This window comes from Streptomyces sp. NBC_00876 (genome assembly GCF_045207435.1).
GTDB lineage: Bacteria > Actinomycetota > Actinomycetes > Streptomycetales > Streptomycetaceae > Streptomyces.
Genome location: NZ_CP108800.1, coordinates 2,177,847 through 3,100,592, shown reverse-complemented (window position 1 = coordinate 3,100,592; position 922,746 = coordinate 2,177,847). Strand labels below are relative to the sequence as shown.

The window sequence follows — 922,746 nt, the reverse complement described above, 5'->3', positions numbered from 1 at the left end:
TGATCTCCACCGCGACCCTGGTCGGAGCCGTGGTGCGGGTGCCGTACACCTTCGCGGTGGCCCGGTTCGGCGGGCGCAACTGGACCGTGTTCAGCGCGCTCACCCTGCTGGTGCCGACGGCCGCCGCCTTCGTGGTGATGAAGCCGGGGACCCCGTACGCCACCTTCCTGGCCGTGGCCGCGCTGACCGGTGTCGGAGGCGGCAACTTCGCCTCGTCGATGACGAACATCAACGCCTTCTTCCCGCTGCGCAAGAAGGGCTGGGCGCTCGGGCTCAACGCGGGCGGCGGCAACATCGGCGTGCCCGTCGTGCAGCTCGCCGGGCTGCTGGTGATCGGGACCGCCGGCGCGATGCACCCGCGGATCGTGCTCGGCGCGTACATTCCGCTGATCATCGTCGCCGCGCTGTGCGCCGCGTACTTCATGGACAACCTGGCGCCGGTGCAGAACGACACCGGGGCGGCCCGGGAGGCGGTGCGCGACCCGCACACCTGGATCATGTCGGTGCTCTACATCGGCACCTTCGGCTCCTTCATCGGCTACAGCTTCGCCTTCGGGCTCGTCCTGCAGACCCAGTTCGGCCGGACCCCGCTGCAAGCGGCCTCGCTCACCTTCATCGGCCCGCTGCTCGGGTCGCTGATCCGGCCCGTCGGCGGCCTGCTGGCCGACCGGTACGGCGGCGCCCGCATCACTCTCGCCAACTTCGCCGCGATGGCCGTCGCCACCGCAGTCGTCGTGTACGCCTCCGGCACCGAGTCGCTCACCGTGTTCCTCATCGGCTTCACCGCCCTGTTCGTCCTGACCGGGCTCGGCAACGGATCGACGTACAAGATGATCCCGGGCATCTTCCACGCCAAGGCGATCGCGCAGGGGCTGCGCGGCGAGGAGGCCGCGGCGCAGGGGCGGCGGCTGTCCGGGGCGGCGATGGGACTCATCGGTGCGGTCGGGGCGCTCGGCGGGCTCGGGATCAACCTCGCCTTCCGCCAGTCCTTCCAGACCTCGGGCGCCGGAACGGCGGCCTTCTGGTCCTTCCTCGTCTTCTACGGGGTGTGTTCCGTACTCACCTGGGCGGTATACCTTCGCCGCACCGTGGCCGTCCCGGCGAAGCCCCGGCTCAGCCATGCCGAGGTGTGATGACGGACATGCGGTGGCGGGCGACGTAACGAGCGGGAAATACGGTGGAACCGGGCCTGTCACGCATCGTTGGCAGGCTCGGTCCTCCGCATCATTGAGCAGCAGCGGGACGAGAGCCGGGTAGACCATATGCACGACGACGAACAGCACGGGCCGCTGGCGGGTTTCACGGTCGGGGTCACCGCCGCGCGCCGGGCGGAGGAGCTCGGCACGCTGCTGCGCAGGCGGGGTGCCACCGTGGTGCACGCGCCGGCCCTGCGGATCGTGCCGCTCGCCGACGACAGCGAACTGCTCGCCGCCACCAAGGAACTCATCGACAGCGTCCCCGACGTGGTCGTCGCCACCACCGCGATCGGCTTCCGGGGCTGGATCGAGGCCGCCGACGGCTGGGGGATCGGCGGCCAGCTGCTGGAGCGGCTGCGCGGGGTCGAGCTGCTGGCCCGCGGCCCCAAGGTCAAGGGCGCGGTCCGTGCCGCCGGGCTGACCGAGGCCTGGTCGCCCGCGTCGGAGTCCATGGCGGAGGTGCTGGAGCGCCTTCTCGAGGAGGGTGTCGAGGGCCGGCGCATCGCCCTCCAGCTGCACGGCGAACCCCTCCCCGGCTTCGTGGAGTCCCTGCGGGCGGCCGGCGGCGAGGTCGTCGGCGTCCCCGTCTACCGCTGGATGCCGCCCGAGGACATCGCGCCGCTGGACCGCCTCCTCGATCTGACCGTCGCCCGCGGCCTGGACGCGCTCACGTTCACCAGCGCCCCGGCGGCGGCCTCGCTGCTGGGCCGGGCCGAGGTGCGCGGAATGCTGTCCGAGCTCATGAGCGCCCTGCAGGGCGACGTCGTCTCGGCCTGCGTCGGGCCGGTCACCGCACTGCCGTTGCAGGCCCGCGGGATCGACACCGTCCAGCCGGAGCGCTTCCGGCTCGGCCCGCTCGTCCAGCTGATCTGCCGCGAACTGCCCGCGCGGGCCCGGACGCTGCCCATCGCCGGGCACCGGGTCGAGATCCGCGGCCACGCCGTCCTGGTGGACGACGAACTGCGCGCGGTGCCGCCGGCCGGCATGGCCCTGATGCACACCCTGGCCCGCAGGCCCGGCTGGGTGGTGGCCCGCGCCGACCTGCTGCGCGCCCTGCCCGGCAGCGGTACGGACGAGCACGCGGTGGAGACGGCCATGGCCCGGCTGCGGACCGCCCTCGGGGCGCCCCGGCTGATCCAGACGGTCGTCAAGCGCGGCTACCGGCTGGCCCTGGACCCGGCGGCGGACGCCAAGTACGCCGACTCCTGAACCCCCGGCAGGGGCGTGCGCACGGCTCTGGCCTGCGGATACGGTGGGGAGATGATGCCTGACACCCACCACCTCGACACGGAGGTACGACTCCGTCCCGCGGCCGCCGGCGACGCCGCCGCCCTGGCCGCAGCGCTGGTCCGCAGCCGTACGTACATGCGGCCCTGGGAGCCCGAGCGGCCCGACACCTTCTACACCGAGCAGGGGCAGAGCGAGCGGCTGGCCGGCCTGCTGGCGGACCGCGACGCGGGACGTGCGATGCCCTGGGTGCTCTGCGACGCGCAGGACCGGGCGATCGGTGCCTTCACCCTCAACGCCGTCGCGCTCGGCCCGTTCCGCAGCGCCACCCTCGGCTACTGGGTGGACGTGGACCACGCGGGCCGCGGCCTCGCCACCGCGGCGGTGCGCAGGATCTGCGAACTGGCTCGGGACGAGCTGCTGTTGCACCGCGTCGAGGCGGGGACGGTGCTGGACAACGCGGCCTCGCAGCGGGTGCTCGCCAAGTGCGGCTTCGAGCAGTTCGGCACGGCCCCGCGTTATCTCCACATCAACGGTGAGTGGCGCGACCACGCCCTCTTCCAGCGCATCCTGCACAACGGCCCGGTGACCGGGCAGCCGGCCGGGTCCGGAGCCTGAAGGGGCTGCCGGGTCAGCCCGCCCGGCGCTCGTGGCGGTGGCCGTCCAGGGGCCACGGCGGGCGGGCCGGCAGCACTTCCGCGAAGCCGTAACCGGTCTTCTCCGCCACCCGGCACGAGGCCTCGTTGTCCCCCCGGTGCAGCAGGTCGAGCCGGACGAGCCCGTCCCCGGCGAACGCCGTGAACGCCCAGCCCGTGAGGGCTTCGAGAGCCTGCACGGCGATGCCGCGGCCACGGGCGGGCGCCGCCGTCCAGTAGCCCACCTCGGCCGAACCCGAGCCGGGTGCGGGGAACTTCAGGGTGACGTGGCCGACCGGCCCGTCCCCGCTCGCCGTGTCCACGACGGCGAAGCCGTACCGCAGGCCGGTCGTCCGGCCCTCCTCCTGCACCCGCAGCCACCGTTCCGCCGTGGCCTCGTCCGTCACCTGGGTGTGCAGCCCGGACCGCATCGCCGGGTCGCGGTAGGCGTCGAGCAACGCCGGGAGATCGTCATACAGCCACGGCCGGAGCAGGAGGGGGCCCGCCACGACGGTGGCGGTGCGCAGTGCGGCGTTCATCCGGACACCGTACGAGGGCGGCCGCCACGGCCCGCACGGCGGCAGGGGTTACGGGCGGCGGGCGCGGCGGGCACTCTGGTGGGGGACATCGGCCGGATCAAGGCGGTGGCATGCGCATGGCAACGCGCAAGGACTCGTGCGACTGGCGGTTCGACTCCGGGCGGCTCTGCCTGGACCTGGTGGCGACCGGGACCGGGAGCTCCGGCGCCCCCGATCCGCTGGAGAGGCCCGAGCGGCTCGCCGGCTGGCTGGTGGCCGCCGGAGCCGTACCGCGGGGCACCCGGCTCGACGCCGTGGACGACGGCTGGCTCGTGCTCTTCCGGCAGCTGAGGACCGCCGTCGACCGGCTGCTGACCGCACAGCTCGGCGGGCGCGCGGCGGGGGGCGCACTGGAACGCGTCAACGTACTCGCCGCCGCCGCGCCCCCCGGCCTGTGCGCCGTGCGCGCCGGGAACGGCTCACTGGTCCGCGCGCTGAGCACCGAACCCCACTGCGGGGCCCTGCTGGCCGCCGTGGCGCGCGACGCGGTGGAGCTCCTCACCGACCCGGTGGCCCTGGCCGGGCTGCGCCGCTGCGAGGGCGACAACTGCCGCCGCCTCTACCTGGACACCTCACGCGGCCGGCGCCGGCGCTGGTGCTCCAGCGAGGTCTGCGGCAACCGCGAACGGGTCGCCCGGCACCGCCGCCGCAACGCGGACCCGGCCGGCCGCGCCCCGGAACGGGGACGCCCGCAACCACCGGAGCCGTAAAGAATCCCGGCCGCCACTGAATGGATCGCCCCGCAGCCCCGTACCGATGGCCAAGGAGCTCAACAGGGTCTCGACCGGGAGGTGCGGGTGCGCAAGGATGCGGCCGTGGCCGATGACCGTCCGCGCAGGGCTCGACATCGCAGTGAGCCGCCCCCGTCCCTCTCCGACGTCCCCGACGAGGAGCTGATGCGGGCGCTCTACCGCGAACACGCCGGACCTCTGCTCGCGTACGTCCTGCGCCTCGTCGCCGGCGACCGACAGCGCGCCGAGGACGTGGTGCAGGAAACACTCATCCGTGCCTGGAAGAACGCCGGTTCGCTCAACAGGGCCACCGGTTCCGTCCGGCCCTGGCTGGTGACGGTCGCCCGGCGCATCGTCATCGATGGCCACCGCAGTCGGCAGGCCCGGCCGCACGAGGTCGACCCGTCGCCGCTGGAGGTCATTCCCGCGGAGGACGAGATCGACAAGGCGCTGTGGCTGATGACGCTCTCGGACGCGCTCGACGATTTGACCCCCGCCCACCGGGAAGCATTGGTCGAGACCTACTTCAAGGGCCGTACGGTCAACGAGGCGGCCGAGGTGCTCGGCATTCCCAGTGGCACGGTGCGCTCCCGGGTCTTCTACGCACTGCGCTCGATGAAGCTCGCACTCCAGGAGAGGGGGATCACGGCATGAGCGACCACGAGTGGGAGCCCTTCGGGCCCCGGCCGGCCGGTCCCTCCCGTCCCGGCGGGTCCGGCGGCCGCTTCATCCCCGCCGCCCCCACCGGCCCGGCCGGCGAGGACGGGCACGATGCCGCGGGCGCGTACGTCCTGGGCGTCCTGGACGACGCGGAGGCCGCCGCCTTCGAGGCGCATCTGGCGGGCTGCGCCCGCTGCGCCGCGCATCTCGACGAGTTCGCCGGGATGGAGCCGATGCTCGCGATGCTCGCCGAGTCCCCGGCCCCCGTTCCGGGTGCCCGGCCGCTCCCGCACGTCCCGGCGCCGCCCGCGCCCCGGGTGCTCGGCCGGCTGATCGACGAGGTCGCGGTCAAGCGCGCCCGGCGCACCCGGCGCACCCGGTACCTGGTGGCGGCGGCAGCGGCCCTGATCATCGGCGGACCGGTGGCCGCGGTGCTGGCCACCGGCAACCGCCCGGCCCCGGTGGAGGCGGCCGGTCCGCACCCCACCGGCCCCGCCGAGGACGCCTTCTTCCACCACATGAAGGAGAAGGTGCGGGCGACCGACCCGGCCACCGGGGTCGATGCCACGATCGGCATGGAGCCGAAGGCCTGGGGCACGCACACGGTCCTGGAGCTGAAGAACGTGAAGGGCCCGCAGAAGTGCCGCCTGATCGCGGTCTCGAAGACCGGCGAGGAGGAGATCGTCACCTCCTGGTCGGTACCGCGATGGGGATACGGCATCGGGAACTCCACCCACCCCGCGGCCAGGTACCCGCTCTACGTCCACGGCGGGGCCGCGATGGCCCGCGCCGACATCGACCACTTCGAGGTCCGTACGTTCGACGGCAAGCGGCTGGTGAGCGTCGGCGCATAGGGCCGTTCGCCGGACCGCCGTCCGCCCCGACACGCAATCGATATCCCGGCGCGCGAGATCGATACCTTCGGCAGGTGCGCGAAGGCCCCCCTTCGCATAGGGTTGACGGCTGCCCAGTGCACGTCAGAAGGGGGCCTCGGTGGCCGCGCAGGATGCCGCTGTCGATTCGTTGCGGGACCGGGAAATCGGTGTCGAGCAGGAACATCTCGACCGTGTTTACCACCGCCTCGAGGAGAAGATCCACGAGGCGGAATTTCTCATGAACGACGCCGTGAAACGCGGCCAGGTGGGTACACCGGGGGCGCTCGCCGAGCGGGACGCCCAGGTGTTCCGCGCCGGAATTCACCTCAACCGGCTGAACAGCGAGTTCGAGGACTTCCTCTTCGGGAGGATCGACCTGCTGCTCGGCAAGGACGGTGTGCGCGGCCCGGACGGCGCGTTCACCTCCGTCGAGCCGGCCGAGGACGTCGTGCGGGAGGACGGCGGCGCCGATATCGCCGAGACGCTGCACATCGGCCGCATAGGGGTCCTCGACTCCGACTACGCGCCGCTGGTCATCGACTGGCGGGCCCCGGCGGCCGCGCCGTTCTACCGGTCGACGCCGAAGGAACCGGGCAGGGTGGTGCGCCGCCGGGTCATCCGCTCCAAGGGCCGCAGGGTCCTGGGGGTCGAGGACGACCTGATGCGCCCCGAACTGACCGCGTACCTGGGCGGCGACAAGCTCCCCGTCATCGGCGACGGCGCGCTGATGGCGGCGCTCGGGCAGGCCCGCAGCCACACCATGCGGGACATCGTCTCCTCGATCCAGGCCGAGCAGGACCTGGTGATCAGGGCGCCCGCCGCCTCGGTCACCGAGGTCTCCGGCGGCCCCGGCACCGGCAAGACGGCGGTCGCCCTGCACCGCGCCGCGTATCTGCTCTACCAGGACCGGCGGCGGTACGCGGGCGGCATCCTCGTCGTCTCGCCGACGCCGCTGCTGGTCTCGTACACCGAAGGGGTGCTGCCCTCGCTCGGCGAGGAGGGCCAGGTCGCGATCCGTGCGGTCGGCTCGCTGTCCGACGAGGCGGCCGGCATCGAGGGCGCCACCACCTACGACGAACCGGCCGTCGCCCGGATCAAGGGCTCTTCCCGGATGCTCCACGTGCTGCGCAAGGCTGCCCGCGGAGCGCTGGAGACGCCCGGTCACCGGCCGGCGGCCCAGGAGGGGCAGCTGGCGTTCGGGGAGGCCGACGAGGCCCCCCGGGAGACCGGCACCCCCACCCGGCTCAGGGTGGTGGCCTTCGGCGCCCGCGTCGAACTGCACGAGGACGAGCTCCGCCGCATCCGCAACAACGTCCTGGGCGGCACCGCACCGGTCAACCTGCTCCGCCCGCGCGCCCGCAAGCTGCTGCTCGACGCGCTGTGGAACAGGTCGTCGGGCCGGGGCCGCTACACCGATCAGGAGCTCGCGGCCGAACTGCGCTCGTCGTTCGACGAGGACGTCTCCACGGAGACGCCGTTCATCGAGTTCCTGAACGCCTGGTGGCCCGAGCTCACCCCGCGCGGGGTGCTCGCGGCGATGGCCGACGAGAAGCGGCTCGGCCGGTGGGCGCGCCGGACCCTCAACCAGGGCGAGGTGCGCCGGCTGGCCCGCTCCCTGAAGCGGCTCGACGCCGAGGGCAAGGGGGCGCTGTCCGTCCACGACGTGGCGATCCTCGACGAGTTGCAGACGCTGCTCGGCGCCCCGCCCCGGCCCAGGCGCAAGCGCGAGTTCGATCCGCTGGACCAGCTCACCGGTCTGGAGGAGCTGATGCCGCAGCGCGAGGAGACCCAGTGGGAGCGGGCCGAGCGGCTCGCGGCGGAGCGCACGGAGTACGCGCACGTCATCGTCGACGAGGCGCAGGACCTCACGCCCATGCAGTGGCGGATGGTCGGCCGCCGCGGCCGGCACGCCACCTGGACGATCGTCGGTGACCCGGCGCAGTCCTCCTGGTCGGACCCTGACGAGGCGTCGGCGGCCCGCGACGAGGCGCTGGGCAACCGTCCGCGCCGTCACTTCACGCTGACCGTGAACTACCGCAACCCGGCGGAGATCGCCGAGCTGGCGGCCAAGGTCCTCGCCCTGGCGATGCCCGGCATGGAGTCACCGGCCGCGGTCCGCTCCACGGGCGTCGTGCCGCGCTTCGAGACCGTGCGCGACGGCGATCTGGCCGGGGCCGTGCGCGAGGAGGCGCGACGGCTGCTCGGCGAGGTGGACGGCACGGTCGGTGTAGTCGTCGCGATGAACCGGCGCACGCAGGCGCGCGCCTGGCTCGCGGAGCTGGGCGAGCGCGTGGTGGCGCTGGGCAGCCTGGAGGCGAAGGGCCTGGAGTACGACGCCACGGTGGTCGTCTCGCCCGCGGAGATCGCGGACGAGTCCCCGGCGGGCCTGAGGGTGCTGTACGTGGCGCTGACACGGGCGACGCAGCAGCTCACCGTCGTCTCCGGGGAGCGGGACCTGCCGGACGAGGACGGGGTGCCGGACCTGCTCAGGGACTGACGCACGGCGCGCGGCGCAGGGGGACCGGGAGTCTTTTCCGGTCATCCTGCGCCACGGGAATCACTTCTCCGGGGTGTTTGTTAGCCTGGAGTCGGCACCGGCTCGATCCAAGCCCCCGGGCCCAACCTTCGTCGCTACGAGCGACCACTTGCCGCGAGGCGAGCATGGCGGGTCGGTGCCGTTGAACTGAAGAAGACAGACCCGCGTCACCCTCCGGTGGCGCGGGTCTGTTTTCGTTTGCGGGCCCGCCGGGGGTTCCGCTGGAACCCTCAAATCTCGTATGGTGGAAAACAGTTTCCGGAGAGTGGCAGTCATTACCGGCTACTCACCGGTAGGTGCGAATATCGGAAGGCGTGTCCGGAGCGACAGTTCCGGCCGTATAGCAATGAAGCTAAGGAAAGCGAAGGACTCGGCCATGGCAACGGCGCCCAGCGTCTCGTACTCGATGACGGTCAGGCTGGAGGTGCCCGCGAGCGGCACAGCGGTCTCCCAGCTCACCACGGCCGTGGAGTCCTCCGGCGGTTCGGTCACCGGCCTCGATGTGACCGCTTCCGGCCACGAGAAGCTGCGGATCGACGTCACGATCGCCGCATCCTCCACCTCGCACGCCGATGAGATCGTCGAAGGTCTGCGTGACATCGAGGGCGTCGTCCTCGGCAAGGTCTCCGACCGTACGTTCCTCATGCACCTCGGCGGCAAGATCGAGATGCAGTCGAAGCATCCCATCCGCAACCGTGACGACCTCTCGATGATCTACACCCCGGGTGTGGCCCGGGTCTGCATGGCGATCGCCGAGAACCCCGAGGACGCCCGCCGCCTCACCATCAAGCGCAACTCCGTCGCAGTCGTGACGGACGGCTCGGCGGTGCTCGGCCTCGGCAACATCGGCCCGATGGCCGCCCTGCCGGTCATGGAGGGCAAGGCGGCCCTCTTCAAGCGCTTCGCCGGCATCGACGCCTGGCCCATCTGCCTGGACACCCAGGACACCGACGCCATCGTCGAGATCGTCAAGGCGATCGCCCCCGGGTTCGCGGGCATCAACCTGGAGGACATCTCCGCGCCGCGCTGCTTCGAGATCGAGGCCCGGCTGCGCGAGGCCCTGGACATCCCGGTCTTCCACGACGACCAGCACGGCACCGCCATCGTCGTCCTGGCCGCCCTGACCAACGCGCTGCGCGTGGTGGGCAAGGGCATCGGGGACGTGCGGGTCGTGATGTCCGGCGCCGGAGCGGCCGGTACGGCCATCCTGAAGCTGCTCATCGCCGCGGGCGTCAAGCACGCGGTCGTCGCCGACATCCACGGTGTGGTGCACGCCGGCCGCGAGGACCTGGTCTCCGCCGACGCCGACTCGCCGCTGCGCTGGATCGCCGACAACACCAACCCGGAGTCCGTCACGGGCACCCTCAAGCAGGCCGTCGTGGGCGCCGACGTCTTCATCGGCGTCTCGGCCCCGAACGTGCTGGACGGCGACGACGTCGCGGCCATGGCGGACGGTGCGATCGTGTTCGCGCTTGCGAACCCGGACCCCGAGGTCGACCCGGCGATCGCGCGTCTGACCGCGGCGGTCGTGGCCACCGGCCGCTCGGACTTCCCCAACCAGATCAACAACGTGCTGGTCTTCCCCGGGGTCTTCCGCGGCCTCCTGGACGCCCAGTCCCGGGCCGTCAACACGGACATGATGCTCGCCGCCGCGCGCGCCCTGGCCGGCGTCGTCGCCGAGGACGAGGTGAACGCGAACTACATCATCCCGTCGGTCTTCAACGACAAGGTCGCCGGTGCGGTCGCCGGAGCGGTCCGCGAGGCCGCCAGGGCCGCGGGCGCCGCTGTGACGGGTTCCACGTCCATCTGATGTCCGGCGCGTCGCGGGTCGCGGCGCCCCAAACGCCCCTTTAGGGTGGGCGGGCGACGCGTCCCGCGGAGCCCCGCATCCGTCGCGGACCGCTTTCGGGGAGTCGACGAGACGTCACCACGACGAGGCAGTGGTGCATTTCGTGTGACTCCGGAGGGTGCCGGATTGGCTTTCCCGCCGCAGGTGGGGGCAGGATGCTTTCCCAAGGACTTCGTCCGGGGGAGACCCCACGGGGCGCGAAGGTCTAAAAAACGGACCCGGGTCCGGGGACTGTCCGAGGGCCCTGGCAGCATCGGCTTCGATCTCACGCCTCACAGGCAAGAAGAACACGGGAGTAACGAAATGAACCGCAGTGAGCTGGTGGCCGCCCTGGCCGACCGCGCCGAGGTGACTCGCAAGGACGCCGACGCCGTGCTGGCCGCGCTCGCCGAGACCGTCGGTGAGATCGTCGCCAAGGGCGACGAGAAGGTCACCATCCCCGGTTTCCTGACCTTCGAGCGCACCCACCGTGCCGCTCGCACCGCTCGTAACCCGCAGACCGGCGACCCGATCAACATCCCGGCCGGCTACAGCGTGAAGGTCTCCGCGGGCTCGAAGCTCAAGGAAGCCGCCAAGGGCAAGTAACACCCCTGGGCACGACGAAGGGCGGTCACCCGACCAGGGTGGCCGCCCTTCGGCGTTCGGGCCGCACAGAGCCGTTCTGGGCCTCTGTGACGGGCACCGGGCCGGTTCCCGGAGGCGTGCCGCCCCCGGGAACCGGCTCTCAGACGAGTGAACCGCCCGGCAGCTCGACCTTGGCGCCGAGCTTCTCCAGCTTGTCCATGAAGTTCTCGTAGCCCCGGTTGATCAGGTCGATCCCGTGCACCCGGGACGTTCCCTGGGCCGCCAGCGCGGCGATCAGGTACGAGAAACCGCCGCGCAGGTCCGGGATGACCAGATCCGCGCCCTGGAGCTTCGTCGGCCCGGAGACGACCGCGGAGTGCAGGAAGTTGCGCTGGCCGAAGCGGCAGTCGCTGCCGCCCAGGCACTCGCGGTAGAGCTGGATGTGCGCGCCCATCTGGTTGAGCGCCGAGGTGAAGCCGAGCCGGGACTCGTACACCGTCTCGTGGACGATCGACAGGCCCGCGGCCTGCGTCAGCGCCACGACCAGCGGCTGCTGCCAGTCGGTCTGGAAGCCGGGGTGCACGTCCGTCTCCAGCGCGATGGCGTTCAGCGCGCCGCCCGGGTGCCAGAAGCGGATGCCCTCGTCGTCGATCTCGAAGGCGCCGCCGACCCGGCGGAAGGTGTTCAGGAACGTCATCATCGAACGCTGCTGGGCGCCGCGGACGTAGATGTTGCCCTCGGTCGCCAGCGCGGCGGACGCCCAGGAGGCGGCCTCCAGGCGGTCCGGGAGGGCCCGGTGCGTATAGCCGTCGAGCCGGTCGACACCGGTGATCCGGATGGTCCGGTCGGTGTCCATGGAGATGATCGCGCCCATCTTCTGCAGTACGCAGATGAGGTCCTCGATCTCCGGCTCCACGGCCGCGTTGGACAGCTCGGTGACACCCTCGGCGAGCACCGCGGTCAGCAGCACCTGCTCGGTGGAGCCCACCGACGGGTACGGCAGCCGGATCTTGGTGCCGCGCAGCCGCTGCGGGGCCTCCAGGTACTGGCCGTCCGCCCGCTTCTCGATCGTCGCGCCGAACTGGCGCAGCACGTCGAAGTGGAAGTCGATCGGCCGGCCGCCGATGTCGCAGCCGCCGAGGCCGGGGATGAACGCGTGCCCCAGCCGGTGCAGCAGCGGGCCGCAGAAGAGGATCGGGATGCGCGACGAGCCCGCGTGGGCGTCGATGTCGGCGACGTTCGCGCTCTCGACATGGGTGGGGTCCAGGACCAGCTCACCCGGTTCGTCACCCGGACGGACCGTCACGCCGTGCAGCTGGAGCAGCCCGCGCACCACCCGCACGTCACGGATGTCGGGCACGTTGCGCAGCCGGCTGGGCCCGCTGCCGAGCAGCGCGGCGACCATCGCCTTCGGCACCAGGTTCTTGGCGCCTCGGACGCGGATCTCGCCCTCCAGCGGGGTTCCGCCGTGGACAAGCAGGACATCGTCTGTGCCGGTCATGAATCTCGCGTTCCGGAGTGGTCGGGCAGGGGGCCAACCGAAAGGGTAATGGCCCGGCACCCCCCTTCCGTAAGAGAACGGGGGGAGTACGAACGTCATGAATCCGCCACAACACGCTCTGTGGCCACATCTTGCGGAGGGTTACCGTCCGGATGGACGGCCCGGCTGTGCGCTCCTTGTGCACCCGTGCGCCCTGAGCTGCGCTCGGGCACCCTGCGCGACGACCGGGTCACTTGGCCCCCGCGAAGGCCGAAGATGCGGGATCATTTCTGCCATGACCGAGGTGTCCTCGCTCACAGGGCGACTGCTCGTGGCCACACCCGCCCTCGCGGACCCGAATTTCGACCGCGCGGTGGTGCTGCTCCTCGACCACGACGAGGAGGGCTCACTCGGCGTTGTCCTGAACCGCCCGACGCCGGTCGGTGTCGGCGACATCCTCGCGTCCTGGGCGGAACTGACCGGTGAGCCGGACGTCGTCTTCCAGGGCGGACCCGTCTCGCTCGACTCGGCGCTCGGCGTGGCGGTGATCCCCGGCGACGAGGGTCCGCTGGGCTGGCGCCGGGTGTACGGGGCGATCGGCCTGGTCGACCTGGAGGCGCCCCCGGAGCTGCTGGCCGCGGCGCTCGGCTCGCTGCGGATCTTCGCCGGGTACGCCGGCTGGGGTCCGGGACAGCTGGAGACGGAGCTGTCGGAAGGCGCCTGGTACGTCGTCGAGTCGGAGCCCGGGGACGTGTCCTCGCCGCGGCCGGAGAGCCTCTGGCGGGCCGTCCTGCGCCGCCAGCGCAGCGAACTGGCCATGATCGCCACCTATCCGGACGACCCTTCGCTCAACTGATGGCCCGGCTTTCAGTACGCTTGGCGGTTATGAGCACTCTTGAGCCCGAGCGCGGGGCAGGTACCGGAACCCTCGTGGAGCCGACGCCGCAGGTGTCGAACGGCGACGGCGACCACGAGCGCTACGCCCATTACGTCCAGAAGGACAAGATCATGGCGAGCGCCCTGGAGGGCACTCCCGTGGTCGCGCTGTGCGGCAAGGTCTGGGTACCGGGGCGCGACCCCAAGAAGTACCCGGTGTGCCCCATGTGCAAGGAGATCTACGAGTCCATGGGCGCCGGCGGCGACAAGGACAAGGGCAAGGGCGGCAAGGACAAGAAGTAGCCCCACCCGCACAACGGAACGGCCCGGGAGAACCCCCGGGGCACGCGGCAGCGTGCCCCGGGGGTTCTTCGTCATGTGTGCGCGGCGGCGTTGCACTGGCTGCGTCCGCGCGTCACAGAGTGGTTGAGACCACTTGTCGGCGCCCTGGTCCGGACCTACTCTCCTGCAAGTTGTGCAGAACGAAACGAGCGTTGCACATGGTGCAACGCCTACCGGTAGGGGTTCCGGATGAAGCTTTCTGCCCGAATTGCCGTCCCGGCCGCGGCGCTCGTCCTGGCGGGTCTCACCGCCACCGCCTGTGCGCCGCAGACCTCCGACACCGGCGCCAAGGGGGACGAGAAGACCGGCACGTTACGCGTCTGGCTGTTCCAGGAGGTCGGCAACAAGCCCAAGGAGAAGGTCGTCGACGCCGCGGTCGCCGGCTTCCGCGAGGCCCACAAGGGCGCGAAGGTCGAGATCGAGTACATACCGGTCGAGACCCGCGCCCAGCGCGTCAAGGCCGCCTTCAACGACCCCGGGAGCGCCCCCGACCTCATCGAGTACGGCAACACGGACACCGCCGGCTACGTCAAGGACGGCGGACTGGCCGATGTGGGCGCGGAGTTCGACGCCTGGGACGACGCCGAGGACACCGACCCGACCGCCCGGCAGTCCGTGACCGTCGGCGGCAAGGTCTACGGCGCCCCGCTCTTCGTCGGCGTACGGGCGCTGTACTACCGCACCGACGTCTTCGAGGAGCTGGGGATCCCGGCGCCCAGGTCCCAGGCCGGACTGATCTCCACCGCACGGAAGATCCACAAGAAGAGGCCGGACCTGTACGGACTCGCGGTCGGCGGCGCGTACACCTACGGAGCGATGCCGTTCATCTGGGCCAACGGCGGGAAACTGGCCGAGGGGAGCGGTTCCGCGTACAAGTCGGCCATCAACAGCGAGAAGGCCCGCAAGGGCATCGCGGCCTACACCTCGCTCTTCGGCGACACCAACTGCCCGGCCGCCAAGTGCGCCGCCATGGGCGGCAACGCGACCGTCACCGCCTTCGCCTCCGGCAAGGCCGCCATGGCCATCGGCGGCGACTTCAGCCACGCCGCCGTCGAGGCGGGCACGGTGAAGGGGAAGTACGCGGTGGTGCCGCTGCCGGGCGTGGCCGAGGGCTCCGTCGCCCCGGCGTTCGCGGGCGGCAACAACATCGGCGTACTGAGGAGCAGCAGGCACCGCACCCTGGCCGTCGGCCTGATGAAGGCGCTGACCGGCAAGCGGACCCAGGCGAAGATGTTCGACGCGATGGGCTTCCTGCCGACGTACACGGACGTACGGGCCGAGGCCGCGAAGCGGGAGCCGTTCGTCGAACCGTTCGTCAGGACGCTCGGCGCGGGTGCCGAGTTCGTTCCGGCGTCACCGGCCTGGGGGCAGATCGACTCCTCGCTGATCCTGCCGACGATGTTCCAGGAGATCGTCAGCGGCCGTAAGGACGTGGCGAAGGCCTCGGACGACGCGGCGAAGAAGATGGACGCGGCGTTCGCCGACGCGGGCTGACGATGACGGCGAACAGTACGGCGTACAAGGCGCCCCGCACGCCCGGAGCGGACGGTCCCCCTCCCCGTCCGCTCCGCCGCCGGGCCTCGCCCGCCCGGCGGTCCGGCTGGACCCCCTGGCTCTATCTGCTGCCCGCGCTCGTGCTCCTGGGCGGGCTGCTGGTCTACCCGATCTACCAACTCGGCCTGATCTCCTTCCTGGAGTACACCCAGGCCCAGGTGAGCGGCGGCGAGCCGGCCACCTTCCAGGGACTGGGCAACTACGCGACGCTCTTCGGGGACAGCCAGTTCCGGCAGGTGCTGCTGTCCACCGTGGTCTTCGCCGCCGCCTGCGTCGTGGCCACCCTGCTGACCGGCTGCGCGCTGGCCGTGCTGCTGACCCGGGTGCGGGCCGTGCCCAGGTTCGTGCTCATGCTGGCCGCGCTCGGCGCCTGGGCGACGCCCGCGATCACCGGATCGACCGTCTGGGTCTTCCTCTTCGACGCCGACTTCGGTCCGGTCAACCGGGTGCTGGGGCTCGGCGACTTCTCCTGGACGTACGGGCGCTACAGCGCCTTCGCGCTGGTGCTCCTCGAAGTGCTGTGGTGCTCGTTCCCGTTCGTGATGGTGACGGTGTACGCGGGCATCCGGGCGATCCCCGCCGAGGTGCTGGAGGCGGCCGCGCTGGACGGCGCCTCGCAGTGGCGGATCTGGCGGTCGGTCATGGCGCCGATGCTGCGGCCGATCCTGGTCGTCGTCACGATCCAGTCGGTGATCTGGGACTTCAAGGTCTTCACCCAGATCTACGTCATGACCAACGGCGGCGGCATCGCCGGCCAGAACCTGGTGCTCAACGTGTACGCGTACCAGAAGGCGTTCGCGTCCTCGCAGTACGGCCTCGGCTCCGCCATCGGCGTCGTGATGCTGGTGATCCTGCTGGCCGTCACGCTGGTCCATCTGCGCCTGATGCGGCGCCAGGGGGAGGAACTGTGAGCCTGTCATCCCTGTGGCGTGTACGCCGGCCCGGCAGGCTCGCCGCCGAGGCGGCGGCCCTGCTGATCGCCGCCGCCGTAGCCTTCCCGCTGTACTGGATGGTGCTCTCCGCACTCAAACCGGCGGGCGAGGTCCAGTCCGCACACCCCAGGCCCTGGACGCTGTCGCCGTCCCTGGACTCCTTCCGCCGGGTGTTCCAGCAGGAGGACTTCGGGCGCTACTTCCTCAACAGCCTGACCGTCGCCGGCACGGTGGTCGTCGCGTCCGCGCTGATCGCGTTCCTGGCGGCGACGGCGGTGACCCGCTTCAGATTCCGCTTCCGGACCACGCTGCTGATCATGTTCCTGGTCGCGCAGATGGTTCCGGTCGAGGCGCTGACCATCCCGCTGTTCTTCCTGATGCGGGACTTCGGTCAGCTCAACACGCTCGGCTCGCTGATCCTGCCGCACCTCGCCCTCTCGCTGCCGTTCGCGATCTGGATGCTGCGCGGCTTCGTCGGGGCCGTCCCGGAGGCGCTGGAGGAGGCGGCGTACATCGACGGGGCGAGCCGCACCCGCTTCCTGTGGCAGATCCTCTTCCCGCTGGTCCTCCCGGGGCTGGTGGCGACCAGCGTCTTCTCGTTCATCACGACCTGGAACGACTTCCTCTTCGCGAAGTCGTTCATCATCAGCGACACCTCCCGGTCGACGCTCCCGATGGCGCTGCTGGTCTTCTTCAAACCCGATGAGAACGACTGGGGAGGGATCATGGCAGCCTCGACGGTGATGACCGTGCCCGTGCTGGTCTTCTTCGTACTCGTACAGCGACGCCTGGTCTCAGGACTGGGCGGAGCGATTAAGGACTGACGTCATGAACATGGATCTGATCCCGGCACCCGTGCGCGCCGGCGGCCAGGGCCGGTGCGGATTCGTACTGGATGCGTCCACCATCATCACGGCGGCCCCAGGCACCGAGACCACCGAGCGCTGGCTGCGCACCACGCTCGGCGCGGCCTTCGGCCTGCCGCTCGCGCCGGGCGCCGAGGGTGCCCCGCGCGCGATACGGCTGCTCACCGACGCGTCCCTGGCGCCCGAGGAGTACCGGCTGACCACGCTGCCCGACGAGGGTGTCGCCCTCACCGGCGGCGGGCCCGCCGGGGTCTTCTGGGGCGCCCAGACGCTGCGTCAGCTGCTGGGAGCGCAGGCCTTCCGCCAGGCGCCGGCCAACGGCGCAGTCCCGGCCGGCTTCGGGTTCACGGACATCGAGGACCGTCCCCGCTTCGGCTGGCGCGGCCTCATGCTCGACGTGTCCCGGCACTTCCTGCCCAAGGCCGACGTGCTGCGCTACCTCGACCTGCTGGCCGCCCACAAGCTGAACGTCTTCCACTTCCACCTCACCGACGACCAGGGCTGGCGCGTCGAGATCAAGCGCTACCCGCGCCTGACCGAGGTGGGCGCATGGCGCTCGCGCACCAAGTACGGCCACCGGGCCTCCGAGCTCTGGGACGAGACCCCGCACGGGGGCTACTACACGCAGGACGACATCCGCGAGATCGTGGCGTACGCCGCCGAGCGGCACATCCGGGTCGTCCCCGAGATCGACATCCCGGGCCACTCGCAGGCCACCATCACGGCCTACCCGGAGCTGGGCAACACCGACGTCGTCGACACCTCGGCCCTGACCGTCTGGGACAACTGGGGCGTCAGCCCGAACGTGCTGGCCCCCACCGAGCGCACCCTGCGCTTCTTCGAGGGCGTCTTCGAGGAGCTCCTGGAGCTCTTCCCGGCCACCACCTCGCCGTTCATCCACGTCGGCGGCGACGAGTGCCCCAAGGACCAGTGGAAGCAGTCGCCGGCCGCCCAGGCCCGTATCAAGGAACTGGGCCTCGCCGACGAGGACGAGCTGCAGTCCTGGTTCATCCGCCACTTCGACACCTGGCTCACCGCTCGCGGCCGCCGCCTCATCGGCTGGGACGAGATCCTGGAGGGCGGCCTCGCCGACGGCGCCGCGGTCTCCTCGTGGCGCGGGTACGCGGGCGGCATCGCGGCCGCCGAGGCCGGGCACGACGTGGTGATGTGCCCCGAGCAGCAGGTGTATCTGGACCACCGTCAGGACGGCGGCCCCGACGAGCCGATGCCCATCGGTTACGTCCGCACCCTGGAGGACGTCTACCGATTCGAGCCCGTGCCGCCGGGCCTCGGCGAGGAGGCGGCCCGTCACATCCTCGGCACCCAGGCCAATGTCTGGACCGAGGTCATGCAGAACCGGGCCCGCGTCGACTACCAGGTCTTCCCCCGTCTCGCGGCCTTCGCCGAGGTCGCCTGGTCGGCCCTGCCCGCCCCCGCCGAACGGGACTTCGCGGCCTTCGAGAGCCGCATGGCCACGCACTACGGCCGGCTCGACGCGCTCGGTGTCGCCTACCGGCCGCCGGGGGGCCCGCTGCCGTGGCAGCAGCGCCCCGGCATCCTGGGACGCCCGATCGAGGGAACACCCCCGAACGTGTGAGTCCGGACGCGGGACGACATGCCGCCACCACGGTCCCCGGGACCGTGGTGGCGGCGTCGTTGCGCAAGGATTCAGCCAGGCGTCCGGGGCCGGCGGCGGCTGTCCGCCGGAACAGGAAAAGGCGCATGAAGCCGCTGAAGACCGGCAATACGCACTCTGTGCAGAAGAAGTGGCGAACCGGGACCATCCACCTGACCGGGGACGGATGCTCCCTTCGTGGACCCTCGCGTCGGGCCGGTCCGAAGATGTGCCAGAGTTGCCACGTCCGGGCTTTGAACACGTACCGTACGGCGAAACAGGCGGGACAGCCGGGACACCGGGAAGGGGCAGCTGGGTTGACCACGCACGCACCGCAGGCGACGCAGTCCGTCACACTGCCGGCCTCGCTGGACGAGGCAGTGGCGGCACTCGGCGCCATGCCCGCCGCCGTCCCCGTGGCAGGCGGCACGGACCTCATGGCAGCCGTCAACAAGGGGCTCCTGCGCCCCTCCGGACTCGTCGGCCTGGGCCGGATCAGTGAGCTCCGCGGCTGGCACTACCAGGACGGCCACGCCCTGCTGGGCGCCGGCCTCACCCACGCACGCATGGGGCGGCCCGACTTCGCCGCCCTCATCCCCGCGCTCGCCGCGTCCGCGCGCGCCGCGGGACCGCCCCAGATCCGCAACGCCGGCACGCTCGGCGGCAACATCGCCACCGCCGCCCCGACCGGCGACGCCCTGCCGGTGCTCGCCGCACTGGAGGCCGAGCTGGTCATCGCGGGCCCCGGCGGCGCCCGCCGCGAGATCCCGGTCTCGCACCTGCTGGCCGGCCGCGAGATGCTGGAGCCCGCCGAACTGATCGGCTTCGTCCGGGTACCGCTGCTGCACGCCCCGCAGGTGTTCCTCAAGGCGACCGGGCGCACCGGCCCCGGCCGCGCCACCGCCTCCGTCGCGATCGTCCTCGACCCGGCCAGGCGCGGGGTGCGCTGCGCGGTCGGCGCCATCGCGCCGATGCCGCTGCGGCCGCTGGAGGCCGAACGCTGGATCGCCTCGCTGATCGACTGGGACGGCGAACGGGGCCTGGCGCCCGACGCGCTGGCCGCCTTCGGCGAGTACGTCGCCGCGGCCTGCATCCCGGACCAGGCACCGCCCGCCGACGGGGGAGAGGCGCCACCGCTGCCCCCCGCCGTACTGCACCTGCGGCGCACCGTCGCCGCGCTGGCCCGACGCGCGCTGGGGAGGGCACTGTCGTGAGCAACGAGGACCACGCCGATCAGCACGGGGGCTGGGAGCCGATCCCGCAGGGCGGCGAGTACGACGCCGAGGCGACCGCCTTCGTCCACCTGCCGCCGGAGGACCTGGCGAACGTCCCGCTGGCCGCACCCGGCCAGGGATACGTGCCGCCGATGATCCTTCCGCTGACCCCGGCCGCCGGGCTCGACCCCGCGGCCACCGGCAGCTGGGGCGTCCAGACACAGAACGAGCACGGCCGGCAGAACCAGCACGGCCTCCAGGAGCACGGCGGGCAGCCGGTGCCCGACGCGGTGCACTGGCCCGACCCGAACCAGCAGCAGCAGACGGCCTACGGACACCCGCAGTCCGGGCAGCAGGCGGAGCAGTACCAGGAGCCGTACCCGCAACAGCACCCGGACCAGTACGGCGGGACCGCGGCCGCCACCGGTCATTGGAACTTCACCGAGGCGGCCGCGCCCGCCGATCAGGCCGGCCACACCGGACAGTGGACGGTTCCCTTCGCCGACGGCGAGCTCTCGGAGGACTCCGGCGAGCTTCCCGCGCCGGCCGCGGACCGGTACGCGGACCGGACCCCGCCGGCCACCCTGCCGGGCGGTGCGCCCGCGCCGTGGGCGACGCAGGAACCGGAGCCCGCGCACGCGCAGACGCCGCCGGGCACGGACCTCGCCCCCGCACCGGACGAGGCGACGGCCGCTCTGCCCGGCGAGGACGCGGACGAGCCCACCGGCCCGGCCGCCGAGGACGCCCCCGCCGGACCGGCGGACGGTGCTCCCGAACCGCATGGCGCCCCGCAGGACATGACGCCCGACGCCGAGCCCGAGGCCCTGCCGGACGCCCCGCCGCAGGACCCGCAGCCGGCCGGTCCGGAGCAGCCCGACACGGCGGCCCTCGCCGACCCGGCCGAGGACGCCCCGCCCGCCGCCCCGCTCGACCTGCCCAGCGAGCACCCCGCCGCCTCCTACGTGCTGCATGTGAACGGCGCCGACCGGCCCGTCGCCGACGCCTGGATCGGCGAGTCGCTGCTCTACGTGCTGCGCGAGCGGCTCGGCCTGGCCGGCGCCAAGGACGGCTGCTCACAGGGCGAGTGCGGTGCCTGCAACGTCCAGGTGGACGGCCGGCTCGTCGCCTCCTGCCTGGTCCCCGCGGCCACGGCGGCGGGCAGCGAGGTCCGTACCGTCGAGGGCCTGGCCGTCGACGGCGAACCGTCCGACGTCCAGCGGGCCCTGGCCGAGTGCGGCGCCGTCCAGTGCGGCTTCTGCATCCCCGGCATGGCGATGACCGTCCACGACCTCCTGGAGGGCAACCACGCCCCCAGCGAGCTGGAGACCCGCCAGGCGCTCTGCGGCAACCTCTGCCGCTGCTCCGGCTACCGCGGCGTCCTGGACGCCGTGAACGAGGTCATCGCGGGCCGCGAGGCCGCCGCCGAGGCGGCCTCGGCACCCGCGCCGCAACCCGCGGAACCGGACGAGGCCCGCATCCCGCACCAGGCGGCCCCGGGCGCCGGTAGTGTGCAGGTCCATCTGCAGGACGGAGGCCCGGCGTGAGCAACGACGCAGCCACCGCGGCCGGCGCGACCCATACGGCGATCAGCATCCCCTCCCTGGACGGCCCCGGCGGCCCCGGCACCGAGCAGCCGCTGCTCGGCCTCGGCGCCTCGCTGCCGCCGGCCGACGCCCGCGCCAAGACCGAGGGCACCTTCCCGTACGCCGCCGACCTGTGGGCCGAGGGACTGCTCTGGGCCGCCGTGCTCCGCTCCCCGCACCCGCACGCCCGCATCCTGTCCATCGACACCTCGGCCGCCGCCGAGATGCCCGGGGTGCGCGCGGTCGTCACCCACGAGGACGTCCCCGGCGAAGGGTCCTACGGCCGCCGCGTCGTCGACCGCCCCGTCTTCGCCTCCGACCTGGTCCGCCACCACGGCGAGCCGATCGCCGCCGTCGCCGCCGACCACCCCGACACCGCCCGGCTGGCCGCCGCCGCGATCGCCGTCGAGTACGAGGTGCTGGAACCGGTCACCGACCCGGAGAAGGCGTTCGCCGCCGAACCGCTGCACCCCGACGGCAATCTGATCCGCCACATCCCGCTGCGCTACGGCGACCCGGACATCACCGGCGAGGTCGTCGTCGAGGGCCTGTACCGGATCGGCCGTCAGGACCCGGCGCCGATCGGGGCCGAGGCCGGACTCGCCGTGCCCCGTCCCGACGGCGGCGTGGAGATCTACACCGCCTCCACCGACCCGCACACCGACCGGGACCTCGCCGCCGCCTGCTTCGGCCTCGAACCGGACCGGGTGAAGATCGTCGTCACCGGGGTGCCCGGCGCCACCGGCGACCGCGAGGACCCCGGCTTCCAGCTCCCGCTCGGCCTGCTCGCCCTGCGCACCGGCTGCCCGGTCAAACTGGCCGCCACCCGCGAGGAGTCCTTCCTCGGCCACGCCCACCGCCACCCGGCGCTGCTCCGCTACCGCCACCACGCGGACGCCGAGGGCCGCCTGGTCAAGGTCGAGGCCCAGATCCTGCTCGACGCGGGCGCCTACGCGGACGCCTCGTCCGAGTCGCTGGCCGCCGCCGTCGCCTTCGCCTGCGGTCCCTACGTCGTCCCGCACGCCTTCATCGAGGGCTGGGCGGTCCGTACGAACAACCCGCCCTCCGGCCATGTCCGGGGCGAGGGCGCGATGCAGGTCTGCGCCGCGTACGAGGGCCAGATGGACAAGCTGGCCGGCAAGCTCGGCATCGACCCGGCCGAACTGCGGCTGCGCAACGCCCTGTCCACCGGCGACATCCTGCCCACCGGACAGACCGTGACCTGTCCCGCCCCGGTCGCCGAACTCCTGCACGCCGTACGGGACTTCCCGCTGCCCTCGCTGCCCAAGGACTCCCCGGAGGACGACTGGCTGCTGCCCGGCGGCCCGGAAGGCGCGGGTGAACCCGGCGCCGTGCGGCGCGGGGTCGGGTACGCGCTCGGCATGGTCCACATGCTCGGCGCCGAGGGCACCGACGAGGTCTCCACGGCCACCGTCCGGGTCCACGACGGAGTCGCCACCGTCATCTGCGCCGCGGTCGAGACCGGCCAGGGCTTCTCGACGCTGGCCCGCCAGGTCGTCCAGGAGACCCTGGGCATCGAAGAGGTCCACGTCGCGGCCGTCGACACCGACCAGCCCCCGGCCGGCGCGGCGACGCACGGCCGGCACACCTGGGTCTCCGCCGGAGCGGTCGAACGCGCAGCGAAGATGGTCCGCACCCAGCTGCTCCAGCCGCTGGCCCACAAGTTCGGCATGTCCACCGAACTGCTCCAGATCGCCGACGGCAAGATCACCAGTTACGACGGGGTGCTCTCCACGACCGTCACGGAGGCGATGGACGGCAAGGAGCTCTGGGCCACCGCCCAGTGCCGCCCCCATCCCACCGAGCCGCTCGACGAGTCGGGCCAGGGCGACGCCTTCGTCGGGCTCGCGTTCTGCGCGATCCGCGCGGTCGTGGACGTCGACATCGAGCTCGGCGCGGTCCGCGTCGTGGAGATGGCGATCGCCCAGGACGTCGGCCGGGTCCTCAACCCGTCCCAGCTGGCGACCCGGATCGAGGCGGGCATCACCCAGGGCATCGGTACGGCGCTGACGGAGAACCTCCGCACCGCCCGCGGTGTCATCCGCCACCCCGACCTGACGGGTTACGCCCTGCCGACGGCGCTCGACGCTCCGGACATCCGTATCGTCAAGCTCGTCGAGGAGCGTGACGTGGTGGCCCCGTTCGGCGCCAAGCCCGCCTCCGCGATCCCGGTCGTGACCTCCCCGGCCGCGGTGGCCGCGGCGGTCCGCTCGGCCACCGGCCGCCCGGTCAACCGCCTCCCGATCAGGCCCCAGGCGGCCGTCGCCACCCCCAAGTCCTGAGCGCCACAAGGCCGCTGTCCTCCGGGTCGCTCCCGCAGCCCGGGGAATGCCCGGTCCTCGCCGCTGGCTAAAGTGATCTCCGAGGCTTCGAGGGGGAGATTGCTGTGCTGCCGTGCGATCCGGGTGCAAGGGGACCGGCGAAACCCGCCCGCACCCGAACGGGCCCGATCCGGACCGTACTTGCGACGGCTCTGGCGCTGCTGGCGCTCGGGGCGGGCACGGCTCCGGCACACGCGGACACGGTGCTCTCCGACCAGTGGCACCTCACCCGGATGAAGGCCCAGGAGATGTGGCGGACCAGCACCGGGAAGGGCGTCACGGTCGCGCTCATCGACACCCGGGTGGAAGCGGTCCCCGAGCTATCCGGCCGGCTGCTGCCCGGCAAGGACTTCCGCAAGGGGGCCACGGGCAAGCGCAACGACTTCGGCACCACCGCCGCCGCCGTGATCGCCGGTAGCGGCAAGGGGGCCGGCGGCCGGGACAGCGCGTACGGGCTCGCCCCCGGGGCGAAGGTGATCCCGCTGGAGGTCTCCGACGGCCAGGACACGGACGAGGGCACCCTCGCCGCGCAGGACGACGAGATCAACGCCGGAATCGCCCCGGCCCTCCGATACGCGGCCGACTCCCAAGCGAAGATCATCAGCGTGTCGCTCTCCGCGTCCGACGACGACGAGGCGGTGCGGTCGGCCGTGGACTACGCCCGGAGCAAGGGCAAACTGATCTTCGCGGCCGTCGGGGACGACACGATCGACCATCCGCTGGTGGGCTACCCGGCCGCGACGCCCGGGGTCGTCGGGGTCAGCGCCGTCGACAAGAGCGCGACTAGTCTCAAGACGGCGGCCGCGGGCCTCAACGTGGACCTCAGCGCCCCCGGCGAGGACATCATCAGCGCCTGCTCGGGCGGCGGCTCGGGGCTGTGCAGGTCCAAGGGCACCGCGGTGGCCACCGCGATCGCCTCCGCCTCCGCCGCGCTGATCTGGGCCGAGCACCCCGCGTGGACGGCCAACCAGGTCCTGCGCGTCATGATCGACACGGCCGGCGCCCCGGACAACGGGGCGGTGCGCAGCGATTACCTCGGATACGGGACCGTGCGTCCCCGTATCGCGCTGAAGACCCCGGGCGACCCGGGGGCGGCCGACCGGGACCCGATTCCCGACTACCGCACCGCGTCGCCCACCCCCAGGCCTTCGGTCTCCGCGACGCCGGGCGCGCCGGTCTCGCAGGAGCCGGCGGGCCCGGCGGCGGGTGCCCCCGCCCCCGCCCCCGCCGCCACCGAGGCGCCGGACGACGCTCACAGCGGGGCCTTCTGGCTCGCGCTCGCCGTGTGCGCCGCCGGACTCCTCTGCGTCGGCGTCGCCCTTCCGCCACTGCTGGCCGACCGGAGCCGCGCCCGGCGGGCGACCGTGCTCAGTCGTCCTTGAGCCGCCACGCGGCCGTGCCGCCGCCCACGGCCAGCACGGCTCCGCCGGTGGCGAGCGCGGTCAGGAACCTGCGCCGGCCCTGATCCATCGGCGCGGCGCCGGAGCCGGCCGGGACGAGGCGGGCCGCCTCGGACTCGTACCGGCCGATCAGCGCCGCGAGGCCGCCCTGCCGCCAGACCTTCTCGGACCGCCGCGGGGGTGCGAACGCGCGGGCGATCTGCTCCGGGCCCGGCCGCGCGCCCGGCTCCTTGGCGAGGCAGGGTTCGATGAGCGCCCGCAACGGCTCGGGCACCTGCGACAACCGCGGCTGCCCGTGCACGACTTCGTACTGCACCGCGGCGACGTGACCGCCCGTGTAGGCGCGTTGCCCGCCCGCCGCGTACACCAGCACCGCACCCAGCGAGAAGATGTCGGCGGCCGGGCCCACCCGGTGGCCCAGCACCTGCTCGGGAGCGCCGTAGCCGGGTGTGACGGGGATCTGGCCCGTGGTCGTGAGAGTGAGCCCGTGCTCCGGCCGGGCGATGCCGAAGTCGATGATGCGGGGCCCGTCCGACGTCAGCACGATGTTCGCGGGCTTGAGGTCGCGGTGCACGAGACCGGCGCCGTGGATCTCCTGAAGGGCGCGGGCCAGGGCCGAGGCCAGCACGTGCACCGTCACGGCGTCGAGCGGGCCGTGCACGGCGACGGCCTGTTCCAGGTCGGGGCCGGCCAGGAACTCGGCCGCGATCCACGGCCGCCCGCCCTCGACCTGTGCGTCCAGTACCCGGGCCACGCCCGGACCGGTGACGGAGCGAGCCGTGTGCGCCTCGCGGACGAAGCGCTGCACCAGCTGCTCGTCGTGGGCGAGTTCGGGCCGCAGCGACTTCACCGCGGCCCGGCTGCCGTGGCTGTCCTGGCCGAAGTAGACCTTCCCCATCCCGCCCGCGCCGAGCACACCGAGCAGACGGTACGGGCCGAGCCGGAGCGGGTCTCCTGGGCCGAGCGGTTTCATGACGGTTCCCTCTCAGGGGGCGGGAAGCGGGTGCGTGAGCGTGCGGGGGTGCGGAAGTCAGCCGCCCAGACGCAGGGCGTCCACCTCGCGCCAGGTGCCGTTGCCGACGAGCACGTCCTTGCCGGGCATGAGTACGAAGTTGCGGATCGAGCTCTCCAGCGAGCGTACGTACGCGTGGCTGCTCAGCTCGATCGCCCCCAGCCCCGACTGGTCCGCGTAGTAGAGGTACTTGCCCGAGACGACGGGGGGCGCCGCCGCGGTGGTCGCGCTGCCGTCGGGGACGGCGGTGTCCCAGAGGAGTTCGCCGCGTTCGGTCTCCACGGCGACGATGCCCCGGCCGCCCTCGGCCGCGTACACCACACCGTCCTTCACGGCCGGCGGCCCGTAGCGGTCGTCGCCGTTCACCACGCCGCCGAAGTCGCGGTCGCGGCCGAACTCCCACACCACCGTGCCGTTGGACAGACCGACCGACATCAGCACGGTCGACCCGAGGTAGAGGTGTGTACCGTCGTGCGCGAGCTGCGCCCCGGTGCTCGCCGGGGTGGAGAAGTTGTCGGCCGCCGACGTCAGGGACGTGCGCCACTGCTCCTTGCCCGAGCCGGTGTCGAACGCGCTGAGGATGAGGTCGTTCGAGGTCTGCCCGACCACGATCCGGTCCCCGATGACCTTGCCGAACGCCCCGGTGTAGCCGTAGCCGTCCTTCCGGTCCCGCAGGGCGGTGCGCCAGCGGAGCTTTCCCGTCCGCGCGTTCACCGCGTACAGGTGCCGGTCGAAGGTCTCCGCGCTGTCGTCCCCGGCCGTCAGGTACACGGTGTCGGCGGTGGCGCAGAGGAGCTCGGCGCTCGCACCCTTCGGCGCCTTCAGGGCCGACAGCGCGGTCAGCGTACGGTCCTGCCGTCCGGTGTCCGTGTCGACCGTGGCGACCACGAAGTCGTCGGAGGTCGCGCCGCCGATCCAGTAGAGCGACGAGCCGTCGGTGACGGGCCGGCCCTCGAAGAACGTCGGGAAGAACATCCAGAGTTCGCTGCCGTCCGCCGGGTCGATGCCGCGCAGCTGGCCCCCCGTCTTCACCACGATGCCCTTGTCCACGAACAGGGGCGGCATCGCCTCGTCGGCCTTCCCCTTGCCGCTGGTCCACAGCAGGTCCCACGGCCCCGGCGGGGAGGTGACGGCGCCGGAACCGGACGGGCCCGGCTTCGGCGGGTTCTTCGCCGCGCTCTTCGGAGCGGACCGGCCCGACCACAGCCACAGCCCGCCGCCCGCGACTGCCCCGGCACCCGCCGCACCGGCCAGGACCAGGAACCCTCGGCGGGAGGGCCCCGCGCGCCGGGGCGCCGGTGCGGAGGTGACGGTGACGGCCGGCTCCTCGGGAGCCGGCAGCCGCGGCGGGCACACCTGCCAGACCTCCGCCGCGCGACGGGAGATCTCCGAGAGGAGCGGATGGGGAAGGTGGTCGGCGAACTCGCCGTGCCCGTCGTGGAGGGCGGCGGCCAGCTCCCCGGTGTCCGGGCGCAGCGCGGGATCCTTCGACAGCGCGCGGGCGAGCACCGGGGCCAGCGCCGCCGGTACCCCGGACAGGTCCGGGTCGGCGTACCGGACGCGGTAGAGCAGATCGGCGGGCTGCCCGCTGCCGAAGGGGCCGTGGCCGGTGGCGGCGAAGACGAGGACACCCGCGAGCGCGAAGACGTCACCGGCCGGGGTGTGTTCCTGCCCGCCCGCCTGTTCCGGGGACATGAACGCCGGTGTTCCGGCGGCCGCGCCCACCTGGGTGAGGCGGTCGTCGCCGAGGGCGCGGGCGATGCCGAAGTCGATGACCTTGGGTCCGTACCCGGTGATCATGACGTTGGACGGCTTCAGGTCGCGGTGCACCACGTCGGAGCGGTGCAGCTGTCCGAGCGCGCCGCACAGCGCCGCACCCACGGCCCGTACGGCGGCCTCGGGCAGGGGGCCGCTCACGGCGACCGCGTCGTCCAGGGGCGGGCCGAGGACGTACTCCGTCGCAAGCCAGGGCACCTGGGCGAGCGGATCGGCGTCGACGACCTGGGCGCCGTGCACGCCGCCGATCACCCGGGCCGCGTCGGCCTCCAGCCGGAACCGGGTGCGGAAGGAGGCGTCGGCCGCGATGTGCGCGTGCACCGTCTTGAGGGCGACGGTCGCGCCGCCGGGCGTACGGGCCAGATAGACCGTGCCCATGCCGCCGCTGCCGAGCCGGGCGGCCAGCCGGTAGCTGCCGATGTGTGAGGGGTCGTCGTGGAGCAGGGGTTTGATCATCGGTCAGGCTCCGGGGTGCGGGTGTACATCGGCGGCGAGGATCTCCGCGGACTGCCGGGCGATGGCCGCGACCACCCGGCCGGGCAGCCGCAGCGCGCCCGCCTCGGATCCGGGCTCCAGGACGGTGGCGACCGGGGCGGCGCCGGCCGGCGGCGCGAGGGCCTCCAGGACGTCGGTCGCCCGGGGGCGGGCGGCGGGGTCGCGCGCGAGGCAGGCGGACACGAGCGGGCGCAGCAGGAGGGGGAGCTCGTCCCGGTCGGGGACGGTGTGGCCGGTGGCCGCGTACGCGAGGACCGCGCCCAGGGCGTAGAGGTCGCCGGGAGGCCGCGGGCGTCCGCCGGCGGCCTGTTCGGGCGGGAGGCTGCCGGGGTCGAGGCCGGGGAGCCCCGACCTGGATGTGCCGTCCTCGGCTGCGGTGCGCGCCGCGCCGAAGCAGGTGAGCCGCGGTCCGTCCCCGGCCAGCAGTACGGCGGCGGGCGACACCCCGGCGTGGGTCACCCCGGCCGCGTGCGCGGTGGCCAGCGTCTCGGCGAGGCAGCGGCCCAGGACGCGCAGCGTCTCCTCGGGCAGCGGCCCGCCGTTGACGGCCAGGGCCGTCGGGAGGGGAAGTGCGGGGATGTACGGGCGCGCGCACCACACGGCCGCGCCGGGCTCGGCGTGCTCGGTGACGGGGGCGGCCCACGGGCCGAGCAGGAACCGGGCGGCCTGTGCCTCGGTGAGGAACCGGCCCGGATCGGTGGAGTCCAGGGGCGTGCTCACCAGCACGGTCCGCTCGCCGTCCGGGGCGCGGGCGATGAACCGCTGCTCGGGAACGGCGGCGGCGTCGTGGTCCGTCGGGTCCAGCCGTGCGACGACGAGGTAGGGGCCGATCTGCCGGGACGGAGCAAGGCGCGGCACAGGCATGAACGGATATCCCCCCGGACGTCATCGGAACAGGGGCAGCCTACTCAGCGATCAGGACCGGAATTCTCATGGGCGAGGCGCGGGGGCCGTTCGGGTGTCCACAATGTCGTATATTCATATACTGAGTGCCGTAACGCCCCCCCCGGATGAGGAGTCAGCCGTATGAGCAATCTGTTCGTCATCGCCTACGAGGATCTCGCCACCGCCGACCAGGTCCGCGACAAGCTGCTGTCGCTGAACCGCGAGCACCTCGTCGAGCTGGAGGACGTGGTCGTCGTGGAGCGGCGCGCGAGCGACGGGAAGATCAAGCTGCACCAGGCCAACAACCACACCGCCACCGGTGCGGTGGGCGGCGCGCTGTGGGGGAGCGTCATCGGGCTGCTCTTCCTCGTGCCGTTCCTGGGGGCGGCGGTCGGCGCGGCCGCGGGTGCCGCGGGCGGGGCGGTGACCGACACCGGCGTGGACGACGGCTTCATGAAGGAGGTCAGCACCAGCCTCAAGCCCGGTGCCGCGGCCGTCTTCGTGCTGGTGCGGACCGCGGCCCGCGACAAGGTCGTCCCCGAGATCGCCAAGTTCGGCGGACAGCTCGTGCAGACCTCGCTCAGCAACGCGGACGAGGAGCAGCTGCGGGAGATGGTGAAGGAAGCGCTGCACGAGGACGACGCGGCGCCGGTCGCCTCCTGACCGCCTCTGCCCGTACATGCCGCCGCCCGCCCCTCTGCGCTTCCGTGCGAGGGGCGGGCGGTGGTGCGTGGAGACCGTGACCGGATTCGAACCGGTGTAACTCGAGTTGCAGTCGAGCCCCTGAACCTCTCGGGCACACGGTCGTGCGTTGTTCTGTGACCCGACCGTAGGCCCGGCGCGGCCGGCGGTTCAAGGGTGCGGGCCGCCGTGCAACGCGACTGCCATACGGCGTTCACGTTTCCCCGGGCGGACCTACGATCAAGGGACGAGGACGGGGGCGACCCGCGACAGGGTTCACGACGGATTTCGCCCCTTACTCTTGGGCTCATGACCGTCCTGGAACCGCGTGACGCCGATGTCTCGCCCCGCCCCGAAGCCACCGACGACATACCGGGGGCAGCGGTCGACCCGGCACCCGAGGGCGTCCTCGGGCGGAGCTACCGGGCGCTCAGCATCGGCATCGTCTCCGTCGTGTTCCTGATCGCCTTCGAGGCGACCGCGGTGGGGACCGCGATGCCGGTCGCCGCCCGTGAGCTGCACGGCATCCCGCTGTACGCGTTCGCGTTCTCCGCGTACTTCACCACCAGCCTCTTCGCCATGGTGCTGTCCGGCCAGTGGGCCGACCGGCGCGGCCCGCTGGCCCCGCTCGCCGCCGGGATCAGCGCCTTCGGGGCGGGGCTGCTGCTGTCCGGGACCGCGGGCACCATGTGGATGTTCATCGCCGGCCGGGCGGTGCAGGGGCTCGGCGGCGGGCTGGTGATCGTCGCGCTGTACGTGGTGATCAGCCGGGCCTACCCGGAGCGGCTGCGGCCGTCGATCCTGGCCGCGTTCGCCGCGAGCTGGGTGATCCCCTCGGTCGTCGGGCCGCTGGCCTCCGGGAGCGTGACCGAGCACCTCGGCTGGCGCTGGGTCTTCGTCGGCATCCCGGTCCTGGTGGTCTTCCCGCTGGCGCTCGCGCTGCCCGCGATCCGGCGTACGGCGTCCGGTCCCGCCGACCCGTCGGCGCCCGCCGTGCCGTACGACCGCCGGCGCATCGCGCTGGCCCTGGGCATCTCGCTGGGCGCCGGACTGCTCCAGTACGCCGGCCAGGAGCGGAACTGGTTCTCCCTGCTGCCGGCCGCCGCCGGCTTCGCCCTGCTCGTCCCCGCGATCCGCGGCCTGCTGCCCCCGGGCACCGGCCGCGCGGCACGTGGGCTGCCCTCGGTGGTACTGCTGCGCGGAGTGGCGGCCGGGTCGTTCATCGCGGCCGAATCGTTCGTCCCGCTGATGCTGGTCACCCAGCGCGGACTGTCCCCGACGATGGCCGGCCTCTCGCTCGCCGCCGGCGGCGGGACCTGGGCGCTGGGCTCGTACGTACAGTCCCGGCCGCGCCTGGAGCCGCACCGCGAGCGGCTGATGGTGGGCGGCATGGTGCTGGTCGCCGCGGCGATCGCGGCCGCGCCCACCGTGCTGATCGACGGGGTGCCGGTCTGGACGGTCGCGGTGGCCTGGGCCGTGGGCTGCTTCGGCATGGGCGTGGTGATCGCCTCGACGAGCGTGCTGCTGCTGAAGCTCTCCGCGCCCGAGGAGGCCGGGGCGAACTCCGCGGCGCTCCAGATCTCCGACGGCCTCTCCAACGTCCTGCTCCTGGCAGCGGGCGGCGCGGCGTTCGCGGCACTCGGCGGGGGAGCGGTGGGCGCCGTCCACGACGCGGTGGAGGCGGGCGCCTCCGGCTCGCACCCGGGGGCCTTCGCGGTGGTCTTCCTGCCGATGGCGGGGGTGGCGCTGGTGGGGGCGTGGGTGGCTACGCGGGTGCGGACGGAGTCTTAACTGGTACCAGTCTGGCCCCACCTGGTGGTACCGTTTTGGTATGGCTATGAACCTGCGTCTTCGTGACGACCAGACCGAAGCCCTCAAGCAGCGAGCCGAGCAGGAGGGCACGAGCATGCACGCCATATTGCTCCAGGCCGTGGACGACTACCTGGCCCGGACCGCTCAGCAGGCCATCGTCCGCAAGACGGCGAAGGAGCAGGCGGCCAAGTGGAGTGAGCTCATGGAGCGGCTCAAGTGAGCTGCATCTACCTGGCTGCCGAAGACATTCTTGTCATCGCCGAGCACGCGTGCTCGGACATGCAGATCGTGGTTCGCGACATCGGACTCCTGGAGTCGGCCGCCCATCGGCCGTCCGCGGCCATGTTCGGCGAGGAGGCGTATCCGGACGTCGTCGACAAGGCAGCCGCTCTTCTGCAGTCCCTGGCGATCAACCGCCCGCTCTTCGACGGCAACAAACGTACCGCCTGGCTGTCGTGCGTGACCTTCCTGGCGATGAACGGGGTCGATCTCCGCCCCGACATCGACGCAGCGGAACGCCTGGTCATCGCGGTCGCCACGGGTGAAATGGATGAGGTCAAGGTCATCTCTCAGGGGCTGCGCGAACTGGTCGTCGACGAGGTGTGAGAGCCGTCGCAATTCCGTGCGGGGCGGCGCAGTCCGAGCCGGATCGCACCCCGCCCCCCGGTAAGGTGGCCCGGTTGTCGTATCGCGCACGGGCCCGTCCCGGTCCGTGCGGACAGCACCACACGTACCCGAGAGACCCGAACCGGAGACCGTGACTACTACCGCCTCCCACCACCTCTCACCCGCCTTTCCCGGCCGCGCCCCCTGGGGTACGGCCGGCAAGCTGCGAGCCTGGCAGCAGGGCGCCATGGAGAGGTACATCCAGGAGCAGCCGCGTGACTTCCTCGCGGTCGCGACCCCCGGCGCCGGGAAGACCACCTTCGCGCTGACCCTCGCGTCATGGCTGCTGCACCACCACGTCGTGCAGCAGATCACCGTCGTCGCGCCCACCGAGCACCTGAAGAAGCAGTGGGCGGAGGCAGCCGCCCGGATAGGGATCAAGCTCGACCCCGAGTACAGCGCGGGCCCCGTGAGCAAGGAGTACCACGGGGTCGCCGTCACGTACGCGGGCGTCGGAGTCCGCCCGATGCTGCACCGCAACCGGTGCGAGCAGCGCAAGACCCTGGTGATCCTCGACGAGATCCACCACGCCGGTGACTCCAAGTCCTGGGGCGAGGCCTGCCAGGAGGCGTTCGACCCGGCGACCCGCCGGCTCGCGCTCACCGGTACGCCGTTCCGCTCCGACACCAACCCGATCCCCTTCGTCGCGTACGAGGAGGGCAACGACGGCATCCGCCGTTCCTCGGCCGACTACACCTACGGCTACGGCAACGCGCTCGCCGACGGCGTCGTCCGCCCCGTGATCTTCCTCAGCTACAGCGGCAACATGCGCTGGCGCACCAAGGCCGGTGACGAGATCGCCGCCCGGCTCGGCGAGCCGATGACCAGGGACGCCATCGGGCAGGCCTGGCGCACCGCGCTGTCGCCCACCGGTGACTGGATCCCCAACGTGCTCAGCGCCGCCGACAAACGGCTCACCGAGGTCCGCAAGGGCATCCCGGACGCGGGCGGGCTGGTCATCGCCACCGACCAGGAATCCGCGCGCGAGTACGCCAAGATCCTCAAGAAGGTCACCGGCGAGAAGGTGACCGTGGTCCTCTCCGACGAGAAGGCCGCGTCGAAGAAGATCGATCAGTTCACCGAGGACGGATCGCGCTGGATGGTCGCGGTCCGCATGGTGTCGGAGGGCGTCGACGTGCCACGCCTGGCCGTCGGCGTGTACGCCACCACCATCTCGACGCCGCTCTTCTTCGCCCAGGCCGTAGGCCGCTTCGTGCGTTCCCGCAAGCGCGGCGAGACCGCCTCCGTCTTCGTACCCACCATCCCGATGCTCCTCGACTTCGCCAACGAGATGGAGGTCGAACGGGACCACGTCCTCGACAAGCCCAAGAAGGGCAGCGACGAGGAGAACCCGTTCTCCGAGGAGGACAAGCTCCTCGCCGACGCCGAGAAGCTGGAGGACGAGGAGACCGAGGAGCAGCTGCCCTTCGAGGCGCTGGAGTCCGACGCGGTCTTCGACCGGGTGCTGTACGACGGTGCCGAGTTCGGCATGCAGGCACACCCGGGCAGCGAGGAGGAGCAGGACTACCTCGGCATTCCCGGGCTGCTCGAACCCGACCAGGTGCAGCTGCTGCTCCAGAAGCGGCAGACCCGGCAGATCGCCCACAGCCGCCAGAAGCCGGCCTCGGAGGCCGATCTGCTGGAGAAGCCGGCCGAGGACCGGCCGGTGGTCACGCACAAGCAGCTGCTCGGGCTGCGCAAGCAGCTGAACACCATGGTGTCGGCCTACACGCACCAGAGCGGCAAGCCGCACGGGGTCATCCACACCGAGCTGCGGCGGGTGTGCGGCGGGCCGCCGAGCGCGGAGGCCACGGCCGGCCAGATCGAGCAGCGGATCAAGAAGGTCCAGGAGTGGGCCACCCGCATGACCTGAGCCGCCGCGCGGCGCACGGGCACCGGCCCGGGGCAGGGACCACCGTCCTCGCCCCGGGCCGGCGTCATGCGCGGACCGCTACCAGACGAACGGAGCGGACTGGGCGGACGTCGTCACACACGGCACGGTGGCGGACGTCGGGGACGAGGTCACGATCATCAGTGACCAGTTGGTGGTGGTCGCGGGAGGCGACAGCACCACGGAGTCGGTGCTGTCACCGGCCGCCAGGGTGCCGGAGCTGAGCTTCAGCGGTCCCAGGGTGATCGGGTTGGGATAGGTCATGCCCGGGTTGGCCTTGGCGGAGAACTGGACCTGACTGGTGACGCCGCCCGAGGTCTTGGAGACCTTGAGCGTCGTCGTGATGCTGTTCGGATCGGCACTCGTGCCGACCGGCATCGTGATCGCCGAGGAGTTGAGCTTGATGGACTTGGTGGTGCCGTTGTCGGCGGCGGTGAGGGTGGCGCTGCCACTGCCCCAGGAGCCGCAGTTGAACGTGGCGGTCGCGGTGGCCGGGGCCACCGCCGAGGCCATCGGCGACGACAGGGCGAGCAGGGCGCCGGTCGAACACGCCGCCGCCAGGATCAGCGGGAGACGTCTTCGGTCCGAGGCAGTGCGTGAAGAGATCGACATGACGGGTGGAACTCCTTCCGGTTGAATTCCGCGGATTCGCCGTACGCGCTGTACTCGATGACGGTGCTGTACGTGCGGATCTGCGTGCCGGGCCCGGCATGTCGGTCGCAGTGAAACGGTGATCTTCAAAGATGTCAACAGATGTGCTGGAAACGCCTGTGGAAATGCTTTTCGGGCATTTCTGAAAGGATCAATTCGGTCTCTCTTGACTTCTCTGCACCCGACCTCCTCAATGTGCGCAATCAATGCTCCATGAAAGGGTGTCAGGTGATCCGACGACGAAGACCCGGGGTGACCGGTCTGCTCGCGGCCTGCTTCGTACTGTCACTGGGCTGCGCCGGGGCCACCGCCGCACCGCGGCCGGCCCCCGCCCCGGCAGCCGCTGCCGGGACGATCACACCGACCGTCCACTGCACCCTGCCCGCGGGCCAGGGTGAGGCGACCGGGCCGCAGGCGATGACCGTCGAGCTGTCGCCCGCCGTCGTCGAACCGGGCGGCAAGGTGCACGCGAAGGTGACCCTCGGCCCGTCCCCGGCCACCAGCGCCCTCGCCCTGGACGACGTACCGACGATCCCCAGTCTCGACCTCGCGATGTCCGGCGGGGCCACCGGCACCGTCACCGTGCGGGGCGCGGAGTTCACCATGGACATCCCGGCCGGGACGCCCATCGAGATCCCCGTGTACGAGGGCGACTTCCTGGTGCCGGTGGACGCCTCCGGCGAGGTCTCGCTCGCTCCCATCCGCACGCTGACGCAGACCAAGGTGCTCGGATCGGTCTTCGAGACGCCCTGCGACGTCGTCGACGGCGGCGGCAGTGTCGGCACCGTCACCGTGGAGGGTTCGGCCACCGATCCCGCCACGCTGACCGCGCCCGGCGACCCCGTGCGGCCCCACACGGCCGTGGAACTGGGAGGTTCGGGCTGGACCCCCGGCGCCTCCCCCGTACCGTCGCTCTGCGCGGTGGGCGGTGGTGGCTGCGATCCGCTGAAGTTCACCTCCCACACCCTGCGGATCGACGCCTACGGCACGCTCACCGGCACCGCGACCCTCGGCGAGGCCGGGGCGGTACCGGACGGCAGCTACGAGGTGAAGGTCAACGACGGCACGAAGGAGGCCACCGCCCCCCTCACCGTCCAGGCCGTCGCGGCCGGCAACCGGGAGATAGCGCTGACGCCGGACAGCGGCCCGGTCGGCAGCGTGATCACCGTCAGCGGCCAGAACTACAACCCGGACCGCTGGATCAACGTCATCGGCCTCGATGCCTCGGGCACCGGGCTCGACGACAGCGCGGTCTACGTCAAGAGCGGCACGGACGGCACCTTCGCCGTCGACTTCACCGTCATCTCCGATGCCGTCGTGGCCGTCCAGGCCGACGAGGGCAACGACCCGGCGACGGTGCGCACCGCACCGTTCACCGTCACCACCGGTGGCGGCGGGGACGGCAGCACGGCCGAGCAGCGACTGAGTACCCAGGTCAGGGCGGGGACCCTGTCCATGACCCAGGACGGTGACAGCGTCGACTTCGGTACGACGGTGCTGGGCGCGGACAGCGGGGTACAGAGGGCCCACCTCAACCGGGTGGAGGTGCAGGACGCCCGCGGCGTCAACAGCGGCTGGTCACTGACCGCCACCCTCACCGGCTTCACGAGCACCGACGGGAACACCATCCCGGCCGGTGCGGTGCGGTGGGCGCCCGCCTGTACGGCACAGGACGGGAGCGTGGGATCACCCGTCGCCGGATCGCCCACGGTGCTCGGGAGCGAGGCGGCGAGCCTCTGCCGGATGAATCCGGACGGATCGCGTCCGTTCACCGGCGGGAAGTTCGACGCCGAAGCCGGCCTCGCGCTCACCGTTCCCGAATTCACCCGCCCCGGAGATTACAGCGCCACCCTGACACTCACCCTCTTGTAAGGGGACGCCAGGGGAAAGTCCCGCCGACGCCCGCCTGTTCCGTACAGCAATGGAGCAGGCGGGCGTCGTCCATTCCGCATTCGGACCAGTCACATTCCGTTTCCATTGGAGGAGCCGCATGTTCGCGCATCGCAGATCCGGCAGTACGAGAGGACCGGGCCGCTCGGCCTTACGGCGAGCCGTCGCCCTCGGCGCCGGAGCCGTACTCGTCTGGACCGGGGGAACCGTCGCCCTCGCCCCGCTCGCCCACGCCGGCACCATCACCCCGACCGTCCACTGCACCCTGCCCGCCGGTCAGGGCCAGGCGGACGGATCGCAGCAGTTCGGCGTCGAGCTGACGCCCGACGTCGTCGACCCGGGCGGCAAGGTCCACGCGAAGGTGACCCTCGGCCCGTCGCCCGCCACCAGCGGACTCAGCCTCAACGACGTGCCCACCACCCCGAGCCTCGACCTCGCCATGTCCGGCGGGGCCACCGGCACGGTCACCGTCACCGGACCCGAGGTCACGCTCGACATCCCGTCCGGGAAACCGATCGAGATCCCGCCGTACGAAGGGGACTTCCTCATCCCCGCCAACGCGAGCGGCCCGATCACCTTCACCCCGCTGCGCAACATCACCCGCACCAAGGTGCTCGGCTCCAACTACACGACGACCTGCGAGGTCACCGCGGGCGGCGGCTCCATCGGCACCGTGACGGCGGAGGGCAGCGCCGGGCAGCCGGCCACCCTCATCGCTCCCACCACGCCGGTCCGGCCGTCCACCTCCGTCACCCTGTCGGGCAGCCGCTGGACCGCGGGCGCCACCCCGGTACCGTCGCTCTGCGCGGCGGACGGCGGCGGCTGCGACGCCGCGAAGTTCGCCGAGAACTCCCTTGCGATCAACGGCTCCGGTCAGCTGACCGGCAGCGCCGTGCTCGCGGCGGCGGGTGCGGTGCCGGACGGCTCGTACCTCCTGAAGGTCGGCGACGGCACGAAGGAGGCGACCGCGCCCCTGACCGTCCAGGCCTTCGTCCCCGACGCGCCCCGCGCGATCGTGCTCTCCCGCAGCAGCGGGCCGGTCGGCAGCGTCATCTCCGTCACCGGCAGCGACTACTACCAGGACCGGTGGATCAACACCGTCGGTCTCGACGCCAACGGCGCGACGCTCGACGACACCGCCGTCTATGTGAAGAGCCGGCCCGACGGCACGTTCGCCGTGGACTTCACCGTCTCGGACCCGGCGATCGCCGCCGTCCAGGTCGACGAGGGCAATGATCCGGCCACCGTACTGACCGCGCCGTTCACCGTGACCGAGGCCACCGCGACGCTCTCCGCGGGCACGGCGAAGGTCAAACCCGGCGGGTCGATCGGTGTGTCCGGCGGGGGCTGGCCCTCCGGCGTCGCCCCCTCCGCCGCACTCTGCGCGACCGACGGCAGCGGCTGCAACGCGGCCGGGATCAGCGGCTCCACCCTGCGCATCGCCGCCGACGGCACCCTCTCGGGTACGGTCACCGCCGCCGGGTCCACCGCCCGCGGCGTCTACGCGCTCCGGGTCACCGCCGGCGGTTCGCAGGCCCTGACCCAGCTCACGGTCGCCCCGACCTTCGTCGTCCTCACCCCGTCGGCCGGGCCGAAGGGCACCTCCGTCACCGTTCTCGGGCAGGGCTTCGCGAAGGTGGCGACCGTGTCGATCGTCGGTCTGCGGGCCGACGGCTCGCAGACCTCCGACTCGGTGCGGACCAAGGTGGTCGGCCTCGACGGGGCGTTCTCGCAGACCTTCACCGTCAACGCGGCCGACACCGTCGCCCTCCGGGTCCGCGAGGTCCTCGTCAATCCGCGTACCGAGACGGCCGCCTTCACCGTGCAGGACGGCAGCGCCCCGTCCGGGGCCTCCTTCGCGCTCTCTCCGCCCGAAGGACCGCCCGGCACGGTCGTCCAGGTGACCGGCCGGGGCTTCGCACCCGTCGCCACGGTCTCCGTCACCGGACGCACCGCCGACGGGAAGCAGACCTCCGACTCCTACGTCACCCGGATCATCGGACTCGACGGCACGTTCGCCCTCAACTTCACCGTCCGGGACCCGGCGACGAAGTCCATCAGGGCCTGCGAGGTACTCGTGAACGGAAAAACTGTCCAGCAATTGTTCACAGTGAGTTAACGCCGGTTCACCTCCGGTGTACGGAGCGTCGCGAGGGAGTCGGCCGACCTGGACGCGCGTAGATGCGCGCCGATCGGCCGGCGCCCCGCTGACCGGCACTTATGTTCTTCCGGCACAAGCCGTTTTCCGCGAGCGCCCGGATTCTGGACGAGGTCTTCCGCTGAGCGGACTGGCTCGCTACTGTCCCAAAAATGTGAACGCCCCGTGGCAACGCCGCCGCGGAGCGCAGCCGGTGCCTTGGCCAGGCCGGCGGCCTCTCCGTGCGTCGCCGCTGGGACCGGTGGCGCACAATCCGTGGGAACCAGCCGCCGCCGCTCACCAAAGAGGAGAGGGCGTCGTGACCGCGGAGACCTCCCAGACGCTCGACCGAGGACTGCGTGTCCTCAAACTGCTCGCCGACACCGACCACGGCCTGACGGTCACCGAGTTGTCCAACAAACTCGGCGTGAACCGCACCGTGGTCTACCGTCTGCTCGCCACCCTGGAACAGCACACCCTGATCCGCCGCGACCTGGGCGGCCGGGCAAGAGTCGGCCTGGGCGTGCTGCGCCTGGGCCGCCAGGTGCACCCCCTCGTACGGGAGGCCGCGCTGCCCGCGCTGCGCTCCCTGGCCGAGGACATCGGGGCCACGGCCCACCTCACGCTGGTCGACGGCTCGGACGCGCTCGCGGTCGCGGTCGTCGAACCGACGTGGACGGATTACCACGTGGCCTACCGGGCCGGCTTCCGTCATCCGCTCGACCGGGGCGCCGCGGGCCGGGCGATCCTCGCCGCACGGCAGAAGCCGGTGGGTGAGACGGCCTTCACCCTCACCCACGGCGAGCTCGAAGCGGGGGCCAGCGGGGCTGCGGCCGCGCTGATGGGGGTGACGGGGGTCGAGGGCAGCGTCGGAGTGGTGATGCTCGCGGACGCGGTCCCGGAACGGGTCGGGCCCCGGGTGGTCGACGCGGCCCGCGAGGTCGCGGACGCGCTTCGCTGACGCGGGGCGGGGCGGGGCGGGGCGGGGCCCCGCACCATGGGGAAACCCGGCCCGTCCGGCGAACCGGTTCCGCCCTCAATCGCCGGGCAGGCTGGAAGATGCCCTCAATCGCCGGGCAGGCTTGATATGCCGCCCGGCCAAACCCAGCCCGTCCGGCGTTTGAGGACGGAACCGGTCAGGGCGGGGCCCCGCTCCCCGGAAGTGCCCGCCGTCCGGCGAACCGGTTCCGCCCTCAAACGCCGGGCAGGCCACAGGCGCCCTCCGCCCGGCGGCGGTCCGCGGGCGGTTAGATTGGGCGGGTGTTCACACGTCGCTCGCGCCCCCGCACCCTCGCCCTCTGCGCACTCCCGGTCCTCGCCCTCTTCGGCGTAGCCGCCTTCGCGCCGCTGCCGTTCACGCTGGCGCAGCCGGGCACGACCGCGAATGTGCTCGGGGACGACCACGGCACACCCGTGATCAGCATCAAGGGCACCCCCACCCGGCCCACCACGGGCCAGCTGCGGATGACGACGATCGTGGCGACCGGGCCCGAAACCGATGTCCGGATCGGCGACGTGATCGACGGCTGGTTCCGTACGGACCGGGCGGTCCTGCCCCATGACTCCGTCTTCCCGACCGGCGGCTCCGAGAAGGAGATCGAGAAGCACAACCTCGACGACATGGTGAAGTCGCAGGACTCCGCGGTGGAAGCCGCCCTGAACTACCTGGACAGGAAGCCCGGTTCGGTCGATGTGACCCTGCACCTCGCCGATGTGGGCGGCCCCAGCGCCGGCCTGTTCTTCGCGCTCGGCATCATCGACAAGCTCGACGGCGACGGCTCCGGCGGCGACCTCACCGGTGGCCGCTCCATCGCCGGCACGGGCACGATCCAGCCGGACGGCGAGGTCGGCGCGGTCGGCGGTGTCTCGCTCAAGACTCAGGCGGCCCGGCGCGACGGGGCGAGCGTCTTCCTCGTACCGAAGGCCGAGTGCAAGGAGGCGGAGTCCGAGCTGCCGAAGGGGCTCCGGCTGATCCCGGTCACGAATCTGAAGGACGCGGTGTCCTCGCTGCGGTCGCTGGATCACGGGGGGAAGACCCCGAGCTGCTGACCCCGTCCGCCGCACGGCCCCCGGGCTCCCCGGCACGCTCCCCGGACGGCACGCCGTCCATCGTCCGCCAGGCCGGGAAGACCAGCGGGCTCAGCGTCGCGGTCAGGTACACCGCGCCCATCGCCAGCAGCGCCCCCGTGGCGCCCACGCTCTCCACCAGCAGGCCGGCCGCGAGCCCGCCCACCGGCATGGCCAGTTCGCAGCCGGCGGTGATCGCCCCCGAGACCCGGCTGCGCAGCGCGTCGGGAACGCTGCCGTAGATCACCGTCGTCAGGATCGGGTTCAGGACCCCGCCCGCGATCCCGCTCAGCACCATCGTCACCGCGAGCGGCAGCGTCGTGCCGGTCAGCGCGGCGACCAGGAATCTCGGCGCACCGCAGAGCACCACGCACACACTGAACACGGTCCACCGCGAGTAGCGGTGCCCCACGGCTCCGTACAGCAGCGCCCCGGTCAGACCGCCCGCCCCGAACAAGGCGGTGAGCAGCCCGAGGTCGCGCGCCCCGCCCAGTTCGGCCGAGGCGTGCACCGGGAGCAGGACGGCGTTCCAGCCCTGGTCGGTGCCGTTCATGAACAGGACCATCACCACGACCCCCAGCAGCAGCCGGTTGCCGAACAAGTAGGCGTAACCCTCCCGCAGTTCGCGCCGGTAGGTGCGCAGCGAGACGGGCGCCGCGTCCTTGACCGGCTCCGCCGCGCGGACACCCCGTACGCCCGCCGCGATCAGCGCGGCCGAGGTCAGGAAGGTCGCCGCGTCCAGCAGCAGCACGGTCTCCGCGCCGACCAGTGCGATCAGCACCCCGGCGAGCGCCGCCCCGACCATCCGGGCGCCGCGCGAGACCGCGTCGAAGAGGCTGGCGGCGCGGGCGAGCGTGGTGCCCGCGTGCTCGGCCAGGTCGGGCACGAGGACGTAGCGCGCGGTGTTGCCGGGGGTGTGGACGAGCCCGTTGAGTGCCATCAGGGCGCAGAGCATCCAGAAGGCGAGCGCGTCGGCGTAGTACAGCAACGGCACTGCGGCGACGGCGAGTCCGCACACCGTGTCGGAGGCGACGGCGACCCGGCGCCGGCCGATCCGGTCGATGACGGGCCCGCCGATCAGTGCGGAGACGACGATCGGCAGGGTCGCGCAGAAGGCGACGACGCCGGCCCTTGCGGCGCTTCCGGTGGTTTCGAGGACGAACCACGGGACGCCGATCAGGGTGAGTGAAGTACCGGCGGTGGATATGGAGTTGGCGGTCAGTACGGCGGCGAGCGGTATCCGGTCGGGCTTGTTCGTCCCCCTGTCCACGGGCTACGCCGGCCGAGGCGCGCGGGATGCCGCGACCGGGCGGTTCGGCATCAGGCGCAGGCCCAGCTCGACCATGGTCCAGCCCAGTCGGGTCCGCAGGTCCTTGCGGGGGACGCGGTGCTGTACGAGGCGGAAGTCGGCTGCCTCGCGCCGCAGTTCGGCGGAGCGTATGCGGTGCAGCGAGAGGTGCGTGTCGGGATGCATGGCGTGGTGGTCCCTTCAGTCGGTGGGGCGCGGGAAGACGTGCAGGTGGGTGCGGACGACGGCGGATCCCTCGGTGTCCTCGGGGACGCGGCCGCGGTAGCTGTTGACCAGTTCGTGGATCTTGTCGGAGAGCTCCTGGGTGAGCTCAGGGGTGAGCCGCACCTTGAAGTCGCTGAGGTCCGAGCTCGCGTACCACTCCTGGGGCCACTCGTGCATCGTGCCGAGCCAGGTGTTCAGCTCCTGCGTGTGCGTCGACGCGACCTCGTGGAGGACGACGCCCATGGCGCCGCGCACCTCGGGGTCGGGGTCGTTCAGGAACTCGGGTCCGAAGGAGGCGCCGGCGTGCACGGCCCGCCACCAGCGTTCGCGCCCCTTGCCGCGCGTCGGATCGTCCTCGACGAAGCCGTACGTGGCGAGCTGGCGCAGGTGGTAGCTGGTGGCGCCGCTGGACTCACCGAGCCGGTCGGCGAGACCGGAGGCGGTGGCGGGACCGAACTCCCGCAGGGCGTTGAGCAGCTTGATGCGCAAGGGGTGGGCGAGTCCGCGCAGGGTGCGGGCGTCGATGCTGAGGACCTTCGGGTCCGCCGCGTTCGCGGCCCCGTCGTCGGGCTCTGTCGTTGGCATGCCTCAACCATAGAGTTGCAAAGACAGCTTTGCAACAGGTCTTTGCAACATCTTCTTTGTAACTCGTCGGGACCTCGCCGCGCCCCGTGGCCGCCCCCCCGTCACCCCTCCTTGATGAACCCCTCCGCGATCAGCCAGGCCTTCGCCACCTCGTGCGGGTCCTCCCCGTCGACGTCCACCCTGGCGTTCAGCACCTGCGCGACCTCCGTGGTCAGCCGCGCGCTGAGCGGGTTCAGCAGAGCGGCGATCACCGGGTACTTGTCGAACGTCGCGGTGTGGATGACGGGGGCCGCGTTGTAGTTGGGGAAGAAGTGCTTGTTGTCCGCCAGCACATCGAGGTCCATCGCCTTGATCCGGCCGTCCGTGGTGAACACCTCACCGAGCAGACAGGAATCGGACTTCGACACCTGGGTGTAGACGATGCCCGCGTCCATCTTCTTGATGTTGGCCTGCGGGATCGACATCCCGTACGCCTTCTCCATCCCGGGCAGCCCGTCGTCGCGCGAGGCGAACTCGTTCTCCACGCAGATCGTCACCGCCGACGGGTTCTTCTTCGACAGCGCGGCGACGTCGGAGAGCGTCCTCAGGTGGTACTTCGCGTTGTTCTTCTTGCTGATGGCGAGCGCGTAGGTGTTGTTGAGGGTGGACTGCGGAAGCCACGTCACCCCGTTCTTACGGTCCTCGGCGCGCACCGCCTCCCACTGCTTCAGCGGGTCGGTGACCGGCTTCGCGTGGCCGAGGTAGGTGATCCAGCCGGTGCCCGTGTACTCGTACATCGCGTCGGCGTCGCCCTGGACGATCGCCTCGCGCGCGCTGATCGAGCCGGGCAGGTTCGTCCGGTCCAGGACCTCGGCCCCGGCGGCCTTGAAGATCAGGCCGATCATCTGGCCCAGGATGATGTTCTCGCTGAAGTTCTTCGAGGTGACGGTCAGCGAGGCGCCGTCCAGCGGCTGCCCCTGCCCGACCGACCCCGGCACCACGTCGTCCACCATCGGGGAACCGCTCTTGAGCCCGCACCCCGCCAGCACCAGCGCCAGGGCGGCCGCGCCCGCCAGGGCCGTACGCACACGCCTGCGGCCTCTCGCCCTCATTGCCCCGCCTCCAGTCCGCGCGGTGTCAGCGCCACCTCGACCAGCGAGGCCAGCCAGTCCACCAGCAGCGCCAGGACCACCGTCAGTACGGAGCCGAGCACCAGCACCGGCATGCGCTGCGTCTGGATGCCGGACGTGATCAGGTCCCCGAGCCCGCCGCCGCCCCCGAAGGTCGCCAGGGTCGCCGTGCCCACGTTGAGGACGAGCGCGGTCCGGACACCGGCCAGGATCAGCGGGACGGCGAGCGGGAGTTCGACCTTCCGCAGCGTCCCCAGCGCCGACATGCCGATGCCGCGCGAGGCCTCCACCAGCGTCGGCTCGATCGCCTTCAGGCCGGCGACCGTGTTGGAGAGCACCGGCAGCACCGCGTAGATCACCATTCCGGTGATCGCCGTCGACGGGCCGATGCCCAGCCAGATCACCAGCAGGGCCAGCAGACCGATCGCCGGGGTCGCCTGCCCGATGTTGGCGATCGCCGTGACCAGCGGAGCGGCCTTGCTCAGGCCGCGGCGGGTCAGCGCGATGCCCAGCGGAATGGCGATGATCAGCACCCAGAACGTCGAGATCGCGGTCAGCCTGACGTGCTGCCACCACCGCAGCTGCACCGTGTCGCCGGCCAGCGAGTTCTCCGCGATCGAGTCGAGGTCGACGTTGGTGATCCACACGTACGTGATGACGAGCACCACCGCGAGCGCCGCGGGAACGAGCACCAGCTTGCGCCAGGTGAGGCGGCGGGGCGGTCCGGCCGGCGGCGGGGCCGGTTCCTCCTCCTCGTCGCGGAAGGCGTGGCCCTTGACGTCGTGCTCGCCCGGCGGCCGGTCCCGGTCGGACGCGGGGACCGGCCCGGGGGAGCCGGGACCGGTCGGGGACTGGGGAGTCATGTGCCCGCACCGCCCTCCAGCTCCTGGACGGTCTGATGGGTGCGCAGCTCCTCCAGGTCGTGCTGGTGCTCGATGGCGGTGAGCCGGTCGGCCTCCAGGAGCTCGTGCACGGAGTTCATCAGGGTGGCCATGTCGACGACCCCGATGAACTCCCCGCGCCGCCCGGTCACCGCGACCCGGCCGCCGCTGTCGGTCAGCACCGCCTCCAGCGCGTCGTGCAGCGTCGCGTCCCTGGTCACCGTGTCGTGCACCAGCTGCCCGGCCCGCGCCAGCGAACCGCGGGCCCGCATCAGGTCGCCGCGCCGCAGCCACTTGTACGGGCGGTTCCTGCGGTCCAGCATCAGCAGCTCGTTGTGCGGCCCGCTGCGCAGCTTGTTGAAGATCGACTGGAGCGGGTCGTCGACCGTCACCGTCGGGAACTCGGCGATCTCCACGTCCCGTACGCGGGTGAGGTTGAGCCGCTTCAGCGCCGCACCGGCCCCGACGAAGCCGGAGACGAAGTCGTCGGTGGGATTGGTGAGGATGGCCTCCGGGGTGTCGAACTGCGCGATGTGCGAGTGCTCGCGCAGCACGGCGATCCGGTCGCCCAGCTTGATCGCCTCGTCGAAGTCGTGGGTGACGAAGACGATCGTCTTGTGGAGCTCGTGCTGGAGCCGGATCAGCTCGTCCTGGAGGTGGTCACGGGTGATCGGGTCGACCGCGCCGAACGGCTCGTCCATCAGCAGCACCGGCGGATCGGCGGCCAGTGCCCGTGCCACCCCCACCCGTTGCTGCTGACCTCCGGAGAGGCCGCGCGGATAGCGGCCGTGGAACTCGCGGGGGTCCAGCCCGACCAGGTCGAGCATCTCCTCGACCCGGTCCTTCACCTTCGACTTCGACCAGCCCACCATCTTCGGTACGAGGGCGATGTTCTCGGCGACCGTCATGTGCGGGAAGAGCCCGGACGACTGGATCGCGTACCCGATCTTCCGGCGCAGCTTCACCGGGTCGATGTCGGTGACGTCCTCGTCGCCGATCCTGATCCGGCCGGAGGTCGGCTCGATCAGCCGGTTGATCATCTTCAGGGTGGTCGACTTCCCGCAGCCGGACGGGCCGACGAAGATCACGGTCTCGCCGGCCCTGATGTCCATCGAGACGTTGTCCACGGCCGGACTGGGATTGCCCGGATAGATCTTGCTCAGGTCCTCCAGCTGGATGGTCGCGCCGGAGGTGGCGTTGACGGCCGGCTCCGGCCCGGTCTCTGCGACGGTCTCAGACACGGATCCCCCTCGGGATGGTGAGCCGCCCCAGCAGCACGTACGCGGCGTCGAAGAGCAGGGCGAGGATGACGATGCCGATGGTGCCCGCGAGCACCGAGTTGATGGCATTGGCGCTGCCCAGCGAGGCGATGCCGCGGAAGATCTCGTTGCCCAGACCGGGCCCGGAGGCGTACGCGGCGATGGCGGCGATCCCCATCAGCATCTGGGTGGAGACCCTGATGCCGGTGAGGATGGGCGGCCATGCCAGGGGCAGCTCCACCTTGCAGAGCCGGGCGATCCGCGACATCCCGATCCCCTTCGCCGCGTCCACGAGCGCCGGGTCCACGCCGCGCAGTCCGACGATGGAGTTGCGGACGATGGGCAGCAGCCCGTACAGCGTCAGGGTGATCACCGTCGGCGCCACCCCGAGCCCGACCAGCGGGATCAGCAGACCGATCGCGGCGAGGGACGGGATGGTCAGGACGGTCGCCGTCGAGGTGATCGCCACCGAGGAACCCCAGCCGCTGCGATAGCTGACGACCCCGATCAGCACCCCGAGCAGGGTGGCGATGACCATGCACTGGAAGACGGCGCTGGCGTGCTGGAACGCGTCGGTGAGCAGCTGCTGGTGACGATTTCCCAGGTACTCCCAGAAGCTCACACGTCACTCCTCGGCTCAGTCGGTGTCCTGCGCCGCCTGCTCCACGAGCGGGATGATGCGCAGAGGTACGGGGTTCTCCATGACGATGGCCGTGGAGGCCCGGACAATGCCATCAAATCCGACAACCCGGTCGATCACCCGCTGGAGATCGGCGTTGGAACGGGCCACGAGCCGGCAGAACATGTCCCCCTGCCCGGTGGTGGTGTGCAGCTCCAGCACCTCCGGTACGCCACCCAAATGCGCCCGTACGTCGGCGCCTTGGCCCTGCTTGATCTCCAGCGTCGCGAACGCGGTGACGGGATAGCCGAGGGCCGCCGGGTCGACATCGGGGCCGAATCCGCGGATGACGCCATTCGACTGAAGACGGTCCAGCCGAGCCTGTACCGTCCCGCGCGCCACGCCGAGCCGGCGCGACGCCTCCAGGACCCCGATCCGGGGCTCGCGCGCCAGCAGGACGATGAGCCGCCCGTCCAGATGATCGATTGCCATGGCCGGCCTCCGGGGTGGAATGTGATGGTCATCATGTACAGATAGCCCGCACATCATGGCCATCGGCTATGCGGATTGCCCAGTGATTTCACGAACTGTTGCGCATCTTGCGAAGCGGCGGGACGCTTCGAACATGACTGAGACGATGCACAGCACCCCCGGGACAGCGCGGCAGGCCGACCCCTTCCCGGTGAAGGGAATGGACGCCGTCGTCTTCGCCGTCGGCAACGCCAAGCAGGCCGCGCACTACTACTCCACGGCCTTCGGCATGAAGCTGGTCGCCTACTCCGGACCGGAGAACGGCAGTCGCGAGACCGCCAGTTACGTCCTGACCAACGGCTCCGCGCGCTTCGTCTTCACGTCCGTCATCAAGGTGTCCACGGACCACGGCCGCTTCCTCGCCGACCACGTGGCCGAGCACGGCGACGGCGTCGTCGACCTGGCCATCGAGGTCCCGGACGCCCGCGCCGCCTACGCGTACGCCGTCGAGCACGGCGCCCTCGGCCTCGCCGAGCCGCACGAGGTGAAGGACGAGAACGGCACCGTCGTCCTGGCCGCCATCGCCACGTACGGCCAGACCCGCCACACCCTCGTCGAGCGCTCCGGCTACGACGGCCCCTACCTCCCGGGCTTCGCCGCCGCGGACCCGATCGTCGAGCCCCCGGCCAAGCGGTTCTTCCAGGCCATCGACCACTGCGTCGGCAACGTCGAGCTCGGCCGGATGAACGAGTGGGTCGGCTTCTACAACAAGGTCATGGGCTTCACCAACATGAAGGAGTTCGTGGGCGACGACATCGCCACCGAGTACTCCGCGCTCATGTCCAAGGTCGTCGCCGACGGCACGCTCAAGGTCAAGTTCCCGATCAACGAGCCCGCCGTCGCCAAGAAGAAGTCCCAGATCGACGAGTACCTGGAGTTCTACGGCAGCGCGGGCGTCCAGCACATCGCGCTCGCCACCAACGACATCGTCGCCTCCGTGAAGGCGATGCGCGCGGCCGGCGTCCAGTTCCTCGACACCCCGGACTCCTACTACGACACCCTGGGCGAGTGGGCGGGCGAGACCCGGGTGCCCGTGGAGACCCTCCGCGAGCAGAAGATCCTCGTCGACCGCGACGAGGACGGCTACCTGCTCCAGATCTTCACCAAGCCGGTCCAGGACCGGCCGACGGTCTTCTTCGAGATGATCGAGCGCCACGGCTCCATGGGCTTCGGCAAGGGCAACTTCAAGGCCCTGTTCGAGGCGATCGAGCGCGAGCAGGAGAAGCGCGGCAACCTCTGACCGGAAGCGGACGACCACGACGGGCGGGCCGGATCTTCTGGCCCGCCCGTCGCCGCGTGGACCGGTGCCCCGCGTCAGTGACCCGCCGGTGAGTGCGGGGCCGACGGCTTCGCCGGAGTGTGCGCGGCCCGGCCCGCGTCCTTCTCCGGCGTGCCCGCCGCCGCCTTCGGCGCCTTCGCGTCCGCCTTCTGTCCGCCCGGCTTCGCCTTCTGCGCCTGCGGTCCCGCCGCCGGGGCCGGGGCCTCGCCCGGCGCCTGTCCGGGCTCACCGGCCGGCTCCGGTGGCTCGACCGGGGCGGGTTCCGGAGCCTGAGACGGTTCGGGTTCCGGCTGCGGAGCCGGCTGCATGTCCCGCGGGCCGCCCGCCGGGGGCAGCCCCAGCGTGTCCAGGGCCTCCTGCGCCCTCGGCGCGTCCAGCGGCGAGAACCGCGGGTTGGTGCGCAGCGCCTCCTCCAGATGGCGGCGGGCCGGACCGAAGTCGTTCAACGCCCGCTGGACCATGCCCAGGTGGTACGCGTACGCCGCGTTCTGGCCGCCCGAGTCGACGGCCCGCTCCGCGTACTCCAGCGCCGAAGCCGAATCGCCCGAGCGGTGCAGCGCCCAGCCCAGCGCATCGGCCACCGCCGCGCTGTGGTGGCCGCGGTCCCACTCCGCCCGCAGCAGCTCCACCGCCGCGGCCGCGTCACCGTGGGCGGCCTCGAAGCTGCCCAGGAGCAGGGAATCGTCCACGCCCTGCTCCTTCGCACGGGCCAGTGCCCTGCGCAGCTGCGTGTACTGGTTGGCCGAGTCGCCGTCCAGGCCGAGCGACTCGTACAGCTCTCCCAGCTCCACCATGTAGGCCGGGCGCGGGGACTTCGCCAGCGCCGCCCGGTAGTCGCGCTGCGCCTCGTCGGTCCGCCCGAGCGCCGCCAGGGCCCGCGCCCGTCCGGCGAGGGACGGGTGATGGGCGGAATCGGTGCGCAGCGCGGCCCCGTACTGGGCCACCGCCTCCTGCGGCTCACCCCGCTCCCAGGCCAGCTCGCCCAGCCGGGACAGGCAGGCCGCCTTCTCCGCGGGCGTCCTCGCCCGGTTCGCGGCGTCCTGCGCGGTCGCCAGCGCGTCCTCGCGCCAGCCCCGGTCCCGGTACATGTCCGCCGTCCGCCCCAGCGACGGGACGCCCGCCCGAAGCGCCGCGAACTTCTCCACCGCCGTGATCGCCGACTTCTGGTCGCCCAGGCCGTTGTAGGCGTCGATCAGCTGCGGGTACACCGTCCACTGCCCGGGCTGCCGGGAGCGGACCGTCTCACCCCACTTCTTCGCCGTCACGAAGTCGTGCCGGGCGTTGGCGAGCGAGGCGAGCCCCAGCCAGGCCGCCTCGTTGCCGCGCTCGCCCGGCTGCACGTTCAGCGACCGCTTCAGCGCCTGTTCGGCGCGGGCGTAGTACGACGGGTCCGCGGCCCGGTCCGCCCACTCCACGTACGCCGACCCGAGCACCGCCCAGGACCGCGCGTCCGACGGATGCGTGCCCACCCACTGCTGGCGGTCGCCGATCAGAGCCGTCAGATCGGAGAGCGAGGCCGGGGAGCCCGCGGTCGTCGCGGTCATCGCCCGCGAGACGGGACCCGGCACGGGCGGCGCCGCTTCCTGGTCGTCGTCGGGCACCGCGACCACCGCACCCGTCACCAGTACCGCCCCCGCCACCACACCCAACGCGGCCCTGCGCAGAGTCGTGCGCAGCGAGGCGGGCGGCGGTTCGGCCAGGAAAACGGGGTCCGGCGCCACGGCGGGCGGGGACTCGCAGGGCGGGGCGTAGGCGGTCTCGGGGGAGTGGTCCGGCCCGGGGGCCGCCGATGGCTGCTGAGGCGTGACGTCCATGCCGATCACTCTGCGTCAGTACGAAGATCACACCACGCCTTGCGAACGCCAGCGCATACGGGTTCACACCAATGGGCCCGGGTGTCAGTCTTGGATCATGGACGATCTTCTCGAACTACTCCGCGCGGGGCTGCCGGCCGATGCCCTGATCACCGATCCGGACATCACCGCCTCCTACGCCAACGACATGGCGAGCTTCTGCGAAGCGGGCACCCCCGCCGTCGTCACGCTGCCGCGCACCGTCGAGCAGGTCCAGCACATCATGCGCACCGCCACGGCCCTGCGCGTCCCGGTCGTCCCCCAGGGTGCCCGCACGGGCCTGTCCGGCGCGGCCAACGCCTCCGACGGCTGCATCGTGCTCTCCCTGGTCAAGATGGACCGGATCCTGGAGATCAGCCCCGTCGACCGCATCGCCGTCGTGGAGCCGGGCGTCATCAACGCCGTGCTCTCCCGGGCGGTCAACGAACACGGGCTGTACTACCCGCCGGACCCCTCCAGCTGGGAGATGTGCACCATCGGCGGCAACATCGGCACCGCGTCCGGCGGTCTGTGCTGCGTGAAGTACGGGGTCACCGCCGAATACGTCCTCGGCCTCGACATCGTCCTCGCGGACGGGCGCCTGCTCACCACCGGCCGCCGCACCGCGAAGGGCGTCGCCGGCTACGACCTCACCCGGCTCTTCGTCGGCTCCGAGGGCAGCCTCGGAATCGTCGTCAAGGCCGTCCTCGCGCTCAAGCCGCAGCCGCCCCGGCAGCTGGTCCTGGCCGCCGAGTTCCCCAGCGCCGCGAGCGCCTGCGACGCCATCTGCCGGATCATGGAACGCGGTCACACTCCGTCACTCCTCGAACTGATGGACCGTACAACAGTCCGAGCCGTCAACAAGATGACGAACATGGGCCTCCCCGACTCCACCGAGGCACTCCTTCTCGCCGCCTTCGACACCCCGGACCCCTCCGCCGACCTCGCCGCCGTCGCCGAGCTGTGCACGGCCGCCGGCGCCACCGAGGTCGTCCCCGCAGAGGACGCCGCCGAGTCCGAAATGCTGCTCCAGGCACGGCGGATGTCGCTCACCGCGCTGGAGACCGTCAAGTCGGCGACGATGATCGACGACGTGTGCGTACCCCGCTCGAAGCTCGGCGCCATGCTCGAGGGCACGGCGGCCGTCGCCGAGAAGTACGACCTCACCATCGGCGTCTGCGCGCACGCGGGCGACGGCAACACCCACCCCGTCGTCTGCTTCGACCACACCGACGCCGACGAGTCGCGGCGCGCCCGGGAATCCTTCGACGAGATCATGGCGCTCGGTCTCGAACTCGGCGGCACGATCACCGGCGAACACGGCGTGGGCGTACTCAAGAAGGAGTGGCTCGCCCGCGAACTCGGCGAGGTGAGCGTGGAACTGCACCGGGGCATCAAGCAGGCCTTCGACCCGCTGGGGCTCCTCAACCCGGGCAAGGTCTTCTGACAGCCCCGGCCGTCTCCTCAACCCTCCCCGTCCTGCGACTCGTCCGACGGCCAGGGGTCGCTCATCCACAGGTCGTCCGCCGGCAGCGGCGCGAGCAGCTCGGCGAGACCCTCGTCGATACCGAGCCGCTCGCTCTCCGTGCCCGGCGGCACGATCCGCAGCGTCCGCTCCACCCAGGTGGCCACCGCCACCGACGGCACCTCCAGCAGGGCGTTGCCGTCCGGCGAGGTCAGCGCCACGCAGATGATGCTGCGCCGGTCGATCTTGGTGGGCCAGATCCGTACGTCCCCGTGCCCGCACGGCCGGAACACGCCCTCCACCAGCAGATCGCGGGCGAACGTCCAGTGCACGGGGGCGTCGGAGCCGATGTGGAAGGTGATGTGCACGGCGTACGGGTCCTCGGTGCGATACGTCAGCCGGGCGGGTACGGGGATGCTGCGCTCGGGCGACAGGACCAGCTTGAGTTCCAGCTCGCGTTCCACGACGGTGTCCATGAGGTGCGTCCTTCCGATGCCTGTGAGCCGGTCCCATGACCGGTCCGCACAGGGAGAGAGCGCCCTCCCCGCCATCCATTACGCGACTTCGGGAAAAAAGTTCGGCGTGACCGGAAAGTGGTTCAAACGCCGGGACGGGCCCGGGGATACGCGGGTGTCTGATAGATGTGGACCCTTGTATTGGGACCGGCCGGCAGTCGGGGCCCGCGACGCCGCCCCCGACTGCCGGCCGGTCCGAGGCCTCGAAGAGATACGGGACCACGGTGATGAGCGCCCCAACCCCGGCACCCGGTGACGACAGCCCCCGCGAGGGGTACTACCCCGACCCGTCCATTCCCGGATACGTCCGGTACTGGAACGGCGCTTCATGGGTGCCCGGCACGAGCCGGCCGGCCCCGCAGCAGGGCGAGGCGATGCCCACTGCACCCGCCGAGGAGACGGCCGGACCGCAGGGGCCCGGCCCCGCGGCGGTGGACGAGACGGGTCCGGTCTTCTTCGACGAGGAGTCGTACGCGGGGAGCCGGCCCGAACCCGCCACCGCCTGGCAGGCCGACGCCTCGCGGCAGACCGGCTTCGGCGGCGAGCGCGACCGGCGGGTCTCCTGGGGCGGCGCCGGACAGCACGGCGAACAACACGGCGAACAGCCGGAGCCGGGCCCCGACCCGCGTACCCCCACGGGCAGTTCCCCGGCCGACCGCACCCCGGCCGACCGCACCCCGGACGGCCACATCCCCGCCGACCGTGCACCTGCTGCCCGCGCCCCCGCCGACCGCACCCCCGCTGTCCGCGCCCCCGCCGACCGCACCCCGGACGGACACATCCCGGACGGACACATCCCGGCCGACCGCACCCCGGACGGCCACATCCCCGCCGACCGTGCACCTGCTGTCCGCGCCCCCGCTGTCCGCGCCCAGGCGGACGACGCCCCGGCCGACCGCGCCCCCGTCGATCCCCGGCAGCCGGCACAGCCCGCACAGCCCGACCCCACCGGCGGCGCGCTGCCGGGCATGCGGGACGGCGGCAGCCGGGTGCCCGAGAAGACCGTCGCCATCCGCGTCGGGCGGCCGGGCGGCTCCGGCCGCACGTCCGGCGACGCGGGGCGTCCGCCCGCCGAGGGCACGGTCGCGATCCGCCGCTCCGGCCCGCGCGACGCACAACAGCCGCCCGCCGACGGGACGCTGTCGATCCGTGCGATCGCCCCCGGACCGGGCGCGGGCACCGGCACCGCACCGGCCGCCCCGCAGGCCGCCACGCCCCCGTCCGCGCCTCCGCAGCAGGCCGCCGCGCCCGCCCCCGGCGAGCTCGGCAGCCCGCTCACGCCCGGCCCCGGCGGCGGCTCCGCCTCCTGGGCGCAGCCGGCCCATCAGCTGCCCCGCCCCGGACAGGCCGCCCGTCCGCAGGCGCCGGCCCAGCACCAGGGCCCCGCGTTCCCCCAGCAATCGCCCCCGGCCGAACGGCCCGACCAGCCCGTCGTGCCCTGGAAGCCCCCGGCCCAGGACCACTTCCAGCAGCTCGCGGCGGCCCGGACGGCCGCCCGACCGGCCGTGCTCGGCAAGCGGTTCGCCGCCCGCGTCATCGACACGGTCGTGCTCGGCGCACTCGTCGGCGCCGTCGCCGTACCCCTCGCCGCCCGCGCGGCGGACCACATCAACGACAAGATCGACGCGGCCAAGCTGTCCGGCGAGACGGTCACCGTATGGCTGGTCGACTCCACCACGGCAGCTCTGGCCGGCGCGGTCATCGCGGCCTTCCTGGTCCTCGGCGTCCTCCTGGAGGCGCTGCCGACCGCGAAGTGGGGACGTACGCTCGGCAAGAAGCTCTGCGGGCTCGAGGTACGGGACATCGAGTCCCACGATCCCCCCGGCTTCGGGGCCGCGCTGCGCCGCTGGCTCGTCTACGGGGTGCTGGGCGTGCTGGTGGTCGGTGTGGTCAACGTGCTGTGGTGCGTGTTCGACCGGCCGTGGCGCCAGTGCTGGCACGACAAGGCGGCCCACACCTTCGTGGCGGGCTCGACGGGCTGAGTGACCGGGCGGGCCGGGCGGGCCCGTGGTACGGCGGCTGTCCGATGTGCCCCGAGGCGACCCGCACGGCTGACGGCTCATCGGGTGAGGGGCCGTCGGGCGGTCTCCGTTCCCCCGAACGCACCTGAGCCGTTGCGGGCGGCGGCGCGGCGGGGTGCACTGCCCCCATGAGCAACGATCAGCCGACGTCCGGTCAGCCGCCCGAGGACGACCCGTTCCTCAAGAAGCCGCACGAGCCCCAGCCGCCGTCTTCCGGGTCGCCCTACGACAGCGTGCCGCCGTCTCCGCCGCCGCCCCCGCCGTACGATCCCGGCCCGTACGGCGGCGGCCAGTTCGGCGGTCCGGATCCGCTGGCCGGTATGCCGCCGCTCGCCGAGCCCGGCAAGCGGATCCTGGCCCGGCTGATCGACTTCCTGATCATCTCGATCCCGCTGTACCTGATCTCGCTGCCCTGGGGCGGCGCGGTCGAGATGTCGGACAACAACAACGGCAATGACGGCGTCGGCGACATCTTCGCCCAGACCTACAGCGGGCATCAGCTGCTCTGGTCGCTGATCGCCCTGGTGGTCTACGTCGCGTACGACACGTACTTCACGCACAAGGACGGCCGCACCCTGGGCAAGCGGCTGCTGAAGCTGCGGGTCGCGATGCTCAACGACGGCAGCGTGCCGGACACCGGCAGCGCCTTCATGCGGGCCGTGGTGCTGTGGCTGCCGGCGCTGCTGTGCTGCCCGTGCCTGTGGTGGCTGATCAACATCGTGCTGATGTTCACGGACAAGCCCTACCGGCAGGCCCTCCAGGACAAGGCGGCCAAGACGGTGGTGGTGGTCACCAACTGAGAACTGTCCGGTCGGGAGGGTGTGTCGGCACCTTCCCGGCCGGCCCGGTCGTCAGTGCCGCAGCGAGTGCTCGCCCACCCGCTCCGATGCGGTGCGTGCGGCCGGGATCCTGCTCTGCAGCGGGTCGGGGGTGCGGTCCTCGGCGTCGGCGGCGGGGACGGCGGCGGGGTGTGTGGGCACCTCGGTACCCGTACTCGCCGGTTTTGCCGTTCTCGCCGTGTTCCGGCGGGCCGGCAGGGGTACGGTGACGGACACCAGCAGGCCGAGTGCCAGCCCGGCCGTGCCGACCACGGCGATGCCGAGGACCGAACTGGTCCGGGACAGCAGCAACATGGCGAGCGTCGCGAAGACAACGGTGACCGAACCGTAGGAGAGCTGTGCGGCAGTGGGACGCGGCATGGCGGTTTCCGTCCTCGGGACGTCGGATGGGCAGTCTCTCAACACGGTCGCACTGTCAAGCGACTCTACGACGGTGGATGCCCTGGAGGAACGGGTAGTAAGCGTGACCTAACCCGCAGTACCGGTGCACGGGGGGCGCACTGAGTCATCTCGAGTGCCAATCAAGCGTTTTGGCGCGCCGGTTGGACGCAGGGATGCCGTCCGGATAGCGGAGATCTGCTCCTGCATAGTGCACTTGGCCTGTTCAAGTCAAGGTCTGTCTTTTCTTGCGTAACTCAGGTCGAATGTCGTCACTTGTGACGCGTTTCCGCGCGCGGCCCTTTCACACCTCCAGGCCGTAGTCGCGGGCGCCGGGGAGGACTGCATCACGTGATCATTAAGAGACGGGCGCTTCGCACCGGAGCGGTTGTCGTGGCCATGGCCGCGACCGCCGCCACCGCATCCGCCTTCGCCACAGCTCAGGCAGATGACCAGGCGTCAGGCACTGGTGCCTCCGTCGTCGACCGCCGTGACCCGGGGTCGGCCAAGGGCAATGCGCACGACCTGGACGGCCCGTTCAGCAAGCAGCAGGACGCTCAGCGTCAGGCCGCCCTGGAGCAGGTCATGTCCGGCGACAAGAAAGTGTCGACGCGCAACGGTTCCAAGGTCGTCAAGCTCGACGACAGCAAGTACGTCGAGCTCGGCCGCCAGTCGACCGACAAGATCTTCACCGTCCTCGTGGAGTTCGGTGACCAGGTCGACAACACCACCATGTTCGACCCGGACGGCGCCGGCCCCAAGCCCCCCGTCCCGAAGTACGGCGGCACGCCGGGCCCGGCGCACAACAAGATAGCCAAGCCGGACCCCAAGAAGGACAACAGCACCGCCTGGCAGGCCGATTACAACCAGGCCCACTTCCAGGACCTGTACTTCGGCGAGGGTGCCGGCAAGAACTCGCTCAAGACGTACTACGAGAAGACGTCCTCCGGGCGCTACTCGGTCGAGGGCGAGGTCTCCGACTGGGTCAAGGTCCCGTACAACGAGGCACGCTACGGGTCGAACTACTGCGGTTCGACCAACTGCGCCAACGCCTGGGACATGATCAAGGACGGCGTGAACGCCTGGACCGCCGATCAGAAGGCCAAGGGCCGTACGCTCGAGCAGATCAAGGCGGATCTCGCCCAGTACGACCAGTGGGACCGTTACGACTTCGACAATGACGGCGTCTTCAACGAGCCCGACGGCTACATCGATCACTTCCAGATCGTGCACGCCGGCGAGGACGAGTCCGCGGGTGGCGGCGCAGAGGGCAAGAACGCCATCTGGGCGCACCGCTGGTACGCGTACGGCACCAACGCCGGCGCGACCGGTCCGGGTGAGAACAAGGCCGGCGGCACGGAGATCGGTGACACCGGTATCTGGGTCGGCGACTACACCGCACAGCCCGAGAACGGCGGCCTGGGCGTCTTCGCCCACGAGTACGGCCACGACCTCGGTCTGCCGGACCTGTACGACACGACCAACACCGCCGAGAACTCGGTCGGTTTCTGGTCGCTGATGTCGGCCGGTTCCTGGCTCGGCACCGGTAAGAACAGCATCGGTGACCTGCCCGGCGACATGACCGCCTGGGACAAGTTCCAGCTGGGCTGGCTGGACTACGACGTGGCCAAGGCCGCGACGAAGTCCACCCACAAGCTGGGTGTGTCCGAGTACAACACCAAGAACAAGCAGGCACTTGTCGTCGACCTGCCCGACAAGGCAGTCACCACCGCTGTCACGACGCCCGCCGAGGGCGCCAAGCAGTGGTGGAGCGACATGGGCGACAACCTCAGCAACACGCTGTCGCGTCCGGTCGACCTGACTGGCAAGTCCAAGGCGTCCCTGGACCTCTCGGGCTGGTGGGACATCGAGAAGGACTACGACTACCTCTACACCGAGGTGTCGGAGAACGGCGGCGCGAGCTGGACCGCGATCGACGGGACGGCCGATGGCCAGCCCATCCCGCGCGACGCCAGTGACAAGCCGGCCCTGACCGACGTCTCCGGCAAGTACCAGAAGCTCTCGTACTCGCTGGACGCCTACGCGGGCAAGAAGATCGACATCCGCTTCCGCTACGCCACCGACGGCGGCGCGGGCGGCATCGGCTTCGCGGCCGACGTCATCTCGGTCAACGCCGACGGTGCCGCGCTCTTCACGGACAACGCCGAGGGCGACGACAACGGCTGGACCAGCAAGGGCTTCTCGCGGGTCGGCAAGTCGTTCTCCAAGATGTACCCGCAGCGCTACATCGCGGAGAACCGCCAGTACGTCTCGTACGACCAGACCCTCAAGGTCGGCCCGTACAACTTCGGTTTCGCCAACACCCGTCCCGACTGGGTCGAGCACTACCCGTACCAGAACGGCCTGCTGATCTGGCTGTGGGACAGCTCGCAGAAGGACAACAACGTCTCGGTCCACCCGGGCAAGGGCCTGATCCTGCCGATCGACGCGCACGCCAAGCCGCTGAAGTGGGCGGACGGCACGGTCATCCGCAACAAGATCCAGCCCTTCGACGCTCCGTTCAGCTGGTACCCCACCGACGGCTTCACGCTGCACAACGGTGACGTGGCCACGAAGATCAAGCCGCAGCTCGGCGTTCCGGTCTTCGACGACCACAAGGGCACCTACTGGTACAAGGAGAACGAGACCGGAAGCGTGCAGGTAACTGACACCAACACCCGGATCTCGATCATCAACGAGCCGCTCAGCGGCTCCACGGTGACCGTCCAGGTTGGCGCCTCGCACAAGTAATTCGGTAACACCGCAGGTCAGAGCATGATCGGCCGTCGCCCTCTAGCGGGCGGCGGCCGATCGTGTTTAGGTGCCTCTTGTTCGGTTTCTTATTGACACGACGTCTCACGGGGGAGCGCGGAGCATGGCAGGCGGAGGATTCAGCAAGTTGCCGAACGGGAGTGTGGTCGTCGCGATCACGCTGCCCAGCCCGGTACAGGGCGTGGGACCGGACACCCCGGTACGCGTCCTGGTGCACGCGGCCAACCGGGCCCGCGCACTGACCCGGCTGCGCAATCTGGGCCTGCGCGCCGTCTATCTCCGCGGCAACGCGGAGCCGCCCACACCGGACGAGATCACCGCCGTCCTGCACCATCCGGACGGCCTGCTCTGGCGAGCGAGACCCGAGCGGGCCCAGGAGCTCTGGCACCCGATCCAGGCCCTTCTGAGGCCCGCCCTGCCCGCCCGGCAGAGCTGACCGGACTCAGACCACCGGCTTGCCGGAGAGCACCACACCGGCATCCCGGAGCTCGGCCAGTGCGCGGTCCGTCGTCGCCTCGGCGACGCCCGCGGTCAGGTCGAGCAGCACATGCGTGGCGAAGCCCTCGCGGACGGCGTCCAGCGCGGTGGCCCGCACACAGTGATCGGTCGCGATACCGACCACGTCGACCTCGGTGACCTCACGGTCGCGCAGCCACTGCGCCAGCCCGACACCGTTCTCGTCCTGGCCCTCGAACCCGCTGTACGCGGCCGCGTACGCACCCTTGTCGAAGACCGTGTCGATCGCCCCGGAAGCCACCGCCGGGGCGAAATTGGGGTGGAAGCCCACCCCTTCCGTACCGGCGACGCAGTGCACGGGCCAGGAGTGCTCGAAGTCCGGCGTCGGCGAGAAGTGGCCGCCGGGATCGATGTGGTGGTCCCGGGTGGCCACCACGTGCCGGTAGCCGGGCCCGCCGGCACCGATCAGATCGGTGATGGCGGCGGCGACATCGGCACCCCCCGCCACCGCGAGGCTCCCGCCCTCGCAGAAGTCGTTCTGAACGTCCACGACGATCAAGGCGCGGTGCATGGCGGGTGTCCTTCGGTGGGGGAGCGAGCGGGGGAGTACGGGGTTACGGGGGTGGTCCGAGCCTAGATAATCCGGCCCGGCTTCGGGAGGGGGAGGCCGCGCAGATCAAGCAGAATCAAGCCCGCCCGGGCAAAATCGAGCCCGTCCGGCGATTGAGGACAAAGCGGCAAGCCGGGCGCACCCGGCACCCCGCACCCCGTCCCCTCACACGTACTCGGTAGGAATCACCGGCTCGCCCCGCGACAACTGCATCGCGGACATCGGCAGCCCCGCCCGCGCGGCGATGTGCCGCTCCCGCGCCGCGTCCAGCGGCTCACGTGCGATCACCTCGCCGCCCTTGACCAGCTCCACCAGCAGCTGCCGGCCGGCCAGCTCCGCCGGCACCGGGCCGGTACCGATCACCTCGGCCTCGGCCACCCCGTCCTCGTCCAGCCGGCGCGCCGCCCACTTGCGGCCGCCCATCGAGGACTTCGCGCCCAGCGACTTCTTCGCCACCGGCCGCAGCTCGTCCGCCGGATCGGCCGAGGAGGCGCGGGCGACCAGCTTGTAGACCATCGAGCAGGTGGGCTGCCCGCTGCCCGTCACCAGCTGCGTGCCCACCCCGTACGCGTCCACCGGAGCGGCGGCCAGCGAGGCGATCGCGTACTCGTCCAGGTCCGAGGTCACCACGATCTTCGTGCCCGTCGCGCCCAGCTCGTCCAGCTGCTGACGCACCCGGTGCGCCACCAGCAGCAGGTCGCCGGAGTCGATCCGGACCGCCCCCAGCTCGGTCCCGGCGACCTCGACCGCCGTACGGACCGCCGCCGTGACGTCGTACGTGTCGACCAGCAGCGTCGTGCCGCGCCCCAGCGAGTCGACCTGGGCCCGGAACGCGTCGCGCTCCGAATCGTGCAGCAGGGTGAACGCGTGCGCGCTCGTCCCGACCGTCGGGATGTTGTAGCGGAAGCCCGCGGCCAGGTCGGACGTGGTGTCGAAGCCGCCGATGTACGCGGCACGCGCCGAGGCCACCGCCGACAGCTCATGGGTGCGCCGCGCGCCCATCTCGATCAGCCCGCGCCCGCCCGCCGCCGCGGACATCCGCGAGGCCGCCGCGGCGATCGCCGAGTCGTGGTTGAGGATCGACAGGATCACGGTCTCCAGCAGCACGCATTCGGCGAAGGAGCCCTCGACCCGCAGGATCGGCGAGCCGGGGAAGTACACCTCGCCCTCCGGGTAGCCCCAGATGTCGCCGCTGAAGCGGTAATCGGCCAGGTAGTCGAGCGTGGGCCCGTCGACGATGTGCTGGTCGCGAAGGAAGGCGAGCATCTCGTCGTCGAAGTGGAAGTTCTCCACCGCGTCCAGGACCCGCCCGATGCCCGCGACGACGCCGTAGCGCCGCCCCTCGGGCAGCCGGCGGGTGAATGCCTCGAAGACCGAGCGCCGGCCGGCGGTGCCGGCCTTCAGCGCGGCCTGCACCATCGTGAGCTCGTACTGGTCGGTGAAGAGCGCTGTCGACGGCACACCGACCCGTCGCCCAAGGTCCGCAGAGTTCATGCCGGGGATGCTACCCCTATTTCGTCAAAGTGACGAGATGGGGGTGCTGGGCCCTGCGCGCCGCCGGGTCCGTTTGTGCGATACCCCCTCACGAGTGGCAGCATGGGGTAGGTGAGCGTCGCCCCCGTAGAGATCGAACGTCCCGAATCGGCCGAGGAGAACCTCGTTGTCCCCGAGCCCGACGTCCCCTGGGTGACGCTGGTCCACAACGACCCGGTCAACCTCATGAGCTATGTGACCTATGTCTTCCAGGCCTATTTCGGCTATTCCAAGGACAAGGCCCACAAACTCATGCTCGACGTCCACCAGAAGGGCCGCGCCGTCGTCTCCAGCGGCAGCCGCGAAGAGATGGAACGCGACGTCCAGGCCATGCACGGCTACGGACTGTGGGCCACCCTCACCCAGGACCGCAACTGACACCCCCGCCGCACCCCGGCACCACCCCACCCGCCCCGCCCGACCATCATCGGAGTCAACCCATGGCCGGCCACTTCGAGGCCACTCCCGGCGGCGGCGCGGCCGTCGCGCTCGACGAGGTGGAGATCTCGATCCTGCGCTCCCTCGCCGTTCAGCTGCTGGAACTCATCGGCCCCGGCGACCAGTCCGCCGAGGGCGAGGACCCGCTGGCCGCCCTCTTCGCCGAAGGCCCCAGCGAACCGCCCAGTGACCCGGCCCTGGCCCGCCTCTTCCCTGAGGCGTACGGCGACAAGGACAGCGAACTGCGGGCCGCGTCCGCCGAGTTCCGCCGCTTCACCGAGAACGACCTGCGCACCCGCAAGCGCGACGACGCCCTCGTCGTCGTCCGCACCCTCGACGCGCTCGCGCCGCAGTCGGAAGGGGCGTCGCGCAGCGACTCCGGCAAGGGCGCCGCCGTGCTCAGCCTCACTGCCGACGAATGCCGCAACTGGCTCGGCTCCCTCAATGACCTCCGGCTCACCATCGGCACCCGCCTGGAGGTCTCCGACGAGGACGGCACCGAGGACGGCTCCCTGTACCGGCTGTCCGACGACGATCCGCGCAAGCCCATGGTGATGGCCTACCTCTGGCTCGGCGCGCTCCAGGAAACCCTCGTCGAAACGCTGATGCCGTAACGCCGTACGTACGCCCCACCGCATCCCGTTCGCTCAACGGACGCTCAAATCCAAATAACGATCACGTCACCTGATCGGTCTTTTTTGCAGCGCCTGAACACCGTTGTCCGCTTTTTCCTGTGACCTGGGCCACATAATGTCCGGTGGATCGCCGATGCGGCCGTGATAAATCTTCACGACCACTCGGGGAACGCCACCCCTGTTTCCCGAGGGCGCTATCAGCCGGTAATCACCGGCAGCACTCCATCCATATCCGGGGGGATCAGGACCTGATCCGCAGCCGAAAGGCGCGGATCGGCGTGGAGAAAGGCGCACCACATGACATCGGCCCAGGTCGACAACGGACAGGACGGCCCGCACTCCGCGACCGCGGATGCCACCACTTCCGCCGAGGGCTACCAGCGCGCTCTCGGCGCCCGCCAGATCCAGATGATCGCGATCGGCGGGGCCATCGGAACCGGCCTCTTCCTCGGCGCCGGCAAAGCCATCGCCAAGGCCGGGCCCAGCCTCGTCCTGGCCTACGCCATCGCGGGCCTGGTGATCTTCTTCATCATGCGGGCCCTGGGCGAACTCCTCATGTACCGCCCCGTCTCGGGATCCTTCTCGGAGTACGCACGCGAATTCGTCGGCCCCTTCGCGGGATTTGTCACCGGCTGGACCTACTGGCTGTTCTGGGTCGTCACCGGAATCACCGAAGTCACCGCCGCGGCCCAGTACATGACGTTCTGGTTCGACATTCCCCAATGGGTTTCCGCACTCATCTTCACGATCATTCTCTACGGCGTGAACCTGATCTCCGTGAAACTTTTCGGGGAGCTCGAGTTCTGGTTCTCGATGGTCAAGGTCACCGCCATCGTCGGCATGATCCTCATCTGCGCCGGAATTCTCACCCTCGGCTTCTCCGACGCCGGAGACACCGCGTCCGTCACCCACCTGTGGTCCGACGGCGGCTTCTTCCCGCACGGCATCAAGGGCACCCTGATGACCCTGCAGATCGTGATGTTCGCCTTCCTCGCCGTCGAACTCGTCGGCGTCACCGCGGGCGAGTCCAAGGACCCCGGGACCGTCCTGCCCAAGGCCATCAACACCGTGCCGTGGCGCATCGCCGTCTTCTACGTCGGCGCCCTCGTCATGATCCTCTCGGTGGTCCCCTGGACCGAGTTCTCGCCCGGCGTCTCCCCGTTCGTCGAAGCCTTCGAGAAGATGGGCCTCGGACTCGGCGCCGGCATCGTCAACTTCGTCGTCCTGACCGCCGCGCTCTCCTCCTGCAACTCCGGCATGTACTCCACCGGCCGCATGCTGCGCGACCTCGCACTCAACGGCCAGGGCCCGAGGTTCTTCACCCGGCTCACGAGGAGCGGCACCCCGCTCGTCGGCACCACCGTCTCCGCCGCCCTCATGCTCGTCGGCGTCTGGATCAACTACCAGTGGCCCGGTGACGCCTTCACCTACGTCGTCTCCTTCGCCACCATCTCCGGCATGTGGGCCTGGATCATGATCCTGGTCAGCCAGCTCCGCTACCGCCGCCTGGCCGACCGCGGAGTCCTCCCGCAGTCCACCTTCCGGGCCCCCGGCGCCCCGTACACCAGCGTCTTCGCCCTCGCGTTCATCGGCGTGGTCATCGTGATGATGGGCATCGACAAGGACGCCAGGATCTCGCTCTACTGCGCCCCGCTCTGGGCGCTGATCCTCGGCGTCTCCTATCTGGTCCTCAAGGCCCGAAACCCCGAGAACAAGGCCTTCGCCGGCCGCTGAGGCACGGCCTGAGGCACGGCCTGAGGCACGGCCTGGGGTACGGCCTGAGGCGCGGCTGCGGCAAGGCCGATTCCACGATGCGGGCCCCCGCGTACCACTCCTCGGTACGCGGGGGCCCGTCGTCCTATCCTGGCGCCATGCTGACCATCACCCAGGCGCTCTACGACCAGATCGTCGCGCACTCCCGAGCCGACCACCCCGACGAGGCGTGCGGCGTGGTCGCCGGTCCGGCCGGAACCGGCCGCGCCGAACGCTTCATCCCCATGCTCAACGCGGCCCGCTCGCCCACGTTCTACGAGTTCGACTCGGCGGACCTCCTCAAGCTCTACCGCGACATGGACGACCGCGACGAGGAACCCGTCATCGTCTACCACTCGCACACCGCGACCGAGGCCTACCCCTCACGCACCGACGTCACCTACGCCAACGAACCCGGCGCCCACTACGTCCTCGTATCGACCGCCGACAGCGACGACGCGGGCCCCTTCCAGTTCCGCTCGTACCGCATCGTGGACGGTGAGATCACGGAGGAAGACGTCGAGATCATCGAGGAGGACGCCGAGGTCGTCGACGCGTAACCCGCGCCCCGACCACGGCCTCCCGCAACGGCCGGACAGGGCCGCCCGACCGGCCCTGTCCACCTGTCGAACGCCAGACATCCAACAGGTGAGATCACATTCCTGATCCCGGACCGGGAATCGATACGATGAGCGCATGGTTCCCCATGACGTGAGCGACAAGACGCCGGGCATGCTGCTCGTGGCGCGCCTGCACGTCGACCTGTGCCGACTCGCGAGCGCGATCTGTACGAACCACCGGACCGCCGGCCGCGAGGCCTGAGCCGGGCCGAGGTCGGCGCCGCCCAACGGGCGCCACCCCTTCACGCACCGACCCCCGCGCGGGGGCTGAGCCGCGCGCCCACCGTCACCACTCCGCTTCGACAGGAGCCCACGCCATGGCCATCGAGGTCCGCATCCCGACCATCCTCCGCACCTACACCGACGGCGCCAAGGCCGTCGAAGGCAACGGGGACACCCTCGCCGACCTCTTCACGGACCTGGAGAGCCGCCACACCGGCATCCGTGAGCGCATCGTCGACGGTGAGCAGCTGCGCCGCTTCGTGAACGTCTACCTCAACGACGAGGACGTCCGCTTCCTCGACGGCATCTCCACCAAGCTCAGCGACGGCGACAGCATCACCATCCTCCCGGCCGTCGCCGGCGGCATGAACTGATGCGCTATGACAGCCCGCTCGCCGCAGTGGGCAACACCCCGCTCGTCCGCCTGCCGCGGCTGTCACCGTCGGACGACGTCCGCATCTGGGCCAAGCTCGAGGACCGCAACCCCACCGGCTCGATCAAGGACCGCCCCGCGCTCCACATGGTCGAACAGGCCGAGAAGGACGGCCGGCTCACCCCCGGCTGCACCATCCTCGAACCCACCAGCGGCAACACCGGCATCTCACTCGCCATGGCGGCCAAGCTCAAGGGCTACCGCATCGTCTGCGTGATGCCGGAGAACACCTCCCAGGAGCGGCGCGACCTGCTCACCATGTGGGGCGCCGAGATCATTCCCTCCCCGGCGGCGGGCGGCTCCAACACCGCCGTGCGCGTCGCCAAGGAACTGGCGGCCGAGCACCCCGACTGGGTGATGCTCTACCAGTACGGCAACCCCGACAACGCGGGCGCCCACTACGCCACCACCGGCCCCGAGATCCTCGCAGACCTCCCCTCGATCACCCACTTCGTCGCGGGCCTCGGCACCACGGGCACCCTCATGGGCGTCGGCCGCTACCTGCGCGAACACGTAGAGAACATCAAGATCGTCGCTGCCGAGCCGCGCTACGACGACCTTGTCTACGGCCTGCGCAACCTCGACGAGGGCTTCGTCCCCGAGCTTTACGACGCCTCGGTCCTCACCACCCGCTTCTCCGTCGGCTCCGCCGACGCCGTCACCCGCACCCGCGAACTCCTCCAGCAGGAGGGCATCTTCGCGGGCGTCTCCACCGGCGCCGCACTCCACGCGGCGATCGGCGTCGGCAACAAGGCCGTCAAGGCCGGCGAGAGCGCCGACATCGTCTTCGTCGTCGCCGACGGCGGCTGGAAGTACCTGTCGACGGGCGTCTACACCGCCCCCACGACGGAGGCGGCGATCGAAACGCTGCAGGGCCAGCTCTGGGCGTAGAGCCTTTCGTTTTTGCCGCCCACCCCGGATGCCGGGGGCCAGGACCACAGCGGTCCGGGCCCCCGGCATCCGCCGTTTTGTGGGGGCGGAGCCCCGGTTACGGGAAGGGGCGGGGAGGGGAACAGGCCCCCGTAGGCGCACCCCTAGCCGCACCCGCACCCCAGCCGCACCGCCACCCGCCCCCCAGGGGCCCCGCTTCCATCGAACCGGTGACAGCACAGGTGAGTTCCCCCACAACGGCACACTCCAAAGGAGCGACCAGCTCTTTCGCGCCTTACGCTCAACAAACCGCTCAACGAACCGCACGAACCCTCCCCGTTCCCACGTCTCGGAGGTTCACGCTCCATGAAGCTCACCGTCGTCGGCTGCTCCGGCTCGTTCCCGTCCGCGGGTTCGGCATGCTCGAGCTACCTCGTAGAGGCCGACGGCTTCAGGCTGCTCCTCGACATGGGCAACGGCGCCCTCGGCGAGTTGCAGCGCCACGTCGGTCTCTACGACCTCGACGCCATCTTCCTCAGCCACCTCCATGCCGATCACTGCATCGACATGTGCGCGTACTTCGTCGTCCGGTACTACCCGCACGACGGCGGACGCCCGGCCCGTATCCCGGTCTACGGCCCCGACGGCACGGAGCAGCGGCTCACCACGGCCCACGCGGACACCCCGTCGGACCACTCGATGAGCGAGGTCTTCGACTTCCACACGCTGAAGCCGGGCTGGTTCGAGATCGGCCCCTTCTCGGTCCGTACGGAGAAGCTCTGCCACCCCGTCGACACGTTCGGCATCCGCATCGAGCACGGCGGCAGCTCGCTCACGTACTCCGGCGACACTGGGATGTGCGAGGCCCTGGAAGAGCTGGCCGAGGGCACCGACCTCTTCCTGTGCGAGGCGTCGTTCGTCCACGGCAAGGAAGACATCCCGGACCTCCACCTCAACGGCCGCGAGGCGGGCGAGATCGCTGCCCGCGCCGGGGCGGGCCGTCTGGTCCTCACCCACATCCCGCCGTGGACCGACGCCGCCCGCAACCTCTCCGACGCCCGCGAGGTCTTCGACGGCCCGACGGAGCCGGCGGTCCCGGGCGCGGTCTACGAGATCTAGCGCCCCGCGTACGACGAAGCCCTCACCTTCCGCCGGGAAGGTGAGGGCTTCGAGCTGTCGTGCTACGTGCTGCGTACTACTTGGCCTCGGCCTTGAGGAGCTCCGCGAGCTCCTCGTCGGACTCACGGCCCGGCGTCGGCAGGTTGAACTTGGTGATCGCGAAGCGGAAGACCACGTAGTAGATCGCCGCGAAGCAGAGACCGACCAGCGCGAGCAGCCAGGGCTTCTCCGCGATGCCGAGGTTCAGGAAGTAGTCGACCGCACCGGCGGAGAAGCCGAAGCCGTCCTTCATGCCGAGGCCCCAGGTGAGCGCCATCGAGACACCGGTCAGCACCGCGTGGATCGCGTACAGCACCGGGGCGATGAACATGAACGTGAACTCGATCGGCTCGGTCACACCCGTGACGAACGCGGTGGCGGCGAGCGAGAACATCATGCCGCCGACGACCTTGCGGCGCTCGGGGCGGGCGCAGTGGGTGATCGCGAGGCAGGCCGCCGGGAGGGCGAACATCATGATCGGGAAGAAGCCGGTCATGAACTGACCCGCGGTCGGGTCGCCGTGCAGGAAGCGGGCGATGTCGCCGTGGTAGTCCACGCCGCCGTCGTTGTACGTACCGGCCTGGAACCACGGGAAGGAGTTCAGGAGGTGGTGCATGCCGATCGGGATCAGCGCACGGTTGGCGACACCGAAGATGCCCGCGCCGACGGCGCCGGATCCGACGAGCCACTCACTGAGGTTGTGCAGACCGGCACCGAGGACCGGCCAGATCAGACCGAAGACGATGCCGACGACCAGGCCCGCGAAGGCCGAGAGGATCGGGACCAGGCGGCGGCCACCGAAGAAGCCCGCCCAGTCGGGCAGCTTGGTCCGGTAGAACTTCTGGTACAGCAGGGCCACGACTATGCCCATGACGACGCCGCCGAGCACACCGGCGTTGACCGGGGCCTCGTTCATGACGATCTTGCCGTCGGCCACGGCAGCGACCTTGGGCAGGTTGCTGTCGGTGAAGGTGGCGAGCACCTTCTGGAAGACCAGGTAGCCGGTGACGGCTGCGAGGGCGGTCGAACCGTCCGACTTCTTGGCGAAGCCGATCGCGATACCGACGCAGAACAGCAGCGCCATGTTGTCGAGCAGTGCGCCACCGCCCGCCGCCATGTAGCCGGCGATCTTGTTGATGAAGTCCGGGAAGGACTCCTTGCCGAGCATGTCGTCCTGCCCGAAACGGACCAGCAGGGCGGCTGCGGGCAGCACCGCGACCGGCAGCATGAGGCTGCGGCCGATGCGCTGCATGACAGCCATCACGCCGGAGCCCTTCGATTTGGTGACCGCGGGAGCGGTGCCAGCCGTGGACATCAACTTCCTCCATTGGGCAAGGCGCCGCCAGGGACAGGGTGTTCCGGGGGTGGGCGGCGACTCGAGAAACGTGCCGCGAAACGGCACGTGGTCTGGACCACTGAGTGGTGTAGACCAGTTGTAGCACGGTGAGGGTTAGATAAGGAACCTGCAATTTCCGACTACTTCGCAGTAGCCATCACCCACGCACAGTGACATGCCGAAGGCCCCCGGACCGGTGGGTCCGAGGGCCTTGGCGACAGGGGCCTATGCCCCTTGGAACAGCTACTTCGTGAGGTTCTTCTCGATCTCCTCCTCCAGTTCATCGGGCTCGCGGCCCGGCGTCTGGAGGTTGAATTTGGTGATCGCGAACCGGAAGATCGCGTAGTACAGGGCCGCGAACGCCAGGCCGACCGGAATGATCAGCCAGGGTTTCGTGGCCAGACTCCAGTTGATGACGTAGTCGATCAGACCCGCCGAGAAGCTGAAGCCGTCCTTCACCCCGAGCGCCCACGTCACCGCCATCGACACACCGGTCAGCACCGCGTGGATCGCGAACAGCAGGGGCGCCACGAAGAGGAACGAGTACTCGATCGGCTCCGTGATTCCCGTCACGAACGAGGTCAGGCCGACCGAGACCATCATGCCGCCGACCGCCTTGCGGCGATGCGGCTTCGCGCAGTGGTAGATCGCCAGCGCCGCCGCCGGGAGAGCGAACATCATGATCGGGAAGAAGCCGGTCGTGAACTGGCCGGCCGTCGGGTCGCCCGCCAGGAACCGGTTGATGTCACCGTGCACGACCGTCCCGTCCGGCTTCGTGAAGTCACCGAACTGGAACCAGACGAACGTGTTCAGGAACTGGTGCAGGCCGATGACCAGCAACGCGCGGTTGGCCAGACCGAAGATGCCCGAACCCACCCAGTCCAGGTCCACCAGCCACTTCGAGAAGCTGGTCAGCCCGTCACCGATCGGCTGCCACAGCCACGCGCACAGCGCCGCGAAGAGCAGACCCACGAAGGCCATGATGATCGGCACAAGACGGCGGCCGTTGAAGAATCCCAGCCAGTCCACCAGCTTCACCCGGTGGTAGCGCTGCCAGAACCAGGCGGACAGCAGGCCCACCACGATGCCGCCGAACACCCCCGGGTTCTGGTACTCGGCCGCCGTCACCTGCGCGTTGTCCGTGACACACGTACCGAACCACGTGCCGCCCGACACGAACGTCGAACCGGGGGCGCAGTCCACCGGGAACGCGTGCAGCACCGCGTAGAAGACGAGGAACCCGGTCACGGCGGCCAGCGCCGTCGAACCGTCCGACTTCTTCGCCATGCCGATCGCCACACCGACGCAGAACAGCAGCGGCAGACCCAGCCCCGAGTCGAGCAGCGCACCACCGGCGGCCGCGAACACCTTCGCGATGTTGTCCCAGCCCAGACCCTCGTCACCGAATACGTCCGGCTGGCCGAGCCGGTTGAGAATGCCCGCCGCCGGCAGCACGGCGATCGGGAGCTGAAGACTGCGCCCCATCTTCTGGAGGCCTTGGAAGAAGCCGTTCCACCACTTCTTCTGTGGGATCGCTGCGCTGCTCGAGCTCATCGGCGTCCTCCCGGAACCAGTCACGTCTACGGTCGGTGCACACTGGTGTAGACCAGTTGCGGTACGGTGCGGAGCCCGCCCGGAAGACAGGGCGCCGGTGATCGTCATCATTGGCGATCACCCGGCTACTCGCTCGCGAAGTTGGGCCAACCGTGCGTTACCGTGACGAAACGGACCCATGGTGGGCCGTCACATGTACGTGAAGAACCAGGGAGAAGGCCATGGCCAGCAAGGCTGAGAAGATCGTCGCCGGGCTCGGCGGAATCGAGAACATCGAAGAGGTCGAAGGCTGCATCACCCGCCTCCGCACCGAGGTCATCGACCCGAGCAAGGTCGACGAAGCCGCGCTCAAGGCCGCCGGCGCCCACGGCGTCGTCAAGATGGGCACCGCGATCCAGGTCGTCATCGGCACCGACGCCGACCCCATCGCCGCCGACATCGAAGACATGATGTGACCCACCGCTGAACCCGACCGGGCCAACCGCCCGGCACCGCCGCAGGCCCCGCCCACCCGGACGGGGCCTGCGGCGCACGCCGGAACCCCGCCCCCACCGCCCTCAGCGCACCCGGACCGCCAGGATCGCCACATCGTCCGAGGACTCGCCCTCATCCAGGCACGCCTCCACCAGGTACGCGCACAGATCACCCACATCCGAAGGCGCCGCCAGCGCCGCCGCACGCAGACGCTCAAGCCCCACCCCCAACTCCTCCCCGCGCCGCTCCACCAGACCATCCGTGTACAGCACCAGCAACGCCCCCGGCGGCAGATCGAACTCATCCGCCTCCGCATCCCACTCATCGACCACACCCAGCGGAACACCCTGACCCGCACGCAGGAACCGCGCCCCCGAATGGTCCACCAGCAACGGCGGACAATGACCGGCGGACGCCACCACCGCCCTCCGCTCCTTCGGATCGACCGTCATGTACAGCACCGTCGCCAGATCCGTCAGCGCCATGTCCTGACTCAGCGCATTCAGATGCGTCAGCACCGCCACCGGATCCTCCCCCTCCACCAGCGCATAACTGCGCAGCGCCGTCCGCAACTGCCCCATCGCCGTCGCCGCGCGCAGCCCCTTGCCCATCACGTCACCCAGCGCAAGACCCGCCTTCCCGTCGGGCAGCCCCATCACGTCGTACCAGTCACCCCCGGCCTGCATCCCCCGCGCCCCCGGCAGACTGCACGCGGCGACCTGCACCCCGGTGATCTCGGGCAACTCCTGCGCCAGCATCGACTGCTGAAGCGTCCCCGCGATCCGGCGCTCACGCTCGTACAACAGATTGTTCTCGACCATCTGCCCCGCGAACCGGCAGTACGTCCCCACCAACTGCCGCTGCCGCAGCGTCGGCCGCCCCGGCTTCCGCCACGCCCAGGCCACCACACCCAGCCGCCGGCCCGACGTGGTGGTCAGAGCCAGCGCGTACACCCGGCGGAACCCCGCCGCACGGCCCAGCTCACGCATGCTCGGCGTACAGGACGGATCGGTCTCCACATCCTCCACGATCAGCGCACCCCCCGCGGCCTCCGCCTCATCGACCAGAAACCGCCCGGGCGGCAACGCCTCGACGGCCTCACGGACCGACCGCGTATCCGCCGGCATCCCGTACAGCGCGCGCGTGCGCATCGAGGAACCGTCCTCGTCCCGCAGCCGCGCCACACCCATGTCCGCCCGGAGCAGCCGCGCACCCTCACCCAGGACCTGATGCAGCGTGCCGTCCACACTGTCGTGATCCGTCAGCCGCTCGGCCAGGCTGTGCACCCAGGTGGCGTCCTCCAGCTGTTCGGCCAGCCTGCGGTTCACCTCGTCCAGGTCGTCGGCCGACTGCCGCCGCTGGGAGACGTCATGGATGTACGCGACGGCCAGCGGCAGCTCGTCGGGCCCGGAATCCAGTGGCACGGCACTGATGTCCAGCCACAGCGCCCGCTCGCCCTCCGGCCGGTACCGCACCTCGGCCCTCGCCGGACGGCGCAGGGCCAGCGCGACACCGAGCGGCGACTCGACGAACCGCAACGGCTCGCCGTTGCGGTCGCAGAACGACGTCGCCGCCCGGGCCAGCCCGCCCGGCTCCGACGGCACCACCGCCCCGAACAGCTCCGCCAGCCGCCCGTTCGCATACACCGTCGTCGCCCCCTGCTCGGCGGAAGCGATGACGATTCCATGCGGCGCACCCTCCAGAACCTGCGCGGACGCGAGATGGTCCGCCAGGGGCAGACGAGGCGCCGCAAGCTGCGGCCGGATTGTCTGACTCGAAAGGAGGGGCATGACATCTTCCTGTGGCAGAGAATTAGATAGTAAAAGCTTAATCAGTCTCACAGTAAAGATGGAAAGGCTGAATGTCCCCCGGCAGCGGGCCGAAGGTCCCGCCACCCGCCGGATAGGCTTCCGCCCATGTCTCGTATCGACGGCCGCACCCCCGACCAGCTCCGCCCCGTCACCATCGAACGCGGATGGAGCAAGCACGCCGAAGGATCCGTACTCATCTCCTTCGGCGACACCAAAGTCTTCTGCACCGCCTCCGTCACCGAAGGCGTACCCCGCTGGCGCAAGGGCAGCGGCGAAGGCTGGGTCACCGCCGAATACTCCATGCTGCCCCGCTCCACCAACACCCGCGGCGACCGCGAATCCGTACGCGGCAAGATCGGCGGCCGCACCCACGAGATCAGCCGCCTCATCGGCCGCTCCCTGCGCGCCGTCATCGACTACAAGGCCCTCGGCGAGAACACCATCGTCCTGGACTGCGACGTCCTCCAGGCCGACGGCGGCACCCGCACCGCCGCCATCACCGGCGCGTACGTCGCCCTCGCCGACGCCATCACCTGGGCCCAGGGCAAGAAGATCATCAAGGCCGGCCGCAAGCCGCTGACCGGCACCGTCTCCGCCATCAGCGTCGGCATCGTCGACGGCACCCCCCTCCTCGACCTCTGCTACGAGGAGGACGTCCGCGCCGAGACCGACATGAACGTCGTCTGCACCGGCGACGGCCGCTTCGTCGAGGTCCAGGGCACCGCCGAGGCCGAACCCTTCGACCGCAAGGAACTGAACGCCCTCCTCGACCTCGCCACCGCCGGCTGCGTCGACCTCACCCGGTTCCAGAACGACGCCCTCGCCCGCACCCTCGGCGAGTAAAGAAGCAACCAAGTCCCCACGCACAGCGTCGATACGAATACGGGCGCACGGGTCGAACCGTGCGCCCGTCCACGTATCCGCACCCGGGGAGGACCACACCATGGCCACGCGCCACCGACGTCACCGCCGCACCGCACTGGCCATCACCGCCGCGCTGATCACCGTCACCGCAGCGGCCGGCTGCGGCGCCCTCGACAAGACGCTCGACTGCGTCCGCACCGCCGACGCCATCGCCACCAGCGTCGACAACCTCCAGCAGGCCGTCGCCAACGCCTCCAGCGACCCCACCCAGGCCTCCGAATCCCTCGACGAGATCGAGAAGGAGCTCGGCAACCTCGGCGACAAGACCGACAACGCCGACCTCAGCAAGGCCGTCCAGGACCTCCAGACCGGCGTCGGCAACGTCCGCGACTCCATCAACAAGGGCGACGCCACCCCCGACATCACCCCCGTCACCGACGCGGCAACGGAGATCGGCAAGGTCTGCACCCCGTAATCCGTCCCCCCGGACGCGGCGACAATGGACCCATGACCCGTCTCATCCTCGCCACCCGCAACGCCGGGAAGATCACCGAACTCCACGCGATCCTCGCCGACGCAGGCCTCACCCACGAACTCGTCGGCGCGGACGCGTACCCGGAGATCCCCGACGTCAAGGAAACCGGCGTCACCTTCGCCGAGAACGCCCTCCTCAAGGCCCACGCCCTCGCTCAGGCCACCGGCCACCCCGCCATCGCCGACGACTCCGGCCTCTGCGTCGACGTACTCGGCGGCGCCCCCGGCATCTTCTCGGCCCGCTGGTCCGGCACCCACGGCGACGACCGCGCCAACCTCGACCTGCTCCTGGCCCAGCTCTCGGACATCGACGACACCCACCGCGCGGCCCACTTCGCCTGCGCCGCCGCCCTCGCCCTCCCCGACGGCACGGAACGCGTGGTCGAGGGCCGCCTGCTCGGCACCCTGCGCCACACCCCGTCGGGCACGGGCGGCTTCGGCTACGACCCGATCCTCCAGCCGGAGGGCGAGACCCGAACCTGCGCGGAACTGACCCCGGCGGAGAAGAACGCGATCAGCCACCGGGGGAAGGCGTTCCGGGCGCTGGTGCCGGTGGTGCGGGAGTTGGTGGGGTGAGATACAGAGAGGCCGCTACCTTCGAATTGAAGGTAGCGGCCTCTCTGTGCCTGTGGGCCCGGTGGGATTCGAACCCACGACACACCGGACCTAAACCGGCGCCCTCTAGCCAGCTGGGGTACGGACCCGCGCGCCCCACTCTACTGTGCGAGGTTGCGCCGCTTCGAGAAGGTTTCGGTCTGGCTGTGGCATGACGGGCATAGGCGCCGCAGGTTGTCCTGGCGGTTGTTGAGCGGGTCGCCGTCAACGTGGTCGATCTCCAGGACGAGGCGATTCCCCCGCCACGTCTCACCGGTCCCGCGCTTTGTGCACTCATGGGGAACCCCGGCATCGTCGAGTGCTCGCCTTAGGAGAGTGGTACGCGTTCGGGACGCCGCGCCTTCCAGGCGGACGAGGACGTTTATCGGAGAGTCACGTCCGATATCCGACAAGATGCGGAATGGCCCGCCCCGCTTCGGCGGCAACCGAAGCGGGGCGGGCCATTCGCCGGACGACCGGGTCAGAACTTCGGGTCCGGCGTCTGGGACGCGCAGAGTTCTGCGGCCTCCTCCTCCGTCTCCACCGACGGCGGGGAGCCGTCCAGGGGCTTGTTCGCGGTCTCCTTCATGCAGGCCACCGCGATCACGCCGACCACCGCGGCGCCCATCGCGTAGTACGCCGGCATCAGGTTGGAGCCCGACCAGCTGATCAGGGCCGTGATGACCAGCGGGGTCGTACCGCCGAAGATCGACGCCGAGAGGTTGTAGCCCACCGACAGGGAGCCGTAGCGGACCTGCGTGGGGAACAGGGCCGGGAGTGCGGCGGACATCGTGCCGAGCATGCAGACCAGCGAGAGGCCCAGCATCAGCATGCCGATCGTGATCGCCGGGATGCCGCCCTGGCGGATCAGGAGGAAGGCCGGGAGCGAGAAGACCAGGAAGCCGAGCATGCCCGTCATGAGGAGGGGCTTGCGGCCGAAGCGGTCGGAGAGCTTGCCGACCCGGCTGATGATCAGCATCAGGAAGACCATGACGCCGAGCAGGATCAGCAGGCCGTGGGTCTCGCTGTAGCCGAGTTCGTCGGAGAGGTACGTCGGCATGTACGACAGCAGCATGTAGTCGGTGATGTTGTACGCGCCGACCAGGCAGATGCACAGGATCAGCGTCGGCCAGTAGTCGCGGAAGATCTTGGCGAGGTCGCCCTTGGTGCTCGTTTCGACTCCGTCCGCCGCCTCGGTGGCGTGGGCCGTGCCGCCTTCGAGCTTCTGGAAGGCCGGGGTCTCGTCGAGGCGCAGTCGCAGGTAGAGGCCGACGAGGCCGAGGGGTCCGGCGACGAGGAAGGGGATGCGCCAGCCCCAGGACTCCATCTGGGTGTCGTTGAGGAGGGCGTAGAGCGCGGTGACCAGGCCCGCTGCTCCGACGTATCCGGCGAGGGTGCCGAATTCGAGGAAGCTGCCGAAGTAGCCGCGTCGTTTGTCGGGGGCGTACTCGGCGATGAAGGTGGAGGCGCCTCCGTACTCGCCGCCGGTCGAGAAGCCCTGGAGCATCCGGAAGAGGATGAGGAGGATGGGGGCCCCGACACCGATGGTGCCGTGGGAGGGGATGACGCCGATCGCGAAGGTGCCGACCGCCATGAGGATCATGGTGAGGGCGAGGACCTTCTTGCGGCCGATCTTGTCGCCCATCGGGCCGAAGAACATGCCGCCGAGCGGTCGCACGAGGAAGGCGACGGCGAAGGTGGCGAAGGAGGAGAGGAGCTGGGTCGTGTCGTTCCCGGACGGGAAGAAGACATGGCCCAGGGTGGCGGCCAGGTAGGAGTAGATGCCGAAGTCGAACCACTCCATGGCGTTGCCGAGCGATGCGGCCTTCACTGCCCGCTTGACCGCCTGGTCGTCGGTGACCGTGATGTCCGTGCGGCGCAGCTTGGGGTTCTGGCGCTTTCGGATGGCGCGGAAGAGGGCGGGGTGGCGTTTGACCGCTTCGGGGTCGGCCGGCTGGTGGAGGTCGGGGGCCGCCATGGCCGGGTCCTTTCCTTGGTGGGTGTTCCAGGAAAGGCTTCTGCGCGGTCATGGCGGCTGCAAACCGATTGGGCGGGGGATTGGGATGTCCATCACATGTTTTCGGCCGTTCGGCCCAGTCCCCGGGTGGTGATTCCCGCTTTTTCCGGCCTGTGCGGCGGGTCAGATGCCGAGGTCCCTGATGATCTTGGCGACGTGGCCGGTGGCCTTGACGTTGTAGAAGGCGTGCTCGACCTTGCCGTTCTCGTCGACGACGATCGTGGAGCGGATGACGCCCGTCACCGTTTTGCCGTAGAGCTTCTTCTCGCCGAAGGCGCCGTAGGCCTCCAGGGTCTCCTTGGCGGGGTCGCCGACCAGCGTGACCTTGAGGTTCTCCTTCTCGCGGAACTTGGCGAGCTTCTCCGGCTTGTCGGGGGAGATGCCGATGACGTCGTATCCGGCGTCGGCCAGGAGGTCGAGGTTGTCGGTGAAGTCGCAGGCCTGCTTGGTGCAGCCGGGGGTGAGGGCGGCCGGGTAGAAGTAGACGATGACCTTGCGGCCCTTGTGGTCCGCGAGCGAGACGTCGTTCCCGTCGGCGTCGGGGAGGGTGAAGGCGGGGGCGGTGTCGCCGGTCTGGAGTCGCTCGCTCATGGTTCTCCTCTTTGGTGCGTGGGGTGTACGGGACCGAGGGTAATAGGGGTGCCGCCGGGTGCGGGGGCGGTCGAGCTGACAGACTGTCGATGAAGGTTTACCGGACGAGGACCACGGAGGCGGCGCAGTGTCGGATGCCAGGACCCCTGCGCAGATCGAGGCGGACATCATCAGCAGGCGTGAGCAGCTCGCGGTGGTGCTCGATGAGATCGGGGTGCGGGTGCACCCGAAGACGATCATGGGTGATGCGAAGGCCAAGGCGGCTGAGGCCGTGGACCGGACGGCCGGTCGGGCGTTCGTCGCGGTGAACCGGACGGTGTCGGATGTGAAGGCGCAGTTCGTGTCGGAGGAGGGTGCGCCGCGGCTGGAGCGGGTGATTCCGGCGGCGTTGCTGGCGGTGGGTGTGGTGGGTCTGCTCGCCGTGTCGGTGCGGCGCAGGAAGCGCTGATTCCTCGCGGTTGTCGTTGTGCGGGCCCGAGGGGGCGCGGGTGCGGCGGGGGCAGGTAGGTTGCGGGGCGTGAGCGAGAACACCGACGACAAGCTGCCCATCCGGATGCTGCACGACCGTGTGCTGGTCCGGTCCGATTCTCCTGAGGGTGAGCGGCGTTCCGGCGGCGGCATTCTGATTCCTGCGACGGCTGCGGTCGGCCGTCGGCTGGGGTGGGCCGTGGTGGTCGCGGTGGGGCAGAACGTGCGGACGGTGGAGCCGGGGGACCGGGTGCTGTACGACCCCGAGGACCGTGCCGAGGTGGAGGTGCGGGGCGTGGCGTATGTGCTGATGCGGGAGCGGGATCTGCATGCGGTGGCGGCGGACCGGTTCGAGGGTTCGGTGGATTCGACGGGGCTGTATCTGTAGGTACCTGTAGGTGTCTGTAGTCCCGATCTGTGGTCCCCGCGCGTGTTGCACGACTGTGGGGTGAGGCCTGGTGACCGTTGTCACCAGGCCTTTTGCCTGTTCTTTGCTACGGTGGGGTGACCCCGACGAGACGCGCCGTACCGGGTTTCGCAAAGACGACGCATCCCTGTTGTTCGTGTGTTCTGTGTCGTCGGAGGTGCCGTCATGGCGTGGGTTCTGTTGGTGGTCGCGGGTCTGCTGGAAGTGGGCTGGTCGATCGGGATGAAGTACACCGAGGGGTTCACCCGGCTGTGGCCGAGTGTGTTCACCGGCCTCGGGATCGTCGCGAGCATGGTGTTGCTGTCCCATGCGGCGAAGACGCTGCCGATCGGTACGGCGTACGGCGTGTGGGTCGGTATCGGTGCGGCGGGTGCGGCGGTGCTCGGCATGGTGGTGCTGGGTGAGCCCGCCACCGCGGCCCGTATTTTCTTCGTGTGTCTGCTGCTGGTGGCCGTGGTGGGTCTCAAGGCGACCTCGGGTCACTGACGGGCGCGGGGCCCGGCCTGGTCCCGGCGCGTGGCCCTAGAGGCGGCTGGGGGCGCCGGTGCCGCGGGCGCCTTCGAGGAAGCCTCCGCCGCCTCCGTTGTTCCCTCCGCCGTTGTTCCCGCCTCCGCCTCCGTTGTCCCCGCCGCCGGTGACCGTGCCGCCGTTCGTCAGGCCGCCGGTGTCCGTGCCGCCGGTGGGGGTGTCGGTGGTGCCGGGGGTGGTGGTGCCCGGGGTGGAGGGGGTGGTCGGGGGTGTGCTGGACGGGGTGCTCGGGGGTGCGCTGGAGGGGGTTTCGGAGGGCCGGCCGGTGTCGCTGGGTCCGGTGCTCTGCTCGGTGGGCAGCCCGGTCTCGTCGGTGCCGCTCTCGAGGTCGAGGTCGAAGCCCTCGACGGGGGCGTTGCGCAGGGCGGCTCCGGTGTACTGGGCCCAGGTCTCGGCGGGGGCGCCGCCGCCGTTGATGCGGGGGAGGCCGAGGGCTCCGTAGAGCGGTTTCTGTGCGCCGGTGTCGGGGTCCTGGCCCATGACGGCGATGACGGTGGCGAGGCCGGGGGTGTAGCCGGCGAACCAGGCCGCCTTGTCCTCCTCCGCGGTGCCGGTCTTGCCGGCGGCGGGGCGGCCGGCGGCCTGGGCGGCGGTGCCGGTGCCGCCGTCGACGACGCTCTGCAGGATGGAGGTGGTGGTGTCGGCTGCTTCGCGGGTGACGGCCTGGCCGGTGGTGCGGTCGGGGAGTTTGATGCTCTCGCCGTCCTTGGTGACCTTGGTGACGAGGACGTGGGCGCCGTGCTTGCCGTGGTTGGCGAGGGTGGCGTAGGCCTCGGTCATGTCGAGGACGCTGGCGGTGGCGGGGCCCAGCGCGATCGAGGGGGAGGCGGTGAGGTCGGGGGTGTTCTTGGGGATGCCGAGGTCGACGGCTGTTTCGCGCACCTTGGCGGGGCCGACGTCCTCGGCCATCTGGGCGTAGACGGCGTTGACGGATTTGTCGGTGGCGGTGCGGACGGTAATGGGGCCGTAGCTGATGTCGTCCTCGTTGGCGGGGGCGTATCCGGTGGGTCCGTCGGGGCCTTGGACCATGCGTTTGTTGGTGCCGTCGTAGATGGTGCTGGGGGTGATGCGGCGGCCGTCCTGGGTGGTGGAGCTGTTGGCGACGGCTGAGGTGAAGACGAAGGGCTTGAAGGTGGAGCCGACTTGGTAGTCGCGGCGGGTCGCGTTGTTGACGTACTGCTTGGTGTAGTCGATGCCGCCGTACATGGCGAGGACGCGGCCGGTCGCGGGGTCGATGGAGGCGCCGCCGACGCGGACGTTGCGGTCGGCCTTGCGCTTGGTGCTGGTCTTGGACATGACCTTGTCGTCGACGGCTTCGACGAGGGCGTCCTGTTTCTTCTTCTCGAGTGTGGTGGTGATGCGGTAGCCGCGGGTGGCGAGGGTCTTCTCGTCGATGATGTCGTTCTGGACGAGGTAGTCCTCGACGGCCTGGACGATGTAGCCGCGCTGTCCGGAGAGGCTGTTGGCGGGCTTGACCGGGCCGGGTACGGGGAAGGTCATGGCGGCGCGTTCGCCGGGGTCGAGCCACTCCTCCTTGACCATGCCGTTGAGTACGTAGTTCCAGCGGGCGACGGCTGCGGGCTTGTTCTCGGGGTGGGTGATGACGTCGTAGGCGCTGGGGGCGTTGAGCAGGGAGGCGAGGTAGGCGCCTTCGGCGGTGGTGACGTCGCCGATGTCCTTGCTGTAGTAGGCCTGGGAGGCGGCCTGGATGCCGTAGGCGTTGCGGCCGAAGTAGCTGGTGTTGAGGTAGCCCTCGAAGATCTGGTTCTTGGACTGTTCGCGGTTGAGCTTGATCGCGATGAAGAACTCTTTGATCTTGCGGACGACGGTCTGTTCCTGGCCCAGGTAGTAGTTCTTGACGTACTGCTGGGTGATGGTGGAGCCGCCCTGTTTGCCCTTGCCGGTGAGGGTGTTCCAGCCGGCGCGGACCATGGCCTTGATGTCGACGGCGCGTTCGGAGTAGAAGTCGCGGTCTTCCGCGGCGAGGACGGCGTGCTGGACGTTGAGGGGGACCTGGGCGAGTTTGATGTTCTCCCGGTTGACGTCGCCGTCGCGGGCGATGACGCTGCCGTCCTTGTAGAGGTAGACGTTGGACTGGGCGGTGGCGCTGGCGTTGGCGGGCGGGATGTCGACGAGTTCGTAGCCGGCGATGAAGCCGCCGATCAGGAGCAGGGCGATGAACAGGACGCCGCCGAGGACCATGCGCCAGGTGGGGACGGCGCGGCGCCAGCCGGTTCGCTTGGGGCGTTTGGGTTTCCTCTGCTTCGTCCCGCCGGTGCCGTCGGTGGCCGGGGCGCCTTGATCCGAGGGGCCGGGGGCGGGGGCGGCAGCGTCGGCAGGCAGGTCCTTGGGGGTCCAGCCCCGGGGGGCGGGGTCCCCGTTCTGCTGCTGTGGCTCGTCGCTCATGTCGGTGCAGACTCCTCGGCCGCGGTCAGTTCCCCCATAGTGCACTTTTCTGCGGAATAACTACCGGATCGACCTTCGAAAAGCGGTCGCGGCGGTTGCCCCGGCTGGACTAGGCTCCTGCGCTTTGGTGTCCACGCGCGGTGGGGCACCCGGTCTCTCGGGGGGGTGGTTGCTGTGCGGCTCTACGCGGTGGTGGCGGCGGGCGGGTTCCGGCGCTATGCCACGTACCGGATCGAGACGGCGGCGGGGGTGTTCACCAACACCGTCTTCGGTTTCATCCTGGCGTACACGTATGAGGCGCTGTGGGACGAGCGTCCGCAGCTGGGCGGTTACGACATGTCCGATGCCCTCACGTATGTGTGGCTGGGTCAGGCGCTGCTGATGACCTGCATGATGATGGGCGGCGGTTTCGAGAACGAGCTGATCGAGCGGATCCGTACGGGCGATATCGCGATCGATCTCTACCGGCCGGTCGATATGCAACTGTGGTGGCTGGCGGGCGACTTGGGCCGGGCGGCGTTTCATCTGCTGGGGCGCGGCATTGTGCCGATGGTGCTCGGCTCACTCGCCTTCGACCTGACGATGCCCGGGTCGCCGGGGACCTGGGTGGCGTTTCTGGTCGCGGTGACGCTGGGCGTCGTGGTGAGTTTCGCGATCCGCTATCTGGTGGCCCTGTCGGCGTTCTGGCTGATGGACGGGGCGGGTGCGGCGCAGATGTCGTTCCTGGCGGGGATGTTCTTCTCGGGGATGCTGCTGCCGCTGAATCTGTTCCCCGGGGCGCTGGGTGAGGTGGCGCGGGCGCTGCCGTGGTCGGCGCTGCTCCAGGTGCCGGCCGATGTGTTCCTCGGCAAGCACACGGGCTGGGGTCTGGTGCAGGCGTACGTGTTCCAGGCGGGCTGGGCGCTGGTGCTGCTGCTGGTGGGGCGGATGGTGCAGTCGGTGGCGACGCGGAGGGTGGTGGTCCAGGGTGGCTGACGCGGCGGACGTGGTGGACGTGGTCGGGGAGGGCGCGTCCGGGGCGGTGTTCGTTCCCCGGTGGCGGCTGGTGGAGGGGGTCCGGGCGTACGGGCTGATCGTGGCGATGTGGCTGCGGTCGACGATGGCGTACCGGGCGTCGTTCGTGATGATGGCGTTCGGGAACTTCGCGGCGACGGCGTTCGACTTCGTCGCGATCGTGCTGATGTTCTCGCACGTGGATGTGCTGGGCGGTTACACGTTGCCGGAGATCGCCCTGTTGTACGGGGCGGCGGGTTCGGCGTTCGGTCTGGCGGATCTGCTGCTGGGGTCGATGGACCGGCTGGGCCTCCGGGTGCGGGACGGCACGCTGGACACGTTGCTGGTGCGGCCGGCCCCGGTGATCGCGCAGGTGGCGGCGGACCGGTTCGCGTTGCGGCGGCTGGGGCGGATCGCGCAGGGGCTGCTGGTGCTGGGCTATGCGCTGGTGACCCTGGACATCGAGTGGACGGTGCTGAAGGTGGTGATGGTGCCGCTGATGGTGCTGAGCGGGGCGGCGATCTTCGGTGCGGTGTTCGTCGCCGGCGGGGCGTTCCAGTTCGTCGCGCAGGACGCTTCCCAGGTGCAGAACTCCTTCACGTACGGAGGGAACACGATGCTCCAGTACCCGCCGACGATCTTCGCGAAGGACCTGGTGCGCGGGGTGACGTTCGTGGTGCCGCTGGCCTTCGTGAACTGGCTGCCGGCGCTGTATGTGCTGGGCCGGGAGTATCCGCTGGGCCTGCCGCAGTGGGTGGCGTTCCTGCCGCCGTTGGTGGCGGGTGTGTGCTGGGTGGGTGCGGGGCTGGCGTGGCGTGCGGGGCTGCGGGCGTACCGGAGCACGGGAAGCTGACGGAGTACGGCCGAGAAGGGGCGAAAAGGGTATGGGTACGGACTTCATCGAGCTCGACGGTGTCGAGAAGGTCTTCGACGTCCGTCGCAGGACGGGTTTCCTGCGCAGTGAACGCCGTGAGGTGCGGGCCGTCGACGGGATCTCGTTCCGGGTGGCTCGCGGTGAGATGGTCGGCTACATCGGTCCGAACGGGGCGGGGAAGTCGACGACGATCAAGATGCTGACCGGCATCCTCACCCCGAGCGGCGGTTCGCTGCGGGTGGCGGGCATCGATCCCTCCCGTGAGCGTACGAGACTGGCGCAACGGATCGGGGTGGTCTTCGGGCAGCGCACCACGCTGTGGTGGGACCTGCCGCTGCGCGACTCGTACCGGCTGGTCCATCGGATGTACCGGATTCCCGATGACCGTTTCCGGGTCAACATGGACCGGTGCATCGAACTCCTGGATCTGGGCGATCTGTTGGACGTTCCGGTGCGGCAGTTGTCGCTGGGGCAGCGGATGCGCGGGGACATCGCGGCGGCGTTGCTGCACGACCCGGAGGTGCTGTACCTGGACGAGCCGACGATCGGTCTCGATGTGGTGTCCAAGGCCAAGGTCCGTGGTTTTCTGCGGGACTTGAACGAGGAGCGCGGTACGACGGTGCTGCTCACCACGCACGATCTGACCGACATCGAGCAGCTGTGCAAGCGGGTGATGGTGATTGATCACGGCCGTCTGATGTACGACGGCGCGCTGGCCGGGCTGCATGAGGTGGGGGAGAGTGAGCGGACGCTGGTGGTGGACCTGGAGCGTGAACTCCCGCCGATCGAGCTGGAGTCGGAGCCCTCGGTGCGTACGGTGAAGGTGGAGGGTCCGCGGCAGTGGCTGGCGTTCCCGGCGTCGGCGTCGGCGGCGCCGCTGGTGGCGCGGATCGCCGCGCAGTACCCGATGGTGGACCTTTCGGTGCGCGAGCCGGACATCGAGGCCGTGATCGCGAAGATGTACGCGTCGGGTGCGGGCCTGTAGCGCGGGCCTGTAGCGCGGGCCTGTGGCGCGGGCCTGTGGCGCGGGCCTGTGCGCGGTGACGTGAACGGACGCGTTCAATAGTCTGAGCGGTATGACTAGCGAACTTCCGGAGATGCGGGCCTCCGACGCCGAGCGTGAACGTATTGCCGAGATTCTGCGCGAGGCGGTGGCCGAGGGCCGGCTGGACATGCCGGAGTTCGAGCAGCGGCTGGATGCCGCGTACAAGGCGCGTACGCACGGTGAACTGGAGCCGCTGGTGCGCGACTTGCCCGCGCTGGGCTCGGCCGCCGTGCCGGTGGCGGCGGGGCGGCCCGGGTCCGGATCGGCCGCGCGTTGGTCCGAGCGGATCGGCAGGCCCGCGACCTCGACCGGCGCCTTCGCGTTCTGGGGCGGGTTCCTGCGCCGGGGCAACTGGACGGTCGGCCGGACGTTCACCGCGTTCGCGATGTGGGGCGGCGGTGAGATCGATCTGCGCGAGGCGAACTTCGAGGACCGCGAGGTGGTGGTCCGCTGCTTCGCGATCATGGGCGGCATGCAGGTGACGGTTCCGCCGGACCTGAACGTGGATGTCCGCGGCATCGGCGTCATGGGCGGTTTCGGGGAGCACGGGCGCGACGAAGGGGTTCCGCATCCGGACGCTCCCAGGGTGCGGGTCACGGGCCTGGCGCTGATGGGCGGTGTCGGCGTGGAGCGCAAGCGCAGCAAGGCGGAGAAGCAGCGGCTGCGGGACGCGGAGCGCGCGCGGGGGCGGCTGGAGAAGGGCGACGGGGACCGGTAGGGGCGTTCGTCCGGCCCCGCGCCGGGGCCGGACGGCGCAGCCGTCGCCGGCAGCCGTCGCCGGCAGCCGTCGCCGGCAGCCGGGGCCGGCCGGCGTGCCTCGGCCGTGCCGCCCGCAGCCGGGGCGTTGGCTCAGAGCGCGTCGGCGGCCGGACGGGCGCGCAGCAGGTCGTCGATGTCCACGAGCGAGCCCAGGCGCCGGTAGCCCGCGTCGTTCAGGTGCAGGTGGTCGCCGGAGTCGTAGGCGGCCGGGAGGCGGTCCGGGTGGCCCGGGTCCCGCATCGCACGGTCGAAGTCGAGGACCTGGTCGAAGACCCCGCCGGCCCGGATCGTCGCGTTGACCTGGGCGCGTACGGCGTTCTGGGCGGGAGTCCAGCTGCGGTAGCCCTCGTACGGCATCAGGGTCGCGCCGATGACCCGCAGCCCGCGGGCGTGCGCGCGCTGCGTCAGGGTGCGCAGGGCGTCCGTGATCCGTGCGGGGTCGGTCTCCTGGGGGAGGGCCTGCACGTCGTTGATGCCGAGGGCGATGACGACGGTCTTCACCCCGGTGACGCCCAGCACGTCGCGGTCGAAGCGGGCGAGTGCGTGCTGCCCGACGCCGTCGCGCAGGATGCGGTTTCCGCCGATGCCTTCGTTGACCACCGCGTACCGGCCGTGCAGCCGGTCGGCGAGGACGTCGGGCCAGCGGGTGTTCGCGTCGGTGGTGGAGCCGGTGCCCGCGGTGAGTGAGTCGCCGAGCGCGACGACGGTTCCGGCGGCGCTCTCGCCGCGTACGTCCACGGCGGTGAGGTAGCGCCAGTGGTTGTTGCGCCAGGTGCCGTGCGCGTCCTCGACGTAGGAGGTCTGGTGGCTGTTGGGGTGGAGGGTGACCGGGCCCCGGGCGGTGGGGGTGCGCAGGGTGACGACGAGGTCGGCGTCGGCGGCGACCGGGACGAGGACCGCGTCGCTGACCGTCTGCCCGCCCGCGGGGACGGTGACGGAGGGTGCGCCGCGGAACGTCACGGGGCGGGTGTTCACGGTGACGTGGTCGATGAGCAGCGGCTGCGTACCGAAGAGGTTGGACAGGGTGAGGCGGGCGGCGTCGCCGCCGATGCTGGTGTGGACGACGTTACGGATGGTGCGCCGGCTCTGGTCCTGGCCCTGGGCCGGATCCTTCGCCCCGGCGACGGGTGCGGCGGCCCAGGTGGCGTGCCAGAGGCCGGTGGAGTGCGCCGGGGCCGCGGGTGTCCGGGCCACGCCCTGGGGGCCGGTGGTGGCGGCCGCCTTCGCCCGGGGCCCGGAGAACAGCAGGGAGCCGGCGAACGCCACGGCGGCGGCGAGCGCGGCGGTGCCCGCCACAAGGGCTATGAGCAGGGCGTACCCCTGGCGCCTGGGCATGGGCGGTGTGTCTCCTCGTTGTTCGTGGGCCGCTCCCCATGATGGGGCAGGGCGCGGGGAACTCAACGTGCGGCCCGGGAGTAGGTCAGGCAGGGACAATGCGTACGGGGCGCCGGGCGGTGCGTACGCGGACGGGTGGAGTCGATGGAACGGATCGAAGGCACGGGACCGGGCGAGCCGGATGCCGGTGTGGACGCGGGCACCCGTGAGGGCGCGGACGCGGGCCCGGGTACTCGCGATGGTGCTGACACGGGCCCGGACGCGGGTACCCGCGACGGTGCCGGCGCGGGCTTCCGCAGCCCCGCGGCCTCGCTCGCCTCGTTCGCGTACACCGCAGCGGACGAGGAGAAGCGTCGTGGCGTACGCCGTATGAAGACCACGGCCACCGGCCTCCTTCTGCTGGTCGCGCTGGTGTATGTCCTCGCCACCTGGGCGAAGAACGAGGGAGTGGGCGGCTGGCCGGGCTTCGTCGCGGCGGCTGCCGAGGCGGGCATGGTGGGTGCGCTGGCCGACTGGTTCGCCGTCACGGCGCTCTTCAAGCGTCCGCTCGGCCTGCCGATTCCGCACACCGCCATCATTCCCACCAAGAAGGACCAGCTGGGGGCCTCGCTCGGTTCCTTCGTCGGCGAGAACTTTCTGTCGGGCGGCGTCGTACGCGACCGGATCCACTCCCTCGCCATCGGCGGCCGGCTGGGCGCCTGGCTCGCGGAGCCGGCCCATGCGGACCGGGTGACGGCCGAGCTGTCGACCGCGCTGCGCGGTGCGCTGACCGTGCTCCGTGATTCGGATGTGCAGGCCGTGGTCGCTGAGGCGATCACCCGGCGGGCGAACGCGGCGGAGGTCGGCCCCGGCCTCGGCAAGATGCTGGAGAAGGTCGTCGCGGACGGCGGCCACCGCAAGGTGGTGGACCTGGTCTGCGTGCGCGCCCACGACTGGCTGGTCCAGCACGGCGACTCGGTGATGGACGCCGTGCAGGGCGGTGCGCCGGGCTGGACCCCGCGCTTCGTCGACAAGCGGGTGGGCGAGCGGGTCTACAAGGAGCTGCTGCGCTTCATCACCGAGATGCGCGACATGCCGGGGCATCCGGCGCGCGGCTCGATCGACACGTTCCTGACGGACTTCGCGGCCGATCTCCAGACGGACTCGGAGACCCGCGCCCGGGTGGAGCGGCTGAAGTCGGAGATCCTGGGGCGCGGCGAGGTCCAGGACGTCATCGCGTCCGCCTGGTCGTCGGTCCGGCAGATGGTGATCGCGGCGGCGGAGGACGAGCGGAGCGAGCTGCGCCTGCGGGCCCGTGCCTCGCTGATGTCGCTGGGTGCCCGGCTGGCGACGGACGGCCGGCTCCAGGCGAAGCTGGAGGGCTGGGTGGAGGACGCGGCGGTGTACGTGGTGACGACGTACCGGGCGGAGATCACGTCGCTGATCAGCGACACGGTGGCCGGCTGGGACGCGGACCAGACGTCGAAGAAGATCGAGGCGCACATCGGCCGTGACCTGCAGTTCATCCGGATCAACGGCACGGTGGTGGGTGCGCTGGCGGGACTGGCGATCTACACGGTGTCGCGGGCGTTCGGGGGCTGACGGCCGGGCCGAAGGGGGCTGCTGCCGGGGACCGGGTGCGTATCCGGCCTGTCGATCGGTTCGGATACGCACCCGGGTTTCGCGGGGTACTGCCCTTGAGTACGCACCCCGAGCCGCCCGCGTTCACCCGTGACGGAAGAAGTCCGCGCGTGACGGAAGAAGCTCACCCGTGCCGGAAGAAGTCCGCGCTGCGGGACAGCCCTCAGGCGGCGCGGCGCGTGACGGCCCAGGAGGCGGCGGCCACGGTGCCCGCCACGGTGAAGACCGCCGGCCAGGCGCCGACCTTCTTCGCCAGCGGGTGCGATCCCGCGAAGGCGGCCACATAGGCGGTGGTCAGGGCGACGGCGGCGCGTGGCCCCGCCTGCCGGTTCCACTCGTACGCCGCGACGCCTCCCGCGGCGGCGAGAGCGACCCCGCCCAGCGGCCGCTTCCGGGTCCACCGTGCGACGGCGTAGCCGCCGACCAGTCCGCCCGCCGCCACCGCCGCTGCCGGAACCTTCGCCATCGCAGCCACCTCAGCCTTCCCGTAGACATCGCCCCACGCGCGGCTCCCCGCCCGTACCGGCTCTCGGCTCCGAGGCTAACGCGGTCTGCCGCCATCCCGTCGCCGAGGGGGTGCACAAGCGTTTACCCTGGGGGTGAACAGGCGTGCACCCCCACGTCGGCGTGCACCCCTTCGCCGCCGAGCACCGTACGGAGAACCATGCCCGCGGACATACCCGTGCCAGCCGCCCCCGCGACCCCCGACGTCCGGGCCCCGCACCCGCGGTTCGCCGTCGGCGTGCTGGCCTTCTGCGGAGTCGTCGTCGCGGTCATGCAGACGATCGTCGTCCCGCTGCTCCCGCACATCCCCGAACTGACCGGCGCCACCCCCGCCGCCGCGAGCTGGCTGGTCACCGTGACCCTGCTCACCGGTGCGGTCTTCACCCCGGTCCTCGGCCGGGTCGGCGACATGTACGGCAAGCGCCGGGTACTCGTGGCCTCACTCGGGGTGCTGGTCGTGGGCTCGGTGCTGTGCGCGATCAGCTCCCACATCGGGGTGCTGATCACCGGCCGCGCCCTCCAGGGCGCCGCGATCGCCGTCGTCCCCCTGGGCATCAGCATCCTGCGCGACGAACTGCCCCCCGAGCGGGTGCTGTCGGCCGTCGCGCTGATGAGCTCGACGCTCGGGATCGGCGCCGCGATCGGACTGCCGGTCGCGGCGCTCGTGGTGGAGAACTTCGACTGGCACACGATGTTCTGGGTCTCCGGCGTCATCGGCGTCATCGACATCGTGCTGGTGCTGTGCTGCGTACCGGAGTCCCCGCTGCGCAGCCGCGGCCGCTTCGACGCGATCGGGGCCCTGGGCCTGTCGGCCGCCCTCGTCTGCCTGCTGCTCGCGGTCACCCAGGGCGCCGACTGGGGCTGGGGATCGGTCCGCACGGTCGGCCTGCTCGCGGCGGCCGTGGTGGTGGCGCTGCTCTGGGGCGTGTACGAGCTCCGCGTGTCCTCGCCCATGGTCGACCTGCGGATCTCGGCGCGCCCGGCCGTGCTGCTCACCAATATCGCCGCGCTGCTGGTCGGCTTCGCGTTCTACGCGAACTCGCTGGTCACCGCCCAGATGGTGCAGGAGCCGAAGGCCACGGGATACGGGCTCGGCGCCTCGCTCGTCGTCAGCGGACTGTGCCTGCTGCCGGGCGGTGTGGCCATGGTGGCGCTCTCGCCCGTCTCGGCCCGCATCTCCGCCAAGCACGGCCCGAAGGTCAGCCTCGCGCTGGCGGCCGGGATCATGGCCCTCGGATACGCGGTGCGGTACTTCACCAGCCACAGCCTCTGGCTGATCATCGCGGGCGCCACCGTCGTCGCCGCGGGCACCGCCATCGCGTACTCGGCCCTGCCCGCCCTCGTGATGCGCGGGGTCCCGGTCAGTGAGACCGGGGCTGCCAACGGGCTGAACACCCTGATGAGGTCGATCGGACAGGCCTTCTGCAGTGCGACCGTCGCCGCGGTCCTGGCCAACATCACCTTCCAGGCGGGCGGCAGGACCGCGCCGACGCTCCACGCGTACCAGCTCGTCTTCGTGATCGCGGCGGGCGCGGCACTCGCGGCCCTGGCCGTCACGCTCTTCCTGCCGGGCCGGAGCCCGTCCGCGGCGGGTACGGTCGAAGGAAGCCGCAAGGCGCCGGGCACCCGCAAGGGCGGTGCGCGGACGGCAGGAATCCAGGAGGGCGCATGACCGGCGGCCAGGCCATCGCGACGGCCCCCGTACCCGCGGAGACGGGCACCGGGCGGGCCGCGATCCTGCGCGCGGCACGGCGGGCGTTCACCCAGCGCCCGTACGCCGAGGTGACGATCCGCAGCATCGCGGCCGACGCGGGAGTGAGCCCGTCCCTCGTGGTCAAGCACTTCGGCCGCAAGGAAGAACTCTTCAACACCGTGGCCGACTTCGGCCCGGCCGCGGCGGAACTCTTCGACGCCCCGCTCGACGTACTGGGCCGCCACATGGTCATCACGCTGGTGACCCGCCGCCGCGAACTCAAGTCCGACCCGCTCCTGCGCGTCGTCTTCTCCCTCGGCAACCAGGACGAACGCTCACTGCTGCGCGACCGCTTCCACGAGCAGGTCACCGACGCCCTGACCGCCCGGCTCCACGGCCACGACCGCGCGTTGCGCGCCGAACTCCTGGCCGGACACCTCCTGGGCCTCGGCGCGACCCTCAGCCTCCACCGCGAGGGCGCGGGCGCCCAGGCCTCCCCGGAACACATCGCCGACCTCTGCGCGCCCGCGCTTCAGGCGTTGATCACCGGAGAAGCGGCGCGGGGACCGCGGGTATAAGGTCTGGGCCATCCGACGAGGGGGGCCTCACATGTCTGTCCGCATCCGCATCCGCATACGCGCCCGCGAGCACGCCGGAGCACTGGCCGTGACGGCCGCCCTGGTGGGCGTCCTGGCCGGCTGCACCGAGGCGACCACGTCGCAGGGACCCGGGGGCGATGTCCCGTACGTGGCCCCGTCGGTGAACGCCGAGGCGGCGGAGAAGGGGGTCGCGCAGGCCGAGGCCGACGCCCGGGCCTCCGAGGCGGCGGATGCGAACGCCGAGGTGGAAGCGGCCGTGAACGGCCCCGTGGACGTGCGCGACGCCTTCGCCGGTCTTCAGGCCACCCGCGAGGAGAGCTGCACCCCCGGCGCCGGGAACTGCGCCTACCTCCTGGGCCGGGTGAACGAGGAACTGGCCCGCCTGGACAAGTCGATGAGGGCCGGCAACGACGGGCCGAGCCACTTCAAGCAGCCGTTGGCCTGGATGGGCGCACTGCGCACCACGCTGGCCGGCAACACCGACACGGCCAATCTGGAGAAGCACTACAAGGACCTGATCGGCACGCGGGAGCGCGTCAACACATGGATGCAGGGCCACCCGGAGGACTACCGCTGACGGGGTCGCCCCGTACCGGGGCGGTGCGCCTCGCACCGGGCCGACGTACCGGCCACGACACCCCGCCGACGGACGGCCGGGTGATAGGCGTCGACGAGTTCGGACCGCTGAATCTCATGCCCCGCCGATCCGGTCCTGGACCGAATACCCGGCCGGGCTGAATGCCGAGCCCTTGGTTCCTGCGCGGCCGCCGCCACTGTGCCGGGAGCGTCAACTTCGCGGCAGCTGATTCACCCTGAGCAAGGGTGGGCGTAAGAGGTGCAACAGGGGCTTTCGGTCAAGACAGTGGTGGCACGAGAGAGATGGGAGCCCTGTGTGGCGGGAGCGGTGTGCCGACGGCGGGGGCGTCCCGGGGCCGGCTTCGCAAACTTACCGCGCGGGGTTGGCCGACCCCGCTCATACGTCACTTTACGTGTTCACCCGAATGCGGTGCGCTACCAGGTGTTCGGCTCCGCCACGGTGCGCAGATGTGCGGCCAGTCGGCGGTGCACTCCAGCAGCATCGACTTGAGGGGAAGAACCATGACTACACCTCCTGCTGCTCCGCTCCGGGTTGCCCTGGCCAACGGCAGCTTCGAACAACCTGCCGTGACCGGTGTGGAGATCCTGCCGGACGCCTCACAGACGCAGGCGGCCAAGCGGGTTCCGGGCTGGCTCACCACCGCCTCCGATCACATGATCGAGCTGTGGCGTTCGGGCTTCAACAGTGTGCCGGCAGCCGAGGGCGCCCAGTTCGCCGAGCTCAACGCGTACCAGGTCTCCACGCTCTACCAGGACCTGCCGACCACGCCCGGTACGAAGCTGTACTGGCGGCTGTATCACCGTGGCCGCCAGGGGGATGACACCATGGCGCTGGACATCGGTGCGCCGGGCTCCACGGTGCAACAGAGGCGCTTCACCGACGGCAGAACCGCCTGGGGTTACTACACCGGCACCTACACCGTCCCGGCAGGCCAGACGCTGACGCGCTTCGCCTTCCGTTCCATCTCTGCCGCCGGCGGCAACCCCAGCGTCGGCAACTTCCTGGACGGCATCTTCTTCGGCACCGCCCCCTACGTGGAACTCGCCAAGACCGCTGTTCCCGCAGGCCCGCTGGAAGTGGGCGACGTCGTCACCTACCGCATCACCGCCAAGAACGAGGGCGGCGGCGGCGCCGAGAACCTCATCCTGGCCGACGTCATCCCGCAGGGAACGACGTACCTGCCCGGTTCCCTGCGTATCGTCGACGGCCCGAACGCCGGAGCGAAGAGCGACGCGCAAGGTGACGACCAGGCGTACTACGACGCCGCGTCGAACAAGGTCGTCTTCCATCTCGGCAACGGCGCTTCCGGCGCGGAGGGGGGCAGCCTGCCCAACACCGAGATGCTGCCGGCAGGGACCACCGTGGAGTACCGGGTCACCATCGACCGGGCCAGCGGCGGCAAGCAGATCAGCAACACCGCAACCGCCTCCTACGAGAACCGGCTCGGCGACAAGCCGGAGCCCTTGACGTCCACCTCCAACGAGCAGGTCACGCAGGTCAAACCGGCTGCCGACCTGACCGTCACGAAGGCAGCCGACGCGACCACCGTCACCGCCGGCCAGACGGTGACTTACCGCATCACCGTCCGCAACACCGGCCCGAACCAGGCCACCGGCGTCACCGTCACCGACCAGCTCCCCGACGGCCTCACCTTCCTGTCCGCCGACGGCGCACCCGGAAGCTACGACCCGGCCACCGGGCAGTGGACCGTAGGCGACCTGGCCGACGGCGCCACCGCCACGCTCGTGCTGCGGGCCAAGGCCACCAAGGCCGGCCCGACCAGCAACACCGCGACCGCCACCAGTAACGAAAAGGACCCCGACACCACCAACAACACCGACACCGTCACCATCTGCGTCGAACCCGCCCCCTCCTGCTGCGACCCCTGCTCCACCCAGAAGTAGCCCCCAGGCATGCGCCTCACAGGCTGCTGCCGACAACCGCCCCCGGCACGCCCCCGGTCGGGGACACGGCCGGGGGCGCGGTCGCGGCCTCGAATGGCGATGGCGAGCTGACGGCTGAAGGGCCGCACGCGGATCGCCGCACCCTCTGATCACGGCCCCCGTGGAACCCGCCCGCAACGTCAACGGCGAACCCGTCGCCGCGTTCTCGCTCGGTCGACGTCCCCACGGCCACCTCCGAGATCAGGTCCTGGAAACAGCCTGCCGGCCCACGAGCGGCAGGTCGAATACCCGGCCGACGTTGCGTGACGAGCCACTAGGGACTGCCCCAGCACCAGCTCCAAGCCCCCGGCTCCGGCTAGGACCGCCCCAGCACCAGCTCCAAGCCCCCGGCTCCGGCTAGGACCGCCCCGGCACCAGCTCCAAGCCCCCGGCTCCGGCTAGGACTGCCCCGGCTCCGGCCCCAGCTCCAGTTCTGCGACCACCTCGTCGCCGCTCAGCTCGCCGGTCGCCCGGAAGCCGAGCTTCCGGTAGAACTCCTCGGGTCCGTGCGCCCCGGGGACGTAGGTCACGGTCGTACGCGTCCCGCCGCGCCGCCTCAGCTCGTCGTTGACGGCCCCGACGGCGAACCGGCCGTATCCGCGGCCCTGTCGTTCGGCCGCTATGTTCAGCCGCCAGAGTCCGGAACGGAGCGGGTCACCGGGCTCCTCCGGGTGGAACCGCACGTCGAGGAAGGCCATGACGAAGCCCACGAGCTGCTCGCCGTCGGCGATCAGTCGCGGCCAGGCGGTCTCGGGGGTGGTGTAGGCCTGGGCCAGCGACCAGGCGACGGGCTTCACGAGCCCGTTCTGGTCGGGCCGGACGGACAGCTCGCAGGCAGCCTCGACGTTGTCGGAGGTGACCGGTACGAGCCGGAGCGATGAGGACATCCCCGCAACCTACATTCCGTGCCGCCGCCGCCCCGCGCGAGGTGGCGCGGGGCGGCGGCAGGAGAGCGCGGGGCCTGGATCAGCTGAAGACGACCGAGCGCAGCTTCAGCCGCTCGGAGGCGTGGCCGCCGAAGGGCCGCAGGGTGAAGTAGGCGCCGTCACAGTCGGGTCCGGTGAACACCGTCGCGGTGGCGTCGGTGTGGTTCCACGGGGTGTCGGCCGGGTACGACGAGCCGGGGTCGGCCACCTCGGGCAGGGTGATGCACTCCCGGCTCGGCGGGTCGAACAGGAAGCCCGTCTGCTTGCTTCCGTCGAAGGCGGTGTACTCGTAGGTGAAGTGGCCGTCGGCCGCGCTCGCCGAGCCCGGCAGGGACACGATGAGGGCGAGGGCGCCGAGGGCGGCAGCGGCGGTGGTACGAAAACGCATGGTGGGGGCACTCCTTGTGCGGCCGTCCGGAAGAACGGCAGGAATCGGAACAAGATCGTTCCGATTCGAGTCTTGCGTGCCACCGGCCCGCCCGGCCCGCGGATTCACTCGTACGCCGGGAGACCTCACCCGTACGAGGTCCCCCAACTACGCTGTCAGCTCGTCGCGTTGCGCCAGACGGTCACGTCGATCGTCATGTACGTGCTGGGCGAGTCCTCGGGGGAGTGGCCCTGGTACGTCAGGAGGACCAGGTGCCCGGTGCCCGTGGTGACGCAGACCTGCCGCCCCTTGGAGAGCTTGTCCACATAGATCTCGCTGGTGAACCGGGTCTCCGAGCGGCAGATGTCCAACGACCCCTCCTGCCCCGGGTCGAGCAGGGCGAGGCGTCCGCCTTCGCCCTCCGCGTCGAGGTATCCGCCGGTGTCGTAGGCCAGTTCGTACTCGCCGTCCTCACCGTCCTGCGGGCGGACGTCCGCGTCCCCGAACGTCAGGTGGTAGCCGGCGGTGAGGTTGATGCCCGTGTAGTCGGCGGGCGTCGGATCGGCCTTGGGGGTGGGGTTCGGGGTGGTCTCGGTGCCCCCGTCGCCCTCGTTCGCCTCCGGTGACGAACTGCCGGGCTGTGGCGTGTTGTTGTTCTTGGGCGACTCGTTGCTCCGCGTCTCCTTCCCGTTGTCCTTGAGCAGGAAGTACGCCGTCCCGCCGCCCGCGAGACCGAGGACGAGCGCGGCGGCGATGACGATGCCGGCGATCCTGCCGCCGCGGCCCTTCGCCGGCTGGGGCGCAGCACCCGGACCCTGGGGCGGGACGTGCCCGGGGTACGTCTGGGCCTGCGTCGGATACGTGGCGGGGAACTGGGCCTGGGCGTTGGCCTGCGCCTGAGGACCCGTCTGGTACTGCTGCGCGGGATGAGCGGGCTGCGTGGGCTGAGCGGCCTGCGCCTGCGCCTGCATCGGATACGGGGTCTGCGGGGCCTGCTGCGGCTGTCCGGGCGGCGGTGTGGCCGGCGGGTTGACCGGCGGACCGTATCCCGGCGGCGGGGTGCTCGGGCCCGCCGGAGTGGTGGGCGAATAGGCGACGGCCGGGGCGGCGGCCGGCGGCGGCGGGGTCTGGAGGGGAGCGGGGGCGGCCGCGCGCACGGTGATGTCGGCGGCGACCGGGCTCGGCAGCCAGTCCTCCGGGCGGCGCAGCACCGTCTCCGCGTTCGCGGTCTGGCAGAGCGCGATGACCTCGGCGACCGAAGGCCTGGCCTCCGGGTCCTTGGCCAGGCAGCGGCTGACGAGCTCCATCAGCCGTTCCGGAATGCCGCTGAGGTCCGGGTCCTCGTGGACGATCCGGTAGAGAACCCCGTGCGAGGTGCCCTCGCCGAAGGCCGGCGACCCGGTGGACGCGAACGCCGCGACCTGGCCCAGCGCGAAGATGTCGGTGGCCGGGGTGACCCGGCGCCCCGCGGCCTGCTCCGGGGCCATGAAGGACGGGGTGCCGATGGTGACGCCGCTGCCCGTGAGCGAGGTGGCGTCGGCCGCGTACGCGATGCCGAAGTCGATGACGCGCGGTCCGTCGGCGGCGAGCAGCACATTGGACGGCTTGAGGTCGCGGTGCACGATGCCCGCGCCGTGGATGACGTGCAGCGCCTCCGCCATACCGGCGATCAGCAGGAGTACGGCCTCGACCGGCAGCGCGCCGTGCGCGACGACCGCGTCGGCGAGCGAGGGCCCCGGGACGTACGCGGTGGCGAGCCACGGCTGCGCGCCGTTGGTGTCCGCGTCGATGACGGGCGCGGTGAACAGCCCCTGCACGCGCTGCGCGGACTGCACCTCCTGCGTGAACCGCCTCCGGAACTCCGGGTCTTCCCCGAACTCGGGCCGGATCACCTTGATGGCGACGGGCCGTCCGCCGGGCGTGTACGACAGGTACACCTTGCCCATCCCGCCCGCACCGAGCTTGGCGGCCAGCCGGTATCCGGCGATGGTGGACGGGTCGTCACCGGCGAGTGGCTGGAAGACCTGGGAGGCGTTGCCCCTGTTTGGCTGCTGACCGCTCATGAACTCGTAACTCCCCCGAAGAACGCTGCTGTCGACAGGGCACCTTACCCAAACCTGGGCGCCCTGCCGCCGCTTACGAGGGTTGCTTCCGGTTCCGTACGGCTGTGTCGTACGGAGCAATGCTCGGGCCGGATGAAGGGTGGTCGGCCCGGACCGGTGAGGAGAACGCGAACCGCACCCCCGTGGCCTCCTCCGACAGCTCCCACAGCCGCTGCCCGGTCTCCGCGTCGGCCGCCCCGGGGGACAGTTCCACCCGTGTCGGGGCGCCGCGCAGTTCCGCCCCTGCTCGACCGCGCCTTCGCGGTGATCGCCCCGGCGCTGGACGCCGCATCGGGCGGGCGGCGCGAACCCGCCTGATCGAGCTCTCCGCCCGCGGGGAAGAGGAGGGTCCACCACCCCGGGCGGAAGCGGTGATTCCCGTTGCACGGCGGGAACGGCTGTTCGATCATGACTGCCGACGGCCGTCGACGCGGCGGCGGACGGTCAACGGACGAAAGGCCCGACGTGCGCAAGCTCGTGTACTACATCGCCTCCAGCCTCGACGGTTTCATCGCCGGGCCGGACGGTGCCGACCCCACCGGACCGGACGGATTCTGGCCGGTCCCGGAGGACTACGTCGGGCACATGATCACCGAGTACCCGGAGACCCTGCCGGGACCGGCCAGGGCCGCGCTCTCGATCACGGCGGAGGGCACGCACTTCGACACCGTGCTCGAAGGCCGGCGGTCCTACGAGATCGGCCTCAAGGCGGGCCTCACCGACGCCTACCCGCACCTGCGGCACCTCGTGTTCTCCCGCACGCTGGGCGAGAGCCCCGACCCCGCCGTGGAGATCGTCGCGAGTGATCCGGTCGCGCGGGTGAAGGAGCTGAAGCAGGAGGAGGGCAAGGACCTCTGGTTGGTCGGCGGCGGCGAACTGGCCGGTTCCCTGTACTCCGAGATCGACACGCTGATCGTGAAGCTGAGCCCGATGACCATCGGTGCCGGTATTCCGCTCTTCTCGCAGAAGGCCACGTTCGACCCGACCGGCTGGACGCTGACGGACCACACGGTCCTCGGCAGCGGGGTGGCGTTCCTGACCTACGACCGTGCTGCCGCTCCCGCCGACACCGACGCGGGTTAGAGGGCGGGCCGGACCGCACGTACGACCGGAATGCCGTTGTTTCTCCACCGTGCGCCGGAGTGGGACGGCGATGAGTCTGCCCGTTCCAGGCAGTCTCGTCCCTGTGGCTCATCACTGTCGGCACCATGCCGGCAAGTAGAAGGAGGAAGCGCATGAAACAGCTGCTGAAGGTGCAGAACTTCACCGTCTCGAGCGATGGGTACGGTGCCGGTGAGGGGCAGAGCCTCGAGCGGCCGTTCGGGCACGCCGACCCCGGGACCATGTTCACCTGGGCCGGTGCCACGGCGAGCTGGCCCAACCGCACCGACCCCGGCGGGAGCCGAGGTCTCGACGACTACTTCACCCGGGACTTCAGCCACAACATCGGCGCCGAGATCATGGGCCGCAACAAGTTCGGGCCGCAGCGCGGGCCCTGGACGGACCACGACTGGCGCGGCTGGTGGGGCGACGAACCCCCGTTCCACACCCCGGTGTTCGTGATGACCCACCACACGCGTCCCTCGTTCACGCTCTCCGACACCACATTCCACTTCGTCGACGACGATCCCGCCACGGTCCTCGAAACGGCGAGGGAGGCGGCGCAGGGCAAGGACGTCCGACTCGGCGGCGGGACCACCACCATCCGGGAGTTCCTTGACGCGGACCTCGTCGACACTCTGCACGTGGTGGTCTCGCCGGTGAAGCTCGGCGCGGGGGTGCGGCTGTGGGAGTCCCCCGACGAGCTGCTCGACCGGTTCCACCACGAGGCCGTGCCCAGCCGGAGCGGCGTGACGCATCACGTGTTCTGGCGGAAGTGATCCCACGGCCCCCGGCCATTGATGCCCGGACCGTCGGACCGTCGGCCGGCCGGGGCGATGGCCCAGGCCGGCCGACGGTACGGCGTCATGGCGGGTTCGGCGGGTTCGGCGGGTTCGGTGGGTACGGCGGGTTCGGTGGGTTCGGTGGGTATGGCCTCGGGCCGCCGCGCCTCGGGCTGCCGTGCCTCAGGCCGCGGCGCAGGCGGCGCCGCTGAGGGTGAACGCGGTCGGAGCGGAGTTCGTACCGCTCTGGCTGCCGGTGAAGCCGACGGTGACCGAGCCGTTCGCGGCGATCGTCGAGGTGTACGAGGCGGGCGCCACGCTCACCGAGCCGCCGGTCTGCGAGGGGATACCGCCCCACATGTTGGTCACGCTCTGGCCGTTGGCGAAGGCGAAGCCCAGCGTCCAGCCGTCGATGACCGTGGTGCCGGTGTTGCGGATGGTGATCTCGCCCTGGAAGCCGCCCGACCACGTGCTGACGACGCGGTAGCCGACCGAGCAGCCGACGCCCGGCGTGGTGCCGCCCTCGTCCGTGGTGACACCCACCGTGGCCGAGCGCGCCGAACGGTTTCCTGCCGCGTCGCGCGCGTACACGGCGAAGGTGTACGCCGTGTCGGCGGTCAGGCCGGTGACGGTGACGCCGGTGGTGGCGGAGGAGGCGACGGCCGTCTCCGTGGCGCCGTTGACGCGGACGACGTCGTAACCGGCGACAGCGACGTTGTCGGAGGCCGCGGTCCAGCCGAGCGTGACGGAGGTGTCCGTGACCGCGGAGGCGGCCGGGGCGCCGGGTGCGGTCGGGGCCTCGGTGTCCTCGGCGGCACCGCCGTAGACGGTGGCCTCGCGGGAGGTCTGGGCGATGCCGTCGGCGCCGTGGAAGATGCGCTCACCCCACGAACTGAGCCGGGTGGGATCGAAGCCGATCGTCAGGTCGAGGATCGGGTCGGTGTTGCCGCTCCAGGACCAGGCGATGTATCCGAGCCCCAGCTCCTCGGCGGTGGACATCATGGTGTCCTCGTCCGGGTCGCCGTACTGGTCGGCCGGACCGCCGAACTCGCCGATGACCAGGGGCAGTCCGGCGTTCACGAAGGCGTGGAGGTAGTCGGTGACCTTCTGGGCGGTGTTGTAGACGCTGTACATGTGGATCGAGAAGACCAGGTTGCCGGTGGGGTCGGCGTCGTACACCGCCTGGGCGTTGTCCCGCATGACGCCCTGCCAGTCCTGGCCCCAGTTGGGCGCGTCCACCATGATCGTGTGCGCGAACCCGGCGCTGCGCAGCTTCTGGATCGCGGCGGTCGTGGGCGCGGTCCAGCCGGCGGGGTCGGTGTTGCCCCAGGGCTCGTTGCCGATGTTGATGATGACGTAGTCCTCCTGGCCGGCGAGGACGTCCTTCAGGCTGATCCAGTAGTCGGCGGCGTGGTCGAGCGTTCCGGCGGCGGAGTCCTCGCCGTACCCGGTGGTGTCGTGCACCTCCAGTACGCAGATGAGCCGGTTGGCCTTGCACTGGGCGATGACGGCGGCCACGTCGTCGGGGCTGTTCCTGCTCCAGCGGAAGCCGTCGGACAGGACGACGCGGACGGTGTTGGCGCCCGTGGCCTTGATGTCGGCCAGCGACTGGGTCTCGCCCGGGTACCAGGTGTGGGCGTGGTTGACCCCGCGCATGATGAAGTCGTTGCCGTTGCCCTCGAGCAGCCGGCCGTCGCTGATGTGGAGACCGGTACCGGTGGGCGCGGAGGAGGCGGCCTGCGCCGGGGCGAGGGCGCCGAGGGCGAGGAACCCGAGGAGGGTCGCCAGGACGGTCAGGACGACGGTGACGGGACTCGTGCGCTGACTTCTGCGCCCAGCGCCTGTCGCTGTGCTTCCTGCCATGTCTCTTGCTGCGCTTCGTGCTGTTCTCACTGCGGCTCCAGGGGGTGAGCGGTTCAGGGGCTGAGCATCGACAGACGTTCGACGGCAGACGTTCAACCGCCTTGTGGGAGCGCTCCCACAATTTGCGCGCTCCCATGAAGCCATTCAGTCAGGGGCACGTCAAGAGATCGGACAGGGTCGGGTACGGGGCGGGGCCCGGGGCGGCGAGGCCCGTCCGGCGCGGCGGCGGACCGGGACAGCGTCCGCGACCAGGTCCCAGGGCCGTTCGGCCCTAACATGCGCGGCATGAACATTCCCTGCCGCGAGCTGACGCCCCAGGACCGTGAACTCATCGACTACGCCAAGCGGATCGTCGACGCCCACACCGATGGCGAGGACGGCGCGCACACCATGGGCGCCGCCGTCAGGGGAGCCGACGGAAAGATCTACGGCGGGATCAACGTCTACCACTTCACGGGCGGCCCGTGCGCCGAACTCGTAGCCCTGGGCCATGCCCGCGCGTCCGGCGCCAGGGAGCTCACGACGATCGTGGCCGTCGGCAACTTCGACCGGGGCGTCTTCGACCCGTGCGGCCGGGACCGCCAGGTGCTCTTCGACTACCACCCGGGCATCAGGGTCATTCTCCCGACGCCGGAGGGCCTGAGGAGCGTACGGATCAAGGACCTCATGCCACTCGCGGGCGGCTGGACCATCGAGGGCGGTGCGCAGCCGTCGGCCTCGACGCAGCCGGAGGAATCCGGGGGCTGGCGACTGGACGGATAGCTCCTCAGGCCTCGTGGCCGTACCGTTCTGCGTACCGGTCTGCGTACCGGCCTGCGTACCGGTCTGCGTACCGGCCTGGCTACCCTGACCGGCATGTCCACGCTCTCCTTCCCCGTCCCCCTCTCCCTCTCTCCGCTCCGGTTCTCCGCGCAGGAGATCACCGATGTCGTGGAGCTCTACGCGACCAACCCGGAGTACGTCCGCGCCGCCGGCGAGTACGACCCCGAGGACATCGGGGCGGACCGGGTCGAGGCCGATCTGCGGGAGGAAGCGGGGACCGATGGCTGCGAGGTACTGCTCGCCCGCGATGACCAGGGACGCCTCGCCGGGATCCTCTGCCTGCTCGACCGCCACCCCACGGACGGCTTCCCGTGGATCGGGCTGCTGATGGTGCACGGCAGCTTCCGCCGCAAGGGCATCGGCCGACGGCTGGCCGGCCTGGTCGAGGAGCGGTACCGCGGCGAGGGCCGGGAGGGCATCCGGCTCGCGGTCCTGGAGAACAACCCCGCAGCCCTCACGTTCTGGAGTGCATTGGGCTGGCAGGAGATCGACCGCCGTGCCGACAGGCAGTTCGGCCGCCCCTGCATCGTCATGCACAAGCAACTGACCTGACGTGCCCGTTCGTGCGACGAGGGCCCCGAGTTGCTGGAATCCCGGTCCGGCTACGATGCGACGCCCCGAGCCATGCTGAACGTTGAGGAGAACCACCTTGTCCGGACAGGTCCACGAAGCTGTCGCCTCGGTGTGGGAACAGATAGAGAAGTGGTACGCAGAACAGGACGCCGCGCACTTCCTGCTGCCCCCCGCAACGGCTGAGGACATCGCCGCGGTCGAATCGGAACTCGGCGTCCCACTGCCTCAGGAGGTCAAGGCCTCCCTGCTGAGGCACAACGGCTCCAGGGACGGCGGCTGGCCGTCCGGCACTCTCCTGTCGTGCACGGCGATCGTCGAGGAGACCGGGGTGTGGCGGGATCTCCTGTCCGACGGATCGTTCGACGACGTGGCGGACTTCCACTCGGACGACGACGGCGTCCAGGCCCTCAAGCCGGGCTGGTGGAACCTCGGCTGGGTCTCCCTGGACGCGGACGGCGGAGGAAACGGAGCCGTACTGGACCTCTCCCCGGGCCCCGGCGGGAAGAGCGGCCAGATCATCGACATGGACCACGAAACCGGCCCGACCGGACCCACGGCACCGGACTTCACCGGCTACCTGAACGACCGGCTGGAGGCGTTGGAGGACTGCGCCGTCATCGACGGCGAGTACGTGGACGCCGAATAGAACCTGCCGTCACCGCCGACGGGCCGCACGGACACCCCGGACCACGGCTGACCGGCTGCCCCTTTGCCGGGCCTTGCCGCGTACGCTCGGATCATGGTGCAAAGCCGGGCAGAAGACGTGGATGGCTACCTCGCCGAGGTTCCCGAGGAACGCAAAGAGGCATTGACCCGGCTGCGCGATCTCTGCCGCGCGGAGCTGCCCGGATTCGCCGAGGTGATGGCGTACGGAATGCCCGCGTACGAGCGCGACGGCATCGGGGAGATCGCCTTCGCGAGCCAGAAGCAGTACATCTCCTTCTATCTGCTGCGCAGTGATGTCCGCGATGCCTTCGCCGACCGGCTGGCCGGCCATGACATGGGGAAGGGCTGCTTGCGTTTCCGTAAGCCGGAAAAGATCGACTTCGTGCTTCTGCGGGATCTGCTGCGGGCCACGGCGGCGGGGCCGGGCACGGTCTGCTGAGGAAGCCCCGGGGCCCGGGGCGTACGAGGTTCCCGGGGGTGCCAGGCCGGTCGGCGGCCGGTCCGGTGGTCAGGGGCCGGTCCGGCGGTCAGGGCCCGCCCGGTGGTCAGCCGACCCTCGCCGGTGCAGCCGGAGGCGCCGAAATGACCGGTCGAAGACACTGCAGGTCCCGTTCATAGACGTCCCCCAGAACGTCTATCACCCGGATCTTGATATCCAGCACGGCCAGATTCTCGAGCGCTTTGGCGCCGAACGCCAGCAACTCCACTCCTTCTCTGCTGTTGTTGCTCATCGGTATGGATCCGCCCGGACCGAGATGCAGCAGGAAGTAGTCGCGATCCCCGTCGAGGCCCAGCGACCCCAGCGAGTCGACGGCCGCGTGCCAGGACATCCAGCCCGCGGGGATGGCTGCCCGTTGCGGACACGCCGGGGATGCCTGTATCCGGTAGGCCACGGACTGGACCACCGATCTCCCGCCACCCGCGTTGATCAGGGAGACGGTGCGCAGCGAGTTGGCGAGTTCGCTGCTGCGGCCCTTGAACGCGGACCAGCTCAGGGCGGGCTGCATGGTCTGTGAGAGCTGAGTCCGGGTCAGAACGATGCCGGTCAGCAGAGCGACTATGGCCGCGCACGTCGAAGCGTCGAGCACCGTGAACCGCCAGGGCCAGTCGTCACGTACACCGGCGTTCAGATTGGACTTGACGATCTCCCAGGACAGATTGCCCAGGGCGAAGACGAGCAGCGCCCTGGGCCACCGTAAGGTCTTGCCGCTGGTAGAGATCCGCCGCTGCTCCCACCGTGACTCCTCCACACGCCCTCCCACGTCTTCGTTCCCCCGTGTTGCCCGCACGCGCCTGCTCTCACCATGCAGCGCACCCGGGCAGGGGGCAACAGTGCGTGGAGCGCCGGGCGGAGGGCGGCCGGAGCCGAAATCCCGCACAGGCCCATCCACACAACCGCGAGAAGTCAGGAGAGACCGATGACTGCCACCATCCGCCCCGCCGACCGGAGCGACATCCCGGCCCTGGCCGATCTGATCGAGGAGATCGAGCGCTTCTACGGTGCCACCGAGATCCAGCCGCCCGACGAACGCCGAACCCAGATCGAGGAAGCCCTCTTCGGCTCCCCGCCCCTGGCCGCCGCCCTTGTGGTCGAGGACGAGAACGGCACCCTGGCCGGCCTGGCCGCGTACTCATTCCTCTGGCCGGCGACGGGAACCACGCACTCCCTGTTCCTCAAGGAGCTCTATCTCAGGGAAACACTCCGCCAACAGGGCGTAGGCGCCCGCCTGATGGCAGAACTCCACGCCATCGCCGCGGCCCGCCCCCGATGCAGCCGGATGGAGTGGATGACGGACCGGAGCAACCCGGCGGCGCGGACCTTCTACGAGTCGCTGGGGTTCGCGGAGTTGGACGGGAAGATCGTGTACCGGGTTGGTGCTTCGGCGGGGTGAGGGGGAGACACCTCCTGTTGAGCGCCGCCGTGACCCCGTGACCCGTACTCATGTCATCCAGGGAGTTGCATGACACGCACGGCCCACCACGCCCCGCCCTCGCAGACAAAGAAGTCACGCAGCGATCGGGCGACAGCCCCGTGGCACTCGATTGTGCTCCGGGACCTCCGATACAGCGCCAGGTGTCTGTCCGACGCCCGCTGCCAGTCCCGGCGACCGTGGCCCGACGCGGTCGGACGCCGGGTCGACGTCTACTGCTTCCCTCGCCACAACCGGGACCATTCCGTCACGCAATGGTCGGCACAGGCGGAGCGGCGAGCCCGTCAGCGGTTCCGTGCCCAGGCAACAGCCATCCGCCGGCTGGCGAACGCGTCCATGACGACGCTCGCTCCCGAAGAGGCAGACACGATCGATGTACCTCCGGCGCGCCACCGTCACAGCGCGATCTGGCTGGCGTGACGGCGGGGCCGGGCCCGGTAGCGGGGTCTCCGCCGCTGGCTCGGGCCTATTCAGTCCGTACGACCAAGGCGAACGACGTGTGTACTCGCCGGAACGACTGATGGCCGCTCCGTCCGGTGTGGCTCATGCAGGCGACGTCGATTGTCGATGAGTCTGTTGACGGCGTCGCCTCCCAATCGCACCACAGGCACGAAGCTTCAAAGGTGACCTCGGTATCAGGTTGCTCTGTGATCCGGTGCATGACGTACCTGTACACGGAACGCACGATCCCGCTCATCCCGGCGTCTCAGCACGGTGACGACCGATCTCAACGTTGATGTCGACAACCTTCGACCAGTCCCCTACTCGTACAGCTTCTGTTCGTTCCTTCGCCAAAGCGCCGCACACATCGCAGTTCCCCTCGGGATCCGGCGACAGTGCAGAGGCCATGACATGAGCCGGTGGCGCCGTCACCTTCTTCTCATCGTTCATGAAACGAGACGCTAGAAAACGGAAGTCGGAGAGCACCACCCGATGTTCTCGAATGTTCTCCCGCATCGTTGGAATGTTCTCGTGTGGTCCCAAATATCGTCATGAAACCTGCCCCCGCGGGCGGTATCGCCAGGGATGATGATGCGACTGGCGGCAACACCCCTGAACTGAAGGGACGTGGGAACGTGGCTCGAAGCCTCCGCTTCAATGGGACCGGCTCTGGGGGCGGCGGGTGCCCCTCCGTGCATGAGGACTTGAACACTGGAGAGGTCATCGTGCACGGCCCACCGCTCACCGATCCCCAAGACGTTTCCCAACTACAGCACTTGAGCGCTGGCGAAGTGCCGATCGTGGTGCCTCGTGATCTGCTGGTCGACTTCGCACCCAAGACTCCACGCACCCCTCGCATCATTGACCTTGAGGCGTTCGGGCAGCTGTTCCAGACGTTTGAGCACACTGCCTGGCGACTTGAGACGCGACGCAGGTTCGCATCCGATGAGGCCAGTGACACGTATGCCCAATTCTTGTCCGGAGATCCCGTCGAGTGGGACTACGACGATGACTGGTGCCGTAACGTCCGTGCACAGACGGATCGGGGAGCGCGGTTCGAGCGGGTCCGCGTCGTCGACGATCCGCCAACTCCCGGTCAACTGTTTCTGCTGGACAACGCGAAGCGCAACTGCGCCATGGGTGAGGACATTCGCAATCTATGGCGCTCGGATGGAAGACAACTCCAGCTACCTGAAGAGGACTTCTGGATCTTTGACTCTCGCCTGGTAGCTCTTCTCAACTTCAGTGACGACGACGTCCTTGTTGACGTAGAACTGATCACAGAGCCGGCAGCGGTCAACCGGTACGCCCAGGCGCGGGACGCAGCTTGGCACTACGCGATCCGATACGACGTGTTCGCTGCAAACCTCTGACCCCATAGAGCAGTTAGCGTGTAGCAGGTGAGCACAGACTTCCAGAAAGCGCGGGACGCCCTCGGCGCACGGCTTCGAGAGCTTCGCATCTCGGGGCCTGCGGGGCGCCTCACCGGCCCGCAGTTGAGTGAACGGCTCGGCTGGCCGCACTCAAAGATCTACAAGCTGGAGAACGGGCGGCAGACCGCCACCGCCGAGGACCTCAGTGCATGGGCGGAGGCGACGGGGCAACCAGCAACGGCTGAGGAGCTGCACTCGCGCCTTAAGGGCCTTGAGTCCCATGTTCGTTCATGGCGACGCCAACTTGCCGCGGGTCACCGCCCGGTCCAGGACGCAATCACGACCGAGCACGCCCGGACCTCCACCCTGCGCATCTGGGAGAACAGTCTCGTTCCAGGCATGGTTCAAACTCCAGACTATGCCCGTGCCGTATTCACCAGACACGCTCAGTTGATGCGCTCACCCAAGGACACCGAAGAGGCGGTACGGGTTCGGGTGCGACGCCAGGAGGCCCTATACGACACGGCGAAGCGGCATCGCATCATCATGTGGGAGGGGGCCTTGCGCTCCCTTGTCTGCTCGCCTCAGGTGCTGGCTGCGCAACTCGACCGCCTCGTCAGCATGATCGGTCTGGACACTGTGGAACTGGGCATTGTTCCGTTCGTAGCACCACTCAAGATCTACCCAGCGAACGGATTCTGGCTCTACGACGAACGGCTGGCCGTCGTAGAGGACTGGCACGCGGAACTCTGGATAGACGACACCGACAGCATTGCCGTCTATCTACGCACGTGGAACTCGTTGCGCGACTCGGCCGTATTTGGTGTCGAGGCACAGCGTGTTATCACTGACGCTCAGCGCAGCCTCAGTGCCAGCTGATCAAGGTTCCCTCTGCGGGCGGAAGTTGGTTACAAACTCTCCCCACGCGTTGGCTTGCACGATAATGTGCGGCCCTCGCGGGCGCTTCGAGTCTCGTACGCCGACCGAGGCGCCCAGCCGCGCGATCTCAACACACTCAGTCCCGCTGCCCCCGCTGTACGACGACTTGAGCCACCGGATGCCATCGTGATCCATCAGAGCTCCTCGTGGACTCGGTTCAACAGCGCGGCAGACGACTGGAGGTCCAGCGCCTGCGCGCGCAGGTACTCGAACGCCAATTTATAGCGTTGGAGTTCCTGCGGCTTCTCCATGAACAAGCCTCCGCCGATGATGTCTACGTAGACCACGTCGAGTTCGGGTGTCGAGCCACCAAGGATGACGAAGCTGCCCACGGCGGCGGCGTGCGCGCCGGATGCGAACGGCAGGATCTGCACGGTGATGTGCGGCTGCGCTGAGGCTGTGACCAGGTGTTCCAGTTGGTCGCGCATGACGTTGCGCCCTCCAACCGTCCGCCGGATGACTGCCTCGTCGATCACCGCCCAGAGGTGGGGAGGCTCATCGCGTGCGAGGAGCTCCTGCCTCTTCATTCGGATGTCAACCATGTGATTGATCTCTTGATCGGTGCACCTTATCTCAGAGGCACGATGAACTGCCTCTGCGTAGGCGCGAGTTTGGAGCAATCCCGGAACGTACATGCAGGCGTAGTGTCCCTCGCTCACCACCTCGTCTTCGAGGGTCAGCATGAGGTTCATGGACTCGGGGATTGGGTCGGCGAGTGAGCGCCACCAGCCCTGGATTCGGGCGCCCTTGGCTAGCTCGACGAGTGACTGTCGCTCCTGGTCGGATGCGCCGTACTCGCGGCATAGAGCGTCTACGGCCGGCCACTTGACCGTGCCTTCCTTCGTTTCATACCGGCTCAGTGTGGCTTTGGAGATGCCGACCCGGGCGCCTGCTTCTTCAAGTGTGAGGCCCGTCGCGTCGCGGAGACGCCGCAGGTCGGCCCCGAGCTGACGTCTACGAGTGGTGGGTCCAGGTGGCATGTCTTCGGCCCTTCGAGTCGGTCTCCGAGAGAGTGCACGGTGTCGAGTTTCCCAGGCAAGGCGGCGCACGCCGGGGGCGCGCACCAGTCCTGCGTACTTCCGCTCAACACCCATGAGAGTTCCATTTTGAGAGTTTCACTGCCACGTTATGAGGTGAGGCGGGAGCGCTGGGTGACCGTCAGGCGTGGGAAGGGTGATGGGCGTGGGTGGGTGTCGCTTCGGCGTCGAGCGCAAGAAGTGGGAGCTTCCGTTCCTGGCAGAGGCGCAGGGGCTTGCCGGCCTGCGTCGATTGATGCGGCTCCACCTTGAGCTCTGGGGGCTCTCTGCGGTGGTTCACGCAGCTCAGGTCTGCGTAACTGAGCTCGCGGCCAACGTTATTGAGCACGTAGGGGTCGGGGCGCCGTCTTGCCTGGCGGTGAGTATGAACGGGAGTCATCTGCGAATCGAGGTAACTGACTCTGACGGTCAAGGGCTTCCTACGCTGGTCAAAGCATCTGGCCTGGCGGAGCGAGGGCGAGGGATGGCCCTGGTGGACGGAGTCGCCGCTCGGTGGGGAGTGATCCTTCGCGGCACCTCTAAGGTCACGTGGTGTGAACTCGCGACTGGGCTGCACTCTTCTGATGGTCATGTGGAGGGAGCGCAGGTGGCGAAGGCTGAAGCGCTTCTCGGGCTATGTGGGCTTGGTGTGCGCGCCGTGTCATCACGCCATGAACGGATGACCGTAACCGAGGCTGCGGAAGTGGCGACGGCTCTTATCGCCGACTTGCTGCTCTGGTTGAGGGCTCACGGCTTTGACGTCGATGAAGTGCTTGACCGTGCGCAGCTCCATTTTGAAGCTGAAGTTGAAGCAGAAGTTGGGGAAGTGCTGTAGCTCGCCGGATGGCGCTCGGCTAGTTTGGGGCACCTGTCGGCGAGAATGAGCCATGATCAGTCAGAAGCTTTGATCGACCACGAGGATTCGGCAGCATGTTCGCATGTCGCCTTCGAAGCCCATCTACTTTGGTCCGCCTCCCCTTGTGGCTGAAGGGCAGTGGTTCCGTACACACGATGCCCTCTACGCCGCTGACGTGCACAGGTTTCGAGGGCGGGGTATCTCTGGCACGTCACACGAGGGGGTCGACTCCATCGTTGCGAGTGGTGGTTATGCCGGTGATGAGGATCTAGGTGACGTCATTGTCTATACGGCAATGGGCGGGGACCCTGATGAGAACGGATTCATCACCGCCGATCAGTCGCTGACCGGTGTCAACGAGGGGATGTTGATTAACTATCGGGAGGGCTTGCCCATTCGATACGTGCGGGGTTTGGGGATAAGGAGAGGTAAGGCGACCGAAGGGTACAAATACCGCGGCCTCTACCTTGTTGAGGACTACTGGAGCGTGCTAACTGATCGTGGGCACCTCATGTGGCAGTTCCGGCTAGCGAAGGCCGTGGCCGGCGAGCGTTGGGATGCAGATGATGTGGGCGAGGCCGTTGTAGAGGACGTCGTGACGCCACTGGAGCGGGCGGCTGCGAGGTACGTGAGTACCCAGCGGCGTGTGCGCAACACTGTCGAGGCGCGAGCCATAAAGTCTCTCTACGACAACACATGTCAGATGTGCCGTATACCAGTGGTGGTGGACATCAACGGTGCGCGGTATAGCGAGGGAGCGCACATACATGCACTCGGTAGACCACACCGCGGCCGTGATGTACGAAGTAATATTCTATGCCTCTGTCCGAACTGTCACGTTCTGTTCGACAATGGGGCGCGCCTCATTACTGACGACTTCAAGGTCGTGGACGCTCTCAGTCGGGCAGTGATAGGCGATCTATATGTGGAACCTGGTCATCGGATAGATCCTGAATGTGTGCAGCAGCATCGCACCCGGTGGGCGGATCGATCTCAAGGTCTATAGAGTAAAGGTTATCCCACGGCAATGGAGGAGTATGTCCAGACGTCTGCCGTCATCTCGTGACGGAGTCGCCAGACGATCCCCATGGGTTTACTGCCCTTGTGCTGGACGTACTCAGCAGGACCCAAAAGGATCCAGGGCTGCGGGCCACCGATGTCGGTCTTCTTGTAGCGACGCACGAAGAGCAGCACGTGAGAGCCGTCCTCCTTATGGGTCCGGTAGCGGATGCCTGTTGGGGAAGATTCTGACGTCTGGTTCTGGGACTCCCAGTGGAACTCAAACTCGTTCAAGGCGTAGTCCTTGTAGCGAGTCTCTGGGGAGAAGTCCTTTTCGTCCTTCTCGAGAGTGATGAGAAGGGCATCAGTCTGGATGCTCTCGCACCACTTCACGCCTTCCCGGAAGTGCCCAGGCATGAAGCCATTCACGGTGGACTGGCCCAGCGCGGGGAGGATCTCTTCGCGGCTGTACGAGGCGTGTACTGCCAGTGGGAGATTGTCGTGCGCACCGAATAGCGGAAGAGGGAGGTGGTCGGCCAGGTTGAGGACGTGGGCCAGAACCTGGCGGACCTCGTCTCGAAAGGCGTGCTGTACGCGGAGGGTGTCGAAACCTTCCTGGTAGTTCGTGAAATCGCCACCCAAGGGCCAGAGCGAGAAGAAGAACATGCGGGCGTACGCCTGTTCCTGGTCATTCAGTTGGTCGTACGTGGGGGCGTCGTCGATGAGGAGCTTGGTGTACGCCGCGACGCGTGCTGGGTCGTCGACATGGAGGAACGCCGATACGCGCTTCAAGAGTGCTGCCTCGCCGTTGGGAGCGGTCGGATCGAGGAGCTTGGCACGGCGGAGAAGTCCCGTCCAAGAGTTTCCACTGCCTCGATAGAGCTCCTTGAGCTCACGGCCGCTCTCCTTGAGGTAGTCCGCGAGCCGCGGTTCCGCGTAGGCCGCGACCTCGCGGGCGAGCTGGATTACGTTGACGCCGATCTGGTTGCGGATGTTGTCGAGGATCAAAGCCTTGGCCTTCGTCTCAAGGATGATCTGGCAGCCAGACGGCAACTGGGGGAAGTCGTCCTCGATGTTGGCGAGGAGACGGTTTCGTGTCAGGTTGGTCAGGGCGCGGAACTGCTCCTCGAACCGGAACTCCTTGCGGTGCTGACCGATGAAGTCGAGGACGGTGAGGACTGACTTGTTCTCGGTGCGGCGCAGCCCACGTCCCAGTTGTTGAAGGAACACCGTGGCGCTTGAGGTCGGCCGCAGGAGAATGAGCGTGTCGACATCAGGGATGTCGAGTCCTTCATTGAACAGGTCGACAGAGAAGATGACTTGGAGCGTCCCCAAACGAAGCTCATCGAGCGCTTCCTTGCGCTCGTGCTTGGGTGTCTCGCCGGAGAGCGCCACGGCGTTGAGGCCGGCACGTCGGAAGAAGTCAGCCATGAACTGGGCGTGTGCCACTGAGACGCAGAAGCCTAGCGCCCGCATGACTCCAGGGTCGGTGACCTTGTCCTTCACTGCTTTGACTACGAGCCTGGCCCGGGCATCGTTACCGGTGAACAGGTTACTGAGAGCGCTCGTGTCGTATGCTCCCCGCTTCCAGGTCAGGGTGCTCAGGTCGGTGTTGTCGGTGACGCCGAAGTAGTGGAACGGGCTCAGCAGCTCGTTCTCTAGTGCCTCCCAGAGCCGCAGCTCGGCAGCGATCCGGCCGTCAAAGAACTCATCCTGGATGTTCAGCCCGTCCATCCGCTCGGGGGTGGCCGTGAGGCCGAGTAGCTCCTCCGGGGTGAAGTGGTCCACGATCCTTCGGTAGGTCTTTGACGTGCCGTGGTGGAACTCATCGATCACGATGACGTCGAAGTGATTTCGAGCCAGGCGCTCCAGGGCGCGCGCGTTGAGTGACTGAACGCTCGCGAAGACGTGGTTCCATTCCTCGGGCATCTCTCCGCCGTAGAAGAGCTCGCCGAAGTTCGCATCGACCAGAACGTTCTGGTACACCCGCAGGGACTGCTCCAGGATCTCTTTGCGATGGGCCACGAAGAGCAGACGGGGGTCCCGGCCAAGCTTCTGTCGCAAGTGCTTGTAGTCCAGGGCTGCCATCACCGTCTTGCCTGTGCCGGTGGCTGCGACGAGCAGGTTGCGGTTCCGCTCGTGAACGGTGCGCTCGACTTCAAGGCGTTCTAGCATGTCGCGCTGGTGTGGATATGGGCGGACTTCAAGTCCGGAGAGTGTGATGATGTTGCGGGCCTGCTGGCCGGAGGGACTACCAGCGTGAGAGAGCGCCTCATCCAATCGTTGCGCGTCGCTGTCGGGGTTGTACGACTCGAAGGAGCGCTCGCTCCAGTAGGCGTCGAAGGTTGCCTCGAACTTGCGCAGGACCGATGGGGTGGCGATCGACGAAAGCCGTACGTTCCATTCGAGACCATCGAGGAGCGCGGCTTTCGAGAGGTTGGAGCTGCCGACGTACGCAGTGTCGAAGCCACTGTTCCGACGGAAGAGCCACGCTTTGGCGTGCAGGCGAGTCGAGCGGAGCTCGTAGTTCACCTTCACTTCAGCGCCGAATTCACGAACGAGCCGGTCGAGTGCGCGACGCTCCGTGGCACCGATGTACGTGGTCGTGAGAACCCTGATGGGGACGCCGCGATCCCGGGCAGACGTCAGCGACTGCTCGAGTACCCGCAGGCCATGCCACTTCACGAAGGCGCAGAGCAGGTCCACACGGTCGGCCGTTGCCAGTTCCCTTCGAATCTCAAATCCCAAGCTCGGATCCTCAGGCGAGTTGGTGATGAGCGCAGTCTCTGAGAGAGGTGTGGCAGGCCGGATGGCGTAGACGCCGGGCGCTTCCTGCTCTGCAACGGCGAGGAGCTGTCGAGGCCCGTCGATGACCGCGTCGACCCATTCAGCGGCGCCGTCAATGGTGTTGAGGGATTCGAGGATGTGGTTGGCGGCTACGACCTGTTCCGCCGGTTTGAGGCTTTGAAGTACCTGACGCACGGTGCTGGCGATGTGGCGAGACAGAACGTGTGGCGTCGACTCGGTGCCCACGGCGCCGTCGATCGCGTGCCAACCCGCTGAGCTGAGCTGCTTCATTTGCTCTTCGAGGCGCCGGGTGATCAGCGTCTCGTACAGGCCGGCAACGGGCGCCGCTCCCTCTGAAGCATGGCTAGGCATGGCCAAGTCCCCCTCATCGCGACACTTATGTACGCAGTTGTATCAAGGGAAACTGACAAACCCTGATTGCATGGCAGGGGCATCCCCCGCCCCGCCGAACCCCGCCCGGTAGTCCGGGGATCGAGACCCGGCTTCAGTGCCGGCGGCCGTAGCCAGGCCCGAGCCCCGGACCGCGGGTCCCTCTTGGCTCGCGGGTCCCCGGCCCTCGGGTCCCCGGCTCGCGGGTCCCCGATCCGCCGGTCCCTGGCCCGCCGATCCCCGGCTCGCCGAACCATGCCCGGCATTCCGGCCGGTTCGGCCGGACGGCGAGCAGGATCGCCGGGGGGAGCCAGATCAGGCTCAGGATGAACGGCAGGAACATCAGCAGCACCACGGTGAAGGCCAGGACCACCCTGCCGTAGGCGATGGCTGAATTACGTACGGCGGGGAGGCGGGTCGGGAACTTGAGGGCGGTGATGATGCCCCAGGCCGCCCCCGCCATGATGAGGATGCCGACGAAGACGACCGTGCCCGAGTACGTCTCGCCCGGGGTCGGCGCGTCGGGGCCGTCCCAGGTGGACGTGGCGATGGCGGCGCTGTTGGTTACCAGGGCCAGGCCGAGGACCGCCTGGATACCGCCGACGATCATCATGAGCGTGCGCAGGCCGCTGACCGCAGCGGGCATCTGGCCGCCGGCAGGGGACGGGCCGTGACCGGGTCCGCCGAATCCGTCCGGTCCACCGGAGCCGGGCGGGCCCGAGGGGCGGGGCGGTATGCCGGGACCCGGGATTCCGTGAGCCCAAGAGCGTTGGGGTGGAGGGCGGTTGTCCGGGGTGGCTGGGTCGTTCGTGCTCATCCGGTGGCCTTCCCCGAAGCGGGTCCATTGTTCAGGAGGCCATGCTCGGGGGGCGGGGCTTGCTTGGCCAGAGGTAAGTCAGCCATGTCCGGCCGCATTACGTCGGTGTGGGTGTGGGTGTGGGTGCGGGTGCGGCTGTCGGCGTCTCGGCCGGGAGATGCCGTACGTATCCCACCCCCCGCTTCCCGCTCAGCACCAACTCCTCGCCCGTGAGGACGAATCCCATCCGTGTCAGCACCGCGCGTGAGGCGGTGTTCGTGAGGGCGGCCGCCGCGCGCACCGTCGTCAGGCCGTACGTCCTTTCGCACGCCTTGAGGATCTGGCGGACCGCCTCCGTCGCCAGACCCCGGCCCGTGGCCTTCTCGGCCAGGCGGAAGCCCAGATCGGCCGAGCCGTCCGCCACGTTCACCACGTTGAACCGGCCCAGGATCTCGCCGTCCTCCGCCACCAGCACGTGGAAGTGGCAGGCGCCCGTTTCCTGTTCGGCCAGGAGCGCCGCGTGGCGGGCGGCGAAGTCGGTGAAGTAGTCGTCGCCGCGGTCCGGCACCGAGGCGGCGAAGAACGCGCGGTTCTCCCGCTCGAACGCGAGGAGGGCCGGGGCGTGGTCGGGGCGCAGGCGCTGGAGTTGGATTTCGGGCATGGCGGCAGGGTACGCAGGGCCGGGCGGGCGGGGACACGGATTAATCGGGGCGGGCGCGCTCCCCGCCCCGCCGAAAGCCCCGAAGCCGTGCTACGCCGCAGCGCCCCCGTGGCAGTCCCGGTACGAGCGCTCCGTGCCGCACCAGCACGCCGCGCTTCTCGCCGGGGGCCACGGGACCGCGCGGCCCCGGGCTGCCAGGGTCGTGGCGTACTGGGGGAGCAGGTTCGCGTCGGCCGGGGAGGCGGCCTCGGAGGCGGCGAACGCCTCGTACGACGGGACCGTGCCCGTCACGATGCCGAGGTTCGGGGTGCCCGTCGTGTGCAGGTCGCGCAGGGCCGCCTCCAGACGGGCCAGGTGGTCCGGGTGCGAGGCGTACTCGCTGCCGAGGCCCGGGTAGGCGGTGAGCAGTTCGCGGAGTTCGGGCTCCGGCCAGTGCAGCACCGCCACCGGGAACGGGCGGGACAGGGCCGTGCGGTACGTGCCCAGTTCGGCGCGCAGCCGGGTGATCTCGGCCCGCAGCTCGCCCGGGTCCGAGGAGCCCAGCGCCCACAGCCGCTTCGGGTCGTGGAGCTCGTCCAGCGGGACGGCCGCCGTGTGCAGGGCGTCGGCCAGTTCGTCCCAGGCGTCGTGCGTGACACCCCTCAGGCGGCGCACCCGGTGGCGGCCGGTCAGCAGTGACTGGGTGGCGTACGGGACTTCCTCGCCCGGAGCGATGAGCAGGGTCAGGGCCGTGGAGAAGAAGTCGTGGGCCGCCTCGAGCTCGTCGTGGGCCTCCAGCGTCTCGGCCGCGATCTCCCAGGGGGCCGCCTCCAGCGGGCCCGCCGCGCGGATCCCGTCGATGATGGCGCGGGCCTCGGCCTCGTGGCCGTACTCCCACAGGTTGGCGGCGTTGAGCGCCTTGACCAGGTGGGGGTGTTCGGTGTCGGGGTCGCTGAGCAGTTCGTCGTAGAGCGTGGTGGCGCGGGCGCGGTCGCCGGCGAGTTCCAGATGGGCCGCCGCCTGGAGGAGCAGCGGCTCGTGGTCCTCGGGGTACTGCGCCGCGGTGCGCAGCAGGCGCTCGGCTTCGGTGGTGTGGTCGGCAGGCGTGTCGGGGCGCATGAACCACACCGTACTGCTGTACGGCCGCGGGACGGAGGCTTGTTCCCGCTCTGGAGAGTTACGGGGCTTGGCCCTATCGTGCGGGCCGTGGCCAAGCGGATACCGGTGGTGGTGCAGTACGACCCGCGCGGCAGGCGGCTGGCCGCGCGCGGGCTGTGGACGGGTGCGGAGCTGGTGATGACCCTCGGAGTCGTCCTGCTGCTGCTCGTCGCCCATCAGCTGTGGTGGACCAACCGCCAGGCCCGCGCCGAGGCCTCCCACACCGTGCAGTCCCTCCAGCGGGACTGGGACGAGCCCGAGGGGGCGGGGGCGGAGGCGGTGGACCCGCCCCCGGCGCAGGCGTCACCGGATCCGGCGGACGACAGCCCCGCCGTCGGGGCCCAGGACAAGGAAGACTCCGGCGGGGCGCCCCGCCGGTCCCAGGCGTACGCCGTCATCCGTATCCCGCGCATCGGGCTGACCGCGCCCGTCGCCCAGGGCATCAGCAGGAGCGGCGTCCTGGACAAGGGGTACGTCGGCCACTACCCCGGCACCGCGCAGCCCGGCGGCTCCGGGAACTTCGCGCTCGCCGGGCACCGCAACACGCACGGCGAGCCGTTCCGCTACATCAACCGGCTGCGGTCCGGCGACCGGATCACCGTCGAGACCCGGGACGCCGTCTACACGTACACCGTCGACAAGACCCTCGCCCGGACCGTGCCGGGCGACGGCGGCGTCGTGGCCGCCGTGCCGCGCAGCAACATCAAGCCGTACGTGGGCTACCGGGCGGCCGGGTCCTACGTGACGCTGACCACGTGCACGCCGGAGTTCACCTCCCGCTACCGGCTCGTGGTGTGGGGGAAGCTGACGGATGTGCGGGGGAGATAGCGGGGGAGACCGCGGTGGTCAGCGGTTGGGGGAGGGCAGCGTCTAAGGTTCTCTGACGTGCTCAGACGACGTCCGCAGTTGTTGTGGTTGCTGGTTCCCTACGTGCTGTACCTGGGAGCGCTGCCGTTCGTGAACCGGGTCCGTCCCTTGGTGTTCGGGCTGCCCTTCCTCTTCTTCTGGCTGCTCGGGGCGACGGTGCTGACCCCCGTCGCCGTATGGCTGACCCGGCGGGGTGACCGCCGGTGAACGCCGCCGTCGCGACCTCCGTCTTCGGGGTCTTCATGGTCGCCACCGTCGCCCTCGGACTGTTCGCCGTACGCGGCCGGCGCGGGGGAGAGGGCGGCGGGCTCGCCGAATGGTCGGTGGGCGGGCGCAGTCTCGGCACCGTCTTCATCTGGGTGCTGATGGCCGGCGAGGGCTACACCAGCTTCAGCTACCTCGGCGCCGCGGGCTGGGGCTACAACTACGGGGCGCCGGTCCTGTACGTCGTCGCCTACATGTCCTGCGGATACGCCGTCGGCTATGTCGTCGGGCCGATGCTCTGGGCGTACGCGCGCAGGCACGGACTCGTCGGGATCACCGACATGGTGGCCCACCGCTTCGGCCGGCCCTGGCTCGGGGCGCTCGTCGCCGTCCTGGCGACCGTGTTCCTGCTCCCCTACATCCAGCTCCAGATCACCGGCATGGGCGTCGTCGTCTCGACGATCTCCTACGGCGCGATCAGCCTGGACTGGGCCTACTTCATCGCCTTCGCCGTCACCACCGGCTTCGTCGTCGTGAGCGGGCTGCGCGGCTCCGCGTGGGTGTCCGTCCTGAAGGACGTGATGGTGATCGCCACGCTCGGCTTCCTCGCCGTCTACGTACCCATGCACTACTTCGACGGCTACGGGCCCTTCCTCGACCGGCTCGTCACCGAGAAGAGCGAGTGGCTGACCTTCCCCGGGCACGGGGACAGCGGGCTCGGACAGGCCTGGTTCATCACCACCTCCTTCCTCAACTCGCTCACCGTCGTGATCTTCCCGACGACCGTCGCCGGCTACCTCGGCGCCAAGAACGCCGACGTCCTGCGGCGCAACGCCATGTGGCTCCCCGCCTACAACGTGCTGCTCTTCGTCCCCATGCTGCTCGGCATGGCGGCGCTCTTCGTCGTGCCGGGGCTCGTCGGGGCCGAGTCCAACCTGGCGCTCTTCAAGCTGGTCGTGGACTCGCTGCCGGCCTGGTCGGTCGGGATCATCGGCGTCGCCGCCGCCCTGTCCTCCATCGTGCCGATGGCCGTCTTCATGCTGGTCATCGGCACCATGTGGGGCCGCAGCGTGCTCTCGCTCGTACCCCGCTGGGAACAGCGGCAGAAGGGCGCGGCACAGGTCGTCGTGGTGATCGCCGGGAGCCTGGCCCTGCTGCTCACGTACACCGCGCCGAACACCCTCGTACGGCTCTCGCTGATCTCGTACGAAGGGATGGCGCAGCTGCTCCCCATGGTCCTGCTGGGACTGATGTGGCGGCGGCTGACGCTGCTCGGGGCGCTGAGCGGGCTGGCCGTGGGGGTGGGGGTGGTGTGCGGGTTCGTGTTCACGGAGAACGATCCGGTGTGGGGCGTGAACGCGGGCATCGTCGCGCTCGGCGCCAATCTGGCCGTCGCGCTGGCGGTGACGTACGCAGGGCCGCGCGAGACCGACGAGCGGCCGGACGAGGAAGTGCTCGCCCGGGACGAGCTCGAGGACGAGGCGCCGGTTCCGGTGGGGTGAGCAGGCTCATCGTCCGGGCCGGCTGCCCCCGGAAGCCCATCGTGTATAACGGTTAACGGTTGAAGTGCCGCGCGGGACCACGCGGCCGCAGGAGATACGGAAGGGGGAGGAACCATGGACGCACGCCCCGTGAACCGCATGCGCGGTGCCCTCGCCCGGGTCCTGAGGCCCGCCGGACTGCTCCTCTTCTTCCTCACCGAGGTCCTCCTCGCCGAGGGCGGCAGCCTCTCCGCCGCCGTCGCGCTCGCCGCCACCGCGGCCGCCGGGACCGCACTCGTCGCCTGCTCGGTCATCAGCGCCCGCTGCGCCGCCCCGGTGCCCCGCACCCGGGTCCGCACCGCCATGCGCGACCGGGAGAAACGCACCGCGTTCCTGCCCCAGCGGGACCCGGACGCCAAGGGGCGCCGGCGCCCCCGAGCCCCCGGCCGTGCCCTCCTGACGGCCGCGTAGGGCTCCCCTCCTTCCTTTCCGTTTCTTGTACGTGTACGTACGCCGTGAGCGCGTGCGCGTACGAGGGCGCCCCGCGCGGACCGTCATGCCGAAGCCGATCCACTTCCCGGCACGACGAGACCCACGGAGGGCTCATCCATGTCCGCCTTCATGTCCGCATTCGCCAGCCTGGTCGGCGCCTTCGCCGATCTGCTCCACCCGCTGTTCCAGGGCGCGTCCACTGCCGCCGCGATCGTCCTGTTCACCGCGCTCGTACGGCTCGCCGTGCACCCCCTTTCGCGGGCTGCCGCGCGCGGGCAGAAGGCGCAGCGCCGGCTCCAGCCGCAGATCGCCGAACTGCGCAAGAAGCACAAGAAGAACCCCGAGCGGATGCAGAAGGCGCTCATGGAGCTGCACAAGGAGGAGAAGGTCTCGCCGCTCTCCGGCTGCCTGCCGAGCCTGCTGCAGATGCCGGCCTTCTTCCTGCTCTACCACCTCTTCTCCAGCCAGAAGATCGGCAACGAGGCCAACGAACTCCTCGGCCACCAGCTCTTCGGCGCCCCGCTCGGTGAGCGCTGGCGCGACGCGATCGCGGACGGCGGGATGTTCGGGGCGCAGGGGATCGTGTACCTGGGGCTGTTCGCGATCGTCGCCGCCGTCGCCACGTTCAACTACGGGCGGACCAAGCGCCAGATGGCCGCCAACCCCGTCACCCCGGCCACCGGTCCCGACGGACAGCCGGTTCCGGGCATGGGGGCGATGGCCAAGGTGATGCCGTTGATGTCGTTCTTCACGCTCTTCACCGTCGCCTTCGTGCCGCTGGCCGCCGCTCTGTACGTCGTCACGAGCACCACCTGGACCGCGATCGAGCGGGCCTACCTGTACCGCGACATGCCGGCCGCGGGCGCCGCCATGGCCACGGCGGCGTAATCGAGGACGCGAGTGCGCCGGTCCAGTGTGTGAACAGGGTCTTGCGGAGTGATCGGATGTCTTGGAGGATCGGACAAGCCTGCGATGGCCGCAACCCATCCGACGGGCCCGATCTCGACCAAGGGGAGTAAGACCGTTGAAGCTGCTTCGTGTGGGTACGGCAGGCGCGGAACGACCGGCGCTGCTGGACGAGGACGGAACCCTGCGTGACCTGTCGGGGATCGTCTCCGACATCGACAGCGCGCTGCTCGCCGACGAGGACGCGCTCGCCCGGGTGCGGGCCGCCGCGGCCGCGTCCGGGGAGCTGCCCGCGCTCGACGCCGAGGGGCTGCGGGTGGGTCCGCCGCTCGCCCGGATCGGCAAGATCGTGTGCATCGGGCTGAACTACCACGACCACGCCGCGGAGACCGGCGCCGAGATCCCGGGCGAGCCGATCCTCTTCTTCAAGGCGCCGGACACGGTCGTCGGGCCCGAGGACACGGTGCTCGTGCCGCGCGGCAGCGTGAAGACCGACTGGGAGGTCGAGCTCGCGGTCGTCATCGGGCGCACCGCCCGCTACCTGGACTCCGCGGAGGAGGGGCTCGCGCACGTCGCCGGATACGCGGTGGCGCACGACGTCTCCGAGCGCGAGTTCCAGATCGAGCGCGGCGGTACGTGGGACAAGGGCAAGAACTGCGAGACGTTCAACCCGCTCGGCCCCTGGCTGGTGACGGCCGAGGAGGTGGCCGACCCGCAGGCCCTGCCGATGAAGCTCTGGGTCAACGGTGAGCTGAAGCAGGACGGTACGACGGCCGACCAGATCTTCCCGGTCGGCGAGGTCGTGCGCTACCTGAGCCAGTTCATGACGCTCTACCCCGGTGACGTGATCAACACCGGGACGCCGGCGGGTGTGGCGATGGGGCAGCCCGAGCCGAAGCCGTATCTGCGGGCGGGGGATGTCGTGGAGCTCGAGATCTCGGGGCTGGGGCGGCAGCGGCAGGAGCTGAAGGGGGCGTAGGGGGTGCGGGTCCGGTCCCGGGTGCGCCCGGGGGGCCGCTTCGCCCTCAAGCGCCGGACGGGCTGAAAGGGCGTCCTCAATCGCCGGACGGGCTGGAAGCGTCCTCAATCGCCGGACGGGCTTAAAAGATGTCCTCAAGCGCCGGACGGGCTTGATTTTGCCGGGCTCGGCCGATCGTGATGGTGCTGGGGGCGGGCTTGATTTTGTCGGGCCCGTGATGGTGCTGGGGGCGGGCTTGATTTTGTCGGGCTGCGCCGATCGTGATGGTGCTGGGCTGGACGCGTACGGCGCAGGAGTTGGTCGCATAAAGATCGGAGGGGTGGGCGCCGTCAGTGGTGGGCGCCCGCCCCTTCGCTGGTTCAGTCGGCGATCTTTGCCGTGAACTGTTCCAGTGCCTCGACCACCAGTGCGTGGTCCTCCGCCTGGGGCAGCCCCGAGACGGTGACCGAGCCGATGACCCCCGCTCCCTCGACCGCGATCGGGAACGAGCCGCCGTGCGCGGCGTAGCGGTCCGGGTTCAGGCGCGAGGCCTCGTCGAACGTCGTCCCCTTGGCCCGGAACCGGGTCCCGACCAGGTACGAGCTCTCTCCGTACCGTTCGACGACCTTGCGCTTGCGGTCGATCCACGCGTCGTTGTCCGCGCTCGAACCCGGCAGCGCGGCGTGGAACAGCTGCTGGGCCCCGCGCCGGATGTCGATCGCGACCGGTGCGTGCCGTTCCCGGGCCAGGGAGACGAGCAGGCCGCCGAGCGCGTAGGCGTCGTCGTAACCGAAGTGCGGCAGCGTCAGCCGGCGCTCCTGGGCGATCAGCTCGGAGATGGTCGGAGCGGTGGGGTTCATGCGGACTGCTCCTCGGTGCCGTGGGCGGTGACGGGTTCGGGGGCCGTGGGCAGCGTGACGGTGACGCCGTCGCGGGCCGAGCGGCGGGCGGCCTCCAGGACGTCCAGCGCCGCGGCGGCCTGGAGGGCCGTCACCGGATTGTCGCCCTTTCCGCGCAGCGCGTCGGTGACCGCCGCGTAGTACGCGGGGTAGTCGCCCGGCAGCGTACGGACCGGGGTGCCGCCGCCCGTGAGCGGGGACTCGCCCGAGCCGAACCGGCCCCACAGCTCCTCGCCCTCCTCGCCCCACGGCCCGTCCGCCGACGGGCGCGCACCCTCGCGCAGGGCCGCCTCCTGGGGGTCGAGGCCGTACTTCACATAGCCGGCGGTGGAGCCGAGCACCCGGAAACGCGGGCCGAGCTGCGCCGTCGTCGCGCTGACGTACAGGTGCGAGCGGACCCCGCCCGCGTGGGTGATCGCCAGGAAGGTGTCGTCGTCGGCGGCCGCCCCGGGCCGGCGTACGTCCGACTCCGCGTACACCTGGACCGCCGGGCCGAACAGGACCAGCGCCTGGTCGACGACGTGGCTGCCCAGGTCGTACAGCAGTCCGCCGATCTCCTCGGGGTCGCCCGACTCGCGCCAGCCGCCCTTCGGCTGCGGGCGCCAGCGCTCGAAGCGCGACTCGAAGCGCTGCACCTCGCCCAGCTCACCGCCCGCGATCAGCGAGCGCAGGGTGAGGAAGTCGTTGTCCCAGCGGCGGTTCTGGAAGACCGAGAGCAGCAGTCCGCGCTCCTCGGCCAGGGCCGCCAGCTCACGCGCCTCGGCGGCCGTACCCGCGATCGGCTTGTCCACGACCACCGGCAGGCCGGCCTTCAGCGCGGCGGTCGCGATCGGTACATGGGTCTTGTTCGGTGACGCGATCACGATCAGGTCGAGCTCGTCCGCACGCTGCCACAGCTCGTCCGGCGAGGCGGCGAACCGCACCCCGGGGAACTCGGCGCGGGCCTGCGCGCGCCGCTCCTCGTTCGACGTCACGACCGTGTCCAGGACGAGGCCGTCGGTCGCGGCGATCAGCGGGGCGTGGAAGACGGAACCCGCCAGGCCGTAGCCGACGAGTCCGACGCGCAGGGGGGTCCCGGACGGTCCGGAGGTCTCGTGAGTCGCGTGGTCAGTCATGCGTTCCACTTTGGCAACGCTGTTGCCAAAGTGCAAGCGCGGGCGACAATGGGTCCGTGAACAGGACCAATAGCGGCGCCAACCTGCCGGCGCTGCGCAGCCACAACGCGGCGCTCGTGCTGGACCTGCTGAGGGTCGCGGGCGAGCGCGGCATCAGCCGGCTCGAACTCGCCGAGCGGACGGGACTCACCCCGCAGGCCGTCAGCAAGATCACCGCCCGGCTGCGGGCCGAGGGCCTGGCCGCCGGGGCCGGGCGCCGTGCCTCCACGGGCGGCAAGCCCCGGACCGTGCTGCGGCTGGTGCCCGAGGCCGGGCATGCGGTCGGGCTGCACCTGGACCGCGACGAGCTGACCGTGGTGCTCGTCGACCTCGCGGGGGCGGTGGCCGCGAGCCGCACGGCTCCGCTGGACTTCGGCGCGCCGGCGGACGCGGTGATCGGGGCGGCGGCCGCGGCGGTCGCCGCCGTGCGGGGGGACGGCGCGTCGCCGGTGCTCGGGGTGGGGGTCGCCGTGCCGGGGCCGCTCGACCACCGGGGCGGGGTGCTGCACCGCGTCACCGGGTTCCCTCAGTGGGACGGCTACCCGCTCCGGGACGCCTTGGCCGCGCGGACCGGGCTGCCCGTCGTCATCGACAAGGACACCAACGCCGCCGCGCTCCGGCTGGCCCTCCAGGCGTCGGGCCCCGCCGACTTCGCCTACCTCCACCTCGGCAGCGGCCTCGGTGCGGGGCTGGTGCTCGGCGGATCGCTGCACCGTGGCGCCCGCACCGGAGCCGGGGAGTTCGGCCACCAGACCGTCCAGCTGGACGGGATCGAGTGCGGCTGCGGCGGGCGGGGCTGCGTCGAGGCGCTCTGCCTGGCCGCCGTCGGCCGGGGCGACGTCGCCGAGGCCGCACGGGTGCTCGGCACCGGCGCCGCCAACCTGGTCGGGCTCCTCGACATCGACCGGGTGGTGCTGGGCGGACGTACCGTCGCCGCCGACCCCGACGCGTATGTACGAGGGGTACGCGCCGTGCTCGACGACCGGGCCCGGCGTGACGGCATGGGCCGGATGCCGGTCCCCGTCACCACCGACGGGGGAGGGGACCGGCCCGTCGCCGAAGGAGCGGCCCAGCTGGTCCTCGCCCCGCTGTTCGGCCGCGTCGGCGACGCGGATGCCGGGGCGGATGCCTGGATGGATGCCCGAGTGGACGCCCGAGTGGATGCCTGGCCCGACGCGGAGGCGGACGCGGACGCATAGGCGGACGCGTAGGTGGACCCGGACGCCGCCCCGGACGCCGCCCCGGACCCGCACCCGCCCCCGGACCCGCCCCCGGACGCCGGCCCGCGCCCTGCCCCCGCCCCCCGCCGTCAGCGGGGAACTGGGCTGATCGAGGGGTTCCGGGTGGCCTGCCGGGCGGCCGCCGGTATGTCGGCGGCGGTCGGTGAGGGTGCGTGTGGGAATGTCGCGGTCCATACCGGTGAACTCCGGGCCCGGGGCGAGCCGAACCGTTTCCGCAAGCAGGGAAGGCTGCCCCCCTCATGCCCCCCACACCGCCCCCCGCCGCTCCGCCGCCCGACCGTCCCCCGTCCTCGCCCCCGGCCGCCCGGCCCCGGCACGGCCTCGCGCTCGGGCTCGCCGCGGCGAGCGTGGTGCCCGCCGTCGTGCTCGGCGGTCCCGCGACCGCGTCCGCCGCCCCTCAGCGCAATCCGGCCGCCAGCCCCGCCATGGACCTGACCCCGGCCGCGTCCGTGGCGGGCGCCGTCACCGCCGACCAGCAGCCCGCCTGCGGCGACCCGGCGGCAGCCGACTTCCCGATCGACACCCGTATCCACGGCGGTCCCGACACCTACGCCTCCGGCGGCGGCTACGGCACCTGGTTCCTGGACCTGACGAACACCACCGCGCAGTCCTGCCGGGCCATCCACCCCGTCCTGGTCCTCACCGACGAGGACCGCATGCTGACCTCGGACCAGATCCAGCTGGAGTTCTCCGAGCGCACGCACCCCGGTGTCGAGCACCGCGTCACCTGGGAGACGACCGACCGGGACGAGCACATCGGTGTCTTCGGGGGCGACGGCGACGACTCCTTCGGCGGTTTCACCGTGCCCGCCGGGCACACCGTCACCGTCCAGGTCCGGCTGGCGTTCACCTCCGACACCAGCCCCGGCCGGATCACCGCGAACGCCGCGATCGTCCAGCGGCAGGGTGCGCAGAGCGGCAAGGGCGCCGCGACGGGAAACGGCGACGGGGAGTGGGTCGGCGAGTCCGAGGACTACCCGTTCACCGTGGTCGAGGACGACGGAAGCGGGGACGGGACGGACAGCGGCGGGACCGGCGAGACCGGCGAGGTGGGCGGGGACCGCGAGAGCGTGGGCGGGACCGGCAAGGAGAAGGAGGGCGACGGCCTTCCCGGCCGCATCCCCGGTAGCACCGAACCCGGCAGGACCGAACCCGGCAGGACCGAATCCGGCAGGACCGAACCCGGCAGGACCGAATCCGGCTCGGGCACCGGCACCACGCGCACCCCGCGCCCGGTCGCGCCCGGCCGTGACCCGGCCGGGATCCCGGAACTCGCCAGCACCGGGATCTCCGTACCGGTCCCGCTGCCCGCACTCACCGTTTCCGGCCTCCTGATCGGCGGCGGTGCCGTGGTGATCGCCGCCCGCCGGACGCGCCGCGCCCTTCGCTGAACCCGGCCACCCAGGGCCGCTCGCCGGCCCGGCCGCCCCGCCGACTTCCGGCCGTTGCACGCCCGACGTCCACAGCTGTTCATGTCCGTCTGCCACCATCGGGCCGTGGACTCCCCGTACGACCAGACTCCTGGCGCTCCGATCCGCTCCGGCATCCCGGAGCACGGCCGCATTCCCAAGTACTACGCGGTCAAGGCCCATGTCTCCGTGCTCATCGACGAGTTGGGCGAGGGCGGCATGCTGCCGCCGGAGCGGGACCTCGCCGTGCGCTACGAGGTGTCGCGCGAGACCGTGCGCCAGGCCCTGCGCGATCTCCTCCTGGAGGGGCGGCTGGCCCGGCAGGGCCGCGGCACGGTGGTCGCGGGCCCCAAGCTGGAGCAGCCGCTCTCCCTCGCGAGCTACACGGAGGGCGTACGCCGCCAGGGCCGCACCCCCGGCCGCCGGCTGATCGGCCTCGAGCAGTTCCCCTGCCCCGCGGCGCTCGCCGCCGACATCGGGGCGGAGCGCGGGGAGCCGGTCTGGCACCTGGAGCGGGTGCTGCTCGCCGACGACGACCGGGTCGGGCTGGAGAGCACGTACGTCAGTGTCGCCCGGGTCCCGGACCTGGAGGAGAAGTTCGACCCCGACTCGTCGTTCTACGCCTATCTCCACGACCGGCTCGGGATCTCCTTCGGCGATGCGGACGAGCGGATCGAGACCGTGCTCGCCACACCGCGTGAGGCGCTGCTCATCGGCACCTCGCCCGCGCTGCCCATGCTGCTGATCCACCGGATCTCGCGGGACGCGGGCGGTCAGCCCCTGGAGCGCGTACGGACCCTGTTCCGCGGCGACCGGTTCTCCTTCACCGCCCATCTGAGCGGACGCGGCTGAGCGGTCCTGCGGGGCCCTCGCGTCCGCAGCCGGCGGTCCGCGGGAGCCATACCGACCCACGACGATAACGAGAATGTAACGGGTCTAGTCCAAGCTTGGGGCCCAGTTCACCCTCCCGTTGCCGTACCGATCCGTACGGGCCATCCGCCCCCAGGAGCGTAGCCGTCGTGAGAGTCATCGTCGTAGGAGCCGGCGTGGTGGGAACCATGCACGCCTGGCACGCAGTGAACCGCGGCCACGAGGTCGTACAGATCGAGCGCGAGAGCGAGGCGCGCGGAGCATCCCTCCGCAATTTCGGACAGATATGGGTCAGCGGCCGGGCCGGCGGCGAGGAGCTGGAGACCGCGCTGCGCGCCCGTGAGCTGTGGGAGTCCATCGGCGAGCGGGTGCCGGACCTGGGCTTCCGGGCCTGCGGCTCGCTCACCCCGGTGCGCACCGCGCACGAGATCGCCGTCGCCGAGGCGGCCGTCGCCCGGCCCGACGCGGCGGCCCGCGGCTACAAGCTGCTCACCGCGGACGAGGCGCGCGCCGTCAACCCGGCGCTGCGCGGCGACTTCGCAGCCGCCCTGTGGTGCGAGCGGGACGCGGCCGTCGAACCGCGCACCGCCCAGCTCGCCCTGAAGCGGGAGCTGCTGGCCTCCGGCCGGTACACCTACCTCGGCGGCCGCGAGGTGCGGGAGGTCGTCGGTACCGCATCCGTCCGCGACGACCACGGCGACGTGCACACCGGCGACGCCGTCGTCCTCGCCACCGGCGCCTGGCTCGGCGGCCTGGTCCGCGAACTGGCGGGTCCGGATCTTCCCGTGCGGCGGGTCCGCCTCCAGATGATGCAGACCGACCCGCTCGGCGAGGTGCTCACCACATCCGTCGCCGACGCCGACAGCTTCCGCTACTACCCGGCCTACCGCGGCGAGGCGCTCGACGCGCTCAACGCCGGACAGGCCCAGGCCCCCACCGCCGCCGAACACCGGATGCAGCTCCTGATGGTGCAGCGCCGCGACGGCGGACTGACCATCGGCGACACCCACGAGTACGAGCATCCCTTCTCCTTCGACACCGTCGAGGAGCCGTACGAGCACCTCACCGGCGTCGTCGAGTCCTTCCTCGGCCGCCCGCTGCCGCGCATCCGCCACCGCTGGGCCGGGGTCTACGCCCAGTGCACCGACACCACCCGCGTCGTCCACCGCCAGCAGGTGCGTGACGGCGTCTGGCTGGTCACGGGACCCGGCGGACGCGGCATGACGTGCTCGCCCGCCATCGCCGAAACAACTGCCAACGAACTGGGCTGGTGAAGAAGTTGACCACGAACAACACCCACAACCTGATCGTCCTCGACATGGCCGGAACCACCGTCTCCGACGGCGGCCTCGTCGAGCAGGCCTTCTCCGCCGCCGCCGAGAGCCTCGGCGTGCGGCCCGGCTCCGCCGACCACGCCGAGAAGCTCGAGTACGTGCGCGCCACCATGGGCGAGTCCAAGATCACCGTCTTCCGCCACCTGTTCGGCGAGGAGACCCTGGCCCAGCAGGCCAACACCGCCTTCGAGGAGGCGTACGGGAAGCTGGTCGACGGCGGCCGCATCGCCCCGGTCCCCGGCGCCCGCGAAGCCATCGAGCAGCTCAGGGGCGAGGGCCGGACCGTGGTCCTGTCCACCGGCTTCGCCCGCACCACCCAGGACGCGATCCTCGCCGCACTCGGCTGGCAGGACCTGGTCGAGCTGACGCTGTGCCCCGCCGACGCGGGCGGCCGCGGCCGCCCCTACCCGGACATGGTCCTCGCCGCCCTGCTGCGCACCGGCGCCGTGGACGACGTGCGCCGGACCGTGGTCGCGGGGGACACCTCGTACGACATGCTCAGCGGCGTACGCTCCGGGGCCGGGATCGTCGCCGGTGTCCTGACCGGCGCCCACGACAAGGACAAGCTCACCCGGAGCGGAGCCACCCACGTCCTCGGCTCCGTCGCCGAACTCCCCGGCCTCATCGCACGGGCCGAGGCATGACGGGCGGCGCCGGAGCCGTCCGCAGCGGCATCAGGTTCGACGGGGTCAGCGTCGCGTACGGCGGCAACGTCGTCCTCGACCGGCTCGACCTCACCGTCGAACCCGGCGAGGTCATGGCCCTGCTCGGGCCGTCCGGATCCGGCAAGACGACCGCCCTGCGCGCCGTCGCCGGATTCGTCCGGCCCGCCTCCGGGCGGGTGTACATCGGCGACCGCGACGTCACCGCCCTGCCGCCGCACAAGCGCGGCATCGGCATGGTCGTCCAGCAGTACGCCCTCTTCCCGCACCTGCGGGTCCAGGACAACGTCGCCTTCGGCCTCAAGGCCCAGAAGGCCGACAGGTCCGAGATCCCGGCGCGGGTCGCCGAGGCGCTCGAACTCGTCGGCATGGCCGCGTACGCCCGGCGCCACCCCCGCGAACTCTCCGGCGGCCAGCAGCAGCGCGTCGCCATCGCCCGCGCGCTGGCCATCCGCCCCGGCGTGCTCCTGCTCGACGAACCGCTCTCCGCGCTCGACGCCCAGCTGCGCTCCGGAATGCTCACCGAACTGGCCCGGCTGCACCGCGAACTGCCGGACGTCTCGATCCTGTACGTCACCCACGACCAGGTCGAGGCACTGACCCTCGCCGACCGGATCGCCGTCATGGACAAGGCCCGGCTCCAGGACTGCGGCACCCCGCAGGAGCTGTACCGGCGCCCCCGTACGGAGTTCACCGCCTCGTTCGTCGGCAACGCGAACCTGCTCCCGGTCACCGTCGCCGAAGCCGCCGACACCGTCGACTTCGCCGGGCACGCGCTCGCCGTACCGACCGGCGAAGTGGCCGGCGGCGTCACCGCCACCCTCTGCGTCCGGCCGCACCTGGTCGGGCTCGGCGACGGGCCCAACGCCCTGACCGGCACCATCGCCGAGGTCCAGTGGCGCGGCTCCACCCACCGGCTCTACGTCGACGTCGACGGGCACCGCATCAAGGCGGACCTGCGCGAACTGCGCGAGACGCCCGCGCTGGGGGACAAGGCGACGCTGCACTTCGCGGCGGACGACGCGGTGCTGCTGCCCGCGGGGGCGGGGGTGTCCCGTGGCTAGCGTGCTCACCGGCGAAGTCCGCCCGGCCACCGTGTCCGCCGGCGGCTCCACCCGCGAACGCCGGACGGGGTGGAAGGGGCCCGCCTGGGCGCTGCCGCCCGTGGCCGTGCTCGCCGTCGTCTTCCTCTACCCGCTCCTCCTCGTCGTCCAGCAGTCCTTCAGCCCCGACGAGGGCGGCACCTCGCTCGCGCCGTACACCGAGGTCTTCGCCTCCGCGTCCTTCAGGTCGGCGCTCACCACCACCGTGTGGCTCGCGGCCGGTTCGACGGTGGGATGTCTCGTCCTCGGCTTCGCCCTCGCGATGGTCATCGCCTTCGTGCCGTTCCCCGGCGCCAGGGCCGTCGCCCGGTTCGTCGACGTCTTCCTCTCCTTCCCGTCCTTCCTGATCACGCTCGCCCTGCTGTTCATCTACGGCAACGCCGGGATGGCCAACGGCGCCTGGACCGGCGTCACCGGGGCGGCGGACGGGCCCTTCCACTTCCTCACCACACCGTGGGGCGTACTCCTCGCCGAGATCACGTACTTCACCCCGTTCGTGATGCGCCCCCTGCTCGCCGCCTTCTCCCAGCTGGACACCGCACAGCTGGAGGTGGCGTCCTCACTCGGCGCCGGACCGGCCCGGATCGTGCGGCAGGTGATCCTCCCCGAGGCGCTGCCCGCGCTCCTCGCGGGCGGCAGCCTCGTCCTCGTGATGTGCCTCAACGAGTTCGGCATCGTGCTCTTCACCGGCGCGAAAGGGGTCACCACCCTGCCGATGCTCGTCTACAGCAAGGCGATCCTGGAGTCCGACTACCCGGCCGCCTGTGTCGTGGCCGTCGTCAACATCGCGATCTCCGTCGGTCTCTACAGCCTGTACCGGGCGGTGAGCCGCCGTGCTGGTGCATAGCCGTACCGGGAAGTGGACCGTCTGGGCCCTCTTCCTCCTCCTCTTCGTCCCGCTGTTCGCGGTGCCGCTCCTGGTCGTCCTCGCCGCCTCGTTCTCCACCAACTGGTCCGGCGCCTTCCCCTCCGGACCCACCCTCGCGCACTACGACGCGGCCACCGGCGGCGACTCCCTCCAGGCCCTCACCACCAGCCTGGTCACCGCCGTCACCGCAAGCCTGGCCGCCCTGGTCATCGGCTCCTGGGCCGCGCTCGCAGCCGCCTCGCTCGGCCGGCGCGGCAAGCGGTTCCTGGACGCCCTGTTCATGCTGCCGGTCGCCGTGCCGTCCGTCGTCGTCGGCCTCGCCGTGCTCGTCGCGTTCAGCCAACCGCCGGTGCTGCTCAACGGGACGCGCTGGATCGTGATCCTCGCGCACACCGTTCTTGTCACGGCGTTCGCCTATACGTCGGTTTCGGCCGCTACCGTACGTCTCGACCCGATGTACGAGCAGGCCGCCGCCGGTCTCGGCGCCCGGCCCGCGTACGTGCTGTGGCGCGTCAAGCTGCCACTCCTGCTGCCGTCGCTCACCGCGGCAGCGGGGCTCTGCTTCGCCCTGTCCATGGGCGAGTTGAGCGCCACGATGATGCTCTACCCGCCGGACTGGACGCCCCTGCCGGTGCAGATCTTCGCGGCCACCGACCGCGGCTCGCTCTTCACCGGGGCCGCCGTCGCCGTGGTCCTGATGGCGGCGACGCTGCTCGTGCTGTTCGCGGTCTCCCGCATCCGCACCAGGGCCTCCTACCGCTGACATCCCGTAACGCCACGTCTTTCCAGGAGATACGACAGCCATGCGCAAGAACCACCTCAGGCCCATAGCCGCCGTCACCGGCGCGCTCGCCCTCGCCGCCACCCTCTCCGCCTGCGGCGGCTCCTCGGCCGCGTCCGACGAGAAGGTCGTCACCGTCTACAGCGCCGACGGCCTCAAGGGCGAGAACGGCGACGGCTGGTACGACAAGGTCTTCAAGGACTTCGAGAAGAAGACCGGCATCAAGGTCGAGTACGTGGAGGGCGGCTCCGGCGAGATGGTGCAGCGCGCCGTCCGCGAGAAGTCCAACACCCAGGCCGATGTGCTCGTCACCCTCCCGCCGTTCATCCAGCAGGCCGACTCCAAGGGCCTCCTCCAGGCGTACGAACCGGCCGGCTCCGACCAGGTGGACAGCGCCGACAAGGCGTCCGACGGGAAGTGGACCTCGGTCGTCAACAACTACTTCGGCTTCATCTACAACAAGAAGGAGCTGACGACTCCGCCCGCCACCTGGGAGGAGCTCCTCGGCGGGAAGTACGACGAGAAGGTCCAGTACTCCACCCCGGGCATCGCCGGTGACGGTACGGCCGTGCTCATCAAGGCCATGCACGACTTCGGCGGCAAGGAGCCGGCGATGGCCTACCTGAAGAAGCTCCAGTCCAACAACGTCGGCCCGTCCGCCTCCACCGGCAAGCTCGCCCCCAAGGTCGACAAGGGTGAACTCCTCGCCGCCAACGGCGATGTCCAGATGAACTACGCCCAGTCCAAGGACATGCCGAACCTCGGCATCTGGTTCCCCGCGAAGGCCGGCGGCAAGCCCACCACCTTCGCGCTGCCGTACGCCGCCGGGCTGGTCACCAAGGCCCCGCACAGCGCCAACGGCAAGAAGCTCCTCGACTTCATGCTCGCCGAGCAGGCCCAGAAGGACGTCAGCGCGGTCGGCGGCGGCTTCTCCGCCCGCAAGGACATCGAGGCTTCCGACGCCAACGCCACGGCCCTGACGAAGCTGATGGACGGGGTCGAGGTCTTCGAGCCGGACTGGTCGGACATCGGGACCAACCTCGACACGTACGTGGACGCCTGGAAGTCGGCGACCGGCAGCTGACCGTCGCCGGACGACTTGTTGCAGGGGGCTGGACCTCCGATGGATCATCGCGAAAAGATAACGGGTCTAGTCCCGCGCTCAACTCCCGCGCGATCAGAAGGGTTTTGAGCGCATTCCCCGTGTGTTCATGTGTCCCCACCACTCCGACGGAGAATCTCGTGACCTCAGGCATGTCCCGCCGCGCTCTCCTCATGGGCGCGGCCGCCCTCGCCGCCGCAGGACCGCTCGCCGCCGCCACGGCCGCCCGCGCCGCCGCCCGTACGCCCAAGGTCCTGGTCATCGGGCTGGACGGCACTCTGCTGAAAAGGATCAAGGACGCGGACGCACCTCACCTCGACGCACTGATGTCGGCCGGACTCACCTCGGTCAGCCCGCTCTACGCCGATCCGATGGCACCCACCCTGTCCGGTCCGGGCTGGTCCACGATCATCACCGGCGTCTGGCCCGACAAGCACCACGTCAAGGACAACGCCTTCACCGGCAACGCCTTCGCGCAGTACCCCGACTTCCTCACCCGGATCGAGACGGCGAAGCCCTCGCTCTCGACGTACGCCGTCGCCTCCTGGGGCCCGGTCACCGACACGATCTTCTCCGCGAAGGTCGACACCCGGGTCTCCACGCCGGAGGCCGAGTACGACACCGGCACCACCAGCAGGGCCGTCGCCGAGCTGGCCGGCGGCAACCGCGACGCGGTCTTCGTCCACCTCGACAACGTCGACCACGCGGGGCACAGCTACGGCGCCGCGAGCAGCCAGTACCTGGACGCCATCCACGGCGTCGACACCCAGGTCGGCCAGCTGGTGGCGGCGGTACGGGGCCGGTCCACGTACGGCTCCGAGGACTGGCTCATCATGGTCACCGCCGACCACGGGCACACCGACGCGGGCGGCCACGGCGGCTCGAGCGCGGCCGAGCGGCAGACCTTCCTCATCGCGAGCGGCGCCGGCATCACCGCGGGCTCGACCCGGTACGACATCAAGATGCCGGACGTCGCGGCCTCCGCCCTCGCCCACCTGGGCATAGCCGTGAACCCGGCCTGGGGTCTCGACGGCCGGCCGCTCCAGCAGCCCACCCCCGACGCCTTCGACGCCCTGCGGCCGCAGCTTCAGACCAGGGTCGACGAGACGGGCACCGACGGCGCGGTCCTCGGCTTCACCCACACCCCGCCCGCCGGATGGACCGTCGACAACAGCGCGATGGGCACCGCCGGCGTCACCGAATGGCGCGGCTGGACCTTCACCACGGATGAGTTCTGGACCTCGGCCGAGCGCGGCCAGTGGCGCGAGACCAATGTCCGGGCGCGGAACGTCTTCGCGGTCGCCGACGGCGACGAGTGGGTCGACAAGGACTACACGGGCACCTTCGACTCCACCCTGATCAGCCCCGCCTGGCCGGTCCGGGGCGGTCGCACCGCCACCCTCGCCTACACCAGCCACTACCGTCAGGAGGACCCGCAGAAGGGCGAGGTCCTGGTCTCCTACGACGGCGCCGCGCCCGTCACGGTCAAGACGTACACCGCGGACTCCGTCTCGAAGGCCGAATCGCTCAGCCTCAAGGTCCCGGCCGGAGTGACCACCGCCCAGGTCCGGTTCCGGTACACGGGGGGCAACAACTGGTTCTGGGCCGTCGACGGTGTGCGGCTCACGTCCGGCTGATCAGGAGCCGCGATCAGGAGCCGTGACCGGGCAGCGGTGATCTGCCAGTACCTCCTGGTCGAACGGACAGCCTAAAATCGGGGATGTCGGCGCTGCACAACGCGGTGCCGCCGGCGTCCCCGCACTTGGCGTACGGCAACTGGAGTTCCACATGGCAGAGCGCAAGCCGATCTCGTCCTGGCTCACCGACATGGACGGAGTCCTCATCCACGAGGGGACGCCGATCCCCGGCGCGGATGCCTTCATCAAGCGGCTGCGGGATTCCGGGCTGCCCTTCCTGGTCCTGACGAACAACTCGATCTACACCGCGCGTGACCTGCACGCCCGGCTGCAGCGCATGGGCCTCGACGTGCCCGTCGAGAACATCTGGACCTCCGCGCTGGCCACCGCCCAGTTCCTGGACGACCAGCGGCCCGGCGGCACGGCGTACGTCATCGGCGAGGCCGGACTCACCACCGCGCTGCACGACATCGGCTACGTCCTGACCGACCACGAGCCCGACTACGTCGTCCTCGGCGAGACGCGTACGTACTCGTTCGAGGCGCTCACCAAGGCGATCCGGCTGATCAACGGCGGGGCCCGCTTCATCTGCACCAACCCCGACGAGACCGGCCCGTCCGCCGAGGGCCCGCTGCCCGCCACCGGTTCCGTCGCCGCCCTGATCACCAAGGCGACCGGCAAGGCCCCGTACTTCGCGGGCAAGCCCAACCCGCTGATGATGCGCACCGGGCTCAACGCGATCGGCGCCCACTCCGAGTCCAGCGCCATGATCGGCGACCGGATGGACACCGATGTGCTGGCCGGCCTGGAGGCGGGCATGCAGACGTTCCTGGTGCTCACCGGGCTCACCACGGTGGCGGACATCGACAAGTACCCGTTCCGGCCGTCCACCGTCGTCGACTCCATCGCCGACCTGGTCGAGCTCATCGACGTGAGCTGACGCCGCACCCGGGGGCGGCGGCCCGTACGGCCGCTGCCCCCACACTCCACCGGCCCAGTGCCCGGCCCCTGCGGATGCGGAAAGCCGGTGGCCGCGTGAACCTGCCATAAGGAGGTTCACGATGCGTTCAATACCCCTCACGTTCTGTGCGGTCGCGGTGGCCGCGGCGACCCTGATGCCCGCTTCCGCAGCACTGGCCAATTCCGACTCGGACCACGAGGACTCGAGGTCCCGGGCGACCCTCTCGGTCTCCCCGTCCTCCATTGCCCCGGGCGGTGAGGTCGACCTGGAGGTCGACGGCTGCAAGGGCAAGGAGGCCAAGGGGAACTCCGATGCATTCGTCTCCGAGGCGCGCTTCTCGCCCGGTGACGACAGGACGCTCTTCGCCGAGGCCCGGATCCGCTCGGATGCCGAGCCCGGCGACTACGACGTCCAGGTGGTCTGCAAGGACGACAAGCACACCAAGGTGTCCGCCGTCCTCACCGTCATCCACCGCGACCGGCCCATGCCCGTCGCCCCGGTCCGGGCGGGCGGCGGAGGCACCGCCGTACTCGCGGGCCAGGCCGCCCAGCAGGACGGCCCCGGCACCGTCCACGCGGTGATCGGCCTCGCCCTGGCCGCCGTCGCGGCCGTCGCCGTGGCGTTCCGCAGCGCGCGCCGCCGCCGCCCGGCCGCCGACTGACATGTCCGCCTCGGACCAGCCGTCGGGGCACGGCAGGCTGCTCACCGGAGTGGCCTGGGCCGTCATCCTGCTGGGCCTGTGGCTCTGGGGCCGCGGGATCACCGACGGCGGCGGCATCGGCTCCGCCCCGACCACCGGCGACGTCGCCGCGGTCGGGCGCCCGCTCGGCGTACCACTGCCCCCGGCGCACGACCCGATCGAGGGTGTGCGGCCGCAGAGCGTCGACATCCCGTCGATCGGGATCCGGGCCCCCGTCGTCCCGCGGGGCCTGGACGGGGACGGGGCCATCGAGCCGCCGTCCTTCGACACGCCCCAGACGGTCGGCTGGTACGGCAGCGGCACCCGGCCGGGCGCCAAGGGTCCGGCCCTGTTCGTCGGACACGTCGACACCGAGACCAAGCCCGCCGTCTTCTACGGACTCTCGGCGGCCCGCCCCGGCGCCAAGGTCGATGTGACCCGCACCGACGGCACCGTCGCCGAATTCACCATCGACGACGTCCAGGTCTTCACCCGCGAACGGTTCGACGCCCAGAAGGCGTACGGCCCCCGCAAGGACGGCCGGGCGGAGCTCCGGCTGATCACCTGCGGCGGTACGTACGACAAGGCGTCGCACTCGTACACCGCGAACGTGGTCGTCTCCGCCTATCTGACCGGCGAGAAGGCCACGGCGGACAAGAGCGGGAAGGCGGGCGCGCAGGGAACCGGCTGAGCCCGGTGGTACCCGGCCCGGCCGGCCGCCCGGTTCACCGGGGGCCGGCCGGGCCGGTCCTCGACCGCGGGGCGCGGGCCGCGGGAGTGGCCCGGCCCGGGCACGGGAGGTCGGTGGCGTCCGGGTCCGCCGCACGCCCCACTCTAGGGCGGCGAACTCCCCACGCCCATGCACTTTCTGACGGTACGTCGATTACCGGTCACCCTCCGCAGGCGGCGAAGCCGGGCAGAGTGTGGTGAACCCGCCGTAACGGCTCACCGACGATGCCGTGAGGGGCCGGGCCGCTCACGGGCCCTGTGCCAGGATGGACGGCGATGCGACAGTGCACCGCCGTCGCACCCGAGGGGGAGTGGATGTACGGCAGCAACAACGGCCGGTTCGGCATGCGGGGAGCGCTCGCGGTCGGCGCCGCACTGCTGCTCGCGGGATGTTCCTCCTCCGGCGACGGAGGTGACGGCGACGGTGGTGAGGGCGGCGGCGGGAATCCCGCTGCCATCGGCCAGCGGCCCGGGGGCAGCGATCCGTACTGGGTCAACCCCGACGGGAACGCCGCCCGCCAGGTCGCCCGGTACGCCGAGGACGGCGACGGGAAGAACGCCGCGCTGATCCGCCGGATCGCGGAGCAGCCGGCCGGTCAGTGGATCGGCCCGGACAGCCCCGAGGCCGAGGCGAAGGGCTTCACCGAGGCGGCCGAGAAGGCCGGCCGGGAGGCGGTGCTGGTCCTCTACAACATCCCGCACCGCGACTGCGGACAGTTCTCCAAGGGCGGCGCCGCCGACGGCGACGCGTACCGCGCCTGGCTGGACGGTGTCGCCAAGGGCATCGGCGACCGCGGCGCCACGGTGATCCTGGAGCCGGACGCGGTGCTGCACCTGGTCGACGGATGCACCCCGCAGGAGTTCCACGAGGAGCGCTACGACCTGCTCAAGGGTGCGGTGGAGCGGCTCAAGCGGCAGCCGGACACCCATGTCTACCTGGACGCGGGCAACGCCGGCTGGCACACCCCGGACGCGCTCTTCCAGCCCCTGGAGCAGGCGGGCATCGGCGCCGCCGACGGGTTCGCGGTCAATGTCTCCAACTTCCAGACGACCGAGGTCAGCAAGGAATTCGGCAGGCAGTTGTCGGCGAAGGTCGGCGACAAGCCGTTCGTGATCGACACCAGCCGCAACGGCAACGGCCCGTACACCGCCGGCGCCCCCGAGGAGAACTGGTGCAACCCGCCGGGACGGGCCCTCGGCGCGACGCCGACGACGTCCACGGGCGACGAACTGGTCGACGCCTACCTCTGGATCAAGCGCCCGGGCGAATCCGACGGCGACTGCCGGGGCGGTCCGAAGGCGGGCGCGTGGTGGCCCGAGTACGCGCTGGGCCTGGCCCGCGGCACCGGATAGGAAAGGCCCTAGGTGCCGCGGAGGCCGCCTACGGCACCTCCACCCACATCCCCTCGGACGGGGTGCCCTTGTCGTCGGTGACGAACAGCATGTACCAGCCCGACGGCACCAGCGCCCGGTTCTTCGGCACGGTCACCGAGATCCCGCCGTCCGTCTGCTTCAGGTCCAGCGCCACCGAGCGCTGGTCGGTGTCCGTGACATGAGTGACCGCGCTGGGCCGCATCAGCTTCGCCGACTTGATGGACGAGGCCTGGTTGGTCGTGAACACCGCCGTGTCACCGCGCTCGATCTCCTTCGGCCCGGCGGTCAGCTCGGGCCGTGAGTCGCGGTACAGGTAGGGCGGGGTGTAGATCTCGATGCGCTGCTCGAAGACGCCCGGCCGGGTGTTGGCCTTGTCGGAGTAGAGCGAGTCGGAGCCGAAGATCATGACCCGGCCGTCCGGCAGGAGTACGGACCCCGAGTGGTAGTTGCGGCCCACCGCCGGGTCGGCGACCCGCTGGTAGGTGTCCGACTTGGCGTCGTACAGCCTGGCCTGGAGGACATCGGAGCCGCCGCGGCCCCGGTAGTCGTCGGAGCCGCCGGTGACCAGCAGGGAGTCGTCGGGGAGCAGGGAGGCGCTCGGGTAACGGGTGCCCTCGTCGAGGGAGGCGCCGTCCTTGAACTCCGGGTCGGCGGCCTTCAGGTCGACGAGCCGGGACTTCTCGCTGGACCTGTCGGACTCCCCGACGCCGCCCCCGCCGATCACCATGAACTTCTCGTCCTGGGCCGGAGGCAGCCGTACGGTCGCCGACGTCTCCATCAGGTCCGGGTCGCTCAGGCCGGGGATCCTGGTGAACCTGTTCGTCGCCAGGTCCCAGACGCCGGGTGCGCGGCCGACGGTGGCGGGGCCGTAGCCCGCGTTCGAGCCGGAGTAGAAGAGCTTGCCGTCGTTGAGGAGGAAGACCGCGGGATACGTGGGGAACTTCCGGACGATGCCGGTGTACTCCCACTTCTTCGTCTCCGGGTCGTAGATCTCGTCCTTGCCCGGGACGATCTGCCCGATCTCGTCCAGTCCGGACAGGGCGAGGACCTTGCCGTCCTCCAGGGTGGTCAGCGTCGGGTACCAGCGGGCCTCGTTCATCGGGTCGACGGTGATGTACTTCTCCGCGACCGGGTCGAACTCGTAGGCCTCCCGGATGCCCTGGAAGTCCTTCTTGTCCAGGGCCAGCTTCTGGGCGATCCCGTAGACGTTGCGGGTGTCGGAGCCGGACAGGCCGGCAATCCGGTAGTTGTCCTCGGCGCCCGTCTCGTACTTCGTACCGGACTTCTGCGCCTCGACGTAGATCCGGCCGAGTCCGGGGTCGTTGCGCAGGAAAGCGCCGGTGTTCTTGTCGAAGACCTTCCTGGCCTTCTCCACCAGCACGGGGTCCTTGGTGACGAAGGTCCTGCCGTTGGCCTTGCCGGTGAACCGGGTGCCGGCCGGCAGGGTGATCGGCTTGTCCGGGTCCTCGTTGTGCACGATCATCAGGCCGCCGGCCTTGGTGACGTCGCCCTCGAGCTTCTCGTACTGCTTGGTGCCGCCGGCTATGAGCAGCTTGCCGTCGGGCAGTTGGGTGTGGCCGGAGCAGAACATGTCCTTGGGCGTGGGTATGTTCTTGAACCCGTTGGTCTCCGGGTCCCACAGCACCGACCGGAAGCTCTTCGCGTCGAAGTTCTTCTGGTTGTTGCCCGAACCCGCGACGAGCAGCACCTTGCCGGTGTGCAGCAGCGCGGCGTGGATCGTGTTGATCCGGAACTCGGAGGGGACGTCCAGGAAGTCCCAGTGGCCGTTGGCCGCCTTGTACTCCGGCTGGTTGATCTTGTACGCGTGGTAGCGCTCGGTGCTGAAGCGGTACAGCCACGGCCCGTTCGCTCCCGCGAGCGCGAGAACCACCGCCGTACTGATCGCCATGCGGCGGGTACGGCGGCTCGGACGGTACTTCATGGTCTACGTCCCCCAAGGGCGATCTGCATGGTCTCTTCGTTGCCGGCCCAGTGGGCGCCGGCCTGCGGGCCGGCGGCGGGTGGGCCGCTCGCTGGCGGTGGGCCCGCCCGGCGCTTCCTCTTCTCCGCCCGCATCGTGTATCGCCAGCCGAAGACCGGCGCCGCGGTGATCAGCAGCGCCAGCGCTGCCCAGGTGAGCATCGCCGGGTGGCTGTGTCCGAGGACGAAGGACGCCGTGATGGAGCCGCCGAAGACCAGGATGAAGAAGAGGTGGATCCGGAAGGTCCCGAAAAGGGTGTCCGGGCTGGAGGAGTCGCCCTTGGGCGTCACCACGAACGAGCTCTTGCGGCGGAGCACGGCGTCCATCAGGGAGCGTGCGTAGACCGGTGCGGAGAGCGCGGACATCACCATGCCGGCCAGCCCGCCGGAGCCCTCGGGCTCGTGCGGCGAGACGTTGTGCCGGCGGTTCCAGACGTACAGGCCGATCTGGAGGGCGGAGGCGTTGCCGTACAGCATCATCCAGACGGTCGGGTCGATCTGGACGCCCGAGGCGCCCATGCCCAGGAACAGGGCGCAACTCAGTGCCGCCAGGATCCAGTTCATGGCGGACATCGGATAGAAGATGATCATCATGGTGTAGTTGAAGAGCTTGCCCGCGGGCAGCGAGAAGAAGCCCTTCCAGTACTGCTTGAGGATCGTCTCGTACGTCCCGCGCGACCAGCGCAGCTGCTGGGTGAAGAAGTCCGTCCACGCGGTCGGGCCCTCGCCCACGGCCAGCACGTCCGGGGTGTACACCGAGCGCCACTTGCGGCCGGTGCGCGGATTGCGGGCGCGGTGCATCTCGAAGCCGGTCGCCATGTCCTCGGTGATCGAGTCGTACAGACCGCCGATCTGCTTGAGGGCGCTGATGCGCACCGCGTTGCTGGTGCCGACGAACATTGGGGCGCCGTAGCGGTTGCCCGCGCGCTGGATCAGCGCGTGGAAGAGGAACTGCTGGGACTCCGCGGCCTTGGTGACGAAGGTGTCGTAGTTGCCGTAGACCTGGGGGCCGATGACGAAGCCGACGTCCGGGTCGCGGAAGTAGCCGAGCATCCGCTCCAGATAGTTGGGCATCGGGACGTGGTCGGTGTCGACCGAGGCGAAGAAGTCGTACGCGTCACCGTGGGCGTCGAGCCAGGCGTTGTAGTTGCCGTGCTTGGTCTTTGCCCGGTGCGGGCCCTTGGCCTGGTTCCAGTGCGCCACGCCCTTGCGGGAGAAGTGGTGCACTTGGAGGCGCCGGCAGACCTCCTTCACCGCCGGGTCGTCACCCTCGTCGAGCAGCCAGACGTGCATCAGCCCGCGGTGGCGGATGCGGACGGCGGCCTCCAGGGTCTTCGTCACCATCTCCAGGGGCTCCTTGCCCGGGACGAAGGAGGTGAGGAAGGCGACCCGGGTGCCGGACTCCGGCACGACGGGTATCGGGTCGCGCGCGACCAGTGTGGCGTGCGCGTTGGAGAGGACGTTCATGGTGCGGAAGAGCTCGATCAGACCGATCGAGACCAGCATCACGATGTCGAGGATCAGCAGCGTGTCGTTCTTGAGGTTCGGGTCGCGCTGGGTCCAGTGCCCGGGCTGCATCAGCCAGGCGAACAGGCCGAGCGAGACGAGCGGGGCGGCCCCCAGCAGGAGCGCGGCGCGGATGCGGTGCGGCTCCTGGGAGAGGAGCGAGCGGTACTTCACGGTGTACGGCTTGGCGGGGTCGGGCTGGGTCAGTGGCCCGGCGAGCCGGCTGTAGTGCTCGTAGTCGTACCGCGGCAGCGGCTTCGCCTGCCTCCGGCGGTGGCCCCCGGTCCGAAGCTGCGGGGGTATCCGAAGCTGTGCGGTCCGGGAGGAGTCGTTGTTCTGCCGGGCGCCTGGCGGCGTCGACGTCATGGGTCATCCCCCTGCACGCAGGCGGGGCTGCGTGGTCGCTCGGTCGTTTCGTCCGCCGCGTCTCCCCCTGGAACGCGACCGACGGCTCAGTGGCGGGTCGCCTTTCCTGAGACATGGAATGCCGACCTTCCGGTTGCATGATGCCTGTTCGGCATCTGCTCGCGAACGAGGCCCCCACCTCGCAGCGGAATCAACCGGAATATCCCCTCTGTACCCCCCAACTGCTCGGGCCGTCAGCGTGGTTGGTGCCGATGACCCCCAGACAGGTTGGCCGAACGCGGTCGTGACCGCAAGGGTGAAACAGGCTGGTAACCGCTCATACGCACGATTTGAGGGGCCCTTGCGAAGGGGTGATGTGGGGGCGTATGGCGAGGCCTTCGCGCCGTTCGGTGACCGGTTGGTGACTGTCCGGCAGGTATGGGCGGGCCGCGCGAGGGTCGGCTGTCCGCTGTGTGGCAGCTGTGCGGAGTGTGCGGGAACGAGCAAGGCCCCCTCACGCGTAGTGAGGGGGCCTTGACTCTGCGTGCGCCGCCAGGGACTCGAACCCCGGACCCGCTGATTAAGAGTCAGCTGCTCTAACCAACTGAGCTAGCGGCGCCTGCTGACCTGGAGAACTCTACCCGATCCGGGGCCGTGCTCCTGACCATTTCACCTCCCTCACGGCCTGTCGGATGGTCGTTTTTTCTCTTCTGTCCGTCAAAATGCGATATGTCAGGAGAGTTGAGACACTGACGCCCGTGCAGATGCGCCCAAAGATCTTGACGAGTGCGGAGGGGATTCGCATGACTGTGCCGGCCTTCGAGGAGTACGAACCCGCCATCGACTGCACCTGCGCGGGGTGCGCCGTACAACGGCGAACCGCTGCCGGGGGACTGCCCACGCGGTACGGAGGACATCCGGCCGCGCACGGCGCGCGGCGCGCGATGGTGCTGGTCACCGCCGCCGGAGTGGTGCTGGGCGGCGGTGTGGCGGAGGCGGCGGGCGTGACGGGCGACCCGGCCCCGGTGCCGGGCGCGGGACCGGGGGGAGACCCGGCCGCGGCCGCCGGCCCCGCCCAGGTGTCCACCGCGGCCGCGCCCGCGGAGCCGGTCACGCCGGCGGACCCGGCCGGAACGCCGGGGGAGACCGGTACGGCCGAACCGGGGCCCGACAGTCCGCAGGGCAGACCCGGACCGCTGCTGGGCTCGGGCGCCTCCGGGCCGCCGGCGTCCCAGGCGTCCACACCCACGCTGCGCAAGACCACCCGGGCCGACATCATCAACCGCGCGAAGAAGTGGGTCGGCGCGCAGGTCCCGTACAGCATGTCGAAGTACTGGTCGGACGGGTACCGCCAGGACTGCTCCGGCTATGTGTCGATGGCCTGGAACCTGCCCGGCAACGAATGGACCGGCAGCCTGGCCGCGTACGGGACGCGCATCTCCCGCGAGGAACTGCAGCCCGGCGACATGCTGCTCTTCCACAACCCGGCAGACCCCGGGAAGGGCTCGCACGTCACGATCTTCGGCGGCTGGACCGACTACACGCACACCCACTACACCGCGTACGAGCAGACCAAGCCGCACACCCGCAAGCAGACGACGCCCATGGCGTACTGGACCAACTCGGGCGACTACATCGCCTACCGGTACAAGGGGCTGGGCACCGGGACCGGTGGCAGCGGCCCGACCACGAAGCCGTTCCCGGGCGCCGCGAAGTTCGGCCCCGGCGCGAAGAACGCCTATGTCACCCAGCTCGGCAAGATGCTCGTCGAGCGCGGCGGCAAGCGCTTCTACAAGGTCGGCCCCGGCCCCGCCTGGGGCAGCGCCGACCGGAAGGCGACCCAGGCGTTCCAGAAGGCCCAGGGCTGGAAGGGCAAGGAGGCCGACGGCATCCCCGGCCCCGACACCTGGAGCCTGCTGGTCAACGGAACCGGCCATGACATCCCCGCGGCGGGCGGCAAGAACGGCCCTACGGCGTCCCAGGCCTTTCCCGGGCGGGGCTATTTCCGGCCGGGTCAGTCCAACAGCCATGTCGACGAGCTCGGCAAACAGTTGGTGAAGAAGGGATACGGCAAGTACTACCTGTCGGGCCCCGGGTCCCGGTGGACCGAGGCCGACCGGCGCAATGTCGAGGCCTTCCAGAAGGCACAGGGCTGGCGGGGTGCGGAGGCCGACGGCTATCCGGGCCCGGAGACCTGGCGGCGACTCTTCGCGTGACACGACGCACATGACGGAGGCGGTAATGCGATCCACGGTGTCGGACAGCTCCGGGAACCCGGAGAACCGGAAGGACCCCGAGTACGGGGAGGAGAGGTACGGGGCGGTTCCGGTGCGGGAGTGGGTGGGTCCCGGCGGGGCCGGGCTGGTCACCGACGCCTGGGCCGCGGCGGGCGAACGGGCCGCCGCGGACCGTGCGCCGGAGGGCCGGGACCCCGTCGCGGCCGGCGTGACGGATGCGGGGGAGCCGACGGCGTCCGGACCGGACTCCGTCGTCGACCTCGTGCTCGACCTGGTGCCCGGTGACGGCGACCGCGTGGGCTCGGCCTTCGGTGCGACCTCGGCATCGGTGTCGGTGCCGGCGGGTGCGTCGGAATCGGCCGGGGCCGGGGCCGAGATCGGTGCCGAGGTCGCGGCTTTGGTCGTGGACGCGGATGTTGCGGAGGTGAGCGCTCCGTTGCCGGTCGTCTCGGATCTGCTGCCCGCCCCCGCCCCGGAAGCGGGGACGATCGCCGCGCTGCCGGAAGCCGCCATGGCCGCCTCCGTAGCGGAAGCGGAAGCCGATGTGCGGGCGGAAGCGGAAGCCGGCCCGCTGTCCGTGGGCGATCCGGAGGCCGCGGTGCCGGTGCCGGTGACGGTTCCCGAGTCCGGCGTCCTCGTCCTGTCCGGCGCCCGGACCGGCGCGCGTGGACCGGTCGCGGACCCCGCTCCACCGGCCCCGGCTCCCGAGGCCCGTACGGCCGGGGCCGGCCGGGACGACGCCTCCGGCAGGGCGACCGTCCCCGGGCCCGCCCCCGCACTGTCCTTCTCGTACACCGGCGCGGACACCGGGGAGCTCCGCACCGACACCTGGGGGGACACCGGGCGCCACCAGGCGGTCATCGCCACCGAGCGCACCGCCTCCATCCCCGTACATCTGCTCTTCCGCGACGACCCCGAGGCGGGTACGGATGCCGCCGCGCTGCCCGCCGGTCTCGTACGGCGGACCGCCGGGGGCGAACAGCCGCCCGGGGTCCGGCGTCCCGCGGTGCCGAGGACACCGCAGGTGCGGCCCTCCACCCGGCCCTCACCGGACGCCGACCCGCGCCTCCACGAACGGCCGGGGCCGGCACTGCCCGGCTGGGTCGCACTGCTCACCGGTCTCGGCGGGATCGCCGCCGCCGGCGCGGTCCTGTGGTGGACCGGGGCGCTCCCGGCCGGGGTGCTGTCCCGGCTCGGGATCGGCCCGCGCCCCTACGACGGGCTCGGCACGGACGCCTGGGCGGCGCTCGCCGTGCTGGTGACCGTGGTGCTCTTCGCGCTCGGCGGGCTGAGCCGGGGCAGGGTCGGGTACGCGTGGGTGCTCACGCTCTTCGGCCAGTACCGGGGCAGCGTGCGGCGCACCGGACTGATGTGGGTCAGCCCGCTCCTGCTGCGCCGCCGGGTCGACGTACGGCTGCGGCACTGGCGCAGCGAGCCGCTGCCCGCGATGGACGCGAACGGTACGGCACTCCGGGTCGTCGTCCTCGTCGTGTGGCGGGTCAAGGACACCGTGCGGGCGACGCTGGGGATCGAGGACCACGAGGAGTATCTGCGCGAGCAGGTCGAGTCGGCCATGGCACGGGTCCTGTCCCAGCTGCCCGCCGACGCCTTCCACGAGGACGCGCACACCCTGCGCAACGCGGAGGCGGTCGGCGACGCGCTGACCCGGATGCTGAAGGCGGACTGCGAGCCGGTCGGCATCGAGGTGTACTCCGCGCAGCCGACCGGAATCGAGTACGCGCCGGAGGTGGCGGCGGCCATGCAGCGGCGCCGGATCGCGGCGATCGACGCCAAACACCGCGACAGCGTGCTGACTTCGGTGGTGGACGCCGTGGACGACACGGTCAACCGGCTGACCGCCCGAGGCCTCGTGGCGCTCGACGACTACGAACGCAAGTCCCTGGTCAAGGACTTGACGGTGGCCTTCTACACCGGCCGCAGCGGTGGGGAAGGCGCCTGAGGCAACCGGAGGCGGTTGTGCGGCGAACCGGAATCCCCACCCCCATTGGTCTGGACATGTTCACGACTCGTCAATAATCTAGGCCTTGGTCTAGACCGCACGACCGCGCGCAGCAGTGCTCATGGAACCTCCCCCACGTTCTTGAGGAGCGACAGCAATGCGTAAGAAGGCAAGTGTGGCCCTGGTGGGCCTTGCGGTAGCGGGCGCCTCGATGTTCGCGACCAGCAGTGCCAGCAGCCACGGCTACACGGACAACCCGATCAGCCGTCAGAAACTCTGTGCCAACGGCACGGTGACCAACTGCGGCAACATCCAGTGGGAGCCGCAGAGCGTCGAGGGCCCCAAGGGCTTCCCGGCGGCCGGTCCCGCCGACGGAGCGATCTGCTCCGCCGGACACGGCGAGTTCGCCCAGCTCGACGACCCGCGTGGCGGCAACTGGCCCGCCACCAAGGTCACCGCGGGCCAGGGCTTCAGCTTCCGCTGGCAGTTCACCGCCCGGCACGCCACGACGGACTTCCGGTACTACATCACCAAGAACGGCTGGGACCCCACCAAGCCGCTCAAGCGGTCCGACCTGGAGTCGCAGCCCTTCATGACGGTGCCGTACGGCGGCCAGCAGCCCCCGGCGACCCTGACCCAGCAGGGCACCATCCCCACCCAGAAGACCGGGAAGCACATCATCCTGAGCGTCTGGAACGTCGCGGACACGGGCAACGCGTTCTACTCGTGCTCGGATGTTCAGTTCTGACGCCTGGTCGGTTACCGTGCGGCGCCATGGGGAGCGCAGGCACCGTCGCGGAGCTCGTACAGCGCCAATGGGGCGACCACCGGCCCGGACTGAGACACGAGAACACCGTTCTCAGTCACCACCAGGTCGCCTCGGGCGCTGCCGCGCGGGCCGCACTCCTGGCGGATCTGCTGCCGGCGGGCAGCGAACCGCACCTCGGGGTGCTGCTGGACAACACCCCTGAATTCCCGTTGTGGTTGAGCGCGGCGGCCCTGGCCGGGGCCGCCGTAGCGGGTATCAACCCCACCCGGCGCGGCGCCGAACTGGCCCGCGACATCCTGCACACGGAGTGCCGGGTACTGATCACCGAGCGCGCCCATCTGCCGCTCCTGGACGGCCTGCCACTGCCGGGCGTACGGGTGCTGGTCACCGACACCGATGCGTACGCGGCGCTGCTCGCCCCCTACGCCGGGGCGGAGCCGGGCGATGCCGTTCTGAACCGGGCCGGTCCCGGCACCCGGCTGCTGCTCTACTTCACCTCGGGGTCCACCGGCGCGCCCAAGGCCGCGATCTGCACCCAGGGCCGGCTGGCGGCGGCCGGCCGGTCGCTCGTCGACCACTTCGGGATCCGGCGCGAGGACGTCCACTACATCTGCATGCCGATGTTCCACGGCAACGCGGTGATCGCCGACTGGGCCCCCGCCCTGTCCGCCGGCGCCGCCGTCGCCCTGCGCCGCCGGTTCTCGGCGTCCGGCTTCCTCGCCGACGTACGCGAGCACGGCGCCACGTACTTCACCTATGTCGGCCGTGCCGTGCAGTATCTGCTGGCCACCCCCGAGCGTCCGGACGACCGCGAGCATTCGCTGCGGCTCGGCTTCGGCACCGAGGCCGGAGCGGTGGACGCGGCCCGCTTCCGGGAGCGGTTCGGGGTGCGGCTGGTCGAGGGGTACGGCTCCTCGGAGGGCGGTGCGGCGATCCAGCGGACCCCGGACACCCCGCCGGGCGCGATCGGCCGGGCGTCGGACCGCGACGATCTCGCGGTCGTCGACCCGGAGACCGGGCGGGAGCGGGTGGCCGCGGTGTTCGGCGAGGGCGGCCGGCTCATCAACGGGGACCGTGCGATAGGGGAGTTGGTCAACCGCGGCCGGACCCCCTTCGAGGGCTACTGGCGCAACGAGGCGGCCGACGCCGCCCGGGTGCACGGCGGCTGGTACTGGACCGGGGACCTCTTCTTCCGCGACGCCGACGGCTTCCTGTACTTCGCGGGCCGTACCGAGGACCGGCTGCGGGTCGACAGCGAGAACCTGGCCGCCGCGATGATCGAGAACATCCTCGCCCGCTGGACGGACGCGGCGGCCGTGGCGGTCTACGCGGTGCCCGACCCGGTCGCGGGGGACCAGGTCATGGCGGCGCTGGCGCTGCGCGAGGGGACCGGGTTCGATCCGGACGCGTTCGCCGCGTTCCTCGGGGACCAGCCCGACCTGGGGACGAAGATGGCCCCCCGGTTCGTGCGCGTCGTCGGCTCCATGCCGGTGACGGCGACGAACAAGGTGCACCGGGTCGGGCTGCGGCGCGAGGGATTCTGGTCCGGGGGGCCGGTGTGGTGGAACGGGGGCGGCGACGGCTCCTACGTACCGTTCGGCGAGGGCCAACTGGCCGTTCTGGCCGGGGAGTACGAGGAGCACGGACGCCATGAGCTGCTGTCCTCACGCGGCGGAGGTGCGTGAGAGGGCCGCCCGCCGCAGTCGCGTCGCCGCGAGCACCGCCCCCGCCAGCAGGAGCAGCCCGCCGGCCACCGAGGCGTACTGCATGCTGTGCACGAAGGCATCCCGGCCGGCCGCGATCAGTGAACCGTCGCCGGTGGACACCGCCCCCGGCAGCGTCTTGCGCGCCACCTCCGGCGCCGAGTCCGGCATGTCCGCGGTGTAGACCGCGGTCGCCACCGCACCGAGCAGCGCCATTCCCATCGCCCCGCCGAACTCCTGCCCCGTCTCCAGCAGCGAGGCGGCCGAACCCGCCTTCTCCGGCGGGCTGGTGGACATGGCCAGATCCGAGACCAGTGCCATCACGGTGACGATCCCGCAGCTCATCACGGCCGAGCCGATGAGCAGGATCGCCAGGGAGTCCGTACCCGACAGGGCGAGGACACCGAAGCCGGCGGCCGCGATGACGAAGCCGGCGCAGATCACCAGGGCGCGGTCGGTCCGCTGGGCGATCGCCGTGGCCGCCGGGGCTGCCGCACCCACCGCGAGCGACGGCGCCAGGCTCCACAGCGAGGCCTCCATCGTGCTCATCCCGAGGACCGACTGAAGGTACTGCGTGGTGAAGAAGGACGAACCCATCATGGCGAACGCGGCCAGCGCGTTCAGACCGATGCCGGCGGCGAAGTTCCGGTCGCGGAAGAGGTCCTTGCTGATCATCGCGTCGGAGCGGCCGCGCTGGCGGCGGACGAAGACCCAGCCGATGGCGAGCCCGGCGGCGATGATCAGCGCGTTGCGCGGATCCATCCCCTCGGCGGCGGTCTCCTTGACCCCGTAGACGACCGGGAGCACGGCCCCCATCGACAGCGGCACGCTCAGGAAGTCGAAGCGGCCCGGGGCCGGGTCCTTGAACTCCGGTACCAGCACCGGCGCCAGGATCAGCAGCAGCACCATCGCCGGCACGTTGATCAGGAAGACCGAACCCCACCAGAAGTGCTCCAGCATGACGCCGCTGAGCACCGACCCGAGCGCGATCCCGCCCGCCATGGCACCGGACCAGATGCCGATGGCCCGGCCGCGCTGCCGCTCGTCGCGGAACATGTTCCGCACCAGGCCCATGGTCGAGGGCATCAGCGTCGCGCCGCCGATGCCGAGCAGCGCCCGCGCCGCGATGAGCATCTCCGGGCTGGAGGCGTAGGCGGCGCCGACCGATGCCGTGCTGAAGGCGACGGCTCCGAACATCAGGAGCCTGCGGCGCCCGATCCGGTCGCCGAGCGAGCCCATGGTGATCAGGAGACCGGCCAGGGCGAAGGCGTACACGTCGAAGATCCAGAGCTGCTGGGTGGCGCTGGGCGCGAGATCCCGGTCGATGGACGGGATCGCGAAGAAGAGGACGGACACGTCCATCGAGACGAGGAGGAGAGGGAGGAGCAGGACCGTGAAGGCGGTCCACTCCCGACGTCCGGCGAGATCGCCGGGCTGGGCGGTGGTGCTCGGAGGCATCGTCATGCCAAGGAATATACGAGCGTGTAAAACAGTTGTCTAGTACGAGCGTGTAAAACGTCTGTACATCAGCGCGGGCAGCGCAAAACGCACGAGGCGGTCTCCGTTGAACGGAGACCGCCTCGTGCGTTGTCTGTGCGCCGCCAGGGACTCGAACCCCGGACCCGCTGATTAAGAGTCAGCTGCTCTAACCAACTGAGCTAGCGGCGCTTGCTGACTCGAAAATAATACCTGGTCTCCAGGGGTGCTGATGACACGTGCTCACACCTCGCTGACCTGCGCCTTCGGGAATCCCGCTCGATGATGACGCCACGAATGTGGCAGATGGTGCCATCAATGGCTCGCCATGGCGCCACCGATGTGCCAATATGGCATCACTGGCAACGGGTCCTGCTCTCGCGGGGGCCGAGGGCTCGCGCTTCGCGCAGTGGGCGATCAAGGGGGATGGGTCATGGAGGCGGCACACGGGCTACGGCAGGCGGAGCAAGCGGGACCCGGCGCCTTCGCCGCCTTCGCACGCTTCGTGCTCTGCGGTGGTGGAGTGGGGGTGGCCGCCGCCTCAGCCGTGGCGGCCCTCGCCCACTGGATCCCCTGGGCCCTGGCCAACGCCCTGGTCACCGTGGTCTCCACGCTCCTGGCCACCGAGCTGCACGCCCGGTTCACCTTCGGGGCGGGCGGGCGCGCGACCTGGCGCCAGCACGGTCAGTCGGCCGGGTCCGCGGCGGCCGGGTATGCCGTGACCTGCGCGGCGATGTTCGCCCTCCGGCAGCTGGTGGCGGAGCCCGGTGCCGTGCTCGAACAGGTCGTCTACCTGTCGGCCTCCGCGCTCACCGGTGCCGCACGGTTCGCGGTGCTGCGCCTCGTCGTCTTCGCGCGCAGTCACTCGTCGTCGGCGACCGGGGCTCGCCCCGTGCCCGCGACCATGGCCCAGGCCCCGCAGCCGGCCGGCCCCGCGGCGCTCTGCCGCGCCGCATGACCCTTGCTGCAGGCCTCGCCCGGGGCCGGACGGGGCTCCGGAACGGCTACAGGGCCAGCGACAGGAGCACCGGCGCCGCGCGCCGGTTCAGGGTGTCCGCCGCCGCGCGCAGGCGATGCGCGTCCTCGACCGGCATCGACAGCGCCAGGCAGCCCGCGGACGCCCCCGCCGTCAGCGGGACCGCCGCGCACACCGTGCCGACGGCGTACTCCTGGAGGTCGAGCACCGGGACCGTCGCCGGCTGGCTGTCCAGCTTGGAGAAGAGGACCTTCTCGCTGGTGATGGTCCGTGACGTCAGCCGGGCGATCTTGTGGCGCGAGATGTGATCGCGCCGCCCGTTCTGGTCCAGCTGGGTCAGCAGGCACTTGCCGATCGCCGAGGCGTGCGCCGCGGACCGGAAGTCCACCCACTCGTTGACCGCGGGTGTGTGTGGCCCGTCGGCGTACTGGGTGACCCGGATCTCGCCGTCCACGTAACGGCTGATGTAGACCGCCGCACCCACGGAGTCCCGCAGTTGCGCGAGCGTCTGCTGGAGCTTGGTCTCCAGGGCCTGTCTGCGGGCCGCGCCGGAGCCGAGGAGCAGCAGCGAGGCGCCGATCACATAGGCGCCGTCGGTGATCTGCTCGACGTACCCCTCGCGGCGCAGCGTCAGCAGCAGGGAGGCCAGGTGCCCGACGGGCAGTCCCGTCTCCCGGGAGATCTGGGTGTCCGTCACACCGTTGCCGTGCTTGGAGACCGTTTCGAGAACACGAAGGGCGTACTGCACCGAGTGGAACGGTGCGGTCGGTTCGGGCTTCAACGCCACGGTTTCCCCCTAGCAGGTTGTGACCGCAAGCTCTGCCACCACGATAGCCGCCAATGGCCCGTTTATGGGTGGGTGTTGACGACTGATCGGGGCGCCCCGGACCTGTCAGCTGGGGCCCACCCGTCTGGCATATGCCAGAGTCCTGATTGATCGGCGGATGTCGAGGTCACAGCACCGCGTCAAGGAATTCGCGTGTACGTTCGTGTGCCGGATCGGAGAAGATTTTTTCGGGCGAACCCGACTCCACGACCCGCCCGGCGTCGAACATCAGCACCTTCTTCGAGACATCGCGGGCGAAGTTCATCTCGTGGGTCACGCAGACCATGGTGATGTCGGTGTTCCTCGCGATGTCCCCCAGCAGCTCCAGCACACCGGCCACCAGCTCCGGGTCGAGCGCGGACGTCACCTCGTCCAGGAGCAGGATCTCCGGCTCCATCGCCAGCGCCCGCGCGATCGCGACCCGCTGCTGCTGGCCGCCGGAGAGCTGGGAGGGGTGCGCGTCGGTCTTCCCGGAGAGGCCGACCAGGTCGAGCAGTTCCCGGGCCCGCGCCTCGGCCCGGTCGCGGTCCATGCCCAGGACGTTGACCGGCGCCTCGGTGATGTTCTGCAGCACCCTCATGTTCGGGAAGAGATTGAACTGCTGGAAGACCATCCCGATCTTCTTCCGCGCCTCGCGCAGATGCTTCTCGGACGCCGGCTTCAGCGAGCCGTCCGGCGCCTGTATGTGCGTCAGCGGATCGCCGTTGATCCGGATCACGCCGTCGCTGACCCGCTCCAGCGTCATCAGCAGCCGCAGGATCGTGGTCTTGCCCGACCCGCTGGGCCCGATCAGGGTGACGTGCTCGCCGCGCTCGACCGTGAAGTCCAGCTGGTCGAGGACGACATGGTCGCCGTAGCGCTTGACGACCTTGTCGAACCGGACGAGCGGATGCCCGGTGCCCCGGGGCGCGGGGACCGCGACGACGTCCTCGGGCGCCGCGGCCGCGGTCTTCTGCAGGGGGAGGGGTTCAGTGGCCAAGGCGCTTCTCCAGCTTTCTCATCAGCAGCGAGGTGGGGTAGCTCGCGACCAGGAAGACCAGTCCCGCGAGCGTGAAGACCTCGGTGTACGCGAAGTGCTCGGACCCGTACTTACGGGCTTCGAAGACCATTTCCTGCACCGTGATCACGGCGAGGAACGGTGTCTCCTTGAACATCGAGATCGCGTAGTTCCCGAGGGCGGGCAGTACGTTGCGCACCGCTTGCGGCAGGATCACGGCCTGCCAGGTCCGGCGGGGCGAGAGGGACAGTGCCCGGCAGGCCTCCCACTGGCCCTTCGGTACGCCGTCGATCCCGGCGCGGTACACCTCCGAGGTGTACGTGGCGTAGTGGACACCCAGCACCGTGATGCCGATCGTCAGCGGTTCCACCGAGCTGAACACCGCCGCCGCGCCGACCAGCTGGACCAGCAGCGGGGTGGACCGGATGAACTCCATCACGACCCGCACCGGCACGGTCACCAGCCGGGTCGGGGCCCGTCCGGCGACCGCGATCGCCAGCCCGAGCACCGCCGCGACGACCGTGCCGAGCACGGTGGCCAGGAGCGTGGTCCGGAACCCCTGGAGCAGCAGGGGCAGCGCGTCACCGACGGCGCCCCAGTCGAATCCGCCGTTCACCGGACACCTCCGGCCGCCGGGGCGGGTGCGGCGCTGCGGGCCTTCAGCAGGCTCCCCGCGGCGCTCTGCAGGCCGAGCCGCCGCTTGGCGGACCGCTCCAGCAGATTCATCAGCAGGGTCAGCGCGTAGGCCAGTACGAAGTAGCAGACCAGCAGGGTCGCGTACGCGGACAGGCTCTCGCCCGTACGGTCGCGCAGCTGCTGGATCACGGTCATCAGGTCCGCCGCCGAGAGCAGCCACAGCAGCGGCGTGCACTTCAGCAGCTGGATCAGCAGGTTGGTGAAGGAAGGGATCATCTGGACCCAGGCCTGGGGCAGGATCACCTTGCGCATCCGGTGCAGCGGCGACATGTTCAGCGCGACGGCCGCCTCGTACTGGGCCCGCGGCACGGCGCCGATCGCTCCGCGTACCACCTCGGAGCCGTACGCGCCGTAGTTGAGGCCGAAGGCGACGACCCCGCAGAGCAGCGGCGTCAGCTCGTACCCCGTCAGCGGCGGCATCGCGTAGTAGAGCCAGAACAGCTGGACGTAGAGCGAGGTGCCGCGGAAGAACTCCACGATCACCCGGGAGACGCCGCGCGCCGGCAGCGGGCCGACCGACATCAGACCGAGGACGAACGACAGGACCAGGGCCAGCAGCGCGCCCAGGACGGTGGCCTCCAGGGTCACCCACAGGCCCGAGCGCAGTTGCGGCAGATCATCGAAGAAGGCGGTGAAGAAGTCACTCATGCGGTGCGTTCCGTTCCTGTCAGCCCTTGCACAGATCGGCCGTCTTCAGCGTCGCCGGCGGGAGCTCGGTGGCTCCGAACCCGTAGTCGCGGAGCAGCTCCACATAGCGGGACCGGTCGGAGACGATCTTCTTGAGCTCGCGGTTGAAGGCGTCCCGCAGTTCCTCGTTGCCCTGGCGGAAGACGGCGCCGCCGGGGCTGTACTGCTTCTTGCCGTCGAGCTCCGGCAGGAACGCCTCGGTGACCTCGGTTCCTTCGTTGGTCTTGGCGAGCCAGCGCAGCGAGATCCCGGTCAGCAGGAACGCGTCGATCCGGCCGCCCTTGACGGCGTCCGCGCCGTCCTGTGGCTTCTGCAGGGTCTTGATCCTGTCCTTGGATATGCCGGCGCCCTCGGCGTACGAGCCCTCGACCGCGCCCGCCATCACGCCGACGGTGATCCCGGCCGCCTTCGCGGACGCCAGGTCCGTGACCTTCTCCGGGTTGCCCTTCTTCACCATCAGCGCGGTCGGCGAGATGAACTCGGGCTCGGAGAAGAGGGCGTTGGCGCAGCGTTCGGGGGTGATCGCCATTCCGGCGCTGACCACGTCGTACTTGCCGGCCTGGAGTCCGGGGATCAGCCCGTCCCACTCGGAGAGGGTGGGCTTCAGCTCGTCGACACCCAGCGCCTTGAAGATCTCCCGGTGCAGGGTGGGAGCCTCGCCCTTGAGCTCCTTGCCCTCCAGATAGCCGTACGGGGCCTCGTTGGCGTACGCGACCCGGACGAATCCCTGCTCACGGAGCTTGTCGAGTGCGCCCTTGCCGTCCGTGGAGCCGGATCCCGTCTTGCTGCACGCGGTGAGCGCGGCGGGGACGACGAGCAGACCGCCCACGGCTGCCGATCGGTTGAGAAAGCCCCGGCGGGACAGGTTCGGGAAGTCAGCCATGGTTCGCAATCTCCTGAAGGGGTCGGACAGTCCGGACAGGGTTGGCGCCTGCCCGATCCCCTACGTCTATGCGCGAAGAGGCCGCATGTAACCGAACGGTGGCCGGAGGGTGACCTTCCCGTGTCCGGATGCGGGCGGAGTGCGACGGAGTGCGTGCGGGGCGTATTGCCGTACGGGAGGCGTGAGGTGATGGTGTGTTATCCCGAGAAATCGGTCATCCGCGGGTGAAGTCGGGCTCGTGCGCGCCGGGTCGGGGCTACTGCTCCACGTCCGTGCCCGGGATGTAGCCGAGCGCCTTGTCCACCACGTTGGGCAACGGCCGCCCGGCCGCCCAGTGTTCGTACATCGCGACGAACTGCTCGCCCAGCCGGTCCCGCCATCCCGCCGTGTCCCCGCTCATGTGCGGCGACACGATCAGGCCGGGTGCGTCCCACAGCGGACTGTGCGGCTCCAGCGGTTCCTGCTCGAAGACATCGAGCGCCGCACCCGCGATCCACCGCTTGCGCAGCGCGGCGGCCAGATCGGCCTGTACGGCCATCGGGCCGCGTCCCACATTGATGAACCGGGCCGAGGGCTGCATCAGCCCGAAGAACCGGGTGTCGAACATCCCGCGCGTCCGCGGGGTCAGCGGCGCCGCGCAGATCACCCAGTCGGCCCGTGCGGCCAGCCGGTCCAGATCATCGGCGCCGTGAATCGTGCGCCGGGCCGAGCGGCCCACGAGCGCCACCTGCACGCCCAGCGCCATCAGCAGCCGGGTGATCTCGCGCCCGACCGGCCCGGCGCCGACGACCACCGCACGGGACCCCGCGACCGGGGCGCTCTCGCGGTGGCGCCACGTCCGGCGCCGCTGGAGCTCCAGCGTGCCGGGGAGATCCTTGGCGAACGCCAGCACCAGCCCCGCCACGTACTCGGCGACCGGCTGCTCGAACACACCCCGCGCATTGGTCACCACGGTGTCGCACTCCACCAGCTCCGGGCAGAGCAGCCGGTCCACGCCCGCACTCGCCGTATGCACCCAGGCGGGCCGCGGCCCGTCGCCCGGCCAGGCGGTCCGTACCGCGTCCGAGGCGAAGTCCCAGACCAGCAGCACATCGGCATGGGGGAGCGCCTCTGCCAGCCCGGCCCCATCGGTACGGCGGACGCGGGCCCGCCCGGTCAGCGCGCCGAGACGGGGAGACGGATCGGCGTCCAGGACGAGCAGGACTGGCTCCTCCATGGGGGCGGTTCCTCCGCGTCGGCCGAGGTGGACGGAGGCCCCACGCTCGCAGCCGCCCACCGGCCCGTCAACAGGCCGGGGCGGTGACCGGGGCGTATGGGGGAATACTGGAACAAAGGCGGTGAAATTTTCCGGTGTCGCCGTCCGCTCTCCACAGCCGCTTCACCACAGCAGGAGCAGGAATCGCACAGGAGTAGTACGGGAGTCGCACAGGATTCCCCGCACAGGACAGGAAGGGTGGACATGACGACCGTCGGATTCCTTTACCCGGGCCACTTCGCGGAGGACGACTACCCGCGCATGGAGATCCTGCTCGACAGCACCATCAGGCTCGTCGTCCGCCATACCGAGAGCCCCGACGACTCCTACCGCGAGGACGCCCTGCGGGAGCTGGGGGCCCCCGGCCGGCTCGCCGCCGGTATCGGGGAGCTCCAGCGCTCAGGGGTCCAGTGCGTCGTCTGGGCGTGCGACGGCGGCAGCTTCCTGTACGGCCCGCAGGGCGCCCACGACCAGGTCATGGCGCTGGCCCGGGAGGCGGGGGTGCCCGCCTCCAGTACCTCCATCGGCTTCGTCCACGCCGTACGGAAGCTGGGCGCCAACCGGGTCGCCGTCGCCGCGACCTACCCCGAGGACATCGCCGCGCGGTTCACCGCCTTCCTCCGGGCCGCGGGCATGGAGGTGGTCGCGACGCACGCGGCGGGCGTCGCCGATGCCACCGAGGCCGCGGCGTGGGGCCCGGACCGGGTGCGGGAGCTGGCCGCCGCGGCGGACCGCCCCGAGGCGGACGCCGTACTGCTGCCCGACACGGCCCTGCACACCATCGGCCACCTCACCGAGCTGGAGGAGGCCCTGGGCAAACCCGTCCTCACCGCGAACCAGGTGAGCGTCCGCGAGGCGCTGCGCCTGGCCGACCGCCCCGCCTGGGCACCCCGGCTCGGCGCCCTCTTCGCGGCCCTCGAATCGCCCCCGGCCCCGGTGACCTGGGGGAGCGGGCGGATGTACGCGCACGGCGGGCGGCGCTGAGGGAGCGGCGCCCGCACGATCGGAGTCCGGGGCGACGAGGCCGGAGAACGGCGGTCCGGAATAAACGGAGACCACCTCCTGTTTGTGTGTGCGGACACACGAGGGACATGACGAGCACCACCGGAGAGGCCAGGACGTGGACGAGATTCGAGGCGACGAGATCCGTGGCAAGGCGGAGGGGACGGCACCCGTTCCCCTCTCCGTGCTCGACCTGGTGACCGTGGGCCAGGGCCGCACCGCGACCCAGGCCCTGCGCACCGGCGTCGAGATCGCGCAGCTCGCCGAACGCCGGGGCTTCCACCGTTACTGGGTCGCCGAGCACCACTCCATGCCGGGCGTCGCCTCCTCCTCCCCGGCCGTGATCCTGGCCCACACCGCCGCCCACACCGAGCGCATCCGCCTCGGTTCCGGTGGCGTCATGCTGCCCAACCACGCCCCGCTCGTCATCGCCGAACAGTTCGGCACCCTGGAGGCCATGGCCCCCGGCCGCATCGACCTCGGTCTCGGTCGCGCCCCCGGCACGGACGGCGCCACCGCCGCCGCCCTGCGGCGTACGGAGCGGCTGAACGAGGGCGCCGACGACTTTCCGCAGCAGCTCATGGAGCTCACCCGCTTCCTGGACGACGACTTCCCCGACGGCCACCCCTACGCCCGGATCCACGCCGTCCCCGGCCCCGTCCAGGCGACGTCCGAGGGCGGCGTCCAGTCCCCGGGCCGCCCGCCCCTGTGGCTGCTCGGCTCCTCCGGCTTCAGCGCGCGGCTGGCCGGCATGCTCGGCCTGCCCTTCGCCTTCGCCCACCACTTCTCGGCCCAGAACACCGTGCCGGCCCTGGAGCTGTACCGGGACTCCTTCAAGCCGTCCGCGGTGCTGGACGCCCCGTACGCCCTGATCGGCGTCGCCGCCCTGGCCGCCGACGACGAGCGCGAGGCCCGCCGCCAGGTCCTGACCGGCGCCCTGTCGATGCTCCGGCTGCGCTCCGGCCGCCCCGGCCTGGTCCCGACGCCCGAGGAGGCGGAGGCGTACGCCTTCACCCCGATGGAGCGCGAATTCGTCGACAGCTGGCTCGTCAACATCGTCCACGGCACCGCGGACGAGGTCCGCACCGGCCTCGACGACCTGGCCAAGCGCACCGGCGCCGACGAGCTGATGATCACCGCCAACGCCCACGGCGGCGAGGCCCGTCTGCACAGCTACGGCCTCATCGCGGACGCCTACGGCCTGCCGGGCGCCTGATCCCGGCCGCCGTGAAGCGTTCGCGCCGTCGCGCCGCGACGGCGCGGCGTCGTGCGGCGGACCGCGCTCAGGCCTCCAGCGCGCGGGAGCCGATCAGCTCCGCGATGCGTTCCGGGGCGACCGCGCGGGAGTAGAGCCAGCCCTGCCCGGTGTCGCAGCCGATCCGGCGCAGCCGTTCCGCCTGGCCGGCCGTCTCCACGCACTCCGCGGTGACGGTCAGGCCCAGGCGGTGCGCCAGCTGGACCATGGCCTCCACGATCGTCTCGTCGGCGGGGCTGGGGTGGGTGCCGTCCTCGTAGCGGAAGCCGCGTACGAAGGCGCCGTCCAGCTTCAGTACGGAGACCGGCAGCCGGCTCAGATAGGCGAGGTTGGAGTAGCCGGTACCGAAGTCGTCGATGGCGATCCGGACACCCATGTCGCTGAGGGACTGGAGGGCCTGGAGCGGCCGGCCCGCCGAACCCATCACCGCCGACTCGGTCAGCTCCAGTTGCAGCAGCGCCGGGGCCAGGCCGGTCTCCGCGAGGATCTCCGCGACATCGGTGACCAGGTCGGAGTCCCAGACCTGGCGCACGGCGACATTGACGCTGATGAACAGCGGCGGCTCGGCCGGATGGTCGAGCTGCCAGCGCCTGGCCTGCCGGCAGGCGGCCCGCAGCACCCACCGGCCGAGCTGCACGATCGACCCGTCCTCCTCGGCGATCGCGACGAACCGATTCGGCGAGAGCATCCCGAACTGCGGGTGGTTCCAGCGCACCAGCGCCTCGACCCCCCGGACGATCCCGTCGGCCATGCCGACCAGCGGCTGGTACTCGATGGTGAACTCGCCCCGCTCGACGGCCGGCCGCAGATTGGACGACAGGGCCTGGCGGGTCATCCGATGGGCGTTGCGCTCGGGGTCGAAGAGGGTCCAGCGGCCCTTGCCGTCGGCCTTCGCCCAGTACAGCGTCGTATCGGCCGCCTGCATCAGCCCCGTCGCCGAGGTGCCCGCGACGGGCCGCTCCACCACGCCGATCGACGCCGAGACGGAGAGCCGCTGCCCGGCCAGATCGAAGGGCTGCTGGAGTGCGCACAGCACCGCGCGGGCGAGATCGGTCAGCTGCTGCGTACCGGAGGAGTCCTCCACCAGGATCGCGAACTCGTCGCCGCCCAGACGCGCGACGAGATGGGCGCCGGTGGGGTGCGGGCTCTCCTGCTCGGCGCAGTCGGTGAGACGCGCGGCGACGGCGGCCAGCAGCCGGTCGCCGATCCGGTGGCCCAGCGTGTCGTTGACGGCCTTGAAGCCGTCGAGATCGAGGTAGCAGAGCCCGATCCGGCCCCGGCCGGGAAGGCTGTCGTCCTGGTACGGCGGGGTCTCCAGAACCGTCGAGAGCCGCTCGAAGAACAGGGTCCGGTTGGGCAGCCGGGTCACCGGGTCGTGCATCTGGAGGTGGCGCAGCCGCTTCTGCAGCTCGCGCCGGTCGCTGACGTCCGCGACGGAGAGCAGTACCTGGCCGGGCGCGGCCCCGGCCGCCGGCTCCTGGGCCGAGGGCATCGGAACGACGGTGATCTCGGCCCACAGCGACCGCCCGTCGGGGTGCTTGAGCCGGCGGGTGCAGCGGAACCGGGAGCGCCGGCCGTGCAGCACCTCGCGGTACGCGCGCCAGGTGCGGCCGTCCGCGGCCAGGTCGACCAGATCGGATGCCGACTGCGCGGCCAGGGCTGCCGCACCGACGCCGGTGAGGGCGGCCAGCGCCTCGTTGGCGGTGACGATCAGGCCCTCGTGGTCGACGACGGCCATGGGGAGCGTGGCGGCCCGGAACGCGGCCCGGTAGTCGTGCAGTTCGCGGGAGGAGGTTTCCGCGGGCGTCCGCATCTCGTGACGTTCCGTGACCGTGGGTGGTGGGTCAGGGGTTGCTGTGCCTGCCGGGAGCCTGGGCCCTTCGGAGGTTCCGCTCACCGTTCGCTCCCGCCGTGCAGTTCTGTCCCGGACACCTCTGGTCGGACTGGCCCGCCGCGTGGAGCGCCGTTGTCAGGGGCGGAAACCGCGCAGGAAAGCGAGGTGAAGCATAGAGGCTGGCACCTCGGCCGTTCCAGCGCCCCGACCGTTCCGGGCGCCGCGTCCGCTCCGCATGGGCCATTCGCGCGCCGCCCCGGTTTGTCCGTGACTGATTGTTTCTGCGCACCTCTGTTCTCTCTCGGCGCTTCGGTGATCGATTGTGACTGTCCGTGAGGGAGGTGTAGGGCGCAATCGCTGACCCGAGTGGGGCAGCTCAACAGGACTTACCTCCCGAACCACCACAAAGTAGTGAGGAGCCCGCACCCCGCACCGGAGGTAGATGTGCCGCGTCAGCACGGACCCGGAGGAGTGGAGAGACCGAGTCCGCGCGCCGTGACGGCCGGACTGATCTCCCTCCTGGCGCTCGCCGCCACCTCCCTCGTCGCGGGACCGGCCGCGGCCGCCACCGGCGAGGCGGCCCCCTGCGCGCTGCCCCGGACCGACGCCCACCACTCGCTCGGCCTGGACCGCTGGAACGGTGCCTACCCGCGCCCCGACCACCCCCTCGACGCGGTCATGGTCTTCCTCTCCTTCCCCGACGCCCGGCCCGTCACCACCCCCGCGGAACTCACCGCCGACTACTTCCCCGCCACCACCCGGTTCTTCCAGCGGGCCTCGTACGGAAAGTTCACCCTGCGCCCGCACCCCCAGCGCCAGTGGGTCCAGATGCCCAAGCCGTCGGTCTGGTACGGCATACAGCGCGACTGGGACGACGACCGGCGCAGCGCCTATCTGCGCGACGCGATCGACGCGGCCGATCCCACGGTCGACTTCTCGCAGTACGACATCGTCTACCTCGTCGCGGACCCGGACGCGCCCGGTGTGGACTCCGACGCCACCAAGGTCGTCAACTTCGACCAGCCGCTGCACGCCGACGGCAGGGACATCAGGCGCGTCGTCACCGTCTTCGAACAGCACCCGCCGGACCACAACGTCCTGGCCCATGAGACCGGACACGTCTTCGACCTGCCCGACCTCTACCACCGCCCCTCCGACGGCAAGGGTGACTGGGACACCTACGTCGGCGACTGGGACGTCATGGGGAGCCAGTTCGGCCTCGCGCCCGACCTCTTCGGCTGGCACAAGTGGAAGCTGGGCTGGCTGGACGACCGGCAGGTGACCTGCATCCAGAGCGACCGGGTCGTCACCCTGGAGCCGATGGCGGCCGTTCCCGTGCCCGGCGCGTCCCTCGGGACCCGGCTCGCCGTGATCAGGACCGGCGAAGGCAGTGCCGTGGCCATCGAGGCCCGCAGCTCCACCGGAAACGACCGGTCGACCTGCACCGAAGGCGTGCTGCTCTACCGGGTCCGCAACGAGACCGCGTCCGGCGGCGGGCCCGTCGACGTCCTCGACACCCACCCCGACACCGACGCCTGCTGGGACCGGTCGGTCTACCCGCCGCTCGCGGACGCCCCGCTGCGGGTCGGTGAGACGTACTCCGTTCCCGGCGGGCACGCCACGATCGAGGTCGCAGACCGGACGCCCTCGGGTGCGTGGACGGTCCGGATCACCACCGGAACACAGTAGGAACCGGCGACAACGAAGAAGCCCCCTCGCTCTCGCGAGGGGGCTTCTTCCGTCTGTGCGCCGCCAGGGACTCGAACCCCGGACCCGCTGATTAAGAGTCAGCTGCTCTAACCAACTGAGCTAGCGGCGCCTGCTGACGTCGTAGACCTTAGCACCCGGATCGGCGGGAGGAAAAATCGAAATCCGGGGGGCCGAAGCGGGTGCCGACCGGGCCACCCGCACACAGGCCCAGAGCAGTACGTCGGGCCCCGGCAGCCAGGGGCTGCGAGTGTCGGGCGCGACCACCCAGCGGGGTCCGGAGAAGCTCGGATCGCAGGTCAGAGGGGGCACCGTCACCGCGTCCCCGGTGCCGTGACAGAGCAGCGGGGGCACCCTCGGGCCGCTGCTGTCCTGCCCCAGCGGCTCCCGCCCGGACCGCTTTCCGGGGCCGGTGCCCCACTCCTCCCAGTCCAGCAGCGAGGGCAGCCGCTGGGCGGTGCCGGGGGAGGCGAACAGCAGCATGCGGCCGCGGTGCGTGGCGACCGGGCCGGAGCCCGGACCGTCGGCCCACAGGTGCTCCAGCATCCGGCGTCCGAACAGCGTGGGCACGTTCACCACGTCGAACGCCGAACCGCACGGCAGCACCCCGGGCGCGGACGGGTGCGACTCCCACTGGGCCAGGGTGCTGCGCGGATAGGCCGCGGCGCCGGCCAGCCACGCGGCGCCGGCCGCGGTGACCTGTGCCGCCTGACTCCCGGCCTGTGCGCGCAGGACGGCGAAGATGTCGGCGTCGTGGCCGGCGCGGTGGTGGGGCCCGTCGCCGTGGTGCAGGGTCGTTTCGTCTGGCAGCCATGCGGTCATGTGCACAGGTCTACCCGGAGTGATCACTCGGATTCCGAGAGTTGCCGGAAACCGGGACAGGGTGGGGTGGTGAGGAGTATCTTGCGCCCAGGCATATGCCACTGGTTGTACCCGGAGTGAGCACGCGGGCCGGCTTGTACCCGGAGTGAGCACGCGGGCCGGCCGGGGAGCCGCGGCGGCGACGCCGCGTAGACGGCACGACGTCAGGTACGGCCTGTCAGGGACGCCGCGTCTGGGCACGTCGTCAGGGACGCCGCAGGACACGGCCTCAGGACACGGCCGCAGGACACGGCCTCAGGGGCGCGGTTCGTTCAGCAGGCTGCGGCCGAACTCGACCATCTTCGCGGCATAGTCCTCGGTCCACTCCGCCCGCTGCGCGATGTCCGCGGTCGTGAGCCGGTCGAACCGGCGCGGATCGGCCAGCTGAGCGGCGGCGACCGCCTGGAACTCGACCGCCCGGTCGGTCGCGGCCCGGAACGCCAGCGCCAGCTCGGTGGCCCGGCTCAGCAGCTCCTTCGGGTCATCCATCGACTCCAGGTCGAAGAAGTGCTCGGGGTCGGCGACCGACGCCGACGGCTCGAAGAGCAGGGGTGCGGGGCGCAGTCGCTGCCGCTCGTTCCGCTCGGGTTGTGCCATGTGCTTCGTCCTCCTCCGGTGGGCCCGACGGCCACCCTCCATTGTCCAGCCCGCCGCAAGGGCGCACAGCGGGTACGGCGACCCGTTCGCGATCCCCCGCGACTCCGTACGCCCCCGGCCTCAACAACCCCAGCGCACCCGGTGTTCCGCCAGGTGCGCCAGCACCGCGTGATTGGCCTCCCAGCCGTCCGGGAACTTCACCGTGACGCCCAGCTGGACCGGCTCCGTCGAGGGATGCTCGTCCAGCAGGTCCGCGACTCCCTCGCGGCAGACCACGATGCAGGCGTGACGGTGCCGGGAGGCCAGCACGCACAGCCGGCCCGTCTCCAGATGGAACGCGGTGGCGTCCGGGCGGCCGGACAACGGGTGCAGGACCACCGTCACATCGAACTCGCGGCCCTGGAGCCGGTTCGCGGTGTCCACCGCCACGCCCGTCACCCCCAGCTCCGCGAGCGCCGCGCGCACCGCCGCCGCCTGGTCGCGGTGGGCCGTGCCGACCGCGATCCGGTCCGCCGTCACCGGGGAGGGGCCGGGGGAGCGCTCGCTGGTGGCCACACCGCCCCGGTCGAGGAGCCGGCGCACCACCAGGGCCACCGCCCGGACCGCCTCCGGGTCGGTGCGCGGGGTGTGCCGGGCCGGGAGCTCCAGCAGGCCCCAGCCGGACTCCGCAGCCTCGTCCAGCACCCGGTCCGCGGCCGAACCGTCCGACGCGACGCCGAACGACAGCAGCCGGTCGCCGTGGTCCGTGCCGCTGCGGAAGCGGGTGTACGGGTAGAACGCGTCCGACACCAGCGGCGCCGCCGAGGCCGGCAGCCGCCATGACACCGGCAGCCGGTGCTGCGGCAGCTCCGGGTTGTGGGCGAGCAGCGTGGAGACCGCGCTGGCCGACGGGTCGTAGCTCAGCCCCGCCCACTGGTCCGCGCCGACGATCGAGAACGGGTCCAACTGGCCCGGATCGCCGACGAACAGCGCCCGTTCGAAGAGCCCGGCGACGGCCAGGAGCGCGTCCGAGCGCATCTGGTACGCCTCGTCGACGATCGCGTGGCCCCACGGCTCGACGTTCTTCACGTGGGCCCACTTGGCCGCCGTCGAGATGACGATGTCGAGTCCGGCCAGATCCGCGGCCTTCGCCGACTTCCGTACGTTGGCCAGGCCGTCCAGGACCTTGTCGTACGGGTCGGAGTCACTGCTGTGCAGCCGGCCCACCGGCAGCCCGGGTTCCTTCTCGGCGAGCCTGACCACCAGATCGTCCACCTGGGCGTTCGTCTGCGCGACCACCATCAGCGGGCGGCCCGCCGCGGCGAGTTCGAGCGCGGCGCGCACCACCAGGGTCGACTTGCCCGCACCCGGCGGCGAGTCCACCACGATGCCGCGGGCCGTGCCGTTCAGCGTGTCGTCCAGGATCCGGGAGGTGGCCAGGCCCGCTGCGGCGCCCGGGTCGAATACGGCCGTCACAGCAGGTCCTCCGGGGTCATGGGGTCGGGGCGCTCGGCAGCCGCGCCGGAGCCCGGCGGGCCCCCGTGCGTCCAGGGGGTCTCCTCCGCGTCCGGCAGCTGCGGTCCGCCGCGCTGGTCGTGCTCGAAGAGGGTCCAGGCGATGCGGTCGCCCGGCTCCGGCACGGAACCGGGCGCGGGCTCCTTGCCGCGGCCCATCCGGTCGGTGATCCGCAGTACCAGGAGGGGCGCTGCGCCCTCGGTGTCCTCCCCGTCCGCCGGCCCGTACCCCGCGAACTCGGCGGTCTGCGGCTTCCCGTCGAGCGAGCGGTAGACCTTGACGCGCTCGCCCAGGTGCGGCTGCTCGGCGGTGCGGACGGTGACCAGCGGGCGCGGCGAGGGGCGCTTCGACTCGCTGTACGCCATCTCCACAGCGGTCACCTCGCCGAGGAACGCCTCGCCCGCCAGCCGGCGGCCGGCCAGCACCAGCGGATCGTCCAGCGCCTCCTGGGCGTCCAGCTGGGCTTGCGCCGTCTCGCGCGCGGCCAGCTTGCGGGCCGCCGTCACCGCGTCGTCCCGGCGCGGCTGGGGCGGCTCCCCGGCCCGCACCCGGTCGCGGTGGCCGGTGAACGACCAGCGGTCGCGGGTCCACCGGTCCTCGGCCCTGGACCCCTCGGGCAGCTCCCGCAGCAGGTCCAGACCCCGCCACACCGCGTCCCAGGTCGGCCGCAGCACACCGGCCAGCAGCCCCCGGATCTCCCGCTCCGCCGCGGTCAGCTCCGCGAGCCGGGCATCGGCCGCCAGTCCGTCCTCGGCGGCGGCCAGCGCGGTGCGTGCGCGGTCGTACCTCTCGATCGCGGGGGCCAGCAGCCGGTTGTCGAAGTCCGGGTCGGTGGCCGGTCCGGCCGGTGGGCACAGCAGCTGCCCCGCACCGTCCCTGGCCAGCTCGGCGCGGAGCGCGGCCTCGGCCCCCGACTCACCCGCCGGCGGGTCGATCCAGGCGAGCAGGGCGCCCAGGTGCTGGTCCTCCAGGGAGGACTGGCCACTCGCCCAGTGCCGGTTCAGCAGATCGGTGCCGGCCAGCAGCAGCGAGGAACCCGGCACCCGGGCCCGCTCCCCGTAGTGCGTAAGCCAGCGGCCCAGCAGCGGGACGCGGGAGGGCGCCGGATACGGGGTGTCGGGGTCGTCCTCGGCGGTGCGCCGGAACCGCATGGAGCGGCCGAGCAGCCGGACGAACTCGATGCCCGCCCGGCTCGGCACGATCAGCTGCGCCGCGTCCGTGCACAGCTCGGTCTCGACCTTGACCTTCTTGCCGGTCGCGGGGTCGCTCTCGCTGCGTTCGGCGGGCTCGATCACATCGGCGTACGACTCGATGTGCGGCAGGACCGCCTCGGCCAGCTCGGCGAGGAAGGCGAACCGCAGGTCCCGGTCGCGCGGCTGGGCCACGGCCAGCAGCCGGGGCGCGTCCCGGTCGGTGCCGACGAGGGCGCCGAGCGGAGCGCCGGCCTCGCCCGCCGTGGTCAGTGGCACCAGGACGAGCGGCCGGTCGGTGAGACGGCGGTGGCGGACGGTGGCCGTCGGCTGCGCGCGGCCGCTCTCCACGGCCTCGAGCCGGGCCAGGGTGCTGATCAGTGACATGGGGTGCGGGCCTCCAGCGCTTCGGCGCGCAGGGCGGCCGCGCGGCGCAGGGCGGCGACCGTCGGATCCGCGGGATCGCCCTCCTTGCCCGCGGCCGCCGCGAGGACCCCGGCGACCGTGGTCAGCCCGCCGAGCTCGCCCCGCACGCTGCGCCCGAGCGCCTCGACGGCGCCGGCGGAGCGGGACTTGGCCCGGCAGTGGAAGGCCAGTTCGCAGGCGGCCAGGCACTCCGGCGCGTAGGCCGCGCCGACGGAGCCGACCGCGGTGTCCAGCTCCTCGGCGGAGCACTCCGGATCGAACGTGGTGCCCTCGGGCAGGGCCGCCGCGATGTCCTCGATCCGGGTGAGCCTGGTCAGCTGGCGGCGGGTGACCGCGCGCTGCTTGCGTACGTCGACGACGGACGCGGTCGGCAGATTGGAGAAGTCCTTCGGGCAGACCAGCAGCACCCGGTGCCCGACCTCCGCCCCGGCGGTGACGTCCGCGACCCGCTCCAGCGCCAGGACGTACACGGCGGACTGGCGGGCGGCCGCGCCCACCTTCGCCGCGTCGGCGGAATCGTCGATCATGGGGAAGGACTTGATCTCGACGACGGTCCAGGTGCCGTCGGGGTGCACCACCACCGCGTCCGGCTCCAGATAGGCGGGCGAGCCCGCCACCTCCAGGGCCAGCATCGGGTGGTCGAGCAGCGCCCAGCCGCCCGCCCCGGTCGCCTCCCGCAGCGCGAGCGCGGTACGCGCGGCGCGGCCCTCGGGCCCGGCGGCCGTCAGGTCGGGCACCCGGACGTCCTTCGGCGGCTCGCCCGGCCCGCCGAGCCGTTCGTGCAGCAGGCGCATCAGCTCCGTACCGCCGTCGGCCTTGACCTTGGCCTCGAAGGCGTTGCCCCGCATGAAGGCGAACTGGGACTGGCCGAAGGGGGCCGGTGAACCGAGGGCGGTGGCGAGCGCCGCCTTGTCCACCCCGGCCCCGTCGAGCAGGGCGCGGCGCTTGCAGCCCGGGTTGGCGGCGAGGGCGGCCAGCGCGCGGGCGTCCAGCGGACGCGGGGCGACGGCCGGGCCCCTCAGCTCAGCGAGCCGCCGTCGCAGTGTCACCGTCCGAGGCTCTTCCCGCGGAGGCGGTGACATCGGCCTGGGCAGGTGGGCCGTGCGGAGCTGCTGCATCGGCGGGATCTGCGGAGGAGGTCCGCTGGCCGGGGATTCGGTCACCCGCGGAAGTCTTGCATCCGGCACTGACATCGGGGGCCTTCGTGGCTCCGGAAACCCGTGCGAAGCGCGGTCCGGCCGCGTCCCTGACCCGGTCGGCGAGGCGCATCACGGGCCGGGCGAGCAGCGCCCCGAGGCCCATGACGGCGGCGCCCGCGACCGCGTCGAGGAAGTAGTGGTTCGCGGTGCCCATCACCACGAAGGTGGTGATCAGGGGGTAGGCGATGCCGGCGGCCCGGAGCAGCGGGTGCCTGGCGTGGCGCCACAGGAGGATGCCGCACCACAGGGCCCATCCGACGTGCAGGCTCGGCATCGCCGCGTACTGGTTGGTCATGCCGCCCATGCCCCGCGGGGCGCTGGCCTCGGTGCCCCACCAGCCGTACGAGCTGTACTGGGCCATCGTGTCGACGAAACCGTGGCCCGCGGCCAGCAGCCGAGGCGGGCAGGTCGGCATCAGCGTGAAGCCGATCAGACCGAGCATGGTCGAGGTCATCAGCCAGGTGCGGGCCCTGCGGTAGACGGCAGAGTGGCGCCGGAAGATCCAGATCAGGACGGCCGGGGTGACGACGTAGTGCAGTGAGGCGTACGCGAAGTCGGCGGGTATGCCTATCAAGGGGTGCGCGGTGAACAGCCGGTTGAGGGGGTGCTCCGCGTTGAGGAAGAGCATCTTCTCCAGATGCAGGATCTGCAGTCCGTGGTCGACGGCCGTCGACACGTCGCCGCGGGCCAGGAGTCTGCCGCCCGAGTACGCCGCGTACACCAGGGCCAGGAGCGGCAGCTCGGTCCACCAGCGGGGCCGGTGGTGCGGCGCGGGCGCGGTGGTGGCATGCGGCATCCGGAAGTTCTCCATCATGTGTTCATGCGGCCGACGGCGGGCGTTCAACCGTACGGTGCGCGTCGGCCGTGGTTCCCCCGGGGGTGCCTCTTCGGCGCCCTCAGCCGCTCGGATCTGTCTGTGACCTGTGGGACGCCGGTGCGGCCCCCCAGGTTGCGTCTCGCGCCGGTGCGCGATGATGGAAATCCGGACGATCCGTTCCCCCGCTCCGCCCGTTCCATCCCGGACGGATTCGTCCCGTCGATGTCCAAGATCTCAGATCCCGCATCTCAGGTCTCAGTATTTCAGGGAGAGCCGTCACATGGCACCGCGCATCCTGCTGGCCCGGCACGGCCGTACGGAATGGTCAGTCAACGGCAAGCACACCGGCAGGACGGACATTCCGCTGCTCGACTCCGGGCGCGAGGGGGCCGAGCTGCTCGGTGAGCGGCTGCGCCGCGGGCCGTGGGCGGACCTGCCGGGCCTGGAGGTGCGCACCAGTCCGCTGGTGCGGGCGTCCGAGACGTGCGAGATCGCCGGATTCGGTGACCGCGCCGAGCCGTGGGACGCGCTGATGGAGTGGGACTACGGGGCGTACGAGGGGATGACCCCGGCCGAGATCAAGGCGGTCCGTCCGGACTGGTTCATCTGGCGCGACGGGGTGCCGGAGGGCGAGACCCTGGCCCAGGTGTCGGACCGGGCCGACGAGGTCGTGGCGTGGGCGCGCTCGGCCGACCGCGACGTCCTGGTCTTCGGCCACGGCCACATCCTGCGGGTGCTGGGGGCGCGGTGGCTGGGCGAGGACGCGTCGTTCGCGGCGCGCATCCGGCTGGACCCGACGTCGCTGTCGGTCCTGGGGTGGGCGTACGGGGCGCCGGCGGTGGAGCGCTGGAACGACACGGGGCACCTGGAGCGGTAGCGCGCGGGGCGCGCTTGTGGGGGCGGCGGCTTTCAGCCCGTCCGGCGCCTGAGGACGGAACCGTTGCGCGGATCCCGGGCGCGGGTCCTTGTCCTCAAGCGCCGGACGGGCTGGGTCTGGCCGGGGCTCGTCCTCAAGCGCCGGACGGGCTGGGATTTGCGCCCTCGGGTCCGGGGTCGAGGGTTCCGTCCTCAAGCGCCGGACGGGCTGGTTGTGGCCGGGGCTCGTCCTCAGGTGCCGGATGGGCTGGTTTGGCCGGTGCCGTCCTCAGGTGCCGGACGGGGCGGACATCGCGTGGCGGTCCAGGAAGTCCCTGATGTCCACCGAACCCCGCCCCCGGGGGCGCAGGACCGCGACCGCCCCCGCCAGCATCGAACGGATGCGGGAGGACTGGACCTGGTCCAGCAGGTCCAGCACCCGGTGACCCGTGGCCGCCGCCTCCTCCGTGAGGCCCGCCCGTGCCAGGTCCGTGGTGAGCTCGGCCCGGTACAGCGCCAGGTTCCGGGTGAAGTGCGGGTCCTGGAGCCGCGTCGCCCGCCGGGCATGGCGGGCCGCCCGTGACCAGTCGCCCAGCGCCGACCAGCACTGCGCCTCCAGCATCTCCAGCTCGGCCTCCCGGAAAAAGGTCATCCACTCCGGGTCCGCCGCGGACGGCCCCTTCCCGAACGCGGTGTGCGCCCGGCCGAGCGCCCGCTCGCAGCCGGTACGGTCCCCGAGCCCGGCCCGGCCCCCGGCCTCCCGCAGCGCGAGCAGGGCGTGCAGTCGCGGTGAGCCCAGCGACCGCGCGGCCCGCTGGCCCGCCTCCGCCGCGCGCACGGACTCGCGCGGCCGGCCCGTGTCGCGCGCCAGGAACGACGCGTTGCAGAAGGCGTGCGCCTCCAGGGCCGGGTCCCCGGCCACCCGCGCGGTGGCCAGCGCCTCCGCGTAGTGCGAGCGGGCATCCTCGAACCGGCCCGAGTCATGGGCCAGCCAGCCCACCGAGATGGCCAGCTCACCGGCCCCGGTGTGCAGCCGGTCCGCCGTGGAGCGCCGGGCCGCGGCGCCGGAGTCGAGCAGCGCGTACGCCGCCCGCAACGGCTGCGAGGCGCGCCGGTACAGCCCGTCGCCGCCGTGCCGGTCGTCCAGCAGCCGGATCTGCCGCACGGCCTTCTCGACGGCGTTCACCTCCGCCTCGCCGACCCGGCGCTGCGCGGGCAGGGACACGGCGGACGAGCCGCCGAGGCCCAGCCCCAGGGAAGTGGCCGCCACCGCGGTGGTGCCGCTCGTCATGAATACGCGACGCAGCACGTCGCTCTCCTCGTCGGTGTCGCCGCCTGGTACGAACAGCGGGGAAGTCGGGGACGGTGGGACGTCCGCCGCGGACCTGGCACCCCGGCCGCGTACCGATTCGCGCGGTGAGAAGCCCAGCTCCGTCAGGGACGCCCCGGGGAACATGTGCAGGAAGACCCGCTCGTACGCGTAGTTGGGGCAGCGGATCTCGCCGGACTCCACGCGTCCGATGTACCGGGCGTCGCACGCGACCTGCTCGCCGATCTCGCGGGCGGACCTGCGTACCGCGGCAGCGAACTCCCCGGCGGAGCGCTGTCCGCGCAGCCGCCGGAAGGCGAGGTTGGGAACTGCCCGTGTCGACACCATGGCGGGGCCCTCTCTGGTGCGAGCCGGGGGCTTGATTCCGGTGTCCCGGCGGAGCAAGAACGTACCTGCTGTGATGGGACACACACGCTGCGTTTGCCAACAAATCGGACATCTCGCCCACGATCCGCCATGAACTGCCACCCTTTGCGGCGGTGCTGCACCGTAGCCCTTGACGCGGTCGGTGCGTTGGTCCATGTGGAGACGGGGTCCGGCTCCGCCCGGCGATGAGAGGAGAGGTCCCTTGTTGCATCTCGACATGGCGACCGGCTCGCGGACGACCGCGACGAAGACAGCCACCGGCACCACGACAGCCACCGGCGCCACGGCGCCCGCGGGGGAGACCGGTCCGCCGGGCACGCTCCCCGGCGCCGGACCCTGCGACCTGGTGACCGTCCCCGCCCGCCAGGGCCTGGAGGCCGTCGACATCCTGCGTCGCGGCGCGGACCAGGAGGCCGTCGGCCCGGTCCTGCACGACGGAGCCTGCGCCACCCTCGGCTTCCTGGTGCCACCGGGCACCGCACAGGCCTGGGACGTACCGGGCAGCGCCTGTACGCAGACCGACGGCCGCGGGCTGCGCATCCCCGCCGAGCCGCCGGCCCCGGGCAGCGGCTGGCTGCTGCCGCCCGCCGACGACACCTCCGTCACCGACCCGGCCGTGCTGCGGGCCGCGCTCGACCAGGCGGCCCGGCTGATCGAAGCGGCCGACAACTGCCGCTGAGCACATAATGGCCGGACGGCGGGTGCGTGGATCAGCCCGTCACGGCCGGTCCCCGACCGGTCCCGGACACGATGAGCAGCAGGCAGGGACGAGGAGCGGTGGCACGTCGAGGAGCGGCCGGTGGTGCGGGCGACCGTAAGCAGCGCACGGAGCGCAGGACCGACCGCAAAGCGGCACGCGGCTCCGAACGGCCCCCCGGCGAGGCCGGGGAGCGGGTCGACGGCGGCCTCGCCGAGCTCGTGCCCGACCGGGAACGCCGGCGTGCCTGGACGCTGACGATCGACGGCGCCCCGCAGTCCCACGTGGACCTCGACGACCCGACGTACCTCTCCTTCGAGTACCAGCGCCGGATCGGCCACATCGCCGACCTGGCCGCGCCCGCCGGACAGCCGCTGCACGTCGTGCACCTGGGCGGCGGGGCCTTCACCCTCGCCCGCTACATCGCCGCGACCCGGCCCCGGTCCACCCAGCAGATCGTCGAGGTGGACGCCGCACTCGTCCAACTGGTGCGCCGTGAACTGCCGCTGGACCCGCAGGCCAGGATCAGGGTCCGCGCCACCGACGCCCGCGCCGGGCTCGGAAAGATCCAGGACGGCTGGGCGGACCTCGTCATCGCCGACGTCTTCAGCGGGGCGCGTACCCCCGCCCACCTCACCAGCACCGAGTTCCTCGCCGAGGTGCGCCGCGTCCTGAAGCCCGGCGGGAGTTATGTGGCCAACCTCGCGGACGGGCCGCCGCTGGCCCATCTGCGCGGCCAGATCGCGACCGCCGCCACCGTCTTCCCCGAACTGGCGCTCGCCGCCGACCCGACCGTGTGGCGCGGCCGCCGCTTCGGCAACGCCGTGTTGCTCGCCTCGGACGTGCCGCCGAGGATCGCGGAGCTCACCCGCCGGGTGGCCACCGATCCGCACCCGGGGCGCGTCGAACACGGCCGGGCGCTCGCCGACTTCACCGGTGGCGCGTCCCCGGTGCACGACGCGGACGCCAAACCGTCACCGCCGCCGCCCGCCTCCGCGTTCGACTGACCGCGGGGTTACGGACCGACGATCTCCACCTGCGGCGGGTGGTCGTTCCAGGTGCAGAAGACCGAGACCGTAGCGCCGTCGTCCTGGGCGAAGTTCACCCGGATCCAGGTCGTGTTCGTCCACACCTGCACCGACCAGCCCTGCTCCGGAGTGGCCGAGACCAGCTTCGCCGAGTCCGTGCCGAGTTCGAAGACGATCCGGCCCCCGTCCGTCCCGTAACTGCGCACCGTGCCCGAGGCGGTGGCCGTCGCCGTCGGCCGCGGCGTCCCTGCGGGGGTGTGCGACGGTGTCCGGGACCGGGTCGGGGACGGTTTCGGGGCGGTACGGGGTGTGGCGCGGGGCGACTTCGACGGCGACGCCTTCGGGCGGTGCGTCGAGGACGCCAGCGTCCCGGCGGCGTCCCCGTCCCCCCGGGCGCCCGCGATCGGCACCGCGCGAGGCGGGTCGTACGCCGTACCCGCCATCACGGTGTGCACACCCCACCACGACAGCGTGACCGCGGCGCCGGTGGCGAGCGACCACGCGAGCGCGTGTACGAGTCCTCGTTGCATCGGGCACATCCTGCACCACCGTTCCCGCCGGTGTCCCCGGTGCCGCCACCGGCCGGACCGCGCGGGGTCCGATGGCGTACGGTGCCGCCCATGCCCAGTGTGCTCGTGGTCGAGGACGACCAGTTCGTACGTTCCGCCCTCATCCGCCACCTGACCGAGGCCTCCCACACCGTACGGAGTGTCGGCACCGCGCTCGAAGCGCTGCGCGAGGTCGCCCACTTCCGGTTCGACGTGGTCATCCTCGATCTCGGACTGCCCGATCTCGACGGGTCCGAGGCCCTGAAGATGCTGCGCGGCATCACGGACGTGCCCGTCATCATCGCGACCGCGCGCGACGACGAGAGCGAGATCGTCCGGCTGCTCAACGACGGCGCCGACGACTACCTGACCAAGCCGTTCTCGGTGGAACACCTCTCGGCCCGGATGGCCGCCGTGCTGCGCCGGGCGCGGGCCGCCGGCGGTGAGGCGCCGCCCCCGCGCGTCATCCGGGTCGGCGGCCTATCCATAGACCCGCTGCGGCGGCAGGCCGAACTCGACGGCACCGCACTCGACCTCACCCGGCGCGAGTTCGACCTGCTGACCTTCCTGGCCGGCCGCCCCGGAGTCGTCGTCCCGCGCAGGGAACTCCTCGCCGAGGTCTGGCAGCAGTCCTACGGCGACGACCAGACCATCGACGTCCACCTCTCCTGGCTGCGCCGCAAGCTGGGCGAAACGGCAGCCCGGCCCCGCTATCTGCACACCCTGCGCGGCGTCGGCGTGAAACTCCAGCCGCCCGCCGCACCCCCGGAGCAGCCCGCATGAGATGGGCCCTGGTCAAGGTCTGCCTGGCCGTCACCGCGATGGTCGTGATCGCCTTCGCCGTACCACTGGGCCTCGTCGTCAAGGAGATGGCGCGCGACCGCGCGTTCTCCGACGCCGAACGGCAGGCCGCGATGATCGGCCCCACCCTGTCCATCACCACCGACCGCGCCAAGCTCCAGAAGGCGGTGCTCACCACCGAGCCGGGGGCCGCGGGCCGGATGGCCGTCCACGTCCCGGCGTCCCACGAGGCCGGCGGCGTGGCGGTGGAGATCGGCAGCAGGCGCGCCACCCGCAAGGACCTGGAGACCGTGCAGGAGTCGGGCCGCGCCTCCATCAGCGAGGTGACCGGCGGCTCCGCGCTGCTCCAGCCGACCGCGCTGGGCTCCCGGGGCACCGTCGTCGTCGAGGTGTTCGTGCCGGAGGACGAGGTCTCCAACGGGGTCGCCACCGCCTGGCTGATGCTGGCCGGCGTCGGCATCGCGCTGATCGTGGGGTCGGTCGCGGTGGCCGACCGGCTCGGCGTACGCATGGTGGAGCCGGCCAGACGTCTCGCGGCGGCCGCGCACGACCTGGGGGAGGGGCGGCTGGGGACCCGCGTACCGGAGGACGGGCCGACCGAACTCCGGTCCGCGGCGACGGCGTTCAACTCCATGGCCGACCAGGTCGTCCAGCTCCTGGCCAACGAGCGTGAACTGGCCGCCGACCTCTCGCACCGGCTGCGCACCCCGCTCACCGTGCTCCGGCTCAACGCCGCCTCGCTCGGCGAGGGCCCGGCGGCCGAGCAGACCCGGGCGGCCGTCCAGCAACTGGAGCGCGAGGTCGACACGATCATCAGGACCGCCCGCGAGCAGCGTCCGCAGACCCAGGGGCAGAGCGGCGGTCCCGGGGCCGGCTGCGATGTCTCCGAAGTGATCCGCGAACGGATGGACTTCTGGTCCGCGCTGGCCGAGGACGAGGGCCGCGAGGTGCGCCTGGCGGGAGTGGACCGTACGGTACGCATCCCGGTGGCCCGCCCCGAACTGGCCGCCGCACTCGACGCGTTGCTCGGCAACGTCTTCCGGCACACCGCCGAGGGCACCGCCTTCGCCGTCGATGTGCACCACAGCGGCGACGCGGTGATCGTGCTGGTCTCGGACGCGGGCGGCGGCATCGCGGACCCGAAGGCGGCGCTGGCGCGCGGCAGCAGCGGCCGCGGCGGGGCGAAGGGCGCTGTGGGCTCGACCGGCCTCGGGCTCGACATCGTCCGCCGGGTCGCGGAGTCCACCGGCGGCGATGTGCGGATCGGCCGCTCGGTGCTCGGCGGCACGGAGGTGCGCATCTGGATCGGGCTCGACGGGCAGCGGCCGCAGCGGCGCGGACACCGGGTGGGGCGGCAGCGGCGCGGGGTGCTCCGCCGGAGCGCGGAGGCCCGGTTCCGCTCCGGAACGGGCCCGAACCTTTAGTGCGGCCGATGCGCTCCTTAAGCCAACCCTAAGAACGTCAACGCAAGCCCGGATTAGCCTCTTTGCCCCTTTCGCTGCCGCTAGCGTGCTCCCGCATCCCCCACTTCCGTATGACGAGGCAGGAACGCGATGGGCACCAGCACGCACCGGCGCACGGCGAGCACCAGGACCAAGGCGATCGGCGCGGTCGTCGCCGCGGCCGTGATCGGCGGAACGGTCTTCGCCCTGACCGGCACGGCCCAGGCGGCAGCGGTCGGTGCCGCCTACACCAGGACCAGCGGCTGGACCGGCGGCTACACCGGCCAGTACGTCGTCACCAACGACACCGACGCGGCCAGGTCCGGCTGGACGCTCGAGTTCGACCTGCCGGCGGGCACGAAGCTCAGCTCCCTGTGGAACGGCGAGCACACCGTCAGCGGCAGCCACGTCACGGTCACGCCGGCCGCCTGGGACAAGGAGCTGGCCCCCGGCAGGTCCGTCACCATCGGCTTCGTGACCAGCTCCGACGGCACGGCCGCCGACCCCACCGGCTGCCTCATCGACGACGCCAAGTGCTCCGTCGACACCGGCGCGACGCCGGAGCCCAGCGGCCGCCCCACCGAGACCGCCACCCCCACGCCGACCCCCACCGCGACCGCCACGGCCACCCCCACCCCCACCCAGAAGCCCACCGGGACCGCGACACCGACGCCCACCCCGACCCCCACGAAGACCGACGGCGGCGGCACGGCGAGCGGCGCGGGCTTCGCCCCGTACGTCGACACCTCGCTCTACCCGGCGTTCGACCTGGCCGACACCGCAGCCAAGACCGGTGTGAAGCAGTTCAACCTCGCCTTCATCACCTCCGGCGGCAGCTGCGCCCCCCTCTGGGGCGGTGTCACCGGCCTCGGTGACGACCACGTCGCCTCCCAGATCGGCGCCCTGCGCGCGGCCGGCGGCGACGTCCGGGTCTCCTTCGGCGGCGCCTCCGGCTCCGAACTGGCGCTGAACTGCACCTCGGCCGCCGATCTGGCCGCGGCCTACGGCAAGGTCGTCGACACCTACGAGCTCACCAAGGTCGACTTCGACATCGAGGGCGGGGCGCTGCCCGACACGGCGGCCAACTCCCGCCGCTCCCAGGCCATCGCCCAGCTCCAGAAGTCCCACCCCGGTCTCGACGTCTCCTTCACCCTGCCGGTGATGCCCGAGGGCCTGACCCAGCCCGGCGTGGACCTGATCGCCGACGCGAAGAAGAACGGCGTGGACGTCGGGGCGGTCAACGTCATGGCGATGGACTACGGCGCCTCCTACAGCGGCGACATGGGCACGTACGCGATCCAGGCCGCCACGGCCACCCAGGCCCAGATCAAGGGTGTGCTGGGGCTCTCCGACGCGGACGCGTGGAAGGCCGTCGCCGTCACCCCGATGATCGGGGTCAACGACGTCAGCACCGAGATCTTCAAGGTCGAGGACGCCACGCAGCTGGTGAAGTTCGCCCAGGAGAAGGGCCTCGCCTGGCTCGCGATGTGGTCGGGCACCCGCGACAAGGAGTGCGCGGGCGGGGCTCAGCCGTCCGCGGACGCCTCGTGCAGCTCGATCGCGCAGGAACCGCTCGCCTTCACGAAGGCGTTCGGCGCCTACAAGTAGCCCCGGTAGCCCCAGTAGCCACCACCCCGCCCGCGCGCCCCGGCCGGTCCCCACATCCCCCCCCACGACCGGCCGGGGTGCGCGCCCCTTTGTCCGCGCGGCCCGTCCGGGGGTCCTCAATCGCCGGACGGGCTCAAAGATGTCCTCAATCGCCGGACGGGCTTGGATTTCGGCCCGACGGGCTCAGTGTTCCGACCGGTTCACCGCCGAGAGCACCGCCGCCACCGACGCCGCCACGCTCGACGCGCCCCGGCCCGCGCCCCAGTGCTCCGTCCCGCCGGCCCGGCAGCGCGCGTACGCGGTCACCGTCGCCTCCGGTCCCGGTGAGCCGTGCTCCGCGAAGTCGAGCACCGTGACCTTCACCCCGGCCCCCTCCAGCGCATGTGTGAAGGCGCCCACCGGGCCGCTGCCGGTGCCCTCGTAGTCGCCCTCGCGCCCGTCCACCCGCAGGGTGCAGACGAACCGGTGCTCACCGGCCGGGTCGAGGTGCGTCGACCAGGACGTCAGGGCGAGGGAACCGTCCCGCCCGGGGACCAGGTACGTCGCGTCGAACAGCTCCCACAGGTCCTCCGGCGTGGCCTCCAGACCGCTGGCGTCGGTCGCCGTCTGCACCGTGCGGGAGAAGTCCGCCCGCATCCCGGCCGGCAGGTCCACCCCGTGGTTGCTCCGCAGCAGATGGGCGATGCCGCCCTTGCCCGACTGGCTGTTGACCCGGATGACCGCCTCGTACGTACGCCCCACGTCCGCCGGGTCGATCGGCAGGTACGGCACCGCCCACAGCTCGGAGCCACTGCTCGCGTGGTGGGCGAAACCCTTGCTGATCGCGTCCTGGTGGGTGCCCGAGAACGCGGTGTAGACCAGATCGCCGCCGTACGGATGGCGCGGCGGCACCGGCAGCCGGTTGCAGTGCTCGACCGTGCGGCGGATCTCGTCGATGTCCGAGAAGTCGATCATCGGGTCGACGCCCTGGGCGTGCAGATTGAGGGCCAGGTTGACCAGGTCCACATTGCCGGTGCGTTCCCCGTTGCCGAACAGGCAGCCCTCCACCCGCTGCGCCCCCGCCAGCACGGCCAGCTCCGCGCACGCCACTCCCGTTCCGCGGTCGTTGTGCGGGTGGACGGAGAGGATCACCGAGTCGCGCCGCTCCAGATGGCGGTGCATGTAATCGATCTGGTCCGCGTACACATTGGGCGTCGCGATCTCCACCGTGGCGGGCAGGTTGTGGATCACCGGCCGGTCCGGCGAGGCGTCCCACAGCCCGGTCAGGCTGTTGCAGATCTCCAGGACGTAGTCCGGTTCGGTCAGCACGAAGACCTCGGGGGAGAACTCGAACCGGATGTCCGCCCCGGGCCTGGCCCGCGCCAGCCGGTCCATCTGCCGCGCCGCGTCCAGCACCACGCCGTGCACCTCGGCCCGGCTGCGGCCGAGGACGACGTCGCGCCAGACGGGGGCGGTCGGGATGTAGAGGTGGACGACCACCCGGTCCATGCCCGCGACGGACTCGAAGGTCCGCTCGATCAGCTCCGGTCTGGCCGGGGTGAAGACGACCACCGTCACGTCGTCGGGCACGGCACCGCTCTGCGCCAGATGCCGGACGAAGTCGAAGTCGGTGCGGCTCGCGGACGGGTAGCCGATCTCGATCTCCTTGAACCCCATCGCGACCAGCAGATCGAACATCCGGCGCTTGCGCGGGGTGTCCATCGGTTCGGCCAGGGCCTGGTTGCCGTCGCGCAGGTCGACGGGGACCCAGAGCGGGGCGCGGTCGATACGGGCCTGCGGCCAGCTCCGGCCGGTCAGCGGAATCTCGACGCGGTCGAAGGCGGCGCGGTAGCGGTGCGACGGCATCGAACTGGAGCGTTGCGGATTCCACTGGGGCGCGGCCTCGGGGACGGGCCCGCGCGGGGTGCAGATCGTGGGGAAGCTGTGCATCGGTGACAGAACGCCGGGCGTGAACTCGGACATGTGAAGGGGTCTCTTCTCGCATCGCCGGATGCGACCGGCACAGCACGGCACCCCGCGGCGGGGTGCCGATCGCTTCAGGCCCCGCCGCGGCAGCCGAGAAGAAGGAGACCGCGGTACGTCATGATCGGTACAGTAGCCAGAAACCAAGTCCTCAGACAACCTGACAGGTGAACTCGTGTCCTCGCTCGGTCCGCTCCGCCCCAGCCCCCTGGTCGAACAGGCCACGAGCCATCTGCGCGCGCAGATCACCGAGGGGCACTGGCCGGTCGGCACGAAGATCCCCGGTGAGACCACCCTCGCCAAGACCCTGGGCGTGGGCCGCTCCACGGTCCGCGAGGCGGTGCGTACGCTCGCCACGCTCGGCCTGCTCCAGTCCCGGCAGGGCTCCGGCGTCTTCGTCATCTCCGACGAGGCGACGGAGGACTGGCCGGTCAGGCTGCGCCGGGCCGCGGTCACCGATGTCTACGAGGTGCGGATGCTGATCGAGGTCCAGGCCGCCCGGCTGGCCGCCCGGCGCCGCACCGACGAGGACCTGACCGCCCTGGACGCGGCGCTCCGGGCGCGGCGGGAGGCGGGCGCCGGGCCGGACGCCGGCTTCGTGGACGCGGACATCGCGCTGCACCGGACGGTCGTGGCGGCCGCCCACAACCCCGTGCTCACCGACCTCTTCGGCGAGTTCGCCCCCGCGCTGCGGCAGGGGCTGATCGACCTGGTGGAACTACTCGGGCTGCGCCGCGACGACCCGAACCACGGTGAGGCGCAGCACCACGCGCTGGTCAGGGCCGTCGTGGCGGGCGACGCGGAGGGGGCGGGCCGGGCCGCGCAGGCGGAGCTGGAACACACCCTGGCCCGCCTGCGCGCCTCCTGACCGGCCCGAGCCGGACACGACGCCCTACGCCGCGCCGGCCCCCGACCCCCGCCACTCCTGGGCGTACTCGTCGAAGATCGCCCGCAACTGGTGGCCGATCTTCAGGTAGTCCAGGTCGTCCAGGTTGGCCAGGGAGACCCGGACCGACCACTCTGGCCCGTCGAAACCGCCGCCGTTCAGCAGCACCACCGACGTCTGCTCGGCCAGCCGGAACAGCGGGTCGACCGGCTCGTAGTTCTGCTCCAGATAGTCGGCGAACTCCTTGCCCAGGGTGCGTTCCGCCTCGGCCAGCAGATCCAGCTCGATGTAGTACGAGGCCCGCTTCGGGTCCTCGGAGATCTTCATGTGCGCCCCCTCCAGCAGGAGTTCGAGGCGCTGCTGCACGATGGAGCGGATCCGGGCCTTGTACTCCTGGCCCTCGTCGAGCATGTCGAACAGCGAGAAGAGCGTCATCATCACCTGCTGCGGCAGCGACAGGCCCGCCGTGTGGTTGAGCGCCACCTGACGGGAGTCCGCGACCAGCCGGTCGATGAACCGCATCCTCTCCGGCTCCAGGGACAGCGATCCGTACCGCTTGCCCAGGCGCGCCTTCTCCTCGGCGCTCTGCGCGGTCAGCATGTCGTCGATGACGTTGTCGTCGTGCAGCCCGATGACGCCGAGCCGCCAGCCGGTGGCGCCGTAGTGCTTGGAGTAGGAGTACACGAGCAGCGCGTTGCGGGGCAGGTCGGCGGCGAGCGAGCGGAAGCCCTCGACGAAGGTCCCGTAGACGTCGTCCGTCACCACGATCAGGTTCGGGTTCTGCTCGGCGACGATTCCCACGATCTGCTCGGCGACCCTCGGGGCGAGCGCGAGCGAGGGCGGATTGCTCGGGTTGACGCAGCAGACCATCCGGACGGAGGGGTCGGCCAGCTTGGCGATCTCCTCCGGCGGGTAGCGCCACTGCCGCACCCCGGTCTCGGTGAACAGGTTCGCCTCGACGTGCACGACGTCGAAGCCGTACGTGTCCAGCTCGGGGATCTCCAGGTACGGAGTGAAGACCGGCACCATCAGGGCGATCCGGTCGCCCTTCTTCAGGATTCCGTTCTTCAGCAGCGAGTCGAAGATGTAGCACATCGCGGCGGTGCCGCCCTCGGTCGCGAACAGGCTCAGATTCTGCCCCTCCGGCGGCCGGTGGTCGAACATCTCGTCGGCCACGTACCCGCGCACGATCTGCTCCACGTGCGGCAGGATCCGCCCCGGTACCGGGTAGTTGTCCCCGATCGAGGAGTCCGTCAGCTCGTGGACGAACGCGTCGGGCACGAAACCGAAGCGCTTGACCGCCAGGTCGATGCTCGCCTGGAGCAGCTCGATGCCGGGCAGCTCCGGATGCGTACGCACGAAACGGGCGAAGCGGTCCGCACAGCCGGCCTCCTCCGGCATCCCGCCCAGGTTGTCCGCCGTCCAGACCCGGCGGGACTCGGCGATCGCGAAGTAGCCGAGCGCGTGGTACGCCTCCCGGGGGCCGGTGGCGACCCAGTTCGGATTGCCGCGGCCCGCGTTCAGCATGGCCCGGGTGGTCTTGCCCTTCTGGCCGGGTTTGCCGCTCTGCTCGGACTGGGCGATGGCGATGAATTTGTCCTTCAGCTCGAACGGGCTGAGCTGGGCGAACGACCGGATCTCGGCACGGCTGAGGCTGGCCTTGGGCATGTCTGCGCTCCCGCGGTTCAGTGGTTGAGGATGACGATGACGGCGCCCCACACGGTCAGCAGCACATTGCCGACGGCGTACGGGATCGTGTAACCGAGCGTGGGGATCTGGGACCTGGAGGTCTCATTGATGGCGCCGATCGCCGCCGTGGTGGTCTGGCCGCCGGCCAGCACCCCCATCAGGATCGGGAACCTGATCTTCTGGATGTGGTGCCCCACCAGGAATCCGACGATCAGCGGGACGACGGTGGCGACGGCCCCCAGGACCAGCAGCCCCCAGCCGGCCGAGGACAGTCCGCTGGTGAAGCCGGGACCGGCGTTGATGCCGACCACCGCGACGAACATGCACAGGCCCAGGGTGTCCATGAACCACTGGGCGCCCGGCGGCACGTTCCCGTACGTCGGGTACTTGCCCCGGATCCAGCCGAAGACCAGACCCATGATGAGCCCGCCGCCCGAGGTGGAGAGCGAGATCGGCACCCCGCCCGCCGTCAGCGCCGGAATGCCGATGCAGCCGCCGAGGAAGATGCCGAGGCCCACCCAGACCATGTCGGTCGCGAAGCTCGTCGGCACGGGCTTGCCGAGCTCCTTGCCCGCCGGGCCGACCAGCCGCTCCGGGCCGGTCAGCACCAGGGTGTCGCCGCGCTCCACCGGGGTGGAGAGCCGGAAGGGGAATTCGGCGCCGGCCCGGTAGAGCTTCTCGATGTAGACACCGGCCATGAAGGGCTCCCGGCGCAGTTCCTCCACCGTTCTGCCCAGTTGCGCCTTCTCGGACGCCACCACGTGCAGCGTCTCGGTCCGGTAGCCGAGCAGCGTCACGTCGTCCGCCTCCGGACCCACGTGCGTACGGGCGTCGAAGTCCACCAGGTCGTGCCGCAGCGCGCTGACCGCGATGGTGTCCCCCTCCCGCAGCACCAGGGACTGCGTCTGCGGCAGGATCGTCCCCTCGCGCCTGACCTGGGTGATGTAGACACGGCGGCCGAGCGCCTGTTGCTGGTTCTCGAAGTCACCGATGCTGCGTCCGACGAGGTCGTGGCGTTCGACCGTGTAGGCGCGCAGGACGGTCTCGTAGTACCCCTCGCCCTCGTCCGGGTTCTCGTCGGGGGCGTCCAGTTCGGCGGCCAGCTCCGCGCTCTCCTTCGCCAGGTCCCTGCGGTAGAGCCGGGGCAGCACATTGGCGAGGAGCATCGCGCACAGGATGGTGCCGAGCGGATAGGTGACCGCGTAGCCGACCGCGACCAGGTTCTGTTCGGACTTCACCTCGGCGGAGGAGAGGCCGGGCAGGGTGGCGATGGCGTCCTGGGCGACACCGATGGCCGCCGACTGCGTGAGCGCGCCGCTCATCAGTCCGGCGCCGAGCCCGGGTCCGTAACCGAGGATGACGGCGAAGAGCCAGGAGACCAGCAGCCCGGTCACACAGACCACGACCGCGTTGACGACCTGCGGCAGCCCGTCCTTCCTCAGTCCCCGGAAGAACTGAGGTCCGACGCGGTAGCCGAGTGCGAACAGGAACATGATGAAGAAGAGGTTCTTCACCGTGCCGTCGATCTCGACGCCGAACTGGGCGCCCAGCACCAGCCCGGCGACCAGACAGCCCGTCACCGCGCCGAGCGCGATCGCCTTGTAGTGGACCTTGCCGAGCAGGAATCCCAGCGCGACGACCAGGAAGACCAGCAGTTCGGGATGGGGTTCGAAGATGTTGCGGTTGAGGAAATCGATCATTCAGGCTCCCAGGACACCGACGAGAATGGGACCGGTCAGGGGCAGCAGGAAGTTCGAGAGCGCGTACGTGATCGTGTAACCGAGCAACGGCACCGAGCTCTGCGCCACCTGGGTGATGGAGGTGATCGCCGGGGTCGAGCACTGCTGGCCCGCGATGGCGCCGATCAGCAGCGGCTTCTCGATGTGCAGGAGCTTGACCCCGACGATCAGCGAGATGGTGGCGGGGATCAGCACCATGGCGATCCCCGCGAACGGCAGGAGCGCGCCGTACTCCTTCAGCAGCGGCCACGCCTGCGGCCCGGCGGTGAGCCCGGTGCAGGCGATGAAGACGGCGAGACCCAGGTCCTTCATCGTGTTCGCGGCCTGTGGCGGGAAGGCCCCGAAGGTCTGCCTGCGGGAGCGGAACCAGCCGAACAGCAGCCCGGAGACCAGACAGCCGCCACCGGTGCCGAGCGACAGCGGGATGTCACCGACCCTGACGACGATCTGGCCGAGCAGCGAACCCGCCACGATGCCGAGGCCCAGATAGACGAAGTCCGTCGCGTCGTTCTTCACGACGGCGCCGATCTTCGCGACGAGCTTGTTGAGGCCGGAGCGGGCACCGACCAGGGTCAGCACGTCACCCCGCTCCACCGTGGTCTCGGCCGAGGCGGGCAGATGCTGGTCGTTGCGCAGCACATCGGTGATGTACACGCCGTCCCGGCGGAACTCGGGGTGGTCCTGCTCCAGCCGGGCGATGGTCGACCCGGCGGTGGCCTTCTCGGTCACCGCGACCTGACGGGTGGCCAGTGGGGTGTCGAGGCCGGGCACCGCGGGGGTCTCCGGACCGATCTCCCGGCCCGCCTCGATGATCGCGCGCCGCCGGCCGACCACCTGGACCAGGTCGCTCAGCGTCAGTTCGAGGTCGGGGGAGGGGTCCATCACCACGCTGCCGCGCTTGACGCCCTCCACCGTGACGCCGCCGCCCAGGGAGGCCTCGAGCTCGCCGATCCGCCGGCCGTCGGCCAGGGTCACCAGGAACGTACGGCCGACCGTGCCGGGCAGCGCCTCGCGTTCGTCGGACTCCAGGCCGCGGATGCCTCCGCGCATCTTCTCCCAGAGTTCGCGCGAGGCGTCCGCCAGATTGATGCGCAGCAGCATCGGCATGATCTGGCTGGTGTACAGCACGATGGTGACCAGGCCGAAGAGGTAGCAGACGGTGTACGCCGTCGCGACGTGCCCCTGGTACTCGGTGATCTGGGCGGACGTCAGGCCTTCCAGCTTGCCGATCGCCTCGGTGGCCGTACCCACGACCGCGGACTCGGTCGCCGCGCCGGCCAGGATGCCCGACGCGGTCCCCACGTCGAGGTCGAAGGCCTTGGCGAGGCCGAAGGCGATGCCGAGCACACAGACCAGTTCGATCAGGCAGAGGGCGAAGAAGCGCAGGCTCTTGCGGTTGAGGTTGGCGAAGAACTGCGGCCCGGCCAGATAGCCGAGCGAGAAGATGAACAGGGCGAAGAAGACCGTCTTGACGTCCTCGTTGACGCTGACGTGCCGGGTGCCGATCAGCAGCGAGACGATCAGCGTGCCGCAGATTCCGCCGAGGGTGATCGGTCCGACGCGGATCTTTCCCACGAGGTAACCGAGGGACAGGCAGAGGAAGAGAGCGAGTTCGGGATGGTCGCGGACTACTCCCATCCGGCCTCACCCACCCGAAGGGACAGAAGTGATCATTAGGCGCATAGGGGTGAAAATATCAGCGGGTGGGGTGGATGGCATGTCCACTCCCTGTCCGTCGCGCAGGGGAAGTGGCCCCGGTGCGGGGCCTCGTTCCGGTCATCGGCCGGGCTGCCGTTTCGGCCAGTGACCGGCGCTCGGGTTCGGGGAAAGAACGCGGGGGCGTCCCGGAGGGGTCCCGTGATGCGGTGGCCCGTTCACCTTCCGGCGGGCCCCGCGCAAGGAATCGGGGGTGGCGGAGACTGTTTCCGGGGGATTCCGCAAAACCGGCGCGATCGTGGCGGCTTCCCGGCGCCGCCTCCATGATCCACTCCCGATACCCCTTCCACCTGCGGGAATTCGTGAACCGCTCGCTCCGGTTCCGCTGCCCGCATGCTTTGGCAAGCCTTCGGCCGGACACGGTCGCGTGACTTGCAGGACACGCTCGCGCAACGGAAGCGTCTTCAACTCTTGACACCCACCCCCCGCAGGCAGCAACCTTCCGACATCGACGCATGGGAGCGCTCCCACATCGCACGGGAAATTCCCGTGCGGACGGCACTGCCCGTGTCCTCCCCCCAGAACCATCTGGCACCCGCACTCACCAGCGCGTATGCCACGCAGTGAGCCAGTCCCACCCTGGAACAAGGAGTAGTGGAATGCGTATCACCCGCACCGTCGCCGGCCGGAGCCGCAAAGTCGCGGTTCTGGCCACCACGGGCCTGACCGCTTCGGCCCTGTTGCTGACCGGCTGCAGCAGCGACTCCGACTCATCGGACAACACGGCCTCCGCGAACGGGAAGATCACGCTGACCGTCGCGGACTTCGGACAGTTCGGCTACAAGGAAGCCGGTCTCTTCGCCAAGTACCACGAGCTGCACCCGAACATCACGGTCAAGGAAGACACCACCGCTGATGAGAAGGTCTACTACCCCAAGCTGCTCCAGCAGCTGAACTCGGGCAGCGGGCTGGCGGACGTCCAGGGCCTCGAGGTCGGCCGCATCAAGGAGCTCGTCGACACCAAGGCGGACCAGTTCGCCGACCTGAGCAAGGTCATCGACGTCAGCGAGTGGGTGTCCTGGAAGGAGAAGCAGGCCACCACGGCCGACGGAAAGGTGATCGGCGCGGGTACCGACATCGGCCCGATGTCGCTCTGCTACAACACCGAGCTCTTCAAGAAGGCCGGTCTGCCGACCGACCGCAAGGACGTCGCCGCGAAGATCGCCGGGGGCTGGGAGGACTACCTCAAGCTCGGCGAGGAGTACAAGAAGAACGCGCCCTCGGGCACGTACTTCATGGACTCCGCCAGCGCGATGTACAACGCCGTCGTCAGCTCGAACGCGAAGCAGTACTACGACGAGAGCGGCAAGGCGATCTACAAGGACAGCCCCAGCGTCAAGCAGGGCTGGGACCTGGCGGCCGAGGCCGCGGACAAGAAGCTGACCCAGGGCCTCGCGCAGTTCAGCGACCCGTGGAAGGCCGCCCTGCGCAAGAGCACCATGGCCACCATCGCCTGCCCCGCCTGGATGGCCGGTCAGATCTCGGTGAACGCCGGTGACGGCAACAAGGGCAAGTGGGACATCACCACCGCCCCCGGTTCGACCGCCGCCAACTGGGGCGGCTCCTTCCTCGGTGTTCCCAAGGCGGGCAAGAACGTCGACGAGGCCGCCAAGCTGGTCAAGTGGCTGACCGCCCCCGAGCAGCAGGCCGCCGTCTTCAAGGCGATCGGCAGCTTCCCGTCCAACAAGGGCGCGTACGACCTGCCGGACGTGAAGGGCGCCAAGCTCGCGTACTTCAACGACGCGCCGATCGGCCAGCTGTACGCCGATGAGGCCAAGTCCATTCCCGAGACGGTGCTCGGCCCGAAGGACGGCATCATCAAGGACACCATCTCCACCCAGATCAACAACATGGAGCAGCGCGGCACCAGCCCCGACGACGCGTGGAAGGCGGCGACCAACTCGATCGACAAGGCGATCGGCTGACGGTCGCAGCGGCGGGCGGCCCCCGGGCCGCCCGCACCTGCGTGTCCCCATCCCACGGGGCGCCGGGGCCCGCGCACGGCGCGCCTCCCGGCGGGCTTGCACGGGGCGACCGGGTATCTCCCCGGCCGCCCCGTGGAAGCCCACCGCACGCGCTTTCGGCCCACGCCCCGTACCCGGGTAACTCAAGCAATCCAGGGAAGGACTCCCGCTCGTGGCCACCTCGACTCCCACCCGGGACGCATACGCCCCGCCGCCGCGCGGCTCCCAGCAGACACCGGCCGGCTCCCGCCGGCAGACGTGGCGGAGCCGGCTCTGGCGCTTCGACGACAAGGCATCGCCGTACGCCTACATAGCCCCGTTCTTCCTCGTGTTCGGCGCCTTCGGGCTCTATCCGCTGATCTACACCGGCTGGATCGCCCTGCACCGGGTGGAGATGACCGGGCTGAACCAGATGGAGTGGGTCGGCTGGGGCAACTTCGACACGATCCTGCACGACTCCGAGTTCTGGACGGCCGTCAGCAACACCTTCCTCATCGGTGTCATGTCGACGGTTCCGCAGCTGCTCGTCGCGCTGGGCCTGGCCCACCTGCTGAACTACAAGCTCCGCGCCAGCACGTTCTGGCGGACGGTCATCCTCACCCCGTACGCCACCTCGGTGGCCTCCGCGGCCCTCGTCTTCGCCCTGGTCTTCCGGGCCGACGGCGGTCTGCTGAACTGGGCCCTGCACTTCGTCGGCCTCGGTGACACCAACTGGGTCAACGGGCACTGGACGTCCAAGATCGCCATCTCGGTCATCGTGATCTGGCGCTGGACCGGCTACAACACCCTGATCTACCTCGCCGCGATGCAGGCGGTGCCCTCGGACCTGTACGAGGCGGCCTCGCTCGACGGAGCCTCGCGCTGGCAGCAGTTCCGCAAGGTGACCATTCCCTCGCTGCGGCCCACGATCCTCTTCACGATCGTCATCTCCACCATCGGTTCCATGCAGCTGTTCGGCGAGCCGCTGCTGCTGGAGGGCGGCACCCTCGGCGCGACCGGCGGCAACGAGAATCAGTACGAGACCCTCAGCGTCTACCTCTACAACTACGGCTGGAACCTGGGGCATCTCGGTCCGGCCGCCGCAGTGGCATGGGCGATGCTCGCCCTCCTGCTGATCATCGCCGCGGTCAACTGGTTCATCGGCCGCTTCGTACGCACATCCGCGGTCTGACCGGGAGCGATATCCATGACCATCACCAGCCCCACCGAAATCCCGGGCTCCGTCCTCCCGGTGCGCACCGCTCACCGTGCGCCGAAGCGGGCGAGCCGTTTCAAGCCCGGCGCCGGCCAGCAGCTGAAGGGCGGCCCGTTCGCCTACATCGCGCTGGCCGTCGTCGGCATCGGCTCGCTGCTGCCGCTGTACTGGACCCTGGTGGCCGCGTCCCACACGCAGGACGAAGTGCTGGCCTCCACCCCGCCGTTCCTGCCGGGCGGCCGGCTGCTGCACAACCTCGACGCCGCCTGGACCCAGGCCAACCTGGGCAAGGCGATCGTCAACAGCATCCTCGTCTCCAGCTGCATCACGGCGGCCACGCTCTTCTTCTGCACCCTGGCCGGATACGCCTTCGCCAAGATGCGCTTCCGGGGCCGCGGCGCCCTGATGACCGGGGTCATCGCGACCCTGACCATTCCGCCGCAGCTCAGCGTCGTCCCCCTGTTCATGATGATGTCCGACCTCGGCTGGGGCGGAAATCTGGAGTCGGTGATCTTCCCGACCCTGGTGAGCGCGTTCGGCGTGTTCTTCATGCGGCAGTACCTGAGCGAGGCGCTTCCGTACGAACTGATCGAGGCCGCCAAGATCGACGGCGCGAACAACTTCCGCGTCGTGCTGAGCATCGTGCTCCCGGTGGCCCGCCCCGCGATGATGGTGCTCGGCATGCTCACCTTCGTCCAGGCGTGGAACGACTTCTTCTGGCCCTACCTCGCACTGAACCAGCAGAACCCCACGCTCCAGGTGGCCCTCGGCCAGCTGAGCGCCTCCTACACCCCCGACCAGAGCATCGTGATGGCCGGCGCGCTGATCAGCACGCTGCCGCTGCTCGTGGTGTTCGTGATCTTCGGTAAGCAGATCGTCGGCGGGATCATGTCCGGCGCCGTCAAGGGCTGACACCACCGGCCCAGCTTCCTCCCGGACGCCCGTACGGTCCGCGCCGCCCCGCGGACCGTACGGGATCCGCAGTCCCACCCCTGTCCATGCCTCTGTCCGCCCACCCCTGGGAGCGCTCCCGCATGACTGCTGTACGAACTGACACCGCCCCGAAGCAGGCGCCCGAGGCGACGAGATTTCCGACGGGCTTCGTCTGGGGGGCGGCGACCGCCGCCTACCAGGTGGAGGGCGCCGCCGCCGAGGACGGCCGCACGCCCTCCATCTGGGACACCTTCAGCCGGACACCGGGCAAGGTCCGCAACGGCGACACCGGAGACATCGCCGCCGACCACTACCACCGCTACCGTGACGACGTCGCGCTGATGAAGCAGCTGGGGCTGAAGGCGTACCGTTTCTCCATCTCCTGGTCCCGGGTGCAGCCCACCGGCCGGGGCCCCGCCGTCGAGCGCGGTCTGGACTTCTACCGCAAGCTCGTCGACGAGCTGCTCGAAGCCGGCATCACTCCCGTCGCCACCCTCTACCACTGGGACCTTCCCCAGGAGCTGGAGGACGCCGGCGGCTGGCCGCAGCGGGTGACCGCAGAGCGGTTCGCCGACTACAGCGCGATCATGGCCGGCGCCCTCGGCGACCGCGTCGGCATGTGGACCACCTTCAACGAGCCGTGGTGCTCGGCCTTCCTCGGCTACGGCTCCGGTGTGCACGCCCCCGGCCGCACCGAGCCCGCCGCCGCCCTGCGGGCGGCCCATCACCTCAACCTCGCCCACGGCCGGGCGATCGAGGTCCTGCGCGGTCAACTCCCCGCTGCCGCGCAGACCTCGGTCACCCTCAACCTCCACCAGGTGCGCCCGCTGACCGCGAGCGCGGCCGACGCGGACGCCGCCCGCCGGATCGACGCGGTCGGCAACCGGGTCTTCACCGGCCCGATGCTGCGCGGCGAGTACCCCGAGGACCTGATCGCGGACACCTCGAACCTGGTGGACTGGTCGAAGCTGGTCCAGGACGGCGACCTGGCCGCCATCTCCCGCCCGGTCGACGTCCTGGGCGTCAACTACTACACGCCGACGCTGGTCTCCACGCCCGAGAAGGGCGGGGGCGGCTCGGGCAGCGACGTGCACGGCGCCAGCGACTTCTCCCCGTGGCCCGGCTCCGAGCACGTCGCCTTCCACCTCGCCGAGGGGAAGGAGCGCACCGCGATGAACTGGTCGATCGACCCCAACGGGCTCTACGACCTCCTCATGGACGTCACCCGCGACCACCCCGGCCTGCCGCTGATGGTCACGGAGAACGGCGCCGCCTTCGACGACTACGTCTCGCCCGAGGGCCGGGTGGAGGACCCCGAGCGGATCTCGTACCTGCACGGCCATCTCGACGCGGTCCAGCGGGCGGTGGCCGACGGGGCGGACGTGCGCGGCTACTTCCTGTGGTCGCTGATGGACAACTTCGAGTGGGCGTACGGCTATTCCAAGCGTTTCGGCACCGTGTACGTCGACTACGCCTCCCAGCGCCGCATCCCGAAGTCGAGCGCGTACTGGTACGCCGATGTGATCCGCCGTCACGCCCTCCCGCCGGGCGGCCTGTCCTGACCCCTGGGCGCGTTCCGGAAGTCCGACTGCCACCCGGTCGGACAACGTTGTTCTCGGAACCCGCCCCCAGCGCCACCCCTGAGACCCGGCCCCGTGCCGGGTCTCAGTCGTTTCCGCGGCGCCGGCTCCGGGTTCCCTGCGTGCCGATGGGCCACGCGCGTAGAGTGGGAGCGCTCCCACCATTCTGCCGGGGAGCGGCGGACCGGTCCCGTCGAGTGTCAAGGGATCCAACGCCAGGACTTGGTTTGGTTATCCGACTGTGAGAAATTGACCGCGAACGGGAGGCAGCCATGACGGCAGCGCGAGTACGGAGCGGGGGGCGGCCCACGCTCGAAGAGGTCGCGGCACGGGCGGGGGTGGGGCGCGGTACGGCCTCGCGGGTCATCAACGGCTCACCGCGGGTCAGCGCGCACACGCGGGAGGCCGTGGAGGCGGCCGTCGCCGAGCTCGGATACGTACCGAACCGTGCGGCCCGCGCCCTGGCAGGGAACCGCACGGACGCCATCGCGCTCGTCGTGCCCGAGTCGGAGAGCCGCTTCTTCGCGGAGCCCTACTTCTCCGACATCGTCCGCGGGGTCGGCGCCGCGCTGGCCGACACCGAGATGCAGCTGCTCCTCACCCTCGTCGGCAGCGACCGCGAGCGCCGCAGGCTGGCCCAGTACCTGACCGCGCACCGGGTGGACGGCGTGCTGCTGGTCTCCGTGCACGCCGACGACCCGCTGCCCGACCTGCTCGAGCAGCTCGGCATGCCCGCCGTGATGAACGGCCGAAGGTCCGCCACCGAGTCGCTGGCCTCGGTCGACTCGGACAACTTCGAGGGCGCCCGCGGCGCCGTCGAGCACCTGGTCTCGCGCGGCCGCCGCTCCATCGCCACCATCACCGGACGCCTGGACGTCTACGCCTCCCAGCGACGACTCGACGGCTACCGCAGGGCCCTGTCCGATGCCGGTCTCGAAGCGGACGAGCGGCTGATCGCGCCCGCCGACTTCTCGGAGGAGGGCGGCGTCCGGGCCATGCGCGAACTGCTCGCCCGCCGCCCGGACGTGGACGCGGTCTTCGCCGCATCCGACCTCATGGCCGCGGGCGCCCGTCAGGTGCTGCGCGAGGCCGGCCGGCGCATCCCGGACGACGTGGCCCTCATCGGCTTCGACGATTCGGCCGTGGCCCGGCACATGGACCCCGCGCTGACCAGCGTGCGGCAGCCGATCGAGGAGATGGGCCGCGCGATGACCCGGGTGCTCCTCGACGAGATCGCGGGCGAGAACACCGAGCGCCCGCAGATCGTCCTCCCCACGGAACTGGTCGTCCGCGACTCCTCGTGAGGACGGTGTGCCGGTCCCCGCGACCGGCGCCCGCACACGCCTGCCTGCCAGGCCGGCACCGGCTTCGCGCGGCCGGGTCCATGACCGCGGCTGCGGAGGGCTGTCCGGGCCGGTGCGTCGTCAGGTGAAGGACGGCCAGCGATCGGCGGCCCACTCGGGCCAGCCCGGCCAGCCGGGGGGCGGACCGCCGATTTCGTCCCCGCCGAGCTCCGCGGCGTCGGGCTCCTGGAACAGCGTCCTCCAGTGCGAGAGGTCCGCCGCGCTGATCGGGAAGGTCTGATCCGGAGTGGTCGCCTGTCGACGGGCGATCCGGGCGCGCTGGGTCTCAAGGTCCACCGGCACGTACACGAGGCGGCAGGACGCACCCGCCGACTGTGCCAGCCAGCGGATCGCGGACCTCTCGTCACGGGACCAGCACCCGAAATCCAGGATCGCGTTCGTTCCGAGCCGCAGGGCCTCCATGGCGAGCGAGAGCAGCCGTCCCTCCAGGACATCGCGCTTCCCGTTCGCGTCCGACTCACCGAACAGCGGAATCATCCACTCATCAGGCGTCAGCCGGAGCGCGTGGTGCTCCTCGGCCAGCTGCCGGGCCCTTGTGGTCTTTCCGGCCCCCGGCAGGCCGACTGTCAGAAATAGCGTGGTCACACCCGGATCGTTCATGGAGACCAGGAGGGGGACAACTGCTTTCCCTGCCCGGATCGCCGGGGGCGGGTGACCCCGGTGGTGACACCCCACCCGGTCCTGGGCCCGTGGGCTCCGGACATGACGAAGGGCCGACCCGTTCTCACGGATCGGCCCTTCATCATTCAGGGTGAGTAACGGGACTCGAACCCGCGACATCCTGGACCACAACCAGGTGCTCTACCGTCTGAGCTATACCCACCATGTCCGGGCGTTTCCGACCGGCCGAGAAAAAGTGTACAGGGTCCGGGAGGGTGCTCGCGCCCTCATTGTTCAGCCGCCGGTCCCGGCCCCCGAAAGGGCCGTGACCAGCGGCTTTCTCGGATCCCTAAGCCGAGGGCCGCGACAGGCGCGCGGCGATCGACTTCGCGCGCTCGGAGTCCGGACCGGGCTGCGGGACGAAGACCGCCTCGCGGTAGTACCGCATCTCCGTGATGGAGTCGCGGATGTCGGCGAGCGCCCGGTGGTTGCCGTTCTTCTCCGGACTGTTGAAGTACGCCCTCGGGAACCAGCGGCGGGCCAGCTCCTTGACCGAGGAGACATCGACGATCCGGTAGTGGAGGTAGCCCTCCAGCGACGGCATGTCCCGCGACAGGAAGCCGCGGTCGGTACCGACCGTGTTCCCGCAGAGCGGGGCCTTGCCGGGCTCCTTCACATGCTCGCGGATGTAGGCCAGCACCTTCTCCTCGGCGTCGGCCAGGGTGGTACCCCCGGCCAGCTCGTCGAGCAGGCCCGAGGCGGTGTGCATCTGCCGCACCACCTCGGGCATGGTCTCCAGCGCCGCGTCCGGCGGGCGGATCACGATGTCCACCCCTTCGCCGAGCACGTTCAACTCCGAGTCGGTGACCAGTGCGGCCACCTCGATGAGTGCGTCTTCCGTCAACGAGAGCCCGGTCATCTCGCAGTCGATCCACACCATGCGGTCGTTCATGCGCCCCACCCTACGGGGCGCTCCGCTGCCCCGGCAGGGCCGGGCGTCCTGTGGCGTACGCATCGGAGCCCGGTTTCCCGTGCTCCCCGCGGCCCGTGTCCAGTGCTGCCGGGGCAGCGCCGGACGGACCCGGCGCGGCGGCCCGACGGCTCGCGGAGGTGCCCTGGGCGGGCACCGCCGACTCGGTCACCGCGGCCACCGGCTCCGGACCACCGCCCTGCGGACGACGGGCCCGGTAGGCGGCCCGGTACGCGGCGGGGGAAGAGCCCAGCTGGCGCCGGAAGTGCCCGCGCAGCGCGACCGGCGAGCGGAAGCCGCAGCGGCCCGCGACCTCGTCGACCGAGTAGTCGGACGTCTCCAGCAGCCGCTGCGCCTGCAGCACCCGCTGGGTGATCAGCCACTGGAGCGGTGCGCTGCCGGTGAGCGAACGGAACCTCCGGTCGAAGGTCCGCCGGCTCATGTAGGCGCGCGCGGCCAGCGTCTCCACGTCGAACTGCTCGTGCAGATGCTCCAGCGCCCAGGCCACGACCTCGGCGAGCGGGTCGGAGCCGATTTCCTCCGGTAAAGATCTGTCGAGGTAGCGCTCCTGGCCGCCACTGCGCCGCGGCGGCACGACGAGCCGGCGGGCGAGTGCCCCGGCGGCCTCCGTGCCGTGGTCCGAGCGGACGATGTGCAGGCAGAGGTCGATCCCGGCCGCCGTTCCGGCGGAGGTGAGCACATCGCCGTCGTCGACGAAGAGCTCACGCGGATCGACGTGGACCGACGGGTAGCGCTTGGCCAGCGTCGGCGCGTACATCCAGTGCGTCGTCGCCGGACGGCCGTCCAGCAGTCCGGCGGCGGCGAGCACGAAGGCCCCCGTGCACAGTCCGACGATGCGGGCGCCCTCCTCATGGGCGCGGCGCAGCGCGTCCAGGGCCTCCACGGGCGGTGGCGAGGTGATCGAGCGCCAGGCGGGCACCACGACGGTGCCGGCCCTGCTGATCGCCTCCAGCCCGTAGGGCGCGGTCAGTTCGAGTCCTCCGGTGGTGCGCAGCGGTCCCTCTTCGCCGCTGCACACGAGCAGCCGATAGCGCGGAACCCCCGCGTCCTGGCGGTCGATCCCGAATACGGACAGCGGGATGGAGCTCTCGAAGATGGGGCCACCGCTGAACAGCAGTACGGCGACGACCTCACGGCGTCGTCGTCCGCTCAGCTTCCGTACAGCCTCCGTTGCGGTGGCGGAGTCCTGGCTCATGACGCTAAGCCCCCCTCGGTGTTCGCGTCTTCCTGGTCCTTACGGGCCTGTCGCACCTGCACATGTCCCCTCGGTCGTGCACGAGTCCCCGGCCTTCGACGCCCAAGATCGAATCTACTGCGTCCCGTGGTGCCGTCGTGACAAGTTCACCAACCGGCTTTATGTCGACAAGGCAACCTGGCGGGAAGCGTTCGATCACGAAGCGTTTCACTCGTGAGTCGTGCAGGGAAGTGCGCCTGGCGTTCATGGCCCGTCCCCATTGGGCAGAAGCGTACCGCCCGGTCTCTTCCTGCCTGCTGGCAAGGGGGTTGATCGGCCAATTCGACAAGGAATCGACCGGGACCTGAAGTTGGCTGAAAATGTACGGTCGCGCGTACGGGAATCAGTCGTTCTACCGGCGCACAACCCGTGAGGCCCGGCCGCCCCTGTGCGCCCCCTCGGACGTCCGGGCGGCGGTGCGCGAGGACCGGCGCAGCAGTACGCGGCAGGCCACGGTGACGGCGGTGAGGCCGAGTGCGACCGTCGCGGCCCCGCCGGCGGAGTCGCCGTGGGCGAGGAGGACGACCGGCACCAGCAGGCAGCCGAATACCGCCCACCGGATCACATCGGTCGCCGGCTGCGCGGTCGGTTCCGGGCGGGTGGACGGATCGGGTGCGGGCACGGCGTGCTCCCTGGAGCGGCTCGGTGGCGCTGCGGTCGGTACTGCGCGGGCCGCGGACCCCGCGGACGGTGTGCGGGGGCGCGGTCACGTGGCTAACGGACCGGGCTCCCGCCGGTCACCGGATGCGGCCGTCCGGGGGCCCGTGACGTCGGTGTACCGCCCATCCGGCATTGCCATAAGGGGGCGGTCTCGGGCATGCTCCGTGAAACGTCGCACGCGCTTTGCGCGCTCTGGGCAGTGGAGGAGTGGCGCCGTACCCTTGGGGGTAAGGGGTTGGGAAGATGATTCCCGGACACCGCAATACCGCCCGCTGACGCAGTTTCCCCAAGTCGCTCTCCTTACGAGGACTCTCTCGCCGAGACACCGATGGCCGGTCACGAAATCCCCGAACCCGCGGACCGCAAGCAGGTAGCCGACCCCGTGTCGGACCCGCAGGCGGCCGAAGAAACGCAGCATTCCTGCGATCCCGCCTTCCGCCATGGGGTCGTCGTCGGCTTCGACGGCTCGACCTCCAGCGAGCGGGCCCTGGCCTATGCCATCGGCATGTCCCGGCGTACGGGCTCCGGGCTGATCATCGTCCATGTCGCCAACCGGCTGCCGACCACGGTCTGGGCGGGCTGCGAGCCGCCCGTCTTCGTGGATGTGCCCGACCACCGCACCGAGGTCCTCGGCCTGGAGCTCGCCTGCGCGGACTACCTCGCCGAGATTCCCTGGGTGCTGGTCGAGCGCGGCGGGGACATCTGCCACGAGCTCGAGGAGGTCGGCCGGGAGTACTCGGCCGACGCGATCGTCGTGGGCACCACCCACGGGATCGTCGGCCGGATCTTCGGCTCGGTCGCGGGCCGGCTGGCGCGACGCGCCCAGCGCCCCGTCGTCGTCATCCCGTAGCTCCCGCGGAGCCGTATTTCCCCAGGAGCTGTGGTTCCCGCGGAGCCGTGGCCGCCGCGGGGCCGTAACCCTTCCCGGATCCACGACCCCATCCGAATTCGCATCCGAATCTTCGGGACATTTCAGTCATTGGGTCGACGTGGCGTCAACTCGCCTGTGAAAACGGCCGAAAGCGCGATGCTACCGACCCGTAGAGGGTGGATTGTGCGCTTGTGAAGGGTACATAGGCGTCACTGGGAACAGCACGATTGCATGCGAAGGGAGCCCGCCGTGGACAACGACGTCTCTGCGGGAAACACCAGCACCTCCACCCTCGGCCATCTCGCCCTGGGACTCACGCTGTTGGCATTCGGGATCGGCCGCACCGGGGCCGTGGACGGGGTGACGGCGGCCGATGCCGTCTCGCTCGCGCTGTATGTCGGCGGTATCGCCCTGTTCGTCGCCGGACTCCTGGAGTTCCGCGCGGGCAACGGATTCACCGGGACGGCCTTCGCCGGACTCGGCGCCTTCTGGTTCACCTGGGGCACCGGCGCCGACGCCAAGGTCTCCGACCACGCGGCAGGGCTTTTCCTGCTGCTCTGGGCCCTGTTCGCGCTCACGCTGACCCTCGGCGCGGCCGGCCGCGGTCTGCTCGGACAGGGGATGTACGGGCTGCTGTTCGTGGCGCTGCTGCTCCTGGGCGTCGGGCAGTTCGCCGACAGCGGCGGCCTGGGCAAGGCGGGTGGTTGGTTCGCCGCCGCGGCGGGCCTCGCCGCCTGGTACACGGCGACGGCGGCGCTGGCCCACTGGCCGACCGCGGTGCCGAAGCGTGCTGCCGGCCGAGGAGTGACGGCCACCGGCTGAGGCAGCGGCCCGGGCCGGTCCGGGGCGGCACCGGCCCGCACGGGAGAGCGGCCCCGCACCCACCAAGTGGGGGTGCGGAGCCGCTCTCGCCGTATGCGGGGGTGCTGTGACTACTCGACGGTGACCGACTTCGCCAGGTTGCGCGGCTTGTCGATGTCCCGGCCCATGGCCAGTGCCGTGTGGTAGGCGAAGAGCTGGAGCGGGATGCCCATCAGGATCGGGTCCAGCTCGTTCTCGTTCTTCGGTACGAGGATGGTGTGGTCGGCCTTCTCCTGCTCGCGGTGCGCCACGGCGAGGATGCGGCCGCTGCGGGCCTTGATCTCCTCCAGTGCGGCGCGGTTCTTCTCCAGCAGGTCGTCGTCCGGGACGATCGCGACCGTGGGGAGCGCCGGCTCGATGAGCGCGAGCGGGCCGTGCTTCAGCTCGGAGGCGGGATAGGCCTCGGCGTGGATGTAGGAGATCTCCTTGAGCTTCAGGGAGGCCTCCAGCGCGACGGGGTAGCCCCGAACCCGGCCGATGAACATCATCGACTGCGCGCCCGCGTACTCCTGGGCCAGCTTCTTGATCTCGTCCTCCGACTCGAGGATCCGGCCGATCTGCTCGGGCAGCTTGCGCAGCCCCTCGATGATCCGCTTGCCGTCGGAGACCGACAGGTCACGGATGCGGCCCAGGTGCAGGGCGAGCAGTGCGAAGGCGACCACGGTGTTGGTGAAGCACTTGGTGGAGACGACACAGACCTCGGGGCCCGCGTGGACGTACATGCCGCCGTCGGCCTCGCGGGCGATCGCCGAGCCGACGACGTTCACGACGCCGAGGACGCGTGCGCCCTTGCGCTTGAGCTCCTGGACCGCGGCCAGCACGTCGTACGTCTCACCGGACTGGGAGACGGCGACGTACAGGGTGTCGGGGTCCACGACCGGGTTGCGGTAGCGGAACTCGGACGCGGGCTCCGCGTCCGCGGGGATGCGGGCCAGCTCCTCGATGAGGCCGGCTCCGATCATGCCCGCGTGGTACGAGGTGCCGCAGCCCAGGATCTTGATCCGGCGGACCCCGCGGGCCTCGCGGGCGTCCAGGTTCAGCCCGCCCAGGTGCACGGTGGAGAAGCGGTCGTCGATGCGGCCGCGCAGCACGCGGTCCACGGCGTCGGCCTGCTCGGAGATCTCCTTGTGCATGTACGTGTCGTGGCCGCCCATGTCGTACGACTCGGCCTCCCACTCCACCGTGGTGGGCGTGGCCGTCGTGGTCGAGCCCTCGGTGGTGTACGTGCGGAAGTCGTCGGCCTTGAGGGTGGCCATCTCGCCGTCGTCCAGGGTGACGATCTGGCGGGTGTGCGCGACCAGGGCCGCGACGTCGGAGGCGACGAACATCTCCTTCTCGCCGATGCCGAGGACGACCGGGGAGCCGTTGCGGGCGACGACGATGCGGTCGTTGAAGTCGGCGTGCATGACGGCGATGCCGTACGTGCCCTCGACGGACTTCAGCGCCTCGCGGACCTTCTCCTCCAGGGTGTCCGCATCCGACCGGGCGATCAGGTGGACGAGCACCTCGGTGTCGGTCTCGGAGAGGAAGACGACGCCCTCGGCGACGAGCCGGGTGCGCAGCTCGGAGGCGTTGTCGATGATCCCGTTGTGGACCACGGCGACCTTGTTGCCGGCGTCCAGGTGCGGGTGGGCGTTCTCGTCGCTCGGGGCGCCGTGGGTGGCCCAGCGGGTGTGGGCGATGCCGGTCGTGCCGGTGAACCGCTTGGGGACCCGGGCCTCCAGCTCGCGGACCCGGCCCTTGGCCTTGACCATCTTCAGCGCGGCGGGCTTGCCGGCCGCCGGCTTTCCGGTGATGACGATGCCCGCGGAGTCGTAACCCCGGTACTCCAGCCGCTGCAGGCCCTCCAGCAGCAGCGGGGCCACGTCACGCTTTCCGATATAACCGACGATTCCGCACATAGAGTCTCTGCCCCTCCATCGACGTACAGGTAAGTACAAGTAAGCGGGTGCCCGGCCGCGGGCCGGTCTCAGCCGTAGACGATGCGGCGCAGCTGGCGGAGCGAGAGCTCCGGCGGCGCGACCGCCCGGTGCGGCAGTTCGGCCGCGATCCGTTCGAAGATCTCCGTGTTCACCAGGCCGCCGGACTGCAGTTCGCGGTGGCGGCGGCGGACGAAGGCCTCGGCCGTCTCGTCGAAGTAGGCGAGCACGTCGAGGATCACCCGGGCTGCCTCGCCGCGCTGGAGCGCGGTGCTGCGCACCAGGTGGTCAATGAGGTCGTCGTACGACGAGCGGCGTTCGAGCACTCGTCGATATTGCGGGGGAAGGAGGCCGAGCGCAACAATTCTGCCCGATATCGGGCAAGGATGGAGTCAATCGGCTCCCATTTTCGGTCCGGATGGGTGTCGGGAGTGATTCCGGGGTGAGGCGCGTGGGGCGTGTGGGGCCGGGGAGGCCGGGGCAGCCGGGGGCCGACGGGATGAATTCGGCCGTACGACCCGCATCCACGGCCATGTTCCGGCGCGGTCAACACGGGTAAGTGGTCTACACCTTGACCATCCGTGAGGCGCACGGTACGCATGGCGACGGTTCGCATGGTCAGGAGAACCCAGAAGGTGTGACCCGTAGAAAGGGACCCGGCTTGTGAGACTGCACACGGCGCAGCGCAGTGCTCTTCCCCGTGCTCTACCCCGGATTCTCGGCTCGCTGCTTCTCGTCACAGCGGCCGGCGTCTCCACCGCATGCGCGGCCCCCGTGGCATCGGCGGCCGACAGCCGCTCGGTCACCGGGGCGCCCCGGCCGCTCGGCCAGATCGTGCCCGCCCCCGCCTCGGTCAGGCCGGGCGGATCCCCGTACTCCATCACCGGCGCCACCCGGATCCGGGTCGACGGCGCGTCCGGCGAGGTCCGCAGGATCGGCGAGTACCTGGCGGGCGTGCTGCGGCCCTCCACCGGGTACGCGCTGCCGGTCACCGACCGGGAGGGCGGCGACGGCATCCGGCTCCGGCTGAGCACCCGCGACCCCAAGCTGGGGGCGGAGGGCTACACCCTGACGTCCGGGCACGGCTCCGTCACCATCACCGCCCGCAAGCCGGCAGGGCTCTTCCACGGCGTCCAGACGCTGCGTCAGCTGCTGCCGGCCCAAGTGGAGGCGGGCAGCCTCCAGAAGGGGCCCTGGAGCGTCGTGGGCGGCAGCCTCACCGACGCGCCGCGCTACGCCTACCGGGGCGCGATGCTCGACGTCTCGCGGCACTTCTTCTCGGTCACCGAGGTCAAGCGCTACATCGACCAGGTCGCGCTGTACAAGATGAACAAGTTCCATCTCCACCTCTCCGACGACCAGGGCTGGCGGATCGCCGTCGACTCCTGGCCGCGGCTGGCCACGTACGGCGGCTCGACGGAGGTCGGCGGCGGCCCCGGCGGCTACTACACCAAGAGCGAGTACAAGGAGATCGTGCGGTACGCGGCCTCCCGCTACCTGGAGGTGGTGCCGGAGATCGACCTGCCCGGCCACACCAACGCCGCCCTCGCCTCCTACGCCGAGCTGAACTGCGACGGCGTCGCGCCCCCGCTCTACACGGGCACCAAGGTCGGTTTCAGCTCGCTGTGCGCGGCCAAGGACGTCACGTACGACTTCATCGACGACGTCATCCGTGAAGTGGCCGAACTGACCCCCGGCAAGTACATCCACATCGGCGGGGACGAGGCGCACTCCACCAGCCACGAGGACTACGCCCGGATCATGGAGCAGGCGCAGGCCGTCGTCGGCAAGTACGGCAAGACCGTGATGGGCTGGCACCAGCTCACCGGGGCCACGCCGGTCAAGGGTGCCGTCGCCCAGTACTGGGGCTACGACAAGACGAGCGCCGCGGACCGGCAGAAGGTGGCGGACGCCGCGAAGAACGGCACCAGGCTCGTGCTGTCGCCGGCGGACCGGGTGTACCTCGACATGAAGTACAACGAGCAGACCGAACTGGGCCTGAAGTGGGCCGGTCTGGTCGAGGTGCAGCGCAGTTACGACTGGGACCCGGCGACCTACCTCGCCGACACCCCGCCGGACGCGGTGCTGGGCGTCGAGGCGCCGATCTGGTCGGAGACGCTGACCGACAGCGACGACATCGACGTGATGGCGTTCCCGCGGCTGCCCGGGGCGGCGGAACTGGGCTGGTCCCCGGCCGCCACGCACGACTGGGACACGTACAAGCTGCGGCTGGCGGCGCTCGGGCCGCGGTTCACCGCGCAGGGGATCGACTACTACCGGTCGCCCCAGGTGCCGTGGCCGGCGGAGCCGGCTTCGGCGGGGTGACCTGAGCGGGGCCGTCCGGCGGTCGGGGGCGTAGCGCCCTCGACCGCCGGACGGGCTGCCGGACGTGTCCTCGACCGCCGGACGGGCTCGGCTTCGTCAGGCGACCTTCCTGGCGTCCTCGATGGCCTTCGCGAGGTCCTCGAGGACCGGCGCGCACTTGTCGTAGCTGTAGATCGGCTCGGTGGTGCGCGGGACGACCTGGCCGGCCCTGACGGCGGGCAGCTGCGTCCAGGTCGGCTTGGACGTCAGGGCGTCGGGCTGCAGGGCGGAGGACCGGTTGTCCATCATGATGATGTCGGCCTGGTACTTGTCGACGTTCTCCCAGCTCAGCTCCTCGAAGAAGCCCGCCGCGTTCACCTTCGGCCCGACGAACCTCACGCCCAGCTCCTGGAAGTACAGGGTGTCGGCGGACATCTTGGCGAGCGAGACGTAGAAGAGGTCCTGGCTGGCCGAGCCGATCATGACCTTGATGTCCGGCTTGGACTTCGCGGCGGCGCGCAGCCGGGCCGCGGCCTTCTCGAAGCGGGTCTTCGCGGCGGTGACCTTCGCGGCCCCGACGTCGGCGCCGAGCGAGGCGGCGAGGTCCTCGTGGCGCTGGATCGCCTTGGGGATCGTGGTCTCGGCGGCCCACAGGGCGACGCTCGGGGCCAGCTTCAGGATCTTGTCCCTCGACTCGTCCGGCACGTACCAGAGGGCGTCCTTCTCCCACATCGCGGTGACCAGCAGCTGCGGGCCCAGCGCCGCGTACTTCTCGACGTTGAACTCGCCCCAGACGTTGCCGAGGATCTCGACCTTGCTGATGTCCAGGTCGCCGGCCTGCACATCGGCCTTGCCGTCCTTGGTCTTCGTCGGGCCGAAGACGGCCTTCACCTCGATGCCGTAGTCGTGCAGGGCCGCGGCGACACCGGTGAAGGCGACGATGTTCTTCGGGACCGACTTGGCCTCCGCGGTCTTCCCCCGGTCGTCCTTGAAGCTCCACGGCCCCGCGTCCGCGCTCTTGGAGCCGCCGGAACCCGTGTCCTTCCCGTCGCTGTCACCGCAGGCGGCGAGCACGGCGCCGAGACCTACGGCGCCGCCCATGGCCAGCAGGCCACGGCGGGTGGGGCGGGACGGACGGGCAGTGCGCATGACAGGTTCCACTTTCGTACGGGCCGGGGACCGGCCTTGAGCCGGTCCGAAGGAAGGTTAGCCTAACCTTCTGTGCGGCTGACCGGCCGGACCGCCCGAGCCCGCCCGGTCAGCGCTCCGCCACCCGCCGGTCTCACCCGCCGAACTGCGCACGGCACCCGTCGAGCCCCTCCACCGTGACATCGACGGCCCGGTGCTCCTCCCACCGCTCGCGCTCCAGCCGCAGCCGTTGCAGCGTGACGGAGGCGCCGCGCAGGGCGGCGGTCTCCAGCCCGTCCGGGAGGTAGCCGAGCCGCCGCGAGACGCCGAGCGAGCGCGGGTTGTCCGTCATCGCGGACGAGACCGCCGTACGGGCCCCGAGTCCTGCGAAGGCGAGATGGAGCGCGGCGCCCCGCATCTCGGTGCCGATGCCCCGCCCCTGGTACGCGAGCCCCAGCCAGGACCCGGTGCTCACCTCACCGGTCACCGCGAAGTCCTTCGCCATCACGTCCTGCCGCCCGACCACCCGGCCCTCGTGCAGCACCGCGAGGCTCAACGACCATTCCCGCTCGGACCAGTTGGCGACGGAGGCCAGCACGTGCTGGAACACCGCCCGGCCGCGCCCGGCGGGCGAGGCGTCGGTCCAGGGCACGGTGAACGGCATGGCGTCCGGGGCGTGCACCCCGTCGGCGGCGACCGAGGCCAGCTCGTCCAGCAGCTCCAGGTCCGGGAGGCGCAGCTCCAGACGCGGGGTGCGGATGCGGAGCCCGTACAGGGGCCAGTGCTGGGGTTTCATGGACGAACACTGCCGGGGTGGGGTTGCCGGTGTCGAACGAATTGCGGACCCGGCCGTCACCCGGCTGCGATGGGCCAGTCGCCGGGCAGCTCGTACCGCCGCCCCGGCTGCCAGGCCGGTGGCGCCTGGAGCAGGTCCTCCAACGGCGTGCCCGTGAGGAGGTGTTCCAGCGCCCAGTGGTTGGCCGAGTGGGCGATCACCAGGATTCTGTTGCCGTCCCGGCCGGTGGCCAGCTCGCGAAGGAAGGCATGGGTGGCCGCGACGACTTGACGGTAGCTCTGGCCGCCGGGAAACGGGACGTCGATGTGCTGGATGCGGCGGGCGGCGATGTGCGGGCGAGGGGTTCCGTTGAGGTCGCCGTAGTCGCACTCACGCAGTCGGACGTCCTGGTGGATCGGGAGCCCGCCGCCGGGGTACGCGGTCCGGGCCGTCTGGACGGCGCGGCGCAGGTCGGAGGTGAACACGGCCGCGAAGCCGTCGCCCGGCCGGCGCTCGCCCAGTTCACGGGCTTGGCGGCGGCCCAGGTCCGAGAGTTCCCCCGGCAACCAGCCGGTGGCGATGCCGGCCTCGTTGTCCGTGGTGGTGGAGTGCGTCTCGTAGACGATCTCAACTGTCATCAGGGCTCCCGGATATCCGCTGTCCGCCGTTGCGTGTCGTCGTCCGCGGTAGCCGCCGGCCCGTCGTTCGATCCGGTACGCCGTTCGTGACGCGCCCGCGCGAGGTCGTACGCGCCGCGGAGCGACTCGTAGGTGGCCGCTTCCGCCGCCGGGTCTGGATTCACCACCGCGAGCCAGGCGGCGGAGCCGTAGACGGGGTGTGCCCTCACAGCATCGGGGGCTGCGGCGTGGTGGGTCACGGTCCGGGGGCCCGGCCGTCGACGGGGCGGAGCCGCACCATGGCGATGTCGGGGCACACCTTGGCGATCGAGCCGAAGTCGTCATCCACGTGCAGCACCGTGAGCCGGTGCTGTCGCGCTGTCAGGGCGATCAGGATGTCGATGGGCGAAGGGCCCCGGTGATGGCCGATCCGCACCAGCTCGCGCTGGACATCGATGATCCTCGGCCAGGGGTCTTCGAGGGCCGGTACCCAGCCGAAGGTCTGGCCGAGCATCGTGAAGAAGGGTTCGTGATCGCGGTCCGCCCGAAGAGCCCGCATGAGTTCGGCCTCGACGGGCGGACACAGGGACACGAGCCCCTGGGAGATGCGTTGCGGCCATGGATCCCCGACCTGCTTGCGGAGCAGGCGCCAGACCGCGGACGTGTCGGCGAGGTACCTCACAGGCCGGTCCGCTCCCGCTCCTCGAGGACGTCGAAGTCCAGGAACTGGTCCGCGTTGTCCTGCAGCCATCGCAGCGCACGCGCCCGGTCGTCCGCGCTGACCGCTGCGGCTATCGTCAGCGCGCGGTTGATCGTCTCCCGCTTGGTGGACGTGCCGAGCTGCTGCTGTGCGAAGGCGAGCATCTGATCGTCGACGTCCACGAGGGTCTTGGACACGGGGGCCTCCCGGATGCGCGGTTGATATACTCTCCGTCTCAGTATATATGCGCGGGCGCGGCGGTGCGGCAAGTACTCCTGCCCGGCGCCGCGCTTCGCCGGCCGCCGTGCGAGTGCGGGCACTCGCTGTGCCCCGACTATGTGGCTCCGGAGGGCGAAGAGTGAAGGTTCAGTCGGGGGCTTCCGGTCTACGGGCGGGGCGGGCCCGGCGCCCGGCGTCGCCCGGCCTCTCCCGTGTCGTCCCCCGTCTCAGGCCGGCAGCCCCAGCTCGCGGGCGATCAGCATCCGCTGGACCTCGCTGGTGCCCTCGCCGATCTCCAGGATCTTGGAGTCGCGCCACATCCGGGCCACCGGGTACTCGTTCATGAAGCCGTAGCCGCCGTGGATCTGGGTCGCCTCGCGGGCGTTGTCCACCGCGACGGTCGAGGAGTACAGCTTGGCGATCGCCGCCTCCTTCTTGAACGGCTCACCCGCCAGCAGCCGCGACGCCGCGTCCCGCCAGCCGATCCGGGCCATGTGGGCCCGCATCTCCATGTCGGCGATCTTGAACTGGATCGCCTGGTTGGTGCCGATCGGCCTCCCGAAGGCGTGCCGCTCGGCGGCGTACTTCACCGACTCGTCCACGCAGCCCTGCGCGAGGCCCGTCGACAGTGCCGAGATGGCGATCCGGCCCTCGTCCAGGATCCGCAGGAACTGCGCGTAGCCGCGGCCCTCCTCGCCCAGGAGGTTCGACGCCGGGACGCGGACGTCGGTGAAGGAGAGCTCGCGGGTGTCCGAGGCGTTCCAGCCGACCTTGGAGTACGGGGCGGCGACCGTGAAGCCGGGGGTGCCGGAGGGGACGATGATCGCGGAGATCCGGGGGCGGCCGTCCTCCTTGCGGCCCGTCACCGCCGTGACCGTCACCAACTCGGTGATGTCCGTGCCGGAGTTGGTGATGAAGCACTTGGAGCCGTTGATCACCCACTCGTCTCTGGCCTCGTCCAGCACCGCCGTCGTCCGGGTGCCGCCCGCGTCGGAGCCGCCGTCCGGCTCGGTCAGGCCGAACGCGCCGAGCGCCTCGCCCGCGCAGAGCCTCGGCAGCCACTGCCGCTTCTGCTCCTCCGTACCGAAGCGGAACACCGGCATCGCACCCAGCGAGACCCCGGCCTCCAGGGTGATCGCCACCGAGGAGTCGACCCGGGCCAGCTCCTCCAGCGCGATCCCGAGCGCGAGGTAGTCGCCGCCCATCCCGCCGTACTCCTCCGGGAACGGCAGCCCGAACAGGCCCATCCGCCCCATCTCGCGCACGATCTCGTACGGGAACTCGTGGCGCTCGTAGAAGTCACCGATCTTCGGTGCGACCACGTCGTGCGCGAACGCCTCGACGGTGCGGCGCAGTTCCTCATGTTCGGCGGTCAGCCGGTGGTCCAGGGACATCGGGAAATCACTGCTCCTTGTGGGAGAGGGCACGGACGGTGCGGGACGGGCTGGGTCGGCCCAGTTGTTCGGCGAGCCACACGCTGGTGGCGGTGAGCGCGTCGAGGTCGACCCCGGTTTCGATGCCGAGGCCGTCGAGCATCCACACGAGATCCTCGGTGGCGAGATTTCCGGTCGCGCTCTTCGCGTAGGGGCAGCCGCCGAGGCCGCCCGCTGACGCGTCCACGGTGGACACGCCGTGCTGGAGGGCTGCCAGGGTGTTGGACAGGGCCTGCCCGTAGGTGTCGTGGAAGTGCACCCCGATCGTGTCGGTGTGCACGCCTTCCTCGTTCAGCCGGGACAGCAGCGCCTGTACGTGGCCGGGCGTCGCGACCCCGATCGTGTCGCCGAGCGAGAGCTCGTCGCAGCCGAGGTCCATCAGCGCCTTCGCGACCCGGACGACCTGGTGGACGGGGACGGGCCCCTCCCACGGGTCGCCGAAGCACATCGACAGATAGCCGCGCACATGCACCTTGTCCGCCTTGGCGCGGGCCACGACGGGCTCGAACATGGCGAGCGACTCGTCGATCGTGCGGTTGAGGTTGCGAGCGGCGAACGTCTCCGTCGCGGAGCCGAAGACGGCGATCCGGCGGGCCCCGAGCGCCAGCGCCCGGTCCAGCCCCCGCTCGTTCGGCACGAGGACCGGGAGCGCCACGTCCCCCACGTCCCCTATGTCGCCGAGCATCGGGAACAGCTGCTCGGCGTCGGCGAGTTGGGGCACCCACTTGGGATGGACGAAGCTCGTCGCCTCGATCGTGGACAGACCCGCGACCGCGAGCCGGCGGATGAACTCCGCCTTCACCTCGGTAGGGACCACCGCCTTCTCGTTCTGCAGCCCGTCGCGGGCCCCGACCTCGTGGATACGGACCCGGGCGGGCAGGTCAGGGGCTGCCACGGTCATGGGCAGGGCGCGGTCGGTGGTCGTCATGCTTCCTCCCCGGCGGCCACGGGGGTGACCACGGCCAGTACCTGGTCCATGGCCACCGTCGTCCCGGCGGTGACGTCGAGTTCGGTCACGGTGCCTGCGTGCGGGGCGGAGATGACGTGCTCCATCTTCATCGCCTCCACGACGAGGAGGCTCTGCCCGGCCACGACCTCGTCCCCGACGGCCACCTTCACCACGGTGACGGTTCCGGGCATGGGCGCTGCGAGTGTGTCCGCCCCGGAGCGGGAGGCGCCGGTCAGCGCCGCCTCCACCGGGTCGTGGTCCCGGACGTGCCAGGTGTCGCCGTCCCGGCCGAGCCAGTGGCCCTCCGGGGACGCGGCGTACGCGAACGCGTGGGTGACGCCGGCCAGTTCGAGCACGATGCGGCCGTCTCCGGCGGACAGCGTCCTGGCCGTCTCCGCGCCGCCCGGCAGCGGACCCAGCGGACCGCAGGCGCCCGACGCGGGGGCCGGTGGCCGCGCACCCTCGCCGACATGGCCGAACGTCAGCTCCACGCCCGCGCCGCACGGCCGCAGACCCACCTGGACCGGGTCGTGACCGGGAATGCGGAAGTGGCGCACCGTCCGGGCCGGGGTGCCGCCGAGGCGCCAGCCGTCACCGGCCGAGAACGGGTCGGCCCAGGCCCCGGCGGGAGCGGCCTCGGGGGAGCGCTGCCGCAGCAGCGCCGCGGCCGCGTACACCTCCTCCGGCACGCCGTCCGGGACCAGTGCGTCCACCTCGCGCTCCACCAGGCCGGTGTCCAGCTCGCCCGCCACCACGGCCGGGTGGCCGAGCAGCCGGCGCAGGAAGCCCGCGTTGGTGGGGACGCCGAGGACCACCGTGTCAGCGAGAGCCGCCCGCAGCCGGCGCAGCGCCGTCGCCCGGTCGGGGCCGTACGCGATCACCTTGGACAGCATCGGGTCGTACAGGCTGCCGACCTCGCCGCCCTCGGCGAGCCCCGAGTCCGTCCGCACGCCGCCGCCCTGCGGCTCGTGCAGCGCCAGCACGGCGCCGCCCGAGGGCAGGAAGCCGCGTGCCGGGTCCTCGGCGCAGATCCGGGCCTCGACCGCGTGCCCGGTGAGGGTGATGTCGGCTTGCGCGTACGGGAGTTGCTCGCCCGCCGCGACCCGCAGCTGCCACTCCACCAGGTCGAGGCCGGTGATCAGCTCGGTCACCGGGTGCTCGACCTGGAGGCGGGTGTTCATCTCCATGAAGTAGTACGACGCCGGGTCGTTGCCCGGGACGATGAACTCCACCGTGCCCGCGCCGACATACCCGCAGGAGCGGGCGGCCTGGACGGCAGCCTCGCCCATCGCCGCGCGCGTCTTCTCGTCGAGCAGGACGGACGGCGCCTCCTCGATGATCTTCTGGTGGCGGCGCTGGAGCGAGCACTCGCGCTCGCCGAGGTGCACCACGTTGCCGTGGCCGTCCGCCAGTACCTGGATCTCGATGTGGCGCGGCCGGTCGATCCACCGCTCCACCAGCAGGGTGTCGTCGCCGAAGGAGGCGCGCGCCTCGCGCCGGGCCGCCGCGATCTCGTCCGCGAGCAGCACCGCGTCGCGCACCAGCCGCATGCCCTTGCCGCCGCCGCCCGCCGAGGGCTTCAGCAGCACCGGCATGCCGATCTCATGGGCGGCGTCCGCCAGTTGGCCGTCGGTCAGCTCGCTGCCGGTCGAGCCGGGCACTACGGGGACGCCGGCCGCGGCGACCGTCTCCTTGGCCCGGATCTTGTCGCCCATCAGCGAGATGGCGGCGGCGCTCGGCCCGATGAAGACCAGCCCCGCGTCCGCGCACGCCTGCGCGAAGCCCGCGTTCTCGGCGAGGAATCCGTAGCCGGGGTGGACGGCCTGCGCGCCCGTGCGGCGGGCCGCCTCCAGCAGCCGGTCCACGCGGAGGTAGCTCTCGGCTGCCGGGGCGGGGCCGATCCGTACCGCCGTATCCGCCTCCCGTACGTGCCGGGCGTCGGCGTCCGCGTCGCTGAAGACGGCGACCGAGCGCACCCCCAGCTCGCGCAGGGTCCGGATGACCCGGACCGCGATCTCGCCGCGGTTGGCGACGAGAACCGTGTCGAACATCGTCATCAGTTCCTCACATCCGGAAGACGCCGAAGCCGGCGTCGCCCAACGGGGCGTTGGCGCACGCGGTCAGGGCGAGCCCCAGCACCTGCCGGGTCTCCAGCGGGTCGATCACGCCGTCGTCCCAGAGCCGGGCGGTGGCGTAGTACGCGTTGCCCTGGGTCTCGTACTGCTCGCGGATCGGGGCCTTGAAGGACTCCTCGTCCTCGGCGCTCCAGTCGTCGCCCAGCTGGTCGCGCTTGACCGTGGCGAGGACGGACGCGGCCTGCTCGCCGCCCATGACGGAGATCTTCGCGTTGGGCCACATCCACAGGAAGCGGGGGCTGTAGGCCCGGCCGCACATGGAGTAGTTGCCCGCGCCGTAGGAACCGCCGACCACCACGGTCAGCTTCGGCACCCGGGTGCAGGCGACGGCGGTGACCATCTTGGCGCCGTGCTTGGCGATGCCGCCGGCCTCGTAGTCGCGGCCGACCATGAAGCCGGAGATGTTCTGGAGGAAGACGAGCGGGATGCCGCGCTGGTCGCACAGCTCGATGAAGTGCGCGCCCTTCTGGGCGGACTCGGAGAACAGGATGCCGTTGTTGGCGACGATGCCGACCGGGTGGCCGTGGATGTGCGCGAAGCCGGTGATCAGCGTCGTCCCGTACTCCGCCTTGAACTCCGCGAACCGCGAGCCGTCGACGACCCGGGCGATCACCTCCCGCACGTCGTACGGGGTGCGCGAGTCGACGGGCACGGCCCCGTACAGACCGGCGGGATCGACCTTCGGCTCGTCGGCCTGCTGTACGGACCAGGGCAGCGCGCCCCGGTCCGGCAGGGTGGCCACGATGTTGCGCACGATCCGCAGTGCGTGTGCGTCGTCCTCCGCGAGGTGGTCGGTGACCCCGGACGTACGGGAGTGGACCTCGCCGCCGCCCAGCTCCTCCGCCGTCACGACCTCGCCGGTCGCGGCCTTCACCAGCGGGGGCCCGCCCAGGAAGATCGTGCCCTGGTTCCGGACGATCACGGCCTCGTCGCTCATCGCGGGGACGTACGCCCCGCCCGCCGTGCAGGACCCCAGCACCGCCGCGATCTGCGGGATGCCGGCCCCGGACATCCGGGCCTGGTTGTAGAAGATCCGCCCGAAGTGCTCACGGTCCGGGAACACCTCGTCCTGCATCGGCAGGAAGGCGCCGCCCGAGTCCACCAGGTACAGACACGGCAGCCGGTTCTCCAGCGCCACCTCCTGGGCCCGCAGGTGCTTCTTCACGGTCATCGGGTAGTACGTGCCGCCCTTGACGGTCGCGTCATTGGCGACGATCACGCACTCACGGCCGCTGACCCGGCCGATCCCGGCGATCACCCCGGCGGCCGGTGCCGCGCCCCCGTACAGCCCCTCGGCCGCCAGCGGGGCCAGCTCCAGGAAGGGCGAGCCCGCGTCGAGCAGGGTGTCCACCCGCTCCCGGGGCAGCAGCTTGCCGCGTGCCACATGCCGGGCGCGGGCCTTCTCACCCCCGCCGAGCCTGGCCGTGGCGAGCCGCTTGCGCAGCTCGTCGGCGAGCGCGTGATGCGCCGCCTCGTTGGCCTGCCAGGCCTCCGAGGCGGGATCGGCCGCGCTCGCCAGCACCGGTGCCTGCTGCATCGTGTCGAGCCCCCTTGCCCGTACCGCAGTGTGACGACCTCCCCGCGATCGGTGACGGGTGAGGTGGTTAATGAGCGTTAACGTCCTTCATAGGTTAACGACCGCTAACGCGCCTGTCTAGAATGACTCACATGAGCACCCGAGCCGCCGCCCGCGTAGCGGCCCCCACCCGCCGCGAGCAGATCCTCAAGGAGGCCGCCCGCCTCTTTGCCGAGCGCGGCTTCCACGGCGTCGGCGTCGACGAGATAGGCGCCGCCGTCGGCATCAGCGGCCCCGGCCTCTACCGGCACTTCCCCGGCAAGGACGCGATGCTCGCCGAACTGCTCGTCGGCATCAGTGAACGGCTGCTGGCCGGCGGGCAGCTGCGGGTCTCCGAGGACGCCGCCTCCGCCGACGGATCGCCCGAGGCGCTCCTGGACGCGCTCATCGAGGGCCACATCGACTTCGCCCTCGACGACCGCCCTCTGATCACCCTGCACGACCGCGAGCTGGACCGCCTGCGGGACACCGACCGCAAGCGGGTGCGCCGGCTCCAGCGCGAGTACGTCGAGGTGTGGGTCGCCGTGGTCCGTGACCTCTACCCGCAGCTCCCCGAGCACGAGGCCCGCGCCACCGTCCACGCCGTCTTCGGCCTGCTGAACTCGACTCCCCATCTCGGCCGCCCCGGCGCACTGCCCGGCCGCGCGGACACCGCGGCGCTGCTGCACCGGCTGGCGCGGGGCGCCTTCGCCGCGGCGGGGACCGTCTGAGCCACCGCCGCGGCGGGCAGGGTCAGGAGCCGGCCGCCTCCCGGGAGGAGACGGTGACCCGCGCCACCCGCATCGGGTGCCCGGCCTCGGTGGCGGGGCCCGCGGTGGCACCGTCGGCCGACGGCAGCGCGCCGCCCATCGCCACGTTCAGGATCAGGAACTGGCCCCGCTTCAGCGCCCGCTCCCAGGTGGCCGCGTCCATGGCGGACGCCTTCACCCGGTGGTACACCCGGCCGTCCAGATACCAGCGCAGTTCCTCGGCGCCGGGCGCGGTGTCGAGCTCCACGGCGTACGAGTGGAACGCGACGCGGCAGCCGGAGCACTTCTGCCGGGGCGAGGTGAGCCCCATCGGCTCCTTGCAGGGGCCGCCGTCCGCCGTGCCGCAGTGCAGGGTGCCGAAGACGGCGTCCCGGCCGTTGACCGACTCCATGACGTCGATCTCACCGATGGCCGGCCAGCCCGTGTAGCCGTCGCGCAGCCCGGCCCCCAGGGTCCAGAAGGCCGGCCAGTAGCCGCCCGCCTTCGCACCCGTGACCTCCGGCAGGGCGATCGACGCCTCGATCCGCAGGATGCCGCCGGGCGGCGCTGCGAAGTCGGAGCGCCGGGACTCGATACGGCCCGAGTACCACTTCCCCCCGCGGCGGGTGGGCACGATCTCCAGGGCCCCCTTGCCGTCCAGCCGGACGTTGTCCGTCGAGTCCGTCATCGTCTCGATCTCCCCGGTGCCCCACTGCGGGGCCGGGCAGCCCGGGTAGCAGGTGCCGCGGTCGTACAGCCAGCGGGAGGCGGCGGGCCGGCTGCCCGCCGGGCCGTCGAAGTCCTCGCGCAGCAGCTCGGTCCAGCCGCGCGCCGCCGGTGCGCCGGTGCTCATGAGCAGCCGTTCGAGCCGGGGAGCCAGCACCACGGCCGCCACATCGGTCAGATGGGCGTCGTCGCGGTAGAGCAGGATCCGGTCCAGGACCGCGGGGCACGTCGGGCCGGTGGCCGGGCACAGTACCGAGTTCACCTGCACGTTCCGTACGCCCGGCAGCCCGCCGGCCGCGACCTTCTCGGCCAGCGGATCGGGCCACCGGGCGGCGGGCCGGTCGAAGGCGCAGGCCTCCGGGTCCGTGAGGTGACCGGAGACGCACGCGGGGATGTCGGTGCCCGGCACCGGGGTGTCCTCGATGTGGACGATCGGCACCCCGAGCGCCCGCAGCGGCTTCAGCGTCCGCTCCCACCCCTTGAGCAGCAGGCGCTGGTCGTCGGTGTAGCGGTTGAGCGAGGAGATCACGATCATGCGGGGCTTAGGGCCCTTCGCCAGCCGCGCCAGGCTGTCGGCCCGCCAGGTGTCGCACTCGTGGTACGTACGCCCCAACTGCGGGTTCACCACGGAGAGTTCCGGCAGTGGGCAGCCCTGCTTCACGAGCTCCTGAAGCGCCCAGCCGCGCTTCGCCGCCAGGCTCAGCACCGGGGAGAACCACTGGCCGGCGTGCGAGTCGCCGAGCAGGACGATCCGGTCGGGGCTGTCCACCGCCCCGAACAGGCAGGGCGGGCTGCTCGTCACCGGTGGCGCCACCTCGCACGCCCCGTCCGGCGGGAAGCTCTTGCGCGCCTGGACCGGACTCGGCACCACGGGGCCGTCCTTCAGCGGCGTGCCGGTCCGGGTCAGCAGCGAGGGACCCGTGGCCGCCCCCGGCGGGAGCCCCTTCACGTCCACCGGCGTGGACGGGCCCAGCAGTTGCAGCGTCGTCGTGCCCACCACGAGCGCCAGGACCACCGGAATGACCATGGCGGCCACGCCCAACGAAAGTCCGCGGCGCGGGAGTTCGGAGAGCGTACGGCTGTGCCGCAGCGGGCGCTCGACCCAGCGCATGGTGGCCAGGGCGGGCAGCGCCGAGGCCAGCGTCAGCGCCGTCCTGACGGGCCAGTCCAGGGCGCCGAACCGGGCCTCGGCGAGAACGAGCACCGGCCAGTGCCAGAGGTACAGCGTGTAGGAGAGCCGCCCGACCGCCCGGGGACCCCGCAGCCCCAGCAGCCGGCCCACCCCGTAGCGGGCCGGCCCGTCCGGGCGGCGGCCGGGGATGCCGGCCAGGATCACCGCGGCCGTCGCCAGGGTCGGGACGAGCGCCGCGTACCCGGGATACGGCGTGCCGGAGTCGTACCTCAGCACGCACCACACCAGGGCCGCCGCCCCCGCCCATCCGCACACCAGCCGCAGGGCGCGCGGCCCGCGCAGCAGATGCCACGGCAGCAGCGCCAGCAGGGCGCCGGCGCCGAACTGCCAGACGCGCGACGGCGTTCCGAGGTAGGCCAGCGAGACGGAGTCACCCGTCCAGTGCAGCGAGAGTGCGAAAGTGGCGAGCGTCAGCACGGCGGTGACGGCGGTCGCCACGGGCCGCAGGGCGCGGCCCCGGCGGGCGGCCCGTGCGGTGAGGAGCGCGAGCAGGGCCAGCAGCGGGGCCCAGCACAGATAGAACTGCTCCTCCACCGCCAGCGACCAGAAGTGCAGCAGCGGGCTCTCGCCCTGGCCCGCGGCCAGGTAGTCGGTCCGCTGCTGGACGAATCGCCAGTTGGCCACCGACAGCGCCGCCGCCACGACGTCGTTCTCCAGATCGGTACGGCGCAGCGGGACGGTCAGCCAGGCCCCGGCCACCGCGACCGCGACGAGCACCACGGCGGCCGAGGGCAGCAGCCGGCGGGCCCGGCGGGAGAAGAACTCACCGAGCCGGATCCGGCCGGTGGTGACGGCCTCCCGCACCAGCAGGCCGGTGATCAGGTAGCCGGAGATGACGAAGAAGACGTCCACGCCGGTGAACCCGCCGGCCAGCCCCGGCACGGACGCGTGGAAGGCCAGGACCGAGAGGACCGCGAACGCGCGCAGCCCCTCGATGTCGGGGCGGAAGGGGAGACGGCGGGAACCCGTGGCGGCGGGACCGCCTGATGACGGGCGGGGGACGGTGCTGCCTCCGGTCCGCGGACCGGAGGGGGCGAGGGTGGGCATCGCTACGAGGACCTTTCAGCTCAGCCAGGGCAGCATGGGATCGACCCAGCCGGACGCGAGCAGGGCGGTGAGCAGGAGCGTGGCCGTCACGGCCAGGGTTTCGGGCCAGCGCCTGGGCAGCACCGAGGGCCGCCGGAGCCGTGCGGGCCGTGCGGGAGCCGCGGGACGCAGCCCGGTCAACAGGTCCCTGATCAGGGGGACGTTGATCTGGAGCTGCACCAACAGGTAGAGGCCGAGCCCCCAGTTGGGCTCCCAGCCGTTGCGCGACACCGCCAGGGCGAGGCCGGCGGCGGCCGCCCCGGTGGAGCAGCAGAGCCAGCCGAGCGAGACGATCACCACCCGGTGCGCCATCGTGCCGGGCTTCCCGCCGCCGGCCCCCGTCGGCACCCAGGCCGCACTACGGCCGCGCAGGGTGTGCAGGAAGGCGGCCCCGGCGGCCACGCTCGTCAGGACGTTGGCCCTGATCACCTCGATCCGCCAGCGGGTCCGGCTGATCCGCGGCAGCAGCACATGCCAGAGCCACAGCGGCGCGAGCAGCGGCAGCACGTGCCAGGGCCGGATGTGGTCCGGGTACCAGAACATCATCACCAGCGGCGGCAGCGGGGCCGCGAAGGTGTTCACCACCGTCGTCAGATAGCCGACGATGCCCTCGTAGAAGCAGAGCCGCATCCGCCACGGGGCGCCCATCCGCTTGAGCACCGGGGTCCCCATCAGGTGCAGGTTGCCCATGGCCCAGCGGTACTGCTGGTTGAGATACGAGGAGAGGTTGTCCGGTGAGGTCCCCTTGGCGACCAGCACCGGCACGTACAGGGTCCTGAACCCCTGCTCGTACAGGGCGAGTCCGGTGTACAGGTCCTCGCTGTGGTCGAGCCGGGCGAAGCCGCCGGCCAGATCGATGGCGCTGCGCCGGTAGACCGCGTTGCTGCCGCAGCAGATGGCCGCGTCGCTGGCGTCCCGGGACGGCTGGATCCAGCGGAAGAACCACTCCTGGGCCGATCCGGCGGCGCGCTGGATCCAGTCCATCGCCTCGTCGGTGTCGAAGCACTGCGGGCTCTGCACGATGCCGACGCCGGGGTCGGCGAGATACGGCACGAGGTGGCGCAGGAAGTCGGGCCTGGGCGCGAAGTCGGCGTCCAGGATGGCGATGTGCTCCGCGCTGCTCAGGGTGAGCGCGTGATTGAGGTTGCCCGCCTTCTTGAGGTGCCCCCGGTCGGGCCGGACGACGTAGCGGTATCCGTACGAGGCCGCCAGCGCGGCCACTTCGGCGCTGTCGGCGTCGTCCAGCACCCAGACGGTCAGCGCGCCCGGCCAGTCCAGGGCGGCGACGGCCCGGTATGCGTTGTCCAGGACCGGAAGCGGTTCTCCGCAGGTGGGCAAGTACAGGTCGACGGACGGCAGTTCGGGTGGATTCCAGGCGTGTACGAGCACCTCGTGCGAGCGCCTGGTCAGCCGGCGCTGGCGCAGGCTGTTCACCGATGAGAGCGCGAGCGCGACGACGTTCAGGCAGAGCACTGCCAGGAAGGCCCACAGGGCCGGGGTGCGCAGGGCGAAGGTGAACATCGTCGCCGCCGTGAGCACGAAGGCGAGAGAGGAGCTGATCAGTACCCAGCGGCGCTGCGGCCCGAAGTACCAGTAGAGCTCCTGGTCGGACGGAGGTTGCGGCAAGTGATGCACGGTCATAAAGCCCCCCACGGCTGTGCATGTCCCGGTATCTGGGGACCCACCCTAGCGCCAAAGGTATAGACCAATTGCCATCGATCGCGGACCGGGATGCCGGGTTGGCGTGATTCAAGTGGTCTGGACCTATTCGACATTGGCTGCCGGGTGGAGCGGGAAGTTCCAGGTCACACGGGGGTGAACGGTCGCCCAACTTCCGAGAGGGCGTCGCGGCAGCTCAGGACCGGGACCCGGCCGGGCCGCCCGCCGCACTCATGGAACCACCGGTCCGGCGCCGGACAGCCGGGGCCGCCCGGCGTTTAATACAACCGGCACACTGCGCACACCCCACGGCACAATGGGTTCATGCCGATACCCAGCCGCGACGCCCTCATCGACCATCTCGTCCGCACCCACATCGCGGGAGACGTCGCGACCCCGCGCGACAACAACCTCGCGCACTACCGCAAGCTCGCCAACGGCGACCGCTACTTCTGGCTGGGACTCGAGCTCGGCGACCGGTGGCGCGACGAGCAGGACGTCCTGGCGGTCATGGCCGAGCGGTGCGGGGTGAGCGACGACCCGGAGCACCGGTTCGGGCAGGACACCATCGATCCCGAGCTCACCGTCGACGCCCTGGACCGGGCCGCGGCGCGGCTGCGCAAGGCGGCCGACGGAGCCGAGCGGGTGCTGTTCGCCACCGGCCACCCGGGCGGGCTGCTGGACGTGCACCGGCAGACGGCGGCCGCGCTGCGGGCGGCCGGCTGCGAGGTCATGCGGATTCCGTCGGGGCTGATGGCCGACGAGGGCATGGTCTTCCAGTTCGCGGACGTCGCCGTGCAGGAGCGCGGAGCGACCCTCTGGCACACGCACTCCCCGGCTCCGATGGCGGCGGTCCTGGACGGCCTGGAGCGGGAGGGCCGCCCCGTGCCCGACCTCGTCGTCGCCGACCACGGCTGGGCCGGGTGTGCGGCACAGCGCGGACTGGACGCCATCGGTTACGCGGACTGCAACGACCCGGCGCTGTTCCTGGGGGAGTCCGAGGGCACCCTCCAGGTGGCCGTACCGCTGGACGACCATGTGCTGGACCCTCGGTTCTACGACCCGATGACCGACTACCTGCTGGACGCGGCCGGGCTGCTCTGAGCGGGCGTGCTGCTCTGGGCGGGCGTGCTGCTCCGAGGGGGCGGGCCGCTCCGAGCGGGCGTGCGGCCTGCTCAGGACCCGGACGCCGGATTGCCCCCGGCCGCCCGTGCCCGGCGCCGCTGCTCCAGGCCGGGCGTCGGGTCCAGGTACACGCGCTGGATCGACGGATACCGTTCCCGCAGCTGCTGCTCCGCCTCCTCGCAGGCCCACTCGACCTGCTCGGCGCTGGCCACGTCCCGGAAGTCGACCTTCGCGGCGATCAGGATCTCGGCCGGCCCCTGGATGAGCGTCGTCAGCTCCAGTACGTCGATGATGTGCGGCACCGAGAGCAGTTCCTCGCGCACCCCCGCCCGCATCGCCGCCGACACCGGCCTGCCGATCAGCAGCTGGGCGTTGGACCGGCCGAGCACCCAGGCCACGTACACGAGCAGCGCACCGATCAGGACGGACGCGATCCCGTCCCAGACACCGGAGCCCGACAGCTGCCCGCCTAGCAGCCCGCCCGCGGCCAGCAGCAGGCCCACCAGCGCCGCCGAGTCCTCCATCACGACCGCCTTGACCGCGGTGTCGGGGGTGAGCCGGAAGTATCGCTTGGCGGGAGTGCCCAGCCGGCCGGCCTCGCTGCGAACCTGCCGAAGCCCGGTGCGCAGCGAGAAGCCCTCCAGCAGGAAGGCGACGCCGAGCACGATGTACGAGACGAGAGGGTCGCCGAGTTCCTCGCCCTCGACCAGGGTGTGGACGCCGTCGTAGATCGAGAAGACCGCGCCGCCGACGAACGTGGCGACGGAGGCGAGCATCGCCCAGATGTACCGCTCGGGGCCGTAGCCCAGCGGGTGTTCCTCGTCGGCGGGTTTCTCGCTGCGCTTGAGCGCGGTGAGCAGCAGCACCTCGGTGACGGTGTCGGCGACCGAGTGGGCCGCCTCGGAGAGCATCGCGCTCGATCCGCTGATCAGCCCGGCGACGGCCTTCGCCACGGCGATGCCGAGGTTGGCGACGGCCGCGACGATGACGGTGAAGGTGGACTCGCCACCGCTCGCTGCCCCGGACCCGGCTGCCCCGGTCCCGGCTGCCCCGGACCCGTCCGCTCCGGGCTCCCCGCCATCAGCTTTCGCACCATCAGCTTTCGTACCATCAGCTTGCGCACCGTCGGCATTCGCGTCGCTCATGGTGGGGAGTATGTCGGAATTGACGGAGTACGGCCTGCTCAGTCCCCTCGGGGGACGCGGACCACACCTTCCTGGATGACGGTGATCGCCAGCCGGCCGTCCTGGGTGTAGATCCGGGCCTGGCCGAGTCCGCGCCCGCCGGACGCGGACGGCGACTCCTGGTCGTACAGCAGCCATTCGTCGGCCCGGAAGGGCCGGTGGAACCACATCGCGTGGTCGAGGCTCGCCCCGACCACGTCGCCGACCGCCCAGCCGCCGCGCCCGTGGGCCAGGAGCACCGAGTCGAGCAGTGTCATGTCGGAGACGTACGTCGCCATGCAGACGTGCAGCAGCGGATCGTCCGCCAGCTTGCCGTTGGTGCGGAACCACACCTGTGAGCGGGGCTCGCGCGGTTCGCCGACGCTGCCGAAGGGCGGGGCGTCCACGTACCTCAGGTCGACCGCGCCCCGCGCCTCGATCAGCCGGTCCACGACACCGGGGTCGCTGAACCGGTCCGCGTACCGCGGCAGCATCTCGGCGGCCGTGGGGAGCGTGTCCGGGTCCGGCGCGTCCGGCATGTCCGCCTGGTGCTCCAGGCCCTCCTCGTACGTCTGGAAGGACGCCGAGAGGTGGAAGATCGGCTGCCCGTGCTGGACGGCGACGACCCGCCGGGTGGTGAAGGAGCGGCCGTCCCGGATGCGGTCGACGCTGTAGACGATCGGCGCTCCCGGATCTCCCATCCGCAGGAAGTAGGAGTGCAGGGAGTGGGCGGTGCGGTCCGCGGGGACGGTGCGGCCCGCGGCGACGAGCGCCTGGGCCGCGACCTGTCCGCCGAAGACGCGGGGCACGATCGCCGAACGGCTGGTGCCCCGGAAGATGTCCTGCTCGATCTGCTCCAGGTCGAGCAGATCGAGCAGGGAATCAAGTGCTGAGCTCATGGAGAGAACGTAGCCGCTCTACAGACCCATGGACTTGGCGATGATCGACTTCATGACCTCGCTGGTGCCGCCGTAGATGCGGTTGACCCGGTTGTCCGCGTACAGGCGGGCGATCGGGTACTCGTTCATGAAGCCGTAGCCGCCGTGCAGCTGGAGGCAGCGGTCGATCACGCGGTGCGCGACCTCGGTGCAGAACAGCTTCGCGGAGGCGGCCTCGGCGGCGGTGAGCTCACCGGCGTCCAGGGCCTCCAGCGCGCGGTCGGCGACGGCCTGGGCCGCGTCCACCTCGGCCTGGCAGGCGGCCAGCTCGAATTTGGTGTTCTGGAACGAGGCGACGGTCTTGCCGAAGACGGTGCGGTCCTGGACGTACTCCTTGGCGAACCGGACGGCGGCCGCGGCCTGCGCGTAGGCGCCGAAGGCGATGCCCCAGCGCTCGGAGGCCAGGTTGGTGCCGAGGTAGCCGAAGCCCTTGTTCTCCTCGCCGAGGAGGTCCTCGACCGGGACCTTCACGTCGACGAACGCCAGCTCGGCGGTGTCGGAGACCCGCAGACCCAGCTTGTCGAGCTTGCGGCCGACCGAGTAGCCCTCGGACTTGGTGTCGACGGCGAACAGGGAGATGCCGAAGCGGCGGTCGTCCTCGCGCGGGGCGGAGGTGCGGGCGCAGACGATCACACGGTCGGCGTGGACGCCGCCGGTGATGAACGTCTTGGCGCCGTTGAGGACGTAGTGCGTGCCGTCCTCGGAGAGCTTGGCGGTGGTCTTCATGCCCGCGACGTCGGAGCCGGTGCCCGGCTCGGTCATCGCGAGGGCCCACATCTCCTCGCCGGTGGTGAACTTCGGCAGCCAGCGCTTCTTCTGCTCGTCGGTGGCGAGCATCTTGATGTAGGGCAGGCCGAGCAGGGTGTGCACGCCGGAGCCGCCGAAGGACACGCCCGCGCGGGCGGTCTCCTCGTAGATGACGGCCTCGTACTTGTGCGAGTCGATGCCCGCGCCGTCGTACTCCTCGTCCACGTTGATCCCGAAGACGCCCAGCTCGCCGAGCTTCAGGTAGAAGTCGCGCGGCGCCTGGCCGGTCGCGAACCACTCCTCGTACACGGGCACGACCTCGGCCGCGATGAAGGCGCGGATGGTCTCCCGGAACGCCTCGTGGTCCTCGTTGAATACCGTACGGCGCACGGGGTGCCTCCCTGGTCGGCTTCGCTCGACTTGGCTAAGCGCTTGCTCAGCCTTGGTTAAAAGTTACCCGGCGGTCACCGGGGCTGTCCAGGGTGATGCTGAGCACGCCGACGGGGAGGAAGCCGGGCGCCGGGCCCCCTCAGATGCCGAACCGGGCGGCGATCCCGTCCAGTACGCAGTCCAGGCCCGTCTCGAACGCCCACGTCGCGTCGTCCTTGCGGGTCGCCCGCAGCCCGTAGCGCTTGTACGTGGGATAGCGGCCGGTGTCCATCAGGTACATCATCTGCGGTGCCAGGCCCAGTCGCGTCTCGTCGCCGGACGACCAGCCCGCGGACTTCGTCCACTCCCGCAATGCCACCTCCGACTGTCCCGCGCCATGGGCGAAGGCGCTGACAGTACGGAACGCCACCATCATCGAGTCCTCGTCGAGGCCGAGTCCATCGAGCGCCGCCAGCTGCCGTTCGGCGATGGCCAGCCGGCCGGGCGTGAGGACGAAGAGGTGGGTGGGCAACTGCCCCACCCACGGGTGCCGCAGCATCATGTCCCGGGTCAGCAGCCCGAAGGCGCGCAGCACTTCGCGCCATCCGGTCACCTCGTCGGGGATCCGCATCTCCGTGGCTACGCGCTCGGCCATCAGCGCCCACAGGTCGTCCTTGCCGGAGACGTGGCGGTAGGCGGCCATGGGGGCGACGCCCAGGTCCGTGGCGAGCCTGCGCATGGTGACGGCGGCGAAGCCCTCCGCGTCGGCGATCTCCACCGCGACGGCCCCGATCCGCTCCAGGGTCAGCGAGGCGCGCGGTGCGGCCGCCGGCTGTTCCAGGCGCTGCCAGAGGGTCGCGTCCGGCCCCGCGCTGCCGCCCCTGCCGTCACCCTTGCCGCTGTCCTTCTTCTGGCCGGCCACAGACGGGCTCCTCTCGGTAGGCGGAAAGCGTACAGCGTATCCGTCAGTAGACGGCGTACACACTGACGTGTACGTTGTACGCATCGAGATACGCAGTACACATCACGCATCCGCTCACCGCCTCCAGGGGGAAGCCATGTCCAGCACCCGTCCGCAGCTCCGCGTCGCCGTGGTCGTCGGCAGCACTCGTGAGGGCCGTTTCGCACCCGTCGTCACGCAGTGGCTGAAGGGGCACCTGTCCCAGCGCGACGACATGACCGTGGATGTCGTCGACTTCGCCGAGACCCCGCTGCCCACGGTCCTGCCCGCGTTCGGGCAGCCGCCGGCGCCGGGCACCGAGGAGGCCCTCGCCCTGGTGTCACCGCGCCTGGCGGCGGCCGACGCGTTCGTCTTCGTCACCCCGGAGTACAACCACAGCTTCCCCGCGTCCCTGAAGAACGCCATCGACTGGCACAACGAGCAGTGGCACGCCAAGCCGGTCGCCTTCGTCTCCTACGGCGGCCTCTCCGGCGGTCTGCGCGCCGTGGAACAGCTCCGCGTCGTGATGGCCGAGCTGAACGCCACGACCATCCGCAACACGGTCAGCTTCCACAACGCCTACGGACAGTTCGCCGCGGACGGCACCGTCGAAGACGCCCAGGTCGACGCGGCGGCCAAGGCGCTGCTGGACCAGCTCGCCTGGTGGGCGCACGCACTGCGGGACGCCAGGACCGCCGTCCCGTACGCGGCCTGACGACGCGATACACGGACGGGGGAAACGATGACTCAGAACACGAACGACACCCGTGACCGGAACGGGCCGAAGGCCGAACCGCCGCCTGCCGGTGAGGGCGGCGGCCCGTCGAAACTCGTCCTGTTCGGCCTCCTGCTGGGCCTGATGCTCGGTCTGCTCGACGGCACGATCGTCGGCACCGCACTGCCCACGATCGTCGGCGACCTGGGCGGCCTCGACCACCTGTCCTGGGTGGTGACGGCCTACCTGCTCACCGCCTCCGTCTCCACCCCCATCTGGGGCAAGCTCGGCGACCTGTACGGGCGCAAGGGCAGCTTCATCTGGTCGATCACGGTGTTCCTCGTGGGATCCGTACTCTCCGGGCTCGCCCAGGACATGGGCCAGCTCATCGCCTTCCGCGCCGTCCAGGGACTCGGCGCGGGCGGCCTCATGGTCGGCGCCATCTCCATCATCGGCGTCATGCTGCCGCCCTCGCAGGCGGGCCGCTCGCAGGCGATGATCGGGGCCATGATGCCCGTCGCCCTGGTCGGCGGGCCACTGCTCGGCGGCTTCCTCACCGACCAGCTGGACTGGCGCTGGGTCTTCTACGTCAACGTCCCCATCGGCGGGCTCGCCCTGCTCGTCATCGGCCTGCGCCTGCGCCTGCGCACCGAGCGGGTCGACGCGCGGATCGACTACGCGGGGGCGGGCCTGCTCAGCGCGGCCATCCTGGCCCTCACCCTGCTCGGCAGCTGGGGCGGTACGACGTACGCCTGGTCGTCACCGCAGATCATCGGCCTGGCACTGACCGGGGCCATCGCCCTGGCCTGGTTCGTCCGGGTGGAGCGGCGCGCCGCCGAACCGGTCATCCCGCCCCGGCTGTTCGCCGACCGCAACTTCACGCTCGCGCAGATACTCACGTTCCTGGTGGGCGCCGCCATGCTCGGAGCTTCCACCTACCTGCCGCAGTACATGCAGTTCGTACGCGGCGCGTCCTCGACGGCCAGCGGCATGCTGCTGCTCCCGCTGATGGCGGGGATGTTCGCCGCGCAACTCCTGCTCGGGCGGCTGCTCGCCAACGGCGGCCGCTACCGCCCCTACCCCATCGTCGGCGGCGCGCTGACGACCGTGGGCGCGCTCATGCTGCTGACGACGGACACCACCACCCCCACGGCGGTGACCTCCGCGCTGACCCTCGTACTGGGCGTGGGCATGGGCCTGCTGATGCAGAGCACGCTGCTCATCACCATGAACAGCGCGACAGCGCGCGACATGGGCGCCGCCACGGGAGCCGCCACCCTCGTCCGCACGATCGGGAGTTCACTCGGCATCGCGGTGCTCGGTGCCGTCTACACGAGCCGCCTCCACTCGAGCGGAATGCCCGACGGCGGTACGGCGTGGACTCCCGAGGCGGTGCGGGGGATGCCGGACGAGGTCCGCGACGCGGTACGGACAGCGGTCACGGACGGCCTGCACGGGGTGCTGGCCGGCGCCGCGCTGCTCGGGGCCGCGATCTTCCTGGTGGCCTGGCTGATGCGGGAGGTGCCGCTGCGGGAGGAGTGAGCCTCTGAGCGCGGCAGGTCCGCCCGAGCAGGTCCGCCCGAGCCGGGCGGGCCTGCTTGAACGCAAGACGCATGGCATTTTCAACTTACGTTGCACCTTTCAAAGTGAGTCGAGGTGTGCAATGCTTCCGGCATGGTGAACGTGGGGAAGTACCTCGAACTGGCCGAAGTGCTGACCGAGAAGATCAAGACGGAGCTGAGCCCCGGCGATCAACTGCCCACGGTCTCCGAGCTCGCGAAGCAGTTCGGAGTCGCACCGAACACCGCGTCGCGTGCGGTGCAGGTGCTCAAGGAGCGAGGCCTGCTGTCGGGAAGGATCGGGGGCAAGACCTGGGTGCGGGTCGCGCCGCAGCAGACGGTGCGCCGGAACACGCGCTATCAGGCCGAGAAGGACCTTGTCCTCAAGTCCGAGGACGAGCGCCGTCAGACCGGAGTCTCGGAGCTGGACACCGGCGCCTCCCTGGCGTCCCTGCACCGGGACACGCTGAAGGCCGACGTGGTCAAGTGCTCGGCCGATATTGCCGAGGCGCTGGGCATCGAGCCGGGGGCCAGCGTGCTGCGGCGCGTCGGCGTCCGCCATCCGCTCAAGGGGGCCGGGGCGGTCACCGGTGTCTCGTACATCCCGTACGACCTCGCGAAGCAGAACCCCGACCTGTTCGACGAGAGCAACGAGCCCTGGCCGGGCGGTTCACAGCACCAGCTCTACATGCTGGGCATCGAGGTCGGCCGGATCGAGGACCACGTGACGGCGTCCACGGCGACCGACGAGGAGGCGGAGTTGCAGGACGTCCCGCCCTCGGTGCCGATGATCAGGGTCCGCAAGATCACGTACTCGACGACCGGCCGAGCGGTGGAAGTGAACGACATCCCGCTCCCGGCCGACCGGACGAAGCTGATCTTCGACACGCCGCTGGCCGACTGGAAGTAACCGGTTCGCGCGCCTCCGCGGCGACCTGACCGCCGACTTCTTTCCCTCTCCCTGCCAATCACTCGCGCACCGGCGCGAGACATCAACCTGCCCTCAGGGCAAGCAATCACACCCCCGTGGGCTCCGCGCTGCCGCCGGAGCAGCCACAGGGGTGCCCAAGAGCTGAATCGGAGACAGCTACATGCTGAAGAGTTCGACCGGTGAGTACCACATATCCGGGTTATGCCCCTCACCGAGCACCAGACCTGCCTGTCACCCCACATCTGAACTGAGCGTCGAAATCGAGGAGCGGATATGAGCGCGGCATGGTGGTCCTGGGCAGCGGCAGCGGTATCGATCATCGGACTGTGGGTGGCGGGGATCAATCCCCGCGTCGGCTGGGCCTACGGAATCATTAGCCAGGGGGTCTGGGTCGCCTATGGAATGGTCACCGAACAGTGGGGCATGATCGCCCTTTCGTTCGCGTTCGTGGTGATCTACATAAGGAACCTCTACAGGTGGCGCCACACCCGCTTCGAGCGCTCGCCGGCTGCGGCGTAGGGCGTATCTCCGGGTGAAGTGCGGTACGGGGCCGGGGAGTTCTCAGACGGGGAACTCTACGACCCAGCTGCGCTGGAGGAGGTGCTTGGGGAGGTACTCGGATTCGACGTCGATGGGGAAGTCGCCGTCGTAGGCGAGGCAGGCGATGGCCAGCGGGCCGATGGCCCATAGTCCCTTGATGTCTTCCGCGCGGTCTTCGTCTCGAGTCCAGTATTTCTTATGGAGTTCGAGCGCCTCTGCCAGGGCGGCGTTGAAGCCGTCGTGGTCATGTTTGACGAACTGGTAGAAGAGGTTGATCGGCGGGTACGAGATGTTCTGCAGCCAGTCCCGCGGAGCGATTTCGGTCACGTCCGGGTGGGAGCTCTGGAAGGCTGCGGTGAGGGCCTCGACCATTCTGGGCTGCTGGCGCAGCCAGTACGCCTGCAGTGTGGCTACCCAGTGAGCGTTTTCAGCGTTGCCTCTCCAGGGTGAGGACGGCTTTGGCGATGACGCTCATGCGGTTGGGGCTGATACGGGATCTGCGGAAGATCTGCCATGACTTCAGTCGTGCCATGCCTCGTTCGACGGGTACACGGGCTGCGGACAGGGCCCGGTTCGCGGTCTGCTCGGTGGTGGTGAGTTCGCCGCCTGGCGGTCGGCGCTTGGCGGTGGTGACCCAGTCGCCGGCGCCGATGTAGGCCATGTCGGCGAGGATCGGGACGCCCTGCCGCGCACAGATCCGAAGGATCTTGTGGGTGCGGGCGGCTGTCAGATCGTGGGTCCGGCCCGGCAATGCCGGCGACAGCCAGAGGATCCCTCCGCCGGGGTCTGTGACGACCTGCACGTTCACCCCGTGCCGCTTGTGCTTCGAGGAGTAGTCGGCCCTGCCGTCACCGACGCGGTCGCACTCCGCGAGCGTGCCGTCCAGGAGAACGAAGTCCGGATCGTGAGCGCGTAGCGTCTTCAGCAGGCCCGGTGCCTGCTCGGCGAGCAGCCCGGTGACCGCGGTGACGTAGGCATGGGCGGTGCCGACCGATATCCCGAAGGCCGAGGCGATACGGGCGAGGGTGTCGTGGCGGCGCAGGTACACGAGTGCGATCAGCGCACACCGGTGCGGCGGGAGTTTGCACCGGCGGTCACCTTCACGGGTGACGATGAGCATCGTGACCCACTCGACCAAGGCGTGAGGCAGGTCGAGTGCGGCAGGATACGGAACCAACAGGGCTCCTGCGTAGTTGAGTTGAGACGTCGAACACCTCCCGCAACGGCACGGGAGCCCTGTCCGTTGCGCACTCCGATCGCAGACCGCCCCGTCACCCGACCAGTGGCAACGCCGAAAACGCTCACTGCCAAGAATAAGCCGGTTTCCGGATCTCTTGATATCCCACTACGCCCCACCACGTCCCTTATGCTGGACCATAGGGCATAATTCCCAGTAATCAGGACTTGAATTTCGAACCAATCCCTGGCGTCAAGCTTTATCGAGCCAGTTACCGGCTAAAAACACCTGCACATTGAATCCTGCAAATGCCTATGATCATCCGGCTGGGTCGATCCCAGTTTGCAGCCAGGGAGGGTCCTGTTTGCCGCCGATCGCGCACGGTATGCGCGAGATGGCGGTTTCCTGCCGTTCCCCTCCGTAAATATGAGGGGTTATTGTGCATTCTACGCTCGTCAAGACTCTGGCCGTTCCGGCTTTGGTACTGTCCGTCTGGAGTGCTTCCGGAGTCGCTCAGGCGGACACCGTTTCGGGTGCGAACGGAGAGGCCGCCGTCCTGACGGCTGGCTGCCCGAGTGACGGCTGGTACGGCGGCGTGAACTCGCGCTGCACCTCGCTTTCCAGCGGGGCTCTGTTTCACCAGGAGTGGCACCCGACCAGTGGGACTGGTGAGATCAAGACCTGGTATGTCAAGTCCAGCGGAAGTGCCATCACGATGAAGCTGGGCTACGTCCAGGGCGGCACGACGCACTACGGTTCGACGGTGTCGCAGGTGTCCGGAACGACCAAGACCAAGACCTGGAGCACGTCGTACGACAACGTGTGTTCCACAACTACCGGTGTCATGAGCGTCAGTGGGCAGGGCCTGTTCCAGACGCCTTCCGCTCACTGCTGACCGCACCCAAAGGATGACGAAGGGAGCCCGCCTTCTGCGGAGGAGGCGGGCCCCTCTAGCGAGAGTAACAGCGTGTTCCAAGCAATATTTCAGGGCAAGGGCGAGTTTGTCGCACTGCTTGCACTCGTTTCGGCGGCACTTGCGTTCATTGTTTTTGTGTGGCGAAAGAATCGGCAGGCTCCAGCGCTTATACCCGCTGCTTTCACTCTCTGTCTCGCGATTGTCCTGGGAGTGACTCTGTTTCTTTCCGGGAGCGGCGAGGCCAGCCGTGAGTGCACGCTCAACCACCAGATCTGGGAACCGTTCCGGACGACGCAGGGCCTGCTGAACGGTCTGATGACCGTCCCTCTCGGGTTCCTGGGACTGCTCGCGTCGCGACGCCGGCTCTTGACGATCACGGGGGTCGTCCTGGGGCCATGCGTGGTCGAGGTCGCCCAGGCTTCGGTGAACGCGTTCTCGCGGTTGTGTGACAGCTCTGATGCCGAGATGAACATCCTGGGCGGCCTGCTCGGCGTGGCCTTGGCGTGGCTTGTGGCCCGGGCCCGCTGTCTGGAGCTGAAGCCGGTTCTCAAGGAGCGCACCCCCACAGCGGTGGCGGCTCTGGCCGGTGTCGCGGTCATCGTTGTTGCGGCGTCAAACATCACTTTTACTGCGGTCGACGCCACCAGCGTGCAGTCCGGTTCGAACCAGCAGGCCGACGCCATGCGCGACGCCCTCGTCGAGGCGTTCGGCGACAAGTTCAAGAACATGGGGGACGGGCGGCTTCAGTACTCGCCGGATCCGGGACTAAGGCGCGGTGCTGTTCACTTCTCCAGTCCGAAGGTCGACGCGGACCTGTCCTGGCCGTCAAAGCTCAACCTCTCAGCGATGTTCGAGTGGAGCGACAAACCCACCAGTCGATCAATCTCCATCGACGGCCGCGAGCACCCCCGAATGGATCTCGCGGAAGCAAGGAAGTTGGCCACGCAGTACGCCAAAGACCACTATCCGTGGGTGAGTACTGCAAATCACGTTACGGCGGTGCCCGTCGCCGACGGCAAGCTCGGCTGGATGGTGTCCTGGCGTGTGCTGGATCACGGCGTCCTGATGCCGGCCATGCTCGACGTGCAGATCAACACAGCCGGCCGCATCAGCCAACTGCTCGTATCAAGAGGGCCGGCGCACCTTAGCGGCCTACCGTCCATCAAGGTCACCCGCACCCAGGCAATCAGCATCGCTAAAAACTCCATGGCCCATACTGAGGAATTGGATTTCCACGCCAACGTCCTCAAGGCATCCCTCCGCGACGGACATTGGAACCCCGAGTACATCGTGCAGGCGATAGTCCGAGGATCGAAAGACGAGTCCACGAGTGAAACTTATGTCGACGCCCATACTGGGCAATTGCATAAGGATGCCTCGGGGTGATTCCAAGAGTCTCGCGGGCCCGGCGGTATGGACGACATCGTCCCGGTAGTACGACGAAGCCCCCGGCGGGTGCCGGAGAGTGGTCTGTCAAACGAGCGGCTCTGTCCCGACGCCGGGTGTCCGTTAGGGCAGGAGGACGCGATGGCGGAGCAGGTCGAATGCACCGTGTCCCTGCATCTTTTGCGCTGACCAGCAACTTTTGCGGAGTTTCGGCGACCGGGCACCAAAGGGGCGTCCACAGGGGCATGCCGGGGGCTCGTACGTGCGGGGCGGCGGACGACGTACGGCGACACGGTCGCTGGCGGGTAGTACTCGTCATCGGAAGTGGCCGCTGATCGGGTGACGAGGACGGTGTGAGGTCGGGGCGCAACGGACAGAGCTCCCGTGTCGTTGAGGGAGGTGTTCGACGTCTCAACTTGGCAGCACAGGAGCCCTGTTGGTGCCCTACCCTGCCGCACTCGACCTGCCGCACGCCTTGGTCGAGTGGGTCACGATGCTCATCGTCACCCGGGAGGGTGGCCGACGGTGCAAGCTTCCGCCGCACTGTCGCGCGCTGGTCGCACTCGTGTACTTGCGCCGTCACGACACTCTCGCCGGCATCGTGGGAGCCTTCGGGATATCCGTCGGCACCGCCCACGCCTACGTCACCGCGGTCACCGGCCTGCTTGCCGCACAGGCCCCGGGCCTGCTGAAGACGCTGCGCACGCACGATCCGGACTTCGTTCTCCTGGACGGCACGCTCACCGAGTGCGACCGCGTCGCAGACGGCAGGGCCGACTACTCGACAAAACACAAGCGGCACGGCGTGAACGTGCAGGTCGTCACCGACCCGACCGGGAAGATCCTGTGGCTGCCGCCAGCACTGCCGGGCCGCACCCACGACCTGACCGCCGCCCGCACCCACAAGATCCTCCGGATCTGCGAACGCCAAGGCATCCCGATCCTCGCCGACATGGCCTACATCGGTGCCGGCGACTGGGTCACCACCGCAAAGCGCCGACCGCCATGCGGCGAACTCGCCCTCAGCGAACGCACCAAGAACCGGGCCCTGTCCGCAGCCCGCGCACCCGTCGAGCGCGGCATGGCACGGCTGAAGTCATGGCAGATCTTCCGCAGATCCCGCATCAGCCCCAACCGCATGAGCGTCATCACCAAAGCCGTCCTCACCCTGGAGAGGCAACGCTGAAAACGCTCAGTGATAGAGGTACTCGTCGTGCTGGGCACCGGAGGCGCGCAGCACATCCATCGGCACCTCGCACAGTTCCGTCATCCGCTCCTGATCGCGGCAGATGACGGCGAACCAGAAGGCATCGATCCACGCCGGTGCGTTGATGAAGGTCCGGGGACCGGTGGCGGGCAGTGTGCGCATCTCGTGATGGATGCGGCACTTCACCGTGCCCTCGGTGGCAGTCGCGGTCCGGAAGATCGCGGATCCGGCTTGCATGGCGTTGACCACGGCTTCCCAGGTTTCGATCCCTGAGCACGTGGGATCGATCGTCGAGCGGGCCTGGACGCACGTCCGCACGGAGTCCCACAGTGCGTCGATCATGCGCGGGGACTGCTCGATAGAGCAGATCTCATCAACGGTCTCTTGAGTCAGGGCTCGCGCGAAGTCCGCATCGTCCGGCCCAGGCAGGCCATGGCGAGGGATGGTCACAGACAAGAAGGCCTCCTGGGCGGTCCATCAGGGCAGGCCCCACTGGGTAGTTCGTCAGGTGGGGAACTCTCCAACCCGCGTTGCCTTCATCAGGTGCGCGGGCATGTGGTCCGACTCGACCTCGAGGGAAAAGTCGGCGTCGATTGCCAAGCAGGTTCAGTCGTCCGCCCGCTGAGCCGCCTGGCGCGTTGTCTGCGGTCCCGTCACGCGTCCTGTCGGCACCGCGCAAGTAGGAGCTCAAGAGGCAGGAACTCCGCGGCGTCCCGGTGTTCCTGTATGTCTCGGGATGAAGATCCTTGCGAGTCTTGATGACCTCTGGCGGTACTCAGGTGTCGATTTCACCAGACCAGCCGAACTGCAGCAGCTCTTTTGGCATGTAGTCGGATTCGACCTCGATCGCGAAGTCGTTGTCGAAGGCCATGGATGCGATGGCGAGTGGGGCGAGAGCAACCAAACCGTCACTGCTCAAGGATCGCGCCTCGTCCGCGGTCCAATACTGCTTGTGCCATTGGAGGAACTCGGTCAGTGATGAATTGAATTTGTCAGCCTCCCCGCGGTTGTAAAGCTGGAATAGTTCAAGCGGCGGGTAAAGGATTTTCAGGAGCGTCTCCTTGTCGGCGATCCGGGTGGTCTCAGGGGTGGCGTGACTGATTGCGGCGATCAGACTGCTCCACATGTCGCTTGAGCGGCGTGCCCAGTAGTTCTGCAGAGCTTCGACCCATTCATAGACGTACTCGTCGAACACTGCCCCGGATTCACGGAGAAACGACACCGGCACCTGCATGAGACGGTCGAGGCGCTCCTCCTCGCGGCAGATCGTGGCCAGGTAGACCGAAGTGAGCCACGATCCGGCGTGTGTGTAGGAGGTCGGTCCGGTTGCGGGGAGTTGCCTCATCTCGCCGGCGGGACCGATGCGACAGGGCAGCACCCCTTCTGTCGCAGTGGCCGAATCGAACAGGGCGGAGCCGACCTGCATGGCTGTGACCCACGCCTCCCAGGTCTCGATCTTCTCGCCCTGGGGATCGTCGGCACAGCGCGACATGGCCACGGTCAAGCAGCAGTCAAGGGCCCGGGAGCGGGACATCTCCGATACTTCAAGCCGATCGAGGACCCGATTGGTGCTCTCGGTGAGCGAAGCCATGTCCTCCTGGGCAACCTCTACAGGGAAGTCATGGCGGGGAACGCTCGTGACCACTGGTTTCTCTCCTCTAGTAGATATCGAAGTACTCAAGCACGGAGCCGTCGTAGGAGCCCGAGCTCTCCTTGCCCTTTACCAGAACATACTGCAGTTTTCTGTCCTCAAGGGCATCGAATAGCTTCTCTGCCAGCTCCCTGTCCTTGCCGCCTCGCTTCCACATCTCATGGAAAATTGTTTCCAGGTATGGTCTCGTCCCTTGCTTGACCATCATGTTTGCGGCTGGGCCGGCACCTAGGCGAGGAGGGTTCAGACCCGCCTTCGGCCCCTTTTGCTCAACGACGAGATAACTGCCGTCATCGCCGATCTCGTATAGATCGTCAAGCATGTTGGCGCCGTTTGGCGTTCTGGGGAGGTCAACGTATTTGGCTGTCGGGAAGATCTTGGGGATGGTGTGGAGCCGGGATGCCTTCTCGCCGAGCCTCTCCGAGTGCTTGCTGTTGTTGGGGATATCGGCCAATTGATCGCGGTAGGCATCGGTCGCCGCGTCAAGGTTGTCGCGGTTCTGGGGTGACGGGTCTTCTTTGAATTCCCTCTCCGCGTTGGTGAGATCCACGCTCACCCTGCTGTTCTTTGCTGCCTTGTCAAGCTGTGGGAGGTGCCTGGGATCAGCGGAGTCAGGCTTGAGTGGTGTTCGGCTGTGCTTGATCTCCGAAGGACCGTGCGGCAGGTCGTACTTGGCTACCAGATTGCCGTTGGCGTCCTTCTTGAGGATGGGTAGCTCAACGCCGTCGACCTTGACGTTCTTGTTCCAGCGATGGCCGTCGCTTCGGTAGTGAGCATCGCGCCACACGTCGTTGTTGTTGGCCAACCACACATGCCTGTCCTGCAACTTCTTCCGCTCGGCGGCGGTCAGTTCTCGCTCGGCGGCACTCCCACCGTTACCTGCGGCGGCGCCTCCGTCTGCCTGATGCATCGGCGGAGCCGTCGTACCGCCAGCAGGTTCAGCGCCGGCCGTGGCGTCGCCTGCGTTGCCGGGCGAGTCGTGGCCGCCGGAGGGCCCGAGGTCGGCATGGCCCCCGCCGGGCCCTCCACCGTCGAGGTTGTTCGTCGGGTGGTGGCCGCCCGGCCCGCCGCCGTCCAGGCTGTTGCTCGGCATGTGGTGTCCCGCCGAGCCCACTGGCAGGTTGTTCGCCGCCCCGCCCGGGGTCCTGTTCGCACCGGTGGCGTCGTCGCCGACCCGGCCCGCATCGTCCAGGTCGTCGCCAATCCGCCCCACACCCCCCAGGTCGTCGCCCATCCGGATCAGGCCGTCCGCATCGCTGCCGGTGCGGGCGCCGACCAGTACCGGTTCGGGGGACGGGGTCCGGGTGGACGGGGTGTCCGCTCCGGCAGCCGGGAGCTCCTGCCGTGCGGCGCTGTGGTGTTGGAGGAGGGTGCCGTCCTCCTTCAAGAGGTTGGACTGGGGGTCCAGGTAGACGGTGTTGCCGTGCTCGTCCGCGCCCTTGATCACGCCCTCGGGGAGGGCGGTCGTGCCGTCGGGCAGTTTGAGGGCGCCTTCGGGGATGGAGAGGGAGCCGGCCGGGGGTGCCATGCCTTCGGGGAGGCGGACCACGCCGTCGCCCAGGTCGGTCGCCCCTGCGGGGATCTCGGCACCGTCCGGGAGTTTGACCGCGCGGCTCGGGACCTCGAACGCGCCTTCCGGGACGGCCGCGCCCTCCGGCAGGTGCAGCGTGCCGTCGGGGAGTTTGAACGCGCCCTCCGGAAGGGTGATCGCGCCCTCCGGAAGGGCGGGGACCTCGATGTGACCCAGCCCCTTCAGCCCCGCCAGGACATCGCCGGCCTTCGTCAGGCCCATGCCCGCGCCCTTGAAGACGTACGTCATCGGGTCGACGAACCGGCCCACCTTGCCCGCGGTGGACAGGGCCTTCGCCGCGAGGGCGGCCTTTCCGGTGCCGGAGGCCGCGGTGCCCGCGCCGCCGGTGAAGACGGTCGTCACGACGTTGAACGTCACCGCGCCCGCGGCGCGCGACGGGTTCTCGCCCCACTGGTCCCAGGCCACCAGCGCCTTGCCGGTCTCCTTCACCGCCCGGCGCGAATCGCGCAGCCAGGAGGGGAGCTGGTCCTCCGGCGTCGCCCAGAACGCGACGCCTATCGGCATGGAGCTGATCGCGAGTCCCGTGGCGAGCTGGCCCAGCCCCGTCCAGGCCTGCTTGGCCGCGTCCCAGCCGTCGACGCCGACCAGCGTGCCCAGGCCCTTGATCGTGCCCCAGACACCGTCGACGACGAAGCCCTTGAAGAAGTCCCAGGCGTGCTCGTGGAGGTGCCACCAGGGCTTGGACTCCTCGACCGGGTCGCCCCAGGGCAGGCCCTTGGCCTGCTTGAGGGCCTCGGCGTCGTAGCCGTAGGTGCCCTTCTTGCCGGAGCCGTCGTCGACCTTCAGGGGAGGGCCGTCGACCAGCGCGACGATCTTGTCGTAGCAGGCCCGCTCCACGTCCTGGAACGCTGCCCAGGTCTCGGCGATCTCGTCGTGGCGGTGGTTGTTCTCGTCGACCAGGTCGCCGTCCTCGCGCCACTTGTCGTCGTCCTTGATCTGGACGACGAAGGCCTCGGCATCGCGCTTGAGCTGCTTCAGTTTCTCGACCAGCGGGTAGGCGTCGCCCGAGTAGGTGCTCAGCGCGCCGGTGATCGTGGTCAGGTCCGACTTCAGTGAGGTACCGCGGTCCGCGACCGGTTTCGTCGTGGCGAACAACTGGTCGGCCTCGGGTGCCTTGTAGAACGCCTGGAGGCCGCCGAAGCTGCTGTGGACGTCACCGGCGGCCGTGGAGATCGCCTCGGCGCTTTTGGTCAGGGTGGTCACACTGGCGTCCAGCGCGGCCAGGTTGCCGGTGAAGACCGGGATTCCTGACGGGGTGACCGCCTCGTCCTTGCTCACTTGCCGGCCCTCATGTCCTTGAGCAGGTCCAGGCGGACGGACCTGGCGGCGTCCTGGGCCTGCTTGGCCGCGTCCAGGTCGCCTTCCACGTACTCGTTCGTCGCTGTGGCCGCGCCGATGACGGCCGCCTGGATGCGCTCCGACATCGACTTCAGCTGCGGCTTCCGCGCCGTCATGTACGTGCCCAGCGCCGCCGCGACGGGCCCCAGCGTGGGATGCGACAACGGCTCCGCCCCGGGCGCCACCGGACCGGCCACCGGCAACGACGCCACCGTGCCCGGTATCGCCGTGCCCGCCGTCGTCGCGGCGTCCGACAGGGCGGTGACCATCGAGTTCAGTGCCTTCTCCAGGTCACCGGCGTGCGTGCCGACCACCTTGAGCCGGCCCTGTACGCCCTGCGGTTTGATGTCCCACGCCGTCACCGATGCCCCCGTGCCCATACCTGTGCCCGTGCCCATACCTGTGCCCGTGCCCGTGACCGTGCCTGTGTCCGTGTCCGTGCCGAGGTTCCGGCTTGCCGCCGCCCGCCGGGAGAAACGATTCATCCGGTGGGCGGCCCCGCGAACTTCCCGCTCAGCCGATGTTGTCGACCGCTGCCTTCGCGCGCGCCAGCGTCTGCTGCGCGGTGCCGTCGTTCTTCTCCAGCGTCGAACGCAGCAGCTGGATGATGTTCTTGACCTCCTGCGAGGTCGTGTTCCACCGCAGTTCCTTGCCGTGGTACTCGTCCGCCACGCCGTCGGCCGCGAAGTCGCTCATCGCCGCCTTCACCTGTGTGTCCCGGGCCGTGATCACCAGCTCCAGCTGGGCGATCACCACCTGGATGTTGCCCTGGACCTCGGTGGAGGCGCCCGTGTCGTACGCACGCCGGTCCATGCCGCCCGCGTTTCCTGCCATCACCCATCACTCCCCGTCGGAAAAACGAAAGTCCGCCGCCCGCGCGCCGGGCAGGCCGGTTCAGCGGCCCGCGAACCGTGCCGCGTCGAAGTTGGCCGACGCCATCTGCGTCTTCGCGTTCTCGCCCTGCTCCTGGTCACCCGAGCCGAACGCCGCGTCCATCCCGGACTGGCCGCCCAGGATCCCGGACAGCGAAGAGTTCAACGCCGCGGTGATCTCGTCCGAGCGGTTCTTGAAGTCGTCGAACGCGACCCTGCCCGCCCCGTGGAACTTGCCCTCCAGGGGCTCCGCCGCCGAGATCAGCTGCCGGATCAGCGAACCCAGATCCGTGCTGGAACTCTGCGACTTCGACATCAGCGTCGAAAGGACCGAGGCCCCCATGTCGAACTTCATCAGTTTCCCCCACCCACTCGAATGGATGTATCCATGTTCGGATCCATGTCTATCAACTCGCGCGTCGCTACTGCAATCTGCAATCGGACAAGTTGTCGTTGTGACCAACCCATGACATCGGGAGCGCTCATCCGGCGCCCTTGAGGTGGCGCATCAGGCACTCGAAGTCCACCCAGCCCGTCAGGTCCGACGGGTCGCCCGGCAGCGGGTAGTACAGCGCGGGGCGGGTTTTCGGGCCGAGCGGGATGGGCGCCGCCGGCAGCGGTGTGCGGCGGGCGCGGTCACCGGGCAGGGCGCGGACCTCCTCCGCTCCGAGTACGAAGGCCAGCGGAACGCCCGGCCCCTCGAAGCGCGCCGGCACCGCCATGTCCCGGCGCGCTTTGCGAAGTTGTACGAGCATCGACTGGAGGCGGTGGCGGGTGGCGAGGGCCTCGGCGAGGGCGGGCAGGGCGTCCACCGGACACTCCTCGCCGCTTCCGTAGCCGAACGCCATCGTGACGTGCTCCTCGACTCCCGCCTCTGTGCGGGTGATGCGTACGGAGGCGACGGCCGGCCGGTCCGGGCTGCCGACCACGACGAGCCACGTCGGTTCCGGCGCCCTGCGGTGGGCCAGGTCGGTCAACTGGCGCAGGGACCAAGGGAGGTTGGCGGGTTCCGAGGTGCCCCAGCCGGCCGGGGGAGCCCCGGTCAGCTCCCGCCACACCGTCTCCAGGGCACCGCCGAGCACCAGCCGCTCGTCCGCCGGGTGGACCGTGCGGAAGGTGAGGCCGAGCTGGCGTTCGCCCGTGTCCGTGACCTCCCGGAAGGATGCCGCCACCGGGGTATCGGGGTCGTCCTCCGTGGTGTCGGGGGATGCCGGCGGCGCGAACATGCCGTCCTGCCAGCGCAGTACGGCGCCCGTCAGACCGTCGAAGTACCCGTCCCGCTCGTCCTGGACGATCCAGCGCGACGGCCATCCGCCCAGGCTGTCGCGTACGGCGGGGGACAGCGTGGTGCCTGCCGGGCTGACGATCTGGAGGCCGAGACCCGCCTCGGCCGCCGCCCGGTGGGCGTCGGCGAGCCAGGCCGTCATCGCCACCACCGGGCGGTCCTGGATGACCACGGCCACCTTCTCGGTGAGCACGTCCACGGCGGGCTGCGCGGCGGCCGGCGCCGGGGCGACGCCCACCCCGTCGCCCGGCACCACGGCGAGCGAGCCGACGGCGTCCGGCGGCCATGCGGAGCCGCCCACCAGTGCGGTGAGCCGGGTCGCGAACGTACCCGCGAGCTGCTCCGCCTCCGCTACCCCCGTGGTGGCGCGGGCCTCCGTCCACCAGTACGGGACCGGCGGCGCCGCCGCCCCGAGCAGCCGCTCCGCCTCGCCCTCCACGGCGACCAGCAGCGGCGCCTCGACCGAGACGAGCGGGCGTCCCTGCGCGTCGCAGAGCTGCACCACGGCGCCCTCGCCGTGCGCGCCCATCAGCTTGTCCGGGCCGCCGGACAGCAGGCCCGCGAGCACGCTCCACGGATCGGGCATCCGGGGGGTGAGCGCGATGACGTCCTTCGTCATGGAGTCGTCCGGTCCTTCGTCGTTCGGCGGTAGCGGTAGCGGTAGTAGTGGCAGAGGTGTTGGAGGTGTTGGAGGTGTTGGCGGTGGTGCGGTCCTGGCGGTCCTACCCGGCCTCGTACACCGTCTGGATCAGCCGGTTCGGGCGGCCCCGCTGGATGAACACGCCCCGGCCCGGCGCCTGTTGGGACGCGTACACCCCCGGAAAGAGCTGCCCCTCGCTCCGGTCGCCGGACATCAGCAGCGCCGAGGCGCCCGACTCGCGCAGGCCCTGCACCAGCGGTTCGTACATGCCGCGCGACGCACCGGCCACGCGCCGTGTCAGCACGAAGTGGAGGCCGATGTCGACCGCCGACGGGATGTACGGGAGGAACGCGGCCAGCGGCGACTGGCCCGCGGTCGTCAGTACGTCGTAGTCGTCGACCAGGACCACGATGCGCGGGCCGTTGCCCCAGCTGCCCGGCTCCAGGTCCTCCAGACGGGCGTTCTCGTCGGGCAGCCGCTTCTCCAGCTCGGTGGCTATCCCGGCCGAAAGGCCGGCACACAGTTTGGAGTTGTACGCGTAGCCGCCGTTGAACTCCTCCGGGACCACGCCCCGCAGGGAACGCCTGGGATCCATCACCGCGAACACCAGATCGTCCTCGCCGTAGCGGTCGACGAGCCCGCGCGCGACCGTACGCAACAGGTTCGTCTTGCCGCACTCGCTGTCCCCCATCACCAGCAGGTGCTGGTCGTGCCGGAACAGGTCGAGCAGGACGGGGGCCAGGGCCGACTGGTCGAGTCCGACGGGGACCCGCCGCGGCTCCGCGACCGGACCGGGCAGCAGCTCCGGCTCCAGGATGTGCGGCAGCACCCGTACGGGCTGGGCGACTTCGCCGTGCCATGTGGCGCGGACCGTACGGGCCGCGCGCTCCAGCACCGCACCCAGGTCCGCCGTGTCGGTGGCCCCGTCCGTGCGAGGGAGGGCGACCTGGGCGAACAGCTTCCCGTCGGTGAGGATCCGGCCGGGCTCGTCGGGCGACAGGGTCGCCGCGAGCTTGCGGTCGATGCTCGACTCGCCGGGATCGTTCAGCCGCAGCTCGACGCGGGTGCCGAAGTTGGACTGGACGGCGATGCGTACGTCGTTCCAGCGCAGCATGCCCGCGACGACGTGGATGCCGTAACCGCCACCGCGCTTGAGGATGTCCGCGATCGCGTCGTCCAGATCGTCGAAGTCGTCGCGCAGCGCGCCGAATCCGTCGATGACGAGCAGGATCTCGGCCGACGCCAGCTGCGGCAGCCTCCCCGCCGCGTGCAGGGTGCGCAACTGCTCGACCGAGTCGATGCCGTGCTCGCGGAAGAGGTCCTCGCGCACGGCGAGCATCGCGCGGACCTCCTCGACGGTGCGCGCCGCCCGCTCCCGGTCGGCGCGGCCCGCGACCCCTCCCACATGGGGCAGCTCCGCCAGTGCCTGGAGGCCGCCGCCGACCAGGTCGAGTCCGTAGACGCCGACCTCCTGCGGGGTGTGGGTCAGTGCGAGGGAGAGCACGAGCGTGCGCAGGAGCGTCGTCTTGCCGGACTGCGGGCCGCCGATCACGGCCGCGTGGCCGCCGGCCACCGTGAGGTCCAGGAACCACTGCCCCTGCCACTGCTTGGCCGGGTCGTCCAGCAGGCCGAGCGGCACCAGGAGCGGGCCCTGCCGCCGCGCACCGGTACGCCCGCCGCCCGCGCGCGCCCCGGCCAGGCGCATGCCGCGCGGGCCGACGTCCAGCGGTCCCGCGACCGTGTCCAGGGCGACTGCGGAGGGCAGCGGGGGCAGCCAGATGCTGCGCACCCCGGGGGCCGCGCCGGTCAACTGGTCGACCATGATCCCGAGTTCGGTCGGCCCGGTCTCGCGGCGGCGCGACGCGGGCTCCTGCGCCTGCTGCGCGCCCTCCGGTCCGGCCAGGGTGTTGAACGCCTCGTACTCCAGTGCGAGCGGCCCGGTCTCCTCCTCCTCGGCGCGCCGGGCGGGTCCGCGGTAGCCGCCCGAGACGTATCCCGCCTTGAACCGGGCGTAGTGGCTGGTGTCGACCTTGAGGTAGCCGAAGCCGGGCAGCGGCGGCAGGTGGAACGCGTCGGTGGTGTCCAGAACCGTGCGCGACTCGTCGGCGGAGAAGGTGCGCAGTCCGAGCCGGTAGGAGAGGTAGGTCTCCAGGCCCTTCAGCTTGCCGCCCTCGATGCGCTGGCTGGAGAGCAGCAGATGGACGCCGATGGAGCGCCCGATCCGGCCTATGGAGAGGAACAGGTCGATGAAGTCCGGCTTGGCGGTGAGCAGTTCGCCGAACTCGTCGATCACGACGAACAGATGCGGCAGCGGGTCCAGATCCGGCCGCTTCTGTGCGCGCAGGGCCGCGTAGTCCCCGATGTCGGCGACGTTGCCCGCGTCCTTCAGGGCCTGCTGGCGGCGCTTGACCTCACCGGCGAGCGAGGAGTGGACCCGCTCGACCAGACCCGCCTGGTTCTCCAGGTTGGTGATGACGCCCGCGACGTGCGGCAGGTCCGCGAACGGCGCGAAGGTGGCGCCGCCCTTGTAGTCGACCAGGACGAGCGCGAGGTCCTCGGGCGGATGGGTGGCGGCCAGGCCCAGCACCAGGGTCCGCAGCAGCTCCGACTTCCCCGAACCGGTGGCGCCCACGCACAGCCCGTGCGGGCCCATGCCCAGCTCGGAGGACTCCTTGAGGTCCAGGAGCACCGGCTCGTGGGAGTCGCTGATGCCGATCGGGACGCGCAGGAAGGCCCGCTCCCCGCGCGGCGCCCACAACCGCTCCAGGTCGAGCCGGGCCACGTCGTCGATGCCGAGCATCGCGGCGAACTCGACCGGACCGGACAGCGGGGCGTCCACCAGGGACTCGGCGGACAGCCGCAGCGGCGCGAGCATCCGGGCCAGGCCCTCGGCGAACGGGGTGCCGACCTCGTCCACCGTGCCGTGGGCCTGGACGGGTTCCGCCTCCCGCAGGTCCTCGATGGTCACGTCGGTGCCCGCGACGGTGATGCGTACGTTGACGTGTCCCGGTTCCTGAACCCGCTGTTCGAGCAGGTGCACCACGGTGACGCCCATCTCGCGCAGCCCGACCGCGTCGTCGGGGCGCGGCAGGTCGACGGCGTCCTCGCCGTGCCCGTCGGTGACCACGAGCAGCCTGGAGTTCATGGACAGCGCGTCCCGGCCCGCCAGCCCGCGGCGGACCTCGGCGGCGTACGAGGCCCGGCGGCGCAGCTCGGCACCGAGCCGGCGGGCCAGCTGGGGCGCGGAGGGTGCGATGCGGCGGGCGGCGACCGGGCCGTCGAACTGCTCGGTGTCGAGCAGGTGCGGCAGCCACTTGGCCCATTCCCAGTCCGTGATGCGCTCGCCCGGTGCCGCGACGGCGATGGCCACGTCGTCGGGTGCGTGCAGGGCGGCGGCCTGGACGAGCAGGGCGCGGACGACCCGCAGGCAGTCCTCGCGGGGCCCGATCACACTGATGTTGCCGGCCCGGTCGAGCGGCACGGTCAGCGGCAGTTCGGTGCCGTTGCGGAACCGGTTCGCCAGGGCCGATGCCTCGTTCAGCATGAACAGGTCGGGCGGGGTGAGGACGGACGAACCCTGCTCGGCGATCCGGAGGTCGCGCACCGGCATCTCGCCGGTACCGACCCGTACCCGCAGGAAGTCGTCGTCGACCCTGCGCCGCTCCCACAGACGGGCCGGGTCGCGCACGATGTCGTACAGGGCGTACGGCGACGGGTTCAGCACATCGGCCCGCTCGCGCCTCTCGCGCTCCTCGGCCGACAACTCCTCCCGCAGGTCCTCCACATAGGCCAGATACGCCTCGCGCTGGGTGCGGCGCGTGCGCTGGGCCTTGCCGCGCTGCGAGAACAGCAGGGCCGCGGAGCCGATGACGGTGACCACGAGGATGATCGCGCCGAGCCCGGCGAACTGGCTGTTGCGTACGACCGTCATCATCACGACGGACGACATGACCCCGGCGACCGGCAGCAGCGACATCGCGATGTTGCCCGCCTTGCCCTCGGGCAGGTTGGGTGGCGCCTCGATGGTCCGGGACGCGGACGCGGCCGGCGGGCGGGTGGTCCGGGCGGGGCGGTGGATCAGTCGGGTACTCATCGGCCTCGTCCGGTGTTCACGGTCGGCTCGTGGTTCCTGCTGGTGCTCGGCATCGGGGTCACCGGCGCTTCTGGGAGAGCTGGAAGACCTCGGCCGCCAGCCGGGTGGCCGCCAGCCGCGTCGGCCGGGCGAGCAGCTCGGTGCGCAGGGCCCCGCCGGCCGCCAGATGCCGGTCGTGGGGCAGGACGTGGACGCTCGCACCGGTGGACCGGAGGCGTTCGGCGGCAGCGTCCACATCGATGCCGGGCCGCTCCACCGTGCCGGTCAGCACGACCACGGTCCCCTCGATGATGTGGCGGGGCAGCCCCTGCAGCCACTGCAGCACCGCGTACGTGCTCGTGACGCCGTCCAGCGTGGCGGGGGCGGTCAGCACCCGGGCCTGGGCGGCCGAGAGGGCGACCCGGGCGACCTCCGCGGGCAGCGTCTCGCAGTCGACGACCGTCACGCCGAAGTAGCGCCGCAGCGCCACCATGACCCGTTCATATGTCGAGGCGTCCAGCATCGCCCCGATCCGGCCCTGGCTGCCGGGCAGCAGCCAGGCGTTGTCGGGGAGCTGGACGAGGTAGCCGGTGACGTCGAGCAGCGACATCTGCGGCTGCACGATGTCCGCCAGGTCGGCCGTGGTCCAGCGCAGGGTCTCGGCGCCCAGCCGCAACGGCAGTGAACCGAGCGCCGGGTCGGCCTCGACGAGCAGGACCGGGTCCTGGCGGTAGTGCGCGTACGCCGTGCCGAGCAGCGCGGCGACCGTCGTCTTGCCCGCGCCGCCCCGGATGGACGTGACGGCGATCTGCCGCCCGGTCGTGATCGGCTGCTGAAGCACCTCGGCGGTACGGGTGACCTCGGCGACCTCGCGCGCCGCCGACGAGGAGACGATGCGGCGCAGTGCGCGCGAGGCCCGTACGGCGACCGGCTCGCCCCGCTGCGGCCGGCGGGCCGCGGCGGCCAGCTCCCCGTCCACGACGGGCCGTGAATCGGGCGCCTCGAAGGACCCGGCACTCGCCGGGTACGGGGGCCGCGCGGGCGCCTGGGGCGGTCGCTGCCCCGGATTGCGGGGCTGGGGGTGTGGGTGTGCCTGGGGGTGCGGTTGGGAGCGCGGTTGGGGCTGGGGGTGCCCCTGCGACGGGGGCTGCGCCGGGGCCTTCACCGGGGGCTGCGCCGGGGCCTGCGGCCTCCCCTGCGGATGCGGGTCCTGCGCTTGCGGGGCCTGAACCTGTGCCTGCGGTGACCCCTGCGCTTGCGGTGACCCCTGCGCTTGCGGTGACCCCTGTGCCTGCGGTGACCCCTGTGCCTGCGGGGCCTGGGCCGGGGCGGGCGCTGTGGCCGTCTGTCCTCCGGTGCCGGTGCCGGTGCCGGCTGCTGCGCCCTGCGGGGCGGCTGCGCCCCTCAGGTCACGCAGCACGTCGCCCTGCCAGTTGTCCGCGTTCGGCATGTCTGCCCTTCTTCTCTGCTTCGATGCCCCGCCGGAGCGCCCGCGCATGTGGTGTCGGTCGTCAGAACTTGTTGAGCAGCTGCCCGTACATGCCGAACACGCCGACGGTGAGCGGGAAGAGCCCCACCACGCCGATGGACTCGACCAGATCGGCCGAGCGCCGCAGCCGGACCCGCACGTGCTCGGGCGGCTCGACCGAGAGGGCGAGCAGCGGCAGCAGCGCTGCCGCGCCCAGCACCGCGAGGGGGCCGGCGCCCCCGGCCTGATCCATCCACAGCATCACCAGCCGCACGACGAGGACCGCGGCGGCGGCGAAGAGCGCGGCCACCTCGGCGACCAGCGGGAACGCCCGCGCCCGCGACAGGAGCACCACCGCGACGAGCGACGGCAGCAGCACGGTCCACACCGTCGGCCGGTCGGCCAACGTGAGGAGCCAGCCGGCGGCGGCCGCCGACACCGAGGTGGCGAGCGTCGCGAGGGCGAGCCCTCGGTGCGTGGCGGCCAGCGCGTTGCCCACGTCGTGACGGCTGACGGACACACCGCCCGAGCGCCGGTCGTCGAGTGCGGTGAGGCCCGACGTCATCAGGGCGATCCGGGGCAGCATGCCGAGCAGGACCACGGAGAACACGGCCATGACGGCACCGAGCCTGGCCGGATCCGACTCGACGGCGGCAACGCCCTCCCAGACCACGGTCACGGCGGCCGTGGCCAGGGCGCCGATGAGGCCGCCGCGGCCCAACGGCGAGAAGAGGCCGAGCAGCGCCAGCGACAGGGCGGCGGAACCCGCCACGGCCGCCAGCCGCAGCGCCCCTGACCAGTCGTGCGCGTCCGCGGCGGTCCAGGCCGTGAGGACGCCGAGCCCGGTGGCGACGAGCAGGAGCGCGGTCGCCAGACCGCGATTGCCCCGTCCGAGCCGCGCGACGAGCGCACCGGCCACCAGCAGGGCGACGGTGACCGCCGCCAGGACGCCGGCGAGTGCCGCGAGCGGAACCTCGCGGCGGGCGAGCAGCGCGGCGATCACCGCGAAGGTCACCGCGGTCGCCCCCGCACCGGCCCGTCGCGCGGCCGGACGCCAGCGCCAGGCCTGCAGATCGAGGCTGTCGGCCACCTGGTCCGTGACGTCGTGGACGACCGGCGCGGGCGGTGCGGCGTGGGTCCGTACGAGCCGGAGCACGGCGCCGTCGCCGATACCCGCCGAGGCGAGAGTGCTGTCGTGCGGCAGCGCCGAGCCGTCGGAGGTGATCAATTGCCGGGTCAGCGGGCGCGATGCGGCCCGGTCGTCCAGCAACTGCAGGATATCCGGCAGAAGTTGTCCGATAGCGGTATCGGAGGGCAGCACGATGTCGGCCCGTCGCCGCTCACCGACCAGGGTCACCCGGCTCATTTCCGCCCGGGAAGTCATTGCTGTACTCGCCACTTAAGAAAACCTATCATCGCGATTTTCTGGAATTTCGGGCCAATTGGGCAAATGTGAACGCTGTGTTCTTCCGGAATCCGGCCGGACTCGGCCGAATCCCGTCGGCGGCGAATCCTGCGGCTACGGATGCGGCTACTGGTACGAGTGCGGATGCGGATGCGGATGCGGCTACGGGAACGGATACGGATACGGGCCACCGAAACGGCTCACGGCCACCGATACCGCTCCAACTACCGATACCGCTCCGGCTACGGCCGCTTCGCCGTGCCGGGCGCGGGTGTCGGCGAGACCGTGGCGGCCGCCGAGGGCGAGGATGAGGGCGATTGCGTGGGCTGCCCGTACTGCTGCGCCTGCCGCTGCTGCTTCTCCTGCTCGGCCTTCTGCTTGTCCAGGGTGTGCTGGAGGAAGGACCATCCGATACAACCCGCGCACAGCACCGCCGTGATGGCGATCCCCGCGAACACCTTCCCGAGCCGTTCGTCCGCCGTTCGCCGCGTGCGCTGGGTGCCGAACAGGAGCGCGTCCCGCATCCTGCGCCGGCGTACTCCTACCGATTCCAGCAGTTGGCTGTCGTAATCCCGTGCCATGCGATCCCCCTTTGCCACTGCAACATAGGCCATGGGTGGATGGGCATGACACATCAGGGTCGCCGGAAGGGGCCGGGCGCGGGCCCCTGTCCGTTCATCCCTGCCGGAGGGCGAGCCACAACTCCGTGCGTACGTCCATGTCGTCCAGATCTACCCCCAGCAACACCCCGCACCGCCCGATGCGCTGGCGGACGGTATTGCGGTGGACGGAGAGGGCCGCCGCCGTGCGGTCCCAGCTGCCGTGCAGGGAGAGCCAGCAGCGCAGGGTCTCCGCCAGCGGCTCGGTGAGCGGGGCGAGGAGGGCGCGGGCGTGCTCGGCCGCCGGGCCGGGCGGGAGCAGGGCGGCGAGTCCGGTCACCGGTGTGTCCACCGACAGCGGGGCGCGGGTCGCCTCCGCGTGGCCCAGTGCGCGGGCCGCCCGGGTCTCGGCGTCGGCGAGGGCGGTGACGGGGCCGGGGGCCGACGCGCCGAGCGTCCACCCCGGCTGGGGGGCCGCTTCCCGGCCGCCGGGGAGCAGCACCCGTACCGCATCGGCGCCGCGCCCCGCGTCGACCAGGGCCGAACCCAGGGCCGCCCCGAGCGCGCCCGCGGTGAGCGGGTCCACCTGAGTACCGTCGCCGCGGCGGGCGTGCACCACGGTCCACGGGCCCTCGCCGAGCAGGGGGGCCACCTCGTCGGGGGCGGCGCCCAGCAGCATCCGGACGAGCGCCGCCGAACGGTCCGCCCCGGCCGCGCCCTGGTGGGGGGCGGCGAGGAGGGAGAGCAGGACCACGGCGATGCCGGCCACCGTGTGGTCGCCCGCCTCCCGCCGCCGGGTCGCCAGCGCCAGGACCAGCCCGTCGCTGCCGCCCAGCGGGTAGGCGGAGAGATGGGTGTCCCCGAGCGCGTCCGTCGCCGATGCGGGGGAGCCCGGCCGCCGGCGCGCGACCACCCGGGCGAGCCGCCCGAGCGCCCCCGCCGCCTCCGGGTCCGGATCGCGGCCCGCCGCGTGCAGCTCCTCGCCGCCGGCCGTGAGCAGGACCGCCCGGCCGGCCAGCTGCACGGCCAGCTGGTGCAGCACCGCCGGTACCGGGTCCGGCCGGGCCGCGGCCGTCGCCAGGGCCTGCTGGGCCCGGGTCACCCGGCGCAGCTCACGGTGGCGCGCCGCGGCCATCAGCCCCCACACCGCCCGTGCGATCGCGGTGAACGGTGTCCCGGGCGGCACCTCGATCAGTGGCATCCCGTACCGCTCGCACGCCGCGACCAGCTCCGGCGGCACGGTGTCGTGCACCGGGCGCACCCCGAAACCGAGCGCCGCGGCCCCCGCCTCCACCAGCCGCGCGACGTACCGGTCCGGGTCCGTGAGCAGCACCCCGGCGCTCAGCAGCAGCTCACCGCCGAGGAGGTACGGGTAGGGGTCGGCCATCTCCGAGGTGTGCACCCACAGCAGGTCGGCCGCGGCCGGCCCGGCGATCAGGCGCAGCCCCAGCTCCTCCCGTGCCAGCAGCTCGGTCATGGGGACGGGCGGGGTCGGCGGTCCCGCAAGGGTCTCAGGCATGGATGGTTCATCCGTTCGGCGCGGCAAGAATGGATGAAACGTACACTTCAGCGCCGCTCTCCGGCCACCTAGCCTCTTCAGCGCACCCGGACGCGGCCGCGTGGTGCGGTCGTACACGCTGATGCTCGCGGTCACCTCCACCACCGCGTACGCCACCAGCTGCGACGTCCTCCTCGGCAGGGACCGGGCCCTCGAGTCCGCATCCCGCACACTTGAGCAACGCACGGAACAGAGAAAGGCACCCCACACCATGAGCAGCAACGAAACGCCGCGCGGCCCCATCGACTCCTCCCGCGTTCCGCGGTACGCCGGGCCCGCGACGTTCGCCCGGCTGCCCCGCCTCGACGAGGTCGGCACGACGGACGTCGCCGTCGTCGGTGTGCCCTTCGACACGGGTGTCTCCTACCGGCCCGGCGCCCGCTTCGGCGGCAACGCGATCCGGGAGGCCTCACGGCTGCTGCGCCCGTACAACCCCGCGCAGGACGCCTCGCCGTTCGCCCTCGCGCAGGTCGCCGACGCCGGTGACATCGCGGCCAACCCCTTCAACATCAACGAGGCCGTCGAGACGATCGAGGCCGCGGCCGACGACCTCCTCGGAACCGGCGCCCGCCTGATGACCCTCGGCGGCGACCACACCATCGCGCTGCCGCTGCTGCGCTCCGTCGCCAAGAAGCACGGCCCCGTCGCGCTCCTCCACTTCGACGCCCACCTCGACACGTGGGACACCTACTTCGGCGCCGAGTACACCCACGGCACCCCGTTCCGCCGGGCCGTCGAGGAGGGCATCCTCGACACCTCCGCGCTCTCCCACGTCGGTACCCGCGGCCCGCTGTACGGCAAGCAGGACCTGACCGACGACGCCAAGATGGGCTTCGGCATCGTCACCTCCGCCGACGTCATGCGGCGCGGCGTCGACGAGATCGCCGACCAGCTGCGCCAGCGCATCGGTGACCGGCCGCTCTACATCTCCATCGACATCGACGTCCTGGACCCGGCGCACGCCCCCGGCACCGGCACCCCCGAGGCCGGCGGCCTCACCTCCCGCGAGCTGCTGGAGATCGTGCGCGGCCTGTCCTCCTGCAACCTGGTCTCCGCCGACCTGGTCGAGGTCGCCCCCGCGTACGACCACGCGGAGATCACCTCCGTCGCCGCCTCGCACACCGCGTACGAGCTGACGACGATCATGACCCGCCAGATCGCGGAGGCCCGGCAGAAGTGAGCCACGACCACCACGACGAGCGGCCCGGGCTCACCCCCGAGCAGATCGCCGCCGCACTGAACCCGCCGCCCGGGCGCAACGGCGGCGACCTCGTCGTCGAGACCCTCCAGGGCCTGGGCGCGACCACCGTATTCGGGCTGCCCGGACAGCACGCGCTGGGCATGTTCGACGCGCTGCGCCGCTCGCCCCTCAGCTACATCGGCCTGCGCGTCGAGAACAACGCGGGCTTCGCCGCCGACGCCTACGGGCGCATCACAGGCGAGGTCGCCCCGCTGCTCCTGTCCACCGGACCGGGGGCGCTCACCTCGCTCGCCGCGCTCCAGGAGGCGGCCTCGGCGTCCGCCCCCGTACTGGCGATCTCCAGCCAGATCCCGACCGCCGGCCTGGGCGGCGGCCGCCACGGCTACCTGCACGAACTGCGCGACCAGAAGGCGTCGTTCCGCGACGTCGTGAAGTCCGTCCACACGGTCCGTACGGCCTCACAGATCCCGTCGGCGATCGCCGCCGCCTGGGAGTCCGCGCTGACGGCCCCGCACGGCCCGGTCTGGATCGAGATCCCGCAGGACGTACTCACCGCCGAGACGACCCTGCCCGTCGTCACGGCGATGGACGCCACCCCGCGCGAACTGCACGCCCGCCCCGAGCTCGTCGCCGTGGCGGCCCACCTGCTGTCGGAAGCGGAGCGTCCGGCGATCATCGCGGGCGGCGGAGTCGTACGCTCCGACGCCTCCGGCAAGCTGCGCGCCCTCGCGGAGCGGATCGACGCCCCGGTCGTCACCACCTACGGCGGCAAGGGCGCCTTCCCGTGGGAGCACCCGCTCTCGCTCCAGTCCTGGCTGGAGGACCGCCACACGACCGACTTCCTGGAGGACGCGGACGTCCTGCTGGTCGTCGGCTCGGGTCTGGGTGAACTCTCCTCGAACTACTACACGTTCAGCCCGCGCGGCCGGGTCGTGCAGATCGAGGCCGACGCCGGGAAGCTGGAGTCCAACCACCCGGCGCTCGGCATCCACGCGGATGCCCGCGACGCGCTGGCCGACCTCCTGGAAGCGGTCACGCCCCGCGAGGACCCGACCGCCGCCGGGCGCGTGGCCACCGTGCTCGGCCGGGTACGGGAGCGGATCGCCGCCCAGGAACTCACCCTGGAACAGCACCTCGTCGCCCAGATCCGGGCAGCCCTGCCCGACACGTCCCCCAGCTTCTGGGACATGACGATCCTCGCCTACTGGGCCTGGTCCGCCTTCGACGCCCGCCACCCGAACACCATGCACTCGGCCCAGGGCGCGGGCGGCCTCGGCTACGGCTTCCCGGCGGCCATCGGCGCGGCGGCCGCCGACCGTACGAAGCCCGTCCTCGCGGTCTCCGGCGACGGCGGCGCGATGTACTCCATCGCCGAACTCGCCACGGCCCGCCAGTACGACCTCCCCGTCACCTGGCTGATCATCGACGACGGGGGCTACGGCATCCTGCGCGAGTACATGACCGATGCCTTCGGCGAGACCACCGGGACGGAACTCTCCCGGCCGGACTTCGTCGCCCTCGCCGAGTCCTTCGGCGTACCGGCCGTCCGTACGAGCCCCGGGACGCTCGCCGACGACCTGGCCAAGTCCCTTGCCGAGCCCGGCCCTTCGGTCCTCGTACTCCCGGCCCTGCTGAGGATGTTCGAGCCGACGCACCTGTAGGAATACGCCGCCGCCACGCACTCGGGCCGTCATGACCTCGAGTGCGCGGCGGTGCGGCCGTCCGCGGGGTCGCGACTGAACCCCGGACCTGGCTCCGGTCCCGGTACCGTCCCCGTTATGTTCCGGTTCGGTCGCGGCTCCTGGCGCGTACAACTTTCGGGCCGTCCGCGAGTCATCTCTGTGGGGCGTGCCGGGGGGCGCGCCCGCGGAAATCACTCAAGGGGACGGGGACGCATCATCATGAAGACATCCCACATATCCCGGCGGGCCCGCGGCGCGTTCTGCGCCGCACTGGCCGCCGGGATGATCGCGCCGGTGGCGCTCGGTGCGGCGCCCGCCTCGGCCGCGACGCCGACGGCGAGCTGCACCTCGGCCAAGGCCGGGCTGGCGGCCCAGCTGTCGAAGGACATCACCGCCGCGCTCAAGGGGCGCACGTCGACGACCGCGGTGGCGCTCTACGACCGGACCACCAAGACGACGTGCACGCTGCGGTCCACGTCGAAGTACGACTCCGCCAGCGTCGTGAAGGCGACCGTGCTGGCCACGCTGCTCTGGGACAACACCAAGCACAACCGCTACCTCACACAGCGCGAGATCGACCTCAGCACCGCGATGATCACCAAGTCCGACAACAACGCGACCACCAGCCTGTGGAAGCAGCTCGGCGTCACCAAGGTCAACGCGTTCCTCAAAGCGGCCGGAATGACACACACCGTGCCCGGCTCCGGCGGCTACTGGGGGCTGACCCAGATCACCGCGCAGGACGAGCAGCGCCTGCTGACACTGCTGACCGAGAAGAACTCCGTGCTCAGCGACAGCGCACGCGCCTATGAGCTCGGACTGATGCGCAAGGTCGTCTCCTCGCAGCGCTGGGGGACACCGGCCGGGGCCCCGGTCTCGGCCACCGTCCAGGTCAAGAACGGCTGGCTGCAGCGCGCCACCCACGGCTGGCGGGTGCACAGCATCGGCGCCTTCACGGGCAACGGACACGACTACGTCCTCACGGTGCTCACCCAGGACAACAAGACGATGAACGACGGCGTCAACACCATCCAGGCCGTCGCCCGGGCCGTGCACAAGGACCTGAACCCGCGCTACCTCAAGGCGAGGGTCTTCACCGTGCCCTCCGCCCCGCAGGAGGCGCTCCCGCCGGTGCCCGAGGCCCCGGCCGGCCGGATGCTCACCGCGAAGCCGCGGTAGCGCCGAAGGACGGGGACCCGGCCCACCGCCGGGCCCCGCTCCGCCGCTCAGCCACCGCTCGCCGCAGCGGACGTCCGGGCGCTGGGCCCGGCCTGGACGTCCGCCCCGGCCTCCCGATGGTCCTGGGGGACCGACGCCCCGGCCTCCGACAGGCCCAGGGCCTGCCCTTCGGGCGGGAGGACCTACGCCGAAGGTCCCGTATTTGTTGCGGCGGGATGAAATCCGCAGTCCACCGCGTTGGTGCCTTCCGGTAGAGCAGGTCGAACGGGAGGCACCGGGTGTCGGACGCAGGGGAGACGGGGAGCGGGCAGCAGCCGGCCGGCTGGGCGCGGAGACTGAGCGGATACGCCTGGCGCTACCGGCGCAATGTGCTGCTCGCGCTCGGTTCGTCGCTCGCCGGAATGGCGGTGATGGCCCTCGTCCCGCTGGTCACCAAGGTGATCATCGACGATGTGGTCGTCGGCCACACCAGGTCACTGGCCGTCTGGACCGGGCTGCTGATCGTGGCGGCCCTGCTCGTCTACGTCTCCACGTACATCCGCCGCTACTACGGCGGCCGGCTCGCCCTGGACGTCCAGCACGACCTGCGGACCGACATGTACGGGACGATCACCCGGCTCGACGGGAAGCGCCAGGACGAACTGTCCACCGGGCAGGTCGTCGGGCGTGCCACCAGCGACCTCCAGCTCATCCAGGGGCTGCTCTTCATGCTCCCGATGACCATCGGGAACGTGCTGCTCTTCCTGATCTCCCTGGTGATCATGGCGTGGCTGTCACCGCTGCTGACCCTCGTCGCCGTCGCCGTCGCCCCCGCGCTCTGGTACATCGCCCGCCGCTCCCGCACCCGGCTCTTCCCCGCCACCTGGTACGCCCAGTCGCAGGCCGCAGCCGTCGCCGGAGTCGTCGACGGGGCCGTCTCCGGTGTCCGCGTCGTCAAGGGGTTCGGGCAGGAGGAGCAGGAGACCGGCAAGCTGCGCGAGGTCGGGCGCAGGCTCTTCGCCGGCCGGCTGCGCACCGTCCGGCTGAACTCCCGGTACACCCCCGCCCTCCAGGCCGTCCCCGCACTCGGCCAGGTCGCGATGCTGGCCCTGGGCGGCTGGCTCGCCACCCGCGGCGAGATCACCCTCGGCACCTTCGTCGCGTTCTCCACCTACCTCGCCCAGCTCGTCGGCCCGGTCCGGATGCTCGCCATGGTCCTGACCGTGGGCCAGCAGGCCCGCGCCGGTGTGGAGCGCGTACTGGAGCTGATCGACACCGAGCCGACGATGCGGGACGGCACCAAGGAGCTCCCCGCCGACGCCCCGGCCGGAGTCGAGTTCGACGACGTGCGCTTCGGCTACGACGAGGACCGCCCCGTCCTCGACGGCTTCTCGCTGACCATCGAGCCCGGCGAGACCGTCGCCGTCGTCGGCGCGTCCGGCAGCGGCAAGTCCACCGTCTCGCTGCTGCTGCCCCGGTTCTACGACGTGGCACACGGCGCCGTCCTCGTGGGCGGGCACGACGTCCGCGAGCTCACCCTCGACTCGCTGCGGGCGGCCATCGGCCTCGTACCGGAGGACAGCTTCCTGTTCTCCGACACCATCCGCGCCAACATCGCCTACGGGCTCCCGGACGCCACCGACGAGCAGATAGAACAGGCGGCCCGCTCCGCCCGCGCCGACCGGTTCATCGCCGAGCTCCCCGACGGCTACGACACCAAGGTCGGCGAGCACGGGCTGACCCTCTCCGGCGGCCAGCGCCAGCGCGTCGCCCTCGCCCGCGCCATCCTCACCGACCCCCGGCTCCTCCTCCTCGACGACGCCACGTCCGCCGTGGACGTCCGCGTCGAGCACGAGATCCACGAGGCGCTCCGCCAGGTCATGGCCGGCCGGACGACGCTCCTGATCGCCCACCGCCGCTCCACCCTGGGCCTCGCCGACCGGATCGCCGTCCTGGACGACGGCCGCCTCGCCGACATCGGTACGCACGAGGAGCTGGAGCGCCGCTCCGCCCTCTACCGCCGCCTGCTCACCGACCCGGACGCGCTGGGCGGCACCTCGCCCGGCCACCTGCCGTCGGCCGCCGCCACGGACCGGGCGGACGAGCGCGCGTTCCAGGAGGAGATCGACGCCGAATTCGACGCCGAGCGCGGCATCACCCCGCAGCTGTGGGTCCGCAAGGAGGAGCCGGACGGCACCGGCGTGGCCGGCACACCCGCCACCCCCGAGCTCCTCGCACAGGTCGAGGCCCTGCCCCCGGCGACCGACACCCCGGACATCGACGAGGCCCGCGCCGTCCACGCCGAGGAGTCCTACGGGCTGCGCAGGCTGCTGCGCGGCTTCGGCCTTCCGCTGCTCGTGTGCCTGGGTCTGGTGGCCGTGGACGCCGGTGCGGGACTGCTGCTGCCGGTCCTGATCAGGACCGGCATCGACGACGGTGTCACCCAGCTGGCGCTCGGCGCGGTCTGGGCGGCCTCCGCCCTGGGCCTGGTCGTGGTTCTCGTGCAGTGGGCGGCGCAGGTCGGCGAGACCCGGATGACGGGCCGCACCGGCGAGCGGGTGCTCTACGCGCTGCGGCTGAAGATCTTCGCGCAGCTCCAGCGCCTCGGCCTGGACTACTACGAGCGCGAGCTGACCGGCCGGATCATGACCCGGATGACGACGGACGTGGACGCGCTGTCCACGTTCCTCCAGACCGGCCTGGTCACCGCCTTCGTCTCCGTCGTCACGTTCTTCGGCATCATGGTCGCGCTGCTGGTCCTCGATGTGGAGCTGGCCCTGGTCGTCTTCGCGACCCTGCCGGTGCTGGTCTTCGGTACGTACTTCTTCCGCCGCAAGAGCGTCCAGGCCTACGAGCTGGCCCGTGAGCGGATCAGCGTCGTCAACGCCGACCTCCAGGAGTCGGTCTCCGGCCTGCGGATCGTGCAGGCCTTCCGCCGTGAGCGCGACGGCGCCGACCGGTTCGCCGCCCGCAGCGACCACTACCGCGAGGCCCGTGTCCGCGGTCAGTGGCTGATCTCGGTCTACTTCCCGTTCGTCCAGCTGCTGTCGGCGGTGGCCGCCGCCGCCGTGCTGATCGTCGGCGCGGGCCGGGTCGACAACGGCACGCTCACCACGGGCGCGCTGGTCGCCTACCTGCTCTACATCGATCTGTTCTTCGCCCCCGTGCAGCAGCTCTCCCAGGTCTTCGACGGCTACCAGCAGGCCACGGTCTCCCTCGGCCGGATCCAGGAACTCCTCCAGGAGCCGGCGTCCACCGCCGACGGGGACGAACCGCTGGACGTGCTGTCGCTGCGCGGCGAGATCGCCTTCGAGGGCGTGTCCTTCGGTTACGGCGGCGAGGAGGCGGCGCTCACCGGCATCGACCTGCACATCCCGGCCGGCCAGACGGTCGCCTTCGTCGGTGAGACCGGCGCCGGCAAGTCCACCCTCGTCAAGCTCGTCGCCCGGTTCTACGACCCGACGGCCGGCCGGGTCACGGCGGACGGCACCGATCTGCGCAGCCTCGGCCTCACCGCGTACCGGCACCGGCTCGGAGTCGTACCGCAGGAGGCGTACCTCTTCGCCGGCACGGTGCGCGACGCCATCGCGTACGGGCGGCCGGAGGCCACCGACGCCGAGGTGGAGGCGGCGTCCCGGGCGGTCGGCGCGCACGACATGATCGCCACCCTGGACGGCGGCTACCTCCACGAGGTCGCCGAGCGGGGCCGCAACCTCTCGGCCGGACAGCGCCAGCTGATCGCGCTCGCCCGCGCCGAACTCGTCGACCCGGACATCCTGCTGCTCGACGAGGCCACCGCATCCCTCGACCTCGCCAGCGAGGCCCTGGTCAACCAGGCGACCGACCGGCTCGCGGGCCGGCGCACCACCCTGGTCGTCGCCCACCGTCTGACCACCGCGGCCCGCGCCGACCGGGTCGTGGTGATGGACCACGGCCGCGTCGTCGAGGACGGAACCCACGACGAACTCGTCGCCCGCGACGGCCACTACGCCGTCCTGTGGCGCACCTTCATAGGGGAGGACGAGCCCGCGGGCGTCTGAACCGGCAGCGCTCCGCGCGCCCGGCCGGTCCTCATTCGCGGATGCCGGAGATCTTCCCGGTCGCCAGATCCGACCGCACCTTCAGATACGTGTACGAGGGGTGGGCCGCCGACCCCCAGGTGAGCCGGACCGTCGACCAGGTGTGGCCGGCGCCGCTGTCACCGGCGGTGACGCGGAATCCGGCCGGGATGTTCTGGGCGCGCAGCACCCCGTCGGCGTGGTTGGCCGCCTCCCAGTCGCGCAGCTCCGCGCGCAGCGCGGGTGTCAGGTAGAAGCCCCGGAGCGCGGTGGAGAGGGCGCCGCCGCCCTCGGCGGCGACGGCGTCGAGGTACGCGCCGTAGAAGTGGGCGACCTGCTGGGCCTCGGATGCGGCGACCTCGTCGCGGACCGGCGCCGCTGCCGGAGCGCTCCGCGGCGCGGACGCGGCGGCCGGCACGGCGGCGACGGCGGTCAGGAGAGCGGAGACGAGCAGTGTGCGGCCGATGATGCGCCGGCCGCGGGGCTGCCGGGTGGTGCGAAGTCGGGTCATGGCGGTTCCTGCCTTTCCTGTGGCTCTGTCCTGTTGGACCCATCGTGTGCGGGTTCGGTTGCGCGGGATGCCGAGCGCGCCGGATGCAACCTCAAGATGGCCTACCGCGTCGTACGCATGTACGTGCATGGGGGCCCAGGTGTCGGGTAAGGGTGCGGGTGTTCGATGAAGCGATGGGGTCACGGGTGAGCAGAGGGACCGAAGGACATGCCGGGGGCATACGGCGAGAGGGTGCCTCCCGCCTGCTCGCCCTTGCTCTGACGACCGCCCTCGGGCTGGTCCTCGGCGGCGTGGGGGCGAGCAGTGCCGAGGCCGCCTCGGTCTGCGCCGGACGGCCCGCGAAGACGGTGAAGTTCGCGACGGGGGAGCTGCGCGTCTACAAGACCCGCGCCTACGCCTGCGCCACCGCGGTCGCCTACAAGCCCGGTAAGCGCCGCACGATGTCCGTACAGATCCAGCCGCGCGGGGGCAGGCCCGTCGCCGACCGGGGCAGCTTCACCCAGCAGGCGGGCCCGGTGACCGTCCATGCGCTGAACCGGTGCGTCCGGGCCTCGGGCGCGATCGCGGGAAAGACGGTCCGTACGGCCTGGATCCTGTGCTGACCGGGTGACTTCCCCGGCTCGTCCCGGCAACAGGGTCTGGTGGTGCAGGTGTTGCGCGGCTAGGTTCACGACGTCATTCGTGAATCAAGGGGAGGGTGTATGCGCAAGGCGCTCAGAGGGTTCCTGTCGCTGGCGGTGCTCATCGGCACCGTGAGTGCGACGGGTGCTTCGGCCGGGGCGGCCACCGCCGCGGAACCGGCCGCGGTCCGTACCGCGGTCAGCGACAGCGGTACGAGCACGGACATCAAGGACCGCATCCTGGCCATCCCGGGAATGAGTCTCATCGAGGAGAAGCCCTACGCGGGGTACCGCTACTTCGTCCTCAACTACACCCAGCCGGTCGACCACCGGAACCCGTCCAAGGGAACGTTCCAGCAGCGCATCACCCTGCTGCACAAGGACACCTCCCGCCCGACGGTCTTCTTCACCAGCGGCTACAACGTCTCCACCAGCCCCAGCCGCTCCGAGCCGACCCGGATCATCGACGGCAACCAGGTCTCCCTGGAGTACCGGTTCTTCACCCCGTCGCGTCCCTCGCCCGCCGACTGGTCCAAGCTCGACATCTGGCAGGCGGCCAGTGACCAGCACCGGGTCTTCACCGCGCTGAAGCGGATCTACTCCAAGAACTGGCTGACCACCGGCGGTTCCAAGGGCGGCATGACCGCCACGTACTTCGAGCGCTTCTACCCGAAGGACATGGACGGCGTCGTCGCGTACGTCGCGCCCAATGACGTGGTCAACAAGGAGGACTCGGCGTACGACCGGTTCTTCGCGAACGTGGGCACCAAGGAGTGCCGCGACAAGCTGGAGGGCGTGCAGCGCGAGGCGCTGGTCCGCCGGGAGCCGCTGGAGGCGAAGTACGCGCAGTACGCCGCCGACAAGGGCTACACCTTCACCACCGTCGGCACCCTCGACAAGGCCTACGAGGCCGTCGTCATGGACTACGTCTGGGCGTACTGGCAGTACAGCCTGCTCGCCGACTGCGACACCATCCCGGCCGACGCCGAGAACGCCACCGACCAGGAGATCTGGGACTCGATCGACTCGATCTCCGGCTTCTCCGCCTACGCGGACCAGGGCCTGGCGAACTACACGCCGTACTACTACCAGGCGGGCACCCAGCTCGGCTCGCCCGACATCGAGCAGCCCTGGCTCGGCGGTCTGAGCCGCTACGGCTACCAGCCGCCGCGCAACTTCGTACCGAGCTCCATCCCGATGACGTTCCAGCCCTCGGTGATGCGTGACGTCGACAGCTGGGTGAAGCACCACGCCAGCCGGATGCTGTACGTGTACGGGCAGAACGACCCGTGGGGCGCCGAGCGCTTCCGGCTCGGCAAGGGCGCCCGTGACAGCTACGTCTTCACCGTGCCCGGCGGCAACCACGGCTCGAACGTCGCGGGCCTGGCCCCGGCGGAGAACGCCACGGCCACCGCGGCCATCCTGCGGTGGGCGGGTGTCGCCCCGGCCGCCGTCCAGGCGGACCCGGCGAAGGCGAAGCCGCTCGCGAAGTTCGACGCGCGGCTCGACAAGAAGGACCTGACGACCGAGCACCGGCTCGGCGGCACCAGGCGCCCGTAACGGGAGCCCCGCGCCGGCGGCCGCCGTAAGGCGGTCCGCCGGCGCGGGACCGCTGCCCGCGCCCTTCCCGGCAAGCTGGGCCCCGCCGGGCACAGCTTGCCGGTCATGGCGCCAGGGCGATTCCCGAAGGCGGACACCGCCCGCCCGAAGGGCAGGCGGCGCCTTAAGGACCCGCCCTAGTACGTGAGGCCGTAGCCCACCGGGTGCAGCACCTGCGCGGGATCGTCCGCGCGCTGCACCGGCACCGGCAGGGTCCCCTCCGGTTCGGCCCGGCCCGCGATCACCCGGGCGGCCGCCCGCAGTTCGACATCGGTCCAGGAGTACGAGGCCAGGCTCGCCGCGTATCCGGTCCCGGCCAGCTGGGCGATGTCGTACGGATTGCGGATCGCGACCGTGATCACCGGGACGCCGGTCGCGGCCAGGGCGCTCACCAGGGTCCGCTGCGAACTGGTCGCCGAGACGTTGTACGTCCCCACGATCACCGCGTCCTTGCCCTGAGCCGCCGCGACCGCCGCGTCGATGGCCGCCTTGGTCGGGGCGGTACCGGTGGACAGGGCCGTCGCCGCGTACCCCAGGTCGTTGAACGCCCCGGCCAGGGTGGTGGTCGGCGGTCCCGTCGTGCCCGAGGGCGAGGCCGGGTCGGCCCCCACCACCAGCAGGTTCTTGTGCGAGCGGCGCGAGAGCGGCAGCAGCGAACCGGTGTTGGCGAGCAGCGTGGTGGTGTGCTCCGCGATCCGGTCGGCGGTGGCCAGGTGCTCCCGGGTGCCGACGGTGCGGTCCACGCCCCGGTGACTGACGAACGGGTCGTCGAACAGCCCCAGCTTCGTCTTCAGCCGCAGGATGCGCAGGATCGATTCGTCGAGCCGGGCCTCGCTGACCTCGCCGCTCTTGACGGCCGCCAGGAGGGCGTTCCAGGAGACCTCGATGCTGGGCGGGTTGAGCAACTGGTCGACGCCCGCCTGGAGGGCCAGTACCGGCACCCGCTCGTCGCCGTACTTCGTCCGTACACCCTCCATGCCGAGCGAGTCGGTGACCACGACGCCGTCGTAGCCGAGCTCCTCGCGCAGGATGCCGGTGAGGATGGGCTTGGACAGGGTCGCGGGGTCCTCGGCCGGGTCGAGCGCGGGCACCACGATGTGCGCCGTCATGATCGAGTCGATGCCCGCGGCGATCGCCGCCCGGAACGGCGGCTCGTCGAGCTCGGCCCACTGCTCGCGGGTGTGGGTGATGACCGGCAGGCCGGTGTGGCTGTCGGTGCTGGTGTCGCCGTGGCCCGGGAAGTGCTTGGCCGTGGAGGCGATCCCGGCGCTCTGGTACCCCTTCACCTGGGCGGCGACCATCCCGGCCACGGACTGCGGGTCCGAGCCGAACGACCGAACGCCGATCACCGGGTTGGCCGGGTTGACGTTGACGTCCGCGTCCGGGGCGTAGTTCTGGCAGATGCCGATCGCGGCCAGTTCGGCCCCGGCGATCTGCCCGGCCCGGCGGGCGTCGGAGCGCGAACCGCCCGCGCCCAGCGCCATCGCACCCGGCATCAGCGTGGCGGGCTCGCCGACGCGGCAGACGATGCCGTGCTCCTGGTCGGTGGAGATGAGGAGCGGCAGGGCGGTGGGACCCGCCAGACCGGCCCGCTGGATGCCGTTGGAGAGATCGGCGATCTGGTGCGGGTCGCGGGTGTTGTGCGCCCAGGCGAAGTAGATGATGCCGCCGACGTGGTACTTGGCGATCATCTCGGCCGCCGTGCGCACACCGATCTCGGCGAGGTTGGCGTCGATGTCGGCCTGGTCGGGGTCGGTGGCGGAGTGCCCGTAGACCCGCATGACGAACAGCTGGCCGACCTTCTCCTCCAGGCTCATCCGGGAGATGAGCCGCTTGAGCCGCTTGGTGGTGGCGGCGGAGGTGTGGCTGCTGCGGGCGGAGTTCTGGGCGGCGACGGCCCCCGGGGCGACTGCCATGCCCGCTGCCGCCGCGACCGCCGTGGCGGCGGTGGCGGTGAGGAGGGTGCGTCTGGAGGTGCGGTGGTGCACGTGAGCTCCTTCGGCCGTACTCGGTGAAGAGGGGGTGGTGAAAGAAACTTCCAAGGAGCACGGATATCCAGAAAATAACTTCCGGTCAAGGGTCCGGACCATTTTGCGCGCGCCTGACGCCCGCCCGGTCCGCCCTCGCCGGCCCCCTCGTCGCGCCTACAGCAGCCCCACGCCCGCCCCGTGCGCCTGGAGTGCGGAGACCGCGGCCGTGATCGCGGGACGGCGCGCCGCCTCCGTACGCCACAGCGCGTACAGCCGGCGCACCGGCACCGGATCGATGCGCACCGCCACCACGCCCTCCGGCAGCGGTCCGCGCCCCAGCCGGGGAATCATCGCGACCCCGAGACCTGCGGCGAGCAGGGCCAGCTGGGTGTGGTTCTCCTCGGCCTGGTGGCGGATGTCGGGTTCGTACCCCGCCGCACGCAACGTCCGTACGAGCCAGTCGTGGCAGACCGTCCCCGGCGGCTGGCAGATCCACCGCTCCCTGGCCAGCTCCTCGCGCCGCACCCCGTTCCGGCCCGCCAGCCGGTGGTCCGCGGGCACCAGCAGATCGCACAGGTCGCCCCCGATCACCGCCTGTGCGACGCCCTCGGGGGCGGGCAGCGGGGCGATGTCCCAGTCGTGCGCGACGGCCAGGTCGATCACTCCCTTGGCCACCAGGTCGACCGAGAGGTGCGGGTCGACCTCGGTCATCCGCACGTCCAGATCCGGGTGCTCGCGGTCCAGTTCCGCCAGCACCCCGGGCAGCAGCCCACGCGCCGCCGAGGCGAACGCGCCGATCGACAGCCGGCCCGTCGGCAGCCCCCTGCGCTCCTCCAGCACCGTCTCGGCGCGCTCCACGATCGCGAGCAACTGCTGGGCGGTGGCGGCCAGATGGACTGCCTCCTCGGTGAGTGCGACACCGCGGCCGCGGCGCTCCAGCAGGGTCGTGCGGGTCTCCCGCTCCAGCTTGGTGATCTGCTGGGAGACGGCCGACGGGGTGTAGCCGAGCGCGGCGGCCGCACCCGCGACGGAGCCGTGGACGGAGATGGCGTGCAGGGCGCGCAGCCGGGCGAGATCGAGCACCGGAGCCTCCGGGATTCCATCGGCCCATGAGCGGACCACTGGCGATTCATTAGCAACGCTCAATTTCACCATGAAGAAATCCGCGCTGGTGCTACATGGTCCGCACGCGCGACCCTCGGTGCATGCGTCCCCTCCACATCGCCCTGGCCGCTCTCGTGGCTGCCGTCTGGGGTGTCAATTTCGTCGTCATCGAGATCGGCCTCGGCCACTTCCCGCCGCTGCTCTTCTCGGCCCTGCGCTTCCTGGTCGCGGCGCTGCCCGCGGTCTTCTTCGTCGGCCGTCCCAAGGTGGCGTGGAAGTGGATCGTGGGGGTGGGGCTGGCGCTGGGTATGGCCAAGTTCGGGCTGCTGTTCATCGGCATGGACCGGGGGATGGGGGCCGGGCTCTCCTCCCTGGTCCTTCAGGTGCAGGCGGTCTTCACGGCACTCTTCGCGGCGCTCGTTCTGGGTGAACGCCCGGGAAGGGTAAGGATGTTGGGGATGGCCGTGGCCCTCTCCGGGATCGGGGTGGCCGCCGTCGACGAGGGCGCGAGCGGGCCCGTGCTCGCCTTCGTCCTGGTGATCGCGGCGGCGGCCTGCTGGGGCGTGTCGAACGTCCTGACCCGCAAGGCCGCCCCGCCCGACCCCCTCAACTTCATGGTCTGGGTCTCGACCGTGCCCGTCCTGCCGCTGCTGGGCCTTTCGCTGCTCTTCGAGGGCTGGGACCGCGACCGGGAGGCGCTCGCCGCACTCGACCGGAGCGGCGCCGCGATCATCGTCTACGTCGCCTGGATCGTCACGGTCTTCGGCTTCGGCGCCTGGGGTTTCCTGCTGAGCCGGTACCCGGCGTCGTCGGTGGCCCCGTTCACCCTGCTCGTGCCGGTCTTCGGGATGTCGTCGGCGGCCCTGTTCCTCGACGAGTCGGTGAGCCCGCTGCGGTGGTGCGCGGCGGCGCTGCTGGTCGGCGGGGTGGCGCTGACGTCGCTCGCGGGGGCGCGACGGACCCGGCCCGATGCCCCGGCGGCCCCCGAGCCGGCCCCGGTCTGAGGGGCCGGCGGTGCGGGGAAGGACCGGCGGCGCGGGAATCGGCCGGATGCGCAGGCAACGGCCGGTCCGGTGGGCCTACTGCTTGGGCGCACCCAGCCGCAGCAGGTGCTCGCGCCCCGCGCTCAGCAGCCCCGGCAGCTCCGCCGCACCCGGGTACCAGCGCTTCTCGTACTCCCAGCAGACCCAGCTGTCCGCGTCCAGCGTGTCCAGGCAGGCCTGCAACGGCAGGACCCCGGCGCCCAGGGCCACCGGAGTGCTGTCCTCGGCCGACGCGATGTCCTTCACCTGTACGTATCCCAGGTGCGGGGCCAGCACCGCATGGCTCGCGGCCGGTTCCTCGCCCGCCAGCCAGGTGTGCATGATGTCCCACAGCGCGCCGATGCTGCCGTGTCCCACGGCGCCGACCACCCGGGCCACGTCGGCCCCCGCACGGTGCGAGTCGTGGGTCTCCAGCAGGATGCGTACGCCCATGTCGGCGGCGTACGGGGCGGCGGCGGCCAGCCGGCGGGCGGCGGTCGCGTCGGCCACGGCGGGGTCCTGGTCACCGCCGCCGGGGAAGACCCGGACGTTCTTCGCGCCCACGTCCCGGGCCAGCTTCACCAGCCCGGCGAGCTCGTCCAGCGCCGGCTGGTCGTCCCCCTCGGCGGCGGCCCGGACGTAACCGGCCACCGTCAGGATCTCGACCCCGCCCCGCTTGAACTCCTCCACCACATCGGCCCGTTCGAGCATCGAGAGCCCCGGGTGCACCGGCTCCTCGGGGTGGCCGCGCAGCTCCACCCCCTGGTAGCCGTGCTCGACGGCCAGCCGGACGACCTCGGATATGGGCAGCCCCGGTACTCCGAGGGTGGAGAAGGCGAGCTTCACGTGCGTGTCCTTCCATTGGTACTTGTGTCTGTGCCTGCGACTGCCTCTGCCCCCGCACCGTACGGACCGGGCAGCGGTCGGCACGTCATCGGCTCATGGCTCGCATGACGGGTGCCCCGGTTCCGGGAGTCCACGTCACGCCCGGGGTGCGGCCGTCGATCCCCGCACCATGAGCTCCGCCGGGATCGTCGCGATGCCGCCGGGCGGTGGGGTCTCCTTGCCCATGGCCAGCCGGCCCGCCCGCGCCCCCGCCTCGAAGAGCGGCAGCCGTACGGTCGTCAGGGCCGGGACCACGTCCACCGAGAACGGCAGATCGTCGAAACCGGCCACCGAGATGTCCTCGGGGATGCGCAGACCACGGTCGCGGATCGCCGCGGCGGCACCCAGTGCCACCGTGTCGTTGGCGGCGACGACGGCGGTGATCCCCGGTTCGCGGCGCAGGAGTTCGACGGTCGCGTCGTAACCGGAAGCGCGGTCGTAGGAGCCGTGCACGGTGAGCCGGTCCTCGTCACCGGTGAGCCCCTCGGCCTTCATCGCGGCGCGGTGGCCCTCCAGCCGGTGACGGGTCGTGGTCCGCTCCAGCGGCCCCGCGACGTAGCCGATCCTGCGGTGGCCCAGCGAGAGCAGATGCGCGGTGAGGCGCCGGCCGCCGCCCTGGTTGTCGAAGGCGAGCGTGGCCACCGCGGCCGCGCCGTCCGGCAGCGGGGGCCGCCCGCACAGCACCACCCGGGTCCCCGCGTCCGCGAGTTTCGCCAGCTTCGCGGACACCGCGGCCTGGTGCGCCGGATCCTCCACCGCGCCGCCGGTGAGGACGACCGCGGCGGCGCGCTGGCGCTGGAGCAGCGTGAGGTAGGTGAGCTCGCGCGCCGGGGAGCCGCCGGTGTTGCAGACGACGGCGAGCTTCTCGCCGCCCGCCCGGCCCGAACCGTCGCCCGGACCGCCGATCTCGGTCTGCGCCGCCCCCGCCATGATCCCGAAGAACGGGTCGGCGATGTCGTTGACCAGGATGCCGATCAGATCCGATGTGGCCGCCGCCAGCGAGCTGGCCGGCCCGTTGAGTACGTAGTCGAGGTCGTCCACCGCGCGCAGCACCCGCTCCCGAGTGGACGCCGCCACCGGGTAGTTGCCGTTGAGCACACGGGAGACGGTGGCCGGGGACACCCGGGCGCGGGCCGCCACGTCCGCCAGGGTGACTGTCATCGCATTCCTCCGAGGAGTGGTGAGGGGGAGTGGGACCAATCAGCGTGCCCCCTCTTGTACAGGCCGCTGTCGGCAGGCTAGCGTCATCCCGTATAGAAAGCGCTTGCTACGTCTGTATGGAGGAAGTTTCGTGACACGCAGGACAGTGCGCATCGCCATGAACGGCGTCACGGGTCGCATGGGATACCGGCAGCACCTGGTGCGCTCGGTCCTCGCGATCCGCGAGCAGGGCGGCCTCGACCTGGGCAACGGCGACGTGCTGTGGCCCGAGCCGGTCCTCGTCGGCCGCCGCGCCCACGCGCTGGAGGCACTCGCCGAGCAGCACGGCCTGACCGAGTGGTCGACCGACCTCGACGCGGTCCTCGCCGACGACACCATCGACATCTACTTCGACGCCCAGGTCACCTCGGCCCGCGTCGAGGCGATCAAGAAGGCCATCGCGGCCGGCAAGCACATCTACACCGAGAAGCCCACCGCCACGGACGTCGAGGGCGCCCTGGAGCTGGCCCGCCTCGCCCAGGACGCCGGCATCAAGCACGGCGTCGTCCAGGACAAGATCTTCCTGCCGGGCCTGCTGAAGCTGAAGCGCCTCATCGACGGCGGCTTCTTCGGCGAGATCCTCTCCGTGCGCGGCGAGTTCGGCTACTGGGTCTTCGAGGGCGACTGGCAGGAGGCCCAGCGCCCCTCCTGGAACTACCGCTCGCAGGACGGCGGCGGCATCGTCGTCGACATGTTCCCGCACTGGGAGTACGTGCTCCACGAGCTGTTCGGCCGGGTCACCACCGTCCAGGCGCACGTCCAGACGCACATCCCCGAGCGCTGGGACGAGCACGGCAAGCCGTACGCCGCGACCGCGGACGACGCCGCGTACGGCATCTTCCAGCTGGAGAGCGGCGCCGTCGCCCAGATCAACTCCTCCTGGACGGTCCGGGTCAACCGCGACGAGCTCGTCGAGTTCCAGGTCGACGGCACCCACGGCTCCGCCGTCGCGGGCCTGCGCAACTGCCGCGTCCAGCACCGCTCGGCCACCCCCAAGCCGGTCTGGAACCCGGACCTCCCGGTCACCGAGTCCTTCCGCGACCAGTGGCAGGAAGTCCCCGACAACGCGGTCTTCGACAACGGCTTCAAGGCCCAGTGGGAGCTGTTCCTGCGCCACATCGTGCTCGACGAGCCCTACACCTGGGACCTGATGGCCGGCGCCCGCGGCGTGCAGCTCGCCGAGCTCGGCCTCAAGTCCTCCGCCGAGGGCCGCCGCTTCGACGTCCCGGAGCTGAGCCTGTGACGCGGCCGCCCGCCCCTGCCGCCGCTCCCGTCGCCCCGGAGCGGACACCATGACCATCCACCCCCCGCAGGGCGCAACGGAGTTGATCGCGTGACCATCCACCTCCCGCAGGGCCAGTACGAGCCCCGCGCCACCCCGCTCGACCTCGCGCCGGGCCGGGCGCCCCTCGCCTCCCGTACGGTCTTCTCGGCCGCGCACGTCGTCGCCGACCCGTACGCCGACATCAGCCCGGACTCACCGGCCGCCGTCGACTGGGACGCCACCCTCGCCTTCCGCCGCCACCTCTGGTCGCACGGCCTGGGTGTGGCCGAGGCCATGGACACCGCCCAGCGCGGTATGGGCCTGGACTGGGCGGGCGCCGCCGAACTGATCCGCCGCTCGGCCGCCGAGGCCAAGTCCGTCGGCGGCCGCATCGCCTGCGGCGTCGGCACCGACCAGCTCCCCGCCGGCCCGGCCACTCTCGCCGAGGTGCGCTCCGCCTACGAGGAGCAGCTCGCCCTCGTCGAGGAGAGCGGCGCCCAGGCCATCCTGATGGCATCGCGCGCACTCGCGGCCGCGGCGAAGGGCCCGCAGGACTACCTGGAGACGTACGCGCACCTGCTGCGCCAGGCCACCGAGCCGGTCGTCCTGCACTGGCTCGGCCCGATGTTCGACCCCGCGCTGGACGGCTACTGGGGCTCCGCCGACCTCGACAGGGCGACGGACACCTTCCTCGAGGTGATCGCCGAACACCCGGACAAGGTCGACGGCATCAAGATCTCCCTCCTCGACGCGGAACGCGAGATCGACGTCCGCCGCCGCCTCCCGAGCGGGGTGCGCTGCTACACCGGGGACGACTTCAACTACCCCGAGCTGATCGCGGGCGACGACCGCGGCTTCAGCCACGCACTGCTCGGCATCTTCGACCCGCTGGGCCCACTGGCCGCGCACGCGGTGCGGGTCCTGGACACCGGAGACACCAAGGGGTTCCGTGAACTCCTCGACCCGACCGTCGAGTTGTCCCGTCACCTCTTCCAGACGCCGACCCGCTACTACAAGACGGGCGTGGTGTTCCTCGCCTGGCTTGCCGGTCACCAGGACCACTTCACGATGGTGGGCGGCCTCCAGTCGGCCCGCTCGCTGCCGCATCTGGCGAAGGCGTACGAACTGGCCGACCGGCTCGGCCTGTTCCCCGACCCGGAGCTGGCCGAATCCCGGATGCGCGCGCTCCTTACGGTCAACGGAGGAACCCGATGAGTGACGGCCGGCTCTCCATCAACCAGGAGACCATCAAGCAGTGGTCGCTGCCCGAGCTCGCCGAAGGCTGCGTGAAGGCGGGGATCGACAAGGTCGGCCTGTGGCGGGCCCCCGTACAGGAGTACGGCGTCGAGGCGACGGCCCGTCTCCTCTCCGACGCGGGCCTGTCCGTCACCAGCCTCTGCCGGGGCGGCTTCTTCACCGCCCTCGACCCGGCCGAGCGGGCGCGCGCCCTGGACGACAACCGCGCGGCGCTCGACGAGGCGGCGGGCCTGTCCACGGACACCCTGGTCCTGGTCTCGGGCGGCCTCCCGGCCGGTGACCGCGACCTGTACGGCGCCCGCGAACGGGTCGCCGACGCCCTGGCCGAACTGGTTCCCTACGCTGCCGAACGCGGCGTGCGCCTGGCCATCGAACCGCTGCACCCGATGTTCGCCTCGGACCGCTGCGTGGTCTCCACCCTGTCCCAGGCCCTGGACATCGCGGAGCGCTTCCCGGCCGAGCAGGTCGGCGTGGTCGTCGACACCTACCACCTCTGGTGGGACGACCAGGCACCCGCCCAGATCGCCCGCGCGGGCGCGGGCGGCCGCATCCACTCCTTCCAGCTCGCCGACTGGATCACCCCGCTCCCGGCGGGTGTTCTGGTCGGCCGGGGCCAGCTCGGTGACGGAAGCGTGGACTTCCGCGCCTTCCGTACGGCGGTCGAGGCCACCGGCTTCGACGGTCCCATCGAGGTGGAGATCTTCAACGAGGACCTGTGGGCCCGCGACGGCGCCGAGGTCCTGGCGGAGGTCGCCGCCAGGTACGTGGAGCACGCCTGCTGACTCCGTGACCGAGCCGGGCCGGCCAGCTCCGGCCCGTCCCCGACCCCCGCCGCAGCCCCTCCCCAGGCCTCAGAGGCAAAGAGATTGCCAAGGAGCACAACCCTTGGGCACCCTGCCGGGTCATCTCTGTCGTCGGACGCTTCCGGGGAGGGATCCGGGGGGATCGGGAAGCTCCGGCCGAGGGGGATAGCGAGTGGGGTCCGGTCGAGAGACCGGGCCCCGTTTCGCTGTCCGGAAGGGCGCGGCGCACGCCACGCCACGGCCTGCCCGACGCCCCGGATCGGTCATCACGTCTCGGCCACTCCGCAGCGCCCCGGATCGGTCATCACACCTCGGCCTCTCCACGACGGCCCCGGATCAAGGGCTGACGGAGCACCAGATGCGCTGTGGAACCGTTCGTGCGGCTTCCTCGATGTCGATGTCTCCGACGGAGAGCCGGCGGCGCGCGATGCCCGTCACCGGGCCCAGGATCAGGGATTCCAGCACGGGCAGGGGAAGGGCGACGAGGCCGCCGGTTTCCTGGTGGTGGTGCAGCCAGGCCGCGATGGGGGCCAGCCGGGTCTCCTGGGCGCCGCGGATCTGACGAGCGTGTGCGGTGATCTCGCGGTCCACGGTGGCGGAGTGCATGAGCCGGGCCGCGTCGGGGTTGACCTGCACGAAGGGCAGATAGGCCCGCACGACCGCGTGGACGCCGGCCCGGGCGTCGTCCACCTCCCGCAGCGCTCCGCCCAGTTCGTCGAGGAGCCGGCTCAGCCAGGACTGCCCGAGCGCGACCACGACACCCTGGAGACTGCCGAAGTGATGGTGGATACTCCAGGCGCTGACTCCGCTGACTCCGCTGACTCCGCTGACTCCGCTGGCCGAGGTGGTCGCGCCCAGCGTGAGGCCGGCTTCGCCCTGTGACGCGTAGATCTCCAGCGCCCGGTCGAGCACCTGCGCGGCCGTGGCCTCACCGCGCCGCTGCTTCGGGCTCATCGCTGCCGTCCTCGCTACCGGACCCGGCGATCCCTCATGGGCGCCGCCGGGAACAGCGCAGAAAGAGACTTCCATAACTCTTTCCAGAAGTAGTTCCAATGGTTGTGCCTCGTGCTTCAGACTGAGCACCCGTTGAACCAAGTCGCCGCTGAACGAGTTGAGTTCGGGTGACGCATGCTCTCCGGAAGGCCGCGGGGGCGGGACACACGGGGGAGCGCTCGACCATGACCAGCGTGCACGACGGCGACCACGAGGACAGTGAGGACTACCTCGACGGCGGCATCAAGCCGCTGACCGCTACCGACCCGGCCCGCGTCGGCCCGTACCTGCTGCTCGGCAGGCTCGGGGCGGGCGGCATGGGCCGGGTCTACCTCGCCCGTTCCGAGGGCGGCCGCACCGTCGCGGTCAAGGTGGTGCACGCGGAGCACGTAGCGGATCCGCAGTTCAGAGCCCGCTTCCGGCGCGAGGTCGACGCGGCGAGGCGGGTGGGGGAGCGCTACACGGCGCCGGTACTGGACGCGGCCCCCGACGAGGAGTTCCCCTGGGTGGCCACGGGATACGTACCCGGCCTCTCCCTCGAACAGATCGTCCGGGGCCACGGTGCGCTCCCCGCCGAGTCCGTGCTCACACTCGCCGACGGGCTCCTGCGCGCGCTCAATGACATCCACGCGGCGGGCATCGTCCACCGCGACCTCAAGCCGTCGAACGTGATGCTCACGATCGAGGGCCCCAAGGTCATCGACTTCGGCATCGCCCGCGCCGCCGAGACCTCCGTCGAAGCGCTCACCAGTACCGGAATGGTGATCGGATCGCCGGGCTTCATGGCCCCGGAGCAGATACGCGGCGAGGCCGCGGTCCCGAAGAGCGACGTGTTCACCCTCGGCTGCGTCCTGACGTACGCGGCAACCGGCAGGCTCCCGTTCGGCAACGGGGTGAGCAACCAGCACGCGGTGATGTACCACATCGTCGAGGCCGAACCCGACCTGGAACGGGTCCGTGACGAGCGCCTGCGCGCCCTGATCGCCCGGCTCCTGGCGAAGGAGGTCGCCGAACGCCCCTCCGTGAGCGACCTGCTGGCCGGGCCGTCACTCGCCCCGGCGGGTGCGTCGTGGCTGCCGGCGGAGGTCGTGAGCCACCTGGCGCGGCAGTCGGCAAGGCTCCTGGACGCGGAGGCGGCGCCGGTACGGCAGGAGGGCGTCGACCGCGGCACGGTCCACCTCCGGCCGGCAGCGGCACAGACTCCCGCGAGTGTCCCCACCGGCGAAACGACGAAGCCGAAGCCGCAGCAGGACAAGCGCCGCCGCCGGTGGATCGTGTCCGTCCCGGTGGTCCTGGTCCTGGCCGGGGGCGGCGGCACGATGGTGGTACTTCAGCCGTTCAGCAGCGACAGCGACAGCGGCGCCCACGCCTCCCCGCCCTCGAACACCGCGACGACCGGGCCCGCCTCGACGCAGCCGTCCCAGCCGGCCGGCCCGACCCCCGACGGCGCCAAGAGCTCCCAGGCGTCCGGCGGCCAGGCCGGCAAAGAGGGCGACGACGGAAAGGACGGCAAGGACGGCAACGACGGCAACGACGCCGCGAACGCGGGCTCCACATCCGGCTCCACATCCGGGGGTACCTCCGGATCGGGCACGTCATCCGGTGGCGGCGGATCGTCATCCACCGGAGGCACCGACGCGACGGGCGGGAACGCGAGCACCGGGGGATCGACCAGCACGACGGGCTCCACGAGCGGTTCGGGAGGCGGAAGCGCCCCCGGCACCTCGGGTTCCACGAGCGGTGGCGGCGGGGGCACGGTGCCGACGTCTTTCGTGGGCACCTGGAAGTACGGCGACGCGTACAACGTCGGTCAGCCGGGCACCATCACCATCTCCTCGTCCGGCACGGTCCGCCTGTCCGACGGCCCGGTCGCGAACTGCCCGTACGTGGGCACGGTGGTCTCCAAGGCGAACGGCGGCAGCCGGATCAACGTCAGCGCCGCGAAGCTCACCGGCCCCAACTCGGGCTTCTGCCCCGCGACTTTGGATCCTTCCTACTTCACCCTCAACGGCAGCGGCATCCAGCACAACGTCGGACCGGCGTCCGGGGACGGGTACTACTACAAGCGGGGGTGAGGCGCTCAGCCCGTACCGTCCCACGAGCCCGGCCGCCGCGTCCGGCATTCAGACCGCGAAGTAGTCGCCCTTGACCGCGGCGACGAACGACGACCAGCCGTCTGCGGAGAAGACCACAGCGGGGCCGGAGGGGGCCTTGCTGTCACGGACGGGAACGGCGGTGTAGCCGGTGGCGACTTCAAGGCAATCGCCATTGGACCCTCCGCTGTAGCTGGACTTGACCCAACCGGTCAGTCCTCTTGCCTCAGCGACGGTGTAGTTGATGCTGTGCATGCTCGTGCTCCTCTGCGATGGCCCTGACGAGGTCCACCGAATTCCGTTGGGAGGCCGCCTCGCTCAGTGCGAGAGTGTAGGACGCCTGACAGGCGGCCACCAACGCCGGATCGTCCATCAGATTCCCTGTGCGAAGTCCCTCGACGTACGCAAGTGGAGCGGCATCCGCGAAGTCCAGCAGATAGAGCGCGCTCTCCAGAAGCGCGTGCGCTCCTGTGGCGAAGGGCAGCACGTGCAGACGCAGACGGCCGGATTCCGTCATATCTGCGATCTGACGCAGTTGCTCCGCCATGACCTGTGGGCCTCCGATGCGCCGTCGAAGCGATGCTTCGTCGAGAAGGACCCATGCGATCGGGGTCGTTGACTCTCTGAGTATCCGGCCGCGCTCCATGCGGTTGACGATGAATTCGTCAAGCTCATCCGCCCAGTAGTTGGGGCGATAAGCCTGGAACACTGCGCGAGCGTAGGCGCTGGTCTGGAGAAGGCCGGGGATGAGGGAAAGGCCGTACAGGCGCACCTCCGTGGCTTCGCACTCCAACTCGGCTACCGCAGTGAAGAACTGGGCGAACTTCGTATCCAGATCCTCCAGCCACCGGGCGAAGAAGCCGTCGGTGCCCAGTGCGACATCAATGCGTCGAGCATCATCCGGCTTCGGCAGCCGACGCCCCGCCTCCCAATGACTGATCAGCGTGGGGGAGCAAACCACCATCTCGCCCAGGGCCTCCTGCGTCAGCCCCGCCGCGATCCGCCGTAATTTCAGCTCCTCGCCGTACTTCTCCCGAGGCGTACGCGGCCTTCGCTTCGTTCCCACGTGGTCCAACTCCCCGTCTTGACGGACGTGCTGTCATCCCCAACCCCCTGGCAGCGTAGCGATCGGCGACCCCACTCTGTGATGAGTTCGCTACAGAAGGCAGCGGACGCACGCTGCAGAAACCCCCGCGACCGCCAAGAACGGCCCGGGGGCGTGGCCACCCTGAGAAAGCAGGCTGACGTGAAGCACGCTATCGCCCGACTCTTCGAGCCGCTGCTGCGGTTCCTGATCACCGGTTCCATGAAACGACATCCGCGGGAGTGGGACGCCGCCCCGTACACGTACCCGTACTCCTGCGACTACGTAGCCGGCCCGACCGCCTACCGCACCGGCGAGCGGCCCCCACGCGGCGAGGACAGCCCGCTTGTCCGGCCGTACCTGATCGCGCATGAGCGGGAGTTGGCGGAGGAGGCGGCCCGGTTGGCTGCTGAGGAGCAGTGCCGGTGCGCCCGCCGTCGCACGCTGCGGCTCGCCGTGCACGGAGTCGAGGTCGCCGCGTGAACGGCAAGGAACGAAAGGAACGCGGCCCCGACATGATCAGGCTCCTGCCGTGGACCGGGGCGGGGGGCAAGCCGTGCTACGTCCTCGGGGATGGCAACGGCTACGTGTCACGTATGGCGGACGACATCGAGAGCATCCAGCTCGGCATGGCGGGAGACCTGCTCGGCCACGCCGCCGGCCTTCTGGCGGACCGGAAGGTCACGGGAGCAGAAGTCCGCTTCCTCGCCAGCCGGTTGGCCGAGTCCCTGCGGGAGGTCAAGCGGGTCGCGGAGAGCCGAGGTGCGCGGCTGGGTGCGGCTGAGCTCGATCCGGACAGGAATCGGCCGTAGCGCCAAGAACGGGACATCGGCAACCGCTGAGTAGGCCGAGCGCTTGACGAGCCCCTTGACTGTCACGAAACCTGTTCACGCAGCTCAGCTCGGCTCAGCGAACATGTGACAGTTCGGGGCTCAACAGATGGCCATTCCCCGGCCGGGCACCAGTCAGTTCGAGGCGTTCACCACGAACCTCGCCTACGCCCGCAAGGTGGTGGACGCGGGGCGGTATCTGGCACCGTTCCAGCCGGGCAGGAACATCTGGCAGGGCGCGGCCGTGCAGATCAACACCTGGCAGGGCGGCCGGACCGCGTACACCGACAAGACGCTGAAGGCCCAGTTCATGAGCATCACCACCCGCCGCAACAAGATCGCGCACGACGCGGATCTGGTGGCCGGGGACCTCAAGCGGCGGCGCTCCATCACCGAGCCCGACGTGACGGACGCGATCAACTGGATCGACCGCATCGCCCTTGCCGTGGCGCACGTACTCGACGAGTAGACCAGGGGGCACGGTCAGGGTGTCCGCATCAGATTGCGGAGGCTGCCGACCAGTGCGCTGATGTCGCGTTCGACGGGTGCTTCGGTGATGGTCTCCGGGGCGTCGCCGGTGCCCCGGCCAGGTGTCCGGCAGGCGCGGCAGAGGCCGTCGGGAAGGGCTTCGGGCCGGCCGGGCGCACCGCATTCGGTGCACTCCATCATGACGCGGCGAACAGGACCGTCCGGTGCGGGACGTGGCGCCGTGACCGGCAGCCCGGGCGGGACCTTGTCGATGAGTCGGCGGCGTACGAAGCCGATGGGGGAGTCGACCTGCGCGGGGAGGCCGGCGGTGAGGGCCTGGGTGAGGTAGTCCGTGTTCACGCCCCGGTCCAGCCATGCGGAAGCCAGCTCTTCGAGCGCCGTGCAGTCGGCGGCCGACAGGGTCAGCCGGGGCTCCCTGCGGCCGAGTTGGGCCAGGGTGAGGTACGCGGGCGAGGGTGCGGCCGGGTTCCCCTCGGCCACGGACCGCTGCTGGGGCACGAGGGGTCCGGCAGGTGTGGGAGGCGCGGCAGGAGCGGCAGGCGCGGGAGCGGGCTGCGGGCGCTCGGGTGGCCGCACCGGCTCGGCTTGAGCCGTCCGAACCTCCTCGGCCGCAGGCTCATCCGATGGTGCAGAGGACCGGGGCGGCGGGGCGGCCCCGGCCTGGGCGAAGGCGTTCCACCACTCGCTGTCGCGTGCGGTACGGGACCAGAAGGTGCGGGTGACCCAGCGGCTCTGGCTTTCCGCGTCGACGACCTGGCACCGTACGCGCCGCAGGTGCCCCGCCGCGCTCAGGGCCCGGAGGGCGCTGCCGACGGCCATCTGTCCGTACAGGGGGAGTGCCTTGGCCAGTGACTTGACGTCCATGGCGCTTCCGTCGGGAAGCCGGTCGACGTACCCGGCGACGTAGCGCTCGCGTTCCGGCAGCAGTGCGAAGTCGGCGGCGCTGGGCGGACGTTGCTCGGAGACTGTGCGCTTGCCGTAGGTGGGGTTGGCTTTGGCGTACGGGCGCGAAGCTGCGGGTGTGCGCAGGGCAGGGCTAAGGTTCTCGATAGCCACGAGGTCGAGTTCCGATCGATCTTGGGGTGAGACCCCGGCCGGTGCGAACAACACCGCGTCGGGGTCGACTTGTTGAGCGCAACGTATGCAGTTGTGACAGCACGCCGCAACTTGATCACGAATAGTCACACTTGCCGACCGTTACGGGCCGGGAGGTGGGGAGGGTTTACCCAAACCCTTCTTTTCCTTCCGGATAACTGCACCGCTCGAATCTCGGAGCTCGCGTCTCGACCCTCGAATCTCGGGGCTCAAGCGTCGGGCCCGCACTCCTTCTCGTACCCACGAAGGAGTGAGCAGGTTCGCACGCCGTTCGAAGCTGGAGAGATCCGAGACCCGAGCTCCGAGACCCGAGCTCCGAGCTCCGAGACCCGAGCTCCGGGACCTGGGCTGTGGTGACCCGAGACCCGGGCTATGGCGACCCGGGCTATCGCGACCCGGGCTATGGCGACCTATGTGAAGAAGCCCCGTTCCTGTCGCGACAGGAACGGGGCTTCTTGTGGAGCGCTGGGCAGGCCTTGCACCTGCATCTCCCCGCAGGAAGCGGGGCGTCTTTCCTTGGACGACCAACGCACAGGCGATCGTGCCGCGGAGCGGCGCGTTCGAACAAGATCAACTATATCGCGGGCCCGCCGGGAGTTGAAGCCCAGGTCCCGGGCGGCGGGCGCCGTGCCCCGAAGATGAGGAGCAGGGTGAACCCCTCTCCCTCACGTCCGCCGCGTGCCTCGCTCACCGGGGCCCCGGAGGACCTCTATGGGGGTGTCACGGGCACCCCCGGGACGTGTATTCCCATGGGTGTCGAGCAGCGTCGTTGCGCTGCCGGTCGACGGCCCTCCGCTCAGCGCGTCGCGGCCCCCTTGGGCAGGGGCTCGGGGGCAAGGTCCCCCTCGTATGCCTCCCGCGCGTCCAGCAGATCCGGCAGATGCGCCGCCGACCACGCGCAGCAGGCGGCCATCGGCCCGAGCAACGTGCGTCCGAGGGTGCTCAGTTCGTAGTCCACCCGGGGTGGGATCCCGCCGTGGACGGTACGGATGACCAGGCCGTCCCGCTCCATCGACCGCAGGGTCTCGGTCAGCACCTTCGGTGTGATGCCGCGCAGCGGGACCTCCAGTTCGGAGAAGCGCCGGGGGCCGGACTCCAGACACCGGATGATCTTCGGGGTCCATTTGCCACCGAGCCGGAGCGGCGACGCGACGTGGGAGCAGTCGGTGAACATTTCGGGATCAAGTGGTTGGCTCACCCTGTCGAGCGTACGTAACTATCGTTGCGGAAACCATGGGGTGCGGGGCTAGCGTCCGATGCATCGGCCGGCGGTCCGCGGGCCTTGGTGAGGGGAACCCCATGAGCAGCAGAATCGTCGTCTTCGGAGCCGGCGGACGCGCCGGCCGGCGCGCGGTGGCCGAGGCGGTCGCCCGTGGGCACCGGGTCACCGCGGTCGTGCGGGACGTGGCCGCGTACACGGGTCCGGTCGGTGACCGGGTCAGTGTCGTCGCCGGCGATGTCACCCGGGCGGACAGCGTGGCGGAGGCCGCGGCGGGACACGACGCGGCGATCAGCGCCGCCGGCCGGATGGACATGCCGTCGCGGGACTTCTACGTGAGCGCGACGCAGGCCCTGCTGGACGGCCTGGCCCGTGCCGGTACCGGCCGGCTGGTCCTGATCGGGATCGGAAGCACGCTGGAGACCGCTCCGGGCGTGGCGGTCCACGACGCCCCCGGTTTCCCCGAGGAGGCACGGGCCTTCTCCCTCGGGCACTCCGCCGAACTCGACGTGCTCCGCGCCGCCGAGACGGACATCGACTGGCTCGTCATCGCCCCGCCGCCCGTGATGCTGGACGACCAGGCCCCGAGGACCGGCCACTACCGGACGGGCGGCGAGCAGGTGATGGCCGACGGCGCCCCGTCCTTCTCCTACGCGGACTTGGCGGTCGCACTGATCGACGAGATCGAGACGCCGAAGCACAGCCGCTCGCTGACCGCGGTGGCGGGCTGACCGCTCCCGGCACGGGCTGTCGTACCCGCCCGGTACCGTCACGGGCATGTCCACCAGGTCCTCCACGACGTCCTCGACGTCCTCGACGACATCGTCCACGCCCAACATGGCCGTCCTGGAAGGCGTACTTGAGCGCATCACGTACGCGAACGAGGAGAACGGGTACACGGTCGCGCGCGTCGACACCGGCCGGGGGAGCAACGACCTGCTCACCGTCGTCGGGTCGCTGCTCGGCGCGCAGCCCGGGGAGTCGCTGCGGATGGAGGGGCGCTGGGGCTCGCACTCCCAGTACGGCAAGCAGTTCACCGTCGAGAACTACACGACGATCCTGCCCGCCACCATCCAGGGCATCCGCCGCTACCTCGGCTCCGGTCTGATCAAGGGCATCGGTCCCGTCATGGCCGACCGGATCACCACCCACTTCGGCGTCGACACCCTCGACATCATCGAGCAGCAGCCGAAGCGGCTGATCGAGGTCCCCGGGCTCGGGCCGAAGCGGACGAAGATGATCGCCGCCGCCTGGGAGGAACAGAAGGCGATCAAGGAGGTCATGGTCTTCCTCCAGGGAGTCGGTGTCTCGACCTCGATCGCCGTCCGTATCTACAAGAAGTACGAGGACGCCTCGATCTCCGTCGTGAAGAACCAGCCCTACCGGCTGGCCGCAGACGTCTGGGGCATCGGCTTCCTGACCGCCGACAGGATCGCCCAGGCGGTCGGCATTCCGCACGACAGTCCTGAGCGGGTGAAGGCGGGGCTCCAGTACGCGCTGTCGCAGTCCACCGACCAGGGGCACTGCTTCCTGCCCGAGGAGCGGCTGATCGCGGACGCGGTGAAGCTCCTCCAGGTCGACACCGGACTGGTCATCGAGTGCCTGGCCGAGCTCGCCGGGGAGCCGGAGGGTGTCGTACGGGAGAAGGTGCCCTCGCCCGAGGGCGGCGAGCCGGTCACCGCCGTCTATCTGGTGCCGTTCCACCGGGCCGAGATCTCCCTCGCCTCACAGGTGCGGCGGCTGCTGCGGACGCCCCAGGAGCGGATGCCGGCCTTCGGTGACGTGGACTGGGACGCCGCGCTGAAGTGGCTCGCCGGGCGTACGGGGACGACGCTGGCGCCCGAGCAGGAGGCGGCCGTGCGGCTCGCGCTCAGCCGGAAGGTGGCGGTCCTGACCGGAGGGCCCGGCTGCGGGAAGTCGTTCACCGTCCGGTCGATCGTGGAGCTGGCCCGCGCCAAGAAGGCGAAAGTGGTGCTGGCCGCGCCCACCGGCCGGGCGGCGAAGCGGCTCTCCGAGCTGACCGGGGCCGAGGCCTCCACCGTGCACCGGCTGCTCGAACTGAAGCCGGGCGGCGACGCGGCGTACGACCGGGACCGGCCGCTGGACGCCGATCTGGTCGTCGTCGACGAGGCGTCCATGCTCGATCTGCTGCTCGCCAACAAGCTGGTCAAGGCCGTGGCGCCGGGCGCCCATCTGCTGCTGGTCGGCGATGTGGACCAGCTGCCCTCGGTCGGCGCGGGGGAGGTGCTGCGGGATCTGCTCGCCGATGGCGGGCCTGTCCCGGCGGTCCGGCTGACCACCATTTTCCGCCAGGCCCAGCAGTCGGGCGTGGTCACCAACGCCCACCGGATCAACTCCGGCGTACCGCCCCTCACTCAGGGGCTCAGCGACTTCTTCCTCTTCGTTGAGGACGAGACGGAGGACGCCGGGGTGCTCGCGGTGGATGTGGCCGCCCGGCGTATCCCGGCCAAATTCGGGCTGAATCCGCGCCGGGACGTACAGGTGCTCGCCCCGATGCACCGCGGCCCGGCCGGGGCCGGCCATCTGAACGGACTGCTCCAGCAGGCCATCACTCCAGGCCGCCCCGATCTGCCCGAGAAGCGGTTCGGCGGCCGGGTGTTCCGGGTCGGCGACAAGGTCACGCAGATCCGCAACAACTACGACAAGGGGGAGAACGGCGTCTTCAACGGCACGGTCGGCGTCGTCACCGCCCTCGACCTGGACGAACAGAAGCTGACCGTGCTCACGGACGAGGACGAGGAGATCCCCTACGACTTCGACGAGCTCGACGAGCTCGCCCACGCGTACGCCATGACGATCCATCGCTCCCAGGGCAGTGAGTACCCGGCCGTGGTCATCCCCGTGACGAAGAGCGCCTGGATGATGCTCCAGCGGAACCTGCTGTACACGGCCGTGACGAGGGCCAAGAAGCTTGTCGTCCTGGTCGGCTCCCGGCAGGCGATCGGCCAGGCGGTCCGCACGGTTTCCGCAGGCAGGCGCTGTACGGCGCTGGATTATCGGCTCCTGGGCGGCCCGGAAGGAGGACCTTCGGAAAAAATGATCGATCAAATCGGTGGGAAACATCACGGAGGTCTTCCGCAACCGCAGTCAAGGGGGCAGGATGAATAAGTTCGCGGCACTCAGTGCCGCGAGTAGGTCCAATGGACGACCCCGAGTGCACTCTCCTGAGCCAAATGGGGGAGGGTGGAGACAGTCAGGGAACCTCGAAGAAGAGGCACTACGTCGGTGAGGGATGACGTGAGCGAGCACACCAACAACGCTGTAGTACTGCGGTACGGCGATGGCGAGTACACCTACCCGGTGATCGACAGCACCGTCGGCGACAAGGGCTTCGACATCGGGAAGCTCCGGGCGAACACCGGTCTGGTGACGCTGGACAGCGGATACGGCAACACCGCTGCCTATAAATCGGCCATCACCTACCTCGATGGCGAGCAGGGCATCCTGCGGTACCGCGGCTACCCGATCGAGCAGCTCGCCGAGCGCTCGACGTTCCTCGAGGTCGCGTACACGCTCATCAACGGTGACCTTCCCAAGGTCGACGAGCTGTCGACCTTCAAGAATGAGATCACCCAGCACACGCTGCTGCACGAGGACGTCAAGCGGTTCTTCGACGGCTTCCCGCGCGACGCCCACCCGATGGCCATGCTGTCCTCGGTCGTCAGCGCGCTGTCCACGTTCTACCAGGACAGCCACAACCCGTTCGACGAGGAGCAGCGTCACCTCTCGACGATCCGGCTGCTGGCCAAGCTGCCGACCATCGCGGCGTACGCGTACAAGAAGTCGATCGGTCACCCGTTCGTCTACCCGCGCAACGACCTCGGTTACGTCGAGAACTTCCTGCGGATGACCTTCTCGGTTCCCGCCCAGGAGTACGACCTGGACCCGGTCGTCGTCTCCGCGCTCGACAAGCTGCTCATCCTGCACGCGGACCACGAGCAGAACTGTTCGACCTCCACCGTGCGTCTGGTCGGCTCCTCGCAGGCGAACATGTTCGCCTCGATCTCCGCCGGCATCTCGGCTCTGTGGGGCCCCCTGCACGGTGGCGCCAACCAGTCCGTGCTGGAGATGCTGGAAGGCATCAAGGCCAACGGCGGCGACGTCGACTCCTTCATCCGCAAGGTGAAGAACAAGGAGGACGGCGTCCGCCTGATGGGCTTCGGCCACCGGGTGTACAAGTCCTTCGACCCGCGCGCCAAGATCATTAAGGCCGCCGCCCACGACGTGCTGTCCGCGCTCGGCAAGTCCGACGAGCTGCTCGACATCGCGCTCAAGCTGGAGGAGCACGCGCTCTCCGACGAGTACTTCGTCTCGCGCAACCTCTACCCCAACGTGGACTTCTACACGGGCCTGATCTACCGCGCCATGGGCTTCCCGACCGAGATGTTCACCGTGCTCTTCGCGATCGGCCGTCTCCCCGGCTGGATCGCCCAGTGGCACGAGATGATCAAGGAGCCGGGTTCCCGCATCGGCCGCCCGCGCCAGATCTACACCGGCGAGGTCCTGCGCGACTTCGTCCCGGTCGAGGGCCGCTGAGCTCGGACCCGACCCGCACCACTCCGGCCCTGACGGCCGGTTGCCTTCGCCCCGACTGCCGCGCTTTCGCACAGAGCGCGGTGTCCGGGGCGATTTGCTTGTCCGGGGTGGGGGCGGCGGTCGGGGCCGGTGCGGGGGCGGTGGCGTGTTGTCGGGGGCGCCGTGCCTGTCCGGGAGTGCTGCGCCTGTCCGGGAGCGCTGGGCGTGTCCGGGAGCGCTGGGCGTGTCCGGGAGCGCTCCCGGACACAGAAAGCGAGAAGCGCCTCGTCATCGATCCCCCCACGGGCCGACAACGAGGCGCTTCCCATATCCCGGAGCGGATTCCCCCCACGGGATCCGGCCGGGCGTTCTGTGGGAGCCGAAGCTCCTGGGTGTTGTTCCTCGGGTCCTGCTGCTTTCGCTGGTCCTGCGCTTCTTGCCTGCTGCCTGCTGCCTGCGGTCTGCCGGGGTACGTACCGACGGGAGGGCCGCTCAAAGCTCCCCGGTGTACGTGCCCCGGCCAACGCTTGCCCGGAGCATCCCCCAAGACGCTCCGTCGGACGTCCCCCAAGACATCCTTGGCATCGCACTCTAAGACTCTCGAACCCATCGAATGGTTACCCTGAAACCGATGTGATCTGAATCTCATTGTGGAAATTACGTGAAGGACCGCAGGCGCAGGCTGTTCGTTACGACGAAGACCGATGAGAACGCCATCGCCGCTCCCGCAATCATAGGGCTGAGCAGGCCAAATGCCGCAAGGGGTAGAGCGGCAACGTTGTAACCGAATGCCCAGAAAAGGTTGCCTTTGATGGTGGTGAGGGTGCGGCGGGAGAGCCGGATGGCGTCAGCAGTCACCTTGAGATCTCCACGAACGAGTGTCAGATCGCTCGCCTCGATCGCGGCGTCCGTGCCGGTTCCCATCGCCAGACCGAGGTCGGCGGTGGCCAGTGCGGCGGCGTCATTGACCCCGTCGCCGACCATGGCGACGGCCCGTCCCTGAGCCTGCAACCCCTTGATGACGTGCACCTTCTCCTCGGGCAGCACCTCGGCCCGGACCTCGTCGATGCCGACCGCACGGGCCACGGAACCGGCCACCGCCCGGTTGTCGCCGGTCAGCAGGATCGGTGTCAGGCCGAGTGCGCGGAGCGCGGCGACGGCCTCCGCGCTGGTTTCCTTCACCGCGTCGGCGACCTCGATGACTCCGCGCGCCTCGCCGTCCCAGGCGACCGCGATGGCCGTACGGCCCTGGGCTGCCGCCTCCGTCACCGCGGCGGCCAGTGCGTCGGGGATGCCGATTCCGGCATCGTCGAGCAACCGGGGGCGGCCGACGAGGACGGCGTGGCCCTCGACGACGCCCTGGACGCCGAGTCCGGGGAGGTTGATGAAGTCCTCGACGGCGGGGAGGGCGGCTCCGGTGCGTTCGGTGGCTCCGGTGGCGACGGCCTGGGCGATGGGGTGTTCGGAGGCGTGCTCCAGGGCTCCGGCGAGGCGCAGGACGTCGGTCTCGGTGACACCGTCCGCGGTGTGGACGGCCTGGAGGGTCATCCTGCCGGTGGTGACGGTGCCGGTCTTGTCCAGGACGATGGTGTCCACCCGCCGCGTGGTCTCCAGGACCTCGGGTCCCTTGATCAGGATGCCGAGCTGTGCGCCGCGTCCCGTACCGACCATGAGGGCGGTCGGGGTGGCGAGGCCGAGGGCGCACGGGCAGGCGATGATCAGTACGGCCACGGCGGCCGTGAACGCCGCCGTCACGTCGTCCGTGACCAGCAGCCAGGTGACCAGAGTGGCCAGGGCGATCACCAGGACCACGGGGACGAACACCGCCGAGATCCGGTCGGCCAGGCGCTGCACCTCGGCCTTGCCGTTCTGGGCGTCCTCGACGAGCCGGGCCATCCGGGCCAGCTGGGTGTCGGCGCCGATCCGGGTCGCCTCGACGACGAGCCGGCCGGAGACGTTCACGGTCGCACCCGTGACCGGGTCCCCGGCGCGCACGTCGACGGGGACTGACTCGCCGGTGAGCATCGAGGCGTCCACGGCGGACGAGCCCTCGACGACGGTGCCGTCGGTGGCGACCTTCTCACCGGGGCGTACGACGAAGCGGTCGCCGACGGTGAGCCGGCCGACGGGGATGCGCACCTCGGTGCCGCCCCGCAGGACCACGACGTCCTTGGCGCCGAGGTGCATCAGCGCCCGCAGTGCGGATCCGGCCTTCCGCTTGGACTTCGCCTCCAGGTAGCGGCCCAGCAGGATGAAGGTCACGACGCCGGCGGCGACCTCCAGATAGATCGTCGAGGAGCCCTCCGTACGGGAGGCGGTGAAGTCGAAGCCGTGCCGCATGCCGGGCATTCCGGCGTCGCCGAGGAACAGGGCCCAGAGCGACCAGCCGAAGGCGGCGAGGGTCCCGACCGAGACCAGCGTGTCCATGGTGGCGGCGCCGTGCCGCAGGTTGGTCCAGGCGGCACGGTGGAAGGGCAGTCCGCCCCAGACGACGACGGGGGCCGCGAGGGTGAGGGAGAGCCACTGCCAGTTGTCGAACTGGAGCGCCGGGATCATCGCCAGTACGACGACGGGGGTGGCGAGGACGGCCGAGACGATGAGCCGCTGACGCAGCGAGGCGAGTGCGGCGGCAGGGGCCTCGTCGGGGTCGTCGTCGGAGTCGGAGTCGGAGTCGGAGTCCTGACCGGTCGTGCCGGCGGTGGTGTCAGTGGCCGAGTCACTGGCCGAGTCACTGGCCGAGTCACCCGTGGTTTCGCCGGTCGTTTCGTCGGTCGTTTCGTCGGTCGTTTCGTCGGCCGTGGCACTGGGCGTGCCATCGGTCGTGGGGCCGGACACGGCTTCGGTTTCCGGCACGGCTTCGGCTTCGGCCTCGGGCCCGGTTACGGTCTCCGGTCCGGTGGGGGCGTCGGCCGTGTACGGGCTCCCCGCGGTGTCGGTGAGGGCGTCTGCGGCCGGGGCCGGTCCGGTGGCGCCCGGCGCGTGGGGCGCCGGTGAGTGCCCGGCCGGCGGTGGGGGCGGCGGAGTCGGCGCGGGGCGGCGGACCGGCCGGGCCGTGTAACCCGTCTTCTCGACGGTGGCGATCAGATCCGCGAGACCTGTCCCCGGGCCGTAGGCGACGCGCGCCTTCTCGGTCGCGTAATTGACGGTGGCGGTGACCCCGTCCATCCGGTTCAGCTTCTTCTCGACACGGGCCGCGCATGAGGCGCAGGTCATCCCGCCGATCCTGAGCTCGGCCTCCGAGCTCTCCGCTGCCGGGACCTCGACATCTGTTGCGCTGTGCATGTCCGAACTCCTGAAACGCCGACCGGGCCGTGCCCCACCAGTATCTGCTGGTCGGCCCGGCCCGGCGGCTAAGGGGTGGTGCGGGTGGTGCTGGTGATGCAAGTGGTCCGGGTGGCGTGGACCGCGACGCGGTCAGGCCTGGCCGGTGAGCTCGTACCCGGCCTCGTCGACGGCGGCGCGCACTGCTTCCTCGTCCAGCGGGGCCTGGGAGGCGACCGTCACCTGCCCGGTGGACGCCACGGCCTTCACCGAGGTGACACCCTCGATGGCGGAGACCTCCTTGGAGATCGCGCTCTCGCAGTGTCCGCAGGTCATGCCGGACACCTGGTAGACCGTGGTCACGCCGCCCTGCTCGGCGTCCGCGCCCGCACTGTCGTGGCAGGAACCGCTGGGCGAGCAGCAGGAGCCGGTCGCCTGGGGGAGCTGGGTCTCGGCGGTCATCGTGTTCTCCTCTTCGACGGGCACAAATGAGTGTGGCGGCAGGGGCCCAGGAGGACTCCGGGAAGGCCGGTGCGCCTCCACACTCATGACTATATACCCCTAGGGGGTATCAGTGCGAGCGCCTTGGCCCGCCTGGCCGCCATTCGGGTGAGAGTCCGCCCGAGGGGTGCATGAGGGGCTTTCGCGGATCAGTGGCTCTAGGTAGCGGTGGAGGATCGTCTTGAGCTCCCGGATGTACGCCTCCCGCTCGTCACCCTCGTGCTCCATGATCACGTCCAGCCCGGCCTTGAACAGGGTGAAGATCATGGTGGCGACCCGCGTGATCTCGGCGCGAGGGGCGTCGGGCAGGTAGCCGGCGAGGATCGTCTCGACGCGGGTGAGCATCGTCATGTGGAGGTGGTCGTGCCCCTGCGTGATGATGCCGGGGATCTCGGAGCCGTGCATCAGGACCGGGAAGGCCGGATTCTCGCAGTTGAACGCGATGAGCGGGTCGAGGGTGGCGTCGAGCATCCTGTCCAGCGGCAGCGTGAGGTGATCGGGAAGGAAGGCCGCTCCGTAGGTCTCCCGCCAGCGGTCCAGGAGCTGGTCCCCGAGCTCGACCGCGATGGCCTCCTTGTTCGGGAAGAACTGATAGAGCGTGCCGGGCGAGACCCCGGCCTCGCGGGCGATGGCGTTGGTGCTCGCGCCGGTGTATCCGCTCGTGCAGAAGACGCTGGCGGCTGCCTTGAGGAGCTGGGCGATACGGGCCTCGCCGCGGGCCTGGCGGCGGCGAGGGCGTGCCGGGGTGTCCTTCCGGCCCGCCGACCCCTTGCCCGACCCCTTGCCCGACTCCTCGCCGGCTGCCTTGCCCGTCGCCCTGTCCGTCGCCTTGCCCGTCGCCTTGCCCGTCGCCCTGTCCGTCGCCTTGCCTGTCGCCTTGCTCCTGGCCGCCGCGCGGTGGTCAGGAGTCTTCGCGGCCCCGGTGGTTCGTGCGGCTCCCGCCGCTGCGGTGGCGTCTGTGGCCCCGGTGTCCCCGGTGCCCTCCGCTCTGGCCTCCGACACGGTGTATCCCCAGCTTTCGTGCGCGGTTGACAAACGCGAGAGGTCGCTCGCATTCTTATGAAACGCGAGCGATGACTCGTGTTTGCCAGTGTATGTGGCAACGACTGATCCATGCTGCCCTGTGCGGCTGCTTCGTGCTGCCGCCCCGTGCGCCCGGATCCGGGGGAAAAGGGGACACCGCACCATGCCTGAAGTCAACGGCCCGCAGCGCCTCGGGGGCTGGACCCGCTTCGTCACCGCGCGCCCGCGTCTCGCGCTGCTGACGGCCCTGGTGATCACCGCGCTCGCGGTCTTCGCGGGCAGCGGGGTCGCCGACCGGATGGGCAGCGGCGGATGGGAGTCCCCGCACGCCGAATCGACCTATGCGACGAAGGCGCTGGAGCGCGAGTTCCCCGCCTCCCAGCCGAATCTCCTGCTGCTGCTCGACAGTGGCACCGCTTCCGTGGACGATCCGGCCGTGGCCGCCGAGGCGGCGCGCCTCACCGAGCGACTGGCCGCCGAGAAGGACGTCATCGGCGTTCGCTCGTACTGGCAGGGCAGGACACCCGCGCTGCGCGCCGAGGACGGCAAGGAAGCACTGATCGCCGCCCGGATCGAGGGCGACGACAAGGCAGCCGGTGAGGTCCTGGACCGGATAGCCCCGGAGTACCGGGGAGCGCACGGGCCGGTGCATGTCTCGGTCGGCGGCCCCGTCGCCGTACGGCACGAGATGCAGACGATCATCCAGGACGACCTGCTCAGGGCCGAGATGATCGCGCTGCCGGTCACGCTCGTGCTGCTCGTCATGGTCTTCGGCAGCGCGATCGCCGCCCTGCTGCCCTTGGGTGTCGGCATCGTCGCCATTCTCGGCACCAACGCCGTGCTGCGCGGCATCACCGAATTCACCGATGTCTCGGTCTTCGCCCAGAACCTCACCACGGCTCTCGGCCTCGGACTCGCCATCGACTACGCCTTGTTCATCGTGCGCCGGTTCCGCGAGGAGCTCGCCGCCGGTGCCGATACGCGAGAGGCGGTGGGCACCACCCTGCGCACCGCGGGGCGGACGGTCCTGTTCTCCGCGCTGACCGTCGCGGTCTCGCTGGCCGCGATGCTGGTCTTCCCGCAGTACTTCCTCCGCTCGTTCGCCTACGCGGGCATCGCGGTGGTGCTGCTGGCCGCCGCTGCCGCGCTGATCCTCCTGCCGGCCGCGCTGATGCTGCTCGGCCCGCGGGTCAACTCCTTCGACCTGCGGAAGCTGCTGCGCCGGGGGCGCGGGGAGTCCGATGGTGCCGAATCCGGCAGGGGCTGGGGCAGGTTCGCCGCACTGGTGATGCGCAGGGCGCCGCTCTTCGCCTTCGCCACGAGCGTCGGGCTGGTACTGCTCGGACTGCCCTTCCTGGGGGTGAAGTTCGGTACGGCGGACGACCGTCAGCTGCCGGCGACCGCCGAGTCGCACGTGGTGCAGCAGCACCTCCGCGAGGGTTTCCCCGGCAGCCCCGGCGGAGGCCTAGACGTTCTAGCGGAAGGGGCGGCGACACCTGCCCAGTTCGCCGAGTACCGCAGCCGGATCGCCGGCCTCCCCGGGGTCCTGCGGGTCGACGGCCCGGTCACCGAGGGGCAGGCGGCCTACTTCAGCGTGCTGGCGGAGGGGGAGCCGGTGGGGGAGCAGTCGCAGCGGCTCGTGAAGGACCTGCGGGCCGAGCACGCTCCCTTCGACACCTCGGTGACGGGGACGGCGGCGGTGCTGGTCGACTCGAAGGACGCCATAGCGGACCGGCTGCCGTGGGCGGTGGGCATCATCGCCGTGGTGACACTGCTGCTGGTGTTCCTGCTGACCGGAAGCGTCCTGATCCCCGTCCAGGCCGTCGTGCTCAACGCCCTGAGCCTCACGGCGATGTTCGGAGCCGTCGTCTGGGTCTTCCAGGACGGGCATCTGTCCGGAATGCTCTCCTTCACCAGCACGGGAGACATAGAGACGACGCTGCCGGTGCTCATGTTCTGCGTCGCCTTCGGGCTCTCCATGGACTACGGGGTGTTCCTGCTCTCCAGGATCAAGGAGGAGTACGACCGGACCGGTGACCACGAACAGGCGGTCGGCTTCGGGCTGCGGCACACCGGCGGGCTGATCACCGCGGCAGCCGTGATCCTGGCAGTCGTGATGGTCGCCATCGGCACGTCACGGGTGACCAACACCAAGATGCTCGGCCTCGGCATCGCGCTCGCGGTGCTGATGGACGCGATGGTCGTGCGCAGTCTGCTGGTCCCGTCGGTGATGAAGCTGATGGGCCGGGCGACGTGGTGGGCCCCGGCACCTCTGAAGAGGTTCCACCGGCGGTTCGGTCTCAGTGAAGGCGAGACAGTGCGGCCGGACGCCGTGGAGATACCCGAGCCCGCGCAGGAGCGGGAAAGGATCACCAGCGGGGCTTGAGCTGACGCCCGCCGCCGGGGCGCCGGCCGCGTGCGTCAGGAAGAGGCCCCGCGCGGCGACGGGTGGGTGCCGATCGCCGCACGGGGCCAGGGGGAAGAGGGGGAGGAGGGAAGGAAGGAGGGAGGAGGGAGGAGAGAGGGGGCGGGAGGGAAGGAGGGGGGAGGGGGCGGGAAGGAGGGAGAGGGGGCGGGAGCCGGTCAGTCCCGGCGGCCCCGATTACCCGGGCGGGCGGCGACCCAGGTGCGGATGGTGTCCGCATACCAGTAGGGCTTGCCGGTCTCCACGTGATCCGGCGCCGGAAGGAGTCCGTGTTTGCGGTAGGAGCGGACGGTGTCCGGCTGCACCCGGATGTGCGCGGCGATGTCCTTGTAGGACCAGAGCTTTCTGTCCGTCATAAGTGCCACCTCTCTGTACCGCAGCGGCGGCCTGGGGGCCGTCGGGGGAGCTGCGGCACGGACGCTGACGATCACTCAGCCTGTGTGTGGTGAACGACGGATGGCCGGGGCGGGCTGGGGCTGTCGAGCGCCTGTGACGGAAAACCCGCGTAACCGAGATATGTGTGACGAGGAGGTGATCTCTGTGACAGAAGGCGCGCACAGGGCTCAATGGGGCGCGTGGGCAGGGAGGGGCACAACAGGGCTCACACGCCGGGTGTGCCGTGTGAGCCCTGCTTGGAGGGGCCGGGGACCGGGAGCGCGCCGGGGACCGGAACGCGCCGGGTGCAGGGAATGCGCCGGGGGCCGGGAGCGCGCCGGGGACCGGAACGCGCCGGGACCGGTCGACTTCGCGCCCGAGCCGGCCGTGCGCCCGAGCCGGCACGCCCGTGTAGTCGGGCACGCCTCGTCACACGCCCCTACACGTCCGCGCCTCCACACGCGAGTGTCGCTACGCGTACTCCTCGCTACGCGTACTCCCAACTACGTGCGCTCCTCGCTACGCGTACTCCCAACTACGCGCGCTCCTCGCTACGCGTGCCAGAGCGCTGCCCAGGTGTGTGCGTCGACGAGGCCGTTCGGCAGGAGGGGTGCATGGTCGGACTGGAAGCGCTGGACGGCGTCCAGGGTCCGCACGTCGAACGTGCCGTTGACCGCCTCCCACGGAAGGTAGCGCCGGTTGGCCAGCATGCACTGCACCTGGAAGACGCGGTCACCCTGCTCCCCGAAGGCGGTCAGGGCGTCGCCGTCGTAGAAGGCGCAGACGGGGCTGGAGCCGGGCGGCGGCACGTTGTTCTCGTCGGCCGTGGCACCCGGGGCCACGGCGACTGCGCTGGCCAGGGCGAGGGCGGCCAGGGCCGAGGCCCGGGCTGTCCGGTGGAGCGGCAGCTTCTTGCGGATCACGTGAGTTGCTCCTCGTGTGGTGCGTCGGTGCGTTGGTGGGAGCGAGGCACGGCCGTGGCCGGGCTCCGGCTCCCGCTTCTCACCGGGACAACACCGCGTACGGCCTACACGTCACTTCCGAGGGGCGCCGCAGGAGCGGAGGAACTCCCGGGTGCGGCGGGCGATCGGGAAGGGCTGGTCCGGCGGGCACGGGTACATGTCCTGCTCGACGATCGCGAACAGGTCGACGTCCAGTCGGCGGGCGGCGGCGAGTACCGGTTCCAGGGCCGGGACCCCGCCCGGCGGTTCGCACATCACGCCGCGCGCCACGGCAGGTCCGAACGGCACCTCGTTCGCCACCACGTCGGCCAGGATCTCCGGATCCACCTGCTTGAGGTGCAGGTAGCCGATCCGCTCGCCGTACGTCTCGATCAGCTTGACGCTGTCGCCGCCGCAGTAGGCGTAGTGGCCGGTGTCGAGGCAGAGCGAGACAAGGGCGGGATCGGTGGCGTCGAGGAAACGGCTGACGTTCTCCTCGCTGTCGATATGCGTGTCGGCATGGGGGTGGACGACGATGCGCAGGCCGTAGCGGTCCTGCACCTCGCGCCCCAGCCGTTCGGTCTGCGCGGTCAGGTGGTGCCACTGCTCCGCGGTGAGGGTGCGGTCCTCCAGCACCTCACCCGTCTTGTCGTCACGCCAGAACGACGGGATGACCACGAGATGATCGGCGCCCATCGCCCGGGTGAGTGCCGCGATGTCGGCGACATGCGCCCAGGTCCGGTCCCAGACGTCCGGGCCGTGGTGCAATCCGGTGAAAACGGTGCCTGCCGAAACGGAGAGCCCGCGGCTGCGGGTCTCGTCGGCGAGGCGGGCGGGGTCGGTCGGGAGGTAGCCGTACGGGCCGAGCTCGATCCACTCGTAGCCCGCGGTGGAGACCTCGTCGAGGAAGCGCCGCCAGGGCACTTGCCGCGGATCGTCGGGGAACCACACCCCCCAGGAGTCGGGCGCTGAGCCGATGCGGATGCGGGCCGGGGCGGATGCGGAGGAGGTCATGCGCCAAGCCTCACGGCCGGGGGAGAGGAGTGTCAAGCATTCGTCCGTATGTCCGTACAAATGATTGACAACGGTCCGGGGCAGGAGTTAGACCGGAGGCCGGCCGCCGCGGCAGCCGGCCTGTGCACAGGAGTCGGAGGGACACGGAATGCCTGAGCCGTACGACGTGATCACGATGGGCCGGATCGGGGTGGATCTCTACCCCCTGCAGACAGGTCTGCCGCTGGCCCGGGTCGACACCTTCGGGAAGTTCCTCGGCGGCTCGCCCACCAACGTCGCCGTCGCGGCGGCCCGCCTCGGCCGGCGCACCGCGGTGGTGACCCGGACCGGGCAGGACGCGTTCGGGGAGTATCTCCGGCACCAGCTGCGGGAGTTCGGTGTGGACGACCGGTGGGTGACGCCCGTCGCCGCGTACCCGACACCGGTCACCTTCTGCGAGATCTTCCCTCCCGACGACTTCCCCCTCTACTTCTACCGGCTGCCCAAGGCCCCGGACCTGGAGATCCACGAGTCGGAGCTCGACCTGGAAGCGGTCAGGTCCGCCCGGGTGTTCTGGATGACCGGCACCGGGCTGTGCGCCGAGCCGAGCCGTACCGCGACGCTGGCGGCACTGCGCGCCCGCGACCGGTCCGGTATCACGGTCTTCGATCTCGACTGGCGGCCGATGTTCTGGGACCGGGACACCGCCGAGAAGTCCGGGCCCGGCGCCGCACCCGCCACCCGCTACCGCGAGGCGCTCGCGCACGCCACCGTCGCCGTGGGCAATCTCGAGGAGTGCGAGATCGCGACCGGCGAGCGCGAACCGTACGCCGCCGCCCGCGCGCTCATCGACGCGGGCGTCGAGCTCGCCGTCGTGAAACAGGGCCCCGCAGGCGTCCTCGCCGTGCACCGGGACGGCACGGTCGCCGACGTCCCGCCGCTCCCCGTCGAGGTGGTCAACGGCCTCGGCGCGGGCGACGCGTTCGGCGGCGCGCTCTGCCACGGACTGCTCGCCGGCTGGGAGACCGCCCGCATCATGCGGTACGCCAACGCCGCCGGGGCCATCGTCGCCTCCCGCCTCGCTTGCTCGTCCGCCATGCCATATCCGTACGAGGTCGAAGCCGCCCTCGCCGAGGGAGCCGTCACAGTCGCACAGGGCCCGGCCGGAGCGGCCTCATGACCCCCGCCGCCGCCGGCCTCTCCGATCTCGTCCAGCTGCGCATGCACCACCCCGAGGCCGTCGCCGAGGCCGCGGCCCGGCGCAGCCGACGGCCGCTCGTCTCCAGTAGCGGACGGCTGATGATCGTCGCGGCCGACCACCCCGCCCGCGGCGCGCTGGCGGTCGGCGGACGCGAACTGGCCATGGCCAACCGGTTCGAGCTGCTGGAGCGGCTCTGCCTGGCCCTCTCCCGTCCAGGCGTCGACGGTGTCCTCGCCACCGCCGACATCCTCGACGACCTGCTGCTCCTGGGCGCGCTGGAGGGCAAGGTCGTCATCGGTTCCATGAACCGCGGCGGGCTGGCCGGCGCCGCCTTCGAGCTCGACGACCGCTTCACCGGCCACCGCCCCGAGGACCTCGTCCGCCTCGGCTTCGACGCCGGCAAGCTCCTGCTGCGCATCGACCACCACGACCCCGGCTCCCTCGACACGATGCACACCACCGCCCGGGCCATCGACGCCATGGCCGCACACCGGCTCCCGGTCTTCGTCGAACCGTTCCTCTGCCGCCGCACGGGCGGCAAGGTCCGCAACGACCTGAGCGCCGGGGCGGTCAGCACGGCCATCGCGATCGCCTCGGGGCTGGCCGGCACCTCCGCGTACACCTGGCTCAAGGTCCCCGTCACCGAGAGGCCCGAGGACATGGCGCAGGTCATGGAGAGCTCCACACTGCCCGCCGTCCTGCTGGGCGGCGAGGTGGGCGACGACCAGGACGTGGCGTACGAGACCTGGCGCACCGCGCTGCGGCTGCCGACCGTCCGGGGCCTCGTGGTGGGGCGCTCACTGCTCTACCCGGCCGACGGAAACGTGACCGCCGCCGTCGACACGGCCGTATCGCTGCTCGCACCACTCGGCACGGACACGGAAGGGACATGAGGATGCACGGAGAACCGGCGTACCACCTGGCCGCGGGCAGTGCGGCGCGCGGTTCCTACTCCCTCGACATCGGCCCGGAACAGGCAGGCTGGGAGTACTCGAGCCTGCGTGTGGTGGAGCTGGAACCGGGAGGAGTTCACACACTTGTCACTGGGGAGAGCGAGTGGATCGTACTGCCGTTGACCGGTGGCTGTACGGTGCGGATCGCAGATGAGATCTTTGAACTGCTGGGCCGGAAAAGCGTGTTCAGCGGGGTATCCGACTTCGCGTACGTACCGCGTGACGCCCATGCACAGATCGCCTCCGGCGCAGGCGGCCGCTTCGCCCTGGCAGGAGCGAAGTGCGAGCGACGACTCCCCGCTCGCTACGGCCCCGCGCCGGAGGTACGTGTCGAGCTGCGCGGCTCCGGCGACTGCTCCCGCCAGGTCAACAACTTCGCCGCCGCCGACGCCTTCGACTGCGACCGGCTGATCGCCGTCGAGGTCCTGACCCCCGGCGGCAACTGGTCCTCCTACCCGCCGCACAAACACGACGAGCACCACCCCGGCCAGGAGTCCGTCCTGGAGGAGATCTACTACTTCGAGGTGGCGGACGACGGCCTCGGCTACCACCGCGTGTCACCGTCCCGGCCCGGCGGTACGGACGTCCTCGCGGAGGTCCGCAGCGGCGACGCGGTCCTCATCCCGGACGGCTGGCACGGCCCCTCCATCGCCTCGCCCGGCCGCACGCTGTACTACCTCAACGTCATGGCGGGCCCGGGGGAGCAGCGGGAGTGGCTGATCCGCGACCACCCCGACCACAGCTGGATCCGTGACACCTGGCCGGACCGGCCGGTGGATCCCAGGCTCCCGCTCTACGGACCGGAGGCGCGTGGATGACCACCCGCCGTCTCACCACCGCCCAGGCGCTCGTCGCCTTCCTCGCCCGGCAGTACACCGAGCGCGACGGCCGCCGTAACCGGCTGATCGGCGCCACCTGGGGGATCTTCGGCCACGGCAATGTCGCGGGCATCGGCCAGGCCCTCCTGGAGACCGGGGCCGCGATGCCCTACCTCCAGGGCCGCAACGAGCAGGCCATGGTGCACGCGGCCGTCGGATACGCCCGCCAGTGCGGCAGGCTCTCCGCGCACGCCGTCACCACCTCCATCGGCCCCGGCGCCACCAACCTGGTCACCGGCGCCGCCCTCGCCACGATCAACCGCCTCCCGGTCCTGCTGCTGCCCGGCGACACGTTCGCGACCCGCCCCGCCGACCCCGTACTCCAGCAACTCGAAGTGCCCTCCGACGGCGACGTCTCGGTCAACGACTGTCTGCGTCCCGTCTCCCGCTACTTCGACCGCATCACCCGCCCCGAAGCGCTGATCCCGGCCGCGCTCCAGGCGATGCGGGTCCTCGCCGACCCGGCGGAGACCGGCGCGGTCACGCTCGCACTGCCGCAGGACGTCCAGGCCGAGGCGTACGACTGGCCGCTGGAGTTCTTCGCCGAACGCGTCTGGCACGTACGCCGGCCGGTCCCCGATCCCGGCGAGCTCGACCGGGCGGTCCGGGCGGTGCGCGCGGCCCGCAGGCCGCTGATCGTCGCGGGCGGCGGGGTCCATCACAGTGCGGCCGAGGAGACCCTGGCCGCGTTCGCCGCCGCCACCCGAATCCCCGTCGCCTGTACCCAGGCAGGCAAGGGCTCACTGCGTCACGACCACCCCGCCGACGTCGGAGGCATCGGCCACACCGGCACCGCCACCGCCGACGACCTGGCCCGCACCGCCGACCTGGTGATCGGCATCGGCACCCGCTACTCCGACTTCACCACCGCCTCGTCCACCCTCTTCGCCACCCCCGGCGTCCGCTTCCTCAACCTCAACATCACCGGCTTCGACGCACACAAGCTGGGCGCGCTCACGCTCGTCGCCGACGCCCGCACCGCACTCGAAGCCCTCACCACCGCCCTGGCCGGCCACCGCACCGACGCGGCATACGAGAGCGAGTACACCGAGGCCAAGGCCCGTTGGGAACAGCGCGTCGACGCCGCCTACGCCACCCCCGACCCGCAGGCCCGGCCCACCCAGACCCAGGTACTCGGCCTCCTCGACGAACTGGTCACCGACGACGACATCCTCATCAACGCGGCCGGTTCGCTCCCCGGCGACCTGCACAAACTCTGGCGGACCCGGTCCCCGCAGCAGTACCACGTCGAATACGGCTACTCCTGCATGGGATACGAGATCCCGGCCTCGATCGGCGTCCAGCTGGCCGCCCCGGGCCGCCCCGTCTGGGCACTCGTCGGCGACGGCACGTACCTCATGAACCCCACCGAGATCGTCACCGCGGTCCAGGAGAACCTCCCCGTCAAGCTCGTCGTCCTCCAGAACCACGGATACGCCTCGATCGGCGGCCTCTCCGAGTCCACCGGCGGCGAACGCTTCGGTACGGACTACCGCCACCGGGCGGCCGACACCCGCTTCACCGGCCCCCCGCTCCCCGTCGACCTCGCCGCGAACGCCGCCTCGCTCGGGATGCGGGTGCTGCGCGCCGGCACCGTGAGTGACCTGCGCGAAGCCCTCGCCGAGGCGCGTACCGCAGACCGTCCCACTTGTGTCTACGTCGAGACCGAAACGGCAGACACAGTGTCGGGGGCCCCTCCGGCGCAGGCGTGGTGGGATGTTCCCGTAGCCGAAACGGCCACTCGCCCGTCAGCGACAGAAGCCCGGGAAGAGTACGAACGTCACGTCGCGCACCGACGCCGCCACCTCTGAAGGAGTCACAGCATGAAGACCGTCAACCACTGGATCGGTGGCAAGACCGTCGAGGGCGCGTCGGGCAACTACGGCCCGGTCACCGACCCGGCCACCGGCGCCGTCACCACCCAGGTCGCGCTCGCCTCCCTGGAGGAGGTCGACGCCGCGGTGGCCTCCGCGAAGGCGGCGTACGCGACGTGGGGCACCTCCTCGCTGTCCGCCCGCACCGCGGTCCTGTTCCGCTACCGCGCGCTGCTGGACGCCCACCGGGACGAGATCGCCGCGCTGATCACCGCCGAACACGGCAAGGTGCACTCCGACGCGCTCGGCGAGGTGGCCCGCGGTCTGGAGATCGTCGAGCTGGCCTGCGGCATCACCACCCAGCTCAAGGGCGAGCTGTCCACCCAGGTGTCCACCCGGGTCGACGTCTCCTCGATCCGCCAGTCGATCGGTGTCGTCGCCGGCATCACGCCGTTCAACTTCCCGGCCATGGTGCCGATGTGGATGTTCCCGCTCGCCATCGCCTGCGGCAACACGTTCGTGCTCAAGCCGAGCGAGAAGGACCCGTCGGCCGCCAACCTGCTGGCCGAGCTGGCCTCCGAGGCCGGTCTGCCGGACGGCGTCCTGAACGTCCTGCACGGTGACAAGGTCGCCGTCGACGGACTGCTGAACCACCCGGACGTCTCGGTCGTCTCCTTCGTCGGCTCGACCCCGATCGCCCGCTACATCCACGCCACCGCGTCCGCCAACGGCAAGCGCGTCCAGGCCCTCGGCGGTGCGAAGAACCACATGCTGGTCCTGCCGGACGCGGACCTCGACGCCGCCGCCGACGCCGCCGTGTCCGCCGCGTACGGCTCCGCCGGTGAGCGCTGCATGGCGATCTCCGCGGTCGTCGCCGTCGGCGCGATCGGCGACGAACTGGTCGCCCGGATCAAGGACCGCGCCGAGAAGATCAAGATCGGCCCCGGCAACGACCCGACGTCCGAGATGGGCCCGCTGATCACCGCCGTCCACCGCGACAAGGTCGCCTCCTACGTCACCGGCGCGGCCGCCCAGGGCGCGGACGTCGTCCTCGACGGCACCGGTCACACGGTCGAGGGCTTCGAGGACGGCCACTGGATCGGCCTCTCCCTCCTCGACAACGTCTCCACCGACTCGGACGCGTACAAGGACGAGATCTTCGGCCCGGTCCTGTGCGTGCTGCGTGTCGAGACGTACGAGGAGGGCGTGGCGCTGATGAACGCCTCGCCGTACGGCAACGGCACCGCGATCTTCACCCGCGACGGCGGCGCCGCGCGCCGCTTCCAGCTGGAGATCGAGGCCGGCATGGTCGGCATCAACGTCCCGATCCCGGTGCCGGTGGGCTACCACTCCTTCGGTGGCTGGAAGGACTCGCTCTTCGGCGACCACCACATCTACGGCAACGACGGCGTGCACTTCTACACCCGCGGCAAGGTCACCACCACCCGCTGGCCCGACCCGTCCGACGCCCCGGCCGGCGTCGACCTGGGCTTCCCCAGCAACCACTGACCCGGATCCTGCCAGGTCCGGGGCCCGAGGCCGGAGTGCGGCGTACCCGACGCACTCCGGCCTCGGCTGTGTCCGGCCGGGCGTGGATGCCTTGGACAGCCCGTGGCCGTATCCGGTTCAGGCCGCCGCCAGTGTCCGGGTGGCCTTTCGAACGTCCGAGAGGTAGGCGACGACCTGCGGGTCCCTGCGCCAGGGCTCCAACGAGCGGCCGTAGACGCGTAGATACTCCATTCCGCGCAGGCTTCCCATCCGGGTGAAGAGGTTCAGTGACTCGCGTCCCAGATGGAGGCTCTGGGCGAGGTCACCGTTCTGTGCGTGTGCTGAGGCCAGCACCGAGAGGCGGACGCTCCGCGAGCGGGCGAACGCGTCCGACGGCATGGGGCCGGCTGCGTGCCAGGCGAAGGTGGCCCGGTGGTTGCCGAGATCGCGGAAGGCCTCGGTCGCGTCGGTGATGATCCTCTGCTGGGTGAAGAACCCGATCCAGGCAGGGCCTTCGCTGCCCTTGCCGCGTTCGGCCAGCCGCTCCGACTGCGCGATGCACGCGCTCGTCGCCCGCTCGTCGCCTGCGCGCGCGTGCGACCGGGCCTCGATCAGTTTGGCGAACCCCGCCACGCGTGGATCGAGGGTGCGACCGCGTTGGTACGCGCCCTGCGCCATGTCGATGGCTTCCGAGGTGAAGCCGCGCATCAGCGACTGCATGGCCATGGTGGTGAGGATGTACGAACCCAGATCCGCGTCGCCGCCGGCCCGTGCCAGTCGCAATGCCTGGATGAAGTGACGTTGGGCGATGCTGTGCTGCCCCGCGTCGAACGCCGTCCAGCCTGCCAGCCGCGCCATCTCCGCGGTGACCCGGAACAGGTCACGGCCCACGGCATCGGAATAGCTGCCGCGGAGCAACGGTGCGACACGTCCGTACAGATATTCAGTGAGAGACGTCGACTTCCGGTTCGCCCCACCGAAACGGGAGTCCCACAGCCGGGCGCTGTCAGCCGCCTCCCTGAGCTCCGCGATGTGCCCCCGGTCCACCGCGGGCCCGCCGGTGCGCGCCCGGGTCGGCTCCGCCGGATCGATGAGCCAGCGGGTGAACGGGGTGGCGAAGGCGGAGATGGCGAACGTCTGGTTGGTGAGGAACTGGCGGCGGTTCACTGCGCTCCAATAGGCTGATGCTTCGGTCACTGCGTCGTCCTGACGACGGGCGAACTCCAGACCCAGCTCATTCGTGTCGCGCTCCGCGCCGGGCATCCCGATATCCGCGAGAGACACCGGCCTGCCCAGAATCTCGGATAAGCACATGCAGATGAGTCGCGGGGTCGGCCACTTCGGGACCATGCCACGGCGGCACCAGTTCGCCACGGACGTGTGCGTGTACTGGCTCGACCGCCCTTCACGGGCGGCGAGTTCGTTCACCCGATGCGCAAGCCTTTTGTGACTCGCGCCCGATGCGGCCACGAGTTCGTCGAGCTGTGGGTTTCCCTGGCGTTCGCTGCTTCGGGTGTCTGTCATACCGCCCCCCTTTCTCTCGCAGAGTACCCACGCCGCGGGCGTCGTGAGCATGTTCGACGAGTTGTGAGCCCCCTTGTGAGCCCTGCGCTGTTCGGCGCTCCCGCGCTGTCATGGAGGCAGCGGGGCCCGTGGGGGCCATGGAGACCGTGAGGGCCGCAGAGGCCGCGGAATCCGAGCGTTCGGAACGTACAAGGCCCGAGGAGGCCGCGGAGACCGCGGGCGTGGTGCCGGTGGTGCCGGGGCCCTGAACTCCGCTGCGGTTGTCGGAGCATGCTGAGAGGGAGATCCGAAAATGTTCGACCTGATCGAGTTATCGGTGGTTCTCTCGCCGGCGGCGACGGTGGAAGTTCACCTTCCGGTGGGATTCATTCTCTATATGATCTTCTCGCGCGGTTCCCGAAAGTAGTTCCGGCGGGTGGAATGCGGCCGGGAAAGCCGCAACGGGGAAAAGGGACACGCACAGAACTGCAGGGCCGCTCCCCCGGGGCGGCCCTGCAGTGGTTCCTGAGCGATCACTGAACACTGATCAGAGGCCAGAGATCAGCGACCCGTACCGGCCGCCTCCTCCTCCTCCTCGATCATCCGCTCCATCGGAACGACCGCGATCCGGCCCGATACGGCGAACGCCATCACCATCGCAGCCACCAGGACCACCGTGCCCGCCCACACCATCGTCTCGACCGGCACCGTGTACGCCCCCACCGCCCGCACCGCGCACTCGCTCAGCAGCGCCGCACCCCACACCGCCGAGAACCGCACCTCGGCCCGCCGGAACGCGTCCGACTCCGTCGAAAGCCGCTGATAGGCGGCGGACTTGGCCGCGTCGCCCCGGGTCAGCCACGGCCGCAGCCCCGCTGACATCATCGGCCGGCCGCGCAGCGCGGACACCAGGATCACCAGGCCGATCGTGCTGCTCACCCCGCTGTCCTTGAGGAGCATCAGCCGCGGGTCACCGGCCACCAGACTCAGCAGCAGCCCGACCGCGTTGACCGTCACCATGAGCGCCGCGAGAGCGTTGAGCCGCCGGTCGCGCGCCACACCCCACACCGTCCGCACCCCCGGCACCACACTGCTCCAGGCCAGCGCACCGAACGTGCCCAGACCCGCCGCCTTCAGCAGGTAGTAGGAGACGAGCGGCACCCCCACGTCGACGAGCAGCGGCATCATGCTGTCCAGCAGCGCCTTGCGAGGGGAGAACGAGGCGCCACCGGCCGGGGCTTCGGCGACAGGTGCGATGACTGCGGCGGCCGGGCTGCTCATGACGGGTTCCTCCCGTATCGCGAGGCCCTTGCGGCTCCCGCTTCCGATACGTAAAGACTGGCCTGCGGACCCCTGTCCCCGGCAGAGCCGGGTGTACTGGGCTCCGTATGACGAATGTCAGTGCCCGGGAGTGACGCGGGCTGCGACGCGTGCCGCCCCACCGGCAGACCGGACGTCAGGAACCCGGCGTACAGGCCGTGCTCTGTCACAGGCGCGTGTCGGTCATCGCTGATTCTGCGACGAATGCCGCTGCTCTGCATCCCGTGGGCGAGTGATACCCGTACCCGCTTTGCAGACGGCAATGCGCGGTTGATAGGCATAGAGCCCAGCGCGGGATGGCTGCGGCGATCTTCGGCGTGGCACGCTGCTGCGCTCGACGGCGTCGGCGGACGCCGGGGCATGGGAACGAGACGTTGTGCGAAATGGGGGGCATCGTGTCCAAGTGGGACATCAAGCCGGAAGGCGTTCGTGGGGTCCTGAGCAAGACCGCTGAGGCCGCCGGTGAGTTCGAGACGGAATTCACCTCGTACGGCGATGGGTTGCTGGGCTCCGCGACGTGTGCGGGCACGATGGTGCTGGGCGGGACCGAGATCCCTGCGGGGGGTGCGTTCGGTCCGGTGGCTCAGGCCTTGCAGGAGTTCCAGCTCCACACGAACAACGACCTGAAGTTCCTGCCCGTCCGGACGGGGAAGTCCATCACCGGGGCGCGCCTCGCCACGGAGGAGTACCTCAAGGGCGACCTGGACATGGCAAAGAACAAGCAGGAGGAGTACTCCAAGGCTCCGACTGCGGAAGAGATGAAGGACCCCAAGAAGTGATCGACCTGGGGAAGATACCGACCTTCACCGGCGATCTGGAGACCTTGGAGACGCATGCGGCCTCGCTGAAGACGACTGCCTCCAGCATTCGCGGTACGGGCAAGGACGTTCACGACGCCTTCCAGACGCTGGATCCGGTCTATGACGCTCCCGAGCAGTCGGAGCTGCTCGATTCGACGATTCCGGTGCGGGACAAGGCGGACGCCTTCGCGACGAAACTGGAGTCCGTCGGTGGCGCGCTGGCGAGTTTCGCGACGACCGCCCGTCCGCTGGTCAACAGGATGAAGCAACTCCGCGCGGACGCGGAGAAGTTCGTAGCGGACAACAAGGACGACGACGACTGGCAGCAGGACCAGGACAAGATCGACGAGAATGAGCGTCTTGTCAGTGAGGTCGGTACGACGTGGGTGGCGTTCCAGGGCGTCGAGCGTGATGCGGCCAACAAGATCACCTCGTTGGTGGGTGGTACGCATTTCGTCGTGGATGACGGTTCGCACAAGGCCGGCATGTACGGCTTCAAGGAGAGCGACGTCAAGGACGCCAAGGAGACGCCTTGGGGGACGGTCGACGAGCGTGAGTACACGGGTCTGCGGGCTGCGTGGGAGTGGACGAAGGACAACGTCGGCGGTGCGCTGAAGGGGTTCTTCGTCGACGGTGTGTGGGGCACGATCAAGGGCCTCGGCAGCATGGTCAACGTGTTCGACTGGGACAACTTCAAGAAGACCTGGTCGGGCATCGGCGATGTCTTCGGCGGCATCAGCGCGTACATCATGACGCCGTACGACTGGGCGATGGACAAGATGTTCGGCCCGGTCGACCACAGTGACACCGACAAGCAGAAGGCGGCCCTGCGCAACTTCGGCAAGTCGCTGGTCGCATGGGACGAGTGGGGCAAGGATCCCGCGCGGGCGTTCGGGACGGTGCTGTTCAACGGCGTGACCCTCGGTTCGGGCTCGTTGCTCAAGCTCGGCAAGGCCGGGAAGCTGGGTGTGGGTGCCGAAGCCGTGACCGCGCTGGGCAAGGCGGGCGCACTCGTCGACCCGATGAGCTACCTCGGCAAGGCGGCGGGCGTCACCAAGATCAAGGTCGGCGACCTCATGGAGAGCCTGAAGGCCAGCCAGGCAGGCGTTGACGACATGGCCCGCACCATCCCCACCGGGACCGCACCGCACCCGGGCGAGGTACCGGCCGTCCCCGGTATCGAGTACGTCGACGCCGCGGGCAACACGCGGGTCGTCGGCGACGACGCAATCATCCGGGACGAGCACGGCAACGTCGTACCCGACACCGAACCGGTCAAGGAGCCCCACAAGAGCGAGCTGTCGAACTCGCACGAGACGCGTACGACGCCGACCGGGGAGAAGGTCCTTGAGGGCGCGGGCGGGCCGAGCCGCGTCGAGAACTCGGCGAACGGTTCGAACCACCCGACGGGCCCGGCGCACCCGCCGGGTGGTTCGCACCACCAGCCGTCCACGGGTGGGCACGCGGCGGAACATCCGACGGGTGGCGGCTCCTCGGGCAGCGGTGCGGGGTCGCACACTCCGTCGGGTGGTGGTGGCGGTCACCGAGCTTCCGGACACGGCGGCCATGAATCGGGCGGCCACGGCGAGAACCCGGAGACGCCGGGCGGCGCCGGCGATTCCGACGGCAGTCTCCCGGGTGACGGCGGTGGACCCGACAGAGGTCCGGCTGGCAGGTCCGAGGAGCCTGAGCGGCAGCCCGGAGTCATTCTCGAAGGCGACCGGACAGGTCAGCAGCCCAGCGGACCCATGGCGCCTGAGCATGAGGCCGCCGTTGCGGCGGCACTCAAGGACTTGAAGGTTCCGCCGGTGGACCAGGGCCGTATGCTGACGCAGCTGAAGAAGTCGGAATACGGGGCAGCTGTTGCCGAGTATATTTCGAGCGGCAGATTTGCGGATTTTCCGATGTTCAAGGACCCCAAGGGCCTCCTTTTTCAGGTCAAGCAGAACGGCATGATCCCGGCTGTGCATCAGGCAATGGAGCATGCTGCGGAGCTCCAGGCCAAGGGAATCAAGAACATTGAGTTCGAGTTGAAGCTCCCCGAGAGGCAACTCGATCTCGATGTACTGGTCCGCGTCGACGGCCGTATCGAATACGGTGCCCAACTCAAGGATGTGGACAGCGTTGCGGGCATCAAGTCGGCCGTCAAGAAGATCGCGGAAAAGCAGCTCGGTGGGTCCGGGGTTGACATCAAGGTGGGAATTCTGGATATCAAGGGCCTCAGGAGCGAACTCACGGAGCGTGAAATTCAGGCCGTTCAAAGGGCCGCGGACCGTACCAACGCGTCCTTTGAGCTAAAATTCGACGATGGTTCCGTCACTATCTATCCCTCCAATGCTGCCAAACCGTAAGGAAGTTCGATGGCTATGCTGATGCGCGCGCCGAAAGAGAGCGGCTCGTGGTTCTGGGACCTGGACGACGTGGTGGAACCCGGTCTGGAGTCCGCGCTGAGGACGGCGGGGCGTATGAGTGCGGTTCTTCAGGAGCATGCCCTGCTGGAGCCGGACGCACTTGAGTGGAACTGGTTCCAGATCGGAATGGGCGGCCTCGGAATTCACAGTCGCCTGGACCTTGTTCATCGTTCGCTCGACGATCCGGAGCTGCCCAATAACCTCCGCGCCTGCCGGCCGGCCGGTCATCCGCAGGCGGAGATGGGCGGAATTCTTGTGCTGGGTTCCGGCGCGTGGTTCGACGCGAACGGAACGCGTCACCACGAGCCCCGTCTCGTCGAACTGATGGTGTCGCCCGACGAGATCGGCCCCTCGGCCGAACTGTCCGTCTACCACGACGTATGGGGCCCGTGCGATTTCCGGGGCGAACCACATCCGGCCATCCACGAGGCCAATGGGCCCCGGCTCGCATCAGCCCTGCGTCAGCTCGTCGACCTGCTCGGAGCCGAGCCGGAGCCCGGCGAGCCGACGTACTACGGCCGGGCAGAGGGCTACGGGCTAGAGGCTCCCGACATCATCGACGGGCGGGGACCGGATCTTACCGATGCGGCGTGGGGCTAAGGGCTGTCCCGTAATCCCTGACGGGCGCACGACGACAGCTACGGCGCCTCGCCGCGTTGTCGGAACGCCCGAATACGTCCAGTATGCGGACGTCCCTCCGCCTTGCGATGCACCGCATCTGACGCCGCGCGCTGATCCGCCAGGGATTACGGGGCAGCCCTTAGGAGTCGGCCCGTGATTGCTGCCGGATCAGCGCACGGCGTTGGATGCGGGAACTCTATTGAGGCAGATTCAGTGGAGTTGGGTTATGAGTGTGCAGCGAGTCAGCGCCTCTGCCCGCACGGTGGGCCACGCCGTCACCGTCGTCTTCCGCGCCGAGGGCCCGGGAAGCGGCAGTTCGGCCGATACTTGCTGACAGTCGGCGACGAGGGAGCGCGTGCGGATGTCCGCGAGGCGCTGAACAGCCGACCACACAGCACCAAGAGGAACACCGCATGACCAAGGACGTGATCGCGCTCACCGAGCGCATGCCGGACGCGACGGCCGTACTGGCGGGCCTGCTCGCGGGCGGCCCGGACCTGCACGTCGACACCACCGGCGAGGGCGCCGTGGTCCAGCTGTGCGATGCCGGGGGCCGGCCGCTCGTCTCGATCGAGGTGCCACTGATGCTCCAGGTGCCGGGCGAGGCGGCCCGGTTGCTGGGGCCCGGCGCCGAGCCGTCCGGCGACGGCCCGGTGTGGTGGGTCGAGGCCCGTGCCGCCGCAGGTGTCCCTCAGGCCGAGCGGCTCGCGGGCGCCTTCGCGGCCCGTCTGACCATGCTTCTGGGCGGCCGGGTCTGGCCGCCGGACGCCCCCGGCACCGTCGGCGCGGCCCGCCCGGTCGATGTCTCGGGCATCACGGCCGTACCGGTCCCTGCCGCCGCCCAGCCGGCCGTCGACATGCTCACCGGCAAGGCCGCCGTCGTCCTCCAGGACCGGCCGGTCGTTCCCATGACGAGCTGGCTCTCCGAGGCGCTGCGGGCCACCGTGGAGAGCGACCGGTCCCTGCAGATCGTCACCCCGCCGCACTGCCGGCTCTCCCTGCCCACCCGTTTGCTCCTGGAGTCCACGCACTCACGCTGGGTGGTGCAGGACGAGCGGTGCGGCTACTACGACGGGCTGACCGGCGCGGTACTGACCTGGCAGGACGAGGCCTTCGCCCCGGCCCGGGACGAGACGGGTGAGACCCCGGTGGCGGACGCCTTCACACAGGCGTCGCCCACCGGCGGGCGTCAGCTCATCGTTTCCTTCCGCACCCAGCACCATGCCGCCGCGGACCTCGTTCTCGGCGGCGCGCTGGAAGCAGCCTGGCAGGCGCTTGCCGGCGGCCCGCCGGCCGGCTGGGGGACATCGGAGCCGGCCGGTCTGCCCTGGTCGCGGCGGCAGCTGACCGAGCTGGCGTACGAGCGCGCCCCCCGGCCCACCTGGACCGTCGTCGTCGGAACCCCGGACCGGCCCGCCGTTGCCACGCTGCGCGTGATCCGCACCCCGGAAGGCGTGGAGGAGGACATCACCCTCACCGTGGGCTACGGCCCCGGTGAGAAGCCGGCCCTGGAGGTGCTGCCGGAGCTGGCCGGCGAACTGGTGACCCGGCACGGGCTGAAGACCATGATGTGCCAATTGCGTGAGGCGCGCCGGGACCTGAGCGCTCCGCCCCGCTTCGAGCACCCGCCGCTGCCGTACGCGTTCGTGCTGGGCCCCGATGAGGTCCGCGAGGCAGGCCGCTCCACCGCGAGCAGCACACCGCTCAAGGAGGCCCCGGTGCAGCTCGGCCCGAGCGTCCGGCCGGGCTTCTACTACCCGCTCGGCGACGGCGAGACCGCTGAGAGCTGGACCGCCCTCGAACAGCTCATGCGCCACCTGCGCGGAGCGCCGCCCGTCCAGTGACCTGAGCCCGATGCCGCGCGTGCGCCTGCCGTTGCTCCGCAAATCCGCATCCGCATTCCGCATCCGCTGCCGCACCGACATCCACCGTCCACCGCCCGGCGCCGTCCGGGGCGTTGCGTACGGCAGGCGCGCATCACGAAACCCGCTCGACCGCCGCGCCCCGGCAGTGCTGGGATGACGCCATGACCGTACCGGCCCCGCCGCAGCACCAGATCCGCGCACTCCACACCGAGACCACCGTCACTGTCTACCAGGCATACGCCCCGGCCCTCGGCCTGCCCGCTGTCCGCGACGGACGCTTCCCGCCCGCCTGGAAGCGCGATCGGATGACGTGGATCAAGCCGAGTTTTCTGTGGATGATGTATCGCTGCGGCTGGGCCGCGAAGGAGGGCCAGGAGACCGTCCTGGCCGTCGAGATCAGCCGCGAGGGCTTCGACTGGGCGCTGGCGAACGCTGAACTCTCGCACTACGAGCGGGGCGTGCACCCCGACCGTGCCGCCTGGCAGCGGAGTCTGCGCCGTGCCCCGGCCCGCGTCCAGTGGGACCCCGAGCGCGACCTGCACCTGAACCGGCTCCCGTACCGCTCTCTCCAGCTCGGGCTCGCGGGCGAGGCGTCGCGGCGGTACGCGGACGAGTGGACGGTGTCGATCCGCGACGTCACCCCGCTGGCCCGGGAGATCCATGAGCTGGCCGGCGCGGGCAAGGCCGACGCGGCGGCCCGCCTCCTGCCGGCCGAACGGCCCTACCCCGCGCCGCAGTCCACTCCGGGAACCGGCCCGTCCGGGGCGGTGGTGGTGGGGTGATAATGCCGAGGTGAGGGGCAGGAGTGTCGGCCGAGGGGGAGCGGGATGATTTCCGAACCGGAGATGGCGGGAGAGTTCGGCGCGCCCGCCGGACATGAAGTGCTGGACCTCGCGGACCGGCCGCCCGCGGCGGACCGGAGGCCGCGGGCTCCGGGGCCGCGGTCGCGGTGGGTGTGGGCACTCGGCGGGGCCGTACTGGCGTCGGTCCTGTGGGGGATCGCGCTCCTCGTCCACGTACCAAGTGACCGGACGCCCGACCTGCACGGGTACCGGCTGGGCAAGGATCCCTGCCCGGCCGTGCGGCTGAAGTCGATCGGTGCCGCGATCGCGCCGAGGGAGAAGGGGCGCGGGCCCGGATCGTGGACGCTGCACCACGCCGCGCTCGACCGGGGCCAGTGCATCATTTCGCTGCGGCAGAAGAACGGCGAGAAGCAGTCCGGGAAGGGCTGGTCCGTTCACTACGAGGTCGCGGTCAAGGTCGCCCTGCACAAGAAGACCGACCCGCGCACCGAGTTCGAGGCCGAGCGGAACGCGACCGATCTCGGCGTCGAACCAGGGACCCGGGTGGAAGTGGTTCCGGACCTCGGCGACAAGGCCTATCTGCTGACCCTGGAGAGCGGGGAGTCCGAACTGCGGGTCCTGGAGGGCGGTGCGGTCCTGTCCCTGCGTCTCATGTCCTTCACCGTGTACGAGAACGACGACGGCGACGACGGCGACGGCAAGGGTGAGGCGCCAGCCCCCGACGACCGCGGCGAGGAGCCGGACACGGCCCCCTATCAGGCAGCCATGATCAGCGACATGCGCGACCTCATGGCGGCCCTGAAGCACTGAGCGGCGGCCCTGAAACATTGAGCGGCTGACGCGAAAACGCTCAGCGGCGGCGCTGAAGCGCTGAGCGGCGGATACGGAACCGCTGAGCGGCGGCCCTGAAGCGCTGAATCGCGGCCCCGGACCAACCCAGGCCACGCCCGGTCAGCCGGACGACTCCCTGAACGTCCACGTCAGCATCGCGAATCCCCCGTCGTCCGCCGCACCCGCCGCGCGGTACGTCGCCAGTGCGGCCTCGTTGTCCAGGTCCACGCCGACCCACATGTCGTAGCAGCCCCGCTCCTCGGCCACCGCCGCCAGTGCCAGGGCCAGCGCGCGACCGATGCCGCGGCGGCGGTAGGGCGCGTCGACCGCGAGTTCGTACAGGCACATCTCCGCGCCCTTGTCCGGGTGCAGCATCTCGATGCCGGAGACAAAGCCGGCCGGGACGCCGGCCACGTACGCGATCACCATCAGATGGCCGTCCGCCGCGAGGAAGCGCGCCGCCCACTCCGGGCGCGCCGGGCCGTCGTAGAGGTGCTGGGCGGCTTCGAGTTCGGCGACGGTCGTGGCGCGCCGGATTTCCACCGGGTTGTCCATGGGGGCCTTTCGGAGGTCGGGCCGGTCCGTGCGGCGGGGCATACCGCAAGCGGAGTACGCGGGGGAGCGCCGTACGCCTTGAGGAGGCCGGGCACCTCCGCCTGACGGCAGCGTAGGCGGGGAGGCGGCCCGCTTAGGCTCGACACATGGATTCCCCTATTGCGCGTACGTCCCGGTGGCGGCGTCTGCTGCCCCGCACCCGCGGCCGGTGGGCCGCGGGCATCGCCGCGCTCGTCGTGGTGGCCGGGGCGGGCACCTGGACCGCCGTGGCCGACGACAGCGCGCCGGCCGTGCACCGGCAGGACCGGATGATGCGCGTCGACGGGGTGTCCGTCGACACCTCGTACTTCACCGCCGGCGGCACACAGCGCCGGCCCGCCGTGCTGATCGGCCACGGGTTCGGCGGCAGCAAGGAAGAGACCCGGGCCCAGGCCGAGCAGCTGGCCGCCGACGGGTACGCCGTCATGACCTGGTCCGCTCGCGGATTCGGGAAGTCCGGCGGCAAGATCTCGCTCAACGCACCCGACCGCGAGGTCCGGGACGTCTCCCGGCTGATCGACTGGCTCGCCGGCCGCCCCGAGGTGCAGCTCGACGCCGCGGGCGACCCCCGGGTCGGCGTCACGGGGGCCTCCTACGGCGGTGCCGTCTCGCTCCTCGCCGCCGGGTACGACAAGCGTGTCGACGCCATCGCCCCGGAGATCACCTACTGGAACCTCGCCGAAGCCCTCTTCCCCGACGGGGTGTTCAAGAAGCTCTGGGCCGGCATCTTCGTCACCACGGGCGGCGGCTGCGGGAACTTCGAGAAGCAGCTCTGCGCGATGTACGAACGGGTAGCCGTCAGCGGGAAGCCGGACGCCGCCGCGCGTGCGCTGCTCACCGAACGGTCCCCGAGCGCCGTCGCCGACCGCATCAAGGTCCCCGCGCTGATCGTGCAGGGGCAGACCGACTCCCTCTTCACGCTCGGCCAGGCCGACGCCATGGCCAGGGCCGTCAAGGCCAACGGCGCACCCGTCGCCGTCGACTGGATCGCGGGCGGGCACGACGGCGGGGACATGGAGACCGGCCGGGTGCAGAAGCGGGTCGGGGCGTGGTTCGACCGGTATCTGAAGGGGGACAAGGGCGCCGACACCGGGCCCGCCTTCCGCGTCACCCGGACCGGCGGCATCGACTCCACCGACGGAGCCGCCCTCACCCGCGGTGCGAGCAGCGACTCCTATCCGGGGCTGCGCAGCGGCGGAGAGAGGATCGAACTGCGGGGTGACGCACAGAAGTTCAGCAATCCCGCCGGAGCCAACCCGCCGGCCATCTCCGCCGTTCCCGGCGTCGGCGGCGGGCTCGCCCAGCTGTCCACGCTCGGTGTCGGGCTCTCCATCGACTTCCCCGGGCAGCACGCCACCTTCGACTCAGCCCCGCTGAAGACCTCCCGGCGCATCACCGGCTCGCCCACCGTGCGGGTCGATGTGAAGGCGGGGCAGGGCGACGCGGTGCTGTTCGGCAAGGTGTACGACGTAGCGCCGGACGGGAAGCAGCAGGTGCTCCCCTCCCAGCTCGTCGCCCCCTACCGGATCACCCCCGACCAGCAGGGCAAGCCCCTTGAGCTGACCCTGCCCGCCGTCGACCACGAACTCGACTCCGGACACCGGCTCCGCCTCGTGCTGGCCGCGACCGACCTCGGCTACGCGTCCCCGGCCGCGCCGACCACGTACACCGTCTCCCTCGACGGACCGCTGACCATCCCCACCGCACCCGGCCTCGCGACCGCCTCGGCCGCCCTGCCCTGGTGGACCTGGGGGCTCCCGGCCGCCGCCGTCGTGATCGCCGCGGCCCTGCTGCTCACCGCCCGGCGCCGGACCGCCACCCCTGCCCCCGACCCCGCACTCGCCGACGTACCTCTCCAGATCACCGGCCTGTCGAAGAAGTACGCCAAGTCCGCCGACCGGTACGCGGTCCGGGAACTGTCCTTCCGCGTCGAGAAGGGCCAGGTACTCGGGCTGCTGGGGCCCAACGGGGCCGGCAAGACCACCACCCTGCGCATGCTCATGGGGCTCATCACCCCCGACGACGGCGAGATCCGTGTCTTCGGGCGGGCCATCCGGCCCGGTGCTCCCGTGCTGTCCCGGGTCGGGTCGTTCGTCGAAGGGGCCGGCTTCCTGCCGCACCTGTCCGGCCGCGCCAACCTGGAGCTGTACTGGCAGGCCACCGGGCGGCCCGCCGGGGACTCGCACATGGAGGAGGCCCTGGAGATCGCCGGACTCGGCGACGCACTGGCCCGAGCCGTCCGCACGTACTCGCAGGGCATGCGGCAGCGCCTCGCCATCGCCCAGGCCATGCTCGGGATGCCGGACCTGCTCATCCTCGACGAACCGACCAACGGCCTCGACCCGCCCCAGATCCGCGAGATGCGCGACGTGATGATCCGGTACGCGGCCGGCGGCCGTACCGTTATCGTCTCCAGCCACCTCCTGTCCGAGGTCGAGCAGTCCTGCACCCACCTGGTGGTCATGGACCGAGGCCGGCTCGTCCAGGCCGGTCCGGTCGCCGAGATCACCGGCGGGGGAGACATGCTGCTCGTCACCGCGGCCGACGAGCTCACCGAACCCCTCGTGGAGAAGATCGCCGCACTGCCGGGAATCGGCTCCGCCGTCCGCACGGACGACGGACACGGGCTCCTGGTCCGGCTCGACGGCACGACCTCCTCGCAGCTGATCGCCGAACTGGTCCGCCTCGACGTGCCGTTGACGGGTGTCGGACCGCACCGCCGCCTGGAGGACGCATTCCTCACCCTGATCTCCGGAGGCTCCGCATGAGTACCGCAGCCGAAGTCGCCGAGGCCCCCGAGGCACCCGGATACCGCGCCCGGAACACCCTTCCGCTGCGGGTGGAGGCCGTGCGGCAGCTGCGCAGGCGGCGCACCCTGCTCATGGGCGGGGTGCTGGCCGCCCTGCCCTTCATCCTGATCATCGCGTTCGCGATCGGCGGCACCCCGGACGGCGGGCCCGGAGGCGGTGACCGGCTCACCCTGATGGACACCGCGACCGCGTCCGCCGCGAACTTCGCCGCGACCTGCCTGTTCGTCTCGGCGGGCTTCCTGCTGGTCGTCCCGGTGGCGCTGTTCTGCGGCGACACCGTGGCCTCCGAGGCGGGCTGGTCCTCGCTGCGCTATCTGCTGGCGGCGCCCGTGCCCCGGGCCAGGCTGCTGTGGAGCAAGCTCGTCGTGGCGCTCGGCTTCAGCCTCGCCGCGATGGTGCTGCTGCCACTCGTCGCGCTCGCCGCGGGGGCCGCCGCGTACGGCTGGGGCCCGCTCGAACTGCCCACCGGCGGTGCGCTGGCGGCCGGGGACACGGTGCCCCGGCTCGCGCTCGTCGTCGCCTTCATCTTCGTCTCCCAACTGGTCACCGCAGGGCTGGCGTTCTGGCTGTCGACGAGAACGGACGCCCCGCTGGGCGCGGTCGGCGGCGCGGTCGGACTCACCATCGTCGGCAATGTGCTGGACGCGGTCACCGCACTCGGCTCCTGGCGCGACTTCCTGCCCGCCCACTGGCAGTTCGCCTGGGCCGACGCGCTCCAGCCCGACCTGGAATGGGGCGGCATGGCGAAGGGCGCGGCGATCTCGGTGACGTATGCCCTGATCCTGTTCGCCTTCGCCTTCCGCGGGTTCAGCCGTAAGGACATCGTGTCCTGACCTTGACATTCCGCCGGAGTTCCGTCGGTCGTTGCCGCATCGAGATCGTTCCGCAATGTCCTCGACGGCTCCGGTGCCCCCGCTCGCACGTCACATTCACAAGTGCTGACACGACGACACGGGGGGTACCGGGATGGAACGCCGGACACGGATGTACCGGGGAGCAGTGGGGCTGCTCCTGGCGGGGGGCGTGCTGCTCACCGGCTGCTCGGGCGGATCGGCCAGGGACACGAGCGCTTCCGAGAACGGCAGGCGGGCGCCCGCACCGGCACCGGCCGCCACCGGCGGGGCGGCCGAGGACGGTGCGAAGGAATCAGGAGCCGAGAAGGACGCGGACGGGCTGAAGGAGTCCGCACCGCCCGACTACCTGTCCACCTTCGCCCTGGACGTGGACACCGCCTCGTACGGATACGCGCGCCGCACCCTGGCCGACGGCAGCCTGCCGAGTCCGGAGACCGTACGGCCGGAGGAGTTCGTCAACAGCTTCCGCCAGGGCTACCACCGCCCGGACGGCAACGGCTTCACGGTCTCCGTCGACGGGGCGCGGGCCGGTGGCGAGGCCGGTGACTGGTCGCTGGTACGGGTCGGCCTGGCGACCAAGGCGGCGCCGAGCAGCGCCGAACGCCCGCCCGCCGCCCTCACCTTCGTCGTCGACATCTCCGGATCGATGGCCTCCTCCGACCGCCTCGGCCTGGTGAAGACCTCGCTCGGCATCCTGACCGACGAACTGCGCGACGACGACTCGGTCTCCCTGGTCACCTTCAGCGACGAGGCGAGGACCGTGCTGCCGATGACCCGGCTGAGGGACCACCGCGGCAGGATCCACGACGCGGTCGACTCCATGGAGGCCACCGACTCCACCAATGTGGAGGCAGGCGTCCGGCGCGGTTACGAGGAGGCGGTCGACGGCCACCGCAAGGGCGCCAACAACCGTGTCGTCCTCCTCTCCGACGCGCTCGCCAACACCGGCGCGACCGACGCCGACGCGATCCTCGAACGGATCGGCTCCGCCCGCCGCGAGTACGGCATCACGCTCTTCGGAGTCGGCGTCGGCAGCGACTACGGCGACGCCCTGATGGAACGGCTCACCAACAAGGGCGACGGCCACACCACGTACATCGCCGACGAGGAGCAGGCCCGCAAGGTCTTCGTCGACCAGCTGCCCGCACACGTCGAACTGACCGCTCGCGACGCCAAGGCGCAGGTCGCCTTCGACCCCAAGACCGTCGAGAAGTTCAAGCTCATCGGTTACGAGGACCGCAAGGTCGCCGACGACGACTTCCGTAACGACAGCGTCGACGGCGGCGAGATCGGCCCCGGTCACACCGTGACGGCCCTCTACGCGGTCCGCCTGCGGGAGGGTGCGTCGGGCCATGTGGCCACCGCGACCGTGCGCTGGCTGGACCCCAAGTCCCGGGCGGCGCACGAGAAGACGGGCTCGGTCGAGACGGGGGAGATCGACGGCAAGCTCTGGGGCGGCGACAGCACCCGGCTCCAAGTGGCGGCGGTCGCGGCCTACTTCGCCGACAACCTGCGCGGCGGCGGGCTTCCGGGAGCCCCCTCGCTCACCGAGCTCGCCTCCAGGGCGAAGGAGCTGGCCAACCTCACGGAGGACGACTCGGTGGAGAAGCTGGCCACTGCCATCGGCCGGGCGGACCAGCTCAAGGGCGGCCACGAGGACACCGGAACCCGGACCGGAGAGGGCGAAATGGACTGACCGGGACCGGCCGCGGGCAGCCGGTCCCACAGCTCAGCGAAATCGCGCTGTGCGACCGGTCCTGCCGCGCCATGATGAGCCCATGACCTCTCTGTTCTCGACTCTCGCCGTGATCACGACCGGCCTCTACGCCGGCTTCATGCTCACGTTCCTGATTGCGGTGATGCCCGGCCTGGCCGCGCTGCCGGACGACGGGTTCACCGCGGCGATGCGCCGGTTCAACGAGAAGGTCCCGGGGCCCGCGTTCCTGGTCCTCTTCATCGGAGTGATCGCCTTCCCCGCCGTCACGGTGTTCACGGAGCTCGACGAGAAGCGGTGGCCGCTGGTGGCCGTGGCGATGGCCTGCGCCGTCGTGTCCCACCTGGTCACGATCGGCGGCAACATCCCGCTCAACAAGGCGCTCGCCGAAGCCGAGGGCGGTGACGACAGCGCGGCCCGCAAGGCGTTCGAGGGTCCGTGGAACGGCTTCCACCGCTTCCGTACCGCACTCTCGCTCGCCGCCTTCGTCCTGCTGGCCGCCGCCGTTCTCTGACCGCAGGGCGTCTCACGCCCGCCGTTCTCTGACCGCAGCGTGTCTCACGCCAGATGGAACACCTCCACCAGCGGCACCATCGCCTCGTCCGCCGCCTCCGGCTGCTCGAAGAACTCCGCCATGTCGCGCTGCCACCGCTCGTTCACCTCGGTGGCCGCCATCGCCTCGCGGGCCGCGTCGAAGTCCTCCGTCTCCAGATAGCCGACGAGCAGCCCGTCCTCGCGCAGGAAGAGCGAGTAGTTGTGCCAGCCCGCCGCGGTGAGCGCGGCGAGCATGTCCGGCCAGACCGCCGCATGGCGCTCGCGGTACTCGCCGATCCGGTCCTTGCGTACGTTCAGCAGAAAACAGACGCGCTGCATGCCCTGGTCTCCCGTGTCCCCTCGGAACCGACTGCGCGGAAGCCGATGTCAGCATCCGATGTCGGAGTCTTGATGTCGGAGTTTTGATGTCGGAAGTCGAACTGGCCGACGCCCCCTGTCGAACACGGTCGTCATGAAAGGTTTCAATCAAGGTTCTCGGAAGCTAGACGGGGAGTGCGGGTGCAGTCAATGGGCGGGTGCGGGGAAGTCGTTGTGGTCGGCTACTGGTGGCGCATCAGGTGGGCGTTGAGCGTCTGAAGGTATTGCCAGGCGCTGGGATCGGTGCCGTCGCCGAGGTCGTAGTGCAGGGCGGGGCGCGCTGCGGGGCCGAGAGGCGATGGGCGCGGGTGACGGATGGATTCGGCGCGGGTGCGGCCGATGGCGCGTACGGCGCCGGGGCCGAGGGTGAAGGAGCAGGGAACCGGGGACGGTTCGTGGTGGGGCGGTGTGGTCAGGTCGGCGCGGGCCGGGCGCAGGTACGTGAGCATCGAGGTGAGGTTGTGCCGCGTGGCGAGCGTCTCGGCCAGCTCGGGCAGGGCGTCGAGGGGCGGGGTGCGGCCGGCGGTGTGGCCGACGGCGAAGGTGATGTGCTCCTCGACGCCGGCCGGGGTGCGGATGATTCGACAGGTGGCGATCGCCGGACTGTCCGGGGCTCCGACGACGACCAGCCAGGTGGGTGCCGCCTTCCTGGCGCGGGCGCGGGCCAGTTCGGTGAGTTGTCTCGTTGACCAGGGGAGGCTGACAGGCTCGGCGGTGGACCATCCGGCGGGCGGGGCACCGGTGAGAGCCTGCCAGACAGCTTCAATGGCACTGCCGAGGAGGAGACCGTCGGCGGCAGGGTGGGTGTTGCGGATGGAGAGGTGGAGTTGCTGGTCTCCCGAGGCGTCTGCACCGGATCGGAACACGTCCGCGATCGCAGGCGGTTGCCCTGTCTCGGACACCGGGGCGAATCGGCCGTCGTGCCAATGGAGGATCGCGCCGGTGAGGCCGTCGTAGTAGCCGCAGCCGGGGTCGTGGACGACCCAGCGGGCGGGAACGTTGATCAGCAAACTGCGCATGGGCATGGTCAGCCGGGTGCCGGGCGGGGTGATGATCTGCAGTTCGCGCCCCGACGGAATGGTGGTCCGCAGCAGGTCGGTGAGCCAAGTGGTGGCCGCGACGACGGGACGGTCCTGGAGGAGTACAGCGGCCCGGGAGGTGAGGACGTCGACTGCAAGCTGGTCGTCAGGGGCACGCCGGTCGTCGACGGAACCGACCCCAGGTGCGGAGGGAACGGTGACGACGCCCGTGTGCGCTGAATCGGCCGGCCAGGTGGACCCGCCCAACAGCGTCGTCAGCCGTCCGGCTATCGACCCGGCCAGCCGCCCGGCTTCCGCGACCGCTGTACCCGCCCTTGCCTCGGTCCACCACACGGGGGACTCGACGTCTGCCTCTGCTCCCAGCAAGCGGCCTACCTCGCCCGGAACTTGCACGAAAACCGGCACATCAACGACCGCCACGGGCTCGTTGTGCTGCGTACGCAGCTGGATGACAGCACCCTCGGCGCTGCTGCTCACCCGAAGGTCGGGGCCGCCGGCGTACAGCCCGGCGAGCACGCTGCGGGCGTCAGGCATGGTCGGGGTGAGGGCGATGGCGTCCTGTGTCATGGCAGCCTTTCGGTCGGGAAGCCGGGCGTAGCGGTGATTCCTTCCTTCGGCGGAGTGCAGGGCGATGGACTGTTTCCCCCCGACACGAGTGGTCTTGCCCGTCTCCCTCCGCGCGACTGTTGCCCCTGTTCCAGCCGTCAGAGCCAGCTAGTGAGGTCGGGGCCCAAGCCGTCGTCGTACGCGTCGGGCGTTGCGAGTCCATCGAGTGTGGCGGTGCCGAAGTAGGTTGGCTCGCCCAGTTCGGGCGCCATGTCGAACAGGCTGCTGAGTCCCTGCAGCGCGGCCGTTAGGCGAGGGGCGTTGTACTGGTGAAGCGCCGGATGCGGGTGCCCAGAAAAGTCGTACTTGCCCCAAATGTCATGATGTACGGACAATTCTGCAGAGAGGCCGACGGGAGCCGGGGAAACAGTCAAGTTAATCAGGTTCATCTCTTCTTGAGATTTCCCAGCTGCATCAATCCATGTCCCTGTTCCCCTGATGTGAATGTGCCCGATTTCCGAAGCGGGGAACGCGGTGGGCCGACTGCCGAGCACACGTCCGGGAAGGCTTGGGCTGCTCAGCGGCTCGGTGACCTCGAGGCTGGTCGTGATGCCGGTGGTGCCGATACCCAAGACATGCCATCGGTATTCGAGTTTGACGGGAGTGAGAAGGTCAAGTCGGTCAAGTACCTCGGTCATCTGTGCTGCTGTCGAGAGGGCCGACTCCAGCCCGGCAGGAGCGATATCGTAAAGGTCCCAGAACCAGGAACCGCATTCCCGCGGTGCTCGTATCAGTTTCGACATGAATTTCCTTAAGGGAAAGTGGGTCCGTTCGGTGGGACTGTCAGTGATCCATCGGTGAAGCGAAGGAGGAAGGTTCCTCCCATTGTTTCCGCCCGGTATTCCGCTTCTCTGAACATCCGGGGTGTGAGGCTCCCCATCGGCTGATGAACGTCCAGGATAGCGACCCGGTGGCCGACCCCATGGTGGTCCAGCTGCAGAGCGGACTTCTCGGCGGCGCGCTTAATACCCTTGATGGTGTCAACATCCTTGAGTTGGTAGCCGTAGTCGATGGAACCATCGGGATGCCGTGTGTAGACATCGAGATCGAATGTATTTGTGTCCAGTTCCACGCCTACCCGGGTGATCCCCTGAGCCTGGAGGTCGGTAGCAACTCTCATGGCCATGTAGGCAGCGGGAACCATGCCTTTCGGGTCCGACTTGCTCGGCGCTTTCTTGCACATGTCGAGCAGCTTGTTGTAGCCCTCCACGTCCCGCAGATGCCCCCGCGAAAGCATCTCTGCGGCCCCGGCCCCGTACGGGTCCTTGCGCAGGGAGCGAAGCACTGATGCCTGCTCGCGAGCGTCCATCCTGGCCCGATCGAGTTCAGCGACGAGCCCGGCCTCCTGGTCCGGTCGCATGCGGCCTGTAAAGGACTGTGCGGAGTCGTCGGAATTCTTCGCATACTTTGACGGATCAATGTCAAGAGGTCCGTCCGGAGCGCCGCTGTGCGAGGGCGGTTCCTGGCCAGGTGTTGACGAATTCTCATGGGTGCTCAGGCCATGTCCGCCATGTGGGAGATCGGCGGAGGACCCTTTGGGCGGCAGAGCGTCGGAGCCCCCAGCGGGCCTGCCCTCCGCCGGGCCGTGAACGCCTTCGGGTGGGTGGCCGGGGCTGACCGGGCGCGTCTCCCCGGCCCCGCTGTCGGTCGCATCGCGCGCTGACGACGGGTGGGCGTGTTCGCCGTCACGGCCACTGTGCGCCGTCTCGTGACTGGCTCGGGGCGGCAGCATGTCGCCGCTGCGTCCGGGTGCCTCGGGGGCATGCGCGCCGGCCCCCACCAGTTCGTGCTGCCGGGAGGCCGCGATCGATGACGGAAGGTCGGCTGCTGCCGGCTCCCGGAGCGGTGGCGTGGTGTCGGGCACGCCTCGTCTGCCGGGAATGAACTGGCCGTCCGCGATGCTGAGCTGGGAGCCGTCGGGGTACTCGATGAAGCTGTGCGTGGCGCTCGCCGCCGTGCCGGCGTCGGTGGCCGCGCGGACTCCGGCGGTGAGGTCGGCGACCCGGGGCAGGGCGCGAGCGGCGACACCGACTGTTTTGGCCGCTGCGCCGATCGGGTCCAGAACCTCACCGGCCTTGGCCATGGCGCCGGCCACACGTGAGGCCATGCCCGCCTTTCCGGCCGCCGATCCGGCCTTCGAAGCCGCGCCCAAGGGGCCGGCGCCCAGGGTGAGGCCGTTGAAGATGACCGTGCCCAGCGCCTTGCCGGGGTTGGTGGACCAGTCGTCCCAGCCCACGAACGCCTTGCCGAACTCCTTCGCGTACGGCTTGCTGTCGTCCATCAGTTTCTTGTTGAGCGGGTTGAGGTCCTTGCGGTCGCCGTGCGGGTCGAGGAGGTAGCCCTCGGCACCGACGATCACCCGCAGCAGGCCCTCGCGGGCGGTTCCGCCCTCTTCGCCCGTGCTGAAGAGGTCGACCAGCCCCTCGACCGAACCGGCGGCGTTGTCCCACAGGCTGACGCCGACCTGCTCCAGGTGGTAGTCGATGCCGAACGGCAGGACCTCGTGGTGCGCCGGGCTGCCCCAGGGAAGGGAATCGGCCTCGCCCAGCTGATCCGCGCTGAACCCGTAGGCGTTCTTCTGCCCGGGGCTTCCGTCGTTGATGTGCCACTGGGTGCCGTTCACCGACGCGGTGATCTTGTCGGCGCAGGTCACCTCGGCTTGCTGGAACGCGGCGACCGCTGTGTTCACCCCGTCCCACAACGCCTGATGCTCGGCGACCTTGTCCGCGTCCTTCTGCCAGTTCCCGAACGGACCGTCGTGGTCCTTGACCGACTCCACGAACACCGAGGCTTGCCAGCGCAGCATTTCCAACTGCTTGATGATCTCGACGACCTCGACCGCGTACGTCTCCAACGCACCGGCCACGGTCAGCAGCCGGACTGCGAAGTTGTCGGAGGTGTCCTGTACCGCCTGCGTGGTCGCAAACAGCTGCCCTGCCTCAGGTGCTTTGTACGAAGCGCTCAGGTGTTGGAAGCGGGTATGGACATCGCTGCCGTTCTCACTGATCGCCGTCGCCGCCTGCCGCAGGGCGATGATCTCCCTGCCCAGGGCATTCAGGTCCCCGGTGAAGACAGGAATCTTCTCCGGGCTGATCACCCCTCGCCTGCCTTCTTCCGCGCCGCCTCGAGAAACGCCGTCACGTCAGGTGGCAATGTCGCCTGGCGCTGCGCGTTCCACGCCTGCTCCAGGTCCCCGGCAAGGTATGCATTCGTCGCCTCGATGGCACCGTTGGCCGAGTTCCCGGCTCGCAACGGCAGGAACGCCACGTCCACCTCGGTCCCTTCGACGAACTGCCCCAACGCAGCCGCCACCAACCCGGCTGCCCGGCCCTTGCTTCCGCCGCTCTCTGCGCCGAACGCCAGCGTGCCCGTTGACTCCATCGCCCCCTGGACGCCCGTCCCGTACAGCCGGATACCGGCGTTCATGCTGTCGGTGGCCTCCCTCACCTGGGAGATCACTGCCTGTACGCCGGAAGGCCCGATGTCCCACCCCGTCATGCCGTACCCCCGTGTGCATCCCCCGGCAGACGCGTTCCTGCCCATGTCCATGGATGCTGCATGGATAGCAGTTTCGCGATTGCACTAGCAATGCACTTTCGGCCAACACTGTGTCCACCTGCTGCAATGCCTCATTTGCGCCGTGTGTGTAAACCTCCCGGTGCTACGCAGAACGGGCATCACGGCACCCGGCGCGGGATCGTCGGAGTGCCCCTGCCTGCGGCCGTCCGGCCTTACGTCATCACTACGCCGAGCCCGTTAGCGTGCCTCCGGCACGACAAAAAGGCCCTCCCGGAGGAGGGCCTGGTGTCGGCTGGGCTGAAGCGCCCCCGGCAGGACTCGAACCTGCGGCCAAGCGCTTAGAAGGCGCCTGCTCTATCCACTGAGCTACGGGGGCCGGGGTGGTGACCTCGGTGGCCTGGAGTCCTGGGACCCGGGTGGTCCGTGACCTTGCCGGGACAAGGATAGGGCTCCGATTTGCTCGACTCGGTTCCTTCACCTGCGTGCCACTATGTGCAGGTTCGGTGAAGCGAGACGATAATCGCAGGTGGGTGCGATTCGTGCACCGCTTTTGACGCCTCACGCCCCGGGTGTTGTGCAGTCGTTATGCCTGCGCCCCACTCGTCCCCTCTGTCCGGACGGGGGAACCGGCGCGCAGAGGTGGCTATACGCTTCAAAAAGGCGCCAAAATTGGGCATTCTTCGCATGTGGTGACCTTGGACGTACGGCCTCAGCTCATCGACGCACTTTCCGCCCTGCGCGACCGTGTCGCTGCCGTGCGTCTTCCACTCCCGCTCCCAGGGGCTCCACGTGCCCGGCAGACCAGGATCGAGCTGCTCGCCCAGCTCGATGACTACCTGCTGCCCAGGCTCAAGGATCCCGAAGCGCCGCTGCTCGCCGTCATCGGCGGATCCACCGGTGCCGGCAAGTCGACGCTCGTCAACTCCCTCGTGGGACGCCGGGTCAGTGAGGCCGGGGTGCTCCGGCCGACGACGCGGACTCCGGTGCTCGTCTGCCATCCGGATGATCATCACTGGTTCTCCGGGGTCCGGGTGCTGCCGCAGCTCACCCGCGTCTGGCTGCCGCCCGAGGAGTCCGCCGACCCCGGTCAGTGCGACAACCTCGACGGACTCGACGGGAGCGCGGCCGAGGAAGGGACCGCGCTGCGCGTCGAGACCGCCACCGGGCTGCCGCGCGGACTGGCCCTGCTGGACGCCCCCGACATCGACTCCCTCGTCGTGCGCAACCGCGTACTGGCGGCCGAACTCATCTGCGCGGCGGACGTCTGGGTCATGGTGACCACCGCCTCCCGGTACGCCGACGCGGTCCCGTGGCATCTGCTGCGTACCGCCAAGGAGTACGACGCCTCGCTCGTCACCGTCCTGGACCGGGTGCCGCACCAGGTGATCGCCGAGGTGTCGCGGCAGTACGGCGCCCTGCTCACCAAGGCCGGTCTCGGCGAGGTGCCGCGCTTCACCATCCCCGAGCTCCCCGAATCGGCGGGCGGCGGCAGCGGACTGCTGCCCACTACGGCGGTCGCCCCGCTGCGTGCCTGGCTCACCCATCGCGCACAGGATCCGGCGGCCCGTCAGCAGGCCGTCGGACGCACGGCTGCCGGGGTCATCGATTCCCTCGACGTACGGATGCCGGCGCTCGCCGGGGCCGTCGCGGCGCAGTACGCCGCCGCCGTCCGGCTGACCGGTGTGGTCGAGGACGCGTACGGGAAGGAGGGCGCACGCGTCCGGCGGCGCCTGCAGAACGGCGGCGCTCTCGCCGGGGACGCCCGGACCCGCTGGCGCGGCTACCCGCTGTACAGCACCTCCGAGGAAGTCCTCGAAGCGCTCGTGGAGAGCCTCGCCGCACTCCTGGAGTGCGCGGTGGCCGCCGCCGACGAACAGATCCGGACGACCTGGCGGCGGGAGCCCGCAGCCGCGGTGTTCGGCTTCGAGGCGGCCGACCGGGAATCCGGCGGATGGGGCCCCGCCGAGGACATCCGGGGCCGGATCGCGATGACCGTACGCCGGTGGCGCCGGGTCCTGGAGGAGCTGGCCGAGGAGGAGCTGCGCCTCATGGAGCGCAACACCGCACCCGACGCCGAGACCGTCGCCGCCCTGCTGGCCGCCGCCCTGCTCGGCGGCCGCCGGGCCCGTACCGCCGGTGAACAGCTCGCCGAACGCATCGGGGTCCAGGGCGCGCTGCGCCTGCGCGACAAAGGCGGGGCCCTGCTCACCACCTATCTCGACCAGGTACTGGGCGGTGAACGCGACCGGCGGCTCGCCCCGCTGGACGCGCTCGACGTGGCCCCCGAACCGCAGGCCGAACTGATCGCCGCGCTGTCCGTACTGCAGAAGGAGAGGTGGCAGCGATGACTGCCGTCACTGACGAAGGACAGGGTCCGGGCCGGGGGGAAGGCCGTCGGGCGGACGCGGACCGGAGCCCGGACGGGCGAGCCGCCCCCGGCGACGGCCTCCGGCCGGACCGGGGCTGGGACGACGGGCTCATCGCCCGCCGTGCCGCAGCCGCCGCCGGCGGGGCCGCACCCGGCGTCCTCCCGGCAGCCGTCCCGGAGGACGACGTACGGCCCCAGGTCGAGGCGTACGTGCCCTCCGGAAACCCGCTCCGCCCCCGCCTGGACGCGCTGCGCGAACTCGTCGGACTCTCCAGGGCCCGGCTCGACGGCGCCGCCCTCGCCGAGGCGGGCCGGGTGCTCGACGAGGCCGCTGCCCGCCAGCGGCTCTCCTCCCGGCACACCGTCGTCGCCATCGCCGGAGCCAGCGGCAGCGGCAAGTCCACCCTCTTCAACGCGCTCGCCGGCGCGCAGATCTCCGACACCGGACTGCGCAGACCCACCACCGCCGCGCCCCTCGCCTGCTCCTGGACCGACGGAGCCGCGGGGCTGCTGGACCGGCTGGCCGTACCCGGACGGCTCAGGCGCAGGCCGCAGCCGAGCGGTACCGCGGCCGACGAGGCGCTCCAGGGCCTCGTCCTGGTCGATCTGCCCGACCACGACTCGGCGGCGGCCGGACACCGTGACCAGGTGGACCGGGTGCTGGCGCTGGTCGACGCGGTGATCTGGGTCGTGGACCCGGAGAAGTACGCCGACGCGGCGCTGCACGAACGCTATCTGCGGCCGCTCGCCGGACACGCCGAGGTCACCTTCGTGGTCCTCAACCAGATCGACCGGCTGCCCGGTGACGCGGCCGACCAGGTCCTGGACGATCTGCGCCGGCTGCTCGACGAGGACGGCATGGCCCTCGGCGAACACGGCGAACCCGGCGCCACGGTCCTGTCCCTGTCCGCGCTCACCGGCGACGGGGTGGGCGAACTGCGCGAACTGCTCGGCCGGTTCGTCCAGGACCGCACGGCGGCCACCCGCCGGCTCTCCGCCGATGTGGACGCCGCCGCGGCCCGACTCCGTCCGGTGTACGTCGCCGAGGGGCGGCCGGGACTGGGGGAGGGGGCCCGTGAGGAGTTCGCGGACCGGCTGGCCGAGGCCGTCGGCGCAGCCGCCGCCGGGCAGGCCGCCGAGCGCGAATGGCGCCGCAACGCCGGACGGGCGTGCGGCACGCCGTGGCTGCGGCTGTGGCGCTGGTACGAGTCCACCCGGCAGCCGGGCGGCCTGGACCGGGCAGCGCTCACCGCGCCGCCCGAGGACCACCTCACCGCGCGCCAGGTGGTCGAACAGGCGGTACGCACAGTGGCGGACGACGCCGCCGACGGGCTGCCCGGACCATGGGCCCAGGCGGTGCGCGAGGCCGCGGTGCACGGGGCGCAGGGGCTGCCCGAGGCGCTCGACGAACTGGCCGGACGGGCCGGAGGGGACGGCGGCGCCGGGGGAGCGGAACCGGACAGCGGTGCGGCCGCTGCGCCGGGCGTCCGGGGCTCGGGCGCGACGCACCCCGGCCGTGGCAACGGGAAGCCGCCGCGGCCCGCCTGGTGGCCCGCGGCCGTACTGGCGCAGGTGGCGATGACGCTGCTGCAGATCTTCGGCGGACTGTGGCTGGCCGGCCAGATCATCGGCGTACTGCAGCCGGGACTGCTGGCGCCTGCGCTGGTGATGCTGGCGGGGATCATCGGCGGTCCCCTGGTGGAGTGGTCGTGCGCGGCGGCCGCCCGCGGGCCTGCGCGCCGGTACGGCCAGGAGGCCGAGCGGCGGCTGCGCGAGGCGGCGGCGGCCTGCGGACGGGCCAGGGTGCTCGATCCGGTGTCGGCCGAGCTGGTGCGCTACCGCGAGGTGCGGGAGCGGTACGTGGCGGTGACGGAGTTCTCCACAACGGGCCGTTAGTCCACAGGCCGCGGCAGGAATTCCGCCTCCCCTTCAGCATGGGATCAGTGACCGGACGCAAGGGTGCGGTCACTGATCCCATGCTGAAGGGGAGGCGGAGTCATGAACGAGACCTTGGTGACGCTGGTGGGCAACGCGGCGACCGCTGTGGAGTTCCGGGAGACCGCGGCCGGGGGGATGGCGCGCTTCCGGTTCGCGGTGACGCCGCGGCGCTGGGACCGGGAGAAACAGCTCTGGACCGACGGACACACGAGCTTCTACACCGTGTGGGCGTGGCGCACGCTGGCGTCGAACCTGTCGGGTTCCGTCGCCGTGGGTGAACCACTGGTCGTGCATGGCAGGTTGAAGGTGCGCGAGGAGGAACGGGAGGGGCAACGGCGGACGTTCGTGGACATCGAGGCGGTGGCCGTGGGCCACGACCTGACACGGGGGACGTCGGCGTTCCGGCGGGTGGTCAGGGGAGAGCCGGGACTGATGTCCAGGACCGGCGGTCCTGGCACCGCCGAGCCGGACCGGTGGGCGGTGCGGGAGGCGCAGGAGCCGGACGCGGGGGAGGCGGGGCAGGCGGGGCAGGCGGGACCGGTCCGGCCCGAGGGCCCGGCTGACCTGGCGGTTTCTGCGCGACGGGCCCGACGGGTGGAGCCGGCCGACGTCCCGGCGCGCCCCGCCGGAAGGCGCCGGACGGTACGTCAGAAACCCGCCTCCGACCTGGTGCCGTCGCCATGACGCGCCTCAGCCGGCCGACCGTGGCGCACTCGTGGGCAAGGCGTTACCCGGGATAACGATTCCGATTCGGAATGCTTATCCGATGGCATGACGGGGGACTGTGCATCGCTTCGTCCTTAGGATTCCCCAGTACTCACAGGGCACTTGAGTCGGCTTGGCGGGACATTCCCCACACGCGTACCGGGCGCGAGGGTCCCGCCCGGAGGGGAATTCTGTGTTTTCAGCTTCTTCAGCGACCGCCTCGTCATCCACGACGACGGCCAACCCCCGACGGAGCCGGGGCGTATCCCGCCTGGCCGCTTCGGTGGTGGCGTCCGGTCTGGTCATGGCCGGGGCCCTCGTCGGCACGGGCAGCGCGGTGGCCGACGAGCCGCCTCAGCACCAGGGCGGCGCGACAGCGGTCCTGGACGGGCTGAAGACCTTCGACGCGGCAGTGCTGCACACCGACGGCAAGGACCAGAAGCTGCCCGCCGGGCTCTTCGAGATGACCGTCGAGGGCGGCGGCAAGCTCAAGACGTACTGCATAGACATCCACAACCCCACCCAGGACCAGGCGAAGTACCTGGAGACCCCCTGGAACCAGACGTCGCTCGGCGCAAACAAGAACGCCGGCCGGATCCGCTGGATCCTGGAGCACTCCTACCCCCAGATCGACGACCTCTCGGAACTCGCGGAGAAGGCCGGCACCGGGCCGCTCACCGAGCGGACCGCGGCAGCCGGCACCCAGGTCGCCATCTGGCGCTACTCGGACAACGCCGACGTCAACGCGTCCGACGCCCAGGCCGAGAAGCTCGCCGACTGGCTGGAGAAGACCGCCACCGACACCGCCGAGCCCAAGGCGTCGCTCGCCCTGGACCCGGCCGCGGTGTCCGGCCGGTCCGGTGAGCGGCTCGGCCCGGTCACCGTCCGCACCAACGCCGGGCAGGTCTCCGTGAGCCCGCCCGCCGACTCCGCCAGCGGCATCGAGATCACCGACAAGAAGGGCAAGGCCGTCACCACGGCCACCGACGGCTCCGAGCTCTACTTCGACGTCCCGGCCGGCGCGGCGGACGGCTCCGCGTCCCTGACCGTCCAGGCCACCACCTCGGTTCCCGTCGGCCGGGCCTTCGCCGGCGTCACCAAGAGCCAGACCCAGATCCTGGCCGGCTCCAGCGAGTCCACGGTCTCCGCGAGCGCCACCGCGACCTGGGCCAAGAAGGGCGCGATGCCGGCGGTCACCGCGAAGAAGAACTGCGCCAAGGACGGCGTCGACGTCACCGCGAGCAACAAGGGCGACGAGGCGTTCACCTTCGAACTGGCCGGCAAGGAGCACACCGTCGAGGCCGGGAAGTCCGTGACGGTGACCGTGCCGGTCGCCGAGGACCAGGCGTACGACTTCACGATCACCGGTCCCGGCGGGTTCAGCCGCACATTCAAGGGCGTGCTGGACTGCATGACCACCGGAACCGGCACCAGCACCGGCGGCCTCGACACGCAGACCGCCGAGCAGCCCACCACGACGACCGCCACGGCCGGCGGCAGCACGACCGGGGTCCAGGGCGACCTGGCCGAGACGGGCAGCTCCAACGCCACCCCGGTGATCGCGGGCGTCGCGATCGGCCTGGTCGTCATCGGCGGCGGCGTGGTCTTCCTCCTCCGCCGGCGCAAGGGCCAGTCCGCAGGCGAGTAACGAGCACACCAAGGCCCGGCCGCCACACCCTGATCACGGCCCCGGTACGGCTTCGGCCGGCCGGGGCCGTGGCGTACCCGCCCTTGGTGTTCGCGAGTGGGACCGTGGCCCGCTCGGGACGAGGCCGCTATGAGCCGGGCGGAGGACGACCGCTTGGGCCGAGCCCCACCCCCAGATCCGCCCGCATGGCATTGCGCATGCGGCGAGCGCAAGTGTGGTGCTGCCCATGGTGTCCCCCAGCGGACGGCCCGGCCTTCCGGTGCCATCCTGCCGGGGTCATGGCTGCGGCGTGGCCTTCCCGGCATTCGCCTCGTCCCTGCCCGAGTGAGGTCGTCCGACCCACCGGGTCAGGGGCCGTTCCTCTGTGGTGGGCGTGGGATTCGAACCCACGTCGACTCACACCATGACCGTTCTCAAGACCGCTGACGGGCTGACTCGCCATGGAGACCCCGTTGGCCCTCACCGGCGTCCGTCGAGCGCCGGCCGCGAGTTGGGATCAGGGGCGCTCGAAGTACTGGAGCACCCCTCCGACGGAGAAACACAGTGCTCCCGTGAGTGTGCCCCAGTTGGCAATGTCGACGTTCACGACGCTTCCCGTGGCGGGGCGGGTGAAGTCGGCCAGTGCCGCGCCAAGGAAGAGCACGGACCCGAGCTGATTGACGGCAACGATCCACCAGCCGAGATCGCGGGCTCGGATGCCCGGACGGCCGTGACAGACCTCGACCAGAGCAAGGTGCCCCGAAACGAGGAACAGTGCGCACCCGACCATGTCGGGGGCCCAGATCAGTCTGTTCGCCTGCTGCGCCGAAAGCCCCTGCAACAAGGAACTCAGCAGGTTGATGCCGAACACGAGCGTTCCCACGAATAGCAGGAAGGTACTGAGCCAGTCGATGCGACCGGGCTCGTAGCTCCACCATCTCCAGCGCCGAGCGGCAAGCGCCCCGACTTCGTTGTCCTGGCGAGGAGCGTTGACCGCTTGGAGAAGCGACACATACCCGCCCGTGTTGAAGAACAGGCCGCCGACGAAGTAGATCCAGGCCCCCGTCACGTCGCCTGGGCCGAACTGCGCCACCGCGGCCCCTGAGGCGAATAAGCCCCCACCCACCGCGAACGCACCCGCCGCCATGGCATTCAGCCTGCGGAGACGACTGACCGACGCGCTGTCCGCTCTTCGGGAGCGGGGCTGCGAATCGCCCGCTGCCCGCACGGTGAGCAGGCCGCGCTTGCGCGCCCGCCGCGACTCCCAGACCGCGGTGCCTCCGTCGCCGAGGCGCCAGGTCAGCCGCGTCGTGAACGGCCCCGCACCCTCGGCGGTCCTCTCGATTCGGCTCACCGCTCGACCCTAGCCTTTTGGTGGCTGAATGCCCGTATATGGCTCGAAGCTGGTTGGTGGGTGGGATAGGGCTGCTCGCGCCGGTCTCCGAGCGGGTTCTTCGGGATTCCCTGGGCCGTGCGAGGGTGCTCGCCAGCGATCGACGGCGACAGCCAGTGACGAATCACCGACAAGCCTGAGCTGGCGTAGGCCCAGGTCACGGTCACCAGCCGATACGGGTTTCCGTCAGGAGGTAGCCGTCAGGCAAGATGGGGTGTATCTGCCCACTCATCGATTGCCGGACGGTTTCTCTTGGCTGAGTACATCTACACGATGCGCAAGACACGCAAGGCGCACGGCGACAAGGTCATCCTTGACGACGTGACGCTGAGCTTCCTGCCCGGCGCGAAGATCGGTGTGGTGGGTCCCAACGGTGCCGGTAAGTCCACGGTGCTGAAGATCATGGCGGGTCTGGAGCAGCCGTCCAACGGTGACGCCTTCCTGTCGCCCGGGTTCAGCGTCGGCATCCTCATGCAGGAGCCCAAGCTCGACGAAGCGAAGACCGTACTGGAGAACGTCCAGGACGGTGCCGCCGAGATCATGGGCAAGCTCAAGCGGTTCAACGAGGTCGCCGAGCTCATGGCGACCGACTACTCCGACGCGCTCATGGACGAGATGGGCAAGCTCCAGGAGGACCTGGACCACGCCAACGCGTGGGACCTGGACGCTCAGCTGGAGCAGGCCATGGACGCCCTGGGCTGCCCGCCCGGCGACTGGGCCGTCACCAACCTCTCCGGTGGTGAGAAGCGCCGCGTCGCGCTCTGCAAGCTGCTCATCGAGGCCCCGGACCTGCTCCTGCTCGACGAGCCCACCAACCACCTCGACGCCGAGTCGGTGAACTGGCTGGAGCAGCACCTCTCGAAGTACGCGGGCGCCGTGGTCGCCGTCACCCACGACCGGTACTTCCTGAACAACGTCGCCGAGTGGATCCTCGAGCTCGACCGCGGCCGCGCCATCCCGTACGAGGGCAACTACTCCACGTACCTCGAGAAGAAGGCCACCCGCCTCAAGGTCGAGGGCCGCAAGGACGAGAAGCGGCAGAAGCGGCTCAAGGAAGAGCTGGAGTGGGTGCGGTCGAACGCCAAGGGGCGCCAGACCAAGTCCAAGGCGCGTCTCGCCCGGTACGAGGAGATGGCGGCCGAGGCGGACAAGATGCGGAAGCTGGACTTCGAGGAGATCCAGATTCCGCCGGGCCCGCGGCTCGGTTCCATCGTCGTCGAGGTCGAGAACCTCTCGAAGGCCTTCGGCGACAAGGTCCTCATCGACGACCTGTCGTTCACGCTGCCGCGCAACGGCATCGTCGGCATCATCGGTCCGAACGGCGCGGGCAAGACCACGCTGTTCAAGATGATCCAGGGCCTGGAGACGCCGGACTCCGGCGCGATCAAGGTCGGCGACACGGTCAAGATCTCCTACGTCGACCAGTCCCGCGCCAACATCGACCCGAAGAAGACCCTCTGGGCCGTCGTCTCGGACGAGCTGGACTACATCAACGTCGGCCAGGTCGAGATGCCGTCGCGGGCGTACGTCTCCGCGTTCGGCTTCAAGGGCCCGGACCAGCAGAAGCCGGCCGGTGTGCTCTCCGGCGGTGAGCGCAACCGCCTCAACCTGGCGCTGACGCTCAAGGAGGGCGGCAACCTGCTGCTCCTCGACGAGCCCACCAACGACCTCGACGTCGAGACCCTCTCCTCGCTCGAGAACGCGCTGCTGGAGTTCCCCGGTGCGGCCGTGGTCATCTCCCACGACCGCTGGTTCCTGGACCGCGTCGCCACGCACATCCTGGCGTACGAGGGCGAGTCCAAGTGGTACTGGTTCGAGGGCAACTTCGAGTCGTACGAGAAGAACAAGGTCGAGCGTCTCGGCGCGGACGCGGCCCGTCCGCACCGTGCCACGTACAAGAAGCTCACGCGAGGCTGATCGTCTTGGCTCGTCACATCTACAGCTGCCCGCTGCGCTGGTCGGACATGGATGCCTTCGGCCACGTGAACAACGTGGTCTTCCTCCGCTATCTGGAGGAGGCGCGCATCGACTTCATGTTCCGGCTGGCGCCGGGGGACGGCTCGCCGTCCTTCTCGGGCGGCTCCGTCGTGGCCCGGCACGAGATCGACTACGTGCGCCCGCTGGTCCACCGGCACGCGCCGGTGACCGTCGAGTCGTGGGTCACGAAGATAGGTGCCGCCTCGCTCACGATCGCGTACGAGATCAAGGACCCGGACCAGGTGTACGTACGTGCGTCGACCGTGGTCGTCCCGTACAACCTGGCCGAGGAGCGGCCCCGGCGGATCTCCGCGGAGGAGAAGCTCTTCCTCCAGGAGTTCCTGGCCGAGGAGCCCGCCGCCGTATGACGGCACCTGTGCAGTCGCTGCTGTTCACCGACGCGAGGGAGGCCGCGGATCTCGCGGCCTTCCTCGGGCGGTTGCTCCATTACGACCGGGCCGCGGCCGTACGGCTGCAGGCCGGCGGCGGCGCGCTCGCCGTGTTCGGCAGGCCGCCGTCGTTCGAGGTCCTGGCGATCCGTGCGGTGCGGCTGGCGGACACGCATGACTTCGACGTGACCGTCTCCGCCGGCGAACTCCTCGAATCGCTCGAGGAGTCGACCGGCTCCGGTGCCGTTCCCGCACCGGTCACCGGGCCGCCGTGGACGGGTGTGCTGCCCCCGCGCGGTGGGTGGCAGGAGCTGCCGGGGCTGCCGGACCCCCTCTCCCTGCGCGCGGCGCTGACCGCCGCCGTGGCGGAGTTCCGGGCCCGTGACGAGGCCCTGCCCGAGGACCGGCGTACGCGGGCGGAGCGCGATCTCATCGGGCGTGACATCTGGTCGCGGACCGTCGACGGCACGGAGCTCCCGCTGCGCGCCGTGCACGCGGCGCAGTCCCTGGGCTTCCTCCGGGCCGCCCCCGACTTCCCCGTCGCCCTGCTCGCCGCGGGGGCCTGGCTGCGGCTGCGCACCCCGTTCGGCTCGATCGCCCTGCGGCGGGCGGGCGCGGGCGGCGCACTGGGGTCGCTCGGCGTCTCCGTAGGCGGTTAGGGCCTGGCCGGTAGGGCCCTCACCAGCGCATGCGGACGTCCTCGGCCCAGCCGAGCAGCCGTTCCACGGCGATCTCGGTGCCGTCGTCCGCGCGGATCCGTCCGTCGTAGTGGCCGAAGCACTGGTCGGTGCGGTTGGCGATCAGGCCGGCCTCGGTGCGTGCAGCCCGGTTGTGGAACGGGGTGAACGTCAGGTCCACCTGGTCGGACGACGGTGTACGGATGGTCCAGGGAGCGAGCGGGTCGGCCGTGGACCACTGCCAGTCCAGCTCCTCGCCGATCTTGGTGAGCCGGCCGTCCACGCAGAGCCCGTTCTCCGTGGAGCCGGTGCCCGCCGTCCAGCGGCCGCCGAACTGGAGGCCCACCGTGTGGCCGCCGGTGCGCCCTGAGGCGGCGCCCCAGTTCCAGTCGACCGTGCGCGGCCAGCGTCCGCGGCCGTGGTCCAGGACCGCCCAGGTGTCGCCCTCGTCGAACATCAGCACCTCCGTGCCGATCCTGACCCGGCCGGATGCGGGGAGCGCCGTGTGCTTGGAGGTGTACTGGAAGCGCTGTTCGCTCCAGGGCACCACGACGGAGAGCGATTCGTGCCCCGGTGGCCGGGCGACCAGGAGATCGACCTCCAGCGGCAGCAGGTCCGGGGTCAGGCAGCGGGCCCTCAGCCGGGTGCCGGCGTTCTCGTCGGTGATCTCGATACGCACCTTGCCGGCGGACGGCCGCTCGGGTCCGACCACCACGTCCCTGGAGCCCGGTGCGCCCGCGACGGTGTCGGGGAGCTCGACGCCGAAGCCGCCGGGGATGATCGCCGTACGCTCCGACTCCAGCCCGCCCGGCCCGTATTCGAGCAGATAGACGGTGTTCAGGGCGAGGAAGTCGAGGTCGCTGACGGTCAGCGCCACCAGGTGGGTGGGCGTCGTCACGCACCAGTACTCCCAGCGCTTCGTCCGGCCCCAGCCGCGCAGATTGGCGCGGTGAAGGGGCGTCCGGGACCAGCCGACAGCGGCCGGATTCAGGCTGCCGTCGGGCAGACAGAGGTCGACCGGCTCGGTGATCTCGCGTTCGGACGTCGTCATGCGCCCGATCCTAGAGTCTCTCGTTCGGATCGGGCCGTCCCCCCGGCGGCCCCGCTCACTCCGGCTTGGGGCCGTCCGGCCACACTCCGATGTGGTCCTGTTCCAGTTCCAGCATCACGCGGTGCTCCATGCCCAGCGCCTGCGTGTAGTCCGCGGGCAGTTGCAGCCGGCCCGCCCGGTCGAGCATCGCGTACTCGCGTGCCACCTGGGACTCCTGGCCCGTCGCCGCGTCGACCTCCGTGCGGCGCAGCACCTCGAAGGATGTGCGGCCGTCGCGGATGGCCACCGTGCGGTTGACCTCGTTGGCGACCGCCTGGTCGTGCGTCACGATCACGATCGTCGTGCCGAGCTCCTCGTTCGCGCGGCGGAAGGCGCCGAAGACCTGCTCGCCGGTGGCCGAGTCCAGCTCTCCGGTCGGCTCGTCGGCGAGCAGCACCGAGGGGGAGTTGGCCAGCGAGACCGCGATCGCCACGCGCTGCTGCTGGCCGCCCGACATCTGCTGCGGGCGCCGGTCGCGGCAGTCGGCCACTTCCAGCATCTTCAGCAACGACTCGGCGCGCGCGGTGCGTTCGCGGTTGCGGCCGCGGCCGCGCAGCTGCATCGGCAGGGTGACGTTCTGGATCGCGGTCAGATAGGGGAGCAGGTTGCGGGCGGTCTGCTGCCAGACGAAGCCGACGACATCCCGGCGGTAGCGCAGCCGTTCCTTCTGGCCCATGGACAGCAGATCGCAGCCCGCCACCTTCGCCGCCCCCGCCGTGGGCTCGTCGAGACCCGCCAGGATGTTCATCAGCGTCGACTTGCCGCTGCCGGACGCGCCGACCAGGGCCAGCAACTCGCCCTCGGTGACGAGGAGATCGAGGCCCTGGAGGGCCTGCACCTCCACCCCGTCGGTGGTGAAGATACGGACCAGCCGGTCGCAGGCGATCAGCGCGTCGTGCCCGTACGAGGGCCGGTCGCGGCGGGCGGTGGCCCGCTGTTCGAGCTCCGCCAGCGTGGATTGGGTCGACGGCGTGGTCATCGGGAGTCTCCTGCCCTGAGTTCGGTGATCGATCCGCGGCGCCCGGTCCACCAGGCCTGCACACCGGCCACGACGGCGGCGAGGACGATCACGCCCAGCGCCGGGAGGACCAGGGACCACGGGTCGGTCCGCAGCGGTGCGGTGTCCAGCAGGCCGGAGCCGGGACCGGTCGAGAGCGCGAGGCGCACCAGATCGATGCCCGGTGCGAGCAGCGCGATGGTCGCCCGGCCGACGAGCAGCCCGCCCACGGCGGCGAGCAGGGCCTGGGGCATGGCCTCGAAACCGAGGAGGCGCCCGCCCTGCCGGGAGGTGAGCCCCATCGTGCGCAGCCGCGCCAGGAGCGTGGTGCGTTCCGGGGCGGTCTGCAACAGGGAGAGCAGGACGGCGAGCAGGGCGTACCCGGCGCCGGCCGCGATGGCCGCCGTGTAGATCCGTTCGGCGCCCTGCTGCATCGGGGTGTCGACGTACGACGCACGCGCCTCGGAACGCAGCTGCACGGAGAGGTCCTTGCCCGCGCGGCCGGCCGCCGTGCGCAGCTTCTTCGCGTCCAGCCGGTCACCCGTGAGTAGCAGTGCGGTGGTCTGGCGATGAGTGAGGGAGGCGGCGTCGACGACGATGAAGGAGCTGTCGTTGACGGCGGGCGTATGGGCCACCGTTCCGGCCACCCGCACCTTGAAGTCCCCGGCCAGCGACTGCAGATCGCGCGGCCGGTCACCGAGCCGCTCGGCGACGGACGGCGAGACGAGCACCGGAAGGACCCGGTCCTTCGACGGCGGCGTGCCCTTCGGCGTCGCCGGGCCGCCGGCCTTCAGCCGGTCGGCGGGGAAGGCGCCGAGGCCGGTGGAGCGGGCCAGCCGGGCGTACGTGGCAGGGTCCACGCCGATCAGGGTGGCGCCCTTGGCTTCCTCGAAGCCGCGCTCGGACGACGGCAGCGCGACCCCGTACTCGATCTGGACCGGCGCCACCTCCCGTACCCCGTCCGCCTTTCGCACACTGCGGATCAGATCACCGGGCAGCGGTACGGAGTCGCCCTGGCCGCTGATCCGGGCATCGGCGCCGGTGGCGAGTACCGCCGCGCTGTCCCGGGCGTCCGCGACGCCGGCGAGTACCGAGCCGCCGAACGCCGCGGTGGTCAGCGCGACCAGCAGCGCGAGCAGCGGCAGGGTGCCGGAGGCCGGGGCGCGCCCCGCACGGGCCAGTGCGAGGAAGCCGACCGCGCCGCGCAGCCGTGCCACGGAACGCAGGGCGAGCCGCAGCGGCAGCGGATAGAGCCGGACGAGGACCACGGCCGCGATCAGTCCGACCAGCACGGGGGCCGCGCTGATCAGGAGGTCCGTGCCGCCGGCGCCGTCCGTGCCGCGCCGGCGCAGGGCGGCGACGGCGCCGGCGGCCAGCACCAGCAGGGTGAGTTCGGCGACGGTGCGCCGCCGGGACGGACGGGCGGTCGCCAGGTCGTCACGGGCCCCGTGCAGCTGCGGTGTGCGGTGCAGCAGCGCCGTACGCAGCGGAAGCGCGGCACACACCAATACGACGACCGCTGCGGCGCCGGCCGCCGCGGGCCACAGCCGGGCCTCGCCGACGGCCAGGACCGCGAGCAGCAGACCCAGGGCCCCGGCGGGCACGGCCGTCACCGCGGTCTCGGCGAGCAGCCGGCCCCCGATTCCGGTGAGCGACCCGCCGCGGGCCCGCAGCAGCGCCAGTTCGCTGTGGCGGCGGCCGGTGATGAGACCGCCCGTCATCAGCAGGACGACGGCGGCGACGGCCCCGATGCCGACGGCGGCGACCGTGACGACCGGACGGATCGCGGACCGTATGCCGTCGTACGCCGTCAGGACCTCGTCGAGGTCGGTCGTCACCGTGATCGTGTCGCCGGCCAGCCCGCGCATCTCCAGCAGTCCGGGACCGCCCTCCAGCGAGGCCACCGCCGTACGCAGCCGCGGTACGTCGAGCGCGGTGAGGCGTGAACCGTCCGGCGCGATCCGCCAGTAGAGCTCGGGCTGGCCCGTGGTGGCGAGCAGGGCCGGTGCGGCGTCCGGCGGCAGCAGCAGTGCGGCCGTCCAGTAGTAGCGCGGGGTCTCCTTGGTGGGTTTGGCGACCAGGGACGGGGTGCGGAGCAGCTGCTCGGCCGACCAGTAGGCGGCCTCGGGGTGCAGGGGGGTGACGATTCCGGTGATCCGTACCGTCAGCGTCCTGCCGCCCCGGGTGGGGACGGCGACGGTCGAGCCGGGCTCGATCCGCAGCGCCTTCGCGGTCTGCTCGGTGACGGCGGCCTCGAGCCGGGTGGTCTCCATGGTGACCTTGCCGTGGACGGCCGGCCACCTGCCCCTGCGCAGGGTGGAGTGCTCGGGCAGCGCGGACTGGGTGGCGTAGGTCAGCTGGGGGTCGAGGCCGTAGGGGCGGGGGAACCACGGCTCGCCGGCCGCGATCGGGTCCGAGGTGCGGACCCCGTAGGCGGACTGGGAGGCGTCGGGCAGCACCGGGTCGGGCAGCGCGGCCAGGATCTTGCGGTTGGCGGACGCCATCGTGGCCCGGCTCACCGAGTCCTCGCGCGCCACCACGGGCAGTTCCAGGCCGGGCTGGGGGCCGCTCAGCTCCAGGACTCCGCGCCTGGGCTCGACGACGCTGAGGTCGTGGCGCAGCCCCTTGTTCTCGTAGCTGTCGATGGACCGGGGGAACGCGGCGGCGAGGAACGCCGTCAGCACCACCAGCAGTCCCAGCGCGCAGGCGGCGCCCGGGGCGGTACGCAGCCGGGTGCGCACCCAGGGGGCGCAGGCGGCCGCGGCACGGGGGGTTCTCGAACGCGGGCTCATGTCAGTTGTCCCCCTGGTGGCGCAGCGATATCGCGGGGTCGGTGCGGCGCAGGGCGAGGGCCGCGACGATGAGCAGCGGCAGTGCGGCGACCCCGGCCAGCAGGACGGCCACCTGGCCGGCCGGCAGCTGCACCAGCACCGCGGGCACCGGCTGGGCCGCCTGCCCGGTCAGTACGATCAGCGGCACGACCGCCCGGGTGAGTACGGCCCCGAGCACGCCCCCGACCAGCAGCGCGATGGCGATCAGTACGCCCTGTTCGGCCGCGGTCATCCGGGCCAGCCGGCGGCGCGGGGTGCCCAGGGCCCGCAGTACGGCGAACTCGGCGGAACGTTCCCGCTGCGAGCCGACGGCGGCCACCGCGAAGCCGACGGCGGCCAGCGCGGCGGCGATGACCGCCACCGCGAGCAGCGCGGACTGCGGGCCGGCGCCCAGCGGATCGCTGACCAGTTCCCGGGCGACCTCGTCGCGTACCTGTACCTGTACGGGATCGGTGTCGGGCTGCTCGCGGAGGGCGGCCGCGACCTGCGCGGTGCGTCCCGGTTCGGTGCTCAGCCACCACTCGGTGGCGGTGAGCCGCGCGTTCGGGCGCTCGGCGAAGACCCGGCCCAGGGACCTGAGGTCGAGCAGCAGGGCGCCGCCGTCCCGGGCCCGCTGCGATTCCCCCGTGGCCGCGGAGGGGGTGGCGCCGGGCCCGGTGGTCGGCAGCCGGTGCACGGACCGCACGATCTTCACCCGGACCTGCTCACCGGCCACCGTGACATCGACGTTCTGCCCCGTCTTCGCCCCGGCCGCCTTCAGATAGGCGTCCGTGGCCACGGCGTTCACCACCGGGGCCCGGACCAGGGGGGCGGTGATCCTTATGTTGAGGCCCGGCACCGCGGTCGCCGCGTCCTCGGGCGTGACGAATCCGGTGGCGTAGTCGAGGCCCAGCGGCTCCGTGGCCGACGCGGTCGGATGGACGGCCGCACCGGGCTGTACGTCGCCGAACACATCGCTGGACACCTCGGCCTGCCAGCGGAAGGAACGGGGCACCGGGACCGGCTGCTCGGCGCCGCCCGTCGTCAGGGTGCGCAGTCCGCTCACGGCGAGCCGGTGCGACTCGCTGCGGCTGACGGGCTGTTTGTCGTCCAGCTCGAACCCGGTGACGGCCAGTTCCCCGGCCGCGGCCACCTCGATCTCGACCGGATGCGCCTTCCCGTCGACCGGCACGGCGCCGGCGAGCACCTGGTACGGAAGGCCGTAGCGGTCCTCCAGCAGCACGGTGAGCAGGGGGCCCATCCCGGACGGCGAGGTCCTGCCGGGCGCGGACACGGCGGAGATCCGCGCGTCGAAGCGGAGCCGGGTGCTGTTCTCCGGGAGCAGCAGGCCGGTGCGAGTAGCGCCGGGCGGGGCGAGTGCGTCGAACAGCCGGTCCGCGGAACCGTCGTCGAGGTCGTCGCGCATCAGCATCCGCTCGTCCGCGTGCGCGGTGTCCAGCGCGAGTATGTCGGCGGTGCGCTCGCCGGAGAGGTCCACCGTCGTACGGAAGGCGGGCGCCGCCTCACGTACGCCGGGCAGCCGCGCGTACGCGCCGGACTTCGCCGGGTCCGCGTTGACGCCGCCGACCATCCGGACCGACGCACCGGACCTGAAGTCCGCCTGGTCGCTCTGCGAACGGTCCCACGACGCGCTCTGCCCGATCGCCAGCATGCCCATCGCCACCGACAGGACCAGCAGCAGCACCGGTCCGGCGCCCCGCAACGGGCGGCGGCTGAACTGCCAGCCGGCCAGTGCGGTCGCCAGCCCCCGGCCGCCGGCCGCACGGCGTTCCGCGAGCCGGGCGGCGGGCGGCAGCAGCCGCAGCGTCAGCACGGTGCCGGCGAGCAGAGCCAGCGCGGGGGCGGCCACCAGCAGCGGGTCGATGCCCAGCCGGCCCTGGCGGTCGCCGCTGAGCGCGCCGCCGCCCGAGCCCTTGGTCTGCCGGTCCAGCTGCCAGAACGCCACCGCCGCGATCAGCAGCAGGGCGAGGTCCGCGCCCGCCCGCACCGGTGCGGGCAGCGCGGCGGAACGGGTGGTGCGCCGGCCTCCGGCGCTGGCGGCCAGGGCGGGGGCCACGACGGCGAGTGCGCAGGCCAGCGCGGTGACGGCCGCGATCAGCCACACCTGTGCCGTGACGCCCGTATCGAGCCGCAGACCTATTCGGGAGAGTTCACTGCGGTCAGCCAGGAGCCGTGTCAGCGGTCCGGCGAGCAGGGGGGCGGCGACGGCCGCGGGCAGGGCGAGCAGCAGGGCCTCGATCGCCGCGAGCGCGGTGATCCGGGCGCGCGATGCGCCGCGGGCCCTCAGCAGTTCGGTCTCGCCGCCGCGTTCACTGCTCAGCAGCCGGGCCACCAGCAGCAGGGCGTATCCGGCGAGCAGCACCAGCTGCACCGCCACGATCGACAGGGTCGAGCGGGAGACCAGCAGGGACCGGTCGATCTGGTCCAGGACGGTGGGCAGTGACGTCTGCGCACTGGCTCCGTCCTGGAACTCCGGCGCGGCGAGCAGTGCCTTGGGGCCCGCGGTCGCCGAGTGCTTCAGCGCGGCCATCCGGTCCGTGGTGACGGTCCGGAAGTCGGCGGAGGCCAGCCACGACATCTCGCCGGAACTGGTCCGCCCGGAGCCGAGCACGGCCGGATCGGTGAGCAGCGGGCCGTAGGTCGTGAAGACGACCTTGCGGATGCCGCGCCCGCCGAGCGCGTCCAGCTGCCAGTACGGATCGGCCTGGTCCGCGGCCTTGTAGAGGCCGGTGACCAGGATCTGCACCGGCTTGCCGCCCAGCCGGTCGGTGACCTTCAGCCGGGCGCCGGGCTTCAGCCCGAGGGCGTCGGCGGCGGTCGACGGAAGGGCGACCTGTACGGGGTCACCGGCCTTCCCGGCCCCCGCGACGGGCATCCGGCCCGAGGTGAGGCGGACGCGGGTGCGGTCCAGCGAGGCGAAGTGCGTGAGATCGGGATCGCCGCGACGGGCCGCCGGGGCCTGCAGACTGCGCGGCAGCGCGTACGGACCGGAGGACTCCAGCTTCCGCACGGTCACCGGGAGACCGTCGAACGTGGCGCGCGCGGCCTTGCGCGCCGAGGCGTCGGCGGCGTCCCGCTGCTCGCGCTCCACCTGCGCGGATACGACGAGTGAGGCGGGGGCGGCGGACCGGTGGGTGAGCGTGTGCCGCAGCGCGGCATCGCCGATGGAGCCGGAGAACGCGGTGAGCGCCGCCAGGACCGAGGTGGTGAGCAGGACAGCCAGAACGGCTGCGGCGAGAAGGAGCCGGTGCGCCCTCACCCGCAGAAAGACGAACCCCGTCACCTGGCCCCCTAGTCACACTCGCATCGCGCCCACCCGCCCCCCGGCGTTGCCTGGATGCTTTCAGAAGGCCCCTGCTCGTGGAAACCGCTTACGGGTACACCTTGATGGGATTGTGACCGCTATCCGGCGGCGGAGTTCCGCATTCCGCACACCGTTGACCGCTTCTCAGCCCTCGGTGTTCACCATCGACGCGGCCGCATAGGTGAGGTAGTCCCACAGCTGACGCTCGTGTTCCGGGGCCAGGCCGAGTTCGTCCAGCGCCACCCGCATATGGCTCAGCCAGGCGTCGTGCGCGGCGCGGTCCACCCGGAACGGCACGTGCCGCATCCGCAGCCGGGGATGTCCGCGCTGGTCGCCGTAGGTGCGCGGGCCGCCCCAGTACTGCATGAGGAACAGCGTGAAGCGCTCCTCGGCAGGGCCCAGATCCTCCTCCGGGTACATCGGCCGCAGCAGCGGGTCCCCGGCCACGCCCTGGTAGAAGCGGTGGACCAGGCGCCGGAAGGTCTCCTCGCCGCCGACCAGCTCGTAGAAGGTCTGCTCCTGCAGCGTGTCGCGCGGATTCTCAGTCACCCGTCCATGGTCGCAGACGCGCCGGCCGGGGACGGGGCCCCGGGGGCATCGGGCGCGACGGCCGGTCCCGGGAAGCGTTTCGGAGGAGCCGGCCGCCGGATTCTCTGTTTACAGTTCGTGATGCGAACTAGTACGGTTCGTGATGCGAACTTAAGTGGTTCGTGTAGCGAATGATGTGCACCGGCTCGCTGGAGGGCGGGAGAACATGAAGAGGGGGAGAACATGACGAGCGGAAATCTGAATCGTGTCGTGGTGGTCGTCGGGGGAGGGTACGGAGGTGCGGCGGTCGCCAAGGCGCTCGACGCGGAGACCGATGTCGTACTGATCGATCCCAAGGACGCGTTCGTCCATGCGGCGGGATCGCTCCGGGCCCTGGTCAAGCCCGACTGGGCGGGCCATATCTTCTTTCCCTACGACACCCTGCTCGGGCGCGGCACCGTCCGGCGCGACCGTGCCGTCTCCGTGGACCCGTCCGGTGTCACCTTGGCCTCGGGCGAGCGGATCGCAGCCGACTACCTCGTGCTCGCCACCGGCTCCGACTACCCCTTCCCGGCCAAGATGGACACCGATCACTCCGGCGAGGCGCTGGAGCGGATCCATGAGGCGCATGCCGAACTCGCCGCCGCCGGGCGGGTGCTGATCGCCGGCGCCGGACCGGTCGGACTGGAGCTGGCCGGTGAGATCAAGGCCGTCTGGCCGGACAAGCACGTGATCATCACCGACCCGGCCGAGGAGCTGATGCCGGGCTTCCTGCCGGAGTTCCGCGAGGAACTGCTCCGCCAGCTGTCCGGACTCGGCGTGGAGCTGCGCCTTGGCACCGTGCTGAGCGAGCAGCCGCCGGTCGGGCCGGGACGGACGAAGCCGTTCACCGTGGCCACCGACGGCGGCGAGATCACGGCCGACATCTGGTTCCGCTGCTACGGCGTGCGCACCAACGGCGACTACCTCGCCGACGGCCGGGTCGCGGTACGCACCCCGCAGGGCAGGGTCCGGGTCACCGAAGCGCTCAATGTCGAGGGGCACGACCACATCTACGCGATCGGTGACCTCACCGACCTGGCCGAGGCCAAGATGGCCGGCTACGCCATGAAGCACGCCGAGGTGGTGACGCGGAACATCCTCGCCCAGGTGCGCGGAGAGGGGCCCGTGGACGTCTACCGGCCGTCCCCGGTGCCCTCGGTCCTGCTTCCGCTCGGGCCCGGGGGCGGGGTGGGGCAGGTGCCCACACCCGACGGTCCGAGTCTCCTGCCGGCGTCGGCGGTCAGTGCGTACAAGGGCGCGGACCTCTTCACCGGCCGGTTCGCCGATCTCTTCGGCATCGCACGCGATGCGTGACTAACGGGCGGTGGGGGCGTTCTCGTCGGACTCCATGAAGACGACCGGCACTTCGTTGTCCCGTACCAGGCGGCCGAGGAGTGCCGCGAGCAACTCGCGGTCGGGGGCGCCGAGTCCGTGCGACAGCGCCTCCACCCGGCGGCAGGTCTCGAGGTAGAACGCATCGGCGAGCTCGTCGCCCGTCGAGGTCAGGGCGACGCGGACCGCGCGCCCGTCCTCGGGGTCGGGTTCGCGGCGCACCAGGCCACGCTGGACACTGCGGTCCACCAGACCGGTGAGGCTGGACTTCGCCAGCCCCAGCATCCGGCCGAGCTCGCGCATTCCGTACGGCTGCACCATCAATACGCAGAGCAGCTGGCCCTGCTGAGCGGTGATTCCGTGTTCCCGCCCGGACTCGGCGTACACGGCATTCACCAGGAATGAGGACCGCACCAATGCGGTGACGACCCCCATCTGCCCACTCTCGGCCTTTCGCATTCCCCCAGAATACGGCAGACGGTGACGGTCCGGCCCCACAGGGAGTGGACATTCGTATCACGAACTATGTTCTGTCGGCCGCCTGGGAAATCCCTCTGCGAACCGCCTGCGGACAGCAATGCGGCCGGCGAGGAGGCGTGAGCCCTCTCGCCGGCCGCATGTGCCGTTCGCGCTCGTCAGTCCCGGCGGATCGTGATCGTCGTCCACGCCCCGACGTGCACCTGGTCGCCGTCCTGGAGCGGTACGGGGACATAGGGCTGGATCGGCTCCTCGGCGCCGTTGACCGTGGTGCCGTTGGTGGAGTTCTGGTCGACCACGGCCCAGCTGCTGTCGGGCTGCTGCACCAGAACCGCGTGCTGGTGGGAGACGCCCGGGTCCTCCGGCGGCACCGACAGGTCGATGTCGGGGGACTCGCCCGTACTGTGCCGGCGGCGGCCGATGGTGATCTGGCTGCCGGAGAGCGAGAGCTGCTGCTCCGGGGAGTACGCGGGCAGGTTGAGCCCGGTGGCCTCGGGGCCGCTGCGCTGCATCATCGCCAGGAAGTACTCGCGGTCCGGGGCGACGACCGCCGTCCAGCTGGTGGACAACGGGGCCTGCCCCATGCCCTGCCCCATACCCATCCCCTGGCCCATGCCCTGGCCACCGCCCTGCTCCGGGCCCTGGTTCTGCCCCGGGTAAGGCGGCTGCACCGGCGTCTGCGGACCCTGGGCCTGCGACGGCGGCGAAAGCAGCCAGTCGTCGCCGTCGGGCTGGGTCTGTGGCGGCGCAGGCGGACCGGGCTGCTCGAAGACCGGGGGAGCCGTCTGCTGGAACGCCGGCGGTGCGCCCTGCTGCTGGAACGGCGGAGGCGGGGGTGAGCCCTGAGGGAAGCCCGGTCCGCCCGGTCCGCCCTGCTGTCCCTGGGGGAACGACGGCGGCGGCGGGGGGCCCTGCTGTCCCTGCTGGTACGGCGGCGGGGGCGGCGGTCCCTGCTGGAAGGGGTGCTGACCCGGTCCCGGCGGACCGGGCTGTCCCGGGCCCGTGGAGATGGGCTCGGCCGACCGGTTGATCTGCGAGGGGCGGGAGCTCTGGTAGTCGAAGGGGTCGCGCGGCTGCGGCGGGCCCGGCGGCGGCTGGGCCTGGAAGCCCGGCGGCAGATTGAGTCCGGGACCCTGACCGCCCGCTCCGCCCGGACCGTGCTGCGGGGCCAGCGGTGTGTACGACGTCGCGGTGTTCGTGAGGAAGTTCCAGCGGCACTCCTCGCAGAACGGCGCCATCGGCTCCCGCGGGGTGCGACACTGCGGGCAGAGCTCGGCCTGGGCGGTCGCGTCGGGGTCGTAACCCTGCGGGTATCCGTAACCGGGCGCGGGCGGCGGGGGAGGCGGCGGGGGCACTGCGCCCGCTCCGGCCATGCGGTGGCCGCAGACCTCGCACCAGTCCTCGGAACCCGACTGGTGTCCGTTCGGGCATGTCGGCATGTCGGCGCTTCCCCCTCTCCTCGTCCGGCCCCGGGGGCCGTCATTTTTTCTTGCTCGCCGCCCGGCGGACCTGTGCGGCCGGGCGGCTGATCAGTGCGGATATGTGGTTATTTCTTGACGCGAACGGTCTTCGTGGAGCGCGTTTCGAGTGTCATCTCGTCCGCTTCCGCTACCTTCGCCTTCAGTCGCACAGTACCTGTCGCCGCGTCGACGACGTCTACCACCTTCGAAAGCAGTTTCGCAGTGTCCTCGTTGCCGGACGCCGATGCCAGCTGCACCGCACGGCCGAGTTTGGCCGTCGCGCCGTCGAAGTCTCCCGACTTGCGTGCATCGAGGCCCTGCTGGATGACTTGTGCCAGTTCCGCCTGACCTGTGTAGTGCGCGACCTGCGGATTGATCGAGGTCGACGCCACCATGTCGTCCGTCCACACCGCCCGCACCAGACCCTGCGAAAGCGTCTGCGGCGCCCCGCCCGACGGGTCGGGAAGGATCAGCGAGACACGGGCCGCCAGCATCTCCTGCCCGATGCCGGCCTCGGGCACCTGCACGCACACGTGGTAGTCGCGGGACTCGTCGCCCCAGGAGCCGGTGGGATAGTCCCCGGCGCGCGGGCCGGCCTCGGTGCGGCGGTCGGTCAGCTCGGCGACCGTCGGCGCGACCTGCTTCACGAATTTGATCTCCACGCCGACCGGGGTCCAGAGCCGCAGCGCGACGTCCGCGACCTCCTTGCCCATCGCGTTCTCCATCATCTGCGTGAAGTCCGCGGCCAGTCCCGCCGGGTCGGCGACGATGTCGGCGGTGCCGAGCAGTGCCGAGGCGATGGCTGTGACCTCTTTCACTTCCCAGTCCGTGCCGACTCCGCGGGCGTCGCATGTGAACCGGCCCGCACAGGCGTCGAGCGCGGCGCGCAGATCCTCCGGCGCCTCGTGCTCGTTGCGCCCGTCCGTCAGCAGGATCCCGTGCCGGATGTTCACCTCGGCGGCGCCGAGCAGCCGGTCGGCCAGCCGCAGCCAGGTCCCGATCGCCGTACCGCCGCCCGCGCTGAGCCGGCGCAGGGCCTCCTTCGCCTGGGCCCTGGTCTGTGCGTCGGCCGTGGCGAGCCGCCCGTTGCCCGGGTACACCTCCTTGGCGATGTGCGTGCCGCCGACCACGGCGAACGCGGTGCCGTCGCGCAGGGTGTCGATGGCAGCCGCCGTCGCATCGCGGGCGTTGCGCATCTTCGTCGGCGGGTAGTCCATCGAACCCGAGCAGTCCACCATGATCACTACTGCGGCGTTCGCCGCCTGCCCCGGCACGTGCGAGGGCGCATGGCTCGCGCTCGTCAGCGGAACACCACCGGTGGTGCCGCCTCCGGTCGATGTGACCGTGATGATGCCGTTGACCTCGCGGCCGCCCTCGGGAAGAAATTCGTTCTGATACACCTCGACGGAGAACTGCGGCACGTTCGACTTGGAGAAATTGGCCATCTGATCGGCTCCTTGAGGCTCCACGTGTCAGATGAAGACAGTTTTACGGACAAAGGCATCGGAGGTGCACAGGGCGGACGGATCGGGACTCAACCGCCGCTGCAGGCGGATCATGCCCCTTGCGGCGATACGGCGAACGGCAGCAGAGCCACTGTTACGTTGTCGTGGCCCCCGCCGTCGAGTGCGTGACCCACCAGCACCTGGGCGCCGTGCAGGGGCCGTTCGTACGCGTCGACGGGCACCGCGGCCGCCATCTCGGCGGCGGACTCCGCGTAGTTCCACAGACCGTCCGTGCAGACCACCACGAGGCCCGGCCGGTCCGGTTTGAACGAGGCGGTGTGCGGCTCCAGTTCGTAGGCGTCCGCGCCGAGCCAGCCCGTGATGGCGTGGGCACGCTCGTCCGCGTACGCCTCCGCCTCGTTCATCAGACCGGCCGCGACCATCTGCGCGGCCCACGAATCGTCCTCGGTGAGCCGGGCCGGCGGGGTGGAGCGGTCCTCGGGCACCCAGTACACCCGGCTGTCGCCGACCCAGCCGACGACCAGCAGACCGCTCGCCATGATGGCGCCGACCAGCGTGCACGCCGGGGCGTTCTGATGGCGGTGCGGATCCTGCTCCTGGGCCTGGCCGGGCTCCTGGGCCAGCAGGTTGACCGACTCGGCGGCCGCGACGATCGCCTCGTGCATCGCCTGCTGCGGATGCGTGCCGAGCGGCAGCGCGTTCAGCAGCGCCTCGTTGGCCGCGCTCGCGGCGGCGGCCGACGCCTCGTCGGGGCGGCTGGCCGACGACACCCCGTCGCAGACGATCGCGACGACGGCGGGGGAGCCGTCCGGCAGCGCGGTGGTGGACACCGCGAACGAGTCCTCGTTGCGGTGATGACGCAGACCGCGGTCGCTGACCGCGGCGACCGAGCCCAGCTCCTGCTCCATGTGGTCGCGCTCGCGCGGCTGGGCATGGCCGCAGTTCTCGCAGTAGCCGTCGTTGTCGACGCGCCCGGCCCGGCAGGCCACGCACACCTTCGTGCCGGCGGGCGGGGCCGGAGCGGGGTCGGGGGAGGTACGGGGATCGGGCGGCGCCGCAGCGCCGGCCGCCCCGGGAGCGGCCAGCTCGAAGTCGCCGGCCGCGTCCGGACCGTCGAAGCGGACCTCCGACGGGGCCCCGGCGGGCGAGGGCGGGGCCGGGCTCTCCGCGACGGCGGCGGAACCGGCCACCGGACCGGCCGCAGGGGCCGCCCCCGCACCGGGTCCCGGCGTGGCGATGGCGATCGTCGGCCGGTCCTGCGGCGGCTCGGGCACGGCCGACAGGTCGTACCCGCACGCACCGCAGAACAGGTCTCCGGGCTCCAGCGGCTCCTCGCAGCCGGGACACCTCGACAAGGCAGTCTCCTGGTCGTTCTGCGACATGTTCACACCCACGTTCGGGGGCGGAAACGGTTGGCCCGCTCCACCAGTTCGATCCTCTCGTCGCCGGGCTCAGCCAGCCGGGCGAGCATCCGGTACGAACGCTCGAGCCCGAACCGCAGGCCGCGCTCGTCCAACTCACTGCCGAGCAGCGTCTTCGGCCCCTGCGGCCCGGCGAACCCGGCCGGCTGCGGAGCCGAAGGGCTACCGGAGAGTACCCAGTCCAGTGCCGTGCCCAGCACCTCGGTCGACAGCCGCTCCCGGCGCACCGCGTCCAGACCGAGCCCGGCCAGCCCCGACACCTGGGCCGACGCGGCCATCAGATCGGCGATCAGCGGCTCGTCCGGGGCCCGTTCGCGCAGCCGCGCCCGCACCGCGGCCACCCGGGCCGCCGTGTAGTGGATCGATGCCTCCGGCACCGACTCCAGCGTTCTGACGGCCGCGGCCCGGTCCCCGGCCGCGATCTGTACCCGGGCCAGGCCGAACGCCGCACTCACGAAGCTCGGGTCGGTCATCCACACCAGCCGGTAGTACTCGGCGGCGTTGTCCAGCTGGCCCAGCACCTCCGCACAGATGCCGAGGGCCAGCTTGGGCGCGGGCTCCCCGGGAAACGCGTCGTAGACCGCGTCGAAGGACAGCGCCGCGTTCTCCTTGTCACCGGTCACCAGGGAGGTGAGGCCGCGGTACCAGACCACCCGCCAGTCGTCCGGGTGCTTCGCCTCCAGCGCCGCCAGCGTGCCGGCCGCGGCGCCCACGTCGTTCATCTCCAGGGTGGCCCGCAGCTCGCGCAGCCGGGTCTCCAGCGACGCGGTGGGCACGGACTGCAGGGCGGCGATGAGTTCGGCGGGCGCCGACGCCATCACGCCCGCGAGGAAACCCGCGTTGGGGTCGTTCGCGTCGACCCGGGGGACCGGCAGGGCGAGTGAGGTCCCCCGCACATCGAGCCCGGCCAGCCGGGGCGCGCCCGCGACGGCCACCCCTGCCAGGGTGCCCGGGTTCGCGACGGGGACCCGGGGGCCGGGAACGGCCGCCTGGGCCTGCGCGTACGGGGACGCGCCGCCGCCGTTGCCGCGGACGTGCGTCGGCGGGGCGGTCAGCGGCCCGGCTCCCGCGGCGTACGCCGGAGGCGGGGGACCGGCGGGCAGCGCGCCGGGCGCGCCCGGGGACGGGGCCCCCGCCGCGGCCGGCGGGAGGGCCGGCGCCGCGGCGGCCGCCCCGCCCCGGCGGCGCCCGAGGAAGCCGGACCCGCCCGGCTCCGGGGCCCGCGCCCCCAGGCGCGACACCTCGCCCGTCAGGATGGTGAAGAGCTCCGTGTCGGTGACCCGCAGCTCCGCGCCGAACAGCGTCGACAGCGCCGGACGCGGGCGCCCCGTCTGCAGCGACACCACCTCGCGCAGCACGCCGGTCAGCTGCTCCGCCATCTCCGACGCGGAGGCGAACCGCCGCGCCGGATCGGGGTCGGTGGCCCGTACCAGCAGCCGGTAGAACGACTCGTAGGTCCGGAACACCTCGATGTTGTCCGGGTCCGGCAGCGAGTCCACGAAGACGTTCGTGTAGCCCTGGAAGTCGAACGTGAGCACCGCGAGCGTCCGCGCGACCGTGTACAGGTCGGAGGCCACCGAAGGCCCGACCTCCGCCACCTCCGGCGCCTGGTAGCCCACCGTGCCGTAGATGGCCGACTCATCGTCGTCCATCCGGCGGACCGCGCCCATGTCGATCAGCTTCAGCTGGTCCTCGGTCTGGATCGCGTTGTCGACCTTGAAGTCGCAGTACAGCAGGTTGCGGCTGTGCAGATGGCCCAGGGCCTCCAGCGCCTCTATGCCGAACGCGCACGCCTGCTCCACCGGCAGCGGGTCCCGCTTGCCGGCCGCGGTGCGGCGCTCGTTGGCGATCTCCTTGAGCGCCTTGCCGCCGACGTACTCCATGACGATGTAGCCGTCGAGCGAACCGGTCCGCTGGTCGAGGTGCTCGACGAAGTTGTAGATGCGGACGATGTTGGAGTGCTCGATCTCGGCGAGGAACCGGCGCTCGGAGATGGCCGCCGCCATGGCGTCCTGGTCACCGGTGTCGAGCAGGCCCTTGAGCACCACCCAGCGGTCGGAGACCGCGCGGTCCACCGCGAGATAGACCCAGCCGAGCCCGCCGTGCGCCAGACAGCCCGCGACCTCGTACTGCCCGTGGACGACATCGCCGCCCTGAAGCTTGGGCACGAAGGAGTACGGGTGGCCGCACTTGGTGCAGAAACCCTCCGTACGCCCCGGCCGCTCGCCCCGGGCCCGGCCCACCGGCGCCCCGCAGTCCGAACGCGAGCAGAACCGCTTGCGCTCGGGCACCTCCGGGTTCTCCATCACGGCGGTGCGCGGATCGGGACGCGGCACATCCGGTACGAGCACCAGCCCGGCACCCAGCCGGTTGCGGCCCGATGCGCCGGCCGACTTGGCCGAGGAGCGCACCGACACCGAACGCGATGTGACGCTCCCCGACAGGGCGCGCGAGAGCCTCCCCGACACCGAACGCCGCGAGGTGGACGAGCGCGACGAGGACCGCGAGGAGGCCCTGGACGAGGCCTGCGAACTGCTGCGGGACGAAGAGCTGTTGCTGCCCCTGCCGCCGCCCGCGATGCCGGTGGGCGGCGAGCTCACCATTCCGTTCGGCGAGACGACCGGAGCGAGCCCGCAGGTGTCGCAGTACAGCTCACCGCCGCCCATGTCCTCGTAACTGCCCTCGCACGCGGGGCGCTGGCACTGCGTACTCATGGTCATTCCCCCTGTTCGCCCCGCCGCCGCGGCGGCCACGATGCTCCGTCACTACCCGTCATGCACACCATGTGCCCCACATGCTCCAGGGGCCCCGTCCGGCTCATGGATGCCCCCGCCGGTCCTCTGGACCGGACGCCCGGCGCCCGGCCAGCAGTTCCAGCGCCGCGTCCTGATAACGCTGCACCGACAGCGCGGCGACCCGCAGATCGCACGGGGCGCTCCACAGCATCCGGCGCGCCGCGTCGTAGCGCTCGATGAGGACCAGGTCCTCCGCCAGGCCGTTGCGGGCCACCTTCGCCTTGTACGCGTCGAGCCTGCCGCGCAGCTCCGCCCGCACGGCCAGCGGCGCGGTGACCGCCGTCAGCTGCTCGCGGGCCCGCAGCAGCTCCTCCCCGGCCTGCAGCTCCAGCGACTCCAGCAGCGGTGAGAGCCGGTGCCACTGGGCGTGCCTGCGGTACTCCGAGGCCGCCGCGAGACGCTCCTGGAGCGCGGTCGGCGGGCCGTTGACCACGGGGACCTCGGAGGCGGCGATCTTCGCGAGCACCTCGCCGCGCGCCGCCCTGGCCTCGGCCAGCGTGCGGTCCGCCCGGGAGAGCACGTCGCGCAGCTGGACCAGCCGCTGCTCGGCGTCCTGCCGGACGGCGAGCACCGCCTCGACCTCGCGCCGCACCTCGTCCAGTGCCCGGGCCGCCCGGTCGTAGCGCGTGGTGTCGGGACGCCCGCCGCCGGGCGCCGAACTGCCGGGTCCGGGCAGCCAGAACGCCAGCGGGTCGGAGATCACCTGTACCCGCAGCGTGGTCAGCTCCTGGGTGATCGACTCCAGGTCGTCGCCCGCCGGATGCTCCCCGGGCCGCACGCCGACCGAGTGCGCCAGCGAATGGGTGCGGCGCAGCTCGGCGGCGAGGAGATCTATCCGGGCGGGCATCGCCGACCACACGGAGTCGGAGGCCACGACCATGTCGAGCGAGCGCGCGTACAGCTCGTTCATCCGGTTGACCAGCTCCTCCAGCGTGAAGCGCTCGGAGAGCCGGGCCGGGCCGGTGATCGACGGGTCGTGACCGGCGGCGGCATGCGCCACCGTGACGCCCTGGCCGCGCAGCAGCTCGGTCAGGGCCACCAGATCCTCGCGGTTGGGATGGCGCCGCCGGGCCCGCACCTCGCGTGCCTTGTTCAGCGCCCCCGCGTACGCGTCGAAGTAGCCCCACAGCAGCGTGATCGACTGCTCGGTGGCGCTCCAGCGCTCCTTGGTGACACCGGTGAGGTCGGCGCCCTCCAGGAGCCGTCGGCCGGCGTGGTCCTGGAGGGCGAGGAGCGAGGTCTCGATCGCCTCGTGCTCCGCGCCGAGCCGGGCCAGCGCACGGTCGGCCTCGTCCCGGTCCATGACCGGGCCGGGGGGCCGGGCCGCGTAGCTGGGGAAGGGGCCCGCGACGCCCATCGATCACCTCTCCGCTCTCCCTGCCGGGCGGGGGCCCGGCAGGATCAGTACTGCCGGTCCGGCGGCCGGGTGTCCGTGCTCCCCGGTCCGGCCCGATCCGAACGAAACGCCCTAGTTCTCCCGGTACTTCGGTGCCGGCGGTGCCGTGATCCCGGGCAGGCCGTCCTCCAGCCAGTTGCGGTACGACTCCATCCAGGGGCTGTTCGTCCCCCCGGCGCGGTAGCCGACCAGTACCTGGTTGACCCGGGCCACCAGGTCGTCCGCACCCTTCTTCGCGGCCACGCCGTAGTACTCGGTGGTGAAGGGTTTGTCGCCCTTGAGCTCCACGGCCGGGTCCTGGGCGGCCTGGCCGGCCGCGAGGGCGTTGTCCGTGACGACCGCGTCGACCTCGCCCATCTGGAGCCGCACCAGGCAGTCCAGCTGGTTGGGGACGGTGAGCTCGTCCTCGTCGGCCTCGGTGCCGTCGTGCTTGTCCTTGAAGACGGAGCCGAACGACTCGTTCTCCAGCGCCTCGTACGCCGTGGAGCCCTCGGCGGTGCAGATCCGCTTGCCGGCCAGCGAGGAGTTGAATCCCGTGATCGTCGAATCCTTCTTGGGCGCGAGGACCTGCTGACCGGCCTGGAAGTAGGCCGTGGAGAAGGAGACCTGCTTCAACCGGGCACAGTTGATCGTCATCGTCCGGACGACGACGTCGACCTTGTCGTTCTCCAGCGCGGCGATGCGCTGGTTGGTCGGGATCGCCCGGAAGATCACCTTGTCCGGATCGCCCAGGATGTCCTTGGCGATGGCGTGCACCAGATCGATGTCGAAGCCCTTGAGCGTCCCGGACTCGGGGTCACGGAAACCCCACTGGAAGCTGTTCTGGTCGACACCGGCGATCAGCTTGCCGCGCGCCTTGATCCTCTCGATGGCGGGACCGTCCGCGCTGGAGGGCCGCAGGCTGGCGTCCGGGTCCGTGCAGTTGTCGGCCCGCGCCTGAACGGCGTGCGACGCACCGGGGCCCGAGACCTTCGCGCCGAAGGCGTCCCCGCCCCCGTGGGAGAGCGGCAGCAGGGTCAGCGAAGCCGTCACCGCACAGGCCACGGCCATGGCGCTCACCCCGCCCCAGCCGCGCAGCCTGCGCAGCGGGCCCCCCGGGCCACTCCTGGGGCCCGTCCGCGGGTCCTTCCCTGTCATCGCTCCCCCTGTCACCGGAACTCCGAGAGCCTGCGGTTGACCCCGACGATCGCCGCCACCGCGCCCAGTACGGCGAGGGCCGCGGCGCCGATCGGCAGTCCGCCCAGGGCCCCGCGCCCGTCCTCGGCGGCCTGGGTGAACTGGCTCTGCTCGTGGGCGAGGGCCTTCCGCAGCGCGGTGTCCACCTGGTTGAAGGACTCACCCGTCGACTTCTCCGGCCCGATGATCTGCTCCAGCGCCGTGTCGTAGTCGCCGCTGTCGTCGGTCTTGCGTGCGGTCCGGTGGCGGCTCTGCCACTCGGTGACAGCCGAGATGGCATCCGCCACCGGCTTGCCCCCCTCGGCGTCGTCGGTGTCATCGGCGAGCTTCGCGGCCTTGTCCAGCTCTTCGACGAGGGCCTTCATGCCTGTGCCGTAGTCGGTCTCGTACTTGTCGTTCTTGCCGTCCGCGGTGAGCACCGCGCCCCGGGCGACCACCGTGAGGTTCTCGTTGGCGCGCGCCTTCAGCGAGTCGATGCGCGCCCGGTTGAGCACGTCCAGGGACTGCTGCCCGTGTGTATTGGCCTCGGCCAGATCGGACCGGGCCACCGTGTGTCCCACCGCGAGCCAGAGCAGCACCACGGTCGCCGCCGCGGTCGCCGCGAGCAGACCGTGGTTGAACACCCGGTTGGTCCTGCGGTAGTTGCGCCGCTGCGCCCAGAACAGCACGGCCAGCGCGACGATGCCGACGCCCAGGGAGAAGAACGGCCACACCCGTGCGGAGCGGTAGTCCTGGCCGAGCCGGCCCGTCTCGGCCGCGTACAGCCGCTCGGCGGCCGGCAGCAGGTCATTGGCCATCTTCTGGTTCGCGTACCGGAGATAGGCGCCGCCCAGCGGAAGCCCCTGCCGGTTGTTGGCGCGGGCGCGCTCGATCAGCCCGGTGTACTGCGGGAGTTCCTTGTTGAGCTCGGTGATCTCGTGGCCGGACTTCGTCGACGCGTCCGTGTTGGCAGCGGCCTTCACCAGCAGCCGGGAGGCGTCCTCGATGTCCTTCACGTACTGATCGTGGACCGCGCGCGGTTCCTGCGGTCCGGCCAGGAAGCCGCTCGCGGCCGCCGCGTCCGCGTCGGCCAGCGAACGGTAGATGTCCGCCGCGTCCGCGCTGAGCGGCTGACTGCGCTCCACCACGTCGTTCGCGGCGGTCGCGCGGTCGTTGATCTCGAACGCCGTCACGGCCCCGAACGCGACGACGAGCAGCGCCAGCACGGCCCCGATGATCTGGAGCCTGCCCGGTTCGGTGGTCGCCGCGGCGCGCAGCCGCTCGGTCACCACGGCCCGTGCGCTGTGCTGCGGCGGCACGGGTGCGGCAGCCGGCGCAGGCGGCTGCTCCGGCGCGCGGTGCGGCGCCGGGCGCACATTCGGCGGGTATGTCACTTGACCTCCCCCTCGGTCACTGACGGCGGCCCGCCCCCCGGCCGATCGGGGGACTGGTACCCGGCCAGAAGTATGGCCGCAGGGACCGGCATTCACATCAGGAACACCTGGATCCTGCACCGGTCCATGAAACAGCCAACTCTGATCAGCTGCAGTCAACAGCATTCGATCAAGGCCAACGCCATCGATCAAGACGATCGGCGACGCAATTCTCCGAAGCGGAGCGGTCTCCCCACCCATGAACACGTCCGGGGCGACAGATCGGTTCCCGTACGCAGAAGGCGCCCCGCAACCCGAAGGTTACGGGACGCCTCCGGCACAGCCGGCGCCGACGGCCTCTCAGGCGTACTGAGCCCGCAGCCGCTTGTGCACCTCGGGCGCCGCACCCGTGTGATCCAGGCCCAGCAGCCCGGCCCCCAGCACGGGGGACTCCTTCACCACCCGGACCACCGCCTTCGGGGCGCGCGCGGCCAGGAGCCCGGTGATCCGGTCGTCCAGCTGCGGGTGGCGCGCGGCCAGCACACTGCCGCCCAGCAGCACCGGCACCTCCTCGTCGAGCAGATCCAGGCGGGACAGCGCGACCGAGGCCAGGGCCACGACCTCCTCGGCCAGCCGGTCCACCAGACCGCGGGCCGCCGCGTCGCCGGCCGCGGCGGTCGCGAACAGCACCGGCGTCAGCTCGTGCCGCCGCCCGGCCTCGATCCGGCCCAGGTGCACCGCCTCGATCAGCGCGTACATCGAGCCGAGCCCGAAGTGGGCGGGCAGCGTACGGGCCAGCTCGGTCGGCTCACCGCGGCCGTCCTCGGCACGCGCGGCGAACCACATCGCCTCCTCGGAGAGACCCGAACCGCCGCCCCAGTCACCGGAGATCCGGCCGATGGCGGGGAAGCGCGCGGTCCGTCCGTCCGGCACCATTCCGACGCAGTTGATCCCCGCACCGCACACGACGGCCACCCCGCGCGGCTCGTCGATCCCGGCCCGCAGAATCGCGAAGGTGTCGTTGCGCACCTCCACCGTGCGGCCCCACGCGCGGGCGCGCAGGGCATCGGTCAGCTGCTCCTCCTCGACGGGCAGATCGGCGTTGGCGAGGCACGCCGACACATGCGCGACGCTCCCGGCGCCCGCCCCGGCCGAGGCCAGCACCTGCTCCACCGCGGCGCCGAGCGCGTCCACGGCCCTGCCGATACCGACCACGGGCGGCTGGAAACCGCCGCCGCGGGCCGTGGACAGCACGGTGCCGTCCTCACCGATGAGTGCCACATCGGTCTTGCTGTTCCCCGCGTCTATCGCGAGGACCGAACCGTTCACGCCCACGCCAGGTGCTCCCGGTTGTGCGCGATCAGCTTGTCGGTGAGCGCCTCGGCGTACTCGAACTGGCCGATCAGGGGATGTGCGAGCAGCGCCTTGAACACCCGGTCGCGGCCACCGCGCAGCGCGGCCTCAAGTGCCAGGTCCTCGTACGCCGTCACGTTGGCGATCAGGCCGGCGTACAGCGGGTCGAGCTCCGGCACGGCGAGCGGTGTCGCGCCCGTCGCGTCGACCCTCGCCTGCACCTCGATCACCGCGTCGTCAGGCAGGAACGGCAGCGTCCCCCTGTTGTAGGTGTTGACCACCTGGTGCGTGGAGCCGCCACCGCCCAGCAGCGAGGCCGCCAGGTCGACGGCCGCCTCCGAGTAGAAGGCGCCGCCGCGCTTGGCGAGCAGCGCGGGCTTCTCGTCCAGCGCCGGGTCGCCGTACATGGCGAGGAGTTCCTTCTCCATCGCGGCGACCTCGGCCGCCCGCGAGGGCTTGGTGCCGAGCTCCCGCACGACCTCGTCGTGCGCGTAGAAGTAACGCAGGTAGTACGAGGGGACGACACCGAGGCGGTCGACGATCGCCCGCGGCATGTGCAGGTCGTCCGCGATCGCGTCGCCGTGCTCGGCGATCAGCCGCGGCAGCACGTTCTCGCCCTCGGGGCCGCCGAGGCGCACCCCGAGCTCCCAGGTCAGGTGGTTCAGCCCGACGTGGTCGAGGTGCACCTCGCCGGGGGTCACATCGAGCAGCCGCGCGAACTTGCGCTGGAAGCCGATCGCCACGTTGCACAGGCCGACGGCCTTGTGGCCGGCCTGGAGCAGCGCCCGGGTGACGATGCCGACCGGGTTGGTGAAGTCGATGATCCACGCGTTCGGGTTGGTGCGCCGGACCCGCTCGGCGATGTCCAGGACGACCGGGACGGTGCGCATGGCCTTGGCGAGGCCGCCGGCGCCGGTGGTCTCCTGGCCGATGCAGCCGCACTCCAGCGGCCATGTCTCGTCCTTGTTGCGGGCGGCCTGGCCGCCCACCCGGAGCTGGAGCAGGACCGCGTCGGCGTCGGCCACGCCCGCGTCGATGTCCGTGGTGGTGACGATCTTCCCCGGGTGGCCCTGCTTGGCGAAGATCCGCCGTGCCAGGCCCCCGACGAGTTCGAGCCGGTCGGCGGCAGGGTCGACGAGCACGAGCTCCTCGACCGGCAGGGTGTCCCGCAGCCGCGCGAATCCGTCGATCAGTTCAGGTGTGTAGGTGGACCCGCCACCCACTACTGCGAGCTTCATGAATCAGCCCTTTACTCCGGTCAGTGTGACGCCCTCGACAAAGGCCTTCTGTGCGAAGAAGAAGACGACGATCACAGGGGCCATGACCAGAACGGTCGCGGCCATGGTCAGGTTCCAGTCGGTGTGGTGTGCGCCCTTGAAGGACTCCAGTCCGTAACTCAGGGTCCAGGCCGCCGGGTTCTCGGAGGCGTAGATCTGGGGGCCGAAGTAGTCGTTCCAGGCGTAGAAGAACTGGAAGAGGGCGACGGCGGCGATGCCCGGCTTGGCCATCGGGATCACGACGCGCAGCAGGGTGCGGAACTCACCGCAGCCGTCGACCTTCGCCGCGTCGAGGTACTCGTTGGGAATGGTCAGCAGGAACTGCCGCAGCAGGAAGATGGAGAACGCGTCGCCGAACGCCATCGGGATGATCAGCGGCCAGAGCGTGCCGGACATGTCCAGCTGCTTGGCCCAGAACAGATACATCGGGATGACGACGACCTGCGGCGGCAGCATCATCATCGAGATGACGAGCATCAGCGACAGATGCCGGCCGCGGAAGCGGAACTTGGCGAGCGCGTACGCCACGGGCAGCGAGGACACGACCGTGAGGACGGTGCCCAGGCCCGCGTACAGGAGGGTGTTCCTCCACCAGGTCAGAAAGCCCGGGGTGTTGAACACCTCCTTGTAGTTGCTCCACTCGAAGGGGTGCGGCCACAGGTCACGGGTCAGTGCCTGCTGGTCGCTCATCAGCGAGGTGAGCAGGAGGAAGACGAACGGCAGCACGAAGAAGAGCGCGGCCGCGACGCCGAGCGAGTGCACACCGATCCAGTGCAGCAGCGCCTTGCGGCGTGCGGTGCGCTCGGCCGGGGTGACGGGGTCACTCACCGGGCCGGCGGCCTTCGGGGTGTCGAGAATCTGCGCCACGTCACTCACCTGCCTGGATCAGTCCGCTGCGGCGCCGCATCAGCAGTGCGGTGAACGCCATGGCGAGGACGAAGAGAACGAGCGCGACCACACACGCGGAGCCGTAGTCGAAGCGCTGGAAACCGAGGTTGTAGACCAGCTGCGGCAGCGTCAGTGTCGACTTGTCGGGATACCCCGGCTCGAACTGCTGCCCGGAGCCGCCCATCACACCCGAGGCGACCTTCCCGGCCACGAGTGGCTGGGTGTAGTACTGCATCGTCTGGATGATGCCCGTGACCACGGCGAACATGATGATCGGCGAGATGTTCGGCAGCGTGACGAAGCGGAACCGCTGGTACGAGGACGCCCCGTCCAGCTCCGCCGCCTCGTACTGCTCCTTCGGTACGTCGAGGAGCGCGGCCATGAAGATCACCATCAGGTCGCCCACCCCCCACACCGCGAGGGCGGTCAGCGCCGGCTTCGACCAGGTGGGGTCAGTGAACCAGCCCGGGGTCGGCAGCCCGAGGTCGCCGAGGATCGAGTTGACCGGTCCCGTACCCGGGTTGAGCAGGAAGACGAAGCCCAGGGTGGCGGCGACCGGCGGGGCCAGGTACGGCAGGTAGAACAGGGTACGGAAGACACCGGTACCCGTCTTGATCTTGGTGATCAGCATGCCGATGCCGAGACCGAAGATCACCCGGCAGGTCACCATGACCAGGACCAGCCACAGCGTGTTGCGCAGGGCGGGCCAGAACAGCGGGTAGTCGTTGAAGACGTACGACCAGTTCTTCAGCCCGCTGAACTCGGGGGCCGAGAAGCCGTCATAGCTGGTGAAGGAGAAATAGAGCGTGGAGATCAGCGGGTAGGCGAAGAAGACGCAGAACCCGATCAGCCACGGCGACATGAAGGCCGCCGTCCGAAGCGCCGAGCGGCGGCGCTTCGAACGGAGTGTGTACGTGCTCATCGCGTCGGCTCTACTTCGCCTGTGCGATCGCCGCGTCGATTTCCTCGGCGGTCTTCTCCAGGCCCGCCTTGACGTCCTTCTGCGTGCCCTTCTCGACCTCGAAGCCGAGGTTCTGCAGGGACACCAGGAACGCGCCGCCGTTCACCGAGGGCGGGGTGGTGGTGGACTTCGGGTTGGCGGCGATGTCCAGGAAGGTCTTGAAGCGCGGGTCGTACTTCAGTTTCGGCGACTTCAGCGCGGCCAGCGTGGAAGGCACGTTGTGGATGGCGTTGGCGAAGTTCACCACCGCGTCGGTGTCGGTCGTCATGTACTTCACCAGCTCCCAGGCGGCGTTCTGCTTGCTGGAGGTGGCGGCGATCCCGGCGATGGTGCCGGTCAGATAGCCCTTGCCGTAGGTGTCGGCCTCGTCGTCGGCGACGGGCATCGGCGCCACGCCGATCTCGAACTTCGGCTTGGTGTCCTCGGCCATGCCGAGCCGCCACTCGCCGTCCAGCTGCATGGCCACCTGGCCGGTGTGGAACGGGTGCTTGGCACCCCATTCGTCACCGAAGCCGGTACGGAACTTCTCCAGCTTCTGGTAGCCGCCGAGCGAGTCGACCAGCTTCTTCTGCTTGGTGAGCATGTCGGCGAACGCCGGGTCCTTGGCGATGTTCGACTTGCCGTCCGCGTCGAAGTACGACGGGTTCCAGCTGCCGAGGTAGTGCTCGGTCGTCGACTCGTAGCCGTGGTAGTTCGGCATGAAGCCGAGCTGCTCGTACGAGTCGCCCTTGGACTTCGTCAGCGTCTTCGCGTCGGCGGCGAACTCGCTCCACGTCTTCGGCGGACTGGTGATGCCGGCCGCCTTGAACGCGTCCTTGTTGTAGTAGAGGCCGTACGCGTCACCCAGCAGCGGCACCGTGCAGCGCACGCCCTCGAACTGGGTGTACTCGTTCATCGCCTTCGGGAAGGTCGCGTCCGCGTCGATCCCGTCCTTCTTCAGGAACGGGTTGAGGTCGACGAACGCCTTCGACTTGCAGAACTTGCCCACGTTGTTGGTGGTGAACGACGAGACGACGTCCGGAGCCTTCGAACCGCCCGCGCGCAGCGCCTGGTTGATCTTGTCGTCGGTCATGTTGCCGACGACCTTCACATGGATGTTGGGGTGCGCCTTCTCGAAGGCGTCGACCGTGTCCTGAATTCCCTTGACCTCGTTCGGGGCACTCCAGCCGTGCCAGAAGTTGATGGTCGTCTCCTTGGACGTGTCATCACTGGCACCGGAGTTGCTCTGCCCGGTACAGGCGGAGGCGAACAGGGCTATCGCGGCGGTCGCGGCGAGCGCGACGGCCGGCTTCCGGCGGTTTCCGGACATGGTGGTGTCTCCCGATGAAGGGTTGGGACGGGGAAGGGGGTGCGTACGTGGACGTGCGGGGTCAGCGAGAGGTGTCGAACACTTCGTCGCGGGTGGTGGCGAGCGCGCTCTCCAGCGCGCCGCGCAGTACGGGGCGGTGGGTGATCTCGCCGGCGATCAGCCGGGGCCGGGATGCCGCGAGCTCGGCGAGCTCGGACGCCACCCGGCTGCGCAGCGGTTCCCCGCCGCGCGAGATCAGCTCACCGGAGAGCACGACGACCTCGGGGTCGAGGACGGCGACCATGGAGGCGAGACCTGTGGCCAGACCGGTGGCGAACAGATCGAGCAGCCGGCCGTACGGCCCGCCCCCGCCCTGCTCCTCGGCGGCGGCCGCCCGGCCGACCAGCTCGGACGCGATCTCGTGATGGGTGCCGGTACCGCGCGCCGCCTCGTCGTCGATGCCCAGCTCGCGGGCCAGCCTGGCGAGCACCTGGGCGCCCGCCAGTTCCTGGAAGCCGCCCGCGTTGGCCTTGGTGACCTGGCGGACCAGGGGGGCGCCGGGCACCGGCAGGAAGCCGACCTCTCCGGCGCCGCCGGTGAAGCCGCGGTGCAGCCGGCCGTTGATGACGAGGGCGGCGCCGAGGCCCTCCTCGTTCCACAGCAGGACGAAGTCGTCGTGCCCGCGGGCCGCGCCGAGCCGCTGTTCGGCCACCGCGACGAGGTTCACGTCGTTCTCGTACTCGACCGGCATCGGCAGGAAGGCGGCCAGCTCGTCCAGCAGGGCCGAGGAGTGCCAGCCCGGCAGGTGCGAGGCGTACCGCAGCCGGCCCGTGCCCGGGTCGAAGGCGCCCGGCGTGCCGATGACGAGCCGGTGCACATCGGACCGGGTCAGCCCGGCGTCCTTGACCGCCCCGTCCAGCGCCTCCGTGACCTGCCGCACCACGCTGTCGGCGCGCCGGCCCGGGGTCCGCAGCTCGAACTCCCCGACCGTCTCACCCGTCACATCGGCGACGGCGGCGACGATCCGCTGGGCGTTCACATCGAGCCCCGCCACATGGGCGGCCGAGGCGTTGACGGCGTACAGCTGCGCGTTGGGCCCCGGCCGCCCGGCCGCGGTCCCGGTGGCGACGACCAGTCCGGCCGCCTCCAGCCGGGCCAGCAGCTGGGAGGCGGTGGGCTTGGACAGCCCCGTCAGCTTCCCGATCCGGGTCCGCGACAGGGGTCCGTGCTCCAGCAGCAGATCGAGGGCGGCGCGGTCGTTCATGGCGCGCAGAACGCGGGGGGTACCCGGCGTGGTTCCGGCCATGGTCACTGCACCTGCCCTCTGTTAGGAAAGTTTCCTATTCGGTGAGAGGACCGTAGGGCGCACGTCACCGGGGCGTCAATGGTCTGCACCGCGGTGGCAACCAAAGCGTTACCTGGGCGGTGGGCCGAGGGTGCGGTGGCGGGACGGGTGTCCCGCGGACGCCATGGAGTGGGTCCTGCCCAACGCGGGCCCAGGCGAACCGAGTTGGCCCGATCCCGGCGAAGCGCGGCTGCGGGAGGAGCGGGGGAGGGGGCAGCCGGAACGAGTGAGGGGCACCCTGCGGAAATCGCGGGATGCCCCTCATGCGTGCGGCGTACGGCCGGCCGGACGCTACTTCGAGATGTTCGTCGGCGGGGCGATCGGGGTCGCCGCCAGGGACTGGGGCGAGGTGGCCGAGGCGTACGCCGACGGGGCGGCCATCCCCGCGGTGGGGTCGGCGGCCGAGGGCTCGTCCGGCTGGGCCGGGATGCCGCCGACCATCCGGATGCCCGCCTCGTCGAAGGAGCGCTTGATGCGCCAGCGCAGCTCGCGCTCCACGCCCAGGGCCTTGCCCGGCATCGTCTTCGCGGTCAGCCGGACCGTCATCGAGTCCAGCAGCACGGCGTCCAGGCCCAGGATCTCCACCGGGCCCCACAGGCGCTCGGTCCACGGGTCCTCCTTGGCCATCTGCCCGGCGGCCTCGGTGATCACCGTACGGACCTGGTCGAGGTCCTCCGTGAGGCGTACCTGCACATCGACACCGGCGGTGGACCAGCCCTGGCTGAGGTTGCCGATCCGCTTCACCTCACCGTTGCGGACGTACCAGATCTCGCCGTTGTCGCCGCGCAGCTTGGTCACCCGCAGGCCGACCTCGATGACCTCACCGGAGGCGACGCCCGCGTCGACGGTGTCGCCGACGCCGTACTGGTCCTCCAGGATCATGAACACGCCGGACAGGAAGTCGGTGACCAGGTTGCGCGCACCGAAGCCCAGCGCCACCCCGGCGACCCCCGCGGAGGCCAGCAGCGGGGCCAGGTTGATCTGGAACGCGCCCAGGATCATCAGGGCGGCGGTGCCGAGGATCAGGAACGAGGCCACCGACCGGAGTACCGAACCGATCGCCTCCGAGCGCTGGCGGCGCCGTTCCGCGTTGACCAGGAGACCGCCGAGCGCGGTGCCCTCCACCGCCTGGGCGCTGCGGTTCATGCGCTCTATGAGCTTGGTCAGGGCACGGCGGACCGCTACGCGCAACACGATCGCGATGGCGGCGATGAGCACGATCCGCAGACCGGTGTTCAGCCAGGTGGACCAGTTCTCCTCCACCCAGCCCGCGGCGTTGCCGGCCTGCTTCGCGGCTTCGTCCAGCGAGCCACCGGGCTCGGGCGACGGAGCTGCGGCCAACAGGGCGGACAGGGACACGGCGAAACCTCCGGTTGGGCGAGCACTGAACAACCACACTAACGGGGCATCCGGAATGCTCCGTTGCCGTGATCGAGGGGAGAGACGCGTCTCACCCGGGGATACGGAAGAGGTGAGGGACCCGTCCGGCGGTACCGGTGCTCCCGGTGTACGGCCGGTCTGTGGCCGATCGCACACCGGGTGCGATCACGGCGGCAGGGGGCCCGAAGCGCCTGCTCCGGCGCGTCCCGCCGTACGGGCGGGCCGGGCCCCGGAGAAAAATCCCTCCGGCCCGTTACCCGCACGTGGTGGCGCTTCGACCAGGCCGGAGGGGAGACTGAGATCGGATCGTCCCGGCGCGAGCCACGCGCCGCCGGCGTACAAGGAGGCATCCACGTGCCGCACGTCCTGGTTCTCAACGCGTCGTACGAGCCGCTCGGCGTCGTACCGCTCCGCCGCGCGCTCGTCCTCGTCCTCGAGAACAAGGCCATCTGCCTCGAGGAGTCCGGCGCCTTCATGCACAGTGCCACCCGCGCCGTCCCGGCCCCCAGCGTCGTCCGCCTGAAGCGGTTCGTGCGCGTCCCCTACCGCGGGCCCGTCCCACTGACCCGCCGGGCTCTCTTCGCCAGGGACGGCGGGCGCTGCATGTACTGCGGCGCCGCCGCGACCAGCGTCGACCACGTCATCCCGCGCAGCCGCGGCGGACAGCACGCCTGGGACAACGTGGTGGCGGCCTGCCGCCGCTGCAACCACGTCAAGGCCGACCGCCATCTGCCCGAGCTCGGCTGGCGGCTGCACCAGCAGCCCGCCCCGCCGACCGGACTGGCCTGGCGGATCATCGGCACGGGACACCGCGACCCGCGCTGGCTGCCCTACTTGCAACCGTTCGGCGCGGACGACGCGATGGCCCGGATCGACGGCATCTCAGCCTGACGATCCGGGCTTCCGTGTCTAGGGAGGCCGCGGCTCGGGAAGGTCAGTCGTCCTTCCCGGCCACGGCGTACGCCTGGACGGACCAGAGCGAGTAGCCGTACTCGGTGGCCCGCCCGTCGCCCTGCACTCTGAGGAAACGGGTGTCCTTCGCGTCCATCCGGACCGATTCGCGCCCGCCCCGGCCGTCGCGGACGGTGGCCGCCGTGCGCCAGGTGCGGCCGTCGGCGGAGACCTGTACGCGGTAGCGGGAGGCGTACGCGTCCTGCCAGTCCAGCACCACCTGGCCGAGCCGGACCGGGGCGGGCAGCTCCGCCTGCCACCAGGCGCCGTCCTCGGCCGGTGAGGACCAGCGTGTCTTCGGGTCGCCGTCCGACGCGGCGGACGCCGGGAAGTCCTGGGTCTCGTCGCCGGACGAGGAGGCGGTGGCCGTGCGCAGCAGGTCGCCGCCCGCGGTGCGCGGGTAGGCCCGGACGGTCAGGGTGGTCTCCTCGGCGCCGAAGGAGAACGGCACCTCGTACTCGCCCGCCGGGGTGTCCGCGGGCACGGTGATCTCCACGGGCACATCGGTGCGCGTCCCGCGCGGGACCGTCGTCCGCTTGGGCACCCGCACCTCGATGCCCTTGGGCGCCTTCGCCGTGAGCTTGCCGTGCACCTCGGCGGGGCGGCGGGCGGAGAGCTGCGCCTCGACCCGCTGCGGCTCGCCGCCGATCTCGGCGTCGGTCTCGCCGCGTGCGAGGGCGAGGCGGGCGGCGGGCTCGTCGCCGAACCACGGCACGAGCGAGCGCACCCGGGGGGCCGTTGTGGCGGACGGGGCGGCGCCCGCGAGCGGGGGAATGATCAGTGGCGGTGCACCGGTCACCGCCGGGGTGGCGGCCGGCCAGCTGATCCGGATGGCGTCGGCCCGCAGCCCGCCGCCCGGTGTCTGGGTCCAGCCGCTGGACGACAGGGGGCCGAGGCCGCGCCAGCCCTCGCCCGGCACATGGGCCTGAACCGTCGCCGTTCCCGCCGTTCCCGCGGTCGCCGGGTCGCCGCCGGGCAGGGTCGTCGCGGTGACGGCCTCCAGCGGGCGGGCCCGGTCCAGCCGCACCGTGTAACTGCCCTGCGCCTCGGTCACCGTGCCGCTGTCGCGGTCCGAGCCGGTCCAGGCGTCGGCCTCCTTGCGCACCCGGTCGAGGAACGGGCCGAGCACGCCCTTCCCGACCGTCGCGCCGCCCGCCCGCACGGACTTGCGCACCGGCTCCAGGGCCAGCGACGCCTGCCAGGCGGCCGCGCCGTCACCGCGCGCCTGGGCCTGCAACAGATCGACGGCCAGCTCGCCCGCCCGGCCGTAGCGGGACAACTGCTCGCTCCAGGGCCTGACTTCGTCGTCGAGCCGCCCGTCGGCCAGTCCCGCCAGCCGATCCGGGGTCTCGCGCATCACCGTGAACGCGGCCCGCAGCCGGTGCGCCGCCTCGTCGCGCGCCGCCGTGTCGGTTCCCGTGCGGGACTTCCAGAACGCGGTGAACAGCGGCTTCAGATACGCCGATTCATCACCGCCGAGCACGGAGCCGGCGCTGTTGCCGGCCAGGGCGCGCAGCGCGGCCCGGCTCCCGGCGTCGTCCCCCGCGAGGTCGTCGATGGCCGCCTGCCAGGACTCCTGCGGCTGGTAGCCCTTCGGGTTCCAGGCGAAGTCGGCGGCCGTGAACAGCGGGATCCGGGAGGCGGACGGCTGCTCCATCGCATTGGCCAGCAGCGCCGCCGAGCCGATGGCGACCGCCGGGTCCCGGCCGGTGTACGGGCCGAGGAAGATCCGGTCCTGCGCGTAGTCGTTGACCGGGTAGTTGTCCATGGTGACCAGCGGATGGCGGAATGTGGCGCGTGCCCCGGCCAGTTCACCGCCGGTGATGGTCCTCGGTACGACCCCGACGCCGGTCCAGGCCACCTGCACCCGCGCGTCGAGCTCCCCGGCGAGCGCCGTGCGGTAGTCCGTCGCCCCGTCCTGGTAGAACTCGGTCGGCATCATCGACAGCGGCTCCGAGCCCGGGTGGCGCTCAGCGAGGTGCCGCGCCACCTCGCTGACGACGCGGGCCTGCGCCCTGGCCGCCGCCTCCGGGCCGCTGCCGAAGGTGTCGGCGTCGGCCTTGCAGTGCCATTCGCTGTAGCTGACGTCCTGGAACTGCACCTGGAAGACCCGGACCCCCAGGGCCCACATCGCGTCGATCTTCTTCGTCAGCGCCTTCACGTCGCGGTCCGACGACAGACACATGGACTGGCCCGGGGCCACGGCCCAGCCGAGCGTCACATGCTCGGCACGGGCCCGTTCGGCCAGGGCGCGGAAGTCGCCGCGCCGTGCGGCCGGGTACGGGTCGCGCCAGCGGGCCTGCCGGTACGGGTCGTCACCCGCCGCGTACAGATACCTGTTCTGCTTGGTGCGCCCCATGAAGCCGATCTGCGCGAGCCGTTCCTCCTGGGTCCAGGGCTGCCCGTAGAAACCCTCGGTCATCCCGCGTACGGCGGTGGACGGCCAGTCCCGGACGGCGGCGGCGGCGACCCGGCCGTCCCGTATCAGCTGGCGCAGGGTCTGCACCGCGTGGAACAGCCCGTCGTCGCCGAGGCCGTCCAGGGCGACGGTGTCCCGGCCCGCCACCCGGCCCACCGCGATGCGGTAGCCGCCCATGGGGAGATCGGCGCGGTCCGGTGCGCGCAGGGTGCGCAACGCGTCCACGGCTCCGTCGCCGCCGAACCGGATCACGGGTCCGGCGCCGGGGAGCGCTTCGTGGACGGTCCGCACACCCGCGTCGCGCAGGACCGTGCGCAGCGCCTCGACGGCATAGGGGTCGGCCTGCGCGCCGGCGACGAGCGTGACCTGCCCGGAGAGGGCGACCGGGGATCCGGCCGCCTTGATGCTCTGCGGTCGCGGCCACACGGTGGGCAGCGTGGCGTCGTCCGTACGGTCGGGGCTGGTGACCGCGGTGGATCCGGGTACCGAGGGGGCGGCGACGGCGGCCGGGACCCCCGTCGAGAGCAGCCCGCCGAGCACGGCCACGGCGACGGCTGTCGCGCGCTTCCTGCGCCTGAGCTGCATGCCTGTCTCCCTCGCTCCCACCGGTGGGCTCCGAGCCCACCACCCACGCGCGAAGGTGTCAATGCGCGTGGTCGTTGTGGTGCAAATGCCCGATGTGGCGGGTGGGGTGCGAGGGGGGCCGACGCCGGCTCAGCACGCGAAAGACAGCGCCGAATGGCCGAAAACGGCGGACGTCTTGCGGACAACCGCCCTCCGGGGAACGGATTGTGACCCGGAGCACGTTGAACTCGTTGTCGTAACGCCTACGTCTGCGGCCGCGTCCGCTGGGTAGGCCTGCTGTGTCCTGTTCTCCACGGCCAGGAGGCCACCATGCCCGCCGCAGCGCAGCTTCTGCTCTCCGCCCTGTCCAAACAGGTACCGGGCCCCGCCCCGCTGATCAGTGCGCTCCCCGCCACCCTTCCCGGACCCGGCCCGCTGACCAGCGAGCCCCCGCTCGCGGACGCGATACCCCTGACCAGCGAGCCCCCGCTCGCCGACGCCACACCCCTGACCAGCGAGCCCCCGCTCGCCGTCCTCGCCCCGCTGACCAGCGAGCCGGCCATGTCCGGCAGCGCTTGGGGCATGGAGTCCCCAGGAGTCTGAATGGGCTTGTCCCGGCTCGCCGCACTGCACGGCGTCGCCACCTCCTTCTCCCCGTCCGCCGGCGTCACGGTGCCCGTCCCCGACGGCACGGTCGTCGCGGTGCTCGGCGCGCTCGGCGTCGACGCCACCACGCCCGAGGCGGTACGGGAGGCGCTCGCCGCCACCGAGTCCGCGGCCCGCTCCCGGCTGCTCCCGCCCACGCTGGTGGTGTGGACCGGGGAGCCGCTGCCCCCGGCCCTGACCGCTCTGCCACCCAGCACGGAGCTGACCGTCCTGCCCGAGGAGGCCGGCGCGGCTCCGCCGGTCCGTATGCGGATCCCCGCCGGGGGTACGGATCCGGCCGATTCCAGGACCGGCGAAACGGCGAGGGGTGCCCATGGCCCTCCGCAGCCGCCCGAGCCCCGTGGACCGGCGAGGGGTGCCGACGTTCCTCCGCGGCCGTCCGCCACCGGTGGACCGGCGACGGGTGCCGACGGCCCCGAGCAGCCGGCCGCGCCCGGCTGGTGGACCGAGCCGCCGCTCGGGGTGCACCGGCTGACCGCGCGCGTGCCGGGCCGGCCGGACGGGTCCTGCACGCTCGTCGTCGCCCCGGCCCGCGTCCCGCAGCCTCCCGGGCGCAGCCACGGGTTCCTCGTCCAGCTCTACTCCCTGCTCTCCGCCCGCTCCTGGGGCATGGGCGACCTCGGTGACCTCGCCGATCTCGCCTCCTGGTCGGGGCGCGCCCTCGGCGCCGGCTTCGTCCAGGTCAACCCGTTGCACGCCGCGGTCCTCGGCAACCCCACCGACCCCTCGCCGTACCGGCCGTCCTCGCGGCGCTTCCCCGACCCCGTGCACCTGCGCATCGAGTCCGTACCGGAGTACGGGCACGCGCCCGACCCGGCCGCCCTCGGTGAACTGCGCCTGCGGGCCTCGGAGCTGAGCGACGCCGTCCTGGACAAGGGCGCCTTCATCGACCGCGACGCCGTCTGGGCGCTCAAGCGGCAGGCCCTCGAGATCCTCGCCGCCGTACCCCTCACCCCCGGCCGCCGCGCCGCCTACTGCGACTTCCTCGCCGAACAGGGGCAGGCCCTGGAGGACCACGCCCTGTGGTGCGCCCTCGCCGAGGTGTACGGCTCCGACTGGCACACCTGGCCGGCCGCCCTGCGCGACCCCCGGTCCCGGGCGACCGCCCGCGCCCGTTCCGGCCTGCTGGACCGGGTCGACTTCCACTGCCGGCTCGCCTGGCTGACCGACGGTCAGCTCGCGGCCGCGCAGCGCACCGCCCGGGACGCCGGCATGGCCGTCGGGATCGTCCACGACCTCGCCGTCGGCGTGCATCCGGGCGGCTCCGACGCCTGGGCCCAGCAGGACGCCTTCGCACACGGCATGTCCGTCGGCGCACCCCCCGACGCCTTCAACGCGCGCGGCCAGGACTGGGGGCTGCCGCCCTGGCGCCCCGACGCCCTCGCCGCGTCCGGCTACGCCCCGTACCGGGGTCTGCTGCGCGGGCTCCTGGCCCACGCCGGAGCGCTGCGTATCGACCACGTCATGGGCCTGTTCCGGCTCTGGTGGGTGCCCGAGGGGCGCCCGCCCACCGAAGGCACCTACGTCGCCCACGACGCCGAGGCGATGCTCGCCGTCCTCGTCCTGGAGGCCCACCTGGCCGGCGCCGTCGTCATAGGGGAGGACCTGGGCACCGTCGAACCCGGCGTCCGGGAATCGCTGGCCCGCCGCGGCGTCCTCGGCACCTCCGTGCTCTGGTTCGAACGGGACTGGTCGGGCACCGGCCGCCCGCTCGCCCCCGAGGCGTGGCGCGAGGACTGCCTGGCCACCGCCACCACCCACGACCTGCCCTCCACCGCCGCCCGGCTGACCGGCGACCATGTGACGCTGCGCCACAGCCTCGGACTGCTCACCCGCTCGCTCGACGAGGAACTGACCGAGGACGGCGCGGACACCGCCGAGTGGCTCGGCCTGCTCACCCGGCTCGGGATGCTCCCCGAGGGCGGCGACGACGAGGAGGCGGCCGTCCGCGCCGTCCACCGCTTCCTGCTGCGCACCCCCGCCCGCATGGCCGGTGTCTGGCTCCCGGACACGATCGGCGACCGCCGCCCGCAGAACCTGCCGGGCACCTGGGACCAGTACCCCAACTGGCGGCTGCCCATCGCCGATGCCGAGGGCCGTCCGGTCACGCTGGAAGGGCTCGCCGCCTCGCCCCGGCTGCACCGGCTGATGGATGTCCTCAGACCCCGTCAGGAGCCCCCGCGGACCCGTACGGCACCCCCGGGCGCGCGGCCCGCGTAGGCGTTCGCTACGTTTGCACCGTGGACAAGAAGAACGCTATGCGCGCCGGCGCCGTCGCCGCCGGAACGACGCTGATGATGCTGCTCATGTCGTCCCCCGCGCTCGCGCTCACCCGCGACGACGGCGACGACCCGGGTACCGGCCTGAGCGTGATCGACACGATCGGTCTGTTCGTCGTGGCACCCATCGTGCTGTTCGCGGTCATCGCGGGCCTGGTCATGGTCCTCGACAAGTCGAAGAAGCAGGCCTAGAGCCTTTCGGGTGCGCCGCCGGTACCGAGGTACCGCGCGGCGCATTCGCATGTCCGGATCCGGGGCGGAGCCCGGCCCGCCCGATAGGTTGCGGCCATGACCGAGTGGGACATCAAGAAGCTCCGCATCCTGCGCACCCTGCGCGACCGGGGCACCGTCACGGCGACCGCCGAGGCGCTGCTGATGACCCCGTCGGCCGTCTCCCAGCAGCTCTCCAACCTGGCCAGGCAGCTGGGCGTGCCCCTGCTGGAGGCGCAGGGCCGGCGCGTCCGTCTGACCGACGCCGCCCACCTCGTACTGCGCCACGCCGAAGCCGTCTTCGCCCAACTGGAGCGCGCCGACGCCGAACTGACCGGCTATCTGCGCGGCGAGGCGGGCGAGGTGCGGATCGCGGCGTTCGCCACCGCCGTCCCCGCCCTGGTCGTCCCCGCCGTGCAGCGGCTGCGCGGCGACGACCGCCCGGGTCCTGACGTACGCGTCCGGGAGGCCGAGGCGGCGCAGGCGTACGAACTCCTCGTCGCCGGCGAGGTGGATCTGGCCCTCTCCCTGGCCGCCCACGCCCCGACGGCCCGTGACCCCCGGTTCGCCGTGCTGCCGCTGCTCGCGGACCCGCTGGACGTGGCACTGCCGGCCGGTCACCGGCTCGCGGCCGCACCCGGACTGCGGCTGGCGGACCTGTCCGCCGAACCGTGGATCTTCGGCGGCTCCGGTCCCTGGTCCGAGATCACCACGGCGGCGTGCGAGGCCGCGGGCTTCGTCCCGGAACAGGCGCACAGCGCCTCCGGCTGGACCGCGATCCTCGCCATGGTCGAGGCCGGAATGGGGATCGCGCTGATCCCGCGCATGGCGTCGGCGGAACGGCAGGGCCGGGACGGGGTGGTGATGCGGGTCCTCGAGGAGGACCGGCCGCGCCGCCATGTGGTGGCCGCGGTCAGGCAGGGGGCCGAGCAGGGCCCGGCGGTGGCCCGGGTGCTCGCGGCGCTGCGCGAGGCGGCAGAACCGTTCAGCAGGGCTTAAGAATTCATGCGGAAACTTTCGATGGACCTAACGGCTTCCGTCGTACGACAGTGAACGCATGACCTTCGAACAGAATGAGAACCAGCACGAGGATCCCCACGCCAACGACGCGGCCCCGTACGGCGGCGGTGACCCGTACGCCGACTACCGCACCACCGACCTCCCCTTCACCGGACTCGTCGACCTCGCCGACCGCCGGCTCGGCGCCGGAGTGATCGCCGCCAACGACGAGTTCTTCGCCCAGCGCGAGAACCTCCTGGTCCGGGAGCCCGCGGTCTTCGACCCGGAGCACTTCGGCCACAAGGGCAAGATCATGGACGGCTGGGAGACCCGCCGCCGGCGCGGCGCGGACGCCGCCCACCCGTTCCCGGCCCCGGACGAGCACGACTGGGCCCTGATCCGCCTCGGCGCCCCCGGCGTCATCCGCGGCATCGTCGTCGACACGGCCCACTTCCGCGGCAACTACCCGCAGCGCGTCTCCATCCAGGCCACCTCGGTCGACGGCGCTCCCGGCGCGGCCGAACTCCTCGCCGACGACGTGAAGTGGGAGGAGATCGTCCCGCCGACCCCCGTACGCGGCCACGCCGCCAACGGCTTCGAGATCACCGGCGGACGCCGCTACACCCACATCCGCCTCTGCCAGCACCCCGACGGCGGCATCGCCCGGCTGCGCGTGCACGGCGAGGTGATCCCCGACCCGGCCTGGCTCACGACGCTCGGCACGTTCGACCTGATCTCGGTCCTGAACGGCGGAAGTTACGAGGACGCCTCCGACCGCTTCTACTCCTCGCCGACCCAGATCATCCTGCCCGGCACCTCCCGCAAGATGGACGACGGCTGGGAGAACCGCCGCCGCCGGGTCCGCGACACCAACGACTGGGTCCGCTTCCGGCTGCCCGCCCAGGGCGCGGTTCGCGCGGTCGAGATCGACACCGCCTACCTGAAGGGCAACGCGGCCGGCTGGATCGCCCTGCAGGGCCGCAACGGCGAGACGGGCGAGTGGTTCGAGATCATCCCGCGCACCCGGCTCCAGCCCGACACCCTGCACCGCTTCCCGCTCCGCGCCCGCGCCGTGGTCACCCACGTCAGGCTGGACGCCTTCCCCGACGGCGGAGTCGCCAGGATGCGCCTGCACGGCTCGCTGACCGAGTCCGGTGTGGCCGAACTGGCCCACCGCTACGAGGAGTCGGGCGCCTGACCGCCCCTCCGACTCCCGCCCGGCGGACGGCTGCGCTCCTCGCGCCCGACCGCCGGGCGGGCTTCCACGCCCGGGAGCAGGCCCCGAAGGACAGCCATCGAGGGCCGGCCCGTAATCTGCCCGCGGTCGGTCCCGCTACTTCGCTCCCGTGGGGATGGCAGATGGCAGAGCTCGTACTGTGCACCGGACTGGATCCGGACGATCCGGACGCCGTGACGCTCGTCGTGACCGTCGCCGAGGGAAGGGCCGCGGACGAGGACGCCGTCGCCGGGCTCGGACGGTACGGATACGAGGGCGACGGCTGCCTCTACCTCGTGCAGACGGACGGCTGGGCCGAGAGGCGGCTGGACGGCGAGACGCTGACCGTGGACATCGTCGCCCACCCCGCCGTGCTGAAGGGGCTGGAGACCGCCGCGGACCTGTTCCCCGGGCGGTCGGCGGCCGACCCGGAGGCGCTGCGGCTGCTGCGGGTCAGCGCACAGGTCAGCCCCGCCGCGTACGCACGGGCCACGGAGATCACCGCCGTACTGACCGCGCCCGCCGGGACACCGGCCGAACAGATCGTGGCCCAGGCCCGGTCGGGCGGGAACTGGCCGCTCATCCTGGCGTCGCAGCCCGGCTGACGCGGTGACGGCCCGAACACGAAGGGGCGCCCCCCGAAGGAGGCGCCCCTCACACGTGCTGCGGTACGGCGCTTACGCGGTCGCCGCCTCCGCGTCCGCCGAACGGGCCTTCAGCGCCCGCTCCACACCCGACCGGGACTCCGACATCAGCCGGCGCAGCGCGGCGCTCGGCTCGGCCGAGGCCAGCCAGGCGTCCGTGGCGTCCAGGGTCTCCTGCGAGACATGGAGCGCCGGGTACAGGCCGATGGCGACCTGCTGAGCCATCTCGTGGCTGCGCGAGTCCCAGACGTTCTTCACCGCGGCGAAGAACTTCTCCGTGTACGGGGCCAGCAGCTCGCGCTGGTCGGTCTGGACGAACCCGCCGATGACCGCCTCCTGGAGGGAGTTCGGCAGCTTGTCGGACTCGACGACCGAGGCCCACGCCTCGGCCTTCGCCTCCGCGGAGGGCCGGGCCGCACGGGCGGACGCCGCGTGGCGCTCGCCCGCCGCCGTCCGGTCACGCGCGTACTCGGCGTCGATCTCCTCGTCGTCGAGCAGCCCGGTGGCGGCCAGCCGCTGGACGAACGCCCAGCGCAGTTCGGTGTCGACGGCCAGGCCCTCGATCGTCTCCGTGCCGTCGAGCAGCGCCTGCAGCAGGTCGAGCTGCTGGGGGTTGCGGGCCGTGGCCGCGAAGGCGCGGGCCCAGGCCAGCTGGTGGTCGCTGCCCGGCTCCGCCGCGCGCAGGTGCGCGAGCGTCGCCTCGGTCCACTGGGTCAGACCCGCCTCGCGCCATTCCGGCGCCGCGTACAGGTCGAGCGCCATCTTCACCTGACGGTGCAGCGACTGCACGACGCCGATGTCCGACTCCTTGCTCACCCCGGACAGGACGAGCGAGAGGTAGTCCCGGGTGGCCAGTTCGCCGTCCCGGGTCATGTCCCAGGCGGCGGACCAGCACAGGGCGCGCGGCAGCGACTCGGTGAAGTCGCCCAGGTGCTCGGTGACGACCCGCAGCGACTCCTCGTCGAGGCGGACCTTCGCGTACGAGAGGTCGTCGTCGTTGAGGAGGATGACGGCGGGGCGCGCGGTGCCGGCCGGGAACGGCACGGTGGTGCGCTCGCCGTCTACGTCCAGCTCGATCCGGTCCGTACGGACCAGCTTCCCGTCCGCGTTCAGGTCGTAGCAGCCGATGGCGATCCGGTGCGGCCGCAGCGTCGGCTCGCCCTTCGCGCCCGCGGGCAGCGCGGGCGCCTCCTGCACGACGGTGAACGAGGTGACGTGGCCGTTGCCGTCCGTCTCGATCTCCGGGCGCAGGATGTTGATGCCGGCCGTCTCCAGCCACGCCTTCGACCAGGTCTTCAGATCGCGGCCGGAGGTCTCCTCCAGCGCGCCCAGCAGGTCGGAGAGCTGGGTGTTGCCGAAGGCGTGCGCCTTGAAGTAGGCCTGGACGCCCTTGAAGAACGCGTCCATGCCGACGTACGCCACCAGCTGCTTCAGGACCGAGGCGCCCTTGGCGTACGTGATGCCGTCGAAGTTGACCAGGACGTCGTCCAGGTCACGGATGTCCGCCATGATCGGGTGCGTCGAGGGCAGCTGGTCCTGCCGGTACGCCCATGTCTTCATGGAGTTGGCGAACGTGGTCCAGGAGTGCGGCCACCGCGAGCCGTCGGCGTACGCCAGGCAGGCGATCGAGGTGTAGGTGGCGAACGACTCGTTCAGCCACAGGTCGTTCCACCACTCCATGGTGACGAGGTCGCCGAACCACATGTGGGCGAGCTCGTGCAGGATCGTCTCGGCCCGCGTCTCGTACGCCGCGTCCGTCACCTTGGAGCGGAAGACGTACTGGTCGCGGATGGTGACGGCGCCCGCGTTCTCCATCGCGCCCGCGTTGAACTCGGGGACGAAGAGCTGGTCGTACTTGGCGAACGGGTACGCGTAGTCGAACTTCTCCTGGAACCAGTCGAAGCCCTGCCGGGTCACGTCGAAGATCGCGTCCGCGTCGAGGTACTCGGCGAGCGAGGGACGGCAGTAGATGCCGAGCGGGACGGACTGGCCGTCCTTCTCGTAGCTGCTGTGCACCGAGTGGTACGGACCCACGATCAGTGCGGTGATGTACGAGGAGATGCGCGGCGTCGGCTCGAACGACCAGACGTCGGCCTTGGGCTCCGGCGTCGGCGAGTTGGAGATCACGGTCCAGCCGGACGGGGCCTTCACGGTGAACCGGAAGGTCGCCTTCAGGTCGGGCTGCTCGAAGCTCGCGAAGACGCGGCGCGCGTCCGGGACCTCGAACTGGGTGTAGAGGTAGGCCTGCTGGTCGACCGGGTCGACGAAGCGGTGCAGTCCCTCACCCGTGTTGGTGTACGAGCAGTCGGCGACGACCCGCAGCTCGTTGGAGCCCGCCGCCAGATGCGGCAGGATGATACGCGAATCGCGGAACACGGCCGCGACGTCCAGCGCCTTGCCGTTCAGCTCGACCTCGTGCACGGCCGGGGCGACCAGGTCGATGAAGGTCTCCGCACCGGCTTCGGCGGAGTCGAAGCGCACGACGGTGACGGACCTGTAGGTCCCGCCCTCCTGCGCTCCGGAGAGGTCGAGATCGATCTCGTACGCGTCCACGGTCAGCAGGCGCGCCCGCTCCTGTGCCTCTTCGCGGGTCAGATTCGTGCCAGGCACGCGGTCATCTCCTTGATATGCGATGTTTCCATCCATCCTTCCACGTGACCTGTGTCCAGGGCGATGTCCGATTTCCGCCGGACGGGGCCGCGGCGGCGGATCATTCTCGTCATATGACCAGTTACGAGGCACGCGCGATCGAACCGGCCGCGCTGAAGGAACTCCGGCAGACCGACGACGCGGGGAACGCCTGCGTCCCGTACACCGCCACCGGTGCGGGCAGCCCCCTGCGCTGCTGTCTGCGGGGCAATGAGGTGGGGGAGGAGATCGCCCTCGTGTCGTACGCGCCGCTGCGGCGCTGGGCGGCGGCGACCTGGGCCCGTCCCGGGGCGTACGACGAGCAGGGACCGGTCTTCATCCACGCCGGGGAGTGCGAGGGTCCGGCGGACGGCAGGGCCGGCTATCCGTTCTCACGGGCGGGCGCGTTGCGTACGGTCCGGCGGTACAACGCGGACGGTCACATCGTGGGCGGCCGGCTGATGGAGATCCCGGCCGACGAGGAGCGGGGGTTCGACGAGTCCTTCGCGGAGGCCTTCGCCGATCCGGAGGTGGCCCTGGTGCACGTCAGAGCTCTGGAGTACGGCTGCTGGCACTTCGAGGTGCGCCGGGCGAACTGAAGTGCCGGGCCGGGCGGACTGAAGCACCTCCGGCGATTGAGGAGCGGGGGCCCGGGGGCGGAGCCCCCGAACCCCCCGCGGCGGGGCCGACTGCGGTCAGCCCGCGAGCTCCGCCGCGACCAGCTCCGCGATCTGCACCGCGTTCAGCGCAGCCCCCTTGCGCAGGTTGTCGTTGGAGACGAACAGCGCGAGACCGTGCTCCACGGTCTCGTCGACCCGGATCCGTCCGACGAAGGACGCGTCCTGACCGGCGGCCTGGAGCGGGGTGGGGATCTCGGAGATCTCGACGCCCGGCGCGTCCTTCAGCAGCTCGTACGCGCGCTCCACGCTGATCGGACGGGCGAAGCGGGCGTTGACCTGGAGCGAGTGGCCGGAGAAGACCGGGACCCGGACGCAGGTGCCGGACACCTTCAGCTCCGGGATCTCCAGGATCTTGCGGGACTCGTTGCGGAGCTTCTGCTCCTCGTCCGTCTCGAAGGAGCCGTCGTCGACGATGGCGCCGGCCAGCGGCAGCACGTTGAAGGCGATGGGGCGCTTGTAGACGGCCGGCTCGGGGAAGTCGACGGCGCCGCCGTCGTGGGTGAGCTTGTCGGCGTCGGCGACGACCTTGGACGCCTGGCCGTGCAGCTCGGCGACGCCGGCCACTCCGGAGCCGGACACCGCCTGGTACGTGGCGACGGTCAGCGTCTGGAGGCCGGCCTCGTCGTGCAGCGGGCGCAGCACGGGCATGGCGGCCATCGTGGTGCAGTTCGGGTTGGCGATGATGCCCTTGGGGCGGTTCGCGATCGCGTGCGCGTTGACCTCGGAGACGACCAGCGGGACCTCGGGGTCCTTGCGCCAGGCGGAGGAGTTGTCGATCACGACGGCGCCCTGCGCGGCGACCTTCTCGGCCAGCGCCTTCGACGTCGCGCCACCGGCGGAGAACAGCACGATGTCCAGGCCCGTGTAGTCGGCCGTGGAGGCGTCCTCGACGGTGATGCCGGTGCCCTCGTAGGTGATCGTGGAGCCCGCGGAGCGTGCGGAGGCGAAGAGCCGCAGTTCGGCGACGGGGAACTTCCGCTCGGCCAGGATGCTGCGCATGACTGTGCCGACCTGACCGGTGGCGCCGACGATTCCGACCTTCACGGGGACTCCTTCAAACGTACGAACTGGCACGGTTGCCGCTCCATGATGCGTATGTCCACGGCTTCCTTGTCCAATCCATTGTCCGACCTGCGGACGGGGGCGGACAGCGCAGTGGGGCGGGCGCCCGTTGAGCGCCCGCCCCACTGTCGTACGGATCACATGGTCACCGCGATGCGGTTACGGCGTGACCTTCTCGATCACGACGCTGCCGGTGCCCGCCGCGGTGCCGCGGGAATTCACCAGCTGGACCTCGCCGAAGAACTGCCGTCCCTCGGGGGCCGCCCCGGCGACCGCGACCTCGGCACCGACCTGGGCCGACGCGCCTGAGGCCAGGTCCACGGCCTTCGACTCGTCGACATTGATCGCGCCGAGCGACGGCGAGTAGTACACGTCGCGGTAGTCGTACTCGGTCGTGCCGGCCGGGACGTCGTAGCCCTCGATGACGACCTTGTACGTGCCCGCGGCGGGCTTCACCAGACTGACGGTCTCCTCGGAGCCGGCCGTGGTGGAGGAGCCCACCACGTCAGCGCCCTTGTAGACGTACAGGTCCAGGTCGGCGTTGGCGTCCGAGGTGCCGCCGATGGCGACGTCCAGCTTCTCGACGCCCGCACCGATGGTCACCTCCTTGACGTACGAACCGCCCGTGGAGATCGACGGACGCTCGACGTCGGCCGAGCCCAGCGAGCCGCCCTTGAGCTTGCCCGCCAGGTCACCCGCGTTGTTCGTGACCGTCCAGTTCACCGCGGCCGGGGTGCCGATCTTCGCCTCGGCGATGGTCTGCACCGCCGGGTCGAAGGTGGCGCCGAGCAGCGAGACATCCAGCTTGTACGGGTTGTCCAGCAGCGGCGACGTGCGCCGGGCCTCGACCTCGATCTCCCAGACACCGGCCTGCGGGTCGGCGTACGAGCGCACGTCGGGGCGGCAGGTGTTGGCCGGGTTCTCGTAGTTCGGGTAGCAGAACGGCGTTCCGCTGTCCTCCACCGCGACCCCGTACGGGTGGATGGAGATGAAGCGGGTCTGGCTGCCCGAGCGCAGGGCGCTCATGGCGACCTCAAGGGTCTTGGAGCCCTCCGGCACGTTGACGAAGTACGACGTGGTGCCGTTGCGCTGCACCGAGCCGGACGCCGTGTACGCGTAACCCGGCTTCACCAGGTCCTTGGCGACGACGACCGTCGTCAGGATCTGCTGGTCCACACCGGAGGTCTTCGCGTCGTCGAGCTGCAGGATCGCGCTGTGCACGCCCGCGCTGCCCGGCTTCGCCTGGACCTTGACCGTCACCGGCTTGCCGAGCGGCAGCGAGACGGTGCTCGGGCCGGTCAGCTTGAAGGTGCCGTCGTCGTACTTCCAGGACAGCTTGTGCCTGACGTCCTTGTCCGGGCCCGTGGTGCGGGTGACCGTGACGTCGTACGACTTCTTCTGGCCGGCCTTCAGGCCGCCCTCGCGGTCGTACAGGCCGGTGCCGAAGCCCGGGGTCTTCAGCGCGAAGTCGATCGCGGTGTCGACCGGGGCCTTGACCGAGTACTCGTGCGCCGGGGCGCCCTGCTTCTCGATCTGCTTCCAGGCGCTGATGATGTTGATCAGACCGGCACCCTGGGCGTGCGCGGGCACTCCCTTGATCTGGGTGGCGGTGCTGGTCAGCGCGGTGCGCAGATCGGCCGGGGGCAGCTCGATGTGCTTCTGCTTCGCGGCGGACAGCAGCAGCGCGGTCGCGCCGGCGGCCTGCGGGGAGGCCATCGACGTGCCCTGGAGCATGGAGTAGCCGGCGGGGAGGGAGTAGCCCGCCTCCTTGACCGGCGAGCCGGGCAGCCAGGTCTGCGTCGAGTTGATCGACGCGCCGGGCGCCGTCAGCGTCGGCGTGAAGCCGCCGTCCTCACGCGGACCGCGTGAGGAGAACGGCATCATGTCGTACTTCTTGGTGACGGCGGAGCCGTAGTTCGCGGCCCAGGTCTCCTTGGAGACGGACGCGCCGACCGAGATGACGTGGTCGGCGAGGCCGGGGTCACCGATGGTGTTGACGCCCGGGCCGTCGTTGCCGGCCGAGATGACCAGCTGGACGCCGTAGATGTCGATGAGGCGCTTGTACAGCTCCGAGCGGGCGTTGTTGCCGTCGTTGAGCGGCGGCAGACCGCCGATCGACATGTTGACGACGTCGACGCCGCGGTTCACGACGAGGTCGATCATGCCCTCGGTGAGCGCGATGTTGGTGCAGCCGCCGTCCCAGGTGCAGGCACGCGAGGAGACGATCTTGGCGCCGGGCGCGGCACCGTTCATCTTGCCGCCGAACAGGCCGTTCGCCGCGGTGATGCCCGCGACGTGCGTGCCGTGCTCGGACTCGATGACACCGATGTTCACGTAGTCGGAGGTGTTGCCCGCGGCGTCGTACACGACGTTCTTGCGGGTCTCCACGACGAACGGGATGCGCTCGACGACGTCGGTGCGCGGGTCGTCCGTACCGAAGTAGGAGACCTGGTGCTTCTCCTTGTACGGCTTCAGTGCGGCGTCGTCGGAGAAGTCCGCGTTGTTGTTCAGGTCTACCCGGGTGGTGCCGGTGACCGGGTCGTACAGGACGGCCCACGCGTCGGTGGTGTCACCGTCGCGGTTGAGGTCGCCCGCCATGTCGCCGCCCTTGGTGACGGCCTCCTTGAACACCTTGATCCGGTACGAGCCCTCGGGGGCCGAGTAGGTACGGCCGCCGTAGGTGAACGTCGGACCGGCCACGGCGTCCGTCATCCGCAGCCAGGTGCCGTCGCCGTCACTGACCGGGTCGGTGGCCGTCACCCAGTCGGTGATCTTGCGCTCACCGGTGGTGGTCTTCTGCAGCGCGGGGTGGCCGAGGTCCACGCCCGCGTCCAGGACGCCGATGGTGATCCCGCGGCCGTCGGCCTTCGGGTGCTGCTTGACGAAGTCGACCGCGCCCGTCTCGAAGGACGGGTTGTACGGGTTCTTCGCCGGGGTCTTCTTCCCGGGCGCGGGGTAGCTCCCGGTCGACTTCGCCGCGGTCCGGCTGCCGGTCGCCCGGTCGGCCGCGGGGGTCGGGTCGTCCAGCATGATCTCCTGCTTGAGATCGATGCCGTGGACGGAGGTCAGCTTCGAGGCGGCCTTGATGGTGGCCTCGGCGGTCGCGGTCGGCACGGTCGCCCGTACGTAGCCGAGCTTGTCGTACGTACGCCCGAGCACGGAGCCCTTGACGGCGTCCAGCTGCTTGGTGACCTGCTCGGTCGCACCGGGAGCGGTGGCGACCATCATGGTGACGTTCTTCTCGCCCTTGGCCTTGGCCTCGGTCAGAACATCGGCGTCGGCCGCGCCGAGCTTGTCCGCCGTGCCACTGCCGGCGGCAGCCTTGACGGGGGAGGTGGCCGGGTCGTCGGCGGCGAAGACGGGGGCGGCGCCGGTGGTGGCCAGTGCGGCCACCAGGCCGGCGGCGGCCGCGACTCGGGCCGCGCGTCTCGCCCCGGATATGTAACTGGGGGATTCGGAGGTCATCAGCATCCCTGTATGTGAAAGAGAGAGTCCGGAAATCGGTACCGGATGACCGCTCACCCTTTCGTAAATGACAGGGGTTTGTGGAGAGTTGTGGGGGGCGAGTTGTGGACATGGCGGGATTCCGCCAGTGCGGCCGAAGCGTCACAGGGGACGAACGGGCAGATATGTGACGGGTGATGGCCTCACCTGGGCAGGATCACCACGTGCGCGGCCGGTTCACGGTCGGCTGCCGCCATCAGCGCGGTCCGCACCACGACCGCCTGCTGCTCCCGGGCGTCACGCAGCTTCTTCGGCGTGAGGTGGACGACGGTGACGCCGAGCCGTTCCAGGTGCTCGCGCCGGGCGGCGTACGCGGACCACTGGGCCTCGTGCTCCTCCTGGCGACGGCCGTCGTCGAGCCGGCTGTGGCGCGGGGCCCGGGTGTCCAGTTCCACGGCGACCGCCTCGTCGGGCCAGTAGGCGTCGACGCCGCCCAGATGCGGGCCGCCCGGCAGCCGCAGATCCACGTTCCACAGCGGCTCCGGCAGTCCGTACGACCGCACCATGTCGTACAGCCGCTCCTCCGCCAGGGCCCGGCCCTCGGCGAGCAGCGAGTCCACGGCGTCCACCACCTGGGGGCGTCCGAGCACCTTGGCACGGTTCAGTTCGCCGACCACGACGACCGGTTCGCAGTGGCCCCCGCGGACCGCCTCGGTGAGCAGCCGGCGTACGGCGAAGGCGTCCCCGAGCCCGGCCACGGCGTCCGCCAGCGCGCGGGCCACCGGCGCGACCGGAAGTCCGTCCAGCCGCTCCGGCCGCGGCAGTTCGGCCGTCCGCAGCAGACGGGCGTACCCGGCCGACCTCAGCCGGCGCATGCGCGGCACCAGGACGTCGATCCGGTCCATGGCGACGACGGGCTGCACGGCGACGAAGCCGTGCAGCGCGAGCGCGGCAATACCGGTGATCATGGCCTCGCCGTACGCGGGGTCGACGCCGGCGGGCTGCGCGGGCACGCTCCGCCGCCCGGAGGCGGGCGGCCGGCCCGCGTACAGGAGCGCGGACCGCAGCAGCTCCCGGCCGTCGAGCGGACCCGGGTGCAGGACGTACACGCCGGGCAGCGGCTGCTGCCACGGACCACCGGCCCGGCACTGCGCGGCGGCGCGGGCGGCGGAGACGCCGCGAGCCTTCAACTGGGCTGCGGACAGGACGCCTTGGTGGGCGTCGGATGCCGCGCGGGGACCGCACGGGGAGAGCGGGGTGTTCTGGGTCATGCTCCGGTGTATCCCGCCCGGTGCCGGGCTCCCAACCCCTGTTACAGGCCCGTCGACATACCCGGACAACGCCGTCCTAAAGTACGGACGTTCGACAGCCGAAATGGCCCGGAAACCCAAGCCCGTCCGGCAATCCCAGCCGGTCCGGCGTTTGAGGACGGAACCCTCGCCGGGGTGCCGGGGCACCCGGGCGAGGAACCTCACGCCGGACGGGCCGGAACCGTCACGCGGCTCCGCCGCAGACCGCTCCGCCGCAGACCGCTCCGCCGTCAGACCGCTCCGCCGTCACACGCCTGTGCCCGCAGCCCCCGGGCCAGATCGTCCCGGGCCTCCAGCACCAGCCGCCGCAGCGCCGGTGCCGCGTCCGCGTGTGCATCGAGCCACGCGTCCGTCGCCGCCAGCGTGGCGGGATCGTCCTGAAGGGCCGGGAACAGGCCCTTCACCACGGCCATCCCGATCTGGATCGACCGCTCGGCCCACACCCGTTCGATCGCCTCGAAGTACTTGTCCGCGTACGGAGCCAGCAACTCCCGCTGCGAGGGCTGCGAGAAGCCCGAGATGGTGGCCTCCACCAGGGCGTTGGACAGCTCGTCCGACTCCACCACACCCGCCCACGCCTGCGCCTTGACCGCGGCCGAAGGACGCGAGGCCAGGCACCGCACCTGGTGCCGCTTGCCGGACGCGGTGTCGTCGCGGGCCAGTTCGGCGCCGATGGCCGCCTCGTCCGCCGCGCCGTGCGAGGCCAGCGGCGACAGGAACGCCCAGCGCAGCTCCTGGTCGACGTCCAGGCCGTCGATCCGTGCCGTGCCGGCGAGCAGCCCGGACAGCAGCTGGAAGTCCGTCTCCGACGCGGCGACCGCCGCGAAGAACCGCGCCCAGGCCAGCTGGTGCTCACTGCCCGGCACCGCGAGCCGCAGCTCGCGCAGCGCGCCCTCGGACAGGGCCAGGCCGCCCTCCTCGCGCCACGACGGCGCCGCGTAGTGCACCAGCGCCGAGCGGGTCCAGGCGTGCAGCATCTGCAGTACGCCGATGTCGGTCTCCCGGCCGGAGAAGGCCAGGACCAGCGAGACGAAGTCGCGGGCCGGCATCAGCCCGTCCCGGGTCAGGTTCCACAGCGCGGACCAGCACAGCGCCCGCGCGAGCGGGTCCGTGATGTCACCCAGGTGCGCCCGGAGCGTGGCCAGCGACACCTCGTCGAAGCGGACCTTGCAGTAGGTCAGGTCGTCGTCGTTGACCAGGATCAGCTCGGGGCGCTCGGCGCCGGCCAGCTCCGTGATCACGGTGCGCGGCCCCGCCACGTCCGCCTCGGCGCGGGCATAGCGCACCAGGTCGCCGTCGGGGGTGCGCCGGTACAGGCCCACCGCGACCCGGTGGGGCCGCAGCTCCGGATGCGACTCGGCCGCCTCCTGGAGCACGGCCAGCTCGGTGATCCGGTCCGCGGCGTCGTAGACCGCCACCGGGGTCAGCGAGTTGACGCCCGCGGTCTGGAGCCAGGAGCGCGACCACGAGGTCATGTCCCGCCCGGACGTCTCGGCCAGCACCGACAGCAGGTCGCCGAGCTGCGTGTTGCCGTACGCGTGCTTCTTGAAGTAGCGCCGGGCGCCCTCCAGGAACGCGTCCCGTCCCACGTACGCCACCAGCTGCTTCAGCACCGAGGCGCCCTTGGCGTACGTGATGCCGTCGAAGTTCAGCTTGGCGTCCTCCAGGTCACGGATGTCGGCCGTGATCGGGTGGGTGGACGGCAGCTGGTCGGCGCGGTAGGCCCACGCCTTGCGGTTGTTGGCGAAGGTGATCCAGCCGTCCTCGAAACGGGTCGACTCCACCATCGCGAAGACGCCCATGAAGTCGGCGAACGACTCCTTGAGCCACAGGTCGTCCCACCACTGCATGGTGACCAGGTCGCCGAACCACATGTGCGCCATCTCGTGCAGGATGACGTTGGCCCGGCTCTCGTACGCCGCCTGCGTCACCTTGCCGCGGAAGATGTACTCCTCGCGGAACGTGACGATGCCCGGGTTCTCCATCGCGCCGAGGTTGTACTCGGGCACGAACGCCTGGTCGTACTTGCCGAACGGGTACGGGTAGTCGAAGTGGTCATGGAAGAAGTCCAGACCCTGCTTGGTGATCAGGAAGATGTCGTCGGCGTCGAAGTGCCGGGCGAGTCCCTTGCGGCACATCGCGCCGAGGGGGATGTCCAGCTGCGTGCCGTCGTCGAACGTACGGCTGTAGGAGTCCGTCACGTAGTGGTACGGACCGGCGACGACCGTCGTGATGTACGTCGAGATCGGCTCCGTCTCGGCGAACCGCCACACCCCGCCGTCGCGGGACTCCTCGGCCCCGTTGCTCCAGACCGTCCACTCCGCGGGCGCCGTCACCCGGAAGCGGTAGGGGGCCTTCAGATCGGGCTGCTCGAAATTGGCGAACACGCGCCGCGCGTCCGCCGGCTCGTACTGCGTGTAGAGGTAGACCTCGCCGTCCTCCGGGTCGACGAAGCGGTGCATGCCCTCGCCGGTCCGGCTGTACGCGCACTGCGCGTCGACCACCAGGACGTGGCCGCCCTCCGGCAGGTCCGTCAGCGCGATCCGCGTCCCGTCGAAAACGGCCGCCGGGTCCAGCGGCGTGCCGTTCAGCGTCACCGCGTTCACGGACGGGGCGACCAGGTCGGCGAAGGTCGTCGCGCCGGCGCGTGCCGTGCGGAACCGGATCGTCGTCACCGAGCGGAAGGTCCGCGGACCGGAGCCCTGCCCGCCCTCCCCGTCCGGCTCACCGATGGCGGAGCGGACGTCGAGCTCGACGTCGTAACCGTCGACGGTCAGCAGGTCGGCCCGCTCACGGGCCTCGTCGCGGGTCAGGTTCTCACCGGGCACGAGCACACTCCTTTGTGTCACGTTCGAATACTTTGATCCTCCCATGCCGCTTCCCGGCCCGGCATGCGGGAATGGCCGGAGCGTCCTTCGGTGTTCTCGCGCACAGATGCGATCGGTCCGTTCTAGGAGAGACATGTCTGAAAGCAGCACGGCGACCGGCAGGACCCCCGTCGATTTCTGGTTCGATCCGGTCTGCCCCTGGGCCTGGATGACCTCCCGCTGGATGCTGGAGGTGGAGAAGCTCCGTGACGTCGAGGTCCGCTGGCACGTGATGAGCCTGTCCGTGCTCAACGAGGACCGGCTGGAGGACATGCCCGCCGAGTACCGGGACCTCCTGGAGAACAAGGCCTGGGGCCCGGTCCGCGTGGTGATCGCCGCCCAGCAGAAGCACGGCGACGACGTCGTCGGCCCGCTCTACACCGCGCTCGGCACCCGCTTCCACAACCAGGGCGAGGGCGTCACCCGTGAGGCGGTCGTCGCCGCACTGAAGGACGTCGGCCTGCCCGTCGAACTCGCGGAGTACGCCGACTCCGACACGTACGACACCGAACTGCGCGCCTCCCACAAGGAGGGCATCGACAAGGTCGGCCAGGAAGTCGGCACCCCGGTCATCGCCGTGCCCGGCGCGGACGGCGAGCAGATCGCCTTCTTCGGCCCGGTCGTCACCCCCGCCCCCAAGGGCGAGGAGGCGGCGAAGCTGTGGGACGGCACGCTGATGGTCGCCTCGATCCCCGGCTTCTACGAGATCAAGCGGACCCGGACGCAGGGCCCGGTCTTCGACTGATCATCCTGCGGTGCGGGTCCCGGCGACGGCCTGGACCCGCACCGCGGCGCCGTCAGAGGCAGCCGGGTGGCCTCCGGCCCCTCAGCCGTACAGGGCGGCCGGCCTCGGCAGCCGCCGCGCCACCTGCTCCGCGCCACCTGCTCCGCGCCACCTGCTCCGCGCCACCTGCTCCGCGCCACCTGCTCCGCGCCACCTGCTCCGCGTCGTCGAAGCCGAAGCCGAAGTCCCGATCCGGTTCCAGGGCCGGGCAGTCGATCGTCCTGCCGGATCCGACGCCCCGCCGGGCAGCCCCCCGAACGGTGACGCCACCGTGACCCGATATGTGATCCGCGCCACAGCTGGGAGGGGCGGCTCCTGATCTTCTGGGCGCATGCGACCCTCCCCTTCCCTCGCCCTGTGTACCGCCCTCGCGGGCACCATGCTGCTCGCCGGATGCGGGCAGGAGCGGGGCGTCGGCTCCGGCGCTCCCTCCGGCTCCGGTTCGCCCACGTGCACGGCCACCCTGCCCGCCACCGGGCCCGACGGCGGGACGTGGGAGAACGTGACCCTCATCAGCCGGGGCTGCGGCGCCTCCCCGGCCCCGGCCACCGAGTTCGAGGTCACCAACACCGGGAAGGAACCGCTCACCTTCACCATCACCTTCGACCGGATGAACGAGGCCGGGGAGGTCATGGACAACACCTCCACCACCGTGGCGTCCGTGCGGCCCGGCCGGACCGTGCGACGCACCCTCGACACGGGGGACACGCTGTCCACGGCCCCGGCGAGCCGGGTGCGGGTCTCCAAGGTGCGGGCCGTCGCGGCGGACGAGGCACCCGCCACGACCGGCGCCTGTCCGCCCTCGGGAGTCCAGGTCACGGCGGACCGCGGCGACGCCGCCATGGGGCTGCGCGTGGTGGGCCTCCACCTGGTCAACTGCGGTTCCACCGCCTACCGGGTCAACGGCTATCCCGGACTCCAGCTCCTGGCGCGGGACCGGGAACCGGTGACCGGCGTGCGGATCCTGCACGGCACCGACGCGATCTCCACCGGGATCGGCGGCGACGCCACGTCGCGGCCCGTCACGCTGAAGCCTGGGGAGTCGGCGTACGCCAATCTGGCGTGGCGCAACACCACCGGCGCGGGCGAAGCGGTGAACGCCCCGTACGTCAGGGTGACGCCGAAGCCGGGGGCCGCGGCCGTGACCGTGACGCCGGAACTCGATCTCGGGACCACGGGGAAGCTCGGCGTCGGCCCGTGGACCAAGGACGAGACGGCGGCCCGCTGAACGGAGGGCGGGCCCGCGCCGGGGCCAACCCGCCCCGGCGCAGGCCCGCCCGCCGTCCCGTCGCTCAGGAGTAGAAGTTCCGCTGCCACCGGTGCCCGGCCAGCACGGCGAGCTGCCCGGCGGTGAGCGGAATCCCGTCGCTCAGCGCGGTGTTGCGCTCCACATTGCGCACGCTGCGCATGCCCGGGATGACGGTGGAGACCGCCGGCGAACTCAGGACGAAGCGCAGCGCGTGCTCCGCGACCGCGTCCGGCTCGATGCCCAGGTCCGCGACGATCGCCGCCACCCGCTGCTCGACCTGGGCCGGCCGGTCGTCACGGAAGTAGCGGTTGCGCCAGTCGCCTTCGGGGAACGTCGTGCCGGCGGTGATCCGGCCGGTCAGCCCGCCCTCGTCCAGCGCCACCCGCACGATCACCCCGACACCGTGCTCCTCGCAGGCCGGCAGGAACGCGTCCGCCGGTGCCTGGTCGAACACGTTGTAGATGACCTGCACGCTGTCCACCGCGCCGCTGCGCACGAGCGCGATCGCGCTCTCGGGCCGATGGTCATTGACGGAGACACCGAACAGGCGGATCTTTCCCTCCTTCTTCAGCTCGGCGACCGTCTCCAGCCAGTCCCCGCGCCCCATCCACTCGTCGTTCCAGACGTGGAACTGCAGGACGTCGAAGTGGTCCAGGCCGGAGGCGCGCAGGCTGGTCTCCAGGCTCGTACGGATGTGCTCGCCCGGGAAGGTCTCGGCCGGGTCCGTGCCGTCCTGGGCGGGCCACTCCCGGTTCAGCGGCGGCACCTTGGTCGCGACGAGCACCTCGTCGCCGGCCCGTTCGCGTACGACCTGCCCGACGATGCGCTCGCTCTCGCCGTAGCCGCGCGCCGTATCGATGAAGTTCACGCCGAGATCGATGGCCCGGTTGAGGGCGCGCAGGGATTCGTCCTCCGTCGCGCCCACCCAGCTGGACTCACCGATGCCCCACGCGCCGTAGCCGATCTCGGACACCGACAGTCCGCTGCGTCCCAGCTCGCGGTAGCGCACAATCATCCTCCACGTCGTGGTTCCGGTGCCGGCCGGCGCTGCGGCGCCATGCCGGAAATCACGTTGACGATAGGCGACTTGGGGGTTGTGGGCAGGTGGGTTTTTCCGCCGGGTCCGCGTTCACCGACGTGCTGGCTGCCGGATCCTCACTGCCCGGCCACGCTCCCGGCCGTGACCGGATCGCCGACGCTCACCACGCCCTCGCGGACCACCGCGTTCTTCGCGCCGAAGCTGACCCGGTTGCCGTACTCCGGCTCGCGCCGGTACGTCGCCAGGGTCCGGACCGGTTCCGGGCCCCGGCGGCGGCCCGTCGTCTGGTCGACGAGCGGGACGCTGCACCGCATCGCCCGTACCGAGTGGGCGAGTTCGACACTTCCCATGGTCATCCGGCGCAGCCGGTCCTCGAAGTGCGGCTCGTCGTCCCCGGTCAGCACGATGTTGGGCCGGAAGCGGTCCATCGGGACGGCCTCGGCGTCGCCCCGGGCCGCGATGCGGGCGTTGAGGGCGTCCAGGGAGGCGGTCGAGGCGACCAGCACCGCGTGCGCGTCGGCGAAGTTGACCTTGCCGGGGGTGTCGCCCCAGCCGTCCCGGTCGAAGCCGGGGGCCACCCGCACCAGGCGGGACTTGGCCCCGAGCACGTCGGAGAACCACTCCGCGACCGCGTCCCCCTGGTCGACGGCCGCGCCGAGCGGACGGTCGAACATGCTGACATCGCGGCGCGGGCCGTCCGGGTCGACGTTCAGGAGCAGGGGCTCGACGTCCGCGGCGGACAGGGTCAGTGCCGTCCCGGAGCGCAGGATCCCGGCCCCGATCGCGGCCATCGCGGGGTGCGTGCGCTGGCTGCGGAAGGCGCCGTCCGCGGCGTCGACCACCATGAACGTCCGGTCGTGTTCGAGACCGGTCCCGGTGACCCGTGCGGAATCGACCGCGGTACCGGCGCAGCCCTTGACCGGGTAGTACGCCAGTTCCTGCACAGTGATCGTCATGATGTCCTCCCCATGGCGCACATCATCGCACCCGGCCCGCGGCGTACGGCATGACAGAAGGGTCCTCGCCCGTCACGTCCGGGCGAGGACCCCTCCTTCATCCGCCTGCCCGGTGAAGGTTGAGAAGACGATCACGAGGCAGGGCGTTCGGGACGCCCCGTCAGGGGGCGAGCAGCAGGACGTTCGCGCGCTCCTTGGCGGCCGCGTACCGCTTGGCCACGTCCTGCCAGTTGACGACGCGCCACATCGCCTCGATGAAGTCGACCTTCTGGTTCTTGTACTGGAGGTAGAAGGCGTGCTCCCAGGCGTCGAAGACGAGGACCGGGACCGAGCCCTGGCCCACGTTGCCCTGGTGGTCGTAGACCTGCTCGACGATCAGCCTGCCGCTGACCGGCTCGTACGCGAGGACGCCCCAGCCGGAGCCCTGGGTGGTGGCCGCGGCCTTCGTCAGCTGGGACTTGAAGCCCGCGAAGGAGCCGAAGGAGTCGGTGATCGCGTCCGCGAGGTCGCCGACACCGTCCGCCCCGAGCGGTTCGCCGCCGCCGTCACCGGTCATGTTGTGCCAGTAGATCGAGTGCAGGATGTGGCCGGAGAGGTGGAACGCGAGGTTCTTCTGGAGTCCGTTGACGGCTCCCCAGGCCTCCTTGTCGCGCGCCTCCTCCAGCTGCTCCAGGGTGTCGTTCGCACCCTTCACGTACGCGGCGTGGTGCTTGTCGTGGTGGAGCTCGATGATCTGCGGATTGATGACCGGTTCGAGCGCCGCGTAGTCGTACGGGAGTTCCGGGAGCGTGTACGTGGCCATGGTTCGAACCCTCCAGCTGCTGTCCTGTTGTTATTGCAACCTATATGCAGGAGCAGGTTAACAGCAGGAAGGGGTAAGGGAGGATCAGTCCTTCGGCGTAGGACCAGGGCACCGCGGACGCTCCCGGCGTCTTCGCGTGCGCCAGGGTTTCCCGTCCCGGGCGTTACGCGTCCGGCGTCGCCGTCGCGGAGCGCCGCTGCCGTACGACGCCGATGGCGATCAGGGCCGCCGTCAGCGCACCGGTCGCCAGCAGCTGGTCGCGGGTGTCGGGCTGGCGGAGCATCAGGAAGAAGATGCCGGCCATGGCGAGCAGCGCCACCACCGTCAGTCCCGGGAACAGCCACATCCGCACCACGAGCTTCTCCGGCGCCTCGTGCTCCAGCCGGGTGCGCAGGATCAGCTGGGAGACGGCGATGAAGATCCAGACGACGAGGATGACCGCGCCGATCATGTTGAGCAGCCAGGGGAAGACGTCGTCCGGACGCCAGTAGCTCAGCAGCACGCACAGGAAGCCGAACACGGACGAGACGAGGACCGCCGTGCGCGGCACACCGGAGGAGACCCTGCCCAGCCGCTTCGGGCCCATGCCGCGCCCGACCAGCGAACAGGCCATGCGCGAGGCGCCGTAGACGTTCGCGTTCATCGCGGAGAGCAGGGCGACCAGGATGACCACGTTCATGATCTCCGCCGCGCCGCCGATGCCGAGGTGGTCCAGGGTCGCGTAGAACGGGCCGACCTCCACGACCTTCGGGTCGTCCCACGGGACCAGCGTGACGATGACGGCCATCGAGCCGACGTAGAAGAGCGCGATCCGCCACATCGCCGTCCGGACGGCCTTCGCGACGCCCTGCACCGGGTTCTCGGACTCCGCTGCCGCGATGGTGACGGTCTCCAGACCGCCGTACGCGAAGACGGAGGCGAGCAGTCCGATGACCAGCCCTTCGGAGCCGTTCGGCATGAATCCGCCCTCACCGCTGAGGTTGGCGGTGCCCGGGGCGTCTGTACCCGGCAGCGCGCCGAGGATCGCCAGCACGCCCAGCACCAGGAACAGCGTGATCGCGGCGACCTTGAGCGCGGCGAACCAGAACTCGAACTCGCCGAACTTCGTCACCGAGGCCAGGTTCGTCCCCAGGAACACCACCATGAACAGCGCCACCCAGGCCCACTCCGGAGTCCCCGGCAGCCAGCCGGTGACGATCTTGGCCGCGCCGATCCCTTCCAGGCCGACGGCGACACAGAGAAGCACCCAGAACGCCCAGCCCGCCGCGAACCCCGCCCATGGGCCGATCGCCCGCTCGGCGTGGACGGAGAACGAGCCGGATGCCGGATTGGCCGCCGACATCTCGCCGAGCATGCGCATCACGAGCATGACCAGCAGCCCGGAAACGGCGTACGCGATCACGATCGACGGGCCGGCGGCGGCGATGCCGGCACCGGAGCCGACGAACAGCCCGGCGCCGATGACGCCGCCGAGGGCGATCATCGACAGATGGCGCTGCTTGAGTCCCTGGGTGAGCGCCGGGCCGGTCCCGGCGTCGGAGGCGACGGCCGGGGAGCCGGCGGGGGAGGGCGTGGGGGGAGGCGTGGGGGCCTGAGGCATGGACGAGCTCTGTTCGGTCGGTGACGTGTGGGGACGTATCCACTGACAGTCTGAACAGGTGGCCCGCTCCTGAGGAACGGCTGTCCGCTATACGGGCACCAGGCTCACACAGGGCGCACACCGCCCGGGGCGGAGCGGCTCATGGCCTCGGATCCTTCATTTAGAGGGAGTTCACAGTCTGCCCCCTACGGCCCTCCGCGGTTCCGACCGGGGGAACCCCTCGTCACCCCAGTGACGAGCATCACGCTTCGCGACGATTGCGGGCCGGTCTTTGTGTGAACCCCACCAATCCCTCAACCGCCGCTTTGTGGGCCGCTGATGGTGATCGAGCGATGCTCCGTCGGCTAACGTCAGCCTCAGTCTGTCCCCACCTGTCCCCACCTGCCCTCACCCCGCGGAGTCCCGATGAGCACTGCTGCCGCCGCCCCCGTCCGTACCGGAGCGGTCCTCGCCGACCTGCTGCCCGCAGCCCGGCACCGCTACGCCGTGGACACCGCCCTGGTGCTCGGCGGTGCCGCGCTCACCGGCATAGCGGCCCAGATCGCCGTCCCGGTCCCCGGCTCCCCGGTCCCGGTCACCGGCCAGACCTTCGCCGCGCTCCTGGTCGGCACCGCGCTGGGCGCCCGCCGCGGCTTCCTCGCCCTGGCCGTGTACGCGCTCGTCGGCATGGCGGGCATGCCGTGGTTCTCGGCCGGCAGCTCCGGCGCCGGCGGTGCCTCCTTCGGTTACGTGCTCGGCATGCTGCTCGCCGCCACCGTCGTCGGCGGGCTCGCCCGCCGCGGCGGCGACCGTTCGGTGCTGCGGACCGCGGGCACGATGGTGCTCGGCTCGGCGATCATCTACGCGGTCGGCGTGCCGTACCTGGCCCTGTCCACCGGCATGTCGGCGAGCGCCGCGATCGCGGCCGGCCTGACGCCGTTCCTGCTCGGCGACGCGCTGAAGGCGGCGCTCGCGATGGGCGCGCTGCCCACGTCGTGGAAGCTCATCGGCCGCCGAGGCTGACGCCTCAGCTTCCGTAAGCACCTCCGAAGAGGCTCGCCGGGTCGTAACGCGACACCAGACCGGCGAGCCTCTTCTGCGTGCGCGCGCCGTGGAAGCCCTCGGTACGGTCCCCGCCGCCGAAGGAGAAGTTCAGCGAACGGCCCACGGCGAGTGGCTCCAGGACCCCGGCCACCTCCTCGTACAGCGACCGCACCGACGCCACGTCCGTACCGTCGAGCGGCGACAGCATCCGCAGCAGGAAGCCCGCGTCCCGGTAGGGCACCGCGTTGTCCGGTTCCGGCGCCGCGGCCAGGGCGCCGCCCAGGTGGTTGAGCTGCACCACGGTCATCATCGGCGCCTTGCGGCCGGTCAGCTCCAGCACCCGCGCCGCGCGTTCGGGATCGAGTCCGCCGAGCATCAGGCCGTCGCCGTAGTAGGCGTGCGGGAACGGCGGATCGCTGTGGATGGTGTGGCTGTCGGTGTACGGCATCTCCCGCAGCGAGTCCGCGAGCGCGGGCCCGGTCGCCCGCAGCGGCGCGACGAGGCGTTCGCCCTCGGCCGCCGATCCGGTGTACGCGACGCGTACGGAGATCACGTACCGGCCGCGCAGCGGCCCGGGCAGCTGCGGCAGGTCCGGGTACACGAGCGCGGAGACGGAGGAGGTGAGGGCCCCGGGCACGGTCCGGGTCCACTCCAGATAGCGGCGCAGCACCCGCGCACCGCCCTCCCCGTCCCCGTCGAACGCGATCGAGCCGCCGTACAGCCGGGCCACCGGGACCAGGGCGGTCTCCATCCCGGTGACCGCGCCCAGCCGGTGCCCGCCGCCGCGCAGCCCCCAGAACAGCTCGGGCTCGTCCGCCGGGGTGACATGGCGCAGCACCCCGTCGCCCGTCACCACGTCCAGTGACCGCACATGGTCGGCGGCGTACCCGAACTCCCGGGCCAGGACGCCCAGGCCGCCCCCGAGCGTGTAGGAGACGGCGCCGACGCCGGGGGAGGAGCCGTTCAGCGGGGCGAGCCCGTGGGGTGCGGCGGCCTCGATCACCTGGCCCCAGGTGACACCGGCACCGATCCGCGCGGTGCGGCGTTCGGGGTCGACCTGAACGGAGTCCATCTTGCGGGTGCTGATCAGGACGCCGCCCTCGACGGGGCCCGGCAGCCCGTGCCCGGTGGCGTGGAGACCGACCCGGAGCCCGTCCCGGGCGGCCCGGGCCACGGCGGTGCGTACGTCCTGGGCGTCGGCCGCCTCGACGACGAGGTCCGGGCGGACCGGGAAGCCGGTCTGGAAGCCGGTCGGGAAACCGGTCGGTTCGGCAGTCATGGCGGAGGCTCTCCACTCGCTCGCTCGATGCGCTTGCGAGGGAGAGCCTCCCCGGTATACCTGACAGGGGCCGTCAGGTATGGATGATCAGCTTCCGGCGGTCCCGGCCGGGGTAGCGCTTCGGCGCTTGCGTGCCTCACGTACCAGCGAGACCGCCACCACCAGCACCGCGACCAGCAGCGACAGCAGCACCTGCTCGCGTCCGGCGTCGTCGGTCAGCATGTAGACCAGTACGAACGAGATCATGGCGATGGTCGCCCAGGTCAGGTACGGGAAGAGCCACATCCGTACGACCAGCTTCTCCGGCGACTCGCGCAGGATGATGCCGCGCATCCGCAGCTGGGTGAAGCAGATGACCAGCCAGACGAACAGGGCGACGGCGCCGGAGGAGTTCAGCAGGAACGCGAAGACCGTGTCGGGCCACTGGTAGTTGAAGAAGACGGCGACGAAGCCGAAGACGACCGAGGACAGAATGGCCGCCTGCGGCACGCCCCGCTTGTTGGTCCGGGCGAACGCCTTGGGCGCGTCGCCGCGGCCGCCGAGCGAGAACGCCATCCGGGAGGCCGTGTAGAGGCCGGAGTTGAGGCAGGAGAGCACGGCCGTCAGCACGATGACGTCCATCACCTGGCCTGCATGCGGGATGCCGATGACGTCGAGCGCCGCGACGTAGCTGCCCTTCTCGACGATCGACGGATCGTTCCAGGGCAGCAGCGTCAGCACGACGAAGATCGAACCCAGGTAGAAGACGGCGATCCGCCAGATGACGCTGTTGGTGGCCTTCTGGACGGCGCGCTGCGGGTTCTGCGACTCGCCGGCCGCCAGGGTCACGATCTCGCTGCCCATGAAGGAGAAGACGACCATCAGCACCCCGGTGAGGATGGCGCCCGGCCCTTCGGGGAAGAAACCGCCCGTGTCGGTGAGGTGGGCCAGTCCCGATCCGGCGTGGTCCGAGCCGGGCAGCACGCCGAAGACGGCGAGCAGGCCGACGATCACGAACGCACCGATCGCGACCACCTTGATGCCGGCGAACCAGAACTCGAACTCACCGTACGAACCGACGGAGACCAGATTCGTCGCGGTCAGCACCAGCATCACGATCAGTGCCCAGCCCCACTGCGGGACGCCTGGCACCCAGCCCTCCAGGATCTTGGCACCCGCCGTGGCCTCGACGGCGAGCACCACGACCCAGAAGAACCAGTACAGCCAGCCGATCGAGAACCCGGCCCAGCGGCCCAGCGCCTGGTCGGCGTAGGTGGAGAAGGAGCCCGACGCGGGGCGGGCGGCCGCCATCTCGCCGAGCATCCTCATCACGAAGACGACCATCAGGCCGACCAGCGCGTACGACAGCAGGATGGCCGGTCCGGCGGCGGCGATGCCGGCCCCGGAGCCCACGAACAGGCCCGCGCCGATCACTCCGCCGATCGCGATCATCGAGAGGTGACGGTTCTTGAGACCGGCCTGGAGCCCGTCCTGGGACTCCGTCCGGTCCGAACGGTCCGGCCCGTCGGGCTGGTGGCCCGGCTCCGCCAGAGTCGTCTGCGACGTCATGGTTCGAATCCTTACGTTTCGGATCACTCGGTTGCGTGACTCGCGGCACCACGGTGGTGGAGCAGCGAGCGATGCATTGAAGCCCGGTGAACCCAGAAAGCGGAACCCCTCCCTCCGATTCGTTGACCGGATCGTTGCCTCAGTGGCATCGCGCACACAGGGCCCGCACATCAGGGGCACACCGCACCCCGTCGTCGGCTACCCGGCGCCGCTCGTGCCACACTCCTCCCATGCGCGTGTACCTCGGATCCGACCATGCCGGTTACGAACTCAAGAACCACCTCGTCGAGTGGCTCGAGGCCCAGGGCCACGATGTCGTCGACTGCGGTCCCCACATCTATGACGCCCAGGACGACTACCCGCCGTTCTGCCTGCGTGCCGCCGAGAAGACGGCCGCGGACCCGGGCAGCCTCGGCATCGTGATCGGTGGCTCCGGCAACGGCGAGCAGATGGCCGCGAACAAGGTCAAGGGCGTCCGCGCCGCACTCGCCTGGAGCGAGCAGACCGCCGCGCTGGGCCGCGAGCACAACGACGCCAACGTGATCTCCATCGGCGGCCGGATGCACACGGCCGAGGAGTCCACCAAGTTCGTCGAGATCTTCCTCTCCACCCCGTACTCCGGCGAGGAGCGGCACACCCGCCGCATCGAGATGCTCACGGCGTACGAGAACACCGGCGAGCTCCCCCCGATCCCGGCCCACCACCCGCAGCAGGGCTGACCGCCCCCTATCCTGAACTGTGCCGCCGGTACCCCCGGCGGCACAGCCATGTCCGCCCCGCGCCGCACCGAGGAGACCCGCCGCCGTGCCCGAGGGACACACGATCCGCCGCCTCGCGGACGACCACCGGGACCGGTTCGCCGGCCGGCAGGTGCGCGTGAGCAGCCCGCAGGGCAAGTTCTCCGGCAGCGCCGCCCTGCTCGACGGCCGGGTGCTCGACGGGGTGGACGCCCACGGCAAGCACCTCTTCCTCGGCTTCGGGGACACCGGCTGGGTCCACATCCACCTCGGCCTGTTCGGCAAACTCGGATTCGGTACGGTCCCGGCTCCGCCGCCCACCGACACGGTCCGGCTGCGCCTGCTGAACGACGAGCACCACGCGGATCTGCGCGGCCCCACCACCTGCGCACTGATCACCGGCGCCGAGAAGCGCGCGATACACGACCGGCTGGGCCCCGACCCGCTGCGCCCGGTCGACGACGGCGAGCGGGCCTGGCAGCGGATCTCCCGCAGCCGGATCACCGTGGCCGCCCTGCTCATGGACCAGAAGGTCGTCGCGGGCGTGGGCAACGTCTACCGCGCCGAGGTGCTGTTCCGGCACGGCATCGACCCGTACCGGACCGGCAAGGACCTCACCCGCCGCGAGTGGGACGCGATCTGGACGGACCTGGGCGCACTCATGCGCGAGGGCGTACGGAACAACCGCATCGACACCGTGCGCCCCGAGCACCTGCCCGAGGCGATGGGCCGCCCGCCGCGCGTGGACGACCACGGCGGCGAGGTGTACGTCTACCGGCGCGCACGCCAGGCCTGCCACATCTGCGGCACGGAGATCCGCACGGCGGACCTGGCTGCCCGCAACCTCTTCTGGTGCCCGAACTGCCAGTCCCACTGACGAAATCAAGCCCGTCCGGCGAATCTCAGCCCGTCCGGCGAATCTCAGCCGGCGATTGAGGACAGCGCACCCGCGAAATCAAGCCCGTCCGGCGATTGAGGACAGAGCGCCCGAAGGGCGCTGCGCGGCAGCCCGCGGCGCTCGGCCGCAACACGCGCACCAGGGCAGATCAAGCCCGTCCGGCGGTTGAGGACAAGTCCCGTCGCCGGACGGACCCGCACCCCCGCCTAGAACCCCCGCGGCAGCCACGGCGCCACGTCGGACAGGAACGCCGCCGACGCCTCCGCCACCGCCCCCGCCCGCAGCTCCCGTACCCGCCCGGCCAGGGCCAGCGCGCTCAGCGCCTCGCCTCCCAGGTACGCGGAGCCCAGCTCCCGTACCGAGAGCGCCAGATCCGCCGCGTCCTCGGTGCGCTTGCACGACGCGCCGCCCTTCGCGTCGGCCGTCAGCCGCCAACGCCCCGCGTTCCACGGGCAGAACGCGTCCTCGACCTCGAACACCACATCCAGCGGCCCCCGGTAGGTCCGCGCCTCCAGGGCCGCGCCCACGTCCACCAGCCGCACATGGAGCGAGTCCCGCACCTGGATGTCGCACCGCCGCACGTCCGACACCAGATGCAGCACCGCGTCGTCCACCGGCCGGTTCCGCGCCTCGACCGTGGACATCAGGTCGATCCCGAACAGGAACCGCCACAGCGCCGCGTACGCCGCCGGGTCCAGCGCCGCCAGATCGCTCACCACGACGCGGCCCTTGGGGCCCGCCTTCTCCCACTCCGGCTTGAGGTGGTAGTTCGTGTAGCCGACGATCTCACCGTCCCGCTCCGCCAGCAGGCACTGCAGCACCGAGCCGCCCTGGCGCGAACTCACCGGATCGACCATCGGCTTGCGCTCCCAGCCGGGGCCGTGGGCCGGAGTGCCGGGACGGCCCGCCACCAGCCGCGCGTACACGCTCTCGCACGCCGCGACCGCCTCGTCCTTCTTCGCGTACCGCAGCCGGATCTCGTCCGTACCCTCCGGCACGCTCAGCCGCACCCGGTCCGAGTCGATGCTCAGGGACATCTGGCGGGTCGCCGCCCCGTATCCGAAGCGGCCGTAGATCGCGGGCTCCGAAGCCGTCAGCACGGCGATCGGCTCACCCAGCGCCCTTACGTCGTCGAGCTGGCGGCGCATCATCGAGGTCAGCAGACCGCGCCTGCGGTGCGTGGCCGCGACGCTCACCATGGTGACCCCGGCCGCCGGCACCAGCGCCCCGCCGGGCACGGCCACCCGGAAGCTGAACGCCCCGGCCGTCGCGACCACGTCGCCGCCGTCCCAGATCCCGATCGACCGCTCGTGCTCGGTCAGTTCCTGATAGAGCTCCCGCTCCTCCGGAGTCTCCGGGTCCCCGCCGAACGCGAGCTCAAGGGACTCGAACCACTCGTTCCACTCGGACGGCTGCAATACTCGGAGCTCTGTAGTCATATGCCATACCTACCAGGGCTTCCGCGGCCGGGCGAGCCGTTTTCGAACGCATTGTCACAGGGGTCCCCCTGCACCTGAGCCCGTCGGGTGGATAGGGTCCCGGCAATGGCCCGACGCGCAGGAGCAGAGACGTACCCGGCCCGATTGCGGAAATCGGCGCACCGGGTACGCACCGCCCTGCGCAGGTCCGGCGTCGACTACTTCCGCGGGGACGGCTCCGACTGGATCGCCCTGGCCGCGCTGCTGCTCACCGTTCCGGCCATCACCGTCGGCACCCTGCTGAACCCGGTGTGGTGCTCGCCCACCGTGCTCGTCCTGCCGATCGTCGCGGGCGGCCTGCTGCTGCGGCCCGCCAGCCTGCTCGGGCTGTACGCGACCGCCGCCGCGGCCCTGATCGTGGAGTCCCTCTGGCTCGGTCCGTACGAGGACGGCCCGGCCCGGGTCACCCCGGGCACCGTGCTGACGGTCGCGGCCTGCGGCTTCCTGGGACTGATCCTCGCCCAGTTCCGGGCCAGGGTCGGCGTGCCGTGGCGGCGCGGCGGCACCATGCTCTTCGACCTGCGCGAGCGCATCCGGGTACAGAGCGCCCTGCCCCGCCTCCCGCAGGGCTGGCACCGCGAGATGGCGCTGCGCCCGGCGGGCGGGCAGTCCTTCTCCGGGGACTTCGTGGTCGCGGCCCGGACCAACGGCGGCCGCACCCTGGAGGCCGTACTGACCGATGTCTCCGGCAAGGGCATGGACGCGGGCTCCCGCGCCCTGCTGCTGTCCGGCGCCTTCGGCGGACTCCTCGGATCGCTGCCGCCGCACGGCTTCCTGCCCGCGGCCAACGGCTATCTGCTGCGCCAGGACTGGGACGAGGGCTTCGCCACCTCGATCCACCTGGTCCTGGACCTGGAATCGGGCGACTACGAACTCCTCTCGGCGGGCCATCCGCCGGCCCTCCAGCTCCACGCCGGCAGCGGACAGTGGGAGGAGATGGCCGCGGAGGGCCCGCTGCTCGGGGTCTACGACGGGGCGGAGTTCGACGCCGTGAAGGGGCATCTGGCCCCCGGTGACGTGCTGATGCTGTTCACCGACGGGCTGGTGGAGGCCTCCGACCGTGACATCGCGGAAGGCATCGACCGGCTGACGGGCGAGGCCGACCGCTATGTCACGACGGGCTTCGAGGGCGCGGCCTGGCACCTCATCGAGGCCTGCGCCAAGGACGTCAACGACGACCGGGCGCTGCTGCTCCTGTCACGCAGATCCTGAAACGTACGCAACCGGCCCGAAGCGGACGTGCGTCAACGGCGGGCCGCCCGTCACCGGATCGGGAGCACAACCGCCTCGCGCCCGCCGGGCAGCAGCCGGGCCAGCCAGTGCGACCGTCCGGCCGCCAGTGGTGCCAGGACCGCGAGGACGAGCACGTACCCCGCGATGAACGGGGAGAGCCGCTCGTCCAGCCCCGCGCCCGCCGCCATGGTGGCGAGGATCAGGGCGAACTCGCCGCGCGCCACCAGGGTGGTGGAGATGTTCGCCGTGGCCTGCGGGCCGAAGGCGTACACCTTGGCGGCCGCGAGTCCGGCGAGCACGTTCATCGCGAGGGTCACCGCCACCGCGGCCAGCACCGGCCACACCACGGCCGGCAGGTCGCCGGGGTTGATGGAGAGGCCGAAGGCGAAGAAGAAGATCGCACCGAAGGCGTCGCGCAGGGGGTGGACCAGCTTGAGGATGCGTTCCCCCGAGGTCGTGCTGCCGAGCATCAGGCCCACCATGAAGGCGCCGATGGCGTCCGCGACCCCGAACCACTCCGAGATGCCGGCCACCAGGACGGCGGCACCGAGGAAGGAGATGACCAGGAGCTCGTCGTCCCGGGTGTTGATCAGCTTGCCGATGACCTTGGTGCCGAACCGGGCGGCCAGCGCGAGGAGAAGCAGGAAGCCGAAGGCCTTTCCGCCGTCGACGGCGGCCGACGCGAGGCTGTCTGCGCCCGAGAGGATGGGCTGGAGGGCCGCGAGATACAGGGCGAGGAACACGTCCTCGACGACGATGATGCCGAGGATCGGCTTGGTCTCCGGATTGCCGATCCGGCCGAGGTCCACCAGGACCTTGGTGACGATGGCCGACGAGGAGATGCCGAGCACCCCGGCGAGGACCAGTGCCTCCGACGTCCCCCAGCCCAGCGCGAAGCCGAAGCCGAGCCCGGCGCCGACGTTCAGGGCGAGGTAGGTGCCACCGGCGAGCGCCATCCTGCGGCCGCCGGCCTTGAGGTCGTCGAGGTGGAACTCCAGGCCGAGGTAGAAGAGCAGCAGCACCAGACCGAGTGCGGAGAGCATCTCCAGGTCGTGCGGGTCGGCGACGAGAACGATGCCGGGGGTGTGCGGGCCGAGCAGGATCCCGGCCAGGATGAACAGCGGGATGGTGGGCAGTCCGATGCGGCTGCCGACGCGGGCGAGGACGGCGGCGGCGAGGAAGGCGCCGCCCATGGCGATGAGCGTGTCTGCGTGTCCGATGAGCCTGGTCCTTCGTTGGGTCAAGAGAACGTCAAGAAATCGTCAGTAATTAGTTTACCGAATGATTGAAGTTGCAACCGTGGGCGAACGGTCGCACCCGTGGACCCCGGCCTCGCCGCCGCGCCGATCGCGGCCCGGACCGCCCTGTGCGGGGGAGCGGCCCGTCCGTAGAGTCGGGTCATGACCGCACCGCGCGCACAGCTGACCCTGGCCGAAGTCGAGGACATCGCCCGTGCGGCCCACGCCGGGCAGCGGGACAAGGCGGGCCGGCCCTACACCGAGCACCTCGCGGCCGTCGCCGAGGGGGTACGGGCCAGGGGCGGCAGCGACGAGCAGATCGCGGCAGCCTGGCTGCACGACGCGGTCGAGGACGACGCGCTGCCGGCCCGGTGGCTGGCCGGGGCCGCACTGCCGCAGGAGGTCAAGGACATGGTCCTGGCCGTCACGAAGCGGGACGGTGAGGAGCTGGCGGCGTACGCCCGGCGCATCCTGGCCACCCCCGGCGCCCTGCTGGTCAAGGAGTCCGACCTCGCGCACAACGCCGACCCGGCCCGCCTCGCGGTACTGGAGCCGGCGACCCGTACCCGGCTGACCGCGAAGTATGCGCAGGTACGGGAGTTGCTGGGGCTCATCGCCCCGGATGCGCCCGCCGACCGGCGGGATTGAGCCAACACGGCGGAGCCCGGCCCGGGATGGGCCGGGCTCCGCCGTGTCTCAGATCCTGGCGGCGTCCCGGCGGAACGCCCAGTTCATGTCCGGCTCGGTCACACAGCGCAGGACCCGCCGCACCGGCGGCGTGCACAGCAGGGTCACCCCGGCCGATGCGGCCAGCGTGACGAGCACCAGACCGGTCGGCGAGACCAGCCATTCGTTGCGGTCGAAGACGCCCGCGTAGTCGGCGCCCTTCACCAGGAATCCGTGCAGCAGATAGCCGCAGATCGTTCCCGCCCCCAGCACCGTGAACCACATGTGGCGGCGCGGGACCCAGGCCAGGAAGCCGGCGGTGAGCAGGACCGCGCAGCCGAACAGCGCGAGGGTCATCACCGCGCCGGACCACCACGGCGCGCCCATGTCCTGGGCGCTGGAGTCGCGAAGGAACCAGCCCAGTTGCATCCGGGGCGCCGCCCAGTACGCGAGGAGCAGGGCGCAGGCGAACAGCGGCAGGGCGAGCATCCGCACCTCGCGGCGGCGGACCAGCTGGAAGTGCTCGGGCCTGAGCTGGAGTCCGAGCACGAAGAACGGCAGGAACTGCAGCACCCGCGGCAGGTCCAGATCGTCGCCGATGCTGGGCGCGAACGAGGCGAGCACGGCGATCGCGAGGGAGACCGCCAGCGGGTGGCGGAGATTGCGCCACACCGGCGTGGTGAGCCGCCAGATGAACAGTGCGGCCAGGAACCAGGTGAGGTACCAGGGTTCGAGCAGGCTGATCGCCGTGCCGGGGGAGTCGTTCGCGTACCGCCGGAACAGCGAGTACGCCGTCTCGAACACCACATACGGCACGGCGACGCCGGTGACCAGGCGCTTCACCTTGGCGGGGCTGAGGTCGAACGACCGCGAGAAATAGCCGGAGATGATGATGAAGGCCGGCATGTGGAACGTGTACGTGACCATGTACAGCGAGCGGGCGGTCCGGCTCCCGTCCATGACCGGTACCCATGAGTGAGCCACCGCGACCAGCACGATGGCGAGGTACTTGGCGTTGTCGAAGTAGGCGTCACGCCTCTTCGCGGGGGTGCTCCGCGCAGGCCGGTTCGCCACCGGCTCGGGAGCGTCCGTCGTCGCCGTGGGCGCTTGGCGTCTGGGCTCCGACTCCCGGGTCGCCGGTGGGAGCGGGGCCCTCTGAAATACGTTCGGAGCGTGGAACATCTCAAGCACCTTAGACGTCTCGATTGCAATTCGTAAAACCGCTCTCGGATATCGCGTGTGCCCGGTCGTTCAAATTCCAAACCAGCGAAACATGCCCGCTTTGATCCTGTTAATCCTCCTTAAATGGTGCATATCGGCAGGCAGTTGGAGGAAGTGAATTACGTCGCGTTCCGTCGCGGAAATGCCTGTGAATAAACTGTGTGGATACGGAAACGATCACCGTTGCAGATCGCTCCGGCCTACGGGTTCGCGGGCACCGGGCGCTCCGGTGCGACCCCGCGGCCCGGGCGGCCGCCGCGGGTTCAGGGAGGCCCGGCGCGCAGGGGGCGCAGGGGGCGCAAGATGGCGCGATATCGACAGGTCGATTCGTCACCTGGCAGCGACCACAGGGGAGTTGGTGGCACGATGGACGCAACGGAGGGGTGCGCGGCCGCACTTCTCCGGGCCGGCAAGGCGGACCGACCGAGGGTGTGATCAGTCGTGGCCATTTCACTGTCTGTGGTGCTTCTTTTGGCGATCATCCTGGTGGTCCTGATCCGAGGTGGCTCCATCAAGGCCGGACCCGCGATCGTCGCGGTGCTCTTCGGCTTCTTCCTGGCATCGACCGGCATGGCGCCGTCGATCAACAGGTTCATGAACTCGATAGCGGAGACGATCAACCAGATCAGCTTCTGAACGCCGGCCGTCGACCCCTCCCGGCTTCTGTACCCCGGTGCGGGCGGCGGCCCCGTCGGCGCCGGGGCAACGCGAAGGGCCCGGTCCCGCGGACATCGTTACGAATGTCCGCGGGACCGGGCCCTTCGGCATGGAGCGGGCGACGGGAATCGAACCCGCGTAGCTAGTTTGGAAGACTAGGGCTCTACCATTGAGCTACGCCCGCATGCACCGCACCGCAGGTCACGGGGACCGCGGCACGAGAAGCATCGTAGCGGGTCCCGGGCGCTGCCCGCACACCCGATTGCGGCACGCGGTGCCGAGTCCGGCGAACCCCGCGTAAAGCGTCCGATGCACTGCCTGTCTGCATGTACCCTACGTGTCGCACCGACGGGGTGTGGCGCAGCTTGGTAGCGCGTCCGCTTTGGGAGCGGAAGGTCGTCGGTTCGAATCCGGCCACCCCGACCACCGGCAAGATCGCATTGTGGGAGTTCTCCCCCTTGCCGTTACTATGCAAAATGCGTGCCCGTGTGTCTGATGTACCGGGCTCGGTCCGCGAAGCCGCCACCCGTGCGGTGGAGCAGAACCCCAAGAAGTCAGCCACAAGGAGACCGAACCGTGAAGAGCGCCGTGGAGACCCTGAACCCGACTCGGGTTCGGCTCAGCATTGAGGTGCCCTTCGAGGAGCTCAAGGACAGCCTCGACGCGGCGTACAAGAAGATCAACCAGCAGGTCACGGTGAAGGGGTTCCGCAAGGGCAAGATCCCCAACCGGGTCATCGACCAGCGGTTCGGCCGCGGTGCTGTGCTGGAGGAGGCCGTCAACGACGCGCTCCCGAAGTTCTACACCGAGGCCGTCAACGAGGGTGAGCTCAACGTCCTCGGCCAGCCGGAGGTCGACATCACGGAGCTGAAGGACGGCGAGCTGCTGTCCTTCACCGCCGAGGTTGACGTACGCCCCGAGATCGAGATCCCGGACTACTCCGGTATCGAGGTCACCGTCGACGCCCTCGAGGTCAGCGACGAGGACGTCGAGAAGGCCGTGGAGCAGCTGCGCGAGCGCTTCGCGTCGACCAACCCGGTCGAGCGCGCCGCCGCCGAGGGCGACGTCGTGACGATCGACCTGCAGGCCAAGGTCGAGGGCGAGGTCCTCGAGGACGGCGTGGCCGAGGGTGTCTCGTACACCATCGGTTCCGGTGAGCTCCTCGAAGGCATCGACGACGCCGTGACCGGCCTGGAGGCCGGTGGCGAGGCCACCTTCACCTCCGAGCTGAAGGGCGGCTCCGCCGAGGGCAAGGAGGCCGAGGTCACCGTCAAGGTCACCGCCGTCGCCGCCCGCGAGCTTCCCGAGCTGGACGACGACTTCGCCCAGATGGCCAGCGAGTTCGACACGCTGGAGGAGCTGAAGGCGGACAGCCGCAAGCGCCTGGAGAACACCAAGCAGTACGACCAGGCCACCCAGGCCCAGGAGCGCGTCCTCGAGGAGCTGCTGAAGCTCGCCGAGGTCCCGATCCCGGAGAAGCTGCTCGCGGACGAGGTCCAGACCCGCAAGCACAACCTGGAGCACCACCAGCTCGGCCAGATGGGTCTCGACCTCGAGAAGTACCTGGAGATCCAGGGCAAGACCCTCGAGGAGTTCGAGGCGGAGACGTCCGAGCAGGCCATCAAGGGCATCAAGACCCAGTTCATCCTTGACGAGCTCGTCAACAAGGAGAAGCTGAACGTCAACCAGGAGGAGCTCACCGAGCACCTCATGCGGCGCGCCGCTTCCTCCGGCATGAGCCCGGACCAGTTCGCCCAGGCCGTCGTCGAGGGCGGCCAGGTGCCGATGCTCGTCGGCGAGGTCGCCCGCGGCAAGGCGCTGGCCGTGGTCGTCGAGGCCGCCAAGGTCATCGACACCAACGGTGAGGTCGTCGAGCTGGAAGACGATGAAGACACGGCGGAGGAGGCCACCGAGGTGGTCGAGGCCGCCGAGGGCACCACCGACGCCGTCGCGGACGCCGCCGAGGAGAAGACCGAGGCCTGAGCCTCGCGCTGAACCCGCACGACGGGCTCCGGACGCCACCGCGTCCGGGGCCCGTCGTCGTATCGGCGGGCGTTCCCCACAACCCGCGTGCGGACTGCGGAGCTTGCGCTCCCAGCGAACAGTTCCCGAAGCGGGATGGCGTTGTCCCACCTGCGCGTTAGGGTCCATGAATAGGAAGGGTCGGGGAGTCCCGGCCCACCCGGTACGAAGACGCTGAGACGGCCGGAGCCGTCAGAGACGAGCAGGTGGATACGTGACGAATCTGATGCCCTACGCCGCCGGAGAGCCGTCCCTCGGTGGAGGCCTCGGTGACCAGGTCTACAGTCGACTGCTCGGCGAGCGCATCATCTTCCTCGGTCAGCAGGTCGACGATGACATCGCCAACAAGATCACCGCGCAGCTGCTTCTCCTTGCCGCCGAGCCGGACAAGGACATCTACCTCTACATCAACAGCCCCGGCGGTTCGGTGACGGCCGGCATGGCGGTCTACGACACCATGCAGTACATCCCGAACGACGTCGTCACCATCGGTATGGGCATGGCGGCCTCGATGGGCCAGTTCCTGCTCACCGGCGGCGCCGCCGGCAAGCGCTTCGCGCTCCCGAACACCGACATCCTCATGCACCAGGGTTCGGCCGGTATCGGCGGTACGGCCTCGGACATCAAGATCCAGGCCCAGTACCTGCTGCGCACCAAGCAGCGGATGGCGGAGATCACCGCCCGCCACTCCGGCCAGACCGTGGAGACGATCATCCGCGACGGCGACCGTGACCGCTGGTACACCGCGGAGGAGGCCAAGGACTACGGCCTCATCGACGAGATCATCACGGTCGCATCGGGCGTTCCGGGCGGCGGCGGCACCGGCGCCTGACCCGGTCAGTACCGGATCACGCCGCACCGCACCGCTTTTCTCTCGTACGCCGAGACACCCAGCCACAGAACGCCACCAGGATGGTGAACACCCACATGAACAACTTCCCCGGCGCGTCCGCGAGCGGCCTCTACACCGGCCCGCAGGTGGACAACCGCTACATCGTCCCGCGCTTCGTGGAGCGCACCTCGCAGGGCGTGCGTGAGTACGACCCGTACGCGAAGCTCTTCGAGGAGCGCGTGATCTTCCTCGGTGTGCAGATCGACGACGCGTCCGCCAACGACGTCATGGCGCAGCTGCTGTGCCTGGAGTCGATGGACCCGGACCGGGACATCTCGATCTACATCAACAGCCCCGGCGGCTCGTTCACCGCGCTCACCGCGATCTACGACACGATGCAGTTCGTGAAGCCGGACATCCAGACGGTCTGCATGGGCCAGGCGGCCTCCGCCGCCGCCGTGCTGCTCGCCGCGGGCACGCCGGGCAAGCGCCTGGCGCTGCCGAACGCGCGCGTCCTGATCCACCAGCCGTCCTCGCAGACCGGCCGTGAGCAGCTCTCCGACCTGGAGATCGCGGCCAACGAGATCCTGCGGATGCGGGCCCAGCTGGAGGAGTTGCTGGCCAAGCACTCCACCACGCCGATCGAGAAGATCCGGGACGACATCGAGCGGGACAAGATCCTGACCGCCGATGACGCCCTGGCCTACGGTCTGGTCGACCAGATCGTCGCGACCCGTAAGACCGCGGCCGGAGCGGCCGCCTGACGTCGGCCTTTACCCCTTGGTACGGCAGGGTCACCCGGTCTCGGCCGTGTGAACCGTGCCAAGGGGGGCCCGCATGGGGGGCCAGGCAAGGTACCGTCGGATAGAGGCACCAGGAGCCGCTGAACCAGGCGTCTCCCAGGCGAAGGGGAAGCACCTCGTGGCACGCATCGGTGATGGCGGCGACCTGCTCAAGTGCTCGTTCTGCGGAAAGAGCCAGAAGCAGGTGAAGAAGCTCATCGCGGGACCCGGTGTGTACATCTGCGACGAGTGCATCGATCTCTGCAACGAGATCATCGAGGAGGAGCTCGCCGAGACCTCCGAAGTGCGGTGGGAGGAACTCCCCAAACCGCGCGAGATCTACGAGTTCCTCGAGGGGTACGTCGTCGGGCAGGAGCCCGCGAAGAAGGCCCTCTCGGTCGCTGTGTACAACCACTACAAGCGGGTCCAGGCCGGTGAGAACGGCGGCGGTTCCAGCCGCGACGACGCGATCGAACTCGCCAAGTCCAACATCCTGCTGCTGGGCCCCACGGGCTCCGGCAAGACGCTCCTCGCGCAGACGCTGGCCCGCATGCTCAACGTCCCGTTCGCCATCGCGGACGCGACGGCGCTGACGGAGGCCGGCTATGTCGGCGAGGACGTCGAGAACATCCTGCTGAAGCTGATCCAGGCCGCTGACTACGACGTCAAGAAGGCCGAGACCGGGATCATCTACATCGACGAGATCGACAAGGTCGCCCGCAAGAGCGAGAACCCGTCGATCACCCGCGATGTCTCCGGCGAGGGCGTCCAGCAGGCCCTGTTGAAGATCCTGGAGGGCACCACCGCCTCCGTGCCGCCGCAGGGCGGCCGCAAGCACCCGCACCAGGAGTTCATCCAGATCGACACGACGAACGTGCTGTTCATCGTGGGCGGCGCCTTCTCCGGACTCGAGAAGATCATCGAGTCCCGGGCCGGTGCCAAGGGCATCGGCTTCGGCGCCACGATCCGCTCCAAGCGGGAGATCCAGGCGAGCGACCAGTTCCAAGAGGTCATGCCGGAGGATCTGGTGAAGTTCGGGATGATCCCCGAGTTCATCGGCCGCCTCCCGGTCCTGACCTCGGTCCACAACCTGGACCGCGAGGCCCTGCTCCAGATCCTCATCGAGCCGCGCAACGCCCTGGTGAAGCAGTACCAGCGGCTGTTCGAACTCGACGGCGTGGAGCTGGACTTCGAGCGCGAGGCGCTGGAGGCCATCGCCGACCAGGCGATCCTGCGTCAGACCGGCGCGCGCGGTCTGCGCGCCATCATGGAGGAGGTCCTCCAGTCGGTGATGTACGAGGTGCCGTCCCGCAAGGACGTCGCCCGGGTCGTCATCACGGCGGACGTGGTCCGCAACAACGTCAACCCGACCCTGGTCCCGCGCGAGCCGCGGACGATCGGCAAGGGCGACGACGGGCGGCACGAGAAGTCGGCGTAGCCGCCGCACAGTCCGTACACGAAGGGGCGCCCCGCCAGTCACCCGGCGGGGCGCCCCTTCGCGTGCGTGAAACTACTTGACCTCGACGCGGACGTCGTTGCGGAGCTTGGCCGCGGTGTTGGCGGCCTCGGAGAGCGACGGGCTCTTGCCGAGCATGAGACTCGCCATGTCGATGTCGATGACGACGGCGACAGTGCTGTGGTCACCCCAGATGCAGAGCGGCATGGTCATGGTCTTGCCCCCGGTCTCCGAGGCGGGAACCTCGGACGCCTGGCACTTGAGGACGCCGTTCTCAAAACCCTGCGGGGTGAAGGCCTCCGGGCTCCCGATGAGCTTGCCGTCCTTCTCCTCGCCCTTGGCGGACTCCTCCTTCAGCTTGCCGAACATGCCGTCGACGACGGCCTCGGGGTCGGCGATCGTGCCGTAGGCGCCGGAGAAGGACAGCATCTTCTGGGAGGGGGCCTCGCCGGAGGTGTAACTGCCACTGCCCTTCTTGGCGTTCTTCACCCCGAAGCTCTCGAAGTCCTTGAGGTCCTCCGACGACATGTCGCTGTCGCCCTCGTCGGGGGACTTCTTGTACGCCCCGTCAAGCACCGTCGCCGGCGCCGTCAGCTTGTACGTCTTGCCGTCGTCCGCGACCGAGCCGCCGCCCCCGCCCGACGTCAGGAAGTACGCCCCGCCCGCGATGACCGCCAGCGCCACGACGACGCCGCCGATGATCAGGCCGGTCTTCTTCTTCGGCGGGGCGGCCGGGGGGAACGGGGGCTGCTGGCCGTAGCCGGGCTGGCCGCCGTACGGGGGAGCGGGGGGCTGCTGGCCGTACGGGCCGGGCTGCTGGGTCTGGGGGTAGCCGTAGCCCGGCTGCTGGGGCGGGACGCCCTGGGGGGCCTGCTGCGGGTAGCCGTAACCGGGCTGACCCTGCGGCGGGCCCTGCGGCGGCTGGCCGCCGTAGGGGCCCGGCTGCTGGCCGTACGGTCCGGGCTGGCCCTGCGGCGGCTGCCCACCGTACGGGCCCGGCTGGTTGTAGCTCATCTGCGGTGTCCCCTGTTCGTGATGCTTACGCGTTTCGAACATCCTGACGGACGGCCTGCGGGCGTGGGGCACCGGGAGTCACACCGTTACTGAACAATCCGCTTTCAGTGCGCGCTTGTGACGGCCCTGAACCATGGCGCGTGACCGAGAACGCCCGCCGGCCGGGCCCGCGTTCCAGGTCACGCTCATGGACGGCCTCACGCGCCGCAAGCGCGTGCAGGGCTACGAGACGCTCTTCGTCGCGGAAGCTCCGGCCGCGGGCCCGGTGGCACTGGAGGCCTGAGGCCACGCGCGTGAGATCGAGCCAGTGACCGTCGAGCACCGCCTCATGGGTGGCCGGGTCCAGGCTGATCCGCCCGTCCTCGATCACCGACACCACCCGCGGAGCGCCCTCGGCGCCGCGCCGCAGCCGGGCTCGCGGCAGCGAGGCGTACAACTGGGGCGGCGATCAGGATCAGAGGAACGGGGCGCACGGTTACCACCATGCGCCCCATACGGGCGATATGCCGACAGGGGCCCGTTGCGCGTGTTCCGGTCCGGTCGCCGGGCGCTGCGCGCGATGTCCGTGCCCATCCGTAGACTGGACCCCGTGAGTGAGCCCCGCCCTTCCGACCGGCCCGACGCGTCCGACTCCGACGAGACCTTCGCGGAGATCGTCGACGAAGCGACCCAGCGCGACCCCGACCTGGCGGTGATCGAGGCCGGGAGCCGTACGCTGCGCGCCGCCTCCGGACCGCCCCAGGGCGACGAGGTCCCTGCCCGCCCCGCCGACCCCGAGGTGGACGCGGCGCTGCGCGAGGTGGAGCAGGAGCTCGCCGGGCGCTGGGGCGAGACCAAGCTCGAGCCGTCCGTGACGCGCATCGCCGCGCTGATGGACGTGCTTGGCGAGCCGCAGCGCGCCTACCCCTCCATCCACATCACGGGTACCAACGGCAAGACGAGCACGGCCCGCATGATCGAGGCGCTGCTCGGCGCCTTCGACCTGCGCACCGGCCGCTACACCTCGCCGCACGTCCAGTCGATCACCGAGCGGATCAGCCTGGACGGCTCCCCGATGGACCCCGAGCGGTTCATCGCGACGTACGAGGACATCAAGCCGTACGTCGAGATGGTCGACGCCCAGCAGCCCTACCGGCTCTCCTTCTTCGAGGTGCTCACCGGTATGGCGTACGCGGCCTTCGCCGACGCGCCGGTCGACGTCGCCGTCGTCGAGGTCGGCATGGGCGGCAGCTGGGACGCGACCAACGTGATCGACTCCACGGTCGCCGTCGTCACCCCCATCTCCCTGGACCACACCGACCGGCTGGGCTCCACGCCCGGCGAGATCGCGGTGGAGAAGTCGGGGATCATCAAGCAGGGCGCGACGGTCATCCTGGCCCAGCAGCCGGTCGACGCCGCCCAGGTGATGCTGAAGAAGGCCGTCGAGGTCGACGCCACCGTGGCCCGCGAGGGCATGGAGTTCGGCGTCGTCTCCCGCGAGATCGCGGTCGGCGGCCAGCTGCTGACGCTGCGCGGCCTCGGTGGCGAGTACGACAACATCTTCCTTCCGCTGTACGGCGCCCACCAGGCGCGCAACGCCGTGGTGGCGCTGTGCGCCGTCGAGGCGTTCTTCGGCATCGGGGCCGAGCAGACCGGATCGCTGGACGCCGACATCATCCGCAAGGCCTTCGCCTCGGTGATCTCGCCGGGCCGCCTGGAGGTCGTCCGCTCCAGCCCGACCGTCGTCCTGGACGCCGCGCACAACCCGGCCGGCGCCCGGGCCACCGCCGAGGGGCTCTCCGAGGCGTTCGGCTTCTCCCGGCTGATCGGCGTGGTCGGCGCCAGCGGCGACAAGGACGTCCGGGGGCTCCTGGAAGCCTTCGAGCCGATCTTCGCCGAGGTCGTCGTCACCCAGAACTCCAGCACGCGCGCGATGGACGCCGACGAACTGGCCGCTGTCGCCGTCGAGGTCTTCGGCAACGAACGGGTCCAGGTCGAACCCAGGCTGGACGACGCGCTGGAGGCGGCGATCACCCTCGCCGAGGAAGAGGACGAGTACGCGGGCGCCGGGGTGCTGGTGACCGGATCCGTGATCACGGTCGGCGAGGCCCGGCTGCTTCTGGGAAGGCGCTGACCGACGTGCGTACGCTCTGTGCATCGACGCTGATCGGTGAGTTCTTCGTGATCGGGTTCGCCGGACTCGTCGCGATGAAGTCCGACGACCTGACGTCCGCCACGGTCTGGACGGTCTGCGGCATCGGCATGCTGCTCTCCGTACTGCTCTGCGGGATGATCACCCGACCGGGAGGCATACAGCTCGGCTGGGCGCTTCAGATCGCGCTCGTCGCCAGTGGCTTCGTGGTCCCGATGATGTTCATCCTCGGCCTGGTCTTCGGCGGCCTGTGGTGGGCCTCGGTCCACTACGGCCGCAAGATCGACGAGGTGAAGGCCCGGTGGGCCGCGCAGGAAGCGGCCCAGGCGCCGGCCGGCGGCTGACCCGGCGCGCCCGGCCGCCCCGGCGGCCAAACCCGGCCGCGGGCCCGTCACCGTACCCCTGTAGCCTCGCCTGACCGCACCCGTATGCCTGCAAGGAGCCGCACATGACCCAGCGCACCCTCGTTCTTCTGAAGCCCGACGCCGTCCGTCGCGGTCTGGTCGGCGAGATCGTCGGCCGCATCGAGCGCAAGGCCGGCTGGAAGATCACGGCGCTGGAGCTCCGTACCCTCGACCGCGCCACGCTGGAGCAGCACTACGCCGAGCACATCGGCCGCCCCTTCTACGAGCCGCTCGTGGAGTTCATGCAGTCCGGCCCGATCGTCGCCCTGGTGGCCGAGGGCGAGCGCGTCATCGAGGGCGTCCGCGCCCTGGCCGGCCCGACCGACCCGATCGCCGCCGCGCCCGGATCGATCCGTGGCGACTTCGGCACCATCACCCGGGAGAACCTCATCCACGCCTCGGACTCCGAGGAGTCCGCGGAGCGGGAAATGAAGCTGTTCTTTCCGGGACTTTCCTGACCTCCGGTCAGCCGAACAGCGCTCATGACCTGGGGCGACCGAAGTAATTCGGTCGCCCTTCGGCATAGGGTCCCGGATCGCGGGAACGCATCACTCCGACGTAACGTCACCATGAGTGGAACGGCCACCCGTTCTGCTCAGCATGGCGAAGGACCCTCGCGCTGTGTCGGTGCATCCGGCACTACGATGGAAGCTTCCACGCCCGCAGCGCTCACCTCGCCTACCAAAACAAGCCATCACCGCTTTCGCTTGGGAAGGCCCGACGCATCCTCATGGGGAACAAGGGGAACTCAATGTCGTTCATCGGCCGTGACATGGCTATCGACCTCGGGACTGCCAACACGCTGGTGTACGTCAGGGGGCGCGGCATCGTTCTGAACGAGCCGTCCGTCGTGGCCATCAACACCAACACCGGCGGCATCCTCGCGGTCGGCTCCGAGGCCAAGAAGATGATCGGCCGTACACCGGGCAACATCGTTGCCGTACGGCCCCTGAAGGACGGCGTGATCGCCGACTTCGAGATCACGGAGCGGATGCTCCGCTACTTCATCCTGAAGATCCACAAGCGCCGCTACCTGGCCCGCCCGCGCGTCGTCGTCTGCGTGCCCTCCGGTATCACCGGGGTCGAGCGACGCGCCGTCATCGAGGCGTCGACGCAGGCCGGCGCACGCCAGGTGCACATCATCGAGGAGCCCATGGCGGCGGCCATCGGCTCGGGCCTGCCGGTCCACGAGGCCACCGGCAACATGGTCGTCGACATCGGCGGCGGCACCACCGAGGTCGCCGTGATCTCGCTCGGCGGAATCGTCACTGCCCAGTCGATCCGGGTCGCCGGTGACGAACTGGACAACGCGATCATCCAGCACATCAAGAAGGAGTACTCGCTCCTCCTGGGTGAGCGGACCGCCGAACAGATCAAGATCACCATCGGTTCCGCGTTCGAGCTGGAGAAGGACGAGCACACCGAGATCCGAGGCCGCGACCTGGTCTCCGGGCTGCCCAAGACCGTCGTGATCTCCGCGACCGAGGTCCGCAAGGCCATCGAGGAGCCGGTCAACGCGATCGTCGACGCGGTCAAGACGACGCTCGACAAGTGCCCGCCGGAGCTCTCCGGCGACGTCATGGACCGCGGCATCGTCCTCACCGGCGGCGGCGCGCTGCTGCGCGGCCTGGACGAGCGGCTGCGCCACGAGACCGGCATGCCGATCCACATCGCCGAGGACCCGCTGGACTCCGTCGCCCTCGGATCCGGCAAGTGCGTCGAGGAGTTCGAGGCGCTCCAGCAGGTGCTGGACGCCCAGCCCCGACGGTAGAAATTCGCGGCCCTCGGTGCGGACGCTGCCGCTCCGCACCGAGGATCGTTGATATACAGGCACGAACATTCCTACGAGGAAGGCACGGCCGCCGCACGTGAGGGACACACGAGAGAGCCGGCTGCTCCTGGTGCTGCTGATCGCCATCGCTTTCGCATTGATCACGGTGGACATCCGCGGCGGTGAGGAGTCGCCGGTGGACGGCGCCCGGCAGGCCGCCGCCACGGTCTTCGGACCAGTCGAGAACGGCGTCGCGGCAGCCGTCGACCCGGTGGGCAACGCCATAGGGGCCGTACGCGCCTCCGGCGACCGCCACGACAAGATCGCCGCGCTGGAGCAGCAGAACGCCGAGCTCAAGGCCAGGCTCGGCAGCGACGACCGCAACCGCAGCCGGGTCCGCGAGCTCGACAAGATGCTGAAGAAGTCGGCCACCGGCCAGTACGGCATCAAAGCCGCCGAAGTCATCGCCATAGGAGCGGCCCAGGGCTTCTCCTGGACCGTCACCATCGACGCGGGCTCCAAGGACGGTCTCAAGCGCGACATGACCGTTCTCAACGGCGACGGACTCGTCGGCCGCGTCACCACCGTCGGCCCGGACACCGCCACGGTGCTCCTCGCCAACGACCCCGACTTCACCGTCGGCACCCGGATGGAGTCCACCGACGAACTCGGCTTCGCCACCGGCCAGGGCTCGCGGCCGCTGTCCGTGCAGTTCCTGAACGGCAAGGCCAAGGTCAAGAAGGGCGACCGCCTCGTCACGTTCGGCTCCAGCAAGGACAAGCCCTTCGTGCCCGGCGTCCCCGTCGGCGAAGTCGTCCGCGTCGATCCGTCCGGCGGCGGCCTGACCCGCACCGTCTACGTCCGCCCGTACGTCGGCTTCACCAAGCTCGACATCGTCGGCATCGTCGTCCAGGCACCGCGCGAGGACCCCCGGGACATGGTCCTGCCGAAGCAGCCCGCCAAGCCCGCCAAGCCCAAACCCACCCCGACCGTCACCGTCACGATCTCGCCCAACGGCGACATCGTCGACACCAACGGCAACGTCGTCGGGAACATCCACCAGAGCCCGAGCCCCAGCGGCACCCCGAACCCGAGCGGGAACGCCACACCGAACGCCGACAACGCGGTAAACGAACAGAGGTAGAGCTGATCCCCATGCGCGTCAACCGGACTCTGCTCTCCATCGTTCTGGTCGTGATCGCCCTCGTCGTCCAGGTCTCCGTGCTCGCCCGGCTCCAGCTCCCCGGCGCCGTACCCGATCTGCTGCTCATGGTCGTCCTCGGACTGGCCTTCGTGTACGGGCACGTCAGCGGGGCCCTCATCGGCTTCGGCGCGGGCCTCCTCGCCGACCTCGCGCCCCCGGCCGACCACGCCGCCGGACGCTACGCCCTGGTGCTCTGCGTCATCGGCTACCTCGCCGGACTGGCCAGGCCCGAGAACGGGCAGCTCAAGTCCGCCTTCGTCCCGATGGCCGTGGTCGTCGCGGCGGCGATCGGATCGACCCTGCTCTACGCGGGCGTCGGCGCGCTCGTCGGCGACACGGCCGCCCGCCATGTGGGCCTGGGCAGCCTGCTCTTCACCGCGGCCGTCTACGACCTGCTCCTCGCGCCGTTCACCGTGCCGCTGATCATGGCGATCGCCAGACGCACGGTGAACGACCCGCTCACCGAGTCCTCCTCCGGCCGCGGCGACGCCGCAGCCGGCTGGCTCGCCGCGGGCACCGGACTCCGGATCGGCAGCCAGCGCGGCGGACTGCGCGTCAAGGCCGCCCGCAACCGCGCCGCACGCGCCGGACGGATCAAGGGAGTCAAGCGACTGTGACCTTGCATGACCCGGGGACCGCCCACCGCGCCCCCAGCCCGACCACCACCGGGGGCGCCCCGTGACCAACATCCCGGAGACGGGCCGGACCCAGCGGGTCCAGATCCGTCTCATCGTCATCCAGGTCCTCGTCTTCTCCCTCCTGCTCACCCTCGGCGGCCGCCTCTGGTACCTCCAGATCCGCAACGGCCAGGAGTACTCCGACGAGGCGAAGAACAACCACGTCCAGCAGGTCGTCCAGCCCGCCGCCCGCGGCTCCATCCTCGACGCCCGCGGCGTGCCCCTCGCCGACAACGAGACCCGCCTCGTCGTCTCCGCCAGCCGCACCGAGCTGCTGAAGATGGACGACGACGGCAAGAGCGTCCTGACCCGGCTCGCCGGCGTCCTCGGCATGAAGCCCAAGGACGTCCTCGACAAGGTCCGGCTCTGCGACGCGAAGACCCCGCAGCCCTGCTGGAACGGCTCGCCCTACCAGCCGATCCCCGTCACCGACGAGGCCACCACCCAGCAGGCCCTCCAGATCCGCGAACGCGCGGAGGACTTCCCCGGCATCACCGCCGAGCCCACCGCCGTCCGCCGCTACGCCGCCCCCGGCAAGGCCAACACCGCCCAGGTCCTCGGCTACCTCTCACCCGTCACCGACGACGAGATCACCAAGGCCCAGGACAGCGACTCGCCCTATCTCCGCTCCGACCAGGTCGGCCGCTCCGGCCTGGAGCGCACGTACGACAAGGAGCTGCGCGGCAAGGCGGGCGTCACCCGCTACGAGGTCGACAACCTCGGCCGGGTCATCGGCCAGGCCAAGAACGACAAGGCGGAGCCCGGCGCCAGCGTCGTCACCTCCATCGACGCCCGCGTCCAGGCCGTCGCCGAGTACGAGCTCAACCAGGCCATGAAGGTGGCCCGTACCGAGTTCGACACCAACACCGGCGAGAACTACAAGGCCGACTCCGGCGCCGTCGTCGTCATGGAGGCCAAGACCGGCCGGGTCGTCTCCATGGCCTCCCTGCCCACCTACGACCCCAACTCCTGGGTCGGCGGCATCTCCGCCAAGGACTACGCCAAGCTCACCGGCAAGAACTCCAACTTCCCGCTGCTCAACCGCGCCATCCAGGGCCAGGCCGCCCCCGGCTCCATCTTCAAGGTGATCTCCTCGACCGCCGCGGTCAACGCCGGGTACCCCTTCGACGGCAACTACCCCTGCCCCAGCTCGTACTCCATCGGCGGCCAGACCTTCAAGAACTTCGAGTCCCAGGGCTACGGCAGCATCACCATCGGCCGCGCCCTCGAGGTCTCCTGCGACACCGTGTACTACGGCCTCGCGCACAAGGAGTGGCAGAAGGACGGCGGGAACAACCCCAAGAAGAAGCCCAACGACTGGTTCTACAAGACCGCCCACCAGTTCGGCCTCGGCAAGGAGACCGGCATCGACCTCCCCAACGAGGTCAGCGGCCGCGTCCCGGACCGCGAGTGGAAGAAGAACTTCGCCAAGGCCAACCACGACGCCTGGTGCAAGCAGGGCAAGAAGGACGGCACGTACGTCGAGAAGATCGCGTACGAGAACTGCCTCGAAGGCGACAAGATGCGCGCCGGTGACTCCGTCAACTACTCGATCGGCCAGGGCGACACCCTCGTCACCCCGATCCAGATGGCGACCATCTACGCCGCCATCTCCAACGGCGGCACGCTCTACGACCCCACCGTCGGCAAGGCGATCGTCAGCGGTGACGGCAAGTCCGTCGAGGAGATCGAGCCCACGTCGCACGGCAAGCTCCCCTTCACCAGGAAGACGCGCAACGAAATAGACGAAGCCCTCGCGGGTGTCGCGACCCGCGGCTCCGCCGCCTGGCGATTCGGCGGCTGGCCGCAGGACAAGATCCCGATGCACGCCAAGACGGGAACGGCCGAGGTCTACGGCAAGCAGACGACCTCATGGTTCGCCACGTACACCAAGGACTACTCGATCGTCATGACGATCTCCCAGGGCGGTACGGGCTCCGGCGCCTCCGGGCCCGCCGTCCGCAACATCTACAACGCGCTCTACGGACTCGACGCCTCCGGCAAGCAGGACCTCAAGAAGGCACTCCTGCCCACGCCCCAGAAGTCCCTGCCCAAGATCCAGACGGACGGCAGCATCGACTCCCCGAGGATCAAGCCGTACGACCCGGACTCGCAGAAGCCGCCCGCCACGCAGACGCTCGCCGCCGTCCTGGGGAGGCGCGACTGATGGCCGGCTTCTCCGTCCAGCGCTACGCCCCCGAGCGCTCCACCTGGGGCAGGCTCACCGCCCGTGACTCCGTCGTGCGCAGGCTCGACTGGCCACTGCTCGGCTCGGCGATCGCGCTCTCCTTCATCGGCTCGCTGCTCGTCTACTCCGCGACCCGCGGACGCGACTCGCTCACCCACGGCGACCCGTACTACTTCCTCTTCCGCCACGCCCTCAACACCGGCATCGGCTTCGCCCTGATGGTCGCCACCATCTGGCTCGGCCACCGCACCCTGCGCGGCGCGGTGCCGATCCTGTACGGACTGTCCGTCCTCCTCGTGATGACGGTCCTCACCCCCCTCGGCGCCACCGTCAACGGCGCCCACGCCTGGATCATCATCGGCGGCGGCTTCTCCCTCCAGCCCTCCGAATTCACCAAGATCACCATCATCCTGGGCATGGCGATGCTGCTCGCCGCCCGCGTCGACGCGGGCGACCAGTTGCACCCCGACCACCGGACCGTCGCCAAGGCACTGGGACTGGCCGCGCTCCCCATGGCCGTCGTCATGGGAATGCCCGACCTCGGCTCCGTGATGGTCATGGCCGTCATCGTGCTCGGTGTGCTGCTGGCCTCCGGCGCCTCCAACCGCTGGGTCTTCGGACTCCTCGGCGCGGGCACCGCGGGCGCCGTCGCCATCTGGCAGCTCGGACTGCTCGACGACTACCAGATCGCCCGGTTCGCCGCCTTCGCCAACCCGGCCCTCGACCCGGCCGGCGTCGGCTACAACACCAACCAGGCCCGTATCGCGATCGGCTCCGGCGGCCTCTCCGGCACCGGCCTCTTCCAGGGCACCCAGACCACCGGCCAGTTCGTCCCCGAGCAGCAGACCGACTTCGTCTTCACCGTCGCCGGTGAGGAACTCGGCTTCCTCGGCGCCGGACTCATCCTGGTCCTGCTCGGCGTCGTCCTGTGGCGCGCCTGCCGCATCGCCCGCGAGACCACCGAGCTCTACGGCACGATCGTCGCCGCCGGAATCATCGCCTGGTTCGCCTTCCAGGCGTTCGAGAACATCGGCATGACGCTCGGCATCATGCCGGTCGCCGGACTCCCGCTGCCGTTCGTCTCCTACGGCGGATCCTCCATGTTCGCCGTCTGGGTGGCCATCGGACTGCTCCAGTCGATCAGGGTGCAACGGCCGATAACGGCCTGAGCCGTTGCGGGCCCACTGCCCATCTGCGTACATCACGTCTAGATTCGATTGCATGGCGGACTCGAAGCGTGAGATCGAGCGGAAGTACGAAGCCACCGACGCCACCCGGCTGCCCGACCTGAGCCGGGTGGCCGGGGTCGCGGCCATCGACCGGCCCGGCGTCATGGAACTCGACGCCGTCTACTACGACACCGAGGACCTCCGGCTCGCCGCCGACAGCCTCACCCTGCGCCGCCGCACCGGCGGCGACGACGCCGGCTGGCACCTCAAATTCCCCGTCGCCTCCGGCATCCGCGACGAGATCCGGGCGCCGCTCTCCGACACCCTGCCGCCCGACCTCGCCGGACTGATCCGCTCCCGGGTCCGCGACACCGCCGTCGTCCCCGTCGTCCGCCTCCGCTCCGCCCGGGACGTCCACCTGCTCACCGGCCCGGACGGCACACCGCTCGCCGAACTCAGCGTCGACGAGGTCCGGGCCGAACGGCTGCACGGCGGCACCGGCAGCGCCGCCTGGAGCGAGATCGAGGTCGAACTCGCCGACGACGGCGACCCCTCCTTCCTCGACACCGTCGAACGACAGCTCATCGAGGCCGGGATCCGGCCCTCCGCGGCACCCTCCAAACTGTCCCGCGCCCTGGCCGAGACGTCCCCCGGGACATCCCCCGGGACGAAGCGACGGCGCCGGCCCACCCCGTCGCCGCACACCGCGGGCGACCACGTCCTGGCCTACGCCCGCCATCAGGTCACGGCGATCGTCGCCCTCGACCCGGCCGTGCGCCGCGGGCTCCCCGACTCCGTGCACCGGATGCGGATCGCCACCCGCAGGCTCCGCAGCGCGCTGCGGACGTACCGCAGGATCCTCGACCGGAGCGCCACCGACCCCGTCGGCGCGGAGCTGAAGTGGCTCGCCGCCGAACTCGGCATCGACCGTGACCAGGAGGTCCTCGACGCACGCCTGCGCGCCGGGCTCGACGAGCTGCCCCGCACCCTGGTCCTCGGCCCGGTCCGGGCCCGGCTGCGGACGTGGTCCGTGGCCCGCCGCAACGGCTCCCGCCGCCGTACCGTCGCCGTGCTCGACTCCGACCGCTACCTCGCGCTGCTGGCGGCCCTGGACGCACTCCTCACCGACCCGCCCCGGCTTCCCGCGGCAGCCGCCCCGCCCGGCAAGGAACTGGCCCGCGCGGTGCGCAAGGACCACGAACGCCTCGCCGCCCGGGTCGCCCACGCCCTGGTGCTCCCGCCCGGCCCGGACCGCGACCTGGCCCTGCACGACGCCCGCAAGGCGGCGAAGCGCGCACGCTACGCGGCGGAGGCGGCCGGCCCAGCACTCGGGAATCCTGCCAGGAAGTCCGTGCAGCGGCTGAAGTCCGTCCAGGGCGTCCTCGGCGACCACCAGGACAGTGTGGTCGCCCGTGCGGCACTGCGCGCCCTCGCCGTCCAGGCCCACGCGGCGGGGGAGGCCTCGTTCACCTGGGGACTGCTGTACGGGCAGGAGGAGGCGACGGCCGCGGCACGCGAGCGGGAGCTGCCAGGGGTGTGGGCCCGGGCCGCCCGTACGGACATCGGGACGGCGTCGGGAGGCTGAGCGGCGCGGTACGCTGGATGGTCACCCCTGCCAGCTCTCGAAAGTTCGCGATGTCTGTCGATTCGGTCTTCCCACAGCTCGAAGCTCTGCTCCCGCATGTGCAGAAGCCCATCCAGTACGTCGGCGGTGAGCTGAACTCCACCGTCAAACCGTGGGACGAATGCGACGTCCGCTGGGCCCTCATGTACCCGGACGCGTACGAGGTCGGGCTCCCCAACCAGGGCGTCATGATCCTGTACGAGGTACTCAACGAGCGCCAGGGCGTCCTCGCCGAGCGCACCTACAGCGTCTGGCCGGACCTCGAAGCGCTGATGCGCGAGCACAAGGTGCCGCAGTTCACCGTGGACAGCCACCGCCCGGTCAAGGCGTTCGACGTCTTCGGGCTGAGCTTCTCCACCGAGCTCGGCTACACCAACATGCTCACCGCCCTGGACCTGGCCGGCATTCCGCTGGCCGCCAAGGACCGCGGCCTCGACGACCCGATCGTGCTCGCGGGCGGCCACGCCGCGTTCAACCCCGAGCCGATCGCGGAGTTCATCGACTGCGCGGTCATCGGCGACGGCGAGCAGGCGGTCCTGGAGATCACCGAGATCGTCCGCGCCTGGAAGGCCGAGGGCCGCCCCGGCGGCCGCGAGGAGGTGCTCTTCCGCCTCGCGAGGACCGGTGGCGTCTACGTCCCCGGCTTCTACGACGTCGAGTACCTCCCGGACGGCCGCATCGGCCGCGTCGTGCCGAACCGGTCGGGCGTGCCGTGGCGGGTGTCCAAGCACACCGTCATGGACCTCGACGAGTGGCCCTACCCGAAGCAGCCCCTCGTCCCGCTCGCCGAGACCGTGCACGAGCGGATGTCCGTGGAGATCTTCCGCGGCTGCACCCGCGGCTGCCGTTTCTGCCAGGCCGGCATGATCACGCGCCCCGTGCGGGAGCGAAGCATCACCGGTATCGGCGAAATGGTGGAGAAGGGCCTCAAGGCGACCGGCTTCGAGGAGGTCGGGCTGCTCTCCCTCTCCTCCGCGGACCACACCGAGATCGGTGAGATCGCCAAGGGCCTCGCCGACCGCTACACCGAGGACAAGATCGGCCTCTCGCTGCCCTCCACCCGCGTCGACGCGTTCAACGTGGACCTGGCCAACGAGCTGACCCGCAACGGCCGTCGCTCCGGTCTCACCTTCGCCCCCGAGGGCGGCTCCGAGCGCATGCGCAAGGTCATCAACAAGATGGTCTCGGAGGAGGACCTGATCCGTACGGTCTCCACCGCGTACGGCAACGGCTGGCGTCAGGTGAAGCTGTACTTCATGTGCGGCCTGCCCACGGAGACCGACGAGGACGTCCTTCAGATCGGCGACATGGCGGTCAAGGTGATCGCCAAGGGCCGCGAGGTCTCCGGGCAGAACGACATCCGCTGCACCGTCTCCATCGGCGGCTTCGTACCCAAGCCGCACACCCCGTTCCAGTGGGCCCCGCAGCTCAGCGCCGAGGAGACCGACGCCCGGCTGACCAAGCTCCGGGACAAGATCCGCGGCGACAAGAAGTACGGCCGCTCGATCGGCTTCCGCTACCACGACGGCAAGCCCGGCATCGTCGAGGGCCTGCTCTCCCGCGGCGACCGCCGGGTCGGCTCCGTCATCCGCGCGGTCTACGAGGCCGGCGGCCGCTTCGACGGCTGGCGCGAGTACTTCAGCTACGACCTGTGGATGAAGAGCGCCGAGAAGGCACTGCCCGACTTCGGCGTGGACGTCGACTGGTACACCACCCGCGAGCGGACGTACGAGGAGGTCCTGCCCTGGGACCACCTGGACTCCGGTCTGGACAAGGACTGGCTCTGGGAGGACTGGCAGGACTCGCTCGACGAGACCGAGGTCGAGGACTGCCGCTGGACGCCGTGCTTCGACTGTGGCGTGTGTCCTCAGCTGGACACGAGCATCCAGATCGGCCCGACGGGCAAGAAGCTCCTGCCGCTGACGGTCGTGAAGTGACACCGCTCGTGAAGTGACACAGGCCGTGAAATGACACCGCCCGGCTCCGGCCGGGTGACATCTCGGTGACGAAGGCCCGGTCGGGGGAAACCCCCGGCCGGGCCTTCGCGTCATGGAGTGCATGGACTACGGAAAGCACCAGGCGCCCGCGCGGTACGAGAGCGGTGACGGCTGTCTGACCACCCTCGTCAGGATTCCGGTGAGGATCGTGGTCCTCGTCCTCGTCCTGCCGGTCCGGATGGTCTGGGACGCCCTCGTCGCCGGCGCCCGTGCGGCCGACCGTGTCCTGCTCCGCCCGCTGGGGCGGGCGCTGGCGTGGCTCTTCGAGGTACTGGTCGAGCTCCCGGCCCGCCGGCTGTACGCGCAGGTACTGACCCCGCTGGGGCACGGGCTGCGGTGGCTGGCCATGGCGGTGTTCCTGTGGCCGTGGGTTGCGCTGTGGCGGTACGTGGTGGTGCCCGGGGTGCGGTACGGGATCGTGGTGCCGCTGCTATGGCTGTACGAGCAGGTCCTCACCCCGGCCGGGCACGGGCTGCGGTGGGTCTGGCGGGCGCTGCTGCTTCCGGCGGGACGGGGCATCGCCACTGCCGTGAAGTGGCTGCTCACCGCCGTGCTCGTCATGCCGGTGGTGCTGCTGTGGCGCTACGTCCTCACGCCGCTGGGCCTGGCCGCCACATGGCTCGTGGAGCACCTGATCGTGCTGCCGCTGGTGTGGACGTACCGGCGACTGCTCACCCCGCTGGGCCATGGCATCGGCTGGCTCCTCGACGGTCTGGCCCGCGGCATCGGTGCCGGATTCCGGGGTCTGTGGGCTGCCGTCCGGTGGCTGGTCACGGTGGTTCTCGTCGTTCCGGTGGTCTGGGTGTACCGGCGGGTCCTGACCCCCGTCGGGCGGGAGATCGCCGCCGCGTTCGGCGTCGCCTGGCGCATTGCCGGGTACATCTCGCGGGCCGTCGGGCGCGCGCTGGCCTGGCTGGCGTGGCATCTGGTCGGGGCGCCGGTGAGCTGGGTCTACCGCGCGGTGTGCACTCCGGTCGGGCATTTCGTGCGCGACGCCGTCCTGGCCCCGGCCCGGCGGGCCGCCCTCGCGGCGGGCCGGACGGCCCGCGAGGCCATGCGCACGGCCCGCGAGACCGTCCGCCAGGTCAGGCGCGACGCGTGGCGGGCGCTGGTCGGCGGGGTCCGCGAACCCGAGCCCCGGGAACCTGGGAGCCCCCTTGCGCGTACTCTGGGTAGTACAACGACTGTGCCCAGCGCGGCGCCCGAACCAGAGATCTCCCTGCTCGGAGAGAAATCCGTCCAGCAGGGGTGAGCCGGACCGGACACCCCGGGGACACCGCATTTCGAGGGCGGCGCGCAACCGCGTCCGCTCCGCACCGAGGAGAAGAACCACTGGGCAAGCGACAGCCCGAAGGCCCGCCGCCCGCACCGGCAGTGCAGCGCATTCGACTGCGCTACACCAAGCGCGGCCGCCTCCGGTTCACCAGTCACCGTGACTTCCAGCGTGCCTTCGAGCGGGCGTTGCGCCGCTCGGAGGTTCCCATGGCCTACTCGGCGGGCTTCACCCCGCATCCCAAGGTGTCGTACGCCAATGCCGCACCCACCGGCACGGGCAGCGAGGCCGAGTTCCTGGAGATCGCGCTCACCGAGGCCCGTGACCCGGGCACCCTGCGCGATCTGCTCAACGACTCGCTGCCGGACGGCCTCGACATCACCGATGCCGTCGAGGCCCGCACCTCGGGTCTCGCCGACCGGCTGACCGCCTCCGTCTGGGAGATGCGGCTGGACGGCGTCGACGTGGCGGAGGCCCAGAAGGCCGTGGCCGCGTTCAACGCGGCAGAGACCGTCGAGGTCGAGCGCCGTACGAAGAACGGCATGCGGACCTTCGACGCCCGGTCCGCCGTGGTCGACCTGCAGGCCCTTGATCATCAGCCTGATAGGCCCGGGGACAAGGCCTGTGCGATACTGCGGCTGGTTGTTCGGCACGTGACACCTGCCGTTCGGCCTGACGACGTCCTGTCCGGTCTCCGCGTTGTGGCCGACCTGGCGCCGCCGGTCCCCGCAGCGGTGACCAGGCTGGCGCAGGGGCTCTTCGACGAGGAGTCCGGCACGGTGACCGACCCGCTCGCGCCCGACCGCGAGGCAGCCCCGGCCGCTCCATCCACGGCCGCCGGGACCGCCGTCGCGACGGCGCCGGAAGGTGCAGGTTCCGCGTAAGGCGGTCGTTGTAGCGCAGCCCTCGGGCTCGGGAGCCACCTGGGCCGGGCCGCGCGCTGACCCATAAGACTTTCGCCAGGCCGTGCGCACACCGCGTAGGGAACCGGCGAGCCAGACATTCAGCTCCCGTGCGGCGCCCGCGCCCCGGACGGCGGTATCGCGTACATCATGCGGACCGTGCCGGACCGGAATCAGGTGCGGCGCCCGGGAGCACGACGGGAGAACCGCCCGCATGCCCCAGCCCACCGAACCCGGCACGACCGGGAACGCTGAAGACAACAACACCCCCGGGGACAAGCTGCCGCCGCGCCGCAGGCGCCGCGCCGCGTCCCGCCCCGCCGGCCCGCCGACGGCGGGCGTACAGGCCGGAGCCGAGGCGCCGGCCATACCGGCCGTTGACGCCGGAGTGTCGGAAACCAGTACCGAGAACGCCACCGAGGCCGAGGCCGCGCCGCCCGTCCGTGCGCGCCGCCGCGCGGTCCGCAAGGCGACCGCTCCGGCGGGTGCGCCGCAGGCCGCGGAGATCGTGGAGCCCGTCGCCGAGGCGGCTGCGCCGGCCGAGGCAGAGACCGCGGAGCCGGTCGAGGCGCCGCGTGCGCGTCGTCGTGCGTCCCGCAAGGCGACTGCCCCGGCGGGTGCGCCGCAGGCTGCCGAGGCCGTAGAGGCCGTGGCGCCCGTGGTGGCCGAGCCGGTCGTGGAGGAGCCCGTGGCGGAGCCGGTCGAGGCGCCGCGTGCGCGTCGTCGTGCGTCCCGCAAGGCGACCTCTCCGGCGGGTGCGCCGCAGGCCGCCGAGGCCGTCGAGATCGTTGAGGAAGCAGTGGCCGTGGAGAGCCCCGAGCCCGCCGCTGCCGAGCCCGTCGTCGCCGAGGCGCCGCGTGGCCGCACCCGGCGCAGGGCTTCCGCCCCGGCCGGCGCGCCGCAGGCCGCCCGGGTCGAGCCCGTCGTCGCCGAGGCCGCCGAGGTGGCGGAGACGCCCGAGGTCACCGAAACGGCCGAGCCCGTCGAGGCACCGCGAGGCCGTCGCCGTGCGTCCCGTAAGGCGACGTCCCCGGCAGGTGCCCCGCAGGCCGCCGAGGAGCGCGTCGAGGCTCAGTCCGGCGAGAGTCTGCCCGAGGAGGCCGTCGAGGAGCTGGCAGCCGAGACCGCCGAGGTCGAGGAGGCCGCCCCGCGCGGCCGTCAGCGTCGCCGGGCGACCGCCGCCGCAGGCCGGCCCGAGTTCACCGGCAAGGTCGAGGAGCCCGCGCGCCGGAGCCGTCGCGCGACGCGCCCCGCCGTGGCCGTCTTCCAGGCGCCGGTCTTCGCCGAGCCCATGTTCCAGACTCCGGAGACCGCGGCCGCCGCGGCCGCCGCAGCGGTTCCGGCCGTGGAGGACGAGGAGCTCGAGGACGAGATCGTGACGGCCGAGGAACAGGTCGCGGCCACCGAGACGGCCGCCCCGGCCGAGGCCGCGCCGCAGGCCGGTTCGCGTCGCCGTCGCCGCCGTCGCGGTGAGGCCGCCGAGGGCGAGCCCGCCGCCGCGCCCGTACCGGCCGCCGCCCCGGTGGAGGAGCAGGCCGAGGACGAGCCGTCGGGCGAGAACGACGCGGAGCAGGACGGGGAGGAGACCGACGAGTACGGCGACCGCCCGTCGCGCCGGCGCCGTCGCGGTGGCCGTCGCCGCCGCCGTGGCGAGTCCGCCGAGGACGACGCCGCCGAGCAGCACCCGGACGACGACGCCGACCGCACCGAGGACGAGCGCGAGCACGAGTCCGAGGACGAGGGCGACGACGAGCAGGACGACCACGAGTCCGCCGCCTCCGGATCGAGCAGCAGCCGTCGTCGCCGGCGCCGCCGCCGTCGCAGCGGTGACGCCTCGTCCGACGCCGAGAACGGTACGGACGACCCGGAGCGCACGGTCGTCAAGGTCCGCGAGCCCCGTAAGAAGGAGGCCGAGCGCGAGCCCGGCACCGGCTTCGACGAGGTCCAGTCCATCAAGGGCTCGACCCGTATGGAGGCCAAGAAGCAGCGCCGCCGCGAGGGCCGGGAGCAGGGCCGCCGCCGCGTGCCGATCATCACCGAGGCGGAGTTCCTCGCCCGTCGTGAGGCCGTCGAGCGCGTGATGGTCGTCCGCCAGAACGGCGAGCGCACCCAGATCGGCGTCCTCGAGGACAACGTGCTCGTCGAGCACTACGTCAACAAGGAGCAGGCCACCAGCTACGTCGGCAACGTCTACCTGGGCAAGGTCCAGAACGTCCTGCCGTCCATGGAGGCCGCGTTCGTCGACATCGGCAAGGGCCGCAACGCGGTCCTGTACGCCGGTGAGGTCAACTTCGAGGCGCTCGGCATGGCCCACGGGCCGCGGCGTATCGAGAGTGCGCTCAAGTCCGGCCAGTCCGTCCTGGTCCAGGTGACGAAGGACCCGATCGGCCACAAGGGCGCCCGCCTGACCAGCCAGGTCTCGCTGCCCGGCCGCTACCTGGTCTACGTGCCCGAGGGCTCGATGACGGGGATCAGCCGCAAGCTGCCCGACACCGAGCGCGCCCGGCTCAAGACCATCCTCAAGAAGATCGTTCCCGAGGACGCGGGCGTCATCGTCCGTACCGCCGCCGAGGGCGCGAGCGAGGACGAGCTGCGCCGCGACGTCGAGCGTCTGCAGCAGCAGTGGGAGGACATCCAGAAGAAGTCGAAGAGCAGCGGCAGCTCCAACGCGCCGACGCTTCTCTACGGCGAGCCGGACATGACCGTCCGGGTCGTCCGCGACATCTTCAACGAGGACTTCTCCAAGGTCATCGTCAGCGGCGACGAGGCGTGGGACACCATCCACGGCTACGTCTCGCACGTGGCGCCCGACCTGACGGACCGGCTGTCGCGGTGGACCTCCGAGGTCGACATCTTCGCGACGTACCGGATCGACGAGCAGCTCATGAAGGCGCTGGACCGCAAGGTCTACCTGCCGAGCGGCGGCTCGCTGGTGATCGACAAGACCGAGGCGATGGTCGTCGTCGACGTCAACACCGGCAAGTTCACCGGTCAGGGCGGCAACCTCGAGGAGACCGTCACCAAGAACAACCTGGAGGCGGCCGAGGAGATCGTGCGTCAGCTGCGGCTGCGCGACCTCGGTGGCATCGTCGTCGTCGACTTCATCGACATGGTGCTGGAGTCCAACCGGGACCTGGTGCTGCGGCGTCTGCTGGAGTGCCTGGGACGCGACCGTACGAAGCACCAGGTCGCCGAGGTCACCTCGCTGGGCCTGGTCCAGATGACCCGCAAGCGGGTCGGCCAGGGTCTGCTGGAGTCCTTCTCCGAGACCTGTGTCCACTGCAACGGGCGCGGCGTGATCGTGCACATGGAGCAGCCCACCTCGATCGGTGGCGGCGGCAACGGCAAGCGGTCCAAGAAGCGCCGCGGCGGTTCGGGCCAGGATCACGAGCACGACCACGGTCACGAGCAGGACCACGACGAGCACGTCTCCGAGGCGGAGACCGACGTCGAGACCGAGGCCGAGGTGGCTGCTGAGGTCGCCGCCCCGCTGGCGCTGCCGGAGCCGGAGTTCGTCCCCGACGAGGAGCTGTACAGCAGCCCGGCCGAGGCCGAGGCGGCCGCCGGGCGCGGCCGTGGCCGTCGTCGGGCCACCCGGAAGGCATCGGCCCCGGCCGGTGCTCCGAGGGCGGCGTCCGCCCCGGCCCCCGTGGCCGAGCCGGTCGCGGCGCCGGAGCCCGTCGTGGAGCCGGAGCCGGAGCCGGTCGTCGAGGCCCCGGTCGCCGAGGCGCCCGTCGCCGAGGCGCCCCAGGGCCGTACGCGCCGCCGGGCGACCCGTAAGGCGACCGCCCCGGCGGGCTCGCCGGCCCCGGCCGAGGAGATCGCGCCGGTTCCGGCCGCCGAGGAGCCGGTGACCGCCACTGCGGTCGCCGCCGAGGACCCGGTCGTCGAGGCGCCCCACGCCGAGGCACCGGCCGAGGAGCCGGCCGCCCCGCCGCGTGCCCGGCGCCGGGTGACCCGCAAGGTCACCGCGCCCGCGGGTTCCCCCGCGGGTGCCGAAGAGGCAGAGGTCGTCGTGGTGACGGCCGCCGAGCCGGAGTCCGTGCCCGACGACGGGACGGCACCGGCCAAGAAGGCGGTCCGCAAGACCGCGAAGAAGGCCACGGCCAAGAAGGCGGCCACCAAGAAGACGGCTGCCGCCAAGAAGACCGTCGCGAAGAAGACGACGGCCAAGAAGGCGGCCGCCAAGAAGACGGTGGCGGCGGAGCAGCAGACGTCCTCCTCCGTCACGGCTTCGGCCGACGAGGCCTGAGCGGCCTCTCGCGGCGCGTGACGACGCAGCCGTCCCGGTCCCGTAGAACGGACCGGGCCGGCTGCGTTCCGGCGCCCGGTCTCTTCGCCCCCCACACGGAAGTCGCCAGCACATGCACAAGATCCAGAAGGCAGTCATACCGGCCGCCGGGCTCGGAACCCGGTTCCTGCCGGCGACCAAGGCAACTCCCAAGGAGATGCTGCCGGTGGTCGACAAGCCCGCGATCCAGTACGTCGTGGAGGAGGCCGCCGCGGCGGGGCTGAGCGATGTGCTGATGATCACCGGGCGCAACAAGCGGGCCCTCGAGGACCACTTCGACCGGAACTACGAGCTGGAGTCGGCGCTGACCCGCAAGGGCGACGACGAGCGGCTGGTGCGGGTCCAGGAGTCCAGCGAACTGGCGACCATGCACTACGTCCGCCAGGGCGATCCGCGGGGCCTGGGCCACGCCGTTCTGTGTGCGGCGCCCCATGTGGGCGACGAGCCCTTCGCGGTTCTCCTCGGTGACGACCTGATCGATCCGCGCGACCCTCTGCTGTCGCGCATGGTGGAGATCCAGGAGCGTGAGGGCGGCAGCGTCGTCGCGCTCATGGAGGTCGCGCCCGAGCAGGTCCACCTGTACGGATGCGCCGCGGTGGAGGCCACCGCGGAGAGCGACGTCGTACGGGTCACCGGGCTGGTCGAGAAGCCGGATGCCGGCGACGCGCCCAGCAACCTGGCCGTCATCGGCCGCTACGTCCTGGACCCGGCCGTCTTCGGTGTGCTGCGTGAGACGGAGCCGGGCCGCGGCGGCGAGATCCAGCTGACCGACGCGCTGCAGCAGCTGGCCGCCGACGAGAAGCGCGGCGGCCCGGTGCACGGCGTCGTCTTCCGCGGCCGCCGTTACGACACCGGTGACCGCGGCGACTACCTGCGGGCCATCGTCAGACTCGCCTGCGAGCGCGAGGACCTGGGCCCGGAATTCCGTACCTGGCTGCGTGGTTTCGTGGCGGCCGAGCTCTGAGCCGCCGCGGCCGTACCGCGCACGCACCCACCCGAGAAACACGCACCAAGGACCAAGGAGAACCCTCATGATCGGCATGATTCTGGCGGCCGGCGCCGGCCGCCGTCTGCGCCCCTACACCGACACGCTTCCCAAGGCCCTGGTGCCGGTGGGCCCCGAGGGTGACGAGGAGAGCCTGACCGTCGTCGACCTGACGCTGGGCAACTTCGCCGAGGTCGGTCTGACCGATGTCGCGATCATCGTGGGCTACCGCAAGGAGGCCCTGTACGAGCGCAAGGCGGCCCTCGAGGCGAAGTACGGCGTCACCCTCACGCTGATCGACAACGACAAGGCCGAGGAGTGGAACAACGCCTACTCCCTGTGGTGCGGGCGTGACGCGCTCAAGGACGGCGTGATCCTCGCCAACGGTGACACCGTGCACCCGGTCTCCGTCGAGAAGACGCTGCTGGCCGCCCGCGGCGAGGGCAAGAAGATCATCCTCGCCCTCGACACGGTCAAGCAGCTCGCCGACGAGGAGATGAAGGTCGTCGTCGACCCGGAGAAGGGCGTTCAGCGGATCACCAAGCTGATGGACCCGGCCGAGGCGACGGGCGAGTACATCGGGGTCACCCTCATCGAGGGCGACGCGGCCGAGGAGCTGGCCGACGCCTTGAAGACCACGTTCGAGCGTGACCCGGACCTCTACTACGAGGACGGCTACCAGGAGCTCGTCAACCGCGGCTTCAAGGTCGACGTGGAGCCGATCGGCGACGTGAAGTGGGTCGAGATCGACAACCACGAGGACCTGGCCAAGGGCAGGAAGATCGCGTGCCAGTACTGACCCGGCTGATACCCGCGCCGGTCGTCGTCGACATCCGTGCGGGTGCGCTGGCCGATCTGGCGGGTGTCCTCGCCGATCAGCGGATCTCCGGTTCGGGCAAGCTGGCGGTCGCGATCAGCGGGGGTTCCGGCCGGGCACTGCGGGAGCGGCTGTCGGACAGCCTGCCGGGCGCGTCCTGGTTCGAGGTCGGCGGCGGGACGCTGAACGATGCCGTCAAGCTCGCCGAGGACATGAAGTCCGGGCGGTACGACGCCGTCGTGGGCCTCGGCGGCGGCAAGATCATCGACTGTGCGAAGTTCGCCGCGGCGCGCATCGGGCTGCCGCTGGTGGCCGTGGCGACGAACCTGTCCCACGACGGTCTGTGCTCACCCGTGGCCACGCTGGACAATGACGCGGGCCGTGGCTCGTACGGTGTCCCGAACCCGATCGCCGTCGTCATCGACCTCGACATCATCCGTGAGGCCCCGGTCCGTTTCGTGCGGTCCGGGATCGGTGACGCGCTCTCGAACATCTCCGCGGTGGCGGACTGGGAGCTCGCCCACCGGGTCAACGGCGAGGACATCGACGGGCTGGCCGCCGCGATGGCGAGGCAGGCCGGTGAGGCCGTACTGCGCCACCCCGGGGACCTGGGCGACGACGGTTTCCTCCAGGTGCTGGCCGAGGGGCTGGTGCTCACCGGCATCTCGATGTCGGTGGCGGGGGACAGCCGTCCCGCCTCGGGCGCCTGCCACGAGATCAATCACGCCTTCGACCTGCTCTTTCCCCAGCGTGCCGCCAGCCACGGCGAGCAGTGCGGTCTGGGCGCGGCGTTCGCCATGCACCTGCGCGGTGCGCACGAGGAGTCCGTGCGGATGGCGAAGGCGCTGCGGCGGCACGGGCTGCCGGTCACGGCCGAGGAGATCGGGTTCAGCGTGGACGAGTTCGTCTCGGTGGTCGACTTCGCGCCCCGGACCAGGCCGGGCCGCTACACGATCCTGGAACACCTGAACCTGTCCGCGGACGGGATCAGGGACGCCTACGCCGGCTACGTCAGGGCGGCCGGGGCCTGAAAACGGGGCCCGGTTTGACCGGGCTGTCCGGGGACCCGTAATCTTGACCGTCGGCGTTTGTTTCGCCACACCTCTGAGCACTCACCTCCCGCTCGTTCGGGAGAGGCCGCTCGTCCAATCCGGATCATCACGGGTCCCCGGACCCGTGTGAGCGGCTGGCTTCAGAGGTTTTCGCTTCGAGTGAGAGTGAGATCCGCGTGTACGCCATCGTGCGCAGCGGTGGTCGCCAGCACAAGGTTGCTGTCGGCGACATCGTTGAGGTTGACAAGATTCCCACCGCCAAGGTTGGCGACACGGTAGAGCTCTCTACCCTGCTCGTTGTCGACGGCGACGCCGTGACCAGCGACCCGTGGGTGCTTGACGGCATCAAGGTCCAGGCCGAGATTGTGGACCACCACAAGGGCGCGAAGATCGACATCCTTCGCTACAAGAACAAGACCGGCTACCGCCGTCGCCAGGGTCACCGCCAGCAGTACACGGCGATCAAGGTCACCGGTATCCCCGCGGCTGCGAAGTAAGGGACTGAGGAGACATGGCACATAAGAAGGGCGCATCGTCCACTCGGAACGGGCGCGATTCCAATGCTCAGCGGCTCGGCGTGAAGCGCTTCGGCGGTCAGGCCGTCAACGCCGGTGAGATCCTGGTCCGCCAGCGCGGCACCCACTTCCACCCGGGCACGGGCGTCGGCCGTGGCGGCGACGACACGCTGTTCGCCCTCGCCGCCGGTGCGGTCGAGTTCGGCACGCACCGTGGCCGCAAGGTCGTGAACATCGTTCCGATCGCCGGCTGACTTTCGGCGCTCGTAGAGCGGTTTGACGTGGAGGCGGACCTCACTTCCTTTAACGGGAAGTGGGTCCGCCTTTCGCGTGTTGCTCCTACAGGGGCACGAGCGAGACATTTCTGCACGTATGTAACTGGAGGTTCCAACCATGACCACCTTCGTGGACCGCGTCGAGCTGCATGCCGCCGCGGGTAACGGGGGCCACGGCTGCGCCTCCGTTCACCGTGAGAAGTTCAAGCCGCTGGGCGGCCCGGACGGCGGCAACGGCGGCCGCGGCGGCGATGTGACCCTGATCGTCGACCAGGCCGTCACCACGCTCCTCGACTATCACCACCACCCCCACCGCAAGGCCACCAACGGCCAGCCCGGTGCCGGTGACAACCGCACCGGCAAGGAGGGCCAGGACCTGATCCTGCCCGTGCCGGACGGCACCGTGGTGCTGGACAAGGACGGCAATGTGCTCGCCGACCTGGTCGGCCAGGGCACCATGTTCGTCGCGGGCCAGGGCGGCCGCGGCGGCCTCGGCAACGGCGCGCTGGCCTCCGCCCGGCGCAAGGCCCCCGGCTTCGCGCTGCTCGGCGAGCCCGGTGAGAGCCGCGACATCGTCCTGGAGCTCAAGACCGTCGCCGACGTGGCCCTGGTGGGTTACCCGAGCGCCGGCAAGTCCTCGCTGATCTCGGTCCTGTCCGCGGCCAAGCCGAAGATCGCCGACTACCCGTTCACGACCCTGGTCCCGAACCTGGGCGTGGTCACCGCGGGCAGCACCGTCTACACCATCGCCGACGTCCCGGGCCTGATCCCGGGCGCCAGCCAGGGCAAGGGCCTCGGCCTGGAGTTCCTGCGCCACGTCGAGCGCTGCTCGGTGCTCGTACACGTACTGGACACCGCGACGCTGGAGTCCGACCGTGACCCGGTCTCCGACCTCGACATGATCGAGGAGGAGCTGAAGCTGTACGGGGGTCTGGACGACCGGCCCCGCATCGTCGTCCTGAACAAGATCGACATTCCGGACGGCCAGGACCTCGCGGACATGATCCGTCCGGAGCTGGAGGCCCGCGGCTACCGCGTCTTCGAGGTGTCCGCCGTCGCCCGTACCGGCCTCAAGGAGCTCTCCTTCGCCCTGGCCGGCGTCATCGCCGAGGCGCGTGCCGCCAAGCCGGTGGAGGAGGCGACCCGTATCGTCATCCGGCCCAAGGCCGTGGACGACGCCGGGTTCACCGTGGTGCTGGAGGACGACGGCATCTACCGGGTGCGCGGCGAGAAGCCGGAGCGCTGGGTGCGCCAGACCGACTTCAACAACGACGAGGCCGTCGGCTACCTCGCGGACCGGCTGAACCGGCTCGGCGTCGAGGACTCGCTGCGCAAGGCCGGGGCCCGTGCCGGCGACGGCGTGGCCATCGGAGCCGAGGACAACGCCGTCGTCTTCGACTGGGAGCCGACCGTGACGGCCGGTGCCGAGATGCTCGGACGCCGTGGCGAGGACCACCGTCTCGAGGAGCCGCGTCCGGCCGCTCAGCGCCGCCGCGACCGCGAGTCGGAGCGCGACGACGTCAGCAAGGAGTACCAGGAGTTCGACCCGTTCGCGTAAGCACGGGAGAACCGACACCGGTCCCGGTTCCCTTCGGGGGAGCCGGGACCGGGTGTTTTCCGGGCCGTCCGGGTCAGGCGCGGCCGGCCTGTTCGAGCGCCTCGGCGGGGGAGGGCGCCGGTGTGCGCTCGGCGAGCGGGACGACCGGCAGCAGGGTCTCCTCGCCCAGGAAGACCCTGCGCACGACGCGCTCCGCGGCATGCCCGTCGTCGTAGTCGCAGTAGCGCTCCCGGAACGCCTTGCGCAGCCCGTCCGACGTCTCGCTGTGCCACTGGCCGGAGCCGAGGACCTCGGTGAGCTGCTCCTGGCTGGTCGCGACCGTGCCCGGGGGCTCGGCCATGAGGTCGAAGTAGCTGCCGCGCACGACCCGGTAGGTGTCCCAGTCGTCGGCGTAGATCACGATCGGCCGGTCCAGGTTGGCGTAGTCGAACATCGCCGAGGAGTAGTCGGTGATCAGGGCGTCCGCCGCGAGGTAGAGCTGTTCGACGTTCCCGTGCGCGGAGACGTCGATGATCCGCCCGCTGGCCTGGAGCTCGGCGAGCCGGTCGGTCGGCCTGTAGAAGTAGTGACCGCGCACCAGCAGGGTGACGTCGGGGCCCAGCTCCTCGGCCAGCTTCGGCAGATCGAGCCGCGGGGCGAAGGACTTCTGGTACTCGCGGTGGGTCGGCATGTAGAGAAACGCCTTGGAGCCGTCCGCCAGACCGAGCTCGTGCCGGGCCTGCGACACGTCCGCCGCGGTGGCGTTGACCAGCACGTCGTTGCGCGGGTAGCCGGTCTCCAGCGTGGTGTACCGGCACGGGTACACCCGCTCCCACACGGTGGTGGAGAACCGGTTGGCGGACAGGCTGTAGTCCCAGCGGTCGCAGCGCCGGAGCAGCTTCTCCATGTCCATGCTGGTGGACGCGGGGTACTGGGCCTGGTCGAGCCCCATCGTCTTCAGCGGGGTGCCGTGATGGGTCTGCAGATGGATCTGGCCCTCGCGCTTGATGACGGTGTCGCCGAAGTTCACGTTGTTCGTCAGGTACTTGGCGCGGGCCATGACCGCCCAGTACTCCCGGGAGCCGACCACCACCGCCTCGACGCCCTTGGGCACCCGGTCGCGGTGCTCGGCGCGGACGGCCCAGACGCGGCGCATGTCCGGGGCGAGACGGCCCAGCTCGGCCTCGATCGCCGCCGGGTTGCAGGAGTAGCCGCGGCCCCAGTAGGCGGAGAACACCGCCAGGTTCTCGTCCAGCGGCATGCGCAGCTGGGACTTGTAGAACATGCCCAGGGCGGCGCGCTTGGCCCGGCCGAGGCGGGCCCGGCTGCCCAGCTGGGCGCGGTTGCGCACGTTGTTGGCCCGGGTGATCCCGAAGTACGCCGAATAGGAATCGACGCCCAGCAGCGCGTATTTGTAACCGCGGCCGCCCGGCGGCCGCTCGAATCCCTCCGGGAGGCGGCTGCTGTAGTCCTTGGCCGCCCGGTGGAAGAACTCGGCCCGCGCGTTCCGCGGAAGCCGGCCGGGCTTTTCCAGAACGGTCAGGAAGTGGTCGACCATTTTCCTGAACAGCGCCGGACGCCAGGAAGCGAGCTCGGGCCGCTCGTCCAGGTAGGCGAATACACGGTCGTACTGATCGAAAACATCGAAATGCTTTCGGCTGACCGTACGGAGAATGTTTCCGCCTTCACGTCGCTGCCGGTACAGCACACAGGAACGGTCGAGCACGGCGATGCGCTCCGCAGCGATCAGCGAGGTGTACGTCCACGGAGCGTCCTCGTAATACCCGGGCGGGAAGCGGAAACCGTGGCGGGTGACGAATTCGCGGCGGTAGGCCTTGTTCCACACGATCTGCAGGAGGTCCAGCAGCTGGGGCCGGTCGGCCAGCGGGAAGACGGCGGGATCGCCCTCGTCCAGCAGGTCGGCGCGCTTGTTGCGCAGCAGACGCCCGTCCCAGTACGTGCGGGTGTAGTCGTAGATCAGGACGTCGGGGTCGTCCGTCGCGTCGAGCCGCGCGGCGATGGCCGCCAGGGAGCCCGGGGCCAGGGTGTCGTCGCTGTCGAGGAAGAGCAGATAATCGCCCTTCGCCCGGTCGAGACCCGCGTTGCGCGCCCGGCCCAGCCCCACGTTCTCGGTGAGGTGCAGCACACTGACCCGGGGGTCACGCGCGGCGTACGTGTCGAGGATCGCGCCCGAGCCGTCGGGGGAGCAGTCGTCGACGCCGATGACCTCGAAGTCGGTGAAGTCCTGCTCGAGCACGGAGTCGAGACACTCCCCGATGTACCCCTGCACGTTGTACGCAGGCACGATGAGTGTCAGTCGAGGCATCGTCCACCAGTTCCAGAGAGCTGTCCGCAGGGTCTGTGCGAGGGGCGCGGTGCGCACCGTGGAACAGTGGGTCGGCGTCCGGCACCCGGACAGAGTAATTGATCGCCGCCGGTGCGTTCGGTGCGGTGAGGCCCGCTCCGCGGATTGCACATTTCCTGCACGTAGAGTGAAGCCGATGGGTACGGCAGACAGGGAGACGCACGACATGACCTGGATGGTTACGGGTGGGGCGGGATACATCGGTGCGCATGTCGTGCGCGCGATGATCGCGGGAGGTCAGCAGGTGGTCGTGTTCGACGACCTGTCGACCGGCAGCGCGGAGAAGGTCCCCGCCGGGGTGCCGCTGGTGACCGGCAGCGTTCTCGACCGTCAGGCCCTGGACGCGGCGATCCGCGACCACGGTGTGACCGGTGTGGTTCACATCGCGGGCAAGAAGCAGGTGGGCGAGTCCGTCGAGCGCCCCCTCCACTACTACCGGGAGAACGTCACCGGCCTGGAGGTGCTGCTGGAGGCCATGGTCGCGGCAGGCGTCGACCGGCTGGTCTTCTCCTCCTCGGCAGCCGTCTACGGCATGCCCGATGTCGACCTCGTCACCGAGGAGACCCCGTGCGCGCCGATGAGCCCGTACGGCGAGACCAAGCTCGTCGGCGAGTGGCTGATCCACGCCGCCGCCAAGGCCCACGGGCTGCGCTGCGCCTCGCTCCGCTACTTCAACGTCGCCGGTGCGGCGTCGCCGGAGCTCGCCGACGCCGGGGTGTTCAACCTCATCCCGATGGTCTTCGAGCGCCTGGAGGCCGGCGAGGGCCCGCGGATCTTCGGTGACGACTACGCGACGCCCGACGGCACCTGCATCCGCGACTACATCCACGTCGAGGACATCGCCTCCGCCCACCTCGCGGCCGCCGGCCGGCTCGCGGAGGCCGAGGCCGGTACGGACCTCACGCTGAACATCGGCCGCGGTGAGGGCAGCTCGGTACGCGAGATGGTCGAACGGATCCTCAAGGTCACGGACAACGGCGACGTCGAGCCCGACGTGACCGCGCGCCGCCCCGGCGACCCGGCACGCGTGGTCGCGGGCGCGGACCGGATCCGCGCGGAGCTGGACTGGTCGGCCCGGTTCGGTGTGGACGAGATGATCGAGTCCGCCTGGCAGGGCTGGCGCCTCCGCCACCCGTAGGCACACTTGCGCGACGAGGCCCGGTACCAGCCCCAGGGGGTGGTACCGGGCCTCCGTGCGTCCGAGGCACGGGCAGGTCACGCCTCGGGCAGCGGCTCCGCCAGGTCCTCCGGCCCCGCCTCCTTCGCCGCCGCCTCGGTCCGTCCCGCACCGCGCTGCGCCGGGATCGCGGGGAGCAGCCGGTTCATCATCCGTACGTGGTGTTCGTCGGCGACTTCGCAGAGACCGAGCGCCGCCTCGCCGATACGGACCCGGGAGGGCGGGTCCGACGGGCCCGGGAGGCGGAGCTTCAGACCGGCCCTGGCCCCGGCCGGTCCGTCGCCGCCGGGGTTGCGCACCGAGTCGAGTGGGGCGGGGACCTGCGCTACGTCCGGGGTGAGGATCGTCGCCGCGCCGATCGTCGGGAAGGCCTCGCCGAAGGTGGGCGGCCGGCCGGAGGCCCCTTTCGTGGCGCGCGGGACGGGGAAACCGATAATGAGTTCGATGTCACGGACGTGTGTTTTGTGGTTTCCGTGAACCGGGCCGGAAAGAAAGAGAGCGGTTCGGTTACGGGAGGCCGCCGCTTTTCCTCCGGATGTGTCGGCAACGGGTCGCCAAGGCTGTTTTGTCGCAGATAGGACAGTGAATCTCAGTAAGGTCACCCGGTAGGTCGCAGCTGCGACAGGACCGCCATCTCATCGTGGGGGCAGAAACTGTGAAGGCTCTCGTACTTTCCGGTGGGGCAGGCACCCGGCTTCGTCCCATTACCCATACCTCGGCCAAACAGCTGGTTCCGGTCGCGAACAAACCGGTGCTGTTCTACGGCCTGGAGGCGATCGCGGAAGCCGGCATCACCGAGGTCGGCATCATCGTGGGCGACACCGAGGAGGAGATCCGGGCAGCGGTCGGCGACGGCTCCCGGTTCGGCATCGACGTCACCTATATCCCGCAGTCCGAACCGCTCGGCCTCGCGCACGCGGTCCTGATCGCCCAGCGCTTCCTGGGCGACGACGATTTCGTCATGTACCTCGGCGACAACTTCATCGTCGGCGGGATCGCCGGGCTGGTCGAGGGGTTCTGCGCGGACCGGCCCGACGCCCAGATCCTGCTGACCCGGGTGCCCGACCCGACATCGTTCGGTGTCGCCGAACTGGACGGGGACGGCAGGGTGGTGGCCCTGGAGGAGAAGCCGAAGGAGCCCAAGAGCGATCTGGCGCTCGTCGGCGTCTACCTCTTCACCCGGGCCATCCACGAGGCCGTCCGCTCCATCCGGCCGTCCTGGCGCGGGGAACTGGAGATCACCCACGCCATCCAGTGGCTCATCGACCAGGAGCGCGACGTCCGCTCCACCACGATCCGCGGCTACTGGAAGGACACCGGCAACGTCACCGACATGCTGGAGGTCAACCGGACCGTGCTGGAGACCGTCGAACCGTGCACCGAGGGCGCCCGCGTCGACGACGAGAGCGAGATCATCGGCCGGGTGCGGATCGAGCCGGGCGCCCGGGTCACCCGCAGCCGGATCGTCGGGCCCGCGATCATCGGCGCCGGGTCGGTGATCAGTGACGCCTACGTCGGACCGTTCACCTCGGTCGCCCAGAACTGCCGGATCGAGGACAGCGAGATCGAGTACTCCATCGTGCTGCGGGGCGCCTCCATCGACGGCGTCCGCCGCGTCGAGGCCTCACTCATCGGCCACGACGTCGAAGTGACCCCCGCGCCGCGGAGCCCGTCCGCCCACCGCCTCGTCCTCGGCGACCACAGCAAGGTGCAGATCTCCTCATGACGAACCACCTCCTGGTGACCGGCGGCGCCGGCTTCATCGGCTCGCACTACGTCCGTACGCTGCTGGGCCCGGACGGCCCCGGCGACATCGCCGTCACCGTGCTCGACAAGCTCACCTACGCGGGCAATCCGGCCAACCTCGACGAGGTCCGCGGCCATCCCGGTTTCTCGTTCGTCCAGGGCGACATCTGCGACGCGGAGCTGGTCGGCACCCTCATGGCCGGGCACGACCAGGTGGTGCACTTCGCCGCCGAGTCGCACGTCGACCGCTCCATCGACGGCGGCGCCGCGTTCGTCCGCACCAACGTCGTGGGCACCCACACCCTCGTCCACGCCGCGTACCTGGCCGGTGTCGAGACCTTCGTGCACGTCTCCACCGACGAGGTCTACGGCTCGATCGACGAGGGCTCCTGGACCGAGGACGAACCGCTCGCGCCCAACTCCCCGTACTCCGCCTCCAAGGCGTCCGCCGATCTGATCGCCCTCGCGTACCACCGCACCCACGGGCTCGACGTACGGGTGACCCGCTGCTCCAACAACTACGGGCACCACCACTTCCCCGAGAAGGTCATCCCGCTCTTCGTCACCAACCTGCTGGACGGCCGGCCCGTCCCGCTCTACGGCGACGGCGCCCACGTCCGCGACTGGCTCCACATCGACGACCACGTCCAGGGCGTCGACCTCGTCCGCACCAAGGGCCGCGCGGGCGAGGTCTACAACATCGGCGGCGGCACCGAGCTCTCCAACAAGGAGCTCACCGGGCTCCTGCTGGAGGCCTGCGGCGCCGGCTGGGACACCGACGTCATCCACGTCGAGGACCGCAAGGGGCACGACCGGCGCTACTCCGTCGACTGCACCAGGATCCGCGAGGAGCTCGGCTACGAGCCCCGCAAGGACTTCCGCACCGGCCTCGCCGAGACCGTGCGGTGGTACCGCGACAACCGGGCCTGGTGGGAGCCGCTCAAGGAGAGGGCCGCCCTGTGAGCCCGCTCTGGCTGGTCACCGGGGCCGCCGGAATGCTGGGACAGGACCTGATGGCCGCGCTCGCACGCGAGGACATCACCGCCGTCGCGGCGAACCGCACCGTCCTGGACATCGCCGATCCCGCCCGCGTCCGCGATCTGCTCGCCACCCACCGCCCCGCCGTCCTCGTCAACTGCGCGGCCTGGACCGCCGTCGACGACGCCGAGAGCCAGGAGGACGCCGCGCTGCGGGTCAACGGCACCGGGCCCGCCGTCCTCGCAGCGGCCTGCCGCGAACACGGCACCGTCCTGCTCCACGTCTCCACCGACTACGTGTTCGCCGGCGACGGCACCCTGCCGTACGGCGAGGACGCGCCCACCGGCCCGCGCAGCGCCTACGGACGCACCAAACTGGCCGGCGAGCGGGCCGTGCTGGAGACCCTTCCCGACACCGGGTACGTCGTCCGCACCGCCTGGCTGTACGGCGCGGGCGGCGCCAACTTCGTCCGGACGATGATCCGGCTGGAGGGCGTCAAGGACACCCTCGACGTGGTGGACGACCAGCGCGGGCAGCCCACCTGGACCGCCGACCTGGCCGGCCGGCTGGTCCGGCTCGGACAGGCCGCGCTGGAGGGCACCGCCCCGGCGGGCGTCTACCACGGCACCAGCGGCGGCGAGACGACCTGGTTCGGCTTCACCCGGGAGATCTTCCGGCTGCTCGGCGCCGACCCGGCCCGCGTCCGGCCGACTACCAGCGGCGCGTATCCCCGCCCGGCACCCCGGCCCGCGTTCAGCGTGCTCGCGCAGAGGCGGTTCGCGGCGGCCGGGATCGAACCCATCCGGGACTGGCGCACGGCACTGGGCGAGGCGTTCCCGGCGCTGCTCGCCGCCGAACGCCCCTGATCAGCGGCCGGGTGACCCGCGAGCGGGCGGGGGGCAGGTCACCCGACGGTTTCCAGCGCCGGTCCGTCCGCCCGCACGCCGGGCACCGGCGCACCGCCCGCCCGCAGCCGCGCGTAGTACGCCTCGCACTCCGCGTACGAGGGAAGCAGCCCCTGCTCCCCGGCCCCGGCCAGCGAGGGCGCCGCGGCGTCCTTCCCGGACAGCAGCGGCGCGATGTCCGCCGGCCACTCGATGCCCAGCTCCGCATCGAGCGGATCGATGCCGTGCTCACGCCCCGGGGCGTAGCCCTCGGAGCAGAGATAGAGGACGCACGCGTCGTCCGTCAGCGCCATGAAGGCGTGGCCGAGCCCCTCGGCGATGTAGACCGCCCGGTGATCGGTGTCGTCCAGGCGCACCCCCTCCCACCGCTTGTACGTGGGCGAGCCGGTCCGGACGTCCACGATCACGTCGAGTACCGCGCCGCGCACGCACTTCACGTACTTCGCCTGGCCCGGCGGGACGTCGGCGAAGTGGATCCCGCGCAGCGTGCCCCGGCGCGAGGTGGAGAAGTTCGCCTGCGCGAGCCCCAGACCGTGTCCCGCGGCCTCCCCGAGGTCCGAGGCCCTGAACCATTCGTGGAAGCTGCCGCGGCTGTCGGTGATGAGTTCGGGCTCGTGCACCCAGGCCCCTGGAATGGAGAGCTGGCGCATGTGATCACGTCCTGTTCCTGAGATTCGCCGAGTCCTGTCGCCGTGGTGCCGGCGTCTTCAGCAACGAGTCGCGGGGCGGAACGGATACGGAACGGTATGGATGCGGACGAATCGGGGTCCACGGTACGGAACGTGAAGGCGCCGAATTCCCCGCTCGCGTAGATTGCGGGGTCCAGCGAGGCGAACCACGGGGGATGCGCGTGTCAGGGGCAAGGCAGGGCGTCACGGAGGCCCGCAGGATCGTGGTCAAGGTCGGTTCCTCCTCCCTCACCACCGCGGCCGGCGGTCTCGACGCCGACCGGGTCGACGCGCTCGTAGATGTGCTCGCCAAGGTGCGCAGCGGCGGCGAGCGGGAGGTCGTCCTCGTCTCCAGCGGTGCCATCGCGGCCGGACTCGCTCCGCTCGGACTGCACCGCAGGCCCAAGGACCTGGCCAGGCAGCAGGCCGCGGCCAGCGTCGGCCAGGGACTGCTCGTCGCCCGCTACACCGCCTCCTTCGCCCGCTACGGAGTCCGCGTCGGCCAGGTCCTGCTCACCAGCAACGACACCAGCCGCCGCGCCCACTACCGCAACGCCTACCGCACCCTGGACCAGCTCCTGGACATGGGCGCTCTGCCGATCGTCAACGAGAACGACACCGTCGCCACCGACGAGATCCGCTTCGGTGACAACGACCGGCTCGCCGCGCTCGTCGCCCACCTGGTCCGGGCCGATCTGCTGATCCTCCTCTCGGACGTGGACGGCCTCTACGACGGCGACCCGAGCATCCCCGGCACCACCCGCATCGCCGAGGTCACCGGCCCCGCCGACCTGGCCGGGGTCACCATCGGCAGCGCCGGCAAGGCGGGCGTCGGGACCGGCGGCATGGTCACCAAGGTCGAGGCCGCCCGGATCGCCACGGCGGCCGGCATCCCGGTCGTCCTGACCTCGGCGAGCCACGCGGCCGACGCGCTGGCCGGCCGCGACACCGGCACCTACTTCCACCGCACCGGGCGCCGTTCGGCGGACCGGCTGCTGTGGCTCGCCCACGCCTCCACCCCGCAGGGTTCGCTGACCCTGGACGACGGGGCCGTGAAGGCGGTCGTCGAACGCCACAGCTCACTGCTGCCGGCCGGGATCGCCGCGGTCGAGGGCGAGTTCACCGCGGGCGACCCGGTGGAGCTGCGCGACCTGCGGGGGCGGCCGGTGGCCCGCGGGCTCGTCAACTTCGACGCCAAGGAGATCCCGCAGCTCCTCGGCCGCTCCACCCGTGACCTGGCCCGCGAACTCGGCCCCGCCTACGAGCGCGAGGTCGTACACAGGGACGATCTCGTCCTCCTGCACACCTGACGCACCGCTGAAACGGCTGAAAGTCCAGCCTTCGGGCGGAGACCTTCACGAAAACCACCCCATGCCGGGCCGCGGGCTGGTCCACTTTGTAGCAGGGACACTGCGGGGTACAGCACAGCAACACATCACAGGAGGCCGCCGGTGAGACGAGCGCGCCCGGGGGCGCCGCCCCGAGGAACGGGTGGCCGCACCCTGACCAGCGTCAGCGCGGGTGCCGGCTTCGACGAGAACGGGTCCGCGGACCTGAGGGAAAAACGGACCACCGGGCCCGAACCCGCCGTGGCCGGTCAGGAACGTACACAGTCGAAGCTGTGGCACATCACGCTCTGTGTCTCCGGCGCCGAGATCCCGCTGAAGGAGGTCAGACGCGGTCTCGAGCAGCTCGCGCACGACCACCCCTTCCTGCTGACCAGCCGTTATGCCAACGACCATGCGGAGATCCGCTACTGGGAAGAGGCCCGCGATCTGCACGACGCGGCGGCGGTGGCCCTGCGGCTGTGGGGGGAGCACCGCTCCAGCGCCGGTCTGCCGCCCTGGGAGATCGTCGGCCTGGAGGTCATCGACCGCGAGACGTACCACCAGCGCGTCGCCGAGGGGTACGGGCCGCCCCCGGCCGCCCCGGTCGGCGTGCACCCGTACTGATCCGGACGCCGTTCCCGCGTCGCTGTCTCGCATCACGGGATACGTGACGGATGCCCGCAGTGTGCGCACTACTCTGCGGGCATGACCACGCTCTCGCCGTACGACAACATGTCCCCGGTCGCCCAGGCCGCCTACCGGGCCCGCTCAGCGGCCGCCGACATCGCGCCACTTCCGCGCGCGGCGAAGGACGACGCGCTGCTGGCGATCGCGGACGCGCTCGAGGTACGGACGAGCGACATCCTGGAGGCCAACGCCGAGGACGTGGCACGGGCCCGCGAGGCCGGGACCAGCGAATCGGTCGTCGACCGGCTCACCCTCACCCCCGAGCGGATCCGGGCGATCGCCGCCGACGTGCGGGACGTGGCGGCGCTGCCCGACCCGGTCGGCGAGGTCGTGCGCGGCTCGACCCTGCCCAACGGCATCGACCTGCGCCAGGTCCGGGTGCCGCTCGGCGTGGTCGGGATCATCTACGAGGCCCGGCCCAATGTGACGGTGGACGCGGCGGCGCTCTGCCTGAAGTCGGGCAACGCCGTACTGCTGCGCGGCTCGTCCTCCGCCTTCGCCTCCAACACCGCGCTCGTACGGGTGCTGCGCGACGCGGTCGGCGGCTCCGGACTGCCGGCCGACGCGGTGCAGCTGGTGCCGGGCGAGAACCGTGACTCCGTACGCGAGCTCATGCGGGCCCGCGGTCTGGTCGACGTGCTCATCCCGCGCGGCGGCGCCTCGCTGATCCGTACCGTCGTCGAGGAGTCCACCGTCCCGGTGATCGAGACCGGCACCGGCAACTGCCACGTGTACGTGGACGCGGAGACCGACCTCGACATGGCCGTCGCCATCCTGGTCAACTCCAAGGCCCAGCGGCCGAGCGTCTGCAACGCCGCGGAGACGCTCCTGGTGCACAAGGACGTCGCCGCCGCGTTCCTGCCGCTCGCCCTGGACGCCCTGGCCGAGGCCGGCGTGACCGTGCACGGCGACGAGCGGGTCCTGGAGTACGCCGAGGGGTCCAAGGCCACCGTGGTGCCGGCGACGCCGGAGGACTGGGAGACCGAGTACCTCTCGTACGACATCGCGGCAGCCGTCGTGGAGTCGCTGGACGCGGCCGTGGCGCACATCCGGCTCTGGTCGTCCGGTCACACCGAGGCGATCGTGACCACTTCGCAGGCCGCGGCCCGCCGATTCACCCAATTGGTGGATTCGACGACGGTGGCCGTCAACGCATCGACGCGCTTCACCGACGGCGGTCAGTTCGGCTTCGGCGCCGAGATCGGCATCTCCACACAGAAGCTGCACGCCAGGGGCCCGATGGGGCTGCCGGAGCTGACGTCCACGAAGTACATCGTGACCGGCGACGGCCACGTGAGGTGACCTCCGAATGCGCCGGATGCGCCGTCTCCCTGCCCAAAACCACCCCGCGGGTCTAGGCTGAAGCCGTGCCGGACGACGTGGGGGGCAGGCCGTTCCCGAACGGCTGGGAGCCCGACGACGACCGCGGGGGCGCGGACGAGGACTTCGCCTCCGTGGTGTTCGACGAGGACTTCGTACGGGCCGCCGAGTTCCATGAACCCACCGCTGTCGAGCGGTTGTTGGCGGCCGCCGAGGCGCGGGCCGAGGCCGACGCCTTCCGCGCCCGGACCGGCGGCGGCCCGCTGGACGACGAGTTCTACGACGACGGCTACGGGCCCGGCGCATACGGCCACGGCAGCGCCTACGGCGACGGGCCGGACCGCGACGACGGCTACTACGACAACAGCCCCTACGGGCGTCACGGCGGTTCCCTGCGCCCCTACCGGGGTGCGGCCCGCTGGCACCGCCCGGTGGCCTGGCTGCTGGCCGTACTGATGGGCGTCGGCATGGTCGCGCTGGCCTTCAGCGCCGTCTACCGCAATACCTCGGGCGACCGGCAGGACCAGGTCCCGCCACCGGCCACCAGCGGCGTGGACAGTGCGCCGGGACCCACCGCCGCCCCGTCCGCCGCCGAGAGCTACTCCCGCCCGATGGTCTCCGCGGTCCCGCGCACCCCCTGAGGGCGGCCGGCCGGCTGCGCACCTCTCCCGTGCTTCCGACGCGACGGGCGACCGCCGCGGCGGTTCCCGCCCGCCACCGCGTTTACCTTCGCCGTAATCGACCTACTCTGAAGGTATGACCCCTCATCCGCTCGAAGAGGGGGCTTCTCACCTGTCCCGGCGTGCCCACGCACGACGGGCAGGCCCTGTCCGGAGCCTTTCGGCCGGAAGGGGTGCACCGTTTCGGCCCCGGTCGGTGGCGTGGAGTCGGGAGAAGTCATGGCAGACCGCGGAGATCCCCCCGATGGTCCATCGGAGAACGGCGCGAGCGGCAGCGAGGACGAGTACCGCTCGCTCGTCTTCGACGAGTCCTTCGTGCGCGCTGCCCGGCTGCAGGAATTCTCCGCGAAGGAGCGCATGGGGGAACACGCCCGTGCCGTACGCAGCCTGCCGAACCGGACCTTCCGCAACGGCTCCCGGGCCGCACTCGCCCTGGTGGTCCTGATCGCTCTGGCCTTCGGCGCGGCCGTCTTCATGGGCTTCCGGCACCCTTACCAGAGCCCCGTGGGCAGACGGGCCGAGCCGCTGCGGATGACCGTCGTCCCCCTGGCGCCGCGCGGCCCCGTACCGGCGGGCACCACGGCCGCCCTCTTCGCGAGCAGCCCCGCCGCCCACTATCCGAAGGGCGTGGCGGGCATCAACCTCCCGGTGACCCGGCGCACGGACAACTTCTCGGAGAGCCAGGTGGTCGCCGCCCTGATCACCGTCAAGGACTATCTGGCGGCCTCCTCGCTCGACCCCGACGTGCTCGGCGGGAACGCCGTACGGCCGGTGGAGTCACTGCTCGACCCGGACCAGATGGTCCAGTTCGACCGGAGCATGAACGAGCCGTACAACGACGGCCGGCACGCCGCGACCGGCTGGCTGGTGAGGTTCGACCCGGCCGCGGTCACCCCGGACCCCGAGGTCCGGGTCCGGGGCACGCTGCGCTACGCCGAGGTGGGGGCCGACGCCCTGGAAGTGGTGTCGGACCACACCTTCACCTATGTCCTGCGCCCGGCCGTCTCGGGCCCCCAGCAGGAGGGCGGGGCCTCGCTGTTCACCGTACGGCGGGAGATGCGCTTCCGGTTCGACCGGGAGGACCTGCGGCTGCACCGGCTGGAGGTGCAGACCAGCTACCTCCAGGCAGGGCCGCAGTCCTGCTCGGCCGACACCACCGGTGCGCTGCGGCCGCTGCTCGCGGGCCGGCGGGCCGTCCCTCGCGGCCCCGCGGGCACCGACCCGTACGAGACGGGCCGGCCCACCGCGGCACTGTGCGGGACGCTGGAGGTCAGCTCCCTGCCGTCTGCGGCCCCTCAGGGTCCTGTGGCCCCGGTGAGTCCTGGGAGCCGTCCGTAGACTCGCCGCCCCTGGCGGCCCCGCCCCCGCCGGTGAACTTGTCCCGGAGCTTGCCGCCCAGATCCCCGGCGCCGCCCGCTATGTCGCCGACCAGCTTCATCAGCGGGTCCTTGCTGCTGCGCACCGAATCGGCGTAGTGCGAGGCGGACTCCTTGAAGGAGTCGGTCACCGAGGTGTCCTTGTCCTCGTCACGCCGGGGGTAGTGACCGTCCATGATCCGCTGGTAGTCGCGGGTCTCCGACCACTTCTTCAGCTCGGCCGCGCGCACCGTGGTGAACGGGTGCGTGCGCGGGAGCACATTGAGGATCTTCAGGACGGAGTCACGCAGGTCGCCGGCCTTCTCGTACTCGTCGGCCTGGGCGAGGAAGGCGTCCACGTTCATCTCGTGGAGGTGATTGCCGCCGGCGATCTTCATCAGCCCGCGCATCGAGGCCTGCAGGTCCTGGCCGACCAGCAGTCCGGCCCGGTCCGCGGACAGCTCCGACTTGCGGAACCACTCGCGCAGGGCCGTGACGATGGCCATGATCGCGACATTGCCGAGCGGGATCCAGGCCACCTTGAGAGCGAGACCGGTGAGGAAGAGCAGTATCGTGCGGTACACGGCGTGACCGGACAGGGCGTGCCCCACCTCGTGCCCGACGACCGCCCGCATCTCCTCCTCGTCGAGCAGCTCCACCAGACCCGTGGTCACCACGATGATCGGCTCGTCGAGGCCGATGCACATGGCGTTGGGCCGGGGGTCCTGGCTGACGTACATCGGCGGGACCTTCTCCAGGTCCAGGATGTAACAGGCGTCCCGCAGCATGTCGTTGAGGTGGACGAACTGGGCGTCGCTCACCCGGACGGAGTCCGACAGGAAGAGCAGTCGCAGACTGCGCTCCGGAAGCAGCCCGCTCAGCGCCTTGAAGACGGTGTCGAAACCGCTCAGCTTGCGCAGTGCGACCAGGGCCGAGCGGTCCGCCGGGTGTTCGTACGCCCGGGACGAGATTCCCGGGAAACGCCTGCGCTGCCTGCTCGGCACGCGCTCATGGTTCTCGTTGCTGCCGTCGGTCATGAATGGGCCCCCTGTTCGTACGAGACGTCGCTCGCCCCCTGACAAATCCCAGCGTAGGTGCTGGGGCTACGGTGTGCGGGGGGCTGTGGATAACTGAGGAGACGCCCGAGATGCCGCACACCGTTGCTCTGTTCGCCGCCGCATCCGAAGAGCAGGGACCGGGCAACACGATCCGGATCGTGCTGCTCGCCTCGCTCGTCGGAGCCGGCCTGCTGGCCTGGTTCCTGCTGCGCGGATACCGCAACGACGACCACAACGACTGAGTCGGCGTGAGCGTGCCCGAGGCGCCCGCATACGATGGCCGCGACGTCTTCCCTCCGACTCCCGATCGATAGGTCCTGCCGAAGATGAGCCTCACGAGCACCGCACACCAGCTGGTCACCGTCGCCGCCGAGGGCGCCGAGCACGGCGGCAACCATGAAAGCCTCAACCCGCTCCTCACCGGTGGCGGTGCGTTTGTCGCGCTTCTCCTCCTTCTGTGGATCACTACGCGCTTCAACCGCGACCGCTGAGGCCGAGGCGTACAGCTGTGCCAGTAGGCTCTGCACGCATGGGAGAGCAGGAAGTGCCTACCGGCCGCGGAAAGCGCCGACTCGGCGTGATGGGCGGGACGTTTGACCCGATTCATCATGGACACCTGGTGGCGGCCAGTGAAGTGGCCGCCCAGTTCCACCTCGACGAGGTGGTCTTCGTCCCGACCGGGCAGCCGTGGCAGAAGAGTCACAAGCAGGTCTCCCCGGCCGAGGACCGTTATCTGATGACGGTCATCGCGACAGCGTCCAACCCGCAGTTCTCGGTCAGCCGGAGCGATATCGACCGCAACGGCCCCACGTACACGATCGACACCCTGCGGGACCTGCGGGAGGTCCACGGTGACGCGGATCTGTTCTTCATCACCGGCGCCGACGCGCTCTCCCAGATCCTCACCTGGCGGGATGCCGAAGAGCTGTTCTCGCTGTCCCACTTCATCGGTGTGACCCGGCCGGGGCACGTGCTCACGGACGACGGGCTGCCGGAGGGGGGCGTCTCCCTCGTGGAGGTTCCCGCGCTGGCGATCTCCTCCACGGACTGCCGCGAGAGGGTCGCCCAGGGGGATCCGGTCTGGTACCTGGTGCCGGACGGTGTGGTCCGCTACATCGACAAGCGCCAGCTGTACCGCGGCGAATGAGCCACGGAGAGGGGCACCGGTGAACGACCGACAGAACCCGTACGACCCGTACTACCAGCAGCCGCAGATCGTCGGTTACGACGAGTACGGGCAGCCGGTGTACCAGCAGCCGGGGCAGCAGCAGTACGACCCGTACGGGCAGCAGCAACAGCAGCAGCCCCAGCAGCACCCGGGACAGCAGCAGCCCCCTCAGCAGGCGCCGCAGGCCGGCCAGGGGTACGGCTACGACCCGTACGCCCAGCAGCAGCCTGCCGCTCCGCCCCCGCAGCAGTACGACCCGTACGCCACCCAGCAGCACCAGCCCCAGCAGCCGTCCCCGCAGCAGGGTTACGGCTACGACGGCTACGGCTACGACACGGGTCAGCAGCCCGCAGCGGTCGACACGACCCAGCAGTGGATCCCGCAGCAGGCCCCGGCGCCGGCCCCCGTGGCCGCTCCGCCGGAGCCCGAACCCGAGACCGGGGCGGCGGCCGTTCCCGGGCAGCGTCGTGGCGAGCGGGACTACCGCACCGAGCAGTTCTCCTTCATCGAGGAGCCCGACGAGGACTCCGAAGACGTCATCGACTGGCTCAAGTTCACCGAGAGCCGCAGCGAGCGCCGCGAGGAGGCACGCCGCCGGGGCCGCAACCGGATGGTCGCGCTGATCGTCGTGGTGGCCCTGGTCGTCGTCGGCGGCGTGGGCTACCTGTGGTCCGCGGGCAAGATCCCCGGTCTTTCCGCAGGGGAGAAGGAGAACACCGCGACGACCGGTCCGCAGCGGCGGGACGTCATCGTGGTCCACCTCCACAACACCAAGGGCGGCGGTACGTCCACGGCCCTGCTCGTCGACAACGTCACCACCAAGCAGGGGACCACGGTCCTGCTCCCCAACTCCCTCGCCGTCTCCGACGAGGACGGCGTCACGAGCACGCTCGGCAAGTCGGTGGACGACGACGGGACCTCCGGGACCCGCGACTCGATCGACACCCTGCTCGGCACCGACATCGGCGGTACCTGGCGGCTCGACACGCCTTACCTGGAGAACCTCGTCGACCTGGTCGGCAACATCGACATCGACACCGACACCGATGTGCCCGATACCAAGAAGGGCGTCGCGCCACTGGTGAAGAAGGGCGAGGCGCAGACGCTCAGCGGCCCGATGGCCGTCGCCTACGCCACGTACCGCGGTCCCGGCGAGGCCGAGGCCAAGCAGCTCATGCGCTTCGGCCAGGTCATGCGCGGGGTGCTGCGGAAGGTGTCGGACGACCCCAAGGCCGCGACGGTCACCGTGCAGACGCTGGCCCAGATCCTGGACCCGTCACTGCCCGAGGCGGACCTCGGCGCCTTCCTGGCGAAGCTCGCCGAGCACGCCAAGATCGGCGACTACAAGACGGCGCTGCTGCCGGTCCAGGACGACGGAACCCTCACCGAAGCGGCCACCGAAAGCGTCGTCAAGGACATCCTGGGCGGCACGGTCAAGGCTCCGGACGCGGACGCGGCGGTGCGGGTCGGGATCAAGAACGCCACCGGTGACGACCGCGGGACGGAGTCCGCCCGCATCCAGCTGGTCAACGGCGGCTACTCCTTCGTCAACAGCGGGAAGTCCGCCGCGGTGGCCTCCTCCCAGGTCCTCTACAGAGAGGCGGCGGACAAGGAGAAGGCGACCCAGGTCGCCAAGACCCTCGGACTGCCGGTGAACGCGGTGAAGAAGGGCAAGCCGGCCGGGAACGCGGACGTGTCCGTCGTCATCGGCCAGGACTACAAGATCGATTAGCGCCGGGCCGGGCCGGTCCGCCGGTCCGGCCCCGCCAGTCCGGTAGACCGTCCGCAGGGCCGGTCCGCCGGGTCGGTCCGCCGGTCGGTTTCAGGGGCGGCTCCGGGATGGTTCCAGGGCCGCCCCGCTGCTGTTCGCGGGCCGCTCCGGGGCGTCTTCGGGGCTGGTCCGGGCCGCTCCGGGGCCGGTCCGGGGCGCCGCGGGACGACTCCTGAACGATCTTCTGAATATGACTGCGTGGGCTGTCGGTGGTCCGTGAGACCCTAGAGGTCTCTCTGACCGCCGACGAAAGCCTGCTTGTGACCGCCACGGACCGCTCCATCGAGCTCATCAACGCCGCCGCTCAGGCGGCCGCCGACCGGCTCGCGCACGACATCATCGCGTACGACGTCAGCGACGTGCTGTCGATCACGGACGCCTTCCTGCTGGCCTCGGCCCCCAACGACCGCCAGGTCAAGTCGATCGTCGACGAGATCGAGGAGCAGCTTCAGAAGAAGCTCGGCGCCAAGCCGGTCCGCCGTGAGGGCGACCGCGACGCCCGCTGGATCCTCCTCGACTACGTCGACATCGTCATCCACGTCCAGCACAGCGAGGAGCGCGTCTTCTACGCGCTGGAGCGCCTGTGGAAGGACTGCCCCGAGATCGCCCTCCCCGAGGACGCCGTGAAGACCCGCGGCAAGGCCGAGGAGCACGCACAGCTCACCGGCAGCACGGAAGGTGAGCAGAACTGAACGGCAGCGCAAGCGGCAGAGGCCGCAGGATCGTCCTCTGGCGCCACGGCCAGACGGCATGGAACCTGGAGCGCAGGTTCCAGGGCTCCACGGACATCGAGCTCACCGAGGAAGGCGTCGGGCAGGCCCGCCGGGCCGCCCGGCTGCTCGCCTCGCTGAAGCCGGACGCGATCGTCGCGTCCGATCTTCGGCGGGCGGCGGCCACGGCCGCCGAGCTCGCCGCGATCACCGGCCTCGAAGTCGCGCACGATCCGGGACTGCGCGAGACCTACGCGGGCGCCTGGCAGGGTCTCACCCACGAGGAGATCGTGGGGCTGTACGGCGAGCAGTACGCGGCGTGGAAGCGCGGCGAGGCCGTGCGGCGCGGCGGCGGTGAGCTGGAGACCGAGGTGGCCGACCGGGCCGCCCCCGTCGTGCTCGCCCATGCCGACAAGCTGCCCGACGACGGCACGCTCGTCGTCGTCAGTCACGGCGGCACCATCCGGACGACCATCGGCCGGCTGCTGGGCCTGGAAGCGCATCACTGGGAAGGGCTCGGCGGGCTCTCCAACTGCTGCTGGTCGGTGCTGGGCGAGGGCGCCCGCGGCTGGCGGCTGCTGGAGCACAACGCCGGCACGCTGCCCGAACCGGTGCTCGGCGACGACGACTGACCGGATGCCCGCGTGGTGCCCGCAGGGCATCTTCGGGCGGCATCGGCCGGATTTCACTTTCTGGCTGGTCACAGGCTAAAGTTCTTCTTGTTCGCAGCGCGGAAACGCAGGGAAACAAAGCGAACAGCGGGGCTATAGCTCAGTTGGTAGAGCGCCTGCATGGCATGCAGGAGGTCAGGAGTTCAATTCTCCTTAGCTCCACAATCAGGATCCCGTCCCCGGTCAGGGGGCGGGATCCTTGCTTGTTCCCCGGGCCCGGCCGGTCTCCCTCCGGTGGGCGCGCAATGCCGCCAGTTGCTGCCCGCTCGCCTCGTCGGCAGGTGTGTACACGACGATCCGGCACTCCGGCATCCCGTTGACGGACAGCGAAACCGATGTCATCCGTATCTCGGAGGACGCCGCCCAGTGCCGGAAGGTCTTCACCCGGGGCCCCGGGGGTGTGACGTCGCCGCTGCGCCACAACCGGGCGAAGTACGCACTGGCTGCCGAGAGATCGTCGACGAACCGTTCCCAGGCGGGCTCGCCCGCATGGCGTCCGTACCCGCTGCGCAGGGTCGCCACCATGAGGGGCAGTTCCTGGGAGCGGTGGACGACCGGGCAGTCCTGGTCGGACGCCGTGAACAGGGCCCACAGGACGTTCCGGATCCCGGACTCCGTCATCGCGGGCACGCCGAACAGGTCGAGGTACGCGGGATTGGTCGCCAGGATGTCGTAGCGCGCGTTGTAGACGGCGGCGGGGCGCGGGTCGAGCGCGTCGATGATGCCCTGGATCTCCTCGCCGACCTCGGCAGTGCCGGACTGCCTGCCGGGGATGTACGCCACCTCGGCCAGGTGGTAGAGATGCTCGCGCTCGGGCGGGTCCAGCCTGAGCGTCCGGGCGACCGCGTCCAGGACCTGCGGGGAGGCGTTGATCGGGCGGCCCTGTTCCAGCCAGGTGTACCAGGTGACGCCCACTCCGGAGAGCTGGGCGACCTCCTCGCGGCGCAGCCCCGGGGTCCGGCGCCGGAAGCCCGGCGCCATGCCCACATCGGCAGGGGTCACCCGCGCCCGGCGGCTGCGCAGAAAGGCGGCGAGCTCCGGCCGCCTGCCGTGCCGCGGCCCGCGCCGGGCCGGCCCCGCCGCCCGGTCCGGCTGTTCCTGCGAACTCCGCTGCTGCGTCGTCACCGTCGTCACACCCCCATCGTCGGCGCTTCTCCCCGGGGTTGCCAGGTGCTGCCGGTACCAGCATCAGCGGGCTCTCGTTACCCGTATGCGGTCACGGCCAGCCTTGGGGCCATGGCCACGACCTCCGGGACGACCACCCGTTCCGTACCCAGTAAAGACCGCATCACCGACAGCCGTCCCGGGCGCCTGCTCGCGCTCGTGCTGGCAGCCCAGTTCATGGCGCTGCTCGACACCTTCATCGTCAATGCCGCCGCCCCGACTATCCGCACCGAACTCGGCGCCTCCGGGGCCGGGTTGCAGCTCTTGGTGGCCGGCTACACCGTCTCGTACGCCGTGCTGCTGATCACCGGAGCGCGGCTCGGCACCGTGTTCGGGCACGGCCGCGCTCATCTGGCGGGGCTCGCTCTCTTCACCGTCGCCTCGCTGGCCTGCGGACTGGCTGCGGGGACGGGGCAGTTGATCGCCTTCCGGGTGATCCAGGGGGTGGGCGCGGCAGTGATGATCCCGCAGGTGCTCAGTCTGATCCAGAGGACCTTCACCGGTGCGGCGCGGGTGCGGGCGCTCGGCGCGTACAGCGCCGTGCTGGCCACCGGAGCGGCCGCCGGGCAGGTGGTGGGCGGTGTGCTGGTCAGCGCCGATCTGTTCGGGGCGGGCTGGCGGCCGGCGTTCCTGGTCAATGTGCCGATCGGGCTGGTGCTGCTGGTGCTGGGCGTCCGTGTGCTGCCGCGTGAACCGCGGAGCGGGCAGGCCCGTGAGGAGGTCCGCGCCCGCGGGCTGGACGCGACGGGACTGGTGATGCTCGCGGCGGGCGTCACCCTGCTGACCGTCCCGCTGGTTCTCGGGCAGGAGCTGGACTGGCCGGCCTGGACCTGGATCTGCCTGCTCGCCTCCGTCGTGGTCCTCGCCGGATTCGCCGTGTACGAGACCCGGCTGGCCGCGCGCGGCGGCGCACCCCTGATCGCGCTCGGAGTGCTCCGCATCCCCGGCATCGCCCACGCGACGCTGCGCATTCTTCTGGTGATGGCGATCAACGCGGGCTTCCTCTTCACGATGACGATGCACGTCCAGGGCGGTCTGGGGTATTCGGCGCTGCGTGCGGGGCTGATGTTCGCGCCGACCGCGCTGGTCTTCGGAGCGGTGGGGCTGACCTGGCGACGGTGGCCGGCCCGGCTCCAGGGCGCCCTGGTCCCGGCCGGGTTCGTCCTGGTCGCCGTCGGTTCGGCGGCCGTCGGCCTGGTCATGCGGGACGGCGGTGACGGCGGGATCGGGCTCTACGCGGCGTTCGTGGTCACGGGCGCCGGCCTGGCGCTGGGCTTCAGCCCCACCCTCACGGGCGCTCTGGCGAACGTACGGCCGGAGGACGCCGCCGACGCCAGCGGTGTGCTGGTGACCGTCACCCAGCTCGGCCAGGTGATCGGCGTCGCGGCGGTCGGCACGCTCTACCTCAACCGCCTTGATACGCCTGGGGCGCAGGGTTCGGGAGAGGCATTGTGGGTGTGTGCGCTCGCCCTGTCGGCGGCTGCCGCCGTGGGCGCGCTCACAGGTCTCGTGAGGCGTCGGCGGAGGGCGGGATCTCCGGCGGGCTGACCCCCTTGCGGGGTCATGGCAGAATCGGACCGCCGGAGGGGGAGACGGACCGAACGGGAGGGAGTGTGCGATGCCTGCGAGCCGCCACGAGGTCCCGGACCTGCCCTTCGTCCGTCGAGGCCGCGCCGGCACCGGCCGTCACGCCGGCAGCCCGTCCCCGGTGGTCCGAACGTCCGGCGGCAGCGCCGGGATCCTCCACGTGTGCACGGCCCGCGGCCGCAGCCGGAGCTGATCCATGGGTGCACACAGGCGGAAGTGCGACTGGTGCGGCAGCGGTACGCCCATCGTCAGGGACATGGATCCGGTCAATGTGGACTACCAGTACTGGTGCGAGGAATGTGCGCGGGCACTGGTCATAAAAGGCGACCCCATCGAGACCTACCGGGAGCTGGAGGGGGAGCCGATCTACGGACGGCTGCTGGAGGAGCACTGCACGCTCAAGCGCTTCTACTCCTTCGCGACCGCCTGACCGGCCCCCGTCGATCGGCCGGAGGCGGGCCGGCCCTAATCGATTTGGTGGACGGCCGGGGGGACCGGTAATGTTCTCGATGTCGCCGCGGGAGACCGGGCAACACAACGCGGGGCTATAGCTCAGTTGGTAGAGCGCCTGCATGGCATGCAGGAGGTCAGGAGTTCAATTCTCCTTAGCTCCACAGTGAAGAACGAACAGCGGGCCATCCGAATCGGATGGCCCGCTGTTCGTTCTGTGCGACCGGCGACCTTGCTGGGGCGGCGAAGGTGCTGCGCGGCGCGCCGGTCGCGGCGGTCACCACCATCAGCAGCACCCGGTCAGTGCGCCGAAGCCGATCAGCCCGGCCGTGCCGCCGACCCCGAGGCCGAAGGGTATGAGGGCGCCGAGCAGGTCCACCTGCCCCAGCGAGACCTTCACCGTGACATGGAGCAGCAGGAAGGCCGGCGAGGCGGCCGCGGTGGTGCGGCTGACGGCCTGGCCGATCAGCCGCTGACGCGAGGAGAGGAACAGCCGGTCGGCGGCGAGCAGGCCCCAGCACGCCGCGGCGGTGAGCGAGACCAGCGAGAGGACACCGGTCGTGAAGTCGAGCGTGGCACGCAGACCGTCGCTGCCCGCCACGGCGAGCAGCGGGAGGAGAACCAGCACGGCGAAGGTCGGCCCGCCCTGCACCTGGCGGCCCGGTCCCTGGAAGGGCGCGGCCGATGAGTGGATCCCGCGATGAGGGTTCATGGGAGCCGGCTCCGAATGGCTCGGCAAAGCGGTCCCGCGGCCGCCTGCTAAGTCGCCCCATACCGGCCAGTACGGGGTTAGAGCGGTTGCCCCGATAGAGGTCGGTACGCGGAGTAACCGCCGCTTCCCGGGCGTTCCCCCGTACGTTTCGCATCCTGTCGTGTCCACGGACCGGAAGTGCCCGGAGAGAGGCCGGGCCCGTGCGGTACCCTGACGCCATGCGTGCCGTAGGCCTTCTGCTTAGCGAGCCGCGCTGATCAGTCCCGACCGGTGAGAACGCCTGGTCGGCATCGGCGCGGCGTCCCCTCCTGTGCGAGGGGATTTTTCGTTTCCGTAGACGCGTGTCCGTAGACGTGGGCGCCGGCAGATGACGATCGATGGAGCTTTGAGGATCATGAGCGAGACGAATTCCGCAGCCGACGTTGCTGCGCCGCACCGCTATACGGCAGCGATGGCCGCCGACATCGAGGCACGCTGGCAGGACTTCTGGGACGCCGAGGGTACGTACGAGGCACCGAACCCGACCGGCGACCTGGCAGGCGACCCCGAGCTGGCCGCCAAGCCGAAGAAGTTCATCATGGACATGTTCCCGTACCCCTCGGGTGCGGGACTGCACGTCGGCCACCCGCTGGGCTACATCGCCACCGATGTCTTCGCCCGTCACCAGCGGATGACCGGTCACAACGTGCTGCACACCCTGGGCTTCGACGCCTTCGGCCTGCCCGCGGAGCAGTACGCCGTACAGACCGGCACGCATCCGCGGATCTCGACCGAGGCCAACATCGAGAACATGACGGCGCAGCTGCGCCGACTGGGCCTGGGCCACGACAAGCGCCGCTCGTTCGCCACGATCGAGGCGGAGTACTACAAGTGGACCCAGTGGATCTTCCTGCAGATCTTCAACTCCTGGTACGACACCGAGGCGGACCGCGCCCGGCCGATCGCCGAGCTGGTCGCCCGGTTCGAGTCCGGTGAGCGCGCGACCCCCGACGGCCGCGACTGGAGCGCGCTGAGCGCCGCCGAGCGCGCCGACGTGCTGAGTGACCACCGCCTGGCCTACGCCTCCGACGCGCCCGTCAACTGGTCGCCCGGCCTGGGCACCGTCCTGGCCAATGAGGAGGTCACCGCCGACGGCCGCTCCGAGCGCGGCAACTTCCCCGTCTTCAAGGCCAAGCTGCGCCAGTGGAACATGCGCATCACGGCCTACGCGGACCGGCTGCTGAACGACCTGGACGGGCTGGACTGGCCCGAGGCCATCAAGCTGCAGCAGCGCAACTGGATCGGCCGCTCCGAAGGAGCGCGCGTCGACTTCCCGGTCGACGGCGCCGGCAGCATCACGGTCTTCACCACTCGCCAGGACACCCTGTTCGGCGCCACCTACATGGTGCTGGCGCCGGAGCACGAGCTGGTCGAACGGATCATCCCCGCCGCCTGGCCCGAGGGCACCCACCCGGTCTGGACCGGCGGGCACGCCACACCGGCCGAGGCCGTCACCGCGTACCGCAAGCAGGCCGCAGCCAAGTCCGACGTGGAGCGGCAGGCCGAGGCCAAGGACAAGACCGGCGTCTTCACCGGCGCGTACGCGACCAACCCCGTCAGCGGCGACCAGATCCCCGTCTTCATCGCCGACTACGTCCTGATGGGCTACGGCACCGGCGCGATCATGGCCGTGCCGGCGCACGACGCGCGCGACTTCGCCTTCGCACGCGCCTTCGAGCTGCCGATGCGCTGTGTCGTCCAGCCGTCGGACGACCGCGGTACGGACGCCTCGACGTGGGAGGACGCCTTCGGCTCGTACGACGCGAAGCTGGTCAACTCCGCGAACGACGAGATCTCGCTGGACGGCCTGGGCGTCGTCGACGCGAAGGCCAGGATCACCGACTGGCTGAAGGAGCACGGCGTCGGCGAGGGCACCGTCAACTTCCGGCTGCGCGACTGGCTGTTCAGCCGCCAGCGCTACTGGGGCGAGCCCTTCCCGATCGTGTACGACGAGGAGGGCATCGCCCACCCGCTGCCCGAGTCGATGCTGCCGCTGGAGCTGCCGGAGGTCGACGACTACTCGCCGCGCACCTTCGACCCGGACGACGCCGACACCCAGCCCGAGACGCCGCTGTCGCGCAACGCCGACTGGGTCAACGTCACGCTGGACCTGGGCGACGGCGCCGGCCCGAAGAAGTACCGCCGCGAGACCAACACCATGCCCAACTGGGCCGGTTCCTGCTGGTACGAGCTGCGCTACCTGGACCCGAACAACAGCGAGAAGCTGGTCGACCCGGCGATCGAGCAGTACTGGATGGGCCCGCGCGAGGGGCAGCCGACCGGTGGCGTCGACCTGTACGTGGGCGGCGCCGAGCACGCCGTGCTGCACCTGCTGTACGCCCGCTTCTGGTCCAAGGTGCTGCACGACCTGGGCCACGTCTCCTCCGTCGAGCCGTTCCACAAGCTGTACAACCAGGGCATGATCCAGGCGTTCGTCTACCGGGACAGCCGCGGCATCGCGGTCCCGGCGGCCGAGGTCGAGGAGCGCGACGGCGCGTTCTACTACGAGGGCGAGAAGGTCTCCCGCGTCCTGGGCAAGATGGGCAAGTCCCTGAAGAACGCCGTGACGCCCGACGAGATCTGCGGCGAGTACGGCGCGGACACGCTGCGTCTGTACGAGATGGCGATGGGCCCCCTGGACGTGTCGCGTCCCTGGGACACGCGCGCGGTCGTCGGTCAGTACCGGCTGCTGCAGCGGCTGTGGCGCAATGTCGTCGACGAGGAGAGCGGCGAGGTCACCGTCGTCGACACCGAGCCCGGCGAGGACACGCTGCGCGCGCTGCACAAGGCGATCGACGGCGTCGGCGGGGACATGGCCGGCATGCGCTTCAACACGGCCATCGCCAAGGTCACCGAGCTGAACAACCACCTGACCAAGGCGGGCGGCCCGCTGCCGCGACCGGTCGCCGAGTCACTGGTGCTGCTGGTGGCGCCGCTGGCGCCGCACATCGCCGAGGAGCTGTGGCGCCGGCTGGGTCACACCGAATCGGTCGTGCACCAGGACTTCCCGGTGGCCGACCCGGCGTACGTCGTGGACGAGACCGTGACCTGCGTGGTGCAGATCAAGGGCAAGGTCCGGGCGCGCCTGGAGATCTCCCCGTCGATCACGGACGCTGAGCTGGAGGCCCTGGCCCTGGCCGACCCGGCCGTCGTCGCCGCGCTGGACGGGGCGGGTATCCGCAAGGTGATCGTCCGGGCACCGAAGCTGGTGAACATCGTTCCGGCGTAGCTGCTGTCGGCCGTCGTTGTGACGGCGTGACGGTGTGAGGGCTTTCCCCTACGGGCAGGTTGGGGGTTCCATTGGAACCCTCAGCCTGCCCGTTCCGTTTACGGTGGAGGGGTCGGTGAAAGCGTGCCGGCAGCCGTCACACCATCCGAGGGGCGCTCATGGAAGCCGTGATCCTGATCCTGGGGCTGCTCGCCGTCATTTTCGTGGCCCTGGGCGTCTACGCGACGGTGAAGGTCGTGGGAGCGGCCAAGCGCGGGGTGGACCGCACGATCACGCAGGCGCGCCGCACCGTGGAGGACACCGCGCTGCGGGCGAAGAGCTACGGGCAGCTGGGCGTCGGCGGCGAACTGGCGCAGCTCCGTCTCGCCCTGCGCACCTCGATGCGTGCCACACAGGAGGCACTGCAGGCGGGCGTCGTCGAGGATCCCTCGCTGTCGGAGTCGCTGGGACTGTTCGAGCGACTCGGTGTGCACGGCCGTGAGCTGGACGAGGAGCTGAAGACACTGGAGCGCGAGCCCGACAGGGCGACGGTCACCTCGCGCCTGCCCGGACTGAAGGAGCGCACCGGGCGCATCACCCGCTCCGCGGATGCGCTGCGCTGGGCAGCGCGGGACCGGGCCCGGCAGTTCGCCGACGACGACCTGTCGGCGCTCAACGTGCAGATCGACGTGGAGGCCGGGGCGCTGCGGCACTGGACTACGGAGGAGCCGGGGCCGGGCCGGCCGGCTGACCAAGGCGTCCAGGAGCCGATGCGGGAGCCCGTGCGGGAAACGGCCCAGGAGCCCGGACCGCGCCGGAAGCAGGGACAGGGCCAGGGCCAGAGCCAGGGGCCGGGTGAGGACCGGACGGCGCAGGCCATCACGGCCCCGGACCCCCGGTTGCGGACCGGGTATCCGTGGCAGAAGTCGGCGCGGCCCGAGACCACGAACTGAAGGCGGAGACGGCAGCGACGGCGGAGGTCTTCACGGCCGCCGTTCGTGGCCGTTCGTAGCTGTTCGTGGCCGTTCGTGGCCAGTCGTCGGCTTTCGCGGTTTTCGCGCCCGCATGCGGGCGTATGCGGGCGTTCGGAACCGGTGGGGCGGACCCTGGCCTCTAGCGAATCTCGTGACGTCGGGTGAACGGGGATGGCAGGATGCGGCTCGAACCGACCGGAACTGATCAATCGCTCGGGGTCGGACTGCCGAGGCACCGCCCCGACGGGTAACCTCCCGCTCATGTCCCGCCATGTCGCGATCGTCACCGATTCAACGGCCTACCTGCCGCCTCAGGCGATGGAACGGCATGGCATCACCGCAGTGCCGCTGACCGTCGTCCTCGGCGATCAGGCGCTGGAGGAGGGTACCGAGATCTCGGCCCGCTCCCTCGCACTGGCGCTCCAGAAGCGCCGCCCCGTGACGACCTCGCGGCCCAGCCCCGAGGTCTTCGCCGCCGCCTACCGCGCGGCCGCGGACGCCGGGGCGAGCGGCATCGTCTCGCTCCACCTCTCCGCGGAGATCTCCGGCACGTACGACGCCGCGCTGCTCGCCGCGAAGGACGCGCCGGTGCCGGTGCGGGTGGTGGACACGGGCATGGTCGCCATGGCTCTCGGGTTCTGCGCCCTGGCGGCGGCGGAGGCGGCCGAGGCGGGCGGCAGCCTGGACGACGCGGTCGCAGCCGCCGAGAAGCGTGCGTCGGGCACCTCCGCGTACTTCTACGTCGACACCCTGGACTACCTGCGCCGTGGTGGCCGGATCGGTGCCGCCCAGGCCCTGCTCGGCTCGGCCCTTGCCGTGAAGCCGCTGCTTCAGCTGGACGGCGGCCGGATCGAGCTGCTGGAGAAGGTGCGGACGGCGTCGAAGGCCATCGCGCGGCTGGAGGAGCTCGTCGCCGAGCGGGCGGGCAGCGGCCGGGTGGACATCGCGGTACATCATCTGGCAGCCCCGGAGCGGGCCGAGCGACTGGCCGAGCGGCTGCGCGAACGAGTTCCCGGCCTGGTCGATCTGCATGTCAGCGAGGTGGGCGCGGTGATCGGCGCGCACACCGGCCCGGGGCTGCTGGGCGCTGTGATCTCGCCGCGCTGACCTCACTCCCCTGAGTGGCGGAGTTTTGCACAACAGGCCTGTTTTCCACCGGAATCGAGCGCGCTCAGCGGGTTTCGCCGGAAGTGCCTAGCGTCGTGAGGCATGGCTTCCCGATCACATCGTGCAACCAGCGGACCCGGCGGACCGGGGGAACTCAGCGGACCGGGCGGACCCGGCGGACTCAGCGGGCCGGGTGGGCCGAGTGGGCTGGGTGGTTCCATCGGTCGCGCCGGGCGTATCCGTCGATACGGCAGGGGCGTCGGCGGACCCGGCAGCGGGCCCGGGCGCCTGCCGGCCTCGGACGGGCGTGCCCGGCACGGCGCCGGACCCGGCCGACGAGGGCAGGCGAGGGCGCGCGCGGCTTCCGCTGCGGCCTCGCGCCGCCGCGCCGACGCGCTCATGGCAGGCGGATACGGGGGGCGTGTCGCGCGGCCGGTGGTGGGGGTGGGGTTCGGTACGGGGATCGGCCCGGGAGCATCCGAGGGCGCGGGCTCCTCGACGGCTGCGCCCGTGACCGGGGGTGCGCCCGTGACCGTGTCTGCGCCCGTGACCGGGGGTGTGCCTGTGACCGGGGCTGGAACCGTGATCGAGGGTGCGCCCGTGACCGGGTCTCCGCCCGTGATCGAGGGTGCGTCCGTGATCGAGGGTGCGTCCGTGACCGGGGCTGTGACAGTGCTCGAGGGTGCGCCCGTGACCGGGGCTGTGACCTCTATCCAGGGTGCGTCCGTGAGCGGGGGTGCGCCCGTGCCTCCTTCCTCGCCTCAGCCTTCGTCGTCCCCATCGGCAGACGCGCCGTTCCCCACGGCAGCCCCCTCGTCCTCAGCCGCGGGTTCGGCTTCCGCGGGGCGGTGGGCGCGGGGCGTGCTCGCGATGCGGGAGCGGCTGCCCATGTGGCTGCAGCTCAGATGCGGCCTGGAGCCGAGGACCCTTGCAGCGCTCACCGTTGTCCTGGTCGCGGCCGCGGTGTTCGCCGGAATGCACTTCCGGTCCGCGCGCCCCGAAGCCGTACGGGCCCCGGACCGTGTCGGCGAGGCCGCGCACGCGCCCGCGCCCGATCCGGAGGCGGTCCCGGATGCCGGTGGAGCCGGTACGCCCGAGCCGGCTCCCGGGCCACCACCCGTCACCGGTCCGGGCGGGCAGATCGTGGTGGACGTGAGCGGGAAGGTGCGACGGCCCGGGATCCATCGGCTGCCGTCCGGCGCCCGGGTCGCCGACGCGCTGCGTGCCGCGGGCGGGGCCCGGCCCGGGGTGGACCTCGACGGCCTCAACCGGGCCCGGGTGCTGATGGACGGTGAGCAGATCATGGTGGGAGCCCCACCGGGCCCGGCCGCCGCAGCCGGTACGGGAGGAGGCGCCGCGAATACGACAGCCGTCGGCGGCACGGGAACGGGCACAGGGCCGGGCACCGGACCGGTGAGTCTGAGCAGCGCGACGGCGGACCAGCTCGACACCTTGCCGGGCGTCGGGCCCGTCCTCGCCCAGCACATCGTCGACTACCGCACCCAGCACGGCGGATTCCGGTCCGTCGACGAACTCCGCGAGGTCAACGGCATCGGCGACCGCCGGTTCGCCGATCTCCAGCCACTGGTGCGGCCATGAGCGCCCAGGACGTCCACACGGCGTCGGGCCGGCGGCTGGGTGCCGCCGACCCGCGACAGGAGGGCCCGGTCGATCTGCGGCTGGTCCCGCCCGCCTTGGCCGCCTGGGCCGGTGCCGCGCTCGCCGTGGGCGCACCGGGGCGGTGGACGGCGGTAGGAGTGGTGCTCTGTGTCGGGGCCGCCTTGCTCCTGCTCGCCGTGCCGGGCCTCCCGCCACTTCGTATCGCACACGCCGCCGGAACAGACCCGGCGGACGCCCGGGGCGGCACGGCCGCCGGCCGTCGGCGCCTGCACACCACGGCTGCCGCGGCCGTACTGCTCTGCGCGGCGGCCGGGGCAGCGTCCGCCGGGCTGCACAGCGCGAGCGCGCGACAGGGACCCGTGCCCGGACTGGCCGGGCAGTTCGCCCGCATCGAGGCGGAGATCACCCTGACCTCCGATGCCCGCCGGACGTTCCCACGGGTACGCGGCGACCGCAGCACCCCCGCCTCCCTGCTCCTGGACGCGGAGATCACCCGGCTGACGAGGCCAGACGGCACAGCCACCCGGCTGCGTACGCCGGTGCTGGTCGTCGTCACGCCCGGTCGCGCGACGGCGCAGTGGCAGCAACTGCTCCCGTCCACCCGGCTGCGGATCGGCGGGCGGCTCGCGCCGCCGCTGCACGACGGAGAGCGGGCCGCTGCCGTGCTGCGCCCCGACGGCAAAGGGCCTCCCCGCATCACCGGTCCGCCCACCCGCCTCCAGCGCACGGCGGGCGGACTGCGCGCCGGTCTGCGGGCAGCGACCGAAGGGCTCGGCCCCGATGCGCGGGCACTCCTTCCCGGACTGGTCGTCGGCGACACCACGAGGGTCACGCCCGAACTGCACGATGCGTTCCGGGCGACCGACCTCACCCATCTGATGGCCGTCTCGGGCGCCAACCTGGCGATCCTGCTCGTCCTGCTCATCGGGCCACCCGGCAGCGCCCTGCGCGTCGAACGTGGCGGGCTGGCACCCAGGCTGGGGATCTCCCTCCGAATGACCGCACTGCTGGGTGGAGGGCTCACGCTCGCCTTCGTCCTCGTCTGCCGCCCCGAACCGAGCGTGCTGCGTGCCGCGGCCTGCGGCCTGATCACCCTGCTCGCCATCGGCACCGGGCGGCGCCGCACCCTGATTCCCGCACTGGCCGCCGCCGTTCTGCTGCTGGTGCTCTACGACCCGTGGCTGGCCCGCAGTTACGGCTTCGTCCTGTCGGTCCTGGCCACCGGGGCTCTTCTGACCATCGCACCGCGATGGAGCGAAGCGCTGCAACGGCGGCGGATGCCGCCGCGGCTCGCGGAGGCGCTCGCTGCCGCGGCCGCCGCGCAGGCGGTGTGCTCGCCGGTGGTGGTGCTGCTCGCCTCTCGGGTGAGCCTGGTGGCGATCCCGTGCAATCTGCTGGCCGAGTTCGCCGTGGCGCCTGCCACGATTCTCGGCTTCGCCACGCTGGCCCTGGCACCGGTGGCCATGCCGGTGGCCGAACTGCTCGCCCGGGTGGCGGGGTGGCCGGCCGGGTGGATCGCCTCCGTGGCGCGGGCCGGAGCGGCGCTCCCCGGGGCGGAGACCGACTGGCCCGACGGCCGGCCGGGTGCGCTGCTGCTGGCCGTACTGACCACGCTGCTGGTGCTGTTCGCCCGGCGCGTGGGACGCCGGCCCTGGATCTGTTCGGCCGCCGCGCTGCTGCTGGTGCTCGCGGTGCTCCGGCCGGTGCCGCTGACGCGGGTGCTGACCGGATGGCCGCCGCCCGGCTGGGCGTTCGTGATGTGCGATGTCGGGCAGGGCGATGCCCTGGTCCTGGCGGCAGGGGGCGGCTCGGGTGTGGTCGTCGACGCCGGGCCGGATCCCCGGCTCGCCGACCGGTGCCTGCGTGAACTGGGCATCACCCGCATCCCGTTGTTGCTGCTCAGCCACTTCCACGCCGACCATGTGCGGGGCCTGCCCGGCGTGTTGAGAGGCAGGGCGGTGGGCGCGATCCAGACGACGAGCCTGGACGAACCCCCGGAACAGGCCGCGTTCGTCAGGAGAACGGCCGCTGCGGCCCGTATCCCCGTGATCCGGGCGGTACCCGGTGAACGGCGCCGGATCGGCGCGCTCGACTGGCGGGTGCTGTGGCCGCCGGGCGGTGCCTCCGCGGGCCCGGCGGCCGGCCCCGTACCGCAGGATCCGAACGACGCCAGCGTCACCCTGTTCGTACGGGCGGGCGGAGTCACGCTGCTACTCCCGGGCGATCTGGAACCCCCGGCCCAGCAAGGGCTGTTGCGCAGCCTTCCGGCCCTGCCGCAGGTCGACGTACTCAAGGTCGCCCACCACGGCTCCGCGCATCAGGACGCCGCCCTGCTGCGCAGCGCCCGTCCGCGGTTCGCGCTGGTCAGCGTGGGCCGGGACAACCCGTACGGGCATCCGGCGGCACGGACGGTCGATGCCCTCACGGCCGGGGGAGCGGTGGTGCTGCGTACCGACCGGGACGGGGCGATCGCGGTGACGGGCACCGGGCCGGGGCTGCGGGCGGTGGGCCGGTCATGACGGGGCCCTCAGTCCAGCCACCGCCCGTCGGCCATCAGCTCACGGCCGGCCAGCTCGTTCTCCTCCCGCCAGGCCCTGACCGCGTACGGCGTGAACCGCAGGTACACCCAGGCGGAGCGGCCCCGCAGGTCCCAGTTCAGTTTGGTGGCGAAGGCGTCGCCCGACTCCACGGGAAGGTCCGCGCCCTCGACGACCTCTGCCGTCGCCTCGATGAGGACCACATCGCGGGTGTGGCCCAGCGCGATCCGGGCCTGCCCGGCCGGTGTCACGTTGACCGCCGTCGGGTTGGTGCGCCGGGTGGCCATCAGCAGGGTTTCCCGGTCCCACACGAACGACAGCGGAACCAGGGTGGGCACCCCGTCGGCCGAGGAGGTCGACACCCAGGCGTCCTCGTCCTTCTCCAGATGATCGAGCACATCCTGCTTGCGCTGTTCCCGGCTGCGCGCCGGCTCCGGATTCGTCATGCCCGCCACGCTAGTGAACGGGCAAGGCATCGCGCCTCAGCCGCCCGACCTAGGTCCTCTCGTTTGGATCAGGCCGGCCTGATCCAAACGAGAGGACCTAGGTCCACCGGCTCATGGCAGGGCGCCGCGTGCCGGGACAGACTGGCGGCATGGACCCGAGATCGCAGCAGACCACCGACTCCTACCTGGAGCGCATCGGTGCCGCCCGGCCCGCCCGCCCCGATGCCGCGGCACTGCGCGAGCTGCAACTGCGCCATCTCACCTCCGTGCCCTTCGAGAACCTCTCGATCCATCTCGGCGAGGACATCGTGCTGGAGGAGGAGGCGCTCCTGGACAAGGTCGTGGCGGACCGCCGGGGCGGGTTCTGCTACGAACTCAACGGGGCCTTCGCCGTGCTCCTGCGGGCGCTCGGCTTCCGCGTCACGCTGCTCCAGGCGCGGGTCCACGGTGACAACGGCCGGCTCGGCATCCCGTACGACCACATGGCGCTGTGGGTGGGGACGGACGACGGTACGGGCCCTTGGCTCGCCGATGTCGGCTTCGGCGACCACGCCCAGCAGCCGCTCGCACTCGACGACCGTACGGACCAGGAGGACCCGCGCGGCACCTTCCGGATCGGGCCGGCCCCCGCCGAGGTCATGGAGGGCGGCGGGGAGACCGAGGACGGCAGGTACACCGGGGACCGGGGAGACGCCGCCGGTTACGGGGACCTGGATGTGCTGCGGGACGGTACGCCCCAGTTCCGCCTGGATCCGAGGCCGCGGGCGCTGGCCGACTTCACGGCCGGGGCCTGGTACCACCGGACCTCACCCGATTCCAGCTTCACCAGGTCGCCGGTCTGCTCGCGCTTCACCGCCACCGGCCGGATCACACTCAAAGGCCGCAAGCTCCTCACCACGGTGGGCGCGGAGCGCCATGAGGCGCCGCTCGGGAGCGACGAAGAGGTGCTCGCCGCCTACCGGGAGCACTTCGGGGTGCACCTCGACCGGCTTCCCGCCGGCCGAGGGGCGGATGCGTCCGCGCCGAACGGGTGACACATGCAAACGGAACGGCCAATTCGGACCTTCGGTAACACCTCCACCCAAGCCCCTGCGAGCCCCTCTGTTTGCCTCGAACGCCACAAGGGTGATCGAATGCATGCTCGTCGGCGGGCCGCTGCTCCGACAACGACGTCCTGTCTTCCGGCCCGAGGTGAATCCCCCCGGGAGTGCGTGAAGATGTTCGGCCGTTGGCTCGGAAACAAGGCGGCGACGGGTGCCGTACGCGGCAACGCCCTCGCCGGACTCGACGTACCGCACTCCGCGGGAGTCCTCAGCTGCCGGGTGATCGACCCGGTCGACGAAGCCGTGCAGCAGGCCGATTTCGTGATCACGGACCGTGCGGGACGAAAGGTCATCGGCGGTGAGACGGACCCGTACGGCAGCGTTCTCGCCACGGTCCCGGCGGGGGAGTACCGGCTGGCCGTGACGGCGGAGGGCTTCACCCCGTTCCACGGTTGGGCCACGGTCGCCGAGGGCGGTCACGCGGGTCTCGGCGATGTGACCCTTCAGGTTTCCGCGCCCCCGCAGCTGCCCGACCCGGGCGAGTGGGAGATCGAGCCGATGCACTCGCAGATCGGCTTCACGGCCCGGCACATCGGGATGGCCCGCATCCACGGCCGGTTCAACACCTTCGCGGGCGCGGTGCGGATCGCCGACCGCATGGAGGACTCGGCCATGCACGTGATCATCGACGCCGCGTCGATCGATACGAACGTCCAGATGCGGGACGACCATCTGCGCTCGGGGGACTTCCTCGACGTCGGCCGCTTCCCGACGCTGGAGTTCTACAGCGAGCGCTTCGTCCACCGGGGCGGCACCCGCTGGGGCGTGAGCGGCGCGCTCACCCTGCACGGGGTGAGCCGCACGGTCACGCTGGACACCCAGTATCTCGGCCTGGGCAACGGCCTGGAGGGCGAGACCAGGGCCGCCTGCCGTGCCACCACCGAACTGCACCGTGAGGACTTCACCCTCACGTGGCAGACCATGCTGGCCCGGGGCATCGCCGCCGTCGGCTCCAGCATCTCGATCGACATGGACATCCAGATCGTTCCGAAGAGCTGACTCCGGGCTCCGGAGCGGTGCCCGAGCCGGCCCCGAGCCCCCTACGGGGCCTCCAGCCACCCCTCGTACTCCGCGGCAAAGGCGTCGAGCGCCGCGGGGTCCAGCCGGCGGTCCGGGTCCTCCACGACCACCAGCCACTGGGCGTCCTCGGCGTCGTCCTCGCCGGCCAGCGCGTCGCGTACGAGCTGCGGCTCCTCGGCGACCCCGAAGCGGTCGGCCAGCTCTCCGGACGCCTCCTGGGCGCTGTCGCGGTCGGGCAGCACCAGCACATGTCTCACATCGCTCACCCGCCCATTCTCCGGTACGGCCCGCGGTGTCCGGACGGCGGCCGCGGCCGGGCTGTCAGTGGCCCGTGGGATGCTGGACGGCGATGGCCACCAGAAGGAATTCCACCGACGACCCGCTCGCCCCTCTCACGCTCGCCGTGGGGCAGGAGGACCTCCTCCTGGACCGCGCCGTGCAGCAGGTGGTGGCGGCGGCCCGGGCCTCCGACGCCGACACGGATGTCCGCGACCTCACCTCCGACCAGCTCCAGCCGGGCACCCTGGCCGAGCTGACGAGCCCGTCGCTCTTCGCCGAGCGCAAGGTGGTGATCGTGCGCAACGCGCAGGATCTCTCCGCCGACACGGTCAAGGACGTCAAGAAGTATCTCGACGACCCGGTCGAGGAGATCACCCTCGTGCTGCTGCACGCGGGCGGCGCCAAGGGCAAGGCGCTGCTCGACGCGGCGCGCAAGGCGGGGGCCCGCGAGGTCGCCTGCCCGAAGACGACCAAGCCGGCCGAGCGGCTGTCCTTCGTACGGGGCGAGTTCCGGGCGCTGGGGCGCTCCGCGACCCCCGAGGCCTGTCAGGCGCTGGTCGATTCCATCGGCAGCGATCTGCGGGAGCTGGCGAGCGCGGCGTCGCAGCTCGTCGCGGATGTCGAGGGCACGATCGACGAGGCGGTCGTCGGGCGCTACTACACGGGGCGCGCGGAGGCGTCGAGCTTCACGGTCGCCGACCGGGCCGTCGAGGGGCGGGCGGCGGAGGCGCTGGAGGCCCTGCGCTGGTCGCTGTCGACCGGAGTCGCCCCCGTCCTGATCACCAGCGCGCTCGCCCAGGGTGTACGGGCGATCGGCAAGCTCTCGTCGGCGCGCGGGGGGCGGCCGGCGGATCTCGCCCGTGAGCTGGGCATGCCGCCGTGGAAGATCGACCGGGTGCGTCAGCAGATGCGGGGCTGGACGCCGGACGGGGTCGCGGTGGCGTTGCGGGCGGTGGCGGATGCGGATGCGGGGGTGAAGGGTGGGGGGGACGACCCTGAGTACGCCCTTGAGAAGGCCGTGGTGGCTGTGGCGCGGGCCGCGCGGGCGGGGCGGTAGCCCCGGAGGGGTGTGGCCCACGGTGTCCTCAAGCGCCGGACGGGCTTGAACTTGCCGTTCGGGCGTCCTCAAGCGCCGGACGGGCTTGGTTTTACCGGGCTCGGTTGTGAGCTGCGGGTCGGAGCGTGTCCTCAAACGCCGGACGGGCTTGAACTTGCCGGGCTGGATTTGGCCCCACGCATGAGCATGCCGAAGGCCCCGGTCGTGCCCCTGGGGAGGGGGACGGCCGGGGCCTTCGCTTTGCGCTTGGTGCGCCGCACCCGCGTGGCGAACGCAGGTTCGGTGTGCGGCGCGGGGGGCCGGTCAGGAGCGGGAGAGAGGGCCCGCTGTATCCGTTCCGGCGATCACATCAGAATGCTCAGCCCTGGAGGGTGGCAACCTTGGTGGCCAGCGCCGACTTCTTGTTGGCGGCGGCGTTCTTGTGGATGACACCCTTCGAGACGGCCTTGTCGAGGGCACGCGAAGCGTCGCGAACGGCCACGGTGGCCTTCTCGACGTCGCCCGCCACGACGGCCTCGCGGGCCTTGCGGATCGAGGTCTTGAGCGAGGACTTGACGGCCTTGTTGCGCAGGCGCGCCTTCTCGTTCGTCTTGTTGCGCTTGATCTGGGACTTGATGTTCGCCACGAAAAGAGCCTTTTCAGGTTCGTTGGATCTCCGATGTGTGTGTCCCGCGGCCCGAGAGCCACGAGGCACAGCTGTCCACGGTACCAGCCGCGCTCGGACCGGCCCAAACCGGTCGCTGCCCCGCAGGCGTGGGACGATGGAAGCTACGTACAGATCCGACCGACCCGACATCGACCCGAGACACGGCGTTCGGCGTCTCAAGAATCAGGACCCTGCGTGCCCGCGACTCCTCTCCACGTGCCCGAGCCGAGCCGTACCGACCCGGCGCTGATCCGCAATTTCTGCATCATCGCGCACATCGACCACGGCAAGTCGACCCTTGCCGACCGGATGCTCCAGCTGACCGGTGTGGTCGACCAGCGGCAGATGCGCGCTCAGTACCTCGACCGGATGGACATCGAGCGCGAGCGTGGCATCACCATCAAGTCCCAGGCGGTCCGGCTGCCCTGGGCGCCCACCACCGGTGAGGGCCAGGGCAGCACCCACGTCCTCAACATGATCGACACCCCGGGACACGTCGACTTCACCTACGAGGTCTCCCGTTCGCTCGCCGCCTGCGAGGGCACGGTCCTGCTGGTCGACGCGGCGCAGGGCATCGAGGCCCAGACGCTGGCCAACCTCTACCTGGCGATGGAGAACGACCTCACCATCGTCCCGGTGCTCAACAAGATCGACCTGCCGGCCGCCCAGCCCGAGAAGTTCTCCGAGGAGCTGGCCAACCTCATCGGCTGCCAGCCCGAGGACGTCCTCAAGGTCTCGGCGAAGACCGGTGTCGGCGTGGACGCGCTGCTGAACCGGGTGGTCAGGGACGTCCCGGCGCCCGTCGGCAAGGCCGACGCCCCGGCCCGCGCGATGATCTTCGACTCGGTCTACGACTCCTACCGGGGCGTCGTGACGTACGTCCGTGTCGTCGACGGCTCGCTGAACAAGCGCGAGCGCATCCGGATGATGTCGACCGGAGCCACCCACGAGCTGCTGGAGATCGGGGTCTCCTCCCCGGAGATGACCCCGTCCGACGGCATCGGCGTCGGCGAGGTCGGCTACATCATCACCGGTGTGAAGGACGTCCGGCAGTCCAAGGTCGGTGACACGATCACCTCCCTGGCCAACGGTGCGACCGAGGCGCTGGGCGGCTACAAGGACCCCAAGCCGATGGTGTTCTCGGGTCTGTACCCGCTGGACGGATCGGACTACCCGGACCTGCGCGAGGCCCTGGACAAGCTCCAGCTCAACGACGCCGCCCTGGTGTACGAGCCGGAGACGTCCGCCGCGCTCGGCTTCGGTTTCCGCGTCGGTTTCCTCGGTCTGCTCCACCTCGACGTGGTCCGTGAGCGGCTGGAGCGCGAGTTCGGCCTCGACCTCATCGCGACCGCGCCCAACGTGGTCTACCGCGTCGAGATGGAGGACGGCACCGAGCACATCGTCACCAACCCGAGCGAATTCCCCGAGGGCAAGATCGACAAGGTGCACGAGCCGGTCGTCCGGGCCACGGTCCTGGCGCCCAGCGAGTTCATCGGCGCGATCATGGAGCTCTGCCAGCAGCGCCGCGGCACCCTCCTCGGCATGGACTACCTCTCCGAGGACCGGGTCGAGATCCGGTACACCCTGCCGCTCGCCGAGATCGTCTTCGACTTCTTCGACCAGCTGAAGTCCAAGACCCGGGGTTACGCCTCGCTCGACTACGAGCCCACCGGCGAGCAGTCCGCCGACCTCGTCAAGGTCGACATCCTGCTGCACGGCGACAAGGTCGACGCGTTCTCCGCGGTCACGCACAAGGACAAGGCGTACGCGTACGGCGTCCGGCTCGTCGCCAAGCTGCAGAAGCTCATCCCGCGGCAGAACTTCGAGGTGCCGATCCAGGCGGCCATCGGTTCGCGCGTCATCGCCCGCGAGACCGTCCGCGCCATCCGCAAGGACGTCCTCGCCAAGTGCTACGGCGGTGACATCTCCCGTAAGCGGAAGCTGCTGGAGAAGCAGAAGGAAGGCAAGAAGCGGATGAAGATGGTCGGCAACGTGGAGGTGCCGCAGGACGCGTTCATCTCCGTACTGTCGACGGACGAGTCCGCCGGGGAGAGCAAGGCCAAGAAGTAGTCCGGCCCTTCCCTCTCCACCCCTACCGGTCGGTAGGTCGACGGGTCCCCGTAGCGCAGAACGCTGCGCCGCGGGGGCCCGTTCGTTATGAAGCGGGGCCCCGTTGCCTCTTACGCCGGGCGCGCGGGCGCTTTACTCTGATCACGGCTCCGTAGTTACTCGCGAGTTAAACAAGCGGGATCGCCGGTTGGACAAGCGGGTTCGGAGCTGAACAAGCGGGATCGCGGGTCGAGCAAGCGGGATCGCGAGCTGAACACGCAGGATCACCAGCAGAACAAGCAGGATCAGGCACGTAGACGCAAGCGGAGAGCAAGCCGCAACCAGCAGCCGGTCGTGAAGCACTGCCGCAGGCCCGGAGGATGTCGTGAGCGACACACAGACCATGATCGAGAACCGTCCGCCCTCCGTGGCGACCCTCTTCATCGACCGGGTGGCGGCCACCCCTGACGGGGAGGCCTACCGCTACCCCGTGCCCGCGCCCGCCGGCCAGGGCCCCGATGAGTGGAAGTCGCTCAGCTGGGCGCAGGCCGCCGAGCGGGTCTACGCCGTGGCAGCCGGGCTGATCGCTCTGGGCGTGCGGCCGGAGGAGCGCGTCGCGCTCGCCGCGAGCACCCGGGTCGAGTGGATCCTCGTCGACCTCGGCGTCATGTGCGCGGGCGCCGCGACCACCACGATCTACCCCTCGACCAACACCGAGGAGTCGGCGTTCATCCTCTCCGACTCCGAGAGCCGGGTCCTGATCGCCGAGGACGCCACGCAGCTGGCCAAGGCCCGCGAGCGCCGCGCCGAGCTGCCGGACCTCACCCATGTCGTCGTCATCGACGCCGAGGGCGCCGGACCGGCCGAGGGCGACCCGGAGGGCTGGGTCCTCACCCTGGCCGATCTGGAGGCCCTGGGCGCCGAGCACCTGGCCAAGAACCCGGACGCGATCCGTGAGCGCGTCGACGCGATCACCCCCGAACAGCTCGCGACCCTCATCTACACCTCGGGCACCACCGGCCGCCCCAAGGGCGTACGGCTGCCGCACGACAACTGGTCGTACATGGCCAAGGCCACCGTCTCCACCGGTCTGATCACCAAGGACGACGTCCAGTACCTCTGGCTGCCGCTCGCGCACGTCTTCGGCAAGGTCCTCACCTCCGGACAGATCGAGGTCGGACACGTCACCGCCGTCGACGGCCGGATCGACAAGATCATCGAGAATCTGCCCATCGTCCAGCCGACGTACATGGCCGCCGTCCCCCGGATCTTCGAGAAGGTCTACAACGGCGTGGCGGCCAAGGCCCGCGCCGGTGGCGGCGCCAAGTACAAGATCTTCCTGTGGGCGGCCGGCGTCGCCCGCGAGTACGCGAAGGTCTCCCAGGACAACTTCCGGCGCACCGGCACCGCCTCCGTACCCTTCGCACTCGGCGCCAAGCACAAGGTCGCCGACGCCCTCGTCTTCGCCAAGATCCGTGAGGCCTTCGGCGGCCGGCTCCGCGCCTGTGTCTCCGGCTCCGCCGCGCTCGCCCCGGACATCGGCTTCTTCTTCGCCGGCGCCGGGATCCACATCCTGGAGGGCTACGGCCTCACCGAGAGCAGCGCCGCCTCCTTCGTCAACCCGGGCGAGGCCTACCGCACCGGCACGGTCGGCAAGCCGCTCCCCGGCACCGAGGTCCGGATCGCCGACGACGGCGAGATCCTGCTGCGCGGCCCCGGCCTGATGCAGGGCTACCAGGGGCTGCCGGAGAAGACCGCCGAGGTGCTGGAGGCCGACGGCTGGTTCCACACCGGCGACATCGGTGAACTGTCCGTGGACGGCTATCTGCGGATCACCGACCGCAAGAAGGACCTGATCAAGACGTCGGGCGGCAAGTACATCGCCCCGGCCGAGGTCGAGGGCCAGTTCAAGGCGGTCTGCCCGTTCGTCTCCAACATCCTGGTGCACGGCGCGGACCGTAACTTCTGTACCGCGCTGATCGCCCTGGACGAGCCGACCATCCTCGGCTGGGCCGCCGAGAACGGCATGGAGGGCAAGTCGTACGCGGACGTCGTGGCGTCCCCGCGGACCGTCGAGCTCATCGACGGCTACGTGAAGCGCCTCAACGAGGGGCTGCAGCGCTGGCAGACCATCAAGAAGTTCCGGCTCCTGCCGCGCGACCTCGACATCGAGCACGGCGAGGTGACGCCCAGCCTCAAGCTCAAGCGGCCGGTCGTCGAGCGCACCTACAAGGACCTGATCGACGACATGTACGCGGGCTCCCGCGAGGCGTGACAACCGCCCGCTGAACCCGGGCCGAGAGGCCCCCGTGACGGCCCCGCCCCGGCCCCCCGCGCACCCGCGACGGGGGCCGCGGCATGCCGGGGCCGGACCCCACTTCTCCAGGCACTTCGGTAACTCGACGCGTATGGCGGGGGCCGATCTGTCACTCTGTCCGTGTCGTCAGCGGCGCACAGCGGAGAACAGGCAGAGCGAGAACAGGTCAGGAGCCGCCCGGTGGGGTCCATTCCCTTGCAACGGGACATCGAGCAGCGTCCCGGAACCACGGCCGCGTCCACGGGCACACAGCCGGTCGCCCGGACGAGCCTGCCCGGCAACCTCCTCGCGCCCTCCGCGGCCCGGCGGTTCGTCGCGGCGGCGCTCGCCGAATGGAGCGGCCTCGGGCTGCCCGCGGCCGTGGGGTTCAGCGAGCGGCTGTCCGACGACGCGGCGGTCGTCGTCAGCGAGCTGGTCACCAACGCCGTCGTGCACGCGGGGACCAACGTCGAACTGCTCTTCCGGCTCGAGGAGGCCACCGAGGACGAGGTCTCCGCACTGGTCCTGGAGGTCTCCGACCACCACCCCGCCCGCGCCGTGCGCAGCGACCGGTCCGAGGACGGCCCCGCGGGCGCCGCCGCCCCGGAGGAGCCCGCCGAGTACGGGCGCGGCCTGGAGCTCGTCGCCACCCTCGCCGAACGCTGGGGCATCACCTACCGCACCGGCCTCAAGACCGTCTGGGCCCGGCTCCCCGTCGACGACTGGAACCCCTTCCCCGACGCCCCCACGGAACCCGGATTCCAGCGTGGGCTGCGGGCCGCGGAGCTCCTCGCCCCCACCGCCCGGCGCGCACTGCGCGACAGCGCGGACTGGGCCGGACGCGGCGCGCTCTCGTTCCTGGCCGAGGCCTCCGACCTGCTGGCCGGCCAGCTCGACGAGGACATCGTGGCGGCGCTCGCCGGACAGTTACTCGTACCCCGGCTCGCCGACTGGTGCGCGATCTGGCTGGAGCCCGAGACCCCCGGCCGCGCGGCCGTCCCGCGGCTCGCCAAGGTCTGGCACGTCGACGAGGCCCACATCCAGCCGCTGCGCACCCTGCTGGAGGGCGACCCGCTCCGGCTCCCCGAGCGGGTCGGGACCGGCCCCGTGTCGATGCCGTGGCCCGGCAGCGCGGAGGACGGCGGACAGCCGGAAGGCGCCGAGGGCCTCGCGCTGGCCTACCGCATCACCTCGGGCGGCCGCACCCTCGGAGCCGTACTCCTGGGCCGTGAGGGCATCGCCCGGGTCCCCGACGAGGTCACCGCGCTCATCGAGGACTTCGTGCGCAGGGTCGGCCTCGCCGTCGGCGCCGCCCGCGCCTACACCCGGCAGGCCACCATCAGCCGCATCCTGCAACGCGGACTGCTGCCCAGCAAGGTCGCCGACATACCGGGCGTCGCCAGCTCACTCGTGTACGAGCCGAGCGACGACGGGGTGGTCGGAGGTGATTTCTACGACATCTTCCCGTGCCCCGGCGACCGCTGGTGCTTCGTCCTCGGCGACGTCCAGGGCAGCGGGCCCGAGGCCGCCGTCGTCACCGGACTCGCCCGCCCCTGGCTGCGGCTGCTGGCCCGCGAGGGCTTCCAGGCCGGCGAGGTCCTGGTCCGGCTCAACCGGCTGCTCCTCGACGACGCGATGGAGGCCGCGGAGGCGGCCGCCCTCATGGTCGCCGCCGCCGGCGGCCAGCACTCCGCGGACAGCGGGCAGTCCCGGTTCCTCTCCCTGCTGTACGGGGAGCTCGTGCCGCTGCCCGGCGGCGGCGCACGCTGCACCCTGGTCAGCGCCGGCCACCCGCTGCCGCTGCTGCTGCGCCCCGACGGCACCGTGCGCCCGGCCGCCGAGCCCCAGCTGCTCCTCGGCGTCATGGACGACGCCGTCTACGAGACCCAGAGCTTCGACCTGGCCCCAGGCGACAGCCTGCTCTGCGTCACCGACGGGGTGACGGAGCGGCGCTCGGGGCCCCTGATGTTCGACGACGGCGACGGGCTGGCGCAGGCGCTCTCCGGCTGCGCCGGGCTGACCGCCGAAGGGATCGCGGACCGCATCAAGCACGCCGTGCACGCCTTCGCCGAGCGCCCGCCGGACGACGATCTGGCGCTGCTGGTCCTCCAGGCCGAATAAGGGCTGTCCCGCAGATCCGCGCGGGCGTGGCGCCCGGTTGCCGGACGGCGCGCGACAATGGACGGTATGCCTTCCGTACTGCCCGATGGTGAGCCCGTGCCCGACGACGGGGCGCTGCCCCGCCATGCCCTGGAAGGCGCCGCCGACCGCCCGCTCGGTTTCTATCTGCACGTGCCGTACTGCGCGACCCGCTGCGGCTACTGCGACTTCAACACCTACACGGCGACCGAGCTGCGCGGCTCCGGCGGTGCGCTGGCCTCCCGAGACAACTACGCCGCCCATCTCACCGGCGAGGTCCGCCAGGCCCGCAAGGTCCTCGGCGACGACCCCCGCCAGGTCCGTACGGTCTTCGTCGGCGGCGGTACGCCGACGCTGCTGGCCGCCGCCGACCTCGTGCGGATGCTGGCCGCGATCCGGGAGGAGTTCGGGCTCGCGGACGACGCCGAGATCACCACCGAGGCCAACCCGGAGTCCGTCGGCCCCGCCTACCTGGCCGAGCTGCGCGAAGGCGGCTTCAACCGGATCTCCTTCGGGATGCAGAGCGCCCGGCAGCACGTACTGAAGATCCTCGACCGCACCCACACCCCCGGCCGGCCCGAGGCGTGCGTCGCCGAGGCCAGGGCGGCCGGCTTCGAGCACGTCAACCTCGACCTGATCTACGGCACCCCCGGCGAGTCCGACGACGACTGGCGCGCCTCCCTGGACGCGGCGATCGGCGCCGGGCCCGACCACGTGTCGGCGTACGCCCTGATCGTCGAGGAGGGCACCCAGCTGGCCCGCCGCATCAAGCGCGGCGAGATCCCCATGACGGACGACGACGCGCACGCCGACCGGTATCTGATCGCGGACGAGGCGATGGCCGCGGCGGGCTTCTCCTGGTACGAGGTGTCGAACTGGTCCCGCACCCCCGAAGGCCGCTGCCTGCACAACGAGCTGTACTGGCGCGGGGCCGACTGGTGGGGCGCAGGACCCGGCGCCCACAGCCACGTCGGCGGCGTGCGCTGGTGGAACGTGAAGCACCCCGGGGCGTACGCGCAGGCGCTGGCCGAGGGGCGCTCACCCGGCGCGGGCCGCGAGATCCTCTCCGCGGAGGACCGCCGGGTCGAGCGCATCCTGCTGGAGCTGCGGCTCGTCGACGGCTGCCCGCTGACACTGCTCGCCCCGGCCGGGCTCGCGGCGGCCCGGCGGGCGGTGGACGACGGCCTCCTGGAGCCGGGGCCGTTCGGCGACGGGCGGGCCGTACTGACCCTGCGGGGGCGCCTGCTGGCCGACGCGGTGGTACGCGACCTCGTCGACTGAGCACGCACGAACAGGGCCGGGCTGCGCCCTCACCCCACCCGGGCACGGACGGGGCTGCGCCCTCACCCCACCCGGGCACGCACGAACAGGGCCGGGCCCTCACCCCACCGGGCAGCCCGCCGGAGTGATGGCCCGGGCGCCGGCCGCGCGGCCGCAGATGATCCTGGTGTGGCTGCGGCCGTCCGGATACGTGACCTGGACGACGTCGAGACCGTGGCCCGCCTGCGACTCGTACGGGATGAAGCCGCGGAAGGTGATCGTGCCGGTGGGCATGGTCTGCAACCGCACCGCGTACAGGTTCGCCCAGGTCTCGGCGGCGCTGTTCACCGCGTCACCGTGGCTGGCGGCGTCGTACAGGGCGGCGGTCGCCTGGTAGGAGATGACCGACTGCCCGCTGGCGAACAGGGCGTTCTCGTAGGGCCTGGAGGCCGGCAGCTTCGCCAGCGTGCGGCCCTCGGGCAGCAGCTTCTCCAGCGTCCTGCGCGCCTCCTCGTAGAAGCCGTCGGCCCGGCCGCGGCTCATCGGGGCGAGCGCCGTGTGGTAGAGCGTGACGTTCTTCGTGGTGTCCGTGGAGTCGTCGAGCCGCGCCTTGGTCAGGTCGTCGCCCGTGAAGACCGTGATGGACCTGCCGGAGCAGTTGTGCGCGAGCCGGCTCATCAGATTGGCGACGTCCTCGACCCGGCCGGCGAAGTACAGGGCGTCCGGCGCCGGGTCCGCCGAGCAGATCCGCTGCACCGGCTTGTCCAGATCGGCGCTGCTGCGGCGGCCGAGGCCGTACTCCACCAGCGGGGAGAGCGTGAACCCGGCCTCGTCCAGCATCGTGCTGCCCACCGCGCGCTGCTCTTTCGTGTAGCGGTCCTTGTCGTTGTTGTTGAGCCGGCGGGACAGCACGAGGGCCTGCGGATGCTTCGACCTGCCCGCCACCTGTCCGGCCACCAGGCCGAGAGCGTCCGCCTGCTCCTGGTCGGTCGCCGCGATACCGAAGTAGTTCGAGTAGTCCGTCGCCAGATAGCCGCCGGAGTTGGTGGTGTCCACCACCGGGAGACCGGCCTGCTGGAGCAGACCGGTGGCCTTCGGGCTGTCGGTCGTGTCGCGCCCGAGCCCGACCACACCGACGACCGAGGGATCCCTTTCGGCCACCTCGATGATCTTCTTCACCGCCGTGATCTGCTGGAGCATGTCCTGCCCGCCGTTGGCGGTCAGCACCCTGAGCTTGACGGAGAAGTCCAGCGTGTTGGTGTGGTGCTGATAGAGGTAGACGCCCGTCAGCTCCTCCAGGGCCTTGCGGGTGCCGGCGGGCGACGTGGAGGTGAAGGGTCCCGCGTAGATGATGGTGACGTACTTGTCACCGGGCTGGATGGCCGCGTTCTCCTGCGCCACCGCCCGCTCGATCCGGTCGAAGGTGACGCCCTTGCCGACGCCGTCCAGCTCCAGCTCGTTGCCCGCCGCGAAACGCACCTGTGTGGTGGTCGCCACGCCTATGCACTCCTTGGCCCCGTTGCCCGGTCCGGGACGTTCCACCGAGTCCGTGTTGACGTCCGTGAGCGGGCCGTGGCAGTACCGGTTCTCCAGATGGTTGCTCAGCAACAGGGTCCCCAGCAGGGCGCCGGTCATCAGACACGCGAGGGTCGTGCGCGACATCACCCACCAGACCCACGTCCTGCGAACCCGCTCCGTGACGAGCTGAGCGTGCCCGTGCTCATGGGTCAGCTGTTCCGTCGAGAGCGGCAGCCGCAGCACCCAGGCGAGCTCGGCGGCGGCCGAGGGGGACTGTCCGACGCTGAGGTGGCTGACCCAGTTCTCGTAACGGGCACGCGCCGCACCGCTGTGCGTGGGCAGCGGCGCGGCCGGCAGCGGCGGGGTGTGCCGCAGTATCCCGGCCGCCGGCAGCGAGGCCAGGAGCAGCAGCGGATCGACCTCGCTGCGCCGGGAGCGGACGTTGTTGATGGCGTTGATCAACTGGATGCCGCCGTTGCTCTGCACGGCGGTCGGCAGGAAGACCACCGGCGGAACGGTGCGCTTGCCGCGCCGCCAGTCCAGCGCGTGCGGGCGGTAGTTGTTCCGCAGGTCCTCCAGCAGCGCCTGGACCCGCAGCTCCAGATGGAACTGGCGGGACTGCTCGTCGCCCGCCGACGCGTCGGCCACGCGCCCGGCCACCACCGCGGCCCGGGCCCGGATGACGCGCCAGGACCCGCTGGGCGAGAACCGGGACCAGCCGTCGGACGGGTAGCCGGTGCTGGCCGCGGCCAGTGACGAGGTCGTGGCGAACCACCGGCTGGCCCGGCGCAGCCACAGCAGCGGCGGCGCCGACGTGGTCACCAGCCGGACGACGGCGAGTCCGACCATCGCCCCCACGGCGACCAGCGCGGTCGGCAGCCAGCCGATCTCGCCGAGCAGCACACCGAGCACCGCGATGACGACGGCGCCGAGGAACGTCTCGGGCCGCACCGACTCCCTGAACGCACTCCACCAGTTGCGCGGCCCCCGCCGGCTGGCCCGCCAGCGCAGCGTGCCCAGCTCCTCCAGGATCCGCTCGTCACGGCTGTCGCGGGAATCGCCGGGGCCCGGGTCCCGGAGCACGGCAGCGGTGGCCTGCTCGATCGCGCCGAGCAGCCGGGAGCGGGGAAAGGTGAAGGGCTTGTACTGAGAGCCGCCCCGGGTCTCCCAGGGCCGCTCGGTCAGCGTGCGGACCATGTCGAGGGCCGCGTCGTACGGGGTCTGCCCACGGCCTTCCAGCAGCTTCAGCGGGACGCGGCGCAGTTGGTTGGCCCGGTGGATCTGGCGCACGATGTGCCCGACCCTGGCGTCCACGGCGGCCGGGACATCGGCCTCGGCGGCCTGGAGGACGACCAGCGGCATCACCGGCCGGTTGTCCCGGTACCGGTCGATGAGCTGCTGCACGAAATGGAAGACGGCGGAGGCCGCCTCGTTCTCCGCACTGTCCCGCCACACTTCGCGCGCCATCGCCCCGTGCCTTCCCTAGCGAAAAGAGCCAGGCACCACTCAATAACCGATGATGTGTGCGAGCCGCAGGCATTCGTCGGGATCGGTCCAGGATTGGCGGGAAGGCCCGCCGGACATCACGCGGGAAGAGTGACGAAATCGATCAATTCCTCTACCCGGCCCAGCAGTTCCGGCTCCAGGTCCCGGTAGGAGCGGACCGTGGACAGAATCCGCTGCCAGGCCGCGCCGGTGTTCTCCGGCCACCCCAGCGAACGGCACACACCGGTCTTCCAGTCCTGGCCGCGCGGCACCACCGGCCACCCGGCGATCCCCACCGACGACGGCTTCACCGCCTCCCAGACATCGATGTACGGGTGGCCGACCACCAGGACGTTCCCGTCCGAGATCTGCGCCGCGATACGCGACTCCTTGGACCCCGGCACCAGATGGTCGACGAGCACCCCCAGCCGCGCGTCCGGGCCCGGCGAGAACTCGCGCACGATCGCCGGGAGGTCGTCGATGCCCTCCAGGTACTCGACGACCACGCCCTCGATCCGCAGGTCGTCGCCCCAGACCCGCTCGACCAGCTCCGCGTCGTGCCGGCCCTCCACATAGATCCGCCCGGCCCGCGCCACCCGCGCCCGCGCCCCGGGAACCGCCACCGAACCGGAGGCCGTACGGGCGGGGCGCACCGGGCCGCCCGCCGACGGGCGCACGAGCGTCACGACCCGGCCCTCCAGGAGGAAGCCGCGCGGCGTCATCGGGAAGACCCGGTGCTTGCCGAAGCGGTCCTCCAGGGTCACCGTCGGACCCTCGGCCGTCTTCTCGCACCGGATCACCGCACCGCAGAAGCCGGTGGCGGCCTCCTCCACGACCAGATCCGGCTCGGCGGGCACCTCGGGAACGGGGGCGGACCTCTTCCACGGCGGGGTCAGGTCCGGCTGGTAGCTGCGCATCGGACGACGATAAGCGGGGAGTGGCCTACGACACGCCGAACCGGACCGCGAGGTCGTCGCGCTGCGCCCGTACGAACGCGGCGTCCACCACCGCCCCGTGCCCCGGCACGTACAGCCCGTCCTCGCCGCCCAGCTCCAGCAGCCGGTCCAGCGCCGCCGGCCAGCGCGCGGGGAACGCGTCCGGGCCCGCCTGGGGTTCACCGGACTCCTCGACCAGATCGCCGCAGAACACGATCGAGGGGGAGCCGGGCACCAGTGCCGCCAGGTCGTGGCCGCTGTGTCCCGCGCCGACGTTCACGAGCACCACCTCGCACCCGCCGCCCAGATCGAGCGTCCACTCGCCGGACACCTGGTGGTGCGGCGCCACCAGCGCATCGGTGGACTCCGCGGCGTCGTGCTCGGCCAGGCCCTGCCGCACGGCGTCGGAGTGCAGCTCGTCGGCCCCGCTCCGCAGCAGTTCCGCCATGCCGCGCGCGCCGTACACCTGCGCCCCGGCGAAGGCGGCCGTGCCCAGTACATGATCGAAATGAGGGTGGCTGAGTGCGATGTGCGTCACCCTTCTGCCGAGCAGGGACTGCGCCTGGGCGCGTACTTCCACCCCTTCACGGAGTGACGAACCGGTGTCGAAGAGCAACACCCCGTCCGTTCCGGCCACCAGTGCGACCGTTGCATCCCACACCGGAAGGCGTCGGCGGCCCACTTTGTGTCCGAGCCGCTCCCAGCCGAACTCTTCCCAAGAGGCGTCCATGGGACGACGCTATCGGCATCGACCTGCGCAGTCGCGCGGTAGCGTGGCCGGTCGCCCTTGCTAGGGGGCCACCCCGTCGCCGTACACTGGCCGGGGGATTGCTGGCACTCGTACACACAGAGTGCCAGGGCAGGACCCGGGAACGGCCCGAGAACCACCGAGGTACACAGCTGGAGGTGTGCGCGATGCTCAGCGAACGCAGACTCGAAGTGCTGCGCGCCATCGTCCAGGACTATGTCGGCACCGAGGAGCCCGTCGGCTCCAAGGCGCTCACGGAGCGGCACAAGCTGGGGGTCTCCCCGGCCACCGTCCGCAACGACATGGCGGTGCTGGAGGACGAGGGTTTCATCGCCCAGCCCCACACCAGCGCGGGACGCATCCCGACGGACAAGGGCTACCGGCTCTTCGTCGACAAGCTCGCGGGCGTCAAGCCCCTGTCGTCGCCGGAACGCCGGGCCATTCAGAATTTCCTCGACGGCGCGGTCGACCTCGACGATGTCGTGGGCCGTACCGTACGGCTGCTCGCGCAGCTGACCCGGCAGGTCGCCGTCGTGCAGTACCCCTCGCTGACCCGCTCGACCGTGCGGCACGTGGAACTGCTGTCCCTGGCCCCGGCCCGGGTGATGCTCGTGCTGATCACGGACACCGGACGGGTCGAACAGCGGCTGGTCGACTGCCCGGCGCCGTTCGGCGAGACCTCTCTCGCCGATCTGCGGGCCCGGCTCAACAGCCGGGTCGTGGGGCGCCGTTTCGCGGACGTCCCGCAGCTGGTGCAGGACCTGCCGGAATCCTTCGAGAGCGAGGACCGGGGAACCGTGTCCACCGTGCTCTCGATCCTGCTCGAAACCCTCGTCGAGGAGACGGAGGAGCGGCTGATGATCGGCGGCACCTCCAACCTCACCCGCTTCGGGCACGACTTCCCTGTGATGATCCGGCCGGTGCTGGAAGCACTGGAGGAACAGGTCGTGCTGCTGAAGCTGCTCGGCGAGGCCAAGGACTCGGGCATGACCGTACGTATCGGGCACGAGAACGCCCACGAGGGGCTCAACTCCACGTCCGTCGTCGCGGTCGGCTACGGTTCGGGCGACGAGGCAGTCGCCAAACTCGGCGTGGTCGGACCGACCCGCATGGACTACCCCGGAACGATGGGAGCGGTACGCGCAGTGGCACGTTACGTCGGACAGATCCTGGCGGAGTCGTAAGTGGCCACGGACTACTACGCCGTACTCGGCGTGCGCCGCGACGCCTCTCAGGACGAGATCAAGAAGGCATTCCGGAGGCTCGCGCGCGAGCTGCACCCGGATGTGAACCCCGATCCGAAGACCCAGGAGCGGTTCAAGGAGATCAACGCCGCTTACGAGGTGTTGTCGGACGCCCAGAAGAAGCAGGTCTACGACCTCGGCGGCGACCCGCTGTCCGCCTCCGGAGGAGGTGGCGCGGGCGGATTCGGACAGGGTGGCTTCGGCAACTTCTCCGACATCATGGACGCGTTCTTCGGTACGGCGTCGCAGCGCGGACCCCGTTCGCGCACCCGGCGCGGCCAGGACGCCATGATCCGGCTGGAGATCGACCTCTCCGAGGCGGCCTTCGGCACGACCAAGGACATCCAGGTCGACACGGCCGTCGTCTGTACGACCTGCAGCGGCGAGGGTGCCGCGCCCGGCACCTCCGCGCAGACCTGTGACATGTGCCGCGGCCGCGGTGAGGTCTCCCAGGTCACCCGGTCCTTCCTCGGCCAGGTCATGACCTCGCGGCCCTGCCCCCAGTGCCAGGGCTTCGGTACGGTCGTGCCGACCCCGTGCCCGGAGTGCGCCGGCGACGGCCGCATCCGCTCGCGGCGCACGCTCACCGTGAAGATCCCCGCAGGTGTCGACAACGGCACCCGCATCCAGCTCGCGGGCGAGGGCGAGGTCGGCCCCGGCGGCGGCCCGGCCGGTGACCTCTACGTCGAGATCCACGAGCTGCCGCACGCGGTGTTCCAGCGGCGCGGCGACGATCTGCACTGCACGGTCACCATCCCCATGACGGCGGCGGCCCTCGGCACCAAGGTGCCGCTGGAGACGCTCGACGGCCTGGAGGAGGTCGACATCCGGCCGGGCACCCAGTCCGGCCAGTCCGTCCCGCTGCACGGGCGCGGCATCACCCACCTGCGCGGTGGCGGGCGCGGCGACCTGATCGTGCACGTCGAGGTGATGACCCCGACGAAGATGGACCCGGAGCAGGAACGCCTCCTGCGCGAGCTGTCGAAACTGCGCGGCGAGGAGCGGCCCACCGGCCAGTTCCAGCCCGGACAGCAGGGCCTGTTCTCGCGGCTGAAGGACGCGTTCAACGGCCGTTAGCGCCTCTCGTCAGGATCGATGCGGTACGGGCCCGGATTATTCCGGGCCCGTACCGCATTGCGGACAAAACGTGGCAGCGGGGTGCGCATCACGGAATGGGAAGGACATGACACGATGCGGTCATGTCATCCGCATTGACCGATCTCTGCCGGTATCCGATCGTGCAGGCCCCGATGGCGGGCGGAGCCTCCTGTCCGCAGCTCGTCGCGGCCGTCGCCGAGGCCGGCGGGCTCGGATTCCTGGCCGCCGGGTACAAGACGGCGGACGGCATGTACAACGAGATCAAGCAGGTGCGCGGACTCACCGGCCAGCCCTTCGGCGTCAACCTCTTCATGCCGCAGCCGAACCTCTCCGACCCGGCCGCCGTCGAGGTGTACCGCCACCAGCTCGCGGGCGAGACCTCCTGGTACGAGACCCCGCTCGGTGACACCGACACCGGCGGCGACGACGGCTACGAGGCCAAGGTCGCCATCCTGCTCGAGGACCCGGTCCCGGTCGTCTCCTTCACCTTCGGCTGCCCCTCCCGCGACACCCTCGACGCATTCGCCGCGGCCGGTACGTACACCGTCGTCACGGTCACCTCGCCCGAGGAGGCCCAGGCCGCCCAGTGGGCGGGCGCCGACGCCGTCTGCGCCCAGGGGATCGAGGCCGGCGGCCACCAGTCCACGTTCCGCGACGACCCGCAGAGCGACGGCGGCGGGACCGGGCTGCTCTGTCTGATCACCCAGGTCCGCGAGACCGTACAGATGCCGGTCATCGCCGCGGGCGGGCTGATGCGCGGCTCCCAGATCGCCGCGGTCCTGGCGGCGGGCGCCGACGCCGCGCAGCTCGGCACCGCCTTCCTGATCTGCCCCGAGTCGGGCGCCCATCTGCTGCACAAACAGGCCCTGACCAACCCGCTGTTCGGCCGCACCACCCTGACCCGGGCGTTCTCCGGCCGCCCGGCCCGCGGCCTCGTCAACCGCTTCGTGCGCGAGCACGGGCCGTACGCGCCCGCCGCCTACCCACAGGTCCACTATCTGACCGTCGCGCTGCGCAAGGCGGCGGCCGGGGCCGGCGACGCCCAGGGCATGGCACTGTGGGCCGGGCAGGGCCACCGGATGGCGCGCGAGCTGCCCGCCGGCCGGCTGATCACCCTGCTCGCCGAGGAACTGGACGCCGCACGGACGGCAGTGAGCACAAGGAGTACACAGTGACGGCACCCGTCTTCGTCGTCGAACAGCTGCCGGACGGCCCCGGGTTCGTCCTGGAGGGGCCCGAGGGCCGGCACGCCGTCTCGGTGAAACGCCTGCACGCAGGTGAGGACGTCGTCCTGACGGACGGGCGCGGCCGCTGGGCCGAAGGCGTCGTGACGGCGGCCGAGGGCAAGGACCGGCTGCTGATCACCGGCCTGGAACCGGTCCACGAGGAACCCCTCCCCGACGTCCGCATCACCGTCGTCCAGGCACTGCCCAAGGGGGACCGGGGTGAGGTCGCCGTCGAGACGATGACGGAGACCGGCGTCGACGCGATCGTGCCCTGGCAGGCCGGGCGCTGCATCACCCAGTGGAAGGGCGACCGCGGCCTCAAGTCCCTGGCGAAATGGCGCAGTACGGCCCGCGAGGCCGGCAAGCAGTCCCGCCGCGTGCTGTTCCCGGAGGTCGCGGACGCGCTGACGACCAAGCAGGTTGCCGCACTTCTGGCCACGGCGGACTTCGCGGCCGTCCTGCACGAGGACCGGGGGTACGACAGCGAACCGCTGGCCACCGTCGCCCTGCCCGAGGAGGGCGAGATCGTGCTGGTCGTCGGCCCCGAGGGCGGCGTGTCGCCGGACGAACTGGCCGCCTTCACGGCCGCCGGAGCCCGGACCTGCCGGCTCGGGCCGACCGTGCTGCGCACCTCGACGGCCGGCACGGCCGCGACGGCGCTGCTGCTGGGGCGCACGGGCCGCTGGTCATAGGGGCGTTCCCCCGGGGCGGTTGTGGCCGCAAGAGGTCTACCGCCCCGTCAGGAGCGGTGGGAAGCTGCCCGTATGGGGACATCAAGGGCATGGGGCCGCCTGGCGGCCCGTCGTTTTCCGGCCGCGCTCTGCCTCGCCGCCGCCGCCGTCGCGGGCCTCACCGCCTGCGACCCCGCCGACGGCCTGAACACCGCGTCCATCGCCGTGACCACCGACCGGACCGGCACCCGCGCGCTGGAGCACGAAGGCGTCCACGTGCAGTGGCTGAGCTGCACGGCGAACGTGGGCCGCGGCGACGGGGCGGCATCCGCCGCCCTGGCCGGTTCGCCCACGGCCGCCACCCGCCGGGTCGCCGACGTCGACTGCAACGGCAGGACGAAGGACGGCCGGGACATCACGATCGCCGGCCAGGTCCGCCAAGCCGTCGACGGCCGGTGCGTACGCGGCGACCTGACCGCGAAGGCCGCCGGCCGGACCGTCTTCCGGGCCACCCTGCTCGGCAACTGCGACGCACCGCCCACGACCCCCGCACCGGGCAACGGGAGCGGCGGGAGCGGCGGCGGAGGAGGGGCCCGGCCGACGGTCACCGTGACCGTCACGGTCACCGAGCACCCCCCGGGCAAATGAGTGCGCCGGACACCGACGCGACGGCGGACTCCGGCCAACCCCGTTCCACCGGGCACGGCCGCGGCCTAGGGTGATCCATGTGACACAGCCTTCCTACCTCCGGTATCCCCATGTCCAGGGTGACTTGATCGCCTTCACCGCCGAGGACGACGTCTGGCTCGCGCCGCTCGACGGCGGCCGGGCCTGGCGGGTCTGCGCCGACAACCGCCCGGTCACCCAGCCGCGGATATCTCCCGACGGCACCCTCGTCGCCTGGACGTCCACCCGCGACGGGGCGCCCGAGGTGCACCTCGCCCCCGTCGACGGCGGCCCCTCCCGGCGGCTGACGCACTGGGGCGACGCGCGGACCGCGGTGCGCGGCTGGACACCCGACGGAGACGTGCTGGTCACCAGTACCCAGGGCCAGGTCTCGCTGCGCCGCAGCTGGGCCCGCGCCGTCCCGGTCGACGGCGGTCCCGCGCGGACCCTGCCGTACGGGCCGGTCGGCTCCCTCGCGTACGGCCCCGGCGGACGAGTGCTGCTCCTGTCGGCCACCATGGGGCGCGAGGCCGCCACCTGGAAGCGCTACCGCGGCGGCACGGCAGGCAAGCTCTGGATCGCCGTCGAGGGGGATGCGGCGGAGTTCGTACGCGTCCACGAGGACCTCGACGGCAACATCGAATGCCCGATGTGGGTGGGGGAGCGCATCGCCTTCCTCTCCGACCACGAAGGCGTCGGCGCCCTCTACTCCTCCCTCCCCGACGGCACCGGCCTGCGCCGGCACACCGGCGTCGACGGCTTCTACGCCCGGCACGCCACCACCGACGGCACCCGCGTCGCCTACGCCTCGGCCGGCGAACTGTGGCTCCTGGACAGCCTGGAGAGCGACGGACCCCGCCGCCTCGACATCCGGCTCGGCGGCCAGCGCGCCGACCTCCAGCCCTACCCCCTGCACGCCGACAGCCACCTCGACAGCGCGTCCCCGGACCGCACCGGACGCGGCAGCGCCGTCGGTTCCCGCGGCGCCGTCCACTGGGTGACCCACCGCGAGGGCCCCGCCCGTGCCCTGGCCGTCGAACCCGGCGTACGGGCCAGACTGCCCCACACCTTCCAGGCCGACGGCGAGCAGCACGTCGTCTGGGTCACCGACGCCGAGGGTGACGACGCGCTGGAGTGCGCACCCGCCACCGGGACCGGGCCCGGCGCCGTACCGCGCCGCCTCGCCGCCGGCCGGATCGGCCGGGTACTCGACCTGGCCCCCGCCCCCGACGGCAGCCGGTTCGCCGTCGCCGCCCACGACGGGCGGGTCCTGATCGTCGAACGGGAGAGCGGCGAGGTCCACGAGGTGGACCGCAGCGAACACGGCGACGCCTCCGGGCTCGTCTTCTCGCCCGACTCCGCCTGGCTCGCCTGGGCGCACCCCGGACCCGAGCCGCTGAGCCAGCTGAAGCTGGCCCACCTCGCCGACCTGTCCGTCTCCGAGGCCACCCCGCTGCGGTTCCGGGACTTCGCACCCGCCTTCACCGGCGACGGCAAGCACCTGGCCTTCCTCTCCGAGCGGGCCTTCGACCCGGTCTACGACGCGCACGTCTTCGACATGGCGTTCATCGGCGCGTGCCGGCCGCACCTGCTGACGCTCGCCGCGACCACCCCCTCCCCGTTCGGCCCGCAGCTCCACGGCCGCCCGACGGAGCGGGAGAAGTCCGGCGACGGGGACGACAACCCCACGGCGCTCCCCGTCACCCGCATCGACCTGGACGGACTCGCCGACCGGATCCTGCCGCTGCCCGTCGGGGCCGGCAGCTACTCCTCGCTGCGGGCCGCGAAGGACGGTCTGCTGTGGCTGCGCCACCCGGTGACCGGGGTGCTCGGCACGAGCGCGGCCACGCCCGACGCGCGCCGCCCCGAGACCGTCCTGGAGCGGTTCGACCTGGAGAAGCTGCGCTGCGAGGAACTCGCCTCCGACATCAGCCGGTTCGCGGTCAGCGGCGACGGCAAACGGCTCGTGCTGCAGAGCCACGACAAGCTGTCCGTCGTACCGTCCGACAGCCGGGTGGCGGGGGGTTCCGACGACGACGGCGACGACGGCGCCGTCACCGTCGACCTCTCCCGCATCCGCCGCACCCTCGACCCGGCCGCCGAATGGCGCCAGATGTACGACGAGGCCGGCCGCATCATGCGGGACAACTTCTGGCGCCCCGACATGGGCGGCACCGACTGGGCCGGTGTCCTGGACCGCTACCGCCCGGTGCTGGAACGCGTCGCCACCTACGACGACCTCGTCGACCTGCTCTGGGAGGTCCAGGGCGAACTCGGCACCTCCCACGCCTATGTGACCCCGCCCGGCGGCTGGCGCGACGAATCGGCCCGGCAGGGACTGCTCGGCGCCGACCTCTCCCGCGCGGACGACGGCAGCTGGCGCATCGACCGGATCCTGCCGTCCGAGACCTCCGACCCCGCCGCCCGCGCCCCGCTCGCCGCGCCCGGCGTCGCCGTCCGTACCGGCGACGCGGTCACGGCCGTCGACGGCCACCCCGTCGACCCGCTCACCGGCCCGGCGCCCCTGCTCACCGGCTCGGCCGGCAAACCCGTCGAGCTGACCGTCCTGCCGGCCGACGGCGGCGACCCGCGCCATGTCGTCGTCGTCCCCGTCGCCGACGAGGAGGCGCTGCGTTACCACGCGTGGGTCGCCGGCCGGCGCGCATACGTGCACGAGCGGTCCGGCGGGCGCCTCGGCTACCTCCACGTACCCGACATGGTCGGCTCGGGCTGGGCGCAGATCCACCGCGACCTGCGCACCGAGGTCGCCCACGAGGGCCTGGTCGTGGACGTACGCGAGAACCGCGGCGGCCACACCTCGCAGCTGGTCGTGGAGAAACTGGCCCGCCGCATCGTCGGCTGGGACCTGCCGCGCGGCATGCGGCCCTACAGCTACCCGGGCGACGCGCCGCGCGGACCCGTCGTGGCCGTCGCGAACGAGTTCTCCGGCTCGGACGGCGACATCGTGAACGCGGCGATCAAGGCGCTGGACATCGGCCCGGTCGTCGGCGTGCGCACCTGGGGCGGTGTGGTGGGCATCGACAGCCGCTACCGGCTCGTCGACGGCACCCTGGTCACCCAGCCGAAGTACGCGTTCTGGCTGGAGGGTTACGGCTGGGGCGTCGAGAACCACGGCGTCGATCCCGATGTCGAGGTCGTCATGACCCCGCAGGACCACGCGGCGGGGCGGGACCCACAGCTGGACGAGGCGATCCGCATCGCGCTGGAGTCGCTGAGCCGCACGCCGGCGAAGACGGCGCCGGAGCTGCCCGAGACGCAGTGACCTGAGCCTGTGCGGCACGGGGCTGGAAGTGGTGACCCGGCGACGCCGGGTCACCGGCCCAGCCGGGCAGAACCAAGCCCCTCCGGCGATCGAGGAGCGGGGGTCCGGGGGCAGCGCCCCCGAAAGCGCCCCGCACCAGTGGCCCGGCCCCGCCCGCTAGGCTGCCCCGTAACGGATCACCGAGACCCAAGGAGCCCCCCATGGCAGGAGAACCGCAGCCCGACTGCCTGTTCTGCAAGATCGTCTCGGGTGACATCCCGGCCACCATCATCCGGGAGACCGACACCACGGTCGCCTTCCGCGACATCAACCCCCAGGCCCCCACCCACGTCCTGGTCATCCCGCGCGTCCACCACCCCGACGCCGCGTCCCTCGCCGCCGCCGAGCCGCAGATCCTCGCCGACGTCCTGCGCGAGGCCGGACACGTCGCCGCGGACGAGAAGGTGGACGAGACCGGGTACCGCGTCGTCTTCAACACCGGGGCCGGGGCCGGGCAGACCGTCTTCCACGCACACGCCCACGTCCTGGGCGGCCGCGGCCTCCAGTGGCCCCCCGGCTAGAGCCGAACGGGACAGCCGCACCCCGTGTCACCCCGTGAACTCGTCGTCCTCGGCACTGCCAGCCAGGTCCCGACCCGCCACCGCAACCACAACGGCTACCTGCTGCGCTGGGACGGCGAGGGCATCCTCTTCGACCCCGGCGAGGGCACCCAGCGCCAGATGCTGCGGGCCGGTGTCGCCGCGCACGACATCGACCGGATCTGCGTCACGCACTTCCACGGCGACCACTCGCTCGGCCTGGCCGGGGTGATCCAGCGGATCAACCTCGACCAGGTCCCGCACCCCGTCACCGCGCACTACCCGGCGAGCGGACAGCACTTCTTCGAACGGCTGCGGTACGCCACCGCCTACCGCGAGTCCGTCGAGCTGACCGAGGCCCCGGTCGCCGCCGACGGGGTGCTGGCCACCACCGACGCGTACACCCTCAGCAGCCACAAGCTCTCGCACCCCGTCGAGTCGTACGGCTACCGGCTCGTCGAACCCGACGGGCGGCGCATGCTGCCCGCGAAGCTCGCCGAACACGGCATCGCGGGACCGGACGTCGGCCGGATCCGGCGCGAGGGCTCACTGGGCGGGATCACCCTCGACGACGTCTCCGAGCGCAGGCGCGGACAGCGGTTCGCGTTCATCATGGACACGAGGCTCTGCGACGGCGTGTACGCACTAGCCGAGGGCTGCGACATGCTGGTCATCGAGTCGACCTTCCTCGACGAGGACGAACGGCTCGCCACCGACCACGGCCATCTGACCGCCGGACAGGCGGCCCGGGTCGCGCAGGCGGCGGGCGTACGGCACCTGGTGCTCACGCACTTCTCCCAGCGCTACCCGGACCCGGACGCCTTCGGGACCCAGGCCAGGGCCGCCGGGTTCGAGGGCGGACTGACCGTCGCCCAGGACCTCACCAGCATCCCGGTCCCCACTCGTCACTTGTAAACAGCACCACTGCGTTAGCGAGAAACTGTGCACCTCCCCAAAGCGGAACTCCACCTCCACATCGAAGGAACCCTCGAACCCGAGCTGGCCTTCGCCCTCGCCGCACGCAACGGCGTGCGGCTGCCCTACGCGGACACCGAGGAACTGCGCACCGCCTACCTCTTCGACGATCTGCAGACCTTCCTCGACCTGTACTACGCGCTGATGGCGGTACTGAGGACCGAGGACGACTTCACCGAACTCGCCGACGCCTACCTCACCCGCGCCGCGGCCCAGGGCGTGCGCCACGCGGAGATCTTCTTCGACCCCCAGGCGCACACCGCACGGGGCGTCCCCATCGCCGCCGTCATCGAGGGCCTCGGCAGGGCGCTGGAGCGCAGCGAGGAGAAGCACGGCATCTCCACCCAGCTGATCATGTGCTTCCTGCGCGACCAGCCGGCCGCATCGGCGCTGGAGACCCTGGAGGCCGCGAAGCCGCATCTGCACCGGATCAGCGCCGTCGGCCTGGACTCCGCCGAAGTCGGCCACCCGCCCGCCAAGTTCCGCGAGGTGTACGCCGCCGCCGAGGCGCTCGGACTGCGCAAGGTCGCCCACGCGGGCGAGGAGGGGCCGCCCGCGTACATCAGCGAGGCGCTCGACGTCCTCGGCGTGGAACGCATCGACCACGGACTGCGCTGCATGGAGGACCCGGAGCTCGTGGAGCGGCTGGTCGCCGGCCGGGTACCGCTCACCCTGTGCCCGCTGTCCAACGTACGGCTGCGGGCCATCGACACCCTGGAGGAGCACCCGCTGCGGGCCATGATGGACGCCGGGCTGCTCTGCACGGTGAACTCCGACGACCCCGCCTACTTCGGCGGGTACATCGGCGACACCTTCCACGCCGTCCACGAGGCGCTCGGCCTGGAGCGCGAGCAACTGCGCACCCTGGCCCGCAACTCCTTCGAGGCGGCCTTCCTCGACCACGACGAGGAGCGCAGGGCGCGTTACCTGTCCGAGGTCGAGGCGTACGCGTTCGACTGACCGCCGCCCGACGGGCCGGCCGTCCGGAACGCACTCCTGACCAGGCGCCTGCGGCGCAGCGCGGGCAGGCTTATCTCCGTGACGGCCTGCTCGGGCGCACCCAGCTTCGGCACCGCGCCGGGCACCGCGCCCGTGGTGACCGCGAGCAGGGCCGCCGGAGCGCCACCCCTGCGGCGCACCGATCCCGGCACCAGCGGACGCCCACCGGTGTGCAGCGCGACCGCCGTCACCGGCACCGCGACCAGCAGCGTCACAGCGCCCAGGACCAGCCCCATCACCGGGAATCCGGCCTCCTCGGACAGCACGCTCCCGAGCACCGGACCGCAGGCCACACCGACCGACGAGGCCGAGCCCGCGAGCACCGCCCAGCGGCCGCGCACGTCCAGGGAGGCGGCCAGGCCGATCAGATACGACAGGACCACCGGGTAGACGGTGTTCCACAGGATCTCGCCGGTCGCGAACGAACCGAGACTGCGGGCCGAAGAGCTGAGCACGATGCTCATCGCGATGATCACGGTGCCCAGGCCGATCGGCACCGCCCGCCCGAGCCGCGCGCCCAGCACCCCGGCGCCCATCACGCCGAGCAGACCGGTGCCCAGCGCGGCGGCGAACACCGCGCCGATGGTGACCTCGGAGAGCCCCACCTGGTCCACGCCGATGCGGCTGCTGACACCCCACAGCGCGTTCTGCGCCATCGACCAGACGAGCATGCCGCCGGCCAGCACCAGACCGGAGCGGCGGTGCGGCAGCCGTCCCGACGCGGGGACGGCCGGACCGGCCGGCACCGAGCCGCCCAGCCGTGAGGTGGCCGGCCACACGAGCACCGCGACCAGGGCGATCGAGGCGAACGGCAGCCGGTGGCCGCCGCCCAGGTGCGGGACCGTCAGATACAGGGCGCCCGCGGTCGCCGAGACGCTCAGCAGCCCCAGGGACGACGTCCGGTGCGGATCGCGCTGGGCGGCGATGCCCGCCGCGGCGACCGCGGTCGCCGTACCGGAACCGAAACCGCCGACCACCGCGCCCATGACCACCAGCGGCACCGATCCGGCCAGCGCCGCGCAGCCGTACCCCAGCACGGCCAGCGCCAGCCCGATCCTCGCCGGTCTCCGCGGCCCGTACGTCTCCACACGGCCCGCCAGACAGAAGCCGGCGGAGGCCGAGCTCAGCAGCAGGGCGCTGCCGACCAGACCGGCCTGGGCCGTGGTGAGCCCGAGATAGACGGAGAGCCTGCCCACGATGGTGGGGAGCAGATAGGCGGCGAGGTAACCGGCGGTGAACACGGCGACCAGAGGCCACGCGGCGCGAGGGCGCGAGGACATGGGCGTTCCTGAAGACATGCCAGAAGAGGCGGAGAAGGCAGAGGGGGGTCATGCGAGTAACTGCGAGGCACTACGAGAAATAAGAGAAATGCGAAAACTGCGAGAACTACGGGGAACGCGGAAAATGCGGGGATTCGGCACACTCGTCGGTCATGTCGCCAACGGTGGTCGCGGGCCAATTTGTATCAAGTGCTCCGGGTCGACCGAAAGTCGCCCCGCTGTGATCTGAGTCACTTATGCGTTTGCCGTGTTTCTATGCGGGTAACAGCGCATGTTTATGCAGGTCAGCCATGCGTGCACAGGCCCGCCGCGGACCCCGGCGCGGACCCGGCGCACGCAGACGGGAATCGGGCACACTGGCCGGAACCGACACGACCGGGGAGTGCAAGGTGAGCGCTGACATTCCACCCATCGACCCACTGGACGGGCTGCGCGCACCCCAGGACCCGGACTGCGACGTCTTCCTCACCGGCACGGTCTTCCTCGACATCATCTTCACCGGCCTCGACAGCGCCCCCGTGCGTGGCACCGAGTCCTGGGCGCGTGGCATGGGTTCCAGCCCCGGCGGCGTCGCCAACATGGCCACCGCGCTCGCCCGCCTCGGCCTGCACACCTCGCTCGCCGCGGCGTTCGGCGACGACCACTACGGCGAGTACTGCTGGGACGCCCTCGAACAGGGCGAGGGCATCGACCTGTCCATGTCGCACACCGTCCGCGGCTGGCACTCCCCGGTGACCGTCTCGATGGCGTACGAGGGCGAGCGGACGATGGTCTCGCACGGCCACGAGGCCCCGCCCCCGCCCGCGTCCGCACCCCCCGGAACCGCCCACCCCGCCTTCCCCCACTGCCCGCCCCGGGCCCGGGCCGCCGTCGCCTCGCTCGCCCCCGGCCGCAGCGAACCCTGGGTCGCCGAGGCGGCCCGCCGGGGAGCCGTGGTCTTCGCCGACGTCGGCTGGGACGAGACCGGCCGCTGGGACCTGGACGGCCTGAGCGACCTGGAGCACTGCCGGGCCTTCCTCCCCAACGCCGAGGAGGCCATGCGCTACACCCGCACCGACTGCCCCCGCGCCGCCGCGCACGCCCTCGCCGAACGCGTACCGCTCGCCGTCGTCACCCTCGGCGCCGAGGGCGCCTACGCGGTCGACGCGGCCACCGGGACCACCGCCGAGGTCCCCGCGATCGCGGTCGAGGCCCTCGACCCGACCGGGGCCGGAGACGTCTTCGTCGCCGGCTTCGTCACCGGCACCCTGGCCAACTGGCCCCTCGCCGACCGCCTCGCCTTCGCCGGACTCACCGCGGCCCTCTCGGTCCAGGAGTTCGGCGGCTCGCTCTCGGCCCCCGGCTGGGCGGAGATCGCCGCCTGGTGGCAGCGGATCCGCACCGTCACCGGCCAGGACCCGGCCGCGCTCCAGCGGTACGCCTTCCTCCAGGACCTGCTCCCCGCGGCCGCCCGCCCCTGGCCGCTGCGCCGGGCCGTCCCGACCATCGGCTTCCGGCCGTAACCACGCGGACTCCTCCCGCCTGCGAAAACCTCTCGGCGATGTCAGTACGGAGTCGTAGGCTTGGTACTCCAGAGGTTTTCGAGCAGCGAGAACCCTGCAACGGGAGGTATGTGCAGGCCCGCGGGCCGGCCCATGACTCAGACACCCACACAGCCGCAGGCGCGAGCCCACATCAGCATTCCGGCCGCACACCCCATGGTGATGCTGCTGGGAGCGGGCGACTCGCTGCTGCGCGTGATCGAAGCGGCGTTCCCGGCGGCCGACATCCACGTCCGGGGCAATGACATAAGCGCGACGGGCAACGAGGCGGACATCGCCCTGATCCAGCGCCTGTTCGACGAGATGGTGCTGGTGCTCCGCACCGGTCAGCCGATGACGGAGGACGCTGTGGAACGTTCGATCGCGATGCTCAGGGCCGCCGACAACGGCAAGGCGGACGGCACCGAGACCCCGGCCGAGGTGCTCACCCAGAACATCCTCTCCAGCCGCGGCCGCACGATCCGCCCCAAGACGCTCAACCAGAAGCGGTACGTCGACGCGATCGACAAGCACACGATCGTCTTCGGCATCGGCCCCGCCGGTACCGGCAAGACCTACCTCGCCATGGCCAAGGCGGTCCAGGCCCTCCAGTCCAAGCAGGTCAGCCGGATCATCCTGACCCGGCCGGCGGTCGAGGCCGGTGAGCGGCTCGGCTTCCTGCCCGGCACGCTCTTCGACAAGATCGACCCGTATCTGCGCCCGCTCTACGACGCCCTGCACGACATGCTCGACCCCGACTCGATCCCGCGGCTGATGGCGGCGGGCACGATCGAGGTGGCGCCGCTGGCATACATGAGGGGCAGGACCCTCAATGATGCTTTCATCATCCTGGACGAGGCGCAGAACACCAGCGCCGAGCAGATGAAGATGTTCCTGACCCGGCTCGGCTTCGACTCGAAGATCGTCGTCACCGGTGACGTCACCCAGGTCGACCTGCCGACCGGGACCAAGAGCGGTCTGCGGCAGGTTCAGGACATCCTGGACGGCATCGACGACGTGCACTTCTCCCGGCTCACCTCCCAGGATGTCGTCCGGCACAAGCTGGTCGGCCGTATCGTCGACGCGTACGAGAAGTACGACAACCAGGGCGACCAGGACGGCCCGGCCGGAAAGGGCCGAGGCCGCCGCAACGGGAAGCAGTAGCAGCGCACCATGTCGATCGACGTCAACAACGAGTCCGGAACCGAGGTCGACGAGCAGGCGATCCTCGACATCGCCCGCTACGCGCTCGCGCGGATGAGGATCCACCCGCTCTCCGAGCTCTCGGTCATCGTGGTGGACGCCGCCGCCATGGAGCAGCTCCACATCCAGTGGATGGACCTGCCGGGTCCGACGGATGTCATGTCCTTCCCGATGGACGAACTGCGTCCGCCGGCCAAGGACGACGAGGAGCCCCCGCAGGGGCTCCTCGGTGACATCGTGCTCTGCCCGGAGGTCGCCAAGCAGCAGGGCGAGGACGCCGAGACGCAGCACTCCATGGACGAGGAGCTCCAGCTCCTCACCGTCCACGGAGTGCTGCACCTGCTCGGCTACGACCACGAGGAGCCCGACGAGAAGGCCGAGATGTTCGGTCTCCAGGCGGCGATCGTGGACGGCTGGCGCGGTGAGCACGGTCTGACCGGCCCGTCCCCCGCCCCCACCGTCTCGTGAGCCTTCCACTCGTCTTCGGCGTCGTCCTGCTGGTCGTCGTCGGCTGGCTGGCGGCCTGCGCCGAGGCCGGTATCGCGCGCACCTCCAGCTTCCGGGCCGCGGAGGCGGTCCGCTCGGGGCGGCGCGGCAGCGACAGGCTGGAACAGGTCGCGGCCGATCCGACGCGCTATCTCAATGTCGCCCTGCTGGTGCGGGTCGCCTGCGAGATGTCGGCCGGTGTGCTCGTCACGTACGCCTGCCTGAAGGAGCTTCCGGAGACCTGGGAGGCGCTGGCCGTCGCCATGGGGGTGATGGTCCTCGTCTCCTACGTCGCCATCGGGGTCTCGCCGCGCACCATCGGCCGCCAGCACCCGCTGAACACGGCCACGGCCGCGGCGTACGTTCTGCTGCCGCTGGCCAGGATCATGGGACCGATCCCGCAGCTGCTGATCCTCATCGGCAACGCGCTGACGCCGGGCAAGGGGTTCCGCAAGGGCCCGTTCGCCAGCGAGGCCGAGCTGCGGGCGATGGTCGACCTCGCCGAGCAGGAGTCCCTGATCGAGGACGAGGAGCGCCGCATGGTGCACTCCGTCTTCGAGCTCGGTGACACGCTGGTGCGCGAGGTGATGGTGCCGCGCACCGACCTGGTCTGCATCGAGCGCTACAAGACGATCCGTCAGGCGCTGACCCTGGCGCTGCGCTCGGGCTTCTCGCGGATTCCGGTCACCGGGGAGAACGAGGACGACATCGTCGGGATCGTCTATCTCAAGGACCTGGTCCGCAAGACGCACATCAACCGGGAGTCCGAGGCCGATCTGGTCTCCTCGGCGATGCGCCCCGCGGCGTTCGTGCCCGACACGAAGAACGCCGGTGACCTGTTGCGCGAGATGCAGCAGGACCGCAGCCACGTCGCCGTCGTGATCGACGAGTACGGCGGCACCGCGGGCATCGTCACCATCGAGGACATCCTGGAGGAGATCGTCGGCGAGATCACCGACGAGTACGACCGCGAGCTCCCGCCGGTCCAGGAGCTGGAGAACGACTGCTTCCGGGTGACCGCCCGGCTCGACATCGGCGACCTCGGCGAGCTGTTCGGGCTCGACGAGTACGACGACGAGGACGTCGAGACGGTCGGCGGGCTGCTCGCGAAGGCGCTGGGCCGGGTCCCGATCCCCGGTGCGAGCTCGGAGGTCGAACTCCCGGACGGACGCCGGCTGCGGCTGACCGCGGAGTCCACGGCGGGCCGGCGCAACAAGATCGTCACGGTGCTGGTGGAGCCGCTGGCTCCCGAGGAGGAGGCGACGGCATGACACCGCAGCGGCTGAGGGCGTTCTGCCTGGGGTTCAACGCGAGCGTGGAGGAGTTCCCGTTCGGGCCCGGGACGTCCGTCTTCAAGGTGCTCGGCAAGATGTTCGCCCTGACCGCGCTGGACGCCCGGCCGCTGACGGTGAACCTCAAGTGCGACCCCGACGACGCGGTCCGGCTCCGGGAGGAGTACGAGGCCGTGGCGCCGGGGTGGCACATGAACAAGCGGCACTGGAACACCGTGACGGTGTCCGGTCTGCCGGACGCGAAGCTGCGTGAGCTGATCGAGGACAGTTACGACCTGGTGGTGGCGGGGCTGCCGCGTGCGGAACGGCTGAAGCTCGACCGGGCGTAGGGCCTCCGGCGGCTGCGGCGGGGCGACGGCACCGTGCCGTCGCCCCGCCGCGGAGTCATCCGGGTGCTACGCGACCCGCACTTCGGTGTTCTGGCAGGCGTGCAGCAGCCACCTCCCGTCGTCCTGCTTCGTCATGACGTAGAGCGGAGCGCCTTCCGACTCGCCCTCCGGCGCGTGGTAGACCTGCCGGACCTTGACGGCCGCCACGTCGGGCCTCAGGAATCGCGTGTGCACTGCCTCGTACGTGATCTCGCCGTCCCAGCCGACCGCCGGCAGTACGGTGCGGGTGAATTCGGCGATCGCGTCGAAGCCGATCAGGACCTTGCCGTGGCCGGTGGTCCAGATCGCGTCGGGGTGGAAGAGGGCGAGGAACCCCTCGACGTCCTTGGCGCGCTGGGTGAGCTCGACCGTGGTGACGACCTGCTCGATGGCCTTGATGTCTGCGCTTTCGGTGTTCATACAGATCACTCTGATACCTCAAGATAACTTGAGGTCAAGGCCCGGTTTTCACTGCACCGATCACCCCCGCTGTTCGTTCTACGAGGCCCGTCGCAGCCCCGCGGCCACCACTCCGGCGGCGACGATCAGCAGGCCCGCGGCCACCGCGATCACGGTCCGTACCCCGTCGAACAGCGATGCCTGGGTCGTCGCCACCACGCCGAGCAGCGGGATGCCGACCGTGAGCCCCACCTGCTGGGTGGTGGTGACCAGACCCGTCGCCAGACCCTGCTCCTCGTCCGGCACACCCGAGGTGACGGTCAGCCCGTACGCGATGATCGCGCCCAGGTGGCACATGCTGGCCAGCGAGACCGCGACCGTGGCCAGCCAGATCCCCGAGTCCGCCCCGAGGCCCAGCAGCGCCGCGATGAACAGGCCCTGGCCCAGCAGGGAGACGGACAGGGTGCGCCGGGCACCGATCCGGCCGATGACCTTCGGGGCGTACACACCCGCCACCACCGAGACGATGCCCTGTACGCCGAAGACGAGCCCGGTCCCGAACGCGGACAGGTCCAGGACCTCCTGGAGGTACAGGGTCAGCACGAAGACGATGGTGCTCATCATCGAGAAGGTGAGCAGCCCGCCCAGATTGCCGAAGGCCACCGTGCGCCGCCGGAGCATCGGCAGCGAGACCAGCGGGGCGGACGCCCGGGACTCGACGACCCCGAAGGCGACGAGCAGGAAGACTCCGGCGGCCAGGGCGGCCTGCACGTCCAGCCGCCCGAAACCGTGCTCGGCCGCCGTGGACAGGGCGTAGATCAGCGCGAGGAGGCCGCCGGTGACCGTCACGGCGCCCGGGATGTCGAGCCGAGGCCGGTCGGGCGTACGGGACTCGGTGAGCAGCGCGGGCGCCGCCGCGAGGACGACCACCGAGGCCAGCGTCAGCAGCCCCATCGTGGAGCGCCAGCCGAGCGTGTCGGTGAGGGTGCCGCCGGCGACCATGCCGACGGTGAAGCCGAGGGAGAGCAGGGTGCCGCTGATGCCGAGCGCCCGGTCCCGCAGCGGACCCTCCGGGAACGTGGTGGTGAGCAGGGACATGCCGGTCGGCACGATGACCGCCGCGCCGAGTCCCTGGAGCGCCCGCCCGGTGAGGAACGCGGCCGGGTTCCAGGCGAGCGTGGCCAGCAGTGAGGCCGCGCCGAAGACGGCGAGGCCGGTGAGGAAGAGCCGGCGGCGGCCGTAGAGGTCGGCGATCCGGCCGAAGAGGAGCAGGAAGCCGCCGGACGGCAGCGCGAAGGCGGTGATCGCCCACTGGAGGCCGGACCTGCTCAGGCCGAGGTCGTCGCCGAGGACGGGCAGCGCCACATTCAGTACGGAGAAGTCGAGCGACACCATGAACTGGGCGGCGCACAGGACGAGAAGGACCAGCCGGGCCCGGCCGGAGAGCCGGTCAGGGCCTGGTGGTGCGGGGACGGGAGTGGTGACAGCTGCTGGGGTGGATGAGTCGATCGCCATGGACAAGAGACTGCGGCCGCCGGAATATCCGTGGGGAGCGGGAACTTATCCTGTTGGCCGCACCACCAGGCAGGCGTGGGTACGGATACCAGGGGGAGCACGTGGGCACACCGGCCCGGACCGCGGCGGACGCCGGCAAGGCGCACCGCCTGGGCGAACTGCGCGAGTTCCTGATGAGCAGACGGGCGCGAGTCACCCCCGCCGAGGCGGGGCTGCCGGACGGCGGGGCGCGACGGCGTACCCCGGGGCTGCGCCGGGAGGAGGTCGCCGTTCTCGCAGGGGTGGGCGTCTCCTGGTACCAGTGGCTGGAGCAGGGCCGGGACATCACCGTGTCGCCGCAGGTGCTGGACTCGGTCGCCCGGGTACTGCGGCTCAGCAGCGCCGAACGCCGGCACCTCTACGTACTGGCGGGGCTCAATCCGCCCGCCCCCGAGGTCGATCCGGCCCACGCGGACATGTGTGAGGGGCTGCAGCGGCTGCTCGACGGCTGGATGCCGTTCCCGGCGCACATCATGGACGCGTACTGGAACATCATCATCTACAACGACGCGGCGTCGATGGTGATGGGGATGGGGCCCGACCGGCCGCAGAACTGTGTGATCGACTTCTTCACCGACCCCGTCCACCGGGTCCGGAACAAGGGCTGGCACGAGACCGCCGCCCAGGTCGTCGCCCAGTTCCGGGCCGCGTGCTCGGACTGCCCCGACGACGAGGGTTTCCGGGCGATCGTGGCGGAGGCGAAGGAGCGCAGCCCCGAGTTCGCCGAGCTGTGGGCGCGGCGGGACATCGCGCCGGGCGGGCAGATGCGCAAGCAGCTGACGCACCCGGCGGTGGGCACGCTGGCCATGGAGGTCACCCAGCTGCGCATCCCGGCCCGCCCGGATCTGGTGGTCGTGCTGCACAACCCGTGGCCGGACACCGGCACGGAGGAGAAACTGCGGTGGCTGGCCTCGCCGGAGGGCCGGCGCGGTTCGATGCGGCAGGTGGGGGCATGAGGGGCCGGGGCGCCCGCGTGCCGGGTTCGCCGCCGCGCTTCGTATGCTCGGCACATGACTGAGAGCACCGGCCTCGGCGCCGAGGACCGCAAGATCGTCACGCTGGCCCGCAGCGCCCGCGCCCGCAACGGTGTGCCGGAGGGCGCCGCCGTGCGGGACGAGACCGGACGTACGTATGTGGCGGGGACCGTGCACCTGGAGTCGCTGAGGCTCAGCGCGCTCCGGACGGCCGTCGCGATGGCGGTGGCCAGCGGGGCCACGTCCCTGGAGGCGGCCGCGGTCGTCTCCGAGGCGCAGGCCCCGTCGGACGAGGACCTGGCCGCGGTACGGGACCTGGGCGGGGCCGGCACGCCCGTGCTGCTCGCCGGGCCGGACGGAGTGCTGCGGCTCACCGTGACGGCGGGCTGACCTCCGCAGGACCACCTCCGTGTGTACGAACGCCCCGCACTCCACCGGTGCGGGGCGTTCGCACGGAATGTGCGGGAACCATGGATCTTGACAGCATCTGATGGTCCATCAGTCAGTGCGATTCGATCCCATTGACTTCTTTTCGGCCGGAGTCATCAATGGCCCCCAGCCGGCGCGGAAGAGCCGCCGTGCCGGATCCCGCAGGAGGGGGCTCCATGCGTCCAGCCATCCGAAGATCCGACAGCCGAAGAACCCGTCGCCGAAGCGGCCCGGACCGCGGCCGCCGCTGGGCCGCCGCGCTGGGCGTCGGCGCGCTCGTCGTCACCGGGGGAGGACTGCTCGCCGGGCCCGCCCAGGCGATGGCGACGGCCTCGGTCGCGGTGGACTTCCCGACCCACTGCATCCCGCCCGCCATCGCCGGCATCCCGCCGATCGACGGGCCGACCTCGGCCGAGATCACCGTCGACAACGCCGCCCCGAAGGTCGGCGACACCGTCACGGTGACGTACACCGTCGTCAAGCCGGCCGCGAGCAACCCGGTCGACCTGGCGCTGCCCGCCGACATCATGACGCCGACCGGCAAGGTCACCGTCGGCGGCGCGCAGTCGTCCGACGTGACGGTCGCGGGCCCGAAGAAGAACGCTCCGGTACCCGGCAAGGGCGAGTTCCCGTCGTTCTCCATGACCGGCACCTTCACGGTCACCGCGCCCGGTGAGATCACGCTCTCGCCCGGCGACTACAACATCCACACCAGCTACATCATGGAGCTGGACACGCCCTGCACGGTCACCGACCCGCCCGCACCCGTCTCCCAGACGATCATCGCCACGGACGGCGGCGGCCAGGTCAACGAGCGTGCCATCCAGCTCGGTACGGCCTCCGGCGCGGCCGGTGACCAGGTCGCCGTGACCGGGTCGAAGTTCACCGCGGGCGCGTCCGTCACGCTCGCGGGCCGGGCCGGGGACGCCCAGACCGGTGACACCGCGACGGCCACCGCGGACGGTTCGGGCGGCTTCACCGGGCAGCTCACCGTCAACGATCCCGCGACCACCGGGATCGTCGCCTACGAGGGCGCCGCCTGGGACGCCGCCAAGGGTGCGGGCCCCCAGGCCTACACCGTCACCGGTGGCGGCGGCGAGATCCCGGACGGCAGCCAGCAGCTGACCTCGTCGGTCAGGGCGGGCACGCTCTCCATGGCCCAGGCCGGGGACTCCGTCGCGCTGTCGGCGGTCGACTTCGGGCAGGGCGGCGCATCCACCGGCGCCCTGCAGACGGTGACGGTCAAGGACTTCCGCGGCGGCCCCGCGGGCTGGTCCCTGACCGGCAAGGTCACCGACTTCACCGGCCCGGACGGGGCGGTGATCGGCGCGTCCGCGCTCGGCTGGAGTCCTGCCTGCGCCACGAAGACCGGCAGCCCGAGCACCTGTGCGGCCGGCTCCGAAGGAACGGTCGGCAGCGCGGGCGCCACCCTGGCGTCCACGCCGGACGGCGCGTTCACCGGCGGTGAGTTCACCGTCGACGCCCGGCTGTCGCTGGACGTACCGGCGTACACCGCCGCCGGCGCGTACTCCGGAGTGCTCACGCTCACCCTGACGTGAGCGGGAACCACTGATCAACCGGTGGGCCGGGCGCGCACCCGGCCGGCCCACCCCGCCCGAGCGTGCACCTGGGGGCCCGCACCGTGCGCAAGCTGTCCGTACTCCTCCTGACCGGCGCCCTGCTCCTGCTCGGCGCGCCCACGGCCGGCGCCGCCGACAACGGCAGCTGGTCGGTCTTCCCGGCCACCGCCGACGCCGGCACGCGGCCGTACTTCTATCTCTCCGCCGACCCCGGCGCCACCCTCACCGACAAGGTCACCGTCACCAACAAGACCGGTGAGCCGCTGACCTTCCGGCTGTACGCGGCCGACGCGTACAACACCGCGCGCGACGGCGGCTTCGCCGTCCGGGCGCAGAACGAGAAGCAGCGCTCCGTCGGCGCCTGGGCGAAGGCCGGCCGCGACCGGGTCACCGTGAAGCCGCACGGTTCGGTCACCGTGCCGGTCACCATCGACGTACCCCGGAACGCGGAACCGGGCGACCACCCCGGGGCCCTCGTCGCCCTCGACGAGCGCATCGACCCCGCCGACTCGGGCGCCGTCGCCGTCGGCATCCAGAAGGCCGTCGGCGCCCGGATCTATCTGCGGGTCAACGGTCCGACGATGCCCGCGCTCTCCGTCGACGACGTGAAGGTCGAGCACAGCCAGCCGCTGGTCCCGGGCACCGGAAAGTCCCGGGCCGTCATCTCGTACACGCTCCGCAACCGCGGCAACGTCACCCTCAGCCCCAAGGTCGCCCTCAAGGCCGAGGGCCTCTTCGGCCGCACCCTGCTCGCGCGTGATCTGAAACGCATTCCGTCCGAGCTGCTGCCCCGCCAGGAGGTCCGGCTCACCGAGGAGTGGGCGGGCGCGCCGCAGCTGGAATGGGGCGAGATCAAGCTGACCGCGAGCGCCCGCGACACCCGCGAGTCCGCCGCCGTCTCGTACTTCGCCCTGCCCTGGCTGGTTGCCGGAGTGCTGCTGGCGGCCCTCGCCGGGGGTACGGCGCTGTGGATACGGGCCCGCCGCAACCGCCGCCGCACCGCCTGACACGAGGGGCCCGGGGGCCGCGGCGGGCGCCTTGGTGCCCCGCGGCCCCCGGGATCGGGGACAATGGGCGCCATGAGCGCTCGACCTAACCCAGAAGCTGCTGCGCAGCAGGCTGAGAACAACGCCCCCCACCGGGCCGGCTTCGCCTGCTTCGTGGGCCGTCCCAACGCGGGCAAGTCCACCCTTACGAACGCTCTGGTCGGCCAGAAGGTGGCGATCACGTCCAACCGGCCCCAGACGACCCGGCACACCGTGCGCGGCATCGTGCACCGCCCGGACGCACAGCTGATCCTGGTCGACACCCCCGGCCTCCACAAGCCGCGCACCCTCCTGGGCGAGCGTCTCAACGATGTCGTGCGCACCACCTGGGCCGAGGTCGACGTCATCGGCTTCTGCCTGCCCGCCGACCAGAAGCTCGGCCCCGGCGACAAGTACATCATCAAGGAACTCGCGGGCATCAAGAAGACGCCAAAGATCGCGATCATCACCAAGTCCGACCTGGTCGAGTCCAAGCAGCTCGCCGAACAGCTGCTGGCCGTCTCCCGCCTCGGGGAGGAGCTCGGCTTCGAGTGGGCGGAGATCATCCCGGTCTCGGCCGTCAAGGACAGTCAGGTCGGCCTGCTGGCGGACCTGATCGCCCCGCTGCTCCCGGAGAGCCCGCCGCTCTACCCGGAGGGCGACCTCACCGACGAGCCCGAGATGGTCATGGTCGCGGAGCTGATCCGCGAGGCCGCGCTCGAGGGCGTACGCGACGAGCTGCCGCACTCCATCGCGGTCGTCGTCGAGGAGATGCTGCCCCGCGAGGACCGGCCGGCGGACAAGCCGCTGCTGGACATCCACGCCAACGTCTACATCGAGCGGCCCAGCCAGAAGGGCATCATCATCGGCCCCAAGGGCCAGCGGCTCAAGGAAGTCGGCACGAAGTCGCGCAAGCACATCGAGGCCCTGCTCGGCACACCGGTCTTCCTCGACCTGCATGTGAAGGTCGCCAAGGACTGGCAGCGCGACCCGAAGCAGCTGCGCAAGCTGGGGTTCTGAGCGGGGGCACGGTCCGTCGGCCGGGGGCCGGCGCAGCCGTGCGAAGCCGCTGAGGCCCCCTGGGGCCGAGGGGTGCGAGGGCGGCGGTGGGGAACGGTGCCGAAGCAGCTGCGCAAGCTGGGGTTCTGAGCGGGGGCACGGTCCGTCGGCCGGGGGCCGGCGCAGCCGTGCGAAGCCGCTGAGGCCCCCTGGGGCCGAGGGGTGCGAGGGCGGCCGTGGGGAACGGTGCCGAAGCAGCTGCGCAAGCTGGGGTTCTGAGCCCAGCTCCGCAGGGAGCGGGCCGTTCCCGAGCCCCCAGCCCCGTCGCCCAGCCCCATCAGACGTACGCCGCAGGCCTCACGCGCCCTCTTTCAGGACGCGTGAGACCAGGGCGCGCTGGGCATCGGTCAGCCGGGGGTCCGCGCAGTGCACGGTCCGGTCGCCGACCGTGATCCGGTAGCTGAAGCCGTCCGGAACGCCCGTGGGCGGTGTGTCCCGGGCATCGGCGAGAGCCGATGCGGCGAGGGCCTCCCAGGTGTGGGCGTCGGCCCGTCCGGAGGTGTCGATCTCGCGGTGGCGCGCGATGCCGGCGAAGCCGCCGGTCCTGCTCACCTTGATCCGCATGCGGTGTCCTCCTCGGCGGACGGGCCGGGTCTGGCGTCTACGCGGTCGGTACGCCCACCTCCGACCAGGCCTTCAGGACCGCCTCCACCTCGTCGCCCTCGCCGAAGCGGCTGCGGGCCGCGGTCACGGTCAGGCGGGCGAAGTCGGTGAAGTCCGCGTCCACCGCCAGTTCACCACCCGTGAGCACATCGAACCAGAGCTGCCCGGCCCGCTCCCAGGAACTGCCGCCGAGCGCGGTGGCCAGCAGGTAGAACGCGCGGTTGGGGATGCCGGAGTTGAGGTGCACCCCGCCGTTGTCCTCACCGGTGTGGATGTAGTCGTCCATGGACGCGGGCTGCGGGTCCTTGCCGAGCACGTCGTCGTCGTACGCCGTGCCGGGCGCCTTCATCGAGCGCAGCGCCACCCCCTGGACCCGGGGCGCCAGCAGGCCGGCACCGATCAGCCAGTCGGCCTGCTCGGCGGTCTGGCCCAGGGAGTACTGCTTGACCAGGGAGCCGAACACGTCGGAGACCGACTCGTTGAGCGCACCGGACTGGCCGTAGTAGCTCAGATTGGCCGTGTACTGGGTCAGGCCGTGGGCCAGCTCGTGGGCGATCACGTCGATGGCGACGGTGAAGTCCAGGAAGATCTCCCCGTCCCCGTCGCCGAAGACCATCTGCTCGCCGTCGAAGAAGGCGTTGTTGTACTTCTCGTCGTAGTGCACGGAACCGATCAGCGGCAGGCCGTCGCCGTCGATCGAACGGCGCCCATAGGCGCTGAGCAGGAGTTCGAAGGTGGCGCCGAGCCCCGCGTACGCGCGGTTGACGCTGGCGTCCGAGGTCGGGTCCTCGCCCTCGGCGCGGACCTTCGTACCGGGGAGGTCCGTGCCGTGGCGGCAGTCGTAGAGCGTGCGGTCGGGTTTGCCGGTGCGGTCGCCCTCGGGCGAGGGGGCGACGGCGGTCCGGGCGACGGTGATGACCTGGCGCCGGGTGCGCCGGGCGGCGTCCGCCTCCAGGGTGCGGCGGGCGGGGCCCGCCAGGACGGGGTCGTCGGACTGCGACAGCTTGTCGAGGACGTGGGGCGGCACGATGGTGCAGAAGACGGGGTGGAACCCGTGCTGAGATCGAGGCTGCATACACACGACTGTGGCAGTGCGTGTGCGCAAAGTCACTGGTTGCTACCTGGATTGACGAAATAGAGTGATCCATCACTGTTCACCCGTTACCGGCACCCGATCCCGCATACTGATACGGCACCGACGTCTCGGGCGCCCCTCGGATAGTCTCGACGCATCATGCGTTTCGGGCTGCTTCTTCTTAGCTGCCGCGGCGAGGGCCTGTAGTCGTAGGCCGACCCCCTCCCCGCGGAGTCTGGTGTTGCAGCGAACACGTCGGCCGTCCCCATGAAGGACCCCGAGGAGCCCTACGCCATGACCGCAGTGAATCCCGCGCAGACCCCCGCCTCGAACGCCGTCGGCCGCCCCACGCCGATCACCAACGCCACGGGACTGCAGAAGCCGTCCGGGATGCCGGTCCACAAGTACGGCCGGTACGAGGCCGTCGAGATCCCCGACCGCACCTGGCCCGAGAAGCGGGTCACCAAGGCGCCCCGCTGGCTCTCCACCGACCTGCGTGACGGCAACCAGGCCCTGATCGACCCGATGTCGCCGGCCCGCAAGCGCGAGATGTTCGACCTGCTGGTGCGCATGGGCTACAAGGAGATCGAGGTCGGCTTCCCGTCCTCCGGCGAGACCGACTTCGCGTTCGTCCGCTCCATCATCGAAGAGGGCGCGATCCCCGAGGACGTGACGATCTCCGTCCTGACGCAGGCCCGCGAGGAACTGATCGAGCGGACCGTCGAATCACTGGTCGGCGCCCGTCGCGCCACCGTCCACCTGTACAACGCGACCGCCCCCACCTTCCGCCGCGTGGTCTTCCGCGGCTCCAAGGAGCAGGTCAAGCAGATCGCCGTGGACGGTACCCGGCTGGTCATGGAGTACGCCGAGAAGATCCTGGGCGAGGAGACGGTCTTCGGCTACCAGTACAGCCCGGAGATCTTCACCGACACCGAGCTGGACTTCGCCCTGGAGGTCTGCGAGGCGGTCTGTGACGTCTGGCAGCCCGAGGAGGGCCGCGAGATCATCCTCAACCTGCCCGCCACCGTGGAGCGTTCGACGCCGTCCACGCACGCGGACCGCTTCGAGTGGATGTCGCGCAACCTGTCGCGCCGCGAGTTCGTCTGCCTGTCCGTCCACCCGCACAACGACCGCGGCACCGCCGTCGCCGCCGCCGAACTGGCTCTGATGGCCGGTGCGGACCGGATCGAGGGCTGTCTGTTCGGCCAGGGCGAGCGCACCGGCAACGTCGACCTGGTGACGCTGGGCATGAACCTGTTCTCGCAGGGCGTGGACCCGCAGATCGACTTCTCGCAGATCGACGAGATCCGCCGCACCAGCGAGTACTGCAACCAGATGGAGGTCCACCCGCGCCACCCCTACGCGGGCGACCTGGTCTACACCGCCTTCTCCGGTTCCCACCAGGACGCCATCAAGAAGGGCTTCGACGCCATGGAGGCCGACGCGGCCGCCCAGGGCAAGACCGTCGACGACATCGAGTGGGCGGTGCCGTACCTGCCGATCGACCCGAAGGACGTCGGCCGCTCCTACGAGGCCGTCATCCGGGTCAACTCGCAGTCCGGCAAGGGCGGAATCGCGTATGTCCTGAAGAACGACCACAAGCTGGACCTGCCGCGCCGGATGCAGATCGAGTTCTCCCGGATCATTCAGGCCAAGACCGACGCCGAGGGCGGCGAGGTCACGCCGACGCAGATCTGGACCACGTTCCAGGACGAGTACCTGCCCAACCCGGAGAACGCTGCGGCTCAATGGGGTCGCGTACAGATCCGCTCCGGCCAGACCACGACCGGTTCGGACGGCCGGGACACGATCACCGTCGAGGCGACCGTGGACGGCGCGGACACCGTGCTCACCGGCACCGGCAACGGCCCGATCTCCGCGTTCTTCGAAGCGTTGCAGGCCATCGGCATCGACGCCCGGCTGCTGGACTACACCGAGCACACGATGAGCGAGGGCGCGAGCGCGCAGGCGGCCTCGTACATCGAGTGCGCCATCGACGGAAAGGTCCTGTGGGGCATCGGCATCGACGCCAACACCACGCGGGCCTCCCTGAAGGCGGTCGTCTCGGCCGTCAACCGCGCCACCCGCTGACCCGGCGCCCGAAAGGGCATGAAGTCGTACGGTCCGTGAACCCCGCCCTCCCGCACCCGGGGGGCGGGGTTCGGCCATCTCGGGGCGGTTGTGACGGGCGAGGTGCTGACGCCGCCTCGAGGATGTGGTTAACATCACGTCAACACGGCAATGTTGCCGGAGCGTTACGGAGGTGTGCGACGTGCGGTCAGCCCTGGGACAACGCGCCATGAAGCTGCGTATCTGCGGCATCCGCACGATGTGGGACACCGTCGGTGACGGTGAGTTCTTCTGCCCCGGCTGCGGGGGCGACCGCAACTACAGCCGCCTCACCGGGCGCCGCCGCTTCGCCGTCCTCGGCGTGCCGCTGCTGCGGCGCGGCACCGTGGGCCCGGTCGTCGAATGCGCCGCCTGCCACGCCCACTTCGACACCGAGGCGCTCGACCACCCCACCACCACCCGGTTCTCCGCGATGCTCAGGGACGCCGTCCACACCGTCGCCCTCGGCGTGCTCGCGGCCGGCGGCACCACCTCCCGTACGGTCCTGGACACGGCGGTCGAGACCGTACGCGGCGCCGGATTCGACGACTGCACCCAGGAGCAGCTCGCCACCGTCGTCGAGGTCCTCTCCGCCGACATCGGCCACGGCTCCGCGTTCGACCCCGCGGCCGAGGCCTGCGGCGCGGCCCTCGCCATCGAGCTCCACGAGGCACTGGAGCCGCTCGCCCCGCATCTGGCGCCGGCCGGCCGTGAATCGATCCTGCTCCAGGGCGCCCGGATCGCCCTCGCCGACGGCCCGTACAGCCCGGCCGAACGCGAGGTGCTGACCACGGTCGGCGGCGCGCTGCGGCTGCGCGCCGAGGACACCGCCCGGCTGCTCACGGCGGCGGCGCGCACACCTTCCTGACCCGCACCCCGCACCGGCCCGGTACTCCCGCGGGAGTAGCCGGGCCGCCGTGCCCTCCCCGGCAGTAGCCGGGAAGTGGGTCCCCAGTGCGACGAAGCGTCCCCGGTCCGACGGGAGTCTGGAGATGACCGGACACCCGGACCGAAAAGGGGGGCCTCGCATGAGAGCCGAAGCGCAGGACAGTGGCGGGCGGACACGACCACCGGGCCGGTGGCGACTGCTGCCCTGGGTGATCGTCGCCCTCTGGGCGGCCGCGATCGCCGTGGCCGTGCCACTGGCGGGCAAGCTCGGGGACGTACAGGTCAACCGTGCAGTCGACTATCTGCCGGCGAGCGCCGACTCCACCCAGGTGGCGAAGATCCAGGACGCGCTGCCCGGAGGCGAGTCCACCGACCTCGTGCTCGTCTATCACCGCGACGGCGGGCTGACCGCCGCCGACCGGGCCGTGGCGGCCCGGCAGAGTGCGGCGGTGGCGAGCGGCCACACCCTGACCGCGCCGCCGCGTGCCGTCCCGTCCGAGGACGGCACGACCCTGATGTACCCGCTCTCCACGACCGAGCCCGGCCAGGACGACGAGGCCCGGACCGCGTTCGTCGACGAGGTGCGCGAGACCGTGAAGGGCGACGGCGCACTGGACGTCGAGGTCGGCGGAGCCGGAGCGCTGAACACCGACGCGCAGAAGGTCTACGGCTCGCTCGGCGGGCCCCTCCTCTACACGACCGTCGCGGTCGTCGCGATCCTGCTGATCCTCATCTACCGCAGTCCGCTGCTGTGGCTGGTTCCGCTCCTTGTCGCGGGAGTCGCCGACGCCCTGTCGATGGCGGTCGTCTACGGCCTCAACCGGGGCTTCGCCACCACCGTCACCGGCCAGAGCTCCGCGGTGATGACCATCCTCGTCTTCGGCGCGGGCACCGACTACGCCCTGCTCCTCGTCTCCCGGTACCGCGAGGAACTCACCCGCGCCGCCCGGCCGCACGAGGCGATGGCGGCCGCGCTGCGCGGCTGCGGACCCGCCGTCGTCGCCTCCTCCGCCACCGTCGCGGCGGGCCTCCTGTGCCTGCTGGCCGCCGATCTCACCAGCAGCCGGGGCATGGGCCCCATCGCCGCCGTCGGGGTGCTGTGCGCGCTCCTGGCGATGCTGACGCTGCTTCCGGCGATCCTGGTGCTCCTGGGCCGCCGGGTGTTCTGGCCACTCGTTCCCGTGTACGGCACCGAGCCCAGGCAGCGGCGCTCGCTGTTCGCCGCCATGGGCGGCTCGGCCGGGCGCCGGCCCGTCGCCGTACTCGTCACCGGCGGGGTGCTGCTGGGCGCGCTGTCCCTCGGCGCGTTCAACCTGCCCGGCGACCTCAAGCAGGAGGACTCCTTCACCAGCAGGCCGGACTCGGTCGTGGCCATGGCGACGCTCGCCGACGCCTACCCCGGCCGCTCCAGCCAGCCGATCACCGTGATCGCCCCCACCGGCCGGGCCGGCGCCGCACTGGCGAAGGCCCGCAGGACCGAGGGCGTCGCCTCCGCCGAGCGCGGCCGCAGCGGCGGCGGCTGGACCGAGCTGTCCGTCGTCGCCACGGCCGGGCCGGAGACCGCGGGGGAGCGGGACACCATCCGCGCCCTGCGCGACGGCCTGGACGGCAGCCATGTCGGCGGGCCCGGGGCCCAGCAGATGGACCTGGAGACGGCCAGCTCCCGGGACCTCGGCATCGTCGTCCCGCTCGTCCTGCTCTCCGTCCTGCTGATCCTGATCGTCCTGCTGCGCAGCCTCGTCGCCCCGCTGCTGCTCGTCGCCGCCGTCGTCGCGGTCTGGGGCGCCGCGCTCGGCATCGGCGGACTGCTCTTCGAACCGCTCCTCGGGCTCAAGGGCACCGACCCCGGACTGCCCCTGCTCTCCTTCGTCTTCCTGGTGGCACTCGGCGTCGACTACGGCATCTTCCTGATGCACCGGGTCCGCGAGGAGGCCCGGGGCGGCGCGGAACCCACGGAGGCCGCGCTCACCGCCCTGCGCACCACCGGCGGCGTGATCGCCTCGGCGGGACTCGTGCTCGCCGCCACCTTCGCCGTCCTGACGAACATGCCGCTGGTCGCCCTGGTCGAGATGGGCTTCGTCATCGCCGTCGGGGTCCTGCTCGACACCTTCCTCGTCCGCACCTACCTGGTGACCTCGGCGAGCGTCGCCCTGCAGCGCAGGATGTGGTGGCCGGGGGCGCTCAGCCGGACACCCGCCACGCCCGCGCCGCACGAACCCGAACTCGTCAGGGCCCCCTGACAATGCCCCGACCCGTACCGGAGGATGGCGGCGTGTCCACCACCGCACGCCGCCGCGAGCGCATCCTGGCCGTCGTCAACCGCGACCCCATGCACGCGCCGCACAAGACGCGCACCGACGCCCTCATAGCCGTGGGCGCCGGTGCGCTCTCCGCCGCCCTCGCCCTGTTCGCCGACGAACCCGGCGCACCCGACGCGCTCGGCCGGCTCCTGCTGCTGGCCACCTGCGCCCCGCTCGTGTGGCGGCGGCGCGGCCCCGTCCTCGCGCTGCTCGCCATGGTCCCGCTGCTGGCGCTCTACCACGGCCTCGACAACGCCCATATGGCGCCGATTCCGCAGACCTGGATCGCGCTCTACACCGTGGCCGTGACCGGCCGCCCGCTGCGCACCCTGCTCACCGGCATCGGGGTGACGTCCGTGATGGTGACGGTCGTACTCGGCATCGACGCCCATCAGGGGCTCGAACTGCTGCGCATCTCCGGGTGGATCTTCGCCGTGCTGTTCTGCGGTGTCGACGTACGCATCTACCGGCAGTACGTCGCCTCGGTGCTGGAGCGCGCCGAACGCGCCGAACGGACCCGCGAGGAGGAGGCCCGGCGCCGGGTCGCCGAGGAACGGCTGCGGATCGCCCGCGATCTGCACGACCTGCTGGCCCACAGCATCACCCTCATCGGCGTGCAGACGTCCGTCGCCTCGCACATCCTGACCGTCGACCCGCAGCGGCTCGACCGCGCGGCGATCGCCGCGTCCCTGGACGACATCGCGGACACCTGCCGGGAAGCCAGGGCGGAACTGCGGACCACCCTCCAGGTGCTGCGCGACACCGGCCACGGCGACCGGCACGACCCGGACGGCCCGCTGCCCGGCCTTGCCGCACTGCCCGGCCTCGTACGGGCCGCTGAGGCGGCCGGGGCCCGGGTCGGCCTCCGGGTGCGCGTACCGGACGGCCGCCTCACCCCGGCGACCGGAGCGGCCGCGTACCGCATCGTGCAGGAGTCCCTGACGAACGCGGTACGGCACGCGGGCCCCGGCGTCCGTATCGACGTCGCCGTCGAGCCCGCCGGCACCGGCGCCCTGCGCGTCACGGTCACCGACGACGGCACCGGCCCGGTGGACGAGGGCTCCGCGCCCGGGTTCGGCATCGTGGGGATGCGGGAGCGGGCCCGCAGCGCGGGCGGCACACTGGACGCCGGACCCCGGCCCGGCGGCGGCTTCGAGGTCTCGGCGCTGCTGCCGTTCCAGGACCGGGGACAAGCACAGAACCCGGAACCGGCGAAGGCATCGGAGACCGCTTCATGATCCGCGTACTGCTCGCCGACGACCAGACGCTCGTCCGGGCGGCGTTCGCCATGCTCGTCGGCTCCGACCCGGACATGGAGGTCGTCGGCGAGGCCGCCACCGGACTCGAAGCCGTCGCACTGGCCCGCACCGCCCGCGCCGACCTCGTCGTGATGGACATCCGGATGCCCGAGCTCGACGGCATCGAGGCGACCCGCCGCATCGCCGCCGACGAGGACCTGGCCGGGGTGAAGGTGCTGGTCCTGACGACGTACGACACCGACGACCACATCGTCGACGCGCTGCGGGCCGGCGCCTCCGGCTTTCTGGTCAAGGACACCCGGCCCGCCGACCTGCTCGCCGCCATCAGGACGGTGGCCGCGGGCGAGTCCCTGCTGTCGCCGGGACCGACCGCCCGGCTGATCGCCCGGGTCCTCAGCGCGCCGCAGCCCCCGGCCGGCGGTGGACCCGCCGGACCCGGGATGCTCTCCGACCGCGAACGCCAGGTCCTCGCCCTGGTCGCACGGGGCCTCAACAACACCGCGATCGCCGAGACCCTCGGCCTCAGCCCGCTCACCGCCAAGACCCACGTCAGCCGGATCATGGGCAAGCTGGACGCCCGCGACCGGGCCCAGCTGGTGATCATCGCCTATGAATCCGGTCTCGTCGTGCCCGCCGGCGCGGCTGCGGACGGGAACTGAACGGACCGGGTTACGGGGGCGGGCCCGCCGCGCCGCCCGCGTACCGGACAATGGAGCCATGAGCTTGTTCCGGGACGACGGCGTGGTGCTGCGCACGCAGAAGCTGGGCGAGGCCGACCGGATCATCACGATACTGACCCGGGGCCACGGCCGGGTGAGGGCCGTCGCGCGCGGAGTGCGGCGCACCAAGTCGAAGTTCGGGGCCCGGCTGGAGCCGTTCTCCCATGTGGACGTGCAGTTCTTCGCACGTGGCAGCGAACTGGTCGGGCGCGGACTGCCGCTCTGCACCCAGAGCGAGACGATCGCTCCGTACGGCGGCGGAATCGTCACCGACTACGCGCGCTACACCGCCGGCACCGCGATGCTGGAGACCGCCGAGCGCTTCACCGACCACGAGGGCGAGCCCGCGGTCCAGCAGTACCTGCTGCTGGTGGGCGGCCTGCGCACGCTGTCGCGCGGGGAGCACGAACCACACCTCATCCTCGACGCCTTCCTGCTGCGTTCGCTCGCGGTCAACGGCTACGCGCCCAGCTTCGACGACTGCGCCCGGTGCGGAATGCCCGGTCCGAACCGGTTCTTCTCCGTCGCGGCGGGCGGCGTCATCTGCGGCGACTGCCGGGTGCCCGGCAGCGTCGTACCCTCGGCTGAGGCCGTCACCCTGCTGAGCGCACTGCTCAGCGGTGACTGGGAGACGGCGGACGCGTGCGAGGCGCGTCATGTCAGGGAGGGGAGCGGGCTGGTGTCCGCCTATCTGCACTGGCATCTGGAGCGCGGGCTGCGCTCACTGCGGTACGTGGAGAAATGACCAAGGCAGCACAGGCAGATCAGGCACGCAGATCAGGCACAGGGAGCGAGACAGTTCATGGCAGTATCTGGGATTTTCGGTGGCCGTAACCGGCGCGACTACAAGACCCCGGAGCCGCACCCGTCCGGTGCCGTGCCCCCGAAGATCCCCGGTGAGCTGGTGCCCAAGCACGTCGCCGTGGTGATGGACGGCAACGGCCGCTGGGCCAAGGAGCGCGGTCTGCCGCGCACCGAGGGCCACAAGGTCGGCGAGGGCGTCGTCATGGACGTGCTCAAGGGCTGCATCGAGATGGGCGTCAAGAACCTCTCGCTGTACGCGTTCTCCACGGAGAACTGGAAGCGGTCCCCGGACGAGGTGAAGTTCCTCATGAACTTCAACCGGGACGTCATCCGCCGCCGCCGTGACGAGATGGACGAACTCGGCATCCGGATCCGCTGGGTCGGCCGTATGCCGAAGCTGTGGAAGTCCGTCGTCCAGGAGCTCCAGGTCGCCCAGGAGCAGACCAAGGACAATGACAAGATGACGCTGTACTTCTGCGTCAACTACGGCGGCCGGGCCGAGATCGCGGACGCCGCGCAGCGGATCGCCGAGGACGTCGCGGCCGGGAAGCTCGACCCGTCGAAGGTCAACGAGAAGACGTTCGCGAAGTACATCTACTACCCGGACATGCCGGACGTCGACCTGTTCGTGCGCCCCAGCGGCGAACAGCGCACCTCCAACTACCTGATCTGGCAGAGCGCGTACGCCGAGATGGTGTTCCAGGACGTGCTGTGGCCCGACTTCGACCGGCGCGACCTGTGGCGGGCCTGCCTGGAGTTCGCCCAGCGCGACCGGCGCTTCGGCGGTGCGGTGGAGGCGGCGGCAGCCGCTTCGGACACCTCGGGGAGCTGACCGGCGGGTCCCGGGGGCGGCGCGCCCCCGGGGCTCACTCCTGCGGGCTCGCGCACTCCGCGCAGGTGCCGAAGACCTCCACCGTGTGCGCCACGTTCACGAAGCCGTGCTGCGCCGCGATGGTCTCCGCCCACTGCTCCACCGCCGGGCCCTCGACCTCGACGGCCTTGCCGCACATGCGGCAGACGAGATGGTGGTGGTGGTCGCCGGTCGAGCACCGCCGGTAGACGGATTCGCCCTCGGTGGTGCGCAGCACATCGACCTCGCCCGCGTCCGCGAGGGACTGCAGGGTGCGGTAGACGGTGGTCAGCCCGACCGAGTCACCCCGGTGCTTGAGCACGTCGTGCAGCTCCTGGGCGCTGCGGAACTCGTCCACCTCGTCGAGCGCCGCGGCCACTGCCGTCCGCTGGCGGGTCGAGCGGCCGCGTACCGGGGCCGCGTTCGTTCCACTGATCGGCGCCGTCGCCACAGGAGCCTCCTCGTGTCGCCCGTACGTTGGTCGGGCCATTGTGCCAGTCCGCACCGGCCCTGCGGTCAGACGTGGACGTCGTCCGTGGCCGGGCGGGTGGCCGGTACCTCAAGGGTGCACCGGTCGTCCGCCGTTTCGCGCCGCCGGGCACGGCTTCTGGCCAGTGGGGCGGCGAGCAGCGTCAGGGCGACGAACGCCGCGATGGCCAGCAGCACGATCGTCGCGCCGGGCGGGACGTCCTGGTAGTAGGAGGTCACGGTGCCGGCCAGGGTCACCGCGACCCCGATGGCGACCGACAGCACGAACGTCACCTTGAAGGACCGGGTGATCTGCTGCGCGGCGGCGACCGGGACCACCATCAGGGCGCTGACCAGCAGCAGCCCGACGACGCGCATCGCGACGGTGACGGTCACCGCGGCGGTGACAGCGATCAGCAGGTTCAGCACGCGCACCGGCAGCCCGGTGACCCGGGCGAACTCCTCGTCCTGGCTGACGGCGAACAGCTGCCGCCGCAGCCCCACCGTCACCAGCAGCACGAACGCCGCCAGCAGGGCGATCGCGGTGATGTCCTCGGAGGAGACCGTGGACAGCGAGCCGAAGAGGTACGAGGTGAGGTTGGCGTTGGAGCCGGTGTCGGAGAGGTTGATCAGCAGGACACCGCCCGCCATGCCGCCGTAGAAGAGCATCGCCAGCGCGATGTCGCCGCGGGTGCGTCCGTACCAGCGGATCAGTTCCATGACGACCGCGCCCGCGACGGCGACGGCGGTGGCCATCCAGACCGGGCTGGTGGAGAGCAGGAAGCCGAGGCCGACGCCGGTCATCGCGATGTGGCCGATGCCGTCGCCCATCAGGGCCTGCCGGCGCTGCACCAGGTAGATGCCGACGGCGGGGGCGATGACGCCGACCAGCACGGCGGCGATCAGCGCCCGCTGCATGAAGGGAGGGGTGAGGAATTCCATCATCAGCTCAGCAGTCCCGTCCGGACGGGCTCGGAAGCCGCGTGGGGGTGTACGTGGTCGTGGCCGGGCAGCGCGTGCTGCCCGAGTGCCTTCGGGGGTGGCCCGTCGTGCATCACGCAGCCGTCGCGCAGCACGACCGCCCGGTCGATCAGCGGCTCCAGCGGGCCGAGTTCGTGCAGGACGAGCAGCACCGTGGTGCCGGCCGCGACCTGCTCGCGCAGAGTCTCGGCGAGGATCTCCTGGCTGGCCAGGTCGACGCCGGCCATCGGCTCGTCCATGATCAGCAGCTCGGGTTCGGCGGCGAGCGCGCGGGCGATGAGTACGCGCTGGTGCTGGCCGCCGGACAGGGCGCTCACCGAGTCCTTCGCCCGGTCGGTGAGGCCGACGAGCTCGATGGCCCGGTCGACGGCGGCCCGGTCGGCCTTGCGGGGCAGGCCCAGCCTGGTCCGGGACAGCCGGCCGGAGGAGACGACCTCGCGGATCGTGGCCGGCACACCGCCTGCGGCCGTGGTGCGCTGAGGTACGTAGCCGACCCGCGCCCAGTCGCGGAAGCGGCGCAGCGGGGTGCCGAAGAGCTCGACGCTGCCGCTGCCCAGCGGGACCTGGCCGATGACGGAGCGCACGGCGGTCGACTTGCCGGAACCGTTGGCGCCGAGCAGGGCGACGACCTCGCCGCGGTGCACGGTCAGGTCGATGCCGCGCAGCACGGGGCGTGCTCCGAGGGTGGCCGTGGCGTCGCGCAGGACGATCACGGGTTCTGGGGTGTTGCTCTGTGGCTCGGTCATGAGCGCCTCCGGTGCAGCCGCGCGGTTCGGGTCGGTCGTCTCGTTCGCCCTGCTCGTCTCGCTCACTTCGCGCCTAAGGGCTGTCCCGTGGTCCCTGGTGGATCGGCGCGCGGCGTCAGATGCGGTGCATCGCAAGGCGGAGGGGCGCCCGCATACTGGATGTATTCGGGTGTTCCGACAACGCGGCGAGGTGCCGTAGCTGTCGTCGTGCGCCCGCCAGGGATTACGGGACAGCCCTTAGTGCCTTCTGCAGCGCGGCGAGGTTGGACTCCATGACCTCGATGTAGTCGTCGCCCTTGGAGCTGCCGGTGATTCCCTCCAGCGGGTCCAGGACGTCCGTCCTCAGGCCGGTGTCCCGGGCGACGGTCTTCGCCGCCCTGTCGCTGGCGAGCGTCTCGAAGAAGACGGTGGTGACCTTCTTCTCCTCCGCGATCGAGTGCAGGGCGCTGATCCGGGCGGGGCTGGGCTCGGCCTCGGGGTCGATGCCGGCGATGCCCTCCTGCGTGAGGCCGTAGCGTTCGGCCAGGTACCCGAAGGCGGAGTGGGTGGTGATGAACGTCCTGGTCGCGGTGGTCTTCAGCCCCTTCTCGAACGCGGTGTCGAGCGCGCCGAGCTTCGTGACCAGGGCGTCGGTGTTCTTGCGGTAGTCCGCGGCGTGGTCCGGGTCGGTCTTCTCCAGGGACGCACCCACCCCCTTGGCGACCTGGGCGTACTTCACCGGGTCCAGCCAGATGTGCGGGTCGGCGCCGGCCTCGTCGCCCTCGTGCTCGTGGGCGTGCTCCTCGCCGCCGGCCTCGGTGCCGTGGTCCTCCAGCGTGGTGAGCTTCGCGGCGTCGACGGTGTGCTGCGACTCGGAGAGCTTGATCGCGTCGTCGACGGCGGGCTGGATACCGCGGAGGTACACGATCAGGTCCGCGCTGCTGAGGCTGCCGATCTGCCGGGGGCTGAGCTCCAGGTCGTGCGGCTCCATGCCCGGCTTGGTCAGCGTGGACACGGAGACATGGCTCCCGCCTATCTGCTCGGCCAGGAACTGCATCGGGTAGAACGACGCCACCACGTCCAGCTTGTCGCCGCTCCTGCCGGCCGCGTCGGACGTCGAACAGGCGGAGAGGGCCGTGAGGCCGAGGACGACGGCTCCGGCGACGGCGGCGGTGGGTATGAGGCGGCGTACGTTCATGACAGTCATTTTCAACAAAAGTGGAAACGATTGTCAACAAGGCTGATGAGATGCCCTCGGGGCGCACTACCCCCCTACCGATTTGATCGAAGGGGCGTAGCCGCCGGTAATCTGAGGCATCCGCCCACCCGTCTCCCGACCACCACCCCACACCGAGGCGCTTCGGGCCACCCCTGTCCAGTTCCGTCGTCGTAATGAAGAGAGCACCGTGGCCGCCGACAAGATCGACTCCATCGTCAGCCTGAGCAAGCGCCGTGGCTTCGTCTACCCCTGCAGTGAGATCTACGGTGGTCAGCGGGCCGCCTGGGACTACGGGCCGCTGGGTGTCGAGCTCAAGGAGAACCTCAAGCGCCAGTGGTGGCGCTACATGGTCACCTCGCGCGAGGACGTGGTCGGACTCGACTCGTCGGTCATCCTGGCGCCCGAGGTGTGGGTGGCCTCCGGTCACGTCGCCACGTTCTCCGACCCGCTGACCGAGTGCACCTCCTGCCACAAGCGCTACCGCGCGGACCACCTGGAGGAGGCGTACGAGGAGAAGCACGGCAAGCCGCCGGTCAACGGCCTCGCCGACCTCAACTGCCCCAACTGCGGCAACAAGGGCACCTTCACCGAGCCCAAGGAGTTCTCCGGCCTGCTCTCCACGCACCTCGGCCCGACCCAGGACTCCGGCTCGGTCGCCTACCTGCGCCCCGAGACCGCCCAGGGCATCTTCACCAACTTCGGCCAGGTGCTGCAGACCTCGCGCAAGAAGCCGCCGTTCGGCATCGCGCAGATGGGCAAGTCCTTCCGGAACGAGATCACTCCGGGCAACTTCATCTTCCGCACGCGTGAGTTCGAGCAGATGGAGATGGAGTTCTTCGTCAAGCCGGGCGAGGACGAGCAGTGGCAGGAGTACTGGATGGAGCAGCGCTGGAACTGGTACACCGGCCTGGGCCTCCGCGAGGAGAACATGCGGTGGTTCGAGCACCCGAAGGAGAAGCTCTCCCACTACTCCAAGCGCACCGCTGACATCGAGTACCGCTTCCGCTTCGGCGGCAGCGAGTGGGGCGAGCTGGAGGGCGTCGCCAACCGCACGGACTACGACCTCAAGGCGCACTCCAAGGCCTCCGGCACCGACCTGCAGTTCTACGACCAGGAGGCCGGCGAGCGCTGGACCCCCTACGTCATCGAGCCCGCGGCCGGTGTGGGCCGTTCGATGCTGGCGTTCCTGCTGGACGCCTACATCGAGGACGAGGCGCCCAACGCCAAGGGCGTCATGGAGAAGCGCACCGTGATGCGCCTCGACCCGCGCCTGGCCCCGGTCAAGGTCGCGGTCCTGCCGCTGTCCCGCAACCCGCAGCTCTCGCCGAAGGCCAAGGGCCTCGCGGCCGACCTGCGGCAGAACTGGAACATCGAGTTCGACGACGCGGGCGCCATCGGCCGCCGTTACCGTCGCCAGGACGAGATCGGTACGCCGTTCTGCGTCACCGTCGACTTCGACACCCTCGACGACAACGCGGTGACGGTGCGCGAGCGCGACACCATGAAGCAGGAGCGCGTCTCCCTGGACCAGATCCAGGCCTACCTCGGCGCCCGGCTGCTCGGCTGCTGACCGTCGTATCCCTTGAACGAAGCCCCCGGTTCCCCGTACGGAACCGGGGGCTTCGTGCAGACTGGGCACACTCGTCCACAGGAGGCCAGGATGCCGTCCATGACCACGAGCAAGGTCAGCAGATGGGACCAGCACGGCCGTGAACACATCGTCCACGTAAGGAAGTCGGGGGTGCAGCGGCAGCTGGCCTGCGACACCTGCGACTGGCGCAAGGCGGTGCAGTTCCTGCCCTGGCTCAAGGCCGAGGAACATCTCGCCGAGGAGCACCGGGCGACGGTCGACCCGACGGTGGCGTAGGGCCTCTCGTTCGGATCATGCCGGGCTCGCGGGGTCCGGCGTGATCCGGACGGAAGAACCCGGGGCGCGTCCGCCGGGGTGTCGAGGATGCCTCCGGCCGGGCGGAAAACGGGGTGAGGGGCCGCTCGGGGCGCGGTACCGTTCCGGTATGTATTCGTTCTTCCAGATCTACGAGTGAGAGCGCGGCGGGTCCGACCACCCGCCGCCCGCCGGATCGATCCAAGGTCGTTTCAGACCTCACTTTCACCACGAATGGGAGAACCCCGTGGCCAAGAGCCGTAACAACCTTCTCGGCGTCGGCGGACAGCGCAAGAAGCTGTCCCGCGCCGAACAGCAGGGCGCCGGCACCGAGCGCAACGCCGACCGGAAGACGGCCGCCGAGCAGAAGCAGGAGCTGCTGCGCAAGATGCGCGAGCGCACCGGCGCCGGGTCCGCCGAGCCGGACACCGCCGCGCAGGACGCCCCGGATGCCGCGGAGCAGGAGACCCCGGCCCGGAGCTGACGTCCCGCCGCGGCAAGCGGACCGCGCGGCCCGGATGGCGGCACAGACCGGATGACGGCACGCGGGCCGCGTCACCGTACGACCGTGGGCCCGGAACACCTCAGGTGTCCCGGGCCCACGCCCGTACCGCCTCAGGCCCTGGTGCCCGCCGACGAGGACCGGCCCGCGGGCGCGCCCGCCGCCGGCGCGGACGCCTCCTCGGACTCCTCCAGCCGCTCCGCCGTCCGGCGCGCGGTCTCCCGGGCCCACCGTCCGCTGCTGAGCGCCCCGACCAGCAGGACGCACACCCCGCAGCCGGTGATGATCCACCAGGCGGGCCTGCTCGCCGCCACGAAGTCGCCCGCCGGGCCGCTGCCGTACGAGGAACCCGCCCCGGCCACCCCCGCCGCGAGGACCGCCCCGATCACCGCGACGCCCAGCGTCTGCCCGATCTGCCGGCTGGTCGAGGCGACCGCCGCGGCCACGCCCGCCTGGGCGCGCGGCATCCCGGAGACGGCGGTGTTGGTGATGGGGGCGTTGACCGCGCCGAAGCCCAGGCCGAACAGCACGTACGCGGTGAACATTGACGCCGTGTCGCTCTCCGCGTCGAACGCCGCGAACATCAGCCCGCTCAGCGCCATCGCGACGCCCGCCACCAGCAGAGGGATGCGCGGACCGCGGGCGGCGACGACGCGGCCCGACAAGGGGGCCAGCACACAGACCACGGCCGCCATCGGCAGCGTCCAGAGGCCGGCGTCGAGTGCGCTCAGCCCGCGTACGTCCTGCAGATAGAGCGTGTTGACGAAGAGGAAGCCGCCCAGCGCCGCGAAGGCGCTGACCGCGATGACGGTGGCCCCGCTGAACGGGGCGCTGCGGAAGAACCGCAGATCGATCAGCGGGTCGGCGCGCCGGGGCTCGTACACCAGCAGGCCGGTCAGCGAGGCCGCCGCGAGCGCGGCGAAGAACAGGATCTCCGCCGAGGTCCACCCCTTCTGCGGCGCCTCGATGATCGCGTACGTCAGCGAGCCCAGCAGCGTGATCACCAGCAGCTGGCCCACCGGGTCCGGGCGGCGGGCCTTGGGGGCACGGGACTCGGGGACGCAGCGCCAGGTCAGCAGCAGCGCGGCGATGCCGACCGGCAGGTTGATCCAGAAGATCGACCGCCAGCCGACCGAATCGACCAGGGCGCCGCCCACCACCGGTCCCGCGGCCATCGAGATACCGACGACACCGCCCCAGACGCCGATCGCCCGCGCGCGCTCACGCGGGTCCGTGAAGGTGTTGGTGATGATCGACATCGCCACCGGATTGAGCATGGAGCCGCCGACGGCCTGCACCATCCGGAAGGCGATGAGCGTCTCCAGGCTCGGCGCCAGCGAGCAGAGCGCCGAGCCCAGGGTGAACAGGACGAGTCCGGCCATGAAGACCTTGCGCCGGCCGATCCGGTCGGCGGTGGAACCCGCGAGCATCAGCAGGGAGGCGAGGACGAGCGTGTACGCGTCGATCGTCCATTGCATCCCCGCGACGCTCGCGTCCAGGTCCTGGCGCATGGCGGGCAGGGCGACGTTGAGGACGGTGTTGTCGAGACCGACGATCAAGAGGCTCATGCAGCAGATCGCCAGTACGAGCATCCGTCTCCGGTGGCTGAGCTCGGGCATGCATGGATAGTACGGCTAACTAACGACTTCCGCTGCCAGAACCTTCGCCACCCCGGCCACCAGGGGGTGATCCCCGGCCGAATCCGCACCGGGCTTGGCCGTCAGCACCGCCAGCACCACGGGGACCCCGTCCGGCGTCCAGGCGATGCCCACGTCGTTGCAGCCGCCGTAGGAGCCGCCGCCGGTCTTGTCCGCGACCGTCCACCGCGGCGGCAGCCCGGCCCGGAAGCGGGTCCCGCTGGTCCGGCAGTTCAGCAGCCAGCCGGTCAGCCGCTCGCGGTCGCGGGGCTCCAGTACGTCCCCGAGCACGAGGCGGGCGTAGGTCCGCGCGATCGCGGCCGGGGTGGTGGTGTCCGTACGCCGCCCGGGCTCGGCCGAATTGAGCTCGGGCTCCCACCGGTCCAGCCGGGTCACCGGGTCGCCGGCCGAGCGGCAGAAACGGGTGACCGCGCGCGGCCCGCCGAGCTCACGCAGCAGCAGGTTGGCCGCCGCGTTGTCGCTGTCGCAGATCGCGGCGTCGCAGAGCTGGGCGATGGTCATCCCGTTCGCCAGATGCTCCGGGGTGCCGGTGACCGGGGAATCGGGGACGCAGTCCGCCTCCGTGTACCGCACGAGCCGGCCGAGCACCTCGCCGTCCCGGTCCAGATCCCTCAGCACGGCCGCCACGGCGAGCGTCTTGAAGGTGGAGAGCACGGGGAAGCGTTCACCGGCCCGGTGACGGACGCGGACCCCGGTGGCCAGGTTGTACGCGAACGCGCCGACCCGGGCGCCGTGCACCCGCTCCAGCTCACGCAGCCGGACGGCCGCGGTCGGCGGTGTACGCGCCGCGGCGGGCCCCGACGCGGCCACGAGCAGCGCACCGGCGGCCCCCGCACCGCCCAGTGAGAGCAGGGCGCGGCGGGTGGGGTCCGGCGCGGTGGCGGAGTCCGCCGGGGTCCTGGGTACGGCCGGCCCTAAGCGTGCGGCGGGATTCATGATTCTCGTCTCCTTCGTTCGCTGTCTCACTGCTGCCTTCCCCACGCTACGGACGGAGCACGGCAACGGGCGGCAGGGCGCCCCGGCCCGGCGGGCCGCACACGGCCACCGGAGCAGTTCCCGTCGTACGCGACAATGGGGCAATGACCACGCTCGCCCCCGCGCCCCCGCTGCTCCGTATCGGCCCGCACACCGTGCAGCCGCCGGTGGTCCTCGCCCCCATGGCAGGCATCACCAACGCGCCGTTCCGCACCCTGTGCCGGGAGTTCTCGGGCGGCAAGGGGCTGTTCGTCAGCGAGATGATCACGACGAGGGCCCTGGTCGAGCGCAACGAGAAGACCATGCACCTCATCCAGTTCGACGCGAGCGAGACCCCGCGCTCCATCCAGCTGTACGGAGTGGACCCCGTCACGGTCGGCAAGGCCGTCCGCATGATCGTCGACGAGAACCTCGCCGACCACATCGACCTGAACTTCGGCTGCCCGGTCCCCAAGGTCACCCGCAAGGGCGGCGGCTCGGCGCTCCCGTACAAGAGGCCGCTGCTGCGCGCGATCCTCCACCAGGCCGTCTCCAACGCCGGTGACCTGCCCGTCACCATCAAGATGCGCAAGGGCATCGACGACGACCACACCACCTACCTCGACGCCGGCCGGATCGCCGTGGAGGAGGGCGTCACGGCCGTCGCCCTGCACGGCAGGACGGCGGCCCAGCACTACGGCGGCACCGCCGACTGGGACGCCATCGCCCGCCTCAAGGAGCATGTCCCCGAGATCCCCGTCCTCGGCAACGGCGACATCTGGTGCGCGGACGACGCCCTGCGGATGATGCGCGAGACCGGCTGCGACGGCGTGGTCGTGGGCCGCGGCTGCCTGGGCCGTCCCTGGCTGTTCGGCGACCTGGTGAGCGCGTTCGAGGGTACGCAGACCCGGCAGGCGCCCTCCCTGCGCACTGTCGCGGACGTCATGGTGCGGCACGCGACGCTGCTGGGGGAGTGGATCGGTGACGAGGCCCGCGGTGTGATCGATTTCCGCAAGCACGTGGCCTGGTACCTCAAGGGCTTCGCGGTCGGCTCGGAGATGCGCAAGAAGCTCGCGATCACCTCGTCGCTGGAGGAGCTCGGCTCCCAGCTGCACGAGCTGGACCTGGACCAGCCGTGGCCGGACGGCGCCGACGGGCCGCGCGGACGCACCTCGGGCAACAACCGGGTGGTGCTCCCGGACGGCTGGCTGAAGGACCCGTACGACTGCGCGGGCGTCAGCGCGGACGCGGAACTGGACACGTCCGGGGGCTGACGGCCCGCCCACGGGGAGGGCACCGGGTGCCCTCCCCGCATCAATGCTCATCTGAGCGCAAAATCCGGCGAGAATCGGCCTTCAGGGCCGGGAAGTGGCGTCTCGCGCATCCGCGAGGCGTGTTTGAGTGCCCCTGTGTGAGCGATGGGACACCCGGAGCCACCTGGAAGGCGTCCGGATGGTGACATCTGAGCGGCGCTTCCGGCGTGATTCTCGCCACCTTGAGAGGTGTATCGCTCACATGAGCGCACAGAAACGGGCTGCACTTCTCAAATGATGGCACTGGGTGCCAGGTGGCTTCACTTTGATCGATCGACCACTTCCACTACTCACCGTCGCTGGATCTGTGCCCGATTAGAGCTCTCCGTATCCGTGCGTACAAGTCTTGAATGAATGCCCTTGATCGGCTCGCTCCCGGGGATACTTTCGATCTGCTGGCGGACGGGTGGTTGAGGCCGCATGACGCGCAAGTGGACGTACCCAGACACCTTCGATCTGGGTATGTTCCTCGCCGTCAGGGCAGCCACCGCGTCGTCGAGGAGTCGAGACTCGTGTCGGAAAACGAAGACCTTCAGAAGTTCGTCTACGACTTCACCGAGGGCAACAAGGATCTGAAGGACCTGCTCGGCGGGAAGGGCGCCAACCTCGCCGAGATGACCAATCTCGGGCTGCCCGTCCCTCCGGGCTTCACCATCACCACCGAGGCGTGCAAGGTCTACCTCGACAGCGGCGAGGAGCCGACGGCGCTGCGCGACGAGGTGAGTGCACACCTCGAAGCCCTCGAGACCCACATGGGCAAGAAGCTCGGCCAGGCCGACGACCCGCTGCTGGTCTCCGTCCGCTCGGGCGCCAAGTTCTCGATGCCCGGAATGATGGACACGGTCCTCAACATCGGGCTCTCCGACGCCTCCGTCGTCGGTCTCGTCGCCCAGGCCGGCGACGAACGGTTCGCGTGGGACTCCTACCGCCGCCTCATCCAGATGTTCGGCAAGACCGTCCTGGGGGTCGACGGCGACCACTTCGAGGAGGCGCTGGAGGCCGCGAAGGAGGCCAAGGGCGTCACCGTCGACGTGGATCTGGACGCCGCCGACCTGAAGAAGCTGGTCAAGCAGTTCAAGAAGATCGTCACGCGCGACGCCGGACGCGACTTCCCGCAGGACCCGCGCGAGCAGATGGACCTGGCCATAAAGGCCGTCTTCGACTCGTGGAACACCGACCGGGCCAAGCTCTACCGCCGCCAGGAGCGCATCCCCGGCGACCTCGGCACCGCCGTCAACGTCTGCTCCATGGTCTTCGGCAACCTCGGCCCGGACTCGGGTACGGGGGTCGCGTTCACCCGTGACCCGGCCAGCGGCCACGCCGGTGTGTACGGCGACTACCTCCAGAACGCGCAGGGCGAGGACGTCGTCGCGGGTATCCGCAACACCGTGCCGCTCGCCGAGCTGGAGTCCCTCGACAAGAAGTCGTACGACCAGCTGATCGCGATCATGGAGAAGCTGGAGACCCACTACAAGGACCTCTGCGACATCGAGTTCACCATCGAGCGCGGCCGGCTGTGGATGCTCCAGACCCGGGTCGGCAAGCGCACCGCGGGCGCAGCCTTCCGGATCGCCACCCAGCTCGTCGACCAGGGCCTCATCGACGAGGCCGAGGCGCTGCAGCGGGTCAACGGCGCGCAGCTCGCGCAGCTGATGTTCCCGCGCTTCGACGACGACGCCAGGACGCAGCTGCTCGGCCGCGGCATCGCCGCGTCCCCGGGCGCGGCGGTCGGCAAGGCGGTCTTCGACTCGTACACCGCCGTCAAGTGGTCCCGTTCCGGCGAGAAGGTCATCCTGATCCGCCGCGAGACCAACCCGGACGACCTCGACGGCATGATCGCGGCCGAGGGCATCCTGACCTCCCGCGGCGGCAAGACCTCGCACGCCGCCGTCGTCGCCCGCGGCATGGGCAAGACCTGTGTCTGCGGCGCGGAGGAGATCGAGGTCGACACCAAGCGGCGCCGGCTGACCGTCGGCGGGACCGTCGTCGAGGAGGGCGACATCGTCTCCGTGGACGGCTCCACCGGCAAGGTGTACCTCGGTGAGGTCCCCGTAGTGCCGTCCCCGGTCGTCGAGTACTTCGAGGGCCGGATGCACGCGGGCGCCGATGACGCCGACGAGCTGGTCGCCGCAGTGCACCGGATCATGGCGTACGCGGACCGGGTGCGCCGGCTGCGGGTGCGGGCCAACGCGGACAACGCCGAGGATGCGCTGCGGGCCCGCCGCTTCGGCGCCCAGGGCATCGGGCTGTGCCGCACCGAGCACATGTTCCTCGGTGAGCGCCGCGAGATGGTCGAGAAGCTGATCCTGGCCGACACCGACCAGGAGCGCGAGACGGCCCTGGAGCAGCTGCTGCCGCTCCAGAAGGCCGACTTCATCGAGCTGTTCGAGGCGATGGACGGACTGCCCGTCACCGTACGGCTGCTGGACCCGCCGCTGCACGAGTTCCTGCCCGACATCACCGAGCTCTCCGTCCGCGTCGCGCTCGCCGAGTCCCGCAAGGACGCCAACGAGAACGACCTGCGGCTGCTCCAGGCCGTGCACAAGCTCCACGAGCAGAACCCGATGCTCGGTCTGCGCGGGGTCCGGCTCGGGCTGGTCATCCCCGGCCTGTTCGCCATGCAGGTACGGGCGATCGCCGAGGCCGCGGCCGAGCGCAAGAACGCCAAGGGCGACCCGCGCGCCGAGATCATGATCCCGCTCGTCGGCACGGTCCAGGAGCTGGAGATCGTCCGCGAGGAGGCCGACCGCGTCATCGCCGAGGTCCAGGCCGCCACCGGCACGAACCTCAAGCTGAAGATCGGCACGATGATCGAGCTGCCGCGCGCCGCGCTGACCGCCGGCCAGATCGCCGAGGCCGCGGAGTTCTTCTCCTTCGGCACCAACGACCTGACCCAGACGGTGTGGGGCTTCTCCCGCGACGACGTGGAGGCCTCGTTCTTCACCGCGTACCTGGAGAAGGGCATCTTCGGGGTGTCGCCGTTCGAGACGATCGACAAGGACGGTGTGGGTTCGCTGGTACGCAGTGCGGTCGCGGCCGGCAAGGCCACCCGGCCCGACCTGAAGCTCGGCGTCTGCGGCGAGCACGGGGGCGACCCCGAGTCGGTGCACTTCTTCCACGAGGTGGGCCTGGACTACGTCTCCTGCTCGCCGTTCCGCATTCCGGTGGCCCGCCTGGAGGCGGGCCGGGCGGCCGCGGAGTCGCGGGGCAGCGACAGCCGCTGACGCGGCAGAAGCAGAATCACTGATTCCGCAACTGCCACCGGTGCGGGCGACCCTCACCGGACCGGCGGCGGCCGCGGAATTTCACAGGGCCTTTCGAGAGGCCCGGGCGGCGGCACCCTGTGCGGGGGTGCCGCCGCCTTGTCATGCCCGTCGGCATTTATCGGCCGATGGCGCGATGCGGGGGGACCGATGAGCGTATGTGAGCGCTTTCGATGGATCCCGGTGTTCCATTGCTTCGTTTAATCCGCAAAGAACATGAGCCGGAACGGACCGGGGTGCGGCCCATGGATCCCCATCCATGGGCCGCACCCGGCTTACCCCCATCGAGTGCGGAGCCGCACCATTGCCAACCGCCGCCGAACGAGCAAAACCCCCCACGGCCTTCACCCGCTCTTCCGGTGGCTCCGGAATCGCACCCGACGTCGTACAGCCTTTCGGGTGACGGCAGGCCGGGGCGAGACGTTTCACCTCTGGCCGAAACTCCGTGGTGACGTGCTGTTACCGGTCACATACTCTTACGCGGGGGTAATTGCACGTGCAAGGGGTGGGAGTTCGGTGCTGCGTATCCATGTATCCGGGTGGGACCTTTCCAAGGTGCGGATGGCCTCAGGGCCCGACGCGCTGTGGGAGACCATTCTCAGTTTTCACCGGCTGAGGGACCGCAGAGCTTCCACGGTCTTCGGGAAATGGCGTGCGGAAACCCGCCCGCGGCTGAATGGTGAAGCGCGCCTGCTGTCCACCCTGGTTCCATCTCGCGGCTATTTTCCCGACTTTCTGACGCCTTCCCGGGACGGTGTGGATCCGCTGGACTTCACCGCCGGAATGGAGGCCCTGCGCGAGACCCCGCCCGAGCGGCTTCAGGCCGAACTCGCGATGGTGGGCACCCAGGGAGCGGCCGGCGGCCGTGCGGCGTCGGCCCGGCGGGCCGTCCGGCCGGTCCGGCCGGAACAGCTGGGCGACGGCAGCGCCGAGCCCCTGGGCCGGCTCATAGGGGCCCTGCGCGGCTATCACCGCGCCGCCGTCGAGCCGTACTGGCCCCATATCCAGTCCGCCGTCGAGGCCGACCGCGCGGTCCGCGGCCGTGCCCTGCTGGACGGCGGCGCCGACGAACTGCTCGCCTCGCTCCCGCCGGTGATCCGCTGGCGGGCGCCCGTACTGGAGGCGGACTACCCGGTCGACCGCGAACTGCACCTGGACGGGCGCGGGCTGCTCCTCCAGCCGTCGTACTTCTGCCGCGGCACCCCGGTCGTCCTGCGCGACCCCCTGCTCCCGCCGGTGCTCGTCTACCCGGTCACCCACCCCGGCGCCCCGGTCTTCGCCGAACCGGGCCCCTGGCTCGGCCGGCTCCTGGGCAACACCCGGTCGACGGTCCTGCGGGTCATCGGCGACGGCTGCACGACCAGCGAGCTCGCCCGCCGGGCCGGGGTCTCCCTCGCCTCGGCGAGCCAGCACGCCTGCGTACTGCGCGAGGCGGGCCTCGTGCACACCCTGCGCCACGGCAGCTCGGTCCTGCACACGCTGACGCCCCTGGGCGGCTCGCTGCTCCGGGGCGGTGCGCCGCTCGCCCTGTCCTGACCCCGCGGGGATGCGGCCCGCCCGGGAGGTTTTCCGCAGGACTCGGCGCGGGAAGGATTTTTCGTCCGGCGCCGATGAGTTCCCGGTGGCCCCGGCGTCTACCTGTCGTAACGCGTTCGGGAAACGCACACAGGACACCACCGAGAGAGCGGGACGGCCATGCCTCAGATGATTTTCGTGAACCTGCCGGTCAAGGACATCGAGACCTCCAAGGGTTTCTTCGGCAAACTGGGCTTCTCCTTCAACCCGCAGTTCAGTGACGAGCGCACCGGCTGTCTCGTCATCAGCGACACGATCTTCGCGATGCTCCTGGAGGAGCCGCGCTTCAAGGACTTCACCAAGAAGGAGATCGCGGACGCCTCGAAGTCCACCGAGGTGATCCTGGCGCTGAGCGCGGAGAGCCGCGAGAAGGTGGACGAGCTGGTGGACACGGCGCTCGCCTCCGGCGGATCGCCGGCCAACGACACCCAGGACCTCGGCTTCATGTACGGCCGGTCCTTCCAGGACCCCGACCACCACATCTGGGAGGTCATCTGGATGGACCCGTCGGCGGCCGAGGCCGGCGGCCAGGCCTGATGAACCACGAGCCGGCCGTGCGGCGCCGTGGAAGGCGCCGCACAGCCGGGGGGTTCAGCCGCGGAACGGCCCCGTGACCTCGTAGGTGATGCCGCCGGTCGAGCTGCCGCTCGTCCCGCGCTGCGAGGAGAAGTAGAGCCGGGTGCCGTCCGGGGAGAACGCCGGGCCGGTGATCTCCGAGCCGGACTGGCCGTTGATGCGCAGGAACGGGGCGACGGTGTCGTCCGGAGTGATCAGGCAGATCTCCATGTTCCCGCCGTCCTCGGCGACGTACAGGTCGCCCGAGACGGACCGGGTGACGTTGTCGACGCCGGTCAGCGGGGCGCTGCCGCCGGTGACCAGCGAGTCGTCGTAGACGAGCGAGAGGCTGGACGCGTTCGCGTCGTAGGCCCACACCCGGTTGTCGCCCTTGGTGGTGAACCAGCAGGTGCCCGCCGCGTAGAAGCAGCCCTCGCCGCCGTTGAACACCTTGGCGCCGGAGACCTGGTAGCGGGTCAGGGTGGGCGAGCCGTCCGGGTCGGGGACCGTCGTCCAGGTCACCGGGCCCGAGGTGCCGGTGCCCGCCACCAGGACCTGAAGGGTGCCGGCGGACAGGTTGCCCCAGGTGGTGGGACGGAAACGGTAGAAGCGCCCGTCCGTCTCGTCCTCGGTGAGGTAGACGTACCCGTGGTCGGGGTCGGCCGCGGCCGCCTCGTGCTTGAAGCGGCCCAGCGCGGGGCGCTGCACGGCGGCGTTCACACCCCAGGGGTCCGTCTCGTACACGAATCCGCGGCTGACCTCCTCGCAGGACAGCCAGGTGTTCCACGGGGTGCGGCCGCCCGCGCAGTTGTTGTTCGTGCCGGACAGGATCCGGGACGCGGAGGTGACGGTTCCGGAGGAGTCGAAGCGCACCGCGCTCGCCCCGCCGCCGCTGCCGGAGGAGACCTCGGCGTTGGAGACGTAGATCCAGCCGCTGCCGTCGGCGAACGTGGCGCCGCCGTCGGGTGCGCTGTGCCAGGAGTACGAGGTGCCGGGGACGGTCTGCCCCGAGCGGGCGACGATCCGGCTGGTGAAGCCGCTCGGCAGCAGGATGCCGTTGCCGTTGGCCGACTGCAGCGCGCCATAGGGGCCGGTGGCCGGCTGGGCGGGGCCGGCGAAGGCGGCACCCCGCCACAGGGTGCCGCCGAAGGCCGCCGCCGAGCCGCCGATCACCGCTGTGCGCAAGAAGGTCCGACGTTCCACGATCACTCCACGGGTGAGTGAGGGCCCGCCGGTCCGGTCGGCCCGGCGGGTCGAACGTCAGGACAGTAGGGGGACACAGTTGACGGGGCGTCAACACGTGGTGAACAGACCGGGACTGGTCCGGCGGACCGGTCCCGGATCGTTCGGTCCGCGCGGACCGGTCCCGGTCCCGTCAGTCCGCACGGACCTCGAAGACCGGCACCGACACCTCGTCGTCGTCCAGGCAGGCACCCGTCGCCAGGTCGAAGCGCTGCTTCAGGAGCGGCGAGGCGACGAACGGCTGTCCGCCGTCCGAACCGACCAGGCCGCGCGACAGGACGTACGCCCCCGTGAACGGGTCCCGGTTGTCGATCGCGTACGTCCGCCCCGCCCGGTCCACGAACAGCGCGACCTGCCGGCCGTCCGGGAGGAGCGCGGCGACCCCGCGTCCCGGTGTCAGCAGCGAGCGGTCGCAGACCGTGAGCCAGTCGTCCCCGGCGGCGAGCCGGATGACCCGGGTGTCCTGCGCGGTCTCCATCGTCCCGTTCATCGTCTGGGTCGTCATCAGGAGGCGGTCCCTTCAAGAGTGCGGATGGCGAGAACCGGGCCGGCGAGGATGTCCAGGTCGGGCTTGACCTGGTCGCGTTCCGGGACGAACTTCACCGACGGGTCGGGTGCGTCGGGTGCGTTGACGAAGGTGACGAAGCGGCGCAGCCGCTCCGGGTCGTTGATGGTCTCGGCCCACTCGTCGCGGTAGCCGCGCACGTGGTCGGCCATCAGCCGCTCCAGCTCGTCGCAGAGTCCCAGCGAGTCGTGGACGACGACGTCCCGTACGTGCTCCAGACCGCCGTCGATCCGGTCCATCCAGGTCGAGGTGCGCTCCAGCCGGTCCGCCGTGCGGATGTAGAACATCAGGAACCGGTCGATGAGGCGCACCAGTTCGGCATCCGAAAGGTCCTGGGCGAGCAGGTCCGCGTGGCGCGGGGTGGCGCCGCCGTTGCCGCCCACGTACAGGTTCCAGCCCTGGGCGGTGGCGATGATCCCGAAGTCCTTGCCGCGGGCCTCCGCGCATTCGCGGGCGCAGCCGGAGACCGCCGACTTCAGCTTGTGCGGCGAGCGCAGGCCCCGGTAGCGCAGCTCCAGGTCGATCGCCATCTTCACGGAGTCCTGGACGCCGTAGCGGCACCAGGTCTGCCCCACGCAGGACTTGACCGTCCGCAGCGACTTCCCGTAAGCGTGCCCCGACTCGAAGCCCGCGTCGACCAGCCGGGTCCAGATCAGCGGCAGCTGTTCTACGCGGGCGCCGAACAGGTCGATCCGCTGACCACCGGTGATCTTGGTGTAGAGGCCGAAGTCCCGGGCCACTTCGCCGATCACGATCAGCCTCTCCGGGGTGATCTCGCCGCCGGGGATGCGCGGCACGATCGAGTAGGAGCCGTTGCGCTGGAGGTTGGCCAGGAAGTGGTCGTTGGTGTCCTGGAGGGCCGCCTGCTCACCGTCCAGCACATAGCCGCTCGCGCCGACCGTCGGCGCCAGCGAGGCGATGACCGAACCGACCGTGGGCTTGCAGACCTCGCAGCCGTCGCCCCCGCGCGCCGCCTCCCGGCCGTGGGAGTCGAGCAGCGCGGCGTACGAGGTGATCTCCAGGGTGCGGACGATCTCGTACAGCTCGCTGCGGGTGTACGGGAAGCAGCCGCACAGGCCCTTGTCCCGGCTCTGCGGGAGCAGCTGGCCGATGACCTTGACGCAACTGCCGCAGCCGGTACCGGCCTTGGTGCACTTCCTCACCTCGGGCAGCGTGGTGTGCTCGCAGATCGCCCCCTTGGTGACGTTGTGGCAGGAGCAGATCACGGCCTCGTCGGGCAGCGAGGACGGGCCGAGGGCGACCGGGCCGCCCGCGCCGGCCGGCAGCACCAGCTGCTCGGGGGCGACCGGCAGGACCGTGCCCGTCATCGGGCGCAGGGTGCCGTACTGGTCGGCGTCCCCGATGAGCACCCCGCCGAGCAGTGTGCCGTCCTGTCCGATCACCAGCTTCTTGTAGACGCCGGAGCGGGAGTCCGCGTACACCACGTCGAGGCAGCCCTCGGCGGCGCCGTGCGCGTCACCGAAGGACGCCACGTCCACACCGAGCAGCTTCAGCTTGGTCGACATGTCGGCGCCGGTGAACGAGGCCTCGTTGCCCGCGATGACCGCGGCGGCCGTCTGCGCCATCTCGTATCCGGGCGCCACCAGGCCGTACACCCGGCCGTCCGATGCCAGTGCGCACTCGCCGATCGCGAAGACCGCCGGGTCGGAGGTGCGGCACTCCTCGTCGACGACGATGCCGCCGCGCTGCCCGACCGCGAGACCGCAGTCCCGGGCCAGCTGGTCGCGGGGCCTGACCCCGGCCGAGAAGACCACCAGATCCGTGGCGAGCGACGAGCCGTCGGAGAGCGACATCCCGTTCACCGAGCCGTCCTCGCCCGCGGTGACCTCCTGGGTGCCGACGCCCGTGTGGACGGTCAGGCCCATGTTCTCGATGGTGCGCAGCAGCGCCGCGCCACCGCCCTCGTCGACCTGGACCGGCATCAGCCGGGGGGCGAACTCCACCACGTGCGTGTCGAGTCCGAGCCCCTTCAGCGCGCCCGCCGCCTCCAGACCGAGCAGTCCGCCGCCGACGACCGCGCCGGTCGTCGCCGTCTTCGCGTACTCCTCGATCGCGAGCAGGTCCTCGATGGTGCGGTAGACGAAACAGCCCTTGCTGTCCTTGCCCGGGACGGGCGGGACGAACGGGTAGGAGCCGGTGGCCAGCACCAAGGTGTCGTATCGGAAGGTCTCGCCGGAACGCGCGGTGACCGTGCGGGCCTCGCGGTCCAGGGACTCGGCCGGGTCACCGACGCGCAGCTCGAAACCGTGCCGCTCCATGAAGCCCTGCTCGACCAGCGACAGGTCCCCGGGCGTCTTCCCCGAGAAGTACGAGGTCAGCTGCACCCGGTCGTAGGCGGCGCGGGGCTCCTCGCAGAGCACGACGACCCGGGCGGCACCCGCGGTGGCCGTCAGCCCGCGGTCGGCGAGGGCCTCCAGGAAGCGCTGGCCGACCATTCCGTGCCCGACGACCACGATGGTCTTCTTGGCCGCCGCGGTGGAGGTGTGGGCGGTCGGGAAAGCGGACACCGGCATCTCAGGAGCCTCCGTCGTTGGTGAGCAGGTGGAGCAGGGACGTTTCGGCGGGGATCGGTGCGCCCGCCGTCCCGGCGCCGGTCACCACCACCCGCGCCGTGTTCTCCGTCCGTGTCCTCATGACAGGAAGCGTGACCGGGGGGTGTTACCCGTCCGGATCCCCGCTGTTTCCCGGGAGGAACCTTGCGCTCAGCGCCCGCGGAAGGCGCCTGTGAGGGCGGGCCGGCGGTGCCGAGCTCAGAAATGGCTCAAGCTTTCGGCGGCGGTTGGACGCGACACGTGCCGTTTCCTTAGGGTCGCGAGCATGCCTGACATCACCCTGACCACTCTCGTCGTGCTCTGCCTCGCCGCGGCCGCGGCCGGCTGGATCGACGCCGTGGTCGGCGGCGGCGGACTGCTCCTGCTGCCCGCGCTGCTGCTCGGCCTGCCGCACGTCCCGGCCGCCCAGATCCTCGGCACCAACAAGGCCGTCGCCATCGTCGGCACCTCGGGCGCGGCCGTCACCTACGCGCGCAAGGCACCGGTGAAGGTGGGCACGGCGCTGCGGATCGGTCTCGCGGCCCTGGCCGGATCGATGACCGGTGCCTTCTTCGCCGCCGGGATCAGCAGCGAGGTGCTGCGCCCGGTGATCATGGTGGTGCTGCTGGCGGTCGCGGGCTTCGTGATGCTGCGGCCCCAGTTCGGCAGGGCGGCCGGTGACGGTACGGCCCCCCGGGTCACCCGGGCCCGCACCGTCACCGCGATCGTCCTGGTGGGCGGCGGCATCGGCCTGTACGACGGGCTGTTCGGGCCGGGCACCGGCACCTTCCTGGTGCTGGCGCTCACCGCGGTGCTCCACCTCGACCTGGTGACGGCCTCCGCCACCGCCAAGATCGTCAACGTCTGCACCAACGGCGGCGCCCTGGCGATGTTCGCCTACCAGGGCAACGTGATGTGGCAGCTGGCCGCGCTGATGGCGGTGTTCAACCTGGCGGGCGGGCTGTTCGGGGCGCGGATGGCGCTGCGCAGGGGCAGCGAGTTCGTGCGCGGGGTGCTGCTGGTCGTGGTGTTCTCGCTGGTCGCGAAGCTCGCCTTCGACCAGTGGCAGGCCTGACCGGCGCGGGGGCCCTCAGCGCACGTCGGTGAGGTGGGCGTACGCCACCACGTTGCCCTCGTAGCCCGTCGACTCGGAGAATCCGCCGCCGCAGGTGATCAGCCGGAGCGAGGCGTGCTCCGAGGCGCCGTACACCCGCTGGTCGGGGAAGTCGTCGCTCTCGTACACCTCGATCGCGTCGAGCGAGAAGACGGCGGTACGTCCGTCCTGGCGGAGCACCTCGACGGTGCTGCCCCTCTTCAGCGAGCCCAGGTCGTAGAAGACGGACGGGCCCTGGGCGTTGTCGACATGACCGGCGACGATCGCGGTGCCCTTGGCGCCGGGCGGGGTGCCGTCCTTGTACCAGCCGACGATGTCGGTGTTCCCGGCCGGAGGCACGTCGAGGCTGCCGTCGGCGCCGAGCCCGAGCCGCATCATCGGGGCGTCCACCCGGATGCTGGGGATCTTGATGCGGACGGGCGCCGAGGGCCGCAGCGGCTCGGCGACCGGCGATCCGGGCAGCAGCGCGGGACCGGCGGCGAAGGCCTCGGCGGAGGCCGGGGCCGGCGGGGTCAGCCGGGTGTCGGCGCCGTTCCGGATCAGCCAGACACCGGCCAGCGCCGCGACGACGAGCAGCCAGCCCTTGGCCTTCTGGGACACGGTCGTCCTCCGGGTGACGGGGATCTGTCCGGCGGACCGGGGCCGGACAGGACCCCGGAAAAGGAGCGGTCCCGTCCCGGTGGCGCGAAGCCACCGGGACGGAAACCAGGCGGTACGGAGAGGTGGAAGTCTCCGTCAGCTGCCGTCCTGCGTGCCGCTCGCCCGGCGACGCAGGAGCCAGGCTCCGCCGACGGCGGTCGCGGCGAGAACGCCGGCTCCCGCCGCGATCTGGGTGGTGTCCGGTCCGACGCTGCCGCCGATACCGGTCTTCACATGCCCCGTGGGGGCGGTGGGTGCGGCCGAGGTGTGGTGGCCGGAGGGGGTCTCGTGGCCGCCGGACGAACTGTCGTGCCCGGCGGAGCTCTGGTGGTCCGAGGGACTCGGATACTCGGTGGGGGCGCCGCGGCCCGGGTTCGTGGGGGCGTCCGGCACGAGGGCCGAACCGGAGGCCTCGGCCTCGTCGAGCCCGGTGGAGTCCCGCTCCTCGGAGTCGTACAGGTCCGAGGGCAGACCGGCACCGGCGGGGGAGTCCTCGTCCGAGGACGCCGCGGCGCTGTCCTGGCCCACGGTGCCCGCGGCCTTCACCTCGATCTCACCCGTGGCCCGCTTACCGTTCTCGCAGGCCACATCGATGCTGTACGGGCCCGGCTCGACATTGCCCGGCACCCGGAACGAACCGGCCAGGACCTCCTTGAGGGTGGCCGGTGCCAGCGCGAACCCGGAGGCATCCAGGGCGCTCGCATCACCGGTGGCGGCGGTGTCGCCGCCGCAGGCGGTGGTGTTCACGGTGACGGTGGTGCCCGGGGCGGCACTCGCGGGAGTGATCTCCAGTGGCCCCAGCTCATCCCCGTACGCGGACGGGGCGGCGGCGCTGAGGCCGAGTGCGGCGGCGGCGAGAGCCGCGGCGGCGGTGCCGGTCACGAGGCGAACAGGACTGCGCATGGGGGTTTCCTCCGAGCAAGGGGCGCTGGCGGGTGTGTCCTTGCCCCGAGCTAACGGCCGGCCGGGCCCCCATGCCTGCTGACACCAAGTCAGCTTTCACCCGACCGGACCGGCGCCGCCTCCTTGCCACCGGGCATGTGTGCAGGTCACAGCCGTGATGGCGGGGCAGCCGCGCAGCCCTTCACGATCCGGTGCCGATCGGGTGATGACCCCCGCAGAAAAAGTGGCGCACGTCACATGCATGGCCCGGCCGACGCCGGGCACACGCATCACACCCCCCACGGGACGGTGCGCACAGCCGCCCCCGGCCGCCGCCCCCTCCGGACCCACCCCCCCTGGGCCCGGAGGGGGCGGTTCTGCGCCGGGCCGCGTCCCGCTCAGCCGGGTGCGGTGGCGGACCACTCGATGACGGGCGGCCGGATCCGGGCGCAGCGCGGCTGCCCCCGGTCGTCGGAGAGCGGCAGCCGTGCGGTGAGGTGCCCGGAGCGTACGGCCGCTTCGAGGACGTCCGCCCCGATGTCGGCGAACATCAGCTTGGCCCGCCGGAACATGGAGAACAGTCCGTTCGCGTCGACCGTGCCCCACGACAGGTAGACGAAGCGCCCGCCGAGCCGGTTCTGTACGTACGGCCCGGTGATCTCGATACCGTCCGGACCCGCGGCGGCGGTGCAGTCCAGGGTCCAGCGGGCCGCGGGGGCGTCGCCGGGGTGCAGGCCGAGGAGTTCACCGGGCCGGTCCTTGCGCTGCACGCCCACATGGATGTTCTCGTAACCGGGAAAGTCGCTTCCGGGCCCGCAGGCGCGGCCGGGGAGGCGTGAGCCCTCGATGTGGATCTGCATGCGCGCCTGCGGGCCTTCGGTGGGGATCTGCATGGGTCCATGGTCCCCCCTCGCGGTTCCGGGGCGGCCGGGCCGGCGGGGCGTACGGGGAGGGGGTGTGGGCGTAGCCGTGGGTCAGATGGTGTCGCGGGGAGCGGCCTCGTACGCCGCCCCCAGCCGCTTCATCAGCTCCTCGTCGACCGTGAACACGGTGTCGTCGATCCTGGCGACCGGAGCCATGCCCTGCGCATTGGTGACGAAGGCCGACCGGAAGGCCCCCAGACCGTCCAGCGTCACCGGCCGGCGCAGCGACCGCACCCCGGCGCCCGGCAGCTCCTGCTCCAGCAGCGCCATGGTGATGCCGGCCAGGGCGGGGGCCTGCGGCCAGACCACGCGACTGCCGTCCCAGAAGCCGATGTTGGTGATCGCCCCCTCGGTCACCGCGCCGTCGGGCAGGGTCAGCAGGGCGTCGTCGAAGCCGCTGCGGCGGGCCAGTTCCCCGTAATAGGTCTGACCGAACTCGCCGGGACGCTTGAGGTGCGGCACGACGCGGGCGTAGGGGACGGACATCAGGCTCTTCGGGGCGGATGCCATCGTCGCCGGGCCGCGCACCGTGACCATGACGGTCGTCTCGGCTGCACCCGGCGGCCGCAGGCCGTGCACCCGCACCGAGGCGTCCACCGCCCCCGAGCTCTCCAGCGCGTGCCGGATCAGTTCGCGCACCCGCCCGCCGTCCAGGGGGAGTTCGAAGAGCTCGCGGCTGGCTTCGTCCAGCCGGGCCAGATGCAGTGCGAGGCCGCGCACCCGGCGGTCCCGTACCTGCATGGCGGTGAAATGGCCGTAGTTGAAGAAAACGGCCGTCAGTAGGTCGGTCTCGGTGGCCGGATGCCCGTCGAACTCGGCGTAGGGGAGAGATGTGGCAGCTGGAGTCGTCATGCGTTCACCGTAGGCCGACACGCACGGCGTGCGGGCGGAAGTCGTTCGCGCTTGACCTCAACCATGGTTGATATATGAGCCTCTTCCCATGGACCTCACCGCAGCCGGAACCACGGCCACCGCTCTGCCCGCGAACACTCCTCTGCCCGCGAACACTCCTCTGAAGGTCGCGGTCATCCTCGCCAGCAACCGCGAAGGACGGTTCGCACCCGTCGTCGCCGACTGGTTCCTCTCCCGGACCGACGGCCACCCCGCGATCAGCACCGACCTGGTCGACGTCGCCGCACTCGGCCTCCCGGCCGCGCTCTCCTACCGTCCGGGCCCCGAGGACCGGGCCCTGCTGGCCGAGGTGTCGGGCCGGCTGGCCGACGCGGACGCCTTCGTCGTCATCACGCCCGAGTACAACCACTCCTACCCGGCCCCCCTCAAGAACCTCATCGACTGGCACCACGCCGAATGGCAGGCCAAGCCGGTCGCCTTCGTCTCCTACGGCGGGATCTCCGGCGGGCTGCGCGCGGTCGAGCACCTGCGGCAGGTCTTCGCCGAACTGCACGCCGTCTCGATCCGCGACACCGTCTCCTTCCACAACGCCGGCGCCCTGTTCGACGACGAGGGCAGGCACCGCGACCCGGCCGTTCCCGACGCCGCGGCGAAGGCGCTCCTGGACCAGCTGGTCTGGTGGGGCCTGGCACTGCGGGACGCGAAGGAGGTCCGTCCGTACGGCGGCTGACTGCGCGGCAGCGGCCGTTGCCCGACAATCGCGGGAGGGGGACCGCTGACTGCCCGGAGGAGACCGAAGGTGACAACGCCGGCATGGCTGACCGTACTGACCACGACGGACAGCGAGGAAAAGGCCCACGCCCTGGCACAGGGCGTGGTGGAGGCACGGCTCGCCGCCTGCGTCCAGATCTCCGCGCCCGTCACCTCGGTCTACCGGTGGCGGAGCGCCATCGAGACCACTGAGGAGTGGCAGCTGTTCCTCAAGACGACGGCGGAACGGTACGACGAGCTGGAGGCCCACCTCCAGGAGGCGCACGACTACGACACCCCGGAGATCATCGCCCTGCCGGTGCTCCGGGGCAGCGCCCGCTACCTCGGCTGGGTCTCGGCCGAGACGGCCCCGGTCACCTCGCTCTGAGGGCCGCCGCCGCGCCGGTCCCGGACCGTCACCGCTCATCCGCCGCGAGGGCCTTCGCCACCCCCGGCTCGCGGGGCCCCAGGAAGTGCGGATCCGGTTCGAACAGGGCGTCCAGGGCCGCCTTCCCCGCCGCGAACACCTCCCGCGTCCCGCCGTAGTACCAGGTCGCATCGTGTACGGCGTCGACCCCGACGCCGTACGCGTCGATCCCCGCCGCCCGGCACAGCGCGATCGCCCGCCGGATGTGGAACCCCTGGCTCACCAGCACGGCCCGCTCGACGCCGAAGATCTTTCTGGCCCGCACGCACGAGTCCCAGGTGTCGAAGCCCGCGAAGTCGCTGACGATCCTGCTGTCCGGCACCCCGTGCGCGACCAGGAACGTGCGCATCGCGTCCGGCTCGTCGTACTCCGCCCGGCTGTTGTCACCGGTCACCAGCACGACCTTCACCTTCTTGTCCCGGTACAGCTCGGCCGCCGCCCGCAGCCGGTTCGCGAGATACGGGGACGGCTTCCCGTCCCACAGCCCCGCGCCGAACACCACGGCGACCTGCTGCGCCGGCGCGCTCGCCGTCGTCCTGACCCGGGCGTCGGCGACGGTGTACATCCAGGTGGCGGGCGCCAGGGCCAGCACACAGGCGGCCATCACCACCTGCACGGCCCGGCGCTGTCCCCGCCGGGTCCGCGGCAGCCGCGGCCGCAACCGGGCGGCGGTCCCGCGCAACCACGCCCATGACGCCCGTCCGCCCCCTGGCCTCAGCCGCATGGGAGCCCCCTGTTCCTGTTTGTCCTGTGCCGTGACGTGCTGTCCCCCTTCATGACTGGACGTTCGAACGGCCGAAAGGGTTCTCCACGAGGGCGGTGAATCGCGCCGCGTAGCATCGGCCGATGTTGCTTCCACGGCTGATCGCCTCCGATCTCGACGGCACCCTTCTGCGCAACGACGGCACCCTCTCGCCCCGCACCCTGCGCGCCCTGCGCACGGCCGAGGACGCCGGAGCGGAGATCGTGATCGTCACCGCCCGGCCGCCACGCTTCGTCGACCGGCTCGCCGAGGCCACCGGCCTCGTGGGCACGGCGGTGTGCAGCAACGGGGCCCTCGTGTACGACATCGTGACCCGCACCGTCGTCTCCTCCCGCGCCCTGCCCCTGGCCACCGCCCGGCAGGTCGCCACCGCACTCGCCGCCGCGGTGCCCGAGGTGGGCTTCGCGCTGGAGACCGGCAACCACGTGCTGTACGAACCGGCCTACCGGCTGCGTCTGTCCGAGGACGCCGGCGCCGAACTCCCCGTACCGTCCCTCGCCGACCTGTGGCTCACCGAGGCCCCCGTCACCAAGCTGCTCGCCTGGTCGGACCGGCTCGACGCGGACACCCTGCTGGCCGCCGCCCGTCAGGGCACGGGCGACGAGGTACAGCTCACCCACTCGGGCGGGCGCGGGCTGCTGGAGATCAGCGCGCAGGGCGTCACCAAGGCCGGCACCCTGGCGATGCTGTGCGCCGGACGGGGCATCGACGCCACCGAGGTCATCGCGTTCGGCGACATGCCCAACGACCTCACCGCCCTGGCCTGGGCGGGCACCGGTTACGCGATGGCCAACGCGCACCCGGCGGTGCTGGCCGCCGTGCCGGTGCACACCCTGTCCAACGAGGAGGACGGGGTCGCCCAGGTCATCGAGCGGCTGTTCGCCGGCCAGGCCCACCCCGGGGCGGCCGGCTGACGCACCGGGAGCCCCAACCCTTGTCCCCGCCCGCCACCTGACAGCCTGCAGATCGCCGGAGCCCCTGCCCGCCACCTGACAGCCGGCCGGGGCTCCCCGTGAGGCCGCGGCAAACACCCGTGACCGGCACGCAACGACGCGGCAACCTGCGCCCGGCACCATCGGTCCATGACGGAGTCGGCACCGGAACGTCCCCCGGATTCCCTGCCCATCGACAGCACGGCGCAACTGTTGACCCGCATCACCGCTCAGCTCGGCACCCAGCTCAGCCTCGTCTCCCTGAACGGAACCCGACGGCCCATGCACCGCACCCGGCAGCAGCCCCCGTACAGCGACGTGAGCCCCCTGGTCCCCGCCGCCCCCGCCCTGGTCGCCGTCGCCCACGGCAGCCGCGACCCGCAGGCGCTGCGCACGGTGACGGAGCTCCTGGACCGCGTGAGGGAGCTGCGGCCGGGGCTCGACGTCCGGCTCGGACACATCGAGCTCAACGCACCCCTCCTCCCGCAGACCCTGGACGGCCTCGGCAGCGGCGAGGCCGTCCTCGTACCGCTGCTGCTGGGCCGCGGCCACCACGTGAAGCAGGACATCCCGCGGGCCGTCGCCGGCGCCCCCGCCCTGCGCACCCGTACCGCCGCACCCCTCGGACCGCACCCGCTGCTGGTCGAGGCGCTGCACGGCCGGCTCACCGATGCGGGCTGGCGGTCCGCGGACGACGGGAACCGCAACAGCGCCGTGGTGCTGGCCGCCGCCGGATCCCGGGACCCCGAATCGGCCGCCGACACCCGCCGTACCGCGCAGCTGCTCAGCGAACGGCTCGGCGGGGTGCCCGTCCTGCCCGCGTACGCCTCCGCGGCGACGCCCACCGTCGCCGCCGCCCTGCGCGCACTGGCCGCCCGCGGCCGCCGACGGGTCGCCGTCGCCTCGTACTTCACCGCCCCCGGGCGTTTCGCCTCGGCCGCGGCGGCCGCCGCCCCCTGGATCGCCGCCGCCCCGCTCGGCGCCCACCCGGCGATGGCACGGCTGCTGCTCCACCGCTATGACCAGGCAAGGGCGGGCGGCGCACCCGCGCACGAAACCCTGATGAACACACGATTCCTGGCCTCCGCCTGAGCCGTGCTGTCGGCGCGGCCGATTAGTGTCGTTCCCATGAACGGCACGGACGGCACCGACGGCAGGCACGGCACGCAGGACCCCGGCACGGCTCCCTACGGCGCCGCCGACGCCGAGCGCTGGGACACCGAACCGGACAAACGGCCGGGCCGTACCGCCTTCCAGCGCGACCGCGCCCGGGTGCTCCACTCCGCCGCGCTGCGCAGGCTCGCCGGCAAGACCCAGGTCGTCACCCCCGGCACCCGCAGCCACGCCTGGGACGCCAGCCCGCGGACCCGGCTCACGCACTCCCTGGAGTGCGCCCAGGTCGGCCGGGAACTCGGCGCCGCGCTCGGCTGCGACCCCGACCTGGTCGAGACGGCCTGCCTCGCCCACGACATGGGCCACCCGCCCTTCGGGCACAACGGCGAACAGGCACTGAACGACTTCGCGTCCGACTGCGGCGGCTTCGAGGGCAACGCCCAGTCGCTGCGGCTGCTGACCCGGCTCGAACCCAAGCGGTTCGTGCCCGACACCCGCACCGGCGAACTGGTCAGCGTCGGACTCAACCTGACCCGCGCCGCGCTCGACGCCGCCACCAAGTACCCCTGGCCCCGAGGCGCGCACCCCACCGACCCCGGCTCACCGAAGTTCGGGGTGTACGAGGACGACCTGCCGGTCTTCCACTGGTTCCGCGAGGGCGCCCCGCAGGACCGCAAGTGCTTCGAGGCCCAGGTCATGGACTGGTCCGACGACGTGGCGTACTCGGTCCACGACTTCGAGGACGGGCTGCACGCCGGGCACATCGACCCCAACTGCCTGGACGCCGAACCGGAGCGGCGCGAGATCTGGGCCGTCGCCATCGGCCGGTACGTCCCCGCGGACACCGACCCGCAGGAGCTGTCCGACGCGCTGGACCGCCTCATCGGCCAGGACTGGTGGCCACACGGCTACGACGGATCGGCCGTCGCCCAGGCCCGGCTGAAGGACGCCACGAGCCAGCTGATCGGCCGGTTCTGCCTCGCCGCCGAGAGCGCCACCCGCCAGGCGTACGGCACCGGCCGCCTCGGCCGCTACGGGGCCGAGCTCGTCGTCCCCCGCGAGGCGCGCAACGAATGCGCGGTCCTCAAGGCGGTCGCCGACCGTTACGTCATGCAGCGCGCCGAGCAGGAGGCCATCCGGGCCGACCAGCGGATCGTGATCGCCGAACTGGCCGCGGCGCTGACCGCCCGCGCACCGGAAGGGCTGGAGCCGCAGCTGCGGGCGCTGTACGAGGCGGCCCCCGACGACCGCTCCCGCAAGCGGGTCCTGGTCGACCAGATCGCCGCCCTGACCGACGCGTCGGCCCGTACCCTGCACGACTCGCTCACCGCCCGCCGCGGCTGACCGGACCGTCACCGCCCACGGCCGCGCGGGGGCGGGTCCGGGCCCTCTCCTGCGCGGCGGGTGCGGCCATCGGCCCCCGGGTCGGCAGACTGGACCGTGACCACTGGGTGTGACCTGATCGGGTCACACCCTCTTTCGCCATCACGCTGCGTGCGGGACGCTCGCAGTTGGCGCCGCGCAGCAAGCACCGAGGAGGCATCAAGTGGTCGACGCACATCGGACGTTCGTCATTGTCGGCGGAGGACTGGCCGGAGCGAAGGCAGCGGAGACGCTCCGGTCGGAGGGTTTCAGCGGCCGGGTCATCCTGATCGGCGATGAGCGCGACCATCCGTACGAACGCCCGCCGCTCTCCAAGGGGTACCTGGCCGGGAAGGAGGACCGCGAGAGCGTCTTCGTCCACGAGACGGCCTGGTACGCGGGGTCCGACATCGAGCTCCACCTCGGCCAGCCCGTCACCGCGCTGAACCGTGAAGCCCGCTCCGTGGAGCTCGGCGACGGCACCGTCATCCATTACGACAAGCTGCTGCTGGCCACCGGCGCCGAGCCGCGCCGCCTGGACATCCCCGGCACCGACCTGGCCGGCGTCCACCATCTGCGCCGCCTCGCCCACGCCGACCGGCTGCGCAACGTCCTGGCCGCGCTCGGCCGCGACAACGGCCATCTGGTGATCGCCGGGGCCGGCTGGATCGGTCTGGAGGTCGCCGCGGCGGCCCGCGGGTACGGCGCGGAGGTCACCGTCGTCGAACCGGAGGACACCCCGCTGCTCCGCGTCATCGGCCCCGAGCTCGGCCAGATCTTCACCGACCTGCACAGCGAGCACGGCGTCCGTTTCCACTTCGGCGGCCGTCTCACCGAGATCGTCGGCCAGGACGGCATGGTCCTCGCGGTCCGCACGGACGACGGGGAGGAGCACCCCGCCCACGACGTCCTCGCCGCGATCGGCGCCGCCCCGCGCGCCGCCCTCGCCGAGGCCGCGGGACTGGACATCGCCCCGCGCGGCGAGGGCGGCGGCATCGCCGTCGACGCCTCCCTGCGCACCAGCGACCCGCACATCTACGCGGCGGGCGACGTCGCGGGCGTGGCCCATCCGCTGCTCGGCACCCGGCTGCGGGTGGAGCACTGGGCCAACGCCCTGAACAGCGGCCCGGCGGCGGCCCGCGCCATGCTGGGCCAGCAGGTCAGCTACGACCGGATCCCGTACTTCTTCTCCGACCAGTACGACCTCGGCCTGGAGTACTCGGGCTGGGCGCCGCCCGGTAGCTACGACCAGGTCGTGATCCGCGGCGACGCGGGCAAGCGCACCTTCATCGCGTTCTGGCTGAAGGACCGCAAGGTCCTCGCCGGGATGAACGTGAACGTGTGGGACGTCACAGAGACCGTCCAGGAACTGATCAGGGCCGGTCAGCCGGTCGACCCGGACGCGCTGGCCGACCCGTCGGTGCCGTTGGAGTCCCTGATCTGAACGGTTACCCCTTTCCGGGGCGCGGGGTTCCGTCCTCAATCGCCGGACGGGCTTGGTGCGGGTGCTCCGCGACGCGGAGGCGCGATCCCCCGCTGGTGGGGGTCCGGTGCCCCTCCGGGGAGACTCCTCGGACGACGAACGTTCGGCGGGTACGCGAACGACCCGGGTCGGTGTTCGTCGTCCTGCGGGGACTCCCCTGCACGGCCCCGGACCGGCCGCCATCGCGTCTGCGGCAGCAGTACCGCCGGCGTACACACGCGATGGCGGCCGGGTGGGGACGTGCAGGGGAGTCCCCGCAGAAAATGGCGTACGACCCGGGTCCCTTACGGACCGGGGTGCACACGCCATTTTTGAGGAGTCTCCCCGGAGGGGCCCCACCCCCACCCACCGGACAAGGCGCCCCGCGGGGCACCCGCACACAAGCCCGTCCGGCGATTGAGGACGGAACCCCGCACCAACGGAACCCCGCACCAACGGAACCCCGCACCAGCCCGCCCGGCCGAGGTTGTCGTAGCTCACCCGTAGACTTCACTCGTGGCAGGCAGGATCAATGACGACGACGTGAAGGCGGTCCGGGACGCGGTCCCGATCGACGCCGTCGTTTCCGAGTACCTCCAGCTGCGCAACGCGGGCGGTGGAAACCTCAAGGGCCTGTGTCCCTTCCACGACGAGAAGTCCCCCTCCTTCCAGGTCAGTCCGAGCAAGGGTCTCTTCCACTGCTTCGGCTGCCAGGAGGGCGGCGACACGATCGCCTTCGTGCAGAAGATCGACCATCTGACGTTCGCGGAGGTCGTCGAGCGGCTCGCCGCCAAGGCCGGCATCACCCTGCGGTACGAGGAGGGCGGGTACAACCCCTCCCACCAGCGCGGCGAGCGGATCAGGCTGGTCGAGGCGCACAAGGCGGCCGCCCAGTTCTACGTCGAGCAGCTGAACGGACCCGAGGCCGAGATCGGCCGCAAGTTCCTCGCCGGGCGCGGCTTCGACCAGGCGGCGGCCGACCACTTCGGCGTCGGCTACAGCCCGGCCGGCTGGGACCACCTCACCCGCTATCTGCGGGGCAAGGGCTTCAGCGACAAGGAACTGATCACCTCCGGCCTCTCCCAGGACGGCAGGCGCGGCCCCATCGACCGCTTCCGCGGCCGGCTGATGTGGCCGATCAGCGACACCTCCGGCGACATCGTCGGCTTCGGCGCCCGCAAGCTGCGCGACGACGACAACGGGCCGAAGTACCTCAACACCCCCGAGACCCCGATCTACAAGAAGTCCCAGGTGCTGTACGGCATCGACCTGGCCAAGAAGGACATCGCGAAGTCCAGCCGGGCCGTCGTCGTCGAGGGCTACACGGACGTGATGGCCTGCCATCTCGCCGGGATCACCACCGCCATCGCCACCTGTGGCACGGCGTTCGGCGGCGACCACATCAAGATCCTGCGCCGGCTTTTGATGGACAACGGCAGCGCCCGGGTGATCTTCACCTTCGACGGTGACGCGGCCGGCCAGAAGGCCGCCCTGCGCGCCTTCGAGGACGACCAGAAGTTCGCCGCCGAGACCTACATCGCGATCGCGCCGGACAACATGGACCCGTGCGACCTGCGCCTGGCCAAGGGCGAGGAGGCCGTCCGCGACCTGGTCGAACCCCGCACTCCGCTCTTCGAGTTCGCACTCCGCCAGATCGTCGCCCGCTACGACCTGGAGACCCCGGCGGGCCGCGCCGCCGCGCTCGACGAGGCGGCCGCGGTCGTCGCCAAGATCAAGACGAGCAGCGTCCAGCGCGAGGTCGCCGTCCAGCTCGCCGGCTTCGTCGGCATCCTGGACCAGGAGTACGTCGTGCACCGGGTCAACCAGCTCGCCCAGTGGGCCCGCGGCCGGGGCGACCGCGGACCCGCACCGGGCGCGGCCAGGGGCGGCTCCCGGCACCAGGAGGTCCAGGCCCCCGTGGCCCCCTCCGGTCCCGCGCTCAACCTCCGCAGCCCGGCCCACCGCACCGAGCGCGAGCTGCTCAAGCTCGCCCTGCAGAAGCCCGCCCTGGTCTCCCCGGCCTTCGACGCCTACGGGGTGGACGAGTTCACCGCCCCGCCCTACGCGGCGGTCCGCCAGTGCATCGCGGAGGTCGGCGGCGCGGAGCTGGGCGTGGCCGAGACCCGCGAATACCTGGTCCAGGTGCTCGACGCGACCCCCAACGACACGGTGCGCAAGCTGGTCACCGAGCTCGCGGTCGAGGTCTTCCACGGCAAGTCCATCGACGAGGCGTACGCGGGCGAGCACCTGGTCAAGGTCCGCCTGCGCGCCGTCGACCGCCGGATCGACGACGTCCAGGGCAGCCTCGCCCGGCTCGGCAGCAATGTCGCCCCGGACCACCTGGCCGCCGCGCAGAACGAGGTCTGGGTCCTCCAGCAGTACGCCCAGTCCCTGCGCAACAGCGGCGCCGACGCGCTCTGACGGCCCCGCGACGGCCCCGGCGCCGCCGCCCCGGACCCCGTAACCGTCCGGTCACGGAACGAACTCAGAAAGTCCCCGCACGCCCCTCGTGGCAGCTGTGTGTCGTACCCCACACTGGGGGCGGTGCCTGAGTCATCGGAGCGCGGCCGGCCCACCGACCGGTGGTCCTCCATCCCCGCGGTCCGGCAGCGATCACCTGGAGGTCGCCCCCGTGCAGACCCGGACCGTGACCGAAACCGGGCGTGCCCCGGCCGTCCCCGCGCAATCCCGGGCCGTACGTCATCCGGAGGCCGCCGCGGACCCGCCGACACCCCTGCCCGCCCGGCAGAGCCCGCCCGAAGCGCCACCCGACCCGCCCGAGACGCCCGAGGCCGTCATGGAGGAATCGGAGCTCCCCGAACCCCCGGAGCCGCGCGGCCGCCCGGACACCGGCGGCCCGTCGTCCGATCTGTTCCGCCAGTACCTGCGTGAGATCGGCCGCATCCCGCTGCTCACCGCCGCCGACGAGGTGGAGCTCGCCCGGTGCGTCGAGGCCGGCCTGTTCGCCGAGGAGCGCCTGGCGCGCACCCCGGACCCCGACACCCGGCTGGCCCACGACCTGGACCGGCTCGTGGTCCTGGGGCGGATGGCCAAACGCCGCCTCATCGAGGCCAATCTGCGCCTGGTCGTCTCCGTGGCCAAGCGCTACATAGGCCGTGGACTGACGATGCTGGACCTGGTCCAGGAGGGAAACCTCGGACTGATCCGGGCGGTCGAGAAGTTCGACTACGCCCGCGGCTACAAGTTCTCGACGTACGCGACCTGGTGGATCCGGCAGGCCATGTCCCGCGCCCTCGCCGACCAGGCGCGGACCATCCGCGTCCCGGTCCACGTCGTCGAACTGATCAACCGCGTCGTCAGGGTCCAGCGCCGGATGCTCCAGGAACGGGGCTACGAGCCGACGCCCGAGGAGGTCGCCGCCCAGCTCGACCTGACACCGGAACGCGTCGGCGAGGTCCTGCGCCTGGCGCAGGAGCCCGTGTCCCTGCACGCACCGGTCGGCGAGGAGGACGACGTCTCGCTCGGAGACCTGATCGAGGACGGGGACGCCGCCTCACCCGTGGAGTCCGCCGCCTTCCTGCTGCTGCGCGAACACCTGGAGGCGGTGCTCTCCACCCTCAACGAGCGCGAGCGCAAGGTGGTCCAGCTGCGCTACGGGCTGGCCGACGGGCGGCCGCGCACGCTGGAGGAGATAGGCCGGATCTTCGGAGTGACCCGCGAACGCATCCGCCAGATCGAGTCCAAGACCCTCAGCAAACTCCGGGACCACGCCTTCGCGGACCAGCTCCGCGGCTACCTGGACTGAACGCGCGTACACACGCAGACAGCCCGGGCAGCCGCGGAACAGGTCTCCTACGCCCTAGTCGACCTCGGCGACCGCCTGGGCGAACTGCGCGGCGTACAGCCGGGCGTACGCGCCCCGCGCCTCCAGCAGTTCGTCGTGCGTGCCCTGCTCGACGATCGACCCGTTCTCCATCACCAGGATGACGTCGGCATCCCGGATGGTGGAGAGCCGGTGCGCGATCACGAAGCTCGTACGGCCGTGGGCCAGGCCCGCCATCGCCTTCTGGATCAGCACCTCGGTACGGGTGTCGACGGAGCTGGTCGCCTCGTCGAGCACCAGTATCACCGGGTCGGACAGGAACGCCCGCGCGATGGTGATGAGCTGCTTCTCGCCCGCGCTGACACCGGAGCCCTCGTCGTCGATCCGGGTGTCGTAACCGTCGGGAAGCGTACGGATGAAGCGGTCGGCGTGGGCCGCCCGCGCCGCTTCCTCGACCTGCTCCCGGGTCACGTCGCCCGAGGCGCCGTAGGCGATGTTCTCCGCGATGGTCCCGCCGAACAGCCAGGTGTCCTGGAGGACCATGCCGATCCCCGAGCGCAGGTCGTCGCGCGACATCTTCGCGATGTCGACCCCGTCGAGGGCGATCCGGCCGCCGGTCACCTCGTAGAAGCGCATCAGCAGATTGACCAGCGTCGTCTTGCCGGCCCCGGTCGGACCGACGATCGCGACGGTGTGGCCCGGCTCGACGCTCAGCGACAGGTCCTCGATGAGCGGCTTCTCCGGGTCGTAGCGGAACGACACGTGCTCCAGTGAGACACTGCCGCGCAGCTCCTCGGGGTGCTCGCCCTCGCCCTTCGCGGGGTCGGCGTCCTGCTCCTCGGCGTCCAGCAGCTCGAAGATCCGCTCCGCCGACGCCACCCCGGACTGCACCAGGTTCGCCATCGACGCGACCTGGGTCAGCGGCATGGAGAACTGCCGCGAGTACTGGATGAAGGCCTGCACATCACCGATCGACAGCGCACCGGAGGCGACCCGCAGCCCGCCGACGACGGCGATCAGCACATAGTTCAGGTTCGAGACGAACATCATCAGCGGCTGCATGATCCCGCTGTTGAACTGCGCCTTGAACCCGGCCTCGTACAGCGCGTCGTTCTGCTCGGCGAAGTCCCGCGCGGACTCCTCCTGCCGCCCGAAGACCTTCACCAGGGTGTGCCCGGTGTACATCTCCTCGATGTGGGCGTTGAGCTTGCCCGTCACCTTCCACTGCTGGACGAACTGCGGCTGCGAACGCTTGCCGACCTTCGTGGCCACGGCCACCGAAAGCGGCACCGTCACCAGTGCGACCAGCGCCAGCAGCGGCGAGATCCAGAACATCATGACCAGCACGCCGACGATCGTCAGCAGCGAGTTGATGAGCTGGCCCATCGTCTGCTGCATCGTCTGCGAGATGTTGTCGATGTCGTTCGTCGCCCGGCTCAGCACCTCGCCGCGCTTGGCCCGGTCGAAGTACGACAGGGGAAGCCGCGACAGCTTGGTCTGGATGTCCTCACGCATCTGGAAGATGACCCGGTTGATCACCCGGATCGACAGCCGCGTGGACACCAGCATCAGCAGCCCGGCACCGACGTACACGGCCAGCGCGACCAGCAGCACATGGCCGATCGCGTCGAAGTCCATGCCCTGCCCCGGGGTGAAGTCCACCTTGGAGAGCATGTCGGCCAGACCGCTGTTGCTCTTGCGCAGGCCCTCGACGGCCTGCTCCTTGGTCGTCCCCGCGTCCATCCCCCGGCCGACGACTCCGGCGAACACCAGGTCGGTGGCCTTGCCGAGGATCTTCGGGCCGACCACCGAAAGCGCCACGCTCAGCGCCACGGCCACCAGCATCAGGTACAGCGTGGACTTCTCCGCGGCGAAGCGCTTCAACAGCCGCTTCGAGGACCCCTTGAAGTCCATGGACCGCTCGGTCGGCGCCCCGCCCGCCATCATGCGTCCGCCAGGCCCGGCCATTACGCGGCCTCCGCTTCCGTCAGCTGGGAGAGAACGATCTCCCGGTATGTCTCATTGCCTTCCATCAGCTCGTGATGGCTGCCCGAGCCGACCACGCGGCCCTCGTCCAGCACGAGGATCCTGTCCGCCTCGCGGATGGTGGACACCCGCTGCGCGACGATCACCACGGTCGCACCGGCGGTCTCCCGCAGCAGCGCCGCGCGCAGCGCGGCGTCCGTGGCGTAGTCCAGTGCGGAGAAGGAGTCGTCGAAGAGGTAGATCTCCGGCCGCTGCACCAGCGTCCGGGCGATCGAGAGCCGCTGGCGCTGCCCGCCGGAGACGTTCGTGCCGCCCTGCGCGATCGGTGCGTCGAGCCCGTTCTCCAGACCTTCGACGAACTCCTTGGCCTGCGCGATCTCCAGCGCGTGCCACAGCTCCTCGTCGGACGCGTCCGGATTCCCGTACCGCAGATTCGTCGCGACCGTCCCGGAGAAGAGGTACGGCTTCTGCGGGACCAGGCTCACGGTCTTGGCCAGCAGCACCGGATCCAGTGTCCGTACGTCCGTCCCGTCGACCAGCACCTGGCCGTCCGTGACGTCGAACAGCCGGGGTACGAGACCGAGCAGGGTCGACTTCCCGCTGCCCGTCGACCCGATGATCGCGGTCGTCTCGCCGGCCCGTGCCACCAGGTCCACCGAGCGCAGCACCGGCTCCTCGGCGCCGGGGTAGCGGAAGTCCGCACCCCGCACCTCAAGATGGCCTTGGACAGTGAGCTCCCGCACCGGGTTGACGGGCGGAACCACGCTGGAGTCGGTCTCCAGGACCTCCTGGATGCGCTCGGCACAGACCTCGGCGCGCGGCACCATCATGAACATGAAGGTGGCCATCATCACCGACATGACGATCTGCATCAGATAGGAGAGGAACGCCGTCAGCGCACCGATCTCCATCCCGCCGCTGTCGATGCGGTGCGCACCGAACCAGACGACGGCGATCGACGACACGTTCACGACCGTCATCACGGTCGGGAACATCAGTGCCATCAGCCGGCCCGTGGACAGCGCCACGTCCGTCAGTTCGGTGTTGGCGCCCCGGAAGCGCTCCTCCTCGTAACCGTCGCGGACGAAGGCGCGGATGACGCGGTTGCCGGTGATCTGCTCGCGCAGCACCCGGTTCACCGTGTCGAGCCGCTCCTGCATCGTCCGGAACAGCGGGCGCATCTTCCGCACGATGAGGCTCACCGCGATGCCGAGGACCGGCACCACCGCGAGCAGCACCGCGGACAGCGGGACGTCCTGGCCGAGCGCCATGATGATGCCGCCGACGCACATGATCGGCGCCGACACCATCAGCGTGAACGTCATCAGGACCAGCATCTGGACCTGCTGGACGTCATTGGTCGTACGGGTGATCAGCGAGGGCGCGCCGAACCGTCCGAGCTCACGCGCGGAGAAGGACTGCACCCGGTCGAAGACCGACGCCCGGACATCGCGGCCGAGCGCGGCCGCGGTGCGGGCCCCGATGTAGACGGCCCCGATGTTGCAGATCACCTGGGCGATGCTGACGACGATCATCACGCCGCCGTACTGGAGGATGTAACTCGTGTCCCCCTGGACGACACCGTTGTCAATGATGTCGGCGTTCAGGGTGGGCAGATAGAGAGTGGCGCAGGTCTGCAGCAGCTGGAAGACGACCAGCAGCGCGATCGGTTTCTTGTACGGACCGAGATAGGCCCGCAGGAGTTTTATGAGCACGCGTGTCTCTCGGAGTCGGCGAGGTCGGGGAGTCGACCCATTTTCGGGCACCGCCCACCGGGACCGCGAACGTTTTTATTCAAGTCCAGGTCAAAAAACAGACCGGGTCCATAATTTCCATGGCCGAACCACTCCAGAGGTCCGGCCATGTCACCGAAGGTAGGCGCCTCAGCGCGCGGAGTCGAACGCCCCCGGGTGGATCTGGTCCCGCGTCGCCATGTACTGCTGGCGCACCGCCTGACCGACCGGCAGCTCCTCGCCGGGCTCCAGCACCTGTGCCGCGGCGTCCTGCCAGGCCGGGGGGGTGCGCGCGTCGAGCGACCCCTGCGAGACGCCGAGCGCCCAGGCCGCCTGCCGGGCCGCGCCCAGCGCCGCGTACTGCGCCGGCTGCGGTACGACGACCTGCGTGCCCAGCAGCGCGGGTGCCAGCTCCTGTACGGCGGGCAGCTCGGCGGCCGCGCCCAGCAGGAACACCCGCCGCACCTCGACCCCGCGGCCGCGCAGCACGTCCAGGGCGTCGGCCAGCGAGCAGAGCATCCCCTCGAAGGCGGCCCGCGCCAGGTGTTCCGGCTTCATCGACTCGCGCCGCAGCCCGCTCAGCGTCCCGGCGGTGTGCGGCAGATGCGGGGTGCGCTCACCCTCCAGATACGGCAGGAGCACCAGCCCCGAGGAGCCCGGCGTCGACTTCAGCGCCAGCGCCGACAGCTCCTCCAGCCCCTCCAGGCCGAGCATCTCGGCGGTGCCGCGCAGCACACGTACCGCGTTCGACGTGTGGACCACCGGCAGATGCATCCCGGTGGCGTCGGCGAACGACGTGATCATCCCGGTCGGGTCGGCCAGTGCCTCGTGGTGCACCGCCATCACCGAACCCGAGGCCCCCAGCGACACCACCGCGTCACCGACCGCGACCCCGAGCCCGAACGCCGCCGCCATCGTCTCGCCGGTCCCCGCCGAGATCAGCAGCCCCTCGGGCGTCGTCCCGGCCGAATCGGACGGGCCGAGCACCTCCGGCAGCGCGGCCTGGTGCCCGAGCGCGAGCTCGACCAGCTCCGGCCGGTAGGACCCGCTGCCCGCCGACCAGTAACCCGTCCCGGACGCGGCGCCCCGGTCGGTGGTCCGCCGGGCCGGCCGGCCCAGCAGCTGCCACACCAGCCAGTCGTGCGGCTGGAGCACCGCGGCGACGCGCTCCGCCATGTCCGGCTCGGTCCGCGCCAGCCAGCGCAGCTTCGACACCGGCTGCGCGGCCTGCGGCACCGCCCCGACCGCCTCGGCCCAGGCCTGCCGCCCGCCCAGAGCGTCGATCAGATCGGCCGCGGCGACCTGCGCCCGCTTGTCGTTGCCGAGGAGCGCCGGCCGTACGAGATTGCCCTGGCGGTCCAGCGGCACCAGCCCGTGCTGCTGCGCGGACACGCCGATGGCCTGCACCCCTTCGAGCAGCCCGCCGGTGGCGGCCTCACCGAGTGAGAGCAGCCAGGCCTGCGGGTCGACCTCGGTGGCCTTCGCCTCGACGGGATGCGCGGCGTACCCCTGGCGCAGTACGGCGCCCGTGTCCGTATCGCAGACCACGATGTGCGTGAAGGCGGAAGAACTGTCCAAGCCGGCGACTATGCCCATACAGAGATTCTGCCGCACCTCCGGAGGTTTCCCGTACCGGTGGTGCGGCAGATGTGCGCGGACGGGCTCAGGTGTTGGTCGTACCCCAGTCGTCCTCGCCGTTCGTGCCGCGCCCGCGCATCGACCGAACCCGGTCCGCCACCGACGCCGGCACCTTGTCGCCGACCTTCTCGCCCACCGCGTGGTACGCCTTCCCGGCGAACTGGCGGCCGCTCTGGGCCGCGGACTCGCAGGTGTTGCGCACGGCCGGGTTCTGGGCGAACTGGCGCGCGGACTTCTTCAGCTGCTCGTAACGCTCGCGCCCGGCCCGCGTGCCGAGCACGTAACCGAGGGCCACTCCGGCGATGAACGTGAGCCGGTACCGCATGGGTGCCACCCTTCCTTCGCTCCGTGCGACGTGTGCTGCTCGCCTACCCGTGGGCGCCCGAGATCACCCCGGGCGATACCGATTGGCAAAGCACCCCCCTGCTTGCGCTAATGTATGTGTCGCAGCGAACGCGCGCCGCCCGGCAGCAGCCAGGCAGGTACGTTCGAGGCAACGCAGCAATCCCCTGTAGCTCAATTGGCAGAGCAGCCGGCTGTTAACCGGCAGGTTACTGGTTCGAGTCCAGTCGGGGGAGCGCGATCCCCTGTAGCTCAATTGGCAGAGCATTCGGCTGTTAACCGGAGGGTTACTGGTTCGAGTCCAGTCGGGGGAGCGGAACGGAAGAGGACCCCCAGGGGTCCTCTTTCGCGTTCCAGCGGCGGGTCCGCGGGGTCCCGCCGCGGTGGTGTCCGTGGGGCTCGCGTGACACTTTCGCGTCAACTTCGCGTCACCCGGAACCGGGCAGCGAGCAGCGCGGTCTTCATGGTCACGAGTAGCCGGGCACCCGCAGCGAGAGATCGTATGACCGGCTATGCTGCGGCAGACGGCGCGTACACATGTACGCGCCACGCCGAAAAGGGGCGGTAGCTCAGCCGGTTAGAGCAGCGGACTCATAATCCGTCGGCCGTGGGTTCGAGTCCCACCCGCCCCACTGCGAGTCGCAGGTGAAGAAACGATCTTCCCTGCGACTTTGGCGTTTCCGGGTGCGTCTCGCGTGTGACGGACGCATCGCCGAGGTGGGCCCCTCCGTGCGCGGCCCACCTGGTGCGGTGAGCTGTCTCCGTGAATGTTGGTGACATATCCTGGCTATGTACATCATGGACTCGCGGTGAGGGGTGGCTGGTATGTCTGTGACCCAGGTCGATCTCGATGACGAGGCGCTGGCCGAGGCGATGCGTCTCATGGGTGCCACGACGAAGAAGGAGACGGTCAACGGGGCGCTGCGGGACTACGTGGCGCGCATCAAGCGGTTGGAGGCTGCCGAGAAGCTGGCCGCGCGTGGTGAGCGGGGCGAGTTCGAGGCTGCGGCTGCGGCGCATGCGGCGGCCAAGCGCGCTCGGCGGGCAGCCTTCGAGTGATCACGTACCTCCTGGACGCGTCCGCTCTGTGGCACCTCTTCCGTACGCCGGGTGCGTTGCGGCCTTGGGAGGGACACATCGCCGCCGGTGTGTTCCACATCTGCGAGCCCACGAGAGCGGAGTTCCTGTACTCGGCCACAAGTCCGGCCCATCGGGACGAGTTGACCGAAGAGCTGAATGATCTCTGCCATCTCTCGCCGGTTCCCAAGGGCGCATGGCGCTGGGTCGAGACCGCCCAGTACAAGCTGACCCAGCGAGCGCAGCACGGCGCCGCCGGAGCCATCGATCTCCTGGTGTGTGCGACAGCGGTCCATCACGGTCACACGGTGCTCCACGTGGACAGTGACTTCGCCACGGTGGCGGCGGTCCTCAAGGAAGTGCAGCAGCGCGACGTACGCGCCTGACTCCTCGCCGGCGTCATGCGCGAACTGCCGCACGCGGATGGCCGCACAACCAGGCGACGATCCCCCCGGACCTCACCGAGGTGCTTGAAACGGCCGGCCGGGTGTTTACGGCGGGAGTGCCTGCCCCCAGTCCGCCGCACGCTCAGAGGCAGGTAACTGCCTTGTTTTCAAGGGCTGTTGCGCCATACTCGGGTTACTGCTGTCAGGCGTGAGCACTGGGGGGTGCGGTGTCCGGTGAAGCTGTGGTGCTCGAAGCGGTTCGAGCGATTGCCGGGATGGCCAGTGGTGCAGCCGCGGCCGTAGGCACAGGCGTGGGTCAGATGGTGACCGACCTGGTGCGGCGGCAGATCGGCGGAAGCCCTGGCGGGCAGGCGGCCCTGGCTGCCGTGGAGGAACGTCCCGATGACCCCGAGGCGGTGGCCGCGCTGGAGGAGGTCGTCCGGGCGGGCGTTGCCGAGAACCCGGCCTTCGGGGTGCAGCTCGAAGTGGCGCTGAGGGGCCCGCAGACCGTGATCAACACCGGGATACAGATCGGGGACGGTGCGAAGCTCGGCCGCAACCAGATCTCCATCGGGCCGATCACGGTCAACAACACCCCGGCTGCCAGGGCGACGCTCGCCACGCTCGTGGCCGTCCTCGTGGCGGCCCTGGTCTTCGGTGTCTACGGCGTGGTCCAGGCCGGGAGGGATGACGGACCCCTGTCCCAGCCGGGCGGGAGCGCGCCGGGCGGGGACCCGAACGCGCAGGACGCCGCCTCCGGGGAGTCGACCGGCGAGGCGACTTCGACCGGCGGTAGCGGGGCCTCGGCCCCGGACGCCCAGCCACTGGGGACCGACGAGATCGACAAGGTGCTCAACGGCCTGGAGCTGCCCGCCGGCTGGGTGAAAGGCTGGCACCAGGAGGCAGCCGAGGGCATGAACCTCTCCAACGAGGCCCGCATGCAGTGCTGGGATCTCAGTGACCCTGATCCGGGGGAGAACTCCGGGCCCGGAATGCACGTCAGCTTCGGTGCGGATGGCGACGGCGTCATGATCGACCTCACCGCGCACGAGGCGTCCGGCGCCGGCACGGCGACCGACAGCGCCGTCACCGCCATGGAGGCCCTGCGTGGCATGTACGGCTGCCTGCCGGCAGCGGGATCGGCGGACATCGGTGACGAGGCGTTCAGTTACACACAACCCGGCTACCTCTACACCTGGGTGCGGGTCGGCCCCATGATCGCCTGGATCATCACCGCGGACACGACCGGTCGGACCTCGGAGGCCTGGGCGAGGACGCTCGTGCCGGACGTGCGCGAGGCACTCGAATCGCCGTAGTCGTCGGCGGACCGCCACCCCCACCGCAGACAAGGCGCATGGCGGTCCGGGCGGCGATCCGCCCCGCCGGAACCGGTCGCTACCATTCCCCGTGACCGAAACGACCGAACCAGTTGTACCCCGCACCCGAATACTCGCCGACCTGACCCCGCTGCGGACCTCGCCCGACTACCGGCGGCTCTGGTTCGGGAACACGGTCTCGTGGGTCGGGCAGGGGATGACGGCGCTCGCCGTCTCGCTCCAGGTGTACGACCTCACCGGCTCCGCCTTCTCCGTCGGGCTCATCGGATTCTGTTCGTTCGTGCCGCTGGTCGTGTTCGGGCTGTACGGCGGGGCCGTCGCCGACACCGTCGACCGGCGCAAACTGGGACTGGCCAGCGCCTTCGGGTCGTTCCTGCTCTCGGCGGGGCTGGTGGCGGTCGCTGTGGCCGGGGTGGAGCAGGTCGGGCTGCTGTACGGGGTCGTCGCGCTCCAGGCCGTCTGCTTCGCGCTCAACTCGCCCGCCCGCAGTTCGATGATCGCCCGGCTGCTGCCGGCCGAGCAGCTGCCCGCCGCCAACGCCCTGAGCTCCATCACCAGCACCACGGGCATGCTCGTCGGACCGATGCTCGGCGGGCTCATCGTCGGCTGGTGGGGGTACCGGGCCGCGTACGGCGTCGACGTGGTCACCTTCACGGCCTCGCTGTACGCGATGTGGCGGCTGCCCTCGATGCTGCCCGAGCGGGGCGAGGGGGAGGCCGCCGGGAAGCGGGCGTCTGTCATGGACGGGCTGCGGTTCCTCGGGACCCGGCCCACGCTGCGGATGACCTTCCTCAGCGACCTGTGTGCCATGGTGCTCGCCCATCCCCGCGCCCTGTTCCCCGTCGTCGCCGTCCTCTGGTACGGCGGCGACGCGAAGACCACCGGGCTGCTGGTCGCCGCCCCGGCGCTCGGGGCGCTGCTGGGCGGGGTGTTCTCCGGCTGGCTGGGGCGGATCCGGCGGCACGGGCTGGCCGTTCTGCTCGCGGTGGCGTGCTGGGGCACGGCCATCGCCGTCTTCGGGCTGACCCGGCAGCTCTGGCTCGGGCTCGTCTTCCTGGCCCTCGCGGGCGCGGCCGACACCACGTCCATGGTCTTCCGGAACACCATGCTCCAGGCCGCCGTGCCCGACGAGCTGCGGGGGAGGCTGCAGGGTGTGTTCATCGTGGTGGTGGCGGGCGGCCCGCGGCTCGGGGACTTCCTGGCCGGGACCGTCGCCGATCTGACGTCCCCGGGCCTCGCCGTGACCGGCGGCGGGATCGCGTGCGTGGTCGCGGTGGCGCTGCTCGCGCTGCGGTGGCCCGGGTTCGCGCGCTACGACGCGCGCAAACCCGGGGCCTGATCCGGCGGGGCGGGGCGACCGGTCAGGAAACGTTCTCGATCTTGGGCATGTCGCCCCCGGTCGTCGCGCCGTCGATCAGCGAGAACGCGGCGCCCTGCGGGTCGGACAGCGCGGCGAACCGGCCGAAGGGCATCGTCATCGGGCCGAACCGGAGTACCGCCCCGAGCGACTTCGCCTTCTCCACCGCCGCGTCGCAGTCCGCGACCCCGAAGTACACGTTCAGATACGGCGGCACCTCGGGCGGGAACTCCTCCGTCATCTTCATCCGGCCCAGGACGGGGTCCGCGCCCAGGTCGTACAGCGTGAAGTCGACCGCGTCGTCGACCATGCGCTTCACCCCGTACCCGAAGACCGCCCGGAAGAAGGTGTCCGCCTTCTCCGGCTCACGGGTGAAGACCTCGGCCCAGTTGTAGGCACCGGGTACCGCCCGCGCCTGGAAGCCCTCGTGGGTGCCGGCCTGCCACACCCCGAAGGCCGCCCCGCCCGGGTCGCTCGCCAGCACCATCGTGCCGAACTCACCGACCTGCATCGGTTCCACCAGGACCGTGCCCCCGTGTTCGCGGATCTTCGCGGCGGTGGCCGCCGCGTCGGGCGACGCGAGGTACAGACACCAGGCGGCGGGTACGTCCTGGCCGGGCATGGGCGGCATCAGGGCGGCGACCGCCTTGCCGTCCAGGTAGGCCTGGGTGTAGTTGCCGTACTCGGGCTGCGATTCGCCGTACGTCCAGCCCAGCACCTCACCGTAGAAGCGCTTCGCCCCTTCGATGTCGCCGAACGTCGCGTCGGCCCAGCAGGGTGTGCCCATCGGCTCTGCGGCCATGACCGGTCATCTCCTCAGGTGTGAATGGCCCCTCTGCCACGCTAGCCACCCCTCGCCTCCCCTGCGCGTCGAACACGCCTCAGCTCCCCGCCGGGTCCGGGCGGACCACCGAGCGGGCGACGCCGAGGTCCACCAGGTCCTGCGGGCGCAGCCGCAGCTGGTCGGCCGTGGCGTGGACCCGGTCCGGGGAGCGCTTCAGGATGGCCGCGGCGAGCTCCGGGGCGATGACGGAGAAGTAGCTGTCCGGGGTGACGTGGATGTTGCCCGGCGCCGCCAGGGCCAGCGCCCCGCCCGAACCGCCCTCGCCGATCACCAGGGTGGTGACGGGGACCCGGGCCGCCGCGATCGCCGCGAAGGCGTCGGCGATGGCCGCGCCCGCACCGGCCCGTTCCGCCTCGGCGTCATTGGCCGCGCCCGGGGTGTCGACCAGGGTGAGGACCGGGACGCCCAGCCGGTCGGCCAGCCTGATCACCCGGGCCGCGGTGCGGTAGCCGGCCGGCCGGGTCGCGGTGCCGCACTGGGCGACGTACGCGACCGGTCGCCCCTCGCGCAGCCCGAAACCGCAGAGCAGCCCGGGATCCGTGCCGCCGCAGCGGTCCCCGCTCAGCGGGAGCCGTATGCCGAAGTAGGTGTCCAGATACGCCTCGGCATGCGGCCGGGACGCGGACCTGGCCCGGAGCACGGCGTCCCAGCCGGTCCGGGGCAGCCCCGTCGTGGCCAGGGCGGCGGGCACCGGGGCGGGGCCGGGCGCGGTGTCGTGGTGGGCGAGCAGCCGCAGCCAGTGGGCCACCGTGGCGGCGAGCTCCCCGGGCTGGACGACCGCGTCGATCTGCCCCGCCGCCAGCTGGCCCTCGGCGGTGTACGCGGCGGGGTCCGCGTCGGCCGGCCGCACCCGGGAACCGGCGAACCCGACCTGCGCCCCCGGCAGCGCCAGGATCACATCCGCGCCCGCCCCCAGGGTCGCCCAGCCGCCACCGGTCGTCGGGTCGCGCAGGACCGCGAGCTGTGCCGGGCCGGCCGCCCGCAGCTTCGCCGAGGCGCGGGCCACCCGGTGCAGCTGGGTGAGGGCGATCATGCCCTCCTGCATCCGGCTGCCGCCCGTCGCGATGAGCGAGACGAGGGGGAGCCCGCGGGCCACGGCCTCCTCGTACGCCGCCTCCAGCCGGTCGCCGGTGCGCTGCCCCAGCGAGCCGCCCAGGAAGCCGAACTCGAAGGAGACCAGGACGCAGAGCCGGCCGCCCACCGAGGCGAGTCCGTGGACGACGGATTCCTGTTCGCCGGTGCGGGCCGCGGCACGGGCCCGGGAGTCCGCGTAGCCCGTCCAGCCGAGCGGTCCGTCGGCCGAGGTCCGTCCGGCGGGCGCGGCGGACTCGGTGAAGTCGGCGGTGAGGGCGGCGATCGCCGCCCGGGCCGTCAGCCGGTCAGCCATGGAGCGCCCGCTTCATGATCTTGCCCAGGTCGTTGCGGGGCAGCGCGTCCAGGTAGCGGACCGTGCGCGGGCGCTTGTGCGGGGAGAGCTGGGCCGCGACATGGCCGGCCAGTTCGTCGGCCGATGGCGGGGCGGCGGGGTCGGCCGGCACCACCCAGGCGACGATCCGCTCGCCCAGGTCCGGGTCAGGCTCGCCGGTGACGGCCGCCTCCCGGACGCCGGGATGGTCCAGGAGGGCGTTCTCGATCTCACCGGCACCGATCTTGTAGCCGCCGCTCTTGATCAGATCGGTGGCCTTGCGGCCGACGATCCGTACGTACCCGTCGGGGTCGCGGGTGGCCATGTCGCCGGTGCGGAACCAGCCGTCGGCGGTGAGCGCGGCGGCCGTCGCCTCGGGGCGGTTGAGGTAGCCGGTGAACAGGTTCGGGCCGCGCACCTGGATCTCGCCGATGGACGCGGGGTCGGCGAGGGGGGTGCCGTCCTCCTCGACCAGACGGAGTTCCACGTCGCGCAGGGGGCCGCCGACGGCGCCGGGGCGCGGTTCTCCGTCGGCGCGCACCCCGGTGATCATCAGGGTCTCCGTCATGCCGTACCGCTCGATGACCCGGCGGCCGGTCGCCGCCGCGATGCGCTCGTGGTCGTGGACCGGCAGCGCGGCCGACCCGGAGACCAGCAGCCGGGCACCCGCGAGGGCCTTCGCCAGGCCCCCGGAAGCCGCCGGGTCGTCAAGCGCTTCCGCCAGCCGGTGGTACATCGTCGGCACACCGAACAGCATCGTGCCGCCGGTGCCCAGCTCCCGGGCGACGCCCTCGGTGGAGAACCGGCCGAGATGGCGCACCGAACCGCCCCGGCGCAGCGGGCCGAGGATGCCGAGGATCAGGCCGTGCACATGGAACAGCGGCAGTGCGTGGACGAGGACGTCGTCGGCGGTCCACTGCCAGGCGTCCTCCAGCGCGTCCAGGGACGCGGCGATCGCCCGCCGAGGCAGGACGGCGCCCTTGGGCGGGCCGGTGGTACCCGAGGTGTACACGATGAGCGCGGGGGATTCGGGGGAGGGCTCGGGGAACGACGGGCCGGCCGGCCTCGCGGCGGCCGTGTCCACGTCCAACCGCTCCAGCGCGGCCAACGCGGGCGGCAGTACGTCACCGGCCGCTGCCAGCACCGCCGCGGGCGCGCTGTCCGCGATGATGTGCGCCAGCTCCCGTTCACCCGTCTTCGGGTTCAGCGGTACGGCGGGCACCCCCGCCCGCAGCGCGGCCACCACCGCGACCACGGTCTGCGCGGTCGGGGTGGCCCATACCGCGACCCGGCCCGCGCCGGCGATCCGGGTCGCGAGCGCATCCGCGGCATCGGCCAACTGCGCGTAGGACAGGGAGGTTTCGTCGAACCGGACGGCTTCGCGGGAGGCCGCCGGGCCGGACGCCTCCTGGAGTGCAGGCAGAAGTGGGGTCACCCCGCGAAGCCTAAGGGCTGTCCCGTAGTCCCTGGCGGGCGCACGGTGTCAGCTACGGCACCTTGCCGCGTTGCCGGAACGCCCGAATCGCTCCGCGATGCAGACGTCCCGGCGCCTTGCGATGCACCGCATCCGACGCCGTGCGCTGATCCACCAGGGACTACGGGACAGCCCTTGGACCGGTGAAGCGCTTCCGCCCCTCAAATGCCCCTCGATTGCCTGCCGAGGGGACCCGGGGCCGGTGCGTGGATGGCTGTACGGGGCATCCTGCGGGAATTTGGATACGACCTTGACATATTAATTTTGCGTTGCCAGCATGCAAAAAGTTCACTCCGAACGGGCGCCCCAGCACGGCCGGGCAGAAAAAACCTGGCTGTGCCCCTGCCCGCCCGGCAGCTCACGCACGTCGCAATGCGCGACCGCGCCTTGCCTGACAACCCCACGCACCGTCAGGAAGGAATGCCCTCATGTCTCTGCCCGCCCCACTGTGGTCACGGGTCCTCACGGCCCTCACCCTGGTGGCCTCCGGTGGTCTCGCCGCCGGTACCGCGGCAGCCGCCCCCGTGGCTCCCGCCGCGCTCCATGCCTCCGTCGCCCCCGCCGACATCCCCGCCGCCGACTACCAGCAGGTCCAACTGGCCCTCGGTGCCCCCGAACTGGGCGAGGCCATGTCCCTCGCCGTTCTCCCGGACCGCTCGGTCGTCCACACCGCCCGGGACGGCACGGTCCGGCTCACCGATGCCTCCGGAGCGACGAAGACCGCGGCCAGGCTCAATGTGTACACGCATGACGAGGAGGGGCTCCAAGGGGTCGCGGCCGACCCGGACTTCGCGAACAACCGCTACCTCTACCTCTATTACTCGCCGGCACTGAACACCCCGGCCGGTGACGCCCCCGTCACCGGTTCCGCCGCAGACTTCGAGGCCTGGAAGGGGCACCTCAACCTCTCCCGGTTCACGCTGAGGACCGACGGCACCCTGGACACCGCGAGCGAGAAGGTGCTCCTCGAAGTCGCCAACGACAGGGGCCAGTGCTGCCACGTCGGCGGCGACATCGACTTCGACGCGGCCGGGAACCTCTATCTGACCACCGGCGACGACACCAACCCCTTCGAGTCGAGCGGCTACGCGCCGATCGACGAACGCACCGAGCGCAACCCGCAGTTCGACGCCCAGCGCTCCTCCGCAAACACCAACGACCTGCGCGGGAAGCTCCTGCGGATCAAGCCGACCGCCGCCGGCGGCTACACCGTCCCGGCCGGCAACCTCTTCGCCCCCGGCACCGAGCGGACCCGCCCGGAGATCTACGCCATGGGCTTTCGCAACCCGTTCCGGATGTCCGTCGACAAGCCGACCGGCACCGTCTACATCGGCGACTACGGCCCCGACGCCGGCACCACCGACGCCAACCGCGGCCCCAGCGGCCAGGTGGAGTTCGACCGCGTCACCGGGCCCGGCAACTTCGGCTGGCCGTACTGCACGGGCACCAACACCGCCTCGGAGACGTACAACGAGTACACCTTCCCGACCGGTCCGTCCGGCGCGAAGTACGACTGTGCGGGCGGCCCGGCCAACAACTCCTTCCGCAACACCGGCCAGCCGAAGCTGCCCGCCGTGAAGCCCGCCTGGATCCGGTACGCGGGTGACGCGGGCTCCCCGCCCGAGTTCGGCGGCGGCTCCGAGTCGCCGATGGCCGGTCCCGTCTACCACTACGACGCCGGCCTCGAATCGGCGGTGAAGTTCCCCGCATCGCTCGACGGCCGCTTCTTCGCCACCGAGTACGGCCGCAAGTGGATCAAGCCGGTCGAGGTGAAGGCCGACGGCTCACCCGGGACGATCGACACCTTCCCCTGGACCGGGACCCAGGTCATGGACTCCGCGTTCGGGCCGGACGGGGCGCTGTACGTCCTGGACTACGGCACCGGCTCGGGCAACCAGGCGCTCTACCGCGTCGAGTACCTGGCGGGCAGCAACCGCTCTCCGGTCGCCAGGGCCGCAGCGGACCGCACCTCCGGACCCACCCCGCTCGCCGTCGGCTTCTCGGCGGCCGGCAGCGCGGACCCCGAGGGCGGGGCACTGAGCTACACCTGGGACTTCGGTGACGGAGCCACCTCCACCGAGGCCGACCCGCACCACACGTACACCACCGCCGGAACCTTCCACCCGACGCTCACCGTCACCGATCCGGAAGGCCTCACCGGCAGCGCCAGCCTCGTCGTGACGGCCGGCAACAGCGCTCCCACCGTCACCCTGAAGACCCCCGTGGACGGGGCGCTCTTCTCCTTCGGCGACTCCGTGCCCTTCACCGTCACCGTCACCGACCCGGAGGACGGCACGGTCGACTGCTCGAAGGTCAAGGTCACCTATCTCCTCGGCCACGACAGCCACCGCCACCAGATCACCTCGAAGAACGGCTGCACCGGCACCATCGACGTGCCCGTCGACGGCGAGCACGACAGCGCCGCCAACATCTACGGGGTCTTCGACGCCGAGTACACCGACGCGGGCGGCCTGACCACCCACAGCGACAGCATCCTCCAGCCACGCCACCGGCAGGCCGAGCACTTCGCGAAGCAGTCCGGTATCGAGGTGGCCAACCACGGTGCGGCCGAGGGCGGCGCCACCGTCGGCTTCACCGACAACGGCGACTGGATCTCCTTCGAGCCGTACGCCCTCGGCAACGCCTCCCGCGTCTCGGCCCGGGTCTCCTCCGCCGGACCCGGCGGCACCATCGAACTGCGCGCCGGCTCCACCACGGGCACGCTGCTCGCCACCCTGACCGTCGCCCCCACCGGCGGCTGGGAGACCTTCACGGACGTGTCGGCCGGCGTGAGCAACGCCCCCGCGGGCTCCACCGAACTCTTCCTCGTCCTCAAGGGCCCCACGGGCCAGGGGAATCTGTTCGACATCGATGCCTTCACCTTCGAGACGGAAGGGTGAGAGACGGATGAGACGCCAACTCGGACGGCGCGCACGCCACCTGGCCTGCGCCGCCGCCCTGGCCCTCGGCGCGGCCTTCCTGGCCCCCGCCCCCGCAGGGGCCGCCGCGGCCGCCGACCCGTACGACGTGCTGGTCTTCTCCAGGACCGCCGGATTCCGGCACGACTCCATCCCGGCCGGCATCACCGCCATCCAGCAGCTCGGTACGGCGGACGGCTTCTCCGTCACGGCCACCGAGGACGCGGGGGCCTTCACCCCGCGGAACCTCGCCGGATACGAGGCGGTGGTCTTCCTCAGCACCACCGGCGACGTCCTGGACACCGCGCAGCAGGACGCGCTGTCGGCGTACGTCGACGGCGGCGGCGGATTCGTCGGCGTCCACGCGGCCGCCGACACGGAGTACGACTGGCCGGCGTACGAGCACCTCGTCGGCGCCTGGTTCAAGAGCCACCCGGCGATCCAGCAGGCGAAGGTCGTCACCGAGGACCACGCCCACCCGGCGACCGCGCACCTCGGCGACACCTGGACCCGGACCGACGAGTGGTACAACTACCGCACCAACCCCCGCGACGACGTCCATGTGCTCCAGAGCCTCGACGAAAGCAGCTACACCGGCGGGGAGATGAGCGGCGACCACCCCATCACCTGGTGCCACCCGCAGCAGCAGGGGCGGTCCTTCTACACCGGCCTCGGCCACACCATCGAGTCCTACAGTGATCCGGACTTCCGTCAACTCCTGCTCGGCGGCATCCAGTACGCCGCCGGCGCGGTACGGGCCGACTGCGGCGCCGCGGACCCGGACCCCGGTGACACGGCCGTGGAGGCGGAGTCGTACACCTCGTCCTTGGGCGTGCAGAGCGCCGCTCACACGGGGGCGGGCGGCGGGGCCACGCTCGGCTACATCGACAACGGCGACTGGGCGGGCTACGCCTCCGTGGAGACGGCCGGAGCCACCTCCTTCACCGCCAGGGTCTCCTCGGCCGGGGCGGGCGGCACCGTCGAGGTGCACTCGGGATCGGCCACCGGGCCGCTGCTCGGATCGGTGGCCGTCGCCCCGACCGGCGGCTGGGAGACCTTCACGGAGGTGACCGGCGCACTCACCGCCACCGGTTCGGGCCCGCTGTTCCTGAAGTTCACCGGGGGAGCGGGCTCCCTCTTCGACATCGACAGCTTCACCCTGGCCACCCGGCAGGAGCCGAAGACGACGGGCTCCTCCGACGTCCACCTCTTCTACTACCCCTGGTACGGCACCCCGGAGACGAACGGCAGCTGGCGCCACTGGCAGCAGGGCGGCCACACCCCGCCCGACGACATCGGCGCCGACCTCTACCCGAAGCTCGGCCCGTACGACTCCGGTGACACCGCCGGGGCCGTCGAGCAGCACATGAAGTGGATCGAGCAGTCCGGCGCCGGAGTCATCGTCTACAGCTGGTGGGGACAGGGCGGTTACGAGGACTCCATCGCCGGCCAGGTCCTGGACGCCGCCGCCCGGCACGGGATCAAGGTGGCCTGGCACATCGAGCCGTACAGCGGCAGGACCGCGGCCTCCGTGGTCGACGACATCGCCTATCTGAACGGGAGGTACGGCGGCCATCCCGCCTACTACCGGGACGCGGGACACGGCGACCGCCCGGCGTTCTACATCTTCGAGAGCCTGAGGATCCAGGACTGGTCGGCGCTCGACGCCGTCCGGGACAGTGCCATCGTCCTCGCGCAGACCACCGACACCACCAAGGTCGCGCACTTCGGCGGGATCTACACCTACGACGGCATCGCCGGCGCCACCGCCCCCGGCTGGAAGCAGGCGGGCGACTACGCCAGGGCCAACGGCCTGGTCTGGGCGCCCTCGGTGGCCCCCGGCTACATCGACGACCGTGCCGTTCCGGGCAACACCACCCCCACCCTGGGCCGGGACGACGGCGCCGCCTACGACCTGGAATGGAGCAACGCACTCGACCCGGCCATCGGCGGATCACCCACCTGGGTCTCCGTCACCTCGTTCAACGAATGGCACGAGGGCAGCCCGATCGAACCGGCATCGAGCACCCCGCCCGCCGGACACGGCTACCAGAGCTACGAAGGGGCGTACGGAAAGACCGGGGCCGCCGCCGAGACGGCCTATCTCGACCGGACGGCGTACTGGGCGGACCGGTTCGAGCAACAGCAGCAGAAAGAGCAGCAGCAACAGCAGAAACAACAGAAACAGCAACAGCAGCAGCAGAAACAGCAACAACAGCGCGCGGCGGCTCCCGCCCCGCACTGACCCGGCACACGACGAACGGCGGCGTCCCGGCGGGGACGCCGCCGTCCTCCGCGCCGGGGCATGCCCTGGGTCAGGTGTCCCGCTGGATGTTCCGCATCCGCCCGTACGCGTACACACAGCCCGCCAGCGCCAGGTCGGACAGCAGCATGAAGCCGATCGAGTACGAGCCCTTCGCGCTGTAGATGGCCCCCATCACCAGCGGCGGGACGAAGCCGCCGAGGCCGCCCATCGCACCGACGATCCCGGTCACGCTTCCCACCTTCGCCTGCGGTGTCACCTGCGAGACCAGGGCGAACACACTGCCGCTCGCGGTGCCGAGCCCGGCCGCCATGATGAGCAGCGCGATCGTGCCGCCGGGCATCAGCTTCGGGTCGAAGGCCTGCACGATGGCCATCAGGGCGGCCACCCCGAGCGCCGCGGAGGAGACCAGCGCCGGGTGCATACGGTCCGACAGCCAGCCGCCGATCGGCCGGAAGACGACCGTGACCAGGGCGAATCCGGCTGCCTTCGTACCGGCGTCGGTCGGCGAGAGCTCGTACCAGGTCTTCAGATACGTCGGCAGATAGACGCCGAACGCGACGATGCCGCCGAACCCGATCGCGTACAGCGCGGACAGCTCCCACGTGACGCGCAGCCGGCCCGCCTCGCCCAGCCGGTGGGCCAGGGTGTCGGTCGGCACCTGGCGGCCCGGACGGTCGTTGACCAGCACCGCCGCCAGTGCCGCGTACACCACGAGCGCCCCGGCGACCACGAGGAACGGCAGATTGTCCCCGTGCTCGGCGATCCGCGGGGTGAAGTACCCGGACAGGGCGACGCCGCCCATGCCCATGCCGAACACACCGAGGGCCAGGCCGCGTTCGGAGGGCGGGAACCACGAGTTGACCAGCGGGATCCCGATCGCGAACGTCGTGCCGCCCAGCCCCAGCAGGAAGCCCACGGCCAGCATCGCGCCGTAGGAGTCCTTCGCCGGGATCAGCAGCAGCACCGGCACGACCGTCAGCGCCGAGACCAGCGGGAACATCAGCCGCGCCCCGTACTTGTCGGTGAGCGCGCCCACCGGGATGCGGCCCAGCGAGCCCACCAGGACCGGCACGGCGACCAGCAGGGACTGCTGGAACGAGCTCAGGCCGAGCCGGTCCTTGTAGTCGGACGACATGGGCGCGATCAGATTCCAGGCCCAGAAGGTGAGCGTGAAACCGAGCGTGGCCATCACAAGGTTGCGGTAGGCGCCCGCGGCAGGTGCGGCCGCCTGATCGGGTGACTGTCTGACGGCGGTTTCCACACAGCCAGTCAAGGTCGGAAGCGGGGCGGGAGCCCGTCGGCCTGCTCCATCCGTGGCGGTGGGATCGGCCGCCGCGGACGGGTGGCCGCCGCCCGTTTCGCCGCATTTGTCCGGAAGCTGCGACAATCGCGGTATGGACCGTCTGGACAGGGAAATCCTCGGCGTTCTCCAGGAGGACGCACGGATCTCGTACCGCGATCTGGGAACGCGGGTCGGGCTCAGCGCCAACGCGGCGGCCGACCGGGTGCGCAGGCTGCGCCGGGACGGCGTCATCCGCGGCTTCACCGTGATCATCGACCCCGCCGCCGACACCCGCACCGGCCTCGTCGTCTTCATCGACGTGACCCTGCGGGTGGACACCACCAACGAGGTGTTCGAGCGAGCGGTCCTGACCCTGCCCGGCATCACCGAAGTGGTGCACGTGACGGGCGGGCACGACTATCTCGTACGGGCCACGGCGGCCGACACCGCCGCCCTGGACGGACTGCTGCGCCGGCTCAAGCGAGAGGCGGGCGTCGCCCACTCCAGCACCAGGGTCGCGCTCAGAGGGGCGCCTGCCACATGACGGTCGGCGCGCGCGAACCATCCGGTTCGCGCCCGTCGTCGGCGACCGTGAGCCGGACCGCCGCCCGGCCGTCGGGCAGTACGGCGCTCACGTCCACCTCCACCTCGATCGCCGACACCCCGGCCCGCCGGTGCGCGGCCGCCAGCGAACCGCGCAGGGCGGCGAGCAGCCGGCTGCCCACCTCGTCCCCCACCAGGGCGTCCACCGCCCCGCTGAAGTGCACCGACGGCTGGAAGCCGAGCACCGCGGCAGCGCCACCGGTCTCCCGCAGCACCTGACCGCGGAAGGTGGTGGGGGCCTCGGCGGGCGGCTGCTGAAGGGCGAAGATGGCCGTCCGGACCTCCTGGATCGTGGAATCCAGCTCGTCGACGGCCTTGCCGAGCAGCTCGTCCGTCTCCCCGGCACCGGCCCGGCGGCGGGTCGACTCCAGCATCATCTCGGTGGCGAACAGCCGCTGGACGACGAGATCGTGCAGATCGCGGGCGATCCGGTCCCGGTCCTCGTACACCGCGAGCTGCTCGCGGTCGTGCTGGGCGTCCGCCAGGACCAGGGCGAGGGCGGCCTGCGAGGCGAACTGCGACGCCAGCAGCCGGTCCACGTCCGTGTACGCGGGGGCGCCGCGCCGCCGGGGCAGGGCGAGGGTGCCGATGAGCCGCCCCCCGCTCTGCAGCGGCAGCATCATGCTGGGGCCGAACCGGGACCGTACCCGGGTGGTCATCCGCGGATCGGTGGCCGAGTCCTCGATGAAGACCGCCTCGCCGCCCAGCAGCTGGACCAGGACGGGGGAGCCGGGAGCGATCGCCGTGCCCACCAGCCCGGCCGGGTCCTCCAGTGTGGACGCGACGACGATCTCCATGCCGCCCTCCGCGGTCGGCTGGAGGATGACCCCGGCCGAGGCGTCGCTGAGGATCCTGGCCCGTTCGGCCACGGTCATCAGGGCGTCCGACGCGTTCTCGCCGGTCAGCAGGGTGTTGGTGACCGCGGCCGCGCCCTCGATCCAGCGCTCCCGCTGCCGGGTGGTCTCGTACAGCCGGGCATTGCCGATCGCGATACCGGCCTGCGCGGCGAGGATCCGCAGCAGCGCCGCATCGGCGTCGGTGAAGTGCCCGGTGTCCTTCTCGGCGAGGTAGATGTTCCCGAACACCTTGCGGTGGACCCGGATGGGGGTGCCGAGGAACGAGCGCATCGGGGGATGACCGGGAGGCACCCCGCAGGCGCGCGGGTCGGCGGTCAGGTCGTCGGAGCGCAGCGGCTGAGGCTCCTCGATGAGCGCGCCGAGCATGCCCGAGTGCCCGTCCGGGAAGGCGCCGACGGCCTCCTGCTCGGCCTCGCTCATCCCGGTGGTGAACAGCTCGCTGATCGTGCCGCGTCCGGGGTCCAGGACCCCCAGCGCTCCGTAACGGGCCCCGGTCAGGGCGGTGGCGGTGTCGATGATCTGCTGGAGGGTGGTCCGCAGTTCGAGGTCGGTGCCGACGCGCAGCACCGCCTCCAGCAGCATCGGCAGCCGCGGTGACTCGGGGACACCGCGGCTGGGCGCCACGTCCTGCGGTTCGTCGGTCATCCGCCGGTCCGTGCGGGACTCAGCCGGCGAGCGGGTCGAGGACCATGGGGCTGATCCTGCCGTCCAGCATGGCGCCGAGTCCGAGGACGGAGCAGACGTCGGGCCGCTCGGCGATGTGCACCGGCATGCCCGTCGCATCGCGCAGCATCTGGTCCAGGCCGGGCAGCAGCGCGCTGCCGCCGACCATCATGATCCCGCAGTCGGCGAGGTCGGCCACCAGATCGGGCGGGCAGTCCCGCAGGATCTTGCCCAGCCCGTCCAGGACCGCGGTCAGCGGGCGGTGGATCGCCTGCCGCACGGCCGCGGTGTCGACCTGAACCGAGCGGGCCAGACCGGTCGCCACGTCCCGGCCGTGGATCTCGGTCACGGAGGGTCCGTACGGGGTGAGCCCGTTGCCGCTGAGCGCCAGCTGGAGCGGGCGCACGGACTGGCTCGGCAGCATCAGCTCGTGGTACTGGCGCAGGTGCTGGATCACCGCGTGGTCGATCGCGTCACCGCCGACCGGGATGCGCACGGCGGTCACGATCGAGCCGAGCGAGAGCACCGCGATCTGCGTGGTCGCGGCCCCGCACACCATGATCATGGTGGCGGTCGGCTGCTCGACCGGCAGCCCGCAGCCGACGGCCGCCGCGATCAGGGTGTCGACGAGTTCGACCCGGCGGGCCCCGAGCCCGACCAGGGTCTCCACGGCGGCCCGCTGCGCCAGCGGGTCGCTCTCGTGCGGGATGCAGGCGGCGGCGCGCAGCCGCGGCTTGCGGCGCAGCTGGCGGCGGAGCTTCTCGCCGAGCAGATGGCGCAGCATGCGCTGGGCCATCTCGATGTCGACGACGGTTCCGCCGGAGACCGGGCGGGCCACCCGGATGTAGTCGGGGGTGCGGCCCGTCATCTGTTCGGCGAGCGCGCCGACGGCGATGAGCGAGCCGGTACGGGTGTTCACGGCGGCGACGCTCGGCTCGTCGACGACGAGCCCGAGCCCCTTGACGTACACCCGGGTCCGGGCGGCCCCGAGGTCGACGGCGACATGGCAACGGCGCAACTGCTCAAGGCTGACGGTCACGGCTGGTTCTCCCGAGAGCGCTGAGGGGGACCGACGGGCAGCCGGTTCTCTTCGAATCCTGCGCCGTTCGGGGGCTTCGTGCGCGCTGGGATACGCCGTAGGGGGGTACGGAGCTGACGGCTCGTCGGCCAATGGCTCAGGTGTCCGGCCGGCCGGGGAGCAGCCGCTGGAAAAGACCCCAGGTGAACTCGGCGACGTACGGCGCTCCGGTGGCCCCGTCGGTGATCGCGAGCGCCCAGCGGGTGGGTGCGCTGCCCTCCATCGGACGGGCCGGGGCGAAGGCCCGCGCCACCTCGTCGACGGTGCACGACCAGGGGCGCAGATCCCCGGCCGTGTGCAGTGCGGGGGCGGCCGCGCCGGGGGCCCGGACCAGCCACTCGTTCCACACCGCCCCGCCCGGCGCCACCATCACCTCGAACCGCAGGTCCGGCCAGAGCGGCACCGGCCACAGCAGCGCGTCGCACTCCAGGTCACCGATCGCGCGCCGCAGGGACGACTCGGGCTCGCCCAGCACCGAACGGTAGCGGCGCAGCGAGCCCCGTCCCCGGGGTGCCCGCACCATGGCCTGCCAGCGGCGGTTGGCCTCACGCATCTCGGCGAGCGTGGCGCTCAGTTCGTGCCGGGCGTCCTCGACGAGAGCGGGCTGGTGGTCGGCCATCCGGCGCAGCAGGACGAGCTGGAACTCGCGGGGGCCGAAAGGAGTGGCAGCGGTCATGGAATCAACGCTTCCACACAGGATCCTCACCTGAGCGGCTTTCTCTGTTGTCCGGCAGGCATCTAATCTGCGGGCCCCATGGATTATTGCCAGCCCTGTCGACGGCATCTCAACGGCGCCCTGGCCTGTGCCGGATGCGGAACCCCCGCGGAGGCGCTGAGCCCCTACGCCGCCCCCGCGCCCTTCGGTCACGAGCCGGACGCGCCGGACGAGAAGGCCGCGCCGCTTCCGCCCGGGGGCAGGCGCCGCCGGGGACACGAGGCTGCCCGGACGGGGCGCGCCGCGCAACGGGGGCGCACCGCTGACCGGCGGCGTGCGGCGCGCGACGAGCGGCCGCGCCGGGGTGGCAGGCGGGGCCGCAGCAGGCGGGGCCGCACGGCGCTGCTGGCACTGCTCGGGGTGGTCCTCGCGGCCGGGGCGCTGAGCCTGGCCGAGCTGGCGACCGAGCCGGACGGCGACGGCGGCGCCTCGGACTACGTACGCGATTCGACGTCCGTGACGACCGCGCCCGCCCCGGATCCGGAACGCAGTGACGCGGTCGAACCGCCGGGACCGGTGGACCGTCCCGCGGGCAGCCCCTCGACCGTCCCGGCCACCGGCACCCACCCCACGGGCGCCACCCCCACGGCCCGGGAGGCGGACGAGGCGCGTCCCGGAGGTGCGACCGCGACACGGGCGACCACCGCCCCGGCCTCGGGGCCGCCGACGGCGGCCCCGTCGGTGACCACCGGCGGCCCGTCGGAGCCGGGCGACGGCCCGTCGCCGTCCGCGACCCCGCAGCGGCCCACACCGACGCCCACCCCGACCCCCACGCCGTCGCCGGAGCCCTCGGACGACACCTGCTGGTTCCCGTGGTTCTGCTGAGGCTCCAGGGCGTGTCCGGGAGGTTTTGAGACGGGTCGGCGGCTCCGCGATTCTGCTGAGGTCCTACGGCAGGGCCGGCGGCTCCATGCCCAGCATCCGGCGCAGCAGATCACGCAGCACCGCGCGGTCCTCGCCCGAGAGGCCGGCCAGGGGTTCGCGGGCGAAGTCCAGCGAGTCGCGCAGCTCCCGGGCCGTGCGGGCGCCCTTCTCCGTGGGCGCGGCCAGCTTCACCCGCCGGTCGGCCGGGTCGGGGCGCCGCTCCACCAGGCCGCGCACCTCCAGCCGGTCGACTATGCCGGTCACGTTCGACGGCTCGCACTTCAGCTTCTGGGCGATCCGGCGCATGGGCAGCGGGTCCAGCGAGAGCAGCCCGAGGACCCGGGCCTGCGCGCCGGTGAGGCTGTGGGCGGCCGCTGCCTGCTCGTACTCCTCGTAGTAGCGCGCCACGACCGCGCCTATCAGCTCGACGACTTCGAGGGTCAGTGGGTCCGTACGAGTGGTGGCCATGGCACTCAGGATAGCCGGTTACTTGACAAGGTGAAATATCCAGGCGCATGGTTGTTTCACATCATGAAGCTTTTCTGCTCCGGCAGAACCGCTTTCCGCACCCCCTGGGGGCGCCCCGCCGATCATGACCGGGTCCGCAGCGCCTGGCCCGTCCGGCCCTGATCGACGAGACACCCCCTTGCGCATTGAGGAGACACCGAGCCCATGTCTGCAGCTCTTCCCACGTCCAGCCGTGAATGGCACCTCGTAGCCCGCCCGCACGGCTGGCCGAAGGCCGAGGACTTCGCACTGCGTGAGGCGCCGGTCACCGCTCCCGCCGAGGGCCGGATCCTCGTGCGCAACCTGCACTTCTCGGTCGATCCCTACATGCGCGGCAGGATGAATGACGTCAAGTCGTACACCCCGCCGTTCCAGCTGGACCACCCCATGGAGGGTGGCGCGGTCGGCGAGGTCATCGCGTCCAACGCCGAGGGCATCGCCGTCGGCGATCACGTCCTGCACGGTCTGGGCTGGCGCGAGTACGCCGACGTCCCGGCCAAGCACGCGGTGAAGGTCGACCCCTCCCTCGCCCCGCTCTCCGCCTACCTCGGCGTGCTCGGCATGACCGGGCTCACCGCCTACGCCGGCCTGTTCGACGTGGCCTCCTTCAAGGAGGGCGACGCGGTCTTCGTCTCCGGCGCCGCCGGTGCGGTCGGCAGCCAGGTCGGCCAGATGGCGAAGCTCAAGGGCGCCTCGCGGGTCATCGGCTCCGCCGGCTCCGACGAGAAGGTCAAGCTGCTCGTCGAGGAGTACGGCTTCGACGCCGCGTTCAACTACAAGAACGGCCCCGTCGCGGAGCAGCTGCGCGCGGCCGCCCCCGACGGCATCGACGTCTACTTCGACAACGTCGGCGGCGAGCACCTGGAGGCCGCGATCTCCTCGCTCAACGTGCACGGCCGCGCGACCATCTGCGGCATGATCGCCCAGTACAACGCGACCGAGCCGACCCCCGGCCCGCGCAACCTCGCCCTCGTCATCGGCAAGCGACTGCGGCTGCAGGGCATGCTCGTCGGCGATCACGCCGATCTCCAGGGGCAGTTCGTCCAGGAGGTGGCCGGCTGGCTGGCCTCCGGCGAGCTGAAGTACGGCGAGACCGTCGTCGAGGGCATCGAGAACGGCTTCGAGGCCTTCCTCGGTCTGCTCCGCGGCGAGAACACCGGAAAGATGATCGTCTCCCTCGGCTGAACCGCCCGTCGGGGCACCCGTTAGGCTCGCCCCAGGCCGTCGCGATCGTGGGCGCGAGTCGCGGCGCATCAGCAGGAGGAATCCTCAGGCATGACCATTCATGACATAGCCGTTGCGTACACCGCTGTCGCCACCGCGGAAAACGGCCGCGACGGCCGCGTCTCCTCGGACGACGGCAAGCTCGACGTCGTCGTCAACCCGCCGAAGGAAATGGGCGGCAGCGGCGCGGGCACCAACCCGGAGCAGCTCTTCGCGGCCGGCTACAGCGCCTGTTTCCAGGGCGCTCTGGGCGTCGTGGCCCGCCAGGAGAAGGCCGACATCACCGGCTCCACGGTGACCGCGGCTGTCTCCATCGGCAAGACCGAGGCCGGCGGCTTCGGTCTGGAGGTCGCGATCACCGCGACCATTCCGAACGTCGACACGGCGACCGCGCAGGCACTCATCGAGAAGGCGCACCAGGTGTGCCCCTACTCGAACGCCACGCGCGGCAACATCAAGGTGGCGCTCTCGGTCGTCTGACCGTCCGCACCGCTCGTACACAGCCGAGGGCCGCACCCCATGAGGGCGCGGCCCTCGGTTTTTCGATGTCCGGCGCCGGCGCCCCCGCCCGATACCTCCCGCCACGCACCCCTCGTTCGGTATCCCGCACGTTGTTCGGAATTCTTGCGTGACCCATTGACGCGGAAGCGCTTCGATTTTACGGTCCGTTCGCCCGCAACACCGAGCACAGCGAGGAAGCCATGACCCGCACCGCGCGCTTCACCCTCGACCCGGCGTTCACCGTCGGCTACGTCGACCCACGCCTCTTCGGCTCGTTCGTGGAGCACCTCGGCCGCTGCGTCTACGACGGCATATACGAGCCGGGCCATCCCTCGGCCGACGAGGCAGGTCTCCGTACCGACGTGCTGGAACTGATCCGCGAGCTCGGCGTCACCGTCATCCGCTACCCCGGCGGCAACTTCGTCTCCGGCTACCGCTGGGAGGACGGCGTCGGCCCCGCCGACCAGCGCCCGCGCCGCCTCGACCTCGCATGGCGCTCCACCGAGACGAACCGCTTCGGGCTCTCCGAATACATCGCCTTCTGTAGGAAGATCGGCCCGCAGGCCGAGCCGATGATGGCCGTCAACCTCGGCACCCGGGGCGTTCAGGAGGCCATCGAACTCCAGGAGTACGCCAACCACCCGGCCGGCACCGAACTCTCCGAGCGCCGCATCGCACACGGCGACAAGGACCCGTTCGGCATCAGGCTCTGGTGCCTGGGCAACGAGATGGACGGCCCCTGGCAGACCGGCCACAAGACCGCCGGGGAGTACGGCCGGATCGCCGCCGAGACCGCCCGCGCCATGCGGCAGATCGACCCCTCCGTCGAACTCGTCGCCTGCGGTTCGTCGAGCCGGTCCATGCCCACCTTCGCCGCCTGGGAGGCGACGGTCCTCGCCGAGACCTACGACCTCGTCGACTACGTCTCGCTGCACGCCTACTACGAGGAACTCGAGGGCGACCGCGACTCGTTCCTGGCCTCCGCCGTGGACATGGAGTCCTTCATCGAGGACGTCGTCGCCACGTGCGACCACATCGGGGCGAAGCTGAAGTCCACGAAGAGGATCAACCTCTCCTTCGACGAGTGGAACGTCTGGTACATGGCCCGCAGTCAGCAGGAGGCCGAGGAGAACCCCCTGGACTGGCCCGAGGCGCCGCGCCTGCTGGAGGACAACTACTCGGTCACCGACGCCGTCGTTTTCGGCACCCTCCTCATCGCCCTGCTGCGCCACGCCGACCGGGTGACCGTGGCGTGCCTGGCCCAGCTGGTCAACGTGATCGCCCCGATCCTGACCGAACCCGGCGGACCGGCCTGGCGGCAGACCACCTTCTTCCCGTTCGCCCAGGCCGCCCGGCACGGCCGCGGCCAGGTCCTCGACGTACGGGTGGACTCACCCACCTACGCGACGGCCAGGTACGGCGAGACGGACCTGCTGCACGCCACCGCCGTCCGCGACCCGGAGACAGGCGCGGTCACCGTCTTCGCGGTCAACCGCAGCCGGTCCGCGGCCCTCCCGCTCGAAGTCGCCCTGCACGGCCTGGACCTGACGACGGTCGCCGAGCACCAGGTCCTCGCCGACGCGGACCCGGACGCCCGCAACACCCTCGCCGACCCCGATCGGGTCGCCCCGCACCCGGCCGAGGGCACCGCGCTCGACGGCGGCGCCCTGCGGGCCACGCTGGAGCCGATGTCCTGGAACATGATCCGCCTGACCTGACCTGACCTGACCTGACCTGACCTGACCTGACCTGACCTGACCTGACCTGACCTGACCGCACCCGCCCCACGGGCAAAGGCCCCGCCCCACCCGGGCAAAGCCCCGCCCCGCGGGAAGAGCCCAGTCCCACCCGGGGAAAGCCCCGCCCCGCGAGAAAAAGCCCCGCCCCCGGATCCCGTTAGGCTGACGCCATGCGTGATCCAGGGGCGGGCTTCGGATATCTGATCAAGGGCCAGCGCTGGGTCGTCGGACACGGCAGATGGGTCGGCATCGGGCTGCTGCCCGGCCTGATCACCCTGTTCCTGTACGCGGGCGCGCTCATCGGCCTCGGTTACGGGGCCGACGACCTGGCGGACTGGGCGACCCCCTTCGCCGACGACTGGTCCTCTCCCTGGTCCGGCGCGCTGCGCACCACCCTGACCGTGCTGGTCTTCTGCCTCGGCCTCCTCCTGGCCGTGATCACGTTCACCGCCGTGACCCTGCTCGTCGGACAGCCCTTCTACGAGTCGCTCTCCGAGGAGGTCGACCGCGTCGAGGGCGGCACCGTCCCGAAGTCGGGGCTGCCGCTCTGGCGGGAGCTGTGGATCTCCGCCCGTGACAGCGTGCGCATCCTGGCGAGGGTCGCGCTGTACGCGGTCATCCTCTTCGCCCTCGGCTTCGTGCCGGTCGCCGGCCAGACCGTCGTCCCGCTCATCGGCTTCTGCGTCACCGGCTACTTCCTGGCCGAGGAACTCACCGCCGTCGCGCTCCAGCGCCGCGGCATGGCACTCAAGGACCGGCTCGTCCTGCTGCGCGGCCGCCGCCTGCTGATCCTCGGCTTCGGCGTACCGCTGGGTCTCGCCTTCCTGGTCCCGTTCGTCGCGGTGTTCCTGATGCCGGGGGCCGTCGCGGGGGCGACCCTGCTGGCGCGCGAACTGGTGGGGGACGGCGGCGAATCGGACGGCGGTGAACCGGACGACGGGAAGAACCCGGAAACGGTACCCTCCCCGTTGCCGCACGGCCTCGACCAGGACTGAGAAGCGGGAGCCAGGGACCCATGACCGAGATATTCGCCGTTGCCGTCATCACCGTCCTCGCGGTCATCAGCCCGGGGGCCGACTTCGCGATGGTCGTCCGCAACAGCTATCTCTACGGCCGGACGACCGGGCTGCTCGCGGCCGCCGGAGTCGCCGCGGGCGTCCTCGTCCACGTCACGTACACCATGCTCGGCGTCGGGCTGCTGATCGCGTCCTCGACCGCACTGTTCACCGCGATCAAGCTGGCGGGCGCCGGGTACCTCGTCTACATCGGGCTGCGGACGTTCTTCGCCCGCAACGACCTGGACGTCGACCTGGAGACGAAGTCCGGCCTGAGCCCGTGGGGAGCCCTGCGCACCGGCTTTCTCACCAATGCGCTGAACCCCAAGACCACCCTCTTCGTCGTGTCGACCTTCACCCAGGTCGTCGGGCCCGGAACCGGTCTGTGGCGGCAGGCCGGTTACGGGCTCTTCATGTCCTTCGCCCATTTCGGCTGGTTCTCCCTGGTCGCGCTGTTCTTCTCGCACGCCCATCTGCGCACCGCGATGCTGCGGTGGCAGAAGGTCCTCAACCGGGGGATCGGCTCGGTGCTCGTCGGACTCGGCGTCACCCTGGGTCTCGCCCGCTGAGCCCCGCCGGGGCTCAGCTCGCGTGTACTTCCAGCGCCGAGCGGACCGCCGACTCCAGCGCGCCCTCGATCCAGGCGGGCTTGACCGAGGTGTGGCAGCCCGCGAAGTGCAACGGCCCCTCGACCGAACGCACATCGGCGAGGAGTTCGGTGTGCTGGCCGGGCAGCAGAACGGATGCCTCGCCGTACGCGTACGGGTCGCGCATCCACGACTGGGTGGCGCCGGCCCCCGTGTAGAAGACCTCGACGCGCTGCCCGTACACGTCCTGCACCCCGCCCAGGGCGTGCGGGTAGCGCTCGTCGTCGTCCAGCGAGTCCCACTTCAGGGCGTCGTCGGCCCAGCTGTACGAGGCGAGCAGAACACCGCCCTTGCTCCCGTCGACGGGGTGGGAGGGCTGGAACATGAAGCGGTTGGCGTTGTCGGTGATGGACCCGCCGCCGATGACGTGCGCCGCCTCGGGCTGGTTGCGGGCGGTCGCGCGGTACGCCGCGTAGTGCACGCGCTGGTTGGGCGGGATGTGTCCGGACGGTACGGAGGGGTGCGCGCCCAGCAGCAAACCGTCGGCCGGCGCCTTGCCGAGCCGGTACTCGTCGTAGAGCCCCGGCCGGATCTTCTCCAGCTCCTCCTTCCAGTGCTTCTCCTCGAACTCCCACCAGCGCAGGCTGAATTCGAGCAGCACCTTGGTGGCCACGTCGTAGTGGATCTCGGTGATCGCGCGCCGCTTGCCGTACGAGAGCGCGGGGGCGACGGGGATGTGGCGCAGTCCGGAGAACGGCACGGTGACGATCGCCCGGTCGCCCTTGAACGTCTCCCGCACGATGGTGCCGTCCCGGCCCTCGGACACCGTCTCGACCCGGACCCCGGCGTCGCCGTGGCTGATCCTGGCCGCCCGGCGGTCCAGCCGCACCAGGTCCTTGACCTCTTCGTACATCGCGTCGGCCAGGGTCGCCGTGCCGTCGGGCAGTTCGTAGAACGCGGTGTCCGGGCTGATCAGGGAAGCCCCGATGAAGCTGTGCACAAAGGCGAGATGGAGCCGCGAGGTGAGGTTCTCGACGGTGCCGATGAGGTCGATCGTGCGCTCGTCGAGCTTGGCCGCCTCGGTCAGGAAGCGGAACATCGACCAGTGGCCGTAGTTCTGGATCACCCGGGCCCAGCCCTTGACGAGCTCCGAGCCCTCCTTGCCCTCGAACTCCTTGCGTACGGGGGCGAAGGCCTCCCGCACGATGGTCGAGGCGGTCTTGTCCTCGAACTCCGCGGGGACCCCGAAGGAGCGGTTGACCGCCTGCGGCTTCTTCGCGTAGTCCGCCTTGCGGACCCGGACGCCGTTGACGTGGATCCAGGTGTGGTTGACGGGCTGTCCCGCGGCATCGACGTCGACGAGGTAGAAACGGCGGCGCTTCAGCTCGAAGCTGTCCATGAGCCCGGTGACGAGGGGGTGGCTGTCGGGGATCCGCATCGCGCCGGCCTCGGCGTACTGCTTAGGGTCGGCGAACGGGGACTTCGCGTTCTCGTGGCCGCCCGTGCGGAAGGTCTTGATCCGGCCGCCCACCCGGTTGCCGTTGGCCTCGATCACGGTGACGGTGTGCCCGGCGTCGCGGAGCAGCCGGGCGGCGGCGAGTCCGGCCGGGCCCGCGCCGATGATCAGCACCTTCTTGGGGCCCTTGGCGCTGCGCGGCAGGCCCTTGGAGAGCAGGACGTCACGGTAGTGCGGCACCAGCGACTCGTCCTGCTCGTCGCGTACGAGGATGGCGCGGGCCACCGTCAGGCAGGCGTTCCAGTCGGAGCCGGGGGCCGCGGCGAGCGAGCCGGGCGGAGCCGCTTGCGCGGAGGGCGCGGAAGTCACGGCGGTCGTGGCGAGGGCGGCGGCACCTGCGGCGGCGCCCGCGATCATGGTGCGCCTGGAGGGCAGACCGGAAGTCGGTCCGGTGGGCTTGGAAGTCATACGGCCACATTGGGGGGCGCGAAAAGGGGCGCATTGCGCGGACGCGCGTAGACGACCCCGGAATCACTCGCAGGTGCCGCTTAACGATCTTGTATTATCGGCGTTGGCCCAGGTCAGGTAGGGCGCGGCCCGGGTTGGGCTCGGAGTGCGCGAGAGCCCCGGAGAGGGTCTGGACACCGCTCCGGGGCTCCCCGCTCACCGCCATGTCAGCGCATCAGCACATCAGCACATCAGCGCGTCAGCGCGTTGAAAAGCCGTACACCGTCGTCGACACGTACTCCTCGCCGGGCCGCAGCACCGTGCTCGGGAACTCCGGCCGGTTCGGCGAGTCGGGGAAGTGCTGGGTCTCCAGGGCGATCCCGGCGCACGGCCCGAACGGGCGGCCGTCGAAGTGGTCCGCCGTGTAGAGCTGCAGCCCCGGTTCCGTCGTCGTCACGGTGACGACGCGGCCCGACACCTCGTCGTACAACTCGGCCACCGGACCCGCCACGTCCTGGTCCAGCACGAAGTTGGTGTCGTACTCCTTGGTGACCGGCCGCGGCTCCCGGAAGTCGAACCGGGTCCCCTCCACCGGCAGGAACTCGCCCGTCGGCAGCGACTCCGCGTCGGACGGAGTGATCTCCCCGGCCGCGATCCGCAGCCGCTGGCCCAGCGCGACGCCGCTGTCCGCGCCCGCCAGGTTCCAGTACGTGTGGTTGGTCAGGTTCAGGACGGTCGGCGCGTCCGTCGTGGCCCGGTACGCGATGTGCAGCGCCCCGTCCTCGTCCAGGGTGTAGGCCACCGAGAGCTCCAGACGGCCCGGGAAGCCCTCCTCGCCGTCCGCCGAGACCAGGGAGAGTTCCAGACCGCCGGCGGTCTCCCGGGCGTTCCACGCGCGCTTGTCGAAGCCGCGGGCCCCGCCGTGCACATGGTTGCGGCCCTCGTTGCGCGTGAGGTGGTACGTCCGCCCGTCGAGGTCGAACGCCGCCCCGCCGATCCGGTTCGCGTACCGCCCGACCAGAGCGCCGAAATAGGGACCGGTGTACTTCTGGTAGGAGGCGAGATCCGGCAGCCCGAGCGCGATCCCGGCCGACACGCCGTCCCGGTCCGGCACCTCGACCGACTGCACGATGGCCCCGTACGTCAGGACGCGCACCCGCGTGCCGCTGCGTTCCAGCGTCCAGCGGTGCACGGCGGTGCCGTCCGCGAGGGTGCCGAAGTGTTCCGTACTCATCACCGTGTTCGAACCCGTGTCCATGATCGCCGACTTTACGCGGGCGGCCGGGCCGCCGTGACGTTGCGGTACGCGATCTCGGCCAGCCGCGCCTGCCCGTTGCGGCCGGGATGGAACCAGTCCCACTGGCTGAGCTGCTTGCCGGTGAACCGGTAGTCGAACACCGCCCCGCCGTCGTACCGGCAGCGCGGATCCTTCGCGCACACGTCGCGCAGCACCCCGTTGTACGCCACGACGCGCTTCTGCACCGCGGCGCGCCGGGCCACCGCCGAGGCGCTCATGTCGTCCGCGTCGCTCAGCATCGACCTGCAGATCCCCAGCTTCCAGATCTGCTTGCCCAGCGGGTTGCCGCGCCCCGTCGACCAGAGCCGCTTCAGGTCCGGCACGCTCGACACGTACACCTGCGCCTTCGGTGCCGCGCCGCGCAGCTGACGCATCGACGCCTCGAACGACGCGCGGAAGTCGGCCACCGGAGTCATGACCCGCGCCGAGTCCCGGCAGGCGTCATTGGCGCCGATCATCACGGTCACCAGGTCGGGGTCCTCCTTCGCGGCCAGCGCCATCTGTTCCGGCAACTGGGCGATCCTGGCCCCCGTCTCGGCGTGGTTCCAGCTGCGTGCGGCCGCGCCCGAGGCGCCGAGCAGCCGCACCGCGAGACTGCGCACGGCGCTGTCCGTGCCGGTCGACCACGACACCTCGGGGCAGTCGGCCAGCGCCGAACAGGCGTCGAAACCACGGGTGATGGAGTCCCCGACCGCGGCGACCGAGCCGGGGCTGCGGTCCCAGACCGGCCCGGCGGCGGCCGACGGCCGGCGCTCCGAGGCGGCCGCGCCCTTCGCCGTCCCGTCGGGCCCGGAGTCGCAGCCGGTCAGCGCGGCCGTGCCGAGGAACGACAGTGCGGCCAGCGCGGCCAGTGCGGTGCGCGAGCGATGGCGTACGGACCGATCCGGCATTCCCTGGTCCCCTCCTGTACATGCCTCCGGCACACCCTCGTGGCACCGGTCGGCGGGCCCGCGCGCCCTGCCGGGTGAATGCTGAGCGAATCATGGGCCCGGGACCGACGGTACGTCACACCTCGGACGCCGCAGCGCGGTAGCTTTTCCACGTCGAACCAGTGGCTCCTTCGCTCACCCGGCTCCACTCGGGTGGCTTCCGAACATCACATCACGTTACATACTGCCCCTTTTCCGGAGACAGGCCCCCGATGTTGTTTACTGACGACAACCTCGGGAACCGGCCGAGAAGAGGCGGTACGGGCGCGAGGCCGCTGGGGAAGGCGAACCTCGTCCCACACTGGAGGTCCCGGTGACGACACGTGGAGTTCTGTACGTTCACTCCGCACCGCGCGCGCTCTGCCCACACGTCGAATGGGCGGTGGGGGGTGTCCTCGGTGTGCGGGTCCAGCTCGACTGGATCAGACAGCCGGCCGCGCCCGGCACCTGGCGGTCCGAATTCTCCTGGCAGGCCAGTCCGGGCACGGCGTCCAAGCTCGCCTCCGCGCTGCGCGGCTGGGATCTGCTGCGCTTCGAGGTGACGGCGGAGCCGTCGCCGACCGCGGAGGGCGAGCGCTACAGCTCCACCCCAGGACTCGGCATCTTCCACGCCGTCACCGGCATGCACGGCGACATCCTGGTCCCCGAGGACCGGCTGCGGGCCGCGCTGGCACGGTCGGTGCGCGGGGAGACGGACCTGGAGGCGGAGATCGCCAAGCTCCTGGGCAAGCCGTGGGACGACGAACTGGAGTCCTTCCGCCACGCGGGCGAGGGCGCACCGGTCCGCTGGCTCCACCAGGTGGTGTGACCGGGTTAGGCGCTCCGCCCCGCGCCTCAATCGCCGGCGGGGCTCCGGCGCAAGGCCCAACCGGGGCGCTGCCCCGCACCCCGCTCCTCAATCGCCGGAGGGGCTGGTTTCTGGGCGGGGCTGGTTTGGTTGCTCCCGCCGGTGGTCGTCTTCAAGCGGCGATCAGGCCAAATCGAGCCTCTCCGGCGATTGAGGAGCGGGGGTGCGGGGGCAGCGCCCCCGGAAAGGCCCGCGCCACGCGTGAAGCCCGCCTCCCCTCACCGGGGAAGCGGGCTTCACGCGTACGGCGGGAAAAAGGTCACACGCTGCGGAACGCCAGCACCACGTTGTGGCCGCCGAAACCGAACGAGTTGTTGATCGCCGCGATCGGCCCCTCCGGCAGCGGACGCGGCGTGTCGCGCACGATGTCCGCCTCCACCGCGTCGTCGAGGTGCTCGATGTTGATGGTCGGCGGAGCCATGCGGTGGTGCAGTGCCAGCACCGTCGCCACGGTCTCGATGCCGCCCGCGCCACCGAGCAGGTGGCCCGTCATCGACTTCGTCGCGGAGATCGCGACATGGTCGAGGTCGTCGCCCAGGATCTTGCGCAGGGCCTTCAGCTCCGCGACATCGCCCTGCGGGGTGGACGTCGCGTGCGCGTTCAGGTGCACGACCTCGGACGGCTTGAGGTCCGTCTGGTCCAGCAGGTTCTGCATCGCGGCGGCGATACCGCGGCCGGTCGGCTCGGGCTGGGCGATGTGGTGGGCGTCCGCGGACAGCCCCTGGCCCAGCACCTCGCAGTAGACCCGGGCACCGCGCGCGGCGGCGTGCTCCGCGGACTCCAGGACGACGACGCCGGCGCCCTCACCGAGGACGAAGCCGTCCCGGCCGGTGTCGTACGGACGCGAGGCCTTCTCGGGCTCGTCGTTGCTCTTGGACATCGCCATCATGTTGGCGAACGCGGCGATCGGCAGCGGGTGGATCGCCGCCTCTGTGCCACCGGCGAGGACCACATCGGCACGGCCGGTGCGGATCATCTCGACGGCGTACCCGATCGCCTCGGCACCCGACGCACACGCGGAGACCGGGGTGTGGACGCCCGCCTGGGCGTTCACCTCGATACCGACGTTGGCGGCCGGGCCGTTGGGCATGAGCATGGGCACGGTGTGCGGGGAGACGCGGCGTACGCCCTTCTCCTTCAGCACGTCGTACTGGTCGAGCAGAGTGATCACGCCGCCGATGCCGGAGGCGATGACCGAACCCAGCCGCTCGGGCCGGATCTTCTCGTCCTCACCGGCGGGGCCGGTGAACCCCGCGTCCGCCCACGCCTCACGGGCCGCGATCAGCGCGAACTGCGCCGAGCGGTCCAGCTTGCGGGCGAGCGGACGGGGCAGGACGTCTCCCGGGTCGACGGCCGCGAGGGCCGCGATCCGGACAGGCAGCTCGGCGAAACGTTCGCCCTCGAGAGGCTTGACGCCGGAACGGCCGGCCATCAGACCTTCCCAGGTCGATGCGGAATCGCCACCCAGCGGAGTGGTTGCGCCGATACCGGTGACGACCACGGTGCGATTGGTCGAGTTCACTGGAAAATCTTCTCCACGTGTAGAGGGTCGTGAATCAGCGGCGCCACCGCCGGGTGGCGACACACGAACCGGCTGGATCAGGCCTGGTGCTTGAGGATGTAGTCGGCAGCGTCGCCGACCGTCTTGAGGTTCTTGACGTCCTCGTCGGGGATCTTGACGTCGAAGCGCTCCTCGGCGGCGACGACGACCTCGACCATGGACAGCGAGTCGACGTCCAGGTCGTCGGTGAAGGACTTGTCCAGCTGGACGTCCTCGACCGGGATACCGGCGATCTCGTTGACGATCTCGGCGAGACCGGTGACGATCTCTTCCTGAGTGGCGGCCATGTTGGCGCTCCTTCGGTGTGTATCTGCTGGGTTCGGGTGTCCGGGCGGAAAGGCCCGGTGTGCCTAGGGGAGGGTAACGACCGTCGCGGCGTAGACGAGACCCGCCCCGAAGCCGATGACGAGCGCGGTGTCGCCGCTCTTCGCCTGACCGGTCGCCAGGAGCCGCTCCATAGCGAGCGGGATCGAGGCGGCGGAGGTGTTGCCGGTGGTCTCCACGTCACGGGCGACCGTGACGTGTTCCGGCAGCTTCAGGGTCTTCACCATCGAGTCGATGATCCGCATGTTGGCCTGGTGCGGAATGAAGACGTCCAGGTCTTCCGGGGCGATCCCGGCCGCGTCCAGCGCCTGCTGGGCGACCTTCGCCATCTCGAAGACGGCCCAGCGGAAGACCGCCTGGCCCTCCTGCGTGATGGCCGGGAACTTCTCCGGACGCTCGGCGTGGAAGGTGTCCCACGCCACGGTCTGCTTGATCGTCTCGGACTTGTCGCCCTCGGAGCCCCAGACCGTCGGGCCTATGGCGGGCACCTTGGACGGGCCCACGATGACGGCACCGGCGCCGTCGCCGAACAGGAACGCCGTCGCGCGGTCGCTCAGGTCGGTGAGGTCGCTCAGCCGCTCCACACCGATGACGAGCACGTACTGAGCCGAGCCCTCGACGATCATGCCCTTGGCGAGGGTCAGGCCGTAGCCGAAGCCCGCGCAGCCGGCCGAGATGTCGAAGGCGGCGGGCTTGCCCGCGCCGACCTTGTGGGCGATCTCGGTCGCGATGGCCGGGGTCTGCTTGAAGTGCGAGACGGTCGAGACGATGACCGCGCCGATCTGCTCCGGGGTGATCCCGGCGTCGGCGATGGCCTTTCCGGACGCCTCGACGGACATCGCGGCCACGGTCTCCTGGTCGGAGGCCCAGTGGCGGGTGGCGATACCGGACCGGGAGCGGATCCACTCGTCGGACGAGTCGATCGTCTCGAGGATCACCTCGTTGGGCACGACACGGGTCGGGCGGTAGCCGCCGACACCCATGATCCGTGCGTACGGGGCGCCCTGGCTGGGCTTGATCTTCGACATGCTCTCGGGCTCCTTAGGCGCCCGCGTGCTCAGCGATGAGCGCGCGGGCCGCGTCGAGGTCGTCGGGGGTCTTGAGCGCGAGGGTCTGCACGCCGGGCAGCGCACGCTTGGCCAGACCGGTGAGCGTGCCGCCGGGGCAGGCCTCGATGAGCGCCGTGACGCCCAGCTCCTTGAACGTCTCCATGCACAGGTCCCAGCGCACCGGGTTGGCGACCTGGCCGACCAGCCGGGAGATGACCTCCGCGCCGGTGGCGACGGTCTTCCCGTCGGCGTTGGAGACATATGTCACGGTCGGATCGGAGACCTCGAGCGCCGTCGCGGCCTCGCGCAGCCGCTCGACCGCGGGAGCCATGTGGTGCGTGTGGAACGCGCCGGCGACCTTGAGCGGGACCACGCGGCGCACGCCCTCGGGCTTGTCCTCGGTGAGTGCGGCGATCTGCGCGGCGGTGCCGGCGGCGACGATCTGGCCGCCCCCGTTGACGTTCGCCGGGGTCAGGCCGAGCCGCTCCAGGTGCGGGACGGTGACCTCGGGGTCACCGCCGAGCAGCGCCGCCATGCCGGTCTCCGTGACCGCCGCCGCCTCGGCCATGCCGAGCCCGCGGGTACGTACGAAGCGGAGTGCCGCCTCATCGCCGATGACTCCGGCGAGAGCGGCTGCGGTGATTTCACCAACGCTGTGACCTGCGACGACACCCGGCGACGCGTCGAGCGCGGCGGCGGACAACAGACCGGCGGCGACCAGCAGCGGCTGGGCCACCGCGGTGTCGCGGATCTCCTCCGCGTCAGCCTTGGTGCCGTAGTGGGCAAGGTCCAGCCCGATGGCGTCGGACCAGGCCGCGATGCGGTCGGAGGCACCGGGGAGGTCGAGCCAGGGAGTCAGGAAGCCGGGCGTCTGAGCGCCTTGGCCGGGAGCGACGAGTACGAGCACCCTCACACTCTCTCTTGTGAACGGCCCTGAACGCCCGTGGGGACAGGGACGAAGAACCGTATGGGGAATTGTTGATGTCCGACAAAAGTCTAGGACTGGGGATCTCTGTCGGCCAGGCGCCCCAGGATCAGGGCGATTCGCAGAGTGAACGCCGACCGGACATCGGAGGGCGACCATCCGGTGACGTCTGTCACACGTCGAAGCCGGTAGCGCACGGTGTTGGGATGGACGAAGAGCATCCGGGCCGCACCCTCGAGACTGCTCGCCTGTTCGAGATACACACTCAGCGTCTCCAGGAGGGCGGAGCCCGCTTCTTCGAGCGGTCTGTAGATCTCCTCCACCAGCTGATCCCGTGCGGCCGGGTCGCCCGCCATCGCGCGCTCCGGCAGCAGATCGTCCGCGAGGACCGGCCGCGGGGCGTCCTGCCAGGCGCTGCACGCCTTCAGCCCGGCGGCGGCCGCCTGTGCGGAACGGGTCGCCGCCAGCAGGTCCGGCACCACGGGACCGGCGACGACCGGACCCGCCGCGTACGGGCCGATCAGCGCCTTCGCGACCTGGAGCGGATTGTCGCTGCCGCCCGCGATGACGACCAGACGGTTGCCGAGCACCCCGGTCAGCACCTGGAGCTTGGCGTGCCGGGCGGCCCGGCGGATCGCCTCCACGGTCAGCTCGCTGTCGCCGTCGGGGGCCGTACCGAGCAGCACGCAGACGTGCTCGGGGGAGTTCCAGCCGAGCGCGGCGGCCCGGGACACGGCGCCCTCGTCGGCCTCGCCGGACAGCACCGCGTTCACCACGAGGGATTCGAGGCGGGCGTCCCACGCGCCGCGGGCCTCGGCGGCCTGCGCGTACACCTGGGCGGTCGCGAAGGCGATCTCCCGCGCGTAGACGAGCAGCGCCTCGCGCAGCACGGACTCGTCGCCGGGCGCGGCGACTTCGTCGATCGCGGCCTCCATGACCTCGATCGTCGTCCGCACCATCTCGACGGTCTGCCGCAGCGTGATCGCCCGGGTCAGCTCGCGCGGAGCCGTACCGAAGACATCGGTGGAGATGGCCTGCGGGGTCTCCGGATGCCGGAACCACTCGGTGAACGCGGCGATACCGGCCTGGGCCACCAGGCCGATCCAGGACCGGTTCTCCGGGGGCATCGCCCGGTACCACGGCAGCGACTCGTCCATGCGGGCGATCGCGTTCGCGGCCAGCCGGCCGGAGGACTGCTCCAGTCGCTTCAGGGTCGCGGCATGGAGATGGGCGTCGTTCGCAGCGGGCTGCTCAGGATCGGGTCGGGGCACGGACACAAGACTGCCCTATCCGGACGGGTGCCCGAAGGGGCGGGGCCGGTGGCGGGTCGTACCGTCGGGTAGCGGACCCTTCGGGCCCCCGGGCGGGCTACCGTGGACGGGTGATTTCCGTACGTCGCTCCGGCGACCGCTTCAGGGGTGGGGACGCGGCGGCCGGCATCGAGTCCCGGCACTCCTTCTCCTTCGGCACGTTCTACGACCCCGACAACCTCCGCTTCGGCCCGGTCCTGGCCTGCAACGAGGAGCGCCTCGCGCCCGGCGCCGGTTTCGAGGAGCACCCGCACAGCCACACCGAGATCGTCACCTGGGTCGTGGAGGGCGAGCTGACCCACCGCGACTCGGCCGGTCACGCCACCGTCGTGCGGCCCGGGGACGTCCAGCACCTCAGCGCCGCCTCCGGCGTCCGGCACATCGAACGCAACGACGGGGAAAGGGCCCTGACGTTCCTTCAGATGTGGATCGCCCCCCTGGACCCGGGCGGCGAACCCGCGTACACGACCGTCCCCGGCATCGCCGACTCCACCCCGTACGCCCTCCCGGAAGCCGGTGCGATGCTCCATGTGCGCCGGCTGGGGGAGGGGGAGCGCACAGCGGTGCCGGACGCGCCGAAGGTGTACGTGCACGTGGTGGCCGGAGACCTGCGGATCGGCGACGAGGAACTGGCGGCGGGCGACTCGGCCCGGATCGAGGGCGAGGAGGGCCTGGAGCTGGTCGCGGGCGGGGCGGCCGAGGCGCTGATGTGGGAGCTGCCCGCTTAGGAGTCCCGGCGCCACATCGACCACATCGGCGGCCCGGACCGGAACGTCATCTCCTCCTGCACGGCGAAACCGTGCCGCTCGTAGAACGTCAGATTGCGCCGGTTGCTCGACTCCAGGAACACCGGCTTCCCGTCCGCGTCGGCCTGCTCCAGCAGCCCGCCCAGCACCTGCGAGCCGCGCCCCGTGCCGCGCGCGTCGGCGTGGGTGCCGATGTACTCGACGTACCAGTGCGCCGGATCCGCCGGATGGCGGTGCTCCAGTGCGAGCAACCGCATCCCGGTCCTGGGCAGTTGGGTCCGCGCCGCCCGTAGCAGCGTGCCCGCGTTGCGCAGCAGGTAGCTCGCCGGGAGCTTCCACTGTCCGGGCTCCGCCCACACCGCCGCCACCGTACGGTCCGGATCGGTCCACACCCGGCCCGCCGGGACCTGCTGCGCCAGATGCGCGGTGAACAGGAGCCGCAGCCTGCGGTCCCGGTCGTGCGGCATCAGCCAGGACCAGACGGGGTCCTCGGCGTAGGCGCTGGCGAGGACGGCGGCGAGCGCCGGGACGTCGGAGGCGGCGGCGCGGACTATGTCGGTCATGGCCGGGGAGATTATCGGTACTCCGCGATCTCCGGCCAGGGGGATGGCAAGACCGGCCGACCGGCCAACCGGGCGCGAGTTTCGGCAATCACCGCACAGGATCTCGACCCGGCACCGGGGGCCGTGGAAATCTTCCGGTGCCTCAGGAATACGTCCATGGTTCGCCCGCCGTTCGCTCCGGCGGCCTACTTTTCGCAGGCACGCGCCGACGGTTCGTCCCCCTGAATCACTCTCCCCCAGAGGTCCCCCTGATGACTCTCCACACCAGTCAATTCCGTATCACCAGGCGCCGGATGCTCCGGACGGCCGCCGTCGCCCTCGGCGCGATCGCCGCCGGCCCGGTCGCGGAAGCGGTCGGCGGGGCGCAGGCCGGTGCGGCCGAGTACGTCCTGCCCGAGGGCTTCAACGGTGACATCTCCGATCTGAAGCACGTGGTGATCCTGATGCAGGAGAACCGGTCCTTCGACCACTACCTCGGCCAGCTGCCCGGTGTGCGCGGACACGACGACAAGCAGGTCCTGAGGTTCCAGGACGGCACCGACGTCTTCCAGCAGCGCGACGCCACCGGCGCCATCGTGACGCCCGCACCGTCGACCGCCACCTGGAGCGACAAGCACAACTTCTACGGTGCCAACGGCGGGCGGTGGGACACCTGGGTGAAGGACAAGGGCGACCACTGCATGTGGTACTACACGCCCGACTACATGCCCTGGATGTACTCGCTCGCCTCCCAGTACACCGTCTGCGACATGAACTTCTGCTCGATGCACGGGCCGACCATCCCCAACCGCTACTACCTGATGACCGGTTCGGGGGGCGGCGAGACCACCAACGCCAAGCAGAACGACTACAGCCGCAGCTGGACCACGGTCCCCGAGCAGCTCCAGCAGGCCGGCATCGACTGGCGGGTCTACTCCGACAACAGCGGCAACGGTGTCGGCGGCAGCCTCCAGAACGGTTTCGTCGGCGAGTACGGCTGCAACGTCACCAACAGTTTCGCCTCCTTCGACCCCCGCACGGCGGACGAGGCCGACCTCGCACCGGGCACCGGCAAGATCTGGAAGGCCAACTCCTTCGTCTACGAGGGCGCCACCACGCCCGACGACGACTCGGAGGCGAACCTCGACGCGGTGCTCCGCGACCTGATCGCGGCCTGTGAGCCGGGGGCGGAGCACCCTCTCCCCGAGGTCTCCTGGGTGGTGATGCCCGCCGCGTGGAGCGAGCACCCGGGCTTCGACACGGTGCACGGCGAGCGCTACATGAACAAGGTCCTCAAGACGCTCCAGAGCAACGAGGACATCTGGAACCACACCCTCGTGATCATCACCTACGACGAGAACGACGGGAAGTTCGACCACGTACTGCCCCCGCGCCCGGAGGCGGGCACACCCGGTGAGTTCTCCGGCACCACTCCGTACGGGTTCGGCCCCCGGGTCCCGATGCTGCTGGTCTCGCCGTGGACACGGGGCGGCCATGTCGCGTCGGAGGTCTTCGACCACACCTCGACGGTGAAGTTCCTGGAGACCTGGGCCTCCTTCCTGGGCAAGCCGTTCACCTGCCCGAACATCACCGAATGGCGCCGCTCCATCGCCGGCGACCTGACCAGCGCGATCGACTTCGCGCACCCGCGGCCGGGTCCGGTCGTCATCGCCGACCCGGTCACCGGGACCCCGCCGGAGCTGCCGGAGGACGGGATGAGGCCGCGCGGCCTGTCCTTCCACCCGCACGCCACCTTCACCGAGGACCGCTCCGCCGGCACGGTGACCGCCTCCATGACGCTGGCCGGCGGCCCGGAGGGCAAGGCGGTGAGCCTCCAGGTCTTCCCCGACCGGTACCTGGCCTTCGACAACACGCCGTACACGGTGACGGAGGCGGCCCCGCGTTCGTACACCTGGGACACCAACGCGACCGACGGCAAGTACGCCTTCTCCGTCTACGGCCCCGACGGCTTCCTGCGCTCCTTCGCCGGACAGGTGATCCCCGAGAGCGAAAGCAGAAAGCACATCGGCATCCCGCGCGTCGAGGCCGAGCTGGTCCGGGGCCGGCACGGCGTGGTCAGGCTGAGGCTGCGCAACGACGGCAGGCACCCCGTCCGTTACACCCTGACGGCCAACGACTACCGCGGCGGCACCCGGAAGCACACCGTCCCCGGCGGTGCCTCCACCGTCGTGTACTGGCCCACCGAGCACGGCTACTACGACGTGGTGCTCACCGCCGACACCGGAACCGGCTGGACCCAGCGGTACGCGGGGCGGGTGGCGACGGTCTGACGGCGGCGGTGACGGACCGCTGACCTGAGCGGCGGGTTCCCGGCCCCACCACAGGGCCGGGAACCCTCACAGCCCTAGCCGGCGAACTGCGGATCCTGCTTCTGGTTGTAGATCTCCTTGCCGGACGCGTCGAAGGCGTGGACGTAGGGGTTCGGGCCCGCATGGTTCGGGTCGAGGCCGGACGCGCCGGGGGAGAGAGCCGCCGCGTAGACGAACGCGCCGCCCGCCATGACCGCCGGGTACTGCTTCGGGTCGTCGCCGTAACTGATGGTGATCTTGGCGACGTTGGACGCGTGGTGCCCGGCGCCCAGCATGAGGAACTGCTTCTTGCCGACGGGCGCGCCGAGGGAGTCGAAGTACGCGATGGTGCGTCCGGTGCCCCACAGGCGGTTGTTGATGAACGTGGGCGGGGAGTCCGGGCTGTTGCCCTTGTCGCCCTTCGACTCGCACTGCACGTACTGGCCGGCGGAGTCGACGGCGACGACCACTCCGTCCCAGTCCTGCGAGGCGACGGGTGTGCGGACCCCGATCACCGCGTGGTAGCGCGATGCGTCCGAACCCAGGCACGAGGACAGGATCTTGGTGACGGTTGCGGCGTCGATCGGGGTCGTCTTCCCGCTGGTGACGGTGAACGTGTCAGGGGTGGCGGGCGACGCCTTGCCGGTTCCGCCCGACGTGGAGCCGTGCGAGGTGTCCGCACTCGGTGACGCGGCGGCGCCCGTCGGGTTTCCGGCGGGGGAGGCGAGTACCGGCTGGGCATCCCCCACCCCGCTGAAGACGGCCACCGCCGCGACGCTCAGCGCCGCGACGCCGGCGCCGACCCCCAGCGGTACTCCCCACCTGCGTCGCAGCGATGCCTGGTTGTCCTCGGGGTCGATCATCATCAGTAGCTCCTCTCGGGTCCGCCGGTGGTTCGGCAGATCACGATCGGAAGGAGCCGCAGGAATGGCCTGCATGTCATTCATGGTGCGACTTCCTTCGCGTGGACGGGATTTCTCGAACTGAATGACGCCGGAACCGTCGCTCCGCCGACGAGGTCGGCCCCCAGCCTTCGGCGTGCCCGGTGTAGCCGGGACTTCACGGTCCCGACCGCCACCTTCAGCGTTGTCGCAGCCGCTTGCTGGTCCAGGCCCGACCACACGCAGAGCTCGACGACCTCTCGTTCGTGACGGGGCAGCCGGGCCAGCGCCCGGTGGATCTCCGACATGCGACGCTCGTCGTCGACCAGGACGGCGACGCGGTCCGCGTGGTCGCGCACCGGCTCGTCGTGCGAGACGAGGCGGTGCAGCAACGCCTCGGCCCGCCGCAGCCGCCGCCTGGTGTTCGACACCAGACGGTCGGCGATGCCCAGCAGCCACGGCAGGGCCGAGTCGCGGTCGAGTACGGTCTCCGACCGCCGGCGCCAGGCATGCAGAAACACGGTCGACGTGAGGTCTTCGGCCTCGGACCAGTCGGCCGTACGCCGGAAGAGATAGTTGTAGACGGTCTTCCCGTGACGGTCGAAGATCCGGCCGAACGCTTCACGGTCGCCGTCGACGGCTCTCGCCCACAGCACCCGGTCGGATATACCTCCGACCGGGACGGCGGTATCGGCGTCGTTCAGTTCCATACCCTGTACGTGTCCGGCAACCGGCCGAAGGTTCCCGCTGAGCCAAACCGGCATCGGCGGATGGATCCGCCCCCTGCCGCGCAGGCGCGGTCCCGGCCGAAATGCCGGGCCCTGAATACAGTGCGTGCCCCGCCTCCCCGCCTCCCCGCCGGGCAGGCGGGGATGCGGGGCACGCACGCGGAATGTGTCGGTCAGAGGCAGTTCACGAAGCCCCGCCAGGCGTCGGCCCCGATGACGATGACGGGCCCGGCCGGGTTCTTGCTGTCGCGGACGGGCACGGAGGCGGCGCAGCCGGTTGACACCTCGACGCATTCGCCGCCGGTGTTGCCGCTGTACGACGACTTCCGCCAGGTGGCGCCACCGGTCACGGTGCACTCGACGCACTCGCCGCCGGTGCTTCCGCTGTAGCTGGATTTACGCCACTGCGCGCTCTTCAGGTCGGGGCCGGTCTCCATAACGCTCCTCCATCACGCGGGCGATCAGAGCCGCCGAATCCTCCACGGAGAGGGCGGCGGCCTGCAAGTGAGCGTAACGGAGCGATGCCTCCCGGACCGTGTCGGGGCTGGCGGTCATATGACCGGAGATGAGGTCTTCGGTATAGATGACGTCCGGGTCGTCGTCGAAGCGCATGGTGGTGAACGAGCCATCCAGGCTTGCGTGTTCACCTGCCGAGAAGGGCAGCACCTGGATGCGCACCCACCGGTGGGCGGCGAAGTCCAACAACCGCATCAGTTGGGCCCGCATGACCTCCTCGCCGCCGATCGGCCGGTGCAGCACGGCCTCGTCCAGGATGACCCAGGCCAGCGGCGGCCGTTCGCGCTCCAGGATGCGCTGGCGCTCCATCCGGGCGGCGAGCAGGCCGTCCAGATCGTCGGGCATTCCGGTGGCCAGGACGGCCCGCGCGTACTCCTCCGTCTGCAACAGCCCGTACACCAACTGCGCCTGGTACGTGGAGATGTACGCGGCCTTCGCCTCCATGTCCGCGTACGGCTGGAACCAGGTCGGCAGCTGGCTGCGCAGGACCAGGCCCATCAGGCGGGAGAACGTCCCGTCCGTACCCAGCGCGGCGTCCACCCGCTCGGAGAAGTCGCGGGTGGGTAGCTTCCTCGTGGTCTCGATCTGGCCGACCAGTGATCCCGTACAGAAGATGATCTCGCCCAACTGGGCCTGGTTCAGGCCGTTCGCCTCGCGCTGGCGGCGTAATTCCCAGCCGTAGTAGTCCAGTGGGGACGCGCTGGGGTCGAGCGTCTGGATGTTGGCCACGGCGGGGACCTCCGGTGTGCAACGCCTCGCGGCGTTCGGTTCCGTACGTAGCCGAGCGTAGTCATCCCCTCGCAGGATGGTGACATGAATCACGTAATTGCTCCCCGGGCCGAGTCCGAAGAGCCCGTCTACCGAGCCGACTTCGCCATGGGTGAGCACTCCGTCCGGCATCTGCGGCGCATCGTGCGGCTCTACCTCAAGGGGTGGGGCCTGATGGCGGTGGCGGACGCGGCGGAACTCGCGATCGGCGAGCTGATCACCAATGTGGTCCGGCATGTCCCCGGCCGCCGCTGCCAGACCCTCATCTTCCGGCTCCCGGATGGTGCGGGGGTCCGCGTCGAAGTGGCCGACGGCTGTCCGGGGCTGCCGGTCGTGGCCGAGGGCGATGTGCTCGACGAGGACGGCCGGGGGCTGCTGCTGGTGGCCGCCGTCACGGACAAGTGGGGCGTGGAGACGCGCCGCGACGGCGGCGGCAAGACGGTGTGGTTCGAGTGCCTGGCCGCCGCGCCGGTTACGCCGACAGCTCGGCCAGCACCGCGTCCGTGAACGGCGGCCACACCTCGGCCGCCCACGGTCCGAAAGGCCGGTCGGTGAGCGCCACGCAGGCCGCCCCGGCCGCCGGGTCGATCCACAGGAACGTACCCGACTGGCCGAAGTGCCCGAAGGTCGCGGGCGACGACGCGGCGCCCGTCCAGTGCGGCGACTTGTGGTCCCGGATCTCGAAGCCGAGGCCCCAGTCGTTGGGGCTCTGGTGGCCGTAGCCGGGCAGGACGCCCTTCAGGCCGGGGTGGACGACGGTCTGCGCCTCCAGCACCGTGCGCGGGTCGAGCAGGCGCGGGGCCTGCACCTCCGCCGCGAAACGCACCAGGTCATCGACGGTCGACACGCCGTCGCGGGCGGGGGAACCGTCCAGCGTGGTCGCGGTCATCCCCAGGGGCTCCAGGACCGCCTGCCGGAGGTACTCCGGGAACGGGATGTCGGTGGCCTTGGCGATGTGGTCGCCGAGCACCTCGAAGCCCGCGTTGGAGTACAGCCGCCGGGTGCCGGGCGGGGCGGTCACCCGGTGCTCGTCGAAGGCGAGGCCGCTGGTGTGGGCCAGCAGATGGCGGACCGTGGAACCCTCGGGGCCGGCCGGTTCGTCGAGCTCGACCGCGCCCTCCTCGTACGCCACCAGCGCCGCATAGGCGGCGAGCGGCTTGGTGACGGAGGCGAGCGGGAAGCGGTGCGCGGTGGGACCGTGCCTGCCGAGGACGGTCCCGTCCGCTCGTACGACGGCCGCCGCCGCGGTGGGGACGGGCCAGTTCTCGATCATTGCCAGGCTCTGCATACGTACGAGCCTAGGTTCTGGCCCGTTCCTGTCGAAACCCGCGTCCGGTTGCGCTTGCTTCGAGTGCACTCCAAGGTTCTAGCGTGGAGGTCATGACGGTGATGGAGACCACTTCGACGAGGACCGACCTCTGCGCATCGGCGCCCCGGGCCCACCCGCGTCCCGAGGGCGAGGACCGCTACACCATCAGCGAGGTGGCGGCCTTCACCGGGCTGACCGCTCACACACTGCGCTGGTACGAGCGGATCGGGCTGATGTCGCACGTCGACCGGTCGCACACCGGCCAGCGCCGCTTCACCAACCGCGACCTGGACTGGCTCGGCTTCGTCGGCAAGCTGAGGCTGACCGGGATGCCGGTCGCCGACATGGTCCGGTACGCGGAGCTGCTGCGTGAGGGCGAGCACACCTTCGAGGAGCGGCAGGAACTGCTGGAGGCGACCCGCCGCGACGTGAGGACGCGGATCGCGGAGCTCCAGGACACCCTCGCCGTCCTCGACCACAAGATCGAGTTCTACGCAGGCGCCCGGCGGGCGCCGGAAAGGCCCAGTGCCTGATGACTGACAACAAGATCGCCACCGTGGAGCTCGGCGACGGCGGCCCGCAGGTCGGCGTCCAGGGGCTCGGCTGCATGGGCATCAGCGAGTTCTACGGCGACACCGATGAGCCCGCAGCCCGCGAGACCCTGGAGACGGCCCTCTCGGCGGGCGTCACGCTCTTCGACACCGCCGACATCTACGGCAGCGGCGCCAACGAGACGTTCATCGCGCCCTTCGTCGGCGCGCACCGGGACGAGATCACCCTCGCCACGAAGTTCGCCATCGAGCGGCGCGACGACGACCCGCACTACCGGGGCGTGCGCAACGACCCGGCGTACATCCGCAAGGCGGTAGAGGACAGCCTGCGCCGGCTGAACACCGATGTGATCGACCTCTACTACATGCACCGCCGCGACCCGTCCGTGCCGCTGGCCGAGTCCGTCGGCGCGATGGCCGAGCTGGTGCGGCAGGGCAAGGTCAAGCAGCTCGGGCTGAGCGAGGTGACCGGGGCGGAGCTGCGCGAGGCGTACGCCGTGCACCCGATCGCCGCCCTCCAGTCCGAGTGGTCGCTCTTCAGCCGCGACGTCGAGCGCAGCGCCGTGCCCGCCGCCGTCGAGCTCGGTGTGACCTTCGTGCCGTACTCGCCGCTGGGCCGGGGCTTCCTCACCGGGGCGTTCGCGGACGCGGGCAAGGAACTGGCGGAGGGCGACTACCGGACGTTCCAGCCGCGCTTCACCGGCGACAACGCGAAGACGAACGCCGCGCTCCTGGAGCCCGTCCACAAGATCGCCGCCGCGCACGGGGCGACCGCCGCACAGGTCGCGCTCGCCTGGGTGCAGCAGCGGGCCCAGGTGCACGGCCTGACCGTCGTGCCGATCCCCGGCACCCGCAAGAGCAGCCGGCTGCTGGAGAACGTCGGCGCGACCCGGCTCACGCTGACCGCCGAGGAGCTGGCCCTGCTGGAGCCGATCGCCGGCCAGGTGGCGGGGGACCGCTACCCGGACATGAGCTCCACGTCGGCCGCGCGCGAGTAGCCCGGCGCGCCCGTCGCCCGGTGTGCCGTGTGCGCACCGGGCGACGGGCATGAGCCGGGATCAGCCGGGCAGGCGGTCCAGGAGCCGGGAGCAGAGCTCCTCGGTGATGGCGGTGTGCCCGGTCGTCGTGGACGAGCAGAGGAATTCGTCCACCTCGCTCTCCTCCACATCGAGCTTGTCGATGTTCGCGTACAGGTCGTCCTGCTTCTCGACGTCGCGGATCGCGACCGCGCTGACCGAGGGGGCGAAGCGCACGTTCTCGTACCGGAGGTCCGTCCTGCCGCCGAGCTTCTTGATCGTGTCGGCGAGGATCGTGTACGTGTGCAGGGTGCCGCCCGGCGCGCCGCCCTCACGCGAGCCTCAGCGCTTCCGTCCCTCACGCGAGCCTCAGCGCGAACACGGCGAAGCCCGCCGCGAACACCCCCGCCAGTACCCGGCGGACGTGCGCGGCCCGCGTCCCCGCCTGCCACGGCGCCTCGAACCGCCGCGTGTACCGCGCGATCAGCACCAGCAGCCCCGCGAACACCGGCATCCAGGCCAGCCGGGCCAGGATCCAGCCGAGCGTGTCCGGACCGGTCGTCAGACCGGGCAGCGCACCGGCGAACGACGCCGGGACCGCGGCCGCCAGCATCGCCGTCTGGTGCCAGCAGAGGATCGTCATCGCCGACAGGTTGATCACCACGACCGGTGCCCACACCAGCGGTTGGCGCAGCAGCCGGCCGAGCCGGTCGCGCACCAGGATCGCCGCTCCGCTCTGCGCGGCGGCCAGCGCCAGGACCAGCAGCGACGGCGGATGCGAATTGGTCCGCGCCTCGCCCGGCACCCCGACCATCGACGCCGGGTAGTGGAAGAACAGCAGCAGCGCGGCGAACAGCACACCGCCGCCGACGAGCAGGGCGCCCGCGCCCCGCTTCCCGATCCGGCCCACACCCCAGGAGACGCCCAGCTGGTACGCGAAGAGCCAGCCCGGAAGGAGATTCAGCAGGCTCAGCCAGGAGGGCATGGCATCGGCGAACGGCCCGTACCGCAGCAGGTCGACGACGGCGACCGCACCGAGCAGGGGCGCGGCGGCCCAGGCGCCGAATCTCTTCGCCATCCGCAGGCAGTACGGGGTCAGCGCGGTGACCACCGCGTACACGCCGACGAACCAGAGCGGCTGGATCACGAGTGTCGAACCGGTCCGCAGCGTGTCGCCCGGCACGCCGAGCGCGTGCAGCACCGGGATCATCACCGCCCAGACGGCCGTCACCCCGAGCACCGGCCGGCCCAGGCGCGCCATCCGGCCGCGCAGCCAGGCCCCGGTCGTGGACTTCCTCCGGCGGAAGGAGAGCACCGAGGCGTATCCGCCGACCAGGAAGAACACTCCCAGCATCTGGAGCACCCAGCTGAACGGGGCGAGCGCGCCGAAGGCGGAGAGCGGGCTGGCGTTGTGCAGGGCGCCGCCGTCGTCGAGGCGGAATCCGCCGAGCAGCCAGTGCCCGGTGGGTACGGCGAGCAGGGCGAGGGCGCGCAGGCCGTCGACGGCACGGTCGCGGTGGGCGGGGGTACGGGCGTCGACGCGGGCGGCGAGGGTGCGCAGGCTCATCGGGGATCCCCGTCCGCGTACGTGCCTTCCGCGACCGCGCCGTCCGTGTACGTGTCGTCCGCGTACGTGCCTTCGGCGATCGCGGCGAAGGCGTGGAGCGATTCGGTCCCGGGGGCGAAGTAGCCGGTGTGCCCTCGGGCGTCGTCGGCGGGCACCCGGCGGGCGCCGAACTCCGGGGAGGCCGGGTCGGGGCCGTGGCCCAGCCCCGCGAACTCCACGTTCGGCACCTTGTCGATCCAGTCGCCCGGGTCCTTGGCGGCCCACACCCGGGCGCCGGTGTGCAGGTCGCGGACGTTGTCGGCGCGCATCCCGGGCGAGCCGAGGACGACCAGGTCGCCGGCGCGCAGCCGGGACGCGGCGAGGCCGCAGACGACGGAGCCGTAACTGTGGCAGAACACGGCGGGCGCGGGCACACCGTCGGCGGCCAGCCCGTCCGTGAACCGGGTCAGCCGGTCGGCCCCCGCCTCGGCGAGCGAGCCGGTCGCGGCGTCCACACCGAGGCCGACGGGGGTGGTGTACCCGGCCCAGGCGATCACGGCGCTGCCCCGGCCGGTCTGCGCGTAGAGGGACTTGGCCATGCCGGCCGGGGTGCCGTACACGTCGTTCGTACGGTCGAAGGTCCCGGCGTCGATGTCCGAGCCGGGGACCACCACGGACACCCGGCGTGCGGTGGTCAGGTCGCCGAACACCTCGGCGACCTGGCCCCGGCCCCGGGGGTCGAACGCCAGGATCTGCCGGTGGCCGTCCGCGGCGAGGTGCGCGTACCGGGGATCGTGACTGCCCTTCAGCGCAAGGGCGTTGGCGCGGTAGCGCAGCTCCACCGGTGCGCCGTCGAGGTTTCCGACGACGAGCGGGTGCCGTGCGACCAGCGTCTGCTGGTCCTTGTCGCTCAACCCCCGGAAGAACGCGCCCACTTCGGCGGGTGTGTCCTTCTCCGGATCCGGAAGTTCCCGCCCCAGTACGTGATCGGCCCGCCAGGCCGCGGTGCCGGGCGGCGGCCCGGTCAGCGCCTGCTGCGCGTTTCCCGACGCCCAGCCGGCGGTCCCGGTCACGATGGTGGTCGCCAGTGCGACCGCGACCAAGGTCCTCGCGTAACGGCGCATCAGACCCTCCCTCTCCGGCTGAACCGGCTCCCGCACGCCGTTCGGCGCGACGGAGAGGAAGGTAGGAAGAGGGTGGGTGCGGGGGCGTCACACCGGGGGGCCAAGTGCGGGGTGATACCGGGGTAGGGGGTGTACGGGGGGCTGCCCCGAGGAAGGACGGGGGGCTACCTCCAGGGAGGGCTACCTCCAGGGAGGGCGGGGGCTGGCCTCAGTCGCCGGGTGTGCCCGGTACCACCACGCCCGCCTCGTACGCGAAGATCACCGCCTGGGCGCGGTCGCGCAGGTCCAGTTTGGCCAGCACCCGCCCGATGTGGGTCTTCACCGTCTGCTCCGCCAGTACCAACTGCCCCGCGATCTCCTGGTTCGACAGCCCCCGCGCTATCAGCTCCAGCACCTCCGTCTCGCGCGGGGTCAGCCCGTTCAGCCGCAGCGCGGGCCCGCTGCGGGCGGTCCCGGACGGGCGCTGCCGGGCGAAGTCCGCGATCAGGCGCCGCGTCACGGACGGGGCGAGCAGCGCGTCGCCGGCCGCCACCACCCGTACCGCCGAGATCAGATCAGCGGGCGGCGCGTCCTTCAGGAGGAAGCCGGACGCGCCGGCGCGCAGCGCCTCGTACACGTAGTCGTCCACGTCGAACGTGGTGAGCATCAGCACCTTCGGCACGTGCACCACGCCCACCGGCGGGTTCAGCAGCTCGCGCGCCGCCGCCAGCCCGTCCATCTCGGGCATCCGCACATCCATCAGCACCACGTCCGGATGGGTGCGGCGGCTGACGTCGATGCCCTGGCGCCCGTCCGGCGCCTCACCGACCACGTCGATGTCGGCCTGCGCCGCCAGCAGGGCCGCGAACCCCGCCCGCACCATGGCCTGGTCGTCGACGATGATCACACGGATGGTCACGAGTCCTCCGGATTCAGGGGCGGGACAGAGGAGACGGAAGGGGCCGAGGCAGGCGGCAGCGGCAGCCGTGCGGCCACCCGGAAGCCCCCGTCCGGCAGCGGCCCGGTGTCCAGCGTGCCGCCGGTCAACCGTACGCGTTCACGCATGCCGACCAGGCCGTGTCCCGTCCCCGTCGTCTCCAGCGGCGCGAGCGAGGAACCGGTGCGCTGCGGCGGGTCGTTGACGACCAGCACCGTCAGATGCGTGCCGTCCGAGGCGACCGAAACCCGGGTCCGGGCACCCGGTGCGTGCCGGACCACGTTCGCCAGGGCCTCCTGCACGATCCGGTACGCGGACAGGTCCACCAGCGGCGGCAGGCCCGTCAGCCCGGCGGGCAGCGACAGTTCGGCCGGCAGCCCGGCCCGTACCGTCGCCTCCACCAGCTGCTGCACCCGGTCGAGGCCCGGCTGGGGGGCCCGCTCGCCCTCCGTACCCTCGCTGCGCAGCACCGTCAGCAGGCGCCGCATCTCCCCGAGGGACTCCCGCGCACTCGCGGCGATCGAAGCGAACTCCTCCTGGACCTCGTCCGGAAGACCGCCCAGCCGGTACGGGGCCGAGTCGGCCTGGACCGTGATCACCGACATGTGGTGCGCGACCACGTCGTGCAGCTCGCGGGCGATCCTGGTCCGCTCCTCCAGCAGCGTCCGCTGGGCCCGCTCCGCCTCGCTGATGGTCTCCTGCTCGGCGAGCCGGCGCCGGGCTTCGCCCCGTTCCCGTACCGTCGCGCCGATCACCAGCACCACCGCACCGAGGATCAGCAGCAGGAGCGAGTTGTCGGTGCCGCGCTCGGGGTGGACCACATACAGGACGAGGCCCGCCGTGCCGGTCGCGAGCCAGACGGCGACCAGGGTCCGCCGCTGCTCGCGCAGGCCCAGGGCGAGCAGCAGGAAGAGGTAGCCGATCTGGCCGGGTGGTGTCCACGGCCACGCGTTGTGCTGGGTGCCCGACTGCCCGAACAGCACGATCGCACCCAGGATCTGGGCCGGGAAGATGATCCACCAGGCTTGCAGCGGCCGGTGCGCCAGCATCAGCAGCGGCGCGGCCTGTGCGACGGCGAGCGCGCCCGCCGTGCCGCCGTTCAGGCCGTACTGATGGTTCAGGACGACGATCGTGACCGGGATGAGGACGGCGACGAGCGCGAGGACGACGGCGTACGGCAGCAGCCGCTGCCACCATTTCGGCGCGCCGGCCAGCAGCGGTGTCGGGGGATGGGAGGGGCGGGACAGCGCCTGGCCGAACTCGCGCAGATTGCGGCGGGCGGCGCTCAGCAGACCGTCCGCCGGCGGGTGCGGGGGAGCGGGCGGCGGCGATTGCGGCGGGGGCGGGGGAAAAGAGGGCATGGCCTGATCAGGGTAGGCAGCGAAGCCGTCCCGCGGCGTCATACCGTGGTTCCGGTTGTGCGGCCGCCCGCCCCGTACACAGGTATGACCCGGGCCCGTCCTCGTACCCGTGCCCGTCCTCGTACCCGGGCCCGTCCTCGTACCCGTGCCTGATTCGGGAACAGGCACGGGACAGGCCGCCGCTACAGTTCCGCGAGCAGCTGAGCCTTCTTCGCGCTGAACTCGTCGTCCGTCACCAGACCCGCCCGGTGCAGCTCCCCGAGGTGGTGGATCCGCTCGGCGATGTCCGCGGGATCGCGCCGCGCGGCGCCCGTCAGGGGGGTCGCGGTCGCGACGGGCGCGGACTGCTTCCTGCGGACGGATTCCAGGACGGCCGCGGCGAAGGGCAGCGACTCGTGCACCGGGCCGTAGCCGAGGCCGAAGATCACCGCGGCCGGGTCCTGGTCGGCCCGGGTCGGACGCGCCGCCATCGGCTGGGTGTCCGGGGCGGCGCTCGTCAGCAGGCCCGTCCCCGGGCCGCCGGCCGGGCCGGGCCCCGCACCGCCGGCCGGCCCCGGGCACTCCAGCCCGCGCGGCACCAGCCGCAGATAGCCCTCGAAGGCCTCGGGCGAACGCCATTCGACCCCGCGCAGATCGGTGACGGGGAACGTCTGGTCGCCCGCCTTCCACTTCTCCGACGAGGCGCCGGTCCAGAACCACCGGAAGGAGATCCGGTCCCCGTCGAAGCTGGCCCTGCCGTCGTACGCCTTGAAGTTCATCGGCGCCTCAGGGGCCGCGACCAGGAACCGCTCGGCGGGTTCGTCCGCGTCGGGACCCAGCCGGGCGCGCAGCTCGTCGGCGTAGTACTCGGCGAGCACCTCGCGTCCGGCGGGGAGCACCAGGCGGTACGGATCGCAGCCGTCCTTCAGCTGCCCGGCGGCAGCCTCCACCAGCGGATCGGCACCGGGTCTCGGCACCGCACGCAGCACCACCGTGCCCCGCTTGCCCGGGGTCAGCGTCACCGACGACAGCGCCGCGTGCGGGACGCGGCGCTCACGCAGGCTCTGGAAGAGCCTCGGCGTGCGGATTCCCCGTTCGAAGCGGATGAGCACGGAGTCGGTGTCGAACTCCCAGGTGGCTTGAATTCCGGCCAGCACATCACCCATGTGCCTCATCGTATGCGGCACTTGCCCGCTCGTCCCCCTCGGAGTAGCCCGCAATTCGCGGTCCTGTGCGGCTCTCGGCGTGGTTCTCTACGCGCGTCAGACTGTCGAGTTGCCGGAAATCCGCTCGTGGCAGAGGCCGTCGGCCTGTGCGCAGGTCACGGAGGAGTACGCGCCCACGCCGATCGCGGCGAAGTTGCCGAGGCTCGCGGTGCCCGGCTCGAAGTAGCCGCTGTGGCCGACCGCGTCGCCCGCCGAGACGATCCGGGCACCGAAGTCCGGATCCACCGGATCGGCGCCGTGGCCGAGGCCGCCGACCTCCAGGTTCGGCACGTCCGCGATCCAGTCGCCGTGGTCCCGCATCGCCCACACACGGGCCCGGGTGTGCAGTTGCCCGGCGTTGTCGGCCCGCATGCCGGGGCTGCCCGCGACGGCGATGTCCGTCACCCGGGCCGGAAGCTGGTCCGCGGCGACGCCGCACAGGACGGAGCCGTAGCTGTGGCAGAACAGTGAGACGGGCGCGGCCCCCGGGAGCGCCCCGACGAGTGCGTCGAGCCGGACCGCCCCGCGCTCGGCGAGATTGCCCAGGGCGGCGTCCATGCCGATGCCGACGGGTGCGGTGTAGTCGGCCCAGGCGATCACGGCGGTCCGCACGCCGGGGCGCGCGGAGTGCTCGGCCGCGTACAGGGACTTGGCCATGCCGACGGGGGCGGCGTTCGTCTTGCTGCCGGTGCGTTCCAGCGTCAGCAGGTTGGTGTCCACTCCGGGGACGACGACCGAGATGCGTGCGGCCCGGTCGAGGTCGCCGAACACCTCCGCGGCGTGGCCGCGGCCGGACGGGTCGAACGCGAGGAAGTGCCGGCCGGCGGTGAGCATCGACCGGAAGCGGTCCGCGCGGCGGACCGCCTCGGCGCGGCCGTCGGGGGAGAGCCTGCTGTCGTGCACCCGCTCCTGCTCGGCCGTGCGCGCCTGTTGCAGCGCGAGCCGGTTCGCCCGATAGCGCAGCGTGACCGGGGCGCCGTTCAGATTCCCCACCACCAGCGGGTACTTGTCGGCCAGCCGGGCGCGCTGCGTGGACGTGAGGGCGGCGAAGAAGTGCGCCAGCTTGTACGGCGGCGCATCGGCGGGGGGAAGTGCGCCTCCCGCTATCGACCCCTTGGCCCAGGAGGCGAGTGCGACCGTGCGTGGCTCGTCGGAGCCCTGATGACGCACAGCGGTCCAGCCGGTGGTCGCCAGCATCACGAAGACGACCGCGATGGCCAGCAGAGCGCGCCATGCGGTGAGCGTGGGGGAGGAGTCGAAGGAAGTCACTGCGGCCCACATTAGGAGACGCGCGCAGGACGCTGTTAAGGGGGTGACACACATCACTTGACTGCGAGGAATGATGCGCCGTTTCCCTCACGCTGTGTACGGCCTTCCGGCACGCTCCGCCGATGCCGGGGCTGCCGGAGTGCCTCACCGGGCCTCTGTGGACCGCGTGTTGTGACCTCGGTCATGTGTACGCCTGAGGCGTGCGGCACACCCCTTCAGTTGAGGTGCGCCGTTCCGGCCGGGTGTGCGCGCCAGTCTCCGGCGAGGGCCGGGCCCAGCTGGTCCAGGTAGGTCTCGGTCAGCGTCCGCAGCGAGTCCATGCTCCCGTCGCAGCCCCGCCCCCACAGCTGCCCGGTCACCCGCATCACCGCGCAGAACGCGGCGACGGCCACGCGCGGCCGCGGGTCCCGTGCCATGTCCAGGCCCTCGCGCTCGGCGATGAGCCCGGCGATCTGCTCCTCCAGGGCGACGCTGCGCCGCATGTGGGCGGCGAGCAGGGAGGGGGTCGATTCGATCATCCGGTACGTCCGCATGTGGAGTTCGACCGGGATGAGGGCCTCGATGGCCTCTCCGATACTGTTCCAGGCGCACAGGACCGCGCGGCGCATGGCCTCGAAAGGGGTTTCGGCGGCGGGGCGTTGACGCAGTTCGAGGATGAAGCGCGACTCCACCATGTCCTGGACGGCGAAGGCGACGGACTCCTTTCCCGCGAAGTAGCGGAAGAAGGTGCGCTGGGAGACCTCGACGGCGTCGGCGATCTCGTCGACGGTGGTCTCCTCGTACCCCTGGGTGGTGAAGAGGTCGAGGGCGGCACGGAGCAGGGCGTCCCGGGTGCGTCGCTTCTTGCGTTCGCGCAGCCCGACCGGAAGGCCTGCGGCTCGCTGCCCGTCGGTCACTGAACTGGTCCTCTTTTCCCTGCTTTGTCCGGCTCAGCTTACCTGTGAGCTACGTGACAGTTACCGACTTGTGAATTGGTTTGTCAACTGTCAGCGACTGACACTAATCTCGCGCGTATGACTAGTCAGCCCACCCTAGAGAAGGCGTCGCGGGAGCCCCAGGGCCCTGCCGGCTCCGCACCTGCCAAGGGGCTGCGCGGCCACCCCTGGCTGACGCTCTTCTCCGTGGCCATCGGCGTGATGATGGTCGCGCTCGACGGCACGATCGTCGCGATCGCCAACCCCGCGATCCAGCAGGACCTCGGCGCCTCGCTGGCCGACGTCCAGTGGATAACCAACGGCTACATGCTGGCCCTCGCGGTCTCCCTGATCACCGCGGGCAAGCTCGGTGACCGGTTCGGCCACCGCCAGACCTTCCTCATCGGTGTCGTCGGCTTCGCCGCGGCATCGGCAGCCATCGGCTTCTCCAGCAGCGTCGTCCTGGTGATCACGTTCCGCGTGCTCCAGGGCCTCTTCGGCGCCCTGCTGATGCCGGCCGCGCTCGGCCTGCTGCGCGCCACCTTCCCGGCCGAGAAGCTGAACATGGCGATCGGCATCTGGGGCATGGTGATCGGCGCCTCGACCGCGGGCGGCCCGATCCTGGGCGGGGTGCTCGTCGAGCACGTCAGCTGGCAGTCCGTCTTCTTCATCAACGTCCCGGTCGGCGTGATCGCCCTCGTCATGGGCGTGCTGATCCTCAAGGACCACCGCGCCGAGAACGCCCCGCGCTCCTTCGACATCGCCGGCATCGTGCTGTTGTCGACGGCGATGTTCTGCCTGATCTGGGCGCTCATCAAGGGCGCGGAGTGGGGCTGGGGCGACGCCAAGACGGTCGGCTTCCTGGTGGCGGCCGTCGCCCTGTTCGTCGCGTTCACCCTCGTGCAGCAGCGCGTCAGGGAACCGCTGATCCCCCTGGCGATGTTCCGTTCCGTGCCGCTGTCCGCGGGCACGGTGCTGATGGTGCTGATGGCCTTCGGCTTCATGGGCGGCCTGTTCTTCGTCACCTTCTATCTCCAGAACGTGCACGGTCTGAGCCCGGTCGACAGCGGTCTGCACCTGCTGCCGCTGACCGGGATGATGATCGTCGCCTCGCCGCTCGCGGGCGTCATGATCACCAAGTTCGGTCCTCGGGTCCCGCTCGTCGGCGGCATGGTGTGCACCGCGATCGCGATGTTCGGCATGTCCCAGCTGACGGTCGGCACCGGCACCTTCACCATGTCGATCTGGTTCGCCCTGCTCGGCCTCGGCCTCGCACCGGTCATGGTCGGCGCCACCGAGGTCATCGTGGGCAACGCCCCGATGGAGCTCTCCGGTGTCGCCGGCGGTCTCCAGCAGGCCGCCATGCAGGTCGGCGGCAGCCTCGGTACGGCGGTGCTGGGCGCGATCATGGCCGCCCGGGTCGACTCCGAGGTCGCCGGCAACTGGAAGGAAGCGCAGCTTCCGCCGCTGTCCCCGGCCCAGCTCGACCAGGCGTCCTCCGCCATCAAGGTCGGCATGCCGCCGATCGCCAAGGGCACCCCGCCGGAGATCGCCGCCAAGATCACGGACGTCACCCACGACACGTTCGTCTCGGGCATGAGCACGGCGTTCATGGTCGCCGGCATCGTCGCCGTGATCGCCGCCCTGGTCGCCACCCTGACCAAGCGCGGCGAGAACGCCGAGGCGGGCGCGGGCGCCGGTCACATCTGACCGGTCCCGCCCCGGGGCGCCCCGCGGCGTCAACACAGTGCGTACAACAGCCCCGCCGGAACGTTCCGGCGGGGCTGTCGCCTATCAGGGTGGTCCGGCCCCCGGCCCCTTCCGGTCCCGCCGCCCCGCCGCTCAGGGTGGCTGTGGAAGATCCACATCATCACGGGGGCTGATTCACATGCGTACAACCGTTCTCGCTGCCGCCCTGGCCGCCACCGCCCTGATCCCGCAGGTACCGGCCCAGGCCGCACCCGCCCGGCTCGGGGACTGCCGGAGCGGCCAGCTCTGTCTCTGGGCGAAGCCGGACTTCACCGGCGCCCGGCAGGTCCACGAACTGTCCACCATCGACATCGAGAGCTGCGTCCCGCTGCCCGCGGGCGCCACCGTCCAGGCGGTGGCCAACCTGACCGGCCGCCCGGTCACCACCTACCAGTCCGCGGAGTGCGCCGAGACCGGCGAGTTCGAGACCTACCCGGGCGGCGGCACCTGGGTGCCGCGCTCCCCGTACCAGGTCCGGGCCTTCAAGGTCTGGGAGAGCTGACCGTATACGGAAAAAGCCGCGGGGCGGCGGGACCCTCGGGTCCCGCCGCCCCGCGGCCGTGTGTCCGTCCCTACGCGTCGCCGCCCGCGGCGCCCGGGTCCGCCGAGGCCACGTCCAGCAGGTCGTACCGGTCGACCGCGGTCTTCAGCGCCGAACGGTCGATCTTCCCCTCCTTCGCGAGCTCCGTGAGCACCGCCAGGACGATCGACTGCGCGTCGATGTGGAAGAACCGGCGGGCCGCCCCGCGGGTGTCCGCGAAGCCGAAACCGTCCGCACCCAGCGACTGGTACGAGCCGGGCACCCAGCGCGCGATCTGGTCCGGCACGGACCGCATCCAGTCCGAGACCGCCACGAACGGCCCCTGCGCACCGGACAGCTTGCGCGTCACGTACGGCACGCGCTGCTCCTCCTCCGGGTGCAGCAGGTTGAACCGCTCCACGTCCACGGCCTCGCGCCGCAGCTCGTTCCAGGAGGTCGCCGACCAGACGTCCGCCTTCACGTTCCACTCGTCGGCGAGGATCCGCTGCGCCTCGACCGCCCAGGGGACCGCCACACCGGACGCCAGGATCTGCGCCGGGATCTGGCCCCGCTCGCCGCTGCTGTAGCGGTAGACGCCCGCCAGGATGCCCTCGACGTCCACGTCCGCCGGCTCGGCCGGGTGCTGGATCGGCTCGTTGTAGACGGTGAGGTAGTAGAAGACGTCCTCGTTCTCCTCGGGCGTCCCGCCGTACATCCGGCGCAGACCGTCCTGGACGATGTGCGCGATCTCGAACCCGAACGCCGGGTCGTACGCGACACAGCCCGGGTTGGTCGAGGCGAGCAGCTGCGAGTGGCCGTCCGCGTGCTGGAGACCCTCGCCCGTCAGCGTCGTGCGGCCGGCGGTCGCGCCCAGCACGAAGCCGCGCGCGAGCTGGTCGGCCATCTGCCAGAACTGGTCACCCGTGCGCTGGAAACCGAACATCGAGTAGAAGACGTACACCGGGATCAGCGGCTCGCCGTGCGTGGCGTACGCCGAACCCGCGGCGATCAGCGAGGCCGTGCAGCCCGCCTCGGAGATGCCGTCGTGCAGCATCTGCCCGGTCGGCGACTCCTTGTACGCGAGCAGCAGATCGCGGTCCACCGACTCGTACTGCTGACCCAGCGGGTTGTAGATCTTCGCGCTCGGGAAGAACGCGTCCATGCCGAAGGTGCGGTACTCGTCGGGCGCGATCAGCACGAAACGCTTGCCGATCTCCTTGTCCCGCATGAGGTCCTTCAGGATGCGGACGAACGCCATGGTGGTGGCGATCGACTGCTGCCCCGAACCCTTCTTCGCGGTCGCGTACGTCTTGTCCCCGGGAAGGGCCAGCGGCTTCGCGCGCACCACACGCGTCGGGACGTATCCGCCCAGACCCTTGCGGCGGTCGTGCATGTACTGGATCTCCTCCGAGTCGCGGCCCGGGTGGTAGTACGGCGGGTTGCCGTCCTCCAGCCGGGAGTCCGCGATCGGGATGTGCAGCCGGTCCCGGAAACGCTTGAGGTCCTCGGCCGTGAGCTTCTTCATCTGGTGGGTCGCGTTGCGGCCCTCGAAGTTCGGCCCCAGCGTCCAGCCCTTGACCGTCTGCGCCAGGATCACCGTCGGCTGGCCCTTGTGGGCCTTGGCCGCCGCGTACGCCGCGTAGACCTTCTTGTGGTCGTGTCCGCCGCGCCCGAGGTGCAGGATCTGCTGGTCGGTCATGTCCTTGACCATGTCCCGCAGCCGCGGGTCGTCACCGAAGAAGTGATCACGGATGTACGCACCCGTCTCGGTGGCGTACGTCTGGAACTGGCCGTCCGGCGTGGTGTTCAGCTTGTTGACCAGGATGCCCGTGCGGTCCTGCGCGAGCAGCGGGTCCCAGGAACGGTCCCAGACCAGCTTGATGACGTTCCAGCCGGCGCCCCGGAACTGCGACTCCAGCTCCTGGATGACCTTGCCGTTGCCGCGCACCGGGCCGTCGAGGCGCTGCAGGTTGCAGTTGACGACGAAGGTCAGGTTGTCCAGACCCTCACGGGCCGCGATGGAGAGCTGGCCGAGCGACTCCGGCTCGTCCATCTCGCCGTCGCCGAGATACGCCCAGACGTGCGAGGCGGAGGTGTCGGCGATGCCGCGCGCCTCCATGTAGCGGTTCATCCGCGCCTGGTAGATCGCACCGAGCGGGCCGAGGCCCATCGACACGGTCGGGAACTCCCAGAAGTCCGGCATCAGCCGCGGGTGCGGGTAGCTGGACAGTCCGTTCGGCGCCTTCGACTTCTCCTGGCGGAACGCGTCGAGCTGCGTCTCGCTCAGCCGGTCCAGCAGGAAGGCGCGGGCGTAGATCCCGGGGGAGGCGTGCCCCTGGAAGAAGATCTGGTCGCCGCCCAGCCCGTCGTCCTTGCCGCGGAAGAAGTGGTTGAAGCCCACGTCGTACAGCGAGGCCGAGGAGGCGAACGTGGCGATGTGACCGCCCACGCCGATCCCCGGACGCTGCGCCCGCGACACCATCACGGCCGCGTTCCAGCGGGTCGCGTTGAGGACCTTGCGCTCGATCTCCTCGTCGCCGGGGAAGAACGGCTCGTCCTTCGTGGCGATCGTGTTCACGTAGTCCGTGCTGCGCATCTCCGGCACGGCGACACGCTTCTCGCGCGCGCGCTCGATGAGCCGGAGCATGAGGTAGCGGGCCCGCTCACGGCCTCGCTCGTCGACGGCGGCGTCGAGGGAGTCGAGCCATTCCTGGGTCTCTTCGGGATCGAAATCCGGGACCTGACTCGGAAGGCCGCCAATGATGATCGGGTTGCGATCGGATCCGGAAGCCACGCTGTTCCTTCGCTGTTCGGTGCTGCGCTACGGGGCCTGTTACGGGAGTCATGCCCCCGGACATATGGATGTGTACGCCATCCCCATCGTGTACCGCTGGAACGCGTACGTCATCTCTACCCAGAGGTAACCCCGGACGTGCCGGGCGCCGGATTCCGAAGGTGCGGATGGACGGCGGCCGAACGGGTAACCGTGCAGGCAGGAGGCGTCGGGCAGGATGGGTCGGGCCAAACCGCAACCATACGCCCAAGGCGTCCAAGTGTTCCCAAAAGCTGCTCGACTCCGATTGCCGGACCGAAACGGCATAAGCTGTTCAAGGACGTAAAGGGTGTGGACGGCAGTGCGGGCTCCGGCAGAGGGGCCGCCGACAGTGCGGCGACGTGGCAGGAAACGTCACCGTTTAGGCGGTCTCGTACGCTGGGTACTTGCGCGATCCGCCGCTCCCGTGTGGACTACGGCCAACGCCCCGCGCACGCGCGTGGCTGAAGCATTTTCCGAAACATGATCAGGAGGCAACCCGTGAGCGCGACCGCGGACCACGCGGAGGAGCGGACCAACCCGGCAGCACGCCTGGGGTTCGAGCCCGGACAGGTGGTCCAGGAGATCGGCTACGACGACGACGTCGAGCTGGAGCTCCGTGAGGGCATTGAGGCCACTACCGGCCAGGATCTCGTCGATGAGGAGTACGACGACGTCGCAGACGTCGTCCTGCTCTGGTTCCGCGACGAGGACGGCGACCTTACGGACGCGCTGGTGGATGCCATTGGTCTGCTCGAGGACGGCGGTACGGTCTGGCTGATGACGCCGAAGACCGGCCGTGACGGATACGTCGAGCCGAGCGACATCAACGAGGCTGCCCAGACAGCCGGTCTCGCCCAGACCAAGAGCATCAGTGCGGGCAAGGACTGGACGGGCAGCCGTCTGGTCACACCGAAGGCGGCCAAGGCCAAGCGCTGAACCGCACTCACCCCTGAAGGCCCCCGACGGCATCGCGCCGGCCGGGGGCCTTCGTACATTCGTCGCGCCCCCCGGACGGACGGCCGCCACACGGCCGCAGGAAGCTTCTGCGGGTGCTGTGCGGGCGCCGGGGCCGTCTGCGTAGGGTGTGAGTCACCCGGACAGCCCAGCCCGGCGACGTAGCGAAGGGACGCGTTTTCATGGCGATCGAGGTCGGCACCAAGGCCCCGGAATTCGAGCTGAAGGACAACCACGGCCGGACCGTGAAGCTCTCGGACTTCCGCGGTGAGAAGAACGTGGTGCTGCTGTTCTACCCGTTCGCCTTCACCGGCGTCTGCACGGGCGAGCTCTGCGCGCTCCGCGACGAGCTGCCCACGTTCGAGAACGACGACACACAGCTGATCGCCGTCTCCAACGACTCCATCCACACGCTGCGCGTCTTCGCCGAGCAGGAGGGCCTCGAGTACCCCCTCGTCTCGGACTTCTGGCCGCACGGTGAGACCTCGCGGGCGTACGGCGTCTTCGACGAGGACAAGGGCTGCGCCGTGCGCGGCACCTTCATCATCGACAAGGAGGGCGTGGTGCGCTGGACGGTCGTCAACGGCCTGCCCGACGCGCGCGACCTCAACGAGTACATCAAGGCGCTCGGCGCTCTCTGATCCGAGATCCGGTGGATCTCGCGGCGACCCCGGGCCAAAAGCCTGTTTTGGCCGGGAACCGGTCACTAGGATCCACTCGTTGATCCGATGCCAACACGACGTGGAGGCGCCGGCACCGGCCGGCCCCCAAAGAAACCAATGGGAGGACTCGTGGGAGTCAGCCTCAGCAAGGGCGGCAACGTCTCGCTGACCAAGGCCGCGCCCAACCTGACCGCGGTCATCGTGGGTCTGGGCTGGGATGCTCGTACCACCACCGGCGGAGACTTCGACCTCGACGCCAGCGCCCTGCTGACGAATGCCGAGGGCAAGGTCGGCAACGACGGAAACTTCGTCTTCTTCAACAACCTGAAGAGCCCCGACGGTTCGGTCGAGCACACCGGTGACAACCTCACCGGTGAGGGCGAGGGCGACGACGAGGTCATCAAGGTGAACCTGGCCGGCGTCCCGGCCGATGTCGACAAGATCGTCTTCCCGGTCTCGATCTACGAGGCCGAGTCCCGTCAGCAGAGCTTCGGCCAGGTCCGCAACGCGTACATCCGCGTGGTCAACCAGGCCGACAACACCGAGCTCGCGCGCTACGACCTGAGCGAGGACGCCTCGACGGAGACCGCGATGGTCTTCGGCGAGCTGTACCGCAACGGTGCGGAGTGGAAGTTCCGCGCCATCGGCCAGGGCTACGCATCGGGCCTGCGCGGCATCGCGCAGGACTTCGGCGTCAACGTCTAGACAGCCGTTCGGGGCCGCGCCGCGAGGCCGCGGCCCCGGTCAGTACCAGCACGTCCCGTCCGGCGCCGCACCCAGTGCGGCGCCGGACGCGCTCAGCAGACGGATCCATCGGTTCGACAGACGGACCCGTCGGTAGACGGACCCGTCGGTCCGGCCGGCGGATCCATCGGTTCAGCAGACGGATCAAACAGACGGTTCAACAGACGGTTCATCGACTCGGGGAGGACACACCATGGGCGTCACGCTCGCCAAGGGAGGCAATGTCTCCCTCTCCAAGGCCGCACCCAATCTCACCCAGGTGCTGGTCGGGCTCGGCTGGGACGCACGATCCACGACGGGGGCCGACTTCGACCTCGACGCCAGCGCACTGCTGTGCCAGTCGGGCCGGGTGCTCGGCGATGAATGGTTCGTGTTCTACAACAACCTCACGAGCCCCGACGGTTCCGTGGAGCACACCGGTGACAACCTCACGGGTGAGGGCGAGGGCGACGACGAGTCGGTCATCGTGCACCTGGACCAGGTGCCGGCCCACTGCGACAAGATCGTCTTTCCGGTCTCGATCCATGAGGCCGACAATCGCGGACAGACGTTCGGCCAGGTCAGCAATGCGTTCATCCGGGTGGTCAATCAGGCGGACGGCCAGGAACTCGCGCGTTACGACCTGAGCGAGGACGCCTCTACGGAGACCGCAATGATCTTCGGCGAGCTGTACCGCTACAACGGCGAGTGGAAGTTCCGTGCAGTGGGGCAGGGGTACGCGTCCGGGCTGCGGGGCATCGCTCTAGACTTCGGGGTCAACGTTTCGTAAAGCCGCGCACGGCGCGGGGGTTCTCCGTGCACTTCGGGGGAGACCCGATACATACATGATGGGGTAGCCAGTGCTTCTGAAAACCTTCGGCTGGTCGTTCGCGATTACCGCGATCGGCCTGGTCGCAGCGTGGTTCTACGGGGGGTGGGAAGCCTTCGGAGTGGTGGCGATCCTTTCCGTCCTGGAGATCTCGCTGTCCTTCGACAATGCGGTGATCAACGCCGGAATCCTGAAGAAGATGAGTGCCTTCTGGCAGAAGATCTTCCTCACGATCGGTGTCCTCATCGCGGTCTTCGGTATGCGGCTGGTGTTCCCCGTCGTGATCGTGGCCGTCACCGCCAAGCTGGGGCCGATCGAGGCCATCGATCTTTCCTTCAACGACCCGGACCGCTACAAGGAACTGGTCACCGACGCCCACCCGGCGATCGCCGCGTTCGGTGGAATGTTCCTGCTGATGATCTTCCTCGACTTCATCTTCGAGGACCGGGACATCCAGTGGCTGCGCTGGATCGAGCGCCCGCTCGCCAAGCTCGGCAAGGTCGACATGCTGTCGGTCTGCATCGCGCTGATCGTCCTGCTGATCTCGGCCATGACCTTCGCGACCCAGGCCCACCAGCACGGCGGCGGACACGCGGACAAGGCCGAGACGGTCATGCTCGCGGGTATCGCGGGTCTGATCACCTACCTCATCGTCGGCGGTCTCTCCGGCTTCTTCGAGAACAAGCTCGAAGAGGAGGAGGAACGCGAACACGAGGCGGAGGAAGAGGCCAAGCGGAGCGGCAAGAAGATCTCCGCGGTCGTTCTCTCCGGCAAGGCCGCGTTCTTCATGTTCCTCTACCTGGAAGTGCTCGACGCGTCCTTCTCGTTCGACGGTGTCATCGGCGCCTTCGCCATCACCAACGAGATCGTGCTGATGGCCCTGGGTCTCGGTATCGGTGCCATGTACGTCCGTTCGCTCACGGTCTACCTGGTCCGCCAGGGCACCCTGGACGACTACGTCTACCTGGAGCACGGCGCGCACTACGCGATCGGCGCCCTGGCCGTCATCCTGCTCGTCACGATCCAGTACGAGATCCACGAGCTCATCACCGGTTCCGTCGGCGTCATCCTGATCGGCTGGTCCTTCTGGTCCTCGGTCCGGCGCAACAAGGCGATCGAGGCCGATGGCGAGGGAGGCAGTACGGAAGTCTCCGCCGGGGTGTGACCCGGTAGGGAATGAGGAACGCTCTCTGCGGGGCGGCTCGTACGGCGACGGTACCGGGAACACCCGGCTCCGGCCCGGAGCCGCCCCGCAGCGGTCTGTGTGTCGCGTGCGCCGCACGCGACGGGTGCGGGGCATACGAACGACAACAAGTGGGGGTTGGGGATGGCGTTCTGGGACAACCTGTGGCCGGGGCGGGAAGCGCAGTTCGAGTCGGGCAACGCGGCCACCAACTCCATCGTGCTCTCCAGGCGGCACGCCACGGTCTCGCTGACCAAGCAGGGCGCCCTGACCGGCAACCTCCGGGTCAACCTCTCCTGGCGGATGCGTACCTCCGACATCGAGGGCCGGTCGTCACAGAGCGGCCGTCTGCTGCGGCCGCTCAAGCTCTTCAAGCCCGAGGTCGTCCAGGCGCACACCCAGGGCGTGGTCAATGTGGACCTGGACCTGGGCTGCATGTACGAGCTGACGGACGGCTCCAAGGGCGTGGTACAGCCGTTGGGCAACCTGATCGGTGATCTGAACGGACCGCCCTACATCAGGCTCAGCGGGGACGACCGCTTCGGCGCCCCGTCCGGGGAGACGGTCTACGTCAACCTCGACCACCGCGAGCAGATCAAGCGGCTGCTGTTCTTCGTCTACATCTACGACCAGACGCCGGCCTTCGACCGCACGCACGCGAAGGTGACGCTCTACCCGGGCAACGGGCCGCGCATCGAGATCGAGCTGGACGAACGCGCCCCGGAGGCCCGCTCGTGCGCCGTGTTCACGGTGGAGAACATCAAGGACGAACTGATCGTGCGGCGCGAGGTGAAGTTCGTGTACGGCTTCCAGTCGGAGCTCGACCGGCTGTACGGCTACGGCATGCAGTGGGGGCGGGGCTACAAGTCCCGCGCGTAGGGCCTCCCGTTCGGATCGGGCCGGGCGCGCGGGGGCGCTGCGGTCCGTGCGCCGGATCAGGGCCGTATGAACTGCGGCCCCTGCGGAGGCAGCACGAAATTCGGGTCGGGGGCGTGCGCTGCCGCCGCCGCGGGCTGCGGATAGCCGTAGGCGGGCTGCGCAGAGGCCGCCTGGGGGTAGCCGTACGCGGGCTGCGGAGCGAGCGTGGCCGGGGCCGCAGCGGGCTGCGGGTAGCCGTAGCCGGGCTGCTGGTGCTGCACGGTGGCCTGTGCGTCCGGCCCGGGGGCGGCCGCGGGCGGGAACGAGGGCGCGGGCGGTGCCGGGTCGGGCCCGGGGGCCTCCGCCTCGTCGACCGAGATGCCGAAGGCCGTCGCGAGACCGATCAGTCCGGTCGGGTAGCCCTGCCCCACGGCACGGAATTTCCAGCCGTCACCGCGCCGGTAGAGCTCGCCGCAGATGATGGCCGTCTCCGCGCCGGTTTCCGGCCGTACGTCGAAGACGGCGAGCGGCTCGCCGTCCGCCGCCGCGGCGTCGTAGATCAGGATGCAGAGATCGTGCACCTGCTCGAAGCTGGCGCCGTCGGAGGAGGCGGCGATGACCACCTGGTCGACCGACGGGTCGAGCGCGTTCAGGTCGGCCTCGACGGTGTCCGTCAGGCCCTCGGCCAGGCTCCGCTTCGGCAGCCGCCGCACCAGGCCGGAAGGGTGGCGGGGCTGGTTGTAGAAGACGAAGTCCTCGTCGGAGCGCACGCGGCCGCCCGAGCCGAGCAGCAGGGCCGAGGCGTCCACATCGGGAATCCCGGCGCCCGGGGTCCACCGCAGCACGGCCCGTACGGCCATGGCGTCGAGAGGGACGTTCGAGCCTTTCACCATCGCGTGCGTCATGCCGGTCATCCTGCCTGCTGGCCGGCCGTGCGGACAACGTGGGGGGCATAAGCCGTGTCGCGAGGGAATGTCGCAACCACCCCGTCCGCACCCTTCGGAACCATCGCGAAATAGACGAGTTACCCGGAATTCATCCCCGCAGGGAACTGCCGACACCCACCCGTACGTACTATTACCGGCCACACGTTGTCATGCCGGTCAGGTAGTACGGGGGAATCACATGCGGCATTTCGGGCATATCGCACCTGCTGTGCGGAGTGATCTGTTCTTCCAGGAGCCGTGCGCCTTCGATGCGGACTCGCCGGCGTCCGTGCTCTCGGCCGCCCTGGGGGCGACGCTCTACAGCCCCGCCACCCGGCCGAGACTCGCCGATGACGTGATCAAGCAGGCCGCCCGGGGCGTGGTCTCGATGGTGCTGTGCCTGGAGGATTCGATCGACGACTCCGAGGTGGCCGGAGCCGAGGAGAACCTGGTCCGGCAGTTCGCCGACCTCGACGCGCGCGGTGGCGAACTGCCGCTGCTGTTCATCCGGGTCCGTGAACCGCACCAGATCACGGACCTGGTGCGCAGGCTCGGAGATTCTGCCCGATTGTTGTCCGGTTTTGTACTTCCGAAGTTCACGCAAGAGCGTGGTGTGCCGTTCATGGAGGCGCTGGCCGAGGCCGAGCGCGCGGGCGGCCGGCGGCTCTTCGCCATGCCCGTACTCGAATCGCCCGAGCTGCTGCATCTGGAAACCCGCCACGAGGCCCTCCGCAAGATCGCCAGCACCGTCGACACCTACCGTGACCGGATCCTCGCGCTGCGTCTCGGTGTGACGGACTTCTGCTCGGCGTACGGACTGCGCAGGGCGCCCGACATGACGGCGTACGACGTCCGCATCGTCAGTGACGTCATCGCCGACGTCGTCAATGTGCTGGGCCGTGCCGACGGTACGGGCTTCACGATCACCGGCCCCGTGTGGGAGTACTTCAGGCTCCAGGAGCGGATGTTCAAGCCGCAGCTCCGCCGCAGCCCCTTCCTGGAGGGCCGGGCCGAGGAACTGCGCACGGCTCTGATCGAGCACGACCTGGACGGCCTCCTGCGGGAGATCGACCTCGACCGGGCCAACGGTCTGCTCGGCAAGACCTGCATCCACCCGTCGCACGTCGCCCCCGTGCACGCACTGTCGGTGGTCAGTCACGAGGAGTTCAGCGACGCGCAGGACATCCTGCGGCCGGAACGCGGTGGCGGCGGCGTACTGCGTTCCTCGTACACGAACAAGATGAACGAGGTGAAGCCGCACCGGGCCTGGGCGGAGCGCACTCTGCGCCGCGCCGAGGTCTTCGGGGTGGCGAGGGCGGACGTCGGCTTCGTGGAACTGCTGGCCGCGAGCCTCGCGGAATGAGCGGACCCGGTGAACGGGTTCCGGTAGGAGAGGCCCGGCGAGCGGGCCCGGCACGCCGGGGGTGCCGGGCCGTGTGCGCGTGAGCGGGGATGTGCCGAGCGGCGGCCTGCCGGGCGGCTATGTGACGGGCGAACGAAAAGAGACGGCGAACGTGGTGTGGTCGGGTAGCTGGGTCGCGGAGCGGCTGGGAGTCGAGCTGGTGGGCGACGGGGAACTCCCCGGCCTGCTGGGCCTCGCCCTGCGGCGCAACCCCAAGCGGGCACATCTGCTCGTCTCCAATGTGCTCGGCAAGCATGTGCCGCAGCGCCCCTCGGTGGTCTACGGTGCCGGATTCGAGCTCGGCCGCCGGGTCCGCGAGCTGCTCGGCGAGGCCGGGGCGCGGCGGGCGGTCGTGCTCGGTTACGCGGAGACGGCCACCGGCCTCGGCCATGCCGTCGCCGACGGGCTCGGCCGGGCCCCCTACCTCCACTCCACGCGGCGCCCCGTCGAGGGCGTGGCCAAGGCGGGCGGCTTCGAGGAGTCGCACTCGCACGCCACCTCGCACCTGCTCCTGCCCGAGGACCCGGACCTGCTGGCGGGGGACCCGGCAGCGGGGGACCCGGACCTGCCGGCGGGGTCCGGAAGCGGCGGGGCAGGCGCCCCGGGCGCGATCGCGGACGCGGCTTCGGACGTGACCCCGGGCGCGATGGCCGACGCGGCGCTCGTCCTCGTGGACGACGAGTTCTCCACCGGCAACACCGTCCTCAACACCATTCGCGCCCTGCACGAGCGCTACCCCCGCGAGCGGTACGTCATCGTGGCCCTGGTGGACATGCGCTCACCGGCCGACCGCACGCGGTTCGCCGGGTTCGCCGCGGAGATCGGCGCCCGCGTCGACCTGGTGGCGCGGAACTCCGGCACGGTCCGCCTCCCCGAGGGCGTCCTGGAGAAGGGGCAGGCGCTGGTCGCCGAGCACGAGGCGGCGCAGGCGGCGGCACAGCCCCCGGTGGGGATGCCCGGGGGAGTGGCCCAGCCGGTGTGCATCCTTCCCCGCCCCTGCACCCGGATCGACCTCCAGTGGCCCGCCGGAGTGCCCGACGGCGGCCGGCACGGCTTCACCCCCGCACACCGGACCCGGCTGGAATCCGCACTCCCCGCCATGGCGGACCGCATAGCGGAGGCGCTGGGCGACGACGCACGCCGCGTACTGGTCCTCGGATTCGAGGAGCTGATGTACGCGCCCCTGCGCCTGGGCACCGCCCTGGAGGACCGCGTCGGCGCCGAGGTCAGCTACTCCACCACGACCCGCTCCCCGGTCCTCGCCGTGGACGACCCCGGCTATGCGATACGCACCCGGCTGGTCTTCCCGGCCCACGACAACCCGGCCGACGGCCGCGGCGACCGCTACGCGTACAACGTCGCGGGCGCCGGCTTCGACGCCGTGGTCCTCGTCGTCGACTCCACCGCCGACACCCCCGAACTGCACGGCCCCCGCGGCCTGGTGCAGCAGCTCGCCCCGCATACCGGCCAGGTCCTGCTGGCGGTCGTTCCCTCGTACGTACCGCCCGGGGCATCCGCCCCCGCGCCGTCCACGCCGTACGCCCCCCAACGGCAGGAAGAAGCCTCCATGCTGCCCGAGCCCCTCCGCGGCCCCGCCTTCTCCTCCTACGCGCCGGACGAGGTCGGCTGGCTGCTCCAGGACCTCTCGGACACCGAACTGGAGGCGCCCACCGAGGAGCGCGAGGAGGCGATACAGAGCGGTGGCGCGCACTACGCCGAGTCCCTGCCCGTCGAGTACCAGCCGTCCGAGCAGTACCAGGACCTGTTCAAGGCGGCCCTGGACCTGTCGGCCGCCCGCATCGCCCGCGCCGTCGGCACGGTCACCGAAACGGTCCTCGCCGAGCGCGGGCCCCGCCCCGTGCTCGTCTCGCTGGCCCGGGCCGGTACGCCCGTCGGCGTGCTCATGCGCCGCTGGGCCCGCCTGCGGCACGGCACCGACCTGCCGCACTACGCCGTCTCGATCGTGCGCGGCCGCGGCATCGACGCCAACGCCCTTCACTGGCTGGCCGCCCACCACAACCCGGCCGATGTCGTCTTCGTCGACGGCTGGACCGGAAAGGGCGCCATCACCCGCGAACTGGCCGCGGCGATCGCCGAGTTCGAGGAGTCCGGCGGGGCGGAGGGCTTCGACCCGGAGATCGCGGTTCTGGCCGACCCGGGCGGCTGCGTCCGTACGTACGGCACCCGCGAGGACTTCCTGATCCCCTCCGCCTGCCTCAACTCCACGGTGTCCGGACTCATTTCCCGTACGGTCCTGCGTGCGGACCTCGTCGGACCGCACGACTTCCACGGCGCGAAGTTCTACCGGGAGCTCGCCGGATCCGATGTCTCCGGCCACTTCCTCGACACCGTCACCGACCGGTTCGGCGAGGTCGCCGCCGAAGTGGACGCCGACGTCAAGGAACTGCTCACCGCCGACCGCGCACCCACCTGGGAGGGCTGGGCCGCGGTGGAGCGCATCAGCGAGGAGTACGGCATCCATGACGTGAACCTCGTCAAGCCGGGCGTCGGCGAGACCACCCGCGTCCTGCTGCGCCGCGTCCCGTGGAAGATCCTCGCCAAGCGCGGCGCGGGCACGGACCTCGAACACATCAGGCTGCTGGCCCAGCAGCGTGGCGTCCCGGTCGAGGAGGTCGACGAACTCCCGTACACCTGCGTCGGGCTGATCCACCCCAAGTACACGCGCGGGGCGACCGGCGCGGACGGCCGGGCGGTGGAGTCCAAGTGACCTCCCCCGTGACCCTGGTCGCCAGCGACCTCGACCGCACCCTCATCTACTCGGCGGCCGCGCTCCGGCTCCCGATGGCCGATGCCCTGGCCCCCCGCCTGCTGTGCGTCGAGGTGTACGACGGCAAGCCCCTCTCGTACGTCACCGAGACGGCCGCCGCACTGCTCGCCGAGCTGACCCGCTCCACGGTCTTCGTACCGACCACCACCCGCACCCGCGAGCAGTACCACCGCATCCATCTCCCGGGCCCCGAGGCCGAGTTCGCCATCTGCGCCAACGGCGGCCACATCCTGGTGAACGGCGGGTCCGACCCGGGCTGGCAGCGGAAGGTGGCCGCGAGGCTGGCCGACGAATGCGCCTCGCTCGCCGAGGTCCGCGCCCATCTCGTCTCGGCCGCCGACCCCGCCTGGCTGCTCAAGGAACGGGTCGCCGAGGACCTCTTCGCGTACCTCGTCGTCGACCGCGCCCTGCTCCCGCCGGACTGGACGAAGGAGCTCGCCGCGTGGGCGGAGCCGCGCGGCTGGACCGTATCGCTGCAGGGCCGCAAGATCTACGCCGTACCGCGCCCGCTCACCAAGAGCGCGGCCATGCGCGAGGTCGCCCGCCGCACCGGCGCCACGCTCACCCTGGCCGCGGGTGACTCGCTCCTCGACGCCGACCTGCTGCTCGCCGCCGACCGCGGCTGGCGCCCCGGCCACGGCGAACTCGCCGACGCCGGCTGGAGCGCCCCGCACGTGGAGGCGACCGCCGAGAGCGGGGTGGCCGCGGGCGAGGAGATACTGCGGCGCTTCCTCCAGTCGTCGGGCCTGCGCCGGGCGGCCTGACACGGGGAGAGGCGCCCGCTGCCCGAGCCCTCGCGACGCGCCGCCGAAAAGAGCGCGTACCGGCCCTGCCCGGCGGCTACAGTCACCGCGTTCCCGCCCGTCGGGGGAGCAATCGGCCGAGCAGGGGACTGGTGCGATGAGCAAGGGCAACGAAACCAAGATCACGGACGAGCTGTACGCGTACATGCTGGCGCACAACCCGCCGCTGGACGCGGTGCAGCGCGAGCTCGTCGAGACCACGTACGCCCGGCTGCCCGACTACGCGGGCATGCAGTCGGCCGAGGAACAGGGCCCGCTGCTCGCCTTCCTCGTACGGCTGACCGGGGCCCGGCACATCGTGGAGGTCGGGACCTTCACCGGCTTCTCCGCTCTGGCGATGGCCCAGGCCCTGCCGCCCGACGGACGGCTGATCGCCTGCGACGTCTCGGAGGAGTGGACGGCCTACGGCCGCGAGGCCTGGGAGAAGGCAGGCGTCGCCGACCGCATCGACCTGCGCATCGCGCCCGCCCTGGACACCCTGCGGGCGATGCCCGCGGAGCCGCACATCGACTTCGCCTACCTGGACGCGGACAAGGGCGGCTACATCGCGTACTGGGAGGAACTGGTGCCCCGGATGCGCCAGGGCGGCGTCATCGCGACGGACAACGTGCTCTTCCACGGCGGCGTGACGGACCCCCGGGCGACCGGCGGGGCGGCGGCCATCAAGAAGTTCAACGACCATGTGTCCGCCGACCCGCGGATGGACAGCGTGCTGCTCACGGTGTCGGACGGCCTGACCCTGTCGCGCAAGCGGTAACCGGGTCCGGGTCCGGACCCGGTTGCTCCGGGCGGGGTCAGCCGCAGCAGCCCCCGCCGCAGCAGCCTCCGCCGCCCCCGCCGGCCGACGGCGCGGGCGCGGAGCCCGACGAGCCGCCCACGGCGACAGCGGAGAGAAGCTTCACGGTGTCCTCGTGCCCGGCGGGGCAGGAGGCGGGGGCCGAGGACTCGGCCATGGGACGGCTGAGCTCGAAGGTGTCTCCGCAGGAGCGGCAGCGGTACTCGTAACGAGGCATGCCCCCAGGCTATCCGCCGGCCCGGACGCGGGGTATGCCCCCAGGGTGTCCGTGGGCCCGGACGGGGTATGCCCCCAGGCTATCCGCCGGCCCGGACGCGGGGTATGCCCCCAGGCTGTCCGCAGGCCCGGACGACGCATGCCCCCAGGCTGTCCGCGGGCCCGGACGACGCATGCCCCCAGGCTGTCCGCGGGCCGGCGTTGTTCATGCCTGCGGCCGCCGGACGACCGGCATCTCCTCGACCGTCCTGTGCCGGGCGAGGCGCTGCTCGCGCTCGGCCTCCTCGGGATGGCGGGCCCGCCAGTACGGGTTGTCGTGGGAGAGCCCGCCGCTGACCCGTCCGTACATCCCGAACATCATCAGCAACAGCCCGACCACAAAGCTGAACAGCACGTTCTGGATCTCGAAGGCGAGGAAGTTGAGCCCGGTGTCCAGCAGGGCGAGATTGACGAAGCCGCTGAGGATGAAGGCGATGCCCAGCACCATGTTGAGCGTCGAGGCGAGATTGCCGCCGATCACCATGCCGATGAACAGCAGCAGCCCGACACAGATCGACAGCACGCTGAGCGCGCCGTTGGTATTGAGGCCCGCGACGGTGGCACCGCCGGTGTCGAAGAAGCCGATCCTGTCGATCAGCCCGAGGATGCCGAAGGCGAGCAGCACCAGCCCCATCAGCCCCGCCCCGATCCGGTAGACGCGGCTGAGCCGGTGGTCGACGGGAAGGTGCTCGTCGAGCCGGGTGGCTCTGCGGTGGGCTGCCGGCCGACGGGCGGGACGCAGTACATGGGTGGCCATCGGGGGCCTCCTTCGCGTACTACCAGGATCTCGCGGCGACGGACCCGCCGCACGCCGGAGCCCCGGGCCGCCGAGGGGCCGAACCCCTGGTCGTCAGGCGCCGGCGCCGCGCTCCTCGCGGATCTCGGAGACGACGCGTGCGGCAGTCTGCCGCACCCCTTCCGTGACGGTCAGGAAGTGCCAGTAGTCGGGGTGGCGCCCCTCCAGCGCGGTGATGGCCTGGTCGAGCCGGGCCACCGCATCGTCGAGGGGCCGGGCGTGGCGCGGCTCGGGTGTGTAGCGCCCGGCCATGGCCAGCCGCTGGGCGTCCCGGATCGCGAACCGGGTCCGCTGGATCTCCTGCTGCGGGTCCTTGGCGACGGCGTCCAGCCGGTGCAGCCGGTCACCGGCCGCGGACACCGCCTCGTCCGTGGCGTTGAGCAGCGCCCGTACGGTGCTCAGCCGGGAAGTGGCGTCGGCCCAGCGCTGCTCGTCACGCGCTTTCGCGGCCTCCTTGAGCTTCTCCTCGGCCTGGCGCACATTGATGGCCGCCTGCTCGGGGACCGGCTGGAGGTCCTGCCAGCAGGCCGCCGAGAACCGCCGCCGCAGCTCGCTGAGCACCGGCTCGACGGAGGCCGACCTGGTCGTCAGCGCCTGGGCGCGCGTACGCAGTGTCACCAGCCGCTTGTCGATCTCGGCGGCCCGCTCGGGCAGCTGCGCCGCCTCGGCCCGTACGGCCTCGGCGTCGCGCAGCACCCGGTCGGCGCGCTGGAGGGTCTCGGGCACGCCGTGCCGCCCGGCACCCTGGTTGAGCTTGGTCAGCTCGGGGGCGAGGGCCGCGAGCCGCGCGGCGAGATCATCCGCCCGCAGTCCGGACGCCCGCACCGCGTCGAGAGCATTGCTCGCGGACAGGAGCGCCTGCCGCGCCCGCTCCACCGCGGGCGCGAGCCGGGCGAGCTGGGTCTCGGCACTGCTGAGCAGCGGCCCGAGACCGGCCGCGAACCGGTCGAGCTCACCCTTGACCCGTACGAGCTCGTCCTTGGCGGCGGACAGCTCGGTCCTGGCCCGTGAGGCGACGGCGGGCTCGAGATCGTCCCGGTCGAGATCGTGCGCGTCGACCGCGGTGATGTAGGCGTGACTGGCCTCGTCGATGCGCCGCCCGAGGGCGGCGAAGTCGTCGACGGCCTTGCGCGCGGCCGGTGAACTGTCGACCGCGGTGATCGTCTCGATGGAGATCTGCAGATCCCGCTGGGCCGTGTCGAGCTCGTAGAAGGCCTCGGCGGCGGCATCCTTCGCCGCCTGCGCCTCGGCCCGCTGGCCCTCCCCACGCCCGCCGAACCAGCGCCGCGTACCGCCCCCGGCGAACGAGGCGGGCAAAGCTGCGGCAAACAGCGGCACGGGCAGCAGCATCAGCAGCAGCACATCACGGAAACGGTGACCGTCCCGGCTGACCGGGACATCACTGACGGCGGAACTCCCACCCGCTCCGGCCTGCGGCTTCGCGTGTGTCGCCGTCACATCCCTCTCCCGTGCCGTTTCGCCCTGCCCGGTACATTCTCCCACCAGGTAAGGACGAACACACGGGCCCGTTAGTTCGCGCTTCGCACGGTGACTTCGCCGTTGTCGCTGTGCGCCTTCACCGCGTGCCGGCTCTCGCTGCTGCGGGGCACGCGCACGGAGATGTCCCCGTTGTCGGCCGACGCGGACACGGCGTACCGGCTCGTGCCCGCCGGCAGGTCGATGGTGATGCTCCCGTTGTCACTGACGGTGTCCACGAGATCCGGGACCCGGCTGAAGCCGAGCTTCACGGAACCGTTGTCCGAACGGGCCACCACGGAAGCCCCCGAGATCCGCTCGCCGCGCACGGCCCCGTTGTCGCTCTTCAGCTCCAGCGGCCCGCTGACATCCCGCACGACGACCCCGCCGTTGTCCGAGAAGAGCTTGAGCGGCGTACCGAACCCGGACGCGGTGACCCTCCCGTTGTCGGCATCCACGGTCAGCGCAAGCCCGCGGGGCACCTTCACCCGGTGCTGCGCACCGCAGTCGCTGATCAGCGCATCGCACTTCACCCGGAGCGTGAGCGTGTCGCCCTCCAGCTTCCAGACGGGGTCCGGCCCGCTCCCGAGCACCACCCACCCGTCGACCCTGCGCGTCACCTCGATCTTGTCCACATCGGCGGGCACGACTTCCACGGTGGAGTTCTCCGCGTCGATGGTGAGCGCCTTCCCGCTGTACGCGAACGACTTGTGCTCGGCGGGAGCGTCCTCAACGTCCGTGGAACCGCAACCACTGAGGGCCGCGAGGAGGAGGACGGTGCCGCCGGTGGCGACGACGAGGTTGGTGCGGGTGCGGATGGTCGTGGTCATGGTGATCGAGGCCCCCTGGCTGATGCTGCCGACGTGACCTCACCGTATGCAGCCCCCGCTTCCCGGACGATCCGGCCGGCTACCGGATCCGGGGTGGGGATATCCCCCGCATGCCTGCCGCGTCGGGTGGGGCGGGCGCTCGGCCGGGGCACCCCGGGCGGGGCGGGCGCTCGGCCGGGGCACCCCGGGCGGGGCGGGCGCTCGACCGGGTAACCGATTGTCGACCTGCGCCGAGAGCCATGTAATCTGTTGCCTCATCCACGGGTGCGTAGCTCAGGGGTAGAGCGCTGCTCTTACAAAGCAGATGTCGGCGGTTCGAAACCGTCCGCGCCCACCAGTGCAAAGGCCCCCAACCGATCATGGTTGGGGGCCTTTGACATCTGCTTCTGACATCAACGGACACGGTCACCCACGGTCGGGACGCTGTCGCTTCAGCACACGGTCCAGGTGACTCACGGCCTCACGCTGCGTGTCCTGGACGACGTGAGCCATCGATCGCACGACGGCCGCATGGTGATCACTGGCGTCTGAGGCCCGGGCCGGGCTGTTACAGGCTGCGCGCTTCACCTTGACGCCCTGAACCACGCCCGCTCCACGGAGTGGGGGCCGAAGGCGGACGGGATGGACGCTGGGCGAGTGATGGGTTGAGGACCGCCTCAGAAGACGGGCGGTGTCACCATGAAGTTCTCGCCGCCGTACAGGGATTCGTAGCGGATTTCGATCACGAGGCGTCGCGTGACAAGTTCCCAGAACCAGCCGTGCTGATCATCGCTGAACTCATCCAGAGACAACAAGAACGTGGACTGCCCGGCTAGCACCACGGCACCTGGACGCAGGGAGTGCGCCTTGGGTTGCGCCGGAAACGGGCCGAGAAGGCGTTGCTGTGTGTGGTAGTCCCATTGCCCAATGACCTCCCCGTCCAACCGCACGACTGAACTCGTCACGATGGCCGGCCCGAGACCGGCATTGATGACGTTGAGCCCTGCTTCAGAACCTTCGTACTCCTTTATGCGGCGCATTTGCAGCAGGGGCCTCACCGACTGCCGACCATGTCGCCTACTGTCCCGGGCCTGCGTGTAGCTGACCCAGAGGGAGGCGAGTGCCACGACTATCGCTGCAACAGCGGTGACCATGTCTGAATCCATACGAATTCCCCCGTGCGAAGCCGTGGATAGTGCTCGAATCTTCCCCAAGCAGCCGTCGTTTCAGTCCACAACTGCGAGCGACGGACGAGAAAGGATCCCGTATCCGTGTCATGCCCGATCAGACAGGAACCGACGGGGAACCACAGTGATCTGACGGACTGCACGCATGCGAACGGCCCCCGGCCCCCGGCCGATTCACCCAGTAATGAGCCGTTCATCTGCGGTGGGCGTGGGATTTGACCCCACGATGACTCGCGCCACGACGGGTTTCAAGTCCGTCGGCTCAGGCATGGGGTTTCTGGAACTTTCCAAGGTCAGACCCACGAATCGCAACAAAGCCAGGGCGAGAACTGCCATCTGAGTCGAATGGATGCTTCCGGGGCGTCGCTTGAGGAAGCGCGGTCCTATGCGGACGATCAAGCGCAGCGCCGTCAGGCGCGAGCGGAAACGCCGGACGTGACGGGAAGGCGGAACCGGCCGGATTCGAACCGGCGTCCTCGCGGTTTTGGAGACCGCGCGCGACGACCTCTGCGCTACGGCTCCGCCTGGCGGCCATCCTACGGAAGACCCGTCGAGAGGGGGCGCTGCGCGTGGCGGGGCTGTGGTCAGATGCTGGGGCGTAAGTAACCCTCACCAGCTCCGAGCGGCCATCGGTGTGGTCCGCTCACTCTCTGCCTCCGCCTGCTGGTCACACCCGACGCAGCGCGGAGCGGCCCGCGAAGCGTGCCGAGGTGCCCAACTCCTCCTCGATCCAGATCAGTTGGTTGTACTTGGCCGTGCGGTCGGAGCGGGAGAGTGAGCCGGTCTTGATCTGGCCGCAGCCGGTCGCCACCGCCAGGTCCGCGATGGTGGTGTCCTCCGTCTCGCCCGAGCGGTGCGACATCACGGCCGTCCAGCCTGCCCGGTGGGCCGTGGTCACCGCGGTCAGGGCCTCGGTCAGGGTGCCGATCTGATTGACCTTGACCAGGACCGAGTTGCCGACACCGGTGCGAATGCCTTCGCGCAGCAGCGTTTCGTTGGTGCAGAACACGTCGTCGCCGACGAGCTGGCAGCGGTCGCCGACGCGGGAGGTCAGCTCGCGCCAGCCGTCGTGGTCGTTCTCCGCCATCGGGTCCTCGATGGAGATGACCGGGTAGGCGTCGATGAGCTTGGCCAGGTAGTCGACGTTCTCGGAGGGGGTGCGGCGGACCCCCTCGCCCGCGTAGTCGTACACCCCGTCGCGGAAGAACTCCGAGGACGCCGGGTCCATCATCAGGCCGATGTCCGTGCCGGGGCGGTAGCCGGTGCGTTCGATGGCGGCCATCACGAAGTCGAGCGCCTCCTCGGCGGTACGCAGTGCGGGTGCGAAGCCGCCCTCGTCGCCGACGCCCGTGGAGTGGCCGGCGGCGAGGAGGTCGCGGCGCAGGGTGTGGAAGACCTCGCTGCCCATGCGGACGGCTTCGGCGAAGGTGTCAGCGCCCACGGGGGCGATCATGAACTCCTGGAAATCCAGCGGGTTGTCGGCGTGGGCGCCGCCGTTGACGATGTTCATCATCGGCAGCGGCAGGAGGCGGGCGTCGGCGCCGCCGAGGTAGCGGTAGAGGGGTTGGCGGTGGGCCGCAGCGGCGGCCTTGGCGGTGGCGAGGGAGACGCCGAGGATCGCGTTGGCGCCGAGCCGGGACTTCGTCGCGGTGCCGTCGAGGGCGACCAGTGCGGCGTCGAGACCCGCCTGGTCCGACGCGTCCCGGCCGCGCACGGATGCCGCGATCTCCCCGTTGACGTGGGCCACCGCGCGGTCGACGCCCTTGCCGTGCCAGCGTGCGGCGTCCCCGTCGCGCAGTTCCACGGCCTCACGGGCGCCGGTGGAGGCGCCGGAGGGGACAGCCGCGCGCCCCAGGGAGCCGTCCGCCAGGACGACGTCGACCTCGACCGTGGGGTTGCCCCGGCTGTCGATGATCCGGCGGGCGGTGACGGTCTCGAGGGTGGTGCCGATGGTTCCGGCTGTCGGTGCGGACATGGGAGTTCCTTCCCGTTGTCGTATGCCGTGGCCCTGGCTGCGACAACGCTGGCGCTGAGCCCGACGGAGCCAAACCTTACAGCAATGCTGCTCAGTTCTGCTGCTCAGTTTGGCTGTACAGCATTGCTGTGCAGGTGAGGTGCACAGCTTGGCTGGCCAACGGGGTAAAGTGCCCTATGCCCACCCCGGAAGCCGCCGCCATCGCCGCCGAACTGCGCACCGCGATGGGCAAGCTCACCCGGCGCGTCAAGAACGAGGACCGCATCCCGCTGGGGCAGGTCGCCGTGCTCGGTGCGCTCGACCGCGACGGCGCCATGACCACCAGCGACCTCGCCGCCGATCAGCGCGTACGCCCCCAGTCGATGGCCCGGGCCGTGGGGCTCCTCATGGAACAGAACCTGATCACCCGCCGCGCTCACCCCACCGACGGCCGCAAGTCGCTGGTCGAGCTGTCCGACGCGGGCCGGGTAGCGCTCGAGGCGGAGCGCGGCCGCAGGGCCGGCTGGCTCGCGCAGGCCATCGAGGCCGAACTCACGGATGAGGAGCGGTCGTTGCTGGCCCGGAGCGCCGCCCTGCTGGAGCGGCTCGCCACGCGCTAGCGAGCTCGGCCCGTAACGGGGAACGATCGGGCGAATTCGCCCTGCTGAGTGTCCTCTCGCCGGTCCTCGACCAGGCCGGTCCGGACGCGCGGAGTCTCGCCTACCGGCTGGTCGGCACCGGCACCGGCACCGGCACCGGCGTCGCTTACGCGCCGGTAATCACGTTTCGCCTCGGAGCTGTGGCGTCTAGCCTGCCAGTCATGCATCAAGGGCGAAGGCGCGATCGACGTCCCGCCTCGCACGGGCGGCAGGTGGTGCCGGGGCAGGGCGCCCCGGTTCTCTCCGTTGCCGGGAGCGATGTGGTGATCGTCGGCTACTTCTCCGGCAAGGAGAAGGACTTCGACCAGCGGATGGACGCGGCGGCCGACGCCGTGACGGCAGCCGGGGCCCGCGTGGTGGGGCGGATCGTGCAGCGGCGGGGCGTTTCGGGCGGCGGGGTCAGGAAGATGGGGCTGCCCTACTCCTCGCGGACGCTGATGAGTTACGGGAAGATCCGTGAGGCAGCCGGGCTCTGTGAGCGGACCGGCGCCGACGCGGCGGTCTTCCTGGCGGCACTGACCGGGCGGCAGCGGCGGACGCTGACCTCGGTGCTCGGCTGTCCCGCCGTCGCTCTGGCCGAGTTTCTGTGATCTGAGTGATTCGTCCGATTCGGCCGGCCGGTTTCGGTGATGCTCCCGCGCTCCAGTACCGTGCCGCCCTTCCGATCCGCCCGCCCGGCCGGACGGCCGGCGCGAACCGGCAGGAAGCAGGCCTTCATGACCACCGACCAGCGCGAACACCTGTCACCCGCCGCGTCCCCCCTGCGCATACCCGCCTTCCGGCGGTTCCTGCTGGCCAACCTGGTCTCGGCGACGGGGTCGGCGATGGCTCCCGTGGCCCTCGCGTTCGCCGTGATCGGGCAGGGCGGGGGAGCCCGGTCGCTCGGGATCGTACTCACGGCGAATACGGTGCCGACCCTGGTTCTCCTTCTCGTCGGCGGCGTGCTGGCGGACCGGATGTCCCGCAGCCGGATCCTCTTCCTCGGGAATCTCGGCGCCGGGGCCGCCCAGGCGGCCGTTGCCGTGCTGGTCGCGACCGGGGCGGCGACGACCTTCGCGATCAGTGTCTGTGCCTGCCTTTCGGGTGTGTCGACCGCGTTCATCGCGCCCGCGGAGCAGGGAATCGCATCCCGGCTCGTGCCCAAGGAATTGCTCCAGCAGGCCAACGCACTGGTTCGCATTCCCAGGAACGTGGTCAAGATCGTCGGCCCTGTCGTCGGCGGGTTCGTCGTCGCGCTCACCGGGCCCGCCTGGGCCCTCGGGTGGGACGCCACCACCTTCGTCGTCGCGGCCCTTCTCCTGCTGGGGCTCCGGCTCGCCGGCTCCGTCCCGTCCGGCAGCGGCGTGGTGGCCGACCTGCGTACCGGCTGGGAGGGTTTCCGCTCACGGACCTGGCTGTGGAGCTTCACCGTCGCCGGGACCGCGATCGTGGCGGCGTGGCTGGCCGGTTTTCAGCTGCTCGGGCCGCTCGTGGCCGATGAGAGCTACTCGGGCGCCCGCTCCTGGGGGTTGGTGCAGGGCGCCTTCGCCGCAGGGCTTCTCGTCGGTACGTTCGTCTGCCTGCTCTGGAGGCCGAGACGGCTGATGCTGGTCTGTGTGCTGGCCGGTTCGGGCATCATGCTGCCATTGGCCGCCCTGGGACTGGGGCTCTCGCTGCCCTGGGTGCTGGGGGCCGCCGCCGTCGCCGGCATCGGAATGGACGTGACGATCGTCGCCTGGTCCACGGTCATGCAACAGCAGGTTCCTGACGAGGAGTTGGGCCGGCTCGGCGCCTTCAACGCGCTGGGGGAGCGGATCGCCATTCCGGTCGGGTACCTCCTGGCGGCCGTCGCGTCGAAGTACTGGAGCGGTCAGCACATTCTGATGGTGTGCTCAGGAATCATCCTCGCCGCCACCGTGGCCAATGTGTGCGTCCGCGACATCTACCGGATCAAGCGGGCGTGAACCGCCCGGGGGGCGTGGCTGCCCGGGCTTCTGGGTCCGCTGTTCGTCGGGGAGGGACTTCCCCGGCCGCGCCAGCGGGGACAGCGCCATGAACCAGCCGGCCGGAATACGGCATCGGCGTACCCACCCCGCTCTCACCCGTTCGGACGCGTCCAAGTAGCCGTGCCCGAATGCGCCGATGAGTGTCGGTCTGACGTGCAGTCCCACCGGCCGAGGAGTACTCATGGCACAGACCGCGCCCACGCCGGGCAGCTCAACCACACCTTCGTCCCAGTCCGGGGACATCAACCCCTGGGCGGCCGGCGGGCTCATGTTCGCCGGTGTCCTGCTGATGGTCGACGGGGTGCTGGGGGCGATCAAGGGCATCGCCGGGATCGCGTCCGACGACGTATATGCACGGATCAACAACTACGTCTTCGAGTTCAACGTGACGACCTGGGGATGGATCCATCTCATCCTCGGCATCATCATCGCCGTCGTCGGCTGGGGCATCCTCAAGGGCTCCGTCTGGGCGCGCGGCGCCGGTGTGGGGCTGGCGGCGCTCAATATGATCGCCAACTTCATGTGGCTGCCCTACCAGCCGATCTGGGCCGTCGTCTCCCTCGCCATCGACACCTTCGTGATCTGGGCCCTGTGCACCGACCGCTCGAAGGCGGTCATCTGATGAATGCCGGTAACGGCGCCGGCCCGGCGGTGGCTCCCACCGCCGGGCCGGCGCGTTCGACGGCGGCCGAGGCCTGGATCTGGGGCTATCCGCTGCTGCAGAACTACCGCACGATGTACCCGCAGGCCATCGACCCGGACGACCCCCGCTCGGTCGGCGGCTTCGGGCGGTTCCGGCACTACGCCCAGCCGTTCACCCCGGCCAACACGGATGTGGTGACGCCCAACAACGACACCCCGTACTCCTGGGCGTGGCTCGATCTGCGCGACGAGCCGTGGGTGGTCTCCGTGCCGGCGGCCGACCGGTACTACGTCCTGCCGTTCCACGACCTCGACACCTCGTACGTGGGATACGTCGGAAGCCGTACGACCGGTGCGGGCGCCGGGGACTACCTGGTGGCGGGACCCGGGTGGCGGGGCCAGGTGCCCGACGGGATCAGCGGCGTCCTGCGCGCGGACACCTTCCTCGTCGGCATCGTCGGACGTACGTATCTGGCGGGCCCCGACGACGTACCGGCGCTGCGGGCGGTCCAGGAGCAGTACCGGCTGCGCCCGCTGTCGGAGTTCCTGGACACGGCCGCCCCGCACCCGGTCGGCGAACCCGTCTGGCCGGTGTGGCGCGAGGAGGACCTGGACAGCGTGGAGTTCTTCACGCTGCTCGACTTCCTGCTCCGGTTCTTCCCCGTACTGGACAGTGAACGGGAGCTGCGTGAGCGGCTCGCCGCGCTCGGTGTCGACGGCAGCGGCGAGTTCGAACCCGCCGCGCTGAAGCCGGAGATCCGGGAGGCGCTCCGGCTGGGGATCGCCGACGCGCGGGAGCGGCTGGAGCAGGCCAAGAGCGGGGCCAGGGACTCCACCGGCTGGTTCGGCACGCGGGCCGAGCACGGCGACGACTACCTGACCCGCGCGGTCGGCGTCGACAAGGGGCTCTACGGACTGCCCGCCGCCGAGGCCTGGTACGCCGGATGGCTGGAGGACGACCGGGGCAACCGGCCGCCGGACGCCTCCGTCCACGACTACACAGTGCACTTCCCCGCAGGACAGCTGCCGCCCGCCCGGTTCTTCTGGTCCACCACCATGTACCGGCTGCCCGAGCGGCTGCTCGTGGCCAATCCGGCCGGCCGCTACTCGATCGGGGACCGCACCCCGGGCCTGCTGTACGACGAGGACGGCGGACTGACCCTCTACGTACGGAAGGACCGGCCCCAGGACCCGAAGCAGGCCGCCAACTGGCTGCCCGCACCCGACGGTCCGTTCACCGTCGCCGTCCGCGTGTACGGGCCCGGAACGCCCGTCCTGGACGGCAGCTGGTCCATGCCGGCGCTCGCCGTGCACGACCACTGAACCCGCCCTTGCACGACCACTGAAGGGGAGGCTCTCCATGCCGGAGAAGCCCACGCACGATCTCGTCGAGCTGGCCGCCGAGGCGTACGTCTACGGCTATCCGCTCGTCTTCGACCTGTCGATGGTCGAGGCGTGTCTGCACAAGGGGTTCGGCGCACTGGCCGCCGCTCCCTTCAACGCGTTCGCGCACTCCGAGTCGCTCGCCGACGCCGAAGCGCACTTCGTGTCCGTCAACAACGACACCCTCTACTCGATCGCCCAGCTCGACCTCTCCGGCGGACCGGTCCGGCTGCACGTCCCCGACACCGACGGGGCGTACTACGTCCTGCAGTTCGTCGACACCTGGACCAACAACTTCGCGTACGTCGGCCGCCGGGCCACCGGTACCCGGGCGGCCGACTGGCTCGTCGTGCCGCCCGGGTGGGCGGGCGCCGTGCCCGACGGAGTACGCGGGGTCATCGACGCGCCCACGAGCGTCGTCACCGTCGTCGGCCGCAACGCCTGCGACGGCCCGGACGACGTGGCGCGGGTCCGCGCGCTCCAGAAGCAGCTCACCCTCACCCACCTCGAACGCGGCGAGCACCACACCGGTCTGCCCGCCCCCGACGCCGGTGTGCCCGCGGAGCTCCGCTTCTTCGAGCAGCTCAGGGTGTGGATGGCCGACTTCCCGCCGTCCGCCGCCGACCAGGCCTACCAGGACCGGTTCCAGCCGCTGGGACTCCTGGAGGAGGGGCCTTCGCCCTACGTTCCGGCCGGGGCCGCCCTGGTGCGCGCGCTGACCGAGGGGCTGGCGCTGGGCAAGGAGCGGGTGGAGGCGGCGAGCCGGGCCGAGGCGGGGGGCGGCGCGGACAGCGGATGGTCGGCGAATCCCCATCTCTTCGACTACAACCTCGACCACTTCGGGGTGGGGACCATCGACTCGCCGGAGTGGAAGATCGCCGACCGGCAGGCCTCCTACCTGGCCAGGGCCGTCGCGGCCCGCACCGGACTGTGGGGCAACCACGGCTACGAGGCGGTGTACGCGCAGACCTTCCACGACGCCGACGGCGCACAGCTCAGCGGCGCGCACCGCTACGAACTCCGCTTCGAGGAGCCGCCGCCGGTCGACGCGTTCTGGTCCGTGACCATGTACGAGACCCCGGACTACTACCTGGTCGCCAACCCGGCCGGCCGCTTCTCGGTCGGGGACCGTACGCCCGGGATCGTGTACGCAGGCGACGGGTCGCTGACCCTCCACATCAGCAGGGAGCGGCCCGCCGACCCGGTCGCCGCGGCGAACTGGCTGCCGGCGCCGGAGGGGGACTTCCGGCCCATGTGCAGGCTGTACATGCCGCAGCGGGCGGTACTCGACGGGAAGTACGAGATCCCCGTCATCCGGCGGATCGGGGAGGCCGGCCGTGGGTGAGGCGATCGGGCAGATGCTGGCGTCCGCCGTCGGCATCGCGATCAGCCCGCTGCCGTTGATCGCCGTCATTCTCATGCTCGCCACCCCGCGCGGCCGGTCCAACGGCATCGCGTTCGCCCTCGGCTGGACGGTGTCGCTCGCCGTCCTGGTCACGGTGGTCGTGCTCGCGGGATCGGGGGCCGACGCCTCCGCCGGGGACGAGGGCCCGGCCACCTGGACGCTGTGGCTGAAGCTGGCGTTCGGCGCGCTGTTCGTCCTCATGGCGGCCAAGCAGTGGAAGGGGCGGCCGCGAGAGGGGCAGGACGCCGAGCAGCCCAAGTGGATGCGGGCGATCGACGGGTTCACCCCCGGAAAATCGGCGGGGCTGGCGGCCGTGCTGGCCGTCGCCAACCCGAAGAACCTGGTGCTGGCGGTCGGTGGCGCCGTGTCCATCGCCTCCAGTACGGCGAGCGGGGGCGGAAAGGCCGTCGCCGGGGTCCTGATGGTGGTCATCGCGTCGCTGTGCACCGCGCTGCCGCTGGGGGTGTTCCTCTTCGGCGGCGACCGGTCCTCGAAGGTGCTCGGGGACTGGAAGGCGTGGATGGGGCGCCACAACGCCGCCATCATGACCACGGTCCTGGTCGTCCTCGGGGCCAAGTACATCGGGGACGCCATCAGCGGACTGGCCGGCTGAGGAGTGTGCCCCTCCCCGGTACCGGGGAGGGGCACACCGCTGACCAGGGGTGTTGTCCGGCGGCCGGGTCGTTGTCAGTGGCGCGGTCCACACTGGAGGCATGTGCCGCAGTATCAAGACCCTCCGTCCGCCCGCCCTCCCCGAGGAAGCCACCGAGGAGGACGTCCGCGCCGCCGCCCTGCAGTTCGTCCGCAAGGTGTCCGGCTTCCGCGCCCCGGCCGCGCACAACAGGGAAGTCTTCGACCGGGCCGTCGACGAGATCGCCGAGGCGACCGCCAGGCTGCTGGACGGCCTGGAAGTGCGGGGTGGTGTCAGGACGCCGTAGGAGCCGCGACCGGAGCCGAGGCGGCGGCCGCAGCCGCCGCGGGGCGCCGCATCAGGAGTGCGGCGAACGCGCCGGCGACGAACAGGGCGAGGACCGAGACGGCCGTGCCCAGCCAGCTCGCGCCGAGCCAGTGTGCGCCGAAGTAGCCGAGTCCCACGCTGTAGCCGGCCCAGGCCACGCCCGCGACGGCGGACCACGGCAGGAATTCCTTCACGTCACGGTGCGAGGCGCCCGCGCCCAGGGAGACGACCGAGCGGCCGGCCGGGGCGAAGCGGGCGATGACGACGAGGACGCCGCCGCCGCGGCTCAGGGCGGCGCCGAGACGTTCCTGCGCGGACGTGAGGCGGCGGGAGCGGGCAATGGCACGGTCCAGCCGTTCGCCGCCGCGCCAGGCGAGCCGGTAGGCGACGAGGTCGCCCAGCACCGAGGCGCTCGCGGCGCAGAGGATCAGGGCCAGGAGCGAGGGGACCTCGGTCACCTGACGGGCCGCGCCCGCCGCCGCGTCGGCGGCCACGCTCGTGGTGCCCGCGGCAGCGGCCGTGGCGGCCGTGATCACGAGGACTCCGCTGGGCAGTACGGGAAGGAAGACGTCCAGCAGGACGGAGAGGCCGACCACGGCGTAGATCCATGGGCTGCCGGTCAGCGCACCCACACTCTCGAGCACCTTCTACTCCCCGATTTCGTGTCAACGCCGCGACGTCGCAGGGGAGCGGCAGGAGCGGCAGGGCCAGCTGTACAGCGTACGCCTGCCGTTCAGCTGGAGATCCATATATATGCGTGATGTTGGGCACCCCGCTCGAGCCGCACTGGAGCGCGCACCGCCGGGGAGCGGGAGTCCCGGCGGTGCGCGAGGTGGTGCGGCGGTGCGTGAGGGGGGTGCGGCGGTACGTGAGGCGGTGCTGCGGGTCCGGTCGGCGGCGGGCCCGTGAGGGGGTGCGGATCAGACGGCGACCGGGGAGCTCGGCTCCGGCGCATCGGCCAGGTCGCGCCGGCCGGTGGCGCGGGACGCGAACAGCCGGTCCAGGGCGAGGGCGCCGGGGCCGGTGAAGACGAGCAGCAGGAACACCCAGCTGTAGATGGCCGAGGGCTCCCCGCCGTTCTGCAGCGGGAAGAGCGCGCCGGGCTGGTGGACCTTGAAGTACGCGTACGCCATGGAGCCGGACGAGACCAGGGCGGCGATGCGCGTGCCCAGGCCCAGCACCACGAGGCTGCCGCCGACGAGCTGGATGACCGCCGCGTACCAGCCGGGCCAGGTTCCGGCGGGTATGGTCCCGCCGCCCATGGCGCCGCCGAGGACGCCGAAGAGCGAGGCGGCGCCGTGGCAGGCGAAGAGCAGGCCTACGACGATGCGGAAGAACGCCAGGGCATAGGGCTGTGCCTGGTTGAGACGTGTGTACATGGGGGGGAGGCTCCTTCGGTCTGGTGGGGACGTGAACCGACTGAGCGCTACAGATTAGGTAGACCTCACCAATACTTGCAAGTTCAACGTTCTGTCGACTGGCTGAAAACAGATGGACCGTCATCGGTCAGTGGATGCTCGAAGACCGTCTCCAACTGGGCACCTGTCTTCCTTGACTTGGCCTGAACCAATGACAGCGCAGCTTTCCGGCCATGGAGCGTGAGTGTCATCAACTGATCGCCGAACCATGGGCCGTCCGTCTTGGACCACTGGACCGGTGGCGTACCGGTCCGCCCGTGCCGTGCCGGCAGCCGCCCGAGCAGCCGTCCCGGCCGGCTCCGGCCGAACCGGAAGCCGGGCCCTGAGCGCCGCGGGAATGGAGTTGTGCGCGGGAGAGCAGGTCAGCTGTAGTACGCGGGGCCCCGGCGGGTCATCGGAGGCCCCGGCGGGCCGGGTGGGCTCGGCGATGTACGCATGGTGCACATCGCCCGGGAGCGCGCATACCGTCGCCGGCGCGTCCGGGCCGTCGGCCACCTCACGGATCGGCTCCGTCAGCCGCCCGAACGACTCCGGGAAGGCCGCCCAACGCTCCAGGTCGGAGCGCTGCCGCAGGAATTCGCCGACGCGTGCCCAGCGGCCGTCCGGGCCGCCCCGCTCGCCGCGGCGGAGCGCGGCGCCCCACTGTTCAGCGGCATGGACCAATGGCGGCAGCAGCCACGGCAGCGAGGCGCCGATCGGCAGATGGTCGAAGGATCCGGGGCCGGTCAGCGCCGCGTCGCGCAGTCACTTCGCCCCGCGCGGGGGGAGCATCGCCCGCTGCCGCTCGTCGGGCACCCGGGCCGCGCGGCTGTCCGCCATGAGCAGCCGTACTCGGCCGAAAACGCGTCGGTGGCTCCGGCGGGTCGGGGTGGGGCCGGCGTCGGTCCGGGAGCCGGGTGTCAGACCGCCCACGACCACCGGGGCGTCCCGGCGGCCGGCGACGGCGAAGGTGCGGGACGAGCCCGATGCCCCGTCCGCGCACCGGACCTCGGCCGTGCACGGGCGGTCCGCCTCGACCCGGACGGTCGCGGTGGTGGCCGTCTCCCGGCCGACGTACGCAGCGTGGCCCCGGGCGCAGCCGGGCCATGTGGGTGCTCCTCGCGTCGTTCCGTACGGACGGTTCCGCGCGGCGGACGGGTACGGCGGCTTCGTACCGTACGGAACGACGGGGGAGTGCGGGGCGGTTCCGGGAGCGGGCGGTCAGCAGCCGTTGAGCACGGACTGCAGGGCGCTCTTCTCCGCGGAGTCGACCGTCAGGTTGTAGTAGTGCTTCACGTGCACCCAGGCGCGGACGTACGTGCACTTGTACGCGGCACGCGAGGGGAGCCAGGTCGCCGGGTCCTGGTCGCCCTTGGACTGGTTGACGTTGTCGGTGACCGCGATGAGCTGGGGACGCGTCAGGTCGTTGGCGTACGCCTGTCGTTGGGCGGTGGTCCAGCCGGAGGCGCCGGACCGCCAGGCCTCGGCCAGCGGCACCATGTGGTCGATGTCCAGATCGGATGCGGCGGTCCAGGTGGCCCCGTCGTACTCCGAGTACCAACTGCCGCTGACGGCGGCGCAGCTGGAGTCCTGCGAGACGTTCGTACCGTCGCGCTTGAGTACGACCTCGCGGGTGTTGCAGGCACCCGACTGGGTGATCCAGTGCGGGAACTTGTCCCGGCTGTATCCGGTGGACGAGCCCTCCGCCTGCACGGTCAGTTCGCTCAGGTAGGTGCGGGCCGTGGATGCGGAGACCGGGGTGGGCATGGCCGCCTGGGCACTGGGGGCGGTGAGCAGGCCGGTGGTTGCGGCGAGGGCGGCGGATGCGGCGAGGACGGCTATGCGACGCGCGTAGACACCTGACATGCGAACTCCCTTGATGTGGGGGGACCTTGGGCGGGCTTCCCGTGACAGCCCGGCCATCGTGGCGGCGCCAGGTTTCCTTGGGGTGGGCGCCAGGTAACAGAGTGGCGACATGGGCACGTCACTTCAAGGGGTCTGACGAAGAGGCTCGGGGTGCGGGGGCGTGCGGGAGTGAGTGCGCGGGCGTACGGAACCGAGGGGGCGACAGTTCCGCGGTGTGCGGCGGGGGTTGCGGTGGTCCCGGAACGGGGCCGGGCGTCGTGGTGTGCGGCGGGGCCGACGGGTGGGGGCGTCCTATGGTGGCCGCGTGCTGCTTCCGGTCAACATCACACTCGGCGTCGTCCTCGCCCTGCTGCTCGCGGCGGCGGCCGGCGTCGCCCGGCTCGCCTCGCTCGGCCGGTCCCGCGAGATCGTCGTGGCCGGGCTGCGGGCCGCGGTGCAGCTCGCCGTGGTCTCCTCGCTCATCGGCTGGGTGCTCCACGCCCTCGCGCCGATGTTCGCCTTCATCGCCCTGATGTTCGGCGTCGCGGTGTGGACCGCGGGGCGCCGGGTGACCGGAAACCGCACCTGGTGGTGGGCGGCGGTGCCGATCGGGGCGGGGGTCGTGCCGGTGGTCGCCGCGCTCCTGCTCACCGGACTGGTGCCGGTCCGGGGCATCGCGCTGATTCCGGTGACCGGGATCCTCATCGGGGGAGCGCTGACCGCGACCGTGCTCGGCGGGCGCCGGGCTCTCGACGAGCTGACGACCCGGCGCGGAGAGGTGGAGGCGGCGATGGCGCTCGGGTTCCTGGACCGCGACGCGCGGCTGGAGATCGCCAGGCCCGCGGCGGCGGACGCTCTGCTGCCCGGGCTCGATCAGACACGGACGGTCGGGCTCGTCACGCTGCCCGGGGCCTTCGTGGGCATGCTGCTGGGCGGCGCCTCACCGGTACAGGCGGGCGCCGTACAGCTGTTCGTGCTGGTGGCGCTGATGGCCGTGCAGGCGGCGGCCGTCGCGAGCGTGCTGGAGCTGGTGGCGCGGGGGCGGCTGAACCGCACCCCGGGGGGAGCGCCGGCTACCGGGCGCTGAGGTGCTGGGGCGCGGGGGTGCGGGGTGCCCGGGGTGGCCCCGGTCGTGAGGCGCGCCCCGGGGCGGCCCTCAGCGGGTGCTGATGTGTGGCCCTCAGTGCGTGCTGATGTGCAGCAGGGCCGAGCCGTCGGCGGCCGCTTCCACCCGGATCTGCGTCAGGTCCTCGACATGCGCGTCGGGGGAGAGGTCCGCCGCGCGCGGGCCGACGCCGACGACGCGCATGCCCGCCGCCCGGCCCGCGGCGATACCCGCCTCGGAGTCCTCGAAGACGATGCAGTCCGCCGGGCCGAAGCCCAGTCCTGCCGCGCCCTTGAGGAAGCCCTCCGGGTCCGGCTTGCTGGCGCCGACGCTCTCGGCGGTGACGCGGAACTCCGGCATGCGCAGCCCCGCCGCGGTCATCCGGGCCTCCGAGAGCGCCCGGTCGGCCGAGGTGACCAGGGCGTGCGGGAGTGCGGCGATGGCGTCCATGAAGGCGGGGGCGCCGCCGATCGGGACGACGCCGTCGGTGTCGGCGGTCTCCTCGGCGAGCATCACCCGGTTGTCCGCGTGGTTCTGCTCCATCGGGCGGTCCGGGAGGAGCACCGCCATCGTGGCGTACCCCTGCCGGCCGTGGACCACCTTGAGCACGGCCTCCGGGTCCAGCCCCTGGCGCAGCGCCCACCGCTGCCAGCAGCGCTCCACGACGGCGTCGGAGTCCACGAGGGTGCCGTCCATGTCGAGGAGCAGCGCGCTGGCGGTGAGGGTGGTGGCCGGCATGGGCGGGCTCCAGGGCGGGGGAGGGGGCCGCGGAAGGCAGGGCGGCGCGGGAAAGAGAACAAGCGGCCCCCGCCCGCCGGTCAGGGTGTGCGTGCGGAGGCCACTTTGTTCCCCTACGGTACAAAAACCGGCCCGAGAAAGCCAATTCCCTCCCGCGCTCAAAGTCGATTCCTTCCCGGAAACGGACCTCCGGTGCAGGTCAGCGGCGCCCCTGCCCGGTCGTGACCGCCTCCAGCAGACGTCGCGTGTTCGGCCCGTAGACCCCGTCCGGGTCGCCCTGGATGTACATCGACGACTGGAAGTCGTGAACGGCCTTCTCGACCCGGTCCGTGTAGTCCGCGTCATCGGGCCCGTGGAACAGCCACACCTCCTGGAGCCTGCGCTGCAGTTCGGCCACCTCCGGGCCGTGGTCGCCGAGCCGCAGTGTCGGGCCGTCCGCCGACGGGCCGGGCGGGGCCACGTCCGCGGGCTTGCTGCTGCCCGCCGTGGCCGCCGGGGAGGAAGGGGCGGCCGGCCCCGGCCCCGAGCCCGCTCCCGGCGCGGAGGCCGAGGCGGAGGAGGACGCCGAGGCGGTCGCCGGCCCTGAAGGGGAGGCGGTGGCCGAAGCCGGTGCGGAGGCCGGCCGTGAGGGCGACGCGGAGGCGGACGCCTTCTCGGACGTCGACGGCTCGGCGCTCTCCTCGGGCAGGCTGGTCACCGTGGAGGGCAGGGCCTGGTCCAGATCGGCCTCCCCGCTGCCGTCCCTGTTGAACAGGCCGCCGACGAACGCCGCCGCGCCCACCACCGTGACGACGGCCGCCCCCGCGACCAGCGCCGCGAACGGCTTGCGCCGACGCGGCTGTACGGGATCCGGGCCGGTCGTGAGAAGCGCGGTGTCCGCCGCGTCGGCGGGCCGGACCGGGTCCACCTCGTCCGGCATCGGCCCCGCCGGGTCCAGGAACAGCGGCATCGTCGAGGCGGCGTCCCCCGGCTGCCCGCCCGGTGCGTACCCCTGCGGGTGACCGGCGTCGTCCGCCGCCGTCTCCTCGCCGCCCAGCGTCACGTACGGCCGGATGCGCAGCGGGTCGAAGTCCTCCGCCGCGGCCATCTGGGCCGACCGCTCGGCGTGGTGCTGCTCGGTGATGCGCTGCTGTTCGGCGGCCCGCTCCTGATCGGTCACGGGCCCCTCTGCCGTGACGTGGTGCTCCGCGCCGCTCCGCGGCGGTCCGGCGCCGCCGTGCGCCGCGCGGTTCGCGCAGGCGCAGCCCGGGCCGGTGCCGGGTCTGTTGTCCGTACCGCACTCCGGGCATATATGTCCGGTCATTGTGGGTCCCCTCCCCTTGAACTGCCTGCGATTATGCAGCCCGCCGCCGGTATGCCCAATCACCCCGCCCCTCGGCAGGCCATAACGGGGCAGAGCAGACAGGATGGGGGTGTAGCGGATCCGAGGAGATGTTTCATGGCCCAGCAGCTGAGCCCCCCGGCCCCGGCCCCCGGCGCAGACCGCTCCCAGCGGTCGGTCCTGGTGGCGATCGGCGCACTGCTTCTCGGCATGCTCCTGGCCGCACTCGACCAGACCATCGTCTCCACCGCGCTGCCGACCATCGTCAGCGACCTCGGCGGACTGGAACATCTGTCATGGGTGGTCACGGCCTATCTGCTGGCGTCGACGGCGGCGACCCCGCTCTGGGGCAAGCTCGGTGACCAGTTCGGGCGCAAGAGGCTCTTCCAGATCGCCATCGTCATCTTCCTGATCGGCTCCGCCCTCTGCGGCATCGCCCAGAACATGCCGCAGCTGATCGGATTCCGGGCCCTCCAGGGGCTCGGCGGCGGTGGTCTGATGGTGCTGTCGATGGCGATCGTCGGCGACATCGTCGCCCCGCGCGAGCGCGGCAAGTACCAGGGGCTGTTCGGAGCGGTGTTCGGCGCGACGAGTGTCCTCGGGCCGCTCCTCGGCGGCTTCTTCACCCAGCACCTCAGCTGGCGCTGGGTCTTCTACATCAACCTCCCCATCGGCGTCGTCGCCCTCGTCGTGATCGCCGCCGTGCTGCACATCCCGGTCCGCAGGACGAAGCACACCATCGACTACCTCGGCACCTTCCTCATCGCCTCGGTCGCCACCTGCCTGGTCCTCGTGGCCTCGCTCGGCGGCACCACCTGGGCCTGGGGATCGGCGCAGATCATCGGCCTGGCCGCGCTCAGCGTGGTGCTGCTGATCGCCTTCGTGTACGTGGAGCGCCGCGCCGCCGAACCCGTCCTGCCGCTGAAGCTGTTCCGGATCAGGACCTTCAGCCTCGTCGCGGTGATCAGCTTCGTCGTCGGCTTCGCGATGTTCGGAGCGATGACCTATCTGCCGACCTTCCTCCAGGTGGTGCACGGCATCACGCCGACGATGTCCGGCGTCCACATGCTCCCGATGGTGTTCGGGCTGCTCATCACCTCCACCGTGTCCGGCCAGATCGTCAGCCGTACGGGCCGCTGGAAGGTCTTCCCGGTCGTCGGCACGGGCCTCACCGCGATCGGCCTGCTGCTCCTGCACCGGCTCACGGAGACGAGCCCCACCTGGGAGATGAGCATCTACTTCTTCGTCTTCGGTGCGGGACTCGGCCTGGTGATGCAGGTCCTGGTCCTGGTCGTGCAGAACGCCGTGACGTACCAGGACCTCGGCGTCGCCACCTCGGGGGCGACCTTCTTCCGGTCCATCGGCGCCTCGTTCGGCGTCGCCATCTTCGGCACCGTCTTCACCAGCCGGCTCACCGACAAACTCGGCTCCGCGCTCGCCGGCCAGCCACTGCCGCCCGGCGTCTCGGCGAAGGGTCTGGCCGCCGACCCGCGCGCGATCGGCCAGTTGCCGCCGTCGCTCCAGCAGCCCGTGCTCCACGCGTACTCGACATCGATCACCGACGTGTTCCTGTACGCGGCCCCGGTCGTCCTGGTCGCCTTCGTCTTCGCCTGGCTGCTCAAGGAGGACAGGCTGCGCGGTTCGGTGACCGCCCCCGAAGTCACCGAGACCCTGGCGTCGAACCCGGTCGAGCGGTCCTCGTACGACGAATGCGCCCGGGCCCTGTCGGTACTCGCCACCCGTGAGGGGCGCCGCGAGGTCTACATCAAGATCACCGAACGCGCGGGCTTCGACCTGCTGCCGGCCGCCAGCTGGATGCTGCTGCGCATCAAACGGCACGGGACCGTGGAACCCGCCCGGCTCGCCGAAGTCGCTCCCGTACCGCTGCGGGTGGTCAGCGAGGCGGCCCGGCAGCTGGAGGAGCGCGGGCTGGCCCGGCGGGTGGGCGTGCAGCTGGTGCTCACCGAACCCGGCGCCGAGGCCGTGGTGAAGCTCTCCCAGGCCCGCGAGGACTCGCTGGCCGAGCTGCTGGGCGACTGGTGGGGTCCGGACCGGCCGACCGACCTGGTCGCCCTGGTGTCCGAACTGACGGCGGAGACGACCGGCTCGAGCAAGGAGCGCCCGCACAGCCCGGAGCCGAGGCGCGACCACGCGGCGGGCCACCCGCCCCGTCCGGACTGATCCGGACGGAAGACCCGGACTGATCCGGACGGAAGACCCGGACGGCCCTCAGACGGTCAGGAGCTCCTTGGCGAACCAGTGCTCCGCGTACTGGCGGTGGTGGAAGGCCGGGACCTCCCGGTAGCCGTGCTTCGCGTACAGCCCGCGTGCCTCGACGAGGTCGTTACGGGTGTCGAGCCGGATCCGCCGGATGCCGAGCGCCCGTGCCCGGCTCTCGACCGCCGCGAGCAGCAGCCCGCCGCCGCCCGTGCCGCGCGCCTCGGGGCGAACGAACACCCGGGTCAGCTCCGCGACATCCGCGTCCACCACGATCAGCCCCGCGCACGCCGCCGCCCTGCCGTCGAAGCGGCCGACGACGAACTCGCCGGTCGGTACCGCGAGCAGCTCGGCGCCGTCGTCGGTGAGCCCCTCGGCGATCTCCTCGACGGTCGCGGGGCGCCCCCAGTAACGGCTGGCGACCTCGTCGTAGTAGTCCCGGCGCAGCAGGGCGGCGTCGGGGGAGTCGAAGCGTTCGGGCGTCACGGTCCACGTCATGGGGCCATTCTTTCCCGCACATGACTGTATGGGGAAACGATTTGGGCGCAGGGGGACCGGCGGCGCAGCGGCCGTGCTGCCCGCGGCCTCCACCCCGCTCGAGGCGGACGCCGTGAGTACCGCCGTCCCGCGCTTCAGCCTTCGCGCGAATGTTCCGGTCGCCGGCCGCTTGCCGGCGCCCCGGCCGCGCGCTCAGTTCAGCGGCGGCGGCACGGTGACCGGCGGCGGCGGCAGCACGGGCCGCCGGTGCCGGGCCCGCAGCGTCCACAGCACGGCCGCGGCCACCACCGCCGCGCCGCCGAGCAGCGACAGCACCCAGGCGGGGGCACCGCCCACGGTCAGCAGTTCGTCCTCGTAGTACGTGGTCCGGTACGGGGTGTCCGCGGCGGTCGCCCGCAGTTCGTGGTCGCCGCTGATCAGCTTCGGCTGCGGGAAGGACTGGTCGATCGCCGTGACGAACACCGGCTTGCCGCCCGTCAGCGCCTCCAGTGCCCGGTACGGCTCCGCCTCGCGCCGGGGGTCGACCCGGCCCGCGTACATCACCTCGGGCCGCTGCCCGCCGATCGCGGTGCGCGGTTCCATGCGGTGGGCCGCCAGCACGTACAGGCTCAGCGACTGGGGCGTCGCGGCCAGTCGGGACAGGCGCATCGGGTAGACGAGCCGGTCGCTGGCGAAGCGCAGCCGCAGCGGGTCGAGCGTGCCGGACAGCCGGCCGGTGCCCTTCTCGCGGGGAGCCAGGCGCACCGCCACGTACTCCCACTTCTGCTCGACGTAGGGGCGCAGTGCCGTGGACAGCCGGTCCGGCAGTTCGAAGCCGTTCTCCCCCAGCCAGTCCTCCAGCGCCGCCGGGTCGGTCGCCGCCAGCCGGGCCACGTCGAACGGCCCCAGCCGCTCCCGGCCGACGACCTCGACGGGTGCGGCCGCCGAAGGTGCGGCCGCACCGTCCCCGACCGTGTTCCCCGACCCGCCGAACGGCCAGTCGTCGGCGCGCGGCCAGAAGTAGTGCCGGGTCTCGTACACCGGGGCGGTGAGGGTCTCCAGGTCGGAGAAGAGCGAGGCGTCACCGAGCTCGACGGTGGCGCGGTGCGGCACGGGCATGATCCACGCCGCCTCCGGCGCGTTCCCGCGGACGGTCAGCTGCATCACGATCTGCTCGGTGCTGCCGTTCCAGCTCACCGCCGAGGTCTCGTGCTCGACCCTGACCTGGCTGTTCCGGTTCACGACCATCGCCCCGCAGCCACAGGCGTACGCCGGTGCGATCAGCGAGCCCAGCTGAAGCGACACCAGCATCAGGACGAGCGAGAGCGCGCGGACCGCCCACCCTCGCGACCCGGCCCGCATGTTCTGCGTTCTCCCCGCGCACCGCATGTGCCGTGTTCCTCCCCCGTCGTCACCGATCACGGGCTCAGACGTGAGGGCGGCCCCGCCGGTTCCGGTTGCGCCGGCCCGTTCCGCTCACCCCGGTCGAACGCCTTTCCGGATATGGGCGGGATGGCGGTCAAATGAGGAAGAGGCCGATTGTGTCTAGCTCATGACGCAATGGGATGGTTTCACAGCGTGCCCGGACCGAGGGCGGGCAACGAGACGGCGGGAGGGTCGGCGCAGCGTGGCGAACGCGGAGCACAGTGTGCGCGGAAGTGCGACGACGGCAGTGAGGACCGGGGCGGCGCGGACCGTCCTGTGGCTGGTGGTGGCCGCACTGGCCCTGCGGCAGATGGCGGTGGTGCTGCGGCAGCCGCCGGGCGAGGGGCTCACCGATCTGGAGACGTGGACCGGTGAGAACGGTGTGCTCCATGTGGCGGGGTCGCTGTACGACACCGACCGGTTCACCGGCACCCCGTTCGCCGGCCTGGTGCTGAAGCCGCTGACCCGCTCGGCCGAACAGAGCCTCGGCGTCGCCTGGACCTTCGGCTCGCTGCTGCTCGTCGCCGCGCTCGGCGTCATCGCGGCGCGCGCCCTGCCCGCCCCCGTCACCCGCCGCACGGCGCTGCTCGCCGCGCCCGTCGCGATCAGCCTGCTGATGCTCTCCCTGCCGGTGCGCAACGCCCTGCACCTGGGCCAGGTCAGCATCCTGCCGGTCCTCCTGGTCCTCATCGGCTGCTTCGCGGTCCGCGGCGAACGCGCCTCGGGCGTACTCATCGGGGTCGCCGCCGCACTCCAGCCGACCGTGCTGCTCTTCGCCGCACTGCTGTGGCTGACCGGGAGACGCCGGGCTGCGCTCACCGGCGGCGCCGCGTTCGCCGCCTGCACGGCACTGGCCTGGGCCGCGATGCCGCACGACTCATGGACGTACTGGGTGCACCATGTCGCCGGGGCCGGCCTCGGCGACCAGGCGGACAGCCTCGCCAACCAGTCCCTGCACGGTGCGCTGCTCCGCCTCGGCCTCCAGGGCCCGCTGGAGATCGCGCTCTTCCTGGTGCTGGCCGCGGCCGTCTGCTTCGTGGGCCTGCGCCGCGCCACCCGGTACGCGCGCGACGGCCAGCTCCTCCTCGCCGTGGCGGTGACCGGCTGCGTGGCCGTCGCCGTGTCACCGACCGCCTGGCAGCACCAGCTGCTGTGGGTGCTGCTGGCCGTGGTCGGCCGGGTCGGCAGGCGGGCTTCGGACCGGATGGTGTGGCCGGCCGTCGTGGTCCTCGTGATCACGCTGCCCGGCAAGATGCTGCTGCCGAACATCGGGGCGCTGCTGCCGGTACGGGACAACGTGCTGCTGCTCACCGCGCTCGGGGCCGCGTGCGCCGCCCCGTTCCTGCCGCGCACCTCGCCGTACTGGCAGCAGCCGATCCCCACGCACCACGCGGCCCCGGCGCCGGCCCGCTGGAGCCGGGTGCCGTTGCTGCCGTTCTGGCGGCGGGTGCTCAGCCGGCCCAACCTGCTGCTGGAACTCCTGCTGATCCGGGTCGTCTACTCCGTGTACGCGCACGTCAGGCTGGCCGCGACGGCCGGCCGCGCCACCGCCGAGGAGCACGGCAGGCAGATCCACTCGCTCGAACAGTGGCTGCACATCGACATCGAGCACTGGGCCAACCACGCCGTCGTCGGGATCGGCCCGCTGCGGAACTTCTTCGACTACTACTACTCGACGTTCCACTTCATCGTGCCGCTCGCGATCCTCGGTGTGCTCTACGCACGCCGTCCGGCGGACTACCGCTGGGTGCGCAGCTCCATCGGCTTCACCACGCTCCTGGCCCTGGTCGGTTTCTGGCTCTACCCGCTGGCCCCGCCGCGTCTGATGCCGGGCCTCGGCTTCATCGACACGGTGCACGGTGTCCAGGACTTCGCGAAGCCCGACTACGGCACGCTGACCTCGATGACCAACCAGTACGCGGCGATGCCCTCGCTGCACTTCGGCTGGTCCCTGTGGTGCGGCGTGGTGATCGTGATGCTCGCCCCGAAGGCCTGGATGAAGGCGCTGGGGCTGCTGCATCCGCTGGTCACGGTCTCCGCGATCATCGCGACCGGCAACCACTGGGTGCTCGACGCGGTGGGCGGGGCGGTCGTGGTCGCGCTCGGCTTCGGCCTCACCCACGCCCTGGCCGGGCCGCGCGGGCTGCGGGAGGCTGAGGTGAAGGCCGTGGATGAGGGGGAGATCCGGCGGCCCGGCGGACGGCCGGCGCCGGAGCGTGCGGTGAAGGTGGCCGGCAAGCCGTAGCCCACGGGCAGGCCGAAGGGGCGCGGGGACACACAAATGTCCCCGCGCCCCTTCGGCGTGTGGATCGTCGCGTTCCCAGCATCCGCCCGTCGGGCGGACCCCGCCACTCGAACGGGTCAGTGGCCGGGCCCCAGTGCCCAGGTCGCGAAGGACAGCGTGAGCATCGACACCAGGGTGGAGGCCACCACGGAATTGCGGGCGAGGCTCGTGTCCAGGCCGTACTGGCGGGCGTAGATGAAGGCGTTCTGCGCCGTCGGCAGTGCGGAGCAGAGCACCACGGCCAGCACTTGGTGGTCCGGCAGGTGCAGGAGCGGGCCGGCGACGGCGAAGGCGATCAGGGGCTGCACCAGGGTCTTGAGGACGACCGCGACGCCGACCTCCGCCCGTCCCGTGACCCGGCCGGTTCCGTCGGCCGGGCCACCGTGCAGGGACAGGCCCAGCGTGATCAGGGCGGTGGGCACGGCCGCGGCGCCCAGCACGTCGCAGGGGTGGGTGAGGGCGGCCGGCAGCCGTACCCCCGTCGCGGAGACGGCCACGCCGAGCAGCGAGGCCATGATGATCGGGTTGCGCACGGGCATGGTGAGCATCCGCCGCAGTCCGCCGCTGGGGCGCTCGCCCGCGGGTACGGCCGCCTGGGTGCCCGAGTCCAGCAGGGTCAGGATCACCGGCGAGACCAGCAGCACCTGGAACAGGATGACCTGTGCGACGAACGAGGCGTCGCCGAGGACCTGCACCGCCACCGGGATGCCCAGATTGGCGGAGTTGACGTATCCGGAGGCCATGCTGCTGATCGCCCCGTCGGCCCTCTTGCGGCCGAAGAACCGCCGGCCCACCGCGTACCCCAGCCCGGACACCAGCGCCGTGCCCGCCGCGAACGCCACCATCGACGGATGGGCGAAGGCATCCAGCCGGGACCCCGACACCATGGTGAACAGGGCCGCCGGCATGGCCACATGGAAGACGAACCGGCCGAGCACGGACTCCGCGTGCTCCCCGAGGAGTCCGGTGCGGCCGACCGCGTAACCGATGCCGGTCAGGATCCAGATGGGTGCGAAACCGGAGAGCATGGCGTGCATGCCCGCCATGATCCCCGGCCGGTTGTCCGCGATGCGGACCGGGGTGCGGAGGAGTCGCTTCCAGGTGTATTGGGGTCGAACTCCGGTTGTCGCACCCCGGGTTGAGTCGGCCCGAGCCGCCCGGCCCGGGGTGCGGGTGCCCCGTCCTCAGCCGGCCGGGGTGCTCACCTGGAGCTGCTTGATGCCGTTGAGCCAGGCCGACCGCAGCCGCCGCGGGTCGCCGACCAGACGCAGGTCGGGCAGCACGTCCGCGATCGCGTTGAAGATCAGGTTGATCTCCATCACGGCCAGGGACTTGCCCAGGCAGAAGTGCGGGCCGCCGCCGCCGAATCCGAGGTGCGGATTCGGGTCGCGGGAGATGTCGAACTTCTCCGGGCTCTCGAAGACCTCGGGGTCGTTGTTGGCCGAGGAGTAGAACATCCCGACCCGGTCGCCCTTCTTGATCTGCTGCCCGCCCAGTTCGAGGTCCTGGGTGGCGGTCCGCTGGAAGGAGACCACGGGCGTCGCCCAGCGGACGATCTCCTCGGCGGTCGTCTCCGGCCGCTCGCGCTTGTAGAGCTCCCACTGCTCGGGGTGGGTCAGGAAGGCGTGCATGCCGTGGCTGATGGCGTTGCGGGTGGTCTCGTTGCCGGCCACGGCGAGCAGGATCACGAAGAAGCCGAACTCGTCGGAGGAGAGGTTGCCCTCGCCCTCGGCGGCGACCAGCTGGGAGACGATGTCCTTCGCCGGGCACTCCTTGCGCGCCGCCGCGAGGTTCATCGAGTACGAGACGATCTCCATCGCCGCCTCGGCGCCGATCTCCTCGGTGATCGCGTACTCCGGATCGTCGTACGAGGCCATCTTGTTCGACCAGTCGAAGATCCGGGCCCGGTCCTCCTGCGGTACGCCGATGAGCTCGGCGATGGCCTGAAGCGGCAGTTCGACGGCGATGTTGGTGACGAAGTCGAACGAGCCGTCCGCGTCCGCCGCGGCCAGCGCCGTCTCGACGATCGAACGTGCCCTGCTGCGCAGCGCCTCTTCCAGGGACCGGACCGCGCGGGGGGTGAAGCCGCGCTGGACGATCTGGCGGACCCGGGTGTGCTCGGGCGGGTCCATGTTCAGCATGATCAGCTTCTGGACGTCGATCTGGTCGCGGCTGATCGACTCGTTGAAGCGGATGACCGCGGTGTTGGTGTTCGACGAGAAGAGCTCGGGGTGGGTCGAGACGTATTTGACGTCGGCGTGCCGGGTGACGACCCAGTAGCCCGAGTCGTCGAAGCCGGAGATGCCGGTGGGCTGGGTGCACCACCAGACCGGCGCCGTCTCCCGCATCCGGGCGAACTCCGGGTGCGGGATCCGGTCTTGGAGCAGGTCGGGATCGGTGAAGTCGAACCCTTCGGGCAGATGGGGGCAGGACATCGGCAACTCCAGGTCGGAAACTCCAGGTCGGTCCGAGAGTCGCCGCCGAGCAGTGTCTGACGACCCATCAGATGTTGCCCGAAAGGTAGTAACGAGTTCTACAACTGACAAGGGGCATGGCCGGATCTGTTGCGTGAAGCATCGGTGAACCGGTCCGTTTGCGGTGAGCGCTGACTGTGAAGCATGGCCAAGGTGCGTGCACACCCCTTGCGTACCGGGGGTAAGCCTCATAAGACTGCATGAAGAACTAGAACGCGTACTAGTTCCTTCCGCGGGCGCCGGGACGCCTCTGCGGAAGCGTGAGGAGAGGACGAGCTCATGGCCGCGGAACCCGTCATCGTCGAAGCCGTACGCACCCCGATCGGCAAGCGCGGAGGCGCGCTCGCCAATCTGCACCCCGCCTATCTGCTGGGCGAGACCTACCGTGAACTTCTCGGCCGGACCGCCATCCACGCGGACTGCGTCGAACAGATCGTCGGCGGCACCGTCACCCATGCCGGCGAGCAGTCCATGAACCCCGCCCGCAACGCCTGGCTCGCCGTGGGACTTCCGTACGAGACCGCCGCGACGACCGTGGACTGTCAGTGCGGATCCTCGCAGCAGGCCTCGCACATGGTCGCCAACATGATCTCGGCCGGGGTGATCGACGTCGGCATCAGCTGCGGGGTCGAGGCGATGTCACGCGTACCGCTGGGCAGTGGCTCCAAGCACGGCCCCGGAAAGCCGTTTCCGGACGAGTGGAACGTCGACCTGCCCAACCAGTTCGAGGCCGCCGAACGCATCGCCCGCAAGCGCGGACTCACCCGCGAGCGCGTCGACTCGTTCGGCCTCATCTCGCAGGAGCGGGCCGCCGCCGCCTGGGCCGAGGAGCGGTTCAAACGGGAGACGTACGCGGTCCAGGTGCCCACCACCGAGGCCGAACAGGCCGCCGGCCAGGGCATGTGGCGGCTCGTCGACCGCGACGAGGGGCTGCGCGACACCACGATGGAAGGGCTCGCCCGGCTCAAGCCCGTGATGCCCACCGCCATCCACACCGCGGGGAACTCCTCGCAGATATCCGACGGCGCCTGCGCGATCATGTGGGCGTCCAAGCGGATGGCGCGCGCGCTCAAGCTCAAGCCGCGGGCCCGGATCGTCGCCCAGGCGCTGGTGGGCTCCGACCCGCACTTCCACCTCGACGGCCCCGTCGACGCGACCCGTGCGGTGCTCGGCAAGGCCGGCATGTCCCTCAAGGACATCGACATCGTCGAGATCAACGAGGCCTTCGCCTCCGTGGTGCTGAGCTGGGCCCAGGTCTTCGACCAGGACCTGGAGAAGGTCAACGTCAATGGCGGAGCGATCGCCCTCGGCCACCCGGTCGGTGCCACCGGCGCCCGGCTGATCACCACGGCTCTGCACGAACTGGAGCGCAGGGACAAGGAGTTCGCCCTGATCACCATGTGCGCGGGCGGCGCCCTGGCCACCGGGACCATCATCCAGCGGCTGTAGGGATCCGGACGAGAGACCCTGGGGGCGCCTGACACCCCGGCCGATGGTGCGCTCAAGTGCACCATCGGCGGGGGTGTCACGCGGATGTCGGCGCCGGACGCGGCTGCCTAGCGTCATCACCATGGAAAACAACGGGAGCAACCCCACCCGCAAGGCCGGCGCCCAACGACTCCTGGCAGCCGCCACGGTGGTGGTCCTCACCGCACTGGCCGCGGTGCCGGCCGCGGCGGCGGGGCAGCCGGCGGCCGCCCGACGGACCGCTGTCCAGGACGCACCGGCACCCGGCGCGGCCGCGCGGCACGACGCACGGGGCGCGCTGCTCGCGCTCACCCCCCTCGACCGCACCGGCCGGGCCGCGGTCGCGGACTTCCTGGCCTCGGGCGGTATGGACACGGCCACCGTCCGGTACGGCGTGCGGGCGTACCGCCTCACCTACCGCACCATCACCCCGCAGGGTGAACCCACCACGGCCACCGGCCTGTTCGTCCTGCCCGAGGGCGGCGCCGGCCGGCTGGACCTCGTCTCCGACACCCACGGCACGATGGCCCACCGCGACTACGCGCCCTCCGTCGGCGAGGACTTCGGCCGCTACGCCCCCTACCTGCACGCCTCGGCCGGGCGGGCGGTCGCCGCCCCCGACTACCTGGGCCTGGGCAAGGGGCCGGGCCTCCACCCGTACATGGACACCGCGTCCTCCGTCACCGCGTCGCTCGACATGCTCCGGGCCTCGCGCACCGCGGCCCTGCGGCTGGGCCGCCCGCTCACCGGTGATGTCTACGCGAGCGGGTTCTCGCAGGGCGGTCAGGTCGCCATGGCGCTGGGGAGGGCGATCGAGGACGGCGCCGACCGGCACTTCACCCTCAAGGCGCTGGCGCCCGTCTCGGGTCCCTACGACATCGAGAACGCCGAGACGCCCGGCCTCTTCGACGGCAGGATCAACGACACCAGCGCCGTCTTCTACATGACGTACTTCCTCACCGCGCAGAACCGGCTCCACCCGCTCTGGAAGGACCCGTCGGAAGCGTTCCGGGAGCCGTACGCGGACATCGCCGACGGACTCTTCGACACGAACCACTTCGAGGAGGAGATCATCCCGGCCCTCCCCGCGACGCTGAAGGAACTGCTCACCGACGACTACTACCGGCAGTTCCAGCACCCGGCCGGCGCCCTGCTGGCCGCGGTCCGCGCCCAGGACGGCACCTGCGCCTGGAAGCCGGACGTGCCGGTACGGCTCTACTCCGCGTCGGGTGACACCGATGTGCCCATCGCCAACGCCCGCAGCTGCGCGGCAGACCTGGCGGAGCGGGGGACGCGAGCCCCCGTGGTCGACCAGGGTGCGGTGGACCACAACCACACGTTCCTGGCGTCGGGTCCGCAGATCGTGCGCTGGTTCGACACGCTGTCGGCGCGCCACTGACGCCGAGAAGCCCCGGCCGCTGAGCGGTCGGGGCTTTCGTTACTGCTGGACGGAGTCCTGGCGGGCTCAGTACCAGCTGTTGGCCTGCCAGAACGACCAGGCGTCGCACGGGCTGCCGTAGCGGGAGTTCATGTAGTCCATGCCCCACTTGATCTGGGTGGCGGGGTTGGTCTGCCAGTCGGAACCGGCGGAGGCCATCTTCGAAGCGGGCAGGGCCTGCACCAGGCCGTAGGCGCCGGAGGAGGCGTTGGTCGCGCTCGGGTTCCAGCCGCTCTCGTGGCTGACGATGTTGCTGAAGCACTGGAACTGCGCGTCGTCACCGATCATCGCCCTCGCCGTGTCCTGAGCACTCCCGGCGGACGCCGGAGCGGCGGACGGAGCCGCCATGGCCGGGGAGACACCCAGGCCCAGGCCGGTGGCGCCGAGCAGTACGGCTGCACCGGCCATGACGGACTTGCGACGGGCGTTGCGGGGCTTGGCGAGAAGGTTACGGGCGAACGACACAGGGATCCTTACGTCGGGTACGGGGGAGTCGCACGCTCCGGTCCGAATCCTGCGTGAACCGGCGCTAGTTGACCGCTGTCCGTTCCGGTGGACGCTGCGGTGCTCGGCGACGTCTCCAGTGTTAGCCGCGACGTTCAACCATCGCAACGACCCCCGGTACGACCCCGCCTCGCACCCGGAGCCGAAGGTCCCGAACCACCCCAAACCGCTTCATTGCAGGTCGGAGGCGACAACGAGGGCGTTTACGCACCCCTCGCAGGGCTCCTAACGTGCCTAGTACGGGACCAAGGTCCTGTGGGGGCCCTCACTCGCCAGGAGCCCCGAATGTGACCTGGGCCTCGAAGGCGGCCCGGCGGGTGGCCCGGCGCAGCGCCTTCAGCAGGGCGGCTCCGACGGTCAGCGTCAGCACGACGGTGAGCACGGCCCGGCCCAGGTCCCAGCCGAGCGAGGTGGCCGTGCAGTAGGCCAGGAAGCGCACCAGGTTCTCGGTGAGCGGGTCACCGGGCTGGAAGGAGATACCGGAGCCGAGCCCCGGCACGATGGTCCACCCGTACAGATTCATGACCGTGCCGTACGCGAACGAGGCCACCGCCCCGTACGCCGCGAGCATCAGCAGCTCGGCGCGCCCGCGCAGCCGGTCCGGTCCCGGCAGCAGGCCGGCGCCCATCGAGAACCAGCCCATCGCCAGCATCTGGAACGGCATCCACGGACCCACCCCGCCGGTCAGCAGCGCGGAGGCGAACATCGTGACCGAGCCGAGCACGAAGCCGAAGCCGGGCCCGAGCACCCGCCCGCTCAGCACCATCAGGAAGAACATCGGCTCCAGACCGGCCGTGCCCGCCCCCAGCGGCCGCAGCGCGGCGCCGACCGCGGCCAGCACCCCCAGCATCGCCACCGCCTTCGCGTCGAGCCCGGCATCCGCGATCATCGCGACCACCACCCCGACCAGCAGCGGCAGCAGCGCGGCGAACAGCCACGGCGCGTCCTGGGAGTGCGCGAGCCCGGAGTCCGGACCGGCCAGCAGCGGCCAGCCGAACGCGGCGACACCGATCGCGCTGATCAGCAGCAGCGCGGCGACCGCCCGCGGCCCGAGCCGGACCGGACGCGTCCGGCCGTCCGTCGTGCCGGTCATCCGGTGGCCTCCAGCGCGTCGCGTACCTGCGTCACGGTCAGCCACTCCTGCGGGGCGAGGATCTTCGCGGTCTGCGGGGCGAACGCCGGCGAGGACACCACGACGTGCGGGGTCGGCCCGTCCGCGACGACCTCCCCGTCCGCGAGGATCACCACCCGGTGGGCCAGCTCGGCGGTCAGCTCCACATCATGGGTGGCCAGCACGATCGCGTGGCCCTCGGCCGCCAGCGTGCGCAGCACCCCGGCCAGCCGGGCCTTCGCCGCGTAGTCCAGACCGCGGGTCGGTTCGTCCAGGAGCAGGAGCGGGGGCCGGGCCGTGAGCACGAGGGCGAGCGCCAGGGCGAGCCGCTGCCCCTCGGAGAGATCGCGGGGGTGGGTGCCGTCCGCCACACCCGGCAGCAGCTCGGAGACCAGGGCCCGGCAGCTGCCCGGTGCGGCTCCCGCGTCGGCGTCGGCCGCCGCGCACTCGGCGGCGACGGTGTCCGCGTACAGCAGATCGCGCGGCTCCTGCGGTACGAGACCGACCCGCCGCACCATCTCGCGCGGCGGGGTGCGGTGCGGGGTGAGGCCGCCGACGAGAACGGTGCCGGACGTGGGCTCGACCATGCCGACGAGGGCGGAGAGCAGGGTGGACTTGCCCGCACCGTTGCGTCCCATCAGGGCGACGGTCTCGCCGGGGGCGATCGTGAGCGTCACCCGGCGCAGGGCCTCGACCCGGCCGCGCCGCACGCCCAGGCGCTCGACCCGGGTGGTGGAGTCGGTGACGGGTCCGGGCCCGGCGCTCTCCTGCGCGCCGCGGCCGAACAGCCTGGCCAGGGCGGACCGCCGCGCGGCCGGGCGGGGCGCGGCGACGGCCCCGGCCGGAAGCCGGGGCCCGTCGGCGCCGCCGACCGGTCCCGGTGGCACGTCCGCCAGCCGCTCCCGCAGCTCCGAGGCCCGTCGCCGGGCATCGCGGACCGACAACGGCAGCGGGTCCCAGCCCGCCAGCCGCCCGAGCGCGACGACCGGCGGATGCACCGGGGACACGGCCATGACATCGGCGGGCGCGCCCATCACCGGGGCGGCGCCCGGCGAGGGCAGCAGGACGACCTGGTCCGCGTACTGCACCACGCGCTCCAGCCGGTGCTCCGCCATCAGGACCGTCGTCCCCAGGTCGTGGACGAGCCGCTGGAGCACCGAGAGGACCTCCTCGGCCGCCGCCGGGTCCAGCGCGGACGTCGGCTCGTCCAGCACCAGGACCCTGGGGTGCGGGGTGAGAACGGAACCGATCGCGACCCGCTGCTGCTGACCGCCGGAGAGCGTGGCGATCGGCCGGTCGCGCAGCGTGGCCAGACCCAGCAGATCGAGCGTCTCCTCCACCCGCCGCCGCATCACGTCGGGGGCCAGGCCCAGCGACTCCATGCCGTACGCGAGCTCGTCCTCGACGGTGTCGGTCACGAAGTGGGAGAGCGGGTCCTGTCCCACCGTGCCGACCAGATCGGCCAGCTCACGCGGCTTGTGGGTACGGGTGTCGCGCCCGCCGACCGTGACCCGGCCGGTCAGCCGGCCGCCGGTGAAGTGCGGCACGAGCCCCGACACGGCACCCAGCAGAGTCGACTTGCCGACCCCCGACGGTCCGACGAGGAGCACCAGCTCACCCTCCGGAACGGTCAGATCGACCCCCGACAGGGTGGGCCGGTCCACCCCCTCGTACTGCACCGAAACGTTGTCGAACCGGATCACACCTGCTCCTCGAAGCCTGTGGGGGAAGGCCGGACGTCCGAGCCTGTGGGAGAGGGCGGGACGGGCGCGACCACCGCCGGCAGCAGACCGATCAGCACCGCGGCGGCGGGCCACAGCGGCAGCACGGGAGCGGTCAGCGGTACGACACCGGGGTGCAGCGCCGCCGGGTCCGCACTGCCCGCCCAGATCATCGCCACCGCGACCGCCGCACCGGAGCCCGCGACCAGCCAGGCCCGCACCCCCCACCGGTCGGGCCGGTAGCGGGTCCGTACCGAACGCGCCCCGCCGAGGCGCAGCCCGGCCAGCGCGGCGGCCAGACCGGCGATCAGCAGCGGCAGCCCGTACACCGCACCCTGCGCGGCGAGCAGCCCGTACGTACCGGCGCAGACACCGAGCAGTCCGCCGAGCGTCAGGACGTTCGTGGTGTGCCGGACGGCGGGCGGCACCTGAGCGGTGCGCCCGTATCCGCGCGCGTCCATCGAGGCCGCCACCGCGACCGACCGCTCCAGCGCGCCCTCCAGGACCGGCAGCCCGATCTGGAGCACGGCCCCGACCCCGCCGGTCGGCCGGCCGCGCAGCCGCCGGGCGGTGCGCAGCCGCACCACGTCGGCGACCATGTTCGGCGCGAACGTCATCGCGACGACGACCGCCACCCCGGCCTCGTACAGCGCACCGGGCAGCGACTTCAGCAGCCGGGCCGGGTTGGCGAGCGAGTTCGCCGCGCCGACACAGATCAGCAGGGCGGCCAGTTTCGCCCCGTCGTACAGCGCGAACAGCAACTGCTCGGCGGTGACCCGGCCCCCGATCCGCACCCCCTTCGCCCAGTCCGGCAACGGCACCTCGGGCAGCGTGAACACGACATGCGTACCCGGGATCGGTGACCCGAGGAAGACGGAGAAGAGCAGCCGAACGCCGATGACGAACAGCCCGATCTTGATGAACGCCCCGTACGACCGGGCCCACGGCGCGTCCGTCCGGCGCGCGGCCACGACATAACCCGCCACACCGACCAGCAGGCCGAGCAGCAGCGGGTTGGTGGTCCGCGAGGCGGCGGTGGCGAGCCCGAGCGCCCACAGCCACCAGGCCCCGGCGGGCAGCGCGTTGCTGCGGGTGGCGGCGGGGGCGCGCCAGGACCGGAACGGGTGCGCGGGGGAGTTCATGGCGTCGGGGGCCCGGCGGTCCGGCGCGCGGGTCCCGGCTCCGGTCGCCGGGCTGCCGGTCTCACGGCCTGCGGTCCCCGTCACCGGGCCCTGCGCGCCGCCGCCCGTCGAGCCGGTCATCCGCGGCGGCGGCGGCGGGCCTGCGCGACTGCGGCGATGCCGAGCAGAAGGACGGCGCCGACGCCGACGAGGACCCCGGCGGACGGCCCGCCGCCGGAACCGCTGTCACCGGCGGACGCGGGGGCGGACGAGTCCGCCGTAGCCGTACCACTCGCGTCGCTGTCGCTGTCGGTGCTGCCGTCCCCGTTGCCGGACACCTGCTCGCCGCAGCCCGAGACCGGATAGCCGGAGATCGCGCAGAGCAGCGCGTCACTGCCGTACCGCAGGGGCTTGGCCACCGAGGCGAGGGCATCCGCGCTGCTCGCGTCCTTCGGGACCTGCGCACACGCGGTCCGCAGCGCGGGCGGCTTCTCCCCGTCCGGGGCGTCGGCGGCCGTGCCGGGATCGATGACGAGGGCGACCCGCTTGGTGCCGTCCTCGGCGGGCGTGCCCGCGCAGATCTTCGCGAAGCCGGGGGAGCGGCGCGGCTTCGAGGCGTCCTGGGAGTCCGCGCTCACCGAGAACCGGAAGCCCTGCACCGCGCCGTCGTCCGGGCGGACCAGCGACGGCCCCTGGGTGGCGTACGCCCACTCGTTCCCGGATCCCTCCCAGAACGACCAGTAGCGGTAGCCCGCCGCCTGGGCCGTACCCGCACCGAACAGGGCCGGCACGGCGCCCAGGACCACCAGCAGCGCGGTGGTCCTGCCGGCGCGCCTCAGGGGCTGTCGGGTGACCTCGCACCGGGCGGACTCGGCCGCCCGACAGCCCTTCACAGCTGCTGGTTCTTGCGGCGGCCGCTGATCAGGAACCCGGCGCCCGCGCCGACGGCGAGCCCGATCCCGACGAACCACCAGACACCGCCGATGCCGTCCCCGTCGCCGCTGTCCTTCTTCTCCTCGTCCTGGGTGGCGCTCGCCTTCGGCTTCGCGACGGCGGCGGGCGCGGGCCCTGTCGCGTTCAGCTGGGCGACGAGGTCGGCGCCGCCGAAGTCGTGGACGTCGGTGCCGGTGGCGTGGGCGGCCATGACCAGCTGGGCGTACGCGGCGGGACCGTTCTCCTTCGCCCAGCCGGCGGAGTTCTTCTCCAGCCATGCCACGGAGGCGGCGGCCTTGTCCTTGTGCCCGGCGGCGGACAGGGCGACGACCGCGTCGGCGGTGTTGCCGAAGTCGGGCTGCGGGGCGCTGTCCTCGGCGCCGGGCATCGGCGGCGAGTCGAGGTGGCCGGTCTTCGCGAGGGCCCCGGCGAGGTAGAAGGCGCCGTTCTGGGCGGCCTGCTCGGGCTTCAGCACCTTGCCCTCGGTGCAGCCGGGGTCCTTGACGGCGGCGGTGTTCCCGACGACGAGCCCCTTGCCGAGCGAGCCGAGCACACCGGCCGCGGTGGCGTCGCCGTTGGCGACGAGCTTGCCGGCCTTGTCGGGCTGGTAGGCGAACGCGCCACCGTCCTTGCCGCCGCAGGGGATGGCGAAGGTGAGCAGTGCGTCGTACGGGGTCCTGCCGCCGTCCGTCGTCACATCGCCGAGCTTCTCCCCGGCGCGGGCGAGGGCGCCGATGACGATCGAGGTGGAGTTCGCGTCACTGGGGCCGCCGGCGGTGTAGCCCCAGCCGCCGTCCTCGTTCTGTACGGACTTCAGCCAGTCGACCCCGGTGGCGACGAGGTCCTTGTGCCCGCCGACCTCGTGCAGGGCCTGGACGGCGGCCGCCGTCGCGTTGGTGTCGACCACGGTCTTGTCGTCGCAGGGGACGGAGGAGTCCGCGCGGTACGCGGGGAACGCGCCGCTGTCGCACTGCTGGCCGGTCAGCCAGTCCACCGCCTTCGCGGCGGGCGTCACGCCGACGGCCCGCTGCGAGACGAAGGCCAGCGACTGACGCCAGACCCCGTCGTACGTCGGGTCCTTCGTGCCGTACAGCCCCGAGGGCAGTGCCACGGAAGGCGAGGGGGAGGGGGACGGCGCGGCGACTGCGGCCGGGGCTGCGGCCGCACAGAGCACGGTGGCGGTGGCGGCGAGCGCAGCTGCGCTGCGGCGTACGGTCATGGCGGGCGGGGCCTCTCCTGGGGGAAACCGGGCACAGGCACACACAGGCACCAGGCTCCGGCTCCGTATACCTCGACGGTGCCGGCCGCCGGGGGTTCCCGACGGCACGAGCCGGTCACGACACGGACAGGGCATTCCGACTCCCGCCAAGGACGGCGGTCACGGCTGCGTGGTCAGTGCCGGATTCCCACCGGCTTCCCCCTGAACGGGCATGATGACGACTCGCACACTCTACCGGGCGGGTGCTACGGGGGGCCTGCCCGGTCGCGGGGGCTGCTCGTCCTGCGTGGTCGCGACGGATCCGGACGCGTACGGATTGCGTGCCGCGGACCGCTTGGGCGACCGGGCAGGCCCCCCGCCCCGGAGCCCCCCATGAACAAGGGCGCGCCGAGCTTGCAGGGATGGAGCATCACCGAACTTCAGGCACCGAGCCGGAACCCGGATGAGCCGCTCAATGAGCCTGATGCGGTGCCCGAATCCTGGACAGGCGTGGGTGTGCTTCGGCGTTTCTCCGGGTGTTCGGCCAGGCGGCGGTGGGTGGGGTGATTCCAGGCGCATAGGGAGAGAAGCGCACGCACACATACCTGAGCCTGTGACGGAGAGTGGCTGTCTCCTGCAACTAGTGGCCACCCGTGAGCTTTGTCGTGGCCTGATCAATTCTCTGAACGGGTCCGATGGCTCAGCACCCGCCCTGGGGTAACTGCTCGTGTGTACCTTGTGACGGCCCGCGTGGGGAATGCGGGCTTCGTGGGTCTTCAGTGACTCATGTGGGGGCTCTGGGGAGGGCGCAGTGCGCAAGCACGGAGAGCGGTTCGGCATGCGTGGGTCCGGGCGATGGAGATCGCTGACGATCGGTGCGCTTCTTCTCGCCCTTGCGGCCGGAACGATCTCCGCAGACAACCCACCCGGCACACCTTCAGCGGCCCCCGCTGCGAGCACATCACCCTCTCCGACGGCTCCTGTGCCGACGCCGACCGTCACCGGGGGAACGAGTCCGGCGGACAGTTCCGCGAGCAATCCTGCGGCGACGCCGGCGACTGTGGACGCGCCGACGACGGACGACGCCGTGTACGCGTACGACGCGAAGGGCCGTCTGGTCGGGGTGAGTGATCCCGACGGCGAGACGGCCCGCTACCGCTATGACGAGGCCGGGAACCGTCTCGGCGTCGACCGGTTCACCTCCAGCACGCTCTCCGTCCTGTCGCTGGTCCCCGTCCGCGCGGCGGCCGGCCGCACGGTGACGTTGTCGGGGACGGGCTTCGCGGCTACCGCCGCGTCGAACTCGGTGAAGTTCGGTTCCGCGCAGGCGGAAGTGGTGACCGCTTCCGCGACCCGGCTTGAGGTGAAGGTCCCCGCGGGCGCCGGTGCGGGCAAGGTGTCGGTCACGGCAGGCGGTGTCACCGTTTCGTCTCCCGAGACGTTCAGTCCGGCACCTTCAGGCCCTTCCCTTGCGGCGATGGCTCCGACCAGTGGCCTGGCGGGTACTCAGGTGACGCTGACGGGGACGGGATTCGCACCCGTCACGACGGACAACGTGGTCAGATTCGCCGGTGGGGCCATCGCCGAGGTGACCGCGCGAACGGATACCACCCTGACCTTGAAGGTTCCGCCGGGTGCGAAGTCCGGGCCGGTAGAGGTTTCCACCACGGACGGAACGGTTGCGTCCTCGACCGCCTTCGGGATGCAGTCGGGTGGGACATCCGAGTTCGAGACCACGGTCACGACGTCCGTATCAGACGAAGCACCGCCGACGATCGCCGTGACAACGCCGGGCAACAAGGCCAGAGTTCTCTTCGACGCCGAAGCCGGCCAGGACATCAGCTTCGGGTTCACCCGGTCCACCTTCAACGCAACGGTGCCTCTGCGCCTCATCGACCCGCAGGGCGTGCAGGTCGGCGGCAGTGTTCCTGCCGCCGGCGGGGACTGGGATGTCCGGTCGCTTCCGCTGGCCGGGCGCTACTCACTGGACATCGAGCCGGGCTCCGGAAACATCGGCGCCGCGACAGTCACGGTCTCAACGACGACCGGCGGCACTCTCGACCTCGCCGCCCCCGCTCTGCAGACTCGTATCACCCGCCCGGGCCAGGACGGTCGATGGTCCTTCAGCGGGACCATCGGCCAGCCACTCAGTGTCGGCCTCGCGCCGTCCGGCATGACCGTCCCTCTGGAAGCCCAGCTGTACGGGCCCGATGGCACCAGGGTGACAGACGGGCACGAACGCGTTCAGCCGGATGCCGCCGCATCCATCGACATCGATTCCCTGCCCCAGTCCGGCGAGTACGTGCTGATTGCCGATCCTGACAACGGGGGAACCGGCACGGTCAATGTCACCGCCTCGGCCTATGCGCAGATCGATGCCCTCGACTCCGCGGGGCCCGAGACGGATCTGGTCATCGGCCGGCAGGGACAGAACGGCCGTGCGAGTTTCACCGCCGAGGCCGGACAGCGCTTCCAGCTCTGGATGCGGGCAACCGGATTCACGTCCTACACGGGCATCGACATCTACCAGCCCGATGGAACCCCGCTGTACGACTTCAATCTGTCTCAGGGAACGAGCGCAGAGTGGGACAGCCCCACTCTGCCTGCCACGGGCACCTACACCATCGCTGTCTCACCTGACAAAGCAGCGACCGGAACTCTCGGGATGACACTGTCCCGGTCGCTGGAGGTCGCCCAGCTCGCTCCTGCCTCTGATCCCGCGCTCGTGGACATCACCCGGCCCGCGCAGAACGCGGAGTCGGTCTTTCAGGCACACGCCGGCGACGATCTCTCGCTGGGCGTCACGGGCAATACGTTCAGGGACACGGTCTACGTCTCCGTGCTCGCGCCGTCGGGCAAGGCCGTCGTCGACAAGCAGTACATCTCCGCAGGGTACGACGCGAGAATGGGCCTGCCGGACCTGCCGGAGTCAGGCACGTACCTCGTGGTCGTCAACCCCTACAAGGGAGCAACAGGAACCCTCCGCCTGATCCTTTCCTCCGACACCACCGCCGAGCTGGCGACGGACGGCACGCCGACGCCGGTAGCGTTGGCGCGCGCCGGGCAGCGTGCAACAGGAGCGTTCTCAGGCACCACGGGCGACGATCTGTCCCTGGGGGTCACGGGGAATACGTTCACCAACACGGTCTATGTCTCGGTGTTCGCGCCGTCGGGCAAGGCCGTCGTCGACAAGCAGTACGTCTCCGCAGGGTACGACGCCACAGTCGGACTCTCCGGCCTTCCGGAGACCGGTGTCTACCAGGTGACGGTGGAGCCGTATCAAGGGGCAACAGGCACCCTGACCCTGACCCTTTCCTCGGATGTGGAGTTCTCGATCTCCACCGACAGCGCGGCCGCACCTGTACAGGTGCGGCGTGCCGGGCAGCGTGCCACGGCGACCTTCTCGGCCGCAGCAGGCGACGATCTCTCGTTCGGACTGACCCAGAACACCTTCACAAAACCGATGTACGTTTCGGTGTTCGCGCCGTCGGGCAAAGCAGTAGTCGACAAGCAGTATGTCTCCGCAGGGTACGACGTCACCGTTGGGCGCTCCGACGTTCCGGAAACGGGCACCTACCTCGTCACGATCGAACCCCATCAGGCCGGTGTCGGCTCGGTGAACGTGACACTGTCCAAGGACGTCCATAGCACCGTTGTGGCCGACGGAGCCTCCGTGACCGCGCACGCGCAGCGTGCAGGCCAGCGCATACGGGCCGAGTTCACCGCGCCCGACACCAACGCCCTCGGCTTCGCGATCACGGACAACACCGTGGCCACGAGCACAGCCATCTACCTCGTCACCCCCAACGGCACCCAGACCCAGCTCGGGTCCGTCTCAGGCAAGGATCCCGCCACTCGGTACATGACGGACTTGACGCCCGGAGCGACCTACACACTCATTCTCGAACCCGCTCAGGCGGCAACAGGAGACATGACGCTGTGGCTCTCCGCACCGGTGAAGGCCGGCACGCCGACAGCCACCAGCCCGGCCGGCGGCACCACCAACCGCCCTGCCCAGTCAATTGAGTTCACATACAGTGCGGCCGCCGGCGACGGCGCAGCGATTCGATTCTCCGGGCCGATGACCGGCAGCGCGACCGTCGCCCTGGTCGAGCCGGACGGCACCACGGACAACACCGCTTCCTACCTCTCCTCCGGGAGCGGGGAAGCGGACCTTCGCGGCGCTCTCACCCCGGGGATCTACCACGTACTGGTGAACCCGGACCGGCCCGTCACGGCTCCCGTGACCATCAGCGGCACGCTCGTGCCGGATGTTGTGGCCGGACCCCTGACGGCCGGCGGGGCCAAGCTGCCCGCAGCTGTCACCACCGCCGCCCAGAACGGGCGGTTCACCTTCACCGGCACCAAGGACCAGGTCCTCACCGTCGCACTGGACGCACCCCCCTTCGCCTGGTACCTGTCCGTGCGCGGGCCGGACGGCAAGTTGCTGGTGGACGAGCGCTACGTGGGCAACACCACCCTCTCCACCGCTCTGCCGAAACTCCCTGCCAGTGGTGTCTACACGCTGACGGCCGATCCGGACGCCTTGGCGACCGGCACCATCAATCTGGGCATCAAGACAACCGGCGCCCTGGCCAAACGTCCCACTGTCGAGAAGGCCACCGCAGCCGCGCCACATCCGGCCGTGGTCCCTGTGGGCCCCGATGCCTGGCAGCCAGGGAAGGCGCAACTGGGCGGCCGTGACTGGCTCACCGCCCGGGGTGATGCCCCCAAGGCCCCGCAGCGGCTCAGAGCACCGCCCGGCAGAACGGCACTGACCGGTCGCGTCCTCAGGCTCGACGGCACACCACTGCCGAAGGTCACCGTCACCGCGGGCACCAGGTCCGTGAGAACTGATGGCCAAGGCAGGTTCCTGCTCGCCGGGATCGGCGACAACACCGCCACGCTGGTCGTCGACGGTGCGAGCGCGAACACTGCCAAGCGGCAGTACGGCCGGTTCGACATCCACGTCTCACCCAGAGCCGGCCAGAGCACCGATCTTGGCTTCCCGGTGTGGATGACACCGCTGGACACCAAGCACACGGTCAAGTTCGCCGCCCCGGCCAAGACCGAAGTGGTCCTGAAGACCCCGAAGATCCCCGGCCTCGAAGTGCGGATCCCCAAGGGCTCGGTCGTCCGTGACGACAAGGGCAAGCCCGTCACCGAGCTGGGCATCACTGCCATTCCGATCGACCGGCCGCCGTTCCCGCTGCCCAGGAACAGTGTCGTACCGGTGTACTTCACCGTGCAGCCCGGTGGCACCTATGTGTTCCCCAAGGGCGCCCAGGTCATCTACCCGAACTACACCCATGAAGCCCCCGGCACCCGCGTCGAGTTCATGGACTACGACCCGGAGAAGAAGGGCTGGCACGTCTACGGGCACGGCAAGGTCTCCGCGGACGGCCGTCAGGTCGTGCCCGATGCGAAGACCCGTATCTGGGCCTTCCACGGCGCGATGTTCAACATCGCCGACCTCGTCCCGTGGGACATGTCCTGGCTGATGGACACCATCGACTGGCTGTCCGGTGATCCGGTCGACCTGGGCACCGGCATGCTCACCGACTCCCGAACCGACCTGGCCGTCTCCGACCCGTTGGGCTCCGCCGAGGTCACCCGTACCTACTGGCAGGGCGACACCCGTAAACGCGCCTTCGGTACAGGCCGTGACCTCACCTACAACGCCTTCCTCCACTCAGAGGAGCAGTACAAGGAGGTCGACCTCTACCTCCCGGGCGGCGCCAAGGTCCACTTCATCCGTACGTCGCCCGGAACCGGCTACGTCGATGCCGTCTTCGAACCCCGCGACACACCAGGCGGGTTCAACGGTTCGAAGATTGTCAGCAACGAAGGCCAATGGGAGCTCCGTTTCCGCGACGGCACTGTTTGGGTCTTCCCGCAGTACGCGGCGCTCCAGGAGATCCGGGACCGCCACGGCAACACCATCAAGCTCACCCGGCTCGACGGGAAGAAGGGGGAGATCACCCGCATCGACACACCGGGCGGGCACTGGATCTCCCTGGCCTACGACACCGACCACCGCGTCAAGACGGCGACCGACAACACCGGCCGCACCACGTCCTACACCTATGACACGGCCGGACGTCTGGACACTGTCACCGACCCGGCGGGCAAGACGAGTTCGTACACCTACGACGGCACGTCCAACCGGATCGCCACCGCCAAGGACGCCCGCGACATCACGTACATGACCAACACGTTCCAGGACGGAAGGGTCAAGGAGCAGGTCCTCACCGAAGGCGCCAAGTACTCCTTCGCGTACACCCAGACGGGGACGGGGCAGATCACGTCCACCGAGGTGACGGAGCCGGGCGGCGCGGTACGCCGGGTCGAGTTCGACGCGGACGGCTACGGAGTCCTGGACACCGCCGCCTACGGCTCGTCCCTGGCCCGCAAGACGCAGTTCGTGCGCGGCCCGAAGCACCGCATCGACGCAGTCGTCGACCCGTACGGCCGGCGTACCGAGTTGACGTACGACGCCAACGACTACGTGACGAAGTCGGTCGAGCTGGCAGGCACGGCCGATGCCCGGCCCTCGGGCACGGTTGTCTACGACGGCCCGTACGACCAGCCCACCAAGGCCACCGACCCTCTCGGCAACGACACCCTCTTCGGCTACGACGCCAACGGAAACCTGCAGACGGCCACCGACTCCGAGGGCCGCAGGACCACCCTCACCTACGCACCGGACGGCCAGGTCACATCCGTCACGGACAACGCCGGGGCGGTAAGCGAATACACCTACCGCAACGGCGAACTCGTCACGGCCAAGGACGCCGAAGGCCGCGTGTCGACCCAGTTCACCGATGCCGCCGGCCGAGCCTCGGCGCTCACCGACACGGCAGGGTCCCTCACCACCATCGCCTACGACAAGCTGAACCAGCCCCGGACCATCACCGATCCCCTGGGGCAGAGCGCCGGCTTCGGCTACGACGACAACGGCAACCTCACCACCCTCACAGACGCCCGCAACAACGCCGTCAGCTGGGCCTACGACAACGCGGACCGCCCGAAGTCGGCCACCGACGCCGTCGGCGCGCAGGCCACGTTCGAGTACGACACGGCAGGGCTGCTGAAGAAGGTAACCAGCCGCTCCGGGAAGGTCGCGACCGCCACCTATGACCTTCTGGGCCGGCCCAAGACCGCCCAGTACGGGGTCGATATCGCAGGCCAGGCCGAATCGACGGTCGGCTACAACTACGACGGCCACGACCTGCTCAGGCAGCTCACCGACAGTCAGGCCGGCAACCAGACCTTCGCCTACGACACCTACGACCGGCCCAAGACGGTCACCGGTCCCAACGGCACCGTCGGCTACACGTACGACGCAGCCGACCGCCGCCAGACCATGACCGCGGGCGGCCAGACCACCACCTACGGTTTCGACAAGACCAGCATCCTCACCTCCGTCACCACCGGAACCCAGGAAGTCGGGTTCGGGCTCGACGCGGTGGGCCGGGAGAAGACCGCCACGATGCCCGGCGGCATCACCCGCACCACCGGATACGACAAGACCGGCATCACCAAGTCAATCGCCTACGCCAAGGGCGCCACCAGCATCGGCGACCTGAACTACACGCGCGACGTCCGCTCCCTGCAGACCGGCCTCACCGGCTCCTTCGCCGACGTCGCCCTGCCGGCCGCCGAAACGGACGCGGTGTTCGGCAAGGACAACCGCATCACCACCTTCGCCGGCCGCTCCTTCACCTACGACGCCGACGGACAGCTCAAGAGCGACGGCATCCGCGACTACACCTGGAACGCACGCGGCCAGCTCTCCGGCCTGACCAAGACCGGCCAGAGCAGCACCTTCGGGTACGACGCCCTGGGTACCCGCTCCACGAAGACCGTCGCCGGGACCACGGACAAGTTCCTCACCGATGGCAGCAACCCGCTCGTCGAGCAGGACGCCGCGGGCGACACCACCGCGACCGTAGCCACCTCCGGTCTGGACCAGTACCTCACCAGGACCGAGAACGGCACCACCCAGGTCTACCTGACCGACGCACTCGGCTCGGTGATCGGACTCGCCAACAGCGACGGCACCATCGCCACGACCTACGCCTACGACCCCAACGGACAGACCACCACCGCAGGTGCTGCTTCGTCCAACCCCTACACCTTCACCGGTCGTGAGAACGACGACACCGGGCTGCTGTACTACCGCGACCGCTACTACGACCCGGAAACCGGCCGCTTCATCTCCCAGGACCCCATCGGTCAGGCCGGCGGCACCAACCTCTACCAGTACGCCCTGTCCTCACCCACCACCTACACAGACCCCACCGGCAACAACCCCCTGATCGCCGCCTGCGCCATCAACGGAGCCATCGACGGAGGCCTCAACTGGGCCTTCCAGAGGCTCTCGGGCCGCAAGGTCAACTGGGGCGACGTCGCCAACGCGGCCCTGATGGGCTGCATCCTCGGCCAGGCCGGCGAGGCCTTGAGCCTGTTCGTGGCAACCAGAGGGGCAGGACGGGCCGGCAGTTGCCTGACCCGCAACAGCTTCACCGCCGACACCCTCGTCCTCATGGCAGACGGCACCCGGAAGCCGATCAAGGACATCAAGGTCGGCGACAAGGTCCAGGCCGCCGACCCGGAGACCGGTGAAGCGGGGCCCCGCACCGTCACTGCCCTCATCAAGGGCCAAGGGGAGAAGCAACTCGTCGACCTCATCGTCGACACCGACGGCACCAAGGGCACAAAGACCGGCAGCATCACCGCCACTGAAGGCCACCCCTTCTGGGTACCCGCCCTCCACCAATGGGTGGAGGCCGGAGAACTCCAGCCCGGACAGTGGCTCCAGACGAGTGCCGGCACCTGGGTACAGATCACAGCTACCCAGCACAGAGTCCGATCAACAGCGGTCCACAACCTCACTGTTGACGACCTCCATACGTACTATGTGCTGGCAGGCGCCACTCCGGTCCTCGTCCATAACTGTGGTGGTACTGCCACCGTTTCGTATGACCCCGATATGGGGCCTACCGGGCACGCCATAATTCGCATTGATATGGCCGACGGCCGATCGCAGATTACCGAGCAGGTAATCAATGGAATTCCCGCCAGGCCGGGCCAGTACAACGGGCTTCCGACCACAGGTGCGCACGCGTTCCCCGAGGACCTCGGTCCTAACACGAGGAGTCTCACCTTCGACTTGCCGAACGCGGAAGCTGCCCACGCGGCTCAAAGGAGGACCATTGATGCGGACCTCGGAGCGTACGACGGAATGGACAATAGTTGTGTGACCTATTGTGTTGACATCCTGCGGGCTGGTGGGGTCAATCTCCCGGGAGGGCGTCGCGGGATGGCCGTTCTACGAGGAAGGATGAACAGAGGGTGAGTCAAGCAAGTGGCCCGTCCGAGTACATCAGGGTCTTGGCGGAGATTATCGCCAGCCCGAGAGTCGGCGGATTGCATCTTCGTCGAGTGGGCGAACTTCTCGTCGCACGCGAAGAATTGAATGAGCGGTTCCTGGATGCCGACAGGCGTAAATTCTCCGATGTCGAATTCGATGACATCGTGATCAAGTCGTCAGAGCTTGATGACGAATATGTTCGAGTTTGGCGAGCCTGCGAAGAGGCAACTCGGGAATGGCGCCACTCTGAGGGTCTGCCGGCATTGGCCCTCGCGCTGAAGCAAGCCGCCGATTACTATCGTGGTGTTGCAACCGCCGCCTGATGCTGAACAGACATGGAAATCGAGAGGCCCCACCAGGTTCATTCTGGTGGGGCCTCTCGCGTGCGCTGGGGGCGCCTGACGGCAGTAGTTGACGGCAACGTCAGCGGACGGGTGCTGCACAGAGCGGCGGTTCGCCGCGGTCGTCGGGCTGTCTGGTGGAGTCGTCGGAGCCCTGGAGAGCACGGCCGAGGAGATGCTGATGGCCCGCGTTTGGATGCGATTCATTCCTTTTGGGTGAGGTCCGGGAAACGAGTGGGCGCTGGTCGCGGCGTTGAAAATCGATGAACTGGGGCCCCGGTGGTCGAAACGGTGGTCGCTAATGGGGGGCGAAGATAGTGAATCGAAGATCGATGGTCGGCGCTGCCGCAGGTGTTGTCCTGGCAGGGGGCGGAACGCTCGCCGGGTTTCAGGTGCTCGAAGTCGACACTGATGAGGCGCCGAAGCTTCCTTCGCACTTGAAGGGGGTGGCTCCCGGCGCGCACGCGTTCTTCGTGGCCCTTGATCTTCCGGAGTCGGCCTCAGGCGATTCAGGTAAGGAACTGCGACACGTCCTGAAATATGTGAATGCGGTTCGTTCCAGTGGGACAGATCTATGGATCGGTCTGGGGGCATCGCTCTTTCACCAGGGCGGGGTACCCCCGCAACAGCTAACGGCCATGCCGGTCTTCGCCGGTGACGTTCTTGACCCGTCCCATGCGCAGGGCGACCTGCTCCTGCAGTGTGCCGGACGCGACGCCGAGGGCGTCCGAGCGGCCGTCGAGCGGCTGCTGAGCGATCTGTCCGCATGGCGGGTGCGCTGGCGCATCGAAGGTTTCCGGGACGAGAACAGGGCAGAGGGCGGGCGCGGTCTCGCCCGCAATCCGTTCCACTTCACCGAGGGGTTCGGCAATCCCGACGATGTCCGCGGTCTTACTGACCGCGCCCTGGTCCGTGCGGATCAGGGCGAACCGGAATGGGCCGTTGGCGGCAGTTATCAGGTCGTGCGCATCATCCAGCTCGCGACAGAGTTGTGGGAAAAGGACTCAGTTCCCGAGCAGGAGCGCATCATCGGCCGTCACAGGGACGGGCGTTGGCTGGACGGCACCCCGAACGGTGAACAGCCCAACTTCGCCGCCGACCCCAGGGGCAAGGTCACACCGCTGGACTCGCATGTGCGCCTCGCGGCCCCCGATCGGCGCAATCCGCCGCCGATGGTGCGCCGTGGCTACAGCTACGACCGTGGCGACGGGGACACGGGGCTGATCTTCTCCTGTTTCCAGCGGGACCTGGCGAAGGGATTCGTGGCTGTGCAGAAGCGGCTGGAAGGTGAGGCCATGGCCAAGTACGTACTCACCATCGGCGGCGGGTACTTCTTCGTTCCGCCACCCGGAAGCGCGTGGGTGGATGCCCTGTTCCCGTCTTGAGCCTTGTTCGAACACCGTGGCATGCGCGGAGACGTCTACCGAAGGAGAAGCGCCGGTAGCGCCGGCCGAACACTGCCCGCGATCCGGCCGGCGCTACCCCTCACACCGCCACGAACGTCACCGGCTCGCTCCCCGCCACCGCCTCCGCGCGCCCCAGCTTCACCAGGCGGCGCAGGTGGGACTCGGCCTCCGAGACCGCGATGTTCCGTGAGCCGTAAGGGATTTGCTCCCAGGGGCGGTTCCACTCCATCCGTTCGGCCAGCTGCCACGGTGTGAGCGGTTCGGCGAGCAGGGCCAGGAGGCCGGTGAGGCGTTCCTCGTGGTGGTCCAGGAGTTCCTGTACGCGGCCTGCCGCGTCCGCGAACGCGTACTGGTGGGCGGGGAGGACCTCGGCTACGCCGAGGCGGCCGATGCGTTCCAGGGAGTCGAGGTAGTCGCCCAGCGGGTCGGTGGCCGTCGCGTCGTCCGGGTCCTCGTAGAGGCCGACGTGCGGGCTGATGCCGGGGAGCAGGTGGTCGCCGGAGAAGAGGCGGCCGCGGCCGGGGAGGTTGGCCGGGTGGTCCTCCTCCAGGTGCAGGCAGACGTGGCCCGGGGTGTGGCCCGGTGTCCAGATCGCGCGGAGCCTGCGGCCTGCCAGGTCCAGGAGTTCGCCGGGCACGATCTCGCGGTCCGGGAGGGCGGAGCGCAGGCCGGGCAGCGTGCGCATGCGGCCGCCCTTCTCGCGGGCGGCCAGCAGCGGGGCGATGTGGTCCTCGGGGGCGCCGACCGTCGCCAGCTTCGTCGCGAGGTAGGTGAGCCAGGTGCCCGGTTCGGAGTCGCGGGTGCGGCGGACGATCGCCGTGTCGGCCGCGTGCATCGCGATCCAGGCCCCGGACACGTCGCGGACCTGGCCGGAGAGGCCGTGGTGGTCGGGGTGGTGGTGGGTGATGACCACGCCGTGGATGTCGGCGATGTCCACGCCCACGCTGGTCAGCCCGGCCGTGAGGGTGTCCCAGGCCTCCGGGTCGTCCCAGCCGGTGTCGATGAGGACGGGGCCGCGGTCGGTGTCGAGGAGGTGGACCAGGGTGTGACCCAAGGGGTTGTCCGGGATGGGGACCTTGATGCTGTGGACGCCGCCACCGTGGTTGATCACCTGCGTCATGGACTCCCCATCTCTGACCATTTCCGAGCGGCCTCGGCGGCGTGCGGAGAACGGCCACGACGCGCCGCGTCCACTGTAACGAGAACTTGTTCCAGTGGTAGCCCCGGTCGACCATCCGTTCCACCCGAGTGCGGGGACCCGTTCCGCATGCCCTGTGGGCGGGGCTCGGGCCCGACGGGCGCTGTCCCAGCCGTGGACTCCTGGAACTGGAACTGGTATCAGTTCTGACACGGAGTCAGATCCGGAGCGGGTCGGGTTCGGTCAGATGCAGGGTCAGTCAGTGAGTCCGGCGGGTCACGTGCCGCGTCGCGGGAGGCAGCAGCCATGAGCGAGCTTGTCGAACACGGAAAACTGTTCATCGGCGGGGAGTTGGTCGATCCGCTCGGACGGGATGTCATCGAGGTCATCTCCCCGCACACAGAGCAGGTCATCGGCCGCGTGCCGCACGCCGCCGAGGGGGATGTGGACCGGGCCGTCGCCGCCGCCCGGCAGGCGTTCGACCACGGGCCCTGGCCGCGGATGACGTTGGACGAGCGGATCGCCGTCGTCACGCGGATCAAGGACGCGTTCGCCGTGCGGTACGAGGAGATCGCCCGGGTCATCAGCTCGGAGAACGGCACCCCGTACACCTCCAGCGTCATGGTGCAGGCCCTCGCCGCGATGATGGTGTGGGACTCCGCCATCACGGTCGCCCGCACCTTCCCGTACGAGGAACGCCGGGACGGGGCGCTCGGGCCGCTGCTCGTGCGGCGGGAGCCCGTCGGGGTCGTCGCGGCCGTCGTGCCGTGGAACGTGCCCCAGTTCACCGCCGCCGCCAAGCTCGCGCCCGCGCTGCTCGCCGGCTGCTCGGCCGTTCTCAAGGTGTCGCCCGAATCGCCGCTCGACGCCTACATCCTGGCCGAGATCGTCGCCGAGGCCGGGCTGCCCGAGGGTGTGCTGTCGATCCTTCCCGCCGACCGCGAGGTGAGCGAGTACCTCGTCGGGCACCCGGGCGTCGACAAGGTCTCCTTCACCGGGTCCGTCGCCGCCGGCCGGCGCGTCATGGAGGTCGCCTCGCGCAACCTCACCCGCGTCACCCTGGAACTCGGCGGGAAGTCCGCCGCCGTGATCCTTCCCGACGCCGACCTGGACGCCGCCGTCGCCGGCATCGTGCCCTTCGCCTGGATGATCAACGGGCAGGCCTGCGTGGCCCAGACCCGCATCCTCGTGCCGCGCTCCCGGTACGAGGAGACCGCCGAGGCCTTCGCCGCCGCCGCCGGTGCGCTGAAGGTCGGTGACCCCCTCGACCCCGCCACCGAACTCGGACCGCTCGTCGCGCAGCGCCAGCAGCAGCGCTCCCTCGACTACATCCGGATCGGGCAGGAGGAGGGTGCCAAGGTGCTGACCGGGGGTGGCCGTCCGGCGTCGCAGGAGCGCGGCTGGTACGTCGAGCCGACGCTCTTCGGCGACGTCGACAACTCCATGCGCATCGCCCGCGAGGAGATCTTCGGGCCGGTCATCTGCCTGCTGCCGTACGGCGACGAGGACGAGGCCGTGAAGATCGCCAACGACTCCGAGTACGGGCTCAGCGGCAGCGTCTGGACCGGCGACACCGAGCGCGGCATCGACATCGCCCGCCGGGTCAGGACCGGCACGTACAGCGTGAACACCTTCAGCCTCGACATGCTCGGGCCGTTCGGCGGCTACAAGAACTCCGGTCTGGGACGGGAGTTCGGGCCCGAGGGATACGGGGAGTACTTCGAGCACAAGATGATCCACCTGCCCGCCGGATACGGGGGAGCGGCCTGATGGGCGACCGCTGGAGCGTTGAGGTCGACCGGGGCGTCTGCATCGGGTCGGGGATGTGCGTGAACCACGCACCGGGCGGATTCCGGCTGGACACCGCCCGGCAGTCCCACCCCACCGACCCGGAGACCGACGCCAACGAGCAGGTCCTTGCGGCCGCCGAGGGGTGCCCGGTCGAGGCCATCACCCTCACCCTGGCCGACTCGGGCGAGGTGGTGTTTCCCCCGGAGGACTGATCCCCGGAGAGGACGATCCCCCCTGGAGGGCCGATTCCCGGGGGACTGATCCCTCCGGAGGGGCTGATCTCCCCGGAGGGGCTGATCTCCCCGGGAGGACTGATCCCCGGGGGACTGATTTCCCCCCGGCGGCCTGCCGGTCCTCAGTGGTCCACCGTCTCGGTCCACGGGCCCGGCAGCGCCGTCCGGAGGTCGTCCCACGCCTCCCGCGTCAGCGCGCGGACATACAGCCACCCCCACTCCGACTCCTCGTCCGAGCGGTCCTCGTGCACCAGGACATCCGCGCCCGCGTACCAGCGGTCCGCACTGTCCTGGCCGCTCGGGGCGCCGCCCGGGGCGATCAGCGGCGGTATCGGGGTGAGGGACTGCTCCAGGTACGCGGCGTCGGTGTCCAGCTTCTCCCTGCGCCATCCGCCCCAGTCGTCGCACAGCGAGTTCTCCGACATCACCGTCTCCACGCACAGGGCGGAGAAGCGGCCGGCGAACGGCTCCCAGTCGTCGTACTCCGGCGAACTCCCGTCGATCAGCACCGGCGGGTCGCTCTCCGCGATCCGGTCGAGCGGCACGGCGATCCGGTACAGCCAGAACTTCTCCGCCTGCCAGAGCAGGGCCGTGCCGTCCGCCTCCAGGTCCTCGGGCGGCAACAGCATCCTCAGCCCGTGCAGCAGGTCGTGCCGGCGTCCGAACCTGCCGTACAACTCTCGCATCGCCTGCGGCAGTCGCAGCCCGAGCCGCAGTTCGGCGGCGGCGATCTCCGCCTCGGCGTACCCGTCGTCCGGCCCGACCGGCGCGCCGAGATGCGCGGCGAACCGTTCGACGAACCGCCAGGCCGCCGCCGGACCCGCCAGGGCCGCGGGAAGCTCGACGCGGAGGTCGAAGGTCTCAGACATAGGGTCACCCAGGTTCTCTCGTGTCCATTTCAGGGGCGGGTGCCCGACAACAGGTGAAGTCTCAGCGCCAGTTGCAGTTCCAGCGCCCGGTCCGGCCCGTTCCAGTCCCGGCCCAGCAGTACCTGGATCCGGTCCAGCCGCTGCACCACCGTATTCACATGGACGTGCAGCTCGTCCTTGGCCCTGATCAGGCTGCCGTTCGCGCCGAAGTACGCGCTCAGCGTCCGCACCAGATGCGTGCCGCGCTGTGCGTCGTACTCCAGCAACGGTCCCAGCGTCGCCGTGACGAAGCCGTCGACGTCCTGCGCGTTGCCCAGCACCACGCCCAGGAAGCCGAGTTCGTCCACGCAGGCGCCCTCGCCCGTACGCCCCAGCACCCGCATCGCGCGCAGGCAGCGTGCGGCCTCGCCGTATGCGGCGGCCAGCTCGCGGGGTCCCCGGGACGGACCGGCGGCGGCCACGGTGACGGGCGCCTGCGCCAGCTGGCCCAGCTGGGCCGCGGCCGATCGGGCGGCGGCCCCCGCATCCGGTCCGCCGTCCTCGAGCAACAGGACGACCGCGCCCGCGTGTTCGGCGCTCACCCCGTGGATGTCGCCCCCGAACAGATAGCGCATGGCGGCCGGGGCCAGCCGCTCCCGCGCGTCCGTCTCGGCCACCAGCAGCAGATGCGGGCGGTCCAGGTCGATGCCCAGGCGGCGGCCGCGCTCGGCCAGACCCGCCGGATCCCGGCCGGTGTCCGTCAGCAGATCGGCGATCAGCTCGCCGCGTATCCGGTTCTCCGTCTCGGCCACCGTGCGCCGCAGCAGCAGGAGGAGTCCGGTCACCACGGCCGACCGCTCGAAGAGCCGCCGGTCGGAGTCGTCCAGCGGCCGGCTCCGGTGCAGCACCAGACCGGCCAGCAGCTCCTGCCCGGCGAGCACCGCGCAGACCACCCGCCCGTCGCGGTGCACGGCACGCGCCCCCGTACGGGACTCCTCGGCCGCCTCCGCCAGCCACCCGGCGTCCATGCTGTCGGCGGCGAAGCCCGTACCGTCCGGGCGCACCGCCGCCAGCGGGCGGCCGCCTGGGTCGTGAATGGTCAGGGGGGAGTCGAGGAGCCCGGCCACGGCCGCCGCGACGTCCTTCACGTCCCTGCCCCGCAGCACCAGGTCGGTCAGCCGGTCGTGGGACTCCTCCGCCCGCCGCATGGCCGCCGAGTGCGCCCGTACGGAGGCGTTGGCCTCGGCCAGCTCCGCGTTCGCCTCCGCCAGTTCGGCGAGGGCCGCGGTGGTGTCGGCGAGGGCGCGGGCCGTGTCGATGGCGATCGCGGCGTGGGCGGCCAGCGAGCAGAGCAGGGCGACCTCGTCAGGGCTGAAGACCCGCGCCGCCCGGTCGGCCGCGAACAGGACGCCGATCACCTTCCCCGTACCGCCCCGGCTGGATCCGAGCAGCAGGGGCACCCCCAGGATCGCCACCAGTCCCTCGTCCAGGACCCCGGCATTGATGTTGCGGGTGTGGCGGAAGCGGTCGTCGGTGCGGTAGTCCGGCGTCGCGTACGGACTCGCCGTCTGCGCCACCAGGCCGCCGAGTCCCTCGCCGAGTTCCAGGCGCAGCCGCTGGAACAGCACCGACACCGAGCCGTCGGTCACCCGCATGTAGGTGTCGCCCGCCTCCTCGTCCGGGAGCGTGAGGTAGGCCGTGTCCGTGCCCAGCAGCATCCTGGCCCGCCGCACGATCGCCTTCAGTACGTCGTCCAGATCGCGGGAGGCCGCCAGATCGCCCGCCGTGTCGAACAGCGCGGTCAGCTGGAGCTCCCGGCGGCGGTGCTGGCGCAGGGCGCCCCTGATCCGCAGCGCGGTGGCCGTGGCCCGCTCCACCTCGGCGAGCTCATCGTCGGGCACACCGTCACCCCGCGCCTGCGAGAAGACCGCCCCCAGCGCCTCGGCGGGCGCGTCGTCGGCCAGCAGGTCGAACAGCCGCCGGAGGTGGGGCGAGGCGGAGGGGAGCGGTTCAGGCATGGCGTCCAGCGTTCGTAGAAAGGCAGGAAGGAAAGGGCGAGGCCGGTCAGTTCGCGGTCCAGCCGCCGTCCATGGAGAGCGAGGTGCCCGTGATGTGCCCGGTGCGCGGCCCGCACAGCCACAGGACCGCCTCCGCGACGTCCGCCGGCTCGATCAGCCGCTTGATCGCGCTGCGCTCCAGCATCACCCGGCCCACCACATCCGCCTCCGAGATCCCGTGCGTCCGTGCCTGGTCGGCGATCTGGTTCTCGACCAGGGGCGTGCGTACGTAACCGGGGCTGACGCAGTTGCTCGTCACCCCGTGCTCCGCCGCTTCGAGCGCCACCACCTTGCTCAGCCCCTCCAGTGCGTGCTTGGCCGTCACATAGGCCGACTTGTACGGGCTCGCGCGCAGCCCGTGCACCGACGAGATGTTGACCACGCGCCCCCAGCCGCGTTCGTACATCCCCGGCAGGGTCCGGCGCAAGATGCGGAACGGGGTCTCCACCATCACGCGCTGGATCAGCGCGAAGCGCTCCGGCGGGAACTCATGGACGGGCGCCACGTGCTGGAGCCCCGCGTTGTTGACCACGACGTCCACATCGGCCGGCAGCGTGTCGACGACCGCGGGGTCGGACAGGTCCACCACCCAGGCCGTCCCGCCGATCTCCTCCACCAGGTTCTTCGCGGCCTCGCCGGACCTGTCCACGACGTGCACATGCGCGCCCGCCCCGGCCAGCGCCTGCGCACAGGCCCGCCCGATGCCGCTCGCCGCACCGGTCACCAGCGCGGTGCGCCCGGCCAGCAGCGGTTGTGCGGGTGCCTGCGGTGATCCGCCGCCGCCGGGGGAAGGGGCGGCGGGCTCGTGATCCGGTCTGCGGGAAGTCTCCATGGCCGTCACGGTAGGTACGCGGCGGCCCGTGTCACACGGCGCCGGTGCACACACCCTCCCGCCCCGGCATGGTGGCGGCCGACATGGTGCCGCGCGGCGCCGGGGCGCCCTGCCGCGGAGCCCCCGGACCGCACAAGGGACCGGCCGCACACACCCCGCACCCGCCGGTGGCCGCGTGCCACATGGGCGCGGGGAGCCCCCGCTCGTAGGTTCCGGCAGCAACCCGTACCCCCGCACACACCGACCAGGGAGGCACCCGTGCGCCCACCGATCCTGAGACGTCTCTTCCGCCGCGTCGCGTCCGCCACCGCCCTCGGGCTGCTCGCGGCGACGCTGAGCACCACGGCCGCCGCACAGCCTGCCGCCGCTGCCGCCGGCGGCCTCCAGCAGGTCACCGGCTTCGGCTCCAACCCCGGCAACCTCCAGATGTACGCCTACACGCCCGCCGGCCTCCCCGCGAACGCACCCCTGGTCGTCGCCCTGCACGGCTGCACCCAGACCGCGGACGCGTACTACACCAACTCCGGCTGGGCGGAGTTCGCCGACAAGTGGGGCTTCGCCGTCGTCTTCCCGCAGACCACGTCCGCGAACAACTCCCTCTCCTGCTTCGGCTGGTTCGACCCAGCCGAGGACACCCGGGGCAAGGGCGAGGCCGCGTCCGTCGTGCAGATGGTCGACTACGCGAAGCAGAGCTACGGCTCCGACGGCCGCCGGGTGTACGTCACCGGCCTCTCGGCCGGCGGCGGTATGACCGCGGACCTGCTGGCCGCCTACCCGGACGTGTTCGCGGGCGGCTCGGTGGCCTCGGGGCTGCCCGCGCAGTGCGCGGGCAGCCAGGCGGCCGCCTCGGGCTGCCAGACGGGCCCGCAGAAGCTCAGCCCCGCGCAGTGGGGCGACAAGGTGCGCGCCGCATATCCCGGGTACACCGGCCCCTGGCCCCGGGTGGCGATCTGGCAGGGCACCTCCGACTACACGGTGTATCCGGCCAACGCCACGGCCCTGCGCGACCAGTGGACGGACGTCTGGGGCATCGGCCAGACCCCGTCGTCCACCGACACCCTCCCCGGGAACACCACCCGCAGCGTCTACAACGACGCCTCGGGCAGGCCGGCCGTGGAGACGTACTCCGTCTCCGGTATGGGCCACGGCCTTCCCGTGAGCCCCGGCTCGGGGGACCAGCAGTGCGGGAAGACGGCCGCGTACTTCCTGAACGCCATCTGCTCGACGTACTACACGGGCGTCTTCTGGGGCCTGGACGGCGGCACCCCGGGCGGTGACGGCGACCAGCTCCCCGCGCCGGCGGGTGTGAGAGTCACCGCCACCACGGACACCACCGCCTCCCTGTCCTGGAACGCGGTCGAGGGCGCCGCCTCGTACGCCGTCCACCGCAACGGCACGAAGGTCGCCTCACCCGCCGACACGACGTACACGGACACCGGCCTCACCGCCGGGACCACCTACCGCTACACGGTGACGGCGATCGACGCGGCGGGTACGGCCGGCACCGCGTCCGCCCAGGTGACGGCGGTCACCACCGGCGGCAGCACCCCGGCGAAGTGCTACACCGCCACCAACTACGCCCAGGTGACGGCGGGCAGGGCCCACACCGCCGGCGGATACGTCTACGCCAACGGCTCGAACCAGAACATGGGCCTGTACAACGTCTTCGTCACCCACACCCTGAAGGAGTCGCCCGCGGGGTACTTCGTGATCGCCGACAGCGGCTGCGCGAGCTGACGAGAGGACCGGCCCGGCAGCCCCCTGCCGGGCCGGTCCTCGCCTCATGCGCGCGTACGCCACGGCGGGCCAGGGCAGCACGCCGAAGTCGTCGCCCCTCGCCTCATGCGCGCGCGTACGCCACCAGCCGGTCGGCGACCTCCCGCGCGCCCCGCTCACCCGTGAGCACCGTGTAGTGGTTCACGTCCTTCACCGCCACCGGCTCCACCCGGGTCCCGCCCAGGTCCGCCGCCGCCAGCCGGGCCTCGTCGTACAGCCCCTGCTCCTCGTCCATCAGGCCGCGCGCCGCCCACAGCAGCGTCGCCTCGGCGGGCAGCTTCCGTACGGCCGTGAGCACCTCCTCGTCGAAGAGCCCGACGCCGTCCGTGCGGATCGCCTCGATACGGCAGGACGAGCGCAGGACCGGCTCCTGGCCGGTCAGGTCGCGCTGGATGTACGCGTCCACCTCGTCCGACCAGGCGTCCGCGAACGCCGGGTGCGCCTGCCAGAAGGCGCGGTAGGCGGCCCGGTCCGTGAAGGTCATCGACAGCCGGTCCATGGCCGGGCCGATCACCGCCGTCAGCAGCTCGTCGGGCGTCAGATGCGTGGGCGCGGGGAAGCCGATGCCGCCGTCGACGAGCAGCAGCGGGCCGAAGCGGTCCGGGTGGCGCACCGCGGCCAGTGCCGCCACGAACGCGCCCATCGAGTGGCCCGCCAGCACCACCCGGTCCAGGCCCAGGAACGCGGTCAGGGCGGCGATGTCGTCCGTGTGCCCGGCGATGCCGTACGGACCGGGAAGGCCCGAACTCCCCGCCCTGCCCCGCAGATCCGGGGCGATCAGGGTGACGCGCCCGGCCAGCTGCCGGGCCACCGGGCCCCAGGACAGCGCGTTGGCCGTGATGCCGTGCAGCGCCACCACCACCGGCGCCTGCGGATCGGCGGCGGGCCAGCGCAGGGCGGCCAACGCGCCCCCGCTCACCGGGACTTCGATCTCCTCGTACGGAATCACTGGTTTCCGGTCTCCTTCCGGTGCGGGACGGCCCTCAGCCGGGAGGGCAGCCGGGCCAGTCCGCCCGGCAGCAGATGTACCACGGCCACGAACAGCACGCCCAGCAGGAACAGCGGCTGGGAGAGCGGGACGCGCAGCACGGCCGGCAGGTCCGCGACCGCGCCCGAACCGGCCAGATCCCCGAGCCGGTGGTCCGCCCAGGTGTAGAGGATGCCGCCGGCCATCGGACCCCAGCGGGTCCCCGTGCCGCCCAGCACCACCATCACCAGCAGCGACAGCGTGAAGTCGGACGTGGTCGTCTGGGGCGTGGAACCGCCGGTCAGGAGCAGATGCACGATGCCGCCGAGTGCGGCGAGCGCGCCCGCGACGACGAAGGCCGTCAGCTTGAATCCGTAAGGTTTCAGGCCCAGCACCTCCACCCGGCGCTCGTTCTCCTTGATGCCCTCCCAGACACGGCCGGTGGGGGAGCGGACGGCCCAGTGGACGACGGCCAGGGTGAGGACGAGATAGGCCAGCGCGATCCAGTAGAGGTTCGCCGTGTGGTCGATGCCGACCAGCCAGGAGGGGAGCAGGTCCGCCGGGGCCGCCCGGCCCTCCTCGCCGCCGGTGACACCGCCGGGGTTGCGGGACACCAGGATCGAACCCGCCTGGGCGAAGGCCAGGGTCACCATGGAGAAGCCGATACCGGTGACGCGCAGGCTCACCGACCCCAGGACCAGGGCCAGGGCGATCCCGAAGAGCAGACCGAGGACCGCGGCGAGACCGAAGGGCAGGCCCGCCTCCAGCAGGAACATGTTGGTGGCGTAGCTGCCTGCCGCGAAGTACAGGGCGTGGCCGAACGAGAGCAGTCCGGTGCGGCCCAGCAGCAGGTCGTAACCCGTGGCCAGGGCGCCGAACAGCAGGCAGGTGGCCAGGAGTTGGAGACTGCCCGCACTGCCGAGCGGGCCGTCCAGCAGGCCCGGCACCGGCACCGCGCTGAACGGTGCGACGGCCAGGAGCAGCAGGATCGCGGCGGGCCACCAGCGCAGCAGCCGGGCCCTGTCGAACGGCGCGGGTGCGGCCTTCGGGCTGCCGCCGGTGCGGTCGTGTGTCTCGGTGGCGGTGCTCACGCGAGCCTCCCCGTCAGTCCGCGCGGGCGGATCAGCAGCAGCGCGGCGAGCAGGACGACGACCGCCAGATCGCCGAGGCCCGCCGCGGTGTAGTAGTTGGCGAACTGCTGGACCAGGCCGATGACGACGGACGCCACGGCGGCGCCGGTCACCGAACCCATGCCGCCGGTGACCACGACGACGAACGCGAAGATCAGCAGCGAGGTGCCCTGGCGGGGGTCGACCGAGCCGAAGTACAGCCCGCCCAGCGCCCCGCCGAGCGCGGCGGCGCAGCCCCCGATCGCGAAGACGAGCGTGAACGCCCGGCGGACGTCGATGCCGAGCGCGGTGACCATCGCCCGGTCCTCGACCCCCGCCCGTACGACGAGACCGTGCCGGGTCCGGCCGAGGAACAGCCGTAGTGCCACGAGCACCACGACCGCCGCCGCGACCAGGACGAGACGGTTGACCGGGACCTGCGCACCCAGCAGCCCGAAGGTGCCGGACAGCGCCTCCGGCCCCGGGAAGGTCCGGGCGTCCGGGCCCCAGATGCCCGACAGCAGCGCAGGGACGGCGAGTCCGACCCCGACCGTGGCGAGCACCTGCTCGCGCGGCCGGGTGTAGAGCGGGCGGACGACGGCGAGCTCCAGGAGCACGGCGGCGGCGGTGCCCACCGCCGTACCGAACAGGACGGCGAGGACGAAGCCGGCGCCGCCCGGTCCCGCCCCGGGCAGGTTCCCGGACGCCGCCCACCAGGTGCCGTACGCGCCGATGGACAGCAGGGCCCCGTGCGCGAAGTTGAGGACGTCCATCAGGCCGAAGATCAGCGAGAGTCCGGACGCGACGAGGAAGTAGAGGGCTCCCAGACCGAGTCCGGTCATGGTGAGCAGGACGAGGGTGGACATCAGGAATCCGCCTCCGCGGTGTGAGGGGTCAGCGGGCCGTGGCCCACGCCGAGCAGCCGGCGGGCCGCCTCCGCGTCGCCGAGGAGTCCGGCCGCCGGACCCCGGTGGGCGGTCCGGCCGTCGGCCAGCACCACACAGTGCCCGGCGAGGCGCCGTACGACGGCGAGGTTCTGCTCCACGAGCAGCACCGGCACCGCCTCGGCGGCCCGCTCCAGCACCTGGGCCACCTCGGTGACCACCTTCGGCGCCAGGCCCTTGGTGGGTTCGTCCGCGATGATCAGCCGGTTGGCGTTGAGCAGGGTGCGGCCGATGGCGACCATCTGCTGCTGACCGCCGGAGAGCGTGCCGGCCAACTGCCGGGCCCGCTGCTTCAGTTCGGGGAAGAGCTCATGGACCAGCGGGTAGGCGGGCTCACCCGCGCCGCGCCGCTCGGCCAGCCGCAGGTTCTCCGCGACCGTCAGCCCGGCGAAGACGCCGCGGTCCTCGGGGGCGTAGCCGATGCCCCGCCGGACCACGGAGTGGGTGGGCAGGGCCACGGTCTCCTCACCGTCGAGGCGCACACTTCCCTCGCGCGGGACGAGGCCGAGGATGCCCCGTACGGTGGTGGTCTTCCCGGCGCCGTTGCGGCCGAGCAGCGCGGTCACGCCGTGGGCGGCGACGTCCAGGTCGACGCCGTGCAGGATGTGGCGGCCGCCGATCAGGACCCGCAGGTCCCGGACGGCGAGCAGGGGTTGCTCCGTTGTCACAGCCCCTCCCCGAGGTAGGCCTGCTGCACGGTCGGGTCGGCGGTCACGGCCTCGGGGGTGTCCAGGGCGAGCAGCCGGCCGTGGTGCATCACGGCGAGCCGGTCCGCGAGGCCCAGCAGGACGTCCATGTGGTGCTCGACCATGAGGACCGTGCGCCCCTCCTCGCGGTGCAGGGTGCGGATGAGCCCGGTCAGCGCCGGGACCTCCTCGGCGCTCACGCCGGCCATCGGCTCGTCGAGCAGCATCAGCCGGGGTTCGCCCACCAGCAGCACGGCGAGCTCCAGCTTCCGCTTCTCGCCGTGCGAGAGCTCGGCGGCCGTGGCCCCGGCCCGGTGGCCGAGACCGGTGCGCTCCAGGACGCCGGCCACCTCGGCGGTGTACGGGTCGGCGCGCCGCCAGAGCCGGTACGAGCCGCCCCGGGCGGCCTGCGCGGCCAGCCGGACATGGTCGGCCACGGTCATGGCGGGCCACAGGCTCGACGTCTGGAAGGTCCGGCCGACACCGCGCCGGGCCCGGACGTGTGCGGGCCGGTCCGTCATATCCGTGCCGTCCAGCGCGATCGTTCCCGCGGTGGGCGGCGTCAGGCCGCTGATCAGGTTGAACAGGGACGTCTTGCCTGCCCCGTTGGGGCCGATGAAGGCGAGGAACTCGCCCTCGCGGACGCTCAGGGTGATGTCCTGGACGATGGTCGCGCCGCCGATGCTCCAGCCGAGTCCGTCCAGCCGGAGCACCGGCGCCGCGGAGTCCGCCGGGCCGCCGTCGCGCTGCCCGAGGGGGTGGGGTGCGGTCACGGTTCAGCCCGCCGAGGGCTTCACGGGCGGCGCCACGGTGTCCATCGCCTCGGTGTCCAGCAGCTCCGGCTTCAGGGCCGCGCCCTTGCCGGTCAGCCGGGCCACGAACATCGGCTGCACCAGGGCGTGGTCCTCGGCCCGGACCTGCTCCTTGCCCTTCACCCCGTCGAAGCTCCAGCCCTCCAGGGCCTTCACCATCGCGGCCGGGTCCGTGGCGCTGCCCTCGGCGACGGCGTGCACGATCATCTGGGCCGCGGTGAAGCCGTCGGGGGTGAACAGGTCGGGTGTGCCGCCCGCCTTGGTCACCGAGTCGAGCATGGCCTTCTCCACGGCGTTGCCGCCGCCCGCGCCGGGGAAGTAGTGCGCCAGGAACGATACCTTGGACCCGGCCGCCCCGAAGACCGGGTACGAGGCGGTTCCGGCCAGGCCGGTGACCACCTTGCCCGCGCCCAGCACGCCCTGCTGGTCCAGCGCGGTCCACAGGGCCGGGGCGGTGGAACCCGCCCAGGCGACGAAGACCAGATCCGGCCCGCCGGCCTTGACCTGCCGGGCGAACGGCGTCAGGTCCGTCGCGCTGGGCGGCGCCAGTACGGAGCCGACCTTCGCGCCCTTCGCGCCGAGCACCGCCTTGACCGCCGCGACGTTGGCCTGGCCGAAGGTGGAGTCCTGGGCGAGGACCGTGACCTTCTTGCCCTCGGCGTCGCCCAGCATCGCGCCCGCCGTCAGGATGTCCTGGTAGGACTGCCGGCCCGAACGGAAGGTGTAGTCGTTGATGCCGGTCACCGCGTCGGTGGCCGCCGGGCCGCTGACGTACAGCACCTTGTTCTGCGCGGCGAGGGGCGCCATCTGGAGCGCTACGCCGGAGTCGGTGGTGCCGGCCAGCACCTTGTACCCCTTGCCGATCAGGTTCTTGGCGGCCGAGACGGCCTTGCCCGGGTCGCCCGCGTCGTCCTGCTCGGTGACCTCGATGCGGTGGCCGGCGACCTTGCCGGTGCCCTTGGTCGCGTAGTCCAGGCCCGCCATGAAGCCGTCGCGGTACTGCTTGCCGTAGTCCGCGAGCAGTCCGGTGCGGGAGTAGACGAGGCCGACCTTGACGGCCCCGTTTCCGCCGGACTTCCCGGACCCGTCGGAGCCGGAACCGCCCGCCGTGCCGGCGGCGGTGCAGCCGGTCAGCAGCAGGCCGGCTGCCGCGAGGGCGGCGACGGCACGGATGTCGGTGAGGGATCTGCGGGATCTGCTGGCTCTGCGACGCATGGTGACCGGCTCCTCGGCGTGTTCCTGTGATGTCGCCGAACCGTATGAACACCGTGCCGCCGTCGATATGGTGCAGAGCGCCCCACCTGACGCGGTGGGCATGTGGGGGCCGTACATGGGCCCGGAAAGCCAAAGCCGCGCAGGGGAACCGGATCGTGGGTTCCGCTGCGCGGCCGGTGCGCTGGTCCTGGGCGGTGGCCCGTCACATCGCGCTGATGCCCTGGACCGTGGCCATGATGATGCCGAGCACGGCGAACCCGATGCCGACGCTGCCCATCACGATGCCCGCGACCGCCTGGCCGCGGCCGCCGCCCACGCCCCGGTCGGCCATGCGCCTGGCCGAGATGCCGAGGCACAGCGCGATGATCGGCAGGATGATCGGGATGAGCACCAGGCCGAGGATGCCGAGAACCATCGAGGCGGTCGCCTTGCCGCTCGGCAGCGCAGCACCACCGGGGTATCCGTAACCGGCCGGCGCCTGGGCGCCGTATCCCGGTCCGCCCGGGGTCTGCGTCCCCGTGGCGCCGCCTGCGATGTCTGACTGGTCAGCCATGTGTTCCTCTCCATCGGTGCTGGTCATGACCATGGTAAGGAGCGGCTTGTGGCCCTTTCGGTCAGAACGGTGAGAGGAGTGTGATGAAAACGCCGCGAAACGGGTCCGTGTGTGCTAGGGGGATTCCGTGGGCTTCGTCACGTCGATCAGCCGGCACACCGTCTCGATGTCTATCTTCACCTGCGCGATCGACGCCCGGCCCGACAGCCAGGTGATCAGTGCCGAGTGCCAGGTGTGCTCGATGACGCGGACGGCCGAGAGCTGCTCCGTCGTCGGGTGTTCGAGCCCCACCGCGTCCAGGATGATCGCCGTCGTGAGGCGCGAGACCGTGTCCACCTCGGGGCTCACACTGCGGTCGGCGAAGGTCAGCGCGCGCACCATCGCGTCCGCCAGATGCGGTTCGCGCTGCATCGCGCGGAAGGCCCGCATCAGGGTGTCGGCGACCCGCTCCGCCGGCGTGTTCCCGGCCGGGGGACGTTTGCGGAGCGTCCCGTGCATGTGCTGGAGCTGGTCCTGCATGGTGGCGACGAGAAGGTGGACCTTGGACGGGAAATAGCGGTAGAGGGTGCCCAGGGCGACTCCCGCGGCCTCCGCCACCTCGCGCATCTGGACGGCCTCGAAACCGCCCCTGCTGGCGAGCTGGGCGCTGGCGTGCAGGATGCGGCGGCGGCGCGCCTCCTGGCGTTCCGTCAGGGGCGGCGATGCCGGTCTGGCTTCCGCTGTCATGTGTCCCATCCCGAGGCTTCTGTCCGCGTCCGCGAGGACGCGGGCGGCCGGTCCGGCGGCGCACAGCATGCCAGGGTGTGTGCCGTGGCGCGAATCACCTGATCCGGCCGTTGCACCGTTGCTACCTGCCGGTAGATTCGTAGCTCATTGAACGATCCAGTACTGAAACTTGTTCTAGATTAGCGCGAGCGGATACGCTCCGGCGGACACGCAGTGAGAAGGGGGCCGAGTGTGACCGCTGAGGCCATAGAGTCGGGCCCCCGTACGGGCGCCGGTACGTCGGACACGGGCGCCGCAGGTGACCGGCCCCTGCGCATCGCCCTCCTCACCTACAAGGGCAACCCCTTCTGCGGCGGCCAGGGCGTCTACGTACGTCATCTCGCCCGCGAGCTCGCCCGTCTCGGCCACAGCGTCGAGGTGATCGGCGCCCAGCCCTACCCCGTGCTCGACGAGGGCGTCCCGCTCACCGAACTGCCGAGCCTGGACCTCTACCGGCAGCCCGATCCGTTCCGCACCCCCGGGCGCGGCGAGTACCGGGACTGGATCGATGCCGCCGAGGTCGCCACCATGTGGACCGGCGGCTTCCCCGAACCGCTCACCTTCAGCCTGCGGGCCCGGCGCCATCTCGCCGCCCGGAGCGGCGAGTTCGACGTCATCCACGACAACCAGACCCTGGGCTACGGGCTCCTCGCCGACCTCGGCGCCCCCCTCGTCACCACGATCCACCATCCCATCACGGTCGACCGGCAGCTCGACCTGGACGCGGCGCCGAACCGCCGCCGCCGCGCCTCCGTACGACGCTGGTACGCCTTCACCCGCATGCAGAAGCGCGTCGCGCGCAGGCTGCCGTCCGTGCTCACCGTCTCCGGCTCCTCCAAGCAGGAGATCGTCGACCACCTCGGTGTGCACCCCGGCCGCGTCCACGTCGTGCACATCGGCGCCGACACCGACCTGTGGTCGCCCGACCCGGCCGTCCCCGAGGTCGAGGGCCGGATCGTCACCACCTCCAGCGCCGACGTCCCGCTCAAGGGCCTCGTCCACCTCGTCGAGGCGCTCGCCAAGCTCCGCACCGAGAACCCCGCGGCGCACCTCGTGGTCGTCGGCCGCCGGGCCGAGGACGGACCCGTCGCCCAGGCCATCGAACGGCACGGGCTCGGGGACGCCGTCGAGTTCGTCAAGGGCATCAGCGACACCGAGCTCGTCGACCTGGTGCGCAGCGCCCGGATCGCCTGTGTCCCCTCGCTGTACGAGGGCTTCTCGCTGCCCGCCGCCGAGGCCATGGCCACCGGCACCCCGCTCGTCGCCACCACCGGCGGCGCGATCCCCGAGGTCGCGGGCCCGGACGGCGAAACCTGTCTGGCGGTCCCGCCCGCCGACGCGGGGGCCCTGGCCGACGCGCTCGGCCGGCTGCTCGGCGACCCGGAGCTGCGCGCCCGGCTCGGGGCCGCGGGCCGCGAACGGGTGCTCGCCCGGTTCACCTGGAAGCAGGCCGCGATCGGCACCGCCGCCCTCTACCGGGAGGCGATCGCGGCCCGCGCCGCCACCGGCGGCCGGCGGTGACACCGCCCCGCACCCCGACACCGCACGTCACCTCCCTCCCCGAACCCCTCGACCGCGAAAGCAGGCATTCGTGCTGACCGTGGACTTCACCCGCTTCCCGCTCGCCGCAGGCGACCGGGTGCTCGACCTGGGCTGCGGCGCCGGACGCCACGCCTTCGAGTGCTACCGGCGCGGCGCCCAGGTGGTGGCGCTCGACCAGAACGGCGAGGAGATCCGCGAGGTCGCGAAGTGGTTCGCCGCGATGAAGGAGGCCGGGGAGGCCCCCGAGGGCGCGACCGCCACCGCGATGGAGGGCGACGCGCTCAACCTGCCGTTCCCCGACGACTCCTTCGACGTCGTGATCATCTCCGAGGTCATGGAGCACATCCCCGACGACAAGGGCGTGCTCGCCGAGATGGTCCGGGTCCTGAAGCCCGGCGGCCGGATCGCGATCACCGTGCCGCGCTACGGCCCCGAGAAGGTCTGCTGGACGCTCTCCGACGCGTACCACGAGGTCGAGGGCGGGCACATCCGCATCTACAAGGCCGACGAACTGCTGGGCAAGATCCGCGGCGCCGGCCTCAAGCCGTACGGCACCCACCACGCGCACGCCCTGCACTCGCCCTACTGGTGGCTCAAGTGCGCCTTCGGCGTCGACAACGACAAGGCGCTGCCGGTGCGGGCGTACCACAAGCTGCTCGTCTGGGACATCATGAAGAAGCCCATGGCGACCCGGGTCGCCGAGCAGCTGCTCAACCCGGTCGTCGGCAAGAGCTTCGTGGCCTACGCGACCAAGCCGCACCTGCCCGCCACCGCGGCAGCCGGGGCCCCCGCGACCGCCGACGACTCCGCCAAGGCCGAGGCGTGACACTTCCCGAGCGGACCGAACACCTCGTCCTGCCCGGAGTGCTCACCGCCGGGCAGGCCGCCGAGACCGTCGCCGCGCTGCTCGCCGTGCAGTGCGACGACGGCGCGCTGCCGTGGTTCCGAGGCCACCACCTCGACCCGTGGGACCACACCGAGGCCGCCATGGCCCTGGACGCCGCGGGCGAGCACGCCGCCGCGGAACGCGCGTACGAGTGGCTCGCCCGCCACCAGAACGAGGACGGCTCCTGGTACGCCGCCTACCACGACGGCGACCCGCAGCAGCCGACCGACCGCGGTCTGGAGACCAACTTCTGCGCCTACGTGGCCGTCGGCGTCTGGCACCACTACCTCGCCACCGGCGACGACGCGTTCCTCGACCGGATGTGGCCGACGGTCTTCTCCGCCGTCGAGTTCGTCCTGCGGCTCCAGCAGCCCGGCGGCCAGATCGGCTGGAAGCGGGAGGCCGACGGCACCCCGGTGACGGACGCGCTGCTGACCGGCTCCTCCTCCATCCACCAGGCCCTGCGCTGCGCGCTCGCCATCGCCGAGAGCCGCGAGGAGCCGCAGCCCGACTGGGAGCTGGCCACCGGGGCGCTCGCGCACGCGATCCGCAGCCACCCGGAGCGCTTCCTCGACAAGAGCCACTACTCCATGGACTGGTACTACCCGGTCCTCGGCGGCGCGCTCACCGGACCGGCCGCCGATGAGCGGATCGACGAGGGCTGGGACAGGTTCGTCGTCCCGGACCTCGGGGTGCGCTGTGTGCTGCCCAACCCGTGGGTGACCGGCGGCGAGAGCTGTGAACTCGCCCTGGCCCTCTGGGTGATGGGTGAATCGGACCGGGCCCTGGAGATCCTCCAGTCCATCCAGCACCTGCGGGCCGAGGGCGGGATGTACTGGACGGGGTACGTCTTCGAGGGCAACCGGGCGTTCTGGCCCGAGGAGAAGACGGCGTGGACCGCCGGTTCGCTGCTGCTTGCGGTGGCCGCCCTCGGGGGGGACGAGGCGACCACCGCGGTCTTCGGCGGGGAGCGGCTGCCGAAGGGACTGGAGCCCGACTGCTGCGGCTGAGACCGCTGGGGCCTCTCGTTCGGATCAGGGCGGGCTCGTGTGCCCTGATCCCGCGGCGCTCTCAGTGCCGGATGCGGCCGGCCACCGCGTGGCCGACGAACAGGTACACCACGGCGGCCAGGCCGTATCCGCAGACGACCCGGGCCCAGGCCGCGTCGAAGGTGAACAGGTCGTACGACCAGCCCGCGAGCCACCGGGCGCTGTGCCGCACGAAGTCGACCAGTTCGTTGCCCCGGTTGGCGTCGAGCAGGTACATCAGGATCCACAGGCCGATGATGAAAGCCATGATGTCGGCCACCACGGCTATGACACGTGCTGCGGTACTGCTTCCGTTGCCTCGTCTGTAAGACATGGACTGCGGGTTGCCGCTTTCGGCCGGGCGAAACCCGGACGGCGGTCCCGGGTGGCGGGGCGCACCCGCCGGAGCCAGCCTTGCGGGGGAGTGCCGGGACCCGGCACCCGCCGTGATGTCCCCGGTCAGGGAGGCCCCGCCGTGCCCCGTTCCGTACCGCTGCGCCGACTCCTCGTCGCGCTGCTGCTGTCCTGCTCCGTGCTGGTGAGCGCCACCGCGTGCGGGAGCGACGACGGCAGCGGCGGCGCGAGCAGTTCGGCGTCGCCCACCGGTACGTCGTCGGCCGAGGCGCAGAAGTTCGCCAAGACGCGCTTCGTCGCCAACGCGGGGCTCGCGGCGGGCGCGACGTACCAGTGGATCGTCAAGCCGTACCGCGCCGGGAAGTTCAAGAAGGGCGCGGACGGGCGGACCTTCGCGCTCGTCAAGGCCGGGCTCGCTGGCGGCCTCGCCTACAACCGGCTCAAGGCCGCGACGGAGAACGCCAAGGGCGATCCGCTGCTCTCCAAGGCTGTCGCCCCGCTGACGGCGGGCATCGAATCGCTCAGGGGCCTCGCCACCAAACTCCGCAAGGGCGAGGCGGGTGCAGGGGACGTCGGCGCGTTCGAGAGCGTCATCAACAGCATCAAGGACGCCGGAAAGAGCGCGGGCGCCGAGGTGAAGGACAAGGTGCCGTCGGCCTCGGAGCTCGGCGGATAACCCCGTGTGACTACGGGACAGCCCTTGGGGCCGTGGCCGCATTAGGGTGCGGGCATGACCCTCCTCACGCATGAGCGCTACTGCGACGAAATCATCCTGAGAACCGACGCGTTGAGGGCCGCGGTCAGGGGCGCGGACCTCGACGCGACCGTTCCGACCTGCCCGGCGTGGACGCTGCGCGACCTCGCCGTCCACGTCGGCGGCGCGCAGCGCTGGGCCGGTGAGATCGTACGGACCCGGGCCACCGAGGCGCTCCCGGAGGAGCGGGTGCCGGCGTTCACCCCCGACGGCGACGACCCCGCCGTGCTGGACGCCTGGCTGGCGGACGGGGCGGCCACGACCGCCGCGACGCTGCGGGAGGCGGGCCCCGAGGTGAAGGCCTGGTCCTGGTACGAGCGGGATCAGAGCGCGGGCTTCTGGGCGCGGCGCATGGCGATCGAGACGGTCGTCCACCAGGCGGACGCGGCCCTGGCCGCGAAGGTGCCCTACGAGATGGCGGCCGACCTGGCCGCGGACACGATCGACGAGTGGCTGGAGATCGTCGCCTTCGCCCAGGCCGAAGGCGACCCGGAGGCCGCGGAGCTGCGCGGGGGAGACCGCTCCATCCACTTGCACGCCACCGACGTACCGGACGCCGAGTGGCTCATCGAGTTCGGCGAGGACGGCTTCACCTGGCGCCGCGCGCACGGCAAGGCCACTGTGGCGCTGCGGGGGCCGCTCACCGACCTGATGCTGGTCTTCAACCGCCGTCTGGCCCCGGACAGCGACCGGGTCGAGCTCTTGGGCGAGGCGGAGCTGCTGGACTTCTGGCTGGCGCGGTCGTCGTTCGGCTGACCGGTCCCTGCCTCCGGGGATACCGCCGGTGTGCGGGCCGGGCGGGCCTGGGCCAAGCTGGATGGGCAGCCCGTCCTGTCCTGCCGTCCCGTCCCGCCAGGAGGTGCCGATGGACCCGGTCCGGGCCCTGGAGCGGATCGCCTTCCTGCTGGAGCGCGGCGGGGGCGACACGTACCGCGTCCAGGCCTTCCGCACCGCCGCCCGCACGGTGGCGGCGATGGACGACGGCGAGGCCGTCCGGCGCGTCACGAACGGCTCGCTGGAGCGGGTCAAGGGCATCGGTCCCCGCACCGCCCAGGTCGTCCGCGAGGCGGTCGCCGGGCAGACGCCCGCCTATCTGGAGCGGCTGGAGGCGGAGACCGTGGAGAGCGGACCGCTCGCCGAGGGCGGTGAGCACCTGCTCGCGCTGCTGCGCGGCGACTGCCATCTGCACTCCGACTGGTCGGACGGCGGCAGCACCATCGAGGAGATGGGCCGTACGGCCGCCGCCCTCGGGCATGACTGGGCGGTGCTCACCGACCACTCGCCCCGGCTGACGGTCGCCAACGGACTCTCGCCCGAGCGGCTTCGGCAGCAGCTGGACGTGGTGGCCGAACTCAACGAGCTCTGGGCGCCGTTCAGGCTGCTCACCGGCATCGAGTGCGACATCCACCTCGACGGCTCCCTGGATCAGGAGGACGAGCTGCTGGAGCGGCTGGACCTCGTGGTGGTGTCCGTCCACTCCAAGCTGCGGATGGACCCCGGCCCGATGACCCGGCGGCTGGTCGCCGCCGTATCCCACCCGCAGGCGAACGTCCTCGGCCACTGCACCGGGCGCCTGCTCACCGGCCGGGGCCGCCCCGAGTCACGGTTCGACGCGGACGAGGTCTTCGCCGCCTGCGCCGAGGCGGGCACGGCGGTCGAGATCAACAGCCGCCCCGAGCGGCTGGACCCGCCCCGGCGGTTGCTGCGTCAAGCCGTGGACGCGGGCACGCTGTTCGCCGTCGACACCGACGCCCACGCGCCCGGACAGCTCGACTGGCAGATCCACGGCTGCGCCCGCGCCGAGGAGTGCGGGGTTCCCGCGGAGCGCGTCGTCACGACGTGGACGGCGGACGAGTTGCTGGGCTGGACGCGCGAGGGACGGGTTCCCGCCGGTCCCCGGGCGGAGTCTTGAGCCGCCCGACGAAGCCGGGCGAAGCCGCCTGATTTCTCCCCATCCGGGGGCTGCCCGGCTCCCGACGCCAGGTTCACGTACGGCAGTTGCTTCCCAGCTGGTCTGGTGCGGAAGTTGCTGGTGAGGAAGCATGGGCGTGCGCGGTACGGGGGTCGTCCGCGCAACCATGTACGACATGAAGAGGGCCGATGACTGACGAGCAAGGCACCCCGAAGCCGGTGGACGGAATCGACACGGGCACGCCGCATTCGGCGCGGGTGTGGAACTACTGGCTGGGCGGCAAGGACAACTACGAGGTGGACCGCCGGCTCGGGGCGACGATGGAGGAGCTGTACCCGCAGATCATCGACATAGCGCGCGCCTCCCGGGCGTTCCAGGCGCGAGCGGTGCGCTATCTGGCCGGTGAGGCGGGGATACGGCAGTTCCTGGATCTCGGCACCGGTCTGCCGACGGCGAACGCGACGCACGAGGTCGCCCAGGAAGTCGAGCCGACGGCACGCATCGTCTACGTGGACAACGACCCGATCGTCCTGGCTCACGCGCGTGCCCTGCTGACCAGCCGGCCCGAAGGGGCGACGGACTATGTGCACGCGGACCTGACGGACGCGAAGACGGTGTTGCGCGAGGCGGCCCGGACGCTGGACCTCGACCGGCCGGTGGCCGTGATGGTGCTCTCGACGCTGGGACACGTCGCCGACTCGGGCGAGGCCGCTGCGCTGCTCCGCAGCTACTTGGACGTACTTCCCGCCGGCAGCTATCTGATGCTGTGCGACACCATCGGGACTCCGGAGACCGAGGCCGGGTCCGAGGAGTACGCCAGTGGCGGTGCCATGCCGTACATCTCGCGTCCCAAGGAGATCATGGCGACCTTCGCGGACGGACTCGAGCTGGTGGAGCCGGGCTTCGGCTCGATCAGCCTGTGGCGCCCCGAAGAGCCCGTCGTCGGTGAGCCGGTCGACCAGTGGGGATTCGTGGCCGCCAAGCGGTAACCGTCGCCGGCCTGAGGACGAGTGGCGTGAGGGCGAGCCCGACGCGGTAGCGGCCGCAGTGCCTCTCGTTTGGATCAGCCGGATCCAAATGAGTGGCCCTACCCGTTGAGCTCCGCCAGCACCCGCAGCGTGTGCGGGTCCGGCGCCGTCACCAGCAGATCGGTGACCGGCCCCTTGCGCCACAACTCCAGCCGCTCCGCGATCCGTTCGCGGGGGCCGACCAGTGAGATCTCGTCGGCGAACGCGTCCGGAACGGCCATTACCGCCTCTTCCTTGCGCCCCTCCAGGAACAACTGCTGGATCCGCCGGGCCTCTTGCTCGAACCCCATCCGCGCCATCAGGTCCGCGTGGAAGTTGCGGGCGGCGGCGCCCATGCCGCCGATGTAGAAGCCGAGCATCGCCTTCACCGGCAGCAGCCCCTGGGCGACGTCGTCGCAGACCTGCGCACGGGCCATCGGCGCGATCACGAACCCTTCGGGCAGCCCGCTGAGCGAGGCCTCGTACACATCGGTGCGCAGCGGTGACCAGTACAGCGGCAGCCAGCCGTCCGCGATCCGGGTGGTCTGCGCGATGTTCTTCGGGCCCTCCGCCCCGAGCAGCACCGGAAGCCCGGCCCGCAACGGGTGCGTGATGGGCTTGAGCGGCTTGCCGAGTCCGGTGGCGCCGGGGCCGTTGTACGGATGCGCGTGGAACCGGCCGTCCAGCTCGACAGGGGCCTCGCGGCGCAGTACTTGGCGCACGATGTCGACGTACTCCCGGGTCGCGGTGAGCGGGCTGCGGGGGAACGGCCGCCCGTACCAGCCCTCCACCACCTGCGGGCCGGAGAGCCCGAGGCCGAGCATCATCCGGCCGCCGGAGAGGTGGTCCAGGGTCAGGGCGTGCATCGCGGTCGCGGTCGGGGTGCGGGCCGCCATCTGCGCGATGGCGGTCCCCAGCCGGATGCGGGAGGTGTGGGCGGCGATCCAGGTCAGCGGGGTGAAGGCGTCCGACCCCCAGGCCTCCGCCGTCCACACCGACGCATAGCCCAGCTCCTCCGCCGTGCGGGCGAGCTCCAGATGGGCCGGGTTCGGGCCGCGGCCCCAGTATCCGAGAGCGAGTCCGAGCCGCATTCCGCTGCCTCCCAGCATTTCTGACACATCATCAGATCTAGCCGGAGGGTACGACAACGGCCCCCCGCCCGGAAGGGGCGAGGGGCCGCTGTCGGCTGTCCGTGTGCTGTGGCGTCAGCCGCGCTGGATGCCCGTGGTGTCCTGGAGCACCCCACGACGGCCGTCCTGGGTCTGGGCGATGAGGCCCGGACCGCGCTGCTCGACCGCGAGGTACCAGGTGCCCGGCGCCAGTTCGGCGATCGGGGACGGCGAACCGTCCTCGCCGTACAGCGGACGGGCCACCGGAACGGCGAACCAGAACGGGGTGAAGTCACCGGCGGGCGCGGCCTGCTGGGCCGGGGCGGCCTGGCCCTGCTGCTGCGGCTCGGGCTGGCCGGGCTGCGGCTGGCCGCCGTACGACGGTGCCTGGCCCTGCGGCTGGCCGCCGTAGGGGGGCTGCTGCGCACCCGGGTAGCCGTAGCCCTGGCCGGGCTGGCCGCCGTACGGCGGCTGCACGGCCTGCGGCTTCGGGGCGCCGGCGAGCGGAGCCTGGAGCCCGGGGACCAGCGGGGACGCGACCGCGGCCGCGGCCAGTGCCAGGGAGGCGATCAGGCCGAGGATCAGGCCGGCGCCGGCGTCGATCTGACCGAGGTCGATGATCGTCCAGAAGAGGCTCCACGCGGTGAACACCGTGGCGGCGACACCGAACTGGGCCAGGTCGAGTCCGGCCACCTTGCGCGGCTGGGGCTGCGAACGGGACAGCACGATCAGTGCGGCGCCGATCACTCCGACCATGTAGACGCCGATCGCGTTGCCCAGGGATTCCCAGGAGTTCGGCGCGTCGACGGAGTTGCTTCCGTAGTCGAAGTAATCGAGGAAAGAGGCGATGAACAGCACGACCGCTGCTCCGATCACCACGCCATCGCCTCGAGTGAGGGAGCGGATATTCACGTGAAGGTCCTTAGTCGGTCGTCTCGTCGGGGCGGTCGTCGCTGCCACCCGTACGGCGGGCACGGAGCGAAGCTCAAGAGCGGCTCCCCATCGTACGGATGAATCTATCGTCTGCCCGGGCGGGTTGTGGCCCTGCCCGGTCGTTGAGCGGGCATCCTCCCGAATTCATCGCAGAATCACCTCTTACTACCCGTTCAGGTAGCTGCTGATGCCGTCCGCGATGCCCTGGGCCGCCTTCTGGCGCCACCCCGCGCTGGTGAGCAGGGCGGCATCCTTGGGATCACGCATATTGCCGCATTCGATGAAGACTTTGGGCACGGTCGACAAATTAAGTCCGCCCAGATCCTTGCGGATGTCCAGGCCGGTATTGCCGCCCACGTAATTGGAAGGCGCACTTCCGGTACTGCGCACGAAGAGTCCGGCGATACGGGTGCCGAGATCGCGCGAGGGGCCGACGATCTTCGAGGTGTCCGCGCCACCGCCGCGCACCGATGCGGGAAGGATCACATGGAAGCCGCGGTTGCCGGCCGCCGAGCCGTCCGCGTGGACGGAGACGACCGCGTCGGCCCCGGCCTTGTTGCCGATCCGGGCCCGCTCGTCCACGCACGGCCCGAACGGCCGGTCGTCGTCGTACGTCAGGATCACCTTCGCGCCCTGCGCCCGCAGCAGCGTGCGCAGCCGGTGCGACACGTCGAGGGTGAACTCGGCTTCCGCGTAACCGGAGTTGGTGGAGGTGCCGGTGGTGTCGCACTCCTTGTGCGTGGTGCCGATGTCCACCTGGCGGGCGATCTCGGACGTGTGCAGGTGGTTGTCCGGGTTGTGGCCCGGGTCGATGACGACCGTCCTGCCGGAGAGCGGCCCGGACCCGGTGGCCGGCGCCGGCGGCGAGGGGGAGGCGGGCTTCCTCGTCGGGGACGGGCTCGTACGCGACGGCGACGGGGAGGCCGGGGAGGCGGGTGAGGACGCGGCCGTCGAGGACGGGGCCGCGCCGCCGCCCTGTCCGGGCGGTGTCTGCGCGGCGCCGCCCCCGCCGCCGCAGCCGGCCAGGCCCAGACAGAGCGCGGTCAGCGTCGCGGCGGCGGCCAGGGCCGGGCGGCGCGGGGCGGGGGGAACACTCTCGTCGTGACGCACCCGGCGATGCTATCCGGGAGCCCGGACGGTGTCCGGAGGGCTCAGAAGCCGGGCCCGGTACGCCGCAGGACGCGCAGCGAGTCCGTGACGGAGATCTCGGTGAACGCCCCGGACGCCAGCGCCCGCAGATACACCCGGTACGGGGCCTGGCCACCGTGCGCGGGGTCCGGGAACACATCGTGGATCACCAGCAGCCCGCCCTCGGCGACATGCGGCGCCCAGCCCTCGTAGTCGCCGTTCGCGTGCTCGTCCGTGTGGCCGCCGTCGATGAACACGAGGCCCAGACGGCCGCCCCAGACGGCCGCCACCTGCGGCGAACGCCCCACGAGCGCCACCACGTGGTCCTCCAGACCGGCCGCGTGCAAGGTCCGGCGGAAGGTGGGCAGTGTGTCCATCCGGCCAACCTCCGGGTCCACCACCGTCGGGTCGTGGTACTCCCAGCCGGGCTGCTGCTCCTCGCTGCCCCGGTGGTGATCGACGGTGAGGGCCGTCACGCCCGCGGCGCGCGCGGCGTCGGCGAGCAGAATGGTGGAGCGTCCGCAGTACGTGCCCACCTCCAGCAGCGGCAGACCGAGCGCGGCCGCCTCGGTGGCGGCGGCGTACAGCGCGAGTCCCTCGACCACCGGCATGAAGCCCTTGGCGGCCTGGAACGCGGCGAGAATCTCCGGCTTGGGCTCGACGGCCACGGGGTTCCTCCTGGTGGGGACGGCGGTGCGGGTACGGCTTCGACGGCGCCCCATCGTGCCGCACGCCCCCGCCGGCATCGTCGGCGGGGGCGTGCGGCGGGCCGGGAGCCTCAGCCGGTGAAGGCCAGCGACACGGCGGGCGAGGCGTTGCCGTACGCGTCGACGGCGACGACCCGCGCCTGGTAGCGGTGGCCCGCCACCGCGTCCTTGACGGGGATGTCCAGGAAGGCGGGGCGCGGCATGAAGGTGAAGTCGGACAGCACCTTGGCGGAGACGGCCTGTGCGCCGGTCGTGGTGTCCGTGACGCCGACCTCGTAGTGGTGGACCATCTGGTCGTCCGTGGCCTGCGTGATCCGCAGCGCAGTGGCGCCGTCCGCGCCGCGTACCGGCGTCAGCGGCCTCCGGTCGGTGAACTTCGGTGCCACGGTGTTGCGTTCGGCGTCCGTGTACCGGAAGTTGTCCTTGATCTGCTGGTTCGTCGAGCCCTTCAGCCGTACGGTCCAGCCCGGACCGCTCAGCGTGCCGGCGCTCGCGTACGGCGGCTGCCAGCTCGCCGACCACTGTCCGCCGGTGTAGATGTCGTGCTTGTCGGCGGCCATGTTGATCCGGTCGATCTCCGTACGGTCCTTGTAGACCTCGACGAAGAGCGCCTGGGCGGTGGGGGTCTCGAAGCGGTCGGCGAGGCCGTTCCCGGTCACCATCTGATACCCGTGGTCGATCTCCACGTACGACATCGATCCGTCGTTGACGGAGGTGAAGTCGCGCTGGTGGATGGAGCGTTCGTCGTTGATGTTGAGGTGCGAGTGGCCGGAGAACAGGATCGCCTGCGGGAAGGCGCTCAGGTCCTCGGCCAGCTTCGGGTTGGACGCCTGCTGGCCGTCCATCGTGGTGCCGGTCGTGGGCCGGTGGCCCTGCACCAGGACCGGCCGGCCGACGCCTCCAGGGGCGGCGGTGAGCGCGGCCAGCCGGCTCTTCAGCCAGGCGCGCTGCGTGGCGTCGCTGTTGTACGTCTCGGTGTTCACCGTGAACAGGTGGACGCCCTTGACCTCGGACTCGTAGTAGCCGCCGCCCGAGTCCGGGAACCAGGCCCGCGGGTATCCGGACCGGATCGCGGCGAGGCTCGCGTCGTGGTTGCCGTTGGAGATGAGCAGCTGGGTGCCGGTCATGCCCTTGCGCTTCAGGTTGGACTGGAAGATGTCCGACACGATGCGGTGGTCCGGGCCCTTGCCGTCGCCGTTGTCGTTGATCATGTCGCCGTTGGACAGGATCGCGTCGGGGTCCGGGAAGATCGAGCCGATGGTGTCGAAGAAGCTCTCGTACTTCTTGTCGTTGTGCTCGTGGTCGCCGACATGGACGTCCGACATGACGACGAAGCGGGCGAGCGGCTTCTCCTTCGTCTTGATCAGATAGCCGTACGCCACGGGCACACTGGCCTGCCTGCCGTGGAAGGCGACGGCCGTGACGTTGGTGTCCTGGGAGATCCGCAGCGGCCGGCCGGGGGAGTAGGCGCGGCTCGTGCGGGTCGGGGCCGTGCCGTCCAGCGTGTAGCGGACGGTGGTGCCGCGCTCGGCACGGAAGTCCAGCTTCACCGTGTGGTCGTACCGTCCGCCGGGGACGCTGACGCCGGGTGCGGCCGGCGGCGCCGAGGGGTGCGGCTGGGCGTGGGCGGCGGCCGGGGCGGCGAGCGCCGCACAGGACACGGCGATCACGAGAGGGGTGAGTCTCACGGAGGTTCCTTGTCTGCGAAAGGTGTTGATAACAGACCGGTAACCGGTCTGAACCATCGACGTTAGGCAGTGCGGACCAGGCGGAGGGGGGAGCTGGCCGACCTTCCGGTGAAGTGCCCGTGAATGTCCGTGGGGTGCCCGGGCGCAACGCCGTACGCCCCCGCCGGCAAAACCGGCGGGGGCGTACGGGAGGGGTGAGCCCGGGTCGGGGCGGGCCCCTGGCCGAGCCGTGACGGAGGTGTCAGCAGCTCTGCCAGAGTCGGGTCATGACGCGGACGCCGAAGCGCAGTCCCTCCAGCGGGACGCGCTCGTCCACGCCGTGGAACAGGCGGCCGTAGTCCAGGTCGTGCGGGAGCTTCAGGCCCTTGAAGCCGAAGCAGCGGATGCCGAGGTGGGTGAACGCCTTGGCGTCCGTACCGCCGGGGTTGCAGTACGGCACCGGGTGGCCGTCCGGGTCCTCGGCGCGGACCGCGTCGCACATGGCGTCGACGAGCGGGCCGTCGAACGTGGTCTCCATCGCGATGTCGTGGTTGACCCACTCGCGGGTGACCGAGGGCAGCAGCAGCTTGTCGATCGTGTCGATCAGCTCCTGCTCGTGGCCGGGCAGGAAGCGGCCGTCGACGCGGGCGGTCGCCTTCCCGGGGATCACGTTGGTCTGGTAACCGGCGTTGAACATGGTGGGGTTCGCCGAGTTGCGGAGCACCACCTGCATGAACTCCGAGACCGGGCCCAGCTTCGCCAGGCTGGACTCGATGTCGTTCTCGTCGAACTCCACGCCGTAGAGGTGGGCGGCCTCCTCGAGCAGCGCGCGGACCGGCTCGATCAGCCGGATCGGGAAGGTCTCGCGGCCGATCCGGGTCAGCGACTCGGCGAGGTCGGTGACCGCGTTCTCGTCGTTGGGGGACGAGCCGTGGCCGGCCCGGCCGGTCGCGGTGAGCTCCATCCAGGCCATACCGCGCTGGGCGTTCTCGATCGGGTACAGGCGGCGGGTGTCGTCGATGGCGAAGGAGAACCCGCCGCCCTCGCCGATCGCCTCGGTGACCCCGGCGAACAGCTCCGGGCGGTGCTCGACCAGCCAGTGGGCGCCGAACTTGCCGCCCGCCTCCTCGTCGGCGAGGAAGGCCAGGACCAGGTCGCGCGAGGGCGTGGTGCCGGTGCGGGCGAAGTGACGGGCGGTGGCCAGCATGACGGCCACCGTGTCCTTCATGTCGATCGCGCCGCGGCCCCAGAGGTAGCCGTCCCGGATCTCGCCGGAGAACGGCGGCACCTGCCACTCGGAGGCGTCGGCGGGCACCACGTCCAGGTGGCCGTGGACCAGCAGGGCGCCGCGCCCGGGGTCGCGGCCCGCGATCCGGGCGATGACGCTGGCCCGGCCCGGGGCGGACTCGATGAGCTCCGAGGCGATGCCCACCTCGGCGAGCCGGCCCACCACCCACTCGGCGCTCGCGCGCTCGTTGCTCGTGGGGTTGGAGGTGTCGAAGCGGATCAGTTCGGCGCAGAGGTCCACGACCTCGGCCTGGGCCTCGTCGGAGGCCGGGACCAGGGGTGCGGCGGGGCCGGGGGCGGTGCTCATGCTGCTCCCACGGAGGTGGTGGTGCGGGCGGCGGGGGCGGCGTCGCCCTCGTCGTCGTCCAGGGTGGAGGTGCCGTACGGCCGCACCCAGCCCAGCAGGCCGAGGACGCTGTACAGGACGAAGGCGGTGGCCAGCGAGTTCAGGGCGGGGATGCCGCCGTCGTAGAACTTGCCGACACAGAACGCCGCGATCCAGATGGCGATCGACATCGGGACCCAGGTCGGCGAGGACTTCGGGAGGGTCTCGGACTCCCGGGTGTCGTCCAGCGGCTTGCGCATCTTCTTCACGACCCAGTACTCGGCCACGATGATGCCGCCGATCGGCGGGATGGCGACGCCGAGGATCGTCAGGAACTCGGTGAAGTGGGTCATGATCCCGACCGCGGACAGGACCGTGCCCGCGATGCCGAGGGCGATCGTGACCGCGCCGCGGTGGACGCGCTTGCCGAAGACGACCTGGAAGAAGTTGACGACGCCCAGCGAGGAGCCGTACAGGTTCCAGTCGTTGATCTTCGCCGTGGACATCAGGACCACGATGACGCCGAAGGCGCCGGAGGTGGAGAGCACGATGTGCGAGACCTCGTTGCTCTTGACCAGGTGGCCCAGGAGCACGCCGGTCATGCCGACGATGTACTCGGAGAGGATCATCGAGGAAGCGCTCTGCAGGAAGACGTGCGAGCCCTTCTTGTTGTACCGGGTCATCTCCGGGGAGACGATCGCGCCCGTCATGTAGCCGCCCGCGATGGCGGTGGCGGCGACGGCGAGGGGAATCGTTTCGCCGGGCGGCGGCGAGTTGATCAGGTCGCTGAAGGAGTGGTCGTTCAGCGTGGTGATGACGGACCAGGCGACCATCGCGAAGAAGAGCGGGGTGACGATCTTCGCGAAGTTGGCCATGTACTTGAAGCCGAAGATCACCAGCGCGGTGATGGCGATGCCCGCGAACACGCACCACATCCAGGCCGGTCCGCCGACCAGCGCCGAGACGCTGTTGCCGAAGATCGTGTTCTGGACGCCGAACCAGCCCACCAGGCTGACCGCGATGACGAAGCTGACCAGCGCGGAGCCGTTGCGGCCGAAGCCCACCCAGCGGGTCAGCATCGGGGTCGCGAGACCCTCGCGCATACCGGCCAGGCCGATCGCGAAGATCACGACCTCCAGGATCACCGCGCCGAGCGTGAAGGCGAGGAAGGCGTCTCCGAAGGTCATGCCGACGCCGATGGTGGCGCCCAGCGTGAACTGCGAGATCGAACCGGACTGGGCCAGCCACTGGAGCAGCATGGACCAGAAGCCGAACCGCTTGTCACGCGGGACGCGAGAGAGTGAGTAGTCGTCACTGCCGATGCTCTTGGTCTCCTGGACCACGGCGTCGGCCTGCGGGGCGGCTGCCATCAGGACTCCTGGGGTGTACGGCCGAAGGTCTGCAGGTGAGCCAGCGACCCGTAGCGATTGACGAGACTGTCGAACTCCACCGCGTCGTGGAAGTCCAGGTTGCCGCCGCCGTAGGCCTTGGCGACCTCCACGGCGTAGCGGGCGGCGGACGCGATGTCGCTCTCGTGACTCGCGCCCGTACCGCAGCCGGGCACCGCGGCGGCCGAGGTGATGGCCAGCCCGACGACGGGGGCGGCCGTCGCGGTGGAGGGCTGAAGGATCGAATTGATGTGGTGTGCCCCATTACCGTACGGCGTGATGTCCTGTGTGGTCACCGGGTAAGTGACCAACGGCTCACCGGTCACCACGGCGAGCAGCTCGCCGAGCTGCTCGCTGACCCGGAGCACCCAGCCCTCCTTGACGGTGGGCGACAGGGCGAGGCCCTTGTGGTTGATGATCCGGTTGCCCTTGGTGGTGTCGATGGAGAGCACGGCCTCCATCTCGCCGGTCACCTCGTGCCGGTTCATGGTGGCGATGTCCACGGGCGAACCCATGAACGGCACCGGGTCGTGCGGCTCGGTCGGCGCGTTCGGGCAGATGTGGGTGGCGACGATCACATCGCCGGGCAGCACATCGCCGCGGCGGCGCATGTCCAGCAGCTTCGCCGCGGTGGCGACGGCCGAGACCGCGCCGTCGGCGTCGGAGACCAGGCCGGTCACCTCAGGCCGGGCGCCGATGCCGCCGAGCCGGCCGACGACGCCCAGCGTGCGGGCGTCGCCCCCGGCCGTACGTCCCCGGGAGCCGGGGATGCGGACCATCACGAAGTCCGTCGAACCCTGCTCGCCGGCGACCGTGGTGACCTCCGCGGACGAGCCCTCGGCCCCCGCCACGGAGTCGAGGTACTCGACGACCGTCTTGCCATTGACCTGGGGATCGTCGAGCAGGTCGACGATGTCCAGTACGTACTTCAACATGGGGGGCCTTTCTCGCGCATCCATCACACCCGTCCGGCGCCCGGCAGGGAGTGGGGTGCCGGACGGGGTGCTGAGAGCAGAGTCGGGATCGGATAGCGTTGAACGCAACTGTTTCCCGTTATTTGCAACTCAAGCCTGAATGGTGAGATCCAGTGGCGGACTACGATCTGGACCGGCGCACCCCCGCCGGGGCCCTGCAAACCGTCGACCGGGCGCTCCTGGTGCTGCTCGCGTTCGAGCGGACCCGGCCCGACTGGGGCGTCACGGAGGTGGCCGAGGAGTTCGGCTGGGACACCTCGGTCGCCCAGCGGCTGCTCGCCACCCTCGCGGGGCGCGGCTTCCTGGTCTCCGACCCGGCCACCCGCCGCTACCGCATCGGCCCCGCGGTGCTGCGCCTGGGCCGGCTCTGGGAGCGCTCCGGTTCGCTGGAGCTGCTGGCCGGTCCGGTCCTGGAGGAGCTGCGCCGGGTCACCGGTGACACCGTGCTGTTCTGCCTGCCGGACAGCTTCCACATGCGGTGCGTGGCCGCCGAGGAGGGCGAGACCGGGCCGCTGCGCTACTACCCCCTGGTCGGTGAGCTCTACCCGGCGCACGCCGGGGCGACCAGTAAGTCGTTCTACGCGTACCTGCCGGACGAACAGCGCCACCGGCTCTTCCGGGGACGCCCGATGGCCCGCTTCACCGACCGGACCGTCACCGATCCGGACGTGCTGGAGAAGGAGCTCCTCCAGGTCCGCGCCCAGGGGTACGCCTGGACGGTCGGCGAGTACGACACCGGCGTCGCGACCGTCGCCGTACCGGTCTTCCTCGGGCGTGAACCGTACGGAAGTCTCAGTCTGGGCGGTGCCAGGGAACGCTTCGAGGGGGCGCCGGAGAACCGTCTCGAACCGCTCCGGAAGGCCGCCGAACTGCTGGAGAAGCGCCTCACCCACCCGCCCCAGCGCCCGAAGCCCAAGGCCCGCCGCACCCGCACCGCCTGACGCGGGGCCGGGCCGCCGGCGCCGTCACCACATGACCCGGGGCCGGGCCCCCGCACCCGCACCGCCCGGCCTGAAGAGAACCGAAGAGGAACCCCGTGAATCTGCTCCTGCTCTCCAACTCCACCCAGCACGGCTGCGGTTACCTGGAACACGCCCTCGACACGGTCGCCGCCTTCCTGCCCTCCGGGGCCCGGCTGGCCTTCGTGCCCTACGCGCTCGCCGACTACACCACGTACACCACGCGCGTCCGTGACGCCCTCGAACCGGCCGGGATCAGCGTCCGCGGGGTCCACGAGAACGCCGACCCGGTCGCCGAACTCGCCGCGTCCGACGCGGTGTTCATCGGCGGCGGCAACTCCTTCCGGCTGCTGAGCGCGCTCTACCGGACCGGGCTGCGCGAGGCCGTCACCGCGGCGGTGCGCGAGGGGCTCCCGTACATGGGGGCCAGCGCGGGGACGAACATGGCGGCGCCCACCCTCCGTACGACCAACGACATGCCCATCGTGCAGCCGCCGTCCTTCGAGACGCTCGGCCTCGTCCCGTTCCAAGTCAACCCGCACTACCTGGACCCGGACCCCGACAGCACCCACAAGGGCGAGACCCGCGAGGAGCGGCTCACCGAGTTCCTCGAGGAGAACGACGTCCCCGTGCTCGGTCTGCGCGAGGGGTCATGGCTGCGGGTCAACGGGCGCCAGGCCCGCGTCCAGGGCGCCCGCCCCGCCCGGTTGTTCACCCGCGGCGCGCAGCCGCAGGAGCTCCCGGCGGGGACGGACGTCTCTCATCTGCTCACGACCGCAGCGCGGTTCGACGCTCCGGTGCGCTGAGCGTCAGCACCAGGTCCGTCTCGGTCCGCGGACCGGCCGCCTGGTAGGACGCGGGGCGGGCCCGCGGCGCGTATCCGGCGGCCGATCCGGCCAGGACGAAGCTGCCGCTGCCCGGGGCGGCGAGGGCGTAGCGGCCCTGTGCGTCCGTCGTGGTGAGTCCGGCCTGCCGGCCGTGCCGGTCGATCAGGGTGACGTTGGCACCGGCCACCGGCGTCCCGTCCGCCTCCAGCACCCGGCCGCGGAATCCGTCGGAGCCGGCGTAGGGGTGCGGGACGGCGGGGAGCGGGTGGCCGGCCTCGCGCGCGGCGGCGTCGCCCGCGCTGCTCGCCAGCAGCGCCGGCGCGGCGGCCCCGCGCTGCGACGGCAGGAACGCCGCCAGTACGAGACCGGCCAGCACCGCACCCGTCGCGATCATGAACGAGGTCCGGAACCCCTCCATGCTGGGCACCGAGACCGGCCCCATCCGCACCGAGGTGTTCGCCAGCACCATCCCGATGACCGCGCTCGACACCGAGGTGCCGATCGAGCGCATCAGGGTGTTCAGGCCGTTGGCCGCGCCCGTCTCGGAGGCGTCCACGGCCCCGATGATCAGTGCGGGCAGCGAGGAGTACGCGAGTCCGATACCGGCCCCGAGCAGCACCGCGATGACGATGGTCTGCCAGGCGGCGCTCATCAGGCCGAGCCCGGCCCCGTAACCGATCGCGATGACCAGCATGCCGAGCATCAGGGTCGTCTTGGGGCCGTACCGGGCGGAGATCCGGGCGTACACGGGGGCGACGAACATCATCGTCAGGCCGAGCGGGGCCACGCACAGGCCGGCGACCACCATGGACTGGCCGAGACCGTAACCCGTGGACGTCGGGAGCTGGAGCAGCTGCGGCAGGACCAGCGAGACGGCGTAGAAGGCGACGCCGACCATGATCGAGGCGAGGTTGGTGAGCAGCACCTCGCGCCGGGCCGTGGTCCGCAGGTCGACCAGCGGTGCGTCGCTGCGCAGCTCGAACAGACCCCAGAGCACCAGCACCACCAGGGCGGCGGCGATCAGCCCGAGCGTGGTGGCCGAGGTCCAGCCCCAGTCGCTGCCCTTGGTGATGGGCAGCAGCAGGAGGACCAGGCCGAGCGAGAGACCGAGTGCGCCGGTGATGTCGAAGCGGCCCGGGGCCCGCAGCGAGCTCTCCGGTACGGCCAGCAGGGTCAGCGCCATGGCGAGCACACCGAGGCCGGCCGAGCCGAAGAAGAGGGTGTGCCAGTCGGCGTGCTGGGCGACCAGCGCTGCGGCGGGCAGCGCGAGTCCGCCGCCCACCCCGATCGATGAGCTCATCAGGGCCATCGCCGAGCCGAGCTTCTCGCGCGGCAGCTCGTCGCGCATGATCCCGATGCCGAGCGGGATGGCTCCCATGGCGAAGCCCTGGAGCGCGCGGCCCACGATCATGATCACGAGATCGTCGGTGAAGGCGCATATCAGCGAGCCGACGACCATCACGGCGAGACTGGCCAGCAGCATCCGGCGCTTGCCGTTGAGGTCCCCGAGCCGCCCCATGATCGGGGTGGAGACAGCGCCGGCGAGCAGCGTGGCGGTCATCACCCAGGTCGCGTTGGACGGGTCGGTGTTCAGGAGGGCGGGCAGGTCCTTGATGACGGGGACGAGCAGGGTCTGCATCACCGCGACGGTGATGCCCGCGAAGGCGAGCACGGGGACGATGCTGCCGCCCGCCTTCGGCGTCCGTGGATCAGGAAGCTCCGCGGCGGGCTGTTCGTGCGTCGGTTGTTGCATACGTGCGGCCTCCGGGCAGCGGAAGGGGAGGGGGGTGGGCGGGAACGCGGTCCCTGCGGCGGACAGCGCTGACCGCCAAGTACGTGCACGGTGAAACCTTCCGGACGCCCGGGGTATTCCGGTGAATAGGGCAAGAACAGGTCAAGGCGGCCTGCCCGGATTCCCGCCCGGCCGTAAGTCGGCAGGCATCTGACCTTCCGTCAGATTGGAACGTGTTCTACTCTTGCGCCGTTCCAGTGGCTGCGACCGGCGAGGATCCGCATGGGCATCGGAATCACCGAAGAACACAGGGAGCTCGCGAAGGCCGTACGGGGGTGGCTGGCGCGCGCCGTACCGCCCGGAGAAGTCCGCAAACTGCTCGACGCGGACGCCCCCGCCACCGCCGGCGCACGCCCCGCGTACTGGGACGGACTCGCCGAGCAGGGGCTGCTCGGCATCCATCTGCCCGAGGAGTACGGAGGAGGAGGCGGCGGCCTCCTCGATCTGGCCGTCGTCCTGGAGGAGGCCGGCCGCGCCGCACTCCCCGGCCCGTACCTGGCGAGCTCCCTCGCCTCGGCCGTCCTGCACGCCTCCGGCGCCGGTGAGCTGGTGCGCGAACTGGCGGCCGGCACCCGCATCGGGGCCGTCGCCCTCGGCCCCGGCAGCCTCACCGCCGTCGAGCACGAGGACGGCCACCTCCTCGACGGCGAACCGCCACCCGTCCTCTCCGGCGCCGAGGCCGGCCTCCTGCTGCTCCCGGCCGCCTCGGCCACCGGCATCCGCTGGTTCGCCGTCGACGCCGGTGCACCGGGCCTGACCGTGCGCCCGCACCGCAGCGCCGACCCCACCCGGCCGACCGCCGCGGTCCGCGCCGACGGTGTCCTGGTTCCCGCCGCACGGGCGCTGGACACCGGCTCCGGGCTCGTCCGCGACCTCGCCGCCGTCCTGCTCGCCGCCGAGGCGTGCGGCACCGCGGCCCGTTCGCTGGACACCGCCACCGAACACGCCAAGGCCCGGGAGCAGTTCGGCCGGCCCATCGGACAGTTCCAGGGCGTCAAGCATCTGTGCGCCGACATGCTCGTACGCCTCGAACAGGCCCGCGCCCTGGCCTGGGACGCCGCCCGCGCGGCCGGTGAGCCGCAGGACGTACGGGCTCTGACCGCCGCCCTCGCCGCGGCGACCGCCCTGGACGCCGCGTACAGCTGCGCCAAGGACGCCATTCAGATCCTCGGCGGCATCGGATTCACCTGGGAGCACGACGCCCATCTGTATCTGCGCCGGGCCCTGGTGGCGCGCCAGCTGCTCGGGGCGGGCGACGACCACCGGCAACGGGCCGTCCGGCTCGCCGGGGACGGGGTCCGCCGCGAACTCGCCCTGGAACTCCCGGCCGAGGCGGCGGCCCACCGCACGGCGGCCCGCGAGGCCGTCGCCGCCGCCCGCGGCCTCGACCCGAAGGCCGCCCGCCGCGCCCTCGCCCCCACCGGCTACGCGGCCCCGCATCTGCCCGCGCCCTACGGACTGGACGCCGGACCCGTACAACAGCTCGCCGTACAGCAGGAGTTGCGCGAACAGGGCGTGAAGCTGAGCGACCTGGGAATCGCCACCTGGGTGGTGCCCTCCCTCATCGCACACGGGAGCCCCGCGCAGCAGGACCGCTACCTCCTGCCCACCCTGCGCGGCGAACTGCTGTGGTGCCAGCTGTTCTCCGAGCCCGGCGCCGGCTCCGACCTCGCCTCGCTGCGCACCCGGGCCGAACGGACCCCCGAGGGCTGGCGGATCAACGGCCAGAAGGTGTGGACGAGCGCCGCCCAGTGGGCCGACCACGGGATCCTGCTCGCCAGGACCGACCCGGACGCCCCCAAGCACCAGGGGCTCGGCTACTTCCTCGTCGACATGAAGAACACCGAGGGCATCGACATCCGCCCGTTGAAGGAGATCACCGGCGACTCCCTCTTCAACGAGGTGTACTTCGACGACGTGCTGCTGCCGCTGGACGCCCTCGTCGGCGAGGCCGACGGCGGCTGGCGGGTCGCCCGCAACACCCTGGGCAACGAACGCGTCCACATGGCCGACCAGATGACCTTCGACACCGGCCTGGAGGCCCTGATCGGCCGGGCCGCCGGACTCGACGGCGCCGGCCGGGCCCGGATCGGCGCACTCGCCGCCGAAGCGCACGCACTGGCCTGCATCTCGCTGCGCACCACGCTGCAACAGGTCTCGGGACTGGAGCCGGGCGCGGGTGCCTCCGTACGCAAGCTCGTCCAGACCGCCCACCAGCAGAGGGTCGCCGAGCTCACCCTCGAACTGCTGGGCCCGGACGGGGCGGTGTGCGAAGGGACGGGGGAGCGGGCGGTCCACGGATTCCTGATGTCCCGCTGCCTCACCATCGCGGGCGGCACCACGCAGGTTCAGCTCAACGTCGTCGCCGAGCGCATCCTCGGCCTGCCAAGGGACTGAGAGGGGGCCACCCCCTCCGAAGGGACACCACCATGAAGGCATACATCGTCGGCGTCGGGATGACGAAGTTCGAGAAGCCCGAGACCCGCGACTGGCAGTACTGGGACATGGTCAGGGAGGCCGGGACCGCCGCGCTCACCGATGCCTCGGTCGCGTACGGGGACATCCAGCAGGCCGTCGTCGGCTACTGCTTCCAGGCCTCCACCGCCGGGCAGCGCGCCGTCTACGAGCTCGGGCTGACCGGAGTGCCCGTCTACAACGTCAACAACAACTGCGCCACCGGCTCCACCGCGCTGATGATGGCCCGCCAGTTCGTCGAGGGAGGCGGCAGCGACTGCGTCCTCGCGCTGGGCTTCGAGAAGATGGCGCGCGGATCGCTCGGCGGCGGCGGTTCCGACGGCGGCGCGGGCGATTTCAAGACCTCCCCGGTCGCCCGGCACTACGGGATCATGGCCGCCGCCCACGGCTTCGAGATGACCCCGCCCACCGCCCAGATCTTCGGCAACGCCGCCCGGGAGCACATGGAGCGCTACGGCACCACCGAGGCGCAGCTCGCCGCCGTCGCCGCCAAGAACCACCGCCACTCGGCGAACAACCCGTACGCCCAGTTCCAGGACTCCTACACGGTCGACGAAGTCCTCGCCGCCAAGCCGATCCACCGCCCGCTGACCCGGCTCCAGTGCTCACCGACCTCCGACGGGGCGGCCGCGGCCGTCGTCGTGTCGGAACGCTTCGTCGAGCGCCACGACCTCGGCGACCGGGCCGTCGAGATCGCCGCCCAGGCCATGACGACCGACACGGAGGCCTCCTTCGCCTCCGGGACCTGCATCGACGCGGTCGGCCTGCCCATGTCGCGGGAGGCGGCACGGCAGGTGTACGAGACCGCGGGCGTCGGCGCCGACGACCTCGACGTCATCGAGCTCCACGACTGCTTCTCCATCAACGAACTCCTCACCTACGAGGCGCTCGGACTGTGCGGCGAGGGCGAGTCCGGGGCGCTCGTCGAGTCCGGAGCCACCACCTACGGCGGCCGCTGGGTGGTCAACCCGTCCGGCGGACTGATCTCCAAGGGGCACCCGCTCGGCGCCACCGGCATCGCCCAGGCCGCCGAACTCACCTGGCAGCTGCGGGGCGAGGCGGGCCCGCGCCAGGTCCCGGACGCCCGGACCGGGCTCGCCCACAACATCGGTCTCGGCGGCGCGGCGGTGGTGACACTCCTGCGCCGCTGAGGTCCTGGTGGGGTCCGGGGCCTACGCCCCCGGACCGAGGCCGGTACGGTCCGGAAACCGATGTACGGGGTGCGGGGCGGCTGCGAGTATGACGTTCATGGTTGACGTCTCGACGCCCACACGCCGCACCGGCCGTACCCGCACCCGCACTTGGGCCGTCGTGCTCGCCGCCTGCACCGGGCAGTTCCTCGTCGTGCTCGATGTGTCCGTCGTCAATGTCGCGCTCCCGTCCATGCGGACCGACCTGGGGCTGAGCGCCGCGGGACTGCAGTGGGTGCTCAACGCCTACTCGATCGCGTTCGCCGGGTTCATGCTGCTCGGCGGGCGGGCCGCCGACCTCTACGGCCGCAAGCGGATGTTCCTCGTCGGCCTCGGCCTGTTCACCGCCGCCTCCCTCGGCGGCGGACTGGCCCAGGAAGGCTGGCAGTTGCTCGCCGCCCGCGCCGCGCAGGGGCTCGGCGCGGCGGTGCTCGCCCCCGCGACCCTCACCCTGCTCACCGCTGCCGTCCCCGAGGGACCCGCCAGGACCAGGGCCATCGGCACCTGGATGGCGGTCGGCGCCGGCGGCGGCGCGGCCGGCGGACTGATCGGCGGGGTACTCACCGACGCGCTGTCCTGGCGCTGGGTCCTGCTGATCAACGTGCCCGTCGGGGTGCTCGTCCTGACCGGCGCCGCGCTGTGGCTCGCCGAGGGCCGGGCCGGCGGGCGCAGCCGCATCGACCTCCTGGGCGCGATGCTCGTCACGGCGGGCCTGGCCTCGGTCGCGTACGGCATCGTGCAGACCGAGGAGTCGGGCTGGACCGCGACCGCGACCCTGGTTCCGCTGCTGGGCGGGGCGGCGCTGCTCGCCCTGTTCGTCCTGGTGGAGGCCCGGACGGCCAAGCCGCTGATGCCGCTGCGGGTACTCGGGTCACGGGCGGTGGCCTCGGCGAACGTCGCGATGTTCACGATCGGCTCGGCCACGTTCTCGATGTGGTACTTCATGACCGTGTACGCGCAGAACGTGCTGGGCTACAGCGCGCTGGAGGCCGGACTCGCCCTGATGCCCACCTCGTTGGCCATCGTGCTGGGATCCAAGGGGGCACCGCGGCTGATGGCCCGCGTCGGGGCGAAGAACCTCGCGCTCATCGGCACGGCGGTCGCCGCCGCCGGCTTCGGCTGGCAGTCCACGATGACGGCCGACGGCTCCTACCTCACCACGGTCTGTCTGCCCGGCGTGCTCATGATGGCCGGCACCGGCCTCGCTGCCACCCCGCTCGCCTCCCTCGCCACCTCGGGCGCGGCCCCCGGGGAAGCGGGCCTGGTCTCCGGCCTCGTCAACACCTCCCGCACGATGGGCGGCGCCCTCGGCCTGGCCGTGCTCTCCACGGTCGCCGCGGCCCGGACGGGCGGCGGCGCGGGCCCGGTGGACCTCACCGCCGGCTACGCACTGGCCTTCCGGACGGCGGGCACCGTACTGCTGGGCGGCCTGCTCCTGATGGTGTTGTGGCTGCCGCGCCACCGGTCGTCCGTACAGCGGTCGTCCGTACAGCGGTAGGCCGTACAGCGGTAGGCCGTACAGCGGTGGTCCGCACCGGGCTCAGGGTGCGGCGCCCGGGGGTGTCCGCTACGCGGCGCGCCGTTCGTACAGCGTTACCCGCCGGCCCCGCACCTGCTCGTCCGTGACCACGGTGAAGTACCTCTTCAGCACGGCCAGTTTCACCTTGTCGCGCCGCACGGTGATCGGCAGCGCCACATCCGGCGCGTCCGTCACCAGCAGTATCCTGCGCTGGGCCAGCATCGCGTCCCGTATGTGCGCCGGGTCCGCCTCCACGCCCTTCAGCGTCCCGGACTCCTCCGGGCTCCGCACCAGGGCTATGTCCCGCAGACCGGTGAACGCGCCGGGGGAGACCTGCTGGGCATCGCGCCGCGTCGCCGGGACGAACACCACCGCCGTTCCCGCCCCCTTGAGCCGGCGCACGTCCGCCGACATGGCCAGCACATCGTCCACCCGGCTCTCCGGCGAGCGCTTGGTCAGTGACTGCGGCAGCAGAGCCACCGCCGACACGGCGACCAGCACGGGGACGAGCCATTTCACCGCCCGGGGGAACCGCGGCGAGGCCGCCCGTACCGTCGCGTCGAGCCCGGCGCCGATCAGCAGCGCCAGACCCAGCAGGCTGAACAGCACATACCGGTCCAGGAACATCGGCTTGACCAGGGAGACACCGATCAGGCCGAGCTGAGGCACCGCCAGCAGGGGTAACCCGACAGCCGCCGCCGACAGCCGGCCCGCCCGCCGCCGGCCGAGCAGGGCCCCCACGCCGCCGATCGCCAGCAGCACCGCCGGGCCGATCATCATGTGCCAGGTCAGCGGAGGTATCCACGACACCTGCCCCGACTGGCTCCGGCTGAACAGGACCAGCGGCAGCGCACCCGCCACCGCGGCCGCCGAGGCCAGTGCCCAGCGCACCCGGACGCCGCGCCCGGCCCCCGTCCAGGCCAGCGTCGCCAGGTGCGCGGGCAGGATCAGCAGCGACAGCCAGTTCAGCAGGGCGCAGACCAGGACCGTGGAGCCGTACGCCACCCAGTGCAGCCCCCGGCCGCGACCCTCGAGCACGGTCACCAGCAGCAGCGTCGAGATCCCGGCCCCGGCCGCGACCAGGGCGTACGGGCGGCCCTCCTGGAGATAGAACTGCACGGCCGGAAGCAGACCGAACACCATCCCTCCCGCCAGGCCCGCCCAGGGCCCGGCGAGCCGCTGTCCGATGACCGTCACACAGGCCGCCGCCACCGCCATGGCCAGGACGGACGGCAGCCGCAGGGTCGCGGTACTCGGCCCGAACCATTCGAACAGCCCGTGCATCAGCAGGTAGTAGCACCCGTGCACCGCGTCTATGTGCGTCAGCATGTGGCGGATCTCGCCGGTCGACCGCAGGGCCACATCCCAGGTCGCGGCCTCGTCCCGCCACACGCTGTTCTGCCGGGACAGCCCCCAGACACCCAGGGCCAGGGTCCACAGCACGGGCAGCGGCCAGACGGGCAGCCCGCTCCGGAGAACGGCTGCGCGCGATGTCGTGGAAATGGTCTGGCCCCCGGGTCACGGTACGGAACGAAGCAGGTGGTGCGTGGAGCCGAAGGATGCTCCGGCTCAGAGCCAGCCCTGCCGGCGAGCGGCCCGGACCGCCTCCATCCGGTTGCGGGTCCCCGTCTTGCCGATAGCCGAGGAGAGGTAGTTGCGGACCGTGGACTCCGACAGATGCAGCTTCTGCGCGATGTCGGCGACCGTCGCCCCGTCCACCGAGGCGATCAGCGCATCGCGTTCCCGGGCGGTCAGCGGGCTCGGTCCCGCGCTCAGAGCGGCGGCGGCCAGCGCCGGGTCGATGACGGTCTCACCGGTCAGCACCCGGCGGACCGCGTCGGCGAGTTCCTCGACCGGCCCGTCCTTGACCAGGAAACCCGCCGCCCCGGCCTCCATCGCACGGCGCAGATAGCCGGGACGGCCGAAGGTGGTGAGGATCAGTACCCGGCAGTCCGGCACCTCCTCGCGCAGGTCGGCCGCCGCGTCCAGGCCGCTGCGGCCCGGGAGTTCGATGTCCAGGAGCGCCACATCGGGCCGGGACGACAGCGCGGCCGCCACGATCTCGTCGCCCGCGCCCACCTGCGCCACCACCTCGATGTCCGGCTCGAGCCCGAGCAGCAGGGCGAGCGCGCCGCGCATCATGCCCTGGTCCTCGGCGAGCAGGACGCGTACGGACTTGGCGGGTCTGTGGTCCTGCGGCATCTCGTTCACGGGGAACAGGCTACGGGGACCTGCGTCCCGCGGGCCGGGACCACATACCTCTGATGCGGGGCAGCCGCCTGCGCGACAGCTGCCCGGCTCTTGCCTGCTCGTCCGGCCGCGATCAGTCGTTCCGTGAACGGGAACGATCCGGTTCGGACAGATCGCTGTAGAGGCGGTTCAGCGCGTACGCGCCCAGACCGAGGCCCTGGTCGATTCGGCGCCGTGCGGCCGGGTCCCCGTGGTGGGGTTCCAGCAGCACGAAGAAGTCCTCCGCATGTTGCTCGTCGATCTCGGAGTGGAGGCCGTAGTGCATCAGGTCGTCCTGAGCGACCCAACCGCGGTTCACCGCCGCGTTGCCCGTGATGGCCGACACCGAGGCGAAGGCGTATTCGATCGCGCCCATGCAGCCGATTCCGACCTGTGGGTCCTCCCATGTGCACACTGCGCTGAGCACGCTGTTGTACGCGTGGACGGCCGGAATCATCTTCAGATCGTTCAGCCGTGCGGTGTCGCTGCCGATGCTGGCCAGGAAGCGGCGAAACGTCTCGTGATGGAATTCCCGAGGACGGAACTCACCGTGTTCCTCGACGACATTGCCCAGGATTCCGATGCGGTCCGCAGGGTGCTCGATCCGGGACACCAGTACAGCCATCGGGCGGGCAAAGTAGGTCACGGCGAAACCGAGTTGCTCCTGGCTCTCGCGGAAGCGCTCCAGCGACATGCTTCCGTCCGTCAGCGCCCGGAAGTACGGATTGTTCAGGACGCCGGTCTCGGCCACGATGCGCTGGGCATGCGCCGTCACCAGTGGGGCCTTGGATATCTGTGGATGGAGGGTCACGGTTGTTCTCCTGGCGTTCTTCCTGAGCGCGGCTTGGCGCCGGGCCGGCGAACGAGGGGGCGCTGCGGTGCCGCCGACTCAGGGACGCAGGGCTCCCAGGAGGCGGTGGCCTCGGTCATTCGGATCGGTGCTGCTGTGGAACACGCGAATGGCCGCTCGCAGCTCGTCGGTCGAGATGGAGCCGGAACCGTCGGTGTCGAGGTCGATGAACGACACGTCGATGTCTTCGTCGCTCAGCGCGAAAGAGGACTGAAACAGGCGTTTGAACTCGGACTTGTCGAGTTCGCCGTCCCCGTCGACGTCGGCGGTGGCCACGAATACCTTGGCAGAGGGCGTGACGATTCGCGCGTAATCGTCCGCCTTGTTCTCCAGGCTGACAAACCCGGCCAGGAACTCTTCGCGTGAAACGACGCCGTCCCCGTCCGTGTCCATGGGGACGAACAATCTCTTCCAGTACTCCAGGAGGGAGTTCTGCAACGCGTCGGCGGGGGCGGTTCCCGGCGCGAGCCTGAATTCCTGGGTGGTGCGGCCCGCCCAGGCGTACACATCGGCTTCGCTGACCCATCCGTCGCGCTCACGATGAAACACGTCGTAGTAGTGCCGGGCCTTGCTGTGGATAATGGAATCTGCCGACATGTGAAGACCTCGACCTTCCTTGCATGGTAGGTGAATTGAATACCCGCCGTGACCCGGTCCACGGGAAGTGGCTCGTGAACTCAGGATGGCAGCGATACCCGTCCCGGACATCGGCACCAAAGATTCACCACTCATTCGAGTGGGTCATCCGACTTGGCGGTTTCAGCCCGGTGATCCGGCACTGGCCCCGCTCTGCGAAGTGTCCGGCGCCTCCGGCGCGTCCACCGGGAGTTCGGCGGTGACCATGAAGCCGCCGCCCGGTTTCGGGCCCGCCGTCAGGGAGCCGCCGGCCGTCGCGAGGCGCTCGGTGAGGCCCTTCAGTCCGGTGCCGCCGATGCCCGGGGTGGGCGCCGCGGCGGGGGCATCGCCCCGGCCGTCGTCGGTGACCGTCAGCCGCACCCGTTCGGGCGTGCCGTCGACCACGAACGCGCAGGCCGTCGCGGTGGAATGGCGCAGGACGTTGGTGACGGCCTCCCGCACCACCCAGCCCAGCAGCGCCTCGGTCTGCGGCGCGAGCGGCGGCCCCGAGCGCCGGACGGACGGTTCGATCCGGGCGGCGGTCAGGGCCGACCTGGCCCGGTCCAGCTCGGTGGCCAGGCTCCCCTCGCGGTAGCCGGTGACGGCCTCACGGATCTCGGTGAGCGCCTGCCGGCCGACGGACTCGATGTCGGCGACCTGGAGGAGCGCCGCGCCCATGTCGCCCGGCGCGAGCCTGCGGGCGGCCTCCGACTTGACGACGATCACCGACAACGTGTGGCCGAGCAGGTCGTGCAGATCGCGGGAGAAGCGCAGCCGTTCCTTCTCGACCGCGGTGCGGGCCAGTTCCTGCCGGGTGGCGCGCAGTTCCATCACGGTCTCCGACAGGGTGAGGATCGCGGCCGTCACCCCACCGGAGATGAACGTTCCGTACCCCAGCGTCCACGGCGTCGAATCGCCGTCCCCCCGCCAGGCCGCGACGGCGCTCGCGGTGACGGCCAGCGCGAACAGGCAGATTCCCAGACGGCGGCCGCGCAGGATGGTTCCGCAGGCCAGCGAGAGCAGCGGGAAGAACAGCAGCCAGCTGCCGCCGTACCCGATCGCCAGCGCGAAGGTGACCGCGGCCAGCGCGCCCAGCAGGACGTACGACACCGGGCTCTCGCGCTTCCTGCGGTCGAAGCCGCGGAACACCACCGAGATGTAGAGGGAGTTGAACGCCAGCAGGCCGAGGCCGCCGATCCACGGGTTGGTGGTCTTGTCCTGGAAGAGGTTGGAGAAGGCCCCCAGGCCCATCAGCAGCCAGGGCAGCAGGGCGACCGGTCCCGGCGGTCCCGGGCGGCGGTGCTCCTTGCGTAGCCGCCGCCGCTCCTTCCACCCCGGTGATCCGTCTCTGGTCATGTTCACTCCCGTCACACGGTCCTGGCGGACCGACGGTACGAGATCACGGCGTACGTGCCGAACAGCAGGAGCCACGCGGCGAGTACGCCGACGGTCGCGCCGCCCGGTGCGTGGCCGTCGGTGGTCGCCCAGCCCAGGTCGGCGAAGCGGTTGGCGGGGGTGAACGCGCCGATGGAACGCAGCCACCCCGGCAGCAGCTCCATCGGGAACCACAGCCCGCCGACGACGCCGAAGCCCATCAGGCAGGCGACGTTGACCACGCCGGTGCCCTGCGGGGTGAGGCGGTAGCCGTTGCCGAGCCCGAGCAGGGTGAAGGGCAGTGCGCCGATCCACAGCAGCAGGACCAGGGCGGCCCACTGCCAGGCCGCCAGCCGTACCCCGTTGACCAGTCCGCCGGCCAGCAGCACCGTCAGGATCGCCGGAAGTACCGTCACCGACCCGCTGATCGCACGCCCCACGACAGCCTGCGACGGGGAGAGCGGGGTGATGCGCAACTGCTGCAGCCAGCCCAGTGACTTGTCGGAGGCCACCCCCGTACCGATCGACATCGCGGAGCCCAGTGCCCCGTACGCGGCCATGCCGACCATCGACGCGGTCTTCCAGCCGTCGACACCGTCGCCGCCCCCGATGTTGGTGAAGATCAGATACATCATCACCGGCATCCCGGTACCGAAGATCAGGAAGGCACCGTCGCGCAGGGTCCGGCGGATTTCGAGCACGATGTAGCGGAACATCAGACGGTCTCCTTCTGGGTCTGCGGAACGACGGCCGCCGTCGGGGCGGTCGAGGTGAGGGAGAGGAACGCGGCCTCCAGCGTGGCCAGGGAGACCTGGAGGCCCCGGATCAGGTCCAGGCGGGCCAGCTCCCTGACGGTGGCGTCCGAGTCGTCCGTGTGCAGCAGCGCCCGGTCCCCGGTCACCTCCACGGTGACGACGCCGGGCAGCAGCTCCAGGCCCTCGGTGGACCGGCCCGCCAGGTCGAAGGAGACCAGGCTGTGGCCGGCCGCGCTCTTGATGGTCTCCCCGCTGCCGTCCGCGACGATCCGGCCCCGGTCGACGACGACGATCCGGTCGGCGTTCTCGTCGGCCTCCTCCAGGTAGTGGGTGGAGAAGATCACCGTGTTGCCGCGCCGGGCGTAGGAGCGCATGGAGTCCCAGAAGGCGCGCCGCCCCTCCACGTCCAGGGCGGCGGTCGGCTCGTCCAGCACGATCAGTTCCGGATTGCCGGCCAGGGCGACGGCGAACCGGACGCGCTGTATCTGCCCGCCGGAGAGCTTGTCGATCCGCCGGTTCGCGTACTCCGTGACCCCCGCCAGATCCAGCGCCTCGGCGACCGGCAGCGGCCGCGGATAGGTGGAGGCGACGAAGGTGATCAGCTCGCGGACGGTGACCCGCGGGATGGGGCGGCCGTCCTGGAGCATGGCCCCGACCAGGCCGGCCCGTACCGCCTGGCCGGGGGAGCGGTCCAGCACCCGCACACTGCCGGAGTCCGGCTCGTTCAGCCCGAGCAGCAGGCTGATGGCGGTGGACTTGCCCGCCCCGTTGCGGCCGAGCAGGGCGACGGTCTCGCCCCGTCCGACGCTCAGTGTCATCCCGTCCACGGCCCGCACGCTCCGCCCGGCCCGGCCGAAGGTCTTCACCGCCCCGGTGAAGACCACCGCGGCCCCGTTCCCCGTTGTCTGCTTCATGGGTACGACGCTACGGACCCGGGCACCGTGCCGGGCAGATCCGCATGTACGGACTCCGTGATGACAAATGTCATGGCGCCGGCCCGGCAGAGGGAAAAGGCTGCCGGACAAGGAATCTGACGAGACGTCAGCAGTCTTCACAACTGCTGGGCGCTGCGTTATACATAGGGCCAACCGGCTAGAACGCGTTCTAGAACGGGCGTGGTCTCCGGTCCCCGCACGACCTCGGTGCGGCCGACGGTGCGGACGGCCGCACCGAGGTCTTTCACCGTCGAGGAGCAGCTTCCCCCATGCCCATTGATGCCGAAAAAGCTCTCGCTGCCGAACCCAGGACCAGCAAGATCAGCTGGGACCACAAGGACGTTCAGCTCTATCACCTCGGGATCGGCGCAGGCGCCCGTCCCGACCTGGCCGACCCGGCCGTGGACCCCGGGGAGCTGCGCTACACCCTGGAGTCCGGTCTCCAGGTGCTGCCCTCCTTCGCCACGGTCGCCGGCGCGGGCCTGGGCATGGCCGGCCTCTCCTCGCCCGGCATCGACGTCGACCTCGCCGCCGTCCTGCACGGCGGGCAGAGCGTACGCGTGCACCGGCCCCTCCCCACCGAGGGCAGCGTCGTACAGACCTCGAAGGTCGCCGCGGTGTACGACAAGGTCAAGGCCGCCGTGCTGGTACTGCGCACCGAGGCCGCCGACGAGGACGGCCCGTTGTGGACCAGCGACTCCGAGATCTTCGTGCGCGGCGAGGGCGGCTTCGGCGGCGAACGCGGTCCGTCCGGGCGGACGGCGTACCCCGCCGTCGCTCCCGACCACATCGTGGAGCGGCCGATCCGCCCCGACCAGGCGCTGCTCTACCGCCTCTCCGGGGACTGGAACCCGCTCCACGCCGACCCCGGCTTCGCCGCACTGGCCGGCTTCGACCGGCCGATCCTGCACGGCCTGTGCACCTACGGCATGACGCTCAAGGCCGTCACCGACACGGTGCTCGACGGCGATGTGACCCGTATCCGCTCCTACCGCACCCGGTTCGCCGGAGTCGTCTTCCCCGGCGAGACCCTGCGCATCGAGATGTGGACCGAGGCGAACCAGGTACGGGTCGAGGTCAGGGCCGTGGAACGGGACAACGCCATGGTCCTCGGCGACACCTTCGTCGAACACTCCTGAACCGAATCCGAACCGACTCCAAGAGCACCACAGGCCCGTGAGGGGAGCCGCACCATGCGCGCAGCCGTACTGCACGAGATAGGCCAGGACAAACTCGAAGTACTCGACGACGTCGAGGCGGTGGGCTTCGGCCCCGGCAAGGTGAAACTCCGCATCAGGGCCACCGGGCTGTGCCACTCCGATGTCTCCGCGATGAACGGGGTGCTGCCGCAGCCCGCCCCCTTCATCCCCGGCCACGAGGGCGCCGGCGAGGTCCTGGACGTCGGCGACGGGGTGACCGGGCTGAGCGCGGGGGACCGGGTACTGGTCTGCTGGCTGCCCGCGTGCGGGGAGTGTCCGTCCTGCAGGCGCGGCCAGACCCAGCTCTGCCTCGCCGGCTTCATGAACGCCGGCACCCCCAACTTCAAGCGCCCCGGCGGCGATGTCTTCGGCTTCGCCGGCACCGGCACCTTCACCGAGGAGGTCGTCGTCGGCGCGGGCTGCGCGGTGCCGATCCCCGACGACGTGCCGTTCGAGATCGCCGCGCTGATCGGCTGCGGGGTCACCACCGGCCTCGGCGCCGCCATCAACACCGCGAAGGTGGAGGCCGGTTCGTCGGTCGCCGTGATCGGCTGCGGCGGCGTCGGCATCTCCACCATCCAGGGCGCCCGGGTGCAGGGCGCCGCCCAGATCATCGCCGTGGACCCGGTGGCCTCCCGGCGCGAGGCGGCGCTGCGGTTCGGCGCGACCGAGGCACTCTCGCCCGACGAGTTCGCCGACGCCAAGCAGCGGGTCACCGCGGGCGAGGGCTTCGACTACGTCTTCGAGGTCGTCGGCAAGTCCGCCACGGCCCGCACCGCGTACGAGTTCACCCGGCGCGGCGGCACCCTCTGCATCGTCGGCGCGGGCGCCATGGACGACAACTTCCAGGTCAACATGTTCGAGCTGTTCTTCGACGAGAAGCGGATCCTGCCCTCCATGTACGGGGGAGGGGACGTGCTCCGGTCGTACGAGCGGGCCATCGCCCTGTGGCGGGCCGGCCGCATCGACCTCGAATCGATGATCACCCACCGGGTGCGGCTCGACGGCATCAACGACGCCCTCGACCAGATGCGGACCGGCGAGTCGCTGCGTACCTGCATCGAACTCTGAACCACCGCCCCACCCCCTTCCGAGAGGAACCCGAGATCCGATGTCACTTCCCCTGGACGGACTGTCCGCGATCGTCACCGGCGCCGGCCGCGGCCTCGGGCGCGCCGAAGCGCTGGAGCTGGCGCGCCTCGGCGCGGCCGTCGTCATCAACGACTACGGGCAGCCGGGCCGCGACGGCTCGGGCGAGGCGTCGGCCGCCCCCGCGGAGGAGGTCGCCGAGGAGATCCGGGCGGCCGGCGGCCGGGCGGTCGCCCACCTCGGCGACGTGTCCGACCACGAGCAGGCCCGCGCCCTGGTGGAGCTCGCCGTCAGCACCTACGGCAAGCTCGACATCCTGGTCAACAACGCGGGCATCCTGCGCGACCGGATGATCTTCTCGATGACCGAGGACGAGTGGGACTCGGTCATGCGGGTGCACCTCAAGGGCCACTTCAACACGACGCACTTCGCCGCCGCGCACTGGCGGTCGAGGTCCAAGGAGTCCGGCGGTCCGGTCTACGGCCGGATCATCAACACCTCATCGGAGGCGTTCCTGGCCGGTTCGGCGGGACAGCCCAACTACGCGGCGGCCAAGGGCGGCATCGTCGGGCTGACCACCTCCACCGCGCTGGCCCTGGCCAAGTACGGCGTCACCGCCAACGCGATCTGCCCGCGCGCCAGGACCCGGATGACCGAGGACGTCTTCGCCGGATTCCAGGAGCCGCAGGACGGGAAGCTCGACGCGCTCGCACCCGAGCACGTCTCGCCGCTCGTCGGCTATCTGGCCGCCCCGGCGGCCGCCAAGGTCAACGGGCAGCTGCTCGTGGTGCACGGCGGGATGGTCGCGATCGTCGAACGCCCCAGGGTGGCGGCGAAGTTCGACTCGTCGAAGGAGACGTTCTCCTTCGACGAGCTGGATGAGCTGATCTCCCCGTACTACGCGGACCGTCCGCCGAACGAGACGTTCGCGGCGGCGGAGGTGCTCGGCCTGAAGCGGGGCTGACCGGCCGGGCCGATGAGGACGCAGGAGGGCCCCCGCAGCCGCCGGCCGCGGGGGCCCTCCTCTCCCTCGTTTCGGTACTCCGGGCGGTCAGCCCGCCCTGCCGGCTCCTTCGGAGGGGCGGCGATGACGGCCGATCGGCTGTGCTGCCGAATCGTCCGCTGCCACACCCCCTCGATGCTTTCCTGAGCCACCGGCTTCGGCCCGTTGCGCGTCCGCCCCCGGCGGGCGCGTCTGGGTCGTGTCGGTTCGGGCTTCAGACATGTGGGAAGTCACCCCGTTGTGATCGCTTACGTGTGTGTCTCCGGGGCCATCACGCCACCACCCGAGAACGGTCACCGTCGGCGACCGCGGTGTGCGGTTGCGTAGTCCCCGGCTCAACTCTAGTCAGGAGCGGTGCGCCCCACGAGCGGCGCCTGCCCCAGTGGAACGGGCCTGCACACAGGAGGAGGGGTCACGGCCGCGGACGGTTGCATACCGCTTCGAGTACGGCCGTCCGCGTTCGGTTCCACCCCCGGCTCCACGTCGTCCGGCGCTTCCAGGAGCGCCACCGCGCAGTCCGTGTCCCGGTTCGCGTACGGGAGTCCGAGTACGCCGTCGCGCGACCAGACCCCGCTGCCGGCCAGCCAGCCCTCGGGCGCGGCGAGTTGATGCAGCCGGCGGCCCGCCGGACGCCACACCCCCACCCAGCTGCCCGCCGCCCCGTCGATCCGCAGGGCCACCGCACAGCTCTCCGGCATCAGCATCTGGCCCGGCTGTACGGCGAACGGCTCCACCGCGCAGTCCGGCAGCCGCAGGCACTCCGGGAAGCGCACCGGCAGACAGCTGCCCAGCACCCCCCAGCCGAGCCGGTCGTGCCCCGGCGCGTCCGAGCGGACCAGCAGCAGGCCGCTGTCCGGATCGGCGAGCAGCAGCCGGTCGTCGCTCTCCGGTGCGATCTGCAGCAGCGGTGTCATCTCGCCGCCCCGCTCCAGGTCCACCGCGACCGCCTTCACCGGACCGCCGCCGGCGGGCTCCCGGTCGAGGGCCAGCAGTCTGCCCGCACGGTCCAGCCAGACCCCGCCGGAGCAGCGTCCCGGCAGATCCGCGATGTGTTCGGGCCCGAACGCGCCGCCGGCCACCAGCCAGAGCCCGGTGGAGTACGTACCGGCCGACAGGGCGTACGCGCTGACGCCGTCCGGCGACGGCGGCAGCAGGGTCAGCTCGGCGCGTTCGACTGCCCCCAGCGGCAGTTCACCGGTGCCGGGGCCGGTCGGGTAGAGCAGCGAGAAGGCGTGCCGGTCCGCGACCCGGCGCCGGATCAGCACCCGCCCGTCGGCGAGCGGCAGCACCTGTGAGTGGGCCTCCTCCGGCTGGTCGAGGGGGAGCGGAACGGCGTACGGCTCGTGCCCGTCCAGCGTCCAGCGCTCCGCGAACCAGGCGGTGCCGGCCTCCGCGTCACGGGCGGTCGTGAGCCGTGCGCCGTAGGCGCCGTCGGCAGTGAGCGTGAACGAAGGCAGGACCGTTTCGGTAAGGACCGGCTCCAGCGGCTCGGACAGCTCCGCTTCTTCCGGTCGCTGCGGCTCCGGCTGTACCGGGTCCGCCGAACCGGGCGTCTGCGCCGGGTCCGCCGAGCTCCTGGCCGGGTCCGGTTCGTCCTCGGCCACGACCGGTTCGCCGGACTCCGGTTCCACCGTCTCGCCGGTTCGGGCCGCCTCAGCGGTCCCGTCCTCGATGGCACAGGCAGTCATCGAGTCATCACCTCCGGCAACCGAAGCTAGTTTTCGCACTTCCTGCCGAACAACATGAGACTCACCACTTCACACATAAGGGTGGTGATGCCCCAATTCGACTGTGGAGGTGGGGGTGGTTGTGCTTGCCGAGATGGGGGGTGCATAAGGTTAGGCATCCCTAAGCAACACCTGTGTGATCCTCGACTGGAGCAAGTGATGTCCCTTCGACGCCGCGGCACCGCCGCAGTCGGCCTGGCCGTAGTGGCCGCCCTGTCCCTCTCGGCCTGCGGGAGCGACGACGCGGGATCCGGCGCCTCGGGCAAGTCCGACGCCGGCGGCGACAAGAAGGCCGCGGTCGCCACGGGCGGCAAGGACTTCGGCGACGCGGCGAAGAAGACCGCGGAGTACGGCACCGACGCCCCGGCGGGCACGTTCCCCCGTACCGTCACGCACGCCATGGGCAGGACCGAGCTCAAGGCGGCCCCCAAGCGGGTCGTCGTGCTGGACGTCGGCGAGTTCGACAACGTGGTGTCGCTGGGCGTGAAGCCGGTGGGCTACGCCCCCTCCGAGGGCGACGCGGCCATCCCCTCGTACCTGAAGAAGGACGCGGGCAACCCCAAGAACGTCGGCACGATCAACAACCTCAACCTCGAGGCGATCGCCGGACTGAAGCCCGACCTGATCCTCGGCAGCCAGCTGCGCGCAGCCGACAAGTACGACGAGCTCTCCAAGATCGCGCCGACCGTGTTCTCCATCCGTCCGGGCTTCACCTGGAAGGAGAACTACCTCCTCAACGCCGCGGCGCTCGACAGGACGGCCAAGGCGAAGTCGGCGCTCGGCGCCTACGAGACGAACGCGAAGCAGCTCGGCGAGGACATCGGCCCGAAGAAGCCGACCATCTCCATGGTCCGCTACCTGCCGGACAAGATCCGCCTCTACGCCAAGGCCTCCTTCATCGGCACCATCCTCGACGACGCCGGTCTGCCGCGGCCCGAGAACCAGCAGATCAACGACCTCGCCGCGGAGATCAGCCCGGAGAAGATCGACGAGGCGGACGCCGACTGGATCTTCACCGGTGTGTACGGAGACGTGAAGGCCACCAAGCGCGACACCACCCAGGCCAACCCGCTGTGGAAGAACCTGAAGGCCGTCAAGGAGGGCCGGGCCAAGAACGTCTCCGACGAGACCTGGTACCTCGGCCTCGGCGTCACGGCCGCGAACCTGGTCCTGGACGACCTGCGCGCGGACCTGGTCAAGTAGCCGGGCCGCGCCCCACGCCCCATGCGACGCCCGCCGCCCCGGCGCGGCGCCGTGACGTAACGATTCATGACCGGCCGGCGGCCCGTTCCCATGGGGCCGACCGGCCATGGTCCAGGGGGCACGGAGGCCAGGTAGCCTTTGCTCCGTGCCCCGTCTGTCTGAAGTCATCTCCGAGCTCGACGCCCTGTGGCCGCCCGAGCGGGCCGAAGGATGGGACGCGGTCGGCACCGTCTGCGGTGATCCGGACGCCGAGGTCGACCGGGTGCTCCTCGCCGTCGACCCCGTCCAGGAGATCGCGGACGAGGCGCTGAGGATCGGCGCCCAGCTGATCATCACCCACCACCCGCTCTATCTGCGGGGTACGACGACGGTCGCGGCCGGCACCTTCAAGGGCCGGGTCGTGCACACCCTCATCAAGCACGACATCGCGCTGCACGTGGCCCACACCAACGCCGACTCCGCGGACCCCGGCGTCTCCGACGCCCTGGCCGGCGCCCTCGACCTGCGCGTCGAGCGGCCCCTCGTACCGGACCCCACGGACCCCACGGGCCGGCGCGGACTCGGCCGCATCTGCACGCTCGACCACCCCGAGACCCTCGGCGCGTTCGCCGCCCGGGCCGCAGCCCGGCTGCCCGCCACCGCGCAGGGCATCCGCCTGGCGGGCGACCCCGAGGCCCTCGTGCGTACCGTCGCGGTGAGCGGCGGGTCCGGCGACAGCCTCTTCGACGCGGTGCGCGCCGCGGGTGTGGACGCCTTCCTCACCGCGGACCTGCGCCACCACCCGGCTTCCGAAGCCATCCAGCACTCACCGCTCGGCCTCGTCGATGCCGCACACTGGGCCACCGAGTGGCCGTGGTGCGAGCAGGCCGCGGCACAGCTCGACGCGATTTCCGACCGCCACGGATGGGACCTGCGGGTCCATGTCTCGAAGCAGGTCACCGACCCCTGGACCACCCACCACTCTTCTGGAGCCCCCAACTGAACGCCGCGCCCGCCGACCAGATCCGACTCCTCGACGTCCAGGCCCTCGACCAGCGCCTCTCCCAGCTCGCGCACCGCCGCAAGTCCCTGCCCGAGCACGCCGAGATCGAGTCGCTCACGGCCGACCTCGCCCAGCTCCGCGACCTCCTCGTCGCCTCGACGACCGAGGAGAGCGACACCGCCCGCGAGCAGGTCAAGGCGGAGCAGGACGTCGACCAGGTGCGCCAGCGCGCCACCCGCGACCAGCAGCGCATGGACTCCGGCGCGGTCTCCTCGCCCAAGGACCTGGAGAGCCTGCAGCGCGAGATCGTCTCGCTCGCCAAGCGCCAGGGCGACCTGGAGGACGTCGTCCTCGAGGTCATGGAGCGCCGGGAGTCCGCGCAGGAGCGGGTCGCCGAACTGACCGACCGGGTCTCGGCCGTGCAGGCCAAGGTCGACGACGCCACCGCCCGCCGGGACGCCGCGACCCAGGAGCTCGACGCGGAGGCCGCCACGGTCACCAAGGAGCGCGAGGTCGTCGCCGGTTCCGTCCCCGCCGACCTGCTCAAGCTGTACGACAAGCTCCGCGCCCAGCAGGGCGGGGTGGGCGCCGCCCGCCTCTACCAGCGCCGCTGCGAGGGCTGCCGCCTCGAGCTCAACATCACCGAGGTCAACGACGTGAAGGCCGCGTCCCGCGACACGGTGCTGCGCTGCGAGAACTGCCACCGCATCCTGGTGCGCACCGCGGACTCGGGTCTGTAGTGACGCGGCCGCGCCAGTTCGTCATCGAGGCCGACGGCGGCTCCCGGGGCAACCCGGGGCCCGCCGGGTACGGCGCGGTCGTCATCGACCCGGTGACGGGGGAGACCCTGGCCGAGGCCGCCGAGTACATCGGCGTCGCGACGAACAACGTCGCCGAGTACAAGGGCCTCATCGCCGGACTCCGGGCCGCGAAGGCGCTGGTGGCGGACACCGCGGCCGACGGCGTGCCGCGGGTCCACGTCCGCATGGACTCCAAGCTGGTCGTGGAACAGATGTCGGGCCGCTGGAAGATCAAGCACCCCGACATGAAGCCGCTCGCGGCGGAGGCGGCCAGGATCCTCCCGGCGTCCGCCGTCACCTACGAGTGGATCCCGCGCGAGAAGAACAAGCACGCGGACCGGCTCGCCAACGAGGCGATGGACGCGGGCAAGCGCGGCAAGCAGTGGGAGCCGTCCTCCTCGACGGCCGCCCTCGACACCCCGAAGTCCTCGGTCGCCGCCGCCCTGCCGCCGGTCTCCGGACCGCCCGGCGACGCGGCGGCCGGTGCGGCGAGGGCCAGGGCGGCCCTGAACCGGCCGGCCTCCTCCGCCCCGGCCACCCCGCAGGTCGGCTGGGCCGCCGCCCCGGACCTGGGCGCGCCCGCCACCTTCGTGCTGCTCCGGCACGGTGAGACCGCCCTCACCCCCGAGAAGCGGTTCTCCGGCAGCGGCGGCACCGACCCCGAGCTCTCCGCCACCGGCCGGGGGCAGGCCGAACGCGCCGCCGAGGCCTTTGCGGTACGGGGGACGATCCAGGAGATCGTCTGCTCGCCGCTGCGCCGTTGCCGCGAGACGGCCGGCGCGGTCGCGGCCCGGCTGGGCCTGGAGGTCCGGATCGAGGACGGGCTGCGCGAGACGGACTTCGGCGCGTGGGAGGGCCTGACGTTCGGTGAGGTCAGGGAGCGTTACGGCGCCGATCTGGATGCCTGGCTCGCCTCCGCGAAGGCTGCCCCCACCGGTGGCGGCGAGAGCTTCGCCGCCGTCGCCCGCCGCGTCGCGGCCACCCGGGACCGCCTCGTCACGCGCTACGCGGGCCGCACCGTTCTCGTGGTCACCCACGTCACCCCCATCAAGACCCTGGTCCGGCTCGCGCTGGGCGCACCGCCGGAGTCGCTGTTCCGGATGGAGCTCTCGGCGGCGTCCGTCTCGGCCGTGGCCTACTACGCGGACGGCAACGCCTCCGTACGCCTGCTGAACGACACATCGCACCTGCGGTAGCCGCCGCGTCCGGACGGACGGGGACGGGCCGCGGACGGATGGGGACGGGCCGCGGACGGATGGGAACGGGCCGCGGACGGCTGGAGACACCACCCGGACGGATGGGGGCAGCAATCGGCCCCATCGGCCGGGGGGAAGTCCGATGGGGCCGGAGCGGTTCCGGCTGGCCGGGGGATTGCCTGCCGGAACCCGGGTCACCCGGAGTGCGGGTCACGTACCTACAAGGTGTCGTGCCCCGTATGCCGGGGAGCATGCATGGGAAGGCGCGGCGGTTCGCCGCCACCCGTCATCGGTTCGCCCTCAGCCGCGCAGCGCCGCAGCCCCGGCGGCCAGGCGTTCCACCCGGTCCCAGTCCTTCGCCGCCACCGCGTCACCGGGGACCATCCAGCTGCCGCCCACGCAGCCGACGTTCGGCAGGGCCAGGTAGGAGGGGGCCGAGGCGAGCGAGATTCCGCCGGTCGGGCAGAACCGGGCCTGGGGGAGCGGGGCGGAGAGCGCCTTCAGATAGGCGGTGCCGCCGGCCGCCTCGGCCGGGAAGAACTTCATCTCGGTGACCCCGCGCTCCAGCAGCGCGACCACCTCGGACGTCGTCGAGACGCCCGGCAGGAACGGCAGCCCCGACGCCTTCATCGCGTCCAGCAGCGCATCGGTCCAGCCGGGGCTGACCAGGAACCGGGCACCCGCGGCCACGGTGTCGGAGACGTTCCGCACGGAGATCACCGTGCCGGCTCCCACGATCGCGTCCGGGACCTCGGCCGCGATCGCCTCGATCGCATCCAGGGCCGCGGCGGTCCGCAGGGTCACCTCGATCGCCGGCAGCCCGCCCGCGACCAGGGCCCGGGCGAGCGGCACCGCGTCGGCCGCGTCCTCGAGGACGACGACGGGCACGACGGGGGCAAGGTCCAGCACGGAGGAGGTCATGGCCTCATCCTGCCCCGCGCACCGCACCGTACGCAACGAGCGTTGCGCATGATGCAACGAGTGTCCGCTCGGTGGATCTCCGTAACCCCCGTTCGAGCTCCCCCGCCCGCCCGCTCGTCCGCCGGCAATGAACGCCCGGTCAGTGGATCTCCGTCACCACCACATCGAGCTCCCACGCCCGTCCGGGCCGTGCGGGCGCCTCGGCCTCCACCGTGTATCCGAGGTCCCGCAGGACTGTCACCAGCTCGGCCGGACCCTTCGGCCGGGCCCCCGCCTGCAACAGATCGCGGACCATCCGGCCCTTCGTCGCCTTGTTGAAGTGGCTGACCACCGACCGCTTCTCCACCCCGTTCACCAACTGCGAGTGCAGCACCCGCACGCTCGCCGTGCGCTCGGCGACCTCGCCCTTCGGCTTCCACGCCGCCGTGTACGCGGACGAGCGCAGGTCCAGCACGAGACCGTCCCCGGCCGCCTCCGGCATGACCTCGGCCATCGGCGTGCGCCAGAACGCCCCGAGAGCGCCGAGGCCCGGCAGCTTCACGCCCATCGAGCAGCGGTACGGGGGAATCCGGTCGCCCACCCGCACCGCACCCCACAGCCCGGAGAAGACCAGCAGCGACTTCCCGGCCCGGCGGCGGGCCGCGGTGTCCAGGGACGCCAGATCCAGCGCGTCGTACAGCACCCCGGTGTAGATCTCCCCGGCCGGACGCGTGCCGGCGGTCCTCAGCTCGACGTTCTTCGCGATCTCGCCGCGCAGCCCCTCGCTCAGCCCCAGCACCTCGCGCGCCTTGTCCTCGTCGGCCACGCACAGCTCCACGAGCCCGTCCAGCACGGCGGCCCGCGCAGCGGCCAGACCCGGCAGCGACAGCGACTCGGGCTTCAGGGGTGCACCGCGCCCCGAGGCGGCCTTTCCTTCGGAGGGCGGCAACAGCACGAGCACGGCGGTTCTCCTTCGTACGTATGGAAAGGGGCCCCGGCCTGCACGCGGATCCGGCGGTGGTGCCGCCCGGATCAGTGAAAACCCCTCGCGCCAGCGTACGGGGAAGCACCGCCCCGCCCCTCCGCCACCCGGGATGCCGCCCGCCCCGCCCGGCCATACGCTCGGTCCATGCCCCGCCGCCATCTCCATATGACCGGCGCAGCCGACACCCCGCTGCGGGCGGCCCTGCGCGCGCTGCGCACCGAACTCGAACTCCCCGGTGCCTTCCCGCCCGACGTGCTCGCCGAGGCGGCCGAAGCGGCGCGGAACCCGGACTTCTCCGGCCACGAGGACGCCACGGACCTCCCGTTCCTCACCATCGACCCGCCCACCTCCACCGACCTCGACCAGGCCATGCATCTGGAACGCCGCCCCCACGGCTACCGCGTGCACTACGCCATCGCCGATGTCGCCGCCTTCGTCCGCCCCGGCGGCGCGCTCGACGCCGAGGCCCACCGCCGGGTGACCACGCTCTACTTCCCCGACGGCAAGGTGCCGCTCCACCCCGAACCGCTCTCCGAGGGCGCCGCCAGTCTGCTGCCGGGCGAGACCCGCCCCGCGGTGCTGTGGGAGACCGACCTCGACGCGGAGGGCCGCGCCGTCACCACCCGGGTGCGCCGGGCCCTCGTACGCAGCCGCGCCAAACTCGACTACGCGGGCGTGCAGCGGCAGATCGACGCGGGCACCGCCGAGGAGTCCCTGGCCCTGCTCAGGGACATCGGCACACTCCGCGAGGAGCAGGAGGTCGCCCGCGGCGGCATCTCCCTGAACGTGCCCGAGCAGGAGATCGTCGAGCGCGACGGCAGCTACGGCCTCGAATACCGCGCCCCGCTGCCCGCGGACGGCTGGAACGCCCAGATCTCACTGCTCACCGGCATGGCCGCGGCCCGGCTGATGGCGGAGGCGGGCACGGGCATCCTGCGTACGCTGCCCGTCGCCCCCGACGGCGCCGTCGCGCGCCTGCGCCGCTCGGCCGAGGCCCTGCACATCGACTGGCCGCACCATGTCCCGTACGCGCAGGTCGTCCGCTCGCTCGATCCGAGGAAGGGCAACGACGCCGCGTTCCTCCAGGAGTGCACCACGCTGCTGCGCGGCGCCGGCTACACCGTCTTCGAGAACGGCGAACTGCCCACCCCCGCCGTCCACGCCGCGGTCGCCGATCTCTACACGCACTGCACCGCACCGCTGCGCCGCCTCGTCGACCGGTACGCGGCCGAACTGTGCGTCGCCGCCGTCGCGGACCGCGAGCCGCCCGAGTGGGTCCTGGCCGCGCTGGCCGCCCTGCCCAAGGAGATGGCGGACGGCACCCGGCGCGCCAACACGGTGGAACGCGAGTGTGTGGACCTGGTCGAGGCGGCCCTGCTCAAGGACCGGATCGGAGCGGTCTTCGACGCGTACGTGGTCGACGTCAAGGAGCAGGAACCGACCACCGGCACCGTCCACATCGACGACCCGGCGATCGTCGCCCGCGTCGAGGGCGGCACCACGCCCCTGCCCCTGGGGGAACGGCTGCGGGTCCGGCTCACCCAGGCGGACCCGGGATCGGCGAAGGTGCTGTTCGCACCCGCGTGAGCGCGGCCACGGCGGCGCGCGGATCATCGGCGTGGAACCGGACCGCGCGTGCCCGCCCACACCCGCCGAGCGGCCGCACGAAGCCCGGCGGCGCGGTCAGCTCGACCGTCAACGGCGGGCCGAACCCCGCCGTACCGTCCCCCCGCTCCACGGCATACGGCCCCCCATCTCGTACGATCGCGCCTTCGACACCCGCGCCCCGTACGAAGGAAGAGGAAGCACCGGCGTGACCGACCCCGTGGCCCGGCCCGCCACCGACCGTGCCCGCGAGATCCTCGCTGCCGCGCGTACCCTTCTGGAGCTCGAAGGCCCGGAAGCGCTCACCATGCGCCGGCTCGCCGGCTGCGTGGGCATCACCGCACCGTCCCTCTACAAGCACTTCCCGGACAAGTCCACCGTGGTGAACGCCCTCGCCGACGCGATGCTGCGGGAAACCGCAGGGGTGCTCGAAGCGGCCGAGGCTGCGGCCCCGGGCTCCTTCCCGGCCCTGGCCACCGCCTACCGCGCCCACGCCCTGGCCCACCCCCACCTCTACCGCCTCACCACCGGCCACCCGCTCCCGCAGGACCTGGAGGAGCGCGCCGCGGCCCCGCTCTTCCGCGCTCTGGACGGTGACGAGGGGCGCGCCAGGGCGGCCTGGGCCTTCGCCCACGGAATGGTCGTGATGGAACTCAACGGCCGCTTCCCCACGGACGCCGACGTCGCGGCGGCCTGGACGGCGGGGATCGCGGCGTTCACCCCGGTCCGCCTCTGACACGGGCGCGCGGTCCTGTGCCACGATCGGGGGAAACACTCCCATCTGACGGACGGCGGATTCCCCGATGTCCCACTCTGGCGAGCGACCGAGGAAGGGGCGTGACATGACTGCCATGCCGCACGAACCGCTCTCGCAGGCGGATGTCCTGCTTGAGGGCTTCCTGGCGCTGGACACGCCGGAGGGCTTCCGGGCCGAGCTGATCGAGGGGGAGATTGTCGTGACGCCGCCGCCGGACGGGGATCATGAGGACTACGTCAGTGTGATCATGAAGCAGGTGATCAGGCTGGCGCGGACCGATATGGATTTCTCCGGGAACAAGGGGCTGAAACTGCGCAGCGGCGGGGGGTGCCCCAAGAACCATGCCATTCCCGACGGCACCTTCGCCCCCACCGCACTGCGCCTGTACCGGGGAGCGGACCCGTGGATGCCGTGCGAGGGAGTGGCTCTGGTCGTCGAGGTCACCTCGTCCAAGCCGGCCGCCGACCGCACCGGCAAGCGGCACTGCTACGCCCGGGGCCCGGTACCCCTCTACCTGCTGGTCGACCGCGAGGAGTCCTCGGTGACGCTCTTCAGCGACCCGCAGGGGGACGACTACCGCCAGCACTGCACGGTTCCGTTCGGCAAGGCCATCCGCCTGCCGGAGCCGTTCGCGGTCGATCTGGAGACCGGCGCGTTCCTGTGACGGCGGGCCCGCCCTGTCTGTGCCCTCCGGCCGGACGGGTAGCATGGGCGCCACGGCAGACGAGCCGGGCGGACGGCCGCGTGAGGATCTTCGGACCCTCCCGAGGAACGTCCGGGCTCCACAGGGCAGGGTGATGGCTAACGGCCACCCGGGGTGACCCGCGGGACAGTGCCACAGAAAACAGACCGCCTGGGACTCCGGTCCCCGGTAAGGGTGAAACGGTGGTGTAAGAGACCACCAGCGTCTGAGGCGACTCGGACGGCTAGGTAAACCCCACCCGGAGCAAGGTCAAGAGGGGCTCTCGCAAGAGGGCCCTGCGCGAACGTTCGAGGGCGGCCCGCCCGAGTTCGCGGGTAGACCGCACGAGACCGGCAGCAATGCCGGTCCTAGATGGATGGCCGTCTCCCCGGCCGCCGCGAGGCGACCGGGCGACAGAACCCGGCGTACAGCCCGACTCGTCTGCCGCTTAGGGCTTCTGACCACTGCAAGCACAGGGCAGAGGCTTTTTCCATGTAGGGGCGGGTCTTGCTGGACCCCGTTCCGTACGGGTTCAAACGGGTTGTGTGGCTACGTACGTAGCCACTTCGGATGGTGGATGGAGCTCGCCGACGGGACTATCCCGGGGCCTGCGGCCTCCGGTGCCTGCCGGTTCCGGGGCCGAGCTTCGGCGCCGACCCCGAGGCTGGGACGACCTTGTTGTCCGCGTACAGGATGCGCTGTGCCTCGGCAAGATTCACCGCGAAGCCGTAGAACTCCCAGCTGTGCCCGTTCCATCGCTCGATCACGCGGGGTGCGTCAGGATTCAGATGCGCCCCCTGCAGGCCTTTGCCAGGGACGACAGGGGCCGCGCGGAGCCGTCCCATCTTCATGTCACGGCGCTTGGCCCATTCGGAGAGCGGTTCGTCGGCCATAGCGCTTCCTGCGGGCTGGGAGGGGCGGTCCCTCGGAGGGTAGTGGTTCAGGCGAGCCGGTGTTCCAAGCGCAGCGACGGGCAGCCGTCGATCCAGTACACGTGGGACTGGTCGGTGACGCGGAGCCGAACCGCGTCGATTTCCGGAGCACCGGCGTCCTGCCAGACAACGAGGGAGCGTTCGATCTCGTCCCACAGAGCCACGGGGCCGCCCTGGCGGACGGTCCAGTGCCCTCGCCGCAGCCCTCGCCCAACCGCTGTCCTTGCGCCGTCGCGCCGCCGTACTGAGCGACCTTGCCGTCCTCGGGGCCCACCGGCGCGACGTCGACCAGGTCGTGCACTATGCGGAGACCGCGATCAGTCTGGCCGGCCAGTCGAATTCGGGTTTCATCGTTAAGAAGCTGGACGGACTCCGAGTGCGTATTGCCCCGCTCATGTCCGATGGCCGAGTCTCGAATCTGGATCACCGAATCGCGGCGCTTTCGCATGCCGCATGATGAGAGGGACACGTGCATGAGTGACGGTCGGACTTTCCGCGAGGCGTGGATCGCTGGTGTGACCAAGCACTACCCCGGTGAACCGAAGCCCAGCTACATCACGCCCTGGGACGAGATGCCCGAGTGGGAGCGCGCGGCTGCCACGGCCGTGTACGGGCAGGTACGCCGCTTCTTCAAGATCAGCGAAGGGCACGCCGCACGGCTCACCCGCGAGCAGAAGGGCCGCTTCGTCGCGATCTGCTGGACTGCCCAGATGTTCAAGCACTTCAAGGACCCGAAGCCCGGATACGTCGCAGATTGGGCCGACATGCCGACCTGGCAGCAGGAGACGGACTCGGACATCTTCGAGCGCATCGAGCTGACCGTCTGAACCTTGAGAACGATGAAGCACCCGTCCTGGCCGCTCCGGGGCCAGAGTGTCTCCTCCCGTATCCATAAACTGCCGCCACCAGTTGCTTTGCCGTCGAAAGGCCTTCGACCTGCTTGGGTTCCGGTGCCGCCGGAGTTGCGGAACATCTCGGCCGGATCGGCGCAGGCCACGGAATTCGTCGCCGACCGGGGTCCGTTCGGTGCGTGCGGGCAGGACCCGGGCGACCGTTCTGCCGACGAAGCACAGACGGTCGGCGAGCAGTTGCAGTTCTTCCCCGTGCCAGGCACGGGTGAGGACCTCGGTGTCCGGCACGGGTGGCACTCCAGTCAGATCCGGCCGGGGCCGAACCCGATGTCGCCGGTGAGTTCGGTGACGGGCTGGGGGGCGGCAACGGGGATGCCGAGTTGGCGGCGGGCCCGGTGGACGGCGGCGAGTTGGCCGGCAGCGGGCGGCCCCCAGTCGAAGAGATCCATGGCCTGTTCGGGCGTCGCCAGGATGCGGGCGTAGGTGTGGCCCGTGGCCGGATCGGGGCGTGCGGGGGCGAGGCCGGTGAGGGCTGCCGCGTAGCGCAGGTATGCGCGCCGCCCGGGGAGATCGGTGACGTGCCCGAGCAGCAAGGGGCTTGTGAGCCGGGCTGCTGCTTCCTCGTCGGCTTCGCGGCGCAGGGTGGACACGGGGTCGCCCCGGTCCTGCTCCTCGGGCTTGCCGCCGGGCAGGACGGCGCTTCCGGTCCCGGGGTCGAGGAGGATCAGGACGCGCCCGTCCGGCGCGAACAGCCACGCCCACACCTGGGTCACGGTGAGCTCGCGTGGGGCCGGGCCCTGGTGCCAGGGAAGGTGGTGATGGGGGCGGACGGTCCGCAGGACGGCAAGGCGGTCGAGGACGCCGGGGGCGATCGGGCGGCCGTTCTCCAGAAGTACTGTGCCGGTGGCGTTGATCCGGGCGCGCAGCGCGGACAGAGCGCGGCGGGCGTCGGCCGGGGACAGCAGGTCGGGCAGCCGGGCCGGCTCGGTGAACTCGATGCCGGTGATCTCGTGCGGAGGCAGGCGGATCTCGGCGATCCGTTCGTCGTCCCAGGTGCCGCCGTCGAAGACGTGCAGGATCTCGCCGGGAAACCTCATGACCGCAGGCGTGTCCACGGTGTCGGCGGAAACCCAGTCGACGGCGAGGCCCCGGTCGATGGGGGCGTCGATCCCGAGCTCCTCCACGAGCTCGCGCGCGGCGGCGTGGGCTGGGGACTCGCCCTTGTCGACAGCGCCTCCCGGCAGAAGACAGGTGTCGCGGTAGTCGACGTGCTGGATCAGAACCTTCCCGAGCGAGTTGGTGATCAGCACGGACGCACCGACCCACAGGGCGGCTGCGGCACGCAGGGCGCCATATGCCTCGTCGCTCATCAACGTGCCGGGCGGTACAGCGGAGTTGGGCGTGATCGTCATCATTCTCCGATCGGGGAAGGGAGCCGGCCCGGCCCTGGAGGAGGGCCCCGGCGGCCGGCGCTGTCAGGTGGTGAGCCGGTGCGAGCGGTCTGTGACGGGCCCGGGCGTGAGCCGGGTGAAGTATTCGGTCGCGACGATGTCGCGGCGGGTCTCCTGCGGCAGTCAGGCGGGCGAGAATCCCGGGCAGGGACCGCTCGCGGGCGGTCTCGCCGCGGTGGGCGAGGATCGCGGCCCATTTCCGCTCCAGCCAGGGGGTGACGTCGACGGCCGTGGTGGCGTGCGCGTCCGGGACCGTGAGCACGCGTTTGCCGACCGCTTCCAGCAGGGGGCCGAGGCTGCCGACGCCGGACTCGGGGTGCGTGGCGCAGTACAGGGCGCGTGGTTGCCAGGGCGCACCGGCCTCCGGGTACAGGCGGGCGAGCCCGGCGTCCTGAACGGCGAGGAGTGTGACCTGGTGGGTGCGACGGTGGTCCGGGTGGCCGGTCAGCTGTCCGAGGGCGTCGTGCGTGACCACGACGTCGGGGCGGAACGAGCGGATCCGGTGGACCAGGGCGGCGATGACCTCTTCCATGGGCGCGTCGACGAGCCGGGGCCGGTCGTGGGCCGCCCGAGGGGTGCGGGCGTCGCCGTACCCCAGCATGCGGGGCGCGCCCGCGCCGAGTGCGTCCAAAGCGTGGGCGAGCTCGGTGGCCCGTGGGCTGTCAGGTGCCCACGTCATGGTGACCACACCGGTGCGCGCCTGCGCGGCGGAGTGCTGGGCGAGTACGCCGCCGGCGAGGAGGCACTCGTCGTCGGGATGGGCGAACACGCCCAGGAGGGACGGGAGAGCGGAATCCGTCATGGGCGGGCTTCCCTCTCCGCTGCGGCGACGGCCGGTGAGACCGGACCGGGCACCGGGGTGTCACCGCCCGGCCAGCGGAAGACCAGCCGCGCGGAAGGCTTGTCGAGTACGTGGCCGGGAGGCAGTTCGCCGTCGGGGGTACGGGCCGGGTGGACGGTCATGGGCGGGTAGCCGCGGTCGCGCACATGGCGGTCCCAGTCGCGTACACATTCGACGAACCGCTCTGCCAGCGCCGGTCCGGCCGGGCCGTAGGCGTGTACGCAGAACTCACTGAGGCAGTCGGACGGCTCAGGTGCGTCGTGAACCTTGATGTGGGTCAGGTAGGCGAGCGAGCCACCGGCCACGATCGCTGCCGCGTCCTGCTGCGCCACCAGCGCCGGGTCCTTCGAACCGGTCAGGCGGCAGAATCCCCGCTGAGTGGTCGCGGCGTAGAGCTGCAGTGTCTCGAACGAGTACATGCCGGGGACGACGACACCGGTGGCCAGCTCATGCCGCGTTCCGCGCATGGCCTCATCGAGCGCGGGGACGTCACCGGGAACGCCGCTCTCCCACCGCGCCATGACGGCACCACCTGCCAGGGCGACGGCCCGAACGGTGCGCGCGGCAGCACCGCGGTCCCGCACGAATCCGCAGTACGTCCAGTGCTCCGCCGCCATGACGTCACCGCGCCGGACCAGAGCGACCGAGCGGGTGTAGCCGCCCATCTCCAGCGGCACGACCAGGCGCCCGCCCTCGGCCAGTTGCTCCCGCCAGGCCGGGGCGATGTCCGACACGTTGTGCGTGATGATCACGCCACCGAACCCGCCCGCGGGGACGTGCGCGGGCGCACCGAGAGCGCCGTCACCGAGGACGGCGGTGACGCGGCCGCTTCCGGCTTCCGCGCACAGCCGCCTCGTGCGGTGGACGATGTACGGGTCGATGTCCACGGTCACCACACGGCCGTGTTCCCCGAGGACATGGGCGATCAGCTCTGCGTTGTACCCGCCCGACCCGACTTCCAGCACGGTCATGCCCGGCTTCACCCGGAGCCGCTCGGCCATGTCTGCCTGCAGCCAGGCCGCCGAGACCGAGCTGACCGCCGTCCCGGCCTCCTCCCGGGCCGTGACCACGGCGAGGTCGTCGTGGTAGGCCGTCTCCAGAGGGGTCTCCGGGACGAAGCGGTGCCGGGGCACCTCACGCAGCGCGGTCCGGATCTCCGAGGAGGGCGCCCAGCCCTTCCGGATCACGAGGTCCGCCATCCGCTCGCGCAGACGTCCGGCCTCTGCCGGTTCACCGGGCACGGCCGGGGCACCGTACGCGCACGGGTAGGAGTGGACGGGCGGCAAGCCGGGAAGCACTCCGGGCCACACCGCGTTCAGGGCCTGGGCGGAGGGCATGAAGATCGTTCCCAGAGTGGCCAGGGTGTGCAGAGGGTGCCACTCCCAGCGTGAGAATTTGTCCGGTTCCCGTAGCTCGAGCTCGCCCTCCCAGCCGGTGACGCGCACGATCGGGGTGATGCGGCGCAGGTCCAGCCGGTCGTCGTGCAGGACCGTGATGACGTGGGCGTTCTCCGCGCTGGCTGTCAGCCCGGTCTCCTCCGCCAGCTCCCGTACGGCTGCCGCCTGTGCGGACTCGCCCGTCTCCACGCGGCCACCGGGAAGCTCCCACATGCCCCGGGCGGAGCGGCCCAGAAGGACCCGCCCAGCGGTGTCGGTGACCACGGCCGAAGCGCCCACCACCGCCTGCGGCGCCGGCCGGCCCTTCTCGGCCGCGGTGAACGAGCTGCCCCGCCCGCGCAGCACCAGCACCGCCAAGCCGTCCGTCTCGAACCGTTCGGCCGTCTCGAAGGCGTCTGCGATCAGGGTGAGTTCGTCCTTGTCCAGGGCGATGTGCTGCCGCTCCTGAGGAGTGTGCTCAGTGACCGGAGTGATGACGACGAGCGCGCCGCCCTCGCGTAACCGCGCACCCAGAGCACGCAGGACGGCGGATCGGTTGCGGATGAAGGCGATGCTCAGCCGCATCGTGACCAGGTCGTATCCGCCATCGCTCCCCTCGGGCGTACCGGGCAGTTCGTCATGCTCGATGTCCAGGTGCAGAAAACGCACCCGCGGCGTCCCGCCGTGCTCCGTCCGGGCCCGGGTCAGGGCGCCTTCGGCGAAGTCGATCGCGTCGACGTCATAGCCCATGCCGGCCAGTGCGACGGCGAGTTCGCCCGTGCCGCAGCCGATATCAAGGGCCCGTCCGCCTTCGGGAGCCGGGGCGTGCTCGGCCAGCAGTGCCCGCTCCCCGTCGCCCAGAGGCCGAAACCCGCGCCCCTCGGCGTAGTGCTCCTGCCACGCTTCCCTTCGGACTTGCTTCAACGTGGTGTTCCCTTCATCGACCGGTGGGGCTGCCGGGTCCGAGCGGACATCGTCGAGGCGTTCACCGCAGGGGCCTCCACTCTCCAACGGGAGAACCCTTACCGCGTCATGCTCGTCCGGGTCCAGAACAGGTGAGCGGATCTGTTCGACGGTGAGCCGGCCGCCGGCGAAGACGCATTCCACGGGTGCCTGGGGGCAGCGGGAGCGGTCTCACCTCGTGTACGCAGAGTCGGCACAGGCGGCCGAACGGCGTGAATGGTGTTCGTGCGGGTGATTTCTCGGGCGGCGGCGAGGACGGCATCGCTGTTACGGGGGCCGGGACCGGGAAGCTGCTCATGTACCGGGGCGCCGGCACGGGAGGTCTCAAGGGCCGCACCCAGATCGGGACGGGCGGTGGTCGCACCCCCTCACCGGGTGGCGGGACGGCCGTCCCTGCGTCTCCAGCCCGTCGCTGTGTCACCTCGACCTTCGGGAAGAAGCCATGAAGAACCGTCATCTCCGCAGTGCGGCCTCCGCTCTGACCGCTGTCTGTGCCCTGAGTTCCCTGCTTCAGAGCGGCGCCACCGCTTCGGCCGCCGAGTCGGCCACGACCGTCGAGTACCAGGGGCTCTCGCTCCGGATTCCGGCCGGGTGGTCCCTCGTCGACCTCGCCACGGCTCCGCGCACCTGTGTGAGGCTCGACCGGAACACCGTCTACCTGGGGCACCCGGGGACGGAGCAGGACTGTCCGCCGCATCTGATCGCGGAGAAGACCGAGGCGATCGTCCTGGAGCCCTTTGCCGGGGCCGGCCCCCGCCAGGACGTTCCCCACGTGGACGTCCCGGCGGGCTCACCCGCTCCGGGTACCCTCCCGGTCACGGACTCCCGCGAGGTCCGGCTGGCTTTCGAGGGCGCCGGCGTCTACGCGACCGTCAGCCACGGGGCCTCGCCCGCCGCCATCGACGAGATCCTGGGAACCGTGGCCACCGGCGCCACGGCCAAGGCGCAGAAGGCCCCGGCGGCTCCAGGCCCGCAGGCCGCGGACCCGTCCCCCGCAACCGCCCCGGCGGTCCCGGGTACCGGTTACAAGGGCAAGGCGTTCGACGCCTGCTCCGCCCCGTCCCCGGGTGCCATGTCCGACTGGGCGGCCTCGCCCTACCGGGGAGTGGCCATCTACATGGGCGGACCGAGCCGCTCCTGTTCACAGCCCAATCTCACCTCCGCGTGGGTGTCCCAGCGCAGCGCCGACGGCTGGCACCTGCTCCCCATCTACGCGGGCCTCCAGGCCGCAAGCATCTCCGCGTCCAGCGCCGACAGCCAGGGCCGGGCGGCCGCCGACGCGGCGGTGGGCCTGGCCCGGGGACTGGGCTTCGTACCCGGCACCGCGCTCTACATCGACATGGAGCAGTACAGCTCGGGCTACCGCACCAACGTGCTCAACTACCTGTCCGGCTGGACCGACCGCCTCCACGACCTGCACTACCGGTCGGGTGTGTACAGCTCCTCCAGTTCGGGCATCAAGGATCTCTCCTCCGTCTACTCCTCCACGACGCTGGAGCGGCCGGACATCATCTGGGTGGCCAACTGGAACGGCGTGGCGGACACGGCGGACGTGAACCTGTCTGCCGGTCAGTGGGCCAACCACCAGCGTGTCCACCAGTACACGGGCAATGTCACCGAGTCGTACGGCGGCACGAAGATCAACATCGACCGGAACTACGTCGACGTCGGCGCATCGGTCGCCACCGGCGATCCGGGGATGACGGATCTGGTCGCCGGTGACTTCAACGGCAACGGCAAGAAGGACCTCGTCGCGGTCGAGGTGTCGACGGGAAAGCTGTGGCTGTACCCGGGTACGGGCACCGGCACCCTGACCTCGCGGGTCGTGATCGGCACGAGCGGCTGGAACGGGATGGCGAATCTCGCCGTCGGCGACATGGACAAGGACGGCAGGGACGACGTCGTCGCCACGGAGAAGGCGACCGGAAAGCTGTTCCTCTACAAGGGCGACGGAAGCGGCCTCGCCTCGCGTACGGAGATCGGTTCGGGCGGCTGGAACGGCATCAGCGGCGTCCTCGCGGGCGATTTCTCCGGTGACGGCAAGGACGACGTCGTCGGCGTCGAATCCGCCACGGGGAAGCTCTTCCTGTACGGGGGGAACGGTGACGGGACGATCGACGGTTCCGGTGCGCGTGTGGAGATCGGTTCCAGTGGCTGGAACGGTATGAGCAAGGTCGTCAGCCCCGGCGATATGAACAGGGACGGCAAGGACGATGTGATCGCGTCGGACAAGTCGACGGGGAAGCTGTTCCTCTACTCCGGTACGGGCAGCGGCCTGGGCTCCCGTGTGGAGATCGGCTCGAGCGGCTGGAACGGTATCTCCGACTACGCCGGCGGCGACTTCACCGGTGACGGTGTGGGCGACCTGGCAGCCGTGAAGTCCCAGCCCGGCGAGACCGGAAAGCTCTACCTCTACAAGGGCACCGGCACGGGCGGTCTCCAGGCCCGCACCGAGATCGGCAGCGGCGGTTGGTGACGGCGCCATCGGATTCCGGAACGTGACCGCCCGGCCGCCTGATCGGGCGGCCGGGCGGAACGCATCGCTCCGTAGCGGCGATCCGTACAAGCGACCAGTACAGCGGCGAACCGGCTCACGCCGGGTCGCCGCTGTACTCATGTCCGCGTCCGGAACGGGCGGAGGAGCGGCGGTATTCGGCCACCGCGCCGTGACGCTTGACCGCCGTCCACTGGCGGTGGCCTGAACCGGTGTACAGGAGGGTGGCTGGAAGCTACGAGCGGTACGGGGCAAACTGGCCCATCGACAGCCGGGCCGGGACAACTCGGCCCATCGACTCAGATCCCCCAGGGGGCGCCTCATGGTTCAGCTCACCTCGCACGCTTCGGCGCCGGTCGAAAGTGCCGTGGCCGCACCCGGCGCACCGGTGGACCGCCTCGGACTGCTGTGCCACCGGTCCGACCCGCAGGACGTGTTTCCCACGGGGCTGACCCGGCTGACCGACACCCAGTTCTCGGTGTCGGCCCACTGGCCGATGGTCCACCGCTTCTTCGCCCCCGTGGGCGGCAGCCACCAGGACCCGCTGCTGATAGCGGAGACCATCCGGCAGGCGACCATGCTGATCGCCCACGCCGAACTCGGTGTTCCGGTCGGCGACGCCTTCGTGATGTGGGAGCTGGGTTACACCTGCGCGTCCGAACGCCTCGTGCTGGGCGAGGACCCCTGGGACATCACGGTCGACGCGTCCTGCTCCCGGATCCGCCGCCGCGGCCGGAGTCTCGGTTCCATGAGCATCGAGCTTCTCTTCCACCGCCGCGGCACGGTGCTCGCCTCCGGCGCCGGCCGGGTCAGCTGTACTTCCGCCGGGGCCTACCGCCGGCTGCGCGGTCATCGCGGCGCCGCCCTGGACACCCCCGTACCCCTGCTGCCGGCGCTTCCGCCGCGTGCGGTCGGCAAGCTCTCCGAGCGGGACGTGGTCCTCGCGCCCGCCGTGTCTCCCGGCAGATGGCCGCTGCGGCTGGACACCCGCCATCCGACGCTGTTCGGCCGCCCCAACGACCATGTGCCGGGCATCCTGCTGGTGGAGGCGGCCCGGCAGGCCGCCACCGCCACCCTGCCCGGCTTCCTGCCGGCAGCGATGCAGGCGGACTTCCACCGGTACGTGGAACTGGACCGCCCCTGCTGGATCGAGGTCCTGCCCGCCCCGGCCGGCGGCGAGGTGTCCGACGGTCTGCGGATACGGGCCGTGCAGGACGGCGAAACCGTCTTCACCTGCACGCTCGGCGCACCGGACGCCGCCTGAGAGGTGTTCCGGCAGCTTTCCCGGGGCTCCGGCCGGGGCGGCCGTCGCGTCGTCGTCAGGCTCCGGCCGGTGCCGGGATGCGGGTGCCCGTCCCGCTCACCCGGACCCGTGCGTCGCCCGCCCGGGTCGCGACGGTGAGCGTGCCGGGGCGGCCCATGTCCTCGCCCTGGTACAGGGTCAGTTCGGCGGTGTCCGGGACCAGGGACAGCTCACGCAGGTACGCGCCGAAGGCGGCGGCCGCCGCACCCGTCGCCGGGTCCTCGACCACGCCGCCGACCGGGAACGGGTCGCGGACATGGAAGACGGAGTCCGACGCGCGCCACACCAGCTGGAGCGTGGTCAGGTCCAGCCGGTGCATGAGTGCTTCGAGGCGCGCGAAGTCGTAGTCGAGTGCGGCCAGTCGCTCACGGGTCGCGGCGGCCAGCACCAGATGCCGGGCGCCCGCGTAGGCGATACGGGGCGGCAGGGCCGGGTCGAGATCGGCGGCCGGCCAGTCCAGGGCGGCCAGCGCCTCCGTCAGATCGGCCGGGGCGATGTCCGCGACGTGCGGTTCCACGCTGGTGAGAGTGGCCCGGAGCGTGGCTCCCTCGCGGGAGACGGTGACCGGCACCGCACCGGCGCGGGTGGCGAACTCCAGCTCCCCGGGGCCGTCCCGCTCGGCGAGGGCCAGGGCCGTCGCGACGGTGGCGTGCCCGCAGAAGGGGACCTCGGCCTTCGGGCTGAAGTAGCGGATCGTGTAACCGCGTGCGCCGGGGGCCGCGGCCTCGGTGCGCCCGGTCAGGAAGGCCGACTCGCTGTAGCCGAGTCCGGCCGCCACGGCCAGCATGTCCGCGTCGTCCAGACCGGACGCGTCCAGCACGACGCCGGCCGGATTTCCGCCGTCCGGGTCGGCGGAGAAGGCGGTGTAGCGCAGGATCTCGGTCTGCGGAAGCTCAGTCATGTGCCGCACAACCGTGCCCCGGTCCGGTGCATTCCCCCAGTGCATCCCCCGGAGTGTCCCCGGTGTGTCCCCGGTGTGTTCCCCGGGGGTCCCGCCCGCCCCCTCGCCGGGCGGGACCGCGGACCGGGGTTCAGGACCGGGGCCGTCGGATCAGTGGCAGTGCTCTGCCGGATCAGTGGCAGTTCTTGGTGCCGCCGCTCGACTTCGTCCAGGAGCAGGAGTCCAGGAGCGCACCGCTGGGCTTGATCAGCCGCGCCTTGTCACCGGTGTTGTTCCAGACGTACGAGCCGCGGTTCCAGTACACGTGGCCCGGGCTGGTCCTGGCCGTGCCGGTGTGGACCTTGACGGTCTTGCCCGCGCTGATGTTGTAGCTGCCGAAGGTGTACGTGTAGCCGGTGTTGTCCTTGAGCTTGTAGCCCTTGAGCTGCACCTTCGACTTGGTGTTGTTGTGGATCTCGACCCACTCGGCCTTCAGCGAGGTGTTGGACCTGGTGTCCTTGCCGGGGCTGTCGTACTGGATCGTGCCGAGGTGCACTCCGCTCTGGTGCTTCGCGGCCGAAGCCGGCGTCGCGACGAGCAGCGAACCGGCGAGAGCGGCCGTGGCGGCCAGGGCGAGGGGCACCGCGGTGCGTATGCGCATGCTGTGATCCTTATGTGTAGTTCCGGTGAAGAACTGTGAGCATAGAGGCAGCATGCGCTTACTGGATCAAGAGGGGCGTCATTCCGTGCTCAGGGATCACTTCCGCGTGAGGATGGGTCAATTATGTCCATCTGGTGACCTGTTTCGACCGTGGATGTCAGCCTCTCCCCACGTACGGCATCGTCGTCGCCAGAACCGTCGCGAACTGGACGTTGGCCTCCAGGGGTAGTTCGGCCATGTGGACCACCGTCCGGGCCACATCCGCGGCCGCCATCACCGGTTCCACGGCCAGTTCGCCGTTGGCCTGGAGGGTTCCGGTCCGCATCCGCTCGGTCATCTCGGTCGCGGCGTTGCCGATGTCGATCTGGCCGCAGGCGATCCGGTACGGGCGTCCGTCCAGTGACAGTGACTTGGTCAGACCGGTCATCGCGTGCTTGGTCGCGGTGTAGGCGACCGAGTGCGGCCGCGGCGCGTGCGCCGAGACCGAGCCGTTGTTGATGATCCGTCCGCCCTGCGGGTCCTGCTCCTTCATCTGCCGGTACGCCGCCTGCGCGCACAGGAACGCCCCCGTCAGGTTCACGTCGACCACCGTGCGCCAGTCCTCGTACGAGAGGTCCTCGACCGGCACGGCGCGCGGCCCGAAGGTGCCCGCGTTGTTGAAGAGCAGATCGAGGCGGCCGAAGCACTCCCGTACGGAGGAGAACAGGGCGTCCACGTCCTGCGGGCGCGTGACGTCGGCGGGGACGGTGATCACCCGGGCGTCCGGTCCGGCCAGTGAGGCGGTCTCGGTGAGCGGTTCCGGGCGGCGGCCCGCGAGCGCCACCGACCAGCCGGCGCCGGTCAGGGCGAGCGCCACCGCGCGGCCGATCCCGGAACCCGCGCCCGTGACCACGGCTGTCCTGGTCGTGGAATTCAACAGATTGTTGCTCATGCTGCCGCAGCGTACGCCCAGGCGCCCCGCGGCCCGCCGTCAGCCGGCGGCGTCCGGGGCAAATGCCGCGTCCGGGCGCCGCGTTCGCGTTCCTCGGGGTGATTCGTGTACGTGGCACCGGCGATTCCCGAGCCGCCGCGCCCATAGTTGATGATCATGGTCCTGGCCGCATATGCGGAGTTTGCCCCTGGGGATCCATTCCTGCCGCATTCCTCATCCAGGCGACGCCCGCGCGACGCGAGCACGACAACCGCCCGATGTGCCGGCCCGGTGGACTTCCCCCCACACCACCAGTCAGGGGAGGGACAGATGACGCACTCATCGCACCAGCAGGAGCTGCGCGACGCCGCCCGGCACACCGACCGCCGCCGTTTTCTCACCGTCGGCGGAGCCGCCGCCGCACTCGCCTTCTCGGTCGGCCTGCCGGCCGCCGGAACCGCGAGCGCCCGCGAGATGCACTCCCGGCAGCTCGACGAGGACCCGTTCACCCTCGGCGTCGCCTCCGGCGACCCGCTTCCCGACTCGGTCCTCCTGTGGACGAGACTCGCCCCCCGCCCGTTCGAGCCGGACAGCGGACTGCCCGCCGCCCGCGTCCAGGTGGGCTGGGAACTGGCCCGGGACGAGCGCTTCACCCGCATCGTCCGGCGCGGCACCACCACCGCCCACCCGGAGTTCCACCACAGCGTCCACGTCGAGGTCAGGGGCCTGGACGCGGACCGCGTCCTCTACTACCGCTTCCGCACCGGGCAGTGGACCAGCCCCGTCGGCCGGACCCGAACGGCGCCCGCCCCCGGCGCGCGCAACCACGAACTGCGCCTGGCGGCCGTGTCCTGCCAGGCGTACCACGACGGCTACTTCACCGCCTACAAGCACCTCGCACAGGAGGACGTCGACGTGGTCTTCCACCTCGGCGACTACCTCTACGAGTACGCGGTGACCGCGACCGGCGGGGCCCGCAACTACACCGACCGCACCCTGCCCGCCCTCTTCAACCGGGAGACGGCCACGCTGGAGGACTACCGCCTGCGGTACGCCCTCTACAAGTCCGACCCCGATCTGCGCGCCGCCCACGCCGCGCACCCCTTCGTCGTCACCTGGGACGACCACGAGACCGAGAACAACTACGCGGGCGACATCCCCGAGAACGGCGTGCCGCCCGAGGAGTTCCTGATCCGCCGCGCCGCCGCCTACCGCGCGTACTGGGAGAACCAGCCGCTGCGCTCCCCGCAGCGGCCGACCGGGCCGGACATGAAGCTCTACCGGCGGCTGCAGTTCGGCCGGCTCGCCCAGTTCGACATCCTCGACACCCGCCAGTACCGCAGCGACCAGGCGTACGGCGACGGCTGGCAGACCTCGGGACCCGAGTCCGAGGACCCGTCGCGCACCCTGACCGGCGCCGCCCAGGAGCGCTGGCTGATCGACGGCTGGCGCCACTCGCGGGCCACCTGGAACGTGGTGCCGCAGCAGGTCACCTTCGCACAGCGGCGCGATGTGCCCACCGACGCCTACAAGCTGTCCATGGACTCCTGGGACGGCTACCCGGCGTCCCGGGACCGGATCCTGAAGGGCGCCGAGAGCACCGGGGTCGACAACCTGATGGTGCTGACCGGCGATGTGCACGTCAGCTACGCCTTCGACCTGAAGCGGGACTTCGACGACCCCTCGTCCCGCACGGTCGGCACCGAGATCGTCACCACGTCCATCACCAGCGGCAAGGACGGTTCGGAGAAGCCGGCCAACTGGAACAACCTCACGCAGGCCAACCCGCACCTGAAGTTCTACAACGGACGCCGCGGGTACGCCGTCGTCACCCTCCAGGAGCGGCAGGCGCGCGCCGACTTCCGTACGGTGAGCGCCGTCACCAAGCCCGGCGCCCCCGTCACGACGGCCTCCTCCTACGTCACCGAGGTCGGCAACCAGGGCCTCACCCCGGCCTGACGACCTGGACGAAGAGCCCTAACGGGCCGCCCCGTCCACGGGGTAGCGGACGCCGATGCGGTCACGTACCGCGTCGAGCGTCCGCATCACCGCGAGCGACCCCTCCAGCGGCACCAGCGGGGACTCCGTCTCGCCCGACCGGACCGCCCGCATCACCTCGGCCGCCTCGAACTGCATGCCCGTAAGACCCTGCGGCCCCGGCCCGGAGGTGATCGTCTCCGGCTCGCCGCCCGCCCGGTGCAGCACAAAGCTCTGCGGGTAGAAGAAGCTGTCGGGGAAGTCGATCCGGCCTTCCGTCCCGATGACCGTGGCCGCCGTCGGGTGGTGCCCGACGATCGAGCAGGCGAGCAGGGCGGTGGCGCCCGAGTCCCAGCCCAGCAGCATGCCGGTGTTCAGGTCGACGCCCTCCGGCGACAGCAGCGCGTCGGCCTGCACCCGGTCCGGCTCACCCAGCAGCAGGTGGGCGAACGACACCGGGTACACCCCGAGATCCAGCAGCGCGCCGCCGCCCAGCGCGGGATCGCGCAGCCGGTGCTCGGCCCCGAAGTCGCCCGCGAAGCCGAAGTCGGCCTGCACGGTACGGATCTCGCCGATCGCCCCGTCCCGCACCAGCTCCGTCATCCGCCGGATGACCGGGTTGCAGTACGTCCACATCGCCTCCATCAGGAAGAGGCCGCGGTCCCGGGCGAGGTCCACCAGCTCCTGCGCCTCGCGCGTGTTGAGCGTGAACGCCTTCTCGCACAGCACGTGCTTTCCGGCCTCCAGGGCCAGCGCGGCGGCCTCCCGGTGCGCGGAGTGCGGGGTGGCGACGTACACCACGTCCACCTCGTCGTCGGCGACCAGCTCGGCCCAGCTGCCGTACGCCCGCGGTATCCCGAACCGCTGCGCGAACGACTTCGCCGACGCGTCCGTACGGGAGGCCACGGCCACCACCTCGGCATCCGGCATCGCCTGAAGGTCAGCGGTGAAGGTCGCGGCGATGCCGCCTGTCGCCAGCACGCCCCAACGGACAGTCCTGCTCATGCACGCTCCCAATAAAGGTGCCGACCATTCCGGCTGAGCTGAGAGCATAGAGGCGGATTCAACAACAATGGAGATCAGAATGCCGGAGAGCGGCGTCAGCCGGGCCCAGCACATACCCACGACCGACACCGACACCGACACCGACACCGACGCCGGGACCGGGACCGGACTTCCCGTCCCACCGCCTCAGAAGACCGCGGCCCTTACCGGGGCCCGGCGTACCGGACTTCTCGTCACCCTGGTACTCAGCGGCCTGACCGCGCTGCCGCCACTGTCCATGGACATGTACCTCCCGGCGCTCCCCGCCGTCACCGAGGCGCTGAACGCACCCGCCTCGACCCTTCAGCTCACCCTCACGGCCTGCCTCACCGGCATGGCACTGGGCCAGGTCGTCGTCGGACCGATGAGTGACCGCTGGGGCAGGCGCCGGCCCCTGCTCCTCGGCATGATCGTCTACGTCTTCGCCACCGCGATCTGCGCCTTCGCCCCCAACGCCGAACTCCTCATCGGCTTCCGTCTGCTGCAGGGCCTCGCCGGCGCCGCGGGCATCGTCATCGCGCGGGCCATGGTGCGCGACATGTACGACGGCGACGAGATGGCCAGGTTCTTCTCCACCCTGATGCTGATCTCCGGCGTCGCCCCGGTCATCGCGCCGGTCATCGGCGGACAGGTCCTGCGGCTCACCGACTGGCGGGGCATCTTCGCCGTCCTCACCGTGATCGGTGTCCTGCTCACCCTGGTCGTCTGGAAGTGGCTGCACGAGACGCTGCCGCCCGAGGACCGCCACACCGGCGGCATCGGCGACGCGCTGCGCACCATGCGCGGACTGCTCGCCGACCGGGTCTTCACCGGCTACATGGTCGCGGGCAGTCTCGCCTTCGCCGCCCTCTTCGCCTATGTGAGCGCGTCCCCGTTCGTGATCCAGGAAATCTACGGCGCCTCGCCGCAGACCTTCAGCCTGATGTTCGGCATCAACTCGATCGGGCTGATCACGGTGGGCCAGATCAACGGCAAGTACCTCGTCGGCCGGGTCAGCCTCGACAAGGCGCTCACCTTCGGGCTCTGCGTCATCGTGGCGGCCGCGACCGCTCTCCTGCTGATGACGTCCGGGGTGTTCGGTGACGTCGGACTCGTGCCGGTCGCGAGCGGACTGTTCGTGCTGATGTCGGCGATGGGCCTGGCGATGCCGAACACCAACACCCAGGCGCTGATGCGCACCAAGCACGCCGCGGGCTCCGCCTCCGCGCTGCTCGGCACCTCCCAGTTCCTGATCGGCGCCGTCGCCTCGCCGCTCGTCGGGATCGCGGGGGAGACCACCGCGGTCCCGATGGCCCTGGTGCAGCTGGTGTGCGCGGTGGGCGCGCTGGCGTGCTTCCTGGGCCTGTGCCGCCCCTGGCAGCAGCAGGCGGCCGCCCGGCTGTGACGGGCGGACGGGCGGACGGGCGAGGACCCGGCCGTGCCCGGCCGGGCCGAGGCCCGGCCCGGCGGCGGGCGGCGGTCAGTGCGCCCGCGGGTAGCCGATCAGGTGCAGCCGGTCCTTCTCGTCCGTCCAGCGGAACAGGCCGACCCCCTCCGCACCCTCCGCGCCCGGCACCCGCACATTCGCCGCCAGCGCGTACGTGGCACCGGTGGAGACATCGGTCCTGACCGGGAAGCCGCCCCCGGCCAGCGCGTCCGCCGCGTTGCGCACGTTCGTCGCCCCGTACGCCGTGCCGTCGTCGTTCACGGACGCCAGGGCCAGCGACCTCGACCCGTCGGTGTCCTCGAAGCAGTAGCCCTTCTTGGTGTCCAGGTCGAAGGCGAGGTTCCCGGCCACCAGATAGCTGCCCGACGGAGAGAGCACCGCCTGCGGGTACTGACCCGGTTCGACCGCCGGCTTGTGGCACTGCACGGAGACCAGCGGCTTGCCCGTCTCCGTGTCGTGCACCGTCCACAGCTCATGGGTCCGGGCACGCTTCGCGCCCTTGGCGAGCTGCCACTTCGCCAGCACCACCCCGCGGGCCACCGACGTCGGCACGCCGCTGCGCCGGTCGGCGCCCTTGGGTGCCGCGTTCCGGCTGAACCAGCCGCCCGGCACCCAGAACTCCCGCGCCCCGCTCACCAGCAGGCCCTTCGAGGTCAGCCCGCGCACCTCCGTGAGCTTGCGGCAGGACGTGCAGTCCTTCGGGTACTTCAGCTTGGCGGCCGTGGCCCTGGTGACCCTGCCGGTCCCCGGATCCACCACCACGCTGTTCGTCCGGCCGTCGCCGATCAGGATGCCGGGACCCGTGACGTTGACGGTCGGCACCGAAGTCCACGGCACCTCCACGCGCCGCCGGGCACCGTCCTCCACCGCGTACGCGTCCAGGGAGACGATCCTGTCGGCCGGGTCCGGAGCGTCCTCGCCCACCTTCCCGTACGACCAGGTCACGAAGTACTCCTGGTCGTCCGCGGTGACCGTGAGCAGATGGGGGAAGTGCTTCCCCGCCGGCGGCCGCCAGTTCTGCCCGCTCCAGCCGGCCCGCCCGGTCTCGGACTCGATGGTCCGCAGCCGGTACTGCCCCTCGCCCGTCCGCACCAGATACGCCAGGCGTCCCGTGGTCCGGGAGAGGGCGTAGTCGGGCGAGGTGCCGATGAGCTCCCAGCCGCGCTGCGTCGTGAACGAGGGAGGAACGGTCAGCTGTGTCGCCGGTCCCTTGCTCGTGCTCACCGGCTTCCTGGGCTTCTTGTCGCTCCTGCTGCCGCTGGGGCTGCCACCACCGCAGGTGGTCAGCACAAGCAGCAGAGCCAGGACCAGCACTCCGCCCAGCAGAGTCAGGCGCACGATCCGCTGCCGCATGGTCCCTCCGATGAGCCTTGTCCGACCTGGCGCCGGTCAGCGTAGCAACTCCGCCTCGCACCTTTGCAGTTCTGCTCCATAGCTGTGGAATCCCGGCTTCACCGTGGTGCTCCGCAGCAGTGGTTTCCCGGCCCTGTGCGGCGGTCCGGCCCGCCCGCGTCCGCCTACAATTCCTCGGTGAACGTCACCCTCCCCACCACGGAAGCCCTGCGTGCGGCCCTGGCCGCACTCCTCGACGGGCTGCCGCCCAAGCAGGCAGCCCAGTCGGTCGACCGGCTCATCGCCCACTACCGGGGGACCATTCCCACCGACGCCCCGGTCCTGCGCGACCGCTCGGACGTCGCCGCGTACGCCGCGTACCGGATGCCGGCGACCTTCGAGGCCGTACGTTCCGCCCTCGCCGCGCTGCGCGAGGCCGCCCCGGACTGGGCGCCCACCACACACACCGACGTCGGCGGCGGCACCGGAGCGGCGAGCTGGGCGGTCGCCGGTGCCTGGGAGGGGCACCGGAGCACCGTCCTGGACTGGGCCGAACCCGCGCTCACCCTGGGCCGCGAACTGGCCGGGGCCTGCGGCATCCCGGCGCTGCGCGCCGCCGAGTGGCGGCGGGCCCGGATCGGCGAGGACATGGAACTCGCCGCCACGGACCTGGTGACCGTCTCCTACGTACTGAACGAGCTGACGCCGCAGGCCCGCACCGCGCTCGTCGACGCCGCGGCCCGGGCGGCGCAGGCCGTCGTGGTGGTCGAGGCCGGCACCCCCGACGGCTACGCCCGCATCATCGAGGCCCGGGACCGGCTGACCGCCGCCGGGCTCACCGTCGCCGCACCCTGCCCGCACAGCGACGCCTGCCCCATCGAGCCGGGCACGGACTGGTGCCACTTCTCGGCCCGGGTCAGCCGCTCCTCCCTCCACCGGAAGGTGAAGGGCGGCTCGCTGCCGTACGAGGACGAGAAGTTCAGCTACGTCGTGGCCACCCGCTTCACCCCGCGGCCCGTGGGCGCCCGGGTCACGCGCAGGCCGCAGATCCGCAAGGGGCAGGTGCTGCTGGAGCTCTGCACCCGCGACGAGGCCCTGCAGCGGGCCACCGTCACGAAGCGGCACGGCGAGCTGTACCGTGCCGCCCGCGACATCGACTGGGGCGATGCCTGGCCGCCCCCGCAGGACAGCCCGCAGGATTCCTAGGGCCGCAGCTCCTGGGTGCAGCACTTCACGCTGCCGCCGCCCTTGAGCAGCTCGCTCAGGTCCATCGGCACCGGTTCGAAACCGCGCTCCCGCAGCGGGTCGAACAGCCCCGAGGCGGCCTGCGGCAGCAGGACGTTGCGACCGTCGCTCACCGCGTTCAGCCCGAGCGCGGCGGCGTCCGCCTCGGCGGCGATCAGCGCACCGGGGAAGAGCCGGGCCAGTACCGCGCGGCTGCCCGGCGAGAAGGCGGCCGGGTAGTACATGATCTCGTCGGCCGCGTCGTCGAGCACGCTCAGCGCCGTATCCAGGTGGTAGTAGCGCGGATCGACCAGATCAAGGCCGATCACCGGGCGGCCGAAGAACTCCTGCGCCTCGTCGTGGGAGAGCGGACTGGACCGGAAGCCGCGCCCGGCCAGGATGTACGAGGAGGTCACGGCGAAGTCGCCCTCCCCCTCGTTGACGTGCGCGGGCTCGTGGATCTGCGTGAAGCCGTGGGCGCCGAACCACTCGCGGTGGGCGGCGGCCTCCTCGAACCGCTCCTGGTACGCGAACCGGGCGCCCAGCACCCGGCCGTCGATGACGGTGGCCCCGTTCGCGGCGAAGACCATGTCGGGGAGCCCGGGGCGGGGCGCCAGCAGGTCGACGGTGTGGCCGAGGGCGCGGTAGCGGTCGCGCAGGTCCTCCCACTGGGTCTGCGCCAGCGGGAGGTCGACGGGCTTGGTGGGGTCCATCCAGGGATTGATGGAATACGTCACCCTGAAGTGCGCCGGGGCGCACATCAGGTAGCGGCGGGGTGTGGCTTCACGAGGCAATGAGGGCTCCTCACGAATCGTCGCGGCGGCATTGGTGGCCGCTGCGGCCGGTGCGTCGCACGGGTGTGTGCGTGAGCCCATGGTGCGCCGTCCGCAGCCGCGGCGCAGTGAACCGATCGGGTGGTTGTGGCCGGGTGGTGCGCCGGTGCGTGTCCGCGGCCTCACCCGGGCTGTCGTCGACGCCCTCCAGGACCCTCGATGCGTGGACATACATCCGTCATTTCGCTACAAAGGATGTGATAGCGCTCACCTCATGGCATCGGCCGTCGTACCCCGCTTCCGGACTCTGGCCACCCGGGGCGCAGGATGGTGGGACCATGGGCAGGGGCAACGCTGAGGTAAGGGGATAGATGGGCGCCGATTTCAGCCGTGACCGCGGCTCGGAGAGCAGGTTTTCCCAATGGCTGCGGCGACGACCCAAACCGCAGCAGAGCGAGGTCGACGACACCGCACGGGAGGCGCTGCTCCTGGCTGTCGCCGAGGCCGGAATGCCGATCGCGCCCGCCGCCCACCCGGTCGGCTACCGATGTTCGTGCGAACGCATGGGCTGCCCCACCCCCGCCAGGCACCCGATCTCCTTCGCCTGGCAGACGCAGTCCACCACCGACCGGGCCCAGATCGAGCGATGGGCCCGCAGTCAGCCGCAGGCCAACTTCATCACGGCGACCGGCATGATCCACGACGTGCTCGACGTCCCGCTCTCGGCGGGCACGCAGGCACTGGAGCGGCTGCTCGCCGCCGGCATCGAGGTGGGCCCGGTGGCCCGCTCCGGCGACGACCGGATGCTCTTCTTCACCGCGACGCGCGGGACGCCCGAGGACGAGGACGAGTGGTGGCCGTGCGAGCTGGACTGCCACCCCGAGACCATGGACGAGCACCCCGGGCTGCGGTGGCACTGCCGCGGCAGCTATGTGCTGCTGCCGCCGGCCAGGCTCCCCGGTGAGCTGGACGTCCGATGGGTGCGAGGGCCGGAGAATCCGCTTCCGGACCCGCTGACGCTGCTGGAGACGCTGACGGACGCGTGCGCGCGGTTCGTGGGCTCCGCCGAGCAGAGCGACGTCGACCACGAGTCGGTGGCCTGGCCGCTGAGCCGGTAGACGAGGGCCGGGCGGGAACGAGGGGAAACCCGGCCGCCCGGTGACCGTCCTCGATGCCGGCCGCCCGCTGCCGGCTGCCCCGGTGACCGTCCGCTCCCGGCCGTACGGCAGGGCCGTACGGGCCGTAGGGCGCCTACGAACCCTTCGCCGCTGTCAGCCCCGGCAGCCGGTTCAGCACGATCACCTTGCCCGCACCGGCGCCCTTCTTCGGCACGTACGCCAGCTGGCTGGAGACCCGCTCCTTGGTGAGCGTGCTCTGCACCTCACCGGTCAGCAGCGCCTCGACATCGGGGTCGACCGTCGGGCGCAGCCCCTCGGCCGCCGTCTGCCGTTCGAAGTGCTTGCTGCTGAAGAAGACCAGCGCCCCGCCGTCGTCCGTCGCCAGGGCGAGCGGTGCGAACGCGCCGCTGTTCAGCGGCTGGTCGACGTACTGGTACGAGAACCCCGCCCGCCGGGTGTTCAGACGCGCGTCGCGCCAGACCGAGGTCGCCGAACCGGGTGCGAACGCGTCGGGCGTGCCCTTTTGCAGGTAACCCGTGTACTGCGTGCCCAAGTCCTCGGGAGCCAGCGCCAGTTCGGTGCTGTCCGCCGCCACCGGCTCGGCCCGGCCGTCGCCGTCCTTCGCGAAGCCGGGCAGCTGGTCCGGGGTGACGACCGACAGATAGGCGGCCTTCCACCCCGCGCCGGGACCGGACTTGACGAACGCGAGCAGCCAGCGGGTGTCCTGCTTCCCGCTGTCCTGATCGCGGTTGGAGTCCGTGTCCGCGAGGAACCACCGCGGCCAGCCGGCCTTCTTCGGGATGACGTAGGAGGCGTCGGTCAGTTCCAGCGGCTGATGGTTCGTGTTGCCGTCCGGATCGATCTTCTGCCGGGCCTTCAGACCCGCTTGGTTGATCGCACCGAGCGAACCCGTCACCCGGTCCGCGTCCAGCGCCGGATCGTAGGCCTTGTCCGCCGCGTTGTACGCGGTGGTGAAGGCCTTCAGGGCCTGCGCGGCCTCAGACCTCGTCGCCGCCGGCACGACTTCCAGCTCGCCGTGCACCGTCACGCACCCGCTCGCCGTCATGCTCAGCACCGTCGCTGCCGCGAGTCCCGTCGCCAGCCGAATCGGCCTCAGGCTTCTCATCCGTTGCTTTCTGCACCTTCTGATCCGTCGCCCCCACTGACCGTCCGAACCCTACCGGGGAGAGGAACAGCGCGAGGGTGGGGATCAGATACAGCGCCCACACCGTGATCTGGAGAACGGTCGGGTCGGGCTGGAAGTTGAACGTCCCCTTCAGCAGCGTGCCGTACCAGCTGTCCGGCGGAATCGTGGTGCTGATGTCGAACGCCCGGTTCTGCAGCCCGCCGAGGAACTCCGCCTCCTGCAAGTCGTGCACGCCGTACGCGAGCACGCCCGCCGCGACGACCACCAGCATGCCGCCGGTCCAGGTGAAGAACTTTGCCAGGTTGATCTTCAGCGCACCGCGGTAGAACAGCCAGCCCAGCACGACGGCCGTGGCGATGCCCAGCACCGCGCCGATCATCGGATGCCAGCCGTCGTCCGCCGCGTGCACCGCACGCCACACGAACAGCGAGGTCTCCAGGCCCTCCCGGCCGACCGCGAGGAGCGCGGTGGCGACCAGTGCGCCGGTGCCCATCGCGAGCGCCGCGTCGAGCTTGCCGTGCAGCTCCGTCTTGAGGTGCCGCGCGGTGCGCCGCATCCAGAAGACCATCCAGGTGACCAGGCCGACCGAGACGATCGACAGCGAACCGCCGAGCGCCTCCTGGGCCTTGAACGTCATCTCCTGCGAACCGAATTCGAGCCCGGCGCCGAACGCCAGGCTGACGACGATCGCGACGCCGACGCCGGCCCAGATGGGCAGCAGTCTGCTCCGGTTGCCCGTCTTCACCAGATAGGCGATGAGGATGCAGACGACCAGGCTGGCTTCGAGGCCTTCGCGCAGGCCGATCAGGAAGTTACTGAACACGTCCCGGTTTCCCTTCCGTTACGAGAACAGCGTCCGGCCCCACCAGTCGTCCTTGTCGCGGACGCCCGGCGGGACGGCGAAGTGCGCCGAACCCACGTGCTGGATGTATTCGTTGAGTGCGTCGTGTGCCGCGAGCCGCCGTTGCAGGGGGACGAACGCCTTGCGGGTGTCGCGCTGGTAGGCGAGGAAGAACAGCCCGGCGTCGAGCCGGCCCAGCCCGTCCGTGCCGTCGGTGAAGGAGTAGCCGCGGCGCAGGATCGTCGCCCCGTCGTTGGTGTCCGGGTGCGCGAGGCGCACATGGGCCGTCGGCAGCATCGCCTTCAGGAACGGCTCGTCGCGCTCCTTCGCCTTCCCGACCGGTGCGCCCTCGCCCTTGTCGCGGCCGAAGACGTCCTCCTGCTCCTGGAGCGGGGCGCGGTCCCAGGTCTCGATGTGCATCCGGATGCGCCGGGCCACCAGGTAGGAACCCCCGGTCATCCAGTCCGCCCGGTCCTTCGCGCCGACCCAGACATGCTTGTCCAGGGCGGCGGCGTCGGTGCCGGAGATGTTCCGGGTGCCGTCCTTGAAGCCCATCATGTTGCGCGGGGTCTGCGCGTCGGGCGTCGTCGAGGACGTCTTGCCGAAGCCCAGCTGCGACCAGCGGATCGCGGTGCGGCCCATGCCGATCCTGGCGAGGTTGCGGATGGCGTGCACCGCGACCTGCGGGTCGTCCGCACAGGCCTGTACGCACAGGTCGCCGCCGCTGCGGGCCCGGTCGAGGTTGTCGCCGGGGAACTTCGGCAGATCGACGAGCGCCTCGGGGCGCCGGTCCTCCAGGCCGAAGCGGCCCTTCGCGAACAGGGAGGGGCCGAAGCCGATCGTCAGCGTCAGCCGGGACGGCTTGAGCCCCAGCGCCTCACCGGTGTCGTCCGGCGGGGCCTCGGCCAGGCCTCCGTAGGCGCCGTCGCCGACCGCGTGACCGGCCGTCATCCGCTCGGCGGCCCGGGTCCACTCCTTGAGCAGCGCGACCAGTTCGGCCCGGTCCTTCGTCGTCACGTCGAACGCGGCGAAGTGCAGCCGGTCCTGGACGGCGGTGGCGATTCCGGCCTGGTGCGCACCGTGGAAGGGCACCGCGGCACCACTGTCCGCGGCCGCCACGGGGGTGTCCCCGGAGCCCGCCGCGGCGACGGCGCCACCGGCCGCCACGGCACCGAGCGCGAGCCCGGCGCCGCCCCAGCCGAGCAGCGCCCGCCGCGACGGGGCGCCGCCGGAGGTCTCGGCGGCCGGCCCGGCGACGGCCTCGTCCGCGGGTGTCTGCGGATTCTGCTCGGTCATGTCCGCAATCCTTTCCGGCCGGTTACTTCGTCACCGCGGCGGCGAGCTGCGAAAGGGGCTCGGCCAGCGCGTTGACCGCGTCCGACAGCTCCTTGCGGTCCGCCTTGCCGACCTTCTCGTACGAGGTGAACACGTAGGAGCTCTTGTCCGTGCGGTACTTGTCCAGGAGCGTGTTCAGCGCCGCGAACCGCTTGTCCAGGGTGGTGGTCAGCGCCGCGTCGTTCTTCGAGGCGATCGGCTTCAGCAGCTCGTAGGACTTCTCGGCGCCCTCGACGTTGCCCTTGAAGTCGACCAGGTCGGTGTGGCTGTAGCGCTCTTCCTCGCCGGTGACCTTGCCGGTCGCGACCTCGTCGAGGAGTTCCTTGGCGCCGTTGGCCATCGAGGTCGGGGTGATGTCCGCCGTGCCGACCCGCTTCTGCCAGTCGAGCAGGTCCTTGTAGAGGATCGGCGCGAGGGCCTTCTCCTCGGCGCCCAGCTTCTTGTCCTGCCACAGCGCCTTCTCCAGGCGGTGCCAGCCGGTCCACTTCTGGCCGTCCTCCAGGCCGTCCGCACGGACGTCGACCTTCGGGTCGATGTCACCGAAGGACTCGGCGACCGGCTCGGTGCGCTCCCAGCCGATACGGGAGTCGGCGTACGCCTTCTTCGCGGCGGCGAGGTCACCGGCGGCGACGGCGTCCGTGAAGACCTTGACCTTCGGCAGCGTCTCGTCGGCCTGCGCCTGGACATAGGTGCGGTAGGCGGCGACGGCCTTGTCCATCTCGGGGCTGCGCTTGGCCGCCTTGCCGCCGCTGACCTCGATCTTCTGACGGATGCCGTGGCCCTTCATGCCGGGCTTGCAGGCGATCTCGTACGAACCGGCCTTGATCTCGGCGGTGATGGTGGCCTTGGTGCCCGGACCGATGTTCTCGCGCTCGGCGACGATGCGGTCGTCCGGGAACAGGACGTAGACCTCGGTGACCTTGGAACCCTTGTTCTGCACGGCCAGTTCGATGTGCCCGGCCGGCAGCTCCTTCTTCGACACGTCACAGGAGTCGTCCTTGGCGACGACCTGGACGGCGCCCTCGCCCTTGCCGTCGCTCTTCTCGGCGCAGCCCGTGACGGCGGTCAGAGCGGCCACGGTGGCGGCAGCGGTGACGACGGAGAAACGAACGGCTCGCATACGGGCTCCACATGAGGATGAAGGAGAAGGAACGAACGGCCGGACAAAGCCGGGTGAGGCGGACCTAACTTAACCGAGGCTTACCTGACTGATACCCCACCTTGCAGTGATTCAGCTCTCACTGTGTGCTCACGGGAACAGAGGGATCACGTTTGACCCATGGGCGACCCGGAAAAAGGTAAAGCGATGGTCAAGGGGTCCTTTCGGGGACGACGAGCGGCACCCCCGTCCGCGGATGCGGGAACACCTCGACCGGCTGCCGGTAGACGTCGCTGAGCGCCGCACTCGTGAACACCCCGGCCGGCGGGCCCGCCACCGCGATCCGTCCGCCGTGCAGCACCGCGGCCCGGTCCGCGTACGCGGCCGCGAGCCCCAGATCGTGCAGCACGACGACGACCGCGTCACCGGCGGCGGCCCGCTCCCGGCAGATCCGCAGCACCAGTTCCTGATGGCGCAGATCGAGCGCGGCGGTCGGCTCGTCCAGCAGCAGCAGCGGGGCGCGCTGAGCCAGCACCCGGGCCAGCGCGACCCGGGCCTTCTCGCCGCCGGACAGTGCGGAGAAGGGGCGGGCGGCGAACTCCGTGACCTCGGTGGCCGCCATCGCCGCGCGTACCGCCGGATCGTCCTCGTCCTCCCGGTCCGTCCCGGCCCAGGGCGCCCGCCCCATCCGTACGACGTCCTGGACCGGGAACGGGAAGGAGAGCGCGGCGGACTGCGGAAGCACGGCCCGGCGCAGCGCCAGTTCGGGCGCGGACCAGTCGGTGACCGGGCGCCCGTCGATCCGTACCGCACCGCTGTCGGCGGGCAGATCGGCGGCCAGCGCGGCCAGCAGGGTGGACTTGCCGGCCCCGTTCGGGCCGACGAGCGCCAGCACCTCGCCCGCGCGGGCCGTCAGGTCGATGGAGTCCAGGACCTGCCGCCCGCCGAGGCGGATCCGCAGTGCGCACGCCTCGGCGACCGGGTCGCCGGGGGAGACGGGCACGGGCAGCTGCCGGCCCCGTGCCGCGAAGAGGTTCCGCAGCGTCCTCATGCCCAACCACCTTGCTTGCGACGGGTCCTGCGCAGCAGCCAGAAGAAGAACGGGCTGCCGAAGAGCGCGGTCAGCACACCGAGCGGGAGCTCGGCGGGATCGGCGACGGTACGGGCCGCGAGATCGCCCGCGACGAGCACCAGGGCGCCGCCGAGCGCACTGCCGGGGACGAGGAAGCGGTGCCCGGGTCCGTTGGCCATGCGCAGCAGATGCGGCACCAGCAGCCCCACGAACGAGATGATCCCGGCGACCGCCACCGCGGCGGCGGTCAGCAGCGCCACGACGAGCACCAGCACGATGCGCAGCCGCTCGACGTCGACGCCGAGGTGCCGGGCGGGCCGCTCGCCGAGCGCGAGCAGGTCCAGCTTCCGTGCGTAGAACGGCGCGAGGACGAGCCCGAGCACCGCGCACGGCAGCACGGCCAGCACCTTGGGCCAGGTGGCCTGGGCCAGTGAACCGAGCTGCCAGAACGTGATCTGGGTGATCTGCGCGTTGTCGGCGAAGAAGATGAACAGACCGATGAGCGCACCCGCGAAGGCGTTGACGGCGATGCCGGTGAGGATCAGCGTCACCACCTCCGTCCGGCCCCCCGACCGCGACAGCGCGTACACCAGCAGGACTGTCAGCAGTCCGGCGGCGAACGCGCAGACGGTGATGGTCCAGTTGCCGAAGAAGCTCAGACCCAGCGCGATCGAGGCGACCGCGCCGACCGCCGCCCCCGCGGAGATCCCGATGACGCCCGGCTCGGCGAGCGGATTGCCGAACACCCCCTGCATCAGGGCGCCCGCGCAGCCGAGCGAGGCACCGACCAGCAGCGCGAGGACGACCCTCGGCAGCCGTACGTTCCACAGGACGCTCTCGCCGACCCGGTCCAGGGCGTGTCCGCCCAGCCCGATCCGGTGCTGCACGGAGGCGAGGACGTCGCCCAGCGGAATGCTGTACGCGCCGAGCCCGGCGGACAGCAGACAGCAGACGACCAGGGCGGCGAGCAGTCCGGCGGTCAGGGTGACGGCCGTCGAGCGCCCGGCCCGGGGCGGCGCCTGGGCCTGCCCGGCGTCCGCCTGCCCGGTGCGCGCTTCGTACGTGGAGGTCACTTGGCCGCACCGCCCTCGGAGTGGAGCTGGGCCACCAGCTCACTCAGCACGCGGTCCGTGCGCGGCCCGTAGTTCAGCAGGACCCCGTCGTCGATGGAGACGATCCGCCGGTCCATGCCGGCCGGGGTCTCGGCGATGCCCGGGATCTTGACCAGTCCGTCGATACCGCCGACCGAGTCGAGCCCCTTCGCCATCACGAGGATCGCGTCGGGGGCCGCCTTGGCCAGGGCCTCGCTGGTGATGGCGGTGAAGTCCTTCGTCAGCCCGGAGGCCTTGCCGGCGTCTACGGCACCCGCCGCCTCGAGCAGCGAACTCGCGCCGGACTCCCGGCCGCCCAGCAGATAGACGGACGCGGAGCCGCGCAGATAGAGGAAGGCGACCCGCGGCTTCCTCGCCCCGTCGGCCGGTGCGGGAACGGACGTGCGCACGGCGTCGATGCGGTCCCGGGTGCGCTGGTTGAGCTCGTCACCGGCCTTCGGTACGCCGAGGGCGGCGGCCACCGCGTCGATCCGGCGGCCGACGTCGGCGAGTTCCTTGGCCGGCTCGACGACCACGAGCGGAATCCCGGCGTCCCGGATCTGGCCGATGGCCTCGGCCGGCCCGGTCGTGGTCTCGGCGAGCACGACGGTGGGCCGCAGCGACAGCACGCTCTCCGCCGACACGTCATGGGCCCGGGTCACCACGGGGAGCTTCTCGGCCTGTTCGAACGTGGCGGTGATGTCGCGGGCCACGACCTGCTTGCCGAGGCCGAGGGTGAAGACGATCTCGTTCAGGCCGCCGGTCAGCGGCACGATCCGGTCCGCCGAGGTGATGGTGGTCCGCTCGCCGTCCGCCGACTTCACGGTGACCGGCAACCGCGGTGCGGGCGCCGGGGTCAGCGGCTCGATCCGGTCGGCGTCCGCGGCCGGCGCGGCCCCGGCGCCCGCCGCCTTCGCCGCGGGAGCCCCCGTGCCCCCGCAGCCGGCCAGCACCAGAGCCGTCGCCAGGGCCAGGGCGGCCGTCAGGACGCCGTTGCGTCCGCGCCCTGGCCGCCCGGAGTCCCGGCCCGGTGGGGCGAAGTCCTGGGAGAAGCGCACTGGGGCACCGTCCTGTCGTTCTGCGGCTCGTTCTGCAGTGCTTGCTGCAGGGAGCAGTTGGGAGGGATCTGCGAGGAATGTGACGGAAGGGGGTACCGGCACAGGATGTACATACCTTAGGTTAGCCTTACCTCAGCTTCTAGACCTCGGAGGGGTCCCATGCCACCGTTCAGACCTGCCCGCGCGCTCGTCGTCGCGCTTCTCGCGGTACTGCTGGGAGCCCTGCTCCCGGCCACCGCCGCGCAAGCGGCGAACCGCACGGTGCAGGGCGGGCGGCTGGACTGGGGCATCAAGTCCTCGTTCCAGAGCTACGTCACCGGTCCCATCGCGCAGGGCGGTTGGGGCCTGACGGGCGGCGCCGCCACGGTCGGCGGCAGCCAGTTCCGCTTCCACTCAGCCACCGGTTCCTACGACCCGGCGAACGGCTCCTTCCGGGCCGGCTTCTCGGGCGGTGTGCGCTTCACCGGCCACAAGAAGTCCGACGGCTCCTACGAGCTCGACCTCGCCATCAGCCGCCCCACCGTCCGCATCCAGGGCGGCAGCGGCACGGTGTACGCGGACATGGTCAGCAAGGACCGGGGGACCGGCCGCGTCACCTCGGCCGCCCAGGTCCCGCTGGCCACCCTCGGCCTCTCCGGGATCGACATGAGGGGCGGATCCACCCCCATAGCCCTCAACAACGTCCCGGCGACGCTGACTTCGCAGGGCGCCAAGGCCTTCGCCGGCTACTACACGGCCGGCGCGCCGCTGGACCCGGTCAGCCTCTCCGTGGACACCTCGGCCCCCGCCGGCAAGCCCGCCGCGTCCGGGACCCCCGAGAAGCCGAAGAGCGGCGTGAAGCCGAAGACCACGGAAGGCCGCTTCGAGGACGCGGCCGTCGACTGGGGCGTGCGCCGCACCTTCCGTGAGTACGTCACCGGCTCGATCGGCCAGGGGAAGTGGACCCTGGCCGGGGGCGCCGAGGACGGCGGTGCGCTGTTCCGCTTCCCGAAGGGCACGGGCACGTACGACCCGAAGAAGCAGACCCTGACGGCGGAGTTCGAAGGCAGTGTCCGCTTCACGGGCGCCCATGGCCTCGATCTGATGCTCTCCCGGTTCTCGGTGGGCCTGAAGGCGGGCAAGGGCACGCTCGGCGCCGACGTCCGCAGCGAGGGCGACACCCGCAAGGCCGTACCGCTGATCACCTTCACCGCCAAGGACTTCGCCCCCGAGGACGGCCTCGCGGTCCTCACGGAGGCCCCCGCCACCCTGACCGCCGACGGCGCGAAGGCCTTCGGCTCCCTCTACAAGGCGGGCACCGCGATGGACCCGGTCTCGCTCGCCGTGGCCGTCGACGCCGATGCGAAGCTGCCCGCGCTTCCCGACCTGGGCAGCGAGGCCGCACCCTCGGCGCAGCCGTCGGACGCCCCTGCGGCGAAGCCCGCCGCGGCGACGGCGTCCGTTGCGGGCGAGGGCTCACGCACCGGGCTGTACCTCGCCGTCGGCGGCGCCGGTGTGCTCGCCGTGGCCGCGGCCGCCGTGCTGTTCCTCGTACGCCGCAACCGGTCCACGCCGGACACCCCCGCCTGACCCGGCACGCCTTCTCTCGCCCTCCTGACCCCCGCACGCCTTCTCCCCCCCCCCTCACACTCCCGAGAAATCCCCCACGCCACCCCCGCTGTTTTCTGTTCATCCATGAGGAGACCCCCGACCATGGCAGTCACCCGCCGTCCCATAGCTCTCGCCGCAGCCGTCGCCACCGCTGCCGCACTCGGCGCCGCCTTCGCTCTTCCGGCCCTCGCGGCCGACGGGTCCACGCAGGACAGTGCCGCCGCGGCCGCCCCGGCGATGGAGCTGAAGGACGGCACGCTGGACTGGGGCTTCAAGGAGTCCTTCCGCAAGTACATCGGCGCCGCCGGAAAGATCACGGTCAAGGACGGTGCCACCCAGGCGGCGGGCAACGGTGTGTTCACCTTTGTCAACGGCAAGGGCACGTACGACATGACCACACACGGCACCGACACCGCCTTCGAGGGCGGCGTCAACTTCTGGGCGCACGGCGGCGTCCTGGACATCACGCTCTCGGACGTCAAGCTCTCCACGGCCGGCACCGGCGGCGCGATCACCGCCGACGTGGCGACCCCGCAGGGCACCGCGAACGACGTGGCGGTCGCCGCCCTCGACCTGTCGGCCGTCCGGCCGGGTCAGGGCGCGGGCGGGGCGATGGTCTTCAAGGACATCCCGGCGAAGCTGACGAAGGCGGGCTCCGAGGCCTTCAACGGCCAGTACCAGGAGGGTGAGGCGCTCGACCCCGCCACACTCACGGTGAAGGCGGTCGCGGCCCCGACCGGGAAGCCGACCGATCCGGCCGAGCCGACCGGGAAGCCGACGGAGAAGCCGACCGACCCGGCCGAGCCGACGGACAAGCCGACCGTGAAGCCGACCGGGCCCACCACGCAGCCGACGGAGCCGGCGCCGAAGCCCTCCCCGAGCACCACGGCCACCGGTGAGCCGGCCGCCGACCCGGGTGCGATCGCCGACGGCACTCTGGACTGGGGCGTCAAGGCCTCCTTCCGTTCGTACGTCACGGGCCCCATCGCCCACGGCAAGGTCGAGACCACCGCCGGCGCCACCGCGTCCGGCAACGGGTACCGCTTCCCCGACGCCACCGGCCACTTCGACGCCGACCGGCAGACCCTGAACGCCGTGTTCGACGGCAAGGTCCGCTTCCTCGGCCACGAGGAGGACGGCGCGTACACCCTCGACCTGTCCCTGACCGACCTGGAAATCCAGGCGGAGGGGACCAAGGGCAAGCTCATCGCCGACGTGTCCGTGAAGGACCGTGAGACGAAGAAGGTCGCCACCTACACCGGTCTGGCCGTGGCCGACCTCAAGCTGCCCGCGGGCGGACTCACGGTGAAGAACGGTGTGGTGACCCTCTCCGCCGTTCCGGCGGCCCTGACCGCCGACGGCACCAAGGCCTTCGGCGGGATGTACCCGGCGGGCGAGCAGCTCGACGCGCTGACCGTCGCGGTGGCCCTGGACAAGGACGCCGAACTCCCGTCCGCCGGCGGCTCGTCCACGGGCGGCTCGTCGGCCGGCGGTACGTCCACCACCGGCGGTTCGTCAACCGGCGGCACCGTGGGCGGCGGCGGCACGGTCGGCGGCTCGGGCGCCCTCGCCTCCACCGGCTCCGACCTCCCGTCCGGCGCGCTGTTCGCCGCCTCGGGCGTCATCGTGGCGGCCGGCGCCGCAGCGGTCGTCGTGGCCCGCCGTCGCCGTACCGTCTGATCCCCGGCACACCGCCCGGGTACCGGCCTCTCGCGGGGCGGGTGCCCGGGCGGGTGCTTGAATGCGCACGTGAATGACTACGACGTACCCGCCGGCATCGACGTACTGCGCGTGTTCTGCGGCCCCGACGGCCGGCACGGCAACGCGCTCGGGGTCGTACGCGAAGGGAGCGACCACCCCGACGAGGCGTCCCGGCAGGAGCTGGCCCGGCAACTCGGTTTCAGCGAGACCGTGTTCGTGGACGACCCCGAGCGCGGCCACCTGGACATCTACACCCCGGGTCTCCGGCTGCCGTTCGCCGGACATCCCGTGGTCGGCGCCGCGTGGCTGCTCGACCTGGAGATCCTGGAGCTCGGTGTGGGGGAGGTCTTCGCCCGCCAGGACGGGGAGTTCAGCTGGATCAGCGCCCGCCCCGAGTGGGCGCCGCCGCGCACGCTTCAGCAGTACGCATCGGTCGCCGAGGTCGACGCGCTGCCCGCCCCGCCGCCCGGTGAGGGCTGGCTCTACGCCTGGGCCTGGGAGGACGAGGCCGCGGGCCGGGTGCGGGCGCGGGCGTTCCCTCGGCGGGACGACGGCATCGCGGAGGACGAGGCGACGGGCGCGGCGGCGCTGCTGCTCAGCGCGCAACTGGGCCGCGCCCTGAACATCAGGCAGGGCCGCGGCTCCCAGATCCTCACGGCCCCGGCCCCGGACGGCACGGTGGAGATCGGCGGCCGCGTGCTGCTCGCAGCCCACAGCTGACCAAGCGGCAAAATCAAGCCCGCCGAGCGCAGAACCAAACCCGCAGCGGCAGATCAAGCCCGTCCGGCGATTGAGGACAGAACGAAGCGGCGGATCAAGCCCGCCGAGCGCGGAACCAGACCCGCAGCGGCAAGATCAAGCCCGTCCGGCGATTGAGGACAGAACGAAGCGGCGGAGCGGGCCGACCGGCAATCCCGGTCACCCCGCCGCTGCCGGCCGCCAAGGCCTACGCGCTGAGCGGGAACACCTCACCCAGCTCCCGGAACACCGCGGTGTTCAGCGCGAACGCGCGCTTGCACTCGTCCACGATGCGCTGCCTCTCCAGATCGTCCGCGTTCACCGCGTCCAGCAGCTCGCGGTAACCCCGCTTGAAGGACGCGGGGTTGGAGATCTCATCGAAGACGTAGAACCGCACCCCGTCCCCCTTGCGCGCGAAGCCCCACGTCTTCTCCGCCTTGTCGCGGATGATCTGGCCGCCCGACAGGTCACCGAGGTAGCGGGTGTAGTGGTGCGCTATGTATCCGGCGGGCCAGGTGCGGGCGCACTCCGCCACCCGTGCGGCGTACGCGGCCGTGGCCGGCAGCGGGACCAGGCCCTCGCGCCAGTCCGCACCCCGCAGATGGGCCAGATCGCGCTCCAGCTCGGCGGTGCGCATCAGCTCGGGCTGTATGAACGGCCCGGCGACCGGGTCGCCGGCCAGTGCCTGGGCGCCGTCCTCCAGTGCCTGGTACACGAACCACAGCTGCTCGGTGTAGCGCGTGTACGCGTCCACGCCGAGCCGCCCGCCGAGCAGGTCGCTCATGAAGGTCGAGGTCTCCGCCTCGGTGTGCTGCTCGTGCGACGCGGTGCGGATCAGTGTCGAGAAGGGCGTGGCGGTGACGGTTGCGTCCAAGGCGGGCCTCCGGGGACCGAGGGGGACGGGAAGTCCAGAAAGAGACGGAAATATCGGCCCGCCCGGGCTGTTCGCCGGAGCGCCTGCCGATGTGTCGATCTTCCTACTTAGGTTTACCTAAGTCAACTCCTTCCCGACGCCTTGTCGGTAAAAGGCGGCCCGGCTCCGCGCCGGACGGCGGGGAGGAAACGAGAAACGGCCGCCCGGAAGGGGCGGCCGTTGAGCGGTGAGGTGCGGAAGGGTTACGGGAGCGTGAGGATGTCGGCGCCCGTCTCCGTCACCACCAGCGTGTGCTCGAACTGTGCGGTGCGCTTGCGGTCCTTCGTCACCACGGTCCAGCCGTCGTCCCACATGTCGTAGTCGTGGGACCCGAGCGTCAGCATCGGCTCGATGGTGAACGTCATGCCGGGCTGCATCACGGTGGTGGCGTGCGGGCTGTCGTAGTGCGGAATGATCAGCCCGGAGTGGAACGAGGAATTGATCCCGTGCCCCGTGAAGTCCCGCACCACCCCGTACCCGAAACGCTTCGCGTACGACTCGATGACCCGGCCGATCACATTGACCTGGCGGCCCGGACGTACCGCCTTGATCGCCCGCCTCAGCGACTCCTCGGTGCGCTCCACGAGCAGCCGCGACTCCTCGTCCACGTCACCGCAGAGGTAGGTGGCGTTGTTGTCGCCGTGCACCCCGTTGAGGTATGCGGTCACGTCGAGGTTCACGATGTCGCCGTCGCGCAGCACCGTGGAGTCCGGGATGCCGTGGCAGATCACTTCGTTGAGCGAGGTGCAGAGCGACTTGGGGAAGCCCCGGTAGCCCAGCGTCGACGGGTAGGCGCCGTGGTCGCACATGAACTCGTGGGCGACCCGGTCGAGTTCGTCCGTGGTGACACCCGGGGCGATGAGCTTCGCGGCCTCGCCCATCGCCTGCGCGGCGATACGTCCCGCGATGCGCATGCGCTCGACGGTGTCCGCGTCCTGGACCTCCGGGCCGCTGTACGGCGTCGGGGCGGGCTTGCCCACATACTCGGGGCGCCGGATGTTTCCGGGCACGGAACGAACGGGAGTGAGCTCCCCGGGTACAAGCAGCGACTGACCAGACATGCCAGCGAGTCTAACCAGCCTCTCTGGGGCAGCATGGCACCGAGGAAAGGAGCCGCTGATGGCCCTGTTCAAGAAGCGCACGGTCGGCAAGCCGGGCGAGTGGTTCTACTGCCTGGAGCACAAAAAGGTCGAGGAGGGCCCCGAGTGCCCGGCCAAGGACCGATTCGGCCCGTACACCTCCCGGCAGGAGGCACAGCACGCCATGGAGACCGCCCAGGAACGGAACCTGGAGTGGGAGAACGATCCCAAATGGCACGACCGCCCGGGGCCGGACCCGGATGAGAACGCGAACGGCTGAGGGCGGGGGCCCGGGGCCGTGCCCCGGGCTCAGCCCGTCGGCGCCGCCGCCCGCAGGGCCTCCTCGCTCCGCGCGCGCCTGCGCGAGGCGTCCTCGTCCGTCTCGGAGTCGTACGTGAGGAGCTTCGGCAGGGCGGCCGCCAGCAGCGCCACCGAGGCCACACAGGCCACGCCGCCGGTCCAGACCGCGGCACGTGTCCCCGTCCAGCCCGCCATACCGCCGGCCCGCACCTGGCCCAGCTGCGGGCCGACGCTGTACGAGAGCACCTCGATGCCCGCCAGCCGGCCCCGCAGCTCCTCGGGGATCGTCTGGTTCCAGATGGTCGACCTGCCGAGCCCGCTGAGCATGTCGCCCGCGCCGGCGACCGCCAGGCAGACCAGCACCAGCCACACGTTGCCGAACCAGCCGGCCGCCGCGATGGCCAGCCCCCAGACGGCCGCACCGAACACCACGAACAGGCCGTGCCGCCGCACCCGTGAGGTCCAGCCGCTGGTCAGCCCCAGCACCAGGGAGCCGACCGAGCCCGCCGCGTACATCAGCCCGAGCGACCACTCGGCGTCCAGATCGTCGCTGAGGAAGGGGAAGACCGCGTTCGGGAAGGCGAAGAACATCGCCGCCATGTCGATCGCGTACGTCCCGAGCAGCACCGGCCGGCTCCAGGCGTAGCGCGCCCCCTCCGCGATCCCGCGCAGCGACGGCTTCGTCCCCTTCTCCGCGGGCGGCGCGGGGGCGAGCCTGCGGCACAGCAGCACGGAGACGGCGAACGTGACCACGGTGACCGCGTACGCCGTGGCGTGCCCGGCATAGGCCACCACCACGCCCGCCAGCGCAGGGCCCATGATCGCTCCGGCCTGCCAGCGCAACGAGTTCAGTGCCGCCGCGGCGCCCAACTGGTCGTGCGGCACGATGCGGGCCATCAGCGAGTCCAGCGCGGGCCGCTGGAGCCCGGCGAGCGCGGAGACACCCCCGGCCACCACATAGAGCGGCCACAGCATCGGGTCCGGCAGGGCCGCGTTCACCAGGAGGACGAGCGCGAGCAGGCCGAGCCCCGCCTCGGTGGCCAGGATGACCTTGCGGCGGTCGGCCGAGTCGGCGAGGGCGCCGCCGTAGAGCCCGAACACGACCAGGGGCACCAGCTCGACCGCGCCCATCGCGCCGACGGCGAGCGGGGAACCGGTGAGGTCCTTGATCTGGAGGGGCAGCGCGATCAGCGCCATGAAGCTGCCGAAGTAGGTGACGAGCCCCTGCACCCACAGCAGCCTGAAGTCCGCCGAGGACCGCCAGGGCGAGAGGTCGGGCAGAAGGGCGGCCAGCCTGGCGGCGAAGGAGGGGCGAGAGGTCACGAGGAGACATGGTCCGGCGGGATACGTGCCCGGTGCAAACGCATTTCGCGCGGCGGGGGACCGGCCCCCGCAGGCGTCGTGGGCCACGCGGTCACCCCGGTCCTGTGCGCCTCGCCGCCGTCCCCGTCCGTCCGGACCCGGTCTCCCCTCACCATCGCGCGGGCGGCGGCGCGGTCAGCTGGTCGGCGAGCCGGGACAGCCGGTCCCGGAAGCGCCGCCGGCCACGCAGCACGGGCGCGCTGTTCTCCCCCGCAGCAGCGCTGACCAGGTGCTGGACCGTGTCCAGGTCCACGTCGTCGCCCACCACGGACAGCGCCTCATGGGCGAGCCCCCGGACCTCCGGATCACCGTTGTCCAGCGAGAGCACCGTCGCCCCGGCCCGGCGGGCGTCGTGGACCCGCTCCAGCAGGCCCTCGCCCGGCGGCTCCGGCACCACCACGAGCAGCGTCTCGCCCCGCCCCGCCGCCTCGATCCGGCCGAGCCCCACCGCCAGGTGTGCCGGGTCGCCCGGCTCCACCCGGTGGCGCACCAGCGTGGGCACCAGCTCGGGCAGCCCCGACCAGGTGGACTCGTCGACCAGGTGCGCCGCCAGGTGCCACGGCTCGTACACCTCGGTCCCCACCAGCAGCAGTCCGCCGCCGTGCGGGACGACCGACGAGCGGAGTGTCCCGGCGAACCTGCGGGTGGCCGCCGGCCACTGGGTCCCGGCCAGCACCTCACGCAACAGCGCCACACGTACGGCATCCATGGCCCGGCATCATGCACCACACCCCGGCCCCCGCACCGGCGAACGGCGGCGGAACCATCCGAACGAGCCCCGCCCCGCAGGCCGTCCCACTGGCCGGGGACGCAGGGTCCCGCCCCCGTACCTGGCAGTAGTGTCGGGGCCATGACTACGAATGACAGCGGCAGCGCGCCCAAGCCCCCCGCCAAGGACCCCTGGGACCTCCCCGACGTGTCCGGCCTGACCATCGGCGTGCTCGGCGGCACCGGCCCGCAGGGACGGGGACTCGCCTACCGGTTCGCCCGCGCCGGACAGGACGTGATCATCGGATCCCGCGCGGCCGACCGCGCACAGGCCGCCGCCGATGAGCTGGGCCACGGAGTGCGGGGCGCCGACAACGCCGCCTGCGCACGCGACAGCGACGTCGTGATCGTCGCCGTGCCGTGGGACGGGCACGCCAAGACCCTGGAGTCCCTGCGCGACGAGCTCGCCGGAAAGCTCGTCATCGACTGCGTCAACCCGCTCGGCTTCGACAAGAAGGGCGCCTACGCCCTGAAGCCCGAGGAGGGCAGCGCCGCCGAGCAGGCCGCCGTCCTGCTCCCGGAGTCCCGCGTCACCGCCGCCTTCCACCACCTCTCGGCGGTGCTGCTCCAGGACGAGGCGGTCGAGGAGATCGACACCGACGTGCTGGTACTGGGCGAGGTCCGCGCCGACACCGACATCGTCCAGGCACTGGCCGGCCGGATCCCCGGCATGCGCGGCATCTTCGCGGGCCGGCTGCGCAACGCCCACCAGGTCGAGTCGCTGGTCGCCAACCTGATCTCGGTCAACCGCCGCTACAAGGCACACGCGGGGCTGCGCACCACCGACGTGTGAGCCGGCACCGCACCCTGCTCCCGGCGCCCAGGGGCATGGGGGACACTGGACGGGACCGCGCATCACCCCCCGACAGGAGCCACCCCCATGCCCCGCCTCGCTCTCTACTCCCTCGTCGTCTGCGTCCTCGCCGTCGCCGCGGCCGTGATCTCCTTCACGCAGGGCAGCTGGCTCCTGGGAATCGTCTGGGTGCTGCTGGTCGGACTCTCGTCCAACATGTCCTGGTACTACCTGCGCCGGCAGCGCGCGGCCCAGAGCGCGTAGGGCGCCGGTCGCCCAGGGGCTTTCGTTGGGATCAGGCCGGGCCCCGCGAGCCCGGCATGATCCGAACGAGAGGTCCTAACCGTTCATCGCGCACACCGGATTCTGTGTCTGCCAGAACCGGTACGCGTCGAGACCGCAGTACGTCTCGAACTCGCTGACGCCCAGCGACCGCAGCAGCGCGTCGACCGCGTCGAAGAACACCGCGTTCACCTCCGGGATCCACAGCAGGGCGAAGACCGCGATCAGCCCGAACGGGGCGATCGGCTCCACCGCGCGGCGGACCCGGAGCGAGAGCCACGGCTCGATCACTCCGTAGCCGTCGAGCCCCGGCACCGGTACGGAGTTCAGGATCGCCGCCGTCACCTGGAGCAGCGCCAGGAAGCCCAGCGCGTAGCGGAAGGCCACCGGCACGCCGTCCAGCGCGTCCAGCCAGAACGGCGCGGTGCACACGAGCGCGAACAGGACATTGGTCAGGGGCCCCGCCGCCGAGATCAGGCTGTGCTTCCAGCGGCCGCGGATCCGGCCCCGCTCGATGAAGACCGCGCCACCCGGCAGCCCGATGCCGCCCATGATCACGAACAGCACGGGCAGCACGATGCTCAGCAGGGCATGGGTGTACTTCAGCGGGTTGAGGGTCAGGTATCCCTTGGCGCCGATGGAGATGTCGCCGCTGTGCAGCGCCGTGCGCGCGTGCGCGTACTCGTGGAGACAGAGCGAGACGATCCAGGCCGCGGTGACGAACAGGAACGTGGCGAAGCCGGGCTGCTCGGCGAAGTCGGTCCACACCGCCCAGCCGGACACCGCCGTCACGGCGGCGATGCCTAGGAACACCGGGCTGATCCGCCGGTCGCTGCGGGCTGTTGCGGTGGTCATCGGCGGGCTCCTGGTGGCTTCGGGAAGGGCGGGAGCGGGCGGGCGGCGAGCCCCGACCGTACAGGCGACACGGGGAAAACGTCTCGCATCCGGCCGGTGGTTCCGGAAAGGGTGGGGGCATGACGGGCGGGACGGCGAGCGGGACGACGAGCGGGACTGCGGGCGGGGCGGGCGGGGCGGGCGGGAACGGGCGGGCGGTTGTGCGCGGCCCGGGTCCCGTCACGGACAATGGGCGCGTGCGCTACGGCATCCTCGGTACGACCCAGGCACTTCGCGACGACGGCACGGCCGTCGCCATCGGCGGGGCGCGGCTGCGTGCCCTGCTCACGGTGCTCGCGCTGCACCCCGGCCGGACGGTGCAGGCCGCCGTACTCGTCGGCGAGGTGTGGGACGGTGACCCGCCCGCCGACGCCGGCGGCGCACTGCAGGCGCTCGTGGGCCGGCTCCGGCGGGCGCTCGGCCATGAGGCGGTCGCCTCGGCCGAGAGCGGCTACCGGCTGGCCGCCGAACGCGACGCCGTCGACCTGTACCGGTTCGAGCGGCTCGCGACCGAGGGGGCGCGGGCCCTGGCGGAGGGCGATCCGGCGAAGGCCCTGGGACTCCTGGACGACGCGCTCGCCCTCTGGCGGGGACCGGCCCTCGCCGACCTGCCCGACCGTCACGCCGTCGCGACGCGCTGGACGGCCCGACGCCTCGACGCCCGCCGGGCCAGGATCACCGCCGCGCTCGAACTCGGCCGGGCCGACGAGGTGCTGCCGGAACTGGCCGCCCTCTGCGGCGAGCACCCCCTCGACGAACCGCTCCAGGCGCTGCGGCTGCGGGCCCTGCGCGACGCCGGGCGCACCGCCCAGGCGCTGGCCGCCTACGACGAGGTGCGCACCCTGCTCGCCGACCGGCTCGGCACCGACCCGGGGCCCGAACTCGGCGCACTGCACACCGAACTGCTCCGTCAGGAACCGGCGCGGCCCGCCCCGCAGGCCGCCCCGCGAACGGCCCCCGCCGCTCCCGCACCGGCCGTCCGGCAGGGCAACCTCCGGGCCAGGCTCACCAGCTTCGTCGGGCGGGAGCGCGACATCGAGGCCCTGAGCGGCGACCTCTCCCGGGCGCGGCTGGTCACCCTGCTCGGGCCCGGCGGGGCGGGCAAGACCCGGCTCTCCCAGGAGGTCGCCGAGTCCGTCGACCCCGGGCAGTGGCCCGACGGCGTCTGGCTGGCCGAGCTCGCGCCCGTCGACGATCCCGAAGCGGTGCCGGAGGCGGTGCTCGGCGCACTCGGCGCCCGCGAGACCGTGCTGCGCGGGGCCGGTGCCGAGGAGCTCCGGGCCGCCGAACGCAGCTCCGGTGAACCGCTCGCCCGGCTCATCGAGCACTGTTCGCGGCGCCGCATGCTGCTCCTCCTGGACAACTGCGAGCATGTGATCGAGGCCGCCGCGTCGCTCGCCGACCAGCTGCTGGCCCGCTGCCCCGGGATCACCGTGCTCGCCACCAGCCGCGAACCCCTCGGCGTACCGGGCGAGTTCGTCCGGCCCGTCGAGCCGCTTCCCGACCCGATGGCGCTGCGCCTGCTGGCCGAGCGCGGCGCCGCCGCACTGCCCGGCTTCCGGGTCGACGCCGACGGGGCGACGGCGGCGGCCACCGCGGAGATCTGCCGCCGGCTGGACGGGCTGCCGCTCGCCATCGAGCTCGCCGCCGCCCGGCTGCGGATGCTCACCCCGCAGCAGATCGCCCACCGGCTGGATGACCGGTTCCGGCTGCTGACCAGCGGCAGCCGCACCGTGCTCCCGCGCCAGCAGACCCTGCGGGCCGTCGTCGACTGGTCCTGGGACCTGCTGGCCGAGGACGAACGCACCACCCTGCGCCGGCTCTCCGTCTTCGCCGGCGGCTGCACCCTCGACGCGGCCGAGGCGGTCTGCGCGTACGGGCCGGAGCAGGCGCACGAGGTCGCCGGGCTGCTCGGCTCACTCGTCGACAAGTCCCTGGTCGTGGCGGCACCGGCGGAGGACGGCGCGATGCGCTACCGCCTCCTGGAGACCGTCGGCGAGTACGCGGCGCAGCGGCTGGAGGAGTCGGGGGAGCGGGACGCCGTCGAGCGCCGGCACCTGGTGTTCTTCCGGGAGCTGGCCCGTACCACCGACCCCCTGCTCCGCGGTGCCGGGCAGCGCGCCGCCATCGAGCTCATCCAGCGCGAGTACGACAACCTGCGCACCGCGCTGCGGCACGCCGTCGCCGCCCGCGACGAGCAGGAGTCGCTGTGCATGGTGATCTCGCTCTCCTGGTACTGGCAGATACGCAATCTGCGCAGCGACGCCCTGCACTGGGCCGACGCCGCCGCGGCCCTGGGACCCGACCCGTTCGCCCCGCCGGTACGGCCCGCGCCCTCGATCCATGAACGCTGCACCGACGCGCCCCCGCCCATGGGGCCCGAACTGCTCCAGGAGGCACGCCGCCAGGTCGCCCTGGTCCAGCTGGTCAGCATGGACCACGCGATGGACGAGTGGACGAACGAGGCGAGCATGGTGCGGCTGCGGGGGATCGCCGCCACCTACCGGGCCGGCCAGCCGCAGACCTGCCGGAGCCCCGCATCGCTCTGGTTCTTCGCCGTCATGCTGACCGGGGGCGTCACGGACCTGCGCCATCTGCTGGACGAAACGGTGCGTGCGGCAAGGGAGTTCGACTTCGAGTGGGAGCTCGCCGCGGCGCTCCAGATGCGCGCCAACGTGCTGGCCAACCGTCCCGACTGGGCGGGCGCGGCCCATGCGGACGCCGCCGAGAGCCTGGAGATCTTCAGCCGTCTCGGTGACGACTGGGGCATGGCCGAGGCGCTCTCCTCGCGCGGCGAGGCGAACGAGAAGGCGGGCGACCACCCCCGGGCGGCCGAGGACTACCAGGCCGCGATCGGCTGCGCGGAGAAGCTCGGCGCCCTGGCCCAGGTGTCGGTGCTGCGCACCCGGTACGCCTCGGTGCTCACCGAGCTCGGCCGGGGCGCGGAGGGCGAGGCGATCCTGCGCGAGGTGCTCGCCGACGGGCGCCGCACGGGGCACGAGGCAAGGCCCGCGGCCCGGCTCTTCCTGGCTCTGTGGCTGGGCCGCTGTGGCCGTACCGCCGAGGCGCGCGAGCAGTTCACCGTACTGCTCGAGGAATTCAGATCCCAGACCATGGCGATCTTCGAGGGCTTCGTCATGGGCGGTCTGGCCTGGCTGGACAACCAGGACGGGGACTACGCAGAGGCCCTGGTCCGGTGCCGGCAGGCGCTGTCGCGTCTGAACGACCCGCTGACGCAGATGGTGGCGCCGCAGATGGCGGTGATCCACCTGGTCACCCTGGCGTGGTCCCTGGGCGGACTCGGCGGGGAGCGCCGGGGCGCGCTCGCGGCGCAGCTGCTGGGTGGGGCCCGGGAGCTGCTGCCGCAGGGGCACTTCATGACCTCGATGGAGCGGGACAACTTCGACCGCGCCGAGCGGCTGGTCCGTACCGCGCTCGGGGACGCCGCCTACGAGGCCGCGTACGCGCAGGGCGGCGGCCTCTCCCTGGAGGAGGCCGTCGCCCTCGTCGACGCGTACCGGGACTGAACCCCTTCGGTCAGGACTTCTTGCGGAACTTGGCCACCGCGAGCGGGGCCATGACCGCGGTGATGACCACGGTCCAGCCGAGCGTCACCCAGACCGAGTGGGCCAGCGGGCCGCCCATCATCAGGGCGCGTGCGGCGTCGGCCAGGTTGGACAGCGGGTTGTAGTCGGTGAAGGTCTGGAGCCAGCCGGGCATCGTCTTCGTCGGGGCGAAGATCGAGGAGCCGAACTGGAGAGGCATCAGCACGAGCATCCCCATTCCCTGGACGGCCTGAGCGGTCTTGAGGGTCAGCCCGAGCAGGATGAAGATCCACATGATGGCGGCGCCGAACGCGGCCGACAGGGCGATCGCCGCGATCATGCCGAGAACGGACTCCTGGAGCTCCATGCCGAGCGCGAAGCCCATGCCCAGCAGGATGAACGTGGCGACCATCATGCGTCCGAGCTCGACCACGATCTTCGCGATGAGCACCGAGGAACGGGCGATCGGCATCGTGCGGAACCGGTCCATGACCCCCTTGCGGAAGTCGTCGTTGACACCGGAGCCGACCGCCATGGCGATGTTCATGCCCATCATCGCCATCAGACCGGGGATCAGGTAGTTCAGGTACTCCTGCCGGCCGCCGCCCATGCTGCCGCCGACGGAGCCGCCGAAGACGTACACGAACAGCAGCGTGAAGATGACCGGCATCAGGAGCGCGTCGAACATCGACTCCGGATCCTTCTTGATCTGGAGCAGGTTGCGCCGCACCAGCGCCCCGATGTGACGCAGGTTGTTCCGCAGTCCGATCCGGCCCTCGTCGTGGATCTTCCCGGCGGGGGCGGTCACGACCGCGTCGGTGGGGGTGGGCGTCAGAGTCGTCGTGCTCATGCCGCGACCTCCTGGGGAATCGTGTCGGTGACGGTGGCCTTGTCGCCGGTGATGGCGAGGAACACCTCGTCCAGGCTGGGCAGTGCGGTGGATACGTGTGCCAGCGCGAAGCCCCGGGTGCCGAGCAGGCCGATGACGGCGGTCAGCTGCTCGTCGCTGAGGATCGGTACGTACAGCAGTCCCTCGTCCGGGACGGCCTGTGCGCCGGCGACCCCGTCGAGACCGGTCTCGCGCAGTGCCTGCGCCATCGGGGCCAGGTCTGCCGGGTCGGAGGGGCGGATCTGCAGGGTGCGGCCGCCGACCTTGGCCTTCAGCTCGTCGACACCGCCGCGGGCGATGATCCTGCCCTTGTCGATGACGGTCAGCTCGTTGGCGAGCTGCTCGGCCTCTTCCATGTACTGGGTGGTGAGCAGCACGGTCGCCCCCTCCGCGACCATCCGCTGCACCTCGTCCCAGACCTCGTTACGGGTACGGGGGTCGAGCCCCGTGGTCGGCTCGTCCAGATAGAGGACGGCCGGGCTGCCGATCATGGAGGCGGCCAGGTCGAGGCGGCGCCGCATTCCGCCGGAGTACTCCATCGCGGCCTTCTTCGCCGCGTCGGTGAGCGAGAAGCGCTCCAGCAGCTCGTCGGCGCGCGAGCGCGCCTTCTTGCGGGGGAGATCGAGCAGCCGCCCGATCATGTAGAGGTTCTCCCAGCCGGAGAGCTTCTCGTCGACCGAGGCGTACTGTCCGGTCAGGCCGATGGTGCGGCGCAGCGCGCGGGGCTGCTTCACCACGTCGAAGCCGGCCACGACCGCGTGTCCGGCGTCGGGCTGGATGAGGGTGGACAGGACCCGTACGAGCGTCGTCTTGCCGGCGCCGTTGGGGCCGAGCACACCGAGCACGGTGCCTTCGCGGACATCGAGGTCCACGCCGTCCAGAGCCTTGGTCGAGCCGTAGTGCTTGACCAGCCCCCGTACCTCGACGGCGTTCGTGCCGTTCCTGGGGTTCTTGTCGATTCGCGTCATGTCCACCATGAGACCAGCCGCCACCGACAGTCCGCCTACAGCGGGCCGACAGCCTGCCTACAGCGGCCGACAGCCCGCCGACGGGGGAAGTCGGCGGGCTGTCGGTGGTGCGGCGGTGGTCATCGGTGGCCGTCGGGGCGCGGGGCCCCTCGGGCGTCAGTGGAAGGTGTGCTCCGGGGCGGGGAAGGTGCCGCCGGCGACCTCTTGCGCGTAGGCCTTCGCCGCGTCGCCCAGGATCTGGCGCAGGTCGGCGTACTGCTTGGTGAAGCGCGGCACCTTGCCGCCGGTCAGACCGACCATGTCGGTGTAGACCAGCACCTGGGCGTCGGTGTCGGGACCGGCGCCGATGCCGATGGTCGGGATGTGCAGGGTGCGGGTGACCTCGGCGGCCAGTTCGGCCGGTACGAGCTCCAGGACGACGGCGAACGCGCCCGCGTCCTGCACGGCCTTGGCGTCGCGCAGCATCTGCTGGGCGGCCTCCTCGCCGCGGCCCTGCACCCGGTAGCCCATCGCGTTGACGGACTGCGGGGTCAGGCCGATGTGGGCCATGACCGGGATACCGGCGTCGACCAGCAGCTTGATCTGCTCGTGGCTGCGCTCGCCGCCCTCCAGCTTGACCGCGCCGACCCCGGACTCCTTGATCAGCCGGGTGGCGTTGCGCAGGGCCTGGACGGGGCTCTCCTGGTACGAGCCGAAGGGCAGGTCGGCGACGATCAGGGCGCGCCTGGTGCCCCGGACGACGGCGGCGGAGAGGATGGCGATCTCGTCCATCGTGACGGGCACGGTGGTCTCGTAGCCGAGGTGACAGTTGCCCATGGAGTCGCCGACGAGCATGACCGGGATGCCGGCCTCGTCGAAGACGGACGCGGTCATCGCGTCGTAGGCGGTGAGCATGGGCCACTTCTCGCCGCGCTCGGTGGCGGCGGCGATGTCGTGGATGGTGACACGGCGGTTGCTCTTGCCTCCGTACAGCGCCTTGCTGCTGTCGGAGGGGGCTCCCGCGGGGGGTTGGGCGGACTGGTTCTGCGCAGCCTGAAGCGACATGGCCAACGGCTCCTTCGTCATCTCGAGGCACCCTGACGGCGTCCCCGGATCCCCTCCATGGTGGCATCCCGGAGCCCGTCACGGGAAGTGGCCCCGCACCCGGGTCCTGCGCCGGTATCCCGATGGCCGCACCGGCCGGTAAAGACTTTACAATACGAGACGGTCTCGTATCGAAATAAGGTTAGGCTGCTCACCATGTCCATACCGTCCGGCGCTCCCGCCGTCGTGCCCCAGGTCCCGGAGGCGGTCCACCGCCGCCGCTGGGCGATTCTCGCCGTCCTGATGTTCAGCCTGCTCATCGTGGTGCTGGACAACTCGATCCTGAACGTCGCCGTCAAGACGATCGCCTCCCCCTCGCCCACCGGGCTGGGCGCCACCCAGAGCGAGCTGGAGTGGGCGATCAACTCCTACACGCTCGTCTTCGCCGGGCTGCTCTTCACCGCGGGCCTCCTCGGCGACCGCCTCGGCCGCAAGAAGGTCCTGCTCTTCGGCATCGTCCTCTTCGGCATCGGCTCCGCCCTCGCCGCCATGTCCGGATCGCCCGGTGAACTCATCACCTGGCGCGCCCTGATGGGCTTCGGCGCCGCGTTCGTGATGCCGGCCACACTCGCCGTCCTGATGAACGTCTTCGAGCGCGACGAGCAGCCCAAGGCCATCGGCATCTGGGCCGGCAGCGTCGGTCTCGGCATCGCGATCGGTCCGATCACCGGCGGGCTGCTCCTGGAGCACTTCTGGTGGGGCTCGATCTTCCTGGTCAACGTGCCCGTCGTGATCATCGCGCTGGTCGCCATGGTGGTGCTCGTGCCGGACTCGAGGGACCCCAGGCCGGGGCGGCTCGACCCGTTCGGCGTGGTGCTCTCCATCATCGGCCTGGTGCTGCTGGTGTACGGCATCATCCGCGGCGGCGAGCTCGCCGACTTCACCGACGTCTCCGTACTCCTCCCGGTCATCGGCGGAATCGTCGTCCTGGTGGGGTTCGTCCTCCACGAGAAGCGCAGCAGCAGCCCGGCCATCGACATCTCGTACTTCAGGAAGCCGGCCTTCGCCGCCGCCGTCGCCGCCATCGCGCTGGTCTTCTTCGCTCTGATGGGGGTGACGTTCTTCTCCGCCTTCTACATGCAGAGCGTGCGCGGCTGGAGCGCGCTCCAGTCGGGGCTGCTGATCCTGCCGCTGGCCATCGCCCAGATGGTCTTCTCGCCCAGGGCCCGGTTCGTCGTCGACCGGTTCGGCGCCCGCGTCGTCTGCACGGTCGGGATGCTGCTGGTCGCGGGCGGACTGGCGGCGTTCGTACTGTTCGACGCCACCACCCCGGTCTGGGTGATGTGCCTCGTCTTCTTCGTCCAGGGCACGGGCATGGCGCATGTGATGCCGCCGGTCACCGTGGCCGTGATGCAGGCGCTGCCGCGCGAGAAGGCCGGCTCGGGCTCGGCCGTCAACAACACGTTCCGGCAGGTCGGCGGGGCGCTCGGGATCGCCGTCCTGGGCTCGGTGCTGTCCACCGTCTACCGCGGGGACATCGAGGGACACCTCGACGCGCTGCCGGCCGCTGCCAGGGACGTGGCGGGGGAGTCGATCGAGGCGACGCTCGGCGTCGCGGAGAAGATGGGTCCCGCGGGCACCCCGCTGGTCGCCGCCGCGCACGACGCCTTCATCAGCGCCATGCACGTCACGGCCATCGGCTCGGCGGTCGTCGCCCTGCTCGGAGCGATCGTGGTCGCCCTCTTCCTGCCGGGCAGGCCGCCCGCCGCGAAGGTGCCCGCACCGGACGAGCCGGCGGTGCCCGCGAACGCCGAACTGTGACACCGGCGGCCGCGCACGGCTGAAGGCGGCCGTATCCCCCCGGGTCGGCGAGAATCGGGGGCGGCGAAAGGTGGTTTCACGTGCAGGATCAGGCACCGGACCAGGACGACCGGGTCCCGGACGAGCAGGACCGGCAGGCCGGCGGCCGGTCCGGGCCGTCCGGGGACGAGCAGCAGGGCGGCGGCCACGGGGACGAGCACGAGCCCCGTCGCGGCCGCCCGCGCAGCGCGGCGGCCGAGCGGGCCATCCTGGACGCCGTCATCGAACTGCTGGAGGCCGGTGAGCCCCTCGCCGGCCTGTCCATCGAGCGGATCGCCCGCACCGCCGGGGTCGGCAAGGCCACCATCTACCGGCGCTGGAGCGGCAAGGAAGAGCTCTTCGTCGACGTACTGCGCGCGATCGAGCCGTCGGATCCCGAGGTCTCCGGCACCGGAGGCCTCGGTGATCTGCGGGTCCTGCTGGAGTCCATGCGCACCCGTGGCCTCGCCCAGCGCTCCTCGGTGCTGCTGCACAACGTCTTCGCGCAGATGAAGAGCCACCCCAAGCTGTGGGCCGCCTACCAGTGCACCGTGATCGCGCCCCGCCGGGTCGCCATGCTCGCCGCCGTCGGCCGGGCGGTCGAGGCCGGTGAGCTGCGGGGGGACACGGACGTGGAACTGATGGACGACCTGTTCCTCGGCCCCATGCTCGTACGCACCATTCACCGGCCGGACGCGCCGCTGCCCGAGGACCTCGCCGACCGCATCATCCGTCTGCTGATCGAGGGCCTCGGGCCGCGGCAGGCCGCCGTACAAGGGAAAGACGCAGGCCACGGCTGACGCGCCCGGACCGGTGCGAGTGTGATCGTTCTGTCACAAGCCCCCGCAGACCGCCTCCGGACGGAACCCGGGGTACCGCCTCTTTCGTCCTCGTGGCAGTACCGCCGTCGTCGACGGCGGGAAAGGCATCGCACATCGCCTAGGGTCGTGGGGCGCGGCGATGTGTACGGCGGAGCGAGTGAGGACAGCGCGATGGTGCAGGCGTACAGGGCGGACACCGGAAACGGCGGCGTGGGACCGCAGCGCTCCGGATCCCGTTTCCGGGACCTGCGCGACAGACTGGCCCGGGACCGGGGCATCTGGCGGCGCGGAATCGTCCTGGCCGGCTGTTCGGTCCTGCTGACCCTGGTGATGGTGTTCCACGCCCAGATCCCCAACACCATCGGCAACCTCGGCAGCCTCACCGAGACGTTCCTGCCCTGGCTCGCCGTCTTCGTCCCGCTGCTGCTGATCCTGGGGCTGGTACGCCGCTCGGCGACCGCCCTGATCGCCCTGCTGCTGCCGGTCTTGGTGTGGTTCAACGTCTTCGGCGGGCTGCTCACCGACAAGTCGGGCACCGGCGGCGACCTCACCGTCGCCACCCACAACGTCAACGCGGACAACGCCGACCCCACCGGAACCGCCCAGCAGGTCGCGGGCTCCGGCGCGGACGTCATCGCCCTGCAGGAGCTGCCGAGCGGCCAGGTGGCGACGTACGAGGCGGCGCTCGCCGGCCGCTTCCCGTACCACTCGGTGCAGGGGACCGTCGGCCTGTGGAGCAAGTACCCGATCAGTGACACCCGGCCGGTGGACATCAAGATGGGCTGGGTCCGCGCCATGCGGACCACCGTCACCACCCCCGAGGGAAAGATCGCCTTCTACGTCGCGCACCTGCCCTCGGTACGGGTCAAGCTGCACGCCGGATTCACGGCCAACCAGCGCGACCAGAGCGCCGACGCCCTCGGCGAGGCCATCGCGGACGAACCGCTGGAACGGGTCGCCCTGCTCGGCGACCTCAACGGGACCATGAACGACCGCTCGCTCAACGCGGTCACCTCCCAGATGCGCTCCACCCAGGGCGCGGCCGGTGACGGCTTCGGATTCAGCTGGCCCGCGTCGTTCCCGATGGCCCGGATCGACCAGATCATGGTGAAGGGCGTCGAGCCGATGTCGTCGTGGACGCTCCCCGCCACGGACAGCGACCACCTTCCGATCGCCGCCCGCGTCAAACTCTGAGGAAACGGTCCGTTTACCTCCTGGCACAAACTGTCTGAGAGTATTTGTTCCGATCGGGAACAAGGTCGCCGGCGAGGAAGCCGGTCCGTCACCGTGCGATCCGGCCCCGCCGGCCCGCGCCGGCGCACGCACGGCCGCGTTTCCTCCTGCCCCCTCCCGCATCCCCGGGCCCGCACGGGCCCGGCCGGAGCGCACGGGGCTCCCTTCGGAAAGGTCTCTCCTCATGCCTCTGGCTCTGCTCGCACTCGCGGTGAGCGCCTTCGGCATCGGTACTACGGAATTCGTGATGATGGGCCTGCTGCCCAATGTCGCGGACGATCTGGGCACCTCCGTTCCCACCGCGGGCTACCTCGTCTCGGCGTACGCGATCGGTGTGGTGCTCGGCGCCCCGCTGCTCACCGCCGTCGGCTCACGGATCCCGCGCAAACGGATGCTCCTGCTGCTGATGGCGCTCTTCACCATCGGCAACCTCGCCTCCGCGCTCGCCCCCGGCTTCGGCTGGCTGCTCGCCGGACGGCTGCTGGCCGGGCTGCCGCACGGCGCGTTCTTCGGTGTCGGCGCGGTCGTCGCCTCCCGACTGGTCGCCGAGGGGCGCCAGGCACGGGCCGTGGCGACGATGTTCCTCGGCCTGACCGTCGCCAACATCGTCGGCGTGCCGGCCGCCACCCTGCTCGGCCAGCACCTCGGCTGGCGGGCGACGTTCCTGGTGGTCGCGGTGATCGGGCTGTGCGCGATGGCAGCGCTCGCCCGCCTCGTCCCGCAGATCCCCGTCGAGGCCGACCAGAACGTCCGCCACGAACTGCGGGCGCTCGGCAACCGGCAGGTTCTGCTCGGGCTGCTCACCGCGGTCTTCGGCTTCGCCGGGGTCTTCGCCGTGTACTCCTACCTCTCGGCGATGACGACCGAGGCGATGGGCTTCGGCGAGTCCTCCGTGACGCTGGTGCTGGCGCTCTTCGGCATCGGCATGACCCTGGGCGCGCTCGCCGCCGGCCCGCTCACGGACCGGGCGCTGCGGCCGACCCTGTACGGATCGCTGGGCGCGCTCGCCGTCGTCCTGGTCGTCTTCCCCTTCGCCGCCCATGTGCAGTGGGCCGCGCTGGTGATGGTGGTGCTGCTGGGCGGGGTCGGCTTCATGACGACCACGCCGCTGCAGATGCTCGTCATGAACAAGGCGAAGGAAGCCCCGACCCTGGCGTCCGCCTCCAACCACTCCGCCTTCAACCTGGCCAACGCCGGCGGCGCCTGGCTGGGCGGGGTGGCCATCGCGGCAGGGTGGGGCTGGACGTCCCCGGCCCTGGTCGGCGCGGTCCTGGCCGTGGCGGGCCTCGCGGTCGCGGTCACGGCGGGCGCCCTGGACCGCGACCGGACCCCGTCGCGGGTGGTGGCCCGAGCGGCAGCATCCACCCCGCGGAAATCCGAGGCAGACGCGCACTGAGCCCCACGCCAATCAAAGCCCGCCCGGCACATCAACTCCGACCCCGGCAAAACCAAGCCCGCCCGGCACATCAACTCCGACCCCGGCCAAAACAAGCCCGCCCGGCACATCAAGTCCGACCCCGGCCAGATCAAGCCCGTCCGGCGATTGAGGACAAGACCTCGGCCGGGGGGCGGCACACCAAGCCTGAGCCCGGCACAACCAAGCCCGTCCGGCGATTGAGGACAAAGCCCCGGCCGGACGGGCCCGCAGTCACACCCCACCCCCCGGCGTCAGCCGGACTCGCGCCACCGGTTAGTGATCGGCAGCCGCCGGTCCTTGCCGAAGCCCTTGGGCGAGATCTTCGTGCCCGGCGGATACTGCCGGCGCTTGTACTCCGCCGTGTCCACCATCCGCAGCGTCTTCGTCACCAGCGCCTCGTCGAACCCGGCCGCGACGATCGTGTCGAGCCCCTGGTCCCGGTCGACGTACAGCTCCAGGATCCGGTCCAGCACGTCGTAGTCGGGCAGCGAGTCCGAGTCGACCTGGCCGGGGCGCAGCTCCGCGCTGGGCGGCTTGGTGATGGAGGCCTCCGGGATCGGCGGGGTCTGCCCGCGCTCCTCGGCGGCCCGGTTGCGCCACTTCGCCAGCCGGAAGATGGACGTCTTGTAGACGTCCTTGATCGGGCCGTACGCGCCGACCGAGTCCCCGTACAGCGTCGAGTAACCGACCGCCAGCTCCGACTTGTTGCCGGGCGCCAGGACGATCTGGCCCTCCTGGTTGGAGACGGCCATCAGCATCGTGCCGCGCAGCCGCGCCTGGAGGTTCTCCTCGGCGAGACCGGTGAGCCCCAGCGAACCCATGTACGCGTCGAACATCGGCTCGATCGGTACGGTCCGGAAGTTCAGTCCGGTACGCCGGGCCAGCTCGGCCGCGTCGCCCTTGGAGTGGTCCGAGGAGTACTTCGACGGCATCGAGATGCCGTACACGTGCTGCGCGCCCAGGGCGTCGCAGGCGATCGCCGCGACGAGCGCCGAGTCGATCCCGCCGGAGAGACCGATCAGCACACTGCTGAAGCCGTTCTTCGCCGCGTACGCCCGCAGGCCCACCACGAGCGCGGTGTACAGCTCCTCGTCGTCGTCGAGCCGGTCCGCGTACCCGCCGGTGAGCTCCGCCTCGTACGGCGGCAGCGGCTTCTCGGAGAGGACCACGTGGTCGATCCGCAGACCGTCGTTCACCACACCCGACGGGGCCTCGGCCGCGGCGGCGGGCAGGTCGAGGTCGAGGATCACGCTTCCCTCGGCGAACTGCGGTGCACGCGCGATCACTTCGCCGTTCCTGTCGACGACGATCGAGTCGCCGTCGAAGACCAGCTCGTCCTGGCCGCCGATCATCGCCAGATACGCGGTCGTGCAGTCGGCCTCCTGGGCCCGCTTGCGGACCAGTTCCAGCCGGGTGTCGTCCTTGTCCCGCTCGTACGGCGAGGCGTTGATGGACAGCAGCAGCCCGGCTCCGGCGGCCCGCGCGGCCGGCACCCGGCCGCCGTCCTGCCAGAGGTCCTCGCAGATCGCGAGCGCCACATCGATGCCGTGCACCCGCACGACGGGCATCGAGTCACCCGGCACGAAGTACCGGAACTCGTCGAAGACGCCGTAGTTGGGCAGGTGGTGCTTGGCGAAGTTCAGCGCGATCCCGCCGCGGTGCAGCACCGCGGCGGCGTTGCGCGGGGACCCGGCGGGCTGGCCGTAGCGCGGAGCCGGGAACTCGGAGCGGTCGAGGTAGCCGACGACGACCGGGAGTTCCCCGAAACCCTCCTCGTCGAGGCGGGCGGCGAGCGCACGCAGCGCGTCGCGCGACGCCTCGACGAAGGAGGACCGCAGGGCCAGGTCCTCGACGGGGTAACCGGTCAGCACCATCTCGGGGAACGCCACCAGGTGGGCGCCCTGTTCGGCGGAGTGCCGGGTCCAGTGGACGATCGCCTCGGCATTGCCGGCGAGGTCACCGACGGTCGAGTCGATCTGATTCAGTGCGAGGCGTAGTTGAGGCACGCCGCCCAGTCTAATCGTCTGACTGACGCGATGTCCCGGCGGGCCGTGTAAAAAGACCTGCGGCCCGCCGGGACCCCGGTCAGCGGCGGTAGCCGACGACCGTCATCATGCCCGCCTCCGCGTGGTACAGGTTGTGGCAGTGGAGCATCCACAGCCCCGGGTTGTCCGCGTCGAAGTCCACCGTCAGCGACTGCCGGGGCAGCACGATCGCGGTGTCCTTGCGGGCCCCGGAGGCGCCACCGGCCAGGGCGAAGGTGTGCCCGTGCAGATGGATGGGGTGCCACATCGCGGTCGCGTTCCGGAACTCCAGCCGGACCCGCTCCCCGGCCTTCACCGGATGGCGCTGGTCGGCGGTGTACGGCTTCCGGTCGAAGGCCCAGTCGTACGCCTCCATGGACCCGGTCAGCCGGATCCGCACCGTCCGGTCGGGCTTCCGGCCGGACAGGGCCACGGACGCGTCGGGGGTCAGCCGGTCCGCCGTCACCAGCTCACCGTTCAGCTCCTTCGGCTGTACGGAGGCGCCGGGCGCGGCGCCGCCCCCGGTGCGCAGCAGCGCCATCGCGGAGGCCTTCTTGCCCTCGGCCAGCGCGGTCAGCGGGAACACCCCGTCCCCGGCGGTGACCAGCACGTCGTACCGCTCGCCCATGCCGATCAGCAGGGCGTCCGTCGTGGTGTGCCGCACCGGGAAGCCGTCGGTGTGCGTCACCGTCATCCGGTGGCCGCCGAGCGCGACCCGGAAGGCGGTGTCGCCGCCCGCGTTGATGATCCGCAGCCGGATCCGGTCGCCCGGCCGGGCGGTGAGGGCGGACGGGTCCTCGGGGGTGCGGCCGTTGATGAGGTAGTACGGGTAGCCGACATCGCCCGCGTCGCCGCCGAGCAGCCTGCTGGTGGCGCCCATCAGCATCCGTGACGGGCCGCCGTCGCCGGACGAGGACGGCGCTGGCATGGCGTGCCCGCTGTGGCCGCTGCCCCCGGTGAGCTCCTTGAGCACCGCGTCGGGGGTGGAGCCGTCCACCCCGTCGAGCCAGTCGTCCAGGACGACGACCCACTCCTTGTCGTACGACAGGGGCTCCTTCGGGTCCTCGACGATCAGCGGCGCGTACAGACCGCGGTCCAGCTGGACGCCCGAGTGCGGGTGGACCCAGTACGTGCCGGGGTCCGGCACCGCGAACCGGTAGGCGAAGTCCGCCCCCGGCTCGACGGCCCGCTGGGTCAGCCCCGGGACCCCGTCCATGTCGTTGCGCAGGCGGAGTCCGTGCCAGTGGAGTGTGGTCGTCTGCGGCAGGTGGTTGGCGAGGGTGAGGGCGAGCGTGTCGCCCGCGGTGACCCGGATCTCCTGTCCGGGCAGCCGGTCCCCGTACGCCCAGGAGCTGACGGTGCGGCCGCCGCCCAGGTCGAGCCGGGACGGGGTCGCGGTCAGGGTGACCTTGCGTTCGGGGCCGGCGCCCCGCCGCTTCTCGGCCGCCGCGACCTCGGGTCCGTCGGGGGCGACGTATCCCGCGGGGGCCGTGGTGCCGGAGGGCCCCGCGTGGTCCATGCCGGAGTGGTCGGTGGGTGTTGCGCCGTCGGAACAGGCGGCGAGAACTCCCGTACCGGCAAGGGCGAGTGAAGCGCCGAGTACGGCGCGGCGGGTGTGCTGAGCGGACATGACTGAGTGCACCTCAAAGACGTTGTCGGTGTGCTGAGGACGGGCGGGCGCGCGGTGCGCCGCCTATATCCGCAGTACCGACAGACCGATGAGGACGGCCTTGGGCGGCCGGGGCGGGGGAGGGGGCCGCGGCTTTCGCGGCGAACGGGCTCCGGCGGATCCCGGTTGCCGGCCGGCGGTCCGTCGCACGACCAGCAGTGCGGCGAGCAGGGCGAGACCCCACACGGACAGCACGGCCAGACAGACGGCCATCGGGTCCATGCCCCGCATCGGATCCGGCAGGACCGGCCGCTGGGCCTGCGGGGTCATCGGGGCCGCCGTGTCCCCGGCCGCCCTGTCCGCAGACTGCATGTGCGCGGCCGGCATGTCCAATGCGGTCAGGTCCGCGGCCGTCATGTCCACGGCGGTCAGGTCCGAGGCCGTCATGGCGGTTCCCGGGCCGCTGTGCTCCGAGGGGTGCCCGGCCGTGTGCATGGTGAAGATCCCGAAGAGCAGCGCGGCGAACAGCAGCAGCTGCCGGAATCGCGCACACCTCGTCCCGGACATGCGGGCCACCCTACCCCCACCGGGTATATGAACGGCGATGGCCCGCCACCCCGCGCGCGGCGGCGCGGCGGGGGCCTGGCGGGCCGTCCGGTCGTACGCCGTGCCGGTCAGCCGCGGGAGTAGACCTTCTCCGCCCAGCCGGCGATCTGGTCCTCGGAGAGGTGCTGGGCCAGATCGGCCTCGCTGATCATGCCGATCAGCATCTTGTTCTCGACGACCGGAAGCCGCCGGATCCGATGGTTCTGCATCTCCTCCAGCACCTCCTCCACGCCCGCGTCCGCCTCGATCCAGCGCGGTGTGCCCTGGGCGAGGTCGCCCGCGGTGACCTTCGACGGATCATGGCCCATCGCCACACAGCCGACCACGATGTCGCGGTCCGTGAGGATGCCGACCATCCGGTCCTGCTCGCCGTTGGCCGAGATGGGGAGCGCGCCGACGTTCTGCTCGCGCATCATCTGGGCGGCGCGGTCGAGGGTCTCGTGCGCCGGGATCCAGCTGGCGCCGGTGTGCATGATGTCCTTGGCGGTGGTCATGAGGGATTCCTCCTGCGTGCCGGTGGGCACTGCCGTACGACCCCGAGCGAACCCATCGTCATGGGCCCGTTCGGAGTACGCGACCGCTATCACCCATTCGGGTGCATTCGCGGGGCGGGGGAACCTTTCACTTCCGGGGCGCCGAGCCGCGATCCGCCAGCATCCGGGCCATCGCGTCCAGCTCGGACTGCTGGGATTCGACCATCCCCCGGGCCAGCCGCTTCTCCGCCTTCACGGTGCACCGTTCGGCGCAGCCGCGGGCCATGTCGATGCCGCCCTTGTGGTGGTCGGTCATCAGCTGGAGGTACAGGATCTCGGCCTGCCGGCCACTGGCCTCGCGTAGCCGGCCGAGCTCGGTACGGGTCGCCATGCCGGGCATGAGGGAACCGTCGTGGGCCCGGTAGCCGGCGTCCATCCCGTCCATGCCGTCCATCTCGCCCATGCCGTCCGTGTCATGCCCGTCGTGCCCGTTGTGCCCACCGCCGCCACCGGCCATCCAGGCCATCGGCTCCTGTCCGGCGGCCGCCTTCGGCAGCTCCCACAGATCGAGCCAGCCGAGCAGCATGCCCCGCTGGTTGGCCTGGGTGTTGGCGATGTCGTACGCGAGACGGCGCACGTCCTCGTCCTTCGTGCGGTCCCGCACGATGAAGGACATCTCCACGGCCTGCTGGTGGTGGACCGACATGTCGCGGGCGAACCCGGCGTCCGCCGAATCCGACGCGGGGGTGCGCGGGGCGGAGGCGGCCGGGTGATGGTCCGCCCCGTCGTCCCGCGCGGAGGCGACCGTCGCCGCCCCCGCGAACAGCACCGCGAGGGCGACGGCGCAACCCGCCGCCCACCGGGTGCGCCGGGTGCGCTGCGAAACCGTCACTGGGCCCCCAGCCCGCCGGTGCACGCCGCGCCCGGCTCCGGCGTCTGCGGCCCCTGCACGTACTTGGCGAAGAACTGGGCCACCCGGCGGTCGTCGGCGCTGTCCACCGTGACCTGCTTGCCCCAGGCGCTCAGCATGATGGTGCCGGCCTGGTCCTTGTACGGGCTCATCAGCGAGTACGGGGTCGTCGCGACCCGCTCGGCGAGCTTGTCCACATCGGCGGCGGCGGCCTTGTCCGTGTACGTCACCCACACCGAGCCGTGCTCCAGCGCGTGCACGGCGTTCACGTCGGGGATGGCCTTCTTGTATACCTCGCCGTCGCAGTTCATCCAGACCGGGCTGTGGTCACCGCCGACCGGAGGCTTCATCGGGTACGTGACGGTCTCGGTGACGTGGTTGCGGGTCAGCTTCTTCGCGTCCCACGTCTTCATGCCCTCGATCGGCTCGGCGGCCAGCTTCTGCTTCTCCGCCTCGGACTGCTTCACGTCCTTCGCGTCCGCCGCCTTCTGGTCCGCCGAGGCCTGCGACCTGTCGATCAGCGTGTAGCTGCCGAAGGCGACGAGACCTGCGACGACGACGGCGCTGAGGCTTATGACCAGCACACGGTTGCGGCGGTCCTGCGCGCGGTCGGCGTTGCGCATCTGCTCTATGCGGGTCCTGCGGTCGAAGCTCATGTCTGGGTCCTTCTGCGAAGGGGCGATGAGGGGACGGAACGGATGGAGAAACCGGTGGGCACGGGGCAGTTGCGAGACCGCCGAGCCCCTTGCACACCATGGCCGTCGATCGTAGTGGGTGGCCGAGTGCTCCATCTCACGCCGGGTGCGTAATCTGGGGGAAATCCGGGGTCGCGATACTGGGGGCGCTCCCCTACCCCGGGAGGTGGTGCACGGACCGTCTGAACTGCAAGGATGTGGCTATGGACAAGCAGCAGGAATTCGTCCTCAGGACACTTGAGGAGCGTGACATCCGGTTCGTTCGGCTGTGGTTCACCGATGTGCTCGGTTACCTCAAGTCCGTCGCCGTGGCCCCTGCCGAGCTGGAACAGGCGTTTGACGAGGGCATCGGCTTCGACGGCTCGGCCATCGAGGGCTTCGCCCGGGTGTACGAGTCGGACATGATCGCCAAGCCGGACCCGGCCACGTTCCAGATCCTGCCCTGGCGCGCGGAGGCCCCCGGCACGGCCCGGATGTTCTGCGACATCCTGATGCCCGACGGCTCGCCGTCCTTCGCCGACCCGCGCTACGTGCTCAAGCGCATCCTGGCCAAGACCTCCGACCTGGGCTTCACCTTCTACACCCACCCGGAGATCGAGTTCTTCCTGCTGAAGAACAAGCCGGTCGACGGCACCCGCCCCACCCCCGCGGACAGCTCCGGCTACTTCGACCACACCCCGCAGAACGTCGGCATGGACTTCCGCCGCCAGGCGATCACCATGCTCGAATCGATGGGCATCTCGGTCGAGTTCAGCCACCACGAGGGCGCCCCCGGCCAGCAGGAGATCGACCTGCGGTACGCGGACGCGCTCTCCACCGCCGACAACATCATGACGTTCCGCCTGGTCATGAAGCAGGTCGCGCTGGAGCAGGGCGTGCAGGCGACGTTCATGCCGAAGCCGTTCTCGGAGTACCCCGGCTCGGGCATGCACACCCACCTCTCCCTCTTCGAGGGCGACCGCAACGCGTTCTACGAGTCCGGCGCCGAGTACCAGCTCTCCAAGGTCGGCCGCTCCTTCATCGCGGGCCTGCTCAAGCACGCCGCGGAGATCTCCGCCGTGACCAACCAGTGGGTCAACTCCTACAAGCGCATCTGGGGCGGCTCCTCCCGCGCCGCGGGCGCCGGCGGCGAGGCCCCCTCGTACATCTGCTGGGGCCACAACAACCGCTCCGCGCTGATCCGGGTCCCGATGTACAAGCCCGGCAAGACCGGCTCGGCCCGCGTCGAGGTCCGCTCCATCGACTCCGGCGCCAACCCCTACCTGACGTACGCGGTGCTCCTGGCCGCGGGCCTCAAGGGCATCGAGGAGGGCTACGAGCTCCCGGCCGGCGCCGACGACGACGTCTGGGCCCTGTCCGACGCCGAGCGCCGCGCGATGGGCATCGAGCCGCTGCCGCAGAACCTGGGCGAGGCGATCGCGCTGATGGAGAAGAGCGAGCTGGTCGCCGAGACGCTCGGCGAGCACGTCTTCGACTTCTTCCTGCGCAACAAGAAGCAGGAGTGGGAGGAGTACCGCAGCGAGGTCACGGCCTTCGAGCTGAAGGCGCTGCTGCCGGTGCTGTAGGCGCCGCCGGCGCCGGTGGATGTGTGTACGGCCTCGGGCCGGCGGTCTCGCACCGTCGGCCCGAAGGTGTCTGACGGGTTCGCCGCCGACGTCCCGTTCCCCCGGTGCCTCGCGATCCGGCCGTCGGCCGCGGGAGGCCGGGCCGGAGCCGGCCCCGGAAGGACGCGCTCCGCAGGCGTGGCGCCGCGGGTCCGCCGACGGTGGATCCATGGCACCTGCTGAACCGCCGCCGCGCCGCCGCCTGCGCACGGAACGGATCGCCGCCGCGGTCGCCGTGCCGGCACTCGTCGTGTCCGCCCTGAGCCTGATGCAGGCGCGTGACGCGAGCAACAAGGCGCAGCGGCAGGCGGATCGCGAGCAGGCGGTCAGGAACAGCTTCATCCGGCAGTCGAACGCCGACGGTACGGAGACCCTGAGCATCGCCAACCACGGGCACCTCCCCATCCACGACATCACACTGACGTTTCCCGACGGCGACTGCATCGACGTGGGAGCGATGGACGGGTGCACCGTCCGGTGGGTCACGCCGCTGACCGACGCCGGAACAGGAAGCGGGACGTCAAGGCCGAGTTCCTCGCCGGGATGAACACCTCGCAGATCGAGCACTGCGCCTGAGACGATCCCGGCAGATCGTCCGAACAGCTGAAGGAGTGGTGTCCCATGCGCGTCCTCTTGGTCGGAGCCGGAGGCGTCGGCACGGCGATCACAAGGATCGCGGCCCGCCGGCCGTTCTTCGAGCACATGACCGTCGCCGACTACGACCCCGGGCGGGCCGAGAGCGCCGTCGCGGCCCTGGGGGAGCGGGGGGACCGGTTCGGCGCTGTCCGGCTGGACGCCTCGGACGGTGCGGCCGTGCGTGCCGCCCTTCGCGAGCACCGCTGCGACGTACTGCTCAACGCCACCGATCCCCGTTTCGTGCTCCCCCTCTTCGAGGCGGCTCTCGACAGCGGCGCGCACTACCTCGACATGGCCATGTCCCTGTCCCGGCCGCATCCCTCCCGTCCGTACGAGGAATGCGGGGTCAAGCTCGGCGACGCGCAGTTCGAACGCGCCGCGGAGTGGGAGGCGGCGGGACGGCTCGCGCTCGTGGGCATGGGTGTGGAGCCCGGCCTCTCCGATGTGTTCGCCCGGTACGCCTCCGACGAACTCTTCGACGAGATCGAGGAGATCGGGATCCGCGACGGAGCGAACCTCACCGTGGACGGCTACGACTTCGCCCCGTCCTTCAGTATCTGGACGACCATCGAGGAGTGCCTGAACCCGCCGGTGGTGTACGAGCAGGAGCGCGGCTGGTACACCACGGCGCCCTTCAGCGAGCCGGAGATCTTCGACTTCCCCGAAGGCATCGGGCCCGTCGAGTGCGTCAACGTGGAGCACGAGGAGGTGCTGCTCGTCCCGCGATGGCTGAAGGCCCGTCGGGTCACGTTCAAGTACGGGCTCGGCGACGAGTTCATCGGGGTGCTCCGTACGCTCCACATGCTGGGGCTGGACCGGACCGAACCCGTGTCCGTGCAGAGCGGTCCCGGCCGGGCCGCGGTCTCGCCCCGTGACGTGGTCGCCGCCTGTCTGCCCGACCCGGCCGGACTCGGCGAGCGGATGCACGGCAAGACCTGCGCGGGGACCTGGGTGAAGGGCCTCAAGGACGGCCGGCCGCGGGAGGTCTACCTCTACCACGTCGTCGACAACCAGTGGTCGATGCGGGAGTACGGCTCCCAGGCGGTCGTCTGGCAGACCGCGATCAACCCGGTTGCCGCACTCGAACTCATCGCGGGCGGCGTCTGGAGCGGCAGCGGGGTGCTGGGCCCCGAGGCCCTGCCGCCCCGGCCGTTCCTGGACCTGCTGACCGAGTACGGCGCACCCTGGGGCATCCGCGAGCAGTGAACGGTGGTGCGTACATCCGCCGCACGGCCGGTCCGTGGATGTGCGCACCCGGAGCCGCCTCAATAGCATCAGAAACGCATGTTCCACCTCATTCCCGGGCCCGTGACCGTAGCGAGGGCACATGGCGAAGGACCTTGCCGAACCAGCGCGGCCGGCCACCCTGAAGGCCAACGCGATCGGCTTCGTCGACGCGCTCGTCATCGGACTGAACGCCACCTCCCCGGCCTACTCCGTGGCGGCCGTCATCGGGCCGATCGTGGCGCTCGTCGGCATCTACGCACCCGGCGTGCTCTTCGCCTCCTTCGTACCGATGCTCTTCATCGCGTCGGCGTTCTACTACCTGAACAGGGTCGACCAGGACTGCGGGACGACGTTCTCCTGGGTGACCCGCGCGATGGGGCCGTGGACCGGGTGGCTCGGCGGATGGGCCATCACGATGACCGGGGTGCTCGTGGTGGGGTCCCTGGCGGACGTCGCCGTCAGCTTCGGTCTGCTGGCCGTCGGACTCGACAGCTGGGCCGACAACACCTTCGTACGCCAACTGCTCACCGTCATCCTGATCCTGGTGATGACGGGCCTGTGCGTCATCGGCACCGAGCTGTCGGCCAAGGTGCAGAACGTCCTGATCCTGGCCCAGGTGGCCTTCCTGCTGATCTTCGTCGTCGTCGCGCTCTACCGCGTCTACGCGGGCACGACGTCGTTCGACTCCATCCACCCCTCGGCCTCGTGGCTCAACCCCTTCGGAGCGGGCGGTGCGGCCCTCACCAGCGGGCTGCTGCTGGGGGTGTTCATCTACTGGGGCTGGGAATCGGCCGTCAACCTCACCGAAGAGGTCGAGGACTCGGCGACCGCCCCCGGCAAGGCCGGTGTGTGGTCGACCGTCATCCTGCTGGTGACGTATCTGTCCGTCGGCTTCGCGGTCGTCGCGTTCGCCGGAACGGCGTATCTGGCCGAGAACGCCGGCGAGGAGGAGTTCGTCTTCGCGCTGCTCGCCCGCCAGGTCATGGGCGGCTGGGACTGGGTCGTCCTGCTCGCGGTCGCGACGTCCGCGCTCGCCTCGACCCAGACCACCATCATCCCCGCCTCCCGCACCGCGCTGTCGATGGCCCGCAGGCACGCGCTGCCGGAGCACTTCGCCCGGATCAACCCGCGGTTCCGGACACCCGACGTGAGCACCTGGTGGGTGGCCGGCATCGCCATCGCCTGGTACCTCGTCGTCAACCGGATCAGCGAGAACGCCCTCTTCGACTCGCTGACGGCGCTGTCCCTGCTGATCGCCTTCTACTACGCGCTGACCGGAGTGGCCTGCGCGGTCTACTACCGGCGCCATCTGACCGAGAGCGTACGGAGCTTCCTGCTCATCGGCCTCGGCCCGCTGATCGGATCCGGTCTGCTGACCTGGCTGCTCGTGCGGTCCGTCATCGACATGTCGGACCCGGCCAACTCCTACAGCGGCACCTCGTGGTTCGGCCTCGGACCGCCGCTCGTCATCGGCATCTGCATCAGCGCCGCCGGTGTGCTGCTGATGGTGGTGTGGCGGCTGAGGTCGCCCGTGTTCTGGAACGAGCGCCGCGGTGTGGTCGACCCCGGCCTGGTCCACGGCAAGGAGTCCTGAGATGTCCGTGGTCCTCGGCTACGACGAGTCACCCGGCGCCGCACGCGCCCTGCGCATCGCGATCGAGGTGGCCGCCGCGTACGGCGAACCGCTGGTCCTGGTCTACGGGGCGGCGCCGCCCGGCCCCTCCGGCGAGGAGTACCGGGCCCATTACGAGGCCGTCCGCCAGGCCGGACGGTCGGGTCTTGAGCGTGCGCTCGCCGCAGCCGAGGAGGCGGGCGTGCCGGCCACCGTCGAGGTCATCGACCGGAGTCCGGCGCAGGCCCTGATCGCGGCCGCCGCACGCCACGGGGCGCGCGTCATCGTGGTGGGCAGCTGGGGCGAGAGCCCGATACGCGGGGCACTGCTCGGCTCCACCCCGCACAAGCTCCTGCACCTGTCGGCCGTTCCGGTGCTCTGTGTGCCGACGGAGGACTGAATCGAGGTGGACTGAATCGAGGTGGACCGGACCTGTCCGATCACCGACAATGGCCGTACGGCTGCCGTGCCGGAACGGGCCGTGGACGGGGGAAACCGATGACCGAAGTCCTGGTACTGCTCGGGCTGCTGCTCGCCACGATCGTCTTTCTGATCGTGAGGCTGACACGCAGGCAGCGCCGTACGGAGAACTTCGACGGCCAGCAGATCGAACGCCACCACAGCGCGGAGATCCGCAACATCCGCGCGGCCAACACCTCGATCGCCGTCCACAACCGCCTCATCGACGGCGGCAACGACTGGCGGCCCGGGAAGCGTTGACCGGGGCCCGGCTGGGGTAGTGTTTCGCATCCCCGCACGGGGACGTACCGAAGGAGGTGGGACCCATTACCGCTGTATCAGGCTGGGTGCTCACCCCTCATGAACGTGTGGCCGACCGGACGTAACCGGCCGCGGAGCACCCATCGGCATTTTCCGAAAGGCTCCGCTCCATGCCGGTCCCGCTGTCATCCCTCGCCCTCTCCTCCCTCGTCACCACCCTCCGATCCGCCGGCTGCGTGTTCGCCGAGGACGAGGCCGCCCTCATCGCCTCCACCGCGACGAACCCCGCCGAACTCGCCGCCATGGCGGAACGGCGGATCGCCGGCCATCCCCTGGAACACGTCCTCGGCTGGGCCGAGTTCAACGGTCTGCGGATCGCCGTGGACCCCGGCGTCTTCGTCCCCCGCCGCCGCACCGAATTCCTGATCCGCCAGGCCGCGGAACTGGCCCCGAGCCCGGCCGTCGTGGTCGACCTCTGCTGCGGTTCGGGCGCGCTCGGCGCCGCACTCGCCGCGGCGCTGGACGGGGTCGAACTCCACGCCGCCGACGTCGAACCCGCCGCCGTGCGCTGCGCCCGGCGCAACATCGGCGACCTGGGCCGGGTCTACGAGGGCGACCTCTTCGCCCCCCTGCCCGGCTCCCTGCGCGGGCGCGTCGACGTGCTCCTCGCCAATGTGCCGTACGTACCGACCGGCGATGTCGCCCTGCTGCCCGCCGAGGCGCGCGTCCACGAACCGCTCGTCGCCCTCGACGGAGGGGGCGACGGCCTCGACGTCATGCGACGGGTGGCCGCCGGGGCGCCGCGGTGGCTCGCCCCCGGTGGCAGCCTGCTCGTCGAGACCAGCGAGCGGCAGGCGGCACGGGCCGAGGAGGCAGTGGGCAGCAGCGGACTCGTCCCGCGGGTGGTCACCTCCGAGGAGCTCTGCGCCACCGTCGTCATCGGGACGCGCCCCTTGCCGGGGCGGGGGGTTCCGTCCTCAATCGCCGGACGGGCTTGATTGGTGCGGGTTTCCCCGTGGGGTGCGCGCCCCCACCGTGGGTGGGGGTGGGGGCCCTCCGGGGAGACTCCTCAAAAATGGCGTGTGCACCCGACGACGAACGGGGACCCGGGTCGTACGCCATTTTCTGCGGGGACTCCCCTGCACGCCCCCACCCTGCATCAGTCGCGTCTGCACACCGGCTCTGAGACTGTCGCAGACGCACGCCGGACCCCCACCCACCGGGCCACGGCGCCCCGCGGGGGCACCCGCACCAAAGCCCGTCCGGCGATTGAGGACGGAACCCCGCACCAAGGACCGGGGTCATGAAACGTGCCGGGCACTCCACGGGAACATCAGGGCCCGGCTAGGCTCGGAAGACTGGAAGGTGATCGGGCGGCGGGCAGGAGCGCGGAATGACGACGTTGCCGGGGCGCAGGAGCAGCACGTTCACCCGACTGCTGCGGCACGGATTCACCGATCCGTCCGCCGCCGAGCGGCTGCTCGACCTGCCGGACCTGTCCACCGTACGGTCCGACCCGGTTCTCCTCGAGGCCCTCGGCGCCACCGCCGACCCCGATCTCGCACTGCGCGGCGTCGTCCGGCTCGTCGAGGCCGAGGAGCCCGCCGAGCGGCAGGTCCTGCTGGACACCCTCGTCACCGCCAAGCCCCTGCGGGACCGGCTGCTCGGTGTGCTCGGGGCGTCCGAGGCGCTCGGTGACCACCTGGCCCGCCACCCGCGCGACTGGCAGGCCCTCGTCACGTACGAGGCCGCGGATCTGCACCCCGGAGTGGCCGAGTTCGAGCACGAGCTGGCCGGGGCCGACGACCAGGACGCCTTGCGTGTCGGCTACCGGCGGTGCCTGCTGTCGATAGCGGCCCGTGACGTGTGCGGCACGACGGACGTCGCCGAGACCGCCGCCGAGCTGGCCGACCTGGCCACGGCGACACTGCGGGCCGCGCTCGCCATCGCCCGCGCGGCCGCCCCCGCCGACGCCGCGCTGTGCCGGCTCGCCGTCATCGCCATGGGCAAATGCGGCGGTCACGAGCTGAACTACGTGTCCGACGTCGACGTCATCTTCGTCGCCGAACCCGTCGACGGCGCCGAGGAGAGCAAGGCCATCCAGGCCGCCACCCGGCTCGCCGCGCACATGATGCGGATCTGCTCCGACACGACCGTCGAGGGCACCATCTGGCCCGTCGACGCCAACCTCCGCCCGGAGGGCCGCAACGGTCCCCTGGTGCGCACGCTCTCCTCGCACCTCGCCTACTACCAGCGCTGGGCCAAGACCTGGGAGTTCCAGGCGCTCCTCAAGGCCCGGCCCGTCGCCGGCGACCCCGAGCTGGGCGCCCAGTACGTCGAGGCCGTCTCACCGCTCGTCTGGCAGGCCGCGGACCGTGAGAACTTCGTCCCCGACGTCCAGAAGATGCGCCGCCGCGTCATCGACACCATCCCCGCCGACCGGGTCGACCGCGAGATCAAACTCGGTCCCGGCGGACTGCGCGACGTCGAATTCGCCGTCCAGCTGCTCCAGCTCGTACACGGCCGCAGCGACCCCACCCTGCGCAGCGGATCGACCCTGGAGGCGCTGGGAGCGCTCGCCGAGGGCGGATACGTGGGGCGGGTGGACGCCGTACAGATGGACGACGCCTACCGCTTCCTGCGCGCGATGGAACACCGCATCCAGCTCTACCGGCTGCGCCGCACCCATCTGGTCCCGGAGGACGAGCCGGACCTGCGGCGGCTCGGACGCAGCCTCGGCATGCGCACCGACCCCATCGCCGAGCTCAACCAGGCCTGGAAGCGGCACGCCTCCGTGGTGCGAAGGCTGCACGAGAAGCTGTTCTACCGGCCGCTGCTCGACGCGGTGGCCCAGCTCGCGCCGGGCGAGTCCCGGCTCAGCACGAAGGCCGCCGCACACCGGCTGGGGGCCCTCGGCTACGAGGACCCGGCGGCCGCCCTGCGGCATCTGGAGGCCCTGTCCTCCGGGGTGTCGCGCAAGGCCGCCATCCAGCGCACGCTGCTGCCGGTGCTGCTCGGCTGGTTCGCCGACTCCGCCGACCCGGACGCCGGACTGCTCGGCTTCCGCAAGGTGTCCGACGCGCTCGGCAAGACCCCCTGGTACCTGCGGCTGCTGCGGGACGAGGGCGCGGCCGCGGAGAACCTCGCCCGGGTCCTGTCGGCCGGCCGGCTCGCCCCCGACCTGCTGTTGCGCGCCCCCGAGGCGGTCGCGATCCTGGGCGACCCGCAGGGACTGAAGCCGCGCAGCCGGGACCACCTGGAGCAGGAGGTGCTGGCCGCGGTGGGGCGCGCCGAGGACGCGGAATCGGCGGTGGCGGTGGTGCGCGGAGTGCGCCGGCGCGAGCTGTTCCGTACGACGGCCGCGGACCTCATCGGCTCCTACGGCACGGAGGAGAACCCCGCCGAACCCGACCCCGGGGCCCTCGTCGACCGGGTCGGCAGCGCGGTCACCGATCTGAACGCCGTCACGATCGCCGGGGCGCTGCGCGCCGCCGTCCGCGCGGAGTGGGGCGACACCCTGCCCACCCGGTTCGCGGTGATCGGCATGGGCCGATTCGGCGGCCATGAGCTCGGCTACGGCTCCGACGCGGACGTCCTGTTCGTGCACGCGCCCCGGGACGGCGTCGACGACCAGGAGGCGAGCCGGGCCGCGAACCGGGTGGTCGCCGAGATGCGCAGGCTCCTCCAGCTGCCCACCGCGGACCCGCCGCTGCTCATCGACGCGGATCTGCGCCCCGAGGGCAAGAGCGGACCGCTGGTGCGCACCCTGAAGTCGTACGAGGCGTACTACCGGCGCTGGTCGCTGGTCTGGGAGAGCCAGGCCCTGCTGCGCGCCCAGCCGATGGCGGGCGACCTGGACCTGGGCCGCGACTTCATCGAGCTCATCGACCCGCTGCGGTACCCGGTGGAGGGGCTGGGCGAGGACGCGGTCCGTGAGATCCGGCGGCTGAAGGCACGGATGGAGTCCGAGCGGCTGCCGCGCGGCGCGGACCCGACGCTCCACACGAAGCTGGGGCGGGGCGGGCTGAGCGACGTCGAGTGGACGGTCCAGCTGATGCAGATGCAGCACGGCTGGGCGGTTCCCGGGCTGCGGACCACCCGGACCCGGGAGGCGCTGGCCGCGGCGTGTGCGGCCGGGCTCATCCCGGGGGAGGAGGCGCAGACGCTGGACGAGGCGTGGGTGCTGGCGACGCGGGTCCGCAACGCGGTGATGCTGGTGCGGGGGCGGCCGGGCGACACGTTCCCCTCCGGGGCGCGGGAGGTGGCCGCGGTGGGGCGGTATCTCGGGTACGAGCCCGGGCATGTCGGGGACATGCTGGACGACTACCGGCGGATTACGCGGAGGGCGCGGGCGGTGGTGGAGGAGCGGTTCTACGGGGCGGTGTGAGGGGGCCCCTTGCGGGGCCGGGTTCGGGTGGGGCGGTGCGGGTGGGGCGGTGCGTGTGCGGGTGCGGGTGCGGGTGCGCCGGGGTTTTCGGGGCGCTGCCCCGGACCCCGCTCCTCAATCGCCGGAGGGGCTTGAGATGGGTCCCCGCTCCTCAATCGCCGGAGGGGCCTGAGATGGGTCCCCGCTCCTCAATCGCCGGAGGGGCTTGAAATTCCGGAGGGGCTTGAGATGCTCCGGGCTCAGTTGCGGCCCGCCGCTGTCTTGGGGGTGTGGGGGCGGGTGGTGAGGGCGGCCAGGCGGGGGCGGCGGGTGGGTTTCGGGGGGATCAGTTTCGGCAGGTGGTGCGGAAGCGATCCGTACCAGGCGTACGACACCGCGTAACCGAAGGCCAGGCAGGCCATGCCGCCCACCGCGTCCAGCCAGAAGTGGTTCGCCGTCGACACGATCACGAGCAGCGTGACCATCGGGTAGACCAGGCCCAGGATGCGCGCCCAGGGCGCGGAGGCCAGGGCGAAGACGGTCAGGCCACACCACAGCGACCAGCCGATGTGCATCGACGGCATCGCCGCGTACTGGTTCGACATGTTCTTGAAGTTGCCCGACGCCATCGAACCCCAGGTCTGGTGGACCATGACCGTGTCGATGAAGTTGCTGCCGTTCATCAGCCGGGGCGGGGCCAGCGGGTAGAGGTAGTAGCCGAGCAGCGCGACCGCCGTCGTCGCGAACAGCGCCAGACGGGCTGCCGCGTAGCGGCCGGGGTGGCGGCGGAACAGCCACACGAGCACACCGATGGTGACGACGAAGTGCAGTGTCGCGTAGTAGTAGTTCATCGACACGATCAGCCATGTCACCGAGTTGACGGCGTGGTTGACCGACTGCTCCACGGCGATGCCCATGAACCGCTCGACCGACCAGAGCCAGTCCGCGTTGGCCAGGGCCGCGGCCTTCTGTTCGGGGACGGCGTTGCGCACCAGTGAGTACAGCCAGTAACTGACCGCGATGAGCAGGATTTCGAACCAGATGCGGGGCCGCCGGGGCGACCGCGGGGAGCGGAGTCCTGACAGGCCGCGGTCGAGCAGTCTGCCGATCCGGTTCGCCTTGCCGTTCTGCTTCGCGTTCGCCTCGGGAGCCGCCTCGTTCACGATGGGTGACGGGGTGGCCTCCGTGCGGCCTTCCTGTGGTTTCACGCTCAATTCACCCATAGGCATAGAGTCTGCCAGATTTACCCCCTTCGCCCGATGATCCTCGGGTCGGGAGCGGGTTGCACGTCCTGCGGGCTGCTGACGGGCGTGGGATCCTTGGAAGGCCGGTGCGGCGGAGGGATGCGTCAGACCGCGTCGGGGCCGGGACCTGCGGCTGTCGAGCCGCGCACGACCAGCTCCGGCATGAAGACGAACTCGCTGTGCGGGGCGGGTGTGCCGCCGATCTCCTCCAGGAGCGTGCGCACCGCGGCCTGGCCCATCGCCGTGACCGGCTGCCGGATCGTCGTCAGTGGCGGATCGGTGAACGCTATGAGCGGAGAGTCGTCGTAGCCGACCACCGACAGATCGCGCGGGACGTCCCTGGAGAGCCGGCGGGCGGCCCGGATCGCACCGAGCGCCATCATGTCGCTCGCGCACACGACCGCCGTGCAGCCACGCTCCATCAGCGCCGAGGCGGCCGCCTGGCCGCCCTCCAGCGTGTACAGAGAGTGCTGGATCAGCTCCTCCACCTCGTCCGGGGTGAGGTTCAACTGCTCCCGCATCGTGGCGTGGAAGCCCTCGATCTTGCGGAGCACCGGGACGAAGCGCTTCGGTCCGACCGCCAGGCCGATCCGGGTGTGGCCCAGTGAGACCAGGTGTGTCACCGCCAGCCGCATCGCGGCCCGGTCGTCCGGTGAGATGAACGGCGCCTGCACCTTGGGCGAGAAACCGTTCACCAGAACGAAGGGGACACCCTGGGCGCGCAGTTGCTCGTAGCGCTGCATATCGGCCGAGGTGTCGGCGTGCAGGCCGGAGACGAAGATGATGCCGGAGACGCCCCGGTCGACCAGCATCTCCGTGAGCTCGTCCTCGGTGGAGCCGCCGGGGGTCTGGGTCGCCAGCACCGGGGTGTAGCCCTGCCGCGTCAGTGCCTGCCCGATGACCTGGGCGAGCGCCGGGAAGATGGGGTTCTCGAGCTCGGGAGTGATCAGACCGACGAGTCCGGCGCTGCGCCTGCGCAGACGTACGGGGCGTTCGTAGCCGAGGACGTCGAGTGCGGCGAGTACGGATTCGCGGGTGGCCGCAGCAACACCGGGCTTGCCGTTCAGTACGCGGCTGACCGTAGCTTCGCTGACCCCCGCCTGAGTTGCGATATCGGCAAGCCGTGCGGTCATGGGACTGGACTGTACCGGGAGCGGGTCGGATTGCCCACCATGCACTGGAATCGGGCGACAGCGCCCGGAGATTGCGCTCATGTGCCGCCCGGGGCACAGACGTCCCGCCGCCCGACGGCAACATCTTGCAAGACCTTGCGAGGCGGGTCTGTCGGCTGCGGTCAGATCGTCACACTACGGAATTGCGGGCTCTGGCCTGCTCCTGCCAGGGAGAGGGTGCTCCCGTCAAGAGGCTTGACGGCAACCGTGAGGACACGCGAATGTAACGATCGCCGGGGCTTGCAGAAATCTTCCGCAAACTCTTTCGGCCTTCTTTCATCCTTGTTACGTTCACGTCGACCCGGCGCCGCGACGGAGCGGTACGGCAGTTGAAGGAGTTCAGATGCGACGTGGCATAACGGCCACCGCCCTGGTCGCGGCCCTGGCGCTCGCGGCGACCGCCTGCGGCAGCGATGACGACGGTTCCAACGGCACCACCAAGGGCTCGGGCGAGCTCTCGGGCACCGTCACGTGGTGGGACACCTCCACCGCGGGCAGCGAGGACAAGGTCTTCAAGAAGATCGCCGAGGGCTTCGAGAAGGAGCACCCGAAGGTCGACGTCAAGTACGTCAACGTGCCCTTCGGTGATGCGCAGAACAAGTTCAAGAACGCTGCGCAGTCCGGCTCCGGCGCCCCCGACGTGATCCGCTCCGAGGTCGCCTGGACCCCCGAGTTCGCGGACCTCGACTACCTCGCCCCGCTGGACGGCACCACCGCCCTGGTGAAGCAGGACGACTTCCTGAAGCAGGCCGTCGCATCCACCAAGTACAACGGCAAGACGTACGCGGTGCCGCAGGTCATCGACTCCATGGGCATCTTCTACAACAAGAAGATCTTCAAGGAGGCCGGTGTCGAGGTCCCGAAGTCGATCGACGAGCTGAAGACCGTCTCGAAGAAGATCAAGGACAAGACCGGCAAGACCGGCTTCTACCTGCGCGGCGACGACGCGTACTGGTTCCTGTCCTTCCTCTACGGCGAGGGCGGCGACATGGTCGACGCCAGCAACAAGTCCGTCACCATCGACAACGCGGCCGGCGTCAAGGCGATGAAGGTCGTCAAGGACCTCGTCGACTCGGGTGCCGCGAAGACCGACGCGACGGACGGCTGGGAGAACATGCAGTCGTCCTTCAAGGACGGCGACGTCGCGATGATGATCAACGGCCCGTGGGCCGTCGCCGACACGTACACCGGCAAGGAGTTCAAGGACAAGGCGAACCTGGGCGTCGCCCCGGTCCCGGCCGGCTCCGTCGCCCAGGGTGCCCCGCAGGGTGGTCACAACCTGGCCGTCTACGCCGGTTCCAAGAACCTCGACGCCTCCTACGCCTTCGTCGACTACATGACCTCCGTCAAGACGCAGGCCCAGGTCACCAAGGAGCTCAACCTCCTGCCGACCCGCACCTCCGCCTACGCCGAGGAGTCCGTCGTCGACAACGAGATCGTCGGCTTCTTCAAGCCGGTCGTCGAGAGCGCCGTCGAGCGCCCCTGGATCCCGGAGACCGGCAGCCTCTTCGCGCCGCTCGTCACCGAGTACACCAAGGTCCTCACCGGCCAGACCTCCCCGGAGAAGGCCGTCGAGACGACCGGCGACTCCTACCGCAAGCTCCTCAAGGGCTGGAAGTAACTCAGGAAGGCAGGCCGACTGATGGCTGTCCACACCAGCCAGTCGGTGGCGAAGGCCGCGGGCGACGACGTCGCCCGCGGCCGGAGCCGCGGTACTGGTAACCCTCCGCCCCCCAGCAGGCTCCGGCGGGCCCTGTCGACGCACTGGTACGCCTGGACGATGGTGGCACCGGTCGTCGTCGTGATCGGCGTGATCATCGGGTATCCGCTGGTCCGCGGCATCTACCTGTCGCTGACCGACGCCAACGAGCGCAACGTCGCGCGGTCCATCGGTGTCAACCACAGCCCCGCCACGTACGAGTTCGTGGGCCTGGACAACTACACCGACGCGCTCACCGGCGACCAGTTCCTCGGCACGCTCGGGTGGACCCTGGTGTGGACGGTCTCCTGCGTGGCCATCACCTTCGCCCTCGGCATGGCGCTCGCCAACATCCTCAACCGCAGGATCGCCGGGCGCTCCGCCTACCGGATGGCACTCATCCTGCCCTGGGCCATCCCGGGCTTCGTCTCCGTCTTCGCCTGGCGCTTCCTCTACAACGAGGACCGCGGGCTGCTCAACAAGATCCTCTCCGGCGGCGGCTTCGACGGCATCGCCTGGCTCGACGACCCCACCTGGGCGAAGATCTCCGTCATCGCCGTCAATGTGTGGCTCGGGGTGCCGTTCATGATGGTCGCCCTCCTCGGCGGCCTCCAGTCCATCCCCAGCGAGCACTACGAGGCCGCGGAGATGGACGGCGCCACCGCCTGGCAGCGCTTCCGCCACATCACGCTGCCCGGACTGCGGCCGGTCTCCACGACCGTGATCCTGCTCTCCACCATCTGGACCTTCAACATGTTCCCGGTGATCTTCCTGCTGACCCGCGGGGGACCCGGCGACGCCACCCAGATCCTGGTGACGCAGGCGTACAAGTTCTCCTTCGAGATCAGCCCGCGCGACTACGCGCAGTCCTCCACATGGGGCGTGCTGATCCTCGTGCTCCTGCTGCTCTTCGCCGCCGTGTACCGGCGAGTCCTCCGCACTCAGGGAGACGACTGGTGACCACCGCACCCACCCACGCCGCGCGGCGCTCCGCGCCCAAGGTCCGGCTGCGCGGCGAGCGTTCGCCGCTGGCCTCCACGGCGCTGCACCTGACGCTGATCGTCGCGTCCGTGATCGCGGTCTTCCCCGTGCTCTGGGTCCTGCTCACCTCGCTGAAGCCCGCCGCGTTCGCGACCACCACGGACTTCTTCAAAGAGACGACCTTCGAGAACTACACGAACCTGCTCCAGAACACGAAGTTCCTGACCTGGTTCGGCAACTCGGTGGTCGTCGCGGGCCTCACGACCCTGATCGGCGTGATCGTCTCCGCCTCCACCGGCTACGCCGTCAGCCGCTTCCGCTTCCCCGGCAAGCGCGGACTGATGTGGACGCTGCTGATCACCCAGATGTTCCCGGTCGCCGTCCTCATCGTGCCGATCTACAACATCATGGCCGGGATGGGGCTGCTCAATAAGCCGGCCGGTCTCGTCATCACCTACCTCACCATCTCGGTGCCGTTCTGCGCCTGGATGATGAAGGGCTTCTTCGACACCATCCCGCGCGAGATCGACGAGTCCGGCCAGGTCGACGGCCTCACCCCGTTCGGCACGTTCTGGCGGCTCATCCTGCCGCTCGCCAAGCCGGGCCTCGCCGTCACCGCGTTCTACTCCTTCATCACCGCCTGGGGCGAGGTCGCGTACGCCTCCGCCTTCATGGTCGGCGAGGACAACCTCACCCTCGCGGGCGGACTCCAGCTGTTCGTCAACCAGTACGGGGCCCAGTGGGGTCCGATGACCGCCGCGTCCGTGCTGATCGCGATACCCGCGGCCCTGGTCTTCCTGTTCGCGCAGAAGCACCTGGTCACCGGCATGTCCGCCGGAGCCGTCAAGGGCTGAACGCCGGCAACAGCACGGCCGTACGACCCGCACGCACCAAGTCACGGTGGCGCCGGCATCCCGACCCGGTCCCGGCGCCACTCCCCACCCAGACACCCCAGGGACGACATGACCCAGCACCTCGCTGCCCCCTCCACCGGCACGTCCGACGACGCCCCGGGCCACCGCACCGGCTGGTGGCAGGACGCGGTGATCTACCAGGTCTATCCGCGCAGCTTCGCCGACGGCAACGGCGACGGCATGGGCGATCTCGCAGGCGTACGCAGCAGACTCCCGTACCTCAAGGACCTCGGCGTCGACGCGGTCTGGCTCAGCCCCTTCTACGCCTCCCCGCAGGCCGACGCGGGCTACGACGTCGCCGACTACCGGGCCATCGACCCGATGTTCGGCAGCCTGCTGGACGCCGACGCGCTGATCCGCGACGCCCATGACCTGGGCCTGCGGATCATCGTCGACCTGGTGCCCAACCACTCCTCCGACCAGCACGAGTGGTTCAAGCGCGCGCTCGCCGAGGGCCCCGGCTCCGCACTGCGCGACCGCTACCACTTCCGCGCCGGCAAGGGCGCCGACGGCGAACTCCCGCCCAACGACTGGGAGTCCATCTTCGGCGGACCGGCCTGGACCCGGACCACCGACCCGGACGGCACGCCCGGCGACTGGTACCTCCACCTCTTCGCACCCGAGCAGCCCGACTTCAACTGGGAGCACCCGGCCGTCGCCGACGAGTTCCGCTCGATCCTGCGCTTCTGGCTCGACATGGGCGTCGACGGCTTCCGGGTCGACGTCGCGCACGGCCTCGTCAAGGCCGAGGGGCTGCCCGACCTGGGCGCGCACGACCAGCTGAAGCTGCTCGGAAACGATGTCATGCCGTTCTTCGACCAGGACGGTGTGCACGAGATCTACCGCAGCTGGCGCACCATCCTGGATGAGTACCCCGGCGACCGGATCGCGGTGGCCGAGGCCTGGACGCCCACCGTCGAGCGCACCGCCAACTACGTGCGCCCCGACGAGATGCACCAGGCCTTCAACTTCCAGTACCTGTCGACCGCCTGGGACGCCGCCGCACTGCGCGACGTCATCGACACCTCGCTGAACGCGATGCGCCCGGTCGGCGCCCCCACCACCTGGGTGCTCTCCAACCACGACGTCACCCGGCACGCCACCCGGTTCGCCAACCCGGCCGGCCTCGGCACCCAGATCCGCACCGCGGGTGACCGCGAGCTGGGTCTGCGCCGGGCCCGCGCGGCCAGCCTGCTGATGCTGGCGCTGCCCGGTTCCGCGTACGTCTACCAGGGCGAGGAGCTCGGCCTGCCCGACGTCACCGACCTGCCCGACGAGGCCCGCCAGGACCCGTCGTTCTTCCGGGCCGAGGGCCAGGACGGCTTCCGCGACGGCTGCCGGGTGCCGATCCCGTGGACCCGCGAAGGCAGCTCGTACGGCTTCGGCGAGGGCGGCAGCTGGCTGCCGCAGCCCGCCGGCTGGGGCGAGCTGAGCATCGAGGCCCAGACCGGTGTGGCCGGCTCCACCCTGGAGCTGTACCGGGCCGCGCTCGCCGCCCGCCGGGTGCACCCGGGGCTCGGCGCCGGGACCGCGGTGGAGTGGCTGGACGGCCCCGAGGGCGTACTGGTCCTCGCCCGCCCCGGCTTCGTCTGCACCGTCAACACGACCGGTGCGCCCGTCCGCATCCCCGTGCGCGGCAGCATCCTGCTGTCCAGCACCCCGGTCGCCACCGACGGCGCCGAGATCGAGCTGCCGGCCGACACCACGGTGTGGTGGACGGTGTGACCGTCCCCCCGCCCAGGGCCGGCAGCGCACTGAGGCTCTCGGACATCGCCGGGCAGGCCTCGGTCAGCGAAGCGACCGTCAGCCGGGTGCTCAACGGCAAGCCGGGCGTCGCGGACACCACGCGTCAGCGGGTGCTCGCGGCGCTCGACATCCTGGGCTACGAACGCCCGGTACGGCTGCGCCGGCGCAGCGCCGGGCTGATCGGACTGGTGACGCCCGAGCTCACCAACCCGATCTTCCCGGCGTTCGCGCAGTCGGTCGAACAGGTCCTGGCGGGCCATGGCTACACCCCGGTGCTCTGCACCCAGCTGCCCGGCGGCGCCACGGAGGACGAGCTCGTCGAGCAGCTCGTCGAACGTGGCGTCGGCGGCATCGTGTTCCTCTCCGGACTGCACGCCGACACCTCGGCCGACCCGGCGCGCTATGCCGCGCTCACCGACCGCGGCGTGCCGTTCGTGCTGATCAACGGCTACAACGAGCGGATCAGCGCCCCGTTCGTCTCGCCCGACGACAACGCCGCCGTGCGGATGGCCGTGGGGCACCTGGCCGAACTCGGCCACCGCCGGGTCGGCCTGGCGATCGGACCGCAGCGCTATGTGCCCTCCCGCCGCAAGCGGGACGGCTTCGTGGACGCGGCGGTCTCCCTGCTGGGGCTGGACCGCGATGATGCCGAACTCCTCGTGTGCTCCACGCTGTTCAGCGTCGAGGGCGGCCAGGTGGCGGCCGACACGCTGCTCGACCGGGGGTGCACGGGGATCGTCTGCGGCAGCGACCTGATGGCGCTGGGCGTGGTGCGCGCCGCCCGGGGCCGCGGGCTCGACGTGCCGCGCGACGTGTCCGTGGTCGGCTTCGACGACTCGCAGCTGATCGCGTTCACCGACCCGCCGCTGACCACGGTGCGCCAGCCCGTGCAGGCGATGGCGGCGGCCGCGGTGGGCGCGCTGCTGGAGGAGATCGGCGGCAGTCCCGTACAGCGCACGGAGTACGTCTTCCAGCCGGAACTGGTGGTACGGGGCTCGACCGCGGCGCTCCGCAGCGCCTGAACGGGCGGGGAACGGGGCCGGGTCCGGAGGGGGGACCCGCCCGCCCGGCCGCCCGGCCGCCCGTCCGGCCTGTCGGCAGGAGACCGGCGGCGGACACCGAAATGCGTGACCCTGCCATCCGGCCGCACTCCAGCAGCTACGCTCGTAGTCACCTTTCGGTGGGATGGGGGTAGCGATGTCCGAGGCATCAGCCGAAGCGGTCGCAGCCGAGACGGACGGTGAACTGCCCGAGCTGGCACAGGAGTTCGTCGCCGCGCTTGCTCGGGAGCAGGAGCTCGCCCAACTGCGTGAGGGCGTCATCGAGCGCCTGCACACGGAAGTGGAACAGCTGCGCCGCGGGGAGGTCGAGCACGCCCTCGACGTCGTACGCCGGCCGCTGATCCGCCTGCACGACCAGATCCAGCGGCAGGCGGAGCTGGTCGATGCCCCCCTGAGCGTCGAGGATCTGCGCACCCTGCTGCGGGCGCTCGCGGACGAGACCGCGGACGCTCTGGCGGCCACCGGCGTCGACCGGTACGCGGCCCAGGTGGGCGAGGCGTACGACTCCCGGCGGCACCGCCCGGTCGGGCGCATCCCCGCCGCGTCGCCGGAGCAGGACCGCACGGTCGGCAGAGCCGTCTCGGCGGGCTTCGAGCAGGGCGACCGGGTGGTGCGCAAGTCCGAAGTTCTCGTCACGCACTGGACGCCCTGACGGGCCGGCCTCCGACCGTTCCAGCTGTCCGCCCCAGGTGAGGATCCGCATATGGCCGTCTACGGAATCGATCTCGGCACGACCTACTCCTGCGTCGCCTGTGTCGACGATGTCGGCCGGCCCACGGTGCTGCGAAACCTGGAGGGTTCGGACACCACTCCCTCCGTGGTGTATTTCGAGAGCGAGGACCAGACCGTCGTCGGCCAGAGCGCCAAGGACGCCGCGGTGCTGGACCCGGAGAACGTCGTCCAGCTGATCAAGCGGGACATGGGGGAGTCCGTGGTACGCACATTCCACGGCAGGCCCTTCACGCCCGAGGAGATCTCCGCGCGCATCGTGCGCAAACTCGCCGACGACGCCCGGGTCAGCGGTGGCGCCGAGGTCCGGGACGTGGTCATCACCGTGCCGGCCTACTTCGGACTCGCGGAGCGGGACGCCACGCGCAAGGCGGGGGAGATCGCCGGCCTGCGTGTGCTGGACATCGTCGCGGAGCCCATCGCCGCCGCGCTCGACTACGGGGCACTCGACGCCACCACGGGGGGCGACCGGACCGTCCTCGTCTACGACCTGGGCGGCGGCACCTTCGACACCACCGTGCTCACGCTGCGCGGCACGGACCTGAAGGTCCTGTGCACCGACGGCGCCAAGGAGCTCGGCGGATCCGACTTCGACGACCGCGTCGTGATGCACCTGGTGGAGTCCTTCCGGGCCAAGTTCCCCGATGCCGAGGACCCGTTGGCGGACCAGCACTCCGAGACCCAGTTACGCCGGGACGCCGAGGAGGCGAAGAAGGCCCTCTCCTTCCGCTCGAACTACACCGTCCGCGTCATGCACCAGGGCCTGGTCACCGAGGTCGAGCTGACCCGCGAGCTGCTGGAGGAGCTCACCTCCGACCTGCTCGACCGGACCGTCGAGATCACCCGGCGCACCCTCGCCGTCGCCGGTGAACGCGGGGTCGCACACTTCGACGAGGTGCTGCTGGTCGGCGGAGCGTCCAAGATGCCCGCCGTGGCACAACGGCTGCGGGACGCGTTCGGCTTCGAACCCCAGCTGCACAACCCCGATCTGACGGTGGCCCGCGGCGCCGCGCTGTACGCCCTCGACCGCGCCCTGTACGCCATCAGCTCCGGCGAGCTCAGTGCCGCCGAGGCCCCTGACGTTCCCGACACCGGCCGGATCACGCGGCAGGCGTACAAGGTCTCGACCGTCGCCTCGCGCGGCTACGGCATCCGCGTGCTCGACACCGAGACCGACCGCTCCTACGTCACCCACCTCGTCCACGCGAACGACAGCCTGCCGGCCGCGGTGAACGAGGACTTCTACACCGTCTCGGCCAACCAGCGCCGGGTACACATCCAGGTGATGGAACAGGCGGGCGCCGTCGAGTCCGAGCAGCTCGACCACAACACCGTGGTCGCCGAGGGAAACCTGGACATCCCGCCGGGCAAACCAGCCCGGTGGCCGTTCGCCTGCGAGTTCTCGCTCAACAGCTCGGGTCTGCTCGAAGTGGTCGCCACGGAACGCGAGACGGGTGAACGCCTCCATCTGTCCGTGCAGATCGGCGGCATGACCCAGAACGACGTGGACGAGGCCCGCGTCGCCCTGGGCCACGAGCAGATCTCCTGACGGCTGCCGGACGCGGCCGGATCATGGCATTCGACGAACCGAGCTATCGGCGCGAGGTGCTCGACGCGGGCCTGCCGGTCCAGGAGGACCTGCGGCTCCGCTATCAGCTCCCGCAGCAGTTGTCCGCCCCGGCAGTCGTCGAGACGGTGCAGGCGGTGCGGGCGTGCTGGCGGCGCCAGCGCACCAGGCTGACCTACCGGGCGGTGATCGAGGAGCTGGAATCGGGCCATCTCGTCCACCAGGCGCTGTTCGAGGCGGCGCAGGGCGGTGATCTGGCCCCCCTGCACGCCGCCCTCGCCGAGCAGAGCCGGCGCACCGCCGCCGCGACGGGGCAGCTGGCCGCGGCCCTCACCGAGGCCGCGGAGGGACTCGGGCTGATCACCGACGGGACGCGGCGGCAGGCCTGCATCGTCCACGGGGCGGACGCGGCACGTGTGGACACCGCCCTGGCCACCCTGTCCATCGTCGTGGCCGCCCCCGACCCGCTGCCCCGCGACCTGCCGCACCCCGCCTACGCCCGCTGCGCACGACACCTCGCCGTGCTGCGCCTGCGTCATCTCGCCGACTTCCTCACCGCGAAAGGACCCGGTGAGCGCCTGACCGATCCGGTACGGCCCTTCACCGGGCCCGGTCCCACGGAGAGTGAACTGGAGGCAGCCGCCCTGCGCTGGGGGCGCCTGCCGCACAGCGCCGCCCACACGGCGGCACAGGCCGTCGTCGCCGCCGCGCGCAAGGTGCTCGGCGACGCGGGTCCCGAGGGCTTGCGAGCAGTCCTGCTCCACGAGCTGGCCGAGCCGCTGCGGGCGCGGCGTGCGGCCCGTGCGGGGGCGCGCAGCCTGCTCGGGTACGCCACCGGCGAGCTGTCGGTGGCGCCGCCGGAGGCCCGCAGGCTGGTCTTCGCCGTGCTGCACGAGCAGGCCGCCGATCCGGTCACCACCCGGCTGCGCTCACTCGTCGCCGACGGGCTGCTCTCCGAGGCTGCGGCCGTCCTCGACCGGCTCCCCCCGGAGGCTCTGCCGCAGGAGGCGGCGGCGCTGGCCGCACAGGTGCGCGACACGCTGGCCGAGGCCTGGCAGCTGAGCACCCACGCCTCCATTCGCTCCGTCGACGCGCCCGATCTCGCCTGGACGCTGCTGGACCAGGCCGAGGCCATGGTCAGGGACCTGCACCGGATCGACGAGGTGCGGCGCTCGCTCACCGTGCGGCCGGTCCCGCGGGTGACGGCGGCAGCGGACCCCGGGGGTGTGCTGGTCGTCTGGGAGCCCACCCCGTCGACCGCGGGTATCCCGCAGTACGTGGTGGTGCGCAGAGTGGGGCGCGCACCACGCTTCGCGACGGACGGGGTGCCGCTGGCAGCCCCGGCCGAGGGCGGGTGCCGCCTGGTGGACACCGACGCCCCGGTGAACGTGGCCGTCCACTACGGTGTCGCGGTCCGGCGCGCGGCCGAGGCGGACGGTCCGCTGTCGGACCTCGCCGTCTGCGGCCCGTTGCGGTACCGGCCGGAGGTCCGGGCGGCTGTGACGGAGGCGGAGGACGGTGTGGTGACGGCCCGATGGCAGCTGCCCGCCGAGGCCGAGTCCGTGCGGGTCACCCGGTGGTCCGGCCCCGGGCGGGACCGGACCGTGGCCGCCCGGCGGAACGGATTCACCGACCGGGGGCTGCCCAACGGCGTCGCGTACCGCTACCTGGTCCAGGCGCTCTACCGCGAGGACGACGGCACGGAGTCGGCGTCCGAGGGCGTGTGGCTGACCGCGACCCCGTTCGGCCCGCCCGAGCCGGTCATGGACCTCGCCATCGTTCCCGTACCCGAGGAACGGTCGCTGTTCGAGGCCCGGTTCGCGCCGACGCAGGGCGAGGTGCGGCTCTACGCCTTCGACGGCCCGCCGCCGTGGGCGGTGGGCCGGCGCCTGCGCCCCCCGGAGCTCGATGCCCAGGGCGTCAGGATCAGGACCCGTCCCTTCAGCGGCGGTCTGCGCTTCCGGCCGACGCGGCACAGCAGCGTCGTCCTGGCGGCCACCGTCGCCGGCGACCGGGCCGTGGCCGGTGCCCGCGAGCTGGTGGTGGCGATCCCGGAGCTGAACGAGGTGACGGCGGCCCGGGGTCCGGGCGAGGCCGTGGTCACCTTCGGCTGGCCGCCGGACGGACCGAGCGAGGTGGAGCTGGCCTGGACCGCCGCCGACGGCGCTCCGCGCCGGCACGTGGTCACCCGCCTCGGCTATCTGCGCCGGGGCGGGGCCCGCTTCCCGGTCCCCGACGGTGCGGCCGTCGAGATCGACGTGCGCCCGGTCGGCAGGGTGCGGGGCCTGCGCGCGGTGGGCGCACCGCTGCGGGTGCGACTGCCCGCGCGGATCGAGATCGGCTACACGCTCACCCGCCGAGGGCTGCCGGGACGGCCGTCGGTGCGGGCGGTCTTCACGTCAGCCGTCCCGGTACGTGTGCCGGGACTCCTGCTGATCGGCTCGCAGGGCCCTTCCTGGCCGCTCGCCGCCGGCGACGGCGAAGTGCTCGCCGAACTCGGTGCCGTGGAACTGGGGCCCGGCAGCCGGGCCGTACTCGCGGCCCGGCTGCCACGGGGGCACACCCCCTGGCTGCGCTGCTTCGCCGTCGGCGAGGAGGCCGTCCTCGTCGATCCCCCGACGGGCCGGCTGCGGATCGCGGCCGGACGGGCGGAGCGCAGCCGATGGCCTTCCTGAACCGCGGCGCGGACAGCTGGGTCTGCCCGGTGTGCCTGCGGCGGATCACACGAGCCGACATCGCCTTCCGATGCGTCCGCGGGCGCTGCGGCGGCGGCCGGCGCCTGTCCGCCGCCGATCCGCTTCTGCCGGCCGCGCTCTGCGACTCCTGCGGCCGTACGACCTCACGGCCCCACTGCGGGCGGTGCGACGAGCGGCTGCCCGAGGGCTATCTGCGGGACCGCAGCCGCGTCGTGGTCCTCGCCGGCCCGGCGGGCAGCGGACGCAGCACCTTCACCGCCGTCGCGCTGAACGAGCTGCGGCACCGCCTCGGTGAGGAACTGGGCATGTCGTTGCTGCCCTGCGACGACCGTACGGCCACGGATGTGCGGCGGCTGTACGAGCAGCCGCTCTACGAGGACGCGCGCCTGCTGCCCGCGGCCCATCCGCCCGGGAGCCCACGCCCGCTCGTACACCGCCTGAGCCGTCGCACGGGCCGGCGGGAGCGGGCCCTGACGTTCGTGCTGCTGGACACGTCCGACCGGCAGTTCGCGGCCGGGGAGCCGGCCGAGGGCGAGCTGCGGATGCTGGCCGGGGCGGACGCCGTCGTGCTTCTGCTCGACCCACGGGATCTGCCCGGCGCCGTGCCCCGGCCGGCCGGGCGGGCACCGACGGCGGGCTCCGCACAGGTGGTGGACCGCGTGCTCGACCGGTTGCGGACGGCCGGATCCGGATCCCTGGACCGTGGCCGGATCGGCATTCCGGTCGCCGTCGCGGTGGCGAAACTCGATCTGGTCACCCCGCAGCTGCCGCCCAACTCGCCGTTGCACCGGGTGCGTTCCCCCGGTCCCGGGTTCGATGCAGTCGACCGTTCGGCGGTGGACACGGAACTGCGGGCACTGCTGGCGCTGTGGCAGAGCGACGGCATCGACCAGCGGCTGCGTGAAGCCTGCGCGGACTGTCAGCTCTTCGCCTTCTCGGCGTTGGGCGTCGCACCGCGCGGTGACGCGGTACCGCCCGGCGGACCGAGACCGCACCGGGTCGAGGACCCGCTGCTGTGGCTGCTGCACCGTTTCGGCCTTCTCGATCGCGCAGGGCGCGGACGGTGAGGAGGCCCCGGCTGCCGAGGCACGTACGCGAGACAGCGGAGAGGCTGCGTCCGGGGGCCCGGAAGGTGCGCGGGTGGGTGGAGTTCGCCCTCGGGGTCCTGCTGATGCCTTTCGTCGCCTTCGCAGGCGTCATCGCGCTGCTCTCCGTCTCAGCCGTGGGCTTCGCGCTCTACTACGCCTGCGCCGTACTGCCCCGCCTGATCTGGCGTCATTTCCGTGCCGTGTGGCGGCTGTCCGAAGACCGTCCGCCCGACGACGCGGCGGTCACCGGTCGCGAACCGGTCAGGGGCCCGTATCTGCACCGGGCCGGCCCACGGGTGTTCCGGGCGCTGTGGCAGGACGCACGGGAGGCCTACGCTCGGGAGGCGACGAGCGCGCTCACGCGCGACTACGAACTGTTCGTGGTCAAGGACCGCCCCCGCAGACGCATCGAGGTCATCGGAGATCAGTGCTTCGGCCTCCTCGGATGCGCCTACCGGGGCTGCTGGACCCTGGCGGTCATCTCGGCCACGGCGGTTCTGTTCGGGGCGGCGCTCCTGCTCCATCTCCTGGTCTGGGCCGCGCTGATGGCCGGCTTCCGGCTGTTCTGCGCAGCCCTCCGGGTGGCCGACCGGGCCGGCCACCGGCTGACCGGCACCGCCACCGTCTGCCCGCACTCCGGCTGCGGGCGGTTCGTGGCCCTGCCCGTCAGGCTCTGTCCCGGCTGCGGCGCACAGCACCGACGGCTGGAACCCGACCGCAACGGCGCCCTGCACCGCATCTGCCGCTGCGGAACCAGGCTGCCCGCAGCCATCGCGTCCGGCGCACGGCGGCTGGACGCCCGGTGCCCGCACTGCTCCCGTCCGATGCTGCGGGGCGAGCGCCGGACCCGTCTGGTCCTCATCGCGGGGCCGTCCGGTTCCGGCCGCAGTGTTCTCGTCCGCAGCGGGCTCGCTCAACTGGCCCGGCGGGTACGGTCACTGGGCGGAAGCGCCGGCGGCGGGGTGCCGGGTGCCGCCGCGACCGGCCTGTTCGGGCTGCGCGGCGGGAGCCGCTCCCTCGTCCTGCTCGATCCGCCGGGGCCCGCCTTCGCCGCGCAGTCGGAGCTCGACACACTGGACGCTCTGCGCCACGCCCACGGCCTGGTCCTGGTGCTCGACGGACCCGCGCTCACCGCTGTACGGCGGGCGTCGACCACCGAGGACCGGGAGCGGATCTCTTCGGTGCCGCGGGCCGCGCAGGACCCCGTCGACACCGCCGAACGCGTGCTGCGCAACGTCGCGTCCCTTCCCGCCGGCCGCCGCCCGCGACGGATCGCCGTCGTCCTGACGAAGACCGCCGCGCTCCGCCGCACCTCGGCCGGAGCCGGGCTCGCGGACGGCGACGACGCCATCCGGCAGTGGCTGGTGACCGCGGGGGCCGGAAACCTGGTCCGTGTGGTGGAGGACTCCGCCGTCCCCGTACGCTTTCTGGCCGACGAGGCGGGAGCGGACGGGGAGACGGATCTCGGCGGACTGCTGCTGTGGACGGCAGGCGTCCCGGCGGCTCCCCGGCGCCGCCGGGTCATCCCGCCACTGCGCGTGCCGCGGCCGGTCCGCGGGCACCGCCCCGCGGCGGCCCGGACCGGACGCGCACGCTACACGCTGCTGCTCTCCCACTTCGCCGGCTTCGTGGCCCTCCCGTTGATGCTGGTCCTGCTCCAGACCGCGGCCCTCCCGTCCACAGCGCTCTTCGGACTGCCCGGCGCCTACGACCGCTGGGCCGATCCGCTGCCCGGATTCACCCACGACCGTGACCTGACGGAGTATCACCGGGGCGTTCCGTGGCCCAGGTTCAAAGCGAGCTACTCGGCCTACGGCACGACGCCGGCCGGACCGCGGACGGGGATCTTCGGCTTCTGGTCGACGGTCGGCAGCCCCAGCTCGGGCGAGCGGGATGCGTCGGACTGGCTCGAGGTCGACTTCGGCTTCCCGGTCTACATCTCACGGGTCGAGTTGGCGCTCGCCGGCGCGGCCCCGCAGGAGCTGGAGATCCGTACGCCGAACGCCGCGGGCGGGTGGACGGCGCGGACCGTCGAGCACGACGTCACCAGCATCGGCGCAGAGGTCAACCAGGACGAGATCGCTGTCGGGGTGACCACGTCGGCGATCAGGATCGTCGTCCCCGGAATCAACGAGCCCGGAGGCGTGGACGTCGGCACGCTGCGCGTCTGGTCGCCCTCCAGCCGACTGCTCCGGCTGCGCCCCAGCGGGTCCGGCCTGCTGCTCACCAGCACGGTGAACCGGGCGGTGAGTGTCGAGGTCCGCCCGCCGGTGCTGCCACCCGGCTGGCGGGCCGCATCCACCGGGGCTCCGCCGCGCCGGGTCCCTGCGGGGGCGACCGTCTCCGCCGGCCTGCGCCTGACCGCCGGAGCCGACGCGCAATCCGGTCCGGCGCGGTATGCGGTGCGCATCACCGAGGACGGACACACGGCCACGGCCGTCTGCGTGGCGTGGCTGACGAAGGCGGCCTCGGGGCCACGCGTGCAGCCGGTCGTCTGCGACAGCGGCTGACCACCGGCAGCGCGGGCACAATCGGCAGCCGGAGCCCCCGTTGGCTCATCTGCCACCCTCCGCCCTGAGCACGCCGAGCCCTCGATCCCGAACACGGCCGGAAAATAACTCCTCTGAGGGGCCGTCAGAATATGATATGTGCCATGTCCGACGACGAGTTGGCCGAGTTGGCAGGCCGGGTGGCGGCCCGGATCAGCGAGGCCGAGCAGACACAGGACCTCGGAACGCTGTTGGGCGAGGACGCCGGAACCGACGCGCTGAGACTGCTCGCCGGGGCGGCGCCGGCACCCGAACTGGAGGTCCGCTTCGGACCCGTCCTGCTCGTCTGCTGGACGTACTGGTACCGCGCGAGCGCCGGTGACCGCAATCCGGCTGCCGACGAGGAGGGGCTGCTCGCCCTCGCCCTGCGCAACCTCCTTCGTCCACTGCTGCCCGATCCGGCCGTGCTGCCCGGTCTGCCGCCGGAGATGGAGGAGTTCGAGGCCGACGCGCTCATACGCCTGTCAGGTTTCGCCTGCATCATGGGATCCGCCTGCGGCAGGCTGGCCCTGCGGACGATGGAGCGCGGCGGCGCGACCGAGGCCACGGCGCTGTTCGATCAGGCGCTCGCCTGGCTGCTCGACGCGTTTGTCGTCATGCCCCCCGACCACGAGGGCTTCGGTGACGTCTCCATGGCACTCGTCGCCGTACGCATGCAGCGCTTCGAGGCGCTGGCCGAGCCCGATTCGCTCACGGCCGCGGCACGGACCGCGGCCAGGGCGTGCGTCCTGGTGCCGCCCGGTCATCCCCGCCAGGGCCACCTGCTGCCGCTCCTGCTCGATGTGGTCGTCCATGCCGCGATGCTGCTCGGCGAGCCGGCGCCGGACCGGATCGAGGCACTGCTGAGCACCTGCGGCATCACACCGCTGCCCGAAACGGCCGAACGCGTCGAGCAGTTGAGGGAACTGTGGCGTGCTGCCCACCACGACCCCGCGGAGTTGCACGCCGGGACCGGCCTGCTGCTCGGCGCGTCGGCCTTCGAGAGCGGCGAACTGCCCACCCTGGCCTGTGCGGCCGTCCGGGTGCGGGCCGCGCTCGCCACGCTGACGCCGGACCACCCTGCCCGCGGGATGCTGGCCGCGACGCTGCACGACGTCCTCGGCCGGCTCGGGCAGGACGCCGGGGAGGCTCCCGGGCCCGCCGTGCAGGTGCCGTTGCGGATCGAGGCGGCTGTCCTGCGGTACTTCGGCCTTCAGCGCCAGGAGGAGGAGGGTCACCGGGCCGGTGAGATGAACGCGCTGCTCAACCGGATCCTGGATCTGGCCCAGGAGCTGGCCCACGGCCACGGCCTGCCCGGCCTGCCGGCCGACCTGCGGGCTGCCGTCGCCTTCGCGGACTGCCTCGTCGAACCGGCCGCCGCACAGGACCCCACGGATCAGCCGCTGGAACGGATCGGCCGGTACCGCCGGGCATTCGACGCGCTCGCACCGGACGACGTGACACGCCCCGTGTACGGGGTGGTCCTGGCGGCCTCGGCCCGGCGTTGTGCCGAGGCCATGGCGGAGAACTCCCCGCAGACAGCCGATGAGCTGGGCGCGCTCGCCACCGCGGTCACCGCGGATACGGCGGCCTGCGCACCGGCCGGCTTCGAACCCCTCTCCTGGCTCCGGGCCGGGCAGGTCAGCGAGGCGGCAGTGGGTGCGCTGTGCACACTCACGGGACCGGTGTGGTCCTCGGAGACGGAGCACGCGCTGGACGTCATGGGCTGCGAGGCCCTGCGCGAACTGGCCGGGTTCCTCACGGACGCCGCGGCGTGGATGAGGCAGGAGATCGGGGGCGACCTTGCGGGAATCAGAGCGATGGCCAACCTCGTGGGCCCGGACGGCGGCGAGCAGCCCGGCCTGGACTCGATGGTCCAGAACCTCCGGATCGCCCTTGACCGCATGGGCTGGGACGAGGACCTGCGCGATGCCGGGGGCGACCTGCTGAGCGCGGCCCTGGGCGCGGGCAACCTGGGCGACGTGGACACGAGCACCCTCATGGAGGCGGTCGGGCTGCTGCGGCAGGTGTACGAGCGGTCGGAACGGCCCTCCGCGGCGGTGGCCACCCGGCTGCGCGAACTGCTCACGCTGCTGGGCCTGGTGACCAGCGATCCGGACCTCATCATGGAGGCGGCGGTAGTCCAGGAGGACATGGCCGATTCCGGGCAGGTCGATGAGCGGGCGAGCGCCGAGGAATCCTTCCGGGCCACCCACTTCACGGTGCTGAACGGCCTCGTCGGCTATGTCCTCACCCATGACCGGGACCAGCTGGAGCGCGCCCGGCAGCTCCTGCCCCACCTCGTCGAGCTGGGCGAACGGGCCGACGCCTGGCAGGAACCCGGTGCGGGCGAGCAGCGTATCCACGCCGAGAGTCTGGCGGATCTGATCGGCTTGGTCGGCCCCGGCGGCGGGCCCGCGACCGGCACCACGGACGAGGAGGTCGAGCGGTGCCGCCGGACCTTCTCCGCGGCTCCTGCGGGGCAGCGCCGGGGGTTCGCCGGAATGACACTGATCAGGGCGCTGCTCCAGCGCTTCATGACCCTGCGCGCCAGCGGCTCGGACCATGCCACCGGGCTCGTCGACGAGGCCGACACCGTCATCGGGACGATCACGGACGACCTGGACGCGAACATGATCGCGACGATGCGGCTGCTGACGGCCCTGCACCGCATCGAACCCGGCGACCCGATCGACCTCGGGCATCTCCTGCCCGTGCCCGAGGCGGGCCGGGAACGCTCCGGGACGATATCCGGCATGCTGGAGGAGGTGATGTCCCTCCTGCTGGGCTCCATGCGTACCGAGGACCGGCTGGAGCGGAACATCGACACGCTGCGCAGTCCGCTCCACTCGGTCTGGTTACGTGCCCACGCCGGCATCGCCGCCGCGGTGAGGTGCGCCGACACCGTCACGTCCGACGTCGATCGCGCCCTGTCGCTCGGAGTGGAGACCGTGGGTCTGCTGGAGCAGGTGACCGACCGGGGCGGTCCGCAGCCCGCCGCCGAGCACGGCCTGCTCGGTTTCGACGGCGACGTGCGCACACTCACCGCGATGATCGCGCTCAATCTCCTGCACCAGCGCAATACATCTCACCTGGAAGCAATGGGAGAGCGACTGCGGGCGGCAATGGAGCGCGCCGGCCGCGGCGGCGTGGGCGGGGGCGAGAGCAGGGGCGACGACGACGGTGAGGGCAGGGGCGACGACGACGGTGAGGGCAGGGGCCACGCCGGCGACGACGGCGGGAGCCACGGCGGCGACGCCCTCATGCCGGACCTCCCGGCCGTGGGACCGATCCGTGCCGTCCGTGGCCCCCGGATCGAGGCGGCCGTCGCTCTGCACGAGCGCGGCCGCGGTCTCCTGCTCGCCCGCCGGCTGGAGTCCCGTACCGACCTCGGCGCACTCGCCGAGGCGCATCCCGGCCTCGCCTCCCGGTTCACACAGCTGACCGGGCAGTTGGAGGAGGGCGCCGGCAGCGGCTCCGGCCGGGCCCGGCTGGCGGGGCGACGGGCCTCGGCGGAACTGGACCGGCTCATCGAGCGGATCCGGACGGAATCAGGGTTCGGGGACTTCCTGGGAGCACTCCCGCCGGACCGCCTGCGCGAGCTCACGGCCGAGGGACCGGTCGTCGTTCTCAACCACGCGCGCGGACTGTCGTGCATCGCCTTCGTCGTCACCCCCGAAGGGGCGACGGCGCTTCATCTCGATGCCATGGCGCAGGAAGTCACCGACGCGGCCGAGCAGTTCGGCGCGGCGATCGAGTCGGTCTACGCGCGCGGCGGCCGGCGGCCGTCACCGTCCCAGCTGATCGAGGCCCGGGACACGATCCACCGCCTGCTCGGATGGACCTGGCACGCCGTGGTGGAACCCGTACTCGACCAACTGCGTCGCGACGGGTCCGTGGAGCCCGGCGCCGGTCCGCCCCGGATCTGGTGGGTGCCGACCGGGCCGTTCACGGCGCTCCCGCTGCACGCGGCCCAGTGCCTTTCCGGGGACTGCGAGAACGGTCGCTGCGGCAGCGCGCTCGACACGGTGGTGTCCTCCTACATCCCGGGATTCCAGACCCTGGCCCACGCGCGTTCCCGGGCCGCCAGGCGGCAGGGCTCCGGGGCGGAGCATGCGCTGATCGTCGCGGAATCGGACGATGTGCTGCCGGGCTCCGTGGCCGCCGCCCATCTCACGGCGGACGCGCTCACCCACCCGAAGCTGCTCATCGCGCAGGACGCCACCCGCACGGACGTCCTCGCCGCCCTGGAGAGCTCGCAGTGGGTGCAGTTCGGCTGTCACGCCCACAGTTCGCCCGAGGAACCGACGGGCAGCTGGATTCAGCTGCCGGCCGGGGAGGCGCTGTCGGTGCTCGACATCTGCCGGATCCGGCCCGAGTCCGCCCGGCTCGCCGTGCTCACCGCCTGCGGCACGGCGCGTACCTCGACACGGCTCACCGATGAGGCCGTGCAGGTGTCCAGTGCGTTTCTGCTGGCCGGATATCCGGAGGCCGTCGGCACCCTGTGGGAGGTGGAGAGCACCCGGATCGGGGCGTTCCTGCGCGCCTTCTACGGCAGGGCGCCTGCCGACGGGCCGACGGCCGCCCACGCGGTCCACCACGCGGTCAGGGAGCTGCGGGACCTCGCGCCGAACCGGCCGTACGAGTGGGCCGCGTACATCCACGCGGGGGCCTGAGCCTTGCCCCGTCCCTGATTCCGTCCGTCCCACGGTCCAGGAGAGGCACCGGGAGTCGACCCTGATGGGCCGGCGGGGAGTGGTGACTCCAGGTGCCTCTCTTGTCCGTGACCGGCCCGGCCGGCCGGGCGCGTGGGGCCCGTGGTGACGGGACCCCCGGCCGACCGGACCGGAGTCGGGAGAAACGTAACAGTGCTGCAATGTCTTGCGTAAGACCTTGCAGGAAGAAAACTGCGGTATTTCGTGGATGTGAGCAGGTCATGTCCAAAGGGTTGACCGGAACCTGACGGACTCGTACGGTCTCCCCGCAGCAAGGTTTGCATTCTTGCAGCAAGAACCTTCAGGAGCCTTGAGGGCAGGGCGCGTTGCCGTATGAGGCTGCACCTCACCCCGCATTTCCCCCACAGCAGGAGGAAACAATGGCCAGCAGGCCTCTGTCTGCCGCGGTCGCCCTGATAGCGGGCGCCGCCGCCCTCGTGGTCCCCGCCACGAACGCGCAGGCTTCCGCCCCGGGCACCAAGGACGTCACCGCAGTTCTCTTCGAGTGGAAGTTCGACTCCGTCGCCAAGGCGTGCACCGACTCCCTCGGCCCGGCCGGCTACGGCTTCGTACAGGTCTCCCCGCCCCAGGAGCACATCCAGGGCGGGCAGTGGTGGACCTCGTACCAGCCGGTCAGTTACAAGATCGCCGGACGGCTCGGCGACCGCACCTCCTTCGCCAACATGGTCAGCACCTGCCACAGCGCGGGCGTCAAGGTCGTGGCCGACTCGGTCATCAACCACATGTCGGCCGGTTCCGGCACGGGCACGGGCGGGTCCTCGTACAGCAAGTACGACTACCCCGGCCTGTACTCGGTCAACGACATGAACGACTGCCAGTCGAACATCAGCAACTACGGCGACCGGGCCAACGTCCAGAACTGCGAACTGGTGGGCCTGGCCGACCTGGACACCGGTGAGGACTACGTACGCGGCAAGATCGCCGGGTACCTCAACGACCTCCTCTCGCTCGGCGTCGACGGCTTCCGCATCGACGCGGCCAAGCACATGCCCGCCGCCGACCTCGCCAACATCAAGTCCCGGCTGAGCAACCCCGGCGTCTACTGGAAGCAGGAGGCGATCTACGGAGCCGGTGAGGCCGTCTCGCCCGACGAGTACGCGGGCACCGGCGACGTCCAGGAGTTCCGCTACGCCCGCAGCCTCAAGCAGGTCTTCAACAACGAGAACCTCGCCAACCTGAAGAACTTCGGCGAGGGCTGGGGCTTCATGTCCTCGTCCAAGGCCGCGGTGTTCGTCGACAACCACGACACCGAGCGCAACGGTGAGACGCTGAACTACAAGGACGGCGCCAACTACACGCTCGCCAGCGTGTTCATGCTGGCCTGGCCCTATGGCTCGCCCGACGTCCACTCCGGCTACGAGTGGTCCGACAAGGACGCCGGTCCGCCCAGCGGCGGCACGGTGAACGCCTGCTACAGCGACGGCTGGAAGTGCCAGCACGCCTGGCGCGAGATCGCCTCCATGGTCGGCTTCCGCAACACCGCGCGCGGCGAGGCGGTCACCAACTGGTGGGACAACGGCGGTGACCAGATCGCCTTCGGCCGCGGCTCCAAGGCGTACGTCGCGATCAACCACGAGGGCTCCTCACTGACGCGTACGTTCCAGACCTCGCTGCCCGCCGGCGACTACTGCGACATCCAGTCCGGCAACGGCGTCACGGTCAACGGCTCCGGCCAGTTCACCGCCACGCTCGGCGCCAACACGGCCCTCGCGCTCCAGACCGGCGCCCGCACCTGCACCGGTGGCGGCACCGGCCCGACGGACCCGACCGATCCCGGCACGGGCACGTCCGGCGCCTCCTTCGGCGTCAACGCCACCACCCAGCCCGGCCAGAACATCTACGTCACCGGCAACCAGTCCGCCCTCGGCAACTGGGACCCCGCCGCCGCGCCGAAGCTGGACCCGGCCACGTACCCCGTGTGGAAGCTCGATGTGAGCCTGCCCGCCGGTACGTCGTTCGAGTACAAGTACGTCCGCAAGGACGCGAGCGGCAACGTCACCTGGGAGAGCGGCGCCAACCGCACGGCCACGGTGCCGACCTCCGGCAAGGTCACGCTGACCGCGGATGTCTGGCGGAGCTGAGGTCTCTCCGTGAGCGGCGCGGTCTCCGGCCGCGCCGTGTCCTCAATCGCCGGACGGGCTGAATCCCGCCCGTCCGGCACCGTACCCGCACACCCCTTCGAGGAGAGCCCGAGTGATACGTCCGTCCCCGCGCGTGCCCGCGAGAAGAACGGCCGTCGCCGTCGTCGCGGCCGCCCTGTGCGCGGCCCTCGTGCCCGCGCTGCCCGCAGCAGCGGCCCGGCCGCCCGCCGCGCCGTCGGACGCGAAGCTGGCGGCTCAGCCCGCCCGCCACGACCTGACCCGCGAGCAGTTCTACTTCGTCATGCCCGACCGCTTCGCCAACGGCGACACCGGCAACGACCGGGGCGGGCTGACCGGTTCGCGGCTGGAGACCGGGTACGACCCCACGGACAAGGGGTTCTACCAGGGCGGCGACCTCAAGGGGATGACCGAGCGGCTCGACTACATCAAGGGGCTCGGCACCACCGCCATCTGGCTCGCCCCGATCTTCAGGAACCGCCCCGTTCAGGGAACCGGCAAGGACGCCTCGGCCGGCTACCACGGTTACTGGATCACCGACTTCACCCAGGTCGACCCGCACTTCGGGACCAACGCCGACCTGACGAAGCTGATCGAACAGGCCCACCGCAAGGGCATGAAGGTCTTCTTCGACGTCATCACCAACCACACCGCCGACACCGTCGACTACGCCGAGAAGACCTACGGCTACAAGCCCAAGGGCGCCTACCCCTACCTCGACCGCAACGGCCGGCCCTTCGACGACGCCGCGGGCATGGCGAAGACGGACGCGGACTCCTTCCCGTACAAGCCGGTCACCACTGGCGGCAAGACGCCGTCCTGGCTCAACGACCCGACGATGTACCACAACCGCGGTGACTCGACCTATGCCGGCGAGTCCACCACGTACGGCGACTTCTCCGGCCTCGACGACCTGTGGACCGAGCGTCCCGAGGTCGTCTCCGGCATGGAGAAGATCTACGAGAAGTGGGTCCGCGACTTCGACATCGACGGCTTCCGCATCGACACCGTCAAACACGTCGACCTGGACTTCTGGACCCAGTGGGCGACCGCGCTCGACGCCTACGCGGCCAAGCACGGGCGCAAGGACTTCTTCATGTTCGGCGAGGTCTACTCCGCCGACACGGCGATCACCTCGCCCTACGTCACCCAGGGGCGGCTGGACGCGACGCTCGACTTCCCCTTCCAGGAAGCGGCCCGCCAGTACGCCTCGCAGGGCGCCCCGGCCTCCAAGCTCGCCGCCGTCTTCGGTGACGACTACCGGTACACCACCGACAAGGCCAACGCCTACGAGCAGGTGACCTTCCTCGGCAACCACGACATGGGCCGCATCGGCACCTTCCTCAAGCAGGACAACCCGAAGGCCGATGACGCGGAGCTGGTCAAGCGCGCCGGGCTCGCCAACGAGCTGATGTTCCTCAGCCGCGGCAACCCCGTCGTCTACTACGGTGACGAGCAGGGCTTCACCGGCGCCGGCGGCGACAAGGACGCCCGCCAGACGATGTTCGCCTCGAAGACCGCGGACTACCTCGACGACGACGAGCTGGGCACCGAGCGCACGCACGCCTCCGACGCGTACGACACAAGTCACCCGCTCTACCGGTCCATCGCCGCGCTCTCCGAGCTGACCGCGAAGAACCCGGCGCTGCGCGACGGCGTCCAGACCGAACGGTACGCCGAGGGCTCCGTCTACGCCTTCTCCCGTACGGACCCCGAGCACAGCAACGAGTACGTCGTCGCCACCAACAACGGCACCGCGGCGAAGACCGTCGAGCTGTCCACCGAGTCCGCCGGGATGGACTTCCTTACGCTGTACGGCGGTTCAGGCTCGGTCCGCAGCGGCGCCGACAAGAAGATCACCGTCACCGTGCCGGCGCTGTCCAGCATCGTGCTGCGCGCCGCGAAGCCGCTGACCGCCCCCGCGGACAGGCCCTCCATCACGCTGAAGGCACCGGCCGCCGGCGCCACCGGAACGGTCGAGCTCACCGCGGACGTCGACGGCGGCTCCCTCAACCGGGTCGTGTTCGCCGCCCAGACCGGCAACGGCACGTGGGCCACCCTCGGCACCGCCGACCACGCCCCGTACAAGGTCACCCAGACCATCAAGAACACGACCGCCGCCGGAACACCCCTGCGCTACAAGGCCGTTGTCGTCGACCGCACCGGGCGCACCGCGAGCGCGCTCGCCGCCTCGGCCGCCGGACAGGCGCCCGCCCCGGCGAAGCCCGTCGCCGTCGAACGCGACTACGCCGTCGTCCACTACAAGCGCGCCGACGGCGACTACGACGGATGGCAGGCCAGGTCCGGCGACACCACCGCCGCCTTCACCGGACGGGACGCCTACGGCGCCTTCGCCTGGTTCAAGGTGCCGGAGGGCGCATCCGCAGTCCCGTACACCGTCGAGAAGTCCGGTACGGCGGACGGGCCGGAGCGCACCGTCGACCTCGCGAGGACCGGACAGGTCTGGATCGAGCAGGGCAAGGACGGCCAGGCCGACACCGCCCCCGACGGCGCCTACCCGGCCCAGGACACCACAAAGGCCGTCCTGCACTACTACCGCGCCGACGGCGACTACGACGGCTGGGGGCTGCACACCTGGACCGGCGCCAAGGAGCCGACCGACTGGTCCAAGCCGCTCCAGCCGGTGAAGAAGGACGCCTCCGGCCTCACCTTCGAGGTCCCGCTCGCCGACGGGGCCACCACCCTCAGCTACATCCTGCACCGCGGCGACGAGAAGGACCTGCCCAGCGACCAGTCGCTCGACCTGGCCACCTACGGTCACGAGGTGTGGATGCTCGGCGGCACGGCCGGCTATCTGCTGCCGCAGACCGGCGGCGTGCCCACCCCCGACCTCACCAAGGCCGAGGCGCAGTGGATCGACTCCGACACCGTCGTCTGGAAGGTGAAGGCCACCGGGGCCACCAGCCAGCAGCTCGTGTACGCGTCGAGCGGCGGCATCTCCGTCGTCGACGGCGCCCTCTCCGACGAGGGCCAGTGGCTGCGGCTCAACCAGTCCGCGCTGAGTGACGCGCAGAAGGCGAAGTACCCGCACCTCAAGGACTACCCGGCCTTCACCGTCGACGCCCGTGACCGGGACAGGGTCCGCGAGGCCCTGCGCGGCCAGCTGATCGCCACCCAGCGCGCGGCCAACGGCGCCCTGCTCGCCGCCACCGGCGTACAGAGCGCCGGCGTGCTAGACGACCTCTACGGCGAGAGGGCGAGCAGCGCCTCGCTCGGCCCCGTCTTCCGGCACGGCACGCCCACCCTGTCCGTCTGGGCCCCCACCGCCCGCACCGTCTCGCTCGAACTCGACGGCAGGACCGTCCCGATGCGGCGCGACGACCGCACCGGCGTCTGGTCGGTCACCGGGAACAGGAGCTGGAACGGCAAGCCCTACCGGTACGTGGTGAACGTCTGGGCGCCCACCGTCCAGAAGCTCGTCACCAACAAGGTCACCGACCCCTACTCCACCGCGCTGACCACCGACTCCGCCCGCAGCCTCGTGGTCGACCTCGACGACGGCAGGCTCGCGCCCAAGGGCTGGAGCGCACTGGCCAAGCCCGCGGCCGTGCCGCTGCGCGACGCGCAGATCCAGGAACTCCAGATCCGCGACTTCTCGATCGCGGACCCCACCTCCAAGCACCCCGGTGAGTACCTCGCCTTCACCGACACCCGCTCGGACGGGATGAAGCACCTCAAGGAACTCGCCGGTTCCGGCACCGACTACGTCCACCTGCTGCCCGCCTTCGACATCGGCACCATCCCCGAGAAGAGGAAGGACCAGCAGAAGCCGGCCTGCGAACTGTCCGTCTACGCCCCCGACTCCGAGGAGCAGCAGGCCTGCGTGGCGAAGGCCGCCGCGAAGGACGCGTTCAACTGGGGCTACGACCCGCTGCACTACACCGTCCCCGAGGGCTCCTACGCCTCCGACCCCGACGGCACCAAGCGCACGGTCGAGTTCCGGCAGATGGTGCAGGGTCTCAACGGCGCCGGTCTGCGGACCGTCATGGACGTCGTCTACAACCACACCGTCGCCTCCGGCCAGGACGACAAGTCCGTCCTCGACCGGATCGTGCCCGGCTACTACCAGCGGCTGCTGGAGGACGGCACCGTCGCCACCTCCACCTGCTGCGCCAACACCGCGCCCGAGAACACCATGATGGGCAAGCTCGTCGTCGACTCGGTCGTCACCTGGGCCAAGGAGTACAAGGTCGACGGCTTCCGCTTCGACCTGATGGGCCACCACCCCAAGGCCAACATCCTGGCCGTCCGCAAGGCCCTCGACGCGCTGACCGTGGCCAGGGACGGCGTCGACGGAAAGAAGATCATCCTGTACGGGGAGGGCTGGAACTTCGGTGAGATCGCCGACGACGCCCGCTTCGTCCAGGCCACCCAGAAGAACATGGCCGGCACCGGCATCGCCACCTTCTCCGACCGGGCCCGCGACGCGGTACGCGGCGGCTCCCCGTTCGACGAGGACCCCGGCGTGCAGGGCTTCGCCACCGGCCTCTACACCGACCCCAACACCTCCGCCGCGAACGGCACCGAGGCCGAGCAGAAGGCCCGGCTGCTCCACTACCAGGACCTGATCAAGGTCGGACTCACCGGCAACCTCGCCGGCTACACCTTCACCGACACCACCGGCGCCACGGTCAAGGGCTCGGGCGTCGACTACAACGGAGCCCCCGCCGGATACGCCGCCGCCCCCGGCGACGCCCTCGCCTACTCCGACGCCCACGACAACGAGACGCTGTACGACGCCCTCGCCTTCAAGCTCCCGGCAGGCACCTCGGCGGCCGACCGGGCCCGCATGCAGGTCCTGGCCATGGCGACGGCCACCCTCTCCCAGGGCCCCTCGCTCTCCCAGGCCGGCACCGACCTGCTGCGCTCCAAGTCGCTGGACCGCAACTCCTTCGACAGCGGCGACTGGTTCAACGCCCTGCACTGGGACTGCCGCGCGGGCAACGGCTTCGGCCGCGGACTTCCTCCGGCCGCCGACAACAAGGCCAAGTGGTCCTACGCGAAGCCGCTGTTGGCCAATGCGGCGATCAGTCCCGGCTGCGCACAGATCAACGGCGCCTCGGCCGCGTACCAGGACCTGCTCACCATCCGGTCCACGGAGAAGGACTTCGGCCTCTCCACCGCCGGACAGGTGCAGTCCGCGCTCTCCTTCCCGCTCTCCGGCAAGGACGAGACCCCCGGCGTGATCACCATGAGGCTCGGCACACTGGTGGTCGTCCTCAACGCCGCCCCCGGCGCCACCACCCAGAAGGTCGCCGCCCTGGCAGACAAGGACTACGCGCTGCACCCCGTCCAGGCGGCGGGCGCGGATTCTATCGTCAAGCAGTCGACGTACGAGCGGAGTTCGGGCAGCTTCACCGTTCCGGGGCGCACGGTGGCGGTGTTCTCGCTGCGCTGACCTACCGTATGGGCAGCCGCCGGGGAGAGCCGCACCACCACCCTCCCGGGCGCACCCTCCCACTCCACTCCGGCCGGTCCCGGCCCCCTCCCCGTGCGCAGCCGGCGTCGATTCGCCCGCCGGCCGCGCACGGGGCACGGGGGCCGGGGCCGGCCGCACCTCCTGTGCAGCGACGGTGACGACGGTGAGCAACATCCCCGAGGAGACCACCAGCTTTGTCGGACGGAAGGCGGAACTCGCCAGGCTCGAACGCGCCCTCGTCACCGGCCGGCTGACCACCCTCACCGGCACCGGCGGGGTCGGCAAGACCCGGCTGGCGGTCCGCGCCGCACAGCGCGCGGAACCCCGGTACCCCGACGGGGTCTGGTGGGCCGACCTCGCCCCCCTCCACGGCGACGAGCTGCTCCTGGCCACCGTCTCCGACGCGGTCGGGCTCAGCGACCACACGCTGCGGATGCCCATCGACGTGCTGTGCGAATGGCTCGCCGACAAACAGCTCCTGCTCGTCCTGGACTCCTGCGAACACCTGCGCACCGCCTGCGCCCACCTCCTGGGCGAGATCCTCACCACCTCGCCCGGACTCACCGTCCTCGCCACCAGCAGACAGCCCCTGGACATCAAGGGCGAGCTGCTCGTCGAGGTGGAGCCGCTGCCCGTCGAGGGCGCCGCCGACGCCCTCACCCTGTTCCGGGAACGCGCGGCCGCCGCCGCCCCCGGCGCCGCGCTCGACGAACCCGGCGCCGCCGCGGCCGCCGCCGAGATCTGCCGCCGCCTCCAGGGCATCCCCCTCGCCATCGAACTCGCCGCCGCCACCGCCGGGCGCCAGAGCATCGAGGAGATCGCCATCCGGCTCGGCTCCCGCCTCGACGTGTTCGCCGACGCGACGCTCCGGCCGCTGCGCCACCGCACCCTGCGCACCACCATCGGCTGGTCCCACGAACTGTGCACCCCGCTGGAACGGCTGCTCTGGGCCCGGCTCACCGTGCTGCGCGGCGACTTCGACGAGGACACGGCCGCCACCGTCTGCGCCGGGGGACCGCTCACCGCCGGCGGTGTCCGCAAGGCCCTGCGCGGACTGGTCACCAAGTCGGTCGTCGCGTTCGACGGCGTACGCCACCGCATGCTCGACACCATCCGCGAGTACGGCCGGATGTGGCTCGCCGAACTCGGCGAGGAGCACGAGGCCGCCGACCGGCACGCCGCCTGCTTCCTCCGGCTGGCCCGCAGCGCCCACGCGGGCTGGACCGGCGACGACCAGATCCTCTGGTACCACCGCATCGCCGAATCGCACGCCGATCTGTGCGCCGCCCTGGACCACCTCCTGGTCCATGACACCGCGGCCGCCCAGGAGATGGCCGGCCGGATCGGCTTCTTCTGGTGCTGCTGCGGCCATCTCCCGCAGACCCGGGGCTACGCCCAGCGCGCCCTGGACGCCGGCCCGGCCGAGGGCCCCCACCGCACCCGCGCCCTGTGGGTGCTCGGCATCTGCGTACTCCTCCAGGGCGACTACCCGGCCGCCGAACGGATCGGCGAGGAATGCGTACGGGCGGCGGCCGACGACGCGACCGACGAGGGCAATCTCGCGGCCGGCTACCTGCGCGGCCTCACCCATCTGATGACCGGCGACCCGGAGAGGGGACTGCGCGAGGCCGAACGGGTGCTGCGCACCACCGGGGCCGGAACCCCGCTCGAATCCGCCTACCGGCTGCGCTGCCACCTGATCACCGTCTTCGCCCTCACAGGCCTCGGCCGCCTGGACGAGTCGGCCGAGGCCGCCGCCGTCCTGCGCGAGGCCTGTGTGGCCAGGGACGAGTGCTGGACGCTCAGTTACGTCGACTACCAGCTCGCCCTCATCGCCCTGCTCCAGGGCCGCGCCCGGGCGGCCGCCGCGCACGCCCGGTCCATGCTCGTGGGCAAGCACCGGCTCCGCGACAGCTTCGGCATCGCGCTCGGCCTGGACATCCTGGCCGCAGCCGTCGCCGCCCAGGGCGAGGGCGCCCAGGCCGCCCGGGTGTACGGCACCGGACAGGTCTACTGGCGGATGGTCGGCCACCCCCAGCGCGGCACCCCGGAACTGGGCCCGCTGCGCGAGGCCTGCGAACTCCAGGCCCGCTCGGCCATCGGCGACGCCGCCTACCGGCGCGCCTTCGAACAGGGCCGGGCCAACAGCGCGGAGGCGGGACTGGCCCTGGCGCTCCACGGCGAACTGCTCACATAGTGATTCCCGCTTGTGCGGGTTCCGCGATCAAGGGAAAGGTAGGGGCGACCACCGTCCGTGCCCTGTTCAGGAGCCCGTCATGCCGCAGATCACCGTCGACTACTCCGCCGAGCTCGACGAGAGCTTCGACCGCCCCGGCTTCGCGAGCGCCCTGCATCCGCTGATCGCCGAGACGGTCACCACCAGGACCGCCGCCTGCAAGACCCGGTTCCGCCGGGTCGAGGAGACGGTGGTGGCCGACGCCCCCGGCGGCGACGCGATCGTGCACATCGACATCGCGCTGCTGCCCGGCCGCACCCCCGAGCTCAGGGCGCAGCTCACCGAAGCGGTCGTCGAGCTGCTCGCCGGACACATCACGCCTTCTGCCGGTCTGACCCTGCACCTCTCGGCCGAGACGCGCGACCTCGACCCGTCCTACCGCAACCACTGAGGTCCGGACGGTGCCGTCACCCCGCCGCCGGGCGACCTGACGGCACCGCGGGTCTCCCGTCAGTGCGACCGCTGCGGAGGCACCGCCGGCACGGCGGGCGCCAGTGAGGAGAGCCGCACCAGCAGATCTCCGAACGGCCCGTCCGCCGGCTCCTGGGCGAGGAACCGCAGCACGACGGCCGCCATCTCCTCGTTGTAAGCGGCGCTCACCGCGGCCAGCGCCGCGAAGTCGTGCACCAGCTGCAACTCCAGCTCCGCACGCGGGATCCGCCGCCCGTCCAGCCAGATCAGGGCCGTCGACTCGGCGAGCGACACCCACGACCGCACGACCAACTCCAGCCGGGCCGGGGGCTCATCGACCCCCAGATGGGCCAGGATCTGCTCGCAGGCGGCCTGGCGCACCCCGTCGATCATCGCGTTCGCCGTCGAGGATCCCACCGCCGGGCCGCCCCGCATCAGCGCCGCGAAGCCGGGCCCGTGCTCGTCGACGAAGTCGAAGAACCGCCCCATCACCCGCAACAGCCGGGCGCCCAGGGGGCCTTCGCGCGGTTCCAGGAACCGGGTGGACAGCTCGTCGGCGGCCCGCCGCAGCGCCGCCTCGTACAGGCTCTGCTTGCCCGGGAAGTAGTGGTAGACCAGCGGCCGCGAGATCCCGGCGGCGGCGGCGATCTCGTCGATCGACACCTCGTCCGGGGAGCGGTGGCTGAACAACTCCAGCGCGACACCGATCAGCTGCTGCCTGCGCTCCTCGACGCCCATCCTGCGCCGCACCCCGGTCGTCATGTGGACCAGGGTACCGACCGGCCGCTCGGGCATCCCCTACGGGACAGCCCTTAGAGGTCCAGCACCAGCCGTTCGCCCCGGCACCGCGACACACAGATCAGCATCGCGCCGTCCCGCTCCGCGTCCGTCAGCAGATCGTCACGGTGATCGACCTCGCCCTCCAGGACGCGCTGTTGGCACGTACCGCAGAAGCCCTGCTCGCAGGAGTACGAGACGTGCGGCACCTCCGCGCGCACGGCGGCGAGCACCGACTGGCCGGCCGCGACGGGGACCGTGCGGCCCGAGCGCCGCAGCTCCACCTCGAAGGGCGCCGAGCCGGCCGCGTCCGTGCCCGCAGCGGCGAAGCGCTCCAGATGCAGGGTGCAGCCGGGCGGGAGCGCGGCGGCGACCGCGTCCATCAGGGGCTCGGGGCCGCAGCAGTGCACCGCCGTGCCCGCCGCCGCGTCCGCGAGGGCCGCCGCGATGTCGGGGTGGCCCGCCTCGTCCTGCGGGACGACGGTGACCCGGCCGCCGTCGGCTCCCAGCTTCTCGATCTCTTCCAGGAACGGCATCGTCGCCCGGCTGCGCCCCCCGTACAGCAGCCGCCAGTCGGCCCCCGACGCGGCGAGCGCGCGCACCATCGGCAGGATCGGAGTGATGCCGATGCCGCCGGCGACGAGGACATGGGCGGGGGCGTCGGCCAGCGGGAAGCGGTTGCGCGGGCCGCGGACCTCGGCCTCCGCGCCCTCGTGCAGCACGGCGTGCACCTCACGGGAACCGCCGCGCCCGTCCTCGGCCAGCCGGGTCGCGACGGTGTACGAGCCGGTGTCGGCCGGGTCGCCGCACAGGGAGTACTGGCGGACCAGACCGGACGGCAGCACCAGGTCCAGATGCGCGCCGGGCTGCCAGGGCGGCAGGTCCGGCCCCTCCAGGCGGAGTTGTACGACACCGTCGGCAGGTGTGGTGCGCTCGGTGATCAGCAGCCGCCGGCCGGTGGTGGAGCGGCGCTGCGACCGGCCGGACACGGGCTCGTCCAGCGCCGGCAGCGGCCACAGCGGGGAGTGCTCGATGCGCCGGCGCATCGCCCGCTTGGCGAGCAGGGCGGCGCCGGCCAGCACGGCGACGGTACGCAGGCGGGGGAGGGGCAGGGGCATGGTCAGCCGGTTTCCGTCGTGCGGGCCTCGGCGGCGACCGCGGCGGGCGAGCGGGTGAGGTAGTCCACGGCCTGGGCCGTGCTGCCCTCCTGCGAGGGGTGGTACGTACGGCTCAGGTAGCGCGGGATGGAGCGGACCATCGAGGGCGTGCTCGGCAGGGTGCCGCGCCGCCCGCTGCGGTAGAACTGCCCGAACGACGCCTTGCCGTCCAGCAGGCTCGGGTCGTTCTCCATGAAGAACCGGGTGCCGCGCTGCCAGAGGAAGACCAGGGCGGAGAACGCGGTCGCCCAGGTCCGCAGCCGCCGCCGGTATCCGCCGTCGACGTGCATGAACACATCGAAGGCGACCGAGCGGTGCTCGACCTCCTCCGCCCCGTGCCAGCGCAGCAGGTCCAGCATCGTGGGGTCGGCGCCGCGCCGGTCCAGCTCCCCGGCGTTCAGGATCCAGTCGCCGAGGAACGCGGTGAAGTGCTCGATCGCCGCGATCGTCGCCACCCGCTCCATCAGCCACCACTTGCGCGCCCGGCCCGGCGGCAGCGTCCGGTCGCCGAGCAGCTTCTCGAAGAGCCAGTCGACCTGGGCGGTGTACGGGGTCGGGTCGAGGCCGAGCTCCTTCAGACGCGGCAGCACGTCGTCATGGGCCTGGGAGTGCATCGCCTCCTGGCCGATGAACCCGATGACGTCCTGGCGCAGTTGCTCGTCATGGATGTACGGGAGCACCTGGCGGTAGACGTGGATGAACCAGCGTTCCCCGGCCGGGAGCAGCAGATGGAGGACGTTGATGGTGTGCGTGGTGAACGGGTCGCCCGGCAACCAGTGCAGGGGAGTCCCGTCCCAGGCGAAGGAGACCCGACGGGCCTTGAGCGGGGTCCGCTCCGACGCGACCGCCGCTGGCTGCGTGTTAGACATGTTGTCAATGTACTGAGGGGTAAGCCCGGGGAACAGAGGCGTGCGCCGAATTCCTGCACCCGTATCCGGCCGCGGCGTCCGGCCCCCTGCCCCGGCCCGGTGCGCTCAGCGCAGCGCACCGACCTGGCTGCCGTCCGCCAGCCGCCCGTTCAGCCGGGCCCGGTCGCCCGCCCCGGCGGGCACCGCGAGCAGCCGCCCCCGCGCCCGGCCCGTCACCCCGCCCGATGTGGTCAGCGAGGCGAACTGCTCACTGCCCGCCGCCAGTACGTACCACCGCCCGCCGTGCGACTTCCACAGCACGCCCGCCAGCACCCGTGGCGTGCGCGTCCCGCACGCAGGTGAGTCCTCGGCGCGCGCCGCGACCGCCCCCGGCGGCCTGCTGCCCGGCGGCCGCGCGGACGGTGCCTGGAACTGGGCCAGGACCCTGCTGCCCGTGCCCCGCCAGGTCTCCGCCCGGGTGCACAGCCACTGGGCCGAGCCGTTGCCCTCGGGCAGCGGCTGTGTCGCGTACGTCCAGGAGTTCACCGACCGCACACCGTGCGAGCGCACGGCCGGCAGCAGACAGGCGGTCCGCGCCCAGCTCTCGAACTCCGCGCGCCCCGCGACGTCGTGCGCTCTCGCCGGCGGGCCCGAGGTCAGCCGGGCCGGGGCGAGTTCCCCCAGATCCGTGACCAGCCGCACCGCCGCGGCGTCGGCCAGTTCGAGGGCGTCCCAGGCCCGGCAGCCGGAAGCGGTCGCCGGGCTGGTCAGCGGGGCGGTCACGCCGTCGCGGGAGCGGTGCAGCGCACGCGGCGCCCGGTCCGGAGCGAGCAGATCCCGTACCCGTACGCTCCGCACCCAGGGCGCCGTCAGATACCGGACCCTGCCGTGCGCCCGGTCCACCACCAGGGCGCCCGCCGAAGTCACGTCCGCCCCGTCGACCCGGGCGAAGTCGAGCACCGCGCCCTTGGACGGGTCGGCGTTCCGGGGCTCCGCGTACCGCACGACGCGCAGCCCGTCGTAGAACAGCACCACCGCCGACGCACCCACCTCACCCGCGTACAGCAGCTGCGGCGCCCCCATCGGCGGCCCCGCGGGCGTCCGCGGCGTCGCCGACGTCCGCACCCCGGTGCCCGGCCGCGCCCAGACAGCCAGCGCCCGCCGCAGCAGCCGGGTGTCCTCGGTACGGTCGCCCCGGGTGGGCCAGGCGGTGAAATCGGTACGCGGCGAGCGCCGCCAGAACGTCGCCGGCACCACCCGCAGCGCCCCCGGATCCAGGGCCGCTTCGGCGGCCGGATTGCGCGCGTACAGCGGTGCGGACGGCGCACCGTGCCCCCAGCCGTCACCCGGCAGCCCCAGCAGCGCCCCGCACACCAGCAGCGCCGCGACCGCCGCCACCGCCGCCCTGGCATATCTGCGGCGGCGCGGCAGATCCGGCGGCCTGGCCTGGAGCGAGCAGGGATCGAACTCGGGCGACAGCAGCAGCGCGTACGGGGCGGACACTCCGTCCGCCTCCGTCAGCGCCGCATGCGGATCCGCCACCCCCGCAGCGGCCAGCTCCCGCCGGACCTCCCCGTCCGCCAGCCCCTCCAGGCCACGCAGCACGAACACGGCGCGGGCCCCCGGACCGATCTCCGACAGCCGCTGCTCCAGGGCGAGTTCATCGGCCCCGCCCGAGTGCGGGAACAGCCGCAGCCCCCAGGCCAGCGGAAGGACGGGAGGCAGCTGCACGCGGTGCGGCCGGCACCGAAGGCGGCGCGGCAGGCCCGCGGCCAGCGCACCGCGCAGCACCTCCCGCCGGACGTACGCGTATCCGGGACCGGCCTCCTCCGTGCGGCCGGGGTGGCGGGGCGGCGGGAGTGCGCCGTCCGCCGTCCCGGTTCGGTGCGCGGCCTGCAGCGAGCGCTGGGCCAGGGCGTGGGCGGTGAGCACGCGCCGGCTCCGGCCCAGGGAGGGCGGCAGGACGAGATAGCCGATGCGCGCCAGCCGCGGGTAGTGCTCCAGGAGCGCAGACTCGGCCCGCTCCGCATCGACCGGGGCGGCGGCTGGCGGTACCTCTGACTGTGGGCGCACATTCAGCAGAACGAGCGAATCATCCGATGGTCACTCCGGGCGGCCCCGGCGGCCGCTGCCACCCGCGCAATCCGCCAGGCGCAAGTATCAGGCGAACCGGGCCAGTTGGTGATCGATCGGGGCGTCCGTCATCCGGTTGGCCAGGGTCGTCATGGTATAGGTGCCGATCCCCAGGACCACTTCCAGCGCGTTGCGGGAGGTGTACCCGTGTGCCAGGAACGACTGGAGCGTGTCGTCGTCGACGGCCCCGCTCGTCGCGAGGACGGTCAGGGTGAACTGCCGTACCGCTTGGAGTCGTTCGTCCAACGGCTGAACGGGCCTGTGTGGACTTGGACTTTACGGTCGAGAGATAGGACGTATGTAGCGCGCACCCTTCCCGTGGGGCACTTCGTGCGGCACCATGCACGCGTCGGCACCCGAGAGATCCGACCACTTGTGGTCGTGAATGGGAGGGAACCATGGCACGACGCACCCATGTGCTCAGCGCGCTCGCACTGGCGGCCGCCGCCGCGCTCATCCCCGTACAGGCCACGGCGCAGCAACCGGCACCCCGGCCGTCCGCCTCGCCCGCCACCCCGTGCGGCGCGCCCGTGAGACCCGCGTCGCAGATGACGGTCGACGCGTGCGACAGCCCCGACCGGATCATCGAGAAGGCGGCGAACATCGTCCCCACGCCCGGCCAACTTGCCTGGCAGCAGCGGGAGGTCACCGCCTTCACGCACTTCGGGATGAACACCTTCACCAACCGTGAATGGGGCTCCGGCACGGAGGACGAGAAGCTCTTCGCCCCGAAGAGCATCGACGCCGACCAGTGGATGAGCGCCTACAAGGCCGCAGGCGTCGAGCAGGTCATGCTCACCGTCAAGCACCACGACGGATTCGTCCTGTACCCGAGCCGCTACACCGACCACTCGGTCGCCCTCAGTCCGGGCAGCCCCGATGTGGTCGCCGCCTATGTGAAGGCCGCCCGCAAGGCGGGCCTGAAGGTCGGCCTCTATCTCTCGCCCTCCGACGGCGCCGAACTCCCGCACGCCTGGCACGCCGAGTGGGTCGAGAAGATCCGCGCCAAGCAGGCCGAGGGCAAACCCCTGAGCCTGCCGGAGCGGATGGCGCTGGAGGACGGCGACCGCGCCCCCGCCGGTCAGGGCCGCTTCGGCAACGGCAGCGCCGTCACCGAGCGCACCATCCCCACCCTCGTCCCCGGCGACGACCGCGCGGCCCGCGTGAAGAGCGGCAAGCTGCCCACGTTCAAGGTGCGGGCCGACGACTACGACGCGTACTACCTCAACCAGCTCTACGAGATCTTCACCCAGTACGGCCCGGTCGAGGAGCTCTGGCTCGACGGCGCCAACCCCTGGTCCGGCTCCGGCATCACCCAGAAGTACGACGTCAAGCAGTGGTTCGACATGGTCAAGGCGCTGTCGCCGAACACCGTCGTCTTCCAGGGCCCGCAGGGCGTCCGCTGGGTCGGCAACGAGTCCGGCGTCGCCCGGGAGACCGAGTGGAGCGTCACCCCGCACACCACCGACCCGTGGACCGGGCTCGGCAGTCTCCCCAATGACTCGACCGACGCCGACATCGGCTCCCGGACCAAGCTCCTCGCCCCGGGCGTCAACTACCTCCAGTGGTACCCGGCCGAGGCGGACGTCTCCAACCGGCCCGGCTGGTTCTACCACCAGAACGAACAGCCCAAGACCCCGGCGCAGTTGATGAACCTGTACGAGAAGAGCGTCGGCCGCAACGCCTCGCTCCTGCTCAACGTCCCGCCCGCGCCCGACGGGCGGATCGCCGACGCGGACGTCGCGTCCCTGACCGCCTTCGGTGCCGACCTGCGCCGGATCTACGGCTCCGGTCTGCGCGAGCAGGGCCCGGGACCGTACACCTTCGACCGCGTGGCGGTCCGCGAGGACATCCGGCACGGACAGCGGGTGGAGAAGTTCGCCGTGGAGGCGAGGATCGACGGAACGTGGCAGCGGATCGCCGAAGGCACCACCATCGGCCACGAGCGCATCCTGCCGCTCCCCGCCGCCGTCACCGCGTCGGCGGTCCGGGTCGAGGTGCTGGAATCCAGGGCGAAGCCGCACCTGGGCGCCACGACCCTGCACCTGACCACGGCACCGGCTCCGGCCACCTCCTGACCCGGCCCGGGGTCCGCGCGTCCTGACCGGTCCTGACTCCGGCCCGGACGCGCGAACCCCGCGCCGCCCACCGCGGACCCGGCATGATCCGAGCGAGAGGCCCTAACCCCGGTCCAGATACGCGAGCACCGCGAGAACGCGGCGGTTGTCGTCGTCGGAGGGCGGCAGGCCGAGCTTCCCGAAGATGTTCGAGGTGTGCTTGGCCACCGCCCGCTCCGTGATCACCATCTGCGAGGCGATCGCCGCGTTCGAACGGCCCTGGGCCATCAGCTCCATGACCTCCCGCTCCCTCGGCGTCAGCCCGCCCATCGGCTTGTCCTGCGAACGCCGCGACAGCAGCTGTGAGATCACCTGCGGGTCCATCGCGGTGCCGCCCGCCGCGACCCGGCGCACCGCGTCGATGAACTGGTCGGCGTCGAACACCCGGTCCTTCAGCAGATAGCCGATCGCCCCGTTGCCGTCCGCCAGCAGCTCGCGCGCGTACAACTGCTCGACGTGCTGGGAGAGCACCAGCACCGGCAGGCCCGGCCTGGCCCGCCGGGCCGCGAGTGCGCACTGAAGCCCCTCGTCGGTGTGGGACGGCGGAAGCCGGACGTCGACAACGGCGACGTCCGGCTTCAACTCGGCGAGTGCTCTGGTGAGTTCGGGCCCGGTCTCGACGGCGGCCGCGATCTCGAAGTCGTACGCCTCCAGCATGCGGACCAGGCCGTCGCGCAACAGGAAGAGATCTTCGGCTAGGACAACTCGCAAGGGATCTCCATGGTCACCATGGTGGGACCGCCCGCGGGGCTGCTGACGGCCATGATGCCGTCGAATGTACCGAGTCGCCGTTCGATTCCGCTCAGGCCCGAGCCCGATCCGGCCGACGCACCGCCCTTTCCGTTGTCGGTGACCGAGATCCGCAGCATGCCGCCGGCATGGTGCAGGTCCACCCAGATCCGGTCCGCCCCGGAGTGCTTCGCCGCGTTCGTCAGGGTCTCACTGACCGCGAAGTACGCCGCCGACTCGACCGGGGCCTCGGCCCGGCCGTCCAGCTCCACATCCACCTCGGACGGGATGGGCAGCCGCAGCGCCAGCGCCCTGACCGCGTCCCCCAGTCCACGCTCGGCGAGCACCGGCGGATGGATGCCGCGCACGAGATCGCGCAGCTCCGTGAGGGCTTCGGCCGACGACTCGCGGGCCATCGCCAGCAGCTTCTTCGCCTGCGCCGGGTCCTTCTCGATCAAGGCCTCGATCGTGCCCAGGTTCATGCCCATGGCGACCAGCCGCGCCTGCGCCCCGTCGTGCAGGTCCCGCTCGATGCGCCGCAGTTCCGACGCGGCGGTGTCCACCGCCTCGTGCCGGGTCTCGGTCAGCCGGTCGATGCGCAGGGCCAGTTCCTGCTCATGGGTGGGGGCCAGCACCGAGCGGGCGAGCAGGAAGTGCGCCCGCAGGAGCCGCTCGCTCAGCGCCACACCGGCCGCGAAGAACGCCACGCCGACCGCGGCGGCGGCCAGCCCCGTCGCCTGACTGTCGACGGGGACGAACGTGTACCAGTACCGGTCGTCCGTGAAGACCCGCCACAGACCCGCCGCCAGGACGAACCCCTCCACCGGGTAGATCATCAGCGTTGCCGCCAGCAACGCCACCACGGAGCCGGCCGACATGTCGACCACCAGCCACTGCATGTCCCGCCAGGTCGCCGGGTCCTTCAGCATCAGCGTGGTCCGCTCCACCTGCCCGGTGAAGCCGCTGCGCACATCCTTCGGGAGCGGCCGGTACGGGACCGGGATACGCACGTCCGACCAGGTGATGGCCAGCAGCCGGCGCTGATTGGCGTGCTTGCGGACCGCCGCCAGCAACTGGGGGGTGGTGACCAGGCCGATGCCCAGCGGGATGAGGACGATCGAGACCAGCGTCAGCGCGAACAGCGTGACCGACCCCGCCAGCGCGGTGACCGACAGCACCAGCCCGCGCCCCGCGGCCAGCAGCGCTGCCCGTATCCGTCCCTGTTTCGCGTTCATCCTGGTCCCTCTTTCCTCGCCGGGGTTGCCGGGCCGTCGTGCCGGCCCCGGTCCGCACCCAGTCTGACCCGTCGGACGCCGGGCGCGTCAGCCGTCCCGCCACCCGGTGGGGGTGTACCCAGCACCACCCCCGGGACCTCGCTCTACGTCCCGCCGAGTGGGGGCTTCGGCGGCTGGGGCGGCGGGCCCGGAATTCCTAGATTCGAAGGAGTCCGGTCAGACATCTACTTCAGGGGGCGAACACGCCATGAGGCGTAACCTCGCGGCACGTATCGGTGTGTGGAGCGCACACCATCGCAAGACGGCCATTCTCGGCTGGCTGCTCTTCGTCGTACTCGCCGCGGGCATCGGCGGCGCGTCGGGCATGGTCGAGATGACGGACGCGGAGAACGGCGCCGGCGACTCGGCCCGCGCCGAGCAGATCCTCTCCGACGCCGGCCTGAGCCACCGCGCGGGCGAGCTGGTCATGGTGTCGGCCGCGGAGCCCGACGGCTGGCGGACGGCGGCGCGCGAGCTCTCCACGGCCATCGGGAAGACCGGCGAGGTGACCGGTCTCGCCGCGCCCGTCCCCTCCAAGGACGGCAAGGACGCACTGATCACCTTCGAGATGAAGGGCGACGCGGCCACCTCCGCCGACCGGGTACAGCCCGTCCTGGACGCCGTGGCCGGGGTCCGCGAGGACCGGACGGACGTCACGGTCCACCAGTTCGGCGAGGCCAGCGCCGGCAAGTGGCTCGGCGACCTGCTCTCCGAGGATTTCAAGCAGGCCGAGTTCACCGCCGTACCCCTGGCGCTCGGCATCCTGCTGGTCGCCTTCGGCGCCGTCGTCGCGGCGCTGCTGCCCGTGGGACTCGCGCTGACCGCGTGCATGGCCGCCTTCGGACTGCTCTCGCTCGCCAGCCACCAGCTCCACCTCTTCCAGACCACGTACTCCGTGATGTTCCTGATGGGCTTCGCCGTCGGCGTCGACTACTGCCTCTTCTACCTGCGGCGCGAGCGTGACGAGCGGGCCGCCGGGCGCGACGCCGAGACGGCGCTGCGGATCGCCGCGGCGACCAGCGGCCGGGCCGTACTCGTGTCCGGGCTGACCGTCATGGTCGCGATGGCCGGCATGTTCCTGTCCGGGCTGATGCTGTTCAAGGGCTTCGCCCTCGCCACGATCATCGTGGTCTTCATCGCCATGCTGGGCTCCGTGACGGTGCTGCCCGCGCTGCTGTCCTGGCTGGGCGACCGGGTCGACGCCGGACGTGTGCCGCTGCTGAACCGGCGCAACAAGCGGGGCAAGAAGGAGAGCGGCAGGATCGCCGGCAAGCTGCTGCGGCCCGTCCTGTCCAAGCCGAAGTTCTTCGCCGCCGTCTCGGTCGTCGTCCTGCTCGTCCTGGCCGCGCCCGCCCTCGGCATGAAGACCGAAGAGCTGGGCCTGGAAAAGCAGTTCGGCTCGGACTCCGAACTCTCGGTCGCCTACCGGCACATCAGCGAGACCTTCCCCGGCGGTCCCGATCCCGCCCAGGTGGTCGTGGAGGCCGACGACATCGCGGCACCCGCCGTACGCAAGGCGCTTGCCGGCTTCGACAAGGTGACCGTCCACCGGGCGCAGAACGTCGCGGAGATCGAGGTCCCGCTGCCCGGCGGCGAGGCCGACCTGGCCGGCCTGCGCGAGGACCGGCTGCCGGCAGCGTTCGACGGCACGGGCGCCCGTGCCTATGTGACCGGTGAGGTGGCCGGTTCGGTGGACTTCAACGACCAGCTGAAGCGCGGCATCGTGCCCGTCTTCCTCTTCATCACCGCGGTGACGTTCCTGCTGATGCTGTTCTGCTTCCGCAGCTATGTCATCGCCGTGACCTCGATCCTGCTCAACCTGCTCTCCGTGGCCGCCGCCTACGGCGTGATGACCGCCGTCTTCCAGCACGGCTGGGGTGCCTCGCTGATCGGCTCGGAGGGGGTCGGTGCGATCGAGTCCTGGATGCCGCTGTTCGTCCTGGTCGTCCTGTTCGGGCTCTCGATGGACTACCACGTCTTCGTGGTCTCCCGGATCCGTGAGGCCCATGGCCGCGGTCTGTCCACCCGGGCCGCGATCGACGAGGGCATCCGGCGCACGGCAGGCGCGGTGACCGGCGCGGCCGTGATCATGGTGGCGGTGTTCTCGGTCTTCGGGACGCTGTCCATGCAGGACATGCAGCAGATGGGCGTCGGCCTGGCCGTCGCGGTGCTGCTGGACGCCACGATCGTACGGATGGTGCTGCTGCCCTCCGTGATGGCTCTGCTGGGGGAGCGGAACTGGCGGACCCCGCGCGCCCTGACCCGGCTGCCGAGCCTGGACCACAGCGAGCCGGAGCCGGAACCCGCTCCCGCGGCGATGGCGGATGGAACGGTGGGAACGGGGCCGAGGGGCTGAGGGGCTGGGCCCGCCCCGGCCGGGCATGAAGCGGCCCCGGCTCCGGAACATCACCGGAGCCGGGGCCGATTCGGGTGCGATCAGGGCGTGTACTTGTAACCGACGCGCCGCACCGTCTGGATCGACCGGCGGTGCTCGGCGCCCAGCTTGCGGCGCAGCCGCGCGATGTGGACGTCGACGGTACGCCCGTCGCCCACGTGCCCGTAGCCCCAGACCGTCGTCACCAACTGGTCCCGGGAGTGCACCCGGTGCGGGTGCGCCACCAGATGGGAGAGCAGCTCGAACTCCAGGTAGGTGAGGTCGAGTGCGCTGCCGTTCACCGAAGCGGTGCGCTGGACGGAGTCGATGCGCACCGGCCCGGCCCCCGGCTCCTCCAGCGGTTCCGGCACGGCGAACCGGCCGGCCAGGGCGGCCCCGGCAGTCGCCGCGGCGAGGGCCGGCTGCTGGTCGGCGGGGACGAGCACCAGGTAGCCGACCATCGGCGGCCGGCCCGGCAGCGCCGGCAGGGTGTGCTGGGGTGCGGGCAGCCAGGTCGCGCCCGGCGTCAGGAAGGTGGCGATATCGGCCGGCCGGACGACCTCGTCGGGAGCGACGGCACGCAGCCGGTGCCGGTGGGGGGAGAGGGGACGGGCGGAGGCGGCCGCAGCGGTCGCCGTCGGCGCTGCGGTGGCAGCGGCTGCGGCGGAGAAGGTACGAGTGTTCGCCATGAGGGTCAGCTCTTTCGCGCGAAGGAGTCGTCTGTGGACGGACTTGCTGCGTGCGCGCGGACCGAAGACCGGGGTGAGCGGCTTTAGAGGGCCAGCGCGTTCAACGCGCGGCAACACACCCGGTCGAAGTCGTGATGCTGACGGGAGGGCCAGAAAGGCTCGAGGTCGCTGCGACCTGTCGAGTGGTGCGGGAAGCTGGCCATAACCCCATTGAACCAGAGAACGGGACGCCGCAGCAGACCTCTCTCACCCGTCGATACGGACCTTTTGCGTTACGTTCCTCACTCCGGCCCCCAACCGCCGCTCACCGGGCACGGGATCACCCCGGCCCACCGCACCGGCAACGCCCCGGGCATGCCGAAGGGGCGCCCGCCGGATGACCGGCGGGCGCCCCTCGTAGCTGCGTTACTGCTCCGGGATCAGACCTGGTCGGCCTTCTCCAGCGCGGAGCAGCAGGTGTCGACGATCAGCCGCGTGACGACGTACGGGTCGACGTTGGCGTTCGGGCGGCGGTCCTCGATGTAGCCCTTCTGGTCCTGCTCGACCTGCCACGGGATACGGACCGAGGCACCGCGGTTGGAGACGCCGTAGCTGTACTCGTTCCACGGGGCGGTCTCGTGCAGACCCGTCAGACGGTCGTCGATGCCCGCGCCGTAGTTCTTGACGTGGTCCATCGGCTTCGAGCCCTCGCCCAGCGACTCGCACGCGGTGATGATCGCGTCGTAACCCTCGCGCATCGCCTTGGTGGAGAAGTTGGTGTGCGCGCCCGCGCCGTTCCAGTCGCCCTTGACCGGCTTGGGGTCGAGGGTCGCGGAGACGTTGAAGTCCTCGGCGGTGCGGTAGAGCAGCCAGCGGGCGATCCACAGCTGGTCGGAGACCTCCAGCGGGGAGACCGGCCCGACCTGGAACTCCCACTGACCGGGCATGACCTCGGCGTTGATGCCGGAGATCGCCAGGCCCGCCTTCAGGCAGTTGTCGAGGTGCTTCTCGACGATGTCACGGCCGAAGATCTCGTCCGCGCCGACGCCGCAGTAGTACCCGCCCTGCGCGGCCGGGAAGCCGCCCACGGGGAAGCCGAGCGGCCGGTCGCCGTCGAAGAAGGTGTACTCCTGCTCGATGCCGAAGACCGGCTCCTGGCCCGCGAACTGCTCGGCGACCGGACGCAGCGCGGCCCGCGTGTTGGACTCGTGCGCGGTCATGTCGATGTTGAAGACCTCGCACAGGACCAGGACGTCGTCACCGCCGCGGATCGGGTCCGGGCAGGTGAAGACCGGCTTCAGCACCCGGTCGGAGGCGTGGCCCTCGGCCTGGTTGGTGCTCGACCCGTCGAAGCCCCAGATGGGCAGCTCCGCCACGTCGGACGAGGGGGAACCGGGCATGATCTTCGTCTTGGAACGGAGCTTGGCGGTCGGCTCGGTGCCGTCGATCCAGATGTACTCAGCCTTGAACGTCACGGAAGCCATCCTTTGGGGGTGCTGCGGGTCTATGCAGCGCAGCTTCGCAAGACGCGATTTCCCGTCCGTTGCTCTTGTGTGAACCCCGTGTTACCGAGGTTTCCTGCGTAAGACGGGCCCGCCGTGGGATGCCTGCCCGCTACCGGCTGCGGTCCCTGAGCAGCGTCTCGAAGCCGGCGGCCCGGATCCGCCGCACCAGCTCCTCGGGGCTCGTGCCCAGCGCCACCGCCGCGCGCGGCAGCAGCCAGTCCGCGTCGGCGAGCCGCTGGAGCAGATGACCGCGCCGGATCTGCGCCTCGGACAGCCGGAACGTCTTCAGGTAGGCGACCTGCCCCTTGTGATCGGTGACCGTCTCGCCGATGTGCTGCCCGCCCCGGTTGCGCAGGAACGGCGGCAGGAACCGCCACAGTGTGAACGACCCCATCCGGTGGACCCGGTCGAAGCCGTACGAGGAATCCAGCAGCTCCCGCGCGAAGAGCGTGTCGTGCGCCTCGCTCCACTCCCGCTCCTGCTGCCGCGCGGCCGCCCGCAGAGCCGCGAGCGTCCGCAGCCGCGGCCCGTCCGGGATCCGCGCCCCGAAATCGGCCACCGGCGCCCCGTACATCGCGTACTGATGGACCAGCTCCCCGAACAGGTCCTGGACGAGTGTCGGGTGCAGCAGCCGGTAGTCGTCGGGGTGCGGGAGCACGAAGGCGGCGGCGAGCGCGTCGGCCGCGTACACCATCACCCCGCACTGGCCGGGATGGATCTCGAACGCCCGCAGCGCGTCGTCGAGCCCGCGCACCGACCACCCCATGTACGCGTCCTCGGCGCGCGGCGAAAGCCCGTCGCGCAGCGCCTGGCGCGACCACTCCTCCCACGCGGTCGACGGCCCGCCGAAGTGCAGCGAGAGATAGCCCTCCATCGCGAGGTGCAGCGGCAGGAAGCGCAGCCGGTCGCCGGGCTGCCGCTTGGCCATCCGGTGGTGGCGGTGGCGCGGCAGCGTGACGGTCCGGGGCGGCGCGGAACCCGTGCCGCTCCCGTCGGCGCCGGCCAGCTGCGTACCGTACGTGGCGCTCCGCGCGCCCTCGCCCGACCAGTCGGCGACGAATCCGTGCGGGATGTACGAGGTGTAGTGCGTGCGCGGGCCCACCTCGACCACCGCGGACCCGTACCCCGTGTACACCTCCCGGTGCAGCCGGAGCCCCTCGACGGGCTTCTCGCGCACCAGCGGCACCAGCCGGATGCCGCCCCACACCTGCGAGGGGCGGGCGGTGAGCCCGGTCAGTTCGAGCCTGTTCACAGCGGGCCTCCCGACGGATCGGCGGTGACGAACCGGGCGACCTGCCGGTCCAGATAGGCGTGCAGTTCGGCGGGGCCGGTGCGCCCCTCGGAGAACTGGGCGATCTCCACCAGCGCCGGCAGATCCTCCGCGTCCCGGATGCCCGCCGTCGGCACGGCCACAGACAGCCGCCGGACGTCGAAACCGTCCGCGTCGTATACAGGGTTCACATGCACCACAGCGGTGCGCCGGTCCGGATCGAGCCGGGTCCGCCACACCCGCAGCACCTCGCCCGCGAGTCCGGGCGGGGCGTTGTCCCAGCCGTCCGAGACGATGACCAGCCGGTCCGGGCCGTGCTCCAGGGCGTCCAGGACACGGGTGCCGAGCGGTGTCGGCCCCCAGGGCCTGACCAGCAGCGGATCGGTCGTGCCGGAGGTCCACAGCGGAACGTACGCACCCGGGGCGGCCAGCTCCGCCAGCAGGAAGTGGCAGGCCAGCGCCACCGCGAGCGGCCGGCGCCGCTTCTCGCCCGAACCGGACGAGGAGTAGCTGTCGTCGAGCACGGCGGCGACCCGCCCCCAGCTCCCGGCATGCGGGCCCGCCGCACGACGGGCCGCGGCCCGCAGAGCCGCGGTGAACTCCGTGCGGTGGCTCCGCCGCAGCTCCGCGCCGCAGGCCAGGACGTACAGCGCGAGCCGGGTCAGCGGCATCACGGTCAGATCGACATCCGCCGAAGGCTCCCGCGGGGTGGCCCTGTCGCGCTGCCCCTGGGTGCGCAGCCGCTCCAGCCGCGTCATCCGGGGCACCATCCGCTCCAGGAACGCCTCGCGCTTCATGCCGTGCCGGGCCGCGAAGCCCTCGGCGACGGTGAACGGCAGCTCGTCGACGGCGCCCTGCTCGTAGTGGGCGCGGCGCCAGGCGTCGAGCAGCCGGTGCCGGTAGCGCGGCAGCTTCCCGGGCCGGAAGAGGAAGTCGCCCAGCTCTCCGCCCAGCCCCTCCCCGTGCGCCCCGCCGCCGTGGCCGAGCCGGAGATGGGCGTGGCGGACCGCGGTCTTCAGCCCCCGGCGGTACTTCACCGCGTCGTGCGCCGGATCCGGCCGTGCCGCCAGCCAGTCGCGCATGATCGCGCGGGTACGCCGGTTGTTGACCTTGGCCGCGCGCAGCCCGCGGAACAGCCGGTAGACCCGAGGCGGCGGCAGCTTCGCCAGCCGGGCCGCGATCAGCCGGCCCTCGGTGCGCTTCTCCTCGGCCGAGGCGTCGGCGGCGTGCTCCAGCAGTCCCTGCACGATGCGCACGGCGTTGTGGTCGTTGATGTCCAGGGCGAGCGAGGCGGCGTACACCCGGCGGTAGTTGACCCGCACGTACTCGTGCAGGAAGTCCAGCGAGAGCTGCTGCCGGGAGGCATCCGAGTGGAACTCGCGCTGCCCGGTCGCCGTGATGGCCGCGTTGACGAAGAGGAGCACGTCCTCGGCGGCGACAAGATCGGCAAAGGTCTCGGTCGTCATGATGAATCCCCCGTGGTGTTCCGCGAGGCGGTACGCACATGCGGAAGCCGGCCGGGGAATGGGGGCGCGAGCAGCGAAATTTTTGCTTTAGAGGCAAGTCCCGGAAGTCGCACCGGAGTCCCGCGGCCGGCTCCGTCAACGTAACCGCCCGGCCGCCCGCTGCGCCACCGTATTCGAACGGTCACGGCGCCCCACCAGGCACACTGGTCCCATGTATCCATCTGTGACCCCCCTTCGTGTCGGCCTGGTCGGTACGGGCCCCTGGGCCCGCAACACCCATGCCCCCGCCCTCGCCGCCCACCCCGGCGTCGTGCTGAGCGGGGTGTGGGGCCGGCGTGCGGAGGCCGCGCAGGAGCTGGCCGCCGCGCACGGCGTCACGGCCTTCACCGGTGACGCGGGGCTCGACGAGCTCTTCGCCGCGAGCGACGCCGTGGCGTTCGCGCTGCCGCCGGACGTCCAGGCCCCGCTGGCCGCGCGCGCCGCGGCGGCCGGCTGCCATCTCCTGATGGACAAGCCGGTCGCCACGGACGTCGCGGCCGCGCGTGAGGTGGCCGAGGCCGCCGAACAGGCCCGGGTCGCCTCGATCGTCTTCTGCACGCTGCGGTTCGCGCCGGAGACCTCCGCCTGGATCGCCGAACAGCAGGCGACGGGCGACTGGTTCACCGCCCGCGCCCACTGGATCGGCGCCCTGTGGGCCCCCGGTGCGGACAGCGAGTACGCCGCGTCCCCCTGGCGCCACGAGAAGGGCGGCCTCTGGGACGTCGGCCCGCACGCGCTCTCGGTCCTCATCCCGGTGCTCGGCGATGTCACCGCCCTGACCGCCGCCCGTGGCCCCGCCGACACCCACCACCTCGTCCTGCGCCACGCCTCCGGCGCCTCCAGCACGGTGACGCTCACGCTGGCCGCGCCGGCCGCCGCGGCCGGGGTGGAGATCGAGCTCAGGGGCGAGCACGGCATCGCCTCGCTGCCGCGGTGGGGCGGCGCCGTCGACGCGTTCCGCGCGGCGGTGGACGCGCTGATCGAATCGGTGCGTACGGGGGAGCCGCACCCCTGCGACGTACGGTTCGGGCTCCGCCTGACGGAACTGCTCGCGGAGGCCGGGGCGCAGGCGGCGAAGTAGCTCCCGGCGCCCGGCCGGGCGGTTTGGCCTCCACCCAGGGGCCGCCGCCCGGCACCGCCGCTCGGCACCGCCGCTCAGCACCGCCGCTCAGCACCGCCGCTCAGCGCGGCCGCTCAGCACCGCCGCTCAGCACCGCCGCTCAGCGCGGCCGCTCAGCGCGGCCGCTCAGCGCGGCCGCTCAGCGCGGCCGCTCAGCGCGGCCGCTCAGCGCGGCCGCTCAGCGCGGCCGCTCAGCGCGGCCGCTCAGCGCGGCCGCTCGGCGCTCAGGGCGTCCCGGGAACTACACCGAGCGCCCCAGGGCGTCCCGGACCGCTTCATCCGTGCGCGCGACCACGGCCGTGCCGTCCTCCGCCGTGATGATCGGCCGCTGGATCAGCCTGGGATGCGCGGCGAGGGCGGTGATCCACCGCTCCCGCGCATCCGCGTCGCGCGGCCACTCCTTGAGCCCCAGCTCCTTGGCGTCCGCCTCCTGGGTCCGGGTGATGTCCCACGGCTCCAGCCCCAGCCGGTCGAGCACGGCCCGGATCTCGTCCGGCGACGGAACGTCCTCCAGATAGCGGCGGACGGTGTAGTCGGCGCCCTCCGCGTCGAGCAGCTGCACCGCGCTGCGGCACTTGGAACAGGCGGGATTGATCCAGATCTCCATGGGGCCAAAGGTACGGGATGGACCGCGAAAACCCCTCTGGCCAGGGGCGATTGTCAGTGGGGGGCGGTAAAATAGGGGTAGTTCGTGAGGGTTCCACCACCGCGCCAGGAGGTTGCCAATGGCCGTTGCCGCAGTCACGACCAAGCCGCTCCACACGCCCCTGCAGAAGAAGCCGCTCCCCGCCGGCCGTCCCCGTGAGTGGTACGTCTCCCACAATCGCCGGCTGAAGGCGATGCGTCTGGCGATCGCCCTGCTCGACGCGGGCGTCCACCACCCGTCGAGCGCGCGCAACGCCCGGATACGCACGACCGCCGAGCGCCTCGGCATCCACCCGCCGTCCGACACCACCTGCCGCATGGTCCGCGCGCTGATCCGCTACGGCCGCTGACCCCACCCCTCCCGCACGTCGCCGCGCCCCCTGGAGCCCCGGGGGCGCGGCCGCGTCTCAGAACCCGTTGCACGTGGCGGTGGCGAAGGCGCCGGAGGCCCTGGCGGTGCGCCGGGTGCGGTCGTCCACCGTCACCGAACAGGCCACGTCACCACCCGCCTTCCCGAGGCTGACGGCGAACCGGCCACCGCTCATGAATCCCTTGGTGTCCAGTTCCCCGGCCCACGGCAGTGTCCGCAGGGTCAGCCGCCCGGTCGACAGCTCCTTGCCCTGCCAGGTGCTGTAGGTGAGTGTCACGTCCTCGGCGGCGCCAGTGACCTCGTACCGGATGTGCACGGTCCGCGAGCCCTCTGCGGAGACCTCGTGGGCCAGCACCGCGGAGACCGCGCCGGCACCGAGGGCGAGCAGCACCAGGATCATCAGCACCACCCACGGCCACAGCCGCCGCGGGGGCGGCGGCGGGACCGGATCGTCGTGTGCGGCCTGCTCGCTCATCCCTCCAGACTCGGCCGTCCGGGCCCGGCCCGCGACCCCGCCGCCACCGCCCCTCACCCGTCCGGCCTACACCGCATGCGCCCCCACCCGTCGCCGCCTTCACTTGGGGCGACGGACGAGTGCTGGGAGGCACGATGACGAGGCGAGGCGTACGGGGCGCGAGCGCGGTCCTGGTGGCGATGATCGTGGCAACCACGGCATCGGCATGCTCGGACAGCGGGGACACGGCATCCAGCACGGTGTCCAAGGCGGCATCGGCGGCTTCCTCGGTGGCTTCGTCGGCCGCCTCCAAGGGCGCCGACGTGGTCGCATCGGCGACGGCCGCCGCCGAGGACAAGCTGAACAGCTTCAAGGACGGCGTGAACGCGAGCGGCGACGTCAAGGCGGGCGCCCCGGCCACCGACAAGGACGGCCACATCACTTCGAAGATCACGGTGAAGAACAGCACCGATTCCAAGCAGTCCTACGCCGTGCAGGTCAACTTCCAGGACCCGAACGGGAATCTGCTCGACACGGTCGTGGTGACGGTCGACGACGTGGCCTCCAAGGGAAGCAAGGACGCCACGGCCCGCAGCAACCGCAAGCTCGACGGGGACGTCAAGATCGAGGTGGGCAAGGCGCTGCGGCACTGACCGCGTGGGGCGGCCCTGGATCGCGCCGATCCGGGCCGCCCCGGCCGCGTGCGCAGCTCAGGACCTGGCAACTCCGAGACGGATCCGCCACCTGCCCTCGCAGCGCTGTGGAAGCAGCCGGATCTGCTGGGCGGCCGTCACCGAAGCGGGACGGCGATGCCGGCTGCGCGCAGGTTCGCCTCGACCAGCGTGTTCAGCCGGGCGATGGAGGGTGACTGGTCTTCCCGGTGGTGGTTGACCATCTCGTACCGGGAGGCGGCGTCGGGCCGGCTCTGAAACCCGGCCGGCATCGCCAGCAGCGCGCGGTCGGCCAGCAGCTTGTCGGCCAGCGTGGACGCCAGCTCCTCGATCCGTGGGTCGTCCGGATCCCAGGACCTCGCATCCCAGGCGCGCTTGGTCAGCTCGACGGACTCGGGATCTTCGAGCGAATGTCCCAGCCGGGTCAGGAAGCTGTCGAAGACCTCCGGGACCAGCGCCCGGGCCAGCACCAGAGCCTCCCGTTGACCGGCCACATAGTCGGTACTGAAACCGAGTCCGGCGAGTCGGTCCAGGATGGCACAGGCCCGGTCGGGCAGCAGGGCCCGGTCGCCGTGGTCGAGACGGTCCAGCCTGTCGCGGCGCGCGATCAGGTCGTCGATCCGTTCGGTGAGCTGGTGATGGATGTCGTCCAGGGTGGCGGCGAACGTCTGGGGATCGGCGTCGAGCAGGTCACCGATCCCGGCCAGCGGCACACCGGCCGCGGCCAGGGTCCGGACCTGGACCAGCCGGAACAGCTCGTCCGACCGGTACCGGCGGTAGCCGGAACCGTCGCGTTCCGGCTCGGCGAGCAGGCCGAGCCGGTGATAGTGCCGCACGGTCTTGATCGTGACACCGGCGAACGCCGCCGCCTGACCGATCGTGAGCCCGTCTGCCATCGGCTCGGCGCACCTCCAAGTCGTGGGCGGCCGCGGTCTCTCGCGACCCGCGCCGGCGACGGCCGGGAAGTCCGGACGATCGCAGGGGCGAGGATAGCGCGCACCGGTTCCGGCCCGTCCGCCCCTGCTGCCGAAGAGGTCCGAGACGGCGATCGGTGCCGGTATCCCCTGATCGCCACAGTGGGTCGACCTTGACCTTGACCTTGACCTTGGGTCAAGGCCGCAGGCTCTTCACACGGCCCGTCGAAGGGCCGGGCAGCCATCGGGGCCGCCGTGAGAACTACCACTGTGAACAGGGGATTCATCATGGGAACAAGCAACAGCGGCTTCTCCGAGGCAGGGCTGCGCCGACTGCGCGAGGTGCTGGCACGGCATGTCGAGTCCAAGAGGATTCCCGGCCTTGTCGCCCTGGTCAGCCGCGGCGGCCAGGCGCACGTCGAAGCGATCGGGACGATGCGCCATGACGGTGGCCCGCCGATGCGCCGGGACACGATCTTCCGGATGGCGTCCACGTCCAAACCGGTCACGATGGCGGCGGCGATGATCCTGCTCGACGAGTGCCGGCTGCGGCTGGACGACCCGGTGGACCAGTGGCTGCCCGAACTCGCCGACCGGCAGGTGCTGAAGCGGCCCGACGGACCGCTGGACGACACCGTGCCTGCGCAGCGGCCGATCACCGTACGGGACCTGCTGACCTCCACGTTCGGGCTCGGAGTGGACTTCGAGTCGATGGCTTCCCCGATCAGGGCCGCGACCTTCGAGCGACTCGACTACAGCGTGGCATCCGGGCCGGCGCCCGGGCCGGACGAGTGGATGCGCCGTCTCGGCGAGCTGCCACTGCAGTACCAGCCCGGAGTGCGGTGGCAGTACGACCTCAGCAACGAGGTGGTCGGTGTGCTGGTCTCCAGGGTCACGGGACAGTCGTTGGAGGCCTTCCTGCGGACACGCATCCTCGACCCGCTGGGGATGAAGGACACCGCCTTCCACGTGCCCGCCGACAGGATCGACCGCCTGCCGCCCCTGTACGGGCCCGACCCGCAGACCGGCGAGTTCGTCGTGTGGGACGAGGCGGCAGGGGGAAGGTCCAGCGTGCCCCCCGCGTTCCAGGGCGCCGGCGGCGGGCTGGTCTCCACCGCCGACGACTACCACGCCTACTTCCGGATGCTGCTGAACCACGGGATGCACGGGAGCGAACGGATCCTGTCCCGGGCCGCCGTCGAGCTGATGACCACCAACCGCCTCTCGCCCGGGCAACTGGCCGCCCGGGAAACCATGTTCGGCAGAGCCGCCCACCTGTCCTCCGGCCAGGGGTCGCATGGCGGCTGGGGCTTCGGGATGGCGGTCCGCACCCATCGTGGCGACTACGCGCCCATCGGCCAGTTCGGCTGGTTCGGCGGCACCGGCACCACCGCCTGCGCAGACAGGACCAACCAGCTCACCGGAGTCCTGCTCACCCAGGTCGGACTGTCCACCCCGGACTCGCCGCGTGCCATGAACGACTTCTGGACCACGCTCTACCAGGCCATCGACTGACACCGAAGCCACTCACCGGCCCACCCCGATACCGGAAGACCGCGAAGGAGCCCGGACAAGCCGACGAGGGCCGCTGCCCCGGTTGTGGGGAAGCGGCCCTCGTCGGCGTTCCTGACATCACGTCAGTGCATCGGCCGGGCGGTGCGCCCGGCCCCGCGGTTTAGAGGTCGAAGTAGAGCTAGAGAGATGCTCTGACCTGCATAGACCAGCCTCCGATGGGGCCTGGGTGCACACCGGGTGCACGCTGCTGATCGGTGGCTTGTTCGGACAGGTGATCGCCCCCGTCCCGTCGAAGGGCTGGTTGCCGAGGACGTGTCCTACGGTCAACTCCTGATTCCTGCCTCTCGCTTGAGACGGTTCATCACGTACGTGCTGAAAAGGTGATCGCACCGGCCGAGGAGATCGGCCACCTCTGGGCCCCCGAGCGGCACGTTCGCCGACGGCTGCCAGCGCTGGACGGACTGCTCGGACCAGCGGCGCAGCTTGTCGTCCGAGTCGTTCAACAGGGCGACTGCAGAACGCAGTTGGATCACTCCGCCCTGTACGTCGAGCAGCCGGAACGCGGCGAGCCGGGTGTGACGGGGCCGGTCCGGTGCGAGCCGATTGAGCAGCCAGTCGGTATCCAGGTTGCCTGCTGACGGGGCGAGCGCAGTCGCCGCCTCGCGTGCGACGGCCGGTGCCGGATCGTCGAGGAGCGCGCGCAGACGTTCTGCCTCCACCGCGTCCAGGGCGCGCAGCCCCACCACCGCGCCCACCCGGACCGCACCCACAGGGTGCGTGACCAGCGGCCACAGCAGCTCGGCATCGGCGCGTACCCCGCACTCGCCGAGCCCAGCCGGCGCCCCCGGCGGCACCTCGCCAGCGCGCGTGCACCAGTCCCTGTACAGCGGAAGCGGATCGATTTCCTCCTGTCGTACGACATAGCGCGCGCAGGCCCGCACCAGCGACGAGCGGTCGACCAGGAACTCCTGTGCTCGGCTTGCCTGCCCAGCCCGCCGCAGCCCGGTCACACCGGCTGACCGCACCCAAGGATTACGGGAGCCGAGCAGCGGCACGAGCACCTCGTCGTAGTCGGCTTCCGACGCTCCTGCGAGCGCGACGTCGGCGCACAGTTTCTGGACGACCGTGTCGTTGTCGCGGGCGGCCGTACGGGCCATCTCGGCGGGGGACAGCCGGCGTTCGGCCACGGCGATGCGATGGGCGAACCTGCGCACGTCACGGTCCCGGTCGGTGAGCAGCGGAACGAGCTGCCCGTGCGGCGCCTGGCACAGCAGCTCGCGCAGCAGTCCGACCGCGAACTCCCCGCGGTCCCGGCGCCCAGCCTTCAGAACCAGCGTCGCGAGCCCTGTGACATCCGCGCCGTCGAGCCCGGCCCGCAGCACCTTGCGGGCTCGCTCGCGCACGGGAGCCGCCCAGTCGGCACATCGGACGACGACGAGCGGCAACAGCGCGGGCCGTCCCGCTGCCTTGCCCACGGCCGCCTCTCGAACCCGCCCGTCAGGGTGGCACAGCGCCAAGGCGAGCCGGGCGTCGTCGAGCTCCCGGCCCTGCCGTCGAACGGCGAATCCCTTGAGGCCCCAACTCGTCTGCCCGTCGATGACCTCGGTCCGTGTGGGCAGCAACTCGCGCTGCGACCAGCCGAGATCCCGCACGCCGAGATCGAGGCTGAGCCACGAGTCAGGATCACGGACATCGAGTACCTCACCCAATGCCACCCCTTCACCCAGCCGTACGGCGGCCGCCACCCCGGTTCCGTCGTCCCCGCCCATGCGTGCCCCGCAATATGTGTATTCGACCTGTCTGATCTGCGGTGATGCTACGCCGCCCACTCCGGCCGGTCGCCTGATATATCCGCACGCGGACTGCAGCTCGCTGTCTCCGGGCGACCGGTCACGTGACCGGCCGGGTCCGCCAGAGGTCGAATTGGAGGTGTGCAACGGCTCTGAACTGCGGCGACGTATGGTCTGCGAGTGGGCGGTGCATAGACAGTGCGCATTGCGAGGGAGGGGCGGCGGAGCGGGGTTTCGATCGCACCCTGGCGGCGCATCTAGTCCCTCATGACCGACGCACCGCAGGAACAGCTCGACGGCTTCGTGCAGGCCATCAACGACCTCTACTTAGCCACGGTGCGTGACGAGGGCATTCGCAGGGCGTCTGATGCCGCGGCCAATCTCCACTCGGGCAGTGGCTACCTCTACGCGCCGACGGAGGTTCTTGAGGCGTTCTCGCGGGCCATCGAGATCGGCTACGCGGCGGCCTTGCAGGACGTGCGCCAAGGCAAGCTCGACATGGACATCCAAGGATGGCGGCCTGAACTGTTCGAAGGCGATTGACCTGTGAAAGCGTCGTCAGGCGGCTGACCGGTATCGCCGGCCGATTGCCTTGCGGGCTTTCTCGACCGCGCCCGTCACACGGTGGACGTACCGGCGAAGGGTGAACGCCGGATCTTCGTGCCCGAGCAGGTCGGCGAGGGTGTAGACATCCACACCCTCGTTGATCGCCTCGGAAGCGAAGAGGTGCCGCAGTGCGTGCATCATCTTGTCGCGGCATGCCTCCCACTTGCGGCCCTTGCCAACGGGCTTGTCGTTGAGGGCCTTTATCGCGCCGATCGCCTCCAGGGCGCCCTTCCAGAGGTAGTTGAAGTAGTTCTTGTTCAGCGGCTTGCGCTCCCGTGTGGTGAACACCAGGAGTACGGTCACAGGCTCACCGTCCTTGGTCATCCACGGCAAGGTGACCTCGACCGGCGGGTGCTTGCGCATGTGCTCGGAGAGCAGTGCGGCCAGCGCATCGCCGACTGGCACGCAGCGGTCCTTGGGATCGTCATCCGTGCCGCCCTTCGGCGGAGCGAAGACCAGCGTGCCGCGGTCGTGGGTGATCTGGCGGCGGATGTGGACGACCTTGTCCTTCTGTAGCCAATTGACGTCCTCGGGGCTGAAGCCGAAGATCTCGCCCTGCCTCATGCCGAGCCCCCCGGCCGCAGTCGACCGTGGCTTGGTAGCGGCCGGGCAGGTGCTGGCGCACCCCGTCCGTCTGTTCCCAGGACAGCGGGACGTCCTTCGCTGCCTTCTTTGACCGGCTCGGCTTCATGCGCTTCACCGACCCCGTCTCGCAAGGGTTCTTGGCGATCAGGTCGTCGTCCGCGGCCATGGCCAATATCGACGACAGGTGTGTGAAGACCAGCCCGACCGTCGTCTCGTCCAGCACCTGCAGCCGTCGCTTGATCCAGGTCTGCACGGTGGACGCCTTGATCTGGCGCAGCTTGAGCGAGCCCAGCGGCCCGATGATGTGGTTGCGGACGCGGGATTCGTACTGGGCGTAGGTCCGAGGGTTGTCGAAGGTCTGGTTCCCCAGCCACTGCTCGGCCACCGCCTTGAGCTGGGCCTCGCCCTTCCGCGGGTCGATGTACGTGCCGTCGTTGACGCTGCCCTGCATCTTGGTGAGGTGCTGCCGGGCGTCCTCGTACCGGTCGAAGCTCTCGCTCTGCTGCTGCCCGTCGGGATCGCGCCACCGGGCCAACCACCGCTTGCCGCGACTGTGTTCGCGGGACGGGACCTTGTTGTGGGTTGTGCACTTCTCGTCGCCGACCTGCGGCCGCTTCTTGTGCCAGCGGTCGTACGGCTCAGCCACGTGGCGCCGCCAAGTAGTCCGCGAGCAGAGCGCTCGGCGAGATGCCGAGTGCGGCGGCGATGGCGACGAGGTCATCGACGTCGCAACGGCGGCGAGCGCGCTCGGTGCGACTGAGGGCGGTGTTGGTCATGGGGCAGCCGAGGGCGGTGCAGCGCTCGGCGAGGTCCTGCTGCGAGAGCCCGCGCAGTAGACGCAGGCGCTCGATATTGCGCGCGGCCTGAATTCCGGCCGGGCCTATTTCAATGGGTCGGGTTGCCATGACAGATAGCTGTAACTCGCATTCGGCAGCCATGGCAAGGGGATACTCAAGAACTCGTGAAAACTCGGCGGCGTTAGAGATTTCGGCGGTTCAGTGAAGCCGGATTCTCGTGCTATGGTCCCGCGCCGCTGTTCCCTGGGAGTGCTGCGGGCGGTTGCTGACCTGGGCAGTGATGGTTTCGTCCCGCAGGTTGAGGCCGAATCGGGCAGCTGGGGGTGCTCCGGCGGGAAAGCGGACAGATCCCCTTGGATTTCGGAGTGATTTCGGCAACCGGGGATTCGAGTCTACGGTTTTGGTCTCACTCGGCGACAGGCCGTTTGGGGCGGCCGTGGAATTTCCGCACAATGCCGCTGGACGCCGCCGGGAAACCTGTGGCTGTCTTGTCCACCCCACCACTTCCGTGAAGGAGCCCCTATGCCCCGAACCCCTCGCCCCGCAGCTTCCGACGGTGCGGGTCCTGTCCCGCTGGCGACGCCGGAGGAGGTCGCGGTCTACCTGGGTGTGCCGGTGAAGACGCTCTATCAGTGGCGTCATCGCCGTACCGGTCCGACCGTGCACAAGGTCGGTCGGCACCTGCGCTACCGGTGGCGGGAGGTGGACGCGTGGCTGGACGCGCAGACCTCGTACGACCTCACGGTCTGACTCCGCACCTGGCGGGGACAGCGAAGCGGCCCCCGGCGAGCAACCGCCGAGGGCCGAGGATTCCCCAACTGATCGCCCAAATCTGAAGGAACGACCCGAGAGGGGCCGAACGACCGCGCCCAGTTGTGACGTACCGCTCGATGACATGTCCGTATCCGATGTCGCCTGGGTGCTGGATCGGCACGCGAATCACCGGCCGTACGGCGTGAGTCGGACAAGGCCGAATCAGGTGCGCGGGTTCGGCTCCACGTATGCGTACTCGACCACGTAGACCCCCGAGGGCAGTTCGATGGGCAGGTGGTTGTCCGGTTGGTGGTCAGGCAGGTCGGTGCCGGACCAGGCAGCGTCGAAAAGGACGACCCCGCCGGCTGGGACAGTCCACCGCACGGGGGATTGCCACTCGGCCGCGTTGAGCGCGGGGTCGAGTGCGGCCAGGATGTCGCTCTCGGAGTCGGCACCGCCCCACCGGATGAAGAGCATTCGGTCCGGCAGGAAGGTCGTGGTGTCAGGGCTGTCGGCCAGTACCAGGGCCTCGGCGCCCCGCATGTCCCGGACCTCTTGGAAGACCTCGATGGCAGTCAGCTGACCGAAGGTGCCGAGGGACGGTAGACCGTCGATGATCACAGGGATGGCGGGGATGCCCATGTGGATCAGCTCGGCGCGGGCATCCATGGACTGGTCAGCATCGCCATCCATCTGCTAGACGAGGACTTCGATGCGGGATGCCATGCGGGGTTCCTCTCAGGTGGTCGTCAGCTCAGTCTGCGTCAGGCGAGATGTCGCGGCGCCAGAAGGTCGGCAGCCACCAGCACAGAACCGAGCGGTCCTCGGGCCAGGGGACCCACTCCGCTGCGTCCCAGTCCTCGAAGGAGTCCAGGGACTGATCGATGGGTCGCCACATTGGGTCGAGAGGCTCGTCTACCGCAGCGGGCCGTACGAACTGCCGACCGTTTCGATCGCAGGCGTCGAATGAGAGGTAGTTCTGCTGGGCCTCGATGAGGGACACGCGGTTGGCTCCGCCATCCATCGTGGGCCACCGGAATTGAACGCCGTCGTCTTCCCAGAAACAGATGGGGCAGATCTCGTAGGAGCCGGGCATTTCATCGAGGACGAGATGCCCGCAGCACGGACACGGAAATGGGCTGCTCATCGGCGCAGTGTGGACGATGGCCCACCCGCCTCACCACTGGGTTTCCGAGCTGACCCGGTACATGCCGTGCGTGAGCGATGCGCGAGTGACGAGGAAGCACACGTTGGATCACGCGGCACGGGCGCAAGCAGCGCTGCGCTCCTGATCAGGCAAGACAGGACCGGCATGCAATCACGACATCACCCGTCACGATCTTGCAGGCCCTCGTAAGCGTAGGTCTCAAGTGGAGCCGCGACATAAAACGAATGAGGCCGCCACCCCAACGGGGAGTGGCGGCCTCACTGTTGCTGACGCTACGTCAGAGAATCAGCCGGACGGTGCACACACGGTGCACAAGAGGGCGGAAAGCGAGCGGCAACAACGAGCACTGCTGAACAGTGTTTTCGCAGGTCAACGCATACTTCCAAGAACCCGCCCAGGTCGCCCAGACCTGATCTTTAGAGGTCGAAGTACAGCTCGAACTCGTGCGGGTGCGGGCGCAGCTGGATCGGGGCGATCTCGTTCGTGCGCTTGTAGTCGATCCACGTCTCGATCAGGTCGGGCGTGAAGACGCCGCCTGCCAGGAGGTACTCGTGGTCCGCCTCGAGGGCGTCGAGCACGGCCGGGAGGGACGTCGGGACCTGCTGGACGTTGGCGTGCTCCTCGGGAGCCAGCTCGTAGAGGTCCTTGTCGATCGGCTCGGCCGGCTCGATCTTGTTCTTGACGCCGTCCAGGCCGGCCATCAGGAGGGCCGAGAAGGCGAGGTACGGGTTGGACGACGGGTCCGGGGCGCGGAACTCGACGCGCTTGGCCTTCGGGTTGGAGCCCGTGATCGGGATGCGCATCGCGGCGGACCGGTTGCGCTGCGAGTACACCATGTTGACCGGGGCCTCGAAGCCGGGGACCAGGCGGTGGTAGGAGTTCACCGTCGGGTTGGTGAACGCCAGCAGCGACGGGGCGTGCTTCAGGATGCCGCCGATGTAGTAGCGCGCCATGTCCGAGAGGCCCGCGTAGCCCTGCTCGTCGTAGAACAGCGGGTCGCCGCCGGCCCAGAGGGACTGGTGGACGTGCATGCCCGAACCGTTGTCGCCGAAGATCGGCTTCGGCATGAAGGTCGCGGTCTTGCCGTTGCGCCAGGCGACGTTCTTCACGATGTACTTGAAGAGCATCAGGTCGTCGGCCGCGGCGAGCAGCGTGTTGAACTTGTAGTTGATCTCGGCCTGGCCGGCGGTGCCGACCTCGTGGTGCTGGCGCTCGACCTGGAGGCCGTTCTTGTCCAGCTCCAGGGAGATCTCGGCACGCAGGTCGGCGAAGTGGTCCACCGGCGGGGTCGGGAAGTAACCGCCCTTGTAGCGGACCTTGTAGCCGCGGTTGTTCTCCTCCGACCCGGTGTTCCAGGCGCCCGCCTCGGAGTCGATGTGGTAGAAGCTCTCGTTCGCCGACGTCTGGAAGCGGACGTTGTCGAAGACGTAGAACTCGGCCTCGGGACCGAAGTACGCGGTGTCGGCGATACCGGTGGAGGTCAGGTACGCCTCGGCCTTCTTGGCCACGTTCCGCGGGTCACGGCTGTACTGCTCGCCGGTGATCGGGTCGTGGATGAAGAAGTTGATGTTGACGGTCTTGTCGCGGCGGAACGGGTCGACACGGGCGGTCGACAGGTCTGCGCGGAGCGCCATGTCGGACTCGTGGATGGCCTGGAAGCCGCGGATCGACGAGCCGTCGAACGCCAGCTCCTCGGTCGGGTCGAAGACCGCCGCCGGGATGGTGAAGTGCTGCATCACACCGGGCAGGTCGCAGAACCGGACGTCGATGAACTTGACGTCTTCGTCGGCGATGTACTTCTTCACGTCGTCGGCGTTCTGGAACATCCAACTCCTCCTACTCCCGGCCCGGGAGGGACGGGGTTGTAGCTCGTTGTGTGGCCAGTGCGGTGGCACACGCTGGACCCGACCATAGGCAGACCGGATTTCTCAAGCATGACCCATTTGTTTCGCCGAAGTTAACCGAGCCGGGTGCGGGTGGCATCCCAGGGCCGTACGGCGGCCGGTTCCGGACCGGTATCGGCGCGGTGACCGGCGGTGGGGGCGGGACCCGGACGGCAGGGCGCGAGGGCGGGCGCAGTACCGTGGTCGGGTGGACAATAGGCAAGCAATCGGATCGTGGCTCTCCGGGCCGCGCGCGGCAGCCGAGGAGATGGGCGCCGACTTCGGGTACCGGGGCAAGCGGCTCGGCCTTCCCGAACAGGGACCGGGCGCCATCGCGCCGCTCGGCCGGCGCTTCGGCGCGATCTTCGTCGACTGGGCCCTGTGCCTGGTGATCGCATACGGGCTGTTCGCTCGCGGTGACCAGCAGGCGGCCGGCAACTGGGCGCTCGGCATCTTTCTCGTACTGAGCGTGCTCACCGTCGGCACCATCGGCTGCACGCCCGGCAAGCGCTTCCTGGGCATCAAGGTCGTCGCCGAGGACGGCGGGCGGCTCGGGTTCGGGAGGGTGCTGGTGCGCAGTGTGCTGCTGTGCCTGGTGATCCCGGCCCTGGTCTGGGACCGCGACGGCCGCGGTCTGCACGACCGGCTGTCCCGCGCCGTCCAGGTCCGTATCTGAGGAACGTACGAGCGGACACACGAAGAGGGCGGGGCACGAACCACTGGTTCGCGCCCCGCCCTCTTCGTATGTCCGGCTGTCCGGTCAGCGCATCTTTCCGCCGCGCGGCATCCGCATGCCCTTGGGCATCGGGCCCTTCGGCAGCGGCATGTTGCTCATCAGGTCGCCCATGGCGCGCAGCCGGTCATTGGCCGCCGTCACCTGCGGGCCGGTCAGGACGCGCGGCAGCTTCAGCATCTTGGTGCGCACCTTCTTGAGCGGCACCTGGCCCTCGTCGTTGCCGACGATGATGTCGTGCACCGGTACGTCGACCACGATGCGGGCCATCTTCTTCTTCTCGGCCGCGAGCAGGACCTTCACCCGGTTCGGGTTGCCCTCACCCACCAGCACGATGCCCGCCTTGCCCACGGCACGGTGGACGACGTCCTGGCTGCGGTTCATCGCGACCGCGGGCGTCGTGGTCCAGCCGCGGCCCACGCGGTCCAGCACCGCCGCGGCGGCGCCCGGCTGCCCTTCCATCTGTCCGAAGGCCGCACGCTCGGCACGTCGCCCGAAGACGATCGCCATCGCGAGGAGGGCCAGTACGAAGCCCAGGATGCCCACGTAGATGGGGTGGCCGATCAGGAAACCGATCGCGAGGAGGACACCGAAGGTGACGATTCCCACACCCGCGACGACAAGACCGATCCTGGGGTCGGTCCGCCTGGTCATCTTGTAGGTCAGGGCGATCTGCTTGAGCCGCCCCGCGTTCTCGGCGCTGTCCGCGCCTTCAGTGGTGTTTGCCTTCCTCGCCATGCAATGAAGTTTACGTGGCCTAGGAACGGTGGTCGGCCACGGCCTCCAGTACGTACTCGGACTCAGTCCGGTCCTTGGCCCGGCGGCGGTCCTCCAGGACCGCCGTCCAGGCGTTGCGGCGGGCGGTCCGCTGGCCGCTGCTCAGCAGCAGCGACTCGACGGCCCGGAGGGCGTCGGTGACGGACGGGATGGCGGTGGCGCGTACCGGCACGGCCTGCATCGTGGAAGTCCCCTCGGAACGAATGCGTTCACTGAGCGGCGCTCGGTGAGCGGAGTGTGCTGCGCGGACTGGATACGGGGCGCAGGGTCGGCAGCGGCCGAAACCACTGCTCTGCGTGTATCCAGGGTCACTGCTTGGTGTTACCAGCGCATGACCTGTCGGTCAAACACCAATGAAACCTTGATACGGGCGCCGCGCACGCCGACGCGGCCCATACGCGCCTCCGGCCCGGGAGGAGCGCATGGACCGCATCGAATCAGCCGTTACTGCATTACTGCTCAGTAGCTCATTGTGTCCGGACTCACGCGGACGTTCCTACGCGGACGGCGTCGCGGCGACGGCCCCCCGCGCCTCCATCGCCTGCTGGAACAGCCGGCCGGCGCGGTAGGAGGACCGGACCAGCGGGCCGGACATCACGCCGGAGTAGCCGATCTCGTCGGCCTCCTCCTTGAGCTCCACGAACTCGTGCGGCTTCACCCAGCGCTCGACCGGGTGGTGGCGCACGGACGGGCGCAGGTACTGCGTGATCGTGATGAGCTCGCAACCGGCGTCGTACAGGTCCTGGAGCGCCTCGCTGACCTCTTCACGGGTCTCGCCCATGCCGAGGATCAGGTTGGACTTGGTCACCAGACCGGCCTCGCGGGCCCGCGTGATGACCTCGAGCGAACGCTCGTAACGGAATCCGGGGCGGATCCGCTTGAAGATGCGCGGCACCGTCTCCACGTTGTGCGCGAGCACCTCGGGGCGCGAGGAGAAGACCTCGGCGAGCTGCTCGGGCTCCGCGTTGAAGTCGGGGATCAGCAGCTCGACCTTGGTGCGGCCGGCCTCCCGCTCCGCCGTCAGCGCGTGGATCTGGCGCACGGTCTCCGCGTACAGCCAGGCACCGCCGTCCTCCAGGTCGTCGCGGGCGACGCCGGTGATGGTGGCGTAGTTCAGGTCCATCGTGACCACCGACTCACCCACCCGGCGGGGTTCGTCCCGGTCCAGCGCCTGCGGCTTGCCCGTGTCGATCTGGCAGAAGTCACAGCGCCGGGTGCACTGGTCACCGCCGATGAGGAACGTGGCCTCGCGGTCCTCCCAGCACTCGAAGATGTTGGGGCAGCCGGCCTCCTGGCACACCGTGTGCAGACCCTCGCTCTTCACGAGCTTCTGCAACTGGTTGTACTCGGGGCCCATCTTCGCCCGGGTTTTGATCCACTCGGGCTTGCGCTCGATGGGGGTCTGGCTGTTCCGGACCTCGAGGCGCAGCATCTTGCGCCCGTCGGGTGCGACAGCGGACACTCCGGCACTCCCCTTTGCTTTCGCTGCATTGGATTCTTCGGCGAACACCAGGGTACGCCCGTAGTTCAATCGGCTTTACGTCTGCCCAACCTGTGGCCGGCAGGGCCTATTCCCGGAGCGGTGCTCCGGGCGTCACGCCGTGGCCACGGCCTCGTCCCCGCGCACGACCGTGCGCGGGGCGAGCTCGGCGTTCTCCAGGACGTCCCGCAGGTGCTTCTCGACGACCGGGAGCACCTGCGCGATCGTCAGGTCGCGGCCCAGTTCGTACGCGAGCGAGGTGACGCCGGCGTCCCGGATGCCGCACGGCACGATCCGGTCGAAGGAGGTGTTGTCCGGGTTCACATTGAGGGCGAAGCCGTGCATGGTCACGCCCTTGGCGACCCGGATGCCGATCGCGGCCAGCTTGCGGTCCTCGCGGCGCTGGCCGGCGTTGGACGGGGCGTACTCGGGGCCGTTCAGCCGGGCGTCGAACTCCTCGTCGTGCAGACGGGGGTCGAAGTCCAGGGACAGTCCGCCGAGCGCGGGGCGCTCCTCGACCGGGTCGCCGAGGACCCAGACACCGCTGCGGCCCTCGACCCGGGAGGTCTCCACGCCGAAGTCGGCGGCGGTGCGGATCAACGCGTCCTCCAGCCGGCGCACATGGGCGACGACATCCACCGGACGCGGCAGCTTCTGGATCGGGTAGCCGACCAGCTGGCCCGGACCGTGCCAGGTGATCTTCCCGCCGCGGTCGACGTCGATGACCGGGGTGCCGTCCAGGGGGCGCTCGCTGTCGGCCGTGCGCCGGCCGGCCGTGTAGACGGGCGGGTGCTCCAGCAGCAGGCAGGTGTCGGGGACGGTGTCCTCGAACCGTGCCGCGTGCACCTCGCGCTGCTTCTGCCAGGCCTCCTGGTAGTCGACGGCGTTCTCGCCGAATCCCAGACGGACGAACCGAAGCTCAGTCACGACAGCAGCCTCTCTACTTGCGGTGCCCGGGGCCGGGGGTGTCCCCGTCGTCACGTCACCAGGCACCGGATCGCGCCCCGGCCACTGTACGACCGGTGCCGGAGCGGTGGCCCGGCAGGTCGTTCCCGTCAGCGCCGCCTTCAATCCTCACACGATCGGATGAATGTGAAGCGAAGGAGGCTGAGGCCGCCTCGGGGGCCGCTAAATTCGCGCCGTTCCATAAGGGCTGCCCGCCCGGCCCCGAAGGCAGGAGACCCTACAGCTGATGTCGGAACGACCTCCGCAGCGCACCCCCAACCGCCGACTCGCCTCGCTCATCACCGAGGCCGGTTTCTCCAACGCCGGCCTCGCCCGCCGGGTGGACCAGCTCGGCCTCGAACACGGCCTCGACCTGCGGTACGACAAGACCTCCGTGACCCGCTGGCTGCGCGGCCAGCAGCCACGGGGCACCACCCCCGCGCTGATCGCCGAGGTCTTCACCCGGCGGCTCGGACGCCGGCTCTCCGCGCAGGACCTGGGCCTGGACGCCTGCGCCCCCGTCTACGCGGGCCTGGAGTTCGCCGCCACACCCGCCGAGGCGGTCGACATCGTCAGCGGGCTGTGGCGCAAGGACTCCGGCAGCCAGGCGGAGCTGCGGAAGATCGCCTTCACCCCGGCGGGGCTGGTCGTCCCCAGCCGGGACTGGCTGATCGGGCGGGCGGACGAGTGGGTGGGGCGGGGGAACGAGGCGGCGACGGTGGCCGGCGGGCCGGCCAGGACCGGTGGGGGAGGCGGCGGGGCAGGCAGGACGTACGGGCCGCAGGCTCCCCCAGGACCGCGCGGGGCGGCCGGGCCGCACGGGACGTACGGCACCGGACACGGGGGCCCCGGTGGCGGTTTTGCACCCGGCGGGATGGCGGGGGGGCCGGGGGTGCCCGAGCAGGGCGGTGTGGCCGGCCCCGGCAGCCGCCACAGCGTCCGCGGGCCGGTGCCGTCCCGGCCCGGCGGCGCCCACGCACCGGCCGGCTCCCCGGCGCTCTCCGTGCCGGGCGCCCCCGGCGTCCCGCGCCAGCGGCAGACCGAGCGGGGCTCCGGCCAGAAGGTCAGCAGCGGCGACGTCGCCGCCCTGCGGTCGGTCTCCGAGCTCTTCCGCACCCTCGACCACGCCTACGGCGGCGGCCACGCCCGCCAGGCCCTCGTCCGGTACCTGGAGCACGAGACGGAACCGATGCTGCGCGGCACGTACGGGGAGACCACCGGACGGCGGCTGTTCGCCGCCGCGGCCGATCTGACCCGGCTGGCCGGCTGGACCTCGTACGACATCGCGGCCCACGGGCTCGCCCAGCGCTACTTCGTCCAGGCACTCCGGCTCGCCCAGGCCGCCGGTGACCGCGCCTACGGCAGCTACGTCCTGATCACCATGAGCAGGCAGGCCGTCTACCTCTCGCACGGCCGGGAGGCGGTGCAGCTGGCGCGGGTGGCCCAGCAGGGCATCGGCTCCGCCGCGCCCCACGCCGTCCTGGCCCTGCTGCACGCGGTCGAGGCACGTGGCCACGGGGTACTGGGCGAGGCCAAGGCCTGCGCGGCCTCGCTGGCCCGCGCGGAACGCGCACTGGAGACCTCCCGGCCCGGCGACGAGGTGCCGCACTGGGCGCGCTACTTCGACGAGGCGCAGCTCGCCGACGAGTTCGGCCACTGCCACCGTGACCTCCAGCAGTACCGGGCCGCCGCGCAGTACGCGGAGCGCTCGCTCCAGTTGCGCTCACCCGCGTACGCCCGCAGCCGGCTGTTCTGCCGGGTGGTGCTGGCCTCCGCCCGGCTCGGGCTCGGCGAGCTCGACCAGGCCTGCCGGCTGGGCGCGGAGGCCGCACAGCAGGCCGCCGAGATGCGGTCGGTGCGCGCCACCGAGTACGTGCGCGACTTCGAGCGACGGCTCGAGCCGTTCCGGGACGCCGCCGCCGTGCGCGGATACCGCGAGCGGGTTGCCGCACTCGGGTGAGGCCGGGGGCCGCGGGGCCGCGCCCCGGCCGGCGCGGCCCCGCCCCAGGGTCTTTCGTCTGGATCAGGCCGCCTCGGGAAGCGCCGCGGTGCTTCCGTATCCCGGCCGTACGCCCAGGTCGGTGAGGATCGCCCCGGCGGCGCGGCGGCCCGAGGACAGGGCTCCCTGGACCGTGCTCGTGTCGCGGTGGTCGCCGCACACGTACAGGCCCGCGAGCAGCCGCACCGGGCGGTGCGGGTCGTGCGGGGGCTCCATCGCGGGCACCGCCTCCGGGTCGTGGTGCGCGGCCAGCAGCTCCCAGTCGTCGGTCGGCATGCCGTAGAGCGCGGCGAGATGGGCGCGGACCGTGCGGTCCAGATCGGGCGGCGGGGTGCCGAGCACCGTCGAGGTGATCAGGGTCCGGCCGTGCGGGGCGCGCGCCGGATCGACCGCGCTCATCACCGCCGTGTGCGCGACCGGACCCCCGCGGTCGGCGTCCAGCAGCAGCGCGGCGCCGGTCGGCGGGGGAGCGGGGGCGGTGTGGTGGAGGACGGTCACCGGGTGGAAGGACGGCACCCGCAGACCGGGCAGGAGTTCCGCGGCCGCGCCCGCGCCGGTCGCCAGCAGCAGCGAGCGGCAGCCCAGTTCGCCGTGCTCCTTGGTGCGGACCGAGGTGATGTCGGCGGCCGTGACATGCACACCCGTCCGCACGGTCCCGGGCGGCAGCGCGGCCGCGAGGAGTTCGGGCAGGGTGCCCGAACCGCCCGACGGTACGCAGAGTCTGCCGCTCGCATAGCTGTGCAGGGCGAGATCGGCGCACCGGCTGGAGGTGGTGAGTCCGGGGTCGCTGAGCAGTGCGGTGAGCAGGGGGCGCACAAAGCCGTTGAGCGTACGGGAGGACAGGCCGCGCCCGGACAGGGCGTCACGCGCGGTCCGTTCGGGCCGGGCCAGGATGCGGGCCTGAGGAGTGGCGGCGAGGCGGGCCAGCGCCACTCCGAGCCGGGCGTGGTCGATCGCCCCGCCCATGGCCCCGGTGAGGGCCCCGGACAGTGGCGCCCGGGGAGCGTGAGCCAGGGCGCGCGCTGCCTTGAGCGCGCCCCGCGCGCTGCGTGAGCCCCGCGCGCTCCGGGTCTCCCCCGTCCGGTACCGGCGGCCCTCGCTGTGGACCAGTACCCCGGGGTCGAAGTTCCGCAGGACGAGCCCGGCCAGTCCGGGCGTCGCGTACAGCTCCGGATACGAGGTGCTGAGCAACGGGCCGACGCGGTCGAGCCGGAACCCGTCCACCTCGTCGGTCGTCATCCGGCCGCCGACGCCGGGGCCGGCTTCCAGGACGCTGACACTCACTCCCGCACTGATCAGCCGGTGGGCCGCTGACAGGCCGGCGATCCCGGCCCCGATGATGACGACGTCCGCGTGGTGTGCCGTGCTGAGCACATGCCCCTCCCCGAGTCGGCGCAACTGGTGGGAGGCTCTTGCCCTCAACCGGCCACCGGAATGCGTGAGTTCGCCCCGAGGCTAGGAGAGTGGCGGAATCGCGCACAGTCGCGCGCGGACCGGGGCACCGGTGCACGGGGTCGCACATCCGTCTGAACACCACGCCGGGGAACGGCTCCTGGGGTGCGGGTCAGCGCAGTGCCGCGCGGAGGGCGGCGTCGATCCCCGGGAAGGCGAAGGAGAATCCGGAGTCCAGCAGCCGCCCCGGCAGCACCCGCTGACTGCCCAGCACATCCTCGGAGAACTCGCCCAGGGCGATCCGCAGCGCGGGCGCGGGCGCGGTGAACACGGTGGGCCGGCGCAGTACCCGGCCCATCGCCGCCGTCACCTCGCCATTGGTGACCGGGTCGGGGCCGGTCAGATTCACCGGTCCGGACAGGGCAGGGGTGTCCAGGACGTGCCGCATCGCCGCGATGTGGTCGTGCAGCGCGATGAAGCTCCAGTACTGGCGCCCGTTGCCGAGCCTGCCGCCGAGCCCTGCCCGGAACAGCGGGAAGAGACGGCCCCAGGCGCCGCCCTCCCGGGCCACCACCAGCCCCGTGCGGGCGTGCACGGTCCGTACCCCGGCCTCTTCCGCGGCAGCCGTGGCCTCCTCCCACTCCACGCACACCGACGGCAGGAACCCGTCGCCCGGCGGCGCGTTCTCGTCGACGGCACGGGCCCCGGTGTCGCCGTAGAAACCGACAGCGGACCCCGACAGCAGCACCTTCGGCGGTACGTCCAGCGAGGCGACGGCCTCGGCGATCGCGGCGGTACCGAGCACCCGGCTGTCGCGGATCTCCCGCTTGTACGCCTCGCTCCAGCGGTGGTCGCCGACCCCGGCCCCGGCGAGATGGACGACCGCGTCGCAGCCCACAAGCCCGGCCACGTCGACGTAACCCCGCCCGGGATCCCATTCCACCTCGTCACCGGAGCGCGCCGGGCGGCGGACCAGCCGGACCACCTCGTGGCCGTCGGCCCGCAGCGAGCGCACCAGCGCCCCTCCGAGGAGTCCGGTCGAACCGGTGACGGCGATACGGGAGTGCGGCATGGGCCCATCCTGCCCCATGGTTCGCGCGGTACGGGGCATGGCACAGTGGCGCCCATGTCTGAGCCCTCCACCAGCCGCGCAGCGTCCGTCCGCCCCGCCGTTCCCGAGGACGGCCCCGCTCTCGGAGAGCTGGACCGCAGCACCTGGTCGACGCTGCACGCCGTGCAGCCGCGGCCGCAGCCGCCGTACGAGCCGTTCTTCGACGACCGGCACCCGCCGCGGGACATCCTGGTGGCCGAGGCGGTGAACGCCGCGGGGGAGACGGTCCTCGCCGGGTACGTCCGGGTGGTGCCGCCCACCCCGATGGTGTGCAACGCGCACGTCCGGCAGATACAGGGCCTCGCCGTGGCCGGCTGGGCGCGGGGCCGCGGCGTCGGGCGCTCGCTGATACGGGCCGCGTGCGCGGCGGCACGCGCCCAGGGGGCGAACCGCATCACCTTGCGGGTACTGGGCCACAACGCCCCCGCCCGTGCGCTCTACGAGGCGGAGGGCTTCGCCGTCGAGGGCGTGCTGCGCGGCGAGTTCTTCCTGGCCGGGCGTTATGTGGACGACGTGCTGATGGGCCGGCCGCTCGGCCCGTGACCGGGCGCCCCGCTTCTCATACGGCGCCGAACCGTTCCCAGAGCGCGGGCAGCCGGGCCGCCAGGGCCGCGTCGTCCTCGAAGCCCAGCGGGGTGCCCTCCGGCTCGGCGGCCTGGGGCGGCAGTCCGAGATCCGGTGCGACCACCCCGGTGAGCTGCTCGTACGCCTCGTCGGCGGCGTAGCCCAGCTCCTCGGCGTCGCCGTCCAGCTCCTCGTCGAAGTCGTCGAGGAGTTCGGCGAGGCTGTCCGGCTCGTGCACCGCGCCCTCGAAGACGTCCCGGCCCTGGCCGATCAGCCAGCAGCGGAAGTAGTCGAAGGCGTCGTCGCTCGCCCCGCCGAGCAGGATCGCGGCGGCGCCCCACAGGTCCCAGCGGTAGGCGCGGTTGTAGCGGGCCTCGAAGTGCCGGGCGAAGTCCAGCACGGATTCGGGATCGAGCTGTACCAGCCGTTCGACCAGCAGGTCGGCATGGTCCTCGGGGTCGCCGTCGGCGGCCTCGCGGGTGCTGTCGATGAGCTCCCAGAATTCCGTCTCGTCCATCACGGGTCCAGCATCTGCCCTGGCGGCGGGCGATGCACGCCCAGACACCGAAATGAAGCCTCAGGGGGTGCTCCGGTAGAGCGCGTGCAGGCGTTCGGCCGCAGCCGCGAACCGGGAGCGCAGGGCGGCCGGCTCCAGCACCTCCAACTCCGGTCCCAGGGTCAGCAGCTGGCTGTACGCGACATCCAGCGACTCGACCGGCAGGGTGACCGTGACCCGTCCGTCGGGCCCCGGCGGGCCGGCCGCGGCCAGCGCGTCCTGGGCGGCGACGCGGTCCACCGCGTGCGGCAGCCGGCGTACGGCCGCCTCCGAGAGCCGCAGTGTCACCTCGGTCCGCAGGATCGACCGGGCGAAACGGTCCGCGCGCTCGGCCCAGAAGGCGGGCAGGTCGAAGCTCTCGTCCCGGTCGAACCGGGTGTCCGACACGGTCACGGCCGTGAAGCGGTCGATCCGGTACACCCGGAAGTCGTCCTGTGCGCGGGCGCACAGGTACCAGACCCCGGCCTTCAGGACGAGCCCGTACGGTGCCAGCTCCCGCTCCGCCCCGGTGTCCCGGCCGCCCCGCCGGTAGCGGGCGTGGACCGTGCGGTCGTCCCACACCGCCCCGGCCACGGCGGGCAGCAGTGCGGGGGTGACCGGTTCCTGGTACCAGCCGGGTGCGTCCAGGTGGAAGCGCCGGGCGGCGCCGGCGGAGGCGTCCCGGAGCGAGGGCAGCAGGGCCGCCGACACCTTGAGCCGGGCGGCGTCCCCGGCGTCGGCCAGGCCCATCTCGCGCAGGGCGGAGGGCAGGCCGGAGAGGAAGAGGGCCTCCGCCTCGTCACGGGCCAGGCCGGTGAGACCGGTGCGGTACCCGCCGACGAGCCGGTACCCGCCCGCACTGCCCCGCTCCGCGTAGACGGGGATACCCGCCTCACAGAGCGCCTGGGCGTCGCGGGTGACGGTCCGCTCCGACACCTGGAGCTCTCGGGCGAGCTCGGCGGCGGTCATGGCGGTACGGGACTGCAGGAGCAGCACCATTCTGATGAGCCGGGCAGCACGCATGCGGCCATTGTGGCCGCAGGCGCACGAGCCCGGCCGGTGCCGGACGTGACGTCCGGCACCGGCCGGGCCGGAAGAGATGTCCTCAATCGCCGGACGGGCTGATTCTGCCGGCCGGGCTTCGGGGAGAACCGAGCCCGGACGGGAGAATCAAGCCCGCTCTGCGGGCCGTCAGAGCCCGTAGCGCTCGCGGGCCTCCTTGACGGCGGACGCGGGCACCTCGCCGCGGCGGGCCAGCTGGGCCAGGGCCGCGACCGTGATCGACTGGGGGTCGACGCCGAAGTGGCGGCGGGCCGCGTCACGGGTGTCGGAGAGGCCGAAGCCGTCCGTGCCGAGCGAGGTCCAGTCCTGCTCCACCCACTGGCTGATCTGGTCCGGCACCTGGCGCATCCAGTCGCTGACCGCGAGGACCGGACCCGGTGCGCCTTCCAGCGCCTGGGTCACGTACGGCACCCGCAGCTCACCGCGGAGCAGCGCCTCGTCGCACTCCAGCGCGTCGCGGCGCAGCTCGCCCCACGAGGTGGCGGACCAGACGTCGGCCGTGACACCCCAGTCCGCGGCCAGCAGTTCCTGGGCCTCCAGGGCCCAGTGGATCGCCGTACCGGAGGCCATCAGCTGCACACGGGGAGCCTCAGCCTTCGCGGGCGTGCCCTCCTTGAAGCGGTAGAGGCCCTTGAGGATGCCCTCCTCGACGCCCTCCGGCATCGCGGGCTGCGGCTTCGGCTCGTTGTAGACCGTCAGGTAGTAGAAGACGTCCTCGGCCTCGGGGCCGTACATCCGGCGCAGACCGTCCTGGACGATCACCGCCACCTCGTACGCGAACGCCGGGTCGTAGTTGAGCGACGCCGGGTTCGTGGACGCGATCAGGTGCGAGTGGCCGTCCGCGTGCTGGAGGCCCTCGCCGGTCAGCGTCGTACGGCCCGCCGTGGCGCCGACCACGAAGCCGCGGCCGAGCTGGTCGCCGAGCTGCCAGAACTGGTCGCCCGTACGCTGCCAGCCGAACATCGAGTAGAAGATGTAGAACGGGATCATCGGCTCGCCGTGCGTCGCGTACGACGTGGACGCGGCGATGAAGTCGGCCATCGCGCCGGCCTCGGTGATGCCCTCGTTGAGGACCTGGCCGTCCTTGGCTTCCTTGTAGTACATCAGCTGGTCGCGGTCGACCGGGTCGTACGTCTGGCCCAGCGGCGAGTAGATGCCGGCCGACGGGAACAGCGCCTCCATACCGAAGGTGCGGGCCTCGTCGGGGACGATCGGAACCCAGCGCTTGCCGGTCTCCTTGTCCCGCATCAGGTCCTTGACGAGGCGGACGAAGGCCATCGTGGTGGCCAGCTCCTGCTTGCCGGAGCCCTTCTTGAGCGCGGCGAACGCGCGCTCCTCGGGGGCGGGCAGCGTCACCGCGTGCACCCGGCGGGCCGGGGCGGGGCCGCCGAGGGCGGCGCGGCGCTCCTGGAGGTAGCGGACCTCGGGGGAGTCGGCGCCCGGGTGGCCGTAGGGCACCAGGCCCTCGTCCAGTTTCGAGTCCGGGATCGGCAGCTCCAGCAGGTCGCGCATGGCGCGGAACTGCTTGCCGTCCAGCTTCTTCATCTGGTGGTTGGCGTTGCGTGACTCGAAGCCGGGGCCGAGCGTGTAGCCCTTCACCGTCTGCGCCAGGATCACCGTCGGCGCACCCTTGTGCGCCAGCGCCGCCCGGTAGGCCGCGTACACCTTGCGGGCCTCGTGGCCGCCGCGCGAGGTGTGGAAGCACTCGGCGATCTTCGCGTCGGTGAGCAGCTTCGCCAGCTCGGCGAGCGCGGGCTCGGTGCCGAAGAAGTGCTGGCGGATGTAGGCGACGTCGCGGGTGGCGTACGTCTGGAACTGCGCGTCCGGGACCTCGCGGAGCCGGCGCACCAGCGCACCCGTGGTGTCGAGCTGGAAGAGCTCGTCCCAGGCGGTGCCCCAGAGCGTCTTGACGACGTTCCAGCCGGCGCCGCGGAAGGCGCCCTCCAGCTCCTGGACGACACGGAAGTTGGCGCGGACCGGACCGTCGAGGCGCTGCAGGTTGCAGTTGATGACGAAGGTCAGGTTGTCGAGCTGCTCACGCGCCGCGAGGGCGAGGGCGGCGGTCGACTCGGGCTCGTCCATCTCGCCGTCGCCCAGGAAGGCCCAGACGTGCGAGTTCGACGTGTCCTTGATGTTGCGGTTGGCCAGGTAGCGGTTGAAGCGCGCCTGGTAGATCGCCGAGAGCGGGCCGAGGCCCATCGACACGGTGGGGAACTCCCACAGCCAGGGCAGCCGCCGCGGGTGCGGGTAGGACGGCAGACCGTCGCCGCCCGCCTCCTGGCGGAAGTTGTCGAGCTGCTGCTCGCTGAGCCGGCCGTCGAGGAAGGCGCGGGCGTAGATGCCGGGGGAGGCGTGGCCCTGGATGTAGAGCTGGTCGCCGGAGCCGTCCCCCTCCTTGCCGCGGAAGAAGTGGTTGAAGCCGGTCTCGTACAGCCAGGCCGCCGAGGCGAACGTGGCGATGTGGCCGCCGACGCCGAAGCGGGAGCCACGGGTGACCATCGCGGCCGCGTTCCAGCGGTTCCACGCGGTGATCCGGGACTCCATCTCCAGGTCACCGTCGAAGGCGGGCTCCGCGGCGGTCGGGATGGAGTTGACGTAATCGGTCTCCAGCAGCTTGGGCAGCGCGAGACCGGCGCCCTCGGCGTGCTGGAGCGAGCGACGCATCAGATACGCGGCACGGTGCGGGCCCGCGGCCTTGGTGACGGCATCCAGGGAGGCCGCCCATTCAGCGGTCTCCTCCGGGTCGCGGTCCGGGAGCTGGTCGAGCTCGCTCGGAAGCTTTCCTACGGGGTCGGTCATGATCGCCGCCTTCCGGTGAGGAGGGGGGTGGAGAAGTCCCTGACTGGCAGGACAGGGCGATGGGGCCGGTGGGCCCGCGGAGTGAACTGTAAGGCTCCGATCGATGATCGATCAAAGGATGAAAGGCAAAACTTCTCGATATGAAGAAAGTGGCATGGGGTGCCGCGAATCAGGGCACGGAGTGACGGGATATATCAGGCAAAAGGGGCGCCAGCCTGCACAGGCGAGCGCCCCTCACGTCACATGCGCACCGCGCCCGGCGCCGGTCTCAGGCGCGCGGCGCGCAGCCGAGCACATGAGCCTTGACCAGCACACCGATATCCGGGTCCTTGCGCAGGAACGCCTCGATGAGCGCCTCGTGCTCCTCGGCGTACGACTTCTGCACCGTGCCCAGCCAGCGGATCGAGAGCGCCGTGAACACCTCGATGCCCAGCCCCTCCCAGGTGTGCAGCAGCACGGCGTTCCCGGCCGCCCGGACCATCTCTCGGTGGAAGCCGACCGTGTGGCGCACCTGCGCCTCGCCGTCGGCCAGCCGGTCGGCCTCGTACAGCGCCGCCACGTGCGGGGCCAGTAGCGAACAGTCCTCGCCGAGCCCGGGGGCCGCCAGCTCGGCGGCGATCTGCTCCAGGCCGGCCCGTACCGGGTAGCTCTCCTCCAGATCGGCCGCGGTGAGGTTGCGGACCCGGACGCCCTTGTTGGGCGCCGACTCGATCAGCCGGAGCGTCTCCAGCTCCCGCAGCGCCTCGCGCACGGGGGTCTGGCTGACCTCCAGTTCGGTGGCGATCCGCCGCTCGACGATCCGCTCGCCCGGCTTCCAGCGCCCGCTGACGATCCCGTCCACGATGTGCTCGCGGATCTGTTCGCGCAGCGAGTGGACGACGGGCGGGGTCATGGGTGGCTCCTTCGGGGCAAACCGGTGCTGCCTACACCGACACAGTGGCCGGAGCGGCCGGTCGTGTCTAGACAATACGGCGGCGCCCCCGTCCGGGAGTGTTCCGGACGGGGGCGCCGCTGGTGAGGCTGGTTACAACCGCGGTGCTCAGAGGCCGAGCTCGACCTCGAACTCACCGGCCTCCAGGATCGCCTTGACCGAGGTCAGGTAGCGGGCGGCGTCCGCGCCGTCCACCAGACGGTGGTCGTAGGAGAGCGAGAGGTACGTCATGTCGCGGACGCCGATGACGGTGCCCTCCTCGGTCTCGATGACCGCGGGACGCTTGACGGTGGCGCCGATGCCCAGGATGGCTGCCTGGTTCGGCGGCACGATGACGGTGTCGAAGAGCGCACCGCGCGAGCCGGTGTTGCTGATGGTGAAGGTGGCACCGGACATGTCGTCCGGCGTCAGACCGCCACCGCGGGCCTTGCCGGCCAGCTCGGCGGTCTTCTTCGAGATACCGGCGATGTTGAGGTCGCCCGCACCCTTGATGACCGGGGTCATCAGGCCCTTCTCGGCGTCCACGGCGATGCCGATGTTCTCCGAGTCGAAGTACGTGATCGTGCCTTCGTCCTCGTTGATCCGGGCGTTGACGACCGGGTGGGCCTTCAGCGCCTGGGCGGCGGCCTTGACGTAGAACGGCATCGGGGAGAGCTTGACGCCCTCACGGGCCGCGAAGCCGTCCTTCGCCTTGTTGCGCAGCTTCATCAGCTTGGTGACGTCGACCTCGACGACCGAGGTCAGCTGGGCCTGCGAGTGCAGCGCCTTCATCATGTTGTCGCCGATGACCTTGCGCATGCGGGTCATCTTGACCGTCTGACCGCGCAGCGGGGACACCTCGAGCTTCGGCGCCTTGGAGGAGGCGGCCGGAGCGGCGGCGGCGGCGGGGGCCGGGGCGGCAGCGGCGGCCTTGGCGGCCTCCGCGGCGGCCACTACGTCCTGCTTGCGGATACGGCCACCGACACCGGTGCCCTTGACCGCGCCCAGGTCGACGCCGTTCTCGGAGGCGAGCTTGCGGACCAGCGGCGTGACGTACGCGCCGTCGTCACCGGAGTTCGCAGCCGGAGCGGCCACAGCGGCCGGAGCCACCGGGGTGACCGGAGCCGGAGCAGCGGCGACGGGCGCCGGAGCGGCCGGGGCCGGGGCGGCGACGGGCGCGGCGGGAGCCACCGGAGCCGGGGCGGGAGCCGCCGGTGCGGGGGCGGCCGGAGCCGGAGCCGCGACGGGGGCCGGGGCAGCGGCCGGAGCCGGAGCGGCAGCGGCCGGAGCGGCGGCCGGGACGGCACCCGCGGCACCGATGACGGCGAGCTTGGCGCCGACCTCGGCGGTCTCGTCCTCGGCGACGACGATCTCCAGCAGCACACCGGAAACCGGGGCCGGGATCTCGGTGTCGACCTTGTCCGTGGAGACCTCGAGCAGGGGCTCGTCCTCCGTGACCTCCTCGCCGACCTCCTTCAGCCAGCGGGTGACGGTGCCCTCGGTGACGCTCTCACCGAGCGCCGGAAGGGTGACGTCGGTGCCGGAGGCACCGCCGGCCGGGGCGGCGGCCGGAGCCTCGGCCACGGGGGCCGGGGCGGCGGCGGGTGCCTCGGCGACCGGGGCCGGGGCCGGAGCGGCCGCGGGCTCGGCGGCCGGAGCCGCGGCGGGTGCCGGGGCGCCCGTGCCGTCGTCGATGATGGCCAGCTCTGCGCCGACCTCGACGGTCTCGTCCTCGGCGACCTTGATGGAGGCCAGGATGCCGGAGGCGGGGGCCGGGATCTCGGTGTCGACCTTGTCGGTCGACACCTCGAGCAGCGGCTCGTCGGCCTCGACGCGCTCGCCCTCGGCCTTCAGCCAGCGGGTGACAGTGCCCTCGGTGACGCTCTCGCCGAGCGCCGGAAGGGTTACGGAAACCGACATGGTTTCAGTTGCTCCTAACGAAAATGCGGAAGTGGTCGGTCGTCGCGCCCGGTCGACTGATCAGTCGTGGGAGTGCAGGGGCTTGCCGGCGAGGGCCAGGTGGGCCTCGCCCATCGCCTCGTTCTGCGTCGGGTGGGCGTGGATGAGCTGCGCGACCTCGGCCGGCAGCGCTTCCCAGTTGTAGATCAGCTGGGCTTCGCCGACCTGCTCGCCCATACGGTCACCGACCATGTGGACGCCGACCACGGCACCGTCCTTGACCTGGACGAGCTTGATCTCGCCCGCGGTCTTGAGGATCTTGCTCTTGCCGTTGCCCGCGAGGTTGTACTTCAGCGCGACGACCTTGTCCGCGCCGTAGAGCTCCTTGGCCTTGGCCTCGGTGATGCCCACGGAGGCGACCTCGGGGTGGCAGTACGTCACCTTCGGGACACCGTCGTAGTCGATCGGGACGGTCTTCATGCCGGCCAGACGCTCCGCCACGAGGATGCCCTCGGCGAAGCCGACGTGCGCCAGCTGAAGGGTCGGGGCCAGGTCGCCCACGGCCGAGATCGTCGGAACGTTCGTCTGCATGTACTCGTCGACGAGGACGTAGCCGCGGTCCATCGCGACGCCCGCCTCCTCGTAACCGAGCCCCTGCGAGACCGGGCCGCGGCCGATCGCGACGAGCAGCAGCTCCGCCTCGAAGGTCTTGCCGTCGGCGAGGGTCACCCGGACGCCGTCCTGGGTGTACTCGACACCCTGGAAGAACGTACCGAGGTTGAACTTGATGCCGCGCTTGCGGAACGCGCGCTCAAGAAGCTTCGAGCTGTTCTCGTCCTCGACCGGGACCAGGTGCTTCAGGCCCTCGACGATGGTGACGTCGGTGCCGAAGGACTTCCACGCCGAGGCGAACTCGACGCCGATGACGCCGCCGCCCAGCACGATCGCGGACTTCGGGACCCGGTCCAGCTTCAGTGCGTGGTCCGAGGAGATGACGCGGTTGCCGTCGATCTCCAGGCCCGGGAGCGACTTCGGCACGGAGCCGGTCGCCAGGAGCACGTGGCGGCCCTGGATGCGCTGGCCGTTCACATCCACCGAGGTGGGGGAGGAGAGCCGTCCCTCACCCTCGATGTAGTGCACCTTGCGGGAGGCGATGAGACCCTGCAGGCCCTTGTACAGGCCCGAGATCACGTCGTCCTTGTACTTGTGGACGGCCGCCATGTCGATGCCCTCGAAGGTGGCCTTGACACCGAACTGGTCGGCCTCGCGCGCCTGGTCCGCGATCTCACCGGCGTGCAGCAGGGCCTTCGTCGGGATGCAGCCGTTGTGCAGGCAGGTGCCGCCGACCTTGCCCTTCTCGATCAGAGCGACGTCCAGGCCCAGCTGCGCTCCGCGCAGGGCCGCGGCATAACCGCCGCTACCACCGCCGAGGATCACTAGGTCGAAAACGGTGCTGGCGTCGTTCGCCACGTCACGTCCTCCATGCATGTGCGCCGTATGCCGGGCCCCGTCATCGGGGTGTGACCGGCCGGTCGGCTGGTGTTCGGCCGCTTTTGTCATTCGGCCCTGTGGTGGGGGCCCTGTCCTGCCGAGAACCCATCTTCGCACTTGTTGACGGTGGGCGGGACGCGGGGCCCGTGTCTGGGACGGATGATCGTCCGTCCCAGTGGGTTACCGCTGCGTACGGACGTGCGGATTTCGTCGAGAGCGAAACCTGCCCGGCCCGTGCGGCGGTGCCGTGGAGAGAACACGTACGGCCCCGGACATATGCCCGGGGCCGTACAGCCGTGCCGGACTCAGCCGAGGTCGCCCGCCGCGGTGCGCTCCGCCAGCTTCACCAGGGTGCGGACCGCGGATCCGGTGCCGCCCTTCGGCGTGTAGCCGTACGGTGCGCCCTCGTGGAAGGCCGGGCCCGCGATGTCCAGGTGCGCCCAGGCGATGCCCTCGCCCACGAACTCCTGCAGGAACAGACCGGCCACCAGGCCGCCGCCCATCCGCTCGCCCATGTTGGCGATGTCGGCGGTCGGGGAGTCCATGCCCTTGCGCAGGTCCGCCGGGAGCGGCATCGGCCAGGAGGCCTCGCCGACCTCGTCCGCGATCTCGTGGATCGAGGTACGGAAGGCGTCGTCGTTCGCCATGATGCCGAAGGTGCGGTTGCCCAGGGCCAGCACCATCGCGCCGGTCAGGGTCGCCACGTCGACGATCGCGTCCGGGTTCTCCTCGGAGGCGCGGGTCAGCGCGTCGGCGAGGACGAGCCGGCCCTCGGCGTCCGTGTTCAGGACCTCGACGGTCTTGCCGCTGTACATGTGCAGCACGTCACCGGGGCGGGTGGCGTTGCCCGACGGCATGTTCTCGGCGAGCGCCAGCCAGCCGGTGACGTTGACCCGCAGGCCCAGACGGGCGGCCGCGACGACGGTGGCGAACACGGCGGCGGCGCCGGCCATGTCGCACTTCATCGTCTCGTTGTGGCCGGCCGGCTTCAGCGAGATGCCGCCCGAGTCGTAGGTGATGCCCTTGCCCACCAGGGCCAGGGTCTTCTCCGCCTTCGGGTGCGTGTAGGCGAGCTTCACCAGCCGCGGGCCGCGGGCCGCGCCCTGGCCGACGCCGAGCAGGCCGCCGAAGCCGCCCTTGACGAGCGCCTTCTCGTCGAGCACCTGCACCTTGATGCCGTGCTCCTTGCCGGCGGCGGTGGCCACGGCGGCGAAGGACTCGGGGTACAGGTCGTTGGGCGGGGTGTTGACCAGGTCGCGGGCGCGGTTGATCTCCTCGGCCACCGCGACGGCACGCTCGGCGGCGGCCTTGAAGGCCTTGTCACGCGGCTTGGCGCCGAGCAGGGCGACCTCGCCGAGCGGCTGCTTCGCACCGCCGGACTTGGCACCCTTGGGGGCGAGCTTGTTCTCGCCGCCCTGGTAGGCGGTGAAGGCGTACGCGCCGAGCAGCGCGCCCTCCGCGATGGCCTCGGCGTCCTCGACGGAGCCGATGGGCAGCGCGAAGCCGGCCTTCTTCGAGCCGCTGAGCGAGCGGGCGGCGCAGCCCGCGGCGCGGCGCAGCGCCTCGGAGTCGTACGCGTCGTCCTTCTCCGGGACCGGGCCCAGACCCACCGCGATGACGACCGGGACCTTCAGGCCGTCGGGCGCGGGGAGCTTGGTCAGTTCGCCCTCGGCACCGGAGGCGCCCAGGGTCTCCAGGACGGTGGCGAGCTTTCCGCCGAACGCCTTGTCCACGGCCTCGGCGCCCGGTGCGAGGACCAGGTTCCCGGACTTGGAGCCGGTGTCCTTGGCGACGCCGACGACGAGCGCGTCGGCGCGCAGCGTCGCCGCACCGGCGGTGCTGAGAGTGAGAGCAGTCACGGTGGTGAAATCTCGCTTCCGTTGAGTTCTTTGTCGGGCTGTGCTGGTCGAGGGGGTGGCCGACCGTGCCCGGCGCATCGTAGACGCCGCCGCAATGTGCCGGGAATGAGCCTACGCGCGCCTTTGCTGCCCCATCACGGCGGCGGGCCGTCAGCGCTGCGTGGCGGCCGTACGGTTGTCACCCCGGGAAGACCGTCCCGGGGGAACGGGCCATGGCCGCAATGGTGTTGGCACGGTCCTGCGGACAGGGGGAACGATGCGTGACCGGGTGGCAGCGCGTGGGACCGGACGGCAGACCGCGCCGGCCGTCACCGTACTGATTCTGTTGGCGATGCTCGTCGGCTGCACGCCGGCGCCCCGGCCGGCCCCCTCGCCGGCTTCCTCCGGGCGGTCCGCCGCGGCGCGCTGGCAGCCGGCCCCGGGCACCGGCTGGCAGTGGCAGCTCTCGGGCCGGCTGGACACGACGGTGGACGCCCCGGTCTACGACATCGACGGCTTCGAGCACGGCGCGGCCGAGGTGGCGGCGCTCCACCGCAAGGGGCGCAAGGTCATCTGCTACCTGTCCACCGGCGCCTGGGAGGAGTTCCGCCCGGACGCGGCGAAATTCCCCGCGGCGGTCCTCGGCAGGGGGAACGGCTGGCAGGGGGAGCGCTGGCTCGACATCCGGCGCACCGACGTCCTGGAGCCGCTGATGGAGAGCCGGATCGCCATGTGCGCGAGGAAGGGCTTCGACGCGGTGGAGCCCGACAACATGGACGGCTACCGCAACCGGTCCGGCTTCCCGCTCACCGCCGCCGACCAGCTGCGCTACAACCGGCTGATCGCCCGGATCGCCCACCGCCACCACCTCGCCGTCGGCCTGAAGAACGACCTCGCGCAGATCCCGGAACTGGTGGGGGACTTCGACTTCGCGGTCAACGAGCAGTGCGCCCAGTACGGGGAGTGCGAGGAGCTCTCCCCGTTCGTGAAGGCGGGCAAGGCGGTCTTCCACGTGGAGTACGAGCTGCCCGTGGCGCGGTTCTGCGCGCGGTCCCGGCAGCTGGGGCTGAGCTCGCTGCGCAAGAAGTACGAGCTCGGCGTCTGGCGTGAGCCGTGCCCGGCGGCCGGGAGCTGACGGAGCGCCGGGACGCGGCTCAGCCGAGCGCGAGGCCCACCAGCGTCACCGTCGCCGCGGTCTCCGCCAGCGCGCCGAACACATCGCCGGTCACCCCGCCGAAGCGTCGCACGCAGTGGCGCAGCAGCAGCTGGGCCACCGCGAGCGCGGCCAGGGCAGCCAGGGCGTACCGCAGCGCCCCGTACCCGCCGAGCAGCGCGCCCGCGCCCGCGCAGGCCGCCACCGCGAGGGCCGCGACGGCCACCGCGCCCGCGGCCGGGACCGTGCCCGCGACCGCGGCGCCCAGCCCCTCCGGGCGGGCCGCCGGGACGCCGCGCCGGGAGGCCAGGGTGAGGGCGAGCCGGGCGACGAGGCCGGAGGCGGCGGCCGCCGCCGCACCCTGCGCCCAGCCCTGTGCGTACAGCTGCTGAAGGACCGCCACCTGGGCCAGCAGGACGAACAGCAGGGTGATCACACCGAATGGCCCAATGTCCGACTGCTTCATGATCCGCAGTGCGTCGTCGGCGGGCCTGGCGCTGCCCAGGCCGTCGGCGGTGTCCGCGAGTCCGTCGAGGTGCAGCCCCCTGGTGAGGGCGGCCGGCACCGCCGCCGAGGCGACCGCGGCGAGCAGCGGCCCCGAGCCGAACAGCAGCAACAGGCTGCCGGGCACCGCCGCGAGCACCCCCACGGCCAGGCCGGCCAGCGGGGCGCACAGCATCCCGGCCCGGGCGGCTTCGCGGTCCCAGCGGGTGACGCGGACGGGGAGCACGGTGAGGGTGCCGAAGGCGAAACGTATGCCGTGGCTGTTCAGGGAGGTCACGGCGCGCAGGCTAATCGGTGGGCGAGGCCGATAGATTGGACGAAACGCTGTATATACGGGCAGAAGTGATGGATCGGGAGTGGGTGGGATGGGTCACTGGTTCGACCGGAACGTCGTCGAGCCGGGGAAGCTGCCCCTGCTCCTGGCGCTGGCCGCCTTCGTGCTCACGTTCGCCGTCACCCGGGTCATCACCCGGATGATCCGGGCCGGCAAGGGGCCGTTCCGCAACATCACGCCGGGCGGGGTCCATGTCCACCACGTGGTGCCGGGCGTGGTGCTGAGCGTGGTCGGCGGCTTCGGCGCGGTGGCCAGCGGGAAGCACGGCTTCGCGGCCGGGGCCTGCGCCGTCGTCTTCGGGGTGGGCGCGGGGCTGGTGCTGGACGAGTTCGCCCTGATCCTGCACCTGGACGATGTGTACTGGACCGAGCAGGGCCGCCAGAGCGTGGAGGTCGTGGTCCTCACGGCCGCCCTCGTCCTGCTGGTGCTCGGCGGTTTCTCCCCGCTGGGTGTGAACGACCTGAGCGACGATCAGCAGCAGGGCCGGCTCGGCGTCGTCCTCACCCTCGTCGTCAACTTCTGCTTCGTGCTGATCTCACTGTTCAAGGGCAAGGCGCGGATGGCGGTGGTCGGCACCCTGGTCCCGTTCGTCGCCCTGTTCGGTGCGGTCCGGCTGGCCCGGCCCACCTCGATGTGGGCCAAGCGGTTCTACCGCAACCGGCACCGGGCCCGGTCCCGTTCGGTCCTGCGCGCCTACCACCACGACCGCCGCTGGGCCGGACCGCGCCGCAGGTTTCAGGACTTGATCGGAGGGGCTCCCGACCGCGTCCCGGCCCCCTCGCCCAAACCCTGACGGCGTCTCCCGCGCAGGGCGGGGACCGCGCACAGCGCGAGCGCCACGGCGATGGCCGCCAGGTGCTCCTTGCCCGCCAGGTTGTCCTTCATCACGATCTCCACCACCATCGCCGCGATCACCAGCCCTGCGGTGAACCAGGCCCGGTAGGCGCAGCAGACGCAGACTGCCAGGGCGACCACGGCCGCCGAGGGGCCGGTGTCGACGATCTGCGCGTCGGAGCCCGGCAGGCCCAGGAACCCGTCGGGGCCGACGGCGACGCCGATCCGCGCGTACAGGGTTCCGGCCAGCGTCGCCACGTATGCGATCAGCAGCGTCCGCCACCGGCCCAGGCAGATCTCGGCGGCCCCGAACACCAGCAGCACCTGCGCCAGCGCACCCCAGACCGGCAGATCGAGCGCGGGGACGAACAGCGACAGCGGGGTACGCAGCAGAGCCGCCCACAGCGGATCCTCGGCCCGCACCGCCCCGAGCGCCTGCACCGGCCCGTAGCCCCAGGACCGGTTCTGCACCACCTGGAGCAGTGCCGTCAGACAGACCGCGGCCAGGGTCATCGGGACGGCCCGCAGCCGCTCGGTGACGAGCGCCGTGCGTACGGTCCTCCACAGCGGACCCCACTCCCGGCGGGCCGCCCGGCCGAGCGCGCGCACCGGTCTCATCCACGCGGTCCGAGCTTCGAGCGGTGCAGCCACTTGGGCAGTCCGGGTGCCTCCAGGAACCCTTCGGCGCGGCCCGCGGCGATGCCGATGCGCGGCAGGTCCGCGCTCTTCTCGAAGAGCAGGTAGCGCGGTTCCCAGATCGGCCGGTACTTGGCGTTGGCGCGGTAGAGCGATTCGATCTGCCACCAGCGCGAGAAGAAGCTGAGCAGGGAGCGCCACAGCCGGAGCACCGGTCCGGCACCGAGCCGCGAACCCCGCTCGAAGACCGAGCGGAACATGGCGAAGTTCAGCGACACCTGGGTGATGCCGATCTTCTCGGCCCGTTGCAGGAGTTCGATCACCATGAACTCCATCAGTCCGTTCTCGGCGTCCCGGTCACGGCGCATCAGGTCGAGCGAGAGGCCGTTCGGGCCCCAGGGGACGAAGCTCAGTACGGCCTTCAGCTCACCGGGTCCGCCGTCCTCGGCGGGGGTCGCGTCACGGCATTCGAGCATCACGCACCGCCCGTCGGCCGGGTCGCCGAGCCGGCCCAGTGCCATCGAGAAGCCGCGTTCGGTCGCACCGTCGCGCCAGTCGTCGGCGCGGCGCACCAACTGGGCCATCTCGGCCGTGGGGATGTCCTCGTGGCGGCGTACCGTCACCTCGTACCCGGCCCTCCTGACCCGGTTGTACGCCTGGCGGACGGTCCGCATCGCCCGCCCGTCGAGGGTGAACTCGGCGGTCTCCACGATCGCCTCGTCCCCCAGCTCCAGGGCGTCGAGGCCGTGCCGGGCGTAGATGGTGCCGCCCTCCTCGCTCACTCCCATCGCCGCGGGGATCCAGCCGTGCTCCCGCGCCTCGGCCAGCCAGGGGCCGATCGCCCCGGGCCAGGCCTCGGGGTCGCCGATCGGATCGCCGGAGGCCAGCGAGACCCCGCCGACCACCCGGTAGGCGACGGCGGCCTTCCCGGTCGGTGACCAGATGACGCTCTTCTCGCGTCGCAGCGCGAAGTAGCCGAGGGAGTCCCGCTCACCGTGCTTGTCGAGCAGGGTGCGCAGCGCCTCCTCGTCCTGCGGGGTGATCGGGTCGACCGCCCGGCGGGCGCGGAAGGCCGCGTACACGACCGCGATCAGCAGCAGTGTGGAGAGGATGTTGATGACGACGTTCACCCAGCCCGGAGTGGTGATGCCGGGGAACCGGGAGTCGTTGTCGGCGACGGACACCAGCCGCAGCGCGCCGTAGCGCCAGCGGTCAAGGAACGTCGAACGGGACTCGTCGTGCGCGGTGTTGGTGACGGTGACCAGGGCGGTCGCGATCAGTGAGGTGACCAGCAGCCCGCCGACCGCCACCAGTGCGGCCAGCTTCGGGTTGGAGCGGTCGCCCTTCGCGTAGAACTCGCGCCGGCCGAGGGCCAGCGCGAGGACGAAGGCGGCGGTCAGCGCCAGAGAGACCCAGTTCTGCGGGTAGCGGCGGATCTCCGGGAAGCCGATCACCGCGGCGAAGAGCAGCAGCGTGAGGCCGCTCAGCACCATGTTGACGATCCACGCGGCCCGTTTGCGCCGTCGCATGGTGACCGCGAGGAAGAGCGCGACCACCCCGGAGGAGAAGCCCGCGGTGAGCAGGTAGGGGGTGAAGTAGTTCTCGGTGTTGTGACGCCGCAGGTCCTGGCCGAAGGTGACCCAGACGGCGCTCAGGAAATTGATGAACGACACGACGCGCAGGTACCAGATGGCGAATGCCGCACTGCGTCGTGACCGGTCGGTGCTCTGCGGCCGGACGGCACTCTGCCCGGATTCCTCGCTGGCCAATCGGACCTCTCCCATGAAAGGCGATCATATGGGGCATAGCGCCCCGTGAAGGGCTGCCCTGCGGCCGGTGTCCGGGCGGCCGCAGTCCGATGGGTCAGCTGTTACCCGTCAGTCCCCGGCCGGTCCGTCCCCGTTGCCCTCTGCGTCGTCGTCCTCGTCGTCGTCCTCGTCGGTCTCCGGCGCTCGCTCGGGCAGCTCCGCCGCCAGCGCGGCCGCGGCCCGGACGAACGGAAGCGCGAGCAGTGCCCCGCTTCCTTCCCCGACGATGACGCCGTGGTCCAGCAGCGGGTTGAGCGCCATCCGGTCCAGCGCCTTCGCCTGGGCCGGTTCACCGCTCAGCTGGCCCGCCAGCCACCAGTCCGGCGCCCGGAACGCCGCCCGCTGGCCCACCAGCGCACAGGCCGCGGAGACCACCCCGTCCAGAATCACCGGGAGCCGGCGCACGGCGCACTGGAGCAGGAAACCGGTCATCGCCGCCAGATCCGCGCCGCCGACCGTGGCCAGCAACTCCAGCTGGTCGCCGAGGACCGGCCGGGCCCGGCGCAACGAGTCGCGGACCGCCGCGCACTTGCGCATCCACGTCAGATCGTCGATCCCGGCGCCACCGCGCCCGGTGACCACCGAGGCGTCCGTGCCGCACAGCGCGGCGATCAGGGTGGCCGCGGCCGTCGTACCGCCGACACTCAGATCGCCGAGCACCACCAGATCGGTGCCCGAGTCGGCCTCCTCGTCGGCGAGCGCCATGCCGAGGCGTACCGCCTGTTCGGCCTCCTCGACCGTCAGCGCGTTCTCGATGTCGATCCGGCCGCTGCCGCGCCGCACCCGGGTCCGCACGACCGACTCCGGCAGCAGCTCCGGGTCGCAGTCCAGCGCGGCGTCGACGATCCGTACGGGTACGGAGAACTGCCGGGCCAGCACCGCGAGCGGTGTCGCCCCGTCCAGCGTGGCCCGCACCAGCTCGTGCGCCGTGCCCGCCTCGCGGCCGGACACCTTCAGCTCCGCCACCCCGTGGTCACCGGCGAACAGCACCACGCGCGGCTGCGTGATCGGCCGGACCGGTACGGCCTGCTGGGCGGCCGAGAGCCATTCGCCCAGTTCGTCGAGGCGGCCCAGGGCGCCGGGGGGAACGATGAACCGCTCCCGGCGTTCCTCGGCATCGCGCCGCACACCCCCGTCGGGGCGTTCGATCAGGTCGGAGAAGTCGTCCAGATTCACGGGGGTCTGCCTCGCGGGTCGATACGTGGTGTGGGCCGGGGAGCCCGGCGGCCTCTTGTCTGCGGAACAGTACCTGCCGCGATTTCCGGCCCCGCTCAGTGTGCCGCCCGGCCCCCGGACCGCAGCCGCCTCATCGTGGGCGTCAGGGTCCGCAGCCCCGGAAGCAGGTTCCGGAGGCGGATCGGCTCACCCGCGGCCGGGCCGGAGCAGCCGCTCCGGTCCGTCAGCCGCGCAGGGTCAGGGCCTGCCCGGCCACCACCAGCAGCACGTGCTCGCACTCGTCGGCCACCGACGCGTTCAGCCGGCCCAGCTCGTCCCGGAAACGCCGCCCGGCGGCGGTCGCGGGCACCACGCCGGACCCGGTCTCATTGGTCACCACGACGACGGTGCGCCGCGTCCCGCGCACCGCGGCCACGAGTTCGGCGGTCCGCTGCCGCAGCGCGCTCCGGCCGCCCCCCGCCCACGCCGCGTCGTCCCAGGCGTCCACCCGGTCCATCGCGTCCGTCAGCCAGAGCGACAGGCAGTCGATCAGCAGCGGCGGCCCGTCCGAGGCCAGCAGCTCCACGAGCTCGCAGGTCTCCTCGGTGCGCCACGCCGCCGGTCTGCGCTCCCGGTGCAGCCCGATCCGGTCCGCCCACTCCGCGTCGCCGGCCCGGCCGCCCCCGGTCGCCACGTACACGACCTCCGGGTACGTCTCCAGGCGCCGCTCGGCCTCCACCGACTTCCCGGACCGCGCGCCGCCGGTGACCAGCGTGCGCCGGGGCACGTCGGGGACGGCGTGGTAGGCGCCGACCGTCAGGGTCGTCCCGTCCGGTACGGCGCGCGCCCCGGCGGCGGCGAGCCGGCGGTCGAGCTCGGGGCCGGGCGGCGCGTCATGGTCCAGATGGACGGCGACCACCTCGGTGGCCGGCCCGACCGCCTCGACGGCCCGCAGCCGCGCCACCGCGTCGGGCCGCTTCACGATGTCGCCGACCACCATGTCGTACGGCTCCGACGCCCGGTCCGACAGACCGGCCGGGGCGGCGCCCGGCGGCATGTAGAGCAGCCGCTCGCCCTCCGGCGAGGTGACCTCGTACCCGGTGCCCGGCGCGTCCATCGGCACGGCCCGCACCCGGTGTCCGCTGATCAGCGTCAGCACCCGGCCGTCCGGCACCCGGCCCGCAGGGGGCAGACCGGCGGGCAGTTCGACGGCGGGCCCGTCGTGCGGATGGGTGAGCAGCACCTGCCGTACGCCGGTGAGCGAGTGCCCCGCGCGGGCGGCGGCGAACACCGCCCCGGGGGTGAGGTCGAGCAGCAGCGCGTCGTCGACCAGCAGGGCGGTCGCGGCCCGGCTGCGCGCCCCGCGGGCGGCGGCGCAGGCGGCGCAGGGGCAGTCGGGCCGCGGCAGCCCGTCGGGGGCTCCGGTGCCGAGCAGAGTCAGTTCCACGCCCCGATCCTCCCGCGTCCCCGCACCGGGTGCGCGACGTGGGGTGGGCGAGCCGCGCACGGGCCCCTTCCCGTGCTGGTCGGAAGCACTAGGCTGCGGAACGGAACAAAGTGACCCAGGAGGCGGACATGGCGTGGACGTGGCGGTTCGAGAAGTCCGACGGTACGGAGACGGAGCCGGCCCTGCAGCCGGAGGAATTCACGACGCAGGGCGACGCGGAGTCCTGGATCGGTGAGTACTGGAAGGAACTCCTCGACGGCGGGGCGGACCAGGTGATCCTCTTCGACGACGCGACGAAGATCTACGGCCCGATGAGCCTCCAGGCCGAGCAGAGCTGACCCGTACGACTGCCGGACGACTGCCGGGCGGACCCGGAGGGGCCCGCCCGGCAGTCGGGTGCAGCTCCCGGGACCTCAGATCTCGCCGAGCGTGACCTCGGCCGTCTTCTGCGCACCGCTGCGCAGGTACGTCACGGTGACCTTCTCGCCCGGCTTGTCCGCGGCCAGCGCCTCCGACAGGGACGTGATCGTCGTGACGGGCGTGTCCCCGACCTTGGTGAGGATGTCGCCGGCCCGCAGCCCCGCCTTCTCCGCAGCGCCGCCCTTCGTCACACTGACGATCGCGACCCCCGCCGGCTGGTAGCTGCCGTTGACGACCGTCCGGCCGGTGATGTTCAGCGCCGCCCGGCCCGAGTCGGTGACCTTGCCGCTCTTGATGATCTGGTCGGCGACCGTCTTCACCATCGAGACCGGGATCGCGAAGCCGATACCCGGCGCCGCGCTGTCACCCATCTGGGGGTCCGTCGCGGCCAGCGTCGGGATGCCGATGACCTCGCTGTCCAGGTTGACCAGCGCGCCGCCGCTGTTGCCCGGGTTGATCGCGGCCGAGGTCTGCACCATGTTGGCGATGGTCGCGCCGGTGCCACCACCCTCGCGGCTCTCGCTCACGGTCCGGCCGAGCGCCGAGACGATGCCCTGGGTGACGCTGCTGGACAGTCCGAGCGGCGAACCCATCGCCAGCACGATCTGTCCCACCTCGACCTTCTCCGAGTCACCGAACTTCGCGGGCTTCAGCCCGTCCGGGACGTCGTTCAGCTTGATGACGGCCAGGTCCTGCTGGGGGTAGGCGGCGACCAGCGAGGCGCTCAGCACCTTCTCGCCGGTGGCGACGGTGACCTTGAACGTCTTCTCGTTCCCGACGACGTGGGCGTTGGTGACGATATGGCCCTTGTCGTCGTAGACGATGCCCGAGCCCAGGCTTTCGGAGGCGTCGATCTGAACCACCGACGGAAGCACGTCCTTGATGACGGACTGGTACTCGCTCTGCAGATCAACGGTGGCCTTGGAGGCCGATCCCTGCTGGGCCGAAGGGGTCTTCGACGCGGCGGTCTTCGAGGTGTTGGAATTCGAGTCGGAACAACCGCTCACCAGGGCGATCGCACAGACACCTGCGGACAGAGGCAGCAGCAGCCGGCGCACACGGCTGCGGGAGTGAGAAGCATCCATGTCCGGATTATTACTTTTAACCCCATTGGCGGCCTGTCGAGCGCACCCGACCGGGGCGGTGGCACCGGCCGGGCGCCACCGGGCGGGCCCCGAGCCTCAGCCGCGTACCCCGCACAGATGCAGCAGTGCGGCCACCGCGCGGTAGGGATCCGTCCGCCCCGCCCGGTCCTCCGCCGCCAGCACCCGCTCCAGCTCCGCCGCGGACGGCAGCTCCACGTCGTTGCTCACGTTGTCGGTGAAGATCCGCACCCCGTACCAGGCGTGCAGCGGCGCCGCGATCCCGGCGAGCGTCGCGGTCAGGGCGTCGAGGTGGTCCGCGCGTACGGACAGCCCGAGGCGGTTGGTGTAATGGTCCGTGTCGAACGCGGCCAGCGCCGCATCCCAGTCCCCGTCGGTCCCGGGGCGCATCGCCAGCGCGTCGGCGTTCCGTACGAGCAGGGACAGCAGTCCGCCGGGGGCCAGCATCCGGGCCAGGCCGGCCACCATGGCGTCGGGCTCCTGGACATACATCAGCACCCCGTGGCAGAGCACCACGTCGAAGCTGCCGGGCAGGAAGTGCACCCCGGTGTCCTGGCCGTTGCCCTCTATGAAGCGGACCCGCTCACGGATGCCCGCCGGCTCGCCGCCGAGCGCCTCGCGGGCGACCCGCAGCATCTCGGCATCGGACTCGAGCCCGGTGACGGTGTGGCCCGCCCGGGCCAGGCGCAGGGCCTGGGTGCCCTGGCCCATGCCGACGTCGAGGATCCGCAGCCGCTGCCCGACGGGGAAGCGTGCCGCTATCTGCTCGTCCAGCTGTCGGGCGACCAGCTCCTGGCGCACGGTGTTGCGCAGACCGCCCAGGCCCTTCAGCCAGGCGGACGAGGCCCCGGCGAAGCCGGTGACCGCACCGTCCGGCCGGCCCGCGGACGAACCGCCGACCGGACCGGAGAGCTCCGTACTCAGGGCCGCTCTCCACGCTTGACCTGCGGCTTCGGCAGCCGCAGACGGCGCATCTGGAGCGTACGCATCAGACCGTAGGCGACCGCGCCGCGCTTCGGCGTATCGGGGAAGCGCTCGTTCAGCTGCTTGCGCAGCCGGAACGTCAGCCCGATCGAGTCGACGACGATCAGCACGATCACGCCGAGCCAGAGCAGCAGCGAGATGTTCTGGATGCCCTGCACCTGGATCACGCTGAGGATCAGGATGACCACGGCGAGCGGCAGGAAGAACTCCGCGATGCAGAACCGCGAGTCCACGAAGTCGCGGACGAAGCGGCGCACCGGACCCTTGTCACGGGCCGGCAGATAGCGCTCGTCGCCACTGGCGAGCGCCTCGCGCTGCTTGGCCATGTCCACGCGCCGCGCTTCGCGCTGGCGCTTCATGGCCTCCTTGCGGTCGAGCGGCGCACCACTGGAGGCACGACGGCGCTGCGACTGGGCGTCGCTGCGCTTGGGGGTGGGGCGACCTTTGGGGGCCTGCGGGTCGCGGGACGTCTTGGAGAGGTCCGCCGTCACCTTGTCGGTGGGGGCCTTCTCTTCCTTGGAGCGGCTACGGAACACAAGACCCAAGGGTACGGGGTCGATCGCGACGACCCCAGGCCGGCCGGGAACGATCCGGCAACGGCCTGCGTCCCTGCTGGTGTACGAGCGGGACGATCCGGGCAGGGGGCGCGCGTTCCCTGACCGTCACCTACTCCCTGGGCCGGAGCGGTGACCGGGCGCAGTCGTCCTTGCGGAGGAGCACATCCTTGCTCGAACAGTGCGGTAATAGAGACAGGGCCCGTACTGTGGGTTCTGTTGGAGTGCTGGAGACCGGTTAAGTCAGAAGGGGGCGCGCGAAGCCCATGAGCGGTGTCATGAAGCGTATGGGGATGATCTTCCGCGCGAAGGCAAACAAGGCCCTTGACCGGGCCGAGGATCCGCGCGAGACCCTCGATTACTCGTACCAGAAGCAGCTGGAGCTGCTTCAGAAGGTGCGCCGCGGTGTCGCCGATGTGGCGACCTCGCGCAAGCGCCTGGAGCTGCAGCTGAACCAGCTGCAGGGCCAGACGTCCAAGCTGGAGGACCAGGGCCGCAAGGCGCTCGCGCTCGGTCGCGAGGACCTGGCCCGCGAGGCGCTGTCGCGCCGCGCGGCCCTTCAGCAGCAGGTCACCGACCTGGAGACGCAGCACACCACGCTGCAGGGCGAGGAGGAGAAACTCACTCTCGCGGCCCAGCGGCTGCAGGCCAAGGTCGACGCCTTCCGTACGAAGAAGGAGACGATCAAGGCCACCTACACAGCGGCCCAGGCGCAGACCCGGATCGGGGAGGCCTTCTCCGGCATCTCCGAGGAGATGGGCGATGTCGGCCTGGCGATCCAGCGGGCCGAGGACAAGACCCAGCAGCTCCAGGCGCGCGCGGGCGCGATCGACGAGCTGCTCGCCTCCGGCGCCCTGGACGACCCGACCGGCACGGCGAAGGACGACCTCACCGCCGAGCTGGACCGGATCTCCGGTGGTAGTGATGTAGAGCTGGAGCTGCAGCGCATGAAGGCCGAACTGGCCGGCGGCTCCACCCCGAAACAGGCCATCGAGGGCGGCCCGCAGGATGCCGCCCAACAGCAGCAGGACCGGTCCCCGCACAAGTTCGACAAGAATTAAGGCAGCGTCATGATCGTACGGATCATGGGGGAGGGCCAGGCATTCCTGGCCGACAGTCATCTCGCCGAGCTCAACGAACTCGACAACGAACTGCTCGCCGAAATGGAGAGCGGCGACGGCCCCGGCTTCCGCTCCACTCTCCAGGCGCTCCTGGCCAGGGTGCGCGAACTCGGCACACCCTTGCCGGACGACTCCCTGGAGCCGTCCGAGCTGATCCTGCCGTCGCCCGACGCGACCCTCGAAGAGGTGCGCGCCATGCTCCGCGACGACGGTCTGATTCCCGGCTGACAACCGCCGGCTCCAGCACCCGCACCACTGTGCCCCGCCTCCGGTCCGCCGGACGCGGGGCACAGTGACGTGTGGACCGGGGTGCTGCGGCGCGGTCCGGGCGGGGGCCGCTCCCGGGCGGCCGGACCGGTACGCGAGCGACACGCCGTAACGTAGCTTGACGTGACCACCCTCGGAACCGGGGTTCTGCGCATCCGGCACTGGCTGCGCGTCCATCCCCTCGCGCTGGACGGCGCGCTCGCCCTGGCCGTGCTCGTGGCCATGATCATCGGGTCGTTCGCCGACCCGAACGGGCACAACGGGCCCACCTTCGGCACCCGCACCCCCGCGGCGAGCAGCCTGTTCCTGATGGTGCTGGGCGCCCTCGCCCTCGTCTGGCGGCGCCGCAGCCCGATGGCGGTGCTCGCCGCCACCGGCGCGCTGACGGTCGTCGAGCTGGTGATGGTGGACCCGCCGGCCCCCGTCGTGATGAGCGCGGTCATCGCGCTGTACACCGTCGCCGCCCGCACCGACCGGCCGACCACCTGGCGGGTCGGGCTGCTCACCATGGCGGCGCTGACCGCGGCGGCGATGTTCTTCGGCTCGGCCCCCTGGTACAGCCAGCAGAATCTCGGCATCTTCGCCTGGACCGGCATGGCGGGCGCCGCAGGGGACGCGGTCCGCTCCCGGCGCGCGTTCGTCGACGCGATCAGGGAACGCGCCGAACGGGCCGAGCGGACCCGCGAGGAGGAGGCCCGGCGCCGGGTCGCCGAGGAGCGGCTGCGGATCGCCCGCGATCTGCACGATGTCGTCGCCCACCACATCGCCCTGGTCAACGTGCAGGCCGGGGTCGCGGCCCACGTCATGGACAAGCGCCCCGACCAGGCGAAACAGGCGCTCGCTCATGTCCGGGAGGCGAGCCGCTCCGCGCTCAACGAGCTGCGGGCCACCGTCGGGCTGCTGCGCCAGTCCGGCGACCCGGCGGCGCCGACCGAACCCGCCCCCGGCCTCGCGGTACTCGGCGAACTCGTGGAGACCGTGCGGCAGGCCGGGCTGCCCGTCGAAGTGGCCTGCGACGCGGGTCAGTGCCCGCAGCTGCCCGCGGCCGTGGACCTGGCCGCGTACCGGGTGATCCAGGAGGCGCTGACCAATGTGCGCAAGCACGCCGGTGCGGGCGCGAGGGCCGAGGTCAGTGTCGTACGGGTGGGGGCCACGGCCGAGATCATGGTCCTGGACAACGGCCGCGGAACGTCGGACAGCGCCTCCGCGGGCGACACCGGTGGCGGCCACGGCCTGCTCGGCATGCGCGAACGGGTCACCGCCCTGGGCGGCACCCTCACCGCCGGACCCCGTTACGGCGGCGGATTCCGTGTTCATGCGATCCTGCCCGTCAAGGCCCGCGCGCAGGAGCCGGATCAGCCGGGTGCGGCGAGCCGGACGGGGGAGAACGCATGACACCGGCCATCAAGGTCCTGCTCGTCGACGACCAGGCACTGCTGCGCAGCGCGTTCCGGGTGCTGGTCGACTCGGAGCCCGACATGCAGGTGGTGGGCGAGGCCGCCGACGGCGCGCAGGCCGTGGAGCTGGCCCGCTCGACACGGGCCGACGTGGTGCTGATGGACATCCGGATGCCCGGAACGGACGGGCTCACCGCGACCCGGATGATCAGTGCCGACCCCGGACTCGCCGGCGTACGCGTGGTCATGCTCACCACCTTCGAGGTGGACGAGTACGTGGTGCAGTCGCTGCGGGCCGGTGCCTCCGGCTTCCTCGGCAAGGGGGCGGAACCGGACGAACTCCTCAACGCCATCCGGATCGCCGCGGCCGGTGAGGCGCTGCTCTCGCCGGCCGCGACCAAGGGCCTGATCGCCACGTTCCTCGCGCAGGGCGGCAGCGCGGCCGACGGGGGGCCGGGCGCCGCCGAGTACTCCGCGCGTCTGGAGGCCCTCACCACCCGGGAACGCGAGGTCCTGGTCCTCGTCGCGGGTGGTCTCTCCAACGACGAGATCGCCGAGCGCCTGGTGGTCAGCCCGCTCACCGTCAAAACCCATGTGAACAGGGCGATGGCCAAGCTCGGAGCCCGCGACCGGGCCCAACTGGTTGTAATTGCATACGAATCGGGCCTCGTCCGTCCACGGGTGGAGTGAGGGTGCAGTCGCGGCGTACTCCACCTGCGGTATGCGCGGCATAAGAAAGCGACCTGGGACCGACGCTTTCGGTGCCGGCGATGGGTGATCGTATAAGTGGGCCGGGTCTGTCCCCGAGTTACCCGCCCACCTGCCGCGTAAGCCACAGAAGAGAGACCTCACCCATGTCCTGGCTGTCCAGATTCAGCCTCGCGCAAAGGGCCCTGATCGGGCTGATCTCGATCGTCGCGCTTGTCTTCGGAGCGATTGCGATCCCGCAGCTCAAGCAGCAGCTGCTGCCCACCATCGAGCTCCCGATGGTGTCGGTGCTCGCTCCCTATCAGGGCGCGTCCCCCGATGTGGTCGAGAAGCAGGTCGTCGAACCGCTCGAGAATTCGATCAAGTCCGTCGACGGCGTCACCGGCGTCACCTCGACCGCCAGCGAGGGCAACGCCGTCATCATGGCGTCCTTCGACTTCGGTGACGAGGGCACCAAGCAGCTCGTCGCCGACATCCAGCAGGCGGTGAACCGCGCCCGCGTCCAGCTGCCCGACGACGTCGACCCGCAGGTCATCGCCGGCTCGACCGACGACATCCCGACCGTCGTCCTCGCCGTCACCTCCGACAAGGACCAGCAGGCGCTCGCCGACCAGCTGGACCGCACCGTCGTCCCCGCGCTGGAGGACATCGACGGCGTCGGCCAGGTCACCGTCGACGGTGTGCAGGACGTCCAGGTATCCGTCACCCCCGACGACAAGAAGCTCGCGGCGGCCGGACTGAACGCCGGCTCGCTCGCCCAGGCGCTCCAGGCCGGCGGCGCGACCGTCCCGGCGGGCTCGTTCTCCGAGTCGGGCAAGAGCCGCACCGTCCAGGTCGGCGGCGCCTTCACCTCCGTGAAGCAGATCGAGGACCTGCGGGTCTCCGGCCAGAACCCGGCGACGGGCAAGCCCGGCAAGCCGGTCCGGGTCGGTGACATCGCGACGGTGAAGCAGGAGCCCTCCACCGCGGTCTCCATCACCCGTACGAACGGCAAGCCCAGCCTCGCCGTCGTGGCGACGATGGACAAGGACGGCAGCGCCGTCGCCATCTCGGACGCCGTCAAGGACAAGCTCCCGGACCTGCGCAAGGACCTCGGCGCCGGCGCCGAACTGACCGTCGTGTCCGACCAGGGCCCCGCCGTCTCCAAGGCGATCTCCGGCCTGACCACCGAGGGCGCGCTCGGCCTGCTCTTCGCGGTCATCGTGATCCTGGTCTTCCTGGCCTCGCTGCGCTCGACCCTGGTCACCGCGGTCTCCATCCCGCTGTCCGTGGTCCTCGCACTGATCGTGCTCTGGACCCGCGACCTGTCGCTCAACATGCTCACCCTGGGCGCGCTCACCATCGCGATCGGACGCGTCGTCGACGACTCGATCGTCGTCCTGGAGAACATCAAGCGGCACCTCGGCTACGGCGAGGAGCGTCAGTCCGCGATCATCACCGCGGTGAAGGAAGTGGCCGGAGCGGTCACCTCCTCGACCCTCACCACGGTCGCCGTCTTCCTGCCCATCGGCCTGGTCGGCGGCATGGTCGGCGAGCTCTTCGGCTCGTTCTCGCTGACCGTCACCGCGGCTCTGCTGGCGTCCCTGCTGGTCTCGCTGACCGTCGTGCCCGTCCTGTCGTACTGGTTCCTGCGCGCCCCCAAGGGCAGCGCCGAGGACCCGGACAAGGCCCGTCGCGAGGCCGAGGAGAAGGAAGCCCGCAGCCGGCTCCAGCGGCTCTACGTCCCGGTGCTGCGCTTCGCCACCCGCCGCCGCATCACCAGCATCGTCATCGCCGTCGCGGTGCTGTTCGGCACCTTCGGCATGGCGCCGCTGCTCAAGACCAACTTCTTCGACCAGGGCGAGCAGGAAGTCCTGTCCATCAAGCAGGAGCTCACCCCGGGCACCAGCCTGGCGGCCGCCGACGAGGCGGCCAGGAAGGTCGAGAAGATCCTCGCCGGCGACGAGGGCGTCAAGGACTACCAGGTCACGGTCGGCTCGTCCGGCTTCATGGCGGCCTTCGGCGGCGGCACGGGCGCCAACCAGGCCTCCTACCAGGTCACGCTGAAGGACTCGGCGGACTTCGACGCCACCCAGGAGCGCATCGACGAGGCGCTGGGCAAGCTCGACGGCATCGGTGACACCACCATCGCCGCGGGCGACGGCTTCGGCAGCCAGGACCTGAGCGTCGTGGTCAAGGCCGCCGACGCGGACACCCTGAAGAAGGCGTCCGAAGAGGTGCGCGCCGAGGTGGCCGAGCTCAAGGACGTCACCGACGTCCAGAGCGACCTGGCGCAGAGCATCCCGCGGATCTCGGTCAAGGCCAACGCCAAGGCCGCCGACGCGGGCTTCAGCCAGGCCACGCTGGGCGCGGCCGTCGCCGGTGCGGTGCGCGGCACCCCGTCCGGCAAGGCGATCATGGACGACACCGAGCGGGACGTCGTCATCAAGTCCGCCCACCCGGCCACCACGATGGAAGAGCTGAAGAACCTTCCGCTCGGCCCGGTCAAGCTCGGCTCGATCGCCGATGTGAAGCTGGTCCCCGGACCGGTCTCGATGACCCGGATCGACGGCCAGCGCGCCGCGACCATCACCGCCAAGCCCACCGGTGACAACACCGGCGCGGTCAGCGCCTCGCTCCAGACGAAGATCAACGCCCTGGACCTCCCGGACGGTGCCACCGCCAGCATCGGCGGTGTCTCCCAGGACCAGGACGACGCGTTCGTGAAGCTGGGGCTGGCCATGCTGGCGGCCATCGCAATCGTCTTCATGCTGCTGGTCGCCACCTTCCGGTCGCTCATCCAGCCGCTGATCCTGCTGGTCTCCATCCCGTTCGCGGCGACCGGAGCGATCGGACTGCTCGTCATCACGGGCACCCCGATGGGCGTTCCGGCGATGATCGGCATGCTGATGCTGATCGGCATCGTGGTGACCAACGCGATCGTGCTGATCGACCTGATCAACCAGTACCGCGCACAGGGCATGGGCGTCGTCGAGGCAGTCGTCGAGGGCGGCCGCCACCGTCTGCGCCCGATCCTGATGACGGCCCTGGCGACGATCTTCGCCCTCCTGCCGATGGCGCTCGGCGTCACCGGCGAGGGCGGCTTCATCTCGCAGCCGCTGGCCGTGGTGGTCATCGGCGGTCTGGTCACCTCGACGCTGCTGACGCTGCTCCTGGTGCCGACGCTGTACGCGATGGTGGAGCTGCGCAAGGAGCGCCGCGCGAAGAAGAAGGCCGCGAAGCGGGCCCAGAAGGCCGGGATTCCGGCCCCGGCCGCCTCGGAGGAGACCACCTCCTCCGAGGAGCCGGAGCCCGCGAAGGCCTGACGGCCCGCCCGGTACGAGGAACGGCCTGTCCCGCGCTCACGCGTGGGACAGGCCGTTCCGCTGTTTCCGCGCCCTACTTGAGGGAGGTGACGAAGTCACTCCAGGCCGTGGCCCGGACGACGAGCGCCGGACCGGCAGGGTTCTTGCTGTCACGTACGGGGACGATGCCGGGGAAGTCGTCGCTGATCTCGACGCATTCGCCCCCGTTGGAATTGCTGTGGCTGCTGCTGCGCCAGTGGGCGGTGCTCAGCTCGGGGGAGTGGGGCATGGTCGGTAGCCCTCCATCGCGGTCCGGATCAGTTCCGCCGACTCGGCCAAGGAGAGGGAGTTGGCGCGCAGTACCTCGTACTGCCGCCGCCACTTCTTCACCGCGGCCGGATCCTCGTAGAGATGACCGGCCTGAATGCCCTCCTCGTACGTCACCGAGGTGCCGTCGGAGAGAGTGAGCAGAGTCAGCGCGCCACCCAGGAGCGAGTGGAGCCCCGCGCTGAACGGCATCACCTGAACTTTACTGTCCGGAGTATCCACCTGCCCCAGCAGCGAGGCCAGTTGCTCACGCATGGTTACTTGAGCACCGACGACCCGGGCAGCCGGATGTCGCGGCCGGCCGACGAGGTGGAGGCGGACCTGCTCGACTCGGCCGAGTACGTCCTGACCGGGCGCGGGCACTGCTGGCGGATGCCGCCACAGGGGCGCGTGAGCTGCGGTTCGCCGGGGTGCGGCTCGCGGAGTCGTTGCAGGACGCCTTGCGCATCGCGGTGAGCCGGGGCGCGCGGCCGGCGATCGCCTTCACGCCTGCGCAGGACGAGGAAACCGGGGCTTGCGCAACGGCCCGCCGGGCCCGTACCGGCGGGGCCTGAGCGGGCGGCCCGGCGGCCCGGGGACAGGACCCGGCAACCAGTCGGCCGTGTCCGGTTCCTGTCCCCGTGAGGCGGGCCCCTACGGCAGCGCCAGCATCCGCTCCAGCGCCAGCTTGGCGTACTTCTCCGTCTCCGGGTCGACCTCGATCCGGTTGACGAGCGTGCCCTCGGCCAGCGACTCCAGCGTCCACACCAGGTGCGGCAGGTCGATCCGGTTCATGGTCGAGCAGAAGCACACCGTCTTGTCGAGGAAGACGATCTCCTTGTCCTCGGCCGCGAAGCGGTTCGCCAGGCGCTGCACCAGGTTCAGCTCGGTGCCGATCGCCCACTTGGAACCGGCCGGGGCGGCCTCCAGGGCCTTGATGATGTACTCCGTCGAGCCGACGTAGTCCGCCGCCGCCACGACCTCGTGCTTGCACTCCGGGTGCACCAGCACGTTGACGCCCGGTATGCGCGCGCGCACGTCGTTGACGGACTCCACCGAGAAGCGCCCGTGCACCGAGCAGTGCCCGCGCCACAGGATCATCTTCGCGTTGCGCAGCTCCTCGGCGGTGAGGCCGCCGTTGGGCTTGTGCGGGTTGTAGAGGACGCAGTCCTCCAGGGTCATCCCCATGTCCCGAACGGCCGTGTTGCGGCCCAGGTGCTGGTCGGGGAGGAACAGCACCTTCTCGCCCTGCTCGAAGGCCCACTCCAGGGCCCGCTTCGCGTTCGACGAGGTGCAGATCGTGCCGCCGTGGCGGCCGGTGAAGGCCTTGATGTCGGCGGAGGAGTTCATGTACGAGACGGGCACGACCTGCTCGGCGACCCCGGCCTCGGTCAGTACGTCCCAGCACTCGGCGACCTGCTCGGCGGTGGCCATGTCGGCCATCGAGCAGCCGGCCGCCAGGTCGGGCAGCACGACCTTCTGGTCCTCGGTGGTCAGGATGTCCGCGGACTCGGCCATGAAGTGCACACCGCAGAAGACGATGTACTCGGCCTCCGGACGCGCCGCCGCGTCACGGGCGAGCTTGAACGAGTCACCGGTCACATCCGCGAACTGGATGACCTCGTCGCGCTGGTAGTGGTGCCCGAGGACGAAGACCTTCTCGCCCAGCTTCTCCTTCGCCGCGCGGGCGCGCTCCACCAGGTCCGGGTCGGACGGGGAGGGCAGGTCACCGGGGCATTCGACGCCGCGCTCGCTCCTGGGGTCGGCGTCGCGGCCGAGCAGGAGCAGGGCGAGGGGAGTCGGCTGGACGTCGAGTTCCTGGACGGGGTGGGCCGTGGTCACGTCACGCACCCTTTCTTCTCTGCGGGGGAAGCCTTTTCGTCTAATTGACGCTATCTATCATATCCGCTTCACGTCACTTTGACGATGCCGATAGCGTCGATGTGACGCATCCGCCTGCGGGACCGGTGTGCGAGCATGAATGGAACAGGCAAGCGCCCGGCCCGGAATGAATCCGCGGCCTCGACGGTTGCAACGTCGGCAAGCAGTCTCCGTACAACCCGGGAGAGAAGCAGATGTCCGTATCGGACGAGACCACCACCGTGAGCGACGGCATCCTCCTGTCCGACGCCGCCGCAGCCAAGGTCAAGGGCCTGCTGGAGCAGGAAGGCCGCGACGACCTGGCGCTTCGCGTCGCCGTCCAGCCCGGCGGCTGCTCGGGCCTGCGCTACCAGCTCTTCTTCGACGAGCGTTCGCTGGACGGCGACGTCGTGAAGGACTTCGACGGTGTGAAGGTTGTCACCGACCGCATGAGCGCCCCGTACCTGGGCGGCGCCTCCGTCGACTTCGTCGACACCATCGAGAAGCAGGGCTTCACGATCGACAACCCGAACGCCACGGGTTCCTGCGCCTGCGGCGACTCCTTCAGCTAGAGCCTCGGCTCAAGGTACGCATGCGGTAGCAGCGGCAGCGGTACGGCGGCGGCCCCGGGATTCCGATCCCGGGGCCGCCGCCGTTGTCGTGTGCGCGTCGTGTCAGGCGCGCGGCACCGCGCTGCCCGACGCCGCGTCGAGGACCTTGCGCTCACCCAGCGGCTGATCCAGCGTGACCGTCCGGGTCAGCTCCTTGGCGATCTTGATGCACATCTTCTTCGCGTCCGGCGTCGACTCCTTCACGGTCACCCGCACCGTGCCGCCGTCCTCGCTCGCGCTCGCCGTGTACGTACTGCACGCGCCGCCCCAGAACGTCACCGAGAGCGTCCGGCCCTCGGCGCTGTAGGACAGGATCGTGCGCACGGCCGTCGTCGTTCCGCCGTCGTCCGGGGTCTTCTGTGCCGGGGGCTTCGCCAGGTACTTCGGATCCACGGCGACCTGGGCCACCGTGGAGCCCGTACCGCCCGCGGCCGGCCGGACCGAGAAGATCCAGGACGGTACGAGCAGCTGCTTTCCGTCCACGTACCGGGTGGCCAGGCCGAAGACGGCCCCGTCGACCGTCACGGTCGTCGGATCCGCGCCGGTCCGTGCCCCGCAGCTGACGCCGGGCGACTTCTTGCCGTTGCCGTTGCCGTTGCCGTTGCCGTTGCCGAGCGGAGCGGGAGTGGCGCATCCGCCGGTGTTCCGTCCGCCGGCCGGCGGCTGGGCGGCGTTCAGCCGCTTCAGTGCCTCGGCCGCGCCGATCACGGGATAGTCGGCGCCCTTCTCCAGGGCCTTCAACTGCCCGCCGCCACCGATCACTTCACCGTCGGGGCCCACCTGGATCCCGGTCGCCCAGCCGTACGTCGGCAGTCCGTCCACCACGGGATCGGCGTTCACCACCCGGGCCGAGCCCATCAGCTGGCGCGCGTCCAGGGCGGCGTCGTCCTGTCCGGCCGCCTTCAGTACGGGTGCGGCGGCGGCCTTCGCGGCCTTCTCGCTCACCGGGGAGCCGGAGCCGCCCGGATCCACGTGCTTGCTCGAACAGACCGTCTCGCTCTCGCAGTTGTCCGTCCCGCCGGAGCCGTACCGGGCGAACGTCCAGGTCCCCGGGGCCTGCTTCTCCACCCGCAGCAACGGTCCCGAACCGTCGCCGTCGGAGCCCACCTTCCAGAACGTCGCCTCGGACTGCGGGGTGCCCTGCAGCCCCAGCGCCTTCGCCAGCCTGGTCACCGCGGCCGCGGAGACCGTTCCGTTCGCCTGCTGGACGGCGGCCCTGTCCGGGCCGTCCGGCAGCGCACCGGACGCGCGGTAGACGATCCGGCCGCCGTGGGGATCGGGCTCGCCCGGCGCGATGCCCTGCGCCGGGGCCGACGGCCGGGGCTCCGGCGTCGCGGGGCCGCCCGTCTCGTCCAGGGCGAGCAGCGGGGGAGTGTGCCCGCCGCTGCCGGCCGCGCTCTCCGAGCTGTCGCCGTCCGCCGCGACGGCCCAGTACGCGCCGCCGCCACCGGCCAGCAGTACGGCCGCCGCCACCGAGGCCACGGCGAGCGGCGAACGCCGCCGGTGACCGGTCACATCGTTGTCGGGTCGTTCGGTGCTCACCGGATCGCTCCTTCGCCTGCATTGCCGTCATATGCCGGGCCGGCATATCGCCCGTCCCGCGGGTGCGGACACCGGTGGGACGGGGCGAAGGGGCACACGGTTCCCCGCGGGGCGGCAGTTGCGACCGGAGAGCCGGTCTCAGTCGCCGTACTCCGACATGGCGTCGATCAGCCGGGCCGAGGCGGGCGGCACGGTCACGCCGTGGATCAGGGACGGTGCGACAGGGGTGGGCGCGATCTTCGCGGGTACCACCCAGTGCGGAGCCATCCGTGCGCAGTCTCCGCGCAGCTCGGCCAGACCGGTCTCGGACTCGTGCGGGGCGATGTGGTTCGACATATCCGCACCGTAGGCACCGCTGCGCCCAGGAAGAAAGACCTACTATCGGGTAGTTTTTCCCGTTCGGGTCACCGGGGGAACGGGTAGCGTGAACTGTCACGCCGACCCGGGAACGCGGACAGCCGTTCCCCTCGACCTCCGCAGGAGCAGTCTCCCCGTGCGTATCGCAGTCACCGGCTCCATCGCCACCGACCACCTCATGACCTTCCCCGGCCGATTCGCCGACCAGCTGGTCGCCGATCAGCTGCACACGGTCTCGCTCTCCTTCCTGGTCGACAACCTGGACGTACGCAGGGGAGGTGTCGCCGCCAACATCTGCTTCGGTATGGGACTGCTCGGCACCGCACCGATCCTGGTCGGCGCCGCGGGCTCCGACTTCGACGAGTACCGGGCCTGGCTCGACCGCCACGGCGTCGACACCGGGTCGGTGCGGATCTCCGAGGTCCTGCACACCGCCCGCTTCGTCTGCACGACGGACTCCGACCACAACCAGATCGGCTCCTTCTACACCGGCGCCATGAGCGAGGCCCGGCTGATCGAGCTGAAGGCCGTCGCCGACCGCGTGGGCGGCCTCGACCTCGTCTCCATCGGCGCCGACGACCCGGAGGGAATGCTCCGCCACACCGAGGAGTGCCGCTCGCGCGGGATCCCGTTCGCCGCGGACTTCTCGCAGCAGATCGCCCGGATGGACGGCGACGAGATCCGCATCCTCCTCGACGGCGCCACCTACCTCTTCTCCAACGAGTACGAGAAGGGGCTCATCGAGTCCAAGACCGGCTGGACCGACGCCGAGATCCTGGCCAAGGTCGGCCACCGGGTCACCACCCTCGGCGCCCAGGGCGTGCGGATCGAGCGCGTCGGCGAGGAGCCGATCGAGGTCGGCTGCCCCGAGGAGGAGACCAAGGCCGACCCGACCGGTGTCGGCGACGCCTTCCGTGCCGGATTCCTCTCCGGCCTCTCCTGGGGCGTCGGCCTGGAGCGCGCCGCCCAGGTCGGCTGCATGCTCGCCACCCTGGTCATCGAGACGGTCGGCACCCAGGAGTACACCCTGCGCCGCACCCGCTTCATGGACCGCTTCACCAAGGCGTACGGCCACGAGGCCGCCGCCGAGGTGCGCGCGCACCTCGCGTAGTCAGGACAGCCGGCGGACCACATAGGCCGAGCCCCGGTCCGCCGGCTCCTCACCCACGTACTCCTGCTCGCGCATCGCACACCAGGCCGGAATATCGAGCCGAGCCGCCGCGTCGTCGGACAGCACGGTCACCGTCCCGCCCACGGGTACCTCTCCGATCACCTTTGCGAGTTCGATCACCGGGACCGGGCAGCGCTTCCCCAGCGCGTCGACGACCAGTGAGGCCTTGGACGAGAGGGAGGGGGCGGCCGCGGCCGGCGCGCCCAGCTTCTCCCGTACCCCGGACACCAGGCCGGGCAGCACCGACAGGAAGCGGTCGACGTCCTCGCGGGTGGTGCCCGACGGCAGCGACACGCGGACATTGCCCTCCGACAGCACCCCCATCGCCTTGAGCACATGGCTCGGCGTCAGGGTGCTGCTCGTACAGGATGAACCGGACGAAACGGAGAATCCGGCCCGGTCGAGCTCATGGAGCAGCGTCTCGCCGTCGACATAGAGACAGGAGAAGGTCACCAGATGCGGCAGCCGCCGCACCGGATCGCCGACCACCTCCACGTCGGGCACCAGCGCGGCCACCCCGGTCCTGATCCGGTCCACCAGCGCCCGCAGCCGTACCGACTCCGCGGCCGCCTCCGCCCGGACCGCGCGCAGGGACGCCGCCGCGGCCACGATCGCGGGAAGGTTCTCGAAGCCCGGGGCCCGCCCCGACTCCCGCTCGTCGGCCGGTCCCTGGGCCGCGAACCGTACGCCCTTGCGCACCGCGAGCAGCCCGACCCCGGCCGGTCCGCCCCACTTGTGGGCGCTGCCCGTCAGCAGCGACCAGCCGTCCGGCACCGGCCCCCACCCCAGTGACTGCGCGGCGTCCACCAGCAACGGCACCCCGGCGGCCCGGCAGAGCCCGGCCACCTCGGCCACCGGCTGCTCGGTGCCGACCTCGTGGTTGGCGGACTGCAGGCAGGCCAGTGCGGTGTCCTCGCGCAGCGCCTGCGCGAAGACCTGCGGGCTCACCGCGCCCGAGCGGTCCACCGGCACCTCCACCGCCGATCCGCCGCCGCTCTCGTGCGCGGCGGCCGAATGGAGCACCGAGGAGTGCTCGACCGCCGACACCACCAGATGGCGGCCGACACGCCGACGCCCGGCAAGGGCTCCGGAAATTCCGGAGTGCACCGCACGGGTGCCCGAAGAGGTGAAGGTGAGCTCGTCGGGGCGGCATCCGACGGCTTCCGCGGCCGCCTCCCTGGCCGCGTCCAGCAGCAGCCGGGCCCGCCGCCCCTCCCGGTAGAGCCTGGCCGGGTCGGCCCAGCCCTCGTCCAGCGCGGCAAGCAGCGCCTGACGTGCGACGGGGTGGAGGGGAGCGGCGGATGCGGCGTCGAAGTAGGGCACCCGGCCACGCTAGCCCGGCCCGGACCGTGGTCGGGGACCGGCTGCCGGAAGGCCCGGGAGAGGGGGCGTCAGATAGCGGCCGGAGGAGCGCATTCCACCCCTTCGGGGAGTCGGACGGCGCGTTGGGCACCCTCCCCGCGCGACCCCAAATAGCGTCCAGTAGGGTTTGGTCCGCATAAACATCCAAACCCCTGCCCGCGTCAGGGCCGGCGACCGACCAGCGAGACGGGCGCGCCGACCGTGCGGGCGAGACTCTCGGGAAGGCGCTACGTGAGTCCCAACGGCTCCGACCGCTTGTCGCGGCGCCCGATGCGGCGGAAGCTGCCGCAGGTGCTGACTGCGGGCCTGGTCCTGGCGACGGCCTCCGGTTGTTCATACAACTGGCAGGATTTTCCCCGCCTCGGTATGCCCACACCGGTAACGGAAGAGGCTCCTCGGATCCTTTCCCTCTGGCAGGGCTCGTGGGCGGCAGCGCTCGCCACGGGTGTCCTTGTCTGGGGACTGATCATCTGGAGCGTCATCTTCCACCGGCGCAGCCGCACCAAGGTGGAGGTACCTCCGCAGACCCGGTACAACATGCCCATCGAGGCGCTGTACACCGTGGTCCCTCTGATCATCGTCTCGGTGTTGTTCTACTTCACCGCGCGCGACGAGACGAAGCTCCTTTCGCTCTCCCCGAAGCCGGCCCACACCATCAACGTGGTCGGCTACCAGTGGAGCTGGGGCTTCAACTACATCGAGAACGTGGATGGCGACGCCACCACGGGCAACGAGATCCCCAAGGAACTCGACGCCATCCCGGACAGGTTCCGCGAGGACTTCCCCAAGGGTGCGGACGGCGTCTACGACGTCGGCATCCCCGGGGACCGCAACCCGCAGAACGGCAACCCCGGGCCGACCCTGTGGCTGCCCAAGGGTGAGAAGGTCCGCTTCGTCCTCACTTCGCGTGACGTCATCCACTCCTTCTGGGTGGTGCCGTTCCTCATGAAGCAGGACGTCATTCCGGGCCACACCAACGCCTTCGAGGTGACTCCCAATCAGGAGGGCACCTTCATGGGCAAGTGCGCCGAGCTCTGCGGCGTCGACCACTCCCGGATGCTCTTCAACGTCAAGGTCGTCTCCCCGGAGCGCTATCAGGCGCACCTGGAGGAGCTGGCGAAGAAGGGCCAGACGGGCTACGTGCCGGCCGGTATCGAGCAGACTGACCCGGCCAGGAATGCGGAGACGAACAAACTGTGAGCATCCTCAACGAACCTCAGGGTGCCGCGGCAGCAGACGACTCGTACGAGGACGAGCTGCCGGTCCGGCGCAAGCAGCCGGGCAACGTCGTCATCAAGTGGCTGACCACCACTGACCACAAGACGATCGGCACGATGTACCTGGTCACATCGTTCGCGTTCTTCTGCATCGGCGGTCTGATGGCGCTCTTCATGCGCGCCGAACTGGCCCGGCCCGGCACGCAGATCATGTCGAACGAGCAGTTCAACCAGGCGTTCACGATGCACGGCACGATCATGCTGCTGATGTTCGCGACGCCGCTGTTCGCCGGATTCGCGAACTGGATCATGCCGCTGCAGATCGGCGCGCCCGATGTGGCGTTCCCGCGGCTGAACATGTTCGCGTACTGGCTGTACCTCTTCGGCTCCATCCTCGCGGTGGCCGGCTTCCTCACCCCGCAGGGTGCGGCCGACTTCGGCTGGTTCGCCTACTCCCCGCTGTCGGACGCGGTCCGCTCGCCGGGTATCGGCGCCGACATGTGGATCATGGGTCTGGCCTTCTCCGGCTTCGGCACGATCCTGGGTTCGGTCAACTTCATCACCACGATCATCTGCATGCGCGCGCCCGGCATGACGATGTTCCGCATGCCGATCTTCGTCTGGAACGTCCTGCTGACCGGTGTCCTGGTCCTGCTGGCCTTCCCGGTGCTGGCGGCCGCGCTCTTCGCGCTGGAGGCGGACCGAAAATTCGGTGCGCATATCTTCGACGCGGCCAACGGCGGCGCATTGCTCTGGCAACACCTCTTCTGGTTCTTCGGCCATCCAGAGGTGTACATCATCGCTTTGCCCTTCTTCGGGATCATTTCCGAAGTGATCCCGGTATTCAGCCGCAAGCCGATGTTCGGATACATCGGCCTGGTGGCCGCGACGATCTCCATCGCCGGCCTCTCGGTGACCGTGTGGGCGCACCACATGTACGTCACCGGCGGCGTACTGCTGCCGTTCTTCTCCTTCATGACGTTCCTCATCGCGGTACCCACCGGGGTGAAGTTCTTCAACTGGATCGGCACGATGTGGAAGGGCTCGCTGTCCTTCGAGACACCGATGCTCTGGGCCGTCGGCTTCCTGATCACCTTCACCTTCGGTGGTCTGACCGGTGTGATCCTGGCGTCGCCGCCGATGGACTTCCACGTCTCGGACTCGTACTTCGTGGTCGCGCACTTCCACTACGTCGTCTTCGGCACCGTGGTGTTCGCGATGTTCTCCGGATTCCACTTCTGGTGGCCGAAGTTCACCGGCAAGATGCTGGACGAGCGGCTCGGGAAGATCACCTTCTGGACGCTGTTCGTGGGCTTCCACGGCACGTTCCTGGTGCAGCACTGGCTGGGCGCGGAGGGCATGCCGCGTCGTTACGCGGACTACCTCGCCGCGGACGGGTTCACGGCGCTGAACACGATCTCGACGATCTCCTCGTTCCTGCTCGGCCTGTCGATGCTGCCGTTCTTCTACAACGTGTGGAAGACCGCGAAGTACGGCAAGAAGGTCGAGGTCGACGACCCGTGGGGTTACGGCCGTTCGCTGGAGTGGGCGACCTCCTGCCCGCCGCCGCGGCACAACTTCCTCACGCTGCCCCGGATCCGTTCCGAATCCCCGGCGTTCGACCTGCACCACCCGGAGATCACGGCGCTCGAGCAGCTGGATCACCTCTCCGAGAGTGACAAGGCGCTCGCCGGCGGCAAGGAGACGGGCAAGTGAAGATCCAGGGCAAGATGTTCCTCGGTCTGGCGTTGTTCATCCTCGTCATGGCCATCACGTACGGCGTGTGGTCCAAGGAGCCGGTCGGCACCACCGCGCTCGTCCTGGCCTTCGGGCTGAGCGTCATGATCGGCTTCTACCTGGCCTTCACGGCCCGGCGGGTCGACGCGCTGGCGCAGGACAACAAGGAAGCCGATGTGGCGGACGAGGCCGGCGAGGTGGGGTTCTTCTCCCCGCACAGCTGGCAGCCGCTCTCGCTGGCCGTCGGCGGCATTCTCGCCTTCATGGGAGTCGTCTTCGGCTGGTGGCTGCTCTACTTCTCGCTCCCGGTCCTCCTGATCGGTCTGTTCGGCTGGGTCTTCGAGTACTACCGCGGTGAGAACCGCACCCAGTGACACCGCTCCACCCGTGACACCGCTCCACCCGACGGGGGGCCCGCACTTCCACGAGAAGTGCGGGCCCCCCGTTTGCAGTCACCCCGCGCGCTGAATCGGATGAATCTTCTTAGCGTGGGTTCATGAACCACACGCCGCGCATCCGTCCCGTAGTGAGCTGCACTCTGCTGGTCGTGACCCTGGTCGCAGGGGCGACAGCCTGTGGGGAGTCCGACAGCCATCCGCTCTCGGCGAAGCCGTACGACGCGGCGGACGAGATCTCCTCCAACGCCCCCGACGGCGGCGAGAAGGTCGACCCGGACAAGCCCCTCGAAGTCAGCGTCGACGGCGACGACGGCCGGATCACCGATGTGACGGCCGTGGACACCGCAGGACGCCACCTGGCGGGCGAACTCGACGCCGACGGGCACCGCTGGCACTCCACCGCCCCGCTCGCCGCGGGGACCCGCTACACCGTCAGGGTCAGCGTGGAGGACGACGACGGCGCTCCGGGCAGCCGTACGCTCTCGTTCGACACCGCCTCGGCCAAGAAGTTCCTGAAGGTCGCCTTCGGCCCGCAGGCGGGCACCTACGGCGTCGGACAGCCCGTCACGGCGACACTCAGCGCCCCGGTTGCCGACAAGGCGGCCCGCGCCACCGTCGAGCGTGCGCTCAAGGTCCGTTCCACGCCCGCGGTGACGGGTTCCTGGTACTGGGTCGACGACAAGACGCTGCACTACCGGCCGCAGGAGTACTGGCCGGCGAAGGCGACCATCGAGGTCAGCAGCAGCCTGGCGGGCATCAAGGTGACCAACGCGCTCTACGGGGCGCCCGCGAAGGCGTTGAAGATCACTACCGGAGACCGCATCGAGGCCATCACCGACGCCTCGGAGCACTCCATGACGGTCAAGCGCAACGGCGAAGTGATCAACACCATTCCGGTCACCACCGGAAAGCCCGGCTTCTCCACCCGCAACGGCGTCAAGGTCGTGCTGGGCAAGGAGTACTACGTACGTATGCGCGGGGAGTCCATCGGCATCGCGGAGGGCTCGGACGACTCCTACGACCTGCCGGTCTACTACGCCACCCGGGTGACCTGGAGCGGCGAGTACGTGCACGCGGCCCCCTGGTCCACGGGATCACAGGGGTACGCGAACGTCAGCCACGGCTGCACGGGCATGAGCACCAGCGAGGCCGAGTGGTTCTTCGACACCGTGCGCGAGGGCGACATCGTCAGCGTCGTCGGCAGCGAGGGCGAGACCATGACGCCGTTCGACAACGGCTACGGCGACTGGAACCTGTCCTGGGCCAAGTGGCAGAAGGGCAGCGCGCTGAACAACGACGCCACGCCAGACCGCGTCGACACGGTCCGGGCGGCGCGGCTGCGCCCCGAGGTCTGACCGGCCGGGGGAGTGCGCCGCGCCGCACCGACGCGAACGGGAAGGCCGCCCGCCGGCCCCTCAGGCTCCGACGGAGAGCCTGCTGCGCAGCAGGGCGGCCAGGGAGTCCGCGAACTCGACCGGTTCGACCGGAAGGGTCACCGTGGCGTCCGCACGGCTCCAGGTGGCCAGCCAGGCGTCCTGGGGGCGTCCGATGAGCAGCAGGACCGGCGGGCAGCGGAAGATCTCGTCCTTGATCTGCCGGCAGACACCCATGCCGCCCGCCGGGGCGGTCTCGCCGTCCAACACGCAGACGTCGACGCCTCCGTGGTCCAGCGCGTCCAGAACGGCGGGCAGGGTGGCGCACTCCAGGAACTCCACCTGCGGCACGTCCGCGGCGGGCCTGCGCCCGGCTGCCAGCTTCACCTGCTCACGGGTGTGCGCGTTGTCGCTGTAGACCAGGACCGTGGCGGTCGGCTGCATTGTTCCTCCGTGACATCTGTGTCTTCGGGGCGCTCTGGGCTTGCGGGGCATGAACCGATGCGCGGATCGTACTCCGCCCGACAGCCTGTCAGCACCGCCCGGGACAGCGGATCCATGGGCCGTTCGGGGAGGACACACCCCTCTGACACACCGAACGGCACCCCCCGGAGTGAGGGCGGGATAAGCGACCGACATAATGTCGGTCGTGGCGACAGCAACGACAGTAGAAACCGGGCACGCGCACCCGTCGGTCAATCGGCCGAACCTCACCAGCGTCGGAACCATCATCTGGTTGAGTTCCGAGCTGATGTTCTTCGCGGCCCTCTTCGCGATGTACTTCACCCTGCGATCGGTGACCGGACCGGATCACTGGAAGGAAATGGCGTCGTCCCTGAACTTCCCGTTCTCGGCGACGAACACCACGATCCTGGTGCTCTCCTCACTCACCTGCCAGCTCGGCGTCTTCGCCGCCGAGCGGGGCGATGTGAAGAAGCTCCGCGCCTGGTTCGTGATCACTTTCGTGATGGGTTCGATCTTCATCGGAGGCCAGGTCTTCGAGTACACGGAGCTGGTGAAGAAGGACGGCCTCTCGCTGTCCTCGGATCCGTACGGCTCGGTGTTCTACCTGACCACGGGCTTCCACGGTCTGCATGTGACAGGCGGTCTCATCGCCTTCCTGCTCGTTCTGGGCAGGACATACGCGGCCAAGAGGTTCACCCATGAACAGGCGACCGCAGCCATCGTCGTGTCCTATTACTGGCACTTCGTCGATGTCGTGTGGATCGGCCTGTTCGCCACGATCTACATGATCAAGTAACCGGGCTCGTACCCGACCCACCTCATCGACGCAGAAGATCCTGACACCGGGGTAATCCGTGAAAAAGCTCTCCGCACGACGACGCCATCCGTTGGCGGCGGTCGTCGTACTACTCCTCGCGCTTGCGGCTACTGGGGGGCTGTACGCCGCGTTTGCGCCCGCGAGTAAGGCGCAGGCCGACGAAACCGCCCAGTCCCTCGCCATCGACGAGGGCAAGAAGCTGTACTCCGTCGGTTGCGCCAGCTGCCACGGAACCGGCGGTCAGGGCACCACCGACGGGCCCCAGCTTGTCGGCGTGGGCTCCGCCGCCGTGGACTTCCAGGTCGGTACGGGACGTATGCCGGCGCAGCAGCCGGGTGCCCAGGTACCGAAGAAGAAGGTCATCTACTCCCAGGCCGAGATCGACCAGCTCGCGGCGTACGTCGCGTCGCTCGGCGCCGGTCCGATCGTCCCGACCAAGAGCCAGGTCAACCCTGAGGGCGCGGACGTCGCCAAGGGTGGCGACCTGTTCCGTACCAACTGCGCCCAGTGCCACAACTTCACCGGCGAGGGCGGTGCCCTGACGAAGGGCAAGTACGCCCCCAGCCTCGAAGGCGTGGACCCGAAGCACATCTACGAGGCCATGCAGACCGGCCCGCAGAGCATGCCGTCCTTCCCGGACTCGACGATGCCCGAGCAGCAGAAGCGGGACATCATCGCCTACGTCCAGACCGTGAACGGCTCCCAGTCGGAGAGCCCCGGCGGTCTCAAGCTGGGCGGCCTCGGTCCGGTCAGTGAAGGCCTGTTCGGCTGGATCTTCGGGCTCGGCGCACTGATCGCAGTTGCCGTCTGGGTCGCGGCCCACACCGCTAAGGCCAAGAAGTCATGAGTAGCCAAGAGATTCCAGAAGAGAACCTGCCCGCAGAGCAGGACGCCGCGCACGGCGCGGTAGAGGGTACGGACGACCCGTTCGCCGACCCGGGGCTGCCGGCCCACAAGCCGCGCATCCAGGACATCGACGAACGGGCCGCCAACCGGTCCGAGCGCGCGGTCGCGTTCATGTTCACGCTGTCCATGCTGGCGACGGTCGGCTTCATCGCCTCCTACGTCATCTTCCCGGTCGACAAGATCGTCTTCATCTTCCCGTTCGGTCATGTGAGCGCGCTCAACTTCTCCCTGGGTCTGACCCTGGGCGTGGCGCTCTTCGCGATCGGCGCGGGTGCCGTCCACTGGGCGCGCACGCTGATGTCCGACGTGGAGGTCGCCGACGAGCGGCACGCGATCGCGGCCGAGCCCGAGGTCAAGGCGAAGGTTCTCGCCGACTTCGCGGCAGGTGCCGAGGAGTCCGCGTTCGGCCGGCGCAAGCTCATCCGCAACACCATGTTCGGCGCGCTGGCCCTGGTGCCGCTCGCCGGTGTGGTGCTGCTGCGCGACCTCGGTCCGCTGCCGGAGAAGAAGCTCCGCTCGACCCTGTGGGCCAAGGGCAAGCAGCTCATCAACATGAACACGATGGAGCCGCTGCGTCCCGAGGACGTCATCGTCGGTTCGCTGACCTTCGCCATGCCCGAGGGCCTGGAGGAGGACGCGCACGACTTCCAGACGCAGATCGCCAAGGCCGCGCTGATGATCATCCGCATCGAGCCGGACAACATCAAGGACAAGCGCGAGCGTGAGTGGGCCCACGAGGGAATCGTGGCCTTCTCCAAGATCTGCACCCACGTCGGCTGCCCGATCAGCCTGTACGAGCAGCAGACGCACCACGTGCTCTGCCCGTGCCACCAGTCCACCTTCGACCTCTCCGACGGCGCCCGCGTCATCTTCGGTCCGGCCGGTCACGCTCTTCCGCAGCTGCGGATCGGCGTGAACAGCGAGGGCAACCTCGAGGCGCTCGGTGACTTCGAAGAGCCCGTCGGTCCTGCATTCTGGGAGCGCGGATGAGTACTGCGACCGATACGAAGCGCAAGGCGCCCGCCGGTGAGAAGGTTGCCGACTGGGCGGACGGCCGGCTCGGGATCTACTCCCTGGCCAAGGCCAACATGCGCAAGATCTTCCCGGACCACTGGTCCTTCATGCTCGGTGAGATCTGCCTCTACAGCTTCATCATCATCATCCTCACGGGTGTGTATCTGACGCTGTTCTTCCACCCGAGCATGAACGAGGTCGTGTACCACGGCCCGTACGAGCCCATGCAGGGCATCCGGATGTCCGAGGCCTACGCCTCGACGCTGGACATCAGCTTCGACGTCCGCGGTGGTCTGCTCGTCCGGCAGATCCACCACTGGGCCGCGCTGATCTTCCTGGCCGGCATGTTCGTGCACATGATGCGCGTGTTCTTCACGGGCGCGTTCCGCAAGCCCCGCGAGATCAACTGGATGTTCGGCTTCCTGCTGTTCGTCCTCGGCATGTTCACCGGCTTCACCGGCTACTCGCTCCCGGACGACCTGCTCTCGGGTACGGGTGTCCGCTTCACCCAGGGCGCGATCCTGGCCACGCCGGTCGTCGGTACGTACATCTCGATGTTCCTGTTCGGCGGGGAGTTCCCGGGCGGCGACTTCGTCGCACGGTTCTACTCGATCCACATCCTGCTGCTGCCGGGCATCATGCTCGGGCTGCTGGTGGGCCACCTGATCCTGGTCTTCTACCACAAGCACACGCAGTTCGCGGGTCCCGGCCGGACCAACAAGAACGTCGTGGGCATGCCGCTGCTGCCGGTGTACATGGCGAAGGCCGGAGGGTTCTTCTTCCTGGTCTTCGGCGTCATCGCCGTCATCGCGGGCATCGCCTCGATCAACCCGATCTGGGCCATCGGCCCGTACCGCCCGGACCAGGTGTCCACCGGCGCACAGCCCGACTGGTACATGGGCTTCGCCGAGGGTCTGATCCGAGTGATGCCCGGCTGGGAGATCAACCTCTGGGGCCACACGCTCGTCCTGGGTGTGTTCATCCCGCTGATGGCCTTCGGGCTGGTGCTCGCGATCATCGCGGTCTACCCGTTCATCGAGTCCTGGATCACCGGGGACAAGCGCGAGCACCACATCCTGGACCGCCCGCGCAACACCCCCACCCGTACGGCCTTCGGCGTCGCCTGGATCACCGAGTACGTCATCGTCTTCATCGGCGGTGGCAACGACCTGTGGGCCACGCACTTCCACCTGTCGCTGAACGCCATCTCGTGGTTCGTCCGGATCTTCATCTTCGTGGGCCCGGTCATCGCGTTCATCGTGACCAGGCGGATCTGCCTCGGCCTTCAGCGCCGGGACAAGGAGAAGGTGCTGCACGGACGCGAGTCCGGTCTCATCAAGCGCCTGCCGCACGGTGAGTTCGTCGAGGTCCACGAGCCGCTCTCACCGGCGCAGCTGCACACGCTCACCGCGCACGAGCAGTACAAGCCGGTCGAGATCGGCCCGACGGTCGACGAGAACGGTGTCCGGCGCAAGGTGTCCCCGGTGCAGAAGCTGCGGGCCAGGCTCAGCAAGGGCTACTACGGCGAGAACAACCAGATCGCCAAGCCCACCGCCGAGGAGTACAAGGAGATCAACAGCGGCCACGGCCACCACTGATCACCTGAACTGATCGCCACAGCAGGAGCCCCGTCCGTTCGATGGACGGGGCTCTTCGCTGTCCCCGGGGCTCGATAGGGTGGTCGCATCCCCTTTATCGGCTGTGGACCCCAGGAGTGGACCATGAACGTTGTGACCCCGGTCGGCGGCGACAGCGTGGCGGCCCGTTCCTGGCCGGGCGTGCTGATCCCGCTGCTGCGCGGCGAGGACCTGAGCGCCGACGACACCGCGTGGGCGATGGACCGCATCATGAGCGGCGCGGCGACCGACGCGCAGATCGCCGGCTTCGCCGTGGCGCTCCGCGCGAAGGGCGAGACCGTCACCGAGGTGTCCGGTCTGGTCCGTGCGATGTACGAGCACGCCACCACCATCGAGGTGCCCGGCCGTACGGTCGACATCGTCGGCACCGGCGGCGACATGGCCAAGACGGTCAACATCTCCACCATGTCGGCGATCGTCGTGGCCGGAGCCGGTGCCAAGGTCGTCAAGCACGGCAACCGTGCCTCCTCGTCGGCCAGCGGTTCCTCCGACGTCCTGGGCAAGCTCGGCGTCAATCTCGACCTGCCTGCGCAGCGTGTCGTCGAGGTCGCGGAGGAGGCGGGCATCACCTTCTGCTTCGCGGTGAAGTTCCACCCGGCCCTGCGGCACGCGGCGAAGGCCCGCTCGGAGCTCGGCGCGCCGACCACGTTCAACATCCTCGGGCCGCTCACCAACCCGGCCAGGGTCCGCTCGCAGGCCATCGGTGTCGCCGACCTGCGGATGGCCCCCATCGTCGCGGGTGTCCTCGCGGAGCGCGGCAACTCCGCCCTGGTCTTCCGCGGCGACGACGGTCTGGACGAGCTGACCACCACCGCGACCTCCCGCGTCTGGGTGGCCAGGAACGGGGTGGTGCGCGAGGAGGCCTTCGACCCGCGCGACGTCGGCCTCGACCTGGTGCCGGTGGAGGCGCTGCGGGGCGCCGACGCCTCGTACAACGCCGATGTGGCCCGCCGGCTGCTCGCGGGGGAGACCGGGCCCGTACGGGACGCCGTCCTGCTCAACTCGGCGGCGGCGCTGGTCGCGCTGGACCCGGGCGAGGGGACGCTCACCGAGCAGCTGACCGCCGGTATGGCGAAGGCCGCCGAGTCCATCGACTCGGGGGCGGCCGGGCGCGCGCTGGAGAGATGGGTCGTGGCCAGCAACGCCTGAACGCACGGGATGTGAGGCAGGGCGCAGTCCGTCATACGGACTGCGCCTTGCGTGTTTCCGTACGTATGGCAAGATGCTGGGCAGGTCATGAGTGACAGCGACTACGGCCCCGGCCCGCTGTCCGGCAACCCTCCGTCCGTGGCGGGGTGCCCCGGGTGAAGACCAGGCCGCAGGCAGCGAGGTCTGCGGCAAGCGCGGACCCCTCGACATCGTGAGATGTCCACCCGTGGGGTCCTGGTCCTCAGGGAGCCTCTTGTGAGCAAGCGAATGCGATAGGGCTTTTCGGCCCTCCTCCGCACACCCCTCTTTCTTCCTTCCGTGCTGCCGCGTATCCGCAGGCACGCGGAATTCGCCTGCCTGTTACGGGAGTTCGCCATGTCTGTCTTCACCGCTGCCACCGACCAGTCCATTTGTGCGCCTCTGCCGGTTCTGGGCAAGGATGTGACGGTTCCGCTGGTCACCGGCGGTGAGGTCACCTACGCCGCGCTGGACTACGCCGCCAGCGCCCCGGCCCTGCAGCGGGTGTGGGACGACGTCGCCGCCTACGCCCCGTACTACGGCAGCGTCCACCGCGGTGCCGGATACCTCTCGCAGCTCTCCACGGACCTCTTCGAGTCCAGCCGCGTCACCGTCGCGGAGTTCCTCGGCTGCCGCCCCGACGACCAGGTGATCTTCACCCGGTCGACCACGGACTCGCTCAACCTGCTGGCCGCGGCCGTGCCCGCCGACTGCCAGGTGTTCGTGTACGAGACCGAGCACCACGCCTCGCTGCTGCCCTGGCGCGACGCCCGGGTGACGTACCTGAACGCCCCGCGCACCCCGGCCCAGGCCGTCGCCACGCTCGAGCGGGCGCTCGCCGACCGGGACCCCTACGGCCCCGCGCTGGTCTGCGTCACCGGCGCCTCCAACGTCACCGGCGAGCTGTGGCCGGTCAAGGAGCTCGCCGCCGCCGCGCACGCCCATGGCGCACGGATCGTGCTGGACGCCGCCCAGCTCGCCCCGCACCACCCCGTCGACATCGCCGAGCTGGACGTCGACTGGGTCGCCTTCTCCGGACACAAGCTGTACGCGCCGTTCGGCTCGGGCGTCCTCGCCGGCCGCTCCGACTGGCTGCGCGACGCCGAGCCCTACCTGGCCGGCGGCGGCGCCTCCCGCAAGGTCGCCCGGCGCACCGACGGCGGGGTGGACGTCGAGTGGCACACCACCGCCGCCCGCCACGAGGCCGGCTCGCCCAACGTCATCGGCGTCTACTCCATCGCCTCCGCCTGCAAGGCGCTCACCGAGGCCGGATTCGACAGCCTGGTCGCCCGCGAGCAGCAGCTGGTCTCCGCGGTCCGCGCCGGACTCGCCGAGGTGCCCGAGGTCAAGGTGCTCTCGCTGTTCGGCGACGACGCCCCGCGGGTCGGCGTCATCTCCTTCGTGGTGGAGGGCTGGAACAGCTCGCACTTCGCCGCGGCGCTCTCCGCCGAGTACGGCATCGGGGTGCGCGACGGCCTGTTCTGCGCCCACCCGCTGGTGCGCACCCTGCTCGGCAGCGACCCGCAGGACGTCGGCGAGTGCGGCGCGCCGGAGGCCGAGCCGGGTGAGCGGTCCCTCAACGCGATCCGGGTCAGCTTCGGCGCCGGTACGCCGGACGAGCACATCGAGCGTTTCCTGCGGGCCGTCGGGGAGCTCGTCAGCGAGGGCGCCCAGTGGAAGTACCGCACCGAGGACGGCCGTTGCGTCCCGGACCGGGGCACGGCGCAGATCTGAGGCCCGTCAGCACGTGGGGCCGGGTACGGACAGCTGTCCGTACCCGGCCCCACGTGCTGACGCCTAGGCGTCTAGGCGTCCAGACCGATGGCGAAGGCCGCCTCCAGGTCGTGCTGCGAGTACGTACGGAACGCCACGTGGGTGTCGGTTCCCTCGACACCGGGGATCTTGCTGATCCGGCCGGGGATGACATCGGCGAGATCGTCGTGCTTGGCCACCCGGACCATGGCGATCAGGTCGTACGTACCGGTGACCGAGAAGACCTCGCTGACGCTGTCCAGGGCCGCGATGGCCTCGGCGATCTCGGGAATCCGGTCCACGCTGGTTTTGATGAGCACGATCGCGGTGATCACGGCTGGCTTTCTCCCTCGGTGGCCGTGGCTGGAGACTTCACTCTAGCCTCACGCCGGTAGCGCCCCCAGGCGTAGAGGAAGCCGGTGGCGAAGCCGACGACATGGGCGAGGTAGGCCACCCCCGGGCCGCTGCCCGCACCCTGCGCCGCCAGCCACTGCAGGACGAACCAGAAGATCAGCACGATCCAGGCCGGGAAGCGCAGCGGCAGGAAGAGCAGGAACGGGAACACGCTGGTGACCCGGGCTCTGGGGAAGAGATAGAGGAAGGCCCCGAGCACCGCGGAGATCGCCCCCGACGCGCCGACGAGCGTCTGGTCGGACGTGGCGTGCGCGGCCGCGTAGGCGAGCAGGGCCAGGTAGCCGCAGCCGAGGTAGAAGCAGGCGAACTCGGTGTGCCCCATGCGCTCCTCGGCCATCGCTCCGAACACGTACAGGAACAGCATGTTGCCCAGCAGGTGCAGCCAGCTGCCGTGCACGAAGAGCGCGGTGAGCGGGGTGAGCAGGGCGTGCGCCGAGCCGTCCCACAGTTCGCCCGGGATCACACCCCAGCGTTCGAAGTACCCCGCCTGAGCGCTGAGCAGGGCGTCCCCGGTGCCGTACACCGGGTTGAGTCCGGAGAGCGGGCTGATCACGAAGGCCACACAGCACAGCGAGATGAGGGTGTACGTCACCGGCGGTCCGCCCGAGGTGGCCGCGCGCAGGAGTCTGCCGGCCGCAGCCCGCCGATCGATCATGAACAGAGCATGACGCAAGCGGAGGGAACGGGACAGAGCGCCTCGCCGTGCCGGCGGGATGCGCCGAGGCCGTAGGCTGACGACAGGACATCCGCAGTTCGACGGTGCACCGCGAGATCCTTGTCCGGCAGCACGAGGCTCGAGATAAGAGGACACAACGATGACGACGGTTCCCCAGCCGACCGACGGGACCCGCTGGCGCTGCACGCTCTGCGGAAACCTGACGCGATTCGATGTGACGCGCTCGTCCAAGGTCGTCGAGTACGTCCATCTCGACCTGGCCGGGGAATCGAGCGTCGAGGAACGCGAGGTGGTCAGTGAGACCATCGAGTCGGTGCGCTGTCGTTGGTGCAACGCGGTGGACCAGATCGAACTAGTCGACAGGCCGGGTGCCGACTCCTGACGGGGCCGTGCGGACAAACATGAGGTGACGGATGGTGGAGCAGCCCGCGGGCGGCGCCGCGTCGGCCGAAGCGGCCGATGACGCCGTGGAGGCGCTCGACCGCCCGCTGCCCGAAGGAGTGCGGCGCCGGGTCGTCGCGCTGGTCTCGGACGCGTTCGGCGGCCTCACCGTCACCGAACTTCCGGCCCAGCTCCGGCAGTACGCCCGTTTCACGCCGAC

778 protein-coding genes, 16 tRNA genes, 1 other RNA gene, 9 pseudogenes and 3 riboswitches (2 of these 807 running past the window's edge) are annotated in these 922,746 nt (G+C 71.0%); of the genes and pseudogenes, 429 read left to right on the top strand and 375 right to left on the bottom strand.

The genetic code is table 11. The annotated features are described in order from the left end of the window. From OG782_RS13580 to OG782_RS13570, 3 genes are all read left to right on the top strand, one after another. Nucleotides 1-1,133 carry the 3' portion of a nitrate/nitrite transporter gene (locus OG782_RS13580; protein ID WP_406450665.1) on the top strand. Its footprint begins 199 nt before the window's first position, so the window shows 1,133 of its 1,332 coding nt (coding positions 200-1,332); the start codon falls outside the window, past its left edge; it ends in the stop codon at nt 1,131-1,133. 129 nt (nt 1,134-1,262) lie between these two features. Further along, on the top strand, nt 1,263-2,405 hold the full coding sequence (locus OG782_RS13575) for a uroporphyrinogen-III synthase (protein WP_406450663.1): 1,143 nt from the start codon (nt 1,263-1,265) through the stop codon (nt 2,403-2,405). A 51-nt stretch (nt 2,406-2,456) separates the two neighbouring features. Next, nucleotides 2,457-3,041, top strand: a complete 585-nt coding sequence (locus OG782_RS13570; protein WP_406450661.1) for a GNAT family N-acetyltransferase — start codon at nt 2,457-2,459, stop codon at nt 3,039-3,041. Nucleotides 3,042-3,054: 13 nt separating this feature from the next. Here the strand turns inward: OG782_RS13570 and OG782_RS13565 are convergent, their stop codons facing one another. Further along, nucleotides 3,055-3,597, bottom strand: coding sequence for a GNAT family N-acetyltransferase (locus OG782_RS13565; RefSeq protein WP_406450659.1), 543 nt, complete (start codon nt 3,595-3,597; stop codon nt 3,055-3,057). 116 nt (nt 3,598-3,713) lie between these two features. Between OG782_RS13565 and OG782_RS13560 the strand changes: the two genes are divergently transcribed. The 6 genes from OG782_RS13560 to OG782_RS13535 all read left to right on the top strand — a co-directional run bounded on the left by OG782_RS13560 (nt 3,714) and on the right by OG782_RS13535 (nt 10,872). Then, nucleotides 3,714-4,346: a CGNR zinc finger domain-containing protein gene (locus OG782_RS13560; protein WP_406450657.1), complete on the top strand. Its 633-nt coding sequence runs from the start codon at nt 3,714-3,716 to the stop codon at nt 4,344-4,346. A gap of 81 nt (nt 4,347-4,427) precedes the next feature. Beyond that, entirely contained in the window at nt 4,428-5,021 is a 594-nt protein-coding gene (locus OG782_RS13555; RefSeq protein ID WP_406450655.1) for a sigma-70 family RNA polymerase sigma factor, read from the top strand. Next, nucleotides 5,018-5,881 (top strand): zf-HC2 domain-containing protein, encoded by an 864-nt coding sequence (locus OG782_RS13550; protein WP_406450653.1) that lies wholly within the window; start codon nt 5,018-5,020, stop codon nt 5,879-5,881. Before OG782_RS13555 ends, OG782_RS13550 begins: the two co-directional genes overlap by 4 nt. A 139-nt stretch (nt 5,882-6,020) precedes the next feature. Further along, nucleotides 6,021-8,399 (top strand): HelD family protein, encoded by a 2,379-nt coding sequence (locus OG782_RS13545; protein ID WP_406450651.1) that lies wholly within the window; start codon nt 6,021-6,023, stop codon nt 8,397-8,399. Between the two features lie 415 nt (nt 8,400-8,814). Further along, nucleotides 8,815-10,248, top strand: a complete 1,434-nt coding sequence (locus OG782_RS13540) for an NAD-dependent malic enzyme (protein WP_406450649.1) — start codon at nt 8,815-8,817, stop codon at nt 10,246-10,248. A 342-nt stretch (nt 10,249-10,590) separates the two neighbouring features. Further along, complete coding sequence (locus OG782_RS13535) at nt 10,591-10,872, top strand: HU family DNA-binding protein (RefSeq protein WP_003968811.1); 282 nt, start codon at nt 10,591-10,593, stop codon at nt 10,870-10,872. Nucleotides 10,873-11,011: 139 nt separating this feature from the next. Here the strand turns inward: OG782_RS13535 and murA are convergent, their stop codons facing one another. Further along, nucleotides 11,012-12,352: a UDP-N-acetylglucosamine 1-carboxyvinyltransferase gene (murA, locus tag OG782_RS13530; protein ID WP_406450648.1), complete on the bottom strand. Its 1,341-nt coding sequence runs from the start codon at nt 12,350-12,352 to the stop codon at nt 11,012-11,014. A gap of 274 nt (nt 12,353-12,626) precedes the next feature. Between murA and OG782_RS13525 the strand changes: the two genes are divergently transcribed. From OG782_RS13525 to OG782_RS13480, 10 genes are all read left to right on the top strand, one after another. Then, complete coding sequence (locus OG782_RS13525) at nt 12,627-13,187, top strand: YqgE/AlgH family protein (RefSeq protein ID WP_356319237.1); 561 nt, start codon at nt 12,627-12,629, stop codon at nt 13,185-13,187. A 29-nt stretch (nt 13,188-13,216) separates the two neighbouring features. Then, nucleotides 13,217-13,510: a DUF3039 domain-containing protein gene (locus OG782_RS13520; RefSeq protein WP_072484142.1), complete on the top strand. Its 294-nt coding sequence runs from the start codon at nt 13,217-13,219 to the stop codon at nt 13,508-13,510. A gap of 228 nt (nt 13,511-13,738) precedes the next feature. After that, nucleotides 13,739-15,043 carry an extracellular solute-binding protein gene (locus tag OG782_RS13515; protein ID WP_406450645.1) on the top strand — a complete coding sequence of 435 codons (1,305 nt, stop codon included), beginning with the start codon at nt 13,739-13,741 and terminating at the stop codon, nt 15,041-15,043. A gap of 2 nt (nt 15,044-15,045) precedes the next feature. Further along, complete coding sequence (locus tag OG782_RS13510) at nt 15,046-16,014, top strand: carbohydrate ABC transporter permease (protein ID WP_406450643.1); 969 nt, start codon at nt 15,046-15,048, stop codon at nt 16,012-16,014. After that, a complete protein-coding gene (locus OG782_RS13505; protein ID WP_406450641.1) occupies nt 16,011-16,859 on the top strand; it encodes a carbohydrate ABC transporter permease in 849 nt (282 codons plus the stop codon). The genes OG782_RS13510 and OG782_RS13505 overlap by 4 nt, the downstream gene beginning before the upstream one ends. A gap of 4 nt (nt 16,860-16,863) precedes the next feature. Next, entirely contained in the window at nt 16,864-18,498 is a 1,635-nt protein-coding gene (locus OG782_RS13500) for a beta-N-acetylhexosaminidase (protein ID WP_406450639.1), read from the top strand. A gap of 335 nt (nt 18,499-18,833) precedes the next feature. Continuing rightward, nucleotides 18,834-19,730, top strand: a complete 897-nt coding sequence (locus OG782_RS13495) for an FAD binding domain-containing protein (protein ID WP_399308996.1) — start codon at nt 18,834-18,836, stop codon at nt 19,728-19,730. Further along, complete coding sequence (locus OG782_RS13490) at nt 19,727-21,274, top strand: 2Fe-2S iron-sulfur cluster-binding protein (protein WP_406450637.1); 1,548 nt, start codon at nt 19,727-19,729, stop codon at nt 21,272-21,274. The genes OG782_RS13495 and OG782_RS13490 overlap by 4 nt, the downstream gene beginning before the upstream one ends. Beyond that, nucleotides 21,271-23,616 carry a xanthine dehydrogenase family protein molybdopterin-binding subunit gene (locus tag OG782_RS13485; protein ID WP_406450635.1) on the top strand — a complete coding sequence of 782 codons (2,346 nt, stop codon included), beginning with the start codon at nt 21,271-21,273 and terminating at the stop codon, nt 23,614-23,616. Before OG782_RS13490 ends, OG782_RS13485 begins: the two co-directional genes overlap by 4 nt. Nucleotides 23,617-23,858: 242 nt before the next feature. Further along, nucleotides 23,859-25,037, top strand: a complete 1,179-nt coding sequence (locus OG782_RS13480; RefSeq protein ID WP_406450633.1) for a S8 family serine peptidase — start codon at nt 23,859-23,861, stop codon at nt 25,035-25,037. On the opposite strand, the pseudogene OG782_RS13475 reads toward OG782_RS13480, so the two are convergent. The 3 genes and pseudogenes from OG782_RS13475 to OG782_RS13465 all read right to left on the bottom strand — a co-directional run. Beyond that, nucleotides 25,036-26,028: pseudogene (locus OG782_RS13475) on the bottom strand (serine/threonine-protein kinase); the annotation flags it as partial. The gene OG782_RS13480 and the pseudogene OG782_RS13475 overlap by 2 nt on opposite strands. A 57-nt stretch (nt 26,029-26,085) precedes the next feature. Then, entirely contained in the window at nt 26,086-28,299 is a 2,214-nt protein-coding gene (locus OG782_RS13470) for a protein kinase domain-containing protein (protein WP_406450631.1), read from the bottom strand. Nucleotides 28,300-28,302: 3 nt separating this feature from the next. Further along, complete coding sequence (locus OG782_RS13465; RefSeq protein WP_406450629.1) at nt 28,303-29,202, bottom strand: serine/threonine protein kinase; 900 nt, start codon at nt 29,200-29,202, stop codon at nt 28,303-28,305. Between the two features lie 162 nt (nt 29,203-29,364). On the opposite strand from OG782_RS13465, the gene OG782_RS13460 reads away from it, so the two are divergent. Continuing rightward, a complete protein-coding gene (locus tag OG782_RS13460) occupies nt 29,365-29,886 on the top strand; it encodes a DUF1269 domain-containing protein (protein ID WP_406450627.1) in 522 nt (173 codons plus the stop codon). A 68-nt stretch (nt 29,887-29,954) separates the two neighbouring features. On the opposite strand, the gene OG782_RS13455 is transcribed toward OG782_RS13460, so the two are convergent. After that, nucleotides 29,955-30,029, bottom strand: a tRNA-Cys gene (locus OG782_RS13455). A gap of 184 nt (nt 30,030-30,213) precedes the next feature. On the opposite strand from OG782_RS13455, the gene OG782_RS13450 reads away from it, so the two are divergent. The 4 genes from OG782_RS13450 to OG782_RS13435 all read left to right on the top strand — a co-directional run bounded on the left by OG782_RS13450 (nt 30,214) and on the right by OG782_RS13435 (nt 34,255). Then, the gene (locus tag OG782_RS13450) at nt 30,214-31,695 is read left to right on the top strand and encodes an MFS transporter (protein WP_406450625.1); all 1,482 of its coding nucleotides are present in this window, start codon (nt 30,214-30,216) and stop codon (nt 31,693-31,695) included. Between the two features lie 40 nt (nt 31,696-31,735). Beyond that, the gene (locus tag OG782_RS13445; protein ID WP_026290595.1) at nt 31,736-31,936 is read left to right on the top strand and encodes a ribbon-helix-helix protein, CopG family; all 201 of its coding nucleotides are present in this window, start codon (nt 31,736-31,738) and stop codon (nt 31,934-31,936) included. Continuing rightward, a complete protein-coding gene (locus OG782_RS13440) occupies nt 31,933-32,322 on the top strand; it encodes a type II toxin-antitoxin system death-on-curing family toxin (RefSeq protein WP_406450623.1) in 390 nt (129 codons plus the stop codon). Before OG782_RS13445 ends, OG782_RS13440 begins: the two co-directional genes overlap by 4 nt. Nucleotides 32,323-32,473: 151 nt before the next feature. Further along, nucleotides 32,474-34,255: a DEAD/DEAH box helicase gene (locus OG782_RS13435; RefSeq protein WP_406450621.1), complete on the top strand. Its 1,782-nt coding sequence runs from the start codon at nt 32,474-32,476 to the stop codon at nt 34,253-34,255. 78 nt (nt 34,256-34,333) lie between these two features. On the opposite strand, the gene OG782_RS13430 is transcribed toward OG782_RS13435, so the two are convergent. Beyond that, entirely contained in the window at nt 34,334-34,885 is a 552-nt protein-coding gene (locus OG782_RS13430; protein WP_406450619.1) for a hypothetical protein, read from the bottom strand. Between the two features lie 267 nt (nt 34,886-35,152). Between OG782_RS13430 and OG782_RS13425 the strand changes: the two genes are divergently transcribed. The 4 genes from OG782_RS13425 to OG782_RS13410 all read left to right on the top strand — a co-directional run bounded on the left by OG782_RS13425 (nt 35,153) and on the right by OG782_RS13410 (nt 41,000). Then, on the top strand, nt 35,153-36,796 hold the full coding sequence (locus OG782_RS13425; RefSeq protein ID WP_406450617.1) for a WxL domain-containing protein: 1,644 nt from the start codon (nt 35,153-35,155) through the stop codon (nt 36,794-36,796). Nucleotides 36,797-36,914: 118 nt separating this feature from the next. Then, on the top strand, nt 36,915-38,933 hold the full coding sequence (locus OG782_RS13420; protein ID WP_406450615.1) for a hypothetical protein: 2,019 nt from the start codon (nt 36,915-36,917) through the stop codon (nt 38,931-38,933). 337 nt (nt 38,934-39,270) lie between these two features. Then, complete coding sequence (locus OG782_RS13415; RefSeq protein WP_266779352.1) at nt 39,271-39,912, top strand: IclR family transcriptional regulator; 642 nt, start codon at nt 39,271-39,273, stop codon at nt 39,910-39,912. 299 nt (nt 39,913-40,211) lie between these two features. Next, a complete protein-coding gene (locus OG782_RS13410; RefSeq protein ID WP_406450613.1) occupies nt 40,212-41,000 on the top strand; it encodes a S16 family serine protease in 789 nt (262 codons plus the stop codon). Here the strand turns inward: OG782_RS13410 and OG782_RS13405 are convergent. The 8 genes from OG782_RS13405 to OG782_RS13370 form a co-directional block, all read right to left on the bottom strand. Next, nucleotides 40,930-42,288 (bottom strand): MFS transporter, encoded by a 1,359-nt coding sequence (locus tag OG782_RS13405; protein WP_406450611.1) that lies wholly within the window; start codon nt 42,286-42,288, stop codon nt 40,930-40,932. The genes OG782_RS13410 and OG782_RS13405 overlap by 71 nt on opposite strands. Nucleotides 42,289-42,291: 3 nt before the next feature. Continuing rightward, complete coding sequence (locus OG782_RS13400) at nt 42,292-42,492, bottom strand: hypothetical protein (RefSeq protein ID WP_406450609.1); 201 nt, start codon at nt 42,490-42,492, stop codon at nt 42,292-42,294. A gap of 15 nt (nt 42,493-42,507) precedes the next feature. After that, nucleotides 42,508-43,116 carry an ArsR/SmtB family transcription factor gene (locus tag OG782_RS13395; protein WP_406450607.1) on the bottom strand — a complete coding sequence of 203 codons (609 nt, stop codon included), beginning with the start codon at nt 43,114-43,116 and terminating at the stop codon, nt 42,508-42,510. A gap of 101 nt (nt 43,117-43,217) precedes the next feature. Continuing rightward, nucleotides 43,218-44,207: a glycine betaine ABC transporter substrate-binding protein gene (locus OG782_RS13390; protein WP_406450605.1), complete on the bottom strand. Its 990-nt coding sequence runs from the start codon at nt 44,205-44,207 to the stop codon at nt 43,218-43,220. Continuing rightward, complete coding sequence (locus OG782_RS13385; protein WP_406450603.1) at nt 44,204-45,088, bottom strand: ABC transporter permease; 885 nt, start codon at nt 45,086-45,088, stop codon at nt 44,204-44,206. Before OG782_RS13385 ends, OG782_RS13390 begins: the two co-directional genes overlap by 4 nt. Continuing rightward, nucleotides 45,085-46,347 carry a betaine/proline/choline family ABC transporter ATP-binding protein gene (locus tag OG782_RS13380; RefSeq protein WP_406450601.1) on the bottom strand — a complete coding sequence of 421 codons (1,263 nt, stop codon included), beginning with the start codon at nt 46,345-46,347 and terminating at the stop codon, nt 45,085-45,087. Before OG782_RS13380 ends, OG782_RS13385 begins: the two co-directional genes overlap by 4 nt. Continuing rightward, a complete protein-coding gene (locus OG782_RS13375) occupies nt 46,340-46,987 on the bottom strand; it encodes an ABC transporter permease (RefSeq protein ID WP_406450599.1) in 648 nt (215 codons plus the stop codon). Before OG782_RS13375 ends, OG782_RS13380 begins: the two co-directional genes overlap by 8 nt. Nucleotides 46,988-47,002: 15 nt before the next feature. Further along, the gene (locus tag OG782_RS13370) at nt 47,003-47,476 is read right to left on the bottom strand and encodes an Lrp/AsnC family transcriptional regulator (protein WP_250969527.1); all 474 of its coding nucleotides are present in this window, start codon (nt 47,474-47,476) and stop codon (nt 47,003-47,005) included. A gap of 133 nt (nt 47,477-47,609) precedes the next feature. Between OG782_RS13370 and hppD the strand changes: the two genes are divergently transcribed. After that, nucleotides 47,610-48,755: a 4-hydroxyphenylpyruvate dioxygenase gene (gene hppD / locus OG782_RS13365; RefSeq protein ID WP_406450597.1), complete on the top strand. Its 1,146-nt coding sequence runs from the start codon at nt 47,610-47,612 to the stop codon at nt 48,753-48,755. A 74-nt stretch (nt 48,756-48,829) separates the two neighbouring features. Here the strand turns inward: hppD and OG782_RS13360 are convergent, their stop codons facing one another. Beyond that, nucleotides 48,830-50,608 (bottom strand): tetratricopeptide repeat protein, encoded by a 1,779-nt coding sequence (locus OG782_RS13360; RefSeq protein ID WP_406450595.1) that lies wholly within the window; start codon nt 50,606-50,608, stop codon nt 48,830-48,832. Between the two features lie 97 nt (nt 50,609-50,705). Between OG782_RS13360 and OG782_RS13355 the strand changes: the two genes are divergently transcribed. Then, the gene (locus OG782_RS13355) at nt 50,706-52,073 is read left to right on the top strand and encodes an FAD-binding oxidoreductase (protein ID WP_406450593.1); all 1,368 of its coding nucleotides are present in this window, start codon (nt 50,706-50,708) and stop codon (nt 52,071-52,073) included. Nucleotides 52,074-52,090: 17 nt separating this feature from the next. Here the strand turns inward: OG782_RS13355 and OG782_RS13350 are convergent, their stop codons facing one another. Next, nucleotides 52,091-52,567, bottom strand: coding sequence for an SsgA family sporulation/cell division regulator (locus tag OG782_RS13350; protein WP_406450591.1), 477 nt, complete (start codon nt 52,565-52,567; stop codon nt 52,091-52,093). Between the two features lie 266 nt (nt 52,568-52,833). On the opposite strand from OG782_RS13350, the gene OG782_RS13345 reads away from it, so the two are divergent. Both OG782_RS13345 and OG782_RS13340 read left to right on the top strand, forming a co-directional pair. Next, on the top strand, nt 52,834-54,588 hold the full coding sequence (locus OG782_RS13345) for an RDD family protein (RefSeq protein ID WP_406450589.1): 1,755 nt from the start codon (nt 52,834-52,836) through the stop codon (nt 54,586-54,588). A gap of 167 nt (nt 54,589-54,755) precedes the next feature. Continuing rightward, a complete protein-coding gene (locus tag OG782_RS13340; RefSeq protein ID WP_406450587.1) occupies nt 54,756-55,427 on the top strand; it encodes an RDD family protein in 672 nt (223 codons plus the stop codon). A gap of 51 nt (nt 55,428-55,478) precedes the next feature. Here the strand turns inward: OG782_RS13340 and OG782_RS13335 are convergent, their stop codons facing one another. Continuing rightward, a complete protein-coding gene (locus tag OG782_RS13335; RefSeq protein ID WP_406450585.1) occupies nt 55,479-55,826 on the bottom strand; it encodes a hypothetical protein in 348 nt (115 codons plus the stop codon). 369 nt (nt 55,827-56,195) lie between these two features. Between OG782_RS13335 and OG782_RS13330 the strand changes: the two genes are divergently transcribed. After that, nucleotides 56,196-58,595, top strand: a complete 2,400-nt coding sequence (locus OG782_RS13330) for an immune inhibitor A domain-containing protein (RefSeq protein ID WP_406450583.1) — start codon at nt 56,196-56,198, stop codon at nt 58,593-58,595. A gap of 124 nt (nt 58,596-58,719) precedes the next feature. Then, nucleotides 58,720-59,052 (top strand): hypothetical protein, encoded by a 333-nt coding sequence (locus OG782_RS13325; protein ID WP_406450581.1) that lies wholly within the window; start codon nt 58,720-58,722, stop codon nt 59,050-59,052. A 6-nt stretch (nt 59,053-59,058) separates the two neighbouring features. Here the strand turns inward: OG782_RS13325 and OG782_RS13320 are convergent, their stop codons facing one another. Further along, complete coding sequence (locus tag OG782_RS13320) at nt 59,059-59,643, bottom strand: isochorismatase family protein (protein ID WP_406450579.1); 585 nt, start codon at nt 59,641-59,643, stop codon at nt 59,059-59,061. 204 nt (nt 59,644-59,847) lie between these two features. Further along, nucleotides 59,848-61,176, bottom strand: a complete 1,329-nt coding sequence (locus OG782_RS13315; RefSeq protein WP_406450577.1) for a nicotinate phosphoribosyltransferase — start codon at nt 61,174-61,176, stop codon at nt 59,848-59,850. A 111-nt stretch (nt 61,177-61,287) separates the two neighbouring features. Between OG782_RS13315 and clpS the strand changes: the two genes are divergently transcribed. The 8 genes from clpS (at nt 61,288) to OG782_RS13275 (ending at nt 67,304) form a co-directional block, all read left to right on the top strand. Beyond that, nucleotides 61,288-61,593: an ATP-dependent Clp protease adapter ClpS gene (gene clpS / locus OG782_RS13310; protein ID WP_018555894.1), complete on the top strand. Its 306-nt coding sequence runs from the start codon at nt 61,288-61,290 to the stop codon at nt 61,591-61,593. 62 nt (nt 61,594-61,655) lie between these two features. Next, nucleotides 61,656-62,267 carry a DUF2017 domain-containing protein gene (locus tag OG782_RS13305; protein ID WP_406450575.1) on the top strand — a complete coding sequence of 204 codons (612 nt, stop codon included), beginning with the start codon at nt 61,656-61,658 and terminating at the stop codon, nt 62,265-62,267. Nucleotides 62,268-62,585: 318 nt separating this feature from the next. Continuing rightward, on the top strand, nt 62,586-64,022 hold the full coding sequence (locus tag OG782_RS13300; protein ID WP_406450573.1) for an amino acid permease: 1,437 nt from the start codon (nt 62,586-62,588) through the stop codon (nt 64,020-64,022). 137 nt (nt 64,023-64,159) lie between these two features. Further along, nucleotides 64,160-64,600 carry a Mov34/MPN/PAD-1 family protein gene (locus tag OG782_RS13295; protein ID WP_406450571.1) on the top strand — a complete coding sequence of 147 codons (441 nt, stop codon included), beginning with the start codon at nt 64,160-64,162 and terminating at the stop codon, nt 64,598-64,600. 136 nt (nt 64,601-64,736) lie between these two features. Continuing rightward, nucleotides 64,737-64,862, top strand: a complete 126-nt coding sequence (locus OG782_RS13290; protein ID WP_406450569.1) for a putative leader peptide — start codon at nt 64,737-64,739, stop codon at nt 64,860-64,862. A 115-nt stretch (nt 64,863-64,977) separates the two neighbouring features. Further along, entirely contained in the window at nt 64,978-65,256 is a 279-nt protein-coding gene (locus OG782_RS13285; protein WP_136325491.1) for a MoaD/ThiS family protein, read from the top strand. Further along, nucleotides 65,256-66,206, top strand: a complete 951-nt coding sequence (locus OG782_RS13280) for a PLP-dependent cysteine synthase family protein (protein WP_406450566.1) — start codon at nt 65,256-65,258, stop codon at nt 66,204-66,206. Before OG782_RS13285 ends, OG782_RS13280 begins: the two co-directional genes overlap by 1 nt. A gap of 345 nt (nt 66,207-66,551) precedes the next feature. Further along, on the top strand, nt 66,552-67,304 hold the full coding sequence (locus OG782_RS13275; protein ID WP_406450564.1) for an MBL fold metallo-hydrolase: 753 nt from the start codon (nt 66,552-66,554) through the stop codon (nt 67,302-67,304). A 76-nt stretch (nt 67,305-67,380) separates the two neighbouring features. On the opposite strand, the gene OG782_RS13270 is transcribed toward OG782_RS13275, so the two are convergent. Together OG782_RS13270 and OG782_RS13265 are read right to left on the bottom strand one after the other, a co-directional pair. Beyond that, complete coding sequence (locus tag OG782_RS13270; protein ID WP_406450562.1) at nt 67,381-68,658, bottom strand: PTS transporter subunit EIIC; 1,278 nt, start codon at nt 68,656-68,658, stop codon at nt 67,381-67,383. 264 nt (nt 68,659-68,922) lie between these two features. Beyond that, the gene (locus OG782_RS13265) at nt 68,923-70,233 is read right to left on the bottom strand and encodes a PTS transporter subunit EIIC (RefSeq protein WP_406450560.1); all 1,311 of its coding nucleotides are present in this window, start codon (nt 70,231-70,233) and stop codon (nt 68,923-68,925) included. Between the two features lie 221 nt (nt 70,234-70,454). Here OG782_RS13265 and OG782_RS13260 point away from each other — a divergent pair, with 221 nt between their 5' ends. Further along, entirely contained in the window at nt 70,455-70,688 is a 234-nt protein-coding gene (locus OG782_RS13260; protein WP_018517946.1) for a glucose PTS transporter subunit EIIB, read from the top strand. A gap of 102 nt (nt 70,689-70,790) precedes the next feature. On the opposite strand, the gene OG782_RS13255 is transcribed toward OG782_RS13260, so the two are convergent. Further along, the gene (locus tag OG782_RS13255) at nt 70,791-72,548 is read right to left on the bottom strand and encodes a SpoIIE family protein phosphatase (protein ID WP_406450558.1); all 1,758 of its coding nucleotides are present in this window, start codon (nt 72,546-72,548) and stop codon (nt 70,791-70,793) included. A gap of 75 nt (nt 72,549-72,623) precedes the next feature. On the opposite strand from OG782_RS13255, the gene rph reads away from it, so the two are divergent. From rph to rdgB, 3 genes are all read left to right on the top strand, one after another. Further along, nucleotides 72,624-73,361, top strand: a complete 738-nt coding sequence (gene rph, locus OG782_RS13250; protein ID WP_406450556.1) for a ribonuclease PH — start codon at nt 72,624-72,626, stop codon at nt 73,359-73,361. A gap of 100 nt (nt 73,362-73,461) precedes the next feature. Then, the gene (locus OG782_RS13245) at nt 73,462-73,857 is read left to right on the top strand and encodes a hypothetical protein (protein WP_406450554.1); all 396 of its coding nucleotides are present in this window, start codon (nt 73,462-73,464) and stop codon (nt 73,855-73,857) included. 32 nt (nt 73,858-73,889) lie between these two features. Then, a complete protein-coding gene (rdgB, locus tag OG782_RS13240) occupies nt 73,890-74,492 on the top strand; it encodes an RdgB/HAM1 family non-canonical purine NTP pyrophosphatase (protein WP_406450552.1) in 603 nt (200 codons plus the stop codon). A 53-nt stretch (nt 74,493-74,545) separates the two neighbouring features. On the opposite strand, the gene OG782_RS13235 is transcribed toward rdgB, so the two are convergent. The 3 genes from OG782_RS13235 to bcp all read right to left on the bottom strand — a co-directional run bounded on the left by OG782_RS13235 (nt 74,546) and on the right by bcp (nt 77,118). Next, nucleotides 74,546-74,620, bottom strand: a tRNA-Leu gene (locus tag OG782_RS13235). A 371-nt stretch (nt 74,621-74,991) separates the two neighbouring features. Beyond that, nucleotides 74,992-76,488, bottom strand: coding sequence for a glycine betaine/L-proline transporter ProP (gene proP, locus OG782_RS13230; protein ID WP_406450550.1), 1,497 nt, complete (start codon nt 76,486-76,488; stop codon nt 74,992-74,994). 162 nt (nt 76,489-76,650) lie between these two features. Further along, entirely contained in the window at nt 76,651-77,118 is a 468-nt protein-coding gene (gene bcp / locus OG782_RS13225; RefSeq protein WP_406450548.1) for a thioredoxin-dependent thiol peroxidase, read from the bottom strand. A gap of 127 nt (nt 77,119-77,245) precedes the next feature. On the opposite strand from bcp, the gene OG782_RS13220 reads away from it, so the two are divergent. The 3 genes from OG782_RS13220 to OG782_RS13210 all read left to right on the top strand — a co-directional run bounded on the left by OG782_RS13220 (nt 77,246) and on the right by OG782_RS13210 (nt 78,499). Next, entirely contained in the window at nt 77,246-77,566 is a 321-nt protein-coding gene (locus OG782_RS13220) for a DUF3618 domain-containing protein (protein ID WP_406450546.1), read from the top strand. Nucleotides 77,567-77,635: 69 nt separating this feature from the next. After that, complete coding sequence (locus OG782_RS13215) at nt 77,636-77,974, top strand: co-chaperone GroES (RefSeq protein ID WP_266779271.1); 339 nt, start codon at nt 77,636-77,638, stop codon at nt 77,972-77,974. Between the two features lie 100 nt (nt 77,975-78,074). Next, nucleotides 78,075-78,139: riboswitch (guanidine-III (ykkC-III) riboswitch) on the top strand. A 39-nt stretch (nt 78,140-78,178) separates the two neighbouring features. Beyond that, nucleotides 78,179-78,499: a DMT family transporter gene (locus tag OG782_RS13210; RefSeq protein WP_406450544.1), complete on the top strand. Its 321-nt coding sequence runs from the start codon at nt 78,179-78,181 to the stop codon at nt 78,497-78,499. Between the two features lie 36 nt (nt 78,500-78,535). Here the strand turns inward: OG782_RS13210 and OG782_RS13205 are convergent, their stop codons facing one another. Further along, the gene (locus OG782_RS13205) at nt 78,536-80,947 is read right to left on the bottom strand and encodes a transglycosylase domain-containing protein (protein ID WP_406450542.1); all 2,412 of its coding nucleotides are present in this window, start codon (nt 80,945-80,947) and stop codon (nt 78,536-78,538) included. 174 nt (nt 80,948-81,121) lie between these two features. On the opposite strand from OG782_RS13205, the gene OG782_RS13200 reads away from it, so the two are divergent. From OG782_RS13200 to OG782_RS13185, 4 genes are all read left to right on the top strand, one after another. Beyond that, complete coding sequence (locus tag OG782_RS13200) at nt 81,122-81,922, top strand: ABC transporter permease (protein ID WP_406459045.1); 801 nt, start codon at nt 81,122-81,124, stop codon at nt 81,920-81,922. Further along, nucleotides 81,915-82,793 carry an ABC transporter permease gene (locus OG782_RS13195; RefSeq protein ID WP_406450540.1) on the top strand — a complete coding sequence of 293 codons (879 nt, stop codon included), beginning with the start codon at nt 81,915-81,917 and terminating at the stop codon, nt 82,791-82,793. Before OG782_RS13200 ends, OG782_RS13195 begins: the two co-directional genes overlap by 8 nt. A 31-nt stretch (nt 82,794-82,824) precedes the next feature. Next, the gene (locus OG782_RS13190) at nt 82,825-83,799 is read left to right on the top strand and encodes an ATP-binding cassette domain-containing protein (protein WP_406450538.1); all 975 of its coding nucleotides are present in this window, start codon (nt 82,825-82,827) and stop codon (nt 83,797-83,799) included. A gap of 112 nt (nt 83,800-83,911) precedes the next feature. Then, nucleotides 83,912-84,577 (top strand): DUF1707 domain-containing protein, encoded by a 666-nt coding sequence (locus OG782_RS13185; RefSeq protein ID WP_406459043.1) that lies wholly within the window; start codon nt 83,912-83,914, stop codon nt 84,575-84,577. Between the two features lie 131 nt (nt 84,578-84,708). Here the strand turns inward: OG782_RS13185 and OG782_RS13180 are convergent, their stop codons facing one another. After that, entirely contained in the window at nt 84,709-85,953 is a 1,245-nt protein-coding gene (locus OG782_RS13180) for an SGNH/GDSL hydrolase family protein (protein ID WP_406450536.1), read from the bottom strand. A 144-nt stretch (nt 85,954-86,097) separates the two neighbouring features. Between OG782_RS13180 and OG782_RS13175 the strand changes: the two genes are divergently transcribed. Next, nucleotides 86,098-87,534 carry a DUF445 domain-containing protein gene (locus OG782_RS13175; RefSeq protein ID WP_406450534.1) on the top strand — a complete coding sequence of 479 codons (1,437 nt, stop codon included), beginning with the start codon at nt 86,098-86,100 and terminating at the stop codon, nt 87,532-87,534. Between the two features lie 202 nt (nt 87,535-87,736). Here OG782_RS13175 and OG782_RS13170 read toward each other — a convergent pair whose 3' ends face one another. Then, on the bottom strand, nt 87,737-88,039 hold the full coding sequence (locus OG782_RS13170) for a hypothetical protein (protein ID WP_018517962.1): 303 nt from the start codon (nt 88,037-88,039) through the stop codon (nt 87,737-87,739). Nucleotides 88,040-88,237: 198 nt separating this feature from the next. On the opposite strand from OG782_RS13170, the gene OG782_RS13165 reads away from it, so the two are divergent. From OG782_RS13165 to OG782_RS13150, 4 genes are all read left to right on the top strand, one after another. Then, nucleotides 88,238-89,749 (top strand): MFS transporter, encoded by a 1,512-nt coding sequence (locus OG782_RS13165; protein WP_406450532.1) that lies wholly within the window; start codon nt 88,238-88,240, stop codon nt 89,747-89,749. Beyond that, nucleotides 89,746-90,348 (top strand): TetR family transcriptional regulator, encoded by a 603-nt coding sequence (locus OG782_RS13160; RefSeq protein WP_406450530.1) that lies wholly within the window; start codon nt 89,746-89,748, stop codon nt 90,346-90,348. Before OG782_RS13165 ends, OG782_RS13160 begins: the two co-directional genes overlap by 4 nt. A gap of 31 nt (nt 90,349-90,379) precedes the next feature. Beyond that, nucleotides 90,380-90,946 carry a hypothetical protein gene (locus tag OG782_RS13155; protein ID WP_406450528.1) on the top strand — a complete coding sequence of 189 codons (567 nt, stop codon included), beginning with the start codon at nt 90,380-90,382 and terminating at the stop codon, nt 90,944-90,946. A gap of 521 nt (nt 90,947-91,467) precedes the next feature. Then, nucleotides 91,468-92,871, top strand: coding sequence for an isopeptide-forming domain-containing fimbrial protein (locus tag OG782_RS13150; protein WP_406450526.1), 1,404 nt, complete (start codon nt 91,468-91,470; stop codon nt 92,869-92,871). Nucleotides 92,872-93,308: 437 nt separating this feature from the next. Here OG782_RS13150 and OG782_RS13145 read toward each other — a convergent pair whose 3' ends face one another. From OG782_RS13145 to OG782_RS13135, 3 genes are all read right to left on the bottom strand, one after another. Further along, nucleotides 93,309-93,797 (bottom strand): GNAT family N-acetyltransferase, encoded by a 489-nt coding sequence (locus OG782_RS13145; RefSeq protein WP_406450524.1) that lies wholly within the window; start codon nt 93,795-93,797, stop codon nt 93,309-93,311. Nucleotides 93,798-93,876: 79 nt separating this feature from the next. Next, nucleotides 93,877-94,224 (bottom strand): hypothetical protein, encoded by a 348-nt coding sequence (locus tag OG782_RS13140; RefSeq protein WP_406450522.1) that lies wholly within the window; start codon nt 94,222-94,224, stop codon nt 93,877-93,879. Nucleotides 94,225-94,379: 155 nt separating this feature from the next. Then, nucleotides 94,380-96,266, bottom strand: coding sequence for a protein kinase domain-containing protein (locus tag OG782_RS13135; protein WP_406450520.1), 1,887 nt, complete (start codon nt 96,264-96,266; stop codon nt 94,380-94,382). A 504-nt stretch (nt 96,267-96,770) separates the two neighbouring features. Here OG782_RS13135 and OG782_RS13130 point away from each other — a divergent pair. Further along, on the top strand, nt 96,771-97,388 hold the full coding sequence (locus tag OG782_RS13130) for a dihydrofolate reductase family protein (protein WP_406450518.1): 618 nt from the start codon (nt 96,771-96,773) through the stop codon (nt 97,386-97,388). A gap of 152 nt (nt 97,389-97,540) precedes the next feature. Continuing rightward, nucleotides 97,541-98,185, top strand: coding sequence for a dihydrofolate reductase family protein (locus OG782_RS13125; protein ID WP_406450516.1), 645 nt, complete (start codon nt 97,541-97,543; stop codon nt 98,183-98,185). A gap of 186 nt (nt 98,186-98,371) precedes the next feature. Here OG782_RS13125 and OG782_RS13120 read toward each other — a convergent pair whose 3' ends face one another. Continuing rightward, nucleotides 98,372-100,051: a cellulase family glycosylhydrolase gene (locus OG782_RS13120; RefSeq protein WP_406450514.1), complete on the bottom strand. Its 1,680-nt coding sequence runs from the start codon at nt 100,049-100,051 to the stop codon at nt 98,372-98,374. 285 nt (nt 100,052-100,336) lie between these two features. On the opposite strand from OG782_RS13120, the gene OG782_RS13115 reads away from it, so the two are divergent. From OG782_RS13115 to OG782_RS13100, 4 genes are all read left to right on the top strand, one after another. Then, nucleotides 100,337-100,813: a cytidine deaminase family protein gene (locus OG782_RS13115; protein WP_406450512.1), complete on the top strand. Its 477-nt coding sequence runs from the start codon at nt 100,337-100,339 to the stop codon at nt 100,811-100,813. Nucleotides 100,814-100,906: 93 nt separating this feature from the next. Beyond that, nucleotides 100,907-101,425, top strand: coding sequence for a GNAT family N-acetyltransferase (locus OG782_RS13110; protein WP_406450510.1), 519 nt, complete (start codon nt 100,907-100,909; stop codon nt 101,423-101,425). Between the two features lie 97 nt (nt 101,426-101,522). Continuing rightward, nucleotides 101,523-102,092 carry an SMI1/KNR4 family protein gene (locus tag OG782_RS13105; protein ID WP_406450508.1) on the top strand — a complete coding sequence of 190 codons (570 nt, stop codon included), beginning with the start codon at nt 101,523-101,525 and terminating at the stop codon, nt 102,090-102,092. A 93-nt stretch (nt 102,093-102,185) separates the two neighbouring features. Further along, on the top strand, nt 102,186-102,551 hold the full coding sequence (locus tag OG782_RS13100) for an iron chaperone (protein WP_406450506.1): 366 nt from the start codon (nt 102,186-102,188) through the stop codon (nt 102,549-102,551). Nucleotides 102,552-102,657: 106 nt separating this feature from the next. Here OG782_RS13100 and OG782_RS13095 read toward each other — a convergent pair whose 3' ends face one another. Beyond that, the gene (locus OG782_RS13095) at nt 102,658-103,362 is read right to left on the bottom strand and encodes a hypothetical protein (protein ID WP_406450504.1); all 705 of its coding nucleotides are present in this window, start codon (nt 103,360-103,362) and stop codon (nt 102,658-102,660) included. 168 nt (nt 103,363-103,530) lie between these two features. On the opposite strand from OG782_RS13095, the gene haaN reads away from it, so the two are divergent. Beyond that, on the top strand, nt 103,531-104,004 hold the full coding sequence (gene haaN, locus OG782_RS13090) for a cyclophane-containing RiPP N-acetyltransferase HaaN (RefSeq protein WP_406450502.1): 474 nt from the start codon (nt 103,531-103,533) through the stop codon (nt 104,002-104,004). Between the two features lie 732 nt (nt 104,005-104,736). Here the strand turns inward: haaN and OG782_RS13085 are convergent. Next, entirely contained in the window at nt 104,737-105,000 is a 264-nt protein-coding gene (locus OG782_RS13085) for a hypothetical protein (RefSeq protein WP_406450500.1), read from the bottom strand. A 119-nt stretch (nt 105,001-105,119) separates the two neighbouring features. Between OG782_RS13085 and OG782_RS13080 the strand changes: the two genes are divergently transcribed. Then, the gene (locus OG782_RS13080) at nt 105,120-105,857 is read left to right on the top strand and encodes a DUF6879 family protein (protein WP_406459041.1); all 738 of its coding nucleotides are present in this window, start codon (nt 105,120-105,122) and stop codon (nt 105,855-105,857) included. A gap of 27 nt (nt 105,858-105,884) precedes the next feature. Next, nucleotides 105,885-106,736: a helix-turn-helix domain-containing protein gene (locus tag OG782_RS13075; protein WP_406450498.1), complete on the top strand. Its 852-nt coding sequence runs from the start codon at nt 105,885-105,887 to the stop codon at nt 106,734-106,736. On the opposite strand, the gene OG782_RS13070 is transcribed toward OG782_RS13075, so the two are convergent. Further along, nucleotides 106,737-106,931 (bottom strand): DUF397 domain-containing protein, encoded by a 195-nt coding sequence (locus OG782_RS13070; protein ID WP_406450496.1) that lies wholly within the window; start codon nt 106,929-106,931, stop codon nt 106,737-106,739. Further along, complete coding sequence (locus tag OG782_RS13065) at nt 106,931-107,776, bottom strand: helix-turn-helix domain-containing protein (protein ID WP_406450494.1); 846 nt, start codon at nt 107,774-107,776, stop codon at nt 106,931-106,933. Before OG782_RS13065 ends, OG782_RS13070 begins: the two co-directional genes overlap by 1 nt. Before the next feature lie 196 nt (nt 107,777-107,972). Between OG782_RS13065 and OG782_RS13060 the strand changes: the two genes are divergently transcribed. Together OG782_RS13060 and OG782_RS13055 are read left to right on the top strand one after the other, a co-directional pair. Then, a complete protein-coding gene (locus OG782_RS13060) occupies nt 107,973-108,647 on the top strand; it encodes an ATP-binding protein (protein WP_406459040.1) in 675 nt (224 codons plus the stop codon). Nucleotides 108,648-108,750: 103 nt separating this feature from the next. Then, the gene (locus tag OG782_RS13055) at nt 108,751-109,674 is read left to right on the top strand and encodes a YDG/SRA domain-containing protein (protein ID WP_406450492.1); all 924 of its coding nucleotides are present in this window, start codon (nt 108,751-108,753) and stop codon (nt 109,672-109,674) included. 8 nt (nt 109,675-109,682) lie between these two features. Here the strand turns inward: OG782_RS13055 and OG782_RS13050 are convergent, their stop codons facing one another. The 4 genes from OG782_RS13050 to OG782_RS13035 form a co-directional block, all read right to left on the bottom strand. After that, the gene (locus tag OG782_RS13050) at nt 109,683-112,826 is read right to left on the bottom strand and encodes a DUF3427 domain-containing protein (RefSeq protein WP_406450490.1); all 3,144 of its coding nucleotides are present in this window, start codon (nt 112,824-112,826) and stop codon (nt 109,683-109,685) included. Between the two features lie 133 nt (nt 112,827-112,959). Next, nucleotides 112,960-113,490, bottom strand: coding sequence for a hypothetical protein (locus OG782_RS13045; RefSeq protein ID WP_406450488.1), 531 nt, complete (start codon nt 113,488-113,490; stop codon nt 112,960-112,962). 268 nt (nt 113,491-113,758) lie between these two features. Next, a complete protein-coding gene (locus OG782_RS13040) occupies nt 113,759-114,301 on the bottom strand; it encodes a GNAT family N-acetyltransferase (protein ID WP_406450486.1) in 543 nt (180 codons plus the stop codon). A gap of 90 nt (nt 114,302-114,391) precedes the next feature. Beyond that, nucleotides 114,392-115,399, bottom strand: coding sequence for an SEC-C metal-binding domain-containing protein (locus OG782_RS13035; RefSeq protein WP_406450484.1), 1,008 nt, complete (start codon nt 115,397-115,399; stop codon nt 114,392-114,394). A gap of 78 nt (nt 115,400-115,477) precedes the next feature. Between OG782_RS13035 and OG782_RS13030 the strand changes: the two genes are divergently transcribed. From OG782_RS13030 to OG782_RS13005, 6 genes are all read left to right on the top strand, one after another. Further along, on the top strand, nt 115,478-116,266 hold the full coding sequence (locus tag OG782_RS13030) for a class E sortase (RefSeq protein ID WP_406450482.1): 789 nt from the start codon (nt 115,478-115,480) through the stop codon (nt 116,264-116,266). A gap of 87 nt (nt 116,267-116,353) precedes the next feature. Beyond that, a complete protein-coding gene (locus OG782_RS13025) occupies nt 116,354-116,512 on the top strand; it encodes a DUF3311 domain-containing protein (RefSeq protein WP_406459038.1) in 159 nt (52 codons plus the stop codon). After that, nucleotides 116,509-118,011: a sodium:solute symporter gene (locus OG782_RS13020; RefSeq protein WP_406450480.1), complete on the top strand. Its 1,503-nt coding sequence runs from the start codon at nt 116,509-116,511 to the stop codon at nt 118,009-118,011. The genes OG782_RS13025 and OG782_RS13020 overlap by 4 nt, the downstream gene beginning before the upstream one ends. A gap of 114 nt (nt 118,012-118,125) precedes the next feature. Continuing rightward, the gene (locus tag OG782_RS13015; protein WP_406450478.1) at nt 118,126-118,461 is read left to right on the top strand and encodes a DUF6412 domain-containing protein; all 336 of its coding nucleotides are present in this window, start codon (nt 118,126-118,128) and stop codon (nt 118,459-118,461) included. Between the two features lie 138 nt (nt 118,462-118,599). Beyond that, the gene (locus OG782_RS13010) at nt 118,600-119,370 is read left to right on the top strand and encodes a YidC/Oxa1 family membrane protein insertase (protein WP_406450476.1); all 771 of its coding nucleotides are present in this window, start codon (nt 118,600-118,602) and stop codon (nt 119,368-119,370) included. Between the two features lie 136 nt (nt 119,371-119,506). Next, entirely contained in the window at nt 119,507-120,367 is an 861-nt protein-coding gene (locus OG782_RS13005) for a fumarylacetoacetate hydrolase family protein (protein ID WP_406450474.1), read from the top strand. Between the two features lie 359 nt (nt 120,368-120,726). Here the strand turns inward: OG782_RS13005 and OG782_RS13000 are convergent, their stop codons facing one another. After that, nucleotides 120,727-121,206, bottom strand: a complete 480-nt coding sequence (locus tag OG782_RS13000; RefSeq protein WP_406450472.1) for a heme-degrading domain-containing protein — start codon at nt 121,204-121,206, stop codon at nt 120,727-120,729. Beyond that, the gene (locus tag OG782_RS12995) at nt 121,203-122,360 is read right to left on the bottom strand and encodes a Gfo/Idh/MocA family oxidoreductase (protein WP_406450470.1); all 1,158 of its coding nucleotides are present in this window, start codon (nt 122,358-122,360) and stop codon (nt 121,203-121,205) included. Before OG782_RS12995 ends, OG782_RS13000 begins: the two co-directional genes overlap by 4 nt. 56 nt (nt 122,361-122,416) lie before the next feature. On the opposite strand from OG782_RS12995, the gene OG782_RS12990 reads away from it, so the two are divergent. The 14 genes from OG782_RS12990 (at nt 122,417) to OG782_RS12925 (ending at nt 137,128) form a co-directional block, all read left to right on the top strand. Beyond that, a complete protein-coding gene (locus OG782_RS12990; RefSeq protein WP_406450468.1) occupies nt 122,417-123,598 on the top strand; it encodes an ROK family protein in 1,182 nt (393 codons plus the stop codon). Between the two features lie 281 nt (nt 123,599-123,879). Further along, nucleotides 123,880-125,031: a hypothetical protein gene (locus tag OG782_RS12985; protein ID WP_406450466.1), complete on the top strand. Its 1,152-nt coding sequence runs from the start codon at nt 123,880-123,882 to the stop codon at nt 125,029-125,031. A 105-nt stretch (nt 125,032-125,136) separates the two neighbouring features. Next, nucleotides 125,137-125,901: a GntR family transcriptional regulator gene (locus OG782_RS12980; RefSeq protein WP_406450464.1), complete on the top strand. Its 765-nt coding sequence runs from the start codon at nt 125,137-125,139 to the stop codon at nt 125,899-125,901. 167 nt (nt 125,902-126,068) lie between these two features. Continuing rightward, nucleotides 126,069-127,193 (top strand): TIGR03364 family FAD-dependent oxidoreductase, encoded by a 1,125-nt coding sequence (locus tag OG782_RS12975; protein WP_406450462.1) that lies wholly within the window; start codon nt 126,069-126,071, stop codon nt 127,191-127,193. Next, nucleotides 127,190-127,897, top strand: coding sequence for a phosphonatase-like hydrolase (locus tag OG782_RS12970; RefSeq protein WP_406450460.1), 708 nt, complete (start codon nt 127,190-127,192; stop codon nt 127,895-127,897). Before OG782_RS12975 ends, OG782_RS12970 begins: the two co-directional genes overlap by 4 nt. Beyond that, nucleotides 127,894-128,979: an ABC transporter ATP-binding protein gene (locus OG782_RS12965; RefSeq protein WP_406450458.1), complete on the top strand. Its 1,086-nt coding sequence runs from the start codon at nt 127,894-127,896 to the stop codon at nt 128,977-128,979. Before OG782_RS12970 ends, OG782_RS12965 begins: the two co-directional genes overlap by 4 nt. A 31-nt stretch (nt 128,980-129,010) precedes the next feature. After that, nucleotides 129,011-129,865: a 2-aminoethylphosphonate ABC transporter permease subunit gene (locus OG782_RS12960; RefSeq protein ID WP_406459036.1), complete on the top strand. Its 855-nt coding sequence runs from the start codon at nt 129,011-129,013 to the stop codon at nt 129,863-129,865. Then, entirely contained in the window at nt 129,852-130,649 is a 798-nt protein-coding gene (locus OG782_RS12955; RefSeq protein ID WP_406450456.1) for an ABC transporter permease, read from the top strand. Before OG782_RS12960 ends, OG782_RS12955 begins: the two co-directional genes overlap by 14 nt. Nucleotides 130,650-130,689: 40 nt before the next feature. Continuing rightward, nucleotides 130,690-131,751, top strand: coding sequence for a 2-aminoethylphosphonate ABC transporter substrate-binding protein (locus OG782_RS12950; protein ID WP_406450454.1), 1,062 nt, complete (start codon nt 130,690-130,692; stop codon nt 131,749-131,751). A gap of 170 nt (nt 131,752-131,921) precedes the next feature. Continuing rightward, entirely contained in the window at nt 131,922-133,406 is a 1,485-nt protein-coding gene (locus OG782_RS12945; protein ID WP_406459034.1) for an alkaline phosphatase family protein, read from the top strand. A 151-nt stretch (nt 133,407-133,557) separates the two neighbouring features. Beyond that, entirely contained in the window at nt 133,558-134,346 is a 789-nt protein-coding gene (locus tag OG782_RS12940) for an HAD-IIA family hydrolase (RefSeq protein WP_406450452.1), read from the top strand. 121 nt (nt 134,347-134,467) lie between these two features. Beyond that, entirely contained in the window at nt 134,468-135,028 is a 561-nt protein-coding gene (locus tag OG782_RS12935; RefSeq protein ID WP_406450450.1) for a hypothetical protein, read from the top strand. Between the two features lies 1 nt (nt 135,029). Next, nucleotides 135,030-135,737 (top strand): class F sortase, encoded by a 708-nt coding sequence (locus tag OG782_RS12930; RefSeq protein WP_406450448.1) that lies wholly within the window; start codon nt 135,030-135,032, stop codon nt 135,735-135,737. Nucleotides 135,738-136,090: 353 nt separating this feature from the next. Further along, nucleotides 136,091-137,128 (top strand): glycoside hydrolase family 6 protein, encoded by a 1,038-nt coding sequence (locus tag OG782_RS12925; RefSeq protein WP_406459032.1) that lies wholly within the window; start codon nt 136,091-136,093, stop codon nt 137,126-137,128. A gap of 28 nt (nt 137,129-137,156) precedes the next feature. Here the strand turns inward: OG782_RS12925 and OG782_RS12920 are convergent, their stop codons facing one another. The 3 genes from OG782_RS12920 to OG782_RS12910 all read right to left on the bottom strand — a co-directional run bounded on the left by OG782_RS12920 (nt 137,157) and on the right by OG782_RS12910 (nt 141,599). Continuing rightward, nucleotides 137,157-139,091, bottom strand: coding sequence for a galactose oxidase-like domain-containing protein (locus OG782_RS12920; protein WP_406450446.1), 1,935 nt, complete (start codon nt 139,089-139,091; stop codon nt 137,157-137,159). Then, nucleotides 139,088-141,001, bottom strand: a complete 1,914-nt coding sequence (locus tag OG782_RS12915; RefSeq protein WP_406450444.1) for a glycosyltransferase — start codon at nt 140,999-141,001, stop codon at nt 139,088-139,090. Before OG782_RS12915 ends, OG782_RS12920 begins: the two co-directional genes overlap by 4 nt. Before the next feature lie 524 nt (nt 141,002-141,525). Further along, nucleotides 141,526-141,599, bottom strand: a tRNA-Lys gene (locus tag OG782_RS12910). Nucleotides 141,600-141,783: 184 nt separating this feature from the next. On the opposite strand from OG782_RS12910, the gene OG782_RS12905 reads away from it, so the two are divergent. From OG782_RS12905 to OG782_RS12890, 4 genes are all read left to right on the top strand, one after another. Then, nucleotides 141,784-143,196 (top strand): peptidoglycan-binding protein, encoded by a 1,413-nt coding sequence (locus OG782_RS12905; protein WP_406450442.1) that lies wholly within the window; start codon nt 141,784-141,786, stop codon nt 143,194-143,196. A gap of 25 nt (nt 143,197-143,221) precedes the next feature. Further along, nucleotides 143,222-145,177: an SPFH domain-containing protein gene (locus OG782_RS12900; protein ID WP_406450440.1), complete on the top strand. Its 1,956-nt coding sequence runs from the start codon at nt 143,222-143,224 to the stop codon at nt 145,175-145,177. A 157-nt stretch (nt 145,178-145,334) separates the two neighbouring features. Then, nucleotides 145,335-145,925, top strand: coding sequence for a lytic polysaccharide monooxygenase (locus tag OG782_RS12895; protein WP_406450438.1), 591 nt, complete (start codon nt 145,335-145,337; stop codon nt 145,923-145,925). Between the two features lie 26 nt (nt 145,926-145,951). Next, nucleotides 145,952-147,631, top strand: a complete 1,680-nt coding sequence (locus tag OG782_RS12890) for an AMP-binding protein (protein ID WP_406450436.1) — start codon at nt 145,952-145,954, stop codon at nt 147,629-147,631. Here OG782_RS12890 and OG782_RS12885 read toward each other — a convergent pair. Beyond that, the gene (locus OG782_RS12885; RefSeq protein WP_406450434.1) at nt 147,611-149,113 is read right to left on the bottom strand and encodes an MFS transporter; all 1,503 of its coding nucleotides are present in this window, start codon (nt 149,111-149,113) and stop codon (nt 147,611-147,613) included. The genes OG782_RS12890 and OG782_RS12885 overlap by 21 nt on opposite strands. A 130-nt stretch (nt 149,114-149,243) precedes the next feature. Beyond that, a tRNA-Lys gene (locus OG782_RS12880) sits at nt 149,244-149,317 on the bottom strand. 241 nt (nt 149,318-149,558) lie between these two features. Here OG782_RS12880 and OG782_RS12875 point away from each other — a divergent pair. Further along, on the top strand, nt 149,559-150,083 hold the full coding sequence (locus tag OG782_RS12875; RefSeq protein WP_406450432.1) for a hypothetical protein: 525 nt from the start codon (nt 149,559-149,561) through the stop codon (nt 150,081-150,083). Between the two features lie 46 nt (nt 150,084-150,129). On the opposite strand, the gene OG782_RS12870 is transcribed toward OG782_RS12875, so the two are convergent. The 6 genes from OG782_RS12870 to OG782_RS12845 form a co-directional block, all read right to left on the bottom strand. Then, complete coding sequence (locus OG782_RS12870) at nt 150,130-150,888, bottom strand: IclR family transcriptional regulator (protein WP_406450430.1); 759 nt, start codon at nt 150,886-150,888, stop codon at nt 150,130-150,132. A 166-nt stretch (nt 150,889-151,054) separates the two neighbouring features. Next, on the bottom strand, nt 151,055-151,906 hold the full coding sequence (ehuA, locus tag OG782_RS12865; protein ID WP_406450428.1) for an ectoine/hydroxyectoine ABC transporter ATP-binding protein EhuA: 852 nt from the start codon (nt 151,904-151,906) through the stop codon (nt 151,055-151,057). After that, the gene (gene ehuD / locus OG782_RS12860; RefSeq protein WP_406450426.1) at nt 151,896-152,540 is read right to left on the bottom strand and encodes an ectoine/hydroxyectoine ABC transporter permease subunit EhuD; all 645 of its coding nucleotides are present in this window, start codon (nt 152,538-152,540) and stop codon (nt 151,896-151,898) included. Before ehuD ends, ehuA begins: the two co-directional genes overlap by 11 nt. Then, nucleotides 152,537-153,268 carry an ectoine/hydroxyectoine ABC transporter permease subunit EhuC gene (gene ehuC / locus OG782_RS12855; protein ID WP_406450424.1) on the bottom strand — a complete coding sequence of 244 codons (732 nt, stop codon included), beginning with the start codon at nt 153,266-153,268 and terminating at the stop codon, nt 152,537-152,539. The genes ehuD and ehuC overlap by 4 nt, the downstream gene beginning before the upstream one ends. Before the next feature lie 19 nt (nt 153,269-153,287). Beyond that, nucleotides 153,288-154,190 carry an ectoine/hydroxyectoine ABC transporter substrate-binding protein EhuB gene (gene ehuB, locus OG782_RS12850; RefSeq protein WP_406450422.1) on the bottom strand — a complete coding sequence of 301 codons (903 nt, stop codon included), beginning with the start codon at nt 154,188-154,190 and terminating at the stop codon, nt 153,288-153,290. A gap of 256 nt (nt 154,191-154,446) precedes the next feature. Then, nucleotides 154,447-155,406, bottom strand: a complete 960-nt coding sequence (locus OG782_RS12845; RefSeq protein WP_406450420.1) for a D-2-hydroxyacid dehydrogenase — start codon at nt 155,404-155,406, stop codon at nt 154,447-154,449. A gap of 243 nt (nt 155,407-155,649) precedes the next feature. Between OG782_RS12845 and OG782_RS12840 the strand changes: the two genes are divergently transcribed. Both OG782_RS12840 and OG782_RS12835 read left to right on the top strand, forming a co-directional pair. Beyond that, nucleotides 155,650-156,429: a decarboxylase gene (locus OG782_RS12840; RefSeq protein WP_406450418.1), complete on the top strand. Its 780-nt coding sequence runs from the start codon at nt 155,650-155,652 to the stop codon at nt 156,427-156,429. 136 nt (nt 156,430-156,565) lie between these two features. Next, on the top strand, nt 156,566-157,663 hold the full coding sequence (locus OG782_RS12835; protein ID WP_406450416.1) for an LLM class flavin-dependent oxidoreductase: 1,098 nt from the start codon (nt 156,566-156,568) through the stop codon (nt 157,661-157,663). 67 nt (nt 157,664-157,730) lie between these two features. Here OG782_RS12835 and OG782_RS12830 read toward each other — a convergent pair whose 3' ends face one another. Beyond that, complete coding sequence (locus tag OG782_RS12830) at nt 157,731-159,515, bottom strand: putative bifunctional diguanylate cyclase/phosphodiesterase (protein WP_406450414.1); 1,785 nt, start codon at nt 159,513-159,515, stop codon at nt 157,731-157,733. A 492-nt stretch (nt 159,516-160,007) separates the two neighbouring features. On the opposite strand from OG782_RS12830, the gene OG782_RS12825 reads away from it, so the two are divergent. After that, entirely contained in the window at nt 160,008-161,225 is a 1,218-nt protein-coding gene (locus OG782_RS12825) for a M6 family metalloprotease domain-containing protein (protein ID WP_406450412.1), read from the top strand. A 56-nt stretch (nt 161,226-161,281) separates the two neighbouring features. Here the strand turns inward: OG782_RS12825 and OG782_RS12820 are convergent. The 7 genes from OG782_RS12820 to OG782_RS12790 form a co-directional block, all read right to left on the bottom strand. Beyond that, nucleotides 161,282-161,355 (bottom strand) — tRNA-Lys (locus OG782_RS12820). After that, a complete protein-coding gene (locus tag OG782_RS12815; RefSeq protein ID WP_406450410.1) occupies nt 161,346-162,065 on the bottom strand; it encodes a bifunctional DNA primase/polymerase in 720 nt (239 codons plus the stop codon). The genes OG782_RS12820 and OG782_RS12815 overlap by 10 nt, the downstream gene beginning before the upstream one ends. Nucleotides 162,066-162,359: 294 nt before the next feature. After that, nucleotides 162,360-162,701, bottom strand: a complete 342-nt coding sequence (locus OG782_RS12810; RefSeq protein WP_406450408.1) for a hypothetical protein — start codon at nt 162,699-162,701, stop codon at nt 162,360-162,362. A 120-nt stretch (nt 162,702-162,821) separates the two neighbouring features. Next, a complete protein-coding gene (locus OG782_RS12805) occupies nt 162,822-164,156 on the bottom strand; it encodes an AAA domain-containing protein (protein ID WP_406450406.1) in 1,335 nt (444 codons plus the stop codon). After that, nucleotides 164,153-165,772 (bottom strand): hypothetical protein, encoded by a 1,620-nt coding sequence (locus tag OG782_RS12800; RefSeq protein WP_406450404.1) that lies wholly within the window; start codon nt 165,770-165,772, stop codon nt 164,153-164,155. The genes OG782_RS12805 and OG782_RS12800 overlap by 4 nt, the downstream gene beginning before the upstream one ends. Then, the gene (locus OG782_RS12795; protein ID WP_406450402.1) at nt 165,763-166,929 is read right to left on the bottom strand and encodes a hypothetical protein; all 1,167 of its coding nucleotides are present in this window, start codon (nt 166,927-166,929) and stop codon (nt 165,763-165,765) included. The genes OG782_RS12800 and OG782_RS12795 overlap by 10 nt, the downstream gene beginning before the upstream one ends. Then, the gene (locus tag OG782_RS12790; RefSeq protein ID WP_406450400.1) at nt 166,835-167,806 is read right to left on the bottom strand and encodes a phosphatase PAP2 family protein; all 972 of its coding nucleotides are present in this window, start codon (nt 167,804-167,806) and stop codon (nt 166,835-166,837) included. The genes OG782_RS12795 and OG782_RS12790 overlap by 95 nt, the downstream gene beginning before the upstream one ends. Before the next feature lie 301 nt (nt 167,807-168,107). On the opposite strand from OG782_RS12790, the gene OG782_RS12785 reads away from it, so the two are divergent. Beyond that, entirely contained in the window at nt 168,108-168,704 is a 597-nt protein-coding gene (locus tag OG782_RS12785) for a histidine phosphatase family protein (protein WP_406450398.1), read from the top strand. A 267-nt stretch (nt 168,705-168,971) separates the two neighbouring features. On the opposite strand, the gene OG782_RS12780 is transcribed toward OG782_RS12785, so the two are convergent. After that, complete coding sequence (locus tag OG782_RS12780; protein WP_406450396.1) at nt 168,972-170,339, bottom strand: tetratricopeptide repeat protein; 1,368 nt, start codon at nt 170,337-170,339, stop codon at nt 168,972-168,974. Nucleotides 170,340-170,583: 244 nt separating this feature from the next. On the opposite strand from OG782_RS12780, the gene OG782_RS12775 reads away from it, so the two are divergent. Together OG782_RS12775 and OG782_RS12770 are read left to right on the top strand one after the other, a co-directional pair. Next, on the top strand, nt 170,584-171,057 hold the full coding sequence (locus OG782_RS12775; RefSeq protein WP_406459030.1) for a hypothetical protein: 474 nt from the start codon (nt 170,584-170,586) through the stop codon (nt 171,055-171,057). A 98-nt stretch (nt 171,058-171,155) separates the two neighbouring features. Further along, the gene (locus tag OG782_RS12770; protein ID WP_406450394.1) at nt 171,156-172,082 is read left to right on the top strand and encodes a spermidine synthase; all 927 of its coding nucleotides are present in this window, start codon (nt 171,156-171,158) and stop codon (nt 172,080-172,082) included. An 8-nt stretch (nt 172,083-172,090) separates the two neighbouring features. Here OG782_RS12770 and OG782_RS12765 read toward each other — a convergent pair whose 3' ends face one another. Further along, nucleotides 172,091-172,633, bottom strand: coding sequence for a hypothetical protein (locus OG782_RS12765; protein WP_406450392.1), 543 nt, complete (start codon nt 172,631-172,633; stop codon nt 172,091-172,093). A gap of 90 nt (nt 172,634-172,723) precedes the next feature. On the opposite strand from OG782_RS12765, the gene OG782_RS12760 reads away from it, so the two are divergent. The 3 genes from OG782_RS12760 to OG782_RS12750 all read left to right on the top strand — a co-directional run bounded on the left by OG782_RS12760 (nt 172,724) and on the right by OG782_RS12750 (nt 176,502). Further along, complete coding sequence (locus OG782_RS12760; protein ID WP_406450390.1) at nt 172,724-173,434, top strand: response regulator transcription factor; 711 nt, start codon at nt 172,724-172,726, stop codon at nt 173,432-173,434. Continuing rightward, nucleotides 173,431-174,876, top strand: coding sequence for a sensor histidine kinase (locus OG782_RS12755; RefSeq protein ID WP_406450388.1), 1,446 nt, complete (start codon nt 173,431-173,433; stop codon nt 174,874-174,876). The genes OG782_RS12760 and OG782_RS12755 overlap by 4 nt, the downstream gene beginning before the upstream one ends. A 129-nt stretch (nt 174,877-175,005) precedes the next feature. After that, nucleotides 175,006-176,502, top strand: coding sequence for a cellulose binding domain-containing protein (locus OG782_RS12750; RefSeq protein WP_406450386.1), 1,497 nt, complete (start codon nt 175,006-175,008; stop codon nt 176,500-176,502). Nucleotides 176,503-176,685: 183 nt separating this feature from the next. On the opposite strand, the gene OG782_RS12745 is transcribed toward OG782_RS12750, so the two are convergent. Continuing rightward, nucleotides 176,686-178,464 carry a 2-isopropylmalate synthase gene (locus OG782_RS12745; protein ID WP_406450384.1) on the bottom strand — a complete coding sequence of 593 codons (1,779 nt, stop codon included), beginning with the start codon at nt 178,462-178,464 and terminating at the stop codon, nt 176,686-176,688. A 175-nt stretch (nt 178,465-178,639) separates the two neighbouring features. On the opposite strand from OG782_RS12745, the gene OG782_RS12740 reads away from it, so the two are divergent. Then, nucleotides 178,640-179,332 carry a FadR/GntR family transcriptional regulator gene (locus OG782_RS12740; protein ID WP_406450382.1) on the top strand — a complete coding sequence of 231 codons (693 nt, stop codon included), beginning with the start codon at nt 178,640-178,642 and terminating at the stop codon, nt 179,330-179,332. A 24-nt stretch (nt 179,333-179,356) separates the two neighbouring features. Here the strand turns inward: OG782_RS12740 and OG782_RS12735 are convergent, their stop codons facing one another. From OG782_RS12735 to aspT (OG782_RS12725), 3 genes are read right to left on the bottom strand one after another with little or no spacing between them, the layout of a single operon-like run. Beyond that, nucleotides 179,357-181,018 carry a bifunctional aspartate transaminase/aspartate 4-decarboxylase gene (locus tag OG782_RS12735; protein WP_406450380.1) on the bottom strand — a complete coding sequence of 554 codons (1,662 nt, stop codon included), beginning with the start codon at nt 181,016-181,018 and terminating at the stop codon, nt 179,357-179,359. Nucleotides 181,019-181,035: 17 nt separating this feature from the next. After that, on the bottom strand, nt 181,036-182,739 hold the full coding sequence (aspT, locus tag OG782_RS12730) for an aspartate-alanine antiporter (protein ID WP_406450378.1): 1,704 nt from the start codon (nt 182,737-182,739) through the stop codon (nt 181,036-181,038). Next, complete coding sequence (gene aspT / locus OG782_RS12725) at nt 182,740-184,416, bottom strand: aspartate-alanine antiporter (RefSeq protein ID WP_406450376.1); 1,677 nt, start codon at nt 184,414-184,416, stop codon at nt 182,740-182,742. It abuts the gene before it with no gap. A 677-nt stretch (nt 184,417-185,093) separates the two neighbouring features. On the opposite strand from aspT (OG782_RS12725), the gene OG782_RS12720 reads away from it, so the two are divergent. The 5 genes from OG782_RS12720 (at nt 185,094) to OG782_RS12700 (ending at nt 191,470) form a co-directional block, all read left to right on the top strand. Continuing rightward, nucleotides 185,094-186,419, top strand: coding sequence for an ABC transporter substrate-binding protein (locus tag OG782_RS12720; RefSeq protein ID WP_406450374.1), 1,326 nt, complete (start codon nt 185,094-185,096; stop codon nt 186,417-186,419). 211 nt (nt 186,420-186,630) lie between these two features. Then, complete coding sequence (locus OG782_RS12715) at nt 186,631-187,629, top strand: carbohydrate ABC transporter permease (RefSeq protein WP_406450372.1); 999 nt, start codon at nt 186,631-186,633, stop codon at nt 187,627-187,629. Nucleotides 187,630-187,644: 15 nt separating this feature from the next. Beyond that, nucleotides 187,645-188,565, top strand: a complete 921-nt coding sequence (locus OG782_RS12710; RefSeq protein WP_406450370.1) for a carbohydrate ABC transporter permease — start codon at nt 187,645-187,647, stop codon at nt 188,563-188,565. 122 nt (nt 188,566-188,687) lie between these two features. After that, nucleotides 188,688-190,148: a GH1 family beta-glucosidase gene (locus OG782_RS12705; protein WP_406450368.1), complete on the top strand. Its 1,461-nt coding sequence runs from the start codon at nt 188,688-188,690 to the stop codon at nt 190,146-190,148. A gap of 290 nt (nt 190,149-190,438) precedes the next feature. Continuing rightward, nucleotides 190,439-191,470, top strand: coding sequence for a LacI family DNA-binding transcriptional regulator (locus OG782_RS12700; protein WP_406450366.1), 1,032 nt, complete (start codon nt 190,439-190,441; stop codon nt 191,468-191,470). 120 nt (nt 191,471-191,590) lie between these two features. Here the strand turns inward: OG782_RS12700 and OG782_RS12695 are convergent, their stop codons facing one another. The 5 genes from OG782_RS12695 to OG782_RS12675 all read right to left on the bottom strand — a co-directional run bounded on the left by OG782_RS12695 (nt 191,591) and on the right by OG782_RS12675 (nt 194,977). Continuing rightward, a complete protein-coding gene (locus OG782_RS12695) occupies nt 191,591-192,115 on the bottom strand; it encodes an AAA family ATPase (protein WP_406450364.1) in 525 nt (174 codons plus the stop codon). A gap of 165 nt (nt 192,116-192,280) precedes the next feature. Then, a tRNA-His gene (locus tag OG782_RS12690) sits at nt 192,281-192,353 on the bottom strand. 126 nt (nt 192,354-192,479) lie between these two features. After that, on the bottom strand, nt 192,480-193,082 hold the full coding sequence (gene orn, locus OG782_RS12685; protein WP_406450362.1) for an oligoribonuclease: 603 nt from the start codon (nt 193,080-193,082) through the stop codon (nt 192,480-192,482). A gap of 10 nt (nt 193,083-193,092) precedes the next feature. Beyond that, complete coding sequence (locus OG782_RS12680; protein ID WP_406450360.1) at nt 193,093-194,316, bottom strand: helix-turn-helix domain-containing protein; 1,224 nt, start codon at nt 194,314-194,316, stop codon at nt 193,093-193,095. 391 nt (nt 194,317-194,707) lie between these two features. Next, nucleotides 194,708-194,977, bottom strand: coding sequence for a hypothetical protein (locus tag OG782_RS12675; RefSeq protein ID WP_406450358.1), 270 nt, complete (start codon nt 194,975-194,977; stop codon nt 194,708-194,710). Nucleotides 194,978-195,343: 366 nt separating this feature from the next. Between OG782_RS12675 and OG782_RS12670 the strand changes: the two genes are divergently transcribed. Continuing rightward, the gene (locus OG782_RS12670) at nt 195,344-195,865 is read left to right on the top strand and encodes a universal stress protein (RefSeq protein ID WP_406450356.1); all 522 of its coding nucleotides are present in this window, start codon (nt 195,344-195,346) and stop codon (nt 195,863-195,865) included. Between the two features lie 270 nt (nt 195,866-196,135). Next, nucleotides 196,136-196,708 (top strand): acetate uptake transporter, encoded by a 573-nt coding sequence (locus OG782_RS12665; protein WP_406450354.1) that lies wholly within the window; start codon nt 196,136-196,138, stop codon nt 196,706-196,708. Between the two features lie 110 nt (nt 196,709-196,818). Here OG782_RS12665 and glmS read toward each other — a convergent pair whose 3' ends face one another. Further along, on the bottom strand, nt 196,819-198,648 hold the full coding sequence (glmS, locus tag OG782_RS12660; protein WP_406450352.1) for a glutamine--fructose-6-phosphate transaminase (isomerizing): 1,830 nt from the start codon (nt 198,646-198,648) through the stop codon (nt 196,819-196,821). A gap of 68 nt (nt 198,649-198,716) precedes the next feature. After that, nucleotides 198,717-198,992, bottom strand: coding sequence for a hypothetical protein (locus OG782_RS12655; protein WP_406450350.1), 276 nt, complete (start codon nt 198,990-198,992; stop codon nt 198,717-198,719). A gap of 337 nt (nt 198,993-199,329) precedes the next feature. Here OG782_RS12655 and OG782_RS12650 point away from each other — a divergent pair, with 337 nt between their 5' ends. Further along, nucleotides 199,330-200,991 carry a beta-N-acetylhexosaminidase gene (locus OG782_RS12650; protein WP_406450348.1) on the top strand — a complete coding sequence of 554 codons (1,662 nt, stop codon included), beginning with the start codon at nt 199,330-199,332 and terminating at the stop codon, nt 200,989-200,991. Between the two features lie 96 nt (nt 200,992-201,087). Here the strand turns inward: OG782_RS12650 and OG782_RS12645 are convergent, their stop codons facing one another. The 10 genes from OG782_RS12645 to OG782_RS12600 form a co-directional block, all read right to left on the bottom strand. Beyond that, nucleotides 201,088-202,071 (bottom strand): ABC transporter substrate-binding protein, encoded by a 984-nt coding sequence (locus tag OG782_RS12645; RefSeq protein ID WP_406459028.1) that lies wholly within the window; start codon nt 202,069-202,071, stop codon nt 201,088-201,090. Nucleotides 202,072-202,252: 181 nt separating this feature from the next. Beyond that, the gene (locus OG782_RS12640; RefSeq protein ID WP_406450346.1) at nt 202,253-202,894 is read right to left on the bottom strand and encodes a GNAT family N-acetyltransferase; all 642 of its coding nucleotides are present in this window, start codon (nt 202,892-202,894) and stop codon (nt 202,253-202,255) included. A 56-nt stretch (nt 202,895-202,950) separates the two neighbouring features. Continuing rightward, nucleotides 202,951-203,511 (bottom strand): histidine phosphatase family protein, encoded by a 561-nt coding sequence (locus tag OG782_RS12635; protein WP_406450344.1) that lies wholly within the window; start codon nt 203,509-203,511, stop codon nt 202,951-202,953. After that, nucleotides 203,511-203,720, bottom strand: a complete 210-nt coding sequence (locus OG782_RS12630; RefSeq protein WP_406450342.1) for a DUF6194 family protein — start codon at nt 203,718-203,720, stop codon at nt 203,511-203,513. The genes OG782_RS12635 and OG782_RS12630 overlap by 1 nt, the downstream gene beginning before the upstream one ends. Nucleotides 203,721-203,746: 26 nt before the next feature. Then, the gene (locus OG782_RS12625; RefSeq protein WP_406450340.1) at nt 203,747-204,172 is read right to left on the bottom strand and encodes a PIN domain nuclease; all 426 of its coding nucleotides are present in this window, start codon (nt 204,170-204,172) and stop codon (nt 203,747-203,749) included. Next, nucleotides 204,169-204,387: a type II toxin-antitoxin system VapB family antitoxin gene (locus tag OG782_RS12620; RefSeq protein WP_371773050.1), complete on the bottom strand. Its 219-nt coding sequence runs from the start codon at nt 204,385-204,387 to the stop codon at nt 204,169-204,171. Before OG782_RS12620 ends, OG782_RS12625 begins: the two co-directional genes overlap by 4 nt. 249 nt (nt 204,388-204,636) lie before the next feature. Then, the gene (locus tag OG782_RS12615; protein WP_406450338.1) at nt 204,637-205,803 is read right to left on the bottom strand and encodes an acyl-CoA dehydrogenase family protein; all 1,167 of its coding nucleotides are present in this window, start codon (nt 205,801-205,803) and stop codon (nt 204,637-204,639) included. 7 nt (nt 205,804-205,810) lie between these two features. Further along, complete coding sequence (locus OG782_RS12610; protein ID WP_406450336.1) at nt 205,811-206,770, bottom strand: hydroxymethylglutaryl-CoA lyase; 960 nt, start codon at nt 206,768-206,770, stop codon at nt 205,811-205,813. Continuing rightward, complete coding sequence (locus OG782_RS12605) at nt 206,767-208,842, bottom strand: acetyl/propionyl/methylcrotonyl-CoA carboxylase subunit alpha (protein ID WP_406459026.1); 2,076 nt, start codon at nt 208,840-208,842, stop codon at nt 206,767-206,769. The genes OG782_RS12610 and OG782_RS12605 overlap by 4 nt, the downstream gene beginning before the upstream one ends. Before the next feature lie 13 nt (nt 208,843-208,855). Beyond that, nucleotides 208,856-210,463: a carboxyl transferase domain-containing protein gene (locus tag OG782_RS12600; protein WP_406450334.1), complete on the bottom strand. Its 1,608-nt coding sequence runs from the start codon at nt 210,461-210,463 to the stop codon at nt 208,856-208,858. Nucleotides 210,464-210,594: 131 nt separating this feature from the next. Between OG782_RS12600 and OG782_RS12595 the strand changes: the two genes are divergently transcribed. Then, on the top strand, nt 210,595-211,212 hold the full coding sequence (locus OG782_RS12595; protein ID WP_406450332.1) for a TetR/AcrR family transcriptional regulator: 618 nt from the start codon (nt 210,595-210,597) through the stop codon (nt 211,210-211,212). 22 nt (nt 211,213-211,234) lie between these two features. Here the strand turns inward: OG782_RS12595 and OG782_RS12590 are convergent, their stop codons facing one another. Then, nucleotides 211,235-214,195 (bottom strand): acyltransferase family protein, encoded by a 2,961-nt coding sequence (locus OG782_RS12590; RefSeq protein ID WP_406450330.1) that lies wholly within the window; start codon nt 214,193-214,195, stop codon nt 211,235-211,237. 15 nt (nt 214,196-214,210) lie between these two features. After that, nucleotides 214,211-215,875 carry a glycosyltransferase family 2 protein gene (locus OG782_RS12585; protein ID WP_406450328.1) on the bottom strand — a complete coding sequence of 555 codons (1,665 nt, stop codon included), beginning with the start codon at nt 215,873-215,875 and terminating at the stop codon, nt 214,211-214,213. Nucleotides 215,876-216,217: 342 nt separating this feature from the next. Here OG782_RS12585 and OG782_RS12580 point away from each other — a divergent pair, with 342 nt between their 5' ends. Continuing rightward, nucleotides 216,218-216,997 carry a phosphatase gene (locus OG782_RS12580; RefSeq protein WP_406450326.1) on the top strand — a complete coding sequence of 260 codons (780 nt, stop codon included), beginning with the start codon at nt 216,218-216,220 and terminating at the stop codon, nt 216,995-216,997. A 71-nt stretch (nt 216,998-217,068) separates the two neighbouring features. On the opposite strand, the gene OG782_RS12575 is transcribed toward OG782_RS12580, so the two are convergent. The 4 genes from OG782_RS12575 to OG782_RS12560 form a co-directional block, all read right to left on the bottom strand. Then, the gene (locus tag OG782_RS12575; protein ID WP_406450324.1) at nt 217,069-218,163 is read right to left on the bottom strand and encodes a cation diffusion facilitator family transporter; all 1,095 of its coding nucleotides are present in this window, start codon (nt 218,161-218,163) and stop codon (nt 217,069-217,071) included. 38 nt (nt 218,164-218,201) lie between these two features. Next, nucleotides 218,202-219,080: an acyl-CoA thioesterase gene (locus tag OG782_RS12570; protein ID WP_406450322.1), complete on the bottom strand. Its 879-nt coding sequence runs from the start codon at nt 219,078-219,080 to the stop codon at nt 218,202-218,204. Between the two features lie 18 nt (nt 219,081-219,098). After that, nucleotides 219,099-220,256: an acyl-CoA dehydrogenase family protein gene (locus OG782_RS12565; RefSeq protein ID WP_406450320.1), complete on the bottom strand. Its 1,158-nt coding sequence runs from the start codon at nt 220,254-220,256 to the stop codon at nt 219,099-219,101. Between the two features lie 139 nt (nt 220,257-220,395). Next, nucleotides 220,396-221,157 carry a TetR/AcrR family transcriptional regulator gene (locus OG782_RS12560; RefSeq protein WP_406450318.1) on the bottom strand — a complete coding sequence of 254 codons (762 nt, stop codon included), beginning with the start codon at nt 221,155-221,157 and terminating at the stop codon, nt 220,396-220,398. Between the two features lie 136 nt (nt 221,158-221,293). On the opposite strand from OG782_RS12560, the gene OG782_RS12555 reads away from it, so the two are divergent. From OG782_RS12555 to OG782_RS12540, 4 genes are all read left to right on the top strand, one after another. Next, nucleotides 221,294-221,890, top strand: a complete 597-nt coding sequence (locus tag OG782_RS12555; protein ID WP_406450316.1) for an NADPH-dependent FMN reductase — start codon at nt 221,294-221,296, stop codon at nt 221,888-221,890. A 27-nt stretch (nt 221,891-221,917) separates the two neighbouring features. Next, the gene (locus OG782_RS12550) at nt 221,918-223,432 is read left to right on the top strand and encodes an MDR family MFS transporter (RefSeq protein WP_406450314.1); all 1,515 of its coding nucleotides are present in this window, start codon (nt 221,918-221,920) and stop codon (nt 223,430-223,432) included. Between the two features lie 132 nt (nt 223,433-223,564). Next, nucleotides 223,565-224,359, top strand: a complete 795-nt coding sequence (locus tag OG782_RS12545) for a GntR family transcriptional regulator (RefSeq protein ID WP_406450312.1) — start codon at nt 223,565-223,567, stop codon at nt 224,357-224,359. Between the two features lie 294 nt (nt 224,360-224,653). Further along, nucleotides 224,654-224,899: a hypothetical protein gene (locus tag OG782_RS12540; RefSeq protein WP_406450310.1), complete on the top strand. Its 246-nt coding sequence runs from the start codon at nt 224,654-224,656 to the stop codon at nt 224,897-224,899. 42 nt (nt 224,900-224,941) lie between these two features. Here OG782_RS12540 and OG782_RS12535 read toward each other — a convergent pair whose 3' ends face one another. Next, on the bottom strand, nt 224,942-225,292 hold the full coding sequence (locus OG782_RS12535; RefSeq protein WP_406450308.1) for an immunity 49 family protein: 351 nt from the start codon (nt 225,290-225,292) through the stop codon (nt 224,942-224,944). 55 nt (nt 225,293-225,347) lie between these two features. Then, nucleotides 225,348-226,097, bottom strand: coding sequence for a transposase family protein (locus OG782_RS12530; RefSeq protein ID WP_406450306.1), 750 nt, complete (start codon nt 226,095-226,097; stop codon nt 225,348-225,350). Nucleotides 226,098-226,536: 439 nt separating this feature from the next. On the opposite strand from OG782_RS12530, the gene OG782_RS12525 reads away from it, so the two are divergent. From OG782_RS12525 to OG782_RS12515, 3 genes are all read left to right on the top strand, one after another. After that, nucleotides 226,537-226,992: a hypothetical protein gene (locus OG782_RS12525; RefSeq protein WP_406450304.1), complete on the top strand. Its 456-nt coding sequence runs from the start codon at nt 226,537-226,539 to the stop codon at nt 226,990-226,992. 72 nt (nt 226,993-227,064) lie between these two features. Then, nucleotides 227,065-228,399, top strand: a complete 1,335-nt coding sequence (locus OG782_RS12520; protein WP_406450302.1) for a VanZ family protein — start codon at nt 227,065-227,067, stop codon at nt 228,397-228,399. A gap of 436 nt (nt 228,400-228,835) precedes the next feature. Continuing rightward, nucleotides 228,836-229,585: a transposase family protein gene (locus OG782_RS12515; protein ID WP_406450300.1), complete on the top strand. Its 750-nt coding sequence runs from the start codon at nt 228,836-228,838 to the stop codon at nt 229,583-229,585. A 6-nt stretch (nt 229,586-229,591) separates the two neighbouring features. On the opposite strand, the gene OG782_RS12510 is transcribed toward OG782_RS12515, so the two are convergent. From OG782_RS12510 to OG782_RS12455, 12 genes are all read right to left on the bottom strand, one after another. Then, the gene (locus OG782_RS12510) at nt 229,592-230,056 is read right to left on the bottom strand and encodes an immunity 49 family protein (protein WP_406459024.1); all 465 of its coding nucleotides are present in this window, start codon (nt 230,054-230,056) and stop codon (nt 229,592-229,594) included. A gap of 325 nt (nt 230,057-230,381) precedes the next feature. After that, nucleotides 230,382-231,197 (bottom strand): immunity 49 family protein, encoded by an 816-nt coding sequence (locus tag OG782_RS12505; protein ID WP_406450298.1) that lies wholly within the window; start codon nt 231,195-231,197, stop codon nt 230,382-230,384. 67 nt (nt 231,198-231,264) lie between these two features. Continuing rightward, nucleotides 231,265-234,126, bottom strand: coding sequence for a hypothetical protein (locus OG782_RS12500; protein WP_406450296.1), 2,862 nt, complete (start codon nt 234,124-234,126; stop codon nt 231,265-231,267). Beyond that, nucleotides 234,123-234,548 (bottom strand): DUF6507 family protein, encoded by a 426-nt coding sequence (locus tag OG782_RS12495; protein WP_406459022.1) that lies wholly within the window; start codon nt 234,546-234,548, stop codon nt 234,123-234,125. Before OG782_RS12495 ends, OG782_RS12500 begins: the two co-directional genes overlap by 4 nt. A gap of 151 nt (nt 234,549-234,699) precedes the next feature. Next, nucleotides 234,700-235,020, bottom strand: a complete 321-nt coding sequence (locus tag OG782_RS12490; RefSeq protein ID WP_406450294.1) for a pore-forming ESAT-6 family protein — start codon at nt 235,018-235,020, stop codon at nt 234,700-234,702. Nucleotides 235,021-235,080: 60 nt separating this feature from the next. Then, a complete protein-coding gene (locus OG782_RS12485; protein WP_406450292.1) occupies nt 235,081-235,413 on the bottom strand; it encodes a hypothetical protein in 333 nt (110 codons plus the stop codon). Between the two features lie 127 nt (nt 235,414-235,540). Further along, nucleotides 235,541-236,962: a DUF6177 family protein gene (locus OG782_RS12480; RefSeq protein WP_406450290.1), complete on the bottom strand. Its 1,422-nt coding sequence runs from the start codon at nt 236,960-236,962 to the stop codon at nt 235,541-235,543. Nucleotides 236,963-237,065: 103 nt separating this feature from the next. After that, nucleotides 237,066-241,076 (bottom strand): type VII secretion protein EccCa, encoded by a 4,011-nt coding sequence (eccCa, locus tag OG782_RS12475; protein WP_406450288.1) that lies wholly within the window; start codon nt 241,074-241,076, stop codon nt 237,066-237,068. 58 nt (nt 241,077-241,134) lie between these two features. Next, nucleotides 241,135-242,505, bottom strand: coding sequence for a hypothetical protein (locus OG782_RS12470; RefSeq protein ID WP_406450286.1), 1,371 nt, complete (start codon nt 242,503-242,505; stop codon nt 241,135-241,137). Between the two features lie 61 nt (nt 242,506-242,566). After that, complete coding sequence (gene eccD, locus OG782_RS12465; RefSeq protein ID WP_406459020.1) at nt 242,567-243,907, bottom strand: type VII secretion integral membrane protein EccD; 1,341 nt, start codon at nt 243,905-243,907, stop codon at nt 242,567-242,569. Between the two features lie 263 nt (nt 243,908-244,170). Then, a complete protein-coding gene (locus OG782_RS12460; protein ID WP_406450284.1) occupies nt 244,171-244,509 on the bottom strand; it encodes a hypothetical protein in 339 nt (112 codons plus the stop codon). A 94-nt stretch (nt 244,510-244,603) separates the two neighbouring features. Beyond that, nucleotides 244,604-246,046, bottom strand: a complete 1,443-nt coding sequence (locus OG782_RS12455; RefSeq protein WP_406450282.1) for a PucR family transcriptional regulator — start codon at nt 246,044-246,046, stop codon at nt 244,604-244,606. 250 nt (nt 246,047-246,296) lie between these two features. On the opposite strand from OG782_RS12455, the gene speB reads away from it, so the two are divergent. The 4 genes from speB to OG782_RS12435 all read left to right on the top strand — a co-directional run bounded on the left by speB (nt 246,297) and on the right by OG782_RS12435 (nt 254,166). Further along, the gene (gene speB / locus OG782_RS12450; protein WP_406450280.1) at nt 246,297-247,265 is read left to right on the top strand and encodes an agmatinase; all 969 of its coding nucleotides are present in this window, start codon (nt 246,297-246,299) and stop codon (nt 247,263-247,265) included. Further along, nucleotides 247,262-248,947, top strand: coding sequence for a thiamine pyrophosphate-binding protein (locus OG782_RS12445; protein WP_406450278.1), 1,686 nt, complete (start codon nt 247,262-247,264; stop codon nt 248,945-248,947). Before speB ends, OG782_RS12445 begins: the two co-directional genes overlap by 4 nt. A 240-nt stretch (nt 248,948-249,187) precedes the next feature. Next, nucleotides 249,188-250,147, top strand: a complete 960-nt coding sequence (locus OG782_RS12440) for a serine hydrolase (protein WP_406450276.1) — start codon at nt 249,188-249,190, stop codon at nt 250,145-250,147. A 278-nt stretch (nt 250,148-250,425) separates the two neighbouring features. Further along, nucleotides 250,426-254,166 (top strand): ABC transporter ATP-binding protein, encoded by a 3,741-nt coding sequence (locus OG782_RS12435; protein WP_406450274.1) that lies wholly within the window; start codon nt 250,426-250,428, stop codon nt 254,164-254,166. Between the two features lie 31 nt (nt 254,167-254,197). On the opposite strand, the gene OG782_RS12430 is transcribed toward OG782_RS12435, so the two are convergent. Beyond that, complete coding sequence (locus tag OG782_RS12430) at nt 254,198-254,695, bottom strand: hypothetical protein (RefSeq protein WP_406450272.1); 498 nt, start codon at nt 254,693-254,695, stop codon at nt 254,198-254,200. A gap of 185 nt (nt 254,696-254,880) precedes the next feature. On the opposite strand from OG782_RS12430, the gene OG782_RS12425 reads away from it, so the two are divergent. Further along, complete coding sequence (locus OG782_RS12425) at nt 254,881-255,297, top strand: hypothetical protein (RefSeq protein ID WP_406450270.1); 417 nt, start codon at nt 254,881-254,883, stop codon at nt 255,295-255,297. Between the two features lie 99 nt (nt 255,298-255,396). Beyond that, the gene (locus OG782_RS12420) at nt 255,397-256,875 is read left to right on the top strand and encodes a S28 family serine protease (RefSeq protein WP_406450268.1); all 1,479 of its coding nucleotides are present in this window, start codon (nt 255,397-255,399) and stop codon (nt 256,873-256,875) included. A 176-nt stretch (nt 256,876-257,051) separates the two neighbouring features. On the opposite strand, the gene OG782_RS12415 is transcribed toward OG782_RS12420, so the two are convergent. Both OG782_RS12415 and OG782_RS12410 read right to left on the bottom strand, forming a co-directional pair. Continuing rightward, on the bottom strand, nt 257,052-258,902 hold the full coding sequence (locus OG782_RS12415) for a glycoside hydrolase family 3 protein (protein WP_406450266.1): 1,851 nt from the start codon (nt 258,900-258,902) through the stop codon (nt 257,052-257,054). 156 nt (nt 258,903-259,058) lie between these two features. Then, complete coding sequence (locus OG782_RS12410) at nt 259,059-259,967, bottom strand: LysR family transcriptional regulator (RefSeq protein WP_406450264.1); 909 nt, start codon at nt 259,965-259,967, stop codon at nt 259,059-259,061. Between the two features lie 122 nt (nt 259,968-260,089). Here OG782_RS12410 and OG782_RS12405 point away from each other — a divergent pair, with 122 nt between their 5' ends. Then, nucleotides 260,090-260,992 (top strand): EamA family transporter, encoded by a 903-nt coding sequence (locus OG782_RS12405; protein WP_406450262.1) that lies wholly within the window; start codon nt 260,090-260,092, stop codon nt 260,990-260,992. A 75-nt stretch (nt 260,993-261,067) separates the two neighbouring features. Here the strand turns inward: OG782_RS12405 and OG782_RS12400 are convergent, their stop codons facing one another. Both OG782_RS12400 and OG782_RS12395 read right to left on the bottom strand, forming a co-directional pair. Continuing rightward, complete coding sequence (locus OG782_RS12400; protein WP_406450260.1) at nt 261,068-261,856, bottom strand: sugar phosphate isomerase/epimerase family protein; 789 nt, start codon at nt 261,854-261,856, stop codon at nt 261,068-261,070. Between the two features lie 135 nt (nt 261,857-261,991). Beyond that, on the bottom strand, nt 261,992-263,056 hold the full coding sequence (locus OG782_RS12395) for a LacI family DNA-binding transcriptional regulator (RefSeq protein WP_406450258.1): 1,065 nt from the start codon (nt 263,054-263,056) through the stop codon (nt 261,992-261,994). A 130-nt stretch (nt 263,057-263,186) separates the two neighbouring features. On the opposite strand from OG782_RS12395, the gene OG782_RS12390 reads away from it, so the two are divergent. The 3 genes from OG782_RS12390 (at nt 263,187) to OG782_RS12380 (ending at nt 266,398) form a co-directional block, all read left to right on the top strand. Continuing rightward, entirely contained in the window at nt 263,187-264,338 is a 1,152-nt protein-coding gene (locus tag OG782_RS12390; RefSeq protein ID WP_406450256.1) for a Gfo/Idh/MocA family protein, read from the top strand. 90 nt (nt 264,339-264,428) lie between these two features. After that, entirely contained in the window at nt 264,429-265,574 is a 1,146-nt protein-coding gene (locus OG782_RS12385) for a dihydrodipicolinate synthase family protein (protein ID WP_406450254.1), read from the top strand. Beyond that, nucleotides 265,571-266,398, top strand: a complete 828-nt coding sequence (locus OG782_RS12380) for a sugar phosphate isomerase/epimerase family protein (protein ID WP_406450252.1) — start codon at nt 265,571-265,573, stop codon at nt 266,396-266,398. The genes OG782_RS12385 and OG782_RS12380 overlap by 4 nt, the downstream gene beginning before the upstream one ends. 357 nt (nt 266,399-266,755) lie before the next feature. Here OG782_RS12380 and OG782_RS12375 read toward each other — a convergent pair whose 3' ends face one another. Continuing rightward, complete coding sequence (locus OG782_RS12375) at nt 266,756-267,373, bottom strand: TetR/AcrR family transcriptional regulator (protein WP_406450250.1); 618 nt, start codon at nt 267,371-267,373, stop codon at nt 266,756-266,758. 224 nt (nt 267,374-267,597) lie between these two features. Between OG782_RS12375 and OG782_RS12370 the strand changes: the two genes are divergently transcribed. Beyond that, nucleotides 267,598-269,487, top strand: coding sequence for a serine/threonine-protein kinase (locus tag OG782_RS12370; RefSeq protein WP_406450248.1), 1,890 nt, complete (start codon nt 267,598-267,600; stop codon nt 269,485-269,487). Between the two features lie 48 nt (nt 269,488-269,535). Here OG782_RS12370 and OG782_RS12365 read toward each other — a convergent pair whose 3' ends face one another. Both OG782_RS12365 and OG782_RS12360 read right to left on the bottom strand, forming a co-directional pair. Then, a complete protein-coding gene (locus tag OG782_RS12365; RefSeq protein WP_406450246.1) occupies nt 269,536-269,760 on the bottom strand; it encodes a DUF397 domain-containing protein in 225 nt (74 codons plus the stop codon). Further along, nucleotides 269,732-270,571 carry a Scr1 family TA system antitoxin-like transcriptional regulator gene (locus OG782_RS12360; protein ID WP_406450244.1) on the bottom strand — a complete coding sequence of 280 codons (840 nt, stop codon included), beginning with the start codon at nt 270,569-270,571 and terminating at the stop codon, nt 269,732-269,734. The genes OG782_RS12365 and OG782_RS12360 overlap by 29 nt, the downstream gene beginning before the upstream one ends. A gap of 180 nt (nt 270,572-270,751) precedes the next feature. Between OG782_RS12360 and OG782_RS12355 the strand changes: the two genes are divergently transcribed. The 3 genes from OG782_RS12355 (at nt 270,752) to OG782_RS12345 (ending at nt 271,888) form a co-directional block, all read left to right on the top strand. Then, entirely contained in the window at nt 270,752-271,072 is a 321-nt protein-coding gene (locus tag OG782_RS12355; RefSeq protein ID WP_406450242.1) for a hypothetical protein, read from the top strand. Between the two features lie 32 nt (nt 271,073-271,104). Beyond that, nucleotides 271,105-271,401 (top strand): hypothetical protein, encoded by a 297-nt coding sequence (locus OG782_RS12350; RefSeq protein ID WP_406450240.1) that lies wholly within the window; start codon nt 271,105-271,107, stop codon nt 271,399-271,401. Between the two features lie 127 nt (nt 271,402-271,528). Then, nucleotides 271,529-271,888, top strand: coding sequence for a hypothetical protein (locus tag OG782_RS12345; protein ID WP_406450238.1), 360 nt, complete (start codon nt 271,529-271,531; stop codon nt 271,886-271,888). Nucleotides 271,889-271,902: 14 nt separating this feature from the next. On the opposite strand, the gene OG782_RS12340 is transcribed toward OG782_RS12345, so the two are convergent. Both OG782_RS12340 and OG782_RS12335 read right to left on the bottom strand, forming a co-directional pair. Further along, complete coding sequence (locus tag OG782_RS12340; protein WP_406450236.1) at nt 271,903-272,964, bottom strand: MarR family transcriptional regulator; 1,062 nt, start codon at nt 272,962-272,964, stop codon at nt 271,903-271,905. Between the two features lie 835 nt (nt 272,965-273,799). Next, a complete protein-coding gene (locus tag OG782_RS12335; protein ID WP_406459018.1) occupies nt 273,800-274,177 on the bottom strand; it encodes a winged helix-turn-helix transcriptional regulator in 378 nt (125 codons plus the stop codon). A gap of 125 nt (nt 274,178-274,302) precedes the next feature. Between OG782_RS12335 and OG782_RS12330 the strand changes: the two genes are divergently transcribed. The 3 genes from OG782_RS12330 (at nt 274,303) to OG782_RS12320 (ending at nt 278,779) form a co-directional block, all read left to right on the top strand. Then, nucleotides 274,303-274,953 (top strand): NAD(P)-dependent oxidoreductase, encoded by a 651-nt coding sequence (locus OG782_RS12330; protein WP_406450234.1) that lies wholly within the window; start codon nt 274,303-274,305, stop codon nt 274,951-274,953. A 46-nt stretch (nt 274,954-274,999) separates the two neighbouring features. After that, nucleotides 275,000-277,351, top strand: a complete 2,352-nt coding sequence (locus tag OG782_RS12325) for an ATP-dependent RecD-like DNA helicase (RefSeq protein ID WP_406450232.1) — start codon at nt 275,000-275,002, stop codon at nt 277,349-277,351. Between the two features lie 129 nt (nt 277,352-277,480). Next, nucleotides 277,481-278,779, top strand: a complete 1,299-nt coding sequence (locus tag OG782_RS12320) for a citrate synthase (protein WP_406450230.1) — start codon at nt 277,481-277,483, stop codon at nt 278,777-278,779. A gap of 636 nt (nt 278,780-279,415) precedes the next feature. Here OG782_RS12320 and OG782_RS12315 read toward each other — a convergent pair. The 3 genes from OG782_RS12315 to OG782_RS12305 form a co-directional block, all read right to left on the bottom strand. Beyond that, nucleotides 279,416-282,040, bottom strand: a complete 2,625-nt coding sequence (locus OG782_RS12315; RefSeq protein WP_406450228.1) for a heavy metal translocating P-type ATPase — start codon at nt 282,038-282,040, stop codon at nt 279,416-279,418. Nucleotides 282,041-282,172: 132 nt separating this feature from the next. Continuing rightward, nucleotides 282,173-282,481, bottom strand: coding sequence for a heavy-metal-associated domain-containing protein (locus OG782_RS12310; RefSeq protein ID WP_406450226.1), 309 nt, complete (start codon nt 282,479-282,481; stop codon nt 282,173-282,175). A 99-nt stretch (nt 282,482-282,580) separates the two neighbouring features. After that, a complete protein-coding gene (locus OG782_RS12305) occupies nt 282,581-283,222 on the bottom strand; it encodes a TetR family transcriptional regulator (RefSeq protein WP_406459016.1) in 642 nt (213 codons plus the stop codon). Between the two features lie 484 nt (nt 283,223-283,706). Between OG782_RS12305 and OG782_RS12300 the strand changes: the two genes are divergently transcribed. After that, nucleotides 283,707-285,929, top strand: coding sequence for an MMPL family transporter (locus OG782_RS12300; RefSeq protein WP_406450224.1), 2,223 nt, complete (start codon nt 283,707-283,709; stop codon nt 285,927-285,929). Nucleotides 285,930-286,126: 197 nt separating this feature from the next. On the opposite strand, the gene OG782_RS12295 is transcribed toward OG782_RS12300, so the two are convergent. The 3 genes from OG782_RS12295 to OG782_RS12285 form a co-directional block, all read right to left on the bottom strand. After that, a complete protein-coding gene (locus OG782_RS12295) occupies nt 286,127-286,324 on the bottom strand; it encodes a helix-turn-helix transcriptional regulator (protein WP_406450222.1) in 198 nt (65 codons plus the stop codon). Between the two features lie 570 nt (nt 286,325-286,894). Next, the gene (locus OG782_RS12290) at nt 286,895-287,266 is read right to left on the bottom strand and encodes a peptidoglycan-binding domain-containing protein (protein ID WP_406450220.1); all 372 of its coding nucleotides are present in this window, start codon (nt 287,264-287,266) and stop codon (nt 286,895-286,897) included. Between the two features lie 111 nt (nt 287,267-287,377). Continuing rightward, entirely contained in the window at nt 287,378-288,298 is a 921-nt protein-coding gene (locus tag OG782_RS12285) for a sugar phosphate isomerase/epimerase family protein (RefSeq protein ID WP_406450218.1), read from the bottom strand. Between the two features lie 148 nt (nt 288,299-288,446). Between OG782_RS12285 and iolC the strand changes: the two genes are divergently transcribed. Genes iolC through OG782_RS12260 form a run of 5 tightly spaced genes read left to right on the top strand, consistent with a single transcriptional unit; the run spans nt 288,447 to nt 294,632 of the window. Beyond that, nucleotides 288,447-289,457 carry a 5-dehydro-2-deoxygluconokinase gene (gene iolC, locus OG782_RS12280; protein WP_406450216.1) on the top strand — a complete coding sequence of 337 codons (1,011 nt, stop codon included), beginning with the start codon at nt 288,447-288,449 and terminating at the stop codon, nt 289,455-289,457. Further along, nucleotides 289,454-290,371, top strand: coding sequence for a deoxyribose-phosphate aldolase (locus tag OG782_RS12275; RefSeq protein ID WP_406450214.1), 918 nt, complete (start codon nt 289,454-289,456; stop codon nt 290,369-290,371). The genes iolC and OG782_RS12275 overlap by 4 nt, the downstream gene beginning before the upstream one ends. Continuing rightward, nucleotides 290,368-291,249 carry a 5-deoxy-glucuronate isomerase gene (gene iolB / locus OG782_RS12270; protein WP_406450212.1) on the top strand — a complete coding sequence of 294 codons (882 nt, stop codon included), beginning with the start codon at nt 290,368-290,370 and terminating at the stop codon, nt 291,247-291,249. The genes OG782_RS12275 and iolB overlap by 4 nt, the downstream gene beginning before the upstream one ends. Then, nucleotides 291,246-293,120: a 3D-(3,5/4)-trihydroxycyclohexane-1,2-dione acylhydrolase (decyclizing) gene (gene iolD / locus OG782_RS12265; protein WP_406450210.1), complete on the top strand. Its 1,875-nt coding sequence runs from the start codon at nt 291,246-291,248 to the stop codon at nt 293,118-293,120. Before iolB ends, iolD begins: the two co-directional genes overlap by 4 nt. Before the next feature lie 12 nt (nt 293,121-293,132). Further along, nucleotides 293,133-294,632 carry a CoA-acylating methylmalonate-semialdehyde dehydrogenase gene (locus OG782_RS12260; protein WP_406450208.1) on the top strand — a complete coding sequence of 500 codons (1,500 nt, stop codon included), beginning with the start codon at nt 293,133-293,135 and terminating at the stop codon, nt 294,630-294,632. A gap of 117 nt (nt 294,633-294,749) precedes the next feature. Here OG782_RS12260 and OG782_RS12255 read toward each other — a convergent pair whose 3' ends face one another. Next, on the bottom strand, nt 294,750-296,186 hold the full coding sequence (locus OG782_RS12255; protein ID WP_406450206.1) for a sporulation protein: 1,437 nt from the start codon (nt 296,184-296,186) through the stop codon (nt 294,750-294,752). Between the two features lie 489 nt (nt 296,187-296,675). Further along, the gene (locus OG782_RS12250; RefSeq protein ID WP_406450204.1) at nt 296,676-297,395 is read right to left on the bottom strand and encodes a VC0807 family protein; all 720 of its coding nucleotides are present in this window, start codon (nt 297,393-297,395) and stop codon (nt 296,676-296,678) included. A gap of 422 nt (nt 297,396-297,817) precedes the next feature. On the opposite strand from OG782_RS12250, the gene OG782_RS12245 reads away from it, so the two are divergent. From OG782_RS12245 to OG782_RS12220, 6 genes are all read left to right on the top strand, one after another. Continuing rightward, nucleotides 297,818-298,213 (top strand): DUF6507 family protein, encoded by a 396-nt coding sequence (locus OG782_RS12245; RefSeq protein WP_406450202.1) that lies wholly within the window; start codon nt 297,818-297,820, stop codon nt 298,211-298,213. Beyond that, complete coding sequence (locus OG782_RS12240) at nt 298,210-300,585, top strand: hypothetical protein (RefSeq protein WP_406450200.1); 2,376 nt, start codon at nt 298,210-298,212, stop codon at nt 300,583-300,585. The genes OG782_RS12245 and OG782_RS12240 overlap by 4 nt, the downstream gene beginning before the upstream one ends. A 15-nt stretch (nt 300,586-300,600) precedes the next feature. Further along, nucleotides 300,601-301,245 (top strand): hypothetical protein, encoded by a 645-nt coding sequence (locus tag OG782_RS12235; RefSeq protein WP_406459014.1) that lies wholly within the window; start codon nt 300,601-300,603, stop codon nt 301,243-301,245. 434 nt (nt 301,246-301,679) lie between these two features. Then, the gene (locus OG782_RS12230; RefSeq protein WP_406450198.1) at nt 301,680-303,110 is read left to right on the top strand and encodes a DUF6177 family protein; all 1,431 of its coding nucleotides are present in this window, start codon (nt 301,680-301,682) and stop codon (nt 303,108-303,110) included. A gap of 182 nt (nt 303,111-303,292) precedes the next feature. Further along, nucleotides 303,293-303,913, top strand: coding sequence for a DUF4291 domain-containing protein (locus OG782_RS12225; protein WP_406450196.1), 621 nt, complete (start codon nt 303,293-303,295; stop codon nt 303,911-303,913). 45 nt (nt 303,914-303,958) lie between these two features. Beyond that, nucleotides 303,959-304,744: a hypothetical protein gene (locus OG782_RS12220; protein ID WP_406450194.1), complete on the top strand. Its 786-nt coding sequence runs from the start codon at nt 303,959-303,961 to the stop codon at nt 304,742-304,744. A 141-nt stretch (nt 304,745-304,885) separates the two neighbouring features. On the opposite strand, the gene OG782_RS12215 is transcribed toward OG782_RS12220, so the two are convergent. Beyond that, a complete protein-coding gene (locus OG782_RS12215) occupies nt 304,886-305,308 on the bottom strand; it encodes a GNAT family N-acetyltransferase (protein WP_406459012.1) in 423 nt (140 codons plus the stop codon). A gap of 158 nt (nt 305,309-305,466) precedes the next feature. Here OG782_RS12215 and OG782_RS12210 point away from each other — a divergent pair, with 158 nt between their 5' ends. From OG782_RS12210 to OG782_RS12195, 4 genes are all read left to right on the top strand, one after another. After that, a complete protein-coding gene (locus OG782_RS12210) occupies nt 305,467-308,127 on the top strand; it encodes an alpha/beta fold hydrolase (protein WP_406450192.1) in 2,661 nt (886 codons plus the stop codon). Then, entirely contained in the window at nt 308,124-309,002 is an 879-nt protein-coding gene (locus tag OG782_RS12205) for an ABC transporter permease (RefSeq protein WP_406450190.1), read from the top strand. Before OG782_RS12210 ends, OG782_RS12205 begins: the two co-directional genes overlap by 4 nt. A 133-nt stretch (nt 309,003-309,135) precedes the next feature. Next, nucleotides 309,136-310,719, top strand: a complete 1,584-nt coding sequence (locus OG782_RS12200) for a von Willebrand factor type A domain-containing protein (RefSeq protein ID WP_406450189.1) — start codon at nt 309,136-309,138, stop codon at nt 310,717-310,719. A gap of 82 nt (nt 310,720-310,801) precedes the next feature. Continuing rightward, nucleotides 310,802-311,251 (top strand): DUF1772 domain-containing protein, encoded by a 450-nt coding sequence (locus OG782_RS12195; RefSeq protein WP_406450187.1) that lies wholly within the window; start codon nt 310,802-310,804, stop codon nt 311,249-311,251. A gap of 44 nt (nt 311,252-311,295) precedes the next feature. Here the strand turns inward: OG782_RS12195 and OG782_RS12190 are convergent, their stop codons facing one another. From OG782_RS12190 to OG782_RS12165, 6 genes are all read right to left on the bottom strand, one after another. Continuing rightward, nucleotides 311,296-311,610: an L-rhamnose mutarotase gene (locus OG782_RS12190; RefSeq protein ID WP_406450185.1), complete on the bottom strand. Its 315-nt coding sequence runs from the start codon at nt 311,608-311,610 to the stop codon at nt 311,296-311,298. 221 nt (nt 311,611-311,831) lie between these two features. After that, a complete protein-coding gene (locus OG782_RS12185; protein ID WP_406450183.1) occupies nt 311,832-313,256 on the bottom strand; it encodes a DUF6177 family protein in 1,425 nt (474 codons plus the stop codon). A 137-nt stretch (nt 313,257-313,393) separates the two neighbouring features. Further along, nucleotides 313,394-314,038, bottom strand: coding sequence for a hypothetical protein (locus OG782_RS12180; RefSeq protein WP_406450181.1), 645 nt, complete (start codon nt 314,036-314,038; stop codon nt 313,394-313,396). A gap of 8 nt (nt 314,039-314,046) precedes the next feature. Beyond that, entirely contained in the window at nt 314,047-316,392 is a 2,346-nt protein-coding gene (locus tag OG782_RS12175) for a hypothetical protein (RefSeq protein ID WP_406450179.1), read from the bottom strand. Then, nucleotides 316,389-316,793 carry a DUF6507 family protein gene (locus OG782_RS12170; RefSeq protein WP_406450177.1) on the bottom strand — a complete coding sequence of 135 codons (405 nt, stop codon included), beginning with the start codon at nt 316,791-316,793 and terminating at the stop codon, nt 316,389-316,391. The genes OG782_RS12175 and OG782_RS12170 overlap by 4 nt, the downstream gene beginning before the upstream one ends. Nucleotides 316,794-317,117: 324 nt before the next feature. Beyond that, a tRNA-Arg gene (locus OG782_RS12165) sits at nt 317,118-317,190 on the bottom strand. Between the two features lie 319 nt (nt 317,191-317,509). Here OG782_RS12165 and OG782_RS12160 point away from each other — a divergent pair. The 4 genes from OG782_RS12160 to OG782_RS12145 all read left to right on the top strand — a co-directional run bounded on the left by OG782_RS12160 (nt 317,510) and on the right by OG782_RS12145 (nt 323,473). Next, nucleotides 317,510-319,162, top strand: coding sequence for a dynamin family protein (locus OG782_RS12160; RefSeq protein WP_406459010.1), 1,653 nt, complete (start codon nt 317,510-317,512; stop codon nt 319,160-319,162). Then, complete coding sequence (locus OG782_RS12155; protein ID WP_406450175.1) at nt 319,159-321,078, top strand: GTPase; 1,920 nt, start codon at nt 319,159-319,161, stop codon at nt 321,076-321,078. Before OG782_RS12160 ends, OG782_RS12155 begins: the two co-directional genes overlap by 4 nt. A 102-nt stretch (nt 321,079-321,180) precedes the next feature. Then, nucleotides 321,181-321,804 (top strand): single-stranded DNA-binding protein, encoded by a 624-nt coding sequence (locus OG782_RS12150; RefSeq protein WP_406450173.1) that lies wholly within the window; start codon nt 321,181-321,183, stop codon nt 321,802-321,804. A 214-nt stretch (nt 321,805-322,018) separates the two neighbouring features. Next, nucleotides 322,019-323,473 (top strand): LAETG motif-containing sortase-dependent surface protein, encoded by a 1,455-nt coding sequence (locus OG782_RS12145; protein ID WP_406450171.1) that lies wholly within the window; start codon nt 322,019-322,021, stop codon nt 323,471-323,473. 496 nt (nt 323,474-323,969) lie between these two features. Here the strand turns inward: OG782_RS12145 and OG782_RS12140 are convergent, their stop codons facing one another. Next, complete coding sequence (locus OG782_RS12140; RefSeq protein ID WP_406450169.1) at nt 323,970-324,806, bottom strand: hypothetical protein; 837 nt, start codon at nt 324,804-324,806, stop codon at nt 323,970-323,972. Between the two features lie 291 nt (nt 324,807-325,097). On the opposite strand from OG782_RS12140, the gene ettA reads away from it, so the two are divergent. The 3 genes from ettA to OG782_RS12125 are packed head-to-tail and all read left to right on the top strand — an operon-like array spanning nt 325,098 to nt 327,870. Next, entirely contained in the window at nt 325,098-326,762 is a 1,665-nt protein-coding gene (gene ettA / locus OG782_RS12135) for an energy-dependent translational throttle protein EttA (protein ID WP_406450167.1), read from the top strand. Nucleotides 326,763-326,767: 5 nt separating this feature from the next. After that, a complete protein-coding gene (locus tag OG782_RS12130) occupies nt 326,768-327,190 on the top strand; it encodes a thioesterase family protein (protein ID WP_173313310.1) in 423 nt (140 codons plus the stop codon). Then, nucleotides 327,187-327,870, top strand: a complete 684-nt coding sequence (locus OG782_RS12125) for a hypothetical protein (RefSeq protein WP_406450165.1) — start codon at nt 327,187-327,189, stop codon at nt 327,868-327,870. Before OG782_RS12130 ends, OG782_RS12125 begins: the two co-directional genes overlap by 4 nt. Before the next feature lie 19 nt (nt 327,871-327,889). Here the strand turns inward: OG782_RS12125 and OG782_RS12120 are convergent, their stop codons facing one another. From OG782_RS12120 to OG782_RS12100, 5 genes are all read right to left on the bottom strand, one after another. Beyond that, the gene (locus OG782_RS12120) at nt 327,890-328,939 is read right to left on the bottom strand and encodes a DUF2804 domain-containing protein (protein ID WP_406450163.1); all 1,050 of its coding nucleotides are present in this window, start codon (nt 328,937-328,939) and stop codon (nt 327,890-327,892) included. 55 nt (nt 328,940-328,994) lie between these two features. Further along, the gene (locus tag OG782_RS12115; RefSeq protein WP_406450161.1) at nt 328,995-329,957 is read right to left on the bottom strand and encodes an ABC transporter ATP-binding protein; all 963 of its coding nucleotides are present in this window, start codon (nt 329,955-329,957) and stop codon (nt 328,995-328,997) included. Beyond that, entirely contained in the window at nt 329,954-332,767 is a 2,814-nt protein-coding gene (locus tag OG782_RS12110) for an FtsX-like permease family protein (RefSeq protein ID WP_406450159.1), read from the bottom strand. The genes OG782_RS12115 and OG782_RS12110 overlap by 4 nt, the downstream gene beginning before the upstream one ends. A gap of 1 nt (nt 332,768) precedes the next feature. Beyond that, complete coding sequence (locus tag OG782_RS12105; RefSeq protein ID WP_406450157.1) at nt 332,769-336,089, bottom strand: FtsX-like permease family protein; 3,321 nt, start codon at nt 336,087-336,089, stop codon at nt 332,769-332,771. A gap of 165 nt (nt 336,090-336,254) precedes the next feature. Next, entirely contained in the window at nt 336,255-336,659 is a 405-nt protein-coding gene (locus OG782_RS12100; protein WP_406450155.1) for a globin, read from the bottom strand. A 222-nt stretch (nt 336,660-336,881) separates the two neighbouring features. On the opposite strand from OG782_RS12100, the gene OG782_RS12095 reads away from it, so the two are divergent. Then, nucleotides 336,882-337,994 (top strand): NAD(P)/FAD-dependent oxidoreductase, encoded by a 1,113-nt coding sequence (locus OG782_RS12095; RefSeq protein WP_406450153.1) that lies wholly within the window; start codon nt 336,882-336,884, stop codon nt 337,992-337,994. Here the strand turns inward: OG782_RS12095 and OG782_RS12090 are convergent, their stop codons facing one another. From OG782_RS12090 to OG782_RS12020, 15 genes are all read right to left on the bottom strand, one after another. Then, nucleotides 337,995-338,447 (bottom strand): MarR family winged helix-turn-helix transcriptional regulator, encoded by a 453-nt coding sequence (locus OG782_RS12090; RefSeq protein ID WP_406459008.1) that lies wholly within the window; start codon nt 338,445-338,447, stop codon nt 337,995-337,997. A gap of 200 nt (nt 338,448-338,647) precedes the next feature. Beyond that, nucleotides 338,648-339,928: an FHA domain-containing protein gene (locus tag OG782_RS12085; protein ID WP_406450151.1), complete on the bottom strand. Its 1,281-nt coding sequence runs from the start codon at nt 339,926-339,928 to the stop codon at nt 338,648-338,650. A gap of 107 nt (nt 339,929-340,035) precedes the next feature. Further along, nucleotides 340,036-341,394, bottom strand: coding sequence for a vWA domain-containing protein (locus tag OG782_RS12080; protein WP_406450149.1), 1,359 nt, complete (start codon nt 341,392-341,394; stop codon nt 340,036-340,038). Nucleotides 341,395-341,504: 110 nt separating this feature from the next. Next, on the bottom strand, nt 341,505-342,803 hold the full coding sequence (locus OG782_RS12075; protein WP_406450147.1) for a PP2C family serine/threonine-protein phosphatase: 1,299 nt from the start codon (nt 342,801-342,803) through the stop codon (nt 341,505-341,507). Next, nucleotides 342,800-345,550 (bottom strand): tetratricopeptide repeat protein, encoded by a 2,751-nt coding sequence (locus tag OG782_RS12070; RefSeq protein WP_406450145.1) that lies wholly within the window; start codon nt 345,548-345,550, stop codon nt 342,800-342,802. Before OG782_RS12070 ends, OG782_RS12075 begins: the two co-directional genes overlap by 4 nt. Nucleotides 345,551-345,653: 103 nt before the next feature. Further along, nucleotides 345,654-346,988, bottom strand: coding sequence for a hypothetical protein (locus tag OG782_RS12065; protein ID WP_406450143.1), 1,335 nt, complete (start codon nt 346,986-346,988; stop codon nt 345,654-345,656). Nucleotides 346,989-347,099: 111 nt separating this feature from the next. After that, nucleotides 347,100-348,164 carry a glutamate ABC transporter substrate-binding protein gene (locus OG782_RS12060; protein WP_406450141.1) on the bottom strand — a complete coding sequence of 355 codons (1,065 nt, stop codon included), beginning with the start codon at nt 348,162-348,164 and terminating at the stop codon, nt 347,100-347,102. Between the two features lie 11 nt (nt 348,165-348,175). Beyond that, nucleotides 348,176-349,576 (bottom strand): hypothetical protein, encoded by a 1,401-nt coding sequence (locus OG782_RS12055; protein ID WP_406450139.1) that lies wholly within the window; start codon nt 349,574-349,576, stop codon nt 348,176-348,178. 339 nt (nt 349,577-349,915) lie between these two features. Then, nucleotides 349,916-350,890: an N-acetylglucosamine kinase gene (locus OG782_RS12050; protein ID WP_406450137.1), complete on the bottom strand. Its 975-nt coding sequence runs from the start codon at nt 350,888-350,890 to the stop codon at nt 349,916-349,918. After that, nucleotides 350,881-352,146, bottom strand: coding sequence for a 6-phospho-beta-glucosidase (locus OG782_RS12045; protein WP_406450135.1), 1,266 nt, complete (start codon nt 352,144-352,146; stop codon nt 350,881-350,883). The genes OG782_RS12050 and OG782_RS12045 overlap by 10 nt, the downstream gene beginning before the upstream one ends. 3 nt (nt 352,147-352,149) lie before the next feature. Then, on the bottom strand, nt 352,150-353,052 hold the full coding sequence (locus tag OG782_RS12040) for a carbohydrate ABC transporter permease (protein ID WP_406450133.1): 903 nt from the start codon (nt 353,050-353,052) through the stop codon (nt 352,150-352,152). A 1-nt stretch (nt 353,053) separates the two neighbouring features. Then, complete coding sequence (locus tag OG782_RS12035) at nt 353,054-353,995, bottom strand: carbohydrate ABC transporter permease (protein ID WP_406450131.1); 942 nt, start codon at nt 353,993-353,995, stop codon at nt 353,054-353,056. A 10-nt stretch (nt 353,996-354,005) separates the two neighbouring features. Further along, complete coding sequence (locus tag OG782_RS12030) at nt 354,006-355,343, bottom strand: ABC transporter substrate-binding protein (protein ID WP_406450129.1); 1,338 nt, start codon at nt 355,341-355,343, stop codon at nt 354,006-354,008. A gap of 61 nt (nt 355,344-355,404) precedes the next feature. After that, a complete protein-coding gene (locus OG782_RS12025) occupies nt 355,405-356,628 on the bottom strand; it encodes an ROK family protein (RefSeq protein WP_406450128.1) in 1,224 nt (407 codons plus the stop codon). Between the two features lie 330 nt (nt 356,629-356,958). After that, nucleotides 356,959-358,026 carry a mechanosensitive ion channel family protein gene (locus OG782_RS12020; protein WP_406450126.1) on the bottom strand — a complete coding sequence of 356 codons (1,068 nt, stop codon included), beginning with the start codon at nt 358,024-358,026 and terminating at the stop codon, nt 356,959-356,961. Between the two features lie 375 nt (nt 358,027-358,401). On the opposite strand from OG782_RS12020, the gene OG782_RS12015 reads away from it, so the two are divergent. Then, nucleotides 358,402-358,938 (top strand): HNH endonuclease, encoded by a 537-nt coding sequence (locus OG782_RS12015; protein ID WP_018552807.1) that lies wholly within the window; start codon nt 358,402-358,404, stop codon nt 358,936-358,938. Nucleotides 358,939-358,981: 43 nt separating this feature from the next. Here OG782_RS12015 and OG782_RS12010 read toward each other — a convergent pair whose 3' ends face one another. Continuing rightward, nucleotides 358,982-362,002: a beta-N-acetylglucosaminidase domain-containing protein gene (locus OG782_RS12010; RefSeq protein WP_406450124.1), complete on the bottom strand. Its 3,021-nt coding sequence runs from the start codon at nt 362,000-362,002 to the stop codon at nt 358,982-358,984. Between the two features lie 309 nt (nt 362,003-362,311). Here OG782_RS12010 and OG782_RS12005 point away from each other — a divergent pair, with 309 nt between their 5' ends. From OG782_RS12005 to OG782_RS11980, 6 genes are all read left to right on the top strand, one after another. Beyond that, the gene (locus tag OG782_RS12005) at nt 362,312-362,584 is read left to right on the top strand and encodes a hypothetical protein (protein ID WP_406450122.1); all 273 of its coding nucleotides are present in this window, start codon (nt 362,312-362,314) and stop codon (nt 362,582-362,584) included. Next, nucleotides 362,585-364,867 carry a 4-alpha-glucanotransferase gene (gene malQ, locus OG782_RS12000; protein ID WP_406450120.1) on the top strand — a complete coding sequence of 761 codons (2,283 nt, stop codon included), beginning with the start codon at nt 362,585-362,587 and terminating at the stop codon, nt 364,865-364,867. A 20-nt stretch (nt 364,868-364,887) separates the two neighbouring features. Beyond that, nucleotides 364,888-365,118, top strand: a complete 231-nt coding sequence (locus tag OG782_RS11995) for a hypothetical protein (RefSeq protein ID WP_406450118.1) — start codon at nt 364,888-364,890, stop codon at nt 365,116-365,118. Between the two features lie 96 nt (nt 365,119-365,214). After that, the gene (locus OG782_RS11990; RefSeq protein WP_406450116.1) at nt 365,215-366,135 is read left to right on the top strand and encodes a LysR substrate-binding domain-containing protein; all 921 of its coding nucleotides are present in this window, start codon (nt 365,215-365,217) and stop codon (nt 366,133-366,135) included. Between the two features lie 58 nt (nt 366,136-366,193). Next, complete coding sequence (gene alc, locus OG782_RS11985) at nt 366,194-367,333, top strand: allantoicase (protein ID WP_406450114.1); 1,140 nt, start codon at nt 366,194-366,196, stop codon at nt 367,331-367,333. Between the two features lie 161 nt (nt 367,334-367,494). Beyond that, on the top strand, nt 367,495-367,956 hold the full coding sequence (locus OG782_RS11980) for a hypothetical protein (RefSeq protein ID WP_406450112.1): 462 nt from the start codon (nt 367,495-367,497) through the stop codon (nt 367,954-367,956). 72 nt (nt 367,957-368,028) lie between these two features. Here OG782_RS11980 and pepN (OG782_RS11975) read toward each other — a convergent pair whose 3' ends face one another. Then, nucleotides 368,029-370,605 carry an aminopeptidase N gene (gene pepN, locus OG782_RS11975; RefSeq protein WP_406450110.1) on the bottom strand — a complete coding sequence of 859 codons (2,577 nt, stop codon included), beginning with the start codon at nt 370,603-370,605 and terminating at the stop codon, nt 368,029-368,031. Nucleotides 370,606-370,718: 113 nt separating this feature from the next. Between pepN (OG782_RS11975) and OG782_RS11970 the strand changes: the two genes are divergently transcribed. Next, nucleotides 370,719-371,222: a DUF1203 domain-containing protein gene (locus tag OG782_RS11970; protein WP_406450108.1), complete on the top strand. Its 504-nt coding sequence runs from the start codon at nt 370,719-370,721 to the stop codon at nt 371,220-371,222. 96 nt (nt 371,223-371,318) lie between these two features. On the opposite strand, the gene OG782_RS11965 is transcribed toward OG782_RS11970, so the two are convergent. The 4 genes from OG782_RS11965 to pepN (OG782_RS11950) form a co-directional block, all read right to left on the bottom strand. Further along, a complete protein-coding gene (locus OG782_RS11965; protein ID WP_406450106.1) occupies nt 371,319-372,347 on the bottom strand; it encodes an aspartate-semialdehyde dehydrogenase in 1,029 nt (342 codons plus the stop codon). Between the two features lie 177 nt (nt 372,348-372,524). Continuing rightward, nucleotides 372,525-375,836, bottom strand: a complete 3,312-nt coding sequence (locus tag OG782_RS11960; protein ID WP_406450104.1) for a S8 family serine peptidase — start codon at nt 375,834-375,836, stop codon at nt 372,525-372,527. Nucleotides 375,837-376,012: 176 nt separating this feature from the next. Next, entirely contained in the window at nt 376,013-377,080 is a 1,068-nt protein-coding gene (locus OG782_RS11955) for a hypothetical protein (RefSeq protein ID WP_406450102.1), read from the bottom strand. A 269-nt stretch (nt 377,081-377,349) separates the two neighbouring features. Continuing rightward, nucleotides 377,350-379,947, bottom strand: a complete 2,598-nt coding sequence (gene pepN / locus OG782_RS11950; protein ID WP_406450100.1) for an aminopeptidase N — start codon at nt 379,945-379,947, stop codon at nt 377,350-377,352. Nucleotides 379,948-380,080: 133 nt separating this feature from the next. Here pepN (OG782_RS11950) and OG782_RS11945 point away from each other — a divergent pair, with 133 nt between their 5' ends. Together OG782_RS11945 and OG782_RS11940 are read left to right on the top strand one after the other, a co-directional pair. Further along, nucleotides 380,081-380,731 (top strand): DsbA family protein, encoded by a 651-nt coding sequence (locus OG782_RS11945; protein WP_406450098.1) that lies wholly within the window; start codon nt 380,081-380,083, stop codon nt 380,729-380,731. Nucleotides 380,732-381,101: 370 nt separating this feature from the next. After that, complete coding sequence (locus OG782_RS11940) at nt 381,102-381,998, top strand: DUF4232 domain-containing protein (protein WP_406450096.1); 897 nt, start codon at nt 381,102-381,104, stop codon at nt 381,996-381,998. Between the two features lie 64 nt (nt 381,999-382,062). On the opposite strand, the gene OG782_RS11935 is transcribed toward OG782_RS11940, so the two are convergent. The 4 genes from OG782_RS11935 to OG782_RS11920 all read right to left on the bottom strand — a co-directional run bounded on the left by OG782_RS11935 (nt 382,063) and on the right by OG782_RS11920 (nt 386,416). Next, nucleotides 382,063-383,028 (bottom strand): aldo/keto reductase, encoded by a 966-nt coding sequence (locus tag OG782_RS11935; RefSeq protein WP_406459006.1) that lies wholly within the window; start codon nt 383,026-383,028, stop codon nt 382,063-382,065. Between the two features lie 146 nt (nt 383,029-383,174). Further along, a complete protein-coding gene (locus OG782_RS11930; protein WP_406450094.1) occupies nt 383,175-384,014 on the bottom strand; it encodes an MOSC domain-containing protein in 840 nt (279 codons plus the stop codon). Nucleotides 384,015-384,174: 160 nt separating this feature from the next. After that, nucleotides 384,175-384,816 (bottom strand): superoxide dismutase, encoded by a 642-nt coding sequence (locus OG782_RS11925; protein WP_406450092.1) that lies wholly within the window; start codon nt 384,814-384,816, stop codon nt 384,175-384,177. A gap of 163 nt (nt 384,817-384,979) precedes the next feature. Further along, on the bottom strand, nt 384,980-386,416 hold the full coding sequence (locus OG782_RS11920) for an amino acid permease (RefSeq protein WP_406450091.1): 1,437 nt from the start codon (nt 386,414-386,416) through the stop codon (nt 384,980-384,982). Between the two features lie 405 nt (nt 386,417-386,821). Here OG782_RS11920 and OG782_RS11915 point away from each other — a divergent pair, with 405 nt between their 5' ends. Then, nucleotides 386,822-387,418 (top strand): biotin transporter BioY, encoded by a 597-nt coding sequence (locus OG782_RS11915; RefSeq protein ID WP_406450089.1) that lies wholly within the window; start codon nt 386,822-386,824, stop codon nt 387,416-387,418. 4 nt (nt 387,419-387,422) lie between these two features. On the opposite strand, the gene OG782_RS11910 is transcribed toward OG782_RS11915, so the two are convergent. After that, on the bottom strand, nt 387,423-388,718 hold the full coding sequence (locus tag OG782_RS11910; protein ID WP_406450087.1) for an FAD-binding oxidoreductase: 1,296 nt from the start codon (nt 388,716-388,718) through the stop codon (nt 387,423-387,425). Between the two features lie 87 nt (nt 388,719-388,805). Next, nucleotides 388,806-390,266, bottom strand: coding sequence for an amino acid permease (locus OG782_RS11905; RefSeq protein ID WP_406450085.1), 1,461 nt, complete (start codon nt 390,264-390,266; stop codon nt 388,806-388,808). 230 nt (nt 390,267-390,496) lie between these two features. Here OG782_RS11905 and OG782_RS11900 point away from each other — a divergent pair, with 230 nt between their 5' ends. Together OG782_RS11900 and OG782_RS11895 are read left to right on the top strand one after the other, a co-directional pair. Continuing rightward, nucleotides 390,497-390,985, top strand: coding sequence for a ribose-5-phosphate isomerase (locus OG782_RS11900; protein WP_406450083.1), 489 nt, complete (start codon nt 390,497-390,499; stop codon nt 390,983-390,985). Nucleotides 390,986-391,070: 85 nt separating this feature from the next. Further along, nucleotides 391,071-391,880: an Fpg/Nei family DNA glycosylase gene (locus tag OG782_RS11895; protein WP_406450081.1), complete on the top strand. Its 810-nt coding sequence runs from the start codon at nt 391,071-391,073 to the stop codon at nt 391,878-391,880. Nucleotides 391,881-392,107: 227 nt separating this feature from the next. On the opposite strand, the gene OG782_RS11890 is transcribed toward OG782_RS11895, so the two are convergent. Beyond that, on the bottom strand, nt 392,108-393,340 hold the full coding sequence (locus OG782_RS11890; RefSeq protein ID WP_406450079.1) for a GNAT family N-acetyltransferase: 1,233 nt from the start codon (nt 393,338-393,340) through the stop codon (nt 392,108-392,110). 105 nt (nt 393,341-393,445) lie between these two features. On the opposite strand from OG782_RS11890, the gene OG782_RS11885 reads away from it, so the two are divergent. After that, on the top strand, nt 393,446-394,591 hold the full coding sequence (locus OG782_RS11885) for a PP2C family protein-serine/threonine phosphatase (protein WP_406450078.1): 1,146 nt from the start codon (nt 393,446-393,448) through the stop codon (nt 394,589-394,591). Nucleotides 394,592-394,641: 50 nt separating this feature from the next. On the opposite strand, the gene OG782_RS11880 is transcribed toward OG782_RS11885, so the two are convergent. After that, nucleotides 394,642-395,805 (bottom strand): cation:proton antiporter, encoded by a 1,164-nt coding sequence (locus OG782_RS11880; RefSeq protein WP_406450076.1) that lies wholly within the window; start codon nt 395,803-395,805, stop codon nt 394,642-394,644. A gap of 207 nt (nt 395,806-396,012) precedes the next feature. On the opposite strand from OG782_RS11880, the gene OG782_RS11875 reads away from it, so the two are divergent. Next, the gene (locus OG782_RS11875) at nt 396,013-396,498 is read left to right on the top strand and encodes an HD domain-containing protein (protein WP_406450074.1); all 486 of its coding nucleotides are present in this window, start codon (nt 396,013-396,015) and stop codon (nt 396,496-396,498) included. 48 nt (nt 396,499-396,546) lie between these two features. On the opposite strand, the gene OG782_RS11870 is transcribed toward OG782_RS11875, so the two are convergent. After that, nucleotides 396,547-397,698, bottom strand: coding sequence for an acyltransferase family protein (locus OG782_RS11870; protein WP_406450072.1), 1,152 nt, complete (start codon nt 397,696-397,698; stop codon nt 396,547-396,549). Nucleotides 397,699-398,178: 480 nt separating this feature from the next. Here OG782_RS11870 and OG782_RS11865 point away from each other — a divergent pair, with 480 nt between their 5' ends. Next, entirely contained in the window at nt 398,179-398,373 is a 195-nt protein-coding gene (locus tag OG782_RS11865) for a hypothetical protein (protein WP_136325240.1), read from the top strand. Nucleotides 398,374-398,504: 131 nt separating this feature from the next. Here OG782_RS11865 and OG782_RS11860 read toward each other — a convergent pair. Continuing rightward, nucleotides 398,505-398,578, bottom strand: a tRNA-Gly gene (locus tag OG782_RS11860). Nucleotides 398,579-398,743: 165 nt separating this feature from the next. On the opposite strand from OG782_RS11860, the gene OG782_RS11855 reads away from it, so the two are divergent. The 5 genes from OG782_RS11855 to clpX all read left to right on the top strand — a co-directional run bounded on the left by OG782_RS11855 (nt 398,744) and on the right by clpX (nt 403,468). Next, nucleotides 398,744-398,820: transfer RNA gene (locus OG782_RS11855), tRNA-Pro, on the top strand. A gap of 150 nt (nt 398,821-398,970) precedes the next feature. After that, nucleotides 398,971-400,377, top strand: coding sequence for a trigger factor (gene tig, locus OG782_RS11850; protein ID WP_406450070.1), 1,407 nt, complete (start codon nt 398,971-398,973; stop codon nt 400,375-400,377). A 265-nt stretch (nt 400,378-400,642) separates the two neighbouring features. Then, entirely contained in the window at nt 400,643-401,248 is a 606-nt protein-coding gene (locus OG782_RS11845; protein WP_352121848.1) for an ATP-dependent Clp protease proteolytic subunit, read from the top strand. An 80-nt stretch (nt 401,249-401,328) separates the two neighbouring features. Next, on the top strand, nt 401,329-402,012 hold the full coding sequence (locus OG782_RS11840; RefSeq protein ID WP_406450068.1) for an ATP-dependent Clp protease proteolytic subunit: 684 nt from the start codon (nt 401,329-401,331) through the stop codon (nt 402,010-402,012). Between the two features lie 157 nt (nt 402,013-402,169). Next, on the top strand, nt 402,170-403,468 hold the full coding sequence (gene clpX, locus OG782_RS11835) for an ATP-dependent Clp protease ATP-binding subunit ClpX (protein ID WP_406450066.1): 1,299 nt from the start codon (nt 402,170-402,172) through the stop codon (nt 403,466-403,468). A 72-nt stretch (nt 403,469-403,540) separates the two neighbouring features. On the opposite strand, the gene OG782_RS11830 is transcribed toward clpX, so the two are convergent. Beyond that, nucleotides 403,541-404,500, bottom strand: a complete 960-nt coding sequence (locus tag OG782_RS11830) for a hypothetical protein (protein WP_406450064.1) — start codon at nt 404,498-404,500, stop codon at nt 403,541-403,543. A 133-nt stretch (nt 404,501-404,633) separates the two neighbouring features. Here OG782_RS11830 and OG782_RS11825 point away from each other — a divergent pair, with 133 nt between their 5' ends. The 20 genes from OG782_RS11825 to obgE all read left to right on the top strand — a co-directional run bounded on the left by OG782_RS11825 (nt 404,634) and on the right by obgE (nt 429,333). Next, complete coding sequence (locus OG782_RS11825) at nt 404,634-404,783, top strand: hypothetical protein (RefSeq protein ID WP_406450062.1); 150 nt, start codon at nt 404,634-404,636, stop codon at nt 404,781-404,783. A gap of 306 nt (nt 404,784-405,089) precedes the next feature. Then, complete coding sequence (locus tag OG782_RS11820; protein WP_406450060.1) at nt 405,090-406,613, top strand: bifunctional folylpolyglutamate synthase/dihydrofolate synthase; 1,524 nt, start codon at nt 405,090-405,092, stop codon at nt 406,611-406,613. Nucleotides 406,614-406,618: 5 nt separating this feature from the next. Next, complete coding sequence (locus tag OG782_RS11815) at nt 406,619-406,975, top strand: DUF4233 domain-containing protein (RefSeq protein ID WP_406450058.1); 357 nt, start codon at nt 406,619-406,621, stop codon at nt 406,973-406,975. A 104-nt stretch (nt 406,976-407,079) separates the two neighbouring features. After that, a complete protein-coding gene (ndk, locus tag OG782_RS11810) occupies nt 407,080-407,493 on the top strand; it encodes a nucleoside-diphosphate kinase (protein ID WP_406450056.1) in 414 nt (137 codons plus the stop codon). Between the two features lie 293 nt (nt 407,494-407,786). Continuing rightward, nucleotides 407,787-408,806: a rod shape-determining protein gene (locus OG782_RS11805; RefSeq protein WP_073723157.1), complete on the top strand. Its 1,020-nt coding sequence runs from the start codon at nt 407,787-407,789 to the stop codon at nt 408,804-408,806. Nucleotides 408,807-408,903: 97 nt separating this feature from the next. After that, entirely contained in the window at nt 408,904-409,950 is a 1,047-nt protein-coding gene (mreC, locus tag OG782_RS11800; protein WP_406450054.1) for a rod shape-determining protein MreC, read from the top strand. An 11-nt stretch (nt 409,951-409,961) separates the two neighbouring features. Continuing rightward, nucleotides 409,962-410,627, top strand: coding sequence for a rod shape-determining protein MreD (gene mreD / locus OG782_RS11795; RefSeq protein WP_406450052.1), 666 nt, complete (start codon nt 409,962-409,964; stop codon nt 410,625-410,627). A gap of 61 nt (nt 410,628-410,688) precedes the next feature. Next, nucleotides 410,689-412,854: a penicillin-binding protein 2 gene (mrdA, locus tag OG782_RS11790; protein ID WP_406450050.1), complete on the top strand. Its 2,166-nt coding sequence runs from the start codon at nt 410,689-410,691 to the stop codon at nt 412,852-412,854. Beyond that, nucleotides 412,854-414,044, top strand: a complete 1,191-nt coding sequence (rodA, locus tag OG782_RS11785; RefSeq protein ID WP_406450048.1) for a rod shape-determining protein RodA — start codon at nt 412,854-412,856, stop codon at nt 414,042-414,044. The genes mrdA and rodA overlap by 1 nt, the downstream gene beginning before the upstream one ends. A 52-nt stretch (nt 414,045-414,096) precedes the next feature. Further along, entirely contained in the window at nt 414,097-415,629 is a 1,533-nt protein-coding gene (locus OG782_RS11780; RefSeq protein ID WP_406450046.1) for a CHAD domain-containing protein, read from the top strand. A gap of 50 nt (nt 415,630-415,679) precedes the next feature. After that, nucleotides 415,680-417,605 carry a TIGR03960 family B12-binding radical SAM protein gene (locus tag OG782_RS11775; RefSeq protein ID WP_406450044.1) on the top strand — a complete coding sequence of 642 codons (1,926 nt, stop codon included), beginning with the start codon at nt 415,680-415,682 and terminating at the stop codon, nt 417,603-417,605. Between the two features lie 121 nt (nt 417,606-417,726). Continuing rightward, on the top strand, nt 417,727-418,917 hold the full coding sequence (locus OG782_RS11770; RefSeq protein ID WP_406450042.1) for a hypothetical protein: 1,191 nt from the start codon (nt 417,727-417,729) through the stop codon (nt 418,915-418,917). Nucleotides 418,918-419,039: 122 nt separating this feature from the next. Next, nucleotides 419,040-419,822 carry a TIGR03936 family radical SAM-associated protein gene (locus OG782_RS11765; protein ID WP_406450040.1) on the top strand — a complete coding sequence of 261 codons (783 nt, stop codon included), beginning with the start codon at nt 419,040-419,042 and terminating at the stop codon, nt 419,820-419,822. Between the two features lie 232 nt (nt 419,823-420,054). Continuing rightward, nucleotides 420,055-424,092, top strand: coding sequence for an Rne/Rng family ribonuclease (locus OG782_RS11760; RefSeq protein WP_406450038.1), 4,038 nt, complete (start codon nt 420,055-420,057; stop codon nt 424,090-424,092). A gap of 112 nt (nt 424,093-424,204) precedes the next feature. Then, nucleotides 424,205-425,095, top strand: a complete 891-nt coding sequence (gene galU / locus OG782_RS11755) for a UTP--glucose-1-phosphate uridylyltransferase GalU (RefSeq protein WP_406450036.1) — start codon at nt 424,205-424,207, stop codon at nt 425,093-425,095. 67 nt (nt 425,096-425,162) lie between these two features. Then, on the top strand, nt 425,163-425,915 hold the full coding sequence (locus tag OG782_RS11750) for a sugar phosphate nucleotidyltransferase (protein WP_406450034.1): 753 nt from the start codon (nt 425,163-425,165) through the stop codon (nt 425,913-425,915). Continuing rightward, nucleotides 425,903-426,964, top strand: coding sequence for an iron-containing alcohol dehydrogenase family protein (locus OG782_RS11745; protein ID WP_406450032.1), 1,062 nt, complete (start codon nt 425,903-425,905; stop codon nt 426,962-426,964). Before OG782_RS11750 ends, OG782_RS11745 begins: the two co-directional genes overlap by 13 nt. Nucleotides 426,965-427,161: 197 nt before the next feature. Next, complete coding sequence (rplU, locus tag OG782_RS11740) at nt 427,162-427,482, top strand: 50S ribosomal protein L21 (protein ID WP_018551604.1); 321 nt, start codon at nt 427,162-427,164, stop codon at nt 427,480-427,482. A gap of 14 nt (nt 427,483-427,496) precedes the next feature. Continuing rightward, nucleotides 427,497-427,754, top strand: coding sequence for a 50S ribosomal protein L27 (rpmA, locus tag OG782_RS11735; RefSeq protein ID WP_018103204.1), 258 nt, complete (start codon nt 427,497-427,499; stop codon nt 427,752-427,754). Between the two features lie 139 nt (nt 427,755-427,893). Beyond that, nucleotides 427,894-429,333, top strand: coding sequence for a GTPase ObgE (gene obgE, locus OG782_RS11730; RefSeq protein ID WP_406450029.1), 1,440 nt, complete (start codon nt 427,894-427,896; stop codon nt 429,331-429,333). Nucleotides 429,334-429,406: 73 nt separating this feature from the next. Here the strand turns inward: obgE and OG782_RS11725 are convergent, their stop codons facing one another. After that, nucleotides 429,407-431,638 carry a CDP-glycerol glycerophosphotransferase family protein gene (locus tag OG782_RS11725; protein ID WP_406459004.1) on the bottom strand — a complete coding sequence of 744 codons (2,232 nt, stop codon included), beginning with the start codon at nt 431,636-431,638 and terminating at the stop codon, nt 429,407-429,409. A 205-nt stretch (nt 431,639-431,843) separates the two neighbouring features. Between OG782_RS11725 and galE the strand changes: the two genes are divergently transcribed. Then, nucleotides 431,844-432,815, top strand: a complete 972-nt coding sequence (gene galE, locus OG782_RS11720) for a UDP-glucose 4-epimerase GalE (RefSeq protein ID WP_406459002.1) — start codon at nt 431,844-431,846, stop codon at nt 432,813-432,815. 77 nt (nt 432,816-432,892) lie between these two features. Here galE and OG782_RS11715 read toward each other — a convergent pair whose 3' ends face one another. Next, nucleotides 432,893-433,153 (bottom strand): hypothetical protein, encoded by a 261-nt coding sequence (locus OG782_RS11715; protein WP_406450027.1) that lies wholly within the window; start codon nt 433,151-433,153, stop codon nt 432,893-432,895. A 356-nt stretch (nt 433,154-433,509) separates the two neighbouring features. Here OG782_RS11715 and OG782_RS11710 point away from each other — a divergent pair, with 356 nt between their 5' ends. From OG782_RS11710 to rfbD, 3 genes are read left to right on the top strand one after another with little or no spacing between them, the layout of a single operon-like run. Then, a complete protein-coding gene (locus tag OG782_RS11710; RefSeq protein WP_406459000.1) occupies nt 433,510-434,580 on the top strand; it encodes a glucose-1-phosphate thymidylyltransferase in 1,071 nt (356 codons plus the stop codon). Beyond that, nucleotides 434,577-435,563 (top strand): dTDP-glucose 4,6-dehydratase, encoded by a 987-nt coding sequence (gene rfbB / locus OG782_RS11705; protein ID WP_406450025.1) that lies wholly within the window; start codon nt 434,577-434,579, stop codon nt 435,561-435,563. Before OG782_RS11710 ends, rfbB begins: the two co-directional genes overlap by 4 nt. Next, a complete protein-coding gene (rfbD, locus tag OG782_RS11700; protein WP_406450023.1) occupies nt 435,560-436,444 on the top strand; it encodes a dTDP-4-dehydrorhamnose reductase in 885 nt (294 codons plus the stop codon). Before rfbB ends, rfbD begins: the two co-directional genes overlap by 4 nt. A gap of 38 nt (nt 436,445-436,482) precedes the next feature. Here the strand turns inward: rfbD and OG782_RS11695 are convergent, their stop codons facing one another. Beyond that, nucleotides 436,483-437,133 carry a dTDP-4-dehydrorhamnose 3,5-epimerase family protein gene (locus tag OG782_RS11695; RefSeq protein ID WP_406450021.1) on the bottom strand — a complete coding sequence of 217 codons (651 nt, stop codon included), beginning with the start codon at nt 437,131-437,133 and terminating at the stop codon, nt 436,483-436,485. A 194-nt stretch (nt 437,134-437,327) separates the two neighbouring features. Here OG782_RS11695 and proB point away from each other — a divergent pair, with 194 nt between their 5' ends. The 5 genes from proB to OG782_RS11670 all read left to right on the top strand — a co-directional run bounded on the left by proB (nt 437,328) and on the right by OG782_RS11670 (nt 442,504). Then, nucleotides 437,328-438,461 carry a glutamate 5-kinase gene (gene proB, locus OG782_RS11690; protein ID WP_406450019.1) on the top strand — a complete coding sequence of 378 codons (1,134 nt, stop codon included), beginning with the start codon at nt 437,328-437,330 and terminating at the stop codon, nt 438,459-438,461. A 141-nt stretch (nt 438,462-438,602) separates the two neighbouring features. Further along, nucleotides 438,603-439,103 (top strand): hypothetical protein, encoded by a 501-nt coding sequence (locus tag OG782_RS11685; RefSeq protein ID WP_406450017.1) that lies wholly within the window; start codon nt 438,603-438,605, stop codon nt 439,101-439,103. A gap of 81 nt (nt 439,104-439,184) precedes the next feature. Next, entirely contained in the window at nt 439,185-440,468 is a 1,284-nt protein-coding gene (locus OG782_RS11680) for a glutamate-5-semialdehyde dehydrogenase (RefSeq protein WP_406450015.1), read from the top strand. A 65-nt stretch (nt 440,469-440,533) separates the two neighbouring features. Beyond that, complete coding sequence (locus tag OG782_RS11675; RefSeq protein ID WP_406450013.1) at nt 440,534-441,127, top strand: hypothetical protein; 594 nt, start codon at nt 440,534-440,536, stop codon at nt 441,125-441,127. Nucleotides 441,128-441,385: 258 nt separating this feature from the next. Then, on the top strand, nt 441,386-442,504 hold the full coding sequence (locus tag OG782_RS11670; protein WP_406450011.1) for a hypothetical protein: 1,119 nt from the start codon (nt 441,386-441,388) through the stop codon (nt 442,502-442,504). Here the strand turns inward: OG782_RS11670 and OG782_RS11665 are convergent. Continuing rightward, complete coding sequence (locus OG782_RS11665) at nt 442,437-443,558, bottom strand: M48 family metallopeptidase (protein ID WP_406450009.1); 1,122 nt, start codon at nt 443,556-443,558, stop codon at nt 442,437-442,439. The genes OG782_RS11670 and OG782_RS11665 overlap by 68 nt on opposite strands. Nucleotides 443,559-443,668: 110 nt before the next feature. Here OG782_RS11665 and OG782_RS11660 point away from each other — a divergent pair, with 110 nt between their 5' ends. The 7 genes from OG782_RS11660 (at nt 443,669) to OG782_RS11630 (ending at nt 448,061) form a co-directional block, all read left to right on the top strand. Continuing rightward, nucleotides 443,669-443,821 (top strand): hypothetical protein, encoded by a 153-nt coding sequence (locus OG782_RS11660; protein WP_406450007.1) that lies wholly within the window; start codon nt 443,669-443,671, stop codon nt 443,819-443,821. A gap of 84 nt (nt 443,822-443,905) precedes the next feature. Beyond that, on the top strand, nt 443,906-444,070 hold the full coding sequence (locus tag OG782_RS11655) for a hypothetical protein (RefSeq protein WP_329616272.1): 165 nt from the start codon (nt 443,906-443,908) through the stop codon (nt 444,068-444,070). A gap of 38 nt (nt 444,071-444,108) precedes the next feature. After that, on the top strand, nt 444,109-444,726 hold the full coding sequence (gene nadD, locus OG782_RS11650) for a nicotinate-nucleotide adenylyltransferase (protein WP_406450005.1): 618 nt from the start codon (nt 444,109-444,111) through the stop codon (nt 444,724-444,726). Nucleotides 444,727-444,745: 19 nt separating this feature from the next. Next, nucleotides 444,746-446,479 (top strand): LCP family protein, encoded by a 1,734-nt coding sequence (locus tag OG782_RS11645; protein WP_406450003.1) that lies wholly within the window; start codon nt 444,746-444,748, stop codon nt 446,477-446,479. 299 nt (nt 446,480-446,778) lie between these two features. Then, nucleotides 446,779-447,210, top strand: coding sequence for a ribosome silencing factor (gene rsfS, locus OG782_RS11640; RefSeq protein ID WP_406450001.1), 432 nt, complete (start codon nt 446,779-446,781; stop codon nt 447,208-447,210). Continuing rightward, nucleotides 447,207-447,860 carry a histidine phosphatase family protein gene (locus tag OG782_RS11635; RefSeq protein ID WP_406458998.1) on the top strand — a complete coding sequence of 218 codons (654 nt, stop codon included), beginning with the start codon at nt 447,207-447,209 and terminating at the stop codon, nt 447,858-447,860. The genes rsfS and OG782_RS11635 overlap by 4 nt, the downstream gene beginning before the upstream one ends. A 128-nt stretch (nt 447,861-447,988) precedes the next feature. Then, nucleotides 447,989-448,061 (top strand) — tRNA-Ala (locus tag OG782_RS11630). A 21-nt stretch (nt 448,062-448,082) separates the two neighbouring features. Here the strand turns inward: OG782_RS11630 and OG782_RS11625 are convergent. Continuing rightward, nucleotides 448,083-449,033, bottom strand: coding sequence for a helix-turn-helix transcriptional regulator (locus OG782_RS11625; protein WP_406449999.1), 951 nt, complete (start codon nt 449,031-449,033; stop codon nt 448,083-448,085). Between the two features lie 102 nt (nt 449,034-449,135). Here OG782_RS11625 and OG782_RS11620 point away from each other — a divergent pair, with 102 nt between their 5' ends. The 3 genes from OG782_RS11620 to OG782_RS11610 all read left to right on the top strand — a co-directional run bounded on the left by OG782_RS11620 (nt 449,136) and on the right by OG782_RS11610 (nt 451,264). Next, a complete protein-coding gene (locus OG782_RS11620) occupies nt 449,136-450,611 on the top strand; it encodes an MFS transporter (RefSeq protein ID WP_406449997.1) in 1,476 nt (491 codons plus the stop codon). A 235-nt stretch (nt 450,612-450,846) separates the two neighbouring features. Next, the gene (locus OG782_RS11615) at nt 450,847-451,080 is read left to right on the top strand and encodes a hypothetical protein (RefSeq protein WP_148018647.1); all 234 of its coding nucleotides are present in this window, start codon (nt 450,847-450,849) and stop codon (nt 451,078-451,080) included. Nucleotides 451,081-451,191: 111 nt separating this feature from the next. Further along, a tRNA-Ala gene (locus OG782_RS11610) sits at nt 451,192-451,264 on the top strand. A 122-nt stretch (nt 451,265-451,386) separates the two neighbouring features. Here OG782_RS11610 and OG782_RS11605 read toward each other — a convergent pair. After that, a complete protein-coding gene (locus tag OG782_RS11605) occupies nt 451,387-451,812 on the bottom strand; it encodes a hypothetical protein (protein ID WP_406449995.1) in 426 nt (141 codons plus the stop codon). Between the two features lie 394 nt (nt 451,813-452,206). Between OG782_RS11605 and leuS the strand changes: the two genes are divergently transcribed. The 5 genes from leuS to OG782_RS11580 all read left to right on the top strand — a co-directional run bounded on the left by leuS (nt 452,207) and on the right by OG782_RS11580 (nt 461,279). Beyond that, nucleotides 452,207-455,080: a leucine--tRNA ligase gene (gene leuS, locus OG782_RS11600; protein ID WP_406449993.1), complete on the top strand. Its 2,874-nt coding sequence runs from the start codon at nt 452,207-452,209 to the stop codon at nt 455,078-455,080. 158 nt (nt 455,081-455,238) lie between these two features. Continuing rightward, entirely contained in the window at nt 455,239-456,012 is a 774-nt protein-coding gene (locus OG782_RS11595) for a hypothetical protein (protein WP_406449991.1), read from the top strand. Nucleotides 456,013-456,294: 282 nt separating this feature from the next. Then, a complete protein-coding gene (locus tag OG782_RS11590) occupies nt 456,295-457,140 on the top strand; it encodes a DegV family protein (RefSeq protein WP_406449989.1) in 846 nt (281 codons plus the stop codon). Between the two features lie 870 nt (nt 457,141-458,010). Next, the gene (locus tag OG782_RS11585) at nt 458,011-458,739 is read left to right on the top strand and encodes a helix-hairpin-helix domain-containing protein (RefSeq protein ID WP_406458996.1); all 729 of its coding nucleotides are present in this window, start codon (nt 458,011-458,013) and stop codon (nt 458,737-458,739) included. Then, nucleotides 458,736-461,279 (top strand): ComEC/Rec2 family competence protein, encoded by a 2,544-nt coding sequence (locus OG782_RS11580; protein ID WP_406449987.1) that lies wholly within the window; start codon nt 458,736-458,738, stop codon nt 461,277-461,279. Before OG782_RS11585 ends, OG782_RS11580 begins: the two co-directional genes overlap by 4 nt. Before the next feature lie 8 nt (nt 461,280-461,287). On the opposite strand, the gene OG782_RS11575 is transcribed toward OG782_RS11580, so the two are convergent. After that, nucleotides 461,288-461,743, bottom strand: a complete 456-nt coding sequence (locus OG782_RS11575; protein WP_406449985.1) for a pyridoxamine 5'-phosphate oxidase family protein — start codon at nt 461,741-461,743, stop codon at nt 461,288-461,290. A 149-nt stretch (nt 461,744-461,892) separates the two neighbouring features. Between OG782_RS11575 and OG782_RS11570 the strand changes: the two genes are divergently transcribed. Together OG782_RS11570 and OG782_RS11565 are read left to right on the top strand one after the other, a co-directional pair. Further along, on the top strand, nt 461,893-462,777 hold the full coding sequence (locus OG782_RS11570; protein WP_406449983.1) for an arylamine N-acetyltransferase: 885 nt from the start codon (nt 461,893-461,895) through the stop codon (nt 462,775-462,777). 183 nt (nt 462,778-462,960) lie between these two features. Next, complete coding sequence (locus tag OG782_RS11565; RefSeq protein ID WP_406449981.1) at nt 462,961-463,845, top strand: YceI family protein; 885 nt, start codon at nt 462,961-462,963, stop codon at nt 463,843-463,845. 41 nt (nt 463,846-463,886) lie between these two features. Here the strand turns inward: OG782_RS11565 and OG782_RS11560 are convergent, their stop codons facing one another. Beyond that, nucleotides 463,887-464,132, bottom strand: coding sequence for a hypothetical protein (locus tag OG782_RS11560; protein WP_406449979.1), 246 nt, complete (start codon nt 464,130-464,132; stop codon nt 463,887-463,889). Nucleotides 464,133-464,215: 83 nt separating this feature from the next. On the opposite strand from OG782_RS11560, the gene holA reads away from it, so the two are divergent. Further along, nucleotides 464,216-465,202 (top strand): DNA polymerase III subunit delta, encoded by a 987-nt coding sequence (holA, locus tag OG782_RS11555; protein ID WP_406449977.1) that lies wholly within the window; start codon nt 464,216-464,218, stop codon nt 465,200-465,202. A gap of 358 nt (nt 465,203-465,560) precedes the next feature. Here holA and rpsT read toward each other — a convergent pair whose 3' ends face one another. After that, nucleotides 465,561-465,827: a 30S ribosomal protein S20 gene (rpsT, locus tag OG782_RS11550; protein WP_136325190.1), complete on the bottom strand. Its 267-nt coding sequence runs from the start codon at nt 465,825-465,827 to the stop codon at nt 465,561-465,563. A gap of 216 nt (nt 465,828-466,043) precedes the next feature. On the opposite strand from rpsT, the gene lepA reads away from it, so the two are divergent. The 4 genes from lepA to hemW all read left to right on the top strand — a co-directional run bounded on the left by lepA (nt 466,044) and on the right by hemW (nt 473,613). Continuing rightward, nucleotides 466,044-467,918 carry a translation elongation factor 4 gene (gene lepA, locus OG782_RS11545; RefSeq protein WP_406449975.1) on the top strand — a complete coding sequence of 625 codons (1,875 nt, stop codon included), beginning with the start codon at nt 466,044-466,046 and terminating at the stop codon, nt 467,916-467,918. A gap of 364 nt (nt 467,919-468,282) precedes the next feature. Continuing rightward, on the top strand, nt 468,283-470,172 hold the full coding sequence (locus OG782_RS11540) for an AMP-dependent synthetase/ligase (protein ID WP_406449973.1): 1,890 nt from the start codon (nt 468,283-468,285) through the stop codon (nt 470,170-470,172). A 237-nt stretch (nt 470,173-470,409) separates the two neighbouring features. Continuing rightward, nucleotides 470,410-472,314: a SpoIIE family protein phosphatase gene (locus tag OG782_RS11535; protein ID WP_406458994.1), complete on the top strand. Its 1,905-nt coding sequence runs from the start codon at nt 470,410-470,412 to the stop codon at nt 472,312-472,314. A 66-nt stretch (nt 472,315-472,380) separates the two neighbouring features. Next, complete coding sequence (hemW, locus tag OG782_RS11530) at nt 472,381-473,613, top strand: radical SAM family heme chaperone HemW (protein ID WP_406449971.1); 1,233 nt, start codon at nt 472,381-472,383, stop codon at nt 473,611-473,613. Between the two features lie 99 nt (nt 473,614-473,712). Here hemW and OG782_RS11525 read toward each other — a convergent pair whose 3' ends face one another. From OG782_RS11525 to OG782_RS11515, 3 genes are all read right to left on the bottom strand, one after another. Beyond that, complete coding sequence (locus OG782_RS11525) at nt 473,713-476,577, bottom strand: ABC transporter substrate-binding protein (protein WP_406449969.1); 2,865 nt, start codon at nt 476,575-476,577, stop codon at nt 473,713-473,715. 116 nt (nt 476,578-476,693) lie between these two features. Continuing rightward, nucleotides 476,694-477,512 (bottom strand): DUF3097 domain-containing protein, encoded by an 819-nt coding sequence (locus OG782_RS11520; protein ID WP_406449967.1) that lies wholly within the window; start codon nt 477,510-477,512, stop codon nt 476,694-476,696. A 25-nt stretch (nt 477,513-477,537) separates the two neighbouring features. Further along, a complete protein-coding gene (locus OG782_RS11515; RefSeq protein ID WP_406449965.1) occupies nt 477,538-478,260 on the bottom strand; it encodes an MBL fold metallo-hydrolase in 723 nt (240 codons plus the stop codon). A 185-nt stretch (nt 478,261-478,445) separates the two neighbouring features. Here OG782_RS11515 and hrcA point away from each other — a divergent pair, with 185 nt between their 5' ends. From hrcA to OG782_RS11470, 9 genes are all read left to right on the top strand, one after another. Next, on the top strand, nt 478,446-479,462 hold the full coding sequence (hrcA, locus tag OG782_RS11510; RefSeq protein ID WP_406449963.1) for a heat-inducible transcriptional repressor HrcA: 1,017 nt from the start codon (nt 478,446-478,448) through the stop codon (nt 479,460-479,462). Then, nucleotides 479,463-480,599 (top strand): molecular chaperone DnaJ, encoded by a 1,137-nt coding sequence (dnaJ, locus tag OG782_RS11505; RefSeq protein ID WP_406449961.1) that lies wholly within the window; start codon nt 479,463-479,465, stop codon nt 480,597-480,599. Nucleotides 480,600-480,721: 122 nt separating this feature from the next. Next, nucleotides 480,722-481,795, top strand: a complete 1,074-nt coding sequence (locus OG782_RS11500) for a nitronate monooxygenase (RefSeq protein WP_406449959.1) — start codon at nt 480,722-480,724, stop codon at nt 481,793-481,795. Beyond that, nucleotides 481,792-482,538: a 16S rRNA (uracil(1498)-N(3))-methyltransferase gene (locus OG782_RS11495; RefSeq protein WP_406449957.1), complete on the top strand. Its 747-nt coding sequence runs from the start codon at nt 481,792-481,794 to the stop codon at nt 482,536-482,538. Before OG782_RS11500 ends, OG782_RS11495 begins: the two co-directional genes overlap by 4 nt. A gap of 72 nt (nt 482,539-482,610) precedes the next feature. Then, nucleotides 482,611-483,165, top strand: coding sequence for a hypothetical protein (locus OG782_RS11490; RefSeq protein ID WP_406449955.1), 555 nt, complete (start codon nt 482,611-482,613; stop codon nt 483,163-483,165). Between the two features lie 79 nt (nt 483,166-483,244). Next, a complete protein-coding gene (locus tag OG782_RS11485; RefSeq protein ID WP_406449953.1) occupies nt 483,245-486,466 on the top strand; it encodes a S41 family peptidase in 3,222 nt (1,073 codons plus the stop codon). Between the two features lie 200 nt (nt 486,467-486,666). Further along, complete coding sequence (locus OG782_RS11480; RefSeq protein WP_406449951.1) at nt 486,667-487,026, top strand: histidine triad nucleotide-binding protein; 360 nt, start codon at nt 486,667-486,669, stop codon at nt 487,024-487,026. 24 nt (nt 487,027-487,050) lie between these two features. Then, nucleotides 487,051-487,959 carry a ribonuclease Z gene (locus OG782_RS11475; RefSeq protein ID WP_406449949.1) on the top strand — a complete coding sequence of 303 codons (909 nt, stop codon included), beginning with the start codon at nt 487,051-487,053 and terminating at the stop codon, nt 487,957-487,959. Nucleotides 487,960-487,986: 27 nt separating this feature from the next. Beyond that, nucleotides 487,987-488,979, top strand: a complete 993-nt coding sequence (locus tag OG782_RS11470; protein WP_406449947.1) for an adenosine deaminase — start codon at nt 487,987-487,989, stop codon at nt 488,977-488,979. On the opposite strand, the gene OG782_RS11465 is transcribed toward OG782_RS11470, so the two are convergent. Further along, nucleotides 488,943-490,298, bottom strand: coding sequence for an MFS transporter (locus OG782_RS11465; protein WP_406449945.1), 1,356 nt, complete (start codon nt 490,296-490,298; stop codon nt 488,943-488,945). The two genes, OG782_RS11470 and OG782_RS11465, sit on opposite strands and share 37 nt — an antisense overlap. A gap of 389 nt (nt 490,299-490,687) precedes the next feature. On the opposite strand from OG782_RS11465, the gene OG782_RS11460 reads away from it, so the two are divergent. The 5 genes from OG782_RS11460 to OG782_RS11440 all read left to right on the top strand — a co-directional run bounded on the left by OG782_RS11460 (nt 490,688) and on the right by OG782_RS11440 (nt 495,128). Continuing rightward, nucleotides 490,688-491,800 (top strand): carbohydrate kinase family protein, encoded by a 1,113-nt coding sequence (locus OG782_RS11460; RefSeq protein ID WP_406449943.1) that lies wholly within the window; start codon nt 490,688-490,690, stop codon nt 491,798-491,800. 132 nt (nt 491,801-491,932) lie between these two features. Continuing rightward, nucleotides 491,933-492,982 carry a PhoH family protein gene (locus OG782_RS11455; RefSeq protein ID WP_406449941.1) on the top strand — a complete coding sequence of 350 codons (1,050 nt, stop codon included), beginning with the start codon at nt 491,933-491,935 and terminating at the stop codon, nt 492,980-492,982. A 9-nt stretch (nt 492,983-492,991) separates the two neighbouring features. Next, entirely contained in the window at nt 492,992-493,489 is a 498-nt protein-coding gene (ybeY, locus tag OG782_RS11450) for an rRNA maturation RNase YbeY (protein WP_406449939.1), read from the top strand. After that, on the top strand, nt 493,486-494,778 hold the full coding sequence (locus OG782_RS11445) for a hemolysin family protein (protein WP_406449937.1): 1,293 nt from the start codon (nt 493,486-493,488) through the stop codon (nt 494,776-494,778). The genes ybeY and OG782_RS11445 overlap by 4 nt, the downstream gene beginning before the upstream one ends. Further along, nucleotides 494,775-495,128 (top strand): MmcQ/YjbR family DNA-binding protein, encoded by a 354-nt coding sequence (locus OG782_RS11440; RefSeq protein ID WP_406449935.1) that lies wholly within the window; start codon nt 494,775-494,777, stop codon nt 495,126-495,128. The genes OG782_RS11445 and OG782_RS11440 overlap by 4 nt, the downstream gene beginning before the upstream one ends. 66 nt (nt 495,129-495,194) lie before the next feature. On the opposite strand, the gene OG782_RS11435 is transcribed toward OG782_RS11440, so the two are convergent. Together OG782_RS11435 and OG782_RS11430 are read right to left on the bottom strand one after the other, a co-directional pair. Further along, nucleotides 495,195-495,587: an SgcJ/EcaC family oxidoreductase gene (locus OG782_RS11435; RefSeq protein ID WP_406449933.1), complete on the bottom strand. Its 393-nt coding sequence runs from the start codon at nt 495,585-495,587 to the stop codon at nt 495,195-495,197. A gap of 78 nt (nt 495,588-495,665) precedes the next feature. Next, entirely contained in the window at nt 495,666-497,081 is a 1,416-nt protein-coding gene (locus OG782_RS11430) for an MFS transporter (protein WP_406449931.1), read from the bottom strand. A gap of 101 nt (nt 497,082-497,182) precedes the next feature. Between OG782_RS11430 and OG782_RS11425 the strand changes: the two genes are divergently transcribed. The 5 genes from OG782_RS11425 to era all read left to right on the top strand — a co-directional run bounded on the left by OG782_RS11425 (nt 497,183) and on the right by era (nt 502,148). Next, nucleotides 497,183-498,076: a helix-turn-helix transcriptional regulator gene (locus tag OG782_RS11425; RefSeq protein WP_406449929.1), complete on the top strand. Its 894-nt coding sequence runs from the start codon at nt 497,183-497,185 to the stop codon at nt 498,074-498,076. 54 nt (nt 498,077-498,130) lie between these two features. Continuing rightward, nucleotides 498,131-498,484 carry a cytidine deaminase gene (locus tag OG782_RS11420; protein WP_406449927.1) on the top strand — a complete coding sequence of 118 codons (354 nt, stop codon included), beginning with the start codon at nt 498,131-498,133 and terminating at the stop codon, nt 498,482-498,484. Nucleotides 498,485-498,699: 215 nt separating this feature from the next. Continuing rightward, nucleotides 498,700-500,082 (top strand): beta-xylosidase, encoded by a 1,383-nt coding sequence (locus tag OG782_RS11415; RefSeq protein ID WP_406449925.1) that lies wholly within the window; start codon nt 498,700-498,702, stop codon nt 500,080-500,082. Between the two features lie 83 nt (nt 500,083-500,165). Next, nucleotides 500,166-501,110 carry a WxL protein peptidoglycan domain-containing protein gene (locus OG782_RS11410; RefSeq protein ID WP_406458992.1) on the top strand — a complete coding sequence of 315 codons (945 nt, stop codon included), beginning with the start codon at nt 500,166-500,168 and terminating at the stop codon, nt 501,108-501,110. Between the two features lie 63 nt (nt 501,111-501,173). Continuing rightward, the gene (era, locus tag OG782_RS11405; protein WP_406449923.1) at nt 501,174-502,148 is read left to right on the top strand and encodes a GTPase Era; all 975 of its coding nucleotides are present in this window, start codon (nt 501,174-501,176) and stop codon (nt 502,146-502,148) included. 336 nt (nt 502,149-502,484) lie between these two features. Here the strand turns inward: era and OG782_RS11400 are convergent, their stop codons facing one another. Next, nucleotides 502,485-502,751 carry a protealysin inhibitor emfourin gene (locus OG782_RS11400; protein ID WP_406449921.1) on the bottom strand — a complete coding sequence of 89 codons (267 nt, stop codon included), beginning with the start codon at nt 502,749-502,751 and terminating at the stop codon, nt 502,485-502,487. Nucleotides 502,752-502,788: 37 nt separating this feature from the next. Next, nucleotides 502,789-503,865 carry a M4 family metallopeptidase gene (locus OG782_RS11395; protein ID WP_406449919.1) on the bottom strand — a complete coding sequence of 359 codons (1,077 nt, stop codon included), beginning with the start codon at nt 503,863-503,865 and terminating at the stop codon, nt 502,789-502,791. A 294-nt stretch (nt 503,866-504,159) separates the two neighbouring features. Here OG782_RS11395 and leuA point away from each other — a divergent pair, with 294 nt between their 5' ends. The 7 genes from leuA to OG782_RS11360 all read left to right on the top strand — a co-directional run bounded on the left by leuA (nt 504,160) and on the right by OG782_RS11360 (nt 512,776). Further along, the gene (gene leuA, locus OG782_RS11390) at nt 504,160-505,956 is read left to right on the top strand and encodes a 2-isopropylmalate synthase (RefSeq protein ID WP_406449917.1); all 1,797 of its coding nucleotides are present in this window, start codon (nt 504,160-504,162) and stop codon (nt 505,954-505,956) included. Between the two features lie 208 nt (nt 505,957-506,164). Then, a complete protein-coding gene (locus tag OG782_RS11385; RefSeq protein WP_406449915.1) occupies nt 506,165-506,842 on the top strand; it encodes a TerB family tellurite resistance protein in 678 nt (225 codons plus the stop codon). A gap of 160 nt (nt 506,843-507,002) precedes the next feature. After that, the gene (locus tag OG782_RS11380) at nt 507,003-509,102 is read left to right on the top strand and encodes an MMPL family transporter (protein ID WP_406449913.1); all 2,100 of its coding nucleotides are present in this window, start codon (nt 507,003-507,005) and stop codon (nt 509,100-509,102) included. Nucleotides 509,103-509,104: 2 nt separating this feature from the next. Further along, nucleotides 509,105-510,400 (top strand): sensor histidine kinase, encoded by a 1,296-nt coding sequence (locus OG782_RS11375; RefSeq protein WP_406449911.1) that lies wholly within the window; start codon nt 509,105-509,107, stop codon nt 510,398-510,400. Continuing rightward, nucleotides 510,397-511,080, top strand: coding sequence for a response regulator (locus tag OG782_RS11370; protein ID WP_406449909.1), 684 nt, complete (start codon nt 510,397-510,399; stop codon nt 511,078-511,080). Before OG782_RS11375 ends, OG782_RS11370 begins: the two co-directional genes overlap by 4 nt. Before the next feature lie 58 nt (nt 511,081-511,138). After that, nucleotides 511,139-511,885, top strand: a complete 747-nt coding sequence (gene recO / locus OG782_RS11365; RefSeq protein WP_406449907.1) for a DNA repair protein RecO — start codon at nt 511,139-511,141, stop codon at nt 511,883-511,885. Nucleotides 511,886-511,942: 57 nt separating this feature from the next. Then, a complete protein-coding gene (locus OG782_RS11360; protein ID WP_406449905.1) occupies nt 511,943-512,776 on the top strand; it encodes an isoprenyl transferase in 834 nt (277 codons plus the stop codon). Between the two features lie 34 nt (nt 512,777-512,810). Here the strand turns inward: OG782_RS11360 and OG782_RS11355 are convergent, their stop codons facing one another. From OG782_RS11355 to OG782_RS11340, 4 genes are all read right to left on the bottom strand, one after another. After that, nucleotides 512,811-513,245, bottom strand: a complete 435-nt coding sequence (locus OG782_RS11355; protein ID WP_406449903.1) for a Fur family transcriptional regulator — start codon at nt 513,243-513,245, stop codon at nt 512,811-512,813. Nucleotides 513,246-513,310: 65 nt separating this feature from the next. Beyond that, entirely contained in the window at nt 513,311-514,204 is an 894-nt protein-coding gene (locus tag OG782_RS11350) for a metal ABC transporter permease (protein ID WP_406458990.1), read from the bottom strand. 2 nt (nt 514,205-514,206) lie between these two features. Further along, nucleotides 514,207-514,989, bottom strand: a complete 783-nt coding sequence (locus tag OG782_RS11345) for a metal ABC transporter ATP-binding protein (protein WP_406449901.1) — start codon at nt 514,987-514,989, stop codon at nt 514,207-514,209. 223 nt (nt 514,990-515,212) lie between these two features. Continuing rightward, a complete protein-coding gene (locus tag OG782_RS11340) occupies nt 515,213-516,166 on the bottom strand; it encodes a metal ABC transporter substrate-binding protein (RefSeq protein WP_406449899.1) in 954 nt (317 codons plus the stop codon). 208 nt (nt 516,167-516,374) lie between these two features. On the opposite strand from OG782_RS11340, the gene OG782_RS11335 reads away from it, so the two are divergent. The 3 genes from OG782_RS11335 (at nt 516,375) to OG782_RS11325 (ending at nt 518,556) form a co-directional block, all read left to right on the top strand. After that, the gene (locus OG782_RS11335) at nt 516,375-517,757 is read left to right on the top strand and encodes a glycine--tRNA ligase (protein ID WP_406449897.1); all 1,383 of its coding nucleotides are present in this window, start codon (nt 516,375-516,377) and stop codon (nt 517,755-517,757) included. A 90-nt stretch (nt 517,758-517,847) separates the two neighbouring features. After that, nucleotides 517,848-518,054 (top strand): hypothetical protein, encoded by a 207-nt coding sequence (locus tag OG782_RS11330; protein ID WP_406449895.1) that lies wholly within the window; start codon nt 517,848-517,850, stop codon nt 518,052-518,054. A gap of 265 nt (nt 518,055-518,319) precedes the next feature. Continuing rightward, complete coding sequence (locus tag OG782_RS11325) at nt 518,320-518,556, top strand: DUF6243 family protein (protein WP_406449893.1); 237 nt, start codon at nt 518,320-518,322, stop codon at nt 518,554-518,556. A gap of 131 nt (nt 518,557-518,687) precedes the next feature. Here OG782_RS11325 and OG782_RS11320 read toward each other — a convergent pair whose 3' ends face one another. Then, nucleotides 518,688-520,193, bottom strand: coding sequence for an MFS transporter (locus tag OG782_RS11320; RefSeq protein ID WP_406449891.1), 1,506 nt, complete (start codon nt 520,191-520,193; stop codon nt 518,688-518,690). A gap of 15 nt (nt 520,194-520,208) precedes the next feature. Then, on the bottom strand, nt 520,209-521,168 hold the full coding sequence (bla, locus tag OG782_RS11315) for a class A beta-lactamase (protein ID WP_406449889.1): 960 nt from the start codon (nt 521,166-521,168) through the stop codon (nt 520,209-520,211). Nucleotides 521,169-521,311: 143 nt separating this feature from the next. Between bla and dusB the strand changes: the two genes are divergently transcribed. The 4 genes from dusB (at nt 521,312) to OG782_RS11295 (ending at nt 527,874) form a co-directional block, all read left to right on the top strand. Beyond that, nucleotides 521,312-522,460, top strand: coding sequence for a tRNA dihydrouridine synthase DusB (gene dusB / locus OG782_RS11310; protein WP_406449887.1), 1,149 nt, complete (start codon nt 521,312-521,314; stop codon nt 522,458-522,460). Between the two features lie 551 nt (nt 522,461-523,011). Next, nucleotides 523,012-525,723 (top strand): pyruvate, phosphate dikinase, encoded by a 2,712-nt coding sequence (gene ppdK / locus OG782_RS11305; protein ID WP_406449885.1) that lies wholly within the window; start codon nt 523,012-523,014, stop codon nt 525,721-525,723. Between the two features lie 555 nt (nt 525,724-526,278). Next, nucleotides 526,279-527,298 carry an ArsR/SmtB family transcription factor gene (locus OG782_RS11300; RefSeq protein WP_406449883.1) on the top strand — a complete coding sequence of 340 codons (1,020 nt, stop codon included), beginning with the start codon at nt 526,279-526,281 and terminating at the stop codon, nt 527,296-527,298. A gap of 159 nt (nt 527,299-527,457) precedes the next feature. Next, nucleotides 527,458-527,874 (top strand): VOC family protein, encoded by a 417-nt coding sequence (locus tag OG782_RS11295; protein ID WP_406449881.1) that lies wholly within the window; start codon nt 527,458-527,460, stop codon nt 527,872-527,874. Nucleotides 527,875-527,928: 54 nt separating this feature from the next. On the opposite strand, the gene OG782_RS11290 is transcribed toward OG782_RS11295, so the two are convergent. The 3 genes from OG782_RS11290 to nirB form a co-directional block, all read right to left on the bottom strand. Beyond that, nucleotides 527,929-529,095 (bottom strand): alkaline phosphatase PhoX, encoded by a 1,167-nt coding sequence (locus tag OG782_RS11290; RefSeq protein ID WP_406449879.1) that lies wholly within the window; start codon nt 529,093-529,095, stop codon nt 527,929-527,931. 172 nt (nt 529,096-529,267) lie between these two features. After that, the gene (gene nirD, locus OG782_RS11285) at nt 529,268-529,639 is read right to left on the bottom strand and encodes a nitrite reductase small subunit NirD (protein ID WP_406449877.1); all 372 of its coding nucleotides are present in this window, start codon (nt 529,637-529,639) and stop codon (nt 529,268-529,270) included. Continuing rightward, nucleotides 529,639-532,233, bottom strand: a complete 2,595-nt coding sequence (gene nirB, locus OG782_RS11280) for a nitrite reductase large subunit NirB (protein ID WP_406449875.1) — start codon at nt 532,231-532,233, stop codon at nt 529,639-529,641. The genes nirD and nirB overlap by 1 nt, the downstream gene beginning before the upstream one ends. 304 nt (nt 532,234-532,537) lie before the next feature. Here nirB and OG782_RS11275 point away from each other — a divergent pair, with 304 nt between their 5' ends. Further along, a complete protein-coding gene (locus tag OG782_RS11275) occupies nt 532,538-533,326 on the top strand; it encodes a sulfite exporter TauE/SafE family protein (protein WP_406449873.1) in 789 nt (262 codons plus the stop codon). A 15-nt stretch (nt 533,327-533,341) separates the two neighbouring features. Here OG782_RS11275 and OG782_RS11270 read toward each other — a convergent pair whose 3' ends face one another. From OG782_RS11270 to OG782_RS11255, 4 genes are all read right to left on the bottom strand, one after another. Further along, a complete protein-coding gene (locus OG782_RS11270; RefSeq protein WP_406449872.1) occupies nt 533,342-533,965 on the bottom strand; it encodes a class F sortase in 624 nt (207 codons plus the stop codon). Between the two features lie 135 nt (nt 533,966-534,100). After that, nucleotides 534,101-534,907, bottom strand: coding sequence for a hypothetical protein (locus tag OG782_RS11265; protein ID WP_406449870.1), 807 nt, complete (start codon nt 534,905-534,907; stop codon nt 534,101-534,103). Nucleotides 534,908-535,284: 377 nt separating this feature from the next. Further along, on the bottom strand, nt 535,285-535,746 hold the full coding sequence (locus OG782_RS11260) for a DUF5990 family protein (protein ID WP_406458988.1): 462 nt from the start codon (nt 535,744-535,746) through the stop codon (nt 535,285-535,287). Between the two features lie 114 nt (nt 535,747-535,860). Further along, on the bottom strand, nt 535,861-536,661 hold the full coding sequence (locus OG782_RS11255) for an aminotransferase class IV family protein (protein WP_406449868.1): 801 nt from the start codon (nt 536,659-536,661) through the stop codon (nt 535,861-535,863). A gap of 88 nt (nt 536,662-536,749) precedes the next feature. Between OG782_RS11255 and OG782_RS11250 the strand changes: the two genes are divergently transcribed. Together OG782_RS11250 and cutA are read left to right on the top strand one after the other, a co-directional pair. Continuing rightward, complete coding sequence (locus OG782_RS11250; protein WP_406449866.1) at nt 536,750-537,391, top strand: NADPH-dependent FMN reductase; 642 nt, start codon at nt 536,750-536,752, stop codon at nt 537,389-537,391. Between the two features lie 69 nt (nt 537,392-537,460). Continuing rightward, nucleotides 537,461-537,799: a divalent-cation tolerance protein CutA gene (cutA, locus tag OG782_RS11245; RefSeq protein WP_406449864.1), complete on the top strand. Its 339-nt coding sequence runs from the start codon at nt 537,461-537,463 to the stop codon at nt 537,797-537,799. Nucleotides 537,800-537,827: 28 nt separating this feature from the next. On the opposite strand, the gene OG782_RS11240 is transcribed toward cutA, so the two are convergent. Beyond that, entirely contained in the window at nt 537,828-538,562 is a 735-nt protein-coding gene (locus tag OG782_RS11240) for a vancomycin high temperature exclusion protein (protein WP_406449862.1), read from the bottom strand. Between the two features lie 122 nt (nt 538,563-538,684). On the opposite strand from OG782_RS11240, the gene OG782_RS11235 reads away from it, so the two are divergent. From OG782_RS11235 to OG782_RS11210, 6 genes are all read left to right on the top strand, one after another. Then, a complete protein-coding gene (locus tag OG782_RS11235; RefSeq protein ID WP_406449861.1) occupies nt 538,685-539,515 on the top strand; it encodes a Cof-type HAD-IIB family hydrolase in 831 nt (276 codons plus the stop codon). A gap of 168 nt (nt 539,516-539,683) precedes the next feature. Beyond that, on the top strand, nt 539,684-540,625 hold the full coding sequence (locus OG782_RS11230) for a sirohydrochlorin chelatase (RefSeq protein WP_406449860.1): 942 nt from the start codon (nt 539,684-539,686) through the stop codon (nt 540,623-540,625). A 36-nt stretch (nt 540,626-540,661) separates the two neighbouring features. Continuing rightward, nucleotides 540,662-541,990, top strand: coding sequence for a deoxyguanosinetriphosphate triphosphohydrolase (locus tag OG782_RS11225; protein ID WP_406449858.1), 1,329 nt, complete (start codon nt 540,662-540,664; stop codon nt 541,988-541,990). Nucleotides 541,991-542,192: 202 nt separating this feature from the next. Then, a complete protein-coding gene (locus OG782_RS11220) occupies nt 542,193-543,452 on the top strand; it encodes an NAD(P)/FAD-dependent oxidoreductase (protein ID WP_406449856.1) in 1,260 nt (419 codons plus the stop codon). Nucleotides 543,453-543,986: 534 nt separating this feature from the next. Then, entirely contained in the window at nt 543,987-545,891 is a 1,905-nt protein-coding gene (gene dnaG, locus OG782_RS11215) for a DNA primase (protein WP_406449854.1), read from the top strand. A gap of 211 nt (nt 545,892-546,102) precedes the next feature. Next, nucleotides 546,103-547,236 (top strand): RNA polymerase sigma factor, encoded by a 1,134-nt coding sequence (locus OG782_RS11210; protein WP_406449852.1) that lies wholly within the window; start codon nt 546,103-546,105, stop codon nt 547,234-547,236. Between the two features lie 54 nt (nt 547,237-547,290). Here OG782_RS11210 and OG782_RS11205 read toward each other — a convergent pair whose 3' ends face one another. The 4 genes from OG782_RS11205 to OG782_RS11190 all read right to left on the bottom strand — a co-directional run bounded on the left by OG782_RS11205 (nt 547,291) and on the right by OG782_RS11190 (nt 552,936). After that, nucleotides 547,291-549,222 (bottom strand): ABC transporter ATP-binding protein, encoded by a 1,932-nt coding sequence (locus OG782_RS11205; protein WP_406449850.1) that lies wholly within the window; start codon nt 549,220-549,222, stop codon nt 547,291-547,293. Beyond that, entirely contained in the window at nt 549,222-550,955 is a 1,734-nt protein-coding gene (locus OG782_RS11200; protein WP_406449848.1) for an ABC transporter ATP-binding protein, read from the bottom strand. Before OG782_RS11200 ends, OG782_RS11205 begins: the two co-directional genes overlap by 1 nt. 168 nt (nt 550,956-551,123) lie before the next feature. Further along, the gene (locus tag OG782_RS11195; protein ID WP_406449847.1) at nt 551,124-552,569 is read right to left on the bottom strand and encodes an FGGY family carbohydrate kinase; all 1,446 of its coding nucleotides are present in this window, start codon (nt 552,567-552,569) and stop codon (nt 551,124-551,126) included. A 67-nt stretch (nt 552,570-552,636) separates the two neighbouring features. Next, nucleotides 552,637-552,936, bottom strand: coding sequence for a YtxH domain-containing protein (locus OG782_RS11190; protein WP_406449845.1), 300 nt, complete (start codon nt 552,934-552,936; stop codon nt 552,637-552,639). A gap of 180 nt (nt 552,937-553,116) precedes the next feature. On the opposite strand from OG782_RS11190, the gene OG782_RS11185 reads away from it, so the two are divergent. The 7 genes from OG782_RS11185 (at nt 553,117) to OG782_RS11155 (ending at nt 557,092) form a co-directional block, all read left to right on the top strand. After that, nucleotides 553,117-553,189 (top strand) — tRNA-Asn (locus tag OG782_RS11185). A 5-nt stretch (nt 553,190-553,194) separates the two neighbouring features. Further along, nucleotides 553,195-553,267, top strand: a tRNA-Asn gene (locus OG782_RS11180). Nucleotides 553,268-553,511: 244 nt separating this feature from the next. After that, nucleotides 553,512-553,585: transfer RNA gene (locus OG782_RS11175), tRNA-Ile, on the top strand. A gap of 193 nt (nt 553,586-553,778) precedes the next feature. Next, nucleotides 553,779-554,012, top strand: a complete 234-nt coding sequence (locus OG782_RS11170) for a type II toxin-antitoxin system VapB family antitoxin (RefSeq protein WP_406449843.1) — start codon at nt 553,779-553,781, stop codon at nt 554,010-554,012. Continuing rightward, nucleotides 554,009-554,416 (top strand): PIN domain-containing protein, encoded by a 408-nt coding sequence (locus OG782_RS11165; protein ID WP_406449841.1) that lies wholly within the window; start codon nt 554,009-554,011, stop codon nt 554,414-554,416. The genes OG782_RS11170 and OG782_RS11165 overlap by 4 nt, the downstream gene beginning before the upstream one ends. 320 nt (nt 554,417-554,736) lie before the next feature. Beyond that, nucleotides 554,737-555,732, top strand: a complete 996-nt coding sequence (locus tag OG782_RS11160) for a hypothetical protein (RefSeq protein WP_406449839.1) — start codon at nt 554,737-554,739, stop codon at nt 555,730-555,732. Between the two features lie 91 nt (nt 555,733-555,823). Beyond that, entirely contained in the window at nt 555,824-557,092 is a 1,269-nt protein-coding gene (locus tag OG782_RS11155; protein WP_406449837.1) for an MFS transporter, read from the top strand. A gap of 22 nt (nt 557,093-557,114) precedes the next feature. On the opposite strand, the gene OG782_RS11150 is transcribed toward OG782_RS11155, so the two are convergent. The 3 genes from OG782_RS11150 to OG782_RS11140 form a co-directional block, all read right to left on the bottom strand. Continuing rightward, a complete protein-coding gene (locus OG782_RS11150; RefSeq protein WP_406449835.1) occupies nt 557,115-557,912 on the bottom strand; it encodes a VOC family protein in 798 nt (265 codons plus the stop codon). Nucleotides 557,913-557,991: 79 nt separating this feature from the next. After that, nucleotides 557,992-559,341 carry a carboxyl transferase domain-containing protein gene (locus OG782_RS11145; RefSeq protein WP_406449833.1) on the bottom strand — a complete coding sequence of 450 codons (1,350 nt, stop codon included), beginning with the start codon at nt 559,339-559,341 and terminating at the stop codon, nt 557,992-557,994. Then, the gene (locus tag OG782_RS11140) at nt 559,334-560,794 is read right to left on the bottom strand and encodes an acyl-CoA synthetase (protein WP_406449831.1); all 1,461 of its coding nucleotides are present in this window, start codon (nt 560,792-560,794) and stop codon (nt 559,334-559,336) included. Before OG782_RS11140 ends, OG782_RS11145 begins: the two co-directional genes overlap by 8 nt. A gap of 467 nt (nt 560,795-561,261) precedes the next feature. Between OG782_RS11140 and OG782_RS11135 the strand changes: the two genes are divergently transcribed. Continuing rightward, the gene (locus OG782_RS11135) at nt 561,262-563,733 is read left to right on the top strand and encodes a PQQ-dependent sugar dehydrogenase (RefSeq protein WP_406449829.1); all 2,472 of its coding nucleotides are present in this window, start codon (nt 561,262-561,264) and stop codon (nt 563,731-563,733) included. Nucleotides 563,734-563,740: 7 nt separating this feature from the next. Further along, entirely contained in the window at nt 563,741-565,996 is a 2,256-nt protein-coding gene (locus OG782_RS11130; protein ID WP_406449828.1) for a ThuA domain-containing protein, read from the top strand. 70 nt (nt 565,997-566,066) lie between these two features. Here the strand turns inward: OG782_RS11130 and OG782_RS11125 are convergent, their stop codons facing one another. Beyond that, nucleotides 566,067-567,278, bottom strand: coding sequence for a nitrate/nitrite transporter (locus OG782_RS11125; RefSeq protein WP_406449827.1), 1,212 nt, complete (start codon nt 567,276-567,278; stop codon nt 566,067-566,069). A gap of 133 nt (nt 567,279-567,411) precedes the next feature. Between OG782_RS11125 and OG782_RS11120 the strand changes: the two genes are divergently transcribed. After that, the gene (locus OG782_RS11120) at nt 567,412-567,843 is read left to right on the top strand and encodes an Lrp/AsnC family transcriptional regulator (protein WP_406449825.1); all 432 of its coding nucleotides are present in this window, start codon (nt 567,412-567,414) and stop codon (nt 567,841-567,843) included. On the opposite strand, the gene OG782_RS11115 is transcribed toward OG782_RS11120, so the two are convergent. The 3 genes from OG782_RS11115 to OG782_RS11105 all read right to left on the bottom strand — a co-directional run bounded on the left by OG782_RS11115 (nt 567,821) and on the right by OG782_RS11105 (nt 571,176). Then, complete coding sequence (locus OG782_RS11115; protein ID WP_406449823.1) at nt 567,821-569,404, bottom strand: GAF domain-containing protein; 1,584 nt, start codon at nt 569,402-569,404, stop codon at nt 567,821-567,823. The genes OG782_RS11120 and OG782_RS11115 overlap by 23 nt on opposite strands. A gap of 19 nt (nt 569,405-569,423) precedes the next feature. Continuing rightward, complete coding sequence (locus tag OG782_RS11110; protein WP_406449821.1) at nt 569,424-570,461, bottom strand: rod shape-determining protein; 1,038 nt, start codon at nt 570,459-570,461, stop codon at nt 569,424-569,426. Between the two features lie 136 nt (nt 570,462-570,597). Then, on the bottom strand, nt 570,598-571,176 hold the full coding sequence (locus tag OG782_RS11105) for a hypothetical protein (protein ID WP_406449819.1): 579 nt from the start codon (nt 571,174-571,176) through the stop codon (nt 570,598-570,600). Between the two features lie 78 nt (nt 571,177-571,254). On the opposite strand from OG782_RS11105, the gene OG782_RS11100 reads away from it, so the two are divergent. Next, nucleotides 571,255-572,040 carry a hypothetical protein gene (locus OG782_RS11100; RefSeq protein WP_406449817.1) on the top strand — a complete coding sequence of 262 codons (786 nt, stop codon included), beginning with the start codon at nt 571,255-571,257 and terminating at the stop codon, nt 572,038-572,040. Between the two features lie 63 nt (nt 572,041-572,103). Here the strand turns inward: OG782_RS11100 and OG782_RS11095 are convergent, their stop codons facing one another. Further along, on the bottom strand, nt 572,104-572,547 hold the full coding sequence (locus OG782_RS11095) for a MarR family winged helix-turn-helix transcriptional regulator (protein ID WP_406449815.1): 444 nt from the start codon (nt 572,545-572,547) through the stop codon (nt 572,104-572,106). A gap of 204 nt (nt 572,548-572,751) precedes the next feature. On the opposite strand from OG782_RS11095, the gene OG782_RS11090 reads away from it, so the two are divergent. The 5 genes from OG782_RS11090 (at nt 572,752) to OG782_RS11070 (ending at nt 577,674) form a co-directional block, all read left to right on the top strand. Further along, the gene (locus OG782_RS11090; RefSeq protein WP_406449813.1) at nt 572,752-573,771 is read left to right on the top strand and encodes an NADP-dependent oxidoreductase; all 1,020 of its coding nucleotides are present in this window, start codon (nt 572,752-572,754) and stop codon (nt 573,769-573,771) included. Nucleotides 573,772-573,861: 90 nt separating this feature from the next. Next, nucleotides 573,862-574,290, top strand: coding sequence for an organic hydroperoxide resistance protein (locus OG782_RS11085; protein WP_406449811.1), 429 nt, complete (start codon nt 573,862-573,864; stop codon nt 574,288-574,290). Nucleotides 574,291-574,511: 221 nt separating this feature from the next. Continuing rightward, a complete protein-coding gene (locus OG782_RS11080) occupies nt 574,512-576,029 on the top strand; it encodes an alpha-N-arabinofuranosidase (protein WP_406449809.1) in 1,518 nt (505 codons plus the stop codon). A gap of 191 nt (nt 576,030-576,220) precedes the next feature. Continuing rightward, on the top strand, nt 576,221-577,045 hold the full coding sequence (locus OG782_RS11075) for an EI24 domain-containing protein (protein WP_406449807.1): 825 nt from the start codon (nt 576,221-576,223) through the stop codon (nt 577,043-577,045). 20 nt (nt 577,046-577,065) lie between these two features. Next, nucleotides 577,066-577,674, top strand: a complete 609-nt coding sequence (locus tag OG782_RS11070) for a LysE family translocator (RefSeq protein ID WP_406449805.1) — start codon at nt 577,066-577,068, stop codon at nt 577,672-577,674. 13 nt (nt 577,675-577,687) lie between these two features. Here the strand turns inward: OG782_RS11070 and OG782_RS11065 are convergent, their stop codons facing one another. The 3 genes from OG782_RS11065 to OG782_RS11055 all read right to left on the bottom strand — a co-directional run bounded on the left by OG782_RS11065 (nt 577,688) and on the right by OG782_RS11055 (nt 581,782). Further along, entirely contained in the window at nt 577,688-579,616 is a 1,929-nt protein-coding gene (locus OG782_RS11065) for a flavin monoamine oxidase family protein (RefSeq protein WP_406449803.1), read from the bottom strand. Between the two features lie 238 nt (nt 579,617-579,854). Further along, the gene (locus OG782_RS11060) at nt 579,855-580,853 is read right to left on the bottom strand and encodes an aldose epimerase family protein (RefSeq protein ID WP_406449801.1); all 999 of its coding nucleotides are present in this window, start codon (nt 580,851-580,853) and stop codon (nt 579,855-579,857) included. Between the two features lie 11 nt (nt 580,854-580,864). Further along, entirely contained in the window at nt 580,865-581,782 is a 918-nt protein-coding gene (locus OG782_RS11055) for an SGNH/GDSL hydrolase family protein (protein WP_406449799.1), read from the bottom strand. Nucleotides 581,783-582,134: 352 nt separating this feature from the next. Between OG782_RS11055 and OG782_RS11050 the strand changes: the two genes are divergently transcribed. After that, the gene (locus OG782_RS11050) at nt 582,135-582,629 is read left to right on the top strand and encodes a DUF3145 domain-containing protein (RefSeq protein WP_406449797.1); all 495 of its coding nucleotides are present in this window, start codon (nt 582,135-582,137) and stop codon (nt 582,627-582,629) included. 298 nt (nt 582,630-582,927) lie between these two features. Here OG782_RS11050 and fabF read toward each other — a convergent pair whose 3' ends face one another. The 5 genes from fabF to OG782_RS11025 all read right to left on the bottom strand — a co-directional run bounded on the left by fabF (nt 582,928) and on the right by OG782_RS11025 (nt 587,798). Then, the gene (gene fabF, locus OG782_RS11045; protein ID WP_406449795.1) at nt 582,928-584,190 is read right to left on the bottom strand and encodes a beta-ketoacyl-ACP synthase II; all 1,263 of its coding nucleotides are present in this window, start codon (nt 584,188-584,190) and stop codon (nt 582,928-582,930) included. Nucleotides 584,191-584,267: 77 nt separating this feature from the next. Beyond that, on the bottom strand, nt 584,268-584,516 hold the full coding sequence (locus tag OG782_RS11040) for an acyl carrier protein (protein WP_024490626.1): 249 nt from the start codon (nt 584,514-584,516) through the stop codon (nt 584,268-584,270). Nucleotides 584,517-584,579: 63 nt separating this feature from the next. After that, nucleotides 584,580-585,581, bottom strand: a complete 1,002-nt coding sequence (locus tag OG782_RS11035; RefSeq protein ID WP_406449793.1) for a ketoacyl-ACP synthase III — start codon at nt 585,579-585,581, stop codon at nt 584,580-584,582. Between the two features lie 13 nt (nt 585,582-585,594). Further along, nucleotides 585,595-586,509 carry an ACP S-malonyltransferase gene (locus OG782_RS11030; protein ID WP_406449791.1) on the bottom strand — a complete coding sequence of 305 codons (915 nt, stop codon included), beginning with the start codon at nt 586,507-586,509 and terminating at the stop codon, nt 585,595-585,597. An 89-nt stretch (nt 586,510-586,598) separates the two neighbouring features. Then, nucleotides 586,599-587,798: a CdaR family transcriptional regulator gene (locus OG782_RS11025; RefSeq protein WP_208764589.1), complete on the bottom strand. Its 1,200-nt coding sequence runs from the start codon at nt 587,796-587,798 to the stop codon at nt 586,599-586,601. A 110-nt stretch (nt 587,799-587,908) separates the two neighbouring features. Between OG782_RS11025 and OG782_RS11020 the strand changes: the two genes are divergently transcribed. Then, nucleotides 587,909-588,565 carry a pirin family protein gene (locus OG782_RS11020; RefSeq protein ID WP_406449789.1) on the top strand — a complete coding sequence of 219 codons (657 nt, stop codon included), beginning with the start codon at nt 587,909-587,911 and terminating at the stop codon, nt 588,563-588,565. Here the strand turns inward: OG782_RS11020 and OG782_RS11015 are convergent. Then, the gene (locus tag OG782_RS11015; protein ID WP_406449787.1) at nt 588,562-589,146 is read right to left on the bottom strand and encodes a GNAT family N-acetyltransferase; all 585 of its coding nucleotides are present in this window, start codon (nt 589,144-589,146) and stop codon (nt 588,562-588,564) included. The genes OG782_RS11020 and OG782_RS11015 overlap by 4 nt on opposite strands. 251 nt (nt 589,147-589,397) lie before the next feature. On the opposite strand from OG782_RS11015, the gene OG782_RS11010 reads away from it, so the two are divergent. Continuing rightward, nucleotides 589,398-591,416: an alkaline phosphatase family protein gene (locus OG782_RS11010; protein WP_406449785.1), complete on the top strand. Its 2,019-nt coding sequence runs from the start codon at nt 589,398-589,400 to the stop codon at nt 591,414-591,416. A 74-nt stretch (nt 591,417-591,490) separates the two neighbouring features. Here OG782_RS11010 and OG782_RS11005 read toward each other — a convergent pair whose 3' ends face one another. The 4 genes from OG782_RS11005 to OG782_RS10990 all read right to left on the bottom strand — a co-directional run bounded on the left by OG782_RS11005 (nt 591,491) and on the right by OG782_RS10990 (nt 594,288). Next, a complete protein-coding gene (locus tag OG782_RS11005) occupies nt 591,491-592,300 on the bottom strand; it encodes a hypothetical protein (RefSeq protein WP_406449783.1) in 810 nt (269 codons plus the stop codon). Between the two features lie 77 nt (nt 592,301-592,377). Next, nucleotides 592,378-593,025: an RNA polymerase sigma factor gene (locus tag OG782_RS11000; protein WP_406449781.1), complete on the bottom strand. Its 648-nt coding sequence runs from the start codon at nt 593,023-593,025 to the stop codon at nt 592,378-592,380. A gap of 191 nt (nt 593,026-593,216) precedes the next feature. Next, the gene (locus OG782_RS10995) at nt 593,217-593,480 is read right to left on the bottom strand and encodes a DUF397 domain-containing protein (RefSeq protein WP_406449779.1); all 264 of its coding nucleotides are present in this window, start codon (nt 593,478-593,480) and stop codon (nt 593,217-593,219) included. Beyond that, entirely contained in the window at nt 593,440-594,288 is an 849-nt protein-coding gene (locus OG782_RS10990) for a Scr1 family TA system antitoxin-like transcriptional regulator (RefSeq protein WP_406449777.1), read from the bottom strand. The genes OG782_RS10995 and OG782_RS10990 overlap by 41 nt, the downstream gene beginning before the upstream one ends. Before the next feature lie 84 nt (nt 594,289-594,372). On the opposite strand from OG782_RS10990, the gene OG782_RS10985 reads away from it, so the two are divergent. After that, a complete protein-coding gene (locus OG782_RS10985; RefSeq protein WP_406449775.1) occupies nt 594,373-594,834 on the top strand; it encodes an ATP-binding protein in 462 nt (153 codons plus the stop codon). Here the strand turns inward: OG782_RS10985 and OG782_RS10980 are convergent. Next, complete coding sequence (locus OG782_RS10980) at nt 594,800-595,615, bottom strand: serine hydrolase domain-containing protein (protein WP_406449773.1); 816 nt, start codon at nt 595,613-595,615, stop codon at nt 594,800-594,802. The genes OG782_RS10985 and OG782_RS10980 overlap by 35 nt on opposite strands. Before the next feature lie 92 nt (nt 595,616-595,707). Between OG782_RS10980 and OG782_RS10975 the strand changes: the two genes are divergently transcribed. Both OG782_RS10975 and OG782_RS10970 read left to right on the top strand, forming a co-directional pair. Continuing rightward, nucleotides 595,708-596,169 (top strand): MerR family transcriptional regulator, encoded by a 462-nt coding sequence (locus OG782_RS10975; RefSeq protein WP_406449771.1) that lies wholly within the window; start codon nt 595,708-595,710, stop codon nt 596,167-596,169. Further along, nucleotides 596,169-597,185 (top strand): aldo/keto reductase, encoded by a 1,017-nt coding sequence (locus OG782_RS10970; protein WP_406449769.1) that lies wholly within the window; start codon nt 596,169-596,171, stop codon nt 597,183-597,185. The genes OG782_RS10975 and OG782_RS10970 overlap by 1 nt, the downstream gene beginning before the upstream one ends. A 60-nt stretch (nt 597,186-597,245) precedes the next feature. Here OG782_RS10970 and OG782_RS10965 read toward each other — a convergent pair whose 3' ends face one another. From OG782_RS10965 to OG782_RS10930, 8 genes are all read right to left on the bottom strand, one after another. Next, the gene (locus OG782_RS10965) at nt 597,246-597,440 is read right to left on the bottom strand and encodes a hypothetical protein (RefSeq protein WP_406449767.1); all 195 of its coding nucleotides are present in this window, start codon (nt 597,438-597,440) and stop codon (nt 597,246-597,248) included. A gap of 121 nt (nt 597,441-597,561) precedes the next feature. Beyond that, nucleotides 597,562-598,770 carry an acyltransferase gene (locus OG782_RS10960; RefSeq protein WP_406449765.1) on the bottom strand — a complete coding sequence of 403 codons (1,209 nt, stop codon included), beginning with the start codon at nt 598,768-598,770 and terminating at the stop codon, nt 597,562-597,564. Beyond that, a complete protein-coding gene (locus OG782_RS10955; RefSeq protein WP_406449764.1) occupies nt 598,767-599,873 on the bottom strand; it encodes an alpha/beta hydrolase in 1,107 nt (368 codons plus the stop codon). Before OG782_RS10955 ends, OG782_RS10960 begins: the two co-directional genes overlap by 4 nt. A 208-nt stretch (nt 599,874-600,081) precedes the next feature. After that, the gene (locus OG782_RS10950; RefSeq protein ID WP_406449762.1) at nt 600,082-600,771 is read right to left on the bottom strand and encodes a response regulator; all 690 of its coding nucleotides are present in this window, start codon (nt 600,769-600,771) and stop codon (nt 600,082-600,084) included. After that, nucleotides 600,768-602,150 carry a sensor histidine kinase gene (locus OG782_RS10945; protein WP_406449760.1) on the bottom strand — a complete coding sequence of 461 codons (1,383 nt, stop codon included), beginning with the start codon at nt 602,148-602,150 and terminating at the stop codon, nt 600,768-600,770. Before OG782_RS10945 ends, OG782_RS10950 begins: the two co-directional genes overlap by 4 nt. A 182-nt stretch (nt 602,151-602,332) precedes the next feature. Continuing rightward, a complete protein-coding gene (locus OG782_RS10940; RefSeq protein ID WP_406449758.1) occupies nt 602,333-603,295 on the bottom strand; it encodes a DUF4429 domain-containing protein in 963 nt (320 codons plus the stop codon). A 96-nt stretch (nt 603,296-603,391) separates the two neighbouring features. Then, nucleotides 603,392-604,603 (bottom strand): alpha/beta hydrolase, encoded by a 1,212-nt coding sequence (locus tag OG782_RS10935; RefSeq protein WP_406449756.1) that lies wholly within the window; start codon nt 604,601-604,603, stop codon nt 603,392-603,394. 215 nt (nt 604,604-604,818) lie between these two features. Then, complete coding sequence (locus OG782_RS10930; RefSeq protein ID WP_406449754.1) at nt 604,819-605,499, bottom strand: TetR family transcriptional regulator; 681 nt, start codon at nt 605,497-605,499, stop codon at nt 604,819-604,821. A 117-nt stretch (nt 605,500-605,616) separates the two neighbouring features. Here OG782_RS10930 and OG782_RS10925 point away from each other — a divergent pair, with 117 nt between their 5' ends. Together OG782_RS10925 and OG782_RS10920 are read left to right on the top strand one after the other, a co-directional pair. Next, complete coding sequence (locus tag OG782_RS10925) at nt 605,617-607,227, top strand: DHA2 family efflux MFS transporter permease subunit (RefSeq protein WP_406449752.1); 1,611 nt, start codon at nt 605,617-605,619, stop codon at nt 607,225-607,227. A gap of 178 nt (nt 607,228-607,405) precedes the next feature. Further along, nucleotides 607,406-607,768 carry a peptidase inhibitor family I36 protein gene (locus tag OG782_RS10920; protein ID WP_406449750.1) on the top strand — a complete coding sequence of 121 codons (363 nt, stop codon included), beginning with the start codon at nt 607,406-607,408 and terminating at the stop codon, nt 607,766-607,768. Nucleotides 607,769-607,838: 70 nt separating this feature from the next. Here the strand turns inward: OG782_RS10920 and aceE (OG782_RS10915) are convergent, their stop codons facing one another. Further along, entirely contained in the window at nt 607,839-610,580 is a 2,742-nt protein-coding gene (gene aceE / locus OG782_RS10915; protein ID WP_406449748.1) for a pyruvate dehydrogenase (acetyl-transferring), homodimeric type, read from the bottom strand. A gap of 519 nt (nt 610,581-611,099) precedes the next feature. Between aceE (OG782_RS10915) and OG782_RS10910 the strand changes: the two genes are divergently transcribed. The 6 genes from OG782_RS10910 to OG782_RS10885 all read left to right on the top strand — a co-directional run bounded on the left by OG782_RS10910 (nt 611,100) and on the right by OG782_RS10885 (nt 615,831). Next, the gene (locus tag OG782_RS10910) at nt 611,100-611,537 is read left to right on the top strand and encodes a DUF3052 domain-containing protein (RefSeq protein WP_148017457.1); all 438 of its coding nucleotides are present in this window, start codon (nt 611,100-611,102) and stop codon (nt 611,535-611,537) included. 200 nt (nt 611,538-611,737) lie between these two features. After that, entirely contained in the window at nt 611,738-612,196 is a 459-nt protein-coding gene (locus tag OG782_RS10905) for a peroxiredoxin (RefSeq protein ID WP_406449746.1), read from the top strand. Between the two features lie 150 nt (nt 612,197-612,346). Further along, entirely contained in the window at nt 612,347-612,922 is a 576-nt protein-coding gene (locus OG782_RS10900) for a TerD family protein (protein WP_219572022.1), read from the top strand. A gap of 232 nt (nt 612,923-613,154) precedes the next feature. Continuing rightward, entirely contained in the window at nt 613,155-613,730 is a 576-nt protein-coding gene (locus OG782_RS10895) for a TerD family protein (protein WP_406449743.1), read from the top strand. Between the two features lie 70 nt (nt 613,731-613,800). Continuing rightward, nucleotides 613,801-614,934 carry a DUF475 domain-containing protein gene (locus OG782_RS10890; RefSeq protein ID WP_406449741.1) on the top strand — a complete coding sequence of 378 codons (1,134 nt, stop codon included), beginning with the start codon at nt 613,801-613,803 and terminating at the stop codon, nt 614,932-614,934. A 162-nt stretch (nt 614,935-615,096) separates the two neighbouring features. After that, nucleotides 615,097-615,831 (top strand): Tellurium resistance, encoded by a 735-nt coding sequence (locus tag OG782_RS10885; RefSeq protein ID WP_406449739.1) that lies wholly within the window; start codon nt 615,097-615,099, stop codon nt 615,829-615,831. 56 nt (nt 615,832-615,887) lie between these two features. On the opposite strand, the gene OG782_RS10880 is transcribed toward OG782_RS10885, so the two are convergent. After that, a complete protein-coding gene (locus tag OG782_RS10880) occupies nt 615,888-616,715 on the bottom strand; it encodes a TerD family protein (RefSeq protein ID WP_406449737.1) in 828 nt (275 codons plus the stop codon). Between the two features lie 220 nt (nt 616,716-616,935). Between OG782_RS10880 and OG782_RS10875 the strand changes: the two genes are divergently transcribed. The 4 genes from OG782_RS10875 (at nt 616,936) to OG782_RS10860 (ending at nt 622,486) form a co-directional block, all read left to right on the top strand. Beyond that, a complete protein-coding gene (locus OG782_RS10875) occupies nt 616,936-618,099 on the top strand; it encodes an HpcH/HpaI aldolase/citrate lyase family protein (protein WP_406449735.1) in 1,164 nt (387 codons plus the stop codon). Between the two features lie 121 nt (nt 618,100-618,220). Then, a complete protein-coding gene (locus tag OG782_RS10870; protein WP_406458986.1) occupies nt 618,221-620,866 on the top strand; it encodes a phosphoribosyltransferase in 2,646 nt (881 codons plus the stop codon). Next, entirely contained in the window at nt 620,863-621,690 is an 828-nt protein-coding gene (locus OG782_RS10865; protein WP_406449733.1) for an HAD family hydrolase, read from the top strand. Before OG782_RS10870 ends, OG782_RS10865 begins: the two co-directional genes overlap by 4 nt. 136 nt (nt 621,691-621,826) lie before the next feature. Next, complete coding sequence (locus OG782_RS10860; RefSeq protein WP_406449731.1) at nt 621,827-622,486, top strand: O-methyltransferase; 660 nt, start codon at nt 621,827-621,829, stop codon at nt 622,484-622,486. A gap of 37 nt (nt 622,487-622,523) precedes the next feature. On the opposite strand, the gene OG782_RS10855 is transcribed toward OG782_RS10860, so the two are convergent. The 4 genes from OG782_RS10855 to OG782_RS10840 form a co-directional block, all read right to left on the bottom strand. Continuing rightward, complete coding sequence (locus OG782_RS10855; RefSeq protein ID WP_406449729.1) at nt 622,524-622,742, bottom strand: zinc ribbon domain-containing protein; 219 nt, start codon at nt 622,740-622,742, stop codon at nt 622,524-622,526. Between the two features lie 204 nt (nt 622,743-622,946). After that, on the bottom strand, nt 622,947-623,537 hold the full coding sequence (locus OG782_RS10850; protein ID WP_406449727.1) for a DUF4383 domain-containing protein: 591 nt from the start codon (nt 623,535-623,537) through the stop codon (nt 622,947-622,949). Between the two features lie 93 nt (nt 623,538-623,630). Next, complete coding sequence (locus tag OG782_RS10845; protein ID WP_406449725.1) at nt 623,631-625,034, bottom strand: hypothetical protein; 1,404 nt, start codon at nt 625,032-625,034, stop codon at nt 623,631-623,633. 71 nt (nt 625,035-625,105) lie between these two features. Then, nucleotides 625,106-625,882, bottom strand: coding sequence for a DUF4097 family beta strand repeat-containing protein (locus OG782_RS10840; protein WP_406449723.1), 777 nt, complete (start codon nt 625,880-625,882; stop codon nt 625,106-625,108). A gap of 262 nt (nt 625,883-626,144) precedes the next feature. Between OG782_RS10840 and OG782_RS10835 the strand changes: the two genes are divergently transcribed. Beyond that, nucleotides 626,145-626,219 (top strand) — tRNA-Val (locus OG782_RS10835). Nucleotides 626,220-626,538: 319 nt separating this feature from the next. Here the strand turns inward: OG782_RS10835 and OG782_RS10830 are convergent. The 3 genes from OG782_RS10830 to eno all read right to left on the bottom strand — a co-directional run bounded on the left by OG782_RS10830 (nt 626,539) and on the right by eno (nt 629,023). Next, entirely contained in the window at nt 626,539-627,015 is a 477-nt protein-coding gene (locus OG782_RS10830) for a hypothetical protein (protein WP_406449721.1), read from the bottom strand. 480 nt (nt 627,016-627,495) lie between these two features. Continuing rightward, nucleotides 627,496-627,570: transfer RNA gene (locus tag OG782_RS10825), tRNA-Trp, on the bottom strand. Nucleotides 627,571-627,715: 145 nt separating this feature from the next. Beyond that, nucleotides 627,716-629,023 (bottom strand): phosphopyruvate hydratase, encoded by a 1,308-nt coding sequence (eno, locus tag OG782_RS10820; RefSeq protein WP_406449720.1) that lies wholly within the window; start codon nt 629,021-629,023, stop codon nt 627,716-627,718. 176 nt (nt 629,024-629,199) lie between these two features. Here eno and OG782_RS10815 point away from each other — a divergent pair, with 176 nt between their 5' ends. The 8 genes from OG782_RS10815 to OG782_RS10780 all read left to right on the top strand — a co-directional run bounded on the left by OG782_RS10815 (nt 629,200) and on the right by OG782_RS10780 (nt 636,014). Beyond that, on the top strand, nt 629,200-629,622 hold the full coding sequence (locus OG782_RS10815; protein ID WP_406449718.1) for a MarR family winged helix-turn-helix transcriptional regulator: 423 nt from the start codon (nt 629,200-629,202) through the stop codon (nt 629,620-629,622). 200 nt (nt 629,623-629,822) lie between these two features. Then, nucleotides 629,823-630,251, top strand: a complete 429-nt coding sequence (locus tag OG782_RS10810; protein ID WP_406449716.1) for a hypothetical protein — start codon at nt 629,823-629,825, stop codon at nt 630,249-630,251. 126 nt (nt 630,252-630,377) lie between these two features. After that, nucleotides 630,378-631,604 carry an MFS transporter gene (locus tag OG782_RS10805; protein ID WP_406449714.1) on the top strand — a complete coding sequence of 409 codons (1,227 nt, stop codon included), beginning with the start codon at nt 630,378-630,380 and terminating at the stop codon, nt 631,602-631,604. Nucleotides 631,605-631,827: 223 nt separating this feature from the next. Continuing rightward, on the top strand, nt 631,828-632,268 hold the full coding sequence (locus tag OG782_RS10800) for a hypothetical protein (protein ID WP_406449712.1): 441 nt from the start codon (nt 631,828-631,830) through the stop codon (nt 632,266-632,268). Further along, nucleotides 632,268-633,611, top strand: coding sequence for a DUF1254 domain-containing protein (locus OG782_RS10795; RefSeq protein WP_406449710.1), 1,344 nt, complete (start codon nt 632,268-632,270; stop codon nt 633,609-633,611). The genes OG782_RS10800 and OG782_RS10795 overlap by 1 nt, the downstream gene beginning before the upstream one ends. Before the next feature lie 37 nt (nt 633,612-633,648). Next, nucleotides 633,649-635,016 carry a DUF1254 domain-containing protein gene (locus OG782_RS10790; protein ID WP_406449708.1) on the top strand — a complete coding sequence of 456 codons (1,368 nt, stop codon included), beginning with the start codon at nt 633,649-633,651 and terminating at the stop codon, nt 635,014-635,016. After that, entirely contained in the window at nt 635,009-635,689 is a 681-nt protein-coding gene (locus OG782_RS10785) for a GAP family protein (RefSeq protein ID WP_406449706.1), read from the top strand. The genes OG782_RS10790 and OG782_RS10785 overlap by 8 nt, the downstream gene beginning before the upstream one ends. Nucleotides 635,690-635,789: 100 nt before the next feature. Then, a complete protein-coding gene (locus OG782_RS10780; protein ID WP_406449704.1) occupies nt 635,790-636,014 on the top strand; it encodes a DUF2277 domain-containing protein in 225 nt (74 codons plus the stop codon). On the opposite strand, the gene OG782_RS10775 is transcribed toward OG782_RS10780, so the two are convergent. The 4 genes and pseudogenes from OG782_RS10775 to OG782_RS10760 all read right to left on the bottom strand — a co-directional run bounded on the left by OG782_RS10775 (nt 636,001) and on the right by OG782_RS10760 (nt 639,297). Next, complete coding sequence (locus OG782_RS10775) at nt 636,001-636,678, bottom strand: DedA family protein (RefSeq protein ID WP_406449702.1); 678 nt, start codon at nt 636,676-636,678, stop codon at nt 636,001-636,003. The two genes, OG782_RS10780 and OG782_RS10775, sit on opposite strands and share 14 nt — an antisense overlap. Nucleotides 636,679-636,954: 276 nt before the next feature. Then, on the bottom strand, nt 636,955-637,413 hold the full coding sequence (locus tag OG782_RS10770) for a DoxX family protein (protein WP_406449700.1): 459 nt from the start codon (nt 637,411-637,413) through the stop codon (nt 636,955-636,957). Nucleotides 637,414-637,496: 83 nt separating this feature from the next. Then, a pseudogene (locus OG782_RS10765) lies at nt 637,497-638,343 on the bottom strand (alkaline phosphatase family protein); the annotation flags it as partial. Between the two features lie 309 nt (nt 638,344-638,652). Then, nucleotides 638,653-639,297, bottom strand: coding sequence for an HNH endonuclease family protein (locus OG782_RS10760; protein ID WP_406449698.1), 645 nt, complete (start codon nt 639,295-639,297; stop codon nt 638,653-638,655). Nucleotides 639,298-639,601: 304 nt separating this feature from the next. Here OG782_RS10760 and OG782_RS10755 point away from each other — a divergent pair, with 304 nt between their 5' ends. Further along, nucleotides 639,602-640,363, top strand: coding sequence for an ABC transporter permease (locus OG782_RS10755; protein ID WP_406449696.1), 762 nt, complete (start codon nt 639,602-639,604; stop codon nt 640,361-640,363). Nucleotides 640,364-640,456: 93 nt separating this feature from the next. Here the strand turns inward: OG782_RS10755 and OG782_RS10750 are convergent, their stop codons facing one another. Further along, nucleotides 640,457-641,119, bottom strand: coding sequence for an HAD-IA family hydrolase (locus OG782_RS10750; protein ID WP_406449694.1), 663 nt, complete (start codon nt 641,117-641,119; stop codon nt 640,457-640,459). Between the two features lie 199 nt (nt 641,120-641,318). After that, a complete protein-coding gene (locus OG782_RS10745; RefSeq protein ID WP_406449692.1) occupies nt 641,319-642,422 on the bottom strand; it encodes a peptidoglycan-binding protein in 1,104 nt (367 codons plus the stop codon). Between the two features lie 135 nt (nt 642,423-642,557). Here OG782_RS10745 and OG782_RS10740 point away from each other — a divergent pair, with 135 nt between their 5' ends. Next, on the top strand, nt 642,558-644,621 hold the full coding sequence (locus OG782_RS10740; RefSeq protein WP_406449690.1) for an MFS transporter: 2,064 nt from the start codon (nt 642,558-642,560) through the stop codon (nt 644,619-644,621). Nucleotides 644,622-644,669: 48 nt separating this feature from the next. Here the strand turns inward: OG782_RS10740 and OG782_RS10735 are convergent, their stop codons facing one another. Beyond that, a complete protein-coding gene (locus OG782_RS10735; protein ID WP_406449688.1) occupies nt 644,670-645,155 on the bottom strand; it encodes a GNAT family N-acetyltransferase in 486 nt (161 codons plus the stop codon). A gap of 192 nt (nt 645,156-645,347) precedes the next feature. Further along, nucleotides 645,348-646,445 (bottom strand): DUF2330 domain-containing protein, encoded by a 1,098-nt coding sequence (locus OG782_RS10730; RefSeq protein WP_406458984.1) that lies wholly within the window; start codon nt 646,443-646,445, stop codon nt 645,348-645,350. Between the two features lie 241 nt (nt 646,446-646,686). Here OG782_RS10730 and OG782_RS10725 point away from each other — a divergent pair, with 241 nt between their 5' ends. Beyond that, the gene (locus tag OG782_RS10725; RefSeq protein WP_406449687.1) at nt 646,687-648,804 is read left to right on the top strand and encodes a bifunctional glycosyltransferase 87/phosphatase PAP2 family protein; all 2,118 of its coding nucleotides are present in this window, start codon (nt 646,687-646,689) and stop codon (nt 648,802-648,804) included. Nucleotides 648,805-648,920: 116 nt separating this feature from the next. Here the strand turns inward: OG782_RS10725 and OG782_RS10720 are convergent, their stop codons facing one another. Beyond that, nucleotides 648,921-649,880, bottom strand: a complete 960-nt coding sequence (locus tag OG782_RS10720) for an AEC family transporter (protein ID WP_406449686.1) — start codon at nt 649,878-649,880, stop codon at nt 648,921-648,923. A 147-nt stretch (nt 649,881-650,027) separates the two neighbouring features. Further along, a complete protein-coding gene (locus OG782_RS10715; protein WP_406449684.1) occupies nt 650,028-651,278 on the bottom strand; it encodes a cytochrome P450 in 1,251 nt (416 codons plus the stop codon). Nucleotides 651,279-651,596: 318 nt separating this feature from the next. Here OG782_RS10715 and OG782_RS10710 point away from each other — a divergent pair, with 318 nt between their 5' ends. Together OG782_RS10710 and OG782_RS10705 are read left to right on the top strand one after the other, a co-directional pair. Next, nucleotides 651,597-652,766, top strand: a complete 1,170-nt coding sequence (locus OG782_RS10710) for a steroid 3-ketoacyl-CoA thiolase (RefSeq protein ID WP_406449682.1) — start codon at nt 651,597-651,599, stop codon at nt 652,764-652,766. 121 nt (nt 652,767-652,887) lie between these two features. Next, on the top strand, nt 652,888-654,183 hold the full coding sequence (locus OG782_RS10705) for an alpha/beta hydrolase (RefSeq protein ID WP_406449680.1): 1,296 nt from the start codon (nt 652,888-652,890) through the stop codon (nt 654,181-654,183). A gap of 66 nt (nt 654,184-654,249) precedes the next feature. Here the strand turns inward: OG782_RS10705 and OG782_RS10700 are convergent, their stop codons facing one another. From OG782_RS10700 to OG782_RS10675, 6 genes are all read right to left on the bottom strand, one after another. Then, a complete protein-coding gene (locus tag OG782_RS10700; protein ID WP_406449678.1) occupies nt 654,250-654,687 on the bottom strand; it encodes a transglycosylase SLT domain-containing protein in 438 nt (145 codons plus the stop codon). Nucleotides 654,688-654,991: 304 nt separating this feature from the next. Then, nucleotides 654,992-655,819: an ECF transporter S component gene (locus OG782_RS10695; protein ID WP_406449676.1), complete on the bottom strand. Its 828-nt coding sequence runs from the start codon at nt 655,817-655,819 to the stop codon at nt 654,992-654,994. Then, on the bottom strand, nt 655,816-657,540 hold the full coding sequence (locus tag OG782_RS10690) for an ABC transporter ATP-binding protein (RefSeq protein WP_406449674.1): 1,725 nt from the start codon (nt 657,538-657,540) through the stop codon (nt 655,816-655,818). Before OG782_RS10690 ends, OG782_RS10695 begins: the two co-directional genes overlap by 4 nt. Then, entirely contained in the window at nt 657,537-658,700 is a 1,164-nt protein-coding gene (locus OG782_RS10685; RefSeq protein ID WP_406458982.1) for an energy-coupling factor transporter transmembrane component T, read from the bottom strand. The genes OG782_RS10690 and OG782_RS10685 overlap by 4 nt, the downstream gene beginning before the upstream one ends. 116 nt (nt 658,701-658,816) lie before the next feature. Next, a complete protein-coding gene (locus OG782_RS10680; protein ID WP_406458981.1) occupies nt 658,817-659,518 on the bottom strand; it encodes an SCO2322 family protein in 702 nt (233 codons plus the stop codon). Nucleotides 659,519-659,568: 50 nt separating this feature from the next. After that, on the bottom strand, nt 659,569-660,831 hold the full coding sequence (locus OG782_RS10675; RefSeq protein WP_406449672.1) for a prenyltransferase/squalene oxidase repeat-containing protein: 1,263 nt from the start codon (nt 660,829-660,831) through the stop codon (nt 659,569-659,571). A gap of 129 nt (nt 660,832-660,960) precedes the next feature. Further along, nucleotides 660,961-661,034: riboswitch (cobalamin riboswitch) on the bottom strand. A gap of 836 nt (nt 661,035-661,870) precedes the next feature. On the opposite strand from OG782_RS10675, the gene OG782_RS10670 reads away from it, so the two are divergent. The 3 genes from OG782_RS10670 to OG782_RS10660 all read left to right on the top strand — a co-directional run bounded on the left by OG782_RS10670 (nt 661,871) and on the right by OG782_RS10660 (nt 671,912). Next, a complete protein-coding gene (locus tag OG782_RS10670) occupies nt 661,871-670,171 on the top strand; it encodes an RHS repeat-associated core domain-containing protein (RefSeq protein WP_406449670.1) in 8,301 nt (2,766 codons plus the stop codon). Nucleotides 670,172-670,257: 86 nt separating this feature from the next. After that, on the top strand, nt 670,258-670,509 hold the full coding sequence (locus OG782_RS10665) for a hypothetical protein (RefSeq protein ID WP_406449668.1): 252 nt from the start codon (nt 670,258-670,260) through the stop codon (nt 670,507-670,509). 350 nt (nt 670,510-670,859) lie between these two features. After that, nucleotides 670,860-671,912, top strand: a complete 1,053-nt coding sequence (locus OG782_RS10660) for a Dyp-type peroxidase (RefSeq protein ID WP_406449666.1) — start codon at nt 670,860-670,862, stop codon at nt 671,910-671,912. A gap of 100 nt (nt 671,913-672,012) precedes the next feature. On the opposite strand, the gene OG782_RS10655 is transcribed toward OG782_RS10660, so the two are convergent. Beyond that, on the bottom strand, nt 672,013-673,053 hold the full coding sequence (locus OG782_RS10655) for an MBL fold metallo-hydrolase (protein ID WP_406449664.1): 1,041 nt from the start codon (nt 673,051-673,053) through the stop codon (nt 672,013-672,015). Nucleotides 673,054-673,377: 324 nt separating this feature from the next. Between OG782_RS10655 and OG782_RS10650 the strand changes: the two genes are divergently transcribed. After that, the gene (locus tag OG782_RS10650) at nt 673,378-674,841 is read left to right on the top strand and encodes an aldehyde dehydrogenase (protein ID WP_406449662.1); all 1,464 of its coding nucleotides are present in this window, start codon (nt 673,378-673,380) and stop codon (nt 674,839-674,841) included. Further along, a complete protein-coding gene (locus OG782_RS10645) occupies nt 674,841-675,074 on the top strand; it encodes a ferredoxin (protein WP_406449660.1) in 234 nt (77 codons plus the stop codon). Before OG782_RS10650 ends, OG782_RS10645 begins: the two co-directional genes overlap by 1 nt. 143 nt (nt 675,075-675,217) lie before the next feature. On the opposite strand, the gene OG782_RS10640 is transcribed toward OG782_RS10645, so the two are convergent. From OG782_RS10640 to OG782_RS10630, 3 genes are read right to left on the bottom strand one after another with little or no spacing between them, the layout of a single operon-like run. Further along, the gene (locus OG782_RS10640; RefSeq protein ID WP_406449658.1) at nt 675,218-675,964 is read right to left on the bottom strand and encodes a hypothetical protein; all 747 of its coding nucleotides are present in this window, start codon (nt 675,962-675,964) and stop codon (nt 675,218-675,220) included. A 29-nt stretch (nt 675,965-675,993) separates the two neighbouring features. Further along, complete coding sequence (locus OG782_RS10635) at nt 675,994-677,961, bottom strand: helix-turn-helix domain-containing protein (RefSeq protein ID WP_406449656.1); 1,968 nt, start codon at nt 677,959-677,961, stop codon at nt 675,994-675,996. Between the two features lie 46 nt (nt 677,962-678,007). Then, the gene (locus OG782_RS10630) at nt 678,008-678,832 is read right to left on the bottom strand and encodes a 3-hydroxybutyrate dehydrogenase (protein WP_406449654.1); all 825 of its coding nucleotides are present in this window, start codon (nt 678,830-678,832) and stop codon (nt 678,008-678,010) included. A 258-nt stretch (nt 678,833-679,090) separates the two neighbouring features. Here OG782_RS10630 and OG782_RS10625 point away from each other — a divergent pair, with 258 nt between their 5' ends. After that, nucleotides 679,091-680,569 (top strand): PHB depolymerase family esterase, encoded by a 1,479-nt coding sequence (locus OG782_RS10625; protein WP_406449652.1) that lies wholly within the window; start codon nt 679,091-679,093, stop codon nt 680,567-680,569. Between the two features lie 103 nt (nt 680,570-680,672). Here OG782_RS10625 and OG782_RS10620 read toward each other — a convergent pair whose 3' ends face one another. The 8 genes from OG782_RS10620 to OG782_RS10585 all read right to left on the bottom strand — a co-directional run bounded on the left by OG782_RS10620 (nt 680,673) and on the right by OG782_RS10585 (nt 687,620). Then, nucleotides 680,673-681,557 carry an alpha/beta fold hydrolase gene (locus OG782_RS10620; RefSeq protein ID WP_406449650.1) on the bottom strand — a complete coding sequence of 295 codons (885 nt, stop codon included), beginning with the start codon at nt 681,555-681,557 and terminating at the stop codon, nt 680,673-680,675. Then, complete coding sequence (locus OG782_RS10615) at nt 681,554-682,666, bottom strand: branched-chain amino acid ABC transporter permease (RefSeq protein ID WP_406449648.1); 1,113 nt, start codon at nt 682,664-682,666, stop codon at nt 681,554-681,556. The genes OG782_RS10620 and OG782_RS10615 overlap by 4 nt, the downstream gene beginning before the upstream one ends. Next, a complete protein-coding gene (locus OG782_RS10610; RefSeq protein WP_406449646.1) occupies nt 682,663-683,550 on the bottom strand; it encodes a branched-chain amino acid ABC transporter permease in 888 nt (295 codons plus the stop codon). Before OG782_RS10610 ends, OG782_RS10615 begins: the two co-directional genes overlap by 4 nt. Further along, nucleotides 683,550-684,296: an ABC transporter ATP-binding protein gene (locus tag OG782_RS10605; protein WP_406449644.1), complete on the bottom strand. Its 747-nt coding sequence runs from the start codon at nt 684,294-684,296 to the stop codon at nt 683,550-683,552. The genes OG782_RS10610 and OG782_RS10605 overlap by 1 nt, the downstream gene beginning before the upstream one ends. Next, entirely contained in the window at nt 684,293-685,087 is a 795-nt protein-coding gene (locus OG782_RS10600; protein ID WP_406449642.1) for an ABC transporter ATP-binding protein, read from the bottom strand. The genes OG782_RS10605 and OG782_RS10600 overlap by 4 nt, the downstream gene beginning before the upstream one ends. A 3-nt stretch (nt 685,088-685,090) precedes the next feature. Further along, nucleotides 685,091-686,341 carry a substrate-binding domain-containing protein gene (locus OG782_RS10595; RefSeq protein WP_406449640.1) on the bottom strand — a complete coding sequence of 417 codons (1,251 nt, stop codon included), beginning with the start codon at nt 686,339-686,341 and terminating at the stop codon, nt 685,091-685,093. Nucleotides 686,342-686,543: 202 nt separating this feature from the next. Then, on the bottom strand, nt 686,544-686,894 hold the full coding sequence (locus OG782_RS10590) for a DUF4190 domain-containing protein (protein WP_406449638.1): 351 nt from the start codon (nt 686,892-686,894) through the stop codon (nt 686,544-686,546). Nucleotides 686,895-687,008: 114 nt separating this feature from the next. Beyond that, complete coding sequence (locus OG782_RS10585) at nt 687,009-687,620, bottom strand: TetR family transcriptional regulator (protein WP_406449636.1); 612 nt, start codon at nt 687,618-687,620, stop codon at nt 687,009-687,011. Nucleotides 687,621-687,851: 231 nt separating this feature from the next. Between OG782_RS10585 and OG782_RS10580 the strand changes: the two genes are divergently transcribed. The 3 genes from OG782_RS10580 (at nt 687,852) to OG782_RS10570 (ending at nt 691,097) form a co-directional block, all read left to right on the top strand. Further along, the gene (locus tag OG782_RS10580; RefSeq protein ID WP_406449634.1) at nt 687,852-689,180 is read left to right on the top strand and encodes a glycosyltransferase family 4 protein; all 1,329 of its coding nucleotides are present in this window, start codon (nt 687,852-687,854) and stop codon (nt 689,178-689,180) included. Nucleotides 689,181-689,250: 70 nt separating this feature from the next. Beyond that, nucleotides 689,251-690,027, top strand: coding sequence for a class I SAM-dependent methyltransferase (locus OG782_RS10575; protein ID WP_406449632.1), 777 nt, complete (start codon nt 689,251-689,253; stop codon nt 690,025-690,027). Then, nucleotides 690,024-691,097, top strand: a complete 1,074-nt coding sequence (locus OG782_RS10570) for a prenyltransferase (protein ID WP_406449630.1) — start codon at nt 690,024-690,026, stop codon at nt 691,095-691,097. The genes OG782_RS10575 and OG782_RS10570 overlap by 4 nt, the downstream gene beginning before the upstream one ends. Before the next feature lie 61 nt (nt 691,098-691,158). Here OG782_RS10570 and OG782_RS10565 read toward each other — a convergent pair whose 3' ends face one another. Next, nucleotides 691,159-691,449 (bottom strand): hypothetical protein, encoded by a 291-nt coding sequence (locus OG782_RS10565; RefSeq protein WP_406449628.1) that lies wholly within the window; start codon nt 691,447-691,449, stop codon nt 691,159-691,161. Between the two features lie 141 nt (nt 691,450-691,590). Between OG782_RS10565 and OG782_RS10560 the strand changes: the two genes are divergently transcribed. The 4 genes from OG782_RS10560 to OG782_RS10545 all read left to right on the top strand — a co-directional run bounded on the left by OG782_RS10560 (nt 691,591) and on the right by OG782_RS10545 (nt 695,124). After that, nucleotides 691,591-692,145: a hypothetical protein gene (locus OG782_RS10560; protein WP_406449626.1), complete on the top strand. Its 555-nt coding sequence runs from the start codon at nt 691,591-691,593 to the stop codon at nt 692,143-692,145. A 54-nt stretch (nt 692,146-692,199) separates the two neighbouring features. Further along, nucleotides 692,200-692,979, top strand: a complete 780-nt coding sequence (locus OG782_RS10555; protein WP_406449624.1) for a maleylpyruvate isomerase family mycothiol-dependent enzyme — start codon at nt 692,200-692,202, stop codon at nt 692,977-692,979. Between the two features lie 109 nt (nt 692,980-693,088). Then, a complete protein-coding gene (locus tag OG782_RS10550; protein ID WP_406449622.1) occupies nt 693,089-694,135 on the top strand; it encodes a PHP domain-containing protein in 1,047 nt (348 codons plus the stop codon). 188 nt (nt 694,136-694,323) lie between these two features. After that, nucleotides 694,324-695,124 carry an SAM-dependent methyltransferase gene (locus OG782_RS10545; RefSeq protein WP_406449620.1) on the top strand — a complete coding sequence of 267 codons (801 nt, stop codon included), beginning with the start codon at nt 694,324-694,326 and terminating at the stop codon, nt 695,122-695,124. 98 nt (nt 695,125-695,222) lie between these two features. Here OG782_RS10545 and OG782_RS10540 read toward each other — a convergent pair whose 3' ends face one another. The 8 genes from OG782_RS10540 to OG782_RS10505 form a co-directional block, all read right to left on the bottom strand. Beyond that, a complete protein-coding gene (locus OG782_RS10540) occupies nt 695,223-696,233 on the bottom strand; it encodes an LLM class F420-dependent oxidoreductase (protein WP_406458979.1) in 1,011 nt (336 codons plus the stop codon). A 114-nt stretch (nt 696,234-696,347) separates the two neighbouring features. Next, a complete protein-coding gene (locus OG782_RS10535) occupies nt 696,348-697,130 on the bottom strand; it encodes a hypothetical protein (RefSeq protein WP_406449618.1) in 783 nt (260 codons plus the stop codon). Nucleotides 697,131-697,349: 219 nt separating this feature from the next. Next, nucleotides 697,350-698,294, bottom strand: a complete 945-nt coding sequence (locus OG782_RS10530) for an N-acetylmuramoyl-L-alanine amidase (protein ID WP_406449616.1) — start codon at nt 698,292-698,294, stop codon at nt 697,350-697,352. A 41-nt stretch (nt 698,295-698,335) separates the two neighbouring features. Further along, nucleotides 698,336-698,980, bottom strand: a complete 645-nt coding sequence (locus tag OG782_RS10525; protein WP_406449614.1) for a class I SAM-dependent methyltransferase — start codon at nt 698,978-698,980, stop codon at nt 698,336-698,338. 110 nt (nt 698,981-699,090) lie between these two features. After that, the gene (locus tag OG782_RS10520) at nt 699,091-700,707 is read right to left on the bottom strand and encodes a chitobiase/beta-hexosaminidase C-terminal domain-containing protein (protein ID WP_406449612.1); all 1,617 of its coding nucleotides are present in this window, start codon (nt 700,705-700,707) and stop codon (nt 699,091-699,093) included. A gap of 241 nt (nt 700,708-700,948) precedes the next feature. Next, nucleotides 700,949-702,280 (bottom strand): M20/M25/M40 family metallo-hydrolase, encoded by a 1,332-nt coding sequence (locus OG782_RS10515; RefSeq protein ID WP_406449610.1) that lies wholly within the window; start codon nt 702,278-702,280, stop codon nt 700,949-700,951. Then, complete coding sequence (locus tag OG782_RS10510; RefSeq protein WP_406449608.1) at nt 702,277-703,668, bottom strand: cytosine permease; 1,392 nt, start codon at nt 703,666-703,668, stop codon at nt 702,277-702,279. Before OG782_RS10510 ends, OG782_RS10515 begins: the two co-directional genes overlap by 4 nt. Continuing rightward, nucleotides 703,668-704,621, bottom strand: a complete 954-nt coding sequence (locus OG782_RS10505) for a DUF1177 domain-containing protein (protein WP_406449606.1) — start codon at nt 704,619-704,621, stop codon at nt 703,668-703,670. Before OG782_RS10505 ends, OG782_RS10510 begins: the two co-directional genes overlap by 1 nt. Nucleotides 704,622-704,773: 152 nt before the next feature. Here OG782_RS10505 and OG782_RS10500 point away from each other — a divergent pair, with 152 nt between their 5' ends. Both OG782_RS10500 and pepE read left to right on the top strand, forming a co-directional pair. Next, nucleotides 704,774-705,601, top strand: coding sequence for an IclR family transcriptional regulator (locus OG782_RS10500; RefSeq protein WP_406449604.1), 828 nt, complete (start codon nt 704,774-704,776; stop codon nt 705,599-705,601). A 95-nt stretch (nt 705,602-705,696) separates the two neighbouring features. Continuing rightward, nucleotides 705,697-706,425 (top strand): dipeptidase PepE, encoded by a 729-nt coding sequence (pepE, locus tag OG782_RS10495; RefSeq protein ID WP_406449602.1) that lies wholly within the window; start codon nt 705,697-705,699, stop codon nt 706,423-706,425. Here pepE and OG782_RS10490 read toward each other — a convergent pair. Further along, nucleotides 706,388-708,199 (bottom strand): MFS transporter, encoded by a 1,812-nt coding sequence (locus OG782_RS10490; RefSeq protein ID WP_406449600.1) that lies wholly within the window; start codon nt 708,197-708,199, stop codon nt 706,388-706,390. The genes pepE and OG782_RS10490 overlap by 38 nt on opposite strands. Nucleotides 708,200-708,460: 261 nt before the next feature. Here OG782_RS10490 and OG782_RS10485 point away from each other — a divergent pair, with 261 nt between their 5' ends. The 3 genes from OG782_RS10485 (at nt 708,461) to OG782_RS10475 (ending at nt 713,401) form a co-directional block, all read left to right on the top strand. Further along, nucleotides 708,461-710,635: an acyl-CoA dehydrogenase gene (locus OG782_RS10485; RefSeq protein ID WP_406449598.1), complete on the top strand. Its 2,175-nt coding sequence runs from the start codon at nt 708,461-708,463 to the stop codon at nt 710,633-710,635. A 32-nt stretch (nt 710,636-710,667) separates the two neighbouring features. Then, nucleotides 710,668-711,864 (top strand): lipid-transfer protein, encoded by a 1,197-nt coding sequence (locus tag OG782_RS10480; RefSeq protein ID WP_406449596.1) that lies wholly within the window; start codon nt 710,668-710,670, stop codon nt 711,862-711,864. Between the two features lie 88 nt (nt 711,865-711,952). Continuing rightward, complete coding sequence (locus OG782_RS10475; protein WP_406449594.1) at nt 711,953-713,401, top strand: MFS transporter; 1,449 nt, start codon at nt 711,953-711,955, stop codon at nt 713,399-713,401. Nucleotides 713,402-713,470: 69 nt separating this feature from the next. Here OG782_RS10475 and OG782_RS10470 read toward each other — a convergent pair whose 3' ends face one another. The 7 genes from OG782_RS10470 to OG782_RS10440 form a co-directional block, all read right to left on the bottom strand. Beyond that, complete coding sequence (locus tag OG782_RS10470) at nt 713,471-714,865, bottom strand: hypothetical protein (RefSeq protein ID WP_406449592.1); 1,395 nt, start codon at nt 714,863-714,865, stop codon at nt 713,471-713,473. Nucleotides 714,866-714,991: 126 nt separating this feature from the next. Further along, nucleotides 714,992-715,624, bottom strand: coding sequence for a response regulator (locus tag OG782_RS10465; protein ID WP_406458977.1), 633 nt, complete (start codon nt 715,622-715,624; stop codon nt 714,992-714,994). A gap of 121 nt (nt 715,625-715,745) precedes the next feature. After that, nucleotides 715,746-716,462 (bottom strand): TenA family transcriptional regulator, encoded by a 717-nt coding sequence (locus OG782_RS10460; RefSeq protein ID WP_406449590.1) that lies wholly within the window; start codon nt 716,460-716,462, stop codon nt 715,746-715,748. 78 nt (nt 716,463-716,540) lie between these two features. Next, nucleotides 716,541-717,098: an EF-hand domain-containing protein gene (locus OG782_RS10455; RefSeq protein WP_406449588.1), complete on the bottom strand. Its 558-nt coding sequence runs from the start codon at nt 717,096-717,098 to the stop codon at nt 716,541-716,543. 162 nt (nt 717,099-717,260) lie between these two features. Further along, on the bottom strand, nt 717,261-718,472 hold the full coding sequence (locus tag OG782_RS10450) for a sensor histidine kinase (protein WP_406449586.1): 1,212 nt from the start codon (nt 718,470-718,472) through the stop codon (nt 717,261-717,263). Between the two features lie 11 nt (nt 718,473-718,483). Continuing rightward, on the bottom strand, nt 718,484-719,206 hold the full coding sequence (locus OG782_RS10445; protein WP_406449584.1) for an ABC transporter permease: 723 nt from the start codon (nt 719,204-719,206) through the stop codon (nt 718,484-718,486). Further along, nucleotides 719,206-720,159 carry an ABC transporter ATP-binding protein gene (locus OG782_RS10440; protein WP_406449582.1) on the bottom strand — a complete coding sequence of 318 codons (954 nt, stop codon included), beginning with the start codon at nt 720,157-720,159 and terminating at the stop codon, nt 719,206-719,208. The genes OG782_RS10445 and OG782_RS10440 overlap by 1 nt, the downstream gene beginning before the upstream one ends. 290 nt (nt 720,160-720,449) lie before the next feature. On the opposite strand from OG782_RS10440, the gene OG782_RS10435 reads away from it, so the two are divergent. The 3 genes from OG782_RS10435 to OG782_RS10425 are packed head-to-tail and all read left to right on the top strand — an operon-like array spanning nt 720,450 to nt 723,432. Further along, nucleotides 720,450-721,319, top strand: coding sequence for a MaoC/PaaZ C-terminal domain-containing protein (locus OG782_RS10435; protein ID WP_406449580.1), 870 nt, complete (start codon nt 720,450-720,452; stop codon nt 721,317-721,319). A gap of 54 nt (nt 721,320-721,373) precedes the next feature. After that, nucleotides 721,374-722,450 carry a Zn-dependent alcohol dehydrogenase gene (locus OG782_RS10430; RefSeq protein WP_406449578.1) on the top strand — a complete coding sequence of 359 codons (1,077 nt, stop codon included), beginning with the start codon at nt 721,374-721,376 and terminating at the stop codon, nt 722,448-722,450. 40 nt (nt 722,451-722,490) lie between these two features. Continuing rightward, nucleotides 722,491-723,432, top strand: a complete 942-nt coding sequence (locus tag OG782_RS10425) for a 3-oxoacyl-ACP reductase (protein WP_406449576.1) — start codon at nt 722,491-722,493, stop codon at nt 723,430-723,432. A gap of 380 nt (nt 723,433-723,812) precedes the next feature. Here OG782_RS10425 and OG782_RS10420 read toward each other — a convergent pair whose 3' ends face one another. Further along, a complete protein-coding gene (locus OG782_RS10420; protein WP_406449574.1) occupies nt 723,813-725,159 on the bottom strand; it encodes a hypothetical protein in 1,347 nt (448 codons plus the stop codon). A gap of 198 nt (nt 725,160-725,357) precedes the next feature. On the opposite strand from OG782_RS10420, the gene OG782_RS10415 reads away from it, so the two are divergent. From OG782_RS10415 to OG782_RS10400, 4 genes are all read left to right on the top strand, one after another. Then, nucleotides 725,358-726,401: an ABC transporter substrate-binding protein gene (locus OG782_RS10415; protein WP_406449572.1), complete on the top strand. Its 1,044-nt coding sequence runs from the start codon at nt 725,358-725,360 to the stop codon at nt 726,399-726,401. A gap of 145 nt (nt 726,402-726,546) precedes the next feature. Further along, the gene (locus OG782_RS10410; protein ID WP_406449570.1) at nt 726,547-727,383 is read left to right on the top strand and encodes a Nif3-like dinuclear metal center hexameric protein; all 837 of its coding nucleotides are present in this window, start codon (nt 726,547-726,549) and stop codon (nt 727,381-727,383) included. Next, nucleotides 727,380-728,123 (top strand): zinc ribbon domain-containing protein, encoded by a 744-nt coding sequence (locus OG782_RS10405; protein WP_406458975.1) that lies wholly within the window; start codon nt 727,380-727,382, stop codon nt 728,121-728,123. Before OG782_RS10410 ends, OG782_RS10405 begins: the two co-directional genes overlap by 4 nt. Further along, entirely contained in the window at nt 728,123-729,379 is a 1,257-nt protein-coding gene (locus OG782_RS10400) for a bifunctional RNase H/acid phosphatase (protein ID WP_406449568.1), read from the top strand. Before OG782_RS10405 ends, OG782_RS10400 begins: the two co-directional genes overlap by 1 nt. 300 nt (nt 729,380-729,679) lie before the next feature. On the opposite strand, the gene eda is transcribed toward OG782_RS10400, so the two are convergent. Together eda and yaaA are read right to left on the bottom strand one after the other, a co-directional pair. Further along, nucleotides 729,680-730,300 (bottom strand): bifunctional 4-hydroxy-2-oxoglutarate aldolase/2-dehydro-3-deoxy-phosphogluconate aldolase, encoded by a 621-nt coding sequence (gene eda, locus OG782_RS10395; RefSeq protein ID WP_406449566.1) that lies wholly within the window; start codon nt 730,298-730,300, stop codon nt 729,680-729,682. A 139-nt stretch (nt 730,301-730,439) separates the two neighbouring features. Further along, the gene (yaaA, locus tag OG782_RS10390) at nt 730,440-731,240 is read right to left on the bottom strand and encodes a peroxide stress protein YaaA (protein WP_406449564.1); all 801 of its coding nucleotides are present in this window, start codon (nt 731,238-731,240) and stop codon (nt 730,440-730,442) included. Between the two features lie 189 nt (nt 731,241-731,429). Here yaaA and OG782_RS10385 point away from each other — a divergent pair, with 189 nt between their 5' ends. From OG782_RS10385 to rnpB, 4 genes are all read left to right on the top strand, one after another. Further along, nucleotides 731,430-732,851 carry an RNB domain-containing ribonuclease gene (locus tag OG782_RS10385; RefSeq protein WP_406458973.1) on the top strand — a complete coding sequence of 474 codons (1,422 nt, stop codon included), beginning with the start codon at nt 731,430-731,432 and terminating at the stop codon, nt 732,849-732,851. Between the two features lie 226 nt (nt 732,852-733,077). After that, nucleotides 733,078-733,605, top strand: coding sequence for a TetR/AcrR family transcriptional regulator (locus tag OG782_RS10380; protein ID WP_406449563.1), 528 nt, complete (start codon nt 733,078-733,080; stop codon nt 733,603-733,605). Nucleotides 733,606-733,720: 115 nt separating this feature from the next. Further along, the gene (locus tag OG782_RS10375) at nt 733,721-734,290 is read left to right on the top strand and encodes a Uma2 family endonuclease (RefSeq protein WP_406458971.1); all 570 of its coding nucleotides are present in this window, start codon (nt 733,721-733,723) and stop codon (nt 734,288-734,290) included. A 60-nt stretch (nt 734,291-734,350) separates the two neighbouring features. Next, nucleotides 734,351-734,752, top strand: an RNA gene (gene rnpB / locus OG782_RS10370) — RNase P RNA component class A. Nucleotides 734,753-734,904: 152 nt separating this feature from the next. Here rnpB and OG782_RS10365 read toward each other — a convergent pair. Both OG782_RS10365 and OG782_RS10360 read right to left on the bottom strand, forming a co-directional pair. Next, a complete protein-coding gene (locus OG782_RS10365; RefSeq protein ID WP_406449561.1) occupies nt 734,905-735,201 on the bottom strand; it encodes a DUF6087 family protein in 297 nt (98 codons plus the stop codon). Between the two features lie 47 nt (nt 735,202-735,248). Then, nucleotides 735,249-735,428 (bottom strand): annotated as a pseudogene (locus tag OG782_RS10360) (methyltransferase); the annotation flags it as partial. 285 nt (nt 735,429-735,713) lie between these two features. On the opposite strand from OG782_RS10360, the gene OG782_RS10355 reads away from it, so the two are divergent. Further along, nucleotides 735,714-736,067, top strand: coding sequence for a hypothetical protein (locus OG782_RS10355; RefSeq protein WP_406449559.1), 354 nt, complete (start codon nt 735,714-735,716; stop codon nt 736,065-736,067). A 326-nt stretch (nt 736,068-736,393) separates the two neighbouring features. Here the strand turns inward: OG782_RS10355 and OG782_RS10350 are convergent, their stop codons facing one another. The 3 genes and pseudogenes from OG782_RS10350 to fxlM all read right to left on the bottom strand — a co-directional run bounded on the left by OG782_RS10350 (nt 736,394) and on the right by fxlM (nt 740,683). After that, the gene (locus tag OG782_RS10350; protein ID WP_406449557.1) at nt 736,394-737,503 is read right to left on the bottom strand and encodes an NUDIX hydrolase; all 1,110 of its coding nucleotides are present in this window, start codon (nt 737,501-737,503) and stop codon (nt 736,394-736,396) included. A 496-nt stretch (nt 737,504-737,999) separates the two neighbouring features. Then, nucleotides 738,000-738,344, bottom strand: a pseudogene (locus OG782_RS10345) (PIG-L deacetylase family protein); the annotation flags it as partial. Next, nucleotides 738,341-740,683 (bottom strand): methyltransferase, FxLD system, encoded by a 2,343-nt coding sequence (fxlM, locus tag OG782_RS10340; protein ID WP_406449555.1) that lies wholly within the window; start codon nt 740,681-740,683, stop codon nt 738,341-738,343. The gene fxlM and the pseudogene OG782_RS10345, both read right to left, overlap by 4 nt. 481 nt (nt 740,684-741,164) lie before the next feature. On the opposite strand from fxlM, the gene OG782_RS10335 reads away from it, so the two are divergent. Together OG782_RS10335 and OG782_RS10330 are read left to right on the top strand one after the other, a co-directional pair. Further along, nucleotides 741,165-743,198, top strand: coding sequence for a glycoside hydrolase domain-containing protein (locus OG782_RS10335; RefSeq protein ID WP_406449553.1), 2,034 nt, complete (start codon nt 741,165-741,167; stop codon nt 743,196-743,198). Between the two features lie 340 nt (nt 743,199-743,538). Continuing rightward, entirely contained in the window at nt 743,539-744,480 is a 942-nt protein-coding gene (locus OG782_RS10330; RefSeq protein WP_406449551.1) for a ScbA/BarX family gamma-butyrolactone biosynthesis protein, read from the top strand. Between the two features lie 55 nt (nt 744,481-744,535). Here OG782_RS10330 and OG782_RS10325 read toward each other — a convergent pair whose 3' ends face one another. The 3 genes from OG782_RS10325 to OG782_RS10315 all read right to left on the bottom strand — a co-directional run bounded on the left by OG782_RS10325 (nt 744,536) and on the right by OG782_RS10315 (nt 746,991). After that, a complete protein-coding gene (locus tag OG782_RS10325; protein WP_406449549.1) occupies nt 744,536-745,420 on the bottom strand; it encodes a PhzF family phenazine biosynthesis protein in 885 nt (294 codons plus the stop codon). A 172-nt stretch (nt 745,421-745,592) separates the two neighbouring features. Further along, nucleotides 745,593-746,060, bottom strand: coding sequence for a lamin tail domain-containing protein (locus OG782_RS10320; RefSeq protein WP_406449547.1), 468 nt, complete (start codon nt 746,058-746,060; stop codon nt 745,593-745,595). A gap of 157 nt (nt 746,061-746,217) precedes the next feature. Continuing rightward, nucleotides 746,218-746,991: an SDR family oxidoreductase gene (locus tag OG782_RS10315; RefSeq protein ID WP_406449545.1), complete on the bottom strand. Its 774-nt coding sequence runs from the start codon at nt 746,989-746,991 to the stop codon at nt 746,218-746,220. Nucleotides 746,992-747,300: 309 nt separating this feature from the next. On the opposite strand from OG782_RS10315, the gene OG782_RS10310 reads away from it, so the two are divergent. Then, entirely contained in the window at nt 747,301-748,929 is a 1,629-nt protein-coding gene (locus OG782_RS10310) for an alkaline phosphatase D family protein (protein WP_406449543.1), read from the top strand. 18 nt (nt 748,930-748,947) lie between these two features. Here the strand turns inward: OG782_RS10310 and OG782_RS10305 are convergent, their stop codons facing one another. Beyond that, a complete protein-coding gene (locus tag OG782_RS10305; RefSeq protein WP_406449541.1) occupies nt 748,948-749,952 on the bottom strand; it encodes a Gfo/Idh/MocA family protein in 1,005 nt (334 codons plus the stop codon). 79 nt (nt 749,953-750,031) lie between these two features. Here OG782_RS10305 and OG782_RS10300 point away from each other — a divergent pair, with 79 nt between their 5' ends. Continuing rightward, a complete protein-coding gene (locus tag OG782_RS10300; RefSeq protein WP_406449539.1) occupies nt 750,032-751,375 on the top strand; it encodes a multidrug effflux MFS transporter in 1,344 nt (447 codons plus the stop codon). A 75-nt stretch (nt 751,376-751,450) separates the two neighbouring features. Here OG782_RS10300 and OG782_RS10295 read toward each other — a convergent pair whose 3' ends face one another. Further along, nucleotides 751,451-752,770 (bottom strand): hypothetical protein, encoded by a 1,320-nt coding sequence (locus OG782_RS10295; RefSeq protein WP_406449537.1) that lies wholly within the window; start codon nt 752,768-752,770, stop codon nt 751,451-751,453. 177 nt (nt 752,771-752,947) lie between these two features. Between OG782_RS10295 and OG782_RS10290 the strand changes: the two genes are divergently transcribed. After that, on the top strand, nt 752,948-753,955 hold the full coding sequence (locus tag OG782_RS10290; protein ID WP_406449535.1) for a small ribosomal subunit Rsm22 family protein: 1,008 nt from the start codon (nt 752,948-752,950) through the stop codon (nt 753,953-753,955). Here OG782_RS10290 and ddaH read toward each other — a convergent pair. Beyond that, on the bottom strand, nt 753,952-754,848 hold the full coding sequence (gene ddaH, locus OG782_RS10285; protein WP_406449533.1) for a dimethylargininase: 897 nt from the start codon (nt 754,846-754,848) through the stop codon (nt 753,952-753,954). The genes OG782_RS10290 and ddaH overlap by 4 nt on opposite strands. A gap of 269 nt (nt 754,849-755,117) precedes the next feature. On the opposite strand from ddaH, the gene OG782_RS10280 reads away from it, so the two are divergent. Next, the gene (locus OG782_RS10280) at nt 755,118-755,864 is read left to right on the top strand and encodes a bifunctional DNA primase/polymerase (RefSeq protein ID WP_406449531.1); all 747 of its coding nucleotides are present in this window, start codon (nt 755,118-755,120) and stop codon (nt 755,862-755,864) included. A gap of 133 nt (nt 755,865-755,997) precedes the next feature. On the opposite strand, the gene OG782_RS10275 is transcribed toward OG782_RS10280, so the two are convergent. From OG782_RS10275 to OG782_RS10245, 7 genes are all read right to left on the bottom strand, one after another. Next, nucleotides 755,998-756,930 carry a hypothetical protein gene (locus tag OG782_RS10275; protein WP_406449529.1) on the bottom strand — a complete coding sequence of 311 codons (933 nt, stop codon included), beginning with the start codon at nt 756,928-756,930 and terminating at the stop codon, nt 755,998-756,000. After that, nucleotides 756,863-757,834 (bottom strand): iron uptake transporter permease EfeU, encoded by a 972-nt coding sequence (gene efeU, locus OG782_RS10270; protein ID WP_406449527.1) that lies wholly within the window; start codon nt 757,832-757,834, stop codon nt 756,863-756,865. Before efeU ends, OG782_RS10275 begins: the two co-directional genes overlap by 68 nt. Nucleotides 757,835-757,852: 18 nt before the next feature. After that, complete coding sequence (efeB, locus tag OG782_RS10265; RefSeq protein WP_406449525.1) at nt 757,853-759,148, bottom strand: iron uptake transporter deferrochelatase/peroxidase subunit; 1,296 nt, start codon at nt 759,146-759,148, stop codon at nt 757,853-757,855. Between the two features lie 22 nt (nt 759,149-759,170). Next, entirely contained in the window at nt 759,171-760,307 is a 1,137-nt protein-coding gene (efeO, locus tag OG782_RS10260) for an iron uptake system protein EfeO (RefSeq protein ID WP_406449523.1), read from the bottom strand. A gap of 190 nt (nt 760,308-760,497) precedes the next feature. Then, on the bottom strand, nt 760,498-761,337 hold the full coding sequence (locus OG782_RS10255; RefSeq protein WP_406449521.1) for a heme ABC transporter ATP-binding protein: 840 nt from the start codon (nt 761,335-761,337) through the stop codon (nt 760,498-760,500). Then, a complete protein-coding gene (locus OG782_RS10250) occupies nt 761,334-762,431 on the bottom strand; it encodes a FecCD family ABC transporter permease (RefSeq protein WP_406449519.1) in 1,098 nt (365 codons plus the stop codon). The genes OG782_RS10255 and OG782_RS10250 overlap by 4 nt, the downstream gene beginning before the upstream one ends. After that, complete coding sequence (locus tag OG782_RS10245) at nt 762,428-763,507, bottom strand: hemin ABC transporter substrate-binding protein (protein ID WP_406449517.1); 1,080 nt, start codon at nt 763,505-763,507, stop codon at nt 762,428-762,430. Before OG782_RS10245 ends, OG782_RS10250 begins: the two co-directional genes overlap by 4 nt. 159 nt (nt 763,508-763,666) lie before the next feature. Between OG782_RS10245 and OG782_RS10240 the strand changes: the two genes are divergently transcribed. From OG782_RS10240 to OG782_RS10230, 3 genes are all read left to right on the top strand, one after another. Further along, nucleotides 763,667-765,076, top strand: a complete 1,410-nt coding sequence (locus tag OG782_RS10240; RefSeq protein ID WP_406449515.1) for an HtaA domain-containing protein — start codon at nt 763,667-763,669, stop codon at nt 765,074-765,076. Between the two features lie 123 nt (nt 765,077-765,199). Then, complete coding sequence (locus OG782_RS10235; RefSeq protein ID WP_406449513.1) at nt 765,200-766,777, top strand: HtaA domain-containing protein; 1,578 nt, start codon at nt 765,200-765,202, stop codon at nt 766,775-766,777. Nucleotides 766,778-766,846: 69 nt separating this feature from the next. Then, entirely contained in the window at nt 766,847-767,518 is a 672-nt protein-coding gene (locus OG782_RS10230; protein ID WP_406449511.1) for a PhzF family phenazine biosynthesis protein, read from the top strand. Between the two features lie 226 nt (nt 767,519-767,744). Here OG782_RS10230 and OG782_RS10225 read toward each other — a convergent pair whose 3' ends face one another. Both OG782_RS10225 and map read right to left on the bottom strand, forming a co-directional pair. Beyond that, nucleotides 767,745-768,410 carry a heme oxygenase (biliverdin-producing) gene (locus tag OG782_RS10225; RefSeq protein WP_406449509.1) on the bottom strand — a complete coding sequence of 222 codons (666 nt, stop codon included), beginning with the start codon at nt 768,408-768,410 and terminating at the stop codon, nt 767,745-767,747. 242 nt (nt 768,411-768,652) lie between these two features. Then, on the bottom strand, nt 768,653-769,510 hold the full coding sequence (map, locus tag OG782_RS10220; protein ID WP_406449507.1) for a type I methionyl aminopeptidase: 858 nt from the start codon (nt 769,508-769,510) through the stop codon (nt 768,653-768,655). 58 nt (nt 769,511-769,568) lie between these two features. Between map and OG782_RS10215 the strand changes: the two genes are divergently transcribed. Next, nucleotides 769,569-769,808, top strand: a complete 240-nt coding sequence (locus tag OG782_RS10215; RefSeq protein ID WP_406449505.1) for a hypothetical protein — start codon at nt 769,569-769,571, stop codon at nt 769,806-769,808. 29 nt (nt 769,809-769,837) lie between these two features. Here OG782_RS10215 and OG782_RS10210 read toward each other — a convergent pair whose 3' ends face one another. Continuing rightward, the gene (locus OG782_RS10210; protein ID WP_406449503.1) at nt 769,838-771,151 is read right to left on the bottom strand and encodes an MFS transporter; all 1,314 of its coding nucleotides are present in this window, start codon (nt 771,149-771,151) and stop codon (nt 769,838-769,840) included. A gap of 148 nt (nt 771,152-771,299) precedes the next feature. Continuing rightward, nucleotides 771,300-771,899 carry a hypothetical protein gene (locus OG782_RS10205; protein ID WP_406449501.1) on the bottom strand — a complete coding sequence of 200 codons (600 nt, stop codon included), beginning with the start codon at nt 771,897-771,899 and terminating at the stop codon, nt 771,300-771,302. Nucleotides 771,900-772,040: 141 nt separating this feature from the next. Here OG782_RS10205 and npdG point away from each other — a divergent pair, with 141 nt between their 5' ends. Together npdG and OG782_RS10195 are read left to right on the top strand one after the other, a co-directional pair. Beyond that, the gene (gene npdG / locus OG782_RS10200; RefSeq protein WP_406449499.1) at nt 772,041-772,751 is read left to right on the top strand and encodes an NADPH-dependent F420 reductase; all 711 of its coding nucleotides are present in this window, start codon (nt 772,041-772,043) and stop codon (nt 772,749-772,751) included. Between the two features lie 87 nt (nt 772,752-772,838). After that, entirely contained in the window at nt 772,839-773,015 is a 177-nt protein-coding gene (locus tag OG782_RS10195) for a hypothetical protein (RefSeq protein ID WP_406449497.1), read from the top strand. A gap of 75 nt (nt 773,016-773,090) precedes the next feature. Here OG782_RS10195 and OG782_RS10190 read toward each other — a convergent pair whose 3' ends face one another. Next, nucleotides 773,091-773,888: a site-2 protease family protein gene (locus OG782_RS10190; protein WP_406449495.1), complete on the bottom strand. Its 798-nt coding sequence runs from the start codon at nt 773,886-773,888 to the stop codon at nt 773,091-773,093. A gap of 236 nt (nt 773,889-774,124) precedes the next feature. Here OG782_RS10190 and OG782_RS10185 point away from each other — a divergent pair, with 236 nt between their 5' ends. Next, complete coding sequence (locus tag OG782_RS10185; RefSeq protein ID WP_406449493.1) at nt 774,125-777,454, top strand: AfsR/SARP family transcriptional regulator; 3,330 nt, start codon at nt 774,125-774,127, stop codon at nt 777,452-777,454. Nucleotides 777,455-777,464: 10 nt separating this feature from the next. Here the strand turns inward: OG782_RS10185 and OG782_RS10180 are convergent, their stop codons facing one another. From OG782_RS10180 to panB, 3 genes are all read right to left on the bottom strand, one after another. Then, on the bottom strand, nt 777,465-778,322 hold the full coding sequence (locus OG782_RS10180; protein WP_406449491.1) for an ABC transporter permease: 858 nt from the start codon (nt 778,320-778,322) through the stop codon (nt 777,465-777,467). Continuing rightward, nucleotides 778,319-779,338 carry an ATP-binding cassette domain-containing protein gene (locus OG782_RS10175; RefSeq protein ID WP_406449489.1) on the bottom strand — a complete coding sequence of 340 codons (1,020 nt, stop codon included), beginning with the start codon at nt 779,336-779,338 and terminating at the stop codon, nt 778,319-778,321. Before OG782_RS10175 ends, OG782_RS10180 begins: the two co-directional genes overlap by 4 nt. A gap of 147 nt (nt 779,339-779,485) precedes the next feature. Further along, complete coding sequence (panB, locus tag OG782_RS10170) at nt 779,486-780,373, bottom strand: 3-methyl-2-oxobutanoate hydroxymethyltransferase (RefSeq protein WP_406449487.1); 888 nt, start codon at nt 780,371-780,373, stop codon at nt 779,486-779,488. A gap of 195 nt (nt 780,374-780,568) precedes the next feature. On the opposite strand from panB, the gene OG782_RS10165 reads away from it, so the two are divergent. From OG782_RS10165 to OG782_RS10150, 4 genes are all read left to right on the top strand, one after another. Next, complete coding sequence (locus OG782_RS10165) at nt 780,569-782,173, top strand: MFS transporter (protein WP_406449486.1); 1,605 nt, start codon at nt 780,569-780,571, stop codon at nt 782,171-782,173. Nucleotides 782,174-782,253: 80 nt separating this feature from the next. Next, complete coding sequence (locus tag OG782_RS10160; protein ID WP_406449484.1) at nt 782,254-782,991, top strand: TetR/AcrR family transcriptional regulator; 738 nt, start codon at nt 782,254-782,256, stop codon at nt 782,989-782,991. 192 nt (nt 782,992-783,183) lie between these two features. Then, nucleotides 783,184-784,206 (top strand): endonuclease/exonuclease/phosphatase family protein, encoded by a 1,023-nt coding sequence (locus OG782_RS10155; protein ID WP_406449482.1) that lies wholly within the window; start codon nt 783,184-783,186, stop codon nt 784,204-784,206. A 223-nt stretch (nt 784,207-784,429) separates the two neighbouring features. After that, a complete protein-coding gene (locus OG782_RS10150) occupies nt 784,430-785,641 on the top strand; it encodes an MFS transporter (RefSeq protein WP_406449480.1) in 1,212 nt (403 codons plus the stop codon). Nucleotides 785,642-785,913: 272 nt separating this feature from the next. On the opposite strand, the gene OG782_RS10145 is transcribed toward OG782_RS10150, so the two are convergent. The 6 genes from OG782_RS10145 to OG782_RS10120 all read right to left on the bottom strand — a co-directional run bounded on the left by OG782_RS10145 (nt 785,914) and on the right by OG782_RS10120 (nt 791,940). Continuing rightward, nucleotides 785,914-787,668, bottom strand: coding sequence for an NAD+ synthase (locus OG782_RS10145; RefSeq protein ID WP_406449478.1), 1,755 nt, complete (start codon nt 787,666-787,668; stop codon nt 785,914-785,916). Nucleotides 787,669-787,747: 79 nt separating this feature from the next. Beyond that, nucleotides 787,748-789,316, bottom strand: coding sequence for a multicopper oxidase family protein (locus OG782_RS10140; RefSeq protein WP_406449476.1), 1,569 nt, complete (start codon nt 789,314-789,316; stop codon nt 787,748-787,750). Between the two features lie 63 nt (nt 789,317-789,379). Then, a complete protein-coding gene (locus tag OG782_RS10135; protein ID WP_406449474.1) occupies nt 789,380-789,862 on the bottom strand; it encodes a hypothetical protein in 483 nt (160 codons plus the stop codon). Between the two features lie 107 nt (nt 789,863-789,969). Beyond that, entirely contained in the window at nt 789,970-790,395 is a 426-nt protein-coding gene (locus OG782_RS10130) for a CBS domain-containing protein (RefSeq protein ID WP_406449472.1), read from the bottom strand. A gap of 127 nt (nt 790,396-790,522) precedes the next feature. Then, nucleotides 790,523-791,266 (bottom strand): DUF305 domain-containing protein, encoded by a 744-nt coding sequence (locus OG782_RS10125; protein WP_406449470.1) that lies wholly within the window; start codon nt 791,264-791,266, stop codon nt 790,523-790,525. Next, complete coding sequence (locus OG782_RS10120) at nt 791,263-791,940, bottom strand: DUF3105 domain-containing protein (RefSeq protein WP_406449468.1); 678 nt, start codon at nt 791,938-791,940, stop codon at nt 791,263-791,265. Before OG782_RS10120 ends, OG782_RS10125 begins: the two co-directional genes overlap by 4 nt. Nucleotides 791,941-792,182: 242 nt before the next feature. Here OG782_RS10120 and glnA (OG782_RS10115) point away from each other — a divergent pair, with 242 nt between their 5' ends. From glnA (OG782_RS10115) to OG782_RS10080, 8 genes are all read left to right on the top strand, one after another. Continuing rightward, nucleotides 792,183-793,544 (top strand): type I glutamate--ammonia ligase, encoded by a 1,362-nt coding sequence (glnA, locus tag OG782_RS10115; RefSeq protein ID WP_406449466.1) that lies wholly within the window; start codon nt 792,183-792,185, stop codon nt 793,542-793,544. Nucleotides 793,545-793,752: 208 nt separating this feature from the next. Beyond that, nucleotides 793,753-794,130, top strand: coding sequence for a hypothetical protein (locus tag OG782_RS10110; protein WP_406449464.1), 378 nt, complete (start codon nt 793,753-793,755; stop codon nt 794,128-794,130). A 74-nt stretch (nt 794,131-794,204) separates the two neighbouring features. Continuing rightward, on the top strand, nt 794,205-795,425 hold the full coding sequence (locus OG782_RS10105) for a saccharopine dehydrogenase family protein (protein ID WP_406449463.1): 1,221 nt from the start codon (nt 794,205-794,207) through the stop codon (nt 795,423-795,425). A 121-nt stretch (nt 795,426-795,546) separates the two neighbouring features. After that, nucleotides 795,547-797,040: an APC family permease gene (locus OG782_RS10100; protein ID WP_406449461.1), complete on the top strand. Its 1,494-nt coding sequence runs from the start codon at nt 795,547-795,549 to the stop codon at nt 797,038-797,040. A 1-nt stretch (nt 797,041) separates the two neighbouring features. After that, nucleotides 797,042-797,458 carry a universal stress protein gene (locus OG782_RS10095; protein WP_406449459.1) on the top strand — a complete coding sequence of 139 codons (417 nt, stop codon included), beginning with the start codon at nt 797,042-797,044 and terminating at the stop codon, nt 797,456-797,458. Nucleotides 797,459-797,556: 98 nt separating this feature from the next. Beyond that, nucleotides 797,557-797,778, top strand: a complete 222-nt coding sequence (locus OG782_RS10090; RefSeq protein ID WP_406449457.1) for a hypothetical protein — start codon at nt 797,557-797,559, stop codon at nt 797,776-797,778. Between the two features lie 170 nt (nt 797,779-797,948). After that, a complete protein-coding gene (locus OG782_RS10085; protein ID WP_406449455.1) occupies nt 797,949-798,776 on the top strand; it encodes a putative protein N(5)-glutamine methyltransferase in 828 nt (275 codons plus the stop codon). Nucleotides 798,777-799,171: 395 nt separating this feature from the next. Beyond that, a complete protein-coding gene (locus OG782_RS10080; protein WP_406449453.1) occupies nt 799,172-802,165 on the top strand; it encodes a bifunctional [glutamine synthetase] adenylyltransferase/[glutamine synthetase]-adenylyl-L-tyrosine phosphorylase in 2,994 nt (997 codons plus the stop codon). 239 nt (nt 802,166-802,404) lie between these two features. Here the strand turns inward: OG782_RS10080 and OG782_RS10075 are convergent, their stop codons facing one another. Beyond that, nucleotides 802,405-803,307 (bottom strand): phosphatase PAP2 family protein, encoded by a 903-nt coding sequence (locus tag OG782_RS10075; protein WP_406458969.1) that lies wholly within the window; start codon nt 803,305-803,307, stop codon nt 802,405-802,407. Between the two features lie 185 nt (nt 803,308-803,492). Next, entirely contained in the window at nt 803,493-804,521 is a 1,029-nt protein-coding gene (locus OG782_RS10070) for a LacI family DNA-binding transcriptional regulator (protein ID WP_406449451.1), read from the bottom strand. A 382-nt stretch (nt 804,522-804,903) separates the two neighbouring features. Here OG782_RS10070 and OG782_RS10065 point away from each other — a divergent pair, with 382 nt between their 5' ends. From OG782_RS10065 to OG782_RS09995, 15 genes are all read left to right on the top strand, one after another. Continuing rightward, the gene (locus OG782_RS10065; protein WP_406449449.1) at nt 804,904-806,181 is read left to right on the top strand and encodes an extracellular solute-binding protein; all 1,278 of its coding nucleotides are present in this window, start codon (nt 804,904-804,906) and stop codon (nt 806,179-806,181) included. Nucleotides 806,182-806,202: 21 nt separating this feature from the next. Then, nucleotides 806,203-807,219, top strand: a complete 1,017-nt coding sequence (locus tag OG782_RS10060) for a carbohydrate ABC transporter permease (protein WP_406449447.1) — start codon at nt 806,203-806,205, stop codon at nt 807,217-807,219. Beyond that, entirely contained in the window at nt 807,213-808,094 is an 882-nt protein-coding gene (locus OG782_RS10055; RefSeq protein ID WP_406458967.1) for a sugar ABC transporter permease, read from the top strand. Before OG782_RS10060 ends, OG782_RS10055 begins: the two co-directional genes overlap by 7 nt. A 108-nt stretch (nt 808,095-808,202) precedes the next feature. Then, nucleotides 808,203-809,879, top strand: a complete 1,677-nt coding sequence (locus OG782_RS10050) for a glycoside hydrolase family 13 protein (protein WP_406449445.1) — start codon at nt 808,203-808,205, stop codon at nt 809,877-809,879. Then, nucleotides 809,864-810,922, top strand: a complete 1,059-nt coding sequence (locus OG782_RS10045) for a LacI family DNA-binding transcriptional regulator (protein WP_406449443.1) — start codon at nt 809,864-809,866, stop codon at nt 810,920-810,922. Before OG782_RS10050 ends, OG782_RS10045 begins: the two co-directional genes overlap by 16 nt. 175 nt (nt 810,923-811,097) lie before the next feature. After that, nucleotides 811,098-811,613, top strand: coding sequence for a nucleotide exchange factor GrpE (gene grpE, locus OG782_RS10040; RefSeq protein ID WP_406449441.1), 516 nt, complete (start codon nt 811,098-811,100; stop codon nt 811,611-811,613). A gap of 51 nt (nt 811,614-811,664) precedes the next feature. Then, complete coding sequence (locus OG782_RS10035) at nt 811,665-813,239, top strand: Hsp70 family protein (RefSeq protein ID WP_406449439.1); 1,575 nt, start codon at nt 811,665-811,667, stop codon at nt 813,237-813,239. Between the two features lie 23 nt (nt 813,240-813,262). Further along, nucleotides 813,263-815,932, top strand: a complete 2,670-nt coding sequence (locus tag OG782_RS10030; RefSeq protein WP_406449437.1) for a hypothetical protein — start codon at nt 813,263-813,265, stop codon at nt 815,930-815,932. Then, nucleotides 815,920-817,020 (top strand): hypothetical protein, encoded by a 1,101-nt coding sequence (locus tag OG782_RS10025; RefSeq protein WP_406449435.1) that lies wholly within the window; start codon nt 815,920-815,922, stop codon nt 817,018-817,020. Before OG782_RS10030 ends, OG782_RS10025 begins: the two co-directional genes overlap by 13 nt. Nucleotides 817,021-817,097: 77 nt before the next feature. Further along, nucleotides 817,098-819,551 carry a hypothetical protein gene (locus OG782_RS10020; RefSeq protein WP_406449433.1) on the top strand — a complete coding sequence of 818 codons (2,454 nt, stop codon included), beginning with the start codon at nt 817,098-817,100 and terminating at the stop codon, nt 819,549-819,551. 143 nt (nt 819,552-819,694) lie between these two features. Beyond that, nucleotides 819,695-824,245: a CHAT domain-containing protein gene (locus OG782_RS10015; RefSeq protein WP_406449431.1), complete on the top strand. Its 4,551-nt coding sequence runs from the start codon at nt 819,695-819,697 to the stop codon at nt 824,243-824,245. Nucleotides 824,246-824,664: 419 nt separating this feature from the next. Continuing rightward, complete coding sequence (locus OG782_RS10010; protein WP_406449429.1) at nt 824,665-826,386, top strand: carbohydrate-binding module family 20 domain-containing protein; 1,722 nt, start codon at nt 824,665-824,667, stop codon at nt 826,384-826,386. A gap of 112 nt (nt 826,387-826,498) precedes the next feature. Then, a complete protein-coding gene (gene pulA / locus OG782_RS10005) occupies nt 826,499-831,823 on the top strand; it encodes a pullulanase-type alpha-1,6-glucosidase (RefSeq protein WP_406449427.1) in 5,325 nt (1,774 codons plus the stop codon). A gap of 175 nt (nt 831,824-831,998) precedes the next feature. Further along, complete coding sequence (locus OG782_RS10000; RefSeq protein WP_406449425.1) at nt 831,999-834,041, top strand: ATP-binding protein; 2,043 nt, start codon at nt 831,999-832,001, stop codon at nt 834,039-834,041. 79 nt (nt 834,042-834,120) lie between these two features. Continuing rightward, a complete protein-coding gene (locus tag OG782_RS09995; protein WP_406449423.1) occupies nt 834,121-834,471 on the top strand; it encodes a 5-carboxymethyl-2-hydroxymuconate Delta-isomerase in 351 nt (116 codons plus the stop codon). A gap of 59 nt (nt 834,472-834,530) precedes the next feature. Here the strand turns inward: OG782_RS09995 and OG782_RS09990 are convergent, their stop codons facing one another. The 5 genes and pseudogenes from OG782_RS09990 to OG782_RS09970 form a co-directional block, all read right to left on the bottom strand. After that, a complete protein-coding gene (locus OG782_RS09990; RefSeq protein WP_406449421.1) occupies nt 834,531-835,253 on the bottom strand; it encodes a TetR/AcrR family transcriptional regulator in 723 nt (240 codons plus the stop codon). A 50-nt stretch (nt 835,254-835,303) separates the two neighbouring features. After that, nucleotides 835,304-836,380: a PDR/VanB family oxidoreductase gene (locus tag OG782_RS09985; protein ID WP_406458965.1), complete on the bottom strand. Its 1,077-nt coding sequence runs from the start codon at nt 836,378-836,380 to the stop codon at nt 835,304-835,306. Between the two features lie 8 nt (nt 836,381-836,388). Further along, on the bottom strand, nt 836,389-837,294 hold the full coding sequence (locus OG782_RS09980; protein ID WP_406449419.1) for a metal-dependent hydrolase: 906 nt from the start codon (nt 837,292-837,294) through the stop codon (nt 836,389-836,391). 105 nt (nt 837,295-837,399) lie between these two features. After that, a complete protein-coding gene (locus tag OG782_RS09975) occupies nt 837,400-839,346 on the bottom strand; it encodes a hypothetical protein (RefSeq protein WP_406449417.1) in 1,947 nt (648 codons plus the stop codon). An 87-nt stretch (nt 839,347-839,433) separates the two neighbouring features. Beyond that, nucleotides 839,434-839,649: pseudogene (locus tag OG782_RS09970) on the bottom strand (carboxymuconolactone decarboxylase family protein); the annotation flags it as partial. A 155-nt stretch (nt 839,650-839,804) separates the two neighbouring features. Here OG782_RS09970 and OG782_RS09965 point away from each other — a divergent pair. After that, nucleotides 839,805-841,484 (top strand): alpha-L-fucosidase, encoded by a 1,680-nt coding sequence (locus OG782_RS09965; RefSeq protein ID WP_406449415.1) that lies wholly within the window; start codon nt 839,805-839,807, stop codon nt 841,482-841,484. A 102-nt stretch (nt 841,485-841,586) separates the two neighbouring features. Here OG782_RS09965 and OG782_RS09960 read toward each other — a convergent pair whose 3' ends face one another. Together OG782_RS09960 and OG782_RS09955 are read right to left on the bottom strand one after the other, a co-directional pair. Then, nucleotides 841,587-842,234: a response regulator transcription factor gene (locus tag OG782_RS09960; RefSeq protein WP_266777956.1), complete on the bottom strand. Its 648-nt coding sequence runs from the start codon at nt 842,232-842,234 to the stop codon at nt 841,587-841,589. Beyond that, nucleotides 842,219-843,487, bottom strand: a complete 1,269-nt coding sequence (locus tag OG782_RS09955) for a sensor histidine kinase (RefSeq protein WP_406449413.1) — start codon at nt 843,485-843,487, stop codon at nt 842,219-842,221. The genes OG782_RS09960 and OG782_RS09955 overlap by 16 nt, the downstream gene beginning before the upstream one ends. 247 nt (nt 843,488-843,734) lie before the next feature. Between OG782_RS09955 and OG782_RS09950 the strand changes: the two genes are divergently transcribed. Then, the gene (locus OG782_RS09950; protein ID WP_406449411.1) at nt 843,735-845,882 is read left to right on the top strand and encodes an MMPL family transporter; all 2,148 of its coding nucleotides are present in this window, start codon (nt 843,735-843,737) and stop codon (nt 845,880-845,882) included. A gap of 80 nt (nt 845,883-845,962) precedes the next feature. Here OG782_RS09950 and OG782_RS09945 read toward each other — a convergent pair whose 3' ends face one another. After that, complete coding sequence (locus tag OG782_RS09945; protein WP_406449409.1) at nt 845,963-846,589, bottom strand: winged helix-turn-helix domain-containing protein; 627 nt, start codon at nt 846,587-846,589, stop codon at nt 845,963-845,965. A 400-nt stretch (nt 846,590-846,989) separates the two neighbouring features. Here OG782_RS09945 and OG782_RS09940 point away from each other — a divergent pair, with 400 nt between their 5' ends. Beyond that, nucleotides 846,990-847,067, top strand: coding sequence for a phage DNA packaging protein J (locus OG782_RS09940; RefSeq protein WP_406458963.1), 78 nt, complete (start codon nt 846,990-846,992; stop codon nt 847,065-847,067). Here the strand turns inward: OG782_RS09940 and glnII are convergent. The 3 genes and pseudogenes from glnII to OG782_RS09925 form a co-directional block, all read right to left on the bottom strand. Then, nucleotides 847,039-848,052 (bottom strand): annotated as a pseudogene (glnII, locus tag OG782_RS09935) (glutamine synthetase); the annotation flags it as partial. The gene OG782_RS09940 and the pseudogene glnII overlap by 29 nt on opposite strands. Before the next feature lie 130 nt (nt 848,053-848,182). After that, entirely contained in the window at nt 848,183-849,325 is a 1,143-nt protein-coding gene (locus OG782_RS09930) for an ARPP-2 domain-containing protein (protein WP_406449407.1), read from the bottom strand. Next, on the bottom strand, nt 849,322-850,809 hold the full coding sequence (locus OG782_RS09925) for a hypothetical protein (protein ID WP_406449405.1): 1,488 nt from the start codon (nt 850,807-850,809) through the stop codon (nt 849,322-849,324). Before OG782_RS09925 ends, OG782_RS09930 begins: the two co-directional genes overlap by 4 nt. 211 nt (nt 850,810-851,020) lie before the next feature. Here OG782_RS09925 and OG782_RS09920 point away from each other — a divergent pair, with 211 nt between their 5' ends. Beyond that, complete coding sequence (locus OG782_RS09920) at nt 851,021-851,929, top strand: Gfo/Idh/MocA family protein (RefSeq protein ID WP_406449403.1); 909 nt, start codon at nt 851,021-851,023, stop codon at nt 851,927-851,929. A 280-nt stretch (nt 851,930-852,209) separates the two neighbouring features. Here the strand turns inward: OG782_RS09920 and OG782_RS09915 are convergent, their stop codons facing one another. Continuing rightward, complete coding sequence (locus OG782_RS09915; protein WP_406449401.1) at nt 852,210-852,575, bottom strand: arsenate reductase family protein; 366 nt, start codon at nt 852,573-852,575, stop codon at nt 852,210-852,212. A gap of 118 nt (nt 852,576-852,693) precedes the next feature. Here OG782_RS09915 and OG782_RS09910 point away from each other — a divergent pair, with 118 nt between their 5' ends. Beyond that, nucleotides 852,694-852,963, top strand: a complete 270-nt coding sequence (locus OG782_RS09910) for a hypothetical protein (protein ID WP_406449399.1) — start codon at nt 852,694-852,696, stop codon at nt 852,961-852,963. Nucleotides 852,964-853,020: 57 nt separating this feature from the next. Here the strand turns inward: OG782_RS09910 and OG782_RS09905 are convergent, their stop codons facing one another. Continuing rightward, complete coding sequence (locus tag OG782_RS09905) at nt 853,021-853,458, bottom strand: hypothetical protein (RefSeq protein WP_406449397.1); 438 nt, start codon at nt 853,456-853,458, stop codon at nt 853,021-853,023. A gap of 134 nt (nt 853,459-853,592) precedes the next feature. On the opposite strand from OG782_RS09905, the gene OG782_RS09900 reads away from it, so the two are divergent. Then, nucleotides 853,593-854,090: a hypothetical protein gene (locus OG782_RS09900; RefSeq protein ID WP_406449395.1), complete on the top strand. Its 498-nt coding sequence runs from the start codon at nt 853,593-853,595 to the stop codon at nt 854,088-854,090. A gap of 137 nt (nt 854,091-854,227) precedes the next feature. On the opposite strand, the gene OG782_RS09895 is transcribed toward OG782_RS09900, so the two are convergent. Then, the gene (locus OG782_RS09895; protein ID WP_406449393.1) at nt 854,228-855,004 is read right to left on the bottom strand and encodes a MerR family transcriptional regulator; all 777 of its coding nucleotides are present in this window, start codon (nt 855,002-855,004) and stop codon (nt 854,228-854,230) included. Between the two features lie 306 nt (nt 855,005-855,310). On the opposite strand from OG782_RS09895, the gene OG782_RS09890 reads away from it, so the two are divergent. Then, nucleotides 855,311-856,537, top strand: a complete 1,227-nt coding sequence (locus tag OG782_RS09890; protein WP_406449391.1) for a serine hydrolase domain-containing protein — start codon at nt 855,311-855,313, stop codon at nt 856,535-856,537. A 323-nt stretch (nt 856,538-856,860) separates the two neighbouring features. On the opposite strand, the gene OG782_RS09885 is transcribed toward OG782_RS09890, so the two are convergent. Beyond that, nucleotides 856,861-858,306 (bottom strand): hypothetical protein, encoded by a 1,446-nt coding sequence (locus tag OG782_RS09885; RefSeq protein WP_406449389.1) that lies wholly within the window; start codon nt 858,304-858,306, stop codon nt 856,861-856,863. A gap of 288 nt (nt 858,307-858,594) precedes the next feature. On the opposite strand from OG782_RS09885, the gene OG782_RS09880 reads away from it, so the two are divergent. Then, nucleotides 858,595-858,870: a hypothetical protein gene (locus OG782_RS09880; RefSeq protein WP_406449387.1), complete on the top strand. Its 276-nt coding sequence runs from the start codon at nt 858,595-858,597 to the stop codon at nt 858,868-858,870. 15 nt (nt 858,871-858,885) lie between these two features. Here the strand turns inward: OG782_RS09880 and OG782_RS09875 are convergent, their stop codons facing one another. The 3 genes and pseudogenes from OG782_RS09875 to OG782_RS09865 all read right to left on the bottom strand — a co-directional run bounded on the left by OG782_RS09875 (nt 858,886) and on the right by OG782_RS09865 (nt 860,423). Continuing rightward, complete coding sequence (locus OG782_RS09875; protein WP_406449385.1) at nt 858,886-859,497, bottom strand: tyrosine-type recombinase/integrase; 612 nt, start codon at nt 859,495-859,497, stop codon at nt 858,886-858,888. Between the two features lie 316 nt (nt 859,498-859,813). Continuing rightward, nucleotides 859,814-859,969, bottom strand: a pseudogene (locus OG782_RS09870) (integrase); the annotation flags it as partial. Nucleotides 859,970-860,156: 187 nt separating this feature from the next. Then, entirely contained in the window at nt 860,157-860,423 is a 267-nt protein-coding gene (locus tag OG782_RS09865) for a helix-turn-helix domain-containing protein (protein ID WP_406449383.1), read from the bottom strand. 414 nt (nt 860,424-860,837) lie between these two features. Between OG782_RS09865 and OG782_RS09860 the strand changes: the two genes are divergently transcribed. Next, nucleotides 860,838-861,065, top strand: coding sequence for a helix-turn-helix transcriptional regulator (locus OG782_RS09860; RefSeq protein ID WP_406449381.1), 228 nt, complete (start codon nt 860,838-860,840; stop codon nt 861,063-861,065). 225 nt (nt 861,066-861,290) lie between these two features. Here OG782_RS09860 and OG782_RS09855 read toward each other — a convergent pair whose 3' ends face one another. The 3 genes from OG782_RS09855 to glnA (OG782_RS09845) all read right to left on the bottom strand — a co-directional run bounded on the left by OG782_RS09855 (nt 861,291) and on the right by glnA (OG782_RS09845) (nt 864,062). Next, nucleotides 861,291-861,761 carry an Imm21 family immunity protein gene (locus OG782_RS09855; protein ID WP_406449379.1) on the bottom strand — a complete coding sequence of 157 codons (471 nt, stop codon included), beginning with the start codon at nt 861,759-861,761 and terminating at the stop codon, nt 861,291-861,293. 61 nt (nt 861,762-861,822) lie between these two features. Further along, nucleotides 861,823-862,215, bottom strand: coding sequence for a CPCC family cysteine-rich protein (locus tag OG782_RS09850; protein WP_406449377.1), 393 nt, complete (start codon nt 862,213-862,215; stop codon nt 861,823-861,825). A 437-nt stretch (nt 862,216-862,652) separates the two neighbouring features. Continuing rightward, entirely contained in the window at nt 862,653-864,062 is a 1,410-nt protein-coding gene (glnA, locus tag OG782_RS09845; protein WP_406449375.1) for a type I glutamate--ammonia ligase, read from the bottom strand. Nucleotides 864,063-864,327: 265 nt separating this feature from the next. Here glnA (OG782_RS09845) and OG782_RS09840 point away from each other — a divergent pair, with 265 nt between their 5' ends. Continuing rightward, nucleotides 864,328-864,795: an RDD family protein gene (locus OG782_RS09840; protein ID WP_406449373.1), complete on the top strand. Its 468-nt coding sequence runs from the start codon at nt 864,328-864,330 to the stop codon at nt 864,793-864,795. Between the two features lie 84 nt (nt 864,796-864,879). Here OG782_RS09840 and OG782_RS09835 read toward each other — a convergent pair whose 3' ends face one another. The 4 genes from OG782_RS09835 to lipB form a co-directional block, all read right to left on the bottom strand. Beyond that, the gene (locus OG782_RS09835) at nt 864,880-865,590 is read right to left on the bottom strand and encodes a DUF4191 domain-containing protein (RefSeq protein ID WP_406449371.1); all 711 of its coding nucleotides are present in this window, start codon (nt 865,588-865,590) and stop codon (nt 864,880-864,882) included. 19 nt (nt 865,591-865,609) lie between these two features. Next, nucleotides 865,610-865,810 carry a hypothetical protein gene (locus OG782_RS09830; RefSeq protein WP_406449369.1) on the bottom strand — a complete coding sequence of 67 codons (201 nt, stop codon included), beginning with the start codon at nt 865,808-865,810 and terminating at the stop codon, nt 865,610-865,612. A 315-nt stretch (nt 865,811-866,125) separates the two neighbouring features. Continuing rightward, nucleotides 866,126-867,091, bottom strand: a complete 966-nt coding sequence (lipA, locus tag OG782_RS09825; protein WP_406449367.1) for a lipoyl synthase — start codon at nt 867,089-867,091, stop codon at nt 866,126-866,128. Nucleotides 867,092-867,223: 132 nt separating this feature from the next. Continuing rightward, nucleotides 867,224-868,036: a lipoyl(octanoyl) transferase LipB gene (lipB, locus tag OG782_RS09820; protein WP_406449365.1), complete on the bottom strand. Its 813-nt coding sequence runs from the start codon at nt 868,034-868,036 to the stop codon at nt 867,224-867,226. A 265-nt stretch (nt 868,037-868,301) separates the two neighbouring features. Between lipB and OG782_RS09815 the strand changes: the two genes are divergently transcribed. Beyond that, nucleotides 868,302-870,014, top strand: coding sequence for a regulator (locus tag OG782_RS09815; RefSeq protein ID WP_406449363.1), 1,713 nt, complete (start codon nt 868,302-868,304; stop codon nt 870,012-870,014). A 63-nt stretch (nt 870,015-870,077) separates the two neighbouring features. On the opposite strand, the gene OG782_RS09810 is transcribed toward OG782_RS09815, so the two are convergent. After that, entirely contained in the window at nt 870,078-871,427 is a 1,350-nt protein-coding gene (locus OG782_RS09810; protein ID WP_406449361.1) for an FAD-dependent oxidoreductase, read from the bottom strand. A gap of 190 nt (nt 871,428-871,617) precedes the next feature. Next, a complete protein-coding gene (locus OG782_RS09805; protein ID WP_406449359.1) occupies nt 871,618-872,517 on the bottom strand; it encodes a TIGR01777 family oxidoreductase in 900 nt (299 codons plus the stop codon). Between the two features lie 54 nt (nt 872,518-872,571). On the opposite strand from OG782_RS09805, the gene OG782_RS09800 reads away from it, so the two are divergent. Then, nucleotides 872,572-873,099 (top strand): GNAT family N-acetyltransferase, encoded by a 528-nt coding sequence (locus OG782_RS09800; protein WP_406449357.1) that lies wholly within the window; start codon nt 872,572-872,574, stop codon nt 873,097-873,099. A gap of 16 nt (nt 873,100-873,115) precedes the next feature. On the opposite strand, the gene OG782_RS09795 is transcribed toward OG782_RS09800, so the two are convergent. The 7 genes from OG782_RS09795 to OG782_RS09765 all read right to left on the bottom strand — a co-directional run bounded on the left by OG782_RS09795 (nt 873,116) and on the right by OG782_RS09765 (nt 883,675). Next, nucleotides 873,116-873,637, bottom strand: coding sequence for a DUF4240 domain-containing protein (locus OG782_RS09795; RefSeq protein WP_406458961.1), 522 nt, complete (start codon nt 873,635-873,637; stop codon nt 873,116-873,118). 60 nt (nt 873,638-873,697) lie between these two features. Then, a complete protein-coding gene (locus tag OG782_RS09790) occupies nt 873,698-874,678 on the bottom strand; it encodes a helix-turn-helix transcriptional regulator (RefSeq protein WP_406449355.1) in 981 nt (326 codons plus the stop codon). Nucleotides 874,679-874,846: 168 nt separating this feature from the next. Beyond that, nucleotides 874,847-877,516 (bottom strand): pyruvate dehydrogenase (acetyl-transferring), homodimeric type, encoded by a 2,670-nt coding sequence (gene aceE, locus OG782_RS09785; protein WP_406449353.1) that lies wholly within the window; start codon nt 877,514-877,516, stop codon nt 874,847-874,849. A 268-nt stretch (nt 877,517-877,784) separates the two neighbouring features. Next, nucleotides 877,785-878,408 carry a GntR family transcriptional regulator gene (locus tag OG782_RS09780; RefSeq protein ID WP_136330089.1) on the bottom strand — a complete coding sequence of 208 codons (624 nt, stop codon included), beginning with the start codon at nt 878,406-878,408 and terminating at the stop codon, nt 877,785-877,787. Nucleotides 878,409-878,555: 147 nt separating this feature from the next. Continuing rightward, on the bottom strand, nt 878,556-880,346 hold the full coding sequence (sucB, locus tag OG782_RS09775) for a 2-oxoglutarate dehydrogenase, E2 component, dihydrolipoamide succinyltransferase (protein ID WP_406449351.1): 1,791 nt from the start codon (nt 880,344-880,346) through the stop codon (nt 878,556-878,558). 60 nt (nt 880,347-880,406) lie between these two features. Further along, entirely contained in the window at nt 880,407-881,795 is a 1,389-nt protein-coding gene (gene lpdA, locus OG782_RS09770; RefSeq protein ID WP_326735789.1) for a dihydrolipoyl dehydrogenase, read from the bottom strand. Between the two features lie 326 nt (nt 881,796-882,121). Further along, a complete protein-coding gene (locus OG782_RS09765; protein WP_406449349.1) occupies nt 882,122-883,675 on the bottom strand; it encodes a leucyl aminopeptidase in 1,554 nt (517 codons plus the stop codon). 256 nt (nt 883,676-883,931) lie between these two features. Between OG782_RS09765 and OG782_RS09760 the strand changes: the two genes are divergently transcribed. Next, nucleotides 883,932-884,789: an endo alpha-1,4 polygalactosaminidase gene (locus OG782_RS09760; RefSeq protein WP_406449347.1), complete on the top strand. Its 858-nt coding sequence runs from the start codon at nt 883,932-883,934 to the stop codon at nt 884,787-884,789. 19 nt (nt 884,790-884,808) lie between these two features. On the opposite strand, the gene OG782_RS09755 is transcribed toward OG782_RS09760, so the two are convergent. After that, nucleotides 884,809-885,588: an adenosylcobinamide-GDP ribazoletransferase gene (locus OG782_RS09755; protein WP_406449345.1), complete on the bottom strand. Its 780-nt coding sequence runs from the start codon at nt 885,586-885,588 to the stop codon at nt 884,809-884,811. A gap of 88 nt (nt 885,589-885,676) precedes the next feature. Between OG782_RS09755 and OG782_RS09750 the strand changes: the two genes are divergently transcribed. Continuing rightward, on the top strand, nt 885,677-886,438 hold the full coding sequence (locus OG782_RS09750) for a hypothetical protein (protein WP_406449343.1): 762 nt from the start codon (nt 885,677-885,679) through the stop codon (nt 886,436-886,438). On the opposite strand, the gene OG782_RS09745 is transcribed toward OG782_RS09750, so the two are convergent. From OG782_RS09745 to OG782_RS09730, 4 genes are all read right to left on the bottom strand, one after another. After that, complete coding sequence (locus OG782_RS09745; protein WP_406449341.1) at nt 886,381-887,097, bottom strand: hypothetical protein; 717 nt, start codon at nt 887,095-887,097, stop codon at nt 886,381-886,383. The two genes, OG782_RS09750 and OG782_RS09745, sit on opposite strands and share 58 nt — an antisense overlap. Next, nucleotides 887,094-888,899, bottom strand: a complete 1,806-nt coding sequence (locus OG782_RS09740) for a phosphatidylglycerol lysyltransferase domain-containing protein (RefSeq protein WP_406449339.1) — start codon at nt 888,897-888,899, stop codon at nt 887,094-887,096. The genes OG782_RS09745 and OG782_RS09740 overlap by 4 nt, the downstream gene beginning before the upstream one ends. A 93-nt stretch (nt 888,900-888,992) precedes the next feature. Next, entirely contained in the window at nt 888,993-890,099 is a 1,107-nt protein-coding gene (locus OG782_RS09735; RefSeq protein WP_406449337.1) for a nicotinate-nucleotide--dimethylbenzimidazole phosphoribosyltransferase, read from the bottom strand. Nucleotides 890,100-890,322: 223 nt separating this feature from the next. Beyond that, nucleotides 890,323-891,525, bottom strand: a complete 1,203-nt coding sequence (locus tag OG782_RS09730; RefSeq protein ID WP_406449335.1) for a bifunctional adenosylcobinamide kinase/adenosylcobinamide-phosphate guanylyltransferase — start codon at nt 891,523-891,525, stop codon at nt 890,323-890,325. 128 nt (nt 891,526-891,653) lie between these two features. Between OG782_RS09730 and OG782_RS09725 the strand changes: the two genes are divergently transcribed. Next, a complete protein-coding gene (locus OG782_RS09725; protein ID WP_406449333.1) occupies nt 891,654-891,863 on the top strand; it encodes a hypothetical protein in 210 nt (69 codons plus the stop codon). Between the two features lie 75 nt (nt 891,864-891,938). Here OG782_RS09725 and OG782_RS09720 read toward each other — a convergent pair whose 3' ends face one another. The 3 genes from OG782_RS09720 to OG782_RS09710 form a co-directional block, all read right to left on the bottom strand. Beyond that, nucleotides 891,939-893,030, bottom strand: coding sequence for a S1C family serine protease (locus tag OG782_RS09720; RefSeq protein WP_406449331.1), 1,092 nt, complete (start codon nt 893,028-893,030; stop codon nt 891,939-891,941). 96 nt (nt 893,031-893,126) lie between these two features. After that, complete coding sequence (locus OG782_RS09715; protein ID WP_406449329.1) at nt 893,127-893,849, bottom strand: class I SAM-dependent methyltransferase; 723 nt, start codon at nt 893,847-893,849, stop codon at nt 893,127-893,129. A 119-nt stretch (nt 893,850-893,968) separates the two neighbouring features. Beyond that, nucleotides 893,969-894,568 (bottom strand): DUF3043 domain-containing protein, encoded by a 600-nt coding sequence (locus OG782_RS09710; protein ID WP_148017835.1) that lies wholly within the window; start codon nt 894,566-894,568, stop codon nt 893,969-893,971. A 296-nt stretch (nt 894,569-894,864) separates the two neighbouring features. On the opposite strand from OG782_RS09710, the gene OG782_RS09705 reads away from it, so the two are divergent. The 5 genes from OG782_RS09705 (at nt 894,865) to OG782_RS09685 (ending at nt 901,384) form a co-directional block, all read left to right on the top strand. After that, entirely contained in the window at nt 894,865-895,647 is a 783-nt protein-coding gene (locus OG782_RS09705; RefSeq protein ID WP_406449327.1) for a PspA/IM30 family protein, read from the top strand. A 9-nt stretch (nt 895,648-895,656) separates the two neighbouring features. Continuing rightward, on the top strand, nt 895,657-895,935 hold the full coding sequence (locus OG782_RS09700; RefSeq protein ID WP_406449325.1) for a hypothetical protein: 279 nt from the start codon (nt 895,657-895,659) through the stop codon (nt 895,933-895,935). A gap of 162 nt (nt 895,936-896,097) precedes the next feature. After that, nucleotides 896,098-897,369 carry a sensor histidine kinase gene (locus OG782_RS09695; RefSeq protein WP_406449323.1) on the top strand — a complete coding sequence of 424 codons (1,272 nt, stop codon included), beginning with the start codon at nt 896,098-896,100 and terminating at the stop codon, nt 897,367-897,369. Beyond that, nucleotides 897,366-898,061: a response regulator gene (locus tag OG782_RS09690; protein WP_406449321.1), complete on the top strand. Its 696-nt coding sequence runs from the start codon at nt 897,366-897,368 to the stop codon at nt 898,059-898,061. Before OG782_RS09695 ends, OG782_RS09690 begins: the two co-directional genes overlap by 4 nt. A gap of 164 nt (nt 898,062-898,225) precedes the next feature. Next, nucleotides 898,226-901,384 (top strand): efflux RND transporter permease subunit, encoded by a 3,159-nt coding sequence (locus OG782_RS09685; protein ID WP_406449319.1) that lies wholly within the window; start codon nt 898,226-898,228, stop codon nt 901,382-901,384. A 73-nt stretch (nt 901,385-901,457) separates the two neighbouring features. Here OG782_RS09685 and OG782_RS09680 read toward each other — a convergent pair whose 3' ends face one another. Continuing rightward, nucleotides 901,458-901,652, bottom strand: coding sequence for a DUF397 domain-containing protein (locus OG782_RS09680; RefSeq protein ID WP_406449317.1), 195 nt, complete (start codon nt 901,650-901,652; stop codon nt 901,458-901,460). Beyond that, nucleotides 901,631-901,945 (bottom strand): annotated as a pseudogene (locus tag OG782_RS09675) (Scr1 family TA system antitoxin-like transcriptional regulator); the annotation flags it as partial. The pseudogene OG782_RS09675 and the gene OG782_RS09680, both read right to left, overlap by 22 nt. On the opposite strand from OG782_RS09675, the pseudogene OG782_RS09670 reads away from it, so the two are divergent. Further along, nucleotides 901,907-902,244 (top strand): annotated as a pseudogene (locus OG782_RS09670) (hypothetical protein). The pseudogenes OG782_RS09675 and OG782_RS09670 sit on opposite strands and share 39 nt — an antisense overlap. Nucleotides 902,245-902,323: 79 nt before the next feature. Here OG782_RS09670 and nadA read toward each other — a convergent pair. Beyond that, nucleotides 902,324-903,520: a quinolinate synthase NadA gene (gene nadA / locus OG782_RS09665; RefSeq protein WP_406449315.1), complete on the bottom strand. Its 1,197-nt coding sequence runs from the start codon at nt 903,518-903,520 to the stop codon at nt 902,324-902,326. Between the two features lie 224 nt (nt 903,521-903,744). Here nadA and OG782_RS09660 point away from each other — a divergent pair, with 224 nt between their 5' ends. Further along, nucleotides 903,745-904,101 carry an iron-sulfur cluster assembly accessory protein gene (locus tag OG782_RS09660; RefSeq protein ID WP_030970782.1) on the top strand — a complete coding sequence of 119 codons (357 nt, stop codon included), beginning with the start codon at nt 903,745-903,747 and terminating at the stop codon, nt 904,099-904,101. Nucleotides 904,102-904,203: 102 nt separating this feature from the next. Here the strand turns inward: OG782_RS09660 and OG782_RS09655 are convergent, their stop codons facing one another. Together OG782_RS09655 and OG782_RS09650 are read right to left on the bottom strand one after the other, a co-directional pair. Next, nucleotides 904,204-905,682, bottom strand: coding sequence for a hypothetical protein (locus tag OG782_RS09655; protein WP_406449313.1), 1,479 nt, complete (start codon nt 905,680-905,682; stop codon nt 904,204-904,206). Between the two features lie 138 nt (nt 905,683-905,820). Beyond that, the gene (locus OG782_RS09650; RefSeq protein WP_406449311.1) at nt 905,821-906,018 is read right to left on the bottom strand and encodes a hypothetical protein; all 198 of its coding nucleotides are present in this window, start codon (nt 906,016-906,018) and stop codon (nt 905,821-905,823) included. A 157-nt stretch (nt 906,019-906,175) separates the two neighbouring features. On the opposite strand from OG782_RS09650, the gene OG782_RS09645 reads away from it, so the two are divergent. Then, nucleotides 906,176-907,150: a carbohydrate kinase family protein gene (locus OG782_RS09645; RefSeq protein WP_406449309.1), complete on the top strand. Its 975-nt coding sequence runs from the start codon at nt 906,176-906,178 to the stop codon at nt 907,148-907,150. On the opposite strand, the gene OG782_RS09640 is transcribed toward OG782_RS09645, so the two are convergent. Beyond that, nucleotides 907,151-908,533, bottom strand: a complete 1,383-nt coding sequence (locus OG782_RS09640) for a cysteine desulfurase/sulfurtransferase TusA family protein (protein WP_406449307.1) — start codon at nt 908,531-908,533, stop codon at nt 907,151-907,153. It lies immediately after the preceding gene. A gap of 270 nt (nt 908,534-908,803) precedes the next feature. Between OG782_RS09640 and coxB the strand changes: the two genes are divergently transcribed. The 4 genes from coxB to OG782_RS09620 all read left to right on the top strand — a co-directional run bounded on the left by coxB (nt 908,804) and on the right by OG782_RS09620 (nt 913,279). After that, the gene (gene coxB / locus OG782_RS09635; RefSeq protein ID WP_406449305.1) at nt 908,804-909,772 is read left to right on the top strand and encodes a cytochrome c oxidase subunit II; all 969 of its coding nucleotides are present in this window, start codon (nt 908,804-908,806) and stop codon (nt 909,770-909,772) included. Next, nucleotides 909,769-911,505: a cytochrome c oxidase subunit I gene (gene ctaD / locus OG782_RS09630; protein ID WP_406449303.1), complete on the top strand. Its 1,737-nt coding sequence runs from the start codon at nt 909,769-909,771 to the stop codon at nt 911,503-911,505. The genes coxB and ctaD overlap by 4 nt, the downstream gene beginning before the upstream one ends. Next, nucleotides 911,502-911,900, top strand: a complete 399-nt coding sequence (locus OG782_RS09625; protein WP_406449301.1) for a cytochrome c oxidase subunit 4 — start codon at nt 911,502-911,504, stop codon at nt 911,898-911,900. The genes ctaD and OG782_RS09625 overlap by 4 nt, the downstream gene beginning before the upstream one ends. 122 nt (nt 911,901-912,022) lie before the next feature. Further along, nucleotides 912,023-913,279 carry an Ig-like domain-containing protein gene (locus OG782_RS09620; RefSeq protein WP_406449299.1) on the top strand — a complete coding sequence of 419 codons (1,257 nt, stop codon included), beginning with the start codon at nt 912,023-912,025 and terminating at the stop codon, nt 913,277-913,279. A gap of 60 nt (nt 913,280-913,339) precedes the next feature. Here OG782_RS09620 and OG782_RS09615 read toward each other — a convergent pair whose 3' ends face one another. Next, complete coding sequence (locus OG782_RS09615; protein ID WP_406449297.1) at nt 913,340-913,741, bottom strand: hypothetical protein; 402 nt, start codon at nt 913,739-913,741, stop codon at nt 913,340-913,342. A gap of 196 nt (nt 913,742-913,937) precedes the next feature. Between OG782_RS09615 and OG782_RS09610 the strand changes: the two genes are divergently transcribed. From OG782_RS09610 to OG782_RS09585, 6 genes are all read left to right on the top strand, one after another. Further along, a complete protein-coding gene (locus OG782_RS09610) occupies nt 913,938-914,558 on the top strand; it encodes a heme-copper oxidase subunit III (protein ID WP_406449295.1) in 621 nt (206 codons plus the stop codon). A 58-nt stretch (nt 914,559-914,616) separates the two neighbouring features. Then, nucleotides 914,617-915,426 (top strand): c-type cytochrome, encoded by an 810-nt coding sequence (locus OG782_RS09605; protein WP_406449293.1) that lies wholly within the window; start codon nt 914,617-914,619, stop codon nt 915,424-915,426. Beyond that, the gene (locus tag OG782_RS09600) at nt 915,423-916,475 is read left to right on the top strand and encodes a Rieske 2Fe-2S domain-containing protein (protein WP_406449291.1); all 1,053 of its coding nucleotides are present in this window, start codon (nt 915,423-915,425) and stop codon (nt 916,473-916,475) included. Before OG782_RS09605 ends, OG782_RS09600 begins: the two co-directional genes overlap by 4 nt. Then, nucleotides 916,472-918,097, top strand: a complete 1,626-nt coding sequence (locus tag OG782_RS09595; protein ID WP_406449289.1) for a cytochrome bc complex cytochrome b subunit — start codon at nt 916,472-916,474, stop codon at nt 918,095-918,097. The genes OG782_RS09600 and OG782_RS09595 overlap by 4 nt, the downstream gene beginning before the upstream one ends. Before the next feature lie 123 nt (nt 918,098-918,220). After that, on the top strand, nt 918,221-919,285 hold the full coding sequence (gene trpD / locus OG782_RS09590) for an anthranilate phosphoribosyltransferase (protein ID WP_406449287.1): 1,065 nt from the start codon (nt 918,221-918,223) through the stop codon (nt 919,283-919,285). Nucleotides 919,286-919,368: 83 nt separating this feature from the next. Further along, nucleotides 919,369-919,486: riboswitch (SAM riboswitch) on the top strand. Between the two features lie 174 nt (nt 919,487-919,660). Next, nucleotides 919,661-921,037 (top strand): aminotransferase class V-fold PLP-dependent enzyme, encoded by a 1,377-nt coding sequence (locus tag OG782_RS09585; protein ID WP_406449285.1) that lies wholly within the window; start codon nt 919,661-919,663, stop codon nt 921,035-921,037. Nucleotides 921,038-921,108: 71 nt separating this feature from the next. On the opposite strand, the gene OG782_RS09580 is transcribed toward OG782_RS09585, so the two are convergent. Next, a complete protein-coding gene (locus OG782_RS09580) occupies nt 921,109-921,390 on the bottom strand; it encodes an Lrp/AsnC family transcriptional regulator (RefSeq protein ID WP_007451244.1) in 282 nt (93 codons plus the stop codon). Further along, nucleotides 921,387-922,124 (bottom strand): rhomboid family intramembrane serine protease, encoded by a 738-nt coding sequence (locus OG782_RS09575; RefSeq protein ID WP_406449282.1) that lies wholly within the window; start codon nt 922,122-922,124, stop codon nt 921,387-921,389. Before OG782_RS09575 ends, OG782_RS09580 begins: the two co-directional genes overlap by 4 nt. A 160-nt stretch (nt 922,125-922,284) precedes the next feature. On the opposite strand from OG782_RS09575, the gene OG782_RS09570 reads away from it, so the two are divergent. Both OG782_RS09570 and OG782_RS09565 read left to right on the top strand, forming a co-directional pair. After that, complete coding sequence (locus OG782_RS09570) at nt 922,285-922,527, top strand: hypothetical protein (protein ID WP_014156692.1); 243 nt, start codon at nt 922,285-922,287, stop codon at nt 922,525-922,527. A gap of 34 nt (nt 922,528-922,561) precedes the next feature. Beyond that, nucleotides 922,562-922,746, top strand: partial view of an NYN domain-containing protein gene (locus tag OG782_RS09565; RefSeq protein WP_406458959.1) — the start only. It continues 1,177 nt past the right edge of the window; 185 of the gene's 1,362 nt are visible here — the first part of the coding sequence; it begins with the start codon at nt 922,562-922,564; its stop codon lies beyond the right edge, outside the window.

Bases quoted from the DNA above. Each gene is read 5' to 3' on its own strand.
- OG782_RS13575 (WP_406450663.1), top strand. From the start codon at position 1,263: ATGCACGACGACGAACAGCACGGGCCGCTGGCGGGTTTCACGGTCGGG.
- OG782_RS13570 (WP_406450661.1), top strand. From the start codon at position 2,457: ATGATGCCTGACACCCACCACCTCGACACGGAGGTACGACTCCGTCCC.
- OG782_RS13565 (WP_406450659.1), bottom strand. From the start codon at position 3,597: ATGAACGCCGCACTGCGCACCGCCACCGTCGTGGCGGGCCCCCTCCTG.
- OG782_RS13560 (WP_406450657.1), top strand. From the start codon at position 3,714: ATGGCAACGCGCAAGGACTCGTGCGACTGGCGGTTCGACTCCGGGCGG.
- OG782_RS13550 (WP_406450653.1), top strand. From the start codon at position 5,018: ATGAGCGACCACGAGTGGGAGCCCTTCGGGCCCCGGCCGGCCGGTCCC.
- OG782_RS13540 (WP_406450649.1), top strand. From the start codon at position 8,815: ATGGCAACGGCGCCCAGCGTCTCGTACTCGATGACGGTCAGGCTGGAG.
- OG782_RS13535 (WP_003968811.1), top strand. From the start codon at position 10,591: ATGAACCGCAGTGAGCTGGTGGCCGCCCTGGCCGACCGCGCCGAGGTG.
- murA (WP_406450648.1), bottom strand. From the start codon at position 12,352: ATGACCGGCACAGACGATGTCCTGCTTGTCCACGGCGGAACCCCGCTG.
- OG782_RS13525 (WP_356319237.1), top strand. From the start codon at position 12,627: ATGACCGAGGTGTCCTCGCTCACAGGGCGACTGCTCGTGGCCACACCC.
- OG782_RS13520 (WP_072484142.1), top strand. From the start codon at position 13,217: ATGAGCACTCTTGAGCCCGAGCGCGGGGCAGGTACCGGAACCCTCGTG.
- OG782_RS13515 (WP_406450645.1), top strand. From the start codon at position 13,739: ATGAAGCTTTCTGCCCGAATTGCCGTCCCGGCCGCGGCGCTCGTCCTG.
- OG782_RS13510 (WP_406450643.1), top strand. From the start codon at position 15,046: ATGACGGCGAACAGTACGGCGTACAAGGCGCCCCGCACGCCCGGAGCG.
- OG782_RS13500 (WP_406450639.1), top strand. From the start codon at position 16,864: ATGAACATGGATCTGATCCCGGCACCCGTGCGCGCCGGCGGCCAGGGC.
- OG782_RS13470 (WP_406450631.1), bottom strand. From the start codon at position 28,299: ATGATCAAACCCCTGCTCCACGACGACCCCTCACACATCGGCAGCTAC.
- OG782_RS13465 (WP_406450629.1), bottom strand. From the start codon at position 29,202: ATGCCTGTGCCGCGCCTTGCTCCGTCCCGGCAGATCGGCCCCTACCTC.
- OG782_RS13460 (WP_406450627.1), top strand. From the start codon at position 29,365: ATGAGCAATCTGTTCGTCATCGCCTACGAGGATCTCGCCACCGCCGAC.
- OG782_RS13450 (WP_406450625.1), top strand. From the start codon at position 30,214: ATGACCGTCCTGGAACCGCGTGACGCCGATGTCTCGCCCCGCCCCGAA.
- OG782_RS13445 (WP_026290595.1), top strand. From the start codon at position 31,736: ATGGCTATGAACCTGCGTCTTCGTGACGACCAGACCGAAGCCCTCAAG.
- OG782_RS13430 (WP_406450619.1), bottom strand. From the start codon at position 34,885: ATGTCGATCTCTTCACGCACTGCCTCGGACCGAAGACGTCTCCCGCTG.
- OG782_RS13420 (WP_406450615.1), top strand. From the start codon at position 36,915: ATGTTCGCGCATCGCAGATCCGGCAGTACGAGAGGACCGGGCCGCTCG.
- OG782_RS13400 (WP_406450609.1), bottom strand. From the start codon at position 42,492: ATGCATCCCGACACGCACCTCTCGCTGCACCGCATACGCTCCGCCGAA.
- OG782_RS13395 (WP_406450607.1), bottom strand. From the start codon at position 43,116: ATGCCAACGACAGAGCCCGACGACGGGGCCGCGAACGCGGCGGACCCG.
- OG782_RS13390 (WP_406450605.1), bottom strand. From the start codon at position 44,207: ATGAGGGCGAGAGGCCGCAGGCGTGTGCGTACGGCCCTGGCGGGCGCG.
- OG782_RS13385 (WP_406450603.1), bottom strand. From the start codon at position 45,088: ATGACTCCCCAGTCCCCGACCGGTCCCGGCTCCCCCGGGCCGGTCCCC.
- OG782_RS13370 (WP_250969527.1), bottom strand. From the start codon at position 47,476: ATGGCAATCGATCATCTGGACGGGCGGCTCATCGTCCTGCTGGCGCGC.
- hppD (WP_406450597.1), top strand. From the start codon at position 47,610: ATGACTGAGACGATGCACAGCACCCCCGGGACAGCGCGGCAGGCCGAC.
- OG782_RS13360 (WP_406450595.1), bottom strand. From the start codon at position 50,608: ATGGACGTCACGCCTCAGCAGCCATCGGCGGCCCCCGGGCCGGACCAC.
- OG782_RS13355 (WP_406450593.1), top strand. From the start codon at position 50,706: ATGGACGATCTTCTCGAACTACTCCGCGCGGGGCTGCCGGCCGATGCC.
- OG782_RS13350 (WP_406450591.1), bottom strand. From the start codon at position 52,567: ATGGACACCGTCGTGGAACGCGAGCTGGAACTCAAGCTGGTCCTGTCG.
- OG782_RS13345 (WP_406450589.1), top strand. From the start codon at position 52,834: ATGAGCGCCCCAACCCCGGCACCCGGTGACGACAGCCCCCGCGAGGGG.
- OG782_RS13340 (WP_406450587.1), top strand. From the start codon at position 54,756: ATGAGCAACGATCAGCCGACGTCCGGTCAGCCGCCCGAGGACGACCCG.
- OG782_RS13335 (WP_406450585.1), bottom strand. From the start codon at position 55,826: ATGCCGCGTCCCACTGCCGCACAGCTCTCCTACGGTTCGGTCACCGTT.
- OG782_RS13325 (WP_406450581.1), top strand. From the start codon at position 58,720: ATGGCAGGCGGAGGATTCAGCAAGTTGCCGAACGGGAGTGTGGTCGTC.
- OG782_RS13320 (WP_406450579.1), bottom strand. From the start codon at position 59,643: ATGCACCGCGCCTTGATCGTCGTGGACGTTCAGAACGACTTCTGCGAG.
- OG782_RS13315 (WP_406450577.1), bottom strand. From the start codon at position 61,176: ATGAACTCTGCGGACCTTGGGCGACGGGTCGGTGTGCCGTCGACAGCG.
- OG782_RS13305 (WP_406450575.1), top strand. From the start codon at position 61,656: ATGGCCGGCCACTTCGAGGCCACTCCCGGCGGCGGCGCGGCCGTCGCG.
- OG782_RS13300 (WP_406450573.1), top strand. From the start codon at position 62,586: ATGACATCGGCCCAGGTCGACAACGGACAGGACGGCCCGCACTCCGCG.
- OG782_RS13295 (WP_406450571.1), top strand. From the start codon at position 64,160: ATGCTGACCATCACCCAGGCGCTCTACGACCAGATCGTCGCGCACTCC.
- OG782_RS13290 (WP_406450569.1), top strand. From the start codon at position 64,737: ATGGTTCCCCATGACGTGAGCGACAAGACGCCGGGCATGCTGCTCGTG.
- OG782_RS13285 (WP_136325491.1), top strand. From the start codon at position 64,978: ATGGCCATCGAGGTCCGCATCCCGACCATCCTCCGCACCTACACCGAC.
- OG782_RS13280 (WP_406450566.1), top strand. From the start codon at position 65,256: ATGCGCTATGACAGCCCGCTCGCCGCAGTGGGCAACACCCCGCTCGTC.
- OG782_RS13275 (WP_406450564.1), top strand. From the start codon at position 66,552: ATGAAGCTCACCGTCGTCGGCTGCTCCGGCTCGTTCCCGTCCGCGGGT.
- OG782_RS13270 (WP_406450562.1), bottom strand. From the start codon at position 68,658: ATGTCCACGGCTGGCACCGCTCCCGCGGTCACCAAATCGAAGGGCTCC.
- OG782_RS13265 (WP_406450560.1), bottom strand. From the start codon at position 70,233: ATGAGCTCGAGCAGCGCAGCGATCCCACAGAAGAAGTGGTGGAACGGC.
- OG782_RS13260 (WP_018517946.1), top strand. From the start codon at position 70,455: ATGGCCAGCAAGGCTGAGAAGATCGTCGCCGGGCTCGGCGGAATCGAG.
- rph (WP_406450556.1), top strand. From the start codon at position 72,624: ATGTCTCGTATCGACGGCCGCACCCCCGACCAGCTCCGCCCCGTCACC.
- OG782_RS13245 (WP_406450554.1), top strand. From the start codon at position 73,462: ATGGCCACGCGCCACCGACGTCACCGCCGCACCGCACTGGCCATCACC.
- rdgB (WP_406450552.1), top strand. From the start codon at position 73,890: ATGACCCGTCTCATCCTCGCCACCCGCAACGCCGGGAAGATCACCGAA.
- proP (WP_406450550.1), bottom strand. From the start codon at position 76,488: ATGGCGGCCCCCGACCTCCACCAGCCGGCCGACCCCGAAGCGGTCAAA.
- bcp (WP_406450548.1), bottom strand. From the start codon at position 77,118: ATGAGCGAGCGACTCCAGACCGGCGACACCGCCCCCGCCTTCACCCTC.
- OG782_RS13210 (WP_406450544.1), top strand. From the start codon at position 78,179: ATGGCGTGGGTTCTGTTGGTGGTCGCGGGTCTGCTGGAAGTGGGCTGG.
- OG782_RS13205 (WP_406450542.1), bottom strand. From the start codon at position 80,947: ATGAGCGACGAGCCACAGCAGCAGAACGGGGACCCCGCCCCCCGGGGC.
- OG782_RS13190 (WP_406450538.1), top strand. From the start codon at position 82,825: ATGGGTACGGACTTCATCGAGCTCGACGGTGTCGAGAAGGTCTTCGAC.
- OG782_RS13185 (WP_406459043.1), top strand. From the start codon at position 83,912: ATGCGGGCCTCCGACGCCGAGCGTGAACGTATTGCCGAGATTCTGCGC.
- OG782_RS13180 (WP_406450536.1), bottom strand. From the start codon at position 85,953: ATGCCCAGGCGCCAGGGGTACGCCCTGCTCATAGCCCTTGTGGCGGGC.
- OG782_RS13175 (WP_406450534.1), top strand. From the start codon at position 86,098: ATGGAACGGATCGAAGGCACGGGACCGGGCGAGCCGGATGCCGGTGTG.
- OG782_RS13170 (WP_018517962.1), bottom strand. From the start codon at position 88,039: ATGGCGAAGGTTCCGGCAGCGGCGGTGGCGGCGGGCGGACTGGTCGGC.
- OG782_RS13165 (WP_406450532.1), top strand. From the start codon at position 88,238: ATGCCCGCGGACATACCCGTGCCAGCCGCCCCCGCGACCCCCGACGTC.
- OG782_RS13160 (WP_406450530.1), top strand. From the start codon at position 89,746: ATGACCGGCGGCCAGGCCATCGCGACGGCCCCCGTACCCGCGGAGACG.
- OG782_RS13155 (WP_406450528.1), top strand. From the start codon at position 90,380: ATGTCTGTCCGCATCCGCATCCGCATACGCGCCCGCGAGCACGCCGGA.
- OG782_RS13150 (WP_406450526.1), top strand. From the start codon at position 91,468: ATGACTACACCTCCTGCTGCTCCGCTCCGGGTTGCCCTGGCCAACGGC.
- OG782_RS13145 (WP_406450524.1), bottom strand. From the start codon at position 93,797: ATGTCCTCATCGCTCCGGCTCGTACCGGTCACCTCCGACAACGTCGAG.
- OG782_RS13140 (WP_406450522.1), bottom strand. From the start codon at position 94,224: ATGCGTTTTCGTACCACCGCCGCTGCCGCCCTCGGCGCCCTCGCCCTC.
- OG782_RS13135 (WP_406450520.1), bottom strand. From the start codon at position 96,266: ATGAGCGGTCAGCAGCCAAACAGGGGCAACGCCTCCCAGGTCTTCCAG.
- OG782_RS13125 (WP_406450516.1), top strand. From the start codon at position 97,541: ATGAAACAGCTGCTGAAGGTGCAGAACTTCACCGTCTCGAGCGATGGG.
- OG782_RS13120 (WP_406450514.1), bottom strand. From the start codon at position 100,051: ATGGCAGGAAGCACAGCGACAGGCGCTGGGCGCAGAAGTCAGCGCACG.
- OG782_RS13115 (WP_406450512.1), top strand. From the start codon at position 100,337: ATGAACATTCCCTGCCGCGAGCTGACGCCCCAGGACCGTGAACTCATC.
- OG782_RS13110 (WP_406450510.1), top strand. From the start codon at position 100,907: ATGTCCACGCTCTCCTTCCCCGTCCCCCTCTCCCTCTCTCCGCTCCGG.
- OG782_RS13100 (WP_406450506.1), top strand. From the start codon at position 102,186: ATGGTGCAAAGCCGGGCAGAAGACGTGGATGGCTACCTCGCCGAGGTT.
- haaN (WP_406450502.1), top strand. From the start codon at position 103,531: ATGACTGCCACCATCCGCCCCGCCGACCGGAGCGACATCCCGGCCCTG.
- OG782_RS13085 (WP_406450500.1), bottom strand. From the start codon at position 105,000: ATGCGGGAGAACATTCGAGAACATCGGGTGGTGCTCTCCGACTTCCGT.
- OG782_RS13070 (WP_406450496.1), bottom strand. From the start codon at position 106,931: ATGGATCACGATGGCATCCGGTGGCTCAAGTCGTCGTACAGCGGGGGC.
- OG782_RS13065 (WP_406450494.1), bottom strand. From the start codon at position 107,776: ATGCCACCTGGACCCACCACTCGTAGACGTCAGCTCGGGGCCGACCTG.
- OG782_RS13060 (WP_406459040.1), top strand. From the start codon at position 107,973: ATGGGCGTGGGTGGGTGTCGCTTCGGCGTCGAGCGCAAGAAGTGGGAG.
- OG782_RS13055 (WP_406450492.1), top strand. From the start codon at position 108,751: ATGTCGCCTTCGAAGCCCATCTACTTTGGTCCGCCTCCCCTTGTGGCT.
- OG782_RS13050 (WP_406450490.1), bottom strand. From the start codon at position 112,826: ATGCCTAGCCATGCTTCAGAGGGAGCGGCGCCCGTTGCCGGCCTGTAC.
- OG782_RS13045 (WP_406450488.1), bottom strand. From the start codon at position 113,490: ATGCCCGCTGCGGTCAGCGGCCTGCGCACGCTCATGATGATCGTCGGC.
- OG782_RS13040 (WP_406450486.1), bottom strand. From the start codon at position 114,301: ATGCCCGAAATCCAACTCCAGCGCCTGCGCCCCGACCACGCCCCGGCC.
- OG782_RS13035 (WP_406450484.1), bottom strand. From the start codon at position 115,399: ATGCGCCCCGACACGCCTGCCGACCACACCACCGAAGCCGAGCGCCTG.
- OG782_RS13015 (WP_406450478.1), top strand. From the start codon at position 118,126: ATGGACGCACGCCCCGTGAACCGCATGCGCGGTGCCCTCGCCCGGGTC.
- OG782_RS13010 (WP_406450476.1), top strand. From the start codon at position 118,600: ATGTCCGCCTTCATGTCCGCATTCGCCAGCCTGGTCGGCGCCTTCGCC.
- OG782_RS13000 (WP_406450472.1), bottom strand. From the start codon at position 121,206: ATGAACCCCACCGCTCCGACCATCTCCGAGCTGATCGCCCAGGAGCGC.
- OG782_RS12995 (WP_406450470.1), bottom strand. From the start codon at position 122,360: ATGACTGACCACGCGACTCACGAGACCTCCGGACCGTCCGGGACCCCC.
- OG782_RS12985 (WP_406450466.1), top strand. From the start codon at position 123,880: ATGCCCCCCACACCGCCCCCCGCCGCTCCGCCGCCCGACCGTCCCCCG.
- OG782_RS12965 (WP_406450458.1), top strand. From the start codon at position 127,894: ATGACGGGCGGCGCCGGAGCCGTCCGCAGCGGCATCAGGTTCGACGGG.
- OG782_RS12950 (WP_406450454.1), top strand. From the start codon at position 130,690: ATGCGCAAGAACCACCTCAGGCCCATAGCCGCCGTCACCGGCGCGCTC.
- OG782_RS12945 (WP_406459034.1), top strand. From the start codon at position 131,922: ATGTCCCGCCGCGCTCTCCTCATGGGCGCGGCCGCCCTCGCCGCCGCA.
- OG782_RS12940 (WP_406450452.1), top strand. From the start codon at position 133,558: ATGGCAGAGCGCAAGCCGATCTCGTCCTGGCTCACCGACATGGACGGA.
- OG782_RS12935 (WP_406450450.1), top strand. From the start codon at position 134,468: ATGCGTTCAATACCCCTCACGTTCTGTGCGGTCGCGGTGGCCGCGGCG.
- OG782_RS12930 (WP_406450448.1), top strand. From the start codon at position 135,030: ATGTCCGCCTCGGACCAGCCGTCGGGGCACGGCAGGCTGCTCACCGGA.
- OG782_RS12925 (WP_406459032.1), top strand. From the start codon at position 136,091: ATGTACGGCAGCAACAACGGCCGGTTCGGCATGCGGGGAGCGCTCGCG.
- OG782_RS12920 (WP_406450446.1), bottom strand. From the start codon at position 139,091: ATGAAGTACCGTCCGAGCCGCCGTACCCGCCGCATGGCGATCAGTACG.
- OG782_RS12915 (WP_406450444.1), bottom strand. From the start codon at position 141,001: ATGACGTCGACGCCGCCAGGCGCCCGGCAGAACAACGACTCCTCCCGG.
- OG782_RS12905 (WP_406450442.1), top strand. From the start codon at position 141,784: ATGACTGTGCCGGCCTTCGAGGAGTACGAACCCGCCATCGACTGCACC.
- OG782_RS12900 (WP_406450440.1), top strand. From the start codon at position 143,222: ATGCGATCCACGGTGTCGGACAGCTCCGGGAACCCGGAGAACCGGAAG.
- OG782_RS12895 (WP_406450438.1), top strand. From the start codon at position 145,335: ATGCGTAAGAAGGCAAGTGTGGCCCTGGTGGGCCTTGCGGTAGCGGGC.
- OG782_RS12890 (WP_406450436.1), top strand. From the start codon at position 145,952: ATGGGGAGCGCAGGCACCGTCGCGGAGCTCGTACAGCGCCAATGGGGC.
- OG782_RS12885 (WP_406450434.1), bottom strand. From the start codon at position 149,113: ATGACGATGCCTCCGAGCACCACCGCCCAGCCCGGCGATCTCGCCGGA.
- OG782_RS12875 (WP_406450432.1), top strand. From the start codon at position 149,559: ATGGAGGCGGCACACGGGCTACGGCAGGCGGAGCAAGCGGGACCCGGC.
- ehuC (WP_406450424.1), bottom strand. From the start codon at position 153,268: ATGAGTGACTTCTTCACCGCCTTCTTCGATGATCTGCCGCAACTGCGC.
- ehuB (WP_406450422.1), bottom strand. From the start codon at position 154,190: ATGGCTGACTTCCCGAACCTGTCCCGCCGGGGCTTTCTCAACCGATCG.
- OG782_RS12845 (WP_406450420.1), bottom strand. From the start codon at position 155,406: ATGGAGGAGCCAGTCCTGCTCGTCCTGGACGCCGATCCGTCTCCCCGT.
- OG782_RS12840 (WP_406450418.1), top strand. From the start codon at position 155,650: ATGACGACCGTCGGATTCCTTTACCCGGGCCACTTCGCGGAGGACGAC.
- OG782_RS12830 (WP_406450414.1), bottom strand. From the start codon at position 159,515: ATGCGGACGCCCGCGGAAACCTCCTCCCGCGAACTGCACGACTACCGG.
- OG782_RS12815 (WP_406450410.1), bottom strand. From the start codon at position 162,065: ATGACCGCATGGCTGCCAGACGAAACGACCCTGCACCACGGCGACGGG.
- OG782_RS12810 (WP_406450408.1), bottom strand. From the start codon at position 162,701: ATGGCACAACCCGAGCGGAACGAGCGGCAGCGACTGCGCCCCGCACCC.
- OG782_RS12800 (WP_406450404.1), bottom strand. From the start codon at position 165,772: ATGTCACTGATCAGCACCCTGGCCCGGCTCGAGGCCGTGGAGAGCGGC.
- OG782_RS12795 (WP_406450402.1), bottom strand. From the start codon at position 166,929: ATGCAGCAGCTCCGCACGGCCCACCTGCCCAGGCCGATGTCACCGCCT.
- OG782_RS12790 (WP_406450400.1), bottom strand. From the start codon at position 167,806: ATGCCGCATGCCACCACCGCGCCCGCGCCGCACCACCGGCCCCGCTGG.
- OG782_RS12785 (WP_406450398.1), top strand. From the start codon at position 168,108: ATGGCACCGCGCATCCTGCTGGCCCGGCACGGCCGTACGGAATGGTCA.
- OG782_RS12780 (WP_406450396.1), bottom strand. From the start codon at position 170,339: ATGGTGTCGACACGGGCAGTTCCCAACCTCGCCTTCCGGCGGCTGCGC.
- OG782_RS12765 (WP_406450392.1), bottom strand. From the start codon at position 172,633: ATGCAACGAGGACTCGTACACGCGCTCGCGTGGTCGCTCGCCACCGGC.
- OG782_RS12760 (WP_406450390.1), top strand. From the start codon at position 172,724: ATGCCCAGTGTGCTCGTGGTCGAGGACGACCAGTTCGTACGTTCCGCC.
- OG782_RS12755 (WP_406450388.1), top strand. From the start codon at position 173,431: ATGAGATGGGCCCTGGTCAAGGTCTGCCTGGCCGTCACCGCGATGGTC.
- OG782_RS12750 (WP_406450386.1), top strand. From the start codon at position 175,006: ATGGGCACCAGCACGCACCGGCGCACGGCGAGCACCAGGACCAAGGCG.
- OG782_RS12745 (WP_406450384.1), bottom strand. From the start codon at position 178,464: ATGTCCGAGTTCACGCCCGGCGTTCTGTCACCGATGCACAGCTTCCCC.
- OG782_RS12735 (WP_406450380.1), bottom strand. From the start codon at position 181,018: ATGCCCAAGGCCAGCCTCAGCCGTGCCGAGATCCGGTCGTTCGCCCAG.
- aspT (WP_406450378.1), bottom strand. From the start codon at position 182,739: ATGATCGATTTCCTCAACCGCAACATCTTCGAACCCCATCCCGAACTG.
- aspT (WP_406450376.1), bottom strand. From the start codon at position 184,416: ATGGGAGTAGTCCGCGACCATCCCGAACTCGCTCTCTTCCTCTGCCTG.
- OG782_RS12720 (WP_406450374.1), top strand. From the start codon at position 185,094: ATGCGTATCACCCGCACCGTCGCCGGCCGGAGCCGCAAAGTCGCGGTT.
- OG782_RS12710 (WP_406450370.1), top strand. From the start codon at position 187,645: ATGACCATCACCAGCCCCACCGAAATCCCGGGCTCCGTCCTCCCGGTG.
- OG782_RS12705 (WP_406450368.1), top strand. From the start codon at position 188,688: ATGACTGCTGTACGAACTGACACCGCCCCGAAGCAGGCGCCCGAGGCG.
- OG782_RS12700 (WP_406450366.1), top strand. From the start codon at position 190,439: ATGACGGCAGCGCGAGTACGGAGCGGGGGGCGGCCCACGCTCGAAGAG.
- orn (WP_406450362.1), bottom strand. From the start codon at position 193,082: ATGAACGACCGCATGGTGTGGATCGACTGCGAGATGACCGGGCTCTCG.
- OG782_RS12680 (WP_406450360.1), bottom strand. From the start codon at position 194,316: ATGAGCCAGGACTCCGCCACCGCAACGGAGGCTGTACGGAAGCTGAGC.
- OG782_RS12670 (WP_406450356.1), top strand. From the start codon at position 195,344: ATGGCCGGTCACGAAATCCCCGAACCCGCGGACCGCAAGCAGGTAGCC.
- glmS (WP_406450352.1), bottom strand. From the start codon at position 198,648: ATGTGCGGAATCGTCGGTTATATCGGAAAGCGTGACGTGGCCCCGCTG.
- OG782_RS12645 (WP_406459028.1), bottom strand. From the start codon at position 202,071: ATGGGCGGCGCCGTAGGTCTCGGCGCCGTGCTCGCCGCCTGCGGTGAC.
- OG782_RS12640 (WP_406450346.1), bottom strand. From the start codon at position 202,894: ATGAAACCCCAGCACTGGCCCCTGTACGGGCTCCGCATCCGCACCCCG.
- OG782_RS12635 (WP_406450344.1), bottom strand. From the start codon at position 203,511: ATGACAGTTGAGATCGTCTACGAGACGCACTCCACCACCACGGACAAC.
- OG782_RS12615 (WP_406450338.1), bottom strand. From the start codon at position 205,803: ATGTCCCTGGACCACCGGCTGACCGCCGAACATGAGGAACTGCGCCGC.
- OG782_RS12610 (WP_406450336.1), bottom strand. From the start codon at position 206,770: ATGACGACCACCGACCGCGCCCTGCCCATGACCGTGGCAGCCCCTGAC.
- OG782_RS12605 (WP_406459026.1), bottom strand. From the start codon at position 208,842: ATGTTCGACACGGTTCTCGTCGCCAACCGCGGCGAGATCGCGGTCCGG.
- OG782_RS12600 (WP_406450334.1), bottom strand. From the start codon at position 210,463: ATGCAGCAGGCACCGGTGCTGGCGAGCGCGGCCGATCCCGCCTCGGAG.
- OG782_RS12595 (WP_406450332.1), top strand. From the start codon at position 210,595: ATGAGCACCCGAGCCGCCGCCCGCGTAGCGGCCCCCACCCGCCGCGAG.
- OG782_RS12590 (WP_406450330.1), bottom strand. From the start codon at position 214,195: ATGCCCACCCTCGCCCCCTCCGGTCCGCGGACCGGAGGCAGCACCGTC.
- OG782_RS12585 (WP_406450328.1), bottom strand. From the start codon at position 215,875: ATGACCGTGCATCACTTGCCGCAACCTCCGTCCGACCAGGAGCTCTAC.
- OG782_RS12580 (WP_406450326.1), top strand. From the start codon at position 216,218: ATGCCGATACCCAGCCGCGACGCCCTCATCGACCATCTCGTCCGCACC.
- OG782_RS12575 (WP_406450324.1), bottom strand. From the start codon at position 218,163: ATGAGCGACGCGAATGCCGACGGTGCGCAAGCTGATGGTACGAAAGCT.
- OG782_RS12570 (WP_406450322.1), bottom strand. From the start codon at position 219,080: ATGAGCTCAGCACTTGATTCCCTGCTCGATCTGCTCGACCTGGAGCAG.
- OG782_RS12555 (WP_406450316.1), top strand. From the start codon at position 221,294: ATGTCCAGCACCCGTCCGCAGCTCCGCGTCGCCGTGGTCGTCGGCAGC.
- OG782_RS12550 (WP_406450314.1), top strand. From the start codon at position 221,918: ATGACTCAGAACACGAACGACACCCGTGACCGGAACGGGCCGAAGGCC.
- OG782_RS12545 (WP_406450312.1), top strand. From the start codon at position 223,565: ATGGTGAACGTGGGGAAGTACCTCGAACTGGCCGAAGTGCTGACCGAG.
- OG782_RS12540 (WP_406450310.1), top strand. From the start codon at position 224,654: ATGAGCGCGGCATGGTGGTCCTGGGCAGCGGCAGCGGTATCGATCATC.
- OG782_RS12535 (WP_406450308.1), bottom strand. From the start codon at position 225,292: ATGGTCGAGGCCCTCACCGCAGCCTTCCAGAGCTCCCACCCGGACGTG.
- OG782_RS12505 (WP_406450298.1), bottom strand. From the start codon at position 231,197: ATGGCTTCGCTCACCGAGAGCACCAATCGGGTCCTCGATCGGCTTGAA.
- OG782_RS12490 (WP_406450294.1), bottom strand. From the start codon at position 235,020: ATGGCAGGAAACGCGGGCGGCATGGACCGGCGTGCGTACGACACGGGC.
- OG782_RS12485 (WP_406450292.1), bottom strand. From the start codon at position 235,413: ATGAAGTTCGACATGGGGGCCTCGGTCCTTTCGACGCTGATGTCGAAG.
- OG782_RS12480 (WP_406450290.1), bottom strand. From the start codon at position 236,962: ATGACGAAGGACGTCATCGCGCTCACCCCCCGGATGCCCGATCCGTGG.
- eccCa (WP_406450288.1), bottom strand. From the start codon at position 241,076: ATGAGTACCCGACTGATCCACCGCCCCGCCCGGACCACCCGCCCGCCG.
- OG782_RS12470 (WP_406450286.1), bottom strand. From the start codon at position 242,505: ATGCCGAACGCGGACAACTGGCAGGGCGACGTGCTGCGTGACCTGAGG.
- eccD (WP_406459020.1), bottom strand. From the start codon at position 243,907: ATGACTTCCCGGGCGGAAATGAGCCGGGTGACCCTGGTCGGTGAGCGG.
- OG782_RS12460 (WP_406450284.1), bottom strand. From the start codon at position 244,509: ATGGCACGGGATTACGACAGCCAACTGCTGGAATCGGTAGGAGTACGC.
- OG782_RS12455 (WP_406450282.1), bottom strand. From the start codon at position 246,046: ATGCCTGAGACCCTTGCGGGACCGCCGACCCCGCCCGTCCCCATGACC.
- speB (WP_406450280.1), top strand. From the start codon at position 246,297: ATGAGCAGCAACGAAACGCCGCGCGGCCCCATCGACTCCTCCCGCGTT.
- OG782_RS12440 (WP_406450276.1), top strand. From the start codon at position 249,188: ATGAAGACATCCCACATATCCCGGCGGGCCCGCGGCGCGTTCTGCGCC.
- OG782_RS12430 (WP_406450272.1), bottom strand. From the start codon at position 254,695: ATGACCCGACTTCGCACCACCCGGCAGCCCCGCGGCCGGCGCATCATC.
- OG782_RS12420 (WP_406450268.1), top strand. From the start codon at position 255,397: ATGCGCAAGGCGCTCAGAGGGTTCCTGTCGCTGGCGGTGCTCATCGGC.
- OG782_RS12405 (WP_406450262.1), top strand. From the start codon at position 260,090: ATGCGTCCCCTCCACATCGCCCTGGCCGCTCTCGTGGCTGCCGTCTGG.
- OG782_RS12395 (WP_406450258.1), bottom strand. From the start codon at position 263,056: ATGACAGTCACCCTGGCGGACGTGGCGGCCCGCGCCCGGGTGTCCCCG.
- OG782_RS12380 (WP_406450252.1), top strand. From the start codon at position 265,571: ATGAGTGACGGCCGGCTCTCCATCAACCAGGAGACCATCAAGCAGTGG.
- OG782_RS12375 (WP_406450250.1), bottom strand. From the start codon at position 267,373: ATGAGCCCGAAGCAGCGGCGCGGTGAGGCCACGGCCGCGCAGGTGCTC.
- OG782_RS12370 (WP_406450248.1), top strand. From the start codon at position 267,598: ATGACCAGCGTGCACGACGGCGACCACGAGGACAGTGAGGACTACCTC.
- OG782_RS12365 (WP_406450246.1), bottom strand. From the start codon at position 269,760: ATGCACAGCATCAACTACACCGTCGCTGAGGCAAGAGGACTGACCGGT.
- OG782_RS12350 (WP_406450240.1), top strand. From the start codon at position 271,105: ATGATCAGGCTCCTGCCGTGGACCGGGGCGGGGGGCAAGCCGTGCTAC.
- OG782_RS12345 (WP_406450238.1), top strand. From the start codon at position 271,529: ATGGCCATTCCCCGGCCGGGCACCAGTCAGTTCGAGGCGTTCACCACG.
- OG782_RS12335 (WP_406459018.1), bottom strand. From the start codon at position 274,177: ATGTTCACCGACTGCTCCCACGTCGCGTCGCCGCTCCGGCTCGGTGGC.
- OG782_RS12330 (WP_406450234.1), top strand. From the start codon at position 274,303: ATGAGCAGCAGAATCGTCGTCTTCGGAGCCGGCGGACGCGCCGGCCGG.
- OG782_RS12325 (WP_406450232.1), top strand. From the start codon at position 275,000: ATGTCCACCAGGTCCTCCACGACGTCCTCGACGTCCTCGACGACATCG.
- OG782_RS12315 (WP_406450228.1), bottom strand. From the start codon at position 282,040: ATGCACAGCGCAACAGATGTCGAGGTCCCGGCAGCGGAGAGCTCGGAG.
- OG782_RS12310 (WP_406450226.1), bottom strand. From the start codon at position 282,481: ATGACCGCCGAGACCCAGCTCCCCCAGGCGACCGGCTCCTGCTGCTCG.
- OG782_RS12300 (WP_406450224.1), top strand. From the start codon at position 283,707: ATGCCTGAAGTCAACGGCCCGCAGCGCCTCGGGGGCTGGACCCGCTTC.
- OG782_RS12295 (WP_406450222.1), bottom strand. From the start codon at position 286,324: ATGACGGACAGAAAGCTCTGGTCCTACAAGGACATCGCCGCGCACATC.
- OG782_RS12285 (WP_406450218.1), bottom strand. From the start codon at position 288,298: ATGACCTCCTCCGCATCCGCCCCGGCCCGCATCCGCATCGGCTCAGCG.
- iolC (WP_406450216.1), top strand. From the start codon at position 288,447: ATGCCTGAGCCGTACGACGTGATCACGATGGGCCGGATCGGGGTGGAT.
- OG782_RS12275 (WP_406450214.1), top strand. From the start codon at position 289,454: ATGACCCCCGCCGCCGCCGGCCTCTCCGATCTCGTCCAGCTGCGCATG.
- iolB (WP_406450212.1), top strand. From the start codon at position 290,368: ATGAGGATGCACGGAGAACCGGCGTACCACCTGGCCGCGGGCAGTGCG.
- iolD (WP_406450210.1), top strand. From the start codon at position 291,246: ATGACCACCCGCCGTCTCACCACCGCCCAGGCGCTCGTCGCCTTCCTC.
- OG782_RS12260 (WP_406450208.1), top strand. From the start codon at position 293,133: ATGAAGACCGTCAACCACTGGATCGGTGGCAAGACCGTCGAGGGCGCG.
- OG782_RS12255 (WP_406450206.1), bottom strand. From the start codon at position 296,186: ATGCTCACGACGCCCGCGGCGTGGGTACTCTGCGAGAGAAAGGGGGGC.
- OG782_RS12250 (WP_406450204.1), bottom strand. From the start codon at position 297,395: ATGAGCAGCCCGGCCGCCGCAGTCATCGCACCTGTCGCCGAAGCCCCG.
- OG782_RS12245 (WP_406450202.1), top strand. From the start codon at position 297,818: ATGGGGGGCATCGTGTCCAAGTGGGACATCAAGCCGGAAGGCGTTCGT.
- OG782_RS12235 (WP_406459014.1), top strand. From the start codon at position 300,601: ATGCTGATGCGCGCGCCGAAAGAGAGCGGCTCGTGGTTCTGGGACCTG.
- OG782_RS12230 (WP_406450198.1), top strand. From the start codon at position 301,680: ATGACCAAGGACGTGATCGCGCTCACCGAGCGCATGCCGGACGCGACG.
- OG782_RS12225 (WP_406450196.1), top strand. From the start codon at position 303,293: ATGACCGTACCGGCCCCGCCGCAGCACCAGATCCGCGCACTCCACACC.
- OG782_RS12220 (WP_406450194.1), top strand. From the start codon at position 303,959: ATGATTTCCGAACCGGAGATGGCGGGAGAGTTCGGCGCGCCCGCCGGA.
- OG782_RS12210 (WP_406450192.1), top strand. From the start codon at position 305,467: ATGGATTCCCCTATTGCGCGTACGTCCCGGTGGCGGCGTCTGCTGCCC.
- OG782_RS12205 (WP_406450190.1), top strand. From the start codon at position 308,124: ATGAGTACCGCAGCCGAAGTCGCCGAGGCCCCCGAGGCACCCGGATAC.
- OG782_RS12200 (WP_406450189.1), top strand. From the start codon at position 309,136: ATGGAACGCCGGACACGGATGTACCGGGGAGCAGTGGGGCTGCTCCTG.
- OG782_RS12195 (WP_406450187.1), top strand. From the start codon at position 310,802: ATGACCTCTCTGTTCTCGACTCTCGCCGTGATCACGACCGGCCTCTAC.
- OG782_RS12190 (WP_406450185.1), bottom strand. From the start codon at position 311,610: ATGCAGCGCGTCTGTTTTCTGCTGAACGTACGCAAGGACCGGATCGGC.
- OG782_RS12185 (WP_406450183.1), bottom strand. From the start codon at position 313,256: ATGACACAGGACGCCATCGCCCTCACCCCGACCATGCCTGACGCCCGC.
- OG782_RS12180 (WP_406450181.1), bottom strand. From the start codon at position 314,038: ATGTCGAAACTGATACGAGCACCGCGGGAATGCGGTTCCTGGTTCTGG.
- OG782_RS12170 (WP_406450177.1), bottom strand. From the start codon at position 316,793: ATGACGGGGTGGGACATCGGGCCTTCCGGCGTACAGGCAGTGATCTCC.
- OG782_RS12155 (WP_406450175.1), top strand. From the start codon at position 319,159: ATGACTGCCGTCACTGACGAAGGACAGGGTCCGGGCCGGGGGGAAGGC.
- OG782_RS12150 (WP_406450173.1), top strand. From the start codon at position 321,181: ATGAACGAGACCTTGGTGACGCTGGTGGGCAACGCGGCGACCGCTGTG.
- OG782_RS12125 (WP_406450165.1), top strand. From the start codon at position 327,187: ATGACGGCACCTGTGCAGTCGCTGCTGTTCACCGACGCGAGGGAGGCC.
- OG782_RS12120 (WP_406450163.1), bottom strand. From the start codon at position 328,939: ATGACGACGTCCGAACGCGAGATCACCGAGCCGGTCGACCTCTGTCTG.
- OG782_RS12115 (WP_406450161.1), bottom strand. From the start codon at position 329,957: ATGACCACGCCGTCGACCCAATCCACGCTGGCGGAGCTCGAACAGCGG.
- OG782_RS12110 (WP_406450159.1), bottom strand. From the start codon at position 332,767: ATGAGCCCGCGTTCGAGAACCCCCCGTGCCGCGGCCGCCTGCGCCCCC.
- OG782_RS12095 (WP_406450153.1), top strand. From the start codon at position 336,882: ATGACGAGCGGAAATCTGAATCGTGTCGTGGTGGTCGTCGGGGGAGGG.
- OG782_RS12090 (WP_406459008.1), bottom strand. From the start codon at position 338,447: ATGGGGGTCGTCACCGCATTGGTGCGGTCCTCATTCCTGGTGAATGCC.
- OG782_RS12085 (WP_406450151.1), bottom strand. From the start codon at position 339,928: ATGCCGACATGCCCGAACGGACACCAGTCGGGTTCCGAGGACTGGTGC.
- OG782_RS12080 (WP_406450149.1), bottom strand. From the start codon at position 341,394: ATGGCCAATTTCTCCAAGTCGAACGTGCCGCAGTTCTCCGTCGAGGTG.
- OG782_RS12070 (WP_406450145.1), bottom strand. From the start codon at position 345,550: ATGAGTACGCAGTGCCAGCGCCCCGCGTGCGAGGGCAGTTACGAGGAC.
- OG782_RS12065 (WP_406450143.1), bottom strand. From the start codon at position 346,988: ATGGGCGTCGCGGGCCCCTTCCCCAGCTACGCGGCCCGGCCCCCCGGC.
- OG782_RS12060 (WP_406450141.1), bottom strand. From the start codon at position 348,164: ATGACAGGGAAGGACCCGCGGACGGGCCCCAGGAGTGGCCCGGGGGGC.
- OG782_RS12045 (WP_406450135.1), bottom strand. From the start codon at position 352,146: ATGAAGCTCGCAGTAGTGGGTGGCGGGTCCACCTACACACCTGAACTG.
- OG782_RS12035 (WP_406450131.1), bottom strand. From the start codon at position 353,995: ATGAGCACGTACACACTCCGTTCGAAGCGCCGCCGCTCGGCGCTTCGG.
- OG782_RS12030 (WP_406450129.1), bottom strand. From the start codon at position 355,343: ATGTCCGGAAACCGCCGGAAGCCGGCCGTCGCGCTCGCCGCGACCGCC.
- OG782_RS12025 (WP_406450128.1), bottom strand. From the start codon at position 356,628: ATGGCCGGAACCACGCCGGGTACCCCCCGCGTTCTGCGCGCCATGAAC.
- OG782_RS12010 (WP_406450124.1), bottom strand. From the start codon at position 362,002: ATGCAGCTCAGGCGCAGGAAGCGCGCGACAGCCGTCGCCGTGGCCGTG.
- OG782_RS12005 (WP_406450122.1), top strand. From the start codon at position 362,312: ATGCCCGCCGCAGCGCAGCTTCTGCTCTCCGCCCTGTCCAAACAGGTA.
- malQ (WP_406450120.1), top strand. From the start codon at position 362,585: ATGGGCTTGTCCCGGCTCGCCGCACTGCACGGCGTCGCCACCTCCTTC.
- OG782_RS11990 (WP_406450116.1), top strand. From the start codon at position 365,215: ATGACCGAGTGGGACATCAAGAAGCTCCGCATCCTGCGCACCCTGCGC.
- alc (WP_406450114.1), top strand. From the start codon at position 366,194: ATGACCTTCGAACAGAATGAGAACCAGCACGAGGATCCCCACGCCAAC.
- OG782_RS11980 (WP_406450112.1), top strand. From the start codon at position 367,495: ATGGCAGAGCTCGTACTGTGCACCGGACTGGATCCGGACGATCCGGAC.
- OG782_RS11970 (WP_406450108.1), top strand. From the start codon at position 370,719: ATGACCAGTTACGAGGCACGCGCGATCGAACCGGCCGCGCTGAAGGAA.
- OG782_RS11960 (WP_406450104.1), bottom strand. From the start codon at position 375,836: ATGCTGATGACCTCCGAATCCCCCAGTTACATATCCGGGGCGAGACGC.
- OG782_RS11955 (WP_406450102.1), bottom strand. From the start codon at position 377,080: ATGACCCAGAACACCCCGCTCTCCCCGTGCGGTCCCCGCGCGGCATCC.
- OG782_RS11945 (WP_406450098.1), top strand. From the start codon at position 380,081: ATGTCTGAAAGCAGCACGGCGACCGGCAGGACCCCCGTCGATTTCTGG.
- OG782_RS11940 (WP_406450096.1), top strand. From the start codon at position 381,102: ATGCGACCCTCCCCTTCCCTCGCCCTGTGTACCGCCCTCGCGGGCACC.
- OG782_RS11930 (WP_406450094.1), bottom strand. From the start codon at position 384,014: ATGACGATCACTGTGCAGGAACTGGCGTACTACCCGGTCAAGGGCTGC.
- OG782_RS11925 (WP_406450092.1), bottom strand. From the start codon at position 384,816: ATGGCCACGTACACGCTCCCGGAACTCCCGTACGACTACGCGGCGCTC.
- OG782_RS11920 (WP_406450091.1), bottom strand. From the start codon at position 386,416: ATGCCTCAGGCCCCCACGCCTCCCCCCACGCCCTCCCCCGCCGGCTCC.
- OG782_RS11915 (WP_406450089.1), top strand. From the start codon at position 386,822: ATGAGCACTGCTGCCGCCGCCCCCGTCCGTACCGGAGCGGTCCTCGCC.
- OG782_RS11910 (WP_406450087.1), bottom strand. From the start codon at position 388,718: ATGACTGCCGAACCGACCGGTTTCCCGACCGGCTTCCAGACCGGCTTC.
- OG782_RS11905 (WP_406450085.1), bottom strand. From the start codon at position 390,266: ATGACGTCGCAGACGACTCTGGCGGAGCCGGGCCACCAGCCCGACGGG.
- OG782_RS11900 (WP_406450083.1), top strand. From the start codon at position 390,497: ATGCGCGTGTACCTCGGATCCGACCATGCCGGTTACGAACTCAAGAAC.
- OG782_RS11890 (WP_406450079.1), bottom strand. From the start codon at position 393,340: ATGACTACAGAGCTCCGAGTATTGCAGCCGTCCGAGTGGAACGAGTGG.
- OG782_RS11885 (WP_406450078.1), top strand. From the start codon at position 393,446: ATGGCCCGACGCGCAGGAGCAGAGACGTACCCGGCCCGATTGCGGAAA.
- OG782_RS11880 (WP_406450076.1), bottom strand. From the start codon at position 395,805: ATGGGCGGCGCCTTCCTCGCCGCCGCCGTCCTCGCCCGCGTCGGCAGC.
- OG782_RS11875 (WP_406450074.1), top strand. From the start codon at position 396,013: ATGACCGCACCGCGCGCACAGCTGACCCTGGCCGAAGTCGAGGACATC.
- OG782_RS11870 (WP_406450072.1), bottom strand. From the start codon at position 397,698: ATGTTCCACGCTCCGAACGTATTTCAGAGGGCCCCGCTCCCACCGGCG.
- OG782_RS11845 (WP_352121848.1), top strand. From the start codon at position 400,643: ATGCCCTACGCCGCCGGAGAGCCGTCCCTCGGTGGAGGCCTCGGTGAC.
- OG782_RS11840 (WP_406450068.1), top strand. From the start codon at position 401,329: ATGGTGAACACCCACATGAACAACTTCCCCGGCGCGTCCGCGAGCGGC.
- OG782_RS11830 (WP_406450064.1), bottom strand. From the start codon at position 404,500: ATGAGCTACAACCAGCCGGGCCCGTACGGTGGGCAGCCGCCGCAGGGC.
- OG782_RS11825 (WP_406450062.1), top strand. From the start codon at position 404,634: ATGGCGCGTGACCGAGAACGCCCGCCGGCCGGGCCCGCGTTCCAGGTC.
- ndk (WP_406450056.1), top strand. From the start codon at position 407,080: ATGACCCAGCGCACCCTCGTTCTTCTGAAGCCCGACGCCGTCCGTCGC.
- OG782_RS11805 (WP_073723157.1), top strand. From the start codon at position 407,787: ATGTCGTTCATCGGCCGTGACATGGCTATCGACCTCGGGACTGCCAAC.
- mreD (WP_406450052.1), top strand. From the start codon at position 409,962: ATGCGCGTCAACCGGACTCTGCTCTCCATCGTTCTGGTCGTGATCGCC.
- rodA (WP_406450048.1), top strand. From the start codon at position 412,854: ATGGCCGGCTTCTCCGTCCAGCGCTACGCCCCCGAGCGCTCCACCTGG.
- OG782_RS11780 (WP_406450046.1), top strand. From the start codon at position 414,097: ATGGCGGACTCGAAGCGTGAGATCGAGCGGAAGTACGAAGCCACCGAC.
- OG782_RS11775 (WP_406450044.1), top strand. From the start codon at position 415,680: ATGTCTGTCGATTCGGTCTTCCCACAGCTCGAAGCTCTGCTCCCGCAT.
- OG782_RS11770 (WP_406450042.1), top strand. From the start codon at position 417,727: ATGGACTACGGAAAGCACCAGGCGCCCGCGCGGTACGAGAGCGGTGAC.
- OG782_RS11760 (WP_406450038.1), top strand. From the start codon at position 420,055: ATGCCCCAGCCCACCGAACCCGGCACGACCGGGAACGCTGAAGACAAC.
- galU (WP_406450036.1), top strand. From the start codon at position 424,205: ATGCACAAGATCCAGAAGGCAGTCATACCGGCCGCCGGGCTCGGAACC.
- OG782_RS11750 (WP_406450034.1), top strand. From the start codon at position 425,163: ATGATCGGCATGATTCTGGCGGCCGGCGCCGGCCGCCGTCTGCGCCCC.
- rpmA (WP_018103204.1), top strand. From the start codon at position 427,497: ATGGCACATAAGAAGGGCGCATCGTCCACTCGGAACGGGCGCGATTCC.
- obgE (WP_406450029.1), top strand. From the start codon at position 427,894: ATGACCACCTTCGTGGACCGCGTCGAGCTGCATGCCGCCGCGGGTAAC.
- OG782_RS11725 (WP_406459004.1), bottom strand. From the start codon at position 431,638: ATGCCTCGACTGACACTCATCGTGCCTGCGTACAACGTGCAGGGGTAC.
- galE (WP_406459002.1), top strand. From the start codon at position 431,844: ATGACCTGGATGGTTACGGGTGGGGCGGGATACATCGGTGCGCATGTC.
- rfbB (WP_406450025.1), top strand. From the start codon at position 434,577: ATGACGAACCACCTCCTGGTGACCGGCGGCGCCGGCTTCATCGGCTCG.
- OG782_RS11695 (WP_406450021.1), bottom strand. From the start codon at position 437,133: ATGCGCCAGCTCTCCATTCCAGGGGCCTGGGTGCACGAGCCCGAACTC.
- proB (WP_406450019.1), top strand. From the start codon at position 437,328: ATGCGCGTGTCAGGGGCAAGGCAGGGCGTCACGGAGGCCCGCAGGATC.
- OG782_RS11680 (WP_406450015.1), top strand. From the start codon at position 439,185: ATGACCACGCTCTCGCCGTACGACAACATGTCCCCGGTCGCCCAGGCC.
- OG782_RS11670 (WP_406450011.1), top strand. From the start codon at position 441,386: ATGGCAGACCGCGGAGATCCCCCCGATGGTCCATCGGAGAACGGCGCG.
- OG782_RS11665 (WP_406450009.1), bottom strand. From the start codon at position 443,558: ATGACCGACGGCAGCAACGAGAACCATGAGCGCGTGCCGAGCAGGCAG.
- OG782_RS11660 (WP_406450007.1), top strand. From the start codon at position 443,669: ATGCCGCACACCGTTGCTCTGTTCGCCGCCGCATCCGAAGAGCAGGGA.
- OG782_RS11655 (WP_329616272.1), top strand. From the start codon at position 443,906: ATGAGCCTCACGAGCACCGCACACCAGCTGGTCACCGTCGCCGCCGAG.
- nadD (WP_406450005.1), top strand. From the start codon at position 444,109: ATGGGAGAGCAGGAAGTGCCTACCGGCCGCGGAAAGCGCCGACTCGGC.
- OG782_RS11620 (WP_406449997.1), top strand. From the start codon at position 449,136: ATGGCCACGACCTCCGGGACGACCACCCGTTCCGTACCCAGTAAAGAC.
- OG782_RS11615 (WP_148018647.1), top strand. From the start codon at position 450,847: ATGGGTGCACACAGGCGGAAGTGCGACTGGTGCGGCAGCGGTACGCCC.
- OG782_RS11605 (WP_406449995.1), bottom strand. From the start codon at position 451,812: ATGAACCCTCATCGCGGGATCCACTCATCGGCCGCGCCCTTCCAGGGA.
- leuS (WP_406449993.1), top strand. From the start codon at position 452,207: ATGAGCGAGACGAATTCCGCAGCCGACGTTGCTGCGCCGCACCGCTAT.
- OG782_RS11595 (WP_406449991.1), top strand. From the start codon at position 455,239: ATGGAAGCCGTGATCCTGATCCTGGGGCTGCTCGCCGTCATTTTCGTG.
- OG782_RS11590 (WP_406449989.1), top strand. From the start codon at position 456,295: ATGTCCCGCCATGTCGCGATCGTCACCGATTCAACGGCCTACCTGCCG.
- OG782_RS11585 (WP_406458996.1), top strand. From the start codon at position 458,011: ATGCGGGAGCGGCTGCCCATGTGGCTGCAGCTCAGATGCGGCCTGGAG.
- OG782_RS11580 (WP_406449987.1), top strand. From the start codon at position 458,736: ATGAGCGCCCAGGACGTCCACACGGCGTCGGGCCGGCGGCTGGGTGCC.
- OG782_RS11575 (WP_406449985.1), bottom strand. From the start codon at position 461,743: ATGACGAATCCGGAGCCGGCGCGCAGCCGGGAACAGCGCAAGCAGGAT.
- OG782_RS11570 (WP_406449983.1), top strand. From the start codon at position 461,893: ATGGACCCGAGATCGCAGCAGACCACCGACTCCTACCTGGAGCGCATC.
- OG782_RS11565 (WP_406449981.1), top strand. From the start codon at position 462,961: ATGTTCGGCCGTTGGCTCGGAAACAAGGCGGCGACGGGTGCCGTACGC.
- holA (WP_406449977.1), top strand. From the start codon at position 464,216: ATGGCCACCAGAAGGAATTCCACCGACGACCCGCTCGCCCCTCTCACG.
- hemW (WP_406449971.1), top strand. From the start codon at position 472,381: ATGCCTTCCGTACTGCCCGATGGTGAGCCCGTGCCCGACGACGGGGCG.
- OG782_RS11525 (WP_406449969.1), bottom strand. From the start codon at position 476,577: ATGGCGCGCGAAGTGTGGCGGGACAGTGCGGAGAACGAGGCGGCCTCC.
- OG782_RS11520 (WP_406449967.1), bottom strand. From the start codon at position 477,512: ATGCGCAGCTACCAGCCGGACCTGACCCCGCCGTGGAAGAGGTCCGCC.
- OG782_RS11515 (WP_406449965.1), bottom strand. From the start codon at position 478,260: ATGGACGCCTCTTGGGAAGAGTTCGGCTGGGAGCGGCTCGGACACAAA.
- hrcA (WP_406449963.1), top strand. From the start codon at position 478,446: ATGCTCAGCGAACGCAGACTCGAAGTGCTGCGCGCCATCGTCCAGGAC.
- OG782_RS11500 (WP_406449959.1), top strand. From the start codon at position 480,722: ATGTCATCCGCATTGACCGATCTCTGCCGGTATCCGATCGTGCAGGCC.
- OG782_RS11490 (WP_406449955.1), top strand. From the start codon at position 482,611: ATGGGGACATCAAGGGCATGGGGCCGCCTGGCGGCCCGTCGTTTTCCG.
- OG782_RS11480 (WP_406449951.1), top strand. From the start codon at position 486,667: ATGGCAGGAGAACCGCAGCCCGACTGCCTGTTCTGCAAGATCGTCTCG.
- OG782_RS11465 (WP_406449945.1), bottom strand. From the start codon at position 490,298: ATGTCCTCGCGCCCTCGCGCCGCGTGGCCTCTGGTCGCCGTGTTCACC.
- OG782_RS11455 (WP_406449941.1), top strand. From the start codon at position 491,933: ATGACTCAGACACCCACACAGCCGCAGGCGCGAGCCCACATCAGCATT.
- ybeY (WP_406449939.1), top strand. From the start codon at position 492,992: ATGTCGATCGACGTCAACAACGAGTCCGGAACCGAGGTCGACGAGCAG.
- OG782_RS11440 (WP_406449935.1), top strand. From the start codon at position 494,775: ATGACACCGCAGCGGCTGAGGGCGTTCTGCCTGGGGTTCAACGCGAGC.
- OG782_RS11435 (WP_406449933.1), bottom strand. From the start codon at position 495,587: ATGAACACCGAAAGCGCAGACATCAAGGCCATCGAGCAGGTCGTCACC.
- OG782_RS11430 (WP_406449931.1), bottom strand. From the start codon at position 497,081: ATGGCGATCGACTCATCCACCCCAGCAGCTGTCACCACTCCCGTCCCC.
- OG782_RS11420 (WP_406449927.1), top strand. From the start codon at position 498,131: ATGACTGAGAGCACCGGCCTCGGCGCCGAGGACCGCAAGATCGTCACG.
- OG782_RS11415 (WP_406449925.1), top strand. From the start codon at position 498,700: ATGCGTCCAGCCATCCGAAGATCCGACAGCCGAAGAACCCGTCGCCGA.
- era (WP_406449923.1), top strand. From the start codon at position 501,174: ATGGGCGCCATGAGCGCTCGACCTAACCCAGAAGCTGCTGCGCAGCAG.
- OG782_RS11400 (WP_406449921.1), bottom strand. From the start codon at position 502,751: ATGCGGATCAAGGTGAGCAGGACCGGCGGCTTCGCCGGCATCGCGCGC.
- OG782_RS11395 (WP_406449919.1), bottom strand. From the start codon at position 503,865: ATGCAGCCTCGATCTCAGCACGGGTTCCACCCCGTCTTCTGCACCATC.
- leuA (WP_406449917.1), top strand. From the start codon at position 504,160: ATGACCGCAGTGAATCCCGCGCAGACCCCCGCCTCGAACGCCGTCGGC.
- OG782_RS11385 (WP_406449915.1), top strand. From the start codon at position 506,165: ATGAAGCTGCGTATCTGCGGCATCCGCACGATGTGGGACACCGTCGGT.
- OG782_RS11380 (WP_406449913.1), top strand. From the start codon at position 507,003: ATGAGAGCCGAAGCGCAGGACAGTGGCGGGCGGACACGACCACCGGGC.
- OG782_RS11375 (WP_406449911.1), top strand. From the start codon at position 509,105: ATGCCCCGACCCGTACCGGAGGATGGCGGCGTGTCCACCACCGCACGC.
- OG782_RS11370 (WP_406449909.1), top strand. From the start codon at position 510,397: ATGATCCGCGTACTGCTCGCCGACGACCAGACGCTCGTCCGGGCGGCG.
- recO (WP_406449907.1), top strand. From the start codon at position 511,139: ATGAGCTTGTTCCGGGACGACGGCGTGGTGCTGCGCACGCAGAAGCTG.
- OG782_RS11360 (WP_406449905.1), top strand. From the start codon at position 511,943: ATGGCAGTATCTGGGATTTTCGGTGGCCGTAACCGGCGCGACTACAAG.
- OG782_RS11350 (WP_406458990.1), bottom strand. From the start codon at position 514,204: ATGGAATTCCTCACCCCTCCCTTCATGCAGCGGGCGCTGATCGCCGCC.
- OG782_RS11345 (WP_406449901.1), bottom strand. From the start codon at position 514,989: ATGACCGAGCCACAGAGCAACACCCCAGAACCCGTGATCGTCCTGCGC.
- OG782_RS11340 (WP_406449899.1), bottom strand. From the start codon at position 516,166: ATGAACGTACGCCGCCTCATACCCACCGCCGCCGTCGCCGGAGCCGTC.
- OG782_RS11330 (WP_406449895.1), top strand. From the start codon at position 517,848: ATGCCGTCCATGACCACGAGCAAGGTCAGCAGATGGGACCAGCACGGC.
- OG782_RS11320 (WP_406449891.1), bottom strand. From the start codon at position 520,193: ATGCCCGAGCTCAGCCACCGGAGACGGATGCTCGTACTGGCGATCTGC.
- bla (WP_406449889.1), bottom strand. From the start codon at position 521,168: ATGAATCCCGCCGCACGCTTAGGGCCGGCCGTACCCAGGACCCCGGCG.
- dusB (WP_406449887.1), top strand. From the start codon at position 521,312: ATGACCACGCTCGCCCCCGCGCCCCCGCTGCTCCGTATCGGCCCGCAC.
- OG782_RS11295 (WP_406449881.1), top strand. From the start codon at position 527,458: ATGCCTCAGATGATTTTCGTGAACCTGCCGGTCAAGGACATCGAGACC.
- nirD (WP_406449877.1), bottom strand. From the start codon at position 529,639: ATGACGACCCAGACGATGAACGGGACGATGGAGACCGCGCAGGACACC.
- nirB (WP_406449875.1), bottom strand. From the start codon at position 532,233: ATGCCGGTGTCCGCTTTCCCGACCGCCCACACCTCCACCGCGGCGGCC.
- OG782_RS11275 (WP_406449873.1), top strand. From the start codon at position 532,538: ATGCCTGACATCACCCTGACCACTCTCGTCGTGCTCTGCCTCGCCGCG.
- OG782_RS11265 (WP_406449870.1), bottom strand. From the start codon at position 534,907: ATGCGCAGTCCTGTTCGCCTCGTGACCGGCACCGCCGCCGCGGCTCTC.
- OG782_RS11260 (WP_406458988.1), bottom strand. From the start codon at position 535,746: ATGCAGATCCACATCGAGGGCTCACGCCTCCCCGGCCGCGCCTGCGGG.
- OG782_RS11255 (WP_406449868.1), bottom strand. From the start codon at position 536,661: ATGACGACTCCAGCTGCCACATCTCTCCCCTACGCCGAGTTCGACGGG.
- OG782_RS11250 (WP_406449866.1), top strand. From the start codon at position 536,750: ATGGACCTCACCGCAGCCGGAACCACGGCCACCGCTCTGCCCGCGAAC.
- OG782_RS11240 (WP_406449862.1), bottom strand. From the start codon at position 538,562: ATGCGGCTGAGGCCAGGGGGCGGACGGGCGTCATGGGCGTGGTTGCGC.
- OG782_RS11235 (WP_406449861.1), top strand. From the start codon at position 538,685: ATGTTGCTTCCACGGCTGATCGCCTCCGATCTCGACGGCACCCTTCTG.
- OG782_RS11230 (WP_406449860.1), top strand. From the start codon at position 539,684: ATGACGGAGTCGGCACCGGAACGTCCCCCGGATTCCCTGCCCATCGAC.
- OG782_RS11225 (WP_406449858.1), top strand. From the start codon at position 540,662: ATGAACGGCACGGACGGCACCGACGGCAGGCACGGCACGCAGGACCCC.
- OG782_RS11205 (WP_406449850.1), bottom strand. From the start codon at position 549,222: ATGGCCGGGCCTGGCGGACGCATGATGGCGGGCGGGGCGCCGACCGAG.
- OG782_RS11195 (WP_406449847.1), bottom strand. From the start codon at position 552,569: ATGGGCATAGTCGCCGGCTTGGACAGTTCTTCCGCCTTCACGCACATC.
- OG782_RS11190 (WP_406449845.1), bottom strand. From the start codon at position 552,936: ATGCGGTACCGGCTCACGTTCATCGCCGGAGTGGCCCTCGGTTACGTG.
- OG782_RS11170 (WP_406449843.1), top strand. From the start codon at position 553,779: ATGTCTGTGACCCAGGTCGATCTCGATGACGAGGCGCTGGCCGAGGCG.
- OG782_RS11160 (WP_406449839.1), top strand. From the start codon at position 554,737: ATGGTGACCGACCTGGTGCGGCGGCAGATCGGCGGAAGCCCTGGCGGG.
- OG782_RS11150 (WP_406449835.1), bottom strand. From the start codon at position 557,912: ATGGCCGCAGAGCCGATGGGCACACCCTGCTGGGCCGACGCGACGTTC.
- OG782_RS11145 (WP_406449833.1), bottom strand. From the start codon at position 559,341: ATGGCTGACCGGCTGACGGCCCGGGCGGCGATCGCCGCCCTCACCGCC.
- OG782_RS11135 (WP_406449829.1), top strand. From the start codon at position 561,262: ATGTCTCTGCCCGCCCCACTGTGGTCACGGGTCCTCACGGCCCTCACC.
- OG782_RS11130 (WP_406449828.1), top strand. From the start codon at position 563,741: ATGAGACGCCAACTCGGACGGCGCGCACGCCACCTGGCCTGCGCCGCC.
- OG782_RS11120 (WP_406449825.1), top strand. From the start codon at position 567,412: ATGGACCGTCTGGACAGGGAAATCCTCGGCGTTCTCCAGGAGGACGCA.
- OG782_RS11115 (WP_406449823.1), bottom strand. From the start codon at position 569,404: ATGACCGACGAACCGCAGGACGTGGCGCCCAGCCGCGGTGTCCCCGAG.
- OG782_RS11105 (WP_406449819.1), bottom strand. From the start codon at position 571,176: ATGACCGCTGCCACTCCTTTCGGCCCCCGCGAGTTCCAGCTCGTCCTG.
- OG782_RS11100 (WP_406449817.1), top strand. From the start codon at position 571,255: ATGGATTATTGCCAGCCCTGTCGACGGCATCTCAACGGCGCCCTGGCC.
- OG782_RS11095 (WP_406449815.1), bottom strand. From the start codon at position 572,547: ATGGCCACCACTCGTACGGACCCACTGACCCTCGAAGTCGTCGAGCTG.
- OG782_RS11090 (WP_406449813.1), top strand. From the start codon at position 572,752: ATGTCTGCAGCTCTTCCCACGTCCAGCCGTGAATGGCACCTCGTAGCC.
- OG782_RS11085 (WP_406449811.1), top strand. From the start codon at position 573,862: ATGACCATTCATGACATAGCCGTTGCGTACACCGCTGTCGCCACCGCG.
- OG782_RS11080 (WP_406449809.1), top strand. From the start codon at position 574,512: ATGACCCGCACCGCGCGCTTCACCCTCGACCCGGCGTTCACCGTCGGC.
- OG782_RS11075 (WP_406449807.1), top strand. From the start codon at position 576,221: ATGCGTGATCCAGGGGCGGGCTTCGGATATCTGATCAAGGGCCAGCGC.
- OG782_RS11070 (WP_406449805.1), top strand. From the start codon at position 577,066: ATGACCGAGATATTCGCCGTTGCCGTCATCACCGTCCTCGCGGTCATC.
- OG782_RS11065 (WP_406449803.1), bottom strand. From the start codon at position 579,616: ATGACTTCCAAGCCCACCGGACCGACTTCCGGTCTGCCCTCCAGGCGC.
- OG782_RS11060 (WP_406449801.1), bottom strand. From the start codon at position 580,853: ATGGACACGGGTTCGAACACGGTGATGAGTACGGAACACTTCGGCACC.
- OG782_RS11055 (WP_406449799.1), bottom strand. From the start codon at position 581,782: ATGCCGGATCGGTCCGTACGCCATCGCTCGCGCACCGCACTGGCCGCG.
- OG782_RS11040 (WP_024490626.1), bottom strand. From the start codon at position 584,516: ATGGCCGCCACTCAGGAAGAGATCGTCACCGGTCTCGCCGAGATCGTC.
- OG782_RS11035 (WP_406449793.1), bottom strand. From the start codon at position 585,581: ATGTCGAAGATCAAGCCCAGCCAGGGCGCCCCGTACGCACGGATCATG.
- OG782_RS11015 (WP_406449787.1), bottom strand. From the start codon at position 589,146: ATGACCGACATAGTCCGCGCCGCCGCCTCCGACGTCCCGGCGCTCGCC.
- OG782_RS11010 (WP_406449785.1), top strand. From the start codon at position 589,398: ATGACTCTCCACACCAGTCAATTCCGTATCACCAGGCGCCGGATGCTC.
- OG782_RS11005 (WP_406449783.1), bottom strand. From the start codon at position 592,300: ATGATGATCGACCCCGAGGACAACCAGGCATCGCTGCGACGCAGGTGG.
- OG782_RS11000 (WP_406449781.1), bottom strand. From the start codon at position 593,025: ATGGAACTGAACGACGCCGATACCGCCGTCCCGGTCGGAGGTATATCC.
- OG782_RS10995 (WP_406449779.1), bottom strand. From the start codon at position 593,480: ATGGAGACCGGCCCCGACCTGAAGAGCGCGCAGTGGCGTAAATCCAGC.
- OG782_RS10985 (WP_406449775.1), top strand. From the start codon at position 594,373: ATGAATCACGTAATTGCTCCCCGGGCCGAGTCCGAAGAGCCCGTCTAC.
- OG782_RS10980 (WP_406449773.1), bottom strand. From the start codon at position 595,615: ATGCAGAGCCTGGCAATGATCGAGAACTGGCCCGTCCCCACCGCGGCG.
- OG782_RS10975 (WP_406449771.1), top strand. From the start codon at position 595,708: ATGACGGTGATGGAGACCACTTCGACGAGGACCGACCTCTGCGCATCG.
- OG782_RS10970 (WP_406449769.1), top strand. From the start codon at position 596,169: ATGACTGACAACAAGATCGCCACCGTGGAGCTCGGCGACGGCGGCCCG.
- OG782_RS10960 (WP_406449765.1), bottom strand. From the start codon at position 598,770: ATGAGCCTGCGCACCCTCGCCGCCCGCGTCGACGCCCGTACCCCCGCC.
- OG782_RS10955 (WP_406449764.1), bottom strand. From the start codon at position 599,873: ATGCGCCGTTACGCGAGGACCTTGGTCGCGGTCGCACTGGCGACCACC.
- OG782_RS10945 (WP_406449760.1), bottom strand. From the start codon at position 602,150: ATGCCCTCTTTTCCCCCGCCCCCGCCGCAATCGCCGCCGCCCGCTCCC.
- OG782_RS10940 (WP_406449758.1), bottom strand. From the start codon at position 603,295: ATGGGTGATGTGCTGGCCGGAATTCAAGCCACCTGGGAGTTCGACACC.
- OG782_RS10925 (WP_406449752.1), top strand. From the start codon at position 605,617: ATGACTAGTCAGCCCACCCTAGAGAAGGCGTCGCGGGAGCCCCAGGGC.
- OG782_RS10920 (WP_406449750.1), top strand. From the start codon at position 607,406: ATGCGTACAACCGTTCTCGCTGCCGCCCTGGCCGCCACCGCCCTGATC.
- OG782_RS10905 (WP_406449746.1), top strand. From the start codon at position 611,738: ATGGCGATCGAGGTCGGCACCAAGGCCCCGGAATTCGAGCTGAAGGAC.
- OG782_RS10895 (WP_406449743.1), top strand. From the start codon at position 613,155: ATGGGCGTCACGCTCGCCAAGGGAGGCAATGTCTCCCTCTCCAAGGCC.
- OG782_RS10885 (WP_406449739.1), top strand. From the start codon at position 615,097: ATGGCGTTCTGGGACAACCTGTGGCCGGGGCGGGAAGCGCAGTTCGAG.
- OG782_RS10880 (WP_406449737.1), bottom strand. From the start codon at position 616,715: ATGACGCACGCGATGGTGAAAGGCTCGAACGTCCCTCTCGACGCCATG.
- OG782_RS10875 (WP_406449735.1), top strand. From the start codon at position 616,936: ATGCGGCATTTCGGGCATATCGCACCTGCTGTGCGGAGTGATCTGTTC.
- OG782_RS10860 (WP_406449731.1), top strand. From the start codon at position 621,827: ATGAGCAAGGGCAACGAAACCAAGATCACGGACGAGCTGTACGCGTAC.
- OG782_RS10855 (WP_406449729.1), bottom strand. From the start codon at position 622,742: ATGCCTCGTTACGAGTACCGCTGCCGCTCCTGCGGAGACACCTTCGAG.
- OG782_RS10850 (WP_406449727.1), bottom strand. From the start codon at position 623,537: ATGGCCACCCATGTACTGCGTCCCGCCCGTCGGCCGGCAGCCCACCGC.
- OG782_RS10840 (WP_406449723.1), bottom strand. From the start codon at position 625,882: ATGACCACGACCATCCGCACCCGCACCAACCTCGTCGTCGCCACCGGC.
- OG782_RS10830 (WP_406449721.1), bottom strand. From the start codon at position 627,015: ATGGTCACCGCTGTTGCAGCGATAGTCGTGGCACTCGCCTCCCTCTGG.
- eno (WP_406449720.1), bottom strand. From the start codon at position 629,023: ATGTCCGCACCGACAGCCGGAACCATCGGCACCACCCTCGAGACCGTC.
- OG782_RS10815 (WP_406449718.1), top strand. From the start codon at position 629,200: ATGCCCACCCCGGAAGCCGCCGCCATCGCCGCCGAACTGCGCACCGCG.
- OG782_RS10810 (WP_406449716.1), top strand. From the start codon at position 629,823: ATGCATCAAGGGCGAAGGCGCGATCGACGTCCCGCCTCGCACGGGCGG.
- OG782_RS10805 (WP_406449714.1), top strand. From the start codon at position 630,378: ATGACCACCGACCAGCGCGAACACCTGTCACCCGCCGCGTCCCCCCTG.
- OG782_RS10800 (WP_406449712.1), top strand. From the start codon at position 631,828: ATGGCACAGACCGCGCCCACGCCGGGCAGCTCAACCACACCTTCGTCC.
- OG782_RS10795 (WP_406449710.1), top strand. From the start codon at position 632,268: ATGAATGCCGGTAACGGCGCCGGCCCGGCGGTGGCTCCCACCGCCGGG.
- OG782_RS10790 (WP_406449708.1), top strand. From the start codon at position 633,649: ATGCCGGAGAAGCCCACGCACGATCTCGTCGAGCTGGCCGCCGAGGCG.
- OG782_RS10780 (WP_406449704.1), top strand. From the start codon at position 635,790: ATGTGCCGCAGTATCAAGACCCTCCGTCCGCCCGCCCTCCCCGAGGAA.
- OG782_RS10770 (WP_406449700.1), bottom strand. From the start codon at position 637,413: ATGTACACACGTCTCAACCAGGCACAGCCCTATGCCCTGGCGTTCTTC.
- OG782_RS10760 (WP_406449698.1), bottom strand. From the start codon at position 639,297: ATGTCAGGTGTCTACGCGCGTCGCATAGCCGTCCTCGCCGCATCCGCC.
- OG782_RS10750 (WP_406449694.1), bottom strand. From the start codon at position 641,119: ATGCCGGCCACCACCCTCACCGCCAGCGCGCTGCTCCTCGACATGGAC.
- OG782_RS10745 (WP_406449692.1), bottom strand. From the start codon at position 642,422: ATGACCGGACATATATGCCCGGAGTGCGGTACGGACAACAGACCCGGC.
- OG782_RS10740 (WP_406449690.1), top strand. From the start codon at position 642,558: ATGGCCCAGCAGCTGAGCCCCCCGGCCCCGGCCCCCGGCGCAGACCGC.
- OG782_RS10735 (WP_406449688.1), bottom strand. From the start codon at position 645,155: ATGACGTGGACCGTGACGCCCGAACGCTTCGACTCCCCCGACGCCGCC.
- OG782_RS10730 (WP_406458984.1), bottom strand. From the start codon at position 646,445: ATGCTGGTGTCGCTTCAGCTGGGCTCGCTGATCGCACCGGCGTACGCC.
- OG782_RS10725 (WP_406449687.1), top strand. From the start codon at position 646,687: ATGACGCAATGGGATGGTTTCACAGCGTGCCCGGACCGAGGGCGGGCA.
- OG782_RS10720 (WP_406449686.1), bottom strand. From the start codon at position 649,880: ATGCACGCCATGCTCTCCGGTTTCGCACCCATCTGGATCCTGACCGGC.
- OG782_RS10715 (WP_406449684.1), bottom strand. From the start codon at position 651,278: ATGTCCTGCCCCCATCTGCCCGAAGGGTTCGACTTCACCGATCCCGAC.
- OG782_RS10710 (WP_406449682.1), top strand. From the start codon at position 651,597: ATGGCCGCGGAACCCGTCATCGTCGAAGCCGTACGCACCCCGATCGGC.
- OG782_RS10705 (WP_406449680.1), top strand. From the start codon at position 652,888: ATGGAAAACAACGGGAGCAACCCCACCCGCAAGGCCGGCGCCCAACGA.
- OG782_RS10695 (WP_406449676.1), bottom strand. From the start codon at position 655,819: ATGACCGGCACGACGGACGGCCGGACGCGTCCGGTCCGGCTCGGGCCG.
- OG782_RS10685 (WP_406458982.1), bottom strand. From the start codon at position 658,700: ATGAACTCCCCCGCGCACCCGTTCCGGTCCTGGCGCGCCCCCGCCGCC.
- OG782_RS10675 (WP_406449672.1), bottom strand. From the start codon at position 660,831: ATGACCGTACGCCGCAGCGCAGCTGCGCTCGCCGCCACCGCCACCGTG.
- OG782_RS10660 (WP_406449666.1), top strand. From the start codon at position 670,860: ATGGTCGGCGCTGCCGCAGGTGTTGTCCTGGCAGGGGGCGGAACGCTC.
- OG782_RS10655 (WP_406449664.1), bottom strand. From the start codon at position 673,053: ATGACGCAGGTGATCAACCACGGTGGCGGCGTCCACAGCATCAAGGTC.
- OG782_RS10650 (WP_406449662.1), top strand. From the start codon at position 673,378: ATGAGCGAGCTTGTCGAACACGGAAAACTGTTCATCGGCGGGGAGTTG.
- OG782_RS10645 (WP_406449660.1), top strand. From the start codon at position 674,841: ATGGGCGACCGCTGGAGCGTTGAGGTCGACCGGGGCGTCTGCATCGGG.
- OG782_RS10640 (WP_406449658.1), bottom strand. From the start codon at position 675,964: ATGTCTGAGACCTTCGACCTCCGCGTCGAGCTTCCCGCGGCCCTGGCG.
- OG782_RS10635 (WP_406449656.1), bottom strand. From the start codon at position 677,961: ATGCCTGAACCGCTCCCCTCCGCCTCGCCCCACCTCCGGCGGCTGTTC.
- OG782_RS10630 (WP_406449654.1), bottom strand. From the start codon at position 678,832: ATGGAGACTTCCCGCAGACCGGATCACGAGCCCGCCGCCCCTTCCCCC.
- OG782_RS10610 (WP_406449646.1), bottom strand. From the start codon at position 683,550: ATGTCCACCCTCGTCCTGCTCACCATGACCGGACTCGGTCTGGGAGCC.
- OG782_RS10595 (WP_406449640.1), bottom strand. From the start codon at position 686,341: ATGCGTCGCAGAGCCAGCAGATCCCGCAGATCCCTCACCGACATCCGT.
- OG782_RS10590 (WP_406449638.1), bottom strand. From the start codon at position 686,894: ATGGCTGACCAGTCAGACATCGCAGGCGGCGCCACGGGGACGCAGACC.
- OG782_RS10585 (WP_406449636.1), bottom strand. From the start codon at position 687,620: ATGACAGCGGAAGCCAGACCGGCATCGCCGCCCCTGACGGAACGCCAG.
- OG782_RS10565 (WP_406449628.1), bottom strand. From the start codon at position 691,449: ATGTCTTACAGACGAGGCAACGGAAGCAGTACCGCAGCACGTGTCATA.
- OG782_RS10555 (WP_406449624.1), top strand. From the start codon at position 692,200: ATGACCCTCCTCACGCATGAGCGCTACTGCGACGAAATCATCCTGAGA.
- OG782_RS10550 (WP_406449622.1), top strand. From the start codon at position 693,089: ATGGACCCGGTCCGGGCCCTGGAGCGGATCGCCTTCCTGCTGGAGCGC.
- OG782_RS10545 (WP_406449620.1), top strand. From the start codon at position 694,324: ATGACTGACGAGCAAGGCACCCCGAAGCCGGTGGACGGAATCGACACG.
- OG782_RS10540 (WP_406458979.1), bottom strand. From the start codon at position 696,233: ATGCGGCTCGGACTCGCTCTCGGATACTGGGGCCGCGGCCCGAACCCG.
- OG782_RS10515 (WP_406449610.1), bottom strand. From the start codon at position 702,280: ATGAGCACCGCCCCCGGCCCCGCCGCACCCCTGGTCCCGGCCTCCGAC.
- OG782_RS10510 (WP_406449608.1), bottom strand. From the start codon at position 703,668: ATGGCAGCCGCCCCGCAGGCCGACGCCGTGGTCCAGGAGACCAAGAGC.
- OG782_RS10505 (WP_406449606.1), bottom strand. From the start codon at position 704,621: ATGTTGAAGTACGTACTGGACATCGTCGACCTGCTCGACGATCCCCAG.
- OG782_RS10490 (WP_406449600.1), bottom strand. From the start codon at position 708,199: ATGCAACAACCGACGCACGAACAGCCCGCCGCGGAGCTTCCTGATCCA.
- OG782_RS10485 (WP_406449598.1), top strand. From the start codon at position 708,461: ATGGGCATCGGAATCACCGAAGAACACAGGGAGCTCGCGAAGGCCGTA.
- OG782_RS10480 (WP_406449596.1), top strand. From the start codon at position 710,668: ATGAAGGCATACATCGTCGGCGTCGGGATGACGAAGTTCGAGAAGCCC.
- OG782_RS10475 (WP_406449594.1), top strand. From the start codon at position 711,953: ATGACGTTCATGGTTGACGTCTCGACGCCCACACGCCGCACCGGCCGT.
- OG782_RS10465 (WP_406458977.1), bottom strand. From the start codon at position 715,624: ATGCCGCAGGACCACAGACCCGCCAAGTCCGTACGCGTCCTGCTCGCC.
- OG782_RS10455 (WP_406449588.1), bottom strand. From the start codon at position 717,098: ATGTCGGCAGATTCCATTATCCACAGCAAGGCCCGGCACTACTACGAC.
- OG782_RS10450 (WP_406449586.1), bottom strand. From the start codon at position 718,472: ATGACCAGAGACGGATCACCGGGGTGGAAGGAGCGGCGGCGGCTACGC.
- OG782_RS10445 (WP_406449584.1), bottom strand. From the start codon at position 719,206: ATGTTCCGCTACATCGTGCTCGAAATCCGCCGGACCCTGCGCGACGGT.
- OG782_RS10440 (WP_406449582.1), bottom strand. From the start codon at position 720,159: ATGAAGCAGACAACGGGGAACGGGGCCGCGGTGGTCTTCACCGGGGCG.
- OG782_RS10435 (WP_406449580.1), top strand. From the start codon at position 720,450: ATGCCCATTGATGCCGAAAAAGCTCTCGCTGCCGAACCCAGGACCAGC.
- OG782_RS10430 (WP_406449578.1), top strand. From the start codon at position 721,374: ATGCGCGCAGCCGTACTGCACGAGATAGGCCAGGACAAACTCGAAGTA.
- OG782_RS10425 (WP_406449576.1), top strand. From the start codon at position 722,491: ATGTCACTTCCCCTGGACGGACTGTCCGCGATCGTCACCGGCGCCGGC.
- OG782_RS10420 (WP_406449574.1), bottom strand. From the start codon at position 725,159: ATGACTGCCTGTGCCATCGAGGACGGGACCGCTGAGGCGGCCCGAACC.
- OG782_RS10415 (WP_406449572.1), top strand. From the start codon at position 725,358: ATGTCCCTTCGACGCCGCGGCACCGCCGCAGTCGGCCTGGCCGTAGTG.
- eda (WP_406449566.1), bottom strand. From the start codon at position 730,300: ATGACCTCCTCCGTGCTGGACCTTGCCCCCGTCGTGCCCGTCGTCGTC.
- OG782_RS10385 (WP_406458973.1), top strand. From the start codon at position 731,430: ATGACCGGCGCAGCCGACACCCCGCTGCGGGCGGCCCTGCGCGCGCTG.
- OG782_RS10375 (WP_406458971.1), top strand. From the start codon at position 733,721: ATGCCGCACGAACCGCTCTCGCAGGCGGATGTCCTGCTTGAGGGCTTC.
- OG782_RS10365 (WP_406449561.1), bottom strand. From the start codon at position 735,201: ATGGCCGACGAACCGCTCTCCGAATGGGCCAAGCGCCGTGACATGAAG.
- OG782_RS10355 (WP_406449559.1), top strand. From the start codon at position 735,714: ATGAGTGACGGTCGGACTTTCCGCGAGGCGTGGATCGCTGGTGTGACC.
- OG782_RS10350 (WP_406449557.1), bottom strand. From the start codon at position 737,503: ATGACGATCACGCCCAACTCCGCTGTACCGCCCGGCACGTTGATGAGC.
- OG782_RS10335 (WP_406449553.1), top strand. From the start codon at position 741,165: ATGAAGAACCGTCATCTCCGCAGTGCGGCCTCCGCTCTGACCGCTGTC.
- OG782_RS10330 (WP_406449551.1), top strand. From the start codon at position 743,539: ATGGTTCAGCTCACCTCGCACGCTTCGGCGCCGGTCGAAAGTGCCGTG.
- OG782_RS10325 (WP_406449549.1), bottom strand. From the start codon at position 745,420: ATGACTGAGCTTCCGCAGACCGAGATCCTGCGCTACACCGCCTTCTCC.
- OG782_RS10320 (WP_406449547.1), bottom strand. From the start codon at position 746,060: ATGCGCATACGCACCGCGGTGCCCCTCGCCCTGGCCGCCACGGCCGCT.
- OG782_RS10315 (WP_406449545.1), bottom strand. From the start codon at position 746,991: ATGAGCAACAATCTGTTGAATTCCACGACCAGGACAGCCGTGGTCACG.
- OG782_RS10310 (WP_406449543.1), top strand. From the start codon at position 747,301: ATGACGCACTCATCGCACCAGCAGGAGCTGCGCGACGCCGCCCGGCAC.
- OG782_RS10305 (WP_406449541.1), bottom strand. From the start codon at position 749,952: ATGAGCAGGACTGTCCGTTGGGGCGTGCTGGCGACAGGCGGCATCGCC.
- OG782_RS10300 (WP_406449539.1), top strand. From the start codon at position 750,032: ATGCCGGAGAGCGGCGTCAGCCGGGCCCAGCACATACCCACGACCGAC.
- OG782_RS10295 (WP_406449537.1), bottom strand. From the start codon at position 752,770: ATGCGGCAGCGGATCGTGCGCCTGACTCTGCTGGGCGGAGTGCTGGTC.
- ddaH (WP_406449533.1), bottom strand. From the start codon at position 754,848: ATGGGCTCACGCACACACCCGTGCGACGCACCGGCCGCAGCGGCCACC.
- OG782_RS10280 (WP_406449531.1), top strand. From the start codon at position 755,118: ATGGGCGCCGATTTCAGCCGTGACCGCGGCTCGGAGAGCAGGTTTTCC.
- OG782_RS10275 (WP_406449529.1), bottom strand. From the start codon at position 756,930: ATGACGGCGAGCGGGTGCGTGACGGTGCACGGCGAGCTGGAAGTCGTG.
- efeB (WP_406449525.1), bottom strand. From the start codon at position 759,148: ATGACCGAGCAGAATCCGCAGACACCCGCGGACGAGGCCGTCGCCGGG.
- efeO (WP_406449523.1), bottom strand. From the start codon at position 760,307: ATGCGAGCCGTTCGTTTCTCCGTCGTCACCGCTGCCGCCACCGTGGCC.
- OG782_RS10255 (WP_406449521.1), bottom strand. From the start codon at position 761,337: ATGAGGACGCTGCGGAACCTCTTCGCGGCACGGGGCCGGCAGCTGCCC.
- OG782_RS10240 (WP_406449515.1), top strand. From the start codon at position 763,667: ATGCCACCGTTCAGACCTGCCCGCGCGCTCGTCGTCGCGCTTCTCGCG.
- OG782_RS10235 (WP_406449513.1), top strand. From the start codon at position 765,200: ATGGCAGTCACCCGCCGTCCCATAGCTCTCGCCGCAGCCGTCGCCACC.
- map (WP_406449507.1), bottom strand. From the start codon at position 769,510: ATGTCTGGTCAGTCGCTGCTTGTACCCGGGGAGCTCACTCCCGTTCGT.
- OG782_RS10215 (WP_406449505.1), top strand. From the start codon at position 769,569: ATGGCCCTGTTCAAGAAGCGCACGGTCGGCAAGCCGGGCGAGTGGTTC.
- OG782_RS10205 (WP_406449501.1), bottom strand. From the start codon at position 771,899: ATGGATGCCGTACGTGTGGCGCTGTTGCGTGAGGTGCTGGCCGGGACC.
- npdG (WP_406449499.1), top strand. From the start codon at position 772,041: ATGACTACGAATGACAGCGGCAGCGCGCCCAAGCCCCCCGCCAAGGAC.
- OG782_RS10195 (WP_406449497.1), top strand. From the start codon at position 772,839: ATGCCCCGCCTCGCTCTCTACTCCCTCGTCGTCTGCGTCCTCGCCGTC.
- OG782_RS10190 (WP_406449495.1), bottom strand. From the start codon at position 773,888: ATGACCACCGCAACAGCCCGCAGCGACCGGCGGATCAGCCCGGTGTTC.
- OG782_RS10180 (WP_406449491.1), bottom strand. From the start codon at position 778,322: ATGAGCACGACGACTCTGACGCCCACCCCCACCGACGCGGTCGTGACC.
- OG782_RS10175 (WP_406449489.1), bottom strand. From the start codon at position 779,338: ATGGTGGACATGACGCGAATCGACAAGAACCCCAGGAACGGCACGAAC.
- panB (WP_406449487.1), bottom strand. From the start codon at position 780,373: ATGTCGCTTCAGGCTGCGCAGAACCAGTCCGCCCAACCCCCCGCGGGA.
- OG782_RS10165 (WP_406449486.1), top strand. From the start codon at position 780,569: ATGTCCATACCGTCCGGCGCTCCCGCCGTCGTGCCCCAGGTCCCGGAG.
- OG782_RS10155 (WP_406449482.1), top strand. From the start codon at position 783,184: ATGGTGCAGGCGTACAGGGCGGACACCGGAAACGGCGGCGTGGGACCG.
- OG782_RS10150 (WP_406449480.1), top strand. From the start codon at position 784,430: ATGCCTCTGGCTCTGCTCGCACTCGCGGTGAGCGCCTTCGGCATCGGT.
- OG782_RS10140 (WP_406449476.1), bottom strand. From the start codon at position 789,316: ATGTCCGCTCAGCACACCCGCCGCGCCGTACTCGGCGCTTCACTCGCC.
- OG782_RS10135 (WP_406449474.1), bottom strand. From the start codon at position 789,862: ATGTCCGGGACGAGGTGTGCGCGATTCCGGCAGCTGCTGCTGTTCGCC.
- OG782_RS10130 (WP_406449472.1), bottom strand. From the start codon at position 790,395: ATGACCACCGCCAAGGACATCATGCACACCGGCGCCAGCTGGATCCCG.
- OG782_RS10120 (WP_406449468.1), bottom strand. From the start codon at position 791,940: ATGAGCTTCGACCGCAGGACCCGCATAGAGCAGATGCGCAACGCCGAC.
- glnA (WP_406449466.1), top strand. From the start codon at position 792,183: ATGGACAAGCAGCAGGAATTCGTCCTCAGGACACTTGAGGAGCGTGAC.
- OG782_RS10110 (WP_406449464.1), top strand. From the start codon at position 793,753: ATGGCACCTGCTGAACCGCCGCCGCGCCGCCGCCTGCGCACGGAACGG.
- OG782_RS10105 (WP_406449463.1), top strand. From the start codon at position 794,205: ATGCGCGTCCTCTTGGTCGGAGCCGGAGGCGTCGGCACGGCGATCACA.
- OG782_RS10100 (WP_406449461.1), top strand. From the start codon at position 795,547: ATGGCGAAGGACCTTGCCGAACCAGCGCGGCCGGCCACCCTGAAGGCC.
- OG782_RS10095 (WP_406449459.1), top strand. From the start codon at position 797,042: ATGTCCGTGGTCCTCGGCTACGACGAGTCACCCGGCGCCGCACGCGCC.
- OG782_RS10090 (WP_406449457.1), top strand. From the start codon at position 797,557: ATGACCGAAGTCCTGGTACTGCTCGGGCTGCTGCTCGCCACGATCGTC.
- OG782_RS10085 (WP_406449455.1), top strand. From the start codon at position 797,949: ATGCCGGTCCCGCTGTCATCCCTCGCCCTCTCCTCCCTCGTCACCACC.
- OG782_RS10080 (WP_406449453.1), top strand. From the start codon at position 799,172: ATGACGACGTTGCCGGGGCGCAGGAGCAGCACGTTCACCCGACTGCTG.
- OG782_RS10070 (WP_406449451.1), bottom strand. From the start codon at position 804,521: ATGACCGCACGGCTTGCCGATATCGCAACTCAGGCGGGGGTCAGCGAA.
- OG782_RS10065 (WP_406449449.1), top strand. From the start codon at position 804,904: ATGCGACGTGGCATAACGGCCACCGCCCTGGTCGCGGCCCTGGCGCTC.
- OG782_RS10060 (WP_406449447.1), top strand. From the start codon at position 806,203: ATGGCTGTCCACACCAGCCAGTCGGTGGCGAAGGCCGCGGGCGACGAC.
- OG782_RS10050 (WP_406449445.1), top strand. From the start codon at position 808,203: ATGACCCAGCACCTCGCTGCCCCCTCCACCGGCACGTCCGACGACGCC.
- grpE (WP_406449441.1), top strand. From the start codon at position 811,098: ATGTCCGAGGCATCAGCCGAAGCGGTCGCAGCCGAGACGGACGGTGAA.
- OG782_RS10035 (WP_406449439.1), top strand. From the start codon at position 811,665: ATGGCCGTCTACGGAATCGATCTCGGCACGACCTACTCCTGCGTCGCC.
- OG782_RS10030 (WP_406449437.1), top strand. From the start codon at position 813,263: ATGGCATTCGACGAACCGAGCTATCGGCGCGAGGTGCTCGACGCGGGC.
- OG782_RS10025 (WP_406449435.1), top strand. From the start codon at position 815,920: ATGGCCTTCCTGAACCGCGGCGCGGACAGCTGGGTCTGCCCGGTGTGC.
- OG782_RS10015 (WP_406449431.1), top strand. From the start codon at position 819,695: ATGTCCGACGACGAGTTGGCCGAGTTGGCAGGCCGGGTGGCGGCCCGG.
- OG782_RS10010 (WP_406449429.1), top strand. From the start codon at position 824,665: ATGGCCAGCAGGCCTCTGTCTGCCGCGGTCGCCCTGATAGCGGGCGCC.
- OG782_RS09995 (WP_406449423.1), top strand. From the start codon at position 834,121: ATGCCGCAGATCACCGTCGACTACTCCGCCGAGCTCGACGAGAGCTTC.
- OG782_RS09990 (WP_406449421.1), bottom strand. From the start codon at position 835,253: ATGACGACCGGGGTGCGGCGCAGGATGGGCGTCGAGGAGCGCAGGCAG.
- OG782_RS09980 (WP_406449419.1), bottom strand. From the start codon at position 837,294: ATGTCTAACACGCAGCCAGCGGCGGTCGCGTCGGAGCGGACCCCGCTC.
- OG782_RS09965 (WP_406449415.1), top strand. From the start codon at position 839,805: ATGGCACGACGCACCCATGTGCTCAGCGCGCTCGCACTGGCGGCCGCC.
- OG782_RS09955 (WP_406449413.1), bottom strand. From the start codon at position 843,487: ATGAACGCGAAACAGGGACGGATACGGGCAGCGCTGCTGGCCGCGGGG.
- OG782_RS09950 (WP_406449411.1), top strand. From the start codon at position 843,735: ATGAGGCGTAACCTCGCGGCACGTATCGGTGTGTGGAGCGCACACCAT.
- OG782_RS09945 (WP_406449409.1), bottom strand. From the start codon at position 846,589: ATGGCGAACACTCGTACCTTCTCCGCCGCAGCCGCTGCCACCGCAGCG.
- OG782_RS09925 (WP_406449405.1), bottom strand. From the start codon at position 850,809: ATGACGACCGAGACCTTTGCCGATCTTGTCGCCGCCGAGGACGTGCTC.
- OG782_RS09920 (WP_406449403.1), top strand. From the start codon at position 851,021: ATGTATCCATCTGTGACCCCCCTTCGTGTCGGCCTGGTCGGTACGGGC.
- OG782_RS09915 (WP_406449401.1), bottom strand. From the start codon at position 852,575: ATGGAGATCTGGATCAATCCCGCCTGTTCCAAGTGCCGCAGCGCGGTG.
- OG782_RS09910 (WP_406449399.1), top strand. From the start codon at position 852,694: ATGGCCGTTGCCGCAGTCACGACCAAGCCGCTCCACACGCCCCTGCAG.
- OG782_RS09905 (WP_406449397.1), bottom strand. From the start codon at position 853,458: ATGAGCGAGCAGGCCGCACACGACGATCCGGTCCCGCCGCCGCCCCCG.
- OG782_RS09900 (WP_406449395.1), top strand. From the start codon at position 853,593: ATGACGAGGCGAGGCGTACGGGGCGCGAGCGCGGTCCTGGTGGCGATG.
- OG782_RS09895 (WP_406449393.1), bottom strand. From the start codon at position 855,004: ATGGCAGACGGGCTCACGATCGGTCAGGCGGCGGCGTTCGCCGGTGTC.
- OG782_RS09890 (WP_406449391.1), top strand. From the start codon at position 855,311: ATGGGAACAAGCAACAGCGGCTTCTCCGAGGCAGGGCTGCGCCGACTG.
- OG782_RS09885 (WP_406449389.1), bottom strand. From the start codon at position 858,306: ATGGGCGGGGACGACGGAACCGGGGTGGCGGCCGCCGTACGGCTGGGT.
- OG782_RS09880 (WP_406449387.1), top strand. From the start codon at position 858,595: ATGACCGACGCACCGCAGGAACAGCTCGACGGCTTCGTGCAGGCCATC.
- OG782_RS09875 (WP_406449385.1), bottom strand. From the start codon at position 859,497: ATGAGGCAGGGCGAGATCTTCGGCTTCAGCCCCGAGGACGTCAATTGG.
- OG782_RS09865 (WP_406449383.1), bottom strand. From the start codon at position 860,423: ATGGCAACCCGACCCATTGAAATAGGCCCGGCCGGAATTCAGGCCGCG.
- OG782_RS09860 (WP_406449381.1), top strand. From the start codon at position 860,838: ATGCCCCGAACCCCTCGCCCCGCAGCTTCCGACGGTGCGGGTCCTGTC.
- OG782_RS09855 (WP_406449379.1), bottom strand. From the start codon at position 861,761: ATGGATGGCGATGCTGACCAGTCCATGGATGCCCGCGCCGAGCTGATC.
- OG782_RS09850 (WP_406449377.1), bottom strand. From the start codon at position 862,215: ATGAGCAGCCCATTTCCGTGTCCGTGCTGCGGGCATCTCGTCCTCGAT.
- glnA (WP_406449375.1), bottom strand. From the start codon at position 864,062: ATGTTCCAGAACGCCGACGACGTGAAGAAGTACATCGCCGACGAAGAC.
- OG782_RS09835 (WP_406449371.1), bottom strand. From the start codon at position 865,590: ATGGCGAGGAAGGCAAACACCACTGAAGGCGCGGACAGCGCCGAGAAC.
- OG782_RS09830 (WP_406449369.1), bottom strand. From the start codon at position 865,810: ATGCAGGCCGTGCCGGTACGCGCCACCGCCATCCCGTCCGTCACCGAC.
- OG782_RS09815 (WP_406449363.1), top strand. From the start codon at position 868,302: ATGTCGGAACGACCTCCGCAGCGCACCCCCAACCGCCGACTCGCCTCG.
- OG782_RS09805 (WP_406449359.1), bottom strand. From the start codon at position 872,517: ATGCCGCACTCCCGTATCGCCGTCACCGGTTCGACCGGACTCCTCGGA.
- OG782_RS09800 (WP_406449357.1), top strand. From the start codon at position 872,572: ATGTCTGAGCCCTCCACCAGCCGCGCAGCGTCCGTCCGCCCCGCCGTT.
- OG782_RS09795 (WP_406458961.1), bottom strand. From the start codon at position 873,637: ATGGACGAGACGGAATTCTGGGAGCTCATCGACAGCACCCGCGAGGCC.
- OG782_RS09790 (WP_406449355.1), bottom strand. From the start codon at position 874,678: ATGCGTGCTGCCCGGCTCATCAGAATGGTGCTGCTCCTGCAGTCCCGT.
- aceE (WP_406449353.1), bottom strand. From the start codon at position 877,516: ATGACCGACCCCGTAGGAAAGCTTCCGAGCGAGCTCGACCAGCTCCCG.
- OG782_RS09780 (WP_136330089.1), bottom strand. From the start codon at position 878,408: ATGACCCCGCCCGTCGTCCACTCGCTGCGCGAACAGATCCGCGAGCAC.
- sucB (WP_406449351.1), bottom strand. From the start codon at position 880,346: ATGTCGGTTTCCGTAACCCTTCCGGCGCTCGGCGAGAGCGTCACCGAG.
- OG782_RS09760 (WP_406449347.1), top strand. From the start codon at position 883,932: ATGCGTGACCGGGTGGCAGCGCGTGGGACCGGACGGCAGACCGCGCCG.
- OG782_RS09750 (WP_406449343.1), top strand. From the start codon at position 885,677: ATGGGTCACTGGTTCGACCGGAACGTCGTCGAGCCGGGGAAGCTGCCC.
- OG782_RS09745 (WP_406449341.1), bottom strand. From the start codon at position 887,097: ATGAGACCGGTGCGCGCGCTCGGCCGGGCGGCCCGCCGGGAGTGGGGT.
- OG782_RS09740 (WP_406449339.1), bottom strand. From the start codon at position 888,899: ATGGGAGAGGTCCGATTGGCCAGCGAGGAATCCGGGCAGAGTGCCGTC.
- OG782_RS09725 (WP_406449333.1), top strand. From the start codon at position 891,654: ATGGCGTGGACGTGGCGGTTCGAGAAGTCCGACGGTACGGAGACGGAG.
- OG782_RS09720 (WP_406449331.1), bottom strand. From the start codon at position 893,030: ATGGATGCTTCTCACTCCCGCAGCCGTGTGCGCCGGCTGCTGCTGCCT.
- OG782_RS09705 (WP_406449327.1), top strand. From the start codon at position 894,865: ATGAAGCGTATGGGGATGATCTTCCGCGCGAAGGCAAACAAGGCCCTT.
- OG782_RS09700 (WP_406449325.1), top strand. From the start codon at position 895,657: ATGATCGTACGGATCATGGGGGAGGGCCAGGCATTCCTGGCCGACAGT.
- OG782_RS09690 (WP_406449321.1), top strand. From the start codon at position 897,366: ATGACACCGGCCATCAAGGTCCTGCTCGTCGACGACCAGGCACTGCTG.
- OG782_RS09685 (WP_406449319.1), top strand. From the start codon at position 898,226: ATGTCCTGGCTGTCCAGATTCAGCCTCGCGCAAAGGGCCCTGATCGGG.
- OG782_RS09680 (WP_406449317.1), bottom strand. From the start codon at position 901,652: ATGCCCCACTCCCCCGAGCTGAGCACCGCCCACTGGCGCAGCAGCAGC.
- OG782_RS09660 (WP_030970782.1), top strand. From the start codon at position 903,745: ATGTCCGTATCGGACGAGACCACCACCGTGAGCGACGGCATCCTCCTG.
- OG782_RS09650 (WP_406449311.1), bottom strand. From the start codon at position 906,018: ATGTCGAACCACATCGCCCCGCACGAGTCCGAGACCGGTCTGGCCGAG.
- OG782_RS09620 (WP_406449299.1), top strand. From the start codon at position 912,023: ATGAACCACACGCCGCGCATCCGTCCCGTAGTGAGCTGCACTCTGCTG.
- OG782_RS09615 (WP_406449297.1), bottom strand. From the start codon at position 913,741: ATGCAGCCGACCGCCACGGTCCTGGTCTACAGCGACAACGCGCACACC.
- OG782_RS09610 (WP_406449295.1), top strand. From the start codon at position 913,938: ATGTCGGTCGTGGCGACAGCAACGACAGTAGAAACCGGGCACGCGCAC.
- OG782_RS09600 (WP_406449291.1), top strand. From the start codon at position 915,423: ATGAGTAGCCAAGAGATTCCAGAAGAGAACCTGCCCGCAGAGCAGGAC.
- OG782_RS09595 (WP_406449289.1), top strand. From the start codon at position 916,472: ATGAGTACTGCGACCGATACGAAGCGCAAGGCGCCCGCCGGTGAGAAG.
- trpD (WP_406449287.1), top strand. From the start codon at position 918,221: ATGAACGTTGTGACCCCGGTCGGCGGCGACAGCGTGGCGGCCCGTTCC.
- OG782_RS09585 (WP_406449285.1), top strand. From the start codon at position 919,661: ATGTCTGTCTTCACCGCTGCCACCGACCAGTCCATTTGTGCGCCTCTG.
- OG782_RS09575 (WP_406449282.1), bottom strand. From the start codon at position 922,124: ATGATCGATCGGCGGGCTGCGGCCGGCAGACTCCTGCGCGCGGCCACC.
- OG782_RS09570 (WP_014156692.1), top strand. From the start codon at position 922,285: ATGACGACGGTTCCCCAGCCGACCGACGGGACCCGCTGGCGCTGCACG.